Below are 922,746 nucleotides of genomic sequence, written 5' to 3' on the forward strand. Positions count from 1 at the left end.
GGTGACGAACCCGACCAGCGGCAGGATGCCCTGGTCGGCCCGGACGGCGTTGCCGAGCCCGGCGAACCCGGTCCAGCACCACCAGAGCAGCCCCACCACCAGCAGGCACCGGTACAGGTTCGCCGCGCCCGGGTGGTACCCGGTCAGCGTGGTGACATTGAGGAAGGCGAAGACGAAGACCAGGTCGTAGAAGAGTTCCAGCCGGGTCACCCGGGAACCCGGCGCACCCCAGCTGACCGGTGCAGACCGGGTGCCCTCGCCCACCCGGGCAGTCTCCCAGCCCACCGGTGCGCCCCGGAGGCGATCGGGGCGAAACGGCACCGGTCAGGCGATGACCACCGGTTCCCGCCAGCCGGGCCGGCCGACGCGGTCGAGGTCGTACCGGACCGTCGCGATCCGCCCGACGGCCTCGACCAGGTCGGCTGCGGGCAGCGTGAACGGCAGCCGCAGGAACCGCTCCAGGGTGCCGTCCAGCCCGAACCGGGGGCCAGGGGCCAGGCGTACCCCGACGTCCTCGGCGGCGCGGGCCAGCGCGCTGGAGATCGGCCCGTCCAGCTCCGCCCAGAGGGTCACCCCACCGCGCGGCACGGTAACCCGCCACTCCGGCAGCCGGGCCGCCACCGCGTCGAGCAGGACGTCGCGCTGGGCGGTGAGCTGACGCTGGCGGGCCGCCACGATGGTCGCGGCGTCGGCGAGCAGGTGGACCGCGACGAGCTGGTCCAGCACCGGACTGGCCATGTCCCCCCCGACCCGGGCCGCCGCCAGCCGCTGCACCTGCGGGGCGGACGCCCGGACCCAGCCGATCCGCAGCCCTCCCCAGTACGGCTTGCTCATCCCGCCGATGGAGATCACCCTGGAGTGCCGGTCGAAGGCGGCGGTGGGCGGCGGCAGCCGGGTGCCGTCCAGCGGCAGATCCACGAAGGACTCGTCGACCACCAGGTCGGTGCCGATGGTGTGCGCCGTGGCGACCAGTCGTTCCCGCAGGTCGGCCGGCATCAGATGACCGGTCGGGTTGTGGAACTCGGGGATCAGGTAGGCAAGCTTGGGGCGGCTCTGCCGCAGGCTGCCCAGCAGCAGGTCGCCGTCCCAGCCGGCGTCGGTGGCCAGGCCGTGGGTGGTGATCCGGGCCCGCCGCGCCGCCAGCGCGGCCAACCCGTTGGGGTACGTCGGTGACTCGACTAGCACCGGCCCGCCGGGTGTCAACATCAGCCGCAACACCAGGTCCAGCGCGTGCTGGGTGCCGCTGGTGACCATGATCTGCTCGGCCCGGGTGGGCAGCCCGCGCGCGGTGTACCCCTGGGCGACCGCCTCCCGCAGCTCGATGATCCCGGTCGGGTGGTAGCCGGCGTCACCCAGGTAGCGGGGCAGGTCCTCGGCGGCGGCCCGGGCGGCCGGCACCAGCTGCGGCGGCGCGGCGAGCGCGGCGACCCCGAGGTCGATCATGTCCCGGTCGTCCAGCGGGGTCCAGAGTCCGGAGCTGGCCACCCGGTGGGTGCCGGGCAGCATGGTCCAGCTGCCGGCGCCCCGCCGGCTGGCCAGGTGGCCGGTCTCCCGCAGTTGCCGGTACGCCGCGCTGACCGTGGTACGGCTGATCCGCAGCGCCTCCGCGAGGTCCCGTTCGGCAGGCAGGCGTACCCCCAGGGGTAGCCGACCGTCGGCGAGCAGACCCCGGACGGCGGCGGCGAGCGCGGCGTAGTCCGGGCTGCGCCGACGGCCGGGCAGGGCGTGCCACTGCCCGAGCAGGCGGGCCAACTGGCCTCCCCTGACCTGGGTCGTCACCGGCCACCCCCCGGATATTGGCTCTTTCTCCCGCACAATTGGCTTCTAGAGTGGCACGCATGGCAGCAACTGGCAATTTCCGGTACCGGCCGGTCCGCCGACTCACCCAGCTCTATCTCGGCCTGGTGCTCTACGGCACCAGCATGGCCATGATGCTCCGCTCCGACCTCGGCCTGAACCCGTGGGACGTCTTCCACCAGGGGCTCAGCCGGGTATCCGGAATGTCGATCGGCACCGCCACCATCGTGACCGGGGTGGCCGTGCTGCTGCTCTGGATCCCGTTGCGGCTACGCCCCGGGCTCGGCACGGTGAGCAACGTCCTGGTGATCGGCCTGGTGGTGGACGGCGCGCTGGCGCTGATCCCCACCGACCTGCCGCTGGCCGTCCGGATCGGGCTGCTGGTCACCGGCATCGTCGGCAACGGCCTGGCCACCGGTCTCTACCTGGGCGCCCGGTTCGGTCCGGGACCCCGCGACGGCCTGATGACCGGGTACGCCGCCCGCCGCCCGGGCCGCTCGGTCCGGCTGGTCCGTACCGTCATCGAGATCGCCGTGCTGGCCCTGGGTTGGCTGCTCGGCGGCACCGTCGGCCTCGGCACCGTCGCCTACGCGCTCGCCATCGGCCCGCTCGCCCAGTTCTTCATCCCGATCTGCACCGTCGCGCCCCCGCCCGAGCCCACCACCGGGCCGACCGCGCAGCCGGAGCGGGCCGTACCCGCGGGTTAGCGGGACCGGTCCGGACGGCGGTCCGGCAGGCACGGGCCGGACGGCGGTCCGGCAGGCACGGGCCGGACGGCGGTCCGGCGGTCACCCACCGGTGCTCCGTCGGCCACGGCCGGGCACCGGTGGACGCAGAGTGAGTTACGCCGCACCGGAGGGACCGCGCTGACCTGCGTGGACGTACGGGCGGAAAAGACGGTGTTTCCACGACCGGAAACGCGAGGCATCATCTGGTGCATGGCCGAGAGCGGATGGCGGTGGACCGACGCCTGGATCTTCGTGTCGCTGGTGATCGCGAGCGGGGCCGGGCGGCATCGTCGGGCGGCGTACACCCGGCGCCCCGAAGGAGTCCGACTGGCCGACGTGCTGTCCACAGCGGACCATCTCAACCAGTCGATCCCGCAGCGGCACGAGGTGGAGGAGGCGGTCCGGCGGCTCGCCGGCGCCGGCCTGGTCAGCGTCACCGACGGTTGGTTCCGGATCACCGCCGACGGCGAGCAGCTCTGGCGTACCCGGCCGAGCGGTGGGCTGACCACGACGGTCGAGACCATGCAGGTGGTGCTCAGCCGGCGGCGTTCCCCCGGCACCGCCGAGTGGCGGCTCGACGAGGACGAGCACGCGGCGGCGGTGCAGGAGTACTACGTCCGGTCCATCCCGGCACCCCGCCGCTCGACAGAGGGACACCCGCGCCAGAGCTGAGGGTGCCGCCCCGGGCCGATGGGCCCGGTGAGCGATGGGCCTGGTGAGCGATAGGCCCGGTAAGCGATAGGCCCGGTGAGCGATGGGCCCGGTAAGCGATAGGCCCGGTGAGCGATGGGCCCGGTGAGCGATGGGCCCGGTGAGCGATGGGCCTCGGTGGGCCCCGGGACGGGTGGTCAGCGGACCGGGTGACCGGCCTCGCGCAGCGCGTCCTTGACCTCGGCGACGCTCAGCTCGCCGAAGTGGAAGACGCTGGCCGCCAGCACCGCGTCCGCGCCGGCACCGATCGCCGGCGGAAAGTGGGCCACCTCGCCCGCACCGCCGCTGGCCACCACCGGGACCTCCACCACGGCCCGGACCGCCCCGATCAGCGCCAGGTCGAAGCCGGCCTTGGTGCCGTCGGCGTCCATCGAGTTGAGCAGGATCTCCCCCGCGCCCAGCTCGGCCGAGCGCCGGGCCCACTCGACCGCGTCGATCCCGGTGCCCCGCCGGCCGCCGTGGGTGGTCACCTCGAAGCCGCTGGGCGTGGTGCCGGCCGGGGCCCGCCGCACGTCCAGGGAGAGCACCAGCACCTGCCGGCCGAACCGGTCGGCGATCTCGGCGATCAACTCGGGACGGGCGATCGCGGCGGTGTTCACCCCGACCTTGTCCGCCCCGGCCCGCAACAGGGTGTCGACGTCGGCGACCTGCCGGACGCCGCCGCCGACGGTCAACGGGATGAAGACCGACTCGGCGGTCCGGCGGACCACGTCGAGCATGGTGCCCCGGTCACTGGACGAGGCGGTGACGTCCAGGAAGGTCAACTCGTCGGCACCGGCCCGGTCGTACGCCGCGGCCAACTCCACCGGATCGCCGGCGTCACGCAGGTCGAGGAAGTTGACCCCCTTGACCACCCGCCCGGCGTCCACGTCCAGACACGGGATCACCCGTACCGCCACCGTCATGGGCAGAGCCTATCCTCCCGCCCGCCTACACCCGGACGAGCATCTTGCCGAGGTTCTCCCCGCGCAGCAGACCGAGGAAGGCCTCCGGGGCGTTGTCGAGGCCGTCGACGATCGTCTCGTCGTAGGAGAGGCTGCCGTCGCGCAGCCAGCCGGCCATCTCGCCGACGAACCGCTCCCGCAGGTGCCCGTGGTCGCCGACCAGGAAGCCACGCAGGGTGAGCCGCTTGCCGATGACCTGGGCCAGGTTACGCGGCGCGGCCGGCGGCTCGGTGTCGTTGTACTGGGCGATCATGCCGCAGATCGCGGCCCGGCCGTGCAGCCGCATCGAGGAGATGGCCGCCTCCAGGTGGTCCCCGCCGACGTTGTCGAAGTACACGTCGATGCCGTCCGGGGCGGCGGCCCGCAGCGAGTCGCCCACCGGGCCGTCGTGGTAGTCGAACGCGGCGTCGAAGCCGAGCTCCCGCAACCGGTCGACCTTGGCCGCCGAGCCGGCGCTGCCGACCACCCGGCCGGCGCCCTTGAGCTTGGCGATCTGGCCGACCAGGCTGCCGACCGAGCCGGCGGCGGCGGAGACGAAGACGGTCTCCCCCTCGGCCATCCCGGCCACCTCCAGCAGACCGGCGTACGCGGTCAGCCCGGTCATGCCCAGCACGCTCAGGTACGCGGTCAGCGGGGCGAGGTCCGGATCGACCGTCCGCGCGGCGGTGGCGTCGAGCAGGGCGTACTCCCGCCAGCCGAGGCCGTGCAGGACGACGTCGCCGGGCGTGAACCCGTCGGCCTCACTGGCCACCACCTCGCCGACCGCGCCGCCGTCCAGTGGCGCGTCGAGCTGGAACGGCGGGACGTAGGACCGGACGTCGTTCATCCGCCCCCGCATGTACGGGTCGACGGAGACGAACCGGTTACGGACCACGATCTGCCCCGGTCCCGGAGTGGGCACCGGAGTCTCGACCAGGCGGAAGTTCTCCGCCGTCGGCCAGCCGGTGGGCCGGGAGGCGAGGTGGATCTCGCGGTTGACGGTACTCATGGGTCTGCCTTTCCTAGTCTTTTCGGCTCCGGCACGCCCCGGCCCGGACGCGCTCAGGCGGCGCGCTCAGGCTCCGGCTTGCTCACGCTCCGGCTTGCTCAGGCGGCGGTGCGCTCAGGCGGCGGTGCGGACGGTCAGGGTGGTCGCCACGTTGCCCCGGGTGGCGTTGGAGTACGGGCAGACCTGCTCGGCCTGCTCGACCAGCTGCTCGGCGACGGAGCGCTCGACCGACGGCAGGTCGACCACGAGCGTGACGGTCAGCCCGAAACCACCACTGCCGTTCGGGCCGATGCCCACCTCGGCGTCGACCACCGAGCCGGTCACGTCGGCCTTGGCCCGGCGGGCGACCACCCGCAGCGCCGAGTGGAAACAGGCGGCGTACCCGGCGGCGAAGAGCTGCTCCGGGTTGGCGGCGTCGCCGGCGCCACCCATCTCCTTGGGGACCGCGAGGTCCAACTCGACGACACCGTCCGAGGTCCGGACGTGGCCGTCCCGGCCGTCGCCGGTGGCCTGGGCGGACGCGGTGTAGAGCACCTGCATGATCACTTCTCCTTGGCTCGGTGGATGGTGTCGGTGACCTGGGTCAGGGTGTCGCGCAGGGCCACCAGTTCGGCTTCGGTGAGCCCGGTGGCACCGGCCACCCGCAACGGCACCTGGTGCATCCGCTGCCGCAGCTCCCGACCGGTCCCGGTCAGCGCCACCCCCACCCGCCGCTCGTCCCGCGCGGACCGTCGGCGGACCACCAGGCCCGCCCCCTCCAGCCGCTTCAGCAGCGGGGAGAGGGTGCCGGAGTCCAACCGCAACCGGGTGCTCAGCTCGGAGACGGTGATGTCCCGATCGGGATCGACGGCGCCGCCGTCACCGCTGGCGTGCCCGCCGCCGCTGGCGTGCCCGCCGCCGCTGGCGTGCCCGGCGGCGTGCCCGGTGGCGCTGGCGTGCCCGGCGGCGTGCCCGGTGGCGCTGGCGTGCCCGGCGGCGTCAGCGCCCCCGGTCGCGACGGCGGCGGCGTGGTCGTACTCCTCGCCGCGCCCGGTGGTCTCGGCGTGCTCCCAGAGCACCAGCAGGACCAGGTACTGCGGGTAGGTGATCCCGAACTCGTCGAGGATCGGCCGGTAGACGTCGGTCAGCGCGCGGTGCGCCGCATAGAGCGCGAAGCACACCTGCCGGCGCAACACCAGATGATCGGTCACGCCCACGACCGTAGCGCGCAATTCAATTGCGCACAACTCAAATGCCGAGAGCCCCACCCGGAACGATTCCGACCAACCGCGCCACCCGCCCGCGGCCCCAGCGCCCCGACGCCCCGGTTCCGCCTGCGGCCCCCGGCCCCAGCCCGCGGCCCCCGGCCCCGGCTCCCGGTGAGAAGGGTGACCTTCTCTACCGGAAGCGTTAACAAGGGGCCCTTCCTTACCGCTTAGCGGAGGGTGGCGAGGGCCTCGGCGACGGTGAAGGCTCCGGCGTAGAGGGCCTTGCCGGCGATCACGCCCTCCACCCCGATCGGCTCCAGGGTGGCCAGGGCCCGCAGGTCATCGAGGGTGGAGACACCACCGGAGGCGATCACCGGGGCGTCGGTGCGGGAGCAGACCTCGCGCAGCAGGTCCAGGTTCGGCCCGCGCATGGTGCCGTCCTTGGTGATGTCGGTCACCACGTAGCGCGAGGCGCCGGCCTTGTCCAGCCGCTCCAGCACCTCGAACAGGTCACCGCCGTCGCGGGTCCAGCCCCGGGCGGCCAGGGTACGACCGCGCACGTCCAGCCCGATGGCCACCCGGTCGCCGTACTCGCCGCAGATCCGGTCACACCACTGCGGGTCCTCCAGGGCGGCGGTGCCGATGTTGACCCGGGCCGCCCCGGTGGCCAACGCGGCCCGCAGCGAGGCGTCGTCCCGGATGCCACCGGAGAGTTCCACCTTGACGTCCAGCCGGCTCACCAGCTCGGCCAGCAGCGCCGCGTTGCTACCCCGGCCGAACGCCGCGTCCAGGTCCACCAGGTGGATCCACTCGGCCCCGTCCCGCTGCCAGGCCAGGGCGGCCTCCAACGGGTCGCCGTACGCGGTCTCGCTACCGGCGGCGCCCTGCACGAGGCGTACGGCCTGGCCGTCGGCGACGTCCACGGCGGGCAACAGGGTCAGGCTCACGATCTTCTTCTCCTCGGATTCGGTACGACGGTCCAGGTGTCAGGTACGGCGGCCGGCTTCAGGCCCGGCACCCGACGGTCTCAGGTACGGCGGTCCAGGGCGATCACCACGATCGCCGGCAGGACGAGCAGCAGCAATGCGATCAACGCCAGCCGCAGCGCCAGGTTGTCGACAAGCGACCAGATTCCGATCAGCGCCGCCCCGGTCAACAGCACGATGGCGGTCCGCTCCCGCCGGGTGTGCCGGGGCAGCCGACCGGTACGCCGACGTCGCCAGCGTGGGGTGAGCCGCCGTACCAGTGCCCGCCGCCGCTGCCGACGGGCCACCCGGCGCTGGCGGACGGCCCGGTCCCGCTCCTGCTGCGCCTGCCGGACGGCGCGCAGCCGGGCCCGCTCCTTGCTCACCGGCCGCTCACCACGGCGCGCCCGCCGTCGGCACGGTCACGGCCCACCGTCGGGATCACAGCGTGGTGAGCCAGTTGCGCAGCAACCGGGAGCCGTTGTCCCCGGACTTCTCCGGGTGGAACTGGGCCGCCGACAGGGCGCCGCGTTCCACCGCGGCGACGAAGTCCGCACCGTGCCGGGCGGTGGTCACGAGCGCGCCGGCCCCGGCCAGCGCACCCTGGTCCTGCACGCCGTAGGAGTGGACGAAGTAGAAACGGCCGGTGGCCGGCAGACCGGCGAAGAGCACCGAGGCCGGCGGCGACTCGACGGTGTTCCAGCCCATGTGCGGCAGCCGGCGCGCCGGTAGCGCGGTGACCGACCCGGGCAGCAACCCGAGCCCCTTGGTGACCACCCCGTGCTCCTCGCCGTACTCGAAGAGCACCTGCATGCCGACGCAGATGCCGAGCACCGGTCGACCGGCGGCCACCCGCTCGGCGATCACCGGCCCGGCGCCGAGCGCCTCGATCCCGGCCATGCAGGCGGCGAACGCACCGACCCCGGGCACCACCAACCCGTCGGCGTCGGCCGCCGCGGCCAGGTCGGCGGTCACGGTCACGTCCCCGCCGGCCCGCTGCAGCGCCCGCTCGGCGGACCGGAGATTGCCGGAGCCGTAGTCCAGCACCACCACCCGGCTCATGCGTTCTCCCCCGGGAAGAGGTACAGCACACCGCCGGCGGCGGCCAGCACGGCGAGCGCCCCGGCGATCACCAGGGTGCTGCGGGCCGCACCCTGCCGGTGCAGCGACCACACCCCACCGGCCAGCACCCCGGCCAGGGCCAGCAACAGAACGGGCAGCACGGCACTCATGAGGCGGTGCTGCCTTCATGCGCGACTGCGGGACTCCGCTGCGCTGCGTTCCTCGCGCTCATCAGAGCCTGCCTTCATTCGCGACTGCGGGACTCCGCTGCGCTACGTTCCTCGCGCTCATCAGAGCCTGCCTTCATTCGCGACTGCGGGACTCCGCTGCGCTACGTTCCTCGCGCTCATCAGAGCCTGCCTTCATTCGCGACTGCGGGACTCCGCTGCGCTACGTTCCTCGCGCTCATCAGAGCCTGCCTTCATTCGCGACTGCGGGACTCCGCTGCGCTACGTTCCTCGCGCTCATTAGAGCGCCCCCTTGGTGCTGGGGATGGCGCCGGCCGAGCGGGGGTCCAGGGCGGTGGCCTCGCGCAGGGCCCGGGAGACCGCCTTGAACTGGGCCTCCACCACATGGTGGGCGTCCGGGTGACCGCCGGGACGGGCCGCGCGCAGGACGTCCACGTGCAGGGTGATCCGGGCCGCCTGGCCGAAGGACTCCCAGATGTGCCGGGTCATGCTGGTCGGGTAGACCGGGCCGATGTACGGCGCGAGCACCGGCTCGTCGTGCAGCACGTACGGCCGTCCGGAGAGGTCGACCGCCGCCCGGACCAGCACCTCGTCCATCGGCACGGTGGCCGAGCCGTACCGGCGGATGCCGGCCTTGTCGCCGAGCGCCTGGTCGAAGGCGGCACCCAGGGCCAGCGCGGTGTCCTCCATCGTGTGGTGGGCGTCGATCTCCAGGTCACCCACGGTCCGTACGGTGAGGTCGAAGCCACCGTGCCGGGCGATCTGGTTGAGCATGTGGTCGTAGAAGCCGACCCCGGTGCCGATCTCGGCCTTGCCGGTGCCATCCAGGTCGATCTCGACGAGCACCTTGGTCTCGTTGGTGATCCGCTCCACCCGGGCGCTACGGCTCATGGTGATTCACCTTTCAGAGGGGCGAGTTCTGCCATCGCGGTGAGGAAGGCGTCGGTCTCGGCGGGGGTGCCGGCGGTGACCCGCAGCCAACCGGGCAGCCCGACGTCACGGACCAGCACCCCGGCGTCGAGCAGGGTCTGCCAGGCGGCCCGCTGGTCACCGTCGACGGAGAAGAGTACGAAGTTGGCGTCGCTGTCGGCCACCGTGCGCCCCTGGGCACGCAGCTCGGTGACGATCCGGTCGCGCTGTGCCTTGATCGCCTCGACCGTGCCGAGCAGGGCCTCACGGTGGGCCAGCACCGCCCGGGCGGCGGCCTGGGTCAGCGAGGAGAGGTGGTACGGCAGGCGGACCAGACCGATCGCCTGCACCACCGCCGGGTCGGCGACCAGGTATCCGAGCCGGCCACCGGCGAAGCCGAAGGCCTTGCTCATGGTCCGGGTGACCACCAGCCTGGGGTGGCCGGGCAGCAGGGCCAGGGCGCTGGCCGTGCCGGCGCGGGCGAACTCGCCGTACGCCTCGTCGACGATCACCATCCCCGGTGCCTCGGCCACCACCGCGGCGATCACCGCCGGGTCCAGCGCGGTGCCGGTGGGGTTGTTCGGCGAGCAGAGGAAGATGACGTCGGGGGCGTGCTCACGGACCCGGGCCACCGCCTCGTCGACGGTCAGCGAGAAGTCGGGCCCGCGCGTCACCGGCACCCACCGGGTGCCGGTGCCCAACGACAGCAGCGAGTGCATCGAGTACGTCGGGACGAAGCCGAGCGCCGTGCGACCCGGCCCGCCGAAGACCTGCAGCAGCTGCTGCTGGATCTCGTTGGAGCCGTTGGCCGCCCACACCTGTGCGCCGGTGAGCCCGTGGCCGAGATACCCGGCCAGGTCGGCGCGCAGCCCTTCGGCGTCCCGGTCCGGATACCGGTTGAGGTCCCGCAGCTCGGCGGCGAGGGCCTTGGCGATCGCCTCGGTGACCTGCTCGGGCACCGGGTACGAGTTCTCGTTGGTGTTCAGCCGCACCGGCACGTCCAGCTGCGGCGCCCCGTACGGGGACAGCCCGCGCAGGTCGGCGCGGATCGGCAGGTCGTCGAGGGTGGTCGGCCGCCTCACGCCGACACCTCCGGGAACCGTGCCTGGACCGCCTGGCCGTGGGCCGGCAGGTTCTCCACGTTGGCCAGGGTCACCACGTGCGGGGCCACCTCACGCAGCGCCTCCTCGGTGTACTCGACCAGGTGGATGCCGCGCAGGAACGACTGCACCGACAGGCCCGAGGAGTGTCGGGCGCAGCCGCCGGTGGGCAGCACGTGGTTGGAGCCGGCGCAGTAGTCACCGAGGGACACCGGCGACCAGGCGCCGACGAAGATCGCCCCGGCGTTTCGTACCCGCAGCGCCCACTGCCGGGCGTCGCGGGTCTGGATCTCCAGGTGCTCGGCGGCGTACGCGTCGACCACCCGCAGCCCGGCGTCGAGGTCGTCGACGAGCACCACGCCGCTCTGCTCGCCGCCGAGGGCGGTGCCGACCCGGTCGGCGTGCTTGGTGGCCGGCACCTGCCGGGCCAGCTCCCGGTCGACCGCGTCGGCCAGCTCGGTCGACGGGGTGACCAGCACGCTGGCCGCCAACGGGTCGTGCTCGGCCTGGCTGATCAGGTCGGCGGCGACGTGCGCCGGGTCGGCGGTCTCGTCGGCCAGGATGGCGATCTCGGTCGGGCCGGCCTCGGCGTCGATGCCGACCGTGCCGCGCAGCAGCCGCTTGGCGGCGGTGACCCAGATGTTGCCCGGCCCGGTGATCATGTCGACCGGCGCGCAGCGGCTGCGACCGTCGGCGTCGGTGTCCGACCCGTACGCCAGCATCGCCACCGCCTGGGCGCCACCTACCGCGTAGACCTCGTCGACGCCGAGCAGCGCGCAGGCCGCCAGGACCCGGGCGTCGGGCAGGCCGCCGTTCTCCTGCTGGGGCGGGCTGGCCACGACCAGGCCCTCGACGCCGGCGGCCTGGGCCGGCACCACGTTCATCACCACGGTCGACGGGTACATCGCCAGCCCACCGGGGACGTACAGCCCGACCCGTCCGACCGGCACCCAGCGTTCGGTCACCGTGCCGCCCGGCACCACCTGAGTGGTGTGGTCGGTGCGCCGCTGGTCGGCGTGCACCGTACGGGCCCGCGCGATCGACTCCAGCAGCGCGGCGCGTACCTGGGGGTCGAGGGTGCCCTCGGCCTCGGCGATCGCCTCGGCGGGCACCCGCAGCTGGTCGGGGGCGACGCCGTCGAAGCGTTCGCTGGCCGCCCGGATCGCCGGGTACCCATGGTCGCGCACCGACTCGACGACGGGACGGATCCGCTCGACGGCCACCGAGACGTCGAGCTGGGCACGGGGCAGCAGGCGGCGGGGATCACGCACCGCGCCGCGCAGGTCGATCCGAGTCAGCACGCCTGCGAGTCTAGGCGGCCCGGCCGACGACCACCCGGACCGCCCGCACCGCGGGACGCGTGAGCCGGGCCACGTCGCTCTCGATCGCGCGGGCTAGGCTCGACAGCGTGACTGCTCGGCTGCCGGTGTTCCCGCTCGGGACGGTGCTCTTCCCCGGCCTGGTGCTGCCGCTGCACATCTTCGAGGAGCGCTACCGCGCCCTGGTCCGGCACCTGGTCGAGCTGCCCGAGGGTCAGCCCCGGGAGTTCGGCGTGGTGGCGATCCGGGCCGGCTGGGAGGTCGCCGCCAGCGGGCCGGGTGGTGCGGCGCTGGCCAACCCGGACGTGAGCCTGCACGAGGTGGGCTGCACCGCCGAGGTGCGCCAGGTCACCGAGCTGCCCGACGGCGGCTTCGACCTGGTCACCGTGGGGCGTCGCCGGTTCCGGCTGCGTGACGTGGACGGCCGGTCGGCGCCTTACCTGACCGCCGAGGTGGAGTGGCTGCCCGAGCCGACCGGCCCGGACGAGTCCACCGCCCTGCTCGCCGCCCGGGTGATCGCGGTCTTCCGGCAGTACCTCACCCTGGTCCGCGCCGAGGACGAGGAGCTCTCCGAGCAGCTGCCGGAGGATCCCACCGTGCTGTCACACCTGGTGGCGGCCACCGCGGCACTGACCGTGGGCGACCGGCAGGAGCTGCTCGCCATCGACGACACCGCCGCCCGGCTCCGGGCCGAGCTGCGGCTGCTCAACCGCGAGGCGGCTCTGCTGCGCCAGGTCCGGGCGGTTCCGGTGCCGTTGTCGGAGCTGGCGGCGCCACCGACCCCCAACTGACCTGGTCCACCCCACCCGGCCCACCCGACCAGAGCGGGGGCTCCGGCTCCGGGTGCAGGGACGGCCACCGCGACCAGCCGGCCAGCAGGGTGTACGTCACCGCCGCGCCGAACGCGACAAGCAGTACGTTGCCGTACGGCACGGGCAGCACCCCGAGCACCCGCTCCACCCCGCCGGCTCGCAGGTCGACCGGCCGTTCGAAGGCCTGCCCCGCCGGCGCCTCGGCCAGCAACCGCTGGTAGGTCGACCAGCCGATACGCCGCCCCACCTGCCACGCCACCAGGGCGGCACCGATGCCGCCCACGGTCAACGCGACCAGGCCCGCCGGGCCACGCAGGCGGCGCAGCAGGAACCACAGCCCGATCGCGGCGAGTATCCCGAGGCCGAGCGCGAGCAGGCTGAACCAGCCGTCGGCGGCGATCGGCTGCTCCGGCTGCGGTTCGGCGTAGATCGCACCCTGCGCTGTCTTGATCACCGGAGTGGCGGGGGCCAGCCGGGCCCAGAGCAGCCCGAGCGGTACGCCGAGCAGGGTCAGCCCGGCCACCACCGCCCCGACCAGCCCGACGACGCGCCGCAGCGGCAACCGTGGCTCGTCGAAGCGCAGCTCCAGCCAGCTCCGGTACGCCCCGGGCACGCCCGGCGGGTAACCACCCACACCCCCGCCCGGCACGGCGGCGGCCGACGGATCAGCGGCCGACGGAGCGGCAGAAGCCGGAGCGGCAGAGGGCGGATCGGCGGAAGCCGGAGCGGCGGAGGGCGGATCGGCGGAAGCCGGAGCGGCGGAGGGCGGATCGGCGGAAGCCGGAGCGGCGGAGGGCGGATCGGCGGAAGCCGGAGCGGCGGAGGGCGGATCGGCGGAAGCCGGAGCGGCGGAGGGCGGATCGGCGGCCGACGGCAGCGGGGCGCCGGCCGGGTCGACGGGCGGCACCCGACGATCGGGGTCGAAAGTAGCCGGACTCACCTCGTGATCCTCTCAGGCCACCGAGTTCCCCGGATCCCCGGTGACCGACACCGACGCCAGGTCCCTGCGGGTCAGTGCGCGAAGGGCTCCAGCATCACCGAGGCGGCCCGCAGCCAGGCCTGCCGGGTCTCCGGCTGGAGTTGGTGGTATTCGATCGACGAACCGGTCTCCAGGGCCGGGTCGTACGGCACCACGGCGACCGCCCTGGTCCGGGTGGCGAAGTGCCGCTCCAGGTCGGTCTGCAGGGTGGAGCGCCCCGGGGTCGGACACGAGATCAGGGTGACCGCGTTGTCGGCCAGCTCGCCCATGCCCACCTCGTGCAGCAGGTCCAGCATCCAGTCGGCGCTGAACGCGGCATCCTCCCGGGGCACCGTGGTGACCACCAACTGGTCGGCGGCCTGCATCACGGTGCGCCAGTTCGGGCTCTCCACGTTGTTTCCGGTGTCCACACAGACCACGTCGTGGGTACGCCGCAGCAGCTCCAGCACCCGCTTGACGGTGTACTTGTCGAGCCGCTGGGCGAACCGGGGACTCTCCTCCCCCGCCAGCACGTCGTACGAACCGTCGGAGGCGTGGCGGAGGTAGTCGTCCAGCTGCTCCAGCAGCGGAGCGCCGTCCAGGATCTCGATCTGGGCCAGGTCGGTGACCAGGTGCCGGATGGTCCGGGCGTGCCGGGCGCTGCCGGCGCGCAAGCCGAGGGTGCCCCGCAGCTCGTTGTCGTCCCAGGCGAGCACACCACGGCCCCGCACGCTGCCCACGGTCGCCGCGGCCAGCACGGTGGCGGTGGTCTTGTGCACCCCGCCCTTCGGGTTGGCGAAGGCCAGCACCCGTGGGGTGCCGAGGTCCCGGCGCAGCACACCGGCGGCCCGGTCCACCTCGCTCTCGGCACTCTGTGCACGCCACTCGATGCGGGGGGCCGGATAACCTCGCTCACCCACCACCGCCGCCCCCGCCGACTGGGGCGCGGACGGGGACGGTGGCGCAGCCGGGGGCGGTGCCACGGCCGGGGGCGGCGGTGCCGGTGCGGCCGGGGGCTGAGGTGTCGACAGCGGCTGAGGCGGAGTCGCCGAGGGCGGCGCCGGTGCGGGTGGCACCGGGGCCTGGTAGGCGCGCTGCCGGTACCCGTTGTCCAGCAGGGCGTACCGGGACTCCACCGGCGGTTCCGGGCGGTAGCCGTTGTCCAGCAGGGCGTAGCGGGACTCGGCCGCCCCGTCCCGGACCGGCGGATCGGCCGGCGACGGGTCGGGGCGGTACGACGGTCCGGCCCGGGACGCGTCGAGGCCCGACGTCCGCTCCCGCCGGGACAGCGCCTCGCCCCGGGACGCCTCCGAACGGTACGACGGCTCGCCCCGGTGGCCGGGCTCCGGCTGGTGCGGACGCTCCGGCCGGTACGACGGATCAAGCTGGTACGACGGATCCAACTGGTACGACGGGTCCGACCGGTAGGACGGGTCGGACGGGTAGGACCGGTCCGACCGGTACGACGGGTCCGGTCGGTAGCTGGGCTCGGCCCGCTGCGGCGGCTGCGCGCGGTAGGTCGGCTCCGCCGGGTGACCCCGCTCCGCGGGCGGGCCGGCATCGGACCGGCCACCGTAGCCGTTGCCGGAACCGCGTCGGGGCAACGGTTCCGGCGCGACGGCCGGCTCGTCGGCGCGGTGGTCGGTCTCCGGCTCGGCATGGCGACCACCGAGTCGGGCGCGGTCGAGCAGCGCCCGCCAACGCGGTGCTGGTTCGGCCGGCCGACCCCAGCCGGTCTCGCTGCCGTCCACGGCTCGCCCTCCCAGCACCATCGGATCCCGCCTGACAGGCTACGAACCAAACCCTATTCGGGCCACACCGGTCCGCGCACCTTCCCCCGTGGACGAGCTGTCCCCCCGACGTACGGCCGAACCGCCGCTCGGCCCATCAGCCGAGGTGGACAGGGCCGTTCAACCCCCTGGAACTGGTCCTTCAACCCGGCCGGCGGCACCACGCGGCGGGCACCGCCAGCCACGAACCGACCACGCTACGGGATGCCCCGTCCACCACGTGGCCGGCCACCTGGCTAGTCACGCAGGACGTCGAGGGCCTGGTCGAGGTCGGCGGGGTAGTCGCTGACGAAGGTCACCTGCTCGCCGGTACCCGGATGCACGAAGCTCAGGGCGCGCGCGTGCAGCCACTGCCGGCTGAGTCCCAGCCGGGCGGAGAGGGTGGGGTCGGCGCCGTAGGTGATGTCTCCCACACACGGGTGCCGCAGGGTGGAGAAGTGCACCCGGATCTGGTGGGTCCGACCGGTCTCCAGGCGTACCTGCAGCAGGCTCGCCGCCGGGAACGCCTCGATGGTGTCGTAGTGGGTGACGCTGGGCTTGCCGTCGGAGACCACCGCCCAGCGGTAGTCGTGGGTGGGGTGGCGGTCGATCGGGGCGTCGATGGTGCCGCGCAGCGGATCCAGGTGCCCCTGCACCACCGCGTGGTACTGCTTGTCCACCTCGCGGTACTTGAAGGCCCGTTTCAGCGCGCTGTACGCCGACTCGCTCTTGGCCACCACCATGATCCCGGTGGTGCCGACGTCGAGCCGGTGCACCACCCCCTGCCGCTCGGCGGCGCCGCTGGTCGCGATGGTGTGGCCGATCGCGGCGAGCCCGCCGATGACCGTCGGCCCGGTCCAGCCGGGGCTGGGGTGGGCGGCGACGCCGACCGGCTTGTCGACCACCACGATGTCGTCGTCGGCGTGGACCACGCGCAGGCCGGGCACCGCCTGCGGCACCACACTCGGCGCGGCGACCGGGGCGGGCAGGGTCACCTCCAGCCAGGAACCGGCCTTGACCTTGTGCGAGTTCGGCCGGGTGACCCCGTCGACCAGGGCGTCGCCCGCGTCGACCAGGGCCGCGGCGGCCGTCCGGGAGAACCCGAGCAGCCGGGACACCGCCTGGTCCAGGCGCATCCCGTCCAGGCCGTCCGGCACCGGCAGGGAACGCTGGTCACGATAGGTGCTCACGCGCGCCCCCGCTCCTGGGCCGGGCCCGCCGGGCTCCGGTCGTCATCGCTGTCGGTCTCGGTGTCGGTGGTCCGGCCGCCGCCGCTGATCCGGGTGCCGTCGCGCTGCCGGCCGGTCAACTCCAGCAGCACCGCCAGGATCACCCCGCAGACCAGGGCGCTGTCGGCCAGGTTGAACACCGGAAAGACCTGCCCGTACGGATGGAACGGGCTGATCATGTCGACCACGTGACCGAGGAAGTGCCCGGGCGCGCGGAAGATCCGGTCACCCAGGTTACCCAGGGCCCCGCCCAGCACCAGACCGAGCGAGACCGCCCAGGGCAGCGACCGCAGCCGCAGCGCCATCCACCCGATCCAGACCACCACCCCCATGGTGATCACCGGGAAGATCCAGGTGTAGTCGCCGCCCAGCCCCCAGGCCGCCCCGCTGTTGCGGACCAGGGTGAGGTAGATGGCGCCGCCGAGCAACCGTATCGGCTCCCGGTCCTGCAGGGCCGCCAACGCCCAGTGCTTGGTGAGCTGGTCGGCGACGAGCAGGAACAGGCCGAGGCCGAAGAGGGTCCCCACCGCTGCGCGACGGGCTCTGCCACCCGCCGGCTCAGCGTTGGATGACCCGGCGGGCGGTGCTGCGCTCATCTGCTCCCCATCGACACTCTCGGCGGTGACCGGTCACCGGTGGTACCGGCTGCCGGGGAGCGGTGTCAGCGCCGCTCCTCCAGCTGCTTGCAGCTCACGCAGAGGGTGGCCGACGGGAAGGCGGCAAGCCGCTCCACCGGGATCGGGTTGCCGCACCGCTCGCACCAGCCGTAGTGGCCCTCGTCGAGTCGCTCCAGGGCCCGTTCGACCTGCGTGATCCGCTCCTTGATGCTGTTGGCGAGAGAGATCTCCTGCTCCCGCTCGAACGTCTTCGTCCCGGTGTCGGCCTGGTCGTCGCCGGCCGAGTCGGTCAGCCGGTCGCGCTGCAGCTCGGTGATCTCGCTCAGCGTCTGATCGTACTCGGCGCGCAGCTCGTCGCGGCGTGCCGCCAGGGCCGCCCGGATCTTCTCGGTCTCCGCGGTGCTGCGGGTGGGCTTCGCCACCGGCTTGCGGCCGGCAGTCCGGGTGTCGGCTGGCTTCGCCATCGTCAGCTCCCTCGGCCGCGGAGTCCGCAGCGGTCGGCGGTGCCTGCGGGGCCACGCCGGTCAGGCATGTCCCCCGGGTACGAAAAGGGGCACGCGGCACGACGGCCGCGTACTCCGGAGGTTGGCAAGAATACGGAACGTAGGCCTGTTACGACAACGTGCCGAACCGGCTCACCGCGATCCCGCCGCGATTAACCCCTCATCGGGGCAAAAAGTACGCTAGCAGCTGTTTGTCCTGGTCGGCGGCGTACTCGCCGAACCAGCGGACCAACCGGTCGGGCGCCGGCCGACCACGGTCGACGTCCCCCGGCGGGACAGTCCGAGCCGGTGTCCGGCTTACGGCGGGGATCCGTCCCTGAGGCGGGACACCAGCTCGGGCAGTCCGGCCGGTGGACGGTCGACGCGGAAGAGCTTGTCCCGGCTGGCGGCGCCGGTGCGCAGGGACACCGCCGCCGGCCGTACGCCGCACGCGTCGGCCAGGGCCCGCCGGGCGGCCTCGGTGGCCCGGCCGTCCACCGCCCGGGCGTGCACCGCGACCACCAGGGCCGGTCCGTGGGGACCGTCGAACCGACCGCCGACCCGGGTCCGGGAGGCACCCGGTTTCACCCGTACGGCGATGGTGAACATGTCGTCGACGGGAGCCACCGGGTGCTGCGCTCAGTACGGCTCGGCGGCGGCGAGCAGGACGGTGTCCGGGCAGCAGAGACCGCACGGGGTGAAGCCCAGCTCGACGGCCTCGGAGACCGCCAACTCCTCGGACTCCCGATCGACCAGGTGCGGACAGTCGGCCAGATGGTAGCGGGGTCGGCCGTCGACCACCCGCACCTCGACGTGCAGCCGGGCCACCAGCGCGGAGTCGGCGAGGCTGACCGGTTGGGCGTCCGGCTCGTCCGCCAGCGTGTCGAGGCCGGCCAACCCGGCGGCCTCGGCCAGCGCGGCGTCGTCGACCAGGGCGGCAGCGTCGGTAAGCGCGGTGTCGCCGGTCAGCGCGGTGCTGTCGCCGGCGGGACCGGCACCGCTGGCCGGGCCCGCACCACTGGTCGGGACGGCGTGGGCGGCCGACGGATCGGGGTACGCCGACAGATCGTCGTCACCCGACCTCGGTACGGGGGCGACCACACCCGCCGGTGCCGCCGGGCCGGCAGCCGGCCGGCCCGGCGTGACGTCGACGTCGTCCGGCCACGGTTGGTCGGACGCGGCACGGCTCGACCAGGCCTCGTCCCCGACCGCCCACGGCTCGCGGTCGACGTCGGCCGACCAGGGGCTCGGGTCGGCCGGGACCGGACCGGGGTCGGCCATCGGGAGATCGGGTGGTTGCCGCCACCCGAGGTCATCGGTGTCGACCGGCTGCGGGCCCCGCCCGAACGGCCCAGGGCCGACCGGGTCGTGGTCGACCGCCCGTTCCGGTACGGCGTACTCCGGCGGTTCCGGCTCGACGGCGTCCTCGGCGGGCGGACCGCCGGGGGGCACCGGGGACGCCCGGTCCGTCGACGCGCGGGCAGCGACCGCCTGGCGGGCACCAGCCACCAACGCGACGGCGGCCAACAGGCTGGCCGCGATCGAGGTGACCAACAGCGCACTGGAGCTGCCGGCCAGGCCGACCACCAGCAACGCCACCGCGAGCAGGATGAGCAGCAGACTGGCGACTAACAAAGCTCACCCCCGCCGCGTCGGGCCGGCTCGGTGGTCGACGGCCGCGCTCCGGCGGCCGTCGACCGGTGGATCAGCGACCGGATTCGAGTGCGCCGGCGCGACCGCCGTAGGAGCCGGCGAGACCGGCCGCGGCGAGACCGTTGCCACCGCCGACCGCCCGGCTGCCGTCGGCCCGGGTCAACTCGGCCTCGACGCTCTGCCCGCGACCGTCGAGGTCACGCAACTGGCTCTCCAGGTAGGACTTGAGCCGGGTCCGGTACTCCCGCTCGAACTGCTTGAGCTCCTCGATGTGCTTGCTCAACGCGGTCCGCTTGGCGTCCAGGCCACCCATGGCCTCCTGGTGCCGCTGGCGGGCGTCCCGCTCCAGCGCGTCGGCCTTCGCCCGGGCCTCCCGGGTGACCTCCTCGGCCTTGGAACGGGCCTCGGAGAGCAGCGAGTCGGCCTCGCGACGGGCGTCGGAGACGTGGTCGTCGGCGGTGCGCTGGGCCATCATCAGCACCCGCAGCGCCTGCTGCTCACCGTCACCGGTGACGGCCGGCCCACCGGCGGAGCGGACCTGCTCCAGCTCGGCCTGCATCGCGCGGGCGGCCTGCTCGGCGGCGGCCTTGTCACGCTGCACCCGGTCGAGCTGGGCCTTGACGTCGTTCAGCTCGGCCGCGAGGCGCGCGTCACCGCCGGGACCGGCGGGCGCTCCACGGCCACCGCGCTCCACCTGGGCGCGCAGCTCGTTGTTCTCCTCTATCAGACGGGCGAGCTCGCGCTCGACCTCGTCCAGGAAGGCGTCGACCTCCTCCTCGTCGTACCCCCGCTTGCCAATCGGCGGCTTTTTGAAGGCGACGTTGTGCACGTCGGCCGGGGTCAGCGGCATCGAAACTCCTCGGGTCAGTTGCGGCCGCGTAGCGGGCTGGACCTGCGGGTCTGCTTCACCCGAGGATCAGCCGCTTCAACACGAACTCCATCAGCACGAACAGGATAACCAGGAGCACAAGGGAGGCCAGGTCGATGCTCACGGTACCAATTCGCAAGGGAGGGATCACACGCCTCAACGCCTTGAGGGGTGGATCAGTGACGCTCCACACGGATTCCAGTCCCGCCGAGGCACCCCGACCCGGCTGCCAGCGGCGCCCGTACTGGAGCACCGCGCTCAGGACAAACCGGGACAGAAGAAGGAGCAGGAAGACATAGAGGATCAGATAAAGGACTTGGAGCAGGATCGACAACACGGTAGGCGACGTCCCTCGGTCGGGTGATCTAACTGAGGCTGAAGAACCCGCCCTCGGCGATCTTGGCCTTGTCTTCTGCGGTGACCTGGACGTTGGCCGGTGAGAGCAGGAACACCCGATTGGTCACGCGCTCGATCGTACCGCGCAGCCCGAACGCCAGACCGGCGGCGAAGTCCACCAGACGGCGGGCGTCCGACTCATCCATCTCGGTGAGGTTGATGATCACCGGCACCCCGTCGCGAAAGTGCTCACCGATGGTGCGCGCCTCCCGGTACGTGGTGGGGTGCAGGGTGGTGATCTGGTAGCGCTGCTCCTCCTCGACCACCGGCGCCCGCTCTCGGGCCTGGGCCTGCGGAGCCAGGGCGAGGTTGTCCCGGGTGTGGTAGCTCAGGCCGCCGGAGTTCTCGCCGCCACCCGGCCGGGTGATGGAACGCACGCTGGCCCGGTCGAGCCGCTCCGGGCGTTCGGGGCGCTCCGGCCGGTCGGTGTCGGCCCGTTCGCCGTCCAGGGCACGCGCGGTGGACCGCTCGGCGAGCCGGCCCCGCTCACCGGCGCGCGGTCGCGGCGCGGGCGGCTCGTCGGCCTCGTCGTCGTCCTCGTCGGCGAACTCCTCGGCATACCGGCTCTGCCGGTACCGCGAGTCACGGTAGCCGCCCTTCTCGTAGCCACCGTCGTCGTAGGGCCGCTCGTCGTCCTCTTCCACCAGACCGAGCCAGACCCCCGCCTTGCGCAGTGCACCCATCCCGCGCCCTTCCGTCCGCCGTGCGGCACGTGCCCCCATGCCGTGTCGCATGTCGCGAGTGGACAACGGGTGTCCACCAGAGCGGAACGACCGTCCCCGGCGTGCGGTTCGCGTCCCGCCCGCCGTGCCCCCGGACAATGGGAAGCCGTTCCGTAAACAACAGCGATGTAATTTATTCTCCCGCAGCCAGGCTACCGCAGCGTGGGACGCATTCCGAGCAACGCGCTACCGACGCGGACCTGTGTCGCGCCGTGGGCGATCGCGATCTCCAGGTCACCGCTCATCCCGGCGGAGAGCGCGGTGGCCTCCGGATGGTCCGCCCGGAACGCCGCGGCGACCTCGGCCAACCGGCTGAACGCCCGCTCCGGTGCCCAGCCCAGCGGGGCCACCGCCATCAACCCGGTCAGCCGCAGCGCCGGCGCCGCCGCCACCGCCTCGGCCACCGGCCCCAGCCCGGTGTCCGGATCGGCGGAGTCCGGCACGGCCCCGCCCCGGTCCGGGTCGGCGTCGATGCTCACCTGCAGCAGGACGTCCAGTGGCCGGTCCCGTGCCGCCGCCGAGGCGGTGGCGAGCGCACCCACCAACCGGACCCGGTCGACCGAGTGGACCACGTCGGCGTAGCGGACCACCGAGCGGCACTTGTTGCGCTGCAACTGACCGACGAAGTGCCAGCGGGGACGTACCCCGGCCGCCGCGACCTCGGCGGCCTTGCCGGCCGCCTCCTGGTCACGGTTCTCCCCCAGGTCGTGCACCCCGAGGCCGGCCAACGCCAGCACGTCGTCGACCGGGTACGTCTTGGTGACCGCGATCATGGTGACCGTGTCGCGGTCCCGGCCCGCGGCGGCGCAGGCGTCGGCGATCCGGGTCCTGACCCGGGCCAGCCCGGCGGCGAGTTCGGCCCGCCGGTCGGGCCGTACCGTGCTGTCCTTGTCGGTCATCGACGCCGCTCAGGATCCGTTCTTGAGGAAGTCCGGCACGTCGACGTCGTCGAAGAGCACCCGACGCGGCGACTGGGTGGGTGGCGACATGGTGGCCGGCGGCGGCGTGCTCGGCGGAGCCGGCTGGTTCTGGTTGGTCTTGCGGGGCGGCTCGGCGGTCTTGTACGCCGGCACCCCACCGTCGAAACCGGCGGCGATCACGGTGACCCGCACCTCGTCACCGAGCGCGTCGTCGATGACCGCCCCGAAGATGATGTTGGCGTCCGGGTGGGCCGCGTCGGTGACCAGCTGCGCCGCGTCGTTGATCTCGAACAGGCCCAGGTCGGAGCCGCCGGCGATGGAGAGCAGCACCCCGCGCGCCCCGTCCATGCTCTGCTCCAGCAGCGGGCTGGAGATGGCCGCCTCGGCCGCCTCGACGGCCCGGTTCTCGCCCCGGGCGCTGCCGATGCCCATCAGCGCGCTGCCGGCCCCGCTCATCACGCTCTTGACGTCGGCGAAGTCCAGGTTGATCAGGCCGGGCGTGGTGATCAGGTCGGTGATCCCCTGGACACCGGAGAGCAGCACCTGGTCGGCGGTGCGGAACGCGTCCATCATGCTGATGTTGCGGTCACCCAGGGCCAGCAGCCGGTCGTTGGGGATGACGATCAGCGTGTCGCACTGGTTGCGCAGCTCGTCTATCCCGGACTCGGCCTGCACCTGGCGGCGCTTGCCCTCGAACGAGAACGGCCGGGTCACCACGCCGATGGTCAGCGCGCCGAGCTTACGGGCGATGTTCGCCACCACCGGCGCGCCACCGGTGCCGGTGCCGCCACCCTCACCGCAGGTGACGAAGACCATGTCGGCGCCCTTGAGCACCTCCTCGATCTCGTCGCGGTGGTCCTCCGCGGCGTTCTTGCCCACGTCCGGGTTGGCGCCGGCGCCGAGCCCCCGGGTCAGTTCGCGGCCGACGTCCAGCTTGACGTCGGCGTCACTCATCAGCAGCGCCTGCGCATCGGTGTTGATCGCGATGAACTCGACGCCCTTGAGCCCAACCTCGATCATGCGGTTGACGGCGTTGACGCCGCCGCCACCGATGCCGACGACCTTGATGACCGCCAGATAGTTGTGCGGAGGTGTCATCTCCGGTCCTTTCCCTTCGAGATTGGCCTTCGCTCGACCGGGTACGGCGGAGCCGCACCCGTGGTCGACGACAGCTGCCCCACGTGGAGGATCAGGGTTAACCCTCACCCTCTACTAGAGGCTTAGAGTTATGTCAACCACTGATTCTCTTCGGGGCAACGTAAGCGCCGCCGCGCCAGGAGCCAAGGACCTGACCGGCGTGTCGCCCCGCGGAGCCGCGACTCGTCCCGGCGCGGGCCGAACGCGCAGCCGCGACCTGCCCCGGAGCGGCCCGAACGGGCTGCCCGGCTGACCGGTGACTCACTTGACCGTCACCACGTCCGGCGCGCTGACGTCGACCCGCTCGGCCGGCTGACCGAGCAGCGCGGTGGCCACCCGGGACTTCTCCGTGCCCCGGGTGGCGTCGCCCCAGAAGACGGTCCGCTCGTCGCGCAACCCCAGGCTGATCCGGGCCAGCCCCTCGACCCGCACGTCGAGCAGGCGCTCCCGCAGCTCCGGGGTGAGCACCGCGAGCACCGCCAGGGCGGCCCGGGTGCCCGGATCGGCCGGCCCCGGCCGCACCACCCGGACCACCGGCAGGCCGGCCGGAGGCTGGGCCACCGAGCGGAAGACCACCCCCGAACGGTCGATCACCACGAACCCGTCGCCCTGCGGCACCACGGCCACCCCGGTGCGCTCCACCACCCGCACGACCAGGGTGCCCGGCCAGTCCCGGGACACCGTGGCCCGCTCGACCGGCGCCAAGGCGCCGACCCGGGCCGCCGTGGCGGTCAGGTCCACCCGGGCCAACGGCGTGTCGTCCGGCACCGCCACCGCGTCGCGTACCTCGACCGGGGTCACCAGGTCGGCACCGACCACCCGGACCTCGCGTACCCCGAACAGGCCGGTGCCGAGCAGCGTCCAGGCCACCAGTGCGGCCAGGGTGAGCACCCCGGCCGCGACCGCCCAGGGCAACGCCGCCCGGACCCGACGCTGCCGGGCGCGGGCCATGAACCGCCGGGTGGACGCCGGCACCGCGTCGGAACCGGCGCGCACCAACTGCCAGCGGCGGTGCGGTCCGCGCCGGCCGCCACCGGCGTCCGGGGTGGGGCGGCCCCGGCGACCAGCGGCGTCCGGACCGCGCCGGCCACCACCGTCGGAGCCGCCCGCGCGGCCCCGGGCCGGCCCGGAACTCATCCGAGGGTGGACGCCGGCGGGTCGACGACCTCCCCGGCCCGGGCCTGCAGGGCCGCCAGCAACTCGTCGCCCATCAGCGAGATCGGTGGCGCGCCCATGGTCACCACCACGTCGCCGGGGCGGGCCCGCCGGGCCACCTCCACCGGGACGTCGTCCCAGGAGTCCACGAAGACCTTCCGCTCGGCCGGCAACGGCACCGCCTCGATCAGCGCCGCCGACCCCTGGCCCGGCTGCCGCAGCTCACCGGGGCCGAAGACCTCCAGCAGCACCAACTCGTCGGCGATGCCCAGCGCGGCGGCGATCTCCGCCTGCAGGTCCCGGGTGCGGTACAGCCGGTAGGGCTGGAAGACCACGATCAACCGACCGTCGGCGGCCACCTCCCGCAGCGTCTGCAGGGCCAGCGTCATCGAGGTCGGGTGGTAGGCGTACTCGTCGTAGACCAGCACACCGTCGGCCACGCCCTTGCGCTCGAAGCGCCGCCGCACCCCGGGGAACGCACCGAGCGCGGCCTCGGCCGCCTCGACCGGCAACCCCAGCAGGTACGCGGTGAGCACCGCGGCGGCGCTGTTGAGCGCCATGTGCCGGCCGGGCACCGGCATCCGCAGCTCGCCCAGCGACCGGCCGTCGATCTCGGCCAGGTACCGCACCCCCCGGGCGGACGAGGCCAGCTCGGTCAGGCGCAGGTCGGCGTCGGGCGCCTCGCCGTAGGTGTACACCCGCCGGCCCTCGGCCCGCAGGGTCGCCGCCAACCGCTGGGCGCCCGGGTCGTCGGCGCAGGTCACCACGTACCCGTCGGGGTCGGTGAGCCGGGCGAAGTCGGCGAACGCGGCCTCCAGGGTGGCCAGGTCGCCGTAGGTGTTGAGGTGGTCGGCCTCGACGTTGGTGATGACCGAGACGTACGGGCGGTAGATCAGGAAGGACCGGTCACTCTCGTCGGCCTCCACCACGAAGTACTCGCCGGTGCCGTGGTGCGCCCCGGAGCCCACCTCGGAGATCTCCCCGCCGATGACGAAGGACGGGTCCTGGCCGGCCCGCTGCAGGACCATGGTCACCATCGAGGTGGTGCTGGTCTTGCCGTGGGTGCCGGCCACCGCCACCGCCCGCCGGCCGGTCATCGCCGCGGCCAGGGCCTCCGAGCGGTGCAGCACCCGCAGCCCTCGCCGCCGGGCCTCGACCAGCTCCAGGTGGTCCTGCGGGATGGCGGTGGAGTAGATGACGGTGTCCACCCCGTCCAGGTTGGCCGCCTCGTGGCGCATGTGGATGGTGCCGCCCAGCGCCCGCATCCCGGCCAGCGAGGGCCACTCCCGCAGCTCGCTGCCGGAGACCGGCAGGCCCCGGGTGAGAAAGAGCCGGGCCAGGCCGGCCATGCCGACCCCGCCCACCCCGATCAGGTGGATCGCCCCGAGGTCCTCGGCGGTCAGCGTGCCGGCCGGAGTGAACTGCGCGGTGTTCATCAGAGGTACCTTCCCGTCGCGGCCGGCCCGGCGTTCACCGGTTCACCGCCTCGTAGACGAAGTTCAGCAGCGCCTCGTCGCCGTCGCGCCGCCCGTACGCCGCCGCCGCCGCGCCCATCGCGGCCAGTCGCTGCGGGTCCCGGACCAGGGGGACGACCGTACGCTCCACCCAGTCCGGGGTCAGCTCCGCGTCATCGACCAGCAGCCCACCACCGGCCTCCACCACGGGCAGCGCGTTGCGCTTCTGCTCCTGGTTGCTGTGCGGGTACGGCACGTAGATGGTGGGCAGCCCGATCGCGGCCACCTCGGCGCAGGTCATCGCGCCGCCCCGGCCCAGCATCAGGTCGGCCGCGGCGTAGCCGGCCTCCATCTCGGACAGGTACGGCAGGGTCACGTACGGCACCGGCAGGTCGGTGGGGACCGGCACCGGCTCGTTGCGGGCGCCGATCACGTGCAGCACCTGGATGCCGTTGCGGGCCAACTCCTTGGCCGCCCCGGAGACCGCCAGGTTGATCGAGCGGGCGCCCTGCGAGCCACCGGCGACGAAGAGGGTCGGCAGGTCCGGGCGGAGTCCGAAGTGGGCCCGCGCGGCGGCGGCGTGCCGGGCCCGGTCCAGCCCGGCGATGCCCCGGCGCAGCGGCACCCCGACCACCCGGGCGTCACGCAGCGCCTCGGCCTGCTGCGGCTGGTGCGGGAAACCCACCGCCACGTGGTTGGTGAACCGCATGCCGAGCCGGTTGGCCACCCCCGGTGGGACGTTCACCTCGTGGATCACGATCGGCAGCTCGCGCCGCCAGGCGGCCAGGTACGCCGGCACCGAGACGTACCCGCCGAAGCCGACCACGGCGTCGGCCTGGACCTCGTCGATCACCTTGCCCGCCGCGCGGGCCGCCGTCCACATCCGACCCGGGGTCTTGACCAGGTTCAGGTTGACCGACCGGGGCAGCTGGTAGGCCGGGATCTGGCGCAGGTCGTAGCCCTGCGGCGGGATCAGCTCGTTCTCCAGGCCCTTCGGTGTGCCCAGGCAGGTGATCCGGACGCCGGGGTCGTGCCGGCGCAGGCAGTCGGCGAAGGCGAGCAACGGGTAGATGTGCCCCCCCGTGCCACCTCCCGCGAGTACCACCGAACGCAGCGGACCCATCAACGTCTCCTCTCAGTCGCCGCCCCGGCGCCCCTCCGGGTCGGCCGGGCGGCGTGCGGCGCGGCCCGGTCTGTCCTCCCGCCGCGCTCGCGACCGGGGTACGGACCCACGGGCAGCCGGCGGCGTCGCCGGCCGGCGACGTCCACCGGGAAGCGGCGGCAACGGGGCCCAGAGTAGTCGGACCCATCTGGCCGTCGGACGGGCGTGCAGGGCTCGGGCGGCGTCGGGCTCGGCGCGGGCGAACGAGGCCAGCATCCCGATCGCGGCCAGCGTCACGACCAGGGCACTTCCCCCCTCGGAGATGAACGGCAGCGGCACCCCGGTGATCGGCAGCAGCCCGACCACCCCACCGATGTTGATCACCGCCTGACTGACCAGCCAGGTGGTCGCCGCCGCGGCGGCGAGCCGGCGGAACGGGTCGTCGACCCGCCGGGCGATCCGCAGTCCGGTGTAGGCCAGCACCGCGAACAGGCCGAGGATCACCGCACAGCCGACCACCCCCAGCTCCTCGGCGACGATGGCGAAGATGAAGTCGTTGCGGGCCTCGGGCAGCCAGTCCCACTTCAGGACGCTCTTGCCCAGCCCCACCCCGAACCAGCCGCCGTTGTCGATGGCGTTGCGCCCCTGGCCGATCTGGTAGCAGTAGCCCTCGAAACACTCGTCGGGCGGGCTGATGAAGTAGGTGAGCCGGGCCAGCCGGTAGTTCGTCTCTCCGCGTTCGCCGGAGCCGGCGCCGAGCGAGGCGGCGGCGATCAGCAGACCGATGCCGGCCAGCCCGACCACCGACAGCACGGCGAAGACCCGCGCCCGCACACCGGCCGCCCAGAGCAGCCCGACCACCACCGCGAGCAGGATCAGCATGGTGCCGACGTCGTTGTAGCCGACCAGGACGAAGAGCAGGGCGACCACCGGGAACAGCGGGGTGGCCAGCTCCCGCCACCAGCCCAGCGCCGCGCCCTTACGGGCGATCACGTGCGCCCCCCAGAGCACCAGGGCGAACTTGGCCAACTCACTGGGCTGCACCTGGAAGCCGCCGATGAACAGCCAGAGCAGCCGGGCCTCCAGCGGACCGAAGCTGGCCGACTCCTGGCCGGTGAGGCGGGCCACCACCAGCAGCAGGTTGAGCAGGACCAGCAGGCCGACCGCGACCGCCAGGGCCGGCCGGCCCAGCGCCCGGTAGGTGCGGGCGGGCAGCCGCTGGCAGGCCCAGAACGCGACGATCCCGATCACCGCGAAGAGGGCCTGCTTCGACAGCGCGGCGAAGGCGTTGCCGCCGGTGGCGTACTCGGTGACGCTGGTGGCGGAGAAGACCATGGTCAGACCGATCACCAGCAGCAGGCCGGCGCTGGAGATCAGCAGGTAGTAGGAGGCCAGCGGCCGGGACAGCAGCCCCCGCAGCGCCGCCAGCGGGCCCACGGCCAGCCCGCGCGGCGACGCCGGCGGATCAGCGCTCCGCCCCGTCCCCGCCCGCTGCTGTACCTCGGTCGCTCCGCCGGAGCCTCGGTCCTCCCCCACCTGCCCATCATCGCCGCTGGACCGACCCGCCACCCGCCCAACGCCCGACTCGGCGTGTCGAAGCCGTAAGGAAGGGCCCCCTGTTATCGCATTCTGTTGTGCAGGGGGCCCTTCCTAACAACCAGCGGGCGCGGCGGGCCCGGCGCGGGGAGGGGGTGGTGCGGGTCAGCCCATGTTGGCGAGGAAGTCGCTGTAGAACAGGCCGAGCGCGATCGCCACGCCGATCCCGGCGATGATCCAGAACCGGACCACGATGTTGACCTCGCTCCACCCGGCCAGCTCGAAGTGGTGCTGTAGGGGCGACATCCGGAAGACCCGCTTGCCGGTGGTCTTGAAGGAGATGATCTGGATCACCACGGACATGGTGATGATCACGAAGAGGCCACCGATGATCGGCAGCAGCATGATCGTGCGGGTGGACATCGCCATCCCGGCGATCAGCCCGCCCAGACCGAGGGCACCGGTGTCACCCATGAAGATCCGGGCCGGGGAGGTGTTCCACCACAGGAAGCCCACACAGGCCCCGGCCGCCGCCCCGGCGATCAGGGCGATCTCCAGCGGATCCCGGACCGTGTAGCAGTAGTTGTTCGGGTTGGCGGTGTACGTCGGGTCGGCGCACCAGTGCCGGTACTGCCAGAACGCGATCAGGGCGTACGCGGCGAGCACCATCACCGAGGCGCCGGTGGCCAGGCCGTCCAGGCCGTCGGTGAGGTTCACCCCGTTGGTCGAGGCCATCACGACGAAGATGAAGATGATCACCGCGCCGATCTTGGTGACGTCCAGCACCGGGATGTCCCGGATGAAGCTCAGCGTGGTGCTGCCCACCGTCTCGGTGTTGGTGAGCGTGCCGCTGGCGTCGGTCATGGTGCTCGGGAAGTAGAGCGCGACGACACCGAAGACCGCACCGACCAGGATCTGCCCGAGCAGCTTGCCCCGGGCGCTCAGCCCGCCGCTGTGCCGCTTGCGGACCTTCAGGAAGTCGTCGATGAAGCCGACCGCGCCGCAGAAGACCATCAGCCCCAGCAGCACCAGCGCGGTGATGGTCGGCTCGACCTGGGCGATCTGCGCGTCCGGCAGGGTGGTCAGGGCCAGGTGACCGGCGACGTACGCGATGACCGTGGCGAGGATGAAGACCACCCCGCCCATGGTCGGGGTGCCCTTCTTGCCCTGGTGCATCTGCGGACCGTCGGTCCGGATCGGCTGCCCCGCCTTGAGCCGGGTGAACACCTTGATCGCGATGGGGGTGCAGAACAGGGAGACCAGGAAGGCCACCCCGATGGCGACGATGACCGCCCTCATGCGGTGCCACCCCCACGGGTGACCGCGGCGTCGGTGCCGCTCTCGGCACGCAAGGCGTCGGTGCCGCTCTCGGCACGCAGGGCGTCGGTGCCGCTCTCGGCACGCAGGGCGTCGGTGCCGTCGGCGCGCAGCGCGTCGACCACCTCCCAGGTGCGGTACCGGGAGCCCTTCACCAGGACCACGTCCCCGGCCCGTAGCTCGCTGCGCAGCACCTCGACGGCCGCCGCCTGATCGGTGAGCAACACCGACTCTCCTCCCCAGTCACTTACCGCTGTCGCCCCTTCGTGGATCGGCGCCGCCTGGTCACCCACCACGAGCAACCGGTCGACGCCCAGGTCGGCCGCGAGCCGGCCGACCTCCAGATGCCCGTCCCGCTCGAACGGACCCAGCTCGGCCATGTACCCGAGCACCGCGACCCCGCGCCGGCCACGGGCCAGGTCGGCCAACGCCCGCAGCGCCGCCGCCATCGAGGCCGGGTTGGCGTTGTAGGAGTCGTCGATCACGGTCACCCCGTCGGACCGTTCGAAGACGTCCATCCGGCGGGTGGAGACCAGCCGCAGCTCACCGAGGGCCTCGGCCACCTCGGTCACCGGCATCCCCAACTCCCGGGCCACCGCCGCGGCGGCGAGGCTGTTGGAGACCTGGTGCCGACCGGTCAGCCCGAGCCGTACCGGCGCGTTGCCCTCCGGGGTCACCAGCGTGTACGCCGGCCGCCCCCGCTCGTCGAAGCTGACGTCCTCGGCCCGGACGTCGGCGTGCGCCGCCTCGCCGTAGCGGACCACCCGCGCCCCGGTCCGCGTCGCCATCGCGTCCACCAGCGGATCGTCGGCGTTGAGCACGGCCAGCCCGTCGGCGGGCAACGCCTCGACCAGCTCCCCCTTGGCCAGGGCGATGGTCTCCCGGGAGCCGAACTCGCCGATGTGCGCCACCCCGACGTTGAGCACCACCGCGATCCGCGGCGGCACCACCTCGCACAGGTACCGCACGTGCCCCACCCCGCGGGCGCCCTTCTCCAGGACCAGGAAGCGGGTGGCCGGCCCGGCCTGCAGCGCGGTGTACGGGTGCCCCAGCTCGTTGTTGAACGATCCGGGCGGTGCCACGGTCTCCCCGAGGCGGGCCGTGAGCTGGGCGATCAGGTCCTTGGTGGAGGTCTTGCCGGAGGAGCCGGTCAGCCCCACCACGGTCAGGCCGGGCAGCCGGTCGACCACCGCGCGGGCCAGCCGGCCCAGCGCCGGCAGCGCGTCGTCGACAAGCACCATCGGCACGCCGGGCACCTCGCGGGTGCCGAGCACGGCCACCGCGCCGGCCGCGACCGCGACCCCGGCGTAGTCGTGCCCGTCGACCTGCTCGCCGGGGAAGGCGACGAAGAGCGCCCCCGGGGTGACCTTGCGGGAGTCGAACTCCACCGTCGCGGTGACCCGGGTCTGCGGGTCGGCGGCGACCAGCCGGCCACCGACGGCGGTGGCGATCTCGGTGAGGCTCAGCGGGATCATCGGCGACCCGCCAGGTCACCGAAGCGGGCCCGCAGCGCGTCGGCCAGCTCGGTCCGGTCGTCGAAGGGCTGGACCTCGCCGGCGATCTCCTGCCCCCGCTCGTGGCCCTTGCCGAGCAGCGCCACCACGTCCCCCGGCTCGGCCAGCCGGACCGCCTCGTCGATGGCCGCCCGGCGGCCCGGCACCTCGATGATCCGGGCCGGCGTGCCGGCCTGGTACGCCCCGGCGAGCACCTCGGCGCGGATCGCCGCCGGGTCCTCGGTACGCGGGTTGTCGTCGGTCACCAGGACCACGTCGGCTCCCTCCGCCGCGGCGGCGCCCATCACCGGGCGTTTGCCCCGGTCCCGGTCGCCGCCGGCACCGATGACACAGATCAGCCGGCCGGCGCTCAGCTCGCGCAGGGCCGCCAGCACCGCGACGATCGCGTCCGCCTTGTGCGCGTAGTCGACCACGCCCCGGACCGGGCCGGCCGTGGCGACCAGCTCCAACCGGCCGGGTACGCCACCACAGCCGGCCACTCCGGCCACCGCGGTGGCCGGGTCGATCCCGACGGCGGTCAGCATGGCCACGGCCAGCAGCGCGTTGGCCACGTTGTGCCGCCCCGGCAGCGCCACCTGGGCCGGCAGGACCAGGCCGGCCGGGCCGTGCGCGGTGAACCGTTGGGCGTACCCCTCGCCGTCGACGTCCGCGGCCCACCAGGTGGCGGTGGGGTCGCCGGCGGCGGAGTAGCTGACCGTGGCCGGGGTGAACAGGACCCGCAAGGCCGGGTCGTCGTGGTTGAGCACCTCGACCGCGCAGCGCCCGTCGAAGAGCTGTGCCTTGGCCGCGAAGTAGTCCGCCGAGTCGGCGTGGAAGTCCAGGTGGTCCGAGCCGAAGTTGGTGTACCCGCCGACGGCGAAGCGGACCCCGCCGACCCGGCCCATCGCCAGCGCGTGGCTGGAGACCTCCATGACCACGGCGGTGACCCCGCGCTCCCGGGCCGCGGCGAGCATGGCGTGCAGGTCGGTGGCCTCCGGGGTGGTCCGCGCGCTGGCCACGACCAGGTCGCCCAGCCGGGTCTCGACGGTGCCGATCAGGCCGGTGGTGTGGCCGGCCGCCCGCAGTCCCGCCTCGACCAGGTACGCGGTGGAGGTCTTGCCGGCGGTGCCGGTGATCCCGATGACGGTCAACGCCTCGGTGGGGTCGCCGTAGACGGCCGAGGCCAGCCCGCCGAGCACCGCGCGGGGGTCGGCGACCACCAGGGCCGGCAGGCCGGCCTCGGCGACCATGGCCGCGCCGGCCGGGTCGGTCAACGCCGCCACCGCGCCGGCCGCCGCCGCGGCGGCGGCGAACTCCGCGCCGTGCCGACGGGCGCCGGGCAGGGCGGCGTACAGGTCGCCGGGGCGGACCTCCTGGCTGGCGTGGGTCACCCCGGTCACCGACCGGTCCGCGACCTGCGGGTCCAGGGCCGGCTGGGCACCCGGCGAGGCGTCCGCCGGGAGCCGGGCGGCGAGGTCGCCGAGTCGGACGGGAGGCACGCTACGGGGACGTGGATTGCCGGGCACGGCGTCAGACCCTACCCGGTCGTCCGGTTCCGACCGCACAGCCGCCCCGGTGGTTCGTCCGCACCAACCGATGATGTCGTGATCTGGCCGGTCAGCGGGGATAGACCACGAAGTTCGGGGTGTCATCGCTGCTGGACGGGGGCACCCGGTAGTGCTGCAGGGTGAAGCGCATCATGTCGGCGAAGGCCGGGGCGGTGATCTCGCCGCCGCCGCCGACGGGAGTGTGCGCGAAGACCGCGATGACGTACCGGGGCTTCTCGGCCGGGGCCATGCCGATGAACGAGGCCACCTCGCCGGGCTGCTTGCGCCCGTCGACCAGCCGCCAGCCGGTGCCGGTCTTGCCGGCGACCCGGTAACCGCTCACCGCCGCCGCGGTCCCGGTGGCGTCGGGCACCGTGGTGACCGCCTCCAGGATCGTGCGCAGCGCCGCCGCGTTCTGCGGGCTGAGCACCCGGTGGGTCTTCGGGGCCGCCGCCGGGGTGCGGTCGCCCTTGGCGTCGACGATCTCCTTGACCAGGTGCGGCTGGATCCAGGTGCCGTCGTTGGCGATCGCCGCGTAGGCGGCGGCCATCTGCAGCGGGGTGGCGTCCACGCTGTGCCCGATCGGCACCGACCCGTACGACGAACCGCTCCACTCCTGCGCGGGCAGGATCCGACCGGCGGCCTCACCCGGCATGCCCTCCCCGGTGGGCTGGCCGAGCCCGAACCGGCGTTGGTACTCGATCAGGTTGTCCCGGCCCAACAGTTCGGCGATCTTGATGGTGCCGACGTTGGAGGAGTGCGCCATCATCCCGGCCAGACTCATCTCGCGGCCCTGCGCGGGATGGGTGTCGGCGAACCAGGTGTCACCCATCTGGATGGCGTTCGGGATCGGCAGGGTGGTCTCCGGCGTGATCACGCCCTCCTCCAGCGCCGCGCCGAAGGTGATCGCCTTGTGCACCGAGCCCGGGTCGACCACGAAGCTGGTCGCCGCGTCCTCCCGGTCGACCGGCTCGCTCTGCGCCGGCTTGGCCGCGTCGTAGCCGGGGTAGCTGGCCTGGGCCAGCACCTCGCCGGTGGCGACGTCGAGGACCACGGCGGCACCGGTGCTGCCCCGGGTCTCGGCCATCCGCTCGCCGAGGATGCGCTGCACCCGGAACTGCAGGTCCCGGTCGATGGTCAGGCACACCGAGCTGCCCGGCTCGGCTCTGGTGGTCTGGCTGAAGCCGCCGGGGATGGGCGCGGCCAGCTTGTTGCGGCCGGACTCGTAGACCCGCCGGCCGTCCACCCCGCTGAGCACGTCGTCGTAGCGGGCCTCCAGCCCCTCCAGCCCGGTCATGTCGTCGCTGGTGAAGCCGAGCAGGTTGGCGGCGAGGTCGCCGTTGGGCACCTCGCGCCGCTCGTCGCGGTGGCTGCCGATGCCGTTCAACTCCAGCGCCATGATCTGCCGGGCCCGCTCGATCGGCACTCCGCGGGCCAGGTACTCGAACTCGGAGGGCTTGCCGTTCTCCCGGATCCTCGGGCGCATCCGCTCGGCCAGGTCGGAGGCGGCCACGCCGAGCAGTGGGGAGAGCGCCTGGGCGGTCGCCGCCCGGTCGTCGATCCGGGTCGGGTCGGCGAAGACGTACCGTGCCTCGATGCTGTGGGCCAGCGGCGCGCCGTCGCGGTCGTAGATGGCCCCGCGCGGTGCCGGCAGGTCGACGCTGATCAGCCGGTCGCTGAGTCCGGCCCCGGCCCAGGCGGGGGTCTCCACCGCCTGCAGTACGACCAGCCGGATGCCGATGGTGGCGAAGACGGCCAGGGTGAGCACGGTGGCCAGGCGGAGCCGGCGACGCGGATCGGCCAGCTTCGGGGCCCGCCGGGGCTTGCGCACCGGCCGCCGGGCCGCACCACGACGGTCCGGACCACGGGCCGGCCGCGGACCGGGTCGGCGGCGCGGTGGCGGGCCGGCCTCGTCGTCGGGGTCGTCGGCGACCGGACGCGCCTGCACCGTCCGGATGACCCCACCCCGGCCGGTCGCGGCCGCGTCCCGCCGACCGGTCCGGTTGGTACCGGCACGACCGCCGTCGAGCACCTGCAACGCCGGCCGGAACGGGTCACCGGCCCGACCCGCGCGGGGCGTGCGCCGCGGCGACCCGTCGGCGGCGCCCTCCCGGATGGTTCGGCCCCGGGGCGTGTACGCGCGGGCGTCGGAGATGCCGCCGCCCGCCTCGCCGCCGCGCGCGCCGCTGGCCCGCGACGAACCGCGCCGGGCGCCTGTGGCGTCCCGGCGCGGATCCTCCGAGCGTGGTGGTGGCACGGGTCAGCCTCCCGCGCCCTGCTGGCTGGTGACCGACGGCGCGCCGTCGGCGGGCCGGGGCACGCCGATCATCTTGCCGTCCGGCAGCCGGATGTACGCCGGCTCGGCCGACTCGACCAGCCCCAGCTTCCGGGCGTTGGCCTCCAGGTTGCCCGGCGCCTCCTGCTTGGCGATCTCCTTGTGCAGCTGCTGCTCCTCCAGGTCGAGCTTGGCCTGCTGCTGCTGGAGCTCCTCCAACCGGAACGCGTTCTCGTTGATCTTCGTGTTGACCACCAGGATGCCCAGCACCCCACCGACGACGAGCACCAGGATCAGGGCCACGAAGGGCGCCCGCGGCACCGACACCGGCGGCGGCGGCGCGACCCGCAGCCGGGGCGCCCGTGCGGTGGCCGGCGCGGGCCGGGCCCGCTCGGCCGGTCGCAGCGCGGCGCTGCCCTGGGTCGGGAACTCGCGCGCCCCCCGGCTGCGAGTTGCCGACCGCTCGGCACGTGCCGTCCCGGACGTCGGTGCTCCGCCGCGCGTGACCCGCTCCGCCGCGGCTGCGCCGCGCGTGGCCCGCTCCGCCGCGGTCCGGCCCCCCGACCGCGGTTCGCGCTGCCCGACGCCGGATTCGTTCCGGCGGACGTGCCCCTTGACGCTCATGTTCCCTCCCCCTCTTCGTCCGTCCCGTCCCGCACCGACCGCTGCGGATCCCGCCCGGATCCACCAGCGGTCGTCCCCGGTTGGTGCATCCCCTTCACCCGTCGGCGGTACCGTTCGCGGTCGGTCCGCCCCTGCTGTGCCACGTTCGGGTCGAGGCGTTCCGCGGCCCGCAACCGCACCGAGGCGGCCCGCGGATTCGCGGCGACCTCCCCCTCCCCAGGCAGTTCCGCGCCCCGACTGAGCAGTCGGAACGTCGGCCCCGTACCGGGGAGTTCGACCGGGAGGTCGATCGGGCCCTTGCTGCGGACCCGGTCGGCGAGCGCCTGCTTGGTGAGCCGGTCCTCCAGCGAGTGGTAGGACAGGACCACCATGCGGCCGCCCACGTCGAGCTTGTCGAGCGCGGCTGGCAACGCTGTTTCCAGTGCCGCCAGTTCCCTATTTACCTCGATCCGTAAAGCCTGAAACGTTCTCTTTGCCGGATGACCGCCTGTTCGTCGGGCTGGTGCGGGAATGGCGTCCCGGACCAGCTCGGCCAACCGCGCCGACGAGGTGATCCGGACCCGTTCCCGCTCCCGGATGATCGCCGAGGCGATCCGCCCGGCGAACTTCTCCTCGCCGTAGACCCGCAACAGCCGGGTCAGCTCCGGGTGGCCGTAGGTGTTGACCACCTCCTCGGCGGTCGTCCCCCGGGTCTGGTCCATCCGCATGTCCAGCGGTGCGTCCTGGGCGTAGGCGAACCCGCGGTCGGGCGCGTCCAGCTGGAGCGAGGAGACCCCCAGATCGAACAGGATCCCGTCGATCGTGGGGTAGCCCAGCCGGTCGAGCACCTCGGGCAGCTCGTCGTAGACGGCGTGCTCCAGGTGGACCCGGTCGGCGAACCGGGCCAGCCGGACCCGCGCGTGGGCGAGGGCCTCGGTGTCCCGGTCCAGACCGATCAGGACCGTCTCCGGATGCGCCGCGAGCACCGCCTCGGCGTGACCGGCCAACCCCAGCGTCGCGTCGACGTGTACCGTCCGCCCGCCCCGACCCAGCGCGGGAGCGAGCAACTCGAGACACCTCTCGAGCAGCACCGGCACGTGCGTGCCGCGTAGCTCCCCCATCTGGACCCCCATTGGTTGCACCGGTTCAGTTGTGTACGCGTCCTGTCGTCGGACGACGCCTGCGTCGTACCGCCAGATCCCCATCCGCTCCCGGCCAGTTCGTGGGTCGCGCCCCACGGAGACTGGATCGTGCGCCTGGCACCGGGGAAGGGGTGCCAGGAACTCGAAGCGGCTGGAGATCTCGCAGTACGTCGGGGCGCCGTCACGCCCTACAGACCGCCGGGCAGCACCCCCTCCGAGATGTCGGCGAAGTCGTCCTCGCTGTCGGCGAGGTAGCTCTCCCACGCCGCCCGGTCCCAGATCTCCACCCGGGTGCTCGCGCCGATGACCACCAGATCGCGGTCGAGAGCGGCGTAGCCGCGCAGATGGGCCGGGATGGTGACGCGGCCCTGCTTGTCCGGGACCTCGTCGTGGGCACTGGCGAAGAAGACCCGGCTGTAGGCCCGAGCCGCCTTGTTGGTCATCGGTTGGGCGTGCAACTGCTGCGCGATCCGCTGGAACTCGGGCATCGGGAAGACGTAGAGACAGCGCTCCTGCCCTTTGGTGATCACGACACCCCCCGCCAGCTCGTCCCGGAACTTGGCCGGAAGGATCAACCGGCCCTTTTCGTCCAGGCGTGGAGTGTGGGTGCCGAGAAACACCGGCCCAACCCCCTCGCCCTGAGCGGCGTTCGCGGCGCCGCTGACCCCCCGGGCCGGTGGGGCCCTCCCGGCCTCACCATCGCGCCCCACTCTACTCCACTTCCCTCCACCTGCAACCAGATTCGCCCGCGTGGCGCGCCGGTTTCGACGACAAAAACGCACGTCAGAAAGGGTGGAGCCGAGTGGAGGGCCGGCGCGCCCCGGTGCGCCGCGTCCGCTTTCCGACATTGATCGACTCCGTCCGACCGCACCGTCGGAGGTGGACCGACGGCCGCCGGCGGGACGGAGGGAACGCCCTCGGTCTGAGATCGGGCGGGGGCGCCGGTCCGGTAACCTCGCTCGCGTGACGGACGCGAAGATGCCCATGCGGGCAAAGGTGGCCAGCTCCGTGTCGCGTACCGCCGCGGCGCTGTCGCGGGCTGCGGGCCGCGGCGACGGCTCGGTGATCGGTGGCTGGATCGGCCTGAAGATCGACCCGGACCTGCTCGCCCACCTCGCGGCCGGGCGGGCGATCGCCCTGGTCTCCGGGACCAACGGCAAGACCACCACCACCCGGTTGGCCGCCGCGGCAGTCGGCGTGCTCGGTCGGGTCGCCACCAACTCGTTCGGCGCCAACATGCCCACCGGGCACACCTCGGCGCTGGCCAAGGCGGGCAGCACGCCGTACGCGGTGCTGGAGGTGGACGAGCACTACCTGGCCCAGGTGCTGGAGGCGACCGACCCACACGTGGTGGCGCTGCTCAACCTCTCCCGGGACCAGCTCGACCGGGCCAAGGAGGTCGCCATGATGGCGCAGCTCTGGCGGGCCGCGCTGGTGCGGCACCCGGAGGTACGGGTGGTGGCCAACGCCGACGACCCGATGGTGGTGTGGGCCACCACACCCCCGCCCGAACACGACAGGCGACTCGCCTCGCCGCACGTCACCTGGTTCAGTGCCGGCCAACGGTGGCACGACGACTCCTGGGTCTGCCCCGAGTGCGGCTCGACCATCCAGCGCTCCGGCGTGCAGTGGTGGTGCAGCGGTTGTCCGCTGCGTCGGCCCGAGCCGAACTGGGTGGTCGAGGACGAGGGGGTGACCGATCCCACCGGTGCCTGGCACAAGGTCAAGCTCCAACTCCCCGGCAAGGTCAACATCGGCAACGCGGCCACCGCGCTGGCCGTCGCCGCCGAGTTCGGGGTACGCCCGGTCGACGCGGTCCTGCAGCTGGGCAGCGTCACCTCGGTCGCCGGCCGGTACGCGCAGGTCGACCGGGACGGGCGCAACATCCGGCTGCTGCTGGCGAAGAACCCGGCCAGCTGGCTGGAGGCGTTCGACATGGCCGACCACGCCCCGACCCTGCTCTCCATCAACGCCCGGGACCCCGACGGGCTGGACACCTCCTGGCTGTTCGACGTGGACTTCGCCCCGCTGCGCGGCCGGCAGGTGCTGATCACCGGCGACCGGGCGTACGACCTGGCCGTCCGCCTCGACGTCAACGACGTGCCGTTCCAGCACGTACGGACCTTCTCCGAGGCGCTCCGGGCGGTCCCACCCGGCCGCCTGGAGGTCATCGCCAACTACACCGCCTTCCAGGACATCCGAGCGGAGCTGGACCGTGTCAACTGAGAGCCTGCGTATCGTCTGGATCTACCCCGACCTGCTCTCCACCTACGGTGACCGGGGCAACCTGCTGATCCTGGCCCGGCGGGCCCGGCAGCGCGGCATGCCGGTGGAGACCATGGAGGTCCGCTCCGACCAGCGGCTGCCGGCCACCGCCGACATCTACCTGATCGGCGGCGGGGAGGACGGTCCGCAGGCGCTCGGGGCGCAGCGGCTGCTCGCCGACGGTGGCCTGCACCGGGCGGTGGCCCAGGGCTCGGTGGTCTTCGGCGTCTGCGCCGGCTACCAACTGCTGGGCACCTCGTTCTTCGCCAAGGGCACCCAGTACGCCGGGCTGGAGCTGCTGGACATCGCCTCCGACCGGGGCCCCAGCCGGGCCGTCGGTGAGCTGGCCGGCGAGATCGACCCGCGGCTGGGTGTCCCGGCGCTCACCGGCTTCGAGAACCACGGCGGGCGTACCCGCCTCGGTCCCGGTGTCGCGCCGGTGGCCAGGGTGACCGCCGGGGTCGGCAACGACGGCCAGACCGAGGGGGCCTGGCGCGGCAAGCTGCTCGGCACGTACTCGCACGGGCCGGCCCTGGCCCGCAACCCGGCCCTGGCCGACCTGCTGCTGCGCTGGGCCACCGGCGTACACCAGTTGCCGCCGTTGGACGACACCTGGCACGAGCGGCTGCGCTCCGAGCGACGCCACGCGGTGGCAGCCGCCGCCCGACCGTGACCCCGCAGGGCCGGGAGCCGCACGGGCGGCTCCCGGCCGGCGGGGCCGACTCCGGGCCCCGGGAGAGCGCAACCCCCGCCGGAGCCGGCGCACCTCCCGACGGAGCAGGTGCCGGCCCGCCGCCCGGCGGGAACGCCGCGGGTCGGCGGCTGCGGCCCGGCCCCACGGCGGTGTTCGCCGCGCTCCGCCGGATGGCGGCGCAGCCCTCGGCCCGTCGCTTCCTCCTCCTGGTGGCGATGCTGGCCGGCTTCGGTCTGCTGGTGCTCCTGGTGCCGCTGCCCGCCCCGGGCGAGATTCCGCAGCTGGCCGACCGGCTGGGCCCGTTCGCGCCGTTCGCCGCGATCGTCGTCGGGACGCTGCTGCTGGTCGCCCTGGTCCCCCGGACCTTCGTGACGCTCGCCGCCGGCGCCGTCTTCGGTCCGTTCACCGGCGCGCTGTACGCCCTCGGCGCGGCGCTGCTCGCCGCCGCTCTGGGCTTCGCAGCCGGTCGCCTGCTCGGGCGGGAGTTCGTCGCCGAACGGGTCCGCGGCCGGCTGGCCCGGCTCGACCACTGGTTCGCCAGGCAGAGCGTGTTCGGCGTGATGACCGTACGGCTGCTGCCGATCTCCGGCTACGGCCTGGTCAGCTACGGCTACGGCACCACCGGCGCGCGGCTGCTGCCGTACCTGGTGGGTAGCGTCCTGGCCTCCGCGCCGACCGCCCTGGGCTACGCCGCGATGGGTGCCTCGGTGACCACCCCCGGCGGGATCAACTGGTACGCCGCCGCGCCGGCCACGCTGGGCCTGGTCGCCAGCGCGGTGCTGGTCGCCCGCTGGTGGCGGGCCGAACGCAGTCGGCGCGCCGCCCGCTGACCCCACCGTCGGCCCGTGGCTGGACGGCACCCACCCCGCCACCGTCTCCGGGGCGTGGGCCACGTACGCCGGCTGGGCGGCGGTGGCCGCCCTGGTCACCATGCTCGCGCTACACCGCCGCGACCCCTGACCGTTGCGCACGCACCACAGGCCAGCGGCGGTGGTGAGAAGGGCCCCCTGCTATACCGAAAGCGTTAACCGGGGGCCCTTCCTTTCACCTCACAGGACTACGGAGACCATGCGGCCCTTGACGACGATGACCTTGCGGGGGTCCTTGCCGGCGAGGATGCCGGCCACGGCTTCCAGGGCGGCGGCGCGCACGGTGTCCTCGGCGGCGTCGGCGGGGACCTCGACGCGGCCCCGGACCTTGCCGTTCACCTGCACCGGGTAGGTCACCGTCTCGGCCACCAGCAGGGCCGGGTCGGCGGTCGGGAAGTCGACGTAGGTGAGCGAGCCGGTGTGGCCCAGCCGCTGCCACAGCTCCTCGGCCACGTGCGGGGCGAACGGGGCCAGCATCAGCACCAGTGGCTCGGCCACCTCGCGGGGGGTGGCCGGCAGCCGGGTCAGCCCGTTGGTCAGCTCGATCAGCTTCGCGATCGCGGTGTTGAACCGGATCCCCGCCATGTCGGCCCGGACCCCGTCGATCACCTTGTGCAGCAGCCGGCGGGTCGCGGCGTCGGCCGGCTCATCGGTCACCCGTACCGCGCCGGTCTGCTCGTCGACGACCGCCCGCCAGACCCGCTGCAGGAACCGGTACGAGCCGACCACCGCCCGGGTCTCCCACGGGCGGGACACCTCCAGCGGCCCCATCGACATCTCGTACACCCGGAAGGTGTCCGCGCCGTAGACGGCGCACATGTCGTCGGGGGTGACCACGTTCCGCAGCGACTTGCCCATCTTGCCGTACTCGCGGCGGACCTCGTCGTCACCCAGGAACCAGCCGCCGTCGCGCTCGACGACCTCCTCGGCCGGCACGTACGAGCCGCGCGTGTCGGTGTACGCGTACGCCTGGATCATGCCCTGGTTGAACAGCCGGCGGTACGGCTCGAACGACGAGACGTGGCCCAGGTCGTACAGGACCTTGTGCCAGAAACGCGCGTACAGCAGGTGCAGCACCGCGTGCTCGGCGCCGCCGACGTACAGGTCGGTGCCCCCGCAGTCGCCCTCGCCCTGCGGGCCCATCCAGTACCGCTCGTTCTCGGCGTCGACGAACCGGCCGGAGTTGGTCGGGTCCAGGTAGCGCAGCTCGTACCAGCAGGAGCCGGCCCACTGCGGCATCACGTTGGTCTCGCGGGTGTAGCGCTTCGGCCCGTCGCCCAGGTCCAGCTCCACCTCGACCCAGTCCCGCCGACGCGACAGCGGGGTCTCCGGGGAGCTGTCGGCGTCGGTGGGGTCGAACGTCTTCGGCGAGAAGTCGGCCACCTCGGGCAGCTCGACCGGCAGCATCTCCTCGGGCAGCGCGACCGCGTTGCCGTCGGCGTCGTAGACGATCGGGAACGGCTCGCCCCAGTAGCGCTGCCGGGAGAAGAGCCAGTCACGCAGCCGGTAGGTGACCGCGCCGGTGCCGTGGCCGTTGGCCTCCAGCCACTCGATGATCCGGGCCTTGGCCTCGGCGACCCCCAGGCCGTCCAGGTCCAGGCCGCGTTCGGGCGCGGCGCTGTTGATCGCCGGGCCCTCCCCGGTGTACGCCTTGCCGTCGAAGCCCTCGCTCGGCTGCACGGTACGCACGATCGGCAGGTCGAAGACCTCGGCGAAGGCCCAGTCCCGCTCGTCCTGGCCGGGCACCGCCATGATCGCACCGGTGCCGTAGCCGGCCAGCACGTAGTCGGCGACGAAGATCGGGATCTGGCTGCCGGTGACCGGGTTGACGCCGTACGCGCCGACGAAGACGCCGGTCTTCTCCCTGGAGTCGGCCTGCCGCTCCAGGTCCGTCTTGGCCGCCGCCGCCTTCCGGTACGCCTCGACGGCCGCCCGGGGGTTGGCGTGCCCACCGGTCCAGGCGTCCCGGGTGCCGGCCGGCCAGGCCGCCGGCACCAGCGCGTCGACCAGCTCGTGCTCGGGCGCCAGCACCAGGTAGGTGGCCCCGAAGACGGTGTCCGGCCGGGTGGTGAAGACCCGGATCGGCTCCCGGTTTGTGCCGAAGTCGATGTGTGCGCCGGTGGAGCGGCCGATCCAGTTGCGCTGCATCAGCTTGATCGGCTCGGGCCAGTCCAGGGCGTCCAGGTCGTCCAGCAGCCGGTCGCCGTACGCGGTGATCCGCATCATCCACTGCTTCAGGTTGCGCTTGAAGACCGGGAAGTTGCCCCGGTCGGAGCGTCCGTCGGCGGTGACCTCCTCGTTGGCCAGCACGGTGCCCAGCCCCGGGCACCAGTTCACCGGCGCCTGCGAGACGTACGCCAGCCGGTGGTCGTCGACGATCGCGCGCTGCTCGGCGGCGCTCAGCTCGGCCCAGGGCCGACCGTCCGGGGTGGGTCGCTCACCGGCGGCGAACCCGGCGACCAGTTCGGCGATCGGCCGGGCCTTCTTCGCCTCGGTGTCGTACCAGGAGTTGAATACCTGCAGGAAGATCCACTGGGTCCAGCGGTAGAAGTCGGTGTCGATGGTCGCCACCGACCGCCGCTCGTCGTGGGCCAGCCCCAGCCGGCGCAGCTGCGTGCGGTACCGCTCGATGTTCTGCTCGGTGGTGGTGCGGGGGTGGGTGCCGGTCTGCACCGCGTACTGCTCGGCGGGCAGGCCGAACGCGTCGAAGCCCATCGCGTGCAGCACGTTGCGCCCGGCCATCCGCTGGAAGCGGGCGTAACAGTCGGTGCCGATGTAGCCCAGCGGGTGCCCGACGTGCAGGCCCGCCCCGGACGGGTAGGGGAACATGTCCAGCACGTACATCTTCTCGGCGCCGGCGCGCGGGTGGCTCGGGTCGGCCAGCGGACCGGTCGGGTTGGGCGCGTGGAAGGTGCCCTCCCGCGCCCAGGTGTCCTGCCACCGGCGCTCGATCTCGCCGGCCAGCTGCGCGGTGTACCGGTACGGGGGAACGTCGCCCGTCGGTGCGGCGGCCTCAGTCATGGCGTCTCCTCGGCGCGTTCTGCTCGAAACGGTGGTCGGTGTGGCGGGGTCGGGACTCTGCTGCGGGCACGAAAAAGCCCCTCACGCAGGAGGGGCCGCCGTGCTGCTCACGCGTCTGCGCGGATCAGCACGGCCCGGTAAGAAGCAGGAAGACTCCGGCCATGCCCGGCAGTGTACCCCGCCGCCGCGGCCCGGGTGCCCGCCGCCGCGGCCCGGGCCCTGCTGTCGGGGGTACGGGTCGCCTGCCGGCCGCGGATTAACCCAGCGCAGTCGTCCGGCGACGACCGGTCGCCTCTCCCGGTGGATATTCCCCGGGTAACCCGGCGTCGACCTGCGGGGGTCGGCGATAACCGTAAACATGGTTAGCCTGAGAGACCAGTGAGATTCCTGCGGCAGACGAGGCTGACCCGTCGCGTGCCCGTCGGCGGGGCCCGGTGCCCTGCGACGAAGCTGCCGTCGGAGGCGACGAGGAGGAGGCCCGTGACACAGCAGACCTGGGACGAGGTGGGCGGACTGCTGCCCGACGACGAGTTCCGCACCGCCAGCGAAGCCATCGTGGGCAACATCGAGCAGGTCATCGAAGGCAAGACCGCCACGGTGCGGCTCGCCCTGGCCGTCCTGCTCGCCGAGGGCCACCTGCTCATCGAGGACGTCCCGGGGGTGGGTAAGACCAAGCTGGCCAAGGCGCTGGCCCGCTCCATCGACTGCTCCGTACGCCGCATCCAGTTCACCCCCGACCTGCTGCCCAGCGACGTGACCGGGGTCAGCGTCTACAACCAGGAGACGCACGACTTCGAGTTCCGCCCGGGTGCGGTCTTCGCCAACCTGGTCGTCGGCGACGAGATCAACCGGGCCTCGCCGAAGACCCAGTCCGCGCTGCTGGAGTGCATGGAGGAGCGGCAGGTCACCGTCGACGGTGTCACCTACCAGCTGCAGACGCCGTTCATGGTGATCGCCACCCAGAACCCGATCGAGATGGAGGGCACGTACCCGCTGCCGGAGGCCCAGCGTGACCGGTTCACCGCCCGGATCGCGATGGGGTACCCGGGTCCGGAGGCGGAGCTGGCCATGCTGGACGGGCACGGCGCCCTCGACCCGTTGCAGGAGCTGCGCCCGGTCTCCGACGCGGCGACGGTGCGTCAGCTGATCGCCACCGTGCGGCAGGTGCACGTCGCCGACGCGGTCAAGCAGTACGCGATCGACCTGGTCACCGCCACCCGGGAGGCCCCCGAGCTGCGACTGGGCGCATCCCCCCGGTGCACCCTGCAGCTGCTGCGCACCGCCCGTGCGGTGGCCGCCCTGGAGGGCCGGGACTACGTCCTCCCCGACGACCTGCAGACGCTGGCCGTGCCGGTGCTGGCCCACCGGATCATCCCGACCGCCGACGCGCAGCTCGCCCGGCGTACCACCGACGCGATCGTCGCCGAGCTGGTGCACCGGCTGCCCCTGCCGCACGACCGGCAGCGTTCCCCGTACGACACCCGGTCCGCAGGCGGCAACGGCCGGCCGCCGTTCGAGCCCCGGAGGCCGTGACCGTGCGTGACGGGCTGCGCGGCCTGACCACCCGGGGTCGGTCCTTCCTGGCCGCCGCGGTCGCGGCGGCCATCTCCGCCGGCATCCTGGGCGAGAAGGACCTGCTGCGGGTGGCCGTGCTGCTGGCCGTCCTGCCGTTGCTCGGCGCAGCCTACGTCGGGCGGAGCCGGTACAAGCTGGCCTGCAGCCGGTCACTGGATCCGCACCGGGTGCCGGTGGGGGCCAGTTCCCGGGTGGTGCTGCGGCTGCAGAACATGTCCCGGCTGCCCACCGGGACGCTGCTGCTGGAGGACCGGCTGCCGTACGCGCTGGGCAGCCGGCCCCGGGTGGTGCTGGAACGGCTCGGCGCCCACCAGGCCAGCTCGGTGGCGTACACGGTCCGCGCCGACGTGCGCGGCCGGTACGAGGTGGGTCCGCTGGTGGTCCGGATGACCGACCCGTTCGGGCTCTGCGAGCTGAGCCGGTCCTTCCCCAGCACCGACCACCTGACGGTGATTCCGCAGGTCACCCCCTTGCCGTCGATCCGGCTGCCCGGCGAGTACGCCGGCAGCGGTGACAGCCGGGCCCGGTCGGTGGCGGTGCACGGCGAGGACGACACGGCGACCCGGGAGTACCGCCGCGGCGACGACCTGCGCCGGGTGCACTGGAAGTCCACCGCCCGCACCGGTGAGCTGATGGTCCGGCGCGAGGAGCAGCCCTGGGAGAGCCGGGCCACGGTGGTGCTGGACACCCGCGCGTACGGTCACAAGGGTGACGGGCCGACGGCGAGCTTCGAGTGGGCGGTCTCGGCCGCCGCGAGCGTCGCGGTGCACCTGCGGCAGTCCGGTTACAAGCTGCGGTTGGTCACCGGCTCCGGGGTGGACGTCGACGCCGGTGAGGGCACCGGGGACGGCATGGTCCTGGACCAGTTGGCCGACGTCCGGCTGGACCGGCACATCGAGATCACCGAGCTGGTCCAGCGGGTCCGTCAGCGCGCCGACGGCGGCCTGATCATCGCCCTGCTCGGGTCGCTGAGCCCCGCCGAGGCGGAGCTGCTGTCCGGGCTGCGCGGCAACGGGGCGACCTGCGTCGGGTTCCTGCTGGACAGCTCGACCTGGCTCAGCCTGCCCCCGAAGGCCCGGACCGAGGCCGAACACGCGCACGGTACGGCCGCGCTGGCCCTGCTGCAGAACGGCTGGCGGGTGATCGGCGTCGACCACGGCGCCCAACTGCCGGCGCTCTGGCCCCAGTCGGCCCGGGGCTCGCAGGGCTTCGCGCTGCGGGCGGCGATGGCCGAGACGGTGTCCGGGGGCAGGAAGTGACGATCGACCAGTGGAACGGAGTGGCGTGGTGACCGCGCACCGCAATCTCGGCTTCGTCGCGGCGGCGGCGACGCTGCTGGCCTCGGCGCCGTTGTCGGCCATCTTCGAACGGTGGACCTGGCTGATCCAGTCGGCTGTCGTGGTGGCCGCGGTGGCCGGCGTGGCGGCGTTGACCCGGCTGGTCCGGGCCCCGCTGTGGGGCCAGGTGCTGGGCATGCTCGCCGGTCTGCTGCTCGCCCTGAACTGGCTCTTCCCCAGCGGCAGCGGGCTGGCCGCGCTGGTGCCCACCCCGGGCACCTTCGCGCACTTCGGCACCCTGCTCGGCGCGTCGCTGGAGGACATGCGCTCGTACGGGGTGAAGGTGCCGGACACCGACCCGTTGCTCTTCCTCGCCGTGCTCGGCATCGGCGCGGTGGCGGTGGTGGTCGACGTGCTCACCGTCGGGCTGCGCCGGCCGGCGCTGGCCGGCCTGCCGATGCTCGCGATCTACTCGGTGCCGGTCGCCGTCTACGTCGACAGCGTGCCCGCCGTGCCGTTCGTGGTCGGTGCCGTGGGCTACCTGTGGCTGCTGGTCACCGACAACATCGTCCGGGTACGCCGGTTCGGTCGCCGGTTCACCGGTGAGGGCCGCGACGTCCACGTCTGGGAGGCGTCCCCACTGGCCGCGGCCGGCCGGCGGTTGGCGGTGGTCGGGGTGGCGTTGGCCGTCGTGCTGCCGCTGGCGGTGCCGGGGATGTCCGGTGGGCTGCTCAACCGGCTGGGCAACGGGGCGGGCACCGGCACCGGCGGCCCCGGACAGGGCGGCGCGCCCGGTCGGATCGACCTGTTCGCCTCGCTCAGCGGCCAGCTCAACCAGTCCCAGGTCACCGACCTGATCAAGGTGACCACCACCGAGCCGAACCCGTTCTACCTGCGGTACGGGGTGGCCGACGTGCTGGAACCCAACGGCTTCCGGGTCCGTAGTCCCAGTGGCCGGTCGGTCGCCCAGGAGCTGCCCGACCCGACCGCGCGGGCCGCGAGCGGCGTCGAGCAACGCCAGTACCGGGCCACGGTGGAGATCAGCCGGGACCTCATCATGCCGCTGCTGCCGACCTACGCCGAGCCGGTGCGCACCGAGGACCTCAGCGGCAATTGGCTCTACGACCCCAACCTGCAGGTGCTCTTCTCCAACCGGGAGACCTCGCGGGGCAAGCAGTACTCGTTCGACTACGTACGCTCGGCGTTCACGCCCGACCAGCTGCGGGCGGCGCGTACCCTGCCGGCGGAGAACGAGATGCGGCGCCGGTACACCAACACCCCGCCGGTGACGGAGGTCGAGCAGCTGGTCAGTGGGTTGGTCCAGGGGCAGCGCACCGACTACGACAAGGTCCGCGCGATCTACGAGTACTTCTCCGCGGAGAACGGTTTCAGCTACCGGCTGAGCACCGAGGGCGGCACCAGCGGCCAGGACATCGTCAACTTCCTGGACAACAAGGTCGGTTTCTGCCAGCAGTACGCCGCCGCGATGGCGTGGCTGGTGCGGGCGGCGGGCATCCCGGCCCGGGTGGCGTTCGGCTTCACCAACGGCAGCCAGCGGGACGGCAACACGTACACGCTCACCAACCGCAACCTGCACGCCTGGACGGAGGTCTACTTCGACCGGTTCGGCTGGGTGCCGTTCGACGCCACGCCCACCTACGGGGTGCAGGGGTCGACCCGCTCCGAGTGGGCCCCGGACACCGACGCGCCCGAGCCGACCAGTCCCGAGGCCGACACCCCGGCCGCACCGGACGACCCGGCCGCGCCGGCTCCGGCCGAGCAGCAGGACGCCGCCGAGCAGGACATCGACACCGGCTTCGACCCGGCCGGTGGCGCACCGGTCGACGAGTCGCCCCGCTGGCCGTGGTGGACGCTGGGGATCCTCGGTCTGCTGGCGCTCTCGGCCGCACCGGCGCTGCTCCGGCTGGCGCTGCGTCGACGGCGGGCCCGCCCGACGGCGGTCACCGCCCCGGCGACGACGGTGGACGACCCGACCGGGTCGACCGCTACCGGCGACCGGCAGCTGGTGGTCGAGGTGGACGCCGACCGGGCCCGGGCGCACGCCCACGCCGCGTGGGACGAGCTGGTGGACACGCTTGTCGACTACCGGGTCCCGGTGGACCGGACGGAGACGCCCCGGGCCACCGCCGACCGGCTGGCCGGTGCCGCCCTGACCGGGCACGCCTCCGCCGCCACGGCGGCCCGGCTGCTCGGTCACGCCGAAGAACGGGCCCGGTACGCCCGCACTCCGCTGACCGGCGAGGACCTGCCGCCCGCACTGCACACGGTGCGCAGCGCGCTGGCCGAGCAGGCCAACCGGAGGACCCGGCTGGTGGCGACGGTCCTGCCCCCGTCGACGCTGCTGCGCTGGCGGACGGCCCTGGCGGAGTCGTCGGCCCGGCTGGTGGCCGCCTCGGGGCAGCTACGCCAGCGGCTGGTGCGCTGGAGTCCCCGGCGGCTCATCGCCGACCGCGCCACCCGCTGACGGCGAGCTGACACCGCGGCCGCCCGGGACAGTCGTCCCGGGCGGCCGCATCATGACGGGGATCGGTGTGCCGGGCGGACGTGACGGGCGTGACGGACGTGACGGGCGTGACGGGCTCTCAACGGGCAGCAAGATGCCACGAGGCTCGTCGGCTCCGCGACCTGCCTCGTGGCTGCTGGCTCGTCCCGCCCACTGTGCCGGCAGGACGAGCTGACCCATCAGGCCGGCTCAGCGAGCTGGTCCAAGCCCAGCGAGCTGAACCGGCTCCCTATCGGACCGGCTCAGCGACCGGCCCGGCTCAGCGGTGCCCTTCCGGGCGCTGCCGCCACCGGTCCTCCATCCGGTCCAGCATCGACGACCGACGCCCCGAACGGCCCCGGGGCCGCCGGCGGCTCGTCGTGCCACCCACCACGTGCAGGTCCGGTGACTGGGCCCGACGATGCGACTGCACCGCGAACGCCGCCGAGGCCAGCATCACGACGAAACCCGCCACCGCCAGCGGCGGCGTCTTGATCACCGCGCCGTAGACCAGTAGGGCGAGGCCAACGATGATCACGGCGGCAGCGACGAGCAGGCGACGCCGCGCGTGGAAACGCGGGTCGCTGGCGCGCACGGCCGAGGCGAATTTGGGGTCCTCGGCAAGCGACTGCTCGATCTGCTCGAACAGCCGCTGCTCGTGCTCCGAGAGCGGCACGGCACTCCTCCCCGGTCACATGGGTCGGCCCACTCGGGTCGACAGACCGTGGCAGCCATTCGGCTGCTTACCCGCAAGTCTACGAGGGGGGTCGCGCGTCGGAAAGCGGGACGACCTACGGGTGGGGAGGATTTTCGTTTCGACGGGGATCGGCCCTGCCGAGCAGACTGGCCGGACCTATGACGGACCGCCCGAATCGGGCAGCCGCGGCGTCCGCCGCGGCCTCCGCCTCCCGCCAGCCGCGCTCGGGAGCGCCGAGCGCGAGTTGCTGTGGGGTCTGGGCCGCCGCGGCCAGACCCTCCATCCGGAGCCCGACCAGTCGGATCGGCTCGGTCGGGTCCAGAGCGGTGAACAACGCCCAGCCGGTGTCGAACATCTCCCGGGCGGTGTCCGTCGGCACGTCGAGGGTGCGGGACCGGCTGACGGTGCGAAAGTCCGCCCACCGCACCTTCACCGCGACCGTCCGCCCGACCTGGCCGGCTCGGCGCATCCGGGAACCTACCCGCTCGGCGAGCGAGAGCAGGGCCCGGCGGATCTCCTCGGGGTCGGTGACGTCCACCTCGAAGGTCACCTCGGCACCTATCGACTTTTCCACCTGCTCCGGCACGACCCGGCGGTGGTCCCGCCCGGTGGCCAGGGCGTGCAGGTGCGTGGCGGCGGCCTCGCCGAGGGCCCGGCGCAGCATGCCGGCGGGTGCCTCGGCGAGATCACCGATGGTGTTCAGGCCGAGCCGGTGCAGGGTCGCCGCCGAGCGCTCCCCCACCCCCCACAGCGCCGAGACCGGCAACGGGTGCAGGAACTCGATCACCCGGGCGGCCGGCACCACCAACAGGCCGTCGGGTTTGGCCCGGGTGGAGCCGAGCTTGGCCACGAACTTCGTCGAGGCCACCCCCACCGAGCAGGTAAGCCCCAGCTCCCGCACGACGCGGGCCCGGATCAGCCGGGCGATCTCCACCGGCCGGCCGAACAGCCGCCGGGCCCCGGCCACGTCGAGGAACGCCTCGTCGAGCGAGAGGGGCTCGACCAGCGGGGTGACGTCCCGGAAGATCGCCATCACCGCCCGCGACGCCGCCGTGTACCGGGTGAAGTCCGGCGGCAGGTAGACCGCGTGGGGACAGAGCGCCCGGGCCCGCGCGGTCGGCATGGCGCTGCGGACGCCGTACCGGCGGGCCTCGTAGCTGGCGGAGCTGACCACGCCGCGGTTGCCGACCCCACCCACGACCACCGGCCGACCCCGCAGCTCGGGGCGGTGCCGCACCTCGACCGAGGCGAAGAAGGCGTCCATGTCGACGTGCAGGATCGAGCACCCGGTGTCGTCCGCGTCCGGGCCGGCGCCCGGACCGAGACCCGCGCCCGGACCGAAGCCCGGACCGAAGCGTGGATCACCACCGCGCGGCAACCACTGGCTACGCCCCATCCCCGCAGGTTAGCCGCCGGCTACGACAACCTGGCCGGTCAGCCCCGTACGACCAGCAGCGGGACGGTCATCTCGACGGCGGTGTCCGCGCCGTGGTACCCCACCAGCCGGGACGCCATCGGCGGCTCGGACCGGGTGGCCACCACCGCGTGGGTGTCCCGGCAGATCACCACCACGTCACCGAGGCGCGCCAGGTGCTCCGGGGCCACCGGCCCGAACCAGCCGGTGGCCACCGCCTCGTCGCGGGTGAGCACCCGGGCGGCGGCACCCAGCGTCGCCGACCAGGCGGCCAGCACGTCGTGCTCTGCTCCTGGCTCGACGTGCAGGTAGCGGACCCGGGGCTCGCCCGTGACCAGCCGCACCCCGGCCCGCAGAAGCGGATCGGCGTCCACGTCGAAGCGGTGTTCCACCGGGATGTTGAGCTGCCCGTGGTCGGCGGTGACCAGCAGCGCCGCATCCGCCGGCAGTCCGTCGACCAGCCGGGCCAGCAGCGCGTCCAGCTCGGCCACGGCGACCCGCCAGTGCGGCGAGTCGACGCCGGTGACGTGCCCCCACCGGTCCACGTCCGGGTGGTAGCCGGAGACCAGGGTCGGCCCGGTGCCGGCGGCCAGCGCGGTCAGCAGCTCGACGGCGAGCGCGTCGAGGTCGGCGGCGCCCCGGAAGTCACCACCCCGGTTCGCGGCCAGGGTCAGGCCACTGCCGCCGTGTTCCGGGCGGCTGACCACGGTCGTGGTGACTCCGGCGGCCCGGGCCCGCTGCAACTGGGTGGGCACCGGCTGCCAGCGCGCCGGATCCGGATCGTCGCCCCACTCGATGTGGCTGAGCACCCGGTCGCTGCCGGGCACCCGGACCCGGAAGCCGAGCACCCCGTGCTCGCCCGGCGCGACCCCGGTGCCCAACGTCACCAGGCTGGTCGGGGTGGTCGACGGGAAGCCGGTCACGATCGGTCGGCCGGCGGTCGCGGCGAGGCCGGCCAGCGTCGGCGCGTGCGGGGCGGCCACCGGGATCTGGTACCAGCCGAGGCCGTCGACGAGCAGCACGGCGATCCGGCGTACCCCGGCCAGCCGGGGCGCCAGCCCCAACCGGTCGACCGCACCCGGCACCCCGAGCACGGCCAGCGCGCTGGGCAGCACGTCGACCAGACCGTCCCCGGCGTAGCGGGGCGCCACCGGCGTCAACGGGTCCGCCGGCGGAACGTAGCGGCTCATGCCGGCCGACGGGCGAAGACGTGCAGCGCGGCGGCCAGGTCCCGGTAGGGCGACCGGCCGGCTAGGGCCTGTTCCAGGTCGAGCAGGGCCGCCGGCTGGCTGTCGGCCACCGCGGCGGGCAGCAGGTCGGCCAGGACCCGTACCCCGTGGATCTCCTCGACCACCGCCCCGGCGGCGCGCAGCAGGTCGGCGGCGCTGTCGGCGTCGTAACGGCGGCGCAGGGTGTCCTTGGGGCCGGCGGTGCCGGCCGGGTCGGCGGCGAGCGTGGCGGCGGTGTCCAGGTGGCCGTTTGTCGCGCGGGCCAGCACCGCGGCGGCCCGGCCGGCGACCAGCACGCTGGCCGCGCCGCCCGGCCGCAGCGCGGCGACCAGGGCCGCCACCACCGGGGCCGGGTCGTCGACCACCTCCAGGACGGCATGGCAGAGCACCAGGTCGACGCTGCCCGGCTCGACCAGACCGGCGAGCGCGTCGCCGTCGCCCTGCACGGCGCGTACCCGGTCGGCGACCCCGGCCTCGGCGGCCCGGCGGGTCAACGCGGCGAGCGCGTCGGGGCTGGCGTCGACCACGGTGACCTGGTGTCCGGCCCGGGCCAGCGGCACGGCGAAACCGCCGGTGCCGCCGCCCACGTCGAGCACGGTCAGTCGGTCACCGCCGCGCCGTTCCAGCTCGGCCCGGAGCACCGACCAGATCACGGCGGTACGCGGGGTCAACGGCGGCCCGGCGAGCGGGTCTCGGGTCTGCTCCACCCGGTCGAGCCTAGTCACGGCCGCCCGGGCGCGCAGGGCCCCCTCCGGTGCCCCGCAGGTGTGGCCCCGGGGTCACACCTGGTTGGTGGCGGGAGGCTCGTCCTCGGCGCGGGACCGGCGGTCGTTGGCCACCGGGCCGTCGGTCACCGCGTACTCCCGCGACTCGGCGTGGTGGACCGGTACCCACCCCGCACCGAGCCGGGTCCGCCGCGTGTTGGCCACCGCGTTGTAGCCGTTGTTGCCCATGCTGTTGTTCTTCCTCTCCACGGACGACGAGATCACCAGATCTTCGCCGGCACCCGACGGGACCAACAAGATGCTCCCGTGAGGCGGCTACGCGCGAGTCTCTCCCGAGAATCGTCGCGGTAAACAGCGTTGTGACATTGTCGACGGTTCGCCACCGGTCCGCGACCGCCGCGCCGGACCGGCGGCGCGGGCTCAGCGGAAGTCCCGGGAGGCGGGATTGACCGGCGCGTCGATCGCGTCGAGCCGGTCGGCGGTGAGGCCGGTGACCCCCTCGTGACGCTGCAACCGACCCCGCACCACCAGGGCGGCGCTGGTCCTGGCCACCCGGCGGTAACGCTGCCACAACCCCGGTGAACAGGTCACGTTGAGCATCCCGGTCTCGTCCTCCAGGTTGAGGAAGGTCACCCCACCGGCGGTCGCCGGCCGCTGCCGGTGGGTGACGATCCCACCGACCCGGATCCGGCGACCCGGCTCCACCCGCCCCAGCCCGGCGATCGGCACCGCCCCGAGCGCGTCGAGCCGGTCCCGCAGGAACCGGGCCGGATGGCTCTCCGGCGACAGGCCGGTGGCCCAGACGTCGGCGACGAGGCGGTCCACCGCCGCCATCCCGGGCAGCATCGGCGCGGCGGTGCCGGTGACCGTGCCGGGCAACCGGCCCGGTGCGTCCTGGGCCGCCGCGCCCGCCGCCCAGAGCGCCTGCCGCCGGGTCAGCCCGAAACAGGCGAAGGCGTCCGCGGTGGCCAACGCCTCCAGCTGCCCGGCGGTCAGGCCGACCCGCCGGGCCAGGTCCGGCATGTCCCGGTACGGCCCGTGCGCCGCCCGCTCCGCCACGATCCGCGTCGCCGCGTCGTCACCGAGGGTACGCACCCCGGACAGTCCCAACCGGACGGCCGGCCCGCCCAGCCCCCACCGCGACGGCGGCTCCCCCGGCACGCTGCCCCACCGGGTGCTCGGGGTGCTCTCCAGGCAGGCGTGCACGTCGCTGGCGTTGACGTCCGGCCGGCGTACCTCGACGCCGTGCCGGCGGGCGTCGTCGACCAGGGTCTGCGGCGAGTAGAACCCCATCGGCTGGGCGGCCAGCAAGGCGGCCAGGAACGGGCCGGGGTGGTACCGCTTGAGCCAGGAGCTGGCGTACACCAGGTAGGCGAAGCTCATCGCGTGGCTCTCCGGAAAACCGTAGCTGGCGAAGGCGGTGAGCTTGCGGTAGACGTCATCGGCCAGCTCGCCGGTGATGCCCCGCCGCGCCATGCCGGTATAGAGCCGGTCGGCGATCCGTTCCATCCGCTCCACCGAACGTTTCGCCCCCATCGCCCGACGCAGCTGGTCGGCCCCGGCCGCGTCGAAGCCGGCCAGGTCGATGGCGAGCTGCATCAACTGCTCCTGGAACAGCGGCACCCCGAGGGTCTTCTCCAGCGCGTTGCGCATCAGCGGGTGGGCGTACGTCACCGGCTCCTGGCCGTTGCGCCGCCGGATGTACGGGTGCACCGAGCCGCCCTGGATCGGGCCGGGCCGGATCAGCGCCACCTCCACCACCAGGTCGTAGAACTCGCGGGGCTTGAGCCTCGGCAGGGTGGCCATCTGGGCGCGGCTCTCCACCTGGAACACCCCTACCGAGTCGGCCCGGCAGAGCATGGCGTACACCTCGGGGTCGTCCAGGCCCATCTCCCCCAGGTCCAGGCTCGCGCCGATCATGTCGTAGCCGTAGTGCAGGGCCGAGAGCATGCCGAGGCCGAGCAGGTCGAACTTGACCAGCCCGACGGCGGCGCAGTCGTCCTTGTCCCACTGCAGCACGCTGCGACCGGGCATCCGCCCCCACTCCACCGGGCAGACCTCGATCACCGGCCGGTCGCAGATCACCATCCCGCCGGAGTGGATGCCCAGGTGCCGGGGGAAGGTCTGCACCTCGTCGGCGTACGCCACCACCTGCTCGGGGATGCCCTCCACGTCGACCGTGGCGACCGGCCCCCAGCGGTCGATCTGCTTGCTCCAGGCGTCCTGCTGGCCGGGGGAGAAGCCGAACGCCCTGGCCACGTCCCGCACCGCCGACCGGGGGCGGTAGGAGATGACGTTGGCCACCTGGGCGGTGTGCTCCCGGCCGTACCGGGCGTAGACGTGCTGGATCACCTCCTCCCGGCGGTCGGACTCGATGTCCACGTCGATGTCGGGTGGGCCGTCGCGTTCCGGGGCGAGGAACCGCTCGAAGAGCAGCCGGTGCCGCACCGCGTCCACGTTGGTGATCCGCAGCGCGTAGCAGACCGCCGAGTTGGCCGCCGAGCCCCGGCCCTGGCAGTAGATGTCCTGCGCACGGCAGAACGCCACGATGTCGTAGACCACCAGGAAGTAGCCGGGAAAGCCCAGCTCGTCGATCATCCGCAGCTCGTGCTCCAGCTGCCCGTACGCCTCGGGGTGCGCCTCGGGCGGGCCGTAGCGCTCGCCGGCCCCGTCCATGGTCAGCTTGCGCAGCCAGCTCATCTCGGTGTGCCCCGGCGGCACCGGGTACGCCGGCAGCCGGGGCGCCACCAGTTGCAGGTCGAAGGCCAGCTCCGCGCCGAAGGTGGCAGCCCGGGCCACCGCGCCCGGGTACCCGCCGAAGCGGGCCGCCATCTCCGCGCCGCTGCGCAGATGGGCGGTGCCGGCGGCGGGCAGCCAGCCGTCGATCTCGTCCAGGCTGCGCCGGGCCCGCACCGCCGCCAGGGTGGTGGCCAGCCGTCGCCGCCCCGGGGTGGCGTAGTGCACGTTGTTGGTGGCCACCGTGGGCAGCCCCGCCGACGCGGCCAACTCGGCGAGGGCGTCGTTGCGGTCGCCGTCGACCGGGTGCCCGTGGTCGGTCAGCTCCACCGCCACCGTCTCCGCGCCGAACAGCGCGGTGAGCCGGTCCAGCTCCCGGGCCGCGGCGTCGACGCCCGCGTCGAGCAGCGCCGCCGGTACGTGCCCCTTGCGGCAACCGGTGAGCACCAGCACGTGGTCACGCAGCTCGGCGGCCACCTGCTCCAGCTCGCCGTAGACCGGGCGGCCCTTCTCCCCGCCGCGCAGCTGGGCCCGGGCGATGGTGGCGGCCAGCCGGGCGTACCCCTCGTGGCCGTGGGCGAGCAGCAGCAGGTGCCGACCCTGCGGGTCCGGCTCGCCGTGCTGCGGGCCGGGCAACCCCAGCGACAGCTCCGCGCCGAAGACCGTCGGCAACCGCAGGGTACGGGCCGCCTCGGCGAACCGGACCACCCCGTAGAAGCCGTCGTGGTCGGTGACGGCGAGCGCGGTGAGCCCCAGTCGGGTGGCCTCCTCGGCCAGCTCCTCCGGATGGCTGGCCCCGTCGAGGAAGCTGAAGTTGCTGTGGGCGTGCAACTCGGCGTACGGCACCACGTCGGTGGGCGGCGCCGGGTGGTCCCGCCCGGCCGGCGGTCGGTACGGCTGGCGGTGCCGGCTCCAGGCCGGTGCGTCCCCGCCGTCGGCGTCGACCGCGAGAGGGTCCACCACGTGCAGGTGCCGCTGCGCCCGCCCGGCGGGGCGGCCCGCCGCGCCGGGACGGCCGGAGAGCACCTGTTCCAGCTCCGACCAGGGCAGCTTCGGGTTGTGGAAGCTCACCGGACCACTCCCCCACGAGAACCCGGAAAGATATTGGAAGAAAAGTGCCCCTGGAGGGGCCGAAATCTTCCAAGATCTTTCCGGCCGGCCGAGCCGCCCGGGAGGCAGCCATCGACCGCGGGTAGGTCAGTCATAGATCGCCTCCACCCGCCACTGACCGGCCCGCACCACCAGCAACAGGGCGGCACCGTCGGCCAGGCAGACCTGGAACCGGGCCCGTCGGGACGCCTCGGCCGGCGCCCACCAGCGTTCGTCCACCGGCCACGGACCGGCCCACCCCACGATCCGGGCGGGTTTCGCCGTACCGACGACCAGTCGACACGGCACGGCGGTGAGCTGTAGCCGGGCGCTCACCTCGACCGGCCGGCCGGCGTCGTCGTGGACGGTCGCGGCCAGCGGCGCGGGCAGCACCACCGCCGGCGCGGGCGGTGGCAGCCGCCCCGGCCACGGCGGTTCACCCGGCCGGGCCACCCCGGCGGAGGACGCCGCGCCCGGAGGTAGGGGTGGCGCACCCGGGCGGGCCGGCAGTCGTTCGTCGCCCCAGGGCACCAGGCGTACCTGGTCGGCCGGGGAACGGCCGCCGCCCAGCACGGCGGTGACCACCGACTCCGGACCGAGGATTCCCTGTACCCGGCTCAACGCCCGGTGCGCCCGGTCCCGTTCCTCGCCGGCCTCCCCCCACAGCCCGGGTTGCAACCCGACCTGGGCCAGCAGCCCGTCGGGGACCAACCGCAGCCGGACGATCCCGGCGGTCGGCCGGGGTGGTCGGGAGTTCGGGTGTCGACCGCCGCCGGAGAGCCAACCGTCGAGTTGCCAGCGGACCCGGTCGGCGATGGCGGCGGCGGTCAACAGTCCGTCGTGTCGCCACACCCGGTGCAGTTCCTGGCCGTGTGCGGTGACCGCCTCGATGCCGAGTCGGGTGCAGGCCAGTCCGTACCCGGCGAGTCGACGGTGCAGCTCTTCGGCCAGGGCCCGGCCGGCGAAGGCCGCCGCGTCGACCCGGTCGACCGGCTCGTCGTACGCCGCGGTCACGGTGAGGTCGGTCGGCGGCTGCCGGGGGGCGAGCGGTCGGTGGTCCCGACCGGCGGCGAGCCGGTGGGCCAGCGCGCCGTCGAAGCCGAACCGGGTAAGCACGTCGCCGGCGGGCAACGCGGCGAAGCCGCCCAGGGTACGTATCCCGAGCCGACGCAGCAGGTCGGCCAGGGCCGGCCGGCCCAGTGCCTCGACCGGTCGGCCGGCGAGGAACTCCGGCGTCTCGCCCGGTGGCACGATCCGGCCGGTACGGGCGGCCAACCCGGCGGCGAAGACCCCGTCGGCGATCCCCACCTGGCTCTCCACCGCGCAGGACTGGGCGACGTGTTCGACGAGCTGTTCGGCGGCGGTCTCCTCGCCACCGAGGTAACGGCTCGGGCCCCGGGCCGCCACCGCGCAGGCACCGGCGCGGACCACCTCGACCCCGGCGACCACCTCCTCGACCGCGGCGACCACCGGCTCGAACGCCCGGGCGTCCCGGCCGGGGTCGTGCTCGACCACCGTCAACTGTGGGCAGCGCCCCTGGGCCTCGCGTTTGCGCAGCCCCCGGCGCACCCCCTCGGCCCGGGCCGGTTCCGAGCAGGCCACGACCCGGTTGGCGTGCAGCACCGCGACCGGGCCGGTGGCCGGTACCCCGTCGACGATCTCGGCGGCGAGCACCGGCCAGTCCGGGCACCAGAGCAGCATCGTCCGCACCGGCCCACCGGCCGTCCCCGCGTTCCCGGTCATACCAGCGCGACCAGCGGGCCGCTGGTGGTCGCCGGGGCGACCGGGGCGGTGCTCGGGTGGGGCGGACGCGCGGTGGCGGACCGGGGGATGATCCGGGTGCGCTCGGCACCGGGCAGCCACAGCCTGATCTCCTTGGGGCGCGCGGCGGCACCCCGCCCCCGGGCGGAGACGGTCACCTCCCGGCGGCGGAGCCGGCCCCGGCCCGCCCCGAGCCCCTCCCAGACCCCCCGGACCACCTGCAGGGTGACGTCCGCACCGGTCCACCGCCCGTACGGCACCAGCACGCTGCCCCGTTGACGGGCCCGGGCGGCCAACCGGTGGGCGGCCGAGGGGGCGACCGTCTCCGGCGCCATGGTGACCACCAGGTCCACCCCGTCGATCAGCGCGGCGACGACGGTCGCCCAGTCCGGCCCCGGGTCCGGCACCAGGGCCAGCCGGTCGAGGACGACACCGGCCTCGGCCGCCGCGCCGGCGGCGAGGCCCGGCACCCCGACCACGGCACACCAGGAACCGGTCCGGGACGCCTCGGCGAGCAGCGCCAGCAGCAGCGATGTGCCGCCGCTGTGCCGGGGATGCCCGGTGGCGACCGCGACAGTGCTGCCCCGGCGCAGCCCACGGTGGGGCAGCAGACCGGTCAGCTCGGGGGCCACCGGGAGCATCCGGTGACCACCGGTCGGCCCCGGCGCGCTCGCCGGAGCGACCAGGCCGGCGAGCGCGGTGGAGCCGACCACCATACGGCCCGCCATCGGACCTACCCCCCGTCGTGTGTCTGCTGGGTCAACTGCCGTCGGACGCCCGGCCGGCGGTCAGGCGGCGAGACCATCGAGTGGGGGTTGGTGGGCGATGCCCAGTGCGGTCTCCACCACCGTCACGAACGCCTCGGCGGCGCGGAGCAGATCGTCGGCCTCCCGGGCGTTGACCACCCGGGGGATGCCGGCCTCGGCAGCGGCTCGTTTACCGGCGGCCGAGGCGAAGAACCGGGCCCACTCGTCGAGCTCCGGGGCGACCGTGCCGAGCAGGACCCACACGCTGGTGACCCGGTTGCGGCGGGCGGGCGAGGGGCGGGCCCGGGCGGCGAGCAACGCCGCGGCCGCCCGCAGCGCCGCCAGGTGGGCGGCCGCGTAGCGCAGACCGTCGGGTCGGGTCTGGGCGGCCTCGGTCAGCCCGCGACGGGCCACCGCGAGCAGTTGGGGCGCGGTGCGGTGGGGCAGTACGTGCGCCGGCACCGTCGGTGCCTGAGCCGGACTGGTAGGCATGTGTCTCCTCCACGGGCCGAAGCGGTCACCTCGCCGGCGGCGGAGCTCAGGAGCCCACACCCCGGCGAGACGTCCAGGCGGCGCGGAGGAAGACGCGCCATGGTGACGACCGGCCGGGTGTGGACGCTTCCCCACACCACACCCGGCCGGCGAAACCGGCGGGTTCGTCGTCCGCCGCCCGGGGGTCGTGGGCGGCGGACGACGTTCCTGCCTGACGGGACCGGACTCGCGACTGCCCGGTGCCCGGCGCGGTCCGCGGAACCGCGCCTGCCGGGAGCCGGTGCCGCGAAACACCTCTCCCGGCGTTGGAACGCACGTACGAGTAAATCGAACACGCGTTCTAACACTGCCGACAGTACACCTCCCCCACGACAAAAACGCAACGTCCGGCCAGCTCCAGCGTGGCGGGGTGTCCGCGGGGGCTAGCCCGGCGTGGAGAGCGAGTTGTACTCCTCGGCGGGCTGCTGACCGGAGAGCTCCCGGATGGCGGCCATGATCTCGTCGGTGGCCGCCCGCCGGGCCCGACCACCGGCTGCACCCGTCGGTGGCGGGGTGAACCGCAGCGGCGTACCGAAGTGCACCGTCAGCCGGCCGGGCCGGGGCAGCCGGGCGCCGACGGGCTGGATCCGGTCGGTGCCGCCGACGGCGACCGGGACGACCGGAGCGCCGGAGGCCAACGCGAGCCAGGCCACCCCGGTCCGCCCACGGTAGAGCCGACCGTCCCGGGACCGGCTGCCCTCCGGGTGGATGCCGAACGCCTGCCCGGCGGCGAGGACCCCGAGCGCGGCGTCCAGGGCCGCCTGCGCGGCACGATGGCCACCCCTGGGTACCGGTACGGCGTCGACGGCGGTCAGCACGGTCCGCAACAGCCAGCCCTTCACCCCCGGCTGCCGGAAGTACTCGGCCTTGGCCAGGAAGGCCACCGGGCGGGGCGCGACCAGCGGGACGACGAAGCTGTCCAGCACGGACAGGTGGTTGACGGCCAGGATCACCGGCCCCTGCCGCGGGATGTTCTCCCCGCCCCGGACCTCCGCCCGGAACAGCAGCCGCACCAGCGGGGCGAGCACCGATCGTGCGGTCGTCTGCAACAGCATCTCGTCCCCCCGGGGGCGTCGGTACGGGCGTGGCGGCGGGTGGGCGGCCACCGCGCACATTGTCTACGGGCACCGCGCACCCGCTCCCCGCGCCCGCCGCAACTCCCACCGCATGCAAGTCCCATGAACGGGGCCAGGTCCGGTGTACGACAGGCGGCAAACCGCGCACTCCGTTGACACGAATAATCACGCGCTGCTTCCCTGTCGACATCGCGCGGACGAATGTTCCGCAATTTTTCGACAGCAGTAACAATCGGAGGGAACCGTGTCGCACAGCCCGTTCCACCGCAGCGTCGCCAGCCGGCTGCTCATCCTTTCCGCACTCGTCCTGCCGCTGTTGTACGCCACCGGCGCGACCGCCGCCCCGACAAGAACCACCGACCGTGCAGGAACCATCGACCGCGCCGGAACCGCCGACCCCGCAGGTACCGCCGGAACCGCCGGTCCGGCCGCAACCGGTGTCCCGGCGACGGTCGACGCCGACGGCACCGCCCGGTTCACCCGCGCCGCCGGCCCGGCCACCGACCCGGCGCGGTACTGGACGGCCCGGCGACTGGCCGCCGCGACCCCGCTGGACGAGACGGCGAAGACGGCGGCCGCCACCGGGGGCGCGCGCACCCCACTGCCCCGGCCCGACGCCGTGGTCCGGTACGCCACCGGCGAGGCCGCCCCGGCCGCGGCCGCCCGACGGGCGGTGCAGCTCAACGAGTCGATCACGGTCGGGAAGATCTTCTTCACCAACTCGACCACCGGTGCGGGCAACTACTGCTCCGCGAGCGTGGTCAACAGCGCCGCGCGCAACATGGTCTTCACCGCCGCGCACTGCCTGCACGACGGGCCCGGTCGCACCTGGCACACCGCGAACTGGATGTTCGTCCCGTCCTACCGGGACGGCGCGCGGCCCTACGGCAGCTGGAGCTGGTCGACCCTGGCCGTGCCGAGCGGGTGGGTCAGCACCCGCGAGCGGCAGTACGACGTCGGCGTGGCGCTGGTGATCGGCAGTCGCTCCGTGGTCGACGCGGTCGGCGCCAACGGCCTGTTCACCGGGGGCGGCCGGACGTACCACTACGACATCTTCGGCTACCCGGGCAACCGCAGCGGTGGCGAGGTGCAGTGGGTCTGCTCCGGCACCTCCTCCGACGGCGGCAGCAACCGGATCGAGATGGGCTGCCCCTGGGGCGGCGGGGCCAGCGGCGGCCCCTGGTACTACCGCTACGACAACAGCACCAGAATCGGCGACGTACACGGGGTGACCAGTTACACCAACGATCGCGACAATCCCTCGTACATCGGTTCTCCGTATTTCTCGGACGCCGTTGTCGGCACCCTCTACCGGACGTACGCCAACCGGACCTGGTGACCGACGGGGACGCAATTTACATTCACTTTCCGGGGGCGTCCCGGCCAGCTCGACCGGGACGCCCCGAATCAGTTTCCGCCGCCTGCCGACACCGGTGCGTGGCACGATGGACGAGATGGCACGGAGCCACGAAGGGAGTTTGGCGATGACCGGTCGAGCCGTGATCGGAGCGGGCGTCGCCGTCCTCGTGCTGCTCGGTGGGGCCGCCGGAGTCGCCGGGTGGCTGCGGGTCGGCGGTGACCGGCCGGTCGGCGGCCCGCCCGCCGGGATCAGCGAGACGACCCGCTCCACCAGCGCCCCGCAGGAGGCCGCGGAGTACTGGACCCCGGAGCGGATGCGCGACGCCGAACCGGCCCCGATGCCCGAGGGGCGCACTCCCTGACCCGCCCGGCCGACGAGGCCACCGCCCGGGCACCGGCGAGATGGAACGCCAGGTACCGGGGAGATCCCGGGGACCGGCACCGGGGACAATGGCCGGCATGCCCGGTACCCCGGAGTTGGTCACCCTGCACGTGTGGCGGATCCGCCCGAGCGCGCTGCCCCGGGCGCTGGTCCGGATGGCACTCGACCCACGCCGGTTGCGGGCCACCGACGGCGTCCGGTTCGGCAAGGTGCTCGGCACCGGGACCGGCACCGGTTTCGGCCCCGGCGACGCCGACCCGACCCGCTGGGCGGCGCTGACCGTGTGGGACGACCCGAGCGCCGCCGCCCGGTTCGACACCTCGCCGGTCGGCCGGGCCTGGGCCCGCCTCGCCGCCACCGCCGTCCGGGTCGACCTGCGCCCGCTGAGCAGCCGGGGCGAGTGGTCCGGCCAGCGCCCCTTCGGTGACCCGCCCGGCGGCCGGGTCGACGGGCCGGTGCTGGCGCTGACCCGGGCCCGGCTGCGTCCGGCCCGGACCCTCACCTTCTGGCGGGCGATACCGCCGGTGGCCGCCGCCCTGCACGCCGCGCCGGGTCTGCTCGCCCGCTTCGGCGTCGGCGAGGCCCCGCTCGGTTGGCAGGGCACGGTCACCGTGTGGCGCGATCCGACGGACCTGGTCGGGTTCGCGTACCGTCACCCCGAGCACCGGGCGGCGATCACCCGGACCGCCAGCGAGAACTGGTACGCGGAGGAGCTTTTCGCCAGGTTCGCGGTGCGGGACGTGGTCGGTGACCGGACGGTGCTGGGTTGGGTCGCCGACGGCGACGCGGGAACGGTGAGGGGCGGACAGGCGTGAGGTTGGTGCGGTGGACGCCGGACGATCTCCTGCGGCGGCTGGACGACGTGGTCGCCGTCTACGGCGAGGCGATGAACTACCGCGCCGGCCTGTTGGAGGCCCGACGTGGTTACATCGCCACCCACGTCCGCCGCCCCGACTTCCGCGCGGTGGCCAGCCTGACCCGCGAGGGTCACCTGGCCGGTTTCGGGTACGGCTACCGGGGATCGGCCGGCCAGTGGTGGCACGACCAGGTGTACCGGGCCCTGGCGGTGCCGGAGCGGCAGCGCTGGCTGACCGACTGTTTCGAGGTGGTCGAGTTGCACGTCCGGCCCGCGGCGCAGGGCCACGGTCTGGGTGCCCGACAGCTGCGGGCGCTGCTCGGCATGGCCCCGGGTGGCACCACCCTGCTCTCCACGCCGGAGGCCGACGAGCAGACCTCACGGGCCTGGCGGTTGTACCGCAGGTTCGGTTTCGTCGACGTCCTGCGGCACTTCCACTTCCCCGGCGACGAGCGCCCCTTCGGCGTACTCGGTCGGGACCTGCCGTTGGCCCCGGCCGAGCAGGGCCCGTCGTGACCCGGCACCGGCTGCCCTGGCTGATGCTGGGCGCGTTGATCCTGGCCCAGATCTGCTACCCGTTGACCACCGGCGACACCCGGGCCGGGCTGACCGTGGCCACGGTGGTGCTGGGCTACCTGCTCTCGGTCGGCCACGCCCTGCTGACCCGGGGGCCCCGGACGGCGGCGGCGCTGGTCGCGGTGGCCACCGGCGGCGGCTTCGCCATCGAGGCGCTCGGGGTGGCCACCGGTTTCCCGTTCGGCACCTACGACTACTCGGGTGAGCTGGGCCCGAAGCTCGCCGGGGTGCCGTTGATCATCCCGTTGGCCTGGACCTGGATGGCCTGGCCGGCCTGGCTGGCCGCGGTCCGGCTCACCGGCGGGCCGGGACGGCTGCGACCGCTGCGCCGGATCGCGCTGGCCACCGTGGGGCTGGCCGCCTGGGACCTCTTCCTCGATCCGCAGATGGTCGCCGAGGGGTACTGGCGCTGGTTGAACGCCACCCCGGCGCTGCCCGGCCTGCCCGGCATCCCGGTCAGCAACTACCTGGGCTGGTTGCTCTTCGCGGTGCTGATGATGAGCGCGCTGCGGCCGCTGGCCGGGGCGGCGGTGGAGCACACCGGGCCGGCCGACCACCCGATGTTCGCGCTCTACCTGTGGACGTACTTCTCCAGCGTGCTGGCCCACGCGGTCTTCCTGGACCTGCCCGCCTCGGCGGTGTGGGGCGGGGTCGGCATGGCGGTGACCGCGGTGCCGCTGGCGGTGACCCTCGGCCGGCACCGCCGTCGCAGCCCACGACCCGACCGGCGGGACGAGCCGGTCGACGCCGGCGCGGTCGGCTGACGTGGGCCCCGGCCGCGGGTGCCGTGAGGTGAGCCGGTGACCGTCCTGTTCGCCCTGGTGCTCGGCGTCGCCGTGCTCACCGCGCACACCTGGGTCAACGCCACCCGCTGGCTGCGCCGACCCGGTGACCGACCGGCCGGGGTCGACGAGCCGGTCGCGGTGCTGCTGCCGCTGCGCGACGAGGCCGACCGGGTCGGTCCGTGCCTGTCCGCCCTGCTGGCCCAGCGAGGCGTGGCCGACCTGCGGATCGTGGTGCTCGACGACGGTTCCACCGACGGCACCGCCGAGGTGGTCCGGGCGACCGTCGGCGACGATCCGCGGGTCGACCTGCGCACCGGGGTCAGCCCGCCACCGGGTTGGCTGGGCAAGCCGCACGCCTGCCACCAGCTCGCCGGGCAGGCCGGCGCGGCGGGCGTCCTGGTCTTCGTCGACGCCGACGTGGTGCTCGCCCCGGACGCGGTCGCGGCGGCGGTCGGCGAGCTGCGGGCGGCCCGGGCCACCCTGCTGTCGCCGTACCCGAGGATTCTGGTGGGGTCGGTGGCCGAGCGGCTGATCCAGCCGCTGCTGCAGTGGTTGTGGCTGACCTTCCTGCCGCTGCGGGCGATGGAGGCCTCGGCACGGCCGTCGCTGGCCGCCGCCGGCGGGCAGTTCCTGGTGGTCGACCGGGCCGGGTACGACGCCGCCGGTGGCCACGCGGCCGTGCGTGACCGGGTGCTGGAGGACATCGAGCTGGCGCGGGCGGTGAAGCGGGCCGGCGGCCGGATCGCGCTGGCCGACGGTTCCCGGCTGGCCAGCTGCCGGATGTACCAGGACTGGCCGCAGCTGCGCGACGGCTACAGCAAGTCGCTCTGGGCCACCTTCGGGCACCCCGCCGCGGCGGCGGTCGTGGTCGGTCTGCTGCTGGCCCTCTACACCGTTCCCGTCCTGCTGGCCGTCGTCGCCGCGGTGGCCGGCGCGCCGCTGGTGACATTCGTCGCGTCGACCGGGTACCTGCTCGGGGTCCTCGGGCGGGTGATCAGCGCCCGGGCCACCGGCGGACGGTGGTGGCCCGACGCGCTGGCCCACCCGGTGTCGGTCGTGGTTCTCGGCTGGCTGACCCTGCGGTCGTACCATCTGCGGAAGCGGCGCCGATTGTCCTGGCGGGGCCGCCCGGTGACCTAGGAGGCGCGACATGGCACGGATCGTGGTCATCGGCGCTGGGGTGGGCGGGTTGGCCACCGCCGCCCGGCTGGCCGCGGGCGGGCACGAGGTCACCGTCTGCGAACGGGCCGAGACCGTCGGCGGCAAACTCGGCAGGTACGTCCACGACACCCCGACCGGCCCGTTCCACTTCGACACCGGCCCGAGCCTGCTCACCCTGCCGCAGGTCTTCACCGACCTGTTCGAGGCCACCGGAGCCAAGCTCGACGAGTACCTCGACCTGCTGCCGCTGGACCCGATCGTCCGGCACGTCTTCGCCGACGGCGGCCCCACCCTGGACTCCTGCGCCGACCCGGAGGTCTTCGCCACCCGGATCGCCGCCGCGTTCGGCGATCGGGCCGCCGCCGACTGGCAACGGCTGTGGCGGCGGGCCGGCCGGGTCTGGGACGCCTCCTGGCGGGACATCCTGCGCCGCAGCGTGGACTCGCCCCGCGACCTGGCCGCGTTGGCCTGGCGCCTGGGCGACCTGGCCGCCATCGCACCGGGGCGGACCCTGCGCGGGCTGGGCCGGCGGCACCTGCGCGAGCCGGGGCTGCGGATGCTGCTGGACCGGTACGCCACCTACACCGGCGCCGACCCGCGCCGCGCCCCGGCCGCGCTGGTCGCCGTCCCCTACGCCGAGTTGACCTTCGGCGGCTGGTACCTGCGCGGCGGGCTGGGCACCCTCGCCGACGCGCTGCTGTCGCGCTGCCTGGACCTCGGCGTGGTGGTGCAGACCGGAGCCACGGTGACCCGGATCGACGCCGCCGGCGGCCGGGTCCACGGGGTACGCCTCGCCGGCGTCGCCGCGCCGCTGCCCGCCGACGTGGTGGTGGCCAACGTCGACGCGCTCACCGTCTACCGGGACCTGCTGCCCGACCCGCGCCGGCTGGCCGGCCTGGCCGACCGGAGCCTGGCCGGCTTCGTGCTGCTGCTGGGCGTCGCCGGGAACTCCGGCCTGGCCCACCACAACGTCTTCTTCCCCCGCGACTACGACGCCGAGTTCGACGCGGTCTTCGGCGACCCGGGACGGGGCGTACCGGCCCGACCGGCCGTCGACCCCACCGTCTTCGTCACCGTCGCCGACGACCCGATGGTCCGCCCGGACGGCCACGAGGCGTGGTTCGTGCTGGTCAACGCCCCCCGCCAGGGCACCGCCGGATCGGCGGTCGACTGGCGTCGACCGGGGCTGGCCCAGGCCTACGCCGACCGGATCCTCGACGTGCTCGCCGAGCGGGGAGTGGACGTACGCGACCGGGTGCTGTTCCGCGAGATCCGTACCCCGGCCGACCTGGACACCGCCACCGGCGCCCCCGGTGGCGCGATCTACGGCACGGCCGGTGGCCTGCTACGCCCGGCCAACCGGGGCCCGGTCGCCGGGCTGTTCCTGGTCGGCGGCTCCAGCCACCCCGGAGGCGGGCTGCCGATGGTCACCCTCTCCGCCCAGATCGTCGCCACCGAAATCGGCCCCGCAGCGTAAGGAAGGGCCCCCTGTTAACGCATTCGGTAGAGAGGGGCACCCCTCTCACACCCCGGACCGTCAGGGACCGCAACGAACGCAGGCGGGACGCGGGCAGGCGGGGCGGGTCCAGGGCGGGGCGGGTCAGGTGGTGGCGAGCAGGGAACGGCGTACGGCGGAGAGCAGTTGCCCCAGCCCGAAGCCGGCCAGCAGCACCCAGACCGTGGCGACCATGGTGCTGGTGCCCGCGGCCAGGTCCAGCTGGATCAGCCCGGCCAGCCCGACCACCAGCAGCCCCAGCAGCGCCACGCAGACCCGGGTGGGCCGCTCCCCCACGGTCACCGCGCCGATCTCCCGCATCCCGGCCGAGACCGCGCGGGCCCGGACGTACTCGTGCAGCCAGGACAGCGCGCCCCCGGCGACCACCAGCGCTCCCGGCGCACCGAGCAGCCAGAACGCCACCAGCCAGGCGATCTCGCCGAGCCGGTCGGCGACCGAGTCGTAGACGTAGCCGAGCCGGGTGCTCCGGCCGGTCGCCACCGCCAGCGCGCCGTCGACGCTGTCGGCAACCGCGGCCAGCAGGACGAACAACGCGCCGAGGAACGGCCCGTTCGGTGGGCGTACGGCGAACAGCGGCACACAGAAGCAGAGCAGCACCCCGGCCACGGTCACCGCGGTCGGGGTGACCCGCAGCCGGCCCAGGACGTACCCGAGGTGGTAGGCGAAGCGAAGCCAGCCGCGGACCACCGGGGCGGCCACCCGGGGGTCGAAACCGCCGTGCAGCCGCGCCCAGGTGGTCGCGTACTCGTCCCAGTTCAGCTGTCTGCCCACCACGGATCAACCCTCGAAGCGGGTGTCAGGTGTCGCGGCAGCAGCCCTCACACCCGCGCGCCGACCTGCAGGTTCTGCCAGACCTCACGGGTGGCGGTGGAACGGTTGAGGGTGATGAAGTGGATGCCCGGCACACCTTCGTCGAGCAGTCGGCGACACATCTCGCTGGCCTGCTCGACACCGAGCCGACGGACCGCCTCCGGGTCGTCGCGGACCCGGTCGAAGCGCTCGGCCAGGGCGGCCGGGAACGGCGCGCCGGACAGTTGGGCGGAGCGCTCGATGGTGCTCATCTGGGTCACCGGCATCACCCCGGCCAGGATCGGGGTGTCGCAGCCGGCCGCCGCGACCCGGTCGCGCAGCCGCAGGTACTCGTCGGCGTCGAAGAACATCTGGGTGATCGCGAACTCGGCACCGGCCCGGCACTTGCGGACGAAGTACTCGGTGTCGCTCGTCACGTCCAGCGACCGCGGGTGCTTGTGGGGGAAGGCGGCCACCCCGACGCTGAAGTCGCCCGACTCGCGGACCAGCCGCACCAGGTCCTCGGCGTAGCGCACCCCCTCGGGGTGGCAGATCCACTCCCCACCGGGGTCGCCGGGCGGGTCACCCCGCACGGCCAGCACGTTGCGCACCCCCACCCCGGCGAGCCGGCCGATGACGTTGCGCAGCTCGGCGACGGAGTGGTTGACCGCGGTCAGGTGGGCCATCGGCAACAGGGTGGTCTCGGTGGCGATCCGCTCGGTCACCGCGACCGTGGTGTCCCGGGTCGAGCCGCCGGCGCCGTAGGTGATCGACACGAACGAGGGACGCAGCGGCTCCAGCTCCCGGATCGCCTGCCAGAGCAGGCGTTCGCCCTGCGCGGTCTTGGGCGGGAAGAACTCGAAGGAGAAGGTGGGCCGACGGGCACGGATCAGCTCGCCGATAGCCGGCTCTGGGGGAAGGACGGAGGGAAGACCGAGTGCCACCCCACGACTCTAGCGGGCGACGCCCCGCACGCCACGCCCTTCCCACGCCGGCCGCGCCCGTGGCGGCCGGAAGTGTCGTACCCCGGGGGTAGACAGGGACCAGCGCGGTGGGCAGCCGGCCACCCCGGGGGTACGCACCACCCCGGGGTACGGGTCAGCCGGTCGGACGCCGCGCGGGGGTCAGTGCTTCTGGTGGCGTCGACCGTCCCGTCCGTCGGGTGGGTCGCCGCCGCCACGTCGACGTCTGCCCCGGAGGTTGCCGTGCCACCGCCCGAGTCGTCCGGCCCGCCGCTGATCGGGCCGCTGATCGCCCAGCTCCGACTTGCCCGGAGGTGGAGCCAGCCCCGGCTCGCCGCCGAGCTCTGTGCCGTCTCCGACGTGCCGACGCTGGGCCGGCACGAGATATCCCGGTGGGAACGCCAGTTGCGGGTGCCCGGCGACTTCTGGCTCGGATGGCTCGCCGTGGTCCTGGCGGTGCCGGTCGCACTGCTGGTCGAGGCGGCGACGCGGACCCGGTCGCTCGGCACCGCACCGGCCGTCGTCGGGGCCCGCTCCCGGTCGGCGCTGCTGGCCCTGGCCCAGCGCTGGCTGCTCGACCCGGGTGACCCGTCGTTCGCTGCCGCAACCGGCTGGCTGCCGCCCACCGGACCGCCCACCGGAGCCGGGGCAGCGCCACCCACCGGAGTTCCGGCCCTGCCACCGGCCGGAGCCGGGCAGCCACCGCCGACGGGAGTCCCGGCGTTACCGCCCACCGGGCCGGTCGACCGGTCCGCCGAGGTCATCCGGCTGGCCGAGCTGCGCCGACTGGACGACCTGAGCGGTGGGGCGGAGCTGTCCGGGATCGGGTTCAGCTGGCTCCGGCGCGTCGCCCGGGCATCGAGCGAGGCCACGCCGGTCGACCGACGCCGGTTGCTGCCGGTGCTGGCCGAGACGGCACAGCTCTGCGGCTGGCTCGCGGCCGATGCCGGCGCGCCGACGGACGCCCTGGAGGCGTACCGCTTCGGGTTGCGGGCCGCCGGCGCCGCCGGTGATCCGGCGCTCGCCGGGCACCTGCTCGGCTCGGCCAGTCACCTGCTCGCCTCGGTCGGCGACCCGCACGGGGCGCTCGTCCTGGCCCGTACCGGGTACGCCGGTTGTCACACCGTCGCCAGCCCCCGGCTGCGGGCCCTGTTGCTGCACCGGATCGCGCTGGCCGCCGCGCTTGGCGGCCGACACCAACCGGCACGGTGTGCGTTGGCCGCCGCCCAACGGGCCGCCGACCGGGTCGAGGAGGATCGCGAGCCGCCCTGGCTCTACTGGGTGGACGGTCCGGAGCTCGCCGCGATGACCGGACGTGCCCTGGTGGTGTTGCGCCGCCCGCGACGTGCCGTGGCCCTGTTGGGCGTGGGGCAGGGCTCGGGGCGCCCCCGCAGCGGGGCTGTCTACGGCGGCTGGCTCGCCCGCGCCCACCTGCAGCTCGGTGAGGTGGAACAGGCCTGCGCGGTGGCCGACGACGCGCTGCTCGACGCGGTACGCGCCGGCTCACCCCGGGCGGTGACCCAGCTGACCGCCGTACGCCGAGGGCTCGCGCCGCACCGCCACCGGCAACCGGTACGCCGGCACCTCGCACTGGTTGCGGCCGCCGGCCCGTACCTGCCCCGCCCGGTCACCGGGTCCCGCCCCGACCCGACGGACCGGACCGCCCCACCCGTTGGGAACGGCGGAGCCGACCGACCCGGTACGCCGGCCCGGAGGGGTCCGGGCGGCCGAACGGGCAGCTCGGTCCGACCGGTCGTCGGTCGGCCGAACGGCGGACGGGCGGCGCGTCGGACCGACGGTCGTGCGGCGACACATTCTGAGACCGGCTAGCGTCGTGACGTGACCCACGCTGCCCCAGTTTCCCCAGTCGACCGCGCGGATCTTCGGCAACGTGTCGACAAGGCCCTGACGGAGTTCCTTACCGACCAGCGGAGCTGGATGGCCGGTGTCGATGCGGCGCTGGCCCCGGTGGCCGAGTCGATCGAGACGTTCGTGCTCGGCGGCGGCAAGCGGCTGCGCCCCGCGTTCGCGTACTGGGGCTACCGTGGGGCGGGCGGGATCGACTCCGACCAGGTGGTGACCGCCCTGGCGGCACTGGAGTTCGTGCAGGCCAGCGCCCTGATCCACGATGACCTGATGGACCGCTCGGACACCCGGCGAGGCGAGCCGTCGGTGCACCGCAGCTTCGCTGCCCGGCACCGTCGCGCCGGCTGGGGTGGGGACGCGGACGGCTTCGGCGACGCGGCGGCGATCCTCCTCGGTGACCTGTGCCTGGTCTGGTCGGACGAGTTGCTGCACTCGGCCGGGTTGCCGCCGCAGACGGTCGCCCGGGCCCGCCCGGTCTTCGACGAGATGCGCACCGAGGTGACCGTGGGCCAGTACCTCGACGTGCTGACCCAGGCCACCGGCGACACCTCGCTGGAACGGGCCGGCAAGGTCGCCCGGTACAAGTCGGCGAAGTACACGGTCGAGCGGCCGTTGCTGCTGGGCGCCGCGCTGGCCGACGCGCCGGCGGACGTCCGGACGGCCTACTCGGCGTACGGTCTGCCGCTGGGCGAGGCCTTCCAGTTGCGCGACGACGTGCTGGGGGTGTTCGGCGATCCCGCGCAGACCGGCAAACCGGCCGGGGACGACCTACGCGAGGGCAAGCGGACGTACCTGGTCGCGGCGGCGGTCGAGACGACCGACGACGCCGGTCGGGAGTTGCTGCTGGGCCGGCTCGGCGACCCGGACCTGGACGAGGCGGGCGTGGCCGAGCTGCGGGAGCTGATCGTGGCGAGCGGGGCGCTGACCCGCGCCGAGCAGCGGATCGTCACGCTCACCGACGCGGCGCTGGCCGCGTTGACCGCCGTCGACCTCGACACCGAGGCCCGGCAGGCACTTGTCGATCTCGCCATCGCCGCCACCCGACGGGCCGACTGAGCCCGCACCGGACCCCACCGGCCCCGGTCGACCCGACCATGTCCGATCTGGCACGGGCCGACCAGGACCGATCTGGCGCGGCCCGGCCAGGACCGGTGGGCGCCGGTCAGAAACCGAGCGCCTGGGCCCGGCGCTTGACCTCCCGGGCTAGGTCGCCACCGAGGGCTACCGCCGGGGTGCCGGGCAGCGTGTCGTCCGGCTCGTAGAGCCAGCGCAGCACGGCCTCGTCGTCGTAGCCGGCGTCGGCCAGCAGGTTGAGCACGCCGGGCAGATGCTTGAGCACGGTCTCGTTGGCCACCAGGTCGGCGGGGATCCGGCGGACCCCGTCGCGGCGGACGGCGAGCAGCTCACGGTCCCGGATCCGCTGGTGGACCTTGCTGATCGGCAGGTCGAGACGCTCGGCGACATCGGGCAGGGTCAGCCAGCCGGCCGGATCGGTCGGTCCGGCCAGTTCGGTCGGCCCGGTGCGGTCGCGGCCGGTCGCGGCCTGGTCGGCGGGTACTGGTTCGGTCACCCGGTCACCCTGCCACGCGACCGGACGGCACGGCCACCGGCACCCCCACCCGAGGGCCGGCGGATGGGATCCGACGGGACGCAGAGGCACCGTGAGCTGCTCTTACGTACGAGGACACCGGTTGTCGGAGGCTGGCTGTAGCATCCTGTTCTGCCCTGGCCCCCACAAGACTTAGACTTCTCGCCGATGGACACACAGGTCGCCGACACGCTGCTTGGCTCGCTGCTCGACGGGCGCTACCGCATCCGCGGTCGCGTGGCCCGTGGTGGCATGGCGACCGTGTACACCGCCACCGACGAGCGGCTCGAACGCACCGTGGCGGTCAAGATCATTCACCCGAGCCAGGCGCCCGAGGCACGCAACCGGCTGCCGGGCTTCGTGCAGCGGTTCACCGACGAGGCCAAGACGATCGCCCGGTTGACCCACCCCAACGTGGTGGCGGTCTACGACCAGGGCATCCACCGGGGCCTGCCGTACCTGGTCATGGAGTACGTCCGGGGTCGGACGCTGCGCGACGTGCTCGGCGAGCGGCGTCGGCTCAACCCGGACGAGGCGTTGGCCATCACCGAGCAGATGCTCGCCGCGCTCGCCGCCGCCCACCGGGCCGGGGTGGTGCACCGCGACGTCAAGCCGGAGAACGTGCTGGTCGCCGAGGCACCCACCGGCGGGCCGGCGAACCTGGTCGACAGCGTGGTCAAGGTCGCCGACTTCGGTCTGGCCCGGGCGGTGGAGGCCAGCGCGGACTCCGCCGACGGCAACCAGCTGATGGCCACCGTGGCGTACGTGGCCCCGGAGCTGGTCACCCACGGGCACGCCGATCCACGCACCGACGTGTACTCCGCCGGGATCGTGCTCTTCGAGATGCTCACCGGTCGGGTGCCGTACGACGGGGACCGTCCGGTGGACGTGGCCTGGCAGCACGTCGACCGGGACGTGCCGGCCCCCTCGACCCTGGTGCCGGGGCTGCCCCGGGTGCTCGACGAGTTGGTCGGCCGGGCCACCCGACGGGACCCCGGCGCCCGCCCGACCGATGCCGGTGCCCTGCTCGCCGAGGTGCAGGTGGCCCGGGAGGACCTGGGCAACGCGAACACGCACACCGCGGTCATCCGGCGGGTGACCGACGACGTCACGCCGATCGCACAGCCGACCATGGCGGTCGCGGCGGTCCAACCGGCGCAGCGGCCGTCCTGGGCCCGACTGCCGGAGGCCGAGGCCCGGCCGCACCGACGGCGGGCCGCACCGGAGCCGTCCGGCGTGGGGGCACGGCTGGCCACCGTCCGGGAACGGCTGGCTGCCGGCGCCCAGGGCCGGTTGGGCATCGCCGCCGTCATCGTGCTCCTCGGCCTGCTCGCCACCGCCGGTGGCTGGTGGTTCGGGGTGGGCCGCTACACGGTCGCGCCGGAGCTGACCAGCCTGACCAAGGCCGAGGCGGAGAACCGGGCCGACCGGGCCGGGTTCACCGTGGTCTACGCCGACCCGCAGTTCGACGCGCAGGTCCCCCGGGACGGGGTGCTCCGCCAGGAGCCGGCGTCGGCCGGCCGGATCCTCAAGGGCGGGACGATCACCCTGACCCTGTCGCTGGGCCCGGAGCAGTTCCCGGTGCCCGACGTGGTCGGCAAGGACTTCGAGCTGGCCGAGACGGACCTGCTCAACGCCCGGTTGGTGGTGGAGAAGGGCAGCGCCCGCTTCGACGACAGCCTGCCCAAGGGTGTGGTCGTGGAGACCAAGCCGAAGGCCGGCGAGGAGGTCCGCCCGGACACCAAGATCACCGTCATCCTCAGCAAGGGCCGGGCCCCGATCACCGTGCCGAACCTGGTGGGCAAGAACCTCAACGACGCCCGCTCGACGCTGTCCGGGCTCGGCCTGGAGGTCTCCGAGGATTACCAGGACTCCGACAAGCCCCGGGACGAGATCCTCGACCAGGATCCCAAGAACGGCGCCGGTGTCGAGCGGGGCGCCAAGGTGACGCTCAAGATCAGCAAGGGTCCGCCACAGGTGGGTGTCCCCCGGGTCGTCGACCTGCCCTGTCAGCAGGCCAAGCAGCAGTTGGAGGGCCAGGGCTTCCCGGTCACCGTGCAGTTCAACCCCAACGGCACCGTCCGGTTCCAGAACCCGGGCGAGGGCACCCAGGTCCCGCCCGGCACCTCGATCACCATCGGATGTTTCTGACCATGTCACCGCCCGCCGGCCCGACCGGCCAGCCAGCCCCGGACCGGGCCACCCCGGACCGGCCCGTCGGGGCGCACACGCCGACCTCCGGCGGCCTGGCGAAGGCCACCCTGCCGTACGTCGACGCGACCGGTGCCGAGGTGGCGCAGGTCTACGTCGGCAACTCCCGGGGCTGGGCGCTGCCGCCCGGCGACCCGGGTCAGGACGCGCTGTTCCGCACCGGTTGCGCCGAGCGCGGGCTGCCGGTCTTCATCCACGCCTCGCTGCTGGTCAACCTCGGCTCCCCCACCGCCGAGACGGTCCGCCGGTCGGCCGAGACCCTGGCCCACGCGCTGCGCCGGGGTGCGGCGATCGGGGCGCAGGGCGTGGTCTTCCACGCCGGCAGCGCGGTCGACGCCGGGCACGCCGAGGCGGCACTACGGCAGGTACGCGAGGCGTTGCTGCCGCTGCTCGACGAGGCGATGGCAGCCGAGGGCCCCCGGCTGCTGGTCGAGCCGAGCGCCGGCGGCGGGCGGTCGCTCGCCTCCCGGGTCGAGCACCTCGGCCCGTACCTCGACGCGGTGGACCGGCACCCCTGGCTCGGGGTCTGCTTCGACACCTGTCACGCCTGGGCTGCCGGGCACGACCTGGCCGCCGAGGGCGGAATGACCGCGACGCTGGACACCCTGGCGGCGACGGTGGGCGCGGACCGGCTCCGACTGGTGCACGCCAACGACTCGAAGGACCTCTGCGGCTCCACCCGGGACCGGCACGAGACCATCGGCAAGGGCAGCATCGGCGAGCCGGCCTTCGCCGAGCTGATGACGCATCCGGCCACCGCCGGCGTACCGGTGCTGGTGGAGACGCCTGGTGGCGACCGGGGTGCGGGGCACGCGGCGGACATCACCACCCTCAGACGCCTGCGTCCCTGACCCCGCAGGGCCAGGGACGCAGGCGGCGTCGCGGTCAGCCGCGCAGGATCCGGGTCAACACCCCGGCCGCCCGGTCGACGCCGTCGTCGTCGAGGTCCAGGTGGGTGACCAGGCGGGCGATGCGGGGACCGAGCACCGAGATCAACACCCCGTCGGCCCGGGCCGCGGCAGCCAGGCCGGGCGCGTCCAGCGTCGACTTGCTCAGATCCAGCGGTACGAGGTTGCTCCGCACCGTGCCTGCGAGCACCCCGAACGGGGCGACCGCCTCGGCGAGCCGGGCCGCCCGGACATGGTCCTCGGCGAGCCGCTCGACGTGGTGGGCCAGGGCGTACCGGCCGGCCGCGGCGAGGATCCCGGCCTGCCGCATGCCACCGCCCAACCGTTTACGGATCGTCCGGGCCCGCTCGATCTTCTCGGCGCTGCCCACCACCACCGAGCCGACCGGCGCGCCCAGGCCCTTGGAGAGGCAGACCGAGAGGGTGTCGAAGAGCCCGCCGTAGGTGTGCAGGGGCACCCCGTCCGCGACGTGGGCATGCCAGATCCGGGCCCCGTCACAGTGCAGGGCGATCCCCGCGTCGTCGACGATCCGGCGCAGTTCCCGGAGGGTGGCCAGCGGGATGATCCCGCCGCCGCCCCGGTTGTGGGTCTGCTCGACGGCGACCGCCCGGGTCGGCACCGCGTGATAGCCGCCCGCCGGGCGGATCATCGCCGCGACGACCTCCGGATCGACGTCCGCGCCAACAGGTGACCAGGTCCGGGTGGAGATGCCACCGTACGCGGCGGCGGCACCCACCTCGTAGGTGACGATGTGCGCGTCGGCGTCGCAGAGCAGTTCCTCTCCGGGCGGCACCAGCAGTTGCAGGGCGATCTGGTTGGCCATCGAGCCGGTCGGGGCGAACAGCGCCGCCTCGTGCCCGAACAACGCGGCGACCTCGGCCTCCAACGCGTTGACGCTGGGGTCCTCGCCGTACACGTCGTCGCCGACCTCGGCCCCGGCCATCGCGGCACGCATCCCCGGCGTCGGCCGGGTCACCGTGTCCGAACGCAGATCCACCAGCTTCGCGTCAGCCACTCTGCTTCCCTTCGGCCGCCGACTGCGGGGCTCGCAAGAACGGCTCACTCCTCGCGTCAGCCACTCTGCTTCCCTTCGGCCGCCGACTGCGGGGCTCGCAAGAACGGCTCACTCCTCGCGTCAGCCACGGAGCATCTCCGCTACGAGGAAGGCCAGTTCCAGTGACTGCTGGGTGTTCAGTCGGGGGTCGCAGGCGGTCTCGTACCGGTCGGGCAGATCCAGGTCGGCGATGTTCTGCGCGCCGCCGAGGCACTCGGTGACGTCCTCGCCGGTCAGCTCGACGTGCAGCCCACCGGGGTGGGTCTCCAGGCCCCGGTGCACCTCGAAGTAGCCGAGCACCTCGTCGACGATCCGGTCGAAATGCCGGGTCTTGTAACCGTTGGACGACTCGTGGGTGTTGCCGTGCATCGGGTCGCACTGCCACACCACCTTCGCACCGGCGGCGGTGACCTTGGCGACGATCGGCGGCAGGGCGTCGCGTACCTTGTGGTTGCCCATCCGGCTGATCAGGGTGAGCCGGCCCGGGATGTTCTCCGGGTTGAGCTTCTCGCAGAGCTCGATCGCCTCGTCGGGGGTGGTGGTGGGGCCGAGCTTGACCCCGATCGGGTTGGCGATGCGGGAGATGAAGTCGATGTGCGCGCCGTCGATCTGCCGGGTGCGCTCACCGATCCAGAGGAAGTGCCCGGAGAGCCCGTACGCCCGGTTGTCGGAGACCCGGGTCAGCGCCCGGTCGTACTCCAGGGCCAGGGCCTCGTGGGAGCAGTAGAGGGTGACGGTCCGCAACGCCTCGTCGTCGGTCATCCCGCAGGCCCGGATGAAGGCCATCGCCCGGTCTATCTCGCGGGCGATGGCCTCGTAGCGCTCACCGGCCGGTGAGTTGCGCACGAAGCCCTTGTTCCAGTCGTGCACCGCGTGCAGATCGGCCAGCCCACCGGCCAGGTACGCCCGGAGCATGTTCATCGCGGCGGCGGAGTTCGCGTACGCCCGGATCATGCGCTGCGGGTCGGCGGCCCGGGCCTCCGGCGTCGCCTCCAGCGAGTTGATCATGTCGCCGCGGTACGCCGGCAGCCCGCGCGCGTCGGTAGGCAGCGACCGGGGCTTGGTGTACTGCCCGGCGACCCGGGCCACCTTGACCACCGGCAGGGACGCCCCGTAGGTGAGCACGATCGCCATCTGCAGCAGGGTGCGGGCGTTGGCCAGCAGGTGGCTCTCGGTGTTGTCGACGAAGGTCTCGGCGCAGTCGCCGCCCTGCAGCAGGAACGCCTTGCCCTCGCACACCAGGGCCAGCCGCTGGCGCAACTGGTCGACCTCGTAGGGGGCGACCACCGAGGGGACGGTGTCCAGCACCCGGCAGACCTCGGCGACGGTGGCCTGGTCCGGCCAGGGCGGGGTCTGGGCGCGGGGCAGCTCCCGCCAGCGGTCCAGGCCGAGGGCGGCGTCCTCGGCGTCGACGGTCGGCCGGCTGGTCTGCAGGCCGGGGCTGCCCACCCCGGGATGGCTCAACTGGTGCCACTCTTGGCGCATGACAGAAAGCGTACGGCGACCGGCTGGCTGACCCCACATCGAGGTGGACGCTTCCGGCAGATGGGAGGCCGTGCCGGGGACGCCGGCCGGCGGGCGTACGAGCCGGCCGACAGGCCCCGCGGGCGGATACGCCCGGCCTGCCGGCAACGAGCCGGCGGATGCGCGCCCGGCCTGCGGGCGCTGGGCCGGCGGTGTGCTCAGCCGGCGGGGGTGGGGGTGGCCGAGAGGTCCGGGTCGGCGGGGCTGCCCGACGGGGCCGGGGTGCCGGGGGCCTCGCCGGAGATGCACCAGTCCGCGCCGGTACGGGTCACCGTGAAGTCCAGCGCCCGCTCGGCCTGGCGGCTGCCGGCGGTGACCGTCAGGGTGACCGCGACCTCCTGCCCGCGCGAGCCGGACCGGACCTCGGTGATGGTGGCCTGGGAGACCTCGAAGTGGTCGGCGAAGTCGCCGTTCGGGCCGGTGGCGGCGGCGTCGAAGCCCTCGTGCAGGGGCGCGCAGAACTGGTTGCGTCCGGCTGCGGCGTCCTTGGCGACCATCGCGTCGAGGTAGGCCTGCACCCGCTCCCGGGCCTTGGTGTCGGCCTCCTCGACGGGGGCCCGGTCCGGCCGGTCGGCCGGCTCTTCGTCACCGCCGAGGCTGCAGCCGAGCAGGGTGCCGGGCAGGAGCACCAGCGCGGTGACGGCGAGCGCCAGCCTGCCGCTGCGTACCGCCATCGGCCCTCCCCGTCGGTGTGCGTGGCCCGGGTCGTCGCGACCCGGGTCGAGCCGCGAGTCTGCCACATCGACCCCCTTGCATGTGGAGCCGTTCGGGGACAAACTTTCTGTTAACTTTTCTAACAGTAGGAGGTGTCAGATGAATCGACGCCGTACCGCACTGATCGCCACCGGGCTCGGTGGCCTCCCCGTCCTGCTCACGCTCACCCTGACCGGCCAGGCCGGGGCGCACGGCAGCATGCAGTCCCCGGCCAGCCGGACGTACACCTGTTTCCTGGAGGGGGCGGAGAGCCCGGACTCCGCCGCCTGCCGCGCGGCGATCGCCACCGGCGGCACCCAGGCGGTGTACGACTGGCACGAGGTCAACATCGCCAACGCCGCCGGCAACCACCGGCAGCTCATCCCGGACGGCCGGCTGTGCAGCGCCAACCGGGACAAGTACCGCGGCTTCGACCTGACCCGCGCCGACTGGCCGGCCACCGCACTGCCCTCCGGCGGCACCTGGAGCTTCGCCTACCGGGCCACCGCCGCGCACCGGGGCACCTTCCAGCTGTACCTCACCCGCACCGGGTACGACCCGACCCGGCCGTTGCGCTGGGCCGACCTGGAACTGTTCCACACCGCCACCGATCCGACGCTCAGTGACGGGGCGTACCGGATGACCGCCCGACTGCCCCAGCGTGCCGGGCGACACCTGGTCTACTCCATCTGGCAACGCTCGGACAGCCCGGAGGCCTTCTACACCTGCTCCGACGTCACCTTCGGCGGCACACCCCCGCCCACTCCCCCGCCGCCCACCACCACACCCCCGACGTTTCCCCCGCCGCCGACCACCGCCCCACCGACGTTTCCCCCGCCGCCGACCACCGCCCCACCGACGTTTCCCCCGCCGCCCACCACCGCCCCACCGACCACCGCGCCGCCCACGTTTCCTCCGTCGCCGACCACCGCGCCGCCGCCGACCAGCACCGCGCCGCCTACGTTTCCCCCGTCGCCGACCACCGCGCCGCCGCCGGGTCCGTCGACCTGGCGGGCGAACGTGGCGTACGCGGTCGACGCCCTGGTCAGCTACGCCGGCCGGACGTACCGCTGCCGGCAGGCACACACCTCGCTCACCGGCTGGGAACCACCAAACGTGCCGGCGCTCTGGCTACCGGTATCCACCTGACGCACGCCCACACCCGCAGGCACCCCCTTGCAGGTACGCCCCGAACACCTGACCTGATCGGACTGATCGGCCCGGCACGCTGGACGCGCCGGGCCGATCACCGCCACCCACGCGTCGGGTCCGGCGTTGATCGACACTCGTTCAGGGACAAAGGGCCCTCCCGGGCACCTGACGCCCCCGATATCCCGGAACGAGTGCCGATCATGAATCGCCCCCACGAGCGACCGGGATAAAGGGTGTCGGTGTGGAGGCGGCGGAGCCCCGGCAGGGTCGTCGACTGTGACGACCCGATAGCGCCACGGGGAGACGCCGTCATAGATGTTGCGCAACTTCCAGGATGATGTCCCCACCTGCCCGCCCGAGACCACCACAACAGGGAAACTGTCGCCTGACCGCCGAGGTCGCTAGGGGCGGATGGGGGATGGGGTGGTGCACCCGTGGGCAGCAACTGGCCGGGATCGGCCGGCGTCTGGGGCATACGCCGAGCCTCGGGCTGACGTCGCCGGAGCCCTGGGGCGAGGCGGAGCCGGTCCGCGTGGCCGCGAGAAGGGCCCCCTGCCAGCCCGCTGGTGAGAAGGGTGCCCTTCTCTACCGAAAGCGTTAACAGGGGGCCCTTCCTTACACCTCAGGTGAGGCCGGAGCGGATGGCGGTGATCAGCTCGCCGTTGCTGGTGTCGCCGGAGAGCTCCCAGAAGAACGCGCCGCCGAGGCTCTGGTTCTTGGCGTACGTCATCTTGCCGCCGATGGTCGACGGGGTGTCGTAGCTCCACCAGTTGCTGCCGCACTTGGCGTACGCGGTGCCGCCGACGGTGCCGGTGGCCGGGCAGGTGTTCTTGAGCACCTTGTAGTCCTCGATGCCCTGCTCGTAGGTGCCGGGGGCGGGCCCGGTGGCGGTGCCGCCCGGGGTGCTCTGGGTGACCCCGGTCCAGCCCCGGCCGTAGAAGCCGATGCCGAGCAGCAGCTTGTTGGCCGGGATGCCCTTGCTCTTGAGCTTCTGGATCGCCGCGTCGGACCAGAAGCCCTGCTGCGGGATGCCGGTGTACGAGGTCAGCGGCGAGTGCGGGGCGGTGGGGCCCTGCGGGGCGAACGCGCCGAAGTAGTCGTAGGTCATCGGCATGATCCAGTTGAGGTGGCTGGCCGCGCCGGCGTAGTCGGTGGCGTCGATCTTGCCGCCGTTGCTGCCGTCCGCGGTGATGGCGGCGGTGACCAGCGCCGAGGAGCCGAACCGGGTCCGCAGCGCGGAGGCCACGTTCTTGAAGGCGTTCGGGCCGCTGGCGTCACAGGTCAGGCCGCAGGCGTTCGGGTACTCCCAGTCGATGTCGATGCCGTCGAAGACGTCGGCCCAGCGCGGGTCCTCGACCAGGCTGTAGCAGCTGTTGGCGAAGGCGGTCGGGTTCTGCGCGGCCTGGGTGAAGCCGCCGGACCAGGTCCAGCCGCCGAAGGACCAGATCACCTTCAGGTGCGGGTACATCTTCTTGAGCTTGCGCAGCTGGTTGAAGCTGCCGCGCAGCGGCTGGTCCCAGGTGTCGGCGACCCCGTCGACACTGTCGGCCGCGGTGTAGGCCTTCTCGTAGTCGGCGTAGCTGTCGCCGATGGTGCACCGGCCGCCGGTGGTGTTGCCGAAGGCGTACAGGATGTGGGTGAGCTTGGCGGCCGAGCCGCTGGTGTGGATGTTCTTCACGTGGTAGTTGCGGCCGTAGACACCCCACTGGGCGAAGTAGCCGACGACCTTCTTGCCGCCGGGGTCCGGTGGGGTGGTCGGTGGCGGCGTGGTGGGTGGCGTGGTCGGCGGCGCGGTGGTGGGTGGCGTCGTCGTCGGCGGGGTGGTCGGGGTGGTCCCGCCGCCGCAGGAGACGCCGTTGACGGTGCAGCTCACGGGTGCACGGTACGCCCCGGTGCCGTTGTATCCCCAGCTGAACGACGCGCCGGGGGCGAGCGCGCCGGCCCAGCTCTTCTTCACCGCCACGTAGCGGCTGCCGCTGGCGGTGACGTCGGCGTCCCAGGAGCTGCTGATGGTGGTGCCGGCGGGCAGCTCGAACTCGATGCGCCAGGTGGCGACCGAGGCGGTCGAGCCGTTGGTGACGGTCACCTTGGTCTCGTGGCCGGTCCCCCAGTCCTGCGCCCTGGTGAAGGTCGCGGTGACACTGCCGGCGCCGGAGGCGGCGGCCACCGGGACCGTCGCCACGGTCACCGCGACCACGGCGCCGACCCAGAGGGCGCGGCGGAGCGATCTCTTCATGCGCGTCTCCTCAAACAGTTAGGAAAGTTTCCAATAACGATGCTGAGACGCTACTCACGGGTTCATCAATTCGTCAAGATGCACGCGCTTCGATCCCTGCCGAACCCGGGATCCACTGTCCTCTTGCCACGCTGTGCCACCGTGGTCGACACGAAACGTGTTTCAGCTGGAGGGCGCTGGAGGGCGACTGATGGCTCGACTGGTGATCGCGGTGGATCCGGCCACGGGCATTTCGCCCACCACGCTGGCGCGGACCTGGGAGGACGACGACGAGGCAGCCGCGCTGGGCACGGCGTCGCTGCACCGACCCGGCCCCGGCACCTTCTGGCCGGGACCGGCCGAGCTGGTCTGGGTGCCGTTGGCGGTCAACCTGGCCAGCACCCTGCTGTACGACCTGATCCGCCGCCTGGTGACTAAGCAACGCCCGCCGGTGGACGTCACGGAGTTGGAGCTGGTCGAGACGGTCTCCGGCGACGACCGGGTGGTGGTGATACGCCTGCGCCGGAGCCGTCGGTGAGCCCGCCGACCACCGGCGGGCCGGAGACGGTCATCCACGTCGCCGAGCGCTCACAGCGGTCCGACGGCGCGTTCGTCACCCGGGTGTCCTTCGGCGACGCCACCGAGTTCGAGGTGGTGCTCACCGATCCCGCCGAGCCCGGCGACGAGGAGCGCTTCGCCTGGTACTTCGAGGAGCACCTGCGCTTCCCCTTCCTCGACCGCGACCTGGCCGAGGACGCCGAGCAGCGGCTACGGGCCTACGGCGAGCGGTTGTTCGGACAGGTCTTCACCGGGGAGGCGATGACGCACTACCGCGCCCTGGCCCGGCGGGGCTTCGACGGGTGCCGGTTGCAGGTGCAGGGCTCGGCCGCCTTCCACCGGCTGCACTGGGAGGCGCTCTGCGATCCCGCGCTGCGGGTGCCGTCGGTGCTCCGGCTGCCGGTGACCCGGCGGGTGGACCTGCCCTCGGTCGGCTTCGAGCTGCCCCCACCACCGTCGACGCTGAACATCCTGGTGGTCACCGCCCGTCCGAACGGGCCGGCCGACGTGGGTTACCGGACCATCTCCCGGCCGCTGATGGACGGGCTGCGCCGGGCGGAGCGGCCGGTCGTGGTCGACCTGGTCCGCCCCGGCACCTGGCCGGCGCTGCAGCGGCACCTGCGCTGGAAGACGAAACTGCACGGCTCCGGCCACTACCAGGTGATCCACTTCGACGTGCACGGCGCGGTCACCGACTTCGCCGAGCTGACCCGCAGCCGCACCGCCGACCGGTACACCTTCTCCGGCTACACCTTCGCCAGCGCGCCCACCGCCTTCGCCGGCCAGCGGGCCTTCCTGTTCTTCGAGACCGCGCAGGACGGGCGGGCCGAGGCGGTCCCCGCCCAGGACGTGGCCGACCTGCTGGCCGAGCACCGGGTGCCGGTGGCGGTGCTCAACGCCTGCCAGTCGGCCAAGGAGCCGGTCAGCGAGGCCAGCCTGGCCCAGCGCCTGGTCGCCGCCGGCGTCCCGGTGGCGATCGGGATGGCGTACTCGGTGACGGTGTCCGCCGCCCAACTGGCGATGCCGCTGCTCTACGCCGCCCTGACCCAGGGCGACGACCTGGTCGACGCGGTCCAGGCCGCCCGCCGGTCGCTCTTCGACGCCAAGGGCCGGCAGGCGTACTTCGACCAGCAGCTCGACCTGGAGGACTGGGTGCTGCCGGTCTTCTTCCACCAGCGCGACGTCCGGCTCGCGCTGGCCGAGATGTCGGTCGAGCAGGAGAACCGCTTCCTGGAGTACGAGGCCCGGGTCCGCGACGAGCCGCGACCGGAGTACGGGTTCATCGGCCGCGACCTGGACGTGCTGGCCATCGAACGGCGGCTGCTGATCCACGACGACCGCAACGTGTTGCTGGTGCGGGGCATGGTCGGGGCCGGCAAGACCACCCTGCTGCGCCACCTGGGTTGGTGGTGGCAGCGCACCGGGCTGGTGGAGATGGTCTTCTGGTTCAGCTACGAGAGCCGGGCCTGGACCGTCGACGAGATCGTCGAGTCGATCGCCGCCGACCTGCTCGGCCGGGCCGAGCGGTACCGGTGGGAGGAGTTGACCACCACGGCCCGCACGGAACGGATCGTCCGGCTGCTGCGGGCCCGCCGGTACCTGCTCGTGCTGGACAACGTCGAGTCCGTCACCGCCACGCCGGCCGCCATCCCCCACGCGCTGGCCGAGGCCGACCGGCACCGGCTCGCCGACTTCCTTGGCGCGCTGCCCGGCGGCCGGACCCTGGTGCTGGTCGGTTCCCGCGAGGACGAACGGTGGCTCGCGGCGCGGACCTTCGGCGACAACACGTACCTGCTGCCCGGTCTGGACGAGCAGGCCGCGTCGGTGCTCGTCGAGGCCGTCCTCAACCGGCACGGCGGCGCCCACCACCTGCGCGACCAGACCCAACGGCAGGCGCTGGAGGAGCTGCGCGGCCTGCTCGGCGGGTACCCGCTGCCGCTGACCGTGGTGCTGCCGACGATGGCCACCCATTCCCCGACCCAGGTCCTCGCCGACCTGCGGCAGGGCATCCCGGACGCGGACCCGTACGGCCTGATCAGCACGGCGATCGCGTACAGCCACGGCAAGCTCGACCCGGCCACCCAGCACGCGCTGCTGCTGCTGGCCCCGTTCACCGGCAGCATCCCGGTCACGATGCTCGGGGCGTACCGCGGGCGGCTGGACACCGACGAGGCGGTCCGGGCCCTCGGACCGGTCGACCTCGACGCCGCCGTCGCCGAGGCGGTCCGGGTCGGCCTGGCCACCCCACACCCCCGGCATCCGCGTTGGGTGCAGATCCTGCCGGTGCTGCCGTACTTCCTCCGGACCCGGTTGCGGGAGCACCCCGGCGTCGAGGCCGCCACCCGGCAGGCGCACTACCGGCTCTACACGGTGCTGGCCGGGAAGATCCACGGGATGCTCGTCGCCACCAGACCCAGCCTGCGGCGCAGCGGCGAGCTACGGGCCGAGATCGACTACGCCAACCTGCGCGGGGCCCTGAGCCACGGGTTGGCCACCGGGCAGCCCGTCCAACAGATCGTCTGGGCCATGGAGGAGTACCTCGACCAGAACAAGCAACAGGAGTCCCGACGGCACCTGCTGGACCTGGTCCTCGCCGCCCGCCGGGACGCCGTCGGAGAGCTGCGCCGGGACCTGTCCACCGTCCACTACCTGATCGGGGGTCTCGCCCACGGGCAGCGGCGTTACGCCGACGCCCGGGAGCACTACCGGCAGGCACTGGCGATCCTGGGCGAGTTCGACGACGAGAAGGAGAGCGCCCGGATCGTCCACCACCTCGGCATGGTCGCCCAGTCCGAACGCCGCTTCGACCAGGCCGAGCGGCACTTCCGCGCCGCGCTGGCCGGTTTCCTGCGGTTCGATCCGGCCTCGGCCGGCTTCAGCTACCACCACCTCGGCATGCTCGCGCACGAACGGGGCCACCTCGACCAGGCCAACGAGCACCTCCAGGCCGCGCTGGGCAGCTTCCTGGCCGGCCACAACCGGCACAAGGCGGGGTACGCGCACCACGGGCTGGGGATCGTCGCGCAGGAGCAGGGCCGCCACACCGAAGCGGCCGACCACTACCGGCAGGCGCTGGAGATCCTGCAGGCGTACCAGGACAGCCACGGCGCCGCGAACACCCGGTACCAGCTCGGCACCCTGGCCCAGACCCGGGACCGCCTCGACGAGTCCGTCGGGCACTACCGGGAGGCCCTGGTCGCCTTCCGCGCCGTCGCCGACCACAAGGGCATCGCTGACACGTACTACCAGCTCGGCACGGTCGCGCAGCGCCAGCAGCGGTACGACCAGGCGGAGAGCCACTACGAGCAGGCGCTCACCGGCTACCAGGAGATCCACGACCGGATCAGCCTCGCCGACACGCACTACCGGCTCGGTACCCTGGCCCAGCAACGGGGCCGCCCCGGAGCCGAGGAGTGCTACCGCACCGCCCTGCGCCTGTACCACGAGGCCGGGCACCCGGCGGGCGTCACCGCCACGACCCACCGGCTCGCCCAGCTCGCCCTGGAGCAGCCGTCCGCCGAGGGCACCGAAACCGCGCCGACCAGCGGCGCAGAACCGAACGGGTGACTTGCGCGCCAGTCCCGTTCACGGGACCCTGTTACCCGCTGTGTTCCCCCTGACCGACTCCTGCGGAGGCGTGATGCGCATTCCCCGTACCCCCGGTCGTCGCCGGTCGACCGCGGTGGCCGCGCTCGCCGTCACCGCCGGTCTGACCCTGGCCGCCGCCCCACCCGCCACGGCCGGCCCGACCACCGGGGGCCGGGCCGCGACCGAGGCGGCCGCGCTGGCCCGCGCGGCCGGCCAGGACCCCGTCGGGTACGTCCGGCTGGCCCATCTCTCCCCCGACACCCCGGCCGTCGACGTGTACCTGAGCGCGCCGGACGCCGCCGAACCCCGGGTCTTCCCCGCCGTCGGGTACGGGGCGGTGTCGACGTACCTGCCGGTGCCGGCCGGCCGGTACGCGGTGGCCATGCGCACGGCGGGCGCACCCGCCGACGAGCAGCCGGTGCTGACCACCGAGGTGGCGGTGACCGCCGGCGAGGCGTACACGGTCGCCGGGGTGGGCCGCTACGCCGACCTGGGGCTGCGGGTGCTCACCGACGACCTCACCGCCCCACCCCGGGGGCAGGCCAAGGTACGGGTGGTCCAGGCCTCGGTCCGCGCGCCGGTGCTGGACGTGACCGCCGTCGACGGCCCGCCCATCGCCGAGCAGGTGCAGTTCGCCACCACCACCGGGTACCGCCCGGTCGAGCCCGGCCCGTGGCGGCTACGGCTCGGCGGCACCAACGGTCCCCGTACCGACGCCCGGGTCACCCTGACCGGTGGCGCGGTCTACTCACTGCTGGTGCTCGACGACGAGCGCGGTGGGCTCACCGCCGAGCTGCGCGAGGACGCCCGAGGTAGCACGGTCACCCCGACCGGCGGCGTGGACACCGGCGCCGGCGGCCTGGCGCTGCGCGGCGGGGTGGCCCTGCCCGGCGGCGACGACGACGCCCAGCCGACCAGCGCCGAGGCGGCCGGATCGGCCGGTACCGAGGCTGGCGACGCCGGGGGTGCCGCCGGCCGGACGTACCCGATGATCGTGGGTGCCGGGCTGGCGGCGGCCGTGGCGGGTGGGCTGGTGCTGCTGCGGCGCAGGTGGCGGCCGGTCCCGTGACTTCCCGGCCCGGCGGCTCGGCGATCCGGCGGCACCGTCGCCGGTCGCCGCTGCTCGGACTGGTCGCGGCCGGTGCGGCGCTCGGGGTGGCGGTCGGCACCGGCGTCGGCGTGGCCACCACCGACCCCGGCGGGTCGGCGGCCGGCTGGCAACCGGGCTGCGCCGAGCACTGTCCGCCGGCCACCGCCGGCACCGCGCCGACCGGTCCACCCACCCGGGTACGCGTACCGCGCATCGACGTCGACTCCCCACTGACCGTGCTCGGGCTGGACCGCACCGGCGCGCTGACCCCGCCGGCCGACTTCGACCGGGCCGGCTGGTACGGCGGTGGTCCCGCCCCCGGCGACCCCGGCCCGGCGGTACTCGCCGGCCACCTGGACTCCCGGCACGGCCCGGCCGTCTTCGCCCGCCTCGGCGAACTACGCCCCGGTGACCGGGTCCAGGTGTGGCGCGGCGGCACACCGGTGTCGTTCCGGGTGACCCGCACGGTACGGGTGGCCAAGGGCGAGTTCCCCACCACCGCCGTGTACGGCCCGACCCCCGTGCCGGAGCTGCGCCTGGTCACCTGCGGCGGCGACTTCGACCAGACCACCGGCCACTACCGGGACAACGTGGTGGTCTTCGCGGTCACCGACGACCCCGCCGACCCGTTCCCACCCTCGACCGCACCGACCCGCCCGCGATCGCCAGTGGACGGTTACTCGTCCGACTGATCGTCCGGCAGCTGGCGACCTCGCCGGATCGCCTCGTCGTAGAGACCCATGTCGACCGCGTCCGCAGTCAACTCGTCCAGCGCCTCCCGGCGTGTTCTCGGCCGGTGCTCCCGGCCATCGAAAAGCCCGGTCATCGCGGGATCGGCAAGCACGAAGACCCGCCGCAACACCTCCTCGAAGCTCTGCGGCAGTCGATCGTCGAGGCGATGCCTGCGCCGCCAAACGGCCCAGCGCCGCTGAGCGAGCGTCGCATAGCCGTCGAGAGCCTGACTCAACGGCACGAGCGTCACCTCGCGGTACTCGGCCACCCTTCGTACGGCTGCGGCAAGCTCGTCGCCATCGACGTCGTGCCGGCCTGACAGTAGGTAGACGTCGGCGAAGTCGCGCCATCGGGTGTTTGCCACACCGCGCTGCAATGCCGTCACCAGCTTTTCGGCGTACACCATGGAGAGCGGATAGCCCGTCACCGCGATCTCACCGTCGAGCAGGCGCGGCAGCTTGATCGACTGCGGCTCTGGCCAGATCGGGTCGCCGACGTTGACGTCGACATGGAAGGCCAGACGGGCAGCGGCGAGATGGCCGCTGAGGCTGACCCGAACACCGGTGTAGATGTCGTCGTCCCGGATGCTTTCCGCAGTTGCGCTAGCCGCGTCGAGCGTCAAGCCGTCGTCCAGATCCATCGCGGCGATGCGACGGACGATACCGAGCACCTGCTCGGCGTCGTTCGAGATCCATCGCCCCTGGAGATCCACATCGCGGGTCGGCCGGCGGGCGGCGTAGGCGGCCAGCAGCACGCCACCCTTGAGGACGAGCTTGTCCGCGTACTGGGATTGGGCCAAGCGGGCGAGGAAGCCCTCCAGGGCATAGATCTGATGTAGCTCGTCGGTCGGGCGGCCGGTGCGGCGCGCGAGATTCTGAAGGTCGAGGTAGGCACGGCCGGCCACGGTGGCTCGGGTCGGGCGCACGGTCACAGCAATATCTCCAGAGCCTCTCGGAGGGGTCGTTCGGCCTGCGGAAAGTATCGAGCCATCGCCAGCAACTTCGCCGGTGCCGCGCCGTCCCGTCTCAGCCACCGACGCAAAGCCGTGTACGCCAACTCTGGGCCCTCGCGGTGCCGGAGGCGAACGGCATCGATGATGCTGCGCTCCGGACCATAGATTCCGATCGAGGTATCCGGATCGAGTGACAACTTGGTGCGGCCGACCTCGAAGGTGCCCGGATCGAAGGTGTGCCAGGCGACCGGGGCGGCCGTCGCAGGCCGATGCCGGCCACGAGGCAGCGCGACGTCGATGCGGGAGGGAATCTCGTCAGTGAGGCCGTGCCGAGCCAGCGCGCTGGTCAGGCAGAGAGTGGCAGGCGGGGCTCGGCGGGCGAGCTCGATGAGGTCGATGTCTGCGGCCTCGGCGTCGTGACGCCGGTAGAGCCCTCCGCCCAGGGGCTCGATCAGCCCCTGATCCCGCAACCGGTAGAGCCGCCACTGCGTCAGGCCGGCGGCCAGCGCCTGCGAGTAGCTGAAGGTTGCCGGCAACAACCGCACCGACGCCGCCTTGGCCTCTCCCCCTCGCATCACCAAAGAAATCCTACACACCTCCCGGTGACCTGTAACGAATTTCTTCGGTTGTGAGAGACCCGTCAGCCAGCAGGCTCTGTCGGCAGGTGGATGCGCCCGGCCGGGACACCGGCGGCGAGCAGCCGCAGCCGCGACCCGGCCACCATCAGCGGCGGCCCACACAGGTAGACCTCCTGGCCGGGCCGGTAGTGCTCAAGCGCCACGGTCAACGCGTCGCCCCACTCCCCCGGCTCGGCCCCGGGATCATGCGAGAACGCCGGCACCAGGGTCAGCCAGTCGTGGGCACACTGGAGCTTGTCGAGGCTGATCGCGTCGTAGAGATCGGCGAAGGTACGAGCGCCGACGACCAGGGTCACCCGCCGTCCGGCCGGAGCCTCAGCGACCTGCTCGGCCAGGGCACGCAACGGCGCGAGGCCGGTGCCCCCGGCCACCAGCAGCAGGTCCGACCGGGACGCCGGGTCGAGGCTCAGCCCGACCTCGTTCGGTGGGCCGAGCCAGAGCCGGTCGCCGGGGCGTACCGCGTGGACCAGGGCGCGGGAGACTGCCGCGACCGCCCGGACGTGCAGTTCCACGCTGCCGTCCGGGCGCGGAGCGTTGGCCGGCGAGTACCAACGCCACCGGCCGGGCCAGCGCTCGGTGCAGACCGGCACCGCCTGACCGGGCCGCAACGGAAGGCTTCGCCAGGGGCGTACGGTCAGGATGGCGACGCCCTCGGCGGCCCGGTCGTGGTCGACGACCCGGGCCGGCCACCAGGCCGGGCCGTCGCCGGCCCGCTCGGCGGCGTGGGTCACCGCCACCGACGCCGACCGCGCGGCCTGTGCCCACGCAGCCGCCGACTCCGGCGTCCCGGGCGCGTACCGGGCGACGGTGGCGACGAGCGCGGCCTCGACGGCATCCTGGTGCGGCAGCAGGCGGTAACGGCGGTAGGCGGAGCCGAGCACGGCCAGCAGCGCCGCCCGCCCAGCCGGGTCGTCGCCGCCGCTGGCCAGCCGTCCCAGCGCGGCGAGGAACACGGCCGCCTCCTGCTGCGGCAGCCGCCCCGGGCAGCGCTGCTCGACCGCACCCCAGAAGTGTTCGGCGGCCAGGTGGGCGTGGCGCAGGGTGGCCGACCACGACGCGGCCAGGCCGTCGGTCATGCGCCGGCCTCGTCCGCGAAGGCCCGCCGGGCCGCGTCGATCGCACCGGCCGGCACGTCGAGCGCCCAGAGCACCCCGGTCAGGTAGTCGACCACGCGGCGATGCTGCTCCTCGGTCAGACCCAGACCCCGCCACGCCCCGACCGCCGGCCGGGCGATGTCGCCCGCCGGCCCACCGAGCGCCACCGTGAGGATCAGCGCCAGGTGCCCACCGAGCCGGGCCCGATCGACCCCGACCAGGTACGGTGCCAGCTCGGCGTCCGCCGCCACCAGCCCCAACCACCGCGCCACCGCGTTCCGCACCCCCGCCGACCCGAGAACTTCCACCGGGTACGGCCCGAACCCGCTCACGCCCACCGCCAGGTGAAGTCGTCCATGACAAGCCCTTCCGTCGAAATCGAGTGATGGAACGGCACCGGGGCGGGCGGGGACGGCGGACGCATCGGGGGAATGCCCACCGGAGCCCAGCACCCGCCCCGGGCCATGCGTCCACCCTTCCGGCGCTGACGAGTGCGTCCCAGGTCAGCAACATGGCGAGACCTGTGCAAAGTTGTTGCATCACGACCATCAAAGGAGTAACTGTGTAGTACCGCTCAGCTACATTCCGCTATGGAAGGTGCCGCAATGGCCCTGAGGCGACACCGCTTGGCCCAGCGACGGAAGACGGTCGGCCACACGCAGGAAAGCCTCGCGGAAAAGCTCGGCGTCGACCGCACCACTGTTGTTCGGTGGGAACGAGCCGAGTCGGAGCCCCAACCATGGGTCCGGCCACGGCTCGCCGATGCGCTGGGCGTGTCGCCGAACGAACTTAGTAGCTTTCTCGCTGACGTTGGCGCTGCGCAAACACCACGTGGCGGTCGACTGTCCGCCGTGTTGAAAAATCCTCGGACAGTCGATCTCGCCGCTGTCGCGCATCTGCGACAGATACTTGCCCGGCTGACCGCCAGCTACGATGCCAGCCCTTCCGTCGCGATCCTGCCGGATGCGAGCCGCCTGCTCGGCGAGGTGAGCCTGTTGCGCTTGCACGCTTCCGGAGAGGCTGTCCGCCGCGCCCTACGCGACGTCGAAGCGGCAGCCTCCATCCTTATGGGTCAACTCGTCTGGGACGCGTCACAGCGGAGGAACGCCCAAGCCGCGCTGACCTATTACGCCCAAGCGGCACATGCCGCGACGTTGAACGCCGATGCCGGGGCCGAGGCCCAGGCAAGACTTCGCCGGAGTTTCATAGCGCTCTACAGCGAGGGCGATCCGAAGAATGGACTCATTCAAGCAGCTGAAGCCGCCCACCTCGCCTCTCACTGCGGTGACCACACCTTGTCCGCCGTGGCCCTGCTGCATGTCGGTGAGGCCAACGCGATGATGGGCGAACGCTCGTCGTGCGAACGAGCACTCGGCCAAGCCGAAGGCCACTTGGGCCGCATGGATGGTGATGGCCGGTCCGGCCCGTTCGCCTCAGCCGGACAACTCAACCGACTGGCAGGATCCTGTTACCTCCTCCTCGGCGAACCCAAGCGGGCTCAGTCTCTCCTTGAAGGCGTTCCCGCCAGCATTCAGGAGCGACGGAAGTCGCACGCTATCGTCCTCGGTAATCTCGCGTTGGCTCGTCTTCGGCAGCGCGACCTGGACGGCGCGACCGAGACGCTACACCAGGTAATCGACGCCATCGAGGAAACTCGCGGCGGCGGGGCGGTCAACGTCCTGTCCGCCGCTGGCCGAGAGCTACGACCATGGCGAGACCGGCCGGACGTCCAGGAAATCATGGATCGGACGCTCGCCCTGATGTCGTCCTGAGGAGGTCACGTGGACATCGAGAAGACCAAACGCAAGGTGCGCGAAGTCGTCTGGTCCAGCCTGGACCAGACTGGCCAGGCAGTTCCCCCCGGCGCTCACGGACGCATCCCCGACTTCGCCGGAGCTGAGCTGGCCGCCGAGCGGCTTGCGCAACAAGACGCATGGCGTAGCGCCAGCGTCATCAAGACCAACCCGGACAGAGCTCAACTACCGGTGAGGCTACGGGCTCTTGCCGACGGCAAGCTCCTGTACATGGCGGTTCCGAAGATCGCCGACATCCGGCCCTTCTATTTGCTCGATCCCGCCAACCTGACCGCAGAGCCCGCCGACATCGCGACTGGCAGCGGTGCGGCCAACCATGCGCCGAAGGTCGGCATCAGCGAGATGCGGCCGGTGGACCTGGTGGTCTGTGGCAGCGTCGCGGTCAACCGGGACGGCGTACGGATCGGGAAGGGGGCGGGCTACTCGGACATCGAGGTCGCCCTGCTCACCGAGGCCGGATTGGTCGGCCCATCCACCATCCTCGCGACGACGGTCCATCCGCTGCAGATCGTCGATGGCCCGCTCCCCGAGTCGTCACACGACTTCGGCCTCGATCTGATCGTCACGCCGAACGAGGTGATCGAGTGCCGGCGACGGCAACGCCCGACCGGCATCTACTGGAACAGTCTCAGCGCCAAGAAGATCGACGCTATCCCCGTTCTCAAGGCATCATCACCGGCCGCATAGCCATGCAACTGGTCTCGGTGCAGTTACAAGCTACCTGTCGAGTTGATGTAGTCAACGGCTCAGCTCGACGGCCTCAGCAGCCGACCTGACGGCGGGCACGGGCCCAGGACTTCATCGGACGTCAGGTCGGGCGGCGGCCGGCGAAGCCGCAGTCGGCGCGGTGGTACCAGCGCACGTCGGAGTCGCCCTCCAGCCAGCACCAGAGCACCGGCCGGCCGTCGCGTTCACCGGGGAAGTCGAGCAGCACCGGGGCGATCCCCTTGACCTCGATGTCGTGGGCGTTCAGCTCCTCCAGCACCGCGTGCAGCTGCGCCTCCAGCCCCTTGACCTCGGCCCGGCCACCCAACACGGAGACTCCCGAGGCGGCCAGGTCGACGCGCAGTTCGGTCAGGTCGGCGCGGATCCGGATCAGCTCGTCGATGCGGGGACGCAGCGTGGAGACCAGATGACGCGCCTGGGCGAGAGTGAACACCGGGCCAGTATGCGGCACCGACCAGACGCGGGCGACCACTACCGACGGTCCACCCGGGTCACCGCCGGAGTTGGCCGGCCCGTTTGACCGGGATCCAGATCGGACACCATGATCCGGTCTCTAGGTACGTGAGGCGGACACGCCTTCGTACCCGGTCCTCACTCGGGAGTCGGTAGAACGTGATCAACAAGTACGGTGGGCGCTGCGGCGCGTGCGACAGCTGGGTCGAGGCCGGAGCGGGCCGACGGATCAGGGTCGGTGACGACTGGGGCTCGTACCATCCGGGGTGTGCACCGGCGCGGACCGCACCGCCCCGGGGTGACCATGCCGGCTGGCACGACCTGCCGTTGGTCGGCTTCGACCTGGAGGGCACCCAGCGGGAGCCGATGCGTACCCGGATCGTGTCGGCGGCGCTGACCTTCCCCGACGGTACCCAGCGCACCTGGTTGGTCGATCCCGGCGAGCCGATTCCGGCGGACGCCACGGCCGTGCACGGCATCACCGACGACCTGGTCCGGGCGCAGGGTCGACCGGCCCGGGAGGCGCTGGCCGAGCTGGGCACGGCGGTGGCGAAGCTGATCGCCGACACGACCCCGCTGGTCGCCTTCTGCGCAGGGTACGACGTGACGGCCCTGCACACCGAGCTGGCCCGGCACGGCCTGCCGCCGGTCGGCTGGGAGCAGGCGGTCGTCGTCGACCCGTCCGTCCTGCACCGCGAGGTGGAACGGTACTGGTCCGGTGGCCGGCAGCTCGGGGACCTCTGCACGTACTACGAGGTCGAGCCGGGCACGGCGCACGAGGCGGCCAGCGACGCACGGGCCGCGGTCGGCCTGGCCCGGTCGATCGCCGCCCGGCACGAGCGGATCGCCCGGATGCCCCTGGCCGAGCTGCACCAGACCCAGGCCCGGTGGCACGCCGAGCAGGGCCGCGACCTCCAGGCGTACTTCGACCGCACCGGCCAGGCCCGACAGGTGAGCCTGGAGTGGCCGCTGGAAACCGCGGACCGCGACTGACCGAACGCTCCCGCATTCCCGCTCGTTCAGGGAAACAGTGGCGTCGTGGCCGGCGCAGACCACGGTTTCCCTGATCGAGCGCCATCCGGGGCCGCGAGTGGGCGCGGGGTCAGTCGGCTTGGGTGGCGAGTTCGCGGGCCCGGTCGCGGGCGGCCTCCAGGGCGGCCAGCAGGGCGGCGCGTACGCCGTGCTTCTCCAGCTCGCGGATGGCGGAGATGGTGGTGCCGGCGGGCGAGGTGACCGCCTCGCGCAGCTTCACCGGGTGCTCGCCGGAGTCGCGCAGCATGACGGCGGAGCCGATCGCGGTCTGCACGATCAGCTCGTGCGCCACCTGCCGGGGCAGCCCGAGCAGGATGCCGGCGTCGATCATCGCCTCGACGAGGAGGTAGAAGTACGCCGGGCCGGAGCCGGAGAGGGCGGTCACCGCGTCCTGCTGCGACTCGGGCACCCGTACGGTCGCGCCCAGCGGGCTGAACATCTCCTCGGCGAGGGCCAGGTGCTCGCCGGTGGCGTGGGCACCCGCCGAGATGGCGGTCATCGCCTGGTCCACCAGGGCCGGGGTGTTGGTCATCACCCGTACCACCGGGGTGCCCTCGGGCAGTCGGCGGGCGAAGAACGTGGTGGGCAGGCCGGCGCAGAGGGAGATCACCAGCTTGTCGGCGGGGACCTTCGGGCCGATGTCGTCGAGCAGGGCGGCGGCGTCCTGGGGCTTGACCGCGACGGCGAGCACCTCCGCCTCGGCGACGGCGGTGAGGTTGTCGACCACCCGGACGCCGTAGCGGGCGGTGAGGTCCTCGGCGCGGCTGGGCCGCCGGGCGGTGGCCAGCAGCCGGTCCACCGGCCAGCCCGAGCGCAGCAGCCCGGAGAGCACCAGCTCGCCGATCTTGCCCGCCCCGACCACCGCGACGGTGTGCACCGTCTTCGCCATCGGCCGTACCCCTCTCATGCCGGCGGCGCGCGGCGGACCCGGGAAGGTCCGCCGCGCGCCGAGGTGACGATCAGCTGCCGAAGAAGACCTCGGCCTCGGCGTACCGCTCCAGCGGCACGGTCTTCAGCTCGGCCGTGGCGTCGGCCAGCGGCACCCGGACGATGTCGGTGCTCTGCATGGCGACCATCTTGCCCCAGTCGCCCTCGTTGGCCGCGTCGATGGCCTGCAGGCCCAGCCGGGTGGCGAGCACCCGGTCGAACGCGGTGGGGGTGCCGCCGCGCTGGATGTGGCCGAGCACGACGGTGCGGGCCTCCTTGCCGGTCTTGGACTCCAGCTGCTCGGCGAGCCACTGGCCGATGCCGCCGAGGCGGACGTGACCGAAGGCGTCGAGCTCCTGGTTGTGCAGGACCATCTGGCCGTCCAACGGCTGGGCGCCCTCGGCGACCACGACGATCGGGGCGTACTGGTGGTCGAACCGCTTGTTGACGTAGCCGGCGACCTGCTCGACGTCGAACTTCCGCTCGGGCAGCAGGATCACGTTGGCGCCACCGGCCAGGCCGGCGTGCAGGGCGATCCAGCCGGCGTGCCGGCCCATCACCTCGACGACCAGGGTCCGGTGGTGGCTCTCGGCGGTGGTGTGCAGCCGGTCGATGGCCTCCATCGCGATGTTGACCGCGGTGTCGAAGCCGAAGGTGTAGTCGGTGGCGCCGAGGTCGTTGTCGATCGTCTTCGGCACGCCGATCACGTTGACACCCAGCTCGTGCAGCTTGGTGGCGACGCCGAGGGTGTCCTCACCGCCGATCGCGATCAGGGCGTCCACGCCCTGCGCGGCGAGGTTCTCCTCGATCCGCTCGACGCCGTTATCGATCTTGAAGGGGTTGGTCCGGGACGAGCCGAGGATGGTGCCGCCGCGCGGCAGGATGCCGCGCACCTCGGCGATGCCCAGCGGCTTGGACAGGCCCTCCAGCGGGCCCTTCCACCCGTCCCGGAAGCCCACGAACTCGTGACCGTAGGTAGCGACACCCTTGCGGACAACCGCGCGGATGACCGCGTTGAGACCTGGGCAGTCGCCGCCGCCGGTGAGCACGCCGATACGCATGATCTGCTCATCCTCCTGAAGCATCAGGTTAAGCCCGAATTCACCCCAGGATGTTGGGTCAGGTCAGACCATCGGCGTCGTTGCCGGCCCGGGGCGGGCCGTCACTGCGAACTGTAGTCGCCGTGCCGATCCGCCGACAGCGCGCCCCGGGACCACCGGCCGGCTTCAGTAGCTCACCGACTCGTGCTCGCCCGCCTTCGGCCCCCGGCCGGTCACCGCCGCCCGGGCGATGTCGAACAGGTTGACCATCGTGCTGCCGGGCGCGTCCCAGTACTCGGCGGAGCTGGGGTGCACCTTGATCAACGTCAGGCCCGGGGTGTCCAGCCCGTCGGGGAACCACGCCTTGAGCATCGGGTTCCACAGCTGCTCGGCCCGCTGCCGGTCGTACGCCTCGGTGGCGGTGCCGGACAGCGACACCCAGCAGTGGTTCCGGGGATCGGAGAAGGCCACGTTGACCTCCGGATTCACCCGGAGCTGGCGGATCTTGGCGGAGTCGGTGGCGGCGAAGAACCACAGGTTCCCGTCGAACTCGGCCTCCTGCAGGCCCATCGGCCGGCTGACCAGGTGACCGTCCACCCCGGTGGTGGTCAACATGCAGATCCGGGCCTCGCGGATCAGCTCGGTGACCCGACGGCGGGCGTCGGCGGTGCTGGTCGGCTGCTGACTCATGGCTGGTTACCCCCTCGCGTGCGGCGGCGGAAGTCGAACCGGTGCCCCGGACAGAACCGGTCAAACCTGCGCGGCACCGCCTTTCCGGTGGCGCCGACCCGGGCGGTTCACCGCGCGGTCATCGCCTGCCAACGGGCCAGGTTGTGCCGGGCGTCGACCAGGGCGTCGTGCCGGGCCGAGGCGGCCTCCGGCAGACTCGGCCGGCCCCGGTCGTCCCAGAGCTGGCGCAGGTCCTTGGTGAACCGGGGCAGCTCCCGGGGCAACGCCGGCATGGCCCCCCAGAGCTGTGCCAGCACCACGTGGTCGTACGCGGCGTACCAGGCCCAGAGCTCCAACTGCTCGCCAGGGCGGCTGCGGACCGGCTCGACGAGGAAGTCGTACAGCTCGTCGCGGATCCGCTCCCGGGAGCGCCAGGCCCGGTCGGCCGGGGAGGGCAACTTGTCGAGCACGTTGCGGCGTACCCAGGGCACGGCCCGGGAGTCGTCGAACTCGGTGGAGACCGCGTAGAACTCGCGGCCGTACTCGTCGACGACGCCTATCGACACCAGGTCGACGATCCGGCCGTCCTCGATGAACTCGCAGTCGTAGAAGTAGCGGTAGACCATCCCGGTCATCCTCGTCCACCGGGCCACCGGGGCCGACATCGGGGGCCGGCCGGCCCACCGACGGCGTCCGCCGGTCGGGCGGCGGCACCCGGCCGGACGGTCAGCCCGCGGCCCGACGGTCGGTCAGACCCCCGGCCCGGCGGGCGGCCGCGCAGGTCGCGAGGCAGGTCGGGACTGTCACGCAAGTGATTTGAGGGGTGTACAGCAAGCGACCGGGGCGTCATGATCTGATGTGTACCGCTACCGGACGCCGAACCGGTTCAGATCGCCTCGCAGCGGGGGCTGTCAGGTTCACCCGGCTGCGAATGGTCTTCAACCGGGAAGGGTTCGCCGACGTGGAGATGCGCCTGCCGGAGCCGGGTGACGCGCTCACGGGCGTCGACATGTTCGCCGGCCTGGAGCCGGAGGTCCGCCAGCGGGTGATCGCGGCGGCCGTGCCCCGCACGTACCGCAAGGGCCAGCTGCTGTTCGTGGAGAACGACCCGGGCGAGTCGCTGATCGTGCTGCGGCGGGGAGCGGTCGCGGTGTTCCGCACCGCGCCGACCGGGGAACGCGCGGTGCTGTCGGTGGTCCGGCCGCCGGACGTGCTGGGTGAGGTGTCGCTCCTGGACGCCTCCACCCGCTCGGCGTCCGCCGAGGCGATCGAGGACTGCGCCGCGTTGGCGCTGTCCCGGGGTGCCTTCATGGAGCTGGTCCACTCCAACCCGCGCATCCTCGACGCGGTGATGCGCTCGCTCGGCGGGCTGATCCGCCGGCTGACCGAGCAGAACGCCGACCACGTCTTCCTCGACCTGCCCGGTCGGGTGGCCAAGACCCTGGTCCGGCTGGCCGGGGAGAGCCAGGCCCCGATGATCACCATCGAGCTGAACCAGAGCCAGCTCGCGGAGATGGCCGGCGGTTCCCGGCAGAGCGTCAACCAGGCCATCGGCTCGTTCGCCAGCCGGGGCTGGTTGCGTACCGAGGGCCGGCGGATCGTGGTCACCGACGTGGCCGCGCTACGTCGGCGCGCCGGCATGAGCGATCGCTGACCGCTCCCGGTCGATGATCGACCGCTGCCCGCCGCCGGGCCGGTGGCGGGTGGGACGGGGCCGTCCGCCGATGCCCCCGTTGCAGCCGATACGCGAAAACCGACATTGGGCCCTGGCCGCCACCTGCGACAGGGGCGCTGACTTTGCAAGACGCGGCCCAACGCACTCCCGGAACAGGGTGTGGACGTGTCACGATTCAAGGCACGGCGGGCGGCGCGACGCCGAGGGGTTCGAAACGGCGTGCCACGGGCGCGCGACGAGGAGGATGTCCGGTGTCAGCGGGTGGGGCCCGTCGGGGACGGCGGGACAACGGGCTCGACGCGAGTGAGTACGCGGTCGCCGGCGACGTGGACCCTCGGGTCGGTGAGCACCTGCTCGACGTGCTGGCCGCCGGCGGGATCGCCGCCTACCTGCAGCCCTCGGCCGATCTGAACCCGGTCACCCGGACCACCACGGTGCCGGCCCGACCGGTCGACCGGCTCTACGTCGACCGGTCCCACCTGAGGACCGCCCGGGACTACCTCACCCAGCTCGCCGACGAGGCGACCCCGGAGCGTCCCCGCGACGACGAACCCGACATCGACGCCGAGTGGGCCCGCATCGTCGCCGGCTACCACGACACCCCCACCGTCGACCGGCGCCCCTGGCCGGCGGCGGAGGACGTCGACGACGAGCCGGCCGGCGGCCCCTCCCGGGCCACCGTGGACGACACCGCCGCGCCGACCGCCACCGACGTGCGCCGGCTGCCGTACGCCGGCGACATCTCCGGCATCTCCCTGGGCCGGGACCGGTCGGACGAGCCCTCCCTGTTGGAGGGGCTGGACACCTTCGGCGCCCACCTGCCCGACGACGACAACGACCGGTACCATCCCCCGCCGCCACCGCCGCTGCCCCGGGTGTCGAAGTACGCCGCGGTAGGTGTCCTGGCCATCGTGCTGGGTTTCGTGCTCTTCCTCTTCCCCTGGCTGCTCCCGGTGGACCGGTCGGTGGTCACGCTGCTCGGCTTCACCGGCATCCTGGCCGGCTTCGTCACCCTGATCTGGCGGCTGCGCCCCGGTGACGCCGAGGACGACCCGGACGACGGCGCGGTCGTCTGACCCGGCCACCCCGCCGCCGGCCACCCGGTCACCGTCCGTCCCGACCGCATCCCGGGACGGTGGCCGCCGGGCCGGCCGAGGTAACAGTGGTGTAACTTACGGTCAGTAGGAATACCGCTGTCCGTCACTCCCCTCACCGGCTGCCGGGTTGCTCCCCCCTCGTGGCGGCTGGTCCCTCGGCAGATCGGAATGCCCCGATATGCGACAGAGTTCCCTGGTCGTGGTGGCGATGCGCCTCCCCATCGACGACAGTGTGGCCCCCGACGGGGCCTGCGAGTGGCGCCGGAGCCCGGGCGGTCTGGTCAGCGCCCTGCACCCGCTGCTGCGCAACACCCCCGCCACCTGGGTCGGCTGGGCCGGCGGCAGCGGCCCGGCACCCAGCCTGCCCGACGTGGACGGCGTGCACATGCACACCGTGCCGCTGAGCCTGGAGGACCTGCGCGACCACTACGAGGGTTTCGCCAACGCCACCCTCTGGCCGCTCTACCACGACGCCGTCGAGCAACCCGAGCACCACCGTCGCTGGTGGGAGGCGTACCAGCGGGTCAACCAGCGGTACGCCGAGGCCACCGCCGAGGTGGCCGAGCCCGGCGCGATCGTCTGGGTGCAGGACTACCACCTGCAACTCGTTCCCGGGCTGCTCCGCGCGCTCCGCCCCGACCTGCGGATCGGCTACTTCCTGCACGTGCCGTTCCCGCCGCCGGAGCTGTTCATGCAGTTGCCCCGTCGGGCGGAGCTGCTGCACGGCATGCTCGGTGCCGACCTGGTCGGGTTCCAGCGACCCCAGGCGGCGCACAACTTCGCCCAACTGGCCACCAAGGTGCTCGGGGTCGCCGCCACCGACCGGCGCATCGCCGTCGACGACCGGGTGGTCCGCATCGGCGCGTTCCCGGTCTCCATCGACACCGCCGAGATGTCGGCGCTGGCGGCCAGCGCGGAGGTCGCCGAGCGGGCCGAGCGGTTCCGCCGCGACCTGGGCGAGCCCGAGCGGGTCATCCTCAGCGTCGACCGGATGGACTACACCAAGGGCATCGAGCAGCGCCTCACCGCGTACAGCGAGCTGCTGGCCAGTGGGCACGTCAAGGTCCGCGACACGGTCCTGGTGCAGGTGGCGGTGCCCAGCCGGGAACGGGTCGGGCAGTACCAGATCCTGCGCGAACGCGTCGAACGCGAGGTGGGGCGGATCAACGGCGAGTTCGGCCGGGTCGGCGAGCCCGCCATCCACTACCTCACCCAGCCCTTCGACCGGGCCGAGCTGGCCGCGCTCTACCGGGTCGCCGACGTGATGGCGGTGACTCCGCTGCGCGACGGGATGAACCTGGTCGCCAAGGAGTACGTCGCCGCCCGGGTCGACGACACCGGCGCGCTGCTGCTCAGCGAGTTCGCCGGGGCCGCCACCGAGCTGTCCCAGGCGTACCTGGTCAACCCGCACGACCTGGAGGGGCTCAAACAGGGCCTGCTCTCGGCGTTGCAGGCCGACCCGGCCGACGTCACCACCCGGATGCGGGCGATGCGCGAGCACCTGCACCGGCACGACATCACCGCCTGGGCCCGGTCCTACCTCAGCGCCCTGGACGAGACCGGCTCGCTTGTCGACCGCCTGCCCGCCACCCACTGACCCGCCCGGGGTCGCAGCCGGCGGTCAGGCCTTGGCCGGCTGGCCTCCGCCAGGCGGTCAGGCCTTGGCCGGCTGGCCTCCGCCAGGCGGTCAGGCCCTGGCCAGCCAGTCCAGGATCGCGTCGATCGGCTCCTGCCAGCGGGTGTCCAACATCAGGTCGTGCCCCATGCCGGGAAAGAGCAGCGGCGCGGCGCCGTAACGCTGGGCCGCCCGGTTCAACGCGGCCGGCGGGACCACCCGGTCGTCCGGGCTGCCCAGCACCAGCGTGGGCGGGTCGCCCACCGCCGGCTCCGACTCCCGGTGCGCCAGCAGCTGCCACTGGGCCCGACGGCTGGCCCGCCCCAGCCGGGACAGGTACCGGCGGGCCTGGGCGTCGGGCAGCTCCCGGCCGAACAGCTGCTGGCGGTTGAGCCGCAGCCGGCCGCCGAAGACCGCCGGCAGGGTGCCGGCCGGGTGGTGCCGCAGCGCCGCGCCGAGCGTCGCCCAGCCGCCGAGCACCGGCGCGACCAGCACCGCGGCCCGCGCCGGGTAGCGGGCCAACGCGCGGGTCACCACCAGGGCCCCGGCGCCGTGGCCCACCAGCACCGCCTGGCGCGGCAGGCCCGCCGCCACCTGGGTCACGTCGTGCGCGTACGCCCGCAGCGTCGCCTCCGGTGCCGGCGCGCTCTCGCCGTGCCCGCGCAGACTCAGCGCGTACGCCGGGAAACCGCGCGCCGCCGCGTGCCCCAGCCAGTGCTCGGCGAACGCCCAGGCACCGTGGCCGAAGCCCGGCACGAACAGCAGTGGTGGACGCCCCTCGTCCAGCTCGGGCAGGGCGCTGAGCACCTCCCGGCGGGCCGCCGGAACCGGGCGGGACCACTCCCGGGCCCGCAGCACCCGCACCGGCGGGGTCTTCACGCTCACTTGCCCTCCAACTCGTGCAGGGCGCGCTGGACGGCGCGCAGGTAGTCGGCGTGGGCCACCTCGAACCAGTGCCGGCTGCTCTCCTTGACCCGCCCGGAGTACCGCTGCCCCACCCCGGCGGCCACCCGCTCGGCGAACGCCGCCGCCCGCTCCGGACGCTCCACGCGGCTACGCAACAGCCGGGCGAAGAGCACCGTCTGCCAGTGCGACAGGGCGAAGATGCCGGAGTCCGGTTGCACCAGACCGGCCACCGCCAGCGTCGGGTGGCCGGCGGCGAAGGCGTTCAGCCAGAGCCGGGGCCGACCCGAGCCGTCGGTGTCGCCGAGCACCGCGGGGTCGAGGAACTCGAACCGGGGCAGGTACCCGGTGGCGAAGACGACCAGTTCCGGCTCGATCCGGCGGCCGTCGGTCAGCTCCACCGAGCCGCCGTGGAAGCGGGCCACGTCCGGCACCGGTCGCAGCGCGCCGTGCCCGGCGTAGTACACCAGTTGGCTGTTGGCGATCGGATGGGTCTCGTAGACCCGGTGGTCCGGCTTCGGCAGGCCGAAGCGGGTCAGGTCGCCGACGGTCAGCCGCAGCAGCCGGTGGTAGAGCCACTGCCGCACCGCCAGCGGTACGCGCCACGCCAGCAACAGGTCGTTCACCTGGTCGGCGGGGCGACCCAGGACGTACTTCGGGGCGTACCAGTAGCCGCGTCGGCTGGAGTGCCAGCAGGCCGAGGCCTGCTGGGCGGCCTCCACCGCGATGTCGCAGCCGGTGTTGCCGGCGCCCACCACCAGCACCCGCTTGCCGCGCAGCTGGGTCGGGTCCTTGTAGGACGAGGCGTGCATGATCTCGCCCCGGAACTCCTCCAGCCCCGGGTAGTCGGGCAGCTTCGGCGACCAGTTGTGGCCGTTGGCGACCACCACGGCGGCGTACCGGGAGGTGCGTTCCGGACCGTACCCGCCGGTGCTGCGGGTGGTGACGTCCCAGCGGTGGCCGGCGGCCGGCTCGACCCGGACCACCTCCGTGCCGAACCAGACGTGCGACCGCAGGTCGAAGTGGTCGGCGTACCGCTCGAAGTAGGACAGCAGCTGGCTGTGGTGCGGGTAGTCGGGCCAGTCGTCGGGCATCGGGAAGTCGGGGAACTGGGTGAACGGCCGCGACGAGATCAGGTGGGTGCTGGCGTAGACCGGGCTGCGGTCGTGCCGCCAGTTCCAGGCGCCGCCGACGGAGGTCTCCCGCTCGTAGCAGTCCACGCCGAAGCCGTGCTCGCGCAGGTTCTTCACGGCCACCAGGCCGCTGGCCCCGGCGCCGATCACGCAGACGGTCTCACCCCGGTCGGCCACGGACCGCCCGTCGGGCGCCGGGGCGTCCGACGGGTCGGGCTCGGGACGGCCGTGGTCGGCGGAGGAGGACACCGGAAGACTCCTTCTGTACGGCACGCGGGCCGGCCCTGGTCGCCGACGTGGCCGGCGGTGCTGCGCTGCGAAATCCTCTCCACATCGGAGCGCGATGTCCAGTCCCGGCCGGTGTGGTGACACCCCGACGGGTCAGCCGGCCACCGGAAGCAGCAGGTCGGCCAGGATCGGGAAGTGGTCGCTGGCCCGGCGGGTCTCGGGCGTGTCCACCACGTCGTAGTCGACCACCCTGATCGAGGGGTCGACGAAGAGCGCGTCGATGCGCCGACGCGGCTCGGCGCAGGAGTAGGTGAGCCGGTCGGCGCGGTCCATCTCCAGCGCGGCGTCGGTCAACCCGTCGGCGAGGGTACGCCAGGCCGGGCCGTCCGGCCCCTCGTTGAGGTCCGCTCCGGCGACCACCGGCCAGGCCGCCCCGGCCAGGTCCTGCTTGAACGCCGCCGCCTGGGCGGGACGCTCGGCGGGATCGGTGGACAGGTGCGAGCCGGCCAGCACGAACCGGGCCCCGCCGACCGCGCAGTCGGCCAACGCGGCACCCCGCAGGTGCCGGCCCGGGGTGAGCGGGAACCGCCGGCAGCTCGTGCCGAGCACCCGGACCCGCAGGCTGGTCAGCAGCACGTTGCCCAGCGACGGCAGACCACCGGCGGCGACCACCAGGCCGAACGACTCGGCCAGGGCGGCGTTGCGCTGCCGCCAGCCGAACCGGCGGGCCCCCTCCTGCACGATCACCACGTCCGGCGCGGCGCTGCGGACCACCGAGGCCAGCGCGGCGGTGTCGTCCCGCTGGCCGTGGATGTTGTACGACACCACCCGCAACCGCACTCCGGCACTCACTGTGCCACCTTCCGTTCGCGACTGCGGGGCTCCGCTGCGCTGCACTCCTCGCGCTTCACCGTGCCGACCTTTCGTTCGCGACTGCGGGGCTCCGCTGCGCTGCACTCCTCGCGCTTCACAGGCGCCGGGCGAGGTCGGCGGCGCCGATGACGCCGGCGCTGTTGCCCAGCTCGGCCGGGCGGATGTCGGCGACCGGCAGCCGGCCGCGCTGGGCCAGCGCGTCGGCGAAGGAGCGCCGGGTGGGGCCGAGCAGCAGGTCACCGGCGTCGATCACGCCGCCGCCGACCACCAGGGCCTGCGGGTCGAGGATCTGGGCCATGTCGGCCAGGCTGGTGCCCAGCCAGCGGCCGATCTGGGCGAACGCCTCGGAGGAGACCGGGTCACCGCCCTGGGCGGCGGCGGTCACCATCGGGCCGGTGATCGCCTCGGCCTCCCCACCGGCGAGTTCGAGCAGGGCACCGGCCCGGTGCGGCTCCTGGCGGGCCCCGGCACGGGCGAAGCGGACCAGCGCGTTTCCGCTGGCGTACTGCTCGATGCAGCCGAGCCGGCCGCAGCCGCACTGGTGACCGTCCGGGACGGTGAGCATGTGGCCCAGCTCGGCGGCGATGCCGTGGGCGCCGCGGACCAGCTCGCCGCCGAGGATGATGCCACCGCCGACCCCGGTGCCGATGGTGAACATGACCATCGAGTCGTCGGCGTCGCGGGCCGCGCCGTAGCGGAACTCGGCCCAGGCCGCCACGTTGCCGTCGTTCTCCACGATCACCGGCAGCCCGACGGCGGCGCTGACGTACTGCCGCAGCGGCTCGTCCCGCCAGGCCAGGTTGGGCGCGAAGAGCACGGTGGAGCGGGTGGCGTCGATCCAGCCGGCCGCGCCGATGCCGACGGCGTCGACCGTCCGGCCCTTGGCCAGTTCGGTGACGACCTCGATGATGACGTCCCGGGTCTTGCCGACGTCCTCGGCGGGGGTGTCCCGTCGGACCTGCACGAGCACTGCGCCGGTGTCGTCCACGACACCGCCGGCCACCTTCGTGCCACCGACGTCGACTCCGATGGTCAGCGTCACCGCTGCCACTCCCCTCTGCTGTGCTGCCGCCCCCGACCGGCTGGTGGCCGGTCGGGTGCCGCATGTCCGGTGGTCAGGCCCCGTCGCCCGGTGCGTGCTCGCCCGCTTCGGGCGCTCGCGAGGCGGGCACCGCGGGACCGTCGGCCGGCGGCCGGGGCGTGACCGGCGCGCCGGGCCCGACGACCTCGGCGGGCGGTACGGCGGCGGCCCGAGCAGCCGCGTCCCCCGAACGGGTCGCGGCGGACCAGACGTCCTGCTCCGGCGCCGAGGCAGAATCATGCCCGGTGCGGGTGGCCTCGCGCCAGACGTGATCCGCGTTCGCGTCGGTTCCGGTGGCTGCGGCCGACGGCCCGGCGGCCCCGGCGCCCCCGGTGGCCACCGGCGATGCCGACGACGGCGGTCGATCGTCGGCGCTGGCGAAGGCGCGCATCATGCTGGCCACCCCCGCCGCAAGATCACCGGCGCCGGTGGCGAGCCGCTCGGCGAACTCGGGACTCGGGTCACGCATCGCGACGATGGCCCGGCAGAGCGGACAGACGCAGCATTCCGGCGTGCCGGTGGCGAAACCTCCGGCGGGTGCCGCCGGCCGGGTACGGGACGACCCACCGGGGCCGCCACTGTGACCGAGGACACCCGACAGCATCCCACCGAGCGGACCCCAGGCCTGCGCCGCCCGGGAACCGGACGAGGCGAGCCGGGCCGCCGCGAGCAGGGTGGCGACCAGCCGCTCCGCCTCTTCCCGGGCCGAGCCCGGTTCTGCCTCAGCCATGGTCGGCTCCCCCTGTCGTGGCGACCGTGCCGCCGGGCGCGTCACTGCGCAGCATCAGGTGTCTCTACCCGGCGCTTGAGTTGCTTCAACGCGGTATCCATGATCATTTTCTCGGCCTTGCGGCGAAACATCCCGATCATCCCGACCGAGAGCTCCACCTCGAGGGTGTAGGTCACCGTGGAGGTGCCGTCGGCATTGCCGACGATGTCGTACGACCCCCGCTGGGCGCGCTGCATCCGCGAGGGGGCCACCAGGTGCCACTCGATGTGCGACAGGTCCTCGGCGTAGGCGTACGCCAGGACGTACTCGTCGGCCATCACCCCCGCGTCGATGGTGAACCGCACCTGGCTGGCGTATCCGTCGGTGTACTCCTCGACCACCTCGGTGCGCCGCACCGTCTCGGTCCACTCGGGGTAACGCGGGAAGTCGCAGATGACCGCGGCCACCCGTTCCGGTGGCGCGGCGACGACGATCGACTGGGTGGAGGAGTCCGCCATGGGGGGAGGCTACCCGGCGGCGGTCCCGCCCGCGCCGGGTCCCACCCCGGCCTGCCTGCCCGGCCCGCCCGGCCGAGCAGGTAGGTTTCGACACAGCCGACCCGCCGGCTGGGTGGCACAGGACGAGTACGAGGGAGTGCCAGGTGCGCGAGTTCTCCGTTCCGCCGGTCGTCACGGTCGGCGATTCGGCCAACCTGACCGACCCGGTCTGGAGCAACGCCGAGTCCGCCCCGGACGTCGTGCAGTTCAGCCGTCCCGACCCGGTCGGCGGAGCCGGCTGGGTCGACGTGACCTGCCGGCAGTTCCGCGACGAGGTGGTCGCGGTGGCCCGGGGCCTGGTCGCGGCCGGTATCTCCCCCGGCGACCGGGTCGCCCTGATGAGCCGGACCCGCTACGAGTGGACCCTGGTCGACTACGCCATCTGGGCGGCCGGCGCGGTGACCGTGCCGATCTACGAGACCTCCAGCGCCGAGCAGGCCGCCTGGATCCTGGGCGACTCCGGCGCGGTCGCCGTCGTGGTGGAGACCACCGCCCACGCCACCCTGGTCGCCGGGGTCACCGACCGGCTGCCCGCGCTGAGGACCGTGTGGCAGATCGAGACCGGTTGCGTGGCGGAGCTGACCACCGCCGGCGAGGCGGTCGACCCGGCCGAGATCGAGCGGCGGCGGGCGGCGTTCCGGGCCGACGACGTGGCCACGATCATCTACACCAGCGGGACCACCGGCCGACCGAAGGGCTGTGTGCTCACCCACCGCAACATGTACGCCGACATCGCCAACGCGGTGCCGGTGCTGCCCAACCTGTTCAACGCGGGCGCGTCGACCCTGCTCTTCCTGCCCCTGGCGCACGCCTTCGCCCGGCTGATCCAGATCGGCGTGGTGCAGGCCCGGGCGACCATGGCGCACTGCGGCGACCCCACCAACCTGGTGCCCGAGCTGCAGCGGTTCCGGCCGACCTTCGTCCTGTCGGTGCCCCGGGTCTTCGAGAAGGTCTACAACGGGGCCCGGCAGAAGGCCGAGGCCGGCGGCAAGGGCCGGATCTTCGACCGGGCCGAGAAGGTGGCCGTGGCCTGGAGCGAGGCCCAGGACACCCGCGGCGGCCCCGGCCTCGGGCTGCGCGTCCAGCACGCGCTCTTCGACCGGCTGGTCTACGGCAAGCTGCGGGCGGCGCTCGGCGGCCGGTGCCGGGACGCGATCTCCGGCGGGGCGCCGCTGGGTGCCCGGCTCGGCCACTTCTTCCGCGGCATCGGGGTGACCGTCTACGAGGGCTACGGCCTGACCGAGACCTCCCCCGCCGCCGCGGCGAACCTGCGCGACGCCATCCGGATCGGCACCGTGGGCCGCCCGCTGCCCGGGGTCACCATCCGGATCGAGGACGACGGCGAGATCCTCATCGCCGGTGACCTGATCTTCCAGGGGTACTGGCACAACGACGAGGCGAGCGCGGAGGCGCTGACCAGCGACGGCTGGTTCCGCACCGGCGACCTGGGCCACCTCGACAACGACGGTTTCCTCACCATCACCGGCCGCAAGAAGGAGATCATCGTGACCGCGGCCGGCAAGAACGTCGCCCCGGCCGTGCTGGAGGACCAGGTCCGGGCGCACCCGCTGGTCAGCCAGTGCGTGGTGGTCGGCGACCGGCAGCCGTTCGTCGCGGCCCTGGTCACCATCGACGAGGACGCCTTCGCCACGTGGCGCACCTCGGCCGGGGTGCCGGCCGGGGCCACCGTCGCCGACCTGCGGGACGACGAGACCCTGCGGGCCGCGGTACAGGAGGCCGTCGACGCCGCCAACCAGGAGGTCTCCCGGGCCGAGGCGATCAAGGTGTTCCGGATCCTGCCCCAGGACTTCACCGAGGCGACCGGCGAGCTGACCCCCTCGATGAAGGTCCGGTGCCAGGTAGTCCAGAAGACGTACGCGGCGGAGATCGCCGACATCTACCGTCGCTGACTACGATCCGTCACGTGCCCGCCTCGACATCCGCCCGGTCCCGTCCGCACCCGCTGGCCGTCGCCGCCCGACTGGTGATGCTGGCGCTGGTCGCCGTCCTCACCCTGCTCGCCACGGCAGACCCGGCCCAGCTCTGGTGGGTGGCCCTGCTCGCCGCCGCCGGAGTGCCCGCCCTGCTGGCCCCCCAGCACCGACTGCTCGGCCCGCTCAGCCGGCTGGCCGAGGCGGTGCTGCTCGGGCTCGCGGCCAGCCAGGTGGCCGCCGTGGCCACCCTCGGCGGGACGACCCCGGGTGTCGGCGCGTCGGCGGTGCTGCCGTACCTGGCGGTGCCGGTGACGGTGACCGCGCTGCGGCGACGGTTCGTCGAGGGCGGTGTGCTGGTCGGGGTCACCGCGCTGATCCTGCTGGTCAGCGGGGCGTTCACCGTCGTCGACGGGCAACGCCAGCTCGTCCAGCCCGGCTACCTGGCGGTCTGCGCCCAGTGGCTGATCCTGGCCGGCCTGGGCTTGGCCACCGGCTGCGCGCTGCAGAAGCTGGTCCGGGTACGGGCCGAGAGCGCCCCCCAGCCGTACGCCGAGGCGACCCGCCTGCTGACCCAGCTGCGTACGGTCGCCCGTCAGCTGCCCGGGGCCACCCTCGACCCGGGCGGCATCTCCGAGCACCTGCTGGAGGAGCTGCGTACCGTGGCCCGCGCCGACCGGGCGGCGGTCCTCTCCGCCAGCGGCGGTGGCCGGCTGGTGGTGCTCGCCCAGGTCGGCGCGGAGCGGGTCGACTGGGAGACGACGCTGGACGCCGACTCGGCCATCGCCGACGCCTGGGCCAGCCAGCAGCCGCAGACCGCCGCCCGCACCCAGGCCCGCTCGCACGCCGGTGGGGACGTCTCGGCGCTGATCGTGCCGCTGGTGGCCGGGGTCCGCACGGTGGGTCTGGTGGTGTTGGAGGCCGACGCCGGGCAGGCCTACCCGGCACCGGTGGTGGCCGGGGTGACCGCCCTGACCGGCCCGGCCGCGCTGCGGCTGGAGGCGGCGCTGCTCTTCGACGAGGTCCGCTCGCTGGCCACCAACGAGGAGCGGCAGCGGCTGGCCCGGGAGATCCACGACGGGGTGGCGCAGGAGCTGGTGATGGTCGGCTACGGCATCGACAACGCGCTGGCCACCGTGCACGACGACACCGAGGAGACCGCCGAGAGCCTGCGCGCGCTGCGGCACGAGGTGACCCGGGTGATCACCGAGCTGCGGTTGAGCCTGTTCGAGCTGCGCAGCGAGGTGGACCGACACGGTGGGCTGGCCGCCGCGATCGCCGAGTACGCCCGCACCGTGGGCGCCTCCGGTGGACTTCGGGTGCATCTGTCGCTGGACGAGTCCACCGCCCGGCTGCCGGCGGCCACCGAGGCCGAGTTGCTGCGCATCGCGCAGGAGGCGGTGACCAACGCCCGCAAGCACGCCGGAGCCGCCAACCTCTGGGTCACCTGTGAGGTGGATCCCCCGTACGCCCAGATCGAAGTGTCGGATGACGGTCACGGCATCGGTGACCAGCGCGCCGAGGGGCACTATGGTCTTGCGATCATGGCCGAGAGGGCGGAACGTATCCGGGGCCGGCTGGAGATCAGGCCACGGCAACCCAGCGGGACGACCGTGGCGGTGGTGGTCGGCTCCTCGCCTCGGCGCGATAACGTGCGCGGTAGCGCAGCAGCAGCAGAAGGGCAGGAAACCCGAGGATGACCACTCCGACACCGGCCACCCGCACCAAGGTCCTCCTGGTCGATGACCACGACCTGATCCGTAAGGGGCTGCGGCACGCCTTCGAGCGTGACCGGCAGTTCGAGGTCGTCGGCGAGGCCGCCACCGCTGCCGAGGGCGTCCGGCAGGCCGGCGCCCTCCAGCCGGACGTGGTGATCATGGATCTGCGCCTGCCGGACGGCAGTGGTCTGGAGGCGACCCGGGCGCTGCGCAAGTCCAGCTCCTCGATGGGGATCGTCGTGCTCACCATGTACGCCGGCGACGACCAGCTCTTCGGCGCGTTGGAGGCCGGCGCGAGCGCGTTCGTGCCGAAGACCGCCCCGGCCGACGAGGTGGTGGCCGCCGCCCGGCACGCCGCCTCCTCCCCCAGCGCGTTCACCGCCGCCGACCTGGCCGAGGCGATGAAGCGCCGGCTGGCCCCGTCCGGCCCGCAGCTCTCCCCCCGGGAGGGCCAGGTGCTGCGGCTGCTCGCCGACGGGATGAGCGTGGCGGGCATCGCCAAGCAGCTCTTCGTCAGCGAGTCCACCGCCAAGACGCACATCTCGAAGCTCTACGAGAAGCTGGGCGCGGCCAACCGGGCCCAGGCGTTGATGACCGCGCTGCGGCTGGGTCTGCTGGAGGCCCCGGACGCGCCGAAGTTCTGATCGACCGCCACGGAGGTCCGGGTCCGCGTCGTCGGCCCGGACCTCCGGTGTCTCCCGGTCTTCTCAGTCGGGCACGGGACGGGCAGAATACCCGGGTGACCCGCGCAGGTGATGATTCTCGCGTTGCAGGCAAAACGGATGAGAGCACGCGGCGGCCGGACCGGACGGCCACCACGATCGACATGGAACGGCCCAGTGTGGCCCGCATGTACGACTACTACCTCGGTGGCTCGCACAACTTCGCCGCCGACCGGGCGGCGGCCCGGGCGATGATGGACGCCGTGCCCGAGGCCCCGCTGATGGCCCAGGCCAACCGGGCGTTCCTCCGCCGGGTGGTGCACCACCTGATCGAGGCCGGGGTACGCCAGTTCCTGGACATCGGCTCCGGCATCCCCACGGTCGGCAACGTGCACGAGATCGCCCAGCGGGCCGCACCCGAGTCCCGGGTGGTCTACGTGGACGTGGACCCGATAGCGGTGGCCCACAGCCGGGAGATCCTCGCCGGCAACGAGCGCGCCGTGGTGATCCAGGAGGACCTGCGCAACCCCGCCGGGATCCTCGCCCATCCCGAGGTCACCGGCCTGCTGGACTTCACCCGGCCGGTGGCCGTGCTGATCGTGGCGGTGCTGCACTTCGTACCGGACTCCGACCACCCCGACCAGCTGCTGCGGACCCTGCGCGAGGCGCTGGTGCCCGGCAGTTACCTGGCGCTCTCCCAGGTCAGCCTGGACGGCCGCCGGCAGAGCCCCGAGCAGGGCGAGGCCGAGCGGGTCTACCGCCGTACCGACAATCCGCTGTGGTTTCGCAGCCACGCCGAGCTGACCGCGCTGCTCGCCGGGTTCGAGCTGGTCGAACCGGGAGTGGTCTGGGTGTCGCAGTGGCATCCGGAGGCCCCGGAGGGTGCCGAGGACGCCGAGGCGGCGGGCTTCCTGGGCGGCGTCGGACGCGTCGGTGGGTGAGTCGGATCGCGCCGGCGGGCTGGCCTCCCGCCCGTCGACGTTCGCCCGGGCCTGGGCCAGGGCGGTCTCCGGCACCAGCTTCGTGCCGATGAACCGCGACCAGCTGGAGGCGTTCCTGCACCGGCTCACCGAGCAGTTGGCGGCGGCGTTGGTGGCGGAGCCCTTCGACCTGCGGGCCGGCACCCGGGTCGGTGCCGAGCTGGTCGCCGCCCACATCTCCGCGCCCGAGGGGCTCGGCCGCAGCGTCGAGGTCATCCAGCTCCGGTTGCTGCGCGACCTGGGTCTGGCCGCCGACGACGTGGAGGACCGGCTGGCCCGGCTGCTGGGCGCGGTGGCGACCGGCTTCGCCCACGCGCTGCGCGACCGGACCCTCGACGAGCAGGAGAAGATCCGCCGGGCCGCGACCAAGGCCCGTACCCAGGCCGAGGGCGAGCTACGCGACAGTGAGGCCCGGTTCCGGCACCAGGCCACCCACGACCCGCTCACCGAACTGCCCAACCGCAGGTTGTTCACCGAACGGCTCACCGCCGCCCTGGCCGCACCGACCCGGGACACCGCCCGGATCGGGGTGTGCTTCCTCGACCTGGACCGGTTCAAGGTGGTCAACGACTCCCTCGGTCACCAGGTCGGTGACCTGCTCCTGGTGTCGGTGGCCCGGCGGCTGCGGCAGACCCTGGGCGAGCACCTGGTGGCCCGGCTCGGTGGTGACAAGTTCGGCATCCTGGTCGAGGCCACCGGCGGCACCGACGACGTGGTCAAGGTCGCCGAGGCGGCCCTGGCCGCGGTCAACGAACCGGCACAGGTCGACGGGCACGAGCTGACCGTCGCGGCCAGCGCCGGCATCGTCGAACGTCCGGTCGCCGAGGCCCGCCCCGGTGACCTGATGCAGGCCGCCGACAGCACGGTGACCTGGGCCAAGATGGCCGGTGGGGCCCGCTGGTCGCTGTTCGACCCGGAACGCAACCAGCGGGAACTGGACCGGTACGCGCTCTCCGCCGCGCTGCCCACCGCCCTGGACCGCGACGAGTTCTTCCTGGAGTACCAGCCGTTGACGTCACTGCGCGACGGCAACCTGCTCGGCGCCGAGGCGCTGGTCCGGTGGCGGCATCCCGAACGGGGGCTGCTGCGTCCGGACAGCTTCATCGGCCTGGCCGAGGAGACCGGGCTGATCGTCCGGCTCGGTGCCTGGGTGCTGGCGCAGGCGTGCCGCCAGGCGGGCGCCTGGTCGGACGGGGGTACGACCGCACCGTTCGTCAGCGTGAACCTGGCGGTCCGGCAGTTGCACACCCCCGGCCTGGTCGGCGAGGTGCGGGAGCTGTTGGCGCGCACCGGCCTGCCGCCGCAACGGCTGCAACTGGAGATCACCGAGAGCACCATGATGACCAGCGCCGAGGAGCCGATCCGGGCCCTGCGGACCCTTGTCGACCTCGGGGTGGGCATCGCCATCGACGACTTCGGCACCGGTTACTGCAACCTGGCGTACCTGCGTCACCTGCCGGTGACCGCGTTGAAGCTGGCGAGTTCCTTCGTCACCGGGCTACGGGCCCCGGCCAGTGATCCGGCGAGCCAGACCGACGAACGGATCTGCGCCGCGCTGGTGTCGCTGGCCCACGCGTTGGACCTGCCCGTCACCGCCGAGGGGGTGGAGACCGCCGAGCAGGCCGAGCGGCTGCGGGCGATCGGCTGCGACGCCGGCCAGGGCTGGTACTTCGGCCGTCCCGGCCCACCCGAGCAGATCCTGTCGCAGCTGAACTAGCCGGTACGGCTGGCCGGGTCGGCGAGCAGGGCGGTCAGCCGCTGGGCCTGGGTCTCCCAGCGCCACTCCCGCTCGACCCAGGCCCGGCCGGCCGCGCCGAACTGGCGGGCCAGGTCCCGGTCGGTCAGCAGGGTGGCCACCCGGTCGGCGAGCTGGGCGAGATCGTCGCCGCGGACCACGAAACCCGTCTCGCCCTCGCGGACCGCATCCGGCGCGCCGCCGGAGTCCCCCGCCACCACCGGCAGCCCGGTCGCGGAGGCCTCCAGGTAGACGATGCCCAGACCCTCCACGTCCAGGCCACGGTTGCGGGTCCGGCACGGCATCGCGTACACGTCGCCGGCGGCGTAGTGGGCCGGCAGGTCGGCCGCGGGCACCGACCCGGTGAACACCACGTCGCGCTCCACCCCGGTCTGCCGGGCGAGCTTCTCCAGGGTGCCCCGGTACGGCCCACCCCCGACGACCAGCAACGCGGCGTCGGGCACCCGGCGGCGGATCGCCGGCATGGCCCGGATCAGCATGTCCTGTCCCTTGCGGGGCACCAGCCGGGAGACACAGACCACCACCGGCCGGTCGGCCAGGCCGAGCCGGATCCGGACCTGGTCGCCGTCGACGTCCGGGTGGTAGGTGTCCACGTCCACCCCGGGGGCCAACCGGTGCAGCTCGGTGAGCCCGTGCAGGGCCCGGTCCAGCCGGGTCCGGGTGTACTCGCCCAGGTAGGTGACGACGTCCGTACCCCGCGCGATCCGGCGCAGCGCACCCCGGGCACCCGGCAGGGCCGCCCACCCCACCTCGTGGCCGTGGGTCAGCGCCACCACGCGGCCGATGCCGGCCCGGCGGCGCAGCCCGGCGGCGAGCAGCCCGAGCGGGGCCGCCGCGCCGAACCAGACGGTGTCACAGTCGTACGTCCGGGCCAGCGCCGCCGTCCGGCGGGCCACCAGCGGGGTGGGCAGCAACACCCGGGTACGCTCGCGGACCACCTCGAAGGGCTGGTCGGCGTCGAACTTCGCGGCACCGGGCCAGCTCGACGCGTACACCACCACGGAACCGGAGGGCTGGCGCAGGGCGAGGTTGTGCACGAAGGACTGGATGCCGCCGGGGCGGGGCGGAAAGTCGTTGGTGATCAGCAGCGTACGGCTCATCCGCCGGTCTCCCTGGCGTAGGCGCGGGCGGCGGCCATCCGCTCCACGGTGGACGGGTGGGACGCCGACCAGAGGTACTCCCAGCGGGGCGGGTCCGGGTCGGCAAGGTTGATCCCGGCCAGCCGACGCTGCATCGCCTCGAAGGTCGCCGGGTCACCGGTGAGGGCCAGGGCGTGCGCGTCGGCGCGGGCCTCCACCCGGCGCGACACCAGGGCCTGCACCGGCGTGGCGACCAGCCCGGCCACGGTGACCAGGGCGATCAGCAGCCCGAAGGCCCGGGGTTCGGCGATCGAGTCGACCCGGGCCAGGCGCAGCAGCGGCCCCCAGGAGCCCACCAGGTAGAGCGCCACCACCAGGGCGGCGGCACCCAGCGCGCCGGTCAGCGTGCCCACCGTCACGTCCCGGTCCTTGGCGTGGCCCAGCTCGTGCGCCACCACGCTGGTCACCTCGGCCGGCGTCGCCTCCCGCAGCAGGGTGTCGTAGACGACCACCCGTCGGGTCGGCCCCAGACCGGAGACGTAGGCGTTCACCGCCCTGGTCCGCCGGGACGCGTCGGCGACCAGCACGTCGCGCACCGGCACGCCGTCGCGGGCGGCCATGTTCACCAGCTCGGTACGCAGCGGACCCGGCTCCATCGGGGTGAACCGGTTGAAGACCGGCTCGACCAGCACCGGCAGGACGAACGACAGCAGCACCACCAGGCTGGCGGCCCCTGCCGCGCCGAGCGCCCACCACCAGCGCGGGGCGAGGCGGGTCACCGCGTAGAAGCCGAGCAGCACGGTCGCGCCGAGCACCGCGCTCACCGCGTACGACTTGAGCAGGTCGAGGGTCCAGCCGCCCCAGCCGTTGGTACTCAGCCCGTACCGGGTGAGCACGGAGTGCCGCCAGGCGGCGAACGGCAGGGTGAGCAGGTCGGCGACGAGCACCACGACCAGCCCACCGAGCACCGCCTGGGCCACCCAGTGCCCGCCGAACGGACGGCCGGCGAGCTCGATCAGCCGCCCGCCCAGCGGGGTGAGCCCGAGCGCCAGTGCCGCCAGCAGCCCCACCACGAGCCCGGTGTACCGCCCGGGACGCAGCGCCGCCCGCAGGGCCCGCCCGTGGGCGACCTCGTCGGCGGGCAGGTCCCGCAACGCGGCGAGCTGATCGGCCCGGGGCGCCGGTGGTCGGCTCCAGGGCACCAGCAGGACGGCGACGACCACCAGCGCGACGACCAGCCCGGCGAGGGTCAGCACCGCCCAACCACGCGGCGTCACAGCCCGCCACCCTCGCGCCATACCCGGCTCATCCCCGTTCCTCCCCAGCCGTGAAAGGAAGGGCCCCCTGTTAACGCCTACGGTATAGCGGGGCACCCTTCTCACCGCCGGCTGCTCATCCTAGGGCGCGCTCGCCCCCCGGACACCGAGGGCCCGCGTCGCCACCGCCGAACCGCCCGGCACCTGCCTGTCGCCAGCCTGACACCTCCATGGCACCACCAGAACCTTGAAGTGGTGCCATTTTGATGCCATGATGACACCATGGACCTCACGTCGTACGTCGATCAGCTCCGGCAGGAGCTGACCGGTGCCGCCGAGCTGGGCGGGCCGGACACCCGGGCCCTGGCCGAGCGGCTGACCGGGCCGCTGGAGTCGGCGCTCCGGCTGGCGTTGCTGGACGCCCTGACCGCAGCGACCGAAGAGATCACCCGCGAGCTGGCTCCCGGCTCCGTCGAGCTGCGGCTGCGCGGGCGCGACCCCGAGTTCGTGGTGACCCCACCGCCCGGCGAACAACCACCGCCCGGCGAACAACCACTGCCCGCCGACCGACCGTTCCCCGCCGACCAGAGCACCGGCGGCACCCCCGCCGACGGCGCGGAGGGAGCCGCCGCCCGGATCAACTTCCGCCTCTCCGAGCACCTCAAGGGCCGGGTCGAGGAGGCCGCCGCCCAGGAGGGGCTCTCGGTCAACGCCTGGCTCGTCCGGGCCGTCACCGCCGCCGTCGACACCCACCGGTCGGCCCGGTCAACCCACCGACGCGCCTCCTTCGGCGGCGAGCGCTACACCGGCTGGGCCCGATGACCGCCCCCGACGACCCGTCACACCGACCGGACCCGGCGACAACCCCCGACAGGCCGTCACACCGACCGGACCCGGCGACAACCCCCGACGACCCGTCACACCAGCTAGGCCCGGCGACAACCCCCGACAGGCCGTCACACCGACCAGACCCGTCGACGACAGCGCCGCATCCGTCCCTACCGGCCCACCGTGGACCGGTCCACCACCTCCCTAAGGAGGAACCCGTGATGCCCACCTTCGACACCCCGAACCCCGTCTCGGTCAGCCTCGACCTGGTCGTCTGCGACGTACGGGTCACCGCCAGCGACCGCGCCGACACCACTGTCGAGGTCCGCCCGAGCAACGCCGCCGCCGAGACCGACGTCCGGACGGCCGAGCAGACCCACGTCGAGTTCACCGACGGCCGGCTGACGATCCGAATGCCCAAGCAGCGTGGCCGTCTCGGCATCTTCGGACGTCCCGGCTCGGTGGACCTGACGATCGCCCTGCCCACCGGCTCCCGACTGGACGGCGGGGGCGCGGTCACCACCATCCACACCGAGGGCCGGCTCGGCAGCTGCCGGCTACGCACCGCCACCGGCAGCATCGTGCTGGGCGACGCCGGCGACGTCGACCTGCAGACCTCCGCCGGTGGCATCGAGGTGGGCCGAATCGACGGCCACGCTCAGGTCACCACGGCGGCCGGCCGGGTACGGCTGGGCGATGTCGCCGGGAACCTGGCCGTGCGCAACTCCAACGGCGACACGCGGATCGGCGCGGTCGGCGGTGACCTGCGGGCCAAGGCGGCCAACGGCGACATCACGGTGGACCGTACCCAGGGCACGGTCACCGCCGCCACGGCCAACGGCGACGTCAGCATCGGCATGGTCGCGGCCGGCTCGGTGTCGCTCAAGACCGGTTTCGGTGAGGTCAGCGTGGGCGTCCCGGCCGGCACCGCCGCCCGGCTCGACCTGCACACCCAGCACGGTCAGGTGGTCAACGACCTGGCGACCTGCGAACCGCCCGGGCACCCCGACGGTACGGTCGAGGTCACCGCCCGCACGTCCTTCGGCGACATCGTCGTCCACCGCCGCTGACCCGGCCACCGGGTCGGTGTCACACCGGCCCGGCCTGACCCGGCGGGGCGCCCGGCCCGCCGGCCCACGCGGCTCGGTGCCCGACGGCACACGCGACACGGTGCCCGACGACCCACGCGACACAGTGCCCATCCGGCCCACGCGACGCGGTGCCCGACGGCCTACGCGACACAGTGCCCATCCGGCACACGCGACGCGGTGCCCGCCGGCACACGCAGGGCGGTGCCGGATGGGTACGGCCCGCGCGGGCATCGGCCGGCAGCCGGCCGGTGCCCGGTGGTGGTCAGGACCGGGCCAGCCGGCGCAGCAGGGAGTCCGCGCCGAGCGGGTACGCGCCGTGCCGGCGTACGCCGTCGGCGACCTCCCGGTCCGAGGAGATCACCACCACCGGCCGACCGGACGGTTCGGCGCGGACCAATCGGCGGATCAACTCGTCGGCGGTCTCCCCCTTGCGGGAGAAGAGCACCCGCACGCCGCGCGGGGTGGGCGGCAGCCCGTGGATCCGCTCGGCGCCGTCGAAGACGACGGTGACCTCGTCACCGGTCTGCGCGGCGATCCCACCCAGACCGGTGATCAGCCGCTTGCGCTGCTGCTCCAGTGACATTTCCCCGAAGCCCCGCTTGGTGACGTTGTAGCCGTCGACGACCAGGTGGGCCCGGGGCAGTGCCAGGAGCTGATCCAGCCGGGCCGGATCGTCGGTGTCCCGGGCCCGGGTGTTGGCGGCGGCACCGGTGGCGTTGCCGGTGGCGGCGAAGGTGTCGGCGACGAAGTCGGCGGGCAGCTTCTCCACCGGGTCCAGCGCCAGCTCCCGGCGGAGCCCGACGGCGGCCTGCCCGATGGTCTCCAGCAGCAACCAGAGCCGGGCGTCGTCGACCGAACGGGCCTCCTTGGCGCTGGCCCGGGCGACCCCGGCCGCCGCCTCGGCCTCGGCCAGCCGGGCGCGGGCCCGACGCAGCTCGGCGTCGGCGTCGGCGGTGGCCCGGGTGGCCCGGCCGCGTTCGGTGGCGAGCAGCTCGGTGGCCTTACGCTCGCGCGCCTGGGTCTCCCGCAGCGAACGGGCCAGCTGGCGGGTCTCCTCCCGCAGCTGGCCCAGTTCCTCGCGGACCCGGGCCAGCTCGTCGCGGAGCTTCTCCACCTCCACCCGGGCCACCGCCCGGTCGTGCTCGGCGCGGGTGGCCCGCTGCTCGGCCTCGCGGACCAACTCGGCCACCACGGCGCTGTCGGACTCGGCGCGTACCGCCGCGCCGCTGGCCTCGATCAGCTCGCGCCAGCCCCGGGGCCGGGCCAGGTAGGCCAGGGCGGCCACCTCGACCGGATCGGCGGCGGCGGGGGCGGTCCCCTCGATCACCGCCGCACCGAGGTCTCCGGCGTCGGCGAGGACCCGGTTGGTCACCCGCTGCCGGAACAGCGGATCGGCGGTGAGGTGCGCGGCGATCATGGGCGCACCCAGCCGGGCGCGGCGGTTGGGGGCGAACTTGGCCACCCGGCGCAGCGGCACCGGCACCTCGTCACCGGGCAGGCCGGGCAACACGGCGGCGGTGAGCGTCACGATCCGCTGCCGCACCGGCTCGGGCAGCACCGGCTCGGGCTCCGCACCCGCCGACTCGGACCCCACCGGCTCCGACCTCACCGACTCGGACTTGGCCAGCTCCGACCCCACCGGCTCGGACTCGGCCAGCTCCGACCCCACCGGCTCGGACTTGGCCAGCTCCGACCCCACCGGCTCGGACTCGGCCAGCTCCGACCCCGCCGACTCGGACTCGGCGGACCCCACCGGCTGGGACTCGGCCAGCTCGGACCCCACCGGCTCCGACCTCGGCAACTCCGACCCAGCCAGCTCGGACCCGGCCAGCTCGGACCTAGCCGGGTCGGATCCACCGGCGGCGCACGCGGCGTCGACCTCCCCGCCGGGGAGGTGCTCGTCGGGTGGCTCGGTGAGGGGCATGTGGCAAGTCTCCCACCGGAGCCGGGCCCACCGCCCGGTGAGTGAGCCGATCTCTCATCCTATCCCCGTGGTAACGGTTGGGGCCGCTGCGACGCGAGTGTCGGACCGGGCAGTTACCGTGCCGCAGGTGGCAGCTGAGGAGTACGTGCAGCAGACCCTCGCCGGCCTGGACCCGACGGCCGGCCCGGGGGTGGACCCGGCCTTGCCGTTGTCCGCGACGACCTTCGTGGTGGTCGACCTGGAGACCACCGGCGGCGCGCCGGACGGCGGTGGGATCACCGAGATCGGCGCGGTGAAGGTGCGCGGCGGCGAGCAGTTGGGCATGTTGGCCACGCTGGTCAACCCGGGTGTGCCGATCCCGCCCTTCATCACCGTGCTGACCGGTATCACCCAGGCCATGCTGGTGCCGGCGCCGCCGATCGAGCAGGTGTTGCCGAGTTTCCTGGAGTTCGTCGCCGACGCGGTCCTGGTCGCCCACAACGCGCCGTACGACGTGGGTTTCCTCAAGGCCGCCTGCGCCCGGCACGGCTACCGCTGGCCGGCGCCGCGGGTGCTGGACACCGCCGCGTTGGCCCGCCGGGTGCTGACCCGCGACGAGGTGCCCAACCGCAAGCTCGGCACGCTGTCGGCGTACTTCCGGACCACGGTGCGCCCGACGCACCGGGCGCTGGACGACGCGCGGGCGACCGTCGACGTGCTGCACGGGTTGATCGACCGCCTCGGCGGGCACCGGGTGCACACCGTCGGCGAGGCGATCGAGTTCACCCGGGCGGTCACCCCGGCCCAGCGGCGCAAGCGGCACCTCGCCGACGGGCTGCCGAAGCGGCCGGGGGTCTACATCTTCCGGGCCGCCGACGACCGGCCGCTCTACGTCGGCACCTCCGGCGACATCGCCACCCGGGTGCGCAGCTACTTCACCGCCGCCGAGAAACGGGCCCGGATCTCGGAGATGCTGACCGCCGCCGAGCGGGTGGAGGCCGTCGAGTGCGCCCACTCGCTGGAGGCGGAGGTCCGCGAGCTGCGGTTGATCGCCGCCCACGCCCCGCCGTACAACCGGCGGTCGAAGTTCCCCGAGCGGGTGGTCTGGCTGAAGCTGACCGCCGGGCCGTACCCCCGGTTGTCGGTGGTCCGGAGCATCACCGACGGTGACGACGCGTACCTCGGTCCGTTCAGCTCGCGGCGGGCGGCCGAGCTGGCGGCGGCGGGTTTCCACGACGCCCTGCCGCTGCGCCAGTGCACCCACCGGTTGTCGCTGCGCACCACCACGCCGGCCTGCGTGCTGGCCGAGCTGGGTCGCTGCCCGGCACCCTGCGAGCACCGGATCACCCCCGAGGAGTACGACCACCGCGCCGCGCAGCCGTTCCGGACCGCCACCGCCAGTGATCCCCGACCGGTGGTGGAGGCGTTGCTGGCCCGGATCGAGGCGCTCGGCGCCGACCAGCGGTACGAGGAGGCCGCGGTGGTGCGGTCCCGGCTGGTCGCGGTGCTGCGCGCGACGGTCCGGATGCAGCGGCTGGCCGGGCTGAGCCGGATCGCCGAGCTGGCCGCCGCCCGACCCGCCGCGCACGGCGGCTGGGAGCTGGCCCTGGTCCGGCACGGCCGGCTGGCCGGCGCGGGGGTCTCCCCGGCGGGGGTCCATCCCCGACCGACGCTGAACCTGATCCGGGCGACCGCCGAGACGGTCCCGGCCGGCACCGGGCCGGTGCCGGCGGCCACCGCCGAGGAGTCCGAGCGGATCCTGTCCTGGCTGGAGCGGCCGGAGACCCGGCTGGTGGAGATGACCTCGGCCTGGGCCTCACCGGTGGCCGGGGCGGCCCGCTTCCGGGACCTGCTCGCCAAGGCCGAGGGCGCGGCGAGCAACCAACTCTCGACCGAACGCCCATGAGCAAGTGACCGATCGGACTACCTCGGCTCACTTAGGCTGTTAAGGGAGTGCAGTCCTGCCCGATTCGTGGGCCTGCTTCCGGTTGCCGCCGTGCCCGGCTACCGTGGAGCGGGGTGAGGAGGTGTCCCACGTGGACGTCGACGCCGGACACGGGGCCGCCTTGGGCGGCGCGTTGTCCAACCAGTCGGGTGAGCTGCCGCTCGCCCGCCGACTGCGCTCGCTGCTGACCTGGCCGACAACCGAGACGGACCCGGTCAACCACCTGGTGCGCAGTCACCGGAGCATCCACGCCAGTGCCGACGTCTCGGTGCTGCGCCGGGCGTACACGATCGCCGAGACCATGCACCGGGGGCAGTTCCGCAAAAGCGGGGAGCCGTACATCACCCACCCGCTGGCGGTCGCGGAGATCTGCGCCGACCTGGGCATGGACACCACCACCCTGGTCGCGGCGCTGCTGCACGACACGGTGGAGGACACCCGCTACACCCTGCAGGCCCTCTCCGACGACTTCGGACCCGAGGTGGCCCACCTGGTCGACGGGGTGACCAAGTTCGACAAGGCGTTCTACGGCAAGGCCGCCGAGGCGGAGACCACCCGAAAGATGATCATCGCCGCCGGCAAGGACGTCCGGGTGCTGATCATCAAGCTGGCCGACCGGCTGCACAACATGCGTACCCTCGGGGTCCGCTCCGCTGCCTCGCGCGAGCGGATCGCCCGCAAGACCCTGGACGTGCTGGTGCCGCTCTGCGAGCGGCTGGGCATCCAGACCCTCAAGCGGGAGCTGGACGACGTGGTCCTGCTGCACCTGGAGCCGGAGGAGCACGCCCGGATCGCCCGGCACGTGCACGACCGCCCCGGGTGGGACTCCTACCTCGGCGACGTGGTCGCCCGGACCCGGGTGGCGCTGCGCCGCGACCGGGTCGCCGCCGAGGTCGCCGCCCGCCCCCGGCACCTCTACTCGATCTGGAAGGACACCGTCGCCGGCGGCGTCCCCTTCGACCTGCCCCGGATCGTGGTCGTGGTGGACGGCCCGGCAACCGACTGTTACGCCGCGCTCGGCGCGATCCACGGGATGTGGCGGCCGGTGCCCGGCCGGTTCAAGGACTTCATCGCCTCGCCGAAGAACAACCTCTACCGCTCCCTGCACACAAGCGTCTGCGGGCCCAGCAACCGTACGGTCGAGGTGCTGATCCGGACCACCGACATGCACCGCGCGGCCGAGTACGGCATCGCCGCCGAGTTCCGCTTCCCCCGGGCCAAGGGACGGGCCGCCGCCCGCGCCGAGCAGCTGGACTGGCTGCGCCGGGTGCTCGACTGGGAGCAGGACGCCCCGGACCCGGCGCAGTTCCTCGAGTCGCTGCGCTGCGACCTCGCCGAGGCGCAGATCCAGGTCGTCGCCGACGGCCGGCAGGTCCTCCTCCCGGCCGGCGCCACCCCGGTCGACCTCGCCTACGAGCTGGGCACCGACCGGGGCGACCACTGCCTGGCGGCGCGGATCAACGGTCGGCTGGCACCGCTCTCGTCCGAGCTGGACGAGGGGGACGTGGTGGAGATCTTCACCGAGACCGACGCCGACAGCGGCGTCGCGGCGGACGCCCCGCCCCGGGGCCCGCGTCGGGAGTGGCTCGGCTTCGTCAAGTCCCCGCACGCCCAGATGCAGATCAACCGCTGGTTCGCCGACCACACCGAGCCGGGCATCTCGATCGCCGACAAGATCCGGCTGGGCCGGGCCACCATCGGGCTCGCGCTGCGCACCCACAACCGGGGTCTCGCCAGCGACCTGCCCCTGCTGCGGCTCTCCGAGGAGCTCGGCTACCCCGACCTGGAGACCCTCCTGGTCGCGGTCTTCGACCGCTCGGTCGAGCCGGACGACGTGGTCCGCCAGCTCATCGACCTGGTCGACCACCGACAGTAGACCCACCCGGCGCGACGCGGCCCCTCCGGCGGCGACCGACGCGTGGCGGCCACTAGCCTGGACGCATGATCCCCCGCACCCGCGCCACCGGACGGGCCATCGGGTACCAGCTGTTCTACCGGCTGCCCTTCCCCCTGCGACGCCGGCTGGTCCGACTCGCCGTCCCGAAGTACGTCGTCGGCGCGGTCACCCTGGTCCGCGACACCGAGGCCGACGGGGCCGGACGCCTGCTGATGCTGCGGCAACCACCCGGGCACAGCTGGACCCTCCCCGCCGGCCTGCTGGAGCGGGCCGAGCCGCCGGCCGTCGGCGCCGCCCGGGAGCTGTTCGAGGAGACCGGCATCCGGCTGGCGCCCACCCGGCTGCGGCCGGCCACCCCGAACGCGATCGTGCACGCCAAGGGCTGGGTGGACATGGTCTTCGAGGCGGAGGTGCCGGCGTCGACAACCGAGTTGCGGGTGGACGGCGCGGAGGTGTTCGAGGCCGCCTGGCAGCCGCTGGACGACCTGCCCCGGTTGAGCTGGCCGACCGCCCGGCTGCTCGGCTACTACGGCATCGGCCCGGAGGCGGGGAACTTCCCGCCGCCACTGCCCGACACGGCACCGTGACCGACGTCTGCGCGGTGGTCCTGGCCGCCGGGGAGGGCACCCGGCTGCGCCCGCTCACCGAGCAGGTACCCAAGGCACTCTGTCCGGTCGGGAACGTGCCGCTGCTGGACCGGGCGTTGCACCGGCTGGCCGGCCTCGGTCTGACCGGCCCGGACACGGTCGCGGTCAACGCCTGCTACCTCGGCGACCAGGTGGTGGCACACGTCGGCGACCGGGCCCACCTGTCGGTGGAGCCGGGTGACCCACTCGGCACCGCCGGGGGAATCGGCAACCTGCGGGACTGGATCGCCGGCCGGGGTGTGCTGGTCGGCAACGCCGACGCGTACCTGGCCGACCCGACCACTCCCCCCGGCCCCGACATCGCCGCGCTGCTCGCCGGTTGGGACGGCGAGACGGTACGCCTGCTCGGCCAGCCGGCCCCGGACCCGGCCGAGCCGGGCACCTTCGACGGTCACCGGTTCGTCGGCTTCTCGCTGCTGCCCTGGCGACTCGTCCGGGACCTGCCGCCGACCTTCGCCGACCTGGTCCGCACGGTGTGGCGGCCGGCCGAGGCGGCCGGGGCCCTGCACGTGGTGGCGTATCCGGGCACCTTCTACGACACCGGTACGCCCGCCGACTACCTCACCGCCAACCTGCACGCCGCCGGTGGGGGCAACCTGATCCACCCGAGTGCCACGGTCACCGGGCGGTGCCACCGGTCGGTGGTGGGGGCCGGTGCGCGGGTGGCCGGCGAGGTCGTCCGCGCGGTGCTCTGGCCCGGCGCGACGGTACGCCCCGACGAGTCACTGCAGGACGTGATCCGCGTCGGTGCCGACCGCACCGTCGGTGCCTCCGGGCTGCTCCCGCCGTCTAGCATGGTCAACGGCGTCGGCGCCGATGCCCGCGCCGACGAGGCACGACGAAGGGCGGACCAGTGATCACCGCGATCGTACTGATCGACTGCGCCACCGACTCGATCCCCGAGGTCGCCGAGGCCCTGGCCGCCCTGCCGGGGGTCAGCGAGGTGTACTCGGTCGCCGGACACGTCGACCTGATCGCCATGGTGCGGGTCCGCGAGTTCGACCAGATCGCCCAGGTGATCGCCGGCCACATCTCGAAGGTTCCCGGGGTGCTGAACACCGAGTCGCACATCGCCTTCCGGGCGTACTCGCAGCACGACCTGGAAGAGGCCTTCGCCATCGGCCTGAACAGCGCCGACTGACCCCCGCTGCTGCCGGATGACACGGCAGGGCCGGTCCGCCCGTTCGGGCGGACCGGCCGCATGTCGACCGTCGGCTCAGCTCTGGCTCGGAGCCGGGGCCTCGGTGGTCTCCGGAGCCGGCGCCTCGGTGCCGCCACCCGGGGACTCGCTCGTCGCGCCCGGAGCCGGCGTACCGGCGGTGCCACCCGGGCTGGGCGTGCCGCTGGCGCTGGTCTGCGGGACCGGGATGCCCAGGGTCTGGGCCAGGGCCACCAGCGCGTCGTAGTGGGCCTGCAGGACCGGCAGGGCATCCTGGGCCAGCATGATCACCGACTGCTCGGAACCCTGCGAGATCTCGGTCTGGGTGGCCTGGATCGCCTGTACGTGACCGGCCAGCTCGGCGATCACCCACGCCTTGTCGAACTCCGCGCCGCTGAGACCGTTCAGCTTGTTCAGCACGCTCTGCTGGTCAGCGGTCGGTTTGTCGGGCAGGGTGACGTTCAGCTGCTTGGCGGTGTTCTTCACCGACTCGTCGAGCGTGGTGTGGTCCGTCACGAACTGCTGACCCAGGTCCTTGACCTGCTGGTTCTGGCCCTTCTTCTCGGCCAGCTTGCCCGAGGCGATCTCGAACAGGTTCACCTGGTGCAGTGCCTGCAGGTACTGGGTGTCCTGCGTCGACGGCTGCGCGGCGGCGTGCGCCGCGGCCGCCGGGGTCAGACCGACCACCACCAGGGTGACCAGTAGCCCGAGACGTTTGAGACCCAACATGTTCCCCCCCTTTTTCGTTGGACCGCACGGATACCCGACTGACCCGGGATATTCCTGCGATCGCGGGGGCTCGGCGGCTCGGGGTGCCTAACCGGACCGACCCGCCACAACGCGACGGCGCCCACCGGAGATCCGGTGGGCGCCGTCGGCGTGCTGTCGGAGAACGGTCAGCGGGAGTCGCCGCTGCCGATCCGTTCCCGCTCGGGGCGGGGCTCGACCGGCGGGTGGCCGGGCGACACCGGCGCCTCGGCCGGCTTCTCGATCGGGTAGAAGAAGCCCCGGATCGCCGGGCCGAGGGCACCGAGCCGGTTCATCTTCTTCGGGACCACCCAGCCGGCGTACTCCAACTCGTGCCCGTCGCTGCTGAGCGGCTGGTGCACCTCGACGAAGCGGCCGTCCGGCAGGCGCCGGATGATGCCGGTCTCCACCCCGTGCGCCAGCACCTCACGGTCGTGCTGCTGCAGCCCGAGGCAGATCCGGTACGCGACGTAGTACGCCAGCGGGGGCAGGAGCAGCAGACCGATCCGGCCACCCCAGGTCATCGCGTTCAGGCTGATGTGGAACTTGTCCGCGATGACGTCGTTGGCGCCGGAGAGGGTCAGCACGATGAAGAAGGTGACCGCCATCGCGCCGATGCCGGTCCGGGCCGGCACGTCCCGCGGCCGCTGGAGCAGGTTGTGGCTGCGGTAGTCCTTGGTCTGCCGGGCCTCCAGGAACGGGTACATCAGGGAGAGCCCGACCAGGATGCCCGGAAGCACCACCGTGGGCCAGAACAGCGGGGGTATGACGTACCCGTCGCCGATCGGAATGTTGATCTCCCAGGCGGGCATCAGCCGGGTCGAGCCGTCGAGGAACATGACGTACCAGTCGGGCTGGCTGGCGGCCGAGACCACCCATGCCTCGTACGGGCCGAAGTACCAGATCGGGTTGATCTGGAACAGGCCGCCCATCAGCGCGATCACGCCGAAGATGACCATGAAGAAGCCGGCCTGCTTGATCACGTACCGGGGGAAGAGCCGCTCGCCGACCACGTTGTTGTTGGTCCGGCCGGGGCCGGGCCACTGGGTGTGCTTCTGGGTGAAGACCAACCCGACGTGGACGCTGATCAGAGCGACCAGCAGGGCCGGGATGAGCAGCACGTGGGCGATGAAGAACCGGCTGATGATGATCATGCCGGGGAACTCCCCGTCGAAGATCGACGTGGTCAGCCAGGAACCGATCACCGGAATGGAGAGCATGATCGCCGAGGCGATCCGCAGGCCGGTGCCGGAGAGGCCGTCGTCCGGCAGCGAGTAACCGGTGAAACCGGCCAGGAAGCCGACCCAGAAGAGCAGGCTGCCGATGATCCAGTTCGTCTCACGCGGCTTCCGGAATGCGCCGGTGAAGAAGATCCGCAGCATGTGCACGACGATGGCGGCCATGAAGAGCAACGCCGACCAGTGGTGCATCTGCCGCATGATCAGACCACCCCGGACATCGAAGGAGATGTCCAGGCTGGAGGCGTACGCCGCCGACATGGGGGTGCCCCGCAGCGGGGCGTAGCTGCCGTTGTAGATGACCTCGGTCATCGCCGGCTCGTAGAAGAAGGTGAGGAAGACGCCCGTCAGCAGGAGCACGACGAACGAGAAGAGCGCGATCTCACCGAGCAGGAACGACCAGTGGTCGGGGAAGACCTTGTTGAGCAGTTTCCGGAGCGGGGTCGCTCCGTTGAACCGGTCGTCCAACCCCCGTGCGGTCCTGCCCGGTACCGCGGCAACATCTAGCTTGCGGCGTTTCATGGACGCTCCCAGAAGTCCGGGCCGACAATTTCAGTGTAGTCGCTTCTCGCGACGAAGAAACCCTCGGAATCGACCTCGATCGGCAACTGAGGCAGCCGCCGGCTGGCCGGGCCGAAGATCGGCTTGGCATTGTCGGTGATCAGGAACTGGGACTGGTGACACGGGCAGAGCAGTCGGTTGGTCTGCTGTTCGTACAGGCTCGCCGGGCAACCGGCGTGCGTGCAGATCTTGGAGAACGCGACGTAGTTGCCCCACATGTAGTCGCCGTGCCCGACCTGCTCGTTGGCCTGGCGCGAGCGCTGCGCGTCGTCCTCGCGCAGGTGGATCAACAGGGTCGGCGAGTCCGCGTGCCGGTTGCTCACCCCGTGGTCGATGCCCGGGAAGACGGTGATCTGACCACCGGCGCTGACGTCGGCCGGGCGGATCGGCCGGCCGTCCTCGCGGATCAGCCGGACCGGCTGCCCGTCGACCGGGGTGAACCCGGTGGTGGCGAGCTGGTTGTTCTTGTGCGGGTCGGAGATCAACCCGCCGACCAGCGGGGCCGCCGCGACCGCGGCGACCGGCGCGAGCCCGGCCAGCAGCGAGATCCCGAGCAGCGGCCGACGCCGCACGCCCAACTCGTCGGCCATGTAGAGCATGGTCTCGCCGGTGATCCGGCGGGACTCCTCGTCCCGGACACCCTCGTGCCGGTCCTGGATCGAGACCTCCTTGGGCAGCAGCTTCTTGCCCCAGATCAGGATGCCGAACCCGACGGCGAGCAGGGAGATGCCCAGGGTCGCCCCGAGCAGCGGGGTGTAGTAGCTGTCCCCACCGCGGCCGGGAGCGTACTCCCACGGCCACCAGATGTAGATCGCCAGGAAGGCGGTCGCCGCCACCCCGGTCAGCAGGAACAGCCCGGCCACCAGTCGGGACAGTCGACGCTCGGCCTTGCTGCCGACGACCACCTGCGGCTCGTAGTGGACGATCTCGATGTCGTCGCGTCGAGCGCCCTCCTGCACGACGTCGAACCGGGTCACCCGGGGGTCGTTCAGGTCCAACGGCTCACGCCGGGCGGGGCTGTCCGTGTGCGCGCTCACGCCGGCACCTTCCTAACGGCGGTGCCGGCCCCCGGCACCACGGCACTGTCACCAACGATCGGTTCGGTCACGACTTACCCGCAATCCACAGGGCGGTGAAGACGAGCGCCACGATACCGACGAGGAAGATGGCCAGCCCCTCGGTGGACGGCCCGTACCGACCGAGGTTGAAGCCACCCGGGTCCTGGTCGTACTTCAGGGTCTCCTGGATGTAGGCGATGATGTCCGCCTTCTCCTGCGGCGCGAGCTGGTTGTCGCCGAACACCGGCATGTTCTGCGGGCCACTGAGCATCGCGGCGTAGATCTGCCGGTCGGTGGCCGGGCTCAGGCTCGGCGCGTACTTGCCGGAGGAGAGCGCACCGCCACCGCCGGCGAAGGCGTGGCACTGCGAGCAGTTGATCCGGAACAGCTCACCGCCGACGGCCAGGTCGGCGTCGCGGCGCAGGTCACCCTCGGGCACCTCGGGGCCGCCACCGAACTGCTGCACGTACTCGGCGAGCTGTCGGGTCTGGTCGTCGGTGAAGACCGGGGGCTTGCGCTGCGCCTGGGCCTCCTGCCGGGCCATCGGCATCCGGCCGCTGCTCACCTGGAACTCGACCGAGGCGGCACCGACCCCGACCAGGCTCGGACCGCGCCCCTCGACGCCCTGCGCGTTGCTTCCGTGACACGTCACACAGCTCACGTCGAACAGGGCCTTGCCCTCGGCTGCGGCACCGGTGACCGGCGGGTTCTCCTGCGCCTGCACGCTCGGGGCGAAAGCGGTGTACGCGCCGCCGGCCAGCGTCAACGCGGCGATCAGCCGGACCGCGGCGCCCAGCCGCCGGCGGCCTCTGCTGCGCGCCACGGACCGCTCGCGAAGGCGCGCGAGCAGACCGCGTCGGCGGTCGTTGTCAGAAGTCATGACCTGTGTCCTTCACCGGTTGGACCTTGTCTGAGGGGACGGGGCGACGGCGCGGTTGATGACCAACGCCAAGATCACTGAAGCCAGTAGATCATGGCGTAGAGCCCGATCCACACGACGTCGACAAAGTGCCAGTAGTACGAGACGACGATCGCCGACGTGGCCTGCGCCGGGGTGAACCGACCCATGGTCGTGCGGATCATGAAGATGACGAAGGCCACCAGACCACCCGCCACGTGCAGCCCGTGGAAGCCGGTGGTCAGGTAGAACACCGAGCCGTACCCGTCGCCGTTGATCTTGACGCCCTCGTGCACCAGCGTCACGTACTCGTTGAGCTGGCCGAGGATGAAGATCAGGCCCATCACGAAGGTGAGCGTGAACCAGCGCCGCAGCGCGTGCACGTCGCCCTTCTCCGCCGCGAACACCCCCATCTGGCAGGTGATCGAGGACGCCACCAGGATCACCGTGAAGGTGGTCGCGTACGGCACGTTGAGCACCGCCGTGTGCTCCGCCCACTGCTCCGGCGCCGCCGCGCGGATGGAGAAGTACATGGCGAAGAGCGCCGCGAAGAACATGAGTTCACTGGAGAGCCAGACGATCGTCCCGACGCTGACCATGTTGGGTCGGGTCAGGGAGTGGATCCGGCTCTTGTCAATGGCTGGGGCCGCAGTCACGCCGTCATTATTGCCCGTGACCTCCGCCGGCGATCAGCGGGGTGGCAATCCGGCGCCTTTCGTGGCCCCCCGGACCAGGTCCGCTTCGCCTGGCCTAGCCTGAAAAGCGTGCTGCTAGTCGATCCGATCCGCACGGCGGCCGCCGAGGCCGGCCCGCCGCCGTTCACCGTCTCCGCGGTGCTCACCGAGACCCGACTGGACAGCTGGCTGGCCCTCGGGCTGGTGGTCGCCGCCGGGCTCTACCTCTACGGCGTGCACCGGCTGCGGGTCCGCGGCGACCGCTGGCCGGTGCTCCGGACGGTCTTCTTCCTCGGACCGGGGCTCGGTGGCATCGCCTCGGTCACCGTCTCCGGGCTGCACGCCTACGACACCGCCCTGCTGTCGGTGCACATGGTCCAGCACATGGTGCTCTCCATGATCGCGCCGATCTTCCTGGCCCTGGGCGCTCCGGTCACGCTGGCGCTGCGCACCCTGCCGCTGCGCCCCCGCAAGCGGCTGCTGGCCGTGGTGCACAGCCGGTTCGCCCGGATCTTCAGCTATCCGCTGGTGGCGTTCGCGATCTTCGTGGTGAACCCGTTCGTGCTCTACTTCACCGACCTGTACCGCTACACCCTGGAACACACCTGGGCACACGAGGTGGTGCACGCGCACTTCATCCTGACCGGCTGCCTGTTCTTCTGGCCGCTGCTCGGCCTGGACCCGCTGCCGGGGCGTTGGCCGTACCCCGGGCGGGCGCTGCTGATGGTGCTGTCGGTGCCGTTCCACACCGTGCTCGGGCTCACCATCATGCAGAGCACCACGCTCTTCGGCGGCGACTGGTACCCGTCGCTCAACCTGAGCTGGGCGGATCCCTGGGAGGACCAGGTGGTCGCCGGGGGCATCCTCTGGGCCGGCGGCGAGTTCGTCAGTGTGACCATGCTCGCCGTACTGGTGGTGCAGTGGGTGCGGCAGTCCGAGCGGGAGGCCCGCCGGATCGACCGGGAGTTGGACCGCCAGGAGGCCCGCGACCACGCCGGGCAGACCTCCGCCTGACCGGTGCGCCCCGGGCGGGACGTCGTCGGGGTCACCCCGACCGGTACGATCGGCGGGCAGCTACGACGTGGGAGCCAGCCAGCGATGAGCGATCGTCTTTACACCGTCCTGCTCTACAGCGACGACCCCAAGGTCCGCGACCAGATGCGGCTCGCGGTCGGCACCCGGCCCGCGCCCGACCTGCGGGTCGAGTTCGTCGACGCGGCCAGCTACGACGAGTGCATCCGGCTCTTCGACGACTACGAGATCCACCTGATGCTGCTCGACGGTGAGGCCACCCCGGCCGGCGGCATCGGCATCGCCCGCCAGGTCAAGGACGACCGGGACGACGCCCCCCCGACCTGCGTGGTGATCGCCCGTTCGGCGGACCGCTGGCTCGCGGCGTACGCCGAGGTGGACGGGACGCTGATGCACCCGCTCGACCCGGTGACCACCGGCGCGAAGGTCGCCGAGCTGCTCCGCGCGCACGCCCCGGCCTGAGCCACCCACGTCCCACCCCGCCCCGGTCCCGGCCCGCGCGCGGCGCTGTTGCGAGCGCAGCGCCCGTTCCGGCCGACGCCGGGGTGCCGTCGGCGCCGGTGACGCCCGGCCCGGTGGCCCCGTCCACCTCACCCACGCCCCGCCACGGGAGGCCCGCCATGGGCGAACGGACCTGGTCGCACCTGCTCGCCACGCTGCTGCGGGCCGAGGATCTCACCGCCGCGGACACCGCCTGGGCGATGGGCGAGATCATGTCCGGCGCGGCGGGCCCCGCCCAGATCGCCGGCTTCGCCACCGCGCTGCGGGCCAAGGGCGAAACCTCGGCGGAGCTGGCCGGCCTGGTCGAGGCGATGCTGACCCGGGCCGTCCCGGTCGAGCTCCCCGAGGAGGTACGCGCCAGCGCGCTCGACGTGGTCGGTACCGGTGGTGACCTCGCCCACACGGTCAACATCTCCACGATGACCGCCCTGGTGGTCGCCGGCGCCGGGGTACGGGTGGTCAAGCACGGCAACCGGGCCGCCTCCTCCTCCTGCGGCACCGCCGACCTGCTGGAGTTCCTCGGCGTGCCGCTGGACCTCGACCCCGGTCAGATCGCCCGCTGTGTCGTCGAGGCGGGGATCGGCTTCTGCTTCGCCGCCCGGTTCCACCCGGGGATGCGCCACGCCGGTCCGGTCCGCCGCGAGCTGGGCGTACCCACCGCGTTCAACTTCCTCGGCCCGCTCACCAACCCGGCCCGGCCGACCGCCGGCGCGGTGGGCTGCTTCGACCCGCGGATGGCCCCGGTGATGGCCGACGTCTTCGCCGCCCGAGGCGACTCGGTGGTGGTGATGCGCGGCGAGGACGGCCTGGACGAGTTCACCACCACCGCGCCGACCCGGCTCTGGGTGGCCCAGGGCGGCACCGTCCGCCAGGCCGTGCTGGACGCCGTCGACCTGGGGATCCCCCGCTCCGCCCCCGGTGACCTGCGCGGCGCCGACGCCGCGTACAACGCCGACGTCGCCCGGCGGTTGCTGGCCGGCGAGCCCGGTCCGGTCCGGGACGCCGTCCTGGTCAACGCGGGCGTCGCCATCGCCACCCAGGGGCCGCTCGACGGCGACCTCACCACCGCGGTACGCGCCGCGATGGACCGGGCGGCCGAGTCGATCGACTCCGGCTCCGCCGCGCAGACCCTGGACCGCTGGATCGACACCGCCCGCTCCGCCTGACCACATCCCGGCTCCGGCCCCGGCCCCCCGGCTCCGGCTCCGGCTCCGGCTCCGGCTCCGGCTCCGGCTCCGGCTCCGAAAAGATCTTGGAAGAATTCGGCCCCTCCCCAGGGGCACATTTCTTCCAAGATCTTTCTGCCTTGGGCGCTCACCACACACGCTGAGCCCGCGCACGACGAGGCCGTGCACGACGACGAGGCCACGCCCGCGCACGACGAGCCCGCGCACCGGACGACAAGGCCCGTGCCCCCGGTGGGGGCACGGGCCTCGGCGGTTGAGCTGGTGGGTCAGTGCTCGGCGGTGCGGCGGGTGCCGGTGTAGTACTCGAAGAGCAGGCCGCAGGTGGCGAAGACGACCGCTACCAGGCCCAGCCCGACCAGCCAGAGCTGCCAGAACACCAGGCCGAGACCGGCGACGGAGGCGGCCAGCGCCAGACCGAAGGGCCAGTAGCTGCCGGGGCTGAAGAAGCCGATCTCACCGGCGCCCTCGGCGATCTCCGCGTCCGGCCGGTCCTCCGGCCGCAGGTCGATCCGGCGGGACACGAACCAGAAGAAGCCGCCGAGCATCGAGCAGAGCAGGAACGACAGCAGCAGGGCGGTGGAGCCGATCCACTCGATCTGACCGGAGTCACCTGCCGTCCACGCGCCGTAGAGGATCGTGGTCGCGAAGAGGAAACCGGCGATGATCAGGAAGATGCGCCACTCGGTCTTCATCGGCGTACCCCTCAGTTTCCCGCGCCGGCCGGAGCGTTGTCCGGGTTGAAGTTGCTGGTCGTACGACGGGTGTCGAACGGCTTGGTGGTCTGGGCGTACGGCTCCTCGCCGATGGCCTCCAGCGCCTGCTGGGTGGACTGGCCGTCCTGCTTGGCGGCGAGGAACTGGTCGTAGCGCTCCGGGGAGACCACCCGCAGCTCGAAGTTCATGAAGGCGTGGTAGCTGCCGCAGAGCTCGGCGCACCGGCCGACGTAGGCGCCCTCGGAGAGCAGCTCGGAGACCTGGAAGGAGTTGCGCACCTTGCCCGGGAAGACGTCCCGCTTGAACAGCAGCTCGGGCACCCAGAACGAGTGGATGACGTCGCGGCTGGTCTCCTCGAACCGGATCGACCGGCCGGTCGGCAGCACGAGCACCGGGATGACGTCGCTGGTGCCCAGCACCGAGGCGGTGGTGTTGGCGTCCTCACCCTGGCCGTCGCGGTAGTTGAACTGCCAGTTCCACTTGAAGGCGACGACCTCGACGGTGACGTCGGGGTTGGGCGACTCCCGGTTCACGTCGGTCTGCACGATCGCCGTGTAGTAGAAGAGCACCGAGACGATCAGGATCGGCGCGATGGTGTAGAGGAACTCCATCGGCAGGTTGTAGCGGGTCTGCACCGGCAACTCGTTGCCCCGCTTGCGGTAGCGCACGACACACCAGAAGATGAGGCCCCAGACGAAGACACCGACGGCGAGCGCCGCGATGCAGGAGGCGATCCACAGGTCGTACATCCGCTGGGACTCCGGCGTGATGCCGCCCTGCGGCCAGCCGAAACCGCCGAAGGCCGCACCGACGTCACAGCCCGTCAGCAGGAGCAGCAGCGCCGCCGCGCCGAAGCCGAGCCCGGCGATCCGACCGGCACCACGTCCCCGTCGCCCACCGGCTCCCGGGGAAGCGTTGTGCCGTACGGCGTGGGGCCGTACCTCCGAACTCCTTGCGACCACCTGGTCCTGCCTCCCTAGCGCGCCGCGGCCGGCGATCTCTCGCCGCCGGCGGCAAAGGCGTCACCGACGGTCGCAGATTACTCGACCAATCCGCACTCCACGGCCTTGGGGGTCGCTCTCCACCCCCGTCGGGGGATCTTGTATCACCGGAGGCGGGTAGCGTTTCCCTCCGTGAGTGCTCCCCCGGTCTACCTGGACGCGGCGACCGCCGCGCCGTTGCACCCGGTCGCCCGGCAGGCCCTGCTGGCCGCCCTCGACGACGGCTGGGCCGACCCGGGCAAGCTCTACGGCCAGGCCCGCCGGGCCCGGCAACTGCTCGACGCCGCCCGCGAGGCCGCCGCGCAGACCCTCGGCGTCCGCGCCGACGAACTCTCCTTCACCCCCAGCGGTACGACCGCAGCCCACTCGGCGGTCCTCGGCGGTCTGGCCGGACGGTACCGGTCGGGCCGCACCCTGGTGCACTCCGCGATCGAGCACTCGGCGGTACTGCACGCCGCGGAACGGCACGTCGCCGACGGTGGCACGACGGTACCGGTGCCGGTCGACCGGCTCGGGCGGCTGGACCTGTCCGCCTGGTCGACGGCGGTCCGGGCACCCGGGGTGGCCCTCGCGGCGCTGATCGCCGCCAGTCACGAGGTGGGCACCGTCCAGCCGGTCGAGGCGGCGGGGCAGACCTGCGCCGACGCTGGCGTACCGCTGCTTGTCGACGCGGCCCAGGTGGTGGGGCGGGCACCGGTGCCGGCGGGCTGGTCGATGCTGACCGCCAGCGCGCACAAGTGGGGCGGCCCGGCCGGGGTGGGGCTGCTGGTGGTCCGCAAGGGCACCCGCTGGGAGTCGCCCTGGCCGGCCGACGAGCGGGAGTCGGGGCGTACCCCGGGGGTGTTGAACCTGCCGGCGGTGGTGGCGGCGGCGGCGAGCCTGCGCGCGGCGGCGGCCGACGCGGCGGCGCAGGCGGCCCGGCTGGCGCCGTTGGTGGACCGGATCCGGTCCCGGGTCGCCGCCGAGGTGCCCGACGTCGAGGTGGTCGGCGACCCGACCGACCGGCTACCCCACCTGGTCACCTTCTCCTGCCTGTACGTCGACGGCGAGGCGCTGCTGCACGCCCTGGACCGGCGCGGCTTCGCGGTCTCCTCCGGATCGTCCTGCACCTCCTCGACGTTGCGCCCGTCGCACGTGCTGGCGGCGATGGGGGTGCTCACCCACGGCAACATCCGGATCAGCCTGCACCGGGAGACCACCGAGGCCCAGGTGGAACGGTTCCTGACCGAACTGCCCGGCATCGTGGCCGACCTGCGCGCCGAGGCGGGGGTGGTGGGACTGTGACCGGGCCGGCCGAGGTGCTCGACTGCCGGGGCCAGCGCTGTCCGCTGCCGGTGATCGCGGTGGCCCGCCGACTGCCCGAGCTACCGGTCGGCACGGTGGTCCGGGTGCTTGCCGACGACCCGGCCGCCGCCGTCGACCTGCCCGCCTGGTGCCGGATGCGCGGCCACGAGTTCCTCGGCACCACCCACGGCCCCGACGGCCCCGCCCACCACCTCCGCCGCTCAGTGTAAGGAAGGGCCCCCTGTTAACGCTTTCTGTCGACAGGGGTACCCCGCTCACCTCCGCCGCACGGCAGCAGCCCTGCCGCACGGCAGCAGCCCTGCCGCACGGCAACAGCCGCATGCCGCACGGCAGCAGCCGCATCTCGCGGCAGCATCCGCGCTGCGGAGCGGCAGTCGCGTCGCGGGGAGACAGTTGGCTGATCGGGGCTGAGTTGAGCCGTTACCGGCGGGACGTGCCACTGTCGTTGAGCGAGCTGGCCGACCGTACCGGGATCGGCAAGCCAAAGCTCGGGCACATGGAGATGGGCCGGTACCAGCAGTTCCCCGAGGACATCGCAACGGTGCTGCGGGCCTGCGGCGCCGAACAGGGCCTGCGGTGCCGAACAGGCCGCCGTCGACCGGCTCACCGCCCTCGCGTCGCGCTCCGACGCCCGCAGCTGGTGGGCACCCTGGGCGCACGTGATGCCGGACTGGTTCAAGACGTACGTCGGCCTGGAGGGCCTGGCCGACGGCGCGTTCGTCTTCGAGTCCATGGTGATACCGGGGCTGCTGCAGACCGAGGAGTACGCCCAGGCGCTCACCCTGGGCACCGGTTTCGTCCGGCCGGACCACGCCGAGCGCTTCGTGTCGTTCCGGCAGGCGCGGGCCCGACGCCTCACCGACGACGAGCCGCTGGGGCTGCACGCGGTGATCGGCGAGGCGGCGTTGCGGCTGCGGGTCAACGGCGACGAGACCCGGCGGGCCCAGCTACGACACCTCGCCACCATGTCCGAGCTGCCGAACGTCACCGTGCAGGTGCTGCGTCCCGAGGACGGGCCGCATGCGGCAGGTGCTATCGGCAAGTTCGTGGTGCTCGACTTCGCCCACGTGCGGCCGATCGCCTACACGAAGCTGCTGGACGGGGCGATGTACGTACAGGACCCGGACGGGGTGCGCACTTATACGATGGTGGCCGACAACCTGCGCCAGGCCGCTCTCTCACCCGCCGAGTCGCGCGCGTTGATCCGGGAGCTGGCCGGCCTGGTGGCGGTGCGCGACAGCAAGGACCGCTCGGGCCCCACCCTCACCTTCGCCGCGGACCGCTGGGCGGCCTTCGTCCACGCCCCACCCCTCCCCCGCACCTGAGCGGACACCGCGCTCAGCCAGCCCCGGCAGGCGGTGACCGGGAAGATCTGACCGGACAATCGAGCCATCTTGCACCCATCCGTCCCGTTTCCGCTCACAGCAGCCCACCTACCTCAACCGCCCACCCACCGCTCGGCGCGAACCCCGAGGTGAATCTTGGACACTTACCGTCATATTTGGACGGTAAGTGTCCAAGATTCACACCCTATTCGGGTACGGAGAGGGCGCGGCGCTTCGGCTTCGGCCGGGGAGGAGGGAACGAAAGGGTGAGGGTGAGGGTGAGGGGGCGATCGAGGGCTGATCTGGGCAGCAACCGATCTGGCCGGGAGGCCGAACCACCCGCCCGCGAGCGTCTGCAACAGCCAGGGCAACTTGGAAGAAATCGGCCCCTCGGGGGGCACTTCTCTTTCCAGATATTCTCGCCTCCCCAGCCAGCCGGTCGACAATCACCCATCCGGCCGCGCTGGAGAGAGTTCGCCGCCGCGCCCCGCACCGCCACGCGGCACGGGGACGACAACAACCAAAAAACAGTGCCCACCGGCGAACCGGTGGGCACGGTTTTCGAGATCCAGTCGCTTCCGCCCACCCGGGATGCCAGGATGCGCCCCCACGCCCAGGGAGGCAGGACACGCCCCGCCCGCAAAGAAGCAGGTCAGCCGATCAGGTGGGGGCGGACCTCGTCGGCGGCGGGGTCGCCGTAGGACTCGGCGAGGCGCTTGACGAAGAGGTCCCGGCGGACCTGGTACTCCTGGGTGCCGACGGTCTCCAGGACCAGGGCGGCCAGCAGCGAGCCCACCTGGGCGGCCCGTTCCAGGCCCAGCCCCCAGGAGAGGGCGGCGAAGAAGCCGGCCCGGAAGCCGTCGCCGACCCCGGTGGGGTCCACCGCCTGGGCCTCCCGGGCGATCGGCACGTGGATCGGGTCGAAGTCGCGCCCGACGATGTCCACCCCGCGCTTGCCCAGCGTGGTGACCCGGACCTTCACCAGGTCGAGCAGTTGCTCGTCGGTCAGCCCGGCCTTGCTCTGCAGCAGGGACTTCTCGTAGTCGTTGGTCATCAGGTAGTCGGCGCCGTCGATCAGCCCGACCACGTCGGAGCCCTCCATCCGGGCCAGCTGCTGGGACGGGTCGGCGACGAAGGCGTACCCGCGCTCCCGGCACTCGGCGGAGTGCCGCAGCATCGCCGCCGGGTCGTTCGCGCCCACCAGGACCAGGTCGATCCCGCCGAGGCGCTCGGCGACGGGGGTCAGCTCGATGTTGCGGGCCTCGGCCATCGCGCCGGCGTAGAACGAGGCGATCTGGCACATCTCGGTGTCGGTGGTGCAGACGAACCGGGCGGTGTGCGCGACCTCGCTGATATGCACCGAGTCACAGTCCACGCCGTGGCGTTCCAGCCAGGAGCGGTAGTCGGCGAAGTCGGCACCGACCGCGCCGAGCAGCACCGGACGCAGTCCGAGCTGGCCCATCCCGAAGGCTATGTTCGCCGCCACTCCGCCCCGGCGGACGACGAGGTCGTCCACGAGGAAGGAGAGCGAGACCTTGTCGAGCTGGTCGGCGATGAACTGGTCGGCGAAGCGACCGGGGAAGCTCATCAGGTGATCGGTGGCGATCGAGCCGGTTACGGCGATCTTCATGTCAACCCTCGGGGTCGGCGGCACGGCGCGGGTCAGCCTACCGGCCGGGGCCGGCCACCGGTCGGGGGTCGGCCGGATCTCCGTCCGGTCCGCTGGCCCCAACCCCCAACCCCGACCGGGTACGTCGCCGAAGCGGCCCGTCCCCGCCGCCGACGCCACCCGACAACCGCCAGCCGGGGCACCCGAGACCGCCCGGCACGACACCCGACCGGGACGACGGACGACGGGCCACGGACGACGGGCCACGGGCCACGGGCCACGGGCCACGGGCCACGGGCCACGGGCGGAAACGCCAGAGCGCGACACCCCGTACGGGTGTCGCGCTCTGGTAATGCCGGTGTCGAGTCGGCTCAGCTGAACGAGTCGCCGCAGGCGCAGGAGCTGCCGGCGTTCGGGTTGTCGATGGTGAAGCCCTGAGCGTCGATCCGGTCGGCGAAGTCGATGGTCGCCCCGGTCAGGTAGGGGGCGCTCATCCGGTCGACGACGACCTCGACACCGTCGAAGTCGCTGACGACGTCACCGTCGAGGGAACGCTCGTCGAAGAAGAGTTGGTACCGCAGGCCGGAGCAGCCGCCGGGCTGCACCGCCACCCGCAGCCGCAGGTCGTCGCGGCCCTCCTGCTCGATCAGGGCCTTGACCTTCTCCGCCGCGACGTCGGTGAGGACGACGGAAGCGGAGGCCTTGGCCTCGGTCGACTCGGTCTGCGCTGGCGTGGTCACGTGGAATTCTCCCTGCACGCGTCGGTGTGGTCTTCTGGGCCAACGTCACCCGCCGGCCCGGTGATTCCCACTGCGGTCCGTCTCCGATTGTAGGCCGCTGTCGGCCGCCGGCACCGGCACGGCCCGATCCCGCCCACCCGGGGCTCCGGCCGGTGACCGGGATCACCGGCTCCACTGCCGGGCCAGCCGGGCGCCCAGCTCCCGTAGCCCGTCGGCAGGGCGGCTCATGGCCGTCTCCAGGCCACCGCGTTCCTCCCCGCCGAAGTGTTCCACCAGGCTGTACGCGTCGGTCACCCCGGCCGAGGCGGCCTCCCGGCGGCCGGTGCTCACCCGTCCGGCGACCACCACGCATGGCACGCCCCGGTCCCGGGCCGCGCCGGCCACCCCGGCGACGACCTTGCCGCGCAGCGACTGGTGATCGAAGGAGCCCTCCCCGGTGATCACCAGGTCGCACTCGTCAAGCGCGGCGTCCAGCCCGATCGCGTGGGTGACCAGGCCGATGCCGGACTCGCAGTGACCGCCGAGGGCGAGCACGGCCGCGCCCAGCCCGCCGGCCGCACCACCGCCGGGCAGCGTACCGAGCTGCGGCGGACACCCCGGAAGATCCCTGACCAGTACGTCGGCGAAGCGCTCCAGAGCGGCGTCGAGCAGCAGTACGTCCTCGCGGGTGGCGCCCTTCTGCGGGCCGTACACGTTGCTGGCGCCGTGCAGCCCGAGCAGCGGGTTGTCCACGTCGGTGGCGGCCACCAGCCGGACGCCGCGCAGTCGGGGCGTACCGTCCAGCGCGGCCACGGCGGCCAGCGCCGCTCCCCCGTAGGGCAGGGCCTGACCGGCCTGGTCCAGGGCGGTGGTGCCGAGCGCGGCGAGCATCCCGGCACCGGCGTCGTTGGTGCCGGAGCCGCCCAGGCCGATCACCACCGTCCGGGCACCGCTCTCCACGGCGGCGGTGACCAGCAGCCCCAGCCCGTACGAGGTGGTCGCCTTCGGGTCGCGCTCGGCGGCCGAGAGCAGGTGCAGGCCGCAGGCCTGGGCGCTTTCCAGGTACGCGGTCGAGCCGTCGGCGGTGAGCAGGATCTCACCGGCGGCCGGGCGGCCCAGCGGGTCGACGGTCGACACCGGCAGCCGGCGGCCGCCGAGCGCCCCGGCGAGCACCGCGACGAACCCCGGACCACCGTCGGCCAGCGGCCGGATGACGAGGTCGTCACCGCTGGCCACCTCCTGCCAACCCGTGGCGACGGCGGCGGCCACCTCCTGAGCCGGCAGGGTGCCGGCGAACTTGTCCGGACAGAGCAGCACTCGCATGCCCAGCAGTGTGGCAGGCCACATCGGCAGAAGTTCCACCCTGGCCATGCTGTGGGACCATGGGTGGTGTGACTTCGACCTGGGTGGAACCCTCCAACACCGCGACTGCCCTGTTGCTGCTCGGCCGGGGCAGCGATCCTGCCACCGAGCGTGGCGTCGAGTGTCCGGGTGACCTGCCGGCGCCCAGCGACCCGGACCTGGTGGCCCGGGCGGCGGCGGCGAAGGCGGCGCTGGGCAGCAAGGTCTTCGTGCTCGGGCACCACTACCAGCGCGACGAGGTGATCCAGTTCGCCGACGTGACCGGCGACTCGTTCAAGCTCGCCCGGGAGGCGGCGGCCCGGCCGGACGCGGAGTACATCGTCTTCTGCGGTGTGCACTTCATGGCCGAGAGCGCCGACATCCTCACCACCGACGCGCAGCGGGTGATCCTGCCGGACCTGGCCGCCGGCTGCTCGATGGCCGACATGGCGGTGCTGTCGCAGGTCGAGAAGGCCTGGGACGTGCTGACCGACCTGGGCGTGGCGGCCGAGACCGTCCCGGTGACGTACATGAACTCCTCGGCGGACATCAAGGGTTTCGTCGGGCGCAACGGCGGGGTGGTCTGCACCTCCTCGAACGCCAGGACCGCCCTGGACTGGGCGTACCAGCAGGGGCAGAAGGTGTTCTTCCTGCCCGACCAGCACCTGGGCCGCAACACCGCCGTGCTGGAGATGGGCTACTCGCTTGACGACTGCGTGCTCTACGACCCGCACAAGCCCGGTGGTGGGCTGACCGCCGAGCAGCTGCGCGACGCGAAGATGATCCTCTGGCGGGGGCACTGCTCGGTGCACGGCCGGTTCACGCTGGACAGCGTCGAGGACGTCCGGGCCCGGGTGCCCGGGGTGAACGTGCTGGTGCACCCGGAGTGCCGGCACGAGGTGGTCACCGCCGCCGACCAGGTGGGCTCGACGGAGTACATCATCAAGGCCATCGAGGCGGCCCCGGCCGGCTCGGCCTGGGCGGTCGGCACCGAGCTGAACCTGGTCCGCCGGTTGGCGCTGGCCCACCCGGACAAGCAGATCATGTTCCTGGACAAGGCCGTCTGCTACTGCTCGACGATGAACCGCATCGACCTGCCGCACCTGGTCTGGGCCCTGGAGGAGCTGGTCGCCGGTCGGGTGGTCAACCAGATCACGGTGGACGCCGACACCGCCCACCACGCCCGGGTGGCGCTGGACCAGATGCTCGCCCTGCCCGGCGCAAGCACCCCGCCACCCACAGCCTGATCACTCACGGTGACGACATTGGTACGGTGACGTACCGGTTGCACCGATTCATGCCGGCGCATACGGTGTGACCGACTCGCTTCTGGTCACCGAGGGCTATGCTGCCGGAGCGACGACACGAGCGGCCCTATCGACGCGGCCGCACCCCGGGTAGCGATGACCATCGTTGGTGACCATCGTGGGCCCGCCCCATCCACACATGGCAGCACCGACGCGCTGGAGGTTGCGTTGACCGACGACGTCCTGGTCGTACACGGAGGTAGTCCGCTCGAAGGGCGGATCCGCGTGCGCGGCGCGAAGAACCTGGTCTCCAAGGCGATGGTCGCGGCCCTGCTGGGTGACTCCCCCAGCCGGCTGTTCGACGTGCCGCGGATCCGTGACGTCGAGGTGGTCCGCGGGCTGCTCGGCCTGCACGGGGTGAAGGTGACCGACGGCGCGGAGACCGGTGAGCTGGTCTTCGACCCGGCCAACGTGGAGAGCGCCAGCACCGACCAGATCAACGTGCACGCCGGCTCCAGCCGGATCCCGATCCTGTTCTGCGGCCCGCTGCTGCACCGGCTCGGCCACGCCTTCATCCCCGACCTGGGTGGCTGCCACATCGGTCCGCGCCCGATCGACTTCCACCTCCAGGCGCTGCGGGAGTTCGGCGCCACGGTCGACAAGACCCCGGAGGGGCTGCACCTGTCCGCCCCCAACGGGCTGCACGGCACCAAGTTCGCCCTGCCGTACCCGAGCGTCGGCGCCACCGAGCAGGTGCTGCTGACCGCGGTGATGGCCGAGGGCGTCACCGAGCTGCGCAACGCGGCGGTCGAGCCGGAGATCATCGACCTGATCTGCATCCTGCAGAAGATGGGCGCGATCATCAAGGTGCACACCGACCGGGTGATCGAGATCCAGGGCGTGCCGAAGCTGCACGGGTACACCCACCGGCCGATCCCGGACCGGATCGAGGCGGCGAGCTGGGCGGCGGCGGCCCTGGCCACCCGCGGCCACGTCGAGGTCCTCGGCGCGCAGCAGGCCGACATGATGACCTTCCTGAACGTCTTCCGCTCCGTCGGCGGCGAGTACGAGGTGACCGACGCCCGGCCGCCGAAGCTGGGCGACCCGGGCCAGGAGGGCGGCATCCGGTTCTGGCACCCGGGCGGCGAGCTGAAGTCGGTGGCCCTGGAGACCGACGTACACCCGGGATTCATGACCGACTGGCAGCAGCCCCTGGTGGTCGCGCTGACCCAGGCCCGGGGTCTGTCGATCGTCCACGAGACGGTCTACGAGCAGCGGCTGGGCTACACCGAGGCGCTGAACACCATGGGCGCGAACATCCAGGTCTACCGGGACTGCCTGGGTGGCACCCCGTGCCGCTTCGGCAGGCGCAACTTCAAGCACTCCGCGGTGATCGCCGGCCCGAGCAAGCTGCACGCCGCCGACCTGGTCATCCCGGACCTGCGCGCCGGGTTCAGCCACCTGATCGCCGCGCTCGCCGCCGAGGGCACCTCCCGGGTGTACGGCGTCGACCTGATCAACCGGGGCTACGAGGACTTCGAGGCGAAGCTGGCCGACCTGGGCGCCCACACCGAGCGTCCGTGACCCGACCCGGGTAGCCCCGCGCGGCCCCCGTCCACGCCCGGTGCACCCGCGATGTGCACCGGGCGCCGACGTTTGGCTACCCTTTCGGCGTGCCGTCGCTGTTTCGCCGCAAGTCCACCGACCTCGTCGACGAGTCCGTCACCACGGTGACGACCGACGAGGAGTCCGCTGCCGCCCTCCGCCGGAGCCACACCCCGGGCAAGGGGCGCGAGACGCCGAAGCGGCCGGGTGCGGCCCGCCGGCCGGCCGGCTCCTCGAAGCCGCTGAGCAAGGAGGAGGCGAAGGAGCGTCGCCGGCAACTGCGCGCCGAGGCCGCGGCGGAGTTCCGCCGCGAGGGCGGCCCCCGCGACCGTGGTCCGGAGCGGCTGCTGGCCCGTAACGTGGTCGACTCCCGCCGTACCGTCGGCACCTGGTTCTTCGGTGGCGCGCTGATCGTGCTGATCGGCTCGAACGCGGCGATGCCGCCGGTCGTCCGACTGGTCTCCAACCTGCTCTGGGGGGCGCTCGCCCTCGGCGTGGTGATCGACTCGATCCTGATCTCCCGCAAGATCAAGAAGCTGGTCCGGGAGCGGTTCCCCCGGACCGACCAGCGGATGGGGTCCCTCTACCTGTACGCGATCATGCGCTCGATCACCTTCCGCCGGATGCGCGCCCCGGAACCCCGCGTCACCATCGGCACCCCCGTCTGAAGGTGTAAGGAAGGGCCCCCTCTTAACGCTTTCTGTAGAGAAGGGGCCCCTTCTAACACCCCGGGAGCGCGAGCCGGCGACGGTGGCCGGGTCAGGCCAGGCCGGTGACGTCAGCCGTGATCGGCGAGGAGCGCTCGGGCCCGGTTGATCATCGCCTCCTCGGTGGCGGCCCGGGATCCGGCATCCGCCTGCCACTGCTCGAACAGAAGCCGGAACACCGTCGTGGCGTCACCCGGTGCGTACCGCGCCCAGAGGCCGTACCAGGCCAGGGCCCTCGCGCCTACGGCAGGGTGGACCCCCCGTTACCGACGAGCGGGCCTTGGGCACGGGACGAGCAGCGCGTGGCAGCGGAGAACCCAAGATCAGGTCTGCTCGCCGGCCGTACCGCCGAGGCCACCCCGCCCGTTGAGAAATCCGGAACACCCGATCCGACCATGACGCCAAATGTCCGAAACCGTGGGATAAAGTTTGGGTTAGGGGCGGCACCACAGTGGCGGTGACCGAGCCCACGCCGTTACCCTCCATCCGCAGCCACCCCGCGCCGGACGAGCAACTCCACCGGCAGTTGGGGCCGCCCAGCGTGACAATTTCCGACGAGGTGACATCGCCGTGAGCGAGCGACGCGAGCCGGGCACCGGGACGCGTCGCGCACCTGGCAAGGCCCGCCGATGAGTAGCGGCGGCTACGACCGCTGGCGTGATCCGGCCGAGCCGTCCTGGGTCTTCGCGCCCACCAACGAGTGGCAGCCGCAGTTCCCCGGACAGCGCTACCCCGGTGACATCGGGCTACGGCAGGCGCCCGAGCCCACCGGCCGGGCCACCGTGACCGGCCGGGCCGAGGTGCCACCGCTGGCACCGACCCGCCCCGACGGGTCGTACCGGGTGGGGTACGTCTGGAACGACGAGGACCTCGACGAGCAGTCGCCGCCCGGCGGCCACAGCGGGTCGGGCCAGCACGACCGGTACCGCTTCGACGAGTCGTACCGTCGACCACACGCGGAACCGACCTGGGACCGTGACCGGTCGTCGTCACCGCGGCACGGCGGAGCTGACCACCGGGCGGCCCCGCGCGAGCCCGGTCGGCGGCCGGCCGCGGGCGACCCGGCGCAGCGGACGCCCTCCGGGGATGCCGGCCGGTGGGCCGCCCGGACCGAGGCAGACCGGTGGGCCACCACCGGTGAACCGGACCGCCGGGCCGGTCGGGACGAGGCCGCCCGGCGCATTCCGCCCACCGAGCCCGACCGACGGACCCCGCCCACCGAGCCCGACCGGCGCGTTCCCTCCGGAGAGCCCGACCGGCGCACCTTGCCCGCCGAGTCCGACCGGCGCACCCCGCCCGGAGAGTCGGACCGGCGGGCCGTCCGGGGAGAGTCCGGTCGGCGGGCCACCTGGAGCGACCTGGAACCCCGCGCCACCTGGAGCGACTCCGACGGCCGGTCCGCCCCCGGCGAGCCGGACCGGCGGACCGCCCGAGGCGGACCGGACCGGCGGGTAGCACCGGACGAGCCACCCCGTCGGATACCGCCGAGAGAGCAACCGCGGCAGGTACCGCCGGACGGGCCACCGCGGCGGGTAGCGCCGGGAGAGCCACCGCGCGGCGAGTCGGACCGGCGGGTCACCTGGAGCGATTCGGAGCAGCTTCCCGCGGCCGGCGGCCCGGACCGGTGGTCGCGGGGTGAGCCGGACCGGTGGTCCGGTGCCGACGACCGGCCCGGTCGGCGACCGGCGGCCGAGTGGACGTCAGCCGGGGACACCACCTGGTCCCGGCCCGACCGCGACCGTTCCGACCACCGCTTCGACCGGCCGGAGCACCGTAGCCGCCCCGTCTCGCCCGCGTCCCGGGCCGAGCCGGGTTGGATGCCGGAGCCGGCGGAGCAGCCCGCGCCCCGCCACGCCGGACGCACTGACCGGCCGAGCCCCGGGTACGGCCGCCCCGCGCCCGCTGACGGCCGCCCCGCGACCGGCGACGACCAACCCTCGTCCGGCAACGGCCAAGCCTCGTCCGGCTACGACCGGCGGCCGGTGGAGGAGTCCGGGCGCCCGCAGCTGCGGTGGAGCCCGCACCCGACGGAGCCCCCGGCGGCACGGCAGCCGATCGATCCGGCCGAGCCCTGGCGGGCGGGTGACCGGTGGAACGACACCGTCCCACCAGCCGGGCCGGCCTCGGCCGAGTCGGCACCGCCCGGACCGGTCCCGGCCGGACCCGTACCGGTCGGGCCGACACCGGTTGGGGCGGCACCGGTCGGGCCAGCATCGGTCGAGTCGGCACCGGTCGAGCCGGCATCGGATCCGTTGGATTCCGACCCGCACCAGCTGTACCGGCGGCCACCAGGCGCGCAACCACGCCGGGAACCGCAGCAGCGCCGGGATGTCGAGCCCCGCCGAGGCCCACAGCCGGTCGGGAACTCACAGCCGGTCGGGAACCCACAGCCGGTCGGGAACCCACAGCCAGTCAGGGACCCGTTCCCGGTTGGAGACGCACAGTCGGTCGGGGACCCACAGTCCAGCCGAGGTACGCAGCCGGTCAGGGACCAGCGGCCAACCGGGGACCAGCGGCCGTCTGGGGACCTGCCGCCGACCGGGGACCAGGAGCGCCGGTCGGCCGCACGACCGGACGGCGGGCTGCCCTGGCCCGATCAGGGTCCGCTCCGGCCGGAGCAACAGCGAGGGCACGGCCGACCGGAGCAGCAACGTTCCGGGGAGCCGGTGGTGCCCGCCCCGATCCGTCCCGGCTCGACCCGACCGGCCCCGATCCACCCGGCCCCGATCCACTCCGGGCCGGTCCACGCCGGGCCGATCCCGCCGCCGCCACGGCCCGCGCCCCGGCCGGGTGTCGGGCCGGTCCGCCCACCGGGGCGGGAGGCACCGCCCCGTACACCGGTCGGCCCGCACGAGCCAGCCCGCCCGCCCGTACCGGTGCCGCCACCAATGGCGGATCGTCCGGCCGTACCGCTGGAACCGCCGGTGGCGAGCCGCCCGGCCGCGCCAAGCGACGTCCGGGAGCAGGGACTACCGGCGCCCGTGGTACGGCGGGAACCGGCCGGGCCGGAGACCGCGACGCCGTCGCCGGCACCCGTCTCACCGGCTATCCCCTTCTCACCGGCTGCCCCCTTCTCACCGGCTGCTCCCGTCGCACCGGGCTCGCCGGCTGCACCGATCTCACCGGCGGCGCCCGTCTCACCGGCGGCGTGGGGACGTCCGGAGCTCCGGCCCCAACCGGTGGCTCCTGCCCCGTTCCCGATGCGGCCCGCCGCCCCACCGCAGTCCGCCCCACCGGTCTCCACACCACGGGAGCCCATGCGACCGACCTCCGGACCGCCGGAGGTCACGCGACCGGTCTCCGCACCACCGGTGCCCACGCGACCGGTCTCCGCACCACCGGTCTCCGCACCACCGGTGCCCACGCGACCGGTCTCCGCACCACCGGTCTCCGCACCACCGGTGCCCACGCGACCGGTCTCCGCACCACCGGTCTCCGCACCACCGGTGCCCACGCGATTGGAGCCCGTACGGCCGGTGTCCGCGCCACCGCGGTACGCGCGACCGGTCTCCGCGCCACCGGTGTCCGGGTTGCCGGTCCCGGGTGGGCCGGTATCCGCGTCGGTGGAGTCGGCCGCGGCGGCGCTCGGGACCACCGAGGCCACACCGGCTGTCCCGGCCACCGACGGTGGTCAGCCCGCCCCGATGGCCGAGAATGTCGGCGATGCGGGGCGCACCACCGTCGCCGCCGGCAGCGGGACGTTCGGGTCCGCGCCGTCGGACGGCACCGCCGGCGATCCACCCGCGACCACTCCCGCCGACGTGTCGGCAGCCCTGGCACTCGACGCCGTACCCGGACCGGAGGTCGAGCCCGCGCCGACCGTCCGGCCGGCGGACGGGCCGGCCGGTACGCCGAGCGCGGAAGCCTGGTTCCGGTCGAATCGTCAGGGCCGCCGGGACGAGGACCCACCGGGGCAGGTCTCCGGACCACCGGCCGTGGCGGACGCCCCCTCGGCGGCGCGATGGACCGAGCTGGCCCCGACAGCCGGGATGTCCCGAGCGCACGCCGCCGCCGAAGAAGCCGCCGGCGACCGGGAGGCAGTCGACAGCGGGGAGACAGCCGGCCACCGGGAAGCAGTCGACAGCGGGGCGACCACCGCCGCGGGTGTCGCGCCAACCGCCGACGACCCGGTGTCCGCGCCGGCCGCCGATCGGCCAGGGTCCGGGGCCGAAGGGGTGGACGACCGGCCACGGGGCGACGCGCAACCGTCCGGGGAACGGCCGACGGCCGAGCCGGCCGGCGAGCGTGGCGGACAGGCAGCCGGCCTGCTCGACGAGGACCACGCGGCCGATGCGCCGGTCGATCCCGAGCAGGCGTTGGCGGGTCTGCGCTGGCGGCTCGACCCACGGACGCTGCGCGAGGTGGTGACGGACCCGGACGAGCTGCGTACGATCCGGCGGCGCCTCACCGAGAAGCTCGACACCGCCGTCGACAACCGGACCCGGACGCGGCTGCTCAGCCTGCGCGCGGTCGCCTCCCGGCTGCTCGGCGAGCTGGACGACGCGCTCGACGACGGGCGGCTCGCCCTGACCTACGCCGAGGCGACCGGGGAGCTGCGCCGGACCGCGCTGGTTCAGGCGCGGTTGGCGCAGGTGCTGCGCTGGCGTCGGGAGTTCGGCGAGGCCGACCGGCTCTTCGCCGAGGCCGCCTCCCCCGAGTTGCCGGCCCGGCTGCGGGCGGCGATGCACGAGCACGCCGGGCGCTCCTGTTACGACCAGGGCCGCCTGATGGAGGCCTGCCACCACTTCGAGCAGGCCCTGGACCTGCGTGGGGACGGCGACGCCGAACTGAGCGGCCGGATCGGGGTGGCACTCGACGCGGTACGCGACCGGGCGGCCGAGGGCGGCTTCGGGCCGTACCCACGGGATCGGCACGAGATCCTGGAACGGCCGCGACCGCCGGTGCCGGCTCCGGACGCCGACCACGAGCGCTGGGGGTACGTCGACCCGGACGGCGAGTTCGTCATCGCGCCCGACTACGCCATGGCGCAGCCGTACCACGAGGAGGTGGCCTGGGTCCGGCGGCCGGGCTCGGCCGGTTGGACGCTGCTGGACCGGGGCGGCGTCCCCGTCCTGGAGACGTCCTGGCAGGCGGTCCGGCCGTTCGCCGGGGGCCGGGCCTGGGTGTCGCCGGACGGCTCCGGCTCCTGGCTGGGCATCGACCCGTCCGGCGAGGTGGTCGTGCCGCACGGCTTCGACCAGGTGTACCCGTTCCGGGCCGGACTGGCGGTGGTCCGCCGGGGGCCGGGTTGGGGTGCGGTGGACGCCACCGGTCAGTTCGTGGTGCCCACCCGGTACGACGGCTTCAGCACCCAGTGCAGCGACGGCCGTCAGGTCGACGGCTTCACCGACGAGGGCCTGGCCGTGGTCGTACGCGGTGGGCTGCGTGGTGTGGTGGACCGGGCCGGGCGGCTGGTGGTCGCCCCGGCCCACCCGGTGCTGCTCATCCACCCGGTCGCGTTCCTGGTAGGCGACGGGGTGAGCCGGTGGGGCGCGCTGGACCGGCGCGGCGCCCGGTTGATCGATCCGGTGCACCGGGACCGGGGCGCGGTGTCGGCCGAGATCGAACGGCTGCTCACCGACACCTCCCCGGTCCTCTGACCCGCGCCCGCCACCGGCACGGGATGAAGGCCCGCACCGACCGGGCTAGGGTCGGTGACATGGAATTCCGACACCTTGGCCGCTCGGGCCTGATGGTCAGCGAGATCTCGTACGGCAACTGGATCACCCACGGTTCCCAGGTCGAGGAGGAGGCCGCCGTTTCCTGCGTCCGGGCCGCCCTGGACAGTGGCGTCACCACCTTCGACACCGCCGACGTGTACGCCGGCACCCGCGCCGAGGAGGTACTCGGCCGCGCGTTGGCCAACGAGCGTCGCGAGGGGCTGGAGATCTTCACCAAGGTCTTCTTCCCCACCGGACCGGGGCGCAACGACCGGGGCCTGTCCCGCAAGCACATCATGGAGTCGATCGACGGCTCGCTGCGCCGGCTGGGCACCGACTACGTCGACCTGTACCAGGCCCACCGGTACGACTACCACACGCCGCTCGAGGAGACGATGACGGCGTTCGCCGACGTCGTACGGGCCGGCAAGGCGCACTACATCGGCGTCTCGGAGTGGAAGGCGTCGCAGCTCCGCGAGGCCCACGAGCTGGCCCGGGAGCTGCGCATCCCGTTGGTCTCCAACCAGCCGCAGTACTCGATGCTCTGGCGGGTCATCGAGGCCGAGGTCGTGCCCACCAGCACGGAGCTGGGCATCGGGCAGATCGTCTTCTCGCCGATGGCGCAGGGCGTACTCACCGGCAAGTACCTGCCGGGCCAGCCGCCGCCGGCCGGCTCCCGGGCCACCGACGAGAAGTCCGGCGCGGGCTTCATCGCCAGGTTGCTCACCGACGACGTGCTGACCCGGGTGCAGCGGCTCAAGCCCCTGGCCGAGCAGGCCGGACTGAGCCTGGGGCAGCTCGCCATCGCCTGGGTGCTGCAGAACCCGAACGTCTCCTCGGCCATCATCGGCGCGTCCCGCCCCGAGCAGGTACGGGACAACGTCAAGGCCGCCGGGGTGAAGCTCGACGCCGAGCTGATCAAGGCGATCGACGAGATCACCGACCCGGTCACCGAGCGGGACCCGGCCCGTACCGAGAGCCCGGCCGAGCGTCCCTGACCGTCGCCTCCCGAGCGTTCCCGGCCCGGTCAGCCACGCACCGGGCCGGGAACGCCACGGCGTGGGCCCGGCCGGCCCGGAACAGCCGGTCAGCTCTGCCAGAACCGGATCAGGTCGAGGCCGGTGGCGTAGAGCCAGGGCGGCAGGCCGAGCAGGTCGGCCAGGGCGAACACCGCGTCGAAGAACCATCCGCCGATGCGCGGGTTCCACAGTAGGGCGAAGAGCAGGATGAACCCGAAGGGGGCGAAGAGGTCGTACATCCGCCGCCACTGCGGGTTCAGCCATGGCTGGAGCATGTTGCCGCCGTCCAGGCCGGGCACCGGGAGCAGGTTCAGCACGCTGGCGGTCAACTGGAGGAACGCCAGCAGCGCCCACCCGGCCCAGAACTCGATCGACCCGCCGGTGCCGGTGCCGATCCGCAGCACCACCACCAGGACCAGGGTGAACAGCACGTTGGTGGCCGGGCCGGCGAGGCTGACCAGGGTGTGCCGCAGCCGTCCGGGGATCGCATGCCGGTCCACCCAGACCGCGCCGCCGGGCAGGCCGATGCCGCCGAGCAGCACCACCGCCACCGGCAGCACCACCGACAGCAGCGGATGGGTGTACTTGAACGGGTTCAGGGTGAGGTAGCCACGGTGGGCGACGCTGCGGTCCCCGGCCCGGAAGGCGACCACCGCGTGCGCGTACTCGTGCAGGCAGAGCGAGACCAACCAGCCGGAGACCACGAAACCGAAGACGGCCAGCCGGACGTTGCCGACCTGGTGCCAGGCCAGCACCGCGCAGGCCACGAAGATCGCGACCAGGGCCAGGAAGATCGGGCTGGGGCGCCGGGCCGCCCGGGGTACGCCGAGCACCAACGCCTCGTCGCCCGGACGGTCGTACGCCATCACTCCGCCGTCGGCTGCAGACTCATCCGGTACTCGACCCGGTCGTCCTCGGTCAGCGTGACCGAGGTGACGCCGGACGCCGCGAGCTCCCGCCAGGTCTGACCGACCCAGGACTCGGCGTCGGCCTGACTGCTGAACGTCTCCGTCGGTCCGTCCACCGACGCACCGTCCGTGCCCTCGTACCGCCAGCTCCACGCCATGCCGCGTCTCCCCTCGCCGCTGAAAGTCCCGCCGGGACGAACCCCCGCCAGCGTAGTCGCCCGGCAACCGATCGGCCCGACGGTGGCCGCCCCGGGCCCCGGAGAGGCCGGGCCGACGGCCCTGCCGTCCAGGGTGTTCCTCGGTCGTTCTGGCGGGTAGGTGACCAGTGGGACCGCAGCGAGACGTGGGCCCCGACCGGACGAGGGAGGACGAGATGGCGCAGCCACTACCGGAGATGGACACCGAGCAGTTGCGGAAGATCGCGGTACGCGGCGGGATCCAGGGCACCGAGGCGATGGACCGGGAGGAACTGGTCGATGCGCTGGAGGCCCGACCGGGCGAGGGCGCCTGGCAGCAGGACCCGAAGCCGGCCGATGTCAACCCCAACGACTACCGGTACGGACACTGACCACCGGGTGTCGACCGGCCCCGGTTCCGGTCCGGGCGGGCGTACCTCGACGTCACTGCCCGGTCGGGGGGATCTAAGGTACGCACATGTCCGTTGACGGGTGGAACAAGGTCCTGGTGCTCGGCGGTATCCGGTCGGGCAAGTCCGAGTTCGCCGAGTCCCTGGTCGGTGAGGCGACGACCGTCCGGTACCTGGCCACCTCCGCCGAGGGCGATCCGGAGGATGCCGAGTGGGCGCAGCGGTTGGCCACCCACCGTGGTCGCCGGCCGGGCGGTTGGCGTACCGAGGAGACCGCGAGTGACCCGCGTCGGCTGGCCGATGTGGTCTCCGCGGCCGAGGCGCACGAGACGCTGCTCGTCGACGACCTGGGCGGCTGGGTGACGGTACTGCTCGACCCGGCCCACCAGCCGGCGGACGACACGGCCACCATCGACGAGCTGGCCACCGCGATCCGTACCTGCGCCGCCCGGATCGTGCTGGTCAGCCCCGAGGTCGGGTTGTCGCTGGTGCCGACCACCCCGATCGGCCGGGCGTTCACCGACGCGCTCGGCGCGGCCAACCGGGCGGTCGCCGACGCCTGTGACACCGTCGTGCTGGTGGTCGCCGGTCAGCCGTGCCGGCTGAAGCCGGCCGGCACCTCGGGCCCGGTCGTGCTGCCCGCGCAGGCTGTCCCGGCGGCGGCCGAGCCGGCCTCGGCGCAGGCCGTCGGCCTGCCCACCGCGGACCGCGCCGCCGCACCGGCACCCCGGGACGCGACGCCGCCGCCTCACGCACCTGTGCCGGCGGACGCGACGTCCGTCCCGGTCGCACCAGAAGCGGGTACGGCGGTTCCGGACGCCGGGACGGGCACCGGCACCGGCGGGGCGACCTGGGCCGCGCCGACCATGAGCCTGCCGGTGCTGGCCACCGGGCTGGTCATCCAGCCGGGCATGGAGCTGCCGATGCCCGACGACTACGCCGGGCCGCAGGCCGTCGAGCGGCTCGCCACCCTGGACGTACCCGGGGCGGGGTTGGGGGTGTTGGAGCGGGTGGTCGGTTTCGCCGCCGCCACCCAGGGCACCCCGACGCCCGCCGCCTGGGAGCGGGTCCGGTTGGTGCTGCTCAACGGCGAGCACGAGGGCGGGGCCGCCGCCGGCACGGTGCCCGGCGAGTCGGGTCGACGGGCCCAGCAGGCCGAGAACGGCACCGGCGTGCTCGGTCGGTTGGCCGCCGAGACCGGGGCGGCCGTGCAGGTGGTCGACGTGCCGACGGCCGCGCCGATGGAGCAGGTGCCGGCGCTGACCGCCGAGACGGTAGAGGCCGCGCTGCGGTTCGGCTGGCAGTTGGCCGAGGAGGCCGCCGAGGCAGGGGTGCAGCTGCTGGTGCTCGGATCCTGCGGGGCCGGCGCCGACGCGGCGGCGGCGGCGGTGCTCGCGGCGACCGCCGGCGCGGAGCCGGCAACCGTGCTCGGCCGGGTGGTCGGCGCCGACGGGCAGATCGACGACGCGGCGTGGATGCGCCGGTGCGCGGCGGTCCGCGACGCGATGCACCGGACCCGTCGTTCGCCGCGCGGTGCCAAGGACATCCTGGCCGAACTCGGCGGCGGGGACGTGGCCGTGGCCACCGGGATCCTGCTCGGCGCGACCGCACGCCGGCTACCGGTGCTGCTGGACGGGCCGGTCGGCCTGGCCGCCGGCATGGTCGGCCGGGACCTGGCCGGACAGTCCCGGCACTGGTGTCTGCTGGCCGACGCCGGTGGCCATCCGGCAGTCACGCTCGCCGCCGACGTACTCGGCCTGAGCCCCCTGCTCGACCTGCGGATGGGGCTCGGTGAGGGGGCCAACGCGCTGGCCGTGCTGCCGCTGCTGCGCTCGGTGCTCGCCCTCGCCGCCGACCTGCCCACCCGCCCGGCCGACACCGACGACCCGGCCGACCGGGCCGCCCCTGACGCACCGTCCGCCGGCGCACCGTCCACCGATGCACCGTCCACCGACGGGCCGGGCACCGGCGACCAGCCGGGCAGCGACGGGTCGTCCGGCGACGAGCCGGTGACCGCGCCGCCGGTCACCGGCACCGGCCCCGCCGACCTGCCACCGGGCGACGACCTCCGCGACTTCGTCGAGCCGGAGCCGACCGGTCCGGGCCCGGCGACCACCGCCGAAGGGCAGACCGGGCCGGCGCAGACCACCCTCGACCAGGCCGGGCCCACGCAGGCCGGGCCCACGCAGGCCGGGCCGACGCAGGCCGGGCCGACGCAGGCCGGGCCGGCCGGATCCGGCCGGCCGCTCGGCTGACCCGCCGGTGACCGGCCGGTCCCGGTACGTCGACGGTCTCCGGTTGGCCGTCGGCACCTTCACCGTCCTGCCGGTGCCCGGCGGGCGGGTGGACCGGGCGACCGCCGGGGTCGCGATGGCGCTGGCCCCGGCCGTCGGTGCCCTGCTCGGTCTCGCCCTCGGCGGGGTGCTGCTGGCGCTCACCCCGCTCACCTCGCCGCTGATCGCCGCCGGGCTGACCCTCGGCTGCGCCGCGCTGCTCACCCGGGGGCTGCACCTGGACGGACTGGCCGACATCGTCGACGCGCTCGGCTCGTACCGGCCCGGACCGGCCGCGCTGGAGATCATGAAGAAGCCGGACGTCGGCCCGTTCGGGGTGGTCGCCCTGGTGGTCGTACTCCTGGTGCAGGCCGCGGCGCTGGCCGAGCTGGCCGGCCGGTCGGCGCCGGCGGGCCTCGCGGCGGTGGTGGTGGCCGTCGCGACCGGTCGGCTCGCGGTGACGGTGGCCTGCCGGCGGGGGGTGCCGGCGGCCCGACCGGACGGGCTGGGCGCGCTGGTCGCCGGCACCGTCGGCCCGGTCGCGCCGGTCGTCGGCACGGTCGCCGTCGCGGTGCTGGCGTCGGTGGCCGTGCCGGGGCGGCCGTGGCAGGGGCCGCTGGTCGTGGTCGCCGCGCTCGCCGTCGTGCTGCTGCTCCTGCGTCATCTGGTACGTCGCCTCGGCGGCATCACCGGCGACGTGCTCGGTGCCGGCGTGGAGGTCACCTCGACCCTGGTCTACCTGGGACTGGTGCTGTCCGGCTGAGCGCCGCGCGCCGGGGCGGGTAGCGTTTCGGTTGGACAGCACCGGTGCGCCACGATCGGGGACGACATGCTCATCACGGACGACTTCCTGCCCGTACCGGTGCCGGAGTCGCTCACCGCGACGTACCTGGTACCGATGGTCGGGTTGCCGCGGGTCGGTACGAAGTCGGCGGTGGCCGCGGTGGCCGACCGGTTGGCCGAGCCGGTGCGGGGGTTGGCCCAGCAGATGCTGGACGGCCCGCTGATGTCGGTGGAGACCCGGTCGATCGCCGAGTTCCCCCAGCTCCCGCCGGATCTGCTCAGCGCGTTCGGCGCGACCGAGGCCCAGTTGGCCCGGCTGGCCGAGGCCAGTCACCTGGTGGTGGTGCAGGCGCAGTACCGGCCGGGCTGGCCACCGGCGCACGAGTGGGCGGCGCGGGCGGTGGCCGCCGCGATCGCCGAATCGGTCGACGGTGACGTGGTCGACGTCTTCGGTCTGCAGTTCCTCGACCCGGCGACCGCACTGCGGTCGTTGCCCGACGAGCAGGGCCGGGTCCGGCTGGTCGACTGGGTGCTGGTGCCGTACTCCTCCGACGCCGAGGGTCTCTGGTTCACCACCAAGGGGCTGCGCCGGTTCGGGCTGCTGGAGCTGCAGACCCAGGGGGTGCCGGACCACCTCACCCGGGCCTGGGGAGCGGTGATGACCGGCGCGGCCCGGCGGCTGCTGCGGGACTGGACCGAGGGGCTGGCCGGTGCCGAGGTGCCGGCGTTCGTGCAGCTGCCGGTGCTGGCCACGGTCACCGGCCACGACATCGCGGTGGCCTACGGCAACCCGGAGCAGCACGGGGCGACCGCGCCGGTGCTGCTGCGCCTGGAGCTGGACCCGGCCACCGACCCGGAGGCCGACTCGTTCCTGAGTCTGCGCCCGCCACCCGGGCACTCCGGACCGGACGGGCGGTACTTCGCCGCCGCCTGCGCCACCCTCTTCGCGGGTATCCAGCCCGACGTGCGCTACACCCGCCCCGGTGACGCGATGACCAAGGCGATCGCCACCGCCCGCGCCGGGCTGGCCGACGCCCGCGCCCGGTTCCTCGCCGGTGACCTGCCCGCCGAGACCCAGCTGGTGGTCAAGTACGGCCTGCCCGGCGACGAGGGTCCGGAGTTCGTCTGGGCCGGGGTGACCTCCTGGGACTCCCCGGAGCGGATCGTCGGCGCCAGCGCCAGCGACGCCCACAGCGACCCGGGCGTGCGCATCGGCGCAACGGTGGTGGTGGCCGCCGACGACGTCGTGGACTGGGCGGTGCTCGGCGCCACCGGCGTGCTGGAGGGCGGTTGGACCCAGGCCGTCCTCGACTCCGGCGACCGCCCCACCCCCTGAGCCCGACGGCCGGCCGGACCGGGGCTTCCGCCCCGGCCGTGGCGGCTCAGCGCACCCGGCTGCGGCGGCTCAGCGCACCCGGCCGTGGCGGCTCAGCGCACCCGGCCGCGGCGGCTCAGCGCACCGAGGGCTCGACGAAGGGCGGTCGGTTCAGCCGCATCCGGGACCGCCGACCCCGGATGTCGACCTCCACCAGGTCGCCGTCGGCAAGTCCGGGCGCGGTGTCCAGCAGGGCCAGGGCGATGCCCTCCTTGCGGGTGGGCGAGAAGGTGCCGCTGGTGACCGTGCCGACGCAGGTGTCGCCGACGTACACGCTCATCCCGGCGCGCGGGATCGCCCGGTCGACGGCCACCAGGCCGCGCAGCGTACGGCGGGGGCCGGTGGCCTTCTCGGCGAGCAGCGCGGCGCGGCCCCAGAAGGCCGGCTTGTCCCAGCCCACCGCCCAGCCGGCGCGGGCCTGCACCGGGGTGATCTCCAGTGACAGGTCCTGGCCGTGCAGCGGGTACCCCATCTCGGTGCGCAGGGTGTCCCGGGCGGCCAGCCCGCAGGCGCGCGGGGCGGGCGCGGCGGCGTGCAACGCGTCCCAGACCGCCACCGCGTCGGCAGCCGGCACCACCAGCTCGTAGCCCAACTCGCCGGTGTAGCCGGTCCGGCAGACGGTCAGCTCGACCGCGCCCAGGCGGGCCGGGGAGAAGCTCATGTAGTCGTGCCCGGTGGGCAGGCCCAGGGCGGTGAGCAGCTCGCCCGACCGGGGGCCCTGCACGGCCAGCACCGCGTACGCCTCGTGTTCGTCGGTGACGGTGACCGACGACGGCGCGGCGGCGCGCAGCCGGCGCAGCACCTCGGCGGTGTTCGCGGCGTTCGGGATCAGGAAGACGTGGTCGTCGGCGTACCAGTAGGCGATCAGGTCGTCGACGACCCCGCCGGTGGCCTCGTCGCAGCAGAGCGTGTACTGCGCCCGACCGGGGGCGATCCGGCCCAGGTCGTTGCTGAGGCAGGCGTCGACGAACGCGGCCGCGCCCGCCCCGGTGAGGCGCACCTTGCCCAGGTGCGACACGTCGAAGACACCCACCTCGGCGCGGACCGCGGTGTGCTCCTTCAACACGCCGCCGCCGGCGTACTCCAGGGGCATCTCCCAGCCGCCGAAGGAGGCGAACTTGGCGCCGAGAGCGGTGTGCCGCTCGTGCAACGGGGAACGACGCAGCCGGGTCGCGGCCGCGTCGGGGGTCACCTGGGTCATGGTCCAACGCTACCGGCCGCGGCGATCTGGTTAGCATCGGCGGGACCCGTTCCGGCCTGTGGGCCGGACGTGGCCACGCTCCGGCGGGTAGGTTGCGCCGGAGACAAACCCTCCGCCGGTACGCGACGAACCGCGACCGGCCTGGCCCGTCCGGAGTTGCCTTGACATCGTCCAGCACCAACCTGAGCCTGGTCGACACCGACCCCGCCGAACTTCCGGTCGACGCGATCGTGATCGGCCTGCACAGCCAGACCGGCGAGCAGGACGCCACCGACGGCCCCGCCGGCACCCTGCTGCTGGCCAGCGGCGCGGAGAGCATCGCCGCCGCGTTCGACGGCCGGCTCACCGAGACCCTGGCGCTGCTCGGCGCGACCGGTGCCCCCGGTGAGGTGATCAAGCTGGCCACCCTGGGCACGGTCACCGCCCCGCTGGTCGCCGCGGTGGGCCTCGGTGCCGAGCCGACCGGGGCCGCTCCGGCGCCGGAGACGCTGCGGCGGGCCGCCGGCGCGGCCGTCCGGTCGTTGGCCGGTGCGGCGCGGGTGGCGCTCACCCTGCCGCTGCCGGACGACGCCGACGCCCCGGCCGCGCTGCGGGCGGTGGCCGAGGGCGCGCTGCTGGGCGGCTACCGCTTCGCCGGCTACCGCACCCGGCCGCAGCCGAGCCGCCGGGAGCCGGTGGCCGAGGTGCTGGTGGCGGTGCCGGACGCCGGTGACGCCGGCGCCCAGGCGGAGGTCACCCGCGCGCAGGCGGTCGCCGGTGCGGTCCGGCTCACCCGGGACTGGGTGAACACCGCGCCGAACGAGAAGCGTCCGCCGGCCTTCGCCGAGGTGGTCGCCGAGGCGGCGCGTTCGGCCGGGCTCGGCGTCGAGGTGCTCGACGAGGCGGCGCTGGCCGCCGGCGGTTACGGCGGCATCGTCGCGGTGGGTCAGGGTTCCGAGGCCCCGCCGCGCCTGGTCAAGCTCACCTACACCCCGGAGCAGGGCGGTTCGGGCAAGCGGGTCGCGCTGGTCGGCAAGGGCATCACCTTCGACACCGGCGGTATCTCCATCAAGCCGTCGCAGGGCATGTGGGAGATGAAGTCGGACATGGCCGGGGCCGCCGCGGTCGGCGCGACCATGCTGGCGGTGGCCGCGCTGAAGCCGGCGGTGGCGGTGACCGGGTACCTGCCGATGGCGGAGAACATGCCCTCGGGCACCTCGTACCGGCCGGGCGACGTGATCACCATGTACAACGGCAAGAAGGTCGAGGTGCTCAACACCGACGCCGAGGGCCGGATGATCCTGGCCGACGCGATGGCGCGGGCCTGCGAGGACGGCTGCGACTACCTCTTCGAGACCTCCACCCTGACCGGCGGTCAGGTGGTGTCGCTCGGCAAGCGGATCTCCGGCGTGATGGGCACGCCGGAGCTGTGCGAGCGGGTCCGCTCCGCCGGCGACGAGGTCGGCGAGCCGGCCTGGCCGATGCCGCTGCCGGACGACGTGCGCAAGGGCATGGACTCCGACGTGGCCGACATCTCCCAGGTCAACGCCGGGATGGACCGGGCCGGGCACATGCTGCAGGGCGGCACGTTCCTGCGCGAGTTCGTCACCGACGAGGTGGCCTGGGCGCACATCGACATCGCCGGGCCGAGCTACCACACCGGCGAGCCGACCGGGCACCTGACCAAGGGCGGCACCGGCGTCCCCGTCCGCACCCTGCTGGCCCTCATCGAGGACATCGCCACCCACGGCTGACGTGTAAGGAAGGGCCCCTTGTTAACGCCTTCGGTATAGAAGGGTTCCCCTCTCACCCCGAGGTGTTAACAAGGGGCCCTTCCTTACCTCCGGAGGGGGTCAGTAGCGGTCGGGGCGGCGTTTGCGGCGCTCGTTGTAGTCGCGCATCCGCTGCGGGTAGCCCATGATGCGCACGTCGTAGACCGGGATGCCCAGCTGGTACGCGAAGCGTCGGGCGCCGTCCGGCCCGTCGATGCGCCGGCGGGTCCACTCGCCGTCGTCGGCGATGAGGATCACCGTGGTCTCGGTGACGGTCGTCTTCGGCTCGACGAACGCCTCGACCCCCCGCCGGCTGCGGACGAAGTTCGCCAGGTGCTCGAGATCGGCCCGGTCGGCGGTCCGGTCGCGGCTCTCCGGCCTGGCCTGCTTGCGTCGTCGGAACAGCGCCACCGACGGTATCCCTCCCCAGTTCGGTCACCACGGACCGGACCAAGCGTACGTGTCGTGGACGTGTCGTTGGGCACCTCACTACGCGCCCGGCAGCCGGTGGTGACAAGATGACCGAGGCGAGTATGCCCGTTTACCTGGCATGCCCCCTCGTAGCAGCGACGCGACCTGGGAGTTGAGTGTGAGCGAGCCGAACGACGCGACCTTCGACGTTGTCATTCTCGGAGGAGGCAGCGGCGGCTACGCGGCAGCGCTGCGCGCCGCCCAACTGGACCTGAAGGTTGCCCTGATCGAGAAGGGCAAGCTCGGCGGCACCTGCCTGCACAACGGCTGCATCCCGACCAAGGCGCTGCTGCATGCCGCCGAGGTCGCCGACCAGACCCGGGAGTCGGCGCAGTTCGGCGTCCAGGCGGAGCTGGTCGGCATCGACATGGCCGGGGTCAACTCGTACAAGGACGGGGTGGTCTCCCGGCTGTACAAGGGCCTGCAGGGCCTGGTGGGCGGTGCGAAGAACATCACCTTCGTGGCCGGCGCCGGCAAGCTGGTCGGCAAGGACACCGTCGAGGTCGACGGCAAGCGGTACACCGGCCGCAACGTGGTGCTGGCCTCCGGGTCGTACGCCAAGAGCCTGCCGGGCCTGGAGGTGGACGGTGAGCGGATCATCACCAGCGACCACGCGCTGACCCTGGACCGGGTTCCCGCCTCGGCGATCGTGCTCGGCGGCGGCGTGATCGGCGTCGAGTTCGCCAGCGTGTGGAAGTCCTTCGGGGTGGACGTGACGATCGTCGAGGCGCTGCCCCGACTGGTCGCCGCCGAGGACGAGGAGTCCTCCAAGGCGCTGGAGCGGGCCTTCCGCAAGCGGAAGATCAACTTCAAGGTCGGCAAGCCCTTCGAGACCGTCGAGAAGACCGACAAGGGCGTCAAGCTCACCATCAAGGGCGGGGAGACCGTCGAGGCCGAGCTGCTGCTGGTCGCCGTCGGCCGCGGCCCCAACACCGCCGACCTCGGGTACGAGGAGCAGGGCGTCAAGACCGACCGCGGGTACGTGCTGACCGACGAGCGGCTGCGCACCAGCGTGCCGAACGTCTACGCGGTCGGCGACATCGTGCCCGGCCTGCAGCTCGCCCACCGGGGCTTCCAGCAGGGCATCTTCGTCGCCGAGGAGATCGCCGGCAAGACGCCGGCCGTGATCGACGAGGTGGGCATCCCCCGGGTCACCTACTCCGAGCCGGAGCTGGCCTCGGTCGGCCTCACCGAGGCCAAGGCCAAGGAGAAGTACGGCGCTGACAAGATCAAGACCTACAACTACAACCTGGGCGGCAACGGCAAGAGCCAGATCCTCAAGACCGCCGGCTTCGTGAAGCTGGTGGGCGTCGAGGACGGCCCGGTGGTCGGCGTGCACATGGTCGGCGCCCGGGTCGGTGAGCTGATCGGCGAGGCCCAGCTCATCTACAACTGGGAGGCGTACCCGGGCGAGGTCGCGCAGCTCGTGCACGCCCACCCGACGCAGAACGAGGCCCTGGGCGAGGCGCACCTGGCCCTGGCCGGCAAGCCGCTGCACTCGCACGCCTGAACAATGCCAACCCGCGGCGTCCGGCGACGGGCGATGACCCCACCAGGGAACGAAGGAGTCTGAAGGATATGCCGGTATCGGTCACCATGCCCCGGCTCGGCGAGAGCGTCACCGAGGGCACCGTCACCCGCTGGCTCAAGCAGGAGGGCGACACCGTCGAGGTCGACGAGCCCCTGCTCGAGGTCTCGACCGACAAGGTCGACACGGAGATCCCGTCGCCCGCGGCGGGGGTGCTGAGCCGGATCGTGGTCGGTGAGGACGAGACTGCCGAGGTCGGCAGCGAGCTGGCCGTCATCGCCGGTGAGGGCGAGTCCACCGGCGGTGCGCCCGGGCAGCAGGAGGCCCCCGCCGAGCAGGAGGCCCCGGCCGAGCAGGCCGAGGAGGCCGCCGCCGAGCCGCAGGCCGAGGCGGAGCAGCCGGCCGTCGAGGAGCCGGCGGGCCAGGCCGCCCCGGCGCCGTCGGGCGAGGGCACCGCGGTGAAGATGCCGGCCCTGGGCGAGAGCGTCACCGAGGGTACGGTCACCCGATGGCTCAAGCAGGTAGGCGACTCCGTCGAGGTCGACGAGCCGCTGCTGGAGGTCTCCACCGACAAGGTCGACACGGAGATCCCCTCGCCGGTCGCCGGCACCCTGCTGGAGATCAAGGTCGCCGAGGACGACACCGCCGACGTCGGCGCCGAGCTGGCCGTGATCGGCACCGCCGGTGCCGCCCCCGCCCAGGCGGAGCCCGAGGCCAAGCCCAAGGCGGAGACCAAGCCGGAGCCCGAGGCCAAGCCGGAGCCGAAGCCGGAGCCGGCCGCCGAGAAGCCGGTCGAGGAGCCCACCCCGGGCCTGTCGTACAACGAGCCGTCGGCCGAGGCCGAGACGTCGGCCCAGCCGGCCCAGGCCGAGCAGGCCGCGACCCCGCCCGCCCCGACGCCGACGAAGACCGCCGGCGGCCAGGGCGGCGACGGCGAGGCCGCCGGTTACGTGACCCCGCTGGTACGCAAGCTCGCCGCCGAGCACGGTGTCGAGCTGTCCTCGCTCAACGGCACCGGCGTGGGTGGCCGGATCCGTAAGCAGGACGTGCTGGAGGCGGCGGAGAAGGCCAAGGCGGCGAAGGCCGCTCCGGCCCCGGCCGCCCAGCCGGCCGCCGCGGCGGCCCCGGCCAAGCCGGCGGCGAAGCCGCAGCCCAGCGCCAAGCGGGGCACCACGGAGAAGCTGCCCCGGATCCGGGCGACCATCGCCAAGCGGATGCAGCAGTCGCTGCACGAGATGGCGCAGCTCACCACCGTGGTCGAGGTGGACGTCACCCGGGTGGCCAAGCTGCGGGCCCAGGCGAAGGCGTCGTTCCAGCAGCGGCACGGCGTCAAGCTGTCGTTCCTGCCGTTCTTCGCTCTCGCGGCCATCGAGGCGCTGCAGACGTACCCGATCGTCAACGCCAGCATGGACCTCGACGCGGGCACGATCACCTACCCCGAGGGCGAGAACCTCGGCATCGCGGTGGACACCGAGCGGGGCCTGATGGTGCCGGTCATCCACGGTGCCGGTGACCTCAACCTGGGTGGTATCGCCAAGCGGATCGCCGACCTGGCCGAGCGGACCCGGACCAACAAGATCAGCCCGGACGAGATCGCCGGGGCGACCTTCACGCTCACCAACACCGGTAGCCGGGGTGCCCTCTTCGACACCCCGATCGTGCCGTCGCCGCAGTCGGCGATGCTCGGCACGGGTGCCGTGGTCAAGCGGCCGGTCGTGGTCAACGACCCGGAGCTCGGTGAGGTCGTCGCCGTCCGGTCGATGGTCTACCTGGCCATGTCCTACGACCACCGGCTGATCGACGGCGCCGACGCGGCCCGGTTCCTGGTCGCGGTCAAGGAGCGGCTGGAGGCCGGCAACTTCGAGGCCGAGCTGGGCCTGTAACACCCACGCACCGCCACGACGGGCGCCCCGGTCACACCGACCGGGGCGCCCGTCGCCGTCGCGGTGGGCCGGCCGGAAACCGCCCCGGAGACGGACCGGTCGCTGACAGACTCGTACGGTGGGCGGCAACCGGGGCTGGCGGAGCCTGGGTCCGGCGGTGGCGATCGCGCCCGGGGCCCGGGTGGACCGCTTCGAGATCTTCTTCGACCTGGTCTTCGTCTTCTCGTTCTTCGTCATCGTCCGCTCCACCGCCACCCACATCAGCGGCCACACCCTCCTGCACGCGCTGCTGGTGCTGGCGGTGCTCTGGTGGTGCTGGGTCATCCACAGCGTGGTCGCCACCCGGGTACGCCTCGGCGAGGGCTTCGTACCGGTGGTCATGGTGGTCGGGATGGCCGCCCTGTTCGCCTTCGCCCTGTCCGTGCCGCAGACCATCGACAACAAGGAGGAGGACGGGCTGGCCGGCCCGCTCACCGTCGCCCTGAGCTACCTGGTCCTGCGGGTCGTCCATCTCTGGGTGCTCTGGCACGTGAGCCGGGGCCAGGCGGCCGAGCGCCGACGCCTGCGGCGGCTCGCTCCGGAGCTGGTGGTCAGCACCGGCCTGCTGCTCGCCGCCGCGCTCGTGCCGCTCTACGTCGACGCATCGGAGACCGGCGGACTGGTCCGCGACGGCCTCTGGGCCACCGTGATCCTCATCCAGTACGGCACCGGCCTGCTGATCGGCACCGCCGGCGCCGGGGTGGCCTCGGCCGAGCACTGGACCGAACGGTACGAACTGATCCTGATGATCGCCCTCGGCGAGTCGGTGATCTCCGTGGGTGTCGGCAGCAACCTGGCCAGCCGGCCGGTCACCTGGCCGGCGATCGTCTCGGCGAGCCTCGGTCTGGTGCTGGCGGCCACGCTCTGGTGGCTGCACTTCGACGTGATCGGTCCGGCGGCCCGGATCGCCCTGCACGCCACCCTGGGACCGCCGCGGGTACGGATGGCCCGGGACGCCTACGTCTACTTCTTCCTGCCGATGATCGCCGGACTGGTGCTCTTCTCCCTCGGCGCCGAGGAGATGCTGAACTGGCTCGCCGCGCCACGCCCCTCACCGATCGGCGAGCCACTGCCCGGACCCGGCGTCCCGCTGCTCTACGGCGGGGTGATCTGCTACCTGGCCGGCAACATGCTCTTCCAGCTGCGTACCCTGCGCACCCTCACCTGGTTGCGGGCCGGCGCGGTAGTCCTGTTGGCGGTGTTGATCCCGGTCGCCGACCGGCTGCCGGCGCTGGCCGCCCTGGTGCTGCTGACCGTCGTCACGGTCGCCCTGGTGGCCCTGGAGGTGGTGACCATGGCCGACTCCCGTACCGCGCTGCGGGAGGCCGTGCTGGCCGAGCGCACCGCCCACGAGGCGCGGGAGGCCGAGTGGCGGCAACGCTGGCACGACGAACAGCGGTAAGGGCTCTGCCGTCGGCAGAAGGTCTGGGCGCTGGCCGCTCGGCGGCGCATGCTGATCCGATGGTCACCTTCTCCCTCCAGGTCAGGCCGGACAACGCCGAGGAACTGCTGACGTCGGCCCGCCGGGCCGAGGCCGCCGGCTTCGACACGCTGCACTGCGCCGACCATCCCGGGGCCATCGCCGCGCCCTTCGTCGCCCTGGCCGCCGCCGCAGCCGTGACCTCCACCATCGGCCTCGGCCCGTACGTGGCCAACACCGGCATCCGGGAGCCGATGCCGCTCGCGGTCGACGTGGCCAGCCTCGACCTCATCTCCGGCGGGCGGGCCCGACTCGGGCTCGGCGCCGGGCACAACCCGGCGGAGTGGCACGCCCTCGGCCGGGAGCGCCCCGACGTGGCCGGCCGGGTCCGCCGCTTCACCGCCGTCACCCGGGCCGTGCGGGAGCTGCTCGACGGCGCGGAGGTCACCGTGGACACCCCCGAGCTGACCGTCCGGGCCGCCCGGCTGACCGCACCGCGCCCGGTGCAGGAGCGCATCCCACTGACCGTGGGCACCAGCAACTCCAGGCTGCTGCGCTGGGCCGGCCGGCACGCCGACGTGGTCGGGCTGAGCGGTGCCGGCCGGACCCGACCCGACGGCTACCAGCACGACGTACGCTGGCGCGAGGCTGACATCGAGGCCCAACTCGCCCTGGTCGCCGAGGGCGCGGCCGGACGGAGCGTACCCCCGGCCATGGAGGCGCTGGTGCAGCTCTGCGCGGTGACCGACGACGCCGAGGCGGCCACCGCCGACTTCGCCCGGGACACCGGGCTGACCGTCGACGAGCTGCTCGCCTGCCCGTACGTCCTGATCGGCACCGAGGACGAGATCCTTTCGGCGGTACGGCGACACGAACGCCGCTGGGGCATCACCCGTTTCGTGGTCCGGGCCGACGCCCTCGACCAGCTCACCCCGCTCCTACCCCGCCTCTGAGCCCTCGGTCAGCGTCGGCGGCCCGAGGTGGCACGGCGCGGCCCGAGGTGCACCGGCAGCGCGATGTCTTCGTGATCGACTCGGTTGAGCCGATATGGCGGCATCAAACGGCCTCGGACACCGCCATTTCTACCCAACCGAGTCGATCAACCCCCGACGTCGACCCCGCCCCGGTCGGGCGGGTCCGGCGAGGGGCGGTCAGGTGTCGGATCGCTCGGCGACGAACACACCGAGCCCGTGCACCCCCTCGACCAACCCTTCGGTCTTCAACACGATCATCGCGTGGTTGACGACCCCGGCCGACACGCCATGCTCCTTGCACAGCTGCGCCGTCGACGGCAACTTGTCGCCGGGATGGAGTTCTCCGGACGCGATCTGCCCACGGATCAACTCCGCGAGCTGCGCCCACTTCGGTTTGGCGGGCATGGCGGCTCCCTGGTCTGCCCCGCCATCTGATCACGATTTCCCTTCTCCCGACAAGTAAGTGGTACTAGGTCGTTGACCTATGAGCAGTACTAAGTATAAGTTGGCTCCAAGCCGGCTCCCTGGTCTGCACACCCGGAGTTGGCCGTCCTGCAGGACGCACCCGGCCGGCCTCACCCCCGGGGTCGGCCGGGTGCCCCATCGACCACCCCGCGGTCCGCCACCCCCGCCCACCTACCCGGCTCCGGCGGCGGACCCGTCCGCGGCCAGGCCGAACGCACCACCCTCAGGCCACACGCACCACCTCAGGCCGAACGCACCACCTTCCGGAGGGAGAGCACCATGCGACCACGTCGGCGGCAGCAACCCGTACTCCTGGCTCCCATCCACCGACAGACCTGGCGGAACTGGCGGCGCTGGTGCTCGTGCGGACTGCGTTGGCGCACCTGCCCCGACCGGCACGCCGCCGTGCCGACCGAGCCACCGACCCCCGCGCCCCGTCCCCGGTGGCACCCGGGCCGGACGCCCCGGACCGGACGCCCGAACGAGGGTCACTGGTGACCGGGCACAACCGAGGGTCGCTGACGACCGGGCGCGCCGACGGAGGCGGGCACCTGCCACTGCGGCCGCTCTGGCTGTGCCGGTCCTGCGCCGCGCCGTGGCCCTGCGCCACCGCCCGCCTCACCCTCAGCCAGGAGTACGCCAGCGACCGGACCGCCCTGATCGTCTACCTGAGCCTGCTGCTGCACGAGGCGGACGAGCAGCTCTACACCCTCGATCCCGCCGGGGCACCCGACCCACGGCACCTCTTCGACCGCTTCGTCGGCTGGGCCCGCCGCCTGCCACCGGTGGCCGCTCCCCCACCGACACCTACCTCCGGAGCCTCGGACCAGCCCACCGACCAGTCCGCCACGCCGTGACAGCCTCGGGGAGCCGGCTCACCCGGCTGACTAAGCTCGGATCATGCTGACCCGGCTGGAGGTTCAGGGCTTCAAGAACCTACTCGACGTGACGATCGAGTTCGGCCCGTTCACCTGCATCGCAGGAGCCAACGGCATGGGCAAGTCGAACATCTTCGACGCTATCGAGTTCCTCAGCTACCTGGCCAGCGACACCCTCGTGGAGGCCTCCCAGCGGGTCCGGGGAGCGTCCGGGCTGCGCGGCGGCGACCCACGGGACCTCTTCTGGGACGGTTACCGCGATCATCAGCACCGGATAACGCTCGCCGCTGAAATGATCGTGCCGGAGCAGGTCGAGGACGATCTGGGCAGCCCGGCGCAGGCCAGCACGACCTTCCTGCGCTACGAGGTGACGCTGGGCTTCGAACCGCCCGCCCGGGAGGGCAGCATCGGCCGGCTGAGCCTTTTCGGCGAAGAACTGCGGCACATCACCCGGGGCGAGGCGCCACGTCACCTCCGTTTCCCGCACAGCGCCGGCAGGTTCCGCAACGCGGTCATTCGCGGCGAACGACGTGGCGGACCGTTCCTCTCCACCGAGTTCCGCGAGTCCGGCACCGTCATCAACGTGCACGGCGACGGTGGCAGTCGCGGCAAACCACAGCCGCGAGCTGCAGCTCGGGCCGGGCGCACCGTGTTGAGCACCGTGACGACGAACGACTACCCCACCATCCTGGCCGCCCGCCGGGAGATGCAGAGTTGGCACCGGTTGGCCCTGGAACCCTCCGCGCTACGGGCTCCGGACAGCTTCTCCGCGCCCCGATCGCTCGGCACCGACGGTGCCCACCTGGCAGCGACGCTGCACCGGATCGCCCAGGAATCCGGTGGCGACGACCAGAAGATCGACCCGGAAGCGGTGTACGCCAGGGTCGCCGACCGGTTGTCGGACCTGGCCGGTGTCGCGGTGGCCGGAGTCACCGTCGAACTCGACCAGATCCGCGAGGTGTTCACGCTCTTTCTCGAAGAACGGGGGGACCTGCGGTTGCCCGCCCGGGCGCTCTCCGAGGGAACGCTTCGTTTCTTGGCGCTCTGCGTGCTGTTGGAGGATCCCCGCTTCACGGGTCTGGTCTGCATGGAGGAGCCGGAGAACGGCATCCACCCCGCCAACGTTCCCGCCATGCTGGACCTGGTCCGCGATCTGGCGGTCGATCCCCGCCGGGCGCCTGGCGGGGACAACCCCTTCCGTCAGGTCATCGTCAACACCCACTCGCCCTGGCTGGTACGTCTCTGCGATCCCGCCGACCTGCTCCTGGCGGACGTGCGGCCGCGGCCCGGTCCGACCGGTCAGGTGACCCGCTCACTCGCGTTGCTCCCGTTCCACGGCACCTGGCGCGCGGCAGCGGACACGGCGACCTTCTCCAAGGCCGACGTCCTCGCGTACCTCGCCGCCCCGGTCGGTGCACAGCTCAGCCTCCCCCTGGACATCGCGGAATGACCGATCGCCCGTACTCCGGACTGTTCGTGTCCGAAGGCACCTCGGACCTGCCCCTGGCCGACCTGGTCGAGTCGCTGTTCGTCGGTGCCGGAGCAAGCGTGCGGCTGAGCAAACCGGACTACTCCCTGCTGCCCAAGGTGTCGAAGGACGTCAGGTCCCGGGTTCAGGCCGGGCTGAAACTGGTAGGTGGGACGGTCGACCTCATCGTCGTGCACCGCGATGCCGACAACGCCGGGCATCATGCCCGGCAGCAGGAGATCCGAACGGCGGTCCAGCCGATCGGTGGTACGGCGGCACTGGTACCGGTCATTCCGGTGCGGATGACCGAAGCGTGGCTCCTGCTCGACGAGACGGCCATTCGCCAGGTGGCCGGCAACCCTCGGGGCAGGGTCGATCTGGGACTGCCGAAGCACCACCAGGTGGAGTCGATCGCGGATCCGAAGGAACTGCTCCGCACCTGCCTGGTCAGGGCGTCGGAGGCCGGTGGAAGACGACGGGAGGCGGTGGGCAAGCGGTTCAACCAGCACCGTCGCCAGTTGTTGGAACGGCTCGACCCCCAGGGTCCGGTGGTACGGCTCGACAGCTGGGCCCGGCTGGTGGACGACGTCGACCGGACCATCAAGACGTGGGACTCGACCGTCCGCTGATCCCGAGCGCCCTCCCCACGGTGGGCATTCGGTCGACGGGGTTGGAGTCGCTGGCGCGGTCGACGCATCCGTCGGCGGTGTCGTGCACGAAGATGGAGACATGCGGATCCTGATGGCCGGTGCGTCCGGCTTCCTCGGCACCCGGCTGGTCGACCGGCTCGGCACGGACGGGCACCAGGTCACCCGGCTGGTCCGGCGGCCGGCCCGGTCCGGTGACGAGCGGCGGTGGAACCCGTCGGCCGGGCAGCTCGACCCGGCGGTGGTGGCCGAGGCGGACGCCGTGGTCAACCTGGCCGGCGCGGGGGTGGGCGACAGGCGCTGGACCGACGACTACCGGCGGCTGATCCGGACCAGCCGGGTGGACAGCACCGGTACGCTGGCCCGCGCCATCGCCGGGCTGCCCGCCGCCGACCGGCCGAAACTGCTGCTGAACGCCTCCGCCGTCGGCTGGTACGGCGACACCGGTGACCGGGTCGTCGAGGAGGACGCCCCGGCGGGTGAGGGCTTCCTGGCCGACGTCTGCCGGGTGTGGGAGGCCGCGACCCGACCGGCCGAGGATGCCGGGGTACGGGTGGTACGGCTGCGTACCGGGCTGCCGCTGCACCGCGACGGTGGCCTGCTCAAGCCACAGCTGCTGCCGTTCAAGCTGGGGGTCGCCGGCCGGTTGGGCAGTGGCCGGCAGTGGCTGCCGTGGATCTCGATGGCCGACTGGCTGGCGGTGGCGGTGTTCCTGCTGGACCGCGACGACCTGGCCGGGCCGGTCAACGGTGTCGGTCCGGCCCCGGTAACCAACGCCGAGTTCACCCGGGAGTTCGCCAGGCAGCTACACCGCCCGGCGATCGTCCCGATCCCCGCCCTGGCACTGAAGGTCGTCCTCGGCGGCTTCGCCCAGGAGGCGCTGACCAGCACCCGGGTCCTGCCCGGGGTGCTCAGCGGCGCCGGCTTCGAGTACCGCCACCCGGACCTCGCCTCGGCCCTGCACGCCGCCCTGCACGACGAGTGACGGTCCAGCCGAGGACGGCGAGGTCCCGGCCGACATCGATCTGAACAGTCAGCCCCGCCCGGACGTAGGGAGATCGTCCGATCATCCGACAGCGGGAGACGACGATGGCCCCACGGCAAGAGTCAGCGGATCGGCAGGAACTGGAAGCGCTCCTGCCGGATTCGGACAGGTACCTGGTCGCCAACCTGGAACCGGGCCAGGCGAGGACTGTCATGCGTGCAATCCTTAGTTTTTATGACCGGTTGACGATTGCCCGAGAAAACCTGGCCAACCTGGAGAACCGGGCCTACCTTGATCCCACGATCCCCTTCCACACCGTGATCGCGGAGCGGGCCGCGGTCGAACAGACCACCCGGCATTTCGTGGATCAGGTCCGCAACGCGATGAGAAACAACAGCATCCCCATCCCCTTCTCCACCGCTGAGGTGGCCGCCGCCAGGGCGAACGTGCCCCCGCCGCCTTCGCCCAACGCGGGACGGGCAGACGCCTGGAGAACCGAACACGGATACGCCTCGGATTCGGATTCGGAAAGCGCCTACCTTTCCGACGGGAACAGCTCACGCGCCGGCACCGAGTACACCGCGGCGTCCTCCACCGCTGGCCGCTACCGAATCGATCCTCAGTACGACGAGCGGCAGACCGAGCCCTCGCCCGCCGCCCAGGCGTTCTATGCGGAGATGGTCTCCTACGCGGTCAGCTCCGCCGGGGTCAGTGAGGAGAACCTGGCGGTGACCGACCCGTCCCGCCGTTCCCACCGACCCGGCGGCTCCTCGCACCGCCCCAGCGGCTCCTCCCACCGACCGGGCAGCTCCTCCCAGCGCCCCGCCGGCCGCCGGTAGGCAACGAGGACGGTCTGCCCGACGGCCACCACGCCACCCGGCTGGCCCTGTCCGCCGGGCAGCGCCGTCGCCACCGGATCGGCCGGGTCTGACCGGGCTGTCCAGCTCCGGTTGGTAACGTCCGCTGCGTGCCGACCTCCCCGTCCCTGGTCACCGACCCGTCGCCGCCGCCGGCCACCAGCACCCGGGACCGGCGGGTCGACCTGCTGGTGGTGCTCGTGGCGGTGGCGCTGGCGCTCTGGGTGACCAGCGGCCTGTGGCGCGGCCCGGACACCCGGGCGGTCACGGTGAACTCCAGCGACCAGGCGTTCTTCGAGTGGCTGCTCTCCTACGGCGCGCACGCGCTGACCCACGGGCAGAACCCGTTCTACACGTACCTGATCAACGTGCCCGACGGGGCCAACCTGGCGGTCAACACCTCGGTCACCGTGTACGCGGTGCTCTTCGCCCCGGTGACGTACCTGCTCGGGCCGTCGGTGTCGTTCCTGGTGATCCTGACGCTCAACCTGGCCGCCACCGCGCTCGCCTGGTACTGGCTGCTCGCCCGGCACCTGGTCGGCAGCCGGCTGGCCGCCGGGGTCGGCGCGCTGTTCATAGCCTACTCCCCCGGCATGGTCTCGCACGCCAACGCCCACCTGAACTGGACCGCCGGATGGCTGGTACCACTGCTGATCTGGCGGTTGTTCGCGCTGCGGCGGCCGGAGCACCTGCTGCGCAACGGCATCCTCTTCGGCGTCACCGTGGCCGTCGCCTTCTCCATCGCCGCCGAGGGGCTCTTCTTCACCGCCCTGGCGCTGGGCGTCTTCGTCGGCGTCTGGGCGCTGCACCCGGCCCGCCGGGGCGAGGTACGGGCGGCGCTGCCGAGCTTCCTGCGCGGGCTGGGGATCACCGCCGTCACCGCCGGCGTGCTGCTCTCGTACCCCTTGTGGTTGCACTTCGCCGGGCCGCAGCGGTTCCACGGCACCGGCTTCGACCCGGTGATCCACGCCGAGGACATCGCGGCGTTCGGCGCGTACCCGCAACGGTCGGTGGCCGGCGCGGCCGGGCTGGAGACCGGGCTCGCGCCGAACCCGACCGAGGAGAACTCCTTCTTCGGCGTACCGCTGCTGGTGCTCGCGGTAGCCGCTTTCGTGGCCCTGTGGCGGCGGGCCACCCCGGCCCGGCGGGCCACCCTGACCGCGCTGGGCACCACCGCCGTGGTCTTCACCGTGCTCTCCTGGGGGCCGCAGATCAAGGTCAACGGCCACCGGTACGACGTACCGCTGCCGTTCGACCTGCTCGGTCGGCTGCCGGTGGTCAACGCCGCGCTGCCGTCCCGGCTGGCCCTGGTGGTGGCCCCGGTGATCGGGCTGCTGCTGGCGTACCTGATCGACCAGTTGCGCACCGCCCCCGGCCGGCACCGCTGGACCCGGCCGGCCTGGGCGGTCGGGTACGCGGTCGCGCTGCTGCCGCTGCTGCCCCTGCCGCTGCTGACCATCGAACGGGAGCCGATCCCGACCTTCATCACCGCCGGCACCTGGCGGGAGTACGTCTCCCCCGGCGGGGTGCTCACCCCGATCCCGCTGCCGCTGGACGTCACCCCCGACGGGCAGCGCTGGCAGGCGTACGCGCTGGCCCACCGGCAGGGAGAGTTCGCCCTGCCGGCCGGCTTCTTCCTCGGCCCCGGCGGACCCGACGGCCGGGGCCGGATCGGCCCGCCGCCACGCACCTTCGACACCCTGATGGACCAGGCCGGCCGGACCGGCCTGGTGCCGATCATCACCGAGGGCAGCGTCGAAATGTCCCGCGCCGACCTACGCTACTGGGGGGTGCAGGCGGTGGTGCTGCCCGACCGGGTACACGGCGCGAAGTACCCGATCGACGTGGACGCGCTGCGCCGCACCGCGACGGCACTGCTCGGCAAACCGCAACGCGTAGCCGACGTCTGGCTCTGGCAGGTGTAAGGAAGGGCCCCCTGTTAACGCATTCGGTATAGCGGGGAACCCCTCTCACAGCCGCGCTGCGGCGGGACGGCCGCAGGTGCAGTCGGATTCCCCGGTGGTGAGGCGGCTCACGGGTGGAGCCGGGCAGGTCGCGGACTAGGCTGGGCGGCGTGACCGTGACGTCTTCCGGCCTGACGGCCGTCCGTGTCGGGGAGCTCGACTACCAGGCCGCCTGGGACGAGCAGCGCCGGCTTCACGAGTCCGTGGTGGCCGGCACCAGCGCCGACACGGTGCTGCTGGTGGAGCACCCGAGCGTCTACACCGCCGGCAAGCGCACCGAGCCATGGGACCGACCGATGGACGGCACCCCGGTGGTGGACGTCGACCGGGGCGGCAAGATCACCTGGCACGGTCCCGGGCAGCTGGTCGGGTACCCGATCCTGCGGCTACCCGACCCGGTGGACGTGGTCGCCTACGTACGGCGTACCGAGCAGTTGTTGATCGATGTCTGTGCCGAGTTCGGGCTGGTCACCGACCGGATCGAGGGGCGCAGCGGGGTGTGGGTGCCGGCCGACGGGCGCGGCCCGGCCCGCAAGGTCGCCGCCATCGGCATCCGGGTGGCGCGCGGCGTCACCCTGCACGGTTTCTCGATCAACTGCGACTGCGACCTGACGTACTTCGACCGGATCGTGCCGTGCGGCATCCGGGATGCCGGGGTGACCTCGATCAGCGCCGAGCTGGGCCGCCCGGTCACCATCGCCGACGCGCTGCCGGTGGTCGAGCGTCACCTGCCCACTCTGCTCGCCTGAGCCTCCCCCGGATACCACCCCGCCCGTGCACTCCCCGCCCGTCCGCTGGGACATCCCGGGCGGCATCCGCCCCGCGCCTGTCCGCTAGGGCGTCCGAGGGCCATCCGCCCCCGCCCGCCCCGCGGACGTCCGTCCCCGCTCGTCCGCCAGGGACGCCCCACGGACGTCCGCCCCCGCCTGCCCGCCAGGGGCGACTCGCGAACGTCGCCCCCGCCTTCCCGCCAGGGTGCCCCATCGACGTGAGAGGGGTTCCTTTCTCTACTGAATGCGTTAACAGGGGGCCCTTCCTTACTGCTGGGGGGTGGTGGGGGTCACAGGGGGTGGGAGGTGATGGCCGTCGCCCGACGTGCATTGACGGCCGCCGACCGGCGTAGGCTCGGTTTTGTGACGATCTCGCACTCCACGCCGACGACCGAGCAGGCCGCGCGCACCGCGACGGTCGCCCCCGAGGGGCGGCGGATGCTCCGGATCGAGGCACGCAACGCAGAGACCCCGATCGAACGCAAGCCGCCGTGGATCAAGGTCAAGGCGAAGATGGGCCCGGAGTACACCGAGCTGCGCGGGCTGGTGCAGCGCGAGGGGCTGCACACGGTGTGCCAGGAGGCCGGCTGCCCCAACATCTACGAGTGTTGGGAGGACCGGGAGGCCACCTTCCTCATCGGCGGTGACCAGTGCACCCGACGCTGTGACTTCTGCCAGATCGACACCGGCAAGCCGGCCGAGTTCGACGCCGACGAGCCCCGCCGGGTCGCCGAGTCGGTGGCCGCGATGGGTCTGCGGTACGCCACGATCACCGGGGTCGCCCGTGACGACCTGCCCGACGGCGGTGCCTGGTTGTACGCCGAGACCGTCCGGCAGATCCACGCCCTGCGGTCCGGTTGCGGTGTGGAGCTGCTGATCCCGGACTTCAACGCGGTCCCCGAGCAGCTCGCCGAGGTCTTCGGGTCCCGGCCGGAGGTGTTGGCGCACAACGTCGAGACGGTGCCCCGGATCTTCAAGCGGATCCGGCCGGCGTTCCGGTACGAGCGGTCGCTGGACGTGATCCGGCAGGCCCGCGCCGACGGGCTGGTCACCAAGAGCAACCTGATCCTGGGCATGGGCGAGGAGCGGGCCGAGATCTCCCAGGCCCTTCGGGACCTGCACTCCGCCGGTTGCGAGCTGATCACCATCACCCAGTACCTGCGCCCCACCCCCCGGCACCACCCGGTGACCCGCTGGGTCAAGCCGGAGGAGTTCGTGGAGCTTCGCGAGGAGGCCGAGGAGATCGGCTTCGCCGGGGTGATGAGCGGGCCGTTGGTGCGCTCGTCGTACCGGGCCGGTCGGCTGTACCGCCAGGCCCTGGACGCCCGCGAGGGCAGCCCGGCCGTCTCCGCCTGAGCACCGCCGGATCCGACCCGCCGGGCGAAGGGACAACCGGGAGACTCACTCCCTGTAATGATCACCCCCATGAGTACGGGGGTACGCCAGCAGGCGTCCGAAGTGTCGTCCGACCGGTGGTCGGCGTACCGGTCGGCGCTGCCGACAGTGCTGGCCCTCGGCGTGGTGGTCGCCGGCCTCGGGTACCGGGTCGGCCTGGTGCTGCACGGGGCACCGCCGACCAACAGCGACGAGGCGACGATGGGCCTGGCCGCGTTGCACATCGGGCAGGGCCGGCACTTCCCGGTGTTCTTCTACGGCCAGGCCTACATGGGCACCCTGGAGGCCTGGCTGGCCGCGCCGCTGCTCGCGCTGACCGGCCCGTCGGTGCTCGCCCTGCGGCTGCCCACCCTGGCGGCGTACCTGCTGCTGCTCGTGCTCCTGTGGCGGCTGACCTGGCGGTTGACCGGTGACCGCTGGTTCGGGGTGCTGGTGTTGGCGCTGCTCGCCCTGGGCTCCGACCGGGCGGTCAAGAACCAGCTGATCGCCGGCGGCGGTTATCCGGAGCTGGGGCCGGCGGTGGCGGCGTTGGCGCTGCTCACCTTCGGTCTGGTCGCCGGGGACACCGGTCGCCGGCTGCCGCGCTGGGCGGCCTGGGGGTTCGTCGCCGGGCTGATGATCTGGGTGGATCCGCTGCTGCTGCCGTACCTGGCGGCGTTCGGGGTGGTCCTGGCGGCCCGCTGCTGGCGGGAGCTGCGCGGGGCGGCCGGCGCGCTGCTGGTCGCCGCCGTGCTGGCCGGTGCCGCGCCGCTGCTTGTCGACAGCGTCCGGGCCGGCCGGAATCCGCTGGCGGCCGTGTTGACCGCCGGCGGCGCCGGTCAGGCCGCCGGCTGGGTCGACCGGCTGCACGGCGGGCTGGTGCTCGGGCCACCGTTGGGCATGGGGTTCTGCTCGCCGGGTCACTGCGCGCCGTGGCAGCTGTGGTGGACGGCGGCCTTCCCGGTGCTGCTGGTGGTCGCCGCGGTCCGCGCCGGCCGTACGCTGCGCCGTGCCGGGGACCCGGCGGTCCGGGCCGCGGCGGCGCTCTGGTTGGCGCTGCTGGCGGGTGCGGTGGGCACCCTGGCGGCGTACACGGTCAGCAGCGCGGCCGGACTGACCCCGGTGGAGAGTTCCCGGTACCTGTCCTGCCTGTTGGTCTCGCTGCCGGCGCTGCTCTGGCCGGTGTGGACCGCGGCCCGCCGCCCCGGCACCCGGAAGGCACGGCGGCCGACCGGCCGGGACACCTGGCGGCCGGCGGCCATCCGCGACGCATGGCGGCCGGCGGCCGTCCGGGGGGTCGCGGTCGTCGTGCTGGGGGCGACCGTGGGTAGCGCGGCGGTGGCCACGGTCGGCGCGGTGGCCACCGTGCCGGCGGCCCGTGCGGAGGCCCGGCGGCACGACCGGCTGGTCGCCACCCTACGGGACCTCGGGGTACGGCACGTCCTCGCGCCGTACTGGACCTGCAACCGGTTGACCTTCGCCACCGGCGAGCAGGTGGTCTGTGCCGTGGTGGCCGACGACCTGTCGCCGGGGATGGACCGTTACCGGCCGTACCGGCGGCTCGTGGCGGCGGCGACCCGACCCGCCTTCGTCGCCCCGGTCGGCTCGCCGGTCGCGGCGGCCCTGGACCGCCACCTGGCCGACCCGGCGGAATCTGCGGCGAGCCACCCGGCCGGGCGACCGGGCGAGCCGGAGGGGCACCCCGCCGAAGAGCCGGGGCAAGGGCCGGTCGGACCGCCGGGGCGGCTGCGGCTGGTCGAGGTGGACGGATACCGCATCTATCTCAAAATCGCGTGACGCGTCCCACTCCTCGATCTACCGGTTGCCGGCATGTTTCGAAGATGATGAATTTAGTCATGGCCCAGCAACATACCGTCGTCATCGGAGCCGGCCCCGCCGGTCTGACCGCCGCCTACGAGCTGACCCGACGCGACGCCTCGGTCGAGGTGGTCGAGTCGGACGACGTGGTCGGCGGGATCAGTCGGACCGTGGAGCGCGACGGCTGGCGCTTCGACATCGGTGGACACCGGTTCTTCACCAAGGTGCCACAGGTGGCGGCGCTCTGGCACGAGATCCTGGCGGCGGAGGACTTCCTGCTGCGGCCCCGGATGAGCCGGATCCACTACCGGGGGCGGCTGTTCGACTATCCCCTCAAGGCCGGTAACGCCCTGCGCAACCTGGGCGTCGTCGAGGCGACCCGCTGCGTCGGGTCGTACCTCTGGTCCCGGCTGCGGCCCCCGGCGGACCAGAGCCACTTCGAGGGGTGGGTGTCGGCGCGGTTCGGCGCCCGGCTCTACCGGATGTTCTTCAAGACCTACACCGAGAAGGTCTGGGGAATCCCGGCCACCGAGCTGCAGGCCGACTGGGCCGCGCAGCGGATCAAGAACCTGTCGCTGGCCGGCGCGGTACGCAACGCGCTGCTGCCCAGCCGCGACCGGACCGCGATCACCAGCCTGATCGAGGAGTTCGAGTACCCGAAGTACGGCCCCGGCATGATGTGGGAACGCTGCGCCGAGCTGGTCACCCGGGCCGGTGGCCGGGTGACCCTGAACGCACCGGCGCAGACCGTGCACCGCGCCGGCGGCCGGGCGGTGGCGGTGACCGTCACCGACGCCACCGGCACCCGGCGGATCGCCGCCGACCACGTGGTCTCCAGCATGCCGATCTCCGCGCTGGTCCGGGCGATGGACCCGCCCGCGCCCGAGCCGGTCCGGGCCGCCGCCGACGCGCTGCGCTACCGGGACTTCCTCACCGTCGCCCTGGTGGTGCCCTCGACCGCCGGCTTCCCGGACAACTGGATCTACGTGCACACCCCCGGGGTACGGGTCGGCCGGATCCAGAACTTCGGCTCCTGGTCGCCGTACCTGGTGCGGGACGGGTTCACCTGCCTCGGCCTGGAGTACTTCGTCAACGTCGGTGACGAGCTGTGGTCGGCCGACGACGACGCGCTGGTCGCCCTCGGCACCGCCGAGCTGGCCCGGCTCGGCCTGGTCGACCCGGAGGCGGTCAGCGCCGGGTACGTGGTCCGGATGCCCAAGGCCTATCCGGTCTACGACGAGGGGTACGAGCAGGCGGTGGAGACCATCCGCCGGTGGCTGGCCGAGGCGGTGCCGAACGTCTACCCGGTCGGCCGCAACGGCATGCACCGCTACAACAACCAGGACCACTCGATGCTCACCGCGATGCTCACCGTGTCGAACATCCTCGACGGCACCGCCCACGACGTCTGGACGGTCAACGTCGAGGAGTCGTACCACGAGGAGAGCGGCCACGAGCAGACCGGCGCGGGCCAGCACGGCACCGGCCGGGCCGCCCCCGTCCTCCCCCACCGCGCCGCCGCCTGAGGTGTAAGGAAGGGCCCCCTGTTAACGCATTCGGTAGAGAGGGAGCCCCTTCTCACACCCCGGTGGCCGGGGAGGGCGGAGCGCGGGCGGGGGCGCGGGGCGGACGGCGTACGGCGGGAGCGGGACAGGCCCTGGGCACGGGACAACGGCTTGTGGGGCGCCCACTAGAATCAGCCGCATGGCAAAGCCCCCGCAGGAGAAGGTCTCGTTCGGCCAGCGGCTGAAGCAGATCGGGATGGTGTTCCGGTTCACCGCCAAGCAGGACCGTTGGTTCGCGCCGATGGCCACCGGTGCGGTGCTGATCCCGCTCGCGCTCACCGTGGTCGCGGTGATCCTCTGGGGCTGGATCTGGCTGCCGCTGGGCATCCTGCTGACCCTGCTCGCCGTGTTGATCGTGCTGAACCTCCGGTCGAACAAGGCGATGATGAACGCCGCCGAGGGCCAGCCCGGCGCGGCGGCCCAGATCGTGGAGAACATGCGCGGTGACTGGCGGGTGACCCCGGCGGTCAGCTCCACCACCCAGATGGACATGGTGCACCTGGTCATCGGCCGGCAGGGGGTGATCCTGCTGGCGGAGGGCAACCCGCAGCGGGTCCGTGGCCTGCTCGGGCAGGAGAAGCGGCGGCTGGCCAAGGTGATCGGCTCGGCACCGCTGCACGACTACGTGATCGGTCAGGACGAGGGTGAGCTGCCGATCCGCAAACTGCGGATGACCCTGATGCGGCTGCCCCGCGACCTCAGCGGCAAGGACGTCAACGCCCTGGACAAGCGGCTCAAGGCCCTCACCGCCCGCCCGCAGCTACCCAAGGGCGCGATCCCGAAGAACATGCGGCCGCCGAAGGGCGCCTTCCGCCAGTCCCGGGGCCGCTGACAACCCCTCGGGGGTACGCCGACAGCAGCCGGGTCCGTCGTCGACGGACCCGGCTTCGTCGTTACCGGGGGCGCGACGGGTCCGCCGCCAGCCACCGACGGGCCGGACGGGCACGCCGTCAGCCACGGCGCGGGTTAGGACGAGCGGGACGAGGCGGTACGAGATCGGGCGGTGCGCCGATCAGCTTCGACGGGCGGGGGCGGACACGATCACCGAGTCGCTGAGCCGGTCGTGGACACCCCGACGCTGGGAGTCCATCAGCACGGCGGGCACCACCAGGGCCAGCAGCAGCCCGCGCAGCAGCGCCCGGGGCACCCCGATCCGGCCGCCGTGGGTGTGGGAGACGCAGGCGATCCGGCAGATGAACATGCCGGGGGTCTGGCCGAAGAGGCCGAGGAAGAAGCCGTACTCGCCGATCAGCACGGCCACCGGTGGCCAACCGTCGCGCAGCGGGTCGGCGAAGAGGGTCGCGACCAGCAGGCAGAGCACCCAGTCGATCATCAGGGCCCCGAACCGACGGCCCAGGCTCGGCGGGACGAACGACGGGTCCGCCGAGGGCGGCACCGGGGGCTGCGGCGTGGTCACAGCGATCAAGGGTATCCGGCCACGCTGAACCGTCGGCGCACGGCCGTCCCGGGGTGCGGGGCCGACGCCCGGACGCACCCGGGACCGGCGGCTGGCCTTCGCCGGTGGCAGCCTGCCGAGGGGCGCTGGGTACGTCGTCACGGTGAGCCGTGACGACGCTGTCGTAGCGGCGTCGACCCGATCGGCACCTCCGCCGCGCGCCCCCAGGTTACGGCCGGTATCGTCGGAACGGACAGTGAACAGTGCCTGAGCGGCGCAGATGACCCTCCGCGAGCGACGTAACACGGCAGAAACAACCAGGACACGGTCGAGCAACCGTACGGTCATAGCGTCGCCAGGAGCCCAGCCCCGTGGACGAGCCAGGAGGACGTGTGTTCGCCAATCCCGAGGAACTCCTGCGATACCTCAAGAACGAGGACGTAAAGTTCGTCGACGTACGTTTCTGTGACCTTCCCGGCGTGATGCAGCACTTCAACCTGCCGGTGGAGTCCTTCGACGACAGCGTCTTCACCGACGGCCTCGCCTTCGACGGCTCCTCGATCCGCGGTTTCCAGGCGATCCACGAGTCGGACATGCTCCTGCTCCCGGACGTCGCCTCCGCCTTCGTGGACCCGTTCCGGGCGCAGAAGACCGTCGCGATCAACTTCTTCATCCACGACCCGTTCACCCGTGAGGCGTACTCGCGGGACCCGCGCAACGTGGCCAAGAAGGCCGAGGCCTACCTCGCGGCCAGCGGCATCGCCGACACCGCGTACTTCGGCGCCGAGGCGGAGTTCTACATCTTCGACTCGATCCGCCACGAGACCTCCGCCCACCAGTCGTTCTACTACATCGACTCGATCGAGGGCGCGTGGAACACCGGCCGCGAGGAGCCGGGCGGCAACCGCGGCTACAAGACCGCGTACAAGGGTGGTTACTTCCCGGTGCCGCCGGTCGACCACTACGCCGACCTGCGTGACTCGATCGTGCGTCGGCTGGTCGACACCGGCTTCACCGTGGAGCGCTCGCACCACGAGGTGGGCACCGCCGGCCAGTCGGAGATCAACTACAAGTTCTCCACCCTGCTGCACGCCGCCGACCAGCTCCAGCTCTTCAAGTACATCGTGAAGAACGAGGCCTGGGCGAACGGCAAGACCGCGACCTTCATGCCGAAGCCGCTCTTCGGTGACAACGGCTCCGGCATGCACACCCACCAGAGCCTCTGGCTCGGTGGCGAGCCGCTGTTCTACGACGAGACCGGCTACGCCGGCCTGTCGGACACCGCCCGCTGGTACATCGGCGGTCTGCTGCACCACGCCCCGTCGCTGCTGGCCTTCACCAACCCGACGGTCAACTCGTACCGTCGTCTGGTGCCGGGCTTCGAGGCGCCGGTCAACCTGGTCTACTCGCAGCGCAACCGCTCCGCCTGCACCCGGATCCCGGTCACCGGCAGCAACCCGAAGGCCAAGCGGGTCGAGTTCCGCGTGCCGGACCCGTCGGCCAACGTCTACCTCGCCTTCTCGGCGATGATGATGGCCGGCCTGGACGGCATCAAGAGCAAGATCGAGCCGCCGGCGCCGATCGACAAGGACCTGTACGACCTCCCGCCGGAGGAGTGGGGCGACGTCAAGCAGGTGCCGGGCTCGCTGTCGGCCGTGCTCGACTCGCTGGAGGCCGACCACGACTACCTGCTCGACGGCGGCGTCTTCACCCCCGACCTGATCTCCACCTGGGTCGAGTGGAAGCGGACCAACGAGGTCGACCCGGTGCGCCTGCGCCCGACCCCGCACGAGTTCGCGATGTACTTCGACTGCTGACACACGCTGCGACGGAGCAGGCCCCCCGCGTTCCGCGGGGGGCCTGCTCCGTCTCTCGCGCGAAGGAAGGGCCCCTTCTTAACGCATACGGTCGAGAAGGGTCCCCTGCTCACATCTTGCGCCGCCTCGGGCAGCGCTCAGCACGGCCCGGGGCGTCGCAAGCGCACCGTCGGCCCTCGACCTCATGCCCGCACGGGTCACCCGCCTGCAGATCACGCGGGCACGGATCACGCGGGCACGGATCACCCGCCCTCAGGTCGCGCCGGTACAGGTCACCCGGTCACAGCGGCCCGAGGACCACGTGTGGGTCGGCGTCCAGGGCGAGCGTCTCCAGCACCGACAGGAGCTGGCGTTCCTCGTACCGGAAATGGCTTTCCATGATCGCGGCGACCCCCTCCAGATGTCGGCCGATCTCGGCGGGGGTAGCGGCTCGTTCCACGGTGGCCCGCAGCCCGGCGAGCAGGTGCCCGATCATCGAGTGGTCCTGCTTGAGGTACCGCAGGGTGTCGCGCAGTTCGGGGTACGCCGCCGCGATCGCGGGGAACAGATGCTGGTCCTCGCCCTCGTGGTGGCCGGTAAGCGCGGCACAGAACCCGTGGCAGAACAACAACAGATCCCGGGTGGCCGGCTCGGCGTCCACACCGTCGCGTACCGCGTCCTGAGTCACCCGCAGCGCCTCGCGCAGCCGATGGTGGACGGAACGCATTTCCTGACTCCAGGCGATCAGCCTGGCCCGCTCGCCCTCAGACACGGGAGGGCGAAGGGAACGACGGCATCATCGTCGTGCTCCTTCTCGTTCGACGCCTCCATGCCTGACACGGTCTGCCACCGGCACGCGACGTTGCCGGTACCCTACCCGAAACGACCCGCCCGATCAGTCCCGCCGTCTGGTCGAATAGATTCATGACGGGCTACGTTCCGACCTTTCGCGTGATCATCGAGGACATCCGCAGGAGCGTGGCGACCGGGCAGCTCAAGGAGGGCGACAAGCTGCCGTCCCTACCGGAACTGGTCGAGAGGTACGAGTGCTCAGTGGGCACGGTCCGCCGCGCGATCGAGTTCCTCCAGATCACCGGCGAGCTACAGAGCCGGCAGGGCAAAGGCACCTACGTCACCGGCCGAACGTCACCCACCCAGGGCTGACCCGATGTCCCAGCGTCGAGGCCCCAGCCCTCAAGGTCGGACAGAATCCAGGAAATGGTGGCCTCGGGCCGCCCGGACCCCACCACTTCCACGATCCTGCGCCATCGCCCGAGTTAGGGACGGGGTGGCGAGATCGGGGGCGGTAGCGCTCGCTTACCTCGGTGGCACGATAGATCTTGGAAACGGGAGGCCCCGATGGAGGGGCCATTTCCCTCCAAGATCTATTACGCTGGCCCGTCCTCTCCGCCCGGTGCGGCCCCAGTCTGGCGGGTGCCGTGCGGATGGGTTCCGGCAAGAAGGGAACCCTTCTATACCGAAGGCGTTAAGAAGGGGCCCTTCCTTACCCGGGGGCGGCGGGTTGCCCAGACCAGGCCGGCGAGCACCAGGACGGTCATCGCTACGGCGCCGGGGGCCTTGGTGTACCGGGCCAGCGTGGTGCCGTCGGGCAGGGTGAGGAAGCACGCCACTGCGGCCGGCAGCACGAACCAGGTGGTCCGGGTCGCCACCACGGCGAGCACCGCCAGCGGCCAGGTGGCGTACCAGGGGTGGAAGACCGGAGCCAGGACGACCGTGGCGGCCAACGCCAGCCCCGCCCCGAGCAGCGCCAGCCGGGCCCGCGTCACGTCGCGCGGGACCGTCGCCCGGTCCCGGCTCGACCGTTGCGGCACGGCACCCGACCGGCCGCCGTCCGCATCTGGCCGGGCCGCAACGGCACCCCGCCGCCCGCCCTCGCCCCGCCGCCGGTTCTTGCCCCGCTGCCGACCCTCGCCCGGCCGCCCGCTCTCGCCCGGCCGCCCGCCCTCACCCCGCCGCCGGTCCTCGCCCCGCTGTCCACCGCTGTCCAGCCGGCGCAGCGAGCGCCAGGCCCGCCACCAGAGGCCGATCAGGAACGCGGCGAGCAGGAGCATCGCCACGAACCGGGTCACCGGCACCGCGCCGGCCGCAGCCCCGGCGGCCTCCAGGCCGTAGTCGATCACGAAACCGATCGCGGTCGGCGGGGACGTCCACTGCTCGGAGTCGCCGCTGCGCGCCAGCCCGGCCACCCAGCCCAGGCCGAGCCCGGTCAGCAGGGAGATGCCGACCAGGGTGGCCAGCACCCCGGCGGCCAGCCGGCCACCGTCGCGCAGCAGCGCCCGCCAGGTGTACCGGCCCCCGACGGCGGCGAGCGCGGCGAACGGCAGCACCACCAGGGCGGTCGCCTTCACCGCCACCGCCAGCCCGAGCAGCACCCCGGCGGCCAGCAGCGGGACCGGCCGACCGGGGCGGCGGACCAGCACCAGCAGGCCGGCCAGGAGCAGGCCGACCAGGACCGCGTCGTTGTGTGCGCCGGCCACCAGGTGTACGCCGACCAGCGGGCTGGCCAGCGCCAGCCAGGCCGCCCGTCGGGTGGGCACGCCGGCGGACCGGGCCAGGCCAGGCAGGCAACGCGCGGCCAGCAACACCCCGACCACGGCCAACACCCGCAGGCCCACGAGTACGCCGACCAGGCCGCCGCCGAGGGTGGCCGCCGCCGCGAGGAGCAGGAAGAACGGGCCGTACGGTGCGGGGGTGTCCCGCCAGATCGGGGCGACCGAGTCGAGCCACGGACAGCCGGCCGCCGCCACCCCTGTCGTGTACGGGTCGTGCCCGGCGGCGTACGCCCAGCCCTGGCAGGCGTACGAGTAGATGTCCCGGCTGGCCAACGGCGGCGCGAACAGCAGCGGTACGAGCCAGAGCCCGGCGGTGCGGTACGCCCACCCGGTCGACGGCGCCCCCTCCCGCAGTGACCACCAGGCGCCGACCAGCAGTACGGTGCCGGCCGCCCAGCAGCCCACCGCCGCCCAGCCGGCCGGTGTGCCGACGGGTCCCGGCGGTGGTGGACCGGGCAACGCACCGCCCAGCCAACCGGCACCGGTCAGCAGCACCGCCCCTGCCAGCCCGACCCAACGCGCCGACCGGGCCCGAGCCGACCGGGCCCGACCGGCCGTCGGCGGACCGGGGTCGGTGCTCACCGGCGGGGTGTGGGCGCGGGGCGGGCGCGGACGTGCAGCCGCTCCCCCTGCGGCCCGAACAGGCTGAGGATCTCCAGCGGTTCGTCGTACGGGTTGCCGAACCAGTGCGGGGTACGGGTGTCGAACTCGGCGACCTCCCCCTCGGTCAGGACCAGCTCGTGCTGGCCCAGCCGCAGGCGGCACCGACCGGCCAGCACGTACAGCCACTCGTACCCCTCGTGCACCTGCTGTTCGACCTCGCCCATCCCCGACCGGGCCGGGTAGATCATCTTGTAAGCCTGCACTCCGCCGGGGCGACGGGTCAGCGGCAGGATGGTCACCCCGTGCCGGCGGATGGCCCGGGGTCGTACCCGGGGGTCGCCGGTGTCCGGGGCGCCTACCAGGTCGTCCAGCGGCACCCGGTGGAACCGGGCCAGCGGCAGCAGCAGTTCGAGGGTGGGCCGCCGCCCTCCGGACTCCAGCCGGGAGAGCGTGCTTACCGAGATCCCGGTGGCCGCCGCGAGCTGGGTCAGGGTGACGCTCCGCTGCTGGCGCAGGGCCCGCAGGCGCGGCCCGACCGCCACCAGCACCTCGTCCGAATCAGTTTCGTCCACCCTTGGGAGTTTGCCATCCCGGCAACTTTCTTTGTCATTCCATCGGTAATCAGCGCAGGATCCACCGCAGTGATACCGAGGTGAGGGAGACAGCGATGCGAGACGGGTACGACGTGGTGGTGATAGGTGGTGGGGCGGCCGGGCTCAGCGGCGCGCTGGCCCTGGGCCGGTCCCGCCGGTCGGTGCTGGTGGTGGACGACGGTACGCCGCGCAACGCCACCGCCGGCCGGATGCAGAACGTCCTGACCAACGACGGGGTGCCGCCGGCCGAGCTGTCCGCCACCGGGAGGGCCGAGGTGGCCCGGTACGGCGTCGAGCTGGTCGACGCCACGGTGGTCTCGGCCGTCCGGAGCGACCCTCCGACGGGTGGGATCGGGTTCACCGTGGCGCTGGCCGACGGACGGTCGGTGGCCGCCCGGCGGCTGCTGCTCACCACCGGGCTGGTCGACGAGCTGCCCGAGGTGGTCGGGTTGGCCGGGCGGTGGGGCCGGGACGTGCTGCACTGCCCGTACTCTCATGGTTGGGAGGTCCGGGACAGCGCGGTCGGCATCCTCGCCACCGGGCCGACCGCCGCGCACCAGGCGTTGTTGTTCCGGCAGCTCACCGACGACGTGGTGTTGTTCACGCACACCGGGCCGGCGTTGTCGCCGACCGACGCCGAACGGCTCGCCGCCCGGGGGGTCACGGTCGTCACCGGTGAGGTCACCGAGGTGGTGGTGACCGACGACCGGCTCACCGGCGTCCGGCTGGCCTCCGGCGAGGTGGTCGCCCGGCAGGCCCTGGCGGTTACTCCCCGGCTGCGGGCCCGCGCCGACCTGCTCGCCGGGCTCGGCCTGGCTCCCGAGGAGTTCGAGGTGGCCGGCACGGTCTTCGGCGACCGGGTACCGGCCGATCCCCGGGGGGCGACCGCGCTGCCCGGGGTCTGGGTGGCCGGGAACGTGACCGATCCGGTCGCGACGGTGACCGTCGCCATCGCGGCGGGTACCACGGTCGGCGGGCAGCTCAACGCGGACCTGGTCACCGAGGACACCGACCGCGCCGTGGCCCGGAGGAACGCCGCCGCCCAGGAGGACGCGGCGGGGGCAATCGATCCGGAGACCGCGCGGTACTGGGACGCGCTCTACGCCGAGCAGAAGCGGCGGTGGAGCGGGAAGCCCAACGTCCGGTTGGTCGAGGAGGCGGCGGAGCTGCCGGCCGGTACCGCGTTGGACCTGGGTTGCGGGGAGGGCGCCGACGCGATCTGGCTGGCCCGGCGGGGCTGGCGGGTGACGGCGGTCGACGTGTCGATCACCGCGCTGCGACGCTCGGCAGCCGAGGCCGTACGGGCCGGGGTGGCCGATCTGATCGACTTCCAGCGGCACGACCTGGACCGGACCTTCCCGGCGGGCGAGTTCGACCTGGTGAGCGCCCAGTTCCTGCAGACACCGCTGGAGTTCTCCCGCCAGCGGGTGCTGCGCGCCGCCGCGCGGGCGGTGGCCCCGGGTGGGCGGCTGTTGGTCGTCGAGCACGGCGCGTTCCCGCCGTGGGCCCGGGGACACCATCCGGAGCACCGGTTCCTGACCCCGGAGGAGATCCTGGCGCTGCTCGACCTGGACCCGGCCGACTGGGTGACCGAACGGCTGGACGCACCGTCGCGGGAGGCCACCGGTGCGGACGGTGAAACCGGCACCCTGCTCGACTCCCGGGTGCTGGTCCGCCGGAGGGGCCCGGCCTGACCCGGCCCCACGCCGGCCAGGCAACGCTCCGCCCGGGCACTCCGCCCAGGCACTCCGCCCAGGCACTCCGCCCGGGCAACGCCGGCCAGCGGAGCGGGCAGGGGTCAGGACGGGGTGGCCGGTTCGGCCCGGCGTCGGTCCTCGACGCGCTGCCGGTCCTCGGCGCGGAACATCCGTACCAGCGCGACCGCGCCGAGGATCAGCGCCAGCGTCATCAGCGGCGCTCCCGGGATCTTGGTGTACCGGGCCAGCCCGATCCCGTCGGGCAGGATCATGAAAAGACTGACCAGCGCCACCAGGGCGGCCCAGTTCGACCGGACGGTGGTCGCGGCGATCACCGCCAGCGGCCACGTCCAGTACCAGGGGTGCACCACCGAGGCCAGTGCCACGGTGACCGCCAGGGCCAGGCCGGCGTAGCGCAGCGGGTCCTGGTGCCAGGCCCGGAACCACATCCACACCAGCGTGCCGGCCAGCAGCACCACGCCGACCCCCCGGGCGGCCGGGATGGCGTCGATGCTCGCCCCGAAGAGCTGGGCCACCGAGTTGACGGTCTGCCCGACGGCCGTCGGCGGTGAGGTCCAGGCGACGGCGACGCCACCGGTGGTCAGCCCGCCGATCCAGCCGAAGTCCAGCCCACCGCCGAAGGTGATGCCGACCATGGTGGCGGCGGCCCCGAGCGCCACCGGAAGCCCGTCCCGGAACAGCGCACGGAGGGTGATCGGGCCGGCGACCGCGGCGAGCACAGCGAACGGCACCACCACCACCGAGGTGACCTTGACCGCGACGGCCAGCCCGAGCAGCACGCCGCCGCCGAGCAGCGGCCACCGTCGTCCCCGGTTGCTGGCCACCACCGCCAGGCCGCCGACCAGGGGGGCGATCATCAGCGAGTCGTTGTGTGGGCCGCCGACCAGGTGGATCGCGACCAGCGGGCAGGCCAGCACCAGCCAGAGCGCCCGCCCCACCGGTACGCCGCAGCGGCGGGCCAACGGCGGCACGGCGTACGCGGTGGCCACCACCCCGAGCAGGCAGAGCACCCGGAAGATCACGATGCTGGCGGTCAGCGAGTCGGTGATCCCGACCACCGCCCCGGCGATGATCACGAAGAGCGGTCCGTACGGGGCGGGGGTGTCCCGCCAGATGTAGGACATGGTCTCCAGCCAGGGGCAGGGCAGCGCGGAGACCCCCTGCTCGTACGGGCTGATCCCGTTGATGAAACTGGCCCCCTGGCAGGCGTACGCGTAGACGTCGCGGCTGCCGAACGGCGGCGCGACCGCCATCGGCAACACCCACAGCGCGGCGGTGACCAGCACCCAGCGCGGCGACAGCTCCCGGTTGCGCAGCGACCACCAGGCCCAGGCCAACAGGCCGGTACCGACCAGCCAGGCGATCAGGACCAGCGGGCCGTACCGGGCCTGCCAGATGACGACCGGCGAGCTGCGCAGCGGCGCCGACGGCAGCGCGCCGCCGAGGAACGCCGAGAGCGCGAGCAGGACGGAGCCGGCCAGGCCGGTCCAGCGTACGAGGTGGTGAGGCACACCCGTCATGCTGCCAGCTACGCCGGCGGCGGTGTCGAGGTGGGCGTACGCCACCGGGCCGGCACCGGCCGGACGGCCCCGACGGGCAGCCCCGGCCGGCCCGGGTACGCCGGTCAGGGGTGCGCCGGTCGGCAGTGGCCGGTCGGGCGGAGGGCGCTGCTCAGCTCGTACTCTCCGGTCGTGGGGGCGCGGACCGTCACCGACGACGCGTCGCCGGGGGCCACGCAGCCGGCCGGACCGGACAGGCTCAGCCAGCGCGACCATCGTACCCGGACGGTCACCTCGCCCGGGGTGTCCACGGTGAACCGGACCGCGGCCTGGTCGGCGGAGAGCAGCCGGCCGGGCGCGGCGACCAGCGGCGTCGGGTCGACCACCGCGTAGAGCCGCCACGTCGGGTCACGCCACACCTCCCGCAGGTACGGCAGGTCACCCTTGATCAGCGCCGCCTCGGTACGCCCCCACCGGTCCGGTGGGCTGTCCGGGGCGAGCGCCACATGGCTCACCGCCTCCCGGCGCAGCCATTCGGCGTACCGGTCGGCGGTCAGCTCGCCTGCGTAGAAGATCGCGTTACGGTCGCTGTCGACCTGGCGTTCCCAGCCCCGGGCGAGCGGGACCTCCGGCGGCAGGTACGTCGACTCCCAGTGGTCGCGCAGCGGCACCACCTCGATCCGGCCGACCGGCTGGCGGCGGGCCAACTCGTCGACCAGCGGCTGGTAGAACCGGGCGGAGGTCTCCACCGAGCCGGCCCGGCCGAGGTCGTCGAGCATCACCGGCGGCTGCCACCACACCAGCGCGGCCAGCAGGGCGGCCAACCAGACCGGCGAGCGGGCACCGCCCCGCCCCAGCCGGGGCGGCAGCACGGCGAACGCGGCAACCAGCGGCACCGCGAAGAGCATCGTCAACCGCAGCGAGTTGGAGCCGATCGGACTCGGCAGGTGGTAGGCGGCGACCAGCAGCAACACGGTCAGCAGCGCGCCGATCCGCAGCACCCGGAGCCGGCGGGGCAGCACGAGGAGGACGACCACCGCCAGCGCCACGTTCGCCTTCATCGACTCGACCGAGAACGGCTGGGTGCCGCCGTTGCCGAACAGCAGGGCCATCGGCACCAGTGCCAGCGCGGGCGCCAGGCAGAGCACCAGGCTCTCCGCCAACGGCCGGTCGCTCCACCAGCCACCCACCAGCCGCCTGCCCGGCGACCCGGCCGGCTGCCCGGCCGGCCGGCCCATGCCAGCCCGGTCCACGTCGGCCGGATGCGCGTCGTCCTGATCCGCGTCGGCCGGATGCGCGTCGTCCTGATCCGCGTCGTCCTGATGCGCGTCGGTCGCACGTGCTGGCGGCGGGTCGGCGCGGCGCAGGCCGGCCAGCAGGATCGCCCCGCCGGCCAGGCCGACGAAGAGCCCGGCGACCGGGCTGGCCCAGGTCGCGGTGGCGGCCAGCAGCGCCGCCAGGGCCAACCTGAGCAGCCGGCCGGGACGCTCCGCCGAGATCGCGCAGAGCGCCAGCAGACCCAGTGCCAGTCCGACGGCGAAGGTGATCCGGCCGCTGACCAGGTTGCCGACCAGCACGACCGCGCCCAGTACGCCGCCGAGTACCGGCCGCGGGGCCCGGTGCCGGGCCAGCAGCCACCCGAACGCGGCGGTGCCGACGAGCGCGGCGAGCACCCCGAGCACCGGTACGCCGAGGGTCGCGCCGAGGCCGGCGGTGAGCAGGCTGTAGCCGAACTGGTTGACCCCGCCGTACCAACCGAGGTCGATCGGGAGGTAGCCGTGCCGCTCCACGAAGGCGGCCCGGGCCACCTGGGCGGCCAGGTCGGTGCCCATCGGCGGGGCGGCCAGGAACGCCGCGCCCAGCAGCAACGCGACCCCGACCGCCGGCAGCGTCGTTAGGAAGGGGCCCCTGCTATACAGAAAGCGATAAGAGGGGGCCCTTCCTTTCTCGTTAGGCATCTAGGACGCGTTCCATGGCGCTGCGGCTGCGGCGGGCCGTGCGCAGGTACTCGTCGAGGAACTCGCCGGGGTCGTCGCGGCCGAGGATGCGGGTCACCCCGGCCAGTTCCACGCCGTGCCGGGGCAGCTGGTCGCCGGCCCGGCCGCGCACCAGCATCAGCGCGTTGCGCGCCTGGGCGGCCATGGTCCAGCCGGCGGCCATCTCGGCGGCGTCGGCCTCGTCGACGAGTTTCGCGTCGCGGGCGGCGGCCAGGGCGTCGAGGGTACGGGTGCCCCGCAGCGCCGGGTACTGCCCGGCGTGCCGCAGCTGGAGCAGCTGCACCGCCCACTCGACGTCGGCGAGCCCGCCCCGGCCCAGTTTGGTGTGGGTGGCCGGGTCGGCGCCCCGGGGCAGCCGCTCGCTCTCCACCCGCGCCTTGATCCGCCGGATCTCCACCACCTGCTCGCGGGTCAGCCCGTCGGCCGGGTACCGCACCGGGTCGACCATCGCCTCGAACTCCGCACCCAGGTCGGCGTCGCCGCAGACGAACCGGGCCCGCAGCAGCGCCTGCGCCTCCCACACCTTCGACCAGCGGGAGTAGTACTGCGCGTAGGCGGCGAGGCTGCGTACCAGTGGACCCTGCCGGCCCTCGGGACGCAGGTCGGCGTCGACGCCGAGCGCCGGGTCGGGGGCGGGCATGCCGAGCAGCCGGCGCAGCTCCTCGGCGACGGCGTGGGCGGCGGCACTGGCCGCGCGCTCCTCCACGTCGGCGGGCCGGTCGTAGACGAAGAGCACGTCGGCGTCGGAGAGGTAGTTCGACTCGTACCCGCCGAGGCGGCCCACCCCGATCACCGCGAAGCGCAGTCCCTCCGGTCCCGGCTTGGCGGCGCGGGCGATGCGCAGCGCGGCGGTGAGGGTGGCGTCGGTGACCGCGGCCAGGGCGGTGCCGGCGGTGATGACGTCGGCCATCGCCGCCGGACGACGGGGGTTGCCCTCGAACCGGGGCGGCCGGGGGGCGATGCCGTCGGCCCGGCTCAACACGTCGGCGCAGGCCAGCCGGAGCAGTTCCCGCCGGCGCAGGGCCCGGACCGCGTGGGTGGCCTGGACCGGGTCGCCGTGTCGGCCAGCGGCGGCGAGGAAGCCCTCGCTGAGGGTCTCCCGGGTACGCGGGGCCAGCTCGCTCTCCTCGGCCAGCAGCCGCAGCGCCTCCGGCTCCCGGGCCAGCAGGTCGGTGGCGTACCGCGACAGCGACAGCACCCGGGCCAACCGGCGGGCCACCGGGCCGGAGTCGCGCAGCAGGCGCAGGTACCAGGGGGTGCTGCCGAGCTTGTCGGAGACCTGCCGGTAGTTGAGCAGCCCCCGGTCCGGCTCGGGTGCGTCGGCGAACTCGCCGAGCAGCACCGGCAGCAGGGTCCGCTGGATGGCGGCGGTGCGGCTCACCCCGCCGGTGAGGCGTTCCAGGTGCCGCAGCGCGCCGGCCGGATCGGCGAAACCGAGGATCTCCAGCCGGTTGCGGGCCGCCTGCGGGGTCAGCCGCAGCCCGTCGGCAGGCACCCGGGCCACCGCCTCCAGCAGCGGGCGGTAGAGCAGTTTGGCGTGCAGCCGGCGTACCTCGGTGGCGTGCGCGACCCAGTCGGCGCGGAACGCCTCGACGGCGCTGCGCCCCGGCGTGGCGGTGTAGTCCAGCGCGGCGGCCAGCCAGCGCAACCCGGCCGGGTCGGTCGGCACGGTGTGGGTCCGGCGCAGGCCCTGCAACTGGAGGCGGTGCTCGACGGCGCGCAGGAAACGGTACCCGCGTAGCAGGCCCTCACCGTCGGCGCGACCGACGTACCCGCCACCGACCAGGGCGCGCAGCGCCGGGATGGTGCCCGGCACCCGCAGCTTCTCGTCGCCCCGGCCGTGTACGAGTTGCAGCAGCTGGACGGCGAACTCGATGTCGCGCAGCCCGCCGGGGCCCCGCTTGATCTCGCGTTCCTGCTCCCGGGGCGGGATGTTCTCGATGATCTTCTTGCGCATGGAGCGGACGTCCTCGACCGCCTCGGGCCGCTCGGCGGCCCGCCACACCAGCGGCGCGAGCGCGTCGATCCACTCCTGGGCCAGCGGCAGGTCCCCGGCGGCCGGGCGGGCCTTGAGCAACGCCTGGAACTCCCAGGTCCGCGCCCACCGCTGGTAGTAGGCCAGGTGGCTGGTGAGGGTACGCACCAGCGGGCCCCGGTTGCCCTCGGGCCGCAGCGCCGCGTCGACCGGCCAGGCGACCAGCCCGCAGATGTGGATCAGCCGGGTGGCGACCGTGGTGCCGGCGATCAGGTCGGCGTCGTCGGCGGCCACGAAGATCACGTCCACGTCGGAGACGTAGTTCAGCTCGTCACCGCCGCACTTGCCCATCGCCACCACGCCCAGCCGGGGGCGCGGCGTGCCCTCGGGCAGCTCGGCGACGGCGATCTCGTACGCCGCGGCAAGGGTCTCGTCGGCAAGCGCGGAGAGCGCCGCCATGGTCTGCTCCAGGCCCCGGCCGCCGGTCAGGTCGGCCGCCGCGATCCGCAGCAACGCCAACCGGTACGCCCGCCGCAGCTCGGCGATGCGCGGACCGCTGCCGACCGGCCCGCCGCGCCGGTGCCCGGCCACCCGGGGCCGCTCCCGCCCACCGGCGCGGGTCGGTTGCGCTTCGGCGGCCGGGGTGCCGGCGGGACCGCTGCCGGCGGCCGGAGTGCCGGACGCCGCTCCGGTGCCGGCGGCGGGTCGTAGGCTGCCGGCGGTCGTGCGCGCGGTGTCGGCGACCGACCGGGCGGTGCCGGTGTCGACGTCGGTCAGGTGCAGGTGGCCGTCGGCCAGTGGGGCGAGCCCGTCGGCCTCGGTGGCCAGGGTGGCCCACTGGTCGGGGTTGGCGACCAGGTGGTCGCCGAGCGCCGACGAGGCACCGAGTACGGCCACCACCCGGCGGCGCAACCCCGGATCGTCACGCATCGCCGCCAGCAGGGCCGAGGGCGCGTCCCCGGCGGTACGCCGCTCGGCCTCGACGATCCGGTGCAGCTGACGCAGGGCGAGATCCGGGTCGGCGGCCCGGGAGAGGCCGGTCAGCAGCTCGGCGGCGCGGGCGTCGACCGGCTCCTGGCTGGCCGCCCGCCACAGGTCCAGCCCGTCCGGGCCGAGCAGTTCGGCGGCGCGCGTGACGTCCTCGCCCTCGGCGGTGCCGAAGCCGTACCGGGCGAGTCTGGTGTTGGGTCGGTTCATCGTCGGCTCAGTGCCCGAGCAGCGGCAGGCTGGGCCGGATCGGGGCGTCGTCCAGCTCGCCCAGGGCCAGCGCGGCGAACCGGGCGGCGAAGGGCTGCCAGACCTCCTCGACGTCGGCCATCACCTCGGCGCAGGCGCCCACCACCACCTCCGGGTCGTAGCCCAGCTCGGCCAGGAGATCCGCGTCGGCGGCGGCCCACTCGGCGACCATCGCGGTGTCGCACCCGATGTGGAACTGCAGCCCCCAGGCCCGGTCGCCGAGGCGGAACGCCTGGTGCGGGTAGCGGGTGGAGGCGGCCAGCAGGGTCGCGCCCCGGGGCAGCTCGGTGACCTCGGCGGAGTGCCACTGGAACACGTCAGGCATCAACGGCACGTACCGGAACAGCGGGTCACGCTCGGCGGCGTCCCGCTTGCCGGCCACCGTCGGCCCGATCCCCGGCCCGGCCGGGCTGGGCTCGACCAGTCCGACGTGCGCGGTGGCGAGCAGGTGCGCGCCCAGCCCCACGGCGAGGGTGGGCACCCGGTGCCGCACCGCCTTGCGCAGCAGCCCCTCGACAGCGGGGAACCAGGGGGGCTGCGCGCCCGTGCCGACGTGCCGGTCACCACCGAGCACCACCAGGGCCACGAACCCGGACAGGTCGGCCGGCAGGTCGTCACCGGCGTACGGGCGCAGCACCCGCAGCTCCAGCCCGGCCTCGGTCAGCCACTCCCCCAGTCGACGGGGGTCGTCAAACGTATCGTTCTCGATCACCAACGCAGTTCCCACGCGTCGAGGCTATCGGGTCCCACCCCCTCCCCCCGCGCCCCGCCCAAGGTGTAAGGAAGGGCCCCCTATTAACGCATACGGTCGAGAAGGGTCCCCTCCTTACATCTGGCGGGGTGGCACGAGCGGCGATGGGGGCGGGTTAGGCTCGGCCGCTGTGAGCACGGATCGCACCCCGTCGAGCGAGGCGGCCGACCGCGCCGGGGATGAGGCGGTACGGCCGCCCGCCCTGCGCCCCGGCGACACCGTGCTGCTGGTCTCCCCGTCCGGGCCCACCCGCCCGGAACGGGTCGCCCGGGGCGTCGAGCTGCTCACCGGCTGGGGCCTGCGCCCGGTGCCCGCCCCGAACGCGTACGCCCGACAGGGCTACCTGGCCGGTGCGGACGCGCTGCGGGCGGCGGACCTGAACGCCGCCTTCGCCGATCCCGCGATACGCGGGGTGATCTGCACCCGGGGCGGGTACGGCGCACAACGGATCGTCGACGCCATCGACATGGCTGCCGTACGCCGGGATCCGAAGGTGGTGGCCGGCTTCTCCGACATCACCGCGCTGCAACTCGCCCTCTGGCGGGGCGCCCGGCTGGCAAGTGTGCACGGGCCCGGGGCGGCCTGGCTGGACGAGCGGACCCCGCTGCGCTCGGCCGAGTCGCTGCACGCCGCCCTGACCAGCACCGCACCGGTGACCCTGACGGCCGACCCGGCGGCCGAGACCGGCCCGGTACGGGTGCCCGGCCGGGCCACCGGCACCCTGCTCGGCGGCAACCTCTGCCTGCTCGCCGCCTCCGTCGGCACCCCGGACCTGCCGGACCTGACCGGGGCGATCCTGCTCGTCGAGGAGGTGCAGGAGCCGCCGTACAAGGTCGACCGGATGCTCACCCACCTGCGGCGGGCCGGCGCGCTGGCCGGGGTGGCCGGGGTGGCGGTCGGCCAGTTCACCGGCTGCGCGGACGGCTGGGCCACCACGGTCGCCGACGTGCTGACCGAGCGCCTCGGCGACCTGGGCGTACCGGTGCTCGGCGGGTTTCCGGTCGGCCACGGCGAGGGGCAGCTCACCGTCCCCGTCGGCACCACCGCCACCCTCGACACCGCAACCGGCACCCTGACCGTCGCCGCCGCCGTCCGCTGAGGTCGCGCCACCCCGTCCGCCGCCGCCAGGTCAACCGGACGTCAGCGGGTGCCACCGCGCTGGCACCGGGTCAGCCGGACCTCAGGTGCGCCACCGCGCGCTGACACCAGGTCAACCGAGCGCGGGGTACGCCACCCCGTCCGCTGACACCGCGCCACCCCGCGCGCCGGCACCGGGTCAGCCGGGCGTCAGGTGGGCCAGCGCGCCGGATTCCAGGGCAGCCCAGACGGTACGGTCGCCGGCCACGGTGAGGCCGTGCGGTTCGCTGCCCGGCGTCGGCAGGTCGTACCCGTCGATCGTGCCGTCGGGGCGGACGTGGCCGATCCGGTTGCCGGCCCACTCGGTGAACCAGCAGCCGCCGGCCGGGTCGGCGACGATCGCGTGTGGCCGGGCCGCGCGGTCCGGCAGCGGGTACTCGTCGATCCGGCCGTCGGGGCTGATCCGGCCGACCTGACCGGCGGCGATCTCGACGAACCAGAGCGCCCCGTCGACGCCGGGGGTGATGCCCACCGGTGCGGCCTGCGCCGTCGGCAGGGCGTGCAGGGTCACCTCGCCGGCCGGGTCGATCCGGCCGATCGCGTGCGCCTGGTTGAGGGTGAACCAGACGGCGTCGTCGCCGCCGGCGGCCACCATCGACGGCATCCCGCCGGTCACCGGCAGCGCAAACTCGGTCACCTGGCCGTCGGTGGTGAGCCGGCCGACCACGTCGCTGGCCATCCCGGCGTACCAGAGGGCCCCGTCGGGACCGGCGGCGATCCCGCCGGGTGCGGTTCCGGCCGGCAGCGGGTACGACGTCTGCTCCCCGTCGACGGTGAGCCGGCCGATCCGGTGGTCGCCGGAGCGGGTGAACCAGAGCGCCGCGTCCGGCCCGGCGGTGATGACCAACGGTCGGGCCCCGACGTCGACCGGGTACGTGCGCAGCCCGCCGTCGGTGGTGAACCGGCCGACGGCGTCCGAACCGACCAGGGTGAGCCAGAGCGCCGCATCGGGCCCGACGGTGATCCCGTACGGGCCGACGCCCCCCGGAAGGGAAATCTCCCGGATCGGGGTGTTTGTCATCGGGGCACCTCCATTGGTGGCAATCGGCACCACCCTGACCGACCCGACCGGCCCGTTCAACGGGTTTTCCCAGCCGGGCGGAGAAACTTTCAGCTGGGTGACAGGGTCGCCACGGGTCCCGTCCAGCCCGGGAGGTCACGTTGGGTCAGTCAGATCATCACCGACAGTTGGAGGACTACATGTCCCGCACGATGTCGAAGAAGCACGTCCTGGCCAGCATCGCCGCCGCCGGCGTACTCGGGGTGGGGATCGCGGCCCCGACCATGGCGTTCGCCAACGACCCCAGCCCGTCACCCAGCGCGAGCGCCGACGCCGGCACCGACCGGGAGCAGCGGCACGCCGACCGGCAGGCCGAGTTCGCCGAGGCGCTGGCCAAGGAGCTGGGGGTGGACACCGACAAGGTCACCGCGGCGCTGGAGAAGCTGCGCGAGGAGCACCAGGGCGACCGCCCCGAGTGGCCCGGCAAGGGCGAGCGCGGCGAGCGCGGCGAGAAGGGCGAGCGCGGCGGGGACGCCGCCGACCGCCAGGAGAAGCTGAAGGAGCGGCTGGCCACGGCGGTCGAGGAGGGCAAGCTCACCCAGGAGCAGGCCGACGCGATCACCAAGGCCGTCGAGTCCGGCGTCTTCCCCGGCGGCGGGGGACCGGGTCGCGGCGGTCACCCCGGCGCCGGTGCCGACAAGACCGGCGAGTGACCCCACGGCCGCTGGCGTACCGCTCGCATCCGGTACGCCAGCGGCCGGCCCGTCCGTCCGCCGGAGACGGGCACCCGGATCGCTGCCGTCAGAGTCCGGAGACGGGCACCCGGAGCACTGTCGTCAGAGTCCGGAGACGGCACCCGGAGCACTGCCGTCAGGGTCTTCCGGCCTGGGCGATGTCGGTGTCACCGTCGGACCGGCGGCCTGACGCCGACTCGCCCGCACTGCCGGCCAACTCTGCCAGGCGTACGACCAGATCGGGCCGGCGGTGGCCGTACCGCTCCCGGAAGCGAGCGGCTTCGTCGGGGTCGATCCTCCCCCGGTGGAGGCCGAGCTCCCTGAACCGCACCAGCATCTCGATGGAGAGGTCGTCCCGCGAAACAGGGTTCCAGTGGCGGAACAGCTCGGCCAACCGGACATCGACCAGGTGATCCTTGCCGAGGGTTGCCAGGACGCAGCGGAAGGCAGCCCGCTCCGAACTCAGATCGAACGAGACGTCGCACGCCTCGAGAACGTCGGCCACCACCCCTGGTGCCACCTGCGGATCGACCGACAGGCGGTCGAGCAGCAGCCGCACGTACTCAACGGTCTCGCGTCTACCAAAGGCGTCCCGCGCCAGGTTGACGATGGCCGCGCACCGGTAGTACGCCGCCGATCGTTCCTCCGGGGTGGTGGCATGCCGGGGCAGCAACCAGACGTCGAGCAGAGCGTGGGCCACCTAGGGCATGACATCCGGCCAGCGCCCGACCATCTGCTCCAGCGCCGACGGCAGCCGTTCCACCAGCGGTTCGAGGGCGTGCCGCAGCGTGTCGTCGGCCACCCCGCACTCCAGGTGCACCCCTCGCGCAGACCGCGCGCCGAGGTCGGTAACGACGTGGACGAACGGCCCGGGCTGGTCGCGGTCGTAGGTCCAGTGCAGGTCGACCGGGGAAACGACGAAGGTGCCGTCGTCGCGGGACACCACCACGTACCGTCCCTGGTCGTCGCGGCGCCGGTCGAGGGCGAGCCAGTCGGCCATGCTCTGCCAGCCCTCCTTGCCGAGCTGCGAGCGCCAGAGCCGCACCTGGGCCCGCCACGCCTCGACCACCTCGGTGGTGTCCGGGTACAGACTCCGGGCGGAGACCTCGCCGGCCGCGCAGATGGTCAGCAACAGCAGGTTCGCCTCGTAGGCGGCGTAGCGCGCGGTGACCCGCAGCGGCCGTGGGCGGTAGGTGTCGTACCGCCGGGCGGCGGTCACGTACGGGGCCTGGCGGAACAGTCCCAGCAGTACCTGGGTCCAGGCCCTCCGCCCGTCCTCGCCCCGGGTGTCCAGCCGCTCGGTCAGGAAGGCGAGCACCGGGGCGCGGACGGTCAACACCGTGTGTGACAGCAGGGCGTGCAGCAGATCGTCGACCGGAGCGTCGGTCACCCCGAGGCTGCTCACGGTCTCCCGGGCCACACGATGTCGTCGACCACCGTCCAGGTGAACCGGGCCACCAGGTACTCGCCGAAGGTGGCGTGCAGGAACTCGTAGGTCTCCCGCCGGTCGTCGCCGGCCGAGGCCCGCGAGCGGTGGACGAAGAAGAACCGGCCGAGCAGCAGTTCGGCCGCGCGCAGCGGAGTACGCAGCCCGGCCCGCTCGCCCACGCTCCGGCCGCCGAAGGGCAGCGCTGCCAGGTCGACCTCCAGCTCCCGCTCGGTGACGTGCTGGGCCCGCCGGTTGAACATGGCGAACGCCACCACCGCCAGCCGACGCAGCTCCTCCTCGACCGCGAGGTCCAGTTCCCGGTCGGGCAGCCCGACCCGGTGCTTGGCCACCTCCCGGCGGACGAACCGGCGCAGCAGCCGCTCGTACAGCTCACCCCGGCGCAACTCCCCGGCGGCCCGCAGCGCGTTGCCCTCGACGTCGTACAGGGCCAGCATCAGCAGCAGCAGGGGTTGCTCGGCCAGGTCCGGATGGGCCAGGACCAGCTCCGGATCCAATGGCTGCACACCGACCTGCCGGAACGCGGTGTGGTTGGTCCGGTTCCAGGTCCGTACCCAGGCGCGGACCCGCTGCTCGTCGAAGGGTTCCAGCCGCACCGCGACCGTGCCCGGCGGTGCCTGGGCCCGGTCGGCGACGGTGGTCCGGCTGGTGACCAGCACCGCGACCGGACGTCCCTGGTCGGCCTCGCGGCGTTGGAAGGCGGCCACCCGCAGGAGATAGTCGGTCTGGCTGACCCCGGTCGCCTGGAGCAGCTCGTCGAAGCCGTCCAGCAGCACGACCGGCAGGGCGTCCCCGGCCGACCGGGACAGCGCAGGCCACTCGACCCGTTCCCCGGTGTCCTGACGGACGGCCTGCTCGATCTGGTCCTGCACCTCGCCCTCGGCGGACACCTCCCGCAGGACCACCCGTACCACCAGGAAGTCGGCGGCCGGCAGCTGGGCGGCCAGCACCCGGGTCAGCACCGACTTGCCCGAGCCGGGCTGGCCGAGCACCAGCAACGGCGCGTGTACGGCGCCGGGTGCGGTGAGGTGCACCACGAGGGCCTGCCACAGGTCGTGGCGCAGCGGTGGCTCGGCCCACCAGGAGTCGTCACTCGGCCGGGACCCGGGGTCCAGCGCGACGATCCGGCACAGCGGCGGCAGGTACGCCGCACCGAGGGTCGGCACCCGCAACCCGGCGGGCACCTCACCTGAGGAGATGACCGGGCGGTCCAGCTCGGCGCTGTACGCGGCGGCGAGCGCGGCCCGCATCTGCTCCGCCGGACCCCCGGTGGAGATCTCCCGCAGCAGCCGGCCCATCTCGTGCAGACCTGCGGCGAGCACCCGCACCTGCTCCCGGGCGGCCTCGACCTGCTCGCGGGTGGCTTCGACCTGGTCCCGGGTGGCCTCGTGCTCGTGCAGCCCGAGCCAGAAGCCCACCTCGGGAAAGTCCACGGCGAGCTGGGTCAGCAACTCCCGGTGCCGGTCGGCGGCCCGCTCGGGCAGCTCGGCCAGCCGCTCCTCGGTCTCCCGCCAGCGCGCCGGGCCGGCCTCATCCCTGACCACCAACCCGGACAGGAAGTGCCGCAACCGCTCCACCAGCGTCCGGTGGAAGGCGGTCACCGCCGTGCGGAACCGCGGGTACGGCAGGTGCGGGCCGGGCACCGGCGCGGCGGTGGCGAAGAGCGCCTCGGTGAACGCCTGCGGGTCGGCCGGCCCCGCCCCCGCCAGCGACAACTGCTCCGCGGCGGTGATCCGGGCCCGGGTCAGGTCGATCGGCAGCTCGGCCTGCTCCAGTGCCTCGAAGAAGGCGGTCACCACGATGACCGCGTGCGCCGCCGCCAGCCGTTGCGTGCGCCCGTACCGGGACAGGCCGGAACGTTGCTCGGCGACGGTACGGACCAGGTCGTGGCCGAGCCGGACCAGCTCGACCTTGGCGTCGAAGATGCCCAGGGCGTCGGAGACCCCGGCGGCCGACGATCCCAGCAGGGTCCACCCGACCACCTTGTCGGCCCAGTCGACGAACCTGCTCTTCCCTCCGCCGAGCAGACGTACCGCGTCGGCGTAGCTGAGCGTGTCGGGCACGGGTCCTCCCAGAGAACGGCGGACCCGCCATGATCACCGACCGACGTCCGGAACGCAGTCGGGTTTCAGACCCGCCTGCGCCGCAGGAGGGCCTACAGCGACAGGTAGCGCTGGCGCTCGTAGGGGGTGACCTCGCGGCGGTACTGCTCCCACTCGGCCCGCTTGTTGCGCAGGAAGAAGTCGAAGACGTGCTCGCCGAGCACCTCGGCGACCAGCTCGGAGCCGGCCATCACGTCGATCGCCTCGGCGAGGTTCTCCGGCAGGGCTTCGTACCCCATCGCCTTGCGCTCGGCGTTGGACAGCGCCCAGACGTCGTCCTCGGCGCCCGGCGGCAGCTCGTAGCCCTCCTCGATGCCCTTCAGGCCGGCACCGAGCATGACCGCGAAGGCGAGGTACGGGTTGGTCGCCGCGTCCAGCGAGCGGACCTCCACCCGGGCCGAGTTGGGCTTGCCGTAGGCGGGGACGCGGACCAACGCGGACCGGTTGAGGTGACCCCAGCAGACGTACGCCGGGCTCTCGGTGATCCGGTCCGGCAACGCCTGCGGGAAGAGCCGCTTGTACGAGTTGACCCACTGGTTGGTGACGGCGGTGTACTCCCGGGCGTGCATCAGCAGACCGGCGATGAACGACTTGGCCACCTTGGACAGCTTCATCGGGTCGCCACCGTCGTGGAACGCGTTGCGCTCGCCCTCGAAGAGCGACAGGTGGGTGTGCATGCCGCTGCCGGGCTGGTCGGTGAAGGGCTTCGGCATGAAGCTGGCCTGCACCCCGGTGGAGAGCGCCACCTCCTTGACCACGTGCCGGAAGGTCATGATGTTGTCGGCGGTGGTCAGCGCGTCGGCGTAGCGCAGGTCGATCTCCTGCTGGCCGGGGGCCACCTCGTGGTGGCTGAACTCCACCGAGATGCCGATCCGTTCCAGGGCCAGCACCGCCTGTCGGCGGAAGTCCCGGGCCACCGCGTGGGTGGTGTGCTCGAAGTAGCCGCCGGTGTCCACCGGGATCGGCACCGTGCCGTCGGCCGGGCCGTTCTCCAGCAGGAAGAACTCGATCTCCGGGTGGGTGTAGAAGGTGAAGCCCTTGTCGGCGGCCTTGGAGAGCATCCGGCGCAGCACGTGCCGGGGGTCGGCCCAGGAGGGCCCGCCGTCGGGCAGCAGGATGTCGCAGAACATCCGGGCGCTCTCGCCGCTGACCCCGCCCTCGAAGGGGAAGACCTGGAAGGTGGTCGGGTCGGGCATGGCCACCATGTCCGACTCGAAGACCCGGGCGAAGCCCTCGATCGCCGAACCGTCGAAGCCGATGCCCTCGTCGAAGGCCGACTCCAGCTCGGCCGGTGCCACCGAGACGCTCTTGAGGGTGCCCAGCACGTCGGTGAACCACAGCCGGACGAACCGGATGTCGCGCTCTTCCAGCGTACGGAGGACGAACTCCTGCTGACGGTCCACTACCACTCCTCCGCGACACACTTCTCCGCCACCGGCTGGGTCGGCGCGACTGACCGCCCAGTCTCCACTGACCCCGTTAAGCAGACGTTACGCGACCCCGTGGCACCCCGTCCCGCCGTGTCCCATCCGCCGGTCGGCACCCCCGCCCCGGGTGCGCCGGGGCGCGGCGAGCCGTCGTCGTCGGACTGCCCGGCCCCGGTGGCGGGCAAACCTGGCCGAGGGTGTTTGGGTCCGGCGGCTGGGGCAAGATGAGGGTCATGCCCACCCTGCGTCTCGCTCTCTGCCAGGTCAACCCGAGCGTCGGCGACCTCGCCGGCAACGCCGAGCTGATCCGCTCCTGGACCGCTCGGGCCGCCGGGGCCGGCGCCCAGCTCGTCGCCTTCCCGGAGATGGTGCTCACCGGGTACCCGGTCGAGGACCTGGTCTTCCGGCGGTCGTTCGTGGCGGCGTCGAAGGCGGCGTTGGAGTCCCTGGCCGCCGCGCTGGCCGCCGACGGCCTGGGCGAGGTCGCGGTGGTGGTCGGCTACCTGGACGCCGACGGGCCGCCGCAGGTGAGCGGGGACGCCCAGCCGGGCCGGGGGGCCCGCAACGCCGCCGCGCTGCTGCACGGCGGTGCGGTGGTGGCCACCTACTTCAAGCACCACCTGCCCAACTACGGGGTCTTCGACGAGGACCGCTACTTCGTGCCCGGCGACACCCTCACCGTCATCCGGTTGGGTGGGGTGGACGTGACCCTGACCATCTGCGAGGACCTGTGGCAGGCCGGCGGCCCGTTCGCCGCCGCCCGCGCCGCCGGGGTCGGGCTGGTGGTCAACATCAACGGCTCGCCGTACGAGTTGAACAAGGACGACCTGCGGCTGCCGATGGTCCGCCGCCGGGCCGCCGAGGCGGGGGCCACCATCGCGTACGTCAACCTGACCGGCGGCCAGGACGAGTTGGTCTTCGAGGGCGACTCGATGATCGTGACCGCCGACGGCACGCTGCTGACCCGGGCCCCGCAGTTCGTCGAGCACCTGCTGGTGCAGGACCTGGAGTTGCCGGCGGCGGGCGCGGCGGCCACCGGTGACGGTGCGCTGCCCGACGGGATGCGGCTGACGCGGGTCACGGTCGACGCCGAGCTGCCGGCACCGGGCCAGCCCACCGACGCCGGCGGTGTCATCGAGCCGGTCGCCGACGAGGCCGAGGTGTGGCATGCCCTGGTGCTCGGGCTGCGCGACTACGTCGACAAGAACCGGTTCCCGTCGGTGGTGCTCGGCCTCTCCGGCGGCATCGACTCGGCGGTGGTCGCCGCCCTGGCCGTCGACGCGCTCGGCCCGCAGCGGGTGGTCGGGGTGTCGATGCCCAGCCAGCACTCCTCGGAGCACTCCCGGGAGGATGCCGCCGACCTGGCCAAGCGCACCGGACTGGACTTCCGGGTGGAGCCGATCCAGCCGATGGTGGACACCTTCCTGGCCAACCTGTCGCTCTCCGGGGTGGCGGTGGAGAACCTCCAGGCCCGGGTCCGTGGGGTGATCCTGATGGCCCTGTCGAACCAGGAGGGCCCGCTGGTGCTGACCACCGGCAACAAGAGCGAACTGGCGGTCGGCTACTCCACCCTGTACGGCGACTCGGTAGGCGGGTTCAACCCGATCAAGGACGTCTGGAAGACGCTGGTCTGGCGGCTGGCGAAGTGGCGCAACGCCGAGGCCACCCGACGTGGCGAGACCCCGCCGATCCCGGAGAACTCGATCGGCAAGCCGCCCAGCGCCGAGCTGAGCCCGGGTCAGCTGGACAGCGACACCCTGCCCGACTACGACGTGCTCGACCCGATCCTGATCGGCTACGTCGACGGCGACCTGGGGCGCGACGGCCTGGTCCGGGCCGGCCACGACGCGGCGGTGGTGGACAAGGTCCTGCGGATGGTGGACACCGCCGAGTACAAGCGCCGGCAGTCCGCCCCGGGTACGAAGATCTCGATGAAGGCGTTCGGCCGGGACCGCCGGCTGCCGATCACCAACCGGTGGCGCGAACGCGGCGAGTGACATCCTGCACTGTCGCCTGTCCGTCGGGCCCGCCCCGGTGCAACGATCGGGGCGAAGCCCGGGGACCGCGCCAGCGGCCTCGAGGAGAGGAGACAGTCATGGTGGAGTCCACGCCCACAGCCGACCCGACACGCACAGTCGACCCGACACCGGCGGAGGTGACCGCCCTGTACGGCGGTCCGGCGACCCGCCGGGTCCGTACCCGCGACCTGTTCGCCGCCAAGGAGCGCGGCGAGCGGTGGTCGATGCTCACCTCGTACGACCAGTACACGGCGTCGATCTTCGACACCGCCGGGGTGCCGGTGCTGCTGGTCGGCGACTCGGCGGCGAACAACGTCTTCGGGTACGAGACCACGGTGCCGGTCACCGTCGAGGAGCTGCTGCCGCTGGTGCGTGCCGTGGTCCGGGCCACCCGGCAGACGATGGTCGTCGGCGACCTGCCCTTCGGCTCGTACGAGGAGAGCCCGACGCAGGCGCTGCGCACGGCCGTACGGTTCATGAAGGAAGGCGGCTGCCACGCCGTCAAGCTGGAGGGCGGCCGGCGCTGCGCGGCCCAGATCGAGGCGATCACCGGCGCCGGCATCCCGGTGATGGCACACATCGGGTTCACCCCGCAGCGGGAGCACACCATCGGCGGGTACCGCGTGCAGGGGCGCGGTGACAGCGCCGAGGAGGTGCTCGCCGACGCCCGCGCGGTGGCCGGGGCGGGCGCGTTCGCGGTGGTGCTGGAGATGGTCCCCGGCGAGGTGGCCAAGCGGGTCACCGCCGAGCTGGCCATCCCCACCGTGGGCATCGGCGCCGGCCCGGAGACCGACGCCCAGGTGCTGGTCTGGCAGGACATGGCCGGCCTGCGCACCGGGAAGGCCCCGCGCTTCGTCAAGCGCTACGCCGACCTGGCCGGCACCCTGTCACAGGCCGCCCGCACCTTCGCCGACGAGGTCCGCGACGGCACCTTCCCCGCCCCCGAACACACCTTCTAAGGTGCAAGGAAGGGCCCCCTGTTAACGCTTCCGGTATAGCGGGGAGCCCTTCTCACCCACCTCCGGCAGCGCCCGGCGGGCGGCGGCGCGCCAGCAGCCGGGCGGCGGCGCGCCAGCAGCGGCGGGCGGCAGAACAACCAGCAGCGGCAACCGACGTCGTCGGATGGCCCCCGTGCGGGTGTCCAAACATCTCAAGTTGATCAAGGGGGGTCGTTCGGGGACACGGACCTGAGTGGACCCGCTAGAGTTCCGGCCCGTGAATCAACTGCGCCTCGTTCCTGTCGTACTCGCCTGCGTCTCTCTTCTTGCCCTCAGCGCCTGTGGTGGGGAGGACTCCACCTCCTCCGCCGGCTCCACCTCGTCCGACACCACGTCCGCCGCTCCGGCCGCCTCGTCCCCTGCTCCCGCCGCCCCGGCGGACCCGGCCAGCGACAAGGAGGTCTGCGAGGAGGCGGCGAAGGCCAGCACCGAGATGAAGCAGGCCATCATGAAGATCGCGATGGACAGCGGCAACGACCCCTCGGCCGACGATGCCAAGAAGGTCATGACCGAACTGGCACAGAAGATGTCCGCCGCGGCCGCCACCGGCAGCCCCGACAGCCCGGTGGTCACCGCGCTCACGGCGTTCAACGCGGAGGTCACCAAGGCGGCCTCGGCGGCGGACCCGGCGACGGCCATCGACAACGAGGCCATCGAGAAGGCCAGCAAGGACCTCGGCACCGCCTGCGAGAAGGCCGGCGTCAAGGCGACCTTCTGATCTCCGGTACCCGTCGGACGGGCCCCTTCCCACCCGGGAAGGGGCCCGCTGCCATCCCGGCACACCAAACGCCGCTGCCCCACCACCGCAGCCCCAGCCGCAGCCCGGCGGACACAGAAACAACGTTGTAGTGGCCTGCCCCGCAGGAGCAGACGCAGAATCAACGTTCTAGTGGCCCGCCCCGCACAGTAACTCCACTACAACCCGGAACGGGGCGGCCGGACGCAGGAACAACGTTGTAGTGGCCTCTTCCGCAGCAGCGGACGCAAAATCCACGTTGTAGTGGCCTGGCCCGGACAGCAACCCCACTACAACGTGGATCGGGTGGGCGGAACAGGGCACGCAATGGGCGACGTGGGACCAGAGCGACCCCGGGACCAGAGCGACGCGGGACCAGAGCCACGTGGACCAGGGTGCGGTGTCAGAGGTCGGTGACGCGGATCCCGGCGTGGGTCTTGTAGCGCTTGTTGATGGCGATCAGGTTGGCGGTGAACGCCTCGATCTGGTGGGCGTTGCGCAGCCGGCCCGCGTACACCCCGCGCATGCCGGGGATGCGGGCGGCGAGCGCCGCGACCACGTCGACCAGGTCGCGGTCCTCGGTGCAGATGAGCACGTCCAGCTCGATCCGGTCGACCTCCGGGTCGGCCAGCAGGGGCGCGCTGACGTGGTTGAACGCCGCGCAGACCCGGGAGTCGGGCAGCAGTCGGGCGGCCTGCTGCACGGCGCTGCCCTCGGCGACGGTGAGCGCGTACGGGCCCTGCTTGTCGAAGCCGAGCGGGTTCACGCAGTCGATGACGATCTTGCCGGCGAGTGGCTCGGCCAGCGAGGCGACGACGGTCTCGTGGCCGTCCCAGGGCACCGCGACGACGAGCACGTCGCTGCGCCGGGCCACCTCGACGTTGTCCGCGCCGTCGATCCTCGCCCCGGCGGGCATCCCCGGCAGGGCGGCGATCTCGCGGGCGGAGTCGGCGGCCCGCTCGGCGGACCGGGAGCCGATCAGCACGCTCTGTCCGGCCCGGGCGAACCGGTAGGCCAGCCCCCGCCCCTGGTCACCGGTGCCACCGATGATGCCGACGGTCAGTCCGGATACGTCGGGCAGCCTGCTCGCGTCGTGTGCCATGTGGCCATCCTCGCAAAGTCGTCCCACCGGCGGCAGTCACGCACCCCTGCGACAAACCCCGCCGCCGGGTCTCAGGCGCGTTCGAAGAGCACGGTACGACGGGTCGGGTCGGCGGTGACCAGCCGGACCCGGACCCGTTCACCCAGGGGCAGTTCGCCTGCGCAGCGGGCCCGTACCGGCGGGTCGTCCACCGCCACCGTGCCGCCGGGCGGACGCGGTCGCCCGTTCGACGACGGCACGGTCACGTCCAGCACCGCCGCGTCGAAGACCTCACCCACCCGGTGTTCCAGCAGCACCGCCTCGGCCAGTTCGATCGTGCCCCGGCTGGCCGCCCCGGCGGTCCGGTCGGTGGCCGTCATCACCTCGGGCAGCCGCGGCAGCGCCGCGCGGACCTGGTCGGGCACCGGCCGGCCCGCGTGCAACGCCAGGCACACCTCGGTGGCGTACCGGTCGGCGAGGCGCCGCAGCGGCGCGGTGACATGGGCGTACGCGGCGGCCACCCCGCCGTGGGCGGGCTGCTCGGGCAGTTCGCCGTCGAAGGCGGTGTACGCGGCCCCGCGCATCAGTTCGGCCGCCTGGTCGACGAAGGCGGCCTCCCGGGGCCGGGCCGGGTCCAGCCCGGCGAGGATCTCCCCCACGCCGACCCCGTCCGGCCAGGACACCCCCAGCGGTACGGCGGCGGCGCGCAACCGGAGCACCGCCTCGGGTTTCGGCGCCGGCATGGTACGCAGCAGTCCGATCCGCCCGGCCAGCATGATCTCGGCGGCGGCCATGCCGGTGAGCAGGGAGATCTGCGCGTTGTGCTCCTCCATGGGCACCGGCGGGCGCAGGACCAGCCGCCAACCGTCGCCGTCGGGCTCGACGTCCTGCTCGGGCAGGGGCAGGTTGACGGCACCCCGGCGCAGGCCACGGGCGGTCAGCAGGGCGCCGAGCCGGGGCAGCAGGGCGATCGGCTCGGGTAGCCGACCGGCGTCGGCGTCGGCCTGCACCCGGACGTAGTCGAGCTGGGCGCGGCTGCGTACCCGGGCCCGTTCCAGCTCGACCGCGACGGTGCCGCCGTCGGCGTCCAGGTCGATGGTCCACAGCACGGCCGCCCGGTCGACGTCGGGCAGCAGGCTGGCCGCGCCCTCGCTGAGGGTGTGCGGGTGCAGCGGCACGTTGCCGTCGGGTAGATAGATGGTCTGCCCCCGCCGCCAGATCTCCGCCTCCAGGGCACCACCGGCGGGTACGTGCGCGGCGGTGTCGGCGATGGCGTACCGCACCCGGAAACCGCCACCGGGTCGACGGGCGAGATGCATCGCCTGGTCGAGGTCGCGGGAGCCGGCCGGGTCGACGGTGACGAACGGCACGTCGGTCCGGTCGACGGCGGGCGTGGGCGGTGCCGCGGCGGCCTGCTCGGCCTCACGCTGCGCCTCGGGCGGGAAACTCTCGGGCAGACCCAGCTCACGGCGGAGAGCGCCGAAGTCGATGCGGGGCGCCAGCACGCGTCGGATGACCACGGACCAATCCTGGCAGCGTACGGCGCGTTCCGCTCACCGGCGCGGGGTCGGGGAACCGACCCGTCCCGGCGGGGTTCGGCGCCGACCGGTCAGATCGACGTCGAGCCCCCGCCGGGACGTACCCGGGTCTCCGGGGTGGTGCGGGTCGCCCGATCAGCCGGCGGCGCGGCGGGCGGTCGTGCGGGCGGCGGTCGCCCGCGCCGTGCTGGGCTTGGCCGGTGCCCGGCCTGCGGTGGTGCGGGTCGTGCCGGTGCGCGCGGTGGTCTTGCGGACACTGGCCTTCTTCGCCGTGGCCTTCCTGGCCGGTGCCTTCTTGGCCGTGGCCTTCTTCGCCGGTGCCGTTCTCGCCGTGGTCTTCTTGGCCGGGGCCTTCTTCGCCGTGGACTTCGCGGCCGTGGTCCGCTTCGCGGTGGTCTTCTTCGCCGTGGAGCTCGTGGCCGTCTTCTTCGCCGGGGCCTTCTTCGCCACCGCCGAGGTGGTGCGTTTGGCCGCCGCCGTGGTCCGCTTCGCCGCCGAGGTGACCTTCCGGGCGGCGGTCGAGGCCTTGGCGGGGGCCTTCTTCGCCGTCGTCGTGGTCTTCCTGGCCGGCGCCTTCTTCGCGGCGGCGGAGGTCGTCTTGCGGGTGGTGGTCTTCTTCGCCGGAGCCTTCTTGGCGGTGGTCTTCGTCGCCGGGGAGCGGCCGGCGGCCCCGGCGGTCTTCTTCGCCGGTGAGCGGCTCGCCCCGGTGGCTGCCTTCTTGGCCGGCGCGCGGCCGGTGGCGGTCTTGCGCGCAGGCGCCTTGGCCCCGGCCGTGGTGGACCGTGCCGTGCCCGTGGACCGCTGCGCCGTGGTGGTCTTCGTCGCGGTCGTACGTTTGGCGGCCGGGCGGGTGGTGGCCTTCTGTGCTTCGGCCATCTCGGTTCCCTCCTTGGGGACATGCTCTCGCGTGGCTCCGCACGGAGCACGGAGTTCCTCGACGCGGGCAGTCCCGCGCCGTCTATTCGTCCTCCCCGGCCCATCGGGCGTCCTCGGCCTCCCACGCCTCGTTGCGCTCCCGCACGGTCTGCAGGGCGTTCTCGGCGTCGGCGGCGGAGGCGTACGGGCCGAGAACATGGCGCGCGGCACAGAGGTCCGCATCCGTCTCGACCCGGTGGTGTCGGGTGCACCAGTAGTAGCGCCCACCACGCCCGCTGTCGCTCATGGGATCACTGTGCACCGGGAACCGCCCGGCCGCCACCGGTTCCGCAAAAGTCTCCGAGGATATCCACAGTAGAGCCGCTGGCGGCCACCCGTGGCGAAACGACGGAACCGGCCCTCAACCTGGCGCTTTAGCAGGTGGACCGAGGCCCGGCCATCCTTCGGCCGGCGCTTCTGCCCCGGCCGGGAGTCGACCGGGATCAAACCGGTCAGACCCTAACGTGCCGTGCAAGATGCGGACGGGCCGGTAGATGTGCGAACCTCGGCCGGGATTCCCGCGAGATCGCCAACGGCGTCACCGCGTGCTCACCCTACGCTTCGCGGGCGTGAACCGCCTGCTCACCCTGGAGGCAACGTGGCCAACCTCGACACGGCACTGAAGGACATCATGACCATCGACGGCGCCATCGGTGCCGCCCTGGTCGACTACACCAGTGGGATGACCCTCGGGGTGGCCGGCGGCACCCCGGAGATCGACCTGACCGTCGCGGCGGCCGGCAACACCGACGTGGTCCGGGCCAAGATGCGCACCATCGAGATGCTCAAGCTCAACGACGAGCTGGAGGACATGCTGATCACCCTCGGCAACCAGTACCACCTCATCCGGCCGCTCACCAGCCGTACCGGCAAGGGGTTGTTCCTCTACCTGATGCTCAGCAAGACCCGGTCCAACCTGGCCCTGGCCCGGCACCAGCTGCGCACCATCGAGGGGCAACTGGAACTGTGAGCATCGGCGACACGGCCCTGCCCCGGCGGGTCGCACAGCGGCCGGAGACCCCGCCGCCCAACCGGTACCCGCCGTCACTGGCCGGCAACCAGTCGTTGCCGTACCCGGCGATCGGGGCCGAGCTGACCGACCTGCGCCTGCAGATCCCCGGCGTACACGGCAGCGTGCTCGGTGGCGTGGACGGCCTGCTCATCACCCACGACGCCCCGGCCGACCTGAACCCCGAGGACCTGGCCGCGCTCGCCGCGACCACCTACGGGCTGGGCCGGCAGGTCGGCCTGCGGCTGGGCCAGGGACACTTCCAGCAGTCGACGGTCCGCAACCAGTACGGCTACCTGAGTGTCTACGCGGTCAGCAGCCAGGCGCTGCTCGCCGTGGTCGGCGGCGACACGGTGAACGTGGCCCGGCTGCACCTGCACGCCCCACCGGTCGCCGAACGCCTCGCCACCCTCCTGGCCCAGCCGTAAGGAAGGGCCCCCTCCTAACGCATACGGTCGAGCGGGGCACCCCGCTCACCCCACCCCCACGGCGGCACGGCCGGGGGCCGGGTGGGCGGCGGGAGTCCACACGGCCACGCTATGACCCAACCGATATATATTCTTTGGTTTAGATTGATCGATAGTCTCTCCTCAGGATCAGGGCTGTTGTGCCGTGGCCACCGCCACGGGCCGGCCCGGTGGACAGAGGAGAACAGATGCCCCTCCCCCGCAGACTGGCCGCTCTCGGCGTACTGACCGCCTCGGCCATGGCCACCACGATGATCGGCACACCGGTGTCCGCCGCACCGGCGACCGGCGAGATCCGGCACGCCGGCGGCGCCACCGCCATCTCGTCCAGCTACATCGTCGTACTCAAGGACAGCGCCGTGGGTGGCCGGGCCGGCACCCGGCAGGCCGCCGTCGGCCGCTCGGCCGACAGCCTGGCCAAGCGGTACGGCGGCACGGTGGCCCAGGTGTACGGCAGCGCGCTCAACGGCTTCGAGGCGAGCCTGACCGAGCGGGCCGCGAAGCGGCTGGCCGCCGACCCGGCGGTCGAGTTCGTCGAGCAGAACCACACGGTCACCGCCGACGTCACCCAGGTCAACCCGCCCTGGGGACTGGACCGGATCGACCAGACCGCCCTGCCGCTGAACAACGCCTACAGCTACGTCAGCACCGGCAGCGGGGTGGACGCCTACATCATCGACACCGGCATCCTGACCAGCCACACCGACTTCGGCGGCCGGGCCATCGACGGCTACGACGCGGTCGACAACGCGCTGCCGGCCGCCGACTGCAACGGCCACGGCACGCACGTCGCCGGCACCACCGGCGGCCTGCGCTACGGGGTGGCCAAGAGCGTCCGACTGATCGCGGTACGGGTGCTCAACTGCGCCGGCAGCGGCACGAACGCGGGCGTCATCGCCGGCGTCAACTGGGTCACCTCGCACCACCAGCCGGGCCGGCCGGCGGTGGCGAACATGAGCCTCGGCGGTGGCCTGAACACCTCGCTGAACACGGCGGTGGCCAACTCGATCGCCGACGGCGTCACCTACGCGGTGGCCGCCGGCAACTCCAACGCCAACGCCTGCAACTCCTCGCCGGCCGCCGTCGGCGCGGCGATCACCGTCGGCGCGACGCAGAGCAACGGGGCGCGGGCCTCGTACTCGAACTACGGCACCTGCGTGGACATCTTCGCCCCGGGCTCGTCGATCCTGTCGGCCTGGTACACCAGCACCACCGCGACCAACACGATCAGCGGCACCTCGATGGCCTCGCCGCACGTGGCCGGTGCCGCCGCCCGGGTGCTGAGCAACAACCCGAGCTGGACCCCGCTCCAGGTGCGCAACTACCTGGTCAGCACGGCCACCCCGAGCACCATCAGCAACCCCGGCAGCGGTTCGCCGAACCTCCTGCTGTACGTCTCCCCGACCAGCTGACCCGAACCCACCGTACGGCCCCGGGGCACCTCCCCCGGGGCCGTACCCGTGTCCGGGTACGACCCGACCCCGCAGGTGTTCGGCGCACCCGGCCGTAACCGATCCCCGCACGGCGAGTTTGACCACACGACGTCGCCGTGTGGTGGCGCGAGCAGCCGTCTCGACCTGGGGGTGAGCGGTGCGGCGCAGATTCCTCGCCAGCGGGCCCCTGGTCGTCTGCGCGCTGCTGCTGCACGTCGGGATGCCCTACCACCCGCCCACCGACGCCACCGGCACCCGGCCCGCGACGGGCACTCCGGCCGGGCAGGTCGGCAGCCCCGAGGTGCCCCCCGCCAGGACGCCACCGGTCACCGCGCTCCACGCCGCCACCATCGCCCACACCGCACCGGCCGCCCCCACCGGCGACACCGCCCACACCTCATCGTCCGCCGGTACCTCATCGGCCGCCGGCACCGACGACACCGCGCGCACCACACCGGCCGCTCGAACCGACGACACCGCCCGCACCGCACCGGCCGCAGGGGTACCCGCCGGTCGGTCCCGAAGCAGCCGGTGGATGACCGGCTGCGGAACCGAGGCGTACGGGTTGCTCGTCCGGACCGGGCGGGGCGGCCAAGGCACCGAGCGCCGGGCCGATCCGACGGCCCCACCGAGGACGATCCGGTACGTGCAGTCGGGGCAGGGCGGCACCAGCGCCGACCCAGGGGCGTCGCACCGACGGTCCGGCTCCGGCCAGGACCGGTCGACCGTGCTGCGCTGCTGAGCCGGCCGCAACCTCCGACACACCGCCGCACCGCCGTTCCGACGGTCGCCGAGCCGCGACCGGGACCCTTCACCCCTCCCGCCGGCCCGATCCCGTGATCACCGGCCACCGCCGCACCGGCCGGCCCCGCAGCCCGGCAACACCGCACCGGCCGGCCCCGCAGCCCGGCAGCCACCACACCGGCCGCACCAGCAGGCCGGCAACCACCACACACCGGCTACCAGCACACCGGCAGCCAGCAGGCCGGCAACCAGCACACCGGCCGGTCCGGTCCTGACCGGGCCAGCCTCGGGCCGTCTCGGCGGTACCACCGCCGACACGTCGCGACATCCCACCCGAGTCACCACCCGACCGTCGCCGGCCGGCACATCCGCGTCGCCGCACGACGCCTTCGTCCGTACCCGAAAAGTCTCTTCTACCGGAGGTGCACCGTGACCGCTTCCGTCGCGAACCTGCGTACGCTCCGCGCCGACCTGCCCGCCTCGCTGGTGGTCTTCCTCGTCGCGCTGCCACTCTGCGTCGGCATCGCCGTCGCTTCCGGCGTACCGGCCGAACTGGGGCTGGTCACCGGCGTGGTCGGCGGCCTACTGGTCGGATTCCTGCCCGGCAGCAGCCTGCAGGTCAGTGGCCCGGCGGCCGGGATGACCGTGCTGGTCGCCGAGGCGGTGGACAGCTACGGACTGGCCGGGCTTGGCACGATCGTGCTGGTCTCCGGGCTGATCCAGATCGCCCTGGGGCTGTTCCGGCTGGGCCGCTGGTTCCGGGCCATCTCGGTCGCGGTGGTGCAGGGCATGCTCGCCGGCATCGGCCTGCTGCTGATCGCCGGGCAGCTCTACGTCCTGGCCGGCAGCGCCACCCCGCACTCCGGGCCCGGCAAGTTCACCGGCCTGCCCGGCCTGGCCGCCGACCTGGTCACCAGCACCACGGCCCAGCTCGCCCTCTCGGTCGGCCTGGCCACGCTGGTGATCATGGTGCAGTGGGACGCCCTGCGCGCCCGGGTACGCCAGCTGCGGATGGTCCCCGGCGCGCTGGTCGCCGTGGTCGTGGCGGCGGCCCTGACCGCCCTGCTCGACCTGCCGGTGGACAAGATCAAGGTGGCCGGCCTGATCGCCGCGATGGAACCCTCGTTCGGGCACTGGCGGCAGCTCACCGAGTTGGGGGTGCTCGCCACCATCGTCACGTTCACCCTGGTCGCCTCGGCGGAGAGCCTGTTCAGCGCGGCGGCGGTGGACCGGCTGCACAAGGGTCCACCCACCGACTTCGACAAGGAACTCGTCGCGCAGGGCACCGGCAACACCGTCTGCGGCCTGCTCGGCGCACTGCCGTTGACCGCCGTGATCGTCCGCAGCTCGGCAAACGTGCAGGCCGGGGCGCAGACCAAGGCGTCCCGGGTGCTGCACGGGCTCTGGCTGCTGCTCTTCGTGGCGGCCGTACCCGGGCTGATCGGGCTGATCCCGCTGCCGGCGCTGGCCGCGGTGCTGATCCACGCCGGGGTGAAACTGCTGCCCCTGCGGGCGGTACCGGCACTGTGGCGCACCGAGCGGGGTGAGGTGGTGATCCTGGTGGTGACCGCACTGGCCATCGGCACCACCGACATGTTCACCGGGGTCCTGGTCGGCCTGGGCCTGGCCATCGTCAAGGCGGCCTGGGAGACCTCACACGTCCGGGTCACCGTCGACGACGCCGGCACCGGTCCGATCGAGGTACGCATCACCGGCAACGCCACGTTCCTGCGGCTGCCCACCATCCTCACCGCACTCAACGAGCTGCCCACCGACCGCACCGTCCGATTGGACCTACGCGGCCTGCGGCACGCCGACCGCGCCTGTCGTACCGCCTTGGAAGAGTGGGTCGAGACGCACAACGAGGGCACCACCACCCCGGTCCAGATCCTCACCACCGACTGACTCGGGCAGGGCAGGGTGCCGCGGAATGACGCACAATGGTTGCCGGCGGGCCGTACCGGGCACCCTAGGAGTCGACGGGCTGCCGTGCCGTGGAGGTGGTGCAGGTGTCCGAGATGTTGACCTTCGTCGCGGGCTGGGGCTGCGTCGTGCTCGGCCTGTTCGGCACGGTCCAGGCCGTCGGGCTCATCCAGGAGGAACGACGCCAACGGCGTACGTCGACGACCCCGGACCGGTTCAGCGGCCGGGAGATGCTCGCGGCGGCGCTGGCCACCGGGATGATCGGCGTGGCCAACCTGCTCGGCGGCTGGTGGAGCGCGCTGATCCTGCTGGGCGTGACCGTCCTGGTGGTACTCCTGGCCCGCATCCTCACCCGGTCCCGCAACCCCCGCCCCGAATCCAGCTGACCTTCCCGACCGGCGGAGCCGGCTTCGGGTGCGGGTTTTTTCGCATGATCGACTCGGTTGGGCCGATATGGCGGTATCCCGGGCCGGTCGACCCAGCCATTTCAGCCCAACCGAGTCGATCAATGGGGTGCGCCTCGGCTCCACTGGAGCCCAACGGAAAGATCTTGGAAGAATTCGGCCCCCAGGGGCACCTTTCTTCCAAGATCTTTCAACCTGGGCGGCGGAGCGTCGACCCGGTGGCGTACCGGCGGGTTTCGGGTGGCGAGGCGGGGGTGGACGGTCGGCGTACCTGGGTCGCCGGTCGTTGGTTGGGGCGGCGGGGAGCCGGCGGCGGACCGGCCGGGCGCATCAGGGTCAGGCCGGCCGGGCGCACGAAGATGTCCCGCTTGGCGAGTGCGTCGCCCCGCTCGTCGAGGGAGTACCCGTGCAGCCACGTCCAGCCGTGGTAGGTGACCCACTCGCTGACCACCCGGATCACCCGGAACATCAGCGGCTGACCGAACTGCACCGACGCCGCCCTGGTCACCAGCACCACGTCACCCGGTGCCGGCAGACCGTCCACCCTCACCCTCCCCCACCGGCACGTTGAGCGGGCGGGAGCACCAGCCGAGGAAGCGGTCGACGATCTCCTCGGCGGTCAGCCCGACCAGCTCGGTACGGGCGTCGGCGAGGTACGGGGCCAGGTAGTTGCGCAGCACCCGCACGTCACACCGGCACAACTCCTTGAGCTGCCGCTTGCGCACCGGGCACGGCCACGGATCACCGCAGGCCACACAGGTCCACCCCGGCCGCTCCGGCCCATGCAACGGCGCCCACCCACTACTCACCGCCCCACCCCCGCCCCACGGAAAGGAAGGGCCCCCTGTTAACGCATTTGGTAGAGAGGGGTACCCCGCTCACCGGCCGCCGACCGTTCACCGCCCGTCGACCGTTCACCGCCCGTCGACCGTTGGACGGCCCCGGGCAGGGGTGCGGTGGGCGCTCGATGGTGGACCGGATCAGACACCGCCAGCGGTGTGCGACGCGCCGAGACATGGCTGACCTCCAGAGATGGGTGCGCTGCCGTCATGGCAGCAGCACGAACGAACGGCCATGCCCGGGTTGCTGAAGTCCAGGATGCCGTCTCACTGTCTCACTGTAGTCGGATAGCGACTGTATTCACAGTCTCGCTGTAGTCAAGTCTTCACTGTCGTCACCTGCCCGGCCCGCTGGCTTGTCCGACGCGGTCGCCACCTGGAAGCATGATCGTTGCTGAAGTCCAGGAGAGCTGACCCATGGCAACCAGGCCGCCGCACTACCGACGCGTCGCCGACGACATCGAGGGCAAGATCCGATCGGGTGAGTACCCGAGCGGGCACCAACTGCCCTCGGTCTCCGAGATCGGCGAGATCTACCACGTCGCCCGCTCCACCGCGTACCGCGCGGTCAAGGAGCTGCACGAACGCAACCTCGTCTACGGCCAACAGGGCCAGGGCGTCTTCGTCATCGAAGACCTCGACGACGCTCGCCCCCAACAGGACTGAACGAGTGCGTGAACCCCTGATGGGTCCGTACGAGATCGCGCAGCGACTGGGTGTCTCGCGTCAGCGCTTTCAGCAGCTCACCCGCTACCCGAGCTTCCCCGAGCCGTACGCGGTGCTGCGGGGCGGCAAGGTGTGGCGTACCGAGGACATCGAGCAGTGGATCCGTGACCACCGGCAACCGGGACCGGCCGACGGCGACGAGCAGCACTGAGCGCCACCGGCAGGGGCAGACTGAGCGCCACCGGCCGGGGCAGACTGGGCACCATGGATGTCCACCTTGAGCCCTGGTCGGAGTCCGCGCTCGATCTGCTGCGGCAGATCAACACCCCGCAGATGCGCCGGTACGTCGGCGGAGCCGAGTCCGAGGAGCAACTACTCGCCCGACACCGCCGGTACCTGGCGATGCCCGGGTCCGGTCGGGGCACCATGTTCGCCATCCGGCTCGGCCCGGAGCTGGTCGGCAGCATCGCGTACCACCAGCGGGAATGGCGTGGCGAGCAGATCTACGAGACCGGCTGGAACGTGCTGCCGGCGTACCAGGGTAGGGGTGTCGCTGCCGCAGCCGGCACCGCGCTGATCGCCGTGGTACGCGCCGCCGCCGGCCCGCCGGACGCGCCGGACAGCCTGCACGCCTTCCCCTCGATCGACAACACCGCGTCGAACGCGCTCTGCCGCCGGCTCGGGTTCAGCCTGCTCGGCCCGTGCGACTTCGAGTACCCGGCCGGCAGCAGCACCACCATGCGCAGCAACGACTGGCGGATCATCCTGCGCGCCCGGCGAGTCTCCGAGTGACGAGGTCGTAGTTCACGGGAGCAGGATGCGAACCGCTCTGCCGCCGGGCAGCGTCAGGCCCGCTCGGTGTGCGACAGGTCCGCCAGCAGGGTGGCGGTGTCGGGCGTGGCGCCGGCTCGGCAGCCGGTCCACTCGCCGTACACCTGGCCCGGCACGGCCGCATCGACCACGGCACGCCCATCGAGATCCGGCAGGGCGTCGAGATGGGGCGGCCCTCGACGATGCTGGCGACCGACTGGGGCCACGGGGACCGGATCGACGCCGTGGAGGTGGCCGGGGCGGCGGTCGTCGTCGGACGCGGCGAGTTTCTCATCACCGGCGCCGAGGTGACCGCCACCGCGTGAGATGGGGGCCGGCCGCGCGGTCACGTCGTACCGTGGTCCGATGGCGGCGGGATGTCGCCCAGCGCCGGGACGGTACCGGCCGGCGCGTGTTGTTCGTGGTGGTGGCGGGTTGTCGGGAAACAGGTGGTTGCTGTGGCGTTGGTAGGTAAGGTCATCCGCTTCGACGAGGTACGCGGCTACGGGTTCATCGCCCCGTCGGCCGGGGGCGAGGACGTGTTCGTCCACGCCAACGACTTCGGCGAACGGCGGCACGAGGTCCACCCGGGCACGAGGGTGGAGTACGAGGTCGAGGAGGGTGACCGTGGCCTCAAGGTGGCCACCGTCAGCATCCTCGACGGACCGACGACCCGGGTGGAACGTCCCGCCGGTGAGTGGGCACCCGCGCGGGCCGCCCCAGGCGACGACGACGGCCTCTGCGACGTGCTCTCCTCGCGGGAGTTCATGACCGAGGTGACCGAGTTGCTCATCGAGCGGGCCCCGACGTTGACCGCCGGGCAGATCTCGACCATCCGGCAGGCGTTGACCGAGCGGGCCCGCGCCCACGGTTGGGTCGAGGCCTGAGGCCGATGGCCCACTTCACAGAAGCTGGTCGAACCTGAACGGCCCGTCGCCCGTCAAGCAGGTGACACCACCCGGGTACGCCGCCGTCGACCTGACTGGAAGAAAATATGTCTACATTCACCCCCGAGAACCTTGCTAAACGCCTGGGCGAGAAGCAGGCGGAAAACTACGCCGCACTCGAACCAGCGGACCGCTTGTCGGTACTGAATGATGACGATGTCAAACGCCATCTGGCGCTGACGGAGGCCGCCCTCGCGAACTGAAGGAACGCCGACGAGCAGAACATTTCCTCGACTGAAGACGCCTATGACAGAGCTGGTAGGAAACTCGACAGGCACGTGTCCCTGGCGATAGCCACATTAGAACTGCGGGCGAGGCAGGCGGAGATCACCCAGGCGCGGCACCCAGGCTATCAGGAATCGACCAACAGCAGCGCAGCCCAGCCCGCCCACCCGGGCCCGCCCGCACTCCCCTCCAGCCAACCAAAGCGATAACCCCGCCGGCACAGTAAGGAGTCCTGAAAGACACCGCCGCGATCAATAGCCGTTTGGCCTGCATGAAGCCCGGCACAAGCTTGGCAGACGCAGACCAACGAGCGTTGAACCGGCATGTGGGCCTGGCAATCGCAGTCCCACCGACCCGGTAGAGGATGATCACAAAGCTTCGTCCGCCCTCGAGCCGCTGCGGTTGATCAACACCCCGCCGGCGCGCCGGCACGTCGGCGGAGCCGAGCCCGCCGACGACCGCACCCGTGCCGTACGGCGAAAACGTCCAACTCCCACCGGTCAGGTTGTGCCTCATCTCACAGAGTTCGTTCGAACCTGACAGGGCCGCCGCTCGTCGAGCCCCTGAACGGGCGAATCCCGCGCAATGTTCGCCGCACCATCGACGCCGACCAGGGAGCACGCATGCCGCAGGAAGAGTCACCAGGAATTGCTGACATCCTACCTATTCTGAACGACAACCAGTACGCCAGATGGCAGAAGCTCTCCGTCAACGAGCAGCTCACGGTGATTTCCGATGCCGAGGTCCAAACTCGCCTGAAGTCCGCCATGACCACAGCGAAAACTGCCGACGAGGCGCGGGGCAGGTCTGCCGGGAGGGATGCCGAGGGGGCCGAGACCAAACGGGACTTTTCCGAGGTGGAGCTCAACCTGCAGGTAGGTCGGACCATCGACCAGATCAGGAACAACAGCCAGTTGGCGGAAGTGGCGCAGTTGCGGCATCCCAGCCACCAGGACCCGGGACAGGGCACCGGCAACCTGGGCAGCGACCAGATGGAGGCGCGCAGATCAACAAGCGAAGACATCTCCCTCGTGAGAGCAGGAGCAGAAAAGCCGCAGCAGCCGGAATTCACCCCTGATGACCTCGAAGAAAGACTGTCCACGAAGCACCACATGAAGTGGTTTCAGCTTTCCGACAGCGAACAGGTCCGAGTATTCAAGGACAGTGACGTACAGAAGCATCTTGGGTCCACCTGCGAGGCAGAAGGGAAGCTGGAGCTCGCGAGGAAGCACTACACCAGCGAGGAAATCGACAGGCATCAGGCCACCGTCGCCCTATTCACGACCCGCCTGAACAGGTGTGCGGGCCTGGCCATCGCCAAGATCAACATAACCGACCAGGAAAGCGAGTGGGCGGAAACGGCGCGGTTGCGGCACTCCAGCCACCAGGGCACGGCACAGGCCACCCCCACCTACAGTCAGGTTGCTGCGCGCGGCCTGCCCGCCCAATCGCCGGCCTGCCCGCCCAAGAGGTGACTGTCCCGCAACTCGCCAGGCACCGATCAAGCTCAAGGTGAAACCGCGCCGCCGGCCAGATCTGGCCGGGTGGGACCTCTTCCGGGAGCTACTGACCACCGCTCTCGACTGGATCGGGTGCAGCTGGTGGGCGACGGACGAGTCGACCTGTACGCCGGATTATGAAGTTGACTCACGCCCTGAGCAGGCATTCTGTTCACCAAGTGCCCACTCAGGGCGTCGCCAGGGCGTCAGGGCTTTGAGGGTCACGTTGGGCTGGGATCCACACACCACTTGGACCACTCGGGGTCGATCTTGCGAGCGAGCGACACTCCAAGAGCACCGTACAAACTGGTGATCGTCCTCTTGGCACGGTCGAGTGACTCAGGATTATCAAGATCCAACGCCCGAGTAAGCCGCTCGATCTCTATGAAGCGTGCATGGGCTTCACGCACCAAGACCGACTTGGACAGCACGAGCTCTTCATCGTCAGGGTCGCGGTTGAATACCCATCCCGACCAGAACTTCCACTGCCGGTCGACCATAGGACCATCCCTAACAAACGAAACGGCCTCTTGTGACTCTTTAATGTGCCGCATCATCCTGTGGCAAACAGGACAAAGAGGAACTAGGTTCTCCGGAAGAACCGACCCTCCACGCTCATGCGCGCGCAGGTGCGCCTTCTCCAGCCAACCACTTGCCGAGTTCCAGCGACTACTTAAGCTTGATCCCAGCGAGACGCGTGGCGCTGGCCATGCACACCTGAAACAGAAGGGGTCAGCCCAATTCCCCTCCTTACCCGGGATGCCCGGGAAGACGCTCCTCCAGCGGTCCTCGGTCATCCAGTACTCAACGATCCGGTACAGGCTCGGCGTACCACTACGCGAACGACCCACAACTCATCCTCTCCAGCCACAGGGGCTCTCCAGGGCGGGATGCTACTGAGGGTCACTGACAAACTCGGCGGCTCTGAACGGGTCTCAAAGACGAAAGCGCAGCTCATCGAGTCAAGACCTTTCTACGACCCCCTGCTGGAAGGTGGCATCGATGAACCGGCGAGTCCGTTCCTCGCTGGCCGGCATCAGGTGGGTGTAGACGCGGAGGGTGAAGCCGGGGTCGGCGTGGCCGAGGTACGACGCCAGGGCCTTGATGCTCTCCCCCGCGTCGAGCAGCGACGAGGCGTAGAAGTGGCGGAGCGCGTGCATCCCGGTCGCCCTGGTCGGCACGATGCCGGCCGCCACGACAGCCGGTCGCCAGCTCTTGCCGTCGAAGGTGCGCCGGTTGATCGCGCCGCGCCGGGTGGTGGTGAACAGCAGCGGCACCGTGACCCGTTCATCGCTGGCCGGGTTCTCCCATAGCAGGGTGAGTGACGTCGGGGCGAAGTCGTCGACGTGCTGCCGCAGCACCAGGGCGACGGAGTCGGGCAGCGGCACCCGGCGGTCCCGGTCATTCTTGGGCAACCCGAAGACCAGCCGGGAGCGGACGAGCTTGACCTGACGCGAGACGTGCACCCAACCGGCGTCGAAGTCGATGTCGTCAACGCCGAGCCCAAGGATCTCCCCCTGCCGCAGCCCGCACCCGGTGCCGAGGTCGACCATGGGTCGGTATCGCTGGGCGAGGCCACCGCGGATTGCCGAAACCTGGTCGTACCGCCACGGCACCACCCGGCGCTGAACAGGTCGCGGTGGCTTGACCGACTTTGCCGAACACGGGTTCTTCACGATCCGTTCGTCGTCGACGGCCGCGCCGAGAATGGTCCGCAGGTGCGCGAAGACGACGGACCGAGTCGACGGGGCCAGTCTGCCGACCATCGCAGCGTCCCACTCCCGGATGTGGCCCGGCTTGATCGAGGCCAGTTGCCGAGAGCCGAAGAACGGGAGCAGGTGCTTGCGTACCCGAAACTCCGTGGTCTCCCGGGTCGACTCGTCGAAGGAGCGGGTGCGGAGCCAGGTTTCGGCGTACTCCATGAAGGTCATCCGGCCGGCGAGCGGGTCGACGTAGGAGCCCCGGAGCTTGTCCGTCTCGGTCGAGACGAGGAACGCCTCAGCGTCCCGCTTGGCCCGGTCCGGGAAGGACTTCTTGCGCTCCTTGCCGTCCGGCCCGATGTACCGCACCCGGTAGCGCAGCCCCTTGCCGAACAGATCCGTCTTGACCCGCTCCCGTCGCCCGCCCGGATGGTGTTGGGTCTTGTACCAGCGGTCTTCCACGTGTCCCATCAGGCCGCCGCCTGCTCCCGGAACCAGGCCCGGACCGCTTCCGGCTCGTACCGCAAGTGCCGACCGATGCGAGCCGCCGGCGGACCGTACTTGACCTTGCGCCAGCGGTAGAGCGTTTCCTGCGGCACCCGGAGGTAGTCCGCCACGTCGCCGATCGTCCAGAGCCCTTGGTGCGTCGTCATAGCCCCTCCCCCGTCCTGCCGTCCGTCCCCGTTGTCGTCGCGTCGTCGGGCGTCTCTTGGGCGGCCCGGTCCTTGGGCGAGGAGTTCGGTTCGCCAGCGGGCGCGTTCGCTGATCGAGCGCATGAGCCGGTGGGCGAGAGGTCCCACGTCGGGGTCGTCGGGTCGGGCGAGTTCCCAGGCGTGGCGGACGGGTTCGGTGGTGGCGCCCTGGTCGTCGGCGAGGGTTCCGGCGGTGGTGCTGTCGGTGGTGACGCCGAGCAGGGCGCGGACCCAGGCGCGTACGTCGTGTTTGTGGTCGGAGAGGGTCTTGCCGGACCAGTCGCGGGAGATGAGGACGCGCCGGCCGCCGATGCCGAGGGTGTCGCGCTGGTGGACTTTGCCCTTGCACCGGCCGGGCTTGAGTTTGGCGTTGGCCTTGCGGGGTTGGACGCCGTAGAGCAGCCAGTTGGCGCAGCGGTCGGTGCAGGGGGTGACCCGGAGTTGGTGCCACAGCCGGTCGAGGTGCTTGCGTTGCCGGTCGGTGGCCGCCTTGTGGACGTCGCCGGTGTGTTTGGTGATGTATTTCGTGACGTACCGGATGGTGCGTTCGGCGTCGGTGGTGCCGGGCATGACGCCGCGTGCGTCGACCTGGGTGCCGAAGCGGACCACGTGGACGGGTTCGGGGTCGGGGTCGTCGTCGATGGCGTCGAGGGCTTCGGTCCACGTGGTCAGCGGCTGTCGGGTGTCGGGGTCGACCCACGCCGAGATTCCCTCGTCCCAGACCGGCGGGCGATCGGCGGTGTACCGCTGGACGTCAACGGCGGGCCACCACACCTGATGGTAGGTGGCCGCCGCGACAGTGCGGAGGGTGTCCCGGGGGATGGTGCCCCGGATGGCGAAGTGGGCGTGTGGGGCGAGCCGGCGTTGGGGTTCGACGCAGCCGGCGTACTGGACGTTCCAGCCCTCGCAGCGGCGCAGGTTCTGCCAGAACCGGTCTAGGAGCCGGGGGAAGTGCACGGCGTCCCAGGCGGCGCGGCGGTAGTCGTACCGGTCGGGGTTGACCGGGGTGCCGTCGGGGCGGACCGGGCCGTAGGAGTCGAGGGTGAGGGTCAGCCACATCGAGGGTCGGAAGGTGGAGCCGTCGGCGGCGGTGTAGGTCTTGCCGACGGTGCGCCGTTCGACCTTGCGCCGGGGCAGCTCGGGTGCGTCCTGCCGGCGTTTGGTGGACCGCTTGCGGCGGGGGCCGGGGTCGTCGTCGCCCTGGTCGTCGTCGGCGGTGGCGTGAGGTGGTCCGACTCGGCCGCGTAGGCCCTCGGCGGCGATGGCTTCCTCTACCTCGCGGATGGCGTCGTCGAGGTCGGCGAGCTGGTCCCACTGGGCGGCGCGGTCGGCTTCGTCGCGGGCGAACTCCAGGTGCGCGCGGAAGAGGATCAACGACTTCTGTGCGTCCGTGGCGGGGTCGGGGGCGGGTAGGGGTTCGTCGTCGCGGTGCCAGCCTTCCCGGATCTGGGCTTGGCGCAGCCGGCGGTTCTTCTTGGCGCACGGCGGGCACTTGTCTTCCCGGGTCGCGCCGCAGGGCAGGTCGATGACCTCGGTCAGGCCGGTGGCGAGATCGGTGCGGCGCATGGCGAGCGGGCGAACGCAGACGCCGTACTCAGCGGCGATCTCTTTGAGGACGTCGACGGAGCGTGGGAGTGCCATGCGGGCCGCCCGTGACCCCGGCCGGGGAGGGTCAGCCGGGGTCGGGGCGGGTTCGAGGCCGGGCAGGGTCGCAGCGGTCAGGGTCGAGGCCATGCGCCTCCCCGAGATCCGTTCGGGCCAACAGTGGTGGGATGCTTCGTCCGTGGAGTCGCGTGCCTGGCGGTACAGGTTCGATGAGGTCCCGTGGCACGACATCGATGACTGGTTCCGGCATCTCGCGCAGCGACACCCCACCTTCCAGCACATGGCGGCGGTGGTGGAGAGCGTTCTTTCCTGCGACGGTCCCGTCCGCCTCGCCGCCCTCACCTCCATGCACGACCTGGTCGTGACTCCTCGACCGGCACCCGATCAACCGCCGATCGAAGTGGTGATCGTTCGGTCGCCCTCGTCCGGACGGGTCGAACCGGGCCAAGTTCTGATCGAGTACCGCAGTACCTCCGGGCACGACGACACGGTCACTGGCCCCTCGGAGGAGGCAGTACCGCTGTTCTGGCGCTTCATGACTGAGAAGTTCGACGTTGCGCAAGGCCCGTAGAGCTACGGCGCCCCGCCCACCCAGCCTCATCGGATGATCCCGACGACGTGGGGCCGGTTGGGCTGAATCACACCGCGCGGGGGCAGCACCGCAGCCGGGGCCGGGACGGTGGCCGGGACCGGTGCCAGGACGGCAGGCGAGGTCGGGCGGTGGTCCGGTTCCGGTTCGGTGGTGACCTGCTCCGGTGCCTCACGCAGGTCCACCGAGGGCCGAGCCGAAGCCGGGGCGGGAATCGGTGCCGGCGGTGGGGTGGCAGGGGCGTTGGAGAGGACGACCTTCACCAGGGCGAGGAAGGCCAGGGAGGGTACGGCGGCGACGATCCAGCCCCACACGGACGGTTCGGCTTCGGCGACCTGCGCGGCGAGGGAGAGCAACGCGAACGCGACCAGGAGCGAGGCGACCAGGCCGACCGGACGGCCGGCGCGTCGACGGGCGCGTAGTTCGAGGCCGAGGTAGATGGTCATGAGTTCGACGGCTACGGCGTTGGCCCAGCCGATCCAGTGGGGTTGGCCGTGGGCTACGGACAGGTCGTGGACGTGGGTGAAGGCCGCGGCGCCGGCCATGGTGCCGATGGCGAGCAGGATCACCAGGCGTACAGCCGACTCGGTACGCTCGGTCATCACTGCGCCCCCTTCGGCTTCTCGCGGATGGTCAGGTCGATGCGGATGCGCCGGCCCTCCATGTCGGGGCGACGGTTGATGAGGTAGGCCAGGCCGTGCAGGGCGGCGGCGCTCTGGTCGGCCGGGCCGACGAGTCGGACGTACAGCGGGCGGCGGAGGCGGTTGGTCGAGCAGGTTGCGCAGCGCATCAGGCAGCAACGGCCCGGACGGCTTACGCGGCAGCGGAAGGCGGACCGGTTCGGCGGCGGTTTCCCGGCCGACCTGGGCGAGGATGTCCGCCGCGTCAGCCGGGGCCGGGCACCGCCGCGCCATGTCGCGGATGTCGTCATCGCTGACGTAGGAGAACCGGACCCGCATAGGGTCGGGGGTGCCGTCGAGGATCACGTACCCGACACCCTTCGCCCATCGGGGCATCTGATCCGCGAGAGCGCCCCGGTTGCGGGCACCGTCACCAAGGACCATGTCGACCTGGGACGCCTCGGTCAGCCCCAGCGCGATCCGGGTCGGGAACAGGTCCCGGAACGGCAACACCTCCTTACGTGGGTCCTGCAACGCCGCCACCACCAGCACCCCGACCCCGGCACCCTGCGACAGCAACAACCCCAGCGAGCCCGCGATGCGCTTACGGAGGTCGACGTCTTGCAGGTACGCCGTCAGTGCGGCCATCTCGTCGATGACGACCACGACCAGGGGGTCAACCTCGGTCGGCGTGTGCACCCGAACCGTGCCGGCCAATCGGGTCTGGCGCTCCCGCAGGACGGTCACGGCCTCGTCGAGCAGATCCGCCATGGCCTCGAAGGACTTGCAGGCGAACCGGGCGAACATCGGCCGACCGAGCGCGAACTCCATCCCGCCCTTCGGGTCGATCACCCAGAGCCGCATCAATCCGGAGGCGATCCCGTCGCCAAGGACCCGAACGAGCGACCACAGCACCGAGCCCTTCCCCGACCGGGTCGCCCCGCCCACCAGGACGTGAGTAGCGAGCAGGTGCAGCGACCAGGTACGCAGGTCTTCCCGCCGGGCCAGCGGCAGCGCGGTGAAGTCCGGCACCGCCGGCACCGGGAACGGCGGCACCAGCGTGCGCAGGGCATCGGTACGTACCAACGCCAGGTAGACCACCGTCGGCCGATCCCGGTACCGCACCCGGTCGACCAACCGCAGCACCCAGGCACCCCGACCGGTACGGGTCGGAGCGTCGTCGGGACGTTCCGTGTAGACCCGGGCGTACCGCCGGCCGAAGGCGTAGGCCACCGCGCCTGGTTCGACAGCCTGTGGGGCACCATCGCCCGTGAGTACGCCTCGTGACCGCCGCCGACCTGGCGAAGGTGATCAACCGCGCCCGCGTGATCCTGCTCGACTTCGACGGCCCCGTGTGCAGCATCTTCTCCCAACACCCGGCGTCGACCGTCGCCCACGAGTTGCGCCGGCTGCTCGTCGACCAGGCGGTGACCCTGCCGCCCGAGATCCTGGCCGAACGCGACCCGCTCGCCGTGCTCCGCTTCACCGCCACCGTAGGGCGCCCCACCGTCGTCCGCCTGGTCGACAAGGCCCTGACCCACCAGGAAGTCACCGCGGCCCGCACCGCCGAACCCACCACGTACGGCCGGGAAGTCGTCGTCGCCGCTCACCAGACCGGCCGCAGGGTCGCCGTGGTGTCGAACAACTCGGCCGACTCGGTTCACGCCTACCTACACGCCCGTCGACTGATCGGATACGTGCACCCGGTCATCGGCCGACCCGAAGCCGCCCCCGAGCGGATGAAGCCGGACCCGTCCCCGGTGCTGGACGCTGTGCGGGAACTCCGTGCCGATCCAGCGGAATGCGTCCTGGTCGGGGATTCGGTCAGCGACATTGAGGCCGCCCACGCCGCCGGGGTCGCCGCCATCGGGTACGCCAACAAGCCCGGCAAGCGCGAACGGTTCGCCGCCGCAGATGCCGTCATCGACAGCATGGCCGAACTGGTGGCCGCCTTCGCTGTCGACGAGCTGTAGCACTTTCTAAACTGACAGAGCATTACAAACAATTCCATTTGGAAAAAGGGACCGCAGATTACAGAATGAAACGACCATTATCATGATCGAAGCCACATCGCGACCAGCCCGGACCCTGGACCGCCTCACCCCTGCCCAGGCGCACCCTCTCCGCTCTCGCGAGCCAGTCGTAGGATCGAATCATTAGATTCGGGCGAGAAAGAACCAGTTCCGATATGCGCTCATTGTCATCCAACGTGCGCTTATGTGCACGCCCAATAACTACCACACCGACCGCCGTAGTATCCAAATTTGGATAGGAGGATGAAAGGGAATCCCGACCTGTCCTCCTCAGCCAACCTCGCCACCTTTCAATCTGGTCGATACCCTCCCTCAGTTGCCCGGACGGCTCACCCCTACGCCTACCAGTGCCGCGATCCGGGTTGCCGATATTGAACAGATGAGTATCAGGACGTTGCAACTCAATTATGTACCAGGAAAGCCCTCCGCTGTTCAGGCGAGCCACCATAAAGTCAAGCTCGAATTCACGCGCAAACCAGGGGTGGGGCTTGACCCAACAACATCCTAGACCTAGGTCATCTGGAGCGACAAGATGCGGGTGAGAACCAAGAACGCGCTGCATTTCCAACTCACCCTTAGCCGCATTCAGGGTGCGGTTATAAAGCTCAAGCGGGCCGGAGTCTGTTCCTTGGTCGCAGACCCTTACAAAGCCGCTTCTCCGCAACGTTTGATCGTAGCCTCGAACAATTAAATCCCAATCCATTGCTGGCAGCTCTCCTAGCAAAGTAGAAGCTGTTACCGACGCGGCATCTTACAGCAGATACGACCACCGCGAGATAAGGCGAGCGAGCGGCACCGGTCAGGGTGCGGGCTGTCCTTCAAAGCCTCCACACCCCGACCGATCACGAAGGAGAGCGAGATGCCCAACTTTCCCCATAACCGTGCAGCGAGGAACGTGGCACCTCACGAAGGCCGAAAGCCACAGCCTCCGAGAGAGTACGAAGAAAGCACCGAGCGCTATGTGATACACCTTCCCTTCAACGCTTCAACGCTCGACGACGCCATGACTTTTGCGGCGCAGATTGCAGGCGTAATGGCGTTCGCACCCAGCGTTGAGCACACCGAAATTACTATCAGCTTGGAGGATGAGCAAAATCGACATTATCGAATAATCTGCGGCCTCAGAACAGCCGCAGGTTCTCGTTGCGATCGCCGCGAGGGCCACTTGCCCCCCTGCCTCCCCCTATAGCAGTACGAGGAGAGGGAATGCTGCCGGGCTTGATGAGGTCGATTTTGGCTAACGCAACACCCAGTCCAGCCCCATGGATAGCACGGACCGCAAGGTCGAGATTTACCTTACTGAAAAAGAACAGCGAATCAGCGATCCTTCCCGGCCTGTCCGTAGCTATTGCAAAGACGACCTTCCAGCTCTCAAAGTCTCCGACGCGAGGAACTCCCACCAATCGGCCAAGGTGCTGGAGGACGACACCCCGGTATTGCCTATTGTCCCTGAAGAGCCGCGCCGACACCGACCCCTGGGCAAAGAGATGCGAAAGAGTAGGCGACGATCGGTCCATCTTTTTTACACAAATCATTTCTTTACGCTTCGTCAGCAAATCACAGATTTCCACTTTTAGGTTCTTGCCACCTTTGGCGTAGAACAGTGACTTATCTAGCACGACATGATCGTTGCCCGCCAACGCCTCAAGGTTATATTCACCCTCATCCTCCGCCCCCGAAACCCAAGAACGAAGAGAAAGATCGCCAGTCAAATCAGGTATGCTCCGGACGCGTTCTTGCAGATTACTAAGGTGGTCTTTGTCAATACGGTACCAAGCGCCAGAGCAAGGCGCGTACACCTCCTCCCCCAACTCAATCTCAGTCACCACGTAAGGCATGAGCGAGGTCTTGACTGGCTTCTCAATTCCATCAAAATAGGCGTGCACTTGGAGAGACCTCATCGGGTCAGGAATCTCCCACCGCGACATAACCTCCAAGATGACGCTCCTGCTTAACTCACCTTGGACCTGAAGAGATTTCCTTCCCCATTTGAGAAGAAAACGGTCAGGGCTAGCCAAACGATCCGAGTCAGGGTTCATGAAATCTACTCCCTCGCCGCCAGAAAGAAGGAGTTCATCCACCTTCGCTTTAAGCTTCGAGTGGAGTTCACCTCTTGTCCGAGGGACGCGAGTGAAGTAGTCAAGGAAAGGGAACTTCTCCTTGTACTCCCGAGACTCATATGCTGCAACTACCTCATCGAGCTTCTGGGGCAACGACGTATAGCTGAACGATTTCATTGTGAGTCGCAGGGAGTCGCCACCTGCAATTCCGGTACCAATCTCTTCCGGCGGCTTGCCTTCCAGGTACCGCACAAGGTCAACCGTGGGTTCAATGCCAAGACGGTGCAGAGAGCCGGCCGACGGCATCGAAACCACTTGACTACGCCCCGACCCGGCAATCGCGCGCGTATCAACGCCTTTTAGCGCCTCAGCATCAATTACGTTCGCCGCCACCCTCAGGCCAAACCCAGCTTCAATTTTGCTTGAATCAACCGCGTGGCGACCAGTCCCATAGACAAGCAGGAATTTATGCCCATGACGCTTAACTTTGACCACCGCGCCCGTGCTTTGATTCTTAAGCCCTATTATCTCTTTAGCCTTTTGATTAAGCGCTATCAACATCAGGTCTTCCTGCCATTTCGGCACATTCACCTTAGAAGATTTTACGTGTAATCCGATTTCCAAGCCTTCGATCTCCCTGACCGCAACCTCTTTATAATCTTCATCGATTACAGCCCTCAAACCCCACTCACCCTCGTCAAGATCATCGCGAAGCTTGAACAGAACCAGATCCACTCTTCCCCCTAAAGACAAGGAACAGACCAGGTTATCGAACCAAGCGGAGCCGGAATATCCAGATAGCGGCCTTGACAACACAGTGCGGCATCTTCCGGATTTGACAGAGGAAGAGATTAGAATTCAGTCGGATTTGCGACGGGCCGTTGACGTGAGGTGAGCGCGTCAAGCGCACTCACCTCGCGAAGAGGATTCAGCCGGCAAGGTCAGCCAGGTGAGAGTTGCCGAATAGTTCTTTTGTAGATCAAGGCACCGCGCTCCGCGCGGTGCGGGGCGGCAAGCCCGGCCGGCGGTAAGCCGCCGACAGCCACCGGGACACCGCCCCATCAACCAGAGGGACCAGACCCGGCGAGGCCGTGACGGAAGCCGGCCGGTCGGACTGGTCGCGTGGTCGGGGCTTCCGGCTGCCGCACCAGTCCAACCCCGGGACTGGCTTGCCACTGGCTCATCCCATCGCGGCACGCAGCTCCACGGCCAGGACGTGCCCGGCCCTCCCCCGCAGCCACCGGCGCGCCCGCACACGGAACCCGCGCTGGCCCCGCAGAGACCCCACGACGGGAGCAGCACGGCCGACCCGAGGCTAGGCAACTGAGCCGGCGCTCAGGGCGTCTCCAGGGCGTGAGGGCGTCGTCAGGGCGTCAAAAGCCGGCCAATGTTGACCATGAACGACCATCGACGCCCGAACATAGAACCAGCTCAGAGCCTTGATCACGGCTCTGAGCTGGTGGGCGACGGACGAGTCGACCTGTACGCCGGATTCTGTGCGCGACGCGTACCCCTTGCGGGGTCCGCATCGGCGGCGGCCATCCATCTCGGCCTACCGTTGCCGGCAGGCTCCAGCGGCCTACCCGCAGACATCGGGCGGGCAGCCCTCAAGCGTCTGCGCCGGGTCGTCAGCTTGCGATGACGGCCCTTGCTTGGCCTTGCTCCGGGTGGGGTTTACCGAGCCACCCCGGTCACCCGGGGTGCTGGTGGGCTCTTACCCCACCGTTTCACCCTTACCGTCCCCGTACGGGGTCGGCGGTCTGTTTTCTGTGGCACTGTCCCGCGGGTCGCCCCGGGTTGCCGTTAACAACCACCCTGCCCTGTGGAGTCCGGACGTTCCTCGGCGACGGGCCGGAGCCCGTCGACGCGACCGCCCGGTCGACTCGTCCGTCGCGTCCTCATCCTAACGACCGGCCGGGCCAGCTTATTGCGGCCCCGCCCCGGCGGGCGCTGAGGCCCGCCGCGCTCAGGTGGCCGGTACGGAGTTGCGCATCATGGTGCCGACGAGCACGGTGGCCTGGCGGCGGCTGAGCAGTCGGCCGAAGACGTCGGTGGCGATCCGGTTGGCCCAGCCGGCCACCACGCTTGGCGGCGGGTTGCGGCGGTCGAGGGCGGTCAGGGCGGTGCGGACCACCTTGGCGGGGGGCATCCGTCGGGTGCCGCCGTCGGCACCGGAGCCGGCGACGTCGAAGAACTCGGTCTCGGTGGCCCCGGGCAGCAGGGTCAGCACGCGCAGTCCGGTGTTGCGCGACTCGTACCAGAGGGCCTCGGTGAAGCTGAGGACGAACGCCTTGGTGGCGCCGTACACGGCCATGGTGGGGTCGGGTTGGTAGGCCGCCACGCTGGCCACGTTCACCAGGAAGCCGTCCCCGCGGCGGCGGAGGCGTTCGATGAAGGTGCGGCTGATCTCCACGACGCTGGTGACGTTGAGGGCGATCTCGGCGGCGAGGCGGTCCGGGGCCTCGGTGTGGAAGAGGCCGTGGGTGCCGAAGCCGGCGTTGTTCACGATGCTGGTGATCTCGATGCCCCGACTGTGCAGCTCCCGGTCGAGCAGGCCACCGATGTCGGGCGTGGTGAGGTCCAGGGCGAGGGCGGTGGCCTCGACCCGGTGTCGGGTGGCGAGTTCGGTGGCGAGGGCGGTGAGCCGGTCCTGGCGGCGGGCGACGAGCACGACGTTGGCACCCCGGGCGGCGAGTTGGCGGGCGAACTCGGCGCCGATGCCGGCGCTGGCGCCGGTGACGAGGACGGTCTGGTTGCGGTAGTCGATGGCGTTCATGGCGGGCCTTCCCCGAGCCGGGCGGTCGGTCACTGTCGAATGACACCGTACGACTTTCTGGCACTGAGTGTCAATGGGACACTTGGGGTCATGGTGGCTAGACTCGTCCGGAGGAGGCGAGAGCATGAGCAGTGAGGGCCTGTGGAGCCGCACCCGGCGTACGGCGATCGCGGAGATCACCGAGGTCGCGATGGAACTCTTCCTGACCAGGGGATTCGAGGCGACCACCTTCGACGACATCGCCGCCGCCTCGGGCGTCTCCCGGCGCTCGGTGCTGCGCTACTTCGGCACCAAGGAGGACATCGTCCTGGGCCGGTTGGCAGGTGAAGGCGCCCACGCCCGAGCCGTGCTGGCCGCGCGGCCCGACGACGAACCCCTCTGGACCGCGCTGCTGAACACGATGGTGACCCTCAACGAGGACTCCGGCGTCGACCAGGAACGGCTGCTCAAGGTCTCCGAGATGATGTACGGCACGCCGTCGCTGCGCGCCCGCAGCGTCGAGAAGCACCTGCGCTGGCAGACCGACCTGCTGCCCGAGGTCACCCGCCGGCTCGGCGGCGACCCCGACGACGACCTGACCGCCCTGCGGGCCGCCGCCGTCGTGGCCGGCGCGGTCGCCTGCCTGGACGCCGCTGGCGAGATGTGGACCCGACAGAAGGGTACGGTCCCCCTCCGCGACCTGCTGACCACCGCCTTCGACTCGCTGCGGGACGCCGCCTGAGGCGCACCGCCCGCGCGGCCTATGCTGTGCCGGCTGTCCGAACAGGATGAGGAACGATGCGACGTCGAATCGGTGGTACGGCACTCGGGCTGCTGGTGGGCGTACTCCTGACTGGTTGTGGTGCGGCGGACGGTGCCGCCGACGACGCGGTCCGGGCCGGCGCGGCGGCCGGGAGCCCCACCCCGGGTGACGCCGCGCCGTTCGTGCCGGAGGCGGGGGTCTGCCACCCGGAGGTGGAGACGATCGGCTACCGGGCGCTCTACACGGTGGTGGACTGCGCGAAGGTGCACAAGACCGAGACCGTGCACGTCGGGGCGTTCACCGGCGAGGATGCCGAGCGCCGGACCACCCCGGCGGTCGGCTCGGATCCGATGCGGGAGGCGTTCGACGCCTGCGACGCCAAGGTGCGGACGTTCGTGGGGGGCGACTGGCGGGACGGGTTGCTGACCGTGCAGGTGGTGGTGCCGGAGCCGAAGGAGTGGGAGGCCGGCAGCCGTTGGTACCGCTGCGACGTCTTCGCCCTGCCCGCGGTGGACGGCAACACCGCCCGGAAGAACCCGGACGACCGGCCGGTGGAGCGGGACGGGTCGCTGCGCGGGATCCTGACCAGGTCGTCGCCGCTGGCGCACGGCTGCTTCACCGGCGGCGAGGACGAGTGGCTGGCGCCGGTGTCGTGCAGCAAGCCGCACCGCTTCGAGTACGTCGGGGTCTGGACCGCGCCGGACGGACCGTACGAGCAGGCCGACCGCGACCCGGACGCCGTCCACGACCGCTGTGGCGCGGTCGTCGTCAAATACACCAGGGGTACGCCGAACGCGAAGCTCACCCGGGCATCCGGTACGACGTTCCGACTGCCCTCGCCACAGGCGTGGGAACGGGGTGACCGGGGCATCCGCTGCTTCCACTGGTCCGCCGACCGGGACCGGACCCGCTCCCTGAAGGGCTGACCGGGTCCGGCGTACTAGCCTTCCGGACCATGGATGTGCCCGACGCCGGACTGCTGCTCGACGGCCTGCTGCTGGTCGTGGCCGGGTTGGCGGCGGGGACCGTCAACGCGGTGGCCGGCGGCGGCTCGCTGCTGACGTTCCCGGCGTTGCTCGCGGTCGGGCTGCCGCCGGTGGCGGCGAACGTCAGCAACTCGGTGGCGGTCTGCCCCGGATACCTGGCGGCGGTGGCGGGCAGCCGGACAGATCTGCCGCCCCGGCGGGACTGGCTGCCGCTGCTGCCCACCGCGGTCGTCGGCACGCTGGGCGGGTGCCTGCTGCTGTTGGGTACGCCGGCTCGGGCGTTCGAGCTGGTCGTACCCTTTCTGGTGCTGGCGGCGACGGCGGTGCTGGCCTTCCAGGGGCCGTTGCGGCGGCTGGTCGGGCACCCCCGCGACCTGGGGCCGCGTCGCCGGACGGTGACGCTGCACCTGATGGTCGCGGTCGGCGCGGTGTACGGCGGGTACTTCGGCGCGGCGCTCGGGGTGATGCTGGTGGCCGGGCTGGCCCTGGTGCTGGACGCCACGATGGCCCGGGTGAGCGCGCTGAAGAACCTGCTCTCGGCGGTGATGGGGCTGACCACGATCACGGTCTTCGCGCTGTTCGGGCCGGTGAACTGGGCAGCCGTCGCGCTGGTCGCCCCGGCCACGCTGGTCGGTGGGTACGCGGGGGCGCGGTTGGCGCGACGGCTGCCGTCGGCGGTGCTCCGGGTCGTGATCGTGATCTTCGGTACGGCGATCGGCGGCTACCTGTTGTTCCGCGCGTTGCGCTGATCCTCCCCGGCCGCGGTGCGCGCCGCCGGCGGTGCCGGCGTGTCCGCCGTCGGCGGTGCTGTGCGCGGTGCTGGGGTGTTTGGAAGGGACCCTTCCTCTACAGAATCCGTTAACAGGGGGCCCTTCCTTACCTCCGACTCGGTGAAGTAGTCGTCGGGGAGGGTGTGGTCGCCGGTGTCGGTGCGGCCGGCTGCGCGTAGGGCCAGGGTGAGCAGGGCGGCCACGGCCAGGTTGACCCCGACGGCGACGATGCCCACGTAGATGGTCCGCCGGGTGTCGAGGCCGAAGTCGGCAAGCGGGAAGGCCGACCCGCCGAAGTGCCGGCGGCCGGTCGCCGCGTTGGGGATCTGGTAGAGCATCCACATGCCCAGGCCCATGCCGGCGGCCCAGCCGGCGATCAGCGCGCCCTTGTGGAACCAGCGGGTGTAGAGGCCCAGGGCCACCGCCGGCAGGGTCTGCAGGATGATCACGCCGCCGATGAGCTGCAGGTCGATGGAGAACTGCGGGTCGAGGAAGACGATGCAGGCCACTGCGCCGACCTTCACCACCAGCGAGGTGATCTTCGAGACGTTCGCCTCCTGGGCGGCGGTGGCGGCGGGGCGCAGGTACTCCTTGTAGATGTTGCGGGTGAACAGGTTCGCCGCCGCGATCGACATGATCGCCGCCGGGACCAGCGCGCCGATGCCGATGGCGGCGTAGGCCACCCCGGCGAACCAGTCCGGGAACTGCTGGTCGAAGAGGACCGGTACCACGGTGTTGTTGTCCACGCTGCCCTCGGTGGCCCCGGGCAGCGGCGTCACCCCGGCCGCGATGGCCATGAACCCCAACAGCGCGATCAACCCCAACAGCAGCGAGTACGCCGGCAGCGCGGACATGTTCCGCTTGACCACGTCCCGGCTGCGGCTGGCCAGTACGCCGGTGATGCTGTGCGGGTAGAGGAAGAGGGCGAGCGCGGAGCCGAACGCCAGGGTGACGTACTGCAGCTGGTTGTCGGCGGTGAGCAGGATGCCGTCGTTGGGGTTCGGAGTCGCGGCGAACTTCGCGTCGGCCGCGTCGAAGATCGCACCCCACCCGCCGAGCTGGTACGGCAACCAGATCACCGCCACCAGGATCACGACGTAGATCAGGGTGTCCTTGACGAAGGCGATCAACGCCGGGGCGCGCAACCCCGACTGGTACGTGTACGCGGCCAGGATGGCGAACGCGACGATGATCGGCAGGTGCCGGGCGAGGGTGCTCTCCCCGGTCACGCCCATCGTCTTGAGCACCGCCTCGATGCCGACGAGCTGCAACGCGATGTACGGCATGGTGGCGACGATGCCGGTGATCGCGATCAGCAGCGCCAGTACCGGCGAGTCGAACCGCTTACGGACGAAGTCGGCGGGGGTGACGAAGCCGTGCCGGTGCGAGACCGACCAGAGCCGACAGAGCACCAGGAAGACCAGCGGATACACCACGATGGTGTACGGCACGGCGAAGAACCCGGCCGCCCCCGCGCCGAACATCAGCGCCGGCACCGCCACGAAGGTGTACGCGGTGTAGAGGTCCCCGCCCACCAGGAACCAGGTGATCCAGCCGCCGAAGCTGCGCCCGCCCAGCCCCCACTCGTCGAGGTGCGCCATGTCCTTCGGCGCGCGCCACCGGGCGGCCACGAACCCCATCCCGCTGACCAGCCCGAACAGCGCCGTGAAGACGATGATCTCGGTGAGGTGTTCCCGCCACATCAGTTGTCACCCGGCTTACGGGTCATCCGGTAGACCAGCGAGGTGGTGCCGACCCCGAGCAGGATGAAGGCCAGTTGCAGCCAGTAGAAACGGGGGAACCCGAACAGGCGCGGCTGGTCGGCGTTGAACAGCACCGGCAGCAGCGGAACCAGGATCGGGACGAAGAGCAGCCAGTTCCACCGGCTGTGGTCCCTGGCCCGGGATCGGCGGGCCGACCGGGTTCGGGGTTCCGGCTCCGGCGCTTCGGACATCTGACACTCCTCCGGTGGGTGGCGAATCGGACCGCCGGAGGCTACGACCGGGTGACCGCCGTCACGTTACATCGGAGGGTGACGGTGCGCTCAACGGAGCGCATTCTGCGCCGAACGGCATCTGTCGATCTCTACCCGGTCAGGCACGGGCCCGGGTGGCTGGCTTGCCGACCCGGGCCCGGCTGCGTCCCGTGCTTGTTTGGAAGGGGCCCTTCCTATACAGAAAGCGTTAAGAGGGGGCCCTTCCTTACCGGTGGGCGGGGCGGACGGCTACGCCGCTACCGGGTCCGCGCCCCCGCTGCCGACCATCACCGACTCGACCGGCTCTGCCTCGACCGGGCCGGCACCCCACCACTGGCGACAGGTGCGGTCCTGCTGGTGGGGGCGTTTTCCACCGGTGACGTCCCGGATCGCAGCGCCGCTGCCGCACTCGACTTCACCGTATGGCTGGCGGCCAGCTGATCCGCCCGCTCGTTGATGGACCGCTGCCTCACCTTCAACCTGTACATCGGAAGCGGCGTCTCGGTGACGCTCTCCGGACGAAGCGCGACCGCAGCCGCGTGCAGGACTTCGGTCAGATGTTTCAGCTGTGACTTCGCCACGTCCCGCACCACTGCGGCGGCCTGTGGTCTGTCCGCGGCCAGCCACTCCTTCTCACACTCCCGGAGGAACTTGATGGCCTCCACGTGGAAGACCGACGTCCGGGCCAACACCGCTACGGCTGCTCCTCGGTCCTCGACCAGGTCGATCTCCTCCAGGCGCGCCTTGGCCGCTCGTTGACTGTCGGCGGCCATTTCCACGTACCTGCCGGCGTTGTAGGCACTTGTCCGGTGATTCTCGGCCGCTGTGTAGCGGAGCTCACCGAAACGCCTGTTGAAGCCTTGCAGTGCCTCCCACGCGTAGGAGAGCTCCTCCTGCTCGAACTCCTCGAACAACCTGCCCGCCCGATCGATGTTCGGCATGTCCTGCCCTTCGCTCCTGGGGTCGCACCTGCACGACCGTCTGAGCTAACGACGACTCCCGCGCCCGCCAGTTCAACCCTGACCTGGGAAAACACGGTTCGCCGATCGGCGGTTACCCTCGGCGACCGGCCCCGGTCGGGCGCGTTACGACGTCCAGAGCAGGGCGCGGCCGAGCTGGGGCTGGAGGCCCTTGGGGTGCAGGCGGAACGTCGGGGACGTACCGATCAACACCACCGGGTTGCCGGCGGCGGCGAGCCCCCGGACGATGCTGGCCTGGCCGGCGGCGGCCGACCGGCCGGTCCCGCCGTCCCGGGCCCACCAGCCGGCCAGCAGCGGATCGGCCGCGTACGACTGCTCCACCACCGCGTTGCCACCGAGGTTGGTGAACCAGACCGGCTGGCTGACGAACGAGTGCGGGATCGCGCTCGTGCTCACCGGGCCACCGTGGTTGACCACGTTGACCACCCCGCTGGCCAGGCTCGGGCCGGCGGTGGCGGTGGCGGACAGCAGACCGGTGTCGGTGCTGACCCGGGCCCCGGCGGTGCCCAGGCCGACCAGGCCGCCGCCGCGGGCCAGGAAGGCGTCCAGAGCGGTACGGTTCTCCGTGGTCAGGGTCGCCACGTTGAGGGTGCCGGCGACCAGCAGCACGTCCACCTCGGCGGTGAGCGTGCCGGCCAGCGTCGCGGCGGTCACCGGGCGGGCCTCGAAACCCAGCGCGCCGAGGGTGTCGCGGGCCTCGACGCCGCCGAGGTAGCCGACGACGACCTTGTCCAGCCGGGTGCCCCGCCAGCCCTTCGGCGCGGCACCGAAGGTGACCCCGTGGGCGCGTACCGCCTCCCGGGCGAGCTTGCGGTTGGCCGGGGTGCCGGGCACGACCACCGAGCCGTCGGCCAGGCGGTGCACGGCCACGCCCCGGTCGAGCAGCGAGTTGACCACCCTGAGGTCGACCGCGTCGCGCAGGTCCAGCCGCAGGTCACCGTTGCCGCCGGGCAGGTCGCCGGTGGCGACGCCGTCGTACACCCGGTCCAGCTTGACGTTCGGCAACTTCTTGTCCCAGAGGGTGTCCACGGTGGCGCCCCAGGTCAGACCCTGACTCCAGGCCGCCGGCCCGGCGTACAGGTCGTCGACCCGGTCGGTGAGATCGATGCCCGGCTCCAGCAGCGAGTTGACCAGTCCGCGCTTGGGCTGGTGCAGGTCGACGACGTACGAGCCGGCCGGGTAGGACTTTCCATTGGCCTTGAACGACTTCTTGGCCTGCCACACCCGGCCGCCACTACCGATCAGCAGGTCGACCAGGCGGGCCGCCGCCGGCTCCGAACGCTGGGCGGTGCCGACCGGGATCACGTACGCCCGGGGAAAGGTCGTGTTGTAGTTGTCCTCCGGGCCCCAGCCGGGCACGAACCCGTCGGGGATGTCGCGCAGCGGCTCACCCTGCCAGCCACGCCGGTACACCTCGGCCTGGTCGTGCAGCAGTTGGGCCCGGTTGTCCTGGATGTAGCGCAGCGAGGTACGGATCGCCACCTCGTGCACGTCGGTGTTGATCGCGGAACGGCGGACCCGCTCGGCCGGCGACAGGTTGCTGCCACGCGGGTTCAACGGGGCCTCGATGGTGTACGGGATGCTGCTCTGCAACAGCGCGAACGACGGCACGTAGATCGGCGGGAAGTCGTCCCACACGCCCGGCTCGTCGTCGCGGAACGGGATCCGGGCCCGCTGGGTCTCGGCGTACCCGAGGTCGCGCAGATCGGACTCGATGGCCAGGGCGTTCGGCAGGGCATGCTTGATGAAAAGGTCGTACTCGTTGTTGACGTTGTGCGGCGGGGTGCTCGGGTGCAACAGCGTAGGGCTGACGTACCCGTGCAGGTCGAGGGTGATGATCGGCTTGCTGTCGATGGTCAGCTCGCGGATCAGGTTGGTCTCCGGCTGCGACACGATGGTCAGGTCGCGGTTGAGGTCGTACCCGTTGCCGTTGGCCCGGGTGCCGGCGACCCGGCCGTCCGGGTTGGCGGTGACGTTGAAGACCAGCCGGTTACGCTCCAACAGCCGCGCCACCTCGGGGCTGCGGTCGGTGGCCAGGTCTTCGATGACCCGCAGCGCGGCGTCGGTGCCCTCCCACTCGTTACCGTGGATGTTGGCGTTGACGAAGAGCGGGGTCTTGTACCCGGCGAGCAGCTTGCGGTCGCGTTGGGCCTTGACCGGTTCGTCCTCGATGAGCCGCTTCCAGGTCTCCTGCTGCTGGGCCTCCTGGCGGCTCTCCGGCGCGGTCACGGTAACCGCGTACAGGTCGTACCCGCCGGAGGACTTCCCGGCGACCCGGGCGGAGACCCGGTTGCTTGATCGCTGCAGGGCATTGAGCTTCGGGGCGATGTCGTCGTAGGCGACGGTGCCGATCGGCAGCGAGGCATCGGCCGGGTTGTCCGGCCAGACCGGCAGGACGTTCTGCTGCGGATAGCCGCGTACCGCGGAGACCTTGACCGGGCGCGGCGGGACCTCGGGCAACGCGGCGGTCGCCGCGGACGGCGCGGTCGCTGCGGACGGTGCGGTCGCTGCGGCCGGTGCGGTCGCTGCGGCCGGCGCGGCGGTCGCCGCGGGCGGCGCGGCGGTCGCCGCGGGCGGCGCGGCGGTCGCCGCGGGCGGGGCCAGGCCGAGGGTGGCGACCAGGACGCTACCCACCGCCGCCCCGGTCAACCGCCGCAGCCGGGCCACCGTGGACGGCGTCGGGTCGGGTGTCGTCGACGGAAGCGGACCGGCCGTTGCCGACTTGAACGGATCCCTCCGACTGAACGAGGCCTGGCTGGATGAGATCGGGCCGGACGGATCCGGGCTGGACGGGGTCGGGCCGGACGGATTCGGGCTGGGCAACAAGGAGTGTTCTCCTGTCGGGGGCAGCGCGCAGGCGGGCGTACCCGGGGGGCCGGAGACCCACGGGAGGACAGAGACGGCGACGGCGTGCGCGCGGAGGGAGGATGACCCGGCGTCAGAGGGAGCGTCGACAGGCGGCACTGGCGACGCGCAGGAGGTCGATGTGACCCCGCTTCGTCAGGTGAACGCTGCGCACGAGTTCGATCCTCGGCCGGACCGGGGCCCACTGTCAACGGTTTCCGGCCGGCAATCCCCTCCGAAGTGGTAGGGATTACCGGCCGGGGAGTTTGGAAGGGACCCTTCCTATACAGAAAGCGTTAAGAGGGGGCCCTTCCTTACAGGTGGGCGGTGTCGTTTACGGTGCGGACGGCCACGCCGCCGTCGGGGTACAGGTCCACGATGGAGATGCCCGCCGCGTCCAGGAAGAGCCGGTGCAGGAACGCGTCGTCGGCCGCCAGGGCGTCGCGCAGCGCCAGCTTGATCGGCGAGACGTGCGAGACCACCACCACGGTCTCCTTCGGGTACGCCGCACGCAGCGCCTCGACCGCCCGGCGCACCCGCAGGCCGACGTCGGTGAAGGATTCCCCGTCCGGCGGCGCGGCCCGGGTCGAGGCGAGCCAGGCGTCCAGCTCCCCCGGCCAGCCCGCCCGCACCTCGGCGAAGGTACGCCCCTCCCAGGCACCGAAGTCGCACTCGATGAGGTCGGGCTCGGTGCGTACCGGTGGGTCACCGACGGCGGCGGCGATGGCCTGCGCGGTCGCCGTACACCTCGACAGCGGGGAGCTGACCACGGCCGCGACCGTCGGGGCGAGGGCGGCCACCCGCTTGGCGGTGGCCTCGATCTGGGCCCGGCCCCGCGCGGAGAGCGCCACGTCGCCGCGACCGGAGTAGCGGCGCTGCTCGGTGAACTCGGTCTCGCCGTGCCGGACCAGAATCAGCCGGGTGGCGGTGTCGCTCGGCCGGGGCTCCCACGAGCCCTTCGCCCCGCCGGTGGCGCTCGACGCGCCCTCGCCGGCAGCCGGTGCCCCCGTGGTCCCGCCGGTGGCCGATTCGGCGGCCCCACCGGTGGCCGGTCCGGCGGTAGCGGTGGTGGTGGCCGGTTCGGCGGTATGGGTGCGGCCGGTGGCCGGGTCGGTGGTACGGGCGGTGGCCGGGTCGGTGCCGGCGGTCCGGGCGGTCGTGGCGCGGGCGGCGGCCTCCCGGGCCTGCTGGCGGGCGGCGGAGTCCGGGGCGGCGACCTCACGCGGCGGCTCGACGATCCGGGGGGCCGCGACGGTCGGGCGGGCCGGCGTCCGGCCGGCGGCCACGTCCATCGCGGCGTTGGCCAGGGCGTCGGCGTGCTTGTTGCGTTCCCGGGGGATCCAGCTGAACCGGACCGCGTCGAAGCGGCCGACCAGCGCCGCCGCCTGCGCGGCCAGCGGGCGCAGCCCCGGGTGCTTGATCTGCCAGCGGCCACACATCTGCTCGACCACCAGCTTGGAGTCCATCCGCGCGTCGACCTCGGCGGCACCGGCGTCGGCGGCGGCCTCCAACCCGGCGATCAGTCCCCGGTACTCGGCGACGTTGTTGGTGGCCACCCCGATCGACTCGGCGCGCTCGGCGAGCACCTCGCCGGTGGCCGCGTCGCGGACCACCGCGCCGTACCCGGCCGGGCCGGGGTTGCCCCGGGAACCACCGTCGGCCTCGATGACGACCTTGCGTCCCGCCACCGGACTACAGCCCGGACTCGTTGGTACGGACCATGATGCGCCGGCAGTCCTCGCAGCGCACCACCTCTTCCGGGTCGGACTTGCGGATCCGGGCCAGGTCCATGCCGGAGAGCTCCAACCGGCAGCCGCCGCAACGGCCGGCGGTCAGCAGCGCCGCGCCCAGCCCGGTGTCGGCCCGGATCTTGTCGTAGAGGGTCACCAGCTCCGCCGGCAGGTCGGCGGCGAGCGGCTGACGGGACGTCCGCTTGTACTCCTCCTCCTTGGCGATCTCGGCGAGGGTGTCGTCCCGACGCTGCTCGGTGGCCGCCCGACGCTCACGCGCCTCGGTCAGTCGCCGTTGGATCCCGTCCAGTACGCCCTGGGCGTCCTCGCGCTGCTGCATCAGCTCCAGCTCGGCGTCCTCCAGGTCGGACTGCCGCCGGTTCAGCGAGACCAGCTCGTGCTGCAACGCCTCCAGCTCCCGGGCCGGGCCGGTACCGGCGGCGAGCCGGTCCTCGTCCTTGGTCTTGCGGGCGCGTACCTGGTCGACATCCTTCTCCAGGCGGGCGATGTCACGATCCAGATCGTCCACGGTGACCTGGGCCCGGACCCGCTCGTCCTCCAGCGCGGACAGCTCCCGGGCCAGCGCGTCCAGCTCGGCGTGCTCGGGCAGCGTCCGGCGACGGTGCGCGAGCTGGGCCAGGTTCGTGTCGATCGCCTGAAGATCGAGCAGGCGACGCTGGACCTTGGGGTCTGCCTTCACGGGCGGGGCTCCTTGTCGTCCACGAGGTGCGGGTGGTGGTGTGCGGTGGAGCTGGCGGCGTGCACCGTCCACGGGTCGGTGGCCAGGTCGGAGACGTACCCCTCGACCCCGAGGGTGGCCCGCAGGTGGGCCGCCACGTCGTCCAGCCAGGGGCGTTCGGTAGCCCAGTGTGCGGCGTCGAGCAGGGCCGGACCACCGGCGGCCAGCTGCTCGCCGACCGGGTGGTGCCGCAGATCGGAGGTGAGGTACGCATCCACCCCGGCGGCCGTGGCCGCGGCCAGGAAGCTGTCCCCGGACCCACCGCTGACCGCCAGGGTACGGATCAACCGCTCCGGGTCACCGGCGGCACGTACCCCCCAGGCGGTCGGCGGGAGCACGGCAGCGGCGTGCCGGGTCAGCTCGGCGAGCGTCATCGGCCGGGGCAGCTCACCGATCCGGCCGATCCCCCGGCCCCCGGCGGGACTTCCCGGGCCACCGGCTGGGGTGCCGCCCCCCGCGGAGCCGACCGGGCCGGCGGGGCCAGCGGGGCCAGCGGGGCCGCTGGTCGCGGCAGAGCCGACCGGGCCGCTGGTCGCGGCAGAGCCGACCGGGCCGCTGGTCGCGGCGGGGCTGCCGGGGGTGGGTGGGTCCAGGGGGCGCAGGCCGGTCAGCCCGAACCGGGCCGCGAGTGCGTCGGAGACGCCCGGGTTGGCGACGTCGGCGTTGGTGTGCGCCACGTACAGGGCCACGTCGGCGCGGATCAGCTGGTGCACGATCCGCCCCTTCCAGGTGGTCGGCGCCACCGAGGAGACCCCGCGCAGCAGCAGCGGATGGTGGGCGACGATCAGGTCCGCACCGGCGTCGAGGGCCTCGGCGACCGTCTCCGGCACCACGTCGACCACGTACGCCACCCGGCCTACCGGGCTGGCCGGCTCACCCAGCACCAGGCCGACCCGGTCCCACTCCTGCGCCCAGGACTGCGGATACCAACGGTCCAGCTCGGCGACCACGTCAGCCACGGTGACAGCCTGGTCCGCACCCGAGTCGCCTGGACGGTCACTCAGGGTGCTCTGGTCGCCGGTCCGCGGTGCACTTGTGCTCACGGCGGGTCAGCTTACCGGCGTACCCCCGCCCGCCCGGCCACCCGGCCCGCCCCGCCCCGGTCAGGCGAGGCGAGCTCCCGTCCGGGCGAGCTTGTACCGGCCAGGCCGGCTGCCCCGGGCGGGCCGTCAGCCACCAGAGCGCCCCGGGCGGGCAGACCGGCCGCGCCCGTAAACCACCAGCCCGGGGTGGACAGGACCCGGGCGGTCCGCCGGCCGCCAGACCCGCCAGGCAGACCGGGCGAACCCGACCAGCCAGAGCCGGGCGGGCAGACCCGGGCGGGCCGTGAGCCTTCAGACTTGGGCGGGCGGGCCGTGAGCGGCCTTGATCGACTCGGTTGGGGCGATATTGCCGTATCAACCGGCCCCGGACACCGCCATTCCAGCCCAACCGAGTCGATCAACCCACGACCACCCCCAAAACGCGCTCCCCCAACGACCACAGCGACGACCGTGGCAACGACAGCAGCGACAGCAGCGACAGCAGCGACGACGACAGTGGCAACGACAGCAGCGACGACGACAGTGGCGACGACAGCAGCGGGGGCAGGGTTCAGCGCAGTGGAAGGCGGTGCTCAGTGTAGGGCGGCCAGGGGGGCCTGCCAGGGGAAGGCGTGCAGGTGGGCCTCGCTCTTCCCGGGCGGATGCAGCGGGAAGACGTGGTCGCCGAAGAGCACCGTGATGCCCCACCGGTCGAGCCGGGCCAGCGCCTCCTGGAAGGCCGGATGAACCGCCATCGCCGAGTTGGTGAACGGTACCGCCACGATCGGTAGCCCTCGGCCCTGCGCCTCCACCAGCAATCCCAGCACGAGGGTGTCGGTGATGCCGGCCGCCCACTTGGTGACCGTGTTCACCGTCGCGGGACAGACGATCATGGCGTCCGCCGGGGGCAGCAGGTCCGGGTCGCCCGGGTGCTTGTAGCGGCTGCGGACCGGGTGACCGGTCTGCCGGGCCAGGGTCTCGTGGTCGATGAACTTCTGCCCGTCCGGGGTGGTGACCACGCAGACGTCCCAGCCGTCGGCCTGGGCGGCGGCAACGAGCTGGCCCACCTGCCGGGCCAGGGGCGAGCCGCAGGTCAGCACGTAGAGCACCGAACGCCGGTGCGCCGGCCGGGCCCGGTCGCCGGGCCGCGCCGGCGCGCTCGACCGGACCGGCTCCCCCGACCCGCCGGACGCTCCGGAGCCCAGCGCCACATCCGAGCCCAGCGCCGCATCCGAGCCCAGCGCCGCATCGGAACCGAGGGCCACATCGGAGCCCCGCGCCGCCCCGAAGCCCAGGGCCTCCGCACCCAGCACCGCCCCGAAGCCAAGAGCCGCATCGGAGTCAAGAGCCGTGTCGGAGCCCCGGGCCGCCCCGGAGCCCCGGGCCGTTCCGGAGCCCCGGGCCGTTCCGGAGCCGGGGGCGCCCGGTGGGGTCGGGACGGTCACACGCCCACCCCCATCTGCTCGGCCAGTTCGGCGAGGTGGCTGGTCGGTGCGCCCCGGGTACGGCGTAGGACGTCGGCCATCACCTCGTGGGCGATCGGCCGGCAGCGGATCTCCGACGGGGAGAGCCGGTCGGCGCGCAGCAGCATCTCCCCGGCCGGGCCGACCTCGCCTACCTGTGCGTAGGCGCGGGCCAGGTCGAGCAGGTGGTGGGCGCGGCGCTCGGGCAGCAGCGCGTTGAACGCCGGCTCCGGCAGCCGCTGGTGGATCAGTACCGCCCGGCCCCCGTCACCCAGCTCCACCGCCGCGGCGGCCCGGTGCAGCTCGATGTTGGTCGGGCCGAACGACGTCCAGTAGTGGTTGTGGTCGCCGCCCAGCTCGGTGGCGGCCTCCTGGGCACCGGTGAGCAGGTCGTCGACGGTGGCCGAGTCACCGAGCCGGGCGGCGGCCATCACGGCCTGCAGCAGCAGGGTGCCGAACACCGACAGGTTCTCCGGGGTGACCTTCCCGGTGTCGGGGGCGAGCAGGTTGGCGATGTTGACGTTGAGTTCCAGGGCGGGCCGGGGCCGGCCCATGGCGACCAGCGCGTTGCAGACCCGGGAGGTCGCAATGCCGGCGAGCAGGGGGTCGTTGGCGCGCTGGGCCACCGCCGTGGCCCGGTCGGCGGCCAGCCAGGCCAGCTCGCCCTCGCCGATCCTGCGCAGCACCGAGGAGGCGATCTGGTACGCCTGGCCGAGCAGGTGGGCCGCCTCCTGGGCCTGGTCACCGGTGCACCCGGCATCGGCGGCCTGGGCGTCCCGCAGGAGTTTCGGCAGCGCCCGGGTGAGCAGTCCGTAGCGGCCGTACTGGTAGGTGAGCCAGGCGTGGTTGACCGCCTTGGTCATGTCGGCAAGCGGCGGTGGGCAGGGCGCCCCGGCGAAGTACGCGCTCATCGCGTCGTACCGTTCCAGGGCGGCCCGGATCTCCTCCACCTCGACCTGGTCGATGCAGCTCATCCCGTCGGTACGGCGCTCCGGGTCCTTGCCGAGCAGCAGCTGCACGTCGATCTCGAGGATGTCGGCGATCTCGTGCAGGACGGAGAACTTGTCCAGCCGGCGGACGCCCCGCTCGACCTTGTCCACCCAGCTCTTGGACTTGCCCAACCGGTCGGCGAACACCTGCTGCGACAGTTTGCGTCGGCTGCGCCAGTAGGCAACTCGTCGGCCAATAGGCAACTCGTCCATATCGGTCCTTTCCGGGCTCCGGTAGGGGCGGAGCTGGTCGTCTGCGGCGGCTCGCGCCATCCGCCTTGTGCAGGTATTCGCTGGTCGCACTGCCTGTACGTCACCCTGCCAGGCGGTCCTCATAACTTCGTGCAAGTTGCATCAGCCGTTCGTCGACTTAACGACCTCGGTTCAGGCGCAGTCACGGGCGCCCTATATGTGACCTGGCACCCAGACGGACGAAACGAGGGGAGATCGGCCATGTGGCGGAACGTGAAACCGCACGTCGCGCAGCTGTCGCCGTTGGAACGGGTCCGGTTGCGGAGGGTCGCCGTGCGGTACGCCCTGCACGGCTGGGAGGTGACGCCCGGGGCCTGTCTGGCCCGCAGCCGCTTCGTCTGCGGGCGGGCCGGCTGTCCCACGGTCGGCTGCCATCCGGCCCTGGAGAACTGGGAACGCGCCGCCAGTGCCGATCCGGCCCGGGTGGCCACCTGGTGGCACACCCGGCCACACGGGGTGCTGCTGCCCACCGGCCGGGCCTTCGACGTGCTGGATGTCCCCACCAACCTCGGCCGGTACGTCCTGGACACCGCCGGCTCACACCCGGCCGGTCCGGGCGTACGCGGTCCGGTGGTGGTGACCCCGACCGGCCGGTGGATGTTCCTGGTCCGTCCCGGTGACCCGCTGCGCCCGGAGTTGGAGCACTGCTTCCACGTGATCCGGCACGGCCTCGGCTCCTGGATCCCGGCCCCGCCGACCCGGCTGCCCGAGGGGCCGGTCCGCTGGGCGGTCGCCCCGGAACAGGCCCGCTGGCGGTTGCCCGACTCGTACCTGGTGCAGAACACGCTGATCGACGCGCTGCGCGCCACCGGCGTCACGTTCGGAGCCGAACTCCTGTCCAGCCATCTGCCCCTCCCCCGCCGCGCCACCTGATTCCGCACACCGCACAGGCTGTCCCGCCGAAGGGGCCGTACCGTCGGACAACGTCGCACTTCCGGACCGATCCGGCCGCCCCGCCACCGCCGGACCGCCGGAAAGCACCCGGCCCGCCACCGCCGGACCGCCTGGCAGCCCCCGCCCCGGCGATGCCGGGCCGCCGCACCGGCACGTCTCACCCGGCCAGCGGGAGGTCGGTGGAGTGCAGGCAGCGGCCGTCGTCGGTGACCACCGCGTGCCGGTACCCGGCGAGGCGGTCCAGCCAGCCGATCCCGGCCGGCCCCATGGCGACGGCGGCGGTGGCGTACGCGTCGGCCGGGCCGAGGTCCGCACCGACCACGGTGACCGACCGCAGCCCCCGGGCCGGCCGGCCGGTGCGGGGGTCGCGCACGTGGGGGCCGCGTTCGTAGCAGCCGGAGGTGGCCACCGCCAGGTCGGTGCCGGTCAGCACCAGGCAGGTCGCCGTGGCGTCCCACGGGTGCCGGATGCCGATCCGCCACGGCCGGCCCGCCGACGAGTGGCCCCGGACCCGCAGGTCACCGCCGGCGTTCAGGCAGTGGTTCGACGCGCCGGCGGCGAGCAGCCGGTCCGAGGCGACCTGCACCGCCCAGCCCTTGACGTAGCCGGAGGGGTCCAGCCCGCCGATGGCGTACGCGTCGAAGAAACCGTCGGTGTCGCGCCACAGGTCGGCGCAGCACGCCAGCACCTCCCGCAGCTGCGGTGACGCCTCGGGCAGCGGCAGTTCCCCCCGGTCCACCCGGCACACCTCGCTGTCCGGGCGGTACGTGCTGAACCGGGCGTCGACCGCGCGCAGCCAGTCGAAGACCTCCTCGGCCAGCGTGTGCAGCTCGGTCGGGGGCAGGTCGTCGGCGAGGTCCAGGCTGATCGCCGTACCCATGATCTGCTCGACCCGCCGCAGTCCGGGCCGGACCGCCGACCCGCGCAGCCCGGCCGGCACGGACCCGGCGGGCGGCCCGGCCGACGCGGACCCGGCGGGCGGGCCGGCCGACGCGGACCCGGCGGGCGGGCCGGCCGGTGCTCCGGCGGGCATGTCAGCGGGCCCGGTCGAGGGCGGCCTGCAGCGACTGCCGGTACGACCCGCTGGTGGCGGTGGCCCCGGAGACGGTGTCCACCTCGGCGCTCTGCCGCTGCACCACCTGCCCGGAGGTGCCGCTGTACCGGCCGTCCACCTCGCTGCTGCGGCGGTCCGACTGGGCGGTCTCCCGGGGCAGCTCCAGCGCGGTGGCGTCGACGATCCGGCGGCCGTCGAGGGTGATCCGCACCTGCACGTTGCCGTACTCGTTCTCCACCACCGGCCCGGTCACCGTCCGGCGGGTCGGCTTCGGCGCGGCGCTGGTGGTACGCGGCGCGTCCGGGGTACGCGGCGCCGCCCGGGTGGTCGGCGGGCGGGTCGTCGTCCGGGGATCGGCGGAGTCCTCGGCGGTCGTCCGGCTGGGATTGGGGCTCTTCCGCGTCCGGCTCGGCGTGGGGGTGACCGGTGGCGTGGCGGTGGGTCCGGTGCCCGAGGGGACCACCGGCGGCCGGTCGACCGGCAGGTCCCGGGCCGCCACCATGGTGTCCGGGGCACCCTTGAGGACCACCAGGGCGGTGGTGCCGGCGGCCAGGCCGGTGATCGCGAGCAGGGCCCGACGCATGGCAGCCTTCCTACAGTTCGAACGTGGCGAGGTGGATCTGTCGGCGGGGCACCCCGGCGGAGCGCAACGCCCGGACGGAGTGCGCGACCAGCCCGGCGGGTCCACAGAGGTAGACGTCGCGTTCGGCGAGGTCCGGCACCAGCCGGCGCAGCCCGGCGGCGCTCATCAGCTGCCGGGGGCCGGGGTCGTCGCGGGAACCGATGACGTACCAGATCGAGGTCTGCCGGGCCTGGGCCAGCCAGTCCAGTTCCCGGTGCAGCAGCACGTCGTCGGGGGTCCGGGCCCGGTAGATCAGCGCGGCACCGGGCGGCAGCTCCTCCAGCATGGCGCGGATCGGGGTGATCCCACTGCCACCGGCGATCAGCAGGGCCCGGTCGGTCCGGCGGTGCGCGGCGGTGAACGTGCCGGCCGGCCCGCTCACCCAGACCCGGGTGCCCGCGTCCAGGTTCCGCAGGTCGCGGGTGTGCGTGCCGACGACCTTGACGGTGATCCGCAGCCAGCGGCCGTTGGCGGCGGCGGAGACCGAGAACGGGTGCGACTGCCCCCAGCAGCCCCGGGTGAGGAATCGCCAGCGGAGGAACTGCCCGCCGAGCAGGTCCACCTGGCCGAGCCGCTCGCCGGTCAGGTAGATCGAGACGGTCTCCGGGTTCTCCGCGACCACGTCGGCCACCCGCAGCCGGTGCCGCAGGTTGAACCGGAGCGGGCCGAGCACCCGCCCGACCAGCAGGGCCGCCAGCACCGCCGCGTACATGCCGAGCCACCAGGTACGCGCCGGGCCGGGCGGGAAGAGTTGCGCGCCGTTGCTGAACTGGTGACCGAAGCCGAGCAGCAGCACCAGGTAGCTGGCTAGGTGCAGGCGGTGCCAGAGTTCGTAGGGCAGCGCCCGGCGGACGGCCCGGACACCGGTGAGACCGAGCAGCACGATGATCCCGGCGGCGGTGAACGCCGACACCATGTCCTCGTAGTCGCGCAGCAGCAACCCGACCTGGGTGAGCACCGGGTGGCCCGCGGAGCGGGCGTAGCCGACCACGATCAGCGCCAGGTGGGCCAGCACCGCGACCAGCAGCGTGGCCCCGACGTCGCGGTGCCAACGGACCAGCCGCTCGGTACCGACCCACCGTTCCAGGATCCCGAGCCGGCTCATCAGCAGCACCTGCACCAGCAGCAGGTAGCCGGCGACCAGCCCGGCGATCCGGCCGGCCGCGGTGAGGGTCGCGGCGGTGCTGTCCAACGACCCGGCGGGGGTGTCCCGCCACCACGGCGACACGCTGACCACCAGCCCGGCGGTGGCGGCCACGACCAGCAGCCGCCGGCCGCCGGGTCCGCGTCGGGGCGGTGCCGGCGGGGGTAGCGGTGCCGACCGGCCGCCGGCCCGGGTGGCGGTCCCGGGTCGGCGGCCGGCGGCATGGGTGCCGGGGTACGTCACGCGTACAGCTTCATCGGGGTGTACGTGCGCCGGGGGAAGATCCGGTCGACCTCGGCGTTGGTCAGCCCGAACCGGCCCTGCGCCACCGAGCCGTAGACGTCGAACATGTTGTTGTACTCGGGCACGTCCCCGGAGTCCAGGTCGGACAGCCCGTTCCAGCGGCCCAGCAGCGAGCCGGCCAGCTTGCGCCCGGACAGGACGGTGACCACGCCACCATGGCCGTGGTCGGTGCCACCGCCGTTGGAGGCGACCCGCCGGCCGAACTCGCTGGAGACCATGACGGTCACGTCGGCGGCCCGGTCACCGAGGTCGGTGAAGAACGCCGCCATCGCCCCGGCCAGCTCGGTGAGCCGCCGGTGCAGCTGGCCGCCCTCCCGGGTGCCCTGGTTCTCGTGGGTGTCGTACCCGCCCATGCCGACGGTGGCGACCCGCACGTTCGCCCCGCCCTTGATCAGCTGGGCGAGCTGCTGGAAGGCGCTGCCGACTCCGCCGGTGTACTCGACGCCCCCGGCCGGCTCGTACGGCTTCGCGGCGAGTTTCTGCGCGGTGCCCAACGCGCCCAGGCCGGACCGGACGGCCTCCTGCACCGGGTGGTTGATGCCGGTGAAGAGGCCCCTGATCGCCTTCTCGGTGGCCTCCCGGTACCGGTCGTCGCCGTTGAGCCGCAGCGACCCGACACTGTTGAGTGACAACGCGCCGTTGGTGCCTACCAGCGACCGGGGCAGGGTGCTGCCGATGCCGACGCTGCGGAAGGCGGTGCCCTTGCCCAGGGCGTCGACCAAACTGTCCAGCCAGCCCCGGCCGCCGGTCTCGCCGGGCAGGCCGCCCAGGTTGCAGGCGTCGGCGGCCTGGAAGTGGCTGCGGGACAGCCGCTCGTCGGAGACCGCCGGGACGAACCCGAGCTGCCCGGCCCTGAGCCACTTCTCCAGCGGCCGGAAGGCGCTGGTCAGCTTGAAGCCCCGGCCCAGGGCCAGCGAGTCCGCGCCGAGCAGCAGGTCGGGACGGGCCTTGGCGAGCACCGGCTCGTCGGCCGGGGCGACCAGGCTCAACCCGTCCAGCCCGCCGTAGAGGAAGACGTGGATCAGGGTGCCGGTCTTCGTCGCCGCGAACGACGCCGAGGTGGTGACGAACTGGGCGGTGGCCAGCGCGGTGGCGGTGGCGGCGGCACCGGCCACGAAGGTACGCCGGGTGACCCCGCGACCGTCCTGCTGGGCCTCCTCCAGCTCCTCCAACCGGCGGTACCGGTCGGCCTCGGCGGCGTTCTCGGCGGCGACGATGTCGGCCTCGGCCCGCAGCAGCGCCTCGGCCGGGTCGTCCGCCAGTCGCCGTACGTCGGGGCACTCGGGATGCAGGGGGTACGGGTGCACGGTCATCTCCATCGCTGGCTTCACCGGAGGTGGTGCTGGGGGGAGGCGAGGATCGCCCGCGCGACGGCGACGACGGCACCGCCGAGCGTGGCGTCGACCTTCGCGCCGGCCGGGACCCCGGCGATGTCGAGGATCAGCTCCCGCTCCCGGGTGGTCAGTTTCTGCTGCACCAGCCGCCTGGCCAGCGCGTCCACGTACGCCCCGGCGGTGCCCGGCGGGTCGGCGACCAGCCGTTCGGCGGCGGTGTACGTGAACTGGGTGCGCCTGCCGGTGAGCAGGTCGCCGGCCTCGTTCCAGCCGTTGACCATGGTGCCGGCCGAGGTCCAGGCGAGGTAGACGTCCGGGTAGCCGTCCGGGGTGGGCTGTCCCATCGGGTGGTGGCCCAGCTCGCGCAGCTTGTCGTGGACCTGCCGCAGCCCCTGGGCGTACGGGGTGCGCCGGTTGTCCCGGTTGTCGTGCCCCGGCGAGGCGTCGGGGGCGACGCCGAGGACCCGGTAGGTGGCGACCAGGTACTCCAGCGGCCGGCGGACCTTCTGGCCGACGGCCGCCCAGAACTCCGAGGAGCTGAAGAGCGTCATCAGCACCGGCCGGATCCGGCCCCGGTTCGCCGTGTACGTCTTGGCCAGCCGGTCCACCAGGGACTTCGGCGGGGTGTCGGAGACGAACCGGACGGCCAGGTTCTGCGCCACGTACTTCGCCGTCGACGGGTGCAGGGCCAGGTAGGTGAGGTACGCGTCGATCGCCGCCTCGGCCTTCTTCGGATCGGCGGAGTCGTTGGCGTGGCTGAAGCCGAGGATCTTGACCTTGCCGACGTAGTGCCGGTCCGGGCGGAAGACGTACTCGCCGTCGTCGACGCCGCGGCCGGTCTGCAGGAGGGCCGCCTGCCGGACGTCCTTCTCGCGGTAGCCGCCGTCCACGCCTACCGAGTACAGCTCCAGGTTCTCCCGGGCGAGGTTCTCGTTCACCGCGTCGGCCCGGGAGTCGTTCTGGTTGAGGTAGAGCAGCAACGCCGGGTGCCGGTTGGCGGCTACCAGCATCTCCGGGTAGCTGCCCAGGGCGTGCGCCCGGACCACGTCGCGGTCGAAGGCCGTCCGGTACGGCCCACCGCCGTCGAAGTCGGCGGCGACGTGCAGGAAGTCGTTCCAGAAGTCGACCATCACCTCGAAGAGCTGCCGGTCGGACCAGATCTGCCGGGCGATGGTGGCGTCCACCACCTCCTTCTCCGGTTGGGCGCCCCGCTGGTCGAGCTGCTCCCGCTGGTCGCGCAGCTGCCGGCTGTTCAGCTTCAGCGTCGGCAGGTCGGCGAGCTTCAGTTCACCCCGGGTCGGGGCGATCTTCGCCGGTTCGAGCTGGGTCCGGATCCAGGCGTCGATGCCGACCTTGCGGATCTCGGCGACCAGTCGGGGTGTCGCGCCGAAGGTGGCCCGCCGGGCCAGGTGCAGGACCGGATCCTTGGCCAGCACCGTCTTGACCGTGACCTTGGTCGCCTCGGCGGCGGCGGCCGGCCCGGAGTAGGACCGGCCACCGGTCGGGGTGTTGCGGCGCAGCTCCTTCCCGGCGCGCGAGCCCATGTAGCTCTCGTTCTGCTCGGTGTAGGTGCGTACCGTGCTGGCCTGCTGGCCGCTGGGGCGGGCCGGGGTGCCGTCGGTGACCGTGGGACCGGTGGCGTCGCCGGCGACCGTCGGCCCGGCGTCGCCGAACAGGCCGCGTACCTGGGGGCTCAGGCCGAGCGCCACCCCGCCGGCGACCACGGCGGCGGTCCCGCCGAAGGCGGCCAGGGCCCGGCGGCGACCGACCGGGCGTTGCGGCTCGTCGTCGTCGAGGTACGGCAGCCCGACGCCGTCGGACCTCAACGGGGTCGGCTGGCCGAGGCCCTGGGGGCCGATCCACTGCGGGCCGGTCCACCGCGGTTCGGGTTGGACGGTCGGGCCGGGTTGGTGGGCGGGGGGTGGCTCGTTCTGGTCGGCCATGTACCGATCCGATTCCTGGTGAGGCGCCGACACGGTCACGACCGGGTGGGGCGACGATGTGGATGAGGACTGACCTGGGCGGTTGATACGGGAAGGTAGCCAAAGCCCTCCGGCCCCTTCAAGATGCGGCTCCGCCGGCGAGTGGGACACTTAAGACAGCGCTCATCGACAATCCCAGGGGCGACAATTCCCCGGCATCCACACTCACCGCCCCGAGCAGGGCGGACACCGCCCGGGGTGGACCGCAGGCGGCGATACCGGTCACGCGGATGATCAGCGGGTCGTTCACCGGCACAGGGAAAATTAAGGTGCCGATAAATCTGGGCTGAGTTGTTCCCGAGTCGACCCGCGGATCCGTTTCGCCCCGCTTTGCCGATCCGGGGAGGAAAAGTAGCAGCAGCAGGAACGCATTGGCCGCCACCGCAGCGGGTAAGCCGCCGAACCGCTGAACCGCATGAGGGGAAGGCAGCGCCATGCTCAGCAAAGAGGATCAGCGCAGGTTCGACGAGATCACCCGACAGTTGCGGGAGAGCGATCCGGAGTTCTTCAGCCGGTTGGCCCGGCGTACCCGTTCCCGGGTCCGCCGCGGCCGGTACCTGCTGCTGTTGACCATCGTGTTGTGGGCCTCGCTGCCGGCCGTCACGGTGCTGGCCGGCCGCCCCACCGGCGCCGTCTTCGCCGTCGTGCTGCTGGCCAACGCCGGACTCCTGTGGCGGTACCGGCACCGGCTGCTCTGAGCCGGCCAGCCCGGTCGGTAGTGGTCAGTCGGCCGGGTCGGTGCGACCGAGTTCCCGGTACGCCCGGCGGAGCCGTTCCAGCAGGCCGGGACCGCCGATGGCGGCGGCCGGCGGGCCCAGCTGACGCAGCACCAGCTCCGGCTCGGTGGCCAGGGTCGGTGGCCGGTCCGGCAACGGCACCGGGGGCAGCCAGAACCGGTCCACACTGTCCGCCAGCGACACCGACGGCTGCCCGGCGAGCGCCCGGTACGCCCCGACCGCCGGCACCACGCCCCCACCTGCCGCCGCACCCGCCACCACCGCGCCGGCCCCGGCTCCTGCCGTGCCGGTGCCGGGGTCCGTGGGTTGTCGGCGGGCCCGTAGCCGGGTCAGCAGGTCCGCGCGGCTGCGACCCCGCCAGTGCAGCAGCTCGAACGGGTCGGCGTCGAAGGTCTCGGCGAGCAGGTAACAGCTGGCCGCGAGATGTTTGCAGGGCACCGCGAAGTCCGGGCAGGAGCAGTCCAGCTCCAGCTCGGCCAGCCGCCGGGGAAACAGCGGCGTGCCCGCCGTGGTGAACAGTTCCTCCAGCTCCGCCGGCAGGTCACCGGCGAGCAGCCGGGCGCTGAAGAACGCCTGCCCGGCCAGGTCGGCCTCGATCCGGTCCCATTGCGCCGCGGAGAACGGCGTCACCGCGATCCGTACCCGGTACGGCCGGGGTCGGGAGCCCTGCACGGTAGCGGTGACCACGCCCGGCGTCACGGCCAGGGTGAGCACCTGACCGGCGCGGGCGTAGGCGCGTCCCCGGGTCAGCCGGGTGCCCAGCGCGAACGACTCCAGCACCTCCAGGAAGCGTCGGGACCACCAGGAGACCCCGATCGCGCCCCGGGTGCTGCGGGCCCGCAATCCCCCGTCGACCCGGCGGGGCGGGCCGAAGTCGGCGTACCGGCCGGTCACTCGACCACCGCCTGGTCGCCCAGGGTGAACAGCTCCCGCAGCTGCCCGGTGGACAGCTCGGTGACCCACTGCTCGCCGCTGCCCACCACCTGCGCCGCCAGGTCGCGCTTCTGGCGGATCATCTCGGCCACCTTCTCCTCCACGGTGCCGGCGCAGACGAACTTGCGGACCTGCACCCGGCGGCGCTGGCCGATACGGAACGCCCGGTCGGTGGCCTGGTCCTCCACCGCCGGGTTCCACCACCTGTCGACGTGCACCACGTGGTTGGCGGCGGTCAGGGTGAGCCCGGTGCCGCCGGCCTTGAGCGACAGGACGAACAGCGCCGGCCCGTCGGCGGACTGGAAGCGGGTGACCATGCTGTCCCGGTCGGCCTTGCCGACCCCGCCGTGCAGGAAGAGCACCTCCCGGCCGAAGCGGGCCGACAGGTGGGCCCGGAGCATCCCGCCGAACTCGGCGTACTGGGTGAAGAGCAGTGCCTTCTCGCCGGCCGCCAGCACCTCGTCGAGGATCTCCTCCAGCCGGGCCAGCTTGCCGGAGCGGCCGGGCAGGGCGGAGCCGTCGCGCAGCAGCTGGGCCGGATGGTTGCAGATCTGCTTGAGCCGGGTCATGGTGGCCAGTACCAGGCCGCGCCGTTCCATCCCGTCGCTGGTTTCGATCTTGGCGAGCATCTCGTCGACCACCACCCGGTACAGCGACGCCTGCTCGGCGGTCAGGTTGCAGACCACCTCCATCTCCAGCTTCTCCGGCAGGTCGGAGATGATCGACGAGTCGGTCTTGAGCCGGCGCAGCACGAACGGGCCGGTCATCCGGCGCAGCCGGGCAGCCGTCTCGGTGTCGCCGTGCCGCTCGATCGGGACCGCGTACGACTGCCGGAAGCTGGCCGCCGGACCGAGCAGGCCGGGATTGGCGAACTGCATGATCGACCAGAGGTCGGCGAGCCGGTTCTCCACAGGCGTGCCGGTGACCGCCACCCGGTGCCGGGCGGGCAACGTCCGGACCGCCTCGGCCTGCCGGGTCGCCGCGTTCTTGATCGCCTGCGCCTCGTCCACCACCACCCGGTGCCAGTCGGTCCCGGCCAGCTCCACGGCGTCGCGGGCCGCCACCGAGTAGGTGGTCAGGACCAGGTCCGCACCCTGCACGGCCTCGGCGAACGCCGCGCCACGCGCCCGCTCGGCCCCGTGGTGCACGTGTACGCGCAGCTTCGGGGTGAACGTCGCGGCCTCCCGTTGCCAGTTGCCGACCAGCGACATCGGGCAGACCAGCAGGGTCGGTCCGGTGCCCGGCGGGTCGTGCGCGAGCAGGGCGAGCAGCTGCACCGTCTTGCCCAGCCCCATGTCGTCGGCGAGGATCCCGCCCAACCCCAGCGACTGCAGGAACGCCAACCAGGCCAGACCCCTACGCTGGTACGGACGCAGCGTCCCGACGAAGCCCGGTGGCGCGTCCAGCGGGGTCAGTCGCTGCTCGGCCCGACCGGTGAGCAGATCGCCCAACGCCCCGTCGGCGGTGATCTCCAGCACCGGCAGCGCATCAGTCTCGTCGGCGTCGGCCAGCCCGAGGCGCAGCAGGTCGGCGACGGTCAGCTCACCACGGGACCGGAGCAGTCGCAGCCCGGTGGCGAGCCGTTTCTGGTCCAACTCGACCCACTGGCCGCGCAGCCGTACCAGCGGGGTCTTCAGCTCCGCCAACGCCGCCAACTCGTCGGCGCTGAGCAGCTCGTCGCCGAGGGCGACCTCCCAGCGGTAGTCGACCAGGGCGTCCAGTCCGACGCCCCCGCCGGCCCCGGCGACCGTACCCGGCGCGGTCCGCCCGCCCGCCCGCAGGCGGGCGCCGAGGCGGGCCGACGGGCGCCGCCACCAGCCCGGCAGCAGCACCCCGAAACCGGCCGCGTGCAGCACCGGCGCACCCTCGCGCAGGAACCGGTGCGCCCCCTCGGTGTCCAGGTCCAACCCCTGCGGGGCAGCGGTACGCAACGCGCCGTCCAGCTCCGGCCAGAGCCGACTGGCCCGACCCAGCTCGGCCAGCAGCAGCTCCTCGACCTGCTGGTCCGGCCGGATCCCCAGCTCACCGGCCGCCTCGGAGCCGGCCGCCCAGATCTGCCCGGCCCCGACGTGCAGCCCGGGCCGGTCGGCACTCTGCAGACCGAACTCGACCCGCCACGTCCCGTCCGCGACCAGCATCGCCGCCTGCCCGACCTGCCCGTCTCGCTCGGACTGCCCGTCCTGCTCGGCCGCCCCGGCCAGCGCGGTGGTCTGCCCGTCCTGCTCGGTCAGGTCGGAGAGCGCGCCGGCCAGCAGTTCCAGCGGCACCTCGGGGGCCGGCTCGACCAACCGGAAGCTGGCCCGCACCGCGCCACCGGCGGCGTCGCGCTGCCAGGCGTCCAACTCGGTACGCAGGGTGTCCAGGGCGGCCGGGTCGGCGGTGAACCCACCGTCGGGACCGGTCAACGCGGCGAGCCAGGCCGGTGCCGCGCCTCCGCGCGGGCCCCCCGAGGCCAACCCGGCCCGCTGCAACCCGGCCCGGTGCAACGCCGCGCGGGTGGCGGCGTCGGTCAACTCGTCCAACACCTCGGCGACCAGCACCGACCCCTCGTCCGCCCCCACCGGCACAGTCGTCCTTGCCGGCACAGTCGTCCCCGGCGGCACGGTGGGCTCCGCCGGCACGGTGGGTCGCCGGTCGGGCCGGGATCCGGCCGGCTGCGCGGATCGGACGACCGGAGGCAGCGCGAGCGCCAGCGACCGGGCCCAGGCGGCGTCCGCGCCGGTGAGCAGCGGTCGCCACACCGCCCGGCCCGCTGTCTTCCTGCCGCGCGCCCCTGTTCGCCCGGCCCGCCCGGCCGCCCCCGGTCCGGCGACGGTTGGACCGACGGCGGCTGACCCGCCGACAGCTGACCCGCCGGCAGCCGGGCCGACGGCAGCTGGGCCGACGGCGTCGGCGGGTGTGCCGGCCACGCCGGGCAGGACCCGCCCCCGGCCGACCAACTCCTCGGCGAACCGGGCAGCCGACACCAGCCAGCGCAGTCCGGCCCCGGCCACCCAGGGCCGCTGCCCTACCACCGGCTCGGCGAGCACAGTCAGCAGCAGGTGGTGGGCGGCGTCCGGGGCGTACCGCAGGGCGGGTGCCCGCCAGGCGGCGAGGGTGACCGGACCGCGCGCCGGATCCCCGGCGTCGGCCCGGACCAACTCCGGCGACTCCAGCGGCGAGCCGGCCCGGGTCGGCAACGCGCACAGTACGGTCGTCGCCTCGACGGTCCCTGGTGGACCCACCGACTCGGTGGCGGCACCGGACGAGCCCTGGTCGGTGGACGAGCCCGGCTCGGCGGCGGCACCGGGCGAGCCCTGGTCGGCGGCGGCAGCGCCGAGCACGCCGGCCAGCGTGGCGTGGTCGGCGGCGAACGGGTGCGGACGTTCCCGGGGCGGCCGACCGGGACGACGTGGCGCACGGGCCGGTCGGTTGCTGTCCTCCGCCCAGACGGCGAGCCCGGAACCCGGCAACCACACCCCGTGGACGACCAGCACCGGACCCCCTCCACACGACGAGAGGAGAGGATAACCGCCGGCCCGGCCGGCCGGTCGAGGGACGCGCCCCGGGGGCCGGGATCGACCCTCGGGCCAGCCCTGCGATGAGCGACCCACTCGTTTCCGGCGGGCCAGGTACTCGGGGCGCCTCCCCCGATCTTTCCCCGATCTCTCCCCGATCGTCGCCGATGGCGTAGATGACCCAGCTCGACACTGTCTCGAACAGCACCCTCGCCGGCATAACCATCAGGTGGGCCCAGCCGACAGCCCACCGAATGGCGACGACGCCACGCGACATCGCCACCCGGGAACACCGCACGAACACCCCGACGGTACGGACCGAACCCCGGTCACACCGCCCCGGTGGCTCCGTCGGTCTGTTCGCGCAGGATGTCGGCGTGGCCGACGTGGCGGGCGGTCTCCTCGATCAGGTGCACCAGGACCCACCGCAAGGAGATCTCCCCGATCAGCGGATGCGTCACCACGTGGTCGAGGTCGTACGCGGCGCTGACCTCCCGTGATCGCGCACACGCCTGCCGGTACGCCTCGGCGAGCCGGTCGACGGTCTCCCCCTCGCGAACGGTGAAGCTTTCCCGGCCCGCCTCGGCGGAGTCGCCCCGCGGGTCGTCCGGAGCCGGCTCGAACAACCTGGGCAGCCAGTTCCGCTCGACCATGGTCAGGTGCTTCACCAGCCCGGCGACGGTCGTGTCGGAGGGCACCAACCGACGGGTGGCCTCGGCGTCGGTCAGCCCTTCCAGCTTGCGCAGCAGCACGCCCCGGTGCAGGTCGAGGAAGGCCTCCAGCACGGCCCGCTCGTCACCGGTACGGGCCAGCATCGGGGGAAGCATCGGATCGATCGGAGCCTGCGTCATGCCCTCGGACCCTAGCTCCGCCGCCCTCGTCGCGCTGCCCCAGACCCGCGCTGCCCCAGGGCCCGCTGCCCCAGGCCCGCGCTGCCCCAGGCCCGCGCTGCTCGGGATCGGCTGCGGGGTGGCGGTGGTCGGGGCAGGATGGGGCGCATGGCATCCACGGTGCAGATCCCCCTGGTCGGCGGCAGGGCCGACGGCGAGACCGTCAACGTCGAGCTGGACCCGAACGGCCGCCCGCCGTTGACGCATCACCACCTGGGTACCGGCGGACTGGCCGACGCCGAGATCTACGAGCTGGAGTCGACCCCCGACCCCGATGCCTGGCGGTACCACTGGCGCGGCCCGGCCTCCTGACCGCGCCCGCCACCGCGTGGTGGCACCGACCCGGGGTTGCATGGGCATGCAGTTGGGTGCATACTTTTGCTCGTGTCTAAGGTTCTTACCTCCCTGCCCAGTGGCGAGCGTGTCGGCATCGCCTTCTCCGGTGGCCTCGACACCTCGGTCGCGGTCGCCTGGATGCGCGACAAGGGTGCCGTCCCGTGCGCGTACACCGCCGACATCGGCCAGTACGACGAGCCCGACATCGCCTCGGTGCCCGGCCGGGCCCTGGCCTACGGGGCCGAGGTGGCCCGGCTGGTCGACTGCCGTGCGGCCCTTGTCGAGGAGGGTCTGGCCGCGCTTACCTGCGGCGCCTTCCACATCCGCTCGGGCGGGCGGGCGTACTTCAACACCACGCCGCTGGGCCGGGCGGTCACCGGGACGCTGCTGGTCCGGGCGATGATCGCCGACGACGTGCAGATCTGGGGCGACGGGTCGACCTTCAAGGGCAACGACATCGAGCGGTTCTACCGGTACGGGCTGCTGGCCAACCCGCACCTGCGCATCTACAAGCCCTGGCTCGACACCGACTTCGTCACCGAGCTCGGTGGGCGTACCGAGATGTCGCAGTGGCTGCTCGCCCACGACCTGCCGTACCGGGACAGCACCGAGAAGGCGTACTCCACCGACGCCAACATCTGGGGGGCCACCCACGAGGCCAAGACCCTGGAACACCTGGACACCGGGATCGAGACGGTCAACCCGATCATGGGGGTCCGGTTCTGGGACCCGGCGGTGGAGATCCCCACCGAGGACGTCACCATCGGGTTCGAGCAGGGCCGGCCGGTGACGATCAACGGCAAGGAGTTCGCCAGCGCGGTCGACCTGGTGCTGGAGGCCAACCTGATCGGCGGCCGGCACGGGCTGGGTATGTCCGACCAGATCGAGAACCGGATCATCGAGGCCAAGAGCCGGGGCATCTACGAGGCGCCGGGCATGGCGCTGCTGCACGCCGCGTACGAGCGGCTGGTCAACGCGATCCACAACGAGGACACCCTGGCCAACTACCACACCGAGGGCCGCCGCCTCGGTCGACTGATGTACGAGGGACGCTGGCTGGACCCGCAGGCGCTGATGCTGCGCGAGTCGCTGCAGCGCTGGGTCGGTACGGCGATCACCGGCGAGGTGACGCTGCGGCTGCGCCGGGGCGAGGACTACTCGATCCTGGACACCACCGGTCCGGCCTTCAGCTACCACCCCGACAAGCTGTCGATGGAGCGTACCGAGGACTCGGCCTTCGGGCCGGCGGACCGGATCGGTCAGCTGACCATGCGCAACCTGGACATCGCCGACTCCCGGGCGAAGCTGGAGCAGTACGCCACCCTCGGCCTGGTCGGGGCCAGCGGGCAGCGGCTGGTCGGTGCCGCCCAGGCGGCCTCCACCGGGTTGATCGGCGCGATGCCGCAGGGCGGCGCCGAGGCGATCGCCTCCCGCGGCATGATCTCCGAGGAGGACGCGGCCCTGGACCGCGCCGCCATGGAGTCCGGCACCGACTGAGGTGTAAGGAAGGGCCCCCTGTTAACAGCCCGCTGGTGAGAAGGGTGCCCTTCTCTACCGAAAGCGTTAACAGGGGGCCCTTCCTTACGTGCGGGTGCGGAGGCTGTCTAGCACCGCCCGGGTGACCTGCGAGGTACCCAGGGCCTGGTCGCACACCTCGGCCACCCGGCGCGCGGTGGCCGCCGCCCGTGCCTCGCGCTCGTCCCAGAGCCGGTCCACCTCGGCCAGCAGCGGGCCCTCCACCTCCCGGGCCACGCCCTTGAGCGCCGGCACGCCGAGCCGGTTGGCCAGGTCGAAGACCTTCCCCGCGTACGGCAGGGGCAGGAACGGGGTACCGATCATCGCGGCGAAGATCAGGAAGTGCAGGCGCATCCCGACGGCGAGGTCGAAGTGGCGCATCAGTCCGAGCACCTGCTCGGGTGAGTAGTCGCCGTGCAGGATCCGCCCCCGGTCGGCGGCGGTCATGTGCGACATGACCCCGTGGGAGTGCCGGATGTCGTCGCGTTCCATCGGCACGAAGAGCACGTACGCGTCGACCCGGTGCACCAGGAAGTCGGCGATCTGGGCCAGCAGCCGGTGGTACCCGTCGACGTCGAGCCGTTCGGCGGCCCGGCCGGGTTCCCGTACGCTCATCCCGATCAGCCGGGTGCCGGCCGGCACGCCCTCCTCCCGTAGCAGGTGTGCGGGGAAGTCCGCGGGTTGCAGCAGGAACGCCGGGTCACCGGTGACCGTGATCGGGTTCAGCAGTCCCGCCTCCTCCAGCACCACCCGGGACTCCTGGTCGCGTACCGTCACCTCGACGGCGCTGGCCAGCGTCTCGCGTACCATCGCGGTGTCGACGCCGTCGGTGAGCGGCCCGACGCCGACGGCGTAGGTCAGCAGCGGCAGCCCGCGTTCCTGGGCCACCCGGACCACCCGCAGGTAACGGCGGGCCTCGCGGTCGTAGAGGATGCCGCCGCCGCCGAGGATCAGCAGGTCGAGTTCGCCGAGGATCACCGACGAGTCGACCCGGCTCACCCCCTCCCACGGCACCGCCTCCACGTCGGGGTGGGCGGCCCGGGTGTGCGCGGGGTTGCGGGAGAACACCACGATCCGGGCGTTCGGCTCCTGCTCCCGCAGGTCGTTCAGGAGCCCGGTGAGAATCGCCTCGTCGCCGAGGTTGCGCCCACCGTACGAGCCGAGTACCCCGATGGTCAGTCCGGTACGGTCCGTCATCCCTCACCCCTTTTCGCGCGTCGCGCCGGGCACGATCGGGATGACTTCCCACTGCCGGAGGCGCCATGCCCGGCGGCCACCACGCGTCGGGCCGGCGGGGCCGGGCGGGCAGTCGGCCGGGCCAGGTCGCGGTCAGTCGGACGGGGTCGGCTGGTCGGGGTCGGTCGGGTGCCGAGGGGCGGCCGGGGCCGACGGCGCGGCGGCGACGAGGCGGGACACCAGAGCCGAGACCACCTGGTCGGAGTGGTGTCCGGCGTCGATCGAGGTGGAGAGCAGGTCGAGCAGGAAACCGTCGATGGCGTAGTGCAGCAGGGCGACCTCGAAGGCGCCGCCGGGCAGGCCGGCCGCGACGTGGAAGGCCACGTCGTCGCGGTACCCCCGGCGCAGCGTCCCGCCGAGGATCCGGGCCAGGTCGGGCCGGCGTACCGCCTCCAGGCGCAGCTCGATCAGGGCCCGGGTCAGCTCGGGTTGGGCGGTGGTCCGCTCGACGATGTACCGGACGTAGTCGGTGAACAGCTCCACCGAGGGCTCCCGGGCGGCGAGTTCGGCGACCCGTCGCTCGTCCGGCGCGATGCGTTCCATGATCCGCTCCCCCAGCGCGCCGAGCAGCGCGTCGCGGGAGCGGAAGTAGTTGGACGCGGTGCCGACCGGCACTCCCGCCTCGGCGTCGACGGCCCGGTGGGTCAACCCGCGCGCCCCGGTCGCGGCCAGCACCCGCAGCCCGGCGTCCGCCAGGGCCGCCCGCCGCTGCGGATTCGACGCCATGGCCCCCACCCTAGCAACAACCACAACACCTGTTGTACGTTAAACCACGACATCAGTAGTGGTTAGCCTGGAGGTCGACCGTGCGCAAACTCGTGTACTACGTGGCCAGCACGCTGGACGGGTTCATCGCCGCCCCCGACGGCTCGTACGACTTCTTCCCGCTGGAGCCGGACGTGACCGCCCACCTCGGCGCGGCGTACCCGCAGACCATCCCGACCTTCGCCCACCCGCAGTTCGGCATCGAGCAGCCCACCGGCCGCTTCGACGCGGTGGTGATGGGCCGGGCCACCTACGACCCGGCCCTGACCGCCGGCATCACCAGCCCCTACGCCCACCTGCGGCAGTACGTCGTCAGCCGCAGCCTGCCACCGTCGACCGACCCGGCGGTGGAGATCGTCGCGGGTGACCCGGTCGCCTTCGTCCGTGACCTCAAGGGCCGCGCCGGGGGCGACATCTGGCTCTGCGGCGGCGGGGACCTCGCCGGACAACTCCTGCCCGAGATCGACGAGCTGATCGTCAAGCTGCACCCGATCGTCGCCGGCAGCGGCGTGCCGCTGGTCCGCCGGGACTTCGACCCGCACCGGTTCACCCTGGCCGAGACGACCCCGTTCGACAGTGGACTGATCATCCTGCGCTACCTCACCCGGTGAGGTGGCAGGTCAGGTCGGTTCGCGGACGGGGTGGGTGAGGAAGGGCAGGACCGCCGCCGGCAGCGCCGGGGCGTCCAGGATGTCGTAGTGGGTGAGACCGGGTAGCACCGCCAGCCGGGAGGCGGGCCGGTCGGCACCGTCCCAGCCACCGTCGCGGTGCCCGCCGCCGAGCAGTCCGAAGAACTCCGCCGCGTGCCCGACCGGGATCGAGTCGGCGTCGGCGAAGACCAGCAGCGTCGGGACCGTCAGGGCGGCCACCTCGGCCGACCAGTCGTACTCGCGACGCATCAGCTCACCCGAGCGGGCCCAGAGCCGGGGCCAGTCCTGCGGCCGGGGCGCGATCCGGGCGTACGTCTCGTGCGCCGGCGTACCCCGCATCCGCTCGCCGGTCCGCTCGTCCTGGGCGGCCATCGCGGCCAGCACCGCCGGGTACCACCCGCGCCGCCGGAACGGCGTCGACACCAGCACCAGCCGGCGGAGCAGCCGCGGGTGCTGGATCGCCAGCCGCAGCGCCACCGCACCGCCGAGCGAGTAGCCCAGCAGGTCGGTCTCGCCCAGATCGAGCTGCCCGACCAGCGCGGCGACGTCGTCGGCCATCGTCTCGTACCGCAGCGGCCGGTCGGCGTCCGCCGTCCGGCCGTGCCCCGGCAGGTCCACCGCGACCAGCCGCCGGCGGGCCAGCAGGGCCGGCCGCAGCGCCGCGAAGGACTCCGTCGAGCCGAACCCACCGTGCAGCAGCACCAGCGGCCGGCCGCTGCCGGACACCTCGTAGTACAGCCGCACCCCGTTGACCTGCGCGTAGCCCACGGACCCTCCATCCCGCCGCTTACGCTGCCCGACAGCGCGGCTGAGCACAGCGTGGCCGATCCAGCGGATTCGTGACCCGGTTCGGCCCGAGTCAGTCCCGCCGGGTGATCCCACTCGGGTCCAGCACGGCACGGGCGACGTCCACGAACGAGTCCCGGTGACTCGACCGTTGTCCGATCGCGGCCAGGTGCCCGGCCCGTTCCCGTACCGCCAGCGGCTCGTCGCCCGGCTCCCCACCGCCGAGGCGACGCTGACCGGCGTACTCGGCGTTGACGCTGCGCACCACCGCCCCGGCGGCCTCGGCGACCCGCGCCGGCCCCTCCAGCAGCACCAGGTTGTACGCCTCGTCCAGCGCACGCAGCGCCGGATAGGGCCCGTCGTCGCCGGCCGCACCGGCCCCCAGCCAACCCCGGTCCAACCGCCGGTACGCCCGGTCGCAGGCGGCCAGGAACCCCACGTACGCGTCCCGGCGTACCTGCTCACGGCGCAGCGCGCGCTGCTCGGCGCGGTCCTCCCGGACGGCGGCGAGCTGCCCCGCGACCTGCCGGCGGACGGTCAGGGCGGTGACCAGGCCGGTGAGTCCGGCGGCGGTCAGCGTGGCTAGCGACGTGATCAGGGCGATGGCGACCGTGTCCGGCATGCCGTCCATCATCGCCGGGGCGGGCGTGGTGATGTTCCGGCCGGGGTCACGCCGGGGCGGCCAGGAAGGCGCGTATCCGCTCGGTGACGGCCGGCCAGTCCGGGCCGTACTCGTAGAAGTGGTGGTGGGCCCGGCTTTCCAGCAGCTCGGCCCGGCGGATCCCGGCGACCAGGGCCTCGGCGTGCGCGAACGGCGCCCCGGCGTCGTGCCGGCTGGCGACCACCAGCGTCGGCTGGCCGACCTGGGCGGTGAGATCCGGGTGGGGTCGCAGGTCGTTGCGGAAGCCGGTGCCGGAGCGCATCCGGGAGAAGAGCCAGACCAACCGGGTACGCTGCTCGGCGCTCAATCCGGCCAGCACCTGCCCCGGCGGCAGGGTGGAGAGGCCGCGGAACAGTTGCCGCAGCCCCGCGTCCGGGGCCAGGCGCAGCAGGGCCCGCATCCCGCCCCAGGTCAGGCCCTCGGTGTACGGCGAGAACAGCAGACCCGCCAACAGCCGGGTACGCCGGTCCGGATAGGGCAGCGGACCCAGCGCGCCCTGCGTGATCAGCCGCTCGACCAGGGCCGGATGGCGGGCGGCCAGGGCCACCGCGGTCGGCCCGCCGGCGGAGATCCCCACCACCGCGGCGACCCGCCCGATCCGCAGGTGCCGGCACAGGTCGGCGAGCACGTCGGCGAAGCCGGTGACGCTGGTGCCGGTGGTCAGCGGCGTGTGGCCGTACCCGGGACGCGAGGGTGCCAGCACGGTGAGGTCCGCCTCGGCGTACAGCCGCTCGTCCAGGGCCAGACCGGCCCGCAGGTGCCCGCCGTGCACCACCACGACGACGGCGTCCCCACGCCGGTCCAGCCGGTACTCCACCGGGCCGGCCGGTAGGTGCGCGATGCTCGTCGGATATTCGGTCGTCGATGCCACCACCCGCCAAGAGTAGAAGCCCGGACGCGCCAGCGGGTGCCCGCTTCTACTCCCCGAGCGGGCCGCCTGCCAACTCGACCACGATGTCCAGGTGACCGACGTGGCGGGCGTACTCCTGGACGAGATGGAACAGCACCCGCTCCAGCGGCGGCGGCTCGGCACCGTCCCACCGGGGGCTCGGCGCGCCGACCGTGGACAGGTCGTGGGACAACACCACGGTACGGGTGTGCGCCCCCTGCCTGCGGAGCGCGTCCAGCAACTCCTGCCGGGTCTCCGTCGGTACGACGTGCCAGCGTTGCCCGTGGCGGTCGCCCCACGGGTCGCCGACGTCGCGGCCCTGGAATCCCCACTCGATCCAGCGCAGTTCCACGTACCGCAGGTGTTTGACCAGCTCCAACGGGGTCCAGCCGGACGGCAGCCGACTGCCGCGCAGCTCTGCCTCGGGTAGCGCGGCCACCTTGGCCACTACCTGCTCGCGGAAGTAGTCCAGGTACCGCACGAAGACCTCGGCACGCCCGGCGGCCGGGCCCGTCGGCTCGGGGAACGGCAACGTCATCCGCCCATTGTCCCCGCGCTCACGGGTCTGCCGCTGATACCCCCGGGCCCGCGCGGCTGCCGAGCGGCCGGTCCGAGTGTGAGAGGGGTCCCCTGCTATACCGAAAGCGTTAAGAAGGGGCCCTTCCTTACCGGTGGGCGCGGCAGGTTTCGAACCTGCGACCCCTCGCTTGTAAGGCGAGTGCTCTCCCACTGAGCTACGCGCCCGGTACGCCCCGCCCCGTACGGCGGGCCGGTGGCTGGTCAGCTTACCTGCCGGCCACCGGCCCGGTCGAACGGGATCAGGCGGCGGTGGCCTCCGCCAGGGCCTTGCGCCAGCCCTGCTGGTCACGGGCCTCACCGGGCATGTTCATCTCGGCGAACCGGACCACGCCTGCCTTGTCGATCACGAAGGTGCCCCGGTTGGCGATCCCGGCGACCTCGTTGAAGACCTGGTACGCCTGGGCGACCGCCCCGTGCGGCCAGAAGTCGGCGAGCAGCGGGAACTGGTAGCCCTCCTTCTCGGCCCAGACCTTGTGGGTGTAGACCGAGTCGACGCTGACGGTGAGCACCTGGACATCGTCGTTGACGTACTCGTTGAGGTTGTCCCGCACCTCGCAGAGCTCACCCGAGCAGACGCCGGTGAAGGCGAGGGGGTAGAAGACGAGCAGAACGGTCCGCTTGCCCCGGAAGTCCGACAGCCGGACCTCCTGGTTGTTCTGGTCCTTCAGCACGAAGTCCGGCGCCTCGGCGCCCACCTCGATCGGCATGCCATCTCCCTGGGGGTTGTTCACGGTGAACCACGCCCGCCACCGATGGTGGCGGCCGGGGGTCCTACTTCTTGGCCTTGGCGCCGCGACGCAGCACGAGGCGGGCGCCGCTCCAGTCGCGGCCGGCGCTGATGGTCGAGGTCTGCTGCAGGCCGGCGGTCTGCGCGGACTCGGCCACCTCGCTGGGCTCGACGTGCCCGTCCCGGCCGGCCTTGGGCGTCAACAGCCACACCACGCCGTTGTCGGCCAGCGGGCCGAGGGCGTCGACGAGCAGTTCGAAGAGGTCACCGTCGCCGTCGCGATACCACACCAGTACGGCGTCGACCACCTCGTCGGTGTCCTCGTCGACCAGTTCTCCACAGCGGTCGGTAAGGACGTCGCGGAGATCCTGGTCGACGTCATCGTCGTACCCCATCTCCATGACGACCATCCCCGGTTCGATCCCGAACCGGTCCGCCAGGCTGCGTACCCCGTCGGCGGCCTGACCAGCGGTCGCGCTCACTGTCGCGTGCCTCCTCATCTCGTGCTGGGCGGCGTCGCTCATGACGCCGTCAGGGCAAGTCCACACACTTGTGCCGCCGCGCGCAAGTGGCGCACCGGGTGGAACGGAATTTACCGCGCCAGCAGCGTACGGGCACCCTGGGTGATGGCATCCTCGGACACCAACACCCGGCCAGCCGCCGGACCTAGCGGGACAAAAGAGTCAACTGCTGCTACTCTTCGCGCGGCACCCACATATCCGGCATCGACCAGGGCGGCGATCACCCCCTCACCGACCCCACCGGAGCGCCTGGTCTCGTCCACGACCAGCACCCGACCGGTCGCCGAGGCCTCCCGGATGAGATCGGCCACCGGCAGCGGAGCCAGCCACCGCAGGTCCACCACGCGGGTGCCGATCCCCTCGTCGGCCAGTGCCGACGCCGCCCGCAGCGACATCCACACTCCGTTACCGAACGTGATGATGGTGACATCCTCGGCGGAGCCGACCCCGTACACCCGGGCCCGCCCGACCGGGACGTGCCCGCCGGCCCACCGGCCCGGCTCGGCGTACTCCCCGAGCCACTCGCCGTCGCCCTCGGCGTACAGGTCGCGGGCGTGGTACAGCGCGGCCGGCTCCAGGAACACGCAGACGCTGCCGTCCACCGCCGCGCTGGCCAGGCACGTCCGCAGCATGGGCGCGGCATCGTCCGGCCGTGCCGGCACCGCGATCACCAGACCCGGCACATCCCGGAGTACGGCCACCGAGTTGTCGTCGTGCACCGGGCCACCGAGCCCGTCCGGCGTCGCCAGCCCGGCCACCCGCACCACCATCGGATTGCGGAACGCGCCGGAGGAGAGGAACTGCAGGCCGGCCGCCTCGCCCCGCAACTGGTCCTCGGCGTGGTGCAGGTACGCCAGATACCGGATCTCCGGCACCGGCAGCATCCCGGCCAGGCCGGCACCGAGGGCCAGGCCGAGGATCGAGGTCTCGTCGAGCAACGTGTCGAAGACCCGGGCCGGACCGAACCGGTCCCGCAGCCCCTCGGTCACCCCGTTCACCCCGCCCCGCGCCGCCACGTCGACCCCGAAGACCGCCGCGCCGGAATGGTCCAGCAGCCCGTCGGTGAGCGCCGCGTTGATGCTCTGCGCCAGGGTGAGCGGGCCGGCCAGCTCGGGCGGCTTGCCCCCGAACGCCTCCGCCCGGACCGCCGCCGCCGGACCGGCCGCCCGCGCCGCCGCGTCGGCCACCGCCCGGGCGACCCGCGCCGGCCGGCGGGGGGCCAGCGCCGCGAGCACCTCGACCGGCTCGGCCAGCTTCGGTTCGCCGATGGCCTCCTCGGCCAGCCGACGCACCTGCCAGCCCGCCTCGTCGTACCGGGACAGCAGCTCCTCACCGGTGACGAAGCCGGCCGACACCAGCGACTGAGCGGTGGCCAGCACCGGATCGCGCTCGCCGGCCACGGTGTCGTACTCGTTGCGGGCCTCCTGGCGGTCCCACAGCCGTACCGTGCTCAGGTGCAGCACGGCGGGCCGCCGGTGGCGTCGTACCCAGGCCTGCGCCTCGGCCGCCACCCGGTACGTCCCCACCAGGTCACCACCGTCGGCGGCGAAGTACCGGATGCCGGGGCGCGACCGCAACGCCTGCGTCACCCAGCCCTCGGGTGAACCGAGGCCGTTGTCCTCACAGACGAAGAGCACCGGGATCCGCAGCCCGGTGTGGTCACACCAACCGGCCGCGTTGAACGCCGCAGTGGCATTGGCATGGTTCACCGAGGCGTCGCCGAACGAGCAGACCACGATGGCGTCGGCCGGCCAACCCGACCGCTGCGCCCGGTCGGCGTCCTCGGCGGTGTCGGGGACGTCGAGGCGGCGCAGCCGTTCCAGGGCCAGCCCCAGCCCGACCGCCCGGGGCAGGTACGAGCCGGCCGTGCTCGTCGTCGGCACGACGGCCAGATCGGCCCGGCCGAACACCTTGTGCCGCCCCCCGGCGAGCGGCTCCCGCGCCGAGGCCACCATGCCCCGCAGGACGTCCCGCGCCGCGTCGAGGTACCCGTCCCCGATCGGCCGAGCCCGCACCGAGGCTGCCCCACCCGGCTCCCCCACCGCCGCCGCGTCGGTACCGGCGAACCCATCCACCGGACCACCACCGGCCGCCGCATGGGTGCCGGTGGCCGCACCCGTGCCGGTCGGCGCATGGGTACCGGCCGCCGCATGGGTACCGGTCGGCGCACCCGTGCCGATCGGCGCATGGGTGCCGGTCGGCGCATGCATGCCGGTGGGCGTATGGGTGCCGGTCGTCCCACCCGTGCCGGTCGGCGCATGGGTGCCGGTCGGCGCACCCTCGGGCGTACCCGGATTCTGGTCCGGCCTCGGGCCGCCGCGGGCGTCGGGACGTTGGTCGGTCCCCTGGCCACCGGGGGCGCCCGGAAGTTGGTCCGCGACCGGGTCGCCGGAGGTGGCCGTAGGTTGGTCGGTGAACGGTCCGGCCCGGTTGGTGAACGGTTGGCCGGCAGCCAGGCCTTTGCCCGAACCCGGGCCGGCAGCCAGGTCGTTGCTCGAACCCGAATCCGGGACAGCGGTCGCCGGGGGGATCGCGCCCGAGGTGGCGTGCGGGGTCGCGGTGGCGTGCGGGGTCGCGGTGGCGTGGCCGGCGGGGTCGTCCGCAGCCCGGGTGACGCGGTCGTCGTCGTCCGCAGCCCGGGTGACGCGGTCGTCCGCGGCCCGGTTGACGCGGTCGTCCGCAGCCCGGGTGACGCGGTCGTCCGCAGCCGGCAGGGCGGGGGCGTTCGCGGCCGGCCGGGTGGAGGCGTTCGCGGTCGGCCGGGTGGAGGCGTTCGTGGTCTGGGCCGCGCGGACGCAGTAGAACGCGCCGGAGCGGTGGTGCAGCAGCGCGGGGTCGGTGGGGCGCAGCGCGGCGGCCACCGCGGCGTTGCCCTCGTGCCCGGCCGAGGCGATCGTGTAGAAGCCCTCCCCGAAGCCGTGCAGCCACCGGCCGGCAAGATCCAGTTGCCGGCTGACGACCTGCGCGTCGAACAGGTCGAGTGCCCAGGCTCCGGTCAGTACCGCCTCGGTCTGTCCGTCGGCGGAGGCCGGTTCGGGGACGGTCTGCCCGTCAACGGAGGCCGGATCGGGGACGGTCCGCCCGTCAACGCAGGCCGGATCCGGCGCGGGCCGCCCGTCGGCGGAGGCCGGATCCGGCGCGGGCCGCCCGTCGGCGGAGGCCGGGTCGGGGGCCGGTGGGGTTTGTCCGTTGACGGGCGCCACGTCAGGGGCAGGTGCCGGAGCGGGCCGCCGGTCGGCCGGCTCCGGATCGGTCCCGGTACCCGGTCCCGTGGCCTTTCGGAGCGGCTCACCCAGGTCACGTCGTTGCTGCGGGGCGGTGAGCGCGGCCAACGCCTCCCGGAACCGCTCGTCGAGATCTTGCGGGATGGTCACGTCGGACAGCATTACCGATACTGACCCGCCCCGCCCACTCAGACACGTTCCCCCCTACCGCTTTGGGGAGGTCTGTGGTCGCCATGGCGACCACAGACCTCCCCAAAGTGCAGCCACCCTCGTCGATGGGTGGATCAGGGGGTGAGAGGGGTCCCCTGTTCGACAAAAAGCGATAAGAGGGGGCCCTTCCTTTCACCTTGGGTTCATGGGGGGCGCGGAGGGTGGGGGGAGGTTTGAAGGGGACTTTGGGGAGGAAATGTGGCACTTTCTCGACGTACCGTTCTGCTCTCCGGCGCGACGGTCGGCGCGGTCGGCGCGGTGACCGGCGGGGCGAGCACGGCCGGCGCGACCGGCACCGTGGTCCAGAATCGACGGGCGGTGGGCCGGCCGCTGCGGCAGGATCCGTTCACCCTGGGCGTCGCCTCCGGCGACCCGGCACCGGACGGGTTCGTGCTCTGGACCCGGCTCGCCCCACAGCCGCTGGCCGAGGACGGACTCGGCGGCATGCCCGACCGGGTGGTGAGCGTGCAGTGGGAGATCGCCGCGGACGAGGCCTTCCGCCACCGGGTACAGCAGGGGGTCGTACCGGCCCGGCCGCAGTCGGCGCACAGCGTGCACGTGGAGGTGGCAGGGTTGCTGCCCGGCCGGGAGTACTTCTACCGGTTCCGCGCCGAGGGGTACCTGTCGCCGGTGGGACGCACCCGCACCGCGCCCGCGCCGTCGACCATGCCGGCCGCCCTCGCCATGGCCTTCGCGTCCTGCTCGCAGTACGAGCACGGCTGGTTCACCGCGTACCGGCGGTTGGCCGAGAGCGAACCGGAACTGGTCCTGCACCTGGGCGACTACCAGTACGAGTACGCCAAGGACACGTACACGGTGCCGGGTGGCAACCCGCGTGACCACGAGGGGCCGGAGACCCGCACGCTTGCCAACTACCGGCAGCGGCACGCCCAGTACAAGACCGACGCCGACCTGCAGGCGGCCCACGCGGTGGCCCCCTGGCTGGTGGTCTTCGACGACCACGAGGTCGACAACAACTGGGCCGACGAGATCCCCGAGGCCCCCGATCCGGACTTCCTGGCCCGGCGGGCGGCGGCCTTCCAGGCGTACTACGAGAACATGCCGCTGCGCCGGACCTCGATCCCGCGCGGCATCGACCTGCAGCTCTACCGTCGGGTGCGGTGGGGTCGGCTGGCCACCTTCCACCTGCTCGACACCCGGCAGTACCGCGACGACCAGGCGTGCGGCGACGGGTACCGCGACTGCGCGGCGGCGGCCGAGGAGAACCGGTCGATCACCGGCGCCGAGCAGGAGGCGTGGCTGCTGGACGGCTTCCGCCGAGCCGACGCCCGCTGGGACATCCTCGGCCAGCAGGTCTTCTTCGCCCAACGCGACAACAATGCCGGGCCGCTCACCGTCACCAGCATGGACGCCTGGGACGGCTACGTCGCGTCCCGGGACCGGATCACCCGGGGCTGGGTGGCCGCCGGGGTGCGCAACCCGGTGGTGCTCACCGGCGACGTGCACGCCCACTGGGCCAGCGACCTGAAGCTGGACTACGCCGACCCGACCTCCCGTACCGTCGGTTCGGAGCTGGTCTGCTCCTCGGTCACCTCCGGCGGCGACGGCGCCGACTCGGCCAGCGACTCCCACCCGTTCCTGCGGATCAACCCGCACCTGCGCTTCCAGAACAACCTACGGGGGTACGTCCGCACCACGATCACCCCGGCGCAGCTGGCCGCCGACTTCGAGGTGCTGCCGTACGTCAGCCGGCCGGGCGCGCCGGTGCACACCCGTGCCTCGTTCGTCGTCGAGGACCGGGTGCCCGGCCTGCACCAGACGTACGACCGACCGGTGGACCCGTCGGCGGCGGCCCGCCGGGTCGACCCCGCCGAGGCCACCCGCCAGACCGTCCAGTCCGAAACCCTCCGCCCCTGAGGGGTAAGGAAGGGCCCCTTGTTAACGCTTCCGGTAGAGAAGGGCACCCCTCTCACCACCGGGCCGTCGCCGGTAACAAGGGGCCCTTCCAAACGGCGCGGTCAGGCGGGGAGGAAGGAGAAGCGGACCTGGCGGGTGGGGTTGTCGCCGTTGGTGTCGACCAGGCAGATCGACTGCCAGGTGCCCAGCGCGAGCCGCCCGTCGAGCACCGGCACCGTCGCGTACGGCGGAACGAGGGCGGGCAGTACGTGGTCGCGCCCGTGCCCCCGTGACCCGTGCCGGTGCCGCCAGCGGTCGTCGGTGGGTAGCAGCTCGTCCAGGGCGGTGAGCAGGTCGTCGTCGCTGCCGGCCCCGGTCTCGATGATCGCCAGCCCGGCGGTGGCGTGCGGCACGAAGACGTGCAGGAGCCCGTCGCCCTGCCCGGCGACGAAACTCTCCGCCTCGCCCGTGATGTCCCGAACGGTGGGCCGGGAACCGGTCGATACGGTGATCACCTCACTGCGCATACGGCGCATTCTGCCGCAACCGCCGACGCCCCGCCCGGCTACGGCCGACCGGGCCGGCCCGGCCACGGACGTCTCGGCCGGTCGGCGTCAGCTACCTGACGGACGGCGCGGCCCGCCCCGCCGGGACGCTTACCAACCGCCTCCGCCGGAGTCGCCTGACGAGCCGCCGCTGTCGCCGGACCAGCCCGCGCCGCCGTCGCCGGACCAGCCGCCCGGGTCACCGTGGTACGTCGGATACGTGCCGGGCGTCACGCTCGAATCGGCGTACCCGGGGCCCGGCCGGCGGTAGCCGGTGCCGGAGAGCATCCGCAGCCCGACGGCCAGCAGCACCAGCCCGATCAGCCCCGCCGCCACGAAGAGCGACAGATGCAGGTCGCCGCCGGCCAACCCGAGCACCGCCAACAGCAGGGTGAGCCCACCCACCAGCACCAGCGCGCTCGCCGCCGCCCGCCGCATCGTCATGCCGCTCACGGTAGAACCTCCCGGCAAGACCCCGTGGTACGCCCACAGCCCGCCCCCGCCCGAGTCGGTACGCCGGGCACCGCGCACGGGCATCGTTCTCCCAGAACACCGCAATCCGCCCTCATGGCGCGTCAACGGTGACAATTCACTCCGGCGCACCGGTTGAGGCGCCCTCCGTCCGGTCATCCGTCGACCCGACCGGCCGGCCCCGCCCCGTGCGGCTCCCCTCCTCTGCCGGGTGCGACGCGCCGGGACGTGCGGTGAGCAGGGCACCCCGCTCTACCGAAAGCGTTAACAGGGGGCCCTTCCTTGCAGGTGGGGTGGGGGGTGATGGGGGAAGTTACCGGTGGGTACCTGTGTCGAGGGTCGCGTCTGTGCCGGGCAGAGGTGACGCGGGGTGCCCGCAAAGGGCAGGATGGCGCTAGAGACCTGTCCCACACACAACCGAGGGAACGCCTGTGGCTACGGAACGCAAGCGCCCGGTGATCACCGCTGGTCTGCCGAGCCAGCTTCCGGACATCGACCCAGAAGAGACCGGCGAATGGGTCGAGTCGCTCGACGGGGTCATCGACGAGCGCGGAACCAAACGCGCCCGGTACGTCATGCTCAGCCTGCTGGAGCGGGCCCGTGAGCGCCATGTCGGGGTGCCGTCGCTGACGACCACCGACTACCTGAACACGATCCCGCCCGAGAGCGAACCGTGGTTCCCCGGTGACGAGCACGTCGAGCGGCGGCTGCGGGCCTACGTCCGGTGGAACGCCGCGATGCTGGTGCACCGGGCCCAGCGGCCGGAGATCGGCGTGGGCGGGCACATCTCGACCTTCGCCAGCTCGGCGTCGCTGTACGAGGTGGGCTTCAACCACTTCTTCCGGGGCAAGGAGCATCCCGGCGGCGGTGACCACATCTTCTACCAGGGGCACGCCTCGCCGGGCATGTACGCGCGGGCGTTCCTGGAGGGGCGGCTGACCGAGCACCAGCTCGACGGGTTCCGGCAGGAGCTGTCCCACCCGGGCGGCGGGCTGCCGTCGTACCCGCACCCGAGGCTGATGCCGGACTTCTGGGAGTTCCCCACGGTCTCCATGGGGCTGGGCCCGCTGAACGCCATCTACCAGGCCCGGTTCAACCGGTACCTGCAGCACCGGGGCATCAAGGACACCTCCGACCAGCACGTCTGGGCGTTCCTCGGAGACGGCGAGATGGACGAGGTGGAGTCGCTCGGCGCGATCGGCGTGGCCGCCCGCGAGGAGCTGGACAACCTCACCTTCGTGATCAACTGCAACCTGCAGCGGCTGGACGGCCCGGTCCGGGGCAACGGCAAGATCATGCAGGAGCTGGAGGCGTTCTTCCGGGGTGCCGGGTGGAACGTCATCAAGGTGGTCTGGGGCCGGGAGTGGGACCCGCTGCTCGCGGCGGACACCGACGGTGCGCTGGTCAACCTGATGAACACCACGCCCGACGGTGACTACCAGACCTACAAGGCGGAGTCCGGGGCGTACGTGCGGGAGCACTTCTTCGGTCGTGACCCGCGGACCCGCAAGATGGTCGAGGGCCTCAGCGACGACGAGATCTGGAACCTCAAGCGGGGTGGCCACGACTACCGCAAGCTCTACGCGGCCTACAAGGCGGCGATGGAGCACACCGGGCAGCCGACGGTGATCCTGGCCAAGACGATCAAGGGTTGGACGCTCGGCTCGCACTTCGAGGGCCGCAACGCCACGCACCAGATGAAGAAGCTGACCCTGGACGACCTCAAGCTGTTCCGGGACCGCCTCTACCTGGACATCCCGGACTCGGCGCTGGAGGAGAACCCGTACCTCCCGCCGTACTTCCACCCGGGCGAGAAGTCCGACGAGCTGGCGTACCTGAAGGAGCGGCGGCAGCAGCTCGGCGGCTACCTCCCCTCCCGGCGGACCGCCGGCAAGGCGCTGGCCATTCCCGGCAGCGAGCGGTTCTCCGACGTCAAGCGCGGCTCGGGCAAGCAGAAGGTCGCCACCACGATGGCCTTCGTCCGGCTGCTCAAGGACATCATGAAGGACAAGGAGTTCGGCAAGCGCTGGGTGCCGATCATCCCGGACGAGGCCCGTACCTTCGGGATGGACTCGCTCTTCCCCACGCAGAAGATCTACTCGCCGCACGGCCAGCGCTACACCTCGGTCGACCGGGAGCTGTTCCTGTCGTACAAGGAGGCCACGACGGGGCAGATCCTGCACGAGGGGATCAACGAGGCCGGTTCGGTGGCCTCGTTCACCGCCGCCGGCAGCGCGTACGCCACCCACGGCGAGCCGATGATCCCGCTGTACATCTTCTACTCGATGTTCGGCTTCCAGCGCACCGGCGACGGGTTCTGGGCGGCGGCCGACCAGATGGCCCGGGGCTTCGTGCTCGGCGCCACCGCCGGGCGGACCACGCTCAACGGTGAGGGCCTGCAGCACGAGGACGGGCACTCGCTGCTGCTGGCGGCGACCAACCCGGCGGTGGTCTCCTACGACGCGGCGTTCGCCTTCGAGCTGGCGCACATCGTGGAGAACGGTCTGCACCGGATGTACGGCGAGGACCCGGAGAACATCTTCTACTACCTCACCATCTACAACGAGCCGATCCACCAGCCGGCCGAGCCCGAGGGGGTGGACGTCGAGGGCCTGCTCAAGGGGATCTACCGGTACGCCCCGGCCCCGGCCGTCGACGGACCGAAGGCGCAGATCCTGGCCTCCGGCACCGGCATGCAGTGGGCGCTCAAGGCCCAGCAGCTGCTCGCCCAGGACTGGCAGGTCGCCGCCGACGTCTGGTCGGTGACCTCCTGGACCGAGCTGCGCCGCGACGCGGTGCGGTGCGAGGAGCACAACCTGCTCAACCCCGGTGGCGAGGCGAAGGTGCCGTACCTGCAGGAGAAGCTGGCCGACGCCGAGGGGCCGAAGGTCGCGGTCAGCGACTGGATGCGCGCGGTGCCGGACCTGATCTCCCGCTGGGTGCCCGGTGACTACACCTCGCTGGGCACCGACGGGTTCGGCATGTCCGACACCCGGCACGCGCTGCGCCGGCACTTCCACGTCGACGCCGAGTCGGTGACCGTCGCCACGCTGCGGCAGCTCGCGCTGCGCGGCGCGGTGCCGGCCAACGTCCCGGCCGAGGCGGCCAAGAAGTACGCCATCGACGACGTGAACGCCGCACCGGTCGGCGAGACCGGCGGCGACAGCTAGCCAGGGGTACGCCCCGCAGGGGCCCGGCCCGGTGTGACCACACCGCGCCGGGCCCCTCGCGTGTGCGCCCACCGAGCGGGGCGCGCCCGCCGCACCGGCGACGGTCAGGGTCGGCGGTATGACGCGAACGGTATCGACGATCACCTTCTCGCCGAAACACTCGACATCCAGAATCCTCGATAGGGGATCAGCGTGTTCGGGGTCCCGCGACGGTAGGGAGGCCGCATGCGAGTCGTCCGGATCGGTATCGCCCTGGCGCTCGGCACCCTCGTGGTGTCGATGCTGGGTTCGGGCTCGCCCTCGGTGGCGCACGATCCCGCCACGCCCGCCGGCCGGGCGTCGGCACAGGAGTTCATGGCCCAGCGCGAACCGAGCCAGCGGTTGGCCGCCGTGGCGGCGGCGACCTGCACCAACGGGCAGGCGGCCGGCTACCCGTGCCGCAACGTGGACCTGCTGTCGTTCCTGCCGCTGGCCGACATCGGCGGCAGCCAGGCCAACGACATCTGGGGGTGGCGCGACAGCACCACCGGCAAGGAGTACGCGCTGGTCGGGCGGCGCAACGGCACGTCGTTCGTGGACATCTCCACCCCCACCGCGCCGGTGTACCTGGGCAACCTGCCCGCCCACCAGAACCGCACCGCGATCTGGCGCGACATCAAGGTCTACCGCGACCACGCGTACGTGGTGGCCGACGTCTCCGGGCACGGCATGCAGGTCTTCGACCTGACCCGGCTGCGCGGGGTGACCACCCCGCAGACCTGGACGGCGAACGTGCACTACGCCGGGTTCGGCAACGCGCACAACATCGCCGTCAACGAGGAGACCGGGTACGCGTACGCGGTCGGCACGAACACCTGCAGCGGCGGACTGCACATGGTCGACATCCGGACACCGAAGTCGCCGGTGGCGGCCGGCTGCGTCAGCAACGACGGGTACACCCACGACACCCAGTGCGTGGTGTACCGGGGTCCGGACACCGCGTACACCGGGCGGGAGATCTGCGTCAGCTCCAACGAGGACACCGTCACCGTGGTCGACGTGACCAGCAAGTCCGCGCCCCGGCAGCTGTCCCGGATCGGGTACACCGGGCGGGCGTACACCCACCAGGGCTGGTTCACCGAGAACCAGCGGTACTTCCTGCTCGACGACGAGCTGGACGAGACCCGGCGCGGGGTGCGTACCCAGACCTACCTCTGGGACCTGGCCGACCTGGACAACCCCCGGCACATCGGCACCTACAGCGCCCCGACCGGGGTCCAGGCCACCGACCACAACCAGTACGTCAAGGGCAACTACAGCTACCAGGCCAACTACCGGGCCGGCCTGCGCATCCTGGACCTGCGCAACGTGGCGGCCGGGCAGGCCACCGAGGCGGGCTTCTTCGACGTCTACCCGTCCAGCGACAGCGCCTCGATGAACGGGGCGTGGAGCGTGTACCCGTACCTGCCCAGCGGTGTGGTGGTGGTCAGCGGGATCGAGCAGGGGCTCTTCGTCCTGCGGCCCCGGTTGTCGTGACCGCGACCAGCGACCGGCCGGTGGTGGTGGCGCGGACCGCCACCACCGGCGAGCCGGCGGGACGGCGCGGCCCGGACCCCGGCAACGCGCCGGAGTCGCCGCCGGCCGGGCGGCACGGCCCGGACACCGGCGGCCCGCCGGAGTCGCCGCGCGGCCCGGACCCCGCCGGCCCGCCGGCCGGTCGGGGCTCCCGGTACGCCGCCGCGGTGCTGGTGCTCGGGCTGACCCTGGCGGTCGGCTTCGCCGCCGGCCGCTCCGGCGGGCCGGCCGGGGCGCCGACCGGGCGGGCGGCACCGGCGGCGGGGGCGGCGCACCTCGGCCACGCCCCCGGCGGGCTGGAGGTCTCCCGGGACGGATACACGCTGGCCCTGCAGACCACGGGTCTGACCGTCGGCCGCCCGGGTGAGCTGGTCTTCCGCATCACCGATCCGACCGGCCAGCCGGTGACCGCCTTCCAGGTCACCCACGAACGGACGCTGCACCTGATCGTGGTGGGTCGGGACCTGACCGGGTACCGGCACCTGCACCCGGAGATGGCACCGGACGGCACCTGGCGGACCACCCTCACCCCGGGCGCGGCCGGGCCGCTGCGGGTGATCGCCGACTTCTGGCCGGTCGGCGCGCCGGCGCAGGTCACCCTCGGCGCGGACCTGCCGGTCCCCGGTCGGTACGTGCCCCGGCCACCGCAGGAGCAGCAGGAGACCGTCGTGGTGGACGGCTACACGGTGACCCTCGACGGTGGACTGCGGCCGGGCGAGTCGAACCAGCTCCTGGTCTGGCTGGGCCGCGACGGGCAGCCGGTGAACGACCTGCAACCGCACCTGGGCGCGTACGGGCACCTGGTCGCCCTGCGCCACGGCGACCTGGCCTACCTGCACGTGCACCCGGCCGCGGCCAGCCAGCCCAGTTCGGTGGTGGCCTTCGCGGTGCAGGTGCCGGCGGCCGGCACGTACCGGCTGTTCTTCGAGTTCCGGCACCGCGACGAGGTCCGGACGGTCGGGTTCACGCTCACCGCCTGAGCGCGACCGGCCCGGTCGAGCGGGCAGCGACGGTGGGGCGACGATGGTCCGGCGTCCCTGGCGGGGACGCCGGACCATCACCATCGCGGGTGACGCCCGGGGACGGGCCCGGTCAACCGACGGCGGCCAGATCGGTGAGTCGGGCCAACGAGTCCTCCAGGTCGGCGCCGACCCGACGCAGACCGAGCCGGAGCAGGGCCGCCTTGACCGGGCCGGCCGGCCAGCGTACGACGATGAGGCGCACGATCGTGCCGCCCTCCTCCTCGTCGGCGGTGAGCTGCACGTAGATCTCGGTCCGTGCCTCGGCCCGGGCCCCCGCGCCCTTGGCGCGTTCGCGCCAGCCGATCAGGTTCGGTTCCTGGAAGGCGATCACTTCGGCCTCGTGCGCCGCGCCGCGCCCGGCCTGGACCAGTTGTCGTCGGCCGAAGCCCTCTCCGGAGAGCACCTCGGCGGCACGTACCCCCGCCAGCCAGGCCGGCAACTGCTCGGCCCGCTGGACGACGTCCCAGACCACTTCCACCGGCGCCACCACGTGCGCACTGCGTTCCACGAGGATCATTTCGTCTTTCCCCCATTGAGGACATCCGCGATATTCGGCACTCTATGCGTCAAATCGGACGTAAGTGGACGTGTTCGGAAAAGACACGCCGAAAGCCCTTGCGCAACCCATCGCGGTACGCCTATGGCGCATCCCGGGTCGTACGCCCTAGAGTGCGAACACTGTTCGCGTTCTGGTCGCGTCCCCGGAGGGTGCCCGATGACCGCGCCGATGCCCACCTTCCCCGCCGGCTTCCGCTGGGGGGTGTCCACCTCGGCGTACCAGATCGAGGGGGCCGCCACCGCCGACGGACGCGGCCGGTCCATCTGGGACACCTTCGCCCACACCCCCGGGCGGATCGCCGACGGCAGCACCGGCGACGTGGCCTGCGACCACTACCACCGGCACCGCGAGGACGTCGCGCTGCTGGCAGGGCTGGGCGTCTCGGCGTACCGGTTCTCCGTGGCCTGGCCCCGGGTGCTGCCCACCGGCTCCGGCGCGGTCGTCCCGGCCGGGCTGGACTTCTACGAACGCCTCGTCGACGACCTGCTCGCCGCCGGGATCGACCCGGTGGCCACCCTCTTCCACTGGGACCTGCCGCAGCCACTCCAGGACCGCGGCGGCTGGCTGGCCCGCGACACCGCCAGCCACTTCGCCGAGTACGCCGACGCCGTCGCCGCCCGCCTCGGCGACCGGGTGAAACTCTGGATCACGCTGAACGAGCCGTTCATCCACCTGAGCCTCGGGCACGGCACCGGCGCGCACGCCCCCGGCCAGGCCCTGCTCCTGGACGCGCTGCCGGTCGCCCACCACCAGCTGCTCGGCCACGGCCTGGCCGTCGCCGCGCTGCGCGCCCGCAGCACCGCACCGGTCGCCATCGCCAACAACTACTCCCCCGTGGTGCCCGCCGGGCGGACCGACGCCGACCGGGCCGCCGCGGCCGCGTACCACGCGCTGCACAACCGGCTCTGCACCGATCCGCTGCTCGGTCGGGGCTACCCGCCCGGCTTCGACCCGACGGAGGTGCCCACCGGCACCCCGGCCGTCGTGCGCGACGGTGACCTCGACGTGATCGCCGCGCCGCTGGACGTGCTCGGCGTGAACTACTACCACCCGAGCGCGGTACGCGCCGGCACGCCGGACGACCCGCTGCCGTTCGAGCTGGTGCCGCTGACCGGGCATCCCCGCACCGCCTTCGACTGGCCGGTGGTCCCGGACGGGCTACGTGACCTGCTCGTCGGGTTGCGCACCGAGTACGGCGACGCGCTGCCGCCGATCCAGGTAACCGAGAACGGCTGCGCGTACGACGACGTACCCGACACCCGGGGCCGGGTCCACGACCCGGAGCGGATCGCGTACCTCGACGGTCACCTGCGGGCGGTGCACGCGGCGATCGCGGCCGGCGTCGAGGTGACCGGGTACTTCGTCTGGTCGCTGCTGGACAACTGGGAGTGGGCCGAGGGCTTCACCAAACGCTTCGGGCTGACGCACGTGGACTTCGCCACCCAGCGGCGTACCCCCAAGTCGTCGTACACCTGGTTCCGCGACGTCGTCACCCGGCCCACGCCCGACCAGCCGGCGTAGCCCGGTGGCCGCCATCGACCCACCGCCCGGGTCGCTGCCTGGGCCGCTGCCTGAGCCACCGCCCGGGTCCTTGCCTGAGCCACCGCCCGGGTCCTTGCCTGGGCCGCTGCCCGGGTCCTTGCCCGGGTCGCTGCCCGCCGCGCTCGCCGAGCCGAGGGTGCCGGTCCGGCGGAGCTGGATCGCGCTGATCTTCGCGGCGAACCTCGGGGTGTGGATGGCCTTCTTCACCCCGATCCAGGTGCTGCTGCCGCAGCAGATCGAGCGGATCGCCCCGGGCGACAAGGAGGCGGTGTTCGCCGTGGTCACCGGTCTCGGCGCGCTGGCGGCGGTGCTGGCCAACCCACTCGCCGGGGCGCTGTCGGACCGGACCCGCCTGCGGGTGGCCGGCCGGGAACTGGGCCGGCGGCACGTCTGGACCGCCGGGGGTGCCGTCGGCGGCGCGCTCGCCCTGCTGCTGCTGTCCCGGCAGGACACCGTCGTCGGGGTGGCGCTCGGCTGGCTGGCCGCGCAGGTCTGCTTCAACGCCATGCTGGCCAGTCTCACCGCCGGCATCCCGGACCGGGTGCCGGTGCGTCAGCGCGGCGGCGTCTCCGGCTGGGTGGGCATCCCGCAGTCGCTCGGCCTGGTGCTCGGCGCGGTGCTGGTGACCGCCGTGGTCACCGGCAACACCGCCGGGTACGCCACGATCGCGCTGGCCGTACTGCTGCTCTCGCTGCCGTTCGCGCTGCTCACCGCCGACGACCCGCTGCCCCGTCGGCACCTGCCGGCACTGCGGGCGCGGACCCTGCTGGCCTCGATGTGGATCGACCCCCGCCGGCACCCGGACTTCGCCTGGGCCTGGCTGACCCGGTTCCTGGTCCAGCTCGGCAACGCGTTGGGCACCCTGTACCTGCTGTACTTCCTCACCGACGGGCTGCGCCACCCCGACCCTGCCGGCGGACTGCTGACGCTGATCCTGCTCTACACGCTCGGCATGATCCTCACCGCCGTGCTCTCCGGTCGGCTCTCCGACCGCTCCGGCCGGCGCAAGATCTACGTGATCACCTCCGGGCTGGTGATGGCGGTGGCCGCGCTGCTGCTGGCGGTCGCGCCGGTCTGGCCGGTGGCGATGGCCGCCGCGCTGCTGCTCGGCGCGGGCTACGGGGTCTACCTGTCGGTCGACGCCGCGTTGATCACGCAGGTCCTGCCGATGGCCACCGACCGGGGCAAGGACCTTGGCGTGATCAACATCGCGAACTCGGCGCCGCAGGTGCTCGGCCCGGCGATGTCCGCCCCGATCGTGGTCCACCTCGGTGGCTACCCCACCCTGTACGCGGTCACCGCGGCGGTCACCCTGCTCGGCAGCGCCCTGGTGGTCAAGATCCGCAGCGTGCCGTGAGCGGGTGTCCGGCGTCTCCCGCTGGCAGGTGTCCGGCGGCCCCCGCCGGCAGGTGTTTGGAGGGGGCCCTTCCTATACCGGAAGCGATAACAAGGGGCCCTTCCTTGCAGCTGGGGCGGCGGCCGTAGGCTGGGGTGGTGACGGTTCGTGTACGCTTCGCCCCTTCCCCGACCGGTATGTTCCATGTTGGCGGCGCCCGCTCGGCGCTGCAGAACTGGATCTACGCCCAGCAGCAGGGCGGGGTGTTCGTGCTGCGCATCGAGGACACCGACGCGGCCCGCAATAAACCCGAGTGGACCGAGGGGATCCTCGCCGCGCTGGACTGGATCGGCATCGAGCGCGAGGGCTACGAGGGCCCCTACTTCCAGTCGCACTACGCCACCGAGCACCGGGCCGCCGCGCAGCGGCTGCACACCGAGGGTCGGGCGTACTACTGCGACTGCACCCGGGAGGCCGTACAGGCCCGTAGCGGATCCCAGTACTCCGGTTACGACGGCTTCTGCCGGGACCGGGGACTGACCGCCGGCACGGGTCGGGCGCTGCGCTTCCGCACCCCGGACGAGGGTACGACCGTCGTGGTCGACCTGATCCGGGGCGAGCCGACCTTCGAGAACAAGCTGATCGAGGACTTCGTCATCGCCCGGGGTGACGGCTCACCGGTGTTCCTGTTGGCCAACGTGGTCGACGACATGACGATGGGGATCACCCATGTGATCCGGGCCGAGGAGCACCTGCCCAACACCCCCAAGCAGCAACTGCTCTGGGTCGCGCTGGGGGCGCAGCCACCGGTCTGGGCACACGTGCCGGTGGTGGTCAACGAGAAGCGCCAGAAGCTCTCCAAGCGTCGGGACAAGGTCGCCCTGGAGGCGTACCGGGACGAGGGCTACCTGGCCGCCGCGATGCGCAACTACCTGATGCTGCTGGGCTGGGCCCCCTCCAACGACCGGGAGATCGTGCCCTGGTCGGTGATCGAGGAGGAGTTCCGGCTGGACGAGGTGAACCCGTCGCCGGCCTTCTTCGACGAGAAGAAGCTGCGCGCCTTCAACGGGGAGTACATCCGGGCCCTGACGGTGGAGGAGTTCATCGCCGTCTGCGGGCCGTGGCTCACCGGCACCGCCACCATCCCGCCGCCGCCCTGGCAGCCGGCGGAGTTCGACGCCGAGGCGTTCGCCGCCGTCGCGCCGCTGGCCCAGACCCGGATCGCGGTGCTCAGCGAGATCGTGCCGAACGTCGACTTCCTCTTCCTCGCCGACCCGCTGATCGACGAGGCCGCCTGGGCCAAGGCGATGAAGGCCGGCGCCGCCGAACTGCTGGACGCCGCCATCGCCGCCTACGCGGCGGTCACCACCTGGGACGCCCCGACCCTCAAGTCGACCCTGGAGTCGGTCGGCACCGAACACGGCCTGAAGCTCGGCAAGGCGCAGGCACCGGTCCGGGTCGCGGTCACCGGCCGGACCGTCGGCCTGCCGCTCTTCGAGTCGTTGGAGGTGCTCGGTCGCGAGCGCACCCTGGCCCGCCTCCGCGCCGCCCGCCTCCGCCTCCCCTGACCGTAAGGAAGGGCCCCCTGTTAACGCTTCCGGTATAGCGGGGTACCCCTTTCACGGCAGCCGTCGGGGGCCGGGCCGCCGGTCGCCGTGGACCGGTCGCTGGTAGCCGTGGGCCGTAGGGCCGGCCGCCGTCGCCGTGGGCGGGTCGCCGTAGGGCCGAGGGCGGGTCGCCGTAGGGCCGAGGGCGGGTCGCCGTAGGGCCGAGGGCGGGTCGCCGTGGGGCGTAGGGCCGTGGGCGGGTCGCCGTGGGGCGTAGGGCCGAGGGCCGGTCGCCGTGAGCAGTAGGGCCGGCCGCTGGTCGTCGTGTCAGCGGCCGGCCGGGTGGTCAGCGACGGGTGGCTCGGCGGCGGAACAGCAGACCGGTGCCGAGCGCGGCCAGCAGAACCAGGCCGCCGATCACCCAGAGCCAGGGGCTGCCGGCGTCGGACTGGTTGTCGGCTGCCGGCACCGGCTCGGCCGGGGCGGGCTCGGACTCCACCGCCGACGCGGTCGGCGACGGCGCGGCGGCGGGTTCGGTTGCCGAGGGTGACCCGGTCGGGGTCGCCGGGCTGGGGGACGGCTCGGCCGGGGCACCGGTGGTCAGGGTGAACTCCACCTCGCCCTTGATCGGGTGCCCGTCGGCCGACGGCAGCTCGTACGCCACCACGTAGCGGCCGGCCGGACCGGGCTTGAACGGCACCCGTACCCGACTGCCGGAGAAGGTCGGCTCCCCCGCCACGGCGGAGGCGTCGTCCGGCCCGGTGATTGTGATCTTCGTCTTATCCGCTGGAAGTTTCGCCAGGAAACGCAGCTCGACCCGCTCGGGTGCCTCCGCCAACCGGGCCCCGTCGCGCGGGTCGCTGCCGGTGAACGAGTTGTGTGCGGCCGCCGGCGACACCGGCAACAACAGGGACAATCCGAGCACCGCGCCGAGCAACGTCACCGAGGTCCGCACCACACGTGCTGCCCTGCCCCCCATGTGCTCCTCCGTAAAGGTAAGATCCGCCCGCTGATCAAACGGCTGGTCATTGGTCGAGTCGAGATCGCAGATAGTTCCAATTAGTCTTCCAGTAGCTGCAATCGAGCGTCGTTCTGCAACCCTTGAGGTGGACATCCGGCCTGTGGGCACGGTCACCGCCGTCAACCAACGCGTGACCATGCAGCAAAGCCATCCATCGACGGGGCGAGGAGGCGGCGGTGTTCGACAGGACGAGCCGGCTGTTGAAGGTACTGACCGGAGTGCTGCTGGGAGCTAGCCTCTCCCTGGGCCTGTCCAGCGCGGCGCAGGCCGCGCCGAGCCTGTCCCACCCGGCGCAGGCCGCGCCGAAGCCGAAGCCGCCACCGGCTGGCGTGGACATCACCGGCGTCGGGATCACCGAGCCGCTGCGGCTGCGCGAGAGCGACCGGCATGCCCACGTGGTCGCCGTCATCGACCAGGTCAACTGGCTGAGCCGGGCGACCGGGCAGAGCAAGGGTCCCAAGGCTGCCGACCTCGGTCCGAAGTACACCGTCGTGGTGCTCGCCGGGGACGTTCCCAAGCAGACGTACGACCTCTACCCGCGAGCGAACGGCGGTCCCCGGATCCACCGCCCGGCCAAGCAGCCCGACGGCCGCAAGACCGGTGCCGGCTGGTTCCTCGGGCGGCTGAACATGTCGGAGACGCTGCGGATCGCCGGGGTGCCGCTGGAGCGGCAGCTCGACACGTTGACCGGTGGTATCGGTGGCGGCGAGCGGGTGATCCCGGACGACTCGCTGGACCCGAGCAAGAGCATCAACGAGAGCATGGGTGCGTTGCAGCGGTTGTTGCTGCTCAACGTGGCCGTGGTGGTGACGATCACCGCCGGGCTCGCCGGCATCGCGCTGCTCGTCCGTCGTCGCACCCGCTGAGGCGAGGGTCAGCACCAGCGCTGGGGTGGCCGTTCCCGCCGGCCGCCCCGGCGGCGGGGCCGCACCGGGCCGTGCCGGTGGGCCCCGGCCCAGCCCGGCAGGTCGCTGAGGCAACCCTGCTCGGCCGTCGACGCGGGGTCGGCCACGGTGGGCGGTTCGGCAACGCGCTGTCGGGGCACCGTCGGCTCCTCGTCGGCACGCTCGGGGATCGGCTCACCGGGGTACGGCGGCCCGCCGGCCGTCCGGCGGTGGTGGTGCTTCGCCCCCGTCGACTGCTCGTGCTGGCCCGGCCGGCAGGTCTCACCCTGGGCGCAGCCGTGCTCGGCCTCCCCGTGCGCCATCGGCGGTCTCCTCACGTTCCCTCGCCGGACGGGTTGCCCCGACGTGCCCTGTCACCGTACTGGCCCGGTCCGACCCACCCACCCGGCCCCCGCCCACCCGGTCCCCGGGTAGACCGGGGACGGGGTGGGTCGAAGGGAGTAGGCGCGCGGGCCCGGCATCGTCCAGATGACGGAGGTGGGCCCCCGGCCGGTGTGGTGTGATCGGCCCCGTGCGCGCACTGCCGTGGCCCCCGCCAGCGACCCGGGGCCGGGACCTGGCGCTGGCCGGCGTCTCACTGGCCGGCGGACTGATCATGCACGGGATCGGCTTCCGGGCCGACCTCGGCTGGCGGCCGGCGGTGCCGGTGGGGTGGTTCCTGGTGCCGCTGGCGGCGGTCTGCGTGGCGGTGGCGCTGCGCCGGGTGGCCACCCGCACCGGTCTGGCGTTGGGCACCGTGGCGCTCCTCGGCGACCTGGTGCTGGGCGGCTCGGTGGCCACCTCGATCATCTACACCCAGGTGCTCTACGACTCCTGCGTGTACGGCTCGGTGCGACTCTGGCGGCGGCTGCTCGGGGTGACCGTCGGGCTGACCGTCGCGGTTCCGCTGGCCGGAGTCGTGCTGTTGCGGGACTGGCGGGCGCTGGGGCTGGGCGTCCTGGTGGCCCTGGTCGGGCTGCTGCCGGTGTTGACCGGGACGAGCGTGCGGCAGTACCGCGACCAGGCCGCCGTCGAACGGGAACGGGCCACCGCCGAGCGAGAGCGGGCCACCGCCGAACAGGGCCGCGCGATCGCCGAGCGGCAACGGGCCGAGCAGACCGCCCGGCTGGCCGAGCTGGACCGGCGGCAGGCGGTCAACGCCGAACGTTCCCGGATGGCCCGGGAACTGCACGACGTGGTCGCCAACCACCTCAGCGCGGTGGCCATCCACGCCACCGCGGTGTTGTCGGTGCCGGGGCTGGACCGGGCGCGCGTCGACTCCGCGTTGCGGGTCATCCGGGAGAACAGCGTGCAGGGGTTGGCCGAGATGCGGCAGATGATCGGGCTGCTCCGGGAGCCGGCCTGCGAGGCGGTGCCGCCGGCCGACCACGCGAGGGCGCCGGCCGACGAGGCGAGGGCGCCGGCCGAGGAGGCGGTCCGGGCCCGGCTCAGTGAGGTGCCGGTGCTGGTGAACCGGGCCAGGGCGGCCGGTCTGACGGTGCGGGAACGGGTCACCGGAACGGCCCGACGGGTGCCGGTCGCGGTCGACCTGGCCGGGTACCGGATCGTGCAGGAGTCACTCACCAACGCGCTCAAGCACGGCGGTGGGGAGGCGGAACTGCTGGTCGCGTACCGGATGGGGTCGGTGGTGGTGACGGTGACCAACCCGGTGCGCGACGGGCCCGACGGTCTGCCCGGCGCGGGCGCCGGCCTGATCGGGATGCGGGAACGGACGGTGCTGCTGGCCGGCCGGTTCTCCGCGGCGGCCGAGGACGGGCAGTGGCGGGTACGCGCCGAACTACCGACGACGGAGGCGACGTGACCGACCCGACGGGTACGACGGTGCGGGTGGTGCTCGCCGACGACCAGCCGGCGGTCCGGGCCGGGCTGGCGTTGATCCTGGACGCCACGCCGGAGGTCGAGGTGGTCGGGGAGGCCGCCGACGGCCGGGCGGCGGTGCGGCTGTGCCGGTCGCTGCGGCCGGACGTGGCGGTGCTGGACATCCGGATGCCGGTGCTGGACGGCATCTCGGCGACCCGCCAGATCGTCGCCGAACACCTGGCCGACGTGCTGGTGCTGACCACCTTCGACCTCGACGAGTACGTCTTCGGCGCGCTCCGGGCGGGGGCGGCTGGCTTCCTGCTCAAGGACACCGACGCGGCGGGGCTGGTGGCGGCGGTGCGGACGGTGGCGCGCGGTGAGGGGATCATCGCCCCGGCGGTGACCCGCACGTTGATCGGCGCCTTCGCGGCCACCTCACCGGGCCCGTCGACGGCGGGCCGGGCGGCGGTCGACGCGCTGACCCCCCGGGAGCGGGACGTGCTGGCCTGCCTGGGGCTCGGCCTGTCCAACCAGCAGACCGCCGCCCGGCTGTCGATGGCGGAGAGCACTACCAAGACGCACGTCAGCCGGATCCTGGCCAAACTGGAGTTACGCAGCCGGGTTCAGGCGGCCATCCTGGCCCGGGAGCTGCGCCTGCCGGAGCCCGCCGGCTGAGCGACGGCCGAGCGACGGCTGCGCGACGGCCGAGCGACGGCTGCGCGACGGCCGAGCGGCGGCTGACCGGCGGCTGACTGGCGGACCCCCTGGTCGGCGCGGTGACGGCACGGGTGCAAGGGTGGTGGGATGGGCACGGATGGTCCGGAGTTGTCGGCCACGCTGCGGCGGATCGAACGGTCCGCGGGCGCGTTGGCCACCGCGAGCGTGAGCCGGATGGACGAGGCGCTGCCCTGGTTCCGGGCGCTCCCGGCCGACCAGCGCGCCTGGGTGATGCTGGTCGCCCAGGCCGGCGTCCGGTCCCTGGTGCAGTGGCTGCGCGACGGCGGTGGCACGGCGGACAGCAGCCAGGAGGTCTCCGACGAGGTCTTCGCCACCGCTCCCCAGGCGTTGGCCCGCTCGATCAGCCTCCAGCAGACCGTCGCCCTGGTGAAGGTCACCATCGACGTGGTGGAGGAACAGGTCGGGCACCTGGCCGCGCCGGGCGAGGAGCAGCAGCTACGCGAGGTGATGCTGCGCTTCAGCCGGGAGATCGCCTTCGCCGCCGCCCGGGTGTACGCCCGCGCCGCCGAGTCCCGGGGGGCCTGGGACGCCCGGCTGCAGGCGCTGCTGGTCGACGCGTTGCTCCGGGGCGACTCGCCGGACGTGCTGGCCAGCCGGGCGGCGGCGCTGGGCTGGACGGACGCGCCGCCGGTGGCGGTGGCGGTGGGCCGCTCCCCCGGCGGCGAGGTGACGGCGGTGCTGCACACCGTGTACCGGCAGGCCCGCCGGATCGGTGTCGAGGTGATCGGTGGTGTGCACGGTGACCGGTTGGTGATCGTGCTCGGTGGTGCCGCCGATCCGGTGGCGGCCACCGAGAAGCTGTCGACCGCGTTCGGGGCCGGACCGGTGGTGGTGGGTCCGGCGGTGCCGAGTCTGGACGGGGCGACGGAGTCGGCGCGGGCCGCGCTGGCCGGGTTCCGGGCCGCACCGGCGTGGCCGGGTGCGCCCCGCCCGGTGCCGGCGGCGGACCTGCTGCCGGAGCGGGCCCTGGCCGGCGACGCCGAGGCCCGTCGCCGGCTGCGCCACGACGTGTACGCGACCCTGGTGCGCGCCGGTGGCGAGCTGCTGGAGACCCTGGACGCGTTCCTGGCCGCCGGCGGGACGTTGGAGAGTGCGGCCCGCGCGTTGTTCGTGCACCCGAACACGGTCCGCTACCGGTTGCGGCGGATCGGCGACGTGACGGGCTTCTCGCCGCTGACGCCCCGGGACGCGTTCACGCTCCAGATCGCGTTGGTCGTGGGCCGGTTGGATCCGCTGCCGGTCAACCCGGCAACAAACCCGCTGGGCGACAAAACGCCCCAAAAATCTGATGATCAACGCTAATATTTGTAGGATCCCTCCAAACCTTCTAGTGCGGTTTGGTGCCTGTCGACAGGGCGCGGCCGTCGAGTATCCGGAAGAGTCGTAGTCGTGCTCGCCGTACTCTCACCCGGCCAGGGTTCCCAGAAACCCGGCTTCCTGACCCCCTGGCTCGATCTCACCGGCACCGAGGCACGACTGCGCTGGTGGTCGGCGCTGGCCGGGGTCGACCTGGTCCGCCTCGGCACCACGGCGGACGCCGACGAGATCAAGGACACCGCACGCACCCAGCCACTGCTGGTCGCCGCGGCCCTGCTCGCCGCGGAACACCTGCCCATGCACGACGTGCAGGTGACCGCCGGGCACAGCGTCGGTGAGCTGGCCGCCGCGGCGCTGGCCGGCGTGCTGCCGGCCGAGGCGGCCGTCACCCTCGCCGGGGTACGCGGCCGGGAGATGGCCGCCGCCTGCGCGCTGGAGCCCACCGGGATGGCCGCGCTGCTCGGCGGCGACCCGGCCGAGGTGCTCGCCGCGATCGAGGCGACCGGGCTGCACGCGGCCAACCGCAACGGCAGCGGTCAGATCGTCGCCGCCGGTGCCGTCGCCGGGCTGGAGAAGCTCGCCGCCGACCCGCCGGCCAAGACCCGGGTCGTCCGGTTGCAGGTGGCAGGGGCGTTCCACACCCCGTACATGGCCCCGGCCGAGGAGGCCCTCGCCACGGTGGCCGCCGGCATCACCCCCGCCGACCCCGGTCGGATCCTGCTGTCCAACCTCGACGGCTCGGCGGTCAACCACGGCCGGGACATGGTGCAGCGACTGGTTCGCCAGGTCACCGCGGGAGTCCGGTGGGACCTGTGCATGCGCACCCTGGCCGACCTCGGGGTGACCGGTGTGCTGGAGCTGCCGCCGGCCGGCACCCTCGCCGGAATGGTCAAGCGGGAGCTCAAGGGCGCCGGCGCGCCGGAGATCGTCACCCTGAACACCCCGGACGACCTGCCCGCCGCCCGGGCCCTGATCGCCCGGCACGGCAGCGCCCCCGGGCACGAGCCGACCATCGCCTTCCGGGTGGTGGTGGCCCCCGCCGCGGGCACCTTCCAGCCGGCCGAAGAGCTCACCGAGGGCACCGACCTGCGCACCGGCCAGGTCATCGGCCAGATCACCACCCGACAGGGAGCGGTCGAGGTGACCGCGCACGCCAGCGGAACGCTCACCGAATGGCTCGCCCACCACGACGATCCGGTCGCTCCCGGGCAGCCGCTCGCCCGCATCGGAGGTCAGGTATGACTGGCAGTCGGATCGTCTCGCTCGGGCACTACCAGCCGTCCCAGGTGGTGACCAACGACGAGATCGCCCAACTGGTCGAGACCAACGACGAGTGGATCCGGGACCGGGTCGGCATCGTCAGCCGGCGGATCGCCGAGAACGGTGAGACGGTGAGCGACATGGCCGCCGCCGCCGCGGCGAAGGCCCTGGCCAACTCCGGGCTGACCGCCGCCGACATCGACCTGGTCGTGGTGGCCACCTGCACCGCGATCGACCGCAGCCCGAACGTGGCCTGCCGGGTCGCCGGCAAGCTCGGCATCAACGCGCCCGGGGCGTACGACATCAACACCGCCTGCTCCGGCTTCGCGTACGCCCTCGGCACGGTCGACCACGCGATCCGCGCCGGGGCGTCCCGCAACGCGCTGGTCATCGGCGCCGAGAAGCTCTCCGACTTCGTCGACTGGACCGACCGTTCGACCTGCATCATCTTCGCCGACGGCGCGGGCGCCGCGGTGCTGACCGCCACCGCCGAGGACGAGGCCCCCGGGGTCGGCCCGGTGGTCTGGGGCTCGGTGCCGGAGAAGAGCGACGCGGTACGCATCGAGGGCTGGCGCCCGTACGTGCGGCAGGAGGGCCAGTCGGTGTTCCGCTGGGCCACCACCTCGCTGGCCCCACTGGCCCGGCAGGCCTGCGAGCGGGCCGGGGTGGACCCGGAGGAGATCGCCGCGTTCGTGCCGCACCAGGCCAACACCCGGATCATCGACGGCATCGCCCGTCGACTCGGCATGCCCAACGCGGTCGTCGCCAAGGACATCGTCGAGTCCGGCAACACCTCGGCGGCGAGCGTGCCGCTGGCCCTGTCCAAGCTGGTGGAGCGCCGGGAGGTGCCGGCCGGCGCGCCGGTCCTGCTGTTCGGCTTCGGTGGCGGCCTGACCTACGCCGGTCAGGTCGTCCGCTGCCCCTGAGATGTGCCCCCGAACCTCCGGCGCCCGCCGTGAGGTCCCGATGCTCACTCCGGAGCGTACGCACCGGAGCGTGCCGGTCGGCGTCGCCGACCGTGGAGTTGAACCGCTATGAGAGGAACCAACCGCAATGACCCGTGACGAGATCACCACCGGCCTCGCCGAGATCCTGGAAGAGGTGGCCGGGGTGAACCCGGACGACGTGGCCGAGGGGAAGTCCTTCACCGACGACCTGGACGTCGACTCGCTCTCCATGGTGGAGGTCGTGGTCGCCGCCGAGGAGAAGTTCGGCGTCAAGATCCCGGACAACGAGGTACAGAACCTGAAGACCGTCGGTGACGCGGTCAGCTACATCGAGGCGCAGTCCTGACATGAGCCGCATCGACGTCGTCGTCACCGGGATCGGCGCGACCACTCCGCTGGGCGGGGACGTCGCGTCGACCTGGGACGCCATGCTCGCCGGCCGCTCCGGGGTGGGTGCCCTCACCCAGGAGTGGGCCGCCCAGCTGCCGGTCCGGATCGCCGCCAAACTCGCCGTCGACCCGTCCGAGCTGATCGACCGGGTCAAGCTGCGCCGGCTGGACCGGTCCGAGGCGATCGCGCTGATCGCCGCCCGGCAGGCCTGGGCCGACTCGGCGCTGGCCGACTCCGGGCTGGACCCGGAGCGGCTGGCGGTGAGCGTGGGTTCCGGGATAGGTGGCGCGATCACCCTGCTCGACCAGGACGACATCCTGGAGGCCTCCGGTCCCCGGCGGGTCTCCCCGCACACCGTGCCGATGCTGATGCCCAACGGCCCCGCCGCCTGGGTGGGGCTGGAGCTGGGCGCGAAGGCCGGCGTGCACTCGGTGGCCAGCGCCTGCGCCACCGGCGCCGAAGCCATCTCGCTCGGCCTGGACCTGATCCGCGCCGGTCGGGCCGACGTGGTGGTGGCCGGCGGCACCGAGGCGGTCATCCATGCGCTGCCGATCGCCGGTTTCGCCTCGATGCGGGCCATGTCGACCCGCAACGACGACCCCGAGCGGGCCTCCCGCCCGTGGGACAAGGGCCGGGACGGCTTCGTGCTCGGTGAGGGCGCCGGCGTGCTGATCCTGGAACGCGCCGACCACGCCGCCGCCCGGGGCGCCAAGGTCTACGCCCGGCTCGCCGGGGCGGGGGTCACCTCCGACGCGTACGACATCGTGCAGCCGCACGCCGAGGGCGAGGGCGCGATCCGCGCGATCAAGAAGGCGATCGCCGACGCGGACGTGGCGAAGACCGACATCATGCACGTCAACGCCCACGCCACCTCCACCCCGGTCGGGGACATGCTGGAGATCGGCGCGCTGCGGGCGGCCCTCGGCGACCACCCGGTGCTGACGGCCACCAAGTCGATGACCGGGCACCTGCTCGGCGCGGCCGGCGCGCTGGAGTCGATCGCCACCATCCTGGCCATCCGGGACTCCGTGGTGCCGCCGACGATCAACCTCGACGACCCGGACGAGAACCTCGACCTGGAGGTGGCCGCGCACAAGGCGCGGCACATGGAGATCCCCGCCGCACTGAACAACGCGTTCGGCTTCGGCGGTCACAACGTGGCTCTCGTCTTCACGCGGGCCTGAGACCACAGCCTTGGAGGCTCAAGTGACGACCACCGCCATCGCCGCTGACAGCTCGACGGTCGACCACCGGGACCCACAGGTCCGGCTGCGGGCCCTGTTCGACGCCGGCACGCTGCGCCTGCTGGCTCCGCCGGACACCTCCGGGGTGCTCTGCGCGCGCGGTGAGATCGAGGGCACGCCGGCCATCGCGTACGCCACCGACGCCACCCGGATGGGCGGCGCGATGGGCACCGAGGGGTGCCGGCACATCGTGGAGGCGATCGACACCGCCGTCCGGGAGCGGGTGCCGGTGCTCGGCCTCTGGCACTCCGGTGGCGCACGACTGGCCGAGGGCGTGGTCGCGCTCGACGCCGTCGGCCAGGTCTTCGCCGCCATGGTCCGGGCCTCCGGCCGGGTACCGCAGATCTCGGTGGTGTTCGGTCCGGCCGCCGGTGGCGCGGCCTACGGGCCGGCGCTCACCGACATCGTGGTGATGAGCGGCGGTGGACGGATCTTCGTGACCGGCCCCGAGGTGGTCCGCAGCGTCACCGGCGAGCAGGTCGACATGGAGCGCCTCGGCGGCCCCGAGGCGCACGGCCGACGCTCCGGCGTGGTGCACGTGACCTGCGCCGACGACGCGGCGGCACTTGCCGAGTCGCGCAAACTGGCCGCGCTCCTGGGCCACCAGGGCCGGCTCTCCCCCGACGACGTGGCCGGCGACCAGACCGGGCACGACCTGACGGCGAAGATGCCGGTCGAGACCAACCGGGCCTACGACGTCAAGCCGGTGGTCAAGGCGCTGCTCGACGCCCCCGGCGTGGAGCTGCACGCCAAGTGGGCGCCGAACGTGGTCACCACGCTCGGCCGGTTCGCCGGCCGGACGGTCGGCGTGATCGCCAACAACCCGCTGCGCCTCGGCGGCTGCCTCGACGCCTCCAGCGCCGAGAAGGCGGCCCGGTTCGTGCGGATGTGCGACTCGCTCGGGGTGCCGCTGATCGTGCTGGTGGACGTGCCCGGCTACCTGCCCGGCCTGGGTCAGGAGTGGGACGGCGTGGTCCGGCGCGGGGCGAAGCTGCTGCACGCCTTCTCCGAGGCGGTGGTGCCGCGGGTGACCCTGGTGACCCGCAAGGCGTACGGCGGGGCGTACATCGCGATGAACTCCCGCTCGCTCGGCGCGACCGCGGTCTTCGCCTGGCCGAACGCGGAGGTCGCGGTGATGGGGGCCAGCGCCGCGGTCAACATCCTGCACCGCAAGAAGCTCGCCGCCGCCCCCGCCGAGGAGCGCGAGGCGCTGCGCGCCCAGCTGATCGCCGAGCAGATCGAGGTGGCCGGCGGGGTGAACCGGGCGCTGGAGATCGGCGTGGTCGACGATGTGATCAAGCCGGCGGAGACCCGGCGACGGATCGCCGAGGCCCTCGCCGCCGCCCCCGCCGCCCGCGGCGCCCACGGCAACATCCCCCTCTAACGGGGGTAAGGAAGGGCCCCCTGCTAACGCTTTCGGTATAGCAGGGGGCCCTTCTTAACGCCCGAGCCCGGGTGGGTGGCGGTGGGTCGAGGAGCAGGGCACGCATCGTCACACCCGGTCGTCGGCCGGGTGCCAGACCGCAGGCCGACCAGCGACTTCATTCCATGGTCATCGGCGTGTGATCGGCCCGAAACGACCCCTTCCTAGCTTTCGCTCATGCATACCCCCATGGCCCCCGAGCCTTCGTACGGCGATTCTCAGAACATCGACGGAACGACACTTTTCGACGATTGCGGCAGGCCTGTTCCAGCGCACCCGATCGGCCGGCGGGCGATTCTCGCCGCCGCCGGAGCCACCGCCGTCGCGCCGTTTCTCGCCGGTTCCCCGGCGACCGCCGCCGCCGGCCCGCACACCCCGAACAGCCGCCCCGGCAAGAAGCCGGCGCGAGGACACTACCTGATCAAAGGGGCCGCGCTGGTCTCCGTCGACCCGGCGATCGGTAACCGGGCCAAGGCCGACATCGAGGTACGCGACGGCCGGATCGTCCAGGTCGGCACCAATCTCACGCCCCGCGGCGCCAAAGTGATCGACGCCTCCCGCATGATCGCCATGCCCGGATTCGTGGAAACCCACTATCACATGTGGAGTGCCCTCGGCCGCAATTTCGTCTCCACCGGTTTCGAGTACTTCGCCGCGAAATCGGCGACCGTCGCCGCGTACCGGCCGGACGACTTCTACCACAGCGTGCTGCTGGGTCTGGTGGAGTGCGCCAGCGCCGGCATCACCACGGTCAACAACTGGTCGCACAACACCCGGGGCCCGGAGTACGCCGACGCCGAGCTGCACGCCCACGCCGACGGCCTGGTCCGGGCCCGCTACTCGTACGGGCACCGGGACGGTCAGCCCGGCACCCAACCGATCGACTTCGCCGACATCGACCGGGTGACCCGTACCTGGTTCGGCACCAGGTCCCCGTTTGACGGCTTGGTCCATCTGGGAGTGAACCTGCGCGGGCCGGGACAGCTGGCGAACTTCCTGGTCGAGATGACCGAGGTGCAGAAGCGCAAACTGCCTGTCTCGGTGCACTCCGGTCAGGGACCCACCACCGCCGTACGCGCCGCCGAACTGGAGCGGATGGGCGTACTCGGGCCGGACTTCCTCCTCTGCCACGCCCTGCCGTTCGACGAGGCGGACCGGCAGGCGATGGTCCGCACCGGCGCACCGGTCAGCTTCTCGGTGCACTCCGAGTTGCGGCTCGGCACCGCCGGCGGGTTCCACGGCCAACTGCTGCGGATGCTGGCCGCCGGGATCACCGTCTCGCTGTCGTTCGACGCCAGCTCGTTGGCCCCGATCAACATGTTCGAGTCGATGAACGTGGCCTGGAACCTGGGTATCCCGTACCTGGGTACGGACACCGCCGACCTGCCGGCGGTAGTGTTCCGGCAGGCGATCGAGATGGCCACCATCAACGGCGCGAAGGCCCTCGGCCTGGAGAAGGTCACCGGGTCGATCACCCCCGGCAAGCGGGCCGACATCATCCTGATCCGGGCCGACGACCTGAACATCGCCCCCGTCGGCGACCTGGAGTCGACGGTGGTGCGCTCGGCCACCCCGGCGAACATCGACACGGTGCTCATCGACGGTCGGATCGTTAAACGGAACAGGTCGGTGGTCAGCCACGACGTCGACAAGGTGGTCCGGAACGCGGCGGCAGCCGCGCACGCCGTCCGTACCCGGGCCGGTGGGATCCTCACCCCGACCACCTCGAAACCCCCCGCGTTCTGAATCCAGCCCGCCGGCTGGGGCACAATGCGACGGCGAGGTGCGCCAGCGCCCGGGAGACACACCGCGAGGAGTACGCGTGGAGGCGACCGAGATCCGCAAGTTGGCCGCCCTGGAGGACACCCACTGGTGGTACCGGGAGCGGCGGATCCTGTTGGCGCGGGCGCTGCGCCGGCTGGCCGAGGCCGGGCAGCGGCCGAGCAGGGCGCTGGACATCGGGGCGGCCGGCGGCGGGAACACCCGGGTGTTGCGGGCGCACGGGTGGCGGCCGGTGGCCCTGGAGTACAGCGTCGAGGGTGCCGGGGTGGCCCGGGAGCGAGGGCTGGACGTGATCCGCGCCGACGCCCGGCGGCTGCCGCTGCCCACGGCCAGCCTGGGCCTGGTGGTCGCCTTCGACATCCTGGAGCACGTCGACGAGGACCACCTGGCCGCCGCGGAGATCCACCGGGCCCTCCGTCCGGGCGGCACCGCGCTGATCGCCGTACCGTGTGACATGCGGCTGTGGTCGGCGCACGACGTGGCGGTGGGGCACGTCCGCCGGTACGACCGGGAGTCGTTGCGAACGACGGTGGAGCGGGCCGGGCTGGTGGTCGACGAGTTGTGGAGCTGGAACGTGCTGCTGCGGCCGGTCGCTGCCTGGCGGCGCCGCCGCTCCACCGGCAGCGACCTGGACCAACTTCACCCGGTGGTCAACCTCGGCCTGCGGACCGTCATCGCCGCCGAACGGTACCTGCCGGTGCGGTCAGCGCCCGGGGTCTCGCTGATGCTCCGGGCGCACCGCCCCGGCTGAGGTCGCCGGCGCACCACCCCCGCTGGTGTCACCGGTGCACCGGCGCGCCGAGCGGAGGGCCGCGCCAGGAGGGCCGCGCGACGGTGCCTCGGTGGGCTAACGTCCGTCGGCCGCCGACGCGGCGGCACTGCGGATCGACGAGGAACCCAGGTGCATCGACGAGTGGCCGTACTGGCCGCGCTCACCCTGACCGTCATCACCGGCTGCGCCGGAGGCGAGGACGGCCCAGTCGGATCGGTGGCCCCGTCGGCCAGCGGCCAGGTCGCGGCCGGTCCGCCCTGGCACGACGAGATCGCCCCGGCGGCGGCCGGTGGCACGGTCGGTGGCCCCGGCAGCGGCTGCGAACTGCCGGTCACCTTCGACGTCGTGAAGGGACGGACCGCCAAGCCGGTCAGCGAAGACGGCCTGGGTCAGGAGCTGGCTAAGATCACCGGTGCGACCCCCCGTTGCGAGATCGACGGTCGGCCGGACAGCGCCGGTTTCCTGCGGGTGTGGACGGCGGCCCAGCCGACGGTCGAGCCCCGACCGGCGTTGGAGGCGTACCTGGCCGGGGCGGGGCAGCTGAGCAGCAAGGTCACCGACGCGCAGTACCGGACGGTGCGGGCCGGCACCTTCGACGCGGTCGAGGTGTCCTGGATCGCCACCAGCGAAAATCTCGACGAGAAGCAGCGGGAGTGGGCCCTGGCGGTGCGGGCCGGTGAGCAGACCGTGCTGCTGACCGCAAACGAGAGCATCCTCGCGGAGATCGAGGACGTCGTCCCGGGCTACCGCCTGGCCGCCCGGACCCTCGCCCCCATCACCTGACCCGGTGGCCCGCCACCACCTGACCCGGTGAAGGAAGGGCCCCTTGTTAACGGGCGGTGGTGAGCGGGGTACCCCTCTCTACCGAAAGCGTTAACAAGGGGCCCTTCCTTACACCTGGGCGGGGACGGCCTCGCGGGCCAGGGTGACCGCACCGAGCAGGGCGGCGTCGTCGGCGAACCTGGAGAGCACCAGCTCCGGGCGGTGCGGCAGCACCTCGGTGAGCCGGTCGGTGAGCAAGCCCCGGATCAGCTCGCTGCCGGCCATCCCACCGACCAGCACCACCCGCTGCGGATCGAGCAGCAGGCAGCACGTGACCAGGTGTCGGGCCAGCTCGTCGAGGCGGGTCAGGAGCGCCGCACGCAGGGCACCCGGAGCCCCGGAGCGGTCGGCGAGCCCCGCCGCGCCGCCGGCGACGCCCAGTTCGGCGGCGAGGCCGTCCAGGGCCCGGCCGGAGAACTCCAGCTCCAGCATGGTTCCGGGCCAGGGTGTGCCACTGACGGCGTACCCGATCTCGCCGGCCGCGCCGTGGTGCCCGGCGAGCACGGTGCCGCGCACCGTCACCGCTGCCGCGACCCCGGTGCCGAGCCCGACGACCAGGCCGGGGTCGGCGTCGCGCAGGGCACCGAGGCGCAGCTCGGCCAGGGCTGCGGCGTTCAGGTCGTTGTCGACGGCGACGGTGGCCACCCCGAGCCGGGCCCGGACCGCCTCGGCCAGCCGCAGGCGTTCCCAGCCGGGCACGTTCGGAGCCAGGTCGATGCCGTCGGGGCGGACCACCCCGGGCGAGGCGATCCCGGCGGCGTCGACCGTGCCGCCGTGCGCGGCGACCAGCTTCGCGGCGAGGGTCAGGGCCCGCTCCAGGGCCTGTGGCGCACCCTGCTCGGCGTGCGTCGGCACCCGCTCGTGGGCGAGCAGCCGGCCCTGGCCGTCGGCCACCCCGACGGCCATCTTGGTGCCGCCGAAGTCGACGCCGAGCAGCAGCCCGTGCTCCCCGCTGTCGACCGCCGCCGACCGTCCCGGCAACCGGACACTGGTCATCGGACCACTGCCCCGGCCGAGTCGGGGCCGGCCGACGCCGGCCCGACCGTCGCCGCACCAGAGCCCGCCGACGTCACACCAGAACCGGCCGAGTCGGGGCCGGCCGCCATCGCCTCGGCGGTGGCGTCGAGGGCGGTGTCGGCGGCGGCGAGCCGCTCGCGGACGGCGGCCAGCCGTCGGGACACCTGGTCGAACCGGGCGCGCACCAGGTGGACCTGGGTGCGGACCGCCTCGGTGCCCGGGCCGTCGGCCTGGGCCCGGTCCAGCACCTGGGCCGGCTGGACGGCGGCGGTGATCAGGTCGGTGACGGCGTGGTCGGTCAGGGGTGCGGTAAGTCCCTCGGCGGCCTGCCGGACGGTCTCGGCGGTCCAGGTCGCCGGTTGTCCGGCGCGGACCAGCCGGCCGACCACCGAGTGTGCGGCCCGGAACGGTACGCCGTGGCGGGTGAGCGCGTCGGCGGCGGCGGTCGTGGTGGCCCCGGAGGCGACGATCTCGGCCGCGGACGGTGGCTCCAGCGGCTCGATCTCGGCGAGGAAGCCGCCGAGCAGGGCGAAGAACCGGTCGGCGCGGTCGTTGCTCTCCCAGAGCCGGACCTGCACGTCGGTGGTGGCGTTGTTGGAGTCCTCCCACCAGGCCGCGCCGACGTTGTTGAGCACCGAGGCGGCGTCGGCGGCGGCCTGACCGGCGTAGGAGACCAGATGTTCCAGCACCACCGGGTTGCGCTTCTGCGGCATGATGCTGCTGCCCTGGGTGAAGTCGCCGGGGGTGGTCACCCAGCGCCAGCTCAGCCAGTCCATCAGGGTCCGGGCCAGCCGGGCGCCGGTGGCCAGGGACCGGGCGTTGTGGGTGCCCACCTGGACCAGGTGGTCGGCGCCGGCCACCGCCTCGTACGAGTTGGTGACCAGGGCGGCGAAGCCGAGCAGCTCGGCGACCCGGGCGGGGGCGATGTCCAGGTCGGTGCCGGCGAAGGCGCAGGAGCCCAGCGGCGAGGTGTTCAGCGTGTCGATCAGGTCGGCGTAGCCGAGGGCCTCACCGGCCAGCGCCTCGGCGTACCCGGTCAGGGCGTGGCCGATGGTGGTGGGCTGGGCCGGGCGGCGGTGGGTGTAGCCGGTGATCACCACGTCGGCGTACCGGTGGGCGGCGTCCAGGGCGGTGGCCCCGGTGGCGAGGACCCGGTCGAGCACCCCGATCAGCTGGTCGCGCAGGAGCATCCGGAACACCCCGGCGTCGAGGTCGTTGCGGCTGCGCGCCATCTGCACGTCCAGCTCACCGGTGGGGATGCCGCAGGCCGCCGCGAGTCGCTTCTCCACCAGGTAGTAGGTGTCCTCGAAGCTGCCGTCGAAGTCCGGCGCGGGCGCGGTGTCGGCGCGCAGCTCGGCCAACCCGCGCAGCAGCCGGGCCCCCCGGTCGGCCGGCACCAGGCCCTGCTCGGTCAGCATCACCACGTGCGCCTGGCTGGCCCGGACCATCGCCGGGAAGAGGTACCCGACGTGGTGGTCGTAGGTGGGCCGCAGGTGGTGCCGCTGGTACGTGGTCAGCGCGGGTGTGCTCATCAGAGGATCCTTACTTCCTTCCAGGCCGGGGGGCGACTCGGATCGCCGGCCCCGGCGGTGGGGTCGGCCGGTCAGTCGGTCAGGCCGAGCAGCCGTTCGGCGTTCCCGGCGAAGATCGCGCGCAGGTGGTCGTCGGGCAGCCCCAGCTCCCGGCAGATCCGCAGCTGGTCGTCGAGGTAGCGGGTGACGTAGCCACGCGGGAACCAGGACGAGTCGCTGCCGAAGACGATCCGCTGCGGCCCGATGGTCTCGTAGCAGCGGCGGAAAAGGTCCTCCAGGGTCAGCTTGTACGGCATCCAGCGCACCCACTGGTTGGACCCGGAGGTGTCGACGTGGATGTTGGGGCAGCCCCACGCGGCGAAGAGCAGCTCCTGGACGTACTGCACGCCGAAGTGCGGGACGACCACGGCCAGCTCGGGAAAGCGGCGGGCCATCCGGGCCAGCTCCTCGGGGCCGCCGTACCGGCCGAAGGTGAGCCCACCGGCGCTGCCGTAGTGTCCGATATGGATTAGCACCGGCACGCCGAGGCGCTGGGCGGTGCCCCAGAGCGGGTCGAGGTCGGCGCCGTCCAGCGGGCCGCGCAGCAGCGGGGCGAAGAGCTTCAGCCCGCGCAGGCCCCGTTCGGTCACCGCGCGCTCCAGCTCGGCGGCGGCGTCGGGGGCGTACGGATCGTGGTGGGCGAAGCCGAGCAGCACGTCCGGGTGGCGGTCGACCACGTCGGCCACGGCGTCGTTGCCGCCGCCGGTGACGAAGACCGCCCGCCGGACGCGTACCGCCCGCAGTTCCTGCGCCCACCGGTCGGCCTCGTCCTGCCAGCGCGGCGCGGGCGGCTCCGGGTCGGGAAAGCCCCAGGCCTGCCGCCACGCCCGCGCCTGCGGCGCGGAGGCGGCGGTACGGACGGCCCGGTCGTGCTCCCCGCCGGGGTGCATCCCGGCGGCCTGCTCGCAGGCGTGGATCGTCTCGTCGGCGGCGATCCGGAAGTGCAGGTGGAAGTCGACGACGTCGAGCCCGCGGTCCATGGTCACGCCCCCTCCGGCCCGGCGGTCGGCAGCGGGTCGGCGGTGGGGGCGGCCGGCGACGGGGCGGCGACCCAGGCGGCGACGATCTCCCGGAGCCGGGCGCCGGCGAGCTGCCGGACCCGCCGACCGATGGCCTCGTCGGCCAGCGAGATGTGCCCGGACCAGCCCTGCCAGGGATCGGGTCGGGACTCCACCAGCACGTACGGGTGGCTCACCGGCAGCTTCGGCTTCGGCGGCAGGTCCTCGACCGCGTCGAGGCGTACCGCGTCGGGGTCGAAGCCGAGCACCCCGGAGGTCTCGTACGCGCCGCCGTGGCCGCGCGCCGGCAGGTCGCCGTAGATGTCGGTGGTCTCCGCCGGGGTGACCAGCTGGAACCAGTTGACCAGCAGCAGGCTGGCGGTGCGCCGGCCGGAGACCCACTCCATCGCGGCCCGGACGGTGGACATGTTGGCGTCGTGACCGTTGACGATCAGCAGTCGGGAGAAGCCGGTGGCGACGATGCCCTCGATCACGTCGGCCAGGTAGCCGACCGCGATCTCCGGGCGGATCGCCACGGTGCCGGGCCACGGTCGGGTCTGTCCGGGGCAGGCCGCGTACGGCACGGCCGGGAAGAGCACCCCGCGCGGCCCGGCGCCGTCGCCGGCGCTCTCGGCCGCAGAACCGTCGCCGGCGCTCTCGGCCGCAGAACCGTCGCCGGCACTCTCGGCCGCGAAGCCCTCGGCGAGGATGAGGTCGGTGCCGAGCGGCAGGTGCGGGCCGTGCCACTCGACCGCGCCGACCGGCAGCACCGCGAAGTCCGCCGCGGCGGCGACCGCCGCGAGTTCACCGCCGGGCACCCGGCTGACCGGGACCAGCCCACCGGCCCCGCCGAGGACACCGCCGGCCGGGCCGGCCGGGCCGGGAGTTCCGCCGGCCGCGCCGGACCTCTGAGCAGGGTTCACGCCGTCCACTTCGCCGCCTCCCGGGTGGCCTGCCGGCCGGACTGCAGCCGGCCGGAGACCACCATCACCACGAAGATCAGCACCACCTGGAGCATGCCGTACGCCGCGGCGGTGCCGACCTCGAACGAGTACATCCGGTTGTTGATCTCGACCGAGATCGGTGCGGTCTGCGAGGTGTAGATCAGCACCGAGGCGACGAACTCACCGACGCCGTTGACGAAGGCGAGCAGCGCGCCGGCGGCCACCCCGGGGATCATCAGCCGCAGGGTCACCGTGCCGAACGCCCGCGCCCAGGAGGCACCCAGGTTGCGGGCCGCCTCCTCCAACGAGGGGTCGATCTGGGCAAGCGTCGCCGAGCTGGACCGGAACACCAGCGGCAGGAACCGCACGAAGTACGCCAGCGGCATGATCCAGAAGGTGCCGATCAGCACCTGACCGAAGCTGAACGCGTTGCCGGTGCTGAACGCCGAGATCAGGTTGATCGCGACCACCGTGCCGGGCAGCGCCCAGGCCAGCATGACCGCCACGTCCAGTAGGGCCCGGCCGCGGAAGTCCAGCCGGCGCACCGCGTACGCGATCAGCACGCCGACCACGACGCAGCCGACGGTGGCGATCAGGCTCATCTGCAACGAGTTGAGGATGGGCTGGAACGCGTCCGGGTCGGAGAAGATCGTGACGAAGTTCTGCCAGGTGTACGCGGACGGGATCACCTCGGTCGTCCAGGAGCCGTCCTCGGAGAACGCCACCAGGCCGATGGTCGCCACCGGGGCCAGCAGGACCATGGTGGCCAGGATCGAGGCGGCCAGGGCGAGCCACTTGCCGAACGGGTTGGTGATCTCCCGACGGTGCGCGGCGACCCCCTTGGACTGGGAGCGGTAGCTGCGCCGCCCCTCGTACCAGCGCATGCCCAGCAGGAACAGCACCGAGACCACCGCGAGCACCGAGGCGTAGGTCGAGGCCATCGGCAGGTCGCCGTTGGTCCGGTTGATGTAGATCTGCATGGTCATCGTCCGGTCCACCCCGAACAACAACGGCGCGGTGTACGACGCCAGCGAGGTCATGAAGACCAGCAGCGAGGCGGAGACCAGGGCCGGGGTGAGCATCGGCAGCAGCACCGTCCGCCAGACCCGGACCCGACCGGCGCCGAGGTTGTAGGCGGCCTCCTCCACCGAGGGGTCCATCCCGGCCAGCGCGGCCGAGGCGGCCAGGTAGAAGAACGGGTACATGGTGAAGGTGTGCACCACCAGCACCCCGGCGATACCGCTGAACGGCAGCACCGGGTTCTCGGTGCCGAGCAGTTGCTGCAGGCCACGCGGGAGGATGCCGGTCTCGCTGTAGAGCAGCTGGAAGGAGATCGCCCCGATCAGCGGCGGCAGCGCCGCCGGCACCAGGATGATCGCCTCGATCAACCGGCGGCCGGGGAACGAGAAGCGCTTGAGCAGGAACGCCATCGCCACGCCGACGATGCCGCAGAGCAGCACGCTGGCCGCGGAGATGACCAGCGAGGTGACCAGCGCGGAGCGGGCCACCCCCTCGCCGCTGAGGAACCTGCCGTCGTTGGCCACCCCGTCCACTCCGACGCTCTCGGCGAAGGTGGCGAACATCGGCTGCACGACGTACCCGAAGAGGATCAGGGCCAGCGGGAAGACCAGCAGGTACGGGAACCAGCGCGAGTTGCTGCCGCCGGAGAACCGGTCGGCCAGGCGCGGCCGGCGCGACCCGCCGTCCGGGGTGGGGTCCTCGGTGACCGGTGGGATGTTGGCGGCGGTGGGGACAGCGGTCACGGCCGCACCACCCACATCCGCTCCCGGGTCAGTCGCAGCCCGACCTGGTCGTCGACGGCGATCCCGGCCGGTACGTCGATCGCGGCCACCTGCACCGCCTCGCCGGCGACGTCGACGATCAGGTTGGTGGCCATCCCGGTGAACTCGACCTCGCGGACCAGGCCGGGCAGCGCGCCCGGCTCGCTTGTCGAGGTCAGGCCGATGTGCTCGGGGCGGACCGAGACCAGGGCGGTGTCCCCTTCGCGCAGGCCGTGCCCGGCGGGTGCGGCGACCGCGGTCTCGCTGCCCTCGGGCAGTCCGACGGTGACGCTTTCCGCCGCGGCGGCGACCACCGGCAGGCTCAACACGTTGCTGCGGCCGATGAACCGGGCCACGAAGCTGGTCGCCGGCCGGTGGTAGATCTCCTGCGGGGCGCCGATCTGCTGCACCCGGCCGGACTCCATCACCGCGATCCGGTCGGACATCGCCATCGCCTCGGCCTGGTCGTGGGTGACGTAGATGCCGGTGGTGCCGGCCTCCTTCTGGATCCGGCGGATCTCGGTCCGGGTCTCCTCGCGCAGCTTGGCGTCGAGGTTGGACAGCGGCTCGTCCAGCAGCAGCGTCTTGGGCCGGATGACCAGCGCCCGGGCCAGCGCGACCCGCTGCTGCTGACCGCCGGAGAGCTCGTCGATGCGCCGGCCGCCGTACCCGGCCAGGTGCACCTGACCGAGGGCCTCCTCCACCCGGCGCTTCGCCTCGGCCCGGCCGACCTTGCGGATCTTCAGGCCGTACGCGACGTTCTGCCCGACCGACATGTGCGGGAAGAGCGCGTAGTTCTGGAACACCATGCCGGTGTCCCGCTTGTTCGGCGGGCGGCGGGTGACGTCCTCCTGGCCGAACCGGATCCGGCCGGAGGTGGGAAAGTAGAACCCGGCCACCATCCGCAGCGTGGTGGTCTTACCGCAGCCACTCGGGCCGAGCAGGGTGAAGAACTCCCCGGCGGCGATGGTGATGTCGACGTCGTCCACGGCTGCGGTGTCGCCGCCGCGCGCGAAGCGCTTGCTGACCGACTCCAGCGTGACATCGATCATGATGTCCTCCTTCAGATGCGCGGGCGGGGTGAAAGGAAGGGCCCCTTCTTAACGCTTCCGGTCGAGAAGGGTCCCCTTCTCACAGCTCCCGCCGCCGCAACGGCGGGCAACGGGTGCAGCGGCGGGCAGTGCCACCGACTTGGGCCACCGGGCGGCACGGGCAGCGCCACCGGCAACGCCGCACCACAACGGCAGCGCGGGAGCGCCGTGCCGCAGCGCGGGAGCGCCGTGCCGCAGCGCGGGAGCGCCGTGCCGCAGCGGAGGTGCAGCGCCGGGGCCGGGACCGGAGTACGCCGGCCCGGCGCGCGTCCGCGGTCAGCCCTGGTTCTTGATCTGGCTGTTCCAGTGGTTGATCCACTCGGTCTCGTTCTTGCCGATCACGTCCCAGTCGACGTCCATCGGCTTGAGGTTCAGCTCGGCCAGCCACTGCGGCTGGTCGGCGATCTCCACGGCCGGGATCTGGAAGTAGTCCTTGGCCAGGTCGGCGCGGAGCGAGTCCTCGAAGAGGAACTCCAGGAACTTCTGTGCGCCCTCGGTGTTGCCGCCCTTGACCGCGCCCAGCCCGTCGACCAGCACCGGGGCGCCGGAGGTCGGCATCACGAAGCCGAACGGCATGTTGGACTGGTTGGCCTGCAGCAGCACGTCCTGGAGGTTCCAGGCGCTCAGCACGCCCTGCTCACGGGAGAGCTTCAGGTAGAGGTCGGCCGGGTTGGCCGCGTACGAGCCGGTGTTGGCGTCGAGCCGCTTGAGCCAGTCGTACCCGGGCTGGGGGTTGCTGCCGTCGGGCGAGAGCCGCTGGATCATCGAGGCGTAGATCGAGCGCATGGTGCCGGAGGCGGCCACGTCCCGGATGATGATCTTGTCTTTCCACTGCGGGTCGAGCAGGTCGTCCCAGTCCTTCGGGGCCTGCTCCGGGGTGAGCGCCTTGTTGTTGTACATGATCACCTCGGGCAGCAGGATCTCCCCGAACCAGCGACCCTCGGCGTCCTTGTACTGGGCGTCCATCTTGTCGGCGAAGGACGGCTGCCAGGACTCCAGCAGCTCCTCGGCGGCACCGGCGGAGAGCCCCTGCTGGGTGCCGCCCCACCAGACGTCGGCCTGCGGGTTGGCCTTCTCGGCCCGGACCCGCTCCAGGATCTCCTGGGCGCCGATGTTGAGGATCTCCACCTTGCCCTGGTACTCGGGGTACTTGGCGGTGAACTTCTCCACCACGAAGTCGGAGACCTTCTTGTCCCGCGCGGTGTAGATGGTCAGCTTCTCGACGTCCGAGCCGCCGGCGGAGTCCGAGCCGCCACCGCCGCAGGCGGTGCCGGCGGCGAGGACGGTGGCCAGGGCTCCGGCGAGCAGAAGACGACGTCTCATGGGTACCTCCGAGGGGAAAGGGATGGTTCAGGGGCTGGGAAGCAGGGTGGGCAGGCCGCTCGCGGCGGCCGCCAGGGCGTAGCTGACCGCGCCGTGCAGGACGGCCCGGTCGCCGAGCACCGCCCGGCGTACCTCGGTGGTGGCCGGCGCGGCGGCGGACACCAGGTGTTGGAGCCGCTCCACGGCGGCGTCGTCGAGTTGGGCGGCGGCCCCGCTGAGCAGGACCCGACCCGGGTCGATCACGCAGACACAGGAGACGATCAGCCGGGACCAGGCCCGCAACAACTCGTCCAGGTACGCCCCGGCGCGCTCGTCGGTGCGGGCCAGCTCGACCAGGGCGGCCACCGGGGTGTCCGGCCGGCGGCCGGGGGCCAGCGCGACTACCCGTTCGGCGATGGCGTTCTCCGACCAGCGGGCCTCGAACGGGCCGATGCCGTCGTGTCCCCGGTCGGTGGCGTCCAGCGGCAGGAAGCCGACCTCTCCGGCGGCCCCGCCGGCACCGCGGCGTACCTGGCCGTCGAGGACCAGCCCGGCGCCGATGCCGTCGGCGACGTGCAGCAGCAGCAGGTCGGCCACGTCGCTGCCGGCCCCGGCGGCGTGTTCGCCGGCGGCCATCAGGTTGACGTCGTTGTCCACCACGACCGGTACGCCGAGGTGCCGCTGCACCGACTCCCCTATCGGTCGCCCCTCCACCAGGCCGACCGAGGGGGCCAGCCGGACCGCGCCGCCGGAGGAGACGCCGGGGGCGGCGATGGCCACCCCGCGCAGCGCCGGCAGCCCGTCACCGGCCAGTTCGGGTACGGACCGGCAGATGGTGTCGACGATGTCCCCGGTCAACCGGACCGCCCGGTGGGCGACCACGTTGCCGTCGCTGTCGGCAATCTCGCAGCTGATCCGGGCCGGCTCCAGGGCGACGGCGGCGACCAGCTCGGCGCGGGGGTTGAACTCCAGCATGGCGCGCGGGCGACCGGCCCGGGAGGTGCCGGGGCCCCGCTCGATCAGGTAACCCTCGGCGATCAGTTCGCGGACCAGCGGGGTGAGCGTGGCGGGGCTCAACCCGGTGAGCTCGGTCAGCTCGGCGCGGGAGAGCAGCCGGACTTGGCGGGCGGTGGAGATCACGGAAAGCCGCTTGATCTCCTTCGCCCGCTCCCGGCTCACCGGGCTCGTTGGTGGTGTCACCACGTCCGTCACACTTCCTTTCTACGGCGAACGAACTATTAGGTCAAGTAACGAATGCGTCTCAGCCCGCTACCAACCCGACCAGGAGCAGGAAAAACAGCCAGCAGGGCAAGAGGGGGCGGCGAGGAGCTTTCGCCCTTCAACCGGCGAAATGACCGGCTTTTATTCCTTCCGCAAACAAAGAAATACCGTCCAGGGCATTGACGGACGGCCTCGATCATCCCTAGCGTCACCGGGCGAAGGCCTTCCAGTGTGTACGGACTCCCGTACCGCTGCGCACCCGGCCGGACGCCAGCCATGGCGTACCCGGCCGTCCCTCGTCAGCGAACCGACCACCGACGCCGCGACGGCACGCACCCGGCGTGACCGTCCACGGTGGCTGCTGCTCGGACCTCGCCGCCGGGGAGGATCCGCATGCGTTCATCCCGACGGCCCGGGTGCTGGCCGCCTTCGAGGCCGCCAACGGCAGTGGTGCCCTGGCCCGGCAGGTGATCGTGCGCCGCTGACCCGGCACCGGGCGGGACGGTGGTGGCAGGCGGGATCAGCCACCACCGTCCCACCCGGCCGGTCCACGCCGCCTCCCGCCGGCCGGCGGACAGCCGCACCCGGCCGCACCGTCAGCGCAGCCGGTAGCCGGCCCACCGTCAGCGCAGCCGGTAGCCGGCCCACCGTCAGCGCAGCCGGTAGCCGGCCCACCGTCAGCGCAGCCGGTAGACGGCCATCCGGTCGGTGTCGTACCGCAGGTCGGCAAGCTCCGCCAGGACCGGCGACTCCGGCTCGACCTGCCGGTCCACCACCAGCCAGCGCACCCCGTAGCGGTCGCGCAGCTCGGCCAGGCCGGCGGCGGTGGGCGCGGTGAACGCGGCGTCGTTGGCGCGCAACCGGGCCTCGTCCCAGAACGGGGCGTACGGGCCACCGTCGCGGCCCACCATCCGGGGCGCGAACGCCCACCCCTCCACCAGCACCGAACGCTGGGCGTACCCGCTGAGCCAGAACGACCGGGCGTCACACCAGCCGTTCACCACCGTCCAGCAGTGCACGTTGGTGGCGAGCACGTCGGCCGGGTCGCTGGCCGCGTACACCCAGCGGGCCGCCGCCACCCGGGAGGCCGGCATCGGCACCACCGCGTACGCCCCGCCGTTGGGGAAGGTCCGCGCCGCCCGCGCGTCCAGCACCAGGCCGGGTGCGCCGGCCACCAGCACCCCGGTCAGCAGCACCGCGCCACCGGTGCCGGCCAGGGCCGGCCAGCGGCCGACCAGCGCCGGCCAGTAGAGCGCCACCAGGATCGCCAGCAGCGTCAGCACCCCCGCCCAGATCAGCAGCGGCAGCACCGCGGCGTACCCCGGCTCCGGTGCGGCAGTGGCCGGGAAGCGCAACTGGTACGCGGTGAGCAGCACCGCGAAGCCGACCGCCGCGCCGGCCAGCCGGCGGCGGCCCCGCGCCGACAGCGCGGCCCGGTCCAGCACCTCCGCCCAGCCCCACGCCGACAGGATCACCCCGAAGGCGAACCCGGCCCGCAGGAAGTACTGGTTGCTGCTGCCCGGATGCCCGACCAGCAGATACGCCGCCGGGCCCGCGACCGCCCCGCCGAGCAGGAAGACCTGCACCGGCTCCGGCCGCCACCGACGCAGCCGCAGCAGGGCCAGCGCACCGGCCAGCCGGAGTTGGAGGTTGAGCAGGAAGGCGAGGCAAACCGCCACCCAGACCAGTCCGGTCACCAGCACCGGCCGGTCCGCCGTCGGCTCGACGTACCCGCGCAGCCCGGAGAGCGGGTCGACGGTGACGCCGTGGCTCTCGAAGGCGAAGAGCACGGCGGTGGCGAAGAGCTGCGCGGCCAGGGTCAACCCGACGGCGGCGAGCACCGCGCGGGGCAGCCGCCGCCGGCCCACCGTCAGCACCACCGCGGCCAGGCCCAGCGCGGCCAGCACCACCGGCACCGAGCTGGCCTTCGCCCCGGTGCTGGCGGCCAGGAACCCGGCGGCCAACACCCACGCCCCACCGCCCAGCGGCGGCACGGTCACCCGCCGGGCCCGCCCGACGATCTCGCCGAACACGGCGAGCAACGGCACCAACAACACCCAGCTGTACGTCATCGACGGGCTGCCCCAGACGATGAAGGTGGTCTGGGTGCCGAAGAGCTGCCGCAGCCCGTTCTCGAAGCCGAACTCGCCGACGGTGAACATCAGCGCCGCAGCCGCCGCACCGGCGTACGGCCGGCCGGTGATCCGCCACCCGACGACCGCGACCAGCACGACGGCCAGCGCGCAGAGCGCCGGCACCCCGAGCCGGAAGAAGACCGTCGGCAGGTCGACCCCGCTGACCAGGCTGCTCGCCGCGAGATGGGCGAAGCCGAACCAGTGGTAGTGCAGCGGCTCCCCGGCCACCTGCGGCACCTGCAACGGCACCTGGTGGGTGGCCGCGCCGGCCAGCGACAGCTGGAACGCCAGGTCGATGTACTGCGCCTGCCCCTCCTCGGTGGGCAGCACCGGGTTGACCCGCAGGAACGACTCGACCAGGTAGAGGGTGAAGCCGACCACCACCCCGGTCACCGACCAGGCCCAGCCCGTCGGCACCGGCCGGTAGCCGGTGGGTCGCCAGTGCCGACGCAGCGCCGGCACGGCCGCGAACGGCACGACCACCGCCAACGGCCAGAGCCACAACCACCCGGGTACGCCGACGGCGGCGAACACCGCCCAGCCGGCCAGCTCCAGCACCAGCCCGACGGCGGCCCCCATGGCCAGGTCCTCGACCAGGGTGTGCGGGTGGCGGCGCAGCGCCCGGTACACCAACGTGCCGGGCAACAGGACGGCCAGCAGCGCGTACCCGCTCCAGCGGGCCAGGTCCGCCGCGGGCGTACCGGTCAGCAGCAGGCACGTCGCGACGAACCCGACGCCGACGACGGCCGGTGCCCAGCGCGGCACGACCCGACGCAGGACGGTCCGGGCCCGGTCACCGGTGGTGTCGGCTCCGGTGACCGGCCCGGGGGCGAGGGTGCTCACCGTAGGCTGTCGACCAGCTCGACCCGGCCCGGACCGGTCGGGTCGGCGGGTTCGGCGGTGTCGGTGGCCACCAGGTACGGCGGGCGGGCCTGCACGGCGGTGTAGATCCGCGCGACGTACTCCCCGAGCAGCCCCAGGCAGAGCAGCTGCACCGCGCCGAGGAAGAGCACCGCGACGTAGAGCGAGGGCCAACCGGTGACCGTGGCCCCGGCGGCCCAGGCCAGCACGGCCACCACCACCAGCGTCCCGCAGATCGCCACCCCGGCCAGCCCCAGCCAGGTGGCCAGGCGCAACGGGGCGGCGGAGAAGCTGGTGACACTCTCCGCGGCCAACCCGAGCATCCGCGACAGCGGGTACTTGGTCCGCCCGGCGACCCGTTCGGCCCGCTGGTAGCTGACCTCCCCGCTGGGGAACCCGAGCCAGGGCACCACCAGCCGCAGCACCGGGTTGCGTTCGGGCAGCTCCCGCAGCTCGTTCACCACCGCCCGGCTGAGCAGCCGGAAGTCGCCGGCCTGGGCCGGCACCTGCTTGCCGACCAGCCGCCGCATCAGCCGGTAGTAACCGGCCGCCGTCCACCGCTTGAACGCCGTGTCGCGGCTGCGGTCGGCGCGTACCCCGTGCACCACGTCGAGACCGTCCACCCTGGCCCGGCGCAGCATCTCCGGGATCACCTCGGGCGGGTCCTGCAGGTCGGCGTCGATGCTTACCACGTACGCCCCACGAGCCCGGAACACCCCGGCGAGCAGGGCCGCCTGGTGGCCGCTGTTGCGACGCAGGCGCAGCACCCGCAGCTGCGGCCAGCCCGCCCGCAGCCCGGCCAGCCGGCCGCCGGTGCCGTCGGTGCTGCCGTCGTCGACCGCCAGCACCTCGTACGGCTCGGCGAGGTCGTCGAGGACGGCGCGCAGCCGGCGGGCGAGCAGCGGCAACGCGCTCTCCTCGTTGAACACCGGGATCACCACGGAGAGAGTCGGCCCCGGTCCGGTCACGGCGCTGGCCCCCGTTCGGCTGGCTGTCGGACAGCCGAACGCTACCAGTCGCCCGGCCCGTCGCCGGCGCGCCGAGCCGGTCGGGCAGGTCGGTCGACGCAGGTGACGGCGGGTGCCGGACCGGTCGGTTCCGGGCGCGCCGTGCGGTTCGACGCGGGTCAGCCGGTGCAGGTGGTGGCGGGTAGGCCGGTGACCGGCACGGGTGCCCGCCCGGTCGGCTCGGCCTTGCCGGCCAGCACCTGCGCCAGACCCGTCATCGACGCCCGGCTCGACGAGTAGGTGGCCAGCAGGGTCGGCGACGTCGCCTTCGACAGCAGGTACGGGGTGTCCATGGCGACCGTGACCGCCGCGTCGGCGCTCAGGTCACCGGTGCCGTCGCCGTACCCGACCAGGTGCACCACCTTGCCGCCGCTGGGCACCACCTGCGCCCCCGCCTTGGTCAGCGCCTCGGTGAGCACCCGACGGGTGCCGTCGCGCCCGCCGGAGGAGGTGATGGTCAGCTTGCCGGCCACCGGCGCCGGACGGCACGGCCCCCGCAGCACGGTGACCGCCGCCCCGGCCAGCCGCTCGGCCGCCGCCCGGTGCTCCGGGGCGTTCAGCGTGTCCAGCTGCGGGGTGGGCCCGTCGGCCAGCCGGAACTTCAGGGTCAGCACCCGGGTGACCGCCTCGACCAGCCGGGCCCGCTCCAGGGTGCCGTCGCGCAGTGCGGCCAACAGCCCGTCGTAGGCCTGGGTGACGTTCGGCGGCATCAGGATCAGGTCGTTGCCGGCCTTGAGCGCCCGGACCGCGGCCTCCCCCGGTGACCACTTCTTCGCCGGGGCCATGTTCATCCCGTCGGTGATCACCACACCCTGGAAGCCCAACTGTCCGCGCAGCACGTCGGTGAGCAGCTTGTGCGAGAAGGTGGCCGCGGTGCCCTTGTCCACCGACCGCACGTCCAGGTGGCCGGACATCACCGCGAGCGCCCCGGCGTCGATGCCGGCCTCGAACGGCGGCCACGCGCTCTTCTCCAGCTCCTTGCGGGGCTGGTCGAGCACCGGCAGCTCCTCGTGCGAGTCGTCGGCGCTGTGGCCGTGCCCCGGGAAGTGCTTGACGGTGGCGGCCACCCCGGCCGACTGCAGCCCGCGTACCGCCCCGTCGACCTGCGCCGCCGCCCGTTTCGGGTCCGCGCCGAAGGACCGGGAGCCGATCACCCCGCTCCGGCTGACCAGCACGTCGGCCACCGGGGCGAAGTCCAGGTTGATCCCCATCGCGGCCAGCTCGGTGCCGGCCACCCGCCAGGCGGCCTCGGTCAGCTTGGGGTCGGCGGCGGCACCGGCGGCCAGGGCGGTCGGCAGCAGGGTCACCCCGTCGGTGATCCGGGTCACCACGCCGTGCTCCTGGTCGGTGCCGATCAGGAACGGCGCGGCACCGCTGGGCAGCCGCTGCGCCGCCGTGCGCAGCCCGTCGGTCAGGGCCCGGACCTGCTTGGGGTTGTCCACGTTCGTGGTGGCCTGGTTGGCGGAGGTGGGGTCGTCGGCGCTGAAGCCGACCAGGATCAGCCCGCCCAGCCGGTACTTCTCCACCATCTCGGCCGGGGTGTCGACGCCGGCCAGCGCCCGGTTGCCGGCGGCCGACCCGGCGGAGACCTTGGTGGCGGTGTCGCCGTACGCGTAGGGCATCAGCACCTGACCCACCAGGTCCTCGTCACCGAGGGTGCCGACCAGCGCGGCGGCGCGGGCCGCCGGGTCCGTGGCGGGGCCGCCGTCCGGCGCCGGGGTACCGCTCGGCGCGGCGCTCGCCGGGGCCGACGCGGACGGGGCGGCCGAGGCGTCGGCCCGGGGCTCGGGGTCACCGGAGCAACCCGCCGCGACCAGCACCGTCACCGCGAGCGCCGCCGCGAGCCGCCGGGACCCACCCGGGGTACGCGACGGGGTGGACCGGGAGGTCCGACGGTCGGGCAGGGTCCGGTGGCGTGGGGAGGTCGACACGTCCCCATCCCACCAGCCCGCCGCCGGTACGGCCAACCCGCAGGTCAGCCCACTCGGGTGAGCAGGGTCACCGGGGCACCGTCACCGGCGTGCCGGTACGGCTCCAGCTCGGCGTCCCAGGCGGTGCCGAGCGCCTTGTCGAGGGCGTGCGCCAGCGCCTCCGGGGCGCGGGCGGTCGACATGATGCTGCGCAGCCGGTCCTCGCCGAGCTGGATGTCGCCGGCGGCGCCGACGGTGGCCCGGAACAACCCGCGACCGGGGACGTACATGAAACGCTCTCCGTCCGCCCCGGTGCTCGGTTCCTCGGTCACCTCGAAACGGATCATGGGCCACTGCCGGAGGGCAGCAGCCAGCTCGGCACCCGTCCCCGGGCGACCGGTCCACCTGCACTCGGCCCGTCGGGCCGTGGGATCGACGGGCTGAGCCGTCCACTGCAGGTTGACCGGCGCGACAAGGACGCGCGCGATCGCCCACTCGACGTGTGAGCACACGGCGAGCGGGGTCGAGTGGACGTATACGACGCCACGCGTTGGCACGGTGACCTCCCGGAGAGCGAGGTGCGTCTTCCCCTACGACCTCGCGTCGCCCGAGTGGCGCCTGCGAACACATGATGACCCGTGGGACGGATGATGCGCCAGAGAATCGGAAAAATCGCCGGTGGGAACAGCCGCCCCGGACGGGTGGTTGGCCTGATCGGCGACCGTGGGGGACCGTCCGGGCCCCGCGTTCGTGTACAGTTCTCCCGGCGGCTTGTGCCGCTGACTTCTTCGGCGGGCCGAGGCCTCCCGGGTGTCACCCGCCGCACCATGCACGTCAAACCGCACCACGCACGTCCGCCCCCCGGACGTCCCGTCCTCCCGTACGTCTCACAAGGAGCACCTCCGTGGCGAGCAACACCTCAAAGACCGCGCGCGCGTCCGTCCGGGCCGGCCAGGCTGGCCAGGGTGGCGCCCTCAGCGTGCTGGGCGAGTTCAAGTACCTCATCCCGCTCAACGGCGGCAAGCACGCCTACGTGCGGAACCTGACCAACGGCAAGACCTCGCACCTGCGCACCGACTCCGAGGCCTTCGTCGAGGAGATCCGGGTGCTGGCCGCCGCCGGCCACGCCGCCAAGATCCGGGCCGAGCTGAACGGCCTCGCCGCCACCCACCCCGGCGACGGCTGGGACGCCACCGAGAAGCGCCTGGTCGAGGCCGGCGTCTTCGAGGGCTGAGCCCCGCCCCTTCGTGGTGCGGTCCGCCGCCCACCCGCACGACATCGCACCGCCCGTCGGCTCTGCCGGCGGGCGGTGTCGTCGTCTGCCCCGACACCGCCGACGGCGGATGCCGAGTCGGTCACGGGACCGGCGACGGTGGGGTCGGGGGCCGGGCACCGGTGGCGGTGGCCGGAGGCCGGGTGGTGGGATCGGGACGGGTCCTGACATGGGCCGGAAGCGCTCCCCGTACTCTCACCCGGTCGGCCCGGCGCACGGCCGGCACGCCCGCCGCGGCCCCGGCCGCCGTGCCACAGGAGCTTGCTGCGTTGACCGACCACACCGCCCTGGACCGTGAGATCGCCGTCGAGCAGCGGCACCTGGACCGGGTCTACGCCCGGCTGGCCGAGCTGCGCCGGGCGGCGGCCCGGGCCGAGCGGGACGGGTACCGGCTGGCCAAGGTCGGCAACTTCGGGGCGCTGGTGGAGCGGGACGCGATGGTGTTCCACGCCGCGCAGCGCCGACACGTCCTCGACGCCGAACACGAGGGGCTGGTCTTCGGCCGGCTGGACCTGCGCGAGGGCCCGGTGCTGCACGTCGGCCGGCTGGGCGTCCGCGACGACGACGCCGAGACGCTGGTGGTGGACTGGCGGGCGCCGGCCGCCGAGCCGTTCTACCGGGCCACCCCGGCGGCGCCGCTGGGCGTGGTGCGCCGCCGGACGATCCAGTCCAGCGGTGAGCGGGTCACCCGGATCGAGGACGACCTGCTCGACCCGGTCGCCGCGCCGGCGGAGATGACGGTGGTCGGTGACGGCGCGCTGCTGGCCACGCTCTCGAAGGCCACCGGACGGGGCATGCGGGACATCGTCGCCACCATCCAGCGGGAGCAGGACGAGGCGATCCGCTCCCCCGCCTCGGGCGTGACGATCGTCTCCGGCGGCCCCGGCACCGGCAAGACGGCGGTCGCCCTGCACCGGGCGGCGTACCTGCTCTATGCCGACCGCAGCCGGTACGCCGGCGGCGGCATCCTGGTGGTCGGCCCGTCCACGGTCTTCGTCGAGTACATCGCCTCGGTGCTGCCGTCGTTGGGCGAGGAGACCGCCACCCTGCGTTCCCTGGGCACGCTCTTCCTCGGGCTGACCTCGACCCGCACCGACCCGCCGGAGGTGGCGGCGGTGAAGGGGTCGCTGCGGATGCGGCGGGTGCTGGAACGCGCGGTGCGCGACGCGGTCCCGGACGGCCCCACCGAGCTGCGCCTGCTGTACCGGGGTGAGCTGCTGCGGTTGGGCGCCGAGGAGCTGACCGGTATCCGGGACCGGGCGCTGTCCCGGGGGGCACGCCGCAACGAGGTCCGCCGCGCCGGGTTCGACGGGGTCTTCGCCGCACTCTGGGCACAGGCCCGGCGACTGCGGGTGGGGCGGCTGCCGGAGCAGCGCTCGTTCGAGGACGAGATCGCCGACCGGCCGGAGTTCCGGGAGTTCCTCAAGGCGTGGTGGCCCCGGCTGCATCCCCGGCACGTGCTGGGCTGGCTGGCCCGCCCCGAGCGGCTGCGGGCGTACGCGGGTGGGGTGTTGTCCCGGGTGGAGATCCGGCTGCTCACCGAGGCCTGGCGGAGTCTGGACACCGAGGGCCTGACCATCGCCGACATCGCCCTGCTCGACGAGCTGGACGCGCTGCTCGGCAAGCCGATGAAGCCGGCGCGGGCCAGGCGTGACCCGTTCCAGCTGGCCGGCGGGGTCCGGGAGCTGAGCACCTTCGGCGACCGGCAGCGCGCCGCCCGCGAGGCGGCCCGGCAGCGGCCGGAGGACTACCGGGAGTACGCCCACGTGGTGGTCGACGAGGCGCAGGACGTCTCGCCGATGCAGTGGCGCATGATCGGCCGGCGGGGGCGGTTGGCCTCCTGGACGGTGGTGGGTGATCCGGCGCAGAGCGCCTGGACCGGTGATCCGGCGGAGCTGACCCGGGCCCGGGACCAGGCGCTGGGTCGGCGGCCCCGGCACCACTTCACGTTGACCACGAACTACCGCAACTCGGCGGAGATCTTCGCGGTGGCGGCGGCAGAGATCCGCCGGCTCGACCCGGAGCTGGCGTTGCCCACCGCGGTGCGGTCCACCGGGGTCGAGCCGGTGCAGCGGGTGGTGCCGGCGGCCGAGCTGGCGGAGGCGACCGTGGCGGAGGTGACCACGCTGCTGGACCAGGTCGCCGGGACGGTCGGGGTGATCACCCCGGTACCGCGCCGGGCCGAGGTGGCCGGCTGGCTGGGCGAGCGCGGCGGCGCCCGGCTCCAGGTGGTGACCAGCCTGCAGGCCAAGGGCATGGAGTACGACGGGGTGCTGCTGGTCGCGCCGGGCGAGATCCGGGCCGATCCGGGCTCCGGGGTACGCACCCTCTACGTCGCGCTGTCCCGGGCCACCCAGCGCCTGACCACCCTGGAACCCGCCGACTGACCGACCGGCACCCTTTGCTTGCACACATTGCGATGTGAGCATATGTTGGACCGGGTCCGGTCGGCAGACGGAGGGTGTTGGCGTGGGCGCAGGACATGACCACCAGGCCGCGGTGACCAACGCGGGGCACCGCTACCGCGGACGACTCTGGGCCGCCCTGCTGCTGCTGGCCGTCTTCACGGTGGTGCAGACGGTCGCCGCCTTCGGCACCGGCTCGCTGGCACTGCTCTCCGACGCCGGGCACATGTTCACCGACGTGCTCGGCATCGGCATGGCACTGGCCGCGATCACCGCCACCCGGCGGGTGGCCGCCGACCCGCAGCGCACCTTCGGCCTCTACCGCCTCGAGGTGCTCGCCGCGCTGGCCAACGCGGTCCTGCTCAGCGGCGTCGCGGTCTACGTGCTGATCGAGGCGGTACGCCGACTCGGCGAACCACCGGAGGTGCTCACCGGCCCGATGCTCGGGGTGGCCGTGCTCGGCCTGCTGGCCAACGTGGTCGCCTTCGGCCTGCTGCGCAAGGGTGCGCAGGAGAGCATCAACCTGCGCGGGGCGTACCTGGAGGTGCTCGCCGACCTGCTCGGCTCGCTCGGGGTGATCGGCGCGGCCCTGGTGATCATGACCACCGGCTGGTGGTGGGTCGACCCCCTGGTGGCGGTCGGGATCGGGGTGTTCATCCTGCCCCGGACCTGGCGGCTGGCCCGGGCTGCGCTGCGCATCCTGGTGCAGGCCGCCCCGGAGCACCTGCAGGTGACCGAGGTGCACGACCGGCTCAGCGCGGTTCCCGGGGTGGCCGAGGTGCACGACCTGCACCTGTGGACCCTGACCTCGGGGATGGAGGTCGCCTCGGCCCACCTGACGATGACCCCCGACGCCGAGGTCGGCCCGGTCCTCTCCGCCGCCCGGACGGCGCTGCGGGAGGACTTCCACATCGAGCACGCCACGTTGCAGATCGAGCCCGGAGCGTCACCTGGGGCCTGTGGTGCGGTTGAGTGGTAATTAGCGCAACCTTAAATCTCTGGGTGTATTGTCCCTTTCGTGCATGTTCTACCGTTGTCACGACCCGTCCCACAGGCCCCAGCGCCTGCACGGGTCACACCGGCACCGGTAGGCTCGGTCCCGGCCTCCGCCAGGCGGCGCCCAACGGCGCCTGCGGTGGCCGCCGCCTAATCGCCCACCGCGGCGAACCGGGGAACCACAGTCCGTGGGGTGTATCCGCTTCAGCGGTAGGGATCTTCCGTCCCGAACCCGTCAGCTAACCCGGTCGGCGGCTGACGGAAGGACACGTCCATGGCAGTAGTGGCAACCACCAGACGCGGTACGGCCCGGATGGCAGCCGTACTCGTCGCGACACTCGCGTTCGGCGCGGCGATCGGGCCCGGCGGCCCGGTGGCACACGCCGCGATGCCGCCGACCGGCCTGCTCGCCGCACCCGCCGACGACGAGGGCGGCACCCCCGCCCTGCGGGACCAGCTCGACGCGGCCAGCACGGGCTGGATCGAGGCGAAGAACGCGCTGGAGAAGTCGACCAAGCGCCAACAGGAGCTCAACGGGCAGCTCAAGACCATCGAGGCAGACCTGGTCGTCCGCAACGGCAAGGTCGGTGAGATCGCCGGCGTGGCGTACCGGACCGGCCGGCTCGGCGCCGCCCAGGCGCTGCTCAACACCGACTCACCGGCGCGCTTCCTGGACCGGGCCGCCACCCTCGACTCGGTCGCCGCCAACGAGGACCGGGAGCTGCGCCAGCTGCTGGAGACCCGGGACAAGGCCAACCGCACCAAGCTGGCCCTCGACGGCGAGCTGCGTGAGCAGCGCAAACAGGTCGACACCATGGCCAAGCGCAAGGAGCAGGCCGAGCGGGCCCTGGAGGTCGCCGTCCGGCAGGAGGCCCGGGAGAAGGCCGAGGAGCGGGAACGGGCCCAGGCCCAGGAACGCGCCCGCGCCAACAGCGGCGGCGGGCCCAGCGGCGGCAGTTCCAGCGGGCCGGGTGGCAGCAGCAGCAAGACCGCCAAGGCCGCGCCGCGCAACTCCGACGGCTCCTGGCCCAAGGAGTCGTGCAGCGTCAACGACCCGACCCCCGCCAACGGCTGCATCACCCCGCGCACGCTGCACGCACTGAACCAGGCCAAGGCGGCCGGTTTCACCAGGTACGTCTCCTGTTACCGCCCGGGGGGCTCCGGCGAGCACCCGAGGGGCCGGGCCTGTGACTTCGCGGCCCAGAAGGGCGGCTTCGGCGGCGACGCCACCGGTGGAGACCGGACGTACGGCAACAACCTGGCGGCGTACTACGTCCGCAACGCCGACAAGCTCGCCGTGCTCTACGTGATCTGGTACCGGCAGATCTGGCTGCCCAGCAGCGGGTGGAAGTCGTACAGCGGGGCCGGTGGAGACCCCTCCAGCGACCACACGAACCACGTCCACCTGTCGGTCTACTGACCGAACCGACAACGACGCCCGGTGCCCCACCGTGAGGTGGGACACCGGGCGTCTGTCGTGTCTCGTGGTCACCGGTACCGGGCAGCGTCGCGTGCCGGGCCGACCTGGTGCCGGGCGGCGCGGATGCCGGGCTGGCCCTGCGCCGGGCGGTGTCGCGGCGGCGCGGATGCCGGGCTGACCCTGCGCGGATGCCGGGCTGGCCCTGCGCCGGGCGGTGTCGCGGCGGCTCAGGCCCCGGGCAGCACCTCGGGAGCCACCCCGGCACCGGCGTAGTAGGGCTCGGGTGCGCCGAAGAGACCGAGCAGCCCGGTTACCCAGAGCTGCCGGTGCACGAAGCGGCTCGGCTCGGTGACGATCAGCTTGACGCCGCTGACCTCGGCGGTCTGGAAGCCGGCCACCATCGCGCTGATGCCGACCGAGTCGATGAAGGTGACCAGTCGCATGTTGAGCTCGATCCGGGCGGGACGCCCCTTGGCGAGCACTTCGGCGATGGCCTCGCGTACCTCGTACGCGGTGTCGACGTCGATCTCGCCCCGCGGGGCGATCTCCATGACACCACCGGAAAGAACAGACTTCACGATCGACAGGCTCACGCGAGCACCTCCACTCGCCCAAAACGGGCGCCTCATCAGTACGCGGGCCGCGACCGAGAGTATTCCTCCCACGGCCTCGGTCGCCACCCCTCGGGATGAGCAATTCGCAGATTGGGCACAACGTACGCCCCAATCTGTACTTTTCGTCGCTACTTCCCGACGACTTCTCATCTTCACGATCGATCAGCGACCGACGTGTCGGCCCACCACAGTAGCGGTCCGCACCTCCGTACCCCAACACCCTCCGCCACCGGCGCGCCCCGGGAAGCAACGATCCCCCGGGTGGCCAGGGCAAATCCGGCCATTGACCGGGATGTCTAACATCGGACCGAGTTCACGCTCACAGAGGCGTTGCCACGACGGAGGGATCCCGATGACCAAGAGGCTTGCCACGCTCGCCGGCGCCGCCGCGCTGCTCGCGCTCCTGTTGGCCTGCAGCATCGGCGGCGGCGGGGGCGATGACGACGACGATGACGACGGCGACGACTTCGCCCGGGCCACCGTCTCGGTGGTCACCCTCCGCTGACCCCGACGGCTGATCCCGACGCCGCGCCGCCGGACGCAGGACCGCACCGCACCGCGGGCTTCGCCACAGCGTTCCGGGTTCGCCACGGCGGCCGGGTTCGCCAGGGCGTTCCGGGTTCGCCACGGCGGCCGGGTTCGCGACGGCGACCTGGTTTGCGACGGCGGCCTGGTGGGCACTGGCGGAGTACGCGAACCGTAATCCGACGGCCCGACACCCACGTCCGAAGTGGCCGCCCAGCTTCGGCACCCGAGGAGGTAAGCACGATGTTCGGCACCAATCTGTTGGAGCGCCGCAGCCGGCCCGAGCGGATCGCGAACGAGGCCTGGGAACACCTGACCTCCGCCGTACACTCCGCCGGTGACAGCGTCCTGGACACCGCCCGCTCGGCCCGGCGCAACAGTGCCGGACTGGCCGACGATGCCGGTGACCTGGTCGGCACCGCCGCCGACGAGGCCCGCCGCCGGGCGGTCCTGGCCTTCGACGCGCTCGCCGGGCGCCGTCCGGCCCTGCCCTGGACGCTGCTGATCGGGGCCACCCTGGTCGGGGCCGCCATCGGCTGGGCCGCCGCCTCGGCGACCCGTGCCGCGCTCAGCCGGGACGACCGGGCCGCCGACGACATCGAGTTCGTCGACGTGGACCGCCCGAACTCCCCGGTCGGCCTGGACGGCTGAGCACCGCCCGGCAGGACCATCGCACCCGACGGCCCCGACCCGCCCTCACCGGCGACTCGGGGCCGTTTCACGTCCGTGCGGTAACGCAGTCGACCCCGCGTTCCCTCCCCCGCACCGCGCCGCCCGGTGACGACCACCGGCCGAGCCCGCCCCGACTCACCAAGCCCTGACCACCCGGCCCGGTTCGGCCCAGCCGCACGCCCGACCAGCCCAGCCGCACGCCCGCCCGGCCCAGCCGCACGCCCGACCAGCCCGCCCGCCCGGCCGGCCGGCCGGCCGGCCACACATCATCCACCAGCCCGGCCCGCAGCCACGGGCTCTACCGGGCCCGCCCGGCCGCACATCCACCAGCCCGGCGCAGCCACGCGCCGACCGGCCCGGCCAGCCGCGCGCTCTACCGGGCCCACCCGGCCGTACGCCCGACCGGCCTGCCGGCTCGACCGCGCCCCTACCGGGTCGCGCCGCACGCGGGGCTGGTTAAAGGGGTACCCCTCTCGACCATAAGCGTTAACAGGGGGCCCTTCCTTACACCGAGGTGGCGTGGCTGGCGCCGTAGCCGTCGGCGCGGGCGACGATCCGGCCCGCCTCGATCCGGACGGCGGATTCGGTGGCGTCGCTGACCGCCGGCACGCCGGCCGCCGCCGCCACCGCCCCGGAGGTGTCGCAGACCACGCGTACCCGGGGCCAGGCGTCCGGCGGCACCGCGCGGCGCAGGCAGGTGCGCAGCTCGACCAGGGTGAGCCGGGCCAACGGCAGCAGTTCCCGGGGCTCGCCGGTGACCAGGACGGCGGTGACGACGGTGTTCGGCGGGGCGGACCGGATCGCCTCCTCGACGGCGCCGATCCGGTGCAGCCCGAGGATGGTGACCACGCCGTCGTGGGCCAGCCGGGCCGGGGCGTCGCGCAACACGTCGGCGGCGTCCGGCGGCTGCCAGGGCTCGTCGACCGGCCGGGCCTTGGGCACGTACGGCAGGTGGGGCGGCGCCCACCGGTCACCGAGGTCGAGTCCGGCCAGGTGCCGGCAGACCTGCGGCACGTCGAAGGGGTCGCCGAACCCGGGTGCGGCGGCGGCGAGCTGACTCGCGCCGTGCAGCGTGGTGAGCGCGGCTTCGGCGAGGCGTACCAGGCGTAGTGGTTCCGGGCGGTCGCGGCCGAGCGGCCCCGGGCGGTGGGCGAGCGCCTCCAGACCGAGGCCGAGCAGGATCGCGGAGAGCTTCGTCAGTTCCGCGTACGGCCGGCGGGTGGCCTCGTCGGCGAGGATCTCGGGCATCAGGTCCCGGCCGAGCCGGACGGCGGCGCGGTGTTCCTCGACGGCCAGCGGCAGCCGGGTCAGCCAGGCCTGGGCGAACTCGGCGAGCGCCTCGGCGACCGTGCCGGCCGACGCCGGCTGGGTCGGCTCGGGCACCTGCTCGGCCTCGGCGGCGAGCACCGCGAAGTAGAGGGCCCGTTTGCCGGGGAAGTTCGAGTAGACCGCGCCCCGGGTCAGCTCCGCCCGGTCGGCGATGTCGTCGATCCGGGCCTCCCGGAAGCCCTGCTCGACGAAGACCTCCCGCGCCGCGGCCAGCACCCGGGCCCGGTTGCGCTGCTGGAGTTCCGCTCTGGTGAGCCGTGCCATCGCTCTCCTCGTGCCGGTGCCGCCGAATGTCGGGCCGGTGCCGCCGGGCTTCGGGCCAGTGCCGCCGGCCTTCGGGCCGTTGGTTGCCCAACCATCGTCGCCAAGATATCTTCACCATCCAGATGATGGCATCATCTGATTTAGCCATGTGAGAGGAGCCGTGATGGTGGACCTTCCCGAGATCCCACTGACCGACCCGGAGGTGCTGCGGGATCCGTTCACCGCCTACGGGCAGGCCAGGGAGGCCGGCCCGGTGGCCCGGCTGGCAACCCCCGGCTTCGGCGAGATGTGGGCGGTGACCCGGCACGCCCCGGCCCGCGCCCTGCTCACCGACCCCCGCTTCGCGGTACGCACCGAGAGCTACCTGCGACCGGGCGTGCCCGAGGAGTACCGGCCCTACCTGCGCACCATGGAGATCGACGGGCCGGAGCACGGCCGGCTGCGCCGCCTGGTCGCCCCGGCGTTCACCGCCCGGCGCGCCGCCGCGCTGCGACCCCGGATCGCCTCGATCGTGGCGGGCCTGCTCGACGAGGTCATCCGGCGGGCCGAGGGCGGGGTGTCCGACCTGGTGCCGCACCTGGCCCGACCGCTGCCGATGGAGGTGATCTGCGAGCTGGTCGGCGTACCCGACGCGGACCGGGCCCCGTGGCGGGCGTTCGGGGTCGCGGTGTCCTCCGGAGACGGTCAGGGGTTCGTGGCGGCGCTACCGGCGATCATCGACAACGCCCGGTCGCTGGTCGCCCACCGCCGCGACGAGCCCGGCGACGACCTGGTCACCGACCTGATCCGGGTACGCGACACCGACGGCGACCGGCTCACCGAGACCGAGCTGGTCAGCCTGGTCTGGCACGTGGTGCTCGCCGGGCAGACACCGACGAACCTGGTCACCAACTCGGTGCACGCCCTGCTCACCCACCCCGGGCAGCTCGCCGCGCTGCGGGCCGACCCGGAGCTGATGCCCCGGGCCGTCGAGGAGCTGACCCGGTGGGCTCCGCCGCAGCTGCTGACCGTGCCCCGCTTCGCCGCCGAGGAGGTCGAGATCGACGGGGTACCGGTGCCGGCGGGCACGGCGGTCACCGTCGCGATCGTCGCGGCCAACCGTGACCCACGGGTCTTCGCCGACCCGGACCGGCTCGACCTGGCCCGCGTCCTCGACCGGACCGCCCACCTCGCGTACGCCCACGGACCGCACTTCTGCCTCGGCGCGGCGCTGGCCCGGGTGCAGACCGAGGTGGCGCTCGACGCGCTGCTGGGCCGCTTCCCCGACCTGGCTCTGGCCCCGGCCGACGCCCAACGCGCCCCCGACCCGGGCACCTGGCGGCTGAACACCCTCCCCGTCACCCTCTGACCCCGGTAAGGAAGGGCCCCCTGTTATCGCTTTCTGATGTACAGGGGACCCTTCCTTACCGGGGCGGGCCTCAGCGACGGGAGGTGCAGGTGGGGGTGGGTACGCCGTTGGTGCCGGTCCAGCTGGCCAGGAACCCGAAGGTCGTGCTGGCACCGGGGGCGAGTACGCCGTTGTAGCTCGCGTTGGTCACGGTGACCCCGGCACCGTCCTGGACGACCGTGCCGCCCCAGCTCTGGTTGACCCGTTGGCCGTTGGCGAACGTCCAGGTCACCGTCCAGCCGATGATGCCGGTGTCGTCGTAGTTGCGGACGGTCACCTCACCCTGGAAGCCGCCGGACCAGGATCCGGTCACCGTGTAGGTGGCCCGACAGCCGGTGATCGGCCCCGGCGTGGTGGGCAACGGCGGGGTCGTCGGCGGGGTGGTGGGTGGGGTCGTGGGCGGCGTCGTCGGGGGCGTCGTCGGCGGCGTGGTCGGCGGGGTGGTCGGGGGCGTCGTCGGGGGCGTGGTGGGCGGGGTCGTCGGGGGCGTCGTGGGCGGGGTGGTGGGGCCGCCCTGCCGGTCGGCGACCAGGATGCCCCGGCCGTTGGTGCCCAGGTAGACCCGGCCGAAGACCCGTGGGTCACCGGTCAGCGCCTCGCCCGCGTTGCCGTACTGGTGCTGGTCGTCGTTGATCCGTACCCAGCTCGCGCCGGTGTCGTCCGAGCGGTACAGGCCGGGTTGGCCGTCGACGGTGCCGAAGAGGAACAGCGCCGGGTACGACCGCCCCGGTGCCGCCTTGCCGAAGCCCACGTTGTCCGCCTGCGTGACGCCACCCAGCCTGGTGAAGCTGGCCCCGGAGTCGGTGGACCGCCACAGCCCACCCGCACCGGCCAGCCACAGGTGGCCCTGCTGACCGGGTACCGCCTTGAACTTGACGCCCTCGGTGGGCAGTCCGGTGGCCGCCGAGGCGGTGAAGCTGACCCCGCCGTTGGTGCTGACGTACAGTTTGCCGCCGCTGACGGCGTAGAACCGGTTCGGGTCGACCCGGTCGGACTCGACTGTCGCGTTGGCCGGTACGCCGGTCGAGGCGGTCCACGAGTTGCCGAAGCCCACCGAGTGGACGACCTGCTGGCCGGGGTCGCCGGGGGCCCAGACGAACCGGCTGCCGTTGGCCGCCGCGGCGACCGTACCGCCGTTGTTGATCCCACCGGGTTCGGTGCCCTGGAACCAGTTGGCCCCGCCGTCGGTGGAGAACGCCACGTGGCTGTCGTTGGGGCGGTCGGCGTCGGTGAAGTTGCCGGCCCGGACCATCACCGCCGGGTTGGCCTCGGCGTAGTCCAGGCTGGTGCTGCTGGTGAAGACCGGCTGGGTGAACATCTTGGCCGGCACCGCGTCGAGGTTGTCGTGGCGGAAGCCACCGATGTCACCGAGCGCGCTGACCAGCGGCGGCCCGGACGGCGGGCTGACCAGGTCGAGCACCGCGGTCTCCTCCAGCCCCTTGACCATCGGTGTGATGGTGAGCTGGCCGCCGGTGTCCCATTTGGTGAGGTCGGTGCTGCCGTAGATGGTCGCGCCGGTGCCGTACAGGAACCGGTCGGGGTTGTGCGGGTCGATCTCCACCGACTCGTTCATCCAGCCGAGTTTCGGCGTCTCCTCCGGCGGCTGCGGGTTGGCCCCGAAGTCCAGCCAGGGCACCGAGCTGATGTCCATCTTGTACTTCTTGACGCGTTCCGGGTAGCTGCCCCAGTCCCAGATCCGGCTCCAGGTCGCGCCCCCGTCGGTGGTCCGCCAGAAGATCGCATCCGGCCACCAGGAGATCTGGGTGGCCACGATCAGGGTGTTCGGGTTCTTCCGGTCGATGGTCAGGCCGGAGTAGCCGAAGTACGCGTCGCTGCTGCTGGACGGGATCGGGCTGATCCGGGTCCAGGCGCCGGTGGACCGGGTGAACTTCCAGACGTCACCCTTGGCCCCGTCGTACGGGCCGCCGGTGTCGCTGGTGGCCAGGTAGAGGTGCCCGCCGACGTGGTCCACCACCCCCTTGTGGGCCAGGTAGCCGGTCGGCTGCCCGGGGATCCGCTCCCAACTGCTGCCGCCGTTGGTGCTGCGGTACACCGGGTTCTGCTTGTCGGCGACCCCGACGTAGATGGTCTGCGTGGCGCTGCCCGCCGTACCGGTGCTCTTGTCGAAGGCCACCCAGGTCAGGCCCTGGTTCTGGCTCTGGTAGCCGGTGCTGTCGGTGGGATCGGCGACGTAGTTGCCGACGTTGGGGAAGTTCGCCACCTTCGCCCAGGTCGCCCCGGAGTCGGTGCTGCGCCACAGGCCGTTGCCGCCCTCGGCCGCGAAGTAGACGGTGCTGTTGCGGTGGGGGTCGACGGCCAGCCGCTCCCCCATCCCCCGGCCGGGCATGTTCCCGCCTACCTTGAACGGCAGCTCGGTGGCCTGCCAGGTGGCACCCTTGTCGGCCGAGCGCAGGATCGCCCCGTTGTTCGGGTCCCAGTCGTTGGTGTACATGCCGACGGCGGCGTACACCCGGCTGGTCTGCACCGGGTCGGTGGCGACGCTGAGCACGCCGTTCCAGCCCCATTTGTCGTAACCCACCCAGTCCAGCAGCGGCCGCCACGACTGGCTGGCCTGCTCCCAGCGGTACAGGCCGCCGATGTCGGTCCGGGCGTAGATCAGGTCCTTCTCGGTGGGGTTGAAGACGATACCGGGGACGAAGCCGCCGCCGTCGATCCGGACGTTCTTCCAGGTGTACGGCTCACTGACGGCCGCCACGGCCGGGCCGACGGGTGCGACGGTGAGCTGAACGGCCACCACCGCCGTGGCCAGGGCCAGCACGGATGCCACCGCGCCGGCGAGACTTCTCCGCATCTGCGCTTCCTCTCGGATGCACCCCGGAGGGGGTACGGGGGAACGGGGAGTGACGCCGACGACCGGTGCCCGACCGGGCCCGGTGACAGCGGCGGTGCGCGGGGGCTGCCCTGGCTCCCCGCTCGGCACGTCGGCTCCCACAGCCGAGAAGTATGCTCACCCTAATCGATGGATGACCTGCTGTGAAAGCGCTTCGACAACCGGCGGTCGGCAGCCGCCGTCGATCGCCGACGGGCTCACTCCAGGTGGTACACGATGCCGTCGGAGCGCTGCTCGACCCGGACACCCGGCCCACTCACCGGTCGACCCGGCACGTCCTGCCAGACGGTGCCCGGCACGTAGGAGGTCAGCACCACCACCGTGCGGATCCCGGCGGCCCGCAGCTCGGCCACCGCCTGCGGATCCGGGAAGGCGGTGCTGACCGCCCGTAACCGGTCCTGGCTGGGCGGCACGAACGACGCCCCGCCGTTGACCAGGTCGGGGAACCCGTCGGTGGACCAGAGCATGACGTGGTACTCCCGGGTCCCCTCGCTGGGCAGCACCAGCACCGGCCCGGTCAGCCCGCGCAGCGCCGCCGGCTGCGGCGGGACCTCCGCGTGCGGGGTGCGGTTCACCCCTTCGAGCAGGACCAACAGCAGCGGTACGACCAGCACCAGCCGCGCCGGCCGCTGCCACCACCGGACCGGTCGCGCATCCTCCTGGCGTACGGTCAGCGCGCCGGCGGCCAGCACCCCGAGCAGCAGCGTGGTCCAGAGCACCAGCCGGCCCGGCGTGCGCAGCGCGTCCCAGCCGGGCAGGTGTTCCATCAGCGTCACGTAGCCGGGTCGGCCGTCTCCGAACAGGGTGCTGCCCGCCGCCAGCGCCACGCTGACCAGCACGGCGGCGGCCAGCGCCACCCGGTGCCGGATCCGCCAGGCGGACAGGAACAGCCCGGCGGCGGCCAACCCGACCAGCACCACCCCCGGCAGCAGGGTCATCTCGACGGCGAAACCCAGCCCCTCGCGGGCCGCCGCGTGCCGCTCGCCCCACAACCAGGACTCCGGCGGAGCGACGAGGAACCCGCGCAACGGCGGGGAGAACATCGCGATCTGTTCGACCGTACGCCGCCCCGAGGGGTGCCGCGCCACCACCTCGAAGTACGGCGCGGCCAGCAGCAGGGTCACCGCGGCGAAGGTGAGCCCACCGGCCAGGTCGGCCACCAGCAGTTGGCGCGGGAACACCGGCCAGACACCGCGCCGCCACCGGCTGATCCCGTATCCGGCCAGCGTGCCGAGGCAGAGCAACGCCAGCACGTACACGAAGGGCAGGCCGATGCCGAAGCCGATGCTCACCTGCCAGGCGGCGGTCAGCCAGCCGGCCACCGCCCAGCCCGGCCGGGCCCGCTCGGGCCGGTACCCGTCGCGCAGTGACCAGCCGTGCCCCCGGGCCAGCATGGCCAGGGCCAACGCGATCCCGCCCATGCTCAGCACGTGCAGGTGCCCGGCCTGGGCGAGCTTCCACGGGGCGTACCCGAACGCCGCCCCGGCCACCGCCGCCCCGGCGCGCCCGGCCCCCAACTGCCGACACAACACGTACGCCCCGAAGAACGCCAACGCGTGGACCAGCACGTAGAGCAGGTTGTAGCGGACGACCGCCGCCTCCGGGCCGGCACCGAACATGCCGAACGGGGCGTACCCGAGCAGGGTGTCGGAGTAGGCGTAGGTGTAGCGCTCCGGGAAGAACGTGTTGGAGTGCCACAGGTTCCACGGCTCGGTGAGCAGGGCGTGCCCGCCCCAGGCGACCTGCCAGGCCTGCAGGGTCGGGTCCCCGGTGTCCTGCGGGATCGTCGAGGCCGGATGACGCAGGGTCGGCCAGGTCATCAGCACCGCCAGCGCCACCGCCCCGAGCGCGGCCAGGCTCCACTCGTGCCGGAGCAGGCGTACCGCCCGCGGCGCGGCACCCCGCCACCGGCTCCTGGCGACCCGCGGCCCCGCCGGGGGCCGTTCGCCGCCAAGGTCTCCGTCGGCCGATCCGCCGGCAAGGCCCTCGTCGGCCCGCTCGCCACCCAGGTCTTCGCCGGCCGGTTCGCCGGCAAGGCCCTTGTCGGCCGGTTCGCCCGCCATGGTCTCCCGCTGAGCACCCATCGTCCACCTCGTCACCGGCTGTCGTCGTCCGGTCGCGGGGACATGATCGCGCATCGCCGACACGGCTGTCACGCCCTTCCCAGCCGCACCGGACGCGCCGGTCCGGGCACTCCGCACCGCACCAAGCCATCGATGCAGGTCACAGCATGCGACGGCGTGCCCGGCCTCAGATCAGCCGAAGTTCGCGGGCGCGGCGGACCGCTTCCCGGCGGCGGGTGGCGTCGAGCTTGCGGTAGATGTTGCGGACGTGGGTCTTGACCGTGTTGACCGACACGGACAATTCACCGGCGATCTCCACGTTGGACAGGATGCTCTGCAGGTACCGCAGGATGGTCAACTCCCGCTCGGTCAGCGCCTCGACCAGCCCGGCGGCCGGCTCGGCCGCGTTGGTCGAGGCAGCCGGGTTGGCCGAGGCAGCCGGGTTGGCCGAGGCAGCCGCGTTGGCCGAGGCGGCTGGCACCGACCCGGTGACCGGCTCGACCCGCACCGTGCCGGCCAGCGGTTCGTGCCGGAGGGCCTCGGCGGGCCACCCGTGGCCGGCGTACCAGTCGGCGGCCCGCCGGTGCAGGTCGCGAACCTCCTCCTCGGGCAGTCGGTCCACCTCGGTACGGAGCAGGTCGGTCAGCAGCGGATGGCAGCGGTACCAGGGTGGATCGCTGTCGTCCTGGTGCAGGACGCCACCGTCGCGGGCCAGCGTGGCCAGCAGCTGTTCGGCGTCGGTCCGGCCGGTGAGCGCGGCGGCGAGGTCGGCGCGGACGGCCGTGGTGACCGCACACCGGCGCAGCAGGTCGAGTTCACCGGGGCCGAGACCGTCGAGCACCTCGGCGCGCAGGTACCCGGCCACGTCCGGGTGGTCACCGCCGAAGCGGGTGACCCAGTGGCCCGGGTCGGGGTGGCCGCGTACCGCCCGGGCCGCGAACCGCAGACCCGCCGCCCAACCCCCGGTACGTTCGCGCAACCTGCATACCATCTCCGCCGACAGGCGGACACCGTGTGCGACGAGCAGGTCGGCGGCCTCGTCGTCGGTGAAGGCAAGCTGGGCGGGGCCGATCTCGTTGAGCTCACCGGTCAGCCGCAGCCGGTGCAGGGCCGGGAACAGCCCGGTACGCGCGCCGACGACCAGGCGCAGCCGACCCTCGGCATGCCGCAACAGGAACTCCAACCCGGCGAACACCGCCGGTTCGGTGACCCGGTGCAGATCGTCCAGGACCAGCACCGTCGGTCGGTCGGCGGCGGCAAGCATCCCGGCCAGGGCTTCGAGCCGCGCGGGGCCGGGCAGACCGACCAGCGCACCGCGACCCGCCACCCCACCGACACCGTCCGACCCACCGTCGGTACCGGTCGCCCCGGTCAACGCGCCGATGAGGTACGCCCAGAACCGCTCACCGGTGTCGCCGACCTCCACCGACAACCAGCCGACACCAGCCGGACCAGCCAGGCCAACGGGGCCAGCAAGGTCAACGGGACCAGCCGGATCAGCCAGACCAGCGGGGTCAACGGGACCAGCGGGGCCAGCGGGGCCCACGGGGCCAACGGAACCGACGGGGCCAACGGAACCGACGGGGCCAACGGAACCGACGGGGCCAACGGAACCGACGGGGCCGACAGGGCCAGCCGGAACCGCGCCGGTGCGGGCCCAGGAGGCGAGCAGGGTGGTCTTGCCCCAGCCCGCCGGGGCCGAGACCAGGGTGACCGGTGCGCCGTCGGCGTCCAGCCGCCTCAACAGGCGCGTGCGGGCGAGCACCGGTCCGCGCGGCACGGGCGGGGTCAGCCGGGAGGCCAGCAGTGGTATCGACAGAGCACCGTGCTGGTCCGGCGGGGCACTGTGCTGGTCCGACGGCATCCGACCCTCCCCCAGGGACGCGTCACGGGTGCGGACAGGCGGATACCCGACCGGTCTCGCTTCACCCCTTCGGGGGGAGCCGGTCTCACCCCCACCGGACCGATGCTGGAGGAGCCGGACACCCCTTGGACACGAGAGCAGGGCACGTCCGGACAGCGGGCACGACCGGAGGGCAGGTGGTGACGGATGAGACGTTCGACCCGGGGCGGGATGATGCTCGCGGCGACGATCGTCGGAATGGCGGCGGGTCGGGCGTTGGTCGCCGCCGGCCGGCGGCACCGCCAACACGCCACCGGCCGGCGGCACCGCCGACGCACCACCGGCCGGCGAAGTGCCGACGCGTCCGGCCAATGGCAGGTGGTGACCGTGGACCGGCCGCCCGCCCAGGTGCTGCCGGGCGGGGTCTGGCCGGCACCGCTACGTCAGCTCGACGGGGCGGTGGAGGTGCGGGTGGGTTCGGCACCCGGGGAACGGGGCACCGAGTTGGCCGCGCGGTGGCGGCCCGGGGTACCGGCCGGGCTGGCCGCGCACCTGGTGGGTGACGATCCCGCACGGTTGGTTCGGCAGGCGTTGCGGCAGGTCAAGCAGCTCGCCGAGACCGGTGAGCTGCTGCGGTCGGACCGATCGTCGATGGACCGGCCGGACGGGGCCGGACCGGGGGTGTGGTGATGCGGGCACTGTGCTGGGACGGCGGCGACGGTCTGGTGGTACGCCAGGTCCCGGACCCGGAGCTGCGCAACGCCCATGATGTCATCGTCCGGGTTCGCCGCAGCGCCGCCTGCGGGGCCGAGCTGCCGATGCTGACCGGCGGACAGCCGGCGCCCAGCGTCGGGGAGGCCCTCGGGCACGAGTTCCTCGGCGACGTGGTCGAGGTCGGTCCGGAGGTGAGCCGGCACCGGGTCGGCGACCGGGTGGTGGTCTGTTCCACCGTCTCCTGCGGACGGTGCTGGTACTGCCGGCGTGGGCTCTACTCCTGCTGTGACAACGGCAGCAGCGCCGAGGCGATGGTGGCCGAACCGCCGTGGGGCGCACCGGCCGCCGGGTGTTACGGGCACCCGCGTTCGGCCGGCGGCTTCGCCGGCTCCCACGCCGAGTACGTCCGGGTCCCGTACGCCGATGTGGGTGCCTTCGGGGTGCCGGAGGGGGTCAGTGACGACCGGGCGGTGTTCGCCTCGGAAGCCGCCCCGACCGGCTGGCTCGGTGCCGACCTGGGTGGGGTGGGCCCGGGTGACGTGGTGGCGGTCTGGGGCGCGGGGGCGGTCGGCCAGTTGACCGCGTTGGCGGCCCTGATGCGCGGCGCGGAACGGGTGATCGTGGTCGACCGGTACGACGACCGGCTCCGGATGGTCGAGCGTGCCGTCGGGGTGGAGACGCTGCATCTGGGGCGTACCGATGTCGCCGCCGAGCTGCGCGAACGCAGCGGGGGGCGGGGGCCGGACGTGTGCGTGGAGGCGGCCGGGGAGGGCGGGCCGCGGGCTCGGTCCTTCGCTGCCCGGCTCGGCGGCCGGCCGGCGGGGGACGCCCCGGCGGTCCGGGAGGCGGTGCACGCCTGCCGCAAGGGCGGGACGGTGGCCGTCCTCGGCGCGGCCTCCGGGTTCGTCGACGCGTTCCCGCTCGGTGCGGTGCTGCACAAGGGAATCACCGTCCGGGGCTCCCGCCAGAACGGTCAGCGGTACGTGCCACGGCTGCTGGAGCTGATGGCCCGCGACGAGGTACGGACCGAGCACCTGGCCACCCACCGGCTGCCGTTGGAGCAGGGGCCGCTCGGGTACGACCTGTTCCGGACCCGCGCCGACGGCTGCGTACGGGTGGTCTTCGCCCCGCAGGAGGCGGCCGGCTGACCGGTCGGGCCTGGCGCGGGGTGTCCGACTCACCGTGGTGCCGCCCCGTTGTCGACGAACCGGAACACCGTGTCCGCGTCCGCCGCGTCGGCCTCGGCCAGCACCAGCCCCAACTGGCTGGAGTGTCGGAGGAACGCGGACCCGTTGCCGATGGTGTGGGTGCGGTCGCCGTCCGCCGTCGGGCCGGTCCCGATGGTGAACTGCTGTGCCGGGTCGGTCGGTACGCACCGCGCCGCCACGATCGGCGGCGTGCCGCCACCCGCGCCGACCTGCCAGCAGTGCCTGGTCCCGGCGCTGTCCGGCTCGGCGGTACGGATCAGGTAGCTGCCGTCCGGTTGCGGAAGGAAGACGAAGAGGCTGCGTCCCTCGTCACCGTCGACCTCGCCGAGTTGGCCGTCGTCGAGCAGGGAGACCGCCGATTCGAAAGCGCCCGTCCGGACGACGGCGTACTGACGCCGGGCGAGCTTGAGCGGATCCACCTCGGCGGCGGGCGTCGAGGCCGAGGTGCCGGCGCTGGTGGCCGGAGCGGCACCGGTCGGGGCGCTGCCGCTCGCGGTGCCGCCGGTCGGCGCAGTGTCGACAGGCGCGCTGCCGGTCGGGGTCGGCGTCGGTCGAGCGGGGTTCGGCGTCGGCAGCGACGGTAGCGGAGCCGACCGGGACGGGACGGCGGTCGGCCCGGCCGGCAGGGTGTCGGGCGGTCGGCCGGCGAACCCGGCGATGCCGACCCCCACCGCCCCGAGCAGCACGACCCCGAGTACGGCGGTCGCGCCGTACCGACGCCGACGGCGCGTGTCGCCGCGGCGGCGGACGTCGGAGGCGGTGGCGACCCGACCGGTCTGCCGGGCGTGTCGGGCCAGTTCCCGCAGCGCCTCGTCAAGGTTGTCGTCAGGTGCCATCGTTCCTCCTTCCGCCCGCGCGCTGGTGCGGCGTCGCCTTCCGGTCACGACCGCGGGGCTCCGCTGCGCCGTACTCCTCGCGCCCGCCCACCCTCAGGTGGGCGGCCAGGTCCCGGCGGCCACGGACGAGCCAGGTCTTGACGGTGTTCGGGTTGCTGCCGATCTCGGTGGCGATCTCGGTGACGCTGAGGCCGACCAGATGGTGCAGGACCACCACCCGACGCTGGTCAGCGGGGATGCGGCGCAGCGCGGCGACGAGTGCCACGTGGTCGACGGAGATCCCGTCGAGGTGCTGGTCGACGGTCTGCCGGTGGTGGGCCCGGAGCCGGTTCACCGTCCGCCGCCAGGCGCTCACCGCGATGCGGTAGGCGACGGTGCGTACCCAGGCCTCCGGGCTGTCGCACTCGCGCACGGTGGACCACCGGTCCCAGGCCCGGGCGTACGCCTCGGCGACCGCGTCCTCCGCGTCGGTCCGGTTGCCGAGCATCGCGTACACCTGCCCCAGCAGGCGCTGAGCCGACGACGTGTAGAACGCGTCGAACTCCTCGGCATCACGCATCGATCATGCCCTCTACCTGTCCGGTTGTTCCGGTACGGTCACCGTCCGGTGGCGGCACTCGGCGCTGCCAGCCGGCAGCCCGACGTGGCCCGGTCGGGCCCCCCGCCCCGCCCGCAGCGGATCCTGGGGCGTGGTGCGACCCGACCGGGTCGACGATCAGTTTCGGGGCGCGGCCCCGTTGTCGTTGATTTTGAAGTAGCTGACCGGCGGGTTGTCGCCCAACTCTTCCATGATCAGACCGTTGCTGGCCGAGGTCCGCAGGTACGCCGACTGGTTGCTGATCAGGTACACCGTGGCATCACCCCGCTTGTCCGGGTCGATCACGAACTGCTGGTTGCGGTCGTTGGCGTTGCAGGTGGCACCCCGGACGCTCAGTGGCTCGTTGGTGTTGGGGTTGTGCACCCGCCAGCAGAGCGGGCTGGTGCTGCCGCGCTGGTAGGACTTGATCAGGTACTTCTTCCCGCCGAGCGGGGTCGGCGCGAACAGCTGCCGGCCCTCGTCCCCGTCGACCTCGGTCAGGCGCCCGCCGTCGAGCAACGACAGCCCGCCCTCGAACGAGTCGACCCGGACGATCGTTCCCCACCGCTTCCCGGTCAGCACCGGCGGGACGGCTTCCGCCGGCTTCGGCGCGTCGTCCTTCGGCGCTACCGACCGGGTCGGGGCCGCCTCTGACGGTGCCTGCTCCGACGGGGCAGCCGACGAACTCGCAGTCGCCTCCTGTGGCGGCGTGGCCGACTGGGTCAACGCCACCTCCCGCGCCGGGGTCGAGTCGGTCGCCGGCGCGTCCGCGCCGCACGCCCCCAGCGCACCGGTAAGCGCCACCAGTCCGGCACCGGCGATCCATCGCTTGATCGACATTTCACGTCTCCTCGTCGGCACTGCGGCCGACCGCAGTGGTGAATCTACTGTGGAAGCGGGAGCTTCACCCTCACGACGCCCGGACCCCGGTCCCGGTTTCAGCCGGCGCCACATTTTTCTCGGCCCGACCGGCAGGCGGCACCGGCACCTACCCCCCGACCGGCAGGCGGCACCGGCGGCCCACGGCCCGGCCGGTGGGCCGCCCGGCGCCCTGGGCGTTCCGGCAGATCGGCGCGGTCCGATCATCCGGCCGGGTCGGCGGCGGGGTGGCAGACTCGGTGGATGCGTGACGACCGGCCGTACGACCTTGTCCTGTTCGGCGCGACCGGGTTCACCGGCGCGCTCACCGCCGAGTACCTGGCCCGGCACGCCCCGGCCGACCTGCGGTGGGCGCTGGCCGGGCGGAACCCGGAGAAGCTCGCCGGGGTACGGGACCGGTTGGCCGGCATCGAGCCCCGCCTGGCGGAGCTGCCGCTGCTCACCGCCGACGTCACCGACGCAGACTCGCTGCGTACGGTGGCCCGCAGCGCCCGGGTGGTGGCCAGCACGGTCGGCCCGTACGTGCACCACGGCGAGCCACTGGTGGCCGCCTGCGCCCAGGCCGGCACGGACTACCTGGACATCACCGGTGAGCCGGAGTTCGTCGACCTGATGTACGTGCGGCACCACGCCGAGGCGCAGCGCACCGGGGCCCGGCTGGTGCACGCCTGCGGCTTCGACTCGATCCCGCACGACCTGGGGGTCTGGTTCACCGTCACGAAACTGCCCGACGGGGTGCCGATCACCGTCGACGGGTACCTCCGCGGCGGTGGCCGGTTCTCCGCCGGGACGTACCACTCGGCGCTGACCGCGCTCTCCCGTACCGCGCAGGCCAGCCGGGCGGCCCGCGAGCGGAAGGCCGTCGAGCCGCGCCCGGACGACCGGCGGGTGCGGGCCGTACCGGGCAGGATCGGTCGGTCGGCGGAGACCGGGGGTTGGGCGGTCCCGCTGCCGACCATCGACCCGCAGGTGGTCCGCCGGTCGGCGGCGGCCTGCCCGGAGTACGGCCCGGACTTCCGCTACCGGCACTTCGTCTCGGTCAAGCGGCTGCCCGCCGTGCTGGCCGGCGCGGTCGGGCTGGGCGGCCTGCTGGCGCTGGTGAAGCTGCCACCGACCCGACGCTGGCTGTTCGGACGACTGGCCTCCGGGCAGGGCCCCACACCGCAGCAGCGGGCGAAGTCGTGGTTCACCGTCCGTTTCGTCGGCGCCGGTGGTGGCCGTCGGGTGGTCACCGAGGTCTCCGGTGGCGACCCGGGCTACGACGAGACGGCGAAGATGCTCGCCGAGTCCGCGCTCTGCCTCGCCCTGGACGACCTGCCACCCACCGCTGGCCAGCTCACCCCGGTCGCCGCCATGGGCGACCACCTCCTACAACGCCTCACCCGCGCCGGCCTAACCTTCCGCACCCTGGAGTAAGGAAGGGCCCCCTGTTAACGCTTTCGGTAGAGAAGGGAACCCCTCTCACCGCCCCGGCGGCAGCGAGCACCGCGCGGGCGGCCAGCGCGGGCAGGCAGCGCGGGCAGGCAGCGCGGGCAGGCAGCGCGCGAGCAGCGCACGGGCGGCGGGCGGGGTGAGTGACGGGTGCGGGGTGGACCCTCGACCTGGTCGAGGTGGCAGGATCGGCCGGTGTGGGAGGCGACCTGCACAGCATCGGCGAGTTCGCCCGCGCCAGCGGGCTGAGCGTGAGCGCCCTGCGGTTCTACGACCGCTCCGGCATCCTGACGCCGGCGCTTGTCGACCCGGCCACCGGCTACCGCTGGTACGCCGACGAGCAGGTGCTGCCGGCCCGCCTGGTGGCCGGGCTGCGCCGGGTCGGCATGCCGCTGGCCGACATCGCCGCCGCGCTGCGTCGACGCGACGAGCCGGCCGCCGTACATCGGCTGCTCGACGCGCACCTGCGCCGGTTGGAGGACGGGTTGACCGACGCCCGACGGGAGCTGGCCCGGGTGCGGGCGTTGCTGGAACCGGTCGGGGCCGCGTCGACCACCCGGCTGGTGCTGTCCGGGGCCGAGTTGGCCGCCGCCGTCGACGCGGTGCGCTTCGCCGCCGGCGTCGACCCCGACCTGCCGATGCTCGCCGGGGTGCTGGTCGACGTCGACTCCGACGAGGTACGCCTGGTCGCCACCGACCGGCACCGGCTGGCGGTGGCCCGTACCCCCGCGCGGGTGGCCGGGGCGGCGGTGCGCGCGCTGCTCCCGCTCGGTGCGGTGGACGAGCTGCGCGCCCTGCTGGCCACGGGCCCCGACGGTACGGTCAGCGTGGAGATCGCGCCGTCCACCGTCGCGGCCGTGGTGGGCGACCGGACGATCCGGGCCACCGCCCTGCCGTACGACTTCCCGGACTACCGCCGGCTGCTGCGACGTACCGTCGACGACCGAGAGGTCCGCCGGATACCTTTCGACGTGCCAGCTCTGCGGGCCGCGCTGCACGCGGTTCCCGTCGTGGTCCGGGAGCACGACGGGGTTGCCCATCCGCTGACCGTGCTGGGTGTGGACGCCCACGACGGACTACGGCCCCTGACGCCGGCCGAGGCCAGCGTGGCAGACGGTGAGCTGCGGATCGGGGTGAACAAGGGGTACCTGCTCGACGCGCTGGACGCCGCCGGCGACGCCCAGCTGGTCCTGGAGCTGGACGGCCCGGTCACCCCGCTGGCGATCCGCCGTCCCACCCGGCCGGGCACCTTCTCCGTCCTGATGCCCATCCACCTCTGACTATCTCTCCGTACTGAGGGACGGAGGTCTCCTCCAACGCAAGACACACCATCGACATAGGATCGGTAGGTAGGAGTCTCTACGTGTGCGGTCAAGGAGAACGAACGTGGCGAAGCGAAAGACGTCCGAAGAGTGGGCGGAATGGGCGAAAACCTACCGTAGACTTCGCACGAATGGGCACATCGTCGTCACCGCGGGAAAGCTCCAAGTCAAGGTGGACGGGCTGGACGCGGCCGAGATCCGGTTCGCAAAAAATCTACGCCACTACAACAACCCCGAGAAAAGGGGCTCGCACGGCGGGCCACGGGACATGCCACCGCTGCTGCGAAACGAACTGTTCCAGAACGGCCACCTCCCGGATACGAGCACCGCACTGCGGAGCGGCCAACGAACGTTCCACCGATCCGAGGACAATGCGCTCGCGATGGCCGAGGCCAAGAAAAGGCACGGAGAGGCAGAACCCAGCGCCCGTTGTACCGTCGATGTGGACGGGATCGGCACCGTCAACATCGGTAGACGGCTCAAGAACATCGGGCGGGGCCAGGTCAAGAACCCGGGCGACATGGAACTCATGAAAATCATCGAGTACGGCTGGGACAGCTATGCCCCACCGCCGAGCAGCCACGACGCGCACACCCGCTACCTCGCCCTGAAGGCGAACCGACCCACCCCCGAACAGCTCCAGAAACTCACATCCACCGAGCCCGCCGCCCAGCCGACAGCGGCCGAGGTCGCCGCCGCCAGACTGCCGAGCTACCCCGGACACCCGTACGCCGAAGCGTCAAGCTCCACTACGCCAGCCAGCCCGCCCTGGAACCCGAACGCGCAGTACCAGCAGCCCTGGCACCCGGACCAGGCGCGCGGACAACAACGAGGCCCCCGCCCCTGACCCACCGCCGGACGACACCAGCGCCCACCGCCGGGCGGCCACCGGAGGATCGAACGCTCTTGGCCGGCCCCGTGCTGGGTCATCGCCACCCGGCGGCGGGCGGTAGCATCGGGGGGTTGGTCACCTGGACGTCCGGACGGAGGCGTACGAGCAGCATGCTCGACATGGAGTTGATCCGGAAGGATCGCGAGGCGGTCGCGACCGCGTTGGCAAAGCGGCTCGATCCGGCCGAGGTCACCGCCGCCCTGGACGAGATCGGGCAGCTCGACCGGGACCGGCGCGCCCTGATCACCGAGATCGACGCCGAACGGCAGCGCCGCAAGGCCGACGCCCGGGCGTACGCGGCGGCCAAGCGGGCCGGCACCGAGCCGCCCGCCCCGGACCCGGGGCGCAAGCAGGTCGCCGAGTTGGAGGCCCAGCTCGACGAGGTCCAGTCCCGGTTGCGGGGCCGGATGAGCGAGCTGCCCAACCTGCCCGCCGACGACGTGGTCCCCGGCGGCAAGGAGGCCAACCGGGTGGTGAAGACCTTCGGTGCGCCGCCGGCCATCGAGCAGGTCCGCGACCACGTGGAGCTGAGCCGGATGCTCGGGCTGGTCGACCACGAGCGGGGCGTCAAGCTCGGCGGTTCCGGTTTCTGGATGTACACCGGGATGGGCGCCCGTCTGGAGTGGGCGCTGCTCAACTGGTTCATCGACGAGCACGTGCGGGCCGGTTACGAGTTCCTGCTCCCGCCGCACCTGTTGCTGGACACCGCCGGTTTCGCCGCCGGCCAGTTCCCCAAGTTCTACGACGACGTCTACCACCTGGACCGGGAGTCCGCCCCGCGCGGGCAGTTCCTGCTGCCCACCTCGGAGACGGCGATCCTCGGGGCGTACCAGGACGAGATCCTGGAGACGTCGAAGCTGCCGCTGAAGGCATTCGCGTACACCCCGTGTTACCGGCGGGAGGCGGCCGGCTCGCACTCGGACGAGCGCGGCACCGTGCGGGGGCATCAGTTCAACAAGGTGGAGATCTTCCAGTTCACCCTGCCCGAGCAGGCCGACGCGGCGCTGGAGGAGATGCTCGCCCACGCGGAGAGCCTGGTCGAGAAGCTGGGCCTGCACTACCAGCGCAGCCTGCTGTCGGCCGGTGACGCCAGCGCGTCGATGAAGAAGACCCTCGACATCGAGGTGTGGATGCCGAGCACCGGCAAGTACAAGGAGGTCTCGTCGGTCTCCTGGGCCGGGGACTACCAGGCCCGCCGGGCGGCCATCCGCTACCGGGAGCCGGGTGGCAAGCAGACCCGGTTCGTGCACACCCTCAACGGGTCGGCGCTGGCCACCAGCCGGCTCTTCCCGGCCATCCTGGAGCAGTTCCAGCAGCCCGACGGCTCGGTGCTGATCCCCGAGGTGCTACGCGACCGGCTCGGCACCGACCGCCTCACCCCCCGCTGACCGCCCCCTCCCCGCCCGGCCACCGTCCGGGCGGGCACCGTCCGCCCGGCCACCGTCCGGCCAACCATCGTCCGGGCGGGCGGGACCACCGGCCGGCACAGGAGCGCCGGCGGCAGTGGCGGGACGGGCCCGCCACCCACGCCCGGCGGCCAGCGCCAGCATGAGCACCAGCAGCACGCCCAGGGTGACCGGGCCGGCGGTGTCCAGGGCGGCGACCAGCTGCTGCTGGACCCGGCCGGCGGCGGTCACCACCGGGTCGTGCACCGCGTCGCGTCGGCCGGCGGCCAGCCGCAGCTCGTACCAGCCGTACCAGGCGACGTAACCGCCGGCGGCCAGCAGCACCGCGCCGCCGAGCCGGGGCACGACCGCGCCGGCACCGCGCAACCGGGCCACCAGCTGGCCGCGTAGCAGCGCGACGCCGAGCGCGGTCACGGTGACCACCAGACCCATCCCGATCGCGTACGCCCCGAACAGGGCCAGCCCGCGCAGCGTGGAGCCGGCCTGGAAGCTGGTCGCCACGATCGCCAGGAACGGGGCGATCGCGCAGGTGAGCGAGGTCAGCGCGTACGCCATGCCGAACAGGGTCATGGCCGGCCAGGTCCGGCTCAGCCGGGGTGCCCTGGTGAACCCAGGCGGGCCGGGCAGTCGCCGGCCGGCGAGCAGCCAGCAGCCGAGGGCCACCAGCAGCAGGCCGAGCAGGAGGGTCACCCAGGGCAGCCGGGGGCGCAGCCAACCGGTGAGCGGTGCCAGCGCCAGCCCGAAGGCGCCGAAGACCAGGACGTACCCGATGGTCAGCGCGGCACCGGCGGTCAGCGCCCGCCGCACCGCACCCCGCCGACCGACCTCGTCGCGACTGCCCCGCCCACCGAGCCGGCCGCCGCCCTCGGATCCACCGCGACCACCGCCGGCCCCACCGCGACCACCGCCGGCCCCGCCGCGACCACCGGACGGCCCGCGCCCACTGCGCAGGCCGCGACCGGCGACGCCCGCGCGGTCCGGTGACGCGGCGCGCTCCGGTGGCGGGTCGACGACCAGGACCGAGAGGTACGCCGGCAGCATCGCGAAGCCGCACGGGTTGACCGCGCCGAGCATGCCGGCGGTCAACGCCAGCAGCAGCGGGGCCGACGACACCGGTCAGCCGGCGAGTTGGGCGAGTCGCCGGGTGAGCGCCTCCCCGTCGAGGAATCCCTGGTGGACGATGCGGCCGTCGCGGTCGATGATCACGAAGGTGCTCTGCTCCACCACCTCGAAGCGCCGCCAGACGGCACCCTCCCGGTCGTCGAGGGTAGGCATCTGGGCCAGCTCGAACTCGGTGACGAAGTCCCGGATGGCCTGCTGTTCGCCGAGGCCGGCCACCCCGATGATCGGTACCGTGTCGCGGTAGACCGGGGCCACCTCGGCGACCGTCCAGGCCTGGCTGGCGCAGGTGGCGCACCAGGGCGCCCAGAACCAGAGCACCACCGGCCGGCCGGCGAGCGCGGCGGCGGAGAAGGGCTTGCCGTCCAGGGTGCGCCCGGTGAAACGCAGCGTCTCCGGCGCGGGCGGGATGCTCGACGGCACCGCGCCCGCCCCCGGCGGGATGCCCAATGGCACCGCACCCGCCCCGGGCGAGCCGGAAGCCGTCGGAGCCGGCCCGGCGGGTTGGGTCACGCCGACCGGGCGGGGTGGTGCCGCGCCGTCGGGCTCGCCGGCGGTGCAGGAGAGCGTACCCAGCAGGGTGGTGGCCAGCAGTGCGGCCACGACGGGTCGTTTCCGCATCCGCCGGCTCCTTTCGGTGCGGTCAGCCGGCCTTGACCAGGCGTAGCGCGAGTTCGGGGCAGACCTTGACGGCCTTCTGCGCGCCCTCGCGCAGCCAGGTCGGCACCGGGGTGGGTGGGAAGGCGGGGTAGCCGTTGGCGTCCAGCCGGATGAAGTCCGGTACGACGTGGGCGCAGAGCCCGTGGCCGTCGCAGCGGGACCAGTCCAGGGTCAGCTTCTGCGGGTTGCCGTCGGGTGCGCCGGGCAGCCCCATCACGCCCTTGACCCGTCGGCCGCAGCCCTCGCCGGTGGTGTGCAGCCGCAGGTCGTCGGCGAAGACCTCCATCGCGGAGAGGGCGAATCGGGACGTACCGTCGGGGTGGCTGCACGCGCCGCGGCCCTTGACGTCGCCGGCGGCGGCCCGGACCACCTCGACCGGGGCGCTGCCGGAGACCGCCAGGTCGACGGCGCGGGCCAGGTCGGGCAGGCCCATCTTGCACGGTCCACACTGCCCGGCCGACTCGCCGGCCAGGTAGCGGACCACCTGGGCGGCCTCGCCCAGCGGGCAGGTGTCCTTGCCGAGCGGGACGATGATGCCCGCGCCCAGGGTGCCGCCGACGGCGGCCAGCCCCTTGCGGGACACCTCGGCCCGGTCCGCCGCCGCCGCGGTGATCCACTTGCCGTGGTAGCCGCCCATCAGGATGCCCGGCCCCTCGGGCACCTCGCAGAGGTCGAGCACGTCCCGCAGCGGCGTACCGGCGGCACACTCCACCACGGCCGGGCGGCCGGCCGCGCCGGTGACGGTGAGCAGGACGGTGCCGGGCTCGTCGTCGGTGCCGAGCGCCGCATACTCGTACGGGCCGAGCCGGGCGGCGACGGCGAGCTGCGAGTACGTCTCGGCGTTGGAGAGCAGCGTCGGCAGCCCGCTGACCCCCGAGTCGCTGGAACGCTTCTTGGTGCCCGACGGGATGTGCGGCAACCCGTTGATGCCGTTGATCAACGCGCCGCCCTCACCGGAGATGAACCGGTGCGGCACGGTGACGATGCTGGTCCGCACCGGCATCGGGCGCTCCTCCAGCGCCAGGGTCAGCGACTCGCGGCCGATGCCGTCGTCGGCCACCCCGATGACGATCTCCTCGGCGTCCAACGCGAACGCGGCCAGCGCCGCGCCGTCGAGTATCAGGTGCGGGGCCCGGGTGAGCAGCACCTTGTCCTTCCAGCTCGCCGGCTCCCCCTCGGTGGCGTTGACCACCACCACCGGCGAGAGGTCCTGGCGCTCGCAGGACTCCAGCACCGCGCGCAGCTTCTTGGCGAACGGGAAACCCGCCCCGCCCTTGCCCTTGAGCTGCATGCTCTCGGCCAGCCGGAGCAGGTTGGCCGGTTCCATCGGGCCGATCGGGCCGTGGACCTCCTCGTGGGCGTACCGGTCGAGCCGGCCGAACTCGGCGAACCCGGCGGTGAGCCGGGGCTCGCCGACGCAGGCCACCGGCGGCACCGTCGTTCGCATCGTCATTTCGCCTCACCCCTCAGGCCGGCCCAGTACGCGCTGTCGACCGCGTCGGCGTTGGCCCGCTTGCCGCGCCGCGCCGGTCCCTTGTCGGAGGCCTTACGGGCCCGCCGCGAGGCCAGGTCGACCAGGGTCGGCGTGTCGTCGACGGGCAGTTCGTCGGTGACGTACCGGCCCGGGGGCCGCCAGTAGTCGGGAACCTCCTCCGGTTCCTCGTCCTCGATGCTGTGCCGACCGCTGCCACTGCGCGGCGCGGCGGAGATCGGCTCGCGCGGCGCGGCCGAGACCGGGTCCCGGGGCGCGGCGGAACGGGGCGCGGCCGAGACCGGGTCGCCGGCCTCCCAGCGGCGCGGGCTGTCCCACGGCTCCTCGGGGGCCTCGCTGCTCAGCGGCGGCGCGGAGTACCGGGCGCGGGCCTCCACCCGGGGCCGCGACCGGCGGGTGGTCACCTCGACCTCGTCGTCGTCGCGGCGGCGGCGCGACGTCCGCTCCTCGCGGCGGGCCACCGGCGCGTACTCGTCGGCGTCCCGACGGGACCGACGGTCCTCGTCGTCGCGACGGGACCGACGCTCGTCCTCGTCCCGGCGGGAGCGACCTTCGTCGTCGCGGCGGCGGGCGACCGGGGCCAGCTCCTCCTCGTCGACCCGACGACGGCGGGAGCCGCGCTCGGGCTCGGCCCGCAGCAGCTCGGTGTCGTCGTCGCGACGCCGCCGGGCCGGCCGCTCGTCCTCGTCCCGACCCACCGACACCAGGTCGTCCTCGTCCCGCCGACGGGCGGCCGGGGCCAACTCCTCGTCCCGGCGGCGGGGCGGCCGGACCGGCTCACGCAGGGTCCCGGGCTCCGGCACCACCGGTACGGTGAACCGCTCGGTGTCCCGCCGCCGGGCAGCACCGGCCGACGTGGACCAACCGCTGGTGGTGGTGGTGTCGGCCCAGCCGGCGGAGCGACTCCGACCCGACTTGCCCTCGCCCTTCTTCTCCCCGGCCTCGCCCTTACGCCCGGTGAGGTTGGCCAGCAACGTCTTGCCCAGCCCCTGGTCGACCGGCTTGCCGGCCATCGCCAGGTTCAGCGCGGCGGCCTGGGTCTGCTCCCGGCTGCGCTTACCCAGCGTCACCGAGAGCCGGACGAAGAGCGCCACCACCACCAGCAGCACACAGGCCAGGTAGCTCAGGGTCACCCAGGTGGCCGGCGGCCGACCGGTGTTCAGACCGTGCCCGATGGCGAACGGCCAGGAGACGTACGCCATCGAGTGCAACCCGCGCCAGAGCCACTTCGGGCCGACCCCGGCGAAGCGGGCCCGGATCAGACCGGTCCAGAGCACGCTCACCATCAGCAGGGCCGAGATGGTGCCGAGCCCCACGTAGAGGCCCCGACCACCGACGAACGGCACGATGGCGTCGGTGCTGCCGGCCCGCCCAATCGCGATCTTGGTGATGACGTGGAAGACCAGGCCGACCACGCCGATGATGCCGGTGGCCCGGTGCGCCGACTGGAGCAGCACCCGGTGCGGGATCTTCAGCACCAGCCGGTCGGTGGCGATCAGTCCCATCATCACGGTGAGGCTCAACGCGACCAGGGCGACCACCCCGGCGAAGAACTCGGTGAAGAAGAAGGAGAACGCGTACACCTGCTGCCCGGCAGAGGTGAGCATGGTGACCGCCCAGATCAGGGCGAGCACCGACCCGATCAACAGCATGATGGTCATCGGCGACCGGGCCTTACCTCCTCTGCTACTGCTCATGGTGCGGACGGTCTCGGCCTTCTCGCTCTGCTTTGCCCGGGCCATCTGCTCCTCGATCGTCTAACGGCGGCACGCCACCGGCCGACCCTGCTCCCACATCGAGTACGGCCGGACACCGCGAGCGGATCACCGGCTGCCAAAATTTTTTGGCAACTTCTTCGAACCGGTCGCCCCCGCCACACGTGTACGCCCCCACAGGTGCAAGGAAGGGCCCCCTATTAACGCATTCGGTATAGAAGGTGCCCCTTCTCACCCACGAGGTGGCCGAGGACGGGGCGGACGAGGGCGGGCGAGGACGGGGCGGGGCCGCTGAGCGGGGCGGGCGGGGCGACGCGAGGCAGGGCAGGGGCTTGGCGAGGGCTGGACAGGGATAGGCAGGCCAGGCGGGGGCAGGCCAGGCCGAGCGAGGGCACGCCAGGCCGAGCGAGGGCACGCCAGGCCGAGCGAGGGCACGCCGGGCCGGGCGAGGGCACGCCGGGCCGGGCGAGGGCAGGCCAGGCCGAGCGGGGGCACGCCGGGCCGGGCGGGGGCAGGCCAGGCCGGGCGGGGGCAGGCCAGGCCGGGCGGGGGCAGGCCAGGCTCCGGGCGAGGGCACGCCGGGCAGGGCGGGGGCAGGCCAGGCAGGTGGGCGCTCGATGCGACGAGAAGATCTTGGAAGGAATTCGCCCCCTGGGGGGCCTAATTTCTAGTCACCCTGGCTGCTGCGGACGCCTCGCCAGCAAGAAAAGGGCAAATAGGTGCAAGGTGGTCCGGCTGTCCAGTCCGACCGATGGCCGACGAGATCGCTCCCTCACCCCGCCCCCTCCCCACCCTTGCCGCACCCCTACCCCTACCCCTGCCCCTGCCCACCCACCCCACCTACCCCACCTCTCCGCGGGCTCTCTCCGTACACGATGGGTGTAGATCTTGGACACTTACCGTCCAAATAGAACGGTAAGTGTCCAAGATCTACCTCGGGGTTCGCTTCGACCGGTGAGTGGCGGGTGGAGGGCGTGGGCTGACGTGGGCGTGGAACGGGACAAATGCCCTGAACTGGGGCGATTTCTGGGTGCAGGTGGGGGAAGCTAGGACATCGGCGCTACTCGGGGCTCCTCCTCTCGGCCAGGCGAAGCGGTAGGTTCACCGGGCAGGGTGCACAAGCCTGCCGGACGAGCAGCCACGACCAGCCGGCCACTTGATGGGGCCCGGTGTCCGGAGCGCTCACCACTGGCTCGTTGCTTCAGCCGAGGCGGAGCGCGCTGAGCGCGTTCACCAGGGTCGACGTGCCGGTGAGTGCCCGTGGCCCCGCCGCCTCGGCCAGCCAGAACTGGCAGCCGGCCCGATCCACCCGTACGGCTACGACCTGCCCCGCGTGCCGTTCGGCCAACCGCCGCAACGCTCGGTGCAGTTCCCCCGACCCCGGATCACCAGCCCCCAGGTCACCCGCGCCCAGATCGCCAGCGACCGGTGCATCAGCCACCGGACCGGCCACGACCGGGCCACCGACCACGACCGGACCATCGGCCACGATCGGCCCACCGACCACGACCGGACCACCGACCACGACCGGACCACCGGCCACGACCCCGCCACCGACCACGACCGGACCACCGGCCACAACCGGACCACCGACCACGAGCGGACCACCGACCGGACCGCTCACCGCCGGTGACCCGGCAGGCGCCGCATCAGCCGCCGCCGGTACGCCGAACCTCGGGAGTGGGACCGGTCGACCAGGAGCCCGGGGTACGGCCGCCCGCAGCGCCGCCCCCAGGTGCGTGACCCGGTCGGCGACGGCCGCGGGCAGGCTGGGCCACCAGGGCGGATCGAGACACGGCGCATCGAGGCACGACGCATCGAGACGCGGCACATCGAGACTCGGCACATCGGGACGCGGCACATCGGGACGCGGCACATCGGGACGCGGCACATCGGGACGCGACTGATCGGAGCAAAGCTGATCGAGGCACGGCGCATCGGGGCGCGGTGGGAGGTCGACGCGCCACCGTATCCCGTGCATCCGACTCGGGTCGGTGTCGTCACGCCGGTGGTCGCGGGTCACCACGACCAGGCTCAGGTCGAGGCCGGTGACGAGGCGGATCAGGTCCGCCAGCGAGGGTACGTCCGGGGTCTGCGCCAGCACCAACAACCGGGCACCGGGCAGCCCTCGCCCGGCCTCGGCGACGTAACGCCCGGCCGGCTCGCCGCAACAGGCAGACCCGCCGGCACAAGCAGGGCCGCCGGCACAAGCAGGGCCGCCGGCACAAGCAGGGCCGCCGGCACAAGCAGGGCCGCCGGCACAAGCAGGGCCGCCGGCACAAGCAGGGCCGCCGGCGCAGGCAGGGCCGCCGCAACAGGCAGGGCCGCCGGCGTAGGTGACTGTGCCGTCGAGCAGGTGTTGGCCGAGGGGCTGCCGGCCGGGCTGGTCGAGGTGGGTCAGGTCTTCGGGGCGTACCCCGAAGGAGGCGGCGAGGGACGCGGCCCGGTAGTGCTCGCGGAGCTGGCGGATCGGCGTACCGTCGGGTTGGTGGCCGACGACGACGGCCTGTTCGCCCGGGGCCGGCTGCCAGCGGCGGTGGGTGACCCGGGTCAGGTCGGTGACCGTCACGGTCACCGCCGGGTAGATCCGGCGGCTGTCTCCGCAGGTACCGCACGGACCCCAGCCGGGGGCCAGGCCCGCGCCGCAGCACCGTGGACAGTCCGGGTCGGGCTGAGCCGGGGTACGCCGGCAGCAGGTGCAACGCCGCAGGGTGCTGCCGGGGCGGCAGTCGGGGCAGTCCCGGTGCCGGATCGGGGCGGCCCACCAGGTCGGCTCGGGCGGTTCGACGACGCGCAGCAGCCCGGTGGACGTCCAGCGGACGATCTGCCCGGTGTCCCGCTCGTGCAGGATCTCGCCCGGTTCGCCCTCGCGTAGCGGCGTGTGCCACCAGTACCCGTTGCGCCAGACCGCCTGCGCCGCCGGCCCGCCACCCAGGCCGCCGTGGCCCCGCCCGTCGAACGCACCCACATCGAAGCCGCCCCGCCCGTCGAACGTACCCACATCGGAGGGCACCGCCAGGTCGGCGCGGATCCGGCGGTCGAGCGCGGCCAGGTCGACCGTCTCCGGCGCGGAGAGCATCCCGAGTGACGAGCGGACCGTGTACGCCGGTGCGGTCAGCCCGGACTCGGCGAGCCGGGCGGTGGCGCTGCCGATGGTGGTGGCCGCGACGGCGGCGGCCAGTTCACCATGATGTTGGTACGCGTCGCCGGGTACCACCGAGCCGGGCAGTTCCAGCCGGATGTTCCAGGAGACCAGGCCGGCGCGTTGCCGGGCCTCGACGACCAGGTCGAGGTGGAGCAGGTTCGCCAGCCGGCAGAGCCAGCCGAGGTGCCGACCCGGCTCCGGTGGATCATCCTTGGCGGCGGCGGACCGCCCGAGCAGTACCCGCCACGGATGGTGGTCGGCCCGCGCCAACGCCTCGGCCTCGATCCGGTGCCGCTCGCCGGCCGGCAGTTCCGGCCGCCAGCTCGCCGGCAGCCAGAGCAGCGTCGCGTCGGGTTCCGGCCCCAACGGCCCGATCCCGCGTACGTCGAGTGCGCCGACGCGCGCCGCGAGCCGGTCGACCACCGGCCGTAACGGCACCTCCCACGCCCCGTCCGGCCCGCGCCGCGCGTCGATCCGACCGGGCCGGATCCGCGTCGAGTCGGCCGCCCCGGTGTCCAGGTTGACCACCGTCACCACCAGCTCCGCCCGCCGTACCCCGGCCCCGCCGCACCACAGGCAGGAGCGGACCACACTGCCGTCGCCCTGACAGATCCGACAGTCCCGGTACGCCTCGTCGGCGTAGTCGCCGCCGTCGACCAGGAGCCGGTCGCCGCCGCTGGCGCACTCGCACCGGCTCACGCTGAAGGTCAGCCCCGAGCAGTCCGGGCAGACGATCGTCGGTGCCGCGCTCACCGCCGGTCCATCCGATCGGTGCACTCCCCCTCGTGGGCGGCCCGCAACCGGCACCGCCGGCCCCGACCCAACAACAGGTCACAGAAAACCCGATGCCGTACGCCCTGCGCGTCCTCGGCCGACACGGTCGACTCCCCCGGGTCGACCTGCGGCAGGATCCGCGCCCACCGGCTGATCACCCGGGCGAGTCGTTGCGCGGCGGGCAGGTCCGGTGCCACCACCGGCAGATGGATCACCCAACGCTCGCTCACGACTGGTAGCTCCGCTCGTTCAGCATCCGCGCCTGCTGCGACTGCCAGCGGCGCAGCGCGTCCCGGAACCGGTCGGCCTCCCGTCGACTGTTCGCCACCGCCTCGTACGCGATCGCCAGGTCCCCGGCGACCCGTTCCAGGAACTCGTACACCTCGACCGGATCGAGCCCGCGCCGCCCGACCGGCGTCCACCCGAAGCGTTGCGCCCGCACCCGCCCCGGCACCAACGGCCGGTACGCCGCGGAGCGATAACACGTCGGCCGTACCACCGACCGACTGTCCCGTCGACGCCGGAGCCTGCCCCGGCACCTGTTCCCGGCTCCGCTTCGGACCGTGCCGCGGAGTGTTTCTCGGAGTGTCCTTCGGACTGCTCGAAGGAAGCGCATGACAGAACCTCACCTCTCGGTACCTACCTGTAGGGAGGGGTGGTCCGTCGACCCGCCGGCACCGACGGCCCCACCCCGGCACCTGCCACCGCAGCCACGACCAGCCGTACGACAGCAGGGCACCACACGACCTCTGAGCTGCGCATATCCACAGTGGCCGTGCAGGAAGTAGAGCACCACGGAAGCCGTTCTTGCAACGTATCAATCGGGCCCCCAAGATCTATTTCACATGAGCGAAATACACTGAGTGATATGGCTATTGCTTAATCAACATCGTGCGGGTTCAATTGGACGGAGGCACGTTGCCGAACAACGAGCATTGGAGACAGACGGGTGTCACAGAACGTGACCGGCACGACCATGCTGCGGCGCCAGATCGGCCGCAAGTTCGAGTCACTCCGCAAGGTGGCCGGACTAACGATGGACCAGGCCGCCGAACGCCTGGACCGCGCACGGGCGACGCTCCACCGCATCGAGAACGGAGCCGAGCACGTCCGCTTCCGGCAAGCTGACGTGCAGCAGATGCTCGACCTCTACAGCGCGTCCAGTGAGGATCGCGAGCTTCTATTGGCGATGACCGCCGCCACCCGAGAGAACAAGAACTGGTGGCACGACTACTTCAGCTCGGGCCTGCCTCGCTGGTTCCAGCTCTACGTCGGGCTGGAGTCCGCAGCCTCCGCGATCCGCCAGTACCAGCCCGAACTCGTCCCCGGCCTGCTCCAGACCCGGGCATACGCCGAACACGTCTTCACGATGCCGGGCAGCCCGATCAGCCTCGGCGACAACACAGAGCAGAATCGCGCCGTTGAGCTGCGGGTGGAGAGACAAGGGCTGCTCACCCGCTTCGCCGCACCGCAACTCAGCGTGATCCTCAACGAGGCGGTGTTGCGACGACCGGTTGGTAGCGCCAAGATCATGTTGGAGCAGTTGCACCAACTCTTGAAGGCGACCGAACTACCGAACGTCACTGTTCAAATACTGGAATTTTCCGCCGGCCTACACGCCGGGGCGATGAGCGGAGCCTTCTCGATCTTGGATTTCCCTCAGGGCAGCGGGGGTGAGGTGCTCGAACCCACCGTGACCTACCTGGACACGACGACCGGTGCCATCTACCTCGACAAGCCGCGCGAGACTGCCGCTTACAACGCCATCTGGACCGATGTGGCGGGCCGCGCCCTCAACGAGTCACGCTCGAAGGCAATGATCCACCGCATCGCAGAGGAGTACTCACGTGCCTGACCTGACCGGTGCCATCTGGCGCAAGTCGAGCCGCAGCAACAATGCTGGCGAGTGTGTCGAGGTGGCTGCTAACTTGCCCGGCGTCATCGGCCTACGCGACAGCAAGGACCGCAACGGCCCAGCCCTCACCTTCGAGCCGTCGGCATGGTCGCGATTCGTCGGAGGGGTCAAGCAGGCTGCCCACCACCCCTGACCGATATCGCTCGGGGTGCTGACCGGCTACTCGGTCAGCACCCCCGGCCCGGATCGGCGTCAGCCCTTCTCAGCAGCTGACGGTGCATCTGATCTTGCTACTTTACTGTTCGACTCTTATATTAAGGGCTGCGCCGATCGCGGACCAACTTATCAATCTCGGCAGCAGCAGCGCTGGGCTCCTCATGCTCCCACACAGCGATTAGAAGCCAGCCAGCCTGCCGCAGCGCCATTTCGTTCTTGAGGTCGCGGGCAATGTTGCGGTCAATCTTGGCAGTCCAGTAGTCACTGTTCGCCGAAGGCTTGCGACAATGCAATTTGCATCCGTGCCAGAAACACCCTCGGACTTCTACAGCTACCCGAGCAGGCCGGAACACAAGGTCCGCTTTCATTCGCAGGTCGGGCAAGGGCTTCGCGCAAACGCGATAGCGAAGGCCTCTAGCATGCAACGCCCGCCTCAGCGCCAATTCGGGCTTGGTGTCATGACTACGATTTGACTGCATAGACCGACGAATAGCCGGCGTTGATGCCCAAGAAGCTTCGGCAACCTGAGCCACATCGGAAGGCATGCGCAACGTATCCTAAGATCCTGCTGAATGGAGATCACCCACTAGCCGTCTCGGCCCTCTTCGCTTTCCGTCTCGTCTTTATCTTTCCGCCCTTGTGGATCGGAGGGCTCGAAAAGAACAGTTCCCACAAGACCTTGAACGTCGATTGCCGAGGCGGAAGGCTCTGCCCGCCCTTCGACGTACGCGAGGCGGGCCGCCGAGATATAAGCCAGCCTGACGGCCTGAATCACCAGCACTCTTCGCAGCCCGTCCGAAACTTCCCCCCGCTCATGAGCGACAGCCGCAAGCCGGGAGATAGTTTCGGCCCGACGAGCGATCCGCACATCCGGATGCCCCCGCTCCTCCCGAGTTTCTTTACTGATCAACGGAAACCTCTCCGAGAGAGGCAGATCCGTCACGTCCGACAGAGGAGGAATCTTCTCGTTCAGGATCGCCCTGAACCGGCTTGTCTTGATCGCTTGCAGATAGGCCGTGTATTCCACGGCGTCTAACCGCGCTCTCGCCAATTCGTAGCCCTGCGGATCTTCCTTCTTTGTCAGCCCCTCATACTCCCAGAGCGGCCATACTTCCATATCCGCCACCTCGAACACGTCGAGAATCCTCATGGCGACGGCATCGGTACGCTGATTTGTCAGGTGACGCCGAATACGCGTACGAAGCTTTTCGTTTGTTTGCCCAACGTAGATGGGTTCACCGTCATAGTCGTAGAATGCGTAACAACCCCAACGAGCATCCACCCATTTTCGCCCATGGTCGTCAGTGGCCGATAGAGCCTTATCCAGAAGATTCCGGAAATCGCGGACCGAGTTCGCAGGAAGCTTACTTCTGACTGGCTTCCTCTTGTTGGCAGACTGCTTGATTTCAGCCATTTACGACCGCCAGCTCAGGAGTCGCCGACTTCTGCAACTTCCCCTGCATCAAGGGAACCAAGTAATTCTGCGCCAGCCAAGACACCACGGGCACACACACCGCATCCCCGAAACCGAATAGCGCCTGGTTGCTTCGGAGGTTTTTCAACGTGTACTCCTCAGCCCCCATTAGCTTCGCGTACTCAGAGGGTGTCATCCACCGAACACGCACATCTCCCGCCCCCACTTCCACCACGGCTTGCTTAGAAGAGCCGCCACGAGCAGTGCGCAAACATCCAGAAATATCGTCCGGACGAATCTCCCAGGTTGGCTTGCCGTTCCGCGTACGCCGATAAGCTGTCCTATAAGTCCGCACCGGCTGCGCTTTCAGTTTTTCAAGGCGTTCCGCTTGAATAGGCGACAGCGAGGCGACAAAGGCATCACGCCGCTTACTCTCCCACCAACCCTCGGGTCCAACGTGCTCGACGTAGTCAGAAAGGCCAGAGGTAAGTGGGGGCGGTGGCGTGGGAAGCGCAGCCTGATGAGTCCTCAGAGTGGGGTCTCCAAAAGGGGATTGGAGCCAGTCAGGACGTAGGTCACTGTTGATTATTGGCCCGTCCTCGGGCGGGTTAAGCGCCCCTACAACAAAAAGCCGAGGCCGCGACTGTGGCACGAACCGTCGCGCGTCGAGCGTGAGAACGTCGGCCGAGTACCCAAGGCTATTCAGCTCTCGGATAGCCTCAGCCAGATCTTCGCCCCCGTGGCTGGTGGCAAATCCGACGACATTCTCCAGGGCGACGACCGGCGGACGACTGTGCTCCATTTCCCTGAGCACCTTAGTGAAACCCCAAAAGGTTGAGGATTCACTGCCCTTCAAACCCCTCCGCCAACCGGCGAGAGAGAGGTCAGTGCAGGGAAAAGATGCCCAGGCAAGCCCTAGGTTGGACGGCATTTCGTTGCCGTTGATCTCTCCGACATCGCCCGACACAAATACGTGATCGGCATTCTCGCCGAAGTGCCCGATGTACATCTCTTTCTTGGCTGGCTCAATGTCGTTGGACCACACCACCTTGATGCCGGCCTGCTCCAGCCCAAGGCGTACAAGTCCGATGCCAGCAAAGAACTCGGCAGCCGTGGGCATGGAGGCATCTGGGCCTGTGGGAACGCTCCTCAGCGTCCGTGTGATCTTCACCCTGGCGACCCTAGGACAAATCTCCTCGCAGGTCGATCCTGCGTGGCGGGTGTCGCAGGGCGATCTTTGCCCCTGCCCGTCGGCCCCCAACGAGACGCCGCTCGGAGAGTTACCTGGCCGTGTTTGTGCTGACCGATGGGCGGCCGTGGGCTGACGGAGCGTGCATGATCCGGTACCGTGCCACGAGTCCGCGCAAGGTCCTGGGGAGGAACCGCCGCAGTGGCATCCATCGAAGAAGTCAAGGCCGGCATCAACCAGTTCGGCCAACAGACCCAGCAGAACGTCGCCCAGCTCCGCGCCGTACACCAGTCCTTGGAACAGAGCCTGAGCATGCTGCGCGCCGTGACCGCCGGCACCGGACACCCCGCCGTCGGCGAGGCCATCGCCCGCATGGAGCAGGTACGCGCCAAACTCGACGAAGCGTCCCAGCTCGCCATGGGAGCCGTCGAGGCAACCCGGCAGTACGCCAGCGGCTTCTGAGTAACCACCCGGAAGGTCCCCCATGCCACGCGTCATCGTCCCCGCCGGCCTGACCATGGGCCCCCGCTACCGCTACGTACGCCCACCCGACCCGATCCCCGAGTGCTACGAGATCCACCTCGGCGACGACCTGGTGGAACTGACCGAAACCGAAGCCGCCGTCTGGGCCGCCGCCTTCCACAACGCCGAACGACACGCCAAACTCGAAGTCAACCGGGAGTCGCTGATCCGGTTCCTGGAGACCGCCCCCAAGCCCGAGCCCAAGGCCACCACCCTCGTGGACAGCCTCATCGCCCGCGGCCTCCTGGTCGAATTCGACACCGAGGGCAACCTCGAACCCGTCTTCAGCCGCCACAAACTCTTCCCGTCGGGCCAGGGCCTCGGCTCCACCGCCGAGGAACCGCACCTGCACCGGGTGGGCCTCGCCAACCAGCCCATCCTCACCCTCCCCAACGACGTGTACATGCTGTGGAGCTTCTCGTCGTTGCACTCGAACCTCTGGGAGGCGTGCACCTACTACGTGGACGACTCCGAGCACGTCGCCGAGGGGGGCGAACCGCTCGGCCTGACGCCGCAGATGCTCGCCAACGAGATCGCGCAGCATCTGCCGCTGTTGGTCGCCACCGGATGCGGTTACCTCGACCAGCTCGTCCAGGCATGAGGTACCGCCGGTCAGGCCAACGGCGCTCCGGACCAGATCGCTCCTACGCGCGGCGGGTCGGTTTCGAGACGGCCAAGGAGGGTGGGGGCAACCTCGTCCAGCAGGCCGGCGCGGCGCTCGGCGCGCTGGTCGGGCTGCTCGGCGGCAAGGCCGGTCTGCCCCCGTCCGCCTCCGTCATCACCGGCGCCATCGTCGGCAGCGCCCTCGGCAGCATCGGCAAGGGCTTCGTCGCCGCCTCCCTCGACCACATCCGCGAACGACGCGAGCAACGCGCCACTCGTACCTCGGCTGGTGCCGGCGCGGGTCGTAGCTGGCGTCACGTGGGCGCGGGCGGACGTAGCGGCGCAGGTGGAAGCAACGGCCGAGGCGGACGCGGCAGCGGATCCGGCGGGGCCTCGTCGACCGCCGCACCCCTGCCCCGCGTCAGTACGTCGACGAGCATCGCCGGGCAGGTGATCGGTGGGCTGGACACCGTGATGAGCCAGCTCAACCGGGCATCCCGGCGGCTCGCCGAGATCCACCGAGCCATGTGGGACGCCCAGAACGCCCTCAACGCCGTCCTCGCAGGTGGTCGGCCCGATGTCGTACTCACGCTGGAAGGCCAACTGTCCACGGCCCGGGGCCACGTCCACGACGCGACCGGTCAGCTCGCCGGGGCCGCCGACAACCTGGCCACCTACCGATCGGCGATCTGACCCGCCCGGCCTACGCCGCTGCCGCGTAGCAGCGGTCCCGCTCGCTGGCCCACACCTCGTCGTCGGTCAGCTCGCTGTACTCCGGGCGCATCTTCCGGGCCAGCCCGTAGAAGCCGACGCTGGGCTTCCCGCTGTCCTTCGCCACCACGAGTGCGCTCCACAACGGCTCATCCTGACCCGCAGCCCTGGTCGACACCTTGTCCAGGAACACACCCAGAAAGTCCGGCCGAAGCCCGACCCGTTTCGCCAACGGGGCATACCTGATCAGACCCTTGGCCGTCGCGACACCGTAGAGGATGTCGGCGATCCGGTCGACCCGGTCGAACTGAAACGTCTCTGGCATCCGGTGATGCTATCGCCGACCGTTGGTCCTCAATAGAGACCAGACGGACCACAACCTTCAGTACGCGGAGGCAAGTCGGATAGCCGACTGGAAGCCGCTCCCTTGGGGACCGACCCAACTCACATGATCCGGTACGGTGCCACGGAACACGCTCACGGTCCGGGGAGGAGTCGTCGCGGTGACGTCGAACGAAGAGGGCAGTACCGCCGATTCACCTGGCACGGACGATCCGTCATCCAACCCGGACACCGACTCGACGGCGCCATCGACGATCCTGGTGGAAGTACTCCCCGGTGCCGCCATGGTCTTCGGCGAGGTCCCGAAGGAACTCAGGCTCGATCTGATCGACTTCGGGCTCGTGTCGGCTGCCGACCGCACGCAGATCTCCACGGTCCTCGCCTCGATCGGGACCACGGCCGCCGTGGCCGGTAACGTCGGGAACGCGTTCGCCAGCGCGCAGGGGCTCTACCGGATCAGCAGCACGACGCAGGCCCTGCTGAGGGGCGGCGGGGCGCTCGCGGTGAAGGACGGGGCGAACCTCGGCGCGGTGTTCGCCAACGGCAAGATCATCGGTCAGGCCCGGTTCATCCCCGTTGCCACCGTGGGCGCGGCGCAGACAGTAGCGGCGCTTGGGCCAGCGCTGGCCATGATCGCCCTGCAGATGCAACTGAGTACGATAACCGGCCTGGTCAGGACCAACATCGCACTGACCAGTCAGGTGCTCACGACCATCCGGAGCGGGCAGTGGGCCGAGCTGACGGCGCTCGTCACCACCGTCGATCAGACGGTCGACCAGGCGCGAAAGCTCGAATCGGTCCCGACCTCGCTGTGGGACACCGTCGCCGGCAAACGGGCAGACCTGCGTACGCAGCTCGACCTGTACCGGATGAACGTCGGCTCCCACGTCCGGCAGATCCATCGCGTCGACCCACGTGGCCGCCGTGAGTACCTCGAGACGAATGCCGAAGCGATCCTCTTCGACGCAAACGCCCTTCTCGCCTCCCTCAAGGCTTGGATCGGATACCAGGCGCTCCACGCCGCGCGGGCGAGAACCGCTGGCCCCGAAGACACCGCCGAGGCAGCGCTCGTCGACATCATCGCCCAGGACACCCGCAAGGAACTCGACTCCGCCCTTGCCGAGTCGACGCGCCTCATCGACTCGCTGACGCGGGAGTTACGAATCATCGTCGAGCTTCCCGGACGCGCCACCCTGCCACTGACGGGAAAGCGGAAGGACTCCAAGGCAGCCCGCCATACCTCCGCCCTGCTCCTGGAGGCGATCGAGCCCCTTGCCGACGCGCTCCACCCGCCGGTTGCTCCGCTCACGGCTCCGGACGTCGTCTGCGCACCCCGATCGCTGGATCTCGGGCCGTACCTTCGTATCCTGCGATGGCTCCTCGAAGACGGCGAGACCCTGCGCGTCCTCGGCTTCACCGACCAGCCCGACGCCCTCGATCCGGTCTCTGCGATCTTCAGCGGAGCGAGAGACAAGCTGGCAGCAGCGAGGGACAAGGCGGCGACCAAGACACTGGTCGCCGTCACGGACCGACGCATCATCACCGCCAAGGCGAGTACGTTCCTTGAGCAGGGCGAGACCCGTCAGGACATCCCTATCGAGCTGATCCGTTACGTTCGGGTGCCGGCGGCGCAGGACAAGGCCACGCGTTCGGTGATCGACCTCATCACGCGCGACGAGAACATCCGTTGGCTCTTCTCCACCGACATCGACAGCACTGACGTGGACGCACTCGCCGCCGTCCTTGCCGAGTCGATGACGATCCCGGACGTTGAACGCGAGAAGCTTCAACGGCGACACCACATCCCCATCGGGCCCGCCAAGGATCGACCAACGGTAGGTGTCAGCGCCTCCGGTGCAGGTTGAGGTCACTTTTCGGCAGAGTTCGACGAAGCGTCGCGGGTATCGACGTCGAGGAGGTCCGGTAGTCTGCAGCTGTGCTGATCAGGTTCGAGGCCAGCAACTACCGGTCGATCGCCGAGGGCGTCGAGCTGTCGATGGTGGCTGTGGACCGCGACCGGGAGGCCGCCCGGGAAGTGCCGCACCTCGGGGAGAGCCTGTTGACGCTGGCGGCGGTCTACGGGCCGAACGCCTCCGGCAAGTCGAACATCGTCGGCGCGCTCGCCTGGCTGCGCGATGCGGTGGAGGACTCGCTCCGCTTCTGGGAGGACGGCATCCCCCTGGAGCCGTTCGTCTTCGGCACGGGCCCGGAGGAGACCAGCGAGTTCGTCATCGAGGCCACGATCGACGGCGTGCGTTTCGAGTACGTCGTGGAACTCGACGCCAATCAGATCCGGTACGAGGGTCTGTTCCACTACCCGGAGAAGAAGCGACGTCGGATCTTCGAGCGCGAGGGGTTGGAGCTGAAGCTCCAGCGCGGGCTCGGGGCGTTGTCCGGCACCCGGGAGCTGCTCACCGACCGGACACTGGCGTTGTCCGTCGCCCGGCGCTTCGACGTGCCGCTCGTGGCCAACTTCGCCCGGGAGATCCTCCGCATCCAGGTGTTGGGTCAGACGTTGGTCAACGGATCGCCGGGCTTCCTCTTCGGCGGTAGGCGGCCACGATCGCGCAGGGGTGGCAGGGCGACAACCCTCTGGTTCGACAAGCCGGACGACGACCAGCCCTCCCTCTTCTCGTCGGTAGAGGAGGACGGCAAATGGCCGACCCTGAACCGGCGGGAACAGGCCCTAGCTCTACTCCGCCTGGCGGACCTGGGCATCGAAGATGTCGTGATCGACGAGCAGGAAGTCGTCTACTCCAGCTCGGGCGACACCCGGACCCAACGACGCCTGCGCCTGGTGCACAGGTCCGGTGGCAGCGCCACCCCGATCGAGTTCTCGGCCGAGTCCGAGGGCACGAGGACCTGGTTCCGGCTGATCGGCCCGGTGCTGACAGCCTTGCAGTCCGGCTCGATGGTCATCTTCGACGAGTTGGACGCCAGTCTCCATCCGACTCTCTCCGCCGAGTTGCTGCGCGTCTTCCGCAGCCCGGTCACCAATCCGCACGGGGCGCAGCTCATCTTCACCTCTCACGACACCAGTCTGCTGAACCATCTCAACCGGGACGAGGTGTGGCTCACCGAGAAGCGCCTCGACGGCTCCACCCGGCTTGGTGCTCTTGCCGAGTTCGCCGGTGAGCGGGTACGCAAGTCACAGAATCTCGAAAACGCCTATCTTCATGGCCGTTTTGGCGCCCTGCCCCAGGTCGACCAGACGGAGTTCCTCCGAGCGCTTGGGTTGATTGGCTGACCGACGATGCGACAACGCCGCCGTGAGGCGAAGCCCCTCAAGCGCAAGACCGCCAGCCGCCCGGAACTACGCACCATCGTGGTGTTCTGTGAAGGTAAGAACTCCGAGCCCGACTACATCAACGGGCTGAAGAAGCTACCCGAGATCGCGGACAACACCGCCCTGAACCTGGAGGTTCACCCCGAGCAGGGGGTACCGCTGACACTGGTCAAGATGGCTGCGGACCGGCTCGTCGACCCTGAGGTCGAGGAGTGCTGGTGCATCTTCGACGTCGAATGGCCACGGAACCACCCGAACCTCTTCGACGCCAAGCAGCTCGCGGAGGCCAAGGGCATCGGCCTGGTCATCTCGAACCCGTGCTTCGAGGTCTGGCTCATCCTGCACCATCGCGAGTGGAGCAAGTTCGTCAGAACCGACGAGGCCGAAAGCATGAGCCGCAAACTGGATGGCCGGCCAGGGAAAAGCCTCGACAGCGCCATCTACATTCCGTTACGGAAACAGGCAGCACGCCGGGCCGAACGTTTGGAGAAGCGCCACGCCGCCAACGGCACGGCCTTCCCGGACGACAACCCGTCCTCGGGAATGCACCACTTCCTGCGCACTCTCGAACAGAGACAATGAACAGCTCGTCATCCGATCGCCAGCGACTCGGTCGCCCCTGAGCATGGACCGTCCCTGTTGGCCGGGTGTGGGCCCCGTCCCACGGCACTTCCCTGACCGATGGGCGGCCGTGGGCTGACGCAGCGTGCATGATCCGGTACCGTGCCACGAGTCCGCGCAAGGTCCTGGGGAGGAACCGCCGCAGTGGCATCCATCGAAGAAGTCAAGGCCGGCATCAACCAGTTCGGCCAGCAGACCCAGCAGAACGTCGCCCAGCTCCGCGCCGTACACCAGTCCTTGGAACAGAGCCTGAGCATGCTGCGCGCCGTGACCGCCGGCACCGGACACCCCGCCGTCGGCGAGGCCATCGCCCGCATGGAGCAGGTACGCGCCAAACTCGACGAAGCGTCCCAGCTCGCCATGGGAGCCGTCGAGGCAACCCGGCAGTACGCCAGCGGCTTCTGAGTAACCACCCGGAAGGTCCCCCATGCCACGCGTCATCGTCCCCGCCGGCCTGACCATGGGCCCCCGCTACCGCTACGTACGCCCACCCGACCCGATCCCCGAGTGCTACGAGATCCACCTCGGCGACGACCTGGTGGAACTGACCGAAACCGAAGCCGCCGTCTGGGCCGCCGCCTTCCACAACGCCGAACGACACGCCAAACTCGAAGTCAACCGGGAGTCGCTGATCCGGTTCCTGGAGACCGCCCCCAAGCCCGAGCCCAAGGCCACCACCCTCGTGGACAGCCTCATCGCCCGCGGCCTCCTGGTTGAGTTCGACACCGACGGCAACCTCGAACCCGTCTTCAGCCGCCACAAGCTGCTCCCGCTCGGCGAAGGCCTCGGCTCCACCCCAGAGGATCCCCATCTACACCGGATCGGCCACGCCGGACAGCCCAAGGCTGCGGTGCCGGTCGACATCTACGGCCTGTGGTCGTTTTCGTGGCGCGATTCCGATCTGTGGAACTCCTGCGTGCTCTATGCAGACGACAGCGAGAACGTCGCCGAAGGCGACGAGCCTTCGGGAGCGACCCCACAGGAGATTGCCCGGGACATCGCCATTCACCTACCGCTGCTGATCGCAGTGAGCTGCGGTTACCTGGACCCGATCTCGGCCTGATGGGCTGGCGTAAAGAGAACCGCCGCCGCAAACAGATCGAGCGGCCGTTCGCGCGGCGGTTCAAGTACGAGAGCGCGAAGGAAGCCCTCGGCAAGCTGGTCGAATGGGGCACCGCAGGGGTCGGCATGCTCGCCGGCCTGGGAGCCGCCAAGTACGGGTTGCCGGTGTCGCCAGGCGTCGCTTCGACCGGTGGGGCGATCATCGGCGGCATGCTCGGTTCCCAGGGCAAGGCACTCGTCGTCGCCGGCTTCGACCACCTTCGGGAACGGCGTGACCAGCGTAGGACGGCAACCACCTCAGCTGGCTCCCGCGCTACGTCGCCGCAACGCACCGGCAGCTCTGCCGGCGGCGGTGCCACGGCCGGTACCCGAACCGGAACAGGAGCCGGGTCGGCTTACACGCCAATTCGGTCGGGCACCTCGACGAGCATCGCCGGGCAGGTGATCGGTGGGCTGGACACCGTGATGAGCCAGCTCAACCGGGCATCCCGGCAGCTCGCCGAGATCCACCGAGCCATGTGGGCCGCCCAGAACGCCCTCAACGCCGTCCTCGCCGGCGGCCGGCCCGACGTCGTACTCACGCTGGAAGGCCAACTGTCCACCGCCCGGGGCCACGTCCACGACGCGACCGGTCAGCTCGCCGGGGCCGCCGACAACCTCGCCACCTACCGTGCCGCGATCTGACCCGCCGGCCGGGCCTTGGACGGATCAACACCCAGCACTCAAGGCGGTGTTCGACCGGGAGAGGCGGCGGGAGTTCGCCGACTGGCTCAAGAGTGGCGGTCTACCGGATCTCACCGGCCCAATCGAAACGGCCGGACCGGACGCGGTGCGAGCCACGAGCTTCAACCGATCGTCCCGCTGAACGGCAGGCCACGCTCGTCCGTAGTGGGGAGGACATCCAGCAGGACCCGACCGAGATTGAGGAGTTCACGATGGCAGGCCCGTCCGAACCCGGATCCGCTCTGCACCATCCTGAGTTTGGCGACCTCAGGAATCCCGCCAACGCCCAGAAGCTCCAGGATCATCTGGTAGCGACCGTGGCTGCGAGTAACGCCGCTGCCGGAACGCCGCAGGAGCAGCAGTTCATAAATGAGCTGTTGCAGCACAAGCGCGGGTACCGGGATGCGGTGCGGTTCCACACTGGCGCAGACGGGCTGACCGGTGCGAACCGCAGCATCCTGGACACCTCCCAGGCCGCAGTGCTCTCCTCGACCGGATCGGGTCAACCCGCAACCCAGGGCAGCTCAGCCAGCCGACCCGCCTCATCAGCCACCGCAGCGCAGTCCACCACCCACCAGCGCTGACCCGCCCATCTGTTACGCCCTGCCGCTGCGCCGGGCGGTCCGTAGCCCGGCCGGGGCCAGGGATGCCGGCTGACCGCCGGCTGGCGGCGAGTACCACGCCGATCCCTGGCCCGAGCTGGCAGCGTCTCCGGGCCCGACCGTGATCAGTTCTGGTTCAGCGCCGTGCCGGCTGCTGGGCGGGGCCCGGTGCGGACTGGGCGGCCGCCTGGTGCGGGCGATGCGGGTCGCTGGCGTTCTGCTGCTGGCCAGCATGCACCGCGGGGCCGACGCCGTTCAACCTCATCTCGGCAACATTGCTCACCGAGCCCGTGGGACCGGACAGGGGCCGATCCCCCGGGACGGGGCCGGCCGGCCGGGACGGGAACTGCGCCCTCGTCGCCTTGAGGTCGTTGCTGAACGAGTGACTTCCGAGCCCGTTCTCGTCGAGCACCCGCTGCATGTTGTCGAGGACGGCGAGGTTCCGCTGCCGCGCCTGCGGTGACACCATCCCGCGCCGGCTGTTGTCAGTCAGGTCAGCCTGCCTGAGTTCGGCGCGGAGCTGCTCCTGCACCCCGTCAAGATCGCGTACGAGCCTGATGGCGTCGTCCAGGGACCTCATCGCCTCGGCGGGCTTGAAATCGGGGTTGTGGTTGCTCCACTGCTCCCGTCCGTTCTCGTTCCGGTAGAACCTGTCGCCGCGTTGCTCCCAGCTGTACTCGTCCTGGCTGCTGTAACCGTCTGCCATGTCGTGCCTCCACGCCTCGCCTGGTCATGTCCGACCTCCTCACGACGTGGCCGGCACCGGACCGGTTCGGCCCGGTTCGACGGCACTTGGGTGAGCTGGAGCACCTCGTCGGATGGTTTATCCGGCCCCCTTACCGGGGAGGGGTCACGCCGACCTGCTGCGCGAACGCGTCGACGGCCGGGTCGGTCAGTAGCGTTGATCACCGTGGCTACGATCGCCTGATGATCGAGGAGCTGGTCAGCAGGGCGGCGGACGGGGACGAGGACGCGGTCGAGGAGCTGTCCACGATCGCCGACGGCGAGCCGCAGCGGCTGACGCCGTACCTGGGTGTGCTGTTCGACCGGGACGTGTGGTGGCCGGCGAAGCTGTACCGGGCGGCCGACGCGGACCTGGTCCGGCGGGTCGTCGAACGGGTCGACGAGGGCCAGCCGCCGCACCGGCTCAACAACCTGCTCGCCGTCCTGGCGCACAGCGGCCACCCGCTGGCCGAGAGCGCGCTGCGCCGCTGGTCGACGCAGCCGCCGGCGGGCGCGGAGCGGCTGCACGTCGACCCGGCACGGTACGCCCACGAGGGTGGCTGGGCCCTCGACCCGGACGGCAGCCGACGGGACCTGTGTGGCGACACCGCGTACCAGTGGGTCATGCGCGAGGGGCCGCGCCGGGCGACCGACACCACCTGCCCGTGGTGCGGGTCGGCGAGCTGGGCCGTCGCGGACCTCGACACCGCCGACCCCGCCACCGGTACGGCGTTGGCGCACACCGGCTGGAGCGGCCGGCTGCTGATCGAGACCTGCCACTTCTGCGCCTGCTACACGACGTTGTACAGCCAGGTCACGCCGACCGGTACCGCGGTCTGGTGGGCCGGCAACACCCGCCCCGACTGGCTTCCGGCGGCGGCCGGGCCGGACGAGCCGCCGAGCGTGCTGCCGACGGTGGGGGCGGCCCTGACCAGTCCGTACCAGGCAAGCGCCTGGGACCGGGGCGGTTCGACCCTGGGCGGTCGGCCGGACTGGATCCAGGACGCCGAGCATCCCGACTGTCCCGGCTGCGGACAACCCATGGCGTACGTCGGCCTGGTCGGCGGCGCGGACCTGGCCGAGTACGGCGAGGGCGCCTACTACCTGCACCTGCACCAGCCCTGCGGGTACGCCGCCGTGACGTACCAACAGAGCTGAGCCGGGTGGGTGCTACCCCTGCCCACGACCGGACGGGCGGGATCCGGAGGGACCGCCGTGGAACTGGCTCGGGGCCTGGTACTGCGGCGGCAACTGGTAGGACGTCCCGGGCGATGACAGGGCGGCGACTGCGGCGACACCAGCCGCGTCGCCGGGGCCCGGGACAGCAGGGACGACCCCCACGACGAGACCACGCTCGTCGCGCTCGAGGCGCCAGGTGCCGGCGGGGGTGTCGTGCCAGGCCTCGAAGTCCCTGAGGTGCCCGTCCGTGATCTTGCTTTCCTTCGGGTGTTTGACTCCCGGCTGGGTCGCCTTCAACCACCCGTGCACGGCGTGGTGATCGATCACACCGATGCTCAGGAACGTGCCGTAGGCCGAGAAGACCACTCCATCCACATTACGATTTTCCTGGTAGCTGAACTCGTAGGTCCCCGGAGTAATACCGTTATTTGCCTCGAAATCCCGGAGATGCTCCTCTTTGAGCCTACTGGGCGACGGCGGCCTGCGCTCCGGATAGGCGACCTTCAGCCACTCGTTCACGACACGGTGATCGAACGAGCCGGTCTCCAGGAACCTGCCGTAGGCCGAGACGACCACGCCGTCCACATGGGGGTTCGGTGGCGTACGATGCAGTTCGTAGACTCCCAGAGGGATACCGTTCTGTTTCTCGAAATCTCGGAGATGCTCTATGTTGATACGGCTGGCGTGCGGATAATTACCATCCGGGTAGGTCGCTCTGAGCCATTCGTGGACGGCGTGGTGGTTGATCGATCGGGGAATCAGGGCAGCGGCACTCTCGCCCGCCGCCGCCCTCAGCGCGGTCAGGTCGAGCAGGAACTCCCGGTAGTTCTCCCGCGGCGTGAGAATCAAGCCCACCACGGTACCGTTCGAGTTTCGTTCCATGCGGTAGGTCCCGACCGGGATCCGGTGGGACCGCTCGAAGTCCTTGAGTTGGCCGGGGCTTACCCCACCGTTGCTCGGCGGATTGACCCCTACGATTCTGAGCCACTCCCGAACCGTGTGTCGATCCGGCTCCGTCAGCGCGATCCACAGATCGTCCGTCACTGGGCACAGTCCGGCCTTGAACTCTGCGTACGTCGTCATCCGTTTCCTGCTCCTCCGCGAGAGATCGCCGCCGTCGCGCCGCACCGGGGGTCACCGGATCCGGTGGCGTCCCGGTCCAGGCGGATCGGATGTCGGATCAGTTTCCGGTGCCGCGGCTGCCCCGCTGCCGGCGGTCCCGGGTGGAATGGTCCCCAGCGGGCCGGGGTGGCCGCCGGGGCTCGCCGCCCCGACCCGCGCTGCCGGCACCGCGGAGTCTCATCCCGGCGGCCTCGCTGGCGGCGCCCATCGTCGATGTCGCGGCGTACGACGGCACGCGAGGCCCGCTCAGGTCGATGGCCGGGGACGTGAACGGCAGGTGGCAGTCATCGATGCCATCGCGCAGGGATCGCATTGCCTGATGGGGCTGGTAGTCGGGGTTGTAGCTGCTCATCCGCACCCGTCCGTCGTTTTCGAACCGGTAGAACTGGTACTGCCCCTGATTCCACTGGTACTCGTCGGGGCTGTCGTAACCGGACGCACCGCCGTCGCTGGTCGGCGAGGCCGACCGCAGCCAGCTGTTCTCCGTACCCCCGGGGTTGACTGCCATCGCGGACCTCCACATCGTCCCTGATCGAACCGACTCCCTGACGACGGCAGCGCCGGCACTCTGGTTCAATCCGGCCGGATGATCTGCGACACCGCCCGGGGACACGAACACGTGCCGCCGCAGCGGCGGCTAAGGTGTCCGGCGTGCCCCGATCCCGTCGTGTCGCCGTATCGCTGATCCTCGTCGCCGCGCTCACCACCGCCTGCTCCGACGCCGCCGACCCGGTAACCCCGGTTGCGCAGCCCGGTACGACACCGAGCGGCAGTACGACACCGGCCGGTGAGCCGGCTCCGACCGGTGCCGGTGAATGCGCCACCGTCCAACGTGCCTACCTGGCGTGGCAGAACCCGGCCCTGCCGAACACCGCCGCCGGGTTGGCGACGGCAGCGGAGGCCGACCTCGAATCGGCCGCAGACCGCAGCGAGACGCTCGCCACGGTCGCGAAGCGGTACGACAACCCGGCCGCGAAGCTCCTGCACAACACCGCCGTCGCGCACTCCTTCATGCTGTCCAGCCTCCACCTCGACAAGCTGACCGGTGGCGACGTCGACGGGAAGGCGGCCGGTGCGGCCGACTCGGCAGGCAGGTTGGAGTCGAGTTACCGGGCGTGGAAGACCGCCGTCTGTTCCTGAGCCACGGAAGCGGAACCACCGCCCGAACGTCCGTTCCACCCCCGACCAGGATCGTTCTGGTCCGCACCTGACAGGAGCCGCCATGCCCCGCCCCGACGGCCACTACTCGGACTACCCACCCCTTCAGACCGGACAGTCCTACGGCCCCTACGAGGAGGCGGTCCGGGCCCACCTCGAGCCTGGTGACCCGCGACTCAACCCTTCGAGTGTCTCCTACGTGGGGGACCCGCCGGGGGCCGCAGCCCGACGCCGGGAGAACCACTTCGAACGGGTCTACCAGCAGATCTGGGGTCCGACGAGCAGCACCTCCCCGCTTACACTGCAGACCAACGTCCGATCGCAGCCGGCCAGCGGTGAGCCCACCTCGGACTGGTCCGCCACCCCCATCTACGACTCGCCCCAGATCGGCATGGGAAATCCGATGACCGCGGGTGGCAGCCGGACCCGGAACCCCTGGAGCCAGCCGGCGGGTGCGACCCAGCAGCCCGGCCCGGGTTCGGCGGCGACCAGCGGTGCGGCAGCCGAACGGCTCTCCCAGTATCGGCAGCAGCCCCCGCCGGGCGGGCGCCGGACCAGTGCGACCGCACACCGCGGCAGCGTGTTCCAGCCTCCGTCCGGCGGCAACGCACCCCAGCGGTAAGGCCCCGCGCACAGCGGCAGCGGTGAGCCGCGCGGTGGCATGATCGCGGCCGTCCGGGGTACCAGTCCGGCATGAGGGCGAGCTTTCGGCTCGGGCGGGTCGCGGGCGTACCGGTCGGGGTGAACTGGAGTGTCCTGGTCATCTTCGCCCTGATCGCCTGGGCGTTGTCGGCCAGCCAGTTCCCCCGGTCGTATCCGGGGCACCCCGGCTGGCTGTACTGGCTGGCCGGGCTGGCCGCCGCTGTCGTGTTCTTCCTCGGGTTGCTCGCCCACGAGGTGTCCCACGCGATCGTGGCCAAGCGCAACGGGCTGGCCGTCGAGGGGATCACCCTCTGGCTCTTCGGCGGGGTGGCGGAGCTGAAGGGCGAGGCGCGGGACCCGGGCGCGGAGCTACGGATCGCCGGCATCGGGCCGCTGGTCAGCCTCCTGCTCGGGGTCTTCTTCGGGGTGATCGCGCTGGGCGTCGCGATGGCCGGAGGCGGCGGGCTGCTGCTCGGTTCGCTGTCCTGGTTGGCCGGGATCAACGTACTCCTGGCGATCTTCAACATGCTCCCGGCCGCGCCGTTGGACGGTGGCCGGGTGCTGCGGGCCGCGGTGTGGAAGGCGACCGGCGACCGGACGCGGGCCACCGTGGTGGCCGCGCGGGCCGGTTGGATCCTCGGCGTGGCGCTGATCGGTTTCGGACTGTGGCGGTTCCTGGTCGGGGCCGGCTTCGGCGGGCTGTGGCTGGCGTTGATCGGGTGGTTCCTGATCGGCGTGGCCGGCCTGGAGGAGCGCCAGGCCCGAATGGGCAGCGCGCTGCGCGGGGTACGGGTCGGCGACGTGATGACGCCACAGCCGCAGACCGCCTCCGGGGAGCTGACCGTGGCGGACTTCGTGGACAACTACCTGTTCGCCTACCGACACACGGCGCTGCCGCTGACCGTCGACGGCGAGCCGGTCGGCCTGGTCACGCTGGACCGGGTACGCGGCACGCCGGTGGAGAAGCGGGCCACCACCCGGCTGGCCGAGGTGGCCTGCCGCGCCGAGGACCTCGTGCTGGCCGCCCCGGAGGAGGAGCTGACCGACCTGCTCCCCCGGCTCAGCGCCTGCGCCGACGGCCGGGCCCTGGTGGTCACCGGCGGACAGTTGGTAGGCATCGTCTCCCCCAGCGACATCAGCCGCGCCGTGCAGCGCGGCACCCTACGCGACCAGATCGACGCCGGCAGCCGGTGACGCGGTCAGCCGGTGACGGTCAGCCGGTGACGGTCAGCCGCGCGGAAAGTAACGGTCCAGTGCCTCCGTGCGGAAGGTGCCGGCCGGGTCCAGCCGGGTGAGCAGGGCGGCGAAGTCGTCCCAGCGGGGGTACGTCGCCGCCAACGCCGACGGGTCGACATCGAACACCTTCCCCCAGTGTGGGCGCGGCGCGAACGGGGCGAGTCGCCGCTCCACCTCGGCCACCACCGGCAACACCGCCGCCGGGTCGGCGATCCAGGTGAAGTGCAGGGCGACACTGTCCCGGTCGTACTGGGGGCTCAGCCAGAGCCGGTCGGCCGCGATGGTGCGTACCTCACAGGTCTGGACCACGGCGGCGAGCCGGTCGGCGACCGGGTCCAGGGCCGCGAGCGCCCCGGCCGCCGCCGACCGGGGCAGGTGGTACTCGGACTGCAGCTCGTCGCCGTTGCTCGGGTTGAAGCCGAGCCGGAAGTGCGGCAGCCGCTCGTGCCACGGCCCCGGCTCGCCGAACTGGGCCGTGCAGCTCTGCGCCGGCATCCCGGGCACCGGATGCTGCGGCACCTCGGCGGGCCGGGCACCCAGCCAATCCGCCGCCGGCGCGGGCTGGTCCGCGAGCTGCTTGCGCCACACCTGCATGAAACGCGGCCCACGCCAGTCGGTGAAGACACTGACGCTGTACGCCGAGTCCAGCGCCGCGTCGAGCGCCTCCCGGGGCAGGTCGAGGTGGACGTACTGGCGCATCTCGAAGGTGGGGACGACATCCAGGGTGACCTCGGTGACCACGCCCAGCGCGCCGAGGCCGACCACCATCCCGGCGAAGTCCTCGTCGCCGCGCCCCACCCGGAGCAGATCGCCGTCGGCGGTGACCAGCTCCAGCCCGGCCACGGCGGTGGCCAGGTTACCGTTGGCCGCGCCGGAGCCGTGGGTGGCGGTGGCGATCGAACCGGCCACCGAGATGTGCGGCAGCGAGGCCATACTCGCCAGGGCGTACCCCTGGGCGTGCAGCACGGTCGCCAGGTCGCCGTAGCGCACCCCGCCGGCCACGGCGACGGTCCGCCGGTCGGCGTCGATCCGGACCGCCGCCGGCAGCCCGGCCAGCGAAACCAGGTCCCCGGTGGTGTCACCGAGGCGGTTGAACGAGTGCCCGGAGCCCGCCGCCCGCAGCCGCGCACTGCCCGCCACGAGCCGACGCAGCTCGTCCCGCGAGGTCGGCCGGTGGAACCGGGCCGCCGCGTAGTGGACGTTGCCCGCCCAGTTACGCCGCCGCACCTCCGCCGCCTCGGTGGCCGCCGGCCCGGCGGCAGCCGCTTCGGCGGTCGCCGGCTCGGTGGCCTTCGCCGGCTCGGGGGTCGCCGGCCCGGTGGCAGCCGCTTCGGCGGTCGCCAGCCCGGTGGCCTTCGCCGGCTCGGGGGTCGCCGCTTCGGCGGTCGCCGGCCCGGGGGTCGCCGCCGGGGCGGAGGCCGCCGCCGGGCCGGAGGCCGCCGGGCCATTCGTCGTTGCCATTCCGGGGACGATACGCCTCGTCCCGCGCACCCGGCGAGGCGTCACCAGCGGGCACAATCCCGTCACGCACGGTCCGGACGGCGGTGCGGCGCGGTTGTCCGCGGCCCGACCGGGGAACAGTACGACGATGAGCAGCTACCGCGATCCCACCCTGCGAGGCGATGTCTTCCCGTCCGAAGAGGAGATCGACCCGACCGGCGTCGGCGTCGAGCCGGCCAGCGCACCGCCGACGTACCGGGCCGGTGTCGAGCCGGCCAGCGCACCGCCGACGTACCGGGCCGGTGTCGAGCCGACCAGCGCACCGCCGACGTACCGGGCCGGTGTCGAGCCGACCAGCGCACCGCCGACGTACCGGGCCGGTGTCGAGCCGACCAGCGCACCGCCGACGCACCGGGCCGGCGTCGAACCGGCCAGCGCACCGCCGACGCACCGGGCCGGCGTCGAGCCCACCAGCGCACCGCCGACGCACCGGGCCGGCAGCACGCCCGCACCGGGACCGACGCCAGCTCCGGCACCCGGGCCGGCGCCGACGCCCCCGTCCGGGCCGCCGCCGCGTACCGGCGGGGCGCAGTCGATCGTCACCCACCACCTGGACGGCTCGACCGAGGTGGTCACCGATCTCGACGGCGACGGGGTGGCCGACGTGGTGCAGTTCGACCTGGACGGAGACGGCATTCCGGACATCACCTACCTGGACAGCGACCGGGACGGACGGCTGGACACGGTGCTGCGCGAGCCGTCCGCGGGTGGCCCCCTGCGGTGACCCACCACCTCGGGCACCGGCAACGTTCCGTTGGTGTCTGACTCGTGAGACTCGGAGTAGAAGCGGCGGCGTAGACCTTGCCGTCGCAGGTGAAGGCGTTGTCGCTCGTACCCGGCGATCGTCGGATGGGTGGCCGACGTGCTGGCGACAACCGCTCTCGCCGCAGGCATGCCCACGCCCCGGCACCCACCCGGGCCTCGGAACCGTCCCCGGTTGTGACGCCTACGTGTCGCCACGGGGAACTGCCGTCACGGATGTCGCGCAACATCCATGATGTTGTCCCCGCCTACCCCGTCCGAGACCCCACAACAAGGAAGTTGCCGCCTGCCCACGTGCCCGCCTGCCACGGGGCCGCCTGGCCGCGTGCCCGCCTGCCCACGTGGCCGCCTGCCACGGGGCCGCCTGGCCGCGTGGCCGCCTGCCCACGTGCCCGCCTGCCACGGGGCCGCGTGGCCGCCTGGCCGCCTGCCTGACCGCCGCCTGCCACCTGCCCGACCGCGTGGCCTGACCGCCGCCTGCCACCTGCCCGGCCGCGTGGCCTGACCGCCGCCTGCCACCTGCCCGGCCGCGTGGCCTGACCGCCGCCTGCCACGTGCCCGCCCGCGCCTGCCGGGCCGCGTGGCCGCCCGGCCGCCCGCTTGACTGCCGTCTGCCCGCCTGCCAGCTGACCGCCGCCTACCTTGCTGTCTGACCGTCGGTCGGGCGCTGGGGTCGGATGGGTTACACCCGCCGGCCCACCGCGGTCCTGCGCGACGGGCCGGTGGGTGTGAGAGGGGTACCCCGCTCTACCGAATGCGTTAAGAGGGGGCCCTTCCTTACACCTGGGGGAGGACGGTGGTGGCTACCAGGTCCAGGTGGTCCAGGTCGGTGAGGTCGAGGATCTGCAGGTAGATCCGCTGGCTGCCGGCGGCGGCGTACCGGCCGATGGTGTCGACGACCTCGGCGGGGGTGCCGGCCAGGCCGTTGGCGCGCAGCTCGTCGGCGTCGCGGCCGATGGCGGCGGCCCGGCGTCGGATCTCGTCCTCGGTACGCCCGCAGCAGAGCACCAGCGCGTTGGAGTAGGTGAGTTCGTCGGCGTCGCGGCCGATCGCGGCGCAGGCCTCGCGGACCCGGCCGAACTGGGCGGTGGTGTCCTCGACGGAGACGAACGGCAGGTTGAACTCGTCGGCGTAGCGGGCGGCCAGCCGGGGGGTGCGCCGGGGGCCCATGCCGCCGAGCAGGATCGGCGGTCGGGGTTGCTGGACCGGCTTGGGCAGCGCCGGTGAGCCGCTGACCGGGTAGTACCGGCCGTCGTGGTCGAAGGTCTGGCCGGCCGGGGTGGACCAGAGTCCGGTGATGACGGCGAGTTGTTCCTCCAGCCGGTCGAAGCGTTCGCCGAGCGGCGGGAACGGGATGCCGTAGGCGCTGTGTTCCTCGGCGTACCAGCCGGTGCCGATGCCCAGCTCGACCCGGCCGCCGCTCATCGCGTCGACCTGGGCGACGGTGATGGCCAGTGGGCCGGGCAGCCGGAAGGTGGCCGCGCTCATCAGGGTGCCGAGCCGGATCTGTCGGGTGTCGCGGGCCAGCCCGGCCAGGGTCGTCCAGGCGTCGGTGGGGCCGGGGTCGCCGCTCACCGTACCCATTTTCAGGTAGTGGTCGGAGCGGAAGAAGGCGGCGTAGCCGGCGTCCTCGGCGCAGCGGGCCACCGTGAGCAGCTGGTCGTAGCTGGCCCCCTGCTGGGGTTCCGTGAAGATCCGAAGTTCCATGAGGCCGAGCATAGGTAGCGGCCGACCGGCTCGCCTCCGGAAGCTCGGATCGAAAATTCTTGCAGTGTTTGCAGGAGCACGCAAGGGCGACTTCATCAGGTGACCACTTCGAAATGGGTGGTTCACAATCACCCACATCACTGCTACGGTCTCGGCAACCCGCAACTTCTTGCGTAACTTGCAGGAAGCTTTGCCGTCCACTGGTCGGCAAACCGCTCCCGTCCCCCAGGAGAGTCGATGCGAACCATCCGACCGAAGGCCGCCGCAGCGGCCGCCGCCCTGGCCGCCACGCTACTGGCGGCCACCCTGAGCACCGTCGCCGCCGCGCCCCCGGCCACCGCCGCCGTGCAGGCCAACGGCGACTCCATCGTGCACCTGTTCCAGTGGCGGTGGAGCTCGGTGGCGCAGGAGTGCGAGACCAACCTCGGCCCCAACGGCTGGGGTGGCGTGCAGGTCTCCCCGCCCCAGGAGCACGTCGTCCTGCCCAGCTCCGAGGGTGCCACCTACCCCTGGTGGCAGGACTACCAGCCGGTGTCGTACCGGGTGGAGCAGACCCGGCGCGGCACCCGCGCCGAGTTCGTCGACATGGTGCAACGCTGCCGGGCCCAGGGCGTCAAGATCTATGTGGACATGGTGCTCAACCACATGACCGGCACCGGCTCGGCCGGCAGCGGGCCGGGCAGCGCCGGCACCGTCTACAGCAAGTACGACTACCCGAACCTGTTCAACGACGGCTCCGGTGACCGCTACGGCTACGCCGACTTCGGGCCGTGCTACCGCACCATCAGCAACTGGGGCAACAAGGCCGAGGTGCAGGACTGCGAACTGCTCGCGCTGGCCGACCTGAACACCGCCGACCCCGAGGTCCGACGCAAGATCGCCAAGTACATGAACTCGGTGATCGACCTCGGGGTGGCCGGCTTCCGGGTGGACGCGGCCAAGCACGTCCAGGAGTCGCACCTGGGCGACATCATCAGCCGGCTCAAGGACGTACCGGTCTTCGGCGGCAAGCCGGACCTGTTCCACGAGGTGTACGGCGACGGCACCGTCCCGTACACCGCGTACGCCCCGTACGGCGCGGTGACCAACTTCGACTACCAGCGCTCGGTGGCCTCGGCCTTCCGGGACGGCAACATCGCCCAGTTTGCCAACATGCCCAACTACGGCGGGCTCACCTCCAGCCAGGCGATCGTGTTCGTGGACAACCACGACACCCAGCGGGAGACCCCCACCCTGACCTACAAGAACGGCGCCCGCTACTACCTGGCCGACGCGTTCATGATGGCCCACCCGTACGGCCGACCGCAGCTGATGTCCAGCTACGCGTTCGGCTCGGTCAAGGCGCAGGGGCCGCCGAGCAGCAGCAACGGCACCACCAACGCGACCAACTGCAACGGCTCGGACTGGATCTGCGAGCACCGCAACGAGCAGGTCGCCGGGATGCCCAGCTTCCGCAACGCCGTGGCCGGCACCGCCATCGGCAACGTGGTCACCGACGGCAACGGCCGGCTGGGCTTCGCCCGGGGCAACCGGGGGTACGCGGCCTTCAACGCCACCGGCAGCGCGTGGAACCGGTCGTTCACCACCAACCTGCCCGACGGCACGTACTGCAACGTGGCCCGGGGCACCTTCAACCGGGGAACGAAGGCCTGCACCGGTGGCGTGATCACGGTCAACGCGGGCAGCTTCACCACCAGCATCCCGGCCGACCGGGGGGTGGCGCTGCACGTGGACGCCCGTACCGACGGCACGACCCCGAACCCGACGGCGCCCCCCACGCCGACGCCGACCGCCACCCCGACGACCGGCCCCACCCCGACCGTCCCGGCCGGCGCGACCCGCTTCACCGTGACCGCGCAGACCAACTGGGGCCAGGAGGTGTACGTCGTCGGCTCGATCCCGCAGCTGGGCAACTGGAACCCGGCGGGCGGGGTCAAGCTGAGCACCACCTCGGGCAGCTACCCGACCTGGACCGGCTCGGTCGACCTGCCCGCCGGCACCTCCTTCGAGTGGAAGCTGGTCAAGATCGGCAACGGCGCCACCCAGTGGGAGAACGGGGCGAACCGGACCGGCACCGCCGGCTCCCCCCTAACCGCCACCTGGCGCTAACCCCACCGTAAGGAAGGGCCCCTTGTTAACAGCGGGCGGTGAGAGGGGTTCCCCTCTCGACCGGAAGCGTTAACAAGGGGCCCTTCCTTACACGTAGGGTGGGGTGTGGTAGGCGGTGTGTAGGGCGGCCAGGCCGGGGGCCTTGGGGGTGAGGGTGCCCCAGCCGGAGTTGAAGTAGTTGGTCCGGGCGATCAACGGGCCCCGCTCCGCGTTGAGCTGGGCGATGGCCGCCGGCACGGTGGCGATCCAGCCGGCCTGGTCGGGTATCTCGGCGACCCGGACCCCCCACTCGGCGATCAGCACCGGGCGGGACAGCGCCACCGGGCCGAGGTCGGCCACCGCCCAGTCCTTGGTCCGGCGGAACCGGGCCAGCGCGGTGTGGCTCGGGTCGGTGGCGTAGGCGTTCCACTGCAGGAAGTCCAGCCGGCCCATCAGGGACTCCGGGTGCACCCGCCGGAAGCAGGCGCGGTCCCAGCCGCCGGTGCCGACGGAGAAGGTGGTGCCGGCGGGCAGCTGCCGGGCCCGGAACCAGTCGACGATGTAGCGCAGCGCGGTCACCGCACGGGCGTCGGCCTGGGCCCCGGTGTACGCCGTACCGCCCTCGGTGGTGCCGAACTCGTGGTCGGTGTCCAGCTCCGAGGCGAGCTGGATGTTCACCCCGAAGCCCATGGTCCGGTACTGGGACAGCGCGCGGGCCAGCAGCCCGTCGCACTGGCCGGCGGTGACCTGTCCGTACCCGTAGGCCTTCGGCCAGGTGGTGTTCGGGCGCTGCTGGATGGTCATGTTCGGGGCCGGCACCCGGTAGGCGACGCCGTCCACGGTGAAGTTCTGCGGCCCGGTGTCGGGCGCGCCGTAGTGCTTCAGCTCCAGCACCATGTTGATCATGATGCCGGTCAGGCCGAGGGTACGCAGCCACGGTCGCTGGTAGCCGGGGAAGACGTTGCCGTCGGCGAAGCTACGGTACTGGGTGAGCGAGCGGATGTTCCCGCCCACCAGGTCGGCGGTGGGGTCGGCGTTGCCGGAGAGGTAGTAGCCGCCGAGCACCGGCGCGGTGACGGTGTACTCGACCTGGTCGGTGGCGATGTTGCCGAGGCTGTCGCGGACCTGCACGGTAACCAGGGGCATCACGCCACCGCCCGGTGTACGGTGACCGACCCGTCGTCCGACAGCCGGGTCCACGCCCGTCCGGCGCTGTCGGAGACGGTGACGGTCAGCGTCGTCGGCTCGAACGTCGGCGTGACGGTGGTCGGGGCGCTGCGGCGGCCGGCCTGGTCGGTGACGACCACGGTGACGGTCAGCGGCTGCCCCTCGGCGACGCCGTAGACCACGGTCAGCAGCATCGGCTCGCCGGGGGTGTAACGGGACTTGTCCAACCTGGCGGTGACGATGGGTAGGGCCATCCCGCCTCCCTTCTTCCGGCCGGTACGGGTGACCGGCGGCACCGGGCGGGGGCCGGGCTCACCCCGGTAGGGGTCGACACCCGCGCTCACCTGGTAAAACGATCCGAGGGGCGACCAGCCTCGGTCGGCCATCGGACGCCGCCGATGTCAACCACCTGGTTGCGCGTCGCCGGTCGATCGACCCACCACGCCGGATCCACGACCAGCACAGGGAGTTGCGGGAACGCACCGGCCAGCTCGGACGGTGGCCCGCCCGTGGCCCGCCGGGTCAGGCCGCGTCGCGCCCCCGCGGGGCCCGTTGCCGACGGGCCAGGTGCGCGGTGCCGGCGACCAGGCTGCTGGCCAACGCCATCCCGATCAACACCATGATCGCGCCCACCGCGAAGAGACCCGAGTCGTCGTTGGCCGCGGCGTCGACCGTCCAGGCCGCGGTGAAGACCACCGTCATCACCGGCACCACCACCCAGGGCTTGAGCAGCCAGCCGGCGACCGCCCCGACCACCACCAGGGTGACGACACACCCGACCACCTGCCAGCCGGCGTACGGGCCGCTGACCTCACCGGTCCGTGGATCCTCGGTGTAGCCGGTCTCCCAGCCCAACCAGGCCGCCCAGACGGCGAGGGTCACCACCGCCAGGAGCAGACCACCGAGCAGGTTCCGGGTACGCGTCGACGTGTGCACGCCTGCGATCCTTACCCAGTCCGGCCGGGCGCGGAACAGTACGCGTACTCAGTGGACCCGGCCGGGTGTCGGAAAAGGGCAGGCCGTCCCCGGACTCCGTGATTAGTCTGAGTCGATGCCCCCCGCCATCCCGCACCCCGAGCCGGGCACGCCGGACACCTCGGGTCCGCTGCGCTACATCTGGTGGCTGGTCCGGTGCCAGCCGTTGCGGGTGCTGCGCGGCAGCGTGTTCGGGACGGCCTGGATGGCCGGACTGGCCCTGCGGCCGTACCTCATCTCCCGGGCCATCGACGACGGGCTCCGCGCGGGCGACCACCGGGCGTTGCTCGGCTGGGCGACCGCGATCCTGCTGGCCGGGTTCGGGCTGGCCTGGCTGGGCATCCTCCGGCACCGCACGATGACCTTCGTCCGGGAGGACGCCAGCGCCCGCTCCGCCGAGGTGCTGCTGCGTCAGCTCGCCCGGCTCGGCGCGGTCCTGCCCCGCCGGCTGGCCGCCGGTGACGTGGCCACGGTCAGCGGTTACGACGTGACGCGTACCTCGCAGGTGTTGACGTTGACCGGGCCCGGTGTGGGTGCCGTGCTGACGTACGTGCTGGTCGCCGTCCTGCTCTGGTCGATCGATCCGCTACTCGCGATGCTGGTGCTGCTCGGGGTGCCGGTGATCGCGGTGGCCCTCGGGCCGCTGCTGCGGCGGCTGGAGCGGGTGGAGTCGACGTACCGGCAGCAGCAGGGTGAGCTGACCACCCGGGCCGACGACATCGTCGCCGGGCTGCGGGTGCTCGCCGGGGTCGGCGGCCGGCACCTGTTCGCCCGCCGGTACGCCGACCGTTCCCAGCGGCTGCGCGCCGAGGGGTACCGGGTGGGCACGGCCCGCAGCCGGATCGAGGCGGTGACGCCCGTGCTGCCGGGGTTGTTGCTGGCGGCGGTGGTCTGGCTGGCCGCGCGGATGGCGATCGACGGCTCAATCACCGTCGGTGAACTGGTCGCCGTGTACGGGTACGTGGCGGTGCTCATCGTGCCGGTCTGGTTCCTGCTGGAGGGCAGCTACCAGCTCATCCAGGGTCGGGTCGCCGCCCGCCGGATCGTCCGGCTGCTCCGGCTGACCCCCGACCCGGCCACCGCCGGGCGCCGGCCGGGCGTGGCGGCGCCGCGGCGGCCCGCCGAGTTGGCCGACCCGGCGACCGGGCTGGTGGTACGCCCAGGTCAGGTGCTCGGTGTCGCCGCCGACGACCCGGCCCAGGCCGAGGCGCTGGCCGACCGGCTCGGCCGGTACGTCGCCAGCGACGTGACCTGGGGCGGCGTGCCGTTGGCCGCCGTCGCACTCGACGAGGTACGGGCCCGGATCCTGGTCGCCGAGCCCGACGCGTACCTCTTCGCCGGCACGCTGCGGCAGGTGCTGCGCGGCCGGACGACCAGCGACGACCCGGCGATCCACGCGGCGCTGCACGCCGCGTCGGCCCGGGACGTGGTCGACTCGCAACCCGGCGGGCTGGACTCCCCGGTCGACGCCCGGGGCCGCACCCTCTCCGGTGGCCAACGACAACGGGTACGCCTGACCCGGGCCCTGCTCGCCGAGCCGGAGGTGCTGATCCTGGTCGATCCCACCTCGGCGGTGGACGCGCACACCGAGGCGCGGGTGGCCCGGCGGCTGCGCCAGGCCCGCCTCGGCCGGACCACGATCGTGCTGGCCACCTCACCGCTGCTGCTGGGGCACGCCGACTCGGTCGGGTACCTGCGGGACGGCCGGATCGTCGACACCGGCAGCCACGCCGAGCTGATCGAGCGGAATCCGGGCTACCGCGCCCTGGTCGCCCGCGACAGCGACAGCGACCCCACCGGTTCGCCCGACCCGCTCCCTGGTGCCAGCGGAACGTCCGGCCCCACCGGAACGGCTGCCGGGGCGGGGTGGCTGCGGTGACGACGAAGCTTCCGGTCGCCGACCGGGTGGTGGTCCGGCGGGCCACCCTCGCCATGCTCGCCGGTGACCGGTGGGCGGTCGCCGGGGTCCTGGCGCTGCACGCCGCCAGTGCGCTGGCCGGGCTGGCCACGCCGTGGCTGCTCGGCCTGATCGTCGACGCGGTCACCGGCGGCGGCAGCGGTGCGGTCGGCGTCGTGGACCGGCTGGCGCTGGCCATCGCCGGGTGCGTACTGGCCCAGGGGCTGTTCACCAGGTACGCCGAGTACGCCGGGCACCGGTTCGGTGAGCGGGCGGTCGCCCGGCTGCGCGAGGACTTCGTCTCCCGGATGCTCGCCCTGCCGGTCTCCGTGGTGGAGCGTGCCGGCACCGGTGACCTGGCCACCCGCAGCTCGGTCGACGTCTCCACGGTCGGCACGATGCTGCGCGAGGTGGTGCCGGTCGTCGTCATCTGCAGCACCCAGCTGGTGCTGCTCTTCACGGCGGTGTTCCTGCTGGACCCGCTGCTCGGGCTGGCCGCGTTGACCGGGCTGCCCCCGGTCTACCTGGTGACCCGCTGGTACCTGCGCCGGGCCAGCCCGGCGTACCTGGCCGAGGGCGCGGCGAGCGCGGAGCTGACCGAGGCGCTGACCACGACCGCCGAGGGCGCGCGGACCGTGGAGGCGCTGCGGCTGACCGACGAGCGGATCCGCTCCGGCACCACCCGCGTCGCCGGGGTGTGGCAGGCCCGCCGGGCCACCCTGGCCCTGCGGTCGGTCTTCTTCCCGGTGGTGGAGAGCAGCTACGCGGTGCCGATCACCGTGGTGCTGCTGGCCGGTGGCTGGTTCCTGGCCCGGCAGACGGTCACCCTCGGCGAGGTGGTCGCCGCCGCGCTCTACCTGCAACGGGCGATCGAACCGCTGGACCGGCTGTTGCAGTGGATGGAGCAGGCCCAGCGTGGCCTCGCCTCGTTCGCCCGGGTACTCGGCGTCGGACAGGTGCCGCCGGAGCCACGCGGCGGCGCGGCCACCCCGGACGACCGGCGGTTGGTCCTGCGCGACGTGCGGTTCCACTACGGCGACGGCCACGAGGTGCTGCACGGCGTCGACCTGACCGTCGGCCCCGGTGAACGGTTGGCTGTCGTCGGCCCGTCCGGAGCCGGCAAGTCCACCCTGGCCCGGCTGCTCGCCGGCATCGACGCCCCGCAGCAGGGTGTGGTGCGCCTGGGCGGCGTCGAGGTCACCGACCTGGACCCGGCGCAGCGACGACGCCGGATCGCCCTGGTCACCCAGGAACACCACGTCTTCCTCGGCTCGCTCCGCGACAACCTGGTGTTCGCCGCACCGGACGCCACCGACGACCAGTTGCGCGCCGCGCTGGTCGCGGTCGGTGCCGACTGGTACGCCGACCTGCCCGACGGCCTCGACACACCGCTGGGCGACGGGGTGCGGACCCTCGCCGCCGCCGACGCCCAGCAGCTGGCGCTGGCCCGCATCGTCCTGGCCGACCCGGACATCCTGATCCTGGACGAGGCGACCGCCGCGCTGGACCCGAGCACCGCCCGGCGTACCGAACGGGCCCTCGCGGCGGTGCTGGCCGGCCGGGCCGTCATCGCCATCGCGCACCGGCTCAACACCGCACACGACGCCGACCGGGTCGCGGTGCTCAGCGACGGCCGGATCACCGAGATCGGCGCGCACGACGAGCTGGTCGCCGCCGGTGGCGCGTACGCCGCGCTCTGGCACTCCTGGCACGGCTCCTGACCCGGCGGGCGGGACGGGCGGGGCCGGCGGCTGTCCGAAGCACGACTGTCCCCGTTCCCGGGTGGTGCCGGCACCTACCGGTTCGTAGGGTGTACGGGTTCGTTCGAGACCGGATCCGGGGAGGTTGAGAACGCTGAACTCCGCCGCCCGCGCCGATGGGCTGGCCGGCCTCCCCGTCGACCGGGTGGTGCAGGTGGGGGGCGCGTCCACCGAGACCGTCGCCGCCGTGGTCAACCGGGAGCTGCCCGACCTGGCTGCCGTCGTGCTCACCCCCTCGGCCGGCCGGGACACCCCGGCGGGGTTCGTCCGGGCGGTCCTGACGGAGTTGGAGCGGATCGCTGGCGCGCTGCTGCCCGGCTGGCTCCCGGAGGCCGCCGAGCTGACCCGGACCGACCCGTTCTCGACAGCGGCGGTCCGCGCCGCCGCTGTCGAACGGGCCCACGGCTCACCGCACTTCGCCCCCTTCCTGGCCCAGCTCGCCACCGGCGCACTCGTCGGCCGGTCGCCGGCGGGTGCCTTCCCGCTGGAGGTCCGGTGCCTCGGGCTGTCCCGGGTCGTCGCCGAGGGCTTCGGCCGCTCCCGGCTGGTCCTGCTGGTCGAGGTGCCCCCGGGGCTCACCGCCGACCAGGAACGGGCCTTCGCCGCCGGGGCCGAGTGGCTGGCCCACCACGGTCGGTCGGGGGTCTGGCTGGTGGGCCCGCCGCTGCGCGCGGTGGACCGGGTGCCGCGCGTACCGCTGACCCTGCGGCCTGCCGCACCCGCGCCGCGTCCTCCGGAGGTGGTCGGCCGACCGCATCCGGCCAGCGCCGCCGAGGCGGCGCTGGAGGCCGCGCTCGCCGCGCAGGACTGGTCGGCGGGGCGGGTGTGGAACCAGTCGTACCAGTCGCACGCGCTCACCGCCCCGGTCCGCCTCGATCTGCTCTGGCCGGCCGAGCGGTGCGTGGTCGAGGTGGACGGGCCGGAGCACTGCCATCCGGCCCGGTTCGAGGCCGACCGGCAACGCGACGTCCAGTTGCAGCTGGACGGGTACGCCGTCCTGCGCTTCACCAACGCACGGATCAGCCACGACGTCGGCTCGGTGGTGCACCAGATCGGCACCCTCGTCCGGGCCCGACGACGTGACATATCGGAAGGAAGATCCCATGCCCGGCGATGACCTCACCCCGAGCGAGAGCGCGATCCTGATCGTGTTGATGGCGGAGGCACGGGAACTGTCCAACCCGGAGCTCAGGCAGCGGTACGGCATCGATGTCAGCAGGCCGACCCGGGACAAGCTCAACCGGCTCGGGTACGTCGACAGCCGTCAGGGCGCCCGCCGTACCTGGCTGCACCAGCTCGCCGACGAGGGCTGGGTGCGGGTGGAACGTGATCTCGACTTCACCAGCCCGCGGGCCCGCGCCCTCGGCGGGGCACTGGTCGCGCTGCACACCGTCCTGCGGGACCGGATCATGCCCCGGGCTGACTCGCGTACCCTCGGCGAGCTGTTCACCCGCAGTGACCTGCGGGCGGCCCCCGGCGGGCACGACCGGCAGCGGGTGCTGCGGACCCGGCTGCGGCAGGCGTACGCGGCGCTGGCCGGCGAGCCCGGGGACCTGGTCGGCCTGGCCACGCTGCGGCCCTTCTTCGCCGACGTCGAACGGGCCGAACTGGACGAGGCCCTGCGGGCGCTGGCCCGGGAACCGAACGTGATCGTCGTGCCCGAGTCCAACCAGAAGATGCTCACCGCCGACCAGAGCGCGGCCGCACTGCACGTCGGTGGCCAGGACAAGCACCTGCTGGCGATCGGCTCGTCATGACAGCGGAGGAACGGGCGGCGCTGGCGGCGCTGCGGTTCGACTGGGCGCCGGTGCCCGACGACGTCTGGCGCCCCTCCCCCTACCACGTCGAGGGGCTGCACGACCCGGTGCTGCAGGACGTGCTGCGCGGGGTGGCCGACGCCCGGACCAGCGCCGCGGCCAGCCCGATCGGGTTGGTGCTCCAGGGCCAGCGCGGCTCGGGCAAGACCCACCTGCTGGGCTGGATCCGCCAGCAGGTGCAGCAGGAGGACGGTTACTTCTTCCTGGTCGGTCTGCTCGACGCGGACCGGTTCTGGGACAGCGTGCTCACCTCGATGCTCGACGGACTGTCCCGTCCGGTGCCCGGCGGCGAGACCCAGCTGCGGCTGCTGCTGCGCCGGCTCGCCGCCCTGGTCGGGGCGCCGCGCACCGCCCGGCGGGCCTTCATGGGCGAGACCGAGCTGACCCGGGCCGCCCTGGACGCCTTCGTCGAAGGGCTCGGCACCTTCGACCGGCACGTGGCGCGCACCTGCCAGGAGACGGCGCGGGCGCTGGCGTTGAGCGCCTCGGAGGAGGTGGCCCACCGGGACATCGCGGAGAACTACTTCGTCTCCGGTGCGGAGGAGACCGCCGGGGAACGGGCCGCCTGGGGGATGCGCCGGGCACCCCGCGCCGCCCAGCAGATCGTCCAGGACCTCTCCTGGCTGCTCGCCCTCACCGGGCCCTCGGTGATCGCCGTCGACCAGATCGACACCCTGATCGCCCAGTCCGTGCTCGCCGGCGGGACGAGGGGTCCCGGGACACCGCAGGACGACCTGGAGCAGGCCCTGGTGCACGCCCGGATCGCCGACGGGTTAATGGCGTTGCGGCAGCTGACCCGCCGTACGCTCACCGTCGTCGCCTGCCTGCCCGCCTCCTGGCTGATCATCCGGAACCGCACCGTGGACACGGTCGCCGACCGGTTCCGGCAGGCGCCCTTCCTGCAACCGATCCAGGACGACGACCTGGGCCGGGCGATCGTCGAGAAGCGTTTCGCGGTGCAGTTCGGCAGGATCGGGTTCACCCCGCCGTATCCGTCGTGGCCGGTGCACCCGCGTGCCTTCGAGCAGGCCGGAGCGAGGACCCCACGGCAGTTGCTGATGGCCATCGACCGGCACATCCGGGCCTGTCTCGACGGGGACGAGGTGCGGGAGCTGACATCGCTGGGTGAGGTGTCCGAACCGCAGCCTCGCGGCTCCGGGACCGACGCCGGCGTACCGGCCGACCTGGCCCGTTTCGACGACCGGTTCGCACAGCTCAGGAAGGCCGCCGACGTCGTCGCCCCGCTGGCCCGCGAGACCGAGGACAGCACCGTGCCCGCCCTGCTCGCCGCCGGTCTGACCGCCTGGGTGCTGGAGCGTGGCGAGACCGGTGGGTCGTTCACCGTGGACCCGCCGCCCAGCACCGACCCGCCGCTGCACGCCCGGCTGCGGCTCACCCTCGACGAGGCCACCGAGGACCAGGTCCACTGGTGCTTCCGGGCGGTCAGCGACGACCACCACGCCGTCGCGGCGCTGGCCCGGGTGCGTAAGGCCGGCACGGCGACCGGGCTCGACCGGCGGGTACCCAAGCGCCGGCTCTTCCTGCTGCGCAACGGTGCCTGGTCCGCCGGGGCCAAGACGAAGCAGGCGATCGACGCCTTCCACCAGGCCGGCGGGACGACCCTGCCGCTGGACCACGAGGACCTGCGGATCCTCGCCGCACTCCAGGTCATGCTGGCGGAGGCCCCGATCGACATCCGGGGGTGGCTGACCACCCGCCGGCCGACCCGGGAGCTGCGCGTGCTGCAGCAGTCCCTGACTACGGTCACCGACTGGCTACCTGACCAGGCTGCCGCCGGGGAGGAGACCGGTGCCGCCACCCGGCCACGCGACACCACCCGGCCACGCGACACCACCCGGCCACGCGACACCACCGGGCCACGCCTCGACGTCTGGGCCCGACCCGACCTGGCGGCGTCGACCCCTTCGACCCCCACTGATGTCGGGCCTCGGGACGCCGGTCCGGCGTTCGTCGTCGGGCACGACCACGGTGACGGTACGCCGGTGCGGTTGCCGCTGGAGGCACTGCGCAAGCACACCACCATCTTCGCCGGCTCCGGCTCGGGCAAGACCGTGCTGATCCGCCGGATGTTGGAGGAGTGCGCGCTGCGCGGGGTCTCCGCGATCGTCCTGGACCCCAACAACGACCTTGCCCGCCTCGGTGACGCCTGGCCGCAGTCGCCCTCGGACTGGGGGCCCGGTGACGCGGGCAAGGCAGCCGACTACCTGGCCGCCACCGACGTGGTCGTCTGGACCCCCCGCCGGGCCTCGGGTCGCCCGCTGAGCTTCCAGCCGCTGCCGGACTTCCGCAGCGTGCTCGACGACCCCGACGAGTTCACCGAGGCGGTGGAGGCCGCCGTCGCCGCGCTGGCGCCCCGGGCCCAGGTCACCGGGCGGACCAGCAAGGCCCATCTCGGGCTGGCGGTGTTGCGTAAGGCCGTCGAGCACTACGGCCGGCGCGGCGGCAGCCGGGTGCAGGGGCTGATCGACACGCTCGCCGACCTGCCGGACGGGCTGGTGGACATCGACGGTGCCGACCGGATCGGTGCCGGGCTGGCCCAGTCGCTGGCCGCCGCGATGGTCAACGACCCGATGTTCGGGGGCGAGGGCACGCCGGTGGACCCCGGCTTGCTGCTCACTCCCCCGCCGGGCCGCTCGGCCCGGATCTCGGTGGTCAACCTGGTCGGACTGCAGTCCGACGAGGCCCGGCAGAGCTTCGTCAACCAACTCCAGATGGCGCTCTTCGCCTGGATCCGGCGGCACCCGGCCAACGACCGGCCGCTGCTCGGGCTGCTGGTGATGGACGAGGCGCAGACCTTCGCGCCGTCAGGGGCGATGACCGCCTGCACCCACAGCACGCTGGCGCTGGCCGCCCAGGCCCGGAAGTACGGACTCGGGCTGGTCTTCGCCACCCAGGCGCCCAAGGGGCTGCACAACCGGATCCCGGGCAACGCGGCGACCCAGCTGTACGGGCGGTTGAACAGCCCGATCCAGGTGGAGGCGGCCCGGGAGATGGCCAAGGCCAAGGGGGGTGACGTGCCCGACATCTCCCGGCTGACCACCGGGGAGTTCTATCTCGCCGCCGAGGGTGCCCCACCGGTGAAGATCCGGACACCACTGTCGTTGAGCCACCACCCGGCCAGCCCGCTGACCGTGGAGGAGGTCCTGGAGCGCGCCCGGCGGAGCTGACCGTCCAGCCGGTCCCGCCCCCGCCGAGCGGGACTGGCGGCCCTGCGCTAGACAGGTACCCGACGCGAGGATCTTTCATCGGACGGCGGGATCGCATGGCACAACCCCTCCTGCTCTGGCTGCTCGGCGGCGTACTCCTGCTCGTTGCCGGGTTCGTGACCGCCCTGCTGCCCCGGCGGCGGGCCGGGACGCAGGCTCGGGGGGTGGCCTGGTCGACGGCGCGCGCCGCGATCGACAGCGCCGCCGTCAGCCGGGATGCGGCCCCGACTGAGGTGCCGGAGGCGCAGCGGTTGCTCACCCGCGCCGAGCACCTGGCCGCCGCCGGTGGCGGGCCGGACGCGGCCCGCACCGCGACCGGGTACGCCCACCGGGCCGACCAGCTCTGGCAGGCCGCACACCGCGCCGACCGGGTGGGCCGCGCCGGGCAGGTGGGCCGCGCCGAACAGGCCGGTCGCGCCGAACAGGCCGGTCGCGCCGAACAGGCCGGTCGCGCCGAGCAGGCCGGCACGGCGTACCCGGGTCGGGAGGGGGCGGCGTGAGCGGGCGTGGCGTGGCCCGCCGGATCGACCTGCTGCGCTGGCCGTTGCTCGGTCTCGCCGTGGTCGTGCTGGTGGTGTTCCTGCTGGCCCAGCGGCAGAGCATCGAGGTCAGCTACGGTCAGTCACCGTCGGCCTCGGGTGGGGTGGACGAAGGCTCCGCCGGCGAGCTGACCGACGTGACCCTGCCGTCGGTGGACCGGCTCACCGAGCTGGTCGCCGCCGACCCGGTGGTCCGGCTACCCGGCTCGGTCGCGCGGTGGAACACCGAACGGGTCCGGGCGGCGATCGGCGACAGCGACACCCGGATCCTGGTCACCCCGCCCGGTCTCGACGCCGACCAGCGCAAACAGCTACGCGAGGTGGACAACGCCACCATCCGGATCGTCGGCACCCAGGTCAGCGGCGGGCCGTACGAGGTCACCGCGGACCGGATCGCCGGTTGGCGGGCGCAGCTGGCCACCAACGACGTGACCGACCTGTTGGTCACCCTGATCACCACGCTGAACAAGGCACCCCGCCCGGCCGACCGCGACGAGCTGCGCTGGCGCGAGCCGACCGGCGCGGAGCTGGACGCCGCCGTGGCCGACCTGCGGGCCGACCGGCTGCACGTGGTCGACGGGGCCACCCTCGACCGGATCCCGGAGCAGGCCGACCGGAACGCCTTTCCCGACGGTGCCCGGTACGTCGCCCTGCCCGCCCAGCCGTTCGGTGAGCCGGTCCCCGCGTACGGGCCGGCGCTGACCCGGCTGCTGCCGGGTGAGCCGATCGTGGTGCTGTACGGCAACTGGATCGAGTACCACGGCCCGGCCGAGCAGGAGTTCGCCGAGCTGGCCGGGACCACCTTCTACGCCCAGTTCGGCAGCCGGCTCAGCCGCTACGACTACCCGCAGCGCAACGTGCTCGGCGCGTACCTGGGCATGGTCACCGACATCCGCTACGCCGGGCTGTTCGAGCGGCCGTTGCCGTACCGGCCGATCGACCCGCTGCGGGTGGCGCTGCCGGCGCTACCGTGGCTCTTCGCCGGGTGTGTGGCGGCGTTCCTGGTGCTGTCGGTCCGGTCGCTGCGCCGCTCCGGTGGTGGCCTGCTGGCCCGGGCCGGCGACCCGCAACGCGGCGGGGTGCCGGCCCGACTGGCCGGGCTCACCGCCCTGGTGGTGGAGATGTCCCTGCTCACCGACGCGCGTAGCAACCCGGCGCTGACCCGGGGCGTGGTCAAGCTCCAGGCCGCCCGGCACGCCCTCGACGAGGGCCTGCCGGACCGGCACGTCAGGCGGCTGCTCGCCGAGGCCACCGGGGAGCTGGACGACGCCGCCCGCACCCTGGACATCGCTGCCTACCGCCCGGACCGCTACCTACAGGGCAGGCTCTCGTGACCACCACCACGCCGACACCACCCGCCCGGTCCCGCGTCCGCCGCTTCCTCGCCGACCTGGCCGGTACCCCGTTCGGGCTGGCCGTGCTGGCCTGTCTGGCGCTGGCCGGCTGGGCGCTCTGGTCCGGCGGGATCCTGGACACCCCGATGGCCCGTCAGGTCCGCAACTCCTCGGTGTACGCCGCCCCCGGCGTGGAGCTGGACCGGACCGCCGCCGAGCGGATCATCGGCAACCGCCGCCTGGTGGTGCTGATGACCGCACCCGGCACCGATCTCGCCGCGGCCTGCAAGGAGGTCCGGCTGGCCACGAAGAGCACGCTGGTGCTGGCGATGAGCCCCGACGGCGACGACTGGGACACCTACGGCTGCGCCCGCTTCTCCAGCGGCGACGAGACAAAGGACTTCGGCCGGGCGATGGTCGCCGAGACCACGATCGGCCGGGGCACCGACGGGTTCGTCGATCGTCCGCTGGAGGCGTTGAAGGTGATCGTGGTCAACTACGACCGGCTGGTCAAGGCGGGGATCGTGCCGGACGGGGCACGTACCATCAGCCCCTCCTTGCCGCGTTTCCTGCTCGCCGGGGCCGCGGTGCTCGGGGTGGTCGCCGGGGCGACCACCCTCTACCTCGGTGGCCGGCGCGCGGGTCGGCTCGCCGCCGTGCGCCGGGCCCGACGCGACGAGCGCACCGACGACCGCAGCGCGCTCAGCGCCGCGACCGCCGGCCTGGCCCAGCAGCTCATCGACCTGGACCAGACGTACGCCCGGATCGGCCGGACCCCGCGCTCCGGCCGGGACCACCAGTTCCTCGACCGCTACCGCACCCTCACCACCGAGTACGTCGCGCTCCTGGACGACCTGGCCCCGACGGCCGGCGACGCGGCGACGGTGGTCCGGCTCCGGGAGCGGGTCGACGGGCTCAGCCGGCGGGCCGCCGAGTTGGCCGACCGGTTCACCGGCCCCGCTACTGCTCGCCGCCCGACCGCCGACTGAGTATCGGGAGCTACCGGGGCGTGCCGCGCCCCGGCGGGGGGCTGGGGGTCGATCGGACCACCGGCACCGGCGTGGCGGAGCCGGTGCGGCCCTGCTCCACCGGACCGCGGGGCGACCCGGACAGCCGGAGTTCGGCCGCGACCACCGCCTGGCCGGCGGCGGGCGGGTCCGGCTGGCGGGTGGTGGGCGCGGGTGGTGCCGGTAGTTGGCGCAGCTCGGTGTCCGAGGAGTTCGGGGCGTTCGTCTGTCGCGGGTCGGGCGCCGGGCGCCGCCAGGCCCGTACGGCGGCGTCCACCGTGGTGACCACCGCCGCTGCCGCGGCCGTGGCGGAGAACATCCAGGCCTTGCGGAGATTGGCCCGGTTGGCCACGGTGGTCAGCGGATTGAGATTGTTCTGGTCGACCGAGAGCCAGGTCCTGGCGGTCGTGCCGACGAAGGCGCCGAACATCGTCCCCTTCGCCGCCACGGTGCCCACCCGCTGCAGGGTGCTCTCCGGCCCCTCCCCCCGCCGCTGGTACTCGGCCTGCGCCGCCGCGATCGCGTAGTGCCCGAGCTGGACGGCGGCACCGAGGACGATCAGCGGGGGATTCTGTTGGCGTCGCGCCTCGGCGTCGATGGCCAGCGCGATGGCGTCCACGAACTTGCTCCGGGCCTCGGGGTCCTTCAACGCCTGCCCGAAGGCCTGGCCGGCCCGCTGCAGGAAGGTCGTGTCGGCACGCGCCGGGGCCATCCGGTCCCGCACGGCCAGGGTGAACGAGGTGAGGGACGCCGCAGTGGCGGCGTAGCCCCAATAACCGGCCTGCACCGCGCTGGCCCGGTCCAACTCGACGACGGCGGGGTTGGGGTTGTCCGGGTTGATCGACCGGATCGTCTGCACCGGTCCGGCGATCTGCAGGAAGAACCGCGACGAGTCGACGACGCTGCGGCCGAGTTTCTCGTACTCGACGGGGTTGTCCGCGCGCAGGTTCCGCACCTGATTGCCGAGTTCCTGCCCGACGTGCACGAATCCGTCGACTCCGATGAGTACCGCCGAACCGGCCATGAGGAACTGGCGGTCCGGCCCCTCACGTCCCTTGGCGTCGAAGCCAAGCCCCACCGAGTAACCGGTGTAGTTGATGACCGTGGGGTCGGTGAGCACGTTCCACACCTGCTCACGGATGGTGCGTAACTGCTCCTGCTCCTCCCCGGCCAGCACGACGCGGCCCTCCTCCTGCTGCCGCGCCTGCGAGAAGGGCCGCTCGTCGGAGTCCTGCCGCCCGCTGCTGCTCGGCCGGGGGGTGCCCGCGATGCTGGGAGTCGGCCCGGTCATCGCCGCGACCGAGGCGGTAGGTGTCCCGGCCGCCGGATAGGGCTGCTCCAGCGGCCCCGGCACGCTGAACTCCGACCGGGGACTCTCCGGGGTCCGCGCCCCCGAACTGCCCGGATCGTCCCGGCCTGTTCGGGGTTGGTCGTCGCGGCGATCGGGGGATGAGGATCCATTGGGCTGCATCTGCCGTCCTCCTGCTCTCAGCCGACGGTGCGACCGGGCCGGATCGGCGGCGCTGACAACCCGGCGATGGTGTCACGGCTGGCCCGTGACACCCCTTCTACGCTGGGCGTACACCTCAGGTTCAGGAGAATTTGAAAACAGTTCATTAAATGGGACGGCGCAGGAGACGAAGCGACCCGCCACCGTCGAGGAGACGACGATGACGGGTCGGTGGCCGACCGGCGGGCTCAGCGCCCGAACGACGGCCCCGGCGACGGGGACCGGCCGCCCTGGTAGGGCATCTGGTACTGGCCGTACTGCACCTTGCTGGAGTCCGAGAACGCCGGCGACGGGGATCTGCTCCCCTGGTAGGGCGTCTGGGAACCCGTGTACCGATCCCGCGGGGAGTGCGACGACCCTGCCACCTGCGCGGCCATCCCGTAGACGTCACCCCACTGGTCGCCCGGCGGCGGCGTCACCCTCCCCGCCGTCTGGTGGGCGCTCGCCCCCGCGGCCCAGGACGGGGCTTCCAGGTCGGCGACCCACGCATTGATGTCTCTCGGGTGGTTTCGATACATGGCCACAGCGACCTGTTCATAGACGTTGTTCTGAGCCTCGTTGAGCTCGTTCTGCGCGTTCGACCGCAGCTTGTACTCGGTGGCAGTCCCGTTCTTCATCGCGACGTCGAGTTGCCTGTCGATCTCTCTTGCCAGATCGGGGTGCCGCTTCCCGAAGGCCCTCAGCTCCTTCCTCGCGTGATCATTGAAGTAATGGACGTAATGCGCCGACCCGGACCGCTGCGGGCTGAGCGGATCCCGGTCTACGTAGTGGTGAGGGTTGCGATACCTCGACCGCCCGGCCTGATCGACGTCCTTGTTCCTGCCGCCATGAAGCAGTGCGGCCAGCGCAGCCTTGTCCGCTTCTGCGAAAGACCTTCTTTCACCTGTCGCCGCGCTACACACCGCCTCGTGCAGAGAGTTCTCCCGTTCGGCTCGCACGAGTCGCACCATTGCCGCCTGGACTTGCGGATCCTGCCCGACCGCATCCCGCAGGAGAACCGAGACCTCGTTGTCGACAAGATAAGGAGTCAGGTCGCGCCGGCCGGCGCGCTCTTGGTCCAGCTGGCCGATCATCGCCCCGACTTCGTCCTTCAGGCGCCCACGGCTCGCATTCTCCGCCTGCTTCGCCTGCATACGCTGTCTCGACGACGCGCTCGCCCGGTTCTTGACGAGGCGGTCGAACTCGGCCGAGAAAGTCCGGGTCTCGTCGAGCCCAGTCCGCACCGATTCGGCCTCGACGAGCCGCGCCCGGTCCTCGGGCGGGAGACTCCTGACCTCCCGGGCCATCTCCGGCGGAAGGTTGTTCACCAACTGCCAGACGGCCTCTGTGGTCGGATCGACGTGGTCGGTCCTGCCAGCCGGGTTCGTGTCGGCTAGGGAGGACTGCAACGGCATCGGTTCGCTCCTCGGTAATCGTCAGGTCGGCTGGACGGGTGCAGCCCAAAGTGGTCAACCTTAGGGCTCACCAGTGCGTGGGGGTGTCCGCGGGGACGGGCGGGACCGGGGCGTGCAGGGCGGTGCCGGCGGTGAGCTTCGCGCCGGCCCGTTCGGTGATCGCCGCGACCTCCTCCTTGGCCTGCGCCGAGATTCGTCCCGCGTCCGGCTCCTTGTACCACGGCCGCAGTTTGATCATCGCCGGGCGGATACCGGTGGCCAGCAGCAGGGCGGTGCCCTTGGGCATGGCCCGGATCCGGTCCGGCGGCAGCACGTTCTCCTGCCGGTACGACGTCGACCGGGACGAGCCGTCCTTGCTGCGCGAGACGCTCACCGTGCTCACGTCGTGCTGCCCGATCAGCTTGGAGACCTTCTCCACGAAGTCGGCGTCGTCCAGGCCGGCACCGAGCAGTTTGATGGTGGCGGCACCCCACATCGCGTCCATGCCCGCCTCCCCCCAGACCCGGGAGCCCTGCTTGTAGCTCTGCAACAGGGTGACCACGTTGATCCCCCGCGAACCGAGGTGCGAGTAGAGGTCGGGCAGGTCCGAGATCCGGCAGACGTTCGCCGCCTCGTCCAGCACCGCCGTCATCGGCGGGTCCAGCCGGCCACCCATCCGCTCGGCGGCGACCACCCCGGCGCGCAGCGTCGCGTCGGCCAGGCCGGCGATCACCCCGGCGGCGGAGCCACCGCCGTCCTTGGAGAGCAGGTAGAGGGTGTCCCTACCGAGCACGTGGTGGTCCGGGCGGAACTGCGGCAGGTACGGGTCCTCGGTGACCCAGGCGAGGATCTCCGGGTCCAGCAGGCAGGCCACACACTGCCGGGCGGTCTCGTAGATGCCGTCCCGGGTCTCCACCGCACCGCGTACGGTGCCCTGCAGCTGCTCGGCCATGGCGTGCAGCTGGGCGTCGCGCAGCAGGTCGATCGGGGTACGGTCGGCGGGGTCGGCCAGCCAGCCGAGCAGGTCCGAGACCGAGGCGTGGCCCCGGGCTGCGGCCAGGAAGAGCGCGGTCAGGGTGTTCTGCGCCGCCGAGATCCAGAAGTCCTTCTTGGTGGTGTCGTCGTTGACCGAGGCCACGAAGTGTCCGGCCAGCCGCCGGGCGCCCTCGATGGTGACGCAGTCGGCGAGCATGTTCCACCACATCTCCCGGGGGGCGTGCGCGATGCCCTGCGGGTCGAAGGTCCAGACCCGGCCGATCCGGTCCCGTTCGGCGCGGGTGACCGCGTACACGTCGGACTTGTTGGAGGTGAGCAGCACCGCCCCCCGGGCCCGCAGCACCCGGGGGATGGCGATACCCGTGGACTTGCCGGCCCGGGGGGCCATCAGGTCCAGCTCCACGTCCTCGTAGGACGACCGCAGCTCCGGGCCGTGCGGTTCCAGGTCGCCGAGCAGGTTGCCGGTCTCGTCCGGCGGCAGCTCCTTCATCCCGGCCAGCGAGGGCCGCAGCTCCCGGGCCCGCTTGGCGATCCCGGCGGGGGCCAGCGACTGCAGGTCCCGCGCCCGGGCCAGCCCGACGTTGCGCTTGCGCAACCCCATCAGCTTCATCCCGAGCAGCACCGCGGGTGCCAGCAGCAGCACGGCGAAGAGCACCATGCCGAGGTAGATGCCGACCGGCGACGTCTCGGGCCAGAGCAGCTCGTTCTCGCCCCGGACGATCCTGATGTACGAGATCAGGCTGAACTTGGGCGGATGCCAGCCGTGGCCGAGCAGCATCGCCCCGAACGTCCCGCCCAGCCAGGCGATCGTGAAGATGACCAGGTTGGCGAAGGCCGCCAGGCAGATCGCCCAGAAGAACATGTCCGACCCGCGCGGCCGACTCATCGAACTCATCGGAGCAACCCCTGGGCGTCCGGGACGGCGGCCTGCTGGGCGAACTCCGGCCGGGTGGTCAGGTTGCCCAGCTCCGCCTCGGCCTCGAAGGCCGCCTTGCGGGCGGCGGCCTGCTGCTCGGCGTAGCCGTTCTGCACCCAGCGCAGGTTGGTGTCGTGCAGGCGGCGCTCGGTGTCGGTGATGGAGACCCGGATCGGGATACCGGGGCGACCACCTACCTTGATCAGGAACCGGCCCCGACCGGGCGGCTCCTCGTTGCTGCCGGTGCTCGCCCAGCCCGGCGGCGAGGACCAGGAGGAGACCAGGTCGATCTCCCGCTTGGACAGGCCGATCACCCGGCCCAGGTCCTTCATCTCCGCCTGTGGCAGCCCGGCGCAGGCCACGATGCCGGCCCGCTCGACGAAGCCCCGGGCCTTGGCCCGGTCGGAGTCGGTGCCGAGCGCCTCGGCGTCCTTCAGGGTGTGGGTGATCTTGGCGTCGCCCAGACCGAGCGACCGGTTGAGTCGGGTCAGCGCGTCGATCCGGTCGACGATGCCGGAGGCGGCCCGCAGTGGACGCCACAGCTCGTCGAGGATGGTGAAGAACCAGCGGCGGGGCGCCAGCCCGGCGTCGGCCAGGGCGTGCGAGGCGGCCACCGTACCCAGGCCGTCGGACCAGGCCGCGAGCATCGCGGCGGCGGTGAGCTGGGTGTCGGCCTCACCGATGCGGGAGATGTCGATGCAGACGGCGGAGGCGTCCGGGTCGATCCGGGTGGAGGTCTCCGCGCCGAAGGTGTCGCCGAGCGCGCCGTCCAGGATGCCCAGCAGCGACCGGTGCAGCGGGTCCACCGCGTCGCGGTACCGGCCCTCCTGGCCCCGGTCCAGGGTCACCGCCCGGACCCGGTCCGGCCCCTCCTGCAGCACCCGCAGCAGGTCGGGCAGGAGCGGGGCACGCCCCTTCGGGGTGTGCTCCCGCAGGTGCCGCAGGCAGGCCGAGAGCACCGCCTGCTCGTGGTCGTCCAGGGCCCGACCCCGCACGATGGTCAGCAGCGCGGCCACCATGTTCAGCACCCGACCGTGGGTCTCGGCGGCCAGCGCCTGGCCGGCCTGACCACCGATGCGCTCGGCGGCCAGGCCCATCGCGCCGGGGTCGAGCACGTTGATGCCGCCGACCCCCCGGCCGATCTTGATCACCTGCCCGCCGAGGGCCCGGACGGTGTCGGCGTAGTCCGGCTTGAGGTCGCCCAGGACCAGCGGCACCACGCCGGTGGCGGCCAGGCCCACCGCCATCCGGTTGATCAGGGTCGACTTGCCCAGACCGGGCATGCCCAGCATGAACAACGACGGGTTGGAGATGTACTTGGCCCGGGTGAACCAGGAGATCGGGTCGCCACAGACCGTGGCGCCGGTGAACAGGTGCTGGCCGAGCGGCACCCCGGACATCGGCGCGCCGGAGCCGGCGGAGAACGGCCACAGCCCGCAGGCCTGCACGGTGGTGGCCCGCCACATGGTGGGCGCGTCGAGGTAGCCGACCTTGCCGCCGCCCGGCCCCTCCCAACCCCGGTTCGACGCGGGCAGGTGCCGGGTCGGTCGGGGGCGCTTGGGGTTCTTCGGCGGCTTCGGCGCCTCGTCGTCCGGGTCACCGACCAGACCGGTAAGCGCGGTACGCGCCCCGGCGGCGCCCGCCGGCCAGCCGGCACCGGGACCGGTCGCCGGCGTGGTGTTCCAGCCGCTGGTCACATCGCCTCCTGAAGCTCGTGCGGCAGCATGGTCTGCTCCCAGGGCAGGATCCCGGTCGGCAGGGTGCAGCTGAACGCCGCCGCCTGCATCCGGTTGGCCGGACGCATCGCGATCCGGGTGGCCCCGGTCATGTTCCGGACCAGCACCGAGGCGTCGTCGAGCTGGTCGCGCCGGTCCACGGTGATGGTCAGCATCAGCGAGAACTCGACCAGGCCGGCGCCGGTGGCCTCCTCGGAGGCCGCCTGCTCGGCGGCGCGCACCTCGGCGGCGGCCCGCGCCTGGATCATGCCCCTCCCGGAGGTCGCCATGAACTGCGCGGTACGCCGGTCGGACTCGACGATCCGGGCGGAGGTCGCCGGGTCGATCGGCCGGTACAGCAGCGCCACCCGCTTGCGGCGGGTACCGGCCGAGGCGTCCAGCATGGTCCGCAGCACGCTGGAGCGGACCGTGCCCCGGGGTGCCAGGGTCAACAGCCAGCTCCGGGAGACCCCGGAGTCGTGCTGGTACGCGTCGACGCTCTCCACCGCGGCGACCGGGCCGGAGTCCTCCCACTCCAGCCCCGTACCACCGTGCTCGGCCCGGACGCTGAGCACCTCACCGGCGCACGCCGGGTCATAGGCGACCCGGACCACCTCGGCGATCTCCTCGGCGGTGAGCGGCTCGGCCATCCCGCCACCGGCGCTGATCAGGCCGGTCAGCAGGCTCGGCACCCGGACCGCCAGGTCGGTGACCACGTCCTCCGGGTCGCGGCGGGGGCCGCCGACGGGCGCGTAGGTCAGGGTGATGTACGACTTCATGTCCGACGACGCCGACGGGTAGTCCTCGACCACCTCCTCCATCACGGCCCGGGCCGCGGGCGGCGCGAACTCGTCGAGCCGGGGCAGCACCTCGGTGGCCAGCCGGGTACCCGGGTCGGGCGCGGTCTCGACCACCACCGACGCCCCACGCAGACCCGGCTCGTGGGCCAGCCGGGACAGCCACTCGCCCCAGAGCGCCACCCAGGTGTCGACCTGGTCCGGGTCCACCAGCGACCCGCCGTCGGGCTCGCACCGCAGCACGATGGTGTAGAGGTGCCGGGACTTGTGGTGCAGCACCCCGAACGGACGGTCGTAGGCGTCCCGCCCCTCCCTGGCGACCACGCCGCTGAGCAGGCCCGGCGGCCGGAAGCGGCCCTCCGGACGGGCCGACAGCGGGCCGGAGACGTACAGGTGCTCCTTGCGGGACTTGCGCTGGGACCAGCCGATCCGTAGCGCCGCCATCTGGTACAGGTTGCGCCCGTCCGGGGTACGGACCGCCAGCGGGGCCAGGGTCAGCATCATCGGCACCCCGAGGACCAGGGCGGCCTGCAGTGATGCCATGGACGCCAGCAGCACGACCACCAGCCCGCCGAAGACCCCGACCGTGCCGACCAGGCCGAACGGTCCGAGTCCGGCCCGGCGGGGCCGGCGCCAGTTGCCGTACGTGGGCTCGATGGTGGCATCCGCCGACATCGCCTCTCACCTTCCTCTCGTCTGACCGGCGACCGGCCGGTTCCTGCCGGCCGGTCGCCGATCCGTCACTGTCCGCGCTCTTCGGGTGGTCGTCCGGTCCGGGGTGGACCGGATGTCCTCACAGGTCGGGGTTGGTCCCGCCGCCCTCGACGGCACCACTTGCCGCGCTCTGGGCGACCTGGACCCCGGTGGCCACCGCACCGACCACCGCACCGACCGGCCCGGCTGCCCGGGCGGCCGCAGCGGCCGCACCGCCACCACCACCGGCACCGGCACCGACCGGCACCCGGCCGGAGTCGCCCTGTTGGCCGGGACCACCCTGGGCACCGGAGCCGCCCTGGGAACCTGCACCGCCGTTGACCCCGGAGGAGCCGTTGCGGCCACCGCTTGCCGATCCGCCGGCGTCCCGCGACCCGGAGGGACCACCTCCACCGCGGGCGGCGGTGGCGCCGGCCGTGGTCAGCGCCCCGGTGGCGACCTTCTTCGCCCCGGTGGCGACCGCGCCACCGGCAGCGGTGGCGGCGTTGCCGGCCGGGTTCCCGCCGCCCAGCGCCGCCGTGGCCGGCACGATGAGCTTGAGCAGGGCCGGCAGGGCGATCGCCGACAACAGCAGCACACCGGCGCCGGCGATACGGTGGTGCACCCCGTCGTTGACGTCCATCCCGCCACGCCAACTGAGCAGCTTCGCCCCGGAGTAGATGATCAACGCGACCGCGGGCTTGTACAACAGCCAGGCGATCAGCCAGGCGATGTGCTTGCGCCACCAGGAGGCACCCCAGTTGGTCATCGACGCGGCGGCGGCCAGCGGCAGCGTGCCGAGCAGGATGACCAGGACGCCGAGCCGGATGTAGAGCATCAGGACCTGGATGATGGCCGAGATCAGCAGCAGGAACGCGATCACCAGCAGCAGGAAGCCGGTGATGCCGTCACCGTTGTCCACACACGGCACGTCGGCCAGGATCTGGACGATCGAGTCCCGCATCAGGTGGTCGCTGAAGTCCTCGGCGACCACCGCGACGCGGTTGACGATCCAGGTGCCCGCGCCGGCGACCAGGATCACCCGGAGAAAGCCCTGCAGCGCCGTCTTGCCCGCCTCGCCCTTGCGCTCCACCGCCATCTTGCCGGCGGCGAAGATGATCGAGCCGATGGCCAGATAGACTATCGCCCATTCGACCTGGTCGCTGATCATGACAGCGACGTCCTCCCCCTCTTCGCCGAGGGTGGGGATCTCCGCCATCAATGCGCCGAAGATCGCGATCGCGCCGGACAGGATCAGTTTGGCGATGATCCCGATGAACGATCCGACGGGATCGGTGATCATTTCAATGATGCCCTTGAAGAAATCGCCGAGCGGGTCACCCTGCGAACACATCGCTCACTCCCTCCACAGGGTGAAGCCGGCACTGCCGGTTACCACACCCAGCGACTGGTACGAGTCACCGACGGTGGAAAGGGCGACCTTCCAGTCCCCGTCCTCCCACCGCAGCACGACCCGGGACGCCGTGTACCCCGCCGTGCCCTTGACCAGCAGCTGCACCACGGCGGTCTCCGGCGAGTAGCGGTCCACGGCGAACCCGACGTAGGTCCCGCCACCCGTGCGGGCGGTGGTACCTGCGGAATCCCGGCTGAGCCGAGTCAGCAACACCCGCTGGCCGACAGTCGGCGCCACCTGCAGCTGCGCCACCCGGAGCCCGTCGGGGCCGTTCAGCGTGATCGGGATGATGTGGGCCGCCAGCACCGCACCCATCGGGGTGTGCGCGAAGCACCGCAGCAGTTCGCCGTCCTGTAGGGCGGGCCCGTGGGTGGTCGACACCGGCATCCGGTAGCCGACGTCGATGGTCTGCCACTTCAGGTCGGCCGGCTGGACCGCCTTGCCCGACGCCACCGTCGGCCCCGGCGGGCACTCCTGCACCTGCGGTGCGGCCTCGGCGGTGGGGGCGACCGTCGACTCGTCCGCCGACTGGGTCAGCCAGACCATGCCGGCCAGCAGCAACGTGCCGACGAGGAACGCGGCCGACAGGATCCACGTCCGCTCGCTGTAGAACGGCGTCTGGTCCTGGCGGTCCTGCCGTCGGTCGCCCCCGCCCATCAGTTGCTGCCGCTGCTGCTGCTGCTGCCGCTGGTGCCGAAGAACCAGCTCACCAGCGGGCCGGCGGTGGCGATCAGGATGCAGCCGCAGAGCACCAGGCCGAGCCGGGAGAGGTGCTCGGAGCTCTCACCGCGCTTCATGGACACCGCCATCATGGTGCCGGTGATCAGCACGCCGGCCACCCCGGCGGCGGTGCCCGCCCAGGCGAGCAGCCCCAGCAGGTCCTTGACCAGGGTGCTGAGCTTCCCGGGCGGGGCCTTGCTGCCCGGCTGCGGGACCGCCACCGCGGGGAAGGCGACGATGACCCGGACGACCAGGGCATCGAGGAGGTGGGTCAACACGGTTGATCTCCTAGGGACAGGCACCTGAGTGGTGCGACAACGGCCCGTACCGGGCCAGTGGGGTGGGGCTGTGTACCTGGACGGCACCTGCAGCGGTGCCGTCGGTGGTCAGAGGCCGAGATCGCCGAAGTACTCGACGATCGGGCCGGCGCTGGCACCGATCAGGCAGGCAAAGAAGACGAACATGATCGAGCGGAAGTACTCGGAGTTCTCACCCGCGGTACCGCGGTTGAGCTGGATGGCCATCTGGGTACCGGTGAGGAGCAGCCCGGCCACCCCCGCGGCCGACATCCCCCAGGCGAGCAGGCCCAGGATGTCGGTCGCCGCGTCACCGGTCGGGTTGTACGGCGGCTGCTCCTGGAAGGGCGCGGAGTCCCCCGCGAGCAGGTCGAGCTGCAACAATCGCCAGTCGCTCACGACCGTCTTCCCCTCTCGTCCAGTTGGACGCCGGCCGCCTTGGCCAGCTTCAGCAGCGCCGGCGGCAGCTTCGGCGGTTGCCGCCCGAGGCGCCACTCGGGAATCCACGGCACCCGGTGCACCGGGGCCACCGACTTCAGCACCCGGATCCGCCGGGACAGGGCCAGCGGAAGCCGCTGCGGTGCGTCGGCCAGCAGGACCAGCCCGGTGAGCCGCATGCCGGCCGGGTGCCGCCCCTCCCGCAACGCGTTGAGGGCCCGCGACATCGCGCGCATCCCCTCGGCGTTGGTCCGGGCTACCACCATCACGGTGGCGGGCTCGCCCAGTTCCGCGTCCGGCCAGCGGCAACCGAGGTCGGTGCCGCCGAGCAGCTGGGTCAGGGTGGTCGCGCCGGCACCACCGTGCGCCGCGATCCAGCCGATCCCCTCCTCCGACAGGTACTGCCGCTGCTGCGGGGCAGCACCGTACGGCTGCGGCACGGAGACCCGCCCCGGTGGCACGCGCGATGCCGAGTCAGCCGTGGCCGTTGGCACCATGCCCACCTCCTTCATGCGTCGGCGATCTGATTCGTCCCCGCCCCGGTTTGAACCGACCGGGCTCGAGCGCCGTTGGTACGGCGGTCCGGGCCGTTGACGGACGCATCTACGGGGAGCACCGGTCCCCGGTTCAAGGGAAGTTCGAGAATTTCTTGCGACGATGTCCGCGCAGGAGGAGGAGATGTGGCCGAGCTGTCCAGCACCAGCCGCACCGCGCTGATCGTCACCGCGGTCACCGCCTCGGCGACCGCGGTCTTCCTGCCGGTACCGTTGGTCATCGCGGGCGCGTTCATCATCGTGCTCGTCGCGGTCTACGTGCTGATGTGGCCGATCATCCTGCTCATGACCCTGATCTGGAGCATCTTCGGCGGCGGGCCGGAGGACCCGAACAAGGCGGCGCAGGACTCCATCAGGGCAGGTCAGACCGACGGTAGCGGCTCGCTCTCCACCGCCTGGGTGCCGACCGCCCTGGTCAGCACCATCGAGGACGCCGGGGACATCTGCTCCGCGGTCGGCCCGGTGGTCATCGCCGCCCAGATCCAGGTGGCGTCCAACTGGGACAACACCAAGGTCGGCGAGAACGGCGAGACGGGAATCTCCCAGCTGTCGGAGGACATCTTCGACGAGTACGGCGAGGACTCCAACGACAACGACAAGACCAGCGCGACCGACCCGAAAGACGCGATCATGGCGCAGGGCGAGTTCCTCTGCGACATGGCCAAGGAGACCAAGAAGCTGGTCGACGACGGCGAGGCGATCGGCGACCCCCTCGACCTGGCCCTGGCCGCCTACTACCACGGCGGGATCGACGAGGTACGCGAGCACGGCGGGGTGCCGGAGGACGCCGGCACCACCGGGTACATCTACCAGGTGCGCTCGCACTTCGGTCAGTACCTGGGCGTCCTGGGCGAACCGCACGAGTCACCGACCGTCACCGGCTGGGACCCCGACGAGGACGAGAAGAAGGACGACGACGATTCGGACAGCGACTCCGGCGGCACCCTCGACGGCGAGAGCAACAACGCCGCCAACAGCAGCCTCCGGGTGCCCGATCCCAGCGCCGACAGCCCCCCGGACTCCAGCCAGAAGGGTGAGGTGCTCAGCCTGGTCAACCAGGAGCGGGCCAAGGCCGGCTGCGACCCGGTGCGCTCGGAGAGCCGGCTGGCCACCGCCGCGCAGCGGCACAGCGAGGACCAGGCCGACCACCAGAACATGTCACACACCGGCAGCGACGGCAGCAACGTGGGACAGCGGCTGGACCGGGCCGGCTACCCGTGGAGCACCTACGGGGAGAACGTCGCCATCAACCGCCCCTCGGCGGACGCGGTGATGGAGGCCTGGATGAACAGCACCGGCCACCGCAACAACATCCTCAACTGCGACTTCACCCAACTCGGCGTCGGCATGGCCACCAACTCCAGCGGTACCTACTGGACGCAGAACTTCGCCGCGCCCAAGTGAACGACCCGACCCCACCGACCGACGAGGGACAATCATGATCGAACAGGGCCATCCACCGCAGTACGCCGACCCCGATCCCCGGTACGCCGCCCCGGCGCAGCAATACGCCGACCCCGGACCGCAGTACGCCGACCCGACGCCGCAGTACGCCGAGCCAGGACCGCAGTACGCCGACCCGGCACCGCAGTACGCCGACCCGGGGCAGGCGTACCAGGACCTGGATCCGCCGTACCGGGATGCCGGGCCGCAACCGGACGACGCGGTGTCCCCCTACGACGCGACACCGCCCTACGACGACCCGGGGACGCCGCCCGAGGAGGAGCCGCCCGCTGCCCCGGAGAAGCCGCCCACGTCGCCGTTCATCCTCTACCTGCAGGGTGAGGAGCACGCCGAGGCGCTCCGCATGCTCACCATGTGGGTCACCCACCTGCTGGTGCCCATCTACGCCCGGGAGGTCTCCTCGACCGCGCCCTGGTGTGCCCGCTGGTGGCTGCATCCCGAGGCGGTGGCCCAGCTCTACGGCCTCTGGATGGCCTGGCAGGAGCTCACCGGGCCGAACGCCGGGTTCTGCGGCCCGGCGAACTGGCACCGCGACTACCTCGGTCCGGTGATGAACACCCTACGTGACCCGTCCGGGCCCTTCGCCGGCTGCAAGGGGGGCTCCCACCGGGCCAAGGAGCCGCCGCGCACCGACCCGTACTGATCCGCGGGCCTCCGGGCCGCGTGACGACGGGCCTGCGGGCGGCGACCTGCCGGTGCAGTTGTCGTGGGGAGGCTGGCGAGCTGAGTCGGATCCGACTCAGCTCGCCAGCCTCCCCAGCACGCTTCCCCCGGTCAGGATGGTGAGCGACCAGGTACGGTCCGCCGCAGCGACTTCGCCGCCTGTTGGCTGGGCTGGGACGGGGTGCTCGCCTCGGTCTGTGCCGGACGGGACGGGGCGCTCGCGTCCGACTGGCTCCGCCGGAAGGGATTCGTCGACTCCTGCTGGCCCCGGCGGAACGGGTTCGTCGACGAGGCCGGCTGGTCGCTGCGCATCGCGGCCCAGGTGGCCACGCCGGACTGGGCGGGAACAGCCGGTGCCGGGACCGGCGTGGTCTTCGGGCTGACCTCATAGAAGGCTGACGTGGACGACCCCGGCGAGGAGGGCGTCATCGGCACCGCGCCCCGACCGAACTCCACCTCCCTGCCGAACTCCGCGCTCCGACCGAACTCCGCCTCCCTGCCGAACTCCGCGCTCCGCACCGGCTCGGCCCACCGTACGTGCCCCGCACCGTGGTCCGGCGCGCCCGACCAGGAGCGCCGACTGTCCAGGGAATCCCGACGGAAGGCGTCCGGCTGCTCCGGGGCCCATTCCCGGCGCTCGCCCGGGTGCCCCTGCGCCGGTACGTTCCCGCTGCCGTTGTAGAACCGGGAGACCCGGGCGAGACCACCGTTGGCGTGGATCTCGGCCAGCGCCTTGTTCTCCGTCAGGAACTGGGAGATGTACCGACCGACCTCGCTACGCAGCCGCATGTCGTCTTCCGCGGACATCGGTCCGCCGCTGATCGGCGAGACGCCTGGTGGAAGCCCGTACGGCTGGTCGGGTGGGAGCAGCCGGCTCTCCGCCTGCGGGACCGGCGTCGGCTCCTGGGGCGGGCCGGGGTTCGGGCCGGACGGCGCACGGCCCCGTCCCCTGTCGATGGCCGCCAGGATGACAGCCAGGGCAGCGGCCAGGCGCTTGGCGAGCCAGTCGGTCAGGTAGTCGGTGAGGGTGTTCTCCTTCCGGGCGGCGGGAGCCGCCGCCCCGGTGCCGGTCGCCGCGGACTGGGCCGTGCCGGAGGCAGCCGCCCCGGCCGGGTCCGGAGCGGCACCGGGGCGACGCTCGCCCGGGGCGTCGGGCTCTCCGCCTACCAGGCGGGACCTGGCCTCGACGAACTCCTCCGCCTCGCGGAACTGCGACCGCAGGCCGGACCGGTCGTCGAGTAACGGGGAGCCGGAGCGTCGGAGTCGGTCGAGGTCGTCGCGGACGATCCAGAGCGCCAGTCGCTCCAGTTCACGTTCGAAGTTGGGGGTGGGGGGCGGCACGGCCATGGGTACCTCCGGGACACCTCGGACCGAGGGATCGAGAAGCATTGACGCGGTGGACCGAGACACTACGGGTGCCACCCCGCGCCGGTTCAAGTTGACCAACAGGGATCGCGCCCACTCCGGCGGTCACCGGGGTGGGCGCGTCATCACCTGGTGATCGGGGCCGTGACGATCGCCGTGCCGTCGAGCAGCCCCACCGTGACGAAGGCGAGGTCGTCGACGGGCTGCGCCAACTCGCCGGTCACCTCCTGGGTGCCGGTCGAGGCCGTCCAGTCGCGCACCGTGTGGGTGGTGCCGTCCTTGGTCACCGCGAAAACGCGGTAGCGCAGGCCCTGACGCAGGCCGGTGGCGGTGATCCGGATGGTGGAGCCCTGGTTGTCGGCGGTGGTGATGGCGACGGAGAGGCTGACCCCCTGGCCGCGTGCCTCCCCGCTGGCGGTCAGCACCTGGTCGGTACGGTCACCGAGACCGATGCCGGCCACGATGCCCCCGGCGAGGACGACGGCCATGAACGCGGCGGCCACCCCGCCCCAGATCTTGAACCGACGGTGCCGGGCGGCCCGGGGCGGTCGACCACGCGCCGGACCACTGCCGGACGGGGCACTGCCGGACGGAGCACCACCGGACGGAGCACCACTCGACGGACCACCACCCGGACCGGGGCTCGGTCGGCTTCCGGCCGGCCTGATGGCACCGACGGTCCGGGCGCCGGTGCCACGGCGGGCAGCACGTCGACCGCCACCGCCCTCGACACCACCGGGCGGCTCACCGCCGCCCGGCTCGTCACCGGTCGGTGCCGGGGCGGCCGAGGTGGGACCGACCGGCTCCGCCTTCCCCGACTCCCCGGTCGGGGATCCGGTCCCGGTCGAGGCCTGCTGGGTCAGCGACCGGGTGGGGGCTGCCGCCGGCCGACCGGCCGGGTCAGGTGGACCCCCCGGATCGCGGGTGGGATCGAACTCGGCGAACTCCGGTGGCAGGGCGGCGAGAGCGTCCCAGTCGGCGGCGTCGAGGCCACCGAGGGCGCTGGTCACGCTGCCCATGTCGCCCGCCGCCGAGAGGCACTCCCAGCAGCCGGCCAGATGCTGCTCGAAGGCGACCCGTTCGGTCTCGTCGAGCGCGCCGAGCAGGTAGAGAGCCAGCGCGTCATGCTCAGCAGTCGGACTGTCACCGCTGGTGCGCATCACGCCCCCTCTCTCAACCCGACGACACCGCATACGGTGTGGCGATCCCCGGGACGGCACCCGTGCCGGAGATCGAGCGAAGGACCAGGACGACGAGACATCAGGACGGCTCGGTCGGACCGATCGCTGCGTGCAGCGCGCGTACCGCATAATACGTCCTGGACTTTACCGTACCCTCCGGTATTCCGAGTCTCTCCGCGGCCTCCGCGACCGAGGCTCCCTTGTAGTACATCTCGATGAGCACCGCACGGTGCTCCGGCTTGATCTGTTGCAGCGCGAGCCGGACCGTGTGCGTGCTGACCACCCGGTCCATCTCGTCGTCGGACGAGGAGAGCCGGTTGAGGTCCGGGATGGCGACCTCGGGTGGCCGGGCCTGCCGGGCCCGCATGGCGTCGATGGCCACGTGCCGGGCCACGGTGTAGAGCCAGGGCGCGATCCGTCGCGGATCCTCGGCGAGGGCCGCCAGGTTGCGCCAGGTACGCAGGAAGGTCTCCTGCACCAGGTCCTCGGCGAGTTCCTGCTGCCCGAGGACCAGCCGGGTGAGGAACCGCAACAGGGGTACGCGGTACTGCTCGTGGATCTGCCGCATCAGGACCTCGGGCGAGGTCCGCTCGGTCACGGCGTCGCCCACGGCCCACGTCTCGAGTGCTTCGTTGGGCACCGCCGACACAGAACGCCCTCCCTCGACGTACGGATCACTACCGTACGGCGGAGTCGGTGCATCGACACCGAGCCCGCTTAGTGGGAGAGAATAGCCGTACCGATCGGACAGTGCTCTCGGCCGTCGCCTGATCCGGGGCCGGTGCCGCCGGCCGGGGCCGGTGACGACCGGTCCCGGCGGCTCCAGGGTGGAGGCCCTCGCCCCGGGTACGGCGAGGGCGGACGCCACGCTCACCGGTGGAACTTCAGCCGACGGATGTTACCGATCTCCTCGGGCCGACCGCTGTTGATGGTCAGGTAGACGTCGCGCTTGCCCATCATCCAGTCCATGCCGTTGGTGGCCCACACCCACCGCTCCCAGCCACCGGTGTTGGCCAGGTGGATCGAGCCGATCGGCTTGCTGCCCGGGTCGTCCAGCCGCAGCTCGACCAGGCCCGCGATGCCGCCCTCGGCACCGGAGGCGACCTCCAGCGAGAAGCGCTTGACGAACTTGTCCCCGAAGTTCACGCCCTGGAAGCAGATCCAGTCGCCGTGGGCGAGGAAGCCGACGTGCCGGCCCTCCCGCTGCGCGCCGTGGTCCCGGTCGTAGGTGGTCGCCGCGATGTCCTGCTCCACCCCCCGGTTGCGCTGGACATCCGTCGGCGCGCCGTGCTGCTCCTTGGCGATCACCGGTCCCGGCACGTTGCCCGCCGGCGGCGCGTCGCCGCCGGACCCGGCGCCGAACGGCGTCAGGGTGACCGTGACCTCCCCCGGCGAGTGGTCCTGGATGTACGCGGCGTCGTCGACCACGTCGTCGAAGGGGAAGCCGTACGCCTTGCCCTCGGCGGAGTGCCGGTGCAGCACCCGGGCGTAGTGGTTGGTCACCGGGTGCTGGTAGAACGCGCTCCGGTTGGTGGTGGGCTGGTCGGCCTGACCCAGCACCGAGCGGTTGAGCGCGGCGCCGAGGATGGCGGCCACCGGGCCGGAGACCCCGTCGTTGGGTGCGGCGAGCGCCCCGTCGCAGTGCAACACGTTGGCCGTCGACGGCCGGTCGAAGGCCCGTACCCCGTTGTCGAAGGTCAGCCGACCGCCGACCACCCGCCCCCGGAACGTGCCGGCGTTGGTACGCACCCGCAGGTCGGTCTTGCTGTACCGGTCCCACATCTCGGCGACGTACCCGTCGAAGTAGTTGGGGTTGAAACGCCCCGTCTCGATGCCCTTACCGGGAGCGATGATCCGCAGCTTGTCCCCGATGACGAGGCGCTCGAAGCCGGGCTGGCGGGACAGCTCGGCGAAGATCGCGTCCCGGCCGCCGTCCTTGAGCTTGCCGGTGACCTGCTGGCTGCCCCCGTTGAGCCGGATCGACATCGGGATGCTGAACATGTCCACCATGGTGGTGTTGCAGAACATCCCGGCCGGGCTGTACGTGAACTCCCAGCAGTCGTGCAGCACCTGGTAGGCCGGGTCACCCTCCGCCCAGCCCACCGGATACTGCAACGCCGGTCGACCGTTACCGTCGGTGACCACGGTGAACTTGAGCCGCCCGTTGATGGCGAAGTAGACCCGGCCGGACATCATCGGCAGGGCGAACTTGGTCGCGCCGGAGCTGGCCAGGCTCACCCCGATGTCGCCGTTGTTGTCGGCCGGGTTGGCCGGGGTGAACTTGCCGCTCTCCCGGACGTAGCCCATCTGGCCGGTCTCCAGGTTGGTGCCGACGACGTACATCCGGATCTTGGAGTTGTCGTAGCGCCCGGTGCTGTTCACGATGGTCAGCGGCAGGCCACCCGAGGCCTGCGCCCGGGAGATCAGCGGGGCGGCCACCAGCGGCACGCCGACCACAGCGGCTGCGGCGCCCCCTAGCCCGAGTACCCTGCGTCGCGTCAACATGACCTGCCTCCTTCGTGGACAACCCGGTGGCCGCACACGTGGTCGAAGCGACCCTCGCGCCGGCGGTAGCCACGTTGACGGGCCGGCACCCACCTCGGTTCAATGTCGGGCGGCACAAAAATCAACAAATCTGTGAGCCCGGTGAACCAAACGCATCGGCTGGCCGTCGGTGTCAACGATGTCGCAACACCGGAAGGGATGCCTGCGTGAAACCCGAATCCCCGTCCGCCCGATCACCCCTCGGTCGGATGCCCCGCCGTGCGGCGGCCGGTGCCGTCGGCGGCCTGGCCGTGGTCAGCATGGTGGTCGCGGCCATCGGCTGGGGCGTCGCCTCGGCCCAGGACGACGACCTGACCGGTCGGACCGTCTCCGACGAACACCTGACCACCATCCAGGCTGCGGCCCGCGCCTGCCCGGCGCTCAGCCCCGCCCGACTCGCCGGACAGCTCATGGCTGAGTCCGGGCTCGACCCCATGGCCAACGAGACCGCGTCCGGCGGCAAGGGCATCGCCGGACTCGACTCCGACAAGTGGAAGAGGTGGGCCCCCTGGCCGAACGCGGAGCGGTCGGACAGCGCCGCGAACATCTTCGCCCTGGCCCACCAGATGTGCGACCTGAGCGGACAGGTCCGCGTCTCCGAGATCGCCGGTGACGGTTGGCGACTCTCGCTGGCCGCCTTCCACACCGGGATCGACAAGGTACGCGACGCCAAGGGCGTGCCGTCGGACGCGCTCGGCTACGTCGACCAGGCCAGCGGTTACGCCGGCTACTACGGCAAGCTGGTCGCGTTCGGTGGCTCCGGTGAGCCCCGGCCCCGCACCGACCGGCAGCAGCCGAAGGCCGTCCCGGCCGAGTACACCAAGCTCATCGTGAAGGCCGGCTCGGTCTGCGAGCTGGTCCCACCCGCCGCGGTGGCCGCCCAGCTCATGGCGCTGTCGGAGTTCGACGTCAACATGCTCGGCCCCAACGGCGAGCGGGGGATCGCGCAGTTCCGGCCCGAGGTGTGGCAGGAGCACGGGCCGAAGGACGTCTCGGCCTGGGATCCGCGGGTGGCGATCCCGGCGGTCGGCACGGCGATGTGCGCGCTGCAGAAGGAACTCGCCGGCCTGGAGGGTGACCCCTACCTGGTGGCGCTGGCGGCGTACCGGAACGGACCGACCGCGGTCCGGCAGACCGGCGGGAACCTGGACGCCGAGACCCAGTCGTTCGCGCGCACGGTGCGCGAGCACACCGAGTTCTACACGCTGGACGGTCGGCTCAAGCTGCCGGCGTCGGCGAATCCGGAGCCGTCTCCGACGCCGAAGCCGAAGCCCGCGCCGACGGAGACGGAGTCGGAGTCGCCGACCCCGGCGCCGACGCCCGACCCGGTGAAGAACGAGGAGACCGAGGAAGCGCCGAAGCCGGAGACCCCGGCCGACGACGAGACCACGGCAGCCGCGCCCAAGCCGAACGCCCCCGAGGCCGAGCCGCCGGCCCGGCCGTCGAACATGCGGCAGATCCAACTCCGTGACGGTTGGCTCTGCCTCAGCGCCGGCACCGGCGGTGACGGCACCCCGGTGACCATGCAGAAGTGCCGCGAGGACAAGTCGCAGTGGTGGGACTTCCGCTCCGACGGCACCGTCCGGGCCAACTCCCTCTGCCTCGACGTGGCCTGGGCGGAGAAGAAGGACGGCACCGCGGTGCAGGTCGCCAAGTGCAACGGCACCGGCGCCCAGAAGTGGGAGCGGATCACCCACGGCGGCAAGCGGGTGCTCTTCAACCGCTACAGCGACCGGTGCCTGGACCGGGTCACCAACAAGGTGGGTTCGTCGATGAACATCTGGATCTGCGTCGGCAACGCCGAGCAGGAGATCTACACCAGGTAGTTCCTGCCCGCAAACACCGGTGCCCGGTTCCCCTCCGCGAGGGGAACCGGGCACCGTCAGTTCGGGCCGGTTGACCGGGCTAGCCGGCGTACCCGCGACGGCGCATCCGCAGCATCAGGACCACGCCGGCGCCGATCACCAGGGCGATGACCAGCAGGATGGCGAAGATGGCCAGGGCACTGCCACCGCTCTCCTGCTCGTTGGCCACCTGGTTGCCGTCGGCGAGGGTCCGCGTCACCGAGCTCGCCGGGTTGATCATGCCGGCCCCGAACTGGGCGTTCGGCGCCTGCCCGCCCATGGCGTCCGCGGTGGACACGATGCGCTGCTTGACCTTGTCGGCGGTCAGGTCCGGGTAGGCGGCCCGGACCAGGGCCGCCTGGCCGGCCACGAAGGCCACCGCGTACTGGGTGCCGGTGTTGCTCTGCACCCGGTCGCCGCCGACGGCGACGCTCGCCACGTCCACGCCGGGCGCGACGACCTCCACCATGCCCTCCTGGTACTCGTCGGCGAGCTGGTCACCGGCACCGACCCCGCCGGTGAGCAGCAGGGCGCCGGTACCGGACCGTTCGCTGGGCGACGGGGCCGTGAACGGCTTGGTCGGTGCGCCCGCCACCACCAGCACGTCGTGGTTGAGGGCGGTGGTCACCGAGGCCGCCACGGTGGGGTCGGTCAGATCGACGTGCTCACCCAGCGCGACGACCGAGGCACCCGCGCTGACCGCCACCTCGATGGCGTTGGCGGCATCGGCCGGCCGGGCCTTGCCGGTGGTCCGCACCATCCGTACCGGCAGGATGGTGGCGTCCGGGGCCACCCCCACCGGCGGGTCGTCGCTGGTGTTCTCCCCGCTGCTGTCGGCGGCGATGATGCCCGCCATCGCGGTGCCGGTGCCGAGGCAGTCGGTGTCACCCCGACCGTTGCCGACGGTCACGTCCGCGCCCACCGCGACCCGGCCGCTGAGCTGTTGCACCGAGGCGTCGACACCGGAGTCGACCACGGCCACCTTGACGCCGTTGCCCCGGGTCTGGGACCACGCGCTCTCGGCGGCCATCCGCAGCTGGGCCCAGTCCGACCGGCTGCTGGACCCGCTGGTGGCGGTGCACTTCTCCGACCCGTCGTCGTCGCCGCTGGGGCTGGGGCTGGGCTTCGGGCTGCTCGGCGTGGGGGTCGGACTGCTGGGCGCCGGGCTGCTCGGCGCCGGTTCCGGCCGGGGGGTCGGCGACCGGCTCGGTCGGGGACTCGGCTTCGGGCTCGCGCTCGGGATCTGGCCGTACTGGACGCCCTCACCGGCGGCGTCCCAGGGCAGCACCAGGTGCCACCCGGCCGACAACTTCGCCGGGTCGGTCAGCCGGGCGCCGTCGGGCTGCACCCGGCCGGTGTTCAGCTGGTAGATCTCCGTCGAGCGTTCGCCGCTGCCGAGGAACCGACGGGCGATCGTGGTGAGGTTCTCCGGCTGTCCCTGGTACTCCTTGGCGACGACGTAGTACTTCACGTACGCCTGCGCGTCCGGTGTGGTCTTCGCCACCGCTGGCTGCGGGGCAGCCAGGATCGCGCAGCTGGCCACCACCAACACGAGCAGGCGGGCAAGCATGGATCGCTTAGCCAGCACTGAGAGTCCTCCTTCGGTCACCGCGGCCGAGCGTCACCGGCCTCACCCCTCTATTGCGGATCAGCGCCGACTTCGTTCAAATCAATCTGAACCAGATTTGCATGATCCTCGTCATGGAGACGACCGAGCGTACCGACAACCACGTGCGGGTACGACGGGTCGGGTCAACCCTGGCGAAGGTGGGGAACGGTGGTGACAGGTATCAAGCGGGCTCCGGGCGTACGCAGCAGGGGTCTGGAACGTGCGCCGGCGACCCGTCGCTTCGACCCCCGCCGGCACCGGCGGATCGCCGGGCTGCTCGACCTCTGGATGGCCACCGGCCCGGAGGGACGCCTGATGGTGCCCACCGACCCGGGCCGGCCGCTCGACGCCCGCGCGGTGGCCAACCTGGTCCGCCGGGTCGGGGACGCCGCGCACGAGGTACGGATCCTGGCCGACGACGGCGCCCGCCACATCGGACTGTTCACCGAGGTGGCCGGGCTGCTCGGGCACGACGTGCTGATCAGCCCGGAGGGCGCCGACATCCGGCACACCAACATCCAGGTCACCGAGAACGGCACCGGCCCGGCGCCGGAGGACGCCCCGCTGCACGCGGTGCCGATGGACCGGGTCACCCGGCAGCCGAAGGACTGGCTCGTCCTGCAGCCGCCGGACCTCGCCACCCCGCTGCCCGGTTGGTTCGCCGTCGAGGAGGGCCTGGTCCGGCCCCGTACCGGGGTGGTCGGCCTGCCGCTGCCGGACGGGCTCGCCCTGGCCACCCGGGCGGACTTCGTGGCCCGGCGGGCCACCGCGCACCGGCTCGGGTTCACCGCGGAGGGCGTCGTCACGGTCGCCGTCTCGGCCCGCTCCGGTGGTTTCCTGATCGGCAACTACAGCGGCACCCAGGAGGTACACAACGGTGGTCAGCTCGCCGCCCTCCTCGGTGACCTCCCCCTCTACGGCGCCGACCTGCGGCTCTGGCTGACCTGGCCGTCCGATCCGGAGGAGCAGCACCAGCTCGCCGAGCAGACCGTCGAGCTGGCCGAGATGACCGGGGCCACGGTCTGGACCCCGCCGCCGGGCGGCAGCGCCGAACTGGTCGACGACCAACGTGACCTGCGGGCACTCGACCCGGCGGGCGGCGCCACCCCGTGGCAGGCCCACCGACCGAGGTACGCCGACGGCCCACCGGTGCTCGACTCGACGCCGGACGGCCGGCTGGTCTCCCGGTTGACCCGCGAACGCATCGTCGTGTCCTCCCCCGTCCCCGACATCGGCACCGACACCGGGTCGGACGCCACCGGGGCGAGCCCGCAGGCCGCCGAGCCGGGAGCCGCACCCGCGACCACCGGCCCGGCGGACCCCGCGCCGGCCGATGCGGCGCCGGCCGAGCTGGTCGCCCCCCTGGCCCGCCCCACGCTGGTCACCGAGGGCCGCCGCGACCCGGCGTACGGCCCGCCCTGGCTACGCCCGGGGCAGATGGTCAACGGCGCGGAGTTCGAGGCGTTCGTCCGGGCCGAACAGGATCCGGCCACCGCGGCCACCGATGGCGTGGCCAGCGCCGAGCTGTTCCTGGTCGCCTTCCTCGACCCCCGGTCGGTGCCGGCCGGCACCGACCTGCTGCGGGTCCGGATCCGCCCCGGTGGCGCGATCACGATCTCGCAGCTGCGCTCGCACGTACCGGCCCGCCTGCAGTACCTGATGGGCACCGCCGACACCTACCTGCTGCCGGCGGCCCGGCTGGACCGGGTACGGGTGGTCGGCGGGTTCCGCTCGGAGGGCTTCGGTCGGCTGCGCCCCGTCGGTGACGTCACCGAGGGCGCGCTGCGGATCCAGTGCGCACCCACCCCCCGGTCGATCGCCGGTCTCCCCAACGACCTGCACCGCTGGCCCGGCTTCGGCACCCGGCGGGCGTACGCGCTGCTGCCGGCGAAGTCCCGCCGGCTGCCCCGGGGCTGGCTGCGGCTGTACCGTCGGCAGCCGGCCGTCTGTCCCGGCCGGCTGCTGGTGGAGGTACGGGTGCCCCGGGGCCGGACCGTCGACGTCGGTCACACCGCCGACTCGCTGGCCGGGCTGACCCTGGTCCGGACCCGGGCCCAGCGGCTACGCACCGCCGGGGTGGAGCTGATCCTCGGCAGCCGCTCGTACGACCGGGTCCGGGTGCACCGGGCGTACCGGGCGCAGGCGGGGACCTGGGAACGTATCCCGGACCTCCCGCCCACGCCGCTGTCGGCCGCCGCGGCCCGGCTTCAGTCCGCCGTGCCCGGCCGGCCGCCCGGCAGGAGCTGAAGCGACCACCGGCCACCCGGGACCGGGCCCATCAGCACCGGTACGCACCGTCCCCCGGTGGCCGCGGCCAGCCGACGCACACTGGCCATCGCCGGGCCCGCCAGGCCGGCGACGAACACGACGTACGGTGCCGGCAGCTCCTCCCCCGGCGCCGGCGGCTCGGGCAGTGCGGGCAGGGTGCGCAGACCGTCGACGGTATGGGTGCCCAGCGCCGTACCGACCACGGCCACCCCGACCCCGGCGGCGCGCAGCTGCCGGGCGAACAGTGCCGCCGTACGCTGGCACACCTCGGTGGACCCGACGAGCGTGAGCACGTCCGGCGCCCGACTGAGATCCACGTGCAGCCGCCAGGGCCCCTGGTTGCCCAGCACCAGCGGCAGGGTCGCCGACGGTGCCGGCTCCCCCGCGCCGAGCCAGGCGTACGCGGGGGCACCACGACCGGCCGCCACCCCGACCAGCCGGACGCTGACCGGCCCGACCTCGGTCTCCAGGTCCGTGCTGAGGTACGGCACCTCGCCCTCGACCGGCACCGTCGGACGCGGCCCGTCCGACGGCGCGGCCGGCGGCGCGGCCGGCGGCGCGGCCGGCGGCGCGGTCGGCCTGGAGCTGGTCGGGGCCGGCGGCGCTGCGGCCGGCGTGGGCGGAGTGGGCGGGGCCGGCTGCGGTGCTGCGGGCGGCGTGGGCGGGGTCGGCGGGGCGGCCGGAGGGGCCGGCATCGCGGCCGGGGTGGGTGCGGTCGGGCCGCCGGCGTCGGGCCGGTCGGTTGCTGAACGGTCCACGCCGTTGCGCGGCGACGCCGGTACGGACGGTGCCGTCGCCGGAGAGTCCGGTGCCGGTGGCGACACCCGCGCCGGCCGCCCTGACGGGGTGGAGGCCGAGACCTCCGCCGAGGAGTCCGGCGACATCGGCGGCCACGGCGGCTTTCCGGCGTCCGGCGATGACGGTGCCGACGACGCGGGCGCGGGCGGCGACGACGCGGGCGCGGCCGGTGGTGACGCGGGCGCGGCCGGTGGTGACGCGGGCGCAGGCGCGGCAGGCGTCGACGACGCGGGTGGGGCCGGTGGCGAGGACGCAGGCGCGGCGGGTGGCGGTGGCGGCGGCGGCGGGGCCAAGCGTGCGGGCTGCTTCGGCGCTGTGCTGGCCGGAGAGGACGAGTCGGCACCGGAGGGGCGCCCGGCGCTGTCGGACGGCCCGGCGTCAGCAGGCGACGCGGCGCGGCCCTGCTGCCGGGCGGACGGTGGGGGTGGGGGTGGCGGGGTGCTGCGGGCTGGCGCCTCGGAGGACCGCGGGGCGCTCTGCTGCGGCGGAGTGGACGGTGCGGCACCGCGCGACGGCCCGGCGGGCGCAGGCGGCGCTGGTGGCGCGGTGGGCGCAGGCGGCGCTGGTGGGGTCACCAGGCTGACCGCAACGGTCTGGTTGGGCGGCGCGGTCGGTTGGCCGGGACCGGCAGCCGCACCCCCGACGCCGGGCGTGGGTTGGCCGGGAATGGGGGTGTGGTGCCGATGCGGCGGCCAGGGGCCGTTGTCCTCCAGGGCCAGTGCGCCCCCGCCGCGAGGCCCGCCCCGACGCAGCAGCATCAGGGCGGCGGCGGCCAACACCACGGCCAGCAGCCCGGCGCCGCCCCGGATCAGCAGCGGGTCCACCGGATCGGAGTTCCCGGCCGGCCGGGCGGCGGCCCGGGTGGGTTCCTCCTCCTCGGCGGCGGGCGGAGCCGAGGTGGGCCGGCCGGCGGCCGAGGACGCCGGTGCGCTCGGCGCGGAACTCGTCCGCGACGGGCTCGGTGCCGCACTGGTCGGGCTCGGTGCCGGGCTGGGCGGGCTCGGCCGCGGAGAGCGGTCGGCCTTCGGCAACGGTCCCTTGCGTACCCCGGAACCCTTGGCGTCCTCGGGCAGCACCAGGAGCCAACCGGGCTTGAGCACCAGCCCGTCGGTGAAGGTGTCACCGTCCGGCTGCGTCCGGCCCTCGTTGAGCTCGACGATCTCCCGGAACCGGTTACCGTTGCCGAGGGTGCGCAGGGCGATGGCGTAGAGGTACTCCCGTTGGCCGTCCACCGCCGGCCCGACCACGTAGTACCTGCCGGTCTCGGCGGGTGCCGCGCCGGCCGGCCCGGCCGGGACCAGTACCACGATCCCTACCAGTAGCAGCACCGCCGCCATGACTCGCCGCATCAACACCATCGCCTTCCACACCCTCGCATCGTGAACATCCTCCCGCCCCGGCCCCCTTATACGAATCGGGGTCCGGACGGTTCAATGCGAGTCAGGTCTCCTCCGGCGGGATCTGGGCACAGTGGGCGACCGGAACGTCCTTCTCCGCCAGCAGAGGCTCACCCTGCGTAGACTTGAACCGCAGTGGACGACTGTTCAGGCAGCTCAAAGCACCTTCGAGGGGGCCGGTCCTGAACGTCTGGCCGGCACCGCCCGTGTACCAGGCATGGGATCAGCGACGTTCCGAGCCCGGCCGGGTGGCACCGGGCGGCGTGGTGACGGGTCCGCCCCGGCGAACCGGGGTGTCCGGTCCGCGTCGACGCGCCGGGTGATCAGCCGCGAGACGGTGGTACGCGGTGGCAGCCACCACTTTCTCGCCCACAGCTCGATCGACATGGACGAACTCGCCCGTACGCTCGCGGTCAGTCGGGCCACGTTGTACCGGGTCGCGGGGAGTCGGGACCGGCTGCTCGGTGACGTCCTGTGGTGGCTCGGCAGCCGTCAGCTCACCGAGGCCCGCCGGGCCCGCCGCCAGGGTGGGGTCAGCGGGGTGGTGGAGGTGACCCGGCGCTTCGCCGACGCTCTGCTGGCCTCCGCGCCGTTGCGCCGGTTCCTCGTCGCCGAGCCGGAGGTCGCCGCCCGGGTGCTGTTCACCGCCTCCGGTCAGGTGCACCAGCGCTTCGTCTGCGCCCAGGAGCAGATCTTCCGGGAGGTGCTCGGCCCCGACCTGTCCCGCTGCTGCGCCACGCCCCGGTCGGTGGCGTACCTCTACATCCGGATCGTCGAGTCCGCGCTCTACGCCGAGCTGCTCGCCGGGCAGCAGCCCGACTTCGACCTCGCCGAGCAGGCGCTATGGGCCCTGCTCACCCCCGCCCGCTGAGCCCAGCGCCGTCGGTGCCGGCGGCGGAAACGCGGTGTCCGGCGGGTGGGAGCCCACCGGACACCGCGTCAGTGGTTCACACCGGGGGTGCAGGTCAGGACGAGTGCGGGCAGCTGTCCCGGTACTCGGCGACCTGCCGGTCCGGTGCCGGCCCCGGGCAGAGGAACTGCTCGTAAGCTGGTGCTGGTCGGGAAGTAGATGGTGCCGCCGCCGAACCCGCTGACGCTGCGCGACGAAACGGTCTCCTCGGAGACCGCGAACGGCCCCCGGGTGGCGGCGATGCTCGCCACGCTGGGGGCCGGGCCGCGCTCGAACGGGTTCTCGGCCGCGTCGGCGTCGGGGATCAGGATGAGGCCGGCCGCGACGAGCAGCACGGCGAGGGCCGTGGCGAACAGGCCCCGTGCCCGGCGCCCGGCGCGGCCCGGCCGGCCGGTCGGGGCAGCGTGCCGGCCTGGCGGGGATGAGGCAGGCTGCGGCACGGCGAATGAAGGTTGCATCGACCCTCCCACTCCGATGATGGTCACCGCACCACCGGAGAGCACCGGTACGAGCCTGTCCGGTCGGCGCTGGTGGTGCCACCGGTACGTCGTACCGGGCGACCCCGACGCTATTGCCGGTGGCACCCGCTTGACCAGGTAGGACGGTGATCGTGAGATGGCCGTCGCAGCTTCCCCCGCCGACCCGGCGGATGGTTCAGTGGACGGCGACGCGGCAACCGCGTCAGTGGACGGCGACGCGGCAACCGCGTCAGTGGAAGGCGGCGTGGCCGGTCAGCACCTGCCCGATGATCAGCTGGTGCACCTCGGAGGTGCCCTCGTAGGTGAGCACCGACTCCAGGTTGGCCGCGTGCCGCAGGACCGGGTAGTCGAGGGTGATCCCGGCCGCGCCGAGGACGGCCCGGCACTCGCGCGCGATGGCGATGGCCTCCCGCACGCTGTTGAGTTTGCCCAGGCTGATCTGCCGGTGGTCCAGGGTGCCGGCGTCCTTCAACGCGCCGATCTGCAGCGCCAGCAGCATGCCCTTGCCCAGTTCCAGCCCCATGTCGGCGAGCTTGAGCTGGGTGGCCTGGTAGGCGGCGAGCGGCTTGTCGAAGATCTGCCGGCTGCGGGCGTACCCGACGGTCGTCTCCAGACAGTCGTGCGCCGCGCCGAGCGCGCCGAAGACGATGCCGAACCGGGCCTCGTTGAGGCAGGACAGCGGGCCGGAGAGGCCGGCGGCCTCCGGCAGCATCGCCTCGGCCGGCAGCCGTACGTCGTCGAGGACCAGCTCGGAGGTGACCGAGGCGCGCAGGGAGAGCTTGCCGGTGATCTCCGGGGCGGTGAAGCCGGGGGTACCGGCCGGCACGAGGAAACCCCGGATGCCCTCGTCGGTACGGGCCCACACCACGGCCACGTCGGCGACCGAGCCGTTGGTGATCCACATCTTGGTGCCGGTGAGCACCCAGTCGGTGCCGTCGCGGCGGGCCCGGGTACGCATGCCGGCGGGGTCGGAGCCGAAGTCGGGCTCGGTCAGCCCGAAGCAGCCGATCGCCGTACCGGCGGCCATCCGGGGCAGCCACTGCTGCTTCTGCTCCTCGGAGCCGAACCGCCAGATGGCGTACATGGCCAGCGAGCCCTGCACCGAGACCAGTGAACGCAGCCCCGAGTCGCCCGCCTCCAGCTCGAAACAGGCCATCCCGTACGCCACCGCGGAGGTGCCGGCGCAGCCGTAACCCGTCAGGTGCATGCCGAGCACGCCGAGTTCACCCAGCTCCACGGCCAACTCCCGGACGGGTAGCTGGCCCTGGTCGTACCAGGTGGCGATCTGCGGGCGGATCCGCCGGTCGACGAAGGCACGGACGGCGGCCTGGAGGTCCCGGGTCTCGTCGTCGACGAGCCGGTCGACACCGAAGTACGTGAGGGCGGGCGCGGGGACGGGCAGGGTCACTGTTGGTTTCCTTCCACGGCTTTCAGGTAGTCGATCACGCCTTGGGCGACGGCGCGGGCCATCGCGTCCAGCGCGTCGTGGGTCATCGCCGCCAGGTGCGGGGTGGCGAAGACCCGCCGGTGGTGCAGCAGCGGGTCGTCCGGAGCGGGCGGCTCGGGGTCGAAGACGTCCACCGCGTACCCGCGCAGCCGCCCGGCGTCCAGCGCTGCCAGCACCGCCGCACAGTCCACCACGCCGGCCCGGGCGGTGTTCACCAGCAGTGCGTCCGGCCGCATCCGGGCGAGCGCGGCGGCGTCGACCAGCCCGGTGGTCGCTGCGGTCTGCGGCACGTGCAGGCTCACCACGTCGGCCGCGCCCAGCAGCTCGTCCAGCCCGACCAGGCGTACTCCGGCAGGCGCCACCGTGGTCGCGATGTCGTGACCGAGCACGGTCATGCCGAGGCCCTGGGCGCGGGCCGCGACGCCCCGGCCGATCGCGCCCAGCCCGATCAGGCCCAGGGTGCGGCCGGACAGCATGGTGCCGGTCAGGCCGGCCGCGACGACCGCCGAGGGCAGCGACCGGCCGGCTGGGAAGGCACCCCGGGCCAACGACGCGACGGCCGGTGGCGTCTGCCGGGCGAGGGTGAGGGCGGCCAGGATGACGAACTCGGCTACCGAGTCGGCGTTGGCCCCCGGCGTGCTGACCACCCCGATGCCCAACCGCTCGGCGGCCGCCAGGTCGATGCCGTCCAGCCCGGCGCCGTGGCGTCCGACGACCTTGAGCCGCCGGGCGGTCTCCAGCATGGCGGCGGTCACCGGCGAGGAGCGCACCACCAGGGCGTCGGCGGTGGCGAGCAGCCCGGCGAGGTCGGTCGGATCGGTACTGTGCGCCACGTGCACCTCCCCGGTGGCGCGCAACAGGTCCAGGCCGGCCGCGGCGATGGGCTCGGTGAGCAGGATTCTGGGGGTCATCTGGTCCTCACCAGCCGGTGTAACAGGTCACCGGCACGCTGTAGAAGTCCCGGGCGTAGCCGCCCTGCTCCCGGGGCCCGTGGTTGGAGGCCCCGGTGCCACCGAACGGCAGGTGCAGCTCCGTACCGGCGGTGGGCAGGTTGACCGAGACGATGCCGGCGCGGGCGTCGCGTTTGAACCGTTCGGCCGCCGACAACGACCCGGTGACGATCCCGGCGGACAACCCGTACGGGGTGTCGTTGGCGACGTCGATCGCCTCGTCGAGGTCGTCGACCCGGATCACGCAGGCGACCGGGCCGAAGATCTCCTCCCGGGCCAGCCGCATGTCGTTGCGGGCACCGGCGAAGAGGGTGGGGCGCATGAACTGCCCCTCGTCGGGCCGGTGTGCCCCGCCGGCCACCACGCGCGCCCCCTCGGCCAGCCCGACCCGGACGTAGTCGAGGTTCTGGGCCAGCTGTCCGGGGCTCACCACCGGGCCGAGCTGGCTGGTCGGGTCGAGCGGGTCGCCGACCCGCAACGCGTCGGTCGCCTCGGCAAGCGCCGCGACGAACCGGTCGTGGATGCCGGCCTGCACGATCAGCCGGCTCGACGCCGTGCAGCGTTGACCGCTGCTGAAGAAGCTGCCGTCCAGGGCGCAGCGCACCGCCACGGCCAGCTCCGCGTCGTCGAGGACCACCAGCGGGTTCTTGCCCCCCATCTCCAACTGGAACCGCTTGTTGCCGTGGGTGAGGCACTGGTGGGCCACCTGGGCACCGGTGCCGGTGCTGCCGGTGAAGGAGATGCCGTCCACCCCGGTCGAGGTGAGCAGTTCGTCGCCGACCTCACCGCCGGCCCCCATGACCAGGTTGAACACGCCGGGTGGCAGGCCGGCGGCGGTGATGATGCGGGCGAGTTCCCCGGCCGAGGCGGGGACCAGCTCGGCCGGCTTCAACACGACGGTGTTGCCGTAGGCCAGCGCGGGGGCGACCTTCCACGCCGGGATCGCCATCGGGTAGTTCCACGGTGTGATGATCCCGATGACGCCCAGCGGCCGGCGGCGGACCTCGGCGTGCACCCGGTCGCGGGTCGACGGGTACACCTCGCCGGAGGGTTGCAGCAGCTGGTGGGCGTAGTACCGGAAGGTCTGGCCGGCCCGGGTGACCTCTCCGCGCGCCTCGCCGAGCAGCTTGCCCTCCTCGCGCGCGAGCAGCACCGCGAGCTCCTCGACCCGGTCGAGGATGGCGCTGCCGACCCGGTCCAGCAGCTCCATCCGGTACCCGACGGGTTGCCGGGCCCAGTCGGGCTGGGCGCCACGGGCGGCCTCGATCGCCGCGCGTGCGGTCTCCCGACCGGCGCGGGCGTACTCGCTGACGACCTCGTCGGGGCGGGCCGCACCGGTGTTGGGGCGTCGCTCGCCGTCGACCCACTCGCCGCCTACCAGGTTGAGGTGGTACGGGACCGCTGTCATCACCGGTCACCGGCCACCGCGACGAGCGTCTGGTCCAGCGGACCGGGCTCCTCGGGAAAGTGGCAGGCCACCTGGTGGCCGCTGCCGGCGGCGGTGGTCAGCACCGGCTCCTGGGTGGCGCAGACGTCCTGTGCCTTCCAGCACCGGGTCCGGAAGCGGCAGCCGCTGGGCGGGCTGAGCGGGCTGGGCACGTCGCCGGTGAGGATGACCCGCCGGCGTTCGGTCTCGACCAGGGGGTCGGGGATCGGCACCGCCGAGAGCAGGGCCTTGGTGTACGGGTGCTGCGGCCGGCGGTACATGTCCTCGCACTCGCCGACCTCGACGACGGTGCCGAGGTACATCACGGCGATGCGGTCGCAGAGGTGCCGGACCACGGCCAGGTCGTGCGCGATGAACATCATGGTCAGCCCCAGGTCCTCCTGCAGTTGTTCCAGCAGGTTGACGATCTGGGCCTGGACCGAGACGTCCAACGCGGAGACCGGTTCGTCGGCGACGATGAAGTCCGGGTTGCTGACCAGGGCCCGCGCGATGCCCACCCGTTGACGTTGCCCGCCGGAGAACTCGTGCGGGTAGCGCTCGTGCCACTGCTCGCTGAGCCCGACCAGCTGCATGGTCTCCACCGCCTTGGCCCGCCGCCCCGCGGCGGAGAGGTCCGCGTGCACCAGCAGCGGCTCCTCGATCAGCTCTCCGATGGTCATCCGGGGGTTCAGTGACGCGTACGGATCCTGGAAGATCATCTGCATCCGGCGACGCATCGCCCGCATCCGACCCCGGCTCAGGGTGGTCAGCTCGGTGCCGTCGAAGGTCACCGTGCCGCTGCTGGGCTTGAGCAGCTGCAGGATGGCGCGGCCGGTGGTGGACTTGCCGCAGCCGGACTCCCCCACCACTCCGATGATCTCGCCGCGGCGGATGTCCAGGTCCACCCCGGACACCGCGCGCAGTCGGGCCGGTCGCAGCTTGCCGCGTACCGGCACCTTGAAGTCGACCGCCAGGTCACGCACCCGCAGCAGGGTCCGGTCCGGCGCGGTGCGCTCGTCCGGCGCGGCGGACCGGGTGGCGGTCTGGTCCGGGGCTTCGGACATCAGCTCTCCTCCGTCGAGAGATAGGGACGCCGGTCCTCGGTGGAGAGCCAACCGCCCTCGCTGGCGGGTCGCATGCCCCAGCACCGGGTCAGCTGGCCCCGGTCCGGTGTCTCCCAGGTGGTGACCAGTTCGGGCACGCCGCCCTGACACGTCTCGCGGACGTGCCGGCAGCGGGGGGCGAACCGGCAGCCGGCCGGCATCTCCGACAGCTCCGGCGGTCGGCCGGCGATCGGCCGCAGTTTGCCCCCGCGCACCAGGTCCAGCCGGGGCACCGAGCCCAGCAGACCCCAGGTGTAGGGCATCTGCGGGCGGTGGAACAGGTCTACCGTCTCGGCCCGTTCCACGATCTGGCCGGCGTACATCACGTTCACCCGTTCCGCCATGCCCGCCACCACCCCGAGGTCGTGGGTGATGAACAGGACGGCGGTCCGGGTCTCCAACGCCAGCTCGCGCAGCAGCTCCAGGATCTGGGCCTGGATGGTGACGTCGAGCGCGGTGGTGATCTCGTCGGCGAGGATCAGCCGGGGGTTGCAGGAGAGCGCCATCGCGATCATCACGCGTTGCCGCATACCGCCGGAGAGCTGGTGCGGATAGGAGCTCAGCCGGGTCTCGGCGGCCGGGATCCGGACCATCTCCAGCAACTCGACCGCCCGGAGCCGGGCGGCGCGGCGGTTCATCCCCAGGTGCAGCCGGAGCGACTCGGTGAGCTGCCGGCCCACGGTGAGCACCGGGTTCAGCGAGGTCATCGGGTCCTGGAAGATCATCGAGATGCCCTTGCCGCGCACCGCCCGCAGCTCGCGGGGGCGCAGCCGCAGCAGGTCCTGCCCCTCGAAGATCACCTGACCGCCGGTCACCTCACCGGCCGGCGGGACGATCAGGCCCATGATGGACTGCGCGGTGGCCGACTTGCCACAGCCGGACTCGCCCACCAGGGCCACCATCTCCCCCGCGTCGACGGTGAAGGAGACACCGTCCACAGCGGTCACCGAACCCCGTGCGGCACGGAATTCGGTACGCAGGTCGCGCACCTCCAACAAGGCCATCGAACCCCCTGCAGCTTGGGACACCTGAGCGTCGCCTTTCGTCAACCAGGAGTGTTGCACAGACGATGTTCGTCGTCTAGGCTCCCGACAGCGACGAATACCGCCACCAGATTAGTTGGAGCAACATGGCATCCAAGGGCTCGATCGACAAGGATCGCAGCATCATCCGGGAACTCGTCCAGGACCCGAGGCAGACAAACGTCGCGTTGGCGGCGAAGGTCGGCCTCTCCGAGGGATCCGTCCGCCGGCGGATGGAACGACTCGTCAACGACGGTCAGCTCCAGTTCGCCGTGATCCCCAGCGCCGCCTTCATGGGCCGCCCGGTGCACACGCTCTTCGAGATCCAGAGCGCCCCCGGGGCCACCGAGCAGCTCATCGAGAAGCTCGCCGGAATGCCCGAGATCTCGTACGTCTACCACGTCACCGGGCAGTTCGACATCATCGCCGTCGGCTACTTCGCCTCCAGCAACGCCATGCGCCGGTTCTGGACCGAGCGGCTGGGCCACCTCGACGGGGTGATGGAGAGCCGGTCGGTGATGGTGCTGCGGGTGGCCAAGCGGGCCCACGAGTGGGCCCGTGACATCGCCGTCACCGGGGACGCCGAGTCCGCCTGGGACACCGAGAAGGATCCCGGCACACCCGGGTCCGAGATCTGATCAGAGGCGGAGAGACGAGCCCATGCTGCGCATCACGCTGATCCGCCTGTTGTCGGTCATCCCGGTCCTGCTCGGCATCTCGGTGATCTCGTTCCTGGTGATCCGGATGATCCCCGGCGACGTGATCAGCTCGATCATGGGGCAGGACTTCGGCGATCCCGCGGTCGAGGCGGAGATGCGCCGCTACTTCGGGCTCGACGTACCCGTCTACGAGCAGTTCGTCAGGTGGCTGGGCGCTCTCGTCCAGGGCGACCTGGGCACCTCGATGCGTACCGGCCAACCGGTGCTCGAAGAGATCATGCAGCGTTTCCCGTCCACCCTGCTGCTCGCGGTCTCGGCGCTGCTGGTCTCGATCCTGATCTCGGTCCCGCTCGGGGTGCTCAGCGCCACCAGGCGCAACGGTCTGCTCGACGCCAGCACCCGGGTGGCGTCCCTGATCGGGCTCTCCGTGCCGAACTTCTGGTTGGGCATCCTGCTGGTCTACATCTTCTCGGTCTCGCTGGGCTGGCTGCCGTCGCAGGGCGCCGGGGAGGGTGAGGGCTTCCTGGGCAGCCTGAAGTACCTCATCCTGCCCGCCGTCACCCTCGGCGCCAGCCTCGCGGCGATCAGCATGCGGATGACCCGCTCCAGCATGCTGGAGGTGCTCAACCAGGACTACGTGCGTACCGCCCGCGCCAAGGGGCTGGGCGAACGCGCGGTCATGGTCCGGCACGCGCTGCGCAACTCGCTGATCCCGGTGGTGACGGTGCTCGGCATCCAGGCGGGGGCGCTGCTCGGCGGCACGGTCATCGTCGAACAGGTCTTCGCCTGGCCGGGGCTGGGCACGATGGTCATCCGCGGCATCAGTCAACGCGACTACCCGGTGGTCCAGGGCACCCTGCTCTTCCTGGCCTTCTTCTACGTCGTGGTCAACCTCCTCGTCGACCTGCTCTACACCTACCTGGATCCGAGGTTGCGCAGTGGTCACTGAAGTCGTTGCCGGCGGTCGTCCACCACAGACCGCTTCCCCCCGGCCCGTCGGCCGCCGCGGTGGCCAGTTGCTGAAGCTGATCAGCCGGGACAAGGCCGGGCTGGTCGGGTTGGTGATCGTGGTGCTGATGACCGCGGCTGCCATCCTGGCCCCGCTGATCGCCCCCTACGACCCGACCGCGATGAGCAACCAACGCCTCGCCCCGCCCGGCGGCGACTTCCCGCTCGGCGCCGACGAGGCCGGGCGGGACCTGCTCAGCCGGGCGCTCTACGGCGCGCGGACCTCGTTGACGGTCAGCCTGATCGTGGTGACCTGCGCCGGGGCGATCGGCGTGCTGCTCGGTCTGCTCGCCGGCTTCTACCGGGGCTTCCTCGACGCGATCATCACCCCGGCCACCGACATCATGTTCTCCTTCCCCACCCTGCTGCTGGCGCTGGCGGTGGTGGCCGCCCGGGGGCCCGGCACCGAGAACCTCATCCTGGCCCTGGTCATCGTCTTCATCCCGAGCTTCGCCCGGATCGTGCGCGGCACCGCGATGTCGGTACGCCGGGAGCCGTACGTGGAGTCCGGCCAGGCGGTCGGGCTGAGCAACTTCCGGCTCATCTACAAGTACATCCTGCCCAACTCGGTGGCCCCGATCGCGGTGCAGTTCACCACCAGCCTCGCCTACGCGATCCTGATCGAGGCCTCCCTGGGCTACCTGGGGCTCGGCGTGCAGCCGCCCCAGCCCTCCTGGGGCTCGATGCTCTCCAGCGGTAAGTCGTTCATGGAGCTGTCGGTCTGGCCGTCGGTGGTGCCCGGGGTCTGCATCATGATCGCCGTCCTCGGCTTCAACCTGCTCGGTGACACCCTTCGCGACGTGCTGGACCCCCGACTGCGGGGCCGGTCCAGCCGCTGACCCACGAGGAGCACGCGCACGTGGAATCGATCGACGACCATCTGGTACGCCAGCTCACCGGATGGTCCACCGGCCAACCGCTGCCCGAGGAGACCTCGCCGGGCGTCGACGTCGACCCCGGTCTGCTGCTGTCCTACCTCGACGCCCAGCTGCAGAGCCGCCACCTCGACCTGGCGTTGCGCTGGTTGCAGGCGCAGCGGGAGGGGTTCTACACGATCGGTTCCAGCGGTCACGAGAGCAACGCCGCGGTCGCGCTGGCGCTACGCCCGAGCGACCCGGCGCTGCTGCACTACCGCTCCGGCGGCTTCTACGCCGCCCGGGCCGGTCAGGTGCCCGGCAGTACGCCGATCTCCGACGTGCTGCACTCCGCCGCCGCGAGCCGGCAGGACCCGATCTCCGGCGGGCGGCACAAGGTCTTCGGCCACCGGGGACTGAACATCATCCCGCAGACCTCGACGATCGCCTCCCACCTGCCCCGCGCGATGGGGTTGGCGTTCGCCCTGGGCCGGGGCACCGGCGACACCGGATACCCGGCCGACGCCGTGGTGGTGTGCAGTTTCGGTGACGCCTCGGCCAACCACTCCACCGCCGCCGGTGCGTTGAACGCGGTGGGCTACAGCGCCCACCAGGGCCTGGCGATGCCACTGCTGTTCGTCTGCGAGGACAACGGCATCGGGATCAGCACCCGGTCCCCGCGCGGCTGGGTCCAGCGGATGCTCTCCGGGCTGCCCGGCATCGACTACGTGCCGGCCGACGGCACCGACCCCGCGCACCTGCTGGCCACCGCCGCCGACGTGGTCCGGCGGGTCCGCGCCGAACGTCGTCCGGCCGTGCTGCACCTGCGGACCGTACGGTTCATGGGGCACGCCGGCTCCGACGCGGAGCTGGCCTACCGGACCCGGGCCGAGATCCTCGCCGAGTACGCGCTCGACCCGATCCTGGCCACGGCGGCCCTGCTCGCCCGGGAGCGGATCCTGAGCCCGGCGGAGACCCTCGCCCGTTACCAGGACGCCCGCGAGCAGGTGATGGACGCCGCCCGGTCGATGCTCGGCCGGGTCGAGCGGCTGGCCAGTCCGGCGGCGGTGACCGCGCCGCTGACCACCCGGCGGGTGCCCGAGGTGAGCGCGGCGGCCCGGCGGGCCGACCCGGACCGGGAGCGGTCCTTCGGTGGCCGGCCGCCGGAGTCCCGGGGTCCACTCACCCTCGCCCAGTCGATCAACGCGGCCCTGCACGACGCCCTGCTCACCTGGCCACAGACCCAGGTCTTCGGCGAGGACGTGGCCCGCAAGGGCGGGGTGTACGGGGTGACCCGGGGGCTGCGCAGGTCCTTCGGTGCCGCCCGGGTCTTCGACACGCTCCTGGACGAGCAGACCATCCTCGGGGTGGCCCTCGGCGGGGCGTTGGCCGGCACGCTGCCGATCCCGGAGATCCAGTACCTCGCCTACCTGCACAACGCCGAGGACCAGCTGCGGGGTGAGGCCGCCTCGCTGCGCTTCTTCTCCGCCGGGCAGTACGGCAACGGCATGGTGGTGCGGATCGCCGGGCTGGCGTACCAGAAGGGCTTCGGCGGGCACTTCCACAACGACAACTCGGTGGCCGTGCTGCGCGACATCCCCGGCCTGGCGCTGGCGGTGGCCACCCACCCGGCCACCGCCCCGGCGCTGCTGCGCCAGTGCCTGGCCCTGGCCGAGCAGGAGGGCCGGGTCTGTGTGTTCCTGGAACCGATCGCCCTCTACCACCGGCGGGACCTGCACGTCGATGGCGACGGCGGCTGGCTGGCCGACTACCCGGCGCCGACACGCTGGGCGGCGACCGAGAACCCGCTGGGTGAGGTCCGTACCGTTCGGCGGGGCACCGACCTGGCGCTGGTCACCTTCGGCAACGGCGTACCGATGAGCCTGCGGGTGGCCGGGGCGCTGGCCCGGCAGCGTCGGGTCGACGCCCGGGTCGTCGACCTGCAGTGGCTGTCGCCGTTACCGGCGGCGAGCCTGCGCGCCGCGCTCGGCGGGATCGACCGGGTGCTGGTCGTCGACGAGACCCGGGCCGGTGGCGGTGTTTCCGAGGCGGTGGTGGCCGCCCTGGTCGACGGCGGGTTCACCGGCCGGATCTCCCGGGTCAACAGCGTCGACAGCTACGTGCCCCTGGGCCCCGCCGCCGACCAGGTGCTGCTGGGCGAGGACGAGGTACGGGCCGCCGCCGACGCCCTGCTGGACTGAACGCGCCAAGGAGCGGCCCACCCGGTGGCACCGGGTGGGCCGCTCCTTCGCCGGTCAGTACCCCAGTTCCGGCTGACGCTTCGTGCCGGTCAACGGCTCACCGGCCAGGTACCTGTCGAAGTTGTCGCAGAAGTCGGCGTAGAGCCGTTGCAGGTTGCCCGAGCCCCGGAACGACGTGTGCGGGGTGATCGTGGTGTTCGGCAGGTCCCACAGCCGGTGCTCGGCCGGCAGCGGCTCCTGTTCGAAGACGTCGAGCACGGCCGCGGCGATCCGGCCCTGCCGCATCGCGTCGACCAGCGCGTCCTCCACGACCAGCGCGCCCCGGCCGACGTTCACCAGGACGGCGGTCTCCGACATCGCCGCGAAGTGCGCGGCGTCGAAGAAGTACCGGTTCTCCCCGGTCAGCGGCATGGCCAACACCACCGAGTCCGCCTCGGCCAGCAACCCGAGGTGGTCGGCGAAGGGCACCACCCGGTCGAAGCCCTCGGCGGGGGTGCCCGCCCGGTTGACCCCGATCACGGTGACGCCCAGCGCACGGGCCCGCCAGGCCACCTCGCGTCCGATCCCGCCGGTGCCGAAGACCAGCATGGTGCTGCCGATCAGGTCCCGGCCGACCAGGCGGATCCACTCCCGGCGCTGCTGCGCCGCCCGCAACGCGGGGAACTCCCGCTGGTGCATCAGCACCGCGCCGATGATGTACTCGGCGATCGGCACGTTGTACGAGTTGCCCGAGCGGGTGTAGACCAGCCCCTCGTCGAGGCGGCGGCGCATGATGTCACCACCCACCCAGTCGAAGCCGGCGGCGGTGATCTGGACCCAGCGCATCCCGTCGCACTTGCTGAGCAGCTCGTCGAAGATGTCCTCGTTCATCGCGCTGCGCAGGATCACCTCGGCGTCGAGGTACTCCGTCCGGACCGGCTCGTCGTCCGGCACCGAGGTGAACCGGCAGTGCGGGTAACGCTCCCGCAGCTGCGGCAGCAGCTCGGCGAGGTTCGGCGTGATCAGGACGTGCGGTCCCGCGGTGGTAGCGGTCACGACTTCTCCTGCGCACGCTTCCGCTCGTTGTACGTCAGGCCGCCCTTGGCCCAGTTGTCGTACGACACCTCGTAGAGCAGGACGTGGGTGTTCTCCCGCGGGGAGCCGTACTTGACCAGCACGTCGGTCAGCTCGGCGATGATCGCGTTCTTGGTCTCCTGGTCGCGCTTGCCGATCTCGGCACGGATGATCGCCATGGTCTCAGTTCTCCTTCACGGTCGCCGTGGTGGCGAAGTCGGGGTTGTTGGCGTACTCGGACTTGACCGCCAGGTAGGCGAAGGCGTGCGTGACACCGGTGCGCAGCACCCCGTCGAAGACCTCCCGGGCCTTGTCGAGGTCGCCCTGGTAGTAGTGCCAGTTGCCCAGCCCGTAGCCCTGCGTGACGGTCTTCAGGCCGTTGCCGTCGCACATCGCCCAGAGCTGTTCCGGGGTGATCTCCCCGGTGTAGAGCTGCATCCGGCCCTCGTACCCGACCAGGTGGTCCTCCTGGACCAGGCGGACCGCGCGGAACCGGTCGAGCACCTGCTCGGCCTCGTCCGGCCGGCCGAGCCGGCGCAGCGCCATGTACTGCCAGTCCTGCGAGGCCACCAGGCCCTCCTGGTGGCGCGACGACTCCTCGGCCGCCCGGAAGCTGGGCAGACAGCCCTCGAAGTCACCGGTCAGGTACTGGGCGACCCCGAGGTGGTACCAGATCGAGGTGTGCAGCGTGGTGTTGTACCGGTCCAGGGCGGTCGGGTCCTGCGCCGCCATGGTGTCGGTCAGGTGCTGCGGGCGGACCCGGTCGTCGCGGCCGAGGATCAGGCTGACGACGTCCTTCTCCACCTCGGGCTGGTACATCTCGTACTCGTCCTCGACACCGGGCAGCTGGTCGGCCGCGGCACGCAGGTCCTCGATCGCGCCGGCGTAGTCGCCGATCGAGATCCGCCGGTGTCCCCGGAAGCGCAGCAACCGGGCGCTGCCCGGCTCCAGCTCCAGCGCCTCGGTGAGCAGCGCCACCGCCTCGGCGTGCTTGTTGAGGTAGCCCTTGAGCCGGGCGGCGATCACGTAACGGTCGGACAGCGGTACAGCCGTCATGGTCTGCCTTTCGTCTGCGGGGTGGCGGTGCGAGAGGGCGCCGGCCGAACCGACCGGCGCCCCCTCGCGCCGGCTCAGCGGTCGAGCCAGATGTTGCGGTAGAAGCGGTACGTCGGCGTCGGGTCGCCCTGGTAGCCCATGACGTTCTTCTGCACCACGTCGAAGTCGGCGTTGAGGAAGGTCATCGCCACCGGACCACGCTCGGCCAGGATCTTCTCGGCCTGCTGGTAGAGCGCCGCCCGCTTGTCGGCGTCCAGCTCCGAGCGGGCCTGCACGACCAGGGCCTCGTACTCCGCGTCGGTCCAGTTGCCGTAGTTCAGACCGCCGCCGGCCAGGAAGCTGGCGGTGAACCGCTCGTCCGGGTCGTAGGTCAGGCCGAAGCCGGACTGGTACATGTCGAAGTCGGCGGACTTGGTCTTGGTGTCGGCGATGGTGGACTCGACCGACTCGATGGTCACCTTGATGCCGATCTTGGCGAGCTGCTGCTGCTCCACCTCGGCCGAGCGGACCTGGAACGCCGAGGTGGCGATCACCATGAGCTTCGCCTCGAAGCCGTCCGGGTAACCCGCCTCGGCGAGCAGGGACTTCGCCTTCTCGATGTCGGGCTTGTCGTAGACCGGCTCGGTCAGCGCGCCGAACCGGTCCGGCGGCAGGTAGCCGGCGTTGAGCGGGGTGCCGAAGCCGGAGTTGGCCACGTTGAGGATCTCCTGGCGGTCCAGCGCCAGGTAGATGGCCTGTCGGACCTTGACGTCGTCGTACGGGGCCTTCGAGGTGTTCAGCCGCAGGTGCAGGGAGAGCGAGCCGGATCCGCCGTACCACTTGAGCGCCTCGTCGCGCTTGAGGGCGTCGATGAACTCGGGCGCCGGACGCCAGAGGAAGTCGACGGTGCCGCTGCGTACCGCCGCGGCGCGGGCGTTGTCGTCCGGGTTGAAGGTGAAGTCCATGCCGTCCAGGTACGGCACCCCCGGCTCCCAGTACTGGGTGTGCTTGTCGAGCTTGATGCCCTGGCCGGTGACCCGGGAGGCCAGCTTGAACGGGCCGCTGCCGCCGTCGACGCTGCCGTTGAGGCCCTTCTCCCCGTCGACGACCTCACGGTCGACGATGGACGACGCGGCGGTGGAGAGCAGGGTCAGGATGGCGGCGTTGGGCTTGTCGAGCTTCATCTCGACGGTCCGCTCGTCGGGTGCCTCGACGGAGGCGATGCCCTCGTAGCTACGGGCCCGCGGGGCCCGGGTGGCCGGGTCCTGGATCCGTTCGATCGAGTACTTGACGTCCGCCGCGGTCACCTTGCGCCCGCTGTGGAAGAAGGCGTTGTCGCGCAGCTTGAACGTCACCGTCAGGCCGTCGGCGCTCTGCTCCCACGACTCGGCGATCGCCGGCTTGATCTCACCCCGGTACGACTGCACCAGCGACTCGTAGATCTGCTCGTTGATGACGAAGGCCGAGGTCTCCGACATCCGGTGCGGGTCGAGTTCGTTGGCGTCGAGCCGGATCATGATCCGGAGCCGGCCGCCGGGCTTCGGGTCACCGGCCGGCGCTGCCTCGTCCTGGAGGCGGACGTTGCTGCTCAGGCCGTCGTTGCCGTTGTTGCCACCGGTGGTGGACGGGGGTTCGCCACCACCGGAGCAGCCGGCCGCGAGCGTCGCGACGACGCCCACCGCCAGCACCCTGGTCAGGAATCGAGTTCGCATGGGTCTCCTTGGCTGGTATCCCGGGCAGCGCGTACGGGTCAGGCCGACTTCCACACCTGTCCATAGACCCGCAGCCAGTTGCCGCCGAGGATCTTGGTCACGTCGTCGGGTGTGAAGCCGCCGGCCAGCAGCGCCTCGGTGAAGTTGGGGAAGTCCGAGGCGTCGTCCATGCCGATGGCCCGACGCTCGGTCCAGCCGAAGTCACCGAGGAGGTTCTGCTGCTCCTTGGACTTCGCCTGGGCGATGGACTGCAACTGCGCGATCCGCATCGCCTCGGTCCACGTCTCGTCGTAGTCGGTGGCGATCGCGACGTGGTCGATCCCGGCCACCTCCACCACCCGACTGACGTGCTCGACGAAGCGGGTCAGATCCGGACGCCGGGACGGGGCCTCCGGGTAGTACAGGAACCCTGACAGGGTGGTGATACCCATGACGCCGCCCTGCTCGCCGAGGCGACGCAGGTACCCGTCGGACTTGGCCCGGATGTGCGGCGACATCGCGTCGCAGAAGGAGTGGGTGACCACGACGGGGTTCGCCGAGGCCGCCATGGCGTCCAGGCCGGTCCGCTCGCCACAGTGCGAGACGTCGACCAGGATGCCCAGTTGGTCCATCGCCTGGACGAAGCGACGGCCCCGGTGCGTCAGACCCGAGTCGGTCTCCTCGCCGCACCCGGCGCCGAGCAGGTTCTGCCGCTGGTAGGTCAGCTGCAGGATCCGCACGCCGAGGTCGTAGAAGGTGCCGAGCAGGTCGAGATCGACACCGATCATCTCGGTGTCCTGCGGGCCGAAGATGACGGCTTCCTTGCCCTCGGCCTTGGCCCGTTCGATGTCGGCCACGGTCAGCGCGAGCAACACCCGGTCGGCGTTCTCGTCGATCCACCGACGGCACCGATTCACCTCCCGCAGGGCGGTGACCGTGTCCGCGTACGGCCTGGTGACCGTGTGGTTGACCGCGGTGACACCCCCGCGCCGGATCCGGTCGAGGTGGGCGTCGCTGAGCTCGATCACCGTGCTGCCGTCCACGACGGTGGCGGCGGCGTGCAGCTCGGTCGCCGAGCGGACGGAGGTTTCCGGGACAGCAGTGTTCACGTCATCTCCAGGATCATCGGAAGATGGTCAGACTTTACGAGTAGCGCCACTTCATGTCCATAGACCTTTAGAACTCGTCGTCCAACCGTTTGTTATCGACGAATTTCGTCACAACGGCGAGAGCGCGTACCTCGCCCGACGACCATCCAGGAGCAAACACCAACAAAAGCCGCACGGTACGGAGAGTTGGCAGCTCAGCCGGCACCCCGGGTAGTCCGGTCCGGCATTACCGACGAGGGTCGGCCGGTCACCGGCCGCGCGTCACCGACTCCGGTGCGCGGCTGTCGTCCGTACCCCCGGCGACGTCGAGGCCGGCGAGCAGGTCGGCGGTGGTGTGGGCCCGGATGCCGGGCCGGCTGTCCCCGGCGAACGGCGCGACGACGGCCCGGACGTGCCGCTCGGCGGTCCCGGCCAGTCCGTCGTAGACGGCGGCGAAGACCTCCCGGGCGGGCACCCGGAGCCAGTCGGGCGGCAGGAGCCGCAGCGGCAGTTGCGGGTCGAGGACCGGGAAGCGCCGGAAGGTGTCCATCACCTCGGTCCGCGCCCGCACCGCCGCCGCGCCGTCGACCCGCCCGGCGGCGATCTCCGGCAGGAGCAGCCGCCAGCGCCCGAGGAAGGTCTCGTACTGTCCGGCCACCGCCGCGATGTCCCAGGCCGCGAGCGGGTCGCGGGCGATGACGGCGTCGAGTTCGACCTGCCGACCCCGGAACACCGTGACGGCACCGGGGCCGAGGTCGGCGAGCTGTCTGCGGGCTGCCGGGACCAGCTCGTACGGCGAGATCCACAGTCCGTCGTACAGCGGCGCGTACCCCAGCCACCGCAGTTGGGCGCGCAGTGCCCGGCGTTGCGCGCCGTGCTGCTGGGGCAGGGAGAAGGCGACGATCGTCCAGCACTCGTCCCACGCCCGCGCGGTGGCGGTGGAGGTGACGATCCAGCTGCCGCCGGCCGACAGGTTCCCGGCGGCGGAGCGGCTGAGCCGGTAGGAGCTGTGCCGGCCCTGCCGGCTGCCTTCGAGGACGCCCCGGCGGGCCAGCCGGCTGATCGCGGTACGGGCGCCGGCGGGACTGACGCCGGACTCGGCGAGCAGGGCGACGATGGCTGCCGACGGTAACCATTCCCGGGTACGCAGGGTGTAGTCGGCCAGCAGGGTCACCGCCATCCCCTGCGGCGAGTTGCCGGACTGCCGGCGGGGCAGCCGGACCTGGTGCTCCCCGTCGTCGGGAAAGATCTCCTCGATCTCGAAGGGGCTGGTCACAGGGGCACTCCGGGGCTCGGTTCGACGGCAGCGCCTCGACTGTAGACGGCACCCCAATTCATAGAGGATCCTCAATTGACACTTGTTGGTCCGGGGGGAACACTATGTGCTACGCGAGGTGAGGAGTCCCGTCCATGAGGATCAGACGAAAGTTGCTGCTCGGCCTGGTGACGTCGATGGCGACGGCGCTGGCGGCGGCCGGCCTGGTGATGCCGACGAACAGTCCCGCGTACGCCGCGTCGCTGGTGGAGGTGACCACCTTCGGCGACAACCCCGGCCGGATGCGGATGCACGTCTACGTGCCGGACACCCGCCCGGCCAACCCCGCGATCGTGGTGGCGATGCACGGCTGCGGCGGATCGGGCCCCGGCTTCTACTCCGGCAGCGAGTTCGCCAGCCTCGCCGACCGGTACGGCTACGTGGTGATCTACCCGAGCGCCACCCAGCAGGCCGGCTTCGGCAACTGCTTCGACACCTGGTCGGACGCGGCCAAGCGACGCGGCGGCGGCAGCGACCCGGTGTCGATCATCTCGATGGTCAACTACGTGCAGCGGCAGTACGGCGGCGACCCCCGCCGGGTCTACGCCACCGGCAGCTCCTCCGGCGGCATGATGACCAACCACATGCTGGCCCTCTACCCCGACGTCTTCGCCGCCGGGGCCGCGTTCATGGGGGTGCCCTTCAACTGTTTCGCCAACGCGGCGGACTACCCGCCAGGCGGTCAGTGCACCGGCGGGAACATGAACCGCACCCCGCAGCAGTGGGGTGACGCGGTCCGCCAGGCGTACCCCGGCTACTCCGGTCCACGGCCACCGGTGCAGCTGTGGCACGGCACCAACGACACCCTGGTGCCGTACTCGCTGCTGCAGGAGACGATCGAGCAGTGGACCAACGTGTTCGGGCTCAGCCAGACACCCACCTCCACCGACACCCCGCAGCCCAACTGGAACCGCCGCCGCTACGCCAACGGCAGCGGGGTCGTCCGGGTCGAGGCGTACAGCATCCAGGGTGCCGGCCACAGCCTGCCCTCGGGTGGCATGGCCGCCGCCGCCCTCCAGTTCTTCGGCCTGACCAGCCCGCCCACCACGCCACCGACCACGCCGCCCACGACGCCACCGACCAACCCGCCGACCACGCCACCGACGACCCCGCCCACGACCCCACCGACCACGCCGCCCACCACGCCGCCGGGTGCCGGCGCCTGCCGGGTCAGCGCCAGCGTCAACGCCTGGAACAACGGCCTGACCGAGAACCTGACCATCACCAACACCGGCACCAGCGCCGTCAACGGCTGGACGTTGGCCTTCACGCTGCCCGCCGGGCAGAACATCACCTCCGGCTGGAACGCCTCCTACAGCCCCACCTCCGGACAGGTGACGGCCCGTAACGTCAGCTACAACGCCAGCATCGGGCCGAACGGGTCCATCGACATCGGCTTCCAGGCCAGCCACACCGGCAACACCGCCAAGCCGACCTCCTTCACCCTCAACGGCGCCGCCTGCACCGTCGCCTGAGGCGACACCCGCCGCTCCCCCGCCCACACCGGGCGGGGGAGCCGGACCGGTCAGCTGTGTCGGGAGGCGGCCGACGACCTCAGGGGGTCTCCAGGGTGGAGCGGATCATGGTGAAACCGCCGCCGGCCCGGGCGGCCGAGGCGATGGCCGTGAGCACCTCCAGGACGTGCAGGCCACGGGTACCCGTCGCCAGCGGGGAGCGGCCGGTCAGGATGGCCTCCGCCATGTCGACCAGGCCCATCCCCATGAACCCGTCGGACTCCCCCGGGCCGGGCAGCACCTCGGTGAAGTCCCCGCCCGCGCCGCTGAGCAGCACCGGGCCGCCCCACGAGTTGGCCGGCGCGGCGACGATCGTGCCCTCGGTGCCGTGGATCTCCAGGTGCGGCGTCCGGGTCGCCGCCACATCGAAACTGGTCACCAGCGTGCCCAGGGCGCCGCTGGCGAACTCCAGCACGCTGGTGACGTGGGTGAAGGTTTCCACCGGGAAGGTCGACCCCGCGCGCGGCCCGGTCGACACCACCCGCTCGGCCCGCGGGGCCGCGCCCAGCGCCCCCACCCGTACGACGGAACCCATCAGTGCGGTCAGCACCGTGAGGTAGTACGGACCGATGTCGAACAGCGGGCCGGCGCCCTCCTGGTAGAGGAACTCCGGCTCCGGGTGGAACCGCTCCGGCCCCGGGTTCATCATGGCGGCGTTCACCGAGGTGGGAGTGCCGATCGCCCCCTGGGCGACGAGGGCCGCGCAGGTACGCGTCCCGGCGCCCAGAAAGGTGTCCGGGGCGGTGCCGACCCACCGTGACCGCTCCCGGGCGGCGTCGAGGATCCGCCGCCCGTCGGCCATGGTGGTGGCCAGGGGCTTCTCCGTGTAGACGTGCTTGCCCTGCGCCAGGGCGCGCAGGGTCAGCTCGGTGTGGACCCGGGGCGGGGTCAGGTTGAGCACGAGGTCGAGATCCGGATCGGACAGCAGAGCGTCGACCGGGTACGCCTTCGGCACCCCGTGGGCGGCCCCGAGCGCCCGCGCCCGGGCCGGATCGGCGTCGGCACAGGCGACGACGGTGACCGCCGGATGGCCCGCCAGGTTGGCCAGGTACCGGGAACTGACGTTGCCGCATCCGACGACCCCCACCCGGACGGTTGCCTGCACAGCAGTCATCTCAGGAGAGCCTGACCTCTCGACCGGTCCGCGCCGACTCGTAGATCCCGTCGAGCATCCGCATCACCTCGGTGCCGTGCGACACCGGTGCCACCTGCTCGGCCTCACCGAGGCAGAGCGAGACGAAGTGCGCGATCTCGTTGGCGAACCCCTCGGCGAAGTCGAAGGAGAGGTGGTCGATCTGCGGTCCCATGTTCAGCACGGTGTCGTGCATCTCGGTGACCATGCGCAGCTTCGGTTCCAGCTCCGCGCCACCGCGTTCACCGAAGACCGCCACTTCGAGCCGGTCGTCGAGAGCGTGCAGGGAGTAGCTGGTCTCCAGGGTCAACGACGCGCCGTTGTCGAACCGGATCAGCGCCACGGCGAAGTCCTCGACGTCGCTCTGCGTGGGGTCGTAGTCCGCGACCTTGTACCGCGACAGGGACGTCACGTTCGCCCGGTTGCCAAGCGGCGAGTGGGTGACCGCGCTGACGGTCACCGCCCGGGGCGTACCCATGAAGTACCAGCAGAGATCCAGGGCGTGCACCCCGATGTCGATCAGCGGCCCGCCCCCGGACCTGGCGTGGTCGGCGAACCAGCCGCCCGGGTTGCCGAGCCGCCGGACGTTCGTCGCCCGCGCGTGGTAGATGTCGCCCAGCAGGCCGCCGTCGACGAACGACTTGAGCACCCGGGCGTTCGAGCCGAACCGCCTGACGAAGCCGACCTCCAGGTGTCGGCCGCTGCGCTCGACGGCCTCGACGAGCGCCTGCGTCTCACCGGCGGTACGGCTCAGCGGCTTCTCCACCAGGACGTGCTTGCCGGCCTCCAGCGCCGCGACGGCGATCTCCGCGTGGGTGTCGTTCCACGTGCAGATGCTCACCGCGTCGATGTCCGGGTCGGCCAGCAGACTGTCCAGCGTGGGGTGCACCCGGGCCACGCCGAAGGCCGCCGCCTTCTGGGCACTGCGCTCGGCGTTGAGGTCGAACACCCCGGCGAGTCGGACGTCCGGGTTGGCGGCGTACGCGGCCAGGTGCATCTCCGCGATGCTGCCCACCCCGATCACACCCACCCCGAGCCGACTCGTGCGGTGCTGATCGGGCATGCCCTCACTGCCCTCGCTTCGCTCGGTGCGTTCGCTCATGCGGTGCTGATCGGGCATGCCCTCACTGCCCTCGCTTCGCTCGGTGCGTTCGCTCATGCGGCGGCCACTCCGACCTCGGCGAAGAGTCGCTTGGCGTTGGCCAGGCCTACCGTGTTGGCCATCAGGCACTCCTCGATGCCCTCGAACTCGATGGAGACGAACCCGTCGTAGTCGGCGGCGAGGATCCCGTGCACGATCCGGCGCATGTCCAGGTCGCCGTAGCCGACGATGGAGCCGAGCAGGTAGTTGCCGCCCGGGGTGTGGTGCCAGCCCTCGCCCGGGTACTGCGAGCGGATGTAGAAGTCCTTGAGGTGCACGATGCTGGCGTAGGGGGCGTTCTCGGCGACCGCCACCACCGGGTTGTCGTCCACCGACATGAAGTTGCCGACGTCGAGCGTGGTCTTGAAGTTCGGCTCGCCGACGAGGTGGATGAGGCGGCGGACCCGCTCACCACCGTTCATCAGCAGCCCGTGGTTCTCCACGCTGGTGGTGATGCCGTACTGGGCGGCGTACCGGGCGATCTCCTGGCACACCTCCACCATGCGGGGCAGCAGCGCCTCGAAGTCGGCGATGTCCTTGGCCCGGTGCGCCCACCTGGCGACGTCGTGCCGGAAGAGGGTGATGTCCAGCTCCGCGGCCACGTCGAGGTGCCGCTTGACCCGCTGCATGTGCGTGTCGGCGTCCGCGCCGAGCAGGTCGGCCGGTACGACGAGGTTGGAGAGGGTGACGCCCTGGTCGGCCGCGCGGGTCTTGATCTCCTGGACGAACCCGGGGTCCTGGTCGAGGGTGGAGGTGTCGTTGGAGATCTCCGGCGACAGCGACACCGTCGCGATCTCCATGTGGGTGGCGTCGCTGGCACCGATCCAGTCGATGACCTCCAACAGGCTCATCCGACCGGTACGCAGGTGCTGGTAGAAGGAGTAGGAGCTGAAGCCGAACTGCACGGGGTGTCCTTTTCTCTGGGATGGATGGGAGGGGTCAGGCCAGGGCGGCGTACCGGCGGCGGCGTTCCGCCTGGCGGACCGGATCGGGAATGGGCGAGGCCATGAGCAGGCGTTTCGTGTACGGGTGTTCCGGCCGGGACGTGACGACGTCGCCCTCGCCGGTCTCCACGATCCGACCCTTGAGCATCACCGCGACCCGGTGGCAGATGTAGCGGACCACCGACAGGTCGTGGGAGACGAAGAGGTACGCGACGCCGGTCTGCTCCTGGACCTCGATCAGCAGGTCGAGGATGCGGGCCTGGGTGGAGAGGTCGAGGGCGCTCACCGGCTCGTCGCAGACGATCAGCCGCGGCTTGAGCGCCAGCGCGCGGGCGATGGCGATCCGCTGCCGCTGCCCGCCGGAGAACTCCCGGGGGTACCGGCGTCCCGCGTCGGCCTCCAGGCCGATCTGGTCCAACAGCTGGTTGATCCGCGCGGCGGCCTCGCTGCCGGGTACGCCCTGGGCGCGCAACGGTTCGGCCAGGATGCTCTCCACCGTCATCGCCGGGTTGAGCGAGGAGTACGGGTCCTGGAAGACGACCTGGATGTCGCGGCTCAGGGCCCGGCGTTCGCGTCGTCTGGCGTGGGTGATGTCCCTACCGTCGAACGTCACCGTTCCGCTGGTCACCGGGGCGAGGCCGAGCACCGCCCGACCGAGGGTGGTCTTGCCCGAGCCGGACTCGCCGACCAGGCCGACCGTCTCGCCCGCCCCGATGCGCATCGAGACGTCGTGCAGCGCGTGGAACGACGGGCTGCGCCAGCGGGCGCCCCGGTAGACGACGTTGATGTCGCGGATGTCCAGTAGTGGCTGGTCGGGGGTGCTCACGAGCCCACCTCCTGCAGGTCGCCGCGCCCCCGTCGGGGTGGGGCGTCGTCGAGGGTCGCGTTCAGCAGCATGCGGGTGTACTCGTGCTGCGGGTCGCTGAAGAGGCCGGCGACCGACTGTTGCTCGACGATGCGGCCGTCGCGCATCACCGCCACCCGGTCACAGATGTCGGCGACCACCCCCAGGTTGTGGGTGACCAGGACGAGGCCCATGTTGCGCTCCCGCTGCAGGTCCCGCAGGAGTTCCAGGACCTCGGCCTGGACCGTGACGTCGAGGGCGGTCGTCGGTTCGTCCGCGATGAGCAGCTCCGGGTCGCAGGAGACCGCGCCCGCGATGAGGACCCGCTGGGCCATCCCGCCGCTGAGCTGGTGGGGGTAGGCGGCGAGGGTACGGGCCGGGTCGGGGATGCCTACCCGGTCTAGCAGTTCCAGCGCCCGGGTGGTCGCGTCCCGGCGGGACAGGCCGAGTTGTCGGCGGATCGGCTTGGTCAGCTGGGCGCCGACGGTGAAGGACGGGTCGAGGTTCGACATCGGCTCCTGCGGGACGTAGGCCATCCGCTTGCCGCGCAGCTTCTGCAGGTCCCGCTCGCGCAGCCCGACCAGGGACCGCCCGTCGAGGCAGAGCCGCCGGGCGGAGACGACGGCCTCGGGCGGGAGGAGTCCGAGGATCGCGAAGGACGTCTGGGACTTGCCCGAGCCGGACTCCCCGACCAGTCCGAGGACCTCGCCCCGGGCCACGTGCAGCGACACGTCCCGTACCACGTCCCTGGTGGTGCCGTCCTCCGCCACGTACCGCACGGCCAGGTCCGCCACCTCGAGGAGGGTGTCCGCGGGAAGGTCGGCGGACCCGGACGCCTCGTCGGCCTCGTTCCGGGCGATCCGGGTGTCGTCGGCGCGGGCCGGGCGGGCCGCCCGCTTGGCCCGGCGGCGGAGGCTGACCCCGAGGGAGTCGGCGAGCGCGGCACCGAAGAGCACCAGCGCCATGACGGTGAGGCCGATGGCGATACCGGGGGCGATGACCAGTTCGGGGGCGCGCTGGAAACTCTGGAAGGCGTTGCTGAGTTCACCGCCCCAGCTCGGGCGCTGCGGATCGCCGAAGCCGAGGAACTCCAGCCCGGACTGGACGATGATCGCCATTCCGAAGATGAACGAGGACCGTACGACCACCGGACCGAGGACGACGGAGAGCACGTGGCGGAAGATGATGCGCAGGTCGGACAGGCCGGCCACCCGGGCGGCGTCAAAGTACAGCTCCTCGCGTACGCCGATCACGGCGCTCCTGGTCAGCCGGAAGATGTCCGGTGAGGCGAGCACCCCGAGGGTGATCATCGTCGGGGCGAGGCCGCTGCCGAGCGAGGCGATCACCACGATGATGATCAGGATCTCCGGCAGGGACATCAGCATGTTGAAGATCCAGCTGGCGGCGCTGTCGAACCGCCTGCCGTGGTAGCCGGCGAGCAGGCCCGCCGGGATCCCGCAGAGCAGGGCGGTGGCGACCATGATCGCGCCGGCCTGGAGGCTAACCCGGCCGCCGTACAGCAGGCGGCTGAGGATGTCCCGCCCGTTGCCGTCGGTGCCCAGTGGATGGTCGGCGCTCGGCGGCAGCAGCGCCTCGGAGAGCACCACCAGGTTGGGGTCCTGTGGCGCGAGGAGGGGAGCCAGGACGCTCGCGACGACGATGGCGAGCAGGACACCGCCGGCCACCACCCCCATCGGGTTGCCGAGGAAGGCGCGGAGCCTTCGGTTGGAGATGCGGCCCGCACGGGGCGCGATGTCGACGCTCATGCGTTCCGTACCTTCGGGTTCAGCGCGGCGTAGAGGATGTCGACCGTCAGGTTGACCAGGACGACGACGAGCACGGTGAAGAGCAGCACGCCCATGATCACGGGGATGTCGCTGTTGCCCGAGGCGTTGATGGCGACGGCGCCGATGCCCTGCAGGCCGAACACCCGCTCGACGATGGCGGCCCCGCTCATCGCCGCGATGAACTGCAGCGAGAGCATGGTCAACGCCGGCGGGGACGCGTTGCGCAGGACGTGGACGAGCAGGACGTTGCGTTGCGACAGGCCGCGGCTGCGCAGCGTCCGCACGTACGCCTGGCTGTTGACGGTGATCACGGAGTTGCGCAGTTGCTGGGCGATGGCGGCGATCGAGCCGATCGACAGCGCGGTGACCGGCAGGATGATCGACCAGAGCCAACCGCTCGGTGAGTCGGCGAGGTGGATGTAGCCGGTGGCGGGGAACCAGCCGAGCTGCACGGCGAAGACCAGGGCCAGGATGATCGCGACCCAGAAGTTCGGCAGGCTGAAGCCGAGCACCATGACCACCTGCAGGACCCGGTCGAAGGACCCGGGCCGGGTAGCGGCGAGCAGTCCGAGGGCGACCCCCAGCACGGCGGCGACTCCGACGGCGCCGAGCGCGAGGGAGACGGTGACCGGCAGTCGCGACACGATGAGGTCGATGACCTGGGCGTTCTGCGCGGACGAGACGCCCAGGTCACCCCGGAGCACGCCACCCAGCCAGTCCAGGTACTGGGTGAGGACCGGCCGGTCGAGGCCGAGCTGTTCGCGCTTGACCGCCACCTGTTCCTCGGTGGCGTAGAGACCGAGCGCACCCCGGGCCGGATCGGAGCCGGTGAGCATGAGGAAGAAGAACATCCCCGTCACGACCGTGAACGCCAACAGCAGGCCCGTGGCCAGTCGACGGCCGATGAAGCCCAGCATGCCTGCTACCTCCTAGCTGACCTGGGACGGCACCCCGGGTGGGCCGACAGTCGACTCGGCTCACCCGGGGGCGGTGGACGGTTAGTTGTTCGGTGCGAAGAAGCGCAGGCTCGGCATCAGCTGCGCCTGCTGCATGGTCACGTCGATGTCCGACCTGAACAGGTAGACGTTCTCCTGCGTGACGATCGGGGCGAACCAGGCCTGCTCCACGAGGTGGGTGTTCAGCTCCTTGTAGAGCGCGGCCTGCTCGTCACCCTGCGCGGCGGGGATCTCCTTGAGCAGCCGGGTGACCGTGTCGTCGGTGTACTGGAAGTTGTTCCACAGCGAGGTCGGGGTGAGCTTGTTCAGCACGTCGGTCCAGGCCGGGATGTTCGTGGAGAACGAGAGCATGAACGCCGGCTGGCCCTTGAGGGTCTCCAGGCCGCCGTTGGCGAAGCCGTTGACCGGGACCTGCTCGACCGTGATGCCCACGTCGCCCAGGTACTGCGTGACGATCGGCACCAGCGGGGACATGAAGCCCTCACTGAACGAAATCTTGATCTTGAAGCCGCTCCCGTAACCCGCCGCCGCCAGCAGCTCGCGCGCCTTGGCCGGGTCGTACGGGTAACGCTCGTTCAGCTCCGGCACCCACGCCTCGCTTGCCGGGTTGAAGGTCTGGGTGGAGACCTGACCGAAGCCGCCGTAGTGGGTGTCGAGGATGGCCTTGCGGTCGAGCGCGTGGTTGACCGCCTGCCGGACCCGCACGTCGCCGAGGGCGGCCGACTCCTTGCCGGCCCGGTCCTGCAGGATGATCCCCTGCCACTCGCCGGGCACCGTCTTGACGGTCAGCCCGTCGCTCTTGGCCTTCGGCACCATGTCGGAGGTGCCGTACATGAACTGGATCTGCCCGGTGGCCAGGGCGTTGTACCGGGCGGTGAACTCCTCGTACGGCCGGATCACCACGGTGGCGAACGGGAACGCCTCGCGGTTCCAGTAGCCGTCGCGGGCGGTGAACCGGTAGCTGACGCCCTTCTCCGAGGCGCCCGCGTCGAGCAGGTACGGCCCGGAGCCCACCGGCGTCGTGGCCAGGTTGCCCGCGGCCAGCGCCTGCGGACTCGCCATGTACCCCAGGTACGTGGCCAGGCCGGCGAGCAGACCGGGACTCGGCTCGCTCAGGTGCAGCCGTACCGTGCTCGCGTCGACGACCTCGACGCGCTCGATCACCCGGGCCGCCTCGGACGCGCTGCCCGCGCCCTCCTTGCGTGCCTCGATGTTGACCTTCACCGCCTCGCCGTCGAAGGTGGCACCGTCGCTGAACGTCACTCCCTCACGCAGCTTCAGAGTGAGTTCGGTGAGGTCGTCGTTGTACTCGTACTCGGAGGCCAGGTTGCCCTCGATCTTCGACTCGGCGGTCTTGCGCAGCAGCGGGTCGTAGACGGCCTCGGCGTAGTGGATTACCGCACCCTCCTTCATCTCGGCCGGGTCCCAGGTCAGCACGTCGCCGTTGTTGCCGAGGACGAGCTGGGACGAGGTGGATTCCTGGCTGTTCTCCCCGCCGCCGCAACCGGCGAGGGTGAGAACGACCGCGGCGAGCGCTGCCGTCAGCGTGCGTGGTAACTGCACCGTGTTCCCCTTCTGTTGCTGCAAAGTCAGCGCCGGTCGGCGTTGCTCTGGGTGACAAGATCCGGGTCAGCGGATCAGACGATTCCGAGTTGTTGACTCATGACCATGGCGGTCGCGCCGCGCAGGACGATGTCGTCGCCGAGCCCCGACAGCCGCAGGACGATGTCGCCGTGGACCTCGGTCAGGGCGCGTTGCCGGATGGTCCGGGTGGTGGCGGCGGCCAGTGGCCCCTCCAACACCCGTTGCGGGCCGCTGAGCACGATCTCCGAGACGTTGAGCGCGGCCACGATCGGGGCCAGCACCCGACCGAGGGCCTCCCCGGCCACCGCGAGCACCCGGGCGTGCTCCGCCTCGGTACGCGCCCCCGACAGGTCCTCCTGGATGCGCCGGGTCGACAGCCAGGTCTCCAGGCAGCCGAACTTGCCGCAGACACAGGACCGGTCGCTGTCGGAGTCCACCACCACGTGGCCGATCTCGCCGGCCGCGAACCTGCTGCCCAGCACGGGCGTACCGCCGAGCAGCAGCCCGGCCCCCACGCCGACACCGACCCGGACCAGGAGCGAGTCCGGCGCGCTCTCGCCGTAGCTACGCTCGGCCAGCGCGGCGGCGTTGGCGTCGTTGGCCACCACCACGGGACAGGCGAAGCGCTCGGTCAGCACCGACCGGAGGTTGACGTCCTGCCACCCCAGGTTGGGCGCGCCGAGAATGACCCCACCGAGATCCACGATCCCCGGGGTGCCGACGCCGATGCCGAGCAGCGGTGCCGTCACCTCGTCGGTCAACTCCCGGACCAGACCGACGACCCGCGCTACGGCCTCGGCACCGGTGCTCCCGGCGATCTCGACCTGCCGGCGGGTCACCACCGAGCCACCGAGGTCGAGCACGGCCCCCCGGTAGAGCGTCGAGTGGCTCAGGTCCAGGGCGACCGTCTGGTAGGCGTGCTCGTTGAAGCCGAGCATCATCGCGGGCTTGCCCGGTCGGCTCCCCGCCCGCATGCCCATCTCGCGCACCAGGTCGTCGGTGAGCAGGTCGCTGACCACGTCGGAGACCGAGACCCGGGTCAGCCCGGTACGCCGGGCCAGGTCCGCCCGGCTGTGCGGCCCCTCCCGGTACAGCATGCGCAACAGCAGCTCACGGTTGTGCACGCGGGCCTGCTCCGGCAGGAGCTTCTCGCCGGAGCGGACCCGGGCCGGGATCCGGTCCTGCCGGGGGATCCCCACCGTCTGCTCGGGTGCAACGGATGGGGCCGTCCCCACCTGGTCAGTGCTCTTCACCCGGTTAGTACAGGGGGCTAACAAACCCGTTCACAAGAAGCCCGCCCCGCTTGTGGCCAAGTTGTTACGTGTCGCTGAGGCACTACTGACAGCCGCTCTACCAGCCAAGACTCCCCACGGACAGCCGTCGCGGGCGGTCCGCGGTCAGCCGTGCGGCAGCAGCAGAAGCTTGCCGGTCGAGCGCCGGCCGGCCAGGTCGGCATGCGCCGCTGCGGCGTCGGCGAGGGGGTACCTGCCACCGACGTGCACCCGCAGCCGACCGGTGGCGAGCAGGCTCAGCACCGCACCGGCCCGGGTGAGCAACTCGTGCCGGGTGGCGATGTGGTGGCTCAGGTTCGGCCTGGTCAGCAGCACCGAGCCGGCCGCGTTGAGCCGTTGCGGATCGAACGGGGGCACCGGGCCGCCGGCCTGGCCGTACAGGGCGAGGGTGCCGCGCGGACGGAGCGCCGCCAGGCTGGCGTCGAAGGTCGGGCCGCCGACGCCGTCGTACACCGCGTCCACGCCTGCGCCGCCGGTCAACGCGCGTACCTCGGCCGCGGTGTCCGCGCGGTCGTAGCGGACGATCTCGTCTGCGCCGGCGGCCCGCGCGACCTCGGCCTTCGCGGCGCTGGAGACGGTGCCGATCACCCGGGCCCCCCGCCACCGCGCCCACCGGGTGAGCCACTGTCCCATCCCGCCGGCCGCCGCGTGCACCAGCACCGTGTCCCCCGGGCGCACCGGGTAGGTGTCGTGCAGCAGGTAGTGCGCGGTCATCCCCTGGAGCAGCGCGGCGGCGGCCGTCTCCAGCGGGATCCCGGGCTCCACCGGTACGACGGCGGCGGCCGGCACCGCCACGTGTTGGGCGTACCCGCCGGGTTGGTTCACCCAGGCGACCCGGTCGCCGACGGCCACCCCGGTCACGTCGGCGGCCACGTCGACCACCGTGCCGGCGGCCTCGATGCCGGGAACGAACGGCATGGGCACCGGGTAGCCGCCGGAGCGCTGGTAGATGTCGATGAAGTTGACCCCGCTGGCCGCGACCGCGACCACCACCTGTCCGGGGCCGGGCACGGGCACGGCCCGCTCCGCCGGGCGCAGCACCTCCGGACCGCCCGGGGTGTGCACCACGATCGCCCGGCTCACCGGGGGACCTCGGTCAGCCAGTCGGTGTGCCGGTCGGATCGACCCCGCACCAGGCGGGCGTAGGCGTCCGCCAGCCGCCGGGTGACCGGGCCGGGCCGGCCCTGCCCCACCGGTAACCCGTCGATGCTGGTGATCGGCAGGATCTCCCAGGCGGTGCCCAGGAAGAACAGCTCGTCGGCGAGGTACAGCTCGCTGCGGTCCACCTCCCGCTCGACGACCGGCTCACCTGACTCGTCGAGGAGCCGGAGCACGGTGTCCCGGGTGATGCTCTCCAGCACCCCGCTGGTCAGCGACGGGGTGGTCACCGTGCCGTGGCGGACCAGCGCGACGCAGGCACCGGGGCCCTCGCTGACCTTGTGCCGCTCGTTGAGCAGGATCGGCCAGTCGTGTCCGTTCTCCCGGGCCTCCATCATCGCCAACCGGCCGTTGTGGTAGTTCGAGAAGGCCTTGACGCGGGGCGGCATGGCGGCGTCGCTGACGCGTTGCCAGGAACTCACCCCGGCCCGGCAGCCCCGGGTGACGTCCGGACGGCTACGGAAGGGCCAACTGTCGATCACCACCTCGCAGACCGACCCCGCCGGGACCATCTGCTCCCGGATGAGCCCGGCCGGGAACGCCCACGGTCGGACGTACGCGTCCTGGTCGTAACCGTTGCCCCGGAGCAGGTCGAACACCCCGGTCCGCAGGTCGGCCAGGCTGTACGGCAGGTCGAGCCGGCAGATCCGGGCCGAGTCGAACAACCGGCGCAGATGCTCGTCGAGCCGGAACAGCAGCAGTCGACCGTCGTCGGCGCGGTAGGCCTTGATCCCCTCGAAGATCGCCGCCGTGGAGGCGTGGCCGACCGCGTTGACGTGGATCTGCGCCTGCTCCCACCGCGACAGGGTGCCGTTGCGCCAGATCCATTCCGGCCGGTCGGCGGTGGGACTGGCAAGTGAGGCCAACTCGGGTGCGGAGACGTTCATCGGTTTCCTGTTTCTGCGAGTCGGTCGAGATAGGACGCCAGCGCGACGTCGAGCAGGCTGGCCCGGACCTCGTCGGCGGCGTGCAGGTCGGCGTGCCCGCCCACCGCGTTGCGCACGGCGACGCAGTACACCCCGGCCGCGCCGGCGGCCCGTACCCCCGACTCGGAGTCCTCGAAGGCCAGCGCGTCGGCCGCCGGCACACCGGCGCGGCGCAACGCCAGCCGGTAGAGGTCGGGGGCCGGCTTGTGCGCCGGGGTGTCGTCCCCGGTGACCAGCCAGTCGAAGCGGTGCCCCAGGCCCAGTCGCCGCAGGTGGGGCTCCACCCAGCGCCATGGGGAGCTGGAGACCACGCCCAGGCCCAGGCCGGCGGCGCGGCCGGCGTCGAGCAGCGCCGTAACGCCGGGGCGTACCGGCTCGACCGCGCACAGCTCGCGCTTGCGCCGCAGCCGGGCGGCCCGGGTCGGCTCGCCGACCGGACGCCCCAGGCGGGCGGACAGGTCGGCGAGGGCGACCGTCTCGCCGTCCGAACGGCCGGCCATCGCCGCCCACACCCGGTCCGGCAGGCCGTGCCCGACCAGCTGGTGGTACAGCTCGTCCCAGGACCGGTGGGCGGCCCGCTCGGTGTCGCAGAGCAGCCCGTCGAAGTCGAACAGGAGCAGGCGCAGCGGCATGGGTCAGCCACCGTCCCCGACGGCGACCGCCGGGTCCGGCCCGGCCTGCGCCGACACCACCGTGGGCGCCCGCGCCGGTCGCACCGGGCCGAGCACCCGGTCGGTGTAGTCGCTGGCGAACACGCCGTCCGGGTCCAGGGTGGCCCGGACCCGTTGGAACAGCGCCCACTCCCGGTAGCGCGGGGCGAGCACCTCGGCGGTGGCGGTGTGCGCCTTGCCCCAGTGCGGCCGGCCACCGTGGTCCCGCAACACCGGCTCGATGGCGCGCAACAGCTCCACCTGCCCGGCCGTGCGGGGCACGGTCAGGTTGACGTAGCCGGTCCGACGCCCGTAGGCGGGGCTCAGCGGCGAGTCGTCGCCGGCGCCCACCCGGACCAGCACCGAGTAGGGCGAGTACGCGCCGGCCCGGCGCAGCGTACGGCGCAGGGCACGCAGCGCGTCGGGCGTCGCCTCCAGCGGCAACGCGTGCTCCAGGGCGAGGAACCTGACCGGCTGCGGGAAGGTGAACACCCGGTGGCTGGCGTCGACGTACTCGACGGCGGGCCGGGTCGACCGCCACCGCCGGCCCTTGAGCCACGGGACGGCGCGGGTGTCGGCCCTGCCGGCCAGCCCGATCAGCCCGCAGCGCACCTCGTCGATCGTGGTCGCGTACCGCCGACGGACCGCGTCCCGGGTACGCGGGGCGGCGGTGACCCGCAGGGCCCGCAGCCCGGCCCGCTCCTGCCAGGGCAGCCAGGAGAACGCGACGTGGTCGGCCTCGGCGGCCCAGTCGGCGAACCCGTCCAACACCGTGTCCAGCGGCTCGGTGCGGTAGCTCACCCGCAGGTTGAACTGCGGCACGCAGCGCAGCGTGACGGTGCTCAGCACCCCGAGCGTGCCCAGCGCGGTCCGGGCGCACCGGAACACCTCGGGCTCCCGGTCGGCGTCCAGGGTGCGGACCCGGCCGTCCGCGGTGACCAACCGCAGGCGGACGACCTGCGCCGACAGCGGGGCGTGCGCCAGCCCGGAGCCGTGGTTGCCGGTGGAGATCGCCCCGGCCACGCTCTGCTCCGCCAGCGTGCCGAGGTTGGCCAGGGCCAGGCCGCGCCGGTCCAGCGCCTCGGCCAGCTCCCCCAGTGTGGTGCCACCGAGGACGGTGACCTCGCCGGCGGCGGCGTCGACGGCGAGCACGCCACGGTACCGGGACAGGTCGAGCAGCAGTCCGTCGGTGCAGGCCAGGGCGTTGAAGGAGTGACCGGAGCCGACCGGCCGCACCGGGCTCCCGCGCTCGCCGGCCGCGCGCACCGCCGCCACCACCTCGTCCTCGGTCGTCGGGGCGAGCAGCTGGGCGGGGCGGCACCCCACCGTGCCGGACCAGTTCCGCCAGCGGGGGCCCGGCTGTCCGGTGCTCATCGCCGGTCCCCCCGCAGCAGCGACAGGTGGCACCGGTCGACCGCGTCCTGCCAGGTGGGCAGGGTCCAGCCGAGCCGGGCCAGCCGGTCGGTGTTCAGGGTCGAGTCGACGGGCCGACCGCCCAGGAAGCCCCATTCCCGCAGCGGCACCCGTTGCGGGGCCGGCGCGCCCGGGATCCGGTCGGTCAGGTACGCACCGACCTGGTGCCAGCTGGCGGTGCCCCGGTTCGTCACGTGGACCGTGCCGGTCACGGCGCTCTCCACGAGCAGGAAGACCAGCGCCCGAGCCAGATCCACGGTGTACGTGGGTGCGCTGAACTGGTCGTCGATCAGCCGGGCCGGGGTGCCGCGCCGGGCGTGCTCGACGATGTCCAGCACCTGGTCGAGGCGGGCGTCGGTGCCGCCGAACAACCACGACGTCCGGACGGTGAGATGGTCGTCGAGCAGGGCCACCATCCGCTCCCCCGCCACCTTGGTCAGCCCGTACACGCTCTGCGGGTTCGGCAGGTCGTCCTCGCGGTAGCCGCCGACCGGGGTGTGCCGACCGTCGAACACGTAGTCGCTGGAGAGGTAGACCAGCCGACTGTGCCGCCGGAGGCAGGCGTCGACGACGTTGCGTACCCCGGCGATGTTCACCCGCAGCGCCAGTTTCGGGTCCAGCTCGCAGTCGTCGACGATGGCGTGCGCCGCGGTGTGCACGACCACGTCGGGCGCGAACGCCTCGATCGAGGCCCGTACGGCCTCGGCGTCGGCGATGTCGAAGTCGCGGATGGAGACCCCGTGGACGGTCCAGTGCGCGGTGGCCGGATCCTCGGCGAGGACGGTGGTCAGGGCGGTGCCGAGCATCCCGTCGGCACCGGTGAGGTAGAGGCGCACCGGCGGGCTCACAGGTGGCCGAACTCGGTGAGCAGGTCGATCACCGTGGCCCCGGACCGGATCTTCTCGCGGATGATCCGTTCCTTGCCGATCTGGTGCCGGGTGCCCTCCAGCACCTCCTCGGCCAACCCCTGCGGCACCACGGCCAGCCCGTTCTCGTCGGCGACCAGGATGTCACCGGGTTCGATCACCTGGCCGCCGATCACCACCGGCACGTTCACCTGGACCGGCTCGGTGCGGTTGTGCACGGCCGTCGGCGACGGCCGGGGGATGGTGCCCCGGTACCAGAGCGGGAAGTCCAGGTCACGGATCTCGTCGACGTCACGGACGAAGCCGTCGACGACGCCGGCCGCGACCCCGGCCTTCAGCGACAGCGTCGACATCAGGCCACCCCACATCGCGGTCAGCGGCGAGCCGTGGGCGGCCACCACGACGATGTCGCCGGGGCGGGCGGTGGCCAGCACCGGCATGGTGTCGACGAGGTCGTCGACGGACAGGTTGACGGTCAACGCCGGCCCGGCCACCTTGTGCTCGGGGCGTACCGTCTGGAAGCCGCCGATCGCGCCGACCCGGCGGCGGGCGTCGGTGACCAGGCAGCTGGGGCTGTACTCGGCGAGCACCTCGCGGAACTGGTCGACGATCTCCTGGGGCGGGCGGCGCAGCTCGTTGTGGATGGTCTCCATCGTCTCTCCTCGGGGTGTGTCGGGACGGGAACGTCAGTGCCGCAGGACCACGTCGAAGCGGCCCGGTTCGGACTTGCCGCCGACCTCGGCGCGCACCACCTCGGCCAGCCGGTCGGCGTGCAGGCCGTGGGCGAGCAGCGCCTCGGCGGGGGTGCCGCAGCGCGGCACCTCGGTGACGCCGACCCCCCGGAACGCGGGCGGATCGGGCAGCCGCAGCTCGGCGAGCGCGCGGGCCAGCAGGTCGGCCTGACCACCCCGGACGAAGTGGTTCTCCACCACGACCAGGTGGTCGGCCCGCTCGACCAGGTCGCCGAGCCAGCCGTGGTCGACCCGGTTCAGCCAGGGCAGGGCGACCACCGTCAGGTCGATGCCGTCGGCGGCCAGCAGGTCGGCGGCGCGGAGCAGCTCGGCCAGCACGACCGGCCCGGCACCGACCGCGACCACCGGACCGCCCGGCCGCACCACCCGCCCGCGACCCAGCTCCAACGGTCCGGCGGGCAGCCCGGCCACCGGCTCCGGCACAGGCACGCTGACCAGCCGCAGGTAGACGCTGTGCGGTGTGTCGACGCAGAAGTCGACCGCGGCCCGCGTCTCGGCCGCGTCGGCCGGCTCCAGCACCACCAGGTCGGGGATCGCGCCTACCGCGCTCACGTCGCGGACAGCCTGGTGGGAGTGGCCGGGGGCGGCCGGCAGCAGCCCGGCGAGCGACCCGACGTAGACCACCTTGCGGCCCTCGGTGGCGTTGTTGAAGATCTGCTCGTTCGGGCGGGCGTGCAGGAAGCAGGAGAACGAGTGCACGAACGGCAGCAGCCCCCGGTAGGCCAGCCCGCCGGCCATCGAGACCATGTCCTGCTCGGCGATGCCGCACTCGACGAACCGGTCGGGGTACGCCCGGGAGAACGGGATCAGGCCGGTGTCCAGGACCAGGTCGGCGTCGAGGGCGACGATCCGGGGGTCGCGGCCGGCACGGGCCACCAGCGCCTCGCCGTACACCTCCGGCAGGCGTGGTCCGCCGCCCGGGGCCGGCCCGGGAGCCGGTGCCGCGTCGGCCAGCCGCAGCGGGGTCAGGCCCGCCGCGCCGACGATCTCCTGCGCGGTGGCCACCAGCTCGGCGTAGGCGCGTTCCCGGTCGGCCGGGGCGGGGGCACCACTGTGGAACAGGTACCGCCACTGCCCCGGCGCCATCGACGTCGCGGCGAAGGTGGCACAGCCGGCACCCTTCACGGTGTCGGCGACGATCACCGCGGGCCGGTCCGGGTACGACTCCGCCCGGTCCCGGCAGGCCGCCCGGAACGCCGCGACGTCGTTGCCGTCACAACGCAGCACCGCCCAGCCGAAGGCGGCGAACTTGGCCGCCAGGTCGCCGAGGTCGCTGACCTCGGTGACCCAGGTGTCGGACTGGAGCTTGTTGTGGTCCACCACCACGGTCAGCTCGCCCATCCCCCGGTGCGCGGCCCCGGCCAGGGACTCCCAGTTCTGACCCTCCTGCAACTCGCCGTCGCCGGTCAGCACGAAGACCCGGCGGCGGGTGCCCAGCAGCCGGTCGGCCAGGATCACCCCCTTGGCCTTGGCGATGCCCATGCCGAGCGAGCCGGTGTTGAAGGGCATGTGCGGGGTGTGCACGTCGGGGTGACCGGGCAGCCCGTCGATGCGGCGCAGCCGGTGCACCAGGTCCTCGTCCAGCAGCCCCAGGCCGATCAGCGCGGCGTACAGGCCGGGGGCGTCGTGGCCCTTGGACGAGAAGTACAGGTCACCGTCGTGGGCACCGGGCCGGCGCAGCTCGTGCAGGAGGAGCCAGCTCACCACGTCGGCGGCGCTCATGCTGGACCCGAGGTGCCCGGAGCCGGCCCGGGCCACCATGTAGAGGATGTTGATCCGGGTCAGCGCCGAGAAGGCGCGGGTACGGGTGACCGGATCGTCGATGGCGTCGAGCACCCGGCGGGTCTCCGCCACCGGTACCCAGCGCAACGGTGTGGTCATGTCTCCTCCACGGGTAGGGGTGCCGCCGGCCGGGTCACCAGGCGACATAGCCGCCGTCCACCAACAGCTCGCAGCCGGTGACGTAGCGGCTGAGGCCGGAGGCGAGGAAGAGCAGCGGCCCGGTCAGGTCGTCCTCGGTCGCCATCCGCCGCATCGGCACCCGGGCGGCGAACTTCTGCCGGAAGGTCGGGTCCTGGCCGCCCAGCACACCGCCCGGGGACAGGGTGTTCACCCGGACGCCGACCGGGCCCCACAGGGTGGCGAGATAGCGGGTCAGCGCCGCCACGGCGGCCTTGGACATCCCGTACGCGGGTGGTTTGAGGAAGGGTGGATCCAGGTCGAGGTGGTCGTAGAGCCGTGGATCCGGCCCGACGCCGCCGTACAGCGAGCCGATGTTGACGATCGAGCCCCGGCCGTTGTCGGCCATCACGGCGCCGATGACCTGGCAGACCCGCAGCACGCCGAGGGCGTTGACGTCCAGGACCGCCCCGGAGAGCTGCTCCGGGACGTCGGCGAAGAGCCAACTGCCGGCCTCGCGCGACGGCGGCTGGTCGATTCCGGCGTTGTTCACCAGGATGGTCGGCGTACCGGCCCACCGGGTCGCCGCGGCCAGGGCCTCCCGCAGGCTCGCCCGGTCGGTCACGTCACCGCGCAGCCCGAGGTAACGTCCGCCGTCGTGCCCCCGTACCGCGGCCGGCGTCTGGTCGTCGAGGTCGAGCCCGACCACGACGGCGCCGGCGGCGAGCAGCGCGGTCGCCCAGACCCCGCCGAGCCGGCCGCCGACACCCGTGACGACGGCCACCTCACCGGTCAGGTCAATGCGCACCGCGGTTCGCTCCCACCACCGCGCCCGCCGGCTCGGCCAGCAGTTCCGGGCCGAAGCCGGTGTCCTCGGCGAGGTCGACCCGCAGGACCCGGCCCAGCACCTCGTCGAGCTGGTACGGCTTCATGCCGTCGCCCGGGGACTTGCAGGCGACGTCCTGCTCGGTGACGACGTGCCCGGCCGGCAGGTCCCGCGCGGCCACCAGCTTCTTGCCCATCTTCCGCACGGCCTTGGCCTCGCTGTCGCCGCACCGCTTGACCGGCTCGCCCAGCGCCTCGTGGGTCCGGCGGAGTCCCGCCGTCAGGGCGGCCAGTTGGGGGGCGTCGAGAGAGAAGTGGTGGTCGCTGCCGGGCCGGGAGTGGTCCAGCGTGAAGTGTTTCTCGATCACCCGCGCGCCCAACGCGTAAGCGATCCAGCTCAGTTCGGGGCCCAGGTCGTGGCCGGAGAAACCGATCACGGTGTGCGGGTACTCCGCGCGGTAGGTGGTGATCACCGAGAGGTTGAGGTCGGCGGGGGCCGCCGGGTAGACGGCGGTGCACTGCAACAGCGCGAGGTTCGGGTTGAGCGGCAGGATCGTGTCGCAGGCCCGGCGGACCTCGTCCGTCGTCGCGCCACCGGTGCTCAGCACGAGCGGCTTGTCGGCCTTGGCCGCGTACGCCAGCAGCGGGGTGTTGGTCACGTCCGCCGATGCGATCTTGATGGCCGGCAGGTCCACGTCGACCAGGAAGTCCACGCTGGGCTGGTCGAAGGCGGTGGCGATGAAGTCGATGCCCAACTCGGCCGCGACCCCGGCCAGGTGCAGGTACTCGGCCCGGCCGAACTCCAGCGCCTCCCGGTGCCGGCCGTAGGTCGGCCCGAAGCTGTTGCGCCCGGTGTAGGGCTCGTCGTACATGGCCTTGGTGAACAGTGAGCGGTTGTCCCGCTTCTGCAGTTTGGCGGCGTTCGCGCCCGCGGCAGCGGCCTGCCGGAACATCTCCTCGGCCCGGTGCAGACTGCCCTCGTGATTGTGGCCTATCTCCGCGATCACGTAAGCGTCGGTGTCGTCGGATATCCGGCGATCACCTATCCTAACCTCGCGCAACGTCATTCCTCTCTCTACGCTTCGAAGTCCTCATCGTCCGAATGAAGGCATGGTTCTGTCAGGTGTTGCCGGCCGTCGCGGGTGGTCCGCGGCGACCGGGTGGTAGAAGATGCCCGTAGTCCGGGCCGCCGCCGTCACACCCATGCCGATCACGGCACCCTCACCGGCGGGCAGGGCGCGGATGTGCGAACCGGCGTAACCCTCCGGCGTGAGGAAGCAGTCCCACACCGCGTGCCAGTCCCGCCGCTGCCCGGTCGACGGGTCGATCACCGGCTCACCCCGGGGCACGACCCGGCGCTGCACGATGGAGCCGTGGTCCGCGGCGAGCCGCAACGCACGACGCCACTGGTCGTCGTCCACCAGCCAGCCGGCCACGATGCCCGTCCCACCGAAGTCCGCACCGGGCTTGAGCATCAACTCGCCGCGGCGTGCCGCGCACTCGCCGAACAGGTCGCTGGTCACCGTCCGGGTCCACGGCAGCACGCTGTCGACCAGGCCGGTCTCCGCCGGGGTCAGCTCACCGCGCCCGGCCAGCTCCGCCAGCAGCGCCAGCGAGGTCTTGTTGTTGTACAGCTCCCCGGCCAGGGAGGTGTAGAGCACCACGGTGCCGTCGGCGTCGGCGTCCACCAGCGCGTCCACGGTCCGCCTGCCGGCCGGGTCGTCGAGGAAGTCGCCCACGCCGAAGTAGCGCAGCACGAGGTCGACGGCACGACCGTGCAGGGTGACCCGGCCGGCGGCGAACCCGACGTCGGCCAGCTCGCCGAGCAGCACCTCGACTCCGAAACCGGCAAGCATCTCCTGGAAGGACGTGGCCAGGTGCAGGTACGGTGCCATCGCGCCGTTGCCGTCGACGAAGGCGACCACGGGCGCGCGGTCGCCGCAGACCGGACGCGCCGCCGCGCGCAGCGCCCGGTCGACCCGCGCTCCGGTGTCGACGAAGTCCAGCCGGTGCTCGGCCGCGAACTCCTTGAACGCCGGCACCTGCAGCAGGGCAGCGGAGATCTGGGCCCGGTCCATCCCGCCGAGGGCACTGCCGACGTTGAACTCCAGCAGCCGGAAGGCGCTCCCGTCGTGGTAGAGGTCGGCCCGCCCGTACCGCTGTGGCCGGTCGGTGAACCGGGCGAGGTAGGCCGCCCGCCGTCCGTCCAGGCCCACCGCTGCGGCGTAGCGTTCCCGGTCGCCGTCGAAGAACCGGTCCGGCACCGAGACGATCAGGTCGAACAGCGCGTTGATCCGTTCGGCGAAGCCGAGGATCTCGGTGTCCGGCACGAACATCGGCCGGGGCAGGAAGCGTCCGCGCATCGAGGCGGTCAGCGCGGCGGGCAGCCTCGCCGCGGCCATCGCGTCGAGCAGCCCCCGGTCACCTCCGGCGCACCGGCGCAGGTAGTCCTCGGTGACCGGATCGGCCGGCACGCCGCTCACGCCGCGCTCGCGGAGAACTGGAAGACCGCGGCGTTGCGCCGGGTGGGTCGGTACCGCGGGATCTCGTCGTCGATGGGCATGGCCCGTAGGCTGCTGCCGGCGTAGCCGTGCGGGGTGAAGAAGACCCCCCAGGTCGCGGCGTACTCCTCGACCGCCCCGGTGGCCGGGTCGACCACCGGCTCGGCGCGACGGATCACCCGGCGCTGTACCAGGGCGCCGTCGGCGATGCCGGCGGCGAGCGCGGCTGCCCAGTCCTCGTCGCTGGTGTCCCAGCCCGGCACGATGCCGTCCGCCCGGAAGCTGCGCTGCTGCTTGATGATCAGGTCCGCGCGGTGTTCCCGGCAGTACCCGACCAGGTCCACGGTCTCGCCGTCGACCTCGGTCTCGGTGTCCAGCAGCAGCCTCGTCCAGGGCAGCACCCGGTCGATCAGCTCGGCCTCGTCGGTGCTGAACGCCGTCCGCAGGCGCGAGTCCGACATCAGGGTCAACGCCGCCTTGTTGTGGTAGAGCGAGCTGCGCAACGAGGTCCAGAGCACCACCCGGCCCTCGTCGTGGGCGTGGAAGACGCGCTCGGCGGCCTCGGCCACCCCCGGCTCGGTGACCATCTCGTTCTCGGTGAAGTGCCGCTGGATCAGGTCGATCCGCCGGCCGTGCAGGAACAGCCGCCCGGCGCGCTCGGTGATCTCACCGACGGTGCCCATGACCACCTGGAGGCCCTGCGCGGCCATCATCTCCACGTACGACTCGGCCTGCTCGACGTACGAGCCGAAGCCGGAGTCGGACTCGACCAGACCGATCACCGGGTCCGCTCCCCCGGTCACCCCCGCCGACGCCTCCCGGTACAGCTGGGCGATGTTCTCGCCCATGTGCACGTGGACCAGTCCGTGTTCGGCGGCGAACTCGGCGAACGCGTCGACCTTCAGCAGCATCCGGCCGATCTCGGAGTAGTCGATGCCGCCCTGCGCGCTGCCGACGTTGACCTCCAGCAGTCGCAGCGCCGTGCCGTCGTGGTAGGCGTCGGCCCGGCCGTACCTCGTCGGCCGGCCCGGGTACCGGGTGAGGATCGCGGCCCGCTGCCGCTCCATTCCCAGCGCGGCACAGTACGCCGCGACGTCACCGCCGAAGATCCGCTGGGGCACCGAGGTCAGCAGGTCGAAGAAGCCGGACAGGTCGACGCTGAACCGACCGATCACCTCGTCGGCGACGAACAGCGGGCGGGGCAGCAGGTGGCCGGTGTTCGCGGCCAGGAACGCCGGCCCGAACGGGGCCTTCGCGATCGCGTCGAGCAGTGCCCGGTCCCCGCCGAGACACCGTTCGAGGTAGGCGTCGGTGACCCGGTCGGTGGTGATGGTGGTGTCGGTCATGGTCGGTCGTCCTCCTTGGTGACCGGCGCGCCCGGGTAGGCGCTGTCGAAACTCGTCATGGAGCGCAGCGGGGAGAACACGATGGGCAGCCAGGCGACCGCCAGCCCGACCGCGGCGATCCACAGCACGGGCCGGACGCCCAGGAGGGTGGCCAGCAGGCCGGCCAGCGCGGCGGCGACCGCCTCCATCCCGTTCATGACGAACCGCATGGTGGCGTTCATCCGGCTCAGCAGGTGGTCCGGGGTGACCCGCTGGCGGAAGCTGACCAGCACCACGTTGTTGTGCCCGACCCGGAAGATGATCACCGACCAGGCCGCGGAGGCCACCCACTGCCAGGGACCGACGTCCATCATCGGCACCAGGAAGCCGAACGGGATCCCGACCAGGCCCAGGATCCACAGTGACTGGCCGGCCCCGAGCCACCTGCAGACCCAGGTGGCGGTGGAGACGCCGAGCAGCACGCCGAGCCCGCCGAAGGTGAAGAACACCCCGACCGCGCCGCCGCCGAGCCCGAGTTCCCGGACCAGCACCAGCGGCACCGCGACGATCGCGAAGGTCAGGAACAGGTTGGTCAACGCGCCGGCGACGACGATGGGGCGTAGCAGCGGATGACCCCAGACGAACCGGATGCCCTCCCGGATGTCCGGGATCAGGCGGGCGTTCTCCGGCCGCTCCGGCCGCGGCTCACGGTGCCGGACGCCGCCGAGGAACAGCGCGGACCAGGCGAAGGTGACCGCGTCGATCAGGATGGCGATCGGCGCGGAGAGGAACTGCACGATGTATCCGGCCAGGCTCGGGCCGACCAGCGTGCTCGTCGCCTCCACGCTGCTCAGCCGGGAGTTGGCCGCCAGCAGGTCCCGACGGCCGACCAGCAACGGCAGGTAGCTGCGGGAGGCGACGTCGAAGAAGACGTCACCGACCCCGGTCAGCAGCGTCACCAGGTAGAGCTGTTCGATGGTCAGCACGTCCAGCGCCCAGGCCAGCGGGATCGAGCCGAGCAGCAGCGCCCGGCCGAGATCCGCCGAGACCATCACCCACCGCTTGCGGGTCCGGTCCAGCAACGCGCCGGCCGGCAGGCCGACGGTCAGGAAGGCGACGAACTTGAGCATCCAGAGCATCCCGACCTGAGCCGCCGAGGCGTCCAGGACGATCACCGCGACCAGCGGCAGGGCCACGAAGGTGATCTCCGAGCCGACGTGGCTGAACGTCGCCGCCGCGAACAGCCGGCGGAATCCCTGGTTGCCCCACAGGTCGCCGGACTTCTCCTGCTCGCCGGGGGTCTTGGTCACCGTCATGAGACGTGCCACCGCACCGTGTCCAGCGCCTGCTCGCAGCGCCGCACGGCCTGGGCCGCGTCGGCACCGGAGGCGACGACCAGGCCCATCCGGATGTCCCAGCCGGTCCGGATCTCCACCACCGGGTCACCGACGTCGAGCGGCAGCAGCACCCCGATCTCCGCCTCGGCCAACTCCTCGAACAGGCCGGGGAAGCCGAAGGCCGGCGTACCCGGTGGCACCCGGCGCACCGCGGCACCGAGCCGGGCCAGCTCGTCGAGGCCCTCGATCGCGGTGACCACCCCGGGCGGCGGGGCGAACACCCGCAGGGCGGCACCGCCACGCACCGTGGGCGGTCGGGCGGGAAACTCGGTGAGCCCCAACGGCGCGCCAAGGAACAGCCGGTTGACGTCGATGCCGTAGGCCCGGCGAACCACCTCCGGGATGCCGAGGCCGGCCATCCGGTTGTGCGTCTCCATCAGCCGGGGACCGGCTTCGGTGATCACGTACTCGGTGTGGGAGGGCCCGTCGGTCACGCCGATCGCGTCGAGCAGCCGTACGGTCAGCTCGCGCATGGCCGCCTCGTGCGGGCCGACCACCCGCGGTGGCGCGGTGATGCCCACCTCCACCAGATGGTCGTTGATCGTCTCGTCGGTCAGCCCGAGGGTCAGGTGCCGGCCGTCGACCGAGAACGCCTCGACCGTGGCCAGCGGGCCGGTCAGGTACTCCTCCGCGACGGCCTCGCGGTAGCCCGCCGCCGCCATCGCCTTCCACGCCAGTTCCGCCTCTGCCGCGCCGTCGACGATGTGCACGTCGGCGCTGCCCGAGCCGTCCACCGGCTTGAGCACGACGCGGCCGGCCAGCAGGCTGGCGAACTCGGCGGCGTCCCGGCCGCCGCGCACCAGCCGGGCCCGTACCGGGTCGATGCCCTGCTCGGCCAGGAGACGCCGGACGGCGGCCTTGTTCTTGACGGTACGGGCCGCCCGTACCGGCGTGTGCGGGACGCCGAGGGCCTCGGCCACCTCCGCGGCGGGCACGGTGCCCAGGTCGGTGGTGCAGAGCACCCGGTCGAAGGGGCGGGCCCGGTGCAACGGGGCCAGCACCTCGACGATGGCCGCGCTGTCGGTCGTCGGGGCGTGCACGATGCGCTCGCAGAGCGCGGCGAACTCCGGCTCGTACCGGCCCTCCTCGTGCACCAGCACGACGTCGACGTCCAACTCCCGTGCGTACTTGACCGCGTGCAGACGCCCGCCGATCACGGCTACCCGGGGCATGTGGTGCTCCCTTCTCTCGACGGTGCTCCTCACGCCGGCTCGGTCTCCAGGCGGACCATGCGGGTCAGCTCGTGGAACGTGGCGTCCAGGTCGTCGACCGACGGCGCGACGAAGATCAGGTGACCGTGTCCCTGGAAGGTCCTCGGCGGCACCGCCAGCAGGTCACCGGGTGCCCGGTAGATGTCGATCTCGGCGACCCGCTCGTCGGCGCGCGCCTCGTCGATGCCGTGCGCCGCGACCAGCCGCCCGGGCCGGGCCGGGAAGATGTTCCAGAAGCCGACCGCCGTCGGCCGCTCGCGCGGGGCGATCACCGGGGTCCGGCCGGTGGCCAGGTCCAGGGCCGCCGCCACCAGGTCGACACCGGTGCTCAGCAGCACCGACCGGCAGATGGGCCCACCGCCCAGCCGGGCCGCGGCCTCCAGCAGCACCGGTTCGACGCCGTCGCGGAGGCGGAACTCGACGTGGCTGCCCCCGACGGTGATGCCGAGCGCGGCGTGCACCTCGGCCGCCGCCCGCCCGGCGGCCTCGGCCACCTCCGCCGGCAGTCTGGTCGGCGTGCAGGCGTAGACCTCCTCGAAGGTCGGCCCGGTCGGCAGCGGCTTGTCGTGGATGGCCACCGGGTGGGTGACGCCGTCGACCACCAGCGACTCCACACTGATCTCGGGGCCGGGCACGAACTCCTCCAGCAGCAACGCGCCATCGTGTTCCCGTTCGGACCGCTCACGCAGGGGGTCCTTGCTGAACCCGGCCCACGCGCCGGCCCGGAACGCGTCGAAGTGGGCGGTCAGCTCGGTCCGGTCGGCGACGCTGCGCACGAACATGCTGCCGGTGCCCAGGACCGGCTTGAGCACGAGCGGGAAGCCCACGTGGTCGGCCACGGCGAGGGCCTCGGCCACGGTCCGGGCGAGGCCGAAGCGGGGCTGCGCGACGCCGGCCGCGGCGGCGGCCTGCCGCATCCGGAACTTGTCCCGGGCCAGCTGGGCGGTGCGTTCGCCGACCCAGGACAGGTCGAACTCGTGCGCGACCCGGGCCACCGCGGGCACCAGCGCCTCCGCGAAGGTGACCACGCCGGAGACCGGCGCGCTCTCCGCCTTCACCGCGGCGAGCACCTCGTCGACGTCACCGACGTCCACCGGTACCACCCGGTCGGCGAAGTCCGTCTCCCAGCTGGCGTCCGTCATCAGCAGCACCAGCTCCTCCCCGTGCTCCGTGGCGTACCGCCGGGCCCGTTCCAGGTGCCGCCGGCGGCTCAGGTTGGTCTTGTGGACGACGACGATGCTCATGGGTTCCTCCGGGGCTCAGGTGGTCATCCGGTGAGGGCGGCGCCGACCTCGGCCACCCCGGCGCGCAGGTCGTCCTCGTCGATGACCAGGGGTGGGAACAGGTGGACCCGGTTGGCGGCGACGAACGGCCACACGCCACGCGCCCGGCAGGCCCGTAGGATCTCGACCATCCGCGGGTGCGGCCGGCCCGGTGCGTCGTAGGGCACCAGCGGCTCCCGGGTGGCCCGGTCCGCCACCAGCTCGATCGCCCAGGCCAGGCCGGTGCCACGGACCTCACCGACCACCGGCAGCCGGGCGGCGAGGTCGTCCAGCAGCGGCCGGACCACGGTCGCCCCGAGCCGCGCGGCCCGCTCGATGAGCCCCTCGTCGCGCAGGACGCCGATCGAGGCCACGATCGAGGCACACGCCAGCGGGTGCCCGGAGTAGGTCAACCCGCCCGGGTACGGCCGTTCGGCGAAGTGGTCGGCCACCCGTTCGCCGACCACGACGCCGCCGACCGGGACGTACCCGGAGTTGACGCCCTTGGCGAAGGTCGTCAGGTCCGGACGGACCTGCCACAGGTCGCTGGCGAACCAGGCCCCGCAGCGGCCGAAGCCGGTCATCACCTCGTCGGCGATCAGCAGGATGCCGTGCTCGTCGCAGAGCGCACGGACCCCGGCCAGGTAGCCGTCCGGCGGGACCAGGACGCCGTTGCTGCCGACCACCGGTTCGACGATGACCGCCGCGATGCTCGCCGGCCCCTCGTACGCCACCAGCCGGCGCAGGTGGTCCAGGGCCCGGTCGCGCTCCTCGGCGTCGGTGCTGGCGTGGAAGTCGGAGCGGTACCGGTACGGTCCGGAGAAGCGGACGGTACCGGCCCCGGTCGTCGGCAGCGGCCAACGCCGGGGGTCGCCGGTCACGCCCATCGCCCCCTCGGTGGCCCCGTGGTACGACCGGTGCGCGGCCAGGATCTTCGGCCGGCCGGTGGCCACCCGGGCCATCCGCAACGCGTGCTCGACGGCCTCGGCACCGCCGGTGGTGAACAGCACGGACCGGCTGCCGGCCGGGGCGACCTCCAGGATCAGCCGGGCCGCCTCGTCGCGCACCTCGGCGCGGAAGGACGGGGCGAGCGTGCAGAGCCGCCCGGCCTGCTCGCGGATCGCGGCGACGACCGCCGGGTGCTGGTGTCCCAGGTTCAGGTTGCCGAGCTGGGAGTGCAGGTCCAGCCACCGCTCGCCGGCCTGGTTCCAGAACCAGGCGCCGGCGCCGCCGGCCACCGTCTCCTGTGCCACCTTCGCCTGCGCCGACCAGGGGTGGAAGACCGGGTCAGACACCATGACGATCCCAGTACGCGCCGAAGATGGCGTTCTCGTCGGGCAGCCGCTCGCGGACCGGCCGGGAGATCGTGGTGCGGTTCATGAAGTGCCGCCAGGTGACGTTCTCCGACTGGGTGCTGCCGCCCCAACTGCCGCTGGCCAGGATCGAGGTGAACGGCAGTCCGTTGTCGAAGTTGCCGCTGTTGCCCGCGCCGGTGGACTGGTTGACCAGCACCCGCGCCACGCCGATCCGCTCGGCCAGGAGGCCGACCCGGTCGGTGCGGCCGGTGTGGATGCCGCAGCTGTGCCCGCTGCCGCAGTGCCGGATGACGGCGTCGACGGTGTCGACCGCCTCGGTGAAGGAGTCGTAGGCGACCATCGTCACCACCGGTGAGAGCTTCTCGCCGAAGAGCGGATCGGTCACGTCGACCCGGTCGAAGGGGACGATCAGCCCGGTGGTCTTGGCCGGGTCGGCCAGCTCGATGCCGGCACGGGCGGCCAGCGCCGCGGCGGGACGGCCGATCGCCGCCCGGTCGAGTTGTCTGCCGTCCGGCCACATCACCCGGCGCAGCCGGGCCGTCTCGCCGGGGTCGCAGGTGTGCATCCCGAGCGCGCGCAGCCTGTTCTCGAACTCCGTCACGACCTGCCGGGACACCAGCAGGTTGCTCTCCGAGGAGCAGGACGTGCCGTTGTTGTAGCTCGCCCCGGCACCGATCTTCTCGGCGGCGAGGTCGAGGTCGGCTGTCTCGTCGACCACCACCGTCGGGTTGCCGACGCCGGCGCCGATGGCCGGCGTACCGCTGAGGTAGGCCCGCCGGACCGTGCTGGCTCCGCCGGAGGCCACCACGAAGTCCGCGGCCCGCATGATCTCCTCGGCCGTCCGCCGGGTGGCGGGCCCGGCCCGCTGGATCAGGTCCGGCAGGGCCCCCACCTCACGCAACGCCGCCCGCATCAGCTCGATGGTGAAGTCGACGGCCGCCTGGGCCGACGGGTTCGGGCTGCAGATCACGGCGTTGCGGGTCTTCAGCAGTTGCAGGCCGGTGCAGGCGACCGCGGAGCACGGCGCGGTCGCCGGGGTTATCAGCGCCACCACGCCCAACGGCTTGGCCAGCGTGCGCAGTCCGAGTTCCGGGTGCTCCTCCAGCACCCCGACGGTGGTCGCGCCCTGCATGTCGCGCAGCGTGCCGAGCACCCGCTTGCGGTGCAGCGCGTACAGGTGTTCGGGGTCGCCCAGCCCGGTGTGCTGGTGGGCCATCGCCGCCATCGTGCGGGCGTTGTCCTCGCGGTAGCAGGACCATCCGACGGCCGCGACCAGTTCGTCGACCCGGTGCTGCGGCCACGAGGCGAACTCGTCCTGAGCTCGACGGGCGCGGTCCAGAACCCCTTCGACACCGGTCTGCACAGATGGTCTCCTTCGATGCGCCGGGCGGCCGAACTCGCATGTTCACAGCCATCCGGAACCGCTACCTCATCGCGGACAACAGTTTGCCGGATGCCGGGTGAATGGGGCTCTGAAAAAGGCTGCGGGGTACCGTTAAGCGTCACTTCACAGATCCGAAACGACCTCGAAGTGCAGTTATGCCGAGACGGGAATCCGTTAAAAAAGTCTCGACATAGCCCCATTTGGATCGCCGCGATCGCCACCCGAAAGCCGCAGAGCGGGCCATAAAGCAACACTGAACAATATTGTCCACAAACTTTTAGGAGTTCCCGGGGCCGGATTAGGGCAGGATGACGACAAAGCCCGTTCCGGATCGCTCAAGGGGTTCCCTGGATGTCAACGATCGTGCTCGGCGGCGACCTGCCGCTCCACCGCCTCGGCTTCGGCGCGATGCACCTCACCGGACCGGACGTGTGGGGGCCGCCCGCCGACCCGGCAGCCGCGCACGCGGTCGCCCGCCGGGCCGTCGAACTTGGCGTGAATTTCATCGACACGGCCGACTCGTACGGGCCGGGCAGCAACGAGGAGGTGCTCGCCGACGCGCTGTTCCCCTACCCGGAGGGACTGGTCATCGGCACCAAGGTCGGGCAGAGCCGGCCGTCGCGTCACGAGTGGCGCCCGCTCGGCCGGCCGGAGTACATCCGGCAGCAGGCCGAGCTGAGCCTGCGCCGGCTGCGCCTCGACCGTATCGACCTGTTCCAGCTGCACCGCATCGACCCGAAGGTCCCCGCCGAGGAGCAGTTCGAGGCGCTCAAGCAGCTCCAGGAGGAGGGCAAGATCCGGCACATCGGACTGTCCGAGGTGACCGTGGCCCAACTGGAGCAGGCCCGCCGGCAGATCGAGGTGGTGAGCGTGCAGAACCTCTACAACCTCAGCCAGCGCAAGCACGACGAGGTGGTGGACTACTGCGAGCGGGAGAACCTGGTGTTCATCCCCTGGGTGCCGATCGCCAGCGGCGACCTGACCCGCTCCGACGGCGCGTTGGGCCGGATCGCCAAGCAGCTCGACGCCACCCCCGCCCAGGTCGCCCTGGCCTGGCTGCTGCACCGGTCACCGGTGATCCTGCCGATCCCCGGGACCAGCTCCATCGCTCACCTGGAGGAGAACGTCGCCGCCGGGTCGCTGGAACTCACCACCGAGCAGGTCGCGGAGCTGACCGCCGAGACCGGCTGAGCGAGCGGGGCCCGCCGGCGCAACGGGAGCACGGCACGCTCCCGCGGGTCGCCCGATCCGTCTTGGGCACGGTCGCCGAGTTCGCCGGCGGTGGCCACGAGCGCGTCGACCGTGGCCCGGACCGCCGGCCGGTTGCCGGTCTCCGCCCGCCACACCACGTACACGTGCCGGGCGAGCGTCGGGGTGATGCGGACCAACCGCACCCCCGGCGGCACCGGATCGCGGCCCAGCCTGGGGATCAACGCGATGCCGAACCCGGCGGAGACCAGCGAGAGCTGCGTGGCGTACTCCGCCACCGCGTGCTCGATGTGCGCGTTGACGCCGTACTCCCGAAGCGTCAGCCGCAGCCAGTCGCCGCACACGGTGCCGCGCGGCCAGCTCACCCAGGTGTCCCGGGCCACCTCCGCGATGTCCAGGCTGACCCGGTCGGCGAACGGATGGTCGACCGGCAGCGCCAGGTCGACCACGTCGTCCAGCAGGCTGGCCCGTTCCAGGTCGCCGGTCAGGGACAGCGGCGAGTTGAACGAGTCCTGGACGACGGCGATGTCGACGTCGCCGCGCACCACCCGCGGGACCGAGTCGATCGGATCCTGCTCGTGCAGGACGATGCGCAGCTGCGGAAACGCCGCGCGCAGCCGGGACATGCTGCTCGGCACCAGGCCACGCGCCGCGGTCGGGAACGCCGCGATCGACATCTTCCCGGTGACCGCACCCCGGTGGTCCTCCAACGCGGTCACCGCCACGTCGACCAGCGACAGGATCTGCTCGGCATGGTCGACCAGCAGCTTGGCCGCCTCGGTGAGACGCACGCCCCGGCCGTGCCGCTCCAACATCACCTGACCGACGTCGCGCTCCAGCTTGGCCAGCCGCTGGGACACCGCCGAGTTGGTGATGTGCAACGCCTCCGCCGCGGCGTTGATGGAGCCGCCCGTCGAGACCGCGTGCAGCGCACGCAGCAACGTCAGTTCAAGCATGGCTCCCACCTCCCGAACCCGGCCGGCCGCTCACCGACATTCAAGCAGCGGAATGAGTAGTCGCGCCAGCACGTAGCGCAGCAGGGGGTCGTGTGGGGGATGCCGGCACAGCCGTGCCGCGCGCCGACATGACCGGACGGTGCCGACGGCCGGACCGTCCGGGCCGGTCGAGACTGTTGCGCGACACTCCCGCTGCCGGCGCGGCCCGGTGCGGATCTCCGGTCAGCGCCGTCCTGCCGCGGCAAAGCCCGGAGCCGGCCGGTCCGGCCCGAGATCCCGCGGGCCGAGACCCCCGTCAGGACCGTCGCGCCACGCCTGGTCGGTCCGACGGTGACGCGGGCGGGAATGCTCCGACCGTTACGGAGGATACTCGTCATGGGGTGTCGACGCTGGCGAGGACGGCGTCCCAGGCCAGTTCGGCGGCGACCGTACCCAGCCGTAGGGACGGGGCGGGCACCGTCACCTCGTCGGTCGTCAGAGCGAACAGGGTGTCGCCGTCGGCGATGGTGTGGAAGGGCTGGATCGCCCGGTGCATGGAGCTGTGCACCTGGGTGGCGAACTGGGCGAGTTCGGTGTCGGTCATCCGGACGTTGGTGACCACGGCGGTCAGGGTGGTGTTCCCACCGGGCGGTGCGAGGTCCGGCGTAGCCGCCGCGATCAGCTCGGCGTAGTCCTCGGCCGGGTGGCGACGCCGGCCGGTCTCCGGGTCGAGGTTGCCCCGTACGACCTCACCGGCACGGTCGACGACCACGCCCATGGCATTCACCACGGTCAGCACCAGCAGCCGGGCTGCGCCGACCCGGGCGAAGGCGGCACCCTGCCCGCCCCACTCGGCGCGGGCGTTGTCGACCTTGCCGACGGTCGCGCCGACACCGGCGCCGACCCGCCCCACGGCCACCCGGTCGGTGCGTACCGCACGCAACCCTTCGGCACCGAGCTGGGCGTCCGGGTAGACGGCGTTGTCCCGGGGGGTGAAGTCGTAGACGACGGCCCCGGACACCACCGGCAGGCTGCCGAAGTCGGTCGCGTAGCCGTTGCGGCGGAGCAGTTCGTCGTAGACGCCGGACGCCGCGGCGAGGCCGAAGCTCGACCCGCCGGCGAAGCACAACGCATGATGGTACGGAAACCCACCGCTGACCCCCACTGCCCCGCCCCGCTTGTCCACGGCCGTACGCGCACCGCCGGGAAGGCTGAGCACGGTGACACCGGTCGGCCCGTCGGGATACTCGGCGGTGCCGATCGCCACGCCGGGCAGGTCGAACTCGACCCATCCGTCGCCCGCCGCGCCGAGCACAGCGGGTCGGTGCCGATGGTCGTTGCCGATGGGTGACGACGTACGCGGTGGGGCCGGCTGGTGCTTGGACATGAGACTCACCGTCTTCCGTGGGTGGTGTGGTGCCGTGTTCCGACCGGTGTCCGGTTGCCTAGACTGGGCTGATGGCTCGTCCGGTCACGCTGCACGACGTCGCACGCCGGGCGGGAGTCGGCAAGTCCACGGTCTCCAATGTGCTGTCGCGTTCCGGCAGGGTCTCCGAGGCGACCCGGGAGCGGGTCCGCGCGGCGATGGCGGAACTGGGCTACGTCCCCAACCGCGCGGCCCGGCAGTTGCGGGGTGGCCGCACCGGCATCATCGGGGTCTACGTTCCCGGCGTGCCGTCCACGTCGGAGTTCTACATGCGGTTCGTCTTCGGCATCATGGAGCGGGCCGCCGCCCGTGACCGGGACGTCACCATCCTGACCGCCTCCGAGCACCGGTCGCCCCGCGCGCTCGACGGGGTGGTCGTGGCCGACCCGCACCGGGACGACGAGTTCGTGCCGGTCCTGATGCGGGGCGGCATGCCGGTCGTGTGTTTCGAACGGCCCCCGGACGGCATGCGCCCGGAGGTCGTGCTCTGGGCGGACCACCACCGGGCGGTCACCGGGCTGCTGGACCGGATGGCCGTCGTCGGTGCCCGGCGTCCCGCCCTGGTGGCACCACCGGAGACCGGCGACTGGGCGGCGCAGTTGGCGGCGGGGTACCGCGACTGGTGTGCCCGGCACGGTGTGCCCACCGTGGTGGCGCAGCATCCGTGGGTGCCCTCGCCGTCGGAGGTGTTCCGGGCGGTCGAACAGGTGCTCGCCCAGCCAGGGGTGGACGCCCTGGTGTGCGCCTCGGTGGACACCGCCCCGACGGCCGTGCAGGTGCTGCACCGGCTCGGCCGCCAGGTCGGGCGGGACGTCCTGTTGGCGAGCGCCACCGAGTCGAGTGCCCTGCGGCTGGGACAGCCGCCGATCACCGCGCTCGACCTGTCGCCGCTGGATGCCGGACGCCGCTGCGCCGACCTGCTCGACGACCTGATCGGTGGCGGCCCGGGTGGGATCTACGAGCACCCGGTCCACCTGTGGTGGCGGGACTCCACCCGGGGGTCGCAGCCGGTCACCGCGTCATCCGTTCCAGTGCCTCCTCCATCCGGTCACCGGCTTCCACCGGGTTGAGCCCGGCCGCGAGACCGTCCTGGTAGACCTCGTCGAGGAGGGGACGGAAGCGGGCGTAGCGGCGTTCCCAGTCGGCCGCGTCGGTGCGCCAGTAGCCCACGCAGACGGCGCGGTCGCGGGGCAGCCGGTGCACGGTGCGCAGCACGGACCGGGCCTGGCGGCACTCGCCGGCCTCCCCCGCGACCCAGACGTAGCCGGGGCCGTCCGGCAGGGTCATCTCCCGCAGCCGGTCGACGAGGCTACCCGCCTCATGGCCGTTGCCGACCCCGACCCGTACGTCGACGTGCACGGCGGGATCGTCGCCGGCGGCGGCGAACAGGTCGCGGGCGTCGGCCATGTCCGGCAGGTCCACCAGCACCCGTACCGGGACGCCGGGCGTGCGTTCCGCGACGATGCGGGTCGCGGCCGGCAGCCCGGCCAGGTCGGCGGCGAGTACCAGCCATCGGGTGTCCGCCGGTGGGCGGAACCAGGCCCGGCAACGCCACAGCAGGAGACCGGTGCCGGTTTCGGCCCGCCGCGCCCAGGACGTGGCGGGGCCGTGGTCGTGCAGGGCGAAGTCGATGGTCAGCCGCGCCCCGACCGGGTCGACGGCGCGGATGGAGTAGTTACGACCGGTGGGCGGGTACTGCTCGTCGTGGTAGCCCCACACCTCGCCGCGCGAGGTCATCGGCGGTGGGGCCGGCTCGCCGGGGCGGGGGAAGTAGAGCGTCACCGACTCGTCCGGTACGCCCAGGGAGGGAAAGCGGGCGAGGCCGGGACCGCCGAGGACGACCCGTTGCAGGTGCGGGGTCAGCCGCCGGACCTCGTGCACGGTGGCGGTCCAGAAGCCGGGCCGGGTGAGCGTGTCGGTCATTTCGCGCTGTACTCCGAGTCGGTGGCCGGGTCCCCGTCGACCGCGGCGGTGAGCGCGGGGACGATCTTGTCCAGTACGTAGGGCAGGCTCAGTACGGAGGCGAACGCCAGCGCGCCGTTGGCCTCGGTGCCGAGGAAGACCTCGCGACGCTGGGTGCGTACGTCCAGCCGGGTGTAGAGCGGGTCGCCGAGCAGCGCGGTCACGCCCGGGTCGGCGGCCGCCTCGGACCAGACGGCGACGTCGACGTCCGTCAGGTCGAACCGTTCCCGGCTGATGGTGGCGGACTGGTTGGCGTTGTCGGTGAGCGCGGTCACCTCGGGTGACATGGTCAGCCCGAGGTCGAGCAGGACCTTCGAGGCCGTGGTCTCGGGGCTGAACAGGTAGTACTGGCCCTCGTACGTGGAGGCGAACACGGTGCTGGCACCCTTGAGGCGGGGATGCGCGCCGGCTACCGAGGCGATCCGCTGTTCTAGTTCGGCGACGAGTGTCTCGGCCTCGGCGCTGCGACCGGTGATCTGTCCGGCGGCCCTGGTCATCTGCTGCCAGGTCACCGCCCAGCTGCCGTCCCCCGTTGGCTGGGCGACGGTGGGGGCGATCTTCGTGAGCAGGTCGTACTCCTGCCGGGACATGCCGGAGGAGAGCCCGACGATGACGTCGGGGCGTAGCGCGGCGATCTGTTCGTAGTCGAGTTCGGCTCGGGCCAGGACCTCCGGCCTGGCCTCGCCGAGCCGCCCACGGGCCCACGGCCAGGTCGCGTTCGGCATGTCGCCGTACCAGTCGCGGATCGCGACGGGCACCTCGCCGAGGGCGAGGAAGTAGTCCTGTTCCTTGAGGCCCACCACCACGATCCGCTCGGGCTTGGCGGCGACGGTGGTCGCGCCGAAGGCGTGGCTGAGCGTGGTGGGGAACGCGGCGCTGGACGATCCGGACGCCGGGTCCGCCGGGCCCGCCCCGCTTCCGGCGCAACCGCCGGCCACCAGCGTGACGAGCGACAGTGCGGCGGCGGTCAGGAGAGTTCTCAGCCGGCGTGGGCGGGTGTGTGACATGGCATTCGATCCTCTGAGGGGCGGCGGAAAGAGATATCCCAAGGACTTAGGGTAGGTTTACCTTAGCCAGCGATGGAACGTTCCACCATGAAGTGAGTCACAGTGTCGGTCGCCACCCCCACCGGCTTACGCCGCCCCCGCCTGCTCGCCGCCGGGCTGCTCGCCTGCGCCTTCGCCCTGCTGGCAGCGATCGCGGCCAGCCTCGTCGTCGGCGCCCTGCCATTGCCGCCCGGCACCGTGTGGAGAGAACTCGTCGCCCACGGCGACAGCGAGGCGAGTCTGATCATCTGGCAGGTCCGGCTACCCCGTACGGCGATCGCGATCTGCGTCGGAGCGGCACTGGCGCTCGCCGGCATCCTCATGCAGGCGCTGACCCGCAATCCCCTCGCCGACCCGGGGCTGCTGGGCGTCAACGCCGGTGCCGCCGCCGCCGTGGTCGCCGGCATCCTCGCCGGGGTGGCCAGCCAGCACGGCCACCTCCTACTCGCCCTGCTCGGCGCGGGCGTCGCCGCCGGCCTGGTCACCGTCATCGGCGGCACCCGAGGCCCGGGTACGGCCGAAGACGGCCGGCTGGTCCTGGCCGGCGCGGCCGTCGGCGCCTGCCTGACCGGTGCCGTCGCCGGTGTCACCCTGCTGAACCAGACCGCATTCGACAGGTACCGCTTCTGGGCCGTCGGCAGCCTCGCCGACCAGCCGCTGTCCACCCTGCTCACGGCGGCACCGGCGTTGCTCGCCGGCCTGGCCGTCACCGTGACCGTGATCCGACCGCTGGACGTGCTGCGCTTCGGCGACGACGGGGGAACCGCCCTCGGCGTCAGCCCCGGCCGTACCCGGCTGCTCGCGTTGGTCGCCACCACCCTGCTCTGCGGCGGCGCGACCGCCGTGGCCGGCCCCATCGGCTTCCTCGGACTCGCCGTCCCCCATGCCGCCCGCGCGATCTGCGGCCCCCGGCTCGGATGGACCGTCGCCTACAGCGGCCTGCTCGGCCCGATCCTGCTGATCACCGCCGACGTGATCGGCCGGCTCCTGGCCCGCCCCGGAGAGATCGAGGTCGCGATCGTGATGGGCGCCATCGGCGCCCCCGTGTTCATCGCCCTGGTCCGCGCCCGGAGGATTCCCCGACCATGACCACCGCCCCCACCAGCGGTCCGGGCCGACGTACGCTCCGTCGGCAGACCCGCCGCACCACTCTGGCCTGCCTCGTCGTGCTCGTGCTCAGCGCCGGCCTGGCCGTCGGTGCCCTGGCCAGCGGCCGGTACGCCACACCGCTCGACGAACTGTGGCCGGTGCTGACCGGAGGCGGCGACCCCGGCCTGCGGTTCGTCCTGTTCGAGCTGCGGCTGCCCCGGATCGGCACCGCACTCGCCGTCGGGGCGGCCCTCGGCGCGGCTGGCGCTCTCTTCCAGAGCGCCAGCCGAAACCCCCTGGGCAGCCCCGACATCGTCGGCTTCACCGTCGGCGCTGCCACCGGAGCCCTCGTCGTCCTGCTGGTTCTCCACGACACCCGACTCACCCCGGCGGTGGGCGCGGCTCTCGGCGGTGCCGCCGTCGCCGGGGCGGCACTGCTGCTCGGCGGGACCGGGCAGCGCCTCATCCTCGTCGGGATCGGGCTGTCCGCCCTGTTCACCTCCGTCAACGCGTACCTGCTGACCCGCGCTGAGGTGACCGACGCGCAGAACGCCGCCGTCTGGCTCGTCGGCAGCCTCAACGGCAGCGGTCACCACCTGTCGCTGCTGCTCGGCGCGCTCGCCGTGCTGCTGCCGCCATCCGTACTGGCGGCCCGGGGACTGCGACTCATCGAGAACGGCGGGGACAAGGCACTCAGCCTCGGCGTACCCGTCCGCCGCCAACGTCTCACCGCGACGGCCCTGGCGGTCGCGCTCACCGCCGTCGGTGTCGCCGGCGCCGGGCCGGTGGGCTTCGTCGCGCTGGCCGCCCCCCACCTGGCCCGCCGGCTCACCCGGGTCGCCGCTCCCCTGGTGACCACGAGCGCGGTACTCGGCGCCGCCCTGCTGCTCGCCGCCGACCAGCTCGCCCAACGACTCGTCCCCGGGCAACAGCTGCCCGTCGGCGCGGTCACCGGCGTCGTCGGCGGTGGCTACCTGGCTCTCGTCCTGGCCTGGACCTGGCGAGGGAGAACCAGGTGAGCCGCCCCCGTCTCGCACCGCATCCGCCGCCTCGGAGGCAACCATGACCACCCCACCCGCGATCGAGCTGGACTCGGTCACCGTCGGCTACGACCGTCGAACCGTCTGCCGGGACGTCTCCCTACGGATCACCGAGGGAAGCTTCACCGTCTTCATCGGACCGAACGGGTGCGGAAAGTCGACCCTGTTGCGTACCGTCGCCCGCGTGTTGCGGCCGAGCGAGGGCCGGGTCGCGGTCCTCGGCCGCGACATCCGCGGCTACAGCCGGCGACAGTACGCCCGCACCGTCGGGCTACTCCCCCAGGGCATCGAGGCACCGGCCGGGATGGCCGTCACCGATCTGGTGCTACGCGGACGGCATCCGCACCGGTCGGCGCTGAGCCGCTGGACGTCGCAGGACGAACAGGCGGTCACCGCGGCGCTGGCCGTCACCGGGACCACCGAGCTCGGCGACCGGATGCTGGCGGAACTCTCCGGGGGCCAGCGGCAACGCGCCTGGTTGGCCATGCTGCTGGCGCAGGACACCCCGATCCTGCTGCTCGACGAACCGACCACCTACCTCGACATCGCCCACCAGTACGAGGTTCTCGACCTGCTTGCCGACCTGCACGCCGGTGGACGAACCGTGGTCGCCGTCCTGCACGACCTCAACCAAGCGGCCCGCTACGCAACCGACCTGGTGGTGCTGCGCGACGGTCACGTCACCACGACCGGTCACCCGTCGACGGTGCTCACCCCGGACCTCGTCGCCGAGGTGTTCGGGCTGTCCTGCCGGGTCGTGCCCGATCCGGTGACGGGCACGCCCGCGGTGTTCCCCGAATCCTCCCGCCGTACGTCTACGACCCACCCACGGTCCGGGAGCTGATCGGCGAAGCCACGACGCTGACCGGCCCGGACAGCGCCACCATGATGACCTTCGCTGACAAGGCCTACCACTCGCGGCGATGCGTGACGAGCAGCCCTGGTAACCAACAGCGAAGCACATTGTCACGATCGCCGGGGCGAGGCCCGCTGACTCCGATCCGGCAACGTCAAATGTGATCCCCGAACCTTGAAATGTAACGCGGGTGCAGTGACATTTCGTGCATCGCCGAGGACTTGGACGATCTGATACGTACGCTGCGCGAGTCGGACGGGGACACCGCCAATGTCGAAGTCAAGGCCACATCCACAACGTTCCCCGGCAGCTGCGCGGCAAGGCCTCGTGCACCATAACGGCGGGGCCGGAGTGCGGTCCGGCCCCTCTACGTGCGAGTCACAGTAGCAGCCATCGATCACACCACGTACGGTCGATGCACAGCCCTGGATTCGTGCGGACTCCGGGCAGCACCTCGTGCGGGAGGAGCATCGTGGCCGACTACATCGGACTGCGCATCTCGAAATGGCGAACGACCGCCGGCCTCACCCAGCAACAGCTCGCCGATCGGGTCGGAGTGAGCGGCCCGTACATCGCCATGATCGAAGGTGGCAAGCGTGCCGTGACGAAGCGGTCCCTGATCATCGCACTGGCGACCGCCCTGGGTGTGCGGGTCGAAGATCTGACCGCACAGCCCCGGCAGCCTCGTGACGCCTCCGAGTTGGCCGTCTACTCGGCTGCCCCCGGGATTCGGCGGGCGCTCGACGAGGATCCGGACGGCCCACTGCCCGACGTCGACGACGTTGTCCGGCGAGCCCAGGAGGTCATGCGGGCCCGGATGGCCTGTGACTACGTAGCGTACGCTGCGATGCTTCCCGGCCTGGTCACGGACACTCGACAGCTGGCCCGCGTGGCGGCGACGGAGCGACAGGGCCTGTCCCTCTTCGTTCGGGTGGCGTTCGCTGGCGCGGTCGGGCTCAAGAGCCTCGGGCACGTCGACCTGTCCATGCGGCTGGCCGAGCGCGCCCAGCTCGCCGCCGGCCAGCTCGGTGAGCCCGACGAGATCGCAGCCGCCAACTTCGCCACCGCCCAGGTCGCGCTGACCGGCGGGTCGCAGCGGCGCTCCCTCACCCTGGCCGCCACGGCGGCCGAGCAGGTCGGCGACACTGCCACCGGGGACATGGCCTCCTGGTACGGGCTGTTGCACCTGCACGCGGCGATCTCCGCCGCAGGCCTCGGCCGCAGTGACGATGCGGCCACCCACTACGCGGAAGCGGATGACGCACTGCGCCGGGCGAACGGGCCGGACCGGTGGCGGATGGAGTTCTCGCCAGCGAACGTGACGACGTGGCAGGTGGCCATCGCCCTGGAGAACGGCGAGCCGGAGCGGGCGCCGGAGTACGCCCGGCGCGTCGACCGGACCGCCCTACGGGCGTCTCAGCGGAGGGCTCGTCTGCACATCGACGCTGGCCGGGGCCACTACCTTGCCGGCGACAGCGAGCGGGCCGTGCGACAGTTCTTGGCGGCAGATGACATCTCGGCGCAGGAACTACGGTCGCGTACGCAGGTACGGGAGATCACCGGCCAGATGGTGCGGGACGCCCGCCGACGCGGATCAGATGAGCTGCGGGACCTGGCGGTGCGACTCGGGATCGATCCGCTAGACCCGGACAATTCCTAACTGACTGTTAGGAACTCGTCACTGAAGCCGCCCTACCTTCTCAGGTAGGGCGGCGGTGGCCCTTCCGATCCAGCGATGTGTGCAACCACCGCCGCCTCCAAATCTCTCCGGGGTGCGCGCCTGAGTAAAGCCGTTCCCCGGCACCAGACGTAGGGGATGGCGATGACTGAACGTGCCCAGCGGCAGCCCGATCCGGAGATACCGGCGAAGATTGTCGATCAGGTCGCCGAACGGGAGGCGGCCAGGCGGCGGATTCTCGATCAGGCCGCCGCCGAGCGGACTCCGCTCGACGACACCACGCAGGCCGTCCGCGTCGGACGGAGAGGTCGGCGGTGAGCGTCGACGAGCCGACCGACCCGCTCTCGATAGCCGTGGTCGCCCGTCGGGTCCTGGCCGAGCACGAGGCCGGTCACCCCTGCTGGCGGTGCACCGCCGACACGGTCGCCACCTGCCGCGAGGTGGACTGGTGGCGGGCTCAACTCGCCAGGGTGGCGTCGTGACCAACGATCTGCCGGTCGGCCGGCGGGTGGCGTACTGGCGGGCGCGGCGCAACATGTCGCAGCAGGTGTTCGCCGACCGCCTCGGCAAGTCCAAGAGCTGGGTCGACAAGGTCGAACGTGGAGTACGCCGCCTCGACAAGTGGTCGGTCCTCCAGGAGGTCGCCGACACCCTCGGCGTGACGGCGGACGTCCTCGTCGACGACACCAACCCGCCCACCCCGGTCGAGCCCATCAGCAACCCGGACGTCGGGGTCGACCCGGTTCGAGCGGCGCTCACCCGACACCCGGGCATCCTGCGGCTGCCCGCCGATCACGTTCCGGTTGACCCGTACAAGCATCGGGCGCGGATCGTGCACGCCGACGCCATGTACCAGCACGCCCAGTACCCGGCACTGCTCCGGTTACTGCCCGGTCTGCTCGATGACGGCCATGACCTGGCCGCCCGGGCACGGCCAGGGTTACAGGTGCGCACGTACCGGCTCACCGCCCTGGTCCTGGTCAAACTCGGCGTCCACGAGCTGGCGTGGCTGGCAGCCGACCGGGGTCTGTCCGTAGCCACTGCCACCGACGAACCACTCCTGGCAGCGGCAGCGGCCCTGCCCCTCGGCACCGCCCTACGGGCCGCCGGCCGGCACCGGGCCGCGTTCGAAACGACGATCACCGCCGCCCACCAGATCGCCCCGTTAACCCCTGATGCGGGTACGCCATCCGAACGGTCAGCCTGCGCGGCGCTGCTCGTCCAGGCCGCGCTTGCCGCCGCCGAACACGACGACCCACCCACGGTCCGGGAGCTGGTTGCCGAAGCTACGACCCTGACCGGGCCGGACAGTCCGGAGCGGGCGGCGGTCGAGGCGGCTCGGGTCACCGCAGCGGTCGCGTTGGGAGACGTGAGCGGTGCCGTGGAGCTGCACGCCGCGCTGGCCGTACAAGATCGATGGTGGAGTTTGCCCGTCGAGCACCGGGCGGCGTACCTGATCGACATGGCACCGGCACACCTGGCCACCGGCGATCCGGCAGCGGCCGGGCGGGCACTGCTGGACGCCGACCGACTCGCACCCGCCGAGGTACGGGTACGCCCCGCCGGGCGAGCGGTCCTGGCCGAGGTCCTGACCGGGTCGCCCCGGCCGAGCCCACACCTGCTGGCCGTGGCGCAGGCCGCCGGCATGCGCGGTGCGTGGTGAGGGTGCCGGCCGGTACGCGGCTGTCGCTCGCCGCCGGTGACTGGGCGTCGCACCTGGGGCTGCCCGGGACCGTGCCGTTGGAGGTGCGGACGGTGGCCGTGGCGATCGCGTCTGCCGGCGACGCACCGGTGGGAATGATGTGGGTACGCGGCCACCTACCGGAATGCGCCGGCCCGTCGGCGTGCGCCCGACCATGGTGCCTGCGCGTCGCCGTCCGCCTCGAAGTCCTGTACGACGCGGTGGCGGCTCAGTAACTACGCACGGGGGCCGGTCCGGGTCATGCTGGGGATACCTGTGTCGGACCATCTGACGAGCAACCCCGGCACGCTTGTACAATTTATTGTACGTAACGTTTGGGAGGCAGCAGCATGCGCACCGTTCCCTACTCAGAAGTCCGGCAGAACCTGGCCAAGATGCTCGACCATGTCGTGGACGACGCCGAGGAAGTGGTGGTCACCCGCTCCGGCCGGGAGGCCGCAGTCATCATCTCGCTGCGCGAGTACGAGTCGTTGAAGGAGACGGCCTACCTGATGGCCAGTCCCGCCAACGCGCGCCGTCTGAATGAAGCCGTCGAAGAGCTGCGTAACGGGGGTGGGGAGATGCACGACCTGATCGACCCCGACGCCAGTTCAGGCGAGGCGTCGGCAGCGTGAAGGTCCAGTTCGCCGGACGAGGCTGGGAAGACTATCTGACCTGGCAACGAGATCGCCAGATGCTCAAACGAGTGAACGCCTTGATCGAGGACATCCGACGCAACGGCCACCAGGGCATCGGCAAACCGGAGCAGCTCCGCGGAAACTGGGCGGGATTCTGGTCGAGACGCATCGACCAGGAACACCGCCTCGTATACCGGATCATGGACGACACAGTGCAGATCGCGCAGTGCCGCTACCACTACGAATGAGGTGGAGGACCACGCCCTCCGCCGAGGGGCACGGCCCCGCGGCAGCCGCGTGCCGTCGTCATGCGATCTGGCGGAGATCGCTGCCGTAGTCGAAGATGATCCGCATTCGGGCACCGAGCGCTCGTGCGTACCGGCTGAGAGTCGCCACCTCGTTGGCTTCCAGGTCGCCGTTCTCGATCTGGCTAACCCTGCCGGGCGTGACTCCCATCAGCTCGACCACCTGCCGCTGGGTGAGACCGAGACGCTTGCGTTCCTCGGCGAGGTGGAACGCACTGACCCACGCCTCGGTACGGGCACGTTCCGCATCGAGCGCGTCGTCGTCCCCATCGTGCAACTCGGCCCGGATGTCGTCCCAGTCATGGAAGTCGCTCATCAGCTTTCCCTCCGCTTCCTCTCGAAGGCACTGTCAGGATGTCGCGAGCAGTCGGATCTCGCAGCGGACGCCGCTGGCCTTGGCGAGCCGACCATCACCGGTCACGAGGGGGCAGGCCAGCAACTCCGCCGCCGCGACATACGCCGCGTCGTACGCCGAGACATTGCCCCGCAACTGCCACATCCGGTCGACCAGCATTGCGACGCCCACCTCGTCGATGACCAGCGACGGCAGGGTCTCGATCGCCTCCTGGGCCCGAGTCAGGCCGAGTTTCCCGCCGATGACCTTGCCCCTGATCACGGACATGACCTCGACCAGCAGATGACCCGGCGCGGCCCAGTGCGGATCCCCGGTCAGCTCCGCCCGCGCCGCGTCGCCCACCAACCCGTCGTCAACCAGGGCATCGGCCAGAACCGACGCGTCCACGACGATCACGCCGCGCTCCCCCACGGTCCGCGCTGCTCCCGCTGGTCATCCAGCTCGGCGGCACTCTCCCCCGGCAGGGACCGGACACCGTCCGATCGGCCGGCGAACCGATCAAGAGCCGCGGTGTTGCGCAACCGCCGAGCCTGCGTCTCCACCAACTCCAACAGGTACGCCTGGAGCGACTGCCCACGCGCCTTGGCCTGAGCCGCCAGCGCATCGCGCACCTCTTCCGGCACGTCCCGAATCTGCAGAGCCACCATGCATGCATTATGCATGGATGATGGCTCAGTCGGCGGGGAAGACCGGGATCTTCCGGAACCCTGTTCCGCAGGATCGCCCTCGACTACTCGTACCTGGGAGCCGCCTGCTGGGCGCGATGCGAGAAGGTGTACGTGTGATGGCCGTGGACCTGGCGCCGAACGTCCGGGCCCTGATCGAAGGCTTCACCGCCATCAACCCCACCACCAGGCACCGAGGATCACAACCATAAGCCCCCTCCCCCGCGCCGTCCTGGTCGACATCGACGGCACCCTCGCGCTGCGCACCGGCACCCGCAGCCCCTACCACTGGCACCGGGTAGGCGAGGACGACCCCAACCCGGCAGTCATCGAACTCGTACAGACCCTCGCCGCCGCAGGACGGCACCGCATCATCCTGCTCTCCGGCCGCGACGAGGTGTGCCGCCTGCAAACGGAAATGTGGCTCGCCGCCCAGCAGGTGCCTTACCACGAACTGCACATGCGCACCGAGAAAGACAACCGCAAGGACTCCATCATCAAAGCGGAGCTGTACCGCACCCACGTCCAAGGCCAGCACGAGGTTGCGTTCGTCATCGACGACCGCGACCAGGTGGTGCGGATGTGGCGACACGAACTGGGCCTGGCCTGCCTCCAAGTTGCCGAGGGTGACTTCTGATGACGCCCCGCAACCTGCTGCTGAGCGGCATCGTCGGCTCGACCGCCTACGGGCTCGCCGGCCCACAGTCGGACATCGACCGGCTCGGCGTGTACGCGGCACCGACGGTCGCGTTCCACGGACTTCACCCGCCCGCTGGCCGTGACGCCACCATCGTCCAGCACGACCCGGACGCCACATTTCACGAGGCGGCGAAAGCCGCCACACTGATGCTCGGCGGCAACCCCACCGTCACCGAACTCCTGTGGCTGCCCGACGACCTGTACGAGACACGCACCCCCTCGGCAACGACCTGATCGCCATCCGGCGGGCGTTCCTGTCGGCGAAGGGCACCCGCGACGCCTACTTCGGGTACGCCACCTCCCAGCTCAAACGGATGGTCGACACCGGCCAGTTCGCGTCGAAGATGCGGAATCGGCAGGCCAAACACGGACGTCACCTGCTGCGGCTACTCGACCAGGGGTTCACCCTCTACGCCACCGGAATTCTTCCGATCCGGGTCGACAACCCGCAGCGGTACATCGACTTCGGCAACGCGGTCGCCGAGAACCCGGACCTGGCGCGGCCGGCGCTCGCCGCAGCCGAGGCACGGTTCGACTCCGTCCGGTCCGTGCTGCCCGCCGAGCCTGACCGAGCGACTGTGGAGGCGTGGCTGCTGCGGGTACGCCGCGCCTACCTGGACCCCACGGACTCGGACGGCGTCTGGCAACCGGGCCCGAGCAGCCAAGGCCGCTGACGCATGCCGCCAAGCAGGCCAAACTAATCGCTTAGCTAAGCGAGGAGGTCGGGCCATGTCGGCTGAGGCCGTGCATTACAACATGCATGATGCCAAGACCCACCTGTCGCGCATCATCGAACGGGTGGAACGCGGCGAGGAGATCATCATCGACCGGGCGGGCACCCCGGTGGCGAAGGTCGTACCGCTGGTACGGCGGGCCAACCGCACCGCGATCGGCTCCCTCGCCGGCCAACTGGACCTCTCCGGTGACTGGGACTCACCACAGACCAAGGCCGAGATCGCCGACGACTTCGGCATCGGCGCATGAATCTGCTGCTGGACACGCACGTCGCGCTCTGGGCCAGCACCGGCGATGCGACCCTCGGCACCGAGTTGCCCGACCGACTACGCCACGAGCCGGACACCTTCCTCTCCCCGGTCACCCTGTTGGAGATCACCATCAAACAGGGCGCCGGGAAGCTCGCCGGACCTCCCGACCTCGCGGAGCGGGTAAGAGACATGGGCTTCCGGGAAATCCCGGTGACCCACGCCCACGCCATCGCCGCCGGCCGCCTGCCATCGCATCACCGCGATCCCTTCGACCGCATGCTGGTGGCACAGGCAATCACCGAAGGGCTGACCCTCGCCTCCCGCGACGCGTCGATAGCGCTGTACGACGTGGACGTCCTCAAGGTGTGATCAGATCCGTTCCGGTGGGCCGGAGGTACCACCATGCGAACCACACCGCCACCGCCACGATCGCCGGCGAGCCGTTGCCGCTGCGCTTGCGCAGTTTTCGTGCGGGGTGAAAAGCCCGATAACGGACCTACGAGTCTTCGAAGACGTCGTCGAGTACGAGTCTTGCCCGGCCGGGGACCTCCTCCTCGGGGAAGATCTCCGCGCACAGCGCGAGGACCTGCTCCGCGCTGCTCAACCCGAGGTGGTCAACCAGGAAGCGGATGTCCTCCGCGTCCCGCCGCCGTGCGGCAAGCACCTTCATGGCCAGCAGATGCTCCGGAGATGCCGCCGACACCCGCAGGCCGGGGTGGTCGAAGACGCGCGGAGCCGTCGCATCGCCTCCCGGCGCGACATACGCACTCGCCTGCTCATTGAGCCACCAGTGCGGCAGGCCGAGTTCATCCGCTACCGCACGAGCCTCGTCAAGCACGATGCCATGAGGTTGGAACACCGCGTCGATGTCCCGAGTAGCCCGCCGCGCGTCGTAGGCCAACGCCATCGCCGCCCCGCCGAAGATGTAGAGGTCGGCGACCACACCTCGCCTCGCCAGCCGGTCCCCGAGCCGCCGGAAGGCATCCCCGATCGCCGTGCGGTCCAGCAGTGGATCATCGAGGCTCACGCGACGTTCAACTCCTGCGCCGACACGTACACGCCCCGGCGACGGAACGCTGCTGGCGCGTGTACCACCGCGTCGACCCGGGCCGCCCGGGTGTTGAAGGGGAACCAGAACCGCCGCAACGACCGTGTCTCGACCCACGGCGGCGCACCCCGCCCGTCCTTGGCCGCCAAGTGCTCGGCCAGTGCCGCGAGGAACACATCCCAGTGCTCGTCACCGGTAGACGTTGGCTCCTGGTCCAGGAGACCGGCGCGCATCTCGGCTGGCTCCCAGCGGTACTCCTCAAGAAACTCCGCTACCAGCCGCCATCGTCGCGTCTCGTCGGATCCCACGAGCAGAGCACCCAGGCGTGCCACCGTCAGTGGCTCGTACCTCGCAGCGCGGTTCCTCATTCCCTCGACGCTAGTACATCCAACGGCCGATCCGTGGCGAGCCACCGTCCGCGTCCGGCGGCCAGGCAGGACGCCGCTGGGCGACCCGGGTCGACTGGTCCGCGCGGAAGATCAACGTGGTGGGGCGGGCGGGACTCGAACCCGCGACCGAGGGATTATGAGTCCCCTGCTCTAACCCGCTGAGCTACCGCCCCGACAACGCGCGCCGGATATTAACCCGCCCGGTCGATCGTCGGCCACCGGCGGTTCGGCCGGCCGGTGGGCTCCCGCCGGGCGGCGACCGCACGATGAGCAACGCGAGAATAACAGCGCGCAGCTGGTCCGGCGGTCCCACCCGCCGCCGGCCGGGGCCGGTCTCAGCCGTCCCGCAGGTCGGCCAGGATCGCCCCGGCGGCCCGCCAACCGCTGGCCAGGGCCCCCTGGATGGACGGGCTGTCCCGGTGGTCGCCGGCGACGTAGCGGCCGTCGCCGAGGCGTACCGGCTTGCGTAGGTGACCCTGGGGTGGTGCGGCGGCCGGCAGCGCGGCGGGGATCGACACGGTTTCCAGGTGGGCCCAGTCGGCGGTGGACCGGCCGTAGAGCCGGGTCAGTTCCGCCCGTACGGTCGGCTCGGGTGGGGCCGTCGGGCCGACCACCGAGGTGGCGACCAGGTGCCGTCCGGTGGGGGCGTACGTGGGGGCGGCCTGGCTCAGCACCACCGTGTTGGCTACCAGTTCCCGGCGGTCGCCGTCGACGAGCAGGATCGGCTCGGTAAGGGGCGGCTCGGTGGTGCTGTGGTAGTAGGTCGTGTAGGCGTGGGTGCGTACCCGGGGCAGGGCCGGCAGCAGGGTGGGAGCCGTGGCGGGGTCGACGGCGACCAGGACGGCCCGGCAGGTGATGTCGCCGGCCTGGGTGCGGACCCGGCCGGGGGCGACCTCGGCGACCGGGGTGTCGGTGGTGATCAGGTCGGCCGGCAGCGGCTCGGCGATGGTGCGCGGCAGCGCCTGCATGCCGTCGGCCGGCACGCCTACCCGGCCCCGGGCGAACGAGCGCAGCACCATGGCCAGCACGTGGCTGGAGGTTTCCAGGGCCCGGTCGATGAGGACGCCGGAGAGGAACGGGCGGAGCAGCTCCTCGATGATGGTGTCGGAGAGGCCGGCCCGGCGCAGGGCCGTCTCGGCGGTGGTCTCCGGGGCGGCCAGCAGCCGGGCGGGCGGGAGCGTGGCGCAGCCGGTGGCCAGGGCGGCGAAGCGGAGCCGGTCGGTCACCGAGCCGATGCCGGCCAGCGCGGTGCCGGGTGCGCCGGCCGGTTCGCGCAGCGGGTTGACCAGCCGGTGCAGGCGTTCGCCGCGGCGGACCAGCACCCCGGAGGTGAACCAGCCCAGTTGCAGCCGGTCGAGGTCGAGCAGGGTGCCGAGCTTCGGGTACGCGGTGTTGAGCACCTGGAAGCCCCGGTCCAGCAGGTAGCCGTCGACCCGGTCGGTGGCGACCCGGCCGCCGAGGCGGTCGGTGGCCTCCAGCAGCCGCCACGGCACCCCGGCCCGGTGCAGCCGGCGGGCGGCGGCCAGGCCGGCCAGGCCCCCGCCGACGATCACGACGTCGGTCTCAGCGAGCATGCGTGTCCTCCCTCTGGTGCGTCCGGGCCAGCCGGCCGGGCCACCAGATGCGGGGCCCGATGTCGTACGCCAGTGCCGGGACCAGCAGCGAGCGTACGACGATGGTGTCGATCAGTACCCCGATGGCGACCGCGACACCCAATTCGACAAGGACCACCAACGGGAGTACGGCCAGCGCGGAGAAGGTGGCGGCGAGCACCACCCCGGCGGAGGTGATCACGCCACCGGTGACGACCAGCCCGTGCAGCACCCCGGAGCGGGTGCCCCGCCGGACGGACTCCTGCCGGACCCGGCTCATCAGGAAGATGTTGTAGTCGATGCCGAGCGCGACCAGGAAGACGAAGGCGAAGAGCGGGAACGAGGCGTCCACCCCGGGAAAGTCGAACAGGTACCGGAAGACCAGCGCGCAGAGGCCGAGGGTGGCCGCGTAGGAGAGCACCACGGTGGCGATCAGCAGCAGCGGGGCGACCAGGGCGCGCAGCAGCAGGGCGAGGATGACGGCGATCACCGCCAGCACCACCGGGATGATCACGTTGCGGTCCCGGGTGGCGGCGTCGGCGGTGTCCACGTTGATCGCGGTGTACCCGCCGACCACGGCGTCGGCCCCGGGCACGGCGTGTACGGCCACCCGCAGGTCCCGTACGGTCCGCTCGGCGCCGTCGCTGTCCGGTGGGTCGGTCAGGGTGGCCGCCAGCTCCACCCGGCCGTCGACCACCTTCGGTGGGGCGTCGCCCTGCGGTGGGCCGGCCGGGTTGCCGGTGACCGGCGCGACGGCGGCCACCCCGGGTACGCCCCGGGCCACCTCGGTCACCCGCTGCGCGCTGGACGCGGTGACGAAGATGGTGGCCGGGCTGCCGGTGCTGCCCGGGTAGTGCCGGGCGATCGCCTCCTGGCCGGCTACCGAGTCGGTGCGGTCGGTGAAGAGCTGGCTCTGGCCGAGCGCGGTCGCGCCGAGCTGGGTGAGTCCGATGGCGAGCAGGGCCAGCACCACGGTGGTGACCAGCCAGACCGGCCGGGCGCGGCGGGCCACGAAGCCGGCGACGCGCTGCCAGAACGGGTGTTCGGCCTGCGGTTCGGCCCGGTCGACGCGGGGGCGGCGGGGCCAGAACACCCAGCGTCCGCCGAGCACCAGCAGGGCGGGCAGGAAGGTGAGCATCACCAGCAGGGTGGCGGCGATGCCGATGGCGGCGACCGGGCCGAGCGACCGGTTGGAGTTGAGGCTGGACAGCAGCAGGCAGAGCAGGCTGGCGATGGTGGTGCCGCCGGAGGCGACGATCGCGGGGGCGGCGCCCCGCCAGGCGGTACGCATCGCGTCGGCGGGGCGCGCGTGCCGGTGCAGCTCCTCCCGGTACCGGGCGATGATCAGCAGCGCGTAGTCGGTGCCCGCGCCGAAGACCAGCACGGTGAGGATGCCCTGGGCCTGCCCGTTGAGTTTGACCACGTCGGCGTCGGCGAGCAGGTAGACGAAGACGGCGGCGAGGGCGAAGGACATCCCGGCGGCCAGCAGCGGGGCGATCCAGAGCACCGGGCTGCGGTAGACCACCAGCAGGATGACCAGGACCACGCAGAGGGTGACCACCAGCAGGGTGCCGTCGATGGCGGAGAAGACCTCGATCAGGTCGGCCAGCAGCCCGGCCGGGCCGGCCACGTGCACGGCGAGCCCGTCGGTGCCGGTGCCGGTGATGGTGCGCAGCTCGTCGACGACGGTGCCGATCCGCTCCCCCTCGGCCTCGTCGATCGGCACGACCACCTGCAACGCCTGACCGTCCTGGCTGGGGATCGGTGGCGGCAGCGGGGTGACCACCCCGGGTACCCGGGCGAACCGGGCGGCGTCGGCGGCGGCCCGTTGCCGGTCGGCCTCGGTGATCCCGGCGGCGCGTTCGTAGACCACCAGGGCGGGGGTGGTCCGCCGGTCGACGAACTGCGCGCTGAGGTCCTCGGCCCGGGTGGCCTCGGCGGCGGCGGGCAGGAAGGAGGCGTTGTCGTTGGTCGCCACGTCGCCGAGGCGGCCCGCGTACGGCCCGGCGACAGCGCCGACGATCAGCCAGCCGAGCACGACGACCACCGCGATCAGGGTGGTCGGGCTGCGGCCCCGGGCACCGGCCATGCCATCTGCTCCCACGGGTCCGACGCGGTGGGCGTCCCAGTAGACGCCGCTCATCCTGCCGGGCGACCGGGCGCTACGGGGGCGAAACCAGGCAGAGCGGGCCCGATCGGGGACGGGAAACGACGATGCCCGTCGGCATGGCCGACGGGCATCGGGTGCGGTGGCTCCCCCGTTTGGACTCGAACCAAAAACCTGCCGGTTAACAGCCGGCTGCTCTGCCAATTGAGCTACGGGGGACCGTAGTGCGTCCGGCCCCGGATGTCTCCGGCACCGTGCGACGGCACAAGAGTACAGGACTTCGCCCGGTCGTGGTGGTGGGGGTTGGCGCGCGGCGGGCACCGCCGGAGCACCCGGGAAAGCAGACAAATCACCATCCCCGCCTCCGGATGCTTGAGTCCGGTGGAGGATGGGTAGTTAGCTGCCAACAGAGGACGTAGGCGCGAAAGGGTCGCCACCGGGGCGGGGTCGTAGCACCGGGGTGACGGCGTCAGGTACGAAAGGAGCCGCCATGCGCGGAAAGATCATGTTCCTTGGCGGGCTGGCTGCGGGATTCGTCCTGGGCGCCCGTGCAGGCCGGGAGAAGTACGAGGAGCTGGTCGTGCAGGGCCGCAAGGTGCTCGACCACCCGACCGTGCAGGAGGCGGCGGGCGTCGCGCAGGCCCAGGCGAACCGGCTCTACGCCGAGGGCAAGGACAAGCTCGGCCACTCGAAGCTGGGTGAGAAGCTCTCCACCAACGGCAGCAAGCAGGAGCTGACCGCCGCGGACGACGCGTTCGCCGGGAAGCCGGCCACGCCGGCCACCGTCGGCGCCAAGACCGGCACCGGGGCGTCGTCGGCCTCGACCAGCAGCACCACCACCGCCCGGAGCAAGACCCCGGGTACGCCTACCAACGGCAGCACCATCTGACGTACGCGTGACAACGGGCCGGTCGCCGCGAGGCGACCGGCCCGTCTCGTCGTACCCGGCTAGGTTCTAGCTGTTCAGTCCTTGCTGCTGAACGCGGCGTCGAAGGCCGCCGACGGGGCGTCGAAGGCCAGCCGGCGGACGAACTGCAGCGCCTCGGGGGCACCGACCAGGCGGTCCATCCCGGCGTCCTCCCACTCCACCGAGATCGGGCCGGTGTAGCCGATCGCGTTCAGCGCCCGGAAGCAGTCCTCCCACGGCACGTCACCGTGTCCGGTGGAGACGAAGTCCCAGCCGCGCCGCAGGTCCGCCCAGGGCAGGTGGGAGGCGAGCCGGCCGCGCCGCCCGTCGCCGGTGCGCACCTTGGCGTCCTTGCAGTCGACGTGGTAGATCCGGTCGGCGAAGTCGAAGATGAAGTTCACCGGGTCCAGCTCCTGCCACACGAAGTGCGACGGGTCCCAGTTGAGCCCGAACGCCGGCCGGTGGTCGATCGCCTCCAGGGTGCGCTTGGTGGTGTAGTAGTCGTACGCGATCTCGCTCGGGTGCACCTCGTGGGCGAAGCGGACGCCCACGGAGTCGAAGACGTCGAGGATCGGGTTCCACCGGTCGGCGAAGTCCTGGTAGCCGCGCTCGATCATGGCCGGCGGCACCGGCGGGAACATCGCCAGGGTGTGCCAGATCGACGAGCCGGTGAAGCCGACGACGGTCTGCACACCCAGCTTCGCCGCCGCCCGCGCAGTGTCCTTGATCTCCTCGGCGGCCCGCTGCCGGACCCCCTCGGCCTCGCCGTCGCCCCAGATCCGCGCCGGCAGGATGTCCTGGTGGCGCTCGTCGATCGGGTGGTCGCAGACGGCCTGCCCGACCAGGTGGTTGGAGATCGTGAAGACCTGGAGGTTGTACTTGGCCAGGGTCTCCTTCTTGCGCTCGACGTACGAGTCGTCGGCGAGGGCCTTGTCGACCTCGAAGTGGTCGCCCCAGCAGGCGATCTCCAGGCCGTCGTAGCCCCACTCGGAGGCGAGCCGGCAGACCTCCTCGAAGGGCAGGTCGGCCCACTGGCCGGTGAAGAGCGTGATGGGTCGCGCCATGTGTCCTTCTCCCCTGTCTGGTGATGGGGGATTCCCTGGGCGGACCGGGGCGAGGGTGGAACGGGCCGGGCCGTACCGCCGGCGACCCGCACGGAGCCGCCGGTGGGTGCCACACGCACCTGGGCCCGACGGGTTGCGCCTCCCGCCGGGTCACCGGCCACCTGCACGGTCGCCGCCCTCACTCTAGGGCCCCGCGCGCGGGTTACGGAAGGCCGCTTCGCGTTCCCCGACACCGCCGGCCGGGACCGGGTGGCTCAGCGACACCGCCGGCGCGGACGGCTCAGTGCTGGCGGTCCACCGCGTGCTCGGCCAGGGCGGCCAGCGCCGCGCGGGCCTCCGGCCGGACCGGGGCGGCGGCCAGGGCGGTCAGCGCCGCGTCGGTGCGTACCCGGATCATCTGTTCGATCTTCTCGCGGGCGCCGGTGGCCTCGATGATCTCGCGCAGCTCGGTGGCGCCCGCGGTGTCCAGGTCCGGGTTGCCGAAGAGTTCCCGCAGCCGGGCGCTCTGCGCCCGGTCGGCGACGCTGCGGGCCAACGCCATCATCACGGTGGGCTTGCCCTCGCGCAGGTCGTCCAGGATCGACTTGCCGGTCACCGACGGGTCACCGAACACCCCGAGCACGTCGTCGCGCAGCTGGAACGCGTCACCCAACGGGTCGCCGAAGTCGGCGAGCGCGGCCACCAGGTCCGGCCCGGCGGCAGCCAGGGTCGCACCGATCTGCAACGGCCGGGTCACCGTGTACCGGGCGGCCTTCATCCGGATCACCGTCAGGGCGCTGGCCACCGAGCCGTCGCCGACCCCGGAGACCAGGTCGAGGTACTCCCCCGCGATCACCTCGGTCCGCATCAGGGCGAACATCGTGTACCCCCGGTGCACCTGCTCGACGCCCAGCCCGCACTCGTGGAACATCTGGTCCGACCAGGCCGCGCAGAGGTCACCGCAGAGCAGGGCGGTGTTGCGGCCGTACGCCTCCGGGTCGCCGCGCCACGACGACCGGGCATGCAGGTCGGCGAAGAGCCGGTGCACCGACGGCTCACCGCGCCGCCGGTCGCTGCCGTCCAGGATGTCGTCGTGGATCAGGGCGAAGGCGTGGAACAGCTCCAGCGCCGCCGCCGCCACCACGATCTCGTCGCCGTCGTCACCGCCGGCCGCCCGCCAACCCCAGTAGCAGAACAGCGGCCGGACCCGTTTGCCGCCGGCCAGCACGAACCGCTGCAACGCGGTGAACACGCCCCGGGGTGCGCCGTCGGGCCACTCGGGGCCCTGGCGTTCCAGGAAGGCGGCCAGCTCGGCGTCGACCCGGGCCCGTAACTGCCCCGCGTCGGTGGCCGGCACGGTCACCGTCACGACGCCCCGCCGCCCTCCGTCAGCCCGGCCAACTCCAGCAGCAGCCCCTTGACCTCGGTGGCGGCCAGCGACTCCCGGGCCGCGGCGGCGTCGGAGCAGAGCAGCACCGGACCGTCGGCCGGGTCGGCGGGCAGCCGCCCGTGCGAGCCGCGTACCGCCTGCGCGCCCGCGTCCAGGCCGACCACGCTCATCAGGTACCGCATGCCCGCCTTCTTGCGGGCCAGGGCGATGCCGGCGCGACGCTTCGCGGCCCCCGGCGCGGCCGGATCGAAGAGCAGCTCCGCCGGGTCGTACCCCGGCTTACGGTGGATCTCCACCAGCCGGGCGTAGTCCGGGGCGCGGGCGTCGTCCAGCCAGTAGTAGTAGGTGAACCAGGCCTGCTCCTCGGCGACCAGCACCAGCTCACCGGCGCGCTCGTGGTCCAGCCCGTACGCCGCCTTGCCCTCGGCGTCCAGCACCTCGGCCACCCCGGGCAGCCCGGCGCAGAGCTTCGCCACCGCCGGCAGGTCCGCCGGATCCTTGACGTAGACGTGCGCGATCTGGTGGTCGGCCACCGCGAAGGCCCGCGACGTCCACGGGTCGAGGTGCTCCATGCCGTCCTGGGTGTAGACCCGCAGCAGCCCCTCGGCGCGCAGCAGCCGGTTGATGTCGACCGGCTGGGAGACGTCGGTGATGCCGTACTCCGACAGGGCCACCACCGTCGCGTCCCGTTGCCGGGCCGCCGCCAGCAGCGGGGCGAGCACCTCGTCCAGTTCCTTGGCCGCGACGGCGGCCTGCAACGACGAGGCCCCGAACCGCTGCAGGTCGTAGTCGAGGTGCGGGACGTAGACCAGGGTCAGGTCCGGCGAGTGGTCGGCGAGGATCTGCTCGGCGGCCTGGCAGATCCACCGGGACGACGGAATGCCGGCGCCCGGCCCCCAGTAGGTGAACAGCGGGAAGGTGCCCAGCTTGTCGGTGAGCGCGTCGTGCAGCTCCGGCGGGTCGGTGTAGCAGTCCGGCTCCTTGCGCCCGTCGGCCCGGTACACCGGCCGCGGGGTGACCGTCCAGTTGACGTCCGCGCCCATCGCGTACCACCAGCAGACGTTGGCCACCGTGTAGTCGGGGCGCAGCCTACGCGCGGTGTGCCAGAGCTTCTCGCCCTGCACCAGCGCGTTGTGCTGCCGCCACAGGAACACCTCACCCAGGTCACGGAAGTACCAGCCGTTGCCGACGACGCCGTGCGAACGGGGCAGCTCGCCGGTGAGGAAGGTCGACTGCACCGAACATGTCACCGCCGGCAGCACCGTGCCGAGCTGCGCGGTGAACCCGCCGTCGGCGACCGCGCGCAGCTTCGGCATGTGCGCCAGCAGCCGGGGGGTCAGCCCGACCACGTCCAGAACCACCAGTTTCTTGGTCACGCGCGTACTCCAGCCGGGGTCTCGAGGCCGATCGCGGCCAGTTCGTCACGGGCGAAGGCCAGCTCGGCGGCGATCCCGGCAGCCAGCTCCGCATCGGTGCCGGGCCGCCGCGCCGCCGGCAGCACCCCCCAGGTGTACGTCTCCACGTCCAGGTGGTCGCAGCCGGCCGTCTCACCGGCGAAGAGGCCGGTCAGCGCGGCACGCAGCACCGGCAGGGTGGCGGTCAGCGGCGGCTCCGGTGGGGCGTGCAGCGGCACGTGGTAGTGCACCCGCCACGGGCCGGGCAGTCGGGCGTCCAACGCGGCGTCCAGGTCGTCGGCGGCGTACGCCGGGTCGGCCGGGTCGTCGCCGTGCGCGCAGCCGGGCCCCCGGGTCTGGTGCAGGAAACGCGGCTCCACCCACCGCCGCAACGCCTCGCCGTCACCGCCGGACTGCCCGGCGCTGCCGGGGTCAGCGGACTCCAGGGCGGCTGTCGGATCGGCCGCCTCCAGGGCGGCGGAAACCTGGACCTTGACCACCGGCAGGTCGGCGGCGCGCAGCCGGGCCAGCGCCTCGGCCGGCTCCTCCCAGGCACAGGCCAGGTGAGCCAGGTCCAGGCAGACGCCCAACCGTGTCGTGTCCATTCCGGACAGTAACATGGCGGCCTGCCGGGTCGTCTCCACCACGCACCCCGGCTCCGGCTCGAAGCCGACCCGCACCGGACGGCCGGTCTCCCGCTCCACCGCGGCCAGGCCGGCGGCCAGCTCGTCCAGCCGCCGCCGGGCGGCGTCGGCCCGGTCGGTGTCCCACGGGGTACGCCAGGCCAGCGGCAGGGTGGAGACCGAGCCCCGCGCCGCGTCCTCGGGCAGCAGGTCCGCCAGCACCCGGGCCAGGTTCAGGGTGTACGTCAACCGCTGGGCGGTGGCCCAGTCCGGCTGGTACACCGCGCCCTTGACCACCGGTGCCTGGAAGGCGGCGTACGGGAACCCGTTGAGGGTGACCACCTCCAGGCCCCGGACGGTCAGCTCGGTGCGCAACCGGCGACGCGCGGTCTCGTCGGCGGCCAGCTCGGCGGCGACCGGGGCGGCCAACCACAGCCCCAGCCCCAGCAGGTCGCCACCGAGGCGCTCGCGCACCGGCACCGCGTAGCTGTCCAGCTGCCGCAGGATGCCGGCCAGGTCCTCGGCCGGGTGCACGTTCGTGCAGTAGCCGAGGTGGACCGTGCTGCCGTCGCGGTGTCGCAGCCGCATCAGCTGCCGCCGCGCAGGATCGAGTTGCCCTCGAAGGTGGCCTCGGAGTCCGCCAGGTCGCTGAGGTCCAGCCGCCCGGACTGGCCGTAGAACTCCACCGGGTTGCGCCACAGCACCCGGTCGACGTCGTCGTCGGTGAAGCCGGCCTGCAGCATCGCCTCCCCGGTGGTCCGGGTCAGCAGCGGGTCGGAACGTCCCCAGTCGGCCGCCGAGTTGACAAGCATCCGCTCGGTGCCGTACGTCTTCAGCAGCTCCACCATCCGCGGCGGCGACATCTTGGTGTCCGGGTAGATGGAGAAGCCCAGCCAGCAGCCGGTGTCCCGGACCAGCTTGACGGTCACCTCGTTGAGGTGGTCGACCACCACCCGCCCGGGGGCGATGCCGGACTCGGCGACCACCGCCAGGGTCCGTTCGACGCCCTTGACCTTGTCCCGGTGCGGGGTGTGCACCAGCGCCGGCAGGTCGTACGCCACGGCCAGGGCGAGCTGCCCGGCGAACGCGGCGTCCTCCTCCGGGGTCATCGAGTCGTACCCGATCTCGCCGACCGCGACCACGCCGTCCTTGTCCAGGTACCGGGGCAGCAGGTCGAGCACCGGTCGGCAGCGCGGGTCGTTCGCCTCCTTCGGGTTCAGCGCGATGGTGGCGTGGTGGCGTACCCCGAACTGGGCGGCCCGGAACGGCTCCCAGCCGATCAGCGAGTCGAAGTAGTCGGTGAAGGAGGCCGGGCTGGTACGGGGCTGGCCCAGCCAGAAGGCCGGTTCGACGATCGCGCGGATCCCGGCGGCGGCCATCCGCTCGTAGTCGTCGGTGGTCCGTGAGGTCATGTGGATGTGCGGGTCGAAGATGCGCATCACGCCTCCCGGGCGGTGAGTTGGTCGAGCAGACCGGTGGCGTCGGCGGGCATGCTCCGGCCGGCGGCCTGCCGTTCGGCGGCCAGTCCGGCGAGCATCGCGGCGAGTTCGCCGTCGGCGCGCTGGTCGAGGTCGGCGACCACGGCCAGCGGTACGTCCATGAAGACGCACTTGAGCACGGCCTGCCGCCACGAGGCCGGATCGAGGTGCCCGGCGTACGGGCCGAGGGCGGCGGCGACCAGCCGGGTGTCGTTGGTGCGGATCGCGTCGTGCAGCAGCGGTACGCCGGCCGCGCCGATCGGCAGCAGCGGCAGGGCCCGCAGCACGGCCCGCTTCTCGGCGGCGTCACCCTGCCGGTAGAGCGCCTCGGCGTGGGCGGCCTGCCCGCTGGGCAGCGCGGTCAGCAGCAGCACCCGGGCCGCGTCGTCGGCGGTCCAACCGGGCAGCTCGGGCAGTGGTCCCCGGCCGCACCGCCGGCCGACGCCCGGGAAGAGCCGTTCGATCGCCGTCGGGTCGACCGCCACCTGCCGCAGCGCCGCCTCCAGCCACTCCGGATCGGGTACCTCGCGCAACGCGGCCCGCAGCTGGTCCGGTGTCATCCGGTCTCCCCCCTCGTGCTGGTGGGCGCCGCCACGGCGGCGCGGGTGCTGGTGGGCGCCGGCGCGGCGGCGGCGCGGAGGAACTCGATCGACGCGGCGGCGACGTTCGGGGCGGCGTGCGAGTGCCGGGGCAGCTCCACCGCGACCAGCCCCCGGTAGCCGACGTCGGAGAGCGCCTGGAGCACCGGCGGGAAGTCGATCTCACCGGTGCCGAACTCCAGGTGCTCGTGCACACCGCGCCGCATGTCGTCGATCTGCACGTTCACCAGGTGCTCGCCCACGTCGTAGACGCAGTCCGGCACGGTCATCGACTCCAGGCAGCGACAGTGTCCGATGTCGAGGGTGAGCCCGAAGCCGGGCGGCTCACCGAGGGCGGCCCGCAGCCGCCGCCAGCCGGCGATGTCCTCGACCAGCATCCCCGGCTCGGGTTCGAAGCCCAGCGGTACGCCGGCGGCCCCGGCGGCCTCCACCACGACCGCGCAGCCGGCGACCAGCCGGTCCCAGGCGGTCTGGGGGCTGACCTGCGGTGGGCGTACCCCGGCCCAGTAGGAGACCGCCTCGGCACCCAGGTCGGCACCGATGCGTACGGCCCGACGCAGGAACTCGATCCGGCGGGCCGGGTCGTCGTGCAGCAGGGTCGGGGCGTGCTTGTGCCAGGGGTCCAGCAGGTACCGGGCCCCGGTCTCGATCACCACCGAGAGGCCCAGTCCGGCCAGTCGCCTACCGACGGCGTCGACCCGGGCGGCCAGCCCGGGGGCGAACGGGTCGAGGTGGTCGTGGTCCAGGGTCAGGGCGACGCCCTGGTACCCCAGGTCGGCCAGGACGGCGAGCGCGTCGTCGAGCCGGTGGTTGGCGAAACCGTTGGTGCCGTACCCGAACCGCAGCCGGGCCGTGTCCGCCTCGGCGGTGCCGTCGGGCCCGGTCATGTCGGCGAGACCTTGCGGGCCAGCCGGCGGGCCAGCGGGGCGGCGGCGGCCACCGCGGTCCCGAGCAGACCCGCGCCGGCGCGGGCGGTCAACGCGCCCTGCAGTGCGGGCAGGCCGGTGATGCCGGCGCCGACCGCCGCGCGGACCCGACCGGCGGTGGGTTCGGCCACCACCCGGGCCTGCGCGGTGCCGTACCGGGCGGTGTAGAGGGTGGCCAGGGCCGCCGGCAGCGCCGCGCGCACCCCCGCCACCAGGTCCGTGCGACCGTGGTCGCCGCCGGCCGTCCCGCAGCGGGTACCGGCCGCCGTCGTGGTCCGGCTCCGGGGCGGCACCGCGGCGGTGGCGGCGATCAGGGCGGTACCGGCCAGGGTGCCCAGCGGCAGCCGGGCGTCGGTGCCGCTGACCTCGCGGCGGGAGAGCGCGGTGACCGTCCAGGTGTGCGCGGCGACGGTGAGCGCCGCCGGCACCGCCCGCGCAGTCGGCCCGCCGGCCGCGCCGAGCAGCACGTCCAACCCCCGGCAGAGCGCCATGGTCGGCGGGCCGGCGGCGCTGTTCTTCGCCGCCACGTCGTAGGCCCAGACGGCGGCGGCCAGCGGCACCGCCACGGCCGCCGCGCGCCGGCCGCCGGCGGCAGCGGCCAGCCCGAGGCCGGCGGCGGTCAGCCCGGCGGCCAGGCCGAACGCGGTGTGGGGGCTGATCCGGCCGCTGGGGATCGGGCGCTCGGGGCGTTCCACCGCGTCCAGGTCCCGGTCGGCCCAGTCGTTGGCGGCCATCCCCGCCCAGTAGAGCAGGACCGACGCGCCGGCCAGGGCGGGGGTACGCCGGTCGAGCGTGCCGGCCGCCGCCGCACCGGCGATCACGTCACCGGGTACCGAGAGCGCGGCCGGGGCCCGGACCAGCTCGGCCAGGTCACTCAGCCGGGACATCGGTGCCCTCGGCGGCGGCGTGCAGACGGGTGACGTGCTGGCGCAGCAGGGCCCACTGTTCGGCCAGCGAGTGGGTGGGCGCGCCGATCGGGTCCTTGAAGAAGAAGGCCAGCTCGGGCAGGGGTCCGCTGCGTCCGGCGGCGTGCGTGGCGGCGGTGATCCGGGCCAGGTCCAGCACCAGCGGGGCGGCCAGCGCGGAGTCGCAGCCGTGCCAGGTGAACTCCAGCCGCATCCCGGTGCCCAGGAAGCCAGCGAAGGTGATCAGGTCCCAGGCGGTCTTGAAGTCACCGAGTTCCTCGACGTAGTCGATGCGGGTGTCGCCCTGCGGCTGGTAGCCGAGGGTCTCACCGAGGACCCGCTGCTTGCTCTCCACCTTGGCCGCGTTGGCGGCCGGGTCGGCCAGGGTCGCCCCGTCGCCGCCGCCGAGCAGGTTGATGCCGGACCACGAGCGCACCGCCAGGTTGCGCATCGCGAACATCGGCGCGAGCACCGACTTGACAAGCGTCTCGCCGGTCTTGCCGTCGTGCCCGGCGTACGGCAGGCCGCGTTCGGCGGCGAGGGCGGCCAGGGCCGGCAGTCGGGCCCCGGTCGACGGGGTGAAGTCCACGTAGGAGCAGCCGGCGGTGAAGGCCGCGTACGCGTAGAGCGAGCTGGGCGGCAGCACCTCGTCCGGGCCGGCGAGCGCCTCGGCCAGGGCGGCCGGGTCGGCGTGCGCCGGGTGCGGGGTGACGGCGGCCTCGGTGGCGGAGACGTTGACCACCACGATCCGGGCCAGCTCGTGCCGACGGCGGAACTCGGTCAGATCGGCCACCACGACCGCGATCCGGTCGGCCTGGGTCCCGCCGACCGGCGCCGGCCGCAGGTCGGACTCCACGGCGGCCAGGTCGTCGGCGAGCGCGGCGACCAGCCGGCCGGGGACCACCCCGGCGGCGGCCAGCGTCTCGGCCCGCTTGGCCAGCGGGGTGAGCACCGGATCGTGGCCGCCGAAGACCAGCTCGGCGAAGCTCGGCAGGGCCGGCCCCCGCAGCTCGGGCAGTTCGGTGACGCAGCCGGTCGGACCGGCGAGCCCGGCCCGCAGGGCGAGCGCCCCGACGATGCTGGTGGTCGCGACCGAACCTCGCGCGCCTACCAGCCAGACACCCGTACGCATGGTGCTCCTTCCCGTTCAGGTGCGGATGGGCCCCGTCCGTTCACCGCGTCCGAGGTCCCGACGACAGCGCCGGAGTCGGCGGCAACGACGCTAGCCGGAATTCCCAGGCATGGGAACGGACGGGGCTGGCAGGCAGGGATGGTTCGGCGTTCCGTCCCTGCCTCCCCCGCATCCCTCCGGTCGTCGGCGACGACCGGACGTCTCGCGCGTTCGCGGTCCTCCGGTGCGGTCGGGGAATCCCGTGTCGACCGCACCGGACGACCGTCCTGTGGGCGTACCCCGGGCCGTGCTGGCCCGGAGCCCGCCCGCCGGTCCGACCCGTACCCGCCGCGGGGCGCAACCGCGGCCGGTCCCTCGCCGGTCGGACCGGACTCTCCGATCCGGTTCCGGTGGCGGCAGGTGCCCGCCGCCACCGGAACCGGGGATCAGCCGGCCACGGCGGCCAGGCTCGGCTCCACCTCGGTCCATGAGGAACCGAGCTCCGCCGACCGGGTCACCGCGTCCAGCACCAGCTGGACCTGCAACGCGTCGGCGAAGGAGGGCGCCGGGTCGACGCCGGTGGCGACCGCCTCGACGAGGTCCCGCATCTGGTGCGTGAACGAGTGCTCGTACCCGATGATGTGTCCCGGCGGCCACCAGGCCGACATGTACGGGTGGTCGCCCTCGGTGACCAGGATCCGGGTGAAGCCCTGCTCGGCGGCGGGTAGCGTCGCGTCGTAGAACTCCAGCTCGTTGAGGCGTTCCAGATCGAACACCACGGTGCCCAGCGAGCCGTTGACCTCGACCCGCAGTCCGTTCTTGCGCCCGGTGGCGAACCGGCTCGCCTCGTAGGTGGCCAGTGCGCCACCGTCGAGTCGGGCCACGAAGACCGCCGCGTCGTCCACGGTGACCTCACCGGTGGCCGCGGTGGCCCCGTCGGCCGGACCGGTGGCCGCCAGGCCACTGGACCCGCCCGGCAACGGCCGCTGCTTGACGAAGGTCTCGGTCAACGCGCTGACGCCGGCGATCCGCTGGCCGGTGACGAACTGGGTGAGATCGATGATGTGGGCACCGATGTCACCCAGCGCGCCGGAGCCCGCCTTGTCCTTCTGCAGTCGCCAGACCAGCGGGAACTGCGGATCCACGATCCAGTCCTGCAGGTACACCGCGCGGACGTGCCGGATCTTTCCGAGCCGGCCGGCGGCGATCAGCTGCTGCATCATGGTCACCGCGGGTACCCGACGGTAGTTGAAGCCGCACATCGAGCGGATCCCGGCGGCCTGCGCGGTGGTCGCCGCAGCGGTCATCTCGCGGGCCTCGGCGACTGTGTTGGCCAGCGGCTTCTCACAGAGCACGTGCTTGCCGGCAGCCAACGCGGCGAGGGTGATCTCCGCGTGGCTGTCCCCCGGTGTGCAGACGTCGACGATGTCGATGTCGTCGCGAGCGATCAACTCCCGCCAGTCTGTGGTGTGCGACTCCCAGCCGAGCCGGTCGGCGGCGTCGGCCACCTTCTCCGGATCCCGGCCGCAGATCGCTGCCATCCGGACCCGCGCCGGCAGGTCGTAGACGCGGTTCACGGTGCGCCACGCCTGCGAGTGCGCGGCTCCCATGAACGCGTAGCCGACCATGCCGACCCGCAGTTCTCTGTCTGTCGTGGACAAGGTGGGTCTCCCCCCGGTGTGTCAGAACCCGAGCTTGAGGTAGTTGCTCGCGTTCTCCTTGGTGATCGTCTCGGAGGCGAGCACGATCGTCTTCGGCACCTGGAGCTCCACCAGGTCCGACATGCCCTTGTTCTGGCCGATCAACCGGGCCAGCGAGATGGCCGAGGAGGCCATCGACGGGCTGTAGGTCACGGTCGCCTTCAGCGGCGTGTTGTCGGCCTGGATGTCCTCCATGGCCTTCTTGGAGCCGGCACCACCGACCATGATGAACTCGGTACGGCTGGCCTGGTTGATCGCGGCCATCACGCCGATGCCCTGGTCGTCATCGTGGTTCCAGATCGCGTCGATCTTCGGCAGGGCCTGGAACAGGCCGGTGGCGGCCTGCTGGCCGGAGTCGGCGGTGAACTCCGCCGGGCGGCGGTTGGCCACCTTGAAACCGGCCTGGGCGAGGGTCTCGCTGAAGCCCCGCGACCGCTCCTGGGTCAGCTCCAGGGCGTCGATGCCGGGGATCTCACCGATGATCGGGGCGCTGACGCCCTTGGCCTTCATCTGCTCGATGATGTAGTTGGCGGCGGAGACGCCCATGCCGTAGTTGTCGCCCAGGATCTGGGTCCGGTACGCCTTGGCGTCCGGGAAGGCCCGGTCCAGGTTGACCACCGGGATGCCGGCCTGCATGGCCTCCAGGCCGGCGGCGTTGAGCTCCTTGCCGTCGTGCGGCAGCATCACGATCACGTTGGGCTTCTGCGCGATCAGCGTGGAGAGCGCCGCCCGCTGGGCCGCCGCGTCCGCGCCGGCCTCCACCGTGTTGAAGGTGACGTCCGAGTACGCGTCGGCCTGCGCCTTGGCGTTGTTGGTGATGGCGGCCAGCCAGCCGTGGTCGGCGGCCGGTGCGGAGAAGCCGATGGTCACCGCCTGGCCGGGCTCGCTGTTGCCGCCGGAGTCGGCGGCCTTGGTCTGCGCCTCGGTCGGCTGGGCCTCGTTGCTCGTGCAGCCGGCGAGCAGGACACCGGCGCCGACGGCGGCCCCGCCGAACAGCAGGCGGCGGCGACTGTGCTGGGTCATGACGACCTCCAGGATGAGGTGGTGGGGGTGAAGAAGGGTGTAGCGTGCCCGGCCACCGGCTCGGGTGACCGCCGTTGATGCGTGGGAATCGGGGGGTTCGGGGGGCGGGGGTTCGGGGGGGCGGGGGTTCGGGGGGATTCGGGGTGTCGCCCGGGGTCAGGCGGTGGTGGCGCGGTTGCGGTTGAGGAACTTGCCGAGGCTGCCGTACTGGATCTGCTGGATCAGCACGGCGGCGACGATGATGCCGCCCTTGACCATGTTCTGGGCCTCGGTGGAGAGCCCGTTGATGGCGAAGAGGTTGGTGATGGTGGAGAAGATCAGCACCCCGAGCAGGGAGCCGACGATGGTGCCACGGCCACCGCTGAGCAGCGTCCCGCCGATGATGGCCGCGGCGATCGCGTCCAGCTCGTACAGGTTGGCCATCGCCGCCTGGGCCGAGTTGGCCTGGGCGGTGAGCATGATCGCCGCGATACCGGCGCAGAGCCCGGAGAGGGCGTAGAGCAGTACGGTGTGCCGCTTGACGTTGATCCCGGCCAGCCGGGCGGCCTCCGGGTTGCCGCCGACGGCCACCGTACGCCGACCGAAGGTGGTGCGGTTGAGCAGCACCCAGCCGCCGATCACCACCGCGGCCAGGATGTAGACCAGCAGCGGGATGCCGAGCAGGTTGTTGGCGGCGATGCCGTTGATGAAGTCGTTGTCGGAGACCTGGGTCTGCTTGCCGGAGATCTGCGCGGCCAGCCCACGGGCGGCCACCAGCATGGCCAGTGTCGCGATGAACGGCACCAGCCGGCCGTACGAGATCAGCACCCCGTTGACCAGGCCGACGCAGATGCCGACCACCACCGCGGTGAAGATCATGCCGCCGGTGCCGAAGCTCTGGGTGGCCACCGTGGTGGCCCAGACCCCGGCCAGGGCGATGATCGCGCCCACCGAGAGGTCGATGCCACCACCGATGATCACGAAGGTCATCCCGACGGTGACCACGCCGACCACCGAGGCGAGCTTGAGGATGGTGAGGAAGTTCCCCCACACCCAGCTGGAGTCGGAGTAGAGGTCGGGCCGGGTCACGATGCCGATGACGACCAGGGCCACCAGCACCCCGATCAGGCCGAGGTTCCGCTTGGCGCCCTCACCGCCGCTCCCGCGCCACCAGGAGAGGCCGGGCTTGGCGGCGGTCTTCTCGGCTGCCGCGTGGGTCTCGGCCGGGTCGACCGGCGGGGACTGCGCCGGCAACGTCGCCGAACGCTCCGATGTGGCGGTGGATGTGGGAGCGTCCTCACTCATGCTGGTGCGCCTTCCATCAAGGACCCCGCCATGACGAGGTCGAGCACAGTGTTCTCATCCAGTTCGCCGGCCGGTGCCTCGCGGACCATCCGGCCCTCCCGCATCACCAGCACCCGGTCGGCCAGGCCCAACACCTCGGGCACCTCGCTGGAGACCAGCAGCACGCCGACGCCCTGGGCGGCCAGCCCCCGGATGACCTGGTACAGCTCGGCCCGGGCACCGACGTCCACGCCCCGGGTGGGCTCGTCGAGCAGCAGCAGCCGGGTGTCGCCGAGCAGCCAGCGCCCGACCACCACCTTCTGCTGGTTGCCGCCGGAGAGGGTGCGTACCGCCCGGTTGACGTCCAACGGACGCAGCTCCAGGTCGTCGGCGATGCGGTTGGCCTCGGCCCGTTCCTTGCCGACGTCGGTGAAGCCGAGCCGGGCGTACCGGCTGAAGGTGGCGAGCGTGACGTTGCGGTAGATCGGCTCACCCAGCAGCAGCGCCTGGCTCTTGCGCTCCTCCGGGGCCATGCCCATGCCGGCCTTCACCGCCGCGCCGACACTGCCCGGCCGCAGCGCCCGGCCGTTCATCCGGATCGTGCCGGTGTCCGCCCGCCGGGCCCCGAAGATCGTCTCCAGCAGCTCGGAGCGGCCGGAGCCGACCAGGCCGGCGATGCCGACGATCTCCCCGGCCCGGACGGTGAGCGAGACGTCGTGGAACTCGTTGGCCCGGCTGAGCCCGGCCACGCTGAGCAGCTCCTTCGCCGCCGCGTCGGCGGCCGGGCGCTCGGGGAAGACGTACTCGATGGTGCGGCCGGTCATCCGGCCCACCAGGTCCTTGGTGGGGGTGTCCGCGGCCGGCAGGTTGGCCGCGGTGGTCCGGCCGTCCTTGAGCACGGTCACCCGGTCGCCGATCTCCCGGATCTCCTCCATCCGGTGGGAGATGTAGATGACCGCGATGCCCTGCGCGGTCAGCTCCCGGATGATCCGGAACAGGTTGCCGACCTCGTCGTGGGCCAGCACCGCGCTCGGCTCGTCCATGATGATCAGTCGGGCCTCGTGGGAGAGCGCCCGGGCCATGCTGACCACCTGCTTGCCGGCGGCCGGCAGGGCGCGCACCATCCGGCTGGGCGGGATCTCGCCGTGCCCGAGCCGGCCGAGGATCTCCCGGGTACGCCGGGCCATCTGCCCCCGGCGGACGAAGCCGGCGACCTTCGGCTCGTGGCCGAGGAAGGCGTTCTCCGCCACCGAGAGGTCCTCGACCAGGTCGAGTTCCTGGTAGATGGTGGCGATGCCGGCCTTCATGGCGGCCTGCGGGTTGGCGAAGCTCACCGGCTCGCCACGCCACTCGATGAGCCCGGAGTCCGGCTTGTGGACCCCGGCGAGCACCTTGATCAGGGTGGACTTGCCGGCGCCGTTCTGCCCGAGCAGGCAGTGCACCTCGCCGGCGCGCACCTCCAGCTGCACGCCGTCGAGCGCGCGCACGCCGGGGAAGGTCTTGACCACATCGGTCAGTCGTAGGACCACCTCGCCGGCGACGGTGCCGGCGGGGGCGTGGACCAGGGGTTCGGTCGGTTCACTCATGATGCCTCCCCGAAGGCGACGTCGCTGGCGAGCACCGCTGCTCCGGCGACACCGGCCCGTGGGCCGAGTTCGGACAGGACCACCGGTAGGTTGCCGGTGGCCAGGGGCAGCGAGCGGCGGTAGACCACGCTGCGGATCTCGGCCAGCAGGATGTGGCCGAGCTGGGCGAGGCCCCCGCCGATGACGATCATCGAAGGGTTGGTGAAGCTCACCAGGCCGGCGAGCACGCCGCCGACCCGCCGTCCGCCGTCGCGGATCAGGTTGATGCAGGTCACGTCCCCCTCGACGGCGCCCTCGGCGACGTCCAGGGCGGTGACCTCGCCCCGGGCGGTGAACCGCTCGGCAAGCGCGGGCGACGCGCCGCTGCGGGCGGCCAGCGCCGCCTCCTTGGCCAGCGCGGCCCCGCTGAACAGCGCCTCCAGGCAGCCGATGTTGCCGCAGGAGCAGGTCGGACCGTTCGGGTCGACCTGGATGTGGCCGATGTCCCCGGCACAGCCGTCGGTGCCCCGGTAGACCTCACCGCTGAGGTAGATCCCACACCCTATGCCGGTGCCGATCTTGATGAAGAGGAAGTCGTCGACGGAGTGGGCCACTCCGCCGTGCCGCTCCCCGATGGCCATGATGTTGACGTCGTTGTCGACCACCGCCGGGCAGCCGTGCTCCCGGGTCAGCAGCTCACGCAGGGGGAACCGGTCCCAGCCGGGCATGATCGGCGGGGAGACCGGGACGCCGTCGCGGAAGCTCACCGGGCCGGGCACGCCAACCCCGACCGCGTCCAGGCGCTCGTACGCCCCGTCCACCTTGGCCTTGTGCAGCAGGTCGTTGACCCGGTGCAGGGTCACCTTGGGGCCGGAGCGGATGTCGATCGGCTCGGCGTAGGCGGCGACCGGCTCCAGCCGGCCGTCGACCACCTCGACGTCGATCGAGCTGGCACCCATGTCCACCGCGGCGAAGCGCAGCTTCGGGTTCAGCTCGACCAGGGTGGAGCGTCGTCCGCCCCGGGAGGCGGCGAGCCCGGCCTCGGCGACGTAGCCGAGGGAGACCAGGCGCTCCAGCTCGGCGAGTAGCCGGGGGCGGGGCATCTGCAGCCGGTCACCCAACTCGGCCCGGGACACCGCCCCTTCGTCGCGGAGCAGCCGCAACAGCCGTACGTGTAGGGGGTCCTCCGACCGCACCGAGCCCACCTCCGGGACAGGAGCCAGTCACATCGAGGAAACCCCGACGTGTTGTGCTCGACACAGTAGGAGCGTCGCGTGTCGCCTGTCCAGAGCTTCGGCCATTTTGATTCAAACTTTTGTCCGTTCGAACAAAAGCTAAAAGTGGATCACGGAAACCCACGGTGCGGTGAGGGCTCCCGCCCGGGTCAGCGGGGAGGAGCGGAGTTGCGCTTCTTACGCAACTTGCGGTCGTCCCGTAGCTCCACGTAAGGCTCCACGTCCGGCGCGTGACCCGCCGCGATGGCCCGGCTGCGCTCCAGCTCCGCGTCGAACTCGGCACCCAGCAGGATCGCGATGTTGCTCAGCCAGAGCCAGACCAGGAAGATGATCACACCGGCCAGCGCACCGTACGTCTTGTTGTACGAGCCGAAGTTGCTGACGTACAGGGCGAAGACGCCGGAGACCGCCAGCCAGATCAGCACCGCCAGCACCCCACCCGGGCTGACCCAGCGGAACCCGCCGTGCCGGGCGTTCGGCGAGGCCCAGTAGAGGATCGCGAACATCAGGCTGACCAGCATCAACAGCACCGGCCACTTGGCGATGTTCCAGACCGTCACGGCGGTCGACCCGAACCCGATGGCGTCACCCACCTGCTCGGCGAGGCGACCGGTGAAGACCACGATCACCGCGCTGGCCAGCAGCAGCACCCCGACGACCGCGGTGACCCCGACCCGGATCGGCAGGGTCTTCCAGATCGGTCGCCCCTCCGGCACGTCGTAGATCGAGTTGGAGGCACGCATGAAGGCCGCGACGTACCCGGAGGCCGACCAGAACGCGGCCAGCAGACCGATGACCGCCGCCACCCCGGCCAGGCCGCCGTTCTCCTGGGCCTGGGTGATCGCGGTGTCGATGATCTGCCGGATGTTCGGTTCGGGCACCGCCTGGCCGACGGTGTCCCGGACCGACTGGGTGGCGCTCGGGCCGAGCAGCCCGAGCAGGCTGACCAGCACCAGCATGCCGGGGAAGATGGAGAGCACGCCGTAGTAGGTGAGCGCCGCCGCCCAGTCGGTCAGGCTGTCCTCGGAGAACTCCCGGACCGTCCGCCGGAACGTCGCCACCCACCCGGTACCCGACAGCTGGGTGGGGCTGTCCGGGCCGTCGTCCGGCCCGACCGGCCGGTGACCTGCCGGCCGCCCGACCGCCTCCTGACCGGCCCGGGGCCGGTCGGCGGTCTCGGCACCAGCGTCGGGCTGGTCGGCGGTCTCGGCACCAGCGTCGGGCTGGTCGGCGGTCTCGGCACCGGCGTCGGGCTGGTTCCGGTCGCCGGCCACCGACCCGGGTCCGGGCTGGTCACGGGCGTCGCGGTCGGCAGGGTCGGCGGCGGCCATCGAGGCTCCCTCGCAGTCGGCGGTGTTCCCTCCGACTTGCCCCGGTGGCCACCTCGGTAACCACCTACCGGTAGAGGATGGCGTTCATCCGACGCGACGCCACCAGCAACCCCACCCCGGTCAGCACCAGCAGGTAGAGGACGTCGAGCAGCCAGGTCCAGCCGCCGGCACCGATCGAGATGTCCCGGATCAGGTGCACCGACCGGTAGAGCGGGGTCACCTCCACCAGCCAGCGCAACACCGTCGGGTACGTCTCGGCGGGCACGAACGTGCCGGAGAAGAGGAAGAGGGTGAACTGGGCCGACCCCATCAGGTCCAGGTCCTGCCAACTGCGCAGATACGTCGCGAAGGCCAGCCCGAGCGCGCCGAAGGCGAACCCGACGAGCACCGCGGCGGGCAGCGCCACCAGCGCGCGCACCGGCGAGGTCAGGCCCATCGCCACCATCACCACCAGGAAGGCCACCGAGTAGGAGCTGCCCCGCAGCATCGCCCAGCCCAGCTCGCCGAGGGCGATCTCGAAGGGCCGTACCGGGGTGGCGATCATGCCGTCGTACAGCTTCAGGTATTTGATCTTGCCGAAGAAGGTGAAGGTGGTCTCGGCAAGCGCCCCGGTCATCGCCGAGGCGGCCAGCATCGCCGGGGCGACGAAGGTGGCGTACCCGACGACCTGCCCACCGGGCAGGGTCAGATCACCGATCAGGCTGCCCACCCCGACCCCGATGGAGAAGAGGTAGAGCAGCGGCTCCAACAGCCCGGAGACCAGCAGTACCCAGTAGACCGGCCGCAGCGCCGCCACGTTGCGCCCGGCCACCGCGCCCGAGCGGCGGGCCAGATCCCGGACCCCGACCAGCCGGGGCAGCACCAGAGCGACCAAGACCGCCTCCTAGACGACGAGCCGACGGCGGAACGCGCGGCGGGCCAGCACCCAACCGACCACCGCCCAGGCCGCGAGATAGAGCAGGTGACCGACGATCGACCACTGCGGGGCCATCCCGAGGGTGGCCGCCCGGCAGAGGTCCACCGCGTGCCAGAGCGGACTGAGGTACGCCACCTGACGCAACCCGGTCGGCAGCGACTCCACCGGGAAGAACACCCCGCTGAACAGGGTCATCGGCAGCACCGCGAAGCGGAACAGGATGGTCAGATGGGTGTCGGTCGGCACCGAGGCGCTGAACGCGAAGATCGGGGTGATCATCGCCAGGGTGAACAGGACGATCACCGGCAGCACGGCCACCGCCCAGAACGACCGCAGCGCGCCGAAGGCCGCGGTCACCAGCAGGAAGGCGATCGCCGCGGTGAGCACCCGGAACACCACGAAGGCCAGGTGCCCGGCGACGATGTCACCGACCCGCAGCGGAGCCGCGTACTGACCGAAATAGATCTTCGACCACTGGAAGCCGCTGAACACCGGGAAGGTCGACTCCAGCACCGCCACCTGCAGGATCCCGGCCAGGAGCAGGCCCGGCACGATCCAGTGCAGGTAGCTCACCCCGTCGAGGCCCTGATCGACGTAGGAGCCGACCCCCAGGCCGAAGCCGACCACGGTGAGCAGGGGCAGGAAGAAGGACGAGAAGAGCCCGGCCCGCCAGGTCCGCCGGTAGTTGGTCAGGTAGTAGACCAGCACGGTCCACGCCGGCACCCGGGGTCGGGCCGGCCGCCGGCTCGTCACCGCCACCACCTCAGTCCACCAACGTACGGCCGGTGAGCAGCAGGAAGACGTCCTCCAGGCTGCTGCGGCGGACCAGCACGTTGGCCGGGGCCAGGCCCGCCCCGGACAGCTGTCCCACCACCGCGTCACCGTCGGTGACGTAGAGCAGGATCCGGTCCGGCAGCACCTCGACCCGCTCGGCCAGGCCGGCCACCCGGTCGGCGTACTCCTGCTGCGAGTCGGTCGCGAAGCGCAACTCCACCACCTCGCGGGTGGAGTACTTCCCGATCAGCTCCCGGGGTGCCCCCTCGGCCACGATCCGGCCGCCGTCCATCACCACCAGGCGGTCACAGAGCTGCTCCGCCTCGTCCATGTAGTGGGTGGTCAGCACCAGCGTGACCCCCTCCCGCTTGAGCCGGAACAGCCGCTCCCAGACCAGGTGCCTGGCCTGCGGGTCCAGCCCGGTGGTGGGCTCGTCGAGCAGCACGATGTCCGGCTCGTTGACAAGCGCCCGCGCGATGGTCAACCGGCGCTTCATGCCGCCGGAGAGCGGCTCGACCACACTGTCGGCACGCTCGGTGAGCTGCACGAAGTCCAGCAACTCGGCGGCGCGGGCCCGGGCCACCCGGCGGGAGATGCCGAAGTACCCGGCGTAGACGACCAGGTTCTCCCGGACGGTCAGCTCCGGATCGAGATTGTCCAACTGGGGGCAGACCCCCAACCGGGCCCGGATCGCCGCGCCGTCGGCCACCGGATCCATGCCGAGGATGCGCAGCTGGCCGCCGCTGGGCGGGGAGATGCAACCGACCATCCGCATGGTCGAGGACTTGCCCGCCCCGTTGGGCCCGAGGAAGCCGAACGCCTCACCCGCGCGCACCTCGACGTCGATGCCGTCCACGGCGGTGAAGTCACCGAACCGCTTCACCAGCCCCCGGGCCCGGATGAGTGGTTGCGCACTGGTCACCGCCCGACCATAGTCACCGTCCGCAGCCATGACCCGTCGCGGACCACCCCCAATCCCGCGAGGTCGATCACAACCCGGGCCGGACCCGCTCCTACATCCTCACGGTCAGAGGTTGGCGGGGGCGGTGGCGGCGCGGGCGGCGGCCACCAGCGCGTCGGTCTCGGCGCGCACCGCCTCGTCCTCGGCCGGGGTGCCGGGATCGTAGCGGACCGTCCAGGTCAGGCCGTCCACCCCGGGCACCCGCCGCGCGACGATCCGGCCGGCGCCGCCGGGCACCGCGTGATGCTGGGTGTACGCCACCGAGTTGGTGACCCGGGCCCGTACCTGGTGCGGCAGGTCCCCCGGGTCGAGCAGCAGGTACCGCTCCACCGGCAGGTCCGCCACCACCAGGTAGCCGTCCCGCTCGTGGGCCTGCTCGCCGGGGATGACGCCCAACTCCCGCCCGGACCAGGTGGCCTTGATGATCTCGTGCCAGCCCAACCGCTGCCCCCGGCCGGGCAGCCAGAGCCCGAGGTTGCTGGCGACCACCACGCCGTCGCCCTCGCCGTTGCCGACGGCCGCCCAGGCCAGCACCCGCTCGTCCCGCTCCAGCGGGGGCCGGTCGGTCGCCGGGAGCTTGCGCCGGCGTCGGAACAGTCCCATCACAGTCCTCCCGCGGCCTGCTCGCGCAGCGCCCTCGCGTGCTGCTCCAGCGAGAGCAGCTCCCCGAAGAGGGCGAAGTATTCGTCCTTGTTGGCCACCGGGTTGATCCGCTGGATCCGGGACTTGAGGTCGCGGATCCGACCGGTGACCGCGGCCCACTGCAACCGGGCCATGGTGACCGAGACGTACCGGGGATCCGGCTCGCCGTCGATCCGCAACGGCTCCACCGCCAACTCGCCGACCAGGGCCTGGGCGGCCAGGTCGGGGCAGGCGTCGCGGACCGAGGCGATCCAGTTGGCGCCACCGGTCGCCGCGGTCTCCCCCGCCGCTCCCCCGGCCGCCGCCACCGCGTCCCGGACCACCAGGTGTACGGGATGCCGGTACGCGTCCGCCTCGACGGTGTCGAACATCGGCCCGGCGAGCACCGGCACCTGGAGGGCGAGCTTCAGCGCCTCCCGTTCCACCATCGACTGCGGCCCGTCCGCCGCCGTCGGTGCCGGGCGGTTCGCCCCCCGGGCCGGCGGCTGCCCCGGGTCACGGCCGTCACCGGCGGTCAGCACGGCCCGCTGCACCGGCTCGATCTCCATGCCGAGGTCACCGGCGAGCTTGCGGACGTACTCGGGGCGTTTCTCCCGGTCCTTGATCTTGGCCACCAGCGGGGCGGCCCGGCGCATCGCCTCCACCCGGCCGTCGACGGTGTCCAGGTCGAAGCGGTTGATCACGTGGCGTAGCGCGAAGTCGACAAGCGGCTCGCGGCGGGCGACCAGGTCCCGCACGGCCAGGTCGCCCTTTGCCAGGCGGAGGTCGCACGGGTCCATGCTGTCCGGGCTGACCGCGATGAAGGTACGCCCGACGAAGCGCTGGTCGTCCTCGAAGGCCCGCAGCGCGGCCTTCTGGCCGGCGGCGTCCCCGTCGAAGGTGAAGATGATCTCGCCGGCCACCTCGTCGCTGTCCAGCAGGAGCCGGCGCAGCACCCCGATGTGGTCCGCGCCGAAGGCGGTGCCGCAGGTCGCCACCGCCGTCGGTACGCCGGCCAGGTGGCAGGCCATCACGTCGGTGTACCCCTCGACCACGACCACCTTTCCCTGCTTGGCGATCTCCCGTTTGGCCTGGTCGATCCCGTACAGCACGTGCGACTTCTTGTAGATCGGGGTCTCGGGGGTGTTGAGGTACTTCGGGCCGTCGTCGTCGTCGAAGAGCCGGCGGGCCCCGAAGCCGATCACGTCGCCGGTCAGGTCCCGGATCGGCCAGAGCAGCCGGCGGCGGAACCGGTCGATGAGCGAGCCGGAGCGCGCCGGCCGGGACAGCCCGGCGGTGACCAGCTCGTCGTGGCTGAAGCCCTGCTGACGCAGATGCCTGGTGAGCAGGTCCCAACCGTCGGGGGCGAAGCCGCAGCCGTACCGCAGCGCGGCGGCCCGGTCGAAGCCCCGGGTGGCCAGGAACTCCCGCGCCACCCGGGCCCCGGCCGTGCCGAGCTGCCCCTGGTAGAACTCGACGGCGGCGGCGTGCGCGGCGACCAGACGTTGCCGCTGCCCCGGCTGGGTCCGTGGCCGGGGGGTGCCGGAGTCGTTCTCGACGTACCGCAGCTGGATGCCGGCGCGGGCGGCGAGCCGCTCCACCGACTCCACGAAGCTGAGGTGCTCGGCATCCATCAGGAACTTGATCGCGTCGCCACCGGCGCCGCAGCCGAAGCAGTACCAGACGTTGCGCCCGGGTGAGACGTTGAACGACGGGCTCTTCTCGTCGTGGAACGGGCACAACCCCTTGAGGTTGCCGCCGCCGGCCGACCGCAGGGTCACCGTCTCGGAGATCACGTCGTCGATCGCGGTGCGTTCCCGGACCAGCGCGATGTCCTCGTCCCGGATCCGCCCAGCCATCGCACCACCCCCTCGATGCTCCATCCTGCCCTGCGCCGATGATCGCCGTCGCCTCGGGTACGCCCCCGCACCGCCGACGCCGGCGGGCCCCCACCCCGGTCGGGAGGGGGCCCGCCGGCCACCTGCCGGATCCGTCGCCACGGCGACGCGGGACGGTCGGGTCAGCGGGACGGTCGGGTCAGTTGCCCCGGCGGCGCAGGTAGCGCCGTACCGGAGGGGCGTTCTCCTCCTCGTACGACCGGCTTGCGCCGATCGCCTCGGGCAGACCGCGCCGACGGACCCCGGACGGCGGCGGGTTCACCGCCGGGTCACTGGACATCTCCTTGACCATGGCGGCGGCGAGGCAGAGCATCGCCAGGGTGAACGGCAGCGCCACCATGATGGTGGCCTGTTGCAGGGCGTCCAGCCCGCCGGCGAGCAGCAGCGACCCGGCGACGGCCCCGATCAGCACGCCCCAGACGACCACCACCCCGCGGTGCGGGCGCAACGCGCCGTGCGAGGTCAGCGAGCCGACCACCAGTGAGGCGGAGTCGGCGCTGGTGACGAAGTACAGCCCGATCAGCACCATGGCCAGCACGCTGGTCACCCCGGCCAGCGGCAGCGACTCCAACAGCCCGAAGAGGGCCTGCTCGGAGCCTTCCGCCGCGTCGGCGACCAGATCCCGGGAGCCGGTGGCCTGGGCCCGCAGCGCGCTGCCGCCCATCACCGCGAACCAGATCGTGCTGGCCCCGCTGGGCACCAGCAGGACGCCGATCAGGAACTGCCGCACCGTACGACCCCGGGAGATCCGGGCGATGAAGGTGCCGACGAACGGCGCCCAGGAGATCCACCACGCCCAGTAGAAGATCGTCCAGCCGCCCAGCCAGGCCTGGTCGGAGAAGGCCCCGGTCCGGGTGGACATGCTCACCAGGTTGCTCAGGTAGTCGCCGATGCTGGCCGGCAGCACCTCCAGGACGTAGATCGTCGGCCCGAGCACGAAGACGAAGAGCATCAGCCCGACGGCGAGCAGGATGTTGGTGGTCGACAGCCACTTGATCCCCCGGTGCAGCCCGGAGAAGGCCGAGAGCACGAAGGCCAGGGTGAGCGCGGCGATGATCACCAACTCGACCACGTCGCTCTCCTCGACCCCGACGACCAGGTTGAGCCCGGCGGCGATCTGCAGCGAGCCCAGCCCCAGGCTGGTGGCGGTGCCGAAGACGGTGGCGAAGACGGCCAGCAGGTCGATGCCCCGGCCGATCGGCCCGTCCGCCCGCGCGCCGATCAGCGGGTGGAAGGCCGCCGAGATCCGGTTGTCCCGCCCCTTGCGGAACATCGAGTACGCCAGGGCCAGCCCGACCACCGCGTAGATCGCCCACGGGTGCAGGGTCCAGTGGAACAGGGTCCACTGCATGGCGGCCGAGGCGGCGGGCCCGGTCTCCGGCTCCACCCCGGCGGCCGGCGCGGGGGTGGCGTAGTGCTGGATCGGTTCGGCGACGGCGAAGAAGACCAGCCCGATCCCCATCCCACCGGCGAACATCATCGCGATCCAGGCCAGATTGCTGAACTCGGGCTCGTCGCTGTCCTGGCCCAGCCGGATCCGGCCGAACCGGGAAACCGCCACCACCACGGCGAGCACCAGGAAGATGTTCGCCGCGATCACGAAGAACCACCCGAAGGTGTCGATCACCCAGTTCAGGCCGGACTCGCCGAAGCTGGCCAGCGAGTCCCGGCCGAGGAAGCCCCAGGCCACCACGGCCAGCACCCCGACGATACTCAGCGCGAGCAGGACCGGATCGGGCCGTCTGTCCACGCCCGGCTGCGCGTCCGGTGTCGCGGTCTCGGTCGACTCAGACATGTTTGCTCGTTTCACTCATGGGTACGGCCCATACCCATGGTGATCCACCGCTGAACGGGTTTGGCGGAAACGACCTCGTTTGAGCTGCTCGAATTTCGGTCAGCCCGACAAAACGGTCAGCTCACGGCGGCCAGTCGGGCTCAGCCGACGGCGGCCTCCTCCGCCTCAACCGACGGCGGCCTCTTCCGCCTCGACCTGGCGGTTCCAGTCGGGCTTGGTGGAGCGCCAGCCCTCGTCGTCCATCCCCCGCCGCCAGTAGCCGGAGATCGACAACTGCTCGCGGGGCACCCCCCGCTCGACCCGCAGCAGCCGCCGCAGCTCCTTGACGAAGGTCGCCTCGCCGTGCACGAAGGCGTGCACCGTGCCCGGCGGGAACTCCAGCGCCCGGACCGCGTCGACAAGCGCCTCGCCCACCGGCCGGCCGGCCCGGTGCAGCCAGGTCAGCTCCACCGCCCCCGGGCTGGTCAACTCCTGCTCCTCGGCCGCGTCGGCGACCTCCACGAAGACCCGGGCGGCGGCACCGCGCGGCAGCCGTGCCAGGGCCGCGCCGATCGCCGGCAACGCGCTCTCGTCACCGACCAGCAGATGCCAGTCCGCCGTGGGACTCGGCGCGTACGCCCCGCCGGGGCCGACGAAGTACACCGGGTCGCCGGGGCGCAACGCCGCCGCCCACGGGCCGGCCAACCCCTCGTCGCCGTGGTGCACCACGTCGATGGTCAACTCCGCGGCCACCGGATCGAAGGCCCGCACCGTGTACGCCCGCAGCCGTGGCCAGTGCGCCCGGGGCAGGTCCCGCTTGATCGCGGCCAGCTCCATCGGCTCCGGATAGGTCACCCCGGGCACCGGGAAGACCAGCTTGACGTAGTGGTCGGTGAACTCGCCCACCGGCAGGCCGACCAACTCCGCACCGCCGAGCACCAGCCGGACCAGGTGGGGGGTGGGCCGCTCGGTGCGTACCACCTGGGCGGTCGTGACCTTCTTCGGGCGCTCCGTCATGCCACTTAGGTTACCCTAACTGCGCAGCGGCCCGGCCCGCCCCCACCGGTCAGCGGCGGGCGGTCAACCGGCGGTGCCAGGCCACTGCGGCCGGGTCGGTAAGCGAGGCCACCTGGTCGATCACCACCCGCAGCCGGGCCGCGTCGTCGGCGGCGGCCCGCCACAGCGGCGCGAAGACCGGATCCAGAGCCTGCGGGGCGCCGGCGACCAGCGCCGCCACCAGCTCGGCGAGCACCTCCCGCTGCCGGGCGTACCGCTGCTCGGCACCGGGTCGACGCATCACGTACCGCAACGCCATCCCCTTGAGCAACGCGCACTGGGCGCGTACCCGGGTCGGCACGACCAGGTCCGCGGCGTAGCGGTGGTGCGGTCCGGGGCCGTGCCGGGCCTCGGTCGCCGCCACCGCCGCGGCCACGAACCGGCCGGTCAGCAGGCTGGTGGTGGCCTTCAGGGCGACCTGCGCGCGGTGGCTGCCGTCGTAGCCGGCCAACCCGGCCACCGCCGGCTCGGCGAGCAGGTCGGCCAGCACCCCGGCCAGGTCGGCGGCGCTCTCGGTGGAGTAGGTGGCGGCGACGTCCGCACAGAGCGCGGCCCGCTCGGCCGGATCGGCCAACAACGGCCCCAGGACCACATAGCCGCCGTGTACGCCGTCCTCCACGTCGTGCACCGAGTACGCCACGTCGTCGGCCCAGTCCATCACCTGCGCCTCCAGGCACCGCCGAGGTTCGGGCGCCGCCTCCAGGCCGCGCCGCGCCGCCTCGGGCGCCGCCTCCAGGCCGCGCCGCGCCGCCTCCGGGTCGCGGGCCGTCGGCTCCGGTGCTCCCCTGCGCAGCCAGTCGAAGACGGGGCGGTCGTCGGCGTACACCCCGAACTTGCGCTGCCCCGGGCGGCGCGGCCAGGGATACTTGCCGGTGGCGTCGAGGGTGGCCCGGGTCAGGTTGAGCCCCACGGAGCTGCCGTCGGCGGCGACGACCTTGGCCTCCAGCCGGGTCAACACCCGCAGCGTCTGTGCATTGCCCTCGAACCCGCCGCAGCCGGCGGCCAGCAGGTCCAGGGCGGCCTCCCCGTTGTGCCCGAACGGCGGGTGCCCCAGGTCGTGAGCCAGCCCGGCGGTGTCCACCACGTCCGGGTCGCAGCCCAGCCGGGCCCCCATCTCCCGGGCGATCTGCGCCACCTCCAGCGAGTGGGTCAGCCGGGTACGCAGGAAGTCGTCGCTGCCGGCGGTGTGCACCTGGGTCTTGGCGGCCAGCCGGCGGAACGCCGCCGAGTGCAGCACCCGGGCCCGGTCCCGCTGGTACGCCGACCGCCCGTACCCGCTGTCCTTGGCCGGCTCGTCGACCCGCCGCTCCTCCGGCAGCCCCGCCGGACAGCTCACGATCCCCCCTCCCACCCCCCTGGATGCAAGGAAGGGCCCCCTATTAACGCATACGGTAGAGAAGGTCACCCCTCTCACCTTGGAAGGCGTGGGAGCCGAGGCCGGGCTGCGGGGATCAGCGCCCGTTGTTAGAGGGGTGTCCCGCTATACAGAAAGCGTTAACAGGGGGCCCTTCCTTGCAGGGTGGCTAGGTGGTGGATTTGGGGGCGGGTGGAGTGGTACAGCGCCGTGTAGGCGGCGTAGAGGGGGTCGTAGGTGGTGGCCGTTGACGGGTCGGGGCGGACGATCTCGCCGGGGCGGGTCCAGTCGGTGTCCGGGGCGACCAGGCCGGCGCCGATCGCGGCCAGCAGGGCGTCGCCGTAGCTGGCCCCGATGGTCACCGCCGGCACCTCCTGTTCCCGGCCGGTGACGTCGCTGACGATCTTCGTCCAGAGCCCGCCCTGGGTGCCACCGCCCACCGCGACCAGCCGCTGGACCGGGTTGGCCGGGGTGTCGAGCAGTTCCAGGATCTGCCGGATGCCGTAGGCGATGCCCTCGTAGACGGCCCGGAACAGGTGACCCCGGCCGTGCCGCAGGGTCAGGCCGGCGATCACCCCCCGGGCGTCCGGGTCGAAGATCGGGCTGCGCTCGCCGGCGAAGTACGGCAGCAGCAGCAACCCGTCGGAGCCGGCCGGCACCCGCGCCGCCTCGGCGACCAGGGTCTCGAACGGTACGTCGCCGACGAGTTCGCGAAGCCAACCGGTGAGGCTGCCCGAGGTGGCCATCCCGGCGGCCAGGCAGTACGTGTCCGGGGCGACCCCGGCGGTGTTCCACAGCTGCGGGTGCCGGGCGACCGCGGCCAACTGCTGGACGAAGAACATGGTGGAGCCGTACATCAGCATCAGGTCGCCGGGGGCGCGGACGCCGACGCTCACCGACTCCGCCCAGGCGTCCACGGTGCCGGCGCAGACCGGGGTGCCCACCGGCAGGCCGGTCGCCTCGGCCGCCGCCGGGGTCACCGTGCCGACGACCTCGGCCGACCAGGCCAGCCTCGGCGCGGGCAGCCCCGCCATGATCTCGTCGTACCAGGGCTGGTGCCACCGCCGGGCCTCCAGGTCGTACAGCGGCACGGACTGGCTGGCGGTGTGGTGGTCCAGGACGTACTCGCCGGTCAGCTTCCGGACCACGTACGAGCTGGAGTTGTACCACCGGGTGGCGCGGTCCCAGACCTGTGGTTCCCGGCGACGTACCCAGAGCGCCTTGGGGCCGACGGCCTGGCTGGTGATCGGCGTACCGGTGCGCCGCAGCACCTCGTCGGCGCCGTACCGGTCGGTCAGCTCGGCGATCTCCTCGGTGGCCCGCATGTCGACGCCGTAGAGGATCGCCGGTCGGACCGGGTTGTCCTGCTCGTCGCAGAGCACCAGGCAGGGGCCGACGCCGCTGACGCAGACGGCGGCGACCGGGGCGTCCTGCGCGGCGGCGGTCAGCTCCGCGGCGATGGCGGTCACGTCGCCCCACCAGACCGCCTCGGCGTCGACCTCGGCCCACCCTGGGTGGGGCATGGACATCGACCGGGGGCGGTGCCGCACGGCGGTGGCCAGCACCTGGCCGGCGGCGTCGGTGAGCACCCCCTTGCTGCTGCCGGTGCCGAGGTCGATGCCGATCAGCAGCGGTGCGGTCACAGGCTCACCTCACCGCAGAGGTGCACCTGCAGGCCCAGCTCGGCGAACATGGCGGCCTTGGCGGCCAGCGCCGCGTCGGCGGTGGCGGCGTCCGGGGCGTACACCACGTTGAGGTGGTTGGCCTTGTGCCGGGCCATCAGCTGGTCGCGGCCGACGCCGTGCAGGACGGCGTGCATGATCGGCCACTGCGGGGTGGTGGCGTCCAGCCGACGCCGGGTCTCCTCGGCGGGCAGTTCGACGGCGGTGCCCCGGCCCAGGTCGACGTGGAGGACGCCGTCGGCGATGAAGACCCGGGACCAGATGATCTCCCCCGGCTTGGACACGCCGCTGAGGGTGCCGCCGCCGAGCGGGAAGTACATCGGCGGCTGGCGCATGCTCCAGCTCTTGTCGTACCCGCCGTTGTGTGCGGCCGGCACCGAGCCGGAGATCTCCATGACCCAGACGAACCGGCCGTCGTACTCCTCGCCCCAGCGGATGTCGTGCAGGGTGGTCGCCGGGTCCAGCCCCATCGCGGTCCAGATCCGGTTGGTCACCAGGGAGTCCACGGCCACCCCCTCGTCGACCTCGTTGAAGTGCGGCAGGGCGACGCCGGGGTACAGCTCCCGGGAGCCGTCGCGGCTGCGCACCGGCGGGCGGGACACGTCGTTGAGCAGCCCCTCGACCAGGTCGCTGGCCGGGACGACGTCCTTGAGGCCCTGCTGGTACTGGATGCCCACCGCGTCCAGGCCGAAGTCGTCGGAGATCCGCAGCGCGGCGACGTACATCTTGAACTGGCTGTGCAGTTGGGCGTCGGTCAGCTCGGTGGCCTCGTCGGTGCCGGTGTGGAAGGTCAGCCCGGCGGCGTCCAGCCAGTCCCGCACGGCCTGCGCCTCGGCGTCGGTCACCTTGGCCATCTCGGCGACCAGGGCGCTCTGCGACAGCCGCTCCTTGTAGATGCCGAGCGGGTTGAGCAGCTCGTCGTCGATGATGGCGTTGTACATGCCCATGCAGCCCTCGTCGAAGACGCCGATGATGGCCTTCTCCCGGATGAGCTGGGCGGCCAGCGCCCGACCGAGGCGTACCTCGTCGGTGTCCGGCAGCGCCGGCAGGTCCCGTACGTGGCTCTGGTCGTGCTCCAGCGTGCCGGTCTCCAGCCAGGTCCGCAGCCCGGCGACCGCCCAGTCGTCGGTGAACGCCTCGCTCCACAGGATGGAGTGGGCCACCCCGGCCTTGGTCAGGCTGGCGGTCAGCCCGAGCAGCCCGACCAGGCCGGGGAACTCGCCGCTGAAGTTCGCCACCACCAGGATCGGCCCGCGGTGGGTCCGCAGCCCGGCCAGGACGTGGTGGCTGTACTGCCAGACCGCCTCGGCGACGATCAGCGGCGCGTCCGGCGGGATCGACTTGAACACCTCGATGCCCTGCCGCTGGCTGGCGATGAAGCCGTGCCCGGCGGCCTCGTCGACCGGGTGGGCCCGCTGGACCCGGTGGCCCAGGGCGGTGACCGCCCGCTGGAGGTCGGCCTCGAACTGCCGCTGCACCGGCCAGCAGGTGACGTTGGCGCTGGGCCGCAGGTCACCACTGGCGACGGTCCAGACCACGCCGGGCTCGGCCCGGGGTGCGTCGGTCAACGCGGGAAAGGTGTAGCTGCTCACGAGGTGCTCCATTCAGACGGGGTTCAGAGCAGGTCGGCGATGTCGGCTTCGAGGGCGCGGCGGTCGGCCGGGGAGATCGGGTCCAGCGGAGCGCGTAGGCCGCTGGCGGGCAGGCCGCGTACCTCGAGGACGGCCTTGAGGTGGGCGAGGTTGCCCTGCCGGGTGGCGGCCACCGCCTGCAGGGAACGGTCCCGGGCCGCCGCGACGGCCGTGGGGTCGCCGCCGCGCAGGGCGTCGCGCAGCGCCAGGAACGGCGCCGGCAGCGCCGAGCTGACCCCGGAGACCACGCCCGCGCCGCCGAGCCCGACCACCTCGACGAACTCCGAGTCGGCCCCGGAGTAGACAGGTACGTCCCGGTCGGCCAGGGCGCCGAGGTAACCGGTCAGCTCGGCGCTGGCCACCCCGCTGAGCTTGACCCCGGCCAGGCCGGTGTCGACCAGCCGGGCGAGCAGGGCCGGGGAGACCACGGTGGTGGTCCGGGCGGCGAAGAGGTACCCGAACACCGGCACCCCGGCGGCGGCGGTCACCACGGTCTCGTAGTAGTCCAGCAGGGCCGACTCGGTGGCCGGGAAGTAGTGCGGGGTGAGCGCGGCGAAGCGGGCAGCGCCCCGGTCCACGGCGGCCCGGGTGAGCCGCTCGGCCTGGCGGGTGGAGGCGTGACCGACGTGCCAGTACGTCCGCTGCGGGCCGAACGCCTCGGCCGCGGTGGCGCAGACGGCCAGCCGCTCGGTGTCGCTGAGGGTGGTGAACTCCCCGGTGGTGCCGGCCACGAACACCCCGTCCAGGGGCTGCTCGGCCAGCTGCTCGTAGGCCGCCCGGGTGGCGGCCAGGTCAACCTCGCCGGCGGTGTCGAAGAGGGTCGGTACCGCGCTGATCAGGTTCGCGACGGGGCGGGCGGTCATGGTGTGCACTCCGGTTCGAGGGGGTCGAGCAGGGCGAGCACGATGCCGCGCCGCTGCCAGGTGTAGGTCACGGCGAGCCGGTCCCCGGCGGCGACCAGGCAGGGGTAGGAGAACTCGTTGACCCCGGTGGTCGAGACCCCCGAGTCGGCGGGCCGGTAGCCCTCGCCGGCCGCGTCGTCGAGGGACTCCTCCAGGGTCAGCCAGGGGCGGAAGGTGTCGCCCGGGGCGGGTTCGGCGGTCGAGACGGAGACCACCAGGGGTGCCCGGCTGGCCCAGTCGCCGACGGTGGGGTTGTGGGCCAGGTAGACGGTGTCGCCGAGCCGCAGGGCGGCGATCCCGGAGTTGTTGTTGGGCACCGCGCTGAGCGTCCCCGGTGTCCAGCTCTGCCCGTCGTCGTGGCTGGTGGCGGTGACGAGCCGACCCGCGGTGCTGCGGGCCAGCAGCCGGACCGTGCCGTCCGGGGCCGGCCAGAGGGTGGGCTGGATGGCCCCCGCGCCGGGAAAGGTGTCGTGGTCGAGGGCGATGTCCGGGGTACGCCGCCAGGTTCGGCCGTCGTCGTCGCTGAGGTCGACGAAGCAGTCCCAGCGTGGGCGCTCCCCCCAGGTCTCGGTGGAGGCCCCGGCGAGCAGCCGGCCGGAGGGCAGCCGCAGCGGCGGCAGGCGCACCGGCCCCCGCCCGCCGGGCCGGCCGTCGGCCAGCACCGTCGGCACCGACCAGGTCCGTCCACCGTCGAGCGACCGGACCTGGTACGTGACCCACGCCGAGATGGTCGTACCGACCTTGAACCAGAGCACCAGTTCCCCGGTGGTACGCCGGTGCAGCACCGGGTTCCAGCAGGGGGCGAGGTCGGCGCTGACCACCACCGGCGCGGTCCACCGGTCGGCCGCGCCGACGCTGAGCCAGATCCGGGAGTTGGCCGCCCCCTCGTGGTCGCCGGCGAACCAGGCGACCACGAAGGAGTCGTCGACCGGGCAGACGGTGCTGCCGTGGCACTGCCCCGCGACGTCCCGGACGACGAAGTGCCGCGTCGTCACCGGTTCGCCCCGGCGGGCACCGGTGGGTCGGTCGGGGTGTCGCTGCCGTCGGTGCCGTTGCGGCCGGCCCGACGCCGGCCGCGGATCCGGGGCACCACGACCGCCAGCACGCCGAGCACGAGCAGGCCCATCGCGATCGGGCTGGTGTAGATGGTCTCCAGCCCGCCCAGCTCCATCGAGCGGCGGAAGTTCCGCTCGGCCAGCGGGCCGAGGATCAGGCCGAGCACGATCGGGCCGGCCGGGAAGCCGTACCGGCGTAGCAGCAGGCCGAGCACGCCGAACAGGAGCATGACCCCGACGTCGAAGACGCTGGTGTTGACCGCGTACGTGCCGACGACGCAGAAGGCCAGGATCACCGTCCAGAGGAACCGGTCGGGCAGTTCGAGCAGCTTGGCCACGCCGCGCATCCGCAGCAGGCTCAGCCCCAGGGTAAGCACGGTGGCGACCAGCATGATGCCGGCGATCGAGTAGACCAGGTCCGGCTGCGAGGAGAAGAGCCCCGGTCCGGGCTGGATCCCCCAGATGATCATCGAGCCGAGCATGACCGCCATCACCGAGTCACCGGGTACGCCGAGGGCGAGGGTGGTCAGCACCGACCCGCCGACGCCGGCGTTGGAGGCGGCGTCGGGAGCGGCCACGCCCTCCAGGGAGCCCTTGCCGAACTTCTCCGACTCCTTGGAGACCCGCTTGGCCTGGTTCCAGGCGACGATGCCGCCGATGTCGCCACCGACGGCCGGCAGCACGCCGACCACGGTGCCGACGGCCGACCCCACGGCGACCGGCTTGATCAGTTGCTTGTTCTCCTGCCTGGTCGGCCACCAGCGGCCGAAACTGGTGATCGCCTTCTGCTGGCTCCGGCGGCGGGAGATCATCTGGCTGAACACCTCGGCGATACCGAACAGACCGATGATCACCGCGATGAACGGGACCCCCTCGATCAGCTGCGGGATGCCGAAGGTGAAGCGGTCCGAGCCGTCCATCGGGTCCCGGCCGATGGTGCCCAGGCCGAGGCCGAACAGGCCGGCGATCAGGCCCTTGAGCAGCTGCTTGCCGGAGACCTCGACCATCATGGTCAGGCCGAAGATCACCAGGGCGAACATCTCCGGCGAGCCGAACCGCATGGCCAGGGTGCTCAGCGGGATCGCCGCCACCATCAACACGCCGATGCCGACGAAGCCACCGATCGCCGAGGCGAAGGCCGACGCGGTCAACGCCAGACCGGCCCGGCCCTGCTTGGCCATCGCGTACCCGTCGAAGGTGGTGGCGATCGAGGCGGGCGTGCCTGGCGTGTTGATCAGGATGGCCGGGACCCGGTCGCCGAACTGCGCGGCGATCAGGATGGTCAGCAGCACCGCCAGGCCCGGCAACGGGTCCATGGTCAGGGTGAAGGCGCTGGCCAGGGCGATCGCCATGGTGGCGGTGATGCCGGGGAAGGCGCCCACCAGCATGCCGATCGCCGCGCCGGCGACGATGCAGAGCAGCATCTGCAGGGAGAGCAGGGCACCGAAGCCCTCGACCAACGCGTTCACAGCGGCACCCTCAGCAGCAGGCCGAACAGGACGTAGATGACGACCGTCACCCCGGCGGGGAAGAGCAGCAGGTCCTTGATCCCCCGGCCGCCCGCGATCCCGATCAGGGCGGCGACGAAGACCAGTCCGGAGATCAGGAAGTGCACGTAGTACCAGAGCAGCCCGAAGGCGACCGTGGCCGCGAGGAAACCGGCCACCCGGACGACCCCCGACCGGGTGGCGGGGCCGTCGTCCTCGTCATCGTCGTCGGCCCTGGTCGGCGTACGGACGAAGGCGGAGACGATCTGCAGGACCGACAGGCCGATGATCCCGAAGGCGAGCGCTTCGGGCCAGATCCGCGGGCTGACCGCCAGCGCCCGGGTGGGCAGCTCGATCGAGCGGGCCAACCCGAGGAAGACGACGCCCAGCACCAGGAAGACCGCCCCCAGTGCCGCCTCACGCCAACGCGCGGCGGCGGCACCGGGGTCACCCTGGATCGGCGGGTGGTGGGTGGCCATGTCAGCCGTAGATCTGACCGAAGCGGTCGAACTCGGCCTGGGCGAACTGGCTGGCCTCGTCGGGCGAGGTCGCCAGCGGGGTGTTGCCGGCCTTGGTCATCACGTCCTTGAAGGTCTGCGAGGAGGCGGCCTTCTGCACGGCCTCGGCCAGCCGCTGCTTGACCTCGTCGGGCAGGCCGGCGGGGGCACCCATCAGGCCCCAGCCACCGATCACCACGTCGACGCCCTGCTCCTTGCCGGTGGGCACGTCCGGCAGCGCGGAGACCCGCTCCGGGGCCAGCACGGCGAGGACCCGCAGCTGGTTGTTGGCCGCCGCGGCGGCGGACTCGCTGACCCCGGCCATCACGGCCTGGACCTCACCGGAGACACCCGCGGCCACGGCCGGGGCACCGCCGTCGTACGGCACCGGCTTGAAGGTCGCCCCGGCGGCCTCGCCGAGGGCGATGGTGGCGGCCTCCCAGATCGCGCCGGCACCGGAGTTGGAGACGGTGATCGTGCCCGGCTTCTCCTTGGCCGCGGCGAGCAGGTCGTCCAGGGTCCGGTACGGGCTGCTGGCCGGCACCGACAGGGTCGCCGGGGCGTTCATGACCTGCCCGAGGATGGTGTACTGGTCGGGCTTGATGTCGGCGCCCTGGTGGCCGAGCATCGACACCTCGACCGGGATGAAGCCGATGGCGTACCCGTCGGCGGGCCGGTCCTTGAGGTAGGTCAGGCCGACCCGACCGCCGCCGCCTGTTCGGTTCTCCACCACAATCGACCGACCGAGGTCCGCCTCCAGCTCCTTGGCCAGGGTCCGGGCGGTCAGGTCGGACCCACCGCCGGCACCGGCGTGCACCACCAGGGTGAGGTCCTTCTCGGGGTAGTTCTCGGCCGAGCCGGCCTCGCTGCCGCCCCGGTCGGCGCAGCCGGTCACCACGAGGGTGCCGGCCACGGCGAGGGCGGCGAGCCGCAGCATTCGTGATTTCATGGTTGGTTCTCTCTCTGGACGGGGGTGGGGGGAATCGCGGAGCGCAGCCGCGAGCAGGTCGTCTGCAGGTGGCGGTGCAGCTCGGCGCGGACTTCGGCGACCTTGCCGGCGGTGATCAGCGCGGCGAGGTCGTGGTGCTCCCGCGCCGAGGGCGCGAGGTCGGCCAGCCGCTTGCCGGAGGCGTGCAGCAGACCCTCGATGGTCGGGCGGAACTGGTCCCACAGGACGCTGAGCCGGGTAAGCCCGGCGGCGGCGAAGAACGCGCTGTGGAACCGGAGGTCCGCCGTGGTGAAGGCGGACGAGTCGCGGGCGGCCAGGGCGGCGTCCATGTCGACCAGGGCGACCCGCAGGTCACGGGCGAGCACCTCGCGCCGTACGGCGATGGCACGTTCCACCGCCAACAGCTCGAAGGCCTCCCGGAGCGCCATCAGCTCGTCGATGTCCGCCTCGCTGAGCGAGCGGGTGACCGCGCTGCGACCGGAGCCGGTGACCAACCCCTCCGACCGCAGGATCCGGATGGCGTCGCGCACCGGACCCCGGCTGACCTGGAACGAGTCGGCCAGTTCCTCCTCCACGAGGCGGGTTCCCGAGGGTACGTCGCCCACGATGATGCGACGGCGCAGCTCGGTGGCCAGCTTCTCGCCGAGGGACTCCACCCTGATCGGCCTGACGTCCAACACGTTGTCCTCCTGATAACTGTTAACAGTTAACACTCGCTTCGTCCGCCGGTCAACGGGGAGTTGCGAGCAAGTTTCACGATGTTTCACACCGACATCGCCGCAGGTGGAAGCCGGTGTCCGAGTCCGCGCCCGGATGTTGCCCCCGGTCGGCGGCCCGACAGGCGCGTACCAGATCCTGGGAAGAAGGAGTGGTCGCCGGACGGCCAGGCCCGCCCCGGGCAGCCCTCGACGGCGGGACGAGCCGCCCCGGCGGCCATGAAGCGGCGGCGCAGACCGCCCCGGGTAGCCCTGGGCGGCGGTGCAGACCGCCCCGGCGGCCCTGGGTGGCGGTGCAGACCCGCCCCGGCGGCCATGAAGCGGCGTGCGGACCGCCCCGGGTGGCCCTGGGCGGCGAGGCGGTGGTCGGTCGGCGGGGCCGGTCAGTCGGCCGGCAGGACCCGGAACTCGTTGCCCTCCGGGTCGGCCAGCATGGTCTGGCCGGTCCGCTCCCCCCGCCCCACGTCCACGTGGCGGGCACCCATGTCGACCAGCCGTTCGACCTCGGCCTCCTGGTCGCTGGGGCGCAGGTCGAGGTGGAGCCGGTTCCTGGCCTGCTTGTCGTCGGCCACCGCCACGAAGACGATGCCCGGCAGCCGGTCCGCCGACTGCCGGATCTCGACGGCGTCCGGTCGCTCGTCCACGATCCGGTAACCCAGAGCCTCGGCCCACCACCGGGCCAGCCGGGCGGGATCGCGGGCGTCGACGGTCAACTGGGCCCAGTTGCTGGTCACGCCCCCACCCTCCGGGCAACGAAGAGCACGTCCACACTGTACCGACCGCTGGCCTGGTTCATCGCGCACCCTCCGGGGGGATCCGACAGTTCGGGCCCGCTCAGGTTACGCCCGGACCGGCGGTACGGCTCGGCGGCGATCGACCCCACCCGCCGGGGACAACCACCGATCAGGCAACCTTTGTCGACCGATCGTTGCCAGTCCAGGGATCGCGCCTGCCGTCCAGCCACCGGTAGCGTTCTGGCAGCAGAACGTGACCGGCGACCGAGACATCTGAAGAGCACGACCGCGAGGAGAGACGATCGTGAACCCAGACGCGGTGATGGTGACGGAGATGCAGGCCCTGCACCGACGCTGGCCGGAGCTCACCGGCGGGGTGTTGGCCGGTACGGACGGACTGCTCATCGCCAGTGACCTGCCGGCCACCGACGCCACCCATCTGGCGGCCCTGGTCGCGGCCAGCTTCGGGCTCGGACAACGGATGGCCGACACCGTCGGTCGGGGCGAGTTCCACGACTCGGTGCTGCGCACCTCGACCGGACACGTGATCACCTGCCCCGCCGGCCTGTACGCGGTGCTCGCCCTGATCTGCCGACCCGTCGGCGACCTGGCGGGGCTACGGTCGGCGGCCCGGGAGGTGGCCCGCCGGGCCGGCGCAGCCTTCGACGCGCACCGCGTCGGCGTGGCGGCGGTCAGCCTGACCCAGGGACACGCCCCGCTGGCCGTCCGCACCCCGATGGCCACCCTCCCGGCGCAGCTGCGCCGCAGCCGCCCCACCGCCTGGCGACGCCCCCCGATCTGAGGCCGCGCCAGCCGACCTCAGCGGCTGTCCGAGCCGTTGGTCTGCACGGCTGCCCGGCCGGCCTCCAGCCGGGCCACCGGCACCCGGAACGGTGAGCAGGAGATGTAGTCCAGGCCGACCCGGTGGAAGAAGTGCACCGAGTCGGGGTCCCCGCCGTGCTCGCCGCAGACCCCGAGCTTCAGTTCGGGGCGGGCGGCCCGGCCCTCCTCGGCGGCGATCCGTACCAGCCGCCCCACCCCGTCGGCGTCGATCGACTCGAACGGCGAGATGCCGAAGATGCCCAACTCCAGGTACCGCCAGAAGAAGGCCCCCTCGACGTCGTCGCGGGAGAAGCCCCAGCCCATCTGGGTCAGGTCGTTGGTGCCGAAGGAGAAGAACTCGGCGGCCTCGGCGATCTGACCGGCGGTCAACGCCGCCCGGGGTACCTCGATCATCGTGCCGATCAGCACCTCGACGCCGCTCTCCCCGACCACCTCAGCGATGATCTTCTCGGCTTCGGCGCGTACCGTCTCCAGTTCCTGGACCGCGCCGACCAGCGGGACCATGATCTCCGGCCGGGCCACCGACCCGGCCCGGGTGACCGCGACGGCGGCCTCGGTGATCGCGCGGACCTGCATCGCGAACAGCCCCGGGATGACCAGGCCGAGCCGGACCCCGCGCAGGCCGAGCATCGGGTTCTCCTCGTGCATCCGGCGCACGGCGGCGAGCAGCGCCTCCTCCTTGGCCACGTCCTCGCCGCGTTCCTGGGCGACCGCCACGTCCACCGCGAGCTGCTCCAGCGGCGGCAGGAACTCGTGCAGCGGCGGGTCGATCAGCCGGACCGTCACCGGCAGCCCGGCCATCTCGCGGAAGATCTCCTCGAAGTCGGCGCGCTGCAACGGCAACAGCGCGGCCAGCGCCGCCGCCCGGTCGTCGTCGACGCGGGCCAGGATGAGCCGTTCCACCAGCTCCCGGCGGTCGCCGAGGAACATGTGCTCGGTGCGGCAGAGCCCGATGCCCTCGGCGCCGAAGCGCCGGGCGCGGGCCGCGTCCGCGCCGGTGTCGGCGTTCGTCCGGACCGCCAGCCGCCGCCGACCGTCGGCGTGCGTCATGATCCGGTGTACGGCCCGCACCAGCGCGTCGTCGCTGCGCTCCGGGTCGAGGTCACCCTCGAAGTAGCGGACCACCTCGGACTCCGTCGACGGCACCTCACCCAGGTACACCTTGCCGGTGGTGCCGTCGATCGAGACGACGTCGCCCTCGACGACGGTCTGCCCGGCGACGGTGAACCGGCGGCGTGGCACGTCGACGTCGATCCCGTCGGCACCGGAGACACAGGTCTTGCCCATCCCCCGGGCCACCACGGCGGCGTGGCTGGTCTTACCGCCGCGGGAGGTCAGGATGCCCTGGGCGGCGATCATGCCGTTGAGGTCGTCCGGGTTCGTCTCCCGCCGGACCAGGATCACCGGCTTTCCCGCCCCGGCCACCTCGACGGCGCGGGCCGAGGTGAAGACCACCTGCCCGCTGGCCGCGCCGGGGGACGCGCCGATGCCGGTGGCGACCGGCTCGATACCGTGGTCGAGCTGGAAGCGGGGGAACATCAGCTGGGCGAGCTGGGCGCCGTTGACCCGGTGCAGCGCCTCGTCCAGGTCGATCAGGCCCTCGTCGACGAGCTGCCCGGCGATGACGAAGGCGGCGGCGGCCGTCCGCTTGCCCACCCGGGTCTGCAGCATCCAGAGCTTGCCGCGCTCGATAGTGAACTCGATGTCGCACAGGTCCAGGTAGTGCCGCTCCAGCCGGGCCATGATGTCCAGCAGTTCGTCGTACGACCGCTTGTCGCACCGCTCCAACTCCTGCAACGGCACGGTGTTGCGGATGCCGGCGACCACGTCCTCACCCTGGGCGTTGGCCAGGTAGTCGCCGTAGATGCCCTGGTTGCCGGTGGCCGGGTCACGGGTGAAGGCGACGCCGGTGCCGGAGTCCGGGCCGAGGTTGCCGAAGACCATCGCCACCACGTTGACCGCCGTGCCGAGGTCGGCCGGGATCCGCTCCTGCCGCCGGTAGAGCACCGCGCGTTCGGCGTTCCAGGAGGCGAAGACCGCCCGGATCGCCAGGTCGAGCTGCTCCCGGGGGTCCTGCGGGAACTCCCGGTCGGTGTGCGCCTTGAAGATCTGCTTGTACGCACCGACCAGCCCACGCAGGTCGTCGGCGGTCAGGTCCAGGTCGTTGGTCGTACCCTTGGCGCGTTTGACCTCGTCGAGGGCGTGCTCGAACTCCTCGCCCGGCACCTCGCAGACGGTCTTGCCGAACATCTGGATCAACCGGCGGTACGAGTCCCAGGCGAACCGGTCACCGCCACCTCCGCCGTGGGCCTGCCGGCTGAGCCCGACCACGCTGGCGTCGTTGAGCCCGACGTTGAGCACCGTCTCCATCATGCCGGGCATGGAGAACTTCGCCCCGGAGCGTACCGAGACCAGCAGCGGGTCCCCGGGGTCACCGAGACGCTTGCCCCGCGCCCGCTCCAACGCGGCCAGGTGGGCGGCGATCTGCTCGGCCAGCCCGTCCGGCTCCCGACCGGTGGCCAGGTACGCCTGGCACGCCTCAGTGGTGACGGTGAAGCCGGGTGGCACCGGCAGCCCGAGGTTGGTCATCTCGGCGAGGTTGGCCCCCTTGCCGCCGAGCAGGTCCTTGAGTTCCTTGTTGCCCTCGGTGAAGTCGTAGACGTACTTCCGTCGTGCTGTCGCCGTCCCGTGCGCTGTCGCCGTCTCGTGCGCTGTCGCCGTCTCGTGCGCTGTCGCCGTCTCGTGCGCTGTCGCCGTCTCGTGCGCTGTCGCCGTCTCGTGCGCTGTCGCCCGTCCCGTGCGCTGTCGCCGTCCCGTGCGCTGTCGCCGTCCCGTGCGCTGTCGCCGTCCCGTGCGCTGTCGCCGTCTCGTGCGTCGTCACCGTGAGCCTCCCACGCGGTTGCCCCGAAATCCCAGGTCCGGACCGGTCAGGTAGGGACCAGTGCCGATCGGTGGGCGAAGGTTAAGCGAACTTCGCCGCCGTTGGGACCATCTGGTGACCATCCGCACAGACATCACGACTATCCGCTTTCGGGTGGGTTCCTGGGAGCGCGGCCATGCGCAGGATCACGCATCGCCGCAGCTCGCCGTACTCTTGACGGCACCCAGCGTCAAAGTTCAGGTTTGCCATATTTGCCGCGGATACCCCTCGGGAGACGTCCCATGCCCCCCAGCCTCGACCCGCCCCGGGCACCCGCCGGGCCCCGGATCCCGGCCCAGCCCACCGAGCCGGACCGGACCACCGAGCTGACCCAGCCCACTGAGCCGGACCGGACCCCGGAGCTCGGTGAGTTGGCTCGGGCCGCCGCCACGGCCGCCGGCTCCCGGCTCGTGCCGCCCGCCGGGCGGTTGACTGACGTACTGCCGGCCCCGGAACGGGTCGAGCCGGACCCGGGCGCCGACTTCGTGTTGCCGGCGACGGCCGCCGTGCGGGTCACCGCCGACCCGGCCGCCCGCGACGTCGCCGAGCAGCTCGCCGAGCTGCTCCGCCCGGCGACCGGCTACCCGCTGCCGGTGACCGACGCGACCAGCCCGCAGCCCCGGGGCGGCATCGCCCTCGTCCTCGACGACGGCAGCAACGCTGGCAGCGGCGACGACGGCAGCCATGACACCGACGGGGGTGGCTCCGACAGCGGTGGCTCCGACAGCGGAGGGCTCGGTGCGGAGGGTTACCGGCTCCAGGTCGGCACCGACGGGGTACGGATCACCGCCGGCACCGCCGCCGGGCTGTTCCACGGGGTGCAGACCCTGCGCCAGCTCCTGCCCGCCGCGGTCGACAGCCCCACCCCGGTCGCCGCCGCCTGGGTGCTGCCCGGGGGGACCATCGTCGACCGGCCGCGGTTCGCCCACCGGGCGGTGATGCTCGACGTGGCCCGGCACTTCTTCGACGTACCGGACGTGCTGCGGGTGATCGACCACCTGGCCCGGTACAAGCTCAACCACCTGCACCTGCACCTCACCGACGACCAGGGTTGGCGGATCGCCGTCGACAGTTGGCCCCGGCTGGCGACTGTCGGCGGGGCCACCGAGGTCGGTGGCGGCCCCGGCGGCCACTACACCCGTGAGGACTACCGGCGGATCGTCGGCTACGCCGCCCGCCGGCACGTCACCGTGGTACCGGAGATCGACCTGCCCGGCCACACCAACGCCGCCCTGACCGCGTACCCGGAACTCGCGCCGGACCGGACCGCGCCGCCGCCGTACACCGGCACCGAGGTCGGCTTCAGCTACGTCGACCCGGCCAGCGAGCGGACGTACGACTTCGTCGCCGAGGTGCTCGGCGAGGTGGCGGCGCTGACCCCCGGGCGGTACCTGCACATCGGCGGGGACGAGGCGTACCGGGTGCCCGCCGAGGCGTACCGCGGATTCGTCGAGCGGACCCAGCGGATCGTCACCGACCTGGGCCGGACCGTGGTCGGCTGGCACCAGATCGCCCCGACCGGGCACGTCGACGGACGGGTCATCCAGTGGTGGGGCACCGACGGCGACGACCCGGGCACCGTCGACGCGGTCCGTCGGGGCGCCCGGTTGATCCTCTCCCCCGCCAACCGCGCCTACCTGGACATGAAGTACGCCCCGGACACCCCGATCGGGCACGACTGGGCGGGTCTGATCGACCTCCGCCGGGCGTACGACTGGGATCCCGGCACCCACCTGACCGGCGTGCCGGAGACGGCGGTGCTCGGCCTGGAGGCACCGCTGTGGACCGAGTCGGTGACCACCCGTACCGAGATCGAGTTCATGCTCTTCCCCCGACTGCCGGCCCTGGCCGAACTGGGCTGGTCACCCCGGTCCCACCACGACTGGGACGGCTTCCGGACCCGGCTGGCCGGTCACGGCCCACGCTGGACGCTTGCCGGGATCACCTTCCACCGCAGCCCCGAGGTGCCCTGGCCGGGCGTGCCCGCGCCCCGGTCGCCGCTGGCCGATCCGCCCCCACGGCACCGGACCGGAGCAGCGCCGGGCTGACCCCCGCCGTCGACCGTCCGGCCCGGCGCCCGACCTCGCCACGCCCGCGGTCACCCAGCGGGCGGTAGAGGTCGACCGTCAGGCTGGACGGCCGAATCGGGGCGGACGGATCGTTCGGTGGTCGGCCGCGATGGCGGCCGGGACGGGATCCGCTGCTCCGGTCGCCGGTGGCCGGGCGTGCCCCGTCGGACCGGGCGGATCAGGCGGTGGCGGGTGGCTCCGGGGGCCGGGCCGCGCGCCACTGCGGCGCCAGAACCGACCAGACCTCGATGTCCTGTCGTTCCCCCCGGTACCGGTAGCTCTCCCGCAGCACCCCGTCCCGGGTCATGCCGAGCCGGCGGGCCACCGCGATGCTCGGCGCGTTCTCCGCCGCGACCCGCCACTCCACCCGGTGCAGGCCCCGTGTCGTGATCGCCCAGTCGATGATCAGTCGGGCGGCCCGGGTGACCAGGCCCCGCCCCACCGCCGACGGCTCCAGCCAGCAACCCGCCTCGGCGGTGCCGTTCGGCACGTCCATCCTCGGGAAGAGCACCCCGCCGACCAGCCGATCCGCGACCCAGATGCCGTAGATCCGGCCGGTGTCGCTGGCCGCCTTCTCCGCGTACCCGCGCAGGAACGCCCGGCTCGACGCCAGGTCGGTGACGAGGTCCGGCAGTCCGACGTACCGCCCGATGAACTCCCGCCCCCGGTCGATGTGGGCCAGGAACTCCTCGGCCTGCCACGGCTCCAGCGGGCGCAGCTGCGCGTCGTCGTCCAACGGCACCGCGAACATGTCGTCCTCCCCGATCGCGTGGTCGCCCGGTCGTGCCCGTGGATCGTCGCACGCCGGCAGCATCCCCGGAGAACCTCGCCGGCCCTGCGGCCCCGCGACGAAACGATGCCGTCCGGTCGGCAGATCGAAAGGCAACCCCTCGGCAGATCGAAAGCGAACCCTTCGGCAGAAACAAGATCTTCCCCGACGGTGTGGCCCGTTTCCCCGCCGAGGAAGGCCCCTCCCGTCGCCGCGTTCTGGACGACGGGAGGATGAATCCGGCGGAACGCCGGGCCTGCGGGGTAGGTGGGATGGCTCCCGGCGGAACGCCGGGGCGGGTGGGGTCAGCCGCCGGAGTCGGCCAGTTCCGCGCCCTCGGGGGCGGTGTCGATGTCGCGGTCGGCCAGCCAGCCGGCGGGCAGGAAGACCTTGCCGGGCGAGTTGGTCCGGCCACGCGGCTGGCCCAGCGTCTCGGCCGGGAAGCCCACCTCGGGGTCCAGCTTGCCGAGCAGGTCGTCCAGCTCGGCCAGGCTCTCGATCATGGCCAGCGAGCGGCGCAGCTCGCCGCCGACCGGAAAGCCCTTGAGGTACCAGGCCACGTGCTTGCGGAAGTCGGTGCAGCCGTCGCGCTCGCCCCGGGCCGGGTTGCGGGCCCCGACGGTGAACTGGTCGACCAGCAGCTCGGCGTGCCGGCGCATGGTCCGGGTCACCTCACCCAGGCTCGGCAGCCGCCGGTCGGGACGGCCGGCGAAGGCCGCCTCCAGGTCGGCGAAGAGCCACGGCCGGCCCAGGCAACCCCGGCCGACCACCACCCCGTCCGCACCGGTGTGCGCCACCATCCGCAGCGCGTCGTCGGCCTCCCAGATGTCACCGTTGCCGAGCACCGGCACGTCCAACGCCTGCTTCAGGGTGGCGATGGCATCCCAGTCGGCGGTGCCCGAGTAGCGTTGCGCCGCCGTCCGCCCGTGCAGGGCGACCCAGGCCACGCCCGCCTCCTGGGCGGCCAGCCCGGCCTCGACGTACGTCAGGTGGTCGTCGTCGATGCCCTTGCGCATCTTGACGGTGACCGGCACCCCGGCCGGTGCCGCGGCGTCCACCGCGGCCCTGACCAGCCGGGCGAAGAGCCGGCGTCGCCACGGCAGGGCCGCGCCGCCGCCACGCCGGGTGACCTTCGGCACCGGGCAGCCGAAGTTCAGATCGATGTGGTCGGCCAGATCCCGCTCGACCACGATCCGCACGGCGGCGGCGGTGGTTTCCGGGTCGGTGCCGTAGAGCTGGAGGCTACGGGGCTTCTCGGTGTCGCCGAAGGCGATCATGCGCAGCGTCTTCGGGTTCCGCTCGACCAGGGCGACCGTGGTGATCATCTCGCAGACGTAGATGCCACCGCCCTGCTCCCGACAGAGCTGCCGGAACCCGACATTGGTGATCCCCGCCATCGGGGCGAGCACCACCGGCGGCCACACCTGGTGCCGCCCCAGGGTCAGCCCCCGCTCCCCACCCCCACACTCACTCACCCCCCAAGTGTAAGGAAGGGCCCCTGCTTAACGCTTTCTGCATAGCCGGGTACCCCTCTCACCGCCCGCCACGGGCTCGCCCCGCGCCGTGGAGCCGCCAGGAGCCCTGGGGCCGCCGGGGGCCTGCACCACGGCCGTTGCCGCCCTCGTAGCACATCGGGGGTGGCCGTGGGGCGTTGTCCACATGTCGGTTGTTGTCCACAGCGGGGGCGGACCGGGCCGGACAACCGGTGGCCTCGGCGGCCATGCTGCGTGACATGTCCGACTACCCACCCGAGCTCGACGCGACGGCCCGCGCCCAACATCTGGTCGTCACCCGGGCGCAACTCCTGAGCGTCGGCTGCACCGACATGCACCTGTACCGCCAGGCTCGCCGGGGTCGCTGGCAACGCGTCCTACCGGCGACGTACGCCCTGTTCAGCGGGACCCTCACCGAGGAGCAGCGACGGGTCTCGGCAGCCCTCTACGCCGGCCCGCAGGCACAGTTGACCGGCCTGGCGGCACTGCACTGGTACGGCTTCCGGTACAGCCCGCGCAGCGACGCCGTACAGCTGGTCGTGCCGCACCACGTCCGACGGCGGTCGGCGGCGTACGCGCAGGTCTCTCGGGCGCTCACCCTCGACGGCCGGGCCCGGCACACGGCGTTCTACCCGGTCTGTTCGCCGGCCCGCGCGGTCGTCGACGCGGCCCGCGACCTGCGCCAACTACGGCCGGTCCGGGCCGTCGTGGCCGAGGCCGTGCAACGTGGGTACGCCGACCTGCCCGGCCTCGACGAGGAGATCCGACGGGCCCGGCGCAGCCGTACCGCGCTGATCCGCCAGGCGTTCGCGGAGGTCGTGGCGGGCACCCGGTCGGCGCCCGAGGCGGAGTTGCGGGAGTGTCTGGCCGGCAGCCGGGTGCTGCCGGCGATCCTGTGGAACCCCCGGCTGTCCAACGGGACGGGCGAGTCAATGCCCACGCCCGACGGATACCTGGCCGACGCGGCGCTGGCCCTGGAGGTGGACTCGCAGGAGTACCACTTCAGCCCCGACGACTGGTCGCGCACCCTCGACCGGCACAACCAACTGAGCCGGTACGGGATCCTGGTGCTGCACTTCACACCGGCCCGGATCCGCCGGGAGCCGGGGCGGGTGCGGCAGCTGGTCGAGGAGGCGTACGAGTCCCGGCGGGGGTCGGTGCCACTCACCCGGGTACGTGTCGAGCCCTTGCCGGGCCCGGCCGCCCTCGCCATCGACCCCGCGCCCGCCGGCCTTCCGCCCGCCGGTCCCGCACCCGCCGGCCTTCCGCCCGCCGGTCCCGCACCCGCCGACCTCACGCCCGCCGGCCCCGCATCCACCCTTCCGCCCACCCGCCTCACGCCCGACCGTCGGCACCTGGAGGAGGTTCTGGCCGCGCGCCACCGAGTCGAGCAGGCATGACTCCTCGCGTCGTGGTCGAGGCCACGGATCTCACGTCCCGGTGACGTTCGTCCTGGCCAGTGGGTATGTGACGCCGGTCAGCTCCTCGGACCGGGTCCACAGGCGACGGGCGAGAGTGCTGTTCCGGGCGGTTCTCGACCGGCTGACCAGCTTGGGGGCCCCGCGTCCCTGGAGGAAGCCACCCGGACCGGCGTAGCTGCCGCCGGGGACGTCCGCCACCGCCGCGTAGAGCGTGGGCAACGCACCGTCGGCTTCGCTCTGCGAGAGGCGGTTGGTGAAGCGCCGGAGCACGGACCGCCGGTCGTCGAGGTGGTCGAGGAGGTTGGTGGCGGCCAGCCCGGGGTGCGCGGCCGTCGCGCGTACCGACGAATCGACGTCGGCGAGACGACGCTGCAGTTCCGCGGTGAACAGCAGGTTCGCCAACTTCGACTGCGCGTACGCGGGGAACGCCCGATAGCGCCGGCGCTCCCAGTTGAGGTCGTCGAGGTCGATCGTGCCGGCCCGGTGCCCGCTGGAGGAGACGGTGACCACCCGCTCCCGGATCCGCGGCAGCAACAGGTTGGTGAGTGCGAAGTGGCCGAGATGGTTGGTGCCGATCTGCAGTTCGAAACCGTCCTTGGTACGGCCGAGCGGCGGGACCATCAGGCCCGCGTTGTTGATCAACACGTCGATCGGGTCGGTGAAGTCCTCGGCGAACGCCCGGATCGAGGCGAGGTCGGCGAGGTCGAGCCGCCGTACCTCGACGTCACCGGCCATGGTCGCGGCGGCGGCCTGTCCCTTGGCGAGGTCGCGGACGGCGAGCACGACGCGGGCGCCCGCGGCGGCGAGCGCATGGGCGGCTGCCCGGCCGATGCCGCTGTTCGCGCCGGTGACGACGACCGTACGGCCGGTCATGGCGGGAAGCTGCGCGGCATTAAATGTTGTCATGAGCAACAATGTAGGCGCTGACGACAATGCTGTCAACGACAACACCATTTGCTAGGGTGAACCCGTGCCCGCGTACCACCACGGAAACCTTCGGACGGCGCTGCTCGACGCGGCCGAGCGCAGCCTGCGCCAGCACGGTGCCGAGCAGCTCTCCCTGCGGGAACTGGCCCGCGAGGCCGGCGTCAGCCACGCCGCCCCCCGTCGGCACTTCCCGGACCGTCAGGCGCTGCTGGACGCACTCGCCGAGGCCGGCTTCGCCCGGCTGGACACGGAACTGCGGGCGGCGTTGGACGCCGCGGGTGAGGAGTTCGGGCCGCGCATGCACACCGTCGCGGCGGCCTACCTGAGGTTCGCCACCGAGGACGCCGCGCTGCTGGCACTGATGTTCGCCGGTAAGCACCGCGACGGCGCCGAACGGCTGGTCGAGGCCGCCGCCGCGCCGTTCGGACTGCTGGACGGTCTGATCAGGCAGGGGCAGGCGGAGGGCGTGCTTGAGCCCGGCGACTCACAGCGCACGGGCATCGTGATGTTCGCGACGCTGCAGGGCATCGCCGCACTGGTCAACGGCAACCTGGTGGCACCGGAACTACTCGACGGGATCGTGGCGACCGCCGTCGACCAGTTCATCCGCGGATCGCGGCGCCGTTGACACTCCCGGCGGGAGATTCCGTACGGACCTGACCGGGAAGCTCGACGGGCTGAGCGAACGCGAACAAGCGCGCAGTGAGAAGGGGCCCCTTCTCGACAATATGCGTTAAGAAGGGGCCCTTCCTTACACATCTAGCAGCCGGGGAGGTGCTCGATGAGGTAGCGCTCGACCTGGTCGAGGGAGATCCGTTCCTGGGTCATGGTGTCCCGGTTGCGGACGGTCACCGCGTTGTCGTCGAGGGTGTCGAAGTCGACGGTGACGCAGAACGGGGTGCCGATCTCGTCCTGCCGGCGGTAGCGGCGACCGATGGCCTGCGAGTCGTCGAACTCGACCACCCAACGCTTACGCAGGTCGGCGGCGAGCCCCTTGGCCTTCGGCGAGAGCGCCTCGTTGCGCGACAGCGGCAGCACCGCCACCTTGACCGGGGCCAGCCGGGGGTCGAAGCGCATCACGGTGCGCTTGTCCACGCCGCCCTTGGTGTTCGGCGCCTCGTCCTCGTCGTACGCCTCCAGCAGGAAGGCGAGCACCGCCCGGGTCAGGCCGGCGGCCGGCTCGATGACGTACGGGATCCAGCGCTCGTTCTTGGTCTGGTCGAAGTAGGACAGGTCGACGCCGGAGTGCTTGCTGTGCGTGGCGAGGTCGAAGTCGGTCCGGTTGGCGATCCCCTCCAGCTCGGCGAACTCGCTGCCACCGAACTGGAAGCGGTACTCGATGTCGACGGTGCGCTTGGAGTAGTGCGAGAGCTTGTCCTTGGGGTGCTCGTAGAAGCGCAGGTTGCCCTCGGACAGCCCCAGGTCGAGGTACCAGTTCCAGCGCTCGGAGAGCCAGTACTCGTGCCACGTCTCGTCGGTGCCCGGCTCGACGAAGAACTCCATCTCCATCTGCTCGAACTCGCGGGTACGGAAGATGAAGTTGCCCGGGGTGATCTCGTTGCGGAACGACTTGCCGGTCTGCGCGATGCCGAACGGCGGCTTCTTGCGGGCGGCGGTCGCCACGTTGTTGTAGTTGACGAAGATGCCCTGGGCGGTCTCCGGCCGCAGGTAGTGCAGGCCCTCGTCGCTCTCCACCGGGCCGAGGTAGGTCTTCATCAGGCCGTTGAACATCTTCGGCTCGGTGAAGGTGCCCTTGTTGCCGCAGTTGGGGCAGTTCAGCTCCTGCAGCGAGGTCAGCGGCTTGCCGTGCTTCTCGGCGTACGCCTCCTCCAGGTGGTCGGCGCGGAACCGCTTGTGGCAGGACTGGCACTCGGTGAGCGGGTCGACGAACTCGGCGATGTGGCCGCTGGCCTCCCAGACCTTGCGGGCCAGGATGACCGCGGAGTCCAGGCCGACGACGTCGTCGCGCTGCTGGACCATGGTCTTCCACCACTGCCGGCGGACGTTCTCCTTCAGCTCCACGCCGAGCGGACCGTAGTCCCACGCCGATCGGGTCCCGCCGTAGATCTCGCTGGAGGGAAAGACGAAGCCCCGGCGCTTGGCGAGGCTGACGACGGCGTCGATACGGTCGGCTGGCATGTTTCCTCCTACGCCGACTGGCGGTCGGCGGGGACGTGGGATGGACGGTGCGGGCGGTGTTGCCCAGCACACTACCGATGGGCTGGTCAGTCGATCCCGCAGACCTCCAGGCCACCGGTCTGGTTGTCCGGGGCCAGGTTGATCGTCTGGGTGTCCTGGCCACCGCCGGTGTAGGTCACCCGCACCGGCACCCGGAGGTTCACCTCGTCGACGTCACCCACCCGGTACTCGGTGATCTCCGGCTCGGCCGCGACGCGCCGCTCGAAGTCCGGCTCGGACTCCCGGCGCCGCTCGGACTCGCAGAGCAGGTCGTAGGCCTCGCCGTACTTCTTGTCCACGATCGCCCGGTAGTAGTCGTCGGCGACCGCGCGGCCCTGCTCGTCGATCGCGCGGACGTTGGTGACCGCCAGCCCGACGATCGCCGCGCCGCCCCCGCCGCAGCAGAGCACCGCGGCCAGCGCCCCGACGCCGAGACCGAGCCAGAGCCGGGAGCGCCGGCCCTCGGTGGGGGGCGCGGCGAACGGCGGCGCCACCCCGGGTCCGGCCGGTGGCGCGGGTACCCCCGGCTCCTCCGACCTCCCCGGCCCGCCGGGCGAACCCGGAGACACGGGCCCGCCGGGCTGCGCCCGTTCCCCCGGCCCGCCGGGCGATTCCGGAGACATGGGTACGCCGGGTGGAGCGGGTACGCCGGACGACGGCGGCTGCCCACCGGAGGCCGCGTCGTCCGCGCCGGGTGACGCGGGGCCACCCGGCCCGGAGGAACCGGGGTACGGCTGCGGCTCGGGCGGTCCGGGAGCAGTCATACCGTGCAGGGTAGTGCCCGGAGATCAGCGGTACGGGTCAGCCGCTCGATCACTGCTGGCGACCACCACGTCCCCGCCCGGTGCCGCGCTGGCCAACGCCTCGTAGGCGGACGGCTCGTCCAGCGACTCGGCCAGCAGCGGCGTGGCGTGGATCTTGACGTCGAAGTTGCCGAGCGCCCGCCGGTACGTCCCGACCGACTCCCACTCGGTGAGCAGACTCCAGTGCCGTGGGTCGTCCAGCGCCCGCAGCAGGTGCCCGCGCAGGTAGCCGGGGCAGGCGGCGAGCACCGTGAGGGCGGCGTGCGCCCGCTCGGTGAAGGTGTCGGCGGCGTCGGTTTCCACCACGAACCGGTTGGTGACCAGCACCCGGGTCCTCCTCGTAGAGTCTGTGGGATGCAGCGTACGCAGCGACCTCTGCTGGCCCGACTGGCCCGGCTGAATCCGACGTCGGTCTTCCTGGCCAGCCTGGTGCTGGTCCTGGTGGCGCTCTTCGCCCCGGGTGTGGTGGGCGCGCTGCTGCTGCTGGCGATCGCCGCCGCCCTCATCGCCCTCTCGGTGACCACCTGGCCGGTGCAGACCCCGGCGAACCGGATCATCCGGCTGGTCGTGGTCACCCTGTTGATCGCCCTCGCCCTGACCAAGCTCCTCTGAGCGGTACGGCCCAGGCGCTGCTGCGCGGTGCGGCCCAGGCGCTGCTGCGCGGCCGGCTCATGCACTCATGCGGCTTTGACAATCAATTTCGTCTAGGCGGAGAGTAGTGGCATGAACAGCCGTTACGTTTCCCGTACCCTGGCCGCCGCGACCACCGCGCTGCTCGTCCTGGCCGGCGCCACGGCGTGTGGCGACGGTGGCGGCCAACCCGCTGGCGCCGACCCGGACCGGATCGACGTGGTGGCCGGGTTCTACCCGCTGCAGTTCGTCGCCGAGCGGGTCGGTGGCGACGCGGTGACAGTGACCAACCTCGCCCGTCCCGGGGCCGAGCCGCACGACCTGGAACTCAACCCGGGCCAGGTGGGGCAGCTCAGCCAGGCCGAGCTGGTGATCTTCCTGGACGGCTTCCAGCCCGCCGTGGACACCGCCGTCGAGCAGAACGCCAAGGACCGCGCGTTCGACGTGGCCACCGTCCAGCCGCTGCTGGACGCCGCAGCCGGCGGGCACGACCACGACCACTCGGGCGAGGACGACCACGGTCACGAGGACGAGAAGGGCCACGAAGACGAGAAGCACGAGGACGAGAAGAAGGCCGCCGAGGAGGGTGGCGGAGCCAAGGACCCGCACGTCTGGCTCGACCCGACCCGGCTGGCCACCATCGGCGAGAAGCTCGCCGAGCGGCTCGGACAGCTCGACTCCGGGCGGGCCGCCGACTTCACCGCCCGCGCCCAGCAGCTGCGGACCGAGCTGGAGAAGCTGGACACCGAGTTCACCGAGGGGCTGAAGACCTGCCAGCGCCGGGAGATCGTGGTCAGCCACACCGCCTTCGGTTACCTCACCCAGCGCTACCAGCTGGAGCAGATCGGCATCACCGGGCTCACCCCGGAGAACGAGCCCTCCCCGCAGCGCCTCGCCGAGGTCACCGAGGAGGCCCGCGAGCACCAGGCCACCACGATCTTCTTCGAGACGCTGGTCAGCCCGAAGGTCGCCGAGACCATCGCCCGTGAGGTCGGGGCCAAGACCGCCGTACTCGATCCGCTGGAGGGGCTGTCGGCGGAGAACGGCGGCGACTACCTTTCGGTGATGCGCACCAACCTGCAGACCCTCCGGACGGCACTGGGCTGCTCGTGAGCGAACCTGTCATCACCGTCACGCACGGGGTGGTCGGCTACGACGGCCGCCCCGTGCTGCGTGACGTCTCACTCGCCGTCACCACCGGTGAGGTGGTCGCCCTGCTCGGCGCCAACGGCTCCGGCAAGTCGACCCTGATCCGGGCCATCCTCGGCCTGGTCCCGCTCAGCCACGGCACGGTCGAGCTGTTCGGCACCCCGCTGCGCCGGTTCCGCCACTGGCACCGGGTCGGCTACGTGCCGCAGCGACTCGGGGCCGGCAGCGGCGTACCGGCCACCGTCCGGGAGGTGGTCGCCGCCGGTCGACTGGCCCGCCGGGGGGTGCTGCGACCACCCGGCGCCGCCGACCGGGCCGCCGTCGCCGCCGCGCTCAGCGCGGTCGGGCTCGCCGACCGGGCCGGCGACCCGGTCGCCACCCTCTCCGGCGGCCAGCAGCAACGCACCCTGATCGCCCGGGCCCTCGCCGGCGAGCCGGACCTGCTGGTGCTCGACGAGCCGACCGCCGGGGTCGACGCGGTCAGCCAGGAGGCCTTCGCCGGGGCGCTCGGCGGTTTCGTCACCGGCGGCGGCACCGTCCTGCTGGTCGCCCACGAGCTGGGGCCGCTGCGTCCGCTGATCAACCGGGCGGTCGTCGTGCACCAGGGGTACGTCGCACACGACGGCGCGGTACCGGAACCGGCCGGCCACCACGCCGAGCCCGGCCACGACCACGTGCACCCGCACGGTCCCGACGAGCCCGTGGGGCTGTGGAGCCGATGAGCATCGAACTCTTCCAGTACCCGTACATGCAGCGGGCCCTGATCGGCGCGCTGGTCATCGGCCTGGCCGCCCCGGCACTCGGCATCTACCTGGTGCAGCGCCGGTTGGCGCTGATCGGCGACGGGGTCGGGCACGTGGCGCTTACCGGAGTCGGGGCGGGGCTGCTGCTCAACCGCTCCCCGGTGCTGGTGGCGGTGATCGTGGCGACCCTCGGCGCGATCACCATCGAGCTGGTCCGGGCCCGTGGGCGTACCTCCGGGGATCTTGCCCTGGCCCTGCTCTTCTACGGCGGGATCGCCGGTGGGGTGATGCTGGTCGGGCTCTCCGACAGCAGCAACGCCAACCTCAACGCGTACCTCTTCGGGTCGTTGACCACGATCTCGCCCACCGACCTGACGACCATCGCGGTGCTCGGCGCGGTGATCGGGGTGGTCATGCTGGCGCTACGCCCGGCGCTCTTCGCGGTCTGCCACGACGAGGAGTACGCCCGGGTCTCCGGCCTGCCGGTGCGTACCCTCAACCTGCTGCTCGCGGTGGCCACGGCGGTGACCGTGACGATCGCCATGCGGGCCGTGGGGGTGTTGTTGATCAGTGCCCTGATGGTGGTGCCGGTGGCGACCGCCCAGCAGGTCACCCGGGGTTTCCGCAGCACCATGACGGCGGCGATGGCGCTCGGGCTGTTCGCCGCCGGCGGCGGGGTCTACGTGGCCGCGAACGCCGACACCGCCCCCGGTGCGTCGGTGGTACTGCTGGCGATCGCCTCGTTCCTGGTCGTCGCCGTGGCCGGGGCCGGCTGGCGGGCGGTCCGTCGACGCCGCGTCCCGAGCGGCCCGACGAGCGCCCCGGAGCCCGCCGAGGTGGTGCTGCGCTGAGCCGGTTACCGGCGGGTCGTTGAGAACGGTTACCGTTGCGGGGTGACCAGTCCGACCGGCTACGACTCGTACGAGGGTGCGAGTGAGCTGCTGCGTGCGCTCTCCGCGCCGATCAGACTGGCCATCGTCAGCGAGCTGGCGCAGAGTGAACGCTGCGTGCACGAGCTGGTGGAGACCCTCGGTGCGACCCAGCCCCTGGTCTCCCAGCACCTGCGAGTGCTACGCGGCGCCGGGGTGGTACGCGGTTCGCGACGCGGCCGGGAGATCGCGTACGCCCTGGTCGACGAGCATGTCGCGCACATCGTGGCGGACGCGGTCAGCCACGCCGGGGAGGGTCCGTGACCGAGGAGAGCACCACCGCCGTCCGCAACACCCGGCAGCGCAGCGCGGTCAGCGCCCTGCTCGGCGAGGTCGAGGGCTTCCACAGCGCCCAGGAGCTGCACGAGATGCTCCGCCGGCGGGGTGACCGGGTCGGCCTGACCACGGTCTACCGCACCCTGCAGGGGCTCGCCGACGCCGGTGAGATCGACGTGATGCGCCCGCCCGGCGGGGAGCACCTCTACCGGCGGTGCAGCGAGGGGCACCACCACCACCTGGTCTGCCGGGCCTGCGGCCGGACCGTCGAGGTGGCCGGCCCCGCCGTCGAGACCTGGGCCGACCGCGTCGCCGCCCAGCACGGCTACACCGACGTCAGCCACACCCTGGAGATCTTCGGCACCTGCCCCACCTGCCCTTCGTGAAAGGAAGGGCCCCCTATTAACGCTTCCGGTAGAGCGGGGCACCCTTCTCACCGGCTGCTGCGGGGCATCGACGGGTGAGCGGGAGCGTGGCACGCTGTCCGGCGTGAAGATCTACGCCGACCGTTCCCCGGTCGCCCTCCGTCAGCTCCTCACCGATCTCCTCGTCGTCGCCTGGGTGTACGGCTCGATCCGGGGCGCGCTCTGGCTGCACGACCTGGTCGAGAAGCTGGCCGTACCCGGACAGAAGCTGGAGGGGGCGGGCGGCGGCCTCGCCGACAACCTGGCCGACGCCGGCGGCAAGGTCGGCCGGGTGCCACTGGTCGGCGACGAGCTGACCGCGCCCTTCGAACGGGCCGCCGGTGCCGCCCGGTCGCTGGCCGAGGCGGGCCGGGACCAGCAGGAACTGGTCGACCAGCTCGCCCTGGCCCTCGCCGTGGCGGTGCTGATCTTCCCCCTCGGGCTGGTGCTCTTCGGCTGGCTGCCGCTGCGGCTGCGCTGGATGCGCCGGGCCGGGTCGGCGGCGGCCCTGGCCGGGGTGCCCGCCGGACGGGACCTGCTGGCCCTGCGGGCGCTGGCCAACCAACCGGTGGGCCGGCTGACCCGGATCGCGCCGGACGTGGCCGAGGCGTGGCGGCGCGGGGACGCGTCCACCGTGGACGCATTGGCCCGCCTGGAACTGCGCCGCCTGGGCCTCAAGTCTCGATAGGGCGCGCCTCGACCCCGGGGTTCGGCCAGGCGCGCCGGCCCCACGGCCGGGGCCAGAGCGGGCCGCGCCAGGCCGGCCTCGGGGCGGGCCACGCCAGGACGGGTCAGGGCGGGCCACGCCAGGACGGGTCAGGGCGGCCCGGACGAAGGGGCCGCCCGGGTCCGTGAGAGGGGCGCCCCGCTATACCGAAAGCGTTAAGCGGGGGCCCTTCCTTTCACTCAGGTGGGGGTGTCCTCGTCGTCGTCGAGGTCATCGTCGCCCCAGTTGCGGCGGCTGAACGGCAGCACCGCCCAGAAGGTCAGGAACCACACTCCGGTGATACCGCTGAGCAGCAGGGCGACCCACCAGGGCAGGACGAAGTCGGTGACCAGCATGACCGCGCTGACCATCGAGATCAGCATGAGCACCAGACCACCGCTGGCCATCCGGTGGGCGAAGCGGACCAGTTCCGGCTTGCGACCCTGCCGGAACAGCGCCCGGTGAAACGCGACCGGCGAGATGATCATCGCGGTGGCACCGGCAGCGGCCAGCAACGCGACGATGTAGACGTCCCGCTGGAAGTCCGTGGTCCGGTCGAACCCGGCACTGAACGGCAGGGTCAGCAGAAAGGCGAAGAGGATCTGCACGCCGGTCTGCGCGACCCGCAACTCCTGGAGCAGGTCGGCGAAGTTTCGCTGCCAACGCTGCTTCTCGGTTTCCTTCGACACGTGCTACCTCCGGTGAGACGTACCGCCCCCGGGGTCCACCCCCGGTTGGCGACAACGCCTTTGCCCTACGGCAGACAGTGCGAAACCGACTCATGAACGTCGTTACAACGTCGGCCCCACCCGGGCCAGGATCGCCTCGGTCAGGGCCTGCGGCGCCTCGTCGGGAATCCAGTGGCTCACCCCGGGCAGCACCACGAAGCGGTACTCCCCCGTCACGCGTTCGGCGCAGGTCTCGGCGGCGGTGCGGCCGATCGCGGTGTCCCCGTCACTCCACACGAAGGTGGTCGGCACCGGCACCGCCGGGGTCCGCGCCAACTCGGCCCCGGACATCGCCCGGTACCAGTTCAGCGCGGCGGTCAACGCCCCCGGCCGGCGCATCGGCCCGGCGTACCGGGCCACCCGCTCGGCGTCACCGACGCCGCCGAGCATCTTGCGCAGCGCCGCGCCGTTCCAGGCCAGCAGCACCTTCTCCGCCGTACCCGCCCGGCGGAACAACGCGATGTACGACGAGCGGGCCTTCTGCCCCGCGTCGGTGGCCAGCGCGTGGGCCATCGCCGCCGGGTGCGGCACCGAGACGGCGGTGAGCGTGTGCACCCGGTCGGGATGGTAGGCGGCCACCTGCCAGGCGACCAGCGCGCCCCAGTCGTGACCGACCAGGTGGGCAGCGGGTACGTCGAGCGCGTCGAGCAGGGCCACCGCGTCGGCGACGCACTCGGCGAGCCGGTAGTCGCGGACCTGCGGTGGCCGGGCGTCGGGCGAGTAGCCGCGCTGGTCCGGGGCGTAGGTGCGCAGCCCGGCGGCGTGCAGGGCCGGCACCACGTCGTCGAACTCCCCGGAGTGCTGCGGGAACCCGTGCAGCAACAGCACCGGCACCCCGTCGGCCGGTCCACCGGCGGCAACGTCGAAGGTGAGGCCACGCGTTTCGATCCGCATCACCGGAACCTACCCGGGCCGGGCCGGCTAGTCGTACTGTTGCCGGGGCACGGGGACCTCACGCCAGGTCTCGACGTCCAGGTAGGGGATCTCGGCGTCGTTGACCGGGTCCCGTCCGATCCGGTCGGTGTACCGCCCGATCACCTCGATCCAGGTGTCCTGGGGCAGGCCCACCGGCACCTCGCCGGTCAGGCCCAGCTTGACCGGACGCCCGTCGGCGGCACAGCAGGACAGCACCATCCGGGCCAGGATCGGTTCTCCGGCGCCGCCGGTGGCGATGAATCCGGTGAGCTGGACCCGGCGGTCGCCGATCGACTCGCCGGCGTCGAAGAGCGCCCGGGAGGCGTAGTCCAGCACGGTGATCTTGGCAGGGTCACCGGCGGGCAGGGCGGGATAGTCGGAGAGCCCACCACTGGGGACGGTGGCACCGGCCTGGCTGACCGCGTACGAGCCGAGCGCGGGCGGGGCGACCAGCAGCAGACCCAGCACCGGCAGCAGGAGCAGCCAACCGATCCGCGGCTCGTGGTGGGCGTGCCCGGCATCGGCGTGCGCCACCGGGCCGGCCGGCTCACCGTCGGGCGGCTGCACCGAGGCGGGCAGCAGCGGGCGCAACTCGTACCAGAGGGTCATCACGGCGACGGCGACCAGTGCCAGGCCGGCGGCGACGAGGAAGGGCTGCAGGCTCTCCTTGACGTAGCGCAGGTACAGGTCGGTGAGGCTGGCCCGGACCACGGCCCCGCCGAGCAGCAGCAGCACGACCGCCTGGGCCTGCCGGTTCACAGCAACACCGCCCCGGTGGCCACCGCCACCGTCACGGCGACCACGAAGGTCGCCGGGGCGAACCGGAGGGCGAACCGGCGGCCGAAGACCCCCGACTGCATCGCGATCAGCTTCAGATCGACCATCGGACCCACCACCAGGAAGACCAGCCGGGATGTGAGGGAGAACTGGGACAGCGACGCGGCCACGAAGGCGTCCGCCTCGGAGCAGAGGGAGAGCAGCACGGCGAGCACCGCCAGGGCGAGCACCGACAGCACCGGGTTGTCGGCGAGGGTCTGCAGCCACCGCTTCGGCACCAGCACGTTGATGCTGGCCGCCGCCATAGCGCCGAGGACCAGGAAGCCACCGGCGTGCGTGACGTCGTGCCGGATCGCCGCCCAGAACGCCGCACCCCGGGAGAGGCCGTCGAGGTCGGGGCGGTGCGGCAGCCGGATCCAGTCGGCGCGGCCCAGCCGCAGCCAGAGCCAGCCCATCAGCACCGCGACCACCAGGCTGGCCAGGCCCCGGGCGAGCACCATCTCGGGGTTGCCCGGGAAGGCGACCGCCGTCGCGACCAGCACGATCGGGTTGATCGCCGGGGCGGCGAGCAGGAAGGCCAGCGCGGCGGCCGGGGTGACCCCCCGACGGATCAGCGAACCGGCGATCGGCACCGCGCCGCACTCGCAGCCGGGCAGCACGAAGCCGGCCGCGCCGGCCAACGGCACCGCCAGGCCGGGCCGGCGGGGCAGCGCGCGGGCCCAGAACGAACGCGGCACGAAGACCGCGATCACCGCCGAGAGCATCACCCCGAAGACCAGGAAGGGCATCGCCTGCACCAGGATCGAGACGAAGACGGTCGTCCAGGTCTGCCAGCGGGGTGCGGAGAGCAGGTCGGCGACCGGCTCGCGGAAGACGACCAGCAGGATCAGCAGCCCGGCGAGGACCTCCACCGAGCCGACCCGGTCGCCGAGGAACCGGCGTGGCCCGTCCGCCGGGGGCTCGGCCGCCGGAGAACCAGGACCCACCGGGGAACCAGAATCCGCCGGGGAGCCAGGATCCACCGGGGAACCAGGATCCACCGGGGAACCAGGATCCACCGTCGTACCACGGTGGTTGGTCTCTGCGGTCACCTGTACGCCCCTTCACCGACGCTCCGAACCTGCCAGGGCCCGTTGCCGGTGCGCGGGAACCATCGGTCGGCCGCCTGAGGGTACTGCCCACCGACGGGCCACGTCGATGCGTACCGGACAGCCTGTGGAAAACCCGGCATACCGGCGGCTGACCAGGCAATGATCACTTTGCCGGTCGATTCACCGGGGTGTTAGCGTCGGTGAGACAACTTCACCTCCGACAGGGGAGCGCGCAGCGCTGAGAGTGCGGGTCCGCCCGCAGACCCTCGAACCTGATCTGGGTAATGCCAGCGCAGGGAGTTCGGTCGACCTTCAGCCGCGCCGTCGTCCGGTCCGCCGGGCACGGCGTGCGTCTTCTCCTGGTTCGCACTCGGGACTGGGAGCATCCACCATGAGTCACACCGACACCGATCGCTGGCGGACCATCGACATCGTGGTCGCCTCCGTGATCGCGGTCGCCTTCGGCGTCATCTTCTGGGCCTGGAACCTGGTCTGGACGGCAACCGAGGGCGCGTTCGCCTTCTTTCCACCGGCCCAGGCGGTCATCTACGGCATCTGGCTGGTCCCCGGGGTGCTGGGCGGCCTGGTGATCCGCAAGCCCGGCGCCGCCTTCTACTGCGAGTTCCTCGCCGCGTTCGTCTCGGTGCTGCTGGGCAGCCAGTGGGGCGTGGTGGCCATCCTGCAGGGCGCCTTCCAGGGGGTCGGGGCGGAGCTCGGCTTCGCCGCGTTCCGGTACCGCTCGTACCGGCTGCCGGCGGCGATGCTCTCCGCCACCCTGGCCGGGCTCGCCGCGGCGGTCTTCGACCAGATCCGGTACTACGCCGCGCTCGACCTGCTCACCGCCCGGCTGCCGATCTTCGTCCTGACCGTGCTGAGCGCCACGGTGCTGGCCGGGGTCGGCGGCCTGCTGCTCACCCGGGCGTTGGCCGGCACCGGGGTGCTCGACCGGTTCCCTGCCGGCCGCGACCGCGCCCTGGTCTGATCCCGGACCCGGGGGGTACGCGGCGTGGGCACGGTGCGGTTGCGGGGCTTCGGCTGGCGGCACGCGGGGCGTCGGGCCTGGGCGGTACGCGGGGTGGACCTGGACGTCGAGCGGGGCGAGCGGGTCCTGCTGCTCGGTGCCTCCGGGGCCGGCAAGAGCACCCTGCTGGCGGCGTTGGCCGGGTTGCTGCCGACGGACTCCGGCGAGCAGGAGGGCACCGTCGAGATCGACGGGGTCGACCCCCGCAAGGACCGGGAACGCGTCGGCATCGTCTTCCAGGACCCGCAGACCCAGCTGGTGATGGCCCGCTGCGGTGACGACGTCGCGTTCGGCCTGGAGAACCGGGGGGTACCGGCCGGCGAGATCTGGCCAAGGGTCGACGCGGCGCTGCGTCGGGTCGGCTTCCCGTACCACCGGGACCGGCCCACGGCGGCGCTCTCCGGCGGTGAGCAGCAACGGCTCGCCCTGGCCGGGGCGCTCGCCCTGCACCCGGGGTTGCTGCTGCTGGACGAGCCGACGGCCAACCTCGACCCGGTCGGGGCCGAGCTGGTCCGCGACGCGGTCGCGCTCGCCGTGGACGCCGACACCACCCTGGTGCTGGTCGAGCACCGGGTGGCGGAGGCGCTACGGCTGGTCGACCGGGTGGTGGTGCTGGCACCCGGCGGCGGCGTCCGGGCCGACGGCCCGCCCGGGGAGGTCTTCGCCGCGCACGGCGACGAACTGGCCGCCGAGGGGGTGTGGGTGCCGGGTCACCCGGTCGCGCCCCGCCGGGCCCGGACCCCGGTCGGCGACCGGTTGCTCACCGCCGACCGGCTCGGCCTGCCGCCCCGGTTGGCCACCACCGAGCTGACGGTACGCGCCGGCGAGGCGCTCGCCGTGCTCGGCCCGAACGGGGCCGGCAAGTCCACCCTGGCGCTGCTCCTGGGCGGCCTGCTCCGACCGGGCACCGGCCGACTGACGGCCACCGCCGAGCTGGCCGGCGCGGACGCCGCCACTGCCCCGCACCGGTGGCGGGCACCCGCACTGGCCGGCCGGATCGGGTCGGTGTTCCAGGATCCGGAGCACCAGTTCGTCACCGGCACCGTCAGCGAGGAGTTGGCCCTGGGGCCACGCCGTACCGGTCAGCCGGAGCACGCGGTGCGGACCACCGTGGACGGGTTGCTGCACCGGCTGCGGCTGACCCGGCTGGCCGGGGCCAACCCGTACACCCTCTCCGGCGGGGAGGCGCGGCGGCTGAGCGTGGCGACGGCCCTGGCCACCGCGCCCCGGCTGCTGGTCTGCGACGAGCCCACCTTCGGCCAGGACCGCCGGACCTGGCTGGAGCTGGTGGACCTCTTCGCCGACCTGCGCGACGCCGGGCACGGGGTGGTCACCGTCACCCACGACGCGGACTTCGTCGCCGCGCTGGCCGACCGGACCCTGGTCCTGGAACGCGCCGATGCACGCCGCTGAGGACCGGGAGCGCGCCGATGTTCGGCGGTGAGCCGGTGGCCGCGCCGGACGCCCCGCTGGCCCGGCGCAACCCGGTGGCGAAGCTGGCGGCGGCGATGGTCTTCTCGGTGGTGCTGCTCGCCACACTGGATCCGGTGGCCCCGGCGATCGCCATCGCGGTGGAGTTGGCCGTCCTGCCGCTGTTCGGGGTCCGCTACCGGGTGCTGGCCCGGCGGGCGCTGCCGCTGCTGGCCGCCGCCGCGGGCGTACTGGTGACCCTGGTGTTGTTCGCCGCGGACCGCTCCGGCCGGACGCTGCTCGCGGCGGGTCCGGTGCTGGTCACCTCGGGGGTGCTGGTGACCGCGCTCGGGATGGTGCTGCGGCTGTTCGCGGTGGCCCTGCCCGGGGTGATCGTCTTCGCCACCACCGACCCGACCGACCTGGCCGACGCGTTGATCCAGAACGTGAAGGCGCCGGCCCGGTTCGCCATCGGCGCGCTGGCCGCGTTCCGGCTGGTGCCGTTGCTCGCCCAGGAGTGGCAGATGATCGGCATGGCCCGTCGGGCGCGCGGGGTGGACGCCGGGCGCAACCCGGTGGCGAAGTTGCGCCTCTTCGGCTCCACCGGGTTCGCGCTGCTGGTCGGCGCGATCCGGCGGGGCACCCGGTTGGCGGTGGCGATGGACGCCCGGGGGTTCGACGCCGGCGGGCCCCGCACGGTCGCCCGCCGGCAGCGGTTCACCGTGGCCGACGGCCTGCTGGTGGCCGGGGCGCTGGTGGTGGCCGCTGGGTCACTGGCGGTCAGCGTCGCGGTCGGCACCTTCCGTCCGCTGATCGGCTGAGGTCGTACCGGGCGATCGTTCGCGCGACCACCTGGTGACACCAGGTCGATGGCCCCGCCGGTCGGTCCGCCGGCCGCGATACCGTCAGCAGGACTGCAGGCCAAGTTGATCCCTGCAGGCCGACGTGGAAGGTGGCGGAACACAGTGACTGAGCAGGCGACGGCGCAGATCGGCGTGACCGGGCTGGCGGTGATGGGCCGCAACCTGGCCCGTAACCTGGCCCGCAACGGGTTCCCGGTGGCGGTGCACAACCGCTCGCCGGAGCGGACCCGCAAGCTGGTGGCCGAGCACGGCGACGAGGGCACCTTCGTCCCCGCCGAGTCCCTTACCGACTTCGTGGCCGCACTGGAGCGGCCGCGCGCGGTCATCATCATGGTCAAGGCCGGGGGCCCCACCGACGCCGTGATCGACGAGCTGGTGCCGCTGCTCGAAGCCGGTGACATCGTCATCGACTGCGGCAACGCGCACTTCGCCGACACCCGCCGCCGCGAGGAGGCGCTGCGCGCCCACGGGCTGCACTTCGTCGGCACCGGGGTCTCCGGCGGCGAGGAGGGCGCGCTGCTCGGGCCGAGCATCATGCCCGGCGGTTCCGCCGAGTCGTACGCGAAGCTCGGGCCGATGTTCGAGAAGATCGCCGCCCAGGTGGACGGGACGCCGTGCTGCACGCACGTCGGGCCGGACGGTGCCGGGCACTTCGTCAAGATGGTGCACAACGGCATCGAGTACGCCGACATGCAGCTCATCGCCGAGGCGTACGACCTGCTGCGGGCCGGACTGGACGCGACCCCGGCGGAGATCGCGGAGATCTTCCGCGACTGGAACACCGGTGAGCTGGAGTCCTTCCTGATCGAGATCACCGCCGACGTGCTCGCGCACACCGACGCCGCCACCGGCCGGGCGTTCGTGGACATCGTGCAGGACCGGGCCGAGCAGAAGGGCACCGGCCGCTGGACCGTGCAGAGCGCCCTGGACCTGGGCATCCCGATCACCGGTATCGCCGAGGCGACCTTCGCCCGCTCGCTGTCCGGGCACGCCGACCAGCGCGCCGCCGCCCACCGGGCCTTCCCGGACGCCGGTGAGAAGTGGCAGGTGAGCGACCGGGAGACGTTCATCGAGGACGTCCGTCGGGCGCTGCTGGCTTCCAAGATCGTGGCGTACGCGCAGGGCTTCGACCACATCCGGGCCGGCAGCCGCGAGTACGACTGGAACATCGACCTGGGCAGCACGGCCACCATCTGGCGGGGCGGCTGCATCATCCGGGCCCGCTTCCTGGACCGGATCAAGCAGGCCTACGACGAGCAGGCGGACCTGCCCAGCCTGCTGGTGGCGCCGTACTTCGCCGAGGCGGTCAGCGCGGGCGTGCCGAGCTGGCGGCGGGTGGTGGCCGACGCGACCCGCGCCGGTGTGCCGGTGCCCGCGTTCGGTTCGTCGCTGTCCTACTTCGACGCGCTGCGCGCCGAGCGGCTGCCGGCCGCGCTGATCCAGGGCCTGCGGGACAACTTCGGGGCGCACACCTACCAGCGGGTGGACCGGGAGGGCTCGTTCCACACCCTCTGGGCCACCGCCGACCGCTCCGAGGTCGAGGGCTGAGCCTCCGCCCGTCGCACGTGGTGACGGCCCCGGTCAACCTCGACCGGGGCCGTACCCGTTCGCCGGGTCAGGTCGGTCAGAAGAAGCGACGGCGGCGCTTGGCCTGCTGCGGGCGGAGCACGTCGGCGCCCTTGCTGAGCAGGCGGCTCACCCCGGTCGGGCCGCGCCGGGCCTCCAGCGTGTGGCTGAGTCGACGGGCACCGGCCGCAGCCAGCGGCACCGCGACGGCCATCACCGCCCACTGCGCGATACGCTTCTGGATCATTGTGGGTTCACCTCCGTCAGTGGCTGCTGACGACAGTGGTACCCAGCCGGGCCGCCCGGTAAGCCTGCCGGCCGGGCCGCCCCACAACGGCCGGCCCGCTGCGGGCCCGCAGACGGGCGGTGCCGGTCAGAGCGGGAAGCGGCCGCGCCGCCAGTGCCAGTGCCGGCCGGCGGCCAAGTGGTCGACGACCGCGCGCTGCAACGCGGTACGACGGGGCAGCCGGTCCAGCGGCGTGCTCAGGGTACGGAAGACGAACCGCAGCACCTCGACGTCGGGGTCCAGCCCCTCGGGCGGCTGGTAGGGCTCCAGCTCGAACCGGCGCTGGAACCGCACGATGTTGGACTCCGCCGGCAGGTACTCGGCCAACTGCGGGTCGAGCAGCCACGAGCCGCAGACGAACTCCCGGTAGCTCTCGTCGGGAAAGTGCCGGGGGAAGAACGCGCGGCCCTGGTCGAGCGAGTCCGCGACCGCCTCCGGGGTCAACGGGCCCGCGTCGGGGATGTGCAGCTCGACGGCGCCGTCGCCGCGATGGTGCTGCAGCCGGCCCAACTGGTAGAGGCCGCCGCGCACGTGCAGGGTGAGCCAGCTCTGCATGACCGGCCAGCCCTCGCCGCGCATCCGCCGGTCGATCGCCAGGTTGCGGCCAAGGTCGGCAAGGGTCGCCCAGGACGCGGCCTCGGCCACCCCGTGGTCGCGGTGGTAGCCGAGCACCACGTCGACCAGGGCCAGGTACGCGTAGGCGTAGAGGTGTCGCCAGGCCGGGCCCCGCTCCCGCGGCAACACCGGGCCGGGTGGCAGCCAGCCGTGGCCGCCGAGGTCGGCGCGGACCAGGGCGATCGACCGGTCGAGCAGCCAGCGCAGCTCCGGTGTCCACCCGCTGGCCTCCGGTCCGGGCCGGCCCGCGATGGCCTCCGGTCCGGGCCAGCCCGCGATGGCCTCCGGTCCGGGCCGGCCCGCTGTGATCTCCGGCGTGGGCCAGCCCGCGATGATCTCGGCGGCGTCGTCCGGTGGTACCCCGAGGCGGTCGAGGAGCGCGGGCGCGTCGGTGACGGCGGGCAGCGGCGCCGACGGTCGGTCGGCGGCGAGCCGGTGCACCCGCTCGACCTCCTCGACGGGCACTGCGAGCCGGGCGGCGATGTCGTCCAAGTCCACCCGCACGACGGTACCGACCGACCGGGACACCGCGACAGGCCCGCACGAGGGAGACCAAGGCGGCACGACAGGCCCGCACGGAGACCAGGACGACCGGCCCGGCCGGCGGTCAGGTCTGCGGGGCGACCGGGTTGGGCAGCGCGCCGCCGAAGCGGCGGTCCCGCTGGGCGTACAGCTCGCAGGCGTACCAGAGGTGCCGGCGGTCGAAGTCCGGCCAGAGCGTGTCCAGGAAGACCAGCTCGGCGTAGGCGGTCTGCCAGAGCATGAAGTTGGAGATCCGCTGCTCGCCGGAGGGACGCAGGAAGAGGTCCACCTCCGGGACCTCCGGGTGGTACAGGTACTTCGCCAGGGTCTTCTCGGTGACCTTGGCCGGGTCGAGCCGGCCGGCGGCGGCCTCGGCGGCGATCCGGGCGGCGGCGTCGGCGATCTCGGCCTGGCCGCCGTAGTTGACGCAGAACTGCAGGGTGAGCGTGGCGTTGTCCTTCGACATCTCCTCGGCGGTCTGCAGCTCGGAGATGACGCTCTTCCACAGCCGCCCGGCCCGCCCGGACCAGACCACCCGGACGCCCAGGTCGACCAGCTGGTCCCGGCGACGGCGGATGACGTCCCGATTGAAGCCCATCAGGAACCGCACCTCGTCCGGCGAGCGCCGCCAGTTCTCGGTGGAGAACGCGTACGCCGACAGGTACGGGATGCCCAGCTCGATCGCGCCCTCGACGGTGTCGAAGAGGCTGTGCTCGCCCTGCTCGTGGCCCCGGGTGCGGGGCAGGCCACGGTCCTTGGCCCACCGCCCGTTGCCGTCCATGACGATCGCCACGTGCTTAGGCAACGCGTCGGCCGGCAGGGCCGGTGGCCGGGCACCCGACGGGTGCGCAGTCGGTGGCGTCGGCTCACGACGGCCGGCCCTCGTCGATCGAATCACTCGGTCATCTCCCTGGTCACACCCTCCGCGCCGGCTCCGACACCGGGGGTACCGCCCCGGTCGACCAGCGGCAGCGAGCGTAGCGCGCGTTCCAGGTGCCACTGCAGGTGCGCCGCGACCAGGCCGCTGCACTCCCGACGGGTCCCCGCCTCGGTGGCGTCGGCGATCCGCCAGTCGCCGGTGGTCAGCGCGGACATCAGGTCGACGGTGGCCGGTGCCGGATGGGCCGCGCCGGGCGGTCGGCAGTCCGGGCAGACCGCACCCCCGGCCGGTACGGAGAACGCCCGGTGCCGCCCCGGCGTGCCGCAGACCGCGCACGCGGTCAACGCCGGTGCCCAGCCGGCCAGCGACATCGCCCGCAGCAGGTACGCGTCGAGCACCAGGGTGGTGGCGTGCTCGGCCACCGACAGCGCGCGCAGCGCGCCCAGGGTGAGCTGGAACAGCCGCAGCGACGGCTCCCGCTCCACCGGGGTGAGCCGCTCGGCGGTCTCGGCGATCGCGCTGGCCGCGGTGTACCTCGGGTAGTCGCCGAGGAACCGCTTGCCGTACAGGTCGATCCCCTCGACCTGGCTGACGCTGTGCAGTGAGCTGCCGACGTTGCCCTTGGGGTCGCCGGCCAGTTGCAGGTCGACGTGCCCGAACGGCTCCAGCCGGGCACCGAACTTGCTGGTGGTGCGCCGGACCCCCCGGGCGACCGCCCGCATCCGGCCGTGCCGGCGGGTCAGCAGCGTGATGATCCGGTCGGACTCGCCGAGCTTCTGCACGCGCAGCACCACCGCGTCGTCGCGGTAGAGCTGTCGGCGGTACCCGGTCACCCGGTCATTCTCTCTCGGGGTCCGAAATCAGGGTCAGCTCGGGGTGCACCGGCCGGTCGTCCCCGATGCGCGCCGCCGCGCCCGGGCCGTACCGTTCCGCCATGCCTCGGTTCCAGACCGCCCGCCGACCCGCCGTGACCGCCCGGTCGAAACCCCGCCGGGTCGCCGCGTTCGGCACCATCGCCGCGCTCGTGCTCGTCACCGGCTGCGACGGCCTCGCCTCCCGACGGCTCGACTTCGACGACACCGAGTCGGCCCGGATCACCGGCATCACCGTGCTCCGGGGTGCGGGTGACGTCACCGTCCGCGCCACCGACGCCACCACCGGGGTACGGATCAAACGGATCCTGCGCTACCAGGGCGCCAACCAGCCGGACACCAGCTACCAGATCCGGGGCGGGGAGCTGGTGCTGGACACCGACTGCGGCAACCGTTGCTCGCTGTCCTACGAGGTGACCGCCCCGGTGGGCGTCACCGTGCAGGGCGAGCTGGAGGCGGGCCAACTGGACCTGAGCCGGGTGGGTCCGGTGGAGATCACCCTCGGCGCGGGGGACGTCCGGATCAGCGAGAGCAACGGTCCGGTCCGCGCCCGTACCGACGCGGGTGACATCGAGGTCGACCGGATCACCGGCCCGGTCTTCCTGCGCAGCGGGGCCGGCGACGTGACCGGCAAGGCCCTCGGCACCGGTGCGGTCGACGTCGTCACCGAGGTCGGCGACATCTCGGTCTCGCTCGACCAGGTGGCCTCGGCACGCGCGCACAGCGAGACCGGCTCGGTGACGCTGAGCGTGCCGGACGGCCGGTACCAGGTCCGGCACCAGGGTGAGCCGGACGAGGGTGACATCGAGGTGCCCCACGATCCGGGTGCCACCGCCGTGCTCGACGTACGGGTCGACAACGGCCAGTTGAAGATCACCCGCCGGTGACCTACCGGGCCTCGTCGTCGGCCCGCCGCCCCGCGCCGGCCCGGACCCCCACCTCGTCGCCGGCCCGGGCCTGCGGCAGGTCGTCGGCGTGACCTCGCCGCCCGTCCCGGGTGCCGGCCGGCTCGTTGCCGACGCGGCTCCTCGGCACCTCGGCGGTGCCGGTGGCCGGGGCCGGGCGACGGCCACCGGGCAGCAGCTCCGGTGGGCGGCGGGCCGCCACGTCCTCCACCCAGCCGACCAGCACCGTCACCACCGCGACCAGGGCGAAGACCAGCACCACCCGGATGGCCAGGCCGACCGGATCCTGATGGGACCAGCCGACCACGTCGACCAGCGGGGTCAACGCGACCACGAACGGCATGTGCCACAGGTAGACGGTGAGCGCCCGCCGGTTCAGCACCGTCACCGTACGGCCGAAGGCGGCGTTGCGGTCCACCCAGGCCGCGCCGGACGGGGCCCGGCCGAGGGCGACCAGGATGAACGCCGCCGACCAGAGGGCGTTGCCCAGCGGGATGTCGTTGAGGTCGTACCCCCGGGGGCCGTGGTTGGCCAGGATCCAGGCCAGCCCGAGACCACCCACCACGACCACGAGCGGGACGAACACCCGGTTGCCGATCCGGCGCAGCAGACCGTCGTGGTGGGCGAAGCCGAGCAGCCACGCTCCGAAGTAGAGCCCGAACTCGCGCACCGCCAGCGACGGATCGGCCAGCACCCCCACCTCGATCGCCACCAACAGCAGGTACGGGGCGAGCAAGGTCGGCAGTGGGGCCCGCCGGAACAGCCACAGCGCCACCGGTGAGGCGAGCACGAACCACAGGTAGTCGCGCAGGTACCAGATCACGCTCAGCGCGAGCGCACCCCAGCCGTTGGCCGGCGGATCGGCGATCGGGAAGAGCCACAGCACGATCCGCCAGGTCGGCGTCAGACCGGTGAGCAGCATGGCGGGTACGAACACCAGGGCGACCACCCACAGCGAGGGCAGCAGCCGACGGAGCCGTCGACCCACCGCCGGTGCCCCGGTACGGGTGAGCGAGGCGGCCATCAACGAGCCGGCGAGCGCGAACATCACCGACATGGCCGGGAAAATCAACGTCAGGCTGGCCCACCCGGTGACGTGGTAGACCACGACCCGGACGATGGCGAGGAAGCGAAGAAGATCCAGGTATCGGTTACGCATCAGCTGCATCCGGGTCGGCGGGCAGGACAGGCACAAACCTCCCTACCCTCGACGCTCCGCCGGAAAAACAGCTAGCAAAGCCGCATAGACGTGAGATATCCCATTCGCGGCGCGGGGTGGGGTCGGGTCAGAAGCCGAGCTTGCGCAGCTGCTTCGGGTCCCGCTGCCAGTCCTTGGCCACCCGGACGTGCAGGTCCAGGTAGACCCGGGTGCCGAGCAGCTCCTCGATCTGCTGGCGGGCGGTGATGCCGACCTCCTTGAGGCGGCTGGCCCGGTGACCCAGCACGATCGCCTTCTGGCTTGGTCGTTCGACGTAGACGTCGGCGAAGATCTTCATGACCTTGCCCTCGGGGATCATCTCCTCGACAACCACCGCGATGGAGTGCGGCAGCTCGTCGCGGACCCCCTCCAGGGCCGCCTCCCGGATCAGCTCGGCGACCAGCACCTGCTCCGGGTCCTCGGTGAGCATGTCGTCCGGATAGAGCTGCGGCGACGGCGGAAGGTAGCCGGTCATCACGTCGACCAGGGTGTCCACCTGGTGCCCGGAGACCGCGCTGACCGGCACCACCGCCGCGAAGTCACCCAGCTCGCTGACCGCCAGCAACTGCTCGGCCAGCCGCTTCTTGTCCACCAGGTCGGTCTTGGTGACCACGGCGAGCACGGTCGCCTTCAACTCGGCCAGCTCACCGCTGATGAACCGGTCGCCCCGGCCCACCGGCTCGTCCGCCGGGATACAGAGGCCGATCACGTCGACCTCGCTCCAGGTCGTCCGCACCAGGTCGTTGAGCCGCTCGCCGAGCAGGGTACGCGGACGGTGCAGGCCGGGGGTGTCGACCAGGACGAGCTGCGAGTCCGGCCGGTGCAGGACGGCCCGGATGACGTGCCGGGTGGTCTGCGGCTTGTTCGAGGTAATCGCGATCTTCTGCCCGACGATCGCGTTGGTGAGCGTCGACTTGCCGGCGTTCGGCCGCCCGACGAAACAGGCGAAACCGGCCCGGTACGGGCGCTCGGCGGTCAGCCCCGTGCCGGTCACTCGGCCACCGTGCCGAGCAGTGTGCCGTCCGGGGCGGCCACGTGGATCGGCGCCTCGGCGGCCAGGTCACGCACGGCGGCGTGCCCCGCGCCGTCCAGCGTCGAGGCCTCGGTCACCAACACCGCAGCCTCCAGCCGGGTCGCACCGGCGGCAACCGCCGAGGCGACCGCGAGCTGCAACGCGGTCAGGGTCAGCGACGGCAGGGCGACGTTCGCCGCCGCGTACGTCCGGCCGTCCTGATCCCGGACTGCCGCGCCCTCGACCGCGCCCACCCGGCCCCGCGCGCCCCGGGCCAGCACGACCAGCTTGGCGTCCTCGGCGCCGAGCTCGGTCACCGGCCCGGACGGGGTGGAACGGGCGGCGGGTGCCACGGGTGTGTCAGGCATCGGCGGGTTGCCTCTCCTCGGATCGGTTGTCGTTGTCCCGGGGCTCGGACTGCTCGCCCTGCCCCGCCTCGTGCCGCGGCTCGGCCCGGCTCACCAGCAGGGTGTCGATCCGGTTTCGTCGGCCGGTGGTGCCCTCGGCGACCAGAGACAGCCCGGCCACCTCGGCCTGCGCCCCCGGGATCGGCACCCGACCCAGGGCCTGGGCGAGCAGGCCGCCGACCGTCTCCACCTCGTCGGTGGGCAGCTCGGTGTCGAACAGCTCGCCGAGATCCTCGACCGGGAGCCGGGCGGTGACCCGGACCGCACCGTCGTCGAGATGCTCGACGGGCGGGCGTTCGACATCGTACTCGTCGGTGATCTCGCCGACGATCTCCTCCAGGATGTCCTCGATGGTGACCAACCCGCCGGTGCCGCCGTACTCGTCGACCACGATCACCAGGTGTCGGCGGGCCGCCTGCATCTCCGACAGCAGATCGTCGACCGGCTTGGACTCCGGGACGAAGGTGGCCGGGCGCATCAGCTCGGCCACGTCGCACCGGGCGTCCTCGGCCGCGCCGCCCTGGGTACGCCGGATCAGGTCCTTGAGATACAACACCCCGAGCACGTCGTCGACACTCTCGCCGATCACCGGGATCCGGGAGAAGCCGGAGCGCAGGAAGAGCGCCAACGCCTGGGAGAGCGTCTTGCCCCGCTCGATCCAGACCATCTCGGTGCGGGGCACCATCACCTCGCGGGCGATCGTGCCGCCGAGCGCGAAGACCTTCTCGATCATCTGCCGCTCGCCGTGCTCGACCACCCCGCGCTGCTCGGCCAGGTCGACCAGCTCCCGCAGCTCCACCTGGGTGGCGAACGGCCCCTCCCGGAAGCCCCGCCCGGGGGTCACCGCGTTGCCGATCAGGATCAGCAGCGAGGCCAGCGGGTTCAGCGCCCGGCCCAACCAGCGCACCAGCGGCGCGACGGCCCGACCGACCGAGTACGCGTGCTGGCGGCCCAGCGTGCGGGGCGCGACGCCGACCGCCACGAAGCTGACCACGGTCATCGCCCCGGCGGTGATCAACGCCGCCCGCCAGCCCGCCCCGAAGGTGTCCACCGCGACCAGGGCCACCAGCGTGGTGGCGGTCAGCTCGGTGAGCAACCGGAGCAGGAGCAGCAGGTTGAGGTGGCGTACCACGTCACCGGCGACCAGCTGGAGGGTCCGCGCGCCGCGCGCCCCGTCCCGGGCCAGCTCCGCGGCGCGGGCCGGGGAGATCGCGGCCAACGCCGCCTCGGTCATCGCGATCAACCCGGCGAGCACCAGCAGGCCCGCCGCGAAGAACAACAGTTGCAGGTCGGGCAGGCCGGCCGGGCCGGCGGCAAGGACGAGGCCGGCCGGACTGGCGGCGAGGACCGGGCCGGCCGGCCCGGCGGCAACCGTCGGGCCGGTGGCGAGCAGTGGGCCGGCGGTGTGGCCGGCCGCGAGTATCAGGGGGGTCATCACCGGGTCCGGGTCGACCGCCAGCTCGCCAGCAACCGGGCCTGGAGGGCGAACATCTCCCGCTCCTCCTCCGGCTCGGCGTGGTCGTAGCCGAGCAGGTGCAGCACCCCGTGCACGGTGAGCAGGTGCAACTCGTCGGCGGGCGCGTGCCCGGCGGTGGCCGCCTGCTTGGCCGCCACCTCCGGGCAGAGCACGATGTCACCGAGCAACGCCGGCTCACCGCCCGGACTGCTGGCCTCACCGGGCCCGTGGTCGACGCTGCCCTCGTCCATGGGGAAGGCCAGCACGTCGGTGGGGCCGTCGCCGCCCATCCAGCGATGGTTCAGCTCGGACATGTAGTCGATGTCGACCAGCAGCACGGAGAGCTCGGCGAGGGGGTTGACCCCCATCTCGTCGAGGGCGTGCCGGGCGACGGCGAGTACGGCGTCGGTGTCGACCTCGACGCCGGACTCGTTCGCGATCTCGATGGACAACTGACTCTCCTGCTCTAGCGGCGTCGGCCGGCCCGGCCGCCCTGCGGGCCCCGGCCAGGCACGGCGCGCACGTTCTGCGCCTGCTCGTTCTCCTGCTCGGCGTCCCAGCGGGCGTAGGCGTCGACGATCTCCCCGACCAGCCGGTGCCGCACCACGTCGGCGCTCGACAACTGGGCGAAGTGCACGTCCTGCACGTTCTCCAGGATCTCCCGGACCACCCGTAGCCCGCTGGTCGTGCCGCCGGGCAGGTCGACCTGGGTGACGTCACCGGTGACCACGATCTTGGAACCGAAGCCGAGCCGGGTGAGGAACATCTTCATCTGCTCGGGCGTGGTGTTCTGCGCCTCGTCCAGAATGATGAACGCGTCGTTCAGGGTGTTGTGCGTCACCAGGAAGTCGTCCGTGACGTACAGCGAGTCCTCCGCGGCGACCTGGATACACATCGTCTCCTGCACACCGGCCGGGACGATCGAGTCGATGAAACGCATCGGGCGACCGCCGCCGTGCTCGTCGTAGCGGTCACGCTTGCGGGTCAGGCGGAACGGCGCGATGCCGGCGGGAAGCCGGATCTCCACCACGTAGGCGTCGGCCCGGTACGACACCGGCCGCCCGTTGGCCAGACCGGGCTTGCGACCCTCAGCCGGGCGGACCCGCCAGGTCGCCACCCCGCCGAGCGACCGGACGAGCTGGACGACGTCGTCGCGAAGCCGGACGGAGGTCGTGGCGTACTGCACCCGACAGCTACGCCCCGGCTGAAGGACCGGCCCGCCGTCGGTGTCCAGCAGGCCCTGCAGGACGGCCAGCCGAACATCGAGGCTGTTGTGCTTGTAGAGGTCGGGCACGAACGTTGTCCCGGACTTCTTCCCGGCCAGGCCCAGCTCACGAACGGCACGGGTCACCGGGTCGGCGACGATGACACCGCCCCGATGGCCGTGCACGTGCCGCAGGACGTAGTCATAATCGCCCTTGCGGACCAGTTCGATGTCGGGCAGCGCCCGCTCGATCGCGACGGCAAGCTCGGGATCCGCCGTGCAGAAGCTCGGTGTCGCTCGGGACGAGAAGCAGCCGTCCCCCAGCAGCAGGCCGAGCGCGTACGGATCGAGCGGAACCTCCTGCGACTCCAGCTCGACGGGCGCGACGACGGGCAACTCGTACCGACGGGTGTGTCCCCGCCACTCCCGGCCGATCATCTCCTGCGTCTCGATTGTGCGCTTGCGACCGCGCCGCTTGTCGTCGGGGGTGGCGACGGTCCAGAGGTGCTCACCGCAGCAGACGGTGGATGCCCCGTCCTGGCTGGTGACCCGGTAGACCTCCTTACGCCCCTGCGGATGAATGCCGATGACCGGCGTCGGCATCCCGTTCGAGCCGATGACCAGGTCGCCCACCCGCAGTGAACCGAACGGCTTGAACCCCTCCGGGGTCAGGACCCGAGCGTCGTACGGCTGCGCACGGCCCCGCATATATGCCAGTGGGGCGACCTCGATCGTGCCGGCGGCCATCAGCTTCGGGATCGACTCGGGGTCGAGCATGTCGTGCAGCGCGTCGTAGAGCGGGCGAAGGTACGGGTCGATCTTCTCGTTGAGGGTGCCGGGCAGGAAACCCAGCCGCTCCCCCGCCTCGACCGCCGGCCGGGTCAGGATGATCCGGTTGACCTGCTTGGCCTGCAACGCCTGGACGGCCTTGGCCATCGCCAGGTAGGTCTTGCCGGTGCCGGCGGGCCCGATGCCGAAGACGATGGTGTGCACGTCGATCGCGTCGACGTAGTGCTTCTGGCCCAGGGTCTTCGGGCGGATGGTGCGGCCACGCCGGGAGAGGATGTTGAGCGTCAGGACCTCGGCGGGCCGCTCGGCGCCACCCTGCTCGAGCATGCCGACGGTACGCCGTACGGCGTCGGTGGTCAGGGTCTCGCCTTTCTCGATCAACTCGATCAGCTCGGCGAAGAGCCGCTCGGCGAGGGCGTTGTCCGTCGGCGTACCGGTGATGGTGATCTCGTTGCCGCGGACGTGCACGTCACTGGTGACCGAGCGCTCGACGAGCCGCAGGATCTCGTCGCCCGCGCCGAGCAGGTTGACCATGATCTTCGGGTCGGGGACGGTGATCCTGGTCTGCGCCTGGGGCGGGCCGGGAGGTGGGGTGCCGGTCATAGGTCGGGCCCGTCGGGCCCTGCGCCACCTGCTCTCGATCTCTGCCCCGGCCCTGCTGGCGCGCGGCGTGCTTGACGTTGCACCCATGATATCGGGTCCCACCCGGCCGCACCTCGCCCATTTCGGCCGGATCCGCCCGGTGCCCACCCCACCCGGCGCGCCCCTCCGAAAGGAAGGGCCCCTTCTTAACCGTATGCGTTAAGAAGGGGCCCTTCCTTACCCGGCGAGCATGGGGCCGAGGGGGGCGCCGCCGAGCAGGTGGGCGTGGACGTGGAAGACCTCCTGGCCGCCGTACGCGCCGGTGTTGAACATCAACCGGAAGCCGTCGCCGAGCAGCCCCTCGTCCTCGGCCACAACGGCGGCCGTGGCCAGCACCTCGCCGGCCAACGCCGGGTCGCCCGCGCCGAGGGTGGCCACGTCGACGTAGTGCTCCTTCGGGATGACCAGCACGTGCACCGGCGCCTTCGGGCCGATGTCGCGGAACGCCAGGGTGCGCTCGGTCTCCCGGACGACGGTCGCAGGAATATCGCCGGCGACGATCCGGCAGAACAGGCAGTCGGTCTCCATCGGGGCATGCTAGCCGGGTACCGGGGGTGGGCTGTGCCGGCCCGGCCCGGCGGCGGCATGATGTCGGCGTGACTTCACGAGCGGTACTGGTGACCGGGGCCTCGCGCGGCATCGGCCGGGCCGTCGCCACGGCCTTCGCGGCCGGCGGTGACCGGGTGGCGGTGCACCACCGGGACTCGGCCGACCTGGCCGAGCGGCTCCGGACCGAACTGCCCGGCGACGGACACGTGGTGGTCCGGGCCGACCTGGCCGACCCGGACGCGGTACGGGCCATGGTCGACCGGGCGGCCGAGCTGCTCGGCGGCCTCGACGTGCTGGTCAACAACGCCGGGGTGTTCGGGCCGGCCGACCCACCGCACCCGGTCTTCGAGTCCAGCTACGAGCAGTGGCGGCAGCGGTGGCGGGAGGTCCTCGACACCAACCTCGTCGGGGCCGCCAACGTGGCCTGGTGCGCCGCCCAGCACATGCGCGAGCGGGGCGGTCGGATCGTCAACGTCTCGTCCCGGGGCGCCTTCCGGGGCGAGCCGACCAACCCGGCGTACGGGGCGAGCAAGGCCGGGCTGAACGCGATGGGTCAGTCCCTGGCGGTGGCGTTGGCCCCGTACGGCATCGCGGTCGCGATGGTGGCGCCCGGTTTCGTGGCCACCGACATGACCAACGAGCACCTCAAGGCTCCCCGGGGTGACGCGGTCCGGGCGCAGAGCCCGTTCGACCGGGTGGGCCGGCCGGAGGAGATCGCCGCCGCCGTGCACTGGCTGGCCTCCCCGGCCGCCGAGTGGGCCTCCGGCACCGTGCTCGACCTCAACGGCGCCTCCCACCTCCGCTGAAAGGAAGGGCCCCCTGTTATCGCTTTCGGTATAGGAGGGGACCCTTCCTAACGCCTGTGGTCCGGCGGGCGCCGGACCAGCCTGTCCGGCGGGCGCGTGCCGACCGGCCCTACGGGCGCCGAATGGGTCGCCGGGACAGGGTGGTCGAGTGCCGGCACGGGGTAAGGATTGCCGACATGGCCGACACCCCGCCGCTGGACCTCGCCGACGAATACCAGGTGGCCGATGGCCACGACGACGACCCGATCCTGCTCCGCCCGGACGGCACGCCGGTGGACACCTGGCGGGAGGACTACCCGTACGACCACCGCATGGAGCGCGAGGAGTACGACCGGCACAAGCGGCTGCTGCAGATCGAGCTGCTCAAGCTGCAGGAGTGGATCACGGAGTCCGGTGAGCGGTTGGTGATCCTCTTCGAGGGGCGGGACGCGGCCGGCAAGGGCGGCACCATCAAGCGCTTCATGGAGCATCTGAACCCACGCGGGGCGCAGGTGGTGGCGCTGACCAAGCCCAACGAGCGGGAGTCCAGCCAGTGGTACTTCCAGCGCTGGTTGCGGCACCTGCCGGCCGCCGGTGAGATCGTGCTCTTCGACCGGTCCTGGTACAACCGGGCCGGCGTGGAGCGGGTGATGGGGTTCTGCACCCGCAAGGAATACCTGGAGTTCCTGCGGCAGGCCCCCGAGCTGGAGCGGATGCTCACCCGGTCGGGGATCCGGCTGGTCAAGTTCTGGTTCTCGGTGTCGCAGAACGAGCAGCGCACCCGGTTCGCCGTCCGCCAGGTCGACCCGGTACGACAGTGGAAACTCTCCCCGATGGACATCGCCTCGCTGGACCGGTGGGACGAGTACACCGAGGCGAAGGAGGCGATGTTCTTCTACACCGACACCGCCGACGCGCCGTGGACGGTGGTGAAGAGCAACGACAAGAAGCGCGCCCGCCTGGAGGCGATGCGCCACGTGCTCAACCGATTCGAGTACGCCAACAAGGATCCCGAGGTCGTCGGAGTGCCGGACCCGCTGATCGTCGGCCCGGCCGGCCTGGACCTGCGCCCGGACGACCACCCGGTGCAGGTCTTCCCCCGGCTCTGACGGCGCGGGATCTCTCTCGTCCCGGCAGCCACCCTCCCCCGCCCCGGCAGCCTCCCCCACGTCCCGGCGGCCTCCCCCACGTGCCGGCAGCCGCCCTCTCCCGTCCCGGCAGCCTCCCCCGTCCGGGGACTCTCCCGTGCCGGGCGGCGAGAAGGCAGCTTCCGGCTCGGGCGGTGAGAGGGGAACCCTGCTATACCGAAAGCGTTAACAGGGGGCCCTTCCTTACCCGGCTACCAGCGGGTTAGGCGGGTGGAGAGCAGGGCGAGGGCGGCGACCCCGGCGGTGGAGGTACGCAGCACCGTCGGGCCCAGCCGGACCGGCCGGGCACCGGCGGCGGTGAAGGTGGTCAGTTCCGTCTCGGCCACCCCACCCTCCGGGCCCACCACCAGCACGATCTCGCCGGTCGTGGGCAACTCGGCGGTGCTCAGCCGTTCGTCGGCGCCCTCGTGCAGGACGAACGCGGCGGCGGCGCCGGCCAGCCGGCGGGCCACCGTCGGGGTGGACTCGTCGGGTGCTCCGGCCACCACCGGCAGCCAGGCCCGGCGGGCCTGTTTGGCGGCCTCCCGGGCGGTCGCCGCCCACTTCTGCCGGGCCCGTACGCCCCGTTCACCCCGCCACTGCACCACCGAGCGGGACGCCGCCCAGGGCACGATCTCGTCCACCCCGACCTCGGTCATCGCCTGCACGGCCAGTTCACCCCGGTCGCCCTTGGCGATGCCCTGCACCACCACGAGGCGGGGTACCGGCGCGTCGACGTACCCCCGGGAGGTGATATCGGCGGTGAGGCTGCCCCGGCCGACGGTGGTGACCACGGCGTCGGCGGTGCCGCCTCGGCCGTCGGCGAGCAGCAGTTCCTGGCCGGCCCGCAGGCGTTGCACGGTGGCGGCGTGGTGGCCCTCCGGCCCGTCGAGGGTCAGGGTGTCACCGGTGGGCAGGGCGTCGACCAGGAAGAGCGGCGCGGACACTCAGGCGTGCCCGTTGAAGGCGTCCCGCATCCGGGAGAAGAAGCCACCCTGCTTGGTCAGCTCGGCGACCTCCTCGCCCCGGGTCTTGGCGAAGTCGCGCAGCATCCGCTCCTGGTCGGCGTCGAGCTTGGTGGGCGTCCGCACGTCGAGGTGGACGTAGAGGTCGCCCCGGCCGGTGCCGCGCAGGTGTGGCACCCCACGGGCGCGCAGCCGCAGGGTGCTGCCCGGCTGGGTGCCGGCCTTGACGTCGACGGTCTCCTCGCTGTCCAGGGTCTTGATGGTCAGCCGGGTGCCCAGGGCGGCGGCGGTCATCGGCACCGTGACCCGGCAGTGCAGGTCGTCGCCCTTGCGGGAGTAGACGTCGTGCGGCCGCTCGTGGATCTCGACGTAGAGGTCTCCGGGGGTGCCGCCACCCGGGCCGACCTCGCCCTGCTGGGCCAGCCGGATCCGCATGCCGTCCTCGACCCCGGCCGGGATCTTGACGGTCAGCGAGCGGCGGGTGCGGACCCGTCCGTCGCCGGCGCAGGTCGGGCAGGGGTGCGGGATCGTGGTGCCGTAGCCCTGGCAGACCGTGCAGGGGCGGGCGGAGACCACCTGGCCGAGGAAGGTGCGTTGCACCGACTGCACCTCGCCCCGGCCACCGCACGTCTCGCAGGTGGCCAGGTGGGTGCCGGCGGCGGTGCCCGCGCCGGAGCAGGTGGTGCAGAGCACGGCCGTGTCGACGTTGATCGGCGCCTCGACGCCGAAGGCGGTCTCCTGCAGGTCGAGTTCCAAGCGCAGGATGGCGTCCGCGCCGGGTCGGGTCCGCGGGCGCGGACCCCGGGCGCCACCGGCGGCCCCGCCGAAGAACGCGTCCATGATGTCCTGGAAGCCGGCGAACGGGCCGGCGCCGGGCCCGCCCGGGCCACCCGCGCCGCCGCCGGGTGCCAGCGGGTCGCCGCCCAGGTCGACGATCTGCCGTTTCCGGTCGTCCGACAGGACCTCGTACGCGGCGTTGATGTCCTTGAACTTCTCCTGGGCCTCCGGGTCCGGATTCACGTCCGGGTGGAACCGCCGCGCCAACTTGCGGTAGGCGCGCTTGATCTCGTCATCGGAGGCTTCCCGGTCAACCCCGAGAATGCCGTAGTAGTCCCTGGCCACTGCGTCCCGTGTCCTCATGTTTCGTCTCGCTCTGCGCCGATCGTCGGCCCGACTGGTCAGTTCTGGGCCAGCAGCTCGCCCACGTAGCGTGCCACGGCCCGGACCGTGGCGATGGTGCCGGGGTAGTCCATCCGGGTCGGCCCCAGCACCCCCAACCCACCAACGATGGTCGTGCCCGGCCCGTAGCCGGTGCTGACCACCGAGGCGGCGCGCAGGTTGTCGACCTCGTTCTCGTCGCCGATCAGCACCCGGGTGGTGCTCGGCTCGGCCTCGCCGATCAGCTTGAGCAGGACGACCTCCTCCTCCAGCGCCTCCAGGATCGGCCGTAGCGACCCCTGGAAGTCGAGCAGGCCGCCCCGGGTCAGGTTGGCGGTGCCGGCCAGCGCCAGCCGCTCCTCGTGCCGCTCGACAAGCGTCTCCAGCAGCACGGTGGAGAGCGTGGTCATGGCCGGGCGCAGCTGCGGCGAGGCCTCCTCGACCAGCGCCTGCACCAGCGGCGGGGTCTCGGAGAGCCGGGTACCGCCGAGCTTCTCGTTGAGCAGGCGACGCAGGTCGGTGACGTCGTCGGCGGGGATCGGCGCGGGCAGCTCGACCAGCCGCTGCTCGACCCGGCCGGTGTCGGCGATCATGACCAGCATCAGCCGGGTGGTGGAGATCGGCACCAGCTCCAGGTGACGGACCGAGGAACGGGCGAGGCTCGGGTACTGCACCACGGCCACCTGGCGGGTGAGCTGGGCCAGCAGCCGCACCGTGCGGTGCACCACGTCGTCGAGGTCGACCGCGCCGAGCAGGAACCGCTCGATGGCCCGTCGTTCGGCGGGGCTGAGCGGCTTGACCCGGGACAGCCGGTCGACGAAGAGCCGGTAGCCGCGGTCGGTGGGCACCCGGCCGGCGCTGGTGTGCGGCTGCCGGATGTAGCCCTCCTCCTCCAGCACCGCCATGTCGTTGCGGACGGTCGCCGGGGAGACACCGAGCTGGTGCCGCTCGACCAGGGCCCGACTGCCGACCGGCTCCTGGGTGGCTACGTAGTCCTCGACGATCGCGCGCAGCACGGCGAGTTTGCGGTCGTCGAGACCCATGCTCCCACCTCCTGTCGCGCGTCGACCCGGCTCGCGGGCCGCGCGGCCGCGCCGTCGGGTGCGGGCCGGCCGCACCTCCTGGCACTCGACTGTAGCGAGTGCCAGTCTACGTCGGGTGCCCGCGGCGACGCGATGATCGGTACCGCGCCGGAGCCCGGTGCGCCCCGTCACCTGTGTCGCTCCGGTGCCCCCTTGCCGGCTGCACCTACCGTGAGCTTCATGACTGAACCACCTCGCCCACCGGGATCGGGCGACCCCGACCCTCAGCGGTCCGATCCGACCGCCCCGATGCATCCCCCCGCCGACCCCTTCGGCTACGAACCACCCACCGCTCCACTGTCCGGGACGTCAGGGCCGGGCGACTACCCCCCACCCGGTGGATACCCCCCGCCGGAGCAGCCCACCTCCGGTGGCTACCCGCCACCGTTCCCGGGCACCGGGGGCTACCCGCCGCCCGGCGGCAACCCTCCGCCGGGCAACTATCCCCCACCGGGTGGGAATCCCCCGCCGGGCGTCGGGTACCCGACCGGCGGCGGCTACGGTGGGCCACCGGCCGGCTACCCCAGCTCCGAGGAGAAGAACTGGGCGCTCATCGCCCACTTCGGCGGGGCGCTCGGGGTGGTCGTCGGCGGTGGGCTGCTGGGTTGGGTCGCCCCACTGATCGCGTACTCGGCCAAGGGGCAGTCGCCGGCCGTCCGGGCACACGCCGTGGCCGCGCTGAACTTCCAGCTCACCTGGGTGATCGCGCTCGCGCTCAGCTTCGTACTGGCCTTCGTCACCTGCGGGGTGCTGTTCTTCGTGCCGATGCTGGTCGCGCTGGTGCCGCTGATCTTCGGCATCGTCGCCGGGGTCAAGGCCGGCGAGGGCGTCCTCTACCGCTACCCGATGACGTCCCGCTTCATCAAGTAGGCCGGGCGGATTCACCGCGGCCGGACCGCCGGGTGTGCTCAGGGCAGTAGGTCGCGGACCACGGCGTCGGCGAGCAGGCGGCCACGCAGGGTGAGCACCGCCCGACCGTCGGCGTACCGTGCCCCGTCGAGCAGGCCGGCCGTCCGGGCCCGCTCGGCGCCGGCCCGCCCCGGCTCGTCGAGCACCGACAGGGGCAGCCCGTCGGCCAGCCGGAGCCGGAGCATCACGTCCTCCATGTGCGCCTCGGTGGCGGTGAGCACCTCCCGGGCCTGGCCCGGTGAGTGCCCCCGGGCCAGCCGGGCCGCGTACGCGGTGGGGTGTTTGACGTTCCACCAGCGCACCCCGCCGACGTGGCTGTGCGCCCCCGGGCCCAGGCCCCACCAGTCGCCGCCGGTCCAGTACAGCAGGTTGTGCCGGCACCGGGCGGCCGGCGTCCGGGCCCAGTTGGAGACCTCGTACCAGGAGAAACCGGCCGCGTCGAGGGCGGCCTCGGCGGCCAGGTAACGGTCCGCCGCCACGTCGTCGGAGGGGTACGGCAGCTCGCCCCGCCGCATCCGGGCGGCCAGCCGGGTGCCGTCCTCGATGATCAGGGCGTACGCGCTGACGTGGTCCACCCCCGCCGCGACGACCTGGTCCAGGCTGGCGGCGAAGTCCTCGGCGCGCTCCCCCGGCGTACCGTAGATCAGGTCCAGGTTGACGTGGTCGAAACCGGCGTCGCGGGCCTCCAGTGCGGCGGCGGTGGCCCGGCCGGCGCGGTGCCCGCGCTCCAGCACGGCCAGCACCCCCGGCGCGGCCGACTGCATGCCGAGCGAGATCCGGGTGTACCCGGCCGCCCGCAGGGTCTTCAGCGACGCGGGGGTGACCGACTCAGGGTTCGCCTCGGTGCTCACCTCGGCGTCGGCGGCCAACCCCCAGGTGCGGTCGATCGCGTCCAGGATCCGGGCCAGGTCGTCGGCGGGCAGCAGGGTCGGGGTGCCACCGCCGACGAAGACCGTCTCCACCCGGGGCGGCGGGCGGTCGCCGAGCACCCGGGCGGCCAAGGCCAACTCGGCCAGCACGGTGTCGGCGTAGCTCTCCCGGCTCGCCCCGCCCCCCAGCTCGGCGGCGGTGTACGTGTTGAAGTCGCAGTAACCACACCGACTGGCGCAGAACGGCACGTGCACGTACACCCCGAACCCACGCCTGCCGACGGCAGCGGTGGCGGAGGCGGGCAGCGAACCGTCGACCGGGACGGTCTCGCCTTCTGGAAGGACGCCGGGCATGGCCACTAGTGTGCCTGGATGACCTCCTCCGACGCGCTGGTGCGGGTGGCCACGGCCCACGGGGTGACCACACTCACCCTGGACAGCCCGGCCAACCGCAACGCGCTCTCCACCGGACTGATGACCGAACTGCTGGCCGGGCTGGCCGCCGCGGTCGCCGACGACACCGTCCGGGTGGTCGTGCTCGACCACACCGGCCCGGTCTTCTGCTCCGGGGCGGACCTGAAGGAGACCGCCGCGGCGTATGCCAGCGGGACGGTGCCCGCCGGCATGCTCGGTGACGTGCTCGCGGCCGTCTGGGCGTGCCCCAAGCCGGTGGTGGCCCGGGTCGCCGGACCGGCGCGGGCCGGCGGGCTGGGGCTGATCGCCGCGGCCGACCTGGCGATCTGCGCCGAGGAGGCCACGTTCGCCTTCACCGAGGTCCGGATCGGGGTGATCCCGGCGGTGATCTCGGCGACCGTCCTGCCCCGCCTGCACCCCCGGGCCGCCGCCGAGCTGTACCTGACCGGGGACACCTTCGACGGCCGGCGGGCCGCGCAGGTCGGCCTGGTCACCACCGCCGTGCCGGCCGCTGAACTGGACGCGGCGGTCACCCGGGCCTGCGCGTCGCTGGTCCGGGGCGCCCCGGGGGCGCTGGCCGGCGCCAAGGAGCTGCTGCGCCGCCCGGCCGTCACCGACCTGACGGCCGAGATCGCCGCGTTGGCGGCGCTCTCCACCGGGTACTTCCTGTCGGCCGAGGGACGGGAGGGGGTCCGGGCGTTCCGGGAGAAACGGCCCGCCAGCTGGGTACCTGTCGACGACGGGAGCGGTCCGGTCGCCTGAGGTACCCGACTCGCGACGGATCGTGACGATCCGGGCAGACAGGGGGCACTGCGCCCAGACCGACGTACGCTTGGCGAACCGTCGAACGGGAGGTGCGGGTGCGAGGTCGGGCAGTCGTCGCAGTAGGTGTCGTCCTCGCCATCGTCGCCCTCGTCGGGATCGGCATCGTCAGCCGGCAGGTCGGCCAGTTCCGCGTCCCGCTTACCGACCGGACCTGCACCGTCCAGGCCGACGGCCGGGTCGGGCTGGATCCCGACCAGATGGCCAACGCGGCGACCATCGCCGCGGTAGGCGTCCAGCGCGGCATGTCCGAACAGGCGGTGGTGGTCGCCCTGGCCACCGCGTACCAGGAGTCCAGCCTGCGCAACCTCGCCGGCGGCGACCGGGACTCGGTGGGGCTGTTCCAGCAGCGACCCAGCCAGGGCTGGGGCACGCCGGCCCAGATCCGTGACCCCCGGTACGCGGCCAACCGGTTCTACTCGGCGCTGAAGAAGGTCCGGGGCTGGGAACGGATGCGGGTCACCGACGCCGCCCAGGCCGTCCAACGCTCGGCCTTCCCCGAGGCGTACGAGAAGTGGGCGGACAACTCGCAGGTGCTCACCCGGGCCCTGCTCGGCGAGGCCACCGGCGCGGTGGCCTGCCGGTTCGGCACCGATCCGGTGCTGCGTGGCGCGGCGGCCACCACCGCGCTGACCCGGGCGCTGAACCTCGACTGGGGGCTGCCCGGCACCAGCTCGCCGGCGGATCTGACCGGGCTGCTCGTGCCCGCCGCCGACCAGCGCGACGGCTGGCGGTACGCGCACTGGCTGGTCTCCCACGCCCACGACCACGGGGTGAAGCGGGTCCGCTTCGCCGGGCTGGAGTGGACGGCGAAACAGGGCACCTGGAGCGAGGTGGACACCGGGGACGAACCGCAGGTCCTCGCCGAGGTCTTCGCCGATCTCTGACCGTCCGCTCCGCTCTCCGCGCTCCCGGCTCCCGGCTCTTCGCCTGCCGGCTTTCGGCCTCGGTGGAATCTGACATTCGCCCGATCGATCCCCATACCTCCCCGGTTTCGTCACCGCGCGCAGCCGACCCGCTGCCCCCGGTGGATCACCGGCCGTACCGGGACCAATGGCCCGTGGCCCGCTCTCGCCGGTGCGCGTTACGATCGGCGGCCTGTGCCAGAAATGGTTTCACCTCATGGGGAGGGGTACGACGAGGTGTTCGATTACGAGGGCCGGACCGGCTACGAGCCGATCAGCGACACCGACCGCAAGGAGTTTCACGAGCAGGGCTTCCTCCTGCTGCGGAACGTGCTGACCGAGGACCACCGGGCCGCCCTGGAAGCAGCCGTCGACCGCGTGTACGCGGAGGAGCAGGCCAAGGGCAAGACCACCAAGGACGGCACGCTGCACCTGCTGGGCTTCCTGGAGCGCGACGAGCTCTTCGGCGAGTTGCTCACCCACCCGATCGCCTTCCCGTACATGTGGGGGCTGGCCGGCTGGAACATCTACACCCACCACAACCACCTGGACGTCACCCCGCCGGCCGCCGAGCCGGAGAAGCCGTACTGGGGTTGGCACCAGGACGGGTACCGGCAGAACTCCGACCCGGAGACGATGGACCCGAACCTGCCCCGGCCGATGTTCTCGCTGAAGGTCGCGTACGTCCTCTCCGACCTGTCGGAGACCGGCCGTGGCGCCACCAAGGTCATCCCGGGCAGCCACCTGTGGAACTCGCTGGACCGGCCCAAGGACCTCAGCGTGCACAACCCGGACCCGGAGGGCACGGTGGAGATCACCGCGAACCCGGGTGACGCGTTCATCTTCGACCGCCGGCAGTGGCACTCGCGGTCGACGAACCTGTCGACCATCACCCGCAAGATGCTCTTCGTCGGGTACACCTACCGGTGGATCCGTCCGCTGGACGAGCTGCACCCGGACGTCAACGGCGAGTGGTACCGCAACCGCACGCCGGTCCAGCGTCAGCTGATCGGTGAGGGCACCCACACCGCCAACTACTGGGGCATCAACTGGGACGGATACGTCGACGACGAGATCCCGCTGCGCAAGGAGCTCAAGGAGCGCGGTCTGCTCGACCGCAGCATCCCCTGGCTCCGCTGACCTCGCGGTAAGGAAGGGCCCCCTGTTAACGCTTTCGGTATAGCAGGGGGCCCTTCTTAACGCCACGGACGATCTCGCCCGGACGATCACGCTCGGGCGGGATCGCTCGGGCGGGATCGCTCGGGCGGGATCGCTCGGGCGGGATCGCTCGGGCGGGATCGCTCGGGCGGGATCACGGCAGGGCGAGGTCAGGGCAGGGCGAGCCGGCGACGGACCTTGTCCCGGATCGCCTCCGGCAGCTCCGGCGCGTCGAGCAGCCGGGGCAACAGATCCGGTTCGAGGCTGGTGGCCCGGAACACCTCACCGATGGTGACGCCGTGCGCCGGTCTCGCCACCACCTCCACCGGATCCCCCGCGCCGACCTCGCCGGCCCGCAACACCCGCAGGTATGCCCCGGGCGCGGCCCGGGCGGTGAACCGTTTGATCAGGTCCGGCACCTGCCAGAACCCCGCGAACGTACGACAGGGGGTACGCGGCTTGGTCACCTGCAGCAGTGCCGAGCCGATCTGCCACTGCTCCCCGATCACGGCCCCGGTGACGTCCACGCCGGACGTCGTCAGGTTCTCGCCGAAGGCACCCGGCCGGATCTCCCGCCCCAGCTCGGTCGCCCACCAGGCCGCGTCCTGTTCGGCGTAGGCGTACACCGCCTGGTCGGGGCCGCCGTGGTGGGCCCGCTCGCCGATGAAGTCCCCGACCACACCGTCGGCGCGCAGCCACACCGGCCCCTCCGCCGGCCGCTTGTCGATCCCGCTCCGGCCGCTCGCGTCGCCGGCCCACTGCGCCTCGGTCACCACACCGAGGTTCACTGCCACCACCCTGCCAGTCATGCCGCCAGCGTACGGCGACCGACCCGGCCCGCGACGCCCCACGCAACACCCCCTGGCCGGGGTGTGAGAGGGGTACCCCTGTCGACCGAATGCGTTAACAGGGGGCCCTTCCTTTCAACAGGGGGGAGTGCGGAGGGGCGCCCGACCTACTAGGTCGGGCGCCCCTCCGCATTGCCAGGTGGTGCTTACCGGTGGCTGACGCCCCGGCGACGTCCGCCGACACCGGCGACCACGGCCACCGCGATCGCGGCCACGACAACCTGGACCAGCAGCTCACCGAAGTTGATGAAGGAGCTGCCGGTGGCGAGTCCCGCCGCGCGGGCGATCACGGTGCCGAGCAGGGCGGCACCCACACCGATGAGCATGTGCAGCCAGATCGGCATGTTCTGGCGGCCCGGCACGACCAGGCGACCCAGCGCACCGACGATCAGACCAACGATGAGCGCGGTGAGGATTCCGGCGACGGTCACGGTGGTTCTCCTTATATCTGCAGGTCAATTACGTTCGTGACCACATCAGTTCCCGGGTCGTCGAAAAATCAAACCGCCCCTGTGACACCATCCACACGGCACCGGGTCTCGCCTTGGTCCTGCCCGTGCCCCGGGCACCGCGCCGAGCCTCGCCCAGCCGCCAGTTGTGACGCCTCCCGTAGCGCCACCGGGAACCCCCGTCACAGCTGTTCCGCAACTACCAGGATGTTGTCCGCACGCACCCGCCCGAGACCACCACGACAGGGAACGTGTCGCCTGACTGTCGATCGGGCGTCGGGGTCGGAGGGGTGCGTCCCCGCGTCGGGCTGACCTCGTCGGGGCGCCGACGCACACGGAAGACGGCACACGGAAGGACGCCCGGCCAATTGGCCGGGCGTCCTTCCGTGGAGTGGTTTCGGTTACCGGTGGGTGACTCCCCGGCGACGGCCACCGACCCCGGCGACCAGGGCCACGGCCACGGCGGCCAGCAGGACCTGCAGCATGAGCTCCCGCCAGTCGATGCCGGCGGTCTCGGCGAAGCCGCTGGCCCGCGCGATGACCGTGCCGAGCAGGGCGGCACCGACACCGATCAGCATGTGCAGCCAGATCGGCATGTTCTGCCGGCCCGGCACGACCAGGCGACCCAGAGCGCCAATGATCAGACCAACAACGAGCGCAGTGATGATGCCCCAAACAGTGAGCTCCACGGTCGCCCTCCTTCTTCACGTCGTATCAAAGTTCGTGGTTGTGGGTGGTGCTGACCGGTGAATGCCCGGGGGCCGCCGACCTCAAACCGACTCAACCTGAACGATGGCGACGAGCATCGATCGAAAACACCTGCGTCGGTCCGCCGCAAAGTCGGGCTGACCAGGCCGTTCGGGCCTCAGTCGACAGTCGCCACAGGCCCGAAAAAAATCTGGTACGGCAACGTCCGCATCGGACGCGAACGGCCCGGGAGCCCCCGGTGGACGGGTGCTGCCGGGCCGTCGTCGTCGCGGGACGCGACCGCCGGGGTTACTTCTTGCCGGCGGACTTTCCGTCGGCGGAGTCGGAGGAGAGGGCGGCGATGAAGGCCTCCTGGGGAACCTCCACCCGGCCCACCATCTTCATCCGCTTCTTGCCCTCCTTCTGCTTCTCCAGCAGCTTGCGCTTACGGCTGATGTCGCCGCCGTAGCACTTGGCCAGCACGTCCTTGCGGATGGCCCGGATGGTCTCCCGGGCGATCACCCGGCTGCCGATGGCGGCCTGGATCGGCACCTCGAACTGCTGACGCGGGATGAGGTTGCGCAGCTTCGCGGCGATCGACGTGCCGTAGCTGTACGCCTTCTCCTTGTGCACGATCGCGCTGAACGCGTCCACCGGCTCGCCGTGCAGCAGGATGTCCACCTTGACCAGGTCGGAGGACTGCTCGCCGGAGGGCTCGTAGTCCAGCGAGGCGTACCCCTTGGTCCGGCTCTTGAGCTGGTCGAAGAAGTCGAAGATGATCTCCGCGAGGGGCAGCGTGTAGCGCAGCTCCACCCGGTCGGCGGAGAGGTAGTCCATCCCGAGCAGGCTGCCCCGGCGGCCCTGGCACAGCTCCATCACCGCGCCGACGTAGTCGTTCGGGGTGAGCACCGTGGCCCGTACCACCGGCTCGTACACCTCGGCGATCTTGCCGGTCGGGTACTCGCTGGGGTTGGTGACCACGATCTCCTCACCGTCCTCGGTGATGGCCCGGTAGACCACGTTCGGCGCGGTGGAGATCAGGTCGAGGTTGTACTCCCGCTCCAGCCGCTCCCGGATGATCTCCAGGTGCAGCAGGCCGAGGAAGCCGCAGCGGAACCCGAAGCCGAGCGCCCCCGAGGTCTCCGGCTCGTAGTCGAGCGCGGCGTCGTTGAGCTTGAGCTTGTCCAGGGCCTCGCGCAGGTTCGGGTAGTCCGAGCCGTCGATCGGGTAGAGCCCGGAGTACACCATCGGCTTCGGGTCCTTGTAGCCGCCGAGGGCCTCGGTGGCCGGCCGGGAGTTGATGGTGACGGTGTCACCGACCCGGGACTGCCGGACGTCCTTCACACCGGTGATCAGGTAACCCACCTCGCCGACGCCGAGCGCGTCGGCCTTGACCATCTCCGGCGAGATGACCCCGATCTCCAGCAGCTCGTGCACGGCGGCGGTGGACATCATCTTGATCCGGTCCCGGGCGCCGATCCGCCCGTCGATGACCCGGACGTAGGTGACCACCCCCCGGTAGACGTCGTACACCGAGTCGAAGATCATCGCGCGGGCCGGGGCCGCGGCCTCACCGACCGGCGGGACGAACTGCCGGACGATCTCGTCGAGCAGGTACGGCACACCGTCGCCGGTCTTGCCGGAGACCCGGATGCAGTCGGCCGGATCGCCGCCGATCAGATGGGCCAGTTCCTCGGCGTACTTCTCCGGCTGGGCCGCCGGCAGGTCGATCTTGTTGAGCACCGGAATGATCCGGAGATCGTTCTCCAGGGCCAGGTAGAGGTTGGCCAGGGTCTGCGCCTCGATGCCCTGGGCCGCGTCGACGAGCAGCAGCGCCCCCTCGCAGGCGGCCAGCGAACGGGACACCTCGTAGGTGAAGTCGACGTGCCCGGGGGTGTCGATCATGTTGAGTACGGCCTGCTCGCCGACCCGGTCACCCTCCCGGATCGTCCACGGCATCCGTACGGCCTGGCTCTTGATGGTGATGCCGCGTTCGCGCTCGATGTCCATCCGGTCGAGGTACTGCGCGCGCATCTGTCGGGGGTCGACCACGCCGGTGAGCTGCAGCATCCGGTCGGCCAGGGTCGACTTCCCGTGGTCGATGTGGGCGATGATGCAGAAGTTCCGGATGCGCGCCGGGTCGGTGGCACCGGGAGCGTTCGCGCCGGAATCGAGCTTCGGTGGCACAGCGGTCCGTTCTGGTCGGCTGACGTGAACAGGCCGGCGCGACGCCGGCCGCCTCCATGTTCCCACGTCCGCACGGCGCGCCCGTGGCGCGGGCGATCTCCGCTCAGCCAGCAGGACGTCCGGCGGTCACTCGACGGGCGGCTCGGCGAAGAGCGCGGCCAGCCGGGGCAGTCGCCGCCGCGCCTCGTCCTCGTCGTCGAAGTCCCAGAGATCGTTGAGGTCCGGCACCGGCGGCGGCTCCCGGTCCGCCGGCAGTTCGGTCGCGGTCGCCTTCCGGTACGCCTCCCACGGCACCGCCAGCAGCTCCCCGCCGGACAGCTCCGCGCCGCTCACCGCAACCGCCCGGACCTGCGGCAACTCGGCCAACGAGTCGGGGTCGGCGACCGCCCGGGCGAAGACCTGCCGCCCCTGGGTCATCAGCCAACCCCGGAACCGGTGGAAGTCGTCGGCGGAGATCCCGCCGTAGATCAGGTACGCCGCTCCCCAGAGGTCCACCCGGTGCGAGGCGGCCAGCACCCGGGCCTGGTGGTGGGCGTACCCGACGATCTCCTGCGGGTCGCGCTCGGCGAGCAGGGCGACGGCCCGGGCGGCGACCGCACCCGGTTCTCCCCCGCCCCCGGCGCGGGCCCGGTCGATCAACTGCCAGAAGTCGTCGGTCCTCATGACGGCGAGTCTGGCAGACCGGGGCCGCGGCCACGTCGACGCGCGTCGGACCCGGCCGACCCGGCAGCATGGTGGGGTGATTCCGCCGTCGCCGTACCCGGTGCCCCACCACTCGACCGCCCGGCGCCCGGCGTGGACGTCGCTGCCGCCCGCGCTGCGGGCCGCCGTCGCCGACCGCCTCGGTGCCCCGGTGGTCGCCGCCCGGACCGCCGGCGCCGGCTTCACCAGCGGCTTCGCCGCACTGCTGAGCACCGCCGACGGCGGCCAGGTCTTCGTGAAGGCCGCCAGCACCGCCGAGCAACCGCACCTGGTCGACTGGTACGCCCGGGAGGCCGCGATCCTGGCCCGGCTCCCCGGTGGCCTACCGGTCCCCCGACCGCGCTGGACGCTGTCCGAGGCCGGTTGGTTCGCCCTCGGCCTGGACGCTTTACCCGGCCGGATACCCCGGCTGCCCTGGGAGTCCACCGAGCTGACCGCCACCCTCACCGGCTACGCGCGGGTCGCCGCCGCACTGGCCGAGCCGCCGGCCGAGCTGACCGGGTTGGGCCTGCCGCACCTGGCCGACCTGGCCCGTCAGGACATCCTGTGGTGGGAGGAGGTGGCCGCCGGGCGGGAGCCGCCGCCGGTGTCCCCCGCGGGCACCCTCGACCGGCTCGACGAGCTGGTCGCCCTGGAGTCCCGGCTACCCGGCTACGCCGCCGGTGCGACCGGTCTGATCCACGGTGACCTGCGGGCCGACAACGTGCTCGTCGACCCGGCCGGCCGGGCCTGGTTCTGTGACTGGCCCTGGCTCTGCCACGGGCCACCCTGGTTCGACCTGGTGACCCTGCTGCTCAGCGCGTACGCCGACGGGCTGGACGCCGACGCGCTCTTCGCCGACCATCCGGCGTCCGCGGGCGCGCCCGCAGACGCGCTGGACGCCAGTCTCGCCGCTCTGGCCGGCTACCACCTCGTCAACGCCGCCACCCCGGCGCCGCTCTCGGCGCATCAACGGTGGAGCGGCACCCAGGCACTCGGCTGGTTGGCCCGCCGGCAGGGCTGGTGCTGAGATCGGGCGGCCGGGCGGACTGGTGCCGAGATCGGGTGGCCGGGCGGCTGTGGGGCCGTTTTGGCTCGTCCGGGCGAACCTGGTAGCCTGGCTTTTCGCGCAGCGATGACGCATGCTCGTCGCGCGCACAAGCTGACCAACCCGAGCGATCAAGACGAGGCTGTCGCGTGGCGAACATCAAGTCCCAGATCAAGCGCAACCGGCAGAACGAGAAGCGCCGGCTGCGTAACAAGTCGGTCAAGTCGTCGCTGAAGACCGCCATCCGGAAGTTCCACGAGGCTGCCGAGGCCGGTGACGTCGAGAAGGCCACCACCCTCATGCAGGCCGCCTCGCGGCAACTGGACAAGGCGGCCAGCAAGGGCGTGATCCACTCCAACCAGGCTGCGAACCGCAAGTCCGCGATCGCCAAGCGAGTGGGCTCCCTCGCCGCCTGACGAGGCGACCAACACCGAGCCGATCGAAACCCCCGGGCCACCACCCGGGGGTTTCGGCTGTCCTGGGCCCGGCCACCGCTGGGGCTAAGGTGCGGCGGCGGTGTGACTGCGGCCCGGCGGCACTGGGGCTGCGGCCCGGTGGCGCGTGGCCCGGCGGCCCGGTGGGGGTGGGACTACGGTCCGGCTACGCTGGGGCCCTGCCCGGTGGTGTCGGGGTGGTCGGAGCCGGGCGCGCGATCCCGTCGGGGTGGCCGGAGGATCGGCTCCGAGGCGACCACCACGCCGGTCACCGTACGATGGGTCCAGTCGACCCGGACCCGCCCCACCACCGGTTCCATCTGGCGGCGGAACCGATCCCGTTCCTGCTCGGGCACGAGGGCCGCCGTCCGGACCACCGCCTCGGCCACCATGTCGTTGAGTTTGACCATCAGCGCCACCGCCGCCGGCAGGATCAGCACCGCCGACCAGTCGACCAACTCGGCGAGAGCGAGCAGGGCGGCGAGCGCCACGGCGCCTTCGAAGAAGAGAAAGCAGAGCACCCCGCCCGGGTTGACGAACCGCAGCCCGAGCAGCCGAGCGTAGAGCGGCCGGAACCGCTCCTCGTCGGTGGGCTCCCGGGCCCACTCGGTGCGGGACGCCCCGGTCATCTGCCCGTGCCCTGCCGGGCGGCGATCACCGAGAAGACCGCCCGCTCCAGCGCGTACGCCCGGTCGTCGGCGCCGCCCTTGACCGCGGCGTTGCAGTCGGCGGCCGCCCGCATCGCCTGCACCAGGCCCTCCGGCGTCCAGCCCCGGCCCTGCCGTTGCGCCCGCTCGATCTTCCACGGCGGCATGCCCAGACTGCTGGCCAACTGGTACGCGCTGCCCCGGCCGGCGGAGGCCACCCGGGCGACGGTACGCACCCCGTCGGCGAGCGCATCGGCGATCGGCACCGGGTCGACCCCGACGTGCAACGCCCAGCGGAGCGCCTCCAACGCGGCGGGTACGTCACCTACCATCGTCGCGTCCGCGACGGTGAATCCACTGACCTCGGCCCGGCCCCGGTAGTACCGGGCCACCGTGTCGGCGTCGATCCGCCCGTCGGTGTCCGCGATGAGCTGCGCGCAGGCAGCGGCCAGCTCACGCAGGTCGTTGCCGACGGCGGCGATCAGCGCCCCGGCCGCGTCGTCGGTGCACCGGCCGCCGGCCTGACGGATCTCGTTGCGGACGAACGCCACCCGCTCCCGGTCCCCCTTGAGCTTGGCCACGGGGACCACGGTCGCGCCCGCTGCCTTCAACCCGTCGGCGAACGCCTTGCCCTTGGCCGCACCGGGATGCAGCACCACCAGGTGCACGTCGGGATCGGGATTCTTCGCGTACGCCAGCAGCGCCGTGACCAGGTCCTTGCGCGCGTCTTGGCCGGAGCGCAGCACCAGCACCCGTCGCCCTCCGAACAGCGACGGGCTGAGCATCTCGGCGATCTCCCCGACGGTGAGCGCGCCGGCCTGGTACTCCCGGACGTCGACGTCGGGATCCATGCTGCGGGCCTGGCCGACGGCTTCGGACACCGCGCGCGTGGCGAGCAGCTCCTCGTCACCGAGAACGAGCAGAATGGGAGCGAGGCTGGCGGTCACGTCGCCCATATTCGCACGGCCGGTGATCGCGTCGACCCTGCTCGTACCCGGTACGACGGTGGGCCCCGCACTAAGTGCAAATGTAGACATTAACCGCGATAGCTCATCAATATCCGCAAGCCGCAGCTACTACCCGAATCCCTTTCGTCGTCGACGCCCACCCAGGGGGTGGCCGGTCGCCGTCAACGTCCCTCGGATCGACCACTGGACTACCCGCCGGGGCCGGTGCCACGGGCCACCACCGCCAGGCCACCCGGCCCCCGGACCACCGCCACGTCCCCGTCGGTGTCGGTACGCAGCACCCGGGCACCGCCCCGCCCCAACCGGGCCAGCACGCCCGGGTCGGGATGCCCGTAGTCGTTGCCCACCCCGACCGGCACCAGCGCGACCGTCGGCCGGACCGCGTCCAGAAACGCCGGATCCTGGTACGCCGAACCGTGGTGGGCGACCTTGAGCACCTCGGCCCGCAGCCCCGCCGCCGGTGGATGCTCCAACAGGGCACGCTGCTCCTCGGTCTCGGCGTCCCCGGCGAGCAGGACCCGCACCCCGGCCACGGTGGCCCGCAGCATCAGCGAGTTGTTGTTCGGATCCGACCGGGTGCCCCGCAGCGGGTACGGCGGCCCGATCACCACCACCTCCACGGCACCGGCCCGCCACACCCACCCCGCCGTCGCCGCCTCGATCGGCGTCCCGGCGGCAGCCGTCTCGGTCGCTGTCCCGGCGGCAGCCGTCTCGGTCGCTGTCCCGGCTGCCGCCGCCTCGACCAGTTGCCGTCCGGCCGCCGGATCCGGCCAGTCGGGCACCCGCACGGCGGCCACCCGGCGGCCCCGGAACACCCCGTCGACCCCGCCGGTGTGGTCGACGTGGAAGTGGCTGAACACCAGCAGCGACACCTCCCGTACGCCGAGCCGGCGCAGGCAGGTGTCCGCCGCCGCCGGGTCGGGTCCGGCGTCGACCACCACGGCCCGGCCGGCGGCCACCGGCAGCACCACGACGTCCCCCTGACCGACCGCGCAGGCGATCACCACCCAATCCGGCGGTGGCCAACCGCCGGCCACCAGCCGGACCGGCAGGGCACCCAGCACCACCGCGACGGTGACCACCGCCACCAACCGACGGATCGCCGGCCGACGGGTGGCCACCAGCAGCACCACGGTCAGCCCGGCCAGCAGCAGGGCACCGGGCACCCCGCCCGGCCAGGGCAGGTTGCCGGCGGGCAACCGGGCCCCGTACCGCGCCACGGTCACCAGCCACCAGGCCGGCCAACTACCGAGCCAGGCCGCGAACTCGGCACCCGCCGGCCAGACCGGTGAGACGACGGCCGCCACCACCCCGAACACGGTGGCCGGGGCGATGGCCGGCACCACCAGCAGGTTCGCCGGCACCGCGACCAGGCTGACCGTGCCGGAGATCCCGGCCACCACCGGCGCACAGGCCACCTGGGCTGCCGCCGGCACCGCCAGCGCCTCGGCCAACCCCGCCGGCACACCCCGCCGCCGCAACCCGTCCCGCCACCGCGGGGCGAGCAGCAACAGGCCGGCGGTGGCCAGCACCGACAACGCGAACCCGGCGTCACCTGCCAACTCCGGGTCGATCACCACCAGGACCGTCACACCGGTGGCGAGCGCGGGCAGCGCCGCCCGGGGCCGGCCGGTCGCCAGGGCGGCCAGCCCGATCGCGCCCATCGTGGCCGCCCGGACCACGCTCGGCGAGGGTCGGACCAGCACGACGAAGCCGACCAGCGCCACCACGCAGAGGCCGGCGGCCAGGACCGGCCCCGCCCGACCCCAGCGGGCCAGCAACAGCACGGCACCCACCACGATCGCCACGTTGGAGCCGGAGACGGCGTTCAGGTGGGTCATGCCGGTGGCCCGGAAGTCCTCCTCGACGGCGGGCAACAGCCGACTGGTGTCGCCGACGACCAGCCCCGGCAGCAGGCCGCCCTGCTCGTCGGGGAGCGGTGCGCAGGCCCGTTGCAGCCCGGCCCGCAGCACCCCGGCAGCCCGTTGCAACCAGGATGACGACCCGTGCGTCGTGGGCGGACCGGTCACCATAAGCACCGCGCCGGTGAGGTCACCACCCCGGGGCTCGGCCAACCGCCCGTCGGCACCTACCCGTTGCCCCGGCAGCAGGCCGCGCCAGCCCGGGTCGCTGGCGAGCAGCAGCATCCGTACCGGTGCGGTCACCCGCCGGCCGTCCGGGCCGGTCACGGTGACGAGTTCCGCGCCGACCAGCAGGGTGGCGGGGCGGCCGGGCACCCCACGGACCGGACGGGGGTCGTCGCGGACGACCACCTCGGCGGTGACCCGGGCCCGCTGGTCGACAAGCGACCGCAGCGCCTCGGCGTCGCGTACCCCGAGTCGGGCGGCGATCGCGGTCGCGCCGCAGACCACCCCGATCAGCACGGCGACCGTGATCCAGCCGTACCGCCGTACCGGGGACGACGGCCGGCCGAGGAGCCCGGACAGGTGGCCGGTCAACGCCAGGGCGAGCCCGGTGGCAGCGCCGGCGACCGCCAGCATTGTCGGCGCGGTCAGGTAGAGCCCGGCCAGGGCGGTCAACCAGGCGCCCACCGCCAGCCCGGCCAGCCGTAGATCCGGTGGTGCCGGGTCGGCCAGCAGCGCCTCCGGGTCGCTCGCCCACGCGGTGCTGCGGGCCGACGTGGCGGGCGGGGCCGGTCCGGTTGGCCCGGGCAGCCGGACCGACGTGGCGGGCGGAGCGGGGCCGGGCCGCCCGGGCAGCCGGGCCGTCGGGTCCGGGCCGGCCGGTCGGGCCCACCTCCCCAACCGGCGGGTGGGCTGGCGGCCGGTCACACCGTCACCAGCTCTTTGAGCTGCTCGAAGCGGGCGTCACCGATGCCGTCGACCTGGCGCAGGTCGCCGACCGTGCGGAACGGGCCGTGCTCCTCCCGGTGGGCGAGGATCCGCTGGGCGAGCACCGGGCCGACCCCGGGCAGGCTGTCGAGTTGGGCCAGGGTGGCGGTGTTCAGGTTGACCGGCGCCCCCGGCGCGGCGTCGCCCGGCGCGGCACCACCGGGCTGGCCGGCGGCACCGGCCGGGGCCGGCTGACCGGGTGGCGGGGTGACGCCGACCAGGACCAACTCACCGTCGGCCACCTTGCGGGCGGGGTTGAGCAGGGCCAGGTCCACCCCGGGCAGCACGCCACCGGCTGCCTCGACGGCGTCGGCGACCCGGGCTCCGGCCGGCACCCGGACCAGCCCGGGACGGCGTACCCTGCCGGCGACCGCGACCACCAACTCACCGGCGGGCGGGCCGTCCGGCTCGGCCACCGGGGCGGCCTCGGCGCTGGCGGCGGTCGTCACCACCGGCACTGGCTCGGCCTGCGGCCGGGACCGCCACGCCCAGAAGCCGGCCCCGAGCACCACCAGCACGCCGACCACGGCGAGCACCCGGACGCCCCGCCGCCCCGGATCGAACGCGTCCGGACCCGGTAGCCGGGACGGTGCCGGTAGTTCTGCCGTCTCGTCGTCATCGCCGGCAGGGTCGTCGTCGGCCACGCCCGTCGGATGGACCACCGGTCGGAGCCATGGCCCGACCGGAGCGGCGTCGCCCGTCGGATAGGCCGCCGGCGGAGCGTCATCGCCCGCCGGATGGGCCATCGAGCGGAGCGGAGGCCCGACCGGATCGTCGCCGGCCACCGGGCAGGCCACCGGGCGGAGCGACGGCCCGACCGGATCGTCGTCGGCCGCCGGGTGGGCCACCGACCGGCCCGACGGTCCGACCGGGGGCGGCTCACCGAGCGGTAGCCCGGGGACCGGCCTGCCGGACGGCGTCGCACCGACCGCGCCGGGCGGCGGGTGCTCGGGCCAGCCGGGCGGGGTCAGGCCGGCGGCGGGCTCGGCGTCGACCGCGCCGAACAGCCACCACAGGCGCCGCCGCGCCATCGTCTCCTCGTCGTCGGACACGCCGCGACGCTACGGCCGGCGGCCTCCCCGATGCGGTCCACCGGGGTCCGCTGTGGACAACGCGGCCACCTGTGGATAACCGCCTGATCATGCACTGATCTGCTATGGAGACACCACGACCGGCAGCGGTGCCCGCACCGCGGGGCTCGACCGGTCAGCCGGCCTCGGGGTCGAGTCCGAGTGCCGCCCGGCCGCCGTCGACCGGCAGCACCGCGCCGTTGACGAAACCGGCCCGCGCCGACAGCAGGAACGCCACCACCTCGGCCACCTCCTCGGCCCGACCCATCCGGCCGAGCGGGTGCAGCCGCCGCAACCCGCCATCGACCCGGCGCGCCTCGGCCGGCCCCTGGGCGGCGACGAACGCGTCGTGTCGTTCGGTGTGGATGGAACCGAGGGCGACCGCGTCCGCCCGGATCCCCCGCGGACCGTGGTCGACGGCGAGCGCCCGGGTCAGCCCCCTCGACCGCCGCCTTGGCGGCCCCGACGGTCGGTTCGGCTAACGAACTGCCGTGAGCCGGTGCACGACCACGCAGGCCAGCCCCGGTCCGGCGTGCGCGGCGACCACCGCGCCGGCCTCCGAGACGTACGCGTGGCGCAGCCGGTCACCGAACCGGACGGTCAACGCGTCGAGCAGCGCCTCGGCCCGTTGCGGCGCGGCCAGGTGGTGCACCGCCAGGTCCACCTCGGCGTCACCGGCCGCCTCGACGGCCAGGTCGACCAGTTTGGCCACCCCCCGGCTGGCGGTGCGCACCTTGTCCCGCACCTCGATGGTGCCGTCCGGCATGTACATGATCGGCTTGACCGACAGGGCGGTGCCCAGCAGCGCCTCGGCCGCGTTGATCCGGCCACCCCGTCGGAGGAACTCCAGCGTGTCGACGTAGAAGAAGATCGTCGTACGCGCGACGGCGTCCACCGCGGCCTGGCGCACCTCGGCCAGGTCACCGCCGTGGGCGGCGGCGGTGGCGGCCGCCACCGCCGGGAAGCCGAGCCCCATCCCGGTGTAGCGGCTGTCGACCACGGCGATCCGCTCGTCGTCGACCTCGGCGGCGGCGAGTCGGGCCGCCTCGACCGTGCCGGAGAGCTCGGCCGACAGGTGCACCGACAGCACCGCGTCCGCGCCGCCGTCGAGCAGCCGCCGGTACGTCCGGACGAACTGCTCGGGGGCCGGTCGGGAGGTGCTCACCGAGACGCGTCGGCCGCCCAGCGCCCGGGTGGCGTCGGCCGGGAACGTCTCGACCCCTTCCAGCCCCTCCGCGCCGTTGAGCACGACGGTCAGCGGTACCACCGTGATCGGGTGGGCCTGCTCCAGTTCGGCCGGCAGGTAGGCGGTGGAGTCGGTGACGACCGCGACGGGCATGCCCGGCACGCTAGCCGATGTCGGCCCGGCCCGCCGGAACGGGCGGCCTCAGACCGCCTCGGCGGCGACCGTCGCGGTGATCGGGCCGACGTTGTGCGCGTACAGGTGCCAGCCCCGGGCGTCGTTGTGACGCAGCTCGGTCCAGTGGCAGTTCTGCAACGAGCCGACGGTGCGCAGCACGGCATGGTCCCATCCGAGCAGGTGACCGCAGCCCTGCCGGGCTCCGGCGCCGTGGGTGGCGACCACCACGGTGCCGCCGGGCACCAGGTCGGCTGCCTCCTGAAACGCCGTACCCAGCCGTTTGCCGAGGTCGTCGAGGCTCTCGATCCCCGCACCGGGGTCCGGGTCACCGGCGCGCCACCGGGCGTGCTCGGCGGCGAACCGCTGCTTGACCTCGGTGAGCAGCAGACCCTGCCACTGCCCGAAGTGCCGCTCACGCAGCCGGGCGTCGGTGCGGACCGGCAGCCCGGTGACCGCGGCGAGGGCGGCGGCGGTGTCGGCGGCGCGGCTCAGGTCGCTGGCCACGATCGCGTCCGGACGCAGCGCGGCGAGCAGCGGCGCGGCGGTCCGGGCCTGCTCCCGGCCCAGGTCGTTGAGGGCCACGTCGGTCTGCCCCTGGACCCGGCTGGCGGCGTTCCAGTCGGTGTTGCCGTGCCGCCAGACGATCAGCCGGGTCATTCCGCCGAGGCGGTGGTCGAACCGGTGGCGTCGGCGTCGACCAGGTCCCGGTCCACGAACGGGATGGTCGGGCAGTCCTTCCAGAGCCGGTCGAGGGCGTAGAACTCCCGCTCCTCGGTGTGCTGCACGTGCACCACGATGTCCACGTAGTCGAGCAGCACCCAACGCCCACCGCGCTCACCCTCGCGCCGTACCGGCTTGGCCTTCTCCGGGAGGTCGAGCAGCCGCTCCTCGATCGCGTCGACGATGGCGAGCACCTGACGCTCGTTGGGGGCGGCGGCGAGCAGGAACGCGTCGGTGATGGCGAGCTGGTCGCCAACATCGATGATGACGATGTCCTGCGCCTTCTTGTCGGCGGCGGCCTGGGCGGCGGCGATGGCCAGCTCGTGAGCGCGTTCGGAAACTGTCACCGTTCTCCTTCGATCAGCTGTGCGAGGCTTCAAGCGTCTCACACGGTGCGCGGTACCGGCCGGGCAGTTCTGGCCGCAAACCGGCATAAAAGCCTCTACTTTCCCTGGTAGAGGCCCCGTTTGGCGATGTACTGCACCACACCGTCGGGCACCAGGTACCACACCGGCTCGCCCCGGCCGACCCGCTCCCGGCAGTTGGTGGACGAGATCGCCATGGCGGGGACCTGCACCAGGCTGACCGTGTCGGCGGGCAGGTGCGCGTCGGTCAGCTCGAAGCCGGGCCGGGTCACCCCGATGAAATGGGACAACTCGAAGATCTCCGCCAGGTCCTTCCAGGACAGGATCCGCTCCAGCGCGTCCGCCCCGGTGATGAAGTACAGCTGGGTCCGGGGACCGTACAGGGCGTGCAGGTCACGCAGGGTGTCGACGGTGTAGGTGGGCCCGTCCCGGTCGATGTCGACCCGGCTGACCTGGAAACGCGGATTGGACGCGGTGGCGATCACCGTCATCAGGTAGCGGTCCTCGGCCGGGCTGACCGGAGTGTCCGCCTTCTGCCACGGTTGTCCGGTCGGCACGAAGACCACCTCGTCCAACCCGAACCGGTCCGCCACCTCGCTGGCCGCGACCAGGTGCCCGTGGTGGATCGGGTCGAACGTGCCACCCATGATCCCCACCCGCCGAATGTCATCCCCCACCCCATGATCGTATGCCCCTGAAGGAAGGGCCCCTTGTTAACGCCTCCGGTAGAGAAGGGCACCCTTCTCACACCCCGCCACCGCCGGGACAGGGGCAACGGGGGTCAGGGGGCCACGACGGACCGCCGGGGCAGGGGCGCGACGAGGGGCCAGGTGGCCACGACGGACCGCCGGGGGCAGGGCGCGACGAGGGGCCAGGGGGCCACGACGGACCGTCGAGGCAGGGGTGGCGGGAGAGGTCAGGTGGCCACCACCGCCGCGGCGACCGTCCGGGCCAGCAGCGCCCGGCGCAGGTCGTCGTCGGCGTCGGTCACCACCCTGCGCAGCCCGGGGCTCACGTCGTCGCGGGCCAGCAGGGCCGCGGCCAACTCCCGGGTGCTCTGCGCCACGGCGTAGCGGGGATAGGCCAGCGACGCGACCTCGTCGGCCACCCACGGGGTACGCCGGAGCGCCGCCGCCGGCATCTCGGCGAAGTACCTGTCGACGTACACCGCGGTCAACTCGGCCTGCTCGGGCTGCCAGAAGGCGCCCGCGGTCGCCTCGACCAGCCGGTTGGACAGGTCGGTGTTGCGGGTGACGATCTCCCAGGCGGCCTCCTTGGCGGCCACCTCCGGCAGCGCGGCGCGGCAGCCGGCCGCCCGTTCCGCCCCGGCCGCGCTGGGGTCGGCCGCCGCCGCCGTGTCGATCTCCGCCGCGCCCGCCGCGCCGAGCACCACCAGCCGCCGCAGCAGCGCCCACCGCAGTTCCGCGTCAACGAGCAACCCGTCCGGTACGTCCCGGCCGGCCAGCCAGCCGGTCAGCAGGTCACCGTCGGATCCGGCGGCGATCAACCCCCGGGCCGCGGCCAGCTGCGCCGAGCTGCCGGCCGGTGCGGTCGCCAGCAGCTGCGCGCAGGTCCGCGCCACCACGGCCAGCGCGGCGTCCCGGTCGGCCGGTTCCAGGTACCTGTCGACCAACGGGCGGCTCAGCTTGAGCACGTCCTCGACGATGATCACCTCCGGCTCCGCGGGCAGCGCCACCGCGAGCAGCCGGACCAGGTCGGCCACCGGCCACTGCCCGTCGGTGGCCGCGTCCAACACCGCACCCCAGAGCACCGCGCGGGCCAGCGGGTCGGCCAGGTCCGGCAGGACCAGTGGTACGGCCTCAGCTGAGGCCGGGTCGAGGCGTACCTTCGCGAAGGTCAGGTCGCCCTCGTTGGGCAGCAGCAGCCGGGCCGCCGGCTGACCGGACAGCCCGGACAGCACGGTCCGGCCCCGGTCGGTCTCCGGGTCGAGGTCCACCTCGTCGCGCAGCACCGTGCCGTCGGCGAGATACCGGCCGACGCCGATCCGGTGGGGCCGCAGCACCGGATGCGACGCGGGTGCGGTCTGCACCACCGCGACCTCGGCGTACCGCCCGTCGGCAGCCACGCTCGCCGCCACACGTAGCGTGTTGACCTGTGCCTGGCGCAGCCACCTGGCGGACCAGTCGCGCAGATCGCGCCCGCTGGCGGCAGCGAGGCTGTCGAGCAGGTCGGCCAGGGTGGCGTTGCCGAACCGGTGCGCGGCGAAGTGCGCGTTGAGCCCGGTCAGGAAGGCCTCGTCGCCGAGCCAGGCGACCAGTTGCCGCAGCACGCTCGCGCCCTTGGCGTACGAGATGCCGTCGAAGTTGAGCAGGCCCTCGGCGGCGTCGCGCACCTCGTGCGGTGCCACCGGGTGGGTGGAGGGGCGCTGGTCGGCGGCGTACCCCCAGGCCTTGCGGCGCAGCGCGAAGGTGACCCAGGCCCGGTCGAAGCGGGTCGCTTCGGCGGCGACCCGGGTGCCGAGGTACTCGGCGAACGACTCGTTCAGCCACAGGTCGTCCCACCAGCGCATGGTGACCAGGTCACCGAACCACATGTGGGCCATCTCGTGGGCGATCACGGTGGCGCGCAGCTCGCGCTGGCTGTCGGTGACCGCCGACCGGAAGAGGTAGTCGTCACGGATGGTGACCAGGCCCGGGTTCTCCATCGCGCCGGCGTTGAACTCCGGCACGAACGCCTGGTCGTACTTGCCGAACGGGTAGCGCTCGTCGAACATCTCGTGGAACCGGTCGAGGCACTGCTTCGTCACCGTCATGATCTCCGCCAGGTCGGCGTCGAGGTGCTCGGCCAGCGACCGTCGGCAGTAGACGGCGAGCGGGATCCCGTCGTGCGAGTCCGAGCGCACGTGCCACGGGCCGGCGACGAAGCTGACCAGGTACGTCGCCAGCGGCGCCGTCGGGGCGAACTCCCACCGTCCCGGGCTCGGCTGGTCGGCGAGTTGCCCGTTGGCGGCGACCGTCCACTCCGGTGGGGCGGTCACCGAAAGTGTCACCGGCGCCTTGAGGTCGGGCTGGTCGAAGGCGGCGAAGATGCGCTGCACGTCGTCGAGGAACGACATCGCGTACAGGTAGGTCGCGCCGTCGGCCGGGTCGACGAAGCGGTGCACCCCCTCACCGGTGTTCGAGTACGCCATCTCGGCCTCGACGAATAGCGTGTTCTCCTCGTCGAGCCCGGTCAGCGGCAACCGGTTCTCGGTCAGGGCGCCAGGATCGAGGTCCCGGTCGTTGAGGCGTACCGCCAGCAGTCGGGCGGGTTTGACCTCGACGAAGGTCTCGGCTGACGCGGCGGCGCGGAACCGGACGGTGACCTGGGAACGGAACCGCTCCCCGCCGGTCAGGTCCAGGTCCACCTGATAGGACAGCACGGTAATCATCGCGCCACGCGCGGTCGCCTCTACACGGGTCAGGCTCGGCATCCGCTTATCCTGCCCGATGGGAACCGGACGTGTTCCCCATGACGCTTCGCGATGGAGGAAACAACAATGGGTCAGCACCCCAAGGGCGACTTCGACCTGTCCCGGGCGGTCTGGCAACGGGCCGAGGGAGACACCTCCGAGAGCGCGGTCGAGGTGGCCTTCGTCGACGACCTGATCGGCATGCGCAACTCGGCGGAGCCGGACGGGCCGGTCCTGGTCTTCACCCAGGCAGAGTGGGACGCCTTCGTGGCCGGCGCCCAGGACGGCGAGTTCGACCTGGACTGACTGGAGGCTGGCTTGGTCCGGATCGGCCGCTGTCTGGCCGGCCGCCGTCGAGCCGGCCAGCCGCCGTCGACCGGGGCGCGGCGGCATCGACCGCTTCTGCCGATGCCGCCGCGCCGACGATCAGTCGCCGCCATCCCGGCCGGTGTGGTCAGCCGGCGGCCGGTCGCCGTCACCCCAGCCCAGGCCGCCGGGGCCGGGCGCGTGGTGGAACCCCGGATGTCCCGCCACGTCGACGCAGTGCTCGTCGTCCGGCCCGACGGACCCGCAGAACAACCGTTCGGCCCGGTGCCAGGCATCCGCCGGCGAGAGCGCCGACGCGCCCAGCGCCAGCTCCGGACGGAGCAGACTGAGCGCTTCGGCGTACCCGACCGCCAGTTCGAGGGCCTCGCCCGGGTCGGCCGCCTCGAACCCGAGATGCACGGTGAAGCGCCGGGGTGATCTGCCTGCCCGCAGCAGCATGGTGGCCGGTGGCGCGCCGCGCTGCCCGGCCCCCTCGTCCCGACCGGCCGGGGCCTTTCCAGCCGGGGCCCGACCAGCCGGGGCCTTTCCAGCCGGAGCCCGACCAGCCGGGGCCGGACCAGCCGGAGCCGTGTCGGCCGCCGCCCGCTGCCGCCAGTACGGCGATCTGTTGTCCCGCATCTGTGCCTCCCCGTCGTCCACGGCGCCTCCCCGTCGTTCACCGTTGCATCGAGCCAACCAGGTTTCCGCCTCCAGGGGAGGGGCCAGACCGGTCTTCGCCTGGTCCCTCCCCCGGGACCGGACAGCAGGCGGGCATTGGGTCCCTCCTCAGGGCGACTGTGCGCTCCGCTCGGATTCAGTGGCGCTCCCCGGGGTAGGCCGCACCGAACTACCGCGCCCGACGACAGCCCAGAGCAGCCACAGGAGGGGCCGGATGGCCACGATCCCGGCAGACCGCAGTCCGGACAGCACGCTGGCGCTGCGGCGCGACGGTTACCGGTTCATCAGCAACGGCTGCGCCCGCCACGACAGCGACATCTTCGAGGCCCGGCTGCTGCTGGAACGGACCATCTGCCTACGCGGCCGGGCCGGCGCACAGCTGTTCTACGACACCGACCGGTTCGAACGCCACGGTGCCAGCCCCAAGCGCGTCCAGCGCACCCTGGTCGGGGTGGGCGGGGTGCAGGGGTTGGACGGCCCGGCGCACCGCGACCGCAAGGCCATGTTCATGTCGATCATGACCCCGTCGGCACTCCGGCAGCTCGGTCAGCTGGTCGACGACGAGTGGCGGGCCCGGATCCCGGTCTGGGAACGCGCCGACCGGGTTGTCCTCTACGACGAGGTCGGCCAGATCCTGACCCGGGCGGTCTGCGCCTGGGCGGGTGTGCCGCTGGCCGAGTCCGCCGTGGCCCGGCGCAACGCCGACCTGCACGCGATGATCGCCGCACCGGCGGCGCTCGGCCCCCGGCACTGGCGGGGGCGCCTCGCCCGCCGGCGCTCCGAACGGTGGATCACCGACGTCGTCGAACGGGCCCGTAGCGGTGCGCTGCCCGCGCCGCCGGGCAGCGCACTCGCCGTGATCGCCGGACACCTCGACCCCGGTGGCCGTCCACTGCCGCCGCGGATCGCCGCCGTGGAGCTGCTCAACGTCCTGCGCCCCACCGTCGCGGTGGACCGGTACGTCGTCTTCGCCGCGCTGGCCCTGCACGACCACCCGCAGTGGCGCGAACGGGTCCGGGCCGGCGAGGAGACCGCCGAGTGCTTCGTCCAGGAGGTCCGGCGCCACTACCCGTTCTTCCCGGTCGCCGGGGCCCGGGTCCGGCGTGCCTTCGACTGGCAGGGCTACCACTTTCCCCAGGGCCGGCGGGTGCTGCTCGACCTGTACGGCACCAACCACCATCCGGACCTCTGGCCGGAGCCGGACCGCTTCGACCCGGACCGGTTCGCCAACTGGCGGGGCGACCCGTTCGCGCTGGTCCCCCAGGGTGGAGGCGAGCACCTCGCCGGGCACCGCTGCGCCGGCGAGTGGATCACCATCGAGTTGATGAAGCGGGCGGTGCACACCCTGACCGGCGCCATGCGCTACGACGTGCCGCCGCAGAACCTCGCCTTGAACCTGCGCCGGATGCCGGCGCTGCCGCCGAGCCGTTTCGTGATCCGCAACGTCCGGCGTACCCGGTGAGCCGACCTCGCGGTCACACCCACCAGGGGTGCGACCGCGAGACGGACGTCGGTGGGCTGTCGGAGATCAGTGCCGGGCCTGCTGGGCGTGGTCCTTGACCTCGTACGCGGCCGACCTGCCGTCGTCCTTGACCGTCTGCACGGCCTCCTGCGCGGTGCTCCGGACCGATTCGGTGGCCTGCTGGGTCGGCTCCCTCAGCTCCGACCGCAGCTCACCGGCCACCTCGCCGAGCTTCTCCTTGACCGCGCCGCTGTGCTCGGCGGCCCGTTGCCTCACCTGGGTCGCGGCCCGCTGCTCCCGTCCGGTGGCCGGAATCAGTGAGGAGGCCAGCCAACCGACGCCGAAGGCGATCAGCCCCGCCGCGAGGGGGTTGCCCTCGGACTTCTCCCGCAGTTTCCGCGGGGCCCGTTGGGCGGCGTCGCCGACGGTGTGGGCGGCCGACTGCGCCGCGTCGCCGACGCTGGCGGCTGCCGAGGAGGCGCGGTCGCCCACCGCGTGGGCACCGTCTCTGCTGGTGTGACCGAGGTCGGACGCGGTTCCCATTACCCTGTCCCTCACATTCTGCAGCGCGCCGCGGGCCCGCTGCTTACGGTCGTCGACGATGCGGCCCGGGCTCACCTTGTACGCCAGGGCGTCCACATCCGTGCTGAGGCTGTCGCGGGTCGCCTCGATCTCCCGGCGGATCTGCTCGGGGTCGGTGCTCATCGGGTGACTCCCTCCGGGTGGGGGCTGAGCGCCTCGGGGATGCGCTGCACGCTCTCGTTGGTCTTCTTCAGCCCGCGTACGCGCTGGGCGTGCCTGCGGCCCATCGAGTACAGGACGGCGGCGATCCCGGCCCACAGGACGGCGACGATCAGCCCCGCCCAGCCGCCGTCCATCACGTTGGACAGGCCGGCCCAGAGGGCGATGGACAGGAACAGGGCGACCATGTAGCCGCCGAATCCCGCCCCGCCGAAGAAGCCGGCGGCCTTGCCGGCCTTGCGTCCCTCCTCGCGGATCTCCGCCTTGGCCAGTTCCACCTCCTGCCGCAGCAGGGTGGAGAGGTCCGTGGTGACCTGCCGCATCAGGTCACCGAGGGAACTGCCCCGGACCTCGTCGGCGGTGAGCGGAACACCATCGTGGGGCTGGTACCCGGGTGCCGGGCCGGCCCCCTGCGTCGGTGTGGTCATGTCGCCACCTCCCTGGGGTTCGTCAGGCCGCTCACGGGCGGACCGATGCGCTCGACGGCACCCCGGGCAGGGGGTCGGTCTGACTCACCGGCGGCAACGGCTGCCCGGTGCCGCGCGGCTCCTGCGGGTCGCCGTAGCCGGGTGCCGGGTCGGCGTAGCCCGGTGCCGGGTCGGCGTAGCGAGGGTTCGGGTCGGGGTAGCCGGGGGCCTCGTCGGTGAAGCCGGGGGTCGGCTCGGTGAAGGTGCCGGGGGTCGGGTCGAGGTAGCCACCCGGTGGCACCGCGTCCGACATCCCACGGGACGTGGGGATGACGGCCGTCGCCTCCGGGTCGTGGCTCTGCCCGACGGCACCGGCCCCGTTGCCGCTGCCGTTGCTGGCCGCGGAGATGTTCCTGGTCAACCGACCGGCGAGCACGCCGAGCACGGCGGCGCCGACCAGGAAGGTCCCCGGGTTGCGCCGGGCGTAGTCGCGCACCTCGGTCAGGATGTCGCCGGGCTGCCGCTCCTCCAACCAACCGGCCACCCCGTGCACCCGGTCGGCGGCCTGCCGGGCGACCTCGGTCATCGGCCCCGACTGGCCACCCTGCTCGGCCATCGACCGCATCTCGTCGGCCAGCGAACGAAGTCCGCCGGCGGCCCGTCGCTGCTGTTCACCGGCCTGGGCCGTGAGCTACGTACGGGTCTCGCCGTAGAGGTTACGGGCCTGGCGGGCGGTCTCGTCGACCACCTCGCGACCCTGTTCCCTGGCGTGCTGGGCGACCGCACCGCCGGTGTGCGCGGCCTCCGCACCGACCTGCCGGGCCTGATCGCGTACGCCCAGGTCATGGGTCGGCTGGTCGGACGTGGGCAGGGAAGATGAGGGATCGTAGGTCATGATTAGCCTTCCGCTCGGAAGATCGTCGCGGTGGTGGTCAACGTTCGACACCGATCGGTGTCGCGGTGGCGTCCACGCCGCCGTCACCAGTCACGTACCCCTGGTCTTTCGCCCCATGCGCGTATCGCGATTTCTCTGCGCCGCCCGCTGGCCGCGGTACAGGATGGAGGATCGAAGCGGGACCGTCACTCTCGGTACGGTCCTCCGGTGGTCCGAGGAGGTGCCCCGATGGCGCGTGAGGCTCGCCCCCGGCCACGCCCCCCGGTCAGGTTGGCCGCCACCGTCGTGGCCGGGGTCTTCGTGCTCGTCGGCGTGCTCGGCTTCGTGCCGGGGATCACCACCGGCTACGCAGAGTTGACCTTCTCCGGGCACACCTCCGGCGCGAGGCTGCTCGGGATCTTCCAGGTGTCGGTCCTGCACAACCTGGTGCACCTGGTCTTCGGGCTGGTCGGGCTGGTCCTCGCCCGCAGTGTCGCCGGCGCCCGCGGCTACCTGGCCGTCGGCGGCGCGGTCTACCTGGCGCTCTGGATCTACGGGCTGGTCGTCGAGCACGGCAACGCCGACCGGACGGTGAACGTCCTGCCGGTCAACGGGGCCGACAACTGGCTGCACCTGCTGCTCGGCTTCGGCATGCTCGTGCTGGGGCTGCTGCTCTCCCCGCGCGCCGGTGCCTCCGCCGGCCGGCTGGACCAGCCGATCGACCGTCCCTGACCGGGGATCACCAAGCTGCCGGGTCTACCAGCACCGGATGGTCGCCCTTCGACGGTGGTTCCGGAGAGCCGCCGCGTGCCGTCAGGCCGCGACCGGGAGGCGCTTGCCGAAACAGACGCTGTACGGGTTGTCGACGTACTCGCCGTAGACGGGGATCGGCTCGTACCCGCAGGAGGTGTAGAGCGTGATCGCGGCCGGCAGGTACGTCCCGGTCTCCAGGCAGAGCGTCTCGTACCCCCGTTGGAAGGCGAGTTCCTCCAGGGCGGCCAGGAGTTGCCGGCCGATGCCCCGACCACGGTGCGCCGGTCGGACGTACATCCGTTTGAGTTCACCGGTCGCCCGGTCCAGCTCCTGGAGGCCGCCGCAGGCGACCGCCCGGCCCGCGACCACCACCACGAGGTAACAGATGTCGTCGCGGGTCGACGTCGTCTGCCCGTCCAGCCCGCCGTCGGCCTCGCGCAGCTCCCGCTGCTGGGCCGTGACCAGCGCGAGGATCTCGGCATCGGCGACGGGACGGAACTCGATAAGCATGCCGACACGCTAGGGGTACCGCATGTCGGACAGGTTTCCGGTACCCGGCCCGCAGCCGGAGCGCAGCGGTCCATCCGGCCACCACGACCGGGTCGCCACCGACCGCGACAGCATCCGCGGTCAGGTCACCGACCGCGCAGGCGGCCGACCGGGCGGATCACCGCTCGCCGGCGGTCGCGTCCGGCGTGCTCGGGGTGGCGTCGAGGTCGGCCGGGATGGCGTCGGCGTCGGCCGACTCGCCGTCCTGGGCACTGGCCGGCCCGAGGGTGCCGGTGTCCGGATCGGCCCACAGCTGCTCGTCGGCGGGGCGCTGACGGCGCGCCTTGCGGGCGGCCAGCCGGTCCGCGGCGGGTACCCGGGTGGACTTCTCCTCCAGCCGTACGTCGGTGCCCCGGTTGCCGGGGACGAAGTCGGCGCCGGCGTAGAGGGTCGGCTGCCAGTCGAACTCCCGCTCGCCGATCCGGACCAGGTCGCCGGGGTTCGCGCCGGCCTTGGCGAGCTTCTCCTCGACCCCGAGGCGGGCCAGCCGGTCGGCCAGGTAGCCGACGGCCTCGTCGTTGTCGAAGTTGGTCTGGCGCACCCACCGCTCCGGTCGGGTACCCCGGACGGTGTACGAGCCGTCGGACTCCGTCTCGATGGTGAAGCCGGCGTCGTCCACCGCCTTCGGGCGGAGCACGATCCGGGCCGGCTCGGTCGGTACGGCGGTGACGCGGGCCTGCTCGACCAGCTCCGCCATCGCGTACATGAGCTCCTTGAGCCCCTCGCGGGTGGCCGCGGAGACCTCGAACACCCGCAGGCCACGCGCGGCCAGGTCCGGGCGGACGATCTCGGCCAGGTCCCGGCCGTCCGGCACGTCGACCTTGTTCAGCGCGACCAGCCGGGGCCGGTCGGTCAGGCCGCCGTACTCGGCCAGTTCCGCCTCGATGGTGTCGATGTCGGCGAGCGGATCGCGGCCCGCTTCCAACGTCGCGGTGTCGATCACGTGCACCAGTACGGCACACCGCTCGACGTGCCGCAGGAACTCCAGCCCGAGGCCCTTTCCGGTGGCCGCACCCGGGATCAGACCCGGCACGTCGGCGACGGTGAAGGTGTGGTTGTCCACCCGGACCACGCCCAGGTTCGGCACCAGCGTGGTGAACGGGTAGTCGGCGATCTTCGGCTTGGCCGCGGAGATCACCGAGATCAGCGACGACTTGCCGGCCGACGGGAAACCGACCAGACCCACGTCGGCGACGCTCTTCAACTCCAGCACGACGTCCAGCTGGTCGCCGGGCTCCCCCAGCTCGGCGAAGCCGGGCGCCTTACGCCGGGCGTTGGCAAGTGAGGCGTTACCCCGGCCGCCCCGGCCGCCCCGGGCCACCTCGAAAGTGGTGCCGGCACCGACCATGTCGGCCAGCACCGTACCGTCCAGGGTCTGCACGACGGTGCCGTTCGGTACCTTGATCACCAGGTCACGCCCGTTGGCGCCGTCCCGGTTGGAACCCGCCCCGCCCTTGCCGTTGTCGGCCTTGACGTGCGGGCGGAAGTGGAAGTCGAGCAGCGTGTGCACCTGCGGGTCGACCACCAGGGAGACGCTGCCGCCGTGCCCGCCGTTGCCACCGTCCGGGCCGCCGAAGGGCTTGAACTTCTCCCGGTGGATCGAGACACAGCCGTGCCCGCCGTCGCCGGCCTGCAGGTGCAGGACGACCCGGTCAACGAACGTCGTCACGCCGACAATCCTTCCAGCGGGGCAGACCCCGCGCGAGAAAAAGACGAAGCGGGCCGGGACACCAGGTCCGCGGCCCGCTTCGCTGAGAGATCTACTGCCCCGCCGGTACGATGTTGACGGTCTTGCGACCGCGCTTGGTACCGAACAGGACCGAACCGGCGGCCAGCGCGAAGAGCGTGTCGTCGGAACCGCGGCCGACCAGGTCGCCGGGGTGGAACTTGGTGCCCCGCTGACGGATGAGGATCTCACCCGCGCTGACCACCTGACCACCGAAACGCTTCACGCCGAGCCGCTGAGCCGCGGAGTCGCGACCGTTACGCGAGCTGGACGCACCCTTTTTGTGAGCCATGTTCCGACGACCTACTTCCCGCTGGAGATGCCGGTCACCTTCACCTGGGTCAACGGCTGGCGGTGACCCTGGCGCTTGTGGTAGCCGGTCTTGTTCTTGAACTTGTGGATCCGGATCTTCGGGCCCTTGGTGTGCGCGGCGATCTCGCCGGACACCGCGACCTCGGCAAGCTTCGCCGCGTCGGTCACCAGGTCGTCACCGTCGACGAGGAGCACCGCGGTGAGCTTCACCGCGTCACCGGGGGCACCGGTGAGCTTCTCGACCTCGATCACGTCGCCCTCGGCGACCTTGTACTGCTTGCCGCCGGTCTTGACGATCGCGTACATCGGAGGCGCACTCCCTGTCGTTGAGGCTGCTAACGTCTTTTCCCGACCGTTGCCGGCCCGGTTCGTTCCTGCTGCGGCGGCGGCACGTCAGATGGCGTGGACACGTCAGAGGGTGTCCACCCGATGACGTGCCCGCCAGGTGACGTCGACGCGCCGGACGACGCGCCCGCCAGGTGCCCTGAGCACGGCGGCCCGGGCAGCGAGAACTCGGCGCACAAAAGTACGCCGCAAGGTAGCGTACGCCATCGCCTAGCCGAGTCCCAAACCGGGACCCCGGCCGCCCGGCCCCACCCACCGGTACGAGACCAGCCGGTCCCCACCCACCGGTACGAGACCAGCCGGCCCCCGCCCACCGGTGTGAGAAGGGTGACCCTCTCTACCGTAGGCGTTAAGCGGGGGCCCTTCCTTACTTCGTGCAGAGCTGGTCGAGGCGTTGCTGGAGCCGGTCCAGCTCGGTCTCGTCCAGCTCGTCGAGGTCGGCGCCCTTCGCCTCCACCTCGTCGGCCATGTCGGTAAGCAGGGTACGCAGCGGCGGGTCGGTCGCCCTGGTCGACAGCTCCCGGAGCGTCGTCCGCCAGCCGGTCAGCGCCCCCTCGGCCCGCTGTCGGGCGGCCTCGGCGCCCTGGGTGTCGCTCGCCCCGGTGGCGACCATCATCCGGCCGAGTTCGTCGACGTAGGTCTGCACCGCCACCGAGCCGGCCTGCTGGGCCGCGGCGCAGACCTGGGCGGCGCTCGCGCCGACGGACGGGACGGCACCGACGGGGGCACCGGAGGCTGCTGGCCGCCCCTGGTCGGAGTCGGCGGAGCAGCCCGCCTGGGCCAGCAGGGCCAGGGGAACGAGGGCGGTGGCGAGCAGGCGACGCATGTTGGCTCTCCTAGCCGGGGTGACCGGTCAGGCCGGCGGGACGGGCTCTGGACGATACGACAGGGCTCCTCCCACCGGCGGTACCGGGGAAGGAGCCCTGTCAGGATGCCTGAACCGTCAACCTCTCACGGGCGGGTACGCCGACGGGCGCCGCCCCGGCGGGACCGGCGACGGCCGTTGCCGTCGGAGTCGCCGTCGGTCTCGCCGTCACCGAGCGCGTCCGGGTCGTCCGGTGCGGCCAGCCGGGCCGACTCGCCGACCGGCTGAGCGTCGGCGACGTCCGCGGCAGCCGGCGTCTCCGCCTCGTACCGGGACAGGTCGTAGCCCATCGTGTCGTGGTACTCGGTGCTGGGGCTGGGGCTGGAGCTGGCGTCTCCGGTGACCTCGGTGACCTCGACCACGGTCCGCTCCGGCTGGCCACCCTTGCGCCCCCGCCGCCGTGCCGAGCTGCCGGCGGCCGGCTCGGGCGGTGCGGTGACTGCGGAGGCGACCGCCTTGACCCGGTCCCCGGCCCCACCGGAGCGCGGCTTCTCCGGCACCGGCTCGGTGTGGATGATCAGACCTCGGCCCTTGCAGCACTCGCAGTTCTCGCTGAACGCCTCCAGCAGCCCCGCCCCGATGCGCTTGCGGGTCATCTGCACCAGGCCGAGCGAGGTGATCTCGGTGACCTGGTGCTTGGTCCGGTCCCGGCCCAGGCACTCGGTGAGCCGGCGCAACACCAGCTCACGGTTGGACTCCAGCACCATGTCGATGAAGTCGATCACCACGATGCCACCGATGTCCCGCAACCGGAGCTGCCGGACGATCTCCTCGGCGGCCTCCAGGTTGTTCCGGGTGACCGTCTCCTCCAGGTTGCCACCGGCACCGGTGTACTTGCCGGTGTTGACGTCCACCACGGTCATCGCCTCGGTACGGTCGATCACCAGGTGCCCGCCGGAGGGCAGGAAGACCTTGCGGTCCAGCCCCTTGAGGATCTGCTCGTCGATGCGGTACTCGGCGAAGACGTCGGAGGTGCCGACGTGCCGGCGTACCCGGTCGACCAGATCCGGCGAGACGTGCGACAGGTACGACTCGACCATGCCGAACGACTCGTCGCCCTCGATGACCAGCTCGCGGAAGTCCTCGTTGAACAGGTCCCGGACCACCCGGATGACCAGGTCGGGCTCCTCGTACAGCAGCACCGGGGCACCGCCGGAGGTCGACTTGGCCTGGATGTCCTCCCACTGCGCCTGCAACCGCTTGACGTCGCGGGCCAACTCGTCCTCGCTGGCCCCCTCGGCGGCGGTCCGGACGATCACGCCGGCACCGTCGGGCACCAGCTTCTTCAGCGCGTCACGCAACCGCTTGCGCTCGGTGTCCGGCAGCTTGCGGCTGATCCCCGAGGCGTTGCCGTTGGGTACGTAGACCAGGTGCCGACCGGAGAGCGCGATGTGGCTGGTCAGCCGGGCGCCCTTGTGCCCGATCGGATCCTTGGTGACCTGCACCAGCACCGAGTCGCCGGAGCGCAGCGCCTGCTCGATGGAACGGGCCCGCCCCTCCAGGCCGGTGCTGTCCCAGTTCACCTCGCCGGCGTACAGCACGGCGTTGCGTCCCCGCCCGATGTCGACGAAGGCCGCCTCCATGCTCGGCAGGACGTTCTGCACCTTGCCCAGGTAGACGTTGCCGGCCATGGTGCCGGAGGTGTTGCGGGTCACGTAGTGCTCGACCAGCACCCCGTCCTCCAGGACGGCGATCTGGGTCCGGTCACCGCGCTGGCGTACCGCCATCACCCGGTCGACCGCCTCCCGGCGGGCCAGGAACTCCGACTCGCTCAGGATCGGCGGACGGGTCCGGCGCTGCTCACGGCCATCCCGGCGGCGCTGGCGCTTGGCCTCCAGCCGGGTCGAGCCGGACACGCCCTGGACCTCGTCGACGGCCTTGCGCGGCTCGCGGATCTTGACGACCGTGGGTACGCCGTCGTCGGTCCCGCTCTCGGCCTCACCGGCTCCCCGGCGACGCCGACGACGCCGGCGGCGGGTCAGGCCGTCGCCCTCGTCCTCCTCCTCGGCCTCGTCGGTCTCCGCCTCGGTGCTCTCGTCCTCGGCCGACTCCTCGGCGTCGGCGTCGTCGTCCGCGCCACCCTTGCCCCGGCCACGGCCCCGGCGACCCCGCCGGCGACGGCGCCGACCGGCGGCACTCTCGTCGTCGTCGTCCTCGTCGGCCTCGGCGACCTCCTCGGCCTCGGTGACCGGCTCCTCCTCGGCCACCTCGACCGGCTCCACCGGTTCGGCGTCCCGACGGCCGCGACGGCGGCGGCGGGGCGACTCGGTCGGCTCCTCGGCGACCACGACCGGCTCGACGGGCACGACCGGCTCCACCGGCCGGGCCGTCGCCTCCACCGGCCGGGCCACCGGCACCTCGTCGGGCTGCGGTGCCATGAAGAGCACGGTCGGCGCGGAGAGCACCGCCCGGCGGCGCCGGGTACGCGGCTCGACGGGCTCGACCACGGGGGCCTCCTCCGCCGGCTCGGCGACGGCTGCGGACTCGGGCTCCGGTCCGGCGACACCGGGCAACTCGGCGGAACCGGCGATCATCCCGGTCGCGGGCTGTTCCGTCGACTCGGGAAGCGCGGGCGGTCCGGCCGGTGCCACGGCGGGGTTCGGTTCGGTCGCCGGCGGCTCGGGCGCCTCGGCGGGAACGGAGACGCTGACGGACGGGGGTACCTCGCCGGAGCCGGCCTCGGCCCCACTGGTGCGCGTTCCCCGCCGCGTCGTACCGCGACTCGTGCGCGCTGCCCGGGTCGCCTTACCGGTCCCGGCCTGCTCCGCCGGCACCGTGGTCCCTCCGGGCTCAGCGGGCTCAGCGACCCCAGCGGCCCCAGCCGGCTCAGCGGTCCCGTCCGGCGCGGTGCTGGTCTCCCCCGGCTCCGCTGGCGCGGCAGTCTCGGCCGGGGCGGCGGTGGCCTTCTTCCGGCGGGTCCGGGTCACCTTGACCGGCGGTACGACCTCCGCACCGGCCTCCTCCACCTCGGTGGCGACCAGCGGCTCCTCGGCCGCCTTCTGGCTGGTGGTGGCCTTACGTCGACGGCGCGGGGTCTTCGGGGCGGCGTCCAGGTCGCCGGCCACCGGGGCGAGGACCTCCGCCTGCGGGGCCTCCGAGCTGACCGCCGCGGCACCGGTCGACGCCTCGACCGGGACGTCGGTCTGTTCCGGCGGGTCGAGGGGAGCGGTCCGGCGGCGGGTGGCCCGGGTACGCCGGGTCGGTGCCGGCCCCGCGGGGGCCTCGCCGGTGGCCACCTCGCCGCTGGGCGCGCCGGCGGTCTGCACGTCGGCGTCCGGGGCGGTGGCCTCCGGGGTGCCGGGTCCGCCCTCGGCAGCGGTGTCGACGGTGTTGGCAGCGGTGTCGCCGGCCGGCTGCGAACCGGTCCGCTCGCCGCCCTCGGGCTCGTTCTCGAGCATGGACGTTCTCCAGTTCTGGCTGCCCCGGGCGCGGGTGAGCGCTGCCACGCAGGGTTGCCGCAAAAGGTGTTCCGCGAACGCGCGTGGTGCGCGCCCGCCGAAGTCTGCCTACCCGAGCGCCGACCGTCCGGTCAGTGCTCGACGATGGTTGCCCCGTCGCGGTCCGCCTCCAACGGATCCACGATCGCACCCTGCGCGGTCAACGTGCCCTGCGCCAGCCGAGTCACTCGCGGTGACACCGGCGGCTCCAGGGCGGCCACCACGCGGAGGCCGGAAAGGACGTCATCGGGACGCACGGACGGGGTGACCTGCCGTACGACCAGTTCGAGTATCGCACACGGGACGGCCGTGTCCCCGGAAGGTGCCGCCGCCTGCTCCGCCATATCAATATGAATAACCGCAGATCGGGCATCGAACGTCCGGCGCCCCTGCTTCGTCATCCGCTCGACCTGCACCTCCTCGGCGGCGGTGAAAGACTTCACGGCGGCGGCGAGCACGTCCGGCTCCACGCCGGGCAGCTCGATCCGCCAGGACGACGCCTCGATCCGGTCGGCGAGACTGCCCCCGCCGGCGACCACGGCGTCGACCACGTCGAGACCGGGCGAGAGGGCCGCGTCCAGCGCCGCGCGCAGCGCGTCCGGATCGACCGGCTCCCGCAACCCGATCTCCAGGTACTCGGCCTCGCTGGCGACCCCGGTGGGCGCCGCGCTGGCGTACGAGATCTTGGGGTGCGGGGTGAAACCCTGGGAATAGGCGATCGGGACACCGGCGCGACGCAGCGCACGCTCGAAGGCGCGGGCGAAGTCCCGGTGCGAGGTGAAGCGCAGCGGCCCGCGCTTGGCGTACCGGATCCGGACCCGCTGGACGACCGGCGCCTGGCCGCCTTCGGGTTGAGGCTTTCTGGCGATCGTGTGCTCCTCGGATTCTGCCTGCCTGTGCGCCCCATCCTGGCGCAGCGGTCGAGCCGCCACGCAGCCGGGTCCCCGTACGGTGATCGGGTCAGCGCCGCACCGTCACCTCCGGCAGCGCCGGTGGTCAGTGGGAGTGGCCGCTGACCGGCACCTTGAGGCCGTTGCCGCCCACCGGGGTCAGCGGCAGCAGCTTCTGGCCGGTGGGACCGATCTGGATCTCGGTGTCCATGGCCGGGCAGACGCCGCAGTCGAAACACGGCGTCCAGCGGCAGTCCTCCTGCTCGTACTCGCTGAGCGAGTCCTGCCAGTCCTGCCAGAGCCAGTCCTTGTCCAGGCCCGAGTCGAGGTGGTCCCAGGGCAGGACCTCCAGCTCGTCGCGCTCCCGGGTGGTGTACCAGTCGAGGTCCAACCCGAAGGCGGGCAGCGTCTCGGCCGCCGCGTCCACCCAGCGCCGGTACGAGAAGTGCTCGCTCCAGCCGTCGAACCGGCCGCCGTTCTCCCAGACCCGGCGGATCACCGCGCCGACCCGGCGGTCGCCCCGCGACAGCAGGCCCTCGATCAGCGACGGCTCACCGTCGTGGTAGCGGTAGCCGATCGCGCGGCCCAGCGAGCGGTCGGCGTTGATCGCCTGCTTGAGCAGCTTGAGCCGGTGGTCGATGACCTCCGGCGACTGCATGGACGCCCACTGGAACGGGGTGTGCGGCTTCGGCACGAACCCGCCGATGGAGACGGTGCAGCGGATGTCCTTGCTGCCGGTGGCGGCCCGACCGGCCCGGATGACCTCGTGGGCCATCTCGGCGATCTCCAGCACGTCCTCGTCGGTCTCGGTGGGCAGGCCGCACATGAAGTAGAGCTTCACCTGCCGCCAGCCGTTGGTGTACGCGGTGACGACCGTACGGATCAGGTCTTCCTTGGTCACCATCTTGTTGATGACCTTGCGGATCCGCTCCGACCCGCCCTCGGGGGCGAAGGTCAGGCCGGTCCGCCGGCCGTTGCGGGACAGCTCCTGGGCGAGGTCGATGTTGAACGCGTCCACCCGGGTCGACGGCAGCGACAACGACACGTTGGTGCCCTCGTACTGCTGGGCCAGGCCGGAGCACATGTCGCCGATCTCGGAGTGGTCGGCCGAGGAGAGCGACAGCAGGCCGACCTCGTGGAAACCGGAGAACTCCAACCCCTCGCGGACCATCTGGCCGACCGTGGTGATCGACCGCTCCCGTACCGGCCGGGTGATCATGCCGGCCTGGCAGAACCGGCACCCCCGGGTGCAACCCCGGAAGATCTCCACCGCGTACCGCTCGTGCACCGTCTCGGCCAGCGGCACCAGGGGCTTCTTCGGGTACGGCCAGGCGTCCAGATCCATCGTGGTGCGCTTGTGCACCCGGAACGGCACGTCCGCTCGGTTGGGCACTACCCGCTGGATCCGGCCGTCGGGCAGGTAGTCCACGTCGTAGAAGCGCGGCACGTAGACGCTCTCGGTCCGGGCCAGCCGCAGCAGCAGCTCGTCGCGGCCCCCGGGGCAGCCCTCGGCCTTCCACTGGCGGACGATCGTGGTGATCTCCAGGACGGCTTCCTCGCCGTCACCGAGCACCGCCGCGTCGACGAAGTCGGCGATCGGCTCCGGGTTGAACGCGGCGTGCCCGCCGGCCACGATCACCGGGTCGGCGTCGCCCCGCTCGGCGGCCAGCAGCGGGATGCCGGCCAGGTCGATCGCGGTGAGCAGGTTGGTGTAGCCCAGCTCGGTGGAGAACGACACACCGAACAGGTCGAAGTCCCGCACCGAGCGGTGCGCGTCGACGGTGAACTGCGGCACGCCGTGGCTGCGCATCAGCGCCTCCAGGTCCGGCCAGACCGCGTAGGTGCGCTCGGCGAGGACGTCCGGCAGTTCGTTGAGCACCTCGTAGAGGATCTGCACGCCCTGGTTGGGCAGGCCCACCTCGTACGCGTCCGGGTACATCAGCGCCCAGCGGACGGTCGCCGCGTCCCACTCCTTGACCACCGCGCCCAGCTCGCCACCGACGTACTGGATGGGCTTGGTGACCTGGGGCAGCAACGGCTCCAGGCGGGGCCAGACGGAGTTCGTCGCGGCGGGGCGCGGCGTGGTCGACGGGACGCTCATGATGCCCAAGGGTACGCGCCCGCCGGTCGGCCGCCGCGCCGCACCGGTCGATGGACCGCCGGACGGTACGGCCAGCTCACCGCCGTCGGACCGACGGGCGGGTTCGGCGGGCTGGCAGTGCGGTACTAACCTCGCAGGCGGCGCGAGAGGAGATTGCCGCGATGCCGGAGCCGCAGCCGGAAACCGACCGGCCGGCCGAGGGGCTCACCCCGGCCACCGACGCGGGCCGGGATCCGGCGGTCGACGACCGACCGGCCGCCCCCGCCACACCAGCACCAGCACCAGCACCAGCACCAGCACCAGCACAGACCACCGGTCCCCGCACCGGCCCTGCGGGCACCCGCGAGCTGCCCGTGTTGCCGGAGGACGAGCCGTCGCCGTCCGGATCCGTCAGCCCGGCCGAGCCGACCGACTCGGAACGGCCGACAGACGCGTCCGCGACCGCCTCGGCGGCGGCCGCCGAGGCGGCGTCGGAGCCGGCTCCGGACCGGTCGTCAGGCACGGCCGGCCCGACCACGGAGGCAGCCCCGGCGGAACCGACCCCGGGTCCGGCCCCGGAGGCAGCCCGGGCGGAACCTGCCCTCGACCCGACAGCAGCGGCAGTCCCGGCGGAACCGACTCCAGAGCCGGCCCCGACCTCGGAGGCAGGTTCGGAGCCGACCTCGGACGCAGCCCTGGAGCCGACCTCGGACGCAGCCCTGGAGCGGGTCTCCGACCGGTCGACAGGCGCGGTGGACCCGACCGACGGGTCGGCAACGACGAACGCGGCGGAGCCGACGGGCGCGGCGGAGCCGACGAACGCGGCGGAGCGGACGAACGCGGCGGAGCGGACGAACGCGGCGGAGCCGACCACTGGGGCGGCAACGACGGGCGCGGCGGCTCGGTCCGCGCCTGACGTCGCCGACCAGCCGGCCGGCGAGGCCACGGTGGGCGTCCCGGAGCCGGGCCGGACCGGACCGGCCGGTACCCGGCAGATGGACGCGTTGCCCGACGAGCCGAGCGTCGGCCGGGTCAGTGGCTCGGCGCCGGTGCCACCGCCACGAGCGCCGGAACCCCGCCGGTTCTGGGGCCGGCCCGCGCGGTCCAGCCCACCTCCACCGCCACCCGGGCCGCCACCGCCGGTGGACCGGACCCTGGTGGACGGGACGCTGCTGGACGGGCCCCCGGAGAGTCGTACCCCGGTCGATCCCTGGGCGGGGGTGGACACCGGCGGCTGGGACCTGCCCTCGACGGGCTATCCGGCCCTGCCGCCGACCACGCACCACCCCGAGCCGGCATCGGCCCCGCCGTGGCCCGAGTCACCTCCGGCCGGGGCGCAGCCGGCAGCCGGGCCGTACCCGGCGGCGGAGCCCTACCCGGCCGCGGAGTCGTACCCGTCCGCCGAGCCCTTCTCGGCCCCGCCGTACCCGCACACCCCCGCGCAGCCGTATCCGCCCGCGGCAGGCGGGAGCCAGCCGCACCCGACCGGCCACCCGCAGGCGTACCCACTGCCGGGGCACCCGCCGGCGTCGTCGGCCGGCTATTCGGCCTCGGCGCGGCCGGTCTCCGCGCACCCGGTGTCGCCACCGCCACCACCGCCACCACCGCCGCCACCGCCGCCACCGGTGTCGGCTCCGCCCCGGCCGGTGTCGGCTCCGCCCCGGCCGGTGTCACCGCCGGCCGCGCCACCGGCACAGCGCCGGGCGGACCACCGGCCACCCCCGCCGCCCGCCGCGCCGCGTCGTCGACGGCGGCGCTGGCCTTCCCGGTTCCTGATGACGTTCCTGCTCAGCGTGATCTGCTGCTGCGGCTGCCCCGCGTACTTCGGCAAGCCGGCCTGGGACCAGTACCCGGCCGCCGCGAGCCTGCCCGAGGAGGTCGCGGACCTCCGCCTGCGCTCCGACGGCGGCGACGCGGTGCGGCGGCTGGAGGCCGGGGTGGGCGAGGCCCACCTGCTGACCGAGGACACCTTCGGCGGGGTCTACGGCACCTCGGACGGCAAGCGGGTGACGGTCTTCGGCGGTACCGGATTCCGGATCACCCCGGAGAGCGACGCCGAGGGCGAGATCGACAGGCTCACCGGCGAGTACGGGCTCGGGGAGCCGACGGTGGTGCGGACCGACGTCCGGGGGCGGCACGCCCGGTGTGCCACCGGCAGCGCCGACGACACCGCCGTGGTGGTCTGCACCTCGGTCGACCACGGCAGCCTCGCCACCGCCGTCTTCACCCGGCTCTCGGTCGATGACAGCGCCGCCCTCCTGGGCACACTCCGTAGTCAGATCATCACTATCAATCAAGGGTGATCTCGATGGCGTAAAGCTTTCGCTTTTTGCCCGTACCAATCCACTTTCGGGCCCACAATCGGGACATGTCGCGGCGTTGGCTCTTCGCCGATCAGCTAGGCCCACACTTCCTCGATGACCGGCACCAGGAGGTGCTGCTGATCGAGTCGAAGGCGGTCTTCCGGCGCCGGGTCTTCCACCGGCAGAAGGCGCACCTGGTGCTCTCCGCTCTGCGCCACCGCGCGGCGGAGCTCGGCGACCAGGCCCGGTACCTGCGCACCGAGACGTACGCGGAGGGGCTGCGCACGGTCCGCGAGCCGCTGGAGGTGTGCCACCCCACCTCCCGGCGGGCCCTGGCGTTCGTCGAGCGACAACCCCGGCTGACGGTGTTGCCGGCCCGTGGTTACGTCACCAGCCTGGCCGACTTCACCGACTGGGCCGATGGCCGACGGAGCGCGCTCCGGATGGATGCCTTCTACCGGTTCGCCCGGGAACGGCACGACGTGCTGATCGAGGCGGGTGAGCCGGTGGGCGGCCGGTGGAGCCTGGACACCGAGAACCGGCAGCCGCCGCCGAAGGACGTCGACCGGTTGGCGGTCCCCGCGCCACCGAAGCTGCGGGAGGACGACATCGACGCCGAGGTCCGGGCCGATCTGGACCGGTGGGAGCGGGAGGGGATCCGGTTCGCCGGCCGGGACGGGCCACGCCGCTTTCCGGCCAGCACCAAGGAGGCCCGGGCCCGGCTGCGGCACTTCCTGCGGCACCGGCTGCCCGCGTTCGGCCCGTACGAGGACGCGATGCTCGCCAACGACCCGTGGCTGGCCCACAGCGCGCTCTCCTCCTCGTTCAACCTGGGCCTGCTCGATCCGATGGAGGCAATCCGGGGCGCGGAACGGGCGTATCACGCCGACGGTGCCCCCCTGCCCAGCGTGGAGGGCTTCATTCGGCAGATCATGGGCTGGCGGGACTTCGTCTGGCAGCTCTACTGGTACTTCGACCGTGGCTGGCGGGACAACAACGCCCTGGCCGCCCGCAGGCACGTGCCGGACTGGTGGCAGGACCTGGACGCCGACGTGGTGCGGGCGCGGTGCCTCTCCGACGTGCTGGGCGAGGTCCGCGACCACGGCTGGACGCACCACATCCCCCGACTGATGGTGCTCGGCAACTACGCCCTGCAACGTGGCTGGCGGCCGACGGAGCTGGTGGACTGGTTCCACCGCAGCTTCGTCGACGGGTACGAGTGGGTGATGACCGCCAACGTGGTGGGCATGAGCCAGTACGCCGACCTCGGTCAGATGACCACCAAGCCGTACGCCTCGGGCGGGGCGTACATCAACCGGATGAGCGACTACTGCGGCGGCTGCCCTTACGACCCGAAGAAGCGCCTCGGCGAGGACGCCTGCCCGTTCACCGCCGGCTACTGGTCGTTCCTGCTGCGCAACCGGGAGCGGCTGCCGGGCAACGCGCGGATGGCCCGCTCGATGAAGCAGCTCGACCGGCTGGCCGACCTCGACGCGGTCGCCGACCAGGAACGACGGCGCGGCGACGATCCGCCGTGAGCCGCCTCAGGCCGGGGACTCGCCGGTGGTGGGCTCGTCCCGCTTGGGGGCGTAGCGCGGGACGTACTCCTGGCCGGTGAGCTTCTGGATCTCGCCCATCAGCTCGTCGGTCATCTCCCGCAGCGAGGTCCGGTCGTCCGGCCGCCCGGTGAAGTCCAACGGCTTGCCGAACCGGATCGTGATCCGGCCGTTGCCCGGCCGGGGCACCCGGGCGCCGATCGGCTGGACCTTCTCGGTGCCGATCATGCCGACCGGCACGATCGGCACCCCGGCGGCCACGGCGAGCCGGGCCGCGCCGGTCCGGCCACGGTAGAGCCGGCCGTCGGGCGAACGGGTCCCCTCCGGATAGATGGCCACCAGGTCACCGCCGCGCAGGGCGGGCAGGGCCGCGTCGAAGGCCGACAGCGCCGCACGTCCACCGGCCCGCTCCACCGGGATCGCGCCGAGGCCGGTGAGCACGACCCGGGAGAGCGTGCCCTTCGGGCCGGTACCGGTGAAGTACTCGGACTTGGCCCAGAAGGCCAGGTGTCGCGGAACCACGGTGCCGAGGAACAGCTCGTCGGCGACCGAGAGGTGGTTGCCGGCGAAGATGGCGCCCCCGGTCTTCGGGATGTGCTCGAGCCCCTCCACGTGGGGGCGGAAGGCCAGTCGGAGCACGGGTGCCACGGTGAGTTTGCTGATCGTGTAGAGCAGCGGCACTGGTCCTCCGGACGGTCGTACCCAACGGGGGTGGTGTCATTCGCCGAGCGGTGTCACGTTAGCCGACGCGGTCCCGTCACCCGGCACCGCCCGTTGCGTGCGCGTCCCCACCGACCCCCACCGGCAGGAGACCCACGTCACATCCGGTCGTGTCACATCCGGGCCGCCACCGTCCGTCGTTGCGGTGAACCCACGACGGAAGGGAGACCAGAATGAGTCGGATCGACCTGACGGCGGTGGCGCCCGAGGCGTACCGGGCAGTGTCCGAGCTGGAGCGTTACACCCGCGAGCACGTCGAGCCCACCGTGCTGGAGCTGGTGAAGGTACGAGCGTCGATGCTGAACGGTTGTGCGTTCTGCGTGGACATGCACACCCGGGAGGCCCTGGCCGCCGGCGAGTCCAGCCGACGGCTCTTCGCGGTCGCCGCCTGGCGGGAGGCGCCCTTCTTCGACGAGCGGGAACGCACCGCGCTGGCCCTCACCGACAGCCTCACCCGGCTCGGCGAGCACGGGGTGCCCGACCAGGTGTGGGACGCGGCGGCCGAGGTCTGGTCGGCGCGGGAACTGGTCGACCTGACGGTCGCGGTGGCCACAATCAACGTGTGGAACCGGATCGTGGCGGCCACCCGACGTCAGCCGTCCACCGACGAGTGACGACCGGCGGGGCCACGCAGGCGGCCGGTGTGCTCGACGCGCACCGGCCGATGCTGCTCGGGCTGGCCTACCGGATGCTCGGCAGCCTGCCCGACGCCGAGGACGTGCTCCAGGAGGCGTATCTGCGCTGGTGGGGTGTCGACCGGGCGGCGGTGGCCGAGCCACGCCGATACCTGTCGCGGGTGGTCACCCGGCTCGCCGTCGACCGGCTCCGCGCCCGGCAGGCGACCCGGGAGACGTACGTGGGCACCTGGTTGCCCACCCCGGTCGCCACCGCGTCGTCGCCGTTCGGGCCGCTGGAGCAGGCCGAGCTGCGCGACACCCTCTCCGTCGCGCTGCTGCACGTGCTGGAACGGCTCACTCCGCCGGAACGCGCGGTCTACGTGCTGCGCACCGCGTTCGAACTGCCGTACCCCGAGATCGCCGAGCTGCTGGACCGGTCGGCGGCGGACTGCCGGCAGCTGTACCACCGGGGCGTACGGCGGATCGCCGGGGACACCCGGCGCTTCACCGCCGGCCCCGCCGAGCAGCGCCGGCTGTTGGAGGCCTTCCTCGCCGCCGCCCGCGACGGTGACCTGGCCCGGCTCGCCGCGCTGGTCTCGGCCGACGCCACCGCCTGGTCGGACTCCGGCGGCCGGGTCCGCGCGGCCCGCAACCCGGTCCGCGGCGCGGACCGGGTCACCCGTTTCTTCGCCGGTATCCACGGACCCCACCGCCCACCGCTGCGGGCCGTCGAGGTGCAGCTCAACGGCGCCCCCGGGTACGTCGTGCGACGGCCGGACGGCAACCGGTACGCGTTGACCGTGGCCGCCGCCGACGGCCGGCTCACCGGCCTGTACCTGGTAAGCAATCCGGAGAAACTGACCCGGCTGGGCGGGTGAACCGGTGGTCGGGGCGGCGGGGCGCGGACCCGCTGCTGCGGCGGTCAGTCCAGCTCGGGGAACCAGAGGGCGATCTCGCGCTTGGCGCTGTCCGGCGAGTCCGAGGCGTGCGCCAGGTTCTCCCGGTTCGACAGCGAGAAGTCGCCCCGGATGGTGCCGGCCACGGCCTTGCGTCCGTCGGTGGCGCCCACCAGGGCGCGTACCACGTCGATCACCTGGTCGCCGGAGAGCACCAGGGCGACCAGCGGTCCGCTGGTCATGAAGTCCTTCAGCGGCGGGTAGAACGCCTTGTCCACGTGCTCGGCGTAGTGCTCGTCGGCGAGCGCCGCGTCCATCGTCCGGGACACCAGTGCGTCGATCCGCAGCCCCTTACGCTCGAAGCGGGCGATGATCTCGCCGACCAGGCCCCGCCGGACGGCGTCGGGCTTGATCAGTACGAGGGTGCGCTCATCCGAGCTGCTGCTGGACACGCTGGGTTCCTCCTGTGAGCAGATGACGGCTGGGCTGGGTACGGTCAGCGTAGCGACCCGGTCCGGCCTCCGGCGCGGCGGCTGCTCTTCCCCTCCGTCGCCGGTCCGGCCTAGCCTGGCTCTGATCCCTGGGAGGTCCACTGTGGCAAATGGCGGGAGCCGACCCATCGCGCCGGTGCGCAAGCTGATCGCCGCGGTGCTCGGCACCGTGGCGGCCTTCGTGATCATGGTCGGGCTGGGCATGACGAGCTGGGCCATCGTGGCGCTCGGCGTCGCCCTGTTGGCCCTGGCGATCGCCCTGGCCACGGTGCGCGGCGGTGGTCGTACCTGGGTGATCGGGGTGGGACACGTGCACAGCGTCTCCGAGCCACCCACCCAGTACGCCTTCGGCCGGTGCGAGTTGCAGCTGGTGCTGGACGCGCCGGGGATGCCACCCCGGTCCAAGAAGATCATCGAGCCCCGGGTGCCGGTGGCCAAGTGGCCGTCGCTGGGGCAGACCCTGCCGATCCGGGTCGCCCTCGACGACCAGCGGCACGTCCGGGTCCTCTGGGACGAGGTGCCGACCCACGCCGAGACGGCCGTCGCCGGTGACCTGCCGCCGGAGTTCGCGATGGCCGAGCCGGTGGACGAGGTGCTGATCCAGCAGGAGGCCCCGCCGTGGGCCGGCCGGGGATCCGACGACGAGTTCCACGACGGGCTCCGGGACGACTTCCAGGCGGACTTCCGGCAGGATTTCCAGGACGACCGCCGGGACGACGCGTCGATCGTCGAGCCGACACGCGACGGCCTGGACGACCCGGCTGGTCGACCGGCGCACCGGGAGCCGGTGGTGCTGCACCAGCGCCCCGGCGGTCCGGTCGTGCTGGAGGGCACGGTGGTCGAGCTGCCCAGCGGCGCGGTGCTGCCGCGTCGGGCCACGCCCGCGCAACGACCGCCCGCCGAGGAACGCCCGGACCCGGTCGCCGAGCAGCCGGTCGGGGCGACCGGGCAGGCGGCAGCAACCGAGCAGGCGGCAGCAACCGGGCAACCGGCAGCAACCGAGCGGTCGGCAGCCACCGAGCAGGCGGGTCCGGCCACTGACGAGCAGCCGACGCCGGCCGCCGAGCAGGCGGCGTCGGCCGTGGGCGAGGAGCCGATGCCGGCCGTGGACGAGGAGCCGGTCCGGCCCACCCGGCGGTCGAACCCGTCCGGCTACCCGATGGGCGACCTGCCACCCGCGCAGCGCGCGGCCTCCCCCATCGAGGACCGCTTCGAGCCGGCCCCCGCCGGGGATCCCTTTGCCCCGACGGCCCCCGACGCCCCCTTCGAGCCGGCACCCGCCGAGGAGCGTTTCGAGCCCACACCTGCCGACGACCGGTTCGTCCCGACCGCGGCCGACGACCACTTCGTGTCGGCACCTGCCGACGAGCGGTTCGTGTCGGCACCTGCCGACGAGCGCTTCGAGTCGGCGGCACCTGCCGACGGCCCGTTCACCCCGGATGTTCCCGAGGACCGGTTCGCGGCGTCGGCGACCGGGCCGCGGGCCGCGGCCGGGCCGTGGGACGGTGAGCCGGATCCGATCGACCTGCCGCTGGACGACCCGCCGGCCGCCCGCGTACACCCGTCGGCCGCCAGCGCGCACCCATCGGCGCCGGTCCACCCCGACGACCTCGACCCGGCGATCTTCGGCTACCCCTCGGACGTGGCCGACGGCCCGATCAGCGGCGTCGGGATCACCGTGCTCGTCACCGACCTGGACCGGTCCCTGGACTTCTACCGGGACGTGCTCGGCTTCACCGAGGTCGACCGGGGTGCGGGCAACGCGGTGCTCGCCTCCGGCAGCACCCGACTGGTGCTGCGCGAGGTGAGCGAGGCGGCACCGATCAGCCGCCGCCTGGTCCACGTCAACCTGGAGGTCAACGACATCCAGGCGGCGTACGAGCGGCTTCGGGACACCGGCCTGCGCTTCACCTACGCGCCCCGGGTGGTCAACCGGGGCACCAAGCTGGAGGTCTGGGCCGCCGCGTTCCGCGACCCGGACGGTCACGGCATCGCTTTGACCCAGTGGCGTGCCCTGACCGGCGCCTGACCGGCCCACCGCCGACCGCACCGAGGCCGGCCGCACCACCGCCGGCCGCACCGCCGGCCGGCTGCACCGCGCCGCCGCCGGCCGGCCGGGCCGGTGGCACAGCCGGCCGGGTCAGCCGGCGGTGGGCCCGAGGATCTGCCGGCGTACGTGCAACGCGTACGCCCACACCAGCGCGAAGATCACGCCGAGGGCCAGCAGCGACCAGTGCAGCAGGCCACCGAGCAGAAGCACCCCCTGCAGCGCGGTGCCGGCGTGCCAGGCCCAGGGCCGGCGCATCATGCCGGCGAGCACCACCGCCGCCACGGCGACCGCCACCAGCAGCCCCATGGTGGCGCCGCTGAGTTCCGTGCCGAGCGCCCGGATCGGCTGGATGCCGATCAGCAACACCAGCGCCTCCAGCCCGAGCGTGGCGGCGCCGAGCCCGCGTACCGCCCCCTCCGGGTTGCGCAGCCCGGAGGGTCGCGGTTGCTGCCCACTCATCGTTTCAGCAGCCGGCGGGCGTCGGCCACGGTCACCACCGAGCCGGTGACCAGCACACCCACCCCGCTCAACTCACCCGGTACGTCGTACTCGGCGGCGGCGACGGCCGCCTCGATGGCGTCGGGCATCTGCTCGGCGGTCTCCACCCGGTCCGGGCCGAAGACCTCGGCGGCCAGCGCGGCTAGCGTCTCGACCGGCATCGCCCGGGGCGAACTGTTGCGGGTCACCACCACCGTGTCGAGCACCGGCTCCAGCAGCTCCAGCAGGCTGGCGGCGTCCTTGTCGGCCAGCACGCCGAGCACCCCGACCAGCTTGCTGAACGCGAACTCCTCCTGCAGCGCGGTGACCGTGGCGGCCATGCCCTGGGCGTTGTGCGCCCCGTCGAGCAGGATCGTCGGTGCGGACCGGACCTTCTCCAGACGTCCCGGTGAGCTGGCGGTGGCGAAGCCCTCGCGGACCGTCTCCACGTCGAGCTGCCGTTTAGCGCCGGCACCGAGGAAGGCCTCCACCGCAGCCAGCGCCACGGCCGCGTTCTGCGCCTGGTGGGCGCCGTGCAGCGGCAGGAAGATCTCCTCGTAGACGCCACCGAGGCCCTGCAGGGTGAGCACCTGACCGCCGACGGCCACCGCCCGGCGCAGCACCCCGAACTCGCCGCCCTCCCGGGCGACGGTCGCCCCCACCTCGGCACACCGTTCCAGGATGGGCCGGGCGGCCTCCTCCTCCTGGGCGGCGGAGACCACCGTGGTGCCGGGGTGGATGATGCCGGCCTTGGCCAGCGCGATGTCCTGGATGGTGTCGCCCAGCCACTCGGTGTGGTCCAGCCCGATCGGGGTGAGCACGCAGACCCCGGCCTGGATCACATTGGTGGCGTCCTCGGCCCCGCCCAGCCCGACCTCGACCACCGCCACGTCGACCGGGGCGTCGGCGAAGGTCGCGAACGCCAGCGCCGTGGTCATGTCGAAGTAGGTGAGCGGCTCGGCGGAACGCTGGTCGACCAGCTCGGCCAGCGGGGCGATCTCCCGGTACGTGGTGACGAACCGCTCCTCACTCACCGGTTCCCCGTCCAGGCTGATCCGCTCTCGGACGGTCTCCAGGTGCGGGCTGGTGTACCGCCCGGTGTGCAGGCCGAAGGCCCGCAGCAGCGAGTCGATCATCCGGGCCGTCGAGGTCTTGCCGTTCGTCCCGGTCAGGTGGATCGACGGGTACGCCCGCTGCGGGCTGCCGAGCAGGTCGAGCAGGCTCTCGATCCGGTCCAGCTCGAAGACCATCCGGGTGAAGCCACGCTCGGCCAGCTCGGCGTCGACCGCCGCGAACTCGCCCGACGACGAGCGGTCGGCCCGGCCGCGGGCGGTGGGTGCGGTGTTCTCGGTACGTTCGGTCACGACGGAAGCGCCTCCAGGGCGGCATCGATCCGGATCAGGTCGGCCTCGGCCACGGTGAGCCGGGCCCGGATCTTGGCGACCACCGGCTCCGGTGCCTTGCCGACGAAGGCCGGGTTGTCCAGCTTGGCGCGGGCCTGCGCCACCTCCTTCTCGGCGGCGGCCCGGTCCTTGGTCAGGCGGGCCCGCTCGGCGGCCAGGTCGATCGACCCCCGGGTGTCCAACTCGACGTTGACCGCACCGGCCATGGCCAGGGTGGCGCTGGCCTGGAAGTCGTCGCCGGGAGCGTCGAGCCGGACCAGGGAACGGATCAGCGGCTCGTGGGCCGCGATGCCCGCCCCGGGCAGGCCGTCCAGCCGCGCGGCGACCCGCTGCGTCGGGCGCAGCCCCTGGTCGGACCGGAACCGCCGGATCTCGGTCACCACCCGCTGGACGGTGCCGAGTTCGCGTTCCGCGGCGTCGTCGATCCGGGTACGGTCAGCCACCGGCCAACCGGCCGTGGTGACCGTCGCGCCCCCGGTCAGGGCGGTCCACAGCTCCTCGGTGACGAACGGGATCACCGGGTGCAGCAGCCGCAGCAGCTGGTCCAGCACGTGCCCGAGCACCCGGCGGGTCCGCTCGGCCGCCTCGCCACCGGCGGCGAGCACCGGCTTGCTCAACTCCACGTACCAGTCGCAGACGTCGTCCCAGGCGAAGTGGTAGAGCAGGTCGCAGACCTTCGCGAACTCGTACCCCTCGAACTGCTCGTCGACCTCGGCGGCGACGTGTGCCAGCCGGGACAGGATCCACCGGTCGACGGTGGAGAGCTGCTCGGCGGCGGGCAGCTCCCCGCCGGTGTGCGCGCCGTTGAGCAGCGCGAACCGGGTGGCGTTCCAGAGCTTGTTGCAGAAGTTCCGGGAGCCCTGACACCACTCCTCGCTGACCGGCACGTCGCCGCCGGGGTTGGCGCCCCGGGCGAGGGTGAAACGGGTGGCGTCGGCGCCGAACCGGTCGATCCAGTCCAGCGGGTCGACCACGTTGCCGAACGACTTCGACATCTTCTTGCCGTGCTCGTCGCGGACCATCCCGTGCAGGGCGACGGTGCCGAACGGCGGCGTGCCGTCCATCGCGTACAGGCCGAACATCATCATCCGGGCGACCCAGAAGAACAGGATGTCGTACCCGGTGACCAGCACGCTGGTCGGATAGAACCTGGCCAGGTCGGCGGTCCGGTCCGGCCAGCCCAGGGTGGAGAACGGCCACAGCCCGCTGGAGAACCAGGTGTCCAGCACGTCCTCGTCCTGGTGCCAGCCCGCACCGGTCGGCGGCTGCTCGTCGGGGCCGACGCAGACGATCTCGCCGGCCGGGCCGTACCAGACCGGGATGCGGTGGCCCCACCAGAGCTGGCGGGAGATGCACCAGTCGTGCATGTTGTCCACCCAGGCGAAGTACCGCTTGGCCAGCTCGGCCGGCTCGATCTTCACCCGGCCGTCGCGCACCGCGTCACCGGCCGCCTCGGCCAGCGGGGCGGTGTTGACGAACCACTGCAGCGACAGCCTCGGCTCGACGGTGGTCTTGCACCGCGAGCAGTGCCCCACCGCGTGCACGTACGGCCGCTTCTCGGCCACGATCAGGCCCTGCTCGCGCAGGGCGGCGACGATCGCCGGCCGGGCCTCGAACCGGTCGAGACCCTGGAACGGGCCGGGCGCGGTGATCACTCCCCGCTCGTCCATCACGGTCAACGCGGGCAGGTCGTGGCGCTGGCCGATCTCGAAGTCGTTCGGGTCGTGCGCCGGGGTCACCTTGACCATGCCGGTGCCGAAGGCCGGGTCGACGTGCGCGTCACCGACGATCGGGATCCGCCGCCCGGTCAGCGGCAGCTCCACCTCGGTACCGATCAGGTGCCGGTACCGCTCGTCGTCGGGGTGCACCGCCACCGCGGTGTCGCCGAGCATCGTCTCGGCCCGGGTGGTGGCCACCACCACGTCGGCGCTGTACCGGATGGAGACCAGCTCACCGTCGTCGTCGGTGTGCTCCACCTCGATGTCCGACAGCGCGGTCAGGCAGCGCGGACACCAGTTGATGATCCGGTTCGCCCGGTAGATCAGGCCGTCGTCGTACAGCTTCTTGAAAATAGTCTGTACGGCCCGCGACAGCCCCTCGTCCATGGTGAAGCGCTCGCGGTCCCAGTCGACCGAGTCGCCGAGCCGGCGCATCTGGCCGAGGATCGCCCCACCGGACTCCGCCTTCCACTGCCAGACCCGCTCGACGAACTTCTCCCGTCCGAGGTCGTGCCGGGACAGCCCCTCGGCGGCGAGCTGTCGCTCGACCACGTTCTGGGTGGCGATGCCGGCGTGGTCCATGCCGGGCAGCCAGAGCGCTTCGAAGCCCTGCATCCGCTTACGCCGGATCAGCGCGTCCTGGACCGTGTGGTCGAGGGCGTGCCCCATGTGCAGCACACCGGTGACGTTCGGCGGCGGGATGACGATGGTGAAGGGCGGCTTGTCGCTCTGCGCCGAGGCGCGGAAGTGGCCGGCGGCTACCCACTGCTCGTACCGTCGCTGCTCTACCTCGCCGGGCTGGTACTGGCCGGCAAGGGTCGGGGCGTCGGGGCGTCGGGCATCCAGTCTCTCGGTCACAGGCAAAGTCTACGGAGCGCTTCGGCGGACCCGGCGTGCGCCACCGCTGCTTCGCGTACGGTGTCGGCTATGTCCGACGCACATCTCACCCAGCGGCCGTACGACGACGACGGCGAGCTGATCGAGCTGACCGGGGAGCCCATCCAGCTCAGCAACCGGGACCCGGAGAACGGGTCCCGCCGGTCCGTGTTCGGCTCCCGCCGTTGGCGCTGGGCGATGGGGATCGCGCTCGCCGTCGGGGTACTCGGCGCCGGCGCCCTCGGGTCGGTGGCCTGGCGGGTGGCCCAGCAGAAGGACGCCGACCTGGCCACGCCCCCGGAGGTCGCCGGGCTGACCCGGGACAGTGACGAACGGGCCCGCAGTACCGCCGACTACCTGCGCAGCGGCCTCGCCGCCAACATCGACCTGGACCGCAGCTTCGGCAACGTCTACAACGACAAGGGACAGCCGCAGCGGCCGGTGCTCATCTTCGGCGGGACGACGCTGCTCTGGCAGCCCGAGCGGGACCTCGACACCCTGTTCGAGCTGATGGCGGACGAGGCCGGGGCGGTCGACGGCCTGCGCGAGGTGCCGGCGGGCCGGTTGGGCGGCACCATGAAGTGCGGAACCACCAGTGGTGACGGTGGCGATTTCGCGGTGTGCGGCTGGGCCGACCACGGCAGCGTGGTGATGGCGCTCTTCCCGGGCCGTCCGGTCGACGAGGCCGGCACCCTCCTGCGCACCATCCGCGAGGAGATCCAGACCCGCCGCTGACCATCCGCCGGTGCTGCGCTTCCGCGGCCGCCTGCCCCGGCGGGCGGGCACCGCGTGTCTCGGGCTGGAAACAGCAGTGAGGGCCATCCCTGTCGGGATGACCCTCACTGTAAGAATGTCCGGCGGTGTCCTACTCTCCCACACCCTCCCGAGTGCAGTACCATCGGCGCTGGAAGGCTTAGCTTCCGGGTTCGGAATGTAACCGGGCGTTTCCCTTCCGCCATGACCGCCGTAACCCTATCGACATATCAAACAACACCCACACACGGTGATGTCGTTCGTTTGTCAAGAGTTGCACAGTGGACGCGTAGCAGCTTCGTAGTCAAGTCCTCGGCCTATTAGTACCGGTCAACTCAACCCGTTACCGAGCTTACATTTCCGGCCTATCAACCCAGTCGTCTAGCTGGGGGCCTTACTCCACCAAAGGTGGATGGGATACCTCATCTTGAAGCGAGCTTCCCGCTTAGATGCTTTCAGCGGTTATCCCTTCCGAACGTAGCTAACCAGCCGTGCCCCTGGCGGGACAACTGGCACACCAGAGGTTCGTCCGTCCCGGTCCTCTCGTACTAGGGACAGCCCTTCTCAAGTATCCTACGCGCACGGCGGATAGGGACCGAACTGTCTCACGACGTTCTAAACCCAGCTCGCGTACCGCTTTAATGGGCGAACAGCCCAACCCTTGGGACCTGCTACAGCCCCAGGATGCGACGAGCCGACATCGAGGTGCCAAACCATCCCGTCGATATGGACTCTTGGGGAAGATCAGCCTGTTATCCCCGGGGTACCTTTTATCCGTTGAGCGACACCGCTTCCACACGCAAGTGCCGGATCACTAGTCCCGACTTTCGTCCCTGCTCGACCTGTCAGTCTCACAGTCAAGCTCCCTTGTGCACTTGCACTCAACACCTGATTGCCAACCAGGCTGAGGGAACCTTTGGGCGCCTCCGTTACCCTTTAGGAGGCAACCGCCCCAGTTAAACTACCCACCAGACACTGTCCCTGAACCGGATCACGGCCCGAAGTTAGATACCCAAATCAACCAGAGTGGTATTTCAAGATTGCCTCCACCCATACTGGCGTATGGACTTCACCGGCTCCCACCTATCCTACACAAGCTAATTCGGATACCAATGTCAAGCTATAGTAAAGGTCCCGGGGTCTTTCCGTCCTGCCGCGCGTAACGAGCATCTTTACTCGTAATGCAATTTCGCCGGGCCTGTGGTTGAGACAGTGGGGAAGTCGTTACGCCATTCGTGCAGGTCGGAACTTACCCGACAAGGAATTTCGCTACCTTAGGATGGTTATAGTTACCACCGCCGTTTACTGGCGCTTAAGTTCTCCGCTTCGCCCCGAAGAGCTAACAGGTCCCCTTAACGTTCCAGCACCGGGCAGGCGTCAGTCCATATACATCGAATTACTTCTTCGCATGGACCTGTGTTTTTAGTAAACAGTCGCTTCCCCCTGCTCTCTGCGGCCATACAACGCTCCACCCGCGCGGGGCTTCACGTCTCCGGCCCCCCTTCTCCCTAAGTTACGGGGGCAATTTGCCGAGTTCCTTAACCACAGTTCGCCCGATCGCCTCGGTATTCTCTACCTGACCACCTGTGTCGGTTTGGGGTACGGGCCGCTAAGAACTCGCTAGAGGCTTTTCTCGGCAGCATAGGATCACTGACTTCACCTGAATCGGCTCGGCATCACGTCTCAGCCTCATGCGCCACGGATTTGCCTATGGCACGGCCTACACGCTTACCCCGGCACAACCACCGGCCGGGATCAGCTACCTTCCTGCGTCACCCCATCGCTTGACTACTACCCGCCAGGTTCCCACGCTCCCCACCATCAACCCGAAGGCCTCAAGCAGTTCGGATGGTTAGCACAACGAAGTTCATCAGGGACGCTCTTTCGCGGGTACGGGAATATCAACCCGTTGTCCATCGACTACGCCTCTCGGCCTCGCCTTAGGTCCCGACTCACCCAGGGCGGATTAGCCTGGCCCTGGAACCCTTGGTCATCCGGCGGAAGGGTTTCTCACCCTTCTTTCGCTACTCATGCCTGCATTCTCACTCGTGCCGCGTCCACAACTCGATCACTCGGCTGCTTCACCCCCGGCACGACGCTCCCCTACCCATCCACACACCTGCACCCCCACCCAAAGACGGGGACGAAGTAAAAATGTGAATGCCACAGCTTCGGCGGTGTACTTGAGCCCCGCTACATTGTCGGCGCGGAACCACTTGACCAGTGAGCTATTACGCACTCTTTAAAGGGTGGCTGCTTCTAAGCCAACCTCCTGGTTGTCTATGCGATCCCACATCCTTTTCCACTTAGCACACGCTTAGGGGCCTTAGCTGGTGATCTGGGCTGTTTCCCTCTCGACTACGAAGCTTATCCCCCGCAGTCTCACTGCCGCGCTCTCACTTACCGGCATTCGGAGTTTGGCTGATTTCGGTAAGCTTGTGGGCCCCCTAGACCATCCAGTGCTCTACCTCCGGCAAGAAACACACGACGCTGCACCTAAATGCATTTCGGGGAGAACCAGCTATCACGGAGTTTGATTGGCCTTTCACCCCTAACCACAGGTCATCCCCCAACTTTTCAACGTTGGTGGGTTCGGCCCTCCACGTAGTCTTACCCACGCTTCAGCCTGCCCATGGCTAGATCACTCCGCTTCGGGTCTAGAGCATGCGACTCAAACGCCCTATTCAGACTCGCTTTCGCTACGGCTCCCCCACACGGGTTAACCTCGCCACATGCCACTAACTCGCAGGCTCATTCTTCAAAAGGCACGCCGTCACCCCTAAAGGCTCCGACGGATTGTAGGCGAACGGTTTCAGGTACTATTTCACTCCCCTCCCGGGGTACTTTTCACCATTCCCTCACGGTACTCGTCCGCTATCGGTCACCAGGAAGTATTTAGGCTTACCAGGTGGTCCTGGCAGATTCACGGCAGATTTCAGGAGTCCGCCGCTACTCGGGAACACCCACAGAAGACCAGCCACTTTCACCTACCGGACTCTCACCGACTACGGTCAGCCTTCCCAGACTGTTCAGCTAGCAACTGGCTTTATCACTCCTCACACGAGTGTCAGCTCGTGTAGCAGGGTCCCACAACCCCGACCACGCAACCCCTGACAGGTATCACACGCAACCGGTTTAGCCTCAATCCGCTTTCGCTCGCCACTACTCACGGAATCACTAAATTGTTTTCTCTTCCTACGGGTACTGAGATGTTTCACTTCCCCGCGTTCCCCCCACACACCCTATGTATTCAGATGCGGGTGACATCACATGACTGATGCCAGGTTTCCCCATTCGGACACCCTGGGATCACAGCTTGGTTGACAGCTCCCCCAGGCCTATCGCGGCCTCCCACGTCCTTCATCGGCTCCTGGTGCCAAGGCATCCACCGTTCGCCCTTGACAACTTGACCACAAAGATGCTCGCGTCCACTGTGCAATTCTCAACAAACGACCAACCCACAACCCACCAACCCCACACCAGCAACCCACCAGGATCCGGTATGCGAGGCCAGGCCATGCCTGGCAACCTCATCACAAGGCTCTGAAAAAACAACCATGGTTGTTCCTTCAGGACCCAACAGGGTGCTCTCCGCCTCTACCCAGCCGCACCAGGATCACCGTTCCCACCACTCCGAAAAGCAGCTGTACTAGACGACCCTGACCGTTGCCAGGAGAAAACTCACCAGTGTCTCCGCCATTCGAGCACCCCACCACCACATTCGGGCAGTGCGGGCTCCTTACCGACTTTCGTCGGAAGGTGCTCCTTAGAAAGGAGGTGATCCAGCCGCACCTTCCGGTACGGCTACCTTGTTACGACTTCGTCCCAATCGCCAGCCCCACCTTCGACGGCTCCCTCCACAAGGGTTGGGCCACCGGCTTCGGGTGTTGCCGACTTTCGTGACGTGACGGGCGGTGTGTACAAGGCCCGGGAACGTATTCACCGCAGCGTTGCTGATCTGCGATTACTAGCGACTCCGACTTCACGGGGTCGAGTTGCAGACCCCGATCCGAACTGAGACCGGCTTTTTGGGATTCGCTCCACCTCACGGTATCGCAGCCCATTGTACCGGCCATTGTAGCATGCGTGAAGCCCTGGACATAAGGGGCATGATGACTTGACGTCATCCCCACCTTCCTCCGAGTTGACCCCGGCAGTCTTCGATGAGTCCCCGCCATAACGCGCTGGCAACATCGAACGAGGGTTGCGCTCGTTGCGGGACTTAACCCAACATCTCACGACACGAGCTGACGACAGCCATGCACCACCTGTGACCGCCCCCGAAGGACCCCCCATCTCTGGAGGTTTTGCGGCCATGTCAAACCCAGGTAAGGTTCTTCGCGTTGCATCGAATTAATCCGCATGCTCCGCCGCTTGTGCGGGCCCCCGTCAATTCCTTTGAGTTTTAGCCTTGCGGCCGTACTCCCCAGGCGGGGCGCTTAATGCGTTAGCTGCGGCACAGAGAACCGGAGAGGCCCCCCACACCTAGCGCCCAACGTTTACAGCGTGGACTACCAGGGTATCTAATCCTGTTCGCTCCCCACGCTTTCGCTCCTCAGCGTCAGTATCGGCCCAGAGACCCGCCTTCGCCACCGGTGTTCCTCCTGATATCTGCGCATTTCACCGCTACACCAGGAATTCCAGTCTCCCCTACCGAACTCTAGCCTGCCCGTATCGACTGCAAGCCCGCAGTTGAGCTGCGGGTTTTCACAGTCGACGCGACAAGCCGCCTACGAGCTCTTTACGCCCAATAAATCCGGACAACGCTCGCACCCTACGTCTTACCGCGGCTGCTGGCACGTAGTTGGCCGGTGCTTCTTCTGCAGGTACCGTCACTTGCGCTTCGTCCCTGCTGAAAGAGGTTTACAACCCGAAGGCCGTCATCCCTCACGCGGCGTCGCTGCATCAGGCTTCCGCCCATTGTGCAATATTCCCCACTGCTGCCTCCCGTAGGAGTCTGGGCCGTGTCTCAGTCCCAGTGTGGCCGGTCGCCCTCTCAGGCCGGCTACCCGTCGTCGCCTTGGTAGGCCATCACCCCACCAACAAGCTGATAGGCCGCGAGCCCATCCCAAGCCGAAAAACTTTCCACCACCAACCATGCGATCAGCAGTAATATTCGGTATTAGCCCCGGTTTCCCGGGGTTATCCCAAAGCCTGGGGCAGGTTGCTCACGTGTTACTCACCCGTTCGCCGCTCGAGTACCCCGAAGGGCCTTTCCGCTCGACTTGCATGTGTTAAGCACGCCGCCAGCGTTCGTCCTGAGCCAGGATCAAACTCTCCAACAAAAACTTGTCGAAAAATCAACCCCGACAACAAACAACATGTTGCCAAAGGAATCCGAAACCAACCGATCGAAACCGGCCAGCCCGGGGTATAAAACAATTGGCACTGGCTTATCAAGCACCCTGTTGAGTTCTCAAAGAACAACCACACACCAACCAGAAACCCGAATCTTTCGGGGCCCTGTCTGGGGCAACCGCTCTAACCTACCCGAACCGGTTTTCCGCGTCAACTTCGCAGTGGAAGTCTCACCTTCTACCAGCTCTTTCCACGCTGACGCACGCCGTATCCGGCGGTCGTTTCTGTCGTGTGAATCGGCAGACCGGCCGATCACCACTCTCGTGGCGACCCGCCCGGCTCCCTGCCGGCTTCAGCACTCTACCCGGTCGGCTTCGCGATTGCAACTCCATCTTGCTGAGTTCTTCGCACCGCCCGATCCCAGCCTCGCTCGGCGTCTCCGCCACGATCCTGGTGCCCGTTCTCGGCCGGTTTGCCCTGGCCTCCCCCGTGCAGAGAGAAAGTTACGCGTCCGCCCCGGAGAAGGCAAATCAATGATCGTCAATCATCCTGACGCGACGTCCTCCGCCAGTTCCGGCCCGCGGGTGCTACCCGTCCCACCGGCGCCGGGAGGTCACTCAGGGCTCATGATGCCCGCGGGACGGCCTATGCGGTGGCCTCCCGTGCCAGAGTGTCAGACATGGATGACGTGGGCAGGTCACCGGCGCTCGCCGAGGAGGCGCTCCTCGGCCTCCTCGTACCCTTCTGGCAGGTGGTCATCGGGGCGGTGGTCCTGGTCGCCGTCGTGATGTCGATCGGGCGACTGGCCCGCCGGGGCCCCTCCCGGATGACGACTGCCCTGCTGGTCACCGCCGCCGCCATCGCGGGCTTCGCACTGCTGGGGGTCCTGCTACAGGGTTAGCTCACCCCGTCGGCTGAACTCGCCGCCCCGCGCTCGCCTCGTGGCGTCGGGCCCCCGGCCCCCGCGCGGCTCACCGCGGTGGTCGGCCCGGCGCCAGCGCCGGTGCCAGCACCCGCGATTGGCAGGGCCGGTGATCTGTTCAGCGCCCCCGGACGGCTCAGAGCCGGCGGTTGGCCAGGCTGGGCAGCTCGGCACGGATCCGGTCCAGCTGGTCGAGGTCGACGTCGACGACGCTGAGCCCCGGGCCGTCCGGCACCTGACCGAGCACGGTCCCCCACGGGTCGACCACCATGCTGCGCCCGAAGCAGGTCCGGCCGGGATCGTGGTCCCCCGTCTGGCCGGCGGCCACGACGAAACACTGGTTCTCGATCGCCCGCGCCCGCAGCAGCACCTCCCAGTGGTCCCGCCCGGTGTGCATCATGAACGCCGCCGGCACGACGAGCAGTTGGGCGCCACCGTCGGTGGCCAGTTGCCGGTACAGCTCGGGGAAGCGCAGATCGTAACAGATGGACAGCCCCACCCGGACCCCGTCGACGGTGACCACCACCGGCTCGTCCCCCGCCGCCACCGTCGCCGACTCCCGGTAGGAGACCCGGCCGGGGATCTCCACGTCGTACAGGTGGATCTTGCGGTAGCTGGCGGCGAGGGCGCCGGACCGGTCGAAGACCAGGGAGGTGTTGTAGGTGTGCTCGGGGTCCGGGCCGACCTCGTGGAAGGAGCCGGCGACGACCCAGATGCCCAGCCGGCCCGCCACCTCGGCGAAGAACGTACCCACCACGCCGTCGACCGGTTCCGGCTCGGGCAGCCCGGCCGCGGGGCCGAGGTAGTCGACGTACTCCGGTAGGACGGCGAGGTCGGCGCCGGCGTCAGCGGCGCGGACCAGCAGGGCCTCCGCGGCGGCCAGGTTCGCCGTCCGGTCGTCGCGGGCGTTCAGCTGGCAGACGGCGACACGCATGGCGCTCCTCGGCGGTACGGCCGCCGGCAGGCGGCGGGCTCGGGTATCCGACCACCGGCAGGGCGACTCGGCGGCGCAACCGCCGCAGACGGCGGCTCAGGGGTACAGCCGCCCACAGACGGCGGCTCAGGGGTACGGCCGCTCGCACAGCCGGCGGCTCAGGGCTACGGCCGCCCGCAGGTGGCGGCTCGGCGGGTCGGGCCGCCGTCGGGACGACGGTCCACGGGCTCGGCCGCCGGTGGCGGTGGCGGCGGTTAGGAAGCGTACGGCCGCCATCCGGTGCGACGGAGAGCGTCGACGGATGGCGGCCGGTGGGGCGACTCAGGCGGACTTCTCCTCGCGCTCCCGGCGGGCCCGGCGACCGGTGAACTCGCGGGGCACGATCGTCGGGTTGACGTTCTCCAGGACCACCTCGCGGGTGATCAGCACCCGGGCGGCGTCCGGGTTGCTCGGCACCTCGTACATCACGGAGAGCAGGACCTCCTCCATGATGGCGCGCAGACCCCGGGCCCCGGTGCCACGCAGCATCGCCTGGTCGGCGATGGCCTCCAGCGCCGGCGGCTCGAACTCCAGCTCGACGCCGTCGAGCTCCAGGAGGCGTTGGTACTGCTTGACAAGCGCGTTGCGCGGCTCGGTGAGGATCTGCACCAGGGCGGTGCGGTCCAGGCTGCGTACGTTGGTGATCACCGGCAGTCGGCCGATGAACTCGGGGATCAGCCCGAACTTGAGCATGTCCTCCGGCATCACCTGGCTGAGGATGTCGTCGGTGGAGCGCTCGGAGACCGCCCGTAGCCGGGCGCCGAAGCCGGTGCCGCCCTTGCCGGTGCGCGACTCGATGATCTGGTCCAGCCCCGCGAAGGCTCCACCCAGGATGAACAGCACGTTTGTGGTGTCGATCTGGATGAACTCCTGGTGGGGGTGCTTGCGTCCACCCTGCGGCGGGACGTTCGCCACGGTGCCCTCAAGGATCTTGAGCAGAGCCTGCTGGACGCCCTCGCCGGAGACGTCGCGGGTGATCGACGGGTTCTCCGACTTACGGGCGATCTTGTCGACCTCGTCGATGTAGATGATGCCGGTCTCGGCGCGCTTGATGTCGTAGTCCGCGGCCTGGATCAGCTTGAGGAGGATGTTCTCCACGTCCTCACCGACGTAGCCGGCCTCGGTGAGCGCGGTGGCGTCGGCGATCGCGAACGGGACGTTGAGCATCCGGGCGAGGGTCTGCCCGAGGTGGGTCTTGCCACACCCGGTCGGCCCGATCAGCAGGATGTTGGACTTGGCCACCTCGACGCCCTCGTGGCCGGAGCCCGGCGCGTTGGCCGCCTCGGCCTGGATGCGCTTGTAGTGGTTGTAGACCGCGACGGCGAGCGCCTTCTTGGCCTGGTCCTGACCGATGACGTAGTTGTCGAGGAACTGGCAGATCTCCATCGGCTTGGGAAGCTCTTCCCACTTCACCTCGCCGGACTCGGCCAACTCCTCCTCGATGATCTCGTTACAGAGATCGATGCACTCGTCGCAGATGTAGACCCCGGGCCCCGCGATGAGCTTCTTGACCTGCTTCTGCGACTTGCCGCAGAAGGAGCACTTGAGTAGGTCGCCGCCGTCACCGATCCGTGCCACCTACGTTCTCCCTGCACTCATCGGCCGGAGCACCGGCCCTGACCTGCGAACCTTGCGGTCCGTCGTCCCTGCCTGACCTCGCCGGTCCGACCCAACGAAGCGGTACGGACCCGACGTTACCCGCTGGGGAAGGTTTCTCCGACCCCCAAAACGGGTGTGTCAGAGGCCGACCGGGAACGTCGCTCCCGGGTCGACCTCTGACCCGAAACTCTCTCAGCTGGCGGCGCTGGAGGCCAGCAGACCCTTCTTGCGGCTGGTCAGGATGGTGTCGACCAGCCCGTACTCCTTGGACTCCTCGGCCGTCATGATCTTGTCACGGTCGATGTCCTTGCGGACCAGGTCGATCGGGCGGTTGCAGTGCCGGGAGAGCATGTCCTCCAGCTGCGTCCGCATCCGCAGGATCTCCCGGGCCTGGATCTCGATGTCCGAGCCCTGCCCGTACCCACCCTCGGTGGCGGGCTGGTGGATGATGATCCGCGAGTTCGGCAGCGCCATCCGCTTGCCCGGGGTGCCCGCCGCGAGCAGCACCGCCGCCGCGCTGGCCGCCTGCCCGAGGCAGACGGTCTGGATGTCCGGCCGGACGTACTGCATGGTGTCGTAGATCGCCGTCATCGCGGTGAACGAACCACCCGGCGAGTTGATGTACATGATGATGTCGCGGTCCGGGTCGGTGCCCTCCAGCGTGAGCAGCTGGGCCATCACGTCGTTGGCCGACGCGTCGTCCACCTGGACGCCGAGGAAGATGATCCGGTCCTCGAAGAGCTTGTTGTACGGGTTGGACTCCTTGACCCCGTACGAGGTGCGCTCGACGAACGACGGCAGGACGTAACGGTTGTGCACGGCCGCGAACTGGGGCGGCAAACTCAGGTCGGTCATCGTCAGCTCCTCAGCTCAGGGTCCCGGCGCCTTCCGGAACCTGGGTGGCTCCGGTGATCACCTTGTCGATGAAGCCGTAGTCCATCGCCTCCTGGGCGGTGAACCAGCGGTCCCGATCCGAGTCCGCCTCGATCTGGGCCTGGTCCTGGCCGGTGTGGTGCGCCACCCGCTCCTGGAACATCCGCTTGGTGTAGAGCATCTGCTCAGCCTGGATGGCGATGTCGGAGGCCGTACCGCCCATGCCGCCCGAGGGCTGGTGCATCATGATCCGCGCGTGCGGGAGGGCGTACCGCTTGCCCCTGGTGCCCGCGCAGAGCAGCAGCTGGCCCATGGAGGCCGCCATGCCCATCGCCACGGTCGACACGTCGTTGTCGATGTACTGCATGGTGTCGTAGATCGCCATGCCGGAGTAGACCGAGCCACCCGGCGAGTTGATCCAGAGGAAGATGTCCCGGTCCGGGTCCTCCGCCGCGAGCAGCAGCAGCTGCGCGCAGATGCGGTTGGCCACCTGGTCGTTGACCTCGCTGCCCAGGAAGATGATCCGCTCCTTGAGCAACCGGTTGTAGACCGAGTCGTCGAGGTTGCCAATTGAGTCGCCACCGCGGGCTTCGATCGCCCGGCTCGGCGTCCTTGGGATGTGCATGTCGGTCATGGCAGCCCTTCGCTCTCCGTACCGTCGTACCCGACACTAACCGTTGAGTCGGACGGCAGCGCCCCGGTCGGGGCACTGTTCGCTCTCAGCGCACCGGGCGCTGCGGACGTACCCGCAAAAGGGTTTCGGCCGCCGAACGCCGCGAGCGGCGGACGACGGCCCGACCCGGACGATCAGTGCTCGTGGTTGTGCTCGGCCTCTTCCTGGGCGCGCAGCGCGTCGAGGGTGACCTCGTTGCCGGCCGAGTCCTTGATCTTGATGCGCTCCATCACCGAGGCCAGCGCCTTGCCCCGCCGGACGTCGCCGAAGACGGCGGCCGCCGCGCCGGAGCGGGCCAGCTGGTCGTAGTACTGCTGCGGGGGCATCCCGGCGCGCTGCGCCCGGTGCACGATCTCGTGCCCGAACTCGTCGTCGGAGACCTGGACGTCCTCGGCGTCGGCCAGGGTGTCCAGCAGCAGCTGGATCTTGACCCCGTCGGTGGCCGCCTCGGTCAGCTCGGCGTCGATCTGCTCCTCGGTCTTCTCCTCGGCGGCGAGGTACTCCTCCATCGAGGCGCCGATCCGCTCCAGCTGGTCGACCATGGCCGCCTTGCGGCTCTCGACCTCCTCGCGGACCACGCCCTCCGGCGCGGGCACCTCGGCGGCGGCGACCAGCTGCTCCAGGGCCTTGTCCCGGGCGGCGTAGATCTGCTCGACCCGCTTGCCCTTGCTGACCTTCTCCCGAAGGTCGGCCCGGAGCTCCTCGATGGTGTCGAACTCGCTGGCCAGCTGCGCGAACTCGTCGTTCAGCTCGGGCAGGTCCTTCTCCTTGACGGTGCGGACGGTCACCGCGACGTCGGCCTCCCGGCCGGCGAAGTCGCCACCGACGAGCTGGGTGGTGAAGGTGGTGCTGTCCCCGGCGGCCAGGCCGACCAGGGCCTCGTCCAGCCCCGGCAGGAGCTGCTTGCTGCCCACCTCGTGGGAGATGTTGCTCGCCGAACCGCCCGGCACGTCCTCGCCGTCGACGGTGGCGTTCAGGTCGATCTGCACGTAGTCGCCCTCGGCGGCGGCGCGCTCGACGGTCTTGAGCGTGGCGAACCGCTCCCGCAGGCCCTTGACCTGGTCGTCGATCTCGCTCTCGTCGATCTGCAGCTCGTCCACGGTCACCTCGATGGTGGCCGGGTCCGGCAGGGTCAGCTCGGGGCGGACGTCCACCTCGGCGGTGAAGTTGAGCGAGTCACCGTCGTTGAACTCGGTGATCTCGACCTCGGGGCGGCCGAGGGTCTTCAGGTCGTGCTCGCGGACCGCGGCGAGGATGTTCTGCGGGATGGCGTCCTGCACCACCTCGTTGAGCACGGCACCCCGGCCCACCCGCTGGTCGATCACGGCGGCCGGGATCTTGCCGCGCCGGAAGCCGGGCACCTGGACCTGCTGGCCGATCTCCCGGTACGCCTTCTTGAGGCTCGGCTCGAGCTCGACGAACGGCACCTCGATGGCGAGCCGCACGCGCGTCGGGCTCAGAGTCTCGACGGTGCTCTTCACAGGCGTACTCCTTGAACGGATCTCGGTTGAATCTGGGCGTCTCGCGGTGACGACCGGTCGCCACGGCAGGGATTGCGCCCATCGAGTGTAGGCGAGCCGGCCCGACGGCTCGGCAGCGCCCGGCGGACCACCGGCGAAGGCGGCCCACCGACGACAGTCGGGGTGGCGGGATTTGAACCCACGGCCCCTCGCTCCCAAAGCGAGTGCGCTACCAAGCTGCGCCACACCCCGTGGCGACGTGCAGTCTATGCCGTCCGCGCCCGCCGGGGACCCCGGGGCCGCCGTCGCCGCGCCGCCCGGGCCCGCCCGGCGGGTGAGCTGACTGCACGGCCGGCCCGGAGACCGGGTACGCTGTCGGCGCGCCCCTAGCGGGGTGTACGCGGGCGTAGCTCAATGGTAGAGCTTCAGTCTTCCAAACTGACTACGCGGGTTCGATTCCCGTCGCCCGCTCCACAGCATGCCGGTCCAGGCCCGAGCTGGTACGAGGCGGCCCGAACCGCAACCTCAGCCTGCTCGACGCCCGGCGCAACTTTGCCGTCCACGGAGCAGCCGACCCGAAGGACCTGAGGCACGTCCGGCCGCCCCTGTCCGAGGAACATCCGCTCGGTGGTCGAGGCCGGGCTCCCTAGCCGGTCAGCTCCTGACGCCCCAGGGTGCCGGAGTCGTTGGTCGGACGGGGACGTCCTCGGTGCTGTGCTCGCGCCTGGAGCTGCCCCCACGTCGTCGCCACCGCCTCGTCGAAAGGCAACAGCACCACGCCGGATCGCCACTGCACGAGGTCAGCCAACTTGCGTGGACCCCAACTCCGCAGCACGGTCCACGTGGTCAATTCTCCGAGCGTCACGAACGTGATGCACAGCGTCTTACCGGCCAGACGGGCACGAAGCCGGTCGTGCAGCCGGCCCCGCAGAATCGCCGACGCGACGTCGCTACCTGACTGACCGGGCGGCGCAAGACCGGGCGCTCCCGGGATCAGGGCCTTGATCGACTCGGTTGGGCCGAAATGGCTGGGTCGAAGCACCGTGGATACCGCCACATCAGCCCAACCGAGTCGATCAAGCCGGGCGGACCAGATCATGCCGGGCGGACCAGACCAAGGCCCGATCGGGGTGGGCGCCCCGGGGTGACAGGGCCGAGCGTGCTGGCGTGTCAGCAGGTGGGAGGGCGGGGGCGGGAGCACTCCCGTACTGCGGGACGCGGACAGATCGAAAGCTGCCGACGCCGAACATTGACTCCGACAACGATTGGAGTCGATATGCCTGCTGGCAGTAGGGCCGCCCTGGCGGCCGTTGCCGGGCTCGTCGTGGCGGCCGGGGTACTCGTGCCGCCCGCCGTACCGGCGCAGTCCGCACCACCGAACGCCCCGACCACCGCCACGAAGGCCGCCACCACCGAGACCACCGCCACGAAGGCGACCACCACGCGAGCCACCGCTGAGGTGGGCGCGCTGGCGGCCGTACCGCTGGAGCGGTTGACGGTGAGCACCACGCAGGTCGCCGCCGGGCTGGAGCGGTTGACGGTGAGCACGACGCAGGTCGCCGCCGGGCTGCGGCGGCCGACCGCGATCCATGCTCCGGACGACGGCTCCGGGCGGTTGTTCATCACCGAGAAGGTCGGCACCGTGCGGGTGTACGACGAGCAGGACGGGCTCGCCGCCACCCCACTGCTGGACCTCACCGACCGGGTCTCCACCAGCGGCAACGAGCGCGGTCTGCTCGGGATCGTGACCTCGCCGGAGTTCACCACCAGCCGGACGGTCTACGTGGTCTACACCGCGCTGGCCGACGGGGCGGTGACGCTGTCCCGGTTCGTGCTGGACAGCGCCGGGCAGCAGCCGGTGCCGGCGGCCCGGGAGGAGATCCTGCTCAGCCAGCCGCACGCGCAGTTCGCCAACCACAACGGTGGGCAGGTCACGTTCGGACCCGACGGGTACCTGTACTGGAGTATCGGTGACGGCGGCAGCGCCGACGACCCGCTGAACAGCGGGCAGGACCTGGGCACCCTGCTCGGCAAGATCCTGCGGCTGGACGTCTCCCGTAGCTGCGACGGGCGGCCGTACTGCGTGCCGGCCGACAACCCGTTCGTCGGCACCGCCGGGGCGCGGGCGGAGATCTGGGCGTACGGGCTGCGCAACCCGTGGCGCTTCTCCATCGATCCGGCCGACGGCTCGCTCTGGATCGCCGACGTGGGGCAGGGCACCTTCGAGGAGGTCAACCACCTCACCGCGGGACAGCAGGGTGCCAACCTGGGCTGGTCCTGCCGGGAGGGCCCCCAGGTGTTCAACCCCGACCGCTGCGTGGCCGGCGCGTCGTACGTCGATCCGGTCTACCACTACCGGACCTCCGTCGACGGGTGCGCCATCATCGGCGGCCACGTCTACCGGGGTACGGAGTACGCCGACATCGCCACCGGCACGTACCTGGCCACCGACTACTGCTCGGGTACCGCGTTCGTGATCCGTCCCGACGGCGCCGGTGGGTACGCCAGCCGGCAGCTCGGCGAGCTGACCATCCAGCCGACCAGTCTGGGGCTGAACGGCGACGGGGAGATCTACCTGGTCAACGACCTGCCGGGGCAGCTGCACCGGGTGTCGTTCGGGGCCACCCAGCCGCCGGCCACCTGCACGGTGAGCCACCGGGTGGACAGCCAGTGGGGTACCGGGTTCACCGCCACCGTGACGGTGACCAACACCGGTTCGGCCCCGGTCGCCGGCTGGACGGTGGGCTGGACGTACGCCGGCAACCAGCGGGTGACCAGCGGCTGGAACGCGGAGATCAGCCAGCAGGGCACGGGGGTCACCGCCCGCAACGCCGGCTGGAACGCCACCGTCGCGCCGGGGGCCACGGTGACCTTCGGATACCTGGCCAGCAGCTCCGGCACGAACAGCCCGCCGACCGCCTTCACCCTCAACGGCGCACCCTGCGCCTGAGCACCGGGCGACCGGCCAGACCGCGCACGACGAACGGCCCGCCGGCGAAGGTGCCGACGGGCCGTTCGGGCACCTACTGGCTACAGGTGGTCGTGATGCTTGCGGGCACGGCGGCGGCCGCCACGATCATCCCGAAGGTCGTCGAGCCGCCCGGGAGCAGCGTCGCGTTGTAGGTGGCGTTGCGGACCGAGACGATGTCCCCGGTGCCCTCGGCCACCCCGCCCCAGAGCGTCTGGATCCGCTCGCCGGCGGACCACCGCCAGCCGACCCGCCAGCTGTGCAACGGCCGGTCACCGGGGTTGCGGACGGTGACCGTGGCCATGAATCCGCCGGCCCAACTGGAGTCCACGGTGATCGCCGCCGCGCACTGCACCTGCGCCTGCCCGAGGGTCCGCGCCGGTCCCCCGATGAGGTACGGGTCCCAGGTGCCGGCCGCGTCGCTGAACCGGAACCAGTACTCGGTGTCGGGGGTCAGCCCGGTGACGGTCACCGTGCCGTAGCGCTGCGGCCCGGTGACGGCCGAGGCCACCGGGTTCTGCTTCTGCTGGGCGTCGGCCTGGCTGGCGAACAACGTCACCCGCATCGGCGGGTCGTAGCCGCAGGGCGGGCTGAGCAGCATCGAGTACGAGATCGTCAGGCTGGTGGTGGTCGCGCCGGTCACCTGGCCGCTGATCGGCAGGGCCGGTGGACAGGCGAACGTCGGCGTGGGCGTCGGTGCGGGCGTGCTCGCGGCGGCACCGGCCGAACCGGGCGCGCCGATCGAGCCGGATACGCCGTTCGAGCCGGACGCGCCGATCGAGCCGGGTGCGCCGTTCGAGCCGGGTGCACCGGCCGCGCCGGCTGAGCCGGCCCAACCGGTCAGGGCCAGTGTGGCGGTGGCGAGGATCGTGCCGAACGTACGGAGCATTCGTACCTCCTTGGTGTTGCGGGGTTGTTCGCCGCCACCCACGGGCAGCGTCGAGGGAGGTGCCCACCCCGCGTGCCCCACCCGGCTGAGCTCGTCAGCGCTGGCTCCCGCGCGACCGAGCCACAGTCTGGCATTCGATGAACATCAATTCAACGGATCGCTCGGCCGACCGTGTTTACCTCCGGTGCGCGCCGAAGCGTCTACCGGGTGGGAGGTACACACTCACATGCCACGATCCCGGGACCTGACGCCGCCGGCGGGCTTCGCCGAGTTCGTCACGGCGCGCTCCGACGCGTTGCTGCGGTCCGCCTGGCTGCTCACCGGTGACGCCGGACGCGCCGAGGACCTGTTGCAGACGGTGCTGGCGGACGCCTGGCGGCGCTGGGGCACCATCGCCAACGCCGACCACCCGGAGGCGTACCTGCGCCGGGCCCTGTTCACCACCTACGTCTCCTGGTGGCGACGGCGTTGGCGGGCGGAGATCCCGAGTCCGCCACCGGACGAGCCCGGGTACGGCGACATGGCCGGCGACTCCGCGAACCGCGACGCCCTCCGGCGTGCCCTGGCCCGACTCAGCCGCCAGCAACGGGCGGTCGTGGTGCTGCGCTACGTCGAGGACCTGACCGTCGAGCAGACCGCCGAGCTGCTCGGGTGTTCCCTCGGCACGGTCAAGGTGCAGGCCTCCCGCGCCCTGCGAACGCTGCGTACCGATCCGCATCTCGAGCTGTTCGCCATCTGGAGGTCTTGACGTGACGCACGAGGACGAGGACATCGGGTACCTGTTGCGGGAGTCCGTTCCCCCGCTGCGGACGCCGCCGGACCGGGTGGGCGCGGTCGGCCGGCGGGTCCGGCGGCACCGACGTCGCCGGGTCGGCCTCGGCGCGCTCGCCGTGGCCCTGGTGGCCGGTCTCGCCTTCGGCGGGGTACGGCTCGGCACCGGTAACGAGCACTCCCCCGCGCCGCCGGCGGTGACCCCCACCGTCGACGACCAGGCCCGCTGCCCGACCGACGCGCGGGAGTTCCCGGACCCCCGCACAGCCCGGTACGGCGGGAACGGCCCGTTGGTGCCGGCGGGAGCCGTGGAGATCGTCGCCTGCGAAGTGCCCGCGACGGAAGGTGCCGAGCCGCGCGAGCCCCGGGTGCTGACCGACGGCGTCGACGAGATCGTCCGGGTGCTCGACGCTCTGCCGCCCTGGCCGGTCCGTCCCGGTGCCGCAACGCCGGCCGGCGACCACGAACTGCGCTGCACCGCCGTGGCCCGACACCACGAGCTGGCCTACGTCCTGCGTTACCCCGACCGCCCATCGGTGACCGTGCACACCAGCGGCAACTGCCAGACGGTGCGGCAGGGACCGTCCGGGCGGGGACTGGATCCGGCGCTGTTCGACACCTTCCTCCAGCGGTACCGGGAGCAGTTGGCCGCGCGTACCCCCGCCGTGACCATCGCCACGCCGACCTGCCCGCCGAGCCTGCCCACCGGGCGGCTCCGGCTGACCCCGACACGCACCGGCCCGCCCGACCGGATCAGGGTCAACAACCCCGGCGGCAACCCGGGACTGCCGACCAGGCTGGTGGCGGTGGCCGCCTGCCGGTACGAGGTGGGCGACACCCTCGCCCGGCTGACCGGACAGCGGCGGGAGCGGGACGACGCCGACGCCCTCCGCCCGGCGCTCAACGCCACCTTCGAACGGGATCGGGTCACCGACTGCGGCAGTTATCCCGGGTACCCGCCGCCGACCGGGCTGGACGTGCTGCTCGTCGCGGACGCCACCGGGGCCACCGCCGAGTTCTGGCTACGGCGGGCTCCCTGCGGGGCGCTCGTGGCCGGCCGGAGCAGCGGCATCACCCCCACCGAGACCCTGCTGACCGGCGTCGACCGGATGTTCGGACCATCTCCCCGGTGACGCCGATCCGCCACCGCACGCCGCCGGGCCGGGGCGCATGCCACGGCTGCGTACCATGCGGGCCGGGCATCCCAGCGGAGGTGGCGGTACATGGCAGGCCGGCAGGACGGGTACGCGCTCGGCGTCGACCTGGGCACCTCGAACACGGTGGCGGTGCTGCGGCACCCCGACGGGCGGACCCGTCCACTGCTGGTCGACGGCGAGCCGATCGTCGCCTCCGGCGTCTACGCCGACACCGACGGACGGCTGCACGTCGGCCGGGACGCCCGGCGGCTGGCCCAGGCCGACCCCGACGGGTACGAGCCGAACCCGAAGCGCCGCGTCGACGAGCCCACCGTCCGCCTCGGTGGCCGGGAGTACCAGCCGGCCGAGCTGCTCGCCGCGATCCTGCAGGCGGTGGCCGCCGCCGCGGTGGAGGCGACCGGTTTCCTGCCCCCGGCCGTGGTCACCTGCCCGGCGACCTGGGACGACACCCGCCGGCAGGTACTCGCCGACGCGCTGCTGCGGGCCGGCTGGCCGTCGGCGGCCGAGCACACCATGAGCGGGCCGATCCCGCCGGGGACCCGGCTGCTGCGCGAGCCGGTGGCGGCGGCCCGCTACTACGCCCAGGTGCTGCGCCGGCCGGTGCCGGTCGGGGCCGCCATCGCGGTCTTCGACCTCGGCGGCGGCACCCTCGACGTGACCGTGGTACGCAACCAGGGCGCCGACCCGTGGGGCGACTCGGGTTTCGCCGTCGTCGCCTCTGGCGGCGCCGACGACCTCGGCGGGCTGGACCTGGACGCGGCCCTGGTCCAGCGGGTCGGTGAGCTGGTCGTGGCGACCGACCCGGCGGTGTGGCACCGGCTGACCGACCCGCAGACCACCACGCAGTGGCGGGACCAGCTCCACCTCTGGGAGCACGTCCGGGGTGCGAAGGAGATGCTCTCCCGGGCCACCGTCGCCCCGGTGGCCGTGCCGGGCCTGGAGGCCGCCGTCCCGCTCACCCGGGACGACCTGGAACGCCTCGCCACCCCGCTGGTACGCCGGGCGGTCGCCGTGACCCGGGAGGTGATCGAGGCGGCCGGACTCGCCCCGGCGGAGCTGGCCGGGCTCTTCCTGGTCGGCGGCTCGTCGCGGGTGCCGCTGGTCGCCCGGTTGCTGCACGCCGAGCTGGGCGTCGCACCGACCGTGCTGGAGCAGCCGGAGCTGCCGGTCGCCGAGGGGGCGCTGACCGACCTGCCCGTCCCGGGTCGCGGGACCCTGCCGGCGGCGACGACCCCGGCCCAGCCTGTCCCCGCCGGCCAGCCGGCCCAGGTCGTCCCCGTCGGCCAGCCGGCCCAGGCTGTCCCCGCCGGCCAGCCCAGTCATGCCGGCCCGCCGGCCCAGGTCGTCCCCGCCGGCCCGGCCGTCACCAGGGCCTGGCCGGAGCCGTCCGCGGCGGCCGGGGCCGGTCCGCCGCCACCTACCGCGTTCGGGCCGTACCCACCGAACGGACCGGCCCCGGGCGGACCCGGCGGGTCATCGGCCGGGCGGGGGCGGCGCGGGTGGTGGATCACCCTCGGGGCCGTCGCCGCGCTCGCCGGGGTGGTCGGCGCGGCGGTGCTCTACCTGACCCGTGACCGCTACCCCGACCTGGAGTTCCATCCACTGACCGAGGCCGGCCGGATCGCCGCCGGCCCGGACCGGCCGACGGACATGTTCACCGCCGTCCGCCGGGACCGGGCGTACCTGGCCCACCCGCTTGCCGACAACCGGCTCCGGGTGGTCGCCGTCGACACCGGCACCGGTGACGAACTCTGGCGGCGGGAGACCACGACCGCCGCCGAGCGGTGGGCGGGGATCGTCGCGGGGCCGGAGGTGGTCGCGGTCCTCGCCGACGCCGCCGGGGACGCCACCGAACGCGACCTGGTGCTGCTCGACGACGAATCCGGCGAGCAGCGCTGGCGGCAGTCGGTACGCGGTGACGACGAGGTGTTCCTCAGCGAGGACACGGTGGTGCTGGTCGACCGGACCGCCGAACGGCTGCGCGGGCTCCGGGTGGCCGACGGGCGGGAGGTCTGGTCCCACCCGTTCCCCCGGGACACCTCCGACAACGCCCGGACCAGCGTCTACCCGGTCACCTCGGCCGGGGCGGTAAACGGACCGGCGTACCCCGACGGGCAGCCCCGCGACCTCTGGCACGGCAACGCCCGGCGGCTCGTGCAGGTGGGCGCGGACCGGTCGGTCCGGCTGGTCGACATGGTCGACGGCACGATCGTCGACAGCCGGGCCAACGTCGCCGACCACGACGACCTGGTGGTCGCCCACGAGGACCGGTTGTACGTCGCCAACGACGACAGCGGATACCGGCTGGTCTCGTACGACCTGACGAAGCTGGGTGAGCCGACCGTCCTCTACACCGCAGACGGCAACCGCCGACCGGAGGCCCTGGTCGCCTGCGGTGGGCAGCGGGCCTGCCTGCTGGAGGTGCCGGACTTCACCTCGGCCGGCACGGAGGTGGTGTCCGCCGAGGCCGGCGAGGAGACCCGGCGCTGGGCGGCACCGGAGGCCACCGGCCTGGTCGCCGTCGGCGAACACCTGCTCGCCTCGCGTACCTCACCGGAACCGGCGGTGACCCTCTTCGATCCGCGGGGACGGCCGGTGCTGGCCGACCGCGACGGGGTGGCGGTCCGCCTGGACGCGGGCAACCTGCTGGTCTTCGCCACGACGCTGACCTCCTCGGCCACCGACCGCAGCGTCGCCGGGGTGTGGGCCGAGTCCGGCCAGGTGACCGAGCTGGGCCAGCTCAAGGGGGTACGCGGCGACTCGTGCTCGTGGCACACCACGGTCATCGCCTGCGGTGCGGACCAGGGCTTCGTGCTGCACCGGTTCGCCGGGGACGGCTGAACGGCGTACGGGCACCACCCGACCGGTACGGATGAACGGCGGTCGGCCGGGTATGCAGCCGCCGATCTGACGGGGGACGACCATGGTCGCGGCGGTCCGCGACCGGAACGCGCGGGCGGGCGGCGACGAGCCGACCCGCCCACGCGCTCTCCGACACCCGCCGCTGGTCCCGGATTGTCGGCCCGGGTTGTCGGCCCGGCTCGCCGCCGGCCCGGATACGTTCGGCGCGGCGCCGCGCCGGCCGGATACGTTCGGCGCGTCGCCGGCCGGATGCGTTCGGCGCGTCGCCGGCCGGATGCGTTCGGCGCGTCGCCGGCCGGATGCGTTCGGCCCGGCCCGGTCAGGTGCCGGTGATCCAGTTCCAGGCCGAGATGACCCACTCGGTCTGTTGCAGGTAGGCGACGCCCAGCCCGACGAGGAAGACCGTGGTGGCCGCGTGTGCTCCCCGGGCGCTGCGCCGGATCCGACCCAGCTGCCGCTCCAGGATCACCCGGCCCAGCAACCGGGAGAGCGCGAAGAGGCCGACCGCCACCAGCAGGCTCAGCAGGAAGGTGAGCAGCGGGCCGACCAGGTCACCGCCGCCGGAGATCGCCCAGATGCCCCAGCAGACGAAGGCGAAGAGCACGCCGGCGGCACTCCACTCGGCCCCCACCCGCAGCTGCTCCAGGTGCCAGCTCAGCGGCCGACGCGGTTGCCCGCCCCCACCGCCCGGCCAGCCAGTCCCGGTCGGTTCGTGCTCAACCGTGGGAAACGATTCGGTACGGGGAGCGCGCGGCCGACCGACCGAGGCCACACCCCGGCGGAACGCCTCACCCGGCGACGGCGGGCCGGAGTCCTGGGGCGGCATGCCGGCCCCGTGTGGTGGCATCCCGGCGCCGTGGGGCGGTGGTGCCCCCGGTCCCCGCTGCGGTGGCACCCCGACGCCTGGCTGCGGTGCCACCTCGACGGTCCGCTCGGCCCACGGCTGTGTCTGGTCTGCCATTTCAATCCTCCCCATGACCGACGCCGGCAACGGCCGCCGTCACTTTGAGGGTAGCCAGCCGGCACATCCGCCGGAGACCGCCCACCCCCGCCGGCCCGGGCCCACGCGAGGGGCCTGCGGACGGTACGGTCGACTGATGGGTGATGCGGAGCGACGCCGACGCAGGCAGCGGCACCACTCGGACACCGAGAGAACGGCCGGATCGACCGGCTCCGCCCCGTCAGACGCTGGCTCAGCCGATCCAGGCGTGGGCTCTGCCACGTCCGCCGCAACGTCGGTCACCTTCGACACCACCTCGGCCACGCCACGGGCCACCTCGGCCACGCCACGCGCCGGTACTGCCACCGCCGGCACGTCCGGCAGGTCCGGCGGGGTGGGTGGTCAGGGCCGGCCGGGCGGGCGGCACCCGACGACCTCGGGGTCGCCCGACGGCGCCGATCCGCCCCGGCCCCGGCGCGGCACCGAGGAGCGCGACGGTGACCGGGGGTTGCGGGGCCTGGTCGGGTCGGGCTCCTCGCAGGTCGGGCTGGGCGCCGCCCTGCGGGCCAGGGACGCGGCCCGGCCGACCGACGAGGACCTGGCCCGCGCCGAGGAGCGGGTGGTCGTGGTGCGCCGCAACTGGACGCCCCGCGAGGACCTGCCCCGCTCCCCGCGTTGATCCAGGCCGGTCAGGGCAGGTCGGGCAGCTTACGGCTCTGCTCGTACTCGGCGACCTGGGCGATCCGCCGGGCGTGCCGGTCGTTGCCGGAGAACGGCGTGCCGAGGAAGGCCTCCACGAGCGCGGTGGCCTCGTCCAGCGTGTGCTGCCGGGCCCCGACGGCCACGATGTTGGCGTCGTTGTGCTGCCGGGACAGCTGCGCGGTCTCGACATTCCAGGCCAGTGCCGCCCGTACCCCGGGGACCTTGTTCGCGGCGATCTGCTCGCCGTTGCCCGAGCCGCCGATGACCACGCCCAGGCTTCCCTGGTCGGCCACCACCCGGTCGCCGGTGTGCAGGCAGAAGGCCGGGTAGTCGTCGTCGGGGTCGAAGGCGTGCGGGCCGACGTCGACCACGTCGTAGCCCTGCGTGGCCAGGTGATTGGCCAGGTGCACCTTCAACTCGAAACCGGCGTGGTCGGATCCCAGATAGACGCGCATACCGGAAAGTCTGTCAGGCCCGGAAACCCTGACGGCGCGCGGGCGGCACCCCGGCCCCGCCGAACCGGCCGGACCGGCCGGACCGGCCGAACGACCCTCACCGGGCCGCCCGTCACAGGGCCGCCGGGCGTCCACCGTGGTCCCCCTGGACAGGGCCCGCACAGTCACGGGCCGGGCCGCCCGCTGGGGCAGCCCGGCCCGGTCCGTCGGGTCGGCGGTCAGCTGGGCAGTTCGGCGACGACCAGGCCGCCCCGGGCCTTCGGGGTGAACCAGGTGCTCTTGCGCGGCATCTTCTCCCGGGCGAGGTTGACCGCCACGAAGTCGTCCACGGTCACCGGCGCGATCAGGATCGCCAGCTCGGCGCGGCCGGCCGCCACCTCGCCGGTGAGCCAGGCCGCCGGGTAGTCCCCGCCGACGTAGGTGATCCGCTTGTCACCCGGGTCGAGGCCGAGCGCGTCGCGCAGCAGCAACCGCTCGACCAGGGCGTGGTCCAGGTTCTCCAACTGGCCACCGGCGGTGTGCGGCAGGCTCACCGCGTACCCCTGGTCGGGAAGCTGGAGGTGCACGGTGCCGCCGGTCGCCGGAACCTCGACCGGGCCGGTGATCGGGGTGACCGTGGCGCCGGCGGCGCGCAACCGGTCGAGCAGCTCGGCCGGGGTGGCGGTCAGCTCGCTGACCAGCCGGTTGTACGGCTGGATGGCGACCGAGTCGGGGGTGGTCACCACGGCCAGGAAGCGGGGCAGGCCGCCGGTCTGCGCGGCCAGGCTGCGGTGGTTGCCGTCGGCGACCACCAGTTCGCCGCCGCCGGCGAGCGCGGCCAGCTCGTCCTGCTGCGGGCCGGGGCCCAGCAGCCAGATGGCGTGGGTACGCCCGGACTGGTCGGTGTCGGTCGCGGCGGGTACGCCGGCCGTCTCGGTCGCCGCCGCGAGCGCACGGTGCAGCTCGTCACCCCGGCCGGTCTGCAGCAGCAGTACCGGCGAGAGCAGGTGACCCAGCGCCTCGGCCAGTGCCACCCGCTCACGCACCTTGGCGATGAAGACGTCCTCGTTGCGGATGACCAGGCCGGGCTCGTCGGCGCTGGTGGAGATCTGGTCGGTGTCGACCATGGCGAACAGCCCGTAGGCCGGGGCCTCCCCCGGCGCGCTGATCCGGTACAACACGAGGACCTGCTCGGCCGGGGTGTAGCTGCCGTCGGCCTTCGCCTCGGCCAGCCGGGACACCGCGGCCGGCAGCGCGTCGAGGAACGACGTACCCAGGCTCTCCGGGGCCCGGTGCGGCATCTCGATGCCGAGGGCACTGTGCGGGTTCGTCTCGATGATCGCGGTGATCTCCGCGTCGTCGGCGAACTCGTCGTAGTTCTGCGCGCCGGTGCCGCCAGTGGTGATCCAGGCCCGGGCGATCGGATGCACGACCGTCATGTCCACCCACGCTACCGGCGACGGATCTCCCCCGGACGCGCACCCCAGCTGAACCCCGAAGGAAGGGCCCCTTGTTAACGGCCTGCGGTGAGAGGGGTGCCCTTCTCTACCGAAAGCGTTAACAAGGGGCCCTTCCTTGCACCTGTCAGGTGAAGATGGGGTCGAGGGTGCGGGAGCGCTTCAGCTCGAAGAAGCCGGGAGTGCCGGCGACCAGCAGGACGCCGTCCCAGAGGCGGCCGGCGGCCTCGCCCTTGGGGGCCGGGGTCACCACCGGGCCGAAGAAGGCGACCGGTGTGCCGTCGGGGCCGGGTGCGTGGATCACCGGGGTGCCGACGTCGGTGCCGACCGGCCGCATCCCCGCCTCGTGGCTGGCCCGCAGCGCCTCGTCGAGGTCGGTGGAGTCGGCCGCCTCGGCCAGCGTCGGGTCCAGGCCGACCTCGGTCAGCGCGGCGGAGTACAGCTCCCGGCTCAGCGGCTCACGGCCCAGGTGGATCCGGGTGCCCAGGGCGGTGTACAGCGCGCGGACCTCGTCCGGGCCGTACCGCTGCCTGACCGCGATGCAGACCCGTACCGGTCCCCACCCGGTCCGCAGCGCCTCCCGGTACTGCTCGGGCAGGTCCCGTCCCTCGTTGAGCACCGAGAGGCTCATCACGTTGAAGCGGACCGTCACGTCCCGGACCTGCTCCACCTCCAGCAGCCAGCGGGAGGTGAGCCAGGCCCACGGACAGATCGGGTCGAACCACATGTCGACGGTGGCGCGCTCAGCCACGGTGGGATCCCTTCGCGACAGGGGCGCCGACGCTTCGGCACCCTGCTCCGATCCTCACCCCGACGGCCATCGAACGGCGCCGGAATGAGAGCGTGAGCTAGCCCACCACCGGGCGTCCGTGCGTGCAAGACTCGACCGGGCCGGACCGTCACGAGCGGCCGGCGGACGAGCACCACCGCAGGGTACGGCGAGAAACGGGATGGAGACAGACAGTGCCGGGAGTGCGCAACCTCACCCAGGTCGAGGCCACCGAGCGGGCTCGCCTGCTCGACGTGACCGGATACGACATCAGCCTGGACCTGTCGACCGCCGTGCTGGCGACGCAGGGCCGCACCTTCCGATCGGTGACGGAGGTCCGGTTCCGGTGCGCCGAGCCGGGGGCGGGCACCTTCATCGAGGTCGCCGCCGAGTCGGTGCACTCGGCCACGTTGAACGGCGCGCCGGTGGAGCTGGCCGACTGGTCGGCCGAGAGGGGGCTGACGCTCACCGGGCTGGCCGCCGAGAACGTGCTGGTGGTCGAGGCCGACTTCGCGTACTCCAACAGCGGGCAGGGCCTGCACCGGACGGTCGACCCGGTCGACGGTGAGACGTACCTCTACAGCCAGTTCGAGACCGCGGACGCGCAGCGGGTGTACGCCTGCTTCGACCAGCCCGACCTGAAGAGCGTCTACACCTGGCACGCCACCGTCCCGGCGCACTGGCGGGTGATCTCCAACATGCCGGTGGCGGCCGAGGAGCCGGCCGGCGACGACACCCGGACGGTCCACTTCGCCACCTCGGCCCGGATGAGCACCTACATCACCGCGCTCTGCGCCGGGCCGTACCACGAGGTGCGGTACACCCACGACGGCATCGACCTGGGGTACTTCTGCCGGGCGAGCATGGCCGAGCACCTGGACGCCGACGAGCTGAACCTGATCACCACGCAGGGTTTCGACTTCTTCCACGAGCAGTTCGGGGTGCGGTACCCGCTGCCCAAGTACGACCAGATCTGGGTGCCGGACTTCAACGCCGGCGCGATGGAGAACTTCGGCTGCGTCACGCACGCCGAGTCGCACTACATCTTCCGCTCCCAGGTCACCGACTTCGAGTACGAGCAGCGCGCCAACACCGTCCTGCACGAGCTGGCCCACATGTGGTTCGGCAACCTGGTCACCATGCGCTGGTGGAACGACCTGTGGCTGAACGAGTCGTTCGCCGAGTGGGCCAGCCACTGGTGCAACACCCACGCCACCCGCTTCACCGACGCCTGGACGACCTTCCTGTCGCTGCGCAAGAACTGGGGCTACCGGCAGGACCAGCTCTCCTCCACCCACCCGGTCTACACCGAGATGCCGGACCTGGAGGCGGTCGAGGTCAACTTCGACGGCATCACGTACGCCAAGGGCGCGAGCGTGCTCAAGCAGCTCGTCGCGTACGTCGGGATCGAGCCGTTCCTGGCCGGCCTGCGCAGCTACTTCGGCAAGCACGCCTGGGGAAACGCCACCTTCGACGACCTGCTCACCGAGTTGGAGTCGGCCTCGGGCCGGGAGCTGCGCAAGTTCGCCGCCCAGTGGCTGGAGACCGCGCAGGTCAACACGTTGCGCCCGGAGGTCACCGTCGGGCCGGACGGCACGTACCAGCAGGTGGTGGTCCGGCAGGAGGCGCCGGCCGAGCACCCGACGCTGCGTACCCACCGGATCGGGGTGGGTCTCTACGACCTGACCGACGGTCGGTTGGTCCGCCGGGAGCTGGTCGAGGTCGACGTGGCGGGCGAGCGGACCGAGCTGACCGCGCTGCACGGTCGGCCCGCCGCCGACGTGCTGCTGCTCAACGACGAGGACCTCAGCTACACCAAGCTGCGCCTGGACGAGGCGTCGATGGCCACGGTGGTGCAGCACATCGCCGGGTTCGAGTCGTCGCTGGCCCGCGCGCTGTGCTGGGCCGCCGCCTGGGACATGGTCCGGGACGCCGAGCTGGCCGCCCGCGACTACGTGGCGCTGGTGGTCGCCGGGCTGCCCGCCGAGACCGACATCAACCTGGTCACCGCCACCCTGCGGCAGGCCACCTCGGCGTTGACCTTCTACGCCGACCCGGAGTGGGCGCCGACCGGCTGGGCCGACCTGTCCCGGGCCGCGAAGGCCACCCTGGCCGGCACCGAGCCGGGTAGCGGGTTCCAGCTCGCCTGGGCCCGTGGGTACGCCTCGACGGCCCGGTCCGCCGAGGACCTGGCGACGCTGCGGGGCTGGTTGGACGGTACGGGTGCGCCGCAGGGGCTGACCATCGACACCGAGCTGCGCTGGTCGCTGCTGGGCGCGCTGGTGGCCAACGGTGCCGCCGGGGTCGCCGAGATCGAGGCGGAGCTGGCCCGGGACCGTACCGCCAGCGGCGAGCGGGAGGCCGCGTACGTCCACGCGCTGGTGCCGACCGCCGAGAACAAGGCGGCGGTCTGGGCGCTGCTGACCGGGGCCCAGGCGCTGCCGAACTGGCGGCACCGGGCGTTGCTGCAGGGCTTCTCCCACCCGGTGCAGGTGGAACTGGTCACGCCCTACCGGGAGCGGTACTTCGCCGTGGTGGCGCAGGTGTGGGCCACCCTGGACAGCGAGCCGGCGCAGGAGTTCACCCAGTTGGCGTACCCGGCCTATCTGGTGGAGGAGGAGACGGTGGCGGCCACCGACGAGTGGCTGGCCGGTGCCGGCCACCCGGCGCCGCTGCGGCGGCTGGTGGCCGAGGGGCGCGACGGCGTGCTGCGCGCGTTGCAGGCCCGCGCCCGCGACGCCCGCAGCGCCTGACCGACGGCGTCCGACGGCCCGGGGCTTCGGCTCCGGGCCGTCGTCGTTCCCGGTGGCGCGGTGTCCCCGCCCCGCCAGGTGCTGCCCGCGGAGCTGACCGGCCTGATGCCCCGGCCAGGGCAGCCGAGGCCGGCGCAGACGACGACACCCGGCCGCGGTGGCGGGCCGGGTGTCGGTGGTTAGCGGGGTACCCCTCTCGACCGGATGCGTTAAGAGGGGGCCCTTCCTTACGCTTTGCCGGCGTGGCTGGCGAGCTGGTCGAGGCCGTTGATGATGCCGCCGGCCAGGTCGCCCACGCCGAAGGCCGCCACCATGGAGAGCGCGGCCAGTTTGGCGTACGTGTCGGGGATGCGCTTACGGGCCTGCCGGCCGGTGACCACCTCCAGCTGACGCTGGTTGGGTGAGACGGCGATCAGCACCGACTCGTCCGGGTCGGCGAGCTGGCGGTGCAGCCGCTGGGCGTGCTCACGGACCGGCTCGTCCAGCGCGCCGACGTAGACCGAGAAGACCAGTCCGGTGCCCTGGTCGGCCAGGCGCAGGGCCTCGTCGATGCGCAGCAGCTGCCGGGTCGAGAACGGCCCGTCCAGCACCTCGGGCGGGCTGCCCGGCCCGGCCGTCTGCTTCTCACCAACGGTCACTTGCGCCTCCGGTTCCCCCGGCCGGCGCCTCGACGCCGGCCTGCTGCTGCGTGCCACTGGTCAGCGCCGGTGCCTGCGCGCCTGCGGCGAGCGCGGTGCCGGCGGAGTCGGCCAGCTGCTCCGGACGGCCCAGGAACCAGACCGGAGTGAAGTCGAAGGGTCGGCCCGGCCGGTAGCGCTTGGTGCCGCCCCGGCCGCCACGGCCACCGGCGAGCACCAGGCCGGCGATCACCAGCACCGCGGCAGCCGGGATGCCGACGAAGATCAGCAGAGTCTCGGTTACAGACAATCCCAACGCCCCCAGGCGGAAGAGTGACCTTGAGTAACGGGTCGGACGGAAGTCATGTCGCCGACCACCCGGATCCGCTGCCATTCACGTTAGCGGAGTCGACCGTCCGCCAGATTGCGGGGTGGCGATCCCACCCGCCGCTGGCCTGCTCGACCTCGGCGGCCACCGCGACCAGACGGGCGTCTTCTCCCATTCGTCCGGTGAGCAACGCGCCAACCGGCAACCCGCCGTCCACGGTGGCACCGACCGGCAGCGAGACCGACGGAGCACCCGTGAGGTTGAACACGGCGCAGTAGGGCGAGAACCGCCGCTGCCGGTCGAACTCCACCGCCGGGTCACCGGGGTCGGTGAACCAGCCCACCGGGGCCTGCGGCGCGGCCAGGGTGGGGCAGAGCAGCAGATCGCCACCGGCGATCGCGGCGGCCTGCTCCAGCGCGGTCAGGTCGTGCGGCTCGGCCATCCCGTCATCCTGCCCCGTCGGACCACGAACACCCCGCCGACAGACCGGCGAACCGGCACTTACGCCGGTTTCGTCACGTCGACCGTGGCGGCGAGAGCCTCGGCCGCCCGCCAGCAGTCGTGGTACGTCGAGTAGAGCGGCACCGGGGCGAACCGGATGATGTCCGGCTCCCGCGAGTCGGCGATCACGCCGTGCTCGTACCGCAGGCGGCTGGCCAGTTCGGCGGCGCTGCCGACGCCGATGCGGACGGAGAGCTGGCAGCCCCGGCGGTCCGGATCACGCGGGGTGACCACGGTCAGCGGGCGGTCGGCGGTGACCTCGTCCAGCAGTTGCTCAAGCCAGCCGGTGAGCCGGATGCTGCGCTCGCGCAGGGCCGGCATGCCCACCGCGTCGAACAGCTCCAGCGAGGTCCGTACCGGTCCCATCGCCAGCAGCGGTTGGCAGGAGACCTGCCAGGCGTCGGCGGTGGCCGGCGGCCGGGAGACCGGGGCCATCTCGAACCGGGTGGCCAGGTCGTTGCCCCACCACCCCTCGAAGCGGGGCAGGTCCGGATCGCCCAGGTGCCGCTCGTGGACGAAGAGACCGGCCAGGGCCCCCGGGCCGGAGTTGAGGTACTTGTAGGTGCACCAGGCGGCGAAGTCGACGTCCCAGTCGTGCAGGGACAGCGGCACGTTGCCCACCGCGTGGGCCAGGTCCCAGCCGACCACGGCCCCGGCGGCCCGGCCGGCGGCGGTGATCGCCGGGATGTCCATCAGCTCGCCGGTGAGGTAGTTCACCCCGCCCAGCAGGACCAGGGCGACCCGCTCCCCCTCGGCGGCCAGGTACGCCGTGACGTCCTCGGTGCGCAGGGTGTCCTCGCCGGCGCGGGGCCGCAGCCGGACGACCGTCTCGTCCGGGTCCAGGCCGTGGAAGCGGGCCTGGCTGCGCACCGCGTAGCTGTCCGAGGGGAAGGCGGCGTCCTCGATGACGATCCTGGTCCGCTCGCCGGCCGGGCGGTAGAAGGAGACCATCAGCAGGTGCAGGTTGACCGTGAGGGTGTTCATCACCACGGTCTCGGTGGTCCGGGCGCCGACCAGTCGGGCGGTCGGCCCGGTCAACAGCTCGTGGTACCGGGTCCACGGGCGCTGCGACTCGAACCAGCCCTCCACCCCGATCTGGCTCCAGGTGTCCAGGTCGGCCAGGAGGTCGGTCCGGGTGGCCCGGGGTTGCAGGCCCAGCGAGTTGCCGGCGAAGTACGCCGTCTCCGGGTAGCGCCCGCCCTCGGCCGGCGGCACGTGGAACAGGTGCCGGTGGCCGGGATCGGCGGCATCGCGCCGCTGGGCTTCGGCCTCGGCTCCGGCGAGGCGCAGCAAGTCGGCCTCGGCTCCGGCGAGGCGCAGCGAATCGGCCTCGGCCTCGTGGGTGGTCATGGTGCGTCTCACTCTCCGGTCACATCGCGGTACGGGCCGACCACAGCTCGGGGAAGACCACCCGGGCCATGCTGCGCTGCAGCCATGTCACCCCGGCGGACCCGCCGCTGCCGGCCTTGGCACCCATGGTGCGCTGCACCGCCTTGAGATGGTTCCACCGCCAGTCGCCGAACTCCTCGGCCACCCCGGCCAGCGCCTCACCCAGCATCCGCAGCTGGTTCTCCGGCCCCGGCTCGGCGTAGACGCGCACCCAGGCGGCCTCGACGGCCGGGTGCGGCTGGTGCTCGTCGGCGACGTCCCGGGCCAGCAGCTCGGCGGGCAGGTCGTGGCCGTGCCGGGCGAGCAGGGCGAGCACGTCGTCCCAGAGGCTCGGTGCGGCGAGGGTCGCCCGCAGGTCGGCGTGGACCTGCTCCTGCCGGCGGAACGGGCGGATCAGCGCCGGGTCGCGCAGGCCGAGCAGGAACTCCAGGTGCCGGTACATCGCCGACTGGAAGCCGGACCCCTCACCGAGCAGGTCGCGGAAGCGGTTGAAGTCGGCCGGGGTCATCCAGCTCAGCCCCCGCCAGGCCGCGTTGAGCCCCTGCAGGTGCAGGGTGGCCCGGCGCAGCGGGGCGAGCGCCGCCCAGATCCGGTCGGCGCGCAGGTCCCGTTGGGCCTGGCGCAGCTCGTGACAGGTCAGCCCGAAGTACAGCTCCATGATCTGGCTGACCACCAGGAAGGACATCTCGCCCGGGTCGTCGCTCAGCGGTTGTTGCAGGGTGTGCAGGGTGCTGGCGTGCACGTACGCGTCGTACGGCACCCGGTCGGTGAACTCCAGGGTCGGCTGACCGCCGTTACGGGCCGCCCGGGACACCCGCTGCCCGGCGGTGACGGGCCGCACCGCCGTCGGGGGCGTCAGCTCCCGCAGATTCGTCTCCACCACTGGTCTCCCTTCGTGCGCCGGTACTTCATGATCTCCCGGTCTCCACCGCCGAAGGAATGCCGGATCAACGGCGCTCGCCGCCGGCCACCTGTCATCCTGAAACCGATAGTCGTGAGACGGTTTCGGATCTGAAAGGCGGCCGTGGTGGACGACATGGACTGGGCGCTGCTGCGGGAGTTGCAGGCCGACGCCCGGCTCTCCTTCAGCGAGTTGTCCCGCCGGGTGCACCTGTCCCCGCCCGCGGTGGCCGAACGGGTCCGCCGGCTGGAGGAGTCCGGGGTGATCACCGGGTACCACGCGCGGGTGGACCTGACCCGGGCCGGCCGGCGGGTGGTCGCGCTGATCCGGATGTCCTGTTACGGACCGCGGTGCATCCTGCACGACCCGACGGTGCCCGACTGGCCGGAGATCCTGGAGATCCACCGGATCACCGGTGACGCGTGCAGCGTGCTGAAGGTCGCCGCCGCGTCGATCGGCGCGTTCGAGCAGGTGATCGACCGGCTGGCCCCGTACGGCCAGCCGTCGAGCACGATGGTGCTCTCCACCCCGCTCGACCGGCAGCCGCTCGGGCCGCTCTGACCGGCCGGACGAGCCGTACCGGTGGGCGCGGAACAGGGCCCAGGTACCCCGAACGGGTTAGTCGCCGGGGCAGGGGGAAAGCGCGGCGGGTCGCCCCAGCAGGACCGGTGCACCGGTGCCGGAAGGGAGGATCATGCGGGGTCCACGACCGGACGGCAGCCGGGTGCTCGCCGCCACTTCCACCGTACTCGCTCTGATCGGGACGTTCGTCCTGGTCGGCGCATTCGTCCTGGTCGGCGCGGAGCCGGCCCGAGCGGGTGAGAACACCTTCATCGAGGTCACCCCGAACAGCGTCCAGGCCGGCAAGCGGGTAAGCATCCGGGCCAGCTGCGACAACAGCAACAACCGGCAGGCCGAGGCGCACTCGGACGCCTTCAGCGGCCGGGTGACGCTGCGCCCGGACAACGGGTTCCTCACCGGCTCGGCGACGGTGCCGAGCAACCGGGAGCCGGGTGACTACCCGGTCGAGCTGCGGTGCTCCAGCAACACCAGCGGCGGCAACAACACCGGGGACACCGCCGTCACCCACCTGACCGTGCTCAACATGACCCAGCCCAGCAAGGGCCCGGCGACCGGGGGCGGCGGCACCGCCGACGGCCCGGGTACCGGCTCGCTGCTGGTCGTCGGCGGGATCGCCACGCTGGCCGTGGTGGCGGGCTTCGGCCTGGTCAACCGGCGGCGGCCCGGGACCGGTTCCTGACCCGGTCGCCGACGTGGCCGCCTCCCGAGGACGTACCCGGCGGGCCGGGCGTCGACCGCTGCGGGCGGTCGGCCGCTCGGGGCGGGCGCTCGGCCGGCTGGTGGTGCGCACCACGGCCCGGCTGCGTCGGGTCGCCGGACAGGTGGTCACCGTCAGCGTCAGCACCACCTACGGCGCGGCCGGCGGCACCGGGGCGACCCCCCGACCGCCGGGGACCGACCGGCACCGGCCCACCGGCCGGCGGCCCTGGCCCGCCGGCCGGTCCGGGATCCTGGCCGGGCGCTCCGGGCCGGGCGCGCCGGTGCTGGTGGTGGCCACCCTGATGGTGCTGGTGGTCGCCGTGCTCGGGGTCGAACGGGTGGCCGGGATCAGCGTGCTGCCGGACCGGCTCACCGCCGGGCTACGTCCACCACCGAAGGACTTCCCGGTGCTGCCGGCGAGCCCGCCGGTGGGCATCACCATCCCGAAGATCGACGTGGCCGCGCCGGTGCACGCCGTCGGGGTGGCCCCCGACGGCACGATCGGCGTGCCGGAGGCCGCCCGCGCCCAGGAGGCGGCCTGGTACGACCAGGGCCCCACCCCCGGCCAGTACGGCCCGGCGGTGATCGTCGGCCACGTCGACACGCACACCGGTCCGGCGGTCTTCCACCAGCTCAAGCTGCTGCGGGCCGGTGACCGGGTGGAGGTGACCCGCCAGGACCGGTCCCGGGCGGTCTTCGAGGTCGAGTCGGTGGAACGGTTCGACAAGGAGCGGTTCCCGGCGGACGAGATCTTCGGCGACTTCAGCCGCCCGTACCTGCGGCTGATCACCTGCGGCGGTCGGTGGGTCGGGGGTCCGACCGGCTACGCCGACAACGTGGTGGTCTTCGCGTCCCTGGTCGACGCCGAACCCGCCTGAGGCGACATGACCCGGACAGCGGGGCTCGGGCAGCGGCCTCGGGCTCAGGCGGCGGCTTCCGGCTCGCGCAGGTCCAGCCAGTCGGCCCAGCGGGGATCCGGGGCCCGGTGACCGAGCACCCGCCACGCGGTGCCCTTCGGGGCCGCCGGCAGGGCGTGCAGCCGCCAACCCAGCTCGGCCGGGGTCTTGTCCCCCTTGGTGTGGTTGCACCGGGCGCAGGCGGCGACCACGTTCTCCCAGGCGTGCCGGCCGCCCCGGCTGCGCGGGAAGACGTGGTCGATGGTCTCGGCCGGCCCCCGGCAGTACGCGCACCGCCAGCCGTCGCGGGCGAAGATCGCCCGCCGGGAGAGGCCGACGTGGGTGCGGTACGGCACCCGGACGAACCGGGTCAGCCGCACCACGGAGGGCACCGGTAACGCGTTGCGCGCGCTGTGCAGGATGCCCTCCCCGTCGGCCACACAGATGGCCTTGGCGGAGAGCACGAGGATGGCGGCCCGACGTACCGACACGACACACAGCGGCTCGTACGTGGCGTTGAGGACCAACGCGCCGGAGCCCGCTGTGGGTCGTATGTCAGGCATCGGGTTCACCCTCCCGGTCCAGTGCGTTCCCGCCCGTGACCGACCGACCGTCACGGGACACGACGCGACGACGGCCGACGTGGGTGGGACCACCGACGTCCGCTGGGCCAATAGTCCCTGATCGGCACCGGGATTGCACGCACTAATCCGGGGTACCGCCCGGAAGCTTCCCCCGGCCGTGGCAAGATGACCGGTTTCGGTCCGCTCCGCCCCGCACGGGTACGCCGCACCGGGTCGCCCGCCGCCCGCCGGGCGTGCCCCGGGGCCGGGCGGGTCGGCGGCGGAGCGGCCCGGCGGGTGCGGTACGAAGACACCGTGACCAATGTCAGTCGTACGCTCGTCGCCGGCCCCACCCCCGAGGCACCGGCCTCCCCCTCGGCCGACTGTCTGGACGACGTCCTGTGCGATGCCGTCTGGGACGTCACCGGCTCGTTCTGGTTCGCCGAGGGCAGCTACTGGATCCTGCTCAAGCCGCTGCGGATCGTCCTGATCCTGCTGGTGGCGGTGCTGCTCCGCTGGTTGGTGAACCGGACCATCAAGCGGCTGGTCCGGACGACCACCGACGCCTCCGTGCCGACCCTGCTGCGACCGCTGCGGGAGCGGATCCCCGAGGCCTCGCCGACCCCTGCCCAGTTCGTGCCGGAGCGGCGCCGGCAGCGGGCCGAGGCGATCGGTTCGGTGCTACGCAGCGGGGCCACCGCGTTCATCCTCGGCATCGCGCTGCTGATGGTGCTCAAGGAGTTCAGCTTCGATCTCGCCCCGCTGCTGGCCAGCGCCGGCATCGCCGGGGTGGCGCTCGGCTTCGGCGCACAGAGCCTGGTCAAGGACCTGCTCGCCGGGCTGTTCATGTTGATCGAGGACCAGTACGGCGTGGGCGACACGGTCGACCTCGGCGAGGCCACCGGCACGGTGGAGGCGGTCGGGCTGCGGGTCACCACGGTCCGCGACGGTCGCGGGGTGCTCTGGTACATCCGTAACGGGGAGATCGTCCGGGTCGGCAACAAGAGCCAGGGCTGGGCCCTGGTCGTGGTGGACCTGCCGGTCGGCTTCGCCAACACCGAGGAGGTCTCCGCGGTGCTCCGGACGGCGGCGGCCTCGGTGTCGCTGGACCCGGAGTTGTCCCCGGAGATCGTCGAGCCGCCCACGGTGCTGGGCGTGGAGCAGATGACGGTGGACGGCGCGGTGATCCGTACCGTGGTGAAGACGACGGCGGACGGCCAGTTCGCGGTGGGCCGGGAGTTGCGCCGACGGCTGGCCGAGGCCCTGGAGAACTCCGGGATCACCGCCCAGATCGCCGCCGCCCGGTACTACCCGGGCCTGCCCGTCGAACCCGGCCCCGGCGGCCCGACCGTCCGGCCCGCCGGCCCGACCGGCCCGCCCACCGGCTCGACCGGTACCCCGCCCGCCGGCCCGACCGGCACGACCGGCACGGGCAGCACGGGCGCCGGCCCGGACGGCCGCCCGTAGCCAGGGGCCGGCGTCCGGTCGAACGGCCGCCCGCCGGCCCACTGTCCGGCGTCCACCGCTCGCCGGGAATCGACGGGTTTCGGCCCGGCCGGCCCCTCGGGTATCGTCCGTTCGTTCAGTCGGAGATGCGACCGTCGAGCCGTTCGCCCTAGCCAGTTGTCAGACGATCGGGCAGAATCCGGTACACGCTCCCTGCGGAGCGTGATCATTTCCTCGCTGCTCCGTAGATCCGACGACGGTTCCCGGGCGCACCGTCACTGACCGGTGGCCGACCTGGGGGGACCATGGAGGCCCGGTGTCCGACGAGCGACCTGCCGAGGAGCGGGCAGCCACCTTCGGTGAGGTGTTCTCCCAGCGTGAATACCGGGCAGTGCTCAGCGCCACCACCCTCGCCTGGGTCGGCGACTACATCGCCAAGGCCGCCGTCACCGTGCTGGTCTACCGGGAGAGCGAGTCGGTCGCCCTCTCCGCCGCCGCCTTCGCGGTCAGCTTCCTGCCCTGGCTGATCGGCGGGCCGCTGCTCGCCACGATCGCCGAGCGGTACCGCTACCGGCAGGTGATGGTGACCTGCGACCTCATCCGGATGGCCCTGGTCAGCCTGGTCGCCATCCCGGGCATGCCGGTCTGGACGATCCTCTGTCTGCTGTTCCTCACCACGCTGGCCAATCCGCCGAGTCAGGCGGCCCGGTCGGCGCTGATGCCGTTGATCCTGACCGGTGACCGGCTGGTGGTGGGGCTGTCCATCAACGCCAGCGTGGGCCAGGCCGCACAGGTCGTCGGCTACCTGCTGGGTGCCGCCATCGCCACCGTGAACCCGACCCTCGCGTTGCTCGTCAACGCGACCACGTTCGCCCTCTCCGCCGTCCTGGTCCGGCTCGGGGTGCGCGACCGTCCGCCGGCGATGAACGCCGCGCACCGCAGTGACCTGCTGCGCGAGACCGGCGAGGGCTTCCGGATCGTCTTCGGCAACCCGGCTCTGCGGGCCATCGCCGTACTGGTGTTCAGCTCGATGCTCTTCGCCATCGTGCCGGAGGGGCTGGCCGCGGCCTGGGCGCGCACGGGCAGCAGCGGAGGGCTGGACGCCGGGGTGGCGCAGGCGGTCATCATGGCCGCGAATCCGGTCGGCTTCATTCTCGGCGGCCTGCTGATCGGGCGGACGGTCACGCCGGCCCGCCGGGTGCGGCTGATCCGGCCGATGGCGGTGATCGCCCCACTGGTGCTGGTGCCGGCCCTGCTGGACCCGCCACCGTTGGCCGTCGCGCTGCTCGCCGCCGGCTGCGGATTCGCCGTCGGCGGCCTGTTGCCGGTCGCCAACGGGTTGTTCGTCCGGGCCCTGCCCGACGGTTTCCGGGCCCGCGCGTTCGGGGTGATGGCCACCGGGCTCCAGGTGATCCAGGGCGTCGCGGTGCTGACCACGGGTCTGCTCGCCGAACGGTTCTCCATCCCGCTGGTGGTCGGGCTCTGGAGCGCCGCCGGGGTGCTGCTCATGCTCCTGGTGGTCGCCAACCTGCCGACCCACCTCTGGAACGCCAGTCTGGCCGCCCGGGGGCCGACGGGGGCCGCCCCGCCCGCCGCCGAGGTCGACGGGTCCGTCCCACCCCGACCCCGGTCAGCCGACCCCACCGCCGCCGACGCGCCCACCCGCTGAGCCACCGGCCCGGTGCCGTCAGCCGGGTGTGACCGAGCCCGCAGCGCCGGGCGGCGGTACGCGCCGGACGACGCTGCGGCGGCCTGGCAGGATGGGAGCGTGAATGCCGCAGGAGAGTCCGGCCAGCCGTCGACGACCTTCTTCGAGGCGGTCGGAGGCGAGCCCACCTTCCGCCGGCTGGTCGACGAGTTCTACGCCGGGGTGGCCACCGACCCGGTGCTGCGTCCGATGTACCCGGAGGAGGACCTGGGGCCCGCCGCGGAGCGGCTGACGCTCTTCCTCATGCAGTACTGGGGCGGGCCGAACACCTACTCCAGCCAGCGGGGTCACCCCCGGCTGCGGATGCGGCACGCCCCGTTCCGGGTCGGCGCCGTCGAACGGGACGCCTGGCTGCTGCACATGCGGCGGGCGGTCGACCGGCTCGACCTCACCCCGGAGGCGGCCGGCACCCTCTGGGACTACCTGGAACGGGCCGCGTACTTCATGGTCAACGTCATGGACGACCCGGCCCACCCCGCGTGACGGCCGGCCGGCCACCGCGTCGGGGTCAGAGCAGGGCGCCCTCGTCGTGCAGCCAGTCCACGAAGGTGCTGGCGACCGCGGCACCACAGTCGAGCATCTCCACCAGGAGCGCGTCGTGCGCCCCGGCCCCGAGCGGCACCTGCAACTCGGCGTAGATCGGCAGCTGACCCCGCTCGGTGGGGTCACCGATGTAGGCCTTGCAGAACCGGCGGGTGTGGTTCCACTCGTTGACCACCCGGTAGGCCCGGTCGGCCCAGTCCGGCGGCACGGTCGCGTGTGGACGGGCCCGCATCACCAGGATCTCGTCCTCCGGGCCCTCCAGGGTCACCAGCACGGCGTGCCGTTCCCACATGGCCAGCAGGTTGCCGTCGCCGTCGGCCAGGTAACGCACGTCGAGCCGGTCGAGTGCGGCGCAGACCCGGCCGAGGGTCACCGGCGCCACGGTGTCCGGCAGGTCCGTCATCGTGGGCCGTTCGGCGGGCGCAGCGTCGTCCCCTGGTTGACGGGGCGACGGCGGCCCGACCCGGACCTTGTCGTCCACTGTGATCCCGCTTCGAGTTGCCTGGTCGCCGCCCTCTGCGGAACCTGGCCGCCATGACCACCACGGCATCGCTCGCGCACCTCACTCCCCAGCGGATCCAGTCGCCTACGGTGCGTTGGATCCGAGGATGGACGGTACCCGGACAGCCGGGCTGAGGCATCCCCCCAACGGCAGCCCCAGCCCGGAAGAACGACCGAGGGTCAGCCGAACGGCCGAGTCCGGATCGGGTTGACGACAAGATCCGCGACCTTCTGCGACCAGGCCGCCCCGAAAGGTCCCACCAGGGCGACCCATCGGCCGGCGACCCGCACCCCGACGTCGGTCGGCGCGTCGGCGTCGGCCCGGCCGAGGAATCCCATCCGGACCACCGCCTGGATCAGCCGCTGGTTGACCTCGACGCGTTCGGCTGTCGAGTCGTCCGGGGAGACCAGCACCGGGACGTGGTCCAACAACGCGTCGCGGACCGCCCGCTGGCCGACCGCCCGGCCGGCCACCCCGTGCTCGGCGGCCGAGCGCAGCGCACCGGCCGCCGCCGCCGCGATCCGCCGTACCTCGGCCACCGGCATCGTCTCCACCGGCCGGGACGCCGGCGGGGGCAGCGGCCAGCGCCACTGCGCGTCCCGGCGGCCGGGCAGGGTCGCGCCGTCGCCGTCGAGCACGGCCAGCAGTTCACCGGCGGAGACGGTGGCATCGCCGGGGCCGGGCCCGGTGACCGTCCGGACCACCAGCACGTTCCACGGCAGCCGGGCCCAGATGGCGGTACGGCCGGCGGACGCGTCCGACCGGAGCCGGACCACCGCGTCGGGGGCCAACCGGACCAGCCGGGCCAGGAACGCCCCGGCGTCGGTGGTGCCGACCAGCCCGTGCCCGCCGCCGCCCGCCGGGGACGGCGACGTCGCACCGCCCGGGTGGGTCGCGCTCATGTCGTCCCCTCACCGCCGGACATGGCGGCGTCGCCGGCCGGGGCGTACGTCAGCAGGAAGGCCCGCTCCTCGGCGGTCATCCGCCGGGGCGACTGCCGCGTCAGGTCGAAGGGCACCAGCACCGAACGGGCCCGGCTGGCCAGCACCTCGCCGTCGTACAGCTCGTAGGCGACGGTGAACCGGGAGGCCTTGATCTCCTCCACCCAGAGTTCGATGCGCACGGTCGGGGCCGCCTCCGCGGTGGCCCGGCCCAGCGCGTAGTCGACCGGGCGCAGGTAGTCGACCTCGTGCCGGCGGATGACCACCCCGTCGGCGAGCGAGCCCACCCCCCAGGCCCGGCCCCCGGCGAACATCAACGCCACCCGCGCCTCCTCGTACAGGGTGAGGAAGCGCGAGTTGTTGACGTGGCCGTACGCGTCCAGGTCGGACCAGCGCAGCGTGCAGTGGTAGACGAAGCGGTCAGTCACGGGTGAGCTTGCGGTAGGTCACCCGGTGCGGGCGGGCCGCCTCGGCGCCCAGGCGATCGATCTTGTTCTTCTCGTACGCCTCGAAGTTGCCCTCGAACCAGAACCACCGCGACGGGTCCTCGTCGTCGCCCTCCCAGGCCAGGATGTGCGTGGCCACCCGGTCGAGGAACATCCGGTCGTGGGAGATGACCACGGCGCAGCCGGGGAACTCCAGCAGCGCGTTCTCCAGGCTGGAGAGGGTCTCCACGTCCAGGTCGTTGGTGGGCTCGTCGAGCAGGATCACGTTCCCGCCGATCTTGAGCGTCAGCGCCAGGTTGAGCCGGTTGCGCTCGCCGCCGGAGAGCACCTTGGTCGGCTTCTGCTGGTCCGGGCCCTTGAAGCCGAACGCGGCGATGTACGCCCGGGACGGCATCTCGACCTTGCCCACCATCAGGTGGTCCAGCCCGTCGGAGACGACCTCCCAGACCGTCTTGTCACCGGCCAGGCCCTGCCGGTTCTGGTCGACGTACGACAGCGAGACGGTCGGGCCGACCTTGACCTCGCCGCCGGTCGGCTGCTCCAGCCCGACGATGGTCTTGAACAGGGTGGTCTTGCCGACGCCGTTCGGGCCGATGATGCCGACGATGCCGTTGCGCGGCAGCGAGAAGGACAGGTTGTCGATCAGCAGCCGGTCGCCGAAGCCCTTGCTGAGCTGGTGTGCCTCGATGACCGTGCTGCCCAGACGGGGACCCGGCGGGATCTGGATCTCCTCGAAGTCCAGCTTGCGGGTCTTCTCCGCCTCGGCGGCCATCTCGTCGTACCTGTCGAGCCGGGCCTTGGACTTGGTCTGGCGGGCCTTGGCGTTGGAGCGGACCCACTCCAGTTCCTCGGTGAGCCGCTTCTTCATCTTGGCGTCCCGGCGGCCCTCGACGGCCAGCCGGGCGGCCTTCTTCTCCAGGTAGGTGGAGTAGTTGCCCTCGTAGCCGACGGCCCGGCCACGGTCCAGCTCCAGGATCCAGCCGGCCACGTTGTCCAGGAAGTACCGGTCGTGGGTGATCGCCATGACGGTGCCGGCGTACTTGGCCAGGTGCTGCTCCAGCCAGGAGACGCTCTCCGCGTCCAGGTGGTTGGTGGGCTCGTCGAGCAGCAGCAGGTCGGGAGCCTCCAGCAGCAGCTTGCAGAGGGCGACCCGGCGGCGCTCACCCCCGGAGAGCTGGGTGACGTCGGCGTCCGGCGGCGGGCAGCGCAGGGCGTCCATGGCCAGTTCGAGCTTGGAGTCGTTGTCCCACGCGTCGGCGTGGTCCAGCTCCTCCTGGAGCTTGCCCATCTCGGCCATCAGCTCGTCGGTGTAGTCGGTGGCCATCTGCTCGGCGATGGCGTTGAACCGCTCCAGCTTCTCCTTGGTCTCGGCGACCGCCTCCTCGACGTTGCCGAGGACCGTCTTGCTCTCGTTGAGCGGGGGCTCCTGGGCGAGCAGGCCGACGGTGTAGCCGGGCATCAGCCGGGCCTCGCCGTTGCTCGGCCGGTCCAGCCCTGCCATGATCTTGAGGAGGCTGGACTTACCGGCGCCGTTCGGGCCGACCACACCGATCTTGGCCCCCGGCAGGAAGCTCAGCGTCACGTTGTCGAGCACGACCTTGTCGCCGTGCGCCTTGCGCGCCTTTTCCAGGACGTAGATGTACTGGGCCACGGTGCGGGCTACCTCCGTAGGTTGCGGCTGGGATCGGCGGGCGCGGCGCGGGCTGCGAACTCTCCCCGCCGCCGCCGGCCGGTGGCCGGCCGCACGCACGCCGCCGTCAATCCTGACAGGTACGGCGCCGTCCGCCCACATCACCCCGGCGAACGGCGAGCCAGACGGGTACGCCGACCGCCCGTGTCGACAAGATCACGCTATCGGTTGAGCAGGCTTTGGGACGGGTAGGGAACCCCGCACGGGGTGGTAAGCGCCGCAGCTACGCTCATCGCGGTGGACCCGTCAGTAGCCGGAGGTGGCCGATCGTGACCGTCCGTAGCTCCTTTGTCGTAGTGGCAAACCGACTGCCGGTCGATGAGGTGAGCACACCCGAGGGGCGGCAGTGGCGTCGCAGCCCCGGTGGCCTGGTCACCGCGCTGCATCCGGTCCTCGCCGAACACCAGGGCACCTGGGTCGGCTGGGCCGGTGGCACCGGTGCCGCCCCGGAGCCGTTCGACCTGGAGGGCATCCGTCTGCACCCGGTGCCGCTGAGCGCCGAGGAACTGGAGCGCTACTACGAGGGCCAGTCCAACGCCACCATCTGGCCGCTCTACCACGACGCCGTCGAGACACCTGCCTACAAGCGTCGCTGGCGCGAGGCGTACCGGCTGGTCAACGCCAGGTTCGCGGAGGCCGCGGCGGAGGTCGCCGCCGAGGGCGCGACCGTCTGGGTGCAGGACTACCAGCTGCAGCTGGTCCCGGCGATGCTGCGGGAGCTGCGCCCGGACCTGCGGATCGGGTTCTTCCTGCACATCCCGTTCCCGCCGATCGAGCTGTTCATGCAGATGCCGCTGCGCGCCGAGGTGCTGCGGGGCCTGCTCGGCGCGGACCTGGTCGGGTTCCAGCAGCGGTTGGCCGCGCAGAACTTCGTCCGGCTGGCCCGTCACCTGCTCGGGCTGCGCTACGAGGGGCAGATGATCCAGGTTGACGGCCGTCAGGTCAAAGCCGGAGCATTTCCGATCTCCATCGACGTGGCGGAGATGGAGCGGCTCGCCGCCGACCCGGCGATCCAGGCCCGCGCCAAGCAGATCCGCGCTGAGCTGGGCGATCCCAAGACGATCATCCTCGGCGTGGACCGTCTCGACTACACCAAGGGCATCGAACTGCGGCTCAAGGCCTTCCGCGAACTGCTGGCTGACGGAAAGTTGACAGTTCCGGACGCGGTTATGGTGCAGGTCGCCACGCCGAGCCGGGAACGCGTCGAGCACTACCAGGCACTTCGGGTCAAGGTCGAACGCGAGGTTGGCCGGATTAATGGCGAATTCGGCAGGGTCGGCGTGCCGGCGGTGCATTACCTGCATCAGTCGTACAGTCGCAGTGAACTGGCCGCGATGTACGTCGCGGCCGACGTGATGATGGTGACTCCCCTGCGAGACGGTATGAATCTGGTGGCTAAGGAGTACGTTGCGGCGCGCACCGATCAAGGTGGCGCCCTCGTGCTCAGTGAGTTTGCCGGCGCGGCCACCGAGCTGCGCCAGGCCTTTCTGTGTAACCCGCACGACCCCGACGCGGTCAAGGACGCCCTGCTGCGAGCCGTGCACGTAGAGAAGCCGGAGGCCCGTCGCCGCATGCGCATCATGCAGCGTCACCTGCGTACCCACGATGTGGGTCACTGGGCGAAGTCGTTCCTCACCGAACTGGGTGTCCCCGATACGGAGGTCGCGTGAACACGTCCGTCGCCGACGGAGCACCTCCGATCGCCGGGGTGATGGACCCGGAACTGCGCTCCGCCATCGGGCGGATCGCCCGGATGCCGCAACTGCTGGTCGCCTGCGACTACGACGGCACCCTCGCCCCCATCGTCGAGGACCCGAGCAAGGCGGTGCCGCTACCGGAGTCGGTGGCCGCCGTGCGGGCGCTCGCCGCGCTGCCGCAGACCTCGGTCGCGGTGGTCTCCGGTCGGGCCCTGCGCGACCTGGCCGCCCTGTCGCGGCTGCCCAGCGAGGTGCACCTGGTCGGTAGCCACGGCTCCGAGTTCGACATCGGGTTCGTCGAACGGCTCACCCCCGAGCTGATCGCCGTGCGGACCCGGCTGCGCGACGAGTTGCGGACCATCGCCGCCGCCCACCCGGGCATTCGGCTGGAACGCAAGCCGGCAAGCGTCGCGGTGCACACCCGTGGGGTGGACCCGCACGTGGCCGCCGCCGCGATCGACGCGGTCCGCTCCGGCCCCGCCACCTGGGAAGACGTCACGGTCACCCAGGGCAAGGAGGTCATCGAGCTCTCCGTGGTGGCCACCCACAAGGGCACCGCGGTCGACCAGCTACGTACCCAGCTCTCCGCCAGCGCGGTGCTCTTCATCGGTGACGACGTCACCGACGAGAACGCCTTCGGCAACCTGCAGGGCCCGGACCTCGGGATCAAGATCGGCCCCGGGGAGACCAAGGCCGGCTACCGGGTGGCCGAGCCGATCGAGGCGGCCCGCGCCCTGGCGCTGCTGCTGGAGACCCGGCGGCACTGGCTCTTCGGCGAGCGGGCGGTGCCGATCGAACGGCACTCGATGCTGGCCAACGGTCGTACCGTGGCGTTGTTGACGCCGGAGGCGAAGGTCACCTGGCTCTGCCACCCCAAGCCGGACTCGGCGGCGATCTTCGCCGACCTGGTCGGCGGCAGCCCCGCCGGGCACTTCAGCGTCGCCCCCGAGCGGGGCGGCATCCCGCTGGGCCAGCGCTACCGCAACGGCACCATGACCCTGGAGACCCGCTGGTCGGGCCTGACCGTGACCGACTGGCTCGACCGGCCGTCCGCCGACTCGGTGCCGGCCGGTTCGGCGATCATCTCCGGGGACTCGACGCTGGTCCGGGTGCTCACCGGCACCTCGAAGGTCCGGCTGGAGTTCGCCCCGCGACCGGAGTTCGGCCAGGTCGCGGTGCAGCTGCAACCCGCCGACGACGGGCTGCTGGTGCTCGGCTCCAACGAGCCGGTCGCGCTCTACTCCCCCGGGGTGACCTGGGAGGTCAGCAACGACGGCGGGTACGAGACCGCCAAGGCCGTCGTCGACCTCGCCGCCACTGGCGGACAGGCCCTGCTGGAGCTGCGCTTCGGCACGCACAACCTGGACGACCACCGGCTGCCCGTGCACGAGCGGCAGGCCGCCACCGAGCAGCCCTGGAAGGACTGGGTGGCCGAGCTGCGGCTGCCGACCACCGCCCGGGACCTGGTCGCCCGCAGCGCGTTGACCCTGCGTGGGCTCTGCCACGAGGCCACCGGGTCGATCCTCGCCGCGGCGACCACCTCGTTGCCGGAGGAGCTGGGCGGGGTCCGCAACTGGGACTACCGGTACTGCTGGCTGCGGGACGCGGCGATGACCGCCCGGGTGCTTGTCGACCTCGGCTCCATCGAGGAGGCCGAGGCGCTGCTGCGCTGGGTGGACGGCTGCATCGAACGCACCGGCGGGCACCCCGAACGGCTGCACCCGCTCTACACCGTCGACGGGTACGAACTGGGTGCCGAGGCGGTCATCGACACCCTGCCCGGCTACGCCGGCTCCCGCCCGGTACGCGTCGGCAACCTGGCCAACCACCAGCTCCAGCTGGACGTCTTCGGCCCGATCGCCGACCTGCTCGCCGCCGTGGCCGACCTGCGTGGCTCGGTACGCGAGACCGAGTGGCGGGTGCTGGAGAACATGGTCGAGGCGGTCCGCCGCCGCTGGCACGAGCCCGACCACGGTATCTGGGAGGCCCGCCTGCCACCCCGGCACCACATCTTCAGCAAGGTGATGTGCTGGATGACGGTGGACCGGGCGTTGCAGGTGGTCCGCCAGCACGGTGGCGAGGACCGGCCGGAGTGGGTGGAGCTGCGCGACCGGATCGGCGCCAACGTGCTGGAGCACGGCTGGCACTCCGGTGCCGAGGCGTACAGCGTCGCCTACGGTGACGAGGAGATGGACGCCTCGTCGCTCTGGATCGGCCTCTCCGGGCTGCTGCCCGGCGACGACCCACGGTTCCTGTCGACCGTGCTGAAGATCGAGGCGGACCTGCGCAGCGGTCCGGTCGTCTACCGGTACCACTGGGACGACGGCCTGCCCGGCCGGGAGGGCGGCTTCCACATCTGCACGGCGTGGCTGATCGAGGCGTACCTGCGCACCGGTCGGCGTACCGACGCCGAGGAGCTGTTCGCCCAGATGGTCGACACCGCGGGCCCGACCGGACTGCTGCCCGAGCAGTACGACCCGTTGGCCGAGCGGGGGCTGGGCAACCACCCGCAGGCCTACAGCCACCTGGGTCTGATCCGGTGCGCGCTGCTGCTGGACAACATGCTCAAGCAGTGACCTGACCAGCGCCGACGGTGGCCCCGGACCTCTGGTCCGGGGCCACCGTGCTGTCCCGGCCGAACCTGGCCGCGCGCACCGGGCTGGCCAGGCCGGGCAGAGCCGGGCCCGGCCCGGGGCCGGGCAGAGCCGGGCCCGGCCCGGGGCCGGGGCGGCCTGGGAAGATCGACTCGGTTGTGGCGATATAGCGCTATCCCGGGTACGCCGATACCGCCATATCGCCACAACCGAGTCGATCAAGGACCGCGGTCAGCCAGGACGCACGGCCGGCGCTCGGCCAGGCGGGCTAGGCGTCCAGTGGGGCGAGGGCGTCAACCACGTGGCCGATCACCACGATGGCCGGCGGGCGCAGGCTGGCCGCCGCCACGTCCACCGCCACTGTACCGAGCGTCGACCGTAGGCTGCGTTGCCCGTCCGTGGTGCCCTCCTGGATCACCGCGGCCGGGGTCTGCGGCGGCCGGCCGTGCGCGATCAGGGTCGCGGCGATCGCGGCCAGGTTCTTCAGCCCCATCAGCACCACGAGGGTGCCGCGCAGGCCGGCGAGAGTGTCCCAGCGCACCAGGGAGGCCGGCGAGTCCGGGGCGAGGTGCCCGGAGACGACGGTGAACTCGTGCGCCACCGCACGGTGGGTGACCGGCACCCCGGCCACCGCCGGCACGGCTACCGCGCTGGTCACCCCGGGGACCACGGTGACCGGCACCCCGGCCGCCGCGCAGGCCAGCAGCTCCTCGCCACCCCGCCCGAAGACGTACGGGTCGCCGCCCTTGAGCCGGACCACGAAGGCACCGGCCAGGGCCCGGTCGACCAGGATCGCGTTGATCTCCTCCTGGGCCCGAGAAGGGCCGTACGGGATCTTGGAGGCGTCCACCAGCTCCACGTCGGGGCGCAGCTCGTCCAGGAGCAGGCCGGGCACCAGCCGGTCGGCGACCACCACGTCGGCCTCGGTGAGCAGCCGCCAACCCTTGACGGTGATCAGCTCCGGGTCACCGGGGCCGGCGCCGACCAGGGCCACCCGCCCGACCGGCTGCTGCACCCCGTCGTCGGCGTTAACAAGGGGCCCCTGCTCTACCGAAAGCGTTAACGGGGGGCCCTTCCTTGCGGTGAGGAGGGTGCGGATGGCGTCGCGGGTGGCCATCGCGCGGCGGGGGTCGCCGCCGGCCAGCACGGCCACCGTCACCGGGCCGCTGCGGGTGACCGCCGGGGTCCAGGCGGTGGCGGCGGTGCGGTCGTCGGCGCGGACGCAGAAGATCCGCCGCTCGGCGGCGGCGGCGCTGACCGCCTCGGCGGCGACCGGATCGTCCACGGCGGTCTGCACCAGCCAGGCGTCGTCCAGGTCGCCGGCGGTGAAGCGGCGTGGCTCCCAGCGCAGCCGGCCCGCGTCGACGTGGGCGCGCAGCGCCGGGGTGAGTTCGGGTGAGACCAGCAGCACGTCCGCGCCGGCGTCGAGCAGCGCCGGCACCCGGCGGGTGGCGACCGCTCCCCCGCCCACCACGACCACCCGGCGGCCGGCCAGCCGCAACCCGAGCGGGTACGGGTTGGTCTGCTCGCTTGCTCCGGTCACTTCTCGGCCACTCCCGCCGAGTCGAAGGTGGCGACCTCGTGCAGCACCCGGACCGCGCCGGTGACCACGGGCAGCGCCAGCAGCGCACCGGTGCCCTCGCCGAGGCGCAGGCCGAGGTCGAGCAGCGGGTCGAGGCCGAGGTGGCGCAGGCCCACGGTGGCCCCCGGCTCGGCGGAGCGGTGCCCGGCGACCAGGGCACCGACCGCGGCGGGGGCGAGCGCGACGGCGGCCAGTGCGGCGCTGACCGCGATCACCCCGTCGAGCAGCACCGGTCGGCGGCGCGCGGCGGCGGCGAGGATCAGCCCGGTCAGCGCGGCGTGTTCCAGTCCACCGACGGCGGCGAGCACGCCCAGCGGGTCGGCCGGGTCGGGGTCGTGCCGGCGCAGCGCGGCCCGCACCACGTCGACCTTGTGGGCGTAGGTCGGGTCGTCCACGCCGGTGCCCCGGCCGGTCGTCTCGGCGGGGTCGGCCCCGGTGAAGGCGGCGATCAGGGCGGCGGCCGGGGTGGTGTTGCCGATGCCCATGTCCCCGGTGACCAGGATCCGGGCCCCCGCGTCGAGCAGCTCGTCGGCGACCCGGGTCCCGGCCTGTACGGCGGCGCGGGCCTCGTCGCGGGTCAGGGCGGCGGTGACCGTCAGGTCCCGGGTGCCGCGCCGGACGTTCGCCACGACCAGCCGGGGCAGCCCACCGGCGGCGGTGTCCGGCGCGTCGGGCAGCGGGGTGGCGACGCCGACGTCGACCACGGTGACCGGGGCGCCGGCCTGCCGGGCGAAGGCGTTGACCACCGCTCCCCCGGCCAGGAAGTTGCCGATCATCTGGGCGGTCACCTCCTGCGGCCAGGGTGTGACCCGCTGGGCGTGCACGCCGTGGTCACCGGCGAAGATCGCCACCGCGGCGGGCTCCGGCAGCGGGGGCGGGCAGGCCCCGGCCAGGCCGGCGAGGCGGACCGACAGCTCCTCCAGGGCGCCGAGCGAGCCGGCCGGCTTGGTCAGCCGGCCCTGCAGCTCCCGGGCGGCCGCCATCGCCGACTCGTCGGGCGGCTCGATCGCCGCGATCGTGCTCTCCAGCATCACGCCTCCAGGATCTCCGCCAGTATCTCGGTGAACGCGTCGGTCGTCGCCCGGTCCCGTACGGCCACCCGTAGCCATTCCGGACCGAGGCCGGGGAAGGTGTCGCCCCGGCGTACCGCCCAGCCCCGCTGCCGCAACGTCAGCCGTACCCGGGCGGCGTCGGGGTGCCGGATCAGGACGAAGGCGCTGGCCGGGCGGCCGGCGACGCGTACCCCGGGCAGGCCGGACAGGCGGGCCACCAGGTGGTCGCGGTCGGCGGTGAGCCGGGCGGCGATGGCGCGTTCGGCGGCGACGGCGGTGCCGCTGGCGCAGGCGGTGGCGGCGGCGAGCGCCGGGGTGGAGACCGCCCAGAGCGGCTGGGCGGCGGCCAGCCGGGCGAGCAGCGCCGCCTCGCCGAGCAGGTACCCGATGCGCAGCCCGGCCAGCCCCCAGGTCTTGGTCAGGCTCCGCACCACCACCAGGCCGGGCAGGTCACGGCGGTGCGCCAGGGACTCCGGCTCACCGGGTACGCCGGGCACGACGGTGGTGTCGGCGAACGCCTCGTCGACCACCAGGATCCGGCCGGGCCGGGCGAGCGCGGCCAGCGTCGCCGCGGGGTGCAGCACCGACGTGGGATTGGTCGGGTTGCCGATCATGACCAGGTCGGCGTCGACGGGCACCCGGGCGGGGTCGAGCCGGAAGTCGTCGGCGGGATCGAGCAGCACCCGCTCGACCCGGTGCCCGGCCGCCCACAGCGCCGCCTCCGGCTCGGTGAACTGCGGGTGCACCACCACCGGTCGACGCAGCCCGGTCAGGGCGCGGGCGAGCAGCACGAAGCCCTCGGCGGCCCCGGCGGTCAGCAGTACCTCGTCCGGGTGACGGCCGTGCCGGGCGGCGACGGCGGCGCGGGCCGGCCGGGGGTCGGGGTAGCGGGCCAGGTCGGCGAGGGTGGCCGCGATCGGCCCGGCCAGCCAGGGCGGCGGCGGCTCACGCCGGACGTTGACCGCCAGGTCCACCAGGCCCTCGCCCACCTCGGCGTCCCCGTGGTGACCGAGGTCCGGCCCTACGCCGGCACTGCCGAGGTCCGGCCCATCGCCGGCACTGCCGAGGTCCGGCCCATCGCCGGCACTGCCGAGGCCTGGCCCATCGCCGGCACTGCCGGGGTCCGGTCCGGCGTCGAGCAACTCACCGCGCATGTCCGCGATCCTGCCGGGAAGGCGGCGCGCGGGACAGCCGGTGCCGGCGTGGGCCGCGTCACCACACCGCCGTTTATGAATATTTCTCAGGTACGTATCGGAAATGTCATAACTTGACCTGGTGAGTAACCGACCCCTTTCCGCCGCTGGTCGTCTCGTTCCACTCCTACGCGCCGGGCTCATCGCCGGTGTCGTGGTCGCCGCCGCCGCGTACCCGTTGGCCGCCGCCACCGGTCTCGGCGCGAAGGCCACCGCGCACGCCGTGGAGGCCAAGACCAAGCTGCTGAGCACCGCCCTGCCCGCCGAGACCTCCTACCTGTACGCCCCGGACGGCACCACCCTGCTGACGATGTTCTACGAGGAGTACCGGCAGTACACCAAGCTGTCGGACATGTCGCCCAACATCCAGCAGGCGATCGTGGCCGCCGAGGACTCCCGCTTCTACACCCACCACGGCGTCGACCCGAAGGGCGTGGCCCGCGCCTTCGTCGCCAACGCCAACTCCAGCGGGGTGTCCCAGGGCGCCTCCACGCTGACCATGCAGTACGTCCGGATGGCGCTGCGGGACAGCGCGACCACACCGAAGGAGGTCCAGGAGGCCACCCAGCAGACCAGCATCCGCAAGATCAAGGAGATGCGGATGGCGGTCGACCTGGAAAAGGAGCTGAGCAAGCCGGAGATCATGGAGCGCTACCTCAACTCGGCGTACTTCGGGCACCGGGCGTACGGCATCTACGCCGCCAGCGAGATCTTCTTCTCCAAGACGCCGAAGGATCTCAGCCCGGTCGAGGCCGCCACCCTCGCCGGACTGGTCAAGTCCCCCTCCGAGTACGACCCGGCCAGCTCCGACCAGCAGGAGGCCACCGGACGGCGCAACTACGTGCTGGACCGGATGGCCCAGCTCGGCTACCTCTCCCCGGACGCCGCCGCACAGGCCAAGACCGAACCGATCAGGCTGAAGCTGACCGACCCGCCCAACGACTGCGCCTCGATCCCGGAGAAGTACAACAGCTGGGGCTTCGCCTGCGACTACTTCAAGAACTGGTGGAGCGCGCAGCCGGCGTTCGGCGACAACCGGCTGGAACGGATGGACAAGCTGCGCCGGGGCGGCTACCGGATCGTGCTCAGCCTCGATCCGAAGATCCAGGCGGCGGCGGAGAAGAACGTCGGGGCGAAGGACCGGACCGGCAGCCCGTTCGCCAACGGCATCGTGGTGGCCGAGCCGGGCACCGGGCGGGTCAAGGCGATGGCGGTGAACCGGACGTACTCCCTCGACCTGGCCGACAACCCGCCGAGTGGCAACCCGGAGGCCTCACCGAAGGTCAAGGCGAACTATCCGAACACGGTGGCTCCCCTGCTCGGCGGCGGCGACCTGCCCGGCTACCAGGCCGGATCGACCTTCAAGATGTTCCCGATGCTGGCCGCGCTGAACGCCGGGATGCCGCTGTCCACCACCTTCAACGCGCCGCACCGGTACCGCTCCGAGGTCTACGACGGCTGGGCGCCGTCGAACGCCAGCGGCGCGATGACCGGCACCCAGACCATGTGGTCCGGCTTCGGCAAGTCGGTGAACACGTACTTCGTCTGGCTGGAGGAGCAGGTAGGCGCGGACAAAGCCGTCCACCTGGCCGAGCAGCTCGGCCTGCGCTGGCGTACCGACGTGGACCGCAAGCACGCCTCGCCGGAGAACGCCGCGAAGTGGGGCGCGTTCACCCTCGGCGTCTCCGACGCCACCCCGCTGGAGATGGCGAACGCCTACGCCGCGATCGCCGCCGACGGCCGGTACTGCGAGGCGATGCCGGTCACCACCATCAACAACCGCGACGGCACCCCGACCATGTACCGGACGGCCTCCGGCATCGGCTCCGAGGTGGCCAAGCCACGCTGCCGGCAGGTGGTGAACGCGGACGCGGCCCGCGCGGCCACCGACGCCGCCCGCTGCCCGACCGGGGACACCCCGGCCAAGGGAAGCTGCGGCGGCTGGTCGACCGCCGACAGCGTCCGGGGTACGGTCGGCCGCCCGGTCGCCGGCAAGACGGGTACCACCGACAGCACCCGGTCGGCCTGGTTCGTGGCGTACACCCCGGAGCTGGCGGCGGCGAGTTTCATCTCCGACCCGGACAACCCGTTCAACGCCGTCGGTGACGGACAGTCCCAGATCCCGATCGAGGCGGTCGCCCGGACCCTGCGGGACGGCCTGAAGGGCCAGCCCACCCGCCAGTTCACCCCACCGTCGGACCGGATCGTCGGCTGATCAGCGGGGCTGGGCTGGTCAACGGGGCTGGGCGGGGACTGGTCAGCGGGGCGGGGACTGGTCAGCGGGGCGGGGCGGTGGCCGTCGCGGCGGCCACCAGCCGGGTGGCGATCCCCGGATCGGCGGCCCAGTGCAGGGTGAGCTGGGAGGCGTGCACACCCTGCCAGACGAACCCCTCCGGGGTGCCACCCTCCCAGCTCCAGGCCGGCGTCTGCCCGGCCCGCGGGGTGAGCACCGCACGGTGCTGCTTGTAGCCGACCAGCACCGTGTCGGCGGCGGCGATCACACTGTCGGTACGGGCGGTCGCCGTGCGGTAGCCGATCACCAGGCCGTCGCGGCGGGTCGCGGTCGCGTCGAGCACCCCGCACATCGGCAGCCCGTCCAGCTCCCGGGCCAGCCAGAGCAGCCCGGCCCCCTCGGCGACCACCGGGCGCCCGGTGCGCGCCAGTTCGGCCACGGCGATGCAGAGCCGGCGGTTGGCCGACAGCTCCTCGGCGTACGTCTCGGGCAGTGCGCCGCCCACCACCAGCGCCCGGGTGCCGGGCGGCAGCTTCTCGTCGCGCAGCGGGTCGACCGACACCACCTCGGCGCCGGCGGCCCGCAGCAGCTCGACCGTCTCCGGGTGGCCGTAGCTGCCACCCACCCCGCCGGCCACCGCGACCACCGGTCGGCCGGACGGCACCGGGGCCGCCGCCGTACCCGGGGCCTCCGCATTCGGGGACGCCGCAGTCGGGGACGCCACAGGGATCGACGCCTCCCCGGTCAGGATGGCCGGATCGATAAGCGGGGTCTCGACGGTCAGCGGCGGTGCGGAGCGGGCCAGCACCAGCAGCCGGTCCAGGTCGACGGTGGCCGCCACCGCCTCACCGAGCCGACGCACCGCCCGCACCGCCTCGCCGTCGCGGCTCAGCGCCGGCACCACGCCGTGCCGGCGGGCCGGCAGCACCGGGGGCAGCTCGTGCCGGCGCAGCGCGCCGTAGACCGGCACCCCGATGTCATCCAGCGCCTCGCGCAGCATCGACTCGTGCCGGGACGAGGCGACCTGGGTGAGGATCACCCCACCGAGCCAGAGCTGTTCGTCGTACGACCGGAAGCCGTGTATCAGGGCGGCGACCGACTGGCCCATCGCCGCCACGTCGACCGCCAGCACCACCGGGCTGCGCAGCGCGGTGGCCACGGCGGCCGTGGACTCCTCCTCGGGGTGGCCGCTGACGCTGTCGTACAGGCCCATGGTGCCCTGGACCAGCGCGAGCCCGGCGCCTTCGGCACCGTGGGCGAAGAGCGGAACGAGCCGGGAGCCACCGACCAGCCGGGGGTCGAGGTTGCGGCCGGGTCGCCCGGCGGCCAACCCGAGGTACGCCGCGTCCACCTGGTCCGGGCCGACCTTGAAGCCGGTGACGGTCAGGTCCCGCTCGGCCAGGGCGGTGAGCAGCCCGACCGCCAACGCGCTCTTGCCGTGCCCCGACGAGGGGGCGCTCAGGACGAGCCGCGGCACGACGGTCATGTCACTCCTCGCAGAAAACGGATCCGACGGCGTTCCGGCACCGGAACCGCCCGCGTGACGATACCCGGCCCGCGACACCCCGTGAGCCCGGTCGGAGCGCGCGTCAACGGCCCCGGCCGCCCCGGGTAACCTCGTGCTGTGTACCGGTTCCTCCTGACCCCTCGCTGGCTGGGCATGTTCGCGTTGACGCTGGTCGCCGCGTTCGCGATGGTGCAGCTCGGCAACTGGCAGCTGGACCGCTACCGGGACCGCAGCGCGATCAACGAACGCATCGACGCCAGCGAGCGGGCCACCCCGGTGCCGCTGTCGACGGTGTTGTCCGCCCCGGCCGGCGGCGTCGGCACGGCCGGCCCCGCGCCGGCCTCGACCGACGCCTGGACCCGGATCACCGCGACCGGCCGGTACGACCCGGAGAACGTGGTCCTGGTCCGGGGCCGCACCGTCGACAGCCGGGTCGGCTTCGAGGTGCTCACCCCGCTGGTGCTCGCCGACGGCACCGCCGTGCTTGTCGACCGGGGCTGGATCCCGCCGGCACCCGGTGGGGCCACCGCCCAGCCGGAGGTGCCGGCGGTGCCGGCCGGCGAGGTGACCGTGGTCGGTCGGGTGCACGAGAGCGAGAGCGGCGCGGGCACGGTCGACCGGCGCAACGGGCTGCTGGAGACCCGCCGGGTCGCCGTACCGCGCCTGGCCGAACAGCTGCCCTACCCGGTGTACGGGGCGTACGTGCTGCTGGACGAGCAGACCCCGGCCGCCGACCCGCTCTTCAAGGCGGTCTCCGTCGGCCACGCCAACAACTGGCAGAACCTCGGCTACGTGGTGCAGTGGTGGGCGTTCGCCGCGATGTCGCTGTTCGGGTACGGCTGGGTGGCCCGCCGGGAGGCCCGCCGCGCCGCCGGTGGCGACACCCGCCCCCTGGACCGCGCTGCCGAGCCCGACCCCGCGCCCACCGGCTGAACGCCAGCCGGCCCGGCCCCCTCGCCACCGCCTGACCCGACCCCGCTCAGCCGCCGCGGTGACCGGCGTGGATGGCCCGGACCGTGTCGATCGTGTCGGCCTCCGCCGCGGTCTTGTCGTGCCGGTAGCGCACCACCCGGGCGAAGCGCAGCGCCATCTGACCGGGGTACCGGGAGCTGGTCTGCACCCCGTCGAAGGCGATCTCGACCACCTGCTCCGGCCGGACCCGGACCACCCAGTCGCCGTGCTCGACGGCGAGGGCGAGGAACCGCTCGGTCTGCCAGGCCAGCACCTCGTCGGTGAGCCCCTTGAAGGTCTTGCCGAGCATCACGAAGTCACCCGTGCCCGGATCCCGCGCGCCGAGATGCAGGTTGGACAGCCACCCCTTGCGCCGACCACTGCCCCACTCCACCGCCAGCACCACCAGGTCGAGGGTGTGCCGGGGCTTGACCTTGACCCAGCCGGAGCCGCGCCGGCCCGCCTCGTACGGGGCGTCCGGAGCCTTGACCACCACCCCCTCCTGACCGGCGTCGAGCGCGGCGGCGAAGGCACCACCGGCCTGCTGGGCGTCGTCGACCGCCAGCCGGCCGACCAGCAGCCCCGGGTCGACCGCACCGGCGAGCGCGGCCCACCGGTCCCGCCCCGGCCGGTCGATCAGATCCTCCCCGTCGAGGTGCAGCAGATCGAAGAAGTACGGCGTCAGCACCGTCTCCGATCCGGTCGCCGCGGCCCGCACCGCCGGTGCCACCCGGGCGGCCCGGCTGGAGGTCTGCTGGAACGGCAGCGGCCGGCCGGTCTCGTCCAGCCCGATCGCCTCGCCGTCGAGGACCAGTTGCCGGGTGGGCAGCGCCCGGACGGCGGCGACCACCTCGGGCACCCGGGCGGTGATGTCGTCGAGGCTGCGGCTGAAGACCGCGATGTCGGCCGCGGACCGGTGCACCTGGATGCGGATGCCGTCGAGCTTGACGTCGACCACCGCCGGGGTGCCGGTGACGGCGAGCGCGTCGTCAACCGACGGGGCGCTCGCCGCCAGCATGGGTGCCAGCGGGCGCCCCACCTGGAGGCCGAAGGCGGCCAACGCCGTGGCCCCACCGGTAAGCGCGGCACCGGCGACCATCCGCAGGTCACCGGTGAGCAGCAGGGCACGGCGGACGGCGTTCACCGGCACCTCGGCGGCCCGGGCCACCGCCTCGGTCAGCAACCCGGCCTGGGCGCCCTGGCGCAGCTCGCCACTGAAGAGCCCGACCAGCATCCGTTGCTCGTCGGCGGTGGCCGCGCCGAAGAGCGCACCGAGCAACGCCCGGCGTCGGGCCTGCGAGCCCACGCCCTGCACGGCGGCGATCTCGGCGATCGCGGCGTCGACCGCCGCCACGGTCAGCGTCGGCTCGGCCGCCGGTGGCGGCAGGTCACGCAGGCTCGCCCCGCCCACCCCGGTCTGCCGTTGCCGCAACTCCCCGGCGAGATAACCGGAACCGGCCGGCAGCTCCACCGGCTCCAGCCGGCGCAACGCGGCGGCCAGCAGCTCCACCTTGGCCCGCCGGCCGGAGGTCGCCGTCACAGCGGCGGAGGTGGCCGCCAGGTCGATGAAGCGCACCACCTCATCCTGCCAGCTGGCTGCGACAATGCGGGGCTTTGCCGGACCAGGACGCCGGGTGGAGCAGCCACCCACGGCGGGGCGCGGCCCGGACGGGATGCCGCGCCGGGGCTCGGCTCAGCCGGCGACCGCCGGGGTTGGGCCCGGACCGGCGGTTGCCGCCACCGGTCCGGGCCCACCCGCCCCGGGCTCCGCCCGCTGCCGGCTCCCGCAAGCCGGCAGCGGCCGGACACCCGGCGCGTCCCCGCCACCGCCGAGCCTCGGCGCTGCCGGTCTCAGACCGAGACCGGCTCCTCGACGCGCAGGCCACGGGCCCGCACCTCGTCGGCGACCCGGGACAGCACCGAGTCGAGTGCCACCAGGGCGGCGGAGAGTTCACCGAGCTGTTCCTTGAGCGTGTCCTCAGACCACGCGGAGACGTCCACGTCCCCCAGAGCACCGGCGGCGGCTGCCAGCCGCACCATCACCTCGTTCGTACTCATGTTCGAAAGCCTAGCCCAACCCGGGCCGCGACACGCCGCAAACCCGCACGTCACACCGGCTGTTACGGTTTCTACACCGAACCTGCTCCGGTGCCCGCCACCTGCCCCGGCGGTCAGCCGACCGGACGTGCGGCGACCCGGGACAGCAGCAGCGCCTCGGCGAGGCAGACCCGGGCGAACTCGGCCAGGTGCAGGCTCTCGTTCGGTCCGTGTGCCTGGGCGTACGGATCCTCCACCCCGGTGATCAGGATCGCGGCCTCCGGGAACAGGCGCTGGAAGTCGGCGATGAACGGGATCGACCCACCGAGGCCGATGTCCACCGGATCGGTGCCGTCCCAGGCGGTCCGGAACGCCGAGCGGGCCGCCTCGAACATCGGCCCGGACGCATCGATGACGCAGGAGTCACCGTCCTGCTCCAGGGTGACCTCGACCCGCGCGCCCCACGGCGCGTGCGCCTCCAGATGGGTACGTAGGGCGTCGTACGCGCGCTTCGGGTCGTCACCCGGCGCGAGCCGTACGTTGAGCTTGGCCTTTGCCGCCGGGACCAGCGCGTTCGGTGCTGCACCGGTGGCCGGGGCGTCGATGCCGACGACCGCCACCGACGGCCGGGTCCAGATCCGGTCGGTGATCCGGCCGGTACCGATCAACCGGACCCCGTCGAGCAGGCCGGCCTCGGCCCGGAACCGGTCCGACGGGTAGTCGACCGTCGCCTCGTCCCCGCTGGTCAGGCCGGCCACCGCCACGTCACCCGCGTCGTCGTGCAGGGTGGCGAGCAACCGGGACAGGGCGGTCAGGGCGTCCGGCACGGCACCACCGAAGAGGCCGCTGTGCACGGCCTGGTCGAGGGTCCGCACCTCGACGAAACAGTTGACGATGCCGCGCAGCGAGGTGGTCAGCGCCGGCACGCCGACGTCCCAGTTCGCCGAGTCGGCGATGACGATCACGTCGGCGGCCAACTCGTCGCGGTGCTCGGCGAGCAGCCGCTCCAGCGACTCGGAGCCGTACTCCTCCTCGCCCTCGACGAAGAGGACCACCCCGACCGGCAGCGCGTCGCCGAAGGCCCGCAACGCGGCGACGTGCGCCATGATGCCCGCCTTGTCGTCGGCGGCCCCGCGCCCGTAGAGCCGGCCGTCCCGCTCGACCGGCTCGAACGGGTCGGACTCCCACTGGGACAGGTCACCGACCGGCTGGACGTCATGATGGGCGTAGAGCAGCACGGTCGGCGCGCCGGGCGGAGCGGCCCGCCGGCCGATCACCGCCGGCTGTCCGCCGGCGGCCACGATCGTCACCTCCAACGAGCAGCCGCGCAGCAGCTCGGCCACCGCCTCGGCGGACCGCTCGACGTGCGAGTGGTCGAAGCCCTCGAACGCGATGCCGGGAATCCGGACCAGGCGTTCCAGGTCGGCGCGGACACCGGGCAGCTCCCGTTCGACGGCGGCTCGCAGCTCGGCGTCCGACATGATCGGTCTAGTCATGCCGGCATGCTATGCCGGCCGCACCGCTACCGTTCTGCGCCGGTGCCGGCGGTGCTGGTGCCGGTGCCGGGGCCGGCGGTGCTGGTGCCGGTGCCAGCGGTGCTGGTGCCGCTGGTGGCGTCCGGGCGGGCCCGGCCGGCCGCGTCCATCCAGGACCGGGCCCGGCCGGCGGCCCCGCCCATCCACCCGCCGAGATCGCTGGCGCCGTCACCGACCCGACGCAGCAGCCCCACCAGCGGGTCCGTCGAGCTGGCGAACTCCTCCCGGTACGCCTCGGCCGCCGCCTTGATCTCCTCCGACACCTTCGCGGCACCGTCGGTGGACCGGCGCGGATAGTCCCCGGCCAACACCCGCCCGTACGCCCCGGAGTCGACCCACTGGCGCAGCTGCGCGGCCCGGGCCACCGGCACCGGGTGGGTGCTCCACGCGGTCATCCGGAGCTTGTGCAGACTGTCCCGCAGGTCACCGCCGCCCTCGTACTCGGCGGCCTGCTCCAGGAACGCGGTGGTGTCGATCTGGGTCAGGTCGCCGCCGCCGGCGAGCTTCATCAGCAGCCGCAGCGCGGCGGCCGGATCCTGGCCGGCGAGCAGGCCGGCCCGGTCGGCGGAGAGTTCCGCCTTGCGCCACCACTCCAGCATCGCCGCGCTGATCCCGCGCAACGCCAACGCGCCGACCGGCAACCAGCTCAGGTTCGCCGTCCAGCGGGTGAGCAGCATCAGGATCGTCTTGTAGACGGCGTGCCCGCTGACCACGTGCCCCAACTCGTGGCCGAGCAGGCAACGCAGCTCGTCGTCGTCGAGCTGCTGCACACAGGCGGAGCTGAGCACGATGAACGGCTTCTCCAGGCCGATCGCCTCGGCGGTCAGCCACGGCGACTGCGTCACGTACAGCTCGGGCAGCTCGGCCAGGTCCAGCGCGGTGGCCGCCTCGGCGTACCGCTGGTGCAGCCGCGGGTACTGCCGGTGGTCGACCCGGATGCCGGCGGCCAGGTACGACAGCCGGAAGGCCCGCTCGTTCCACATCCCGAAGAACGACTTCACCAGGTCGTCGAAGCCCCGCAGCTCACGGAGCGCGACCAGGGCACCCCGGTCGGCCGGGTGCTCCCAGGCCCGGGAGCTGATGCCGGTCAGGGCGATCCGGCGGCGTACCGGTGCGTCGTCCGTGCTCATCTGCTCCCCCTACGCGTCGTCGTCGACTTCCCCGCATCGTGCCGCACCTGGTCAACGCCGTCCATTCGAGGACCACCGCCCCGGTTCGCCGGGCGGGCCCGGCGGCGCAGGTAGTAACGCTGGGCGTCGTGGGGCAGTCGGGGGGCTCCGTCGACCACCAGGTCCACGCACCGGGCCGTGTCGTCCGCCGCGAAGTGCGCCCGTTCCCCGGCGTGCCAGCGGTGCAGCTCGGGCAGGATCTGCGGACCGTCCCGGGTCACCGCCCGGGACAGGCGCAGCGCCGCCGGCGCGGTCACGAACACCGACAGGCTCAGCTCCCGCCGCACCGTCGCCCGCGCCGCACTTACCCCCTCGACCACCACCACCGGCGCGACCGGCACCGGCACCGCATCCGGCAGGAAGGCCCGCCGTACCCAGCTGTACCGGTGGTACGCCCCGGGCCGGCCGGCCCGCAGCGGGGCCAGCACCGAATCCTCCAGGCGCGGCCAGAAGCTGAACTGGTCGGCCCAGCCGTCGAGCAGGTCGTCGGTGTGCACCACCGGTGGCCGCCCGGCGCCCGACGCCGTGGCCAGGGCGTCCGCCAGGCGGGCCGCGAAGAGGCTCTTGCCCGCGCCGCTGGGCCCGTCCACCGCCACCAACCGGGTGCGCCCCAACCGCGCCGGCCCGACCAGCACCCGTTGGGCCAGATCGGCGTACGCCTCCATCACCGCCACCGCCACCTCGTCGACGCTAGCCGCCCTGATCTGGCAGGGCCGGCCTGGATCTGTCCGGGCCGGCCGGAATCTGGCGGGGCCGGCCGGAATCTGGCGGGGCCGGCCGGAATCCGTCCGGGCCGGGCGGACCTCGTCGGCAGCCGGCCTGAGGGCGGGTCGCCTCGTTCGCGTGACGGTGGAGGTGGCATCGCGCTGTTCGCGGGGCGAACGGGCACCGGGAACGGCATCATCGGGTGGTGCCGCATGACGTGATGAGCCCGGGCGTGGACGCCCTGTTGGAACAGGCCCGAGCCGGGGTACGCCGACTCACCCCCCACCAGAGCGTCGAGGCGGTACGCGCCGGGGCGCTGCTGATCGACACCCGCACCGACGTGCAACGCCGGGCGCAGGGCGAACTGCCGGGGGCGATCGTGATCGACCGGACGGTGCTGGAGTGGCGGCTGGATCCGGCCAGCGCCTGGCACATCCCCGAGGCGACCGGGTACGACCAGAAGATCATCGTGGTGTGCCGTCAGGGCTACAGTTCCAGCCTCGCCGCGGCGAGCCTGCAGGCGCTCGGCCTGCGCCGGGCCACCGACATGATCGGCGGCATGCAGGCCTGGCTGGCCGCCGGCCTGCCCACCTCCGACCAGCCCGCCGACATCCGCTACTGACCACCACCGGTGCGAGGCCCCTGGCCGGTACCGGCAACGACGCCACCGGCCGGCCTGGGGGCGCCGGGTGGGACGAAGGGCAGGCCGGCGGGCGGGCCGGACTCGATCAGCTGCCAGAGCGCGTCGGTGTCCAGGTGCTCCTCGACCAGGTCGCCGAGCAGGTCGAGGCTGCGTTCCCGGGCGGCGGCGAAGGAGGTGGCCGGCGCGGGGCGGAACCCGTGCCGGCCGGCGAGTCGGGCGACGTCGGTGAGGAATCCGCGCCGGAACTCGTCGGACTCGAACGCACCGTGCCAGTGGGTGCCGTGCACCGCCCCGAGCACCGCTCCCTCCCGACCCTCACCCGCGCCACCGTTGGGCACGCCGGTGAACAGGGCGGGCAGGGCCGGGTCGGCTGCGGAGACGTACCCGTGGTGGATCTCGTAGCCGCGCACCGGGGCCCCGGTCGCGGCGGTGCCCACCGACTGGCGGACGGTCTTGCGTGCGGCGAAGGTGATCTCGACGGGGAGCAGCCCCAGCCCCGGCACGCTGCCCCGACGGCTCTCCACCGGATCGTCGATGACCCGGGCGAGCATCTGGAAGCCGCCGCAGATGCCGAGCAGCGGGCGACCGGCTGCCGCGTGGGTGAGGATCGCGTCGGCGAGGCCGGTCTCGCGTAGCCAGGTCAGGTCGGCCACGGTGGACCTGGTGCCGGGCAGCACGATCAGGTCGGCGGCGGCGAGTTCGGCGGGCTCGACGGTGAGCCGGACCCGTACGCCCGGTTCGCTCGCCAGCGCCTCGACGTCGGTGGCGTTGCTGATCCGGGGCAGCCGGACCACCGCGACGTCGAGCCACTCGGTGCCGTGCGGGGCCGCCGGCCGGCCGAGCACGCGACCGTAGGCGAGCGAGTCCTCGGCGTCCAGCCACAGGTCGACGTCCCAGGGCACCACCCCGTACGTCGGACGGCCGGTCACCTGACGCAGCATGTCCAACCCTGGTCGGAGCAGCCCGAGGTCACCCCGGAACTTGTTGATCACGAAGCCGGCGAGCAGGGCCTGGTCGGCCGGGTCCAGCAACGCGAGGGTGCCGAACATCGAGGCGAAGACGCCGCCCCGGTCGATGTCACCGACCACGATCGTCGGCAGGCCGGCGGTCCGGGCCAGCCCCATGTTGACGTAGTCGCCGGCCCGTAGGTTGATTTCCGCCGGGCTGCCGGCCCCCTCACAGATCACCACGTCGTACGCGGACCGCAGCTCGGCCAACGCCGCGTACGCGGTCTCGGCGAGGCGGGGCCGCAGGCTGCGGAAGTTGCCGGCGGTGACCGTGTCGACGGCCTCGCCGAGCAGCACCACCTGGCTGGACAGATCACTGCCTGGCTTCAACAACACCGGGTTGAACCGCAGGTCGGGGGCGATCCCGCAGGCGGCGGCCTGCATCGCCTGGGCCCGGCCGATCTCGCCGCCCCGGCCGTCGGCGTCGACCACGACCGCCGAGTTGTTGGACATGTTCTGCGCCTTGAACGGCGCCACCTTCACCCCACGCCGGCGCAGCCAGCGGCAGATGCCCGCGGTCAGCACGCTCTTGCCGGCGTCGGAGGTGGTGCCGGCGACCAGCAGCCCGCCCCCGCTCACCACCGGCCGGTCACCGCCCCGGCCGTCCGGGCCACCGTCCTGCGGCCGTGCCGGGCGGCTGTCCTGCGGCCGTGCCGGGCGGCTAGGGCCACCAGGCGGCCCAGGGTCACCGGATAGACGGCGGCCACCCCGAGGGCGGCGAGCCCGACCGCGCCGGAGATCCGAGCCGCGCGTTTCAGGTGCCGGGCCTCGGGCCGGGGCCCGTCGCCGAGGAAGGGACGCACCTCGCTGCGTCCGAAGTACACGTTGCGCCCACCCAGCCGGACACCGAGCGCCCCGGCCATCGCCGCCTCGCACTGCCCGGCGTTCGGACTGGGGTGGTCGTTGCGGTCCCGGCGCCACACCCGCCAGGCCTGTTCCCGCTCGCCGTGCGCGGTGGGCGCCACCGCGATGGTCAGCAGCCCGGTCAGCCGGGCGGGCACCAGGTTGAGCAGGTCGTCCAGGCGGGCCGCCGGGGTGCCGAAGCGGGCGTAGCGGGGCGACCGGTGGCCCACCATCGCGTCGAGGGTGTTGACCGCCCGGTAGCCGAGCAGGCCGGGCAACCCGGCGAACGCACCCCAGAGCAGCGGTGCGACGACGGCGTCGGAGGTGTTCTCGGCGACGGACTCGACGGTGGCCCGGGCCAGCTCCGGCTCCTCCAGCAGTGCGGGATCCCGGCCGCAGAGGTGCCCGAGCCGGTTACGGGCGGCGAGCAGATCGCCCCGGCGCAGGGCCCGCCGCATCACCGTCGCCTCGTGACGCAGCGTGTGACCACCGAGGACGGTCCAGGTGCCGGCCGCGACCAGCACCGCCCGGCTCACCGGGCGGTGCCGGGTGGCCAGGGTGGCGGCCACCCCGAGCAGCACCGGAGCGCCGACCGCCAGCCCGGTGAAGACCGCGCCGGCCAACGGATCGGGCCGGTAGGTGCGCCGCTCCAGGGCAGCGACGGCCTGTCCGTACCCGGCCACCGGATGCCACCGTCGGGGGTCACCGAGCAGCGTGTCCAGGGCGTACCCCGCCACGAGCCCCACCGCGTTCGCCGCAGCCAACGTCTGTCGCACTCCGTCACCCCCTTTGGGCGGCCAGCCTAGTCCTACGCTGCGTCACGGGCTACGGTGCGTCACCGTCGGCCGATCCGACGGATGCGCCGCCCCGCCCTCAGGCCGGCGTCGGCACCCGCCCACGCCCCCGGCGGCGGGCCGGCCGGTCCTGCCCCAGCGGCTCGTCCGCCGTCTCGCCACCCGGTCCGACCGGCTCCTCCGCGCTGGCCGGGACTGCCGCATCGCCGCGCCGGGCCGTCGGGTCGGGAACGGCGTCGAGGTCTCCCCCGACGGCTTCCGTGCCGAACGGTGACAGCTCCTCGTCCTCCCCAGCACCGTCACCACCGGCCGGGGATCCGCCAGCGGCCGGGCCGCCGAAGGGGGGCATGTCCAGGGGCGACGGGCCGGGTCGCGGGGCACGCAGGCTCGGCAGCTCGAACTCCTCGTCGAACGGGGTGTCGTCGAAGATGGCGGGGGCCTGCTCGGCGGGGACCGCCTCGGTCGGCTCGCCGTGCACCCGGTGCTCCGCCTCGGAGTCGGCCGTGGCGCTGGTCGTGGTGGTGGGCCGGTTGCGCGCGAAGCGGCTGCGCCCCCGGGACAGGTCGTGGCCGACCGCCACCGCCTCCAACTCGTAGAGGGTGCGGTGGTTGCCGGCCTCGTCGGTCCAGTCCCGGGTGTAGAGCCGCCCGGCCACCACCACCGGGTCGCCGACGGCCACCGAGGCGGCCACCCCCTCGGCCAGCCGGCGCCAGCAGTTGACCCGGACCCGCAGGCTGTTGCCGTCGACCCAGCGCCCGCTCTCCCGATCCAGCCGACGGGCGGTCGAGGCGACCTTGAAGTTGGCCACCAGGGTGTTGCTCTGGGCGGTACGCCGCCACTCCGGGGCGGTCAGAACGTTGCCGATGATCGTGACATTGGTGTCGTACATCGTTTCTCCCTGGGGAAGGGGACAACTCGGTGGGTCGAGACTCGCCCGGCCACCCGACCGGGTCCACCACGATCGGCCTGGCTGTGGACGACCGACCCGGCTGTGGACAACCGCCTGATCATCGACATTTGTGCTAGGCGACACCGTCGCCCTGGTCAGCCCGGTCGGAGCCGCCGGTGAACCTCGACCGCCCGATCGCCGACTGTCCGGACATGACGATTCGATCCGAGAGGAGCCGGGGTGGACGTACCGCGATCTGACGCGCTGCTGGTCGTACGGGCGCAGCTCGGTGACCGGCGGTCGCTGGGCAAGCTGGTCGACCGGTGGCACGAGCCGCTCTGGCGGTACGTACGACGTCTGCTCGACGCGCCGGGCGCGGCCGACGACGTGGCCCAGGAGGCCTGGGCTGCGGCGTTGCGGTCGCTGCCCCGGCTGCGGGAGCCGGACCGCTTCACCCCCTGGCTGTTCACCATCGCCCGCCGGGCGGTGCTCAACCACCTACGGGACCGGTACGGCCGGGCCGAGTCCCCAACCGCCGGGCATCCCGACGAGACCGCAGAAGCGGACGAGGCCGTCCCGGACGACGTGCCCGGGGTGCTGGACCGGCGGCAGGTCGAGGAGGGGCTGGCCGGCCTACCGCCCCGGGAGCGGGACGTGCTGGTGCTGTTCTACCTGTACGACTTCCCGCTCACCGACTGCGCCGAGGTGTTGCAGGTGCCGCCCGGCACGGTCAAGTCCCGTCTGCACCGCGCCCGCCGGATGCTGCACGCCCAGCTCGTCGAGAAGGGATACCACGAATGACCGACCGCCCCGGATTCACCCCGGACGACGTGCTGCGCGGCCTGGCCCTGCCCCGCCGGGTGGCGCTTGTCGTCGCCGGCCTCGGCGGCCTCGCCATGGCCATCCTGGTCAGCACCCTCTGGGCCACCGAACCGGACCCGCTGCCCACCCGTACCCGGATCGCCTTCGCCGGGGTGATCGTCCTCGGCCTGGCCTGGGCCGGTGTCGCCGGCTGGACGCTGGCGCGGCGACCGCTCTTCGCCGCCGACCGGGTGATCGCCGCCGGCCTCGCGCTGGTGGCCACCGTCACGGTGAGTGCCGCCACGGTGGCCGTCACGGCCACCCAGGCCGGACCGACGGCGGTGCTGACCGCCGTCGGGGTGGGTGCGATCGGCGTGGCCGCCGCCGCCGGGGCGCTGGTCCGGGCCCGCGCCCAGCGGCGGGCGCTGCTCGACCGGGCGCGGCGGCTCGGGAACTCGTGAGCATCGGACGTTCCGGACGCCGCCGGGTTGGGTACAGCTTCGGACAACAGAGCACCAACGACGGTCGCCGCCCCTCGGGGTGGCCCGTCCGATCGAAAGGGCCACGGAAGATGACTTTCTGCCCACTGGGTACGACCGCCGTCCGCGCCGAGGGTGAGGTGCGGCGATGAGCGCCGTGGCGAACCCGGCGACCGTGGCCGAGTGCCTGCGGGTCGGTGCCGGGTTCTCCCAGGGCGACCGGAACTGGATCGCCGAGCAGTTCGCCACCCTGGACTCCCGGCTGGCCACGTTCCACGCCGACGCCACCGAGATCGAGGTCTCGGTCAAGGACCGCGAGGCCCGGGGGCAGCGGGTCACCCTGGAGTGCTGGATCGCCGGCCGGCAGAAGATCGTCACCACCTCCAGCGAGATCGACCTGCACGCCGCGCTGAACGACGTCCGGGACGACCTGCGTCGCAAGCTCAACGACCAGAAGACCCGCCAGGAGCCGCGCAACAACAAGCACCTGCGGGACGTACCGGTCGTCACCGAACCGGTCGAGCTGCCCGAGCCCGGCCAGCCGCGCACCGAGGCCGACCCGGCCTGAGGCGTACCCCGGTGGTCTTCCGCGCCCCCGGACCAGGCCCGATCCGGCCGGTCCGGGGGCGCGGTGCGTCGCGGTCCGCGGTGGCGCTCACCACCGGGGCTACCGCCGGGTACGACTGCGGGCGTACCGTCACGGACGTGGAACCGGACGTGTTGGGGCCGCCGTACGAGCGGCACACCATCGACCTGGGCACCGACGACGAGGGCGCGGTGGTCGCCACCCTGGTCCGCCGCCGGGCCGACCGCCCGACCGGCCGGGCCGTGCTCTACGTGCACGGCTTCGTCGACTACTTCTTCCAGACCCACGTGGCCGACTTCTTCGTCGAGCGCGGCTGGGACTTCTACGCCCTCGACCTGCGAAAGTACGGTCGCAGTCTGCTGCCGCACCAGACCCCGAACTTCTGCTGCGACCTCAGCGACTACTTCCCCGAGCTGGACGCCGCCGTCGAGATCGTCCGCGCCGACGGGCACGACACCGTACTCGGCATGGGTCACTCCACCGGCGGCCTGATCCTCTCGGTCTGGGAACACGCCCGCCGCGCCGCCGGCGGCGTCGACGGCCTGGTGCTGAACAGCCCGTTCTTCGACATCAACGCCCCCTGGCTGGTCCGCCGCCCGCTGGTCGCCGCCGTCGCCCGGCTCGGCCGCCGCGCGCCGCGCCGGATCCTCCCCCTCGGCCTGGCCACCGTGTACGGCGAGAGCCTGCACGCCGACCACCACGGCGAGTGGAGCTACGACCTGGCCTGGAAACCGCTGGGCGGCTTTCCGGTACGCGCCGGCTGGCTCAACGCCATCCGCAACGCCCAACGGCAACTGCGCTCCGGCCTGGCCATCCCGGTGCCGGTGCTGCTGGCCTGCTCCACCCGCAGCTTCCGGGGCCGCCGTTGGCAGGAGTCCGCCGCCCTGGCCGACGCCGTCCTGGACGTCGAACACATGGTCCGCTGGGCCCCCCGCCTCGGCCCACACGTCACGCTGGCCCGCTTCGACGGCGGCATGCACGACCTGACGCTTTCCGGCCCGGCCGTCCGGGAACGCGTCTTCGCCGAGGTCGGCCGCTGGGCCGAGGCCTTCCTCGCCACCGGCCCGACCACCGCCGGCCCCGACGCTGCCTCCGCTGGTGCTGTTTCCGGCGCGGCCGGTGCTGTTTCCGGGGCTGCCGGCTCACTGCCGGGGAGTCGGCGGCCGGCCGACGCCGACCCGGCCGGCGTCGCCGCCACGAGCGGCTGAAACCACTTCCCGGGTACGCCCCACCCGGGCCACCCTGGGCCGGCACGCACCCGTTCCTCCCATCGCGGGCGGGTCGGCGGTACCCTCTTGGCGCGACACGCACGCCGCGCGCCCGTAGCTCAGCGGATAGAGCAGGGGACTTCTAATCCCAAGGCCGCAGGTTCGAATCCTGCCGGGCGCACAGCTTCCTCACTGGTCAGGCCGCCTGAGCAGGTTCCCTGGTCGGTGCCGACTCCTGCCTGTCCGCTGCCGCTTCGCCCAGCCCTCAGGTGGGCATGGAGATGACCTGGAGGTCTCCGTCTCCGTAGCGCCCTTCCTGGGTCAGGATCGTGGCGTCGTGTTCGAGGCTGGCCAGCACCGTCGTCGCCAGGTCGACCCGTCCCGTGTAGGTGCGCCAGTAACTCAATTCGTGCCAGCTTTCACCCTCGGTGGGCAGCACGACGCAGGCGTCGAGGGCGAGCAGCCGGTGCAGATTGCTGCGGTCCTTCGGGTCGGTGACGACGGCCAGGGTCTCGGTAGCGGTGACGGCGGTGACGCCGAACCGGTTCCGGTCCTCGATGACCTCGTGCAGCGTCTCACCGGCGTGCACGGATCCGGCGAGGTAGGCCAGCAGCGCCGACCGATCCAGCACCAGCCGGACCGGCCGGTCGTCCTCGTCGGCGGTCACGCGACCGACTGCTGGTGGGAGCCGCTGGCCTCGTCGAGCAGGTGCTGGCGGACCCGGTCCCGGACGGCTTGGCGTCGCTGGGTCGTCCATTCCGCCTCGACGGCGGCGCGACGGGCGCGGGCCTCGGCCACCCCCTGCTCGGTGATCTGAATGCCGGCGTGCGCCATCTCGGCGTCCAGGGCGTCCAGGCGCATTCGGTCGCGGACAGCCTGGGTGATGTATGCGGAGGCGTTGGGTTCGGCCTCCAGGCGCTCCGCGACATCGGACGGCACCGAGATCGACAGCTTCCTCACCTGTGCGGTCATACTTTCACCATACGCCAGGTGCTACCGCCTACCGGGTCGCATGCTCCCGGCGGGTCGTGCGGCTTCCCCACCTGATGACGGGCGGGCGGATCAGGTCACCACGCGCCGTGCAGCCCGGCGGCTTCGGCCAGGGCCGGGAGCCGGATCGAGCTGCGGGGTCAGCGGAGACGGATGTCGTCCAACTCGGGGAAGTCGTACCAGTGCAGGGAGAAGGACGAACCGGCTTCCGGTACCTCAGGAAAGACCGCCCAGGTGTCCGACTGCTCTCCGGGAGCGAGGGTGATGGACTCCCCGGGCCGGGTCGTCGCACACCAAGAGCGCTCCGGGTACACGGTCCGGCCATCCGACAGGACGATGCGCGACGAGGTCCGGTCGACCTCGGCGGTCGGGCAGGTCAGCGGCCATGGCAGCAGCGCGTCGTTGCGGTACCTGAGGTTCAGCCGCAGCTTGCCGTCGGTGACCTCGGCGCTGACCAGCGTCACGGTGAGGGACAGCTCGTCGTAGACCTTCCGGTCGATGGCGTACGTGCGGTCCGTCGGTTTCTGCGGCGACGCGGACGGTTCGGCCGGCTCCGACGGCTCGGGGGAATCGGCGACCGGACCGGCCGGGGTGGAGTCGGTGCCGGCCCTGGTGGGGTCGGCGCTGCTGCTGGCGGACGGGTCGGTCGACGACGACGCCGTGCGGTCGGCGAGGTATGTGCCACCGACAGCGCCGACCACGGCGACGCACATCAACAGTCCGATGACGGCCAGGACGCGAACGTACCTCTGCTGCACGGCGAACTCCACGGGCGACGGCGACGGTTGGCGTGAACGTAGCATCGCCCGCCCACCCCTGGCAGCGCCGATGTCAGCGGCAGGGTTCGGGGAACGTACCGTCACGTCCGCCGCGCCGGACTGTGCGTCGGCCGGCGTTCTGGGGTTGGTGACACTCTCGAGTACGGATCAGGGTGAGCATTCGGCCTGGTGTTCGGGCGCCTCGGCTGGCGGGGAGTCGGCGTGGCGCGTTGGATCCGTAGCCCGGCCGGTCGTACGAAGATAGACCTGCGGAGCACCGCGTCTCCCTGGTCGTCGAGCTGGTACACGTCGAGCCAACACCACCCGTCGTACGTGATCCAGTCGAGCACCCGGATGACCCGGCACATGATCGGCTTGGTGAACTGCACGCTGGCCGCCCTGGTCACCTGCACCAGGTCACCGGCCTTCGGCAGGGGCTGACTCACCGTCTGCCCCGCAGGTACCGGAGCCTGCGCCACTGCCTGATCCGGGCCCGCGCAACCTCCACCGCCGAGCAGTCGCCGTTTTCGGGGCACTCCTCGCAGCGCCCGTACCGGCGATGGACGTCCAGGCAGTACCAGGCTTCCTGCACCAGGGACGGCCCCTCGCACCGAACGCCCGACGCGCCGTCCCGGACGGCCGCCAGCCTGCCGAGCGGCTGGTCAGACAGGCCCTTCGAGGTCAGGGAGTTCGCCGTCGAGGCCCAGGCACCGGTTCGATCCGGGTAGGCCGTGGCGGGGCCGGCTCGGTCCAGGATCACGGTCACCTCCAGGCGCCCAGCAGCCGACGTAGGACCCGAAGAATCGCCCGCAACGTACGCATGTGACCCCCCTGATTGCTTTAGGGCTCCTCCAAACGGTAAACCGTCTGGTCCCACAAGTCTAGGAGGTACTACTTGTCTAGTAGGTCTAGGACCTACCTGATGATCGAGGCCTGTTGGTCGTCCGTAGGTTGACCTGATGGTCGATCAGTTCTCGCCGACGCCCCTGTACGTGCAGCTCGCCGACCTGATCACCAAGCGCATCGACTCGGGCGAACTGCAGCCGCTCAAGCCGCTACCGAGCGAGCTTCGACTACAGCAGGAGTACGGCGTGGCGCGCGGCACGGTCCGAGCGGCCATCGCCTTGTTGCGGGAGCGCGGGTTGGTCATGACCATGCCCCAGCGCGGCACCTACGTCACCGAACACCGCCAGGGCGAGACCAGGGGAAACTAGCCACCTCGACGACGGCACGCGTCGCCACCCGGCCTCGCGCATCAACGCGAGTCCACGGTGACCGCCCGCAGCAACAGCACCCCCCCTCTCCCCAAACCAGGGCGGGAAGTGAATCTTGGACACTTACCGTCGAAATAGGACGGTAAGTGTCCAAGATTCACTTCAGGGCAGCCGGCGGACGGGCACCGGAAGTGCCCCGCCCTGCGGTAACAGGGCGGGGTGTCGCGACCGTCTGTCTACTTGAGCAGCCGGTGCAGGCTGGCGGCGGTGAAGATGCTGGTCGTGGCGAGGGCCACCAGACCGGCGACCACGACTGCGCCCGCGCCCTGTGTGGGTCAGCTACGGCGGGCGGCCACGATCTGTTCGCGCAGGATGTCGGCGTGCCCGCAGTGCTGGGCCAGCTCCCGCAGGAGGTGCAGCAGGATCCAGCGGACCGTCATCGCGCCGAACCGGTGCCCGGTGGCCACGTCGTCCAGGGCGAGCCCGGCGAGCACCCGCGCCGAGTCCCGGCAGGCTTCCCGGTGGGCGTCGCGGATCGAGACGATGGTGTCGGTCTCGGCCAGGACGAACGAGTCCTCGACCTTCGGCGGTAGGCCGAGCTGCTGACGTGGGGTGCCGGTGACCGCCTCGGTGAACCAGACCCGTTCCACGTAGGTGGCGTGCTTGACCAGCCCGAGCAGGGTGGTCCGCGACGGCACCAGCCTTCGCCGGGCCTCCTCCTCGGTGAGCCCGTCGAGACACTGGTTGAGCAGGCGACGGTGGGTGTCCAGGAAGGCCAGCAGCTGGGTCCGCTCGTCGGCGTCGAGGGTGGCGTGCGGGTCCAGCGTGAACGGCTCCGTCGGGTTCCCCATACCCGAGGACCCTAGTCGAATCCGCCCGTTCCCGAGGGCCACGCGATGCTGGAAAATGACACACGGTCACCTCTCGCGTACATTCGGCTAGACGAGGGAGGTGGTGACTGTGGCTTCGACCAACCAGACGATCGTGGATCCGCGTTTCCCGGACGAGCTACGACGTCGGCGGCAGCAGGCCGGCCTGTCGCTGCGGGGACTCGCCGCGCTCGTCCACCACGGCAAGAGCCTCCTGCATCAACTGGAGACCGGGCGTACCCGACCGGCGGTCGACGTGGCGGCCCGGCTGGACGCGGCGCTGCACGCCGAGGGCGCGCTCGCCGCGCTGGTCGCCGTGGCACCGCCCGAGGACGAGCGGATCTCGTACGCCGTCAGGCATCCCCGTCGGGTCGATCCGGCCACCGTGGACGAACTGGCCGGGCTGCTCGCCGCCCATCGTCGCCTGGAGGACTCGCTCGGTGCCGGGGCGGTGCTGCCGACGGTCCGCAGCCAGCTCGACCTGGTGACCGCTCTGGTACGGGAGACCAACGGCGCGCTCCGGCCGAGGCTGCTCGACGTGGCGGCGCAGTGGGCGCAGTTCGCCGGGTGGCTGCATGCGGCAGGCGATCGTGCCGCGCTGGCCGCCGGCTGGTACCGCACCGCTCTGGACTGGGGTGCCGAGGCGGGCAGTACCGACATGGTGGCGACGGTGTTGAGCCTGCGCGGCCACCTGGCCTGGGCAGCCCGGCGTCCCGGCCCGCTGATCGACCTCTCCGCCGCCGCGCTGCGCCAGCCGACCACCCCGGGAGTACGCGCCGTCGCCGCCCAACAGCAGGCCCGGGGGCACGCGCTCGCGGGGCAGGCCGAGGCGACCGTCGACCTGCTCGACCGCGCCCGGGATCTGCTCGACGCGGCACGGGCGGAGCCCGACCGGGAGCCACCGTGGCTCTACTTCCACTCCCCCGCCTACCTGAGCATGCAGACCGGGCTCGCCCACCGGTTACTCGGTCGGGACGAGCCGGCCGTCGAGTTGTTGGCGGCCGGGCTGGCCAGGTTACCGGCGGAGACGGTCGGGGCGGCGTGGACCGGGCCGTACCTGCTGCACCTGGCGGCGGGGCTGACCGCCCTGCGTGAGCTGGACGCCGCGCGGCAGGCGTACGAACGCGCCCTGACCATCGGCAGGGCGACCCGGACCCGCAGCCTGACCGACCAGGCCGAGACAGGTCTCCGCGAGCTGCCCGAGGGGACCTGACCCGTTTGAGGGTCATAGAGGAGGTGCCGTCGGTCTAGCCGTAGCGGCACAGGTTCTGGGCGAACAGGTACCAGACCTCGTCGGCCAGGGGGATCGTCCGCTCGACGGCGTGGACCTGACCGTCGGCGCTGCCGACGGAGAAGGAGACGGCCAGCGGCACGGGGTCGCCGAGCTCCGCGCAGCGGAACGTCAGCCGGATCGGAAGGGACTGGCTCCTGTTCGGCTCGACGGTGACCGGCCCGTCGAAGGTGCGCAGCTCGATGCCGGGGCGGGTCGCGGTGGCCGCCCGGACGGTGATCGGCTCGGGGCCGGCGTTGACCACGGCGAAGGACGTCTCCACCGTGGCGATGCCCGGCTCAAGCGCGCTCTCCTGAATGGCCTCGGGCATCGCGGCGAAGGTGACCGTGCCGGCCTGTTGTTGCTGGTCGTAGACGAAGTGCCCGGCGGCGACGAGGAGGCCACCGACCAGCGCGCCGACGGCTGAGGCAGCGACCAGCCGGCCGTTCCCACGCCGTCGTGACGCCGCCTGCTGTGTCGTCTCGACCGGCCGGTTGTCCCGCTCGTCGAGGTCGATGACCATCTCGTCTGTCGCCACCGGCTGAGCCTAGTCTGGGCCCACGGTGGACGGTCAGTCGGCTGGGCGGGGCTCCAGACCGAGGCGGGCGCAGGCCTCCCGGTACATCCGGACCACCTCGTGGCGGATCTCGGCGCGTTCGGTGAGCCGGCGGGCGAACTGGATCCGGACCGGCACCTCGATGTCGTCCACGGTGACCGCGAAGTCCATCCCGTCGGCGTCCAGGCCGGTGGTGCGCGCCCGGGTCGCGTGCGGGCAGCCGCCGAGGGTACGGGCGATGAGCAGGGTGTCCTCGGCGTGGTCGTCGTTCATGTGCCGGCTGACCCCGGCGACGACCTCGGGTCCGAACGTCGGCGGGACCACGCCGTCGACCGCGCTCACGCCGCCACCCCCGCGCCCCCGCCAGCAGCGGAACCAGCCACGCCGGCAGCACCACCGGAGCCGGCAGCAGTCTCGGTCGGTACGTGCCGGGCCAGGTCGGCGAAGACGGCCGTGTTGTGCCGGTACGCCACGAGCACCTCCTCCAGCAGGGCGGCCTCGGCGGGCTCGCTCAGCGGCAACGCGTCCAGCCGGGCCCGGTAGGCGTCCTTGTACACCTTCGGCCGGGGAATCCCGTCGAACCGGTAGAACGCTACCCCGAAATCGTCGCTCAGGCCGTACCTACGGGCCACCGATCGTCCGATGTGGAGGCCGCCGGAGAGGTCACCGAGGTACCGGGTGTAGTGGTGGGCGATGAACCGCTCGGGCGAGTCGGCGCAGACCGCCCGGATCCGCGCGGCGTACCCGGCGGCGGCCAGGGTGGGCACGGCCCGGTCGGGCCAGTCCTCGCCGAGCAGGTGCGCCAGGTCGGCTTCGAGGGCGGGCAGCCGGAGCAGCGCCTCGTCGACGAAACCACCTGCCAGCGGGTCGTCCCGCAGCCGGTCGCCGACGGACTCCAGCGCGGCGTAGATGGTGTGGTGTTGCACGACCAGGTCGGTGTAGGCGGCCAGGTCGAGGTCCCCGGCGACCAGCGCGGCGACGTACCGCTGGGACTCGGCGTCGGAGTGCGCCTGCTGGCTGGCCGCGCGCAGCCGGGCCGAGAACGGGACGTCGGGCGTACTCATTGTTTCTCCAAGGGGTGGGGCCGGCGGGGGACGATCAACGGCAGGTGGGTGTCGGGGTGTGGCACGATCTCGATCTCGTGCTGGTAGACCTCGCTGAGCAGCGGCGCGGTGAGCACCGTGGCCGGCGGGCCGGTGGCGACGGTCCGGCCGGCGGCGAGCAGGGTGACCAGGTCGGCGTAGGCGGCGGCCAGCGCCAGGTCGTGCAGCACCACCACGACGGCGTCCCCGGCGTCGGCACGGTCGCGGGCGATCCGCAGCACCAACTCCTGGTGGCGCAGGTCGAGAGCGGCGGTCGGCTCGTCGAGCAGCAGCACGCCGGTCCGCTGGGCAAGCACCCGGGCCAGCGCGGCGCGGGCCTGTTCGCCACCGGAGAGCGACGGGTACGGGCGGGCGGCGAACCGGGTGATGTCGCAGCGGCGCATGGTCTCGGCCACCACGACGTCGTCATCTGCCTCCTCCGGTCGGCCGGCCCAGGGTGCCCGTCCCATGCGTACCACCTCCTCGACGGTGAACGGGAAGCTCAACGTGCTCCGCTGGGTCAACACGGCCCGCCGCATCGCCAGGTCGACAGGCGACCAGTCGGCCTGCGGGCGGCCGTCCACCTCGATCGCGCCGGCCGTCACCGGCAGGTCACCACTGATCGCGGCCAGCAGGGTGGACTTCCCGGCCCCGTTCGGGCCGACCAGGGCGTGCAGTTCACCGGCGCGGACCGCCAGGTCGACCCGGTCCAGCACCGGGCGGCCGGCGCGTTCCACCCGCAGCCCGGTGGCCCGGATCCGGGTGCTGCCGGCGGGCACCGGGCCGGGGGCCGGCCGCGCCGGGCGTCGGCCCACCAGGCCCAGGCGGCGGCCGAGGTGCGCGGTCATCGCCATCCTCCGGCCCGGTCCCGGGTACGCCGCAGCAGCCAGAAGAACGCCGGTCCGCCGACCACGGCGGTGAGCACCCCGAGCGGGAGTTCCTGGTGTTCGACGAGGGTACGGGCGGCCAGGTCGGCGACGATCACCACGATCGCGCCGCCGAGCGCGCTGGCCGGCAGGAGCACCCGGTGCCCGGGGCCGGCGACCATCCGGACCAGGTGCGGCACCACCAGTCCGATGAAGCTGATGATGCCGGTGAACGCGACGGCGGCGGCACCGAGCAGCGCGGTGACCACGATCATCCGGATCCGCAGGCGTTCGGTGTCGACGCCGAGGTGCCGGGCGGAGCGTTCACCGAGGGCGAGCAGGTCGAGCCGGCGGGCGTCGAGCAGGGCGGCGGCCAGGCCGACGGCCAGGCAGGGTGCGGCCAGGGTGACCGCCGACCAGTTGGCCTGGGCGAGGCTGCCCAGGTTCCAGAAGGCGATGGCCTGCACCCCGGCGTCGTCGGTGACGAACATCAGCAGGCCGATGGCCGCACCGGCGACGGCGTTGACCGCGACGCCGGTGAGCACCAGGGTCACCACCTCGGTCCGGCCGTCCGAACGGGCCAGCAGATACACCAGGTAGGTGGTGGTCAGGCCACCGGCGAACGCGGCGGCCGGCACGGTCCAGCCACCGAGGACGGTGACCCCGGTGACGAGGGCCAGGGCCGCGCCGACGGCCGCCCCGGCGGAGACCCCGATGACGCCGGGTTCGGCCAGCGGGTTGCCGAAGACGCCCTGCATGACGGCACCCGCGCAGCCGAGCGCGGCACCGACCACGGCGGCCAGCACCACCCGGGGGAAGCGGACGAGCCAGAGCGCGTTCTCCCCCTGCGGCGCGGCCGGCAGCGACCCCACCTCCAGTCCGAGCCGGTGCAGGATCGAGCCGAGCACCTCGGCCGGGGAGATCGGGACCTGTCCCCGGCCGGCGGCGACCAGGGCGGCCACGGCCAGGGCGACGACGAGTCCGACCAGCAGCAACCGGCCGGCGCGGGGCCGCCCTCCCCCGGCGGCAGCGGGCGCGGTGACGTCCACGGCGGCGGCGCGGGCGGCAGCGGCGTCGGTACGGCCCGCGGCGTCGGCACGGCCCGCGGCGTCGGCACGGCCCGCGGCGTCCGTGGCGCGGGGTGTGGTGCTGGTCACGACGCCGGCCGGCAGGAGTGCACCGCGCGGGCCAGGGCCTGGACGACCCGGCCGGAGCGGGTACCGAAGGCGAGCAGGACCCCGTCGTCGACGTCGACGATCCGACGGTGCTGGCCGGCGGGGGTCTGCCCGACGCCGGGCAGCTTCAGCAGCCCGTCGACCCCACCGACGGAGGCCAGCCCGCTGCTCATCACCAGGATCACGTCCGGGGCCGCGTTGATCAGCCCCTCGCTTGTCAACGGACGGAACTTCGCCAGCCCGACGGCGCTGCCGGCGTCCACCCCACCGGCCGCCACGATCATCGCGTCGGAGCCGGCCCCCTTCCCGCCGATCAGGTAGACCCCGGCGGTGCCGCGCAGGTAGAGGAAGGCGATCCGGGGCGCGGGCGCTCCCGCCGGCACGCTCCGCGCCGCCTCGGCGAGCTCCGCCTCGACCCGGGTGACGAGCCGCTCGCCGGCCGTGGTCACGCCGAGCGCCGCCGCCACCGCGCGGATGTGCGCCGGTACGGCGGCCAGGGTCTGCTCCGCCTCGATCAGCACCACCGGGATGCCGGCCGCGCGCAACTGGTTGAGCACCTCGGGTGGCCCGATGCTGCGGTCGGCCAACACCACCGTCGGGTTCAGGGCGAGTACCGCCTCGGCGGCCAGGTCGTGCCCGGCCGGGGTCACCACGGGCAGGCCGGCCGCGGCCGGGAAGGTGGTGGAGGTGTCCCGCCCGACGACGTTGCCGCCGAGGCCGAGGCTGAAGACGAGTTCGGCGATCGAACCGTACAGGTTGACCGGCAGGATCCGGCCGACGTCGGTGACCGTCACGGTGCGTCCGTCGGCCGAGGTGACGGTGGCCGGCAGCAGCGGGGTGGGTGCCGGGTCGAGCGGCGTGACGTCGGGGTCGGTGAGGGCGGCGGTGACCGGACCGCAGTCGGCTGTCGGCGCGGCCCCGGAGCCGGCACCGCCGGCAGGTGACCCGGTGGGGTTGGCGCAGCCAGCCACCAAGCCCACCAGCAGCACCGCGAGCACCACCACCGCGCGCCGGATCACCGGGTCACCCGCCGTCGGCGGCGGCGCGCCCCGACCAGGGCCACGACCACCAACACGGGTACGACCACCGCCGCGAGCCACCAGCTGTTCACCTCGGTGGCCGTACTGACCCGGGTGACCTGCACCTGGTCGGGGTCGGTGGCGTTCGGGGCGACCGGCCCGGTGGGCGTACCGGCGGGGTGGTCCGGTGTGGCGCCGGCACCGCTCGGCCCGGCGGCGGTCGGCGTGGCCCCGGCGGCGGTCGGGGTGGTCCCGGCGGCACCCGCACCGTCCACACCGCTGCCGCCGGCACCATCGCCGGAGCCGGAGCCGGAGCCGCTGCTGGTGCCGTTACCGCCGCTGGTGCCCGAGCTGGTGGACGGGGCGGGGCCGGCCGCCGGGGCACTGCTGCGGGTCGGGGCGGCGGCGAAGGTGACCGGTACCCGGACGTCCTGCGAGCGGTCGGCCGGTCGGGTGTGGTCGGCGCGGGTGGCCACCACGCAGCGGCGGGTGGTGCAGTCGACGTCGCCGATGGCGGGGGTGACCTTGAGCGTGACCCGGAACGTCCCGCCCGCCCCGTACGGCTCGGTCAGCCCCTCGGCGTAGGAGGGCGGGTTGGACGAGATCCAGTGCGAGGCGCCGAGGCTGCCGGTGGTGTCGGCCCCGCCACCGCACGGGCTGGGCACCTTTCCGGCCCCGTTGTCCACACAGAACGCGACGTAGACGCCCTTGTCGACGTCGTACCCGCTGCCGGTGACGGTGACGGTGGTGCCGGTCCGGGCGATGCCGGTGCTCGGCGTGGCGGTGAGGGTCTGCCCCTCGGTGCCGCGAGCGGTACCGGCCTGCGCGGGCGCCGCGCCCACAAGAACACTCAGAGTAGTCAACGCTGCGGTCAGGATGACGCGACGCATCGCTCGCACCCGACTCCTCCCATGACGAATCCGGCCGGCACCCACACCGACCGCTACTAAGGTTTGCCTAACCTAAGTTAGAAGCTCGCTGCTCACAAGAGGTTCTTCGGATCAAGATCTTCAGCCCGTCGGCCCAATGCCGTGAAGTTAGGTTTGCCTTACCTTAGCCACTGTCCGTAGTACGCACCACGAAGGGATGAGCATGGTCCGATTCAGAGCCGGTACCGTCTGGCGCCGGTCGACTCGGTGGGCGGCGGTCGCCGTCCTCGGCGCGTCGGCCGCACTCGTGGCCGCCAGCCCCGCCTCGGCAGCCCCCGCCGACCTCACCACCGGCAGCTTGACCTGGGGTTTCAAGGCCTCGTTCCGGGCCTACGTGAAGACCGGCAACGGCAACCCGCCGATCGCGGTGAGCAACGGCGCCACCGTCGGCACCGACGGGACGTTCACCTTCCCGCTCCAGGACGGCACCCACGACCCCGCCACCGGGGACACCACCGCGCGGTACGGCGGCACGGTCGTCTTCTCGTACCCGGCGCACATGTTCACCATCACCCTGGCCAACCCGACGGTGGCGGTCTCCGGCGGGGCCGCCACCCTGAAGGCCGACGTCGACCTGGCCACCACGGCGGCCGAGCCGGTGTCCGTCCGGCAGGCCACCATCGCCACCCTCACCGGCAGCCCCACCGGCACCGGTACGGTCACCGGCAGCAACCTGGCCGCGACCCTGACCGCCGAGGGGGCCACCGCGTTCAACGGCTTCTACGCCGCCGGCGAGTCCCTGGATCCGGTGTCGTTCACGGCCAGCACCGGCGACGACGAGCCACCGGTCGCCGGCGCGGCGGTCGACGTCACCCCGGACAGCGGGCTGGACCCGGCCGGGGCGACCATCACCGTACGGGGCAGCGGCTTCGACCCGGACGCCAACAACGGGGCGGGCATCTACGTCTCCTTCGGACCGAAGGTCGACGAACACTGGACCAACTCCGGGGTCCTCCAGGTCACCAAGTGGGTGAACCGGACCAACGAGCCGACCGAGGCGCGGGACCGGCTGAACGCCGACGGCACGTTCCACACCACCCTGCCGATCAGCGCCGTCTACACCGACCGCAACGGCGACCGGGTCGACTGCACGGCCGTGCAGTGCTACGTGATCACCTTCGCCGCCCGGGGCTCGGCCGACCGCAGTCAGGACACCTTCACCCCGGTCACCTTCACCGGTACCGGCTCACCGGGTGGCGGTGGGGATGCCGACCAGCGGATCACCGCCACCGTCACCGGCGGCCCACTGACCCTCGGCGTGGCCGGTGACACCGTGGCCCTGCCGGCGGTCAGCAACGGCGCGGTGGCCAGCGGGGCGCTCAACGCCGCCACGGTCGCCGACCTGCGCGGCACCAACGCCGGGTGGAGCCTGGTCGGCCAGGTCTCCGACTTCGCCTCCGCCGGTGGCGGCAGCATCGCCGCGGACAACCTCGGCTGGGTACCGAGCGCGACCGCCGTCGACGACCCGTTGAGCGGTACCCCCGGGGTGGTCACCCCGGGCGCGGCTGCCGCGCCCGGTGCCGGGCTCGGCTCGGCGCGCTCGCTCTGCGTCTCGGCCACCGGGGCGAGCAACGGCACCTTCACCTGTGGTGCCCAGCTCAACCTCGGGGTGCCGGCATCGGCCCCGGCGGGCGAGTACGCCGCCACCCTCACCCTGACCCTCTCCTGAACCGGTAGCGGGTCACCGGTGGGGCGGGCGCTCGCCACCCCGCCCCACCGGCCCGCTCGCTGTTCTGCCGTACCTCTCCGGGAGCCGGAAATGTCCCTCGTCACCGCCCTGTCCCGGGCCGGCGCCCCGATCGTGGCCGCGCTGCTCGCGACGGCTCCACCCCTGACCGCCGTTGCTCCGGCCGCCACCGCGCTGGCCGCGCCTGCCCCGGCGGCCCCGCCCGCCGCCGCCCTGACCGCCGTTGCTCCGGACGTCGCCGTCCTGGCCGCACCCTCACCCGGCCCCGGCGGCACCGGCACGCCGGCACCCACCGCCGCGGCGGGCGTGACCCGGTGGGCGGTCCAGCCGTCCAGCGCCAAGGGACCGACCGGCCGCAACTACTTCATCTACGACCTCGCGCCGGGCAGCACCGTCGGCGACCACGTGGGCGTCAGCAACCTGAGCGACCGCCCGCTCACCTTCGAGGTGTACGGCACCGACGCGTACACCACCACCGACGGGGCATTCGCCCTGCTCCCGGCGGACCAGCCGGCCACCGGCGTCGGCTCCTGGGTCAGCTTCGACCGACGCCGGTGGACCATCGACCCCGGCGAACGGGCCGACATCCCGTTCACGTTGACCGTGCCGGCCAACGCCACCCCCGGCGACCACGCCGGCGGGGTGATCGGTGCCCTCGCCCAGACCCGGACCACCGCCGACGGCCAACGGGTCCTGGTCGACCAGCGCCTGGCCGCCCGGGTCTACCTGCGGGTCACCGGCGAGGTACGCCCCGCCGTCACCATCGAGCAGGTCACCGTCGCCTACGACAACCCGGTCAACCCGGTGGGCGGCGGCGAGCTGGTAATCAGCTACCGGCTGCGCAACAGCGGCAACGTGCGTACCGCCGGGACCGGGGCGGTCACCGTCGCCGGTCCCCTCGGCTGGGAACTGGCCCGGACCAGCCCGGTCGACCTGCCCGAACTGCTGCCCGATGCCGTCTTCACCGTCACCGAGCGGATCACCGGGGTACCGCCCGCGGTGCGCCTGCGCGCCGAGGTCGACCTCGCGCCCACCACCGTGGACACCGCGCTGCCGCCGGTACGCCGCTCCGCCGGCCTCTGGGCACCACCGTGGCTACCACTCGCCCTGTTCGCCACAGCCGCCGGCTGGTTCGGCGTACGCCACTGGCGGCACCGCCGCGCGACCGGCACCCCGGCCCGTACCGGGGACACCGCCGGCTCCCCGCCCGAACCGGACGCTGTCCCCGGCACCCCGGCCCGTACCGGGGACACCGCCGGCTCCCCGCCCGAACCGGACGCTGTCCCCGGCACCCCGGCCCGTACCGGGGACACCGCCGGCTCCCCGCCCGAGCCGGACGCTGTCGCCGGCACCCCGGCCCGCACGGACGGTTCCGGGCCGACTGCCGCGACCGGGCCGGCGTGAGTCGGTCGTGGTTCGCCGCCACGGCCGTGTTGCTGGCCGGCGCGGCGCTCGTCCCGACGCCCCCCGCCCCGTCGGGCGCGCTGACCCCGACGCCCAAGGCCGGGCCGGAGGTGGGGCTGCCTGCCGGGCCGGTCAGGGCCGGGGCGCAGGTGCTCGTCCGACTCACCGGTTGGCCGGCCGGCACGGTGCAGATCGAGGTCTGTGGCAACGCGGCCCGTCGGGGTGCCCTCGACTGCGCCACCGCCGACGCCACCCACGCCCCGGTGCCGCCCGACGGTACGGCGACGCTGCCGGTACGGCTCGCCGTACCGCCGGTGGCCTGCCCCTGTCTGCTGCGGGTACGGACCCCGACCGGCGGCACCGCTGTCGACGTCACGCTGCCGTTGACCGGCGTCACCGCGCCGGCCGTCGGGGCCGAGCCCGACCCCCCGGAGCTGGTCCTGACCGGACTGCACGCCGTGGACCGACGCGGGGTGGGCGGCTGGTTCGGCCTACCCGGGAAGGTGACCGTGCAGCTCACCCTGCGAAATCCGGGTCCGGTCGACGTGCTGGATCCACCGCTGTCCCTGCTGGTCGGGCCGCCCGGCCGGGTCGAGGAGATCGTGGCCGCACCGCCGCTGGGCACGCTGGCCGCCGGGCAGAGCCGGAACTACTCGTTCACCGTGCCGGTGGACGTCACCGGCCTCGGCCGGTACGAACTGCACGGCCGGATCGAGCCGCCCGGTCGGCCACTCGCCTTCACCGTGCGGACCGACCGCCGGCCGTGGGGCCTGCTCGCGGTGCCCGGCCTGGCGTCGGCCCTGCTGGTCACGGCGATCCGACGCCGACGCGGCAAAGCACAGCGGTGAGCGCCGGCACCGATCACGGGCTCACCCTCACCGGTCGGTAAGGAGCCGGTCGACCAGCTGTTCGCCGGCCGGCCACGGACCGTACCCGCTGGCCGTGTCGAGGTGGCCGGCCTCGCCGGCGTCGTACAGCTCGGCACCCCACTGCCGGGCGTAGGCACCGGACTCCGCGAAGGTGGCGTGCGGGTCGTTGCGGCTGGCCACCAGGATGGACCGGAACGGCAGTGGCACCCGGGGCACCTCGCCGACGATGACGTCGTCGTCCGGACCCGGCACCCAGCCCGGGTCGAGGTACGGCGGGGTGACCAGCAGGGCCGCCCGCACCGGACCGGTGTGCCGGCCGGCCCACAGCGCCACGGTGAGACAGCCGGCGCTGTGCGCCACCAGGATGGCCGGCTCGTCGTCGGCGGCCACCGCCGCCTGCAGCGCCGCGACCCGCTCGTCGGCCCGGTACGGCGGGCCGGGTGGCTCCGGCGCCCACCGGTAAAGCGGGTCCGCCGCCGCCCACCGCCGCGACCAGTGTCCGGGCAGCGGAACACCCCGCCCGGGTACGAGCAGAAGCCGTGTCACTCGGAAAAGGATAATGGCCGGCTGGCCGGGCGGCTCAGCCTGTACGGTCCGGTCCGGTCGACGTGCTGGACCCGCCACTGCCACTGCCACTGCCACTGCCACTGCCAAGATCTGGCCGAAAGACCCGCCCTGTTCGCAAGCCTGCGGCGCAGACAGGGTGACGTGGCCCCTCCCACAGCCGAGGCGCGCAGATCCCACCCCACCGCTCCCCACCGGCCGCCCCCCTCTCTCCACACCCGGCCCAGGTGTAGATCTTGGACACTTACCGTCCAAATAGAACGGTAAGTGTCCAAGATTCACTTCGCCGGCCCGCCTCGGCGGTGACGGGGGCGCGCGAGTCGGTGGGGCCGGTCGGGAAGAGGAGTGGGTTGCGGCCATTTGCCGGTTTTTGGGGGCCGGCGAGGCGTCTGCGGCAGGCAGCGTGGCTTGGCAGCAAACGGCCCCTCCGGGGCTCCCTCTTCATCAGGGCCAGCCCACCGACGAGCGTGTACGCCACCACCCGCCAGCGGGAGCGCCGAAACCGTACCTCCCCCGTACCCATGGTGGGTGTGGTTTCCGGCCGTACGAGCCGGCAAACCGGGCGGTCGGTGCCGGCGGGGGCCGGAGCGCGGTCGATGTCGTATGCTGCGCCCCGTCTTCACGGGGAGTCCAGATGCGACATTGGTTGTCGGCCGCCTTCTCGGCCGCGTTGGTGCTGGCCGCGCTGACCGGCTGCGGCGCCTCCGGCGACACCGACGGGGACCTGACCGACGACTGGCAGCCGGTCGCCGAGGCGCGCCAGTTCACCCCGCGCGCCGGGGTGTGCCACGAGTCGGCCGAGCCGACCGGGCACCTGACGAACTACCAGCCGGTGGACTGCCGGACGACTCACCTGATGGAGACCGTCCACGTCGGCACCCTCACCGGCGCGGTGGCCCGACGGTCGGCCCCGCCCCGGGTGGGTTCGGCGGCGCTGCGTCCGGCGTTCGCCGAGTGTGACCAGCGGGCCCGGGAGTTCGTCGGCGGGGACTGGCGGGCGGCCCGGCTGTCGGTGCAGGTGGCGCCGGCCTCCCCGACGGGGTGGCAGGGTGGCAGCCGGTGGTACCGCTGCGACCTGTTCGTGCTCGACTCCGTCGGCGGGCTCAACGGCGACAACGACACGGCGGTGCCGCACACCGGCAGCCTGCGCGGGGCGCTCGGTGGCGGTTCCCCGGTGCGGCTCACCTGCTTCGAGGAGGACGAGCAGCAGCGGCTACGGCACTCCCCCTGCGACGCGCCGCACCGCTTCGAGTACGCCGGCACCTGGACCGCGCCGGAGGGGTCGTCCCGTCCGGTGGCCCGGGACGAGGACGACGTGCACGCCCGGTGCCGTCCGGTGGTCGCCAGGTACGCCCGGGTGCCGGTCGACGGCGACCTGCGCTACCGCACCGGTACGGCGTACCGGTTGCCGTCGGAGGCGGCCTGGGCGCGCGGCGACCGGGGGGTACGGTGCTTCTTCTGGTCCGGCGGGCGCTCGGTGACCAGCTCGATCCGGGACGGCGGGGCGACGGCGCTGCCGGTCGGCTGAGCCCGGTCGGGACGCACGCGGCACGGCGCGGCGAACCGGACACCGAGGGTGACGAATCGCCACGCAACGTGCTATTCTCCGACGTCGATCGACCATGTGGACCCGGATCGGGTCGCTGCCACAGAAGGACGTCTCCCGATGTCGGCCGTGCCCGCGCCCACCGTTTCGCCGACCGCGCTGGAGAGCCCGGCCGGCGGCGCGTTCAGCCTGATCTTCACCACCCTGCCCGCGCTGCTCCGGCTGACCTGCGGGCTGGCCGGCGCGGCGGTGGCGTTGTCGGTGCGTACCCCGCCGGTGCGTACGCCGCTGCTCGTCGCCGCCGTCGTCGTGCTGACCGGCTGGTCCTTCTGGTACGCCGCGCGGGCGTTGCGCCGGGGCGTCGGGGGCTGGCTGGCCACCGGCGACGTCCTGCTCACCATCGCCGCCTGCCTGGCGATCCCGGTGCTGGTGGCCCCCGAGGTGCTGCCCGGTGAGGGCAGTTGGGTCGCGATCCTGTCCAGCACCACGGTCATCGTCGCCCAGGCCACCCGGCCGGCCCGCTGGTCGGTACCGGCCGGTCTGCTGGTCGCCGCCGCCTACGCCGCCGGGGCGTCCTGGGCCGGCCAGGGTGGTGAGGCCCGGATGCACGCGGTCACGCTGCTGGTGCAGACCGGCTGCGCGGCCACGGTGACCGCGGTGATGCGGGGCCGGATCGGGCGGGCGGACCGGGCCTTCACCGACTACCAGTGGCTGACCCGGGACGCGCTGATGGCCCGCACCGCCCGGGAGGTGGAGCGCCGCCAGAACCGCGACCTGCACGACACCGTGCTCGCCACCCTCACCATGGTCGGGCTGGGCGCGGTCCGGGAGGGCTCGTCGGCGCTGCGCGAGCGGTGCGCGGCCGACCTGGCTACGCTCACCGCCCTCGCCGACGCGCGGACCCCGTCCGACGAGGTCAGGTCGGCCGGGGACCGGCCCGCGGCCCGGACCGACGCGGAGTGGGTGGCGTTGGACGACCGGCTGCGCGCGGTCCTGGCCCGGCTGCCCGAGTTGTCGGTGACCGCCACGTTGGCGCCCTGCCGGGTGCCGTCGGCGGTCGCCGAGGCGCTCGCCGCCAGCAGCCAGGCCGCGCTGGCGAACGTGGCCCGGCACGCCCCGGGCGCGCGGGCGACGCTGCGGCTGACCCGGGTCGCCGGTGCCGTCGTGGTCGAGATCGGCGACGACGGTCCCGGTTTCGACCCGGCGACGGTCCCACCCCACCGGTACGGGCTACGCGAGTCGGTACGTGGCCGGACCACTGCCGTCGGCGGCTCCGTCGAGGTGACCAGCGCCCCTGGTGCGGGTACCCGGATTCGGCTGGAGTGGCCCGGTGACGGCTGAACCGCGCACCCTGCTCGCCCTCGGCGTGCGCCCCCGGGCGTCCGGGGCGGGGCCGTTCACCGCCGACCGGGCCCGGGTCGACGCCGGGTTGCCGGTGGCGCAGGCCTCGGAGCGCGGTGGCCGTGTGGTGGCGGTGACCATCGCGGCGACCTGGCACGTGGCGATCGGGTTGCCCGCCGTGCTGGCCGCCTGGCCGAGACTGACGGTGCCGCTGGTGGTGGGGGCCGGCTGGCTGGTCGTGGCCGGGGTCGGCGGCTTCGCCGCGGCCCGGCTGCTGACCGGTGGCCGGCTGCCGGTACGACGGCTGGTGGCGGTGTTGTTCGCGGTCGACGTGGCGGTCTTCGCCGCCGCCGGGCCGGAGCAGTTGTTCACCCCGGCGAACTGGGTGTGGAGCACGCTCGGTTGGTTCCTGGTGCTGGTCTGCTGGGGGCGTCGGGTCACCCTGCTGGGCGCGCTGCTCTGCGGCCACGCGGTCGTCGCCCTCACCGCGCTGCTCGGGCACGGTGCCACCGCCCCGGCCGACCTGGCCCGCTACGCGATGTACTGCTACGGCCAGGTGTCGCTGCCGGTGGCCATCTTCGTCGGCAGTACGGCGATCTCCGCGTTGGCCCGCAGCCGGGCCGACGCCGCCGCCCTCGCCCTCGCCGCCACCGCGCAGCGGGACGCCGCGGAGCAGGCCCGGCAGTCCCGGCGGGACCGGCTCGGGCTGGTCAGCGGCACCGCCGAGCGGGTGCTCGGTGAGTTGGCCGAGGGCCGGGCCGATCCGGGTGACCCGGAGGTGCAGCGCCGCTGCGCGCTGGCGGCGGCCCGGCTGCGGCGGCTGATCGCCGAGTCCGACGACGTGCCCGACCCGTTGCTGCACGAGTTACGGGCCGCCGCCGACCTGGCCGAACGGCGGGGGCTGGCGATCGACCTGGTCACCGTCGGGGTGCCGCCGCCGCTGCCGGTACGGATCCGCCGCCGGCTGGCCGAGCCGCTCACCACGGCCCTGGTCGACGCCCGGGGCTGGGCCCGGTTGACCGTGGTCAGCGGGCCGGACGAGGTGGCCATCGGGCTGGTCACCCCGGACCATCTCACCCCGGACAGCACCGGCCCACCGGCCGAGGGTCCGGACGACGACCAGGTGGTACTCCTCGACGAGCGGGACGGGACGATCAGATGGACACAGACCCGGTGGCGCCGGCGATGACCGACCCGAGCCCGGTGGGGGTGGCGATCGTGGACGACCACCCGGTGGTGATCGACGGGGTCCGGGCCTGGCTGGCCAGCGAGCCGCGGCTGACCGTACTGGCCACCGGTGACGATCCGGACGAGGTGCTGCGGGCCGCCCCGACGGCCGACGTCATCCTGCTCGACCTGCGGCTGCACGGTCGGATGATGATCGACAAACTGGCCGAGCTGAGCGTGCGGGGGCGCCGGGTGGTGGTCTACTCCGAACACTCCGACCCGGAGACCATGCTCGCCGTCATCGACGCCGGGGCGGTCGCGTTCCTGGCCAAGCACGAGGGCCGGGAACACTGCGTGGCGACCGTGCTCGCCGCCGCCAGCGACCGCCCGTACGTGTCACCGACGCTGGCCGGCGCGCTGGTGGGTGACCCGCGACCGGACCGACCGGCCCTGTCCGACAAGGAACGTGAGGCGCTGCTGCTGTGGTTCCAGTCGATGTCGAAGGCGTCGGTGGCCCGGCGGATGCAGATCAGCGAGCACACCGTGAAGCAGTACGTCGACCGGGCCCGGATCAAGTACACCCGGGCGGGACGGCCGGCCGCCACCAAGTCCGCCCTGCTCGCCCGTGCGATCGAGGACGGCCTCGTCCGGCCGGAGGAGATCGGTAACTACCGGTCGTACGCGGCGTACGACCGGCCGACCCCCTAACGGGCGTCATGACACCGGGCCGCCGCTGCGCAAGGCTCCATCGCAGAGTCCCCTTTTCTGCGCGGAGGTCGACACCATGCGCGAGGACGCGTACCCGTTCTTCATCGGTCCGCATAGGTTCGACGTCTCCGACGACGACGGTCTGCTGCTGGACCGGCGGTACGAGCTGGTGCCGGAGCTGGGGGAACGGTTCCTCGGCCGGTACCGGCTGTCGGTCGCCGGTGACCTGCTCGATCCCTGCGAGGGACGGCGGCAGTGGTCGCTACCGGTGGCCGCCACAGTGACCGTCACCGACCGGCGGGTGGTGCACGTCTGCACCGACTCGACGCTGACCCTGGTCGGTACCGGCACCGGGCACCAGCGTCGCGTGCAGCGGCCCCGGCTGGTGAGTGGACAGGTCCGCTGGCAGTGGCCGTCCCGCTTGGAGCTCCGCTCCGACGAGGAGACCCGCGACGGTGAGCTGCTGATCGTCTGTGACGCGCTCCGGACGATCCGGCAGCCCACGCTGACCCTGGCCGGGCCGGCTCCGCTGCTGACCGAACTGGCCCGGCAGATCCGCCGGGCGGTGGCCGGTTTCCGGCTGACCCGCCCGGAGCTGGTCGAGCTCTCCCCGCCGGAGCGGGACGCGCTGGCCCGCCAGAACGGCCCCGCTCCGGTGCTGGCCGGTTCCCGGGTCGCGCTGCCCGGTTCGTTGCCTGTCGAGTTCCTCTCCCGCGACGACTACTACCGCCGGGGTACCCGTCCCATGCCGGGGCGACTGCGCCAGTCCACCCGGCCGGCCCCGGCCGCGCAGCCCCGCCGCCCCGGCTCGGCCTGCTGACCGACGGGCCGGGCGACCCGGCGGGCACGACCGGGCGGACCCGGCGGGCACGACCGGGCGGACCGGGCGGACCCGGCGGGCACGACCGGGCGGACCCGAGGCGGCCGGCCGGGGAACAGGCGGTCGGGTCGAAGCGGGTCAGGCGGTGGTGCTGCGGTCGGGGCGGGCGTCCAGGGCGGCGGCCTCCTCCGGGGTGGGCGCGGTGCCGCCCAGGTGCGCCGGCTGCCACCAGCTCTCCTCGGGGCCGGACGGGGTCTCCGGGTACTCCCGCTGGGCCCGGTCGACAAGCGCGCTCAACCGGCTCCGCAGCTCCTCGGCCATGGCGTTGGCGTCCCGGTGCGCGGTCGGGTCCATCGGCTCGCCGACCAGGATGGTGATCGGGGTGTGCCGGCGGGTCAGGTTGCGGGGACGGCCCTTCGTCCAGAGCCGCTGGGTGCCCCAGAGCGCCACCGGCAGCACCGGCACCTTGGCCGACCGCGCCATCCGGACCGTACCGCTCTTGAGTTCCTTGACGGTGAAGGAACGGCTGATCGTGGCCTCCGGGAAGACCCCGACCACCTCGCCCCCGCGCAGCGCCTCGACCGCCGCCCGGAAGGAACTGGCACCGGCCTGCCGGTCCACCGGGATGTGCTTCATGCCGCGCATCAGCGGACCGGACACCTTGTGGTCGAACACCTCGCTCTTGGCCATGAACCGGACCAGCCGCCCCGACTGCTGCGCGCCCAGGCCGCAGAAGATGAAGTCGAGGTAGCTGACGTGGTTGCTGGCCAACACCGCGCCGCCGGTGCTCGGCACGTGTTCGCTGCCCTCCACGGTCAGCCGCAGGTCCAGGACGCGGAACATGGTCTTGGCGGCGGCAACGATGGGCGGGTACACGAGTTCCGGCATGCGGGGAGATTACCCTGGCCGGCCGGAGCCCGGCTCAGTCGGCGACCGCCGACCCGGTAGGTCGCGGGCTCAGTCGGCGAGGCGGTGCAGTTCCAACCGGCCCCGGGCGAAGGCGTCCACCCGGCCCCACCGGCCCGGAATGTCCAGCACCTCGATCCGCCCCATGCCGACCGGCAGGCGCGGCTCGACCGCCAGGTGACCCTCGTGCGGCTCGATGCCGAGCATGGTCCGCAGCAGCAACATCGGGGTACCCGTCGACCAGGCCTGCGGGCTGCACGCCGTCGGGTACTCCACCGGGAACTTGGTCAGCTCCCGGCGGTAGCCGCCGAAGGCCTCCGGCAGCCGGCCGTCGAAGTAGCTGGCGGCGGCAAGGATCCCGTCGGCGATGGTGGCCGCCTCCTCGGCGAAGCCGTAGTTGCGCAGCCCCCAGGCGATGAAGGAGTTGTCGAACGGCCAGATCGTGCCGTTGTGGTAGCCGATCGGGTTGTACCGGACCTCGCCCTCGGCCAGCGTCCGCACCCCCCAGCCGGAGAAGAGCCGGGGGCCGACCAGGTGCTCGGCGATCCGGGCGGCCCGGGACTCCTCGACGATGCCACTCCACAGCAGATGGCCGATGTTGGAGCTGAGCACGTCGGCCTGCCGGCCGGTCGGGTCGAGGGCGAGCGCGTAGTACTCCCCGTCGGCCACCCACCAGTCCCGGTTGAACCGCTCCTTCAACGCCGCGGCCTGCCGCTCCAACTCGTCGGCGTACGCCGGGTCGCCCCAGAACTCCCGGGCCAGCCGGGCCGCGCGTACCTTCGCGTCGTAGGCGTACCCCTGCACCTCGCAGGTGGCCCGGGGGAACGGCGGCAGGCTGCCGTCGCGGAACGAGATGGAGTCCCAGGAGTCCTTCCAGCACTGGTTCTCCAGGCCGGTGTCGGTGTTGCGCCGCTCGTACCAGATGTAGCCGTTGCCGACCAGGTCGGCGTAGTCGTCGATCCACTTCAGCGCGGCCCGGCACTCCCGTTCCAGCTCCATCACCAGGGCGGTGTCCCCGCTCCACCGCTCGTACTCGTCGAGCAGCACCACGAACAGCGGGGTGGCGTCCACCGACCCGTAGTACGGCGAGTGCGGCTGCTCCTCGAAGGCGGCGGTCTCGCCGTAGCGCATCTCGTGCAGGATCCGACCCGGATCCTCCTCCCGGAAGTCGTCGAACCGGGTGCCCTGCACGGCGGCCAGGATCCGCAGCGTGGTCCGCGACATCTCGGGGGCGAACGGCAGCACCTGCAGGCAGGTAAGCAGGCTGTCCCGGCCGAACAGGGTCATGAACCAGGGCAACCCGGCCGCCGGTACCGTCTGGCCGGGCAGCGAGAGCGGTGAGAAGCGCAGCGCGGCCAGGTCGACCAGGCTGCGCTGGTACGTCCGCCCGAGGTGCTCGCACTCGCTGTTCACCTTCGGCGCGTTGGCGATCCACTGCTCCAGGTCGTGCTGGAGGGCGAGCCGCTCGTGGCCGTGCGCCTGCACCCCCATCCGCAGGTCCCGCCCGCCCGGACCGACGGCGAAGGTCTGCACGTCGATCTCGGTGTGCCACTCCTCGTTCGGCTCCAGGTGGATGGTGTAGGTGAAACCCTGCCGGTCGAAGCGGGCCGGCCCGGACGACGAGATCACCGTCTCCCGCCGGAAGTTGCCCCGCCGGTAGCCCAGCCGCAGCAGCTCCGGCTCGACCTCGGTGTAGTGCTCGCCCTTCTTGTTCAGGATCTCGTCCTTGACCTGGAACAGGTCGGCGAAGTCGGCGCCGGCGTCCATCCGGACGTGCAGGTCCACCGGCCGCTCGTCGTGGTTGAGGATGGCCAGGGTCTCCCGGAAGCTGCCGCCGACCACCCGCTCCCGGATGATCGACAGCTTGGCGTCGACGTAGTGCGTGGCCAGACCCGGCACCAGGAAGAAGCGGGCCTCGTAGTACTGCAGGTCGTCGTAGGAGAGCGCGTTGAGTCGTTCCCCGTTGATCGTCAGCACCCACCGGGACAGGAACCGGGTGTCGATGGAGAACAACCCGGTGGGCTCGGAGGGGGTGGCCTCGATGTCGCCGGTGTCCTCGGAGACCACGAAGGTGTTGCCGTCCAGGATCCGGATCGTGTTGCCCTGCGCCATCAGCCCGTCTCCCTGCCGTCGTGGAGCCGCCGTGGCCCGTGCGCCTGCGGCGGGCCGGGAAAGAGTCGTTCGATCTGCACCACCAGGCGGGCGTCACCGGTGACCGTCATGTCGCCGCGCAGCAGCGCCGCGAGGCCGTCCTCCCGCCCCGCGGCGAGGTCCTCGAAGAGCGCCGGGCTGGTCCACACCACGGTGTCCGCCGCCCGGTCGTCCCGGCTCACGTGGACCCGCCCGTGGTCGATCTGGAGCAGCCAGTGCGTGGTGTGGGCGTCCTCGTGCAGGTCGAAACGCAGGGTTCCGGAGGCCTTCGCCAGCAGCGGCTCGAAGCCCCGCCGGTCCAGCGTCTCGAAGAACCTCGTGGTCGAGTCCACCATCGGTTCCGCCACCTCCCCAGGTGTCTGCCCGTGGGGATCCCCGGCCGGCGGCCGGTCAACCTCACCCGGATCGGGTGAGGTTCCGACGGGCTGATCCGACGCAGCAGCCGGCGGACCGTGTCGGGACAGGCCCGCCTGCCGGCACCCCGCCCCCCACGCCGACGCCCGGCCCCCGTCGGTGTGGACGGGGGCCGGGCGCGGGTGGACGGCTCAGTTGTTGGGCTCGTCGGCGCTGATGTCGGCCAGCACCGACTGCGGTTCACGCTCGACCGCCAGGTCACCCATGGACACCAGGCCGACCAGGCGGCCGTGGTCGACTACCGGCAGTCGGCGTACCGCGTAGGTACGCATCAGGTCGGCGGCCAAGACCGCGTCGTCGTTCGGGCTGACCGTGATCACGTCCCGGCTGACGATCCGACTCAACGGGGTGCTGGAGCTGTCCAGCTCCTCGGCGACCCCTCTGACCGCGATGTCCCGGTCCGTGATGATGCCGACCACGTCGTCGCCGTTGGTCACCACCACGTCGCCGATGGCGCTGTCGCGCATCTCGCGGGCGGCCGCCACGAGCGTGTCGTTGCCGTCCATGGTCACCAACCGGGTCGTCATGAACTCTCCGACCGTCGTCATCGGGTTCCCCTCTCGGTTCGGCAACCCCCCGTCTACCCGAGCCCCGGTCGAGGTAACACGCCCACTCCCGCGCCGCTGCCCGCTGCCGCTGCCCGCTGCCCGCGAACGGACCCGGAGGTCGCGCAGCATCGGGGAAATAGTGGCCCCGATCGGGCTGAACACCACTACATCCACGATCGGGGCTACCGGGAGGGCCCGCAAGGGCCCCCGCACGGGAGGGGGTGGGGGTCAGCGGAGCTCGGCGGCGACCAGTTCGGCGAGCTGGACGGCGTTGAGGGCGGCGCCCTTGCGCAGGTTGTCGTTGGAGCAGAACAGGGCGAGCCCGTGCTCGACGGTCTCGTCGGCCCGGATCCGCCCCACGTAGGTCGGGTCCTGACCGGCGGCCTGCAACGGGGTCGGCACCTCGGAGAGCGCCACCCCCGGCGCCCCGTCGAGCAGCTCGGCGGCGCGCTGCGGGCTCAGCGGCCGGGCGAACCGGGCGTTGATCTGCAGGGAGTGACCGGTGAAGACCGGCACCCGCACGCAGGTGCCGGAGACCTTCAGCTCCGGGATCTCCAGGATCCGGCGGCTCTCGTTGCGCAGCTTCTGCTCCTCGTCGGTCTCGGCCGAACCGTCGTCGACGATCGAACCGGCCAACGGCAGGACGTTGAACGCGATCGGGCGGGCGAACGAGCGGGGCGCGGGGAACTCCACCGACGCGCCGTCGAAGGCCAGCGCGGTGGCGTGCTCGGCGACCTTGCGGACCTGCTCGTCCAGCTCGGCCACGCCGGCCAGGCCGGCACCGGAGACCGCCTGGTACGTCGAGACGACCAGGCTGACCAGCCCGGCCTCGGCGTGCAACGGGCGCAGCACGGGCATCGCCGCCATGGTCGTGCAGTTCGGGTTGGCGATGATGCCCCTGGGGCGTACGGCGGCGGCGTGCGGGTTGACCTCCGCGACGACCAGCGGCACGTCCGGGTCCATCCGGAAGGCCGAGGAGTTGTCGATGACCACCGCGCCGGCCTCGGCGACCCGGGGGGCCAGCTCCTTCGCCGTACCCTTGCCGGCGCTGAAGAGCACGATGTCCAGCCCCCGGTAGTCGGCGGTGGCCGCGTCCTCGACGGTCACCTCGCCGTCCCGCCACGGCAGGCTCCGCCCCGCCGACCGGGCGGAGGCGAACAACCGCACCTGCTCCGCCGGGAACCCACGCTCCGCCAACACCTGCCGCATGACGCCACCGACCTGGCCGGTGGCACCCACAATGCCGATCCTCATGCCCGCGAGGCTACCCAGCCCAGCCGCTGGACGGGGAACCCTTTCCCACCGCCCGGACCCGTCGCGACCTGCGAGCTACGTCACCAGGCGGGGTGACCGGCCCGCCGGCCGGCCACCCCGCGCGGGCGACAACCGTGCTCGGGCGTCCCCCGCGCGGGGGGACAGGTGAGTTCGGGCGTCCCCCCGCGCGGGCGACAACCGCGCTCAGGCGTCGGTGAGCGGTCCGAGGCCGGCGGCGTCCAACTCGTCGCGGATGACGGCGGCGTCGCCCTCGACGACCAGGGTGAGCGCCTCGGGGCGCAGGTGCGCGGCGGCCGCCGCCGAGACCTGCTCGACGTCGGCGGCGAGCAGATCCGCCCGCAGCCGCGCGTGGTAGTCGTCCGGCAGGTCGTGCACCACCAGGGTGGTCAACGCCGACGCGATCGCCCGCGGGCTCTGCAGCTCGACCGAGAGCTGCCCGGCCCGCCAGGACCGCGCCACCGCCAGCTCGTCCTCGGTCACCCCTTCGGCCTGGGTACGGGTGATCTCGCCGACCGTCTCCACCAGGGCCGGCGCGGTGACCGCGGTCTGCACCCCGGAGCTGACGCCGAACCGGCCGAAGCGCCGCGACGAGGCGAAGTCGCCCCGGATGCCGTACGTGTAGCCGCGCACCTCGCGGATCAGGTGGTTCAGTCGGGAGGTGAACGCCCCGCCGAGCACCGTGCCGGCCAGGGTCATCGGCACGTGGTCGGGGTGCGCCCGGTGCGGTGACGGGTGGCCGAGCCGCAGCGTGGACTGCACCGAGCCGGGCCGGTCGACCAGGATCAGCCGACGGCCGGAGCGTGCGGGCACCTCGATCGGCCCACCGCGCTCGGCCGGGCCGCCGCCGGTGCCGGCGAACGCCGCGGCGGCCAGCGCGTCCAGGTCGACGCGGTCCAGGTCACCGGCGACGATCAGGGTGCCGGGCCGGAGGAACCACTCGGAGTGGAAGACGGTGACGTCGTCGACGTCCAGCCCGGCCACCGACTCGGGGTCGCCGTACATCGGGCGGCCCCAACGGTTGTCCGCGCCGTACAGGTCGGCCCGCAGCACCGCGTCGGCCCGAGGACCGGGGTTGGCCCAGTCCATCCGCAGGGAGGTCACCTCGTCGTCGCGGACCCGCCGTACGTCGGCCGGGTCCAGCCTGGGCGTCCGGACCGCCTCGGCGAGCAGCTCCACGGCGGCGCTCAGCCGGTCCACCGGCACCTGGACGCTCACCTGGAACGAGTCCCAGTCCAGCCCGGTCACCAGCTCGGTGCCGAGGCCCTCCACCGCCAGCGCGTACGCGGTCGCGTCCCGCTGCGCGGTGCCCTCCTCCAGCGCCTTGGCAAGCACCGCGCCGACGCCCTCCTTGCCGATCCGTTCCCGGCCGGCACCGGCGTCCAGCAGGAGCAGCGCGACGGCGAGGTTCTGACCGGGCAGGTGCGCGGCGACGACCTGGCCACCGGCGACGGTACGGCGCACGACCGGCGGGAACCGGTACGGCCGGGCGGCTCCCGGGCCGGGACGGGCGGCGATCAGCGTCATGAGGTCTCCTCGGGCAGGTAGATCAGGGTGGCCCGGTCACCGGCGCCGAGCACCTCGGTGGCCGCCTCGGCGATCTGCTCGGCGGTCACCGCGAGCCAGCCGGGCAGTCGCTCGGCAGCCGTGGCCGGGTCGCCGAACTGGGTGGCGTACCGGCCGAGGGTGTCGGCCCGGCCGTCCACGGTGGACATCTGCCGCCACCACATGGTGCTCAGCAACGCCTTGGCGCGATCCAGCTCGGCGGCGGTCACCGGCACCGTGGCCAACTCGTCGACCACCTCGGCCAGCCCGGCCTCCAGCTGGTCGGCGCTCACCCCGGGGCGGGCGGTGGCGGTGGCGATCAGCGGTGCCGGGGCGTGCGCCAGATCCACCCCGTACGCCCCGACCAGGTCGGGCTGGGCGATCCGCTCGCCGTCGGCCAGGCGCTGGTACAGCCGGCTGCCCCGGCCGCTGCCGAGGACCGCCGCCAGCACGGTCAGCACGTCGTAGCCGGCGCTGCCGAACGGGTACGTGCGGTGGGCGACGTACACCCGGGGGGCGGGCACGTCGGCGGTGACGGTCTCACGCACCGGCACCCCGGTCGCCGCGACCACCCGGCCGTCCGGGGCGGGCGGGATGTCCGCCCGGGCGGGCAACGCGCCGAAGTACTTCTCGGCCAGGGCGAAGACCTCCGTCGCCGGGGCGTCGCCGACGACGGTCAGCACCGCGTTGTTCGGCGCGTAGTACCGCTTGTGGAACTCCTGGAAGGTGGCCAGGTCGGCGGCGTTCAGGTCGGCCATCGAGCCGATCGTCGAGTGGTGGTACGGATGCCCCGGCGGGTACAGCAGCGGCAGCAGCCGCAGCCAGGCGTCGCCGTAGGGCACGTTCTCGTAGCGCTGCCGCCGCTCGTTCTTCACCACGTCACGCTGGTTGTCCAGGGTCTCCTGGGTCAGCGCGGGCACCAGGCCGCCCATCCGGTCGGCCTCCAGCCAGAGCGCCAGCTCCAGATGCTCGGCCGGCACCGTCTCGAAGTAGTTGGTCCGGTCCGGGTTGGTGGTGGCGTTCAGCGAGCCGCCCGCGCCCTGGATCAGCTTCATGTGCTCGGTCTTCGCCACGTTCACCGAGCCCTCGAACATAAGGTGCTCGAAGAGGTGGGCGAAGCCGCTCTGCCCCTCCGGTTCGTGGCGGGAACCCACGTCGTACCAGAGGTTCACGGCGACGGCCGGCGCGGTGCGGTCCTCGCTCACCACCACGCGCAGGCCGTTGTCCAGTCGGGTCGTCTCGATCGGCCAGGGGTAACCGCTGTCGGGCATGGCCCGACGCTATCCGATCACCGCCGCCGCCGGGGTCCGCGCCGCCACCGGCGCGTTGCGCGCCGGTCCGTCCGGCGACCCCGGCGCGTTGCGCGCCGGCCGTCCGGCGACCCCGGCGCGTTGCGCGCCGGCCGTGTCCGGCGTCCCGGCGCGTCGCGGGCCAGCCCCGCCCGGCGGTCCGACCGCGACCAGCCGGGTCGGGGCCGGCCCCGACGACACCGGCGGCCGGGTGCTCAGTCGGGAGGCTCGACCGCCACCACGGTCTCGTCGGAGGTACGCCGTTCCAGCACGGTGTCGGGCGCGCCGTTCGGATCGAACTCGCGGCGGTCCGAGTCGGCGAGGACGGCGTCGGCCTGGGCCTGCGGGTCGTCGCTGCCGGCCGCGGCCTCCTCCGGCAGCAGGTGCGCGCGGGACCGCACCCGGTCCTGATCCTGGGTCTGTTCGCTCATGCCCGCTCTCCTACCCCGCCCCCGCGCCCGTCACGCCCACCGGTGAGCGCTGCGTGCGACGACGGCAACGGCCGCCGACAGCGTCGCCGACGGCGTCCCGCGGCACGCTGCCCAGCATGTGGTGGGCAGCTGGCGAATCCCGGGACGTCGGGTAGGGTGGTCGGCGTGACGCGGTCGTATCGATGGTTTAGGCAGCCGGCTTCGAAGCCGGTGACTTCACCCTGATCTGACGTCACCACTTTTCGAGCCGGCCGGGCGGGACGAGTTCCCGCCCTTTCGCGTACGAGCAGCCGGCTCGTCCCGGGCGCCGGCCCTGGGCACGGTCGGCGGAAGGAACCCACCGTGACGACCCCGGACACCGATCGGGTCATCGACCAGCGGATCGACCGTGTCGTGCCGCTGACCACGCCCGCGCTGCTGCACCACCATCTGCCCCTGGACGCCACCCTGGCCTCGGCGGTGCTGGCTGGCCGGCGCGCGGTCGGCGAGGTGCTGGACCGTACCGACGACCGGCTCCTGGTGGTGGTCGGCCCGTGCTCGGTGCACGATCCGGCCGCGGCGTTGGACTACGCCGGCAGGCTGCGCGGGCTGGCCGACCAGCTCGCCGACGACCTGCTCGTGGTGATGCGCGTCTACTTCGAGAAGCCGCGTTCGACGGTCGGCTGGAAGGGTCTGATCAACGATCCGGCGCTGGACGGTTCGGGGGACGTCAACACCGGACTGCGCACCGCCCGTGCCCTGCTGCTCGACGTGCTGCGCCTCGGCCTGCCGGTGGGCTGCGAGTTCCTCGACCCGATCACCCCGCAGTACATCGCCGACACGGTGGGGTGGGGCGCGATCGGGGCCCGGACCGTGGAGAGCCAGGTGCACCGGCAGCTCGCCTCCGGTCTGTCCATGCCGATCGGGATGAAGAACCGGCCGGACGGCAGCATCGGCACCGCGGTCGACGCGATCCGGGCGGCCGGCGTACCCCACGTCTTCCCGGGCATCGACGTCTCCGGCACTCCGGCGATCATGCACACCCGGGGCAACGCCGACGGACACCTGGTGCTGCGCGGCGGCGGTGGCCGGCCGAACTACGACGCCGAGTCGGTGGCCGGCGCGCTGGACCTGCTCCGGGCGGCCGGGCTGCCCGAGCGCGTGGTCATCGACGCCAGCCACGACAACAGCGGCAAGGACCACCGCCGGCAGCCCCTGGTGGCCGCGGACGTGGCCGCCCAGCTCGCCGCCGGTCAGCGCGGCATCACCGGCATCATGCTGGAGAGCTTCCTGCAGCCCGGCCGGCAGGATCTGGACCCGACCCGGGAGCTGGAGTACGGCCGCTCGGTGACCGACGCCTGCATCGGCTGGGACACCACCGCCCAGGTGCTCACCGAGTTGGCGACCGCCACCCGGGCCCGCCGGGCCACCCTGCCCACCCCGGCCTGAGGCGGCAGAGACAGTGCCGCCCCCGGCTGGTGGGCCGGGGGCGGCACTGGTGTCGGTGTGCAGGTCGCCTCTCGGCGAGTGGCACGACGCGGCTCCAGCCGAACGGTATTCCGCGAAGGCAATTTGGGTGAGGCCCGGGGACACTTGACACACCGACACCTCAGTCAACCAGGCTTCCCCGGCCGGTGTTCCGGGTTGTGCTGTGGTCCACGTCACCCGATCCGCCCGCGACGTCGGCGGCCCGGGGCGACGTTTCGGCGGCCCCCCGCCGGGTAGCTGACCTGCGTGACGGACGAGGCACCCACCACCAGCAGCGGTGCGCCCGCGACCAACCGGGCAGCCGCGGTGGAACGTACCCCGACGGTCGAGCGGGCGCCCGCGGTCGACGGCCTGCCCATGGTCGACGTGCCGGTGACCGACGAGGCCCTGCTGGCCGACGACGTGCCGACCACGGTCGGGCCGGCGGACCGCCAGCGGTTGGACGACCTGCTCGACGACATATACCGGGGGCAGGAACGGATCAGCCAGTCGGAGATCCACCGGCGGGCGGTGACCGCCGAGTTGCCGGCGGAGCTGCTGACCCGGATCTCCGCGATCCCCCAGGGTGAGTACGCGATGGACGAGGTCGCCGACCTGCTCGGCGGGTCGGCGGGCTGACCACCGGGCCGACCGGGGTCGACCGAGAGGACACCCGATGACCGAACCCGACCGCCGGCAGCAGCATCTGCCGCCCCTCGGCCAGCCGCCGGAGGACAGCGAACCGCAGCAGGACCCCGACTTCGCCAACGAGCACGACCGGACCGCCGTCGACCGCGACGTGATCACCGGGCAGGACGCCGGCGAGCGGGAACCGGAGTCGCCCCGCGGCTGGTCGGGCATGCAACGCTGAGGTCAGACGTGCGACGGGGGCAGCCACACCGGCTGCCCCCGTCGTCGGGCCAGGGTCAGTCCTCGTCGCGCTGGCCGCCCTCGGCTGCCTGCTGGGCGATGGCGTACCCCATCTGCAGGAAGTCGGAGGCGGCGACCGCGGTCAGCGCGGTGGCGACCAGGCGGGTCAGTCGGGGCGCGAGCACCAAACCGCCGGTAAGCCCGGTGGCCACCCAGACGGCCAGGCAGAACGGGCAACTGAGCAGCTCACCGATGGCGTGCCGGGTGGGGCTGCCGGAGTCGCGTACCTGCTCCATCACCTCACCGCTGCCGATCGGCCGCTCGTAGCTGGTGAAGGGGGCCCGCAGTGGGCTGGTCACCGCGTCCTTGGAGAGCAGCCGGCTCAGCTTGTGGGTGGCGATGGAGAGCAGCACCACGTCGGCGGTCGACGGGCGCTGCGGTACCGGCCGGCCGGTCACCCGGACCAGTCCGGCGAGCACCCCGGTCACCCCGGCGTAGGTGCCCATCGCCGCGAGGTAACCACCGAGGGGCCGGTGCTCGTGTGGTGCGTACGCCTGGCGCAGCTGCGCCACCTTCTGCTTGAGGCCGTGGTCGGTCACCGGCTGGCTCTCCTCGTTCTCGGTCGTACCGGGTCAGGCTTCTGATGGTCGGCGGTGGCTCAGCCGGCGGTCAGGTTGTCGGCCACCGTCCGGGCCAGGTTCTCCAGGGTGCGATCGGCCAGTCCGTCCGAGACCTGGTCGCCCGGGTCGCCCGCCAGATCCAGCCGGACCCGGGCGCCACCGGCGGCTGCCGGCTCGACCTGGATCTCGGCCGACCAGCCGGGGGCGGAGGCGCTGCCCCAGCGGGCGCTCAACCGGTCGGCGTCGACCTCCGGACGCTGGTCACCGTCGGTCCGCAGTTGCTCGGGCAACCACCCGGCGACCCGGTCCGGGTCGGTGGCGGTGCTGAAGACCACCTCGGGTGGGGCGGACATCCCCCGTTCGGCGTGCTCGGTCATCACAGCTCCCGCAGGCGGCTCGGATCCACTTCCCGGCCGGGGTGCCGGGCCAGGTACTCCGTCTCCAGCTCGGCCGTGCGGCGCAGGTGGTTGGCGAGCGCGGAGTCGGCGGCGTGCCGCAGCGTGTCCAGCCGGGTGCGGTGCAGGCTGTGGATCTCGCGGAGCAGATCCTCGTCGGGCAGCTCGGTGGGATCCACGCCTACCGTCTCGTCGCCGACGTGGTCGCCGTCCCACTCCGGCACCCGCTGCTCGGGGCTCGCCTCCCCTGCGGAGCCCGCCGGAATGTCGTCCTGCCGTACCGCCTCGCTCATGGTCGCCCCCATTGGTCTCGTTTGGGCTGGCGTCTAGACGGATGCCCACCCGCGCGGTCACCAAACCCGGTGGAGCGCGTCCGGCGCGGCGACTACGACGCCGCGTCGGAGACGACCGGCGCTCCCGGTACCCTCGATGCCATGAAACGGCTCTGGACACCGGCGTGGATCTTTCGCCACGTGGCCATGGTCGTGCTGGTCGCGGCCTTCCTCGCGCTGGGCTGGTGGCAGATCAGCCGGGCCGCCGCCGGCAACACCTTGAGCTGGGCCTACGCCTTCGAGTGGCCGATCTTCGCCGGCTTCGTGGTCTTCGTCTGGTGGCGCGAGGCCCGGCTCACGCTGCGCGGCCCGCCGCAGACCGACGCCGACGCCGGGCAGACCGCCGGGACCGCACCGGTCGCCCCGACCACCGGCGACTCACCCTCGGTGACCGGCGACCAACGACCGGCGGTACGCCGACCGGTACGGGCCGCGCGGGTGCCGGTGCCGGCCGACGGGGGCGAGGACGCCGAGCTGGCCGCCTACAACCACTACCTGTCATGGTTGAACGCCAATCCGGGCGCCCGGCCCGGTGACTACCCCGGCTGAGGCCGGTTCGGAAGGACGGACGCAAGGTGGGCGCAGCCCTTATCCGGTACCGCGTCATCGCCTGGATCGTGGGCGTGGTGCTGATCCTGCTGGTCGTGATCGGGATGCCACTGAAGTACGGCTTCGACGATCCGGTCGTGGTGGAGACCATCGGCCCGGCGCACGGCTTCCTCTACATGGGGTACCTGGTGGCCGCCTTCGACCTGTCCCGGCGGGCCGACTGGCCGTTGAAGCGGATGCTCGCGGTGATGCTCGCCGGCACGGTGCCGTTCGTCTCGTTCTGGGCCGAGCGCCGGGTCAGCCGGTGGGTGGCGGTCCGGCCGGAGCGGACCCCGGAGACCGTCGCGAGCTGACCCAGGACGACGGTTCCGTCACTCAAAGTGATGAAAGTGTGGTCCGTTTGGCCACATTAACCACACTGACCTCGGCAACCGCTGCCCTTCACTCCGTCCCCGCGTTACGTTGATCTAGCCGGACCGGTCCACCGCCGTCCACCAGGACGGCCCCGGCCCGGTGCCGCTCCGGAGTTCCACGCCGGGTCGGCCGCTGGGAGAGGAGCCCGCCGCTCTTGTCGTCCCTGAGGGATCTGGTACGCCCACTGCTGGTCGTCGGCCTGGCCGCCGCCCTGGTCGTCCCCGCCGTGCCGGCCTCGGCCGAGCCGACGCCGGCCCAGTTGACGCAACAGATCGACAAGTCCTCGACTGAGCTGGCCCGGGTGGTCGAGTCGTACAACGAACTCAACGAGAAGATCAAGGCCAACAAGGCACGCGTGGTGAAGCTGCAGGAGCGGATCGGTCCGCTGGAGCAACAGACCGAGCAGAGCCGCGCCGACGTCGGCGAGATCGCGGTCACCGCGTACAAGTCCGGGGGTCTGCAGGCCGTCGACGCTCTGCTCAGCTCGGGTGGCTCCAGCTCGTTGGCGGAGCGGCTCGGCACGCTCGACACGCTGACCCGACAGCGGCAGGAACGCATCGCCGGGTTCACCACCACCCAACGCCGGCTGCTCGACGAGAAGGCCCGGCTGAACACCACGCTGGAGCAGCAGGCCGGCCAGGCGAAGCAGTTGTCCGCCGGCAAGAAGCGGATCGAGAAGGACCTGGCGAAGCTGTACGAGCTGCGTCGGGCCGCGTACGGCCGGGCCACCGAGAAGCCGGCCCGCAAGGCGGGCAGCGCCGCCAACGACGCCCCGGCCGTCTCCGGCCAGGCCGGCAAGGCGGTCCGCTTCGCGTACGGGGCCATCGGCAAGCCGTACGTCTGGGCCGCCTCCGGCCCCAACGGGTACGATTGCTCCGGCCTGACCTCGGCCGCGTGGCGGGCGGCCGGCAAGTCGCTGCCGCACAACACCAAGATGCAGTGGAACGCCGTGTCACACATCAGCCGCAGCGATTTGCGCCCGGGTGACCTGGTCTTCTACCGCAGTCTCGGGCACGTGGCGCTCTACGTCGGCGGCGGTCAGGTGATTCACTCGCCGACCTTCGGCCGGCACGTCGAGAAACGCGACGTCGACCTGATGCCCCCGTACGGCTACGGCCGGGTCCGCTGACCCACCACCCGCCGAACACGGCGAAGGCCGGTGCCCGCTGGGGCACCGGCCTTCGTGGTCGGTAGGGGGGTGTCCGGGGAGGGTCGACGGTCAGGCCGCCTGGAGCCCTTCGGCCCGGGCCAGCTCACGCAGCCGGCCGAGCGCCTGGATCTCCAGCTGACGGATCCGCTCCCGGGAGAGCGAGAACCGCGAGGCGACCTCGGTCAGCGAGTGCTCACGGCCGTCCTCCAGGCCGTACCGGGCGCGCATGATTCCGGCCGACCGGTCGTCGAGGTGGTTGAGCAGTCCCTCGATGCGCTGCCGCTCCAGACCGGTCAGGACGATCTCCTCCGGCGACGGGGCGTCGCTGTCGGCCACCAGATCGCCCAGGTTGGTGTCGCCGTCGTCGCCCACCGGGGTGTCCAGCGACACCGTGTCCTGGGACCACCGGACCAACTCGTTGACCCGCTCCACGGTGACGCCGAGGGCGGTGGCGATCTGCTCCGGCTCCGGGTCGCCGCCCAGCTCACGGGTGAGCTGACGGGCCACGTTGCGCATCCGGTTGACGTCCTCCACCAGGTGCACCGGCAGCCGCACGGTCCGCTCCTGCTGGGCGATCGCCCGGCTGATGGCCTGGCGGATCCACCACGTCGCGTAGGTGGAGAACTTGTAGCCGCGCTCGTAGTCGAACTTCTCGACGGCCCGGACCAGGCCGGTGTTGCCCTCCTGGATCAGGTCCAGCATGGGCATGCCCGAGCGGACGTAACGGCGGGCGATCGAGACGACCAGCCGCAGGTTGGCCCGGATGAAGAGGTCCTTGGCCCGCTCGCCCTCGGCGACCACCCGCTCCAGGTCGTCCCGGTCCACGCCGTCAGGGACACGGTCCTCCCCGAGCAGGTGCTCGGCGTAGAGGCCGGCCTCGATCGCCTTGGAGAGGTCGACCTCCTTGGCGGCGTCCAGCAGCGGCGTCCGGGAGATTTCGTGAAGGTAGACTCCGACCAGGTCGCGCTCCTCGGCAACCTCGTCGGTCCGCATTCCGATGTTCTTGTCCACGTTTCCCACGGTCCCCTCGCTAGCGCCGGTTACCCGGTTCCTTGCCATCCCCACGTTCATCAGCCCTCCCCCGTCCCTCTGCAGTGCCCCACCGTGCTGACACCTACACAACAGCGGGGACGTGTCGGGGATTCCTTGTCGTGATTCGAAGCTGTCACGAACGCCTGAATATCACCTGTGAGCGCGGTCCATGTTTGCTGTCAGCACCCCCGTCAGGTGACTCTCCGTGGGCACCGGATGCGGGGTAGGCAGGTCGGCGGATCGACGTCCGCTCCTGGGCATCGCACCATTGCGCGCCCCGGGGCACAGCGATCCGGGTCACCACCCGTCTGCGATCCTGGTCACTTCGGAGTACGGCCCGGCACGCCGCGCGGTTCATCCCGCACCCAGATGAATACCCCACGGCAGGTCCAACAATCCGGGACGAGCCGCCCGTCCCGGCCGAGACGTGTCCTGCGTCGCACCGGGTGACCGGCGGCGACACGGCCGCACCGGACGGCGACCGGGTGCGACGGCAGGAGCGCACCGGACGCGGCCCGTGCCCGGACGGCACCGGCGGTCAGCCAGGACGACCGCCGTCCGGTCGCCGGTCTACGGTGTCCCCCATGACGGCAGAGCGCACGGTGTTGGTGACCGGAGGCAGTGGTGGGCTGGGCCGGGCGGTCACCGTCGGCTTCGTCGAGGCCGGTTGGCGGGTGGTCGTACCGGAACGGGCCGACTCGACGGCCGACGGCCGGACCGGGGCGCATCGCGGCACGGACGGCGCGGCGGGGGCCGACCGTGGGGCGGACGGCGCGGCGGAGGGCGATCGCGGTGCGGACGGCTCGGCCGGGGCGGACCGTGGCTCGCGGGCCTGGGTCCGGGTGACCGCGGACCTGACCGATCCGGCCGGGGCGGCGCGGGCGGTCGAGGCCGCCGTCGCCGACCCGGCGGCCCCGCTGCGGGCCGTGGTCAACCTGGTCGGAGGGTACGCCAGCGGTGGGCTGGTGCACGAGACCCCGATCGAGGACTTCGACCGGATGCTGACCCTCAACCTGCGCCCGACGTACCTGGTCACCCGGGCCGCCCTGCCGCACCTGGTGGCCGCCGGCGGCGGCTCGGTGGTCTGCGTCTCGGCTCGCGCGGCCCTGGCCCCGTTCCCGGGCGTCGCCGGCTACGTGACCGCGAAGGCGGCCGTGCTCGCGTTCGCCGCCGCGGTGGCCGTGGAGTACCGCAGTTCGGGCGTGCGCTGCAACACCGTGCTGCCCAGCGTCATCGACACCCCCACCAACCGCGCCGCCATGCCCGGGGCCGACCACAGCAGGTGGGTCAGCCCGGCCGAGATCGCCCCGGTGATCCGGTTCCTGGCCGGTGCCGAGTCCGCCCCGACCAGCGGCGCGAGCGTGCCGGTCTACGGCCGGGCCTGAGTCACCGGCTCCGCCCGACCGACCGGGTCGACGTGGGCCTTATGGCCGACCGGGTCGGCGTGGGCCTTACGACCGACCGGGTCGGCGTGAGCCTTACGACCGACCGGGTCGGCGTGAGCCTTCCGGCCCGGCGGTTGGGCGCGGGCCGGTTCCGGTAGCACCATCTCCGGGATGACCACCTCCGGCCCGATCGGCTCCCCCACGATCGCCTCCGGCACCGTCGGCACCGGCAGGGTCCGCTCGGCCCGGACGGCCCCCTCCGAGGGGACCGGTTCGGCCGGTTCCGGCACCGTGCGCTGTCCCGTTCGGGTGGGCCGCCCGGGATCGGCCACGGCAACCGGGCCGGGCACAGCCGCCGGGCCGGGCACAGCCGGCGGATCGGGCACGGCCGCCGGGCCGGGCACAGCCGGCGGATCGGATACAGCCGCCGGGCCGGGCACGACCGCCGGGCCGGGCAGCCAGCCGGCGAGATGGGCCTGGATCTGGCGGGCCACCTCGTCCGTCGGGCGGCCGGCGTCCACGACCACGAACGCCGGGTACTCCGGCAGCGTGCGGTAGGCGAGGTCGACGGCGGACAGGTAGGCCATGCTCTCGTGGTCGGTGCCCCGACGCTCGATCCGGCGGTATGCCTCGTCCGGGTCGAGGGCGAGCAGGAAGGTCACCGTCGGGGGCGGGAACACCCGGTAGGAGATCCGGGCCAGCCGCTCCCAGCGCTGTCCACCGTGCACCCGGGTGCTGACGTACTGGCAGGCCGCGTAGCGGTCCATCACCGCCGTCCGGCCGGTGACCAGGCAGCTCAGCAGCGCGGTCGCGATGGCCAGCCAGCGCAGGACCGACTCGACCGCGAGCAGGCCGCTGCGGCCGATCAGCCGTTGGGCGTCCGGCCGGCCGAGCCGCTGTGCCACCCGGCCGAGCCATCGTCGACCGCCCGCGTTGCGGTGGTAGGTGGCGGGACGGCCGGCGGCGGTGAGCGCCGTGGCCAGTTGGTGGGCCTGGGTGGTCTTGCCCGATCCGTCGATGCCGATCAGGGCGACGGCGCGCAACCGGGCTGTGCCGCGCCGCGCCCGCCGTGATCTGGACACCCTCCACAGGTTAACCGACGCTCGCTCCCTGGGAGATTTGCCGCCTTTGTGGCATACCGTCACCGAACGCGCCCAAGGCAGGTGTGGGCGACCGGAACGCCGGGTACGCAACGGTGAATCCAAGGACCCGCCCTCGGGTCGATCGATGGGAGACATAGATGGCGGAGCGCGGGGACGAGACACTGGTACACACCCTCAAGAAGGTCGCCGCCGTGCTCAAACAGTCCGAGATCCCGTTCGCACTCGGCGGCAGCTTCGCCGTGTACGCCCACGGCGGGCACTCCGGCGACCACGACGTGGACTTCCTGATCCGGGCCCAGGACAGTGACCGCGCCCTGGAGGAGCTGGTCGCGGCCGGTTTCACCGCCGAGCGGCCGCCGGAGGACTGGCTGGTCAAGGTCTTCGACGACGACCGGATGGTGGACCTGATCCACCGGCCGATCGAGACCCCGGTGACCGAGGAGACCTTCGCCGACACGGTCGTCCGGCCGGTCGACGCGATCAACATGCCGGTGCTGTCGGCCACCCAGTTGATGGTGCACAAGCTGCTCAGCTTCTCCCAGCACTACTGCGACTTCGCCCGCGGCCTGCCGCTGGCCCGGTCGTTGCGGGAGCAGATCGACTGGGAACGGGTACGGAAGGAGACGCAGCACTCGCCGTACGCGGAGGCGTTCCTGGTGCTGCTCGACCGGCTGGACGTGGTGCCCGTGGGCGCACCGGGAGGGAAGGGGACACCGTGACCGAGCACCGCGACATCGGCGCCGGACCACCTGACGAGTACGTCGAGGCGGAGATCCACCGGCTGCTCGCCGAGGATCCGGCCGTCGCCGAGCAGGGCATCACCGTGGTACGCCGGGAACGCGGCCTGATCCTGTACGGCGAGGTGGAGAGCGCGCACCGCCGGGACGAGATCCTGCGCCGGGTCACCGAGCGCTTCCCGGACGTGCCGATCAGCAGCGACATCGGGGTGATCCGCGCGCAGGCGCCCTCCGAAGTCGAACAGTTGCCGTGAGGGGGGTTCCATGGTGATCCGGATCGCCGCCGTCGGCGACGTACACATGGACGAGGACGTGGTCGGCCGGTTCCGGCCGGCGCTGGACGAGCTGCCCGGCCAGGCCGACGCGCTGCTGCTCGCCGGGGACCTGACCCGGCACGGCACCGCGGCCGAGGCGCGGTGCGTGGCGCGTGAGTTCGGTGGGCTGGGGGTGCCGGTGGTGACCGTGCTCGGCAACCACGAGCACCAGTGCGACCAGGTGCCGCAGGTGGTGGAGGTGCTCACCGACGCCGGCATCACCGTGCTGGAGGGCGACGGCATCGTGCTGGAGTGTCCCGGGGGACGCCTCGGCGTGGCCGGGGTGAAGGGCTTCGGCGGTGGCTTCGCCGGCCGGTGCGCCAGCGACTTCGGCGAGCCGGAGATGAAGTCCTTCGTCCGGACCACCACGGAGAGCGCCGACGCGCTCGGGGCGGCACTGCGGGGACTGGAGTGTGACCTGCTGGTCGCGTTGACCCACTACTCGCCGGTGCCCGACACGCTGGCCGGTGAGCCGCTGGAGATCTACCCGTTCCTCGGCTCGTACCAGTTGGGACAGGCGATCGACTCGGCGCCGACCGCGCTGGCCCTGCACGGGCACGCCCACCACGGCTCCGAGCGGGGCACCACCCCGGGTGGGGTACGGGTCCGCAACGTCGCCCATCCGGTGATCAAACAGGCGTACAGCATCTTCGAACTCGGCGATCATCTGGCCGAGAATCGGGTTTCCGAAATCAGTGGGGCGGGTATTCAGCGGCCATGGAGCTGATTCTCTGGATTCTCGCAGTCGTCCTGATCGTTGCCGGCGTGCTGGCCCTCTTCCGCAAGCAACTTCTCTGGGGCATCGTCCTCATCGTCGTCGGGCTGGTGATCGGCCCGGGCTTCGGCGTCTTTGGTTAACCCCGCCCGTCCCGTAGACCCGCCGGGGTCGTCGTGACCGGACTCCGTCCTCCCAGACAGGAGCCTCCGGCCACGGCGACCCCGGCGTCCTCTTTTCCGGTGCCGTCTGGTTTGTCCCGCGGCGCGGCCGGGCATTCGGTGGGTATGGCGATCCGCGACAGCGTCCGACCGCGTTCCGGGGCCCGCAACTGGTGGGCCCTGCTGGGGTTCGGCGCCGCCGTGCTGGTCGCCGCCGTCGTCGGCGGCCTGGCCGCCAGCGACGCCAGTGGCGAGTACGCCAACCTGAACCAACCCTCCTGGGCGCCGCCGTCGTGGCTGTTCGGACCGGTCTGGACCGCCCTGTACGCGACCATCGCGGTGGCCGGCTGGCTGGTCTGGCGGCGGGTGGGTTTCGGTCCGGCGACGTACGCCTGGATCGCCCAACTGGTGTTGAACGCCGCCTGGACCCCGCTCTTCTTCGGTGCCGGCCGGTACGGTCTGGCGTTCGCCGAGATCGTCCTGCTGTGGCTGACCATCGGTGTCACCGTCGCACTGTTCTGGCGGGCGTTCCGTCCGGCGGCGCTGTTGATGCTGCCCTACTGGGCCTGGGTCACCTTCGCCGCCGCGCTCAACTTCTCGGTCTGGCAGCTCAACAGCTGAGCTGACTTTCGTTCCGGCCCCGGTCACCGACCGGGGCCACTTTTGCAGGTCTGCGCGGTTCGGAGGCGTCGGCTACCCTCGTGGGAGCGTGCCCACGACGTGATGGCCCGGTTTCCGGATCGTTACTCGGTCGTGTCCGCCCAGGGGTGGACCTGGGGAGATGAAAGCGCTTACATGTGTGGACGCCCATCGGACCGGCGCACCCTTGACCTGCGCGCCGGCTAGGAAGGAGGACGGCATGGCGGTCTTTGCCAGACCACGCCAGGCCTTCGTGATCGCCGGCGTGCTCGGGCTGGCGGTCAGCGCCACCGCCTGCAGCAGCGGCGACAGCGGAGAGAGCAACGCCGGCACGGGTGACTGCTCGGCCTACGAGAAGTACGAGGGTCACGACGGCAAGACGGTGACCATCTACTCGTCGATCCGGGAGATCGAGGCCGACCGTCTCGACGAGTCCTGGGCCGAGTTCAGCGAGTGCACCGGGATCGAGATCGACCACCAGGGCAGCAGCGAGTTCGAGGCCCAGCTCCCCGTCCAGGTGGACGGCGGAAACGCGCCCGACCTGGCGTTCATCCCCCAGCCCGGGCTGGTCCAGCGGTTCGCCGCCGCCGGCAAGCTGAAGGCCGCCAGCGCCGACACCAAGGCCATGGCCGAGCAGAACTACTCGCCCGACTGGCTGAAGTACGGCACCGTCGACGGCACCTTCTACGGCGCGCCGCTCGGCTCGAACGTGAAGTCCTTCGTCTGGTACTCGCCGAAGACGTTCCAGGAGAAGGGTTGGACGGTCCCGGAGACCTGGGACGACCTGATCAAGCTGAGCGACACCATCGCGGACAGCGGTACCAAGCCGTGGTGCGTCGGGGTCGAGTCCGGTGAGGGCACCGGCTGGCCGGCCACCGACTGGATCGAGGACCTGATGCTGCGGACGCAGACCCCCGAGGTCTACGACCAGTGGACCACCCACGGCATCCCGTTCAACAGCCCGCAGGTCACCGAGGCGGTCGACAAGGCCGGGCAGATCCTGAAGAACGAGAAGTACGTCAACGGCGGCTTCGGCGGGGTGCGCAGCATCACCACCACCGCGTTCCAGGAGGCGGGTCTGCCGATCCTGGAGAACAAGTGCGCGCTGCACCGGCAGGCGTCCTTCTACGCCAACAACTGGCCGGAGGGCACCAAGGTCGCCGAGGACGGCGACGTCTTCGCCTTCTACCTGCCGGCGGTCGACCCGGCCAAGGGCAAGCCGGTGCTGGGTGGCGGCGAGTTCACCGTCGCCTTCAACGACCGCCCGGAGATCCAGGCCGTGCAGACGTACCTCGCCTCCGGCGAGTACGCCAACAGCCGGGCCAAGATCGGTGACTGGGTGTCGGCGAACAACAAGCTCGACCTGGCGAACGTGCCCAACCCGGTGGACAAGCTCTCCGTGGAGCTGCTGCAGGACAGCAACACCGTGTTCCGCTTCGACGGCTCGGACCTGATGCCGGCCGCCGTCGGCACCGGGACGTTCTGGAAGGGCATGATCGAGTGGCTGAACGGCAAGGACACCGCGAGTGTCCTCTCCGGTATCGAGAGCAGCTGGCCGAACTGAGGTGATCCGGGGCCCGGTCCGCGTCGCGGACCGGGCCCCGGTCTCGGCCGTGACCCGGGGAGGGACGGATGCAGTTCGACTTGGTCGAACATCAAGGCAAGTTCGTGATGCTGTTGTACGGCCTGGTGGCGTTCGTCGTCGTGGTCGGCGGGATGCTCCTGCTGCTCGACGCGGTGCCGGCCTGGTTCGCCCGGCGGCGGGAGGCGCAGTTGGTCGCCGCCTCCGCCAGCGGTGCGCCGCTGCCCCGGCGACCGCGGCGATCCGAAGGGCTCTTCGCGCTCTTCTTCCTGCTGCCGACGGTGCTGCTGCTGCTGATCGGCCTGGTGGTGCCGGCGATCCGCACGACGGTGTTGTCCTTCATGGACGGCGGCAGCACCGAGTTCGTCGGGCTGCGTAACTACGGCTGGATGTTCAGCGAGGACTCGATCGTCCGGGTGCTGCTGAACACCCTGGCCTGGGTCATCCTGGTGCCGCTGCTGGCTTCCAGCATCGGCCTGCTCTACGCGGTCATGGTGGACCGGGTCCGGTTCGAGGCGGCGGCCAAGTCGCTGATCTTCATGCCGATGGCCATCTCGTTCGTCGGCGCGAGCATCATCTGGCGGTTCGTCTACGCCTACCGGGGTGCCGAGCAGGAACAGATCGGCCTGCTCAACCAGATCGTGGTCACCCTCGGCGGTGAGCCGAGGCAGTGGCTGCTGGACTCACCACTGAACACCCTGCTGCTCATCGTGATCATGGTCTGGATCCAGGCCGGGTTCGCGATGGTGGTGCTCTCGGCGGCGATCAAGGCCATCCCGGCGGACATCGTCGAGGCGGCCCGGCTGGACGGGGTCACCCCCTGGCAGATGTTCCGGCAGATCACCCTGCCCAGCATCAAGCCGGCCCTGATCGTCGTGGTGGTGACCATCTCCATCGCCACGCTGAAGGTCTTCGACATCGTCCGGACCTCGACCAACGGCAACTACGACACCAGCGTGGTCGCGAACGAGATGTACAACCAGGCGTTCCGGTACGGCCAGAACGGTCAGGGCTCGGCCCTGGCGGTCATGCTGTTCGTCCTGGTCATCCCGATCGTGATCTACCAGATCCGCAACCTGCGCCAGCAGCGGGAGGGCTGACATGACCACCTCTACTCCCCCGCTCGCCGCCGGCACCCAGGGCAGCAGACCGCCGACGACCACCGCGGCGCGGCGGGTCCGCAAGCGGCTGACCAGCCGTACCGCGACGATCGTGTCGATCGTCATCGCGGCGGTCTGGACCATCCCCACCTTCGGGCTCCTCGTCTCCTCGTTCCGCCCGGAGCAGCAGCTCAAGACCACCGGCTGGTGGACGTTCTTCCGCGATCCGCAGTTCACCTTCGACAACTACCAGCAGGTGCTCTTCGGTCGGGGCGCGTCCTCCGGGCAGCTCGCCGGCTACTTCATCAACTCGTTGGTGATCACCCTGCCGTCGGTGCTCTTCCCGCTCGCCTTCGCCGCGATGGCGGCGTACGCGCTGGCCTGGATCAACTTCCGCGGCCGGGACTGGCTCTACATCGCCATCTTCGCCCTGCAGATCGTGCCGTTGCAGATGGCCCTGGTGCCGCTGCTGAGCTTCTTCTCCCGGGGGGTGAGTGTGGCCGGGGTGACCCTGATGCCGGCCTGGAACCTCGTCGGCGAGGAGCGGTACATCCAGGTGTGGTTCGCGCACACCTGCTTCGCCCTGCCGTTGGCGGTGTTCCTGCTGCACAACTTCGTCTCGCAGTTGCCGAAGGACCTGATGGAGGCGGCCCGGGTGGACGGGGCAACCCACCCGAAGATCTTCCGCACCATCGTGCTGCCGCTGATCGCCCCGGCGCTCGCCGCGTTCGGCATCTTCCAGTTCCTCTGGGTCTGGAACGACCTGCTAGTCGCGTTGATCTTCGCCGGTGGCAGCAGCGACGTCGCCCCGTTGACCGTGCGGCTCGGCGAGATGGCCGGCACCAGGGGCAACGAGTGGCAACGGTTGACCGCCGGGGCGTTCGTCTCGATGGTCGTACCGTTGATCGTGTTCCTCTCTCTGCAGCGCTACTTCGTCCGTGGTCTACTCGCGGGCAGCGTGAAGGGTTGACCCGACCTCCGCCGCCGGCCGCACCCACGGCCGGCGGCGGAGGTGGTCACGAAGCGGGGAGAGCGTGACAAGGATCGACGATGTCGCCCGGCTGGCCGGGGTCTCCACGGCCACCGTCTCCCGGGCGCTGCGCGGCCTGCCGACCGTCTCGGCGGCCACCCGGCACCGGGTGCTCGCCGCCGCCGAACACCTGGAGTACGCGGTCTCGCCGAGCGCGTCCCGGCTGGCCGGCGGCCGGACCGGCACGGTCGCCGTGGTGGTGCCCCGGATCACCAGGTGGTTCTTCAGCACCGTGGTCGAGGCGGTCGAGGAGTCCCTGCACCAGTCCGGCTACGACCTGCTGCTGCACAACCTGGGCGGCCGCCGGCAGATGCGTCAGCGCGTGCTGCAGACCGCCGGCCTGCACAAGCGGGTCGACGCGATCATGCTGGTCGCCACGCCACTGCGGGTGAGCGACCTGACCGCGCTGGGCCGGCTGGACCTGCCCGGGGTGACCATCAGCTCCGGCACCGTCGTACCCGGGTGGCCCTGCGTACGCATCGACGACGTGGCCGCCGCCCGGACCGCCACCCGGCACCTGCTGGATCTCGGCCACCGCCGGATCGCGCACATCTCCGGCGACCCCGACGACGAGTTGGCGTTCACCACCCACCTGGACCGTCGTCGGGGCTACCAGGAGGCGTTGCGGGCGGCCGGGCTGCCGCTCGATCCGAGCCTGGACGTGGAGTCGCAGTTCACCATCGACGGCGGCACCCGGGCCACCGAGGAGCTGTTACGCCGGGGTGACCCGCCCACCGCGATCTTCGCCGCCTGTGACGAGATGGCGATGGGGGCGGTGAGCGCGCTGCGCGACGCCGGGCTGCGGATACCGCAGGACGTCAGCGTGATCGGCATCGACGACCACGACCTGGCCGGGGTGCTCGGACTGACCACCATCGCCCAGCCCGCGGCCGAGCAGGGCCTGCTCGCCGCCCGGGTGCTGCTCGACCCGCTGCGCGGCCTGCTCGACGCTCAGGCCGGCAGCGCAGCCGTCGCCACGACCGACGGCGGCTCCGCCACCCGCGGCGGCTCGGCGACCGGTGCCGACGCGGGTCCACCGCCGGTCGCGGGCGGCGGTGAGCCGGCGGGCCGGTCGGTCATCCTGCCCACCCGACTGGTGGTACGCGCCTCCACCGGCCCACCCCGGGCGGACTGAATCCCGGACGCCGAGCGGAGAACGGCATCACCGGCACCGCCGCTGGGCACAATTGACCCGCGACCGTACGGCTCGACACCCGGGAGAAGACCCTGAACACCAACACGACGCCCCAGGAAGCTGCCCGTTCCACCCCCGGCTGGTGGACCGAAGCCGTCATCTACCAGATCTACCCCCGGTCCTTCGCCGACTCCGACGGCGACGGCATCGGCGACCTGCCGGGCATCACCGCCCGCCTCGACCACCTCGCCGAACTCGGTGTGGACGCGGTCTGGCTGTCCCCGTTCTACCCCTCGCCGCAGGCCGACGCCGGCTACGACGTGGCCGACTACCGGGACGTCGAACCCCTGTTCGGCAAGCTCTCCGACGCCGACCGGCTGATCGCCGAGGCGAAGTCGAGGGGCCTGCGGACCATCGTCGACCTGGTGCCGAACCACACCTCGTCGGCGCACGTCTGGTTCCAGGCCGCGCTGGCCGCCGCACCGGGCAGCGCCGAGCGGCAGCGGTACGTCTTCCGCGACGGGCTCGGCCCGGCCGGTGACGAGCCGCCGAACGACTGGCAGAGCGTCTTCGGCGGGCCGGCGTGGACCCGGGTCACCGAGTCCGACGGCCGGCCGGGCCAGTGGTACCTGCACCTGTTCGACACCGCCCAGCCCGATCTGAACTGGGACAACCCGGAGGTCCGCGCGGAGTTCCTGGACGTGCTGCGGTTCTGGCTGGACCGGGGGGTGGACGGCTTCCGGGTGGACGTGGCACACGGCCTGGTCAAGCAGGCCGACCTGGCCAACTGGGAGGAGCCGCAGGAGATCCTCTCCGGGCAGGAGGTGGACAAGCCGCGCCCGCCGATGTGGGACCAGGACGGCGTACACGAGATCTACCGCGAGTGGCGTCGGGTGCTCGACTCCTACGACGGCGAGCGGATCCTGGTCGCCGAGGCCTGGGTCGAGCCGGCCGAGCGGCTGGCCCGGTACGTCCGGCCGGACGAGATGCACCAGGCCTTCAACTTCGAGTTCCTCCTGGCGGCCTGGACCGCACCGGCCCAGTACGCGGTCGTCACCCGGTCCCTGGAGGCCACCGAAGCGGTCGGCGCGCCCACCACCTGGGTGCTGTCGAACCACGACGTGGTGCGGCACGCCTCCCGGCTCGGGCTGCCGATCGGCACCCCCCGGCCCAACGGCATCGGGGCCGACGACCCGCAGCCGGACGCCGCGCTCGGGCTGCGCCGGGCCCGGGCGGCCACCCTGCTGATGCTCGCCCTGCCCGGCTCCGCCTACCTGTACCAGGGTGAGGAGCTGGGGCTGCCGGAGCACACCACGCTCGCCGACGAGGTCCGCCAGGACCCGACGTACCACCGCACCGGCGGAGCCCAACGGGGCCGCGACGGCTGCCGGGTACCGATCCCGTGGGAGGCCGACGCCCCGTCGTACGGCTTCGGGCCGACCGACGCGAGCTGGCTGCCGCAGCCGACGAGCTGGGCGGAGTACGCCCTGGACCGGCAGCGCGGGGTGCCCGGCTCGACGTACGAGCTGTACCGCACCGCGCTGCGGCTACGCCGGGAACACCAGCTCGGCCGGGGCACGCTACGCTGGCTGGAGTCCCCCGACGAGGTACTGGCCTTCGCCAACGGCCCACTGACCGTGCTCACCAACTTCGGCGCGACCCCGCTGCCCCTGCCGGCCGGCGCCGAACTGCTGCACACCAGCGCCCCGCTCGACACCGACGGCCACCTTCCCACCGACACCACCGCCTGGCTCCACACCCCCTGACCGGTGGTAAGGAAGGGCCCCTTGTTAACGCTTTCGGTAGAGAGGGTCACCCCGCTCACCGTCAGCCGTTAATAAGGGGCCCTTCCTTACCGGATAACGGAGTCCTTAGCGGAGGTGGTCGGCGCGGGTGTGGAGGAGGGCCTGCACCTGCTCGATGTCGCGGGGGCTGGTGCGGGAGGCGAGCCAGTACATGATGCCGGTGGGCACGAAGAAGAGCTGGAAGGCGGCCAGCCCGACGGCGTAGTTCAGCGGCGGCGGGAAGGCCGCCCGGAGCCCGTGGAAGGCCACCCCGACCAGCCCGTTGCCGGCCGCCCGCCCCACCCCGTTCACCAGGTTGCCGAGGCTGTACACGGTGCCCCGGTGCTCCGGCGGGTTGACGTCGGCGATCAGGGCGAACCAGTTCGGCGAGTTCGCCGAGGTCAACGCCAGCGCCACGATCGCGGTGAGCAGGCTGAACCCGACGGTCGGCTCGGTGAACACGCTGCCGAGCACGGCCCGTACCACCGTGCCGGCCCCCGCCCCGTCGGGCACCTGGATGCTGATCGGTACGAAGAAGAGCACCAGGTAGAACGGTACGGCCGCGAGGATGCCCACCGCCGCGACCAGCGCCCGGCCCCGGGCGGTACGCCGCTGCAACCAGTCGCCGATCAGTCCGCCCACGATGGAGAACACCCCGCCGAGCTGGAAGAGGGTGGCGAAGACGCTGCCCACCACCACCGCCGTGGCGGCCGAGTAGCCCTGCTGCTGGGCGCGCTCGGCGAAGAGCACCGGCAGCCAGACCAGCGAGCCGAAGGCCGCCTGCGCGGTCAGCCCCTGCAGGATCAGCCAGTGGTTGGTCCGGCGGGCCAGGATCCGGGGCAGGTCGGCCCGGGTGATCCGGTAGTCGTAGTCACCGCCGGCGGCGAGCGCGTCGACCAGTTCCGGCTCGCTCTGCCCCCGCCGCACGTCGAAGGTGAACAGGTACGCCGCCGTGGCGGCCAGCCCGACCACGCTGAGCACGAGGAACGGCCGCCGCCAGTCGACCGCGCCGAGAATCCCGCCGGTGAGCGTCCCGGCCAGGGTGCCGACCCCCTGGGACAGCCCCCAGAAGCTCATCACCAGGCCCCGGCGACGCGGCGAGATCAGGTCGGTGACCACCGAGAACCCCACCGAGCCGACCGCGCCGAGCCCGACGGCCGCGAGCAGTTGCGCGGCCAGGAAACCGGGGTACGACGTGGCGAGCGCGCTGCCGCCGGTGCCGGCCGCCCAGAGCAGGGTGCCCACCATCAGCAGCGGTTTGCGGTCGCGCCGGTCGCCGACGTACGCCCAGATCACCGCGGCCACCGCGCTGACCAGGAAGGTCGCCGCCGTGACCAGCCCGATCATGCGCTGGGGTACGTCGAGGTCGGCGGCGATCGGTCCGTACAGCGGCGGCACCAGGCCGATCGCCACGTTGTCCAGCGAGGCGAGGATGACGAAGACCACGACGCTGTAGAGCCGGTGCGCCGCCGTGCCGCCCCACGCGTTGCGCACTCCGTCTCCCGCCCTCGTCCCGTCCGCCACGCCATGAGCAGCAGATCACGACGACGGATCGGTATGCCCGGCGGCCCACCGAGGATCAGGCGGACGGGCGTCCCGGCCGCCCGGAGCCCCGGACGGTAGCCGGCCCGGCCACCCGGAGCCCCGAACGATAGCCGGCCCGGCCACCCGGAGCCCCGAACGGTAGCCGGCCCGGCCACCCGGAGCCCCGGACGCTAGCCGGCCCGGCCTTCCGGAGCCCCGGACGGTAGCCGGCCCGGCCGCCCGGATCCCCGACGGTGGGCGGGGATCCGGACTGGCTCAGCCGAGGGGGCTCAGCCGGTGAGTCGGTCGGTCACCAGGTCCCGGGCCTGCTGGTACCGGTGCCGGATCGCGGGGACGCCGTCGGCGGCGTACTCCTCGGTGCCGGCCAGTGGCCAGGTCGGCGGCGTCGCCCCACCGAGGGCGACCCAGGCGGCCTGGCGCGCGGCCCCGTCGGCGACGTACTCGCCGGGTGGCGGGACGACGACCGGGCAGCCGAAGACCTGCGGGGCGATCCGGCGGACCGCCGCCGACCGGGCGCCGCCACCGACCAGCAGCACCCGCTCGACCCGGGCGCCCTGCGCGCGCAGCGCGTCGAGGCCGTCGGCGAGCGCGCAGAGCATGCCCTCGACGGCGGCCCGGGCCAGGTGGGCGGCGGTGGAGGTACGCAGGGTCAGCCCGTGCACGGCTCCGGTGGCGTCCGGCCGGTTCGGGGTCCGTTCGCCCTCCAGGTAGGGGACCATGACCAGCCCGTCCGCCCCGGGCGGCCCGGCCAGCGCCAGGTCGGCCAGCTCGTCCAGGGTGACCCGGAGCATTCCGGCGGCGGCGTCGAGCACCCGGGCGGCGTTGAGCGTGCAGACCAGGGGCAGGAACCGACCGGTGGCGTCGGCGAAGCCGGCGACCTCGCCGGCCGGGTCGGCCGCCGGGGTGTCGGCGACGCTGAACACGGTGCCGGAGGTGCCGATCGAGACGACGACGTCACCGGGTCGGGCGCCGACGCCCAGCGCGGCGGCGGCGTTGTCGCCCGCCCCGGCGCCGAGCAGGGCCCCGCCCGAGGACGCGCCGCCGGGCAGCGCGGCACCGGCCAGGGTGCCGGCGGACTCGGCCGCGCCGAGCACCTCCGGCACCCGGGGCCGTTGACCGAGGGCCTGTTCCAGCAGGTCGGGACGGTACCGGCCGGTCGGGGTGGACCAGTATCCGGTGCCGCTGGCGTCGCTGCGGTCGGTACGCAACGACGCCAGGTCGGCGGCCCCGCCCAACCGCCAGGTAAGCCAGTCGTGTGGCAGGCAGACCCCGGCGACGCGGGCGGCGTTCGCCGGCTCGTGACGGGCCAGCCAGCGCAGCTTGGTGACGGTGAAGCTGGCCACCGGGACGGAGCCGACCGCGTCGGCCCAGAACCGGCGGCCGGCCTCCCCCTCGCCGGCCTCGGCGACCAGCTCGGCGGCGGCACCGGCCGAGCGGGTGTCGTTCCAGAGCAGCGCCGGCCGGACCACCTCCCCGGCGGAGTCCAGGCAGACCATGCCGTGCTGCTGCCCGGCGACGGAGACGGCCGCCACGTCGGCCAGCCCACCGGCGGCGTCGACCGCCGTCTCCAGGGCCTGCCACCAGGCCCGGGGATCGACCTCGGTGCCGTCCGGGTGCGGAGCCCGGCCCTGGCGGACCAGGGTTCCGGTCTCCGCGTCCCGGATCACCACCTTGCAGGACTGGGTGGACGAGTCCACCCCGGCGACCAGCGCCATCCCGGCCTACCTCAGCGCGCGCCGAGCAGGTGCTCGACGGCGAGCTGGTTGAGCCGGACGAAACCGAAGCCCTTCGCCGCGGTCGCGTCCACGTCGAAGGTCTCGAACGCGGAGGTGTCGGCGAGCAGCTCGGTGTAGGTCTCGCCGGGGTTCAGCGTCGGCTGGGCCAGCTCGGCGACCTTGCTGGCGGCCAGCGCCTCGGCCACCTCCGGGTCCGCCCGGAAGGCCGCCGCGCGCTCCTTGAGCAGCAGGTACATCCGCATGTTCGCCTCCGCCGAGGCCCACACGCCGGCGATGTCCTCGGTCCGCGACGGCTTGTAGTCGAAGTGCCGGGGGCCGGTGTAGGCGGGCGCGCCCTCCGGGCCGCCGTGCTCCAGCAGGTCGACCAGGGCGAACGCGTTGATCAGGTCACCGTGGCCGAAGACCAGGTCCTGGTCGTACTTGATGCCACGCTGGCCGTTGAGGTCGAGGTGGAACAGCTTGCCCTGCCAGAGCGCCTGGGCGATGCCGTGGGCGTAGTTGAGCCCGGCCATCTGCTCGTGGCCCACCTCGGGGTTGAGGCCGACCAGCTCCGAGTGCTCCAGGGTGGAGATGAAGGCGAGCGCGTGCCCGACGGTGGGCAGCAGGATGTCGCCGCGCGGCTCGTTGGGCTTGGGCTCGATGGCGAAGCGCAGGTCGTAGCCGCGGTCGACGACGTACTGGGTGAGCAGGTTGACGCCCTCGCGGTAGCGCTCCAGCGCGGCCTGCACGTCCTTGGCCACGTCGTACTCGGAGCCCTCCCGGCCGCCCCACATGACGAACGTCTTCGCGCCCAGCTCGGCGGCGAGGTCGACGTTGCGCAGCACCTTGCGCAGGGCGTACCGGCGGATGTCCCGGTCGTTGCTGGTGAAGCCGCCGTCCTTGAAGACCGGGTGGGTGAACAGGTTGGTGGTGACCATCGGCACCACCAGGCCGGTCTCGTCGAGGGCCTTGCGGAACCGGGCGATGTGCTGGTCCCGGGTGGCGGCGTCGACCCCGAACGGGATCAGGTCGTCGTCGTGGAAGGTGATCCCGTACGCGCCGAGCTCGGCGAGCCGGTGCACCGCCTCGACCGCGTCCAGCTCTTCGCGGGTGGCTTCGCCGAACGGGTCGCGGGCCGTCCAGCCCACCGTCCAGAGGCCGAAGGAGAACTTGTCGGCGGGAGTGGGACGGGGTGCCATGCCGGACCTCCGGTGTCGTCGTACGTTATTTGTTCAGTGATTGAATTATTTGGCGGCGCTGTGGCAGTGTCAAGAGGTGAGTCGAGCCAGCAGCCCGGCCGGCGCGGTCCGCCAGGGCAGCCTCCGGGAACTCAACCTCGCCGTGGTGCTGCGCCGGATCGCCGCCGCCGCCGACCGGCCACCGTCGCGCGCCGATCTGGCCGCCGACACCGGGTTGACCCGGGCCACCGTCTCGGCCGTGGTCGACGACCTGATCGGCGGCCGGTTGGTCACCGAGGCGGCCCCGGCACCGCGTACCGGCGCCGGACGGCCCGCCCGGGGCCTGGTGCTCGCCGACGACGGCCCGGCCGGTCTCGGCCTGGAGGTCAACGTCGACTACCTGGCCGCCTGCGTGGTCGACCTCGCCGGTTCCGTCCGGCACCACACCGTGCGCCGGGCCGACCTGCGTCCGGTCTCCCCCGCCGACGCGCTCGCCCAACTGGGTGAGCTGGCCGTCCGGGCCCGCGCCGACGCCCGCCGGCAGGGCCTCACCCTGGCCGGTACGGCCCTCGGCGTGCCCGGACTGGTAGGCGACGGCGGACTGGTCCGGCTCGCGCCGAACCTGGGCTGGCGGGAGGTGGACGTACCGGCCCTGCTGCGCCGGCACCTGCCCCCGATCAGACCGGTCGCCGGGGTGCCGGCGCTGGTGGTCGACAACGAGGCCAACCTCGCGGCGCTCGGCGAACTGCACGCCGGGACGGCCGGACCGCACAGCTTCCTGCACATCTCCGGCGAGGTGGGCATCGGTGCCGGCATCGTGCTCGACGACGCGCTGTTCCGCGGCGCCCGCGGCTGGAGCGGCGAGATCGGCCACATCCCGGTCGACCCCGAGGGTCGACCGTGCCGGTGCGGCGGCCAGGGCTGCCTGGAGCAGTACGCCGGACAGGAGGCGGTGCTGGCCGCCGCCGGCCTGACCGGGGCGGACCTGCCGGCGGACACCGCGGCGACCCGGCTGACCGACCTCGCCGCGGCCGGGGAACCCACCGCGCTGCGGGCCCTGCACGACGCCGGCACCGCGCTCGGGGTGGCGATCGCCGCCGTGGTGAACCTGCTGGACCTGGACACCGTGGTCCTCGGCGGCGGATACGCCCCGCTGACCCCCTGGCTCCGGCCACCGGTGCTGGCCGAGATCTCCCGCCGGGTGCTCACCGCCGCCTGGTCGCCGGTGACCGTCCGCCCGGCCACCCTCGGCCCGGAGGCCGCCGTGGTCGGCGGGGCCGGGTCGGTGGTCCGGCAGATCATCGCCGAGCCCATCGGTTGGCTGGCCGGTCGACGCACTTCCTGGATGGGCGATCCCAGCTCCACCTCGGTACTCTTGCCGAAAGGCAACGATCCGCCGTCCTAGGGAGTGCGGTACCAGCATGCGCACAGGTCAACCGACCGTAGCGCCCGGCGACCACCGGTGACGACGCTCCGCCGGGGCGGTCTCGCCGGCCCGGTCAGTGGCGCCGGACAGGTCTCCCGCCGTACCCCGCGAACAGCCGACGAGACCCGCATCCCCACCGACGACCGGCTTGCCCGGGAGTTGCTGGACGGGCTCGCCGAGGCGGTCGTGACCACCGACGGGGCCGGGAAGGTCACCCTGGTCAACGCGATGGCGGCCGAGTTGCTCCCGGAGGTGTCCCCCGGCGCCGACCTGGCCGGTTGCCCGGTCCCGACGCTCGCCCGGGCGGTCGCCGCAGGTGCCGACAGTTTCGACACCGAGCACCACGACCGTCGGCTGCGCGGCACCAGACGACCGTTGGCCGGCGGCGGGTACGCCTGGTACGTGCGGGACGTCACCGAGGAACACGCCCGGACCGACGCCCTGCTGGCGGAGCGCTCCCGCACCGCCTTCCTCGCCCAGGCCGGCAGCCGACTCGGCGTGTCGCTGCACCGGGACCAGACGCTGCGCACCACCGTGACCCTGCCGGTGCCGTACCTCGCCGACGCGGCGATCGCCGTCCACCTGCCGCCCCCGCCGGCCGAGCACGCCCCGCACTGGGTCCGGTACGCCGACGGCGACCCCACCCCGGGCAGCGGGACCGGCTCGTGGCAGCTCACCGGGGCGGTGCCCGGACTCGCCGCGGCACTCGACGGTGACGCGGGAGATCCGAGCCCCTGGCTGGACGCCGAGCTGGCGGACCTGGCCGCTCTGCTGCCGGCCACCTTCGGCCGGCCCGGCACCGTGCTGGTCAGCCCGATGATGGGCGCCGGCGGTCCGGCCGGCGCGCTGGTGCTGGTCCGTCGCGCCGGTCGGGCCGGTTTCGACACCCGGGACATCGACCTGGCCCGTGAGTTCGCCGCCCGCGCCGGAGCAGCCCTGGCCACCGCCGACCTGTACGGCGAGCAGACCCACCTGGCCCGGGTGCTGCAGAACAGCCTGCTCCCCCCGGACCTGCCCCGGGTACCCGGCATCTCGCTGGCCGGCGGTTACCGGGCGGCCGGGGACAGCCTGCGCATCGGTGGCGACTTCTACGACGTGTTCCGCACCGGCGACGGCGGCATGTTCGCGCTCGGCGACGTCTGCGGCAAGGGCGTCGGCGCGGCGGTGCTCACCGGCCGGGTACGCCAGTCGTTGCAGACCCTGAGGCTGGTCGAGCACCGCCCGCTGGCCCTGATCGAGCTGCTCAACCGGGCCCTCTTCGACACGCCCGACGCCGCCCGGCGCAGCCAGTTCACCACGCTGCTGCTGGGCTCGATGACCCACCAGCCCGACGGCGGCCTGCGGCTGCGGATCGCCGGCGGCGGGCACCCCGCGCCGCTGGTGCTGCGTGCCGACGGCACGGTCACCCCGGTCCGGGTCGGTGGGATGCCGATCGGTGCCCTGGCCGACGCCCGGTTCGCCGAGGTCGAGATCCGACTCGCCCCGGGTGAGCTGCTGCTGGCGCACACCGACGGGATCACCGAGGCCCGGGGTGGCCCGCAGGACCTGGAGATGTTCGGCGAGCACCGGTTGCACCGGGCGCTGGCCGCCGGGGCCGGGCTGCCCCCGGCGGCGGTGGTCGACCGGCTGCTGCAACTGGTCGACGAGTGGCTGGACGGGCAGAGCCACGACGACATCGCCATGCTGGCCATCGGCACGGACCCGGAGAGCTGCTCGTCCCGCCGGAGCGGGACGACGGAGAGCTGCTCGTCCCGCCGGAGCGGAACGACGGAGTGAGCGACGCCGTGGTGCGGGCGTACCTCGACTGCCTGGAGCGGGTCGACGCCCCGGCGGCGGTCCGCTTGGTCGCCGGGTTGCTCGACGCCGGCTGGTCGGTCGCCGACGTGCTGGTGGACGTGGTCGCCCTCGGCCAACGGGAGATCGGCCGACGGTGGTTGACCGGGCAGTGGAGCGTCGCCGAGGAACACGCGGCGACGCACGTCAGCGAGTTGGTGGTGGCCGCGGTGGCCGCCCGGACGTCCGTACCGCCGAAGGCCGGGCACGCGGTGGTGGCCTGTGTCGAGGGCGAGTGGCACGCGTTGGCCGCCCGGATCGTCGCCGAGGTGGTCCGGGCCGAGGGTTGGCGGGTGACCTTCCTCGGCGCCAGCGTGCCGGCCCGCCACCTCGTCTCCTACCTGCACCAGAGCGGGCCGGACGCGGTGCTGTTGAGCTGTGTGCAGCCCAACCGGCTGATCCGGGCCGCCCGGATGATCGAAGCCTGCCGCTCGGCCGGGATGCCGGTCATCGCCGGTGGTCCCGGCTTCGGTCCGGACGGACGGTGGGCCACGGCGGTGGGCGCGACGGCCTGGGGCGGATCGGCCCGGGACGCCGCCAGACTGCTGGTGCGGCACGGGCATCCCGGCTTCGGCGCCGGCCCGGTGCCGCCACCCGGCGCGGACGAGTACGTCGCGGTGCTGCGCCGCCGCCGGGAGGTCGTACAGCTCACCGTCCGGACCGTCGACCCGCCCGAGGACCGGGCCGAGGAGGTGGCGAACGCGGTGGCCCACCTGGTGGACGCGTTGGCCGCCGCCATCCGGGTGGATGATCCACAACTGCTTGTCGACTTCGTGACCTGGCAGGACGCGGCGTTGGCCGGCCGCGGAGACAAACGCCCACTGCTGGACACCGTGCTGACCAGCTGTGCCACCGTCCTGGCCGAGCACCCGCAGGCCCGGCACTACCTACGGCTGACCCGCGCCGCGGTCGCCCGGTCCGGTTGAGCCCGCGGCCGGCGCTGGCCACCGGGCGGCCGGCGCCCCGGCCGGGTCGGGTCAGGCCGAGCGGGCGACCGGTGGACCGTCCGGGTCGGGTCAGGCCGAGCGGGCGACCGGTGGACCGTCCGGGGCCGTGGGATCGGCGACCAACGACGGCCAGGGTGGTGAATCGTCGCCGGCCCGCCACCGGTCCGGGCGGATCTCCCGCGACAACCGCCCCGACGGGGGCTCGTCGCCGGCCGGGCGGTCCCGCTCGTGGGTCTGTCCGGTCGCCGTCGGCTCCTGCGGGTCGTCGTCCGGGCCTCGGTCGGGCCCGGCGCCGCTGTCCGCCGAGGGGTCCCGGCTGACCTGGTCGAACTCCACCATGCCGCGCAGCAACGCCTGCCGGCCCGCCGGGCTCATCCGGGCCAGCACCTCGGCCAGCCGCTGCCGACGATCCGCCTGCAGTTCGTCCAGGAGCCGGCGGGCCTCCCGGGTCAGGTGCAGCGAGATCTCCCGTCGGTCGGAACGACCGGGCTCCCGCTCCAGCATGCCGGCGGCCTCCAGCCGGTCACAGAGCCGGCTCGCCGAGGACAGGAGCATCTGCAACTCACTGGCGAGCCGGCGGAGGTTGATCCCGTCGTGCTGCTCCACCACCATCACGGCGCGCAGCTGAGCGCTGGACAGCCGAGCGACCGGTCGCTGCAGGGCCGCCTCCCAGACGGCCAGCAGGGTGCCTGCCGCGTCGTCCAACGCGGCAGCCATACTCGTCTCAGGTCCGAGCGGACCACGATTCTCGGCCATGTTGGGCACGACATTACCCCGTGGCCCCTGGTGAACGGCCAGTTGAGAGAGGTCGAGCATGAGCGCAGCGGAGGACCGGGCCCGGCGGAGCCTGATCGAGGCACCGGCCGATCTCCTGCTCGACCGGCTCGGTGCCGAGCTGGCCACCGCGTACGGGATCACCTCGGTCGAGCTCTACCAGGTCGACTACCGCCTCGCCGAGTTGCTGCCGCTGGGCGAGGGTGCGCCGCTGACCAGCCCGGGTCACCCCGCCTGGCGCTGCTTCGACCATCAGGAGCCGATCCTGGTCCAGCAGGTCGGCTGGTTCCCGGTCGGCATGCGGGGTGAGCGGCGCGGGGTGCTCCGGATCGCCCCGGTGCCCGCCGACCCGGACACCGTCGAGGCGCTCGCCGGCATCGCCACCGCCCTCGGCCACGAGCTGACCGCCGTCTCGGCCGGTACCGACGTGTACCGGGCGGCCCGACGCAGCCGTCGGCTCACCCTCGCCGCCGAGATGCAGTGGGAGCTGCTGCCCGCCCGCAGCCGGGTCCGCCCCTCGTTCAGCCTGGCCGGGCAGTTGGAGCCGGCGTACGCGGTGCGAGGTGACAGCTTCGACTGGTCCGACGACGGCGACCGGTTGTGGCTCGCGACGATCAACGGCACCGGCGAGGGGGTCGCCGCCGCCCTGCTCACCTCGCTGGCCACCTACGCGTTGCGGAACGCCCGCCGGGCCGGGCTGAGCCTGGCCGACCAGGCCGCCCTGGCCGACCAGGCGGTCTACGCCCTGCACCAGGGCGAGCAGCACCTCTCCACCCTGCTGATGGAGGTGGAGCTGCGCTCCGGCGTGCTGACCGTCGTCGACGCCGGCTCTCCCCGGCTGGTGCTGCTGCGCGACGACGACGTGCACGACCTGCCGATCGAGGCGCAGTTCCCGCTCGGCATGTTCGAGGGCACCGACTACCGGGAGCAGCGGTTCGACCTGCGGCCCGGCGACCGGCTCTTCGTGGTCAGCGACGGGGTCGTCGACGCCGTCGGGCGCGACGTCCGGTACGGCGACACGGCGCTGGAGCGCTTCCTGCGCCGTACCGGGCCGTTGGCACCGCTGGACGCGGTCCGCTCGCTCATCGGCGACCTGCGGGCGTTCGTCGCCGGTGACCTGATCGACGACGCCGTGGTGGTCTGCCTGGACTGGACCGGCCCCCAGCCCTCCGGTGGCCGGGTCAGTACGCTCCCCGACCGTTGAGCACCGCGCCGACGGTCTTCCACAGGATGGTCAGGTCGGCGGCGAGCGACCAGTTCTCCACGTAGTAGAGGTCGAGCCGGATGCCGTCCTCCCAGCTCAGGTCGGAGCGTCCGCTGACCTGCCAGAGCCCGGTCATGCCCGGCTTGACCAGCAGCCGGCGGGCGACGTCGCCGTCGTAGCGGGCCACCTCGGAGGGCAGCGGCGGCCGGGGGCCGACCAGGCTCATCTGCCCGAACAGCACGTTCGCCAGTTGGGGCAGCTCGTCCAGGGACCACTTGCGCAGCAGCCGCCCGACCCGGGTCACCCGCGGGTCGTCGCGCATCTTGAACAGCAGTCCGTCGGTCTCGTTGCGGGCGGCCAGCTCGGCCAGCAGGGCGTCGGCGTCGACGACCATGGTGCGGAACTTGAAGACGCCGAACTCCTCGCCACCCTGACCCACCCGGACCTGCCGGAACAGCACCGGCCCCCGGCTGTCCAGCTTGATCGCCAACGCGATCACCACCAGCAGCGGCAGCAGCAGCGTGAGCGCGACCGAGGCGGCCGCCCGGTCGACGAAACCCTTCACCAGTTTGCGGGCTCCCCGGAACTCCGGCGCCTCGACGTGGATCAGCGGCAGACCGGCGACCGGCCGGGTGTGGATCCGCGGACCCGCGACGTCGGTGAGCGCCGGCGCGAGCACCAGGTCCACCCCGGTGCCCTCCAGCTGCCAACCGAGGCGACGCAACCGGGTAGCGGTCAGCTCCCCGGAGGCGGTGACCGCGACGGTGTCCGCCCCGATCGCCGCGGCGGCCTCCGGGATACCCCGGAACGACCCCACCACCGGTACGTCGCCGAGCCGCTGCGCCACCGGTGCCAGCAGGGCGTCCGGGATGCAGGCCCCGACCACGTGGTAGCCGGCGTACGGTTCCCGCCGCAGGGTGTGCACCAGCTCCAGCACGTGGGCGGTGTCCCCCACCACCAGCACCCGACGGGACCAGCCGGCCCCCCGGATCCGGGCCCGGTGCAGGTGCTTGCGGGCGGCGTACCGGGCCACCTCCAGGCCGATGGTGCCGAAGGCGAAGGAGATGGCGAGGAAGCCCCGGGAGACCCCCACGTCGAAGATGTAGCCGAGGATCGCGACGCTGCCGGCCAACCGCAGACTGGCGGTGCTGACCCGGCGGTACTCGTCCGCCCCGTAACCGAGCACCCGGTCGTCGTAGCAGCGCATCGCCTTGAGTGAGACCAGCCAGGCGAGCACCAGTCCGGGGGCCACCAGGACGTACGGGATCTGCGATCCGATCGGGTCCCGGTCACCGAACCGGGTCAGGTAACCCGCCAGGACGGCGAGCACCACGATGCTGGTGTCCAGCACCATCAGGGTCTGCACGTACGTCCGTTGTTCGGCGCGGGCGGCCGGCCGGGACGGCCCGGTGCCCGGCTTCGGCGACGTCCTGGCGGGGGTCAACAGCGTCGCCGCGGCCACCGGTCCTCCCACAGTCTCTCGGTGCCGGCTCCGGCGAGACGACGGCCCGTCGTGGACCTCGTGCCGGAGGCACTCCGACATCTTGCCCTGGCAATGATGAATACCAATTGCTTCGGACGCATTGCTGTCACTTTTCCACCGGACGGCGGAGCCGGGACAGACCCCTCGTACCGTTGATTCGACACACCGAGCCGCCAGGTCCCGCGAATCAGCGGGGAGCGGTCGGCCGGAGGGCGATCGCCTTCAGGAAGATCTCGCCGATCTTGGTGGGATCCTCGGTAACGAACGCGCCACCACCGGTCACCTTCGTGATCGACTCCAACTCCGTCCGACTGACCTCGCTGCCGATCCCGATCACGACCACCTGCACGGGGCGCTCGGGGTCGGCGAGCCGCTTCAACTCGGCGAGCAGCTTCGCCTGCGAGATACCGTCGGCGTCCTCGTTCTTGCCGTCGGTGAAGAGCACCACGGAGTTGACCCGCCCAGGCTCCCAGCCCCCCTGGACCGTCTGGTAGGCGGCGAGCAGGGTGTCGTACAGGCCGGTGTCGCCGCTGGACGGCGTGATCGTGCTGAGACCCTGGTCCAGGCGACCCCGCTGGGTGGCGAGCGGGCCGATCCCGACCAGCTCCTTCCAGTCCTGGTCGCCGACCAGCCTGGTGGAGAAGGTCCACAGGCCGATCGACCAGGAGTCGTCGAACAGTCCCAGACCTCGGCGCGCCGCCTCCACGGTGACCTGTGCCCGGGTGGCGTTGTTGGCGCTGGGTACCTCGTTCTTCATCGACCCGGAGACGTCGATGACGCAGAGCATCCGACCGGACTGGGTGGCGATCGACCAGCCGGTGACCGCGTTCTCGATCGCCGCCGGGTCCAGGCCACCGGCCGCGCCACCACCGGCGGCGGGCCGGCCGACGGCACCACCCGCCGGGCTCGGCGCACCCACCGGCGCCTCGAAGCCCGCCCCCCAGGTGCCGTCCGGGCCGCGCAGCGACTGCTGCGCCAGCCGGTCCCGGAAGTCGGCAGTGGTGAGCGCCTCGAAGAGCACCCGCGCGGCGGCGGCCTTGGCCGGCTCGATGCCGGGCAGCACCGCGTACGGGTAGTCCAGCGCCATCGGCGCCGGCTCCAGGTACAGCGCCGCCAGCGGCACCGGCGGCTGCTCACGGTTGTACGCCATCACGTCCTCCTCGGACAGCGCGGCGGCGCTGAGACCGCTGGCCACCGAGGTCGGGTCGGTGGCCCGGGGGAAGCGGGCGAGCAGATCGGCGCGTAGCGCCGAGCGTCCGGTGGCCAACGCCCGCAACGCACCGGTGGTGGCGTTCCTGGCGTCCTCGCCGGAGGCACCGGCGGCGGCGGTCAGCGAGAGCAGCCCGGACAGCCCGGCGGCGTCCCGGGTGGGCTCGACGATCCCGGTACGCAGCGGCTTGCTGCTGGTCACCTGGTCGAGCAGGTCCGACCAGGTGACCTTCTTCTCCGGCCAACCGAGCCGGGCGGTCGCGATCGGCTCCGGCACGGCCAGCACCACCGGGCTGCGCGCGATGGAGGCCCCGTTCTCCGGGGCGAAGGCGGTGGCGCCGCCGTTGCGCAACAGCAGCAGCCAGGTCGAGGAGTCCGGCACCCAGACGTCCGGCGCGACGGCGGTGCCGCTGGCCTGCCCGATCCCGGCGAGGGTGGCGCCGTGTTTGCCGGCGACCACGGCGGCGACCTCGGCCGGGTCGGAGGCGGCGACCTTCACGTCGATGCAGGTGCCACCGACCGCGGCCCCGTCGGTCATCCACCGGGTGGCCGCCTCCTCGACGGCCGGGGCCACCTCCGGGGTGGCCGCCACGGCCAGCTCGACCTGACCCGAGCAGCCGGGCCGGGCCAGCTGCTGGTAGCCGAACCAGGAACCGGTCACCACGACGACAAGCGCCGTCGCTGCAGCGACGGCGCCTGCTCCACGAGAACCCGGGCGCATTCGATGGCGGCCTGACACGTCCCCCATCTTGCGGATCTAGCAGGCCAAATGCCATGCCCGTTCGGACGAAAGTTACGCAGAATCAGCAGTTGACCGCCCATCGGTGACGCTGAGTGAAGAAGTGGTCGCCGATGCGCGGCCGGTACCCGCCTCAGCCGGCGGTGCGCGTCAGGGGCGCACGCAACTGGGACTCGGCACCGCCACCGGCTCGCCGACCGCGGCCGGCACCCCGGTCGCCGCGTCGATCCGGAACACCCGGATCATGTCCGCGCGCTCGTCGGCGACGTAGAGGTGCGGCCCGGCGAAGGCGAAGTGCCGGGGCCACTCACCACCGGTCTCCACCTCGGCCACCAGCCGCAATGCCTCCGCCGGGTCGGGCTCGGCCAGCCCGGCCGGATCCGGCTCGGCCGGGTCCGGTGCCTGCGCGGCCAGTGCGAACACCGAGACGGTGCCCACCCCCCGGTTGGCGACGTACAGGAAACGACCGTCCGGGCCGACCGCGATCTCGGAGGGCTGGACCGGTCCGGGGCGCTCGCTGGCGTCGACCCGCGCCCGCTGGTGCAGCCCGCCGTCGGCGGTCAGGTCGTACGCGGTGACCGTGGCGTCCAGCTCACCGACGAGGTAGCAGCGCCGCCCGTCCGGATGCCGGGCCAGGTGCCGGGGGCCGGTACCGGCCGGCACCCGCGTCCGGGGGCCCCGGGGCACCAGCCGACCCGAGTCGGTGTCGAGGTCGTACCGGTAGACCGAGTCGGTGCCGAGGTCCACGGCGAGCAGCGGCCCCGCACCCGGGTCCGGGGAGACCATGTGCGCGTGGGCCTGCTCCTGCCGCTCCGGGTCCGGGCCGTGCCCCTCGTGCCGGACGAGGTCACCGCGCTCGCCGAGGGCGCCCTGCGCGTCCAGCGGGAAGACCGCGACGCTGCCCCCGCCGTAGTTGGCGACGAAGAGGTGACCACCGTCGGCGGCGACGGCCAGGTGACAGGGCTCGGCACCGCCGGTCGGCCGCCCGCCCAGCGGGGTCAGGTCACCGTCGGGGCCGACCCGGAACGCGCTGACCTCCCCCTCCGGCAGCTCGTGCACCGCGTACAGGACGGGTTGGTGGGGGTGCCGGACGAGGAAGGACGGCGACGGGGTGACCGCCACGGTGCCCAGCGGGGTGAGCTGCCCGGTGTCCGGATCCCGGCGGGCGGCCATGATGCCGCTGCTGCGCCCGCCACCGTGGGCCGTGTAGCCGCCGATGTGGACGATCTCGTCCCGTTCAGTCACCAGATCCACCTTCCGCCGGGGCCCGAGTAGATCCAATCACGGTGCCCGGTACGACGCTGGATCAGTCCACCTTTCCCGGACTTTCCGGTCCGGTGCCCGTTCAGGCCACCGGCACCGGCTCACCCCGCTGCCGGGCCACGTGCTCGACCAGCGAGATCAGCACCAGCTTCGCCGACTGGCGGTCCCGCGCGTCGCAGAGCATCAGCGGGACGTCCTCGTCGAGGTCGAGCGCCTGGCGCACCGAGTCCAGGCTGAACCGGCGCGACCCCTCGAAACAGTTCACCCCGACGACGAACGGGACGCCCCGCTGCTCGAAGTAGTCGATCGACGGGAAGCAGTCGGCCAGCCGGCGGGTGTCGGCGAGCACCACCGCGCCGAGCGCACCGAAGGCCAACTCGTCCCAGAGGAACCAGAACCGGTCCTGCCCGGGGGTGCCGAAGAGGTACACCTGCAGGTCCTCGTTGATGGTGATCCGGCCGAAGTCCATCGCCACCGTGGTGGTGGACTTCGTCTCCACCCCGGAGAGGTCGTCGGTGCCGATGCCGGCCCCGGTGAGCACCTCCTCGGTCTGCAACGGGCGAACCTCACTCAACGCGCTCACCAGCGTCGTCTTGCCGGCGCCGAAGCCGCCGGCGATGAGGATCTTCAGGGCCAGTGGCACCCGGTGCCCGTTTCGATCAGAGCGCGCGAAGTCCACTGACCACCGCCTTGAGAATGTTGTCGTCGGGAAGGAACGTGCGCCGGGGCGGCTCGTGCACCGAGACGAGCCCTCCGGCGAGCAGGTCACCGAGCAGCACCCGGACCACGCCCAGCGCGAGATCGAGCCGGGCGGCCAGCTCCGCCACCGGCACCGGTCGCCGGGCCAGCTCGATCAGCCGACGGTGCTCCGGATGCAGGCCACGGTGCCCGTCCGGGTCGGCGCCCGGATCGGCCAGCACGAACGCCACCAGGTCGAACCCCTCGACCGCCGGCCGGACCCGACCACCGGTCAGGGTGTACGGGCGGACGACCGGACCGGCATCGTCGTCCAGCCACTCGTGCTGGGGGCCAGGAGACTCAGTCCGCATCGGTGGTCCCCGCCGGCGGGCGAAGCGGCGTGCTGAGGTACTCCCCGACCCGGGTCACCAACATCGCCATCTCGTACGCGACCAGGCCGATGTCGGCGTCGGCGTCGCTGGCCACAGCGAGGCACGCGCCCTGCCCGGCCGCGGTGACGAAAAGGTACGCCGACTCCATCTCCACCACAGTCTGCCGGACCGGTCCGGCGTCGAGCTGCCGGCTCGCGCCCTTGGCCAGGCTGGAGAAGCCGGACGCCATGGCGCACAGATGCTCGGCGTCGGCCCGGTCCAGACCGGCGGAGGAGCCGAGCAGCAACCCGTCCGCCGACAGCACCACCGCCTGGCGGGCGGCCGGCACCCTTTCCACCAGCTCGTCGAGCAGCCAGTCCAGGTCGGCACTCTGCCTCGTCGATTGCACCACTAGGCGTCCCTCTCAGTCGTGGTGGGGGGTTCGGGAGTCGCGGCCGGATCGACCGGCCGGACCTGGGCGGCGCCGATCTGGCGGCCCCGGGCGGTACCGGCCTGGAGGGCCGACATGATCCGGCGCATCTCCTCCGGCGACCGCGGGCTGGGGGTGTCCCCCACCGGTTGCCGCGGACCACGCGTGGCCGGCCCACGGCTGCGGACCCGACGGGGCAGGCCCTCGGTGTCCGGGTTGAGGTCGACCGGGCCGACCCGGTCGGCGGTGAGCGGAACCACCGGCGTCGACGCGGCAGGTCTCTCCCGGGTGATCCGTCCGCCGCGGGGGCGGGGCTGGGCCGGCAGCCGGGTCACCCGGGCCATCCGCTCCTGCGACGGCCCGGACACCGCCGGCTCGTCGGTGATCAGGTCCGCCGGGATCAGCACGGTCGCGGTGATCCCGGCGTGCTCGGAGGTGTCCAGCCGGACCCGGATGCCGTGCCGCGCCGCAAGCCGGGCCACCACGAAGAGGCCGAGTCGGGCGCTCTCGGCGGGGTTGAAGTCGGGCGGGTCGACCAACCGGCGGTTGGCCTCCTCGACCGCGGCGGGAGTCATCCCCAGCCCCCGGTCGACGATCTCGACGGTGTACCCGTCGGGCCCCCGCCGGCCGCTGACCTCGACCCGGGTGTGCGGCGGGGAGAAGGCGGTGGCGTTCTCGATCAGCTCGGCAAGCAGGTGGATCACGTCACCGACGGCCCGACCGAGGGCGGCCGCCGGAGCCAGGGTCGTCAGGTCGACCCGCTCGTAGGACTCGACCTCGCCGGTGGCGCCCCGGACCAGGTCGACCACGGCGACCGGGTGCCGCCAGCCCCGACCGGGTGCCGCACCGGCCAGGATGACCAGGTCCTCGGCGTGCCGGCGCAGCCGGGTGGCGAGGTGGTCGACGCGGAACAGCTCGGCCAGCTCGTCCGGGTCCTCGGCGCGCCGTTCCAGCCGGTCCAGCACGGCCAACTGCCGGTGCACCAGCCCCTGGCTGCGGCGGGCGATGTTGAGGAACACCTCGTTGAGACCGCGCCGCAGGGTGACCTCGTGCACCGCCGCCTGGATCGCCGTACGGCCCACCTCGTTGAAGGCCCGACCCACCGCGCCGATCTCGTCGCGGCCGTACTCCAGGGGTGGGGCCTCGCGCGCGATGTCGACGTCCTCGCCCCGGCGGAGCCGGCTCAGCACGTCGGGCAGCCGGTGGTCGGCCATCTCCTGGGCGGCGGCCCGGATGGAGGTCAGTCGGTGCACCAGGGACCGCCCCACCCGCAACGCCACCAGCACGGCGACCAGCACGGCGACCAGTCCGAGCAGCCCGGCCGCGCCGAGCCGGGCCAGGACGCCGACCGCGACCGGCACCGTCCGCTCGGCCAGCGCGTCGGCCTGCCCCAGTTCGAAGTCCCGCATGGCCTCCTGCACGGCGTCGTGGCTGGACCGCCACTCGCCCAGGGCCACCCGGGGGCGGGCTCGGCTGGCGACGAGGTCGTCCTGCATGGTCCGGAGCCGGACGAAGGCCTCCTGCTCGGTCAGCCGGCGGTAGCTGGCCCGGTCCGCCTGGGGCAGCTCGGCCACCGCGCCCTCGACCAGGAAACGCTGGTTGCCGATGACCTGCACGAGCCGGGTGTGCTCGCCCTCGGCGTACCGGCCGGCGGTGGACGCACCGGCGACCAGCGCGTCGGCCTGGGCGAGCAGTTCCCGGGACCTCCCCAGGTCGGTGAGGGCACCGACCTGCCGGTTGAGGTCCGCGTCCGGCAGGGTGGCCAGGGCCGCGAAGCCCTGGAAGGCCGAGGTGACCATGCCGGTGTAGAGGCCGAGCGCGCCGATCCGGTCCACCTGGCGGCGGTCGATGAAGCCGCGGCCGGCGGGCAGGGCGTCCAGGGTACCGACGAACTCGTCGAGTCGGCTGTCGAGCAGGTCGTTGGCGGCGTCCCGCAGGGGCTCGCCGTCGATCCGTCGACGCAGCTCGGCCACGGCGGCGTCGGTACGCCGTCGCTGCTCGTCCAGTTCGGACGAGCCGCCGTCGTCGGCCAGGTAGATCATCGACAGGCGGCGTTCGTTCTGCAGCTCGGCCACCACCTGTTCACCCGGACGGCCGAAGTCGTCAAGCAGGGTCTGCGCGTCGAGCAGGTCGCGGGCCGGTCCCACGGTGAGCGTGGTCGCGAAGATCCACAATGCCACCAGCGCGGCCACCGGGGTGACGACCAGCGCGGCCAGCTTGCCGCGGATCGGCCAGTCACGCGTGTTCATCGCAACCTCGCCCGGAAGGGTGACAGGAAGGAGCAGCAGCACCCCTCGGGCGTTTCACCCCGGCCACGGTGCCGGGGCACCGGTACGGGCACCGTGGGCAGGATACGTAATCCACGGCCGATGCACTACCGGCTGTTGCCCGCTCCGCTACCACGCGGGACCGTCGACAAGGGACAATCAGGGACGAGTGCCCCGGAGCTTCGGGCGAACGCTCTTGCCTGCCGTCGCACCCCCGGATCGACCCGGCATCGCCCCTGACGAGGACCGGTCGCACCGAATCGGAGGTTCGTCCCGCCGGTCGCGGTTGATCCGGTTACGGGTACGCGCTTTGCCCGAGTTCCGGCGGGCTCCGAGGAAAGTGCCCCGGATCGGGATTGACGACCACCGCCAGCAGGGAATACCAGGGGGCGAAGGAGGAGCCCATGTCGCCCACGCAGGTAATCGTGTTGGTGCTCGTCGTACTGGCCCTCGTGGCCGTGGCCGCCGTCGTGGTGGTCGCCAGCCGACGACGCGCGCTCAAACAGCGGTTCGGTCCGGAGTACGACCGGGTGATCGCGGAACGGGACAGTCGCAGCGCTGCCGAGCGTGAGCTGCGGGACCGGGAGCGCCGCCACGCCGAACTCACCCTCACCCCGCTCGCCCCCGAGTCCCGGGCCCGCTACGCCGCGGCCTGGGAGGAACTCCAGGTCCGTTTCGTCGACTCGCCCAAGGACACCGTGGGCGACGCGCACGAACTGGTCAGCCGGCTCATCACCGAACGTGGCTACCCGACCGGTGACTTCTCGGACCAGGTCGCCCACCTCTCCGTGGAGCACAACCGGACGCTCGGCCACTACCGGGACGCCCACGAGATCCACCAGCGCAACGAGCGCGGTGAGGCCAGCACCGAGGAGCTGCGCCAGGCCGTGGTGCACTACCGGGCCCTCTTCACCGACCTGCTCGGCACCGAGCCGACCAGCGCCGGTCACCCCACCCGGCACACCGGTGCCGACACCGGACAGACCGACCACCCCACCGGACAGACCGGTGCCACCGACGAGCCGGCCCGTACCACCGGGGCGGACGACCGGACCCGCACTCCGCAGCAGCGCCAGCAGGAGCAGGAAAACCCGCACGACGTACCGAGCCGTTGAGGAGGCCGCCCAGGATGCGCCAGGACCAGCAGCAGGTGAACAAGGACCAGCCCGAGGTCGTCCGGTCCACGCCGGTGTCCGTACCGCCGACGGAGGAGACGAACTCCGGCGGTACGTACCGTGGCGGTCGGGACGGCGTACCGGAGGACGCGCTGGACGACCGGGGGACCTTCGACGACCCGTCGGTCCGCGACGAGCGGGCCGGCCGGGGTGGCAGCGACGACTTCCACGAGCCCGCACCGGTGCCGACCGCCTTCGGCGCGACCACGGTCGGCAGCGCGGTGGCCGCGTCGGCGCTGGCCGGTGGCCGGCCGGAGGACGAGCGGGATCCGCGCGGGGAGGACACCGCCCGCCCCGGTGACGGGGCGCCCGGGCGGACCGACCGGTTCGACGACGAGCGGGCCGACCCGACCGCGGCCGACCGCCTGCACCGCGCCGACCCGGACGGCGACCACCGGTCCGACCCGACGGAGGAACGCGACGGCGGTGACCGGGTGCTGCGCAGCGTTCCGGGCGACCGCACCGTCGCGGCGGGCGCGGCCGGCTACGGCCGGACCGACGCCGCCTCGGTCGACCCCGACGCAGGTCCGACGCTGACCACCGGCCCCGGCACGGAGACCGGTACCGGCAGGGCCGGACTCGACGACGCCGACGAGCCCTCGTCGAGCGTGCCGGCAGACGCGGCACGGCTCTTCGACCCGGGCACCGCACAGGGTTTCCGGGACCGCTGGCGCGACGTCCAACTGCGCTTCGTGGACGACCCGAAGGCCGCCGTGGGCGAGGCACAGTCCCTGGTGGACGAGGCGATCCAGGCACTCGCCTCGGCGCTGGCCGCACAGAAGGAGAAGCTGGGCAGCTGGCAGGACGCCGGCTCCGCCGACACCGAGCAGCTGCGGGTCTCGGTCCGCCAGTACCGGGACTTCCTGGACCGGGTGCTCGGCCGCTAGACCGACCGGCGTCACGGACGCCCGGACCCGGCAGCGTCCACGGACGCGCAGCACAACGGCGTCACGGACGCCGGACCGTACCGCGAACGGCCCCGACCGGCATCGGTCGGGGCCGTTCGCGTGTCCACCCCGCCCCGACGTCGGCCATCGGCGCGCAGCGGGACGGACCACGTCGGCATGCCCGCCGTCCAGCGGGGTACGCGAGTGGGACGAGGACACGCCGCTGGGACAGGAGGGCAGCGAGATGACGGATCGGGACGCCGGACGCGACCGGCCGCTGGAGGAAAGCCCCGAGGTGGCTGCGGCGGTGGACGACGAGACGACGGTGGCCGGGTTGCGTACCCCCGGTGGCGGCGTCGACGCGGACACCCCACGTTTCGCCGAGCCGGGTGAACAGGTGGACGCCGCCCCGACCACCGAGGATCTGCTCGGCGACCCGTACGGGGCCGGCACCGGCGCCGGCGGGGACAACATCCGTACCGGGGGCGAACAACCGTGGGAGCCGACCGACCTGGTCGCCGCGCGGGGTCAGGACCCGACCCCGGAGAACCTCGAACGGGCCCGGCGCGACCTGGCCGAGCAGGGGTCGGCCGCGGTGGAACGGACGGTGCCCTGATCCGGGGCGACGGGGTGGGTCCCCGACCCGACCAGTGACGGTCGGGTCGGGGACCCGGGGGGACCTGCCGCTCGGTGCCTCACTACCGGAGCGACGGGCAGGCGTTGCCGATCAGAGCGCCGGGTAGGCGTTGCGCATCAGCTCGGCGAACTGCGCGGAGAACCAGGCGCCCGAGATCGGGGCGTCGGCCAGCGCGCCGGAACGGCTGAAGCCGTTGCGGGCGTTTCCGTTGTACGTCGGGTCGCACATCCGGTCGAAGCCCTTGCCCTCGTTGTTCGGGATCTCCTTGCTGGAGCCGTCCGACTCACCCGGCGGCTTCACCCAGACGTAGGCGTCGATACCCGGCTCCGGAGCGGCCTTGGGACGCTCGCCCAGGCCGGCACCGGACTGGTTGCACCAGTTGCCGGCGTGGATCCGCCGGTCGACCCGACCGCCGTCGACGTAGGCGTCCACGCTGGTCGACGGGCCCGGGCCGGTGGGCCGGGCCGAGCCGCCCCAGCCGTTGCGGGAGGTGTCGATCAGCATGCCGATGCTGGAGCTGAAGCCCTTGCTGATCAGCTCGTTGCGGAACGCCTGGGCGAAGGTGAGCTCGTCGGTGTAGAAGTTCCAGTCGACCCACTTGGACTGGCGGACGGACTGGCCGTTCACCTGGTCGGTGATCTTGACGTACGGCTCCTTCAACGCGGAGTAGTTCGCCGTGTTGACGATGAAGCCGTGCACGTTGGCCGGGGTGGCGCCGGACGCGCCGGCGGCCTCACGCAGGACGGTTGCCGACGGGCTGAAGTTGCTGTCCCAACCGAGCCAGCCGTGGTGGCCGGCGTCGATGTAGTTGTAGACGTTCGGGATCGCGCCCAGCTTGGCGATGGCGTAACCGACCCCGTTGACGTAGGCACCGTTGGCCTTGACCGTGTCACACATCGCGGTGCCGCCCGGGTTGCCGGAGGTGTTGGTCACCAGGTTCGGCAGCGAGTCGATCTCGACGATGTTGATGATCCGCAGGTTGCGGTACTTGGCGTCACCCTGGATCGCCGCGATCGGGTCGATGTACTCGGCCTTGTAGCGGGGCAGCTCGTTCGCCTTCAGCTCACCGTTGGAGGCGAGCGCGGCGCAGTCGCGACCGGGCAGGTTGTAGATGACGAACTGGATGTACTGGGCACCCTGCGCCAGGGCCGCGTCCAGGTGGTTCCGGACGCCCATCGCGCCGTTGGAGCTGCTGTCCGGGGTGCCGTTGATCGCCGCGATCCGGTCGATCCAGACGGCGGTCGGGTTGTTGGAGACCCGGTTACCACCGGCCACCGACTCGGCCTTGGCCTTCCACTCCGGGTTCACGTACCCCTTGGCGTTCAGGTAGGGGTTGTCCACCCGCGGCCCGCCGGGCGGCGGGGTCGTCGGCGGCGTGGTGGGCGGCGTGGTCGGCGGAGTGGTGGGGGGCGTGGTGGGCGGGGTGGTCGGGTTGGTGGTGCCACCGTTGCAGACCGTGCCGTTCAGGGTGAACGAGGTCGGCTTCGGGTTGCTGCCACTCCACGCGCCGTTGAAGCCGAAGCTGGTCGACCCACCGGAGGCGATGCTGCCGTTGTACGACAGGCTCTTCGCCGTCACCTGGCTACCGCTCTGGGTGATCTCGGCGGACCAGCCCTGCTGGACCCGCTGGCTGCTGTTGGGGAACGTCCAGTTCAACGTCCAGCCGTTGACCGCGTCACCGATGTTCTTGATGGTGACGTTGGCGGTGAAGCCACCCTGCCACTCGTTGGACGTCCACGTCACGTCACACTGCGTCGCGGCGTGCGCCGCAGTGACCGGAAGGGTCACCAGCCCGCCCGCGACCAGGGCGCCCGCGCCGGCGAGCGCGATTGCCCGGCGTTGGCCGGACAGCCTTCTCCACACATTCATGCCAGTGATCTCCTTGGGCGAGACCGGGCCCTGGGTTCGACCCGGCAATACGGCCCCGGGGACGTCCGTTCGGACGGCCTTCGGTGCCACGGGATTTCGGGGGGTGCCCGACCCGGACGGGCTTGGTGGTGGTGTGACGGTCGGCTCGCACGGCCGGCCGGTGGCGGAGTGTCGTACCGGCGAACCGGCTGCCCTCGACGCTCTACCTGTCGCGGTGTGGCTCCGCTAACCGCGTGCAGCGATTCTTGCATGGGAGCGCTTCCATGGCAACGGGTCGATTAATTATCGCTCACTTCGCAGGTCACGGCGGCAACCTGACGGTCATTTCCACTCTCCCGAGGGAACCGCAAGAAGATTCGTATGGTTTTCTCATATTGGGGCTACTTGTCCGCTTTGTCGCCGTACCGTGGCGTCAGTGACTGGACAGGACCTCAGCCACTCCGCGCCCGGTTTGGTGCGGCCGTGTCACGCGTGAAAGGCAGGGAAGTGTGATGTCCACGTTCCAACGGTGGCGCGGGACCTCCGGTCGGCCCCGGACCCGGACGGCCCAGACGACGCGACGACGGTTCCTGGCCGGCGGGCTGGTGGCGGGCAGCCTGGTCGCCGGGGCGGCCGGCCTGACCGGGGTGGCCGCCGCGGCCGGTGGCGGCAACGTACTCGGGCAGCTCCTCGCCGCGCCGTCGACGATCGGGCAGCGCGACGCCGACGGGGCCGACTCCCCGAACCGGTCCCACCCCGACGGGGGACCGGCAGCGGTCTCCGTGCCCTGCGACCCGGCCCGGCTCGTCGCCGCGCTCGTGCACGCCGACGCCCAGGGCGGCGGCACGCTGCGGCTCGCGCCGAAGTGCACCTACACGCTTACCGAGGCAGCCTTCGACGACGACCGGTTCGACGGCGGGGTACGTGACGCACGGGAGGCCTCCGACCAGTTGGAGAACGGGGAGAACACCAGCAACACCGCCAAGACCAAGGAGCAGATCCGGCGGGAGAACAGCTCCGGCCTGCCGGTGGTCTACCACCCGATCACCATCGAGGGTGACGGCGCCACCATCGCCCGGCACCCCAACGCGCCGGAGTTCCGTTTCTTCACCGTGCGGGACGGGGGCGAGCTCAAGCTGAGCGACGTCACACTCAGGAACGGGCGCTCGGTGGCCGAGGGCGGCAGCGTGCACGTCGTACACGGCGGCAGCGCGGTGCTGGAGCGCACCACGATCACCCAGAGCCTCTCCTTCTCCGCCGAGGGCGGCGGCGGAGCGGTCTTCAACGACGGCAACCTGGTCGTCACCGACAGCACCTTCACCCAGAACGCCGCCACCGCGCGGACCGGCCGGGGCGGTGGCCTGCTGAACGGGGGGGTGCTGACCGTCACCGGGAGCACCTTCCGCGACAACAGCGCCGCCGCGATCGGCGGTGGCCTGGCCAACTTCCGGGGTGCCGCCGACATCGGTGGCAGCACCTTCGAACACAACAGCGCCACGCAGGGCGGCGGTCTGGCCAGTTTCTCCGCCCGGACCCGGGTCTGGGACACCAAGGTCACCGGCAACACCGCCGGCAACGGCGGGGGCATCGCCAACTCCGACGCCACGATCGCCCTGCGCGGGTTGACCGTCCGCGACAACCTCGCCACCGGTGACGGTGGTGGCGTCTGGGCATCCCGGGGCCTGATCACCCTGGACGCAACCGTCGTCACGGCCAACGTGGCACACCGCTTCGGCGGTGGGCTCTTCACCGACCGGTCGAACGTTCCGGTCCGGCACAGCGAGATCACCGGCAACGGCGCGGTGGGCGCGACGTCGACCGGCGGCGGCATCCACGCCTCCGGTGGCCAGGTCAGCCTCTTCGCCAGCCGGGTGACCGAGAACCGTTCGGTGGTCGCCCCCGGGGGCATCTTCGGTCGGAACCTGCGGGTGAACGTGGACCCGCGCAGCGTCGTCACCGACAACCGCCCGACGAACTGCCAGGGCAGCCCCGCCCCGATCGGTAACTGCTTCCGCTGACCCACCGGTGGCCGGGTGGGTCCAGCGCTCCCACCCGGCCGCCCACCAGCCGGTCAGGTCGGCACACCGAACCGGAGAACGGCCGGGACCGTCATGACCGGGTCAAGCCGGCCGGGATCACCGAGACCGGGGCGAGGGGAACGGATCCGCAGGTCGAGCGCGGCGAAGCCGAACCGGCCCGACCACGGCGTCCGGGGGCGTTCCGGCGCGGTTCACCCGGGAGGAGCAAAACATGAATCTTTGCTTCCATACCTCGCGAATCGGTCTAACGTCGGTCGTAGCTCGGCTGCCGCCGGGTTCAGGACAAAAAGGGATGGAGTGACTGGGGTCATGGCTAACAAGATGCTCGGGAAGGTCGTTGCCGGTGCCGCCCTCGGCGGTGCGTCGTTGCTGGTCTTCGCGCCGGCCACCGCTTTCGCCGATGGCGCCAAGCCGGAGGCTGAGCACCACAAGAAGGGCTACGTGCTGGCCGAGCCCGAGGTCGTCAAGGCCGGGCACAAGGTCAAGCTCGTCGAGGTCTGCCCGGAGCCGCAGAAGGAGGCCTTCGTCTGGTCCGAGGTGACCGGAAAGGTCAAGCTCCACCCGGCCGAGAAGCCGGCCGAGAAGGAGTGGGGCGGCTGGAGCGGCGAGGAGAGCGACAAGGGCTCCTACGAGGAGGGCAAGCAGTCCGACGGCGGCTGGGGCGGTGGCGCCGCGGACGACGCCAAGAAGGAAGAGGAGCACAAGAAGGCCGAGGAGCACAAGAAGGCCGACGAGGAGAAGGCCAAGGAGAAGGAGCACGAGTTCGTGTACTTCGCCGAGGTCAAGATCCCGTGGGACGCCGAGCCGGGCGCCTACGAGCTCAAGGGTTCCTGCGGCGAGGGCACGCTCGTCGTACTGCCCAAGGGCGGCGTCGAGGCCGGTGCCGGCGGCGCCGGAGCCGGCACCGACACGGGCCTGGCCGCCAGCGGGGCGGGCATGCTGGGCGCGGCGGCGCTCGGTGGCGTCGTGCTGATGCGGCGGCGTCGGACCAATGGGTCCCTGGTCTGACGTGCGGACGAACCGGGCCGGCGGCCGTCACGGGACACCGTGGCGCGCCGCCGGCGCGGCCGTCGTCCTGCTCGTCGCCATGGTCGGGGCGGGGCTGTTGGGCGTCGCCCTGAGCACCGACCCCACCGCCCCGCCACCGGCTCCGGTCACCCAGGCCGGACCGCACGCGACCGATCCCGATCTGGCACCCCAGGAGTCGGGGCAGGACGGCGCGCGAGCACCCGGGCTGCCCCGGTCCCGGCCGATCACCGTGTCGATCCCGCAGATCGGGGTGCACACCTCGGTCCTGGAACTCGGCACCAACCCGGACGGCACAGTCCAGACCCCGCCGCTGGAGCAGGCCGACCTCACCGGGTGGTACCAGCGGGGTGCCAGTCCCGGCGAGGTGGGCAACGCGGTGATCATCGGACACGTCGACTCGCGGGAGGGACCCGCCGTCTTCTGGTCCCTCGGCACCCTGCAACCCGGAGGCACCGTCCAGGTCACCCGGGAGGACGGCCGGACGCTCACCTTCACCATCGACGCGGTCCGGTCGTACCCGAAGACCGACTTTCCCAGCCAACTCGTGTACGGCCCGAACGACCGTCCCGGCCTACGGCTGGTCACCTGTGGTGGTCAGTTCGACCAGAACGCCGGGACGTACCTGAACAACACGGTCGTCTTCGCCACCCTGGCCGAGTGAGCCGGCGCGGTCCGGACGGAGCAGCGGGGATGTCCCCCGCCTGCCTCGCCCGGACCGCGCCGGCCCGGTCGCTCAGGCCGCGGCCGAGGTCCGCACCAGGGTACGGATCTGCCGCAGCAGCACCGACAGGGCGGCCAGATCCGCCCGGGACTCGGCGAACTCGCCCATCGCCCGCTGCGCCCGGCGGATCGAGGTGGCGTTGGACTCCTCCCACTGCAACACCCGCTCCAGCGGCTGCTGACCCTGCGGAGTGGAGTCGAGCACCTCCGCGGTGAGCGCCGCCAACGCCGCGTACAGGTCGTAGCGCAGCGCCATCCGGGCCAGCGTCTGCCAGCGGTCCTCCCGGGGCAGCAGGGAGATCTTGGACAGCAGGGAGTCCACCCGGAACCGGTCGGAGAGCACGAAGTAGACCGAGGCCACCTCACCCACGTCCTTACCGCTGCGGGTGGCGGTCTCCACGATGTCCAGCAGACCGAAGCTGAACATCAGCCGGGTCGCCTGCTCGGCCAACTCGCGCGGCAGCCCACGCTCGACCATCGCCTCGATGTGCCCGGTGATCCCGTCCCGCTCGCTGCCGTAGAAGAGGTTCTCCAGCTCCGGCAGGAGCCGGGCCACCCCCTCGCGCAGCCGGCTGATCTCCGCCGGCACGTCCAGCGGCGAACGCCGGTTGGTCACCAGCCACCGCACGGCCCGGTCGAGCAGCCGCCGGGTGTTCAGGTAGACGCTGGTCTGCAACTCCGGGTCGACCCGGTTGTCCAACGCCTCGACGGCGTCCCACACCGCACGCAGCCCGAAGACCTCACGGACCACCACGTACGCCCGGATCACGTCCGCCGCCGTCGCGGCGGTCTCCTCGACCACCCGGAAGACGAAGGTGATGCCACCCCGGTTGATCGCCTCGTTGACCAGCACGGTGGTCACGATGTCCCGGCGCAGCCGGTGCCGCCCCATCCGGTCGGCGAACCGCTCCCGCATCGGCGTCGGGAAGTAGTTGACCAGGACGTCGGTCGTCCACTCCTCGTCCGCGATCCCCTCGGTGAGGATCTCCCGCTCCAGCGCGATCTTGACGTACGCGAGCAGCACCGCGAACTCCGGTGCGGTCAGCCCGGAGCCGGCCCGGTTGGTCAGCTCCTCGTCCGAGGGCAGCCCCTCCAGGGCCCGGTCCAGTGCGCCCGAACGCTCCAACTCGGTGATCATCCGGCGGTGCACCGGAAGCAGCGAGCTGGCCTGCGCCTGGGAGTTGTTGATCGCACGGGCCTGGTCGTAGTTGTCCCGCAGCACCAACTCGCCCACCTCGTCGGTCATCCCGGCGAGCAGCTCGTCACGCTCCGGCACGTCCAGTTCCCCGTCGGCGACCGCCGTGTTCAGCAGGATCTTGATGTTCACCTCGTGGTCGGAGCAGTCCACCCCGGCCGCGTTGTCGATGAAGTCGGTGTACATCCGACCGCCGGTCATCGCGTACTCGATCCGGCCGTGCTGGGTGAAGCCGAGGTTGCCGCCCTCGCCGACCACCCGGCAGCGCAGGCTCCGGCCGTCCACCCGGATCGCGTCGTTGGACTTGTCGCCCACCTCCGCGTTGGTCTCGCTGGAGGCCTTGACGTAGGTGCCGATGCCGCCGTTCCAGAACAGGTCCACCGGAGCGGTGACGATCGCCTTCATCAGCTCCTGCGGGCTGAGCTGGCCGACCTCCTCGTCGAGCCCGAGCACCGCCCGGACCTGCGGCGTGATCGGGATGGACTTGGCGGTACGCGGGTGCACCCCGCCACCGGCGGAGATCAGCCCGGTGTCGTAGTCCTCCCAGGACGACCGGGGCAGGTCGAACAGCCGCTTGCGCTCGGCGTACGAGCTGGCCGCGTCCGGGTCCGGGTCGAGGAAGATGTGCCGGTGGTCGAAGGCGGCCACCAGCCGGATGTGCTCCGAGAGCAGCATCCCGTTGCCGAACACGTCACCGGACATGTCGCCGACGCCGACCACGGTGAAGTCCTGGTTCTGGGTGTCGTGCCCCAGCTCGCGGAAGTGCCGCTTGACCGACTCCCACGCGCCCCGGGCGGTGATGCCCATCTTCTTGTGGTCGTAGCCGGCCGACCCACCCGAGGCGAACGCGTCGCCCAGCCAGAACCGGTGCGCCTTGGAGATCTCGTTGGCGATGTCGGAGAAGGTCGCGGTGCCCTTGTCCGCCGCCACCACCAGGTACGGGTCGTCGGCGTCGTGCCGGACCACGTCCTCCGGCGCGACGATCTCCCCGCTGACGATGTTGTCGGTGACGTCCAGCAGGGCGGAGATGAACTCCTGGTAGCAGGCCACCGCCTCGTCCCGGTCGCCCGGCTTCTGCTTCAGCACGAAGCCGCCCTTGGCACCCACCGGCACGATCACGGCGTTCTTCACCATCTGCGCCTTGACCAGGCCGAGCACCTCGGTCCGGAAGTCCTCCCGCCGGTCGGACCAGCGCAACCCGCCCCGGGCCACCGGCCCGAACCGCAGGTGCACACCCTCGAACCGGGGCGAGTAGACGAAGATCTCGAACTTCGGGCGGGGCGCCGGCAGGTCCGGGATGGCCTGCGGGTCCAGCTTCAACGCCACGTACGACTTGGGCCGACCGTCGACCCGCTTCTGGTAGAAGCTGGTCCGCAGGGTGGCCTGGATCAACGTCAGGTACGACCGCAGGATCCGGTCCTGGTCCAGGCTGGCCACCTCGTCCAGCGCGGTGCCGATCGCGGTCACCAGCTCCTGGCTGCGCCGCTCCCGCTGCTCGGCGTCGAGCTCCGAATCAGGCGCGAAGCGCACCTCGAAGAGCTCGACGAGCAGGGCGGCCAGCTGCGGGTTGGCGGTGAAGGTGGACTCCACGTAGTCCTGCGAGAAGACCGTGCCGGCCTGGCGCAGGTACTTCGCGTAGGCGCGCAGCACCACCACCTGCCGCCAGGTCAGCCCGGCCCGCAGCACCAGCTCGTTGAAGCCGTCCACCTCGGCCTCGCCCCGCCACGCCGCCGCGAAGGCGTTCTCCACGTGCGGACGTACCTCGGCCAGGTCCTGGTGGCCCTCGGGCAGTTGCAGACCGAAGTCGTACAGCCAGATCCGGCCGTCGATCCGGTCCACCTCGTACGGGTGCTCGTCAACCACCCGGACACCCAGCGAGTGCAGCACCGGCAGCACCGCGGAGAGCATCATCGGTTCGCCGTACCGGTAGACCTTGAACCGGACGTCCATCGCCTCGACCAGGTCCGCACCCGGGATCCGGGCCCCCGGCCGGGGCGCCAACTGCTTGCGGAACAGGTGCATCTCCAGCTGGCCGGACTCCTCCAACAGCTCCAGCTTGGCCAGGTCCTTCATCGCCTCGTACGGGGTGTGCCCGTCCTTGTAGCCCTCCGGGAAGGCGTCGGCGTACCTGGTGAACAGGTGCTTGGCCTGCTCGTCGCCGAGCTTGCGTTCCAGCACCAGCCGGTAGTCGTCGTCCCAGAGCCGGGTGGCGTCGGCCAGCTCCTCGGCGAGCAGGTCGGCGTCGATGTCCCCGGGCGGGTTGTTCGGGTCGGTACGGACGATGAAGTGCACCCGGGCCAGCATCGACTCGGTGACCCGGGTGGTGTAGTCGACCCCCACCCCGTTCAGCTCACGCAGCAGGATGTCCTGCATACGCAGCCGGTTCTGGGTGGTGAAGCGGTCCCGGGGCAGGTAGATCAGGCAGGAGATGAACCGCCCGTACGCGTCGCGCCGCAGGAAGACCCGCAGCTGCCGGCGGCCGGCCATCCGCAGCACGCCGATCACCGCGTGGTACAGGTCGTCGGTCTTGATCTGGAACAGCTCGTCGCGCGGGTAGGTCTCCAGGATCTGCAGCAGGTCCTTGCCGGAGTGGCTGCGCTGGCTGAGCCCGGAGCGGTCCAGCACCTCGGCCACCTTGCGGCGTACCACCGGCAACTCCCGGACGCTGGTCCGGTAGGCGGCGGTGGAGAACAGGCCCAGGAAACGCCGTTCCCCGACCACCTCGCCCCGCTCGTCGAAGATCTTGAAGCCGACGTAGTCGAGGTAGGCGGAGCGGTGCACGGTGGCCCGGGAGTTCGCCTTGGTGATGATCAGCAGGCGCTTCTCCAGCACCTTCTCGTGCGCCTCCGGCGTCATCGAGGCCAGCGCGCGGGCCTCCGGGGCGTCCTGGCGCAGGATGCCCAGGCCGGTGCCGAGCACCGCCTCCAACGCCTGGCCGCCCGGCCGGCCGGCCGCCTCGTCGGTCGGCGCGTTCACCAGCCGGTACTCGCGGTAACCGAGGAAGGTGAAGTGGTCGTTGGCGAGCCAGCGCAGCAGCTCCACCGAGTCGGTGATGTCCTTCTCCGGCACCGGCGGGCGGTTCGGCGAGGTCCGGGCCGAGGCGAGGTCGTCGGCGAGCGCCAGGGCCCGCTGACGCATCTTCGGCCAGTCCTCCACCGCCTCCCGCACGTCGGTGAGCACCCGCTGCAGCTCCCGCCGCAGCTGGTCCCGCTGCTCGGCGTCGCGGACCGGGTCGATCTCGATCCGCATCCAGCTCTCGACCAGGTCCCCGGCGATCGCGTCGTCCGGCTCGACGTCCGCCGACACCTCGGTCAGCCGGCCCAGCGGCTCGCGCCGGACCACCACCAGCGGGTGGACCAGCATGTGTACGTCGAGGTGGTGCGAGTTGAGCAGCGCCGTCATCGAGTCGACCAGGAACGGCATGTCGTCGGTGACGATCTCGATGACCGTGTGGTGCTGGTCGGTGCCCGGGGCGTGGATGCGCAGTTTCAGCTCGCCGGGGACCCGCTGCTGGGCGAGGTCCCGGTGGGCCCGCGCCGCGTCGAGCATCTCCTCGGCGGTGAAACCGATCAGCTCCTCGTCCGGCGCGAACCGCCAGAACCGGCCGACCAGGGTCGCCGCGTCGTGGTCGTCCCCGGCGAGCGCGACCGCCTGGGCCACCAGGCGCTCCGCGTTGGGCACCGGCTCGTCCAGCTCGGCGTCCTCGACGTCGTCGCCGAGGGCCTCCGGGGGTAGTCCGAGATCGTAGATGGTGTCGACACTGGAACCGGTCAAGCCGGTCACTCCGGTGTCGAGTCGGCCGGGGCCGTCCCCGTCGGTCGCCGAATCGAAGCTGTCGGCCGGGCTGGTGTCAGCCTGCCGGAGGTCGGGTCCCGGTTTGATCGCCGGACGCCGGTCCATTGGTGCACTCCCCTCAACCCACCGCGTTGTGGGTCACTCTGCCGCCCAGCCTAGGCCTGCCGATCTAGGTACTGCTCGGCGGACCACCGGACGTCCGGATCGGGGTTGAAGCCCTTCACCCCTGGTGGGTACGGGAACGGACGGCGGATGGATACCCCGGCCTGGGATTTTCATCACCCCGTCACCGGCCCGTCTTTCCGCGTGTTCGCGCCGCCGGGGACAGTGCGGGGGGACAGGTCGTACTAACGTGCGCAACAGACCCGAGACCGGAGGAACGCCGATGCCGCGCGCCCGCCCGCACCGCCGCCGTCCGTACCAGAACGCGCTGGTCGCCGTGTTGCTCGCGGCCGGCGTGCTGACCGGCTGTTCGGACTCGGACGGCCCGGAAGGCAGCGTGGACGCCTTTCTGTCCGGTTGGCGCTCCGGTGACCTGCGCGCGGTCGGTTTCGTCGCGCCGACCGGCGACCGGCTGAGCGCCGACCAGGTGGCCCAGGAGCTCAAGGAACTCTCCGGGGAGCTGGCCGGGACCCCACCGGAGCTGCGCCGCTCCGGCGAGCCGAAGGTGACCAAGGACACCGCCACGGCCACCGTGGCGATCAACTGGCCGTTGCCGGGCGGTGGCTGGTCGTACGACCGTCAGCTCCAGCTCAAGCGCGGCGGTGACGACGGCTGGCAGGTGGTCTGGGAGCCACAGCTGGTCCACGAGCAGCTCACCAAGGGTGACCAGCTGGGCCTGCGCCGGGAGGTCAGCTCCCGGGCCGCGGTCCTGGACGGCGCCGGCGAGCCGATCGTCGCCCCCCGACCGGTGGTCCGGGTCGGGGTGCAGCCGGGCGAGGTCACCGACGCCCGGAAACTCGCCGGCCAGCTCGACGCCGCGTTCAAGGCGATCAAGCCGGCGCTGGTTCCGCCGGTGGACACCAGCGACCTGCCCAAGCGCCTGGCCGAGGCCAAACCGGACGCCTTCGTCGAGGTGGTCACCCTCCGCAAACCGGCGTACGACCAGATCCGTTCCCGCATCTACGACCTGCCCGGCACCAAGTTCCCCACCGACGAGCTGCAGCTGGCCCCGACCCGGGAGTTCGCCCGCGCCCTGCTCGGCTCGGTCGACCCGGCCCAGGCCGACGACCTGAAGGCCCACCCCGACCGGTACGTCGAGGGTGACCTGGTCGGCCACGGTGGTCTCCAGGGCCGGTACGACGAACGGCTCCGCGGCACCCCGGGGCTGGCCGTGATCATCAAGCGGACCGGGCAGGACGGCAAACTGGCACCCACCGACACCGAGCTGTTCCGGCAGGACCCGCAGCCGGGCGCACCGCTGAAGACCACCCTGGACGTCGCCACCCAGAACGCGGCCGACGCGGCGCTGCGGCCCGAGAAGCGGCGCTCCGCCCTGGTCGCGGTACGGATCAGCGACGGCGCGGTGCTCGCCACCGCCAACGGCCCGGGTGCGCCCGGCGAGAACCTCGCCTTCTCCGCCCAGGTGCCACCCGGTTCGACCTTCAAGATGGTCAGCGCCCTCGGTCTGCTCGACCAGGCCGCGGTGACCCTGGACGGGCGGGTCGACTGTCCGAAGACGTTCACCGTGGACGGGCGTTCCTTCAAGAACTCCAACGACTTCGAGCTGGGCTCGGTGCCGTTCCGGACCATCTTCGCCCGCTCGTGCAACACCGCGTTCGCCGCACTGGCCCCGAAGCTCGGCCCCGACGGGCTCGCCGCCGCCGGCCGGTCGCTCGGCCTGGAGGGCAGCTGGGACCTGGGCGTCGACGCCTTCACCGGCAAGGTCTCCACCGGTGGTTCCCCGGTCGAGCAGGCCGCCGCCTCCTTCGGCCAGGGCACCACCCTGGTCAGCCCGCTGGCCCTGGCGGCAGCCACCGCAGCCGTCGCCCGGGGGCGCTTCGAGCAGCCGAAACTGGTCCTCGACCCGGCACCGGGGCAGGCCGCCGCCCCCGGCCCGCAGCTCAAGCCGGAGTCGGTCGAGCCGCTGCGCACGATGATGCGCGAGGTGGTCACCAAGGGGACGGCGAAGACGCTTGCCGACGTGCCCGGCGACCCGGTACATGGCAAGACCGGCACCGCCGAGTACGACGACGACCCGGCCAACACCCACTCCTGGTTCGTCGGCTGGCAGGGTGACGTGGCGTTCGCCGTCTTCGTCGAGTCCGGCGGCGCCAGCACCGACAGCGCCGTCCCGATCACCAACCGCTTCCTCCGCTCCCTCCGGTAAGGAAGGGCCCCTTGTTAACGCCTGAGGTAGAGCGGGGCACCCCGCTCACCGACAAGCGGGACCGTAGCCACGCGAGCACCAACCTGGCTGGGCTGGGCCGGGCGGATCCCACAGTAAATCTTGGACACTTACCGTCCAGATAGAACGGTAAGTGTCCAAGATCTACACCCCGCTCGGGTACGGAGAGAGCGAGGAGCCTGGGCCGCGCAGGAGCGCGGGGGCGGGGGCGGGGTCGGGGCAGGGGCGTTCGAACTTCGACGCAGGCCACCCCGGCTCGCGCCTGGCCGGTTCCAGGGGACCCGCTCACGCCTGGTCGGTTCCGGGAGCCACCGGTGGAACCCGGTCCGCTCCGGGCTCGCGCGGAGCAGGTGCCGGTGTCCACCGGTTTTCGGCCAGGCCGGGCTCCCGTTGGGACGGCGCCGACGGGCTGCCGGCATCTGTCGACGCGGGGCCAACACCACCGCTTGGATCCGAGCCAGCCGGCAGCTGACCGGGGCCTGCCTCGACAGGAGTGCCGCCGGTCGCAGCCCCGATACCGGCACGCACAGGACCGATGCCGTCCTCGGGAGCCGAGCCGGCGGCGGCTCCGGAGCCGGGAAAGGAGGCCGCGGCCGACGCCGGTACAGAAACCGCCGTCGAGGCCGGCACACCAGCCGGCGCGGCGACCGGAACGGAGGCCGGCACCACCACCGGGGCAGAGACCGGGGCCAGACCGGCGACGAGGGTGTTGACGATCTCCGCCGCGTACGCCCCCTCCGGGTCGTAGTCGGGGTCGAAGACGGTCAGCTCGACGCCGAGGCAGTGCGGGGTGTCCACCAGGCCGGCAAGGAGGATCTCCAGCTCGGCGAAGGCGATGCCGCCCGGGTCCGGGGCGTCGACCGCCGGCATCACCGCCGGGTCGAGCACGTCGACGTCGATGTGCACCCAGTAGCCGGCGCAGTCGGCCAGTTGCTCGTGTGCCCACTGGGCGGTGCGGGCCGCGCCCTCGGCCCGCAGCGCCGGCACCGGCCGGGTGACGATGCCGGCCGCCTGGAGGTCGAGACGGTACTCGTCCTGCGCCCGGATGCCGAGCACCACCACGTCGATGTCCCGGAAGTACGGCCGACGGCCCTCGATGGCGGCCAGGTCTGCCTGGCCCCGCCCGGTGACCAGGGCGAGGTCCTCGCCGGCTGCCGCGCCGACGTAGGAGGCGTTGCCGGGGTGCCGGAAGTCGGAGTGCCCGTCGACGAAGACCAGCCCGATCCGCCCGCCGACCGCCTCGCCGAGCCGGTGCATGGCCAGCGCCGACCCGATCAGCACCGAGCAGTCCCCGCCGAGCACCAGCGGGAACTCCCCCCGGTCGATGATCGCGCCGATCCGCTCGGCCAGGGTCACCGAGTAGTCCGAGATCTCCCGGGCGTGGCAGACGCCGTCACCGGGACGCCAGTCACCGGGGTCGTACCGGGGCGGGGTGAGGCAGCCGGCGTCGCGGGCCCGCAGCCGGGTGACCAGCTCGTGGTCGCGCAGCGCGCCGGGGGCCTTGCCGCAGCCGGGCACCGAGGTCGGCGTGGGCGGACGCAGACCGAGGTTGGTAGGCGCGTCGAGGACGGCGATCCGACGCATGTTGGGCTCCCCCCGGCTCGGCGCTCACGACCTCATCGACTCCACGGACACGTCCTGCCGGACCAGTGCGGGCCGGCAGGACGCCGGCCCGCTGCCGCACCCGGGCGGGCCGGCGCGACGCCGGCCCGCGCTGCGGATCTCCTGCTCAGAACAGGGCGCTGGCCAACGCCCGGCGGGCCGAGGCGACCGCCGGATCGTCCGGGCCGGCGACGGTGAACAGCGACACCAGGTGCTGCCGGGCCTTCTCCCGGTCCGGCCCGGCGGTGCGCCGGACCACGGCCACCAGCCGCGCGTACGCCGCCTCGGCCAGGCCGCTGAGCACCTCCACGTCGGCGGCGAGCAGCTGCGCGTCCACGTCGTCCGGGGCGGCCTCGGCGGCGGCGAGCGCCGCCTGCGGGTCCGCGCCGGCCACCCGCCGGGCCAGCCCGACCTGGGCCAGCCCCGCCTCCGCCGCGGCGTCCGCCGGGGTCTCCGCGAGGATCTTGCGGTACGCCTGCTCGGCGGCGTCCAGGTCGCCGCTCATCAGCGCGTCGTCCGCCTCGTCCAGCCGGGGGTCGCCCGCCGGCTCGACGGTCACCCCGGCGGCCTGCAGTACCCGTTGGATCCACTGCCGCAGCTGGGCCTCGGGCACCACGCCGGAGAAGGCGTCGACCGGCCGGCCGCCGAACAGGGCGTAGACCGTGGGGATGCCCTGGACCTGGAACATCTGGGCGATTCGCGGGCTCTCCTGGACGTCGACCCGGGCCAGTGTCCAGGCGCCACCGCCCTCGGCGGCCTGCCGCTCCAGCACCGGGGCGAACTGGTCGCTCTCCGGATATCCGGCGGCCCCGAAGAAGACGATGACCGGGGCGTTCAGCGAGCGTTCGAGAACGTCGGACTGAATGGTCGCCTCGGTCACGTCGATCACGGAGCCGCCGGCACCGGCGGGACCACCGGGTACGCCGGTGGGCGCTCCGGGGTGCTGGGCCGGTGTGGCGGGACGGGCAGGGGCCGGTGCGGGGGTGCGCAGCGCGCTGAGGTCGACCGCGCCGCGGGTGAAGATCGACGAGGTGATCCGTGGGTCGCTCATGGTTACCTAGTCTCGCACGCGGGCGCCGGAAGTCAGATCAACCGCGACGCCAACAGTTGCTCCTCTCACCCCCAGCTCACCGCCCCTGCGGTCGAGGGAGAAGTCAGAATCGAGGGGGTTCACGGTAGATGCCCCACTGCGCGCGCAGGGCGTCACAGATCTCACCCAGGGTCGCCTCGGCCCGGACCGCGTCCAGCATCGCCGGGATCATGTTCCCGTCGGTCCGGCTGACCTCGACCATCCGCTCCACGGCAGCCTGGACCGCCGCCGAGTCGCGGCCGGACTTGCGCTCGGCGAGCGCCCGCCGCTGGGCCAGCTCCACCTCGTGCGAGATGCGCAGGATCTCCAGCTCCTTGGCGAGCGTACCGGTGTGGCAGTTGACCCCGACGATCCGCTTGTCGCCCTTCTCCAGGGCCTGCTGGTAGACGAAGGCCGACTCGGCGATCTGGCCGGTGAACCAGCCGTCCTCGATGCCCCGCAGGATGCCGGAGGTCATCGGGCCGATCCGGTGCGGGCCCTCGCCGCCGAGCTGCCGGATCCGGGCGAAGATCTCCTCCGCCTCGGCCTCGATCCGGTCGGTGAGCGCCTCGACGTACCACGATCCGCCGAGCGGGTCGGCGACGTTGACCACCCCGGTCTCCTCCATCAGCACCTGCTGGGTCCGCAGGGCGATCTCGGCGGATTCGTCGGTCGGCAGCGCCAGGGTCTCGTCCAGGGCGTTGGTGTGCAGCGAGTTGGTCCCACCGAGCACCGCGGCGAGGGCCTCCACGGCGGTGCGTACCACGTTGTTGACCGGTTGCTGGGCGGTCAGCGACACCCCGGCGGTCTGGGTGTGGAAACGCAGCCAGAGCGCCTTGGAGCTGGTCGCGCCGTAGACCTCGCGCAGCCACCGGGCCCAGATCCGGCGGGCGGCCCGGAACTTGGCGATCTCCTCGAAGAAGTCCACGTGCGAGTCGAAGAAGAAGCTCAGCCCGGGGGCGAAGACGTTGACGTCCAGGCCGCGCGACAACCCCAGCTCCACGTAGCCGAACCCGTCGGCCAGGGTGTACGCCAGCTCCTGCGCGGCGGTCGAGCCCGCCTCCCGGATGTGGTAGCCCGAGACCGACAGCGGCTTGTAGCGCGGGATCTCGGCGGCGCAGTACTCCATCAGGTCGCCGATCAGGCGCAGGTGCGGCTCCGGTTCGAAGAGCCACTCCTTCTGCGCGATGTACTCCTTGAAGATGTCGGTCTGCAGGGTGCCGTCCAGCCTGGACAGTTCGGCGCCCTGCCGTTCGGCGGCGACCAGGTACATGCAGAACACCGGCACGGCCGGGCCGGAGATGGTCATGCTGGTGGTGACGCCGGCCAGGTCGATGCCGTCGAAGAGCGCCTCCATGTCGGCGGCGGAGTCGATGGCGACCCCGCAGTGCCCGACCTCGCCGAGCGCCTGCGGGTCGTCGGAGTCCCGGCCCATCAGCGTCGGCATGTCGAAGGCCACCGAGAGCCCACCGCCACCCGCGCCGAGGATCATCTTGTACCGCTCGTTGGTCTGCTGGGCGTTGCCGAAGCCGGCGAACTGCCGGATCGTCCAGGTCCGCCCCCGGTAACCGGTGGGATGCAACCCCCGGGTGTACGGGTACTCCCCCGGCCAGCCGATCCGCTCGAAGCCCGGGTAGCCGGTGCCCTCCGGTGGCCCGTACACCGGGTCGAGGGGCGTTCCGGAGAGTGTGGTGAAGTCCGCGTCCCGCTTGCGCGCGGCGTCGTACCGGGCCTGCCAGCGGGCCCGTCCGGCGGCGATCTCGTCGGCGTTCATACGCGGGGCTCCTCCTCGAGTCCTCGACTGCACGTCGAGTGTAAGGCCCTTCCTGAACGATCGCTAAGGAACTTGGTACCGACCGATAACCGGCCCGACGTACCCGGTCACCGGAGCAGCCGGCGGGTGCACGGCCCGTCGTGGCGGTCACGCAGCACGCACCGCCGACCACCGGCCAGCGGCCGGTCGCAGAAGACCCGATGGCGGTCACCCTGGTCGTCCTCGCAGGAGACCGCGATCTCGCCGGGGTCTGGGTGAGCACGCCCGTCCAGCGGGCCACCACCCGAGCCAGCCGGGCGGCGGCCGGCAGGTCCCCGGCGACCACCGGAAGATGGATGACGAACCGCTCTCCGTCGCCCATCAGCGGAACCGTCCCGCGTTCACCAGCCGCCGCGCCTCCTCGGACTGCCGGGCCCGCAACGCCTGCTTGATCCGGGCCGCCTCCTGCCGGCTCTCACCGAGCGCCAGATAGACGGCGGCCAGGTCGTCGGCGACCCGGTCCAGGAAGTCGGACCCCCTCCTGCGGGTCGAACCCGCGCCTACCGAACGCCGTCCACCCGAACCGCCGCCGGCGCACCTGCCACGGCCGAAGCAACTGGTAGCTGCGGGACCGGTACTGACCGGGCCTGGGGTCGACGGCTCCTCCGCGACGCCGACCCCGCTCGCGTCGACCGAGCCACCCGAAGATCCTCCGCACGCGAACCTCCCTGCAGAACCGGACCCAACCCGCCCACCAGCGCAAATACCAGATCACCACTACGCCGACAGGGCCGATCACCAGGAACATCCACGATCGAACGAGAACTCCTCGTTGACCTTCAATCACTGACCGTCAAGAGGAACATAGCCAAAACCAAACAGGGCCACGAGTACCTAATGCAACAAGGCCAAGGGTCATGGTGGCGACGGGGAAACAAGGCTGGCAACGTGACCATCGATCCGCACTCGCGCACGCCGGTCTACGCGCAGCTCGCAGACCTGCTACGGCAGAAGATCCTGTCCGGGGAACTGCCGGCCGGCTCGATCCTCGCCAGCGAGACGCGCATGTCGCAGGAGTACGGCATCGGGCGTGACGCGGTACGCAGAGCAGTCCTACTGCTGCGTTCGGAAGGTCTGGTCAACACGAGCCGGGGCCTGGGCACCCGGGTCCGGGAGGCGCCACAACGCCGACAGGTCGAACTCGCGGCCGGCGAGTCGGTGATCACCCGAATGCCGACGGATGTGAGCGCCGCGCGATGCAGCTCGACGAGGGCGTGTCGATCCTGGAGGTCCGAAGCCGGGATGGCAAGGTCGACCTGCTGCCGGGCGACGAAGTGGAACTGAACCGGCCAGACTCCGCCTGATCTCGCCACCGCCACCGAACCGCACCCGCGAAACAGCCCACGCGTCGGTGTCAGATCGCGGAAGTAGTGGCATCCCGACCGGACGAGGCCACTACTTCCCGGAAGCTGCGCGGGCAACGACCGGGCACGGGCGGCGAACGGGTGTGGCTGGCGCAGCCGTCCGCTGCCTCAGGCGTCCGGGGCGGTGGGGTTGGTGAAGGCCACGTCGTCGACCCGGATGTTGATCTCCTCGACGCGCAGTCCGTACGCCTCGACGGCCAGGGTCACCTTCGCGCGGACCTCGTCGATCACCTGCGGGACCGAGTGCCCGGCCTCGGTGACCAGCACCAGGTTGATCAGCACCGCACCGTTGGTGATGTGGGCCGAGCAGCCCCGTCGGGCGTCACCTACCTGATCCAGTCCGACCCGGTCCAGCACGGCGTTGACGAAGCGGGCGAGGTCGCCGCCGAGCTCGGCCACGCCCGGCACCGACTTGGTGGCGGCCACCGCGATCTTCTCCACCACCTCGGTGGAGATCCGCGTCCGGCCACCCGCCACGGCGTCCGGGCTCAGGGACAACTCCTGCGTCTCCTCGAAGTTCACGTCCCGCTCCCCTGTCCGTCCCACCACCGGCCCGCCTACCTGCGCAGAGCCTACCGGCCCCGCGTTCCGCTGTGGACGATCGAAGCCTGACTACGATCCCTGCGGAAACACACCAGGACATCGCAGTACGTGATCGCACCAACACCCGACCGCCATGCCAACGTCGACACGTTGCACTTCGCACCTTCGAGTGCCTCACGTCTCGTGCCGGCGATCGACCTGGTGGCTTTCCTCTACCGGAGGATGGAGTGCCACACCGTCGCTAGCTGCACGTCGAAAAGATCTTGGAAGAAAAGCCCCCCGAGGGGCGCAAATCTTCCAAGATCTTCCTCCAGGATCGGGTCCCCGACCCGGGGGGCACGGCACAGATCGGGCACGCCTCCCGGGCGCACCCCGACCCCGCCCGGGGCTCAGGAGTCGAGTTGGCCGATCAGTTCGTCGGCGGCGGCGTACGGGTCGAGGGAGCCGGCGGCCACCTTCGCGGCGAGCGCGGTCAGGGCCGTACCGGCGCGAAGTGAGCCGATCCGGGCGCGCAGGGTGCCCAGCGCGATCGCCTCGACCTCGGCGGCGGCCCGCGTCTCGCGGCGGCGGCGCAGCTCGTCGTGCTGCTCCAGCCAGCCACGATGCTTGTCGATCGCAGCGGCGATGTCGTCGATCCCCTCGGCCCGGGCGGCGATCGCCCGGACCACCTGCGGTCGCCACTGGCCCGGCCCGCGCTCACCGAGAGCGATCATGCCCTGGATGTCGCGGACGGTGGCGTCCGCGCCGTCCCGGTCGGCCTTGTTGACCACGAAGACGTCGGCGATCTCCAGGATGCCGGCCTTGACCGCCTGGATCGCGTCGCCCATGCCGGGGGCGAGCAGCACCAACGTGGTGTCGGCCAGGGACGCCACCTCCACCTCGGCCTGGCCGACGCCGACGGTCTCGACGAGTACCACGTCGTAGCCGGCGCCTTCGAGGACCCGGACCGCCTGGGGGGTGGCGGCGGAGAGTCCGCCGAGGTGGCCCCGGCTGGACATCGACCGGATGTAGACGCCGGGATCGGTGGCGTGGTCCTGCATCCGGACCCGGTCGCCGAGGATCGCCCCGCCGGTGAACGGGCTGGACGGGTCGATGGCCAGCACCCCGACCCGGTGGCCGGCGGCCCGCAGCGCCCGGACCAGCTCGTTGGTGGTGGTCGACTTGCCCACCCCGGGCGACCCGGTCAACCCCACCACCTGGGCCTGCCCCGCGTACGGCGCGAGCGCCGCCGCCACCTGCGGCAGCAGCTCGTCACCGGACTCGACCAGGGTGATCAGCCGGGCCACCGCGCGCGGGTCACCCGTGCGGGCCCGTTCCACCAGCATCGGTACGTCCCGACTCCGGCGCACCGACACCCGCGTGCCCGCAGCCGGCGTCGGCGGGCCCGAGGCCGGCGCCGGGGAGTTACCGGCCGGCGCCGAGCTGGCTGCGGCCGGCACTGCGGCGGCCGGCTGCGGTGCGCCGGTGCCCTCGGCGGCGCCGCTCACTCGCCGCCCGCCGGTACGTGGATGATCAGCGCGTCGCCCTGACCGCCGCCGCCGCAGAGCGCCGCCGCGCCGGTGCCGCCGCCGCGCCGCTTCAGCTCCAGGGCGAGGGTGAGCACCAGTCGGGCGCCGGACATGCCGATCGGGTGGCCCAGCGCGATCGCCCCACCGTTGACGTTCACCTGGTCCGGGCTGACCCCGAGGTCCCGGGTGGACTGGATGCCGACCGCAGCGAACGCCTCGTTGATCTCGATCAGGTCGAGGTCGGCGACGCTCAGCCCGCCCTTGCGCAGCGCGTGGTTGATCGCGTTGGACGGCTGCGAGTGCAGGGAGTTGTCCGGGCCGGCCACGTTGCCGTGCGCGCCGACCTCGGCCAGCCAGCTCAGCCCCAGCTCCTTGGCCTTGGCCTTGCTCATCACCACCACGGCGGCGGCGCCGTCGGAGATCGGCGAGGAGCTGGCGGCGGTGATCGTGCCGTCGGCGGCGAACGCCGGGCGCAGCTTCGCCAGCGACTCGGCGGTGGTCTCCGGGCGGATCCCCTCGTCCTCGCTGATCACCAGCGGGTCGCCCTTGCGCTGCGGGATGACCACCGGGGTGATCTCGTCGGCGAAGTGGCCGTTCTTCTGCGCGGCGGCGGCCCGCTGGTGGCTGGTCGCGGCGAAGGCGTCCTGCTCGGCCCGGGTGATGGCGTGCCGGGCACCGTGCCGCTCGGTGGACTCACCCATCGAGCAGTTGTCCCACGCGTCGGTGAGCCCGTCCAGCGCCATGTGGTCCTTGACGGTCACGTCGCCGTACTTGTAGCCGGTGCGCTGACCGAGCAGCAGGTGCGGGGCGTTGGTCATCGACTCCATGCCGCCGGCCACCACGATGTCGAACTCGCCGGCCCGGACGAGCTGGTCGGCCAGGGCGATCGCGTCCAGGCCGGAGAGGCACACCTTGTTGACGGTCAACGCCGGCACGGACATCGGGATCCCGGCCGCCACCGCCGCCTGCCGGGCCGGGATCTGACCCGCGCCGGCCTGGAGCACCTGGCCCATGATCACGTACTGCACCTGGTCGGGGGCGACCCCGGCGCGTTCCAACGCGGCCTTGATGGCCACCCCGCCGAGGTCGACGGCGGAGAGGTCCTTGAGGTTGCCCAGCAGCCGGCCCATCGGGGTCCGCGCGCCGCTGACGATCACCGAAGCCATGTCCTGCCTCCGAGGGGGGTGCCGACCGTACGCCTTAACGATTGTTCGGCCAGACTAGCGCCATGGTTGAGCACACCTCCGGCGAGCCCACCGCCGAACCCGCCACCGGAATCGGACTGCTCCGCATCGACCACGTCGGCATCGCCGTGGCCGACCTGGACGCGGCGATCGACTTCTACCAGCGCACCTTCGGGATGCGCTGCGTGCACACCGAGACCAACACCGAGCAGGGCGTACGCGAGGCGATGCTGGCGGTCGGGCCGAGCGCCTCCGGCGGCTGCCTGCAACTGCTCGCCCCGGCGACCCCGGAGTCGACGATCGCGAAGTTCCTCGACCGTAACGGGCCGGGCGTGCAGCAGGTGGCGTACACGGTCGCCGACATCGACGTGGCCTGCGCCGCCCTGCGCGAGCGGGGTCTGCGGCTGCTCTACGACACCCCCCGACGGGGCACCGCCGACTCGCGAATCAACTTCGTCCACCCGAAGGACGCCGGCGGCGTCCTCGTCGAGTTGGTCCAACCCGCCGGGTGAAAGGAAGGGCCCCTTCCTATCGCATTCTGTATAGGAAGGGGCCCCTCCCAACATCGTTTTGCCGGCTCGCCCCGACGGCGGGCAGGTAGCCGGGCAGGACCGGCCCGGGCGGCCCGGGAGCTGCCAAGATCGCCCGGTGGACCCGGTCAGATAAACCGGACACCAAAGCTGCGACCGGTCTTGGAAGCACCCTGGGGCGTCTGCGAGTATGTCCCAATGCCCCAGCAGCAGTCCTCCCCTCTGGCGTTCTTCGACAACGCGAACTCGCAACCGGATTTCACCGTTGGCCTGCGTGGCTACAACGTCGGGCAGGTCGATGACTTCATCGGTCGGCTGACCGCCGCGCTGACCCAGTCCGAGCAGGCCCGCGCCGAGGCCGAGCAGCGGATGAACGACGCCCAGCGTCGGCTCCGCCAGGCCGAGCAGCGGCAGAGTGCGTTGGAGCAGAAGCTCAACGACACCAACAAGCAGCTCGAGGAGAACAGCCGGCCGACCCTCTCCGGTCTCGGCACCCGGGTCGAGCAGATCCTGCGGCTCGCCGAGGAGCAGGCCAACGACCACCGCAACGAGGCCAAGCGTGAGTCGGAGGGGATCCTCTCCGCGGCCCGCCTGGAGGCTCGCGAGATCACCGACAAGGCCCGCGCCGAGGCCGCCGCGATGAAGGCCACCGCCGAGCGGGAGGCCGGCAGCGTCCGCACCTCCGCCGAGCGGGAGGCCGCCGAGGTCCGCGTCCAGGCCCGCCGGGAGGCCGACACCCTGCGCGGCGACGCCGAGCGGGAGACCAAGCAGCTGCGTACGGTCACCGCGCACGAGGTGGCCGAGTTGAAGTCCACCGTCGAGCGTGAGGTGGCCACCCTGCGGGCCACCGCCGAGCGGGAGATCACCCAGCAGCGGGCCAAGGCCGCCCGCGAGGCCGAGGAGAAGCGCGCCGAGGCGACCAAGCTGCTCACCGACGCCCGGGACAAGCGCGACAAGGACCTGCAGGCCCTGGAGCTTCAGCTCGCCGAGCGCCGGGAGAAGGCCGAGCGGGAGGAGTCGGAACGGCACGCGGCCCAGGTCGCCCAGACGCAGAAGCTGGTCGGCGAGGCCGAGCAGCGGGCCCGCGCCGCCCAGGACCGGGCCAAGGAGATCGAGCAGCGGGCCGAGGCCCGTCGGGTCGAGTCCGAGCGCACCGCCTCGGACACCGTCGAGAAGGCCAAGGCACTCTCGGAGAAGACCCTCAACGAGGCCAAGGCCGAGGCGAAGCGGTTGCTCACCGAGGCCCGTACCGAGGCTGACCTGACCACGCAGGCGGCCCGGCGCGAGGTCGAGGACCTCACCCGGCAGAAGGACGCGGTCACCTCGCAGCTCGGTCAGATGCTCTCGGGCCTCGCCGGCATCGTCCCGGGCATGCCGCCCGCGGCCCAGGCGGCGGCCGTCGCGGAGCAGGCCAAGGCCGACCCCCAGGAGCGCGTGAGCGCGGAGAAGACCAGCTGAGGCGGGCGCGCGCCGGGGGCATGCGGCACGGCGTGGGGTGACACCGGTACCCGGTGTCACCCCACGCCGCAATGCGGATAGTGTCCCAACTTTTCCGGAGCTGCCGCATCAGTGAAGTACGTCCCATCGGGGGCCTCCGTATCGCCCCAGCGAGGCCGGACGCATGTGAGGATGGGGGCATGTCGCACGGCGAGGAACTGTTCGCTCTCGGCGGGGACGTGACGACGGAGCCCAGCTTCGAGTCCGCCCTGCGGGGGTACGAGAAACGACAGGTCGACCGGTACGTCGCTCGTGCCGAGCACGAGATCGCGACACTGACGACCGAGCGGGAACAGGCGTACAACCAGATCCACAAGCTAGCCGGCCAGGTCGAGGTGCTGCAGCGCGACCTCGCCCAGGTGCGCAAGCAGGTGGGCGTGGTGGATCGCGCCTCGTTCCGTCACCTCGGCCCCCGGGTGGAGCAGATCCTCAGTCTTGCCGAGGAGCAGGCCGAGGCGATCGCGGTGGCCGCGAACGAGGAGATCGAGGCCCGCCGGGCAGCCGCCGAAGGGATCATCGAGGAGGCCCGCGAGCAGGCCAACCGGGTGCTTCAGGACTTCGAGATCGCGCTGTCGGCGCGCCGGGCCGAGGAGGAACGGCACAGCCGTACGCGGCGGGCCGAGGCCGAGGCGACCATCCGCAATGCCAAGCAGGAGGCGGCCAGCCTGCGCCGCGGCGCCCAGGAGGCGCTGGCCAGGGCCGAGCAGGAGGCCACCAAGCTGCGTGATGCCGCCCAGGAGATCCACAACCGGGCGCAGCAGGAGGCGACCCGGCTTCGGGAGGCGGCCAAGGCGGCGCTGGCAAAGGCCGAGCAGGAGGCCACCCAGCTGCGGGACGCGGCCAAGGAGGTGCACGCCAAGGCCCAGCAGGAGGCCAAGCGCCTGATCGACTCCGCGACCGAGGCGGGCCGGGCCACCCACGCCAAGGCCCAGCAGGAGGCCAAGCGGACCGTCGACCAGGCCACCGAGGCGGGTCGGTCCACCCGGGAGAAGGCCAATCAGGAGGCCACGCGGATCACCACCCAGGCCACCGAGGCGGCCAAGCGCGACCGCGCCGAAACCGAGGCGTACGTCCAGCGGATGCGCAGCGAGACCGAGGCGTACGTCAAGCACGCCCGAGCCCAGACGCAGCAGGAGCTGGGCGCCTGGCGGGCGGGGGTGGAGAAGGAGGTCAACAGCCGACGCGAGGCTGCCGACCGGGAGCTGGCCCAGCGCCGCTCCACCGCCGAGCAGGAGTACGCCAAGCGCCGCGACGAGCTGGACAAGCAGCACAAGACCCGGTACGACGAGCTGGAGCAGAAGCACAAGACCCGGCACGACGAGCTGGAGAAGCAGTACCGGACCCGGCTCGACGAGATCGAACAGGGCGCCACCCAGATCCGGCAGGCCGCCGAGCAGGACGCCGGCACGATGCGCCGGCAGGCCGAGGAGCAGGCCACGGAGCTGCTCGCCAGGGCCGAGTCCGAGTCGGCCGAGAAGCGTCGCACCGCCGACGAGCATGTCGCGGCCTCCCGACGCCAGTTCGAGGAGTACGCCGCCACCACCCAGCAGCACCTGGCCACGACCCAGCAGCACCTTGCCGCCACGCAGCAGGAAGCCGCCGCCGGTCGGCAACAGCTCGCCCAGGTGATGTTGGAGATCGCCCAGGCCCAGCAGGAGCTGGCCGATCTGCGGCAGGAGACCTGGCGTTCCCGGCAGGAGTCCGACGATCTGCAGCGCCGGGTGCGCGAGCTTCATCAGCAGGTGGCGGGTGCGGCCGCCGGCACCGCGTCACCCGACGGCTCTCGGCCCGCAGCACCCGACGGCAGGACGGCCCAGCCGCCGTCGCCCGACGGCGCGGTGACCCAAACGCCGTCGCCCGACGGCGAAGCGGACCGGAAGCCGGTACCCAGCGGCGCGGCGGCCCAGACCCCGTCGCCCGACGGTGCGGAGGGACGGAAGCCGTCGCCTGACGGGCAGGGTGCGCGACCGCCGGTACGCAACGGTGCGCCGGCCACGGTGAGCCGGCCGGTAGCCGAGCCGGTGAGCACGGTGGAGGCCGGCAGTCCCGCCGCGCCGGTGGACGGTGAGCCGACGGTGGCCGCGGTGCCCGGTGAGGGCGGTCGGGGTGCCACCCCGACGAAGATCACCAGCACCGGGGAGAAGACCACCCGGCCGAGCAAGCCGACCACCGACGAGCGCAGTGCCAAGCCGAGCAAGGTGACCGTCGAGTCGGACTGACCGACGATCCGGCCCGCTCAGGCGGACCCGGCCCCGCCAGGCAGACCAGCCCCGCTCAGGCGGATCCAGCCCCGCGAAGCAGACCCAGCCCCGCTCAGGCGGAACCGCCGGCCTGCGGACCCGGCACCGGCGTGTCGGCGAAGGCGGCCACCGTCCGGTCGGCGTACCCGCTGACGTCGCCGGTCTCCATCGGGCCGTCCCACTCCGTCGGCAGCGGCACCGACGCCTGCGGGTTGACCCGGCGGACCACCTCGTCCAGGACGGTCTCGGCGTCACCTACCCAGAGGTGCTTGGCCCCGGGGACGCCGACCACCTCGGCCTGCGGCACCGCGGCGAACCGCCGGCGGGCCTCGTCGGGGCGCAGGTAGTCGTCGAACTCGGGGACCAGCGCGGTGAGCGACTTGCCGGAGCGGGCCCAGGTGGCCAGGTCGGAGTCGGTGGAGAAGCGCAGCGGCGGCGAGAGCAGGATCGCGCCGGTCACCGCCGGGTCGCAGCCGTGCTTGAGCGCCAGGTCGGTGCCGAAGGACCAGCCCAGCAGCCAGATGTTCGGCAGCTCGGCGAACTCGGCGTACTCGATGGCGGCGGCCACGTCGTAGCGCTCGCTGTCGGCGGCGTCGAAGCTGCCCTCGCTGGTGCCGCGCAGGCTGCTGGTGCCCCGGGTGTTGAACCGGAGCACGGCCAGGTCGGCCAGGGCGGGCAGCCGCCACGCCGCCTTACGGAACACGTGACTGTCCATCATCCCGCCGTGGGTGGGTAGCGGGTGCAGGCAGACCAGGGTGCCCACCGGCGCCCGCTCCGCCGGCCGGGCCAGCTCGCCGACCAGGCGCAGCCCGTCGGCGGTGTGCAGCTCGATGTCGGTACGGTGGCCGGGCAGGATCGACGACGCTCGGATCGGGGTGCTCACCACCCAAGTGTCGCGCCGCCACGCCGGTTCCGCGCGATCGGGCCGAAACCGGGTGACGAAGATCCCTCCGCGCCCACCCGCCGCCGCGCCGGAAACACCCGCCGCTGAGCCGGGGAGACCCGCCGCTGAGCCGGCGACATCCGCTGCCACGCCGGGGAGACCACGTCAGCCCGGCGACACCACGCCGGGTTCGGCCGATCAGCCGTACCGGGGGGCGCCACGACCACGCTGGATCCCGGGGCCACGCCGGTCCCGCGCCCGCCAGCAACCGCTGTGCCAGTGCCGACGGTCGGTCAGGTCACCCCGGCCGTCGGCGGGCCACGCCACCAGATGGGCCACCCCGGGGCGGATCTCCTGGTCACAGCCGGGACAACGGTACGTCTTGGTAGCCGACCCGCCGCTGATCCCCCGTACCTGCCACTCGCCGTCGCGCCACTGCTGGACCGAGGCGACGCCCTGCCGGACCCGCTCGGAGTCGACCTGCACGGCGTCGTCCCGGCGGGGACGGTTACGACGGGGGCTCACATCTGCCAGCGTACGGCCGGGTTGTCGGGGCCGTTCCACGGCCGGGCCGTCGGGGCCGGAGCCGGCCGTCGGGGCCGGAGCCGCGGCCAGGCCGTCGGGGCCGGAGCCGCGGCCGGGGTGCCGTCGCGGTCAGCCGGCGGTGTGGTCGCGGAAGCCGCGGCCGGTCCGGCGCCCCAGGTGGCCGGCGGTGACCAGGTGCTCCAGCAGGGGCGCCGGGGCGAGGCCGGGCTCCCGCGACTCCCGGTACAGCGCACGCTGGATGCTCAGCGCCACGTCCAGGCCGACCGTGTCGAGCAGCTCGAACGGGCCGACCGGGTACCCGCAGCCCAGCCGCATCGCGTGGTCGATGTCGTCGACGGTGGCGTACCTCGCCTCCAGCATCCGGACCGCGTCGTTGAGGTACCCGAAGAGCAGCGCGTCGACGACGAACCCGGCCCGGTCGGGACAGACCACGCCGGTCCTGCCCAGCGTGGCACAGAACGCCCGGGCGGTCGCGGTGGCCTCCGCCGAGGTGCGGACCGTCGTGACGATCTCGACAAGCGACCGTTGCGGTACCGGCTCTGCGAAGTGCAACCCGACCACGTCCGCCGGCCGGCCGGAGGCCATCGCCGGCCCGATGACCGGCAGCGACCCGGTGGTGGCCAGGACCACGCCGGGCCGGCAGCTCTCCCCCAGCCGGGCGAAGAGCGCCTGCCGGGTCGCCGGCTCCCCGACCACGGCCTCGATCACCAGGTCCGCGTCGGCCAGCCTGGTCAGGTCCGCGTCGGTCAGGTCCGCGTCGACCAAGGCCGCGTCGACCAGGGCCGCGTCGGAGGCCACCGCGATCACCTCGTACCCGGCGGTGGCGCAGGCCTCGGCGATGCCGGCGGCTCTGGGCCCGGCGCCGACGACACCCACCCTGGCCACCGCCCGCGCTCCGTCGACCGGTGCCGGCCCCGCCGGCGTCGGCGTCCGGTCGTCGGGTACGACCACCGGGGAGCCGGGCTGCTGGTAGGTGTAGAAGCCACGACCGGACTTGCGGCCGAGCAGTCCCGCCGTGACGAGTTGCCGCAGCAGCGGCACCGCGGCGTGCCGGCGGTTGCGGCCACCGTGCCGGTACATGGTGTCCAGGATCTCGACCGCGGTGTCCAGGCCGATCAGGTCCAGCAGGGCCAGCGGGCCCATCGGCAGGCCGCCGCCGAGCGTCATCGCCGCGTCGAGGTCCTCCCGGGTGGCGTGCTGCGCCTCCAGCATCCCGACCGCCTGGTTGAGGTACCCGAAGAGCAACGCGTTGGCGACGAAGCCGGCCCGGTCGTCGACGGTCACCGCGACCTTGCCCAGCCGGGCGCAGAGCGCCTCGGTGTCGGCCACCACGTCGGGCGCGGTGACCACCGTGCGGACCACCTCGACCAGCTTCATCACCGGCGCGGGGTTGAAGAAGTGGATGCCGACGACCTGGCCGGGTCGGCTGGTGGCGACCGCGATCTCGGTGACGCTCAACGACGAGGTGTTGGTGGCCAGGATCGCCTCGGGCCGGCAGATCCGGTCCAGCTCGGCGAAGAGCCGCCGCTTCAGGTCGAGACGTTCAGGTACGGCCTCGATCACCAGCTCCACCGAGTCCAGGGCGGCCAGTCCGACGGCGAAGTGGACCCGGCTCAGCAGCGCGTCCCGGTCGGCCGGGGCGAGCTTTCCCCGGGCCACCGCCCGGTCGGTGGAGCGGGTCAGGGTGGCCCGCCCGCGTTCCAGGGCGTCGGCGGAGATCTCCACCGCCCGGACGTGGACGCCGCTGCGGGCGAAGACCTCGACGATGCCGACACCCATGGTGCCCAGCCCCACCACGCCCACGCTGGTGAACTCACGCGCCACGCCCCGGCCTCCCTGTCGCTCGGTACCGCCGAGGTTAACGGTCCCTAAGCCGTCGGGCGAGGCGGGGTCACCGGCCGAGGCTGGCCGCCTCCGGGCCGACCAGCTCACCCTCGACCGGCTGCCGGGGCGCCGGGACCGGCAGCGGCATGGTGGTCCGCTGACTGCCGGGGGCCGCGCCGATCCGGATGCCGACCGGGTCGGTGCGGGCCAGCCCGGGATCGAAGTAGCGCAGCTCGGTACGGCCCAGCCGGATCACGTCACCGTCGGAGAGCTGCTCCACCCCGTCGATCCGACGGTCGTTGAGCCAGGTGCCGTTGGTGGAGCCGAGGTCCACCAACGCCACCCCGCCCTCGGTCTGCCGCACCGCGGCGTGTCGCCGGCTCAGGTGCGGGTCGTCGACCATGATGTCCGCCGTCGGTGCCCGTCCGATCACCAGCGGCTCGGTGCGCAGCCGGAAGCTCGTGCCGCGCATCGACCCGCTGGCCACCGTCAACAGTGGCAACAACCCCGGGTGCTCCTCCATGGACAGTCCGCCTCCCCACAAGTCGTCACTCTCCGCCAACAGAGTGCCACCTAAACGTAGTCGCCTGCACCGCTGTCCGGTCATCAGGAAGACGCCAGCCGGCCATCCCGCGTTCACCGATTCGGCCGACGAGTCAGCTCCCGGACCGCCATGCCTGTCGATCATCGTCGGCACCCCACGCGCCCGGCAACCGACCCCGGCCGACGAGTACCCGTTTGGCTACCGACGGGTAACGGTGCCGTCTAGACTTCCGGCCATGACGGCTGTGCGTGTTCCGGGGCTTCCGAGGATCGAGGACGGGCGGCTGGTGTCGACGAGCCCGGCGACCGGCGTCGAGGTCGGGCGCTTCCCGGTCGCCACCCCCGCCGACGTACGGGACGCGGTCGAGGCCGCCCGAACGGCCGGGCAGTGGTGGACCGGACTCGGCTGCACCGGGCGTCGGGAACGGCTGCTGCGTTGGCGGGCGCTGCTGGCCCAGCGGATCGAGGAGCTCGCGGAGCTGATCCACACCGAGGGCGGCAAGCCGGTCGCCGACGCCGTCGTCGAGATCCTCACCGCGATCGAGCACATCGACTGGGCCGCCCGCAACGCCCGTCGGGTGCTGGGTCCGCGCCGGGTGCGGTCCCGGCTGATCCTCGCCGAGTTCACCGGCCACCTGGAGTACCAGCCGTACGGCGTGGTGGGCGTGATCGGCCCGTGGAACTATCCGGTCCTCACCCCGGTCGGCTCGGCCGCGTACGCGATGGCCGCCGGCAACGCGGTGGTGCTCAAACCGAGCGAGTACACCCCGACGGTCGGTCAGTGGCTGGTGGACAGCCTCGCCGAGGTGGTGCCGGAACAGCCGGTCCTCACCGCGCTGCACGGCCTGGGCGAGGTCGGCGCGCAGCTCTGCCGGTCCGGGGTCGACAAGGTCGCCTTCACCGGCTCGCCGGCCACCGCCCGGAAGGTGATGGCCGCCTGCGCCGAGTCGCTGACCCCGGTGCTGCTGGAGGCCGGCGGCAAGGACGCGATGATCGTCGACACCGACGCCGACCTGGACGCCGCCGCCGAGGCCTGCGTCTGGGGTGGACTCACCAACGCCGGCCAGAGCTGCATCGGCATCGAGCGGGTGTACGTCGTCGAGCCGGTCTTCGACGCGTTCCTCGACCGGCTCGTCGAACGGGCCGGCCGGTTGACCGTCGGGCCGCACGACGCCGACCTCGGCCCGATCACCATGCCGGGGCAGCTCGACGTGATCCGCCGCCACATCGACGACGCGCTGGCCCGGGGCGGCCGGGCGGTACTCGGCGGCGCGGACGCGGTGACGCCCCCGTACGTCCGGCCGACCGTGCTGGTCGACGTGCCGGAGGACGCGGCCGCCGTACGCGAGGAGACCTTCGGCCCGACCCTGACGGTGAGCCGGGTCCGCGACGCCGACGAGGCCGTGGCCCGCGCCAACGCCCTGCCGTACGGCCTGGGTGGCGCGGTCTTCGGTAAGCGCCGCGCGGTGGCCATCGCCCGGCGGCTGCGCTCCGGGATGGCCTCGGTGAACTCGGCGCTCACCTTCGCCGGGATGTCCACGTTGCCCTTCGGCGGGGTGGGTGACTCCGGCTTCGGGCGGATCCACGGCGAGGACGGCCTCCGCGAGTTCGCCCGGAGCAAGTCGATCACCAGACGCCGGGCCCGCTCCCTGCTGCCCTCCATGACGTTCGACCGCAACTCGGCCGATGTGGCCCGATTGGTGAAGGTCGCCAAAACGCTGTACGGCAGGTGACAGCCGCCGATCTTTCGGGCACTCTCGGATAGTCCTTCCCTATCCGTGTGGGCGGCAGTACCTTGCGTTAAATGGGTCTGGATCGATTGCGTTTTCACCTCGTCGACAGCGAACGGTCCCCGGGTGCCCGACAACGGCGCCGCCGGCTCGACTGGCTGGCCCGAACATTTCCCGATCTGTCGGAGATGACCGTTCTGGATCTCGGCGGTCGACTCGGCACCTGGACCCGCGCCACCGTCCGCCCCGCCCGGGTGCACGTGGTCAACCTGGAGCGACCGCCGGCCGAGGTGCCCCCGTGGGCGCACGTCGAGCACGGCGACGCCTGCGACCTGCCACCGGCCGTCACCGGCCGGCACTACGATCTGGTCTTCTCCAACTCGGTCGTCGAACACGTGGGCGGGCACGAACGACGATTACGCTTCGCCGACGCGGTCCGTTCGCTGGCCGACCGGTACTGGGTGCAGACGCCATACCGATATTTCCCTATCGAACCACACTGGATTGCGCCCGGAATGCAGTTCCTGCCGGTTCGACTGCGTACCGAGGTGGCCCGGCGGTGGCCCCTCGGGCACAAGCAGACCCGCACCCACGAGGCGGCCATCCGTCAGGTGCTCTGGACCGAACTGCTCGACCGCTCCCAGATGCGGCACTACTTCCCCGACTCCCGACTGCTCGTCGAACGGGTGGCCGGCCTACCCAAGTCCCTCATCGCCGTCCGCACCCCCTAGCCCCGCAAGGAAGGGCCCCCTGTTAACGCTTTCTGATGTACAGGGGGCCCTTCCAAACACCTGAGGCGGCTCAGAACAGGGTGAGCTCGTCGCGCTCGATGCCTCGCAGCCGGTCGTAGTCGACCACCACGCAGCGGATACCCCGGTCGGCGGCGAGCACCCGGGCCTGCGGTTTGATCTCCTGGGCGACGAACAAGCCACTGACCGGTGCCAGTAGCGGATCGCGGTTCATCAGTTCGAGGTAGCGGGTGAGCTGCTCCACCCCGTCGATCTCGCCGCGCCGCTTCACCTCGACCGCGACCGCGCCCTGGGCGGCGTCCCGGCACAGCAGGTCGACCGGCCCGATGGCGGTCATGTACTCCCGACGTACCAGCGTGAAGCCCTCCCCGAGGGCTGCCGGGTTGGCGGCGAGCAACTCCTGCAGGTGCGCCTCCACACCGTCCTTGCGCAGCCCAGGATCGACGCCCAACTCGTACGAGGTGTCCTGGAAGATCTCCTCCAGGGTGATCCGCAGTTCCTCGCCGGCCTTGTTCACCACCCGCCAGACCCCGGGCGCCTCCTCCAGCCGGCACGGCGGGCTCATCCAGTTGAGCGGCTTGTAGGCCCGGTCGTCGGCGTGGATCGACACCGACCCGTCGGCCTTCACCATCAACAACCGGGTGGCCGTCGGCAGGTGAGCCGAGAGCCGTCCGACATAGTCCACCGAGCACTTCGCAATCACCAACCGCACCCGAGGAGGGTAGCCCAGTCCCGACCGGTCGCCGACGAGCGGCACTGGCGCGCCGGTGCCATGCTGAGACGGTGCTCGAAGTTCTGACCGGCTCCGGTCTCGCCGCCTCGGCGGGCCTCAACGCCTACATCCCCCTGCTCGTGATGGGGCTGCTGGCCCGCTACACCGACGTGATCCAGCTGCCGAACGGCTGGCAGTGGCTCGGCAACGGCTGGGTCGTGGCGATCCTCGTGGTCCTGCTGGTCGTGGAGTTCGTCGCCGACAAGGTGCCGGTGGTCGACCACGTCAACGACGTGGTGCAGACCGTGGTCCGGCCGACCGCCGGTGGGCTGGCCTTCGGTGCCGGCGCCGGCTCCGAGACGGTCACCGTCGCCGATCCGGAGTCGTTCTTCGCCGGCAACGAGTGGGTACCGGTCGTCGTCGGCGTGCTCATCGCCCTCGGCGTACACCTGCTCAAGTCCGCCGCCCGGCCGCTGATCAACGCGACCACCGCCGGGGTCGGCGCGCCGGTGGCGAGCACCGCCGAGGACGCCACCAGCGTGCTCGTGTCGCTGGTCGCGATCCTGCTGCCCGTACTGGTGCTGTTGTTCCTGGTCGGTCTGGTGTTCTTCGCCTTCTGGTTCGTCCGTCGCCGCGCCGTCCGTCGACGCGAACGGCGGGCGGTCCGCGCCGGGGGCGCGGACCGCTGACCCCGGGGCAGCGCCGGGGGCGGAGCGGGGCAGCGCCGGAGGTGGGCGCGCTGGCATCATCTCCCGGTGTCTGTGAAGAAGTCCCACCTTTCCGTCGGCGCGGTCGTCGCCCTCGTGGCCGGCATCACCCTGCTGGCCGTCAGCGCGTCCCCGACCCGGCAGGCCGCGGACGCCGACTTCGTCGTACCGTCGACCGGGCAGGTCAGCCCGGCCGGCACCGCCCGCCCACCGACCGCCGGCGCCACACCATCGGCTGCGGACCGGGACGCCGCGGCACCGGGCGCGACCCGGGTGGGCAGCCGACCGCCGGTGGTCGACCACGGGCCACGCTCGGGCAACCTGGTCGCGCTCACCTTCGACGCCGACATGACCGACGCGATGCGGTACCAGTTGCGTACGGGCGCGGCGAAGTCGTACGCCAACATCAAGATCATTGACCTGCTGGAACGGGAGCAGGTGCCGGCCACCTTCTTCCTCACCGGCAAGTGGGTCGAGCAGTACCCGAAGGTGACCCGGCGGCTGGCCGACAACCCCCGGTTCGAGTTGGCCAACCACACGTACGGCCACCACGCGTTCGTGCGGGACTGTTACCAGCTTCCGCACCTGCCGGCCCGGGAGCTGACCGCCGACGCGGGCCGCACCTTCGAGGTCGTCGCGCCGTACGGTGGCCGGCAGACCCGGTACTTCCGCTTTCCCGGCCTCTGTCACGACAAGGCCGCGCTGGACGCCCTGGCGCCACTGGGCGTCACCGTGGTCGACGGCGACGTGATCAGTGGAGACCCGTTCGCGACGGCCTGGCGTCCGATCGTCCGCGCGGTCCTGGACAAGGTACGCGCCGGCTCGGTGGTCGTGCTGCACGTCACCGAGGAGAACGCACCGATGACCGACGAGGCGCTACCGCACATCCTCGCCGGCCTGGCCGAACGGGGACTCACTCCGGCCACGCTCTCCGAGGTGCTCGCCGACGACCGTACGCGGTGATCAGCTGACCGGCCGCTGACGGGTTGCCCGACTGGATACCGGGAAACCGAAAGGGACAAAAGCCTAGAATGGGACCAGCCAACTGGATGGAGCCCATCATGACCGCCTCGATCGAAATGCCCCGGGTGCAGGAATGCGTCGTCAGCTCCTGCGCCTACAACCAGACGAACGACTGCCACGCCTTCGCGATCACCATCGGCAGCAGCGACCACGCCCACTGCCACACCTTCGTCGAGCTGCCCGTGCGCGGTGGCACCGAGACGATGCTGGCCCAGGTCGGCGCCTGCCAGCGGGCCGACTGCCAGCACAACGCCAACCTGGAATGTCACGCGCCGAACATCCGGGTCGGCCCGGACAACGACCGCGCCGACTGCATGACCTACCAGAGCCGCTGACCCGCCGGCCACGCCCGCACGCGGCGCCGGACCACACACCCCCTCCGACGGCGGACCACACGCAGCCGCCACGACGGGTGTGGGGGGGCGAGCACCACGATGGCCCGGTTACCGGGACGGCACGCGCCCTGCGCGACCGCGCGCTTCCCCGCGACGGCACGCGCTCCGCGCGACAGCGCGGCCCCCACGGCGGCGCGCTTCCCGGCGCGGGGGCGACCCGGGATGCGGTGTGTTAAGCAGGGGCCCCTGCTATACAAAATGCGTTAACAGGGGGCCCTTCCTTGCAGGTTGGGGGGAGGACGCACACTTGACGGCATGGATGACGAGCTCGCGATCTCCGTACGGGGGCTGCGCAAGGCGTACGGCGACAACGTCGCGGTGGCGGGGGTCGACCTCGCCGTCCGGCGCGGCGAGGTGTTCGCCCTGCTCGGCCCGAACGGCGCGGGCAAGACCACCACGGTGGAGATCCTGGAGGGCTACCGGCGACGCGACGGTGGCGAGGTGTCGGTGCTGGGCAGCGATCCCGCCCAGCCCACCCCGCAGTGGCGCAACCGGGTGGGCATCGTGCTGCAGGGCACCGGCGAGTTCGACGAGTTGACAGTCGGCGAGGTGGTCCGGCACTTCGCCGGCTTCTACCCCGACGCGGACGACCCGGACAAGGTCGTCGAGCGGGTCGGACTGACCGCCAAGCTCCGGGCCCGTACGCACACCCTCTCCGGTGGGCAGCGCCGGCGCCTGGACGTGGCGTTGGGCATCATCGGCCGGCCGGAGCTGCTCTTCCTGGACGAGCCGACCACCGGGTTCGACCCGGAGGCCCGGCGTGAGTTCTGGGAGCTGATCCGGGACCTGGCCGCCGCGGGCACCACGATCCTGCTCACCACCCACTATCTCGACGAGGCCGAGTTCCTCGCCGACCGGGTCGGGGTGATCGCCCGGGGCCGGGTGGTCGAGGTCGCCCCGCCGAGGGAGCTGGGCAACCGGCAGGCGGCGTTGGCCACGGTCTCCTGGCGTACCCCGGACGGGACGCCGCAGAGCACGCAGAGTGCGACGCCGACGGCGCTGGTGGCCGAGCTGGCCGCGCGCTTCGGCGGTGAGGTCCCCGGCCTCACCGTCACCCGGCCCACCCTGGAGGACATCTACCTGCGCATGATCGGACACGCGTGAGCGCCATGACGACGCCGGCACCCCCGGCCACCGCCACCCGCCCCCGGCGGACCAGCCCGGTCGCCCTCGCCCTGCGGCAGGGCCGGCTGGAGATCACCCAGTTCCTGCGCAGCCGGGAGTCCGTCGTGTTCACGATGGGCTTCCCGATCATCATGATCCTGATCTTCGCGTCGATCTTCAACGACGAGATCGCTCCCGGGGTCAGCTACACGCAGTACTTCATCACCGGCATGATCGCGACCGGGCTGATGACCGCGAGCTTCCAGAACCTCGGCATCTGGATCCCGGTGGAACGGGACCGCGGGGTGCTCAAGCGCTACCGGGGCACCCCGATGCCCAAGTGGGTGTACTTCGCCGGCAAGGTGATCATGGTGTTGGCGATCGGGGTGGCCGAGACCGTACTGCTGCTGGCCTTCTCGGTCGCCCTGTTCGACCTGGAGCTGCCGGGCAGCGCCGCGAAGTGGCTGACCTTCGGCTGGGTCTCGCTGCTCGGCATCACCGCCTGCACCCTCTGCGGTATCGCCATCTCGTCGCTGGCCCGGACCTCCCGCAGCGGCTCGGCGGTGGTCACCCCGGTCGCGCTGGTGCTCCAGTTCATCTCCGGGGTGTTCTTCGTCTTCACCGAGCTGCCGAGCTGGATGCAGCAGGTGGCGGCGCTCTTCCCGCTGAAGTGGATGTGCCAGGGCCTGCGCTCGGTCTTCCTGCCCGACGGCTTCGGCGGCCAGGAGCCGGGCGGCTCGTTCGAGCTGGGTCGGGTCGCCCTGGTCCTGGCCGCCTGGTGCGTCATCGGACTGGTGCTCTGCCTGACCACCTTCCGCTGGACCACCAAACGCGACGGCTGAGCCGGGTCAGTACGTGTAGAAGCCCTTGCCCGTCTTGCGGCCCAGGTCACCGGCGGTGGCCATCCGCTGGAGCAGCTCCGGCGGGAAGAACTTCTCGTCGGCGGTGTCGGCGTAGATGTTCTGCGAGGCGTGCAGCAGCACGTCCACGCCGGTCAGGTCGGTGGTGGCCAGCGGGCCCATGGCGTGGCCGAAGCCCAGCCGGCAGGCGGTGTCCAGGTCCTCGGCCGAGACCACGCCGGACTCGACAAGCTTGACCGCCTCGACGACCAGCGCCGAGATCAGCCGGGTGGTGACGAAACCGGCGATGTCCCGGTTGACCACCACCACCGTCTTGCCGATGCCCTCGGCGAACTCGCGGACGGTGGCCAGGGTCGCGTCGCTGGTCTTGTAGCCCCGGACCAGCTCGCAGAGCTGCATCATCGGCACCGGGGAGAAGAAGTGGGTGCCGACGACCGCCTCCGGCCGCTCGGTGACCGCCGCGATCTGGGTGACCGGGATGGCGGAGGTGTTGGTGGCCAGCACCGCGTCGGCCCGGCAGAGCTTGTCCAGCGCGCGGAAGACCTCGTGCTTGATCTCCAGCCGCTCGAAGACCGCCTCCACCACGATGTCGGCCTCGGCGACCGCCTCCAGGTCGGTGGTCGGGGTGATCCGGGCCAGCGTCGCCTCGACCTCGGCCGCCTCGATCCGGCCCTTCTCGGCGAACTTCGTGAGCGACCTGCGGATGCCCTCGACACCCCGCCCGGTGGCCGCGTCGTCCAGGTCGCGCAACGTCACCTGCCAGCCCGCCTGCGCCGCCACCTGGGCGATCCCGGATCCCATCAGCCCGGCTCCGACGACCGCGAGTCGACCCGCCATCTGCTTCTCCCTCGCCTGTGTGGATGTCTGCCTGCACCCTAGTCGGCGAGTCCGGGCCCCGGTCGGCGAGCCTGAACGACGGTTCAGGACCGGTCAGATCTCCAGGGCGGGTTCCTCGGCGGTGCGTCCCCGCGTCACCTCGACCCCGAGCGCCCGCAGGTCGGCCACGAAGTCCGGGTACCCCCGGTCGACGTGGTGGACGTGGGAGACCTCGGTGGCCCCCTGGGCGCAGAGCCCGGCGATGATCAGGCCGGCGCCGGCCCGGATGTCGGTGGCCCGCACCGGCGCGCCGGAGAGCTGGTCGCGGCCCCGTACCACGGCGTGGTGGCCGTCGGTCTTGATGTCCGCGCCGAGCCGCATCATCTCGTTGGCGAACATGAACCGGCCGTCGAAGATGTTCTCGGTGATCAACGACGCGCCGTCGCTCACCGCCGCCAGGCCGATCGCCATCGGCAGCAGGTCGGTGGCGAACCCGGGGTACGGCAGGGTGACCACGTCCACGGCGGTGGGGCGGTCGTCCATCCGTACCCGGAAGGCGTCCGGTCGGGTCTCCACCAGGCCGCCGGCCGCGATCAGCTTGTCCAGCGCGACCTCCAGGAAGCCCGGGTCCGCGCCGGTCACGGTGACGTCGCCGCGGGTCATCGCGGCGGCGAAGGCCCAGGTGCCGGCCACGATCCGGTCGCCCACCGTGGCGTGCCGGACCGGTTTCAACCCGGGTACGCCCTCGATGTGCAGGGTCGAGGTGCCCTCCCCGGAGATCCGGGCCCCCATCCGGATCAGCATCGAGCAGATGTCCACGATCTCCGGCTCCCGGGCGGCGTTGTCGATCACGGTGCTGCCCTCGGCCAGCACCGCCGCCATGACCAGGTTCTCGGTGGCCCCGACGCTGGGGAAGTCGAGCATGATCTCCGCCCCGCGCAGGCCGTCCGGGGCGGAGGCGATGACGAAGCCGTGCTCGCCGGAGATCTCCGCGCCCATCCGGGTCAACCCGGCGATGTGCATGTCCAGCCCCCGGGAGCCGATCGCGTCGCCGCCGGGGTGGGCCACCCGGACGTGTCCCCGGCGGGCCAGCAGCGGCCCGAGTACGCAGATCGACGCGCGCAGCCGGCGTACCAGGTCGTAGTCGGCCTCCACCCCCGGCTCCTCCGGCACCTCGATGGTTACCGAGCGGGACCGCGCGACCCCGCCTCCCGCCACCATCGGGTCGACCGGGTCGTCGGCGTCGAACCGGACCTCGCAGCCGAGCCGGCGCAGCACCTCACCCATGATGGCGATGTCGGTGATCCGGGGAACGTTGGTGATCATGCTGCGTCCGGGCGCGAGCAACGCGGCGGCCATCAGCTTGAGCGCCGAGTTCTTCGCACCGACGACGTGCACCGTGCCGGTGAGCCGGGCCTGTCCGTCCACCCGGATCACGTCCACGCCGTTGACCGCCGGGTCACCGGCGTCACCGGGGCCCACCCCGGCCGGCCAGGCGGTGGCCGGATCAGGCCGGGTCGGGATGGTCAGGTCGGGAATCCGTAGGCTGTGCGTCATGGCCGTCCACCTCACGCGCATCTACACCAGGGCCGGCGACGCCGGCATGACCAGGTTGAGCAACAACGAGCAGGTAGCGAAGACCGATCCACGCATCACCGCGTACGCGGATGTCGACGAGTGCAACGCCGCGATCGGCGTGGCCCTCGCCCTGGGGCAGCTCGACGACGAACTGCGGGCGGTGCTGGGCGCCATCCAGAACGACCTGTTCGACGTCGGCGCCGACCTGTCCACCCCGGTCGAGCCCGAGCCGAAGTACCCGCCGCTGCGGGTGACCGAGGAGTACGTGGAGCGCCTCGAGGGGTGGTGCGACGAGTACAACGCACGCCTGAGCAAGCTCGACTCCTTCATCCTCCCCGGCGGCACCGCTGGCGCGGCGCTGCTGCACGTGGCACGGACGATCGCCCGACGGGCCGAGCGGGCGGCGTGGGCCCTGGTCGCGCACGACCCGGACCGGACCGCCACCCTCCCGGCAAAGTATCTCAACCGCCTTGCCGACCTGCTCTTCATCCTGTCAAGGACGGCAAATCCGGCGGGAGATGTGCTATGGGTGCCCGGCGGTAAGCGCTGAGCCCACCGCGCGGGGGCGCTTCAGCGCCCCCGCGGCGGCGCTCGGATTCACTGCGCGCCCCCCGGCGACGGCGGGGGGGTGCTCAGGCGGCCGGCCAGTCCTGGGAGGCGAAACGCGACGAGACCGGCCCCGGTGGGGCGGCCTCGAGCCAGGAGAGGAAACCGGTGACCGTGGAGCGCGCCATGGCGATCTCGACCGGGGCGTCACGACTGGCACATCGCAGGATCACCCAGTCGGCGGGCATGGAGAGCCGTTCCTGCCCCTCGGGCAGTCGTCGTCGCTCGACGATCAGGTCCTTACGGGCCAGCACCCGCTTGGGTCGCACGGCGAGACTGAACATCCGGTACCACCGGAGCTCGTCGCCGGCGAAGCGCCCGAAACCGGGCGACCAGCCGCGGCCGTCGAGCATGGTGTTGACCCGGACGCTCAGCCGGATGATCCCACCGCTGCGGGTGACCAGCGCCCGCCGGCCGAAGAGGATGAGGACCGCACCGAGCAGCGCGGCGACGCCGATGCCGATGCCCTCCACGACCTCCATCGGCGGCGTGGTCAGCGACTCTGCGCGGCAGCGGCCGGGGTGGCGCTCTCGGCCAGTACGGTGACGCCCGATTCGTCCACGGAGAGGAACCCGCCGGCCACGTCGTAGGTGATCTGCTCACCACCGGCGAGCTTGATCCGGACCTGGCCGGGCTCGGCGAGCTGGCCGAGCAGCGGCGCGTGCCCCGGCAGCACCCCGAGGTCACCCTCGGTGGTCCGGGCGACGAGCATCTCGGCCTCGCCGGACCAGACCTTCTCCTCGACGGCTACGAGGCGGACCTGAAGCTGCTTTGCCACGCTGTCTCCTTGCTGCGGCGGGCGGGATGGGAAAAGTCTAGTCGCGCTACCGGCCGGCTCCGAACGCGGGTGGTGGGAGCCACGCCGAGGTCGCTACGACTTGTTACGGAAATCGGGATGTTCGAGCAGGAACGCGTCGACCGTCCCGTTCTGCAGGGACCGGAAGAAGTCCTGCGCCTCCGGCACCAACCGTTCGCCCTGGTAGTTGCTGCCGGTGCCGATGTTCTCCCCCGGCAGTTTGATCATGTTGATCGCGTCGGGCCTGACGTCCTTGAGCGCGAAGGCGAAGTCCGCCACCGTGTGCCCCCGGCCGTTGAAGACCAGCGACTGACCCGCGGCCCGCAGCACCTTGTCCAGCTTGATGGGGTTGGTCGCCACGTCGGAGCTGAACGCCTGGCTCGCCATCGCCTTGACGAACTGCTGCTGGTGCCGCTGGCGGCCGTAGTCGCCGTCCGGGACCCCGTTCTTCGGGTAGCGCTGCCGGACGTAGTCCAGCGCCTGCCAACCCTCCAGGTGCTGGGTGCCCTTCTCGTACACCGCCTGCGGACCGATGTAACCGGGGCCGTTCGGGTTGCCCTTGCGGTGCTTGCCGTTCGGCTCGCGATGCTCGGAGGTGACCCGCCGCTCGATCTTCATCGTGACGCCGCCCATCGCGTCCACGATCTTGCGGAAGCCGGAGAAGTTGATGATCGCGCCAGCGTCGAACCGCTTGATCCCGGTGACCTGCTGGACGGTGGTGGCAAGCAGTTCGAAGCCGCGTTCGGTGCTGGGGTTCTGCCCGGGGACCATGCTGCCGTGCGACATCGCGCCGTTGAGCTTGCCCCGCCCACCCGGGTACTCGGCCTTGCTGAACCGCGGGATCTCCACGTACAGGTCGCGGGGCATCGAGAAGAGGTACGCCCGGTCCAGCTCGGCCGGAATGTGCAGCACCATGATCGAGTCGGCGAGCGGAGGCGTCTCCGGCTCGCGCGGGTCGATCCCGACCAGCAGGATGTTCAGCGGACCCTTGATGTCGCTCTTGCGCTGCGCACCGGCCGCCTGGTCGCCGAAGAGGTCGCCCTTGCCGACCGCACCCTCGTAGCGGGCCATCAGCGCCTCGGCCCCGACCAGGGTGGTGCCGCTGAGCGTCATCAGGGCGATGCCGAAGATCGTGCAGAGCTGGGCCCAGCGGGGCACTCCCGTCCAGATGGACCGTTTGCCACCGCGCTTGCCGCCCTTGGCCACGAGCATCTCCTTCGCCACGCCCGTGGGGAGGACAGGCGTCGGCACTGTGTCGTTGCGTGGATCGTGTCAGTTGCACGGGTCAACGCCCGTCTTTCGACGGGCGTTGCGAGTCGACGGTACCTCGCGGGACGCGAAACGTCCCGTCGGGAAACCCGACCCCGGCGATGATAGGGGCTGAAGATGAACGGGGGCCGTTCCGGTGGCGACACCGGAACAGCCCCCCTCGGGTACGGGCCCGAGTCAGCTCTTCATCAGCTCCTGCGCCTTGCGCTCCAGGTCCTCCAGACCGCCGCACATGAAGAAGGCCTGCTCGGGGAAGTGGTCGTACTCCCCCTCGCTGATCTTCTTGAAGGCCTCGATGGTCTCCTTGATCGAGACCGTCGAGCCCGGTACGCCGGTGAACTGCTCGGCGGCGTAGGTGTTCTGCGACAGGAAGCGCTCGATCCGCCGGGCGCGCTGCACGGTGATCTTGTCTTCCTCGGAGAGCTCCTCGATACCGAGGATGGCGATGATGTCCTGCAGGTCCTTGTACTTCTGCAGGATCCGCTTGACCTCGGTGGCCACCTCGAAGTGCTCCTGGCCGACGAACTCCGGGGCGAGGATCCGGGACGAGGACGCCAGCGGGTCCACCGCCGGGTAGATGCCCTTGTCGGAGATCGACCGCTCCAGGTTGGTGGTCGCGTCCAGGTGGGCGAAGGTGGTCGCCGGCGCCGGGTCGGTGTAGTCGTCCGCCGGCACGTAGATCGCCTGCAGCGAGGTGATGGCCTGGCCCCGCACGGAGGTGATCCGCTCCTGCAGCTCGCCCATCTCGTCGGCCAGGGTCGGCTGGTAACCCACCGCGCTCGGCATCCGGCCGAGCAGGGTGGAGACCTCGGAACCGGCCTGGGTGAAGCGGAAGATGTTGTCGATGAAGAGCAGCACCTCCTGCTTCTTGACGTCGCGGAAGTACTCCGCCATGGTCAGCGCGGAGAGGGCGACCCGCAGCCGGGTGCCCGGCGGCTCGTCCATCTGGCCGTAGACCAGCGCGGTCTTGTCGATGACGCCGGACTCGGTCATCTCGGCGATGAGGTCGTTGCCCTCACGGGTCCGCTCCCCCACCCCGGCGAAGACCGAGGTACCACCGAAGTTCCGGGCCACCCGGGTGATCATCTCCTGGATGAGCACCGTCTTGCCCACGCCCGCGCCGCCGAACAGGCCGATCTTGCCGCCCTTGACGTACGGGGCGAGCAGGTCGATGACCTTGATGCCGGTCTCCAGCATCTCGGTCTTCGGCTCCAGGTCCGCGAAGGCCGGCGCCTTGCGGTGGATGCCCCAGTGGTCGTCCGGGCTGAGCGTCTCACCCTCGGTGAGGTTGAGGCACTCGCCGATGGCGTTGAAGACGTGGCCCTTGACCGTGTCACCCACCGGCACGGTGATCGGCGAACCGGTGTCGCGCACCTCGGCACCCCGGACCAGGCCGTCGGTCGGCTGCATCGAGATGGCGCGGACCAGGTTGTCACCCAGGTGCTGGGCGACCTCCAGGGTCAGCGTCTTCTCTCCGCCGGAGAGGGTCACGTCGACGTGCAGGGCGTTGAACAGGGGCGGCATGACGTCGCGCGGGAACTCGGCGTCGACGACCGGGCCGATGACCCGGACCACGCGACCGGTGGCCGTCCTGGTCTCTGCTGGTCCCCCAGCAACTGCGGATACAGTCATCACACTTCACTTCCCGACGCGGCCAGCGCGTTCGCGCCGCCGACGATCTCGCTGATCTCCTGGGTGATCCCGGCCTGGCGAGCCGAGTTCATCTCACGCGTGTACTTCTCGATCATCTCTTCGGCGTTGTCGGTGGCGCTCTTCATCGCCCGCCGCCGGGCCGCCGACTCGCTCGCCGCCGACTCCAGCAACGCCGCGTAGATCCGCGTGTTGATGTACTTCGGCAGCAGCGCGTCGAGCAACTCCTCGGCGTCCGGCTCGAAGTCGTAGTCCGGCAACTGCCCCGGTGCGGCCTCCGACCGGGGCCGCTCCTCGATCTGCATCGGGCCCAGAATCCTGGCCACCGGGGTCTGGGTCATCAGGGAGTGGAACTCGGTGTAGACGATGTGCAGCTCGTCCACGCCGTGCACCCCGTCCTCGCCGGGCCCACCGTCGAGGTCGTCCGCACCGGCGGTGAACGCCTTGATCAGCGTCTCCCCCACGGTCCGGGCGTCGTTGAAGGTCGGCTGCTCGGAGAAGCCGGTCCAGTTCGCCTCGATCGGCCGGTCCCGGAACCGGAAGAACCCGACCCCCTTGCGTCCGATGACGTAGAGCAGCGGCTCCTTGCCCTCGTCGCGCAGCCGGGTCATCAGCGACTCGGCGGTCCGGATCGCGTTGGAGCTGTACCCGCCGGCCAGCCCCCGGTCCGCGGTGACCAGCAGCACGCCGACCCGGCGCACCTTCGGCCGCGGGGTGAGCAGCGGGTGGTCGAGCTGCGCACTGGACGCCAGCGCGGAGAGCACGCCGGTGATGGCCCGGGAGTACGGCAGGGAGGCCTCCACCCGGGCCTGGGCCTTGGCGATCCGGCTCGTCGCCACGAGCTCCATCGCCTTGGTGATCTTCTTCATCCCCTTCGCCGACCGGATCCGTTGACGAAGAACGCGTACCTGCGCGGCCATCTCCCGGCCCTACTGCTTCTGGGCCGGCGGGCCGCTGTAGCGGGTGACCGTCTCGCGGTCCTGCTCACCCTCCAGCGGCGCGGCCGGGGCCTCGTTGATCCGGCGCTCGTCGGCCTGGCCGAGGAAGAGCTGCTTGAACTCGCCGATCGCGGTCTCCAGCGTGCCGGTGATGTCGTCGTTCCAGGTGTTGTCGGCGATCCCGGCAAGCGCACCCTCGTGCTTGTGCCGGAGGTACTGCAGGAACTCCGACTCGAAGCGACGGACCTCGCCGACCGGGATGTCGTCGAGCTTGCCCTCGACGCCGGCCCAGACCGAGACGGTCTGCTCCTGCACCGGGTAGGGCGAGTAGTTCGGCTGCTTGAGCAGCTCGACCAGGCGCGAACCGCGCTCCAGCTGGGCCCGGGAGGCCTTGTCCAGGTCGGAGGCGAAGGCGGCGAACGCCTCCAGCTCGCGGTACTGGGCCAGGTTCAGCCGCAGCGAACCGGAGACCTTCTTCATCGGCTTCATCTGGGCGGCGCCACCGACCCGGGAGACCGAGGTACCGACGTTGATGGCCGGCCGGACGCCCTGGTTGAACAGGTCGGTCTCCAGGAAGATCTGGCCGTCGGTGATCGAGATGACGTTGGTCGGGATGAAGGCCGAGATGTCGTTGGCCTTCGTCTCGATGATCGGCAGCCCGGTCATCGACCCGCCACCCAGCTCGTCGGAGAGCTTCGCGCAGCGCTCCAGCAGGCGGGAGTGCAGGTAGAAGACGTCACCCGGGTACGCCTCACGGCCCGGCGGACGACGCAGCAGCAGCGACACGGCCCGGTACGCCTCGGCCTGCTTGCTCAGGTCGTCGAAGACGATCAGGACGTGCTTGCCGCCGTACATCCAGTGCTGCCCGATGGACGAGCCGGTGTACGGGGCGAGGTACTTGAAGCCGGCCGGGTCGGACGCCGGGGAGGCGACGATGGTGGTGTACTCCATCGCGCCCGCCTCCTCCAGGATGCCCTTGATCGAGGCGATCGTGGAGGCCTTCTGCCCGATGGCCACGTAGATGCAGCGGACCTGCTTCTTCGGGTCGCCGGAGCGCCAGTTGTCCCGCTGGTTGAGGATGGTGTCCAGGGCGACCGTGGTCTTGCCGGTCTTCCGGTCACCGATGATCAGCTGCCGCTGGCCCCGACCGATCGGGGTCATCGCGTCGATCGCCTTGATACCGGTCTGCAGCGGCTCGTCGACGGACTGCCGGGCCATCACGTTCGGGGCCTGCAGCTCCAGCTCGCGGAAGCCCTCGTTGGCGATGTCACCGAGCCCGTCGATCGACTGGCCGAGCGCGTTGACCACGCGGCCTAGGAAGGCGTCACCGACGGGTACGGAGAGCACCCGGCCGGTGCGCTTGACGCGCTGGCCCTCTTCGAGCTTGGCGGAGTCACCGAGAACGACGACGCCGATCTCCCGGACGTCGAGGTTCAGCGCCACGCCGAGCGTGCCGTCCTCGAACTCCAGGAGCTCGTTGGTCATGGTCGAGGGCAGGCCCTCGACGTGGGCGATACCGTCACCGGTGTCGGCGACGGTGCCGACCTCCTCGCGGGAGACGTCGGGCGAGTAGGAGGAGACGTAGCGCTCCAGGGCGCCGCGGATCTCCTCCGTCGAGATGGTCAGCTCGGCCATCCTCTGCTTCCTTAAGTATCAGGGGCCCGGGATACCTAGTACCGACCGGTCCGAATGGCGTCTGTCATTCAGGGCGCTGTGCGGCAGTGCCGGTCAGCGCCTCGTGAGCGCGTTACGGGTCTCGTTCAGGCGACGCAGGACGGTGCCGTCGTAGAGGTCCGGGCCGACCTGGACGCTGACCCCGCCGAGCACGGCCGGATCGATCATCTGCTTCACGTCGACCTGCCGACCGTATATCTCCGACAGGCGGGTGCCCAGTCGGCGTTCCTCCTCGTCACCCAGTGGGGCGGCCACCGTCACGTACGCGACCTGCCGGTCACGCCGATCGGCGGCGAGCTCCACCAGCCGGGTGAGCGCCCCGTGCAGGGACCGCCCACCGAACCCGGAGAGCGCCACCTCGGCCAGGGCGACCGTGGCCGGCCGCGCCTTGCCGGTGAGCAGGTCCCGGACCAGCTCGGTGCGCTGGGCGACCGGCGCGATCGGGTCGGTCAGCAGGTTCGACAGCTGCGGCTGCGCGTCGACCAGTTGACCGAACCGGAACAGCTCGTCCTCGACCTCGCTGAGGTCCCCGGCGGCCTCGGCGCCGGCCAGCAGCGCCTCCACCCCGAGCCGCTCGGCACCGTCGAGCAACTCCGACGGCACCGACCAACGGCCGGAGACCAGGGAGCCGAGCAGGTCGAGCGCGGACTCGCCGACCCGACCCCGCAGCATGTCACCGAGCAGCGCCGACCGGTCCGCACCGGAGCGGGCCGAGTCGGCAAGCGTCCGGCGCAGCCGGGGCTCCCGACGCAGCAGCCCGGCCACCGCGAGCAGGTCGCTGGCGGTGTCGGCCACGGCCGCGGGCTGGGCGCCCCGGACGTAGGCGTCGAGCCGCTCGGCCGCGAGCTTGTACGACTCCCGGCTGGCCGCCTGCATCAGCGGGCCCCCGTGCTCTCGAGGCCGTTGAGGAACCGGTCGACGGTGCCCTTGCGACGCGCCTCGTCGGCCAGCGACTCACCGACGATCTTGCCGGCCAGGTCCACCGCGAGGGTGCCGACCTCGGCCCGCAGCTCGCTGACGATGGCACTGCGCTCGGCCACCAGCTGTTCCTTGCCGGCCGCGATGATGCGGTCGGACTCCTCCCGTGCCTTGGCCAGGACGTCCTTGCGGATCCCCTCGGCGTCGGCCCGGGCGTCGTCCCGGATCCGGGCGGCATCGGTCCGCGCCTCGGCCAGCTGCGCGCGGTACTGCTCGAGCAGCTGGTTCGCCTCGGCCTGAGCCGCCTCGGCGCGCTTGATGCCACCCTCGATCGCGTCGACCCGCGCCTGGTACATCGACTCCATGCGCGGCATGACGAACTTCAGCAGGACGAAGCAGAGCAGAGCGAAGGAGATCGACCCGATGACGATCTCCTGCCAGATCGGCACGAGCGGGTGGTGCTCCACGCCTTCGGCGGCGATGAACATGTCGGACCTCCCGGTCTGAGGGCGGACGGTCAGCTGACGGCGAAGGCGAGCACCAGGCCGAACAGCGCGAGCGCCTCGACCAGGGCGAAGCCCAGGACCAGCCAGGTCCGGTTGTAACCGGCGGACTCCGGCTGACGGGCGCTGGAGTTGATGTACGCCACGAAGATCAGTGCCACACCGATCGCGGGGCCGACAGCGGCGAGGCCGTAGCCGATGGTGTTGACGTTACCGTTGATGGCGGCGAGAACGTCCATTGCGGGAATTCCTCCTAGTTCACGCGTGAGGGCTCACGCGTACGCGGTCGGTACCAGAAGCTTGGTCGGGCCGGACGGCCCACCGAGCCGGATCAGTGCTCGTCGGCCAGCGACGACCCGATGTAGTTGGCGCTCAGGGTCACGAAGACGTACGCCTGCAGAAGGGAGACCAGGACCTCGAAGAAGGCCATCACGATCGCCATCAGGAAGGCGAACACCGAGGTCGCCTGAACGAGGATGTTGTCCGAGGCCAGCAGCACGAAACCGCCGACGGTGAAGACCAGCAGGATCAGGTGGCCGGCGAACATGTTGGCGAAGAGTCGCACCGCCAGGGTGACCGGCCGGTTGATGAACGTCTGCAGGAACTCGATCGGGATCAGCAGGAAGTGCATCGGCCACGGCACGCCCGGGATGATCAGGCTCTGCTTGAGGTAGCGGCCCAGACCGTGCTTACGGACCCCGATGTAGATGTACATGATGTAGGTGATCGCCGCGAGCACGATCGGGAAGGCGATGTGCGAGTTCGGCGAGATCTGCAGCAGCGGGGTGACCCCGAAGAGGTTGGTCAACGCGATGAAGCAGAAGAGCACCGTGAAGTAGGGCGCGAAGCGGATGCCCTCCTTGCCCATCTGCTCCCGGGCGATGTTGTCGCGCACCAGGCCGTAGATCGACTCGGCCATCCACTGGCCCTTGGTCGGGACCAGCTTGGGGCTGCGGTAGGTGACCATGAAGAAGATGATCAGCAGCGCCACGGCCAGCCAGACCATGATGCCGAACTTGGTCACCCAGGGGCCGGCCAGCTCCGGCGGGTAGAAGTCCCCGACACTGGGCGGCCAGGGTAGGCCCTCGGCTGCAAGCAGCTTCTCACTCACCGTGTCTTCCTCCGCACTCGACAGACCCGCACGTGCCGGCATTTCAAGCACTGAGCCTCTTCATGATCAGGTAGATCGCTCCGGCTGCGCCGAGCATCATGCCGGCGGCGACCCCGAGACCGGACGGCAGACCGAGGAAGCGCTCCGCCAACCACCCGAGAAACCCCCACGACAGAATCCCGGCGAGCAGGTAACCGACCACGGCACCGGCCACGCCTTCCGACGAGTGCTCATCGGACTTTCTGGAATGAAGGTCGTCGCCCATGACGAGGCGAACGATATCAGCAGGAGCGCCTAGGAGTGTGCGGCACCCCCCACACTGCCGAAGCGTGCGGGCCATGCAACAGGCGCTCAACCGCGGCCAAGACTACTCCTGCCCGGCACGCCAGGGCAGCCCGACCGGCCGGAGGAAAATCCGACAACTTCGTTGCGTCACCGGTTCGTTCCCGGCCGTCCGGGGCCGACCGGGAAGCCGGGTCGCGCGGTCAGTCGCCGCGCGGCTGGGTGTAGGGCAGTGGCGCCCGCAACGCCCAGGTCAGGTGGGCTCCGGTCCAGACCACCACGGCCACGATGATCGCCACCCCCATGTCCGGCAGCCCGGACCAGCCGGTGGCGGCCACCGCCGACATCCCCACCCCCAGGATGACGATCTTGATGCCGTAGGTGCCGAGCCCCACCGGCATGAGCAGCCGCGGGTTGAGCGCGTCGGCCCAGGCCACCGAGAGGCCGGAGATCAGGTAGCTCGCGACGACCAGCCCGACCCCGGCGGCCGCCCCCGCCGCGCTGGTCGGCCCGCGCAGCAGCGCGGCCAGCGGGACCGCGACCACCGCCAGCACCGCGCAGGCGGTCAGGGTCAGTCGCAGGTACGGCAGCCGGGCCCGGATCGCGCCCGGCTGACCGGCCGGGGGCGCGTCGGTCGAGAAGTCCACAGCGCCAGAGTCTATTCGGCGGCACACTGGAGAACGTGAGATGCCTGGTCACCGGAGCTACCGGATACATCGGCGGGCGGCTGGCGCCCCGGTTGCTGGCGCAGGGGCACACCGTTCGCTGCCTGGCCCGCAAGGCCGGCCGGCTGCGGGACGTACCGTGGGCCGAGCAGGTGGAGGTCACCGAGGGCGACCTGCGCCGGCCGGAGACCCTGCCGGCGGCGTTCGACCAGGTCGACGTCGCCTACTACCTGGTGCACTCGCTCGGGCAGGCCGGTTTCGAGGACGCCGACCGCGAGGCCGCGACGAACTTCGCGACGGCGGCCCGGGCGGCCGGCGTACGCCGGATCGTCTACCTGGGCGGGCCGGAGCCGACGGGGGTCGCGGCGACCTCCCCGCACCTGCGCTCCCGGGCGGAGGTGGGGCGGATCCTGCTGGCCAGCGGGGTGCCCACGGTGGTCCTGCGGGCCGCGGTGATCATCGGTTCCGGGTCGGCGTCGTTCGAGATGCTGCGGTACCTGACCGAGCGGTTGCCCGCCATGGTCACCCCCCGCTGGGTCCGCAACCGGATCCAGCCGATCGCGGTCCGGGACGTGCTGAGCTACCTCGCCGCCTGCGCCGAGCTGCCACCGGAGGTGAACCGGGCCTTCGACATCGGCGGGCCCGACGTGCTCACCTTCCGGGACATGATGCAGCGGTACGCGGCGGTGGCCGGGCTGCGCCGCCGGATCATCCTGCCGGTACGGGTGCTGACCCCGTCGCTCTCCTCGCACTGGGTGGGACTCATCACGCCGGTGCCCAACGCGATCGCCCGGCCGCTGGTGGAGAGCCTGATCCACGAGGCGGTCGCACACGAACACGACATCGCCCGGTACGTCCCCGACCCGCCCGGCGGGTTGACCGGCTTCGACCAGGCGGTCGGGCTGGCCCTGGCGAAGGTCCGCGACGCCGAGGTGGAAACCCGCTGGTCGACCGCGAGCGGGCCGGACGCCCCGGCCGAACCGCTGCCCAGCGACCCGAAGTGGTCTGGTGGCACGGTCTACACCGACCTGCGCGAGCAGGTAGTCGACGCGCCCCCGGCCGCCCTGTGGCGGGTGGTCGAGGGGGTCGGCGGTGAGCACGGCTGGTACTCGTTCCCGCTTGCCTGGTCGGTCCGGGGCTGGCTGGACCGGCTGGTCGGCGGGGTGGGGCTACGCCGGGGCCGGCGCGACCCGCACCGGCTCCAGGTCGGCGAGGCGCTGGACTTCTGGCGGGTCGAGGAGATCGTCCCCGGCGAATTGCTCCGGCTGCGCGCGGAGATGCGGCTGCCCGGCCGGGCCTGGCTGGAGATGCGCGTCGAGGCCGACGGCCCGGGTCGCAGCCGGTACGTGCAGCGCGCCGTCTTCCTCCCGCACGGCCTGCCCGGCCACGCCTACTGGGCCGCCGTGACCCCGTTCCACGCCCTGGTCTTCGCCGGCATGGCCCGCAACATAGCCGCCCACGCCCAGTAAGGAAGGGCCCCCTGTTAACGCTTTCGGTATAGGAAGGGCCCCCTGCAAACCGGGGGCCCGCCGCGCCGCCAGGCGTGGCGGCAGCGCGGCGGCCCGCGGCGCGGCGCGGCGGGGGGCGGCGCGGCGGGGGGCGGGTCAGTTGCCGGCTCGGGGGCCGGTGACCTGGTTGGCGATCGTCTCGCTGGGCGGGACGAAGTCCTGCACCGGTTGGTCGCGCAGGGTGGTGCCCAGCACCTGGGTCACCACGTCGACCAGTTGGGCCTGGACGGCCTGGCCCACCTTGTCGCGCGGGTCGTCGGGGTTGGCGGCCATCGAGGCCACCGCGAGCTGCGGGGTGAAGGCGACCACGGTCTCCGTGCCGTACCCCTCGGAGCTGCCGGTCTTGCCGGCGACGGGTCGACCCAGCCGGGCCCGGAGCAGCGCGGCGGTGCCTCCGGTGCAGGCGCCGTACATGGACTGGTCGCCGACCGGGCAGCGGGCGGCGTCGACGGCCGCCCGGGCCACGTCGGTGTCGAGCACCTGACGACAGTCCGGTCGGGCGGCGTCGACCGGCCGGCCGACGCTGTCGTTGATCGCCAGCACCGGGGTCGGTTTGCAGTACCTGCCCTCGGCGGCCACCGTGGCGTAGGCCCCCGCCAGGTCCAGCGGGGTGGTCGCGGCGACGCCCAGGGTGAACGGTCCCCAGTCCTTCGCACCGTACCGGGCCAGCCGGGCGTCGCCGTCGGCCCGCAGCACGATGCCGAGCCGCTCGGCCATCTCGACCACCCGGTCGGCGCCTACCTGCTCGGCCAGCCAGGCGAAGTACGTGTTGACCGAGCGCCCGAAGGCGTCCCACATGGTCCGGTAGCCGTTCTGCTCCGCCGGGTTGGCGTTCACCGGACACCAGCGACCGCCGCAGCTGTTCGGTCCGGTGATGGTCCACCTGGTGACGAGTTGGCTAGGCGCGTCGAAGCTGGTCCGCAGGGGCAGCCCGGACTCCAGGGCGGCGAGCATGGTGAAGAGCTTGAACGTCGAGCCGGCCTGGTACCCGTCGATGTCGCCGCCGCCGGCCACCAACTGGTTGACGGTGTTCGGGCGGTTCTGCTGCCCCGGCGGGTTCTCCGCCACGCTGTACCGCCGGTTCACCGCCATGGCCAGCACCCGGCCGGTGCCCGGCTCGACCACCGCCGTCGGCGCGGTCCGCGGGTCGTCGACGCCGTAGACCCGCAGCACCTCGGCCTGGGTGTTGGCCTGCACCGTCGGGTCGAGGGAGCTGACGATCCGGAAGCCACCCCGGCGCAGGGCGCGCTGCCGCTCGTCGGCGGTGGCCCCGAACGCCGGCTGGTCGCTCCACCAACGGGTGAACCAGTCGCAGAAGTACCCCCAGTCGTTGCGTTCCTCGGGCACCGCCGTGCAGTCGTTCGGCGTCTCGGTGGGACGCAGCAGCAGGGGCTCGGACCGGGCCCGGTCCGCGTCGGCGGCGCTCACCTGCCCGGCGGCGACCAGTTGGCCGAGCACGTACGACCGGCGTTCCAGGGCCGCGTCGGCGTCCCCGCCGATCGGGTCGTCGGTGTCCGGTGAGCGCAGCAGACCCGCCAGCAGGGCCGCCTCGGCGAGGGTGAGCTGCCGGGGCGACTTGGAGAAGTACCGTCGGCTGGCCGCGGCGACCCCGTACGCGCCGGAGCCGAAGTACGCGATGTTCAGGTAGCGGGTGAGGATCTCGTCCTTGCTCAGTTCCCGCTCCAACGCCAGGGCGTACCGCATCTCCTGGACCTTGCGGCCGGTGCTGATCTCGGTGGCGGCGGCCCGCTGCTCCTCGGTCAGCCGCGGGTCACTGGCGAGCACGTTGCGGACGTACTGCATGGTCAGCGTGGAGGCGCCCTGCCGGGGCTCCCCATCGCGCTGGTTGGCGGTGAAGGCCCGCACCACGGCCCGTACGTCGACCCCTCGGTGCTGGTAGAACCGCAGGTCCTCGGCGGCCACCACCGCCTGGGCCAGGATCGGGGCCACCTCGGGCAGCCGGACGTCCACCCGGTTCTCGGTGTAGAACGAGGTGATCAGGGTCACCCCGTCGTTGGCGTACAGGTTGGAACGCTGCGCGGTGGGCGGCGTCCGCAACGAGTTGGGCAGATCGGCGTACGGCCCGATGACCGCCCGCACGCCCAGCCCGAAGACCAGGGCGGCCGGCAGGGCCGCGACGGCCAACGCCAGGCCGGCCAGTACCCCGGCGATCGATACGGTGAACACCTTGTCGAGACGGGTTCGGGTCATCAGCTTCCCCCGCAGGAGCCGGTCACGCTCGGACCCGTTCAGCATGACCGGGAAGAACCCGGGAACTCCGCCAATCCGGATAAAACTCGCAAGGTGGCCGCTTTCGGGGGACGTCCGAACAACCCGGTCCCGGTCGGCGGGAGACCCGTCAGGGCAGCAGGAGGGCGGCCAACGGCCGCACGGTCTCCTCGATCTCGTCGCCGATCCGCTGGAAGCACTGGTCGCCACGGCCCCACGGGTCGTCCAGGTCGTCGGTGGGCAGCGCGGCCGCGCCCTGCCGGGCCCGGTGCACCGCCTCGACCAGGGCGACGCCCCGGGCGTACACCGAGTCTCCGGTGACCTCGGTCGGCGGCGGCCCGGCCAGCTCCGCCGTGGCCAGCAACCGACCGAACTCACCGAGCACGAAGGTGCGCGCCTGCGCGTCGGGGCGCAGGGCGACCACGTAGTCCTGCTGGTCACCGGTGGCGGTCAGGACGAGATCCGCCGCGTCGATCTGGTCGGAACGCAGCTTGCGGGCGGCGAAGCCCTCGACGTCACCGCCCCGGGAGACGACCTGACGGGCCGCGGGCGGGTTCATCTCCTCACCGGCGTGCCATCCGCCGGTGCCGGCGCTGTGGCTGTGCACCAGCTCGTCGGCGCGCTGCGGGTCGAGGCCCAGCCGGGTCAGCCGCTCCCGCACCGAGCGGGCCAACAGCCGCTCGGCCATCGGGGAACGGCAGATGTTGCCCATGCAGACGTGCAGGACGGTGAACGGGGGCACTAGCCCACCCGGCTCTCGACGATGTCCGGCACCACGTCGCGCAGCTTCTCCAGCGGGATCGCGCCCTGGCGCAGCACCTGTGGCACCTCACCGGTCAGGTCCACGATCGTGCTCGGCACCGGATCCGGACACGGCCCGGCCTCCAGGTACGCCCGCACCGAATAGCTGAGCTGGGTGCGGGCCTGCTCGGCGGTGACCGCGGCCGGCTCGCCGGTGCGGTTGGCCGAGGAGACCGCCATCGGACCGGTCTCCCGCAGCACCTCCAGCGCGACCGGGTGCAGCGGCATCCGGACCGCGACGGTGCCGGTCTTCTCCCCGAGGTCCCACTGCAGACTGGGCGAGTGCTCGATCACGATGGTCAGCGCCCCCGGCCAGAACGCCTCGACCAGGTCGCGGGCCGCCTGGGGCAGCGTGAAGACGAGTCCGTCGAGGGTGTGCCGGGACCCGATCAGCACCGGTGGCGGCATCTGCCGGCCCCGACCCTTGGCGTCGAGCAGGGCCTTGACCGCGTACGGCGTGAACGCGTCGGCGCCGATGCCGTAGACGGTGTCGGTGGGCAGGACTACCAGTTCGCCGTTCTTGACCGCCTCGATGGCCGCGGCGATGCCGCGGTCCCGATCGGCGGGCGACCGGCAGTCGTAGAGCATCACGAGGAGCCAGTCTGCCACGCCGTGCCACCTGCGGCGTGACAGGCGTCCGATCGGCGGGACGCGGTGACGAACCGGGGGCGCCCGGTCAGGTCCGGATGGTCGACGACGGCGGCGAAGCGGCCATCGGCGGCGAGCAGCTCCGGCACCGTCGTACCGTGCGTGTCGTCGTGTTCCAGGCCCAGCGTCCCGCCGGTCCGCAGCAACCGCGCCGCCGCCGCGACCACCGGTCGGATCACCGACAGTCCGTCCGCGCCGCCGAACACCGCCTCGTCCGGATCGTGCCCGGCCACCTCCTCCGGTACGACCACCCGACGGGGCACGTACGGCGGGTTGCAGAGCAGCACGTCCACCCGGCCGGTGAGCCCGGCCAGCAGCTGCGGATCGGTGACGTCGGCGACCACCACCTCGACCGGCCGGTCCCCCGCGGCGACCCGGTCGGCCACGTTGCGGCGCAGCCAGTCCAGCGCGGCCGGGGACCGCTCGACGGCCACCACCCGGGCCTGCGGCACCTCACCGGCGACCGCCAACGCGATCGCCCCGGACCCGCTGCACAGGTCCACGACCAGCGGATTCTCCGTACGTCGGGCCTGTTCGACGCCCCAGCCGGCGAGCAGTTCGGTCTCCGGTCGGGGGACGAACACCCCCGGTCCGACGCGCAGGTCCAGGTACCGGAAGGCGGCCCGGCCCGTCAGGTGCTGCAACGGCTCCCGGGTGGCCCGACGGCGTACCAGGTCCGCCAGGTGGGCGGTCTGCTCGGCGGCGAGCGGGTCGGCCAACGCCAGCCGTCCCCGGGGCACCCCGAGCACGTGGGCGACGAGCAGCTCCGCCTCGACGCGGGCCGACGCCACGCCGGCGCGGGCCAGTTCGCGGGCCACCCGGGCCACCGCCACGGAAGGTCGTTGCGGTTCCATACCCCTCGGGGGGTGTCCAAGACCGGTGGTCACTGGATAATCATGATGGGTCCGGCGCGTCATCGGCCAACGATGCGCGCGGGCACGCGTCGACGAGAGGGGTACGGGTGGGCTGGCTCGACCGGGTCACCGACCAGGTTGACGCTCTGCGGCAGGCCCGCTCCTTGCAGGAAGCAAGTTGCTCGGCCGAGGCGTACCGCCTCCTGGACCGGGTGATCCGCACCACCGCCGACCCGTACGCCCGGACGGACGCCCTGGTGCAACGCCTCTCCGCGGTGATCAATCTCGGTCGTACGGCGGAGTTCACCCGGGCCATCGAGGAGGCCTCCGGTGCGGTCCGCGACCTCGCCGAGCCCTACCTGCACGGGCATCTGAACGCCCTCGCCGCCCTCGCCGCCCAGCACCAGGGCGCGCTGGACCGGTGCGTGGTCCACCTGGTCCGGGCGGCCCGGGCGCTCGGCGCGGTCGACGAGGAGGACCGGGACACCGCCTGGGGCTGGCACGACCTCGCGATGGCCTACTCCTACCTCGGTTTCCACGGGTACGCACTGGGCGCGATCGAACGGGCCCGGCAGCTCGGCACGGCGGTCGGCATACCCGAGGAGACCTTCGCCGCGCCGGGGATCCGGCTGCGCAACGCGGTCGCCCTGGACCACAACGGCGACAGCGACGGCTGCCTGCGGGTGCTCCGGGACATCGCCATCGACCTCGACCAGTACCGCCGGGTCGGCCGGGCGGGGCAGTTGCGCCCGAGCAGCCTGGCCGCCTACGGCTACGCCGCCGCCCGACGGGTCGCCCTCGGTGACCCGGTCGCTGCGGGCGCGGAGGGTGACGCGGCCCGGCTGCTCGGCCACGGCGGGGACAGCGCCCGGGCCCGGGACATGCGTCAGCTCGGTCAGGTCTGCCTGGCCGTCGCCGACGGCCGCCCGATCGAGGCGGTGACCTGGCTGGACCGGGTCCGGATCTCGCACGAGACGCTCGGTGCCGCCGAATCGGCCCGGCTGCGCAGCATCGCGCTCGCCGGAGCCGGCGACCACGCGGCGGCACACCGGGCCGACCGGTTGGCGTTCCGGCTCGCCGCCCAGCGCAACGACCGGCTGCGCGACGTCTACATCGACGGCGTCGCCGCCCGCATCGACCACGAGGAGATGCGCCGCGAGGCCGCCCGGTACGAGGGTGAGGCGTTGACCGACCCGCTGACCGGGCTGCCCAACCGACGCCGGTTGGAGCGGTACATCGCCGCCACCGTCACCCGGGGCGAACGGGTGGTGATCGGGGTCTGCGACCTCGACGGTTTCGCGGCGGTCAACGCCCGGCACGGCCACCACTCCGGTGACCTGGTGCTGCAACGGGTCGCCGGAGTGATCAACCGGGTGATGCGGCGCGGTGATTTCGTGGCCCGCTACGGCGGGGACGAGTTCGTGGTGGTGTTGCCCGGCGCGGGGATGACCGCGGCGGCCGAGGTGGGCCGCCGGATCGACGCGGCCGTGCGGGCCGAGGACTGGGAGTCCCTGGTGCCCGGCACCCCGGTCGGGGTCAGCGTCGGGTTCGCGCCGGTCAGCGGAGGTGCCGGGCCCGGCCTACGCGAGGCCCTGCACACCGCGTTCGAGGCCGCCGGGCGGGCGGTGCCGCCCGCCGGGAAGCGCCTACCCGACTCCTGACGCGCATCCACCGGACCCGGCCCGGCCAGGTGGGCGCCCGGGCCCGGCCTCAGCGTCGGGCCAGGTCGGTGCCGCCGGCCAGGCGGGCGGTCCGGTCGGCGTCGGCCAGGGCGTCGAGTACGCCGTCCAGTTCACCGGCGAGCGTCAGGTCCAGGTTGTACGCGGTGTAGCCGATCCGGTGGTCGGTGATCCGGTTCTGCGGAAAGTTGTAGGTGCGGATGCGCTCCGAGCGGTCCATCGTACGCACCTGGGCCTTCCGGGCGTCCGAGGCCGCCGCGTCGGCCTGCTCCTGGGCGGCGGCCAACAGCCGGGCCCGCAGGATCCGCATCGCCTGCTCGCGGTTCTGGAGCTGGGACTTCTCGTTCTGGCAGGAGACCACGATGCCGGTGGGCACGTGGGTGATGCGGACCGCCGAGTCCGTGGTGTTCACCGACTGGCCGCCCGGCCCCGAGGAGCGGAAGACGTCGATCCGCAGCTCGTTCGGGTCGATGGTGACGTCGACGTCCTCGGCCTCGGGGAGCACCAGCACCCCGGCGGCGCTGGTGTGGATGCGTCCCTGCGACTCGGTGACCGGTACGCGTTGCACCCGGTGCACGCCACCCTCCCACTTGAGCCGGGACCACACGCCGTTGCCACCGTCCGGCACGCCCCGGGTCTTGATCGCCAACGAGACGTCCTTCACCCCGCCGAGGTCGGAGTCCTGGGCGTCGATCACCTCGGTGACCCAACCGTGCCGCTCGGCGTACCGGGTGTACATCCGCAGCAGGTCGCCGGCGAACAACGCCGACTCCTCACCGCCCTCGCCCGCCTTGATCTCGACGATGACGTCCTTGGCGTCGTGCGGGTCCCGGGGGATCAGCAGCTCGGCGAGGCGTTCCTCCAGCGCCGGCAGGGTCGCCGCGATGGCCTCGGTCTCGGCGGCGAAGGTGGGGTCCTCGGCGGCCAACTCCCGGGCCGCGGCCAGGTCGGCCCGCGCCTGCTCCAGCTCACCGGCGGCCTTGTGCAACGGCACCAGCTCGGCGTAGCGGCGACCGACCCGCCGGGCGGTGTTCTGGTCGGTGTGCAGCCCCGGGTCGGCCAGCCGCTTCTCCAACTCGGCGTACTCGTCGAGGAGGGCGGTCAGGCGCTCACTGCTCATGACGGGGGTGCTCCTTCGACGACAACACGGCGGACAGACGGGAGGCGACGGACAGACAGGAGACGACGGACCGGCGGGGCCGCAGCGGACAGGGACGACGCGACGGACCGGCAGGGCCGGCGGGGACGGCGGGGACGGCGGGCCCGGTGAAACGGACGAACGCCCGCGTCCGGCGGTGAGCCGGACGCGGGCGTCGTCGGTGGGGCTACTTGTCCTTCTTGGCCTGAACCTTGGCGTACTTCTGCTGGAACTTCGCGACCCGGCCCGCGGTGTCGAGAACGCGCTGCTTACCGGTGTAGAACGGGTGGCAGGCGCTGCAGGTCTCGACGTGGATCGAGCCGCCCTTGGCGGTGCTGCGGGTCGTGAAGGAGTTGCCGCAGGAGCAGGAGACCTCGGTGGTCACGTACTGCGGGTGAATGTTGGCTTTCATGTCGCCTCGGTCCTTTCATCGTTGGTCGCCGGGTCGCCCGCGCTGCCCCGAGCATGATCGGGAACGGGCGTGAACCGGAACCGGTGGCCGATTGACCAGTGTGCCATGGGCGTACGCCGACCCGTCGACCGGGCCACACGACTGTTCCGGCTGCTCCAACGCACGCCCTTGTTCCCGCATTCCCACCACCGTCCCGTCCCCACCCCGCCGGGCCCGGCAACTTCACCGGGACGGTGGTCACCGCGCCCGCGAGGGCACGACCGACCACGCCGCGCCCGTGGGGGCACGATCACACCAGACGGGGTGGGAACGGACAGGTCACTCGCCGGGGGTGGACTTGGCGATCTGCATCAGGAACTCGATGTTGGTACGGGACTGCTTGAGGCGGTCCAGCAGCAGGTCCAGCGACGCCTGCGAGTCCAGCGAGTGCAGGACCTTGCGGAGCTTGTGGGTGATGGCCAGCTCCTCCGGCGCGAGCAGGATCTCCTCCTTACGGGTACCGGAGGTGTGGATGTCGATGGCCGGGAAGACCCGCTTGTCGGCGATCTTCCGGTCCAGCTTCAGCTCCGCGTTGCCGGTGCCCTTGAACTCCTCGAAGATGACCGTGTCCATCACCGAACCGGTTTCCACCAGCGCGGTGGCCAGGATGGTCAGCGAGCCGCCGTTCTCGATGTTGCGGGCCGCACCGAGGAAACGCTTCGGCGGGTAGAGCGCGGTCGAGTCGATACCACCGGACATGATCCGGCCGCTGGCCGGCGCCGCCAGGTTGTACGACCGCCCGAGCCGGGTCACCGAGTCGAGCAGTACGACCACGTCGTGGCCCAGCTCGACCAGGCGCTTGGCCCGCTCGATGGCCAGCTCGGCGACCGTGGTGTGGTCCTGCGGCGGACGGTCGAAGGTGGCCGCGACGACCTCGCCCTTGACCGAGCGCTGCATGTCGGTGACCTCTTCGGGCCGCTCGTCGATCAACACCACCATCAGGTGGCACTCCGGGTTGTTGTGGGTGATCGCGTTGGCGATCGCCTGCAACACCATGGTCTTACCGGCCTTGGGCGGCGACATGATCAGCGCCCGCTGCCCCTTGCCGATCGGCGTGACCAGGTCGATGACCCGGGTGGTGAGGATGTGCGGCTCGGTCTCCAGCCGCAGCCGCTCCTGCGGGTACAGCGGGGTCAGCTTGTAGAACTCGGGCCGGTGCCGGGCCTCCTCGGGCTCCATGCCGTTGACCGTGTCCAGCCGGACCAGCGGGTTGTACTTGTCCCGCCGCTGCTCGCCGTCGCGGGCCGCGCGGACCGCGCCGGTGATCGCGTCGCCCCGCCGCAGGCCGTACTTCTTGATCTGCGACATCGAGACGTAGACGTCGTTCGGACCGGCCAGGTAGCCGGTGGTCCGGACGAAGGCGTAGTTGTCCAGCACGTCGATGATGCCGGCCACCGGAACGAGCACGTCGTCGTCGCTGACCTGCGGCTCACGGCCGCCGTCGGTGCCGCCCTCGGCCCGGTCGCCACGGCCGCGACGACGGTCGCGGAAGCGGCTGCGCCGACCCCGACGGCCGCCGCCGTCGTCGTCGTCGTTGTCGTTGTCCCGGTCGGCACGCGCCCCACGGTCGCCACGGTCCCGGTCGTTGTTGCGGTCCCGGTCGTTGCGGTCCCGGTCGTTACGGTCCCGGTCGTTACGGTCCCGGTCGTTACGGTCCCGGTCGGACCGCTCGTTGCGCTCGGCCCGCTCGTTACGGTCGGAGCGCTCGGCCCGGTCACCCCGGTCGTTACGGTCGCTCCGGTCGTTACGGTCACCCCGGTCGCCCCGCTCGTTGCGGTCGCCACGGTCACCCCGCTCCGCGCGCTCGCCACGGTCGGCCCGCTCACGGTCGGCGCGCTCGCCACGGTCGGCCCGCTCGCCACGCTCACCCCGGTCGGCACGTTCCGACCGCTCGGGGCGCTCGGCCCGGTTCTCGGTACGCTCCGCCGGCTCACCCGCCGGCTCGGCGGTCCGCACCTCGTCGGTGCGTACCTCGGTGGGTCGAGCCTCCGCGGCGGTGGCCCGGCTCCGACGGGTCCGGGCCCGTCCCTCGGTCACGACCGGGGCGGGCTCCGCCGGTGCCTGCTCGGTGGCCGGACGCGGCGCGGTCTCCCGCACCTCGGCGTGGACCTCCTCACGGACGCCGGTGCCGGCGGCAGCCGCGACCTCAGCCCGTGGTCGAGGGGTCCCCGCCGCCGATCCGCCCTGCCGCTCGGTGATCGCGCTGATCAGCTCGCCCTTGCGCATGCGAGCCGTACCGGAGATGCCGAGCGACGCGGCCAGGCTCTGCAGCTCCGGCAGCAGCATCGCGGACAGGCCGGTACCGCTGCGCCGACGACGGGTGGGGGCGGCGGCGGTGGTGGCATCGCCAGCGACGTTGGAAACATCCGACGTCACGTCGGTGGTGTCGCTCAATGGAATCCTTCCCTCGATAGGCCGGACTGCCCGGAGTCGAAACCAGGTGGCCGGGCGGCCTCGGTGCACCCGCCTCGCATGACGCGTCGCGGGAGTCTGTGACACAGCAGCCGGTCGGTTTACCGGCCCACCAAACTCGGTGGGCAGGCAGCGCCGCCTGCAACGACCTGTGGAAACTGCGGCGCGGCGTGGCCTTTGGCAGGGGTGACGGGCTGACCGCCGAGAGCTTCGGGGGTGCGCCGACCCGCAGGAGATCGCATGCTTCGCGGCTGTGCTAGGCCTAGAGCGTAATCAACTCTTCCGACCTGCGGCAACAGGGTCCCGCTCGGCGTGTCCAAGTCTACCCCGGCCGAGGGTGGCACCGCTGACGTCTATCGGCAACCGCCAGATCTGGCAATCCATTCCCGGGTCGAAGCCCGTACCGGGGTCGGTGAAGGCCAGCACGGTCGGCCCGGCCCCACTGACCACAGCCGCCACATCCGCCGCACGCAAGGCGCTGACCAGGGCGTACGTCTCGGGCATGCCGGCGGCACGGTACTGCTGGTGCAGCCGGTCGACGGTGGCCGGCAGCAGCAGACCCGGCTCGGCGGTCAGGGCGTGAACCAGCAGCGCGGCCCGCCCGGCGGTCAGCGCGGCGTCGCCGTGCGGCACGGTGGCCGGCAACGCGGCCCGGGCCTCGGCGGTCAGTCCCTGCCGGGTCGGCACGAAAACGGTAGGTGCGACGCCCTCGGCGACCGGCAGCGAGACCGCCCGCGCCCCGGACGGCTCGGTCCAGGCCACGGTGAACCCGCCCAGCAGGCACGGCGCGACATTGTCCGGATGGCCCTCGATCTCGGCGGCCAGGCGCAGCGCCGCGGCCTCGTCCATCGTCGTCGTACCGTCGACCACCAGGGCCCGGGCCAGCTGCACCCCGGCGACGATCGCCGCCGACGAGGAGCCCAGCCCACGGGCCTGCGGGATCCGGTTGACACACTCCACGGTCAGCCCCGACGGCTGACCGCCGAGCACGTCGAAGGCGGCCCGCATGGCGCGGACCACCAGGTGCCGCTCGTCGTCCGGCAGGTCACCGGCGCCCTCACCGGTCACCGTCACCCGCACCCCACCGGCCGACACCTGTGCGGCCACGTCGTCGTACCGCCCCAGGGCCAGCCCCAGGGCGTCGAAGCCAGGCCCCAGGTTGGCGCTGGTGGCGGGGACGCGGACCCGGACCGGCCCGGTTTCGAATGTCGTCGGCACGGCCTCATGCTATGGCTCACCGCCGACCCGGCGAGCTCCGGCCGGCAGACGACGCGGGATCAGCCGACGAACCGGTACGGTCCGACAGCACGGGCCGGTCCGACAGCACGGGATCAGCCGACGGCGCGGGCATCTCCGGCGGCGCGGGATCAGCCGGCGGCGCGGGCCCGTCCGACGGCGCGGGATCAGCCGGCGGCGCGGGATCAGCCGGCGGCGCGGGATCAGCCGGCGGCGCGGGCCCGTCCGACGGCACGGGATCGGTGCCGGCGGCCGGGTCGGCGAGGGAGAGCCGTCGGGTGGCGATCCGCCAGCCGACCGCGTAGACCACGGTGACCAGGCCACAGCCGGCGAGGACCACCCGCTCGTCCACCAGGTCGACCACCGAGGCGACCACCAGCTGACTGACCGAGATGGCCAGGGTGGCCAACATCATGTCGGTGGCGAAGACCCGCCCACGCAGCCGGTCGGGCACCTCACCCTGCAGGGCGTAGTTCGACATCACCCAGTTGCTGCCGCCGGCGAAGTGCGCCACGAAGACCAGGACCAGCACCAGCGGAAACCAGGAGACCACCGAGGTGCCCAGGTAGGCCAACCCGTACAGCGACATGGACAGGGCGAGCCCGGTGAGCAGCCAGGACCGTCTGGTCAGCACCCGTCGCATCAGGATCGGCCCGACCAGCGCCCCCGCGCCGCGCACCGCGAACAGCAGGCCGGTGCCGGCCGCGCCGACGCCGTACACCCCGGCCAGGAGGGGGAACACGGTAAGCACCCCGTTGCCCAGGCCGACCGCGGACTTCACGGTGACCAGCGCCAACACCCGGGGCCGGTGTCCGATGTAGCCCAACGCCTCCCGGATCGCCGCCCAGGTGCGCTGGGCGGGTACGGCGTTGTCGCGGGGCGCCTGGAGGGGACGGCGGATGAGCGCGGCGAGGCCGGCCGCCAGCGCCAGGCCGACGGCGGCCACCCAGAAGCAGGCGTACGGGCCGACCCAGGCACTGAGCAGCCCGCCGAGGGAGGCACCGACGACGGTCATGGTCCCCCAGGCGGAACCGGCTACCGCGTTGCCGGCGGCGAGTTCACCGGGGTCGAGCACATTGGGCAGCGCCGCCTGGGCGGCCGGCGAGTAGAAGGCCTTCGCCACCGCGATCACGCCGATGCCGAGCATCGCCAACCAGGCCGTCCCGGCGCTGTTCACCCCGAGCAGCAGCAGCGTCCCGAGCAGGGCCGCGCCGTTGGCCACCATCATGACGCGCTTGCGGTCCAGCCGATCCGCCACGGTGCCGGTGTACGGCAACAGCAGCGCCACCACCCCGGTGTCCACGGCCAGCACCAACGCGCCCCACACCCCGCTGCCGGTCAGGTCGGGCAGGAGCACGAGCAGGGGCACCATCAGGAACCAGTCGGCACCGAAGACCACCATCTGGGCCAGGAATAGATGACGGAAGTTCCGGTTCCCGGTGAGGACCGACCACGTGGAAGCCACGTGCCCGTACCCTACCCGGCACCCGCCGACCGGGCGTCGTTCTGCAGCAACCGCGACACCGTGACGAAGGTGAAGCCCCGCTCCCGCAGGCCGGTGATCAGGGTCGGTAGGCCATGCAACGCCACCAGCCGGTCGGCGACGCCGACGTCGTGCGCCAGCAGGATGGTGCCGGGCCGGACGTCGGCCAGGATCCGCCGGGCGTGTCCGGTGGGGTCGTCGGGGAACTCCCGCTCACGCATCTGCAGCGACCAGAGCACCAACCGGTAGTCCAGCCGGACGGCGGCGTGCAGCACCGCGCCGCCGAGATGCCCGTACGGCGGTCGGAACAGCCGGGGCGGCGCCCCAGCGACCTCGGTGATCACGTCGTGGCTGCGGCGCAGGTCGTCGTGCACCCCGGCGGCGTCGAGGCGGGCCAGGTCCCGGTGCGCCCAGCTGTGGTTGCCCACGTCGTGACCGGTCAACCGGCCCCGCAGCAGGTCGCCGTGGCGTTCGACGCGTTGGCCGACCAGGAAGAAGGTGGCCGGTACGGCGTACCGATCGAGGATGTCCAGCACCATCGGGGTCCACTGTGGCGCGGGCCCGTCGTCGAAGGTCAACGCGACCAGGTCGTCCCGCGGAGCACCCGCCCAGACGATGGAGAGCCGGCCGGAGCCGACGTCCTGCCGGCGGTTGCCCAGGGTGGTGCTGGCCGCCCCGTCCGGCAGCGGGTGGTGCCGATCGGCCACCCGGATGCCCTCCGCGGTCGCCACCGCACCGACCGCGGTCCCCCCGGCGAGGAGCGCGGCCCGCCGCAGCACAGCGCGCCGGTGCCACCGGCCGGTGGCACCGGCGCCGGCCCGCTCCTGACCCACGTGAACACCCCGATCACGACTCTGAGTACATTTCTACTTACTCAGAGTACACGCGGGATGGGTCGACCGGTATCGACAAGACCGGACAGTGAAACGCCCCGGCGGGGCTCCCACCAGGGCGTTTCACTACCGGATAGAGATCATTCGGCGGGCGGCAGCGGCGAACGCCGGCTCTTCGGCAGCCGCAACACCTCGAACTGGTCCGTACCGTCGACCAGGGCGCCCGAGGGGGCGGGTCGGGTGACCGGCGCGTCGGCCTCCCGCTCGGCGGTGGCCCCGCCGGCAGTGCCCCCGGCGGCGGTGGTCCCGCCCGCGGTGGTCCCACCCGCGGTGCCCTTCGCGGCGGTGGTCCCGCCCGCGGTGCCCTTGCCCGCGGTGCCCCCGGCGGCCGGCCCGGTGGAGTCCCGCCCGGTCGACCGTCCGGCGTCCGCCCCGACGGTGACCGGCTCGCGCGGCGTCGCTCCGGCGGAACCGTCGGGGTCTGCTCCGGCCGCGGCGGCGCCGGCGCGACGGACCCGCCACGACTCCTTGGTGTGCTCGGCCATCGCGTACAGCGTCGGCACCAGGACCAGGGTCAGCAACGTCGAGCTGAGCAGACCACCGATCACCACGATCGCCAGCGGTCGGGAGATGAAACCACCCTCACCGGTGAGCCCGAAGGCCATCGGCAGCAGCGCGAAGATCGTGGCGACCGCGGTCATCAGGATCGGACGCAGCCGGCGCCGGCCACCCTCGACCACCGCCTCCCGGATCCCCATCCCCTGCTCCCGGTACTGGTTGATCAGATCCAGCAGCACGATCGCGTTGGTCACCACGATGCCGACCAGCATCAGCACGCCGATCAGCGCCGGCACCCCCAGCGGGGTACCGGTCACCAGGAGCAGCCCGATCGCCCCGATCGCCGCGAACGGTACGGAGATCAGCAGGATCAGCGCCTGGACCAGACTCCGGAACGTCGCCACCATGATCAGGAAGACGATCGCGATCGCGGCCAGCACCGCCAGTCCCAGGTCGGCGAAGGCCTCCTCCTGGTCGGCGCTCACCCCGCCCAGGGTGAACGTCGCCCCCGGCACGTCGAGGCCGTCCAGCCGGTCGCGCAGCTCCTGGCTGGTCGCGCCGAGGTTGGACCCGGTCGCGGTGCCGGTGACCGAGACGCTGCGGTCCCCGTCGATCCGGGTGATCTGCTGCGGCCCCTCGGACTGTCTGATCTCGGCGATGTCGTCGAGGGTGACCGGGCCGACCCGCAGAGCCCGCAGCTCCTCGACGGTCAACGGCGGCTTGCCGGTACCGGCGAGCACCACGACGCGCTGTGCGCCGTCGACCGAGACCTGCCCCAGCGGGGTGCCCCGGTAGACCTGGGCGACGAGCTGGCCGACCGCCGCCTCGGTGAGCCCGGCCCGGGCCGCCGCGATCCGGTCGACGACGACCTCCACCCGCGGGACCCGCTCGGCCAGGCTGGTGGAGACATCGGCCACCTCGGGCGTCTCGGCCATCACCCGCCGGGCCTCCTCGGCGGCCCGCGCCAGCACCTCCGGGTCCGGAGCCTGGACGATCACCCGGATCTCGTTGGCGACGGCCCCGCCCTGACCACCGCCGAAGGTGATCTCACCGACGCCGTCGCCCAGACCGTCGAGCTCCCGACGCAGTTTCTCGCGCAGCTCTGCGGCGTCGGTCTCGCCGTCCAGCGCCACCGAGTAGGAGGCGGTCTCGTTGCCCCCGCCCCCGGCGAACGGGTTGTCCCCGCCGCCGGCGGTGACCTGGTAACTCTCCACCCCGTCGGTACGCGCCAGCACCGCCTCGACCTGGCGGGCGGCCTGGTCGGTGCCGGCCAGCCCGGTGCCCGCCGGCAGCTGCTGGGTGATGTTCAGGGTGTCCTGGCCGGAGTCGTCCAGGAAGTTGGTCTCCAGCTGCCGGGAGAGCCCGAAGGTGCCGGCGAGCACGACCAGCCCCACCCCCACCGTGATCCACCGGGTCCGTCGGGTCCGGGTGGCGAAGTCGATGACCGGCAGGTACGCCCGCTGCAGCGGGTTGCGCAGCTCCCTGGCCTCGGCGGCCCGGCGGGCCTGCTCGTCGGAGACGGCCGGTGGCTTCAGGAACCAGTACGCCAGCACCGGGATCACGGTCAGCGAGACCAGCAGCGAGGCGAGCAGGGCCACCGTGACGGTGATCGCGAACGGCGCGAAGAGCTGCCCGACGAAACCGCCGACGAGCGCGACGGGGGCGAAGACCGCCACCGTGGTCAACGTGGACGCGGTCACCGCACCGGCGACCTCCCGGACCGCGCCGAGGATCGCCTCGCGCTTCTCCTCGCCGTACTCCAGGTGGCGTTTGATGTTCTCCAGCACCACGATCGAGTCGTCCACCACCCGCCCGACCGCGATGGTCAGCGCGCCGAGGGTGAGCAGGTTCAGCGAGTAGTCCCCGATCCACAACGCGAGCAGCGCCACCAGCACCGACAACGGGATCGACACCGCGGTGACCACGGTGGAGCGGATCGACAGCAGGAAGACCAGGATGACGATGACCGCCATCACCAGACCCAGCAGACCCTCGGTGCTCAACGTCTCGATGGACTTCTCCACGAACGGGGCCTGGTCGAAGATCACCGTCAGGTCGGCACCGGCGGCGGTCTCCAGCTCGGTGAGCCGGTCGCGGATCTCGTGGGAGATCGCCACCGCGTTGCCGTCGGGAGCCGCGGTGACCGCGATACCCAGGCTGTCCTGCCCGTTGGTACGGGTGATCGCGGTGGGCGGCGCGAGCTGCTGCTCCACCGTGGCCACGTCGCCGAGCTTGACCGGGGCGGCCTTCGAGTCCGACGGTACGAGGGCGATCCCGCGCAGTTCGTCCAGGGTGGTGATCGGGGCACCCACCTGCACGGTCAACGACCGCGCCCCGTCGCTGACCGCGCCGGCCGGCACCGCCACGCCGTTGGTCTTCAACGCCGTGCCGATCGCGGTCGGGGCGAGCTTGGCCTTGGCGAGCTTGGCCGGATCCGGGGTGATCACCACGACGTCGTCGCGGTCACCGGTCACCTCGACGGTCCGTACCCCGTCGATCGACTCCAGCTCCGGTACGACCGTGTCGCGCAGCCGGCCCGCCAGGGCCCGCTCGTCGGAGCCGGTGGCCGCCGCGATCACCATGGCCGGCAGGTCGTCGGTGCTGCCCGCGATGACCTGCGGGTCCACGTCGGCCGGCAGTTGCGCGTCGATCCGGCTCAACGCGGTCTGCATCTTGTTGACCACGTCGTCCAGGTCGGTGCCGAAGGCGAACGTCACCTGGACGGTGGTCAGGCCCTCGCGCGAGGTCGAAGTGATCTCCTCCAGGCCGGCGATCCCCTGGAGACTGTTCTCGATCGGCTCGGTGACCTGCGATTCCACGATCTCCGGACCAGCACCGGGATAGCCGGCCACGATGAACGCGGCCGGGAACTCCAGCGACGGCAGGAGCTGCTGCTTGAGCGACGGCACGGCGAACAATCCGAATGCCGTGGTCACCACCGCGATGAGGGCTACCAGCCCTCGGTTGGCGAGGCTGAATCTGGCGAGCAGCGACATCGGCGTGGCTCACTCCTGGAGAGAGACTGATTCGACGGGAAGAAGGCTGGGGTGACAGCGGGCCCTGGTCGGCATGAGCAGTGTGCCCGACGCGGTCACCCCCACGCTGCCCGGGTCGACGTGCCTGCGCCCCGCCGCCGGATGCGCGACGCGGCCCAGTCGACGCGCCTGCGCACCCTGGCGGATGGGCGGAGGGTGCGGCGCGGTGCCGAAGGCAGCTCGCAGGACCCGACGCGGTGCCGGCGGCGACGCGACAGGGTGCCCGACCCGGTTCGGTCCACGGGCCCGCGCCCGCCGGACGGGGCGAAAGCCGCCCGCGCCGCCGCACCGACCGTCGTGACCGCCGGCCCGGGTGGCGTGGGGGTGACGGTGGTGAGAAGGGCGCCCCGCTCTACCGTAGGCGTTAAGCGGGGGCCCTTCCTTACACCTCAGGCGAGGTCTAGGGAGCGGGCGGCGGAGAGCGGGTCGTTGGCGATGGTGATCGGGGCCGGTGCGGTGGAGATCGCCCACTCCGGGTCCTTGAGGCCGTGGCCGGTGACCGTGCAGACCACCGTCGAGCCGGCCGGCACCATCCCGGCCGCCGCCTGCTGGAGCAGACCGGCGACGCTGGCCGCGCTGCCGAGCTCGACGAAGGCGCCCACCTCCCGGGCGAGCAGCCGGTACGCGGTGAGGATCTCCCGGTCGGTGACCGCCGCGATCAGCCCGCCGGAGGCGTCCCGGGCGTCGGCCGCCAGGGTCCAGCTCGCCGGGTTGCCGATCCGGATCGCGGTGGCGATCGTGGACGGCTCGGGCACCACCTGGCCGGTGACGATCGGGGCGGCACCGGCGGCCTGGAAGCCGTACATCTTCGGGGTCCGGGTGGCGTTGCCGGCCCGGAGGTCCTCGGAGTAGCCCATCCAGTAGGCGGAGATGTTGCCGGCGTTGCCGACCGGCAGGCAGTGGATGTCCGGCGCGTCGCCGAGTGCCTCGACGATCTCGAAGGCGGCGGTCTTCTGGCCGTGCAGCCGGTCGGGGTTCACCGAGTTGACCAGGGCCACCGGGTAGTCCTGGGCGAGCTTGCCGGCCAGCGCCAGGCAGTCGTCGAAGTTGCCCTGCACCTGGAGCAGTTTCGCGCCGTGCACCAGCGCCTGGGCCAGCTTGCCCAGCGCGATCTTGCCCTGCGGCACCAGCACCGCGCAGGTGATCCCGGCCCGGGCCGCATACGCCGCGGCGGAGGCGCTGGTGTTACCGGTCGAGGCGCAGATGATCGCCTTGTCGCCGGCACCGACCGCCTTGGAGACGGCAAGCGTCATCCCCCGGTCCTTGAACGAGCCGGTCGGGTTCGCCCCCTCGACCTTCAGGTAGACGTCGCAGCCGAGCCGCGCGGAGAGCACCGGTGCCGGCAGCAACGGGGTGTTCCCCTCGTGCAGGGTGACGACGGGCGTGGCGTCGGTGACCGGCAGCCGGTCCCGGTACGCCTCGATCAGACCCCGCCACATGTCGCTCTCCTCGCCTAGTCGCCCCCGGAACCGGGGGCCCTCTCCAGGGTGGCCCAGCCACCCCGACCGACCTCGGTCACACCCGCCGTGACCCACCTGGCGGGACGTCCCGCCCGTACCACCGGAGCACGTCCGGTGCTCCCCCACTGGTCCGCGCCGGCGCGCTGGCTGCCCGACGGCACCCGGCGCGCCGGCCCGGACGCGTCACACCGCGCCCTCGACCCGCAGCACGCTGGTGACCGAGCGGACGGTGTCCAGACCACGCAGCTCACCCACGGTCGCGGCGAGCGCCGCGTCCGGTGCCACGTGCGTGACGATGACCAGGTCGGCGTCCTCGCTCCGGCCGCTGCCGGCCTCCGCCGAGCCCTGCCGCACGGTCGCGATCGACACGTCGTGCCGGGCGAAGACGCCGGCCACCGCGGCCAGCACGCCCGGCCGGTCGGCCACGTCGAGGCTGATGTGGTAGCGGGTGAGCGCCTCGCCCATCGGCCGGACCGACAGGTCGGCGTACGCCGACTCGCTGGCCGCGCGGGCCCCGGCGAGCCGGTTGCGGGCGACCGCGACCACGTCGCCGAGGACGGCGCTGGCCGTCGGCGCCCCACCGGCGCCCCGGCCGTAGAACATCAACTGGCCGGCCGCCTCGGCCTCGACGAAGACCGCGTTGAACGCGTCACCGACGCTGGCCAGCGGGTGGCTCAGCGGGATCATCGCCGGGTGCACCCGGACGCTCACCGTCTCGCCGCCCTGCGGGTCGACGCCCCGGGCGGCGATGCAGAGCAGCTTGATGGTGCAGCCCATCGCCTTGGCGCTGGCCATGTCCGAGGCGGTCACCTCGGTGATGCCCTCCCGGTGCACGTCGGCCGCGCCGACCCGGGTGTGGAAGGCCAACGAGGCCAGGATGGCCGCCTTGGCCGCCGCGTCGAAACCCTCCACGTCGGCGGTCGGGTCGGCCTCGGCGTACCCGAGCTCGGTCGCCTCCTCCAGGGCCTCGGCGAACCCGGCGCCGGTGGCGTCCATCGCGGAGAGGATGAAGTTGGTGGTGCCGTTGACGATGCCGGTGACCCGGTTGATCCGGTCCCCGTGCAGCGACTCACGCAGCGGCCGCAGCAGCGGGATCGCGCCGGCCACGGAGGCCTCGTAGTAGAGGTCGGCACCGCCCTCGGCGGCGGCGTCGTGCAACGCCCCGCCGTCCTCGGCCAGCAGGGCCTTGTTGGCGGTGACCACGCTCTTGCCGGCCCGCAGCGCCTCCACCAGCCAGGTCCGCGCCGGCTCGATCCCGCCCACCATCTCGACCACGACGTCCACGTCGTCGGACTTGATCAGGCTGAGCGGGTCGGTGGTGAACAGGGCCGGGTCGACCGGCAGGTCGCCCCGGTCCCGGCCGAAGCGGCGTACGGCGATGCCGGCGATCTCCAGGGGGGCGCCGATCCGCGCCGCGAGGTCGGCCGACTGGGCGTGCAGCAGGCGGACCACCTCGCTGCCGACGGTGCCACAGCCGAGCAGGGCCAGGCGCACAGGTGACGTCATCCCACATCCAATGCGAGCAGGTCTTCTTCGGTCTCCCGCCGGACGATCAGCCGGGCCCGGCCGTCGCGGACCGCGACCACCGGCGGGCGGGGAACATGGTTGTAGTTGCTGGCCATGCTCCGGCAGTAGGCACCGGTGCCGGGCACCGCGACAAGATCTCCGGGCTGTACGTCGGCGGGCAGGAATTCATCCTTCACCACGATGTCCCCGGACTCACAATGCTTTCCCACCACGCGGGCCAGCAGCGGCGGGGCGGTGGAGGCCCGGGAGGCCAGGGTCGCCGAGTACGAGGCGTCGTAGAGCGCGGTCCGGATGTTGTCGCTCATCCCCCCGTCCACGCTGACGTAGGTCCGGATCCCGTCGACGTCCTTGACCGTGCCCACCTCGTAGAGGGTGAACACGGCCGGCCCGACGATGGCCCGGCCCGGCTCGATGGACAGGTGCGGCACCGCGAGCCGTTCCGCCGCGCACTCCCCGTCGACGATCTTGCGGAGCCGTTTGGCCAGGTCGGCCGGGGGCGACGGGTCGTCCTGGGTGGTGTACGCGATGCCGAAGCCGCCACCGAGGTCCAGCTCGGGCAGCTCCACCCCACGGGCGTCGCGGATCTGGGCCTGCAGGGCGAGCACCCGCCGGGCGGAGACCTCGAACCCGCTGGTGTCGAAGATCTGCGAGCCGATGTGCGAGTGCAGACCGCGCAGCTCCAGCACGTCCTCGTCGAGAATGCGCAGCGCCGCCGCGATCGCCGCCCCGCCGGCCAGGGAGAAGCCGAACTTCTGGTCCTCGTGGGCGGTGGCGATGAACTCGTGGGTGTGCGCCTCCACCCCGACGGTGACCCGGATCAGCACCTTGGGCCGCACGTCCCGCTCCCGGGCCAGCGCGCTGAGCCGGTCGATCTCGGTGAACGAGTCGAGGATGATCCGGCCCACCCCGGCGTCCAGCGCCCGGGTCAGCTCGGCCACCGACTTGTTGTTGCCGTGGAAGCCGATCCGCTCGGCCGGCATCCCGGCGGCCAGCGCGGTGGCCAGCTCACCGCCGGTGCAGACGTCGAGGAAGAGGCCCTCCTCGGCGATCATCCGGACCACCGCCCGGCAGAGGAACGCCTTGCCCGCGTAGTAGACGTCCTCGGTCGGGAAGGCAGCCCGGAAGTCCCGGCAGCGGCTGCGCAGGTCGTCCTCGTCCAGCACGTACACCGGGGTGCCGAACTCGGCGGCGATCTCCCGGACGCCCAGGCCCGCGACGGCGAGCGCGCCGTCGGCGGCCCGCGCCACGTTGCCCGGCCACAGTCGCGCCACCAGGTCGTTGACGTCGCCCGGGGTACGCAGCCACGGCGGCCCCGAGTTGCCGAGGTCACCGTGCAGCGCGCCGGCCTCGTGTGCCCGCATCAGTCCCGCCCTCCCGTGGTGTCCACCGCGCTCACATCCGTTCCGGGGCGGAGACGCCGAGCAGGCGCAGCCCGTTGGCGATCACCGTACGGGTGGCGTCGTTGAGCCAGAGCCGGGCCCGGTGCAGGTCGGTGACCTCCTCGTCACCGCGCGGCAGGATCCGGCAGTTGTCGTAGAACCGGTGGTACGCCCCGGCCAGCTCCTCCAGGTAGCGGGCCACCCGGTGCGGCTCGCGCAGGTCGGCGGCGGCGGCCACCACCGCCGGGAACTCGGCGAGCGCCTTGAGCAGCTCGTTCTCCTTGTCGTGGTCGAGCAGCTCGGGGCGGAACGCGTCGGCGTCACCCCGGGTCAGCCCCACCTCGGCGGCGTTGCGCCCGACGCTGGCGGTCCGGGCCGCGACGTACTGCACGTAGTAGACCGGGTTGTCGCGGGTGGCCCGGGTCCACAGCTCGACGTCGATGTCGATCGGGGAGTCGCTGGAGTAGCGGGCCAGCACGTACCGGGAGGCGTCCACCCCGATCGCGTCGACCAGGTCCTCCAGGCTGACCACGGTGCCGGCGCGCTTGCTCATCCGCACCGGCTCACCGTCGCGGACCAGGTTGACCAGCTGGCCGATGAGGATCTCCAGGTTGACCGCCGGGTCGTCGCCGAAGCAGGCCGCCATCGCCTTCATCCGGCCGAGGTAGCCGTGGTGGTCGGCGCCCAGCATGATCACGACCCGGTCGAAGCCGCGCTCCCGCTTGTCCAGGTAGTAGGCGCAGTCGGCGGCGAAGTAGGTCCACTCGCCGTTGGACTTGCGCAGCACCCGGTCCTTGTCGTCGCCGAAGTCGGTGGTCCGCAGCCAGGTGGCCCCGTCGGCCTCGAAGAGGTGGCCCTGCTCACGCAGCCGGGTCAGGGCGTGCTCAAGCTCACCCCGGTCGTGCAGGTCCTTCTCGTTGAAGTAGGTGTCGAACTCCACCCCGAAGGAGCGCAGCGACGCCTTGATCTCCTCGAACATCAGCGCGACGCCCTCGGCCCGGAAGACCTCCTGGGCGGCGGCGGGGTCCAGGGTGCCCACCTCGGGCCGCTTCGCCCGGACCTGCTCGGCGATCTCGGCGATGTACGCCCCGCCGTACCCGTCCTCGGGGGCCGGCTCGCCCCTGGCCGCAGCCAGCAGGGACCGGGCGAACCGGTCGATCTGGGAACCGGCGTCGTTGAAGTAGTACTCGGTGCCCACCTCGGCACCGGTGGCCCGCAGCAGCCGGCTCAACGCGTCACCGACGGCCGCCCAGCGGACCCCGCCGATGTGCACCGGGCCGGTCGGGTTGGCCGAGACGAACTCCAGGTTGATCTTCTGGCCGGCGAGCACGGCGCTCTCGCCGTACGCCGGGCCGGCCTCGACGATCGCGCGGGCCAGCTGGCCGGCGGCGGCGGCGTCGAGGCGGATGTTCAGGAAGCCCGGACCGGCGATCTCCACCGATTTGACGCCGGATGTCCGGCCGAGCTGCTCGGCCAGGGCGGTGGCCAGCTCCCGGGGCGGGACGCCCACCTTCTTGCTCAGCTGAAGGGCCAACGTCGAGGCGTAGTCACCGTGCTCGGGATTGCGGGGTCGCTCCACGGCGGTCCGCCCGGGCAGTGCGGCGCGGTCCAGCCCCCGCTCGGCGAAGACGGCGTGGGCAGCGGAGAGTACGGCCTCGGCTAGTTCAGCAGGAGTCACCGAACCATGTTATCGGGGGTAGACTCGGTCCCCGCGGCGGCGACCCCGTACCCGACCCGACCCGCCCGCTCCCCTGACCGACCGACCTGACGAGGCCCGATGAGCATCAGTACCCCGGGCGGCAACCAGCGCCGTCCGTCCGTGGTCAGCACCGGCAAGAAGCCGGCGGCTGGCCGGCCCGCCGCCGGTGACAAGCCCACGGCCAGCGCCAAGACCGGGGCCAACGCCAAGACCGGGGGCAAGGCCGGTGCCGGCAGGCCGGGCAACCGCGCCGGTGGCGGCAAGGGCCGCAAGATCACTCCGGTCAAGGTCAGCCAGGGCCGCGCCTGGGGCCCGATCGCGCTCTTCGTCGCCGTCGGGGTCCTGGCCACCGCCATCATCGGGTACGGCGCTTGGGCGTCCTTCCAGGGCTCCAAGCCGTGGGAGGACCGGGCCGACGGTATCGAGGGCATCACGAACTTCCGCAAGACCGACCCGGAGCTGGTCAAGGGCAGCAACCACCAACCCGGCTCGGTTCAGTACGCCCAGTCCCCGCCGGTGGCCGGGCCGCACAACGACAGCTGGCAGAACTGCATGGGCGACGTCTACGACGCTCCGATCGCCAGCGAGCACGCGGTGCACAGCCTGGAGCACGGCGCGGTGTGGATCACCTACCGCCCGGACCTGCCGGCCGACCAGGTGACGGCGCTCGCCGAGAAGGTGCGCGGCAACGAGAAGATGATGCTCAGCCCGTTCCAGGGCCAGGACAAGCCGATCTCGTTGCAGGCCTGGGGCTACCAGCTCAAGGTGGACAACGCCGACGACAGCCGGATCGACGAGTTCGTCAAGACGCTGCGGGTGAACGCCTCGATCGAGGGCCCGAACGCGCTCTGCTCGCAGGGCATCACCGCCACCGGGACCACCCCGCGCGACGGTTCGCAGATGCCGCAGACGCAGGGCTGACCAGGGAGAAGAGCCGATGACCGTACCCGTGACGGCCGACCGCGACGAGGTCGAGACGCCGGCCGCCGCCGACGGGGGCCGATCAACGCCCCGCCGGTTCGGCACCGCGGTGCTCGCCGCCGCCGTCGTGGTCGGCCTGCTCCTCGGGTACGCCGGCGGCCTGCTCACCCCCGGGCTGACCCGCCCCGGCGACAACTCAGCCGAGGCGGGTTTCGCCCGGGACATGACCACCCACCACGCCCAGGCGGTGGCCATGGGGCTGATCGCCTACCAGCGCGGCACCGACTCCGAGGTTCGCCAGATCGGGGTGGACATCGCGCTTGCCCAGCAGGGCGAGATGGGCACCATGCAGACCTGGCTGCGCTCGTGGGACCTGGACCCGGCCGGCTCACAGCCCCGGATGGCCTGGATGGACGGGGCCGAGATGGTCAACGAGGGGCTGATGCCCGGGATGGCCAGCACCCAGGACATGGCCCGACTGGAGACCGCCCAGGGCCGGGAGCTGGACGTGCTCTTCCTGGAGCTGATGATCACCCACCACATGGGTGGCATCCACATGATCGACGGGCTGCTGGAGCGCAGCGACGAGCCGGACGTGGTCCGGACCGCCCAGACCATGAAGAACACCCAGCAGACCGACCTGACCAATCTCCGCAACGCGCTGGAGCGGCTGAAGTCCTGACCCCGCCCACCACCGCGACAGCAGGGTGGGGTGGCCCGAATCGATGCAACCAAGTATTGACTCCGCCCGGAGGGGCCGATTCTTTCCAAGATCTTTCACGGCATGACCACGTTGAGGACGGCCGCCCGGTCCCGCTGGGCCGGTCAGGCAGCATGGGTGGGTTATGGGCGTTTTGCTCGATTGTGCCGGTTGGGGGTTTTTCTACCCACATATCGTGACCAGGAGTGATTCGGGCTCGTTGCGCAGGACGTGGGGGTTGCACTCAGAGACGCGCGGCGGTCGGTGACCAGTTGGTGCCGACGGCACACCATCGGCGGTGACGGGACGGTGGCAGCCGTCCGTCGCGGACATCGGCAGGGCGAGCCGGGAACGCTCAGCCGTGAACAGGAACTCGAACTCATCGACGTGCTGCGGGGGGTCCACCCCGACGAGTTCGGGCTGGACGAGGAACTCTGGACCCGGCAGAGCCTGGGCGCCCTGATCCAGCGCCGGTTCGGCCTGGCGTTGGAGAACGGCGCGGTCGGGGCGTACCTGCGGGCCTGGGGTTTGGGGCCACGCGAGCCGCGCGAGCGGGCCTGCGGGCTCTGCGTCGGCGCGGTCGAGCACTGGGTACGCCTGGAGTACCCGGCCATCACCCGGGCCGCCCAGGACCACCTCGCCGAGGTCTACTGGATCGGCCGGGTACGCCTGCGCGGCACCATGCCGGCGGCGGACATGATCTCCGCGGTGTCGTCCCGGGGTCGGGTGCGTTTCATGATCACCACCCCGTCGGTCGACCCGCCACTCCCCCGCGACTTCGTATTGCGGCTCAGCGGCGCGCAGGAGCGGCCGGTACACCTGATCATCGACGGCTCCTGGCCCCGCAACGAGTGGCCTCGCCGGCTGCCCCGTCGGATCGCGCTGCACCCGCTACCCAGCTGCGGCCGACCGCTCGCCGCCTGAGCCCGACACCGGATACCGATTCGGCGATCGGGGAGGACCTTTGCTAGTCTTCTCCAGTCGCTGAGCCCCCGTAGCTCAGGGGATAGAGCACCGCCCTCCGGAGGCGGGGGCGCAGGTTCGAATCCTGCCGGGGGCACCAGGATCGACCAGCACGAAGAACCCCCTGACCAGGCAACATTCGGTCAGGGGGTTTACTCGTGCGGCCGGCCGTCAACGGCCTTCGCGGGTGTCTGTGCCGAGGGCGTGCCGACGTTCAGCGCGGTTTCCGGCGCGGCCTGGAGCCGCGGTTGATCGACCCTCTGGGCGAGCACGATCCCGGACGCCGGAGCTACCCGACCCCGGCCGGCAGGTTCCGCCGCTGACCCCGTTCCCCCGCCGAGGTCGGCTCGACGTGGGGTGGCGACGTCGGAGGGTATCGTGCCGGGGTACCGCGCCGCACGACCTGCCAGGGAGTCTGTGATGGATGCATGCTGACCTCCGGACGGGGCGTGGTCGGCGGGAAGGGCGGGCTCTCCGGACGGAACGTTGTCGCCGGGATGGAGCGGCACCAGGTCGTGGTCTACCTGGGCGCGATCGTCGCGGGGGCGGTGGTGGGCTGGCTGGCCCCGGGCGCCGGCCCCGCACTGGAACACCTGATCAACCCGGTCCTGGGCACCCTGCTGTACGTCACGTTCCTGCAGGTCCCGGCGAGGCGGCTGCTGGCCTCGCTGCGGGACGGGCGGTTCGTGGCGGCGACGCTGGTGGTCAACTTCCTGGTGGTGCCGCTGGTGGTGGCGGCGATGTTCGTGGCGCTCCCCGCCGACCAGGCGGTCCGGATGGGGGTGCTGCTGGTCCTGCTCACCCCGTGCGTCGACTACGTGATCGTGTTCAGCCGGCTGGCCGGTGGCAGCAGTGAACGCCTGTTGGCGGCCACGCCGCTGCTGCTGATCGCGCAGATGCTGCTGCTGCCGGCGTACCTGCTGGTGTTTCTCGGTGGGGGGCTGGCCGACGCGGTCGAAGCCGGGCCGTTCGTCCGGGCCTTCCTGGTGTTGATCGTGATCCCGCTGGCGCTGGCCTGGACGACGCAGGCCTGGGCGGGACGACGCCGGGCCGGGATGGTGGTGACCGGGGCGTTCGGGGCCACGATGGTCCCGCTGATGGCCGCGACGCTGTTCGTGGTGGTCGCCTCCCAGGTGCCGAAGGTGGGCGAGGGCTTCGCCGAGGTGGTCGCCGTGGTGCCGTTCTACCTGCTGTTCCTGGTGGTGATGGCGGTGGCCGGGCTGGGCGTGGCCCGGGTGTTCCGGCTGGACGTGGCGGCGCGGCGGGCGGTGGTCTTCAGCGGTGCGACCCGCAACTCCCTGGTGGTGCTCCCGCTGGCGCTGGCCCTGCCCGAGCAGCTGGCGCTCGCCGCGGTGGTCGTGGTGACCCAGACCCTGGTGGAGGTGGTGGGCATGGTGGCCTACGTACGGCTGGTCCCCCGGCTGGTCAAGGAGGATCCCCGGTGACCGCGGCGCAGCAGACCGACGGCACACTCGGCAAGGCCCACCCGGCCGCACCCGCGCGGGCCCCGTCGCTGGTGGCCCTGATTCTCCTGCTCGGGGTCGGCCCGTTCGCCACCGACGCCTACATCGCCGCCCTGCCGGAGCTGCAACGTTCCCTGCCGACAAGCGCGGCCGTCGCCCAGCTCACCCTGACCGCGTTCATCGTCGGGTTGGCCGTCGGGCAACTCCTCCTCGGCCCGCTCAGCGACGCCTGGGGACGTCGGCGGATGCTGCTGGTCGGCTGCGCCCTGTTCGCCGTCGCGTCGGTGGTCTGTGCCGTCGCCCCGAACGGCCCGGTCCTGGTGGCGGCCCGCCTGGCGCAGGGCATCGTGGCCGGCGGCGGGGTGGCGCTGGGCCGGGCCACGGTCACCGACACCCACCGGGGTGACCGGGCCGCCGCCACCTTCGGCCTGATCACCTCGGTCACCTTCCTCGGCCCGGTCGTCGCCCCGGCCGTCGGCGGGTTGATCCTCGCCCACGGCACCTGGCGTACGGTCTTCGCCGCGCTGGCCGGGCTCGGCGTGGCGATGTTCGTCGCGGTCTTCCTCGGCATCGCCGAGACACTACCGGCGCACCGCCGCCAACCCGCCGGCCTGCGCCAGACCGGCGCACGCCTGGCCGACCTGGCCGGAGACTGGTCGTTCATGCGGCACGTCGCCCTGGTCGGCCTGGCCGTCGGCGGCTTCTTCGTCTACATCGGCGGGTCGTCGTTCGTCTTCCAGTCGGCCTTCGCGGTCAGTCCGTCGAGGTACACGATCATCTTCGCCACCAACGCCGCCGCGATGGCCGGCGCCGGGCTGCTCTTCCGGATGCTGGTGTTCCGGGTCGGCGCGCTGCGGCTGCGTACCGTCGGGGTGACCGCCTCCACCCTGGCCGCGCTGGGGCTGCTCGCCGCCGCCCTGGTCGACCCGGCCCGGGTGCCGCTGGCCGTGCCGTGGGCTCTGCTCTGTGTCGTCGTCGGCGGCATGGGCTTCACCATGCCGGCCACCACCGCCCTCGCCCAGGAGGCCGGCCGGCGCTCCGCCGGCACCGCCGCCGCCCTGCAGGGCGGGCTCAGCTTCCTGGTGGGCGCGCTGGTCACGCCGCTTACCGGTCTCCTCGGGTACGACACCCTGCTGCCCATGGCCGCGTCGATGGCGTTCTTCTTCGTCGCCGCCTCCGTCCTGCTGTGGGCGATCTCGCGCCCCCACCCGAGCACCTGATTGCGCCTTGTATAGCATCCGCTATACTCCGAAAATGGCTACGGGCGAGTGGGAGATCTACCTCGTCAACGAGGTACAGGAGTGGATCGACAGCCTCGATCCACTCACCCACGCCCGTGTCGTGCACACCATCGACCTGCTCGCCGACGCCGGCCCTGGGCTGGGCCGGCCGCTGGTCGACACGATCCACGGATCGTCGATCGCCAACCTCAAGGAGCTGCGCCCCGGCACCGTACGCATCCTGTTCGCCTTGAGATCTACCTGAAGGAACGCGCCGAGGAGAAGGGCCGACAGCCATGAGCAGCTACGTACGCTGGCGCGACATCCGCGCTGCTCACGTCGAGCGTGCCGGCGGCGAGCATACCGTCGAAGAAGGCAGGCAAGAACTACTCGCCACCGTGGTCGGACACCGCCTCGCCGAGATACGCCGCGCCCGCAGCCTGACCCAACAGCAGGTCGCCGACCGCATGGGGGTCACCAAAGGCCGCGTCTCCCAGATCGAACAAGGCAAGATCTCCGGCCAAGACATCGTCGCCCGCTACGCCGCCGCCCTCGGCGGACGCCTCCACCAAGCGATCTACTTCGACGACGGCGACATCGCCGCCATCGCATAGCTCAACCAGTACGCCAGTGTCCGACTGGCTCCACACCGTCATAGGGGATCATAAGCGGCCCGGCTGACCGCTCAGGCCTTCGACATCGGCGGACCGACCCCGGTCATCTTCCCACAACGGGTGACCACCGGTCGCGATCACCGCACCCGCCGCCGACCCCGCATCCCCATCGGTGTCGACAGTGACCTCGACCAACTGCTTCTCGCCGTCACCGACGATCAGATCCACCACCGGACGCGCCTCGGTGACACCCAACTCCGGATCCGTGGCAACAACCTCGTCACCGACCTCGACGTCCTCGATCGCCCGGTAGCCACCGTCGGCCATCAGGACCGTGGTACCCGGCACGAAACTGTTCGTCCGGCAACTACCACCCTTCGACGCTCTTCTACACCAACGGTCATGGCCCAGACATGGTCGAAATCCTCCTGTCCCATGCTGAAGCTCCGCCAGGGCAGGCCCTGGCGGAGCTTCTTACTGCATCGTGATTCGTGATTTATTCAAGTAGACGTAGTGCCCGACTCTTACAAATCGCGAGGATAGGTTCTCAATTCCGGCACCCTTAGCTCACGATTCGCACATCGGATCACTTACGCCATCATTGAGTCCTCATCAAAACCAAGTTCATCTTCGATGCATAGCGCCACTGCAGCATGCCAACGAATCAAACCTGGCCACGAATCAGTCGTCATCTCTGTCAGATATCGACGTGCCTCATCGGAATCCAGCTCACTCAGAGCAAGTATCGCCTTCTGGCATAACCAGTAGGCGGGAGCATCAGATTCAAGGGAACGTTTGACGACTCGGAATATCACACCCGCCGCATCGGCCGCCATTAACTCGCCGAGGATATCGACAAGGTCCTCCTGATTGAGGCCAGCATGGTTCGTCTCAAGCAGATCCATTATGACCCGGCTGAGACCGGGAGCATGCAACTTCGCGCCCAAGTTCGCGAAACGCTCGACCTTACCCCAGTCGCATGCCGCTGCTGCAACGCGAATCCAGCGCTCCACAGAGTCGACGGCTCCCGGGAATCGACCCTGGACAGCGTAGACAACCTCATCAGTAACAGGACCTCGAACGAGGTGAGCGTCTACCGCCTCAGCAAGCGCGGCATCATTCTTTGGAAGCATCACCAATCGCCCATTCTCCTGAAACCAACAATCCTAGAGTTGAACACATTGACAGAACCTGGCCTCAGCCCAAAAGTTTCGAACCCTCGTTCCATTTTTAGATGCACAGATCGAACATCTTGACCAATATTTCCTGGAAGCTTCCCCGCCCCGATAAGCGCATCGCGAGTGCCCGGCTGCATGTCATACTGAACCAATACGGAATACTTCTCCGCGTTACGACCACCGCGCCGCGAGAATCGATCCCGCAGGCCTCCCAGATATGAGCGCGACTGGGTAACAAAGTTTTCTGTTCCCCTGACAGTTATCTCGCCGTTGTCTCCGAGTTGCTTGAACTCCTTCTCGCTCATCGCTCGATAAAAGGTCTCATTGCAGTTGTGTACGAGGACCGGTGCGTCGCCTGCTGCCACATAGTAGGTGTGGATGCCGTCGATGGTGAGGTTGTGGACCCGGCGGGTCTCGGTCCACTGCCTGGTCGAGACGACCTCGACCAGGTCACCCGCCGCGGTCCGGACATCGTCACCAGCCCGCAGGTCCTCGGCGTCAACGAAGCGACCCCGGTCGTCGACCCAGAACGGGTGACCACCCGTCGCGATCACCGCACCCGTCGCCGACCCCGCATCCCCATCGGTGTCGACAGTGACCTCGACCAGCTGCTTCTCGCCGTCACCGACGATCAGATCCACCACCGGACGCGCCTCGGTGACACCCAACTCCGGATCCGTGGCAACAACCTCGTCACCGACCTCGACGTCCTCGATCGCCCGGTAACTACCGTCGGCCATCAACACCGTGGTACCCGGCACGAAACTGTTCGTCCGGCAACTACCACCCTTCGACGCCGCCGTACCACCACCGGCAGACTTCGCACCACCACCACCACCGCCGGCGGACTTCGCCGCACCACCACCGCCGCCAGCCTTCGCGGGGCCGGCCGAACCGCCACCGCCGGCCGACTTTCCGCCGGTCGCGCCACCACCACCGGACGACGCCTTCGCCGGCGACGGAGCCGCCCTACCACCACCCTGCGCCGCATTCGACGCCGCCTTCGCACCACCACCAGCCGCATCAGCACCCTTCGACGCCGACTGCGCCGCATCAACCCCCTTCGCCGCGTACTTCGCACCCTTCACCGCCGACGCCCCGTACCCCGCAAACGGCACCGCCGACGCCGCCGACAACGCCGCATTGCCGTAGTCACCCTCCGCCGCATACCAGGCCGCATTCGCCAGGTCCGCAACCTCACCCACACCCGGCACCAGACCCGCCACATCCAACGCCGCGTGACCCACATCGCTCAACGAGAAGTGACCGTCGATCTCCACCTGGGTGATCGGGTTGCCACCACCGAAGGCGTACCGGTTGTTGGTGAACGGGTCGGTCGCCAGGTCCATGTCGGCCAGCGCGCCGTTGTACTGGTCCTGGGTCAGGAACCGGTTCAGACCCGGGTCGTAGTTGCGGAACCCCATGTCGTAGTCGCCGGTCGACTGGTCGAACCGCTTACCGTTGAACCGGTACGCGTTGTACGGCTCCCGGTCCGGATCCTGCGGGTTCGACGCGTCCGGCTTGTCCACCCCGGTGAACTGCTCGTCGTCGTTCTGCCCGTACGCCGTGTAACCGTACGTGGCCCGCGAGTCACCCTGCTCGTCGCTGATCTGCTCGACGTCGGTGTGCGGGTTGTAGCCCTGGTACGACGTCTCGAAACTGCCGTCGTCCTTGAACTTCGCCTGCGACAACAGTTTGCCGTCCGGGCCGTACTGGTAGGTCTTACGGAGCTGACCACCCTCCTCCTCGGCCAGCACCTGCTCGGTCAGACCGATGTAGGTGAAGTCGGTGGTCTCGCCATCCTTCTTACGGGTCTGCTGCCGGTCCAGCGGGTCGTAGGTGTACTCGGTAGTCCCGCCCGGGGTCTTCTTGTGCTCGACGGTCCGGTCGAAGCCGTCGTAGGTGTACTTCTCGGTCTCGGTGCCCGACAGCAGGGTGCGCGACTGCCGACCGAAGTCGTCGTAGGTGTAGGTGGTGGTGAACCCGGAAGTGACCGAACTCTTCAACCGGTTGCGGTCGTAGTCGAACGTCGTGTCGACGTTCTTGATGGTCTGCTCGATGACGTTGCTGTTGGCGTCGTGCACGTACTCCTCGGTGCCGGCGCCGTGCCCCGTCTTCGTCTGCTTGCGGATCCGGTCCCGCGGGTCGTAGGTGTAGGTCGTGGTGGAGTCCAGGGTGGCCGTCTTGTTGTCGGCGTTCTGCTTCTTCGCCACGTCCTTCGACCGGTGGCCGTTGGGGTCGTACTCCAGGGTGTGCTCGTTGACCACGGTCGTGCCGTTGGACTTCTTCTCGACCTGGTGGCGCAGCTTCTGGTCGAGGAAGTAGTCGTAGGTGACGGTGTTGCCGTTGCCCTTCTTCTCGGTCGACACCTGGGCCCGCTTGGTGTAGGTCCAGGTCGTCGTCTTGGCGTCGGGGTCGCTGTCGTTCTTGCCGTTGACGACCTTCGAGACCAGGTCACGGGCGTCGTACTCGTACGTCGAGTACGTCTCGTCGTGGATGCGCTTCTTGAGGTTGTCGTTCGGCTCGTACTCGTAGCGGGTGGTGTTCTTGACCGTGCTGTTGAGCTTCTCCTCGACCTTGGTCATCCGGTTGACCACGTCGTAGCTCATCGCGTAGACGTCGATCTTGGCGTCGGTGCTGGCGTCCCGCATCTCGGTGAGGTTCGCGTTGACGTCGTAGTCGAAGCTGAAGCTCTTGCGCGGGGTACCACTGCCCTTGCCGTCGTCGGACTGGGTCTTCTGCTTACCGTCGGGGAAGAACGTCCAGTTCATCTGCCGGGTGGCGTTGTTCGCGCCGATCACCTTGCGCGAGGTCTGGTTGCCGACCGCGTCGTAGTCGTACTCGGTGCGGATGTCCCACGGGTCCTCGCTGGAGCGGTTCCAGCCGTTGTCCCAGTAGGTGTAGCTGGTGACCGCCCGGGTGGTCTCGCCCTCCGACGGCGGGGCGCTGACCTCCTTGGTGTTGCCGACCCGGTCGTAGGTGTAGATGGTCGTGTCCGCGGTGCGGTACGCCGTTCGTGAGTCGTTCGGGTCGTACGGCTCCCGCTGCTCCTTGACCCGGTTCAGCACGTCGTAGACGGTGACCTTGGTGAAGTCGTTCGCGGTGTCGGTGGCCACCCCGCGCGGCGACTCGACCCGGGTCTGGTTGCCCACCTCGTCGTAGCCGTACCGGGTGGTGCGGTGCGTGATGGTGCCGTCGACCAGCTTGTGCGGGACGTCCTGCTGCTCGACCATCGACCGTGGGTCGTACTTGATCAGCGTGCGGTTGCCGTCCTGGTCCACCTGCACGGTCGGGTTGCCGTCCCGGTCGTACTCGGTCTTCGTGGTGTGCCCGAGGGCGTCGGTGACCACGGTGGGCCGACGGTTCTGGTCGTAGTCGAACTTCTGGGTGAAGTCGTTCGGGTCGGTGCTGGCGGTCTTGCGCTGGTCGTCGATGCGGCGCAGGTTGCCGACGTTGTCGTAGTACGCCTGGACCCGGCCACCGGCGGCGTCCAGCCCCTCGGTGAGCTGGTTCAGCTCGTCGTAGGTGTAGCTGGTGGTGAAGTCGTCGACAGTGGTGGTCAGGTTGCCCTTGGGCTCGGTCTCCTTGAGCAGGTTGCCGACGTTGTCGTAGCGGTAGGTGGTGATCCGCTCCGGCGCGGTCGAGCCGTCCTTCGGCTCCTTGACCCAGGCCAGCCGGTCCACCGGGTCGTGCCCGGCCTCGGTGACCGCGCCGTTGGCGGCCTCCTCGCGTACGACGTTGTCGTTGCGGTCGTAGGTGGGGCCGGGGGTGAAGATGTACGCGTTGTTCGCGGCGTCCTTCGGCTCCCGCGAGCTGCCCGGCCGACCGAAGACGTCATAGGTGTACGTCGAGACGTGGTCGTCGGCGTCGGTGATCGAGACGACGTTGCCGACCCCGTCGTACTCGTAGGTCTCGGCGAGGTTGAGCGCGTCGACGATCCGCTTCGGGTACCCGACCGGGTCGTACTGCTCGTACTTCGTGGTGTTGTCGTTGGCGTCGGTCGAGGTGAGCTGCTGCCCCCAGGTGTCGTAGGTGTAGACCGAGGTGTAGTCGCCGACCGTCGCGGTGGAGGTGCCCTTGGGGTCGGTGACCGAGGTCAGGTTGCCGTAGTTGTCGTACCCGAACTCGTGTCTGCGCCCCTGCGGGGAGGTCTTGCTGGTCAGTTCGGCGGTGTGCCCGTTGAGGCCGAACCGGTACCCGTACTGCTGCGCGGCGGTCCCGTTGCGGTTGGCCTCCGGGTCGCGCGTCTCCAGCGGTACGCCGGTCTTCTCGTCGTACACCCAGGTGGTGACCGCCCCGTCGTCCTCCTCCAGGCGGCGGACGTTGTTGTCGGCGTCCCAGGTCAGTTCGGTCTGGTGGCCCTTGGCGTTGGTCATCACCGTCGGCCGGCCGTAGCCGTCGATCAGGTAGACCGAGGAGTGCCCGTTGGCGTCGGTGACGGTCGAGGAGACGAACGAGCCGGTGCTGCCGTCGGGGTCGGTGTAGCTGAAGCCGGTGGCCTTGTCGGCCCGGTCGGTGAGCGTTCTGACCCGCCAGCGGAGCAGGTCACCGGCGGACTGCGGCTCGTAGGCCAGCCGGGTGCCGCCGCCGCGCGGGTCGTCGACCCGGACCAGCTTCTGGTTGGTGATGCCGGCGGTGGTGTCGTAGAAGAAGTTGAACGGCTTCTCGCCCGGGTGCCCGGCGCCGTCGACCAGCTGCCGCAGCATGCCGTCGGTGCCGTAGGTGAAGGTGATCCGCCGGCCGTTGATGTCGGTGATCGAGCGGAGCTGGTTGACGATCTGCCGGTTGGTCAGGTTGGGCACGCCGGTCTGCTTGACGTTGCCGGCGAAGACGTCGTGGCTGTCGCCGGTGGCGAAGTAGTCGAAGGTGAGCGTGCGCCGGCCGGTGGTGTCGGTGAGGTACTTCAACACGCCGGTGTTGCGGTTGGTCCCGCCGCTGCGCTCGTAGGTGAACCGCAGCTCGTTGCCGTTCTTGTCGACCACCGCGGTCTGGTAGCCGTCGACGTCGAAGTAGAACCGGCTGCGGTCGGGACGGGTCAGCACCCAGGTGCGCATCGGGTCGTCGTCGCTGTGGCGCTGCAGGTAGAGGTGCACCCCGGCGGGGCTGTCGTAGTCCCAGTCGGCCTCGTTGGTGCTGCCGTGCTTGTTCAGCTCGTAGAACTGCCCGGTGCCGTCACCGTCGGTCAGGGTGATCTTCGCCGGCCAGCGGGCGGTCCCGCCGGTGAAGGCAAGTGGCGAACCGAGCCGGGCCACGCTGGAGGTGGAGAGCGACCAGCCGTACCCGATGTAGGAGTTCGAGGTGTCCCGGCTGTTGTACGACAGCCGGACGAACGTCGACACCCCCCGGCTGGGGTTGCTGAACGCGTTGTAGCTGAACACCGCGTTGCCGGAGAACTGGTTGACCATCACCGTCGAGCCGGCGCCGGCGTTCTCCCCGGTGTACTGGTAGAACTTCTCCAGGCCGAGCTGGTCGGAGGTGGGATCCTCCACGGTGACGTTCTGGGCCAGCGGGGCGATCCCCCACACCTGCGACAGCCACTGCCCGGTGGTCCGGTTGCGCAGGTCCCACTTGAGCACGAAGGCCTGCCGGGTGTTGCCCTGGTCGGTGCGGACCGGCGTCATGATCTTCGCGTCGACGGTGGTCACCGCGCCGGGGGCGAGGTCGGTCGGGAAAGGGGTCTCCCGCCGGTTCTCCGCCGTGGTCACGTCGGTGCCGTCGGCCAACTCCCACCGGTACGACAGCACCCAGTCCGCCTTCGGCAGCGCCGCGGCGAGCGAGTTGGTGACGGTGACCGGGGAGGTGTACTCGTCACCGGGGATCATCCGGGACGGCACGGTCGGCGCGTGGTAGGTGTTCTCGGTGGCCGGCGCGGTGTAGACCACCTCCAACCGGGGACGCTGCCGGATGTCCGGCACCTCGCCGGAGTTGAACAGCACCCGCTGGGTCGGGGTGCTCTCGTTGGTCAGCCGGAACAGCACACCCTTGTTGCTTGTCGGGTTGTCGATCCAGCCCTGCACCAGGTTCGTCGCGGCCCAGTTCTGCCAGCGCGGGTCGACGCCTATCGAGTTGACAGTGGCCGTCGGGGTGGCCGTGTAGTCGCCACCCGGGGTGGTCCAGTTGGTGCCGGTGGCCGCCGAGTTCCACGAGGCGGTGGTCTCGTTGAAGTCCCGGGTCAGCGCGTGCATCTGGAACTTCGCGCCCCCGTCACCCTCGGAGTACGCGCCCCAGAGGCCGACCTTGGCCGAGAGCACCCGGGTGCCGGTGGGCAGCCCGGTCATGCTCGGCCACTTCACCACCGCCCGGCTGGTGCCGAACTTCACCCCGTTGTTGCCGACCTGGATCAGGCCGCCGCCGTCGAGCACGTCGTGCCCGGTGGTGGGTTCCTTGCTGGTCAGCGTGGTGTCGGTGGAGTTGCCCTGGAGCACCCGGACGATGTGGCCGGCCTTGGGCAGCTGCACCTGCTCGGTCGGAGACGGGATCAGCTGACCGTCGCGGGTCCTGACCACGATCATGTAGTAGAAGGGCGCGCCGAACTCGCCTGCCGTGTTCGCCGGGGTGGGCGTACCGCTGGTGTCGCTGTAGCTGGTGCGGTCCTTGCCGACCGGCGCTACCAGGGTCCGGTCGGAGGGGACGAAGCTCTGCGCGGTGCTGCGGTGCACCTGGTACTCGACGATGTCGTCAGGGGTGTCGGCACCCGGCGACGGGTCGGCGTAGGCGCTCCAGGCCAGCTCCGCGCCGGTGGCCCGGATGGTGGTCGGCAGCTGCAGGGTGACGCCGGGGCGGCCCCAGGTCAGCAGCAGGGTGGGAAAGTTGTCGGTCTCGCCGCCGTAGGCGTTCTCCGCGCCGGAGTAGCGCGGACCGCCACGGACCTGCGACTCGTCGCGGACCTTGAGCATGAAGCCGTGGTTGGTCTGCGGGGCGTTGAGCCAGCCCTGCACGATCGACCGGACGCTGAAGTTGTGCCAGGTGTGGACCTGGTCGACGCCCTTGGTGTCGGTGGCCCGCTTGACCAGCCGGACCCCGTCGGCGACGACCGTCTTGTTGGCCACGTCGCCGAGCACCACCTTGTGCGTGGTGCCGGCGTTGAACCGGTACGAGCCGAGGGAGACCCAGGTGCCATTGCCGGAGCCGGTGGTCTGGTTGACCGCCTTGGCGGTGGTGCCGCCGACGTGGTGCACCGTGTAGGGGGCGTTGGTGGCCCGGTCCGACCCGGCGACGTAGTGCACCTGCACGTCGTAGTCGCCGGTCTCGGTCACCCGGGGCACCCAGCTGAAGGTGTCCCCGGTGGTGGCGCCGCTGTTGGTGCGGTACGCCCCGCCGAGGGCCGAGGTGGCGGCCACCGTGGACCACGATCCGGTGGCGGCGGTCTTGCCCGGATCGGCGTTGTCCACCTGCTCGGTGTTCGAGCCCACCTCGCCGAGCGCGGTGTTGATCGAGTTCCAGGTGACGGTGTTCTCCGCCCACGGCGCGGTGACCCGGTGCGCGTCGACCGGGACGGCGTACTGGTCGGCGTCGTTGCTGGTGGTCTGGTCGAAGTGCATCCGGAGCTGGGCCGAGTCGAGCTGGGTGCCGGCCGGCACCTCGGTCAGCGGGAACTTGACCAGACTGCGGAACGTCGCGGTGGTGCTGCTGGTGACCTCGTTGACGCCGACGGAGAGCCGCCACAGGGTGTCGTAGTTCTCGGTAGGCGCGTACTTGTTGATCATGCCGTCCTGGGCCTGGCCGACCTGCGGCTGGACCTTGATGGTCGGGTCGATGACCACCGGGTACTCACGTTCGGGGGCCCGCAGCCAGTCGCGGTCGGCGGTGATGGTCAGGCTCAGCCGGTCACCGGTGCCGGTCAGGGTCTGGGTGACCTGGTCGCTCCAGGTCTGCCCGACCGGGGAGGCAGCGTCCGGGCGACTGTCGTACATGTACGGCCGGGGCAGGTAGAACAACGGCCGGCCGTCGGCGTCGGCGGCGCGGAAGGAGACCGACCCGTCGGGGTTCGCGCTCGCCCGGACCCCGTCCAGCCGCAGGTCGAAGCGGTACGACACGTCGCCGGCCGGCGGCCGGTCCAGGACGATCTTCTCCTTCAGGGAGGTGGCGGTGACGTCGTAGGTGACGTCGGCGTCGCCGAAGACGTCCGGATGGGTGACGCTGCTGCCGGTGACCTTCGGCTTGCTGGCCCGCGCCGGGCCGGCCGCGCCGACGGTGACCGTCCGGCCACCGAGGTCGTACTCGACAAGCCGGCGGGTGTCGTCACCGAAGTGGCTGGCGAAGGTGTTGGCGGTGCTGGCGTACGGGTAGCCGGCCCGGTCGCTGCGCCGGACCTGGGTGTCGATGTCCTGCCAGCGGCCCTTGTCGTCCCGGTAGTGCACCGGGTGGACGGCCACCTCGGCCTGCTGCCGGCCGTCGGCGAGCTGGTAGACCTTGCGTTCGGCGGTCCGTTCGGCGACCTTCTCCCGGACCCGCTTGGCCGCCGGCAGGACCTCGCCGGCCGGCAGGTGCCCCGGCTCGGGCAGCACCCGGCCCGGCCCCGGCGGGGTGTCGGCGATCGGCCGGCCCCGCACCGGCGACCCGCCGGCAGCGGCCTGACCGGCGGCGGTGCCGTCGGTGGCCGGTTGACCGGCGCCGCCGTCGGTGGCCGCCCGGCCGGCTTTTTCGTCGGTCGCCGCGCCGGCCGCGCCCGGCCGCTCCTGGGTGGGCTGCGGCACCGCGACCGGCCCGGTCGCCAGCAGCAACAGCCCTAACGCCGCGGCGGCCAGGACGGTACGGCGGTGCCGCCGCCGGGATCTCCTCGGAATCATGTACGGGTCTCCTCGGTAGGAACGGATCGCGCGCCGAAAGTGCGTTGACAGCGCAGCCGGAATCGCCACGTCGCCCGGTGAAAAATGGGCACGCGGAATCTCCTCTGGCCACCCCTGGCCACAGGATGTCGATTGGCGGAAAGAAATGTCTCCCATCTTGGAGACACGTCGACACACGCGTTGCAGCGCGCGTCGGACCGAGCAGACCCGGCCCCCCGTGGTGTTGACACTGCCGTTGGTTGCTGCCGGGAAACTATCAAACACGGTGCGTGGTGGCAATGACGAATCTGGATGGAGAGGCGGCCTTATGTCCTTTTTTCGGGGGAGCCGATCACTCTCCCCACCGACCCTGCGAACGACTGGGGAATGTGTATAGCCTGCCTCCGACCGAGCAGATCCCGGTCAGGTCCGCTGATTCCACACGGGGGAGACAGTCGTGCAGAAGTCGATGTTCACCGCCTATCTGGGAGTCGCCGTGCTGGCCACGGCCACCCTGGCCACCGTCGGCGGCACGCCCGCCACGGCCGACAGCGCCACCCCGCTCGGCCTGCCGGCGTACGGCGACCACGTGGTCGACGACGACCACGGGCACGTCTTCGTCAGCGGTGGCCCCACCGGCAACGGGGTGGTCGTCACCAACCGCTACGGCGGCGTGGTCAAGACGATCACCGGTCAGTACGGCGCCACCGGCCTGGCCCTGGACGCACCCCGGGACCGGCTCTACGTCGCCAACGCCGCCGGGGACGCGGTCTCCGTCATCGACCTGCACTCCCTGACCGAGATCGATCGCATCCCCACCGGTGCGCAGACCTGCCCGACCCACCTGACCCGTACCGACGAGGTGCTCTGGTTCGGCTACGGCTGCGAGGGCACCTGGAACGGCGGTATCGGCCGCATCGAGTTCCCCGAGCCGGAGCCGCCGGCCGAACCGCAGGTCACGCTCAACCGGCAGGGGTCGACGGCCTTCCAGCGCGCGCCCCTGGTCACCGCGCACGACGACTGCGCCGGCCCGCTGGTCGCCGGCCAGCCGTACCTCAGCCTCTCCACCGTGTACGTCTACGACGTCGACGACGCCCACGAGCTCGACACCCGGACCTCGGGCACCGCGCCGGGCAGCAACCTGTACGACATCGCCCTCGACCAGCGGGGCGAGATCCTGTTCACCGGGGCCGGGTCGCGCAACAACGCCCCCGCATACAGCACCGAGGACCTCTCCGGCCGGGGTTCGTACCACAGCGGTTACCACCCGCTGGCCGTCGCGCCGACCGCCGACGACCTGCACATCGCCGTCGGCGTCCGGGCCACCGGCGACGACGTCTACGTCTACGAGCTGGGCGGGGTCATCCCCACCGAACGCCTCGACCTGACCGGCGACGTGCTCGCCCCGCGCGGGCTGGCCTGGTCGGCCGACGGCGACACCCTGTACGCGGTGAGCGAGCCCCCGGCCGGCGGCTCACCCACCCTCCATGTGGTGGACGTTTTCTGACGGTCACCCCCCGACGGCGATCGGGTGTCACCCTGGAGGGTGGCACCCGATTCGTCGTCCCACCCGTCGCCACCCGTCCCACGGTTCACAACCCGCTGTGGCGCACGCCACGATTCTGACCGATCGGTCAGGCTCTGACCGATCGGTCAGGCATTCTGGTGCCCGGGAGGTGGCCGACATGGCTCGGGCGGTACCGGAGACGCGGGACGAGATCCTCGCCGCGGCGGCGCGGCGGTTCGCCGTGTCCGGCTACAAGGCCACCTCGTTGCAGGACATCGCCCGCGAGGTGGGCTGCTCGAAGGCCGCCGTGCTCTACCACTTCGCCAGCAAGGAAGCCCTGCTCGGTGAGCTGATGGGGCCCGCGATCGCGGGCTTCCAGGCGATGGTCGACCGGCTCACCTGGCTGACCGGCACCGTGGCCCAGGAGGCAGCCGTCAACGGGTTCGTCGACCTGGCGGTGCGGTTCCGGCGGGAGATCGCCCTGCTCGGTGCCGACCTGCCCGAACTGCTGCTGCACCCCGAGTTCAGCCACGTGCACCAGGGGACCGAACGGTTGATCGCGGCACTCGCCGGCTCCGACCGACCCACCGCCCGGATCGCCGCGCTGGTCCTCCTGGCCGGGATCGCGCACAGCTGCCCCGAGTTGGTCGACGTACCCGACGACGAGCTGCGCACCGCCCTGCTGGCCGTGTCGCGGCGCGCCGTCGAACCGGCCGACCCGCCCGGCACATCCACCGGACACCCCGGCGCGCCGGCCGGCCACGTCGCCGCGTCGACCGACCACTCCGGCGCACCGGCCGGAAGACCCACACCGACCACCTGACCCGTCACACCCAACCCGAGGACAAGGATCTCCATGGCGACCCTGTTGTACCGGCTCGGCCGGGCATCGTTGCGCCGCCGGCGACTCGTCGTCGCCGTCTGGCTCGTCGTACTCGTCGGACTCGGCCTGGCCGCGGCGACCCTGCGCGGCCCGATGTCGAGCAACCTCTCGATGCCCGGTACCGAGTCGCAGCGCGCGCTCGACCTCCTCGCCGAGCAGTTCCCGGCGGCCAGTGGGGCCACCGGCACCATCGCCCTGAAGGCCCCGACCGAAGGGGCCCTGGCCAGCCCGGAGGGGCAGGCCGTGGTCCAGGGCCTGGTCGAGGAGGCCAGCCAACTGCCCGGCGTGGTCGGCGCGGTGAACCCGCTGCAGGCCGGGGCGGTCTCCCCCGACGGCCGGTACGCGCTGGTCCAGGTGCAGTTCGCCGAGCGGGCGGACAGCGTCACCGAGGAGCAGCGGGAGGCGTACGGCGAGGTCGGCGCGACCGCCGAGCAGCAGGGCTGGGAGGTCGCCCCCGGCGGTGAGGTGCTCGCCGGCGTACCGGAGATCGGCTCCTCCGAGGCGCTCGGCGTGCTGGTGGCCGCCGTCGTCCTGGTGATCACCTTCGGCTCCCTGGTGGCCGCCGGGATGACCATGCTCAACGCGCTGATCGGGGTCGGGGTCGGCATGGCCGGCCTGTACGCCCTGAGCAACGTCTTCGAGATGACCGACGTCACCCCGGTCCTGGCGCTGATGCTCGGCCTCGCCGTGGGCATCGACTACTCTCTGTTCATCACCTCCCGGCACCGACAGAACCTCATGCAGGGGCTCGAACCCGACGAGGCCGTCGGCCGGGCGGTCGGCACCGCCGGCTCGGCGGTGGTCTTCGCCGGGGCCACCGTGATCATCGCCCTGGCCGGTCTCTCCGTCGTCGGCATCCCGTTCCTCAGCGCGATGGGCCTGGCCGCAGCGGGTACGGTCACCGTCGCCGTGCTGGTCGCGATCACCCTCCAGCCGGCCCTGCTCGGCTTCGCCGGCGCCCGGGTGCTGCCCCGCAAGCTGCGCCAGGGCAGCGGTGACGACGCCTCGACGCACCCCGACGCACCCGAGAACCGGAACACCTTCGGCTTCCGCTGGGCCGGTTGGATCACCCGGTTCCGCATTCCGGTGATCCTGGCCGGGCTGCTCGGTCTCGGCCTGCTCGCCGTACCGGCGTTGGACATGCGGTTGGCCCTGCCGGACGACAGCACCGCGCCCGCCGGATCGGCGGCCCGGGAGAACAGCGAGTTGATCCGGGAGGGCTTCGGCCCCGGCTTCACCGGCCGGCTCGTGCTGGTCGTCACCGGTGACCAGCCGCAGGCCGTCCAGGCGGCGGTCCCGCAGGTCACCCAGGCCATCCAGGGCACCCCCGGGGTGGTCGCCGTGGCGCCGGCGCAGTTCAGCCCGGCCGGCGACACCGCGCTGCTGGCGGTCATCCCGCAGTCCGGGCCGACCGACCAGGCCACCGAGGACCTGGTCCACGACATCCGGGCCACCGTGGCCGACGTCGACCAGGTCGACGTACTGCTGACCGGGGTCACCGCCATCGGCATCGACGTCTCGGAGAAGCTCGCCGACGCGATGCCGGTCTACCTGCTGATCGTGGTCGGACTGTCGATCCTGCTGCTGATGCTGGTGTTCCGCTCGATCCTGGTGCCGGTCAAGGCCGCGCTGGGCTTCCTGCTCACCGTGGCGGCCACCTTCGGGATCACCGTGGCGGTGTTCCAGGAGGGGACCCTGTCCGGGCTGGTCGGCCTGGACACCCCCGGGCCGCTGATCAGCTTCCTGCCGATCCTGCTCATCGGCATCCTGTTCGGACTGGCCATGGACTACGAGGTCTTCCTGGTCTCCCGGATGCGGGAGGACTTCGTCCACGGCGACACCGCCCAGCAGGCCACCGTCAACGGCATGGGGCACGGCGCCCGGGTGGTCACCGCCGCCGCGCTGATCATGATCTCGGTCTTCGGTGGTTTCGTCTTCTTCCTCGACGACCCGGTCATCAAGTCGATCGGTTTCGCCCTCGCCGTCGGGGTCGCGATCGACGCCTTCGTGGTCCGGATGACCATCGTGCCGGCGGTACTGTCGCTGCTCGGTGACCGCGCCTGGTGGCTGCCGCGCTGGCTGGACCGGATCCTGCCCAACGTGGACATCGAGGGCGAGAAGCTCCGCGCCCGCCTCGACCCCCAGTAGTTGAAAGGAAGGGCCCCCTGTTAACGCTTTCTGTTGCACAGGGGGCCCTTCCTAACAGCCGAGGGGCGCGGCGCGACAGCTGAGGGGCCACGTCGTGACAGCCGAGGGGCCGTCGCGGCAGCTGAGAGGCCGCGTCGCGCTCAGACACCGGAGGGCCAGGTCTCCAGCTCTCCGGGGAACGACACGGCGGGCAACGGGTGCAGCGGCGTGGTCTCGTCACACCAGACGAACCCGTCGTACCGTTGCGCCAGCCGGGTCGGCACGTAGTTGCCCCACGACTCGAAGCTCGGGTCGTACACCACCCCGATCGCCCGGTGGTCGACGGTCCCGGTCGCCCAGTCCGGCTCGTCGGGGCCGTCGAAGACCAGCACCGCCCGCTCCGGCAACAGTTCGTGCAGTCGCTGCTCGACCGAGCCGGGCCGGGCCGGCGGCACCGGCATCGTCTCGGCCGCCGACCCCCACCCCGGAGCGGCGATCACCGCCCCCCGGTACGCGCCGAAGCCGATCAGCGCCACCGCGTCGGCACCGTGCCGCTCCCGGGCCAGCTGACCGATATTGACCATTCCGTCGGCACCCATGTCGGTGGCCCGCGCATCGCCGACATGGGTGTTGTGCGCCCAGACCACGCCCCGCGCGCCGTCGCCGTACCGGTCGAGCAGCCGGTCCAGGGTGTCGGCCATGTGGGTGTCCCGCACGTTCCACGACTCCGGCCCGCCGCCGACCATCGTCCGGTAGTAGCGTTCCGCGCCCGCGACGACCTCCGCGTTCTGCCAGGCCGAGAAGCGGTCCGGGCCGTCCGATGTGGCGTGTTCCCGGGTACGCGCGAGCAGGCGGATCACCTCCTCCTCGCAGCGCGCCGAGACGAACCGGCTGGCCATCCCGTACTCCTCGATCCGCTTGCCGTACGGCTCGAAGCAGCGGTACGCCTCCTGCGCCGCCTCCAACGAGGTCGGGTCCTCCTCGCCGAGGTAGTCGAAGATCGCCTGCATCGACTCCCAGAGGCTGTACACGTCGAGTCCGTGGAAGCCGACCCGCGCCGACGCCGGCCGGTCCAGGTTCCACGCCCGCAGCCACCGGCAGAACCGGGCCACCTCGGCGTTGGCCCACATCCAGGTGGGCCACCTGTCGAACCGCTCCAACGCGGTACGTGGATCGGCCGCGCCGCCGGGCGCCCCGATCACCGACCGGTTCACCCGGTCGCAGTCCGGCCAGTCCCCCTCGACCGCGACGAAGGAGAACCCGCACTCGGCGATCAACCGCCGGGTGAGCTGTTCGCGCAGTCGGTAGTAGTCGTGGCTGCCGTGGGTGGCCTCGCCGATCATGACCACCCGGGCGTCCCGGACCCGCTCCAGCAGCGGATCGAAGTCACTCGGCGCGCCGAGCCGCTGTACCAGCATTCCGCCGGCTACCCGCCCCCCATCGGGGCAAACCGGCGTGAAGACCGCCCGAACGGGTAGCCCACGCGTGCCGCGGCTGTAACGCCCGCCCCGCGCGGGCGACGCGGCAGCGCGGTGTGTGAGAGGGGTGCCCCGCTCGACCGAATGCGTTAAGAAGGGGCCCTTCCTTACAGCTGGGTGGTGGTGGCGGTGGTGCGGGCGGTCTCGGCTGCGGCGAGGACCGCGACGACCTCGCGGCCGAACCGGACGTCGCAGCGGTGGTCGCGGGTGCCGGCGTCGATCTCCGCCAGCAGCTGGTCGAGGGCGGCACCGAGGGCGGTGATCGGGCTGCCGTCACCGGGCGGTACGTGCTGCACCCCGTTCTCGCCGTAGAAGACGAACTCCCGGGCATCGGCCCCCGGCGGGGCGTCCAGGGTGAGCGAGACCGTGCTGGTGGCACCCCCGTCGTGGGTGAGCAGCAGGTGCACCAGGCCACGCGGGCCGTCCATCGCGGCCACCCGGGTCACCCGGCCGAGCACCGGCAGGATGATCGAGAGCGCGTGCGGTCCGACGTCCCAGAGCGCGCCGTGCTCCCGCCGCCAGGTGGAATCCTGGTACGGCCCGCCCGGCTGGAAGATCGACGCGAACCGCAACGCATGACCGGTGTGCCAACCGCCGGCTGCCGAGGCCGAGGCGAGGAACGCGGCGATGTCCGGCAGGAACCGGCTGGTGAAGAAGACCACCGAGGCGACCCCGGACTGCTCGGCGGCGGCCACCACCCGGTCGGCGTCGGCCACGGTCAACGCGGTCGGCTTGTCCAGCAGCAGGTGCCGGCCGGCGGTGGCGGCCCGGACTGCGAGGTCGGCCTGTACGTCCGGCGGGAGCGCCACCGACACCGCGTCGACCGCCTCGATCAGGGCGTCGGCGTCGGTGAAGACCGGCACCCCGTACCGGGCGGCCAGCGCGGCGGCCTTCTCCGGGTTACGCCCCCAGACTCCGGCCAACTCGATCCGGGGGTGGGCGTCGAGCGCCGGGGCGTGCGCCTTCGTCGCCCAGTGACCGGTGCCGAACAATCCGAACCGCAGCACGGAACCTCCCGGATGTCGTTCTCCGCCACGCCGACGCCGCAGCCGTGAGCCACGCTAGCCGCCGGCCACCGCGACCGCAGCTCACCACCCCGGCACCGGGGCTCGGGGCCGTCCTGGTTGCGCCGGGACGGGTTGGCGCTGAGTCGTCAGCCCTGCCGTTCGCACGAAGATCGCTCGACGTACAACGGCGTCGCCCCGGGCATCGAGTTGGTAGGCCTCCAACCAGGTCCACCCGTCGTAGGTGGTCTTGGTCCAGCCCTCGATCACGCGAATCACCCGGATCACGATCGGCTTCGTAAACTGAGGGCTGGCAGCGCGGGTTACGAGGACCAGATCGCCTGCCTCCGGCAGTGGCGCGTTCACCGCAGGTCCTTCACCCGCAGCCAGGCCAGAATCCGAGCACGCGATATCGCGACGCGGGGGCACCAGCCATCCGGACGGCACCGGTGGCAACGGCTGCCGTTGTGGTCATAATGAGTTGCCTCAAGGCAACCCCCAAGGGCGTTTCCTAACCCTGAACATCTTTGTGCAAGGGGGTGAAGCCATACCGTCAGTTTGTGGAGCTGCTTGGGTTGGATGAGATCCGTGATCTCCTCGGCGGGATCAGCAAGCAGCGCGCCACGATCATCGTGGGCCGCAAGGGCTTTCCTGACCCTGTCGTGACCTTGAAGATGGGGCGCGTCTGGGACGGCGCGGCCGTTCGGGCGTGGATAGCCGACCACCGCCCCGCCCCGGCAGACGAGGACTGACGTGCCCGCGCCTGGCGGTCTACCGCCAGGCGGCGCGACCTTGCTGGCCACCACCCACATGGTGAGTACTACGGCGGTTAGTAGGCTGGGGCGGTGACCGAGGGATGGGCCGGGGGGCTGGCGATGACCAGTGCCGCCGCGACGGGTTCGCCGGTGGACGGGATCCTGGCGACGGCGACGATCGTGCTGTCGCTCGTACTCGCGGGGTGGGCCCTGGTGGCGGCGGTGCGCCACCGGGCACCGGACCGGGCGCAGTTTGTCGGCCTGGCCGTGCTGGAGCTCGCGCTGGTCGCACTGGTGGTGGTGGCGCTGGTCGCGCTCGGCGGCGGGGAGCGGCCCGGCGAGCCGGGGGCGTTCGCCGGGTACGTGGTGACGTTGGTCTGCCTGCCCCCGCTGGCCGCGGTGCTGGCCCGGATGGAGCCCACCCGGTGGGGTTCGGCGATCGTCTGCGTGGTCTGCCTGGTCGTGCCGGTGGTGGTGGTCCGGCTCCAGCAGACCTGGGCGGTCGTGGCCGCCGGAGGCTCCGGTGGCTGAGCCGACCCCACCGGCCGGGCCGCCAGCGGCGGAGCCAGCCGGGCAGCCAGCAGCCGAGCCAACCGGCCAACAAGCGACCCCACCAGCCGGGCAGCCAGCCGGTGAGCCCAGGGGCACCAACCGGGGGCCAGGGCGGTTGCTGATCGCGGTCTACCTGCTCTTCGCGATCGCGGCGACCGCACGCGCCGGGTTGCAGATCGCGACGAAACTCGCCGAGGCCCCGGTGGCGTACCTGCTCTCCGGGGTGGCGGCGGTGATCTACATCGTGGCCGCGGTGGGGCTGGCCCGCGCCGGCACCGGTGGCCGGCGGACCGCGCTGGTCTGCTGTTCGGTGGAGCTGGCCGGGGTGTTGGGGGTGGGCGCGCTGAGCCTGGCCGACCCGGCGCTCTTCCCCGACGAGACGGTCTGGTCGGAGTTCGGCAGCGGCTACGGGTACATCCCGCTGGTGTTGCCGGTGCTCGGCCTGGCCTGGCTGTGGCGGACCCGCGGCGCGGACCGGACGGATCCGTCCGGTCGCGGCTGAGCCGCCGCCGGCCCGCAGCACCGCCGGGACGCAGCACAGTCGGCCCGCAGCACCGCCGGGACGCAGCACCGCCGGGACGCCGCTCAGTCCTGGGGGCCGCCGGCGACGTAGACGACCTGGCCGGAGACGAACGACGCGCCCTCGCTGACCAGGAACGAGATGGTGTGGGCCACGTCGTCGGGGCGGCCCACCCGGCGGACCGGGATGGTCGACTCGGTGTGCTTCTGCAACTCGGCGAAGTCGACCTTCATCCGGGCGGCGGTGGCGGCGGTCATGTCGGTGACGATGAACCCGGGGGCCACCGCGTTCACCGTCACGCCGAACGGGCCCAGCTCGATGGCGAGGGTCTTGGTGAAGCCCTGCAGGCCGGCCTTTGCCGCCGCGTAGTTCGCCTGGCCCCGGTTGCCAAGCGCGGAGGTGCTGGAGAGGTTGACGATCCGGCCCCACCGCTGCTCGACCATGTGCCGCTGGGCGGCCTGGCTGAACAGGAACGCGCCGCGCAGGTGTACGCCGAGCACGGTGTCCCAGTCGGCGTCGGTCATCTTGAACAGCAGGTTGTCGCGGAGCACCCCGGCGTTGTTGACAAGCACGGTCGGCGGGCCCAGCTCGGCGGCGACCCGGTCGACGGCTGCGGCGACCCGGGCCCGGTCGGCGACGTCGGCGGCCACCCCGAGGGCGCGGCCACCGGCGGCGACGATCCCCGCCACGGTCTGCTCCGTCGCCGACTCGTCGAGGTCGACCACCGCGACGGTCAGGCCGTCGGCGGCGAGCCGGCGGGCGGTGGCCGCACCGATGCCGCGGGCGGCTCCGGTGACGATGGCGACGCGGGGCTCCTCCGACATGGCTACCTCCCGGTAACGGACTGTCGGAGGAGCTTAACCCGCGCCTCCGGAACTGCCGAGGGTCAGCTTCCGTTGCCCCGGTAGAGCCGGATCCAGCGGTACCCGTGGCCGGCGATCTTCAGCTTGTCCAGCTGCTCCACGTCGTCGTAGGGCTGGTCGGCCAGCACGTCGATCGGCAGGTCGGCCTCCTCGGCGAGCATGCCCAGGTCCACCACCGCGTCGCTGGTGCCGAGGTTGTGCAGGAAGACCATCGCCCCGTGCCGTCCATCGGCCCGGTGCGCCAGCACGCCCGGCGGCATCGGGATGTCGATGTGGGTGGTGGAGCCGGAGCCGATCTCGGGGCACTCGCGTACGGTCCGGATCATCCGCTCGAACCAGGCAAGCAGCGAGTCGCGGTCCCTGCGTTGGGCGGTGACGTTGACCGCCTGGTAGCCGAACTCACCGTCGGAGATGACCGGCCGGACCAGCTTCTCCGGCTCGGCCGTGGAGAAGCCGGCATTCGGCTGGTACGACCACTGCATCGGGGTACGGATCGCGTACCGGCCGTCCAGGTCGAGGTTCTCCCCCATGCCGATCTCCTCGCCGTAGCGCAGCACCGGGGTGCCGCGCAGCGAGAACTGCAACGAGTACGCCAGCTCGATGCGCCGACGGTCGTTGCCGAGCATGGGGGCGAACCGCCGCCGGATGCCCCGGTCGTAGATGCGCATGTTCTCGTCCGGGCCGAACTGCTCGTACACCTGCTCACGCTGGTCGGCGGTGAGCCGGGACAGGTCGATCTCGTCGTGGTTGCGCAGGAAGGTGGCCCACTGCCCACCGTTGGGCAGGACCGGGGTGTCCCGCAGCGCCTCGATCACCGGCTCCGGGTCCTCGCGGGCCAGCGCCAACATCAACCGGCCGTTGAGCATGAAGTCGAAGAGCATGTGTACCCGGTTGCCGGAGCCGCCCTTGTCCCCGAAGAACTGGGGCAGCTCGTCGGGCTCCACATTGGCCTCGGCAAGCAGCACCGCGTCACCGCGCCGCCACTGCACGTGCTCGCGCAGCTCGGTGAGGAACTCGAAGTCCTTGGCCGAGTCGGGGTGGCCGGGCTCGGTCAGCTCGATGATGAACGGCACCGCGTCCATCCGGAACCCGGCGACGCCGAGCTGGAGCCAGAACGAGATGATCTTCTTGACCTCGGCGCGTACCTCGGGGTTCTGGAAGTTGAGGTCCGGTTGGTACTTGTAGAACCGGTGGTAGAACCAGGCCTTCGCGGTCCGGTCGTAGGTCCAGGTCTCCTTCTGCTCCCCGGGGAAGACCATGCCCTGGCGGCGGTCCGTCGGCTCGTGGTCGGCCCAGACGTACCAGTCGCGGTACGGCGAGTCGGGCGAGGAGCGGGCCGAGACGAACCACGGGTGCTCGTCGGAGGTGTGGTTGACCACCAGGTCGATGATCACCTTGATGCCCCGGTTGCCGGCCTGGTGCAGCAGCTCGGCGAAGTCGCCGAGGGTGCCGAAGCGGGGGTCGACGTTGTAGAAGTCGGTCACGTCGTAGCCGTCGTCCTTGTTGGGCGACGGGTGGATCGGATGCAGCCAGAGGCAGGTCACGCCCAGCCTGGCCAGATAGTCGAGTCGGCTGATGAGGCCGGGGATGTCGCCCACCCCGTCGCCGTTGGAGTCCACGAACGTGTCGATGTCGAGGCAGTAGACGACCGCCTCGGAGTACCACCTGTCACCCATGCGGCATTCACTTTTCCGACCGCGTCCGTCGGCAAACGCGAATTGGCCTCCGGTACCGTCACGACATGAGTCAGGATTCCGCCGTGCCGCCCCGCCGGGTCGACTGGACCGAGGGGGTCTGGCTGAACCGACCGGTACGCGCCGAGCCGACCCCGGACGGCGGGCTGACCGTCCAGCCCGGTGCGGGCAGTGACTTCTGGCGGCACACCAGCTACGGCTTCGTCCACGACGACGGGTCGGCACTGCTGGCCCCGTTGCCCGTCGGCCGGGCCGTGGAGGTCGACTTCCGGCTCGACTTCACCGAGCAGTTCGACCAGGCGGGCATCCTGGTCCGGGTCGACGAACGCACCTGGACCAAGGCCGGGGTGGAGTTCAGTGACGGCCAGCCGCAGGTCGGTGCGGTGGTCACCCGGGAGCTGTCGGACTGGTCGGTCGCGGCGGTGCCGACCTGGGCCGGCCGGCTGGTGAGCGTCCGGGTCAGCCGGGCTGGCGACGCGCTTACCGTCCGGGCCCGGGTCGAGGGCGAGCCGTGGCAGCTGGTCCGGCTGGCTCCGCTGGCCGAGGGGGTCGCCGCGTCGGCCGGGCCGTTCTGCTGCTCGCCGACCCGTGATGGGCTCGCCGTCCGCTTCACCGCCTGGCGGCAGGGCCCGGCGGACCGGGAGCTGCATCCCGAGAGCTGACCAGCCGATCAGGGTGGGCCGGCCCACCGGCAGGTGTGGCCGGACGGCGGTGGGGTAAGGCTGGATGATCCCCGGCCGTTTCACGTCTTGCCGGCCGCCCGCGGAAGGACGCCCGTCATGGCTCTCGCCGAGAACGTCGAACCGAGCCAGCTGGGCGGTCTGACCGGCTGGGTGGCCCAGGTGATCGAGTCCGCCGGTCCGATCGGCGTGGCGCTGCTGGTCGCGCTGGAGAGCATCATCCCGCCGATCCCCAGCGAGATCGTCCTGGCGATGGCCGGCTATCTGGCCGGTGAGGGCCGGTTCAACGTGGTGGTGGTGGGCGTGGCCGCCACGGCCGGCTCGCTGCTCGGCGCGCTGGTGCTCTACTGGGTGGGCGCGGTGCTCGGCGAGGACCGGTTGAAGCGGTGGCTGGACCGGCTGCCCCTGGTCGACCTGGACGACCTGGAGCGCGCCGACCGGTGGTTCGAGCGGTACGACCGGTGGGCGGTGCTCTTCGGGCGGATGATGCCGGTGGTCCGCAGCCTGGTCTCGATCCCGGCCGGGGCGAACCGGATGCCGTTGCCGGAGTTCGTCCTGCTGACCACGCTGGGCAGCGGCATCTGGAACGCGCTCTTCGTCGGGCTCGGCTACGTCCTCGGTTCCCGCTGGCAGGAGATCGACAGGTACAGCAGCTGGTTCGACTACGGAATCATCGCCATCTTCGTCGTCATGATCGCCATCTGGGCGGTCAAGAAGGCCCGCCGCCGCCGTCGTCGCACCGACAGCCCCGGCGGCACACCGGGGCTGTCGGGTCGAGCGGGTCAGTGAGCCGAGCGGGTCAGCGGCGGAAGCTGAACCAGTTGACGTTGACGAAGTCGGCGGGCTGGCCGCTGGTGAAGGTGAGATAGACCGTCTGCCGGCCGGTCACCCGGGACACGTTGCCCGGCACCGACCGCCAGCTCTGCCAACCACCGGTGTTGGCCACGCTGAAGCTGCCGATCGGGGTGCTGGTCGGACTGCCCACCCGCACCTCGACGAGGCCACTGACCCCGGCGGCGGCGCCGGAGGCGACCCGGGCCACGAAGTCCGTGGGCGGCGTGGAGCCGAAGTCGACGTTGTCGAAGCGTACCCAGTTGCCGTTGCCCACCGCGGCGATGTTCTGTCCCCCCTCGGAGCAGGCCTCGACCAGCACCCCGCTCTGCGCGTTGTACGACTCGGCCTGGATGGTCGAGTACGCGTCGCGCACCCCCGAGGGCGGGGTGGTCGGTGGCGTGGTGGGCGGGGTGGTGGGCGTGGTGCCGCCACCACGCCGGTACACCGCCACGTAGTCGACAAGCATCGGCCGACCGGGGACGGTCGCGGCGGTCGGGGTGCCGAAGCCGGCCACGCCGTTCGGGAAGCCGCCGCCCATCGCCACGTTGAGCAGCAGGAAGTACCCGGCGTGACTGGTCATCTGGGTCCAGTACGGCTCGCCGACCTGGCTCTGGGTGACGGTGTGGTAGAGCTGCCCGTCGACGTACCAGCGCAGTTGCTGCGGGCTGGTCGAGGCGTCCCACTCGAAGCGGTAGGTGTGGAACGCCGACTGGCAGCTGCTGCCGGGGCAGGTCCGGAAGTTGCCCAGGCCGTTGTTCTCGTCGCACGGACCACCGGGCGCGACCCCGCAGTGCAGGACGCCCCAGACCCGGTTGATCCCGTTGACGTTCTCCATCACGTCGAACTCGCCGATGCCCGGCCAGTTCTGGTAGTTGCCCCGGTACGGCGAGCCGAGCGCCCAGAACGCCGGCCAGTAGCCGAGGGCGGCGTCCCCGGTGACGTTGGGCATCTGGATCCGGCCCTCGATGGCCATGATGCCACCGGCCGGGGCCTTGAAATCGCTGCGTACCGACTCGATGCGGGCCGAGGTCCAGGTGCCGTTCGACGCGCGCAGCGGGGTGATCCGCAGGTTGCCGGCGCCGTCGTGGGAGAGGTTCGAGGTGCTGTTGGTGTACGTCTGGATCTCGCCGGTGCCCCAGTTGGGCGGGCCACCCGGGTAGCTGGTGCCGGTGTCGATGATCCAGTTGGCCGAAGAGGGCAGCGTGCCGCTGGCGCCGGTGAAGTCGTCGCTCCAGACCAGGCTCCAGCCGGCGGGCGGGGTCGGCACCGCGGCGTTGGCGTTGACGCTGACGGCGGCGCCGGCCAGCACGGTGGTGACGGCGGCGGACAGGGCGACGGCCAGTCGTAGCCGACGACGCGGGGCGGGTGCGGCGGGAGCCGCCGGGGCAGGTGTCACGGGCGTGCCTCTCTGCGGGACGGGGGCGAGAGAGCGCTCTCTCAGGTTTTCTACGTACCCGGTCGGCATTTGTCAACATCGATCACGCGATCGGCACCGCCGGTGAGCGGCGGAACACCAGCTGTTCCAGTGCGGTCCAGGCCGTGGTGGTCACCAGGTAGAGCACCGCGGCCAACGGCAGGACCAGAGCGGCGGCCACGGTCAGGTAGGGCAGCAGCGGCAACAGCCTGCCCAGCACCACGGCCACCGCCCCGCCCAGCTCCGCCACCGACTCCCCCGCCGGCGGCAGGCCGCCGCCCGCACTGCCGCCCGCCACAGCACTGCCGCCCGCCACAGCACTGCCGGTCGCCACGGCACTGCCGCCCGCCGTCGCGCGGCGCATCCGCCGCGACGACCACCAGGCCAGGGCGGTCAACACCACCAGCAGTACGCCGAACAGCGGTCCCGCAGCCCCGGCCAGTCCGTCGCCGACACGGTGGCCGAGCGACACCCCGGCCAGCTCCTCGGTCAGCAGGCCCCGCCCGGCGTCGGCGGTGGTGAAGAGCTGGAACATCAGGAAGAAGAACGGCGCCTGCAACAGCGCCGGCAGACACCCGGCGACCGGGGAGGCCCCGGCCTCGCGGTACAGCCCGAGCAACTCCCGCTGCTGGCGGGCCGGGTCGTCGGCGTACCGCTGGCGCAGGTCGCGCACCCGGGGGGCGAGCGCCGCGCGGCGCCGCTCGCCGCGTACCTGCGCGACGGTCAGTGGCGAGACGAGCAGCCGGACCAGGACGGTGAAGAGCACGATGGCCACGGCGGTGGCCGCGCCCCCGGTCAGCGGTTCGAGTGTGGCGGCGAGCAGGTGGACGGCGGCGCTGGCAGCGCCGACCGCGGTGTCGACAGGTGCGAAGGCGAGCATGGGTGACCCCTCGGTCAGATTCCGGAGAGACGTCCGTGGTGGACGACTGGCGAGACGGAATCGGCCGCGCGGGAGGGCTGCCGGCCGGGAATCACCCGGCGGCGAGGGGAACTACGCGGCCGATGGGGCCGCGCCGGGTGCGCGGGGACGCGGCCGGCCGGCGGCGTCCGGGTCGACCTGTCGGGGCATCCGGCGTTGCCGGGCCCGTTGCCGCAGGCCGGTGCCGTGCCGGGCGATCCGGCGGACGGTGCAGGCACGTGGGTGCGCGGCGAGCAGGGCGGCCAGCAGCGCCGCAGCGACGACGGCCGCCCCGGCCAGCAGCTCGGCCGGTCGGTCAGCGAGCACGGTCGACTGGGTGAGCAGGTACACCCACGTCAGGACCCACAACCGCGCCAGCATGCCGGCATCGTAGGACCCCGCGTCACGCCCCGGCACCGACAGCGCCGGGCGGCACGGATCGGGAAGCGCCGATTCGGACCCGCCGATGCGCGTTTCCCCGCCCGACCACCGTGGGTAACCACGATCCGGCACGCGAGAAGCGGACAGCCGACCGACGGTACGAGGGATGGTGGTGGCGGCGATGACCGGTCAGCTTGCGGAGGCGACCGCGGGTACGACGGAAACCGGCGGGTCCGACCGGCTGACCGTGGGGGTGGAGGAGGAGTTCCTCCTGGTCGACCCGCACACCGGTGCCGCCGTGCCCGCCGTGGACCTGGTGATGGAGCAGGTGCCGGCCGAACTGCGCGGGCAGGTGGAGCGGGAGTTCCAGACCAGCCAGATCGAGATCGGCAGCCCACCCGGACTGGAGCTGTCGTCGATCCGGCACTCCCTCGGCGTGCTGCGGGCCGCGCTGGCCGACGCCGCCGAGCGGGCCGGGGTACGGGTGCTGGCCATCGGCACCGGCCCGGTCGACGGGCCGATCCCGCCGGTGGTGGACAAGCCGCGCTTCGACCGGATGATCGAGCGGTTCCGGCTGCTGGTGCCCGGTCCGGGCAACAACGGCATGCACGTGCACGTCGGCGTGCCGGACCCGGACACCGGCGTGCAGGTGCTCAACCACGTCCGGCCCTGGCTGCCGATCCTGCACGCGGTCACCGCGAACTCCCCGTTCAGTCAGGGCGAGGACACCGGGTACGCCAGCTGGCGCTCGATCGAGTGGGAACGCTGGCCGTCGGTGGCGCCCACCCCCTGGCTGGAGTCGTACGAGCACTACGGCCGGCTGATCCGCCAGCTCATCGACAGCGGGGTGATGCTCGACGAGGGGATGCTCTACTGGTACGCCCGGCTGTCGGCGAAGTACCCGACGGTGGAGATCCGGATCGGTGACGTCTGCCCGACGGTGGACGACGCGGTGCTGATCGCCGGCCTGGTCCGGGCCCTGGTCCAGACGGCGATGACGGACATCGCCGCCGGCCGTCCGGCCGTCAACACCGACCACCACCTGCTGGTGGCGGCGCACTGGCGGGCCGCCCACGACGGGCTGGAGGGTTCCGGCGTCGACCTGGCCACCGGGGCGGTGCGCCCGGCCTGGGAGCTGTTCGACGCCCTGGTCGACCGGCTCCGCCCAGCGCTGGCCCAGCACGGCGACCTCGACCAGGTCACCGGTCTGATCGACGGGCTGCGGCGGCACGGCACCGGGGCCGCCCGGCAGCGGGCCGTCTTCGCCCGGACCGGTCGGCTCACCGACGTGGTGGCCGACGTCGCCCAGCAGACCCGCGGTACCGCAGTGGACCCGACGGCGCGCCAGCACGTGACAGACTGATGCGGCGCGTGAGCACGTGACAGACTGATGCGGCGCGCCAGCGCGTGACAGACTGATCAGGTGGCCCAACGGTTGATCGTGGTCGGCGGGGACGCCGCCGGAATGACGGCGGCGTCCCAGGCCCGGCGCCTGCGCGACCGCGACGATCTGGAAATCGTCGCCTTCGAGCGGGGACATTTCACCTCCTACTCGGCCTGCGGCATCCCGTACTGGATCGGCGGGGTGGTCGACGACCGGGACGAGCTGATCGCCCGACACCCGGCCACCTTCCGCGAGTCGTACCAGATCGACGTGCGGTTGCGGCACGAGGTCACCCGGATCGACCTCGACCGCCGCGAGGTCGTCGCCCGGGACCTCGACGGTGACCGCGAGATTCGCGAGCGTTACGACACCCTGATGTACGCCGTCGGCGCGACCCCGCGCCTGCCGGCATGGGCGGACAGCCAGGTGGCCGGCATCTTCGGGGTGCAGACCCTGGACGACGGCGCGGCGCTGCGGGCCTGGCTGGAATCCGAGCCCGCACCCCGCCGGGCGGTGGTGGTCGGCGGCGGCTACATCGGTGTCGAGATGGCCGAGGCGCTGATCCAACGTGGTCTCACGGTGACCCTGGTCGAGCGGGCCGAACAGCCGATGACCACGGTGGACCCGGACATGGCCGTCCGGGTCGCCGACGCGATGCGGGCCCTGGGCATCGAGATCCGCACCGGCGTCGAGGTGACCGGGCTCCGGGAACGGGACGGCCGGGTCACCGCCGTGGTCACCGACGACGGGCCGGTGCCGGCCGACGTCGTGGTCCTGGGCCTGGGGGTACGCCCCAACACCGCCCTCGCCGAGGCGGCCGGCCTGCCACTGGGCTCCAGCGGTGGGGTCCGGGTGGACCGCCGGATGCGGGTGCTCGGGGTGCCCGACGTCTGGGCGGCCGGCGACTGTGTGGAGAGCCTGCACCGGGTCAGCGGCCTGCCGGTGCACATTCCGCTCGGCACCCACGCCAACAAGCAGGGCCGGGTCGCCGGGATCAACATCGGTGGCGGGTACGCCGCCTTCCCCGGGGTGATCGGCACCGCCGTGACGAAGGTCTGCGAGCTGGAGGTGGGGCGTACCGGCCTGCGGGAGCAGGATGCCCACGCGGCCGGGTTCGAGTTCGTCTCGGTGCACGTGGAGTCCACCAACCGCGCCGGCTACTACCCCGGTGCCCGGCCGATGACGGTCAAGCTGATCGCCGAACGCCCCAGTGGTCGGCTGCTCGGCGCTCAGATCGTCGGTTGGTCCGAGGCGGCCAAGCGGATCGACGCCCTGGCGGTGGCGCTCTGGAACGAGATGACCGTCGACGACATGACCGGTCTCGACCTCGGCTACGCCCCGCCGTACGCCCCGGTCTGGGACCCGGTCCTCATCGCCGCCCGCAAAGCCGTAGACGCCCTAGCCCGCTAACCGCCACCCGGCTACTCCCCTGCCCGGCCGCCCCGCGACCCCGCGACTCCGCGACCCGGCAGCCCCGCGACCCGGCGGCCCGGCCGCCCGCGGCCCCGCGGCCCCGCGGCCCCGCGACCCGGCAGCCCCGCGACCTGGCGGTCCGGCGGCCCGGCCGCCCCGCGACCCCGCGACCCCGCGACCCGGCAGCCCCGCGACCCCGCGACCCCGCAGCCCCGCGACCCCGCAGCCCCGCGACCCCGCGGCCCGGCAGCCCCGCGACCTGGCGGCCCGGCGGCCCGGCGGCCCCGCAGCCCCGCGACCCCGCGACCCCGCAGCCCCGCGACCCCGCGACCCGGCAGCCCCACGACCTGGCGGCCCGGCGGCCCGGCGGCCCGGCCGCCCCGCGACCCCGCAGCCCGGGTTTGGGGAGATCTGTGGTCGCTATGGCGACCACAGATCTCCCCAAAGCGCCGGATGTCGGGGAGGTGACTGCGGGGGGTGGGCGGGTGGGGTGGGGTTGGTGGGTGAGGTTGGGTGGGTTGGGTTGGGTGGGGGTTGGGATGGGTGGGGGTGGGGGTGGCTGGTGATGGCGCTTTGCGGGTGGAGTGGTTGCTCTTCGAGCAGGCGGGGATCATCACCTGGGGACAGGCCACGGCCGAGCTGAGTCCAGCGAAGGTGCGGCACCTGGTGACCAGCGGGCGCTGGCACCGGGTCTGTCGGGGCGTCCTGCGGGCCGGCTCGGCGAACGCCGTTTACAGCCGGGACCAACAGTGGTGGGTCGCGGTGCTGGGCGCCGGCGACCAGGCCCTGCTCTCCGGTCTGGCTGCGGCACAGGCTGGCGGCCTGCGAGGCACGTGGCGGTACGACACCGTCGACGTGTTGATTCCGCACCCCGCGCACCCCGCCGATCTGCTCCGCCGGCTACCGCTCGGGCTTCCGGCGGTGCGGATACGTCGTACCCGCGTGCTGCCACCGCAGGACCGGCAGCGCGGCCGCCCGCACCGCACCAGCATGGCCCGCTCGTTGGTGGACGCGGCGCAGTGGGCGCGTACCGATGATCAGGCGCAGGAGATCCTCGCTGCCGGCTGCCAGCAGCGGCGGGTGACCTCGGCGGCGCTGCAATCGGTCCTGGACCGGCTGCCCCGGGCCCGCCGCCGACCACTGCTGCGGCAGACCATACGGGACATCGCCGGCGGCGCCGAGGCTCTCTCCGAGATCGACCTGGTACGGCTCTGCCGGCGGTACGGACTTCCGGTTCCGGAGGGCCAGGAACGACGGCCCGACGCCGACGGCCGGACCCGGTTCCTGGACGCCTACTGGCGGCGATGGCGGCTGCATGTCGAGGTCGACGGCGCCCATCACATGGATGTCCGCAACTGGGCGGCCGACCTGCGCCGACAGAACAAGGTCTGGATCGAGGGTGACCGGATCCTGCGGTTCACCGCGTTCGACGTCCGGCGACGCCCGGCGGAGGTGGCGGCCCAACTTCGGGCCGCCCTGACGGCTGCGGGCTGGTCGGCGGATCCGACCCCCAGCTAGACCGCCGACCACCGACCACCGCAACTGGGCCATCGAGCACGGGCACCGAGCACCGGCACCGGCACCGGCACCGGCACGAGCACGGACACGGACACGAGCACCGGCACCGGCACCGGCACGGGCACGGGACACGAGCACGGGCACGGGACACGAGCACGAGCACGGGCACCGGGCACCGGGCACGGGCACGGGCACCGGGCACGGGCACGGGCACCGGGCACGGGCACCGGACACCCCAACTGGGCCACCGAGCATCGGGCACCGGCCACCGAAGCTGGGCCAACGGCCGTCGGCCGACCCGCAGGTAGGCCAGCGGCCACCGGCGACCTCCGCAGCTGGGCCGGTGAGCTGCCGGGTCAGCGTTGGCAGGTGGGGCACCAGTACAGGTTGCGGCCGGCGAGGGTGCCGCGGCGCACCTCGGTGCCGCAGACGTGGCAGGGCTGGCCGGGGCGGCGGTAGACGTAGACCTCACCGCCGTGCCGGTCGACGCGGGGGGCCCGGCCGGTCGCCTCGGGCAGGTGCGCCGGGCGGACGGTGTCGATCCGGCCGTGCGCGACGGCGAGGGTCATCAGCTCGACCAGGTCGACCCAGAGGTCCCGCCAGGCGGCGGCGGTCAGCTGCCGGCCGGGCAGCGTCGGCGGCAGACCGGCCCGGAACAACGCCTCGGTGACGAAGATCAGCCCGGTGCCGGCCACCACCGACTGGTCGAGCAGGAGCGCGGCCAGCGCCGTCGAGCTGCGCACGATCCGGGCGTACGCCCGCGCCGGGTCGGCGTCGGCGCGCAGCGGATCCGGGCCGAGCCGCTCCCGCAGGGCCCGTACCTCCGGCGGGTCGAGCAGTTCACAGGCGGTCGGGCCACGCAGGTCAAGCCAGTGCCGGTCGCTGGCCAGCCGCAACCGGATCTGCCCCACCGGCTCCGGCGGCGCACCGTCGCCGTCGGTCACCTTCCCGTACAACCCCAGGTGTACGTGCAGGGTGAGCTCACCGGCGTAGTGGTGCAGCAGGTGCTTGCCGTACGCCTCGGTGGACTCCAGGACGGTGCCGGAAAGCCGGGCCGCGCCCTCGGCGAACCGGCCCTGCGGGCTGGCGGCGTGCACCTTGTCCCCGGCGAACAGCTCGGCGTGCCGGGCCGCCAGGCGGTGGATGCTGTGTCCTTCTGGCACGACTGCCGAGCGTAGCCGAGCCACGCCGACGCCTTCGGCCGGCGCTGCCCGGTGACCTGACCTGTCGGGGTGTCGGACGCCGGAAGAGGTCCCGCGCCCGATGGGAGCAATGCGAGGATTCTCAGCGTTTTCCCAGCTCCACCCGGGGGTGGGGGTTGTCGCCCACGGTCGGGTCGGTATGGTCGGTCGCCAGGTGGCGGGCTGCCCCGCCGCCATGATCAGGGTGCACGACCAGGGTCGCCGGGCGGGGTTCCTGCCGGGTGACGGCCGACCGGCGCGGAACGACCCGCGTCGCGCTGACGCCTGTCCGCGTCGGGAACGGCACGGCGCTGCCGACCGCCGGTTGAATGCGGTGCGTGATCACCGAGCCTGCGTTTGGCATGGTCGCAGGCCCGCCGGACAGCGCGTGTCCGGCCTTCTGCGCTGCTCAAGCGGGGTTTTCGCCGGGTGCCTCGGGCTGCGCGGAGCCGGCGGCGACTGCGGTCCGTGATTAAGGTCCGATCACGATACATAAGCATTTTTCATCTTTTGCGGTGCTTGTGGCTATGGTCGGGCATCCACGCACCCCCCGTAAGCCATCGTGGAAAGGGAGAAGCTGTGGCACTGAATCGAGGAACATCGCGGCGTGATCTGTTCAGGCTCGCGGCCGTGGCCGGCGCGGCCACCGCCTCGGCCGCTCTGGTGGGCTGCTCGCGGACCGACACCGCCGGCGGCGACGCCGGTGGCGACGGGAACCTGCTGGAGCAGGCCCGGGAGCGCGGTTACCTGACCGTCGGCTTCGCCGGCGAGGCGCCGTACGCGTTCAAGGACGGCGGTGACCTCACCGGGCAGGCCCCCGCCGTACACGGTGAGATCTGGAAGGCGCTCGGCATCGACGAGCTGCGCGGGGTCCAGGTCGGATTCGGGCAGTTGATCCCGGGCCTGAACGCCAAGCGGTTCGACGCGGTGGCGGCCGGCATGTTCATCCTGCCGGACCGGTGCGCGCAGGCCCAGTTCTCCGCGCCGGTCTACGTCGCGCCACAGGCGTTCCTGGTGCCCGAGGGCAACCCGGAGCAGCTCACCGACTACAAGTCGGTGGCCGACGCGGGTGTCACGCTGGGTGTGCTGCCCGGCGCGGTGGAGGGCATCCACGCCCGGGAACTCGGGGTGACCGAGCTGGTCGAGATCGCCAGCCAACGGGACGCGCTCTCGGCGCTCAAGGCCGGCCGGATCAAGGCCTTCGCACTGACCAGCATCTCGCTGCGGAACATGCTCGACCAGGAACAGGACGCCAAGCTGACGTTGACCGAGCCGTTCACCCCGGTCATCGACGGCAAGGAGCAGATCGGTGCCGGCGCGGCGGTCTTCCGCAAGGACAGCACCGACCTGCGCGACGCGTTCAACGGCGAACTGGCCAAGCTGCGCGAATCCGGCCGGCTGCTGGAGCTGATCCAGCCGTTCGGGTTCGGCCCGGAGACCATCCCACCGGCGGACCTGACCACCGAGCAGCTCTGCCAGGGCTGACCCGTAGCCGTGGACTTCGTCACCGATTTCACCCCCTGGGTCGACGATCTGCTCGGCGGTGTCTGGATCACCGTGCTGGTCACCGTGCTCGGTGCCGCCGGAGCGCTGGTCATCTCGTTCGTCTTCGGGCTGCTGGCGCAGGCCAAGGGGCGGTTGCCCCGGTTCGTGGCCCGGACCTTCATCGAGTTCTTCCGGGGCACCTCGCTGCTGGTGCAGCTGTGGTGGCTCTTCTTCGTGCTGCCGGCCTTCGGCTGGACGTTGGAGCCGCTCGCCGTCGGGGTCACCGCCTTCGCGCTCAACTTCGGCGCGTACGGGGCCGAGGTGGTACGCGGTGCGATCAACGCCGTACCGAGGGCGCAGTGGGAGGCGACCGTGGCCTGCAACATGACCGCCTACCAACGCATGCGGCTGGTGATCCTGCCGCAGGCGGTGGTGGGGATGATCCCGCCGTTCAACAACCTGCTGATCCAGCTGCTCAAGTCGACGCCGCTGGTCTACACGGTCACCCTGATCGACGTGACCGCGGTCACCCAGGACTTCCGGGCGGCCGAGGGGCATGAGGCGTACATCTTCGGGTTGGCGCTCCTGGTCTATCTGGCGCTGGCCTACCTGTTGACGTTGGGCACCCGGGCGCTGGAGCGGCGGGCGAAGGCCGCGGTCGGTCAGCACGAACCGGCCCGACGCCGCTGGTGGTCACCGGCCCGACCGACCCGGGGGGTGACCGGATGACCTGGGACTGGGACTACGCCCTCGACATCCTGCCGGACCTGCTCTCGGCCTTCGTCCGGTTCACCCTGGTGGCGACCGTGCTGGGTACCCTGCTCGGCGCCATGCTGGGACTGGTGTTCGCGGTCGTGCGGCGGCTGCGGGTGCCGGTGCTCGCACCGTTGGTGGGTGCGTTCATCGAGTTCGTCCGCAGCACGCCACTGCTGGTGCAGCTCTTCTTCCTGTTCTACGTGCTGCCGCTGGCCGGCGTCACATTGCCCGCACTGACCACCGGCGTCATCGGTCTCGGGGTGCACTACGCCTGCTACTACGCCGAGATCTACCGCGCCGGGATCGACGGTGTCCCCAGGGGACAGTGGGAGGCCAGCACCGCGCTCTCGCTGCCCCGACGCTTCGTCTGGCAGCACGTGGTGCTGCCCCAGGCGATCCGTCGGGTGTTGCCGGCGCTGGGCAACAACGTGATCTCGATGTTCAAGGAGACGCCGTTCCTGGCGCTGATCACCGTGCCGGAGATGCTCCAACAGGCCCGGTCGATCGGCGGCTACAGCTTCCGGTACGTCGAGCCGATCACCCTCGTCGGCCTGATCTTCCTGGCCGCGAGTTACCCGACCGCCATCGCGCTGCGCCGATTGGAGATCCGCCTTGGTCGCTGAACCTGTCACCGAGAAAACCGATCCGCTGCCGTCGACGGGGCCGATGGTCCGGTTCGACAAGGTGGTCAAGAAGTACGACGACCACGTGGTGCTCCGCGAACTCGACTTCGAGGTCGCCCCCGGCGAGCGGGTCACCCTGATCGGGCCGAGCGGCTCGGGCAAGACCACCATCCTGCGACTGTTGATGACGCTGGAGCGTCCCGACGACGGGCTGATCTGGGTCGACGGCGATCCGCTCTGGCACGTCCGCGCCGGCACCGGCTACCGGCCGGCCAACGAGAAGCACCTGCGGCAGGCGCGCCGCTCCATCGGCATGGTGTTCCAGCAGTTCAACCTCTTCCCGAACATGAGCGTGCTGCGCAACGTCACCGAACCGCCGGTACGGGTGCTGGGCGTCTCGCGGGACGAGGCCGAGCAGCGCGCCCGGAGCCTGCTGGAACGGGTGGGGTTGAGCGAGAAGGCGGACGCCCGGCCCACCCAACTCTCCGGCGGGCAGCAGCAACGGGTCGCCATCGCCCGGGCGCTGGCCATGGAACCCAAGGTGCTGCTGCTGGACGAGGTCACCTCGGCTCTCGACCCGGAACTCGTGGTCGGGGTGCTCGACGTGCTGCGGGAGATCGCCGACACCACCGACATCACCATGCTGATCGTCACCCACGAGATGAACTTCGCGCGGGACGTCTCGAACCGGGTGATGATGTTCGACCAGGGCCAGGTGATCGAGCAGGGGCCGCCGGAACAGATCTTCACCGATCCCCGGCACGAGCGCAGCAAGGAGTTCCTCCGGGCCGTCCTCGACGCCCGCTGAGGCGGCAACGGGTGTCGGGCTCCTGGTGGGTGGGTAACTCCGGGGGGTGACCGCGTGGCTGGTCCGCCAGCCGGGTTCGTCCCGTCCGCGCGGCGTTCACCAGGAGGAGTAGCGATGAGAATTCCTTCGCTGTCGCGCCGTAAGGAGCCGACACCAGAGGAGCAGGACAGCCCCCGCGACGGCGCGGTGGCGACCGAGGCCCACCCCGACGAACGCGTCTCGGACGCCGAACGGCGCGCCGCCGAACGCGGCGCGGTGGCCCGAGCCGCCACCGCCCGGCCGACCGAGGACAACCAGCGCCGCAAGCCCCTGCCCCCGCCGCCGCCGGCCGGGGTGGACAGTCGTACCCCGGGGTCGGACCGGTCCACCGACGACCCGGCGCGGACCCCGGTCGACGCCGTGACCCCGACCGACGGCCAACCACCGGTGGTCGCCGGCCCGAAACCGAGGGCCAGCCTGCTCGCCACCGTGGGCCTGGTGGTGAGCGTGGCCGGCGCGCTGTTCGTGTTGACCGGCACCCTCGCCGGCTACGGCATCGGGCTGGGCGCGTTGGGCGCGGTCGTCGCCGTGCTCGGCCTGATCGCCACCCGCCGCCGGCACGTCGCCGGCAAGACCGACGCGCTGATCGGCATGCTGGTCGGGCTCGCGGCGGTGGTGATCGGGGTGCTGGCGATGACCGGCCAGTTCGAGTGGCCCACCACCGACGGCGACACCGTGCTGCGCTTCCGGGAGTGGCTTGACTCACAGTTTGTCGACCGCTTCTGACGGGCACATGTGATCTCGCCGGTGGTACACCGGAGGTCGGCCCGGCCAGCAGGTGGTTCACCCGCAGGGCAAAACCTCTCTCGGGGGGCGGCGATACGCCGCCCCCCGAGGCATGTCCGGCTCCGGCCCGCCCTGGTTCCGCCCGTCGCGGCCGACCCGCCCGCAACGAATCGCGGCTGCGGCCTGCCCACACGCAACGAACCACCGGTCTACGCAAGCCTCAACGGTGGTTACCGTCGTCCGGTGCCGCATAGCGTGGAGCCACGGCGCCAGCCCGCGTGCCGAGGTGGCCGGGCGCGCCCGAGCCTTGGAGCAGGACGATGTCGATGGACGCCACCCGCCAGCGCTTTCTGATGTGCCGGCCGACGTACTTCGCCGTGGACTACGCGATCAACCCGTGGATGGACCCGACCGTACCGGTCGACACCGCGCTCGCCGTCGAGCAGTGGGAACGGCTGCGCCGGACGTACCTCGACCTGGGTCACACGGTCGAGGAGATCGAGCCGCTGCCCGGCCTGCCCGACATGGTCTTCGCCGCCAACGGCGGCACGGTCGTCGGTGACCGGGCGATGGCCGTGCAGTTCCGCGACCCGCAGCGGGCCGACGAGGCTCCCGCCTACCGCGCCTGGTTCGCCGCCGCCGGCTTCGAGGTGACCGACCCCAAGCACGTCAACGAGGGCGAGGGCGACGTGCTGCTGGCCGGTGGCCACCTGCTCGCCGGCACCGGGTTCCGCACCGCGCACGCCGCGCACGCCGAGCTGCAGGAGACCTTCGGGTACCCGGTGGTCACCCTGCAGCTGGTCGACCCCCGCTTCTACCACCTGGACACCGCGCTCACCGTGCTCGACGAGCAGACCGTGGCGTACCTGCCGGAGGCCTTCTCCCCCGGCAGCCGGGCCGTGCTGCGCCGGCTCTTTCCCGACGCGGTGACCGCCACCATGGCCGACGCGGAGGTGCTCGGGCTGAACGCGGTGAGCGACGGACACCACGTGGTGCTCCCCGCGCAGGCCGTCGAGCTGGCCGCCCGGCTCACCGAGCGGGGTTACCGGACCATCGGCGTGGACCTGTCCGAGCTGCGCCGGGCCGGTGGTGGACCGAAGTGCTGCACGCTGCGACTCCGTCAGGGAAGCGAGGCCGGAAAGTGATCGTCGACGACATGCTGCGGACCCCCGGTGCCCTCCGGGACGCCGAACGCTTCACCGCGCACAACTACCACCCGCTGCCGGTGGTGATCTCCTCCGCCGAGGGTGCCTGGCTGACCGACGTGGACGGTCGACGGTACCTGGACTTCCTGGCCGGCTACTCGGCACTGAACTTCGGCCACCGGCATCCGCGGCTGATCGCCGCCGCGCACGCGCAGCTGGACCGGCTCACCCTGACCAGCCGCGCCTTCGTACACGACCAGTTCGCCGACTTCTGCCGGGAGCTGGCCGAGCTGTGCGGCAAGCAACTCGTCCTGCCGATGAACACCGGCGCCGAGGCGGTGGAGACCGCCATCAAGGTGGCCCGCAAGTGGGGCTACCAGGTGAAGGGGGTGCCCGCCGGGCAGGCCAACATCGTGGTCGCCGAGGGCAACTTCCACGGCCGGACCACCACCATCGTCAGCTTCTCCACCGACGCCGACGCGCGCGACGACTTCGGGCCGTACACCCCGGGTTTCACCGTGGTGCCCTACGGCGACCTGGCCGCGTTGAGCGCCGCGATCGACGAGCACACCGTGGCGGTGCTGATCGAGCCGGTCCAGGGCGAGCAGGGTGTGGTGGTACCCCCCGAGGGTTATCTGCCGGGGGTGCGTCGGGTCTGCACCGAACGCGACGTGCTGCTGCTCGCCGACGAGATCCAGAGCGGGCTGGGCCGTACCGGAGAGACCTTCGCCTGTGACCACGAGGGCGTCGTGCCCGACATGTACCTGCTGGGCAAGGCGCTCGGCGGCGGCATCGTGCCGGTCTCCGCGGTGGTCGCGGACGCCGACGTGCTCGGGGTGCTCAAGCCCGGCCAGCACGGCTCCACCTTCGGGGGCAACCCGCTGGCCAGCGCGGTGGCGACCGAGGTGGTACGACTGCTGGCCACCGGCGAGTTCCAGCGTCGCTCCGCTGAGCTGGGCGCGCGGTTGCACACCGGCCTGCGGGAGCTGGTCGGCCACGGTCTGGTCGCGGTACGCGGCCGGGGCCTCTGGGCCGGCCTGGACCTCGACCCGGCACTGATGACCGGTCGGCAGGCCTGCGAACGTCTCGCCGAGCGGGGCGTGCTGGCCAAGGACACCCACGGCGCCACGATCCGGCTGGCCCCGCCCCTGGTGGTCACCGAGGCCGAGATCGACCACGCGATCGCCCAGCTCGCCGCCGTCCTGGCCACCAGCTGAGCACACCGGCCCGGCCTCGTCCCCGTGCGGGGGCGGGCCGGGCCGGCTGGTCAGTTGTTGGGCAGGCGCATGGCCATGGTGGGGGCCTCGGCCATCACCGAGGCGGGGGTGATGGGTGCCCCGCTGGCCAGCTCGCCCGGCCGGCCGACCTGCACCCCGGGGTAGAGCTCGACCATGTCCCCGCCGTCGAGGATCCGGGACTGCCGGGGGTTCAGCGGCAACCGGTCGGCCTCGTCCATCGAGCCACCCGGGCGGATGCCGGAGCCGTTGGTGCTGACGTCGGTGACGACGACCTCACCGGCGCGCAGCTCGAACTGCACGTGGCTGCGGCTGATCCAACGCCGCGCCTCGTCGTTGAGCCACTGCCCCAGGGTGATCCCGCCGGCCTGCTCCGGAGCCCGGCCGACCAGTACCGGCTCGTCGGCGCTGAGCACGAACCGCCGCCGCACCATCCCGCCGACGCTGACCGCCAGGACCTGGGTACGCGGACGCGGCCCGGCGTCGCCGAGCCGGGCACCGTGCCGCGGACAGGTCGGGACGCCGTTGCGCAGGGTGGGCGGCGGCTGGCCGGCCGGGGCACGGTCGACCGCGGCCAGGTCGGCGAAGGCACCGCCGCCGCCACCGCCACCGAACAACGCGCAGCCCGACTCGGGGCAGCGCCACTTGCGGGCCAGCAGTTGGGCGCCGACCGGCGACGGGGTGCCCTCGACGGGCGTGGTGCCGTTGCCGACGTGGGCGACGAAGGCCGGCCCGCCCTGACCCGGCACCGGGGCGACGACCCGACCGGGCTGCTCGGCCACCCACGGGTACCGCCCGCGCAGGCCGTCGAGCCGGCCGCGGGTGAGCACCGGCAGTCCGAGCAGGTCGGCCACCTCCAGCATCCGGTCACCCGGGTTGTCGAGGACCTCGACCAGGCCGTCGTCGGCCCAGCGCCGGACCACCATCCGCTCGTTGGAGGTCAGGTCGGCATCCGACAGCAACGCCCGGTGCACCACGGCGTAGACCGGGACGCTGTCCTCCTCCAACTGGCGGGACAGCGCGTCGATGACCATGCCGAGCCGGAGCAGGTTCGCGGGTCGACCACCGTCGAGATCCTGGTAGCGGATCACCTCGGCCAGGTCGAGCACGGCACGGGCCAGCGAGGGGTCGGTGCAGACCCGTCCCTCGATGGCGTCCAGCACCTTGCTGATCTCGAACCTCATCGAGCACCTCCGATGATCTCGTTGATCCGTCGGGCCAGCCCGCGGGCCGCCGTCGCGGCGAGCGCGTCTGCCATGCCGCAGACCCTACCGGTGCAGGTGTCGGCGGTGATCGCCACGCCGGCCCGACCAGCGGCGACGCGACCTCGATAGCATCGACGAGCGCCTGTTGCCATCCACCGTTAGGCTGACCGGGTATTCGGCCGGGCCCGTCCCGGTCCACCCTTCGCGAGGAGTAATCCAGTATGAGAACTCGACGGCTGGCGACCACGGGGGCCGCGCTCGTCGCCGCATTCGGTCTGACCCTGACCGGCTGCGGTAGCAACGGCACGGATGCCCCAGCCGGTGGGGCGGCACCGGAGGCCAGCGCCCCGGCGGACCCGCGCGAGGAGCTCAGCGCGGCGGCGCTCAAGCTCAACGAGCAGAGCGTCCGGGTCGAGATCAAGTCCTCGGCGCTCAACGGCGAGGGTGTGATGGACCCGAAGACCAAGCAGGTCGACATGACGATGAGCCTGGGCGAGCAGGGCACGTTCCGGATGCTGACCGTGGGCGACGACGGCTACATGAAGTTCAGCGGCGTGCCGGGGCTGCCGGACAACTGGCTGCACCTGGACGTGACCAAGCTCGGCGCGAACGGCCAGCTGAACATCATGCCCGACGGCGACCCGGGTGGCGCCAAGCAGCTGGTCAACGGCGTGGTCGACGTGGAGAAGACCGGCGACGGGGCGTTCTCCGGCACGATCGACTACACCAAGGCCAAGCCGGGTGACAAGGCCGTCGAGCAGATGGGCGAGAAGGCCAAGGCGGTGCCCTTCACCGCCCGCGTCGACGACGAGGGCCGGATGACCGAGCTGGTCGTGGACACCAGCGTCCTGCACGAGTCGCTTGGCAAGATGACCACCACCTACTCCGACTTCGGCACCAAGGTCGACGTGCAGAAGCCGCCGGCCAACGAGACCCAGGAGGCCCCGGAGAGCCTGCTGCGGTCCTTCAGCGGCGCCACCACCACCTGATCCGAGCATCGACGGCCCGGCCGGCACCGCGGGACACCACCCGCGCCGGCCGGGCCGTTCGCTGTCGTCAGCTCATCCGGCTGACCGCCGAGCGGAGCCGGGCCAGGTCCCGCCGACGCCGCTCGTAGCTGGCGGCCAGCGAGATCAGCACGACCCCGCCGAGGCCCAGGTAGATCCACCGGGGCAGCAGGTCCCAGCTCCGGACCAGCTCGTGCAGCGCCAGCAGGGTCAGGCTCACCGCACCGACCACGGCCGGGGCCTGCCAGCGCCGTACCGCGCCGACCAGCACCACCACCAGCGCGCCGAGCCCCACCAGCAGGCGTCGCCAGGGCTGCGGATCCGCCGCCACCAGCACCGACACCAGGCTCGGCAGCAGCGCGGCGAGCAACCCCGGGCCGAGCGCGAGCCAACTGTTCAGCCCCGGCCGCCCACGCAGCGCCACCGTCCCGGCGACCAGGGCCAGCGCCGCCGCCGGCACGGTGTACGCCTCCAACAGCACCACCTGGCCGGCGGCCAGCAGCAGCCAGGTGCCGAGCAGTTCGCTGCCCCCGGCGACAGCGGCGAAGACCCACCGGCGGGTGGTCGACTCGTTACGCCGCAGCACCCGTACGGCGACCGCGGCCCCCCAGAGCACGCAGATCGCGGCGGCGTGCCGGACCGCCCCCACGGTGAGCAGCAGCGCCAGCCCGGCGACGGCCTGGGCGACCCCGTCGAGCACCCGGCCGGCCGTCGGCTGCCGGCCGGTCAACAGCGGCGCGCCGGCCAACACCAGCACCGCCACCGCCAGTACGGCGAACGCGGTCTGCCGTGCCGGCAGCCCGGCGGCCGACGTGGCGGTCACCGCGAACCCGACCGCCGACCCGACCGCCACCAGCCAGCCCACCAGCCGTACGTCGGCCAGCCGGGCCGCCCACCCGACCACCAGCGCCGCCACCACCAGGACGCCCGTGCCGGCGAGGGTGCCGGCCCGGGTGGCCAGCAGCCCCAGCAACCCGACGCCGACGGTCACCAGCCCCACCGGCAGCGTGGTCGCCACCAGTAGCGGGTACGGCCGGACGAGCGCCGCGGTCACCAACGCGGCCGTACCGGTGAGCAGGACCGCGGCCGGTACCACGGGCCAGGGGGCACCGACGGCGACCAGCAGCACCGGCAGCGCCGCCGCCGCGAAGGGCAACGCGGCCAGCACCATCGTCGTCCAGCGCCCGGCCCGGGGCGCTGCGGCCGGGTCGGCGGGCTGCCCACCGGCGGCCGGTGCCTCGCCGTCGGCCGACCGGCCCCCGGCCACACCGGGCGCGACCAGGGCCGCGGCGACCACCAGGACCAGCAACGCCAGCGCCACCGGCAGGGCACCCGTGGGTGGGTGGCCCGCCGGGGCCCCGGCCCAGACCGGCGGCAGCGTGCCGTACGGGGCGACCAGGGCGTCCAGGGTCACCGGGGCCGCGCCGAGCACCGCCACCGTCAGCAGCACGAACCCGGGCACCCGGAGCGCGACCTCGGGACGGAACCGCGGGGCGGCGAGCAGGATCAACAGCACCCCCAGCGCGGCGTAGAGCGGCACCGGCTCCTCGAAGCCGCCCGGTTCGGCACCGACCAGGCCGATGACCGCCCCGAGCCCGGCCAGGCCGACCGCGACGGCGAACCCGGACGAGGCGTACCCGCGCAGGTCCGGCCAGTGTCGACGGACACCCGCCAGGGCGATCGCCAGCAGCGCCACGGCAACGAAGGTGACCCGGGCCTGCCACCACGGCGGCAGACCGGCGGCGAACGACCCCAGGAGTACGGCGGCCGGCGCGGCGAGCACCGCCACGACTAGCCCGGCCCCGGCGATCCCACGTTGACCGACGCCGCCGCGCCGGCCCAGGGCCGCCGTCACCGACCCGGCCACCGCGACGACCCCGAGGGCCACCGCCGCGGCGACCGGCGCGGCCAACGCGACCAGCAGACCGTGCCCGAGCAGGACGGTCCCGCCGAGCGCCGACGGCCACCGCACCCGCTGTCGGACCCCCGGCCGTCCGACGGCGGTCAACAGCAGCCCCACCCCGACGAGCAGCTCGACGGCCACCAGCACCGGCCACGGCACCGGCCAGGCGGCCGGTGCGGCGAGCACCACCAGCGTGCCGGCCGCCACCGCGGTCGCCGGCCCCGCCGCCCGGGGCACCAGCAGCGCCAGCGCCGCCGCGACCACCAGGACGGCGACCGCCAGCTGCCATCCCCAGCGCAGCTGCGGGCCGGGCTCCGCCCCGCCCCACGGAGGCAGCGAGCGGCCGATCGTGGCCGCCGCGGAGACCCCGGTGAACACGACGGTCAGCAGGGCCGTGGTACCGGCCACCACCAGCGCGCCGAGCCACGGACCGAACCGCCACCGCTGCGGTACCAGCCGGACCGCACCGGCCAGGCCGAGCGCCACGACCGCCGTGGTCAGCAGGAGCACCGCCGGCCACACCTCGCCCAACGGCCGCAGCACCGCGACCGCGAGCGCCGGCACCAGCAGCGCGAACACCGTCGTCACGAAGGCCCGGCTGCCGGCCACCACCGCCCCGCAGAGCAGCACCGCCAGCACGGCCAGCACCGGCAGCCCGGCGAACGCCGGCACGCCGAACGCCCGGCCCACCCCCAGCGGCACCGTCGCGCAACCGGCCGCGACGACAAGCGCCACCGCGTACCCGATCCAGGCGACGACCCGGCCGGCGAGCAGCGCCGGCGGTACCGCACGCCCCGGTGCCGGCGGTACCGCGTGCCCCGGCGTAGGTACCGCACGCTCCGGCGTAGGCAGTTCCGCGCGCTCCGGTGCCGGGGTCCGACGGCGGAGCGCGGCCACGACCGCCAGGTCGAGCAACGCCACCCCGAGGAAGACCACGGTCCAGCCGGTGGCCGACGGCCGCATCCCGGCGGCGACCAGGGGCAACACCGGCTGCACCGTCAGCAACGCCCAGAACCACGGCCCGGTCAGTCCGCTGAGCCGGGCGTAGCCCGCCGCGACCAGCGTGCTGACCGCGGCGACCACCGCGGCGTACCGGCTGGGCGGCCAACCGGTCACCCCGAACAGGTCCACCGCCCAGGCCGCGTACCCGTCGAGCAGCACCAACAGCATGCCGACCGCGGCGAGCGTCTCGGCCGTGCCCGGCAGCCTGCGCCAGCGGGCCACCAACGGCAGGACCAGGGCGACCCCGGTCACCGCCGCCAGGATCAACGCCCGGCCGGCCACCCCCACCGAGGACCAGGCGACGGTGGTGAAGACCACCGCGGCGGTACCCAGCAGCAGTCCGCCGAGGATGAACAGCAGCCGCTGTACGGTCCGGCCCGAGGTCTCCGCGCCGCCCGGCCGGCCCGGCTGGGGCTGGGGCTGGGGCTGGGGCTGGGGCTGGTGGGCCAACGGCCACTGGTGGTGCGGGTGATAGGGCGTCGCCGGCCCGGGGGCCGCACCGGGTGCGCCGGCCGGAGCCGGAGCCGGAGCCCGGACCGGAGCGGCGACGGCCGTCGGACCGCTGGTGGCGGCCGGCACCGGCGCCACCGCCGGGGCCCGCACCGGGCCGGCCGCCGGAGCCGGAGCCGGAGCCTGGACCGGAGCCGGAGCCTGGACCGGAGCCGGAGCCTGGACCGGAGCCGGAGCCTGGACCGGAGCCGAGGCCTGGGCGGGGGCGTGGGCGGGGGCCGGGCGGCCCGTGCCGGGTGGCTGTGACCAGGTGGGGCCGGGCACCTCGACCCGGACCCGGGCGGCCAGCTCCGCCCGGCGGTGCCGGGTGGCGGCCAGCCGGGCAGCCAGGTCGTGGTACACCCGGCGGGCCTGCTCGACCTGTGGGACCAGCCCGGTCAGCTCCCGGTCCAGCCGGATCACCTCGGCGGCCAGCGGGTACGGGGGCCGACCGCAACCAGAGCAGCCCGTACGCAGGTCAGCCGGGGCGCCGCAGCCGGGACAGGGGTAGCTGGAGAGATCCACCCGGTCATCCTCGGCCGAGCGCCCCGTCCCTGGCCAGAGTGCGCGTACCTAGGGTCGGGTGTGCTCGAACACCCAGGTCGCGTACCCGGGGTGGCCGCTGGCCACCGTCGTGACCAGGATCTCCGGCACCTCGTACGGGTGGGTCGCCCGGATCTGCTGCACCAGCGCCGCCACCCGGTCCGGGGCGGTCTTGAACTGCACCGACCACTCCGTGGTGGTCTCCACGTTGGACTGCCACCAGTAGGTGCTGTCCACCTGACCGCCGACCTGTGCGCAGGCCGCCAGCCGACCAGCGACGGCCGCCGCCGCCAGTACGTCCGCCACCGAACGGGCGTCCACCACCGTCGTCACCACACAGAGCTGCTCCACGAGCGCACCCTACGCGCCGTCGTCACGGTTGGTGGCGATCCAGTCGTCGATCTGCTTCCACCAGTCGAAGAGCCAGTCGATGCGCTCCTGTCGACCGGTCGGGATCTCCTCCGGCGGAACCGACCAGAACCGCATCACGATCCGCTTGTCCATCGGCAGCTCCCGCCAGATGTCGGCGACGGTGAGCAGCTGGTCGAGGCCGGTGTGCGCCACGAAGATCACCCCGGCGTCGGGGGCCGCGTCCAGCGCCGCGAGCATGCCACCGGGCTGCGGGGCCAGCACGTGCCGCATCCGTTCGGCCCGCAACGCCATCCGCTCCAGGCCCCGGGCGCGCAGCCGGGAGATCGCCCGGAGCCGGCGACGGGGGGTGAAGTTACCCCCCTCGGGGAAGATCACGAAGGCGTCGTCGTCGTCCAGGCCGGTGGCCAGGTGCCCGATCTGCTCGATCGCCGAGCCGCGGCCGTCCGGGCCGGGCGCGATGAACCGGGTGGGCAGCCGGTTGAGCAGCACGTCGATCGCCGGATCCCACTGCAGGGCGTCCTTGAGCACGATCCGGGGTTCCCGGGCGAACCAGTTCACCAGCGCGTGGATCAGGATGAACGAGTCGCCGGGCCCGGCGTGCCGAGAGAGCACCAGCTCGGGACGGCCGGGCATGGCGGTGTCCGGGTCGGTGCCGACCACGTCGATGCTCAGCCGCAGCGTCCAGCGGGCCTGCCAGAACAGCACCCGCAGGAACGCCCCGGCGAGGACGTAGTGGGCCCGTTGGAAGGCCGGCGACCGGACCCGCCAGCCGAAGCCGGAGCCGATCCAGAGCCCGAGCAGGGCCAGCAGCGCCACCGCGTCCCAGACCAGGTAGACGGTGGCGATCCAGAGCAGCCGCAGGGGACGCAGCCGGCCCGGCACCAGCGGGGACGCCGCGGCGGCCAGGAACGCCCAGGCCGGCAGGGTGGTCACCACCAGGAACGCGAGCAGGACGACGCCGGGGGCGAGCAGCAGCCGGCGGAGCCAGCGCGGCGGCAGCGGCATCAGCGCTCCAGCTCCGCCAGGTAGCGTCGGGACGCGGTGTAGGCGCGGCTGATCCGCCGCCCCACCGCCGCCATGTCCCGGTACGCCCACGGGGTGTCGTCCCGGGGCTCCAACCCGCCCGTGGGCAGCACGTGCACCTCCACGTCGGCGGGGAGGGCGGCCATCTCGCGGGCGAACCGGTGCCGGCGGGCGATCTCGAACGCGACCTGGGCGACCTCCCAGGGCCGCCGGGGCGGGGTCAACGCCCGCTCGATCCGCCCCACCTGGAGTACGAAGATCCGCCCGGCCCCGGCCGCGACCGCCTCGCCGATCGGGATCGAGTTGACGATCCCCCCGTCGATGTAGTGCTGACCGTCGATCACCATGGGTGGCAGCAGCCCCGGCACGGAAGCCGAGGCGAGCACCGCCGGCACCAACGGCCCCCGGTCGAACCAGTACTCGGCGGCGCGTTCGATGTTGGCCGCGCAGCACCGGAAGGGCACCCGCAGATCGGCGAAGGTGGCGTCCTCCCCCAGTTCGGACTCCAGCAGCCGACGCAGCGGTCGGGGCGAGTGCAGGTGGGTCCGGGCGGCGAACCGGCGTAGCTGGCGGGCCACCGAGTCGCCGTACACCTCGCTGGCCTCGGGGGAGGCCCAGAGCCGTACCAACCGGTCGGTGACCGCCTCGGTCGGGTCGGCGGCGACCAGCGCGCCGTTGACCGCGCCGATCGAGGTGCCGAGCACCAGGTCGGGTCGGATCCCGGCGCGGAACAGGGCACGCAGCATGCCGACCTCGACGGCGCCGAGCACACCCCCACCACCGAGTACGAACGCCACCGGACCACCACGCATGTCGTTCATCCTGGCACGCCCGGGAAAGTGCCCCACCTGGCCGGTTGGTCGACCGCCCGGGGCAGGCTGTCCACAGTGGTAATGATCATCGGACGATCCGGCCGTTGACAGCCCCGACACATTCGCGCAACCTGATACCGCCCCCACCACCAGGCAGGTGCGATCACCGATGGCAGCACTGCACGCCGGCAGACTACTGGCCCGCAGGTACCGGCTCGTGGACCAGATCGGGTCCGGCGGAATGTCGGTCATCTGGCGTGCCCGGGACGAGGTGCTGGACCGGATCGTCGCCCTCAAGGTGCTCGCGCCGTCACTCGCCGCCGACACCCGCTTCCGGGACATGGTCCGGGTGGAGGCCCGCGCCGCCGCCCAACTGGTGCACCCGCACGTCACCGCGGTGCACGACTACGGCGAGACGTTGGCCCCGGACGGTTCCATCACCTCGTTCGTGGTGATGGAACTGCTCACCGGGGAGGAGCTGGAGGACCGGCTCGCCGACGGGCCGTTGCCCTGGCCTGAGGCGGTCGAGATCGCCGCCCAGGTGGCCGACGCGTTGGCCGCGGCCCACCGGCTCGGCATCGTGCACCGCGACATCACCCCGGCCAACGTGATGATGACCCGGGTGGGTGCCAAGGTGCTCGACTTCGGCATCGCCACCCAGGTCGGTGCCCCGGACGAGGACGAGGACGGCGGCACCTTCGGCACCCCGGCCTACGTGGCGCCGGAACGACTGGACGGCGCGGCGGCCCAGCCGGCCACCGACGTCTACTCCCTCGGCGTACTGCTGTACGAGACGCTCACCGGCCGGGTGCCGTACCCCGCCGACACCTGGGAGGAGCTCAGCGCGGCACTGGCCCAGGAGCGTCCACCGGCACCGCTCGACGTGCCCGGCCTCCCGACGGAGGTGGCCCGGACCTGCCTGCGGTGTCTGGCCCGGGATCCCCACGACCGGCCGACCGCCACCCAGCTGGCCACCGTGCTGCGCGACCAGTTGCTGCCCGCCGACCCGCAGGCCGCCACGATGCTGTCCCCCACCGTCACGCTCCCCGCGATCGTCGTGTCCCCGGAGCGGCCCGGTCCGCCGGCGCCAGCCGGCCGGGCCGAACCGGTCCCGGTCGTGACGGCCGGTGGGGCCGCCACCGGGGCCGGTGGCCGGCTCGACGGCGCCACCGGGGCCGGCGGCCGAGTCGACGACCACGCGGAGCTCGATCGCGGGCCGCGTGGACGGCCCGGCCGGTGGGCGGTCCCGGTGCTGGTCGGGACGGTGGTGGTGGCCGCCTTCGCGGCCCTGCTCCTGCAGCTGTCCGACCGGGGAGCGACCCCGCCGCCGCACGCCCTGCCGACCACCCAGCCGGTCGAGCCGGCCCCACCGGCACCGAAGCCCAGCCGGTCGCCGACCTCCGCCGCGCCGTCCCCCCGCGCGTACAGCCCGCCACCGCCCTCGCCGCCCAGCCGCCGGACGCCCACCTCCGCGCCGCCGACCACCCGGACCCCCTCGGCGAGCGTGGTGGACGCGGCGACCCGGGTCGACGAGCTGATCGACTCGGGGGTGGCCTCCGGCGACATCCGGGACGACGTCGGCACCGACCTGCGCAACCTGCTGCACAACCTCGACCCCGGTAACGGGCCGGAGGCGCTGGCCGACTCGGTGGCCCAGGTCCGCAGCAAGGTGGCGGAACGCCGACGCGAGGGCAGCATCACCCCGGTGTACGCCCGCCAACTCGACGCCGCCATCGCCGAGCTGACCACCGCCCCGCTCTGACCGGCCGGCCACGGCAGGTCATAGTCGCGGCAGGTCATGGTCGCGGCAGGTCAGCCGCGGGTCAGCTCGGTTTCCAGGACATCGCGTCCGCCCGCACCGACCGGGCCGCCGACCGCACCGGCGCCGAGTCGATCATCAGCCGGTAGACCGTCTCGTAGCCGAGCGCCATCCGCCCGGCGGAGAAGTTCTCCTCCACGTGGGCCCGGCAGGCCGCCGGGTCGATGCGTTCGGCCGCACGCAACGCCTCGGGCAGCTCGGCCGGGCTCGCGCAGACGATCCCGGTCAGCCCCGACCTGACCAGCTCGGGCACGGCACCCCGGTCGAGGGCCACCACCGGCGTACCGGTGGCCATCGCCTCCACCATCACCATGCCGAACGGCTCCGCCCACCGGATCGGCATGATCAGGCAGCGGGAGTCGACAAGCAGCCGCAGCGTCGCCGCCCGGTCGGCGTTGAACACCACGGTCACGTCGGGGCCGAGCAACGGCTCGACCACCTCCTCGTAGTACCGGTGTTCGGCCGGCTCGTTGCACTTGCCGGCGAGGATCAGCGGCAGGCCGACCGCCCGGCACGCCTGGATGGCCAGCTCCGGGCCCTTGTCCGGGCTGAACCGCGCCAACCAGAGCACCGGCCCGCGCCCCGGGTTCCGCTTACGGGGGATGTCCGCGACGTCCACCGCGTTGTGCACGGTGCCGACCCAGGGCAGGCCGGGGTTCGAACGCCGTTGGGCGTGTGAGATGGCGACCAGACCGACCCCGTGGTCGGTGTCGCTGAGCACCTGGCCGTACTCGCCGACCGGATTGCCGTGCACGGTCGCGATCGTCGGCACCGCCCGCCGGCCGGCGACCAGCGGGCCGATCGTGCTGTGGTCGTGGACCACGTCGAAGTCGGCCGCCGTGACCAGCTGGTTGACCCGGGCCAGGTGGGCCAGTTCGGGCAGCGACTCGCCGAGCCGGTCGAACTGCAGCTCCGCGGTGGAGACGAACTCCGCCGGCGTCCCGTGGTGCTCACCGGCGCCGAAGAGCGTCACCGCGTGCCCCTGCTCGGCCAGGGCCTCCACCAGGGAACTGACCACCTGTTCCAGGCCGCCGTAACCGGGCGGGGGGACGGAGAGCCAGGGCGGCACCACCATCGCGATCCGCAGGCCCCGCCCCGTCGAGCCCACGGTTGGACGGTGGTTTCCAGCCACGAGCCCTCCCCGTTGCTCCGCCTGAGCGCGTGACGGGCCGCTTTCCCCGTACCCCGCGGGGTAAACCGGCCGGAGCCGGACGCAGAAGGCGGCGGGTGACGGGCCGACCCCCTCGGCCTGTCACCCGCCGCCCGGTCTCGGGGCAGGTCCGCGTCCGCCTACGACTCGGTGAGCGTGACGGTGACCGTGCTCTCGTTGCCGCCGCGCTGGTACCGCACCTCGACCCGGTCACCGACCTTGCTCGCCTGGACCGCGCCGACCAGGTCGTTGGAGTCGTTGACCGTCTTGTCACCGAAGCGGGTGATCACGTCCCCCCGCTGCAGACCGGCCTGCTCGGCGGCGCTGCCCGGCAGCACCGACGACACCACCGCGCCGCCGTTCTCACCCCGGGTCACGCTCACCCCGAGGCTCGGATGGCTGATCTTCTCGCCGCGCTGGAGCTTGCCGGCCACGTCCTTGGCCTTGTTGCTCGGGATGGCGAAGCCGACCCCGATGTTGCCGGTGCTCTGCCCGGAGGTGGCGATCGCGGTGTTGATGCCGATCACCTCGCCGCGGGTGTTGACCAGCGCCCCGCCCGAGTTCCCCGGGTTGATCGGGGCGTCGGTCTGGAGCAGGCCGGAGATCGAGGAGACCCCCTGCTGCGGGTCCTGCTGCTGGCCGCCGGCCTGGATGGTGCGGTCCCGGGCGCTGAGGATGCCGGAGGTGACCGAGCCCTGCAGACCCAACGGGCTGCCCAGGGCGAGCACCTGGTCACCTACCTGCATCGCGTCGCTGTCGCCGAGCTTCGCCGCCTTCAGGTCGCTGACCCCGGTGGCCTTCACCACCGCCAGGTCGGTCTTCGGGTCGGTCCCCACCACCTGCGCGTCGGCGGTCTTGCCGTCGGCGAAGATCACCCGGACGCTGCCGGCCGAGCCGGAGGCGACCACGTGGTTGTTGGTGAGCACGAAGCCGTCGGCGGTCAGGATGACCCCGGAGCCCTCACCACTGTCGGTGGCGATGGACACCACGCTGTCCTGCACCGAGGCGGCGATCTTGGGCAGGTCCGCGCTGTCGATCACGGGGGCGGCGGAGTAGGTACGGGTGATACCGGTGTTGCCGTCGAGCGCCAGGGCGAGCACGCCGCCGGCGACCCCGGAACCCAGCATCAGGGCGAAGACCAGGACACCCGCGCCGACGAACTTCGCCACCCGGCCGGCCCGGGGCGCCTGGGCCCACGGCGGCACCGGCTGGCCGTAGGGCGGACCACCCGGCTGACCGTACCCGGGCGGACCGGACTGGCCGTAGGGCTGGCCGTACCCCGGGGTGCCGGGCTGGCCGTAGCCGGGCGGACCCGACTGGCCGTAGCTGGGCGGACCGGACTGGGAAGCGGCACCGCCCTGGCCGTAGCCGGCGGGACCGGACTGGGGAGCGGCACTGGCCTCGCCGTAGCCGGCGGCACCGGACTGCGGCGCGACCGGGCCGGCCTGGCCGTAACCCGACTGCGACGCGACCTGGCCGGGGCCGGTGGACTCGGGCCGGCCGGGGGCGCCGGACTGCTCGGGGCGGGCCCAGCCGGCGTGCTGGCCGGACTGCCAGGGCCCACCCGGGTTCGCCCCGGGCTGGCCGGACGGCGGGTACGACGGGGACGGCGGACCGGCGGCGGAGGCCGCGCGGTCGGAGTGCCCGTGCTCGACACGGGGCAGCTCGGCAGAGTGGGGCGACGACTCGGCGTCGGCGGGAGCCGGCCGCCGCTGCGGGTCGGACTCGTACTCGGTCATGGCTATACCTTGCCCCGTGGCACTGCGACCATCCTGGAATCGACCTGGATGTTGGCTGAAAGTCACTCCTGATCACCATCCGTGGTCGGCGCGAGCGGGAACGTGACCCGGAAGGTGGCACCACCGCCGGGGGTGTTCCCCACCGCCACCGTGCCGTGGTGGGCCGCGACCAACGCCGCCACGATGGCCAGTCCCAGCCCGGTACCGGTGACCCCGCCGGCCCGTCGGGTCCGCGCGGCGTCGGCCCGGTAGAAGCGTTCGAATACCCGTTCGGCCTGTTCGGCGGAGAGCCCCGGCCCGGTGTCGGCGACCTCCACCACGGCCAGGTTCCCCGGCTCGGCGCGCAGCCGCAGGGTCACCCGGGCCTCGGCCGGGGTGTGGGTGAGCGCGTTGGTCATCAGGTTGCCGATGATCTGCCGCAGCCGGGCGTCGTCGCCGAGCACCACCAGCGGGCCGGAGCCGGCGGCGATCTCCAGCTCGATCCGCCGCTCCGGGGCGATCGCCCGGGCGGCCTGGACCGCGTCACCGGCCAGCACCGGCAACTCCACAGGCGCCAGCACCAGCGGACGTTCCCGGTCCAGCCGGGCCAGCAGCAGCAGGTCCTCCACCAGCAGCCCCATCCGGGCCGCCTCGTCCTCGATCCGGCGCAGCAGGCCGGCGGTCTGCTCCGGCTCCCGGGCCGCGCCCTGCCGGAACAGCTCGGCGAAGCCCCGGATGGTGGTCAGCGGGGTCCGCAGCTCGTGCGAGGCGTCCGCGACGAACTGCCGCATCCGCTCCTCCGACCGGCGGGCCCGGGCCTCGGAGGCCTGCGCGGCCAGCGCGGCGTCGCGGGCACCGGCCTCGGCGGAACGGGCGGCGTACTCCGAGGCGGCCCGGGCGGTGAAGGCCACCTCGATCTGGTTCAGCATCGCGTTCAACGCCCGGGACAACCGGCCCAGCTCGCTGGTGGCGTAGAGCTGCCCCTCCTCCGGGTCGGGCACCCGGCGGCTGAGGTCGCCGCCGGCGATGGCGGCGGCGGTGCGTTCGATCTCCACAAGCGGCTTGAGGCTGGTCCGGACGATGGCCGCGCCGATCGAGGCGAGCAGCACCAACACCGCCCCACCGACCAGCAGATCGATCCAGACCAGCCGGGTGACGGCCCGGTCCACGTCGGTGAGGTGCTGGGCGGTGGCGGCGACCCGACCGTCGGGCAGGTCGACGAGGGTCACCCGCCACCGGCTGTGGCCGTCCCGGGCCCGTACCGTGAAGGGCTTACCGGCCGGCTTGTTGAAGCCGGTGGCCTCGGCCGGCCACGGCGGCAGGTCGTTCTGTTCGAGATTGGGGTTGTAGTACCACGGCTCGACGACACCCTGGCCGTAGATCAGTACCAGGTACTCGCTGGGCAGCGTGAACTGCGCCGACATCCCGGGCCGGAGCCGGTTGGTGACGTCCGAGAGCGTCGAGTTGAACGCCTTGAGATCGTTGTCCACCTGGTTTTCCAGGTAGTTGCGCAGGAAGACCGTCGTGGAGATGCTGATCACCAGCAGTGCGGCGGCGACCAGGGCGAGGACCGAGGCGACGAGCTTGACCCGCAGCGGTACCGCCCGGATTCGCCCCTTCGCCTGGCCGACGGCGTTCACGCCGCCGGCTTGCGCAGCACGTAACCGACCCCCCGCAGCGTATGGATCAGCCGGGGCTGGGTGTTGTCGACCTTGCGTCGCAGGTACGAGATGTACGACTCGACGATGTTGTCGTCGCCCCGGAAGTCGTAGTTCCAGACGTGGTCGAGGATCTGCGCCTTGGAGAGCACCCGGTTGGCGTTGAGCATCAGGTACCGCAGCAGCTTGAACTCGGTGGGCGAGAGCTGCACCCGCTGACCGGCCCGGTGCACCTCGTGGGTCTCCTCGTCCAGCTCCAGGTCGGCGAAGGTGAGCCGGGAGGGGGCGTGCTCGCCGGTGGTGGTCCGCCGCAGCACCGCCCGGATCCGGGCGGTCAGCTCCTCCAGGCTGAACGGCTTGGTGACGTAGTCGTCGCCGCCCAGGGTGAGACCCCGGATCTTGTCGTCGGTGGCGTCCCGGGCGGTCAGGAAGACCACCGGGGTACGCGTGCCACCCTCGCGCAGCATCCGGATGACCTCGAAGCCGTCCAGGTCGGGGAGCATGACGTCGAGCACCACCAGGTCGGGCCGGTGGTCCTTGGCGGCGTTCAGGGCCGCGCTGCCGCTGGTCGCGGTGGCCACGTCGAAGCCCGCGAACCGTAGGCTCGCGGAGAGCAGTTCGAGGATGTTCGGGTCGTCCTCGACGACGAGCAGTCGCGCCTCGGTCTGGGTAGCGGCCATGCCGACCATCATGCGCGCCCCGGCTGCGGCATCACTGGGCACTCGCTGAAAAGACCCTGAGAGCCCACCCACCCCCGGCCGCCGGCTCCGCCGATTCCCTGATCTAGTGGTCCGGTCAAGCCTGGATGCCACCGCATCCGGGAAACAGTGGGACTGCCGGCGGAGGTTGCGATGATCATCGAGGGGCGGTACGCCGGCCCGTCGGGTTCGGGTAACGGTGGTTGGAGTGCCGGAGTCTTCGCGGCGGCAGTGGGCGGCGGGCCGGCCGGGTCGCCGGGCTCCGGTGCCGGGCCGGTCGAGGTGACGCTGCGCCGGCCGCCACCGCTGGACACCCCGCTGAGCGCCGTCGACCAGCCGGGCCGGACCGAGATCCACGACCCGGCCGGGCAGGTGGTCGCCGAGGTGCGGCAGACCGACGACTTCCCGCCGGTGGTGCCGCCGGTGGACCTGGCGACCGCCCGAGCCGCCGCGACGGCGTACCCGGGTCTGGTGGACCATCCCTTTCCCGGCTGTTACGTCTGCGGCCCGGCGCACCCGGACGGGCTGCGGATCTTTCCCGGCCGGTTGCCGGACGGGCGGACGGCCGCGCCGTGGCGGGTGCCACCCGGGGTGAGGACCGCCACCGGCTGGGCCGCGCTGGACTGCCCCGGCGGCTGGGCGGTGATCAGTGTCGGTCGGCCCTGGGTGCTCGGCCGGATCGCCGTGCGGCTGACCGCGCTGCCCCGTCCGGGCGACGAGTGCGTGGTGACCGGCCTGGCCACTTCCTGCGAGGGGCGCAAGGCCCTGGTGCACTCCAGCCTGTACGGTCCCAGCGGAGTCCTGCTCGGCCACGCCAGAGCCACCTGGATCGCGCTACCGACCGGTTGAACCCGTCCCGGGGACCTCCTTCCTGGGGAGGACCGGGGCCGCTCCCCTCCTGCCCGAGGCGGAGATGGATCTACGGACCGCGCCTGATTGATTCGGTGTCCCGCACGGGTCAGGCTGAACGCTGGCGCTCTGCCGGGGCGCCCAGCAGGAGAGGAGAGAGATGTCTGACGGGCAGCGAAGCCCCACCGGAACTGGCCAGATCGTGGTCGCCGGCCTGACGAAGCAGTACAAGAACGTACGGGCGGTAAACGATCTGTCGTTCACGGTCGAGCCGGGGCGGGTGACCGGCTTCCTCGGCCCGAACGGTGCCGGCAAGACCACCACGCTGCGGATGCTGCTGAACCTGGTCACCCCCACCTCGGGCTCGGCGACCATCGGCGGCCGGCGCTACGCCGACCTGACCGACCCGCTGCGGCACGTCGGGGCGGTGCTGGAGGCCTCCAGCGCGCACAAGGGCCGGACCGGGCTCAACCACCTGCGGGTGATCGCGGCGGCGGCCGGCCTGCCGAAGCAGCGCGCCGACGAGGTGCTCGCCATGGTGGGGCTGACCCCGGCGGCGAAGCGCAAGTTCAAGGGCTACTCGCTGGGCATGAAGCAGCGGCTGGGCATCGCCGCGGCGATGCTGGGCGACCCGCGGGTGCTGGTGCTCGACGAGCCGGCCAACGGGCTGGACCCGGAGGGCATCCGGTGGATGCGGGGCTTCCTCAAGACCCTCGCCACCGAGGGACGCACCGTGCTGGTCTCCAGCCACCTGCTCTCGGAGATGCAGCTGCTCGCCGACGACGTGGTGATCATCGCGGCCGGCCAGCTGGTCCGGCAGGGTCCGGTCGACCAGGTGCTCGGGTCGATGGCCCAGACCGCCCGGATCCGGGTCCGCACCCCGCAGGCGGCCGAACTGACCAAGGCGCTGCGTGAGCAGGCCGCCACGGTCGAGACCGACGAGCAGGGCACCCTGCTGGTCGCCGGGGTGGACGCCCCGACGGTCGGCCGGGCCGCCCTCGGCGTCCAGGCGGAACTGCACGAACTCACCACGGAACGGCCCGACCTGGAGCGGGTCTTCCTGGAGCTGACGGCCGGAAAGGCGGGCATCCGATGAACCTCGTCCGATCCGAGCTGCTCAAGATCCGTACCACCGCGGCCTGGCTGTGGATGGCGCTGGGCGCCCTGGCGATGACGGCGCTGGCCTTCGCGGTCAACGCCTGGCTGGCGCACACCACCCTGACCGGGGACACCGACATGCTGGGGCTGCCTCCGGAGGAGGCGGCGGCCCAGCAGGACGTGGTGGGCCAGGCGGCGAACATCTACACCTCCGGTCAGTACTTCGGTCTGCTCTTCGTGATGCTGATCGGCGTGCTGATGGTCACCAACGAGTTCTTCCACCAGACGGCCACCACCACGTTCCTGTCCACCCCGAGGCGGACCAACGTCATCCTCAGCAAGCTGGTGGCGGCGAGCCTGATCGGCTTCGGCTTCTGGCTGGTCACCACGGTGCTCGACCTGGTCGCCGGCGCGGTGTTCCTGAGCGCCAACGACTTCGGCACCCAGCTCGGCGAGTGGGACGTGCAGCGGGCCCTGCTGCTCAACCTGCTGGCCTACGCGATCTGGACGATCCTCGGTATCGGGGTCGGCACGCTGATCACCAACCAGATCGGCGCGGTCGTCACCTCGGCCGTGGTCTACCTGATCGGTACCCAGGTGGCCGGCCTGTTCTTCTTCCTGCTCTCCAGCTGGCTGGAGAGCGAGGCGGTGTTGAAGTGGCAGGTGGTGCTGCCGTCGGTGGCGTCCCAGGTCATGGTCAACAGCATCGAGTCGCCGATGCTGCCGGTCTGGTGGGTGGGCGCCCTGGTGCTGGTCGGGTACGCGGTGGTCACCGGACTGGTCGGCATCCTGATCACCCGCAAGCGCGACATCTCCTGATTCGCAGCTGTTCTACCGGTACGTTCCACGCGCCGGTCGGGGCCCGCACCGGGTCCCGACCGGCGCGTTGCTTATCAGCAGTCGACCGAACACGCAGCGTTTGGTGAACTTCTGGCATCTTCTGTGAAACCGGCCACGGGTCGGAGGCAGAAATGCCTGCGGGTCCCGTACGGCGTAGCCTGGGACCGTCGCGTGCCCCCCAATTCGGGCGGCGATGGACACCGCGTGACACCAGAACCCGCGTGAAAGAGGCGATTACCGGCCGTGTCGACCCAGCAGACCTCGCAGGAGAACCCACTGGCGGGTTTCGGCCCTAACGAGTGGATCGTCGAGGAGATGTACCAGCGCTACCTCGCCGATCCCAGCAGCGTCGACCCGGCCTGGCACGACTTCTTCGCCGACTACCGGCCCACCCCCGGTGGCGGCGACCAGAAGAAGCCGGCCGGGCCAACGCCGCCGTCGGGTCAGCAGAAGCCGACCGACCAGCAGAAGGCGGCCGACAAGCAGAAGTCGGCCGACAAGCAGCCGCAGAGCGCGCCGAAGCCGGCGCCGTCGGCCTCGAAGACCGAACCGGCCACCGCGAAGACCGAACAGCCGGCCGCGAAGCCCGAGCGGGGTGCGACGAAGGCCACCCCGGCCCGGTCCGCGTCCGCGAACCAGGCCCCCGCCAAGGCGGCCCCGGCCAAGTCGTCGACCGGTGGCCCGCAGACCACCCCGTTGCGCGGGATCGCCGCGAAGATCGTCCAGAACATGGACGCCTCGCTGAGCGTGCCGACCGCGACCAGCGTGCGCGCCGTCCCGGCCAAGCTGCTGGTGGACAACCGCATCGTGATCAACAACCACCTCGCCCGGGGGCGCGGTGGCAAGGTCAGCTTCACCCACCTGATCGGGTACGCGATGGTCCGGGCGCTGGTCGAGCACCCGGAGATGAACAACTCCTTCGCCGAGGTCGACGGCAAGCCGGTGCTGGTCCGCCCGGCGCACGTCAACCTGGGAATCGCGATCGACCTGGCCAAGCCCGACGGCAGCCGCAACCTGGTGGTGCCCTCCATCAAGGGCTGCGAGCAGATGGACTTCCGGCAGTTCTGGCAGGCCTACGAGGATGTCGTCCGGCGGGCCCGCAAGAACGAGCTGACCATGGAGGACCACTCCGGCACCACCATCTCGCTGACCAACCCGGGCGGCATCGGCACGGTGCACTCGATGCCCCGGCTGATGACCGGGCAGAGCGCGATCATCGGCGTGGGCGCGATGGAGTACCCGGCGCCGTACCAGGGGATGAGCGAGGCCACCCTGGCCGAGCTGGCGGTCAGCAAGATCATCACGCTGACCAGCACCTACGACCACCGGATCGTCCAGGGCGCGCAGTCCGGCGAGTTCCTCAAGGTCATGCACGAGCTGATCCTGGGCGAGCACGGCTTCTACGACCAGATCTTCACCTCGCTGCGCATCCCGTACGAGCCGGTGCGCTGGATGCGGGACGTGGCGGTCAACTCCGAGGGTCAGATCAACAAGACCGCCCGGGTGCACGAGCTGATCCACGCCTACCGGGTGCGCGGGCACCTGATGGCCGACACCGACCCGCTGGAATTCAAGATCCGCAAGCACCCGGACCTGGACGTCCTCCAGCACGGGCTGACCCTGTGGGACCTGGACCGCGAGTTCCCGGTCAACGGCTTCGCCGGTCGGCAGCGGATGAAGCTACGCGACATCCTGGGCGTGCTGCGCGACTCGTACTGCCGCCGGATCGGCATCGAGTACATGCACATCCAGGACCCGGAGGAGCGGCGCTGGATCCAGGAGCGGATCGAGCGCAAGTACGAGAAGCCCGCCGCGGACGAGCAGAAGCACGTGCTCAACCGGCTCAACGCGGCCGAGGCGTTCGAGACCTTCCTGCAGACCAAGTACGTCGGACAGAAGCGGTTCTCGCTGGAGGGCGGCGAGTCGCTGATCCCGCTGCTCGGTGAGGTGCTGGAGTCCTCCGCCGAGGCCGGGCTGGACGAGGTCGTCATCGGCATGGCCCACCGGGGCCGGCTCAACGTGCTGGCCAACGTCGTCGGCAAGCCGTACGAGAAGATCTTCTCGGAGTTCGAGGGGCACCTCGACCCGCGGTCCACCCAGGGCTCCGGCGACGTGAAGTACCACCTGGGCCAGAACGGCAAGTTCAGCACCCCCGACGGCGAGCACCAGGTCAAGGTCTCGGTGGTGGCGAACCCGTCGCACCTGGAGGCGGTGGACCCGGTACTGGAGGGCATCGTCCGGGCCAAGCAGGACCGGATCGACCTCAAGCTGGAGGGCTACACCGTGCTGCCGCTGGCGGTGCACGGTGACGCCGCCTTCGCCGGCCAGGGTGTGGTGGCCGAGACGCTCAACCTCTCCCAGCTGCGCGGCTACCGGACCGGCGGCACGGTGCACGTGGTGGTCAACAACCAGGTCGGTTTCACCACCGCCCCGGAGTACAGCCGGTCCAGCCTCTACAGCACCGACGTGGCCCGGATGATCCAGGCGCCGATCTTCCACGTCAACGGCGACGACCCGGAGGCCGTGGTCCGGGTGGCCCGGCTGGCCTTCGAGTACCGCCAGTGCTTCAACAAGGACGTCGTGATCGACCTGGTCTGTTACCGGCGGCGCGGGCACAACGAGGGTGACGACCCCTCGATGTCCAACCCCCAGATGTACAAGATCATCGACTCGAAGCGTTCGGTCCGCAAGCTCTACACCGAGGAGCTGATCGGCCGGGGCGACATCACCGTGGAGGACGCCGAGGAGCTGCTCCGGGACTACCAGTCCCAACTGGAGCGGGTCTTCAAGGCCACCCGGGACGCCGCCTCCGCCCCCCGGCAGCCGGCCCGCACCCGGCCGGACGTCGAGCCGGAGCCGCAGGTGGCGACCGCCACCGACGCGGCGGTGGTCAAGGCCATCGGCGAGGCGCACGTCAACCTGCCGGAGGGCTTCACCCCGCACAAGCGGATCCAGCAGCTGCTCGACCGGCGGGCGAAGATGTCCGTCGAGGGCAACATCGACTGGGGGTACGGCGAGATCATCGCCTTCGGCGCGCTGCTGCACGACGGGGTCACCGTCCGGCTCGCCGGGCAGGACTCCCGCCGGGGCACCTTCGTCCAGCGGCACGCCTCCGTGGTCGACGCCAAGACCGGCGACGACCACCTGCCGCTGAGTTCGCTGACCGCCGACGGTGAGCGGTCCCGGTTCTTCGTGCACGACTCGCTGCTCAGCGAGTACGCCGCGATGGGCTTCGAGTACGGCTACTCGGTGGAGAACATCGACGCCCTGGTCTGCTGGGAGGCCCAGTTCGGCGACTTCGTCAACGGCGCCCAGTCGGTGATCGACGAGTTCATCTCCTCCGGCGAGGTGAAGTGGGGCCAGCGCTCGGCGGTGACCCTGCTGCTGCCGCACGGCCACGAGGGACAGGGACCGGACCACACCTCCGGCCGGCCGGAGCGGTTCCTGCAGATGTGCGCCGAGGACAACATGCGGGTGGCCGTCCCGACCACCCCGGCGAACTACTTCCACCTGCTGCGCCGCCAGGCCCTGTCGCCCAAGCGCAAGCCGTTGGTGGTCTTCACGCCGAAGTCGCTGCTGCGGCACAAGCTCTGCGTCTCCCCGGTCGAGGACTTCACCAGCGGCACCTTCGCCCCGGTGTTGACCGACCCCACCGGGCCGCCGGCCGACCAGGTCAAGCGGGTGCTGCTCTGCTCCGGCAAGGTCTACTACGACCTGTTCCAGGCCCGGCAGGATCGCGGCGTCACGGACACCGCGATCGTCCGGATCGAGCAGCTCTACCCGCTGCCGGTGGAGGAGATCCGGGCGGCCCTCGGCGCGTACCCGAACGCCGAGGACTTCGCCTGGGTGCAGGAGGAGCCGGCCAACCAGGGCGCCTGGTCGTTCGTCGCGCTCAACCTGCTGGAGCACCTCAGCGAGGTACGGCTGCGCCGCATCTCACGCCCGGCCGCCGCCGCCCCGGCGGTCGGCTCCGCCAAGATGCACGAGGCGGAGCAGGTGGCTCTGCTCGACGCCGCCCTGCCCCGCCCCTGACCCGGAGCACGACGCCCGCTGGGGCGGGCCGCCGATCCGGTGGCCCGCCCCAGCGGCCTGTCCGAGGAGAACCGATGTACTTCACCGACCGTGGCATCGAGGAGCTGGTCCAGCGCCGGGGCGACGAGGAGGTCGCCCTGGAGTGGCTCGGCGAGCGGCTGCGGGACTTCGTCGACCTGAACCCGGAGTTCGAGACCCCGATCGAGCGCTTCGCCACCTGGCTGGCCCGCCTCGACGACCCCGACGACGACTAGCCTGTGACCGAGCCCCGTCGCCGGTGGGAGGATCGATGCCGCTGAGCCCCCGTGAGATCCCCTTCCAGCAGCAGCGGCTGGAGGCGATGCAGGAGAGCTTCGACCAGTTCGCCCGCGGCGAGGACCTGTCCGAGCTGTTCGCGATGCTGATCGAGCCGGCGGAGCTGCGGGACCGGTCCCGCGACGCGCTGCGGATGTACCGGTTCGCGGCGGAGCTGAGGTTCCGCTCCATCGTTGCGCCTCCGGTGCTGTTCTCCGAGGAGTCACTGGCCTTCGACATCTGCCAACGCGAGCACACCACGATCCTCGACCACCTCCGTACCGCCCTGGAGATGGCGTACGACCGGGCCCGGCGGACGGAGTCCTTCGACCCCTGGCGGCTGGCGATCCTGCGGGACGCCGGCGAGGCGCTGCGCCACCTCGACCAGCAGACGGTGGAGCTGGAGCAGTCCCGGTCCGCCTTCGCCAGACGCACCGTCGAGGAGCACCTGAGTGGGATCGGCCGGGCCAACCAGTCAGACCGGTTCCGCGAGACCGGCGGTGCCTGCCTGCTGGTCCTCAGCAGGTACGTCCGGAATCCGGAAGCGGTCAGACCGGTGCCGAGGATACCGGCGGAGCGGCACCTCGTGACGGGCCAGCGCGCGGCCATGGCCAAGACGTACGGTGAGGCGTTCTGCGACGAGATCGCGAACATCGTCCTCTGCGCGGCGCACCGGGAACTCTACGACCCCCACCGCCGCATCGGTGACCAGATCGCCCTGCGGGCGACCATGGTGCAGTGGCAGGGCCGGCCGGAGACCCGACGGGGCCACGCCTACGTCTCGTTCGGTCTGCCGTACCACCCCGGATCGGTGGCTGTCGACGGGTGGACGGCGGAGCCGACGGTGACCAGCACGCTCAACCACTCCGTCGAGCAGTCGCACGCGTTCCGGTTTAAGGACCTGGCTCCGGCCGACGGCCGGGACTACGAGCGGGAGGCCCGCGACAGTTACCTCAACCATGCCTGGTTGGCCGCACACCCGAAGCCGGACCTGCCACGGGCCGCCTCGGTCGCCGAGACGGCCGTGCTCGCCAGTCCCGCCGTCCGGGACGTCTACCAGGTCAGACACGCGTACCACGATCGACGCGACGACCCGCGGGCCGGGCGGGCGTTGACGATCGAGGCACTTCTCACCCCGGGCCGGGACCAACTGCGCGGCGAGCCCGTGGTCCCGCCTCCGCCCACCGCCACTGCGGCGGGCGGCCCTCCGGTGCCCGGCTTCCTGGACGTTCCGGTCCCCCTACCCCCGACGCCGAAGGACACGAATCAGGGCCTGGCCCAGGTGCTGGCCTACCTCGACCGCCGGGTCCGGCCAGCGGCGCCCGCCGAGGCCACCCTTTCGCCGCCCGACGACTTCGCCCTCTCCGCCGACGTACTCGCCCGCCTGCGCCGGCACACCTCGGCACCCCGGCCCGCTCCACGACGGTGAGACGGATCACCAGGTGTCCGGGCCGGGGACCTGCCGTCTGCTGAACCGCACCGGCGGTGGAGCCGTCAACCCTCCCAGGTGCCGCGAAAGCGTCACCGTCCAATCGCCGACACCGGGAGCAGCGACATGCCGCAGGACACCATTCGGCCGGACCAGATCGCCCACCACCAGCAGGTGCTCGACGAGGCCCGGGACTCCCTGCACCAGATCCTGTTCGACCGGAAGGTCTCCGCGCTGGTGGCGGAACAGGTAGACGATCCGGCCCACCTGGACGAGTTCACCCGGAGCCTGGACGACTACCGGTGCCTGGTCGAGATGTGGGAACGCCCGTCGCGGCAACGGTTCACCCCACATGATCCCGGGTCGATCCGGCTCGAACGGATCAAGCGGAGCTACCAGCAGACCTTCGACACCGTAGGGACCTCCGTCGAGGCCGCCCACCAGCGGGCGACAGCCGGCGACGGCGGTGGGGAACTCCCGCTCCTCGCCGAGGTGCGCGACCGGCTCCGGTCGATCCGGGAACAGGAGGGCACCCTCCAGCAGGCCCGGATCGCCGCCGGCACCGTCATCGCCCACTGGATACGCGACCGTGTCCACCTGACCAACCAGGTGGACCACTTCAGCGAGACCGAGGGACGCAGTGGGGTCACGCTCCGGTTCTACGTACGGGACCAGCTGGCCCAGCTTGCCGCGCCGGACCAGGAGATCAGATACGGCCAGTGGGCGTACCTGTCGCGGTACTGCCGGGAGGCCAACTGCAATGAGGTGGTGGCCCTGGGCCTCACCATGGCCCATCGAATCCTGTACGACCAGGAGCGCCGAATCGGTGACCTGCTGACCCAGAAAATCCTGGACGTCCTCGATCCCGTGCACCGCACCGGCCGCCGCCAACACGGGGTGCTGTTCCTCGGCGATCCGGACCGTCCCGAGTCGGTGGCCGTTGAGGCGTGGACGAGGACTCCCACGGTGACCGGCGCGTTCAACTACTCCTGGGAGCAGGTGCACGCCGCCGCCTCCACGTACCAACGTACGGCGCTCGGGCGTGACCTGCTGACCGAGGCCGAGCAGTATCTCGACCACGAGTGGCTGCGGCGGAATGCGCCCCCCGCCGACCTGCGTAACCCGCTGGCGAACCGCCAGGACGCCCGGCACTACGTGGGGGCCGCCGACGTCTACGCCGTCGATCACGCCTACTACGACCGGCGGGACGACCCGCGTTTCGGTATCGCCCTGTCCCCGGGGGCCCTGCTCATGTCACTGAATCGGGACCCGCGGTTCTCGTTCGTCCCACCGGTCCCGGCACTGGTGGCGGGTCACCCGCCACCGACCGTGGCTCAGGTGGCCGGGTCCGCCCTGTCCTGGCAACCGGCGCCCACTCCGAGCGGTACCGCCGCCCCGGCCGGCCACCGCGGCACCCCGTCTCCCCCGGCTGCCCCGCAGCGCAGGTGAACACGCCGCACTGAACCGAACCGGACAATCAACCGTCATCACCGTGACAGTCATTCGTGCGAGCGGCTCGAACGCGGCGGAGAACGGGTTGTCGCACGAGACGGAGCGCACATCAGGGGAGCGACGTGCCCGTACCACGACCGGATCAGATCCCACAGCTACAGGACGAACTCAACGACCGGCGGGAGGAGTTGCACCGGCTCCTCCTCAGTGACGGTCTGCCCGAGACGTTCGACGCGCTGACCGAGAACCAGCAGTGGCGAGACAACTTCCGGCAGGCCGTCCGCCGGTACCAGTTCGTCGTCGAGATGCGCGATCGAACCTCCGACGACCGCCCGGACTTCGGCTCCGAGGAGTCGACGAGATTCGAGTCCTACCAGCGCGGATACTCCACCATCTACGCCGACCTGCAGAAGTACGTCGGTTACGCGAACACCTGGGCCCACCAGCCGGGTACCTGGATCAACGACGCCCAACGCACCGGTCTGTCCCGCGCGAACGCCCTCCTTGCGGAGGTCGAGTCACGGGAACGAGCGCTCCGGGACGGGCGCCGGGCCTGGGGTGTCCAGGCCTGTACCGAGCTGCGAAGCCAGGTGAACGTGGCGAACCAGCTGCCACGCTTCGAACAGACCTCCGGCCAGAGCCTCGGCACGCTGTACAAACTGGTGCGCAACGCCGACGCCAGGCGCGACACGTCCAGCGTCGAGGTCGAGTACGGCCAGACCGCGTTGCTGTCCCGGCACTACCGGGAGGCGGCCTGTTCCGAACTGACGGCGGCCCTGCTCGTCGCGGCCCACCGGGATCTCTACGACCGGCGCCACAAGGCCGGGGATCTGATCACGATCAAGGACTTCGCGGAACCGGCGGGCCCGTCGAGCGCGCGACGTGACCACGTGGTGCTGGTGGTCGGGCCACCGAACCACCCCGAGTCGGTCTACGTCGAACCGTGGTCGAAGACGCCGACCGTGACCGGCGCGCTGAACTACTCGATGGCACAACCGCACGCCTACGACGACGAGTATCAGCGTGAGGCGACCGGCAAGGACTACGCGGCGAAGGCGACGCAGCGCATCAACTGGAGCTGGGTGAACGCCCGTCACGTTCAACCCGCCAATCCGCCGGCGGGGGTGAACTCGACGGCGGACCTGCCGTACGCCAGACACGTGTACGACGTGCAGCACGCCTTCCACAGCCCTCCCAGCTCCGCCGGCCAGGGCCGGGCGCTGACCCAGGACAACCTGCGCCTGACCGCCGCCAACAACTTCGGTCAGCCCGTAGCCGCCCCGTTGGCGGCACAGTTCGCGACGACTCCGCAGCAGAGCACGGCGGCGTGGAATCAGGTGCAGTACTCGGCCACCCTCCAGTCACCACAACCCCAGTACGCACCTACCTACACCGGCTATCCGGCACCCGGCCACCAAACCGCCACGAGCTGGACCCCGGCCCAGACGTTGGCCTACCTCCAGTCCCAGACCGGCCAACCGAGTCAACAGCAGGGTGGCAGCAGTTGGCAGCCGCCCGCTAACTGGTCACCGCCGAGCCAGCAGGGGGGTCGGGGGCAGCGGCCAGGGTAGGACGGTCCGGTGGAACGCGGTTCCCGAAACTCTGGCACCCGTCTTCACCAGGACGGATGCGGCAGGTACCGTGACGGCCGTGTCCCCTCGCCCGTCCCTGCCCACCCGGACCGGTCGGACGGCGTTGCTGACCGCGGTCGCGCTGACCGCGCTGGTGGCCGGTTGCGGCACCGGGGCGGACGGCGGGCCGGTGGCCGAGCGGTCCACGGCCGCCACCTCACCGGCACCGCTACCGCCGATCCTCTACGTCGATCCGGACAACGCGGCGGCCGGACAGGTCACCGAGTGGGAGCGGCGGGGCCGGGCCACGGACGCCGCCGCGCTCCGGCGGATCAGCACCCGGCCGACCGCGCGGTGGCTGGTCGGTGACTCCGGCGCGGTGACCGAGGAGGTGTCGGCGTACCTGGCCGGCGCGGCCCGCGCCGGCCAGACTCCGGTGCTGGTGACGCACAACCTGCCGCAGCGCGACTGCGGCCGGCAGGGCTACGGGGGCGCCGAGACGGCCGAGGCGTACCAGCGGTGGATCCGGGAGTTGGCAGGCGGCGTACGGGGCCGTCCGGTCACGGTGATCCTCGAACCGGGGGCGGTGCCGGACGCGGTCGACCGGTGCGTGGCCGACGTCGACGAGCGGCTGGCCCTGCTCCGCGACGCGGTGGCGGTGCTCGGCAGCACCGGTAGCGCCCGGGTCTACCTGGACGCCGGACACCCGGGGTGGGTGCGGGACAGCACGAAGCTGGCGGCGGCCCTGGACCGGGCCGGCGTCGCCGGGGCCGACGGGTTCGCCCTCAACGTGGCCAACTTCGGCACCACGGCGGAGAACGTCGCCTACGGTCACCGGCTCAGCGACGCGCTGGGCGGTACGGCGAACTTCGTGATCGACACCAGCCGCAACGGCAACGGCCCGTACCCGGGTCGGACGGTGAAGGGCGCACCGAGCTGGTGCAATCCGCCGGGGCGGGCGCTCGGCGAAGAGCCGACCACCCGCACCGGCCTGGACCGGGTCGACGCCCTGCTCTGGATCAAGTACCCCGGCGAGTCCGACGGCGCCTGCCGCCCGGGCGAGCCCGAGATCGGCACCTGGTGGCCCCGGTACGCCCTGGACCTCGCCGATCACCCCGCCAGCTGACCCTCGCGGAAGGCAGCTGAACCTGCCGGGGAGGCAGCTGCGCCCTACCGGGAGACCGGTCGGACCCCAGCGGCCGGCAACCCCGGGGGCGGCGGTGTTCCGACCGCACCGGCGTTGCCCTCCAGGCCGGTCCGCTTGAGTTTCTGCCAGCCCAGCCGGCCGCCGCTGAGCGCGGTGACCACCGACTGGAGCAGCACCAGGTACATCAGCTGCCGGTAGACGAACTGTTGCAACGGCAGCACCCAGAGCACGCCGAGCTTCTCCCTGTCCAGCCGGAACGCCACGATCGCGGTGAGGAACTGCAGGCCGAGCATTGCCAGCCAGGCCAGCGCCGTCGCGGAGCGGTCCAGGAAGAGCAGGCCGTAGATGGCGAGCAGGTCGATCACCGGGGCGGTCAGCGGCAGCAGCACCCCGAACAGGGTCAGGAACGTCAGGCACCGGCGGCTGAACCGACCGGACGCGCCCCGGTCCAGCACCGATCGGCGGTGCTTCCACATCGCCTGCATGGTGCCGTAGCTCCACCGGTACCGCTGTTTCCACAGCTGGCCGAGGCTGGTCGGCGCCTCGGTCCAGGCGCGGGCGCTCTCCTCGTACACGACCTTCCAGCCGGCCCGGCCCAGCGCCATGGTGATGTCGGTGTCCTCGGCGAGGGTCTCGTCGGTCATGCCGCCGGCGTACTCCAGCGCCTCGCGGCGGAACGCGCCGATCGCCCCGGGGATGGTGGGCATGCAGCGCAGCGTCTCGTAGAGCCGACGGTCGAGGTTGAAGCCGATGACGTACTCGATGTGCTGCCACTTGGCGATCATGCTGCGCCGGTTGCCGACCTTGACGTTGCCGGCGACCGCGCCCACCCGAGGGTCCCCGAAGGGCTGGACCAGGCGGCGGACCGCGTCGGGTTCGAAGACGGTGTCGCCGTCGACCATCACGATCAGGTCGTGCCGGGCCAGGGCGACCCCGGTGTTCAGGGCGCTCGGCTTGCCGCCGTTGGGCTTGCGGACCACCCGGACGTTCGGCAGTCCGAGGCCGGCGACGATGTCGGCGGTGCCGTCGGTGGAGCCGTCGTCGACCACCACCACCTCGATCCCGCCGGGATGGTCGCCGGCGGCCAGCGAGCGGACCGCCGCCGCGATCCCCTCCTTCTCGTTGTAGGCCGGCACGATCACCGAGACCGGCTCGGTGATCGGCCTGCCCCAGGAGAAGTCCCGCCGGCGGCGTCGGCGGGCGTGCCTGATAGCCAGCAGGAACAACAGCACGGTACGCCCGATGGTGAGCACACCGACGACGACGAAGAGCACGCCGAAGACCACGAAGAGGGCATCCGCCCCCTGGACCGCCCGGATGAGCAGTTGGCCGCGCCACCGCTCCCCCGCCGAGGCGGCGGTCGGGCCGCCCGTGCCGCCGGTGGCGCCCGCCTCGGCCAGCGCCAGGTCCAGCCCGCCGCTGACCGTGGTGAAGCGGTAGCCCCGCTCCTTCATCAACGGGATGTACCTGTCGAGCGCCTCGACGGTCTGCGACCGGTCGCCACCGGAGTCGTGCCAGAGGGTGACCGCGCCGGAGTAGCCGGCCGGGGTGGCGGCGGCGATCATCGCGTCCGGGCCGTTGCGCTCCCAGTCCCGGCTGTCCAGGTCGTTGACGATGGTCAGGTAGCCGAGTTCACCGGCCTGCTGCAACAGCGGCCAGTCCTGGTCGACGAAGGCGTCCGCCCGCGAGGAGTACGGGAACCGCAGCAGGTTGCTCCGGATGCCGGTGGCCCCGGCGATGGTGAGCTGGGTCTGGGTGTACTCCATCCGGCGCTGCCAACCGGGGATCTCGGTCAGGTGCGGGTGGGTGAAGGTGTGCACCCCGAGTTCGTGCCCACCGTCGGCCAGCGTGCGGACCAGCTCCGGATTGCGTACCACCTGGTTGCCGAGGACGAAGAAGGTGCCGGGCACCTGGTGTTTGTCCAGGACCCGGAGCACCTCGGGGGTCCAGCGCGGATCCGGCCCGTCGTCGAAGGTGAGCGCGATGGTGCGCGCCGGCAGCCGGTACGACTGGGGACGGTCGGCGGTGGTGTTGACGATCGGCCCGCCCTGCAGCAGCTCGGTGGGGACGTCGTCCTGGCCGCTGCCGGTGGTGTTCTCCGCCCGGTAGTCGGGGATGAACGAGCCGTTGGCGTACGCCTCCACGAAGAGGATGCCGCCGAGCACGACGAAGACCATCGCGAAGACGGTCCAGCTCGGCCGGGGCACGTACCGCCGGGCACGGCTGATCGGTCGGCTGAGCGGGAGCGGTCGGAAGTGGCGGGTGGGGCGCTGCGGTGGGCCGGGACGGGGCTGACTCATCAGGGGGTGGTCGCCTCACCGGTGCCGGGTGGCTCCTCGGTCGATGCGGACGGGGAGGGCGGCGCCGGGCTGGTCGTCGGCGAGGTGCTCGGCGAAGCGGTGCCGCTGGGCCGGGGACTGCTCGGTCGGGGACTGCTGGGCCGGGGGCTCGGGGTGGCCTGGGAGGGGCTCGCCGACGGCGTCGGGGAGGTCGGCGTCGCGGAGGGGCTGGGGGCGCGGGTCGGTGCCGGTCGCAGCGGGGGCGCGACAGCGGTGGGCGCGCGGGAGGGGGTGGCCCGTTCGGAGGACGGCTCGGCGGCGGGCACCAGCGGTGGGGGCGGTTGCCAGGGCTCGGCGGGCTCCTCCACGAACGGGATGATGTTCTCCGGGCTGATCGGCCCACCGGCGAAGCTGACCCCGACCATCGCGGTGTACGCCACCCCGGCCAGCCCCAGGGCGTAGGCGGTCCGCCGCAGCCACCGCCGGCGGCGTCCACTCGGGTCGACGAAGACCGGGGGTGGTTCCGGGGCGACGGGGATGATCTGTGTTGGTCCCTCCACGCCAGCGAGTCTAAACGTGAATAACTTTCGTATTCTCCCTCATGTGTCCCGTCTGACATGCGCAAACGGCGTTTCGCGCTCGTTAACGGTGAGCCGGCGGTGACCACCCGGACCTAGTAGGTTGGCCGCGTGGCCCGCAGCGTCTACCTCACCAGCGTGGGTTCCGGCGGCGGAAAGTCGACCATCGCACTCGGTCTGGCCGAGCTGCTCTCCCGACAGGTGGAGCGGATCGGCGCGTTCCGACCGTTGGTCTCCAGCACCGAGCCGGATCCCATCCTTGCCCTGCTCAGCGACCGTTACCGGTTGGACGTTACAACCCCCGATCCAGCCGGGACCAGCTACGCCCAGGCGACGGCGCTGGTCGGCGAGGGGCGACGGGAGGAGCTGATCTCGCGGATCGTCGAGCGGTACCGCGAGGTCGAGCGAGGCTGCCCGGCCGTGGTCGTGGTGGGCAGTGACTTCGCCGACGGCGGGGACGGGGCCGGCCCCCGGGAGCTGGCCTTCAACGCCCGGCTGGCGGTCGAGTTCGGCAGCGTGGTGGTGCCGGTCGTCGACGGGTACGGCCAGTCGCCGGAGGCGATCGCGGCGGCGGCCCGGGGGGCGTACCACGATCTGGTGGACCTCGGGGCGACGGTGCTGGCGGTGATCGCCAACCGGGTGCCCGAGCCGATGGCCATGCCCGACCTGCCGGTGCCGGCGTACGCGATTCCCGAGGTTCCGGTCGTCTCGGCGCCGACGGTGGCCGAGGTGGCCACGGCGCTCGGTGCCACCCTGCTCGCCGGGGACGAGGCCGCGCTCGGCCGGGACGTGCTCGACTACGTGGTGGGCGCGGCACACGTACCGACCCTGTTGGACCACCTCACCGACGGCTGTCTGGTGATCACCCCGGGCGACCGGGACGACCTGCTGGTGGCGGCGAGCGCCGCGCACGTGGCCGGTCAGGTGTCGGTGGCCGGCCTGGTGCTCACCCTCGGTGAGCGACCGGATCCCCGGGCGATGCGGCTGTTCGACGGGATGGCCACCGGGCTCGCGGTACTCAGCGTGCCCAGCGACAGCTACGACACGGTGGCCGCCTCCAGCCGGATCGAGGGACGCCCCAGCGCGGCGAACCCGCGCAAGGTGGAGGCGGCGCTCGGTGCCTTCGAGGCCCACGTGGACACCGACGACCTGGCCCGCCGGCTGCGGGTCACCCGCTCCGCCCGGGTCACCCCGCTGATGTTCGAGTACGACCTGATCGACCGGGCCCGCGCCCGACGCCGCCACCTGGTGCTGCCGGAGGGCACCGAGGAACGCGTGCTGCGCGCGGCGGAGATCCTGCTGCGCCGGGGAGTGGCCGAGCTGACCCTGCTCGGCCGACCCGACGACATCGCCCGGCGAACCCGGGAGCTGGGCGTCGACATCAGCGGCGCGACCCTGGTCGACCCGGTGACCAGCCCGTGGCGCGACGAGTTCGCCGAGCGGTACGCACAGCTGCGCGCCCACCGGGGCGTCACCGCCGAGCTGGCCCACGACCGGGTCGCCCAACCGAACTACTTCGCCACCCTGATGGTGGCCGCCGGACGCGCCGACGGCATGGTCTCCGGGGCCACCCACACCACCGCCGCGACCATCCGCCCGGCCTTCGAGATCATCCGTACCGTGCCGGGGGTCTCGGTGGCCTCCAGCGTCTTCTTCATGCTGCTGGCCGACCGGGTGCTGGTCTACGGCGACTGCGCGGTCAACCGCGACCCGGACGCCGCCCAGCTCGCCGACATCGCCATCTCCTCGGCCGACACCACCGCCCGGTTCGGCATCGAGCCCCGGGTGGCCATGCTGTCCTACTCCACCGGCAGCTCCGGGGCGGGCGCCGACGTGGAGAAGGTCGCCGAGGCCACCGCGCTGGTCCGGCAACGCCGCCCGGAGCTGCTGGTCGACGGCCCGATCCAGTACGACGCGGCGATCGACCCGCAGGTGGCGGCGACGAAGCTGCCGGAGAGCCCGGTCGCCGGACGGGCCACGGTCTTCATCTTCCCGGACCTCAACACCGGCAACAACACGTACAAGGCGGTGCAGCGCTCGGCCGGTGCCGTCGCGGTCGGCCCGGTCATGCAGGGCCTGCGCCGCCCGGTCAACGACCTGTCCCGGGGCGCGACCGTGCCCGATATCGTCAACACGGTGGCGATCACCGCCATCCAGGCCGCCGGGGAGGCGTCGTCGTGAGCCGGGTACTCGTGCTCAACAGCGGATCGTCATCGGTCAAGTACCGGCTCTACGACGGTGACACGGTGGTCGACCGGGGCACCGTGGAGCGGATCGGTGAGCCCGGCGGTGGACCGGCCGACCACGCCGGGGCGGTCCGGCAGATCCTCACCGAGCTGGACCTGACCGGCCTGAGCGCGGTCGGGCACCGGGTGGTGCACGGGGGGCGGCGGTTCAGCGAGCCGGTGCTCGTCGACGACGAGGGGCTCGCCGGGATCGCCGAACTGGTGCCGCTGGCCCCGCTGCACAACCCGGCCAACCTGGCCGGCATCACCGAGGCCCGTCGGGTGCTGCCGGACGTGGCGCAGGTGGCGGTCTTCGACACCGCCTTCCACCACACCCTGCCGGAGTCGGCCGCCACGTACGCCATCGAACGCGAGGTCGCCGAGCGGTACGGCATCCGCCGGTACGGCTTCCACGGCACCTCGCACGCGTACGTCTCCCGGCGTACCGCCGAACTGCTCGACCGGCCGTACGCCGAGGTGAACACGATCACCCTGCACCTGGGCAACGGGGCCAGCGCCTGCGCGGTCGCCGGCGGGCGCAGCGTGGCCACCTCGATGGGGATGTCCCCGCTGGAGGGCCTGGTGATGGGCACCCGCAGTGGCGACCTGGACCCGACTGTCGTCTTCCACCTGCGCCGCGAGGCCGGACTCGGCGTCGACGAGATCGACGACCTGCTCAACCACCGCAGCGGGCTGCTCGGCCTGACCGGGGTCAACGACATGCGCGAGGTGCTGTCCCGCCGGGCCGCCGGCGACCCGGCCGCGAACCTCGCCTTCGACGTGTACTGCCGTCGGATCACCGGCTACGTCGGGGCGTACTACGCCCTGCTCGGCCGGGTCGACGCGGTCACCTTCACCGCCGGGGTGGGTGAACACGCCGCGCCGGTACGGGCCGCCGCCCTGGCCGGCCTGGACCGGCTCGGCATCACCGTCGACCCGGGCCGCAACGACGGCAGCGGAGACCGGGTGATCTCCCCGGCCGACGCCGAGGTGACGGTCTGCGTGATCGGCACCGACGAGGAGCGGGAGATCGCCCGACAGACCCGCGCCGTGGTGGCCGCCGAGGGCTGACCACGGCGACGGCCACCGACCGCGCCCGGCACCCGGCCGTCCCGACCCCGCAAGCCCGGCCGGGCGCGCCGGATCCGGCCGGGTGGCTGAGCGCAGCCGACCCGGAAGGGGGAACCGTCCGCCGCACGGCGATCTACCGTGAGGCCATGGGGGGCAAGCGGCTGATCGCCGTACTGATGACGGCACTGTTCACCGCCGGTGCGGCGGCGTTGACCGGTTGCGGGGTGGTCACCGGCACACCCGCCGAGGCGCTGCCGGCGGGGCACTCGCCCGAGCGGACGTACACCGTCGGGGTACGCACCCTCACCCTCGACCCGACCTCCGACCGGCCGTTGCCGGTGACCATCTGGTACCCCCGCGGGTCGGCCGGGGTGGCCACCGGCCGGTTCCCGGTGGTCCTCTACAGCCACGGCCTGCACAGCCTGCCCGAGCTGCACGCCGAGCTGACCAGCCGGTGGGCCGCCGCCGGATTCGTGGTCGCCGCCCCCGCCTACCCGCACACCAACCGCTTCGCGACCCGGTTCAACCGCGCCGACGTACGGCACCAGCCGGCCGACGCCTGGCGGGTGATCCGGCACCTGGGCCAGCTGAACACCCGTCGCGGTGACCCGTTGGCCGGTCACCTCGACGTCACCCGGGTCGGCGCGGCCGGCCACTCGGCCGGGGGTTACACCACCGCCGGCATGTTCACCGCCGGGCATCCGGCGCGGCTGCGCTCCGGCATCGTGATCGCCGGGGGCGCGCGTCCGGGCAGCCTGACTGGCCCGGCCCGACCGATGCTGTTCGTCCACGGCACGGCCGACCCGATCGTCACCGAGGCCGTCGGCCGGGCCGCCCACCACCGGGTACGCGGCCCGTCAGCCTTCCTGAGCCTGCTCGGGCAGGGCCACGGCGAGTACCTCAACCCCGGTCGTCCCGGCTTCGCCCAGGTGCTGGCGACCACCACCGACTTCCTGCGCTGGACGCTCTACGGCGACCAGTCGGCCCGCACCCGCCTACCCACCGACGCCCGCCTCCCCGGCGTAACCACCTACGACACCCGCCCCACCTGGTAAGGAAGGGCCCCTTCTTAACGCATACGGTCGAGAAGGGCACCCTTCTCACAGCCCGCCGGCCGGCCCGCGCACCCCGGCCGGTCGGTACACCCCCGTCGACCCACGCACCGCCGTCGATCCACGCACCCCCGTCGACCCACGCACCCCAGTCGGCCCACGCAGCACGGTCGGCCCGCGCACCGCCGTCGACCCACGCACCGCCGTCGGCCCGCGCAGCACGGTCGGCACGCGCAGCCCGGTCGGCACGCGCAGTCGGTGGGCGCGGGTGGGCTGGCCACGATGAGTAACCGGTCCGGGGCCCGTTGTCGACGCCGCGTCGAAGTGCCGTCGGCACCAGGCACAATCGGACTCATGTTTCCCCGCCGTATCTGTGCCCTACTGACCGCCGCCGTGCTCACCGTCGGGGTCGCGGGCTGTTCGACCGAGGAGCCGCCACGCTCACCGGCCGCGCCGGCCGACCCGCCGGCTGCGGCGGCCACCCCGACGCCCCGGGTCTCCGCCGTGACCGCCCCGACCCGGACCCACGCGGTCGGCGTACGCCAACTCAAGCTGAAGCGGGACGACCGGGCGCTGCCGGTGGAGCTCTGGTACCCGGCGCGGGGCCGGGCCGGCGGCGAGCCGGACCGGGACGCCGACGCCGCGGCCGGACAGTTCCCGGTGGTGGTGTTCAGCCACGGCCTGGGCGGCGAGCCGGACGACTACCAGGAGCTGCTCAGCCGCTGGGCGGCGGCCGGTTTCGTGGTCGCCGCGCCGACCTTCCCGCAGACCAGTCGGGGTAGCGCCGGCAACGTGCTGGACGTGCTCAACCAGCCGGCCGACGTGTCGTACGTGCTGGACGAGGTGCTGGCGTTGGACGACCGCGACGGTGACGCGCTGCGGGGCCGACTGGACACCGCCCGGGTGGCGGCGGCCGGGCACTCCGCGGGCGGGGTGACCACCATCGGGCTCTTCACCGTCGGGCGGGACGAGCGGTTGGGCGCGGGGGTGGTCTTCGCCGGCACCGCCCTCGGGGTGGGCACCGCCTTCGCCGGGGCGGCCGCCCCGCAGTTGTTCGTGCACGGCGAGTTGGACGAGGTGGTCGAGTACGCCGCCGGCAAGGCGGTGTACGACAAGGTGCCCTGGCCGAAGGCCATGCTCAGCCTGCCCAAGGGCGACCACGGACGCGACCTGCTCTCCGACGACGACACGCTACGGGTGGTCTCGGACACCACAGTCGAGTTCCTCCGCTGGTCCCTCTACGGCGACGAGGCGGCCAAACGCCGGATGGTCACCGAAGCCGCCCGGGGCGACCTGGCCACCCTCGACAACCGCCTGTAAGGAAGGGCCCCCGCTTAACGCATACGGTCGAGAAGGGCACCCTTCTCACACCCGGGGCGGGACCGTCACGCCTGGTGGTCGATGACGATCTTGCCGAAGGCCTGACCGGTGTGCAGGTGGGCGAAGGCCTCGTCGATCCGGCTGAACGGGACGACGCTGTCGACCACCGGCTGAATCTTCCGCTCGGCGCAGAAGGCGAGCAGGTCACGTAGCTCCTCGGGGGTCCCCATCGAGGTGCCGAGGATCTCCAGCCGCATGGCGAAGACCCGGCGCAGGTTGACCTTCGGCTCGTGGCCGGCGGTGGCGCCGGAGACCACGATGCGGGCCATCGGCGCGGCGGACTTCAGCGAGTGGTCGAAGGTGGCCGCGCCGACGGTCTCGACCACCACGTCCACCCGCTCCGGCAGCCGGGCCCCGGGTTCCACGGCGGTCGCGCCCAGCTCGGCTACGCGCTCTCGTTTGGCGGCGTCGCGGCTGGTGGCGTACACCCGTTTGCCCATCGCGACGGCGAGCGCGACGGCGGCGGTGGCGACCCCGCCGCCCGCGCCCTGGACCAGGACCGCGTCGGCCTCGTCGGCCCGGCCCACGGTCCGCAGCATCCGCCAGGCGGTCAACCAGGCCGTGGGCAGGCACGCCGCGTCGGTGAGCGACATCCCCGCCGGCAGCGCCAGCAGATTCGACCGGGGTACGGCGACCCGCTCGGCGAAGGTACCGGGGAAGCGCTCGGAGAGGATGGAGATGCCGCGCGGGTCGCCCGGATCGGCGATCACGGGGTAGACCACGACCTCGTTGCCATCGGGGTCGATGCCGGCGGCGTCGCAGCCGAGGATCATCGGCAGCCGGTCGGCCGGCAGCCCCACCCCGCGCAGCGACCAGAGGTCGTGGTGGTTCAGCGAGCTGGCCCGGACCTCGACGGTCACCCAGTCGTCCGCCGGGTGCACGGGCTCGGGTCGCTCGCCGACGGTGAGGGCGGCGAGCGGGTTGTCGGCGTCGGTTCCGGAGGCGAAGGCAGCACGCATGCCCCGGACCGTAACAAGGCAGACCGCGGTTAAGAAGGGGCCCCTGCTATACCGAAAGCGTTAACAGGGGGCCCTTCCTTACACGTCAGGGGCGGGTTACGCGGTCGCGGCGGGCGGCTTCGGCGACCGCTGCGGCGACCGCCGGGGCGACCCGGGGGTCCAGTGGGGACGGCACGATCGCGTCGGCGGTCAGCTCGCCGTCGACCACGGCGGCGATGGCGTCGGCGGCGGCCACCTTCATGGCGTCGGTGATCCGGGTGGCGCGGGCCTGGAGCGCGCCCTGGAAGACGCCGGGGAAGGCGAGCACGTTGTTGATCTGGTTGGGGTGGTCGCTGCGCCCGGTGGCGACCACCGCGACGTGCCGGGCGGCCACCTCGGGGTCGACCTCGGGGGTCGGGTTGGCCAGGGCGAAGACGATGCCGTCGGGGGCCATGCCGGCCACCGCCGCCTCGGGGATCCGCCCGCCGGAGACCCCGACCAGCACGTCCGCGCCCCGCAGGGCCTCGGTGATGTCGCCCTGGCGGCCCTCGGCGTTGGTGGTGGCGGCCAGCTCGGCCTTGGTCTCGGTGAGGCCGTCGCGGTGCCGGCCGATGATGCCCTGCGAGTCGCAGACCACCACCCGGTCCGGGTCGACGCCCCCGGCCACCAGCATCCGGGTGACCGCGACGCCGGCGGCGCCCGCGCCGCTGACCGCCACCCGCAGGTCGCCGAGCTTGCGGTGCAGCAGGGTCGCCGCGTTGCGCAGCGCGGCCAGCACGACGATCGCGGTGCCGTGCTGGTCGTCGTGGAAGACCGGGATCGACAGCGCCTCGTCGAGGCGGCGTTCGATCTCGAAGCAGCGCGGCGCGCTGATGTCCTCCAGGTTGATCCCGCCGAAGGAGGGGGCCAGCGCGATGACCGTGGCGACGATCTCGTCGACGTCCCGGGTGTCCAGGCAGATCGGCACCGCGTCCACCCCGCCGAACTGTTTGAAGAGCACCGCCTTGCCCTCCATCACCGGCAGGGCGGCGCGGGGGCCGATGTCACCCATCCCGAGTACGGCGGTCCCGTCGGTCACCACGGCGACGGTGTGCGACACCCAGGTGTAGTCGTCGACGAGGGCGGGGTCGGCGGCGATCGCCGCGCAGACCCGGGCCACCCCCGGTGTGTACGCGAGGGAGAGGTCCTCCCGGCTGGTCAGGGGGACCGTCGAGGCGACGGCGAGCTTGCCGCCGACGTGCAGTCGGAAGACGGGATCAGCGGCGTCCACGGAGGACGTAGGCATGGTGACTCCAGGATCTGTCGAGCAGATGAGGCGGCCGGCGCGGGCACGAGGTGAGGCGACGAGCGGCGGCGCGCGGTGCGGGGGTCACCCGGACACCTGCCGAGCATAGTGTCAGCGGCCCGACAAGGTTGTGAGTAGGGTCATAACGGGAGTCGGCCGATCCGCCCCGGCCGGGGCCAGTAGCGGACCAGCACCCGTCCCCGTACGTCCGCCACACCGTACGTGCGGGAGTCGTCGGTGCCGAGGTCGTTGTCTCCGCGTACCCACCAGCCACCGTCCTGGGGGCGGACCGCGCGCTTGATCACCAGGAGGTCCGGTCGGGCGCGGAAGACCGCGACCACGACGTCCCCGGGCCGGATGGGTCGGCCCCCGGGCCGCACCAGCACCGCGTCGCCGTGGCGCAGCGTCGGCGACATGGAGGGCCCGTGCACCCCGACGGGCACCAGCAGCCCCCGCAGCCGGGGTGCGGAACCACCGTTCTCCACAGGCATCGGGGTTTCACCTCCGCCCCGCTGGAGAGCATCTCCAGGAGTAATGTCAGCTTGGATCATCGCAAACGTCCCATGGAGGAAACCGATGCGACTTCCGCGCATCCTTGCACCCCGCGTAACCGCCAGCGCCCACTGCGACCTGCCGTGCGGCGTCTACGACCCGGCACAGGCCCGGATCGAGGCCGAGTCGGTCAAAATGATCTGCGAGAAGTACCAGGCGAACACCGACCCGGAGTTCCGTACCCGGGCGATCCTGATCAAGGAGCAGCGGGCGGAACTGGTCAAGCACCACCTCTGGGTGCTCTGGACCGACTACTTCAAGCCGCCGCACTTCGAGAAGTACCCGCACCTGCACCAGCTGTTCAACGAGGCCACCAAGCTGGCCGGTGCCGCCGGCGCCAAGGGCGGCACCGACCCGGCCAAGGCCGACGAGCTGCTGACCAAGATCGACGAGATCGCGAAGATCTTCTGGGAGACCAAGAAGGCCTGAGTCCTTCGCGTCGGACCGACCTCCGGCCGGCACGCCCGTCGGGCGTGCCGGCCGTCGTCTTCGGCGCCCCACACCACCGTCTCCGCACGGACGAGGGTGACCGTCGCCACGCAATACCGCGACCTACCGGGTAGAGTCCCCGACCGGGGGGATGAGGGTGACTCAACTGACCGGCCAACCGACCATCGACGACGACATCGTGCACCTCACCGTGCCTGCGGACGGGGGCTACCTGGGGGTGCTCCGGACCGCGACGGCGGGCCTCGCGGCCCGGCTGCAGTTCGCCCTGGACGAGATCGAGGACCTGCGGATCGCGGTGGACGAGGCCTGCGCCATGCTGCTCGCCATCACCACCCGCGACGCCGAGCTGGAGTGCCGCTTCACGGTGACCGAGGACGCGTTGACCGTCGAGGTGACCGTGCCGACGGTACGCGGGGCGGCGCTGCCCTCCGAGTCGTCCTTCGCGTGGAAGGTGCTCACCGCACTGACCACCGAGGCCTCGGCACAGGCCGCCGGCGGGCGCGCGACGATCTCCCTGCTGACCCGGCGCGGCGCCGGCTACTGATCCGGCTCCCGGTCGAAGCCGAGGGCACGGTTGGTGGGAGTGCTCAGCAACAGGCCGCAGACGCCGAGACCCAGGGCGATCAGCGGTACGCCGAGCCAGCCCAGCCCGCCCTGGACCATGTACCAGCCGACCGGCAGCAGCATCAGCTCCAGCACGATGGCCGGTGCGCGGGCGCCGGAGCGCCGACGGGCCAGCGCCGAGCCGAGCGCCCAGAGCGCGGCGGCGCCGCCGATCGCGAAGGCGGTCACCAGCAGCGCCGAGGTCAGGTCGGTGGTGGTGGCGGTGAGGTCGGCCCAGACCAGCCAGCCGGCGACCAACCCGAGCGCCACCGCCTCCGCCTGAAGCAGCCGGGACGCCCAACGGAGGGTGCCAGGCAGCGCGTCGGAGTCGATGGTCACTCGCGTCACGATACCCGTGGGCGGTCGCGGTACAGTGCCGCCCATGCGGGCCATCCTGGTGGTCAACCCGAAGGCCACCACCACCAGCGAGCGCAGTCGGGATCTTCTGGTCCGGGCGCTGCGCAGTGAGGTCGATCTCTCGGTGCGGTACACCCGCCGCCGCGGACACGCGGCGGACCTGGCCCGGGAGGCGGCCGACGAAGGCATCGAGCTGGTCGTCACCCTCGGTGGCGACGGCACGGTCAACGAGGTGGTCAACGGGTTGATGGCGGCCCGGGCGGCGACCTCGGCCGACGGCGGACCGTCGGCGGAGCGGCTGCCGGCGTTGGCCACCGTGCCGGGCGGCTCGACAAACGTCTTCGCCCGTGCGCTCGGGCTGCCCCGGGAGTGGTCCGAGGGCGCCAGCATGATCCTGGAGGGCCTGCGGTTGGGCCGCAGCCGGACGATCGGGCTCGGCCGGGCCGACGACCGCTACTTCACCTTCTGCGCCGGCTTCGGGCTCGACGCGGCCGTGATCCACCGGGTGGAGCAGGCCCGCCGTCGGGGCCGGGTCTCCACCCCCACGTTGTACCTGCGCTCGATGCTCCAGCAGTACTTCCTCGACTCGGACCGCCGGCATCCGGCGATCGCGGTGGAGCGTCCGGGCGAGGATGCCGAGGGCGGGCTCGGCACGGTCATCGTGCAGAACACCGCGCCGTGGACGTACGTCGGGGACCGGGAGATCAACCCGAATCCGACCGCGTCGTTCGATCTGGGGCTGGATGTGCTGGCACTACGCCAGCTCCGCGTTGCCAGCACGACACGTACCGTCACGCAGTTCCTCTCCCAACACCCCGATCCACAGGGCCGACACGTTCTCCGGCTGCACGACCAGGCGGAGTTCACCCTGGTCTCGGCGCGCCCCCAGGCTTTTCAACTGGACGGGGACTACCTTGGCGAGCGGGAGAAAGTTAGATTCACATCCGTTCCGGCCGCACTGAGAGTAATCTGCTAGGTCTCGGGTACAGCCCTTGGTCGACGCGGTGCCCGACCGCGTCGATGCTGTGGCTGTCATCCCGGGAAGGGCAGGTGTGCCGGAAATGTCAACGATGTCTCGCAGACTGTACTATATTGACCCCCGACTGTTACACGCCGAGTAATCAGAACTACCGCAAAACCGGGCAAAGACGTCGTGAGCTTGCTCACCGCCCGGAGTTTTTCCGAGCGTCACCCTTGACATCGCGTAAGTTCGTGAAAGTATTCACAAGCGAACTTGAGTCACCGGGACCGCGGCCGGGACGAGCTTGCACCTCCGAGCTCCCCGCGCAGGTCCCAGCGACCAACCGACAGGCCTGCTCACGCAATGCCACATTGACGGCCGCGAACCGTCACCGACGGCACTGCGTACGCATAGGAAAAAGCACAAGCGTCACTGCCACCCATCCAGAATGAGGAGTGTTGCCGCCATGGACTGGCGTCACCATGCTGTCTGCCGCGACGAGGACCCGGAGCTGTTCTTCCCGATCGGGACGTCCGGACCGGCTCTCCTGCAGGTCGAGCAGGCCAAGGCTGTCTGCCGGCGCTGCTCCGTGACCGACCAGTGCCTGCAGTGGGCACTGGAATCCGGTCAGGACGCTGGCGTCTGGGGTGGAATGAGCGAGGAGGAGCGCCGCGCCGTGAAGCGTCGCGGTGGCCTCCGGGTGCTGCGCGCTCACTCCGCCTGACCTGTATCACTACGACGAACCCGGAACGCCCCGGCCGGACCAACCGGCCGGGGCGTTTCGCTGTCCACCGCCACACCGAAAGTGGCCACCGGGTCACCGAGCGGTAGTGGTGTGACCACCGTCGCGTGGACCGGCGTTGCCGACCGTCGACCGGACGCGGCGTGACCGTGCCCTCACGAACCGGTCGCGTCGACCCGACGCAGCACCAGCTCGGCCAACTCCGGCACGTCGGTGAGCGCGCCCGCCACGGTCACCGCCCCGGCCCGCCGGGACGACTCGACCACGGCGTCGTGGAAGAAACCGGGCGCCAGGAAGTACGCCGAGACCGCCACCCGACGGGCCCCCGCCGCCCGTAACCGGGCCACCGCCGCACCGGCTGCCGGCGGTGCGGCCGAGGCGTACGCCACCCGGCAGGGCACGTCGAACCGGGCCGCCAGGGCCGCCGCGACCCGCCCCACCGACGCCCGTGCCGACGCGTCCCGGGTACCCGCCGCCGCCAGCACCAGTGCGTCGAAGCGTCCCGGCTCCGCCTCCGCCAGCCGCCGGTCGAGCGCGGCGAGCAACGCCGGATCCACCGTGCCGTCGGCGGGACCGAGCACCTCGGCCAGGCGTACCGTCAGGGCCGCCCCGGCGTCACGGGCAGCGGCGACCGCCGCCGGGATGTCCACCCGCCGGTGGTACGCGGCGGTCAGCAGCAGCGGCACCAGCACCGCCCGGGAGCATCCGGCGGACGCCAACGACCGCAGCACCTCGGTCGGCCCCGGATCGGTGTGGTCCAGCCAACTGGGCAGCACCGACAGGCCGGGGCGGGCCGCCTCGACCGCCCGGGCCAGCGCCCTGGTCGCCTCGGCCGCCCGGGGATCCCGACTGCCGTGCGCCACCAGCAGGACCGGATCGGCCCCGCCCGGTGGACCCGCGGCAGGTGGGACGGCGCCGGGCAGCGGTCGCGTGCCGCGCGGCCCGCCCGGCGGCGGGTCCGGGTCGCCGGTCAGACGTGCAGCCCGCACTCGGTCTTCTCGAACATGGCCCACCGGCCGGACCGGGGGTCCTCCCCCGCCTTGGTCCGGCGGGTGCACGGCCAGCAGCCGATCGAGCCGTACCCGCGCCGAAGAAGCTCGTTGACCGGGATGTCGTACCGGGCGACGTAGCGGTCCACGTCGGCCTGGCTCCAGGCCGCGATCGGGTTGACCTTGACCCGGCCCCGCCGGGCGTCGAAGGTGACCACCGGGGTGTTCGCCCGGCTCGGGGACTCGTCCCGACGCAGGCCGGCGGCCCAGGCGTCGTAGTCACCGAGCGCCCGCTCCAACGGCTCGACCTTGCGCAGCTGGCAGCAGTCGTCCGGCGAGCGGTTGAACAGGCGCGGACCGTACTCGCCGTCCTGCTGCCCCACGGTGAGCCGGGGCCGGATCGACCGGACGTTCACCGGCAGCCGCCGGGCCACCTCGTCGCGGACCCGCAGGGTCTCCGGAAAGTGCAACCCGGTGTCCAGGAAGACCACGTCCACCCCGGGCGCGACCCGGGAGACCAGGTGGGCCAGGACCGCGTCCGCCATCGAACTGGTCACGCAGAACCGGTCGCCGAAGGTCTCGGCCGCCCACCGCGCGATCTCCAGCGCGGGTGCCCCCTCCAGCTCCCGACCGGCGGTCTCGG

At 72.3% G+C, this 922,746-nt stretch carries 807 protein-coding genes, 7 tRNA genes, 3 rRNA genes, 1 other RNA gene, 24 pseudogenes and 2 riboswitches (2 of these 844 cut by a window edge); of the genes and pseudogenes, 349 read left to right on the forward strand and 493 right to left on the reverse strand.

Annotated features, from left to right (window positions below):
- Together GA0070617_RS20325 and yczR are read right to left on the reverse strand one after the other, a co-directional pair.
- Positions 1-264: the 5' portion of a low temperature requirement protein A gene (locus tag GA0070617_RS20325; protein ID WP_229688206.1), read on the reverse strand. It extends 1,044 nt beyond the left edge of the window; only the first 264 of its 1,308 coding nucleotides appear in the window; the start codon lies at positions 262-264; its stop codon lies off the left edge, out of view.
- A gap of 60 nt (positions 265-324) precedes the next feature.
- The gene (gene yczR / locus GA0070617_RS20330) at positions 325-1,779 is read right to left on the reverse strand and encodes a MocR-like transcription factor YczR (RefSeq protein ID WP_091441023.1); all 1,455 of its coding nucleotides are present in this window, start codon (positions 1,777-1,779) and stop codon (positions 325-327) included.
- Positions 1,780-1,838: 59 nt separating this feature from the next.
- Here yczR and yczE point away from each other — a divergent pair, with 59 nt between their 5' ends.
- On the forward strand, positions 1,839-2,504 hold the full coding sequence (gene yczE / locus GA0070617_RS20335; protein WP_091441026.1) for a membrane protein YczE: 666 nt from the start codon (positions 1,839-1,841) through the stop codon (positions 2,502-2,504).
- A gap of 231 nt (positions 2,505-2,735) precedes the next feature.
- Entirely contained in the window at positions 2,736-3,197 is a 462-nt protein-coding gene (locus tag GA0070617_RS20340) for a hypothetical protein (RefSeq protein WP_091441029.1), read from the forward strand.
- 176 nt (positions 3,198-3,373) lie between these two features.
- Here GA0070617_RS20340 and hisF read toward each other — a convergent pair whose 3' ends face one another.
- The 11 genes and pseudogenes from hisF to hisD form a co-directional block, all read right to left on the reverse strand.
- Positions 3,374-4,141 carry an imidazole glycerol phosphate synthase subunit HisF gene (hisF, locus tag GA0070617_RS20345; RefSeq protein ID WP_091441033.1) on the reverse strand — a complete coding sequence of 256 codons (768 nt, stop codon included), beginning with the start codon at positions 4,139-4,141 and terminating at the stop codon, positions 3,374-3,376.
- Between the two features lie 25 nt (positions 4,142-4,166).
- Positions 4,167-5,168 carry an NADP-dependent oxidoreductase gene (locus GA0070617_RS20350; RefSeq protein WP_091441036.1) on the reverse strand — a complete coding sequence of 334 codons (1,002 nt, stop codon included), beginning with the start codon at positions 5,166-5,168 and terminating at the stop codon, positions 4,167-4,169.
- 114 nt (positions 5,169-5,282) lie between these two features.
- Positions 5,283-5,708, reverse strand: a complete 426-nt coding sequence (locus tag GA0070617_RS20355; protein ID WP_091446787.1) for an organic hydroperoxide resistance protein — start codon at positions 5,706-5,708, stop codon at positions 5,283-5,285.
- A gap of 2 nt (positions 5,709-5,710) precedes the next feature.
- Positions 5,711-5,995 (reverse strand): annotated as a pseudogene (locus tag GA0070617_RS31100) (MarR family winged helix-turn-helix transcriptional regulator); the annotation flags it as partial.
- A 587-nt stretch (positions 5,996-6,582) separates the two neighbouring features.
- On the reverse strand, positions 6,583-7,302 hold the full coding sequence (priA, locus tag GA0070617_RS20370; protein WP_091441039.1) for a bifunctional 1-(5-phosphoribosyl)-5-((5-phosphoribosylamino)methylideneamino)imidazole-4-carboxamide isomerase/phosphoribosylanthranilate isomerase PriA: 720 nt from the start codon (positions 7,300-7,302) through the stop codon (positions 6,583-6,585).
- Between the two features lie 80 nt (positions 7,303-7,382).
- On the reverse strand, positions 7,383-7,706 hold the full coding sequence (locus tag GA0070617_RS20375; RefSeq protein ID WP_091441042.1) for a hypothetical protein: 324 nt from the start codon (positions 7,704-7,706) through the stop codon (positions 7,383-7,385).
- A 55-nt stretch (positions 7,707-7,761) separates the two neighbouring features.
- Complete coding sequence (gene hisH / locus GA0070617_RS20380; RefSeq protein WP_091441046.1) at positions 7,762-8,382, reverse strand: imidazole glycerol phosphate synthase subunit HisH; 621 nt, start codon at positions 8,380-8,382, stop codon at positions 7,762-7,764.
- Positions 8,379-8,552 (reverse strand): hypothetical protein, encoded by a 174-nt coding sequence (locus GA0070617_RS30715; protein ID WP_175440601.1) that lies wholly within the window; start codon positions 8,550-8,552, stop codon positions 8,379-8,381. The genes hisH and GA0070617_RS30715 overlap by 4 nt, the downstream gene beginning before the upstream one ends.
- Before the next feature lie 297 nt (positions 8,553-8,849).
- On the reverse strand, positions 8,850-9,461 hold the full coding sequence (hisB, locus tag GA0070617_RS20385; RefSeq protein ID WP_091441049.1) for an imidazoleglycerol-phosphate dehydratase HisB: 612 nt from the start codon (positions 9,459-9,461) through the stop codon (positions 8,850-8,852).
- Positions 9,458-10,561: a histidinol-phosphate transaminase gene (locus GA0070617_RS20390; protein ID WP_091441052.1), complete on the reverse strand. Its 1,104-nt coding sequence runs from the start codon at positions 10,559-10,561 to the stop codon at positions 9,458-9,460. The genes hisB and GA0070617_RS20390 overlap by 4 nt, the downstream gene beginning before the upstream one ends.
- The gene (gene hisD, locus GA0070617_RS20395; RefSeq protein ID WP_091441055.1) at positions 10,558-11,880 is read right to left on the reverse strand and encodes a histidinol dehydrogenase; all 1,323 of its coding nucleotides are present in this window, start codon (positions 11,878-11,880) and stop codon (positions 10,558-10,560) included. The genes GA0070617_RS20390 and hisD overlap by 4 nt, the downstream gene beginning before the upstream one ends.
- Before the next feature lie 107 nt (positions 11,881-11,987).
- On the opposite strand from hisD, the gene GA0070617_RS20400 reads away from it, so the two are divergent.
- The gene (locus GA0070617_RS20400; RefSeq protein ID WP_091446792.1) at positions 11,988-12,689 is read left to right on the forward strand and encodes an LON peptidase substrate-binding domain-containing protein; all 702 of its coding nucleotides are present in this window, start codon (positions 11,988-11,990) and stop codon (positions 12,687-12,689) included.
- On the opposite strand, the gene GA0070617_RS20405 is transcribed toward GA0070617_RS20400, so the two are convergent.
- The 23 genes and pseudogenes from GA0070617_RS20405 to mraZ all read right to left on the reverse strand — a co-directional run bounded on the left by GA0070617_RS20405 (position 12,604) and on the right by mraZ (position 37,705).
- Entirely contained in the window at positions 12,604-13,587 is a 984-nt protein-coding gene (locus GA0070617_RS20405; RefSeq protein WP_425312214.1) for a DUF2567 domain-containing protein, read from the reverse strand. The two genes, GA0070617_RS20400 and GA0070617_RS20405, sit on opposite strands and share 86 nt — an antisense overlap.
- A gap of 134 nt (positions 13,588-13,721) precedes the next feature.
- Positions 13,722-15,419, reverse strand: coding sequence for a MinD/ParA family ATP-binding protein (locus tag GA0070617_RS20410; RefSeq protein ID WP_373868314.1), 1,698 nt, complete (start codon positions 15,417-15,419; stop codon positions 13,722-13,724).
- 275 nt (positions 15,420-15,694) lie between these two features.
- Complete coding sequence (locus GA0070617_RS20415) at positions 15,695-16,573, reverse strand: RluA family pseudouridine synthase (protein ID WP_091446794.1); 879 nt, start codon at positions 16,571-16,573, stop codon at positions 15,695-15,697.
- Positions 16,574-16,623: 50 nt separating this feature from the next.
- Positions 16,624-17,262, reverse strand: coding sequence for a signal peptidase II (lspA, locus tag GA0070617_RS20420; RefSeq protein ID WP_091441066.1), 639 nt, complete (start codon positions 17,260-17,262; stop codon positions 16,624-16,626).
- A 65-nt stretch (positions 17,263-17,327) separates the two neighbouring features.
- Entirely contained in the window at positions 17,328-17,747 is a 420-nt protein-coding gene (locus GA0070617_RS20425; RefSeq protein ID WP_091441069.1) for a TraR/DksA family transcriptional regulator, read from the reverse strand.
- A gap of 336 nt (positions 17,748-18,083) precedes the next feature.
- Positions 18,084-18,374: a DUF167 domain-containing protein gene (locus GA0070617_RS20430; RefSeq protein ID WP_091441073.1), complete on the reverse strand. Its 291-nt coding sequence runs from the start codon at positions 18,372-18,374 to the stop codon at positions 18,084-18,086.
- A 30-nt stretch (positions 18,375-18,404) separates the two neighbouring features.
- Entirely contained in the window at positions 18,405-19,400 is a 996-nt protein-coding gene (locus tag GA0070617_RS20435; RefSeq protein WP_091441076.1) for a hypothetical protein, read from the reverse strand.
- Between the two features lie 70 nt (positions 19,401-19,470).
- The gene (locus GA0070617_RS20440; protein WP_091441079.1) at positions 19,471-20,268 is read right to left on the reverse strand and encodes a DivIVA domain-containing protein; all 798 of its coding nucleotides are present in this window, start codon (positions 20,266-20,268) and stop codon (positions 19,471-19,473) included.
- Between the two features lie 55 nt (positions 20,269-20,323).
- Positions 20,324-20,623 carry a YggT family protein gene (locus GA0070617_RS20445; protein ID WP_091441083.1) on the reverse strand — a complete coding sequence of 100 codons (300 nt, stop codon included), beginning with the start codon at positions 20,621-20,623 and terminating at the stop codon, positions 20,324-20,326.
- A 28-nt stretch (positions 20,624-20,651) separates the two neighbouring features.
- On the reverse strand, positions 20,652-21,365 hold the full coding sequence (locus tag GA0070617_RS20450) for a cell division protein SepF (RefSeq protein WP_091441087.1): 714 nt from the start codon (positions 21,363-21,365) through the stop codon (positions 20,652-20,654).
- Between the two features lie 191 nt (positions 21,366-21,556).
- Positions 21,557-22,303 carry a YggS family pyridoxal phosphate-dependent enzyme gene (locus GA0070617_RS20455; RefSeq protein WP_091441091.1) on the reverse strand — a complete coding sequence of 249 codons (747 nt, stop codon included), beginning with the start codon at positions 22,301-22,303 and terminating at the stop codon, positions 21,557-21,559.
- A gap of 9 nt (positions 22,304-22,312) precedes the next feature.
- Positions 22,313-23,422 (reverse strand): cell division protein FtsZ, encoded by a 1,110-nt coding sequence (ftsZ, locus tag GA0070617_RS20460; RefSeq protein ID WP_091441095.1) that lies wholly within the window; start codon positions 23,420-23,422, stop codon positions 22,313-22,315.
- Between the two features lie 300 nt (positions 23,423-23,722).
- Positions 23,723-24,598: a cell division protein FtsQ/DivIB gene (locus GA0070617_RS20465; RefSeq protein WP_091441099.1), complete on the reverse strand. Its 876-nt coding sequence runs from the start codon at positions 24,596-24,598 to the stop codon at positions 23,723-23,725.
- Complete coding sequence (murC, locus tag GA0070617_RS20470; RefSeq protein ID WP_091441103.1) at positions 24,595-26,052, reverse strand: UDP-N-acetylmuramate--L-alanine ligase; 1,458 nt, start codon at positions 26,050-26,052, stop codon at positions 24,595-24,597. Before murC ends, GA0070617_RS20465 begins: the two co-directional genes overlap by 4 nt.
- 34 nt (positions 26,053-26,086) lie before the next feature.
- On the reverse strand, positions 26,087-27,193 hold the full coding sequence (gene murG, locus GA0070617_RS20475; protein ID WP_091441106.1) for an undecaprenyldiphospho-muramoylpentapeptide beta-N-acetylglucosaminyltransferase: 1,107 nt from the start codon (positions 27,191-27,193) through the stop codon (positions 26,087-26,089).
- Positions 27,193-28,600: pseudogene (locus tag GA0070617_RS20480) on the reverse strand (FtsW/RodA/SpoVE family cell cycle protein). The gene murG and the pseudogene GA0070617_RS20480 overlap by 1 nt, the downstream one beginning before the upstream one ends.
- A gap of 273 nt (positions 28,601-28,873) precedes the next feature.
- The gene (gene mraY, locus GA0070617_RS20485) at positions 28,874-30,007 is read right to left on the reverse strand and encodes a phospho-N-acetylmuramoyl-pentapeptide-transferase (RefSeq protein WP_091441109.1); all 1,134 of its coding nucleotides are present in this window, start codon (positions 30,005-30,007) and stop codon (positions 28,874-28,876) included.
- Positions 30,008-30,126: 119 nt separating this feature from the next.
- Positions 30,127-31,500: pseudogene (locus GA0070617_RS20490) on the reverse strand (UDP-N-acetylmuramoyl-tripeptide--D-alanyl-D-alanine ligase); the annotation flags it as partial.
- On the reverse strand, positions 31,497-33,083 hold the full coding sequence (locus tag GA0070617_RS20495) for a UDP-N-acetylmuramoyl-L-alanyl-D-glutamate--2,6-diaminopimelate ligase (protein WP_175440602.1): 1,587 nt from the start codon (positions 33,081-33,083) through the stop codon (positions 31,497-31,499). The gene GA0070617_RS20495 and the pseudogene GA0070617_RS20490, both read right to left, overlap by 4 nt.
- 52 nt (positions 33,084-33,135) lie before the next feature.
- Positions 33,136-35,322 (reverse strand): peptidoglycan D,D-transpeptidase FtsI family protein, encoded by a 2,187-nt coding sequence (locus GA0070617_RS20500; protein WP_091441118.1) that lies wholly within the window; start codon positions 35,320-35,322, stop codon positions 33,136-33,138.
- A 3-nt stretch (positions 35,323-35,325) separates the two neighbouring features.
- The gene (gene ftsL / locus GA0070617_RS20505) at positions 35,326-35,964 is read right to left on the reverse strand and encodes a cell division protein FtsL (protein WP_091441122.1); all 639 of its coding nucleotides are present in this window, start codon (positions 35,962-35,964) and stop codon (positions 35,326-35,328) included.
- Entirely contained in the window at positions 35,961-37,064 is a 1,104-nt protein-coding gene (gene rsmH / locus GA0070617_RS20510) for a 16S rRNA (cytosine(1402)-N(4))-methyltransferase RsmH (RefSeq protein ID WP_091446799.1), read from the reverse strand. The genes ftsL and rsmH overlap by 4 nt, the downstream gene beginning before the upstream one ends.
- A 209-nt stretch (positions 37,065-37,273) precedes the next feature.
- Positions 37,274-37,705, reverse strand: a complete 432-nt coding sequence (gene mraZ / locus GA0070617_RS20515) for a division/cell wall cluster transcriptional repressor MraZ (RefSeq protein WP_091441126.1) — start codon at positions 37,703-37,705, stop codon at positions 37,274-37,276.
- Positions 37,706-38,063: 358 nt separating this feature from the next.
- Here mraZ and GA0070617_RS20520 point away from each other — a divergent pair, with 358 nt between their 5' ends.
- From GA0070617_RS20520 to GA0070617_RS20530, 3 genes are all read left to right on the forward strand, one after another.
- Positions 38,064-39,311 carry a MurT ligase domain-containing protein gene (locus GA0070617_RS20520; RefSeq protein WP_091446808.1) on the forward strand — a complete coding sequence of 416 codons (1,248 nt, stop codon included), beginning with the start codon at positions 38,064-38,066 and terminating at the stop codon, positions 39,309-39,311.
- Positions 39,301-40,023 (forward strand): type 1 glutamine amidotransferase, encoded by a 723-nt coding sequence (locus GA0070617_RS20525; RefSeq protein ID WP_091441131.1) that lies wholly within the window; start codon positions 39,301-39,303, stop codon positions 40,021-40,023. Before GA0070617_RS20520 ends, GA0070617_RS20525 begins: the two co-directional genes overlap by 11 nt.
- 191 nt (positions 40,024-40,214) lie before the next feature.
- Complete coding sequence (locus tag GA0070617_RS20530) at positions 40,215-40,874, forward strand: TVP38/TMEM64 family protein (protein WP_091446812.1); 660 nt, start codon at positions 40,215-40,217, stop codon at positions 40,872-40,874.
- Between the two features lie 219 nt (positions 40,875-41,093).
- Here GA0070617_RS20530 and leuS read toward each other — a convergent pair whose 3' ends face one another.
- Positions 41,094-43,934, reverse strand: a complete 2,841-nt coding sequence (gene leuS / locus GA0070617_RS20535) for a leucine--tRNA ligase (protein ID WP_091441134.1) — start codon at positions 43,932-43,934, stop codon at positions 41,094-41,096.
- Between the two features lie 480 nt (positions 43,935-44,414).
- Between leuS and GA0070617_RS20540 the strand changes: the two genes are divergently transcribed.
- The 3 genes from GA0070617_RS20540 to GA0070617_RS20550 are packed head-to-tail and all read left to right on the forward strand — an operon-like array spanning position 44,415 to position 49,271.
- The gene (locus GA0070617_RS20540) at positions 44,415-45,467 is read left to right on the forward strand and encodes an AAA family ATPase (protein WP_091441137.1); all 1,053 of its coding nucleotides are present in this window, start codon (positions 44,415-44,417) and stop codon (positions 45,465-45,467) included.
- A 2-nt stretch (positions 45,468-45,469) separates the two neighbouring features.
- A complete protein-coding gene (locus GA0070617_RS20545; protein ID WP_091446816.1) occupies positions 45,470-46,768 on the forward strand; it encodes a DUF58 domain-containing protein in 1,299 nt (432 codons plus the stop codon).
- Between the two features lie 28 nt (positions 46,769-46,796).
- Complete coding sequence (locus GA0070617_RS20550; protein WP_091446820.1) at positions 46,797-49,271, forward strand: transglutaminase TgpA family protein; 2,475 nt, start codon at positions 46,797-46,799, stop codon at positions 49,269-49,271.
- Between the two features lie 298 nt (positions 49,272-49,569).
- Here the strand turns inward: GA0070617_RS20550 and GA0070617_RS20555 are convergent, their stop codons facing one another.
- From GA0070617_RS20555 to GA0070617_RS20595, 10 genes are all read right to left on the reverse strand, one after another.
- Positions 49,570-49,965 (reverse strand): DUF3040 domain-containing protein, encoded by a 396-nt coding sequence (locus GA0070617_RS20555; RefSeq protein WP_091441140.1) that lies wholly within the window; start codon positions 49,963-49,965, stop codon positions 49,570-49,572.
- 115 nt (positions 49,966-50,080) lie between these two features.
- Positions 50,081-51,382, reverse strand: a complete 1,302-nt coding sequence (locus tag GA0070617_RS20560; RefSeq protein ID WP_091441143.1) for a DNA polymerase IV — start codon at positions 51,380-51,382, stop codon at positions 50,081-50,083.
- A gap of 38 nt (positions 51,383-51,420) precedes the next feature.
- Positions 51,421-52,590, reverse strand: coding sequence for an alkaline phosphatase family protein (locus tag GA0070617_RS20565; protein ID WP_091441146.1), 1,170 nt, complete (start codon positions 52,588-52,590; stop codon positions 51,421-51,423).
- Complete coding sequence (locus tag GA0070617_RS20570) at positions 52,587-53,354, reverse strand: methyltransferase domain-containing protein (RefSeq protein ID WP_091441149.1); 768 nt, start codon at positions 53,352-53,354, stop codon at positions 52,587-52,589. Before GA0070617_RS20570 ends, GA0070617_RS20565 begins: the two co-directional genes overlap by 4 nt.
- Before the next feature lie 54 nt (positions 53,355-53,408).
- On the reverse strand, positions 53,409-53,618 hold the full coding sequence (locus GA0070617_RS30030; RefSeq protein WP_139135723.1) for a hypothetical protein: 210 nt from the start codon (positions 53,616-53,618) through the stop codon (positions 53,409-53,411).
- A gap of 156 nt (positions 53,619-53,774) precedes the next feature.
- Positions 53,775-57,161, reverse strand: coding sequence for an error-prone DNA polymerase (locus tag GA0070617_RS20575; RefSeq protein ID WP_091441152.1), 3,387 nt, complete (start codon positions 57,159-57,161; stop codon positions 53,775-53,777).
- 126 nt (positions 57,162-57,287) lie between these two features.
- Positions 57,288-58,922, reverse strand: coding sequence for a DNA polymerase Y family protein (locus GA0070617_RS20580; protein WP_091441155.1), 1,635 nt, complete (start codon positions 58,920-58,922; stop codon positions 57,288-57,290).
- A complete protein-coding gene (locus GA0070617_RS20585; protein WP_229688208.1) occupies positions 58,919-59,668 on the reverse strand; it encodes a hypothetical protein in 750 nt (249 codons plus the stop codon). The genes GA0070617_RS20580 and GA0070617_RS20585 overlap by 4 nt, the downstream gene beginning before the upstream one ends.
- A gap of 60 nt (positions 59,669-59,728) precedes the next feature.
- Positions 59,729-60,178: an SAV_6107 family HEPN domain-containing protein gene (locus tag GA0070617_RS20590; RefSeq protein WP_091441159.1), complete on the reverse strand. Its 450-nt coding sequence runs from the start codon at positions 60,176-60,178 to the stop codon at positions 59,729-59,731.
- 422 nt (positions 60,179-60,600) lie between these two features.
- Positions 60,601-61,323, reverse strand: a complete 723-nt coding sequence (locus GA0070617_RS20595) for a lysophospholipid acyltransferase family protein (RefSeq protein ID WP_308472667.1) — start codon at positions 61,321-61,323, stop codon at positions 60,601-60,603.
- Positions 61,324-61,537: 214 nt separating this feature from the next.
- Here GA0070617_RS20595 and GA0070617_RS20600 point away from each other — a divergent pair, with 214 nt between their 5' ends.
- The 7 genes from GA0070617_RS20600 to GA0070617_RS20630 all read left to right on the forward strand — a co-directional run bounded on the left by GA0070617_RS20600 (position 61,538) and on the right by GA0070617_RS20630 (position 67,889).
- Positions 61,538-62,632, forward strand: coding sequence for a trypsin-like serine peptidase (locus GA0070617_RS20600; RefSeq protein WP_229688209.1), 1,095 nt, complete (start codon positions 61,538-61,540; stop codon positions 62,630-62,632).
- A 145-nt stretch (positions 62,633-62,777) separates the two neighbouring features.
- Positions 62,778-63,014: a hypothetical protein gene (locus GA0070617_RS20605; protein ID WP_091441167.1), complete on the forward strand. Its 237-nt coding sequence runs from the start codon at positions 62,778-62,780 to the stop codon at positions 63,012-63,014.
- A gap of 97 nt (positions 63,015-63,111) precedes the next feature.
- On the forward strand, positions 63,112-63,849 hold the full coding sequence (locus tag GA0070617_RS20610; RefSeq protein ID WP_175440603.1) for a monooxygenase: 738 nt from the start codon (positions 63,112-63,114) through the stop codon (positions 63,847-63,849).
- The gene (locus GA0070617_RS20615) at positions 63,846-64,406 is read left to right on the forward strand and encodes a GNAT family N-acetyltransferase (protein WP_091441174.1); all 561 of its coding nucleotides are present in this window, start codon (positions 63,846-63,848) and stop codon (positions 64,404-64,406) included. The genes GA0070617_RS20610 and GA0070617_RS20615 overlap by 4 nt, the downstream gene beginning before the upstream one ends.
- Before the next feature lie 23 nt (positions 64,407-64,429).
- Entirely contained in the window at positions 64,430-65,230 is an 801-nt protein-coding gene (locus GA0070617_RS20620; protein ID WP_091446825.1) for a carotenoid biosynthesis protein, read from the forward strand.
- Positions 65,231-65,266: 36 nt separating this feature from the next.
- Positions 65,267-66,391 carry a glycosyltransferase family 2 protein gene (locus GA0070617_RS20625; RefSeq protein ID WP_091441178.1) on the forward strand — a complete coding sequence of 375 codons (1,125 nt, stop codon included), beginning with the start codon at positions 65,267-65,269 and terminating at the stop codon, positions 66,389-66,391.
- Positions 66,392-66,401: 10 nt separating this feature from the next.
- Positions 66,402-67,889 (forward strand): phytoene desaturase family protein, encoded by a 1,488-nt coding sequence (locus tag GA0070617_RS20630; protein ID WP_091441182.1) that lies wholly within the window; start codon positions 66,402-66,404, stop codon positions 67,887-67,889.
- A 123-nt stretch (positions 67,890-68,012) separates the two neighbouring features.
- On the opposite strand, the gene GA0070617_RS20635 is transcribed toward GA0070617_RS20630, so the two are convergent.
- Both GA0070617_RS20635 and metF read right to left on the reverse strand, forming a co-directional pair.
- Positions 68,013-68,702 carry a CDP-alcohol phosphatidyltransferase family protein gene (locus GA0070617_RS20635; protein WP_091441186.1) on the reverse strand — a complete coding sequence of 230 codons (690 nt, stop codon included), beginning with the start codon at positions 68,700-68,702 and terminating at the stop codon, positions 68,013-68,015.
- Between the two features lie 44 nt (positions 68,703-68,746).
- Entirely contained in the window at positions 68,747-69,661 is a 915-nt protein-coding gene (gene metF, locus GA0070617_RS20640; RefSeq protein WP_091441189.1) for a methylenetetrahydrofolate reductase [NAD(P)H], read from the reverse strand.
- A 261-nt stretch (positions 69,662-69,922) separates the two neighbouring features.
- Between metF and GA0070617_RS20645 the strand changes: the two genes are divergently transcribed.
- Together GA0070617_RS20645 and GA0070617_RS20650 are read left to right on the forward strand one after the other, a co-directional pair.
- Positions 69,923-71,509, forward strand: coding sequence for an NsdA family TPR-like regulatory protein (locus GA0070617_RS20645; protein ID WP_091441192.1), 1,587 nt, complete (start codon positions 69,923-69,925; stop codon positions 71,507-71,509).
- Positions 71,510-71,518: 9 nt separating this feature from the next.
- A complete protein-coding gene (locus GA0070617_RS20650; protein WP_091441195.1) occupies positions 71,519-72,601 on the forward strand; it encodes a polyprenyl synthetase family protein in 1,083 nt (360 codons plus the stop codon).
- A 106-nt stretch (positions 72,602-72,707) separates the two neighbouring features.
- On the opposite strand, the gene GA0070617_RS20655 is transcribed toward GA0070617_RS20650, so the two are convergent.
- Complete coding sequence (locus GA0070617_RS20655) at positions 72,708-73,115, reverse strand: helix-turn-helix domain-containing protein (protein ID WP_175440604.1); 408 nt, start codon at positions 73,113-73,115, stop codon at positions 72,708-72,710.
- Between the two features lie 186 nt (positions 73,116-73,301).
- Here GA0070617_RS20655 and pknB point away from each other — a divergent pair, with 186 nt between their 5' ends.
- Both pknB and GA0070617_RS20665 read left to right on the forward strand, forming a co-directional pair.
- Positions 73,302-75,284: a Stk1 family PASTA domain-containing Ser/Thr kinase gene (gene pknB / locus GA0070617_RS20660; protein WP_091441197.1), complete on the forward strand. Its 1,983-nt coding sequence runs from the start codon at positions 73,302-73,304 to the stop codon at positions 75,282-75,284.
- A gap of 2 nt (positions 75,285-75,286) precedes the next feature.
- Positions 75,287-76,195 (forward strand): deoxyribonuclease IV, encoded by a 909-nt coding sequence (locus tag GA0070617_RS20665; RefSeq protein ID WP_091441200.1) that lies wholly within the window; start codon positions 75,287-75,289, stop codon positions 76,193-76,195.
- A 34-nt stretch (positions 76,196-76,229) separates the two neighbouring features.
- Here the strand turns inward: GA0070617_RS20665 and GA0070617_RS20670 are convergent, their stop codons facing one another.
- The 3 genes from GA0070617_RS20670 to GA0070617_RS20680 all read right to left on the reverse strand — a co-directional run bounded on the left by GA0070617_RS20670 (position 76,230) and on the right by GA0070617_RS20680 (position 79,504).
- Positions 76,230-77,252: a threonine aldolase family protein gene (locus GA0070617_RS20670; protein WP_373868321.1), complete on the reverse strand. Its 1,023-nt coding sequence runs from the start codon at positions 77,250-77,252 to the stop codon at positions 76,230-76,232.
- Positions 77,253-77,387: 135 nt separating this feature from the next.
- Positions 77,388-78,791, reverse strand: coding sequence for a class II 3-deoxy-7-phosphoheptulonate synthase (locus tag GA0070617_RS20675; protein ID WP_091441205.1), 1,404 nt, complete (start codon positions 78,789-78,791; stop codon positions 77,388-77,390).
- Positions 78,792-78,988: 197 nt separating this feature from the next.
- Positions 78,989-79,504: a hypothetical protein gene (locus GA0070617_RS20680; RefSeq protein ID WP_091441208.1), complete on the reverse strand. Its 516-nt coding sequence runs from the start codon at positions 79,502-79,504 to the stop codon at positions 78,989-78,991.
- A 139-nt stretch (positions 79,505-79,643) separates the two neighbouring features.
- Between GA0070617_RS20680 and GA0070617_RS32075 the strand changes: the two genes are divergently transcribed.
- The gene (locus GA0070617_RS32075) at positions 79,644-80,672 is read left to right on the forward strand and encodes a lytic polysaccharide monooxygenase (protein WP_091441211.1); all 1,029 of its coding nucleotides are present in this window, start codon (positions 79,644-79,646) and stop codon (positions 80,670-80,672) included.
- Positions 80,673-81,297: 625 nt separating this feature from the next.
- Here the strand turns inward: GA0070617_RS32075 and GA0070617_RS20690 are convergent.
- Positions 81,298-82,911 (reverse strand): glycosyl hydrolase family 18 protein, encoded by a 1,614-nt coding sequence (locus tag GA0070617_RS20690; RefSeq protein ID WP_091441215.1) that lies wholly within the window; start codon positions 82,909-82,911, stop codon positions 81,298-81,300.
- A 190-nt stretch (positions 82,912-83,101) separates the two neighbouring features.
- Here GA0070617_RS20690 and GA0070617_RS20695 point away from each other — a divergent pair, with 190 nt between their 5' ends.
- The 4 genes from GA0070617_RS20695 (at position 83,102) to GA0070617_RS20710 (ending at position 88,818) form a co-directional block, all read left to right on the forward strand.
- Positions 83,102-83,428, forward strand: coding sequence for a hypothetical protein (locus tag GA0070617_RS20695; protein ID WP_139135724.1), 327 nt, complete (start codon positions 83,102-83,104; stop codon positions 83,426-83,428).
- Positions 83,425-87,015 carry a tetratricopeptide repeat protein gene (locus tag GA0070617_RS20700; protein ID WP_091441221.1) on the forward strand — a complete coding sequence of 1,197 codons (3,591 nt, stop codon included), beginning with the start codon at positions 83,425-83,427 and terminating at the stop codon, positions 87,013-87,015. The genes GA0070617_RS20695 and GA0070617_RS20700 overlap by 4 nt, the downstream gene beginning before the upstream one ends.
- A gap of 73 nt (positions 87,016-87,088) precedes the next feature.
- Positions 87,089-88,105, forward strand: coding sequence for a DUF4397 domain-containing protein (locus tag GA0070617_RS20705; RefSeq protein ID WP_139135725.1), 1,017 nt, complete (start codon positions 87,089-87,091; stop codon positions 88,103-88,105).
- On the forward strand, positions 88,102-88,818 hold the full coding sequence (locus GA0070617_RS20710) for a class F sortase (protein ID WP_229688210.1): 717 nt from the start codon (positions 88,102-88,104) through the stop codon (positions 88,816-88,818). Before GA0070617_RS20705 ends, GA0070617_RS20710 begins: the two co-directional genes overlap by 4 nt.
- Here the strand turns inward: GA0070617_RS20710 and GA0070617_RS20715 are convergent.
- The 4 genes from GA0070617_RS20715 to GA0070617_RS20730 all read right to left on the reverse strand — a co-directional run bounded on the left by GA0070617_RS20715 (position 88,803) and on the right by GA0070617_RS20730 (position 91,814).
- Positions 88,803-89,789, reverse strand: a complete 987-nt coding sequence (locus tag GA0070617_RS20715) for a nucleotidyl transferase AbiEii/AbiGii toxin family protein (RefSeq protein WP_091441225.1) — start codon at positions 89,787-89,789, stop codon at positions 88,803-88,805. The genes GA0070617_RS20710 and GA0070617_RS20715 overlap by 16 nt on opposite strands.
- Positions 89,786-90,355, reverse strand: a complete 570-nt coding sequence (locus GA0070617_RS20720; RefSeq protein ID WP_229688211.1) for a type IV toxin-antitoxin system AbiEi family antitoxin domain-containing protein — start codon at positions 90,353-90,355, stop codon at positions 89,786-89,788. The genes GA0070617_RS20715 and GA0070617_RS20720 overlap by 4 nt, the downstream gene beginning before the upstream one ends.
- Before the next feature lie 95 nt (positions 90,356-90,450).
- The gene (locus GA0070617_RS20725; protein WP_091441228.1) at positions 90,451-91,524 is read right to left on the reverse strand and encodes an FAD-binding oxidoreductase; all 1,074 of its coding nucleotides are present in this window, start codon (positions 91,522-91,524) and stop codon (positions 90,451-90,453) included.
- Positions 91,521-91,814: a globin family protein gene (locus GA0070617_RS20730; RefSeq protein ID WP_229688212.1), complete on the reverse strand. Its 294-nt coding sequence runs from the start codon at positions 91,812-91,814 to the stop codon at positions 91,521-91,523. The genes GA0070617_RS20725 and GA0070617_RS20730 overlap by 4 nt, the downstream gene beginning before the upstream one ends.
- 333 nt (positions 91,815-92,147) lie before the next feature.
- Between GA0070617_RS20730 and GA0070617_RS20735 the strand changes: the two genes are divergently transcribed.
- Complete coding sequence (locus GA0070617_RS20735; RefSeq protein ID WP_091441234.1) at positions 92,148-93,314, forward strand: helix-turn-helix domain-containing protein; 1,167 nt, start codon at positions 92,148-92,150, stop codon at positions 93,312-93,314.
- A 9-nt stretch (positions 93,315-93,323) separates the two neighbouring features.
- Entirely contained in the window at positions 93,324-94,043 is a 720-nt protein-coding gene (locus tag GA0070617_RS20740; protein ID WP_091441236.1) for a 5-formyltetrahydrofolate cyclo-ligase, read from the forward strand.
- A 121-nt stretch (positions 94,044-94,164) separates the two neighbouring features.
- Here the strand turns inward: GA0070617_RS20740 and GA0070617_RS20745 are convergent, their stop codons facing one another.
- Positions 94,165-94,515, reverse strand: a complete 351-nt coding sequence (locus tag GA0070617_RS20745) for a DUF2203 domain-containing protein (RefSeq protein ID WP_091441239.1) — start codon at positions 94,513-94,515, stop codon at positions 94,165-94,167.
- A gap of 179 nt (positions 94,516-94,694) precedes the next feature.
- Between GA0070617_RS20745 and GA0070617_RS20750 the strand changes: the two genes are divergently transcribed.
- The gene (locus tag GA0070617_RS20750; RefSeq protein ID WP_091441242.1) at positions 94,695-95,528 is read left to right on the forward strand and encodes an exonuclease domain-containing protein; all 834 of its coding nucleotides are present in this window, start codon (positions 94,695-94,697) and stop codon (positions 95,526-95,528) included.
- 109 nt (positions 95,529-95,637) lie between these two features.
- Here GA0070617_RS20750 and proC read toward each other — a convergent pair whose 3' ends face one another.
- From proC to GA0070617_RS20770, 4 genes are all read right to left on the reverse strand, one after another.
- Complete coding sequence (gene proC / locus GA0070617_RS20755; protein WP_091441246.1) at positions 95,638-96,456, reverse strand: pyrroline-5-carboxylate reductase; 819 nt, start codon at positions 96,454-96,456, stop codon at positions 95,638-95,640.
- Between the two features lie 70 nt (positions 96,457-96,526).
- Entirely contained in the window at positions 96,527-97,555 is a 1,029-nt protein-coding gene (locus GA0070617_RS20760) for a 6-phosphofructokinase (protein WP_091446842.1), read from the reverse strand.
- Between the two features lie 165 nt (positions 97,556-97,720).
- Positions 97,721-98,224, reverse strand: coding sequence for a pyridoxamine 5'-phosphate oxidase family protein (locus GA0070617_RS20765; protein WP_091441249.1), 504 nt, complete (start codon positions 98,222-98,224; stop codon positions 97,721-97,723).
- A 107-nt stretch (positions 98,225-98,331) separates the two neighbouring features.
- The gene (locus tag GA0070617_RS20770; protein WP_091446845.1) at positions 98,332-98,829 is read right to left on the reverse strand and encodes a polyadenylate-specific 3'-exoribonuclease AS; all 498 of its coding nucleotides are present in this window, start codon (positions 98,827-98,829) and stop codon (positions 98,332-98,334) included.
- 335 nt (positions 98,830-99,164) lie between these two features.
- Here GA0070617_RS20770 and GA0070617_RS20775 point away from each other — a divergent pair, with 335 nt between their 5' ends.
- The 3 genes from GA0070617_RS20775 (at position 99,165) to GA0070617_RS20785 (ending at position 102,572) form a co-directional block, all read left to right on the forward strand.
- Positions 99,165-99,857, forward strand: a complete 693-nt coding sequence (locus GA0070617_RS20775) for a Crp/Fnr family transcriptional regulator (protein WP_091446848.1) — start codon at positions 99,165-99,167, stop codon at positions 99,855-99,857.
- Between the two features lie 272 nt (positions 99,858-100,129).
- Positions 100,130-100,954: a DUF308 domain-containing protein gene (locus tag GA0070617_RS20780; RefSeq protein WP_091441252.1), complete on the forward strand. Its 825-nt coding sequence runs from the start codon at positions 100,130-100,132 to the stop codon at positions 100,952-100,954.
- A 199-nt stretch (positions 100,955-101,153) separates the two neighbouring features.
- The gene (locus tag GA0070617_RS20785) at positions 101,154-102,572 is read left to right on the forward strand and encodes an alpha,alpha-trehalose-phosphate synthase (UDP-forming) (RefSeq protein WP_091441254.1); all 1,419 of its coding nucleotides are present in this window, start codon (positions 101,154-101,156) and stop codon (positions 102,570-102,572) included.
- Positions 102,573-102,662: 90 nt separating this feature from the next.
- On the opposite strand, the gene GA0070617_RS20790 is transcribed toward GA0070617_RS20785, so the two are convergent.
- The 6 genes from GA0070617_RS20790 to GA0070617_RS20815 form a co-directional block, all read right to left on the reverse strand.
- Entirely contained in the window at positions 102,663-103,469 is an 807-nt protein-coding gene (locus tag GA0070617_RS20790) for an alpha/beta hydrolase (RefSeq protein ID WP_229688245.1), read from the reverse strand.
- A gap of 2 nt (positions 103,470-103,471) precedes the next feature.
- A complete protein-coding gene (locus GA0070617_RS20795; RefSeq protein WP_091441257.1) occupies positions 103,472-104,875 on the reverse strand; it encodes a flavin-containing monooxygenase in 1,404 nt (467 codons plus the stop codon).
- Between the two features lie 132 nt (positions 104,876-105,007).
- Complete coding sequence (locus GA0070617_RS20800) at positions 105,008-105,706, reverse strand: endonuclease/exonuclease/phosphatase family protein (RefSeq protein ID WP_091441261.1); 699 nt, start codon at positions 105,704-105,706, stop codon at positions 105,008-105,010.
- Positions 105,707-105,821: 115 nt separating this feature from the next.
- Complete coding sequence (locus tag GA0070617_RS20805) at positions 105,822-106,778, reverse strand: ROK family glucokinase (RefSeq protein WP_175440605.1); 957 nt, start codon at positions 106,776-106,778, stop codon at positions 105,822-105,824.
- Between the two features lie 64 nt (positions 106,779-106,842).
- Entirely contained in the window at positions 106,843-107,538 is a 696-nt protein-coding gene (locus GA0070617_RS20810; RefSeq protein ID WP_091441269.1) for a hypothetical protein, read from the reverse strand.
- 41 nt (positions 107,539-107,579) lie between these two features.
- Complete coding sequence (locus GA0070617_RS20815) at positions 107,580-108,035, reverse strand: SRPBCC family protein (protein WP_091441273.1); 456 nt, start codon at positions 108,033-108,035, stop codon at positions 107,580-107,582.
- 143 nt (positions 108,036-108,178) lie between these two features.
- Here GA0070617_RS20815 and GA0070617_RS20820 point away from each other — a divergent pair, with 143 nt between their 5' ends.
- The 5 genes from GA0070617_RS20820 (at position 108,179) to GA0070617_RS20840 (ending at position 115,082) form a co-directional block, all read left to right on the forward strand.
- Positions 108,179-109,984, forward strand: coding sequence for an AMP-dependent synthetase/ligase (locus GA0070617_RS20820; protein WP_091441277.1), 1,806 nt, complete (start codon positions 108,179-108,181; stop codon positions 109,982-109,984).
- Between the two features lie 14 nt (positions 109,985-109,998).
- A complete protein-coding gene (locus GA0070617_RS20825) occupies positions 109,999-111,705 on the forward strand; it encodes a sensor histidine kinase (RefSeq protein ID WP_091441280.1) in 1,707 nt (568 codons plus the stop codon).
- Positions 111,702-112,367 (forward strand): response regulator transcription factor, encoded by a 666-nt coding sequence (locus GA0070617_RS20830; protein WP_091441284.1) that lies wholly within the window; start codon positions 111,702-111,704, stop codon positions 112,365-112,367. The genes GA0070617_RS20825 and GA0070617_RS20830 overlap by 4 nt, the downstream gene beginning before the upstream one ends.
- Before the next feature lie 182 nt (positions 112,368-112,549).
- The gene (locus GA0070617_RS20835; protein ID WP_091441287.1) at positions 112,550-113,326 is read left to right on the forward strand and encodes an SAM-dependent methyltransferase; all 777 of its coding nucleotides are present in this window, start codon (positions 112,550-112,552) and stop codon (positions 113,324-113,326) included.
- Positions 113,327-113,414: 88 nt separating this feature from the next.
- Positions 113,415-115,082 carry a putative bifunctional diguanylate cyclase/phosphodiesterase gene (locus GA0070617_RS20840; protein ID WP_091446855.1) on the forward strand — a complete coding sequence of 556 codons (1,668 nt, stop codon included), beginning with the start codon at positions 113,415-113,417 and terminating at the stop codon, positions 115,080-115,082.
- On the opposite strand, the gene GA0070617_RS20845 is transcribed toward GA0070617_RS20840, so the two are convergent.
- Both GA0070617_RS20845 and GA0070617_RS20850 read right to left on the reverse strand, forming a co-directional pair.
- Positions 115,079-116,221, reverse strand: a complete 1,143-nt coding sequence (locus GA0070617_RS20845; RefSeq protein ID WP_091441291.1) for a glycosyltransferase family 4 protein — start codon at positions 116,219-116,221, stop codon at positions 115,079-115,081. The genes GA0070617_RS20840 and GA0070617_RS20845 overlap by 4 nt on opposite strands.
- Positions 116,218-117,477: a M48 family metallopeptidase gene (locus tag GA0070617_RS20850; protein ID WP_091441294.1), complete on the reverse strand. Its 1,260-nt coding sequence runs from the start codon at positions 117,475-117,477 to the stop codon at positions 116,218-116,220. The genes GA0070617_RS20845 and GA0070617_RS20850 overlap by 4 nt, the downstream gene beginning before the upstream one ends.
- 261 nt (positions 117,478-117,738) lie before the next feature.
- Here GA0070617_RS20850 and GA0070617_RS20855 point away from each other — a divergent pair, with 261 nt between their 5' ends.
- A complete protein-coding gene (locus GA0070617_RS20855) occupies positions 117,739-118,278 on the forward strand; it encodes a toxin-antitoxin system HicB family antitoxin (RefSeq protein ID WP_091441297.1) in 540 nt (179 codons plus the stop codon).
- Between the two features lie 227 nt (positions 118,279-118,505).
- Entirely contained in the window at positions 118,506-119,354 is an 849-nt protein-coding gene (locus GA0070617_RS20860; protein WP_091441299.1) for a DUF4097 family beta strand repeat-containing protein, read from the forward strand.
- A gap of 283 nt (positions 119,355-119,637) precedes the next feature.
- Here the strand turns inward: GA0070617_RS20860 and GA0070617_RS20865 are convergent, their stop codons facing one another.
- Entirely contained in the window at positions 119,638-121,176 is a 1,539-nt protein-coding gene (locus tag GA0070617_RS20865) for an NYN domain-containing protein (protein WP_373868323.1), read from the reverse strand.
- 250 nt (positions 121,177-121,426) lie between these two features.
- Here GA0070617_RS20865 and GA0070617_RS20870 point away from each other — a divergent pair, with 250 nt between their 5' ends.
- The 5 genes from GA0070617_RS20870 (at position 121,427) to GA0070617_RS20890 (ending at position 126,908) form a co-directional block, all read left to right on the forward strand.
- Positions 121,427-123,184 (forward strand): DEDD exonuclease domain-containing protein, encoded by a 1,758-nt coding sequence (locus tag GA0070617_RS20870; protein ID WP_091446859.1) that lies wholly within the window; start codon positions 121,427-121,429, stop codon positions 123,182-123,184.
- A 130-nt stretch (positions 123,185-123,314) separates the two neighbouring features.
- On the forward strand, positions 123,315-125,099 hold the full coding sequence (locus GA0070617_RS20875; protein ID WP_091446862.1) for a RelA/SpoT family protein: 1,785 nt from the start codon (positions 123,315-123,317) through the stop codon (positions 125,097-125,099).
- Positions 125,100-125,164: 65 nt separating this feature from the next.
- On the forward strand, positions 125,165-125,707 hold the full coding sequence (locus GA0070617_RS20880) for an NUDIX hydrolase (RefSeq protein WP_091441306.1): 543 nt from the start codon (positions 125,165-125,167) through the stop codon (positions 125,705-125,707).
- Positions 125,704-126,624 (forward strand): sugar phosphate nucleotidyltransferase, encoded by a 921-nt coding sequence (locus tag GA0070617_RS20885; RefSeq protein ID WP_091441309.1) that lies wholly within the window; start codon positions 125,704-125,706, stop codon positions 126,622-126,624. The genes GA0070617_RS20880 and GA0070617_RS20885 overlap by 4 nt, the downstream gene beginning before the upstream one ends.
- Positions 126,621-126,908 (forward strand): Lrp/AsnC family transcriptional regulator, encoded by a 288-nt coding sequence (locus GA0070617_RS20890; protein ID WP_091441313.1) that lies wholly within the window; start codon positions 126,621-126,623, stop codon positions 126,906-126,908. The genes GA0070617_RS20885 and GA0070617_RS20890 overlap by 4 nt, the downstream gene beginning before the upstream one ends.
- A gap of 75 nt (positions 126,909-126,983) precedes the next feature.
- Here the strand turns inward: GA0070617_RS20890 and GA0070617_RS20895 are convergent, their stop codons facing one another.
- The 5 genes from GA0070617_RS20895 to ctaE all read right to left on the reverse strand — a co-directional run bounded on the left by GA0070617_RS20895 (position 126,984) and on the right by ctaE (position 132,084).
- A complete protein-coding gene (locus tag GA0070617_RS20895) occupies positions 126,984-127,655 on the reverse strand; it encodes a DUF4142 domain-containing protein (RefSeq protein WP_091441317.1) in 672 nt (223 codons plus the stop codon).
- A 167-nt stretch (positions 127,656-127,822) separates the two neighbouring features.
- Positions 127,823-129,433: a cytochrome bc1 complex cytochrome b subunit gene (gene qcrB, locus GA0070617_RS20900; protein WP_091441322.1), complete on the reverse strand. Its 1,611-nt coding sequence runs from the start codon at positions 129,431-129,433 to the stop codon at positions 127,823-127,825.
- Complete coding sequence (gene qcrA / locus GA0070617_RS20905; protein WP_091441325.1) at positions 129,430-130,509, reverse strand: cytochrome bc1 complex Rieske iron-sulfur subunit; 1,080 nt, start codon at positions 130,507-130,509, stop codon at positions 129,430-129,432. The genes qcrB and qcrA overlap by 4 nt, the downstream gene beginning before the upstream one ends.
- Positions 130,510-130,576: 67 nt before the next feature.
- Positions 130,577-131,410, reverse strand: a complete 834-nt coding sequence (gene qcrC / locus GA0070617_RS20910) for a cytochrome bc1 complex diheme cytochrome c subunit (RefSeq protein ID WP_091441329.1) — start codon at positions 131,408-131,410, stop codon at positions 130,577-130,579.
- A gap of 74 nt (positions 131,411-131,484) precedes the next feature.
- On the reverse strand, positions 131,485-132,084 hold the full coding sequence (gene ctaE, locus GA0070617_RS20915; RefSeq protein WP_175440606.1) for an aa3-type cytochrome oxidase subunit III: 600 nt from the start codon (positions 132,082-132,084) through the stop codon (positions 131,485-131,487).
- A 108-nt stretch (positions 132,085-132,192) separates the two neighbouring features.
- On the opposite strand from ctaE, the gene GA0070617_RS20920 reads away from it, so the two are divergent.
- From GA0070617_RS20920 to trpD, 3 genes are all read left to right on the forward strand, one after another.
- The gene (locus GA0070617_RS20920; RefSeq protein ID WP_308472668.1) at positions 132,193-133,116 is read left to right on the forward strand and encodes a cytochrome c oxidase assembly protein; all 924 of its coding nucleotides are present in this window, start codon (positions 132,193-132,195) and stop codon (positions 133,114-133,116) included.
- 84 nt (positions 133,117-133,200) lie between these two features.
- Positions 133,201-133,596: a hypothetical protein gene (locus tag GA0070617_RS20925; RefSeq protein WP_091441335.1), complete on the forward strand. Its 396-nt coding sequence runs from the start codon at positions 133,201-133,203 to the stop codon at positions 133,594-133,596.
- Between the two features lie 158 nt (positions 133,597-133,754).
- The gene (gene trpD, locus GA0070617_RS20930) at positions 133,755-134,801 is read left to right on the forward strand and encodes an anthranilate phosphoribosyltransferase (protein WP_091441339.1); all 1,047 of its coding nucleotides are present in this window, start codon (positions 133,755-133,757) and stop codon (positions 134,799-134,801) included.
- A 287-nt stretch (positions 134,802-135,088) separates the two neighbouring features.
- Here the strand turns inward: trpD and GA0070617_RS20935 are convergent, their stop codons facing one another.
- Entirely contained in the window at positions 135,089-135,514 is a 426-nt protein-coding gene (locus GA0070617_RS20935; RefSeq protein WP_091441343.1) for a cytochrome c oxidase subunit 4, read from the reverse strand.
- 11 nt (positions 135,515-135,525) lie between these two features.
- Complete coding sequence (gene ctaC, locus GA0070617_RS20940) at positions 135,526-136,497, reverse strand: aa3-type cytochrome oxidase subunit II (protein WP_091441347.1); 972 nt, start codon at positions 136,495-136,497, stop codon at positions 135,526-135,528.
- A 171-nt stretch (positions 136,498-136,668) separates the two neighbouring features.
- Between ctaC and GA0070617_RS20945 the strand changes: the two genes are divergently transcribed.
- The 4 genes and pseudogenes from GA0070617_RS20945 to GA0070617_RS31105 all read left to right on the forward strand — a co-directional run bounded on the left by GA0070617_RS20945 (position 136,669) and on the right by GA0070617_RS31105 (position 139,166).
- Positions 136,669-137,820, forward strand: coding sequence for a cysteine desulfurase family protein (locus GA0070617_RS20945; RefSeq protein ID WP_091441350.1), 1,152 nt, complete (start codon positions 136,669-136,671; stop codon positions 137,818-137,820).
- The gene (locus GA0070617_RS20950) at positions 137,817-138,050 is read left to right on the forward strand and encodes a sulfurtransferase TusA family protein (protein WP_091441353.1); all 234 of its coding nucleotides are present in this window, start codon (positions 137,817-137,819) and stop codon (positions 138,048-138,050) included. The genes GA0070617_RS20945 and GA0070617_RS20950 overlap by 4 nt, the downstream gene beginning before the upstream one ends.
- Positions 138,051-138,160: 110 nt before the next feature.
- Positions 138,161-138,406, forward strand: a pseudogene (locus GA0070617_RS32440) (helix-turn-helix domain-containing protein); the annotation flags it as partial.
- Positions 138,407-138,503: 97 nt separating this feature from the next.
- Positions 138,504-139,166, forward strand: a complete 663-nt coding sequence (locus GA0070617_RS31105) for a DUF397 domain-containing protein (protein ID WP_091441355.1) — start codon at positions 138,504-138,506, stop codon at positions 139,164-139,166.
- A gap of 652 nt (positions 139,167-139,818) precedes the next feature.
- Here GA0070617_RS31105 and GA0070617_RS20960 read toward each other — a convergent pair.
- From GA0070617_RS20960 to GA0070617_RS20970, 3 genes are all read right to left on the reverse strand, one after another.
- The gene (locus tag GA0070617_RS20960) at positions 139,819-140,796 is read right to left on the reverse strand and encodes a carbohydrate kinase family protein (protein ID WP_091441358.1); all 978 of its coding nucleotides are present in this window, start codon (positions 140,794-140,796) and stop codon (positions 139,819-139,821) included.
- A 350-nt stretch (positions 140,797-141,146) separates the two neighbouring features.
- Positions 141,147-141,515, reverse strand: coding sequence for an iron-sulfur cluster insertion protein ErpA (gene erpA / locus GA0070617_RS20965; RefSeq protein WP_091441361.1), 369 nt, complete (start codon positions 141,513-141,515; stop codon positions 141,147-141,149).
- A gap of 162 nt (positions 141,516-141,677) precedes the next feature.
- Positions 141,678-142,841: a glycerate kinase family protein gene (locus GA0070617_RS20970; RefSeq protein WP_175440801.1), complete on the reverse strand. Its 1,164-nt coding sequence runs from the start codon at positions 142,839-142,841 to the stop codon at positions 141,678-141,680.
- 44 nt (positions 142,842-142,885) lie between these two features.
- On the opposite strand from GA0070617_RS20970, the gene nadA reads away from it, so the two are divergent.
- From nadA to GA0070617_RS20995, 5 genes are all read left to right on the forward strand, one after another.
- Positions 142,886-144,082 (forward strand): quinolinate synthase NadA, encoded by a 1,197-nt coding sequence (gene nadA, locus GA0070617_RS20975; protein ID WP_091446868.1) that lies wholly within the window; start codon positions 142,886-142,888, stop codon positions 144,080-144,082.
- A 228-nt stretch (positions 144,083-144,310) separates the two neighbouring features.
- Entirely contained in the window at positions 144,311-145,666 is a 1,356-nt protein-coding gene (gene murA / locus GA0070617_RS20980) for a UDP-N-acetylglucosamine 1-carboxyvinyltransferase (protein WP_091441367.1), read from the forward strand.
- A gap of 89 nt (positions 145,667-145,755) precedes the next feature.
- Positions 145,756-146,355 carry a DUF3043 domain-containing protein gene (locus tag GA0070617_RS20985; RefSeq protein ID WP_091441371.1) on the forward strand — a complete coding sequence of 200 codons (600 nt, stop codon included), beginning with the start codon at positions 145,756-145,758 and terminating at the stop codon, positions 146,353-146,355.
- Positions 146,356-150,038: 3,683 nt separating this feature from the next.
- Positions 150,039-151,994: a WG repeat-containing protein gene (locus GA0070617_RS20990; protein WP_091446871.1), complete on the forward strand. Its 1,956-nt coding sequence runs from the start codon at positions 150,039-150,041 to the stop codon at positions 151,992-151,994.
- A 59-nt stretch (positions 151,995-152,053) separates the two neighbouring features.
- Complete coding sequence (locus GA0070617_RS20995; RefSeq protein ID WP_091441374.1) at positions 152,054-153,052, forward strand: aldo/keto reductase family protein; 999 nt, start codon at positions 152,054-152,056, stop codon at positions 153,050-153,052.
- Positions 153,053-153,141: 89 nt separating this feature from the next.
- Here GA0070617_RS20995 and GA0070617_RS21000 read toward each other — a convergent pair whose 3' ends face one another.
- Both GA0070617_RS21000 and GA0070617_RS21005 read right to left on the reverse strand, forming a co-directional pair.
- A complete protein-coding gene (locus GA0070617_RS21000) occupies positions 153,142-153,939 on the reverse strand; it encodes a site-2 protease family protein (RefSeq protein WP_091446876.1) in 798 nt (265 codons plus the stop codon).
- The gene (locus tag GA0070617_RS21005) at positions 153,939-154,139 is read right to left on the reverse strand and encodes a hypothetical protein (protein WP_091441377.1); all 201 of its coding nucleotides are present in this window, start codon (positions 154,137-154,139) and stop codon (positions 153,939-153,941) included. Before GA0070617_RS21005 ends, GA0070617_RS21000 begins: the two co-directional genes overlap by 1 nt.
- Positions 154,140-154,354: 215 nt before the next feature.
- On the opposite strand from GA0070617_RS21005, the gene GA0070617_RS21010 reads away from it, so the two are divergent.
- The 4 genes and pseudogenes from GA0070617_RS21010 (at position 154,355) to GA0070617_RS21025 (ending at position 158,959) form a co-directional block, all read left to right on the forward strand.
- The gene (locus GA0070617_RS21010; RefSeq protein ID WP_091441381.1) at positions 154,355-154,549 is read left to right on the forward strand and encodes a hypothetical protein; all 195 of its coding nucleotides are present in this window, start codon (positions 154,355-154,357) and stop codon (positions 154,547-154,549) included.
- Positions 154,550-154,635: 86 nt separating this feature from the next.
- A pseudogene (locus GA0070617_RS21015) lies at positions 154,636-156,747 on the forward strand (bifunctional adenosylcobinamide kinase/adenosylcobinamide-phosphate guanylyltransferase); the annotation flags it as partial.
- Positions 156,748-156,829: 82 nt separating this feature from the next.
- On the forward strand, positions 156,830-157,603 hold the full coding sequence (locus tag GA0070617_RS21020; protein WP_091441388.1) for an adenosylcobinamide-GDP ribazoletransferase: 774 nt from the start codon (positions 156,830-156,832) through the stop codon (positions 157,601-157,603).
- Positions 157,604-157,669: 66 nt separating this feature from the next.
- Positions 157,670-158,959 carry a DUF2314 domain-containing protein gene (locus tag GA0070617_RS21025; protein ID WP_091441391.1) on the forward strand — a complete coding sequence of 430 codons (1,290 nt, stop codon included), beginning with the start codon at positions 157,670-157,672 and terminating at the stop codon, positions 158,957-158,959.
- Between the two features lie 115 nt (positions 158,960-159,074).
- On the opposite strand, the gene gcvT is transcribed toward GA0070617_RS21025, so the two are convergent.
- On the reverse strand, positions 159,075-160,199 hold the full coding sequence (gene gcvT / locus GA0070617_RS21030) for a glycine cleavage system aminomethyltransferase GcvT (protein WP_091441418.1): 1,125 nt from the start codon (positions 160,197-160,199) through the stop codon (positions 159,075-159,077).
- Between the two features lie 161 nt (positions 160,200-160,360).
- On the opposite strand from gcvT, the gene GA0070617_RS21035 reads away from it, so the two are divergent.
- Positions 160,361-161,932: a leucyl aminopeptidase gene (locus GA0070617_RS21035; RefSeq protein ID WP_091441420.1), complete on the forward strand. Its 1,572-nt coding sequence runs from the start codon at positions 160,361-160,363 to the stop codon at positions 161,930-161,932.
- A 99-nt stretch (positions 161,933-162,031) separates the two neighbouring features.
- Here the strand turns inward: GA0070617_RS21035 and GA0070617_RS21040 are convergent, their stop codons facing one another.
- Positions 162,032-162,361, reverse strand: a complete 330-nt coding sequence (locus tag GA0070617_RS21040) for a hypothetical protein (protein ID WP_091441423.1) — start codon at positions 162,359-162,361, stop codon at positions 162,032-162,034.
- Positions 162,362-162,500: 139 nt separating this feature from the next.
- On the opposite strand from GA0070617_RS21040, the gene lpdA reads away from it, so the two are divergent.
- The 4 genes from lpdA to GA0070617_RS21060 all read left to right on the forward strand — a co-directional run bounded on the left by lpdA (position 162,501) and on the right by GA0070617_RS21060 (position 168,244).
- On the forward strand, positions 162,501-163,931 hold the full coding sequence (lpdA, locus tag GA0070617_RS21045) for a dihydrolipoyl dehydrogenase (protein WP_175440607.1): 1,431 nt from the start codon (positions 162,501-162,503) through the stop codon (positions 163,929-163,931).
- Positions 163,932-163,999: 68 nt separating this feature from the next.
- Complete coding sequence (gene sucB / locus GA0070617_RS21050) at positions 164,000-165,832, forward strand: 2-oxoglutarate dehydrogenase, E2 component, dihydrolipoamide succinyltransferase (protein WP_091441430.1); 1,833 nt, start codon at positions 164,000-164,002, stop codon at positions 165,830-165,832.
- Between the two features lie 118 nt (positions 165,833-165,950).
- Positions 165,951-167,273 carry a low temperature requirement protein A gene (locus tag GA0070617_RS21055; RefSeq protein WP_091441433.1) on the forward strand — a complete coding sequence of 441 codons (1,323 nt, stop codon included), beginning with the start codon at positions 165,951-165,953 and terminating at the stop codon, positions 167,271-167,273.
- A 59-nt stretch (positions 167,274-167,332) separates the two neighbouring features.
- Complete coding sequence (locus GA0070617_RS21060; RefSeq protein WP_091441436.1) at positions 167,333-168,244, forward strand: LLM class flavin-dependent oxidoreductase; 912 nt, start codon at positions 167,333-167,335, stop codon at positions 168,242-168,244.
- Between the two features lie 198 nt (positions 168,245-168,442).
- Here the strand turns inward: GA0070617_RS21060 and GA0070617_RS21065 are convergent.
- Positions 168,443-168,696: pseudogene (locus tag GA0070617_RS21065) on the reverse strand (winged helix-turn-helix domain-containing protein).
- A gap of 528 nt (positions 168,697-169,224) precedes the next feature.
- Here GA0070617_RS21065 and GA0070617_RS21070 point away from each other — a divergent pair.
- The 11 genes from GA0070617_RS21070 (at position 169,225) to GA0070617_RS21120 (ending at position 181,888) form a co-directional block, all read left to right on the forward strand.
- A complete protein-coding gene (locus tag GA0070617_RS21070; RefSeq protein ID WP_229688214.1) occupies positions 169,225-169,587 on the forward strand; it encodes a hypothetical protein in 363 nt (120 codons plus the stop codon).
- Positions 169,588-169,630: 43 nt separating this feature from the next.
- On the forward strand, positions 169,631-171,058 hold the full coding sequence (locus tag GA0070617_RS21075; protein ID WP_091441442.1) for an AAA family ATPase: 1,428 nt from the start codon (positions 169,631-169,633) through the stop codon (positions 171,056-171,058).
- Positions 171,055-171,705: a DUF4276 family protein gene (locus tag GA0070617_RS21080; RefSeq protein ID WP_217628852.1), complete on the forward strand. Its 651-nt coding sequence runs from the start codon at positions 171,055-171,057 to the stop codon at positions 171,703-171,705. Before GA0070617_RS21075 ends, GA0070617_RS21080 begins: the two co-directional genes overlap by 4 nt.
- 100 nt (positions 171,706-171,805) lie before the next feature.
- Positions 171,806-172,708, forward strand: a complete 903-nt coding sequence (locus GA0070617_RS21085) for a TIGR01777 family oxidoreductase (protein WP_091441447.1) — start codon at positions 171,806-171,808, stop codon at positions 172,706-172,708.
- A gap of 242 nt (positions 172,709-172,950) precedes the next feature.
- Positions 172,951-173,547 carry a hypothetical protein gene (locus GA0070617_RS21090; RefSeq protein ID WP_175440608.1) on the forward strand — a complete coding sequence of 199 codons (597 nt, stop codon included), beginning with the start codon at positions 172,951-172,953 and terminating at the stop codon, positions 173,545-173,547.
- Between the two features lie 128 nt (positions 173,548-173,675).
- Positions 173,676-175,490 (forward strand): DUF6311 domain-containing protein, encoded by a 1,815-nt coding sequence (locus GA0070617_RS21095; RefSeq protein ID WP_091441453.1) that lies wholly within the window; start codon positions 173,676-173,678, stop codon positions 175,488-175,490.
- 149 nt (positions 175,491-175,639) lie between these two features.
- Entirely contained in the window at positions 175,640-176,278 is a 639-nt protein-coding gene (lipB, locus tag GA0070617_RS21100; protein WP_091441455.1) for a lipoyl(octanoyl) transferase LipB, read from the forward strand.
- A 330-nt stretch (positions 176,279-176,608) separates the two neighbouring features.
- Entirely contained in the window at positions 176,609-177,655 is a 1,047-nt protein-coding gene (gene lipA, locus GA0070617_RS21105; protein WP_091441457.1) for a lipoyl synthase, read from the forward strand.
- A gap of 69 nt (positions 177,656-177,724) precedes the next feature.
- Positions 177,725-179,470 carry a hypothetical protein gene (locus GA0070617_RS21110; RefSeq protein ID WP_139135727.1) on the forward strand — a complete coding sequence of 582 codons (1,746 nt, stop codon included), beginning with the start codon at positions 177,725-177,727 and terminating at the stop codon, positions 179,468-179,470.
- A gap of 59 nt (positions 179,471-179,529) precedes the next feature.
- A complete protein-coding gene (locus GA0070617_RS21115; protein ID WP_091441462.1) occupies positions 179,530-181,017 on the forward strand; it encodes an NAD(P)/FAD-dependent oxidoreductase in 1,488 nt (495 codons plus the stop codon).
- A gap of 178 nt (positions 181,018-181,195) precedes the next feature.
- Positions 181,196-181,888, forward strand: a complete 693-nt coding sequence (locus GA0070617_RS21120; protein ID WP_091441469.1) for a DUF4191 domain-containing protein — start codon at positions 181,196-181,198, stop codon at positions 181,886-181,888.
- A 180-nt stretch (positions 181,889-182,068) separates the two neighbouring features.
- On the opposite strand, the gene GA0070617_RS21125 is transcribed toward GA0070617_RS21120, so the two are convergent.
- The gene (locus GA0070617_RS21125) at positions 182,069-182,473 is read right to left on the reverse strand and encodes an RDD family protein (protein ID WP_229688215.1); all 405 of its coding nucleotides are present in this window, start codon (positions 182,471-182,473) and stop codon (positions 182,069-182,071) included.
- A 371-nt stretch (positions 182,474-182,844) separates the two neighbouring features.
- Between GA0070617_RS21125 and glnA (GA0070617_RS21130) the strand changes: the two genes are divergently transcribed.
- The gene (glnA, locus tag GA0070617_RS21130; RefSeq protein WP_091441472.1) at positions 182,845-184,269 is read left to right on the forward strand and encodes a type I glutamate--ammonia ligase; all 1,425 of its coding nucleotides are present in this window, start codon (positions 182,845-182,847) and stop codon (positions 184,267-184,269) included.
- Positions 184,270-184,549: 280 nt separating this feature from the next.
- On the opposite strand, the gene GA0070617_RS21135 is transcribed toward glnA (GA0070617_RS21130), so the two are convergent.
- Complete coding sequence (locus tag GA0070617_RS21135) at positions 184,550-184,975, reverse strand: hemerythrin domain-containing protein (RefSeq protein WP_229688216.1); 426 nt, start codon at positions 184,973-184,975, stop codon at positions 184,550-184,552.
- A 197-nt stretch (positions 184,976-185,172) separates the two neighbouring features.
- Between GA0070617_RS21135 and GA0070617_RS21140 the strand changes: the two genes are divergently transcribed.
- A complete protein-coding gene (locus GA0070617_RS21140) occupies positions 185,173-185,412 on the forward strand; it encodes a GntR family transcriptional regulator (RefSeq protein ID WP_091441480.1) in 240 nt (79 codons plus the stop codon).
- Positions 185,413-185,720: 308 nt separating this feature from the next.
- On the opposite strand, the gene mptB (GA0070617_RS21150) is transcribed toward GA0070617_RS21140, so the two are convergent.
- On the reverse strand, positions 185,721-187,403 hold the full coding sequence (gene mptB, locus GA0070617_RS21150) for a polyprenol phosphomannose-dependent alpha 1,6 mannosyltransferase MptB (RefSeq protein ID WP_229688217.1): 1,683 nt from the start codon (positions 187,401-187,403) through the stop codon (positions 185,721-185,723).
- Entirely contained in the window at positions 187,400-187,996 is a 597-nt protein-coding gene (locus tag GA0070617_RS21155; protein WP_091441484.1) for a helix-turn-helix domain-containing protein, read from the reverse strand. The genes mptB (GA0070617_RS21150) and GA0070617_RS21155 overlap by 4 nt, the downstream gene beginning before the upstream one ends.
- Positions 187,997-188,091: 95 nt before the next feature.
- Here GA0070617_RS21155 and GA0070617_RS21160 point away from each other — a divergent pair, with 95 nt between their 5' ends.
- Entirely contained in the window at positions 188,092-189,711 is a 1,620-nt protein-coding gene (locus GA0070617_RS21160) for an FAD-dependent oxidoreductase (protein WP_091441487.1), read from the forward strand.
- A gap of 104 nt (positions 189,712-189,815) precedes the next feature.
- On the opposite strand, the gene mptB (GA0070617_RS21165) is transcribed toward GA0070617_RS21160, so the two are convergent.
- The 4 genes from mptB (GA0070617_RS21165) to GA0070617_RS21180 form a co-directional block, all read right to left on the reverse strand.
- A complete protein-coding gene (mptB, locus tag GA0070617_RS21165; RefSeq protein ID WP_175440609.1) occupies positions 189,816-191,246 on the reverse strand; it encodes a polyprenol phosphomannose-dependent alpha 1,6 mannosyltransferase MptB in 1,431 nt (476 codons plus the stop codon).
- A 113-nt stretch (positions 191,247-191,359) separates the two neighbouring features.
- Positions 191,360-193,102 (reverse strand): hypothetical protein, encoded by a 1,743-nt coding sequence (locus GA0070617_RS21170; RefSeq protein ID WP_091441491.1) that lies wholly within the window; start codon positions 193,100-193,102, stop codon positions 191,360-191,362.
- Positions 193,103-193,184: 82 nt separating this feature from the next.
- Positions 193,185-196,403, reverse strand: coding sequence for a bifunctional [glutamine synthetase] adenylyltransferase/[glutamine synthetase]-adenylyl-L-tyrosine phosphorylase (locus tag GA0070617_RS21175; protein ID WP_091441495.1), 3,219 nt, complete (start codon positions 196,401-196,403; stop codon positions 193,185-193,187).
- A gap of 7 nt (positions 196,404-196,410) precedes the next feature.
- Positions 196,411-197,169, reverse strand: coding sequence for a type 1 glutamine amidotransferase (locus GA0070617_RS21180; protein WP_091441499.1), 759 nt, complete (start codon positions 197,167-197,169; stop codon positions 196,411-196,413).
- Positions 197,170-197,323: 154 nt separating this feature from the next.
- Here GA0070617_RS21180 and GA0070617_RS21185 point away from each other — a divergent pair, with 154 nt between their 5' ends.
- Positions 197,324-198,292: a S66 peptidase family protein gene (locus GA0070617_RS21185; RefSeq protein WP_091441502.1), complete on the forward strand. Its 969-nt coding sequence runs from the start codon at positions 197,324-197,326 to the stop codon at positions 198,290-198,292.
- Between the two features lie 177 nt (positions 198,293-198,469).
- Here the strand turns inward: GA0070617_RS21185 and GA0070617_RS21190 are convergent, their stop codons facing one another.
- Positions 198,470-199,351: a Vgb family protein gene (locus GA0070617_RS21190; RefSeq protein ID WP_091441507.1), complete on the reverse strand. Its 882-nt coding sequence runs from the start codon at positions 199,349-199,351 to the stop codon at positions 198,470-198,472.
- A gap of 179 nt (positions 199,352-199,530) precedes the next feature.
- Between GA0070617_RS21190 and GA0070617_RS21195 the strand changes: the two genes are divergently transcribed.
- On the forward strand, positions 199,531-200,043 hold the full coding sequence (locus GA0070617_RS21195) for a hypothetical protein (RefSeq protein WP_091446889.1): 513 nt from the start codon (positions 199,531-199,533) through the stop codon (positions 200,041-200,043).
- Positions 200,044-200,200: 157 nt separating this feature from the next.
- On the opposite strand, the gene GA0070617_RS21200 is transcribed toward GA0070617_RS21195, so the two are convergent.
- The 4 genes from GA0070617_RS21200 to glnA (GA0070617_RS21215) form a co-directional block, all read right to left on the reverse strand.
- Positions 200,201-200,623, reverse strand: a complete 423-nt coding sequence (locus tag GA0070617_RS21200) for a hypothetical protein (RefSeq protein WP_139135728.1) — start codon at positions 200,621-200,623, stop codon at positions 200,201-200,203.
- A gap of 141 nt (positions 200,624-200,764) precedes the next feature.
- Positions 200,765-201,454: a hypothetical protein gene (locus GA0070617_RS21205; RefSeq protein WP_139135729.1), complete on the reverse strand. Its 690-nt coding sequence runs from the start codon at positions 201,452-201,454 to the stop codon at positions 200,765-200,767.
- Positions 201,455-201,465: 11 nt separating this feature from the next.
- Positions 201,466-203,574: an NACHT domain-containing protein gene (locus GA0070617_RS21210; RefSeq protein ID WP_091441518.1), complete on the reverse strand. Its 2,109-nt coding sequence runs from the start codon at positions 203,572-203,574 to the stop codon at positions 201,466-201,468.
- 92 nt (positions 203,575-203,666) lie between these two features.
- Positions 203,667-205,016 (reverse strand): type I glutamate--ammonia ligase, encoded by a 1,350-nt coding sequence (gene glnA / locus GA0070617_RS21215; RefSeq protein ID WP_091446891.1) that lies wholly within the window; start codon positions 205,014-205,016, stop codon positions 203,667-203,669.
- Positions 205,017-205,273: 257 nt separating this feature from the next.
- Between glnA (GA0070617_RS21215) and GA0070617_RS21220 the strand changes: the two genes are divergently transcribed.
- The 3 genes from GA0070617_RS21220 to GA0070617_RS30725 all read left to right on the forward strand — a co-directional run bounded on the left by GA0070617_RS21220 (position 205,274) and on the right by GA0070617_RS30725 (position 208,774).
- Positions 205,274-207,037, forward strand: a complete 1,764-nt coding sequence (locus GA0070617_RS21220) for an NAD+ synthase (protein ID WP_091441522.1) — start codon at positions 205,274-205,276, stop codon at positions 207,035-207,037.
- 98 nt (positions 207,038-207,135) lie between these two features.
- Complete coding sequence (gene panB, locus GA0070617_RS21225) at positions 207,136-208,017, forward strand: 3-methyl-2-oxobutanoate hydroxymethyltransferase (protein WP_091441526.1); 882 nt, start codon at positions 207,136-207,138, stop codon at positions 208,015-208,017.
- Between the two features lie 256 nt (positions 208,018-208,273).
- The gene (locus GA0070617_RS30725) at positions 208,274-208,774 is read left to right on the forward strand and encodes a hypothetical protein (protein WP_175440611.1); all 501 of its coding nucleotides are present in this window, start codon (positions 208,274-208,276) and stop codon (positions 208,772-208,774) included.
- A gap of 421 nt (positions 208,775-209,195) precedes the next feature.
- Here GA0070617_RS30725 and npdG read toward each other — a convergent pair whose 3' ends face one another.
- The 4 genes from npdG to GA0070617_RS21255 all read right to left on the reverse strand — a co-directional run bounded on the left by npdG (position 209,196) and on the right by GA0070617_RS21255 (position 212,573).
- Entirely contained in the window at positions 209,196-209,894 is a 699-nt protein-coding gene (gene npdG / locus GA0070617_RS21240; RefSeq protein ID WP_091441538.1) for an NADPH-dependent F420 reductase, read from the reverse strand.
- Positions 209,895-209,965: 71 nt separating this feature from the next.
- Positions 209,966-211,393: an RNB domain-containing ribonuclease gene (locus GA0070617_RS21245; RefSeq protein ID WP_091441540.1), complete on the reverse strand. Its 1,428-nt coding sequence runs from the start codon at positions 211,391-211,393 to the stop codon at positions 209,966-209,968.
- Positions 211,394-211,546: 153 nt separating this feature from the next.
- Positions 211,547-212,287 (reverse strand): hypothetical protein, encoded by a 741-nt coding sequence (locus GA0070617_RS21250; protein ID WP_091441543.1) that lies wholly within the window; start codon positions 212,285-212,287, stop codon positions 211,547-211,549.
- A gap of 82 nt (positions 212,288-212,369) precedes the next feature.
- The gene (locus GA0070617_RS21255) at positions 212,370-212,573 is read right to left on the reverse strand and encodes a hypothetical protein (RefSeq protein ID WP_091446894.1); all 204 of its coding nucleotides are present in this window, start codon (positions 212,571-212,573) and stop codon (positions 212,370-212,372) included.
- 351 nt (positions 212,574-212,924) lie between these two features.
- Between GA0070617_RS21255 and GA0070617_RS21260 the strand changes: the two genes are divergently transcribed.
- From GA0070617_RS21260 to GA0070617_RS21285, 6 genes are all read left to right on the forward strand, one after another.
- A complete protein-coding gene (locus GA0070617_RS21260; protein WP_091441545.1) occupies positions 212,925-213,296 on the forward strand; it encodes a hypothetical protein in 372 nt (123 codons plus the stop codon).
- Complete coding sequence (locus GA0070617_RS21265) at positions 213,293-213,763, forward strand: roadblock/LC7 domain-containing protein (RefSeq protein ID WP_091441548.1); 471 nt, start codon at positions 213,293-213,295, stop codon at positions 213,761-213,763. Before GA0070617_RS21260 ends, GA0070617_RS21265 begins: the two co-directional genes overlap by 4 nt.
- A 227-nt stretch (positions 213,764-213,990) precedes the next feature.
- A complete protein-coding gene (locus tag GA0070617_RS21270) occupies positions 213,991-215,214 on the forward strand; it encodes a S8 family peptidase (protein WP_091441550.1) in 1,224 nt (407 codons plus the stop codon).
- A gap of 178 nt (positions 215,215-215,392) precedes the next feature.
- Positions 215,393-215,977 (forward strand): hypothetical protein, encoded by a 585-nt coding sequence (locus tag GA0070617_RS21275; protein WP_091441553.1) that lies wholly within the window; start codon positions 215,393-215,395, stop codon positions 215,975-215,977.
- A 431-nt stretch (positions 215,978-216,408) separates the two neighbouring features.
- Complete coding sequence (locus GA0070617_RS21280) at positions 216,409-217,884, forward strand: SulP family inorganic anion transporter (RefSeq protein ID WP_091441555.1); 1,476 nt, start codon at positions 216,409-216,411, stop codon at positions 217,882-217,884.
- Positions 217,885-217,988: 104 nt separating this feature from the next.
- Positions 217,989-218,288, forward strand: coding sequence for a hypothetical protein (locus GA0070617_RS21285; RefSeq protein WP_139135730.1), 300 nt, complete (start codon positions 217,989-217,991; stop codon positions 218,286-218,288).
- Positions 218,289-218,496: 208 nt separating this feature from the next.
- Here GA0070617_RS21285 and GA0070617_RS21290 read toward each other — a convergent pair whose 3' ends face one another.
- Entirely contained in the window at positions 218,497-218,850 is a 354-nt protein-coding gene (locus GA0070617_RS21290; RefSeq protein ID WP_229688218.1) for a hypothetical protein, read from the reverse strand.
- On the reverse strand, positions 218,825-219,031 hold the full coding sequence (locus tag GA0070617_RS21295) for a hypothetical protein (protein WP_175440612.1): 207 nt from the start codon (positions 219,029-219,031) through the stop codon (positions 218,825-218,827). The genes GA0070617_RS21290 and GA0070617_RS21295 overlap by 26 nt, the downstream gene beginning before the upstream one ends.
- A 531-nt stretch (positions 219,032-219,562) precedes the next feature.
- Here GA0070617_RS21295 and GA0070617_RS21300 point away from each other — a divergent pair.
- The 7 genes from GA0070617_RS21300 (at position 219,563) to GA0070617_RS21325 (ending at position 223,268) form a co-directional block, all read left to right on the forward strand.
- A complete protein-coding gene (locus GA0070617_RS21300) occupies positions 219,563-219,811 on the forward strand; it encodes a GntR family transcriptional regulator (RefSeq protein ID WP_091441562.1) in 249 nt (82 codons plus the stop codon).
- 4 nt (positions 219,812-219,815) lie between these two features.
- Positions 219,816-220,022: a helix-turn-helix transcriptional regulator gene (locus GA0070617_RS21305; RefSeq protein WP_229688219.1), complete on the forward strand. Its 207-nt coding sequence runs from the start codon at positions 219,816-219,818 to the stop codon at positions 220,020-220,022.
- 53 nt (positions 220,023-220,075) lie between these two features.
- Positions 220,076-220,603, forward strand: coding sequence for a GNAT family N-acetyltransferase (locus GA0070617_RS21310; RefSeq protein WP_091441567.1), 528 nt, complete (start codon positions 220,076-220,078; stop codon positions 220,601-220,603).
- Between the two features lie 68 nt (positions 220,604-220,671).
- Positions 220,672-220,947 carry a PhzF family phenazine biosynthesis protein gene (locus GA0070617_RS21315; protein WP_091441571.1) on the forward strand — a complete coding sequence of 92 codons (276 nt, stop codon included), beginning with the start codon at positions 220,672-220,674 and terminating at the stop codon, positions 220,945-220,947.
- A 132-nt stretch (positions 220,948-221,079) separates the two neighbouring features.
- Positions 221,080-221,508 (forward strand): cold shock domain-containing protein, encoded by a 429-nt coding sequence (locus GA0070617_RS21320; protein WP_229688220.1) that lies wholly within the window; start codon positions 221,080-221,082, stop codon positions 221,506-221,508.
- Positions 221,509-221,615: 107 nt separating this feature from the next.
- Positions 221,616-221,771: a hypothetical protein gene (locus GA0070617_RS30730; protein WP_175440613.1), complete on the forward strand. Its 156-nt coding sequence runs from the start codon at positions 221,616-221,618 to the stop codon at positions 221,769-221,771.
- Positions 221,772-222,416: 645 nt separating this feature from the next.
- Complete coding sequence (locus tag GA0070617_RS21325) at positions 222,417-223,268, forward strand: hypothetical protein (RefSeq protein ID WP_091441576.1); 852 nt, start codon at positions 222,417-222,419, stop codon at positions 223,266-223,268.
- A 245-nt stretch (positions 223,269-223,513) separates the two neighbouring features.
- On the opposite strand, the gene GA0070617_RS30040 is transcribed toward GA0070617_RS21325, so the two are convergent.
- The 3 genes from GA0070617_RS30040 to GA0070617_RS32215 all read right to left on the reverse strand — a co-directional run bounded on the left by GA0070617_RS30040 (position 223,514) and on the right by GA0070617_RS32215 (position 227,406).
- The gene (locus GA0070617_RS30040) at positions 223,514-223,792 is read right to left on the reverse strand and encodes a hypothetical protein (RefSeq protein WP_139135732.1); all 279 of its coding nucleotides are present in this window, start codon (positions 223,790-223,792) and stop codon (positions 223,514-223,516) included.
- 462 nt (positions 223,793-224,254) lie between these two features.
- Entirely contained in the window at positions 224,255-225,463 is a 1,209-nt protein-coding gene (locus GA0070617_RS21330) for a tyrosine-type recombinase/integrase (RefSeq protein ID WP_091441579.1), read from the reverse strand.
- The gene (locus GA0070617_RS32215) at positions 225,463-227,406 is read right to left on the reverse strand and encodes a replication initiator (RefSeq protein WP_373868325.1); all 1,944 of its coding nucleotides are present in this window, start codon (positions 227,404-227,406) and stop codon (positions 225,463-225,465) included. Before GA0070617_RS32215 ends, GA0070617_RS21330 begins: the two co-directional genes overlap by 1 nt.
- Before the next feature lie 10 nt (positions 227,407-227,416).
- On the opposite strand from GA0070617_RS32215, the gene GA0070617_RS21345 reads away from it, so the two are divergent.
- Positions 227,417-227,860 carry a hypothetical protein gene (locus GA0070617_RS21345; RefSeq protein ID WP_091441584.1) on the forward strand — a complete coding sequence of 148 codons (444 nt, stop codon included), beginning with the start codon at positions 227,417-227,419 and terminating at the stop codon, positions 227,858-227,860.
- A 26-nt stretch (positions 227,861-227,886) separates the two neighbouring features.
- Here the strand turns inward: GA0070617_RS21345 and GA0070617_RS31680 are convergent, their stop codons facing one another.
- The gene (locus tag GA0070617_RS31680) at positions 227,887-229,731 is read right to left on the reverse strand and encodes a DUF2637 domain-containing protein (RefSeq protein WP_229688221.1); all 1,845 of its coding nucleotides are present in this window, start codon (positions 229,729-229,731) and stop codon (positions 227,887-227,889) included.
- A gap of 50 nt (positions 229,732-229,781) precedes the next feature.
- Between GA0070617_RS31680 and GA0070617_RS21365 the strand changes: the two genes are divergently transcribed.
- Positions 229,782-230,471, forward strand: a complete 690-nt coding sequence (locus tag GA0070617_RS21365) for an HAD family hydrolase (protein ID WP_091441586.1) — start codon at positions 229,782-229,784, stop codon at positions 230,469-230,471.
- A gap of 58 nt (positions 230,472-230,529) precedes the next feature.
- On the opposite strand, the gene GA0070617_RS32445 is transcribed toward GA0070617_RS21365, so the two are convergent.
- The 4 genes from GA0070617_RS32445 to GA0070617_RS21380 all read right to left on the reverse strand — a co-directional run bounded on the left by GA0070617_RS32445 (position 230,530) and on the right by GA0070617_RS21380 (position 235,367).
- On the reverse strand, positions 230,530-231,234 hold the full coding sequence (locus GA0070617_RS32445) for a Shedu anti-phage system protein SduA domain-containing protein (protein ID WP_373868315.1): 705 nt from the start codon (positions 231,232-231,234) through the stop codon (positions 230,530-230,532).
- A 418-nt stretch (positions 231,235-231,652) separates the two neighbouring features.
- Entirely contained in the window at positions 231,653-233,326 is a 1,674-nt protein-coding gene (locus GA0070617_RS21370) for a DUF6119 family protein (protein WP_175440614.1), read from the reverse strand.
- Between the two features lie 732 nt (positions 233,327-234,058).
- Positions 234,059-234,477: RNase P RNA component class A (gene rnpB, locus GA0070617_RS21375), an RNA gene on the reverse strand.
- Positions 234,478-234,557: 80 nt separating this feature from the next.
- Complete coding sequence (locus tag GA0070617_RS21380) at positions 234,558-235,367, reverse strand: SDR family NAD(P)-dependent oxidoreductase (RefSeq protein WP_091441589.1); 810 nt, start codon at positions 235,365-235,367, stop codon at positions 234,558-234,560.
- Positions 235,368-235,491: 124 nt separating this feature from the next.
- Between GA0070617_RS21380 and GA0070617_RS21385 the strand changes: the two genes are divergently transcribed.
- Genes GA0070617_RS21385 through GA0070617_RS21395 form a run of 3 tightly spaced genes read left to right on the forward strand, consistent with a single transcriptional unit; the run spans position 235,492 to position 237,844 of the window.
- On the forward strand, positions 235,492-236,088 hold the full coding sequence (locus GA0070617_RS21385) for a TetR family transcriptional regulator (RefSeq protein ID WP_091441592.1): 597 nt from the start codon (positions 235,492-235,494) through the stop codon (positions 236,086-236,088).
- Positions 236,089-236,144: 56 nt separating this feature from the next.
- On the forward strand, positions 236,145-237,035 hold the full coding sequence (locus GA0070617_RS21390) for a septum formation family protein (RefSeq protein WP_091441594.1): 891 nt from the start codon (positions 236,145-236,147) through the stop codon (positions 237,033-237,035).
- Positions 237,036-237,064: 29 nt separating this feature from the next.
- Positions 237,065-237,844 (forward strand): sulfite exporter TauE/SafE family protein, encoded by a 780-nt coding sequence (locus GA0070617_RS21395; RefSeq protein ID WP_091441596.1) that lies wholly within the window; start codon positions 237,065-237,067, stop codon positions 237,842-237,844.
- On the opposite strand, the gene mctP is transcribed toward GA0070617_RS21395, so the two are convergent.
- The 10 genes from mctP to GA0070617_RS21440 all read right to left on the reverse strand — a co-directional run bounded on the left by mctP (position 237,817) and on the right by GA0070617_RS21440 (position 249,820).
- On the reverse strand, positions 237,817-239,568 hold the full coding sequence (gene mctP / locus GA0070617_RS21400; protein ID WP_373868316.1) for a monocarboxylate uptake permease MctP: 1,752 nt from the start codon (positions 239,566-239,568) through the stop codon (positions 237,817-237,819). The two genes, GA0070617_RS21395 and mctP, sit on opposite strands and share 28 nt — an antisense overlap.
- Positions 239,568-239,819, reverse strand: coding sequence for a DUF3311 domain-containing protein (locus GA0070617_RS21405; RefSeq protein WP_091441598.1), 252 nt, complete (start codon positions 239,817-239,819; stop codon positions 239,568-239,570). The genes mctP and GA0070617_RS21405 overlap by 1 nt, the downstream gene beginning before the upstream one ends.
- Before the next feature lie 308 nt (positions 239,820-240,127).
- On the reverse strand, positions 240,128-240,781 hold the full coding sequence (locus GA0070617_RS21410; RefSeq protein ID WP_091441601.1) for a hypothetical protein: 654 nt from the start codon (positions 240,779-240,781) through the stop codon (positions 240,128-240,130).
- A gap of 144 nt (positions 240,782-240,925) precedes the next feature.
- A complete protein-coding gene (locus GA0070617_RS21415; protein WP_244891691.1) occupies positions 240,926-243,487 on the reverse strand; it encodes a M14 family zinc carboxypeptidase in 2,562 nt (853 codons plus the stop codon).
- Positions 243,488-243,758: 271 nt separating this feature from the next.
- A complete protein-coding gene (locus GA0070617_RS32450) occupies positions 243,759-243,839 on the reverse strand; it encodes a putative leader peptide (RefSeq protein ID WP_355149468.1) in 81 nt (26 codons plus the stop codon).
- A gap of 139 nt (positions 243,840-243,978) precedes the next feature.
- A complete protein-coding gene (locus GA0070617_RS21420; RefSeq protein WP_091441604.1) occupies positions 243,979-245,352 on the reverse strand; it encodes a bifunctional RNase H/acid phosphatase in 1,374 nt (457 codons plus the stop codon).
- A 4-nt stretch (positions 245,353-245,356) separates the two neighbouring features.
- Complete coding sequence (locus GA0070617_RS21425) at positions 245,357-246,094, reverse strand: zinc ribbon domain-containing protein (RefSeq protein ID WP_091441607.1); 738 nt, start codon at positions 246,092-246,094, stop codon at positions 245,357-245,359.
- Positions 246,091-247,176, reverse strand: a complete 1,086-nt coding sequence (locus GA0070617_RS21430; RefSeq protein WP_373868318.1) for a Nif3-like dinuclear metal center hexameric protein — start codon at positions 247,174-247,176, stop codon at positions 246,091-246,093. The genes GA0070617_RS21425 and GA0070617_RS21430 overlap by 4 nt, the downstream gene beginning before the upstream one ends.
- Positions 247,177-247,748: 572 nt before the next feature.
- Complete coding sequence (locus GA0070617_RS21435) at positions 247,749-248,264, reverse strand: flavoprotein (RefSeq protein WP_091446915.1); 516 nt, start codon at positions 248,262-248,264, stop codon at positions 247,749-247,751.
- A gap of 332 nt (positions 248,265-248,596) precedes the next feature.
- Complete coding sequence (locus GA0070617_RS21440; protein WP_091441609.1) at positions 248,597-249,820, reverse strand: helix-turn-helix domain-containing protein; 1,224 nt, start codon at positions 249,818-249,820, stop codon at positions 248,597-248,599.
- A gap of 240 nt (positions 249,821-250,060) precedes the next feature.
- On the opposite strand from GA0070617_RS21440, the gene GA0070617_RS21445 reads away from it, so the two are divergent.
- Complete coding sequence (locus GA0070617_RS21445; RefSeq protein ID WP_091441611.1) at positions 250,061-250,732, forward strand: bifunctional DNA primase/polymerase; 672 nt, start codon at positions 250,061-250,063, stop codon at positions 250,730-250,732.
- A 178-nt stretch (positions 250,733-250,910) separates the two neighbouring features.
- Here GA0070617_RS21445 and GA0070617_RS21450 read toward each other — a convergent pair whose 3' ends face one another.
- From GA0070617_RS21450 to GA0070617_RS30050, 6 genes are all read right to left on the reverse strand, one after another.
- Positions 250,911-251,633 (reverse strand): FAD:protein FMN transferase, encoded by a 723-nt coding sequence (locus GA0070617_RS21450; protein WP_091446919.1) that lies wholly within the window; start codon positions 251,631-251,633, stop codon positions 250,911-250,913.
- A 154-nt stretch (positions 251,634-251,787) separates the two neighbouring features.
- Positions 251,788-252,390 (reverse strand): FMN-binding protein, encoded by a 603-nt coding sequence (locus tag GA0070617_RS21455; RefSeq protein WP_091441613.1) that lies wholly within the window; start codon positions 252,388-252,390, stop codon positions 251,788-251,790.
- Positions 252,391-252,400: 10 nt separating this feature from the next.
- Complete coding sequence (locus tag GA0070617_RS21460) at positions 252,401-253,816, reverse strand: ferredoxin reductase family protein (RefSeq protein ID WP_091441616.1); 1,416 nt, start codon at positions 253,814-253,816, stop codon at positions 252,401-252,403.
- Positions 253,813-255,195, reverse strand: a complete 1,383-nt coding sequence (locus GA0070617_RS21465; protein WP_091441618.1) for a DUF1501 domain-containing protein — start codon at positions 255,193-255,195, stop codon at positions 253,813-253,815. The genes GA0070617_RS21460 and GA0070617_RS21465 overlap by 4 nt, the downstream gene beginning before the upstream one ends.
- An 8-nt stretch (positions 255,196-255,203) precedes the next feature.
- Positions 255,204-257,153 (reverse strand): DUF1800 domain-containing protein, encoded by a 1,950-nt coding sequence (locus GA0070617_RS21470; protein WP_091441620.1) that lies wholly within the window; start codon positions 257,151-257,153, stop codon positions 255,204-255,206.
- A 118-nt stretch (positions 257,154-257,271) separates the two neighbouring features.
- Positions 257,272-257,628: a hypothetical protein gene (locus GA0070617_RS30050; protein ID WP_139135734.1), complete on the reverse strand. Its 357-nt coding sequence runs from the start codon at positions 257,626-257,628 to the stop codon at positions 257,272-257,274.
- Here GA0070617_RS30050 and GA0070617_RS21475 point away from each other — a divergent pair.
- Positions 257,627-257,890 (forward strand): DUF3040 domain-containing protein, encoded by a 264-nt coding sequence (locus tag GA0070617_RS21475; RefSeq protein ID WP_091441622.1) that lies wholly within the window; start codon positions 257,627-257,629, stop codon positions 257,888-257,890. The genes GA0070617_RS30050 and GA0070617_RS21475 overlap by 2 nt on opposite strands.
- Positions 257,891-257,914: 24 nt before the next feature.
- Here the strand turns inward: GA0070617_RS21475 and GA0070617_RS21480 are convergent, their stop codons facing one another.
- The 3 genes from GA0070617_RS21480 to GA0070617_RS21490 form a co-directional block, all read right to left on the reverse strand.
- Positions 257,915-258,823, reverse strand: a complete 909-nt coding sequence (locus GA0070617_RS21480) for an SWIM zinc finger family protein (RefSeq protein ID WP_091441624.1) — start codon at positions 258,821-258,823, stop codon at positions 257,915-257,917.
- Positions 258,820-262,338 (reverse strand): DEAD/DEAH box helicase, encoded by a 3,519-nt coding sequence (locus GA0070617_RS21485; RefSeq protein WP_091441626.1) that lies wholly within the window; start codon positions 262,336-262,338, stop codon positions 258,820-258,822. Before GA0070617_RS21485 ends, GA0070617_RS21480 begins: the two co-directional genes overlap by 4 nt.
- A gap of 350 nt (positions 262,339-262,688) precedes the next feature.
- Complete coding sequence (locus GA0070617_RS21490) at positions 262,689-263,174, reverse strand: DinB family protein (RefSeq protein WP_091446923.1); 486 nt, start codon at positions 263,172-263,174, stop codon at positions 262,689-262,691.
- A gap of 183 nt (positions 263,175-263,357) precedes the next feature.
- Here GA0070617_RS21490 and GA0070617_RS21495 point away from each other — a divergent pair, with 183 nt between their 5' ends.
- Together GA0070617_RS21495 and argG are read left to right on the forward strand one after the other, a co-directional pair.
- Entirely contained in the window at positions 263,358-263,561 is a 204-nt protein-coding gene (locus GA0070617_RS21495) for a hypothetical protein (RefSeq protein ID WP_091441628.1), read from the forward strand.
- 72 nt (positions 263,562-263,633) lie between these two features.
- Complete coding sequence (gene argG, locus GA0070617_RS21500; protein ID WP_091441630.1) at positions 263,634-265,082, forward strand: argininosuccinate synthase; 1,449 nt, start codon at positions 263,634-263,636, stop codon at positions 265,080-265,082.
- Positions 265,083-265,166: 84 nt separating this feature from the next.
- On the opposite strand, the gene GA0070617_RS21505 is transcribed toward argG, so the two are convergent.
- Both GA0070617_RS21505 and GA0070617_RS21510 read right to left on the reverse strand, forming a co-directional pair.
- Positions 265,167-266,297 carry a polysaccharide pyruvyl transferase family protein gene (locus GA0070617_RS21505; protein WP_091441632.1) on the reverse strand — a complete coding sequence of 377 codons (1,131 nt, stop codon included), beginning with the start codon at positions 266,295-266,297 and terminating at the stop codon, positions 265,167-265,169.
- A 132-nt stretch (positions 266,298-266,429) separates the two neighbouring features.
- Positions 266,430-267,062, reverse strand: a complete 633-nt coding sequence (locus GA0070617_RS21510) for a TetR/AcrR family transcriptional regulator (protein WP_091441635.1) — start codon at positions 267,060-267,062, stop codon at positions 266,430-266,432.
- Positions 267,063-267,142: 80 nt separating this feature from the next.
- Between GA0070617_RS21510 and GA0070617_RS21515 the strand changes: the two genes are divergently transcribed.
- Positions 267,143-267,712, forward strand: a complete 570-nt coding sequence (locus GA0070617_RS21515) for a dihydrofolate reductase family protein (RefSeq protein ID WP_091441637.1) — start codon at positions 267,143-267,145, stop codon at positions 267,710-267,712.
- 9 nt (positions 267,713-267,721) lie between these two features.
- Here GA0070617_RS21515 and GA0070617_RS21520 read toward each other — a convergent pair whose 3' ends face one another.
- The 8 genes from GA0070617_RS21520 to GA0070617_RS31685 form a co-directional block, all read right to left on the reverse strand.
- The gene (locus GA0070617_RS21520; RefSeq protein ID WP_091441639.1) at positions 267,722-268,519 is read right to left on the reverse strand and encodes an alpha/beta fold hydrolase; all 798 of its coding nucleotides are present in this window, start codon (positions 268,517-268,519) and stop codon (positions 267,722-267,724) included.
- A gap of 91 nt (positions 268,520-268,610) precedes the next feature.
- A complete protein-coding gene (locus GA0070617_RS21525) occupies positions 268,611-269,159 on the reverse strand; it encodes a hypothetical protein (protein WP_139135735.1) in 549 nt (182 codons plus the stop codon).
- A gap of 46 nt (positions 269,160-269,205) precedes the next feature.
- Positions 269,206-270,072, reverse strand: coding sequence for an alpha/beta fold hydrolase (locus GA0070617_RS21530; RefSeq protein WP_229688223.1), 867 nt, complete (start codon positions 270,070-270,072; stop codon positions 269,206-269,208).
- Between the two features lie 43 nt (positions 270,073-270,115).
- Positions 270,116-270,625 carry a mycothiol transferase gene (locus GA0070617_RS21535; protein WP_091441644.1) on the reverse strand — a complete coding sequence of 170 codons (510 nt, stop codon included), beginning with the start codon at positions 270,623-270,625 and terminating at the stop codon, positions 270,116-270,118.
- 134 nt (positions 270,626-270,759) lie between these two features.
- Positions 270,760-270,831: transfer RNA gene (locus GA0070617_RS21540), tRNA-Val, on the reverse strand.
- A gap of 74 nt (positions 270,832-270,905) precedes the next feature.
- Positions 270,906-271,373 carry a peroxiredoxin gene (locus GA0070617_RS21545; protein WP_091441646.1) on the reverse strand — a complete coding sequence of 156 codons (468 nt, stop codon included), beginning with the start codon at positions 271,371-271,373 and terminating at the stop codon, positions 270,906-270,908.
- 64 nt (positions 271,374-271,437) lie between these two features.
- Complete coding sequence (locus GA0070617_RS21550) at positions 271,438-271,875, reverse strand: DUF3052 domain-containing protein (RefSeq protein WP_091441648.1); 438 nt, start codon at positions 271,873-271,875, stop codon at positions 271,438-271,440.
- 110 nt (positions 271,876-271,985) lie between these two features.
- Positions 271,986-275,288, reverse strand: a complete 3,303-nt coding sequence (locus GA0070617_RS31685; protein WP_229688224.1) for a transketolase C-terminal domain-containing protein — start codon at positions 275,286-275,288, stop codon at positions 271,986-271,988.
- 258 nt (positions 275,289-275,546) lie between these two features.
- Here GA0070617_RS31685 and GA0070617_RS21565 point away from each other — a divergent pair, with 258 nt between their 5' ends.
- The gene (locus GA0070617_RS21565) at positions 275,547-277,226 is read left to right on the forward strand and encodes an alkaline phosphatase D family protein (RefSeq protein ID WP_091441650.1); all 1,680 of its coding nucleotides are present in this window, start codon (positions 275,547-275,549) and stop codon (positions 277,224-277,226) included.
- A gap of 101 nt (positions 277,227-277,327) precedes the next feature.
- Here GA0070617_RS21565 and GA0070617_RS21570 read toward each other — a convergent pair whose 3' ends face one another.
- Together GA0070617_RS21570 and GA0070617_RS30735 are read right to left on the reverse strand one after the other, a co-directional pair.
- On the reverse strand, positions 277,328-277,732 hold the full coding sequence (locus GA0070617_RS21570; protein ID WP_175440615.1) for a secondary thiamine-phosphate synthase enzyme YjbQ: 405 nt from the start codon (positions 277,730-277,732) through the stop codon (positions 277,328-277,330).
- 129 nt (positions 277,733-277,861) lie between these two features.
- Positions 277,862-278,194, reverse strand: coding sequence for a hypothetical protein (locus GA0070617_RS30735; protein ID WP_091441655.1), 333 nt, complete (start codon positions 278,192-278,194; stop codon positions 277,862-277,864).
- A 458-nt stretch (positions 278,195-278,652) separates the two neighbouring features.
- On the opposite strand from GA0070617_RS30735, the gene aceE reads away from it, so the two are divergent.
- The 3 genes from aceE to GA0070617_RS21590 all read left to right on the forward strand — a co-directional run bounded on the left by aceE (position 278,653) and on the right by GA0070617_RS21590 (position 283,925).
- Positions 278,653-281,391, forward strand: a complete 2,739-nt coding sequence (gene aceE / locus GA0070617_RS21580; protein WP_091441658.1) for a pyruvate dehydrogenase (acetyl-transferring), homodimeric type — start codon at positions 278,653-278,655, stop codon at positions 281,389-281,391.
- Between the two features lie 225 nt (positions 281,392-281,616).
- Positions 281,617-282,906 (forward strand): choice-of-anchor B family protein, encoded by a 1,290-nt coding sequence (locus tag GA0070617_RS21585; RefSeq protein WP_091441660.1) that lies wholly within the window; start codon positions 281,617-281,619, stop codon positions 282,904-282,906.
- Positions 282,903-283,925: a hypothetical protein gene (locus tag GA0070617_RS21590; RefSeq protein WP_229688225.1), complete on the forward strand. Its 1,023-nt coding sequence runs from the start codon at positions 282,903-282,905 to the stop codon at positions 283,923-283,925. Before GA0070617_RS21585 ends, GA0070617_RS21590 begins: the two co-directional genes overlap by 4 nt.
- A gap of 112 nt (positions 283,926-284,037) precedes the next feature.
- Here the strand turns inward: GA0070617_RS21590 and GA0070617_RS21595 are convergent, their stop codons facing one another.
- The gene (locus GA0070617_RS21595) at positions 284,038-284,484 is read right to left on the reverse strand and encodes an SRPBCC family protein (RefSeq protein WP_091441662.1); all 447 of its coding nucleotides are present in this window, start codon (positions 284,482-284,484) and stop codon (positions 284,038-284,040) included.
- Between the two features lie 198 nt (positions 284,485-284,682).
- Here GA0070617_RS21595 and GA0070617_RS21600 point away from each other — a divergent pair, with 198 nt between their 5' ends.
- From GA0070617_RS21600 to gltX, 3 genes are all read left to right on the forward strand, one after another.
- Positions 284,683-286,047 (forward strand): GH1 family beta-glucosidase, encoded by a 1,365-nt coding sequence (locus GA0070617_RS21600; protein WP_091441665.1) that lies wholly within the window; start codon positions 284,683-284,685, stop codon positions 286,045-286,047.
- A 118-nt stretch (positions 286,048-286,165) separates the two neighbouring features.
- Positions 286,166-287,425, forward strand: coding sequence for an MFS transporter (locus tag GA0070617_RS21605; RefSeq protein WP_175440616.1), 1,260 nt, complete (start codon positions 286,166-286,168; stop codon positions 287,423-287,425).
- 137 nt (positions 287,426-287,562) lie between these two features.
- A complete protein-coding gene (gene gltX, locus GA0070617_RS21610) occupies positions 287,563-288,972 on the forward strand; it encodes a glutamate--tRNA ligase (RefSeq protein ID WP_091446940.1) in 1,410 nt (469 codons plus the stop codon).
- 325 nt (positions 288,973-289,297) lie between these two features.
- Here gltX and GA0070617_RS21615 read toward each other — a convergent pair whose 3' ends face one another.
- On the reverse strand, positions 289,298-289,906 hold the full coding sequence (locus GA0070617_RS21615; RefSeq protein ID WP_229688226.1) for a copper resistance CopC family protein: 609 nt from the start codon (positions 289,904-289,906) through the stop codon (positions 289,298-289,300).
- Between the two features lie 242 nt (positions 289,907-290,148).
- On the opposite strand from GA0070617_RS21615, the gene GA0070617_RS21620 reads away from it, so the two are divergent.
- Complete coding sequence (locus GA0070617_RS21620; RefSeq protein ID WP_091441670.1) at positions 290,149-290,838, forward strand: hypothetical protein; 690 nt, start codon at positions 290,149-290,151, stop codon at positions 290,836-290,838.
- Positions 290,839-290,846: 8 nt separating this feature from the next.
- On the opposite strand, the gene GA0070617_RS21625 is transcribed toward GA0070617_RS21620, so the two are convergent.
- Positions 290,847-291,179, reverse strand: a complete 333-nt coding sequence (locus GA0070617_RS21625; protein ID WP_091441673.1) for a hypothetical protein — start codon at positions 291,177-291,179, stop codon at positions 290,847-290,849.
- A 209-nt stretch (positions 291,180-291,388) separates the two neighbouring features.
- On the opposite strand from GA0070617_RS21625, the gene GA0070617_RS21630 reads away from it, so the two are divergent.
- From GA0070617_RS21630 to GA0070617_RS21680, 11 genes are all read left to right on the forward strand, one after another.
- Positions 291,389-292,678: a sensor histidine kinase gene (locus GA0070617_RS21630; RefSeq protein ID WP_217628853.1), complete on the forward strand. Its 1,290-nt coding sequence runs from the start codon at positions 291,389-291,391 to the stop codon at positions 292,676-292,678.
- Positions 292,675-293,352 carry a response regulator gene (locus tag GA0070617_RS21635; protein WP_091441677.1) on the forward strand — a complete coding sequence of 226 codons (678 nt, stop codon included), beginning with the start codon at positions 292,675-292,677 and terminating at the stop codon, positions 293,350-293,352. Before GA0070617_RS21630 ends, GA0070617_RS21635 begins: the two co-directional genes overlap by 4 nt.
- Before the next feature lie 129 nt (positions 293,353-293,481).
- Positions 293,482-294,717, forward strand: coding sequence for a PucR family transcriptional regulator (locus GA0070617_RS21640; RefSeq protein ID WP_091441680.1), 1,236 nt, complete (start codon positions 293,482-293,484; stop codon positions 294,715-294,717).
- Between the two features lie 87 nt (positions 294,718-294,804).
- Complete coding sequence (locus GA0070617_RS21645) at positions 294,805-295,974, forward strand: acyltransferase domain-containing protein (RefSeq protein WP_091441682.1); 1,170 nt, start codon at positions 294,805-294,807, stop codon at positions 295,972-295,974.
- Entirely contained in the window at positions 295,971-296,918 is a 948-nt protein-coding gene (locus tag GA0070617_RS21650; RefSeq protein ID WP_091441685.1) for a beta-ketoacyl-ACP synthase III, read from the forward strand. The genes GA0070617_RS21645 and GA0070617_RS21650 overlap by 4 nt, the downstream gene beginning before the upstream one ends.
- Before the next feature lie 127 nt (positions 296,919-297,045).
- On the forward strand, positions 297,046-297,285 hold the full coding sequence (locus tag GA0070617_RS21655; protein ID WP_053653162.1) for an acyl carrier protein: 240 nt from the start codon (positions 297,046-297,048) through the stop codon (positions 297,283-297,285).
- A 1-nt stretch (position 297,286) separates the two neighbouring features.
- A complete protein-coding gene (fabF, locus tag GA0070617_RS21660) occupies positions 297,287-298,513 on the forward strand; it encodes a beta-ketoacyl-ACP synthase II (protein WP_091441687.1) in 1,227 nt (408 codons plus the stop codon).
- Between the two features lie 22 nt (positions 298,514-298,535).
- Complete coding sequence (locus GA0070617_RS21665) at positions 298,536-299,957, forward strand: acyl-CoA carboxylase subunit beta (protein ID WP_091441690.1); 1,422 nt, start codon at positions 298,536-298,538, stop codon at positions 299,955-299,957.
- A gap of 216 nt (positions 299,958-300,173) precedes the next feature.
- The gene (locus GA0070617_RS21670) at positions 300,174-301,742 is read left to right on the forward strand and encodes an amidohydrolase family protein (RefSeq protein ID WP_217628854.1); all 1,569 of its coding nucleotides are present in this window, start codon (positions 300,174-300,176) and stop codon (positions 301,740-301,742) included.
- Between the two features lie 76 nt (positions 301,743-301,818).
- Positions 301,819-302,529 carry a class I SAM-dependent methyltransferase gene (locus tag GA0070617_RS21675; RefSeq protein ID WP_091441695.1) on the forward strand — a complete coding sequence of 237 codons (711 nt, stop codon included), beginning with the start codon at positions 301,819-301,821 and terminating at the stop codon, positions 302,527-302,529.
- A gap of 150 nt (positions 302,530-302,679) precedes the next feature.
- Positions 302,680-303,333: a lipoprotein gene (locus GA0070617_RS21680; protein WP_139135736.1), complete on the forward strand. Its 654-nt coding sequence runs from the start codon at positions 302,680-302,682 to the stop codon at positions 303,331-303,333.
- A 108-nt stretch (positions 303,334-303,441) separates the two neighbouring features.
- Here the strand turns inward: GA0070617_RS21680 and GA0070617_RS21685 are convergent, their stop codons facing one another.
- The 8 genes from GA0070617_RS21685 to GA0070617_RS21720 form a co-directional block, all read right to left on the reverse strand.
- Positions 303,442-304,368 carry an ROK family protein gene (locus GA0070617_RS21685; RefSeq protein ID WP_091441700.1) on the reverse strand — a complete coding sequence of 309 codons (927 nt, stop codon included), beginning with the start codon at positions 304,366-304,368 and terminating at the stop codon, positions 303,442-303,444.
- Positions 304,365-305,921, reverse strand: coding sequence for an argininosuccinate lyase (locus GA0070617_RS21690; RefSeq protein ID WP_091441702.1), 1,557 nt, complete (start codon positions 305,919-305,921; stop codon positions 304,365-304,367). The genes GA0070617_RS21685 and GA0070617_RS21690 overlap by 4 nt, the downstream gene beginning before the upstream one ends.
- A gap of 71 nt (positions 305,922-305,992) precedes the next feature.
- A complete protein-coding gene (locus GA0070617_RS21695; protein ID WP_091441705.1) occupies positions 305,993-306,940 on the reverse strand; it encodes an amidohydrolase family protein in 948 nt (315 codons plus the stop codon).
- 2 nt (positions 306,941-306,942) lie between these two features.
- Positions 306,943-307,881, reverse strand: a complete 939-nt coding sequence (locus tag GA0070617_RS21700; RefSeq protein ID WP_091446947.1) for a creatininase family protein — start codon at positions 307,879-307,881, stop codon at positions 306,943-306,945.
- On the reverse strand, positions 307,878-309,665 hold the full coding sequence (locus tag GA0070617_RS21705) for an ABC transporter permease (protein ID WP_229688227.1): 1,788 nt from the start codon (positions 309,663-309,665) through the stop codon (positions 307,878-307,880). The genes GA0070617_RS21700 and GA0070617_RS21705 overlap by 4 nt, the downstream gene beginning before the upstream one ends.
- On the reverse strand, positions 309,662-310,735 hold the full coding sequence (locus tag GA0070617_RS21710) for an ABC transporter ATP-binding protein (RefSeq protein WP_091441707.1): 1,074 nt from the start codon (positions 310,733-310,735) through the stop codon (positions 309,662-309,664). The genes GA0070617_RS21705 and GA0070617_RS21710 overlap by 4 nt, the downstream gene beginning before the upstream one ends.
- A 315-nt stretch (positions 310,736-311,050) precedes the next feature.
- Positions 311,051-312,097, reverse strand: a complete 1,047-nt coding sequence (locus tag GA0070617_RS21715) for an extracellular solute-binding protein (RefSeq protein ID WP_091441710.1) — start codon at positions 312,095-312,097, stop codon at positions 311,051-311,053.
- Between the two features lie 27 nt (positions 312,098-312,124).
- Entirely contained in the window at positions 312,125-313,288 is a 1,164-nt protein-coding gene (locus GA0070617_RS21720) for an ROK family protein (protein WP_091441713.1), read from the reverse strand.
- 350 nt (positions 313,289-313,638) lie between these two features.
- Between GA0070617_RS21720 and GA0070617_RS30740 the strand changes: the two genes are divergently transcribed.
- A complete protein-coding gene (locus tag GA0070617_RS30740) occupies positions 313,639-313,782 on the forward strand; it encodes a hypothetical protein (RefSeq protein ID WP_175440617.1) in 144 nt (47 codons plus the stop codon).
- A gap of 192 nt (positions 313,783-313,974) precedes the next feature.
- Here GA0070617_RS30740 and GA0070617_RS21725 read toward each other — a convergent pair whose 3' ends face one another.
- The 4 genes from GA0070617_RS21725 to GA0070617_RS21740 all read right to left on the reverse strand — a co-directional run bounded on the left by GA0070617_RS21725 (position 313,975) and on the right by GA0070617_RS21740 (position 319,767).
- Positions 313,975-316,275 carry a hypothetical protein gene (locus tag GA0070617_RS21725; protein ID WP_091441716.1) on the reverse strand — a complete coding sequence of 767 codons (2,301 nt, stop codon included), beginning with the start codon at positions 316,273-316,275 and terminating at the stop codon, positions 313,975-313,977.
- Entirely contained in the window at positions 316,272-317,261 is a 990-nt protein-coding gene (locus GA0070617_RS21730) for a glycosyltransferase family 2 protein (protein WP_373868319.1), read from the reverse strand. Before GA0070617_RS21730 ends, GA0070617_RS21725 begins: the two co-directional genes overlap by 4 nt.
- Before the next feature lie 158 nt (positions 317,262-317,419).
- Positions 317,420-319,126, reverse strand: a complete 1,707-nt coding sequence (locus GA0070617_RS21735; protein WP_373868326.1) for a glycoside hydrolase family 3 protein — start codon at positions 319,124-319,126, stop codon at positions 317,420-317,422.
- 149 nt (positions 319,127-319,275) lie between these two features.
- Positions 319,276-319,767: a DUF3145 domain-containing protein gene (locus GA0070617_RS21740; protein WP_091441721.1), complete on the reverse strand. Its 492-nt coding sequence runs from the start codon at positions 319,765-319,767 to the stop codon at positions 319,276-319,278.
- A gap of 347 nt (positions 319,768-320,114) precedes the next feature.
- Here GA0070617_RS21740 and GA0070617_RS21745 point away from each other — a divergent pair, with 347 nt between their 5' ends.
- The 4 genes from GA0070617_RS21745 to GA0070617_RS21760 all read left to right on the forward strand — a co-directional run bounded on the left by GA0070617_RS21745 (position 320,115) and on the right by GA0070617_RS21760 (position 325,304).
- Complete coding sequence (locus GA0070617_RS21745; protein WP_091441724.1) at positions 320,115-320,444, forward strand: hypothetical protein; 330 nt, start codon at positions 320,115-320,117, stop codon at positions 320,442-320,444.
- 308 nt (positions 320,445-320,752) lie between these two features.
- Entirely contained in the window at positions 320,753-322,870 is a 2,118-nt protein-coding gene (locus tag GA0070617_RS21750) for a HelD family protein (protein ID WP_091441727.1), read from the forward strand.
- A gap of 82 nt (positions 322,871-322,952) precedes the next feature.
- Positions 322,953-323,867 carry a cation diffusion facilitator family transporter gene (locus tag GA0070617_RS21755; RefSeq protein ID WP_091441730.1) on the forward strand — a complete coding sequence of 305 codons (915 nt, stop codon included), beginning with the start codon at positions 322,953-322,955 and terminating at the stop codon, positions 323,865-323,867.
- A 154-nt stretch (positions 323,868-324,021) separates the two neighbouring features.
- Positions 324,022-324,154: riboswitch (cyclic di-AMP (ydaO/yuaA leader) on the forward strand.
- A gap of 4 nt (positions 324,155-324,158) precedes the next feature.
- Positions 324,159-325,304, forward strand: coding sequence for a coiled-coil domain-containing protein (locus GA0070617_RS21760; protein WP_091441733.1), 1,146 nt, complete (start codon positions 324,159-324,161; stop codon positions 325,302-325,304).
- A 227-nt stretch (positions 325,305-325,531) separates the two neighbouring features.
- On the opposite strand, the gene GA0070617_RS21765 is transcribed toward GA0070617_RS21760, so the two are convergent.
- Positions 325,532-325,897, reverse strand: coding sequence for an STAS domain-containing protein (locus GA0070617_RS21765; protein WP_091441736.1), 366 nt, complete (start codon positions 325,895-325,897; stop codon positions 325,532-325,534).
- A gap of 373 nt (positions 325,898-326,270) precedes the next feature.
- Between GA0070617_RS21765 and GA0070617_RS30745 the strand changes: the two genes are divergently transcribed.
- Complete coding sequence (locus tag GA0070617_RS30745; protein ID WP_175440618.1) at positions 326,271-326,423, forward strand: hypothetical protein; 153 nt, start codon at positions 326,271-326,273, stop codon at positions 326,421-326,423.
- A 263-nt stretch (positions 326,424-326,686) separates the two neighbouring features.
- Positions 326,687-327,094 carry a hypothetical protein gene (locus GA0070617_RS21770; RefSeq protein WP_091441738.1) on the forward strand — a complete coding sequence of 136 codons (408 nt, stop codon included), beginning with the start codon at positions 326,687-326,689 and terminating at the stop codon, positions 327,092-327,094.
- Positions 327,095-327,619: 525 nt separating this feature from the next.
- On the opposite strand, the gene GA0070617_RS21775 is transcribed toward GA0070617_RS21770, so the two are convergent.
- Positions 327,620-328,708 (reverse strand): TetR/AcrR family transcriptional regulator, encoded by a 1,089-nt coding sequence (locus GA0070617_RS21775; protein WP_091441741.1) that lies wholly within the window; start codon positions 328,706-328,708, stop codon positions 327,620-327,622.
- Between the two features lie 163 nt (positions 328,709-328,871).
- Between GA0070617_RS21775 and GA0070617_RS21780 the strand changes: the two genes are divergently transcribed.
- Positions 328,872-330,056, forward strand: a complete 1,185-nt coding sequence (locus tag GA0070617_RS21780) for a cytochrome P450 (RefSeq protein WP_091446956.1) — start codon at positions 328,872-328,874, stop codon at positions 330,054-330,056.
- A 70-nt stretch (positions 330,057-330,126) separates the two neighbouring features.
- On the opposite strand, the gene GA0070617_RS21785 is transcribed toward GA0070617_RS21780, so the two are convergent.
- The 4 genes and pseudogenes from GA0070617_RS21785 to GA0070617_RS32540 all read right to left on the reverse strand — a co-directional run.
- Positions 330,127-332,907 carry a cellulose binding domain-containing protein gene (locus GA0070617_RS21785; protein WP_091441744.1) on the reverse strand — a complete coding sequence of 927 codons (2,781 nt, stop codon included), beginning with the start codon at positions 332,905-332,907 and terminating at the stop codon, positions 330,127-330,129.
- Between the two features lie 236 nt (positions 332,908-333,143).
- A complete protein-coding gene (locus GA0070617_RS21790) occupies positions 333,144-335,030 on the reverse strand; it encodes a hypothetical protein (RefSeq protein WP_229688228.1) in 1,887 nt (628 codons plus the stop codon).
- A 166-nt stretch (positions 335,031-335,196) separates the two neighbouring features.
- A pseudogene (locus tag GA0070617_RS31690) lies at positions 335,197-335,406 on the reverse strand (response regulator transcription factor); the annotation flags it as partial.
- A 195-nt stretch (positions 335,407-335,601) separates the two neighbouring features.
- A pseudogene (locus GA0070617_RS32540) lies at positions 335,602-336,873 on the reverse strand (winged helix-turn-helix domain-containing protein); the annotation flags it as partial.
- Positions 336,874-337,059: 186 nt separating this feature from the next.
- Between GA0070617_RS32540 and GA0070617_RS21805 the strand changes: the two are divergent.
- Together GA0070617_RS21805 and GA0070617_RS21810 are read left to right on the forward strand one after the other, a co-directional pair.
- Positions 337,060-337,542 carry a hypothetical protein gene (locus GA0070617_RS21805; protein ID WP_091441749.1) on the forward strand — a complete coding sequence of 161 codons (483 nt, stop codon included), beginning with the start codon at positions 337,060-337,062 and terminating at the stop codon, positions 337,540-337,542.
- A complete protein-coding gene (locus GA0070617_RS21810) occupies positions 337,542-338,714 on the forward strand; it encodes an alcohol dehydrogenase catalytic domain-containing protein (RefSeq protein ID WP_091446965.1) in 1,173 nt (390 codons plus the stop codon). Before GA0070617_RS21805 ends, GA0070617_RS21810 begins: the two co-directional genes overlap by 1 nt.
- Before the next feature lie 29 nt (positions 338,715-338,743).
- Here GA0070617_RS21810 and GA0070617_RS21815 read toward each other — a convergent pair whose 3' ends face one another.
- The 3 genes from GA0070617_RS21815 to GA0070617_RS21825 form a co-directional block, all read right to left on the reverse strand.
- The gene (locus GA0070617_RS21815; RefSeq protein WP_091441798.1) at positions 338,744-339,610 is read right to left on the reverse strand and encodes a hypothetical protein; all 867 of its coding nucleotides are present in this window, start codon (positions 339,608-339,610) and stop codon (positions 338,744-338,746) included.
- Complete coding sequence (locus tag GA0070617_RS21820) at positions 339,600-340,169, reverse strand: SigE family RNA polymerase sigma factor (RefSeq protein WP_091441800.1); 570 nt, start codon at positions 340,167-340,169, stop codon at positions 339,600-339,602. The genes GA0070617_RS21815 and GA0070617_RS21820 overlap by 11 nt, the downstream gene beginning before the upstream one ends.
- A 156-nt stretch (positions 340,170-340,325) precedes the next feature.
- Positions 340,326-341,027: a hypothetical protein gene (locus GA0070617_RS21825; RefSeq protein ID WP_091441802.1), complete on the reverse strand. Its 702-nt coding sequence runs from the start codon at positions 341,025-341,027 to the stop codon at positions 340,326-340,328.
- Positions 341,028-341,309: 282 nt separating this feature from the next.
- Between GA0070617_RS21825 and GA0070617_RS21830 the strand changes: the two genes are divergently transcribed.
- The 4 genes from GA0070617_RS21830 to serS all read left to right on the forward strand — a co-directional run bounded on the left by GA0070617_RS21830 (position 341,310) and on the right by serS (position 346,099).
- The gene (locus tag GA0070617_RS21830) at positions 341,310-342,482 is read left to right on the forward strand and encodes a saccharopine dehydrogenase family protein (protein ID WP_091441804.1); all 1,173 of its coding nucleotides are present in this window, start codon (positions 341,310-341,312) and stop codon (positions 342,480-342,482) included.
- 224 nt (positions 342,483-342,706) lie between these two features.
- Positions 342,707-343,777, forward strand: coding sequence for a DNA polymerase III subunit beta family protein (locus tag GA0070617_RS21835; RefSeq protein WP_091446968.1), 1,071 nt, complete (start codon positions 342,707-342,709; stop codon positions 343,775-343,777).
- 106 nt (positions 343,778-343,883) lie between these two features.
- Positions 343,884-344,666 carry a hypothetical protein gene (locus GA0070617_RS30065; RefSeq protein WP_139135737.1) on the forward strand — a complete coding sequence of 261 codons (783 nt, stop codon included), beginning with the start codon at positions 343,884-343,886 and terminating at the stop codon, positions 344,664-344,666.
- Positions 344,667-344,821: 155 nt separating this feature from the next.
- Positions 344,822-346,099: a serine--tRNA ligase gene (gene serS / locus GA0070617_RS21845; protein ID WP_091441809.1), complete on the forward strand. Its 1,278-nt coding sequence runs from the start codon at positions 344,822-344,824 to the stop codon at positions 346,097-346,099.
- Here the strand turns inward: serS and GA0070617_RS21850 are convergent.
- The 7 genes from GA0070617_RS21850 to GA0070617_RS21880 all read right to left on the reverse strand — a co-directional run bounded on the left by GA0070617_RS21850 (position 346,058) and on the right by GA0070617_RS21880 (position 355,521).
- Positions 346,058-347,230 carry a cytochrome c biogenesis CcdA family protein gene (locus GA0070617_RS21850; RefSeq protein WP_229688229.1) on the reverse strand — a complete coding sequence of 391 codons (1,173 nt, stop codon included), beginning with the start codon at positions 347,228-347,230 and terminating at the stop codon, positions 346,058-346,060. The two genes, serS and GA0070617_RS21850, sit on opposite strands and share 42 nt — an antisense overlap.
- A 3-nt stretch (positions 347,231-347,233) precedes the next feature.
- Complete coding sequence (locus GA0070617_RS21855; RefSeq protein WP_229688230.1) at positions 347,234-347,857, reverse strand: TlpA family protein disulfide reductase; 624 nt, start codon at positions 347,855-347,857, stop codon at positions 347,234-347,236.
- 22 nt (positions 347,858-347,879) lie between these two features.
- The gene (locus GA0070617_RS21860; protein ID WP_091441812.1) at positions 347,880-349,349 is read right to left on the reverse strand and encodes an NADH-quinone oxidoreductase subunit NuoF family protein; all 1,470 of its coding nucleotides are present in this window, start codon (positions 349,347-349,349) and stop codon (positions 347,880-347,882) included.
- Positions 349,346-351,085 (reverse strand): ferric reductase-like transmembrane domain-containing protein, encoded by a 1,740-nt coding sequence (locus tag GA0070617_RS21865; protein ID WP_229688231.1) that lies wholly within the window; start codon positions 351,083-351,085, stop codon positions 349,346-349,348. The genes GA0070617_RS21860 and GA0070617_RS21865 overlap by 4 nt, the downstream gene beginning before the upstream one ends.
- A gap of 1,219 nt (positions 351,086-352,304) precedes the next feature.
- Entirely contained in the window at positions 352,305-355,001 is a 2,697-nt protein-coding gene (locus tag GA0070617_RS21870) for a hypothetical protein (RefSeq protein ID WP_091441818.1), read from the reverse strand.
- A complete protein-coding gene (locus tag GA0070617_RS21875) occupies positions 354,998-355,252 on the reverse strand; it encodes a hypothetical protein (protein WP_091441820.1) in 255 nt (84 codons plus the stop codon). The genes GA0070617_RS21870 and GA0070617_RS21875 overlap by 4 nt, the downstream gene beginning before the upstream one ends.
- Positions 355,249-355,521 carry a DivIVA domain-containing protein gene (locus GA0070617_RS21880; protein WP_229688232.1) on the reverse strand — a complete coding sequence of 91 codons (273 nt, stop codon included), beginning with the start codon at positions 355,519-355,521 and terminating at the stop codon, positions 355,249-355,251. The genes GA0070617_RS21875 and GA0070617_RS21880 overlap by 4 nt, the downstream gene beginning before the upstream one ends.
- A gap of 477 nt (positions 355,522-355,998) precedes the next feature.
- Between GA0070617_RS21880 and GA0070617_RS21885 the strand changes: the two genes are divergently transcribed.
- Positions 355,999-356,877, forward strand: coding sequence for a helix-turn-helix domain-containing protein (locus GA0070617_RS21885; RefSeq protein ID WP_175440805.1), 879 nt, complete (start codon positions 355,999-356,001; stop codon positions 356,875-356,877).
- Positions 356,870-357,070: a DUF397 domain-containing protein gene (locus GA0070617_RS21890; RefSeq protein WP_091441827.1), complete on the forward strand. Its 201-nt coding sequence runs from the start codon at positions 356,870-356,872 to the stop codon at positions 357,068-357,070. The genes GA0070617_RS21885 and GA0070617_RS21890 overlap by 8 nt, the downstream gene beginning before the upstream one ends.
- Before the next feature lie 121 nt (positions 357,071-357,191).
- Here the strand turns inward: GA0070617_RS21890 and GA0070617_RS21895 are convergent, their stop codons facing one another.
- Genes GA0070617_RS21895 through GA0070617_RS21905 form a run of 3 tightly spaced genes read right to left on the reverse strand, consistent with a single transcriptional unit; the run spans position 357,192 to position 359,678 of the window.
- The gene (locus tag GA0070617_RS21895) at positions 357,192-357,638 is read right to left on the reverse strand and encodes a very short patch repair endonuclease (RefSeq protein WP_268239653.1); all 447 of its coding nucleotides are present in this window, start codon (positions 357,636-357,638) and stop codon (positions 357,192-357,194) included.
- A gap of 41 nt (positions 357,639-357,679) precedes the next feature.
- Positions 357,680-358,507 (reverse strand): GIY-YIG nuclease family protein, encoded by an 828-nt coding sequence (locus tag GA0070617_RS21900; protein WP_091441831.1) that lies wholly within the window; start codon positions 358,505-358,507, stop codon positions 357,680-357,682.
- The gene (locus tag GA0070617_RS21905) at positions 358,500-359,678 is read right to left on the reverse strand and encodes a DNA cytosine methyltransferase (RefSeq protein ID WP_229688233.1); all 1,179 of its coding nucleotides are present in this window, start codon (positions 359,676-359,678) and stop codon (positions 358,500-358,502) included. Before GA0070617_RS21905 ends, GA0070617_RS21900 begins: the two co-directional genes overlap by 8 nt.
- Before the next feature lie 219 nt (positions 359,679-359,897).
- On the opposite strand from GA0070617_RS21905, the gene GA0070617_RS21910 reads away from it, so the two are divergent.
- From GA0070617_RS21910 to GA0070617_RS21920, 3 genes are read left to right on the forward strand one after another with little or no spacing between them, the layout of a single operon-like run.
- Positions 359,898-360,158 carry a hypothetical protein gene (locus GA0070617_RS21910; protein ID WP_091441838.1) on the forward strand — a complete coding sequence of 87 codons (261 nt, stop codon included), beginning with the start codon at positions 359,898-359,900 and terminating at the stop codon, positions 360,156-360,158.
- Positions 360,159-360,180: 22 nt separating this feature from the next.
- Positions 360,181-360,819 carry a hypothetical protein gene (locus tag GA0070617_RS21915; protein ID WP_091441841.1) on the forward strand — a complete coding sequence of 213 codons (639 nt, stop codon included), beginning with the start codon at positions 360,181-360,183 and terminating at the stop codon, positions 360,817-360,819.
- Positions 360,816-361,514: a hypothetical protein gene (locus GA0070617_RS21920; RefSeq protein ID WP_091441845.1), complete on the forward strand. Its 699-nt coding sequence runs from the start codon at positions 360,816-360,818 to the stop codon at positions 361,512-361,514. Before GA0070617_RS21915 ends, GA0070617_RS21920 begins: the two co-directional genes overlap by 4 nt.
- A 10-nt stretch (positions 361,515-361,524) precedes the next feature.
- Here GA0070617_RS21920 and GA0070617_RS21925 read toward each other — a convergent pair whose 3' ends face one another.
- The gene (locus GA0070617_RS21925) at positions 361,525-361,857 is read right to left on the reverse strand and encodes a hypothetical protein (protein WP_091441850.1); all 333 of its coding nucleotides are present in this window, start codon (positions 361,855-361,857) and stop codon (positions 361,525-361,527) included.
- A 178-nt stretch (positions 361,858-362,035) separates the two neighbouring features.
- On the opposite strand from GA0070617_RS21925, the gene GA0070617_RS21930 reads away from it, so the two are divergent.
- The 6 genes from GA0070617_RS21930 (at position 362,036) to GA0070617_RS21955 (ending at position 367,527) form a co-directional block, all read left to right on the forward strand.
- Positions 362,036-363,739 (forward strand): hypothetical protein, encoded by a 1,704-nt coding sequence (locus tag GA0070617_RS21930; RefSeq protein WP_217628856.1) that lies wholly within the window; start codon positions 362,036-362,038, stop codon positions 363,737-363,739.
- Positions 363,740-363,810: 71 nt separating this feature from the next.
- On the forward strand, positions 363,811-365,121 hold the full coding sequence (locus tag GA0070617_RS21935; protein WP_091441854.1) for an AAA family ATPase: 1,311 nt from the start codon (positions 363,811-363,813) through the stop codon (positions 365,119-365,121).
- A 6-nt stretch (positions 365,122-365,127) separates the two neighbouring features.
- Positions 365,128-365,742, forward strand: coding sequence for an RloB family protein (locus GA0070617_RS21940; protein ID WP_091441857.1), 615 nt, complete (start codon positions 365,128-365,130; stop codon positions 365,740-365,742).
- Between the two features lie 183 nt (positions 365,743-365,925).
- Positions 365,926-366,186 carry a hypothetical protein gene (locus GA0070617_RS21945; RefSeq protein WP_091441838.1) on the forward strand — a complete coding sequence of 87 codons (261 nt, stop codon included), beginning with the start codon at positions 365,926-365,928 and terminating at the stop codon, positions 366,184-366,186.
- Positions 366,187-366,208: 22 nt separating this feature from the next.
- Positions 366,209-366,844 (forward strand): hypothetical protein, encoded by a 636-nt coding sequence (locus GA0070617_RS21950; RefSeq protein ID WP_091441861.1) that lies wholly within the window; start codon positions 366,209-366,211, stop codon positions 366,842-366,844.
- Entirely contained in the window at positions 366,844-367,527 is a 684-nt protein-coding gene (locus tag GA0070617_RS21955) for a hypothetical protein (RefSeq protein ID WP_091441864.1), read from the forward strand. The genes GA0070617_RS21950 and GA0070617_RS21955 overlap by 1 nt, the downstream gene beginning before the upstream one ends.
- A gap of 161 nt (positions 367,528-367,688) precedes the next feature.
- Here the strand turns inward: GA0070617_RS21955 and GA0070617_RS21960 are convergent, their stop codons facing one another.
- Both GA0070617_RS21960 and GA0070617_RS21965 read right to left on the reverse strand, forming a co-directional pair.
- Positions 367,689-367,952 (reverse strand): hypothetical protein, encoded by a 264-nt coding sequence (locus GA0070617_RS21960; RefSeq protein WP_091441868.1) that lies wholly within the window; start codon positions 367,950-367,952, stop codon positions 367,689-367,691.
- 352 nt (positions 367,953-368,304) lie between these two features.
- On the reverse strand, positions 368,305-368,874 hold the full coding sequence (locus tag GA0070617_RS21965; RefSeq protein WP_091441871.1) for a hypothetical protein: 570 nt from the start codon (positions 368,872-368,874) through the stop codon (positions 368,305-368,307).
- 221 nt (positions 368,875-369,095) lie between these two features.
- Between GA0070617_RS21965 and GA0070617_RS21970 the strand changes: the two genes are divergently transcribed.
- Complete coding sequence (locus tag GA0070617_RS21970) at positions 369,096-370,049, forward strand: hypothetical protein (RefSeq protein WP_091441875.1); 954 nt, start codon at positions 369,096-369,098, stop codon at positions 370,047-370,049.
- A 12-nt stretch (positions 370,050-370,061) separates the two neighbouring features.
- Here GA0070617_RS21970 and GA0070617_RS21975 read toward each other — a convergent pair whose 3' ends face one another.
- Positions 370,062-371,153 carry a hypothetical protein gene (locus tag GA0070617_RS21975; RefSeq protein ID WP_139135738.1) on the reverse strand — a complete coding sequence of 364 codons (1,092 nt, stop codon included), beginning with the start codon at positions 371,151-371,153 and terminating at the stop codon, positions 370,062-370,064.
- A gap of 97 nt (positions 371,154-371,250) precedes the next feature.
- Positions 371,251-371,700 (reverse strand): hypothetical protein, encoded by a 450-nt coding sequence (locus GA0070617_RS21980; RefSeq protein WP_091441882.1) that lies wholly within the window; start codon positions 371,698-371,700, stop codon positions 371,251-371,253.
- A gap of 143 nt (positions 371,701-371,843) precedes the next feature.
- On the opposite strand from GA0070617_RS21980, the gene GA0070617_RS21985 reads away from it, so the two are divergent.
- The 3 genes from GA0070617_RS21985 (at position 371,844) to GA0070617_RS21995 (ending at position 374,186) form a co-directional block, all read left to right on the forward strand.
- Positions 371,844-372,332, forward strand: coding sequence for a hypothetical protein (locus tag GA0070617_RS21985; RefSeq protein ID WP_139135739.1), 489 nt, complete (start codon positions 371,844-371,846; stop codon positions 372,330-372,332).
- Between the two features lie 82 nt (positions 372,333-372,414).
- Complete coding sequence (locus GA0070617_RS21990) at positions 372,415-372,972, forward strand: hypothetical protein (protein WP_091441889.1); 558 nt, start codon at positions 372,415-372,417, stop codon at positions 372,970-372,972.
- A 71-nt stretch (positions 372,973-373,043) separates the two neighbouring features.
- The gene (locus GA0070617_RS21995) at positions 373,044-374,186 is read left to right on the forward strand and encodes a site-2 protease family protein (protein WP_091441894.1); all 1,143 of its coding nucleotides are present in this window, start codon (positions 373,044-373,046) and stop codon (positions 374,184-374,186) included.
- A 33-nt stretch (positions 374,187-374,219) separates the two neighbouring features.
- Here the strand turns inward: GA0070617_RS21995 and GA0070617_RS22000 are convergent, their stop codons facing one another.
- Positions 374,220-375,689 carry a D-arabinono-1,4-lactone oxidase gene (locus GA0070617_RS22000; protein WP_217628857.1) on the reverse strand — a complete coding sequence of 490 codons (1,470 nt, stop codon included), beginning with the start codon at positions 375,687-375,689 and terminating at the stop codon, positions 374,220-374,222.
- 127 nt (positions 375,690-375,816) lie between these two features.
- On the opposite strand from GA0070617_RS22000, the gene GA0070617_RS31700 reads away from it, so the two are divergent.
- Positions 375,817-376,452 (forward strand): thrombospondin type 3 repeat-containing protein, encoded by a 636-nt coding sequence (locus tag GA0070617_RS31700; protein ID WP_229688450.1) that lies wholly within the window; start codon positions 375,817-375,819, stop codon positions 376,450-376,452.
- Between the two features lie 815 nt (positions 376,453-377,267).
- Here the strand turns inward: GA0070617_RS31700 and GA0070617_RS22010 are convergent.
- Positions 377,268-378,197 (reverse strand): LLM class F420-dependent oxidoreductase, encoded by a 930-nt coding sequence (locus GA0070617_RS22010; RefSeq protein WP_091446979.1) that lies wholly within the window; start codon positions 378,195-378,197, stop codon positions 377,268-377,270.
- A 237-nt stretch (positions 378,198-378,434) separates the two neighbouring features.
- Between GA0070617_RS22010 and GA0070617_RS22015 the strand changes: the two genes are divergently transcribed.
- Positions 378,435-380,306 (forward strand): carbohydrate-binding module family 20 domain-containing protein, encoded by a 1,872-nt coding sequence (locus GA0070617_RS22015; RefSeq protein ID WP_091441898.1) that lies wholly within the window; start codon positions 378,435-378,437, stop codon positions 380,304-380,306.
- Between the two features lie 87 nt (positions 380,307-380,393).
- On the opposite strand, the gene GA0070617_RS22020 is transcribed toward GA0070617_RS22015, so the two are convergent.
- From GA0070617_RS22020 to GA0070617_RS22030, 3 genes are all read right to left on the reverse strand, one after another.
- Positions 380,394-381,431: a hypothetical protein gene (locus GA0070617_RS22020; RefSeq protein ID WP_091441901.1), complete on the reverse strand. Its 1,038-nt coding sequence runs from the start codon at positions 381,429-381,431 to the stop codon at positions 380,394-380,396.
- Positions 381,431-381,796: a hypothetical protein gene (locus GA0070617_RS22025; protein ID WP_373868372.1), complete on the reverse strand. Its 366-nt coding sequence runs from the start codon at positions 381,794-381,796 to the stop codon at positions 381,431-381,433. Before GA0070617_RS22025 ends, GA0070617_RS22020 begins: the two co-directional genes overlap by 1 nt.
- Positions 381,797-381,974: 178 nt before the next feature.
- Positions 381,975-382,388 (reverse strand): hypothetical protein, encoded by a 414-nt coding sequence (locus GA0070617_RS22030; RefSeq protein WP_091441904.1) that lies wholly within the window; start codon positions 382,386-382,388, stop codon positions 381,975-381,977.
- A 115-nt stretch (positions 382,389-382,503) separates the two neighbouring features.
- Here GA0070617_RS22030 and GA0070617_RS22035 point away from each other — a divergent pair, with 115 nt between their 5' ends.
- The 8 genes from GA0070617_RS22035 to GA0070617_RS22070 all read left to right on the forward strand — a co-directional run bounded on the left by GA0070617_RS22035 (position 382,504) and on the right by GA0070617_RS22070 (position 393,990).
- Positions 382,504-384,306 carry an ABC transporter ATP-binding protein gene (locus GA0070617_RS22035; protein WP_091441908.1) on the forward strand — a complete coding sequence of 601 codons (1,803 nt, stop codon included), beginning with the start codon at positions 382,504-382,506 and terminating at the stop codon, positions 384,304-384,306.
- Positions 384,307-384,359: 53 nt separating this feature from the next.
- Positions 384,360-386,045, forward strand: a complete 1,686-nt coding sequence (locus tag GA0070617_RS22040) for an ABC transporter ATP-binding protein (protein WP_091446988.1) — start codon at positions 384,360-384,362, stop codon at positions 386,043-386,045.
- Between the two features lie 124 nt (positions 386,046-386,169).
- Positions 386,170-387,201 carry an endonuclease domain-containing protein gene (locus GA0070617_RS22045; protein WP_229688451.1) on the forward strand — a complete coding sequence of 344 codons (1,032 nt, stop codon included), beginning with the start codon at positions 386,170-386,172 and terminating at the stop codon, positions 387,199-387,201.
- On the forward strand, positions 387,188-387,841 hold the full coding sequence (locus tag GA0070617_RS22050) for a GNAT family N-acetyltransferase (RefSeq protein WP_091441913.1): 654 nt from the start codon (positions 387,188-387,190) through the stop codon (positions 387,839-387,841). The genes GA0070617_RS22045 and GA0070617_RS22050 overlap by 14 nt, the downstream gene beginning before the upstream one ends.
- The gene (locus GA0070617_RS22055; protein WP_091441917.1) at positions 387,838-391,089 is read left to right on the forward strand and encodes an ATP-binding protein; all 3,252 of its coding nucleotides are present in this window, start codon (positions 387,838-387,840) and stop codon (positions 391,087-391,089) included. Before GA0070617_RS22050 ends, GA0070617_RS22055 begins: the two co-directional genes overlap by 4 nt.
- A gap of 95 nt (positions 391,090-391,184) precedes the next feature.
- On the forward strand, positions 391,185-391,628 hold the full coding sequence (locus tag GA0070617_RS22060) for a DUF6403 family protein (protein WP_229688452.1): 444 nt from the start codon (positions 391,185-391,187) through the stop codon (positions 391,626-391,628).
- Positions 391,625-393,001: a hypothetical protein gene (locus tag GA0070617_RS22065; protein WP_229688453.1), complete on the forward strand. Its 1,377-nt coding sequence runs from the start codon at positions 391,625-391,627 to the stop codon at positions 392,999-393,001. The genes GA0070617_RS22060 and GA0070617_RS22065 overlap by 4 nt, the downstream gene beginning before the upstream one ends.
- On the forward strand, positions 392,998-393,990 hold the full coding sequence (locus GA0070617_RS22070; protein WP_229688454.1) for a hypothetical protein: 993 nt from the start codon (positions 392,998-393,000) through the stop codon (positions 393,988-393,990). Before GA0070617_RS22065 ends, GA0070617_RS22070 begins: the two co-directional genes overlap by 4 nt.
- Before the next feature lie 10 nt (positions 393,991-394,000).
- Here the strand turns inward: GA0070617_RS22070 and GA0070617_RS22075 are convergent, their stop codons facing one another.
- The 10 genes from GA0070617_RS22075 to GA0070617_RS22120 form a co-directional block, all read right to left on the reverse strand.
- Positions 394,001-395,362: a hypothetical protein gene (locus GA0070617_RS22075; RefSeq protein ID WP_091441921.1), complete on the reverse strand. Its 1,362-nt coding sequence runs from the start codon at positions 395,360-395,362 to the stop codon at positions 394,001-394,003.
- A 344-nt stretch (positions 395,363-395,706) separates the two neighbouring features.
- Entirely contained in the window at positions 395,707-396,912 is a 1,206-nt protein-coding gene (locus GA0070617_RS22080; RefSeq protein WP_091441924.1) for a hypothetical protein, read from the reverse strand.
- Between the two features lie 67 nt (positions 396,913-396,979).
- The gene (locus GA0070617_RS22085) at positions 396,980-398,773 is read right to left on the reverse strand and encodes a type IV secretory system conjugative DNA transfer family protein (protein WP_217628858.1); all 1,794 of its coding nucleotides are present in this window, start codon (positions 398,771-398,773) and stop codon (positions 396,980-396,982) included.
- A gap of 5 nt (positions 398,774-398,778) precedes the next feature.
- Positions 398,779-400,500, reverse strand: coding sequence for an ATP/GTP-binding protein (locus GA0070617_RS22090; RefSeq protein ID WP_229688455.1), 1,722 nt, complete (start codon positions 400,498-400,500; stop codon positions 398,779-398,781).
- On the reverse strand, positions 400,497-401,990 hold the full coding sequence (locus GA0070617_RS22095) for an SCO6880 family protein (protein WP_091441931.1): 1,494 nt from the start codon (positions 401,988-401,990) through the stop codon (positions 400,497-400,499). The genes GA0070617_RS22090 and GA0070617_RS22095 overlap by 4 nt, the downstream gene beginning before the upstream one ends.
- A 118-nt stretch (positions 401,991-402,108) precedes the next feature.
- Positions 402,109-403,362, reverse strand: a complete 1,254-nt coding sequence (locus tag GA0070617_RS22100) for a hypothetical protein (protein WP_091441934.1) — start codon at positions 403,360-403,362, stop codon at positions 402,109-402,111.
- A 3-nt stretch (positions 403,363-403,365) separates the two neighbouring features.
- Entirely contained in the window at positions 403,366-404,079 is a 714-nt protein-coding gene (locus GA0070617_RS22105; RefSeq protein ID WP_091441937.1) for a DUF8175 domain-containg protein, read from the reverse strand.
- Positions 404,079-404,420, reverse strand: a complete 342-nt coding sequence (locus GA0070617_RS22110) for a hypothetical protein (protein WP_217628859.1) — start codon at positions 404,418-404,420, stop codon at positions 404,079-404,081. The genes GA0070617_RS22105 and GA0070617_RS22110 overlap by 1 nt, the downstream gene beginning before the upstream one ends.
- A gap of 108 nt (positions 404,421-404,528) precedes the next feature.
- Positions 404,529-404,837, reverse strand: a complete 309-nt coding sequence (locus GA0070617_RS22115) for a hypothetical protein (protein ID WP_217628860.1) — start codon at positions 404,835-404,837, stop codon at positions 404,529-404,531.
- Positions 404,834-405,316 (reverse strand): hypothetical protein, encoded by a 483-nt coding sequence (locus tag GA0070617_RS22120; protein WP_091441941.1) that lies wholly within the window; start codon positions 405,314-405,316, stop codon positions 404,834-404,836. The genes GA0070617_RS22115 and GA0070617_RS22120 overlap by 4 nt, the downstream gene beginning before the upstream one ends.
- A 240-nt stretch (positions 405,317-405,556) precedes the next feature.
- Here GA0070617_RS22120 and GA0070617_RS31110 point away from each other — a divergent pair, with 240 nt between their 5' ends.
- Both GA0070617_RS31110 and GA0070617_RS31705 read left to right on the forward strand, forming a co-directional pair.
- Positions 405,557-406,834 carry a CAP domain-containing protein gene (locus tag GA0070617_RS31110; protein WP_229688456.1) on the forward strand — a complete coding sequence of 426 codons (1,278 nt, stop codon included), beginning with the start codon at positions 405,557-405,559 and terminating at the stop codon, positions 406,832-406,834.
- A 34-nt stretch (positions 406,835-406,868) separates the two neighbouring features.
- The gene (locus GA0070617_RS31705) at positions 406,869-407,537 is read left to right on the forward strand and encodes a DUF4913 domain-containing protein (protein WP_229688457.1); all 669 of its coding nucleotides are present in this window, start codon (positions 406,869-406,871) and stop codon (positions 407,535-407,537) included.
- Positions 407,538-407,668: 131 nt separating this feature from the next.
- Here GA0070617_RS31705 and GA0070617_RS22135 read toward each other — a convergent pair whose 3' ends face one another.
- The 4 genes from GA0070617_RS22135 to GA0070617_RS22150 form a co-directional block, all read right to left on the reverse strand.
- Positions 407,669-408,904 carry a hypothetical protein gene (locus tag GA0070617_RS22135; protein WP_091441945.1) on the reverse strand — a complete coding sequence of 412 codons (1,236 nt, stop codon included), beginning with the start codon at positions 408,902-408,904 and terminating at the stop codon, positions 407,669-407,671.
- Between the two features lie 143 nt (positions 408,905-409,047).
- Complete coding sequence (locus GA0070617_RS22140) at positions 409,048-410,082, reverse strand: zf-HC2 domain-containing protein (protein WP_175440619.1); 1,035 nt, start codon at positions 410,080-410,082, stop codon at positions 409,048-409,050.
- Positions 410,083-410,182: 100 nt separating this feature from the next.
- The gene (locus tag GA0070617_RS22145) at positions 410,183-410,713 is read right to left on the reverse strand and encodes a sigma-70 family RNA polymerase sigma factor (RefSeq protein ID WP_229688458.1); all 531 of its coding nucleotides are present in this window, start codon (positions 410,711-410,713) and stop codon (positions 410,183-410,185) included.
- 260 nt (positions 410,714-410,973) lie between these two features.
- Positions 410,974-412,608 (reverse strand): beta-1,3-glucanase family protein, encoded by a 1,635-nt coding sequence (locus tag GA0070617_RS22150; RefSeq protein ID WP_091441952.1) that lies wholly within the window; start codon positions 412,606-412,608, stop codon positions 410,974-410,976.
- A 248-nt stretch (positions 412,609-412,856) separates the two neighbouring features.
- On the opposite strand from GA0070617_RS22150, the gene GA0070617_RS22155 reads away from it, so the two are divergent.
- Positions 412,857-414,473, forward strand: coding sequence for a ricin-type beta-trefoil lectin domain protein (locus GA0070617_RS22155; RefSeq protein WP_229688459.1), 1,617 nt, complete (start codon positions 412,857-412,859; stop codon positions 414,471-414,473).
- Between the two features lie 79 nt (positions 414,474-414,552).
- Here the strand turns inward: GA0070617_RS22155 and GA0070617_RS22160 are convergent, their stop codons facing one another.
- Positions 414,553-416,079: a S8 family serine peptidase gene (locus GA0070617_RS22160; RefSeq protein ID WP_091441960.1), complete on the reverse strand. Its 1,527-nt coding sequence runs from the start codon at positions 416,077-416,079 to the stop codon at positions 414,553-414,555.
- 192 nt (positions 416,080-416,271) lie between these two features.
- Between GA0070617_RS22160 and GA0070617_RS22165 the strand changes: the two genes are divergently transcribed.
- The gene (locus GA0070617_RS22165) at positions 416,272-418,347 is read left to right on the forward strand and encodes a hypothetical protein (RefSeq protein WP_175440620.1); all 2,076 of its coding nucleotides are present in this window, start codon (positions 416,272-416,274) and stop codon (positions 418,345-418,347) included.
- On the opposite strand, the gene GA0070617_RS30750 is transcribed toward GA0070617_RS22165, so the two are convergent.
- The gene (locus GA0070617_RS30750; RefSeq protein WP_091441963.1) at positions 418,308-420,536 is read right to left on the reverse strand and encodes a hypothetical protein; all 2,229 of its coding nucleotides are present in this window, start codon (positions 420,534-420,536) and stop codon (positions 418,308-418,310) included. The genes GA0070617_RS22165 and GA0070617_RS30750 overlap by 40 nt on opposite strands.
- 346 nt (positions 420,537-420,882) lie before the next feature.
- Between GA0070617_RS30750 and GA0070617_RS22175 the strand changes: the two genes are divergently transcribed.
- The gene (locus tag GA0070617_RS22175) at positions 420,883-421,434 is read left to right on the forward strand and encodes a QsdR family transcriptional regulator (protein WP_091441977.1); all 552 of its coding nucleotides are present in this window, start codon (positions 420,883-420,885) and stop codon (positions 421,432-421,434) included.
- Positions 421,435-421,502: 68 nt separating this feature from the next.
- Here GA0070617_RS22175 and GA0070617_RS31115 read toward each other — a convergent pair whose 3' ends face one another.
- The 6 genes from GA0070617_RS31115 to GA0070617_RS22205 all read right to left on the reverse strand — a co-directional run bounded on the left by GA0070617_RS31115 (position 421,503) and on the right by GA0070617_RS22205 (position 427,882).
- Positions 421,503-421,808 carry a poly(ethylene terephthalate) hydrolase family protein gene (locus GA0070617_RS31115; protein WP_217628861.1) on the reverse strand — a complete coding sequence of 102 codons (306 nt, stop codon included), beginning with the start codon at positions 421,806-421,808 and terminating at the stop codon, positions 421,503-421,505.
- Positions 421,809-422,181: 373 nt separating this feature from the next.
- Complete coding sequence (locus GA0070617_RS22185; RefSeq protein WP_091441981.1) at positions 422,182-423,360, reverse strand: acyl-CoA dehydrogenase family protein; 1,179 nt, start codon at positions 423,358-423,360, stop codon at positions 422,182-422,184.
- A complete protein-coding gene (locus GA0070617_RS22190; protein ID WP_091441986.1) occupies positions 423,357-424,310 on the reverse strand; it encodes an NAD(P)-dependent oxidoreductase in 954 nt (317 codons plus the stop codon). Before GA0070617_RS22190 ends, GA0070617_RS22185 begins: the two co-directional genes overlap by 4 nt.
- 7 nt (positions 424,311-424,317) lie before the next feature.
- Positions 424,318-425,757: an aldehyde dehydrogenase family protein gene (locus GA0070617_RS22195; RefSeq protein WP_091441989.1), complete on the reverse strand. Its 1,440-nt coding sequence runs from the start codon at positions 425,755-425,757 to the stop codon at positions 424,318-424,320.
- A complete protein-coding gene (locus GA0070617_RS22200) occupies positions 425,757-426,839 on the reverse strand; it encodes an ABC transporter ATP-binding protein (RefSeq protein ID WP_091441993.1) in 1,083 nt (360 codons plus the stop codon). The genes GA0070617_RS22195 and GA0070617_RS22200 overlap by 1 nt, the downstream gene beginning before the upstream one ends.
- Positions 426,839-427,882 (reverse strand): ABC transporter ATP-binding protein, encoded by a 1,044-nt coding sequence (locus tag GA0070617_RS22205; protein ID WP_091441997.1) that lies wholly within the window; start codon positions 427,880-427,882, stop codon positions 426,839-426,841. Before GA0070617_RS22205 ends, GA0070617_RS22200 begins: the two co-directional genes overlap by 1 nt.
- A gap of 125 nt (positions 427,883-428,007) precedes the next feature.
- Between GA0070617_RS22205 and GA0070617_RS22210 the strand changes: the two genes are divergently transcribed.
- The 4 genes from GA0070617_RS22210 to GA0070617_RS22225 all read left to right on the forward strand — a co-directional run bounded on the left by GA0070617_RS22210 (position 428,008) and on the right by GA0070617_RS22225 (position 432,622).
- The gene (locus tag GA0070617_RS22210; RefSeq protein ID WP_091442002.1) at positions 428,008-428,538 is read left to right on the forward strand and encodes an Lrp/AsnC family transcriptional regulator; all 531 of its coding nucleotides are present in this window, start codon (positions 428,008-428,010) and stop codon (positions 428,536-428,538) included.
- 22 nt (positions 428,539-428,560) lie between these two features.
- The gene (nikB, locus tag GA0070617_RS22215; RefSeq protein WP_175440622.1) at positions 428,561-429,508 is read left to right on the forward strand and encodes a nickel ABC transporter permease; all 948 of its coding nucleotides are present in this window, start codon (positions 428,561-428,563) and stop codon (positions 429,506-429,508) included.
- A gap of 67 nt (positions 429,509-429,575) precedes the next feature.
- On the forward strand, positions 429,576-430,406 hold the full coding sequence (locus tag GA0070617_RS22220) for an ABC transporter permease (protein WP_091442007.1): 831 nt from the start codon (positions 429,576-429,578) through the stop codon (positions 430,404-430,406).
- 80 nt (positions 430,407-430,486) lie between these two features.
- Entirely contained in the window at positions 430,487-432,622 is a 2,136-nt protein-coding gene (locus tag GA0070617_RS22225) for a thiamine pyrophosphate-dependent enzyme (protein ID WP_229688473.1), read from the forward strand.
- A 54-nt stretch (positions 432,623-432,676) separates the two neighbouring features.
- Here the strand turns inward: GA0070617_RS22225 and GA0070617_RS22230 are convergent, their stop codons facing one another.
- The 6 genes from GA0070617_RS22230 to GA0070617_RS22255 form a co-directional block, all read right to left on the reverse strand.
- A complete protein-coding gene (locus GA0070617_RS22230) occupies positions 432,677-433,657 on the reverse strand; it encodes a D-2-hydroxyacid dehydrogenase (RefSeq protein WP_091442014.1) in 981 nt (326 codons plus the stop codon).
- Positions 433,654-433,854 carry a tautomerase family protein gene (locus GA0070617_RS22235; protein WP_091442016.1) on the reverse strand — a complete coding sequence of 67 codons (201 nt, stop codon included), beginning with the start codon at positions 433,852-433,854 and terminating at the stop codon, positions 433,654-433,656. Before GA0070617_RS22235 ends, GA0070617_RS22230 begins: the two co-directional genes overlap by 4 nt.
- 4 nt (positions 433,855-433,858) lie before the next feature.
- Positions 433,859-434,731: a tetratricopeptide repeat protein gene (locus GA0070617_RS22240; RefSeq protein WP_091442019.1), complete on the reverse strand. Its 873-nt coding sequence runs from the start codon at positions 434,729-434,731 to the stop codon at positions 433,859-433,861.
- Positions 434,732-434,805: 74 nt separating this feature from the next.
- The gene (locus GA0070617_RS22245; RefSeq protein ID WP_091442022.1) at positions 434,806-436,422 is read right to left on the reverse strand and encodes an ABC transporter substrate-binding protein; all 1,617 of its coding nucleotides are present in this window, start codon (positions 436,420-436,422) and stop codon (positions 434,806-434,808) included.
- Positions 436,423-436,460: 38 nt separating this feature from the next.
- Positions 436,461-437,510 carry a dipeptidase gene (locus GA0070617_RS22250; protein ID WP_091442026.1) on the reverse strand — a complete coding sequence of 350 codons (1,050 nt, stop codon included), beginning with the start codon at positions 437,508-437,510 and terminating at the stop codon, positions 436,461-436,463.
- Positions 437,511-437,757: 247 nt separating this feature from the next.
- Positions 437,758-438,765 (reverse strand): PaaX family transcriptional regulator, encoded by a 1,008-nt coding sequence (locus GA0070617_RS22255; protein WP_091442029.1) that lies wholly within the window; start codon positions 438,763-438,765, stop codon positions 437,758-437,760.
- A 134-nt stretch (positions 438,766-438,899) separates the two neighbouring features.
- Between GA0070617_RS22255 and GA0070617_RS22260 the strand changes: the two genes are divergently transcribed.
- Positions 438,900-440,279, forward strand: coding sequence for an extracellular catalytic domain type 1 short-chain-length polyhydroxyalkanoate depolymerase (locus tag GA0070617_RS22260; protein ID WP_091442033.1), 1,380 nt, complete (start codon positions 438,900-438,902; stop codon positions 440,277-440,279).
- A gap of 79 nt (positions 440,280-440,358) precedes the next feature.
- On the opposite strand, the gene GA0070617_RS22265 is transcribed toward GA0070617_RS22260, so the two are convergent.
- The 24 genes from GA0070617_RS22265 to GA0070617_RS22380 form a co-directional block, all read right to left on the reverse strand.
- Positions 440,359-441,432 (reverse strand): Gfo/Idh/MocA family protein, encoded by a 1,074-nt coding sequence (locus GA0070617_RS22265; protein WP_091442036.1) that lies wholly within the window; start codon positions 441,430-441,432, stop codon positions 440,359-440,361.
- A gap of 1 nt (position 441,433) precedes the next feature.
- Positions 441,434-442,609, reverse strand: a complete 1,176-nt coding sequence (locus GA0070617_RS22270) for a Gfo/Idh/MocA family protein (RefSeq protein WP_217628862.1) — start codon at positions 442,607-442,609, stop codon at positions 441,434-441,436.
- Positions 442,606-443,496, reverse strand: a complete 891-nt coding sequence (locus GA0070617_RS22275; RefSeq protein WP_091442039.1) for a sugar phosphate isomerase/epimerase family protein — start codon at positions 443,494-443,496, stop codon at positions 442,606-442,608. The genes GA0070617_RS22270 and GA0070617_RS22275 overlap by 4 nt, the downstream gene beginning before the upstream one ends.
- Positions 443,497-443,530: 34 nt before the next feature.
- Entirely contained in the window at positions 443,531-444,361 is an 831-nt protein-coding gene (locus GA0070617_RS22280) for an ATP-binding cassette domain-containing protein (RefSeq protein ID WP_217628863.1), read from the reverse strand.
- Positions 444,358-446,145 carry a dipeptide/oligopeptide/nickel ABC transporter permease/ATP-binding protein gene (locus GA0070617_RS22285; protein WP_091442043.1) on the reverse strand — a complete coding sequence of 596 codons (1,788 nt, stop codon included), beginning with the start codon at positions 446,143-446,145 and terminating at the stop codon, positions 444,358-444,360. The genes GA0070617_RS22280 and GA0070617_RS22285 overlap by 4 nt, the downstream gene beginning before the upstream one ends.
- Positions 446,142-447,083: an ABC transporter permease gene (locus GA0070617_RS22290; protein ID WP_091442046.1), complete on the reverse strand. Its 942-nt coding sequence runs from the start codon at positions 447,081-447,083 to the stop codon at positions 446,142-446,144. Before GA0070617_RS22290 ends, GA0070617_RS22285 begins: the two co-directional genes overlap by 4 nt.
- Positions 447,084-447,164: 81 nt before the next feature.
- Positions 447,165-448,685 carry an ABC transporter substrate-binding protein gene (locus GA0070617_RS22295; protein ID WP_091442049.1) on the reverse strand — a complete coding sequence of 507 codons (1,521 nt, stop codon included), beginning with the start codon at positions 448,683-448,685 and terminating at the stop codon, positions 447,165-447,167.
- Positions 448,686-448,759: 74 nt separating this feature from the next.
- The gene (locus GA0070617_RS22300) at positions 448,760-449,959 is read right to left on the reverse strand and encodes an ROK family transcriptional regulator (protein WP_217628864.1); all 1,200 of its coding nucleotides are present in this window, start codon (positions 449,957-449,959) and stop codon (positions 448,760-448,762) included.
- A gap of 144 nt (positions 449,960-450,103) precedes the next feature.
- A complete protein-coding gene (locus tag GA0070617_RS22305) occupies positions 450,104-451,081 on the reverse strand; it encodes a quinone oxidoreductase family protein (RefSeq protein WP_091442053.1) in 978 nt (325 codons plus the stop codon).
- On the reverse strand, positions 451,078-452,043 hold the full coding sequence (ilvE, locus tag GA0070617_RS22310; protein ID WP_091442057.1) for a branched-chain-amino-acid transaminase: 966 nt from the start codon (positions 452,041-452,043) through the stop codon (positions 451,078-451,080). The genes GA0070617_RS22305 and ilvE overlap by 4 nt, the downstream gene beginning before the upstream one ends.
- Complete coding sequence (locus tag GA0070617_RS22315; protein ID WP_091442060.1) at positions 452,040-452,714, reverse strand: HAD family hydrolase; 675 nt, start codon at positions 452,712-452,714, stop codon at positions 452,040-452,042. The genes ilvE and GA0070617_RS22315 overlap by 4 nt, the downstream gene beginning before the upstream one ends.
- Positions 452,715-452,717: 3 nt before the next feature.
- The gene (locus GA0070617_RS22320) at positions 452,718-454,106 is read right to left on the reverse strand and encodes a D-arabinono-1,4-lactone oxidase (RefSeq protein WP_091442063.1); all 1,389 of its coding nucleotides are present in this window, start codon (positions 454,104-454,106) and stop codon (positions 452,718-452,720) included.
- Entirely contained in the window at positions 454,103-454,993 is an 891-nt protein-coding gene (locus tag GA0070617_RS22325) for an SDR family oxidoreductase (protein ID WP_217628865.1), read from the reverse strand. The genes GA0070617_RS22320 and GA0070617_RS22325 overlap by 4 nt, the downstream gene beginning before the upstream one ends.
- Entirely contained in the window at positions 454,990-455,664 is a 675-nt protein-coding gene (locus GA0070617_RS22330; protein ID WP_091442066.1) for an RraA family protein, read from the reverse strand. The genes GA0070617_RS22325 and GA0070617_RS22330 overlap by 4 nt, the downstream gene beginning before the upstream one ends.
- Positions 455,665-455,697: 33 nt before the next feature.
- Positions 455,698-457,644 carry a transketolase family protein gene (locus GA0070617_RS22335; RefSeq protein ID WP_091442070.1) on the reverse strand — a complete coding sequence of 649 codons (1,947 nt, stop codon included), beginning with the start codon at positions 457,642-457,644 and terminating at the stop codon, positions 455,698-455,700.
- Between the two features lie 34 nt (positions 457,645-457,678).
- A complete protein-coding gene (locus GA0070617_RS22340; protein WP_091442075.1) occupies positions 457,679-458,470 on the reverse strand; it encodes an SDR family oxidoreductase in 792 nt (263 codons plus the stop codon).
- Entirely contained in the window at positions 458,460-459,494 is a 1,035-nt protein-coding gene (locus GA0070617_RS22345) for an N-acetylneuraminate synthase family protein (protein ID WP_217628866.1), read from the reverse strand. Before GA0070617_RS22345 ends, GA0070617_RS22340 begins: the two co-directional genes overlap by 11 nt.
- 84 nt (positions 459,495-459,578) lie before the next feature.
- Positions 459,579-460,970: a hypothetical protein gene (locus GA0070617_RS22350; RefSeq protein ID WP_091442082.1), complete on the reverse strand. Its 1,392-nt coding sequence runs from the start codon at positions 460,968-460,970 to the stop codon at positions 459,579-459,581.
- Complete coding sequence (locus tag GA0070617_RS22355) at positions 460,967-462,334, reverse strand: hypothetical protein (protein WP_091442086.1); 1,368 nt, start codon at positions 462,332-462,334, stop codon at positions 460,967-460,969. Before GA0070617_RS22355 ends, GA0070617_RS22350 begins: the two co-directional genes overlap by 4 nt.
- Positions 462,331-463,629, reverse strand: a complete 1,299-nt coding sequence (locus GA0070617_RS22360) for an MFS transporter (protein WP_091442090.1) — start codon at positions 463,627-463,629, stop codon at positions 462,331-462,333. The genes GA0070617_RS22355 and GA0070617_RS22360 overlap by 4 nt, the downstream gene beginning before the upstream one ends.
- Positions 463,626-464,882: an ATP-grasp domain-containing protein gene (locus tag GA0070617_RS22365; protein WP_217628867.1), complete on the reverse strand. Its 1,257-nt coding sequence runs from the start codon at positions 464,880-464,882 to the stop codon at positions 463,626-463,628. Before GA0070617_RS22365 ends, GA0070617_RS22360 begins: the two co-directional genes overlap by 4 nt.
- Before the next feature lie 29 nt (positions 464,883-464,911).
- Entirely contained in the window at positions 464,912-466,165 is a 1,254-nt protein-coding gene (locus GA0070617_RS22370) for an ATP-grasp domain-containing protein (protein WP_091442093.1), read from the reverse strand.
- A gap of 23 nt (positions 466,166-466,188) precedes the next feature.
- Complete coding sequence (locus GA0070617_RS22375; RefSeq protein ID WP_091442096.1) at positions 466,189-467,481, reverse strand: aminotransferase class III-fold pyridoxal phosphate-dependent enzyme; 1,293 nt, start codon at positions 467,479-467,481, stop codon at positions 466,189-466,191.
- Complete coding sequence (locus GA0070617_RS22380) at positions 467,471-468,862, reverse strand: aldehyde dehydrogenase family protein (RefSeq protein WP_091442100.1); 1,392 nt, start codon at positions 468,860-468,862, stop codon at positions 467,471-467,473. The genes GA0070617_RS22375 and GA0070617_RS22380 overlap by 11 nt, the downstream gene beginning before the upstream one ends.
- Before the next feature lie 372 nt (positions 468,863-469,234).
- Here GA0070617_RS22380 and GA0070617_RS22385 point away from each other — a divergent pair, with 372 nt between their 5' ends.
- Positions 469,235-470,074 carry an aldo/keto reductase gene (locus GA0070617_RS22385; RefSeq protein WP_091442103.1) on the forward strand — a complete coding sequence of 280 codons (840 nt, stop codon included), beginning with the start codon at positions 469,235-469,237 and terminating at the stop codon, positions 470,072-470,074.
- On the opposite strand, the gene GA0070617_RS22390 is transcribed toward GA0070617_RS22385, so the two are convergent.
- Positions 469,993-471,048, reverse strand: coding sequence for a LysR family transcriptional regulator (locus GA0070617_RS22390; protein WP_091447038.1), 1,056 nt, complete (start codon positions 471,046-471,048; stop codon positions 469,993-469,995). The genes GA0070617_RS22385 and GA0070617_RS22390 overlap by 82 nt on opposite strands.
- Positions 471,049-471,421: 373 nt before the next feature.
- Positions 471,422-472,414, reverse strand: a complete 993-nt coding sequence (locus GA0070617_RS22395) for a P1 family peptidase (RefSeq protein WP_091442108.1) — start codon at positions 472,412-472,414, stop codon at positions 471,422-471,424.
- 71 nt (positions 472,415-472,485) lie between these two features.
- Here GA0070617_RS22395 and GA0070617_RS22400 point away from each other — a divergent pair, with 71 nt between their 5' ends.
- Positions 472,486-473,523, forward strand: coding sequence for a LacI family DNA-binding transcriptional regulator (locus GA0070617_RS22400; protein ID WP_091442112.1), 1,038 nt, complete (start codon positions 472,486-472,488; stop codon positions 473,521-473,523).
- Here the strand turns inward: GA0070617_RS22400 and GA0070617_RS22405 are convergent.
- Both GA0070617_RS22405 and GA0070617_RS22410 read right to left on the reverse strand, forming a co-directional pair.
- The gene (locus tag GA0070617_RS22405; RefSeq protein ID WP_091442115.1) at positions 473,465-474,376 is read right to left on the reverse strand and encodes a siderophore-interacting protein; all 912 of its coding nucleotides are present in this window, start codon (positions 474,374-474,376) and stop codon (positions 473,465-473,467) included. The two genes, GA0070617_RS22400 and GA0070617_RS22405, sit on opposite strands and share 59 nt — an antisense overlap.
- The gene (locus GA0070617_RS22410; protein ID WP_091442118.1) at positions 474,373-475,422 is read right to left on the reverse strand and encodes an iron-siderophore ABC transporter substrate-binding protein; all 1,050 of its coding nucleotides are present in this window, start codon (positions 475,420-475,422) and stop codon (positions 474,373-474,375) included. The genes GA0070617_RS22405 and GA0070617_RS22410 overlap by 4 nt, the downstream gene beginning before the upstream one ends.
- A 102-nt stretch (positions 475,423-475,524) precedes the next feature.
- Here GA0070617_RS22410 and GA0070617_RS22415 point away from each other — a divergent pair, with 102 nt between their 5' ends.
- From GA0070617_RS22415 to GA0070617_RS22455, 10 genes are all read left to right on the forward strand, one after another.
- Entirely contained in the window at positions 475,525-476,550 is a 1,026-nt protein-coding gene (locus tag GA0070617_RS22415; RefSeq protein WP_091442121.1) for a FecCD family ABC transporter permease, read from the forward strand.
- Positions 476,547-477,569, forward strand: a complete 1,023-nt coding sequence (locus GA0070617_RS22420; protein ID WP_091442124.1) for a FecCD family ABC transporter permease — start codon at positions 476,547-476,549, stop codon at positions 477,567-477,569. The genes GA0070617_RS22415 and GA0070617_RS22420 overlap by 4 nt, the downstream gene beginning before the upstream one ends.
- Positions 477,570-477,612: 43 nt before the next feature.
- Positions 477,613-478,434 carry an ABC transporter ATP-binding protein gene (locus GA0070617_RS22425; protein ID WP_091442128.1) on the forward strand — a complete coding sequence of 274 codons (822 nt, stop codon included), beginning with the start codon at positions 477,613-477,615 and terminating at the stop codon, positions 478,432-478,434.
- 484 nt (positions 478,435-478,918) lie between these two features.
- The gene (locus tag GA0070617_RS22430; RefSeq protein ID WP_229688460.1) at positions 478,919-480,106 is read left to right on the forward strand and encodes a helix-turn-helix transcriptional regulator; all 1,188 of its coding nucleotides are present in this window, start codon (positions 478,919-478,921) and stop codon (positions 480,104-480,106) included.
- Between the two features lie 162 nt (positions 480,107-480,268).
- The gene (locus tag GA0070617_RS30755; RefSeq protein ID WP_175440623.1) at positions 480,269-480,442 is read left to right on the forward strand and encodes a hypothetical protein; all 174 of its coding nucleotides are present in this window, start codon (positions 480,269-480,271) and stop codon (positions 480,440-480,442) included.
- Entirely contained in the window at positions 480,439-480,606 is a 168-nt protein-coding gene (locus GA0070617_RS30760; protein WP_175440624.1) for a hypothetical protein, read from the forward strand. The genes GA0070617_RS30755 and GA0070617_RS30760 overlap by 4 nt, the downstream gene beginning before the upstream one ends.
- The gene (locus tag GA0070617_RS22440; protein WP_091442136.1) at positions 480,603-481,787 is read left to right on the forward strand and encodes a helix-turn-helix domain-containing protein; all 1,185 of its coding nucleotides are present in this window, start codon (positions 480,603-480,605) and stop codon (positions 481,785-481,787) included. The genes GA0070617_RS30760 and GA0070617_RS22440 overlap by 4 nt, the downstream gene beginning before the upstream one ends.
- A gap of 2 nt (positions 481,788-481,789) precedes the next feature.
- Positions 481,790-482,041, forward strand: coding sequence for a hypothetical protein (locus GA0070617_RS22445; RefSeq protein ID WP_091442139.1), 252 nt, complete (start codon positions 481,790-481,792; stop codon positions 482,039-482,041).
- Positions 482,042-482,155: 114 nt separating this feature from the next.
- The gene (locus GA0070617_RS22450) at positions 482,156-482,440 is read left to right on the forward strand and encodes a type II toxin-antitoxin system Phd/YefM family antitoxin (RefSeq protein WP_018787151.1); all 285 of its coding nucleotides are present in this window, start codon (positions 482,156-482,158) and stop codon (positions 482,438-482,440) included.
- The gene (locus GA0070617_RS22455; RefSeq protein ID WP_018216555.1) at positions 482,437-482,691 is read left to right on the forward strand and encodes a Txe/YoeB family addiction module toxin; all 255 of its coding nucleotides are present in this window, start codon (positions 482,437-482,439) and stop codon (positions 482,689-482,691) included. The genes GA0070617_RS22450 and GA0070617_RS22455 overlap by 4 nt, the downstream gene beginning before the upstream one ends.
- 58 nt (positions 482,692-482,749) lie before the next feature.
- Here the strand turns inward: GA0070617_RS22455 and GA0070617_RS22460 are convergent, their stop codons facing one another.
- Genes GA0070617_RS22460 through GA0070617_RS22470 form a run of 3 tightly spaced genes read right to left on the reverse strand, consistent with a single transcriptional unit; the run spans position 482,750 to position 483,750 of the window.
- A complete protein-coding gene (locus tag GA0070617_RS22460; RefSeq protein ID WP_091442142.1) occupies positions 482,750-483,064 on the reverse strand; it encodes a helix-turn-helix domain-containing protein in 315 nt (104 codons plus the stop codon).
- Between the two features lie 33 nt (positions 483,065-483,097).
- Complete coding sequence (locus GA0070617_RS22465) at positions 483,098-483,514, reverse strand: type II toxin-antitoxin system VapC family toxin (protein ID WP_091442145.1); 417 nt, start codon at positions 483,512-483,514, stop codon at positions 483,098-483,100.
- Positions 483,496-483,750 (reverse strand): FitA-like ribbon-helix-helix domain-containing protein, encoded by a 255-nt coding sequence (locus GA0070617_RS22470; protein WP_091442149.1) that lies wholly within the window; start codon positions 483,748-483,750, stop codon positions 483,496-483,498. The genes GA0070617_RS22465 and GA0070617_RS22470 overlap by 19 nt, the downstream gene beginning before the upstream one ends.
- A gap of 13 nt (positions 483,751-483,763) precedes the next feature.
- On the opposite strand from GA0070617_RS22470, the gene GA0070617_RS22475 reads away from it, so the two are divergent.
- From GA0070617_RS22475 to GA0070617_RS22490, 5 genes are read left to right on the forward strand one after another with little or no spacing between them, the layout of a single operon-like run.
- Positions 483,764-484,405, forward strand: a complete 642-nt coding sequence (locus GA0070617_RS22475; protein ID WP_217628868.1) for a phosphatase domain-containing protein — start codon at positions 483,764-483,766, stop codon at positions 484,403-484,405.
- The gene (locus tag GA0070617_RS32220; protein WP_342341796.1) at positions 484,405-484,701 is read left to right on the forward strand and encodes a DNA polymerase beta superfamily protein; all 297 of its coding nucleotides are present in this window, start codon (positions 484,405-484,407) and stop codon (positions 484,699-484,701) included. Before GA0070617_RS22475 ends, GA0070617_RS32220 begins: the two co-directional genes overlap by 1 nt.
- Positions 484,650-485,141, forward strand: a complete 492-nt coding sequence (locus GA0070617_RS22480; protein ID WP_342341797.1) for a hypothetical protein — start codon at positions 484,650-484,652, stop codon at positions 485,139-485,141. The genes GA0070617_RS32220 and GA0070617_RS22480 overlap by 52 nt, the downstream gene beginning before the upstream one ends.
- 55 nt (positions 485,142-485,196) lie before the next feature.
- Complete coding sequence (locus GA0070617_RS22485; RefSeq protein ID WP_091442152.1) at positions 485,197-485,451, forward strand: type II toxin-antitoxin system Phd/YefM family antitoxin; 255 nt, start codon at positions 485,197-485,199, stop codon at positions 485,449-485,451.
- Positions 485,448-485,822, forward strand: coding sequence for a type II toxin-antitoxin system VapC family toxin (locus GA0070617_RS22490; RefSeq protein WP_091442155.1), 375 nt, complete (start codon positions 485,448-485,450; stop codon positions 485,820-485,822). The genes GA0070617_RS22485 and GA0070617_RS22490 overlap by 4 nt, the downstream gene beginning before the upstream one ends.
- A 127-nt stretch (positions 485,823-485,949) precedes the next feature.
- On the opposite strand, the gene GA0070617_RS22495 is transcribed toward GA0070617_RS22490, so the two are convergent.
- The 6 genes from GA0070617_RS22495 to GA0070617_RS22520 form a co-directional block, all read right to left on the reverse strand.
- Positions 485,950-486,480 carry a DUF6036 family nucleotidyltransferase gene (locus GA0070617_RS22495; RefSeq protein WP_091442158.1) on the reverse strand — a complete coding sequence of 177 codons (531 nt, stop codon included), beginning with the start codon at positions 486,478-486,480 and terminating at the stop codon, positions 485,950-485,952.
- On the reverse strand, positions 486,477-486,869 hold the full coding sequence (locus GA0070617_RS22500) for a hypothetical protein (RefSeq protein WP_091442161.1): 393 nt from the start codon (positions 486,867-486,869) through the stop codon (positions 486,477-486,479). The genes GA0070617_RS22495 and GA0070617_RS22500 overlap by 4 nt, the downstream gene beginning before the upstream one ends.
- A gap of 117 nt (positions 486,870-486,986) precedes the next feature.
- Positions 486,987-487,063 (reverse strand) — tRNA-Ile (locus GA0070617_RS22505).
- A gap of 162 nt (positions 487,064-487,225) precedes the next feature.
- Complete coding sequence (locus GA0070617_RS22510; protein WP_091442165.1) at positions 487,226-488,464, reverse strand: NAD(P)/FAD-dependent oxidoreductase; 1,239 nt, start codon at positions 488,462-488,464, stop codon at positions 487,226-487,228.
- On the reverse strand, positions 488,454-490,571 hold the full coding sequence (locus tag GA0070617_RS22515; protein WP_091442168.1) for an MMPL family transporter: 2,118 nt from the start codon (positions 490,569-490,571) through the stop codon (positions 488,454-488,456). Before GA0070617_RS22515 ends, GA0070617_RS22510 begins: the two co-directional genes overlap by 11 nt.
- A gap of 161 nt (positions 490,572-490,732) precedes the next feature.
- Positions 490,733-490,808 (reverse strand) — tRNA-Asn (locus GA0070617_RS22520).
- A gap of 271 nt (positions 490,809-491,079) precedes the next feature.
- Between GA0070617_RS22520 and GA0070617_RS22525 the strand changes: the two genes are divergently transcribed.
- Positions 491,080-491,478, forward strand: coding sequence for a hypothetical protein (locus GA0070617_RS22525; protein ID WP_091442172.1), 399 nt, complete (start codon positions 491,080-491,082; stop codon positions 491,476-491,478).
- Positions 491,479-491,552: 74 nt separating this feature from the next.
- Here the strand turns inward: GA0070617_RS22525 and GA0070617_RS22530 are convergent, their stop codons facing one another.
- From GA0070617_RS22530 to GA0070617_RS22690, 32 genes are all read right to left on the reverse strand, one after another.
- Positions 491,553-492,560: a sugar phosphate isomerase/epimerase family protein gene (locus GA0070617_RS22530; RefSeq protein WP_091442175.1), complete on the reverse strand. Its 1,008-nt coding sequence runs from the start codon at positions 492,558-492,560 to the stop codon at positions 491,553-491,555.
- A 280-nt stretch (positions 492,561-492,840) separates the two neighbouring features.
- A complete protein-coding gene (locus tag GA0070617_RS22535; protein WP_091442179.1) occupies positions 492,841-493,908 on the reverse strand; it encodes a polyprenyl synthetase family protein in 1,068 nt (355 codons plus the stop codon).
- Entirely contained in the window at positions 493,905-495,305 is a 1,401-nt protein-coding gene (locus GA0070617_RS22540) for an alkaline phosphatase family protein (protein ID WP_091442182.1), read from the reverse strand. Before GA0070617_RS22540 ends, GA0070617_RS22535 begins: the two co-directional genes overlap by 4 nt.
- Positions 495,302-496,534, reverse strand: coding sequence for a metabolite traffic protein EboE (gene eboE / locus GA0070617_RS22545; RefSeq protein WP_091442187.1), 1,233 nt, complete (start codon positions 496,532-496,534; stop codon positions 495,302-495,304). The genes GA0070617_RS22540 and eboE overlap by 4 nt, the downstream gene beginning before the upstream one ends.
- Entirely contained in the window at positions 496,534-497,385 is an 852-nt protein-coding gene (locus GA0070617_RS22550) for a TatD family hydrolase (protein WP_091442190.1), read from the reverse strand. Before GA0070617_RS22550 ends, eboE begins: the two co-directional genes overlap by 1 nt.
- The gene (locus tag GA0070617_RS22555) at positions 497,385-497,984 is read right to left on the reverse strand and encodes an EboA domain-containing protein (protein WP_091442193.1); all 600 of its coding nucleotides are present in this window, start codon (positions 497,982-497,984) and stop codon (positions 497,385-497,387) included. The genes GA0070617_RS22550 and GA0070617_RS22555 overlap by 1 nt, the downstream gene beginning before the upstream one ends.
- Positions 497,981-498,910 (reverse strand): sugar phosphate isomerase/epimerase family protein, encoded by a 930-nt coding sequence (locus tag GA0070617_RS22560; protein ID WP_091442197.1) that lies wholly within the window; start codon positions 498,908-498,910, stop codon positions 497,981-497,983. Before GA0070617_RS22560 ends, GA0070617_RS22555 begins: the two co-directional genes overlap by 4 nt.
- Positions 498,907-499,836, reverse strand: a complete 930-nt coding sequence (locus GA0070617_RS22565) for an SCO3242 family prenyltransferase (protein ID WP_091442200.1) — start codon at positions 499,834-499,836, stop codon at positions 498,907-498,909. The genes GA0070617_RS22560 and GA0070617_RS22565 overlap by 4 nt, the downstream gene beginning before the upstream one ends.
- Positions 499,820-500,986 (reverse strand): inositol-3-phosphate synthase, encoded by a 1,167-nt coding sequence (locus GA0070617_RS22570; RefSeq protein ID WP_091442202.1) that lies wholly within the window; start codon positions 500,984-500,986, stop codon positions 499,820-499,822. The genes GA0070617_RS22565 and GA0070617_RS22570 overlap by 17 nt, the downstream gene beginning before the upstream one ends.
- 425 nt (positions 500,987-501,411) lie before the next feature.
- A complete protein-coding gene (locus GA0070617_RS22575; RefSeq protein WP_175440807.1) occupies positions 501,412-502,593 on the reverse strand; it encodes a Gfo/Idh/MocA family protein in 1,182 nt (393 codons plus the stop codon).
- A gap of 54 nt (positions 502,594-502,647) precedes the next feature.
- A complete protein-coding gene (locus tag GA0070617_RS22580) occupies positions 502,648-503,688 on the reverse strand; it encodes a substrate-binding domain-containing protein (RefSeq protein WP_091442207.1) in 1,041 nt (346 codons plus the stop codon).
- Positions 503,689-503,844: 156 nt separating this feature from the next.
- Entirely contained in the window at positions 503,845-504,972 is a 1,128-nt protein-coding gene (locus tag GA0070617_RS22585) for an ABC transporter permease (protein WP_091442210.1), read from the reverse strand.
- Positions 504,969-506,537: a sugar ABC transporter ATP-binding protein gene (locus tag GA0070617_RS22590; RefSeq protein ID WP_091442214.1), complete on the reverse strand. Its 1,569-nt coding sequence runs from the start codon at positions 506,535-506,537 to the stop codon at positions 504,969-504,971. The genes GA0070617_RS22585 and GA0070617_RS22590 overlap by 4 nt, the downstream gene beginning before the upstream one ends.
- Positions 506,534-507,712: an ROK family protein gene (locus GA0070617_RS22595; RefSeq protein ID WP_091447045.1), complete on the reverse strand. Its 1,179-nt coding sequence runs from the start codon at positions 507,710-507,712 to the stop codon at positions 506,534-506,536. Before GA0070617_RS22595 ends, GA0070617_RS22590 begins: the two co-directional genes overlap by 4 nt.
- A gap of 188 nt (positions 507,713-507,900) precedes the next feature.
- Complete coding sequence (locus GA0070617_RS22600; protein WP_229688461.1) at positions 507,901-509,082, reverse strand: YihY/virulence factor BrkB family protein; 1,182 nt, start codon at positions 509,080-509,082, stop codon at positions 507,901-507,903.
- A gap of 64 nt (positions 509,083-509,146) precedes the next feature.
- Positions 509,147-509,956, reverse strand: a complete 810-nt coding sequence (locus GA0070617_RS22605) for an ABC transporter permease (protein ID WP_091442218.1) — start codon at positions 509,954-509,956, stop codon at positions 509,147-509,149.
- A gap of 9 nt (positions 509,957-509,965) precedes the next feature.
- Entirely contained in the window at positions 509,966-510,760 is a 795-nt protein-coding gene (locus GA0070617_RS22610; protein ID WP_373868373.1) for an ABC transporter permease, read from the reverse strand.
- A 1-nt stretch (position 510,761) separates the two neighbouring features.
- Positions 510,762-511,694: an ABC transporter ATP-binding protein gene (locus GA0070617_RS22615; RefSeq protein WP_091447056.1), complete on the reverse strand. Its 933-nt coding sequence runs from the start codon at positions 511,692-511,694 to the stop codon at positions 510,762-510,764.
- A 105-nt stretch (positions 511,695-511,799) separates the two neighbouring features.
- Complete coding sequence (locus tag GA0070617_RS22620; RefSeq protein WP_091442222.1) at positions 511,800-512,336, reverse strand: hypothetical protein; 537 nt, start codon at positions 512,334-512,336, stop codon at positions 511,800-511,802.
- Positions 512,336-514,237 (reverse strand): DNA primase, encoded by a 1,902-nt coding sequence (gene dnaG / locus GA0070617_RS22625; RefSeq protein ID WP_091442227.1) that lies wholly within the window; start codon positions 514,235-514,237, stop codon positions 512,336-512,338. The genes GA0070617_RS22620 and dnaG overlap by 1 nt, the downstream gene beginning before the upstream one ends.
- Positions 514,238-514,391: 154 nt before the next feature.
- Complete coding sequence (locus tag GA0070617_RS22630) at positions 514,392-516,047, reverse strand: BCCT family transporter (RefSeq protein ID WP_091442231.1); 1,656 nt, start codon at positions 516,045-516,047, stop codon at positions 514,392-514,394.
- Positions 516,048-516,212: 165 nt separating this feature from the next.
- The gene (locus GA0070617_RS22635; RefSeq protein ID WP_091442234.1) at positions 516,213-517,043 is read right to left on the reverse strand and encodes a siderophore-interacting protein; all 831 of its coding nucleotides are present in this window, start codon (positions 517,041-517,043) and stop codon (positions 516,213-516,215) included.
- Positions 517,044-517,092: 49 nt separating this feature from the next.
- Positions 517,093-518,418 carry a deoxyguanosinetriphosphate triphosphohydrolase family protein gene (locus GA0070617_RS22640; protein WP_229688463.1) on the reverse strand — a complete coding sequence of 442 codons (1,326 nt, stop codon included), beginning with the start codon at positions 518,416-518,418 and terminating at the stop codon, positions 517,093-517,095.
- A gap of 158 nt (positions 518,419-518,576) precedes the next feature.
- Entirely contained in the window at positions 518,577-520,079 is a 1,503-nt protein-coding gene (locus tag GA0070617_RS22645) for an FGGY-family carbohydrate kinase (protein WP_091442239.1), read from the reverse strand.
- Entirely contained in the window at positions 520,076-521,710 is a 1,635-nt protein-coding gene (locus GA0070617_RS22650; RefSeq protein ID WP_091447064.1) for a fucose isomerase, read from the reverse strand. Before GA0070617_RS22650 ends, GA0070617_RS22645 begins: the two co-directional genes overlap by 4 nt.
- 23 nt (positions 521,711-521,733) lie before the next feature.
- The gene (locus GA0070617_RS22655; protein ID WP_139135741.1) at positions 521,734-522,612 is read right to left on the reverse strand and encodes a dihydrodipicolinate synthase family protein; all 879 of its coding nucleotides are present in this window, start codon (positions 522,610-522,612) and stop codon (positions 521,734-521,736) included.
- Positions 522,609-523,646: an exo-alpha-sialidase gene (locus GA0070617_RS22660; protein ID WP_091442247.1), complete on the reverse strand. Its 1,038-nt coding sequence runs from the start codon at positions 523,644-523,646 to the stop codon at positions 522,609-522,611. Before GA0070617_RS22660 ends, GA0070617_RS22655 begins: the two co-directional genes overlap by 4 nt.
- The gene (locus GA0070617_RS22665; protein WP_091442251.1) at positions 523,643-525,175 is read right to left on the reverse strand and encodes a tripartite tricarboxylate transporter permease; all 1,533 of its coding nucleotides are present in this window, start codon (positions 525,173-525,175) and stop codon (positions 523,643-523,645) included. The genes GA0070617_RS22660 and GA0070617_RS22665 overlap by 4 nt, the downstream gene beginning before the upstream one ends.
- Complete coding sequence (locus tag GA0070617_RS22670; RefSeq protein ID WP_091442254.1) at positions 525,172-525,672, reverse strand: tripartite tricarboxylate transporter TctB family protein; 501 nt, start codon at positions 525,670-525,672, stop codon at positions 525,172-525,174. Before GA0070617_RS22670 ends, GA0070617_RS22665 begins: the two co-directional genes overlap by 4 nt.
- Position 525,673: 1 nt before the next feature.
- The gene (locus tag GA0070617_RS22675; RefSeq protein ID WP_091442257.1) at positions 525,674-526,639 is read right to left on the reverse strand and encodes a tripartite tricarboxylate transporter substrate binding protein; all 966 of its coding nucleotides are present in this window, start codon (positions 526,637-526,639) and stop codon (positions 525,674-525,676) included.
- Positions 526,636-527,319, reverse strand: coding sequence for a GntR family transcriptional regulator (locus GA0070617_RS30765; RefSeq protein ID WP_175440626.1), 684 nt, complete (start codon positions 527,317-527,319; stop codon positions 526,636-526,638). The genes GA0070617_RS22675 and GA0070617_RS30765 overlap by 4 nt, the downstream gene beginning before the upstream one ends.
- 419 nt (positions 527,320-527,738) lie before the next feature.
- Complete coding sequence (locus GA0070617_RS22690; protein ID WP_091442261.1) at positions 527,739-528,089, reverse strand: VOC family protein; 351 nt, start codon at positions 528,087-528,089, stop codon at positions 527,739-527,741.
- A 304-nt stretch (positions 528,090-528,393) separates the two neighbouring features.
- Here GA0070617_RS22690 and GA0070617_RS22695 point away from each other — a divergent pair, with 304 nt between their 5' ends.
- Positions 528,394-528,891: a roadblock/LC7 domain-containing protein gene (locus GA0070617_RS22695; RefSeq protein WP_091442264.1), complete on the forward strand. Its 498-nt coding sequence runs from the start codon at positions 528,394-528,396 to the stop codon at positions 528,889-528,891.
- A 17-nt stretch (positions 528,892-528,908) separates the two neighbouring features.
- Here the strand turns inward: GA0070617_RS22695 and ppdK are convergent.
- Positions 528,909-531,611, reverse strand: a pseudogene (ppdK, locus tag GA0070617_RS22700) (pyruvate, phosphate dikinase); the annotation flags it as partial.
- A gap of 483 nt (positions 531,612-532,094) precedes the next feature.
- Here ppdK and GA0070617_RS22705 point away from each other — a divergent pair.
- Positions 532,095-533,900, forward strand: coding sequence for a beta-N-acetylhexosaminidase (locus tag GA0070617_RS22705; protein WP_091442267.1), 1,806 nt, complete (start codon positions 532,095-532,097; stop codon positions 533,898-533,900).
- Between the two features lie 199 nt (positions 533,901-534,099).
- Here GA0070617_RS22705 and GA0070617_RS22710 read toward each other — a convergent pair whose 3' ends face one another.
- Complete coding sequence (locus tag GA0070617_RS22710) at positions 534,100-534,672, reverse strand: GNAT family N-acetyltransferase (protein ID WP_091447073.1); 573 nt, start codon at positions 534,670-534,672, stop codon at positions 534,100-534,102.
- A 323-nt stretch (positions 534,673-534,995) separates the two neighbouring features.
- A complete protein-coding gene (gene dusB / locus GA0070617_RS22715; RefSeq protein ID WP_091442271.1) occupies positions 534,996-536,165 on the reverse strand; it encodes a tRNA dihydrouridine synthase DusB in 1,170 nt (389 codons plus the stop codon).
- A 257-nt stretch (positions 536,166-536,422) separates the two neighbouring features.
- Between dusB and GA0070617_RS22720 the strand changes: the two genes are divergently transcribed.
- Complete coding sequence (locus GA0070617_RS22720) at positions 536,423-537,583, forward strand: hypothetical protein (RefSeq protein ID WP_229688464.1); 1,161 nt, start codon at positions 536,423-536,425, stop codon at positions 537,581-537,583.
- Positions 537,584-537,613: 30 nt separating this feature from the next.
- Here the strand turns inward: GA0070617_RS22720 and GA0070617_RS22725 are convergent, their stop codons facing one another.
- Positions 537,614-538,510, reverse strand: coding sequence for an oxidoreductase (locus GA0070617_RS22725; RefSeq protein WP_091442274.1), 897 nt, complete (start codon positions 538,508-538,510; stop codon positions 537,614-537,616).
- A 64-nt stretch (positions 538,511-538,574) separates the two neighbouring features.
- Between GA0070617_RS22725 and GA0070617_RS22730 the strand changes: the two genes are divergently transcribed.
- Complete coding sequence (locus tag GA0070617_RS22730; protein WP_091442277.1) at positions 538,575-539,159, forward strand: TetR/AcrR family transcriptional regulator; 585 nt, start codon at positions 538,575-538,577, stop codon at positions 539,157-539,159.
- Between the two features lie 131 nt (positions 539,160-539,290).
- On the opposite strand, the gene GA0070617_RS22735 is transcribed toward GA0070617_RS22730, so the two are convergent.
- The 3 genes from GA0070617_RS22735 to GA0070617_RS22745 all read right to left on the reverse strand — a co-directional run bounded on the left by GA0070617_RS22735 (position 539,291) and on the right by GA0070617_RS22745 (position 541,839).
- Complete coding sequence (locus GA0070617_RS22735; RefSeq protein WP_091442280.1) at positions 539,291-540,670, reverse strand: glycine--tRNA ligase; 1,380 nt, start codon at positions 540,668-540,670, stop codon at positions 539,291-539,293.
- 86 nt (positions 540,671-540,756) lie between these two features.
- Entirely contained in the window at positions 540,757-541,203 is a 447-nt protein-coding gene (locus GA0070617_RS22740) for an Rv0361 family membrane protein (RefSeq protein ID WP_229688465.1), read from the reverse strand.
- A gap of 294 nt (positions 541,204-541,497) precedes the next feature.
- Complete coding sequence (locus GA0070617_RS22745) at positions 541,498-541,839, reverse strand: antibiotic biosynthesis monooxygenase family protein (RefSeq protein ID WP_091442288.1); 342 nt, start codon at positions 541,837-541,839, stop codon at positions 541,498-541,500.
- A gap of 27 nt (positions 541,840-541,866) precedes the next feature.
- Between GA0070617_RS22745 and GA0070617_RS22750 the strand changes: the two genes are divergently transcribed.
- From GA0070617_RS22750 to GA0070617_RS22780, 7 genes are all read left to right on the forward strand, one after another.
- Complete coding sequence (locus GA0070617_RS22750) at positions 541,867-542,124, forward strand: DUF6703 family protein (RefSeq protein WP_091442291.1); 258 nt, start codon at positions 541,867-541,869, stop codon at positions 542,122-542,124.
- A 111-nt stretch (positions 542,125-542,235) separates the two neighbouring features.
- Positions 542,236-543,255: a metal ABC transporter substrate-binding protein gene (locus GA0070617_RS22755; protein ID WP_091442295.1), complete on the forward strand. Its 1,020-nt coding sequence runs from the start codon at positions 542,236-542,238 to the stop codon at positions 543,253-543,255.
- Positions 543,252-544,013, forward strand: a complete 762-nt coding sequence (locus GA0070617_RS22760) for a metal ABC transporter ATP-binding protein (protein WP_091442300.1) — start codon at positions 543,252-543,254, stop codon at positions 544,011-544,013. Before GA0070617_RS22755 ends, GA0070617_RS22760 begins: the two co-directional genes overlap by 4 nt.
- Before the next feature lie 2 nt (positions 544,014-544,015).
- On the forward strand, positions 544,016-544,885 hold the full coding sequence (locus GA0070617_RS22765) for a metal ABC transporter permease (RefSeq protein ID WP_091447076.1): 870 nt from the start codon (positions 544,016-544,018) through the stop codon (positions 544,883-544,885).
- A 42-nt stretch (positions 544,886-544,927) separates the two neighbouring features.
- Positions 544,928-545,227, forward strand: coding sequence for an ArsR/SmtB family transcription factor (locus GA0070617_RS22770; protein WP_091442303.1), 300 nt, complete (start codon positions 544,928-544,930; stop codon positions 545,225-545,227).
- Positions 545,224-545,625, forward strand: coding sequence for a Fur family transcriptional regulator (locus GA0070617_RS22775; RefSeq protein ID WP_091442308.1), 402 nt, complete (start codon positions 545,224-545,226; stop codon positions 545,623-545,625). Before GA0070617_RS22770 ends, GA0070617_RS22775 begins: the two co-directional genes overlap by 4 nt.
- Before the next feature lie 103 nt (positions 545,626-545,728).
- On the forward strand, positions 545,729-546,331 hold the full coding sequence (locus GA0070617_RS22780; RefSeq protein ID WP_091442311.1) for a hypothetical protein: 603 nt from the start codon (positions 545,729-545,731) through the stop codon (positions 546,329-546,331).
- 218 nt (positions 546,332-546,549) lie between these two features.
- On the opposite strand, the gene GA0070617_RS22785 is transcribed toward GA0070617_RS22780, so the two are convergent.
- From GA0070617_RS22785 to GA0070617_RS22800, 4 genes are all read right to left on the reverse strand, one after another.
- Complete coding sequence (locus GA0070617_RS22785) at positions 546,550-547,038, reverse strand: DUF6328 family protein (protein ID WP_091442314.1); 489 nt, start codon at positions 547,036-547,038, stop codon at positions 546,550-546,552.
- A gap of 102 nt (positions 547,039-547,140) precedes the next feature.
- On the reverse strand, positions 547,141-547,971 hold the full coding sequence (locus GA0070617_RS22790; protein WP_091442317.1) for an alpha/beta fold hydrolase: 831 nt from the start codon (positions 547,969-547,971) through the stop codon (positions 547,141-547,143).
- A 27-nt stretch (positions 547,972-547,998) separates the two neighbouring features.
- Positions 547,999-548,751 (reverse strand): TIGR03943 family putative permease subunit, encoded by a 753-nt coding sequence (locus tag GA0070617_RS22795; protein ID WP_091442320.1) that lies wholly within the window; start codon positions 548,749-548,751, stop codon positions 547,999-548,001.
- Positions 548,748-549,755, reverse strand: coding sequence for a permease (locus tag GA0070617_RS22800; RefSeq protein WP_217628869.1), 1,008 nt, complete (start codon positions 549,753-549,755; stop codon positions 548,748-548,750). Before GA0070617_RS22800 ends, GA0070617_RS22795 begins: the two co-directional genes overlap by 4 nt.
- A gap of 317 nt (positions 549,756-550,072) precedes the next feature.
- Positions 550,073-550,177, forward strand: a riboswitch (TPP riboswitch).
- A gap of 74 nt (positions 550,178-550,251) precedes the next feature.
- Between GA0070617_RS22800 and GA0070617_RS22805 the strand changes: the two genes are divergently transcribed.
- From GA0070617_RS22805 to gndA, 4 genes are all read left to right on the forward strand, one after another.
- Positions 550,252-550,842, forward strand: coding sequence for an ECF transporter S component (locus GA0070617_RS22805; protein WP_091442328.1), 591 nt, complete (start codon positions 550,252-550,254; stop codon positions 550,840-550,842).
- A 24-nt stretch (positions 550,843-550,866) separates the two neighbouring features.
- Positions 550,867-552,294: an ABC transporter ATP-binding protein gene (locus GA0070617_RS22810; RefSeq protein ID WP_091442331.1), complete on the forward strand. Its 1,428-nt coding sequence runs from the start codon at positions 550,867-550,869 to the stop codon at positions 552,292-552,294.
- 17 nt (positions 552,295-552,311) lie between these two features.
- On the forward strand, positions 552,312-553,112 hold the full coding sequence (locus GA0070617_RS22815; RefSeq protein WP_091442336.1) for an energy-coupling factor transporter transmembrane component T family protein: 801 nt from the start codon (positions 552,312-552,314) through the stop codon (positions 553,110-553,112).
- A 144-nt stretch (positions 553,113-553,256) separates the two neighbouring features.
- Positions 553,257-554,702 carry an NADP-dependent phosphogluconate dehydrogenase gene (gene gndA, locus GA0070617_RS22820; RefSeq protein WP_091442340.1) on the forward strand — a complete coding sequence of 482 codons (1,446 nt, stop codon included), beginning with the start codon at positions 553,257-553,259 and terminating at the stop codon, positions 554,700-554,702.
- 76 nt (positions 554,703-554,778) lie between these two features.
- On the opposite strand, the gene GA0070617_RS22825 is transcribed toward gndA, so the two are convergent.
- From GA0070617_RS22825 to recO, 4 genes are all read right to left on the reverse strand, one after another.
- Positions 554,779-554,967, reverse strand: a complete 189-nt coding sequence (locus GA0070617_RS22825; protein ID WP_091442344.1) for a hypothetical protein — start codon at positions 554,965-554,967, stop codon at positions 554,779-554,781.
- 126 nt (positions 554,968-555,093) lie between these two features.
- The gene (locus GA0070617_RS22830; RefSeq protein ID WP_091447078.1) at positions 555,094-556,119 is read right to left on the reverse strand and encodes an acyltransferase domain-containing protein; all 1,026 of its coding nucleotides are present in this window, start codon (positions 556,117-556,119) and stop codon (positions 555,094-555,096) included.
- Positions 556,120-556,228: 109 nt separating this feature from the next.
- Positions 556,229-557,041, reverse strand: a complete 813-nt coding sequence (locus GA0070617_RS22835; protein ID WP_091442349.1) for an isoprenyl transferase — start codon at positions 557,039-557,041, stop codon at positions 556,229-556,231.
- Complete coding sequence (recO, locus tag GA0070617_RS22840; RefSeq protein WP_091442352.1) at positions 557,038-557,856, reverse strand: DNA repair protein RecO; 819 nt, start codon at positions 557,854-557,856, stop codon at positions 557,038-557,040. Before recO ends, GA0070617_RS22835 begins: the two co-directional genes overlap by 4 nt.
- Positions 557,857-557,957: 101 nt before the next feature.
- On the opposite strand from recO, the gene GA0070617_RS22845 reads away from it, so the two are divergent.
- Positions 557,958-558,782: a DUF4097 family beta strand repeat-containing protein gene (locus GA0070617_RS22845; protein ID WP_091447080.1), complete on the forward strand. Its 825-nt coding sequence runs from the start codon at positions 557,958-557,960 to the stop codon at positions 558,780-558,782.
- 1 nt (position 558,783) lies between these two features.
- Here the strand turns inward: GA0070617_RS22845 and GA0070617_RS22850 are convergent, their stop codons facing one another.
- From GA0070617_RS22850 to GA0070617_RS22880, 9 genes and pseudogenes are all read right to left on the reverse strand, one after another.
- Positions 558,784-559,959 carry an acyltransferase family protein gene (locus tag GA0070617_RS22850; RefSeq protein WP_091447083.1) on the reverse strand — a complete coding sequence of 392 codons (1,176 nt, stop codon included), beginning with the start codon at positions 559,957-559,959 and terminating at the stop codon, positions 558,784-558,786.
- Between the two features lie 127 nt (positions 559,960-560,086).
- Positions 560,087-560,992 (reverse strand): GTPase Era, encoded by a 906-nt coding sequence (era, locus tag GA0070617_RS22855; RefSeq protein WP_373868374.1) that lies wholly within the window; start codon positions 560,990-560,992, stop codon positions 560,087-560,089.
- Entirely contained in the window at positions 560,989-561,378 is a 390-nt protein-coding gene (locus GA0070617_RS22860; protein ID WP_091442355.1) for a cytidine deaminase, read from the reverse strand. Before GA0070617_RS22860 ends, era begins: the two co-directional genes overlap by 4 nt.
- The gene (locus GA0070617_RS22865; RefSeq protein WP_091442359.1) at positions 561,371-562,852 is read right to left on the reverse strand and encodes a hemolysin family protein; all 1,482 of its coding nucleotides are present in this window, start codon (positions 562,850-562,852) and stop codon (positions 561,371-561,373) included. Before GA0070617_RS22865 ends, GA0070617_RS22860 begins: the two co-directional genes overlap by 8 nt.
- On the reverse strand, positions 562,852-563,325 hold the full coding sequence (ybeY, locus tag GA0070617_RS22870) for an rRNA maturation RNase YbeY (RefSeq protein ID WP_091442364.1): 474 nt from the start codon (positions 563,323-563,325) through the stop codon (positions 562,852-562,854). The genes GA0070617_RS22865 and ybeY overlap by 1 nt, the downstream gene beginning before the upstream one ends.
- Positions 563,326-563,339: 14 nt before the next feature.
- Positions 563,340-563,702: pseudogene (locus GA0070617_RS31710) on the reverse strand (PhoH family protein); the annotation flags it as partial.
- 312 nt (positions 563,703-564,014) lie between these two features.
- Positions 564,015-564,680, reverse strand: a pseudogene (locus GA0070617_RS32225) (PhoH family protein); the annotation flags it as partial.
- Between the two features lie 42 nt (positions 564,681-564,722).
- Positions 564,723-565,469, reverse strand: a pseudogene (locus GA0070617_RS31720) (PhoH family protein); the annotation flags it as partial.
- A 216-nt stretch (positions 565,470-565,685) separates the two neighbouring features.
- Positions 565,686-566,036 (reverse strand): histidine triad nucleotide-binding protein, encoded by a 351-nt coding sequence (locus tag GA0070617_RS22880; RefSeq protein WP_091442372.1) that lies wholly within the window; start codon positions 566,034-566,036, stop codon positions 565,686-565,688.
- A 68-nt stretch (positions 566,037-566,104) separates the two neighbouring features.
- Here GA0070617_RS22880 and GA0070617_RS22885 point away from each other — a divergent pair, with 68 nt between their 5' ends.
- Together GA0070617_RS22885 and ppk2 are read left to right on the forward strand one after the other, a co-directional pair.
- Entirely contained in the window at positions 566,105-566,863 is a 759-nt protein-coding gene (locus GA0070617_RS22885) for an SDR family NAD(P)-dependent oxidoreductase (RefSeq protein ID WP_091442376.1), read from the forward strand.
- A gap of 176 nt (positions 566,864-567,039) precedes the next feature.
- Positions 567,040-567,951 (forward strand): polyphosphate kinase 2, encoded by a 912-nt coding sequence (gene ppk2, locus GA0070617_RS22890; protein ID WP_217628870.1) that lies wholly within the window; start codon positions 567,040-567,042, stop codon positions 567,949-567,951.
- 230 nt (positions 567,952-568,181) lie between these two features.
- On the opposite strand, the gene GA0070617_RS22895 is transcribed toward ppk2, so the two are convergent.
- From GA0070617_RS22895 to hrcA, 3 genes are read right to left on the reverse strand one after another with little or no spacing between them, the layout of a single operon-like run.
- Positions 568,182-568,916 (reverse strand): 16S rRNA (uracil(1498)-N(3))-methyltransferase, encoded by a 735-nt coding sequence (locus GA0070617_RS22895; protein WP_091442384.1) that lies wholly within the window; start codon positions 568,914-568,916, stop codon positions 568,182-568,184.
- Complete coding sequence (gene dnaJ, locus GA0070617_RS22900; protein ID WP_175440808.1) at positions 568,917-570,056, reverse strand: molecular chaperone DnaJ; 1,140 nt, start codon at positions 570,054-570,056, stop codon at positions 568,917-568,919. It lies immediately after the preceding gene.
- 56 nt (positions 570,057-570,112) lie between these two features.
- Positions 570,113-571,135, reverse strand: a complete 1,023-nt coding sequence (hrcA, locus tag GA0070617_RS22905; RefSeq protein WP_091442392.1) for a heat-inducible transcriptional repressor HrcA — start codon at positions 571,133-571,135, stop codon at positions 570,113-570,115.
- A 219-nt stretch (positions 571,136-571,354) separates the two neighbouring features.
- Between hrcA and GA0070617_RS22910 the strand changes: the two genes are divergently transcribed.
- Positions 571,355-572,044, forward strand: coding sequence for a DUF4870 domain-containing protein (locus GA0070617_RS22910; protein WP_091442396.1), 690 nt, complete (start codon positions 571,355-571,357; stop codon positions 572,042-572,044).
- Between the two features lie 38 nt (positions 572,045-572,082).
- On the opposite strand, the gene hemW is transcribed toward GA0070617_RS22910, so the two are convergent.
- Positions 572,083-573,306 (reverse strand): radical SAM family heme chaperone HemW, encoded by a 1,224-nt coding sequence (gene hemW, locus GA0070617_RS22915; RefSeq protein WP_091447090.1) that lies wholly within the window; start codon positions 573,304-573,306, stop codon positions 572,083-572,085.
- Between the two features lie 18 nt (positions 573,307-573,324).
- On the opposite strand from hemW, the gene GA0070617_RS22920 reads away from it, so the two are divergent.
- From GA0070617_RS22920 to GA0070617_RS22930, 3 genes are all read left to right on the forward strand, one after another.
- On the forward strand, positions 573,325-574,128 hold the full coding sequence (locus GA0070617_RS22920; RefSeq protein WP_091442401.1) for an enoyl-CoA hydratase-related protein: 804 nt from the start codon (positions 573,325-573,327) through the stop codon (positions 574,126-574,128).
- A gap of 92 nt (positions 574,129-574,220) precedes the next feature.
- On the forward strand, positions 574,221-575,075 hold the full coding sequence (locus GA0070617_RS22925) for a hypothetical protein (protein ID WP_091442404.1): 855 nt from the start codon (positions 574,221-574,223) through the stop codon (positions 575,073-575,075).
- A 255-nt stretch (positions 575,076-575,330) separates the two neighbouring features.
- The gene (locus GA0070617_RS22930; protein ID WP_229688466.1) at positions 575,331-576,233 is read left to right on the forward strand and encodes a phytanoyl-CoA dioxygenase family protein; all 903 of its coding nucleotides are present in this window, start codon (positions 575,331-575,333) and stop codon (positions 576,231-576,233) included.
- Positions 576,234-576,421: 188 nt separating this feature from the next.
- Here the strand turns inward: GA0070617_RS22930 and GA0070617_RS22935 are convergent, their stop codons facing one another.
- The 5 genes from GA0070617_RS22935 to GA0070617_RS22955 all read right to left on the reverse strand — a co-directional run bounded on the left by GA0070617_RS22935 (position 576,422) and on the right by GA0070617_RS22955 (position 581,085).
- Complete coding sequence (locus GA0070617_RS22935; protein WP_091442412.1) at positions 576,422-577,060, reverse strand: MOSC domain-containing protein; 639 nt, start codon at positions 577,058-577,060, stop codon at positions 576,422-576,424.
- Between the two features lie 185 nt (positions 577,061-577,245).
- Positions 577,246-577,530 (reverse strand): GlsB/YeaQ/YmgE family stress response membrane protein, encoded by a 285-nt coding sequence (locus GA0070617_RS22940; protein WP_091442417.1) that lies wholly within the window; start codon positions 577,528-577,530, stop codon positions 577,246-577,248.
- Between the two features lie 419 nt (positions 577,531-577,949).
- The gene (locus tag GA0070617_RS22945) at positions 577,950-578,237 is read right to left on the reverse strand and encodes a GlsB/YeaQ/YmgE family stress response membrane protein (protein WP_091442420.1); all 288 of its coding nucleotides are present in this window, start codon (positions 578,235-578,237) and stop codon (positions 577,950-577,952) included.
- A gap of 307 nt (positions 578,238-578,544) precedes the next feature.
- Positions 578,545-580,422 carry a translation elongation factor 4 gene (lepA, locus tag GA0070617_RS22950; protein ID WP_091442423.1) on the reverse strand — a complete coding sequence of 626 codons (1,878 nt, stop codon included), beginning with the start codon at positions 580,420-580,422 and terminating at the stop codon, positions 578,545-578,547.
- A gap of 126 nt (positions 580,423-580,548) precedes the next feature.
- Complete coding sequence (locus GA0070617_RS22955; RefSeq protein ID WP_091442425.1) at positions 580,549-581,085, reverse strand: DUF4240 domain-containing protein; 537 nt, start codon at positions 581,083-581,085, stop codon at positions 580,549-580,551.
- On the opposite strand from GA0070617_RS22955, the gene GA0070617_RS22960 reads away from it, so the two are divergent.
- Positions 581,084-582,133: a phosphotransferase family protein gene (locus GA0070617_RS22960; RefSeq protein WP_091442428.1), complete on the forward strand. Its 1,050-nt coding sequence runs from the start codon at positions 581,084-581,086 to the stop codon at positions 582,131-582,133. The two genes, GA0070617_RS22955 and GA0070617_RS22960, sit on opposite strands and share 2 nt — an antisense overlap.
- Before the next feature lie 167 nt (positions 582,134-582,300).
- A complete protein-coding gene (rpsT, locus tag GA0070617_RS22965; RefSeq protein ID WP_091442431.1) occupies positions 582,301-582,567 on the forward strand; it encodes a 30S ribosomal protein S20 in 267 nt (88 codons plus the stop codon).
- A gap of 173 nt (positions 582,568-582,740) precedes the next feature.
- On the opposite strand, the gene GA0070617_RS22970 is transcribed toward rpsT, so the two are convergent.
- From GA0070617_RS22970 to pepN (GA0070617_RS23015), 10 genes are all read right to left on the reverse strand, one after another.
- Positions 582,741-583,214, reverse strand: a complete 474-nt coding sequence (locus GA0070617_RS22970; RefSeq protein WP_091442435.1) for a hypothetical protein — start codon at positions 583,212-583,214, stop codon at positions 582,741-582,743.
- On the reverse strand, positions 583,211-584,188 hold the full coding sequence (gene holA / locus GA0070617_RS22975) for a DNA polymerase III subunit delta (RefSeq protein ID WP_091442440.1): 978 nt from the start codon (positions 584,186-584,188) through the stop codon (positions 583,211-583,213). The genes GA0070617_RS22970 and holA overlap by 4 nt, the downstream gene beginning before the upstream one ends.
- Positions 584,189-584,388: 200 nt before the next feature.
- Positions 584,389-586,800 carry a ComEC/Rec2 family competence protein gene (locus tag GA0070617_RS22980; RefSeq protein ID WP_229688477.1) on the reverse strand — a complete coding sequence of 804 codons (2,412 nt, stop codon included), beginning with the start codon at positions 586,798-586,800 and terminating at the stop codon, positions 584,389-584,391.
- 188 nt (positions 586,801-586,988) lie between these two features.
- On the reverse strand, positions 586,989-587,798 hold the full coding sequence (locus GA0070617_RS32230) for a ComEA family DNA-binding protein (protein WP_091447094.1): 810 nt from the start codon (positions 587,796-587,798) through the stop codon (positions 586,989-586,991).
- Positions 587,799-588,258: 460 nt separating this feature from the next.
- Positions 588,259-588,558, reverse strand: coding sequence for an SDR family oxidoreductase (locus tag GA0070617_RS22990; RefSeq protein WP_091442443.1), 300 nt, complete (start codon positions 588,556-588,558; stop codon positions 588,259-588,261).
- Between the two features lie 42 nt (positions 588,559-588,600).
- Positions 588,601-589,461 (reverse strand): DegV family protein, encoded by an 861-nt coding sequence (locus GA0070617_RS22995; RefSeq protein ID WP_091442447.1) that lies wholly within the window; start codon positions 589,459-589,461, stop codon positions 588,601-588,603.
- Between the two features lie 48 nt (positions 589,462-589,509).
- Positions 589,510-590,139, reverse strand: a complete 630-nt coding sequence (locus tag GA0070617_RS23000; RefSeq protein ID WP_091442450.1) for a histidine phosphatase family protein — start codon at positions 590,137-590,139, stop codon at positions 589,510-589,512.
- A complete protein-coding gene (rsfS, locus tag GA0070617_RS23005; RefSeq protein WP_091442454.1) occupies positions 590,136-590,549 on the reverse strand; it encodes a ribosome silencing factor in 414 nt (137 codons plus the stop codon). Before rsfS ends, GA0070617_RS23000 begins: the two co-directional genes overlap by 4 nt.
- 95 nt (positions 590,550-590,644) lie before the next feature.
- Positions 590,645-591,244 carry a nicotinate-nucleotide adenylyltransferase gene (gene nadD, locus GA0070617_RS23010; RefSeq protein ID WP_091442457.1) on the reverse strand — a complete coding sequence of 200 codons (600 nt, stop codon included), beginning with the start codon at positions 591,242-591,244 and terminating at the stop codon, positions 590,645-590,647.
- Positions 591,245-591,483: 239 nt separating this feature from the next.
- On the reverse strand, positions 591,484-594,000 hold the full coding sequence (pepN, locus tag GA0070617_RS23015; protein WP_091442461.1) for an aminopeptidase N: 2,517 nt from the start codon (positions 593,998-594,000) through the stop codon (positions 591,484-591,486).
- A 66-nt stretch (positions 594,001-594,066) separates the two neighbouring features.
- Here pepN (GA0070617_RS23015) and GA0070617_RS23020 point away from each other — a divergent pair, with 66 nt between their 5' ends.
- Positions 594,067-594,285: a DUF397 domain-containing protein gene (locus GA0070617_RS23020; protein ID WP_091442482.1), complete on the forward strand. Its 219-nt coding sequence runs from the start codon at positions 594,067-594,069 to the stop codon at positions 594,283-594,285.
- Positions 594,286-594,405: 120 nt separating this feature from the next.
- Here GA0070617_RS23020 and GA0070617_RS32080 read toward each other — a convergent pair whose 3' ends face one another.
- Entirely contained in the window at positions 594,406-594,924 is a 519-nt protein-coding gene (locus GA0070617_RS32080) for a hypothetical protein (RefSeq protein WP_091447097.1), read from the reverse strand.
- Between the two features lie 253 nt (positions 594,925-595,177).
- Here GA0070617_RS32080 and GA0070617_RS23030 point away from each other — a divergent pair, with 253 nt between their 5' ends.
- Positions 595,178-596,425 (forward strand): cytochrome P450, encoded by a 1,248-nt coding sequence (locus tag GA0070617_RS23030; protein WP_091442484.1) that lies wholly within the window; start codon positions 595,178-595,180, stop codon positions 596,423-596,425.
- A 66-nt stretch (positions 596,426-596,491) separates the two neighbouring features.
- Here GA0070617_RS23030 and GA0070617_RS23035 read toward each other — a convergent pair whose 3' ends face one another.
- The 4 genes from GA0070617_RS23035 to GA0070617_RS31740 form a co-directional block, all read right to left on the reverse strand.
- Positions 596,492-597,130 carry a DUF3618 domain-containing protein gene (locus GA0070617_RS23035; protein WP_091442488.1) on the reverse strand — a complete coding sequence of 213 codons (639 nt, stop codon included), beginning with the start codon at positions 597,128-597,130 and terminating at the stop codon, positions 596,492-596,494.
- The gene (locus GA0070617_RS23040) at positions 597,127-597,594 is read right to left on the reverse strand and encodes a phage holin family protein (RefSeq protein WP_091442492.1); all 468 of its coding nucleotides are present in this window, start codon (positions 597,592-597,594) and stop codon (positions 597,127-597,129) included. The genes GA0070617_RS23035 and GA0070617_RS23040 overlap by 4 nt, the downstream gene beginning before the upstream one ends.
- A gap of 31 nt (positions 597,595-597,625) precedes the next feature.
- Complete coding sequence (locus tag GA0070617_RS23045) at positions 597,626-598,189, reverse strand: hypothetical protein (protein WP_229688469.1); 564 nt, start codon at positions 598,187-598,189, stop codon at positions 597,626-597,628.
- Positions 598,190-598,264: 75 nt separating this feature from the next.
- Positions 598,265-598,468 (reverse strand): hypothetical protein, encoded by a 204-nt coding sequence (locus GA0070617_RS31740; protein ID WP_229688470.1) that lies wholly within the window; start codon positions 598,466-598,468, stop codon positions 598,265-598,267.
- A 228-nt stretch (positions 598,469-598,696) separates the two neighbouring features.
- Here GA0070617_RS31740 and GA0070617_RS23050 point away from each other — a divergent pair, with 228 nt between their 5' ends.
- Entirely contained in the window at positions 598,697-599,179 is a 483-nt protein-coding gene (locus GA0070617_RS23050; protein ID WP_091442495.1) for a DUF4383 domain-containing protein, read from the forward strand.
- Positions 599,180-599,260: 81 nt separating this feature from the next.
- On the opposite strand, the gene GA0070617_RS23055 is transcribed toward GA0070617_RS23050, so the two are convergent.
- The 8 genes from GA0070617_RS23055 to GA0070617_RS23090 all read right to left on the reverse strand — a co-directional run bounded on the left by GA0070617_RS23055 (position 599,261) and on the right by GA0070617_RS23090 (position 609,425).
- A complete protein-coding gene (locus GA0070617_RS23055; protein ID WP_091442499.1) occupies positions 599,261-599,710 on the reverse strand; it encodes a GNAT family N-acetyltransferase in 450 nt (149 codons plus the stop codon).
- Positions 599,711-599,867: 157 nt separating this feature from the next.
- Positions 599,868-601,418 carry a GTPase ObgE gene (gene obgE, locus GA0070617_RS23060; RefSeq protein WP_175440627.1) on the reverse strand — a complete coding sequence of 517 codons (1,551 nt, stop codon included), beginning with the start codon at positions 601,416-601,418 and terminating at the stop codon, positions 599,868-599,870.
- 91 nt (positions 601,419-601,509) lie between these two features.
- Positions 601,510-601,767 (reverse strand): 50S ribosomal protein L27, encoded by a 258-nt coding sequence (rpmA, locus tag GA0070617_RS23065; RefSeq protein WP_091442502.1) that lies wholly within the window; start codon positions 601,765-601,767, stop codon positions 601,510-601,512.
- 11 nt (positions 601,768-601,778) lie between these two features.
- Positions 601,779-602,093, reverse strand: coding sequence for a 50S ribosomal protein L21 (gene rplU / locus GA0070617_RS23070; RefSeq protein WP_007464063.1), 315 nt, complete (start codon positions 602,091-602,093; stop codon positions 601,779-601,781).
- A 406-nt stretch (positions 602,094-602,499) separates the two neighbouring features.
- Positions 602,500-602,958, reverse strand: coding sequence for a hypothetical protein (locus GA0070617_RS23075; protein ID WP_091442506.1), 459 nt, complete (start codon positions 602,956-602,958; stop codon positions 602,500-602,502).
- 125 nt (positions 602,959-603,083) lie between these two features.
- Positions 603,084-606,395, reverse strand: a complete 3,312-nt coding sequence (locus GA0070617_RS23080) for an Rne/Rng family ribonuclease (protein ID WP_091442510.1) — start codon at positions 606,393-606,395, stop codon at positions 603,084-603,086.
- Positions 606,396-606,526: 131 nt separating this feature from the next.
- Positions 606,527-607,246, reverse strand: coding sequence for a TIGR03936 family radical SAM-associated protein (locus GA0070617_RS23085; RefSeq protein WP_091447101.1), 720 nt, complete (start codon positions 607,244-607,246; stop codon positions 606,527-606,529).
- A gap of 184 nt (positions 607,247-607,430) precedes the next feature.
- On the reverse strand, positions 607,431-609,425 hold the full coding sequence (locus GA0070617_RS23090) for a TIGR03960 family B12-binding radical SAM protein (protein ID WP_091442513.1): 1,995 nt from the start codon (positions 609,423-609,425) through the stop codon (positions 607,431-607,433).
- Between the two features lie 161 nt (positions 609,426-609,586).
- On the opposite strand from GA0070617_RS23090, the gene GA0070617_RS31745 reads away from it, so the two are divergent.
- Both GA0070617_RS31745 and GA0070617_RS23110 read left to right on the forward strand, forming a co-directional pair.
- A complete protein-coding gene (locus GA0070617_RS31745; RefSeq protein ID WP_229688471.1) occupies positions 609,587-611,707 on the forward strand; it encodes a hypothetical protein in 2,121 nt (706 codons plus the stop codon).
- 65 nt (positions 611,708-611,772) lie between these two features.
- Positions 611,773-613,245, forward strand: coding sequence for a cryptochrome/photolyase family protein (locus tag GA0070617_RS23110; RefSeq protein WP_091442524.1), 1,473 nt, complete (start codon positions 611,773-611,775; stop codon positions 613,243-613,245).
- Positions 613,246-613,251: 6 nt separating this feature from the next.
- On the opposite strand, the gene GA0070617_RS23115 is transcribed toward GA0070617_RS23110, so the two are convergent.
- Complete coding sequence (locus tag GA0070617_RS23115) at positions 613,252-613,944, reverse strand: lysophospholipid acyltransferase family protein (protein WP_091442528.1); 693 nt, start codon at positions 613,942-613,944, stop codon at positions 613,252-613,254.
- A 212-nt stretch (positions 613,945-614,156) separates the two neighbouring features.
- Between GA0070617_RS23115 and GA0070617_RS23120 the strand changes: the two genes are divergently transcribed.
- Positions 614,157-614,597: a carboxymuconolactone decarboxylase family protein gene (locus GA0070617_RS23120; protein WP_091442532.1), complete on the forward strand. Its 441-nt coding sequence runs from the start codon at positions 614,157-614,159 to the stop codon at positions 614,595-614,597.
- Entirely contained in the window at positions 614,594-615,478 is an 885-nt protein-coding gene (sigJ, locus tag GA0070617_RS23125) for an RNA polymerase sigma factor SigJ (protein WP_229688472.1), read from the forward strand. The genes GA0070617_RS23120 and sigJ overlap by 4 nt, the downstream gene beginning before the upstream one ends.
- A 44-nt stretch (positions 615,479-615,522) precedes the next feature.
- Here sigJ and ndk read toward each other — a convergent pair whose 3' ends face one another.
- Positions 615,523-615,948 (reverse strand): nucleoside-diphosphate kinase, encoded by a 426-nt coding sequence (gene ndk, locus GA0070617_RS23130; protein ID WP_091442535.1) that lies wholly within the window; start codon positions 615,946-615,948, stop codon positions 615,523-615,525.
- Between the two features lie 142 nt (positions 615,949-616,090).
- Here ndk and GA0070617_RS31750 point away from each other — a divergent pair.
- Both GA0070617_RS31750 and GA0070617_RS31755 read left to right on the forward strand, forming a co-directional pair.
- Positions 616,091-616,861, forward strand: a pseudogene (locus tag GA0070617_RS31750) (glyoxalase/bleomycin resistance/dioxygenase family protein); the annotation flags it as partial.
- Positions 616,862-617,425: 564 nt separating this feature from the next.
- Positions 617,426-618,016, forward strand: a pseudogene (locus GA0070617_RS31755) (VOC family protein); the annotation flags it as partial.
- A 111-nt stretch (positions 618,017-618,127) separates the two neighbouring features.
- Here GA0070617_RS31755 and GA0070617_RS23140 read toward each other — a convergent pair.
- From GA0070617_RS23140 to GA0070617_RS23150, 3 genes are all read right to left on the reverse strand, one after another.
- Positions 618,128-618,496: a DUF4233 domain-containing protein gene (locus GA0070617_RS23140; protein ID WP_091442541.1), complete on the reverse strand. Its 369-nt coding sequence runs from the start codon at positions 618,494-618,496 to the stop codon at positions 618,128-618,130.
- Entirely contained in the window at positions 618,493-619,764 is a 1,272-nt protein-coding gene (locus tag GA0070617_RS23145) for a bifunctional folylpolyglutamate synthase/dihydrofolate synthase (protein WP_091447112.1), read from the reverse strand. The genes GA0070617_RS23140 and GA0070617_RS23145 overlap by 4 nt, the downstream gene beginning before the upstream one ends.
- A 110-nt stretch (positions 619,765-619,874) precedes the next feature.
- On the reverse strand, positions 619,875-622,493 hold the full coding sequence (locus GA0070617_RS23150) for a valine--tRNA ligase (protein ID WP_091442544.1): 2,619 nt from the start codon (positions 622,491-622,493) through the stop codon (positions 619,875-619,877).
- Positions 622,494-622,562: 69 nt separating this feature from the next.
- Here GA0070617_RS23150 and GA0070617_RS23155 point away from each other — a divergent pair, with 69 nt between their 5' ends.
- Positions 622,563-623,246 (forward strand): hypothetical protein, encoded by a 684-nt coding sequence (locus GA0070617_RS23155; RefSeq protein WP_091442547.1) that lies wholly within the window; start codon positions 622,563-622,565, stop codon positions 623,244-623,246.
- Between the two features lie 117 nt (positions 623,247-623,363).
- On the opposite strand, the gene rrf is transcribed toward GA0070617_RS23155, so the two are convergent.
- The 3 genes from rrf to GA0070617_RS23170 form a co-directional block, all read right to left on the reverse strand.
- Positions 623,364-623,480 (reverse strand): 5S ribosomal RNA (gene rrf, locus GA0070617_RS23160).
- 84 nt (positions 623,481-623,564) lie between these two features.
- Positions 623,565-626,676, reverse strand: a 23S ribosomal RNA gene (locus GA0070617_RS23165).
- Positions 626,677-627,034: 358 nt separating this feature from the next.
- A 16S ribosomal RNA gene (locus tag GA0070617_RS23170) occupies positions 627,035-628,549 on the reverse strand.
- Together the 16S, 23S and 5S rRNA genes form the textbook arrangement of a ribosomal RNA operon.
- 692 nt (positions 628,550-629,241) lie before the next feature.
- Between GA0070617_RS23170 and GA0070617_RS23175 the strand changes: the two genes are divergently transcribed.
- On the forward strand, positions 629,242-629,463 hold the full coding sequence (locus GA0070617_RS23175; RefSeq protein WP_091442549.1) for a hypothetical protein: 222 nt from the start codon (positions 629,242-629,244) through the stop codon (positions 629,461-629,463).
- A gap of 157 nt (positions 629,464-629,620) precedes the next feature.
- Here the strand turns inward: GA0070617_RS23175 and GA0070617_RS23180 are convergent, their stop codons facing one another.
- The 6 genes from GA0070617_RS23180 to GA0070617_RS23205 all read right to left on the reverse strand — a co-directional run bounded on the left by GA0070617_RS23180 (position 629,621) and on the right by GA0070617_RS23205 (position 635,314).
- Complete coding sequence (locus GA0070617_RS23180; RefSeq protein WP_091442552.1) at positions 629,621-630,418, reverse strand: carbon-nitrogen hydrolase family protein; 798 nt, start codon at positions 630,416-630,418, stop codon at positions 629,621-629,623.
- 321 nt (positions 630,419-630,739) lie between these two features.
- Positions 630,740-632,035, reverse strand: coding sequence for an ATP-dependent Clp protease ATP-binding subunit ClpX (clpX, locus tag GA0070617_RS23185; RefSeq protein WP_091442555.1), 1,296 nt, complete (start codon positions 632,033-632,035; stop codon positions 630,740-630,742).
- A gap of 213 nt (positions 632,036-632,248) precedes the next feature.
- On the reverse strand, positions 632,249-632,911 hold the full coding sequence (locus GA0070617_RS23190) for an ATP-dependent Clp protease proteolytic subunit (protein ID WP_091442560.1): 663 nt from the start codon (positions 632,909-632,911) through the stop codon (positions 632,249-632,251).
- 10 nt (positions 632,912-632,921) lie between these two features.
- Positions 632,922-633,563, reverse strand: a complete 642-nt coding sequence (locus tag GA0070617_RS23195) for an ATP-dependent Clp protease proteolytic subunit (RefSeq protein ID WP_091442563.1) — start codon at positions 633,561-633,563, stop codon at positions 632,922-632,924.
- 173 nt (positions 633,564-633,736) lie between these two features.
- On the reverse strand, positions 633,737-635,083 hold the full coding sequence (gene tig, locus GA0070617_RS23200) for a trigger factor (protein WP_175440628.1): 1,347 nt from the start codon (positions 635,081-635,083) through the stop codon (positions 633,737-633,739).
- A gap of 157 nt (positions 635,084-635,240) precedes the next feature.
- Positions 635,241-635,314, reverse strand: a tRNA-Pro gene (locus GA0070617_RS23205).
- Positions 635,315-635,462: 148 nt separating this feature from the next.
- On the opposite strand from GA0070617_RS23205, the gene GA0070617_RS23210 reads away from it, so the two are divergent.
- Positions 635,463-635,536 (forward strand) — tRNA-Gly (locus GA0070617_RS23210).
- 23 nt (positions 635,537-635,559) lie between these two features.
- Positions 635,560-635,712 carry a CPCC family cysteine-rich protein gene (locus tag GA0070617_RS32455; RefSeq protein WP_373868386.1) on the forward strand — a complete coding sequence of 51 codons (153 nt, stop codon included), beginning with the start codon at positions 635,560-635,562 and terminating at the stop codon, positions 635,710-635,712.
- On the opposite strand, the gene GA0070617_RS23220 is transcribed toward GA0070617_RS32455, so the two are convergent.
- Positions 635,709-636,161 carry a PIN domain-containing protein gene (locus GA0070617_RS23220; RefSeq protein ID WP_229688506.1) on the reverse strand — a complete coding sequence of 151 codons (453 nt, stop codon included), beginning with the start codon at positions 636,159-636,161 and terminating at the stop codon, positions 635,709-635,711. The two genes, GA0070617_RS32455 and GA0070617_RS23220, sit on opposite strands and share 4 nt — an antisense overlap.
- Before the next feature lie 177 nt (positions 636,162-636,338).
- Between GA0070617_RS23220 and GA0070617_RS23225 the strand changes: the two genes are divergently transcribed.
- Entirely contained in the window at positions 636,339-638,012 is a 1,674-nt protein-coding gene (locus tag GA0070617_RS23225) for a PQQ-dependent sugar dehydrogenase (RefSeq protein ID WP_091442571.1), read from the forward strand.
- 73 nt (positions 638,013-638,085) lie between these two features.
- On the opposite strand, the gene GA0070617_RS32085 is transcribed toward GA0070617_RS23225, so the two are convergent.
- The gene (locus GA0070617_RS32085) at positions 638,086-638,919 is read right to left on the reverse strand and encodes a cellulose binding domain-containing protein (RefSeq protein WP_091447118.1); all 834 of its coding nucleotides are present in this window, start codon (positions 638,917-638,919) and stop codon (positions 638,086-638,088) included.
- Positions 638,920-639,145: 226 nt separating this feature from the next.
- Between GA0070617_RS32085 and GA0070617_RS23235 the strand changes: the two genes are divergently transcribed.
- The 3 genes from GA0070617_RS23235 (at position 639,146) to GA0070617_RS32090 (ending at position 643,688) form a co-directional block, all read left to right on the forward strand.
- Positions 639,146-639,667 (forward strand): SigE family RNA polymerase sigma factor, encoded by a 522-nt coding sequence (locus GA0070617_RS23235; RefSeq protein WP_091442575.1) that lies wholly within the window; start codon positions 639,146-639,148, stop codon positions 639,665-639,667.
- 1 nt (position 639,668) lies between these two features.
- Complete coding sequence (locus tag GA0070617_RS23240) at positions 639,669-640,823, forward strand: hypothetical protein (RefSeq protein ID WP_091442579.1); 1,155 nt, start codon at positions 639,669-639,671, stop codon at positions 640,821-640,823.
- 90 nt (positions 640,824-640,913) lie between these two features.
- Positions 640,914-643,688: a hsp70 family protein gene (locus GA0070617_RS32090; RefSeq protein WP_091442583.1), complete on the forward strand. Its 2,775-nt coding sequence runs from the start codon at positions 640,914-640,916 to the stop codon at positions 643,686-643,688.
- Between the two features lie 340 nt (positions 643,689-644,028).
- Here the strand turns inward: GA0070617_RS32090 and GA0070617_RS23250 are convergent, their stop codons facing one another.
- Complete coding sequence (locus GA0070617_RS23250; protein WP_091442587.1) at positions 644,029-644,670, reverse strand: hypothetical protein; 642 nt, start codon at positions 644,668-644,670, stop codon at positions 644,029-644,031.
- 373 nt (positions 644,671-645,043) lie between these two features.
- Here GA0070617_RS23250 and GA0070617_RS31775 point away from each other — a divergent pair, with 373 nt between their 5' ends.
- The gene (locus GA0070617_RS31775) at positions 645,044-645,328 is read left to right on the forward strand and encodes a hypothetical protein (protein WP_229688529.1); all 285 of its coding nucleotides are present in this window, start codon (positions 645,044-645,046) and stop codon (positions 645,326-645,328) included.
- A 10-nt stretch (positions 645,329-645,338) separates the two neighbouring features.
- Here the strand turns inward: GA0070617_RS31775 and GA0070617_RS23260 are convergent, their stop codons facing one another.
- The 3 genes from GA0070617_RS23260 to GA0070617_RS23270 all read right to left on the reverse strand — a co-directional run bounded on the left by GA0070617_RS23260 (position 645,339) and on the right by GA0070617_RS23270 (position 647,969).
- Positions 645,339-645,806 carry a ribose-5-phosphate isomerase gene (locus GA0070617_RS23260; protein WP_091442593.1) on the reverse strand — a complete coding sequence of 156 codons (468 nt, stop codon included), beginning with the start codon at positions 645,804-645,806 and terminating at the stop codon, positions 645,339-645,341.
- Between the two features lie 218 nt (positions 645,807-646,024).
- Complete coding sequence (locus GA0070617_RS23265) at positions 646,025-647,224, reverse strand: DUF1015 family protein (RefSeq protein ID WP_091442598.1); 1,200 nt, start codon at positions 647,222-647,224, stop codon at positions 646,025-646,027.
- Positions 647,225-647,369: 145 nt separating this feature from the next.
- Positions 647,370-647,969, reverse strand: coding sequence for a mycothiol-dependent nitroreductase Rv2466c family protein (locus tag GA0070617_RS23270; protein ID WP_373868387.1), 600 nt, complete (start codon positions 647,967-647,969; stop codon positions 647,370-647,372).
- 245 nt (positions 647,970-648,214) lie between these two features.
- Between GA0070617_RS23270 and pepN (GA0070617_RS23275) the strand changes: the two genes are divergently transcribed.
- On the forward strand, positions 648,215-650,764 hold the full coding sequence (pepN, locus tag GA0070617_RS23275; protein WP_091442607.1) for an aminopeptidase N: 2,550 nt from the start codon (positions 648,215-648,217) through the stop codon (positions 650,762-650,764).
- Between the two features lie 227 nt (positions 650,765-650,991).
- On the opposite strand, the gene GA0070617_RS23280 is transcribed toward pepN (GA0070617_RS23275), so the two are convergent.
- The 5 genes and pseudogenes from GA0070617_RS23280 to GA0070617_RS23300 all read right to left on the reverse strand — a co-directional run bounded on the left by GA0070617_RS23280 (position 650,992) and on the right by GA0070617_RS23300 (position 654,479).
- On the reverse strand, positions 650,992-651,402 hold the full coding sequence (locus GA0070617_RS23280) for a DUF5130 family protein (RefSeq protein WP_091442610.1): 411 nt from the start codon (positions 651,400-651,402) through the stop codon (positions 650,992-650,994).
- The gene (gene ctaJ, locus GA0070617_RS23285) at positions 651,389-651,691 is read right to left on the reverse strand and encodes an aa3-type cytochrome oxidase subunit CtaJ (protein ID WP_444980281.1); all 303 of its coding nucleotides are present in this window, start codon (positions 651,689-651,691) and stop codon (positions 651,389-651,391) included. The genes GA0070617_RS23280 and ctaJ overlap by 14 nt, the downstream gene beginning before the upstream one ends.
- A 52-nt stretch (positions 651,692-651,743) precedes the next feature.
- Positions 651,744-652,103 (reverse strand): annotated as a pseudogene (locus GA0070617_RS23290) (amidase family protein); the annotation flags it as partial.
- Positions 652,104-652,210: 107 nt separating this feature from the next.
- Positions 652,211-653,560 (reverse strand): kynureninase, encoded by a 1,350-nt coding sequence (gene kynU, locus GA0070617_RS23295; protein WP_091442614.1) that lies wholly within the window; start codon positions 653,558-653,560, stop codon positions 652,211-652,213.
- 19 nt (positions 653,561-653,579) lie between these two features.
- The gene (locus GA0070617_RS23300) at positions 653,580-654,479 is read right to left on the reverse strand and encodes a tryptophan 2,3-dioxygenase (RefSeq protein WP_091447124.1); all 900 of its coding nucleotides are present in this window, start codon (positions 654,477-654,479) and stop codon (positions 653,580-653,582) included.
- 147 nt (positions 654,480-654,626) lie between these two features.
- Between GA0070617_RS23300 and GA0070617_RS23305 the strand changes: the two genes are divergently transcribed.
- The 3 genes from GA0070617_RS23305 (at position 654,627) to GA0070617_RS23315 (ending at position 656,659) form a co-directional block, all read left to right on the forward strand.
- Positions 654,627-655,061, forward strand: coding sequence for an Lrp/AsnC family transcriptional regulator (locus GA0070617_RS23305; RefSeq protein WP_091447128.1), 435 nt, complete (start codon positions 654,627-654,629; stop codon positions 655,059-655,061).
- Between the two features lie 133 nt (positions 655,062-655,194).
- The gene (locus tag GA0070617_RS23310; protein ID WP_229688507.1) at positions 655,195-655,761 is read left to right on the forward strand and encodes a hypothetical protein; all 567 of its coding nucleotides are present in this window, start codon (positions 655,195-655,197) and stop codon (positions 655,759-655,761) included.
- A gap of 13 nt (positions 655,762-655,774) precedes the next feature.
- Positions 655,775-656,659 (forward strand): class F sortase, encoded by an 885-nt coding sequence (locus GA0070617_RS23315; RefSeq protein WP_373868381.1) that lies wholly within the window; start codon positions 655,775-655,777, stop codon positions 656,657-656,659.
- A 44-nt stretch (positions 656,660-656,703) separates the two neighbouring features.
- On the opposite strand, the gene GA0070617_RS23320 is transcribed toward GA0070617_RS23315, so the two are convergent.
- Complete coding sequence (locus GA0070617_RS23320; RefSeq protein ID WP_091447139.1) at positions 656,704-657,240, reverse strand: HNH endonuclease; 537 nt, start codon at positions 657,238-657,240, stop codon at positions 656,704-656,706.
- 315 nt (positions 657,241-657,555) lie between these two features.
- Between GA0070617_RS23320 and GA0070617_RS23325 the strand changes: the two are divergent.
- The 3 genes and pseudogenes from GA0070617_RS23325 to GA0070617_RS23335 form a co-directional block, all read left to right on the forward strand.
- Positions 657,556-658,569, forward strand: a pseudogene (locus tag GA0070617_RS23325) (mechanosensitive ion channel family protein); the annotation flags it as partial.
- 433 nt (positions 658,570-659,002) lie between these two features.
- Complete coding sequence (locus tag GA0070617_RS23330; RefSeq protein ID WP_091442616.1) at positions 659,003-660,355, forward strand: MFS transporter; 1,353 nt, start codon at positions 659,003-659,005, stop codon at positions 660,353-660,355.
- Positions 660,356-660,454: 99 nt separating this feature from the next.
- On the forward strand, positions 660,455-660,877 hold the full coding sequence (locus GA0070617_RS23335; RefSeq protein ID WP_091442620.1) for a globin: 423 nt from the start codon (positions 660,455-660,457) through the stop codon (positions 660,875-660,877).
- Positions 660,878-660,902: 25 nt separating this feature from the next.
- On the opposite strand, the gene GA0070617_RS23340 is transcribed toward GA0070617_RS23335, so the two are convergent.
- The 4 genes from GA0070617_RS23340 to ettA form a co-directional block, all read right to left on the reverse strand.
- A complete protein-coding gene (locus tag GA0070617_RS23340; protein ID WP_091442623.1) occupies positions 660,903-661,487 on the reverse strand; it encodes a type III secretion system chaperone family protein in 585 nt (194 codons plus the stop codon).
- 131 nt (positions 661,488-661,618) lie between these two features.
- Entirely contained in the window at positions 661,619-662,341 is a 723-nt protein-coding gene (locus tag GA0070617_RS23345; protein ID WP_091442627.1) for a DUF8185 domain-containing protein, read from the reverse strand.
- A complete protein-coding gene (locus GA0070617_RS23350) occupies positions 662,338-662,808 on the reverse strand; it encodes an acyl-CoA thioesterase (protein ID WP_091442631.1) in 471 nt (156 codons plus the stop codon). Before GA0070617_RS23350 ends, GA0070617_RS23345 begins: the two co-directional genes overlap by 4 nt.
- A complete protein-coding gene (ettA, locus tag GA0070617_RS23355) occupies positions 662,801-664,477 on the reverse strand; it encodes an energy-dependent translational throttle protein EttA (protein WP_091442634.1) in 1,677 nt (558 codons plus the stop codon). The genes GA0070617_RS23350 and ettA overlap by 8 nt, the downstream gene beginning before the upstream one ends.
- A 308-nt stretch (positions 664,478-664,785) precedes the next feature.
- Between ettA and GA0070617_RS23360 the strand changes: the two genes are divergently transcribed.
- Positions 664,786-666,186 carry an alpha,alpha-trehalose-phosphate synthase (UDP-forming) gene (locus GA0070617_RS23360; protein ID WP_091442638.1) on the forward strand — a complete coding sequence of 467 codons (1,401 nt, stop codon included), beginning with the start codon at positions 664,786-664,788 and terminating at the stop codon, positions 666,184-666,186.
- A gap of 41 nt (positions 666,187-666,227) precedes the next feature.
- The gene (gene otsB, locus GA0070617_RS23365) at positions 666,228-668,789 is read left to right on the forward strand and encodes a trehalose-phosphatase (RefSeq protein WP_091447146.1); all 2,562 of its coding nucleotides are present in this window, start codon (positions 666,228-666,230) and stop codon (positions 668,787-668,789) included.
- A 286-nt stretch (positions 668,790-669,075) separates the two neighbouring features.
- Here the strand turns inward: otsB and cobA are convergent, their stop codons facing one another.
- The 3 genes from cobA to cobC are packed head-to-tail and all read right to left on the reverse strand — an operon-like array spanning position 669,076 to position 672,685.
- Complete coding sequence (gene cobA, locus GA0070617_RS23370; RefSeq protein ID WP_091442641.1) at positions 669,076-670,350, reverse strand: uroporphyrinogen-III C-methyltransferase; 1,275 nt, start codon at positions 670,348-670,350, stop codon at positions 669,076-669,078.
- The gene (cobT, locus tag GA0070617_RS23375) at positions 670,347-671,420 is read right to left on the reverse strand and encodes a nicotinate-nucleotide--dimethylbenzimidazole phosphoribosyltransferase (RefSeq protein WP_091442644.1); all 1,074 of its coding nucleotides are present in this window, start codon (positions 671,418-671,420) and stop codon (positions 670,347-670,349) included. Before cobT ends, cobA begins: the two co-directional genes overlap by 4 nt.
- Positions 671,420-672,685 (reverse strand): Rv2231c family histidinol phosphate aminotransferase CobC, encoded by a 1,266-nt coding sequence (cobC, locus tag GA0070617_RS23380; protein ID WP_229688531.1) that lies wholly within the window; start codon positions 672,683-672,685, stop codon positions 671,420-671,422. The genes cobT and cobC overlap by 1 nt, the downstream gene beginning before the upstream one ends.
- A gap of 31 nt (positions 672,686-672,716) precedes the next feature.
- Here cobC and GA0070617_RS23385 point away from each other — a divergent pair, with 31 nt between their 5' ends.
- A complete protein-coding gene (locus GA0070617_RS23385) occupies positions 672,717-674,849 on the forward strand; it encodes a transglycosylase domain-containing protein (protein ID WP_091442651.1) in 2,133 nt (710 codons plus the stop codon).
- A 61-nt stretch (positions 674,850-674,910) separates the two neighbouring features.
- Here the strand turns inward: GA0070617_RS23385 and GA0070617_RS23390 are convergent, their stop codons facing one another.
- Positions 674,911-676,353: a cobyrinic acid a,c-diamide synthase CobB gene (locus GA0070617_RS23390; protein ID WP_091442655.1), complete on the reverse strand. Its 1,443-nt coding sequence runs from the start codon at positions 676,351-676,353 to the stop codon at positions 674,911-674,913.
- Between the two features lie 138 nt (positions 676,354-676,491).
- On the opposite strand from GA0070617_RS23390, the gene GA0070617_RS23395 reads away from it, so the two are divergent.
- Complete coding sequence (locus GA0070617_RS23395) at positions 676,492-677,307, forward strand: SURF1 family cytochrome oxidase biogenesis protein (RefSeq protein WP_091442657.1); 816 nt, start codon at positions 676,492-676,494, stop codon at positions 677,305-677,307.
- Between the two features lie 46 nt (positions 677,308-677,353).
- Here the strand turns inward: GA0070617_RS23395 and GA0070617_RS23400 are convergent, their stop codons facing one another.
- The 5 genes from GA0070617_RS23400 to GA0070617_RS23420 all read right to left on the reverse strand — a co-directional run bounded on the left by GA0070617_RS23400 (position 677,354) and on the right by GA0070617_RS23420 (position 682,746).
- Positions 677,354-678,901 carry an ATP-dependent DNA ligase gene (locus GA0070617_RS23400; RefSeq protein ID WP_091447149.1) on the reverse strand — a complete coding sequence of 516 codons (1,548 nt, stop codon included), beginning with the start codon at positions 678,899-678,901 and terminating at the stop codon, positions 677,354-677,356.
- 275 nt (positions 678,902-679,176) lie between these two features.
- Positions 679,177-679,383 (reverse strand): hypothetical protein, encoded by a 207-nt coding sequence (locus GA0070617_RS23405; RefSeq protein WP_091442660.1) that lies wholly within the window; start codon positions 679,381-679,383, stop codon positions 679,177-679,179.
- A 113-nt stretch (positions 679,384-679,496) separates the two neighbouring features.
- On the reverse strand, positions 679,497-680,843 hold the full coding sequence (locus GA0070617_RS23410) for a dipeptidase (RefSeq protein ID WP_175440811.1): 1,347 nt from the start codon (positions 680,841-680,843) through the stop codon (positions 679,497-679,499).
- A 41-nt stretch (positions 680,844-680,884) separates the two neighbouring features.
- On the reverse strand, positions 680,885-682,027 hold the full coding sequence (locus GA0070617_RS23415; RefSeq protein WP_091442669.1) for a M48 family metallopeptidase: 1,143 nt from the start codon (positions 682,025-682,027) through the stop codon (positions 680,885-680,887).
- A complete protein-coding gene (locus GA0070617_RS23420; protein WP_229688508.1) occupies positions 682,024-682,746 on the reverse strand; it encodes a uridine kinase family protein in 723 nt (240 codons plus the stop codon). Before GA0070617_RS23420 ends, GA0070617_RS23415 begins: the two co-directional genes overlap by 4 nt.
- A gap of 245 nt (positions 682,747-682,991) precedes the next feature.
- Here GA0070617_RS23420 and GA0070617_RS23425 point away from each other — a divergent pair, with 245 nt between their 5' ends.
- Positions 682,992-683,393, forward strand: a complete 402-nt coding sequence (locus tag GA0070617_RS23425; RefSeq protein ID WP_091442674.1) for a rhodanese-like domain-containing protein — start codon at positions 682,992-682,994, stop codon at positions 683,391-683,393.
- Here the strand turns inward: GA0070617_RS23425 and GA0070617_RS23430 are convergent.
- The 3 genes from GA0070617_RS23430 to ssb all read right to left on the reverse strand — a co-directional run bounded on the left by GA0070617_RS23430 (position 683,387) and on the right by ssb (position 686,947).
- Positions 683,387-685,000 (reverse strand): cobyric acid synthase, encoded by a 1,614-nt coding sequence (locus GA0070617_RS23430; RefSeq protein ID WP_091447151.1) that lies wholly within the window; start codon positions 684,998-685,000, stop codon positions 683,387-683,389. The two genes, GA0070617_RS23425 and GA0070617_RS23430, sit on opposite strands and share 7 nt — an antisense overlap.
- The gene (locus GA0070617_RS23435) at positions 684,997-686,028 is read right to left on the reverse strand and encodes a cobalamin biosynthesis protein (RefSeq protein WP_373868389.1); all 1,032 of its coding nucleotides are present in this window, start codon (positions 686,026-686,028) and stop codon (positions 684,997-684,999) included. The genes GA0070617_RS23430 and GA0070617_RS23435 overlap by 4 nt, the downstream gene beginning before the upstream one ends.
- Positions 686,029-686,137: 109 nt before the next feature.
- Positions 686,138-686,947, reverse strand: coding sequence for a single-stranded DNA-binding protein (gene ssb, locus GA0070617_RS23440; RefSeq protein ID WP_091442681.1), 810 nt, complete (start codon positions 686,945-686,947; stop codon positions 686,138-686,140).
- 240 nt (positions 686,948-687,187) lie between these two features.
- Between ssb and GA0070617_RS23445 the strand changes: the two genes are divergently transcribed.
- The 5 genes from GA0070617_RS23445 to GA0070617_RS23465 all read left to right on the forward strand — a co-directional run bounded on the left by GA0070617_RS23445 (position 687,188) and on the right by GA0070617_RS23465 (position 690,202).
- Positions 687,188-687,748: an RNA polymerase sigma factor gene (locus GA0070617_RS23445; RefSeq protein ID WP_091442684.1), complete on the forward strand. Its 561-nt coding sequence runs from the start codon at positions 687,188-687,190 to the stop codon at positions 687,746-687,748.
- The gene (locus tag GA0070617_RS23450) at positions 687,745-688,209 is read left to right on the forward strand and encodes a hypothetical protein (RefSeq protein WP_091442689.1); all 465 of its coding nucleotides are present in this window, start codon (positions 687,745-687,747) and stop codon (positions 688,207-688,209) included. The genes GA0070617_RS23445 and GA0070617_RS23450 overlap by 4 nt, the downstream gene beginning before the upstream one ends.
- A gap of 166 nt (positions 688,210-688,375) precedes the next feature.
- Positions 688,376-688,795, forward strand: coding sequence for an HPF/RaiA family ribosome-associated protein (locus GA0070617_RS23455; protein ID WP_229688509.1), 420 nt, complete (start codon positions 688,376-688,378; stop codon positions 688,793-688,795).
- Between the two features lie 137 nt (positions 688,796-688,932).
- Positions 688,933-690,021, forward strand: a complete 1,089-nt coding sequence (locus GA0070617_RS23460; RefSeq protein ID WP_091447154.1) for an alpha/beta hydrolase — start codon at positions 688,933-688,935, stop codon at positions 690,019-690,021.
- A 108-nt stretch (positions 690,022-690,129) separates the two neighbouring features.
- Positions 690,130-690,202 (forward strand) — tRNA-Arg (locus GA0070617_RS23465).
- Positions 690,203-690,286: 84 nt separating this feature from the next.
- Here GA0070617_RS23465 and GA0070617_RS23470 read toward each other — a convergent pair.
- The 4 genes from GA0070617_RS23470 to GA0070617_RS31780 all read right to left on the reverse strand — a co-directional run bounded on the left by GA0070617_RS23470 (position 690,287) and on the right by GA0070617_RS31780 (position 692,215).
- A complete protein-coding gene (locus tag GA0070617_RS23470) occupies positions 690,287-690,688 on the reverse strand; it encodes a PIN domain-containing protein (RefSeq protein ID WP_091442692.1) in 402 nt (133 codons plus the stop codon).
- A complete protein-coding gene (locus tag GA0070617_RS23475; protein WP_091442695.1) occupies positions 690,685-690,993 on the reverse strand; it encodes a hypothetical protein in 309 nt (102 codons plus the stop codon). Before GA0070617_RS23475 ends, GA0070617_RS23470 begins: the two co-directional genes overlap by 4 nt.
- Before the next feature lie 158 nt (positions 690,994-691,151).
- Positions 691,152-691,769: a hypothetical protein gene (locus GA0070617_RS23480; RefSeq protein WP_139135746.1), complete on the reverse strand. Its 618-nt coding sequence runs from the start codon at positions 691,767-691,769 to the stop codon at positions 691,152-691,154.
- A gap of 101 nt (positions 691,770-691,870) precedes the next feature.
- Positions 691,871-692,215, reverse strand: a complete 345-nt coding sequence (locus tag GA0070617_RS31780; RefSeq protein ID WP_373868383.1) for a hypothetical protein — start codon at positions 692,213-692,215, stop codon at positions 691,871-691,873.
- Positions 692,216-692,728: 513 nt separating this feature from the next.
- On the opposite strand from GA0070617_RS31780, the gene GA0070617_RS23495 reads away from it, so the two are divergent.
- Positions 692,729-692,983 carry a GntR family transcriptional regulator gene (locus GA0070617_RS23495; RefSeq protein ID WP_091442706.1) on the forward strand — a complete coding sequence of 85 codons (255 nt, stop codon included), beginning with the start codon at positions 692,729-692,731 and terminating at the stop codon, positions 692,981-692,983.
- 335 nt (positions 692,984-693,318) lie between these two features.
- On the opposite strand, the gene GA0070617_RS23500 is transcribed toward GA0070617_RS23495, so the two are convergent.
- The gene (locus GA0070617_RS23500) at positions 693,319-693,834 is read right to left on the reverse strand and encodes a DinB family protein (RefSeq protein WP_091442711.1); all 516 of its coding nucleotides are present in this window, start codon (positions 693,832-693,834) and stop codon (positions 693,319-693,321) included.
- A gap of 109 nt (positions 693,835-693,943) precedes the next feature.
- Between GA0070617_RS23500 and GA0070617_RS23505 the strand changes: the two genes are divergently transcribed.
- A complete protein-coding gene (locus tag GA0070617_RS23505; RefSeq protein ID WP_175440632.1) occupies positions 693,944-695,065 on the forward strand; it encodes a helix-turn-helix domain-containing protein in 1,122 nt (373 codons plus the stop codon).
- Positions 695,066-695,099: 34 nt separating this feature from the next.
- Here the strand turns inward: GA0070617_RS23505 and GA0070617_RS23510 are convergent, their stop codons facing one another.
- From GA0070617_RS23510 to GA0070617_RS23540, 7 genes are read right to left on the reverse strand one after another with little or no spacing between them, the layout of a single operon-like run.
- Entirely contained in the window at positions 695,100-695,660 is a 561-nt protein-coding gene (locus tag GA0070617_RS23510; RefSeq protein WP_091442717.1) for a hypothetical protein, read from the reverse strand.
- A gap of 33 nt (positions 695,661-695,693) precedes the next feature.
- Positions 695,694-696,020, reverse strand: coding sequence for a DUF2470 domain-containing protein (locus GA0070617_RS23515; protein WP_229688510.1), 327 nt, complete (start codon positions 696,018-696,020; stop codon positions 695,694-695,696).
- Complete coding sequence (locus GA0070617_RS31785; RefSeq protein ID WP_091442720.1) at positions 696,017-696,742, reverse strand: biliverdin-producing heme oxygenase; 726 nt, start codon at positions 696,740-696,742, stop codon at positions 696,017-696,019. Before GA0070617_RS31785 ends, GA0070617_RS23515 begins: the two co-directional genes overlap by 4 nt.
- Entirely contained in the window at positions 696,739-697,608 is an 870-nt protein-coding gene (locus tag GA0070617_RS31790; RefSeq protein ID WP_091442724.1) for a heme ABC transporter ATP-binding protein, read from the reverse strand. The genes GA0070617_RS31785 and GA0070617_RS31790 overlap by 4 nt, the downstream gene beginning before the upstream one ends.
- Positions 697,605-698,783 carry a FecCD family ABC transporter permease gene (locus tag GA0070617_RS23530; protein ID WP_229688511.1) on the reverse strand — a complete coding sequence of 393 codons (1,179 nt, stop codon included), beginning with the start codon at positions 698,781-698,783 and terminating at the stop codon, positions 697,605-697,607. The genes GA0070617_RS31790 and GA0070617_RS23530 overlap by 4 nt, the downstream gene beginning before the upstream one ends.
- Positions 698,780-699,820, reverse strand: coding sequence for a heme/hemin ABC transporter substrate-binding protein (locus GA0070617_RS23535; RefSeq protein ID WP_229688512.1), 1,041 nt, complete (start codon positions 699,818-699,820; stop codon positions 698,780-698,782). The genes GA0070617_RS23530 and GA0070617_RS23535 overlap by 4 nt, the downstream gene beginning before the upstream one ends.
- On the reverse strand, positions 699,817-700,710 hold the full coding sequence (locus tag GA0070617_RS23540; protein ID WP_229688513.1) for a hypothetical protein: 894 nt from the start codon (positions 700,708-700,710) through the stop codon (positions 699,817-699,819). Before GA0070617_RS23540 ends, GA0070617_RS23535 begins: the two co-directional genes overlap by 4 nt.
- A gap of 202 nt (positions 700,711-700,912) precedes the next feature.
- Here GA0070617_RS23540 and GA0070617_RS23545 point away from each other — a divergent pair, with 202 nt between their 5' ends.
- The 3 genes from GA0070617_RS23545 to GA0070617_RS23555 all read left to right on the forward strand — a co-directional run bounded on the left by GA0070617_RS23545 (position 700,913) and on the right by GA0070617_RS23555 (position 704,688).
- The gene (locus GA0070617_RS23545; RefSeq protein WP_091447169.1) at positions 700,913-702,418 is read left to right on the forward strand and encodes an HtaA domain-containing protein; all 1,506 of its coding nucleotides are present in this window, start codon (positions 700,913-700,915) and stop codon (positions 702,416-702,418) included.
- A gap of 90 nt (positions 702,419-702,508) precedes the next feature.
- Positions 702,509-703,840, forward strand: a complete 1,332-nt coding sequence (locus GA0070617_RS23550; RefSeq protein WP_217628871.1) for a WxL protein peptidoglycan domain-containing protein — start codon at positions 702,509-702,511, stop codon at positions 703,838-703,840.
- Complete coding sequence (locus GA0070617_RS23555) at positions 703,837-704,688, forward strand: hypothetical protein (RefSeq protein ID WP_091442732.1); 852 nt, start codon at positions 703,837-703,839, stop codon at positions 704,686-704,688. Before GA0070617_RS23550 ends, GA0070617_RS23555 begins: the two co-directional genes overlap by 4 nt.
- 27 nt (positions 704,689-704,715) lie before the next feature.
- Here the strand turns inward: GA0070617_RS23555 and GA0070617_RS30775 are convergent, their stop codons facing one another.
- Positions 704,716-705,255 carry an RBBP9/YdeN family alpha/beta hydrolase gene (locus GA0070617_RS30775; RefSeq protein ID WP_175440633.1) on the reverse strand — a complete coding sequence of 180 codons (540 nt, stop codon included), beginning with the start codon at positions 705,253-705,255 and terminating at the stop codon, positions 704,716-704,718.
- A gap of 652 nt (positions 705,256-705,907) precedes the next feature.
- Here GA0070617_RS30775 and GA0070617_RS23565 point away from each other — a divergent pair.
- From GA0070617_RS23565 to GA0070617_RS23585, 5 genes are all read left to right on the forward strand, one after another.
- On the forward strand, positions 705,908-706,801 hold the full coding sequence (locus GA0070617_RS23565; RefSeq protein ID WP_091442739.1) for a septum formation family protein: 894 nt from the start codon (positions 705,908-705,910) through the stop codon (positions 706,799-706,801).
- 138 nt (positions 706,802-706,939) lie between these two features.
- On the forward strand, positions 706,940-708,160 hold the full coding sequence (locus tag GA0070617_RS23570) for a sensor histidine kinase (RefSeq protein ID WP_091442743.1): 1,221 nt from the start codon (positions 706,940-706,942) through the stop codon (positions 708,158-708,160).
- Between the two features lie 25 nt (positions 708,161-708,185).
- Positions 708,186-709,349: a hypothetical protein gene (locus GA0070617_RS23575; RefSeq protein ID WP_373868390.1), complete on the forward strand. Its 1,164-nt coding sequence runs from the start codon at positions 708,186-708,188 to the stop codon at positions 709,347-709,349.
- Positions 709,319-710,035 carry a response regulator transcription factor gene (locus GA0070617_RS23580; RefSeq protein WP_091442750.1) on the forward strand — a complete coding sequence of 239 codons (717 nt, stop codon included), beginning with the start codon at positions 709,319-709,321 and terminating at the stop codon, positions 710,033-710,035. The genes GA0070617_RS23575 and GA0070617_RS23580 overlap by 31 nt, the downstream gene beginning before the upstream one ends.
- Before the next feature lie 76 nt (positions 710,036-710,111).
- Positions 710,112-710,855, forward strand: coding sequence for a hypothetical protein (locus GA0070617_RS23585; protein ID WP_229688514.1), 744 nt, complete (start codon positions 710,112-710,114; stop codon positions 710,853-710,855).
- Positions 710,856-710,993: 138 nt separating this feature from the next.
- Here the strand turns inward: GA0070617_RS23585 and GA0070617_RS23590 are convergent, their stop codons facing one another.
- The 8 genes from GA0070617_RS23590 to GA0070617_RS23630 form a co-directional block, all read right to left on the reverse strand.
- Positions 710,994-711,743, reverse strand: a complete 750-nt coding sequence (locus tag GA0070617_RS23590) for a lysophospholipid acyltransferase family protein (protein WP_091442754.1) — start codon at positions 711,741-711,743, stop codon at positions 710,994-710,996.
- A 69-nt stretch (positions 711,744-711,812) separates the two neighbouring features.
- Positions 711,813-713,873, reverse strand: coding sequence for an amylo-alpha-1,6-glucosidase (locus tag GA0070617_RS23595; protein WP_091442757.1), 2,061 nt, complete (start codon positions 713,871-713,873; stop codon positions 711,813-711,815).
- Complete coding sequence (locus GA0070617_RS23600; RefSeq protein WP_091447173.1) at positions 713,873-714,247, reverse strand: SCP2 sterol-binding domain-containing protein; 375 nt, start codon at positions 714,245-714,247, stop codon at positions 713,873-713,875. Before GA0070617_RS23600 ends, GA0070617_RS23595 begins: the two co-directional genes overlap by 1 nt.
- 210 nt (positions 714,248-714,457) lie before the next feature.
- Positions 714,458-714,874 (reverse strand): CBS domain-containing protein, encoded by a 417-nt coding sequence (locus GA0070617_RS23605; protein ID WP_091442760.1) that lies wholly within the window; start codon positions 714,872-714,874, stop codon positions 714,458-714,460.
- 228 nt (positions 714,875-715,102) lie between these two features.
- Positions 715,103-716,128, reverse strand: coding sequence for an aspartate-semialdehyde dehydrogenase (locus tag GA0070617_RS23610; protein WP_091442764.1), 1,026 nt, complete (start codon positions 716,126-716,128; stop codon positions 715,103-715,105).
- Between the two features lie 204 nt (positions 716,129-716,332).
- Entirely contained in the window at positions 716,333-717,673 is a 1,341-nt protein-coding gene (locus GA0070617_RS23615) for a M16 family metallopeptidase (RefSeq protein WP_091442767.1), read from the reverse strand.
- Entirely contained in the window at positions 717,670-718,962 is a 1,293-nt protein-coding gene (locus GA0070617_RS23620; RefSeq protein WP_091442770.1) for a M16 family metallopeptidase, read from the reverse strand. The genes GA0070617_RS23615 and GA0070617_RS23620 overlap by 4 nt, the downstream gene beginning before the upstream one ends.
- 233 nt (positions 718,963-719,195) lie before the next feature.
- Positions 719,196-719,411, reverse strand: a complete 216-nt coding sequence (locus GA0070617_RS23630; RefSeq protein WP_091442776.1) for a hypothetical protein — start codon at positions 719,409-719,411, stop codon at positions 719,196-719,198.
- A 342-nt stretch (positions 719,412-719,753) separates the two neighbouring features.
- On the opposite strand from GA0070617_RS23630, the gene GA0070617_RS23635 reads away from it, so the two are divergent.
- The 3 genes from GA0070617_RS23635 to GA0070617_RS23645 all read left to right on the forward strand — a co-directional run bounded on the left by GA0070617_RS23635 (position 719,754) and on the right by GA0070617_RS23645 (position 721,728).
- Positions 719,754-720,839, forward strand: coding sequence for a 3-deoxy-7-phosphoheptulonate synthase (locus tag GA0070617_RS23635; RefSeq protein WP_091442780.1), 1,086 nt, complete (start codon positions 719,754-719,756; stop codon positions 720,837-720,839).
- A 396-nt stretch (positions 720,840-721,235) separates the two neighbouring features.
- Entirely contained in the window at positions 721,236-721,496 is a 261-nt protein-coding gene (locus tag GA0070617_RS23640; protein ID WP_373868391.1) for a hypothetical protein, read from the forward strand.
- 37 nt (positions 721,497-721,533) lie between these two features.
- A complete protein-coding gene (locus GA0070617_RS23645; protein WP_091442784.1) occupies positions 721,534-721,728 on the forward strand; it encodes a hypothetical protein in 195 nt (64 codons plus the stop codon).
- Between the two features lie 55 nt (positions 721,729-721,783).
- Here the strand turns inward: GA0070617_RS23645 and GA0070617_RS23650 are convergent, their stop codons facing one another.
- From GA0070617_RS23650 to GA0070617_RS23660, 3 genes are read right to left on the reverse strand one after another with little or no spacing between them, the layout of a single operon-like run.
- A complete protein-coding gene (locus GA0070617_RS23650; protein ID WP_091442787.1) occupies positions 721,784-722,326 on the reverse strand; it encodes a DUF1360 domain-containing protein in 543 nt (180 codons plus the stop codon).
- 59 nt (positions 722,327-722,385) lie between these two features.
- Positions 722,386-722,724, reverse strand: a complete 339-nt coding sequence (locus GA0070617_RS23655) for an SRPBCC family protein (RefSeq protein ID WP_091442790.1) — start codon at positions 722,722-722,724, stop codon at positions 722,386-722,388.
- Positions 722,724-723,035: a DUF6158 family protein gene (locus GA0070617_RS23660; RefSeq protein ID WP_091442794.1), complete on the reverse strand. Its 312-nt coding sequence runs from the start codon at positions 723,033-723,035 to the stop codon at positions 722,724-722,726. Before GA0070617_RS23660 ends, GA0070617_RS23655 begins: the two co-directional genes overlap by 1 nt.
- 141 nt (positions 723,036-723,176) lie before the next feature.
- On the opposite strand from GA0070617_RS23660, the gene GA0070617_RS23665 reads away from it, so the two are divergent.
- The 3 genes from GA0070617_RS23665 (at position 723,177) to GA0070617_RS23675 (ending at position 725,166) form a co-directional block, all read left to right on the forward strand.
- The gene (locus GA0070617_RS23665; protein WP_091447179.1) at positions 723,177-723,623 is read left to right on the forward strand and encodes a hypothetical protein; all 447 of its coding nucleotides are present in this window, start codon (positions 723,177-723,179) and stop codon (positions 723,621-723,623) included.
- 26 nt (positions 723,624-723,649) lie between these two features.
- On the forward strand, positions 723,650-723,976 hold the full coding sequence (locus GA0070617_RS23670; RefSeq protein ID WP_091442797.1) for a DUF3817 domain-containing protein: 327 nt from the start codon (positions 723,650-723,652) through the stop codon (positions 723,974-723,976).
- 215 nt (positions 723,977-724,191) lie between these two features.
- On the forward strand, positions 724,192-725,166 hold the full coding sequence (locus GA0070617_RS23675) for a C40 family peptidase (protein ID WP_091442800.1): 975 nt from the start codon (positions 724,192-724,194) through the stop codon (positions 725,164-725,166).
- A 90-nt stretch (positions 725,167-725,256) separates the two neighbouring features.
- On the opposite strand, the gene GA0070617_RS23680 is transcribed toward GA0070617_RS23675, so the two are convergent.
- Positions 725,257-726,246 (reverse strand): sigma-70 family RNA polymerase sigma factor, encoded by a 990-nt coding sequence (locus tag GA0070617_RS23680; RefSeq protein ID WP_175440813.1) that lies wholly within the window; start codon positions 726,244-726,246, stop codon positions 725,257-725,259.
- A gap of 557 nt (positions 726,247-726,803) precedes the next feature.
- Here GA0070617_RS23680 and GA0070617_RS23685 point away from each other — a divergent pair.
- Positions 726,804-727,604, forward strand: a complete 801-nt coding sequence (locus GA0070617_RS23685; protein WP_229688515.1) for an SDR family NAD(P)-dependent oxidoreductase — start codon at positions 726,804-726,806, stop codon at positions 727,602-727,604.
- A gap of 455 nt (positions 727,605-728,059) precedes the next feature.
- Here GA0070617_RS23685 and GA0070617_RS23690 read toward each other — a convergent pair.
- Positions 728,060-728,686 (reverse strand): annotated as a pseudogene (locus GA0070617_RS23690) (dTMP kinase); the annotation flags it as partial.
- Between the two features lie 158 nt (positions 728,687-728,844).
- Here GA0070617_RS23690 and GA0070617_RS23695 point away from each other — a divergent pair.
- From GA0070617_RS23695 to GA0070617_RS23735, 10 genes are all read left to right on the forward strand, one after another.
- On the forward strand, positions 728,845-729,426 hold the full coding sequence (locus tag GA0070617_RS23695) for a nucleotidyltransferase family protein (RefSeq protein ID WP_091442807.1): 582 nt from the start codon (positions 728,845-728,847) through the stop codon (positions 729,424-729,426).
- The gene (locus tag GA0070617_RS23700) at positions 729,423-729,698 is read left to right on the forward strand and encodes a hypothetical protein (protein WP_091442809.1); all 276 of its coding nucleotides are present in this window, start codon (positions 729,423-729,425) and stop codon (positions 729,696-729,698) included. The genes GA0070617_RS23695 and GA0070617_RS23700 overlap by 4 nt, the downstream gene beginning before the upstream one ends.
- 10 nt (positions 729,699-729,708) lie before the next feature.
- On the forward strand, positions 729,709-730,485 hold the full coding sequence (locus GA0070617_RS23705; RefSeq protein ID WP_091442812.1) for a metallophosphoesterase family protein: 777 nt from the start codon (positions 729,709-729,711) through the stop codon (positions 730,483-730,485).
- Entirely contained in the window at positions 730,476-730,616 is a 141-nt protein-coding gene (locus GA0070617_RS30785) for a GPGG-motif small membrane protein (RefSeq protein ID WP_175440634.1), read from the forward strand. Before GA0070617_RS23705 ends, GA0070617_RS30785 begins: the two co-directional genes overlap by 10 nt.
- Before the next feature lie 144 nt (positions 730,617-730,760).
- The gene (locus tag GA0070617_RS23710; RefSeq protein WP_091442816.1) at positions 730,761-731,255 is read left to right on the forward strand and encodes a TspO/MBR family protein; all 495 of its coding nucleotides are present in this window, start codon (positions 730,761-730,763) and stop codon (positions 731,253-731,255) included.
- 238 nt (positions 731,256-731,493) lie between these two features.
- Positions 731,494-732,837 (forward strand): ABC transporter substrate-binding protein, encoded by a 1,344-nt coding sequence (locus tag GA0070617_RS23715; protein ID WP_091442820.1) that lies wholly within the window; start codon positions 731,494-731,496, stop codon positions 732,835-732,837.
- 68 nt (positions 732,838-732,905) lie between these two features.
- Complete coding sequence (locus GA0070617_RS23720; RefSeq protein ID WP_091442824.1) at positions 732,906-733,955, forward strand: carbohydrate ABC transporter permease; 1,050 nt, start codon at positions 732,906-732,908, stop codon at positions 733,953-733,955.
- 1 nt (position 733,956) lies between these two features.
- Positions 733,957-734,925, forward strand: a complete 969-nt coding sequence (locus GA0070617_RS23725; RefSeq protein ID WP_091442827.1) for a carbohydrate ABC transporter permease — start codon at positions 733,957-733,959, stop codon at positions 734,923-734,925.
- Positions 734,926-734,989: 64 nt separating this feature from the next.
- A complete protein-coding gene (locus GA0070617_RS23730; protein WP_091442830.1) occupies positions 734,990-736,120 on the forward strand; it encodes a LacI family DNA-binding transcriptional regulator in 1,131 nt (376 codons plus the stop codon).
- 92 nt (positions 736,121-736,212) lie between these two features.
- Positions 736,213-737,886 (forward strand): glycoside hydrolase family 13 protein, encoded by a 1,674-nt coding sequence (locus GA0070617_RS23735; protein ID WP_091442833.1) that lies wholly within the window; start codon positions 736,213-736,215, stop codon positions 737,884-737,886.
- Positions 737,887-737,991: 105 nt separating this feature from the next.
- Here GA0070617_RS23735 and GA0070617_RS23740 read toward each other — a convergent pair whose 3' ends face one another.
- The 3 genes from GA0070617_RS23740 to xylA form a co-directional block, all read right to left on the reverse strand.
- Positions 737,992-739,428 (reverse strand): MFS transporter, encoded by a 1,437-nt coding sequence (locus tag GA0070617_RS23740; RefSeq protein ID WP_373868385.1) that lies wholly within the window; start codon positions 739,426-739,428, stop codon positions 737,992-737,994.
- 290 nt (positions 739,429-739,718) lie between these two features.
- Complete coding sequence (xylB, locus tag GA0070617_RS23745) at positions 739,719-741,164, reverse strand: xylulokinase (protein WP_091442839.1); 1,446 nt, start codon at positions 741,162-741,164, stop codon at positions 739,719-739,721.
- Between the two features lie 11 nt (positions 741,165-741,175).
- Positions 741,176-742,363 (reverse strand): xylose isomerase, encoded by a 1,188-nt coding sequence (gene xylA / locus GA0070617_RS23750; protein ID WP_091442841.1) that lies wholly within the window; start codon positions 742,361-742,363, stop codon positions 741,176-741,178.
- Positions 742,364-742,439: 76 nt separating this feature from the next.
- Between xylA and GA0070617_RS23755 the strand changes: the two genes are divergently transcribed.
- Genes GA0070617_RS23755 through GA0070617_RS23765 form a run of 3 tightly spaced genes read left to right on the forward strand, consistent with a single transcriptional unit; the run spans position 742,440 to position 746,527 of the window.
- Complete coding sequence (locus GA0070617_RS23755; protein WP_175440635.1) at positions 742,440-743,747, forward strand: ROK family protein; 1,308 nt, start codon at positions 742,440-742,442, stop codon at positions 743,745-743,747.
- 57 nt (positions 743,748-743,804) lie between these two features.
- Positions 743,805-745,544, forward strand: a complete 1,740-nt coding sequence (locus GA0070617_RS23760) for a PP2C family protein-serine/threonine phosphatase (protein WP_229688516.1) — start codon at positions 743,805-743,807, stop codon at positions 745,542-745,544.
- The gene (locus GA0070617_RS23765; RefSeq protein ID WP_229688517.1) at positions 745,541-746,527 is read left to right on the forward strand and encodes a cobalamin B12-binding domain-containing protein; all 987 of its coding nucleotides are present in this window, start codon (positions 745,541-745,543) and stop codon (positions 746,525-746,527) included. The genes GA0070617_RS23760 and GA0070617_RS23765 overlap by 4 nt, the downstream gene beginning before the upstream one ends.
- Positions 746,528-746,617: 90 nt before the next feature.
- On the opposite strand, the gene GA0070617_RS31125 is transcribed toward GA0070617_RS23765, so the two are convergent.
- A complete protein-coding gene (locus GA0070617_RS31125) occupies positions 746,618-747,253 on the reverse strand; it encodes a MarR family transcriptional regulator (protein WP_229688518.1) in 636 nt (211 codons plus the stop codon).
- A gap of 109 nt (positions 747,254-747,362) precedes the next feature.
- Here GA0070617_RS31125 and GA0070617_RS23775 point away from each other — a divergent pair, with 109 nt between their 5' ends.
- The gene (locus GA0070617_RS23775; protein WP_091442850.1) at positions 747,363-748,526 is read left to right on the forward strand and encodes a PP2C family protein-serine/threonine phosphatase; all 1,164 of its coding nucleotides are present in this window, start codon (positions 747,363-747,365) and stop codon (positions 748,524-748,526) included.
- Here GA0070617_RS23775 and GA0070617_RS23780 read toward each other — a convergent pair.
- The 7 genes from GA0070617_RS23780 to GA0070617_RS23810 all read right to left on the reverse strand — a co-directional run bounded on the left by GA0070617_RS23780 (position 748,504) and on the right by GA0070617_RS23810 (position 756,948).
- On the reverse strand, positions 748,504-749,988 hold the full coding sequence (locus GA0070617_RS23780) for a sugar transferase (protein WP_091442853.1): 1,485 nt from the start codon (positions 749,986-749,988) through the stop codon (positions 748,504-748,506). The two genes, GA0070617_RS23775 and GA0070617_RS23780, sit on opposite strands and share 23 nt — an antisense overlap.
- A 208-nt stretch (positions 749,989-750,196) precedes the next feature.
- Positions 750,197-751,939 carry a substrate-binding domain-containing protein gene (locus GA0070617_RS23785; RefSeq protein WP_091442858.1) on the reverse strand — a complete coding sequence of 581 codons (1,743 nt, stop codon included), beginning with the start codon at positions 751,937-751,939 and terminating at the stop codon, positions 750,197-750,199.
- A gap of 168 nt (positions 751,940-752,107) precedes the next feature.
- Positions 752,108-753,202, reverse strand: coding sequence for a lactonase family protein (locus GA0070617_RS23790; protein WP_229688519.1), 1,095 nt, complete (start codon positions 753,200-753,202; stop codon positions 752,108-752,110).
- A 100-nt stretch (positions 753,203-753,302) separates the two neighbouring features.
- A complete protein-coding gene (locus tag GA0070617_RS23795) occupies positions 753,303-753,899 on the reverse strand; it encodes a GTP-binding protein (RefSeq protein ID WP_091442868.1) in 597 nt (198 codons plus the stop codon).
- Positions 753,880-754,269: a DUF742 domain-containing protein gene (locus GA0070617_RS23800; RefSeq protein ID WP_091442872.1), complete on the reverse strand. Its 390-nt coding sequence runs from the start codon at positions 754,267-754,269 to the stop codon at positions 753,880-753,882. The genes GA0070617_RS23795 and GA0070617_RS23800 overlap by 20 nt, the downstream gene beginning before the upstream one ends.
- Positions 754,259-754,681 carry a roadblock/LC7 domain-containing protein gene (locus GA0070617_RS23805; protein WP_091442875.1) on the reverse strand — a complete coding sequence of 141 codons (423 nt, stop codon included), beginning with the start codon at positions 754,679-754,681 and terminating at the stop codon, positions 754,259-754,261. Before GA0070617_RS23805 ends, GA0070617_RS23800 begins: the two co-directional genes overlap by 11 nt.
- Positions 754,681-756,948 carry a sensor histidine kinase gene (locus GA0070617_RS23810; RefSeq protein WP_091442878.1) on the reverse strand — a complete coding sequence of 756 codons (2,268 nt, stop codon included), beginning with the start codon at positions 756,946-756,948 and terminating at the stop codon, positions 754,681-754,683. The genes GA0070617_RS23805 and GA0070617_RS23810 overlap by 1 nt, the downstream gene beginning before the upstream one ends.
- A gap of 422 nt (positions 756,949-757,370) precedes the next feature.
- On the opposite strand from GA0070617_RS23810, the gene GA0070617_RS23815 reads away from it, so the two are divergent.
- The 3 genes from GA0070617_RS23815 (at position 757,371) to GA0070617_RS23825 (ending at position 759,644) form a co-directional block, all read left to right on the forward strand.
- Positions 757,371-758,081, forward strand: a complete 711-nt coding sequence (locus GA0070617_RS23815; RefSeq protein ID WP_229688520.1) for a hypothetical protein — start codon at positions 757,371-757,373, stop codon at positions 758,079-758,081.
- Positions 758,082-758,095: 14 nt separating this feature from the next.
- Positions 758,096-759,028, forward strand: coding sequence for a hypothetical protein (locus GA0070617_RS23820; RefSeq protein ID WP_091442881.1), 933 nt, complete (start codon positions 758,096-758,098; stop codon positions 759,026-759,028).
- 244 nt (positions 759,029-759,272) lie between these two features.
- Positions 759,273-759,644, forward strand: coding sequence for a hypothetical protein (locus GA0070617_RS23825; protein ID WP_091442884.1), 372 nt, complete (start codon positions 759,273-759,275; stop codon positions 759,642-759,644).
- Positions 759,645-759,755: 111 nt separating this feature from the next.
- Here GA0070617_RS23825 and GA0070617_RS23830 read toward each other — a convergent pair whose 3' ends face one another.
- Positions 759,756-761,534: a glycoside hydrolase family 6 protein gene (locus tag GA0070617_RS23830; RefSeq protein WP_091442887.1), complete on the reverse strand. Its 1,779-nt coding sequence runs from the start codon at positions 761,532-761,534 to the stop codon at positions 759,756-759,758.
- Positions 761,535-762,025: 491 nt separating this feature from the next.
- Here GA0070617_RS23830 and GA0070617_RS23835 point away from each other — a divergent pair, with 491 nt between their 5' ends.
- The 3 genes from GA0070617_RS23835 (at position 762,026) to GA0070617_RS23845 (ending at position 765,242) form a co-directional block, all read left to right on the forward strand.
- The gene (locus GA0070617_RS23835) at positions 762,026-763,531 is read left to right on the forward strand and encodes a right-handed parallel beta-helix repeat-containing protein (protein ID WP_229688521.1); all 1,506 of its coding nucleotides are present in this window, start codon (positions 762,026-762,028) and stop codon (positions 763,529-763,531) included.
- Between the two features lie 330 nt (positions 763,532-763,861).
- Positions 763,862-764,560: a hypothetical protein gene (locus GA0070617_RS23840; protein ID WP_091442890.1), complete on the forward strand. Its 699-nt coding sequence runs from the start codon at positions 763,862-763,864 to the stop codon at positions 764,558-764,560.
- A 1-nt stretch (position 764,561) separates the two neighbouring features.
- Positions 764,562-765,242: a class F sortase gene (locus GA0070617_RS23845; RefSeq protein ID WP_091442895.1), complete on the forward strand. Its 681-nt coding sequence runs from the start codon at positions 764,562-764,564 to the stop codon at positions 765,240-765,242.
- Between the two features lie 72 nt (positions 765,243-765,314).
- Here GA0070617_RS23845 and GA0070617_RS23850 read toward each other — a convergent pair whose 3' ends face one another.
- The gene (locus tag GA0070617_RS23850) at positions 765,315-770,396 is read right to left on the reverse strand and encodes an NAD-glutamate dehydrogenase (protein WP_091442899.1); all 5,082 of its coding nucleotides are present in this window, start codon (positions 770,394-770,396) and stop codon (positions 765,315-765,317) included.
- A gap of 280 nt (positions 770,397-770,676) precedes the next feature.
- Between GA0070617_RS23850 and GA0070617_RS23855 the strand changes: the two genes are divergently transcribed.
- Positions 770,677-772,620, forward strand: coding sequence for a penicillin-binding transpeptidase domain-containing protein (locus GA0070617_RS23855; RefSeq protein WP_091442903.1), 1,944 nt, complete (start codon positions 770,677-770,679; stop codon positions 772,618-772,620).
- Between the two features lie 690 nt (positions 772,621-773,310).
- Here GA0070617_RS23855 and GA0070617_RS23860 read toward each other — a convergent pair.
- The 5 genes and pseudogenes from GA0070617_RS23860 to GA0070617_RS31800 form a co-directional block, all read right to left on the reverse strand.
- Positions 773,311-774,222 (reverse strand): annotated as a pseudogene (locus GA0070617_RS23860) (arginase family protein); the annotation flags it as partial.
- Positions 774,223-774,367: 145 nt separating this feature from the next.
- Entirely contained in the window at positions 774,368-775,291 is a 924-nt protein-coding gene (locus GA0070617_RS23865; RefSeq protein ID WP_091442907.1) for a tetratricopeptide repeat protein, read from the reverse strand.
- Positions 775,292-775,394: 103 nt separating this feature from the next.
- Positions 775,395-777,083 carry a coenzyme B12-dependent isobutyryl-CoA mutase large subunit gene (icmA, locus tag GA0070617_RS23870; RefSeq protein WP_091442910.1) on the reverse strand — a complete coding sequence of 563 codons (1,689 nt, stop codon included), beginning with the start codon at positions 777,081-777,083 and terminating at the stop codon, positions 775,395-775,397.
- 107 nt (positions 777,084-777,190) lie between these two features.
- Positions 777,191-777,444 (reverse strand): annotated as a pseudogene (locus GA0070617_RS31795) (hypothetical protein).
- Positions 777,444-777,771, reverse strand: a pseudogene (locus tag GA0070617_RS31800) (DivIVA domain-containing protein). Before GA0070617_RS31800 ends, GA0070617_RS31795 begins: the two co-directional pseudogenes overlap by 1 nt.
- Positions 777,772-777,959: 188 nt before the next feature.
- Here GA0070617_RS31800 and GA0070617_RS31805 point away from each other — a divergent pair.
- Positions 777,960-778,220, forward strand: a pseudogene (locus tag GA0070617_RS31805) (GntR family transcriptional regulator); the annotation flags it as partial.
- A 374-nt stretch (positions 778,221-778,594) separates the two neighbouring features.
- Here the strand turns inward: GA0070617_RS31805 and GA0070617_RS23890 are convergent.
- The 3 genes from GA0070617_RS23890 to GA0070617_RS23900 form a co-directional block, all read right to left on the reverse strand.
- Positions 778,595-779,008, reverse strand: a complete 414-nt coding sequence (locus GA0070617_RS23890) for an Asp23/Gls24 family envelope stress response protein (RefSeq protein ID WP_091442915.1) — start codon at positions 779,006-779,008, stop codon at positions 778,595-778,597.
- 410 nt (positions 779,009-779,418) lie between these two features.
- Positions 779,419-780,354 carry a methylmalonyl Co-A mutase-associated GTPase MeaB gene (gene meaB, locus GA0070617_RS23895; protein WP_229688523.1) on the reverse strand — a complete coding sequence of 312 codons (936 nt, stop codon included), beginning with the start codon at positions 780,352-780,354 and terminating at the stop codon, positions 779,419-779,421.
- A gap of 158 nt (positions 780,355-780,512) precedes the next feature.
- Complete coding sequence (locus GA0070617_RS23900) at positions 780,513-781,703, reverse strand: acetyl-CoA C-acetyltransferase (protein WP_091442918.1); 1,191 nt, start codon at positions 781,701-781,703, stop codon at positions 780,513-780,515.
- Positions 781,704-781,765: 62 nt separating this feature from the next.
- On the opposite strand from GA0070617_RS23900, the gene mce reads away from it, so the two are divergent.
- The 3 genes from mce (at position 781,766) to GA0070617_RS23915 (ending at position 785,967) form a co-directional block, all read left to right on the forward strand.
- Positions 781,766-782,233, forward strand: coding sequence for a methylmalonyl-CoA epimerase (gene mce, locus GA0070617_RS23905; protein ID WP_091442922.1), 468 nt, complete (start codon positions 781,766-781,768; stop codon positions 782,231-782,233).
- Between the two features lie 216 nt (positions 782,234-782,449).
- Positions 782,450-783,709: a coiled-coil domain-containing protein gene (locus GA0070617_RS23910; RefSeq protein WP_091442926.1), complete on the forward strand. Its 1,260-nt coding sequence runs from the start codon at positions 782,450-782,452 to the stop codon at positions 783,707-783,709.
- Positions 783,710-783,888: 179 nt separating this feature from the next.
- A complete protein-coding gene (locus tag GA0070617_RS23915; protein ID WP_091442929.1) occupies positions 783,889-785,967 on the forward strand; it encodes a hypothetical protein in 2,079 nt (692 codons plus the stop codon).
- Between the two features lie 94 nt (positions 785,968-786,061).
- Here GA0070617_RS23915 and GA0070617_RS23920 read toward each other — a convergent pair whose 3' ends face one another.
- From GA0070617_RS23920 to GA0070617_RS23935, 4 genes are all read right to left on the reverse strand, one after another.
- On the reverse strand, positions 786,062-786,871 hold the full coding sequence (locus tag GA0070617_RS23920) for an alpha/beta hydrolase (RefSeq protein WP_091447200.1): 810 nt from the start codon (positions 786,869-786,871) through the stop codon (positions 786,062-786,064).
- 198 nt (positions 786,872-787,069) lie between these two features.
- Entirely contained in the window at positions 787,070-787,357 is a 288-nt protein-coding gene (locus GA0070617_RS23925) for a hypothetical protein (RefSeq protein ID WP_091442934.1), read from the reverse strand.
- 168 nt (positions 787,358-787,525) lie between these two features.
- Positions 787,526-789,241: a 3-hydroxyacyl-CoA dehydrogenase family protein gene (locus GA0070617_RS23930; RefSeq protein WP_091442938.1), complete on the reverse strand. Its 1,716-nt coding sequence runs from the start codon at positions 789,239-789,241 to the stop codon at positions 787,526-787,528.
- A gap of 67 nt (positions 789,242-789,308) precedes the next feature.
- Positions 789,309-789,764, reverse strand: a complete 456-nt coding sequence (locus GA0070617_RS23935; RefSeq protein WP_091442941.1) for an FHA domain-containing protein — start codon at positions 789,762-789,764, stop codon at positions 789,309-789,311.
- Positions 789,765-790,020: 256 nt separating this feature from the next.
- Here GA0070617_RS23935 and GA0070617_RS23940 point away from each other — a divergent pair, with 256 nt between their 5' ends.
- Together GA0070617_RS23940 and GA0070617_RS23945 are read left to right on the forward strand one after the other, a co-directional pair.
- Positions 790,021-791,517 carry an aldehyde dehydrogenase family protein gene (locus GA0070617_RS23940; RefSeq protein WP_091442945.1) on the forward strand — a complete coding sequence of 499 codons (1,497 nt, stop codon included), beginning with the start codon at positions 790,021-790,023 and terminating at the stop codon, positions 791,515-791,517.
- 71 nt (positions 791,518-791,588) lie between these two features.
- A complete protein-coding gene (locus GA0070617_RS23945) occupies positions 791,589-792,245 on the forward strand; it encodes an SAM-dependent methyltransferase (protein WP_091442948.1) in 657 nt (218 codons plus the stop codon).
- Between the two features lie 70 nt (positions 792,246-792,315).
- On the opposite strand, the gene nucS is transcribed toward GA0070617_RS23945, so the two are convergent.
- The gene (gene nucS / locus GA0070617_RS23950) at positions 792,316-792,975 is read right to left on the reverse strand and encodes an endonuclease NucS (RefSeq protein WP_091447204.1); all 660 of its coding nucleotides are present in this window, start codon (positions 792,973-792,975) and stop codon (positions 792,316-792,318) included.
- Positions 792,976-793,046: 71 nt separating this feature from the next.
- Between nucS and GA0070617_RS23955 the strand changes: the two genes are divergently transcribed.
- From GA0070617_RS23955 to GA0070617_RS23975, 5 genes are all read left to right on the forward strand, one after another.
- The gene (locus GA0070617_RS23955; protein WP_091442951.1) at positions 793,047-793,664 is read left to right on the forward strand and encodes a DUF4126 domain-containing protein; all 618 of its coding nucleotides are present in this window, start codon (positions 793,047-793,049) and stop codon (positions 793,662-793,664) included.
- 66 nt (positions 793,665-793,730) lie between these two features.
- On the forward strand, positions 793,731-794,645 hold the full coding sequence (locus tag GA0070617_RS23960; RefSeq protein ID WP_229688524.1) for a polysaccharide deacetylase family protein: 915 nt from the start codon (positions 793,731-793,733) through the stop codon (positions 794,643-794,645).
- 98 nt (positions 794,646-794,743) lie between these two features.
- Positions 794,744-795,040, forward strand: coding sequence for a DUF1540 domain-containing protein (locus tag GA0070617_RS23965; protein ID WP_091447207.1), 297 nt, complete (start codon positions 794,744-794,746; stop codon positions 795,038-795,040).
- A 315-nt stretch (positions 795,041-795,355) separates the two neighbouring features.
- Entirely contained in the window at positions 795,356-796,204 is an 849-nt protein-coding gene (locus tag GA0070617_RS23970; protein ID WP_091442959.1) for an ABC transporter ATP-binding protein, read from the forward strand.
- A 5-nt stretch (positions 796,205-796,209) separates the two neighbouring features.
- Positions 796,210-797,046, forward strand: a complete 837-nt coding sequence (locus GA0070617_RS23975) for an ABC transporter permease (protein ID WP_091442962.1) — start codon at positions 796,210-796,212, stop codon at positions 797,044-797,046.
- Between the two features lie 6 nt (positions 797,047-797,052).
- On the opposite strand, the gene GA0070617_RS23980 is transcribed toward GA0070617_RS23975, so the two are convergent.
- Both GA0070617_RS23980 and murA (GA0070617_RS23985) read right to left on the reverse strand, forming a co-directional pair.
- Entirely contained in the window at positions 797,053-797,901 is an 849-nt protein-coding gene (locus GA0070617_RS23980) for a 3-hydroxyacyl-CoA dehydrogenase family protein (RefSeq protein ID WP_091442966.1), read from the reverse strand.
- A 93-nt stretch (positions 797,902-797,994) separates the two neighbouring features.
- Positions 797,995-799,437: a UDP-N-acetylglucosamine 1-carboxyvinyltransferase gene (gene murA, locus GA0070617_RS23985; protein WP_091442968.1), complete on the reverse strand. Its 1,443-nt coding sequence runs from the start codon at positions 799,435-799,437 to the stop codon at positions 797,995-797,997.
- Between murA (GA0070617_RS23985) and GA0070617_RS23990 the strand changes: the two genes are divergently transcribed.
- Positions 799,436-800,008: a cob(I)yrinic acid a,c-diamide adenosyltransferase gene (locus GA0070617_RS23990; RefSeq protein ID WP_091442971.1), complete on the forward strand. Its 573-nt coding sequence runs from the start codon at positions 799,436-799,438 to the stop codon at positions 800,006-800,008. The genes murA (GA0070617_RS23985) and GA0070617_RS23990 overlap by 2 nt on opposite strands.
- A gap of 82 nt (positions 800,009-800,090) precedes the next feature.
- Here the strand turns inward: GA0070617_RS23990 and GA0070617_RS23995 are convergent, their stop codons facing one another.
- The 12 genes from GA0070617_RS23995 to GA0070617_RS24050 all read right to left on the reverse strand — a co-directional run bounded on the left by GA0070617_RS23995 (position 800,091) and on the right by GA0070617_RS24050 (position 809,852).
- The gene (locus GA0070617_RS23995; protein WP_091442974.1) at positions 800,091-800,546 is read right to left on the reverse strand and encodes a DUF2550 domain-containing protein; all 456 of its coding nucleotides are present in this window, start codon (positions 800,544-800,546) and stop codon (positions 800,091-800,093) included.
- Positions 800,547-800,557: 11 nt separating this feature from the next.
- Complete coding sequence (locus GA0070617_RS24000) at positions 800,558-800,842, reverse strand: F0F1 ATP synthase subunit epsilon (protein ID WP_091442977.1); 285 nt, start codon at positions 800,840-800,842, stop codon at positions 800,558-800,560.
- Positions 800,843-800,935: 93 nt separating this feature from the next.
- On the reverse strand, positions 800,936-802,072 hold the full coding sequence (locus tag GA0070617_RS24005; protein WP_091447210.1) for an LCP family protein: 1,137 nt from the start codon (positions 802,070-802,072) through the stop codon (positions 800,936-800,938).
- A 234-nt stretch (positions 802,073-802,306) separates the two neighbouring features.
- Positions 802,307-803,761, reverse strand: a complete 1,455-nt coding sequence (atpD, locus tag GA0070617_RS24010) for a F0F1 ATP synthase subunit beta (RefSeq protein WP_091442980.1) — start codon at positions 803,759-803,761, stop codon at positions 802,307-802,309.
- Positions 803,761-804,699, reverse strand: a complete 939-nt coding sequence (locus GA0070617_RS24015; protein ID WP_091442983.1) for a F0F1 ATP synthase subunit gamma — start codon at positions 804,697-804,699, stop codon at positions 803,761-803,763. Before GA0070617_RS24015 ends, atpD begins: the two co-directional genes overlap by 1 nt.
- 9 nt (positions 804,700-804,708) lie before the next feature.
- Positions 804,709-806,352, reverse strand: coding sequence for a F0F1 ATP synthase subunit alpha (gene atpA, locus GA0070617_RS24020; protein WP_091442986.1), 1,644 nt, complete (start codon positions 806,350-806,352; stop codon positions 804,709-804,711).
- A 93-nt stretch (positions 806,353-806,445) separates the two neighbouring features.
- Positions 806,446-807,267: a F0F1 ATP synthase subunit delta gene (locus GA0070617_RS24025; protein WP_091442990.1), complete on the reverse strand. Its 822-nt coding sequence runs from the start codon at positions 807,265-807,267 to the stop codon at positions 806,446-806,448.
- Positions 807,267-807,797 (reverse strand): F0F1 ATP synthase subunit B, encoded by a 531-nt coding sequence (locus GA0070617_RS24030; protein WP_091442993.1) that lies wholly within the window; start codon positions 807,795-807,797, stop codon positions 807,267-807,269. Before GA0070617_RS24030 ends, GA0070617_RS24025 begins: the two co-directional genes overlap by 1 nt.
- A gap of 29 nt (positions 807,798-807,826) precedes the next feature.
- Positions 807,827-808,051, reverse strand: a complete 225-nt coding sequence (gene atpE / locus GA0070617_RS24035) for an ATP synthase F0 subunit C (protein ID WP_067362325.1) — start codon at positions 808,049-808,051, stop codon at positions 807,827-807,829.
- A gap of 92 nt (positions 808,052-808,143) precedes the next feature.
- Positions 808,144-808,965 (reverse strand): F0F1 ATP synthase subunit A, encoded by an 822-nt coding sequence (gene atpB, locus GA0070617_RS24040; RefSeq protein WP_091442996.1) that lies wholly within the window; start codon positions 808,963-808,965, stop codon positions 808,144-808,146.
- A 1-nt stretch (position 808,966) separates the two neighbouring features.
- Positions 808,967-809,188 (reverse strand): MFS transporter, encoded by a 222-nt coding sequence (locus GA0070617_RS24045; protein ID WP_091442999.1) that lies wholly within the window; start codon positions 809,186-809,188, stop codon positions 808,967-808,969.
- A 220-nt stretch (positions 809,189-809,408) separates the two neighbouring features.
- Positions 809,409-809,852 carry a hypothetical protein gene (locus tag GA0070617_RS24050; RefSeq protein WP_229688525.1) on the reverse strand — a complete coding sequence of 148 codons (444 nt, stop codon included), beginning with the start codon at positions 809,850-809,852 and terminating at the stop codon, positions 809,409-809,411.
- 35 nt (positions 809,853-809,887) lie between these two features.
- On the opposite strand from GA0070617_RS24050, the gene GA0070617_RS24055 reads away from it, so the two are divergent.
- On the forward strand, positions 809,888-811,339 hold the full coding sequence (locus GA0070617_RS24055; RefSeq protein WP_091443007.1) for an SDR family oxidoreductase: 1,452 nt from the start codon (positions 809,888-809,890) through the stop codon (positions 811,337-811,339).
- A 135-nt stretch (positions 811,340-811,474) separates the two neighbouring features.
- On the opposite strand, the gene GA0070617_RS24060 is transcribed toward GA0070617_RS24055, so the two are convergent.
- From GA0070617_RS24060 to prmC, 4 genes are all read right to left on the reverse strand, one after another.
- On the reverse strand, positions 811,475-813,589 hold the full coding sequence (locus GA0070617_RS24060) for a transglycosylase domain-containing protein (protein ID WP_091447212.1): 2,115 nt from the start codon (positions 813,587-813,589) through the stop codon (positions 811,475-811,477).
- Between the two features lie 148 nt (positions 813,590-813,737).
- Entirely contained in the window at positions 813,738-814,349 is a 612-nt protein-coding gene (locus GA0070617_RS24065; RefSeq protein WP_091443010.1) for an arsenate reductase/protein-tyrosine-phosphatase family protein, read from the reverse strand.
- Entirely contained in the window at positions 814,349-814,996 is a 648-nt protein-coding gene (locus GA0070617_RS24070; protein ID WP_091447215.1) for an L-threonylcarbamoyladenylate synthase, read from the reverse strand. The genes GA0070617_RS24065 and GA0070617_RS24070 overlap by 1 nt, the downstream gene beginning before the upstream one ends.
- Positions 814,996-815,910 (reverse strand): peptide chain release factor N(5)-glutamine methyltransferase, encoded by a 915-nt coding sequence (prmC, locus tag GA0070617_RS24075; RefSeq protein WP_091443012.1) that lies wholly within the window; start codon positions 815,908-815,910, stop codon positions 814,996-814,998. The genes GA0070617_RS24070 and prmC overlap by 1 nt, the downstream gene beginning before the upstream one ends.
- Positions 815,911-816,017: 107 nt before the next feature.
- Here prmC and GA0070617_RS24080 point away from each other — a divergent pair, with 107 nt between their 5' ends.
- On the forward strand, positions 816,018-817,571 hold the full coding sequence (locus GA0070617_RS24080; RefSeq protein WP_091443015.1) for a GGDEF domain-containing protein: 1,554 nt from the start codon (positions 816,018-816,020) through the stop codon (positions 817,569-817,571).
- A 49-nt stretch (positions 817,572-817,620) separates the two neighbouring features.
- On the opposite strand, the gene prfA is transcribed toward GA0070617_RS24080, so the two are convergent.
- From prfA to argS, 11 genes and pseudogenes are all read right to left on the reverse strand, one after another.
- Positions 817,621-818,709 (reverse strand): peptide chain release factor 1, encoded by a 1,089-nt coding sequence (gene prfA / locus GA0070617_RS24085; protein ID WP_091443018.1) that lies wholly within the window; start codon positions 818,707-818,709, stop codon positions 817,621-817,623.
- Positions 818,710-818,914: 205 nt separating this feature from the next.
- Positions 818,915-819,139, reverse strand: a complete 225-nt coding sequence (rpmE, locus tag GA0070617_RS24090; protein WP_091443022.1) for a 50S ribosomal protein L31 — start codon at positions 819,137-819,139, stop codon at positions 818,915-818,917.
- A gap of 318 nt (positions 819,140-819,457) precedes the next feature.
- Positions 819,458-821,572: a transcription termination factor Rho gene (rho, locus tag GA0070617_RS24095; protein WP_091443026.1), complete on the reverse strand. Its 2,115-nt coding sequence runs from the start codon at positions 821,570-821,572 to the stop codon at positions 819,458-819,460.
- Positions 821,573-821,863: 291 nt separating this feature from the next.
- A complete protein-coding gene (gene thrB / locus GA0070617_RS24100) occupies positions 821,864-822,808 on the reverse strand; it encodes a homoserine kinase (protein WP_091443030.1) in 945 nt (314 codons plus the stop codon).
- Positions 822,809-823,058: 250 nt separating this feature from the next.
- A pseudogene (locus GA0070617_RS24105) lies at positions 823,059-824,291 on the reverse strand (MFS transporter); the annotation flags it as partial.
- 11 nt (positions 824,292-824,302) lie between these two features.
- Positions 824,303-825,142, reverse strand: coding sequence for a polysaccharide deacetylase family protein (locus tag GA0070617_RS24110; protein WP_091443032.1), 840 nt, complete (start codon positions 825,140-825,142; stop codon positions 824,303-824,305).
- Positions 825,143-825,282: 140 nt separating this feature from the next.
- Positions 825,283-828,696, reverse strand: coding sequence for an efflux RND transporter permease subunit (locus GA0070617_RS24115; protein ID WP_091443035.1), 3,414 nt, complete (start codon positions 828,694-828,696; stop codon positions 825,283-825,285).
- A gap of 428 nt (positions 828,697-829,124) precedes the next feature.
- Positions 829,125-830,174, reverse strand: coding sequence for a threonine synthase (gene thrC / locus GA0070617_RS24120; protein ID WP_091443039.1), 1,050 nt, complete (start codon positions 830,172-830,174; stop codon positions 829,125-829,127).
- A gap of 204 nt (positions 830,175-830,378) precedes the next feature.
- Positions 830,379-831,689 (reverse strand): homoserine dehydrogenase, encoded by a 1,311-nt coding sequence (locus GA0070617_RS24125; protein ID WP_175440814.1) that lies wholly within the window; start codon positions 831,687-831,689, stop codon positions 830,379-830,381.
- Positions 831,690-831,697: 8 nt separating this feature from the next.
- Positions 831,698-833,083: a diaminopimelate decarboxylase gene (gene lysA, locus GA0070617_RS24130; protein WP_091443045.1), complete on the reverse strand. Its 1,386-nt coding sequence runs from the start codon at positions 833,081-833,083 to the stop codon at positions 831,698-831,700.
- 31 nt (positions 833,084-833,114) lie between these two features.
- Positions 833,115-834,779: an arginine--tRNA ligase gene (gene argS, locus GA0070617_RS24135; protein ID WP_091443048.1), complete on the reverse strand. Its 1,665-nt coding sequence runs from the start codon at positions 834,777-834,779 to the stop codon at positions 833,115-833,117.
- Between the two features lie 99 nt (positions 834,780-834,878).
- Between argS and GA0070617_RS24140 the strand changes: the two genes are divergently transcribed.
- The 8 genes and pseudogenes from GA0070617_RS24140 to GA0070617_RS24175 all read left to right on the forward strand — a co-directional run bounded on the left by GA0070617_RS24140 (position 834,879) and on the right by GA0070617_RS24175 (position 840,681).
- The gene (locus GA0070617_RS24140; RefSeq protein ID WP_091443052.1) at positions 834,879-835,721 is read left to right on the forward strand and encodes a thioredoxin-like domain-containing protein; all 843 of its coding nucleotides are present in this window, start codon (positions 834,879-834,881) and stop codon (positions 835,719-835,721) included.
- 16 nt (positions 835,722-835,737) lie between these two features.
- Complete coding sequence (locus tag GA0070617_RS24145) at positions 835,738-836,403, forward strand: DUF305 domain-containing protein (protein ID WP_091443056.1); 666 nt, start codon at positions 835,738-835,740, stop codon at positions 836,401-836,403.
- 249 nt (positions 836,404-836,652) lie between these two features.
- Positions 836,653-837,345, forward strand: a complete 693-nt coding sequence (locus tag GA0070617_RS24150) for a winged helix-turn-helix domain-containing protein (protein WP_091443059.1) — start codon at positions 836,653-836,655, stop codon at positions 837,343-837,345.
- A gap of 64 nt (positions 837,346-837,409) precedes the next feature.
- A tRNA-Arg gene (locus GA0070617_RS24155) sits at positions 837,410-837,484 on the forward strand.
- Between the two features lie 328 nt (positions 837,485-837,812).
- Positions 837,813-838,829, forward strand: coding sequence for an arsenic resistance protein (locus tag GA0070617_RS24160; RefSeq protein ID WP_229688526.1), 1,017 nt, complete (start codon positions 837,813-837,815; stop codon positions 838,827-838,829).
- Complete coding sequence (locus tag GA0070617_RS24165) at positions 838,826-840,067, forward strand: multidrug effflux MFS transporter (protein WP_091443061.1); 1,242 nt, start codon at positions 838,826-838,828, stop codon at positions 840,065-840,067. Before GA0070617_RS24160 ends, GA0070617_RS24165 begins: the two co-directional genes overlap by 4 nt.
- A 34-nt stretch (positions 840,068-840,101) precedes the next feature.
- A pseudogene (locus GA0070617_RS24170) lies at positions 840,102-840,317 on the forward strand (type II toxin-antitoxin system RelE/ParE family toxin); the annotation flags it as partial.
- A 46-nt stretch (positions 840,318-840,363) separates the two neighbouring features.
- Positions 840,364-840,681: a helix-turn-helix domain-containing protein gene (locus GA0070617_RS24175; RefSeq protein ID WP_091443068.1), complete on the forward strand. Its 318-nt coding sequence runs from the start codon at positions 840,364-840,366 to the stop codon at positions 840,679-840,681.
- A 48-nt stretch (positions 840,682-840,729) separates the two neighbouring features.
- Here GA0070617_RS24175 and GA0070617_RS24180 read toward each other — a convergent pair whose 3' ends face one another.
- The 3 genes from GA0070617_RS24180 to GA0070617_RS24185 form a co-directional block, all read right to left on the reverse strand.
- A complete protein-coding gene (locus tag GA0070617_RS24180; protein WP_091443071.1) occupies positions 840,730-841,029 on the reverse strand; it encodes a Hint domain-containing protein in 300 nt (99 codons plus the stop codon).
- Between the two features lie 242 nt (positions 841,030-841,271).
- Positions 841,272-841,694: a hypothetical protein gene (locus tag GA0070617_RS30115; RefSeq protein ID WP_139135748.1), complete on the reverse strand. Its 423-nt coding sequence runs from the start codon at positions 841,692-841,694 to the stop codon at positions 841,272-841,274.
- A gap of 119 nt (positions 841,695-841,813) precedes the next feature.
- Entirely contained in the window at positions 841,814-850,648 is an 8,835-nt protein-coding gene (locus GA0070617_RS24185) for a DNRLRE domain-containing protein (RefSeq protein WP_175440638.1), read from the reverse strand.
- Between the two features lie 436 nt (positions 850,649-851,084).
- Between GA0070617_RS24185 and GA0070617_RS24190 the strand changes: the two genes are divergently transcribed.
- From GA0070617_RS24190 to GA0070617_RS24200, 3 genes and pseudogenes are all read left to right on the forward strand, one after another.
- Positions 851,085-852,134, forward strand: coding sequence for a YncE family protein (locus GA0070617_RS24190; RefSeq protein WP_091443077.1), 1,050 nt, complete (start codon positions 851,085-851,087; stop codon positions 852,132-852,134).
- 178 nt (positions 852,135-852,312) lie between these two features.
- A pseudogene (locus GA0070617_RS24195) lies at positions 852,313-852,843 on the forward strand (TetR/AcrR family transcriptional regulator); the annotation flags it as partial.
- A 147-nt stretch (positions 852,844-852,990) separates the two neighbouring features.
- On the forward strand, positions 852,991-855,165 hold the full coding sequence (locus GA0070617_RS24200; protein ID WP_091443080.1) for an MMPL family transporter: 2,175 nt from the start codon (positions 852,991-852,993) through the stop codon (positions 855,163-855,165).
- Positions 855,166-855,305: 140 nt separating this feature from the next.
- On the opposite strand, the gene GA0070617_RS24205 is transcribed toward GA0070617_RS24200, so the two are convergent.
- The 3 genes from GA0070617_RS24205 to GA0070617_RS24215 all read right to left on the reverse strand — a co-directional run bounded on the left by GA0070617_RS24205 (position 855,306) and on the right by GA0070617_RS24215 (position 857,992).
- A complete protein-coding gene (locus tag GA0070617_RS24205; protein ID WP_091443082.1) occupies positions 855,306-856,562 on the reverse strand; it encodes an erythromycin esterase family protein in 1,257 nt (418 codons plus the stop codon).
- Between the two features lie 167 nt (positions 856,563-856,729).
- Entirely contained in the window at positions 856,730-857,629 is a 900-nt protein-coding gene (locus GA0070617_RS24210; protein WP_175440639.1) for a Gfo/Idh/MocA family protein, read from the reverse strand.
- Between the two features lie 81 nt (positions 857,630-857,710).
- A complete protein-coding gene (locus GA0070617_RS24215) occupies positions 857,711-857,992 on the reverse strand; it encodes a hypothetical protein (protein ID WP_175440640.1) in 282 nt (93 codons plus the stop codon).
- A gap of 194 nt (positions 857,993-858,186) precedes the next feature.
- On the opposite strand from GA0070617_RS24215, the gene GA0070617_RS24220 reads away from it, so the two are divergent.
- The 3 genes from GA0070617_RS24220 (at position 858,187) to GA0070617_RS24230 (ending at position 859,435) form a co-directional block, all read left to right on the forward strand.
- Positions 858,187-858,378 (forward strand): hypothetical protein, encoded by a 192-nt coding sequence (locus GA0070617_RS24220; protein WP_091443085.1) that lies wholly within the window; start codon positions 858,187-858,189, stop codon positions 858,376-858,378.
- A 117-nt stretch (positions 858,379-858,495) separates the two neighbouring features.
- Positions 858,496-858,912, forward strand: coding sequence for a hypothetical protein (locus GA0070617_RS24225; protein ID WP_091447230.1), 417 nt, complete (start codon positions 858,496-858,498; stop codon positions 858,910-858,912).
- Positions 858,913-859,048: 136 nt separating this feature from the next.
- Complete coding sequence (locus GA0070617_RS24230; RefSeq protein ID WP_091443088.1) at positions 859,049-859,435, forward strand: hypothetical protein; 387 nt, start codon at positions 859,049-859,051, stop codon at positions 859,433-859,435.
- 83 nt (positions 859,436-859,518) lie between these two features.
- Here GA0070617_RS24230 and fabG read toward each other — a convergent pair whose 3' ends face one another.
- Both fabG and GA0070617_RS24240 read right to left on the reverse strand, forming a co-directional pair.
- On the reverse strand, positions 859,519-860,277 hold the full coding sequence (gene fabG, locus GA0070617_RS24235; RefSeq protein WP_091443090.1) for a 3-oxoacyl-ACP reductase FabG: 759 nt from the start codon (positions 860,275-860,277) through the stop codon (positions 859,519-859,521).
- A gap of 62 nt (positions 860,278-860,339) precedes the next feature.
- Positions 860,340-861,992, reverse strand: a complete 1,653-nt coding sequence (locus tag GA0070617_RS24240) for an alpha-amylase family protein (RefSeq protein ID WP_091443093.1) — start codon at positions 861,990-861,992, stop codon at positions 860,340-860,342.
- Positions 861,993-862,057: 65 nt separating this feature from the next.
- On the opposite strand from GA0070617_RS24240, the gene GA0070617_RS24245 reads away from it, so the two are divergent.
- Entirely contained in the window at positions 862,058-862,672 is a 615-nt protein-coding gene (locus GA0070617_RS24245) for a DUF1349 domain-containing protein (protein WP_091443096.1), read from the forward strand.
- A 117-nt stretch (positions 862,673-862,789) separates the two neighbouring features.
- Positions 862,790-863,479: a DedA family protein gene (locus tag GA0070617_RS24250; RefSeq protein WP_091443099.1), complete on the forward strand. Its 690-nt coding sequence runs from the start codon at positions 862,790-862,792 to the stop codon at positions 863,477-863,479.
- Between the two features lie 10 nt (positions 863,480-863,489).
- Here GA0070617_RS24250 and GA0070617_RS24255 read toward each other — a convergent pair whose 3' ends face one another.
- From GA0070617_RS24255 to GA0070617_RS24265, 3 genes are all read right to left on the reverse strand, one after another.
- A complete protein-coding gene (locus GA0070617_RS24255) occupies positions 863,490-864,920 on the reverse strand; it encodes a carbohydrate-binding protein (RefSeq protein ID WP_091443103.1) in 1,431 nt (476 codons plus the stop codon).
- A gap of 82 nt (positions 864,921-865,002) precedes the next feature.
- Positions 865,003-865,818: a YidC/Oxa1 family membrane protein insertase gene (locus GA0070617_RS24260; protein ID WP_091443106.1), complete on the reverse strand. Its 816-nt coding sequence runs from the start codon at positions 865,816-865,818 to the stop codon at positions 865,003-865,005.
- 111 nt (positions 865,819-865,929) lie between these two features.
- Positions 865,930-866,217 (reverse strand): DUF6412 domain-containing protein, encoded by a 288-nt coding sequence (locus GA0070617_RS24265; protein WP_091443110.1) that lies wholly within the window; start codon positions 866,215-866,217, stop codon positions 865,930-865,932.
- Positions 866,218-866,398: 181 nt separating this feature from the next.
- Here GA0070617_RS24265 and GA0070617_RS24270 point away from each other — a divergent pair, with 181 nt between their 5' ends.
- From GA0070617_RS24270 to GA0070617_RS24280, 3 genes are all read left to right on the forward strand, one after another.
- Positions 866,399-867,580: a carboxylate-amine ligase gene (locus GA0070617_RS24270; RefSeq protein WP_091447233.1), complete on the forward strand. Its 1,182-nt coding sequence runs from the start codon at positions 866,399-866,401 to the stop codon at positions 867,578-867,580.
- Between the two features lie 60 nt (positions 867,581-867,640).
- Positions 867,641-869,011 carry an FAD-dependent oxidoreductase gene (locus tag GA0070617_RS24275; RefSeq protein WP_091443113.1) on the forward strand — a complete coding sequence of 457 codons (1,371 nt, stop codon included), beginning with the start codon at positions 867,641-867,643 and terminating at the stop codon, positions 869,009-869,011.
- Positions 869,012-869,569: 558 nt separating this feature from the next.
- Positions 869,570-870,532, forward strand: a complete 963-nt coding sequence (locus GA0070617_RS24280; RefSeq protein WP_091447238.1) for a PDDEXK family nuclease — start codon at positions 869,570-869,572, stop codon at positions 870,530-870,532.
- A gap of 356 nt (positions 870,533-870,888) precedes the next feature.
- Here the strand turns inward: GA0070617_RS24280 and GA0070617_RS24285 are convergent, their stop codons facing one another.
- Positions 870,889-871,695 (reverse strand): Fpg/Nei family DNA glycosylase, encoded by an 807-nt coding sequence (locus GA0070617_RS24285; protein WP_091443116.1) that lies wholly within the window; start codon positions 871,693-871,695, stop codon positions 870,889-870,891.
- A gap of 648 nt (positions 871,696-872,343) precedes the next feature.
- On the opposite strand from GA0070617_RS24285, the gene ehuB reads away from it, so the two are divergent.
- The 7 genes from ehuB to rocD all read left to right on the forward strand — a co-directional run bounded on the left by ehuB (position 872,344) and on the right by rocD (position 878,512).
- Entirely contained in the window at positions 872,344-873,198 is an 855-nt protein-coding gene (gene ehuB / locus GA0070617_RS24290; RefSeq protein ID WP_091443119.1) for an ectoine/hydroxyectoine ABC transporter substrate-binding protein EhuB, read from the forward strand.
- Positions 873,199-873,207: 9 nt separating this feature from the next.
- Positions 873,208-873,927, forward strand: coding sequence for an ectoine/hydroxyectoine ABC transporter permease subunit EhuC (gene ehuC / locus GA0070617_RS24295; protein WP_091443123.1), 720 nt, complete (start codon positions 873,208-873,210; stop codon positions 873,925-873,927).
- On the forward strand, positions 873,924-874,577 hold the full coding sequence (gene ehuD / locus GA0070617_RS24300; RefSeq protein WP_091447242.1) for an ectoine/hydroxyectoine ABC transporter permease subunit EhuD: 654 nt from the start codon (positions 873,924-873,926) through the stop codon (positions 874,575-874,577). Before ehuC ends, ehuD begins: the two co-directional genes overlap by 4 nt.
- Positions 874,567-875,385 carry an ectoine/hydroxyectoine ABC transporter ATP-binding protein EhuA gene (ehuA, locus tag GA0070617_RS24305; protein ID WP_280519250.1) on the forward strand — a complete coding sequence of 273 codons (819 nt, stop codon included), beginning with the start codon at positions 874,567-874,569 and terminating at the stop codon, positions 875,383-875,385. Before ehuD ends, ehuA begins: the two co-directional genes overlap by 11 nt.
- 114 nt (positions 875,386-875,499) lie before the next feature.
- Positions 875,500-876,150: a hypothetical protein gene (locus GA0070617_RS24310; RefSeq protein ID WP_139135749.1), complete on the forward strand. Its 651-nt coding sequence runs from the start codon at positions 875,500-875,502 to the stop codon at positions 876,148-876,150.
- Positions 876,151-876,476: 326 nt separating this feature from the next.
- A complete protein-coding gene (ddaH, locus tag GA0070617_RS24315; RefSeq protein WP_175440642.1) occupies positions 876,477-877,295 on the forward strand; it encodes a dimethylargininase in 819 nt (272 codons plus the stop codon).
- A complete protein-coding gene (rocD, locus tag GA0070617_RS24320; protein WP_175440815.1) occupies positions 877,295-878,512 on the forward strand; it encodes an ornithine--oxo-acid transaminase in 1,218 nt (405 codons plus the stop codon). Before ddaH ends, rocD begins: the two co-directional genes overlap by 1 nt.
- A gap of 50 nt (positions 878,513-878,562) precedes the next feature.
- Here rocD and GA0070617_RS24325 read toward each other — a convergent pair whose 3' ends face one another.
- Entirely contained in the window at positions 878,563-879,714 is a 1,152-nt protein-coding gene (locus GA0070617_RS24325; RefSeq protein ID WP_091443138.1) for an FHA domain-containing protein, read from the reverse strand.
- A gap of 242 nt (positions 879,715-879,956) precedes the next feature.
- On the opposite strand from GA0070617_RS24325, the gene GA0070617_RS24330 reads away from it, so the two are divergent.
- Positions 879,957-880,724 carry a hypothetical protein gene (locus GA0070617_RS24330; RefSeq protein WP_091443140.1) on the forward strand — a complete coding sequence of 256 codons (768 nt, stop codon included), beginning with the start codon at positions 879,957-879,959 and terminating at the stop codon, positions 880,722-880,724.
- 67 nt (positions 880,725-880,791) lie between these two features.
- On the opposite strand, the gene GA0070617_RS24335 is transcribed toward GA0070617_RS24330, so the two are convergent.
- From GA0070617_RS24335 to GA0070617_RS24355, 4 genes are read right to left on the reverse strand one after another with little or no spacing between them, the layout of a single operon-like run.
- Entirely contained in the window at positions 880,792-884,661 is a 3,870-nt protein-coding gene (locus GA0070617_RS24335; protein WP_175440643.1) for an SCO7613 C-terminal domain-containing membrane protein, read from the reverse strand.
- 48 nt (positions 884,662-884,709) lie between these two features.
- Positions 884,710-885,030 (reverse strand): divalent-cation tolerance protein CutA, encoded by a 321-nt coding sequence (gene cutA / locus GA0070617_RS24345; RefSeq protein WP_091443151.1) that lies wholly within the window; start codon positions 885,028-885,030, stop codon positions 884,710-884,712.
- Positions 885,031-885,039: 9 nt separating this feature from the next.
- On the reverse strand, positions 885,040-886,056 hold the full coding sequence (locus tag GA0070617_RS24350; protein ID WP_091443153.1) for a 1-acyl-sn-glycerol-3-phosphate acyltransferase: 1,017 nt from the start codon (positions 886,054-886,056) through the stop codon (positions 885,040-885,042).
- Positions 886,056-886,886 carry a patatin-like phospholipase family protein gene (locus GA0070617_RS24355; RefSeq protein WP_091443157.1) on the reverse strand — a complete coding sequence of 277 codons (831 nt, stop codon included), beginning with the start codon at positions 886,884-886,886 and terminating at the stop codon, positions 886,056-886,058. Before GA0070617_RS24355 ends, GA0070617_RS24350 begins: the two co-directional genes overlap by 1 nt.
- A 169-nt stretch (positions 886,887-887,055) precedes the next feature.
- On the opposite strand from GA0070617_RS24355, the gene GA0070617_RS24360 reads away from it, so the two are divergent.
- Positions 887,056-888,648, forward strand: coding sequence for a serine/threonine-protein kinase (locus GA0070617_RS24360; protein WP_091443197.1), 1,593 nt, complete (start codon positions 887,056-887,058; stop codon positions 888,646-888,648).
- Positions 888,649-888,709: 61 nt separating this feature from the next.
- On the opposite strand, the gene GA0070617_RS24365 is transcribed toward GA0070617_RS24360, so the two are convergent.
- The 4 genes from GA0070617_RS24365 to GA0070617_RS24380 form a co-directional block, all read right to left on the reverse strand.
- Entirely contained in the window at positions 888,710-889,780 is a 1,071-nt protein-coding gene (locus tag GA0070617_RS24365; RefSeq protein WP_091447249.1) for a glycosyltransferase family 4 protein, read from the reverse strand.
- Positions 889,781-889,995: 215 nt separating this feature from the next.
- Complete coding sequence (locus GA0070617_RS24370; protein ID WP_091443200.1) at positions 889,996-891,594, reverse strand: trypsin-like peptidase domain-containing protein; 1,599 nt, start codon at positions 891,592-891,594, stop codon at positions 889,996-889,998.
- Between the two features lie 62 nt (positions 891,595-891,656).
- Positions 891,657-893,213 (reverse strand): sensor histidine kinase, encoded by a 1,557-nt coding sequence (locus GA0070617_RS24375; protein WP_091443204.1) that lies wholly within the window; start codon positions 893,211-893,213, stop codon positions 891,657-891,659.
- On the reverse strand, positions 893,210-893,911 hold the full coding sequence (locus tag GA0070617_RS24380) for a response regulator transcription factor (RefSeq protein ID WP_091447252.1): 702 nt from the start codon (positions 893,909-893,911) through the stop codon (positions 893,210-893,212). The genes GA0070617_RS24375 and GA0070617_RS24380 overlap by 4 nt, the downstream gene beginning before the upstream one ends.
- A 171-nt stretch (positions 893,912-894,082) precedes the next feature.
- Here GA0070617_RS24380 and GA0070617_RS24385 point away from each other — a divergent pair, with 171 nt between their 5' ends.
- The 9 genes from GA0070617_RS24385 (at position 894,083) to GA0070617_RS24425 (ending at position 906,620) form a co-directional block, all read left to right on the forward strand.
- A complete protein-coding gene (locus GA0070617_RS24385) occupies positions 894,083-894,778 on the forward strand; it encodes a hypothetical protein (protein WP_091443207.1) in 696 nt (231 codons plus the stop codon).
- 160 nt (positions 894,779-894,938) lie between these two features.
- A complete protein-coding gene (locus GA0070617_RS24390) occupies positions 894,939-895,874 on the forward strand; it encodes an ABC transporter ATP-binding protein (RefSeq protein ID WP_091443209.1) in 936 nt (311 codons plus the stop codon).
- A complete protein-coding gene (locus GA0070617_RS24395) occupies positions 895,871-896,695 on the forward strand; it encodes an ABC transporter permease (RefSeq protein ID WP_091443212.1) in 825 nt (274 codons plus the stop codon). The genes GA0070617_RS24390 and GA0070617_RS24395 overlap by 4 nt, the downstream gene beginning before the upstream one ends.
- Positions 896,696-896,959: 264 nt before the next feature.
- Complete coding sequence (locus GA0070617_RS24400) at positions 896,960-900,748, forward strand: multifunctional oxoglutarate decarboxylase/oxoglutarate dehydrogenase thiamine pyrophosphate-binding subunit/dihydrolipoyllysine-residue succinyltransferase subunit (RefSeq protein WP_091443215.1); 3,789 nt, start codon at positions 896,960-896,962, stop codon at positions 900,746-900,748.
- A 74-nt stretch (positions 900,749-900,822) separates the two neighbouring features.
- The gene (locus tag GA0070617_RS24405) at positions 900,823-901,002 is read left to right on the forward strand and encodes a DUF6104 family protein (protein ID WP_091443218.1); all 180 of its coding nucleotides are present in this window, start codon (positions 900,823-900,825) and stop codon (positions 901,000-901,002) included.
- A 35-nt stretch (positions 901,003-901,037) separates the two neighbouring features.
- Positions 901,038-902,471, forward strand: a complete 1,434-nt coding sequence (locus tag GA0070617_RS24410) for a hypothetical protein (protein ID WP_091443220.1) — start codon at positions 901,038-901,040, stop codon at positions 902,469-902,471.
- A gap of 126 nt (positions 902,472-902,597) precedes the next feature.
- Entirely contained in the window at positions 902,598-903,920 is a 1,323-nt protein-coding gene (locus GA0070617_RS24415) for a hypothetical protein (protein WP_091443223.1), read from the forward strand.
- A gap of 125 nt (positions 903,921-904,045) precedes the next feature.
- Positions 904,046-905,494 carry a hypothetical protein gene (locus GA0070617_RS24420; protein ID WP_091443226.1) on the forward strand — a complete coding sequence of 483 codons (1,449 nt, stop codon included), beginning with the start codon at positions 904,046-904,048 and terminating at the stop codon, positions 905,492-905,494.
- A 79-nt stretch (positions 905,495-905,573) separates the two neighbouring features.
- Positions 905,574-906,620, forward strand: coding sequence for a glycoside hydrolase family 6 protein (locus GA0070617_RS24425; protein ID WP_229688640.1), 1,047 nt, complete (start codon positions 905,574-905,576; stop codon positions 906,618-906,620).
- Positions 906,621-906,664: 44 nt separating this feature from the next.
- Here the strand turns inward: GA0070617_RS24425 and GA0070617_RS24430 are convergent, their stop codons facing one another.
- Complete coding sequence (locus GA0070617_RS24430) at positions 906,665-908,941, reverse strand: bifunctional polysaccharide deacetylase/glycosyltransferase family 2 protein (protein WP_091443230.1); 2,277 nt, start codon at positions 908,939-908,941, stop codon at positions 906,665-906,667.
- Between the two features lie 6 nt (positions 908,942-908,947).
- Between GA0070617_RS24430 and GA0070617_RS24435 the strand changes: the two genes are divergently transcribed.
- From GA0070617_RS24435 to GA0070617_RS24455, 5 genes are all read left to right on the forward strand, one after another.
- The gene (locus GA0070617_RS24435) at positions 908,948-909,382 is read left to right on the forward strand and encodes a hypothetical protein (RefSeq protein ID WP_091443233.1); all 435 of its coding nucleotides are present in this window, start codon (positions 908,948-908,950) and stop codon (positions 909,380-909,382) included.
- A gap of 227 nt (positions 909,383-909,609) precedes the next feature.
- Positions 909,610-911,679, forward strand: coding sequence for a phosphate acetyltransferase (pta, locus tag GA0070617_RS24440; RefSeq protein WP_091443236.1), 2,070 nt, complete (start codon positions 909,610-909,612; stop codon positions 911,677-911,679).
- A complete protein-coding gene (locus GA0070617_RS24445) occupies positions 911,676-912,794 on the forward strand; it encodes an acetate/propionate family kinase (protein ID WP_091443239.1) in 1,119 nt (372 codons plus the stop codon). The genes pta and GA0070617_RS24445 overlap by 4 nt, the downstream gene beginning before the upstream one ends.
- A gap of 146 nt (positions 912,795-912,940) precedes the next feature.
- The gene (locus tag GA0070617_RS24450; protein WP_091443243.1) at positions 912,941-913,849 is read left to right on the forward strand and encodes an alpha/beta hydrolase family protein; all 909 of its coding nucleotides are present in this window, start codon (positions 912,941-912,943) and stop codon (positions 913,847-913,849) included.
- Between the two features lie 351 nt (positions 913,850-914,200).
- Complete coding sequence (locus GA0070617_RS24455; RefSeq protein WP_091443245.1) at positions 914,201-915,166, forward strand: alpha/beta hydrolase family protein; 966 nt, start codon at positions 914,201-914,203, stop codon at positions 915,164-915,166.
- Between the two features lie 65 nt (positions 915,167-915,231).
- On the opposite strand, the gene GA0070617_RS24460 is transcribed toward GA0070617_RS24455, so the two are convergent.
- The 3 genes from GA0070617_RS24460 to GA0070617_RS24470 form a co-directional block, all read right to left on the reverse strand.
- On the reverse strand, positions 915,232-916,185 hold the full coding sequence (locus tag GA0070617_RS24460; RefSeq protein WP_091443249.1) for a zinc-binding dehydrogenase: 954 nt from the start codon (positions 916,183-916,185) through the stop codon (positions 915,232-915,234).
- An 85-nt stretch (positions 916,186-916,270) separates the two neighbouring features.
- Positions 916,271-917,449 (reverse strand): NAD(P)-dependent malic enzyme, encoded by a 1,179-nt coding sequence (locus GA0070617_RS24465; RefSeq protein ID WP_091443252.1) that lies wholly within the window; start codon positions 917,447-917,449, stop codon positions 916,271-916,273.
- A gap of 140 nt (positions 917,450-917,589) precedes the next feature.
- Positions 917,590-917,940, reverse strand: a complete 351-nt coding sequence (locus GA0070617_RS24470) for a S26 family signal peptidase (protein WP_091443254.1) — start codon at positions 917,938-917,940, stop codon at positions 917,590-917,592.
- A gap of 85 nt (positions 917,941-918,025) precedes the next feature.
- On the opposite strand from GA0070617_RS24470, the gene sodN reads away from it, so the two are divergent.
- On the forward strand, positions 918,026-918,430 hold the full coding sequence (gene sodN, locus GA0070617_RS24475; protein ID WP_091443256.1) for a superoxide dismutase, Ni: 405 nt from the start codon (positions 918,026-918,028) through the stop codon (positions 918,428-918,430).
- Between the two features lie 157 nt (positions 918,431-918,587).
- Positions 918,588-918,995: an ATP-binding protein gene (locus GA0070617_RS24480; protein WP_091447259.1), complete on the forward strand. Its 408-nt coding sequence runs from the start codon at positions 918,588-918,590 to the stop codon at positions 918,993-918,995.
- Here the strand turns inward: GA0070617_RS24480 and GA0070617_RS24485 are convergent.
- A complete protein-coding gene (locus tag GA0070617_RS24485; protein WP_091443258.1) occupies positions 918,989-919,393 on the reverse strand; it encodes a hypothetical protein in 405 nt (134 codons plus the stop codon). The genes GA0070617_RS24480 and GA0070617_RS24485 overlap by 7 nt on opposite strands.
- Positions 919,394-919,436: 43 nt before the next feature.
- Between GA0070617_RS24485 and GA0070617_RS24490 the strand changes: the two genes are divergently transcribed.
- Both GA0070617_RS24490 and GA0070617_RS24495 read left to right on the forward strand, forming a co-directional pair.
- On the forward strand, positions 919,437-920,387 hold the full coding sequence (locus GA0070617_RS24490) for a diacylglycerol/lipid kinase family protein (RefSeq protein ID WP_091443261.1): 951 nt from the start codon (positions 919,437-919,439) through the stop codon (positions 920,385-920,387).
- Between the two features lie 451 nt (positions 920,388-920,838).
- The gene (locus GA0070617_RS24495; RefSeq protein ID WP_007072794.1) at positions 920,839-921,096 is read left to right on the forward strand and encodes a WhiB family transcriptional regulator; all 258 of its coding nucleotides are present in this window, start codon (positions 920,839-920,841) and stop codon (positions 921,094-921,096) included.
- 173 nt (positions 921,097-921,269) lie between these two features.
- On the opposite strand, the gene GA0070617_RS24500 is transcribed toward GA0070617_RS24495, so the two are convergent.
- Positions 921,270-922,037 carry a sirohydrochlorin chelatase gene (locus tag GA0070617_RS24500; protein ID WP_091447263.1) on the reverse strand — a complete coding sequence of 256 codons (768 nt, stop codon included), beginning with the start codon at positions 922,035-922,037 and terminating at the stop codon, positions 921,270-921,272.
- Positions 922,038-922,084: 47 nt separating this feature from the next.
- Positions 922,085-922,746, reverse strand: the 3' portion of a protein-coding gene (locus GA0070617_RS24505; RefSeq protein WP_229688642.1) for a phosphoadenylyl-sulfate reductase. The gene runs 100 nt beyond the window's last position; only the last 662 of its 762 coding nucleotides appear in the window; the start codon falls outside the window, past its right edge; the stop codon is at positions 922,085-922,087.

It is taken from the genome of Micromonospora yangpuensis (assembly GCF_900091615.1).
Taxonomy (GTDB): domain Bacteria; phylum Actinomycetota; class Actinomycetes; order Mycobacteriales; family Micromonosporaceae; genus Micromonospora; species Micromonospora yangpuensis.

Coding starts and splice junctions, on each gene's coding strand:
- yczE (WP_091441026.1), top strand. CDS start 1,839: ATGGCAGCAACTGGCAATTTCCGGTACCGGCCGGTCCGCCGACTCACC.
- GA0070617_RS20340 (WP_091441029.1), top strand. CDS start 2,736: ATGGCCGAGAGCGGATGGCGGTGGACCGACGCCTGGATCTTCGTGTCG.
- hisF (WP_091441033.1), bottom strand. CDS start 4,141: ATGACGGTGGCGGTACGGGTGATCCCGTGTCTGGACGTGGACGCCGGG.
- GA0070617_RS20350 (WP_091441036.1), bottom strand. CDS start 5,168: ATGAGTACCGTCAACCGCGAGATCCACCTCGCCTCCCGGCCCACCGGC.
- GA0070617_RS20355 (WP_091446787.1), bottom strand. CDS start 5,708: ATGCAGGTGCTCTACACCGCGTCCGCCCAGGCCACCGGCGACGGCCGG.
- hisH (WP_091441046.1), bottom strand. CDS start 8,382: ATGAGCCGGGTGGTGGTGCTGGACTACGGCTCCGGCAATCTCCGGTCC.
- GA0070617_RS30715 (WP_175440601.1), bottom strand. CDS start 8,552: ATGAGTGCCGTGCTGCCCGTTCTGTTGCTGGCCCTGGCCGGGGTGCTG.
- hisB (WP_091441049.1), bottom strand. CDS start 9,461: ATGAGCCGTAGCGCCCGGGTGGAGCGGATCACCAACGAGACCAAGGTG.
- GA0070617_RS20415 (WP_091446794.1), bottom strand. CDS start 16,573: ATGCGCCTGGACCAGGCGGTGTCCCGGCTGCTCGGGTTCTCCCGGACG.
- lspA (WP_091441066.1), bottom strand. CDS start 17,262: ATGAGCGCAGCACCGCCCGCCGGGTCATCCAACGCTGAGCCGGCGGGT.
- GA0070617_RS20425 (WP_091441069.1), bottom strand. CDS start 17,747: ATGGCGAAGCCAGCCGACACCCGGACTGCCGGCCGCAAGCCGGTGGCG.
- GA0070617_RS20430 (WP_091441073.1), bottom strand. CDS start 18,374: ATGTTCACCATCGCCGTACGGGTGAAACCGGGTGCCTCCCGGACCCGG.
- GA0070617_RS20440 (WP_091441079.1), bottom strand. CDS start 20,268: ATGCCGCTGACCCCGGCCGACGTGCACAACGTCGCCTTCAAAAAGCCG.
- GA0070617_RS20450 (WP_091441087.1), bottom strand. CDS start 21,365: ATGGGTGCACTGCGCAAGGCGGGGGTCTGGCTCGGTCTGGTGGAAGAG.
- GA0070617_RS20455 (WP_091441091.1), bottom strand. CDS start 22,303: ATGACCGACAAGGACAGCACGGTACGGCCCGACCGGCGGGCCGAACTC.
- ftsZ (WP_091441095.1), bottom strand. CDS start 23,422: ATGACACCTCCGCACAACTATCTGGCGGTCATCAAGGTCGTCGGCATC.
- GA0070617_RS20465 (WP_091441099.1), bottom strand. CDS start 24,598: ATGAGTTCCGGGCCGGCCCGGGGCCGCGCGGGCGGCTCCGACGGTGGT.
- murC (WP_091441103.1), bottom strand. CDS start 26,052: ATGAACACCGCGCAGTTCACTCCGGCCGGCACGCTGACCGCCGAGGAC.
- murG (WP_091441106.1), bottom strand. CDS start 27,193: ATGGGTCCGCTGCGTTCGGTGGTACTCGCGGGAGGTGGCACGGGGGGG.
- mraY (WP_091441109.1), bottom strand. CDS start 30,007: ATGAGGGCGGTCATCGTCGCCATCGGGGTGGCCTTCCTGGTCTCCCTG.
- ftsL (WP_091441122.1), bottom strand. CDS start 35,964: ATGAGCGTCAAGGGGCACGTCCGCCGGAACGAATCCGGCGTCGGGCAG.
- rsmH (WP_091446799.1), bottom strand. CDS start 37,064: ATGGGGGAGCTACGCGGCACGCACGTGCCGGTGCTGCTCGAGAGGTGT.
- GA0070617_RS20520 (WP_091446808.1), top strand. CDS start 38,064: ATGCCCATGCGGGCAAAGGTGGCCAGCTCCGTGTCGCGTACCGCCGCG.
- GA0070617_RS20530 (WP_091446812.1), top strand. CDS start 40,215: ATGGCGGCGCAGCCCTCGGCCCGTCGCTTCCTCCTCCTGGTGGCGATG.
- leuS (WP_091441134.1), bottom strand. CDS start 43,934: ATGACTGAGGCCGCCGCACCGACGGGCGACGTTCCCCCGTACCGGTAC.
- GA0070617_RS20560 (WP_091441143.1), bottom strand. CDS start 51,382: ATGGGGCGTAGCCAGTGGTTGCCGCGCGGTGGTGATCCACGCTTCGGT.
- GA0070617_RS20565 (WP_091441146.1), bottom strand. CDS start 52,590: ATGAGCCGCTACGTTCCGCCGGCGGACCCGTTGACGCCGGTGGCGCCC.
- GA0070617_RS20580 (WP_091441155.1), bottom strand. CDS start 58,922: ATGACCGGGAACGCGGGGACGGCCGGTGGGCCGGTGCGGACGATGCTG.
- GA0070617_RS20585 (WP_229688208.1), bottom strand. CDS start 59,668: ATGGCGGGCCGTATGGTGGTCGGCTCCACCGCGCTCGCCGGCCTGGTC.
- GA0070617_RS20590 (WP_091441159.1), bottom strand. CDS start 60,178: ATGCCTACCAGTCCGGCTCAGGCACCGACGGTGCCGGCGCACGTACTG.
- GA0070617_RS20605 (WP_091441167.1), top strand. CDS start 62,778: ATGACCGGTCGAGCCGTGATCGGAGCGGGCGTCGCCGTCCTCGTGCTG.
- GA0070617_RS20610 (WP_175440603.1), top strand. CDS start 63,112: ATGCCCGGTACCCCGGAGTTGGTCACCCTGCACGTGTGGCGGATCCGC.
- GA0070617_RS20620 (WP_091446825.1), top strand. CDS start 64,430: ATGCTGGGCGCGTTGATCCTGGCCCAGATCTGCTACCCGTTGACCACC.
- GA0070617_RS20630 (WP_091441182.1), top strand. CDS start 66,402: ATGGCACGGATCGTGGTCATCGGCGCTGGGGTGGGCGGGTTGGCCACC.
- pknB (WP_091441197.1), top strand. CDS start 73,302: ATGGACACACAGGTCGCCGACACGCTGCTTGGCTCGCTGCTCGACGGG.
- GA0070617_RS20665 (WP_091441200.1), top strand. CDS start 75,287: ATGTCACCGCCCGCCGGCCCGACCGGCCAGCCAGCCCCGGACCGGGCC.
- GA0070617_RS20675 (WP_091441205.1), bottom strand. CDS start 78,791: ATGCGCCAAGAGTGGCACCAGTTGAGCCATCCCGGGGTGGGCAGCCCC.
- GA0070617_RS20680 (WP_091441208.1), bottom strand. CDS start 79,504: ATGGCGGTACGCAGCGGCAGGCTGGCGCTCGCCGTCACCGCGCTGGTG.
- GA0070617_RS32075 (WP_091441211.1), top strand. CDS start 79,644: ATGAATCGACGCCGTACCGCACTGATCGCCACCGGGCTCGGTGGCCTC.
- GA0070617_RS20690 (WP_091441215.1), bottom strand. CDS start 82,911: ATGAAGAGATCGCTCCGCCGCGCCCTCTGGGTCGGCGCCGTGGTCGCG.
- GA0070617_RS20695 (WP_139135724.1), top strand. CDS start 83,102: ATGGCTCGACTGGTGATCGCGGTGGATCCGGCCACGGGCATTTCGCCC.
- GA0070617_RS20705 (WP_139135725.1), top strand. CDS start 87,089: ATGCGCATTCCCCGTACCCCCGGTCGTCGCCGGTCGACCGCGGTGGCC.
- GA0070617_RS20725 (WP_091441228.1), bottom strand. CDS start 91,524: ATGACCGACGGCCTGGCCGCGTCGTGGTCGGCCACCCTGCGCCACGCC.
- GA0070617_RS20735 (WP_091441234.1), top strand. CDS start 92,148: ATGGCCCTGAGGCGACACCGCTTGGCCCAGCGACGGAAGACGGTCGGC.
- proC (WP_091441246.1), bottom strand. CDS start 96,456: ATGGCGAAGACGGTGCACACCGTCGCGGTGGTCGGGGCGGGCAAGATC.
- GA0070617_RS20760 (WP_091446842.1), bottom strand. CDS start 97,555: ATGCGTATCGGCGTGCTCACCGGCGGCGGCGACTGCCCAGGTCTCAAC.
- GA0070617_RS20765 (WP_091441249.1), bottom strand. CDS start 98,224: ATGAGTCAGCAGCCGACCAGCACCGCCGACGCCCGCCGTCGGGTCACC.
- GA0070617_RS20770 (WP_091446845.1), bottom strand. CDS start 98,829: ATGGTCTACCGCTACTTCTACGACTGCGAGTTCATCGAGGACGGCCGG.
- GA0070617_RS20785 (WP_091441254.1), top strand. CDS start 101,154: ATGCGACAGAGTTCCCTGGTCGTGGTGGCGATGCGCCTCCCCATCGAC.
- GA0070617_RS20810 (WP_091441269.1), bottom strand. CDS start 107,538: ATGGCTGAGGCAGAACCGGGCTCGGCCCGGGAAGAGGCGGAGCGGCTG.
- GA0070617_RS20815 (WP_091441273.1), bottom strand. CDS start 108,035: ATGGCGGACTCCTCCACCCAGTCGATCGTCGTCGCCGCGCCACCGGAA.
- GA0070617_RS20830 (WP_091441284.1), top strand. CDS start 111,702: ATGACCACTCCGACACCGGCCACCCGCACCAAGGTCCTCCTGGTCGAT.
- GA0070617_RS20835 (WP_091441287.1), top strand. CDS start 112,550: ATGGAACGGCCCAGTGTGGCCCGCATGTACGACTACTACCTCGGTGGC.
- GA0070617_RS20840 (WP_091446855.1), top strand. CDS start 113,415: ATGAACCGCGACCAGCTGGAGGCGTTCCTGCACCGGCTCACCGAGCAG.
- GA0070617_RS20845 (WP_091441291.1), bottom strand. CDS start 116,221: ATGAGCCGTACGCTGCTGATCACCAACGACTTTCCGCCCCGCCCCGGC.
- GA0070617_RS20855 (WP_091441297.1), top strand. CDS start 117,739: ATGGACCTCACGTCGTACGTCGATCAGCTCCGGCAGGAGCTGACCGGT.
- GA0070617_RS20860 (WP_091441299.1), top strand. CDS start 118,506: ATGCCCACCTTCGACACCCCGAACCCCGTCTCGGTCAGCCTCGACCTG.
- GA0070617_RS20880 (WP_091441306.1), top strand. CDS start 125,165: ATGATCCCCCGCACCCGCGCCACCGGACGGGCCATCGGGTACCAGCTG.
- GA0070617_RS20895 (WP_091441317.1), bottom strand. CDS start 127,655: ATGTTGGGTCTCAAACGTCTCGGGCTACTGGTCACCCTGGTGGTGGTC.
- qcrB (WP_091441322.1), bottom strand. CDS start 129,433: ATGAAACGCCGCAAGCTAGATGTTGCCGCGGTACCGGGCAGGACCGCA.
- qcrC (WP_091441329.1), bottom strand. CDS start 131,410: ATGACTTCTGACAACGACCGCCGACGCGGTCTGCTCGCGCGCCTTCGC.
- GA0070617_RS20925 (WP_091441335.1), top strand. CDS start 133,201: ATGAGCGATCGTCTTTACACCGTCCTGCTCTACAGCGACGACCCCAAG.
- trpD (WP_091441339.1), top strand. CDS start 133,755: ATGGGCGAACGGACCTGGTCGCACCTGCTCGCCACGCTGCTGCGGGCC.
- GA0070617_RS20935 (WP_091441343.1), bottom strand. CDS start 135,514: ATGAAGACCGAGTGGCGCATCTTCCTGATCATCGCCGGTTTCCTCTTC.
- GA0070617_RS31105 (WP_091441355.1), top strand. CDS start 138,504: ATGCCGGACTGGTTCAAGACGTACGTCGGCCTGGAGGGCCTGGCCGAC.
- GA0070617_RS20960 (WP_091441358.1), bottom strand. CDS start 140,796: ATGAAGATCGCCGTAACCGGCTCGATCGCCACCGATCACCTGATGAGC.
- GA0070617_RS20970 (WP_175440801.1), bottom strand. CDS start 142,841: ATGTGGCCTGCCACACTGCTGGGCATGCGAGTGCTGCTCTGTCCGGAC.
- GA0070617_RS20990 (WP_091446871.1), top strand. CDS start 150,039: ATGGCCGAGAATGTCGGCGATGCGGGGCGCACCACCGTCGCCGCCGGC.
- GA0070617_RS20995 (WP_091441374.1), top strand. CDS start 152,054: ATGGAATTCCGACACCTTGGCCGCTCGGGCCTGATGGTCAGCGAGATC.
- GA0070617_RS21000 (WP_091446876.1), bottom strand. CDS start 153,939: ATGGCGTACGACCGTCCGGGCGACGAGGCGTTGGTGCTCGGCGTACCC.
- GA0070617_RS21005 (WP_091441377.1), bottom strand. CDS start 154,139: ATGGCGTGGAGCTGGCGGTACGAGGGCACGGACGGTGCGTCGGTGGAC.
- GA0070617_RS21010 (WP_091441381.1), top strand. CDS start 154,355: ATGGCGCAGCCACTACCGGAGATGGACACCGAGCAGTTGCGGAAGATC.
- GA0070617_RS21025 (WP_091441391.1), top strand. CDS start 157,670: ATGCTCATCACGGACGACTTCCTGCCCGTACCGGTGCCGGAGTCGCTC.
- gcvT (WP_091441418.1), bottom strand. CDS start 160,199: ATGACCCAGGTGACCCCCGACGCGGCCGCGACCCGGCTGCGTCGTTCC.
- lpdA (WP_175440607.1), top strand. CDS start 162,501: ATGCCCCCTCGTAGCAGCGACGCGACCTGGGAGTTGAGTGTGAGCGAG.
- sucB (WP_091441430.1), top strand. CDS start 164,000: ATGCCGGTATCGGTCACCATGCCCCGGCTCGGCGAGAGCGTCACCGAG.
- GA0070617_RS21060 (WP_091441436.1), top strand. CDS start 167,333: ATGGTCACCTTCTCCCTCCAGGTCAGGCCGGACAACGCCGAGGAACTG.
- GA0070617_RS21075 (WP_091441442.1), top strand. CDS start 169,631: ATGCTGACCCGGCTGGAGGTTCAGGGCTTCAAGAACCTACTCGACGTG.
- GA0070617_RS21080 (WP_217628852.1), top strand. CDS start 171,055: ATGACCGATCGCCCGTACTCCGGACTGTTCGTGTCCGAAGGCACCTCG.
- GA0070617_RS21085 (WP_091441447.1), top strand. CDS start 171,806: ATGCGGATCCTGATGGCCGGTGCGTCCGGCTTCCTCGGCACCCGGCTG.
- lipA (WP_091441457.1), top strand. CDS start 176,609: ATGGCCGTCGCCCGACGTGCATTGACGGCCGCCGACCGGCGTAGGCTC.
- GA0070617_RS21110 (WP_139135727.1), top strand. CDS start 177,725: ATGAGTACGGGGGTACGCCAGCAGGCGTCCGAAGTGTCGTCCGACCGG.
- GA0070617_RS21115 (WP_091441462.1), top strand. CDS start 179,530: ATGGCCCAGCAACATACCGTCGTCATCGGAGCCGGCCCCGCCGGTCTG.
- GA0070617_RS21120 (WP_091441469.1), top strand. CDS start 181,196: ATGGCAAAGCCCCCGCAGGAGAAGGTCTCGTTCGGCCAGCGGCTGAAG.
- GA0070617_RS21135 (WP_229688216.1), bottom strand. CDS start 184,975: ATGCGTTCCGTCCACCATCGGCTGCGCGAGGCGCTGCGGGTGACTCAG.
- GA0070617_RS21140 (WP_091441480.1), top strand. CDS start 185,173: ATGACGGGCTACGTTCCGACCTTTCGCGTGATCATCGAGGACATCCGC.
- GA0070617_RS21160 (WP_091441487.1), top strand. CDS start 188,092: ATGCGAGACGGGTACGACGTGGTGGTGATAGGTGGTGGGGCGGCCGGG.
- GA0070617_RS21175 (WP_091441495.1), bottom strand. CDS start 196,403: ATGAACCGACCCAACACCAGACTCGCCCGGTACGGCTTCGGCACCGCC.
- GA0070617_RS21190 (WP_091441507.1), bottom strand. CDS start 199,351: ATGACAAACACCCCGATCCGGGAGATTTCCCTTCCGGGGGGCGTCGGC.
- GA0070617_RS21195 (WP_091446889.1), top strand. CDS start 199,531: ATGTCCCGCACGATGTCGAAGAAGCACGTCCTGGCCAGCATCGCCGCC.
- GA0070617_RS21220 (WP_091441522.1), top strand. CDS start 205,274: ATGCCCACCCTGCGTCTCGCTCTCTGCCAGGTCAACCCGAGCGTCGGC.
- panB (WP_091441526.1), top strand. CDS start 207,136: ATGGTGGAGTCCACGCCCACAGCCGACCCGACACGCACAGTCGACCCG.
- npdG (WP_091441538.1), bottom strand. CDS start 209,894: ATGGCACACGACGCGAGCAGGCTGCCCGACGTATCCGGACTGACCGTC.
- GA0070617_RS21250 (WP_091441543.1), bottom strand. CDS start 212,287: ATGGCCGAAGCACAGAAGGCCACCACCCGCCCGGCCGCCAAACGTACG.
- GA0070617_RS21255 (WP_091446894.1), bottom strand. CDS start 212,573: ATGAGCGACAGCGGGCGTGGTGGGCGCTACTACTGGTGCACCCGACAC.
- GA0070617_RS21270 (WP_091441550.1), top strand. CDS start 213,991: ATGCCCCTCCCCCGCAGACTGGCCGCTCTCGGCGTACTGACCGCCTCG.
- GA0070617_RS21300 (WP_091441562.1), top strand. CDS start 219,563: ATGGCAACCAGGCCGCCGCACTACCGACGCGTCGCCGACGACATCGAG.
- GA0070617_RS21310 (WP_091441567.1), top strand. CDS start 220,076: ATGGATGTCCACCTTGAGCCCTGGTCGGAGTCCGCGCTCGATCTGCTG.
- GA0070617_RS30730 (WP_175440613.1), top strand. CDS start 221,616: ATGTCTACATTCACCCCCGAGAACCTTGCTAAACGCCTGGGCGAGAAG.
- GA0070617_RS21325 (WP_091441576.1), top strand. CDS start 222,417: ATGCCGCAGGAAGAGTCACCAGGAATTGCTGACATCCTACCTATTCTG.
- GA0070617_RS30040 (WP_139135732.1), bottom strand. CDS start 223,792: ATGGTCGACCGGCAGTGGAAGTTCTGGTCGGGATGGGTATTCAACCGC.
- GA0070617_RS21330 (WP_091441579.1), bottom strand. CDS start 225,463: ATGGGACACGTGGAAGACCGCTGGTACAAGACCCAACACCATCCGGGC.
- GA0070617_RS21345 (WP_091441584.1), top strand. CDS start 227,417: ATGCGCCTCCCCGAGATCCGTTCGGGCCAACAGTGGTGGGATGCTTCG.
- GA0070617_RS32445 (WP_373868315.1), bottom strand. CDS start 231,234: ATGGATTGGGATTTAATTGTTCGAGGCTACGATCAAACGTTGCGGAGA.
- GA0070617_RS21380 (WP_091441589.1), bottom strand. CDS start 235,367: ATGAACGCCATCGACTACCGCAACCAGACCGTCCTCGTCACCGGCGCC.
- GA0070617_RS21385 (WP_091441592.1), top strand. CDS start 235,492: ATGAGCAGTGAGGGCCTGTGGAGCCGCACCCGGCGTACGGCGATCGCG.
- GA0070617_RS21390 (WP_091441594.1), top strand. CDS start 236,145: ATGCGACGTCGAATCGGTGGTACGGCACTCGGGCTGCTGGTGGGCGTA.
- GA0070617_RS21395 (WP_091441596.1), top strand. CDS start 237,065: ATGGATGTGCCCGACGCCGGACTGCTGCTCGACGGCCTGCTGCTGGTC.
- mctP (WP_373868316.1), bottom strand. CDS start 239,568: ATGTGGCGGGAACACCTCACCGAGATCATCGTCTTCACGGCGCTGTTC.
- GA0070617_RS21405 (WP_091441598.1), bottom strand. CDS start 239,819: ATGTCCGAAGCGCCGGAGCCGGAACCCCGAACCCGGTCGGCCCGCCGA.
- GA0070617_RS21410 (WP_091441601.1), bottom strand. CDS start 240,781: ATGCCGAACATCGATCGGGCGGGCAGGTTGTTCGAGGAGTTCGAGCAG.
- GA0070617_RS21440 (WP_091441609.1), bottom strand. CDS start 249,820: ATGGACGAGTTGCCTATTGGCCGACGAGTTGCCTACTGGCGCAGCCGA.
- GA0070617_RS21445 (WP_091441611.1), top strand. CDS start 250,061: ATGTGGCGGAACGTGAAACCGCACGTCGCGCAGCTGTCGCCGTTGGAA.
- GA0070617_RS21450 (WP_091446919.1), bottom strand. CDS start 251,633: ATGGGTACGGCGATCAGCCTGGACCTCGCCGACGACCTGCCCCCGACC.
- GA0070617_RS21455 (WP_091441613.1), bottom strand. CDS start 252,390: ATGCGTCGGGCCCTGCTCGCGATCACCGGCCTGGCCGCCGGCACCACC.
- GA0070617_RS21465 (WP_091441618.1), bottom strand. CDS start 255,195: ATGGAGATGACCGTGCACCCGTACCCCCTGCATCCCGAGTGCCCCGAC.
- GA0070617_RS21470 (WP_091441620.1), bottom strand. CDS start 257,153: ATGGCCGACCAGAACGAGCCACCCCCCGCCCACCAACCCGGCCCGACC.
- GA0070617_RS21475 (WP_091441622.1), top strand. CDS start 257,627: ATGCTCAGCAAAGAGGATCAGCGCAGGTTCGACGAGATCACCCGACAG.
- GA0070617_RS30050 (WP_139135734.1), bottom strand. CDS start 257,628: ATGGCGCTGCCTTCCCCTCATGCGGTTCAGCGGTTCGGCGGCTTACCC.
- GA0070617_RS21490 (WP_091446923.1), bottom strand. CDS start 263,174: ATGCTGGCCCGTACCGGTGACGAGCGGGCCGTGCTGGAGGCCTTCCTC.
- GA0070617_RS21495 (WP_091441628.1), top strand. CDS start 263,358: ATGGCATCCACGGTGCAGATCCCCCTGGTCGGCGGCAGGGCCGACGGC.
- GA0070617_RS21505 (WP_091441632.1), bottom strand. CDS start 266,297: ATGACGGACCGTACCGGACTGACCATCGGGGTACTCGGCTCGTACGGT.
- GA0070617_RS21510 (WP_091441635.1), bottom strand. CDS start 267,062: ATGGCGTCGAATCCGCAGCGGCGGGCGGCCCTGGCGGACGCCGGGCTG.
- GA0070617_RS21525 (WP_139135735.1), bottom strand. CDS start 269,159: ATGCCGGACACGGTCGCCATCGCCCTGATCACGTCGCTAGCCACGCTG.
- GA0070617_RS21535 (WP_091441644.1), bottom strand. CDS start 270,625: ATGACGTTGCCGTTCCCCGAGCCGACGGGCCCGGCCGCCGGGCGTGCC.
- GA0070617_RS21545 (WP_091441646.1), bottom strand. CDS start 271,373: ATGCCGATCGAGGTGGGCGCCGAGGCGCCGGACTTCGTGCTGAAGGAC.
- GA0070617_RS21570 (WP_175440615.1), bottom strand. CDS start 277,732: ATGCGCAGTGAGGTGATCACCGTATCGACCGGTTCCCGGCCCACCGTT.
- GA0070617_RS30735 (WP_091441655.1), bottom strand. CDS start 278,194: ATGACGATGCGGCGGGCGGCGGCGAGCGCGCTGGTGCTGGTGGGTGGG.
- GA0070617_RS21585 (WP_091441660.1), top strand. CDS start 281,617: ATGCGAGTCGTCCGGATCGGTATCGCCCTGGCGCTCGGCACCCTCGTG.
- GA0070617_RS21595 (WP_091441662.1), bottom strand. CDS start 284,484: ATGATCCTCGTGGAACGCAGTGCGCACGTGGTGGCGCCGGTGGAAGTG.
- GA0070617_RS21600 (WP_091441665.1), top strand. CDS start 284,683: ATGACCGCGCCGATGCCCACCTTCCCCGCCGGCTTCCGCTGGGGGGTG.
- GA0070617_RS21625 (WP_091441673.1), bottom strand. CDS start 291,179: ATGGCGCACGGGGAGGCCGAGCACGGCTGCGCCCAGGGTGAGACCTGC.
- GA0070617_RS21640 (WP_091441680.1), top strand. CDS start 293,482: ATGGGCACGGATGGTCCGGAGTTGTCGGCCACGCTGCGGCGGATCGAA.
- GA0070617_RS21650 (WP_091441685.1), top strand. CDS start 295,971: ATGACTGGCAGTCGGATCGTCTCGCTCGGGCACTACCAGCCGTCCCAG.
- GA0070617_RS21655 (WP_053653162.1), top strand. CDS start 297,046: ATGACCCGTGACGAGATCACCACCGGCCTCGCCGAGATCCTGGAAGAG.
- fabF (WP_091441687.1), top strand. CDS start 297,287: ATGAGCCGCATCGACGTCGTCGTCACCGGGATCGGCGCGACCACTCCG.
- GA0070617_RS21670 (WP_217628854.1), top strand. CDS start 300,174: ATGCATACCCCCATGGCCCCCGAGCCTTCGTACGGCGATTCTCAGAAC.
- GA0070617_RS21685 (WP_091441700.1), bottom strand. CDS start 304,368: ATGACCAGTGTCCGGTTGCCGGGACGGTCGGCGGCGGTCGACAGCGGG.
- GA0070617_RS21690 (WP_091441702.1), bottom strand. CDS start 305,921: ATGAGCACACCCGCGCTGACCACGTACCAGCGGCACCACCTGCGGCCC.
- GA0070617_RS21695 (WP_091441705.1), bottom strand. CDS start 306,940: ATGGACCGCGGGCTCGACGTCGTCGACTTCCACCTGCACTTCCGGATC.
- GA0070617_RS21710 (WP_091441707.1), bottom strand. CDS start 310,735: ATGATCGATGTCACGCTGGAGTCGGTCAGCAAGCGCTTCGCGCGCGGC.
- GA0070617_RS21715 (WP_091441710.1), bottom strand. CDS start 312,097: ATGAGACGTCGTCTTCTGCTCGCCGGAGCCCTGGCCACCGTCCTCGCC.
- GA0070617_RS21760 (WP_091441733.1), top strand. CDS start 324,159: ATGGCAGTAGTGGCAACCACCAGACGCGGTACGGCCCGGATGGCAGCC.
- GA0070617_RS30745 (WP_175440618.1), top strand. CDS start 326,271: ATGACCAAGAGGCTTGCCACGCTCGCCGGCGCCGCCGCGCTGCTCGCG.
- GA0070617_RS21770 (WP_091441738.1), top strand. CDS start 326,687: ATGTTCGGCACCAATCTGTTGGAGCGCCGCAGCCGGCCCGAGCGGATC.
- GA0070617_RS21775 (WP_091441741.1), bottom strand. CDS start 328,708: ATGGCACGGCTCACCAGAGCGGAACTCCAGCAGCGCAACCGGGCCCGG.
- GA0070617_RS21780 (WP_091446956.1), top strand. CDS start 328,872: ATGGTGGACCTTCCCGAGATCCCACTGACCGACCCGGAGGTGCTGCGG.
- GA0070617_RS21785 (WP_091441744.1), bottom strand. CDS start 332,907: ATGCGGAGAAGTCTCGCCGGCGCGGTGGCATCCGTGCTGGCCCTGGCC.
- GA0070617_RS21790 (WP_229688228.1), bottom strand. CDS start 335,030: ATGGGTGCTCAGCGGGAGACCATGGCGGGCGAACCGGCCGACAAGGGC.
- GA0070617_RS21805 (WP_091441749.1), top strand. CDS start 337,060: ATGAGACGTTCGACCCGGGGCGGGATGATGCTCGCGGCGACGATCGTC.
- GA0070617_RS21810 (WP_091446965.1), top strand. CDS start 337,542: ATGCGGGCACTGTGCTGGGACGGCGGCGACGGTCTGGTGGTACGCCAG.
- GA0070617_RS21815 (WP_091441798.1), bottom strand. CDS start 339,610: ATGGCACCTGACGACAACCTTGACGAGGCGCTGCGGGAACTGGCCCGA.
- GA0070617_RS21820 (WP_091441800.1), bottom strand. CDS start 340,169: ATGCGTGATGCCGAGGAGTTCGACGCGTTCTACACGTCGTCGGCTCAG.
- GA0070617_RS21825 (WP_091441802.1), bottom strand. CDS start 341,027: ATGTCGATCAAGCGATGGATCGCCGGTGCCGGACTGGTGGCGCTTACC.
- GA0070617_RS21830 (WP_091441804.1), top strand. CDS start 341,310: ATGCGTGACGACCGGCCGTACGACCTTGTCCTGTTCGGCGCGACCGGG.
- serS (WP_091441809.1), top strand. CDS start 344,822: ATGCTCGACATGGAGTTGATCCGGAAGGATCGCGAGGCGGTCGCGACC.
- GA0070617_RS21855 (WP_229688230.1), bottom strand. CDS start 347,857: ATGCGGAAACGACCCGTCGTGGCCGCACTGCTGGCCACCACCCTGCTG.
- GA0070617_RS21860 (WP_091441812.1), bottom strand. CDS start 349,349: ATGACGATGCGAACGACGGTGCCGCCGGTGGCCTGCGTCGGCGAGCCC.
- GA0070617_RS21865 (WP_229688231.1), bottom strand. CDS start 351,085: ATGAGCAGTAGCAGAGGAGGTAAGGCCCGGTCGCCGATGACCATCATG.
- GA0070617_RS21885 (WP_175440805.1), top strand. CDS start 355,999: ATGCTGCGGCGCCAGATCGGCCGCAAGTTCGAGTCACTCCGCAAGGTG.
- GA0070617_RS21895 (WP_268239653.1), bottom strand. CDS start 357,638: ATGCCTTCCGATGTGGCTCAGGTTGCCGAAGCTTCTTGGGCATCAACG.
- GA0070617_RS21900 (WP_091441831.1), bottom strand. CDS start 358,507: ATGGCTGAAATCAAGCAGTCTGCCAACAAGAGGAAGCCAGTCAGAAGT.
- GA0070617_RS21915 (WP_091441841.1), top strand. CDS start 360,181: ATGCCACGCGTCATCGTCCCCGCCGGCCTGACCATGGGCCCCCGCTAC.
- GA0070617_RS21920 (WP_091441845.1), top strand. CDS start 360,816: ATGAGGTACCGCCGGTCAGGCCAACGGCGCTCCGGACCAGATCGCTCC.
- GA0070617_RS21925 (WP_091441850.1), bottom strand. CDS start 361,857: ATGCCAGAGACGTTTCAGTTCGACCGGGTCGACCGGATCGCCGACATC.
- GA0070617_RS21940 (WP_091441857.1), top strand. CDS start 365,128: ATGCGACAACGCCGCCGTGAGGCGAAGCCCCTCAAGCGCAAGACCGCC.
- GA0070617_RS21950 (WP_091441861.1), top strand. CDS start 366,209: ATGCCACGCGTCATCGTCCCCGCCGGCCTGACCATGGGCCCCCGCTAC.
- GA0070617_RS21955 (WP_091441864.1), top strand. CDS start 366,844: ATGGGCTGGCGTAAAGAGAACCGCCGCCGCAAACAGATCGAGCGGCCG.
- GA0070617_RS21965 (WP_091441871.1), bottom strand. CDS start 368,874: ATGGCAGACGGTTACAGCAGCCAGGACGAGTACAGCTGGGAGCAACGC.
- GA0070617_RS21970 (WP_091441875.1), top strand. CDS start 369,096: ATGATCGAGGAGCTGGTCAGCAGGGCGGCGGACGGGGACGAGGACGCG.
- GA0070617_RS21975 (WP_139135738.1), bottom strand. CDS start 371,153: ATGACGACGTACGCAGAGTTCAAGGCCGGACTGTGCCCAGTGACGGAC.
- GA0070617_RS21980 (WP_091441882.1), bottom strand. CDS start 371,700: ATGGCAGTCAACCCCGGGGGTACGGAGAACAGCTGGCTGCGGTCGGCC.
- GA0070617_RS21990 (WP_091441889.1), top strand. CDS start 372,415: ATGCCCCGCCCCGACGGCCACTACTCGGACTACCCACCCCTTCAGACC.
- GA0070617_RS21995 (WP_091441894.1), top strand. CDS start 373,044: ATGAGGGCGAGCTTTCGGCTCGGGCGGGTCGCGGGCGTACCGGTCGGG.
- GA0070617_RS22000 (WP_217628857.1), bottom strand. CDS start 375,689: ATGGCAACGACGAATGGCCCGGCGGCCTCCGGCCCGGCGGCGGCCTCC.
- GA0070617_RS31700 (WP_229688450.1), top strand. CDS start 375,817: ATGAGCAGCTACCGCGATCCCACCCTGCGAGGCGATGTCTTCCCGTCC.
- GA0070617_RS22010 (WP_091446979.1), bottom strand. CDS start 378,197: ATGGAACTTCGGATCTTCACGGAACCCCAGCAGGGGGCCAGCTACGAC.
- GA0070617_RS22015 (WP_091441898.1), top strand. CDS start 378,435: ATGCGAACCATCCGACCGAAGGCCGCCGCAGCGGCCGCCGCCCTGGCC.
- GA0070617_RS22020 (WP_091441901.1), bottom strand. CDS start 381,431: ATGCCCCTGGTTACCGTGCAGGTCCGCGACAGCCTCGGCAACATCGCC.
- GA0070617_RS22035 (WP_091441908.1), top strand. CDS start 382,504: ATGCCCCCCGCCATCCCGCACCCCGAGCCGGGCACGCCGGACACCTCG.
- GA0070617_RS22040 (WP_091446988.1), top strand. CDS start 384,360: ATGCTCGCCGGTGACCGGTGGGCGGTCGCCGGGGTCCTGGCGCTGCAC.
- GA0070617_RS22050 (WP_091441913.1), top strand. CDS start 387,188: ATGCCCGGCGATGACCTCACCCCGAGCGAGAGCGCGATCCTGATCGTG.
- GA0070617_RS22055 (WP_091441917.1), top strand. CDS start 387,838: ATGACAGCGGAGGAACGGGCGGCGCTGGCGGCGCTGCGGTTCGACTGG.
- GA0070617_RS22060 (WP_229688452.1), top strand. CDS start 391,185: ATGGCACAACCCCTCCTGCTCTGGCTGCTCGGCGGCGTACTCCTGCTC.
- GA0070617_RS22080 (WP_091441924.1), bottom strand. CDS start 396,912: ATGCCGTTGCAGTCCTCCCTAGCCGACACGAACCCGGCTGGCAGGACC.
- GA0070617_RS22085 (WP_217628858.1), bottom strand. CDS start 398,773: ATGAGTCGGCCGCGCGGGTCGGACATGTTCTTCTGGGCGATCTGCCTG.
- GA0070617_RS22095 (WP_091441931.1), bottom strand. CDS start 401,990: ATGTCGGCGGATGCCACCATCGAGCCCACGTACGGCAACTGGCGCCGG.
- GA0070617_RS22100 (WP_091441934.1), bottom strand. CDS start 403,362: ATGTGTTCGCAGGGTGACCCGCTCGGCGATTTCTTCAAGGGCATCATT.
- GA0070617_RS22105 (WP_091441937.1), bottom strand. CDS start 404,079: ATGGGCGGGGGCGACCGACGGCAGGACCGCCAGGACCAGACGCCGTTC.
- GA0070617_RS31705 (WP_229688457.1), top strand. CDS start 406,869: ATGATCGAACAGGGCCATCCACCGCAGTACGCCGACCCCGATCCCCGG.
- GA0070617_RS22135 (WP_091441945.1), bottom strand. CDS start 408,904: ATGGCCGTGCCGCCCCCCACCCCCAACTTCGAACGTGAACTGGAGCGA.
- GA0070617_RS22140 (WP_175440619.1), bottom strand. CDS start 410,082: ATGCGCACCAGCGGTGACAGTCCGACTGCTGAGCATGACGCGCTGGCT.
- GA0070617_RS22150 (WP_091441952.1), bottom strand. CDS start 412,608: ATGTTGACGCGACGCAGGGTACTCGGGCTAGGGGGCGCCGCAGCCGCT.
- GA0070617_RS22155 (WP_229688459.1), top strand. CDS start 412,857: ATGCCCCGCCGTGCGGCGGCCGGTGCCGTCGGCGGCCTGGCCGTGGTC.
- GA0070617_RS22190 (WP_091441986.1), bottom strand. CDS start 424,310: ATGACCCCCAGAATCCTGCTCACCGAGCCCATCGCCGCGGCCGGCCTG.
- GA0070617_RS22195 (WP_091441989.1), bottom strand. CDS start 425,757: ATGACAGCGGTCCCGTACCACCTCAACCTGGTAGGCGGCGAGTGGGTC.
- GA0070617_RS22200 (WP_091441993.1), bottom strand. CDS start 426,839: ATGTCCGAAGCCCCGGACCAGACCGCCACCCGGTCCGCCGCGCCGGAC.
- GA0070617_RS22205 (WP_091441997.1), bottom strand. CDS start 427,882: ATGGCCTTGTTGGAGGTGCGCGACCTGCGTACCGAATTCCGTGCCGCA.
- GA0070617_RS22210 (WP_091442002.1), top strand. CDS start 428,008: ATGGCATCCAAGGGCTCGATCGACAAGGATCGCAGCATCATCCGGGAA.
- nikB (WP_175440622.1), top strand. CDS start 428,561: ATGCTGCGCATCACGCTGATCCGCCTGTTGTCGGTCATCCCGGTCCTG.
- GA0070617_RS22235 (WP_091442016.1), bottom strand. CDS start 433,854: ATGGCGATCATCCGTGCCGAGATCGGCAAGCGCGACCAGGAGACCAAG.
- GA0070617_RS22240 (WP_091442019.1), bottom strand. CDS start 434,731: ATGACGGCTGTACCGCTGTCCGACCGTTACGTGATCGCCGCCCGGCTC.
- GA0070617_RS22245 (WP_091442022.1), bottom strand. CDS start 436,422: ATGCGAACTCGATTCCTGACCAGGGTGCTGGCGGTGGGCGTCGTCGCG.
- GA0070617_RS22260 (WP_091442033.1), top strand. CDS start 438,900: ATGAGGATCAGACGAAAGTTGCTGCTCGGCCTGGTGACGTCGATGGCG.
- GA0070617_RS22265 (WP_091442036.1), bottom strand. CDS start 441,432: ATGACTGCTGTGCAGGCAACCGTCCGGGTGGGGGTCGTCGGATGCGGC.
- GA0070617_RS22270 (WP_217628862.1), bottom strand. CDS start 442,609: ATGAGCGAACGCACCGAGCGAAGCGAGGGCAGTGAGGGCATGCCCGAT.
- GA0070617_RS22285 (WP_091442043.1), bottom strand. CDS start 446,145: ATGAGCGTCGACATCGCGCCCCGTGCGGGCCGCATCTCCAACCGAAGG.
- GA0070617_RS22290 (WP_091442046.1), bottom strand. CDS start 447,083: ATGCTGGGCTTCATCGGCCGTCGACTGGCCACGGGCCTGCTGTTGGCG.
- ilvE (WP_091442057.1), bottom strand. CDS start 452,043: ATGAACGTCTCCGCACCCGAGTTGGCCTCACTTGCCAGTCCCACCGCC.
- GA0070617_RS22315 (WP_091442060.1), bottom strand. CDS start 452,714: ATGCCGCTGCGCCTGCTCCTGTTCGACTTCGACGGGCTGCTCTGCGAC.
- GA0070617_RS22320 (WP_091442063.1), bottom strand. CDS start 454,106: ATGAGCACCGGACAGCCGGGCCCCCGCTGGCGGAACTGGTCCGGCACG.
- GA0070617_RS22330 (WP_091442066.1), bottom strand. CDS start 455,664: ATGGAGACCATCCACAACGAGCTGCGCCGCCCGCCCCAGGAGATCGTC.
- GA0070617_RS22335 (WP_091442070.1), bottom strand. CDS start 457,644: ATGACCACACCGTTGCGCTGGGTACCGGTGGCGGAGACCCGCCGGGTG.
- GA0070617_RS22355 (WP_091442086.1), bottom strand. CDS start 462,334: ATGACCGACACCACCATCACCACCGACCGGGTCACCGACGCCTACCTC.
- GA0070617_RS22360 (WP_091442090.1), bottom strand. CDS start 463,629: ATGACGGTGACCAAGACCCCCGGCGAGCAGGAGAAGTCCGGCGACCTG.
- GA0070617_RS22365 (WP_217628867.1), bottom strand. CDS start 464,882: ATGCCCCGGGTAGCCGTGATCGGCGGGCGTCTGCACGCGGTCAAGTAC.
- GA0070617_RS22370 (WP_091442093.1), bottom strand. CDS start 466,165: ATGAGCATCGTCGTCGTCCACAAGACCAACCTGAGCCGCCGGCGGCAC.
- GA0070617_RS22375 (WP_091442096.1), bottom strand. CDS start 467,481: ATGGTGTCTGACCCGGTCTTCCACCCCTGGTCGGCGCAGGCGAAGGTG.
- GA0070617_RS22385 (WP_091442103.1), top strand. CDS start 469,235: ATGTCAACGATCGTGCTCGGCGGCGACCTGCCGCTCCACCGCCTCGGC.
- GA0070617_RS22390 (WP_091447038.1), bottom strand. CDS start 471,048: ATGCTTGAACTGACGTTGCTGCGTGCGCTGCACGCGGTCTCGACGGGC.
- GA0070617_RS22395 (WP_091442108.1), bottom strand. CDS start 472,414: ATGTCCAAGCACCAGCCGGCCCCACCGCGTACGTCGTCACCCATCGGC.
- GA0070617_RS22400 (WP_091442112.1), top strand. CDS start 472,486: ATGGCTCGTCCGGTCACGCTGCACGACGTCGCACGCCGGGCGGGAGTC.
- GA0070617_RS22405 (WP_091442115.1), bottom strand. CDS start 474,376: ATGACCGACACGCTCACCCGGCCCGGCTTCTGGACCGCCACCGTGCAC.
- GA0070617_RS22410 (WP_091442118.1), bottom strand. CDS start 475,422: ATGTCACACACCCGCCCACGCCGGCTGAGAACTCTCCTGACCGCCGCC.
- GA0070617_RS22420 (WP_091442124.1), top strand. CDS start 476,547: ATGACCACCGCCCCCACCAGCGGTCCGGGCCGACGTACGCTCCGTCGG.
- GA0070617_RS22425 (WP_091442128.1), top strand. CDS start 477,613: ATGACCACCCCACCCGCGATCGAGCTGGACTCGGTCACCGTCGGCTAC.
- GA0070617_RS30755 (WP_175440623.1), top strand. CDS start 480,269: ATGACTGAACGTGCCCAGCGGCAGCCCGATCCGGAGATACCGGCGAAG.
- GA0070617_RS22450 (WP_018787151.1), top strand. CDS start 482,156: ATGCGCACCGTTCCCTACTCAGAAGTCCGGCAGAACCTGGCCAAGATG.
- GA0070617_RS22460 (WP_091442142.1), bottom strand. CDS start 483,064: ATGAGCGACTTCCATGACTGGGACGACATCCGGGCCGAGTTGCACGAT.
- GA0070617_RS22470 (WP_091442149.1), bottom strand. CDS start 483,750: ATGGTGGCTCTGCAGATTCGGGACGTGCCGGAAGAGGTGCGCGATGCG.
- GA0070617_RS22475 (WP_217628868.1), top strand. CDS start 483,764: ATGGATGATGGCTCAGTCGGCGGGGAAGACCGGGATCTTCCGGAACCC.
- GA0070617_RS32220 (WP_342341796.1), top strand. CDS start 484,405: ATGACGCCCCGCAACCTGCTGCTGAGCGGCATCGTCGGCTCGACCGCC.
- GA0070617_RS22485 (WP_091442152.1), top strand. CDS start 485,197: ATGTCGGCTGAGGCCGTGCATTACAACATGCATGATGCCAAGACCCAC.
- GA0070617_RS22490 (WP_091442155.1), top strand. CDS start 485,448: ATGAATCTGCTGCTGGACACGCACGTCGCGCTCTGGGCCAGCACCGGC.
- GA0070617_RS22500 (WP_091442161.1), bottom strand. CDS start 486,869: ATGAGGAACCGCGCTGCGAGGTACGAGCCACTGACGGTGGCACGCCTG.
- GA0070617_RS22510 (WP_091442165.1), bottom strand. CDS start 488,464: ATGCTCGCTGAGACCGACGTCGTGATCGTCGGCGGGGGCCTGGCCGGC.
- GA0070617_RS22515 (WP_091442168.1), bottom strand. CDS start 490,571: ATGGCCGGTGCCCGGGGCCGCAGCCCGACCACCCTGATCGCGGTGGTC.
- GA0070617_RS22525 (WP_091442172.1), top strand. CDS start 491,080: ATGCGCGGAAAGATCATGTTCCTTGGCGGGCTGGCTGCGGGATTCGTC.
- GA0070617_RS22530 (WP_091442175.1), bottom strand. CDS start 492,560: ATGGCGCGACCCATCACGCTCTTCACCGGCCAGTGGGCCGACCTGCCC.
- eboE (WP_091442187.1), bottom strand. CDS start 496,534: ATGCGGCTGCGACACCGCGACGGCAGCACGGTCCACCTCGGCTACTGC.
- GA0070617_RS22550 (WP_091442190.1), bottom strand. CDS start 497,385: ATGCGCATCTTCGACCCGCACATCCACATGACCTCACGGACCACCGAC.
- GA0070617_RS22555 (WP_091442193.1), bottom strand. CDS start 497,984: ATGACACCGGACCAGCTGCGGGCCGCGTTGCGCGAGGTACCCGATCCG.
- GA0070617_RS22560 (WP_091442197.1), bottom strand. CDS start 498,910: ATGACCGGGCCCGACGGCACCGCCGAGGCGGACACGGCCCGGCTGCGG.
- GA0070617_RS22565 (WP_091442200.1), bottom strand. CDS start 499,836: ATGTCCCGGCTGAGTGACCTGGCCGAGCTGGTCCGGGCCCCGGCCGCG.
- GA0070617_RS22570 (WP_091442202.1), bottom strand. CDS start 500,986: ATGCGTACGGGTGTCTGGCTGGTAGGCGCGCGAGGTTCGGTCGCGACC.
- GA0070617_RS22575 (WP_175440807.1), bottom strand. CDS start 502,593: ATGGTCGGCTACGCGTTCATGGGAGCCGCGCACTCGCAGGCGTGGCGC.
- GA0070617_RS22580 (WP_091442207.1), bottom strand. CDS start 503,688: ATGACCCAGCACAGTCGCCGCCGCCTGCTGTTCGGCGGGGCCGCCGTC.
- GA0070617_RS22585 (WP_091442210.1), bottom strand. CDS start 504,972: ATGAGTGAGGACGCTCCCACATCCACCGCCACATCGGAGCGTTCGGCG.
- GA0070617_RS22590 (WP_091442214.1), bottom strand. CDS start 506,537: ATGAGTGAACCGACCGAACCCCTGGTCCACGCCCCCGCCGGCACCGTC.
- GA0070617_RS22600 (WP_229688461.1), bottom strand. CDS start 509,082: ATGGCCGCCGCCGACCCTGCCGACCGCGACGCCCGTGACCAGCCCGGA.
- GA0070617_RS22620 (WP_091442222.1), bottom strand. CDS start 512,336: ATGGGACTGTTCCGACGCCGGCGCAAGCTCCCGGCGACCGACCGGCCC.
- dnaG (WP_091442227.1), bottom strand. CDS start 514,237: ATGGAGCATCGAGGGGGTGGTGCGATGGCTGGGCGGATCCGGGACGAG.
- GA0070617_RS22630 (WP_091442231.1), bottom strand. CDS start 516,047: ATGTCTGAGTCGACCGAGACCGCGACACCGGACGCGCAGCCGGGCGTG.
- GA0070617_RS22635 (WP_091442234.1), bottom strand. CDS start 517,043: ATGACGGAGCGCCCGAAGAAGGTCACGACCGCCCAGGTGGTACGCACC.
- GA0070617_RS22655 (WP_139135741.1), bottom strand. CDS start 522,612: ATGACCGCCCGCCCCGTCGCGAACCTGATCAGCGCGGTACCGACCCTC.
- GA0070617_RS22670 (WP_091442254.1), bottom strand. CDS start 525,672: ATGGCCACCCACCACCCGCCGATCCAGGGTGACCCCGGTGCCGCCGCC.
- GA0070617_RS22675 (WP_091442257.1), bottom strand. CDS start 526,639: ATGAAATCACGAATGCTGCGGCTCGCCGCCCTCGCCGTGGCCGGCACC.
- GA0070617_RS22705 (WP_091442267.1), top strand. CDS start 532,095: ATGCCCCCCAGCCTCGACCCGCCCCGGGCACCCGCCGGGCCCCGGATC.
- GA0070617_RS22710 (WP_091447073.1), bottom strand. CDS start 534,672: ATGTTCGCGGTGCCGTTGGACGACGACGCGCAGCTGCGCCCGCTGGAG.
- GA0070617_RS22720 (WP_229688464.1), top strand. CDS start 536,423: ATGTCCGACTACCCACCCGAGCTCGACGCGACGGCCCGCGCCCAACAT.
- GA0070617_RS22725 (WP_091442274.1), bottom strand. CDS start 538,510: ATGACAACATTTAATGCCGCGCAGCTTCCCGCCATGACCGGCCGTACG.
- GA0070617_RS22735 (WP_091442280.1), bottom strand. CDS start 540,670: ATGCCAGCCGACCGTATCGACGCCGTCGTCAGCCTCGCCAAGCGCCGG.
- GA0070617_RS22750 (WP_091442291.1), top strand. CDS start 541,867: ATGCAGCGTACGCAGCGACCTCTGCTGGCCCGACTGGCCCGGCTGAAT.
- GA0070617_RS22755 (WP_091442295.1), top strand. CDS start 542,236: ATGAACAGCCGTTACGTTTCCCGTACCCTGGCCGCCGCGACCACCGCG.
- GA0070617_RS22790 (WP_091442317.1), bottom strand. CDS start 547,971: ATGCGGATCGAAACGCGTGGCCTCACCTTCGACGTTGCCGCCGGTGGA.
- GA0070617_RS22805 (WP_091442328.1), top strand. CDS start 550,252: ATGAGTCACACCGACACCGATCGCTGGCGGACCATCGACATCGTGGTC.
- GA0070617_RS22815 (WP_091442336.1), top strand. CDS start 552,312: ATGTTCGGCGGTGAGCCGGTGGCCGCGCCGGACGCCCCGCTGGCCCGG.
- GA0070617_RS22825 (WP_091442344.1), bottom strand. CDS start 554,967: ATGATCCAGAAGCGTATCGCGCAGTGGGCGGTGATGGCCGTCGCGGTG.
- GA0070617_RS22845 (WP_091447080.1), top strand. CDS start 557,958: ATGCCTCGGTTCCAGACCGCCCGCCGACCCGCCGTGACCGCCCGGTCG.
- GA0070617_RS22850 (WP_091447083.1), bottom strand. CDS start 559,959: ATGCGTAACCGATACCTGGATCTTCTTCGCTTCCTCGCCATCGTCCGG.
- GA0070617_RS22860 (WP_091442355.1), bottom strand. CDS start 561,378: ATGCCTGACACACCCGTGGCACCCGCCGCCCGTTCCACCCCGTCCGGG.
- GA0070617_RS22865 (WP_091442359.1), bottom strand. CDS start 562,852: ATGACCCCCCTGATACTCGCGGCCGGCCACACCGCCGGCCCACTGCTC.
- GA0070617_RS22880 (WP_091442372.1), bottom strand. CDS start 566,036: ATGGAGACCGACTGCCTGTTCTGCCGGATCGTCGCCGGCGATATTCCT.
- ppk2 (WP_217628870.1), top strand. CDS start 567,040: ATGGCCGACACCCCGCCGCTGGACCTCGCCGACGAATACCAGGTGGCC.
- hrcA (WP_091442392.1), bottom strand. CDS start 571,135: ATGGGTCTCGACGACCGCAAACTCGCCGTGCTGCGCGCGATCGTCGAG.
- GA0070617_RS22910 (WP_091442396.1), top strand. CDS start 571,355: ATGACTGAACCACCTCGCCCACCGGGATCGGGCGACCCCGACCCTCAG.
- hemW (WP_091447090.1), bottom strand. CDS start 573,306: ATGCCCGGCGTCCTTCCAGAAGGCGAGACCGTCCCGGTCGACGGTTCG.
- GA0070617_RS22920 (WP_091442401.1), top strand. CDS start 573,325: ATGACCTCCTCCGACGCGCTGGTGCGGGTGGCCACGGCCCACGGGGTG.
- GA0070617_RS22935 (WP_091442412.1), bottom strand. CDS start 577,060: ATGACTGGCAGGGTGGTGGCAGTGAACCTCGGTGTGGTGACCGAGGCG.
- GA0070617_RS22960 (WP_091442428.1), top strand. CDS start 581,084: ATGACGGCGAGTCTGGCAGACCGGGGCCGCGGCCACGTCGACGCGCGT.
- GA0070617_RS22955 (WP_091442425.1), bottom strand. CDS start 581,085: ATGAGGACCGACGACTTCTGGCAGTTGATCGACCGGGCCCGCGCCGGG.
- GA0070617_RS22970 (WP_091442435.1), bottom strand. CDS start 583,214: ATGACCGGGGCGTCCCGCACCGAGTGGGCCCGGGAGCCCACCGACGAG.
- holA (WP_091442440.1), bottom strand. CDS start 584,188: ATGGGCGACGTGACCGCCAGCCTCGCTCCCATTCTGCTCGTTCTCGGT.
- GA0070617_RS32230 (WP_091447094.1), bottom strand. CDS start 587,798: ATGGCCCATCCGGCGGGCGATGACGCTCCGCCGGCGGCCTATCCGACG.
- GA0070617_RS22995 (WP_091442447.1), bottom strand. CDS start 589,461: ATGCCCGTCGCGGTCGTCACCGACTCCACCGCCTACCTGCCGGCCGAA.
- GA0070617_RS23000 (WP_091442450.1), bottom strand. CDS start 590,139: ATGACCCGGCTGATCGTCTGGCGGCACGGCAACACCGACTGGAACGCC.
- pepN (WP_091442461.1), bottom strand. CDS start 594,000: ATGCCGAGCCTGACCCGTGTAGAGGCGACCGCGCGTGGCGCGATGATT.
- GA0070617_RS23020 (WP_091442482.1), top strand. CDS start 594,067: ATGGGTCAGCACCCCAAGGGCGACTTCGACCTGTCCCGGGCGGTCTGG.
- GA0070617_RS32080 (WP_091447097.1), bottom strand. CDS start 594,924: ATGCGGGACAACAGATCGCCGTACTGGCGGCAGCGGGCGGCGGCCGAC.
- GA0070617_RS23030 (WP_091442484.1), top strand. CDS start 595,178: ATGGCCACGATCCCGGCAGACCGCAGTCCGGACAGCACGCTGGCGCTG.
- GA0070617_RS23035 (WP_091442488.1), bottom strand. CDS start 597,130: ATGAGCACCGACCCCGAGCAGATCCGCCGGGAGATCGAGGCGACCCGC.
- GA0070617_RS23040 (WP_091442492.1), bottom strand. CDS start 597,594: ATGACCACACCGACGCAGGGGGCCGGCCCGGCACCCGGGTACCAGCCC.
- GA0070617_RS23045 (WP_229688469.1), bottom strand. CDS start 598,189: ATGGCCGAGCAGGGTGGCCAGTCGGGGCCGATGACCGAGGTCGCCCGG.
- GA0070617_RS31740 (WP_229688470.1), bottom strand. CDS start 598,468: ATGACCTACGATCCCTCATCTTCCCTGCCCACGTCCGACCAGCCGACC.
- GA0070617_RS23050 (WP_091442495.1), top strand. CDS start 598,697: ATGGCGCGTGAGGCTCGCCCCCGGCCACGCCCCCCGGTCAGGTTGGCC.
- GA0070617_RS23055 (WP_091442499.1), bottom strand. CDS start 599,710: ATGCTTATCGAGTTCCGTCCCGTCGCCGATGCCGAGATCCTCGCGCTG.
- rpmA (WP_091442502.1), bottom strand. CDS start 601,767: ATGGCTCACAAAAAGGGTGCGTCCAGCTCGCGTAACGGTCGCGACTCC.
- rplU (WP_007464063.1), bottom strand. CDS start 602,093: ATGTACGCGATCGTCAAGACCGGCGGCAAGCAGTACAAGGTCGCCGAG.
- GA0070617_RS23075 (WP_091442506.1), bottom strand. CDS start 602,958: ATGCGTCGCCTGCTCGCCACCGCCCTCGTTCCCCTGGCCCTGCTGGCC.
- GA0070617_RS23080 (WP_091442510.1), bottom strand. CDS start 606,395: ATGCTCGAGAACGAGCCCGAGGGCGGCGAGCGGACCGGTTCGCAGCCG.
- GA0070617_RS23090 (WP_091442513.1), bottom strand. CDS start 609,425: ATGAGCGTCCCGTCGACCACGCCGCGCCCCGCCGCGACGAACTCCGTC.
- GA0070617_RS31745 (WP_229688471.1), top strand. CDS start 609,587: ATGCCGGAGCCGCAGCCGGAAACCGACCGGCCGGCCGAGGGGCTCACC.
- GA0070617_RS23110 (WP_091442524.1), top strand. CDS start 611,773: ATGTCGCGGCGTTGGCTCTTCGCCGATCAGCTAGGCCCACACTTCCTC.
- GA0070617_RS23120 (WP_091442532.1), top strand. CDS start 614,157: ATGAGTCGGATCGACCTGACGGCGGTGGCGCCCGAGGCGTACCGGGCA.
- GA0070617_RS23140 (WP_091442541.1), bottom strand. CDS start 618,496: ATGAGTGGGCAGCAACCGCGACCCTCCGGGCTGCGCAACCCGGAGGGG.
- GA0070617_RS23145 (WP_091447112.1), bottom strand. CDS start 619,764: ATGGTCTTCGAGCTGGACCGGATCGAGAGCCTGCTCGACCTGCTCGGC.
- GA0070617_RS23155 (WP_091442547.1), top strand. CDS start 622,563: ATGTCCGACGCACATCTCACCCAGCGGCCGTACGACGACGACGGCGAG.
- GA0070617_RS23175 (WP_091442549.1), top strand. CDS start 629,242: ATGGATGACGTGGGCAGGTCACCGGCGCTCGCCGAGGAGGCGCTCCTC.
- GA0070617_RS23180 (WP_091442552.1), bottom strand. CDS start 630,418: ATGCGTGTCGCCGTCTGCCAGCTGAACGCCCGCGACGACCGGACGGCG.
- GA0070617_RS23190 (WP_091442560.1), bottom strand. CDS start 632,911: ATGACCGACCTGAGTTTGCCGCCCCAGTTCGCGGCCGTGCACAACCGT.
- GA0070617_RS23195 (WP_091442563.1), bottom strand. CDS start 633,563: ATGACCGACATGCACATCCCAAGGACGCCGAGCCGGGCGATCGAAGCC.
- GA0070617_RS23220 (WP_229688506.1), bottom strand. CDS start 636,161: ATGATCTGGTCCGCCCGGCTTGATCGACTCGGTTGGGCTGATGTGGCG.
- GA0070617_RS23225 (WP_091442571.1), top strand. CDS start 636,339: ATGCCTGCTGGCAGTAGGGCCGCCCTGGCGGCCGTTGCCGGGCTCGTC.
- GA0070617_RS32085 (WP_091447118.1), bottom strand. CDS start 638,919: ATGCTCCGTACGTTCGGCACGATCCTCGCCACCGCCACACTGGCCCTG.
- GA0070617_RS23235 (WP_091442575.1), top strand. CDS start 639,146: ATGCCACGATCCCGGGACCTGACGCCGCCGGCGGGCTTCGCCGAGTTC.
- GA0070617_RS32090 (WP_091442583.1), top strand. CDS start 640,914: ATGGCAGGCCGGCAGGACGGGTACGCGCTCGGCGTCGACCTGGGCACC.
- GA0070617_RS23250 (WP_091442587.1), bottom strand. CDS start 644,670: ATGGCAGACCAGACACAGCCGTGGGCCGAGCGGACCGTCGAGGTGGCA.
- GA0070617_RS23260 (WP_091442593.1), bottom strand. CDS start 645,806: ATGCGCGTCTATCTGGGATCCGACCACGCCGGTTTCGAGTTGAAGGTG.
- GA0070617_RS23265 (WP_091442598.1), bottom strand. CDS start 647,224: ATGACGGTCGTGCATCCGATCGCCCGGGCCTGGATCACCACTGGCGGC.
- GA0070617_RS23270 (WP_373868387.1), bottom strand. CDS start 647,969: ATGTGGTTCGACCCGATCTGTCCGTGGGCCTGGCTCACCTCCCGCTGG.
- kynU (WP_091442614.1), bottom strand. CDS start 653,560: ATGACCACCCACGAGGCCGAGGCCGATTCGCTGCGCCTCGCCGGAGCC.
- GA0070617_RS23310 (WP_229688507.1), top strand. CDS start 655,195: ATGCGGGGTCCACGACCGGACGGCAGCCGGGTGCTCGCCGCCACTTCC.
- GA0070617_RS23320 (WP_091447139.1), bottom strand. CDS start 657,240: ATGCCTGACATACGACCCACAGCGGGCTCCGGCGCGTTGGTCCTCAAC.
- GA0070617_RS23340 (WP_091442623.1), bottom strand. CDS start 661,487: ATGCCGTGGTGGTCATGGCGGCCAGGTTCCGCAGAGGGCGGCGACCAG.
- GA0070617_RS23345 (WP_091442627.1), bottom strand. CDS start 662,341: ATGAGCGCGACCCACCCGGGCGGTGCGACGTCGCCGTCCCCGGCGGGC.
- otsB (WP_091447146.1), top strand. CDS start 666,228: ATGGACCCGGAACTGCGCTCCGCCATCGGGCGGATCGCCCGGATGCCG.
- cobT (WP_091442644.1), bottom strand. CDS start 671,420: ATGCTGGAGAGCACGATCGCGGCGATCGAGCCGCCCGACGAGTCGGCG.
- GA0070617_RS23390 (WP_091442655.1), bottom strand. CDS start 676,353: ATGACCGTCGTGCCGCGGCTCGTCCTGAGCGCCCCCTCGTCGGGGCAC.
- GA0070617_RS23405 (WP_091442660.1), bottom strand. CDS start 679,383: ATGAGTACGAACGAGGTGATGGTGCGGCTGGCAGCCGCCGCCGGTGCT.
- GA0070617_RS23410 (WP_175440811.1), bottom strand. CDS start 680,843: ATGTCGGACGCCGAGCTGCGAGCCGCCGTCGAACGGGAGCTGCCCGGT.
- GA0070617_RS23415 (WP_091442669.1), bottom strand. CDS start 682,027: ATGAGCACGGACGACGCACCGGTACGCCGCCGGATCGCCCTGACCGGC.
- GA0070617_RS23425 (WP_091442674.1), top strand. CDS start 682,992: ATGAGCCCGGGCGTGGACGCCCTGTTGGAACAGGCCCGAGCCGGGGTA.
- ssb (WP_091442681.1), bottom strand. CDS start 686,947: ATGTACGACACCAATGTCACGATCATCGGCAACGTTCTGACCGCCCCG.
- GA0070617_RS23450 (WP_091442689.1), top strand. CDS start 687,745: ATGACCGACCGCCCCGGATTCACCCCGGACGACGTGCTGCGCGGCCTG.
- GA0070617_RS23455 (WP_229688509.1), top strand. CDS start 688,376: ATGAGCGCCGTGGCGAACCCGGCGACCGTGGCCGAGTGCCTGCGGGTC.
- GA0070617_RS23475 (WP_091442695.1), bottom strand. CDS start 690,993: ATGACCGCACAGGTGAGGAAGCTGTCGATCTCGGTGCCGTCCGATGTC.
- GA0070617_RS23495 (WP_091442706.1), top strand. CDS start 692,729: ATGGTCGATCAGTTCTCGCCGACGCCCCTGTACGTGCAGCTCGCCGAC.
- GA0070617_RS23500 (WP_091442711.1), bottom strand. CDS start 693,834: ATGGGGAACCCGACGGAGCCGTTCACGCTGGACCCGCACGCCACCCTC.
- GA0070617_RS31785 (WP_091442720.1), bottom strand. CDS start 696,742: ATGAGTACGCCCGACGTCCCGTTCTCGGCCCGGCTGCGCGCGGCCAGC.
- GA0070617_RS31790 (WP_091442724.1), bottom strand. CDS start 697,608: ATGACCGCGCACCTCGGCCGCCGCCTGGGCCTGGTGGGCCGACGCCCG.
- GA0070617_RS23540 (WP_229688513.1), bottom strand. CDS start 700,710: ATGCGTCGCGTCATCCTGACCGCAGCGTTGACTACTCTGAGTGTTCTT.
- GA0070617_RS23545 (WP_091447169.1), top strand. CDS start 700,913: ATGGTCCGATTCAGAGCCGGTACCGTCTGGCGCCGGTCGACTCGGTGG.
- GA0070617_RS23550 (WP_217628871.1), top strand. CDS start 702,509: ATGTCCCTCGTCACCGCCCTGTCCCGGGCCGGCGCCCCGATCGTGGCC.
- GA0070617_RS23565 (WP_091442739.1), top strand. CDS start 705,908: ATGCGACATTGGTTGTCGGCCGCCTTCTCGGCCGCGTTGGTGCTGGCC.
- GA0070617_RS23570 (WP_091442743.1), top strand. CDS start 706,940: ATGTCGGCCGTGCCCGCGCCCACCGTTTCGCCGACCGCGCTGGAGAGC.
- GA0070617_RS23580 (WP_091442750.1), top strand. CDS start 709,319: ATGGACACAGACCCGGTGGCGCCGGCGATGACCGACCCGAGCCCGGTG.
- GA0070617_RS23585 (WP_229688514.1), top strand. CDS start 710,112: ATGCGCGAGGACGCGTACCCGTTCTTCATCGGTCCGCATAGGTTCGAC.
- GA0070617_RS23590 (WP_091442754.1), bottom strand. CDS start 711,743: ATGCCGGAACTCGTGTACCCGCCCATCGTTGCCGCCGCCAAGACCATG.
- GA0070617_RS23595 (WP_091442757.1), bottom strand. CDS start 713,873: ATGGCGCAGGGCAACACGATCCGGATCCTGGACGGCAACACCTTCGTG.
- GA0070617_RS23600 (WP_091447173.1), bottom strand. CDS start 714,247: ATGGTGGACTCGACCACGAGGTTCTTCGAGACGCTGGACCGGCGGGGC.
- GA0070617_RS23605 (WP_091442760.1), bottom strand. CDS start 714,874: ATGACGACGGTCGGAGAGTTCATGACGACCCGGTTGGTGACCATGGAC.
- GA0070617_RS23610 (WP_091442764.1), bottom strand. CDS start 716,128: ATGAGGATCGGCATTGTGGGTGCCACCGGCCAGGTCGGTGGCGTCATG.
- GA0070617_RS23615 (WP_091442767.1), bottom strand. CDS start 717,673: ATGACGCTGATCGCCGCCCGTCCCGGCCCGGGAGCCGCCCGGCCGTAC.
- GA0070617_RS23620 (WP_091442770.1), bottom strand. CDS start 718,962: ATGCCCGACAGCGGTTACCCCTGGCCGATCGAGACGACCCGACTGGAC.
- GA0070617_RS23630 (WP_091442776.1), bottom strand. CDS start 719,411: ATGAGCGAACAGACCCAGGATCAGGACCGGGTGCGGTCCCGCGCGCAC.
- GA0070617_RS23640 (WP_373868391.1), top strand. CDS start 721,236: ATGGTCGACGTGCCGGTGACCGACGAGGCCCTGCTGGCCGACGACGTG.
- GA0070617_RS23645 (WP_091442784.1), top strand. CDS start 721,534: ATGACCGAACCCGACCGCCGGCAGCAGCATCTGCCGCCCCTCGGCCAG.
- GA0070617_RS23655 (WP_091442790.1), bottom strand. CDS start 722,724: ATGACCGAGCACGCCGAACGGGGGATGTCCGCCCCACCCGAGGTGGTC.
- GA0070617_RS23660 (WP_091442794.1), bottom strand. CDS start 723,035: ATGAGCGAGGCGGTACGGCAGGACGACATTCCGGCGGGCTCCGCAGGG.
- GA0070617_RS23665 (WP_091447179.1), top strand. CDS start 723,177: ATGAAACGGCTCTGGACACCGGCGTGGATCTTTCGCCACGTGGCCATG.
- GA0070617_RS23680 (WP_175440813.1), bottom strand. CDS start 726,246: ATGGCAAGGAACCGGGTAACCGGCGCTAGCGAGGGGACCGTGGGAAAC.
- GA0070617_RS23685 (WP_229688515.1), top strand. CDS start 726,804: ATGACGGCAGAGCGCACGGTGTTGGTGACCGGAGGCAGTGGTGGGCTG.
- GA0070617_RS23695 (WP_091442807.1), top strand. CDS start 728,845: ATGGCGGAGCGCGGGGACGAGACACTGGTACACACCCTCAAGAAGGTC.
- GA0070617_RS23705 (WP_091442812.1), top strand. CDS start 729,709: ATGGTGATCCGGATCGCCGCCGTCGGCGACGTACACATGGACGAGGAC.
- GA0070617_RS30785 (WP_175440634.1), top strand. CDS start 730,476: ATGGAGCTGATTCTCTGGATTCTCGCAGTCGTCCTGATCGTTGCCGGC.
- GA0070617_RS23710 (WP_091442816.1), top strand. CDS start 730,761: ATGGCGATCCGCGACAGCGTCCGACCGCGTTCCGGGGCCCGCAACTGG.
- GA0070617_RS23715 (WP_091442820.1), top strand. CDS start 731,494: ATGGCGGTCTTTGCCAGACCACGCCAGGCCTTCGTGATCGCCGGCGTG.
- GA0070617_RS23720 (WP_091442824.1), top strand. CDS start 732,906: ATGCAGTTCGACTTGGTCGAACATCAAGGCAAGTTCGTGATGCTGTTG.
- GA0070617_RS23725 (WP_091442827.1), top strand. CDS start 733,957: ATGACCACCTCTACTCCCCCGCTCGCCGCCGGCACCCAGGGCAGCAGA.
- xylB (WP_091442839.1), bottom strand. CDS start 741,164: ATGGCGCTGGTCGCCGGGGTGGACTCGTCCACCCAGTCCTGCAAGGTG.
- xylA (WP_091442841.1), bottom strand. CDS start 742,363: ATGGCACCCCGTCCCACTCCCGCCGACAAGTTCTCCTTCGGCCTCTGG.
- GA0070617_RS23775 (WP_091442850.1), top strand. CDS start 747,363: ATGAGCGCAGCGGAGGACCGGGCCCGGCGGAGCCTGATCGAGGCACCG.
- GA0070617_RS23785 (WP_091442858.1), bottom strand. CDS start 751,939: ATGCGCCCGGGTTCTCGTGGAGCAGGCGCCGTCGCTGCAGCGACGGCG.
- GA0070617_RS23800 (WP_091442872.1), bottom strand. CDS start 754,269: ATGCGGACTGAGTCTCCTGGCCCCCAGCACGAGTGGCTGGACGACGAT.
- GA0070617_RS23810 (WP_091442878.1), bottom strand. CDS start 756,948: ATGAACACGCGTGACTGGCCGATCCGCGGCAAGCTGGCCGCGCTGGTC.
- GA0070617_RS23815 (WP_229688520.1), top strand. CDS start 757,371: ATGTCGCCCACGCAGGTAATCGTGTTGGTGCTCGTCGTACTGGCCCTC.
- GA0070617_RS23820 (WP_091442881.1), top strand. CDS start 758,096: ATGCGCCAGGACCAGCAGCAGGTGAACAAGGACCAGCCCGAGGTCGTC.
- GA0070617_RS23825 (WP_091442884.1), top strand. CDS start 759,273: ATGACGGATCGGGACGCCGGACGCGACCGGCCGCTGGAGGAAAGCCCC.
- GA0070617_RS23830 (WP_091442887.1), bottom strand. CDS start 761,534: ATGAATGTGTGGAGAAGGCTGTCCGGCCAACGCCGGGCAATCGCGCTC.
- GA0070617_RS23835 (WP_229688521.1), top strand. CDS start 762,026: ATGTCCACGTTCCAACGGTGGCGCGGGACCTCCGGTCGGCCCCGGACC.
- GA0070617_RS23840 (WP_091442890.1), top strand. CDS start 763,862: ATGGCTAACAAGATGCTCGGGAAGGTCGTTGCCGGTGCCGCCCTCGGC.
- GA0070617_RS23850 (WP_091442899.1), bottom strand. CDS start 770,396: ATGGACCGGCGTCCGGCGATCAAACCGGGACCCGACCTCCGGCAGGCT.
- GA0070617_RS23855 (WP_091442903.1), top strand. CDS start 770,677: ATGCCGCGCGCCCGCCCGCACCGCCGCCGTCCGTACCAGAACGCGCTG.
- GA0070617_RS23865 (WP_091442907.1), bottom strand. CDS start 775,291: ATGAGCGACCCACGGATCACCTCGTCGATCTTCACCCGCGGCGCGGTC.
- icmA (WP_091442910.1), bottom strand. CDS start 777,083: ATGAACGCCGACGAGATCGCCGCCGGACGGGCCCGCTGGCAGGCCCGG.
- meaB (WP_229688523.1), bottom strand. CDS start 780,354: ATGCTGGTGGAACGGGCCCGCACGGGTGACCCGCGCGCGGTGGCCCGG.
- GA0070617_RS23900 (WP_091442918.1), bottom strand. CDS start 781,703: ATGGCTTCGGTGATCGTCAGCGGCGCGCGGACCCCGATGGGCCGGCTG.
- mce (WP_091442922.1), top strand. CDS start 781,766: ATGGTTGAGCACACCTCCGGCGAGCCCACCGCCGAACCCGCCACCGGA.
- GA0070617_RS23910 (WP_091442926.1), top strand. CDS start 782,450: ATGCCCCAGCAGCAGTCCTCCCCTCTGGCGTTCTTCGACAACGCGAAC.
- GA0070617_RS23915 (WP_091442929.1), top strand. CDS start 783,889: ATGTCGCACGGCGAGGAACTGTTCGCTCTCGGCGGGGACGTGACGACG.
- GA0070617_RS23935 (WP_091442941.1), bottom strand. CDS start 789,764: ATGGAGGAGCACCCGGGGTTGTTGCCACTGTTGACGGTGGCCAGCGGG.
- GA0070617_RS23940 (WP_091442945.1), top strand. CDS start 790,021: ATGACGGCTGTGCGTGTTCCGGGGCTTCCGAGGATCGAGGACGGGCGG.
- GA0070617_RS23945 (WP_091442948.1), top strand. CDS start 791,589: ATGGGTCTGGATCGATTGCGTTTTCACCTCGTCGACAGCGAACGGTCC.
- GA0070617_RS23965 (WP_091447207.1), top strand. CDS start 794,744: ATGACCGCCTCGATCGAAATGCCCCGGGTGCAGGAATGCGTCGTCAGC.
- GA0070617_RS23970 (WP_091442959.1), top strand. CDS start 795,356: ATGGATGACGAGCTCGCGATCTCCGTACGGGGGCTGCGCAAGGCGTAC.
- GA0070617_RS23975 (WP_091442962.1), top strand. CDS start 796,210: ATGACGACGCCGGCACCCCCGGCCACCGCCACCCGCCCCCGGCGGACC.
- GA0070617_RS23980 (WP_091442966.1), bottom strand. CDS start 797,901: ATGGCGGGTCGACTCGCGGTCGTCGGAGCCGGGCTGATGGGATCCGGG.
- GA0070617_RS23990 (WP_091442971.1), top strand. CDS start 799,436: ATGGCCGTCCACCTCACGCGCATCTACACCAGGGCCGGCGACGCCGGC.
- murA (WP_091442968.1), bottom strand. CDS start 799,437: ATGACGCACAGCCTACGGATTCCCGACCTGACCATCCCGACCCGGCCT.
- GA0070617_RS23995 (WP_091442974.1), bottom strand. CDS start 800,546: ATGGAGGTCGTGGAGGGCATCGGCATCGGCGTCGCCGCGCTGCTCGGT.
- GA0070617_RS24005 (WP_091447210.1), bottom strand. CDS start 802,072: ATGCTCGTGGCCAAGGGCGGCAAGCGCGGTGGCAAACGGTCCATCTGG.
- atpD (WP_091442980.1), bottom strand. CDS start 803,761: ATGACTGTATCCGCAGTTGCTGGGGGACCAGCAGAGACCAGGACGGCC.
- GA0070617_RS24015 (WP_091442983.1), bottom strand. CDS start 804,699: ATGGCCGCGCAGGTACGCGTTCTTCGTCAACGGATCCGGTCGGCGAAG.
- atpA (WP_091442986.1), bottom strand. CDS start 806,352: ATGGCCGAGCTGACCATCTCGACGGAGGAGATCCGCGGCGCCCTGGAG.
- GA0070617_RS24025 (WP_091442990.1), bottom strand. CDS start 807,267: ATGCAGGCGGCCAGCCGGGAGTCGTACAAGCTCGCGGCCGAGCGGCTC.
- GA0070617_RS24030 (WP_091442993.1), bottom strand. CDS start 807,797: ATGTTCATCGCCGCCGAAGGCGTGGAGCACCACCCGCTCGTGCCGATC.
- atpE (WP_067362325.1), bottom strand. CDS start 808,051: ATGGACGTTCTCGCCGCCATCAACGGTAACGTCAACACCATCGGCTAC.
- atpB (WP_091442996.1), bottom strand. CDS start 808,965: ATGCCGGCACGTGCGGGTCTGTCGAGTGCGGAGGAAGACACGGTGAGT.
- GA0070617_RS24045 (WP_091442999.1), bottom strand. CDS start 809,188: ATGGGCGACGACCTTCATTCCAGAAAGTCCGATGAGCACTCGTCGGAA.
- GA0070617_RS24060 (WP_091447212.1), bottom strand. CDS start 813,589: ATGACCCGAACCCGTCTCGACAAGGTGTTCACCGTATCGATCGCCGGG.
- GA0070617_RS24070 (WP_091447215.1), bottom strand. CDS start 814,996: ATGCTCTACGACTGCCGGTCGCCCGCCGATCGGGACCGCGGCATCGCC.
- prmC (WP_091443012.1), bottom strand. CDS start 815,910: ATGGAACCGCAACGACCTTCCGTGGCGGTGGCCCGGGTGGCCCGCGAA.
- prfA (WP_091443018.1), bottom strand. CDS start 818,709: ATGAGCAGTGAGCGCCTGACCGCCCTCCTCGACGAGTACGCCGAGTTG.
- rpmE (WP_091443022.1), bottom strand. CDS start 819,139: ATGAAAGCCAACATTCACCCGCAGTACGTGACCACCGAGGTCTCCTGC.
- GA0070617_RS24115 (WP_091443035.1), bottom strand. CDS start 828,696: ATGTCGCTGCTCGCCAGATTCAGCCTCGCCAACCGAGGGCTGGTAGCC.
- thrC (WP_091443039.1), bottom strand. CDS start 830,174: ATGTGGCGGGGTCTGATCGAGGCGTACCGGGACCGGCTGCCGGTCACC.
- lysA (WP_091443045.1), bottom strand. CDS start 833,083: ATGCGGGCACACGAGGCCGGCGCGCTGCACGGTGACCTCGGCAACTCG.
- GA0070617_RS24140 (WP_091443052.1), top strand. CDS start 834,879: ATGAGCATCAGTACCCCGGGCGGCAACCAGCGCCGTCCGTCCGTGGTC.
- GA0070617_RS24145 (WP_091443056.1), top strand. CDS start 835,738: ATGACCGTACCCGTGACGGCCGACCGCGACGAGGTCGAGACGCCGGCC.
- GA0070617_RS24160 (WP_229688526.1), top strand. CDS start 837,813: ATGCTGACCTCCGGACGGGGCGTGGTCGGCGGGAAGGGCGGGCTCTCC.
- GA0070617_RS24175 (WP_091443068.1), top strand. CDS start 840,364: ATGAGCAGCTACGTACGCTGGCGCGACATCCGCGCTGCTCACGTCGAG.
- GA0070617_RS24185 (WP_175440638.1), bottom strand. CDS start 850,648: ATGATTCCGAGGAGATCCCGGCGGCGGCACCGCCGTACCGTCCTGGCC.
- GA0070617_RS24200 (WP_091443080.1), top strand. CDS start 852,991: ATGGCGACCCTGTTGTACCGGCTCGGCCGGGCATCGTTGCGCCGCCGG.
- GA0070617_RS24205 (WP_091443082.1), bottom strand. CDS start 856,562: ATGCTGGTACAGCGGCTCGGCGCGCCGAGTGACTTCGATCCGCTGCTG.
- fabG (WP_091443090.1), bottom strand. CDS start 860,277: ATGTCGGAGGAGCCCCGCGTCGCCATCGTCACCGGAGCCGCCCGCGGC.
- GA0070617_RS24240 (WP_091443093.1), bottom strand. CDS start 861,992: ATGGGTGACAGGTGGTACTCCGAGGCGGTCGTCTACTGCCTCGACATC.
- GA0070617_RS24245 (WP_091443096.1), top strand. CDS start 862,058: ATGAGTCAGGATTCCGCCGTGCCGCCCCGCCGGGTCGACTGGACCGAG.
- GA0070617_RS24250 (WP_091443099.1), top strand. CDS start 862,790: ATGGCTCTCGCCGAGAACGTCGAACCGAGCCAGCTGGGCGGTCTGACC.
- GA0070617_RS24260 (WP_091443106.1), bottom strand. CDS start 865,818: ATGCTCGCCTTCGCACCTGTCGACACCGCGGTCGGCGCTGCCAGCGCC.
- GA0070617_RS24265 (WP_091443110.1), bottom strand. CDS start 866,217: ATGCTGGCGCGGTTGTGGGTCCTGACGTGGGTGTACCTGCTCACCCAG.
- GA0070617_RS24270 (WP_091447233.1), top strand. CDS start 866,399: ATGACCGGTCAGCTTGCGGAGGCGACCGCGGGTACGACGGAAACCGGC.
- ehuD (WP_091447242.1), top strand. CDS start 873,924: ATGACCTGGGACTGGGACTACGCCCTCGACATCCTGCCGGACCTGCTC.
- GA0070617_RS24310 (WP_139135749.1), top strand. CDS start 875,500: ATGAGAATTCCTTCGCTGTCGCGCCGTAAGGAGCCGACACCAGAGGAG.
- ddaH (WP_175440642.1), top strand. CDS start 876,477: ATGGACGCCACCCGCCAGCGCTTTCTGATGTGCCGGCCGACGTACTTC.
- GA0070617_RS24325 (WP_091443138.1), bottom strand. CDS start 879,714: ATGAGGTTCGAGATCAGCAAGGTGCTGGACGCCATCGAGGGACGGGTC.
- GA0070617_RS24330 (WP_091443140.1), top strand. CDS start 879,957: ATGAGAACTCGACGGCTGGCGACCACGGGGGCCGCGCTCGTCGCCGCA.
- GA0070617_RS24350 (WP_091443153.1), bottom strand. CDS start 886,056: ATGCCGCTGCCGCCGCGCTGGCTCCGCCGGCTGCTGCTCGCCCCCGGC.
- GA0070617_RS24355 (WP_091443157.1), bottom strand. CDS start 886,886: ATGCGTGGTGGTCCGGTGGCGTTCGTACTCGGTGGTGGGGGTGTGCTC.
- GA0070617_RS24360 (WP_091443197.1), top strand. CDS start 887,056: ATGGCAGCACTGCACGCCGGCAGACTACTGGCCCGCAGGTACCGGCTC.
- GA0070617_RS24365 (WP_091447249.1), bottom strand. CDS start 889,780: ATGGTGGTGCCGCCCTGGCTCTCCGTCCCCCCGCCCGGTTACGGCGGC.
- GA0070617_RS24370 (WP_091443200.1), bottom strand. CDS start 891,594: ATGACCGAGTACGAGTCCGACCCGCAGCGGCGGCCGGCTCCCGCCGAC.
- GA0070617_RS24380 (WP_091447252.1), bottom strand. CDS start 893,911: ATGGCCGCTACCCAGACCGAGGCGCGACTGCTCGTCGTCGAGGACGAC.
- GA0070617_RS24385 (WP_091443207.1), top strand. CDS start 894,083: ATGATCATCGAGGGGCGGTACGCCGGCCCGTCGGGTTCGGGTAACGGT.
- GA0070617_RS24390 (WP_091443209.1), top strand. CDS start 894,939: ATGTCTGACGGGCAGCGAAGCCCCACCGGAACTGGCCAGATCGTGGTC.
- GA0070617_RS24395 (WP_091443212.1), top strand. CDS start 895,871: ATGAACCTCGTCCGATCCGAGCTGCTCAAGATCCGTACCACCGCGGCC.
- GA0070617_RS24405 (WP_091443218.1), top strand. CDS start 900,823: ATGTACTTCACCGACCGTGGCATCGAGGAGCTGGTCCAGCGCCGGGGC.
- GA0070617_RS24410 (WP_091443220.1), top strand. CDS start 901,038: ATGCCGCTGAGCCCCCGTGAGATCCCCTTCCAGCAGCAGCGGCTGGAG.
- GA0070617_RS24415 (WP_091443223.1), top strand. CDS start 902,598: ATGCCGCAGGACACCATTCGGCCGGACCAGATCGCCCACCACCAGCAG.
- GA0070617_RS24430 (WP_091443230.1), bottom strand. CDS start 908,941: ATGAGTCAGCCCCGTCCCGGCCCACCGCAGCGCCCCACCCGCCACTTC.
- GA0070617_RS24450 (WP_091443243.1), top strand. CDS start 912,941: ATGGGGGGCAAGCGGCTGATCGCCGTACTGATGACGGCACTGTTCACC.
- GA0070617_RS24455 (WP_091443245.1), top strand. CDS start 914,201: ATGTTTCCCCGCCGTATCTGTGCCCTACTGACCGCCGCCGTGCTCACC.
- GA0070617_RS24460 (WP_091443249.1), bottom strand. CDS start 916,185: ATGCGTGCTGCCTTCGCCTCCGGAACCGACGCCGACAACCCGCTCGCC.
- GA0070617_RS24465 (WP_091443252.1), bottom strand. CDS start 917,449: ATGCCTACGTCCTCCGTGGACGCCGCTGATCCCGTCTTCCGACTGCAC.
- GA0070617_RS24470 (WP_091443254.1), bottom strand. CDS start 917,940: ATGCCTGTGGAGAACGGTGGTTCCGCACCCCGGCTGCGGGGGCTGCTG.
- sodN (WP_091443256.1), top strand. CDS start 918,026: ATGCGACTTCCGCGCATCCTTGCACCCCGCGTAACCGCCAGCGCCCAC.
- GA0070617_RS24490 (WP_091443261.1), top strand. CDS start 919,437: ATGCGGGCCATCCTGGTGGTCAACCCGAAGGCCACCACCACCAGCGAG.
- GA0070617_RS24495 (WP_007072794.1), top strand. CDS start 920,839: ATGGACTGGCGTCACCATGCTGTCTGCCGCGACGAGGACCCGGAGCTG.